Annotated in this window: 820 protein-coding genes, 8 tRNA genes, 29 pseudogenes and 1 riboswitch (2 of these 858 only partly in view); of the genes and pseudogenes, 445 read left to right on the top strand and 412 right to left on the bottom strand. The window is 63.4% G+C overall.

Annotation, left to right across the window (positions count from 1 at the left end; all coding sequences use genetic code 11):
• Both ABD742_RS14075 and ABD742_RS14070 read left to right on the top strand, forming a co-directional pair.
• Positions 1-31 carry the end of a bifunctional [glutamine synthetase] adenylyltransferase/[glutamine synthetase]-adenylyl-L-tyrosine phosphorylase gene (locus ABD742_RS14075; RefSeq protein WP_234753872.1) on the top strand. 2981 nt of this gene lie to the left of the window's left edge, so the window shows 31 of its 3012 coding nt (coding positions 2982-3012); its start codon lies off the left edge, out of view; the stop codon is at positions 29-31.
• Positions 32-80: 49 nt separating this feature from the next.
• The gene (locus tag ABD742_RS14070) at positions 81-602 is read left to right on the top strand and encodes a GNAT family N-acetyltransferase (protein ID WP_234753873.1); all 522 of its coding nucleotides are present in this window, start codon (positions 81-83) and stop codon (positions 600-602) included.
• A gap of 7 nt (positions 603-609) precedes the next feature.
• Here ABD742_RS14070 and ABD742_RS14065 read toward each other — a convergent pair whose 3' ends face one another.
• The gene (locus ABD742_RS14065) at positions 610-870 is read right to left on the bottom strand and encodes a hypothetical protein (RefSeq protein WP_234753875.1); all 261 of its coding nucleotides are present in this window, start codon (positions 868-870) and stop codon (positions 610-612) included.
• Between the two features lie 220 nt (positions 871-1090).
• On the opposite strand from ABD742_RS14065, the gene ABD742_RS14060 reads away from it, so the two are divergent.
• Positions 1091-1255: a DUF2207 domain-containing protein gene (locus ABD742_RS14060; protein WP_148667595.1), complete on the top strand. Its 165-nt coding sequence runs from the start codon at positions 1091-1093 to the stop codon at positions 1253-1255.
• A gap of 189 nt (positions 1256-1444) precedes the next feature.
• Here ABD742_RS14060 and glnA read toward each other — a convergent pair whose 3' ends face one another.
• Positions 1445-2869 (bottom strand): type I glutamate--ammonia ligase, encoded by a 1425-nt coding sequence (gene glnA, locus ABD742_RS14055; protein WP_234753877.1) that lies wholly within the window; start codon positions 2867-2869, stop codon positions 1445-1447.
• 319 nt (positions 2870-3188) lie between these two features.
• Between glnA and ABD742_RS14050 the strand changes: the two genes are divergently transcribed.
• Positions 3189-3626 (top strand): RDD family protein, encoded by a 438-nt coding sequence (locus tag ABD742_RS14050; protein ID WP_234753878.1) that lies wholly within the window; start codon positions 3189-3191, stop codon positions 3624-3626.
• A gap of 65 nt (positions 3627-3691) precedes the next feature.
• Here ABD742_RS14050 and ABD742_RS14045 read toward each other — a convergent pair whose 3' ends face one another.
• The 3 genes from ABD742_RS14045 to lipB form a co-directional block, all read right to left on the bottom strand.
• A complete protein-coding gene (locus tag ABD742_RS14045; RefSeq protein ID WP_234753880.1) occupies positions 3692-4456 on the bottom strand; it encodes a DUF4191 domain-containing protein in 765 nt (254 codons plus the stop codon).
• Between the two features lie 89 nt (positions 4457-4545).
• A complete protein-coding gene (gene lipA, locus ABD742_RS14040; protein ID WP_344788259.1) occupies positions 4546-5565 on the bottom strand; it encodes a lipoyl synthase in 1020 nt (339 codons plus the stop codon).
• Positions 5562-6230, bottom strand: coding sequence for a lipoyl(octanoyl) transferase LipB (gene lipB, locus ABD742_RS14035; RefSeq protein ID WP_234750010.1), 669 nt, complete (start codon positions 6228-6230; stop codon positions 5562-5564). Before lipB ends, lipA begins: the two co-directional genes overlap by 4 nt.
• Before the next feature lie 192 nt (positions 6231-6422).
• Between lipB and ABD742_RS14030 the strand changes: the two genes are divergently transcribed.
• Positions 6423-8012 (top strand): serine/threonine-protein kinase, encoded by a 1590-nt coding sequence (locus tag ABD742_RS14030; RefSeq protein ID WP_344788257.1) that lies wholly within the window; start codon positions 6423-6425, stop codon positions 8010-8012.
• 4 nt (positions 8013-8016) lie between these two features.
• On the opposite strand, the gene ABD742_RS14025 is transcribed toward ABD742_RS14030, so the two are convergent.
• Positions 8017-8916 carry a TIGR01777 family oxidoreductase gene (locus ABD742_RS14025; protein ID WP_234750014.1) on the bottom strand — a complete coding sequence of 300 codons (900 nt, stop codon included), beginning with the start codon at positions 8914-8916 and terminating at the stop codon, positions 8017-8019.
• Between the two features lie 83 nt (positions 8917-8999).
• Between ABD742_RS14025 and ABD742_RS14020 the strand changes: the two genes are divergently transcribed.
• The gene (locus ABD742_RS14020) at positions 9000-12536 is read left to right on the top strand and encodes a S41 family peptidase (protein ID WP_234750016.1); all 3537 of its coding nucleotides are present in this window, start codon (positions 9000-9002) and stop codon (positions 12534-12536) included.
• A 76-nt stretch (positions 12537-12612) separates the two neighbouring features.
• Here the strand turns inward: ABD742_RS14020 and ABD742_RS14015 are convergent, their stop codons facing one another.
• The 5 genes from ABD742_RS14015 to ABD742_RS13995 all read right to left on the bottom strand — a co-directional run bounded on the left by ABD742_RS14015 (position 12613) and on the right by ABD742_RS13995 (position 18716).
• Positions 12613-13041 carry an OsmC family protein gene (locus tag ABD742_RS14015; RefSeq protein WP_234750018.1) on the bottom strand — a complete coding sequence of 143 codons (429 nt, stop codon included), beginning with the start codon at positions 13039-13041 and terminating at the stop codon, positions 12613-12615.
• Positions 13042-13254: 213 nt separating this feature from the next.
• Positions 13255-13608, bottom strand: coding sequence for a hypothetical protein (locus tag ABD742_RS14010; RefSeq protein WP_234750020.1), 354 nt, complete (start codon positions 13606-13608; stop codon positions 13255-13257).
• A gap of 124 nt (positions 13609-13732) precedes the next feature.
• The gene (gene sucB, locus ABD742_RS14005; RefSeq protein WP_234750022.1) at positions 13733-15472 is read right to left on the bottom strand and encodes a 2-oxoglutarate dehydrogenase, E2 component, dihydrolipoamide succinyltransferase; all 1740 of its coding nucleotides are present in this window, start codon (positions 15470-15472) and stop codon (positions 13733-13735) included.
• 106 nt (positions 15473-15578) lie between these two features.
• Positions 15579-16961, bottom strand: coding sequence for a dihydrolipoyl dehydrogenase (lpdA, locus tag ABD742_RS14000; RefSeq protein WP_234750024.1), 1383 nt, complete (start codon positions 16959-16961; stop codon positions 15579-15581).
• A 234-nt stretch (positions 16962-17195) separates the two neighbouring features.
• Positions 17196-18716: a leucyl aminopeptidase gene (locus tag ABD742_RS13995; RefSeq protein WP_234750026.1), complete on the bottom strand. Its 1521-nt coding sequence runs from the start codon at positions 18714-18716 to the stop codon at positions 17196-17198.
• A gap of 318 nt (positions 18717-19034) precedes the next feature.
• On the opposite strand from ABD742_RS13995, the gene ABD742_RS13990 reads away from it, so the two are divergent.
• The 4 genes from ABD742_RS13990 to ABD742_RS13975 all read left to right on the top strand — a co-directional run bounded on the left by ABD742_RS13990 (position 19035) and on the right by ABD742_RS13975 (position 24333).
• Positions 19035-19973 (top strand): proteasome assembly chaperone family protein, encoded by a 939-nt coding sequence (locus tag ABD742_RS13990; protein WP_234750028.1) that lies wholly within the window; start codon positions 19035-19037, stop codon positions 19971-19973.
• A gap of 35 nt (positions 19974-20008) precedes the next feature.
• The gene (locus ABD742_RS13985; protein ID WP_234750030.1) at positions 20009-21367 is read left to right on the top strand and encodes an MFS transporter; all 1359 of its coding nucleotides are present in this window, start codon (positions 20009-20011) and stop codon (positions 21365-21367) included.
• Positions 21368-21461: 94 nt separating this feature from the next.
• Positions 21462-22721: a DUF4192 domain-containing protein gene (locus ABD742_RS13980; protein ID WP_234750032.1), complete on the top strand. Its 1260-nt coding sequence runs from the start codon at positions 21462-21464 to the stop codon at positions 22719-22721.
• A 313-nt stretch (positions 22722-23034) separates the two neighbouring features.
• Entirely contained in the window at positions 23035-24333 is a 1299-nt protein-coding gene (locus ABD742_RS13975) for an RNA polymerase sigma factor (protein WP_234750034.1), read from the top strand.
• A 79-nt stretch (positions 24334-24412) separates the two neighbouring features.
• Here ABD742_RS13975 and ABD742_RS13970 read toward each other — a convergent pair whose 3' ends face one another.
• Positions 24413-25825 (bottom strand): aminotransferase-like domain-containing protein, encoded by a 1413-nt coding sequence (locus tag ABD742_RS13970; RefSeq protein ID WP_234750036.1) that lies wholly within the window; start codon positions 25823-25825, stop codon positions 24413-24415.
• Here ABD742_RS13970 and ABD742_RS13965 point away from each other — a divergent pair.
• Together ABD742_RS13965 and ABD742_RS13960 are read left to right on the top strand one after the other, a co-directional pair.
• The gene (locus ABD742_RS13965; protein ID WP_234750038.1) at positions 25824-26765 is read left to right on the top strand and encodes a DMT family transporter; all 942 of its coding nucleotides are present in this window, start codon (positions 25824-25826) and stop codon (positions 26763-26765) included. The genes ABD742_RS13970 and ABD742_RS13965 overlap by 2 nt on opposite strands.
• A 50-nt stretch (positions 26766-26815) precedes the next feature.
• Positions 26816-27442, top strand: a complete 627-nt coding sequence (locus tag ABD742_RS13960; protein WP_234750040.1) for an FMN-binding negative transcriptional regulator — start codon at positions 26816-26818, stop codon at positions 27440-27442.
• 97 nt (positions 27443-27539) lie between these two features.
• On the opposite strand, the gene ABD742_RS13955 is transcribed toward ABD742_RS13960, so the two are convergent.
• On the bottom strand, positions 27540-27761 hold the full coding sequence (locus ABD742_RS13955; protein WP_234750042.1) for a DUF7455 domain-containing protein: 222 nt from the start codon (positions 27759-27761) through the stop codon (positions 27540-27542).
• Between the two features lie 222 nt (positions 27762-27983).
• Between ABD742_RS13955 and ABD742_RS13950 the strand changes: the two genes are divergently transcribed.
• Entirely contained in the window at positions 27984-30092 is a 2109-nt protein-coding gene (locus ABD742_RS13950; protein ID WP_234750052.1) for a DNA gyrase/topoisomerase IV subunit B, read from the top strand.
• 57 nt (positions 30093-30149) lie between these two features.
• On the opposite strand, the gene ABD742_RS13945 is transcribed toward ABD742_RS13950, so the two are convergent.
• Positions 30150-31142, bottom strand: coding sequence for a M56 family metallopeptidase (locus tag ABD742_RS13945; protein ID WP_234750061.1), 993 nt, complete (start codon positions 31140-31142; stop codon positions 30150-30152).
• Between the two features lie 6 nt (positions 31143-31148).
• Entirely contained in the window at positions 31149-31535 is a 387-nt protein-coding gene (locus ABD742_RS13940) for a BlaI/MecI/CopY family transcriptional regulator (protein ID WP_078105520.1), read from the bottom strand.
• A gap of 273 nt (positions 31536-31808) precedes the next feature.
• Here ABD742_RS13940 and ABD742_RS13935 point away from each other — a divergent pair, with 273 nt between their 5' ends.
• From ABD742_RS13935 to cydD, 3 genes are read left to right on the top strand one after another with little or no spacing between them, the layout of a single operon-like run.
• Positions 31809-33422, top strand: coding sequence for a cytochrome ubiquinol oxidase subunit I (locus ABD742_RS13935; protein ID WP_234750063.1), 1614 nt, complete (start codon positions 31809-31811; stop codon positions 33420-33422).
• Between the two features lie 20 nt (positions 33423-33442).
• Positions 33443-34540 carry a cytochrome d ubiquinol oxidase subunit II gene (gene cydB / locus ABD742_RS13930; protein WP_234750065.1) on the top strand — a complete coding sequence of 366 codons (1098 nt, stop codon included), beginning with the start codon at positions 33443-33445 and terminating at the stop codon, positions 34538-34540.
• Between the two features lie 3 nt (positions 34541-34543).
• A complete protein-coding gene (gene cydD, locus ABD742_RS13925) occupies positions 34544-37951 on the top strand; it encodes a thiol reductant ABC exporter subunit CydD (RefSeq protein WP_234750068.1) in 3408 nt (1135 codons plus the stop codon).
• Here the strand turns inward: cydD and ABD742_RS13920 are convergent.
• Both ABD742_RS13920 and ABD742_RS13915 read right to left on the bottom strand, forming a co-directional pair.
• A complete protein-coding gene (locus ABD742_RS13920) occupies positions 37948-39030 on the bottom strand; it encodes an NAD(P)H-dependent flavin oxidoreductase (RefSeq protein ID WP_234750070.1) in 1083 nt (360 codons plus the stop codon). The two genes, cydD and ABD742_RS13920, sit on opposite strands and share 4 nt — an antisense overlap.
• 8 nt (positions 39031-39038) lie before the next feature.
• On the bottom strand, positions 39039-39557 hold the full coding sequence (locus tag ABD742_RS13915) for a DinB family protein (protein ID WP_234750072.1): 519 nt from the start codon (positions 39555-39557) through the stop codon (positions 39039-39041).
• Between the two features lie 125 nt (positions 39558-39682).
• On the opposite strand from ABD742_RS13915, the gene ABD742_RS13910 reads away from it, so the two are divergent.
• Complete coding sequence (locus tag ABD742_RS13910) at positions 39683-40069, top strand: VOC family protein (RefSeq protein WP_234750693.1); 387 nt, start codon at positions 39683-39685, stop codon at positions 40067-40069.
• 13 nt (positions 40070-40082) lie between these two features.
• Here ABD742_RS13910 and ABD742_RS13905 read toward each other — a convergent pair whose 3' ends face one another.
• Entirely contained in the window at positions 40083-42632 is a 2550-nt protein-coding gene (locus ABD742_RS13905; RefSeq protein WP_234750074.1) for a DNA gyrase/topoisomerase IV subunit A, read from the bottom strand.
• A 54-nt stretch (positions 42633-42686) separates the two neighbouring features.
• Between ABD742_RS13905 and ABD742_RS13900 the strand changes: the two genes are divergently transcribed.
• From ABD742_RS13900 to ABD742_RS13885, 4 genes are all read left to right on the top strand, one after another.
• On the top strand, positions 42687-45380 hold the full coding sequence (locus tag ABD742_RS13900) for a bifunctional acetate--CoA ligase family protein/GNAT family N-acetyltransferase (RefSeq protein ID WP_234750076.1): 2694 nt from the start codon (positions 42687-42689) through the stop codon (positions 45378-45380).
• A gap of 67 nt (positions 45381-45447) precedes the next feature.
• Positions 45448-46176 carry a DUF5998 family protein gene (locus ABD742_RS13895; RefSeq protein ID WP_234750078.1) on the top strand — a complete coding sequence of 243 codons (729 nt, stop codon included), beginning with the start codon at positions 45448-45450 and terminating at the stop codon, positions 46174-46176.
• The gene (locus ABD742_RS13890) at positions 46176-47405 is read left to right on the top strand and encodes an alkaline phosphatase family protein (RefSeq protein ID WP_234750080.1); all 1230 of its coding nucleotides are present in this window, start codon (positions 46176-46178) and stop codon (positions 47403-47405) included. The genes ABD742_RS13895 and ABD742_RS13890 overlap by 1 nt, the downstream gene beginning before the upstream one ends.
• Positions 47398-48114 carry a thymidine kinase gene (locus ABD742_RS13885; protein WP_234750082.1) on the top strand — a complete coding sequence of 239 codons (717 nt, stop codon included), beginning with the start codon at positions 47398-47400 and terminating at the stop codon, positions 48112-48114. Before ABD742_RS13890 ends, ABD742_RS13885 begins: the two co-directional genes overlap by 8 nt.
• Before the next feature lie 23 nt (positions 48115-48137).
• Here the strand turns inward: ABD742_RS13885 and sepH are convergent, their stop codons facing one another.
• The gene (gene sepH, locus ABD742_RS13880) at positions 48138-49508 is read right to left on the bottom strand and encodes a septation protein SepH (RefSeq protein ID WP_234750084.1); all 1371 of its coding nucleotides are present in this window, start codon (positions 49506-49508) and stop codon (positions 48138-48140) included.
• Positions 49509-49791: 283 nt separating this feature from the next.
• Between sepH and ABD742_RS13875 the strand changes: the two genes are divergently transcribed.
• Positions 49792-50091 (top strand): DUF4193 domain-containing protein, encoded by a 300-nt coding sequence (locus ABD742_RS13875; protein ID WP_078105507.1) that lies wholly within the window; start codon positions 49792-49794, stop codon positions 50089-50091.
• Here ABD742_RS13875 and ABD742_RS13870 read toward each other — a convergent pair.
• Entirely contained in the window at positions 50088-50588 is a 501-nt protein-coding gene (locus tag ABD742_RS13870) for a DUF3093 domain-containing protein (protein ID WP_234750086.1), read from the bottom strand. The two genes, ABD742_RS13875 and ABD742_RS13870, sit on opposite strands and share 4 nt — an antisense overlap.
• A 111-nt stretch (positions 50589-50699) precedes the next feature.
• On the opposite strand from ABD742_RS13870, the gene dut reads away from it, so the two are divergent.
• The 4 genes from dut to ABD742_RS13850 all read left to right on the top strand — a co-directional run bounded on the left by dut (position 50700) and on the right by ABD742_RS13850 (position 53207).
• On the top strand, positions 50700-51212 hold the full coding sequence (dut, locus tag ABD742_RS13865; RefSeq protein WP_234750095.1) for a dUTP diphosphatase: 513 nt from the start codon (positions 50700-50702) through the stop codon (positions 51210-51212).
• Positions 51213-51323: 111 nt separating this feature from the next.
• Complete coding sequence (locus ABD742_RS13860) at positions 51324-52073, top strand: DUF3710 domain-containing protein (protein WP_234750097.1); 750 nt, start codon at positions 51324-51326, stop codon at positions 52071-52073.
• A complete protein-coding gene (locus tag ABD742_RS13855) occupies positions 52066-52419 on the top strand; it encodes a single stranded DNA-binding domain-containing protein (protein ID WP_234750100.1) in 354 nt (117 codons plus the stop codon). Before ABD742_RS13860 ends, ABD742_RS13855 begins: the two co-directional genes overlap by 8 nt.
• Positions 52416-53207 carry a DUF3159 domain-containing protein gene (locus ABD742_RS13850; protein WP_234750101.1) on the top strand — a complete coding sequence of 264 codons (792 nt, stop codon included), beginning with the start codon at positions 52416-52418 and terminating at the stop codon, positions 53205-53207. The genes ABD742_RS13855 and ABD742_RS13850 overlap by 4 nt, the downstream gene beginning before the upstream one ends.
• Here the strand turns inward: ABD742_RS13850 and ABD742_RS13845 are convergent.
• Positions 53177-53908, bottom strand: coding sequence for a potassium channel family protein (locus ABD742_RS13845; RefSeq protein WP_234750113.1), 732 nt, complete (start codon positions 53906-53908; stop codon positions 53177-53179). The two genes, ABD742_RS13850 and ABD742_RS13845, sit on opposite strands and share 31 nt — an antisense overlap.
• On the bottom strand, positions 53905-54579 hold the full coding sequence (locus ABD742_RS13840; RefSeq protein WP_059389103.1) for a potassium channel family protein: 675 nt from the start codon (positions 54577-54579) through the stop codon (positions 53905-53907). The genes ABD742_RS13845 and ABD742_RS13840 overlap by 4 nt, the downstream gene beginning before the upstream one ends.
• Before the next feature lie 110 nt (positions 54580-54689).
• Here ABD742_RS13840 and ABD742_RS13835 point away from each other — a divergent pair, with 110 nt between their 5' ends.
• The 9 genes from ABD742_RS13835 to ABD742_RS13795 all read left to right on the top strand — a co-directional run bounded on the left by ABD742_RS13835 (position 54690) and on the right by ABD742_RS13795 (position 66740).
• Entirely contained in the window at positions 54690-56663 is a 1974-nt protein-coding gene (locus ABD742_RS13835) for an APC family permease (protein WP_234750115.1), read from the top strand.
• Positions 56663-58060: a class I SAM-dependent RNA methyltransferase gene (locus tag ABD742_RS13830; protein ID WP_234750117.1), complete on the top strand. Its 1398-nt coding sequence runs from the start codon at positions 56663-56665 to the stop codon at positions 58058-58060. Before ABD742_RS13835 ends, ABD742_RS13830 begins: the two co-directional genes overlap by 1 nt.
• A 139-nt stretch (positions 58061-58199) precedes the next feature.
• Positions 58200-61028, top strand: a complete 2829-nt coding sequence (locus tag ABD742_RS13825) for an aconitate hydratase (RefSeq protein ID WP_234750118.1) — start codon at positions 58200-58202, stop codon at positions 61026-61028.
• Positions 61029-61245: 217 nt separating this feature from the next.
• A complete protein-coding gene (dxs, locus tag ABD742_RS13820; protein ID WP_234750120.1) occupies positions 61246-63219 on the top strand; it encodes a 1-deoxy-D-xylulose-5-phosphate synthase in 1974 nt (657 codons plus the stop codon).
• A gap of 93 nt (positions 63220-63312) precedes the next feature.
• Positions 63313-63873: a hypothetical protein gene (locus tag ABD742_RS13815; protein WP_234750122.1), complete on the top strand. Its 561-nt coding sequence runs from the start codon at positions 63313-63315 to the stop codon at positions 63871-63873.
• A gap of 30 nt (positions 63874-63903) precedes the next feature.
• Positions 63904-64119: a helix-hairpin-helix domain-containing protein gene (locus ABD742_RS13810; RefSeq protein WP_234750124.1), complete on the top strand. Its 216-nt coding sequence runs from the start codon at positions 63904-63906 to the stop codon at positions 64117-64119.
• A 39-nt stretch (positions 64120-64158) separates the two neighbouring features.
• Complete coding sequence (locus ABD742_RS13805; RefSeq protein WP_234750126.1) at positions 64159-65136, top strand: aldo/keto reductase; 978 nt, start codon at positions 64159-64161, stop codon at positions 65134-65136.
• Between the two features lie 64 nt (positions 65137-65200).
• On the top strand, positions 65201-66235 hold the full coding sequence (locus tag ABD742_RS13800) for a nucleoside hydrolase (protein WP_234750695.1): 1035 nt from the start codon (positions 65201-65203) through the stop codon (positions 66233-66235).
• A gap of 13 nt (positions 66236-66248) precedes the next feature.
• Complete coding sequence (locus tag ABD742_RS13795; RefSeq protein WP_234750128.1) at positions 66249-66740, top strand: hypothetical protein; 492 nt, start codon at positions 66249-66251, stop codon at positions 66738-66740.
• Positions 66741-66871: 131 nt separating this feature from the next.
• On the opposite strand, the gene ABD742_RS13790 is transcribed toward ABD742_RS13795, so the two are convergent.
• The 9 genes from ABD742_RS13790 to ABD742_RS13750 all read right to left on the bottom strand — a co-directional run bounded on the left by ABD742_RS13790 (position 66872) and on the right by ABD742_RS13750 (position 77240).
• Positions 66872-69022, bottom strand: a complete 2151-nt coding sequence (locus ABD742_RS13790; RefSeq protein WP_234750130.1) for a 3-hydroxyacyl-CoA dehydrogenase NAD-binding domain-containing protein — start codon at positions 69020-69022, stop codon at positions 66872-66874.
• Positions 69019-70302, bottom strand: a complete 1284-nt coding sequence (locus tag ABD742_RS13785) for a thiolase family protein (protein ID WP_234750132.1) — start codon at positions 70300-70302, stop codon at positions 69019-69021. Before ABD742_RS13785 ends, ABD742_RS13790 begins: the two co-directional genes overlap by 4 nt.
• Before the next feature lie 355 nt (positions 70303-70657).
• Positions 70658-72010, bottom strand: a complete 1353-nt coding sequence (locus ABD742_RS13780) for an HRDC domain-containing protein (protein WP_234750143.1) — start codon at positions 72008-72010, stop codon at positions 70658-70660.
• Between the two features lie 69 nt (positions 72011-72079).
• Positions 72080-72745, bottom strand: a complete 666-nt coding sequence (locus ABD742_RS13775; protein WP_234750150.1) for a DUF3000 domain-containing protein — start codon at positions 72743-72745, stop codon at positions 72080-72082.
• 61 nt (positions 72746-72806) lie between these two features.
• Complete coding sequence (locus tag ABD742_RS13770; protein ID WP_234750153.1) at positions 72807-73919, bottom strand: threonine aldolase family protein; 1113 nt, start codon at positions 73917-73919, stop codon at positions 72807-72809.
• A 9-nt stretch (positions 73920-73928) separates the two neighbouring features.
• The gene (locus ABD742_RS13765) at positions 73929-74660 is read right to left on the bottom strand and encodes an SDR family oxidoreductase (protein WP_234750155.1); all 732 of its coding nucleotides are present in this window, start codon (positions 74658-74660) and stop codon (positions 73929-73931) included.
• Entirely contained in the window at positions 74657-76027 is a 1371-nt protein-coding gene (locus ABD742_RS13760; RefSeq protein ID WP_234750166.1) for a DUF6421 family protein, read from the bottom strand. The genes ABD742_RS13765 and ABD742_RS13760 overlap by 4 nt, the downstream gene beginning before the upstream one ends.
• Before the next feature lie 216 nt (positions 76028-76243).
• Positions 76244-76735 (bottom strand): peptide-methionine (R)-S-oxide reductase MsrB, encoded by a 492-nt coding sequence (msrB, locus tag ABD742_RS13755; protein WP_234750175.1) that lies wholly within the window; start codon positions 76733-76735, stop codon positions 76244-76246.
• Positions 76736-76748: 13 nt separating this feature from the next.
• On the bottom strand, positions 76749-77240 hold the full coding sequence (locus tag ABD742_RS13750; protein WP_234750177.1) for a hypothetical protein: 492 nt from the start codon (positions 77238-77240) through the stop codon (positions 76749-76751).
• 150 nt (positions 77241-77390) lie between these two features.
• Between ABD742_RS13750 and ABD742_RS13745 the strand changes: the two genes are divergently transcribed.
• A complete protein-coding gene (locus tag ABD742_RS13745; protein ID WP_372460912.1) occupies positions 77391-78632 on the top strand; it encodes an alpha/beta hydrolase family protein in 1242 nt (413 codons plus the stop codon).
• A 49-nt stretch (positions 78633-78681) separates the two neighbouring features.
• Here the strand turns inward: ABD742_RS13745 and ybaK are convergent, their stop codons facing one another.
• From ybaK to ABD742_RS13730, 3 genes are all read right to left on the bottom strand, one after another.
• Positions 78682-79173, bottom strand: a complete 492-nt coding sequence (gene ybaK, locus ABD742_RS13740; protein ID WP_234750183.1) for a Cys-tRNA(Pro) deacylase — start codon at positions 79171-79173, stop codon at positions 78682-78684.
• Positions 79174-79188: 15 nt separating this feature from the next.
• A complete protein-coding gene (locus ABD742_RS13735) occupies positions 79189-79644 on the bottom strand; it encodes a SufE family protein (protein ID WP_234750185.1) in 456 nt (151 codons plus the stop codon).
• Between the two features lie 101 nt (positions 79645-79745).
• Positions 79746-80669, bottom strand: a complete 924-nt coding sequence (locus ABD742_RS13730) for a sulfurtransferase (protein ID WP_234750187.1) — start codon at positions 80667-80669, stop codon at positions 79746-79748.
• 208 nt (positions 80670-80877) lie between these two features.
• Here ABD742_RS13730 and zapE point away from each other — a divergent pair, with 208 nt between their 5' ends.
• Positions 80878-81915 (top strand): cell division protein ZapE, encoded by a 1038-nt coding sequence (gene zapE, locus ABD742_RS13725; protein WP_234750189.1) that lies wholly within the window; start codon positions 80878-80880, stop codon positions 81913-81915.
• Between the two features lie 18 nt (positions 81916-81933).
• Here the strand turns inward: zapE and ABD742_RS13720 are convergent, their stop codons facing one another.
• The 8 genes from ABD742_RS13720 to ABD742_RS13680 all read right to left on the bottom strand — a co-directional run bounded on the left by ABD742_RS13720 (position 81934) and on the right by ABD742_RS13680 (position 86013).
• Positions 81934-83151 carry a benzoate/H(+) symporter BenE family transporter gene (locus ABD742_RS13720; RefSeq protein WP_234750191.1) on the bottom strand — a complete coding sequence of 406 codons (1218 nt, stop codon included), beginning with the start codon at positions 83149-83151 and terminating at the stop codon, positions 81934-81936.
• 463 nt (positions 83152-83614) lie between these two features.
• Entirely contained in the window at positions 83615-85072 is a 1458-nt protein-coding gene (locus ABD742_RS13710) for an amino acid permease (protein ID WP_344788226.1), read from the bottom strand.
• A 241-nt stretch (positions 85073-85313) separates the two neighbouring features.
• Positions 85314-85389 (bottom strand) — tRNA-Gly (locus ABD742_RS13705).
• Between the two features lie 56 nt (positions 85390-85445).
• Positions 85446-85520: transfer RNA gene (locus ABD742_RS13700), tRNA-Val, on the bottom strand.
• 48 nt (positions 85521-85568) lie between these two features.
• Positions 85569-85641: transfer RNA gene (locus tag ABD742_RS13695), tRNA-Gly, on the bottom strand.
• Between the two features lie 57 nt (positions 85642-85698).
• A tRNA-Val gene (locus ABD742_RS13690) sits at positions 85699-85773 on the bottom strand.
• A 41-nt stretch (positions 85774-85814) separates the two neighbouring features.
• Positions 85815-85885, bottom strand: a tRNA-Cys gene (locus tag ABD742_RS13685).
• 55 nt (positions 85886-85940) lie between these two features.
• Positions 85941-86013: transfer RNA gene (locus ABD742_RS13680), tRNA-Gly, on the bottom strand.
• A gap of 260 nt (positions 86014-86273) precedes the next feature.
• On the opposite strand from ABD742_RS13680, the gene ABD742_RS13675 reads away from it, so the two are divergent.
• Positions 86274-86348, top strand: a tRNA-Val gene (locus tag ABD742_RS13675).
• Positions 86349-86440: 92 nt separating this feature from the next.
• Here ABD742_RS13675 and ABD742_RS13670 read toward each other — a convergent pair.
• On the bottom strand, positions 86441-87589 hold the full coding sequence (locus ABD742_RS13670) for a GGDEF domain-containing protein (RefSeq protein WP_234750197.1): 1149 nt from the start codon (positions 87587-87589) through the stop codon (positions 86441-86443).
• A 119-nt stretch (positions 87590-87708) separates the two neighbouring features.
• Complete coding sequence (locus tag ABD742_RS13665) at positions 87709-87939, bottom strand: DUF2283 domain-containing protein (RefSeq protein WP_234750200.1); 231 nt, start codon at positions 87937-87939, stop codon at positions 87709-87711.
• Positions 87940-88054: 115 nt separating this feature from the next.
• Between ABD742_RS13665 and ABD742_RS13660 the strand changes: the two genes are divergently transcribed.
• From ABD742_RS13660 to hisF, 14 genes are all read left to right on the top strand, one after another.
• Entirely contained in the window at positions 88055-88936 is an 882-nt protein-coding gene (locus ABD742_RS13660) for a PD-(D/E)XK nuclease family protein (protein WP_234750202.1), read from the top strand.
• A 50-nt stretch (positions 88937-88986) separates the two neighbouring features.
• Positions 88987-89553, top strand: a complete 567-nt coding sequence (gene def, locus ABD742_RS13655) for a peptide deformylase (protein ID WP_234750205.1) — start codon at positions 88987-88989, stop codon at positions 89551-89553.
• The gene (gene fmt / locus ABD742_RS13650) at positions 89550-90470 is read left to right on the top strand and encodes a methionyl-tRNA formyltransferase (RefSeq protein WP_234750208.1); all 921 of its coding nucleotides are present in this window, start codon (positions 89550-89552) and stop codon (positions 90468-90470) included. Before def ends, fmt begins: the two co-directional genes overlap by 4 nt.
• A complete protein-coding gene (locus ABD742_RS13645; RefSeq protein WP_234750211.1) occupies positions 90467-92017 on the top strand; it encodes an RsmB/NOP family class I SAM-dependent RNA methyltransferase in 1551 nt (516 codons plus the stop codon). Before fmt ends, ABD742_RS13645 begins: the two co-directional genes overlap by 4 nt.
• Positions 92018-92110: 93 nt before the next feature.
• Positions 92111-92773, top strand: coding sequence for a ribulose-phosphate 3-epimerase (gene rpe, locus ABD742_RS13640; protein ID WP_234750213.1), 663 nt, complete (start codon positions 92111-92113; stop codon positions 92771-92773).
• Positions 92774-92852: 79 nt separating this feature from the next.
• A riboswitch (FMN riboswitch) is annotated at positions 92853-93007 on the top strand.
• Between the two features lie 84 nt (positions 93008-93091).
• Entirely contained in the window at positions 93092-93790 is a 699-nt protein-coding gene (gene pnuC, locus ABD742_RS13635) for a nicotinamide riboside transporter PnuC (protein WP_234750696.1), read from the top strand.
• Positions 93787-94938: a bifunctional diaminohydroxyphosphoribosylaminopyrimidine deaminase/5-amino-6-(5-phosphoribosylamino)uracil reductase RibD gene (gene ribD, locus ABD742_RS13630; RefSeq protein WP_234750215.1), complete on the top strand. Its 1152-nt coding sequence runs from the start codon at positions 93787-93789 to the stop codon at positions 94936-94938. Before pnuC ends, ribD begins: the two co-directional genes overlap by 4 nt.
• Positions 94938-95576, top strand: coding sequence for a riboflavin synthase (locus tag ABD742_RS13625; protein WP_234750217.1), 639 nt, complete (start codon positions 94938-94940; stop codon positions 95574-95576). The genes ribD and ABD742_RS13625 overlap by 1 nt, the downstream gene beginning before the upstream one ends.
• 71 nt (positions 95577-95647) lie before the next feature.
• The gene (gene ribB, locus ABD742_RS13620; RefSeq protein WP_372460913.1) at positions 95648-96268 is read left to right on the top strand and encodes a 3,4-dihydroxy-2-butanone-4-phosphate synthase; all 621 of its coding nucleotides are present in this window, start codon (positions 95648-95650) and stop codon (positions 96266-96268) included.
• Positions 96265-96966 (top strand): GTP cyclohydrolase II, encoded by a 702-nt coding sequence (gene ribA, locus ABD742_RS13615; RefSeq protein ID WP_234750223.1) that lies wholly within the window; start codon positions 96265-96267, stop codon positions 96964-96966. The genes ribB and ribA overlap by 4 nt, the downstream gene beginning before the upstream one ends.
• 75 nt (positions 96967-97041) lie before the next feature.
• Positions 97042-97527 carry a 6,7-dimethyl-8-ribityllumazine synthase gene (gene ribH / locus ABD742_RS13610; RefSeq protein ID WP_234750226.1) on the top strand — a complete coding sequence of 162 codons (486 nt, stop codon included), beginning with the start codon at positions 97042-97044 and terminating at the stop codon, positions 97525-97527.
• Between the two features lie 117 nt (positions 97528-97644).
• Positions 97645-97908 carry a phosphoribosyl-ATP diphosphatase gene (locus tag ABD742_RS13605; protein WP_018778638.1) on the top strand — a complete coding sequence of 88 codons (264 nt, stop codon included), beginning with the start codon at positions 97645-97647 and terminating at the stop codon, positions 97906-97908.
• Between the two features lie 142 nt (positions 97909-98050).
• Positions 98051-98911: an ATP phosphoribosyltransferase gene (gene hisG / locus ABD742_RS13600; protein ID WP_234750229.1), complete on the top strand. Its 861-nt coding sequence runs from the start codon at positions 98051-98053 to the stop codon at positions 98909-98911.
• Positions 98912-98935: 24 nt separating this feature from the next.
• Entirely contained in the window at positions 98936-99712 is a 777-nt protein-coding gene (gene hisF / locus ABD742_RS13595; protein WP_234750232.1) for an imidazole glycerol phosphate synthase subunit HisF, read from the top strand.
• An 89-nt stretch (positions 99713-99801) separates the two neighbouring features.
• Here the strand turns inward: hisF and ABD742_RS13590 are convergent, their stop codons facing one another.
• Complete coding sequence (locus ABD742_RS13590; RefSeq protein WP_234750234.1) at positions 99802-100446, bottom strand: TIGR03085 family metal-binding protein; 645 nt, start codon at positions 100444-100446, stop codon at positions 99802-99804.
• A gap of 89 nt (positions 100447-100535) precedes the next feature.
• Between ABD742_RS13590 and hisI the strand changes: the two genes are divergently transcribed.
• The 11 genes from hisI (at position 100536) to pyk (ending at position 115812) form a co-directional block, all read left to right on the top strand.
• Positions 100536-100964 (top strand): phosphoribosyl-AMP cyclohydrolase, encoded by a 429-nt coding sequence (gene hisI, locus ABD742_RS13585; protein ID WP_234750237.1) that lies wholly within the window; start codon positions 100536-100538, stop codon positions 100962-100964.
• A 57-nt stretch (positions 100965-101021) separates the two neighbouring features.
• Entirely contained in the window at positions 101022-102602 is a 1581-nt protein-coding gene (locus ABD742_RS13580; protein WP_234750241.1) for an anthranilate synthase component I, read from the top strand.
• A complete protein-coding gene (locus ABD742_RS13575; protein ID WP_234750244.1) occupies positions 102599-103204 on the top strand; it encodes a Trp biosynthesis-associated membrane protein in 606 nt (201 codons plus the stop codon). Before ABD742_RS13580 ends, ABD742_RS13575 begins: the two co-directional genes overlap by 4 nt.
• Before the next feature lie 89 nt (positions 103205-103293).
• Positions 103294-103566 carry an HGxxPAAW family protein gene (locus ABD742_RS13570; protein WP_234750247.1) on the top strand — a complete coding sequence of 91 codons (273 nt, stop codon included), beginning with the start codon at positions 103294-103296 and terminating at the stop codon, positions 103564-103566.
• Positions 103567-103568: 2 nt separating this feature from the next.
• Positions 103569-104387, top strand: coding sequence for an indole-3-glycerol phosphate synthase TrpC (trpC, locus tag ABD742_RS13565; protein WP_234750249.1), 819 nt, complete (start codon positions 103569-103571; stop codon positions 104385-104387).
• A gap of 110 nt (positions 104388-104497) precedes the next feature.
• Positions 104498-105880 (top strand): tryptophan synthase subunit beta, encoded by a 1383-nt coding sequence (trpB, locus tag ABD742_RS13560; protein ID WP_234750252.1) that lies wholly within the window; start codon positions 104498-104500, stop codon positions 105878-105880.
• Positions 105880-106692 (top strand): tryptophan synthase subunit alpha, encoded by an 813-nt coding sequence (gene trpA, locus ABD742_RS13555; RefSeq protein ID WP_234750255.1) that lies wholly within the window; start codon positions 105880-105882, stop codon positions 106690-106692. Before trpB ends, trpA begins: the two co-directional genes overlap by 1 nt.
• Before the next feature lie 19 nt (positions 106693-106711).
• Positions 106712-107929, top strand: a complete 1218-nt coding sequence (gene lgt / locus ABD742_RS13550; RefSeq protein ID WP_234750257.1) for a prolipoprotein diacylglyceryl transferase — start codon at positions 106712-106714, stop codon at positions 107927-107929.
• A 262-nt stretch (positions 107930-108191) separates the two neighbouring features.
• Positions 108192-112805, top strand: a complete 4614-nt coding sequence (gene gltB, locus ABD742_RS13545) for a glutamate synthase large subunit (RefSeq protein ID WP_234750259.1) — start codon at positions 108192-108194, stop codon at positions 112803-112805.
• On the top strand, positions 112798-114255 hold the full coding sequence (locus tag ABD742_RS13540; RefSeq protein ID WP_234750262.1) for a glutamate synthase subunit beta: 1458 nt from the start codon (positions 112798-112800) through the stop codon (positions 114253-114255). Before gltB ends, ABD742_RS13540 begins: the two co-directional genes overlap by 8 nt.
• 57 nt (positions 114256-114312) lie before the next feature.
• A complete protein-coding gene (gene pyk, locus ABD742_RS13535) occupies positions 114313-115812 on the top strand; it encodes a pyruvate kinase (RefSeq protein ID WP_234750269.1) in 1500 nt (499 codons plus the stop codon).
• 208 nt (positions 115813-116020) lie between these two features.
• On the opposite strand, the gene ABD742_RS13530 is transcribed toward pyk, so the two are convergent.
• Positions 116021-116626, bottom strand: a complete 606-nt coding sequence (locus tag ABD742_RS13530) for an ANTAR domain-containing response regulator (RefSeq protein WP_028266834.1) — start codon at positions 116624-116626, stop codon at positions 116021-116023.
• Positions 116627-116822: 196 nt separating this feature from the next.
• On the opposite strand from ABD742_RS13530, the gene ABD742_RS13525 reads away from it, so the two are divergent.
• Positions 116823-116904 (top strand) — tRNA-Leu (locus ABD742_RS13525).
• A gap of 825 nt (positions 116905-117729) precedes the next feature.
• On the opposite strand, the gene ABD742_RS13520 is transcribed toward ABD742_RS13525, so the two are convergent.
• Positions 117730-118347 carry a TetR/AcrR family transcriptional regulator gene (locus ABD742_RS13520; protein WP_234750272.1) on the bottom strand — a complete coding sequence of 206 codons (618 nt, stop codon included), beginning with the start codon at positions 118345-118347 and terminating at the stop codon, positions 117730-117732.
• A gap of 143 nt (positions 118348-118490) precedes the next feature.
• Between ABD742_RS13520 and ABD742_RS13515 the strand changes: the two genes are divergently transcribed.
• The 3 genes from ABD742_RS13515 to ABD742_RS13505 are packed head-to-tail and all read left to right on the top strand — an operon-like array spanning position 118491 to position 119920.
• Positions 118491-119000: an aldo/keto reductase gene (locus ABD742_RS13515; RefSeq protein ID WP_268819002.1), complete on the top strand. Its 510-nt coding sequence runs from the start codon at positions 118491-118493 to the stop codon at positions 118998-119000.
• On the top strand, positions 118997-119464 hold the full coding sequence (locus ABD742_RS13510) for an aldo/keto reductase (protein ID WP_268819003.1): 468 nt from the start codon (positions 118997-118999) through the stop codon (positions 119462-119464). Before ABD742_RS13515 ends, ABD742_RS13510 begins: the two co-directional genes overlap by 4 nt.
• A gap of 36 nt (positions 119465-119500) precedes the next feature.
• The gene (locus ABD742_RS13505) at positions 119501-119920 is read left to right on the top strand and encodes an aldo/keto reductase (RefSeq protein ID WP_308193837.1); all 420 of its coding nucleotides are present in this window, start codon (positions 119501-119503) and stop codon (positions 119918-119920) included.
• 147 nt (positions 119921-120067) lie between these two features.
• Here ABD742_RS13505 and ABD742_RS13500 read toward each other — a convergent pair whose 3' ends face one another.
• From ABD742_RS13500 to ABD742_RS13470, 7 genes are all read right to left on the bottom strand, one after another.
• Positions 120068-120925 (bottom strand): MBL fold metallo-hydrolase, encoded by an 858-nt coding sequence (locus ABD742_RS13500; RefSeq protein WP_234750278.1) that lies wholly within the window; start codon positions 120923-120925, stop codon positions 120068-120070.
• 27 nt (positions 120926-120952) lie between these two features.
• Positions 120953-121381, bottom strand: coding sequence for a tautomerase family protein (locus tag ABD742_RS13495; RefSeq protein WP_234750281.1), 429 nt, complete (start codon positions 121379-121381; stop codon positions 120953-120955).
• Between the two features lie 197 nt (positions 121382-121578).
• On the bottom strand, positions 121579-122433 hold the full coding sequence (locus ABD742_RS13490) for a fumarylacetoacetate hydrolase family protein (protein ID WP_234750284.1): 855 nt from the start codon (positions 122431-122433) through the stop codon (positions 121579-121581).
• A 50-nt stretch (positions 122434-122483) separates the two neighbouring features.
• Complete coding sequence (locus ABD742_RS13485; protein WP_234750287.1) at positions 122484-123608, bottom strand: ABC transporter permease; 1125 nt, start codon at positions 123606-123608, stop codon at positions 122484-122486.
• Positions 123605-125188, bottom strand: a complete 1584-nt coding sequence (locus tag ABD742_RS13480) for a sugar ABC transporter ATP-binding protein (RefSeq protein ID WP_234750290.1) — start codon at positions 125186-125188, stop codon at positions 123605-123607. Before ABD742_RS13480 ends, ABD742_RS13485 begins: the two co-directional genes overlap by 4 nt.
• A gap of 49 nt (positions 125189-125237) precedes the next feature.
• Positions 125238-126365: a sugar ABC transporter substrate-binding protein gene (locus ABD742_RS13475; RefSeq protein WP_234750294.1), complete on the bottom strand. Its 1128-nt coding sequence runs from the start codon at positions 126363-126365 to the stop codon at positions 125238-125240.
• Positions 126366-126986: 621 nt separating this feature from the next.
• Positions 126987-127685, bottom strand: a complete 699-nt coding sequence (locus ABD742_RS13470) for a LysR family transcriptional regulator (RefSeq protein ID WP_344788200.1) — start codon at positions 127683-127685, stop codon at positions 126987-126989.
• Positions 127686-128114: 429 nt separating this feature from the next.
• On the opposite strand from ABD742_RS13470, the gene ABD742_RS13465 reads away from it, so the two are divergent.
• The 3 genes from ABD742_RS13465 to ABD742_RS13455 are packed head-to-tail and all read left to right on the top strand — an operon-like array spanning position 128115 to position 130562.
• Positions 128115-128903, top strand: a complete 789-nt coding sequence (locus tag ABD742_RS13465; RefSeq protein ID WP_234750297.1) for an enoyl-CoA hydratase/isomerase family protein — start codon at positions 128115-128117, stop codon at positions 128901-128903.
• Positions 128904-128947: 44 nt separating this feature from the next.
• Positions 128948-129778, top strand: a complete 831-nt coding sequence (locus ABD742_RS13460) for an enoyl-CoA hydratase/isomerase family protein (protein WP_234750299.1) — start codon at positions 128948-128950, stop codon at positions 129776-129778.
• Between the two features lie 10 nt (positions 129779-129788).
• Positions 129789-130562, top strand: a complete 774-nt coding sequence (locus ABD742_RS13455; protein WP_234750304.1) for an enoyl-CoA hydratase/isomerase family protein — start codon at positions 129789-129791, stop codon at positions 130560-130562.
• A 143-nt stretch (positions 130563-130705) separates the two neighbouring features.
• On the opposite strand, the gene ABD742_RS13450 is transcribed toward ABD742_RS13455, so the two are convergent.
• Positions 130706-131347, bottom strand: a complete 642-nt coding sequence (locus ABD742_RS13450) for a DNA-3-methyladenine glycosylase I (RefSeq protein ID WP_234750307.1) — start codon at positions 131345-131347, stop codon at positions 130706-130708.
• Between the two features lie 236 nt (positions 131348-131583).
• On the opposite strand from ABD742_RS13450, the gene ABD742_RS13445 reads away from it, so the two are divergent.
• Positions 131584-132474 carry a LysR substrate-binding domain-containing protein gene (locus ABD742_RS13445; protein ID WP_234750309.1) on the top strand — a complete coding sequence of 297 codons (891 nt, stop codon included), beginning with the start codon at positions 131584-131586 and terminating at the stop codon, positions 132472-132474.
• A gap of 51 nt (positions 132475-132525) precedes the next feature.
• On the opposite strand, the gene ABD742_RS13440 is transcribed toward ABD742_RS13445, so the two are convergent.
• The gene (locus ABD742_RS13440) at positions 132526-133854 is read right to left on the bottom strand and encodes a GMC family oxidoreductase (protein WP_344788196.1); all 1329 of its coding nucleotides are present in this window, start codon (positions 133852-133854) and stop codon (positions 132526-132528) included.
• A 735-nt stretch (positions 133855-134589) separates the two neighbouring features.
• Between ABD742_RS13440 and ABD742_RS13435 the strand changes: the two genes are divergently transcribed.
• The 12 genes from ABD742_RS13435 (at position 134590) to ABD742_RS13380 (ending at position 150114) form a co-directional block, all read left to right on the top strand.
• Positions 134590-135645 (top strand): alcohol dehydrogenase catalytic domain-containing protein, encoded by a 1056-nt coding sequence (locus ABD742_RS13435; RefSeq protein WP_234750314.1) that lies wholly within the window; start codon positions 134590-134592, stop codon positions 135643-135645.
• 52 nt (positions 135646-135697) lie between these two features.
• A complete protein-coding gene (locus ABD742_RS13430; RefSeq protein WP_234750317.1) occupies positions 135698-136135 on the top strand; it encodes a GlcG/HbpS family heme-binding protein in 438 nt (145 codons plus the stop codon).
• A 44-nt stretch (positions 136136-136179) separates the two neighbouring features.
• Positions 136180-137373 (top strand): LLM class flavin-dependent oxidoreductase, encoded by a 1194-nt coding sequence (locus ABD742_RS13425; protein WP_234750320.1) that lies wholly within the window; start codon positions 136180-136182, stop codon positions 137371-137373.
• Positions 137370-137921 (top strand): flavin reductase family protein, encoded by a 552-nt coding sequence (locus ABD742_RS13420; protein WP_308193829.1) that lies wholly within the window; start codon positions 137370-137372, stop codon positions 137919-137921. The genes ABD742_RS13425 and ABD742_RS13420 overlap by 4 nt, the downstream gene beginning before the upstream one ends.
• Complete coding sequence (locus ABD742_RS13415) at positions 137918-138463, top strand: NADPH-dependent FMN reductase (protein WP_234750323.1); 546 nt, start codon at positions 137918-137920, stop codon at positions 138461-138463. The genes ABD742_RS13420 and ABD742_RS13415 overlap by 4 nt, the downstream gene beginning before the upstream one ends.
• 393 nt (positions 138464-138856) lie before the next feature.
• On the top strand, positions 138857-140914 hold the full coding sequence (locus tag ABD742_RS13410; RefSeq protein WP_234750326.1) for a hydantoinase/oxoprolinase family protein: 2058 nt from the start codon (positions 138857-138859) through the stop codon (positions 140912-140914).
• The gene (locus ABD742_RS13405; RefSeq protein WP_234750328.1) at positions 140911-142677 is read left to right on the top strand and encodes a hydantoinase B/oxoprolinase family protein; all 1767 of its coding nucleotides are present in this window, start codon (positions 140911-140913) and stop codon (positions 142675-142677) included. Before ABD742_RS13410 ends, ABD742_RS13405 begins: the two co-directional genes overlap by 4 nt.
• 56 nt (positions 142678-142733) lie before the next feature.
• Positions 142734-144758 carry an acetoacetate--CoA ligase gene (locus ABD742_RS13400; protein ID WP_234750330.1) on the top strand — a complete coding sequence of 675 codons (2025 nt, stop codon included), beginning with the start codon at positions 142734-142736 and terminating at the stop codon, positions 144756-144758.
• Positions 144759-145026: 268 nt separating this feature from the next.
• Positions 145027-146418: an MFS transporter gene (locus tag ABD742_RS13395; RefSeq protein WP_234750332.1), complete on the top strand. Its 1392-nt coding sequence runs from the start codon at positions 145027-145029 to the stop codon at positions 146416-146418.
• A 379-nt stretch (positions 146419-146797) separates the two neighbouring features.
• Entirely contained in the window at positions 146798-147598 is an 801-nt protein-coding gene (locus tag ABD742_RS13390; protein ID WP_234750334.1) for an SDR family NAD(P)-dependent oxidoreductase, read from the top strand.
• Between the two features lie 296 nt (positions 147599-147894).
• Positions 147895-148074 carry a hypothetical protein gene (locus ABD742_RS13385; RefSeq protein ID WP_234750337.1) on the top strand — a complete coding sequence of 60 codons (180 nt, stop codon included), beginning with the start codon at positions 147895-147897 and terminating at the stop codon, positions 148072-148074.
• Positions 148075-148317: 243 nt separating this feature from the next.
• Positions 148318-150114: a helix-turn-helix domain-containing protein gene (locus ABD742_RS13380; RefSeq protein WP_234750341.1), complete on the top strand. Its 1797-nt coding sequence runs from the start codon at positions 148318-148320 to the stop codon at positions 150112-150114.
• A 528-nt stretch (positions 150115-150642) separates the two neighbouring features.
• On the opposite strand, the gene ABD742_RS13375 is transcribed toward ABD742_RS13380, so the two are convergent.
• Genes ABD742_RS13375 through ABD742_RS13355 form a run of 5 tightly spaced genes read right to left on the bottom strand, consistent with a single transcriptional unit; the run spans position 150643 to position 156053 of the window.
• The gene (locus ABD742_RS13375; protein WP_234750343.1) at positions 150643-151521 is read right to left on the bottom strand and encodes a 3-hydroxyacyl-CoA dehydrogenase family protein; all 879 of its coding nucleotides are present in this window, start codon (positions 151519-151521) and stop codon (positions 150643-150645) included.
• Entirely contained in the window at positions 151522-152328 is an 807-nt protein-coding gene (locus ABD742_RS13370) for an enoyl-CoA hydratase/isomerase family protein (protein WP_234750346.1), read from the bottom strand.
• The gene (locus tag ABD742_RS13365; RefSeq protein ID WP_234750348.1) at positions 152328-153551 is read right to left on the bottom strand and encodes a thiolase family protein; all 1224 of its coding nucleotides are present in this window, start codon (positions 153549-153551) and stop codon (positions 152328-152330) included. Before ABD742_RS13365 ends, ABD742_RS13370 begins: the two co-directional genes overlap by 1 nt.
• Before the next feature lie 44 nt (positions 153552-153595).
• Positions 153596-154804 carry an acyl-CoA dehydrogenase family protein gene (locus ABD742_RS13360; protein ID WP_234750350.1) on the bottom strand — a complete coding sequence of 403 codons (1209 nt, stop codon included), beginning with the start codon at positions 154802-154804 and terminating at the stop codon, positions 153596-153598.
• A gap of 49 nt (positions 154805-154853) precedes the next feature.
• Entirely contained in the window at positions 154854-156053 is a 1200-nt protein-coding gene (locus ABD742_RS13355) for a CaiB/BaiF CoA transferase family protein (RefSeq protein WP_234750351.1), read from the bottom strand.
• 107 nt (positions 156054-156160) lie between these two features.
• Here ABD742_RS13355 and ABD742_RS13350 point away from each other — a divergent pair, with 107 nt between their 5' ends.
• On the top strand, positions 156161-157078 hold the full coding sequence (locus ABD742_RS13350; RefSeq protein WP_234750353.1) for a LysR substrate-binding domain-containing protein: 918 nt from the start codon (positions 156161-156163) through the stop codon (positions 157076-157078).
• Positions 157079-157223: 145 nt separating this feature from the next.
• Here the strand turns inward: ABD742_RS13350 and ABD742_RS13345 are convergent, their stop codons facing one another.
• On the bottom strand, positions 157224-157931 hold the full coding sequence (locus ABD742_RS13345) for an SDR family oxidoreductase (RefSeq protein WP_234750363.1): 708 nt from the start codon (positions 157929-157931) through the stop codon (positions 157224-157226).
• Between the two features lie 638 nt (positions 157932-158569).
• Here ABD742_RS13345 and ABD742_RS13340 point away from each other — a divergent pair.
• The 6 genes and pseudogenes from ABD742_RS13340 to ABD742_RS13315 all read left to right on the top strand — a co-directional run bounded on the left by ABD742_RS13340 (position 158570) and on the right by ABD742_RS13315 (position 164981).
• Positions 158570-159739, top strand: a complete 1170-nt coding sequence (locus tag ABD742_RS13340; RefSeq protein ID WP_234750365.1) for a thiolase family protein — start codon at positions 158570-158572, stop codon at positions 159737-159739.
• A gap of 247 nt (positions 159740-159986) precedes the next feature.
• A complete protein-coding gene (locus ABD742_RS13335; RefSeq protein WP_234750367.1) occupies positions 159987-160592 on the top strand; it encodes a CGNR zinc finger domain-containing protein in 606 nt (201 codons plus the stop codon).
• Positions 160593-160796: 204 nt separating this feature from the next.
• A complete protein-coding gene (locus ABD742_RS13330; RefSeq protein ID WP_234750369.1) occupies positions 160797-161762 on the top strand; it encodes a sulfurtransferase in 966 nt (321 codons plus the stop codon).
• 88 nt (positions 161763-161850) lie between these two features.
• Positions 161851-163523, top strand: a pseudogene (istA, locus tag ABD742_RS13325) (IS21 family transposase).
• Positions 163520-164338: an IS21-like element helper ATPase IstB gene (gene istB / locus ABD742_RS13320; RefSeq protein WP_234750373.1), complete on the top strand. Its 819-nt coding sequence runs from the start codon at positions 163520-163522 to the stop codon at positions 164336-164338. Before istA ends, istB begins: the two are co-directional and overlap by 4 nt.
• Positions 164339-164459: 121 nt before the next feature.
• The gene (locus ABD742_RS13315; protein ID WP_234750375.1) at positions 164460-164981 is read left to right on the top strand and encodes a hypothetical protein; all 522 of its coding nucleotides are present in this window, start codon (positions 164460-164462) and stop codon (positions 164979-164981) included.
• On the opposite strand, the gene ABD742_RS13310 is transcribed toward ABD742_RS13315, so the two are convergent.
• Complete coding sequence (locus ABD742_RS13310) at positions 164978-165616, bottom strand: hypothetical protein (RefSeq protein ID WP_344788183.1); 639 nt, start codon at positions 165614-165616, stop codon at positions 164978-164980. The two genes, ABD742_RS13315 and ABD742_RS13310, sit on opposite strands and share 4 nt — an antisense overlap.
• A gap of 1011 nt (positions 165617-166627) precedes the next feature.
• Positions 166628-167653, bottom strand: coding sequence for an SLAC1 family transporter (locus ABD742_RS13305; protein ID WP_234750379.1), 1026 nt, complete (start codon positions 167651-167653; stop codon positions 166628-166630).
• Positions 167654-167819: 166 nt separating this feature from the next.
• Between ABD742_RS13305 and ABD742_RS13300 the strand changes: the two genes are divergently transcribed.
• Positions 167820-168326 carry a winged helix-turn-helix transcriptional regulator gene (locus ABD742_RS13300; protein WP_234750381.1) on the top strand — a complete coding sequence of 169 codons (507 nt, stop codon included), beginning with the start codon at positions 167820-167822 and terminating at the stop codon, positions 168324-168326.
• Between the two features lie 17 nt (positions 168327-168343).
• Here ABD742_RS13300 and ABD742_RS13295 read toward each other — a convergent pair whose 3' ends face one another.
• The 4 genes from ABD742_RS13295 to ABD742_RS13280 form a co-directional block, all read right to left on the bottom strand.
• Positions 168344-168541 (bottom strand): hypothetical protein, encoded by a 198-nt coding sequence (locus tag ABD742_RS13295; RefSeq protein ID WP_308193831.1) that lies wholly within the window; start codon positions 168539-168541, stop codon positions 168344-168346.
• 139 nt (positions 168542-168680) lie between these two features.
• The gene (locus ABD742_RS13290) at positions 168681-169841 is read right to left on the bottom strand and encodes an acyl-CoA dehydrogenase family protein (RefSeq protein ID WP_234750394.1); all 1161 of its coding nucleotides are present in this window, start codon (positions 169839-169841) and stop codon (positions 168681-168683) included.
• A complete protein-coding gene (locus ABD742_RS13285; RefSeq protein ID WP_308193832.1) occupies positions 169841-171034 on the bottom strand; it encodes a CaiB/BaiF CoA transferase family protein in 1194 nt (397 codons plus the stop codon). The genes ABD742_RS13290 and ABD742_RS13285 overlap by 1 nt, the downstream gene beginning before the upstream one ends.
• A 173-nt stretch (positions 171035-171207) precedes the next feature.
• Positions 171208-171936 carry a GntR family transcriptional regulator gene (locus ABD742_RS13280; RefSeq protein ID WP_234750398.1) on the bottom strand — a complete coding sequence of 243 codons (729 nt, stop codon included), beginning with the start codon at positions 171934-171936 and terminating at the stop codon, positions 171208-171210.
• On the opposite strand from ABD742_RS13280, the pseudogene ABD742_RS24375 reads away from it, so the two are divergent.
• Positions 171832-172158, top strand: a pseudogene (locus ABD742_RS24375) (TetR family transcriptional regulator); the annotation flags it as partial. The gene ABD742_RS13280 and the pseudogene ABD742_RS24375 overlap by 105 nt on opposite strands.
• Here the strand turns inward: ABD742_RS24375 and ABD742_RS13275 are convergent.
• Positions 172102-172242 (bottom strand): hypothetical protein, encoded by a 141-nt coding sequence (locus ABD742_RS13275; protein ID WP_234750401.1) that lies wholly within the window; start codon positions 172240-172242, stop codon positions 172102-172104. The pseudogene ABD742_RS24375 and the gene ABD742_RS13275 sit on opposite strands and share 57 nt — an antisense overlap.
• 96 nt (positions 172243-172338) lie before the next feature.
• Between ABD742_RS13275 and ABD742_RS13270 the strand changes: the two genes are divergently transcribed.
• The 3 genes from ABD742_RS13270 to ABD742_RS13260 all read left to right on the top strand — a co-directional run bounded on the left by ABD742_RS13270 (position 172339) and on the right by ABD742_RS13260 (position 174232).
• Complete coding sequence (locus ABD742_RS13270) at positions 172339-172893, top strand: hypothetical protein (protein WP_234750404.1); 555 nt, start codon at positions 172339-172341, stop codon at positions 172891-172893.
• Between the two features lie 244 nt (positions 172894-173137).
• A complete protein-coding gene (locus tag ABD742_RS13265) occupies positions 173138-173503 on the top strand; it encodes a winged helix-turn-helix transcriptional regulator (protein WP_234750407.1) in 366 nt (121 codons plus the stop codon).
• A 375-nt stretch (positions 173504-173878) separates the two neighbouring features.
• Positions 173879-174232, top strand: coding sequence for a PaaI family thioesterase (locus tag ABD742_RS13260; RefSeq protein WP_344788178.1), 354 nt, complete (start codon positions 173879-173881; stop codon positions 174230-174232).
• A 687-nt stretch (positions 174233-174919) separates the two neighbouring features.
• Here ABD742_RS13260 and pntB read toward each other — a convergent pair.
• The 7 genes from pntB to ABD742_RS13225 all read right to left on the bottom strand — a co-directional run bounded on the left by pntB (position 174920) and on the right by ABD742_RS13225 (position 184163).
• Complete coding sequence (gene pntB, locus ABD742_RS13255; RefSeq protein ID WP_372460910.1) at positions 174920-176392, bottom strand: Re/Si-specific NAD(P)(+) transhydrogenase subunit beta; 1473 nt, start codon at positions 176390-176392, stop codon at positions 174920-174922.
• Positions 176389-177951, bottom strand: coding sequence for a Re/Si-specific NAD(P)(+) transhydrogenase subunit alpha (locus tag ABD742_RS13250; RefSeq protein WP_234750429.1), 1563 nt, complete (start codon positions 177949-177951; stop codon positions 176389-176391). The genes pntB and ABD742_RS13250 overlap by 4 nt, the downstream gene beginning before the upstream one ends.
• Positions 177952-178607: 656 nt before the next feature.
• The gene (locus ABD742_RS13245; RefSeq protein ID WP_234750431.1) at positions 178608-179345 is read right to left on the bottom strand and encodes an SDR family NAD(P)-dependent oxidoreductase; all 738 of its coding nucleotides are present in this window, start codon (positions 179343-179345) and stop codon (positions 178608-178610) included.
• Positions 179332-180267, bottom strand: coding sequence for an alpha/beta fold hydrolase (locus tag ABD742_RS13240; RefSeq protein WP_234750433.1), 936 nt, complete (start codon positions 180265-180267; stop codon positions 179332-179334). Before ABD742_RS13240 ends, ABD742_RS13245 begins: the two co-directional genes overlap by 14 nt.
• Before the next feature lie 54 nt (positions 180268-180321).
• On the bottom strand, positions 180322-181356 hold the full coding sequence (locus tag ABD742_RS13235; protein ID WP_344789330.1) for an ABC transporter permease: 1035 nt from the start codon (positions 181354-181356) through the stop codon (positions 180322-180324).
• Positions 181357-181404: 48 nt separating this feature from the next.
• On the bottom strand, positions 181405-182946 hold the full coding sequence (locus ABD742_RS13230) for a sugar ABC transporter ATP-binding protein (protein WP_234750437.1): 1542 nt from the start codon (positions 182944-182946) through the stop codon (positions 181405-181407).
• Complete coding sequence (locus ABD742_RS13225; protein WP_234750439.1) at positions 182946-184163, bottom strand: sugar ABC transporter substrate-binding protein; 1218 nt, start codon at positions 184161-184163, stop codon at positions 182946-182948. Before ABD742_RS13225 ends, ABD742_RS13230 begins: the two co-directional genes overlap by 1 nt.
• Before the next feature lie 316 nt (positions 184164-184479).
• Here ABD742_RS13225 and ABD742_RS13220 point away from each other — a divergent pair, with 316 nt between their 5' ends.
• From ABD742_RS13220 to ABD742_RS13210, 3 genes are all read left to right on the top strand, one after another.
• Positions 184480-186123 (top strand): flavin-containing monooxygenase, encoded by a 1644-nt coding sequence (locus ABD742_RS13220; protein WP_234750443.1) that lies wholly within the window; start codon positions 184480-184482, stop codon positions 186121-186123.
• 126 nt (positions 186124-186249) lie between these two features.
• A complete protein-coding gene (gene lhgO, locus ABD742_RS13215; RefSeq protein WP_234750445.1) occupies positions 186250-187488 on the top strand; it encodes an L-2-hydroxyglutarate oxidase in 1239 nt (412 codons plus the stop codon).
• Between the two features lie 111 nt (positions 187489-187599).
• Positions 187600-188520, top strand: a complete 921-nt coding sequence (locus ABD742_RS13210) for an NAD-dependent epimerase/dehydratase family protein (RefSeq protein WP_234750447.1) — start codon at positions 187600-187602, stop codon at positions 188518-188520.
• 112 nt (positions 188521-188632) lie between these two features.
• Here ABD742_RS13210 and ABD742_RS13205 read toward each other — a convergent pair whose 3' ends face one another.
• Positions 188633-188971, bottom strand: a complete 339-nt coding sequence (locus ABD742_RS13205) for a hypothetical protein (protein ID WP_234750450.1) — start codon at positions 188969-188971, stop codon at positions 188633-188635.
• A gap of 476 nt (positions 188972-189447) precedes the next feature.
• Between ABD742_RS13205 and ABD742_RS13200 the strand changes: the two genes are divergently transcribed.
• Complete coding sequence (locus ABD742_RS13200) at positions 189448-189792, top strand: DUF6351 family protein (RefSeq protein WP_234750451.1); 345 nt, start codon at positions 189448-189450, stop codon at positions 189790-189792.
• A 349-nt stretch (positions 189793-190141) separates the two neighbouring features.
• Here the strand turns inward: ABD742_RS13200 and ABD742_RS13195 are convergent, their stop codons facing one another.
• Complete coding sequence (locus tag ABD742_RS13195) at positions 190142-191371, bottom strand: epoxide hydrolase family protein (RefSeq protein WP_234750453.1); 1230 nt, start codon at positions 191369-191371, stop codon at positions 190142-190144.
• A 319-nt stretch (positions 191372-191690) separates the two neighbouring features.
• Here ABD742_RS13195 and ABD742_RS13190 point away from each other — a divergent pair, with 319 nt between their 5' ends.
• From ABD742_RS13190 to ABD742_RS13175, 4 genes and pseudogenes are all read left to right on the top strand, one after another.
• Positions 191691-192653: a LysR family transcriptional regulator gene (locus tag ABD742_RS13190; RefSeq protein WP_234750458.1), complete on the top strand. Its 963-nt coding sequence runs from the start codon at positions 191691-191693 to the stop codon at positions 192651-192653.
• A gap of 99 nt (positions 192654-192752) precedes the next feature.
• Positions 192753-194423, top strand: coding sequence for an FAD-dependent oxidoreductase (locus ABD742_RS13185; protein ID WP_234750460.1), 1671 nt, complete (start codon positions 192753-192755; stop codon positions 194421-194423).
• Positions 194424-194628: 205 nt separating this feature from the next.
• Positions 194629-194922, top strand: a pseudogene (locus ABD742_RS13180) (UBP-type zinc finger domain-containing protein); the annotation flags it as partial.
• Positions 194923-195524: 602 nt separating this feature from the next.
• Complete coding sequence (locus ABD742_RS13175; protein ID WP_234750462.1) at positions 195525-196208, top strand: alpha/beta fold hydrolase; 684 nt, start codon at positions 195525-195527, stop codon at positions 196206-196208.
• Positions 196209-196935: 727 nt separating this feature from the next.
• On the opposite strand, the gene ABD742_RS13170 is transcribed toward ABD742_RS13175, so the two are convergent.
• Positions 196936-197610 carry a hypothetical protein gene (locus ABD742_RS13170; protein ID WP_234750464.1) on the bottom strand — a complete coding sequence of 225 codons (675 nt, stop codon included), beginning with the start codon at positions 197608-197610 and terminating at the stop codon, positions 196936-196938.
• 583 nt (positions 197611-198193) lie between these two features.
• On the opposite strand from ABD742_RS13170, the pseudogene ABD742_RS13165 reads away from it, so the two are divergent.
• Positions 198194-198395: pseudogene (locus ABD742_RS13165) on the top strand (flap endonuclease); the annotation flags it as partial.
• A 168-nt stretch (positions 198396-198563) separates the two neighbouring features.
• Here ABD742_RS13165 and ABD742_RS13160 read toward each other — a convergent pair.
• From ABD742_RS13160 to ABD742_RS13140, 5 genes and pseudogenes are all read right to left on the bottom strand, one after another.
• Positions 198564-199475, bottom strand: a complete 912-nt coding sequence (locus ABD742_RS13160; protein WP_234750466.1) for an AbiTii domain-containing protein — start codon at positions 199473-199475, stop codon at positions 198564-198566.
• Between the two features lie 195 nt (positions 199476-199670).
• Positions 199671-199990: pseudogene (locus ABD742_RS13155) on the bottom strand (transposase); the annotation flags it as partial.
• Between the two features lie 71 nt (positions 199991-200061).
• Positions 200062-200650: pseudogene (locus tag ABD742_RS13150) on the bottom strand (transposase); the annotation flags it as partial.
• A gap of 216 nt (positions 200651-200866) precedes the next feature.
• The gene (locus tag ABD742_RS13145; RefSeq protein ID WP_234750468.1) at positions 200867-201121 is read right to left on the bottom strand and encodes a Txe/YoeB family addiction module toxin; all 255 of its coding nucleotides are present in this window, start codon (positions 201119-201121) and stop codon (positions 200867-200869) included.
• Complete coding sequence (locus ABD742_RS13140; RefSeq protein WP_234750470.1) at positions 201118-201363, bottom strand: type II toxin-antitoxin system Phd/YefM family antitoxin; 246 nt, start codon at positions 201361-201363, stop codon at positions 201118-201120. Before ABD742_RS13140 ends, ABD742_RS13145 begins: the two co-directional genes overlap by 4 nt.
• Positions 201364-201622: 259 nt before the next feature.
• On the opposite strand from ABD742_RS13140, the gene ABD742_RS13135 reads away from it, so the two are divergent.
• The gene (locus ABD742_RS13135; protein ID WP_234750472.1) at positions 201623-202117 is read left to right on the top strand and encodes a DUF6932 family protein; all 495 of its coding nucleotides are present in this window, start codon (positions 201623-201625) and stop codon (positions 202115-202117) included.
• A complete protein-coding gene (locus ABD742_RS13130) occupies positions 202114-203154 on the top strand; it encodes a hypothetical protein (protein WP_234750474.1) in 1041 nt (346 codons plus the stop codon). Before ABD742_RS13135 ends, ABD742_RS13130 begins: the two co-directional genes overlap by 4 nt.
• A 1640-nt stretch (positions 203155-204794) precedes the next feature.
• Here ABD742_RS13130 and ABD742_RS13125 read toward each other — a convergent pair.
• Both ABD742_RS13125 and ABD742_RS13120 read right to left on the bottom strand, forming a co-directional pair.
• Positions 204795-206306, bottom strand: coding sequence for an aldehyde dehydrogenase family protein (locus ABD742_RS13125; RefSeq protein WP_234750477.1), 1512 nt, complete (start codon positions 206304-206306; stop codon positions 204795-204797).
• A 38-nt stretch (positions 206307-206344) separates the two neighbouring features.
• The gene (locus ABD742_RS13120; protein WP_234750479.1) at positions 206345-207922 is read right to left on the bottom strand and encodes an AMP-binding protein; all 1578 of its coding nucleotides are present in this window, start codon (positions 207920-207922) and stop codon (positions 206345-206347) included.
• A 329-nt stretch (positions 207923-208251) separates the two neighbouring features.
• Here ABD742_RS13120 and ABD742_RS13115 point away from each other — a divergent pair, with 329 nt between their 5' ends.
• The 4 genes from ABD742_RS13115 (at position 208252) to ABD742_RS13100 (ending at position 211187) form a co-directional block, all read left to right on the top strand.
• On the top strand, positions 208252-208707 hold the full coding sequence (locus ABD742_RS13115) for a nuclear transport factor 2 family protein (protein WP_234750481.1): 456 nt from the start codon (positions 208252-208254) through the stop codon (positions 208705-208707).
• Between the two features lie 26 nt (positions 208708-208733).
• Complete coding sequence (locus tag ABD742_RS13110) at positions 208734-209243, top strand: ketosteroid isomerase-related protein (RefSeq protein WP_234750483.1); 510 nt, start codon at positions 208734-208736, stop codon at positions 209241-209243.
• An 81-nt stretch (positions 209244-209324) separates the two neighbouring features.
• The gene (locus ABD742_RS13105) at positions 209325-209915 is read left to right on the top strand and encodes a flavin reductase family protein (RefSeq protein WP_234750484.1); all 591 of its coding nucleotides are present in this window, start codon (positions 209325-209327) and stop codon (positions 209913-209915) included.
• A 3-nt stretch (positions 209916-209918) separates the two neighbouring features.
• The gene (locus ABD742_RS13100) at positions 209919-211187 is read left to right on the top strand and encodes an acyl-CoA dehydrogenase family protein (RefSeq protein ID WP_234750485.1); all 1269 of its coding nucleotides are present in this window, start codon (positions 209919-209921) and stop codon (positions 211185-211187) included.
• 124 nt (positions 211188-211311) lie between these two features.
• On the opposite strand, the gene ABD742_RS13095 is transcribed toward ABD742_RS13100, so the two are convergent.
• The 3 genes from ABD742_RS13095 to ABD742_RS13085 form a co-directional block, all read right to left on the bottom strand.
• The gene (locus ABD742_RS13095; protein ID WP_234750486.1) at positions 211312-212484 is read right to left on the bottom strand and encodes a LuxR C-terminal-related transcriptional regulator; all 1173 of its coding nucleotides are present in this window, start codon (positions 212482-212484) and stop codon (positions 211312-211314) included.
• A complete protein-coding gene (locus ABD742_RS13090) occupies positions 212460-213422 on the bottom strand; it encodes a LuxR C-terminal-related transcriptional regulator (RefSeq protein ID WP_234750487.1) in 963 nt (320 codons plus the stop codon). The genes ABD742_RS13095 and ABD742_RS13090 overlap by 25 nt, the downstream gene beginning before the upstream one ends.
• Before the next feature lie 193 nt (positions 213423-213615).
• Positions 213616-214779, bottom strand: a complete 1164-nt coding sequence (locus ABD742_RS13085; RefSeq protein ID WP_344788160.1) for a TetR/AcrR family transcriptional regulator — start codon at positions 214777-214779, stop codon at positions 213616-213618.
• A 144-nt stretch (positions 214780-214923) separates the two neighbouring features.
• Between ABD742_RS13085 and ABD742_RS13080 the strand changes: the two genes are divergently transcribed.
• From ABD742_RS13080 to ABD742_RS13035, 10 genes and pseudogenes are all read left to right on the top strand, one after another.
• Positions 214924-215871: an NAD(P)H-dependent flavin oxidoreductase gene (locus ABD742_RS13080; protein ID WP_234750489.1), complete on the top strand. Its 948-nt coding sequence runs from the start codon at positions 214924-214926 to the stop codon at positions 215869-215871.
• Between the two features lie 2 nt (positions 215872-215873).
• On the top strand, positions 215874-217079 hold the full coding sequence (locus ABD742_RS13075; protein ID WP_234750490.1) for an acetyl-CoA C-acetyltransferase: 1206 nt from the start codon (positions 215874-215876) through the stop codon (positions 217077-217079).
• A gap of 37 nt (positions 217080-217116) precedes the next feature.
• Positions 217117-219300, top strand: a complete 2184-nt coding sequence (locus ABD742_RS13070) for a 3-hydroxyacyl-CoA dehydrogenase NAD-binding domain-containing protein (protein WP_234750491.1) — start codon at positions 217117-217119, stop codon at positions 219298-219300.
• Positions 219297-220895, top strand: a complete 1599-nt coding sequence (locus tag ABD742_RS13065; protein ID WP_234750492.1) for an acyl-CoA carboxylase subunit beta — start codon at positions 219297-219299, stop codon at positions 220893-220895. The genes ABD742_RS13070 and ABD742_RS13065 overlap by 4 nt, the downstream gene beginning before the upstream one ends.
• A gap of 7 nt (positions 220896-220902) precedes the next feature.
• Positions 220903-222378: pseudogene (locus ABD742_RS24370) on the top strand (biotin carboxylase N-terminal domain-containing protein).
• 335 nt (positions 222379-222713) lie between these two features.
• The gene (locus ABD742_RS24365) at positions 222714-222929 is read left to right on the top strand and encodes an acyl-CoA carboxylase biotin carboxyl carrier protein subunit (RefSeq protein ID WP_425547596.1); all 216 of its coding nucleotides are present in this window, start codon (positions 222714-222716) and stop codon (positions 222927-222929) included.
• Entirely contained in the window at positions 222922-223686 is a 765-nt protein-coding gene (locus ABD742_RS13050; protein WP_184741777.1) for an enoyl-CoA hydratase/isomerase family protein, read from the top strand. The genes ABD742_RS24365 and ABD742_RS13050 overlap by 8 nt, the downstream gene beginning before the upstream one ends.
• On the top strand, positions 223683-225506 hold the full coding sequence (locus ABD742_RS13045; RefSeq protein ID WP_234750494.1) for an acyclic terpene utilization AtuA family protein: 1824 nt from the start codon (positions 223683-223685) through the stop codon (positions 225504-225506). Before ABD742_RS13050 ends, ABD742_RS13045 begins: the two co-directional genes overlap by 4 nt.
• On the top strand, positions 225503-225712 hold the full coding sequence (locus ABD742_RS13040) for a hypothetical protein (RefSeq protein WP_234750495.1): 210 nt from the start codon (positions 225503-225505) through the stop codon (positions 225710-225712). The genes ABD742_RS13045 and ABD742_RS13040 overlap by 4 nt, the downstream gene beginning before the upstream one ends.
• Positions 225709-225993, top strand: a pseudogene (locus ABD742_RS13035) (DMT family transporter); the annotation flags it as partial. The gene ABD742_RS13040 and the pseudogene ABD742_RS13035, both read left to right, overlap by 4 nt.
• Here ABD742_RS13035 and ABD742_RS13030 read toward each other — a convergent pair.
• The gene (locus ABD742_RS13030) at positions 225957-226268 is read right to left on the bottom strand and encodes a hypothetical protein (RefSeq protein ID WP_234750496.1); all 312 of its coding nucleotides are present in this window, start codon (positions 226266-226268) and stop codon (positions 225957-225959) included. The pseudogene ABD742_RS13035 and the gene ABD742_RS13030 sit on opposite strands and share 37 nt — an antisense overlap.
• Positions 226201-226413, bottom strand: coding sequence for a hypothetical protein (locus tag ABD742_RS13025; RefSeq protein ID WP_234750708.1), 213 nt, complete (start codon positions 226411-226413; stop codon positions 226201-226203). The genes ABD742_RS13030 and ABD742_RS13025 overlap by 68 nt, the downstream gene beginning before the upstream one ends.
• A gap of 137 nt (positions 226414-226550) precedes the next feature.
• On the opposite strand from ABD742_RS13025, the gene ABD742_RS13020 reads away from it, so the two are divergent.
• From ABD742_RS13020 to ABD742_RS13000, 5 genes are all read left to right on the top strand, one after another.
• Complete coding sequence (locus tag ABD742_RS13020) at positions 226551-227420, top strand: alpha/beta fold hydrolase (protein WP_234750497.1); 870 nt, start codon at positions 226551-226553, stop codon at positions 227418-227420.
• A complete protein-coding gene (locus tag ABD742_RS13015; protein ID WP_344788145.1) occupies positions 227417-228325 on the top strand; it encodes an SDR family oxidoreductase in 909 nt (302 codons plus the stop codon). The genes ABD742_RS13020 and ABD742_RS13015 overlap by 4 nt, the downstream gene beginning before the upstream one ends.
• Positions 228326-228472: 147 nt before the next feature.
• Positions 228473-230017 (top strand): acyl-CoA synthetase, encoded by a 1545-nt coding sequence (locus tag ABD742_RS13010; protein WP_234750499.1) that lies wholly within the window; start codon positions 228473-228475, stop codon positions 230015-230017.
• Positions 230018-230057: 40 nt separating this feature from the next.
• Entirely contained in the window at positions 230058-230780 is a 723-nt protein-coding gene (locus tag ABD742_RS13005) for an enoyl-CoA hydratase/isomerase family protein (protein ID WP_234750500.1), read from the top strand.
• A 237-nt stretch (positions 230781-231017) separates the two neighbouring features.
• Positions 231018-232070: an MBL fold metallo-hydrolase gene (locus ABD742_RS13000; protein WP_234750501.1), complete on the top strand. Its 1053-nt coding sequence runs from the start codon at positions 231018-231020 to the stop codon at positions 232068-232070.
• 984 nt (positions 232071-233054) lie between these two features.
• Here the strand turns inward: ABD742_RS13000 and ABD742_RS12995 are convergent.
• The 8 genes from ABD742_RS12995 to ABD742_RS12960 form a co-directional block, all read right to left on the bottom strand.
• On the bottom strand, positions 233055-233708 hold the full coding sequence (locus ABD742_RS12995) for a YoaK family protein (RefSeq protein ID WP_234750502.1): 654 nt from the start codon (positions 233706-233708) through the stop codon (positions 233055-233057).
• A gap of 376 nt (positions 233709-234084) precedes the next feature.
• Complete coding sequence (locus ABD742_RS12990; RefSeq protein WP_234750503.1) at positions 234085-234579, bottom strand: cupin domain-containing protein; 495 nt, start codon at positions 234577-234579, stop codon at positions 234085-234087.
• A 202-nt stretch (positions 234580-234781) separates the two neighbouring features.
• Positions 234782-235564 carry a creatininase family protein gene (locus ABD742_RS12985; protein WP_234750504.1) on the bottom strand — a complete coding sequence of 261 codons (783 nt, stop codon included), beginning with the start codon at positions 235562-235564 and terminating at the stop codon, positions 234782-234784.
• Positions 235561-236910, bottom strand: a complete 1350-nt coding sequence (locus ABD742_RS12980; protein ID WP_234750505.1) for an FAD-binding oxidoreductase — start codon at positions 236908-236910, stop codon at positions 235561-235563. Before ABD742_RS12980 ends, ABD742_RS12985 begins: the two co-directional genes overlap by 4 nt.
• A 94-nt stretch (positions 236911-237004) precedes the next feature.
• The gene (locus tag ABD742_RS12975; protein ID WP_234750506.1) at positions 237005-238201 is read right to left on the bottom strand and encodes an ABC transporter substrate-binding protein; all 1197 of its coding nucleotides are present in this window, start codon (positions 238199-238201) and stop codon (positions 237005-237007) included.
• A gap of 86 nt (positions 238202-238287) precedes the next feature.
• Entirely contained in the window at positions 238288-239163 is an 876-nt protein-coding gene (locus ABD742_RS12970) for an ABC transporter permease (protein ID WP_234750507.1), read from the bottom strand.
• Positions 239163-239942, bottom strand: coding sequence for an ABC transporter ATP-binding protein (locus ABD742_RS12965; RefSeq protein WP_234750508.1), 780 nt, complete (start codon positions 239940-239942; stop codon positions 239163-239165). The genes ABD742_RS12970 and ABD742_RS12965 overlap by 1 nt, the downstream gene beginning before the upstream one ends.
• Positions 239939-241210: an amidohydrolase family protein gene (locus tag ABD742_RS12960; protein ID WP_234750509.1), complete on the bottom strand. Its 1272-nt coding sequence runs from the start codon at positions 241208-241210 to the stop codon at positions 239939-239941. The genes ABD742_RS12965 and ABD742_RS12960 overlap by 4 nt, the downstream gene beginning before the upstream one ends.
• 194 nt (positions 241211-241404) lie before the next feature.
• On the opposite strand from ABD742_RS12960, the gene ABD742_RS12955 reads away from it, so the two are divergent.
• The 4 genes from ABD742_RS12955 (at position 241405) to ABD742_RS12940 (ending at position 245159) form a co-directional block, all read left to right on the top strand.
• Entirely contained in the window at positions 241405-242094 is a 690-nt protein-coding gene (locus ABD742_RS12955) for a helix-turn-helix domain-containing protein (RefSeq protein ID WP_234750510.1), read from the top strand.
• Positions 242091-243068: a PDR/VanB family oxidoreductase gene (locus ABD742_RS12950; protein WP_234750511.1), complete on the top strand. Its 978-nt coding sequence runs from the start codon at positions 242091-242093 to the stop codon at positions 243066-243068. Before ABD742_RS12955 ends, ABD742_RS12950 begins: the two co-directional genes overlap by 4 nt.
• Before the next feature lie 47 nt (positions 243069-243115).
• Positions 243116-244411 (top strand): amidohydrolase family protein, encoded by a 1296-nt coding sequence (locus tag ABD742_RS12945; RefSeq protein ID WP_234750512.1) that lies wholly within the window; start codon positions 243116-243118, stop codon positions 244409-244411.
• Between the two features lie 511 nt (positions 244412-244922).
• Complete coding sequence (locus ABD742_RS12940; protein WP_234750513.1) at positions 244923-245159, top strand: hypothetical protein; 237 nt, start codon at positions 244923-244925, stop codon at positions 245157-245159.
• Positions 245160-245631: 472 nt separating this feature from the next.
• Here ABD742_RS12940 and ABD742_RS12935 read toward each other — a convergent pair whose 3' ends face one another.
• Together ABD742_RS12935 and ABD742_RS12930 are read right to left on the bottom strand one after the other, a co-directional pair.
• Positions 245632-246432, bottom strand: a complete 801-nt coding sequence (locus tag ABD742_RS12935) for a hypothetical protein (protein WP_234750514.1) — start codon at positions 246430-246432, stop codon at positions 245632-245634.
• The gene (locus ABD742_RS12930) at positions 246429-247412 is read right to left on the bottom strand and encodes a winged helix-turn-helix domain-containing protein (protein WP_234750515.1); all 984 of its coding nucleotides are present in this window, start codon (positions 247410-247412) and stop codon (positions 246429-246431) included. Before ABD742_RS12930 ends, ABD742_RS12935 begins: the two co-directional genes overlap by 4 nt.
• Positions 247413-248363: 951 nt before the next feature.
• Here ABD742_RS12930 and ABD742_RS12925 point away from each other — a divergent pair.
• Positions 248364-249050, top strand: a complete 687-nt coding sequence (locus tag ABD742_RS12925; RefSeq protein ID WP_234750516.1) for a DUF6308 family protein — start codon at positions 248364-248366, stop codon at positions 249048-249050.
• 35 nt (positions 249051-249085) lie between these two features.
• On the opposite strand, the gene ABD742_RS12920 is transcribed toward ABD742_RS12925, so the two are convergent.
• The 11 genes from ABD742_RS12920 to ABD742_RS12870 all read right to left on the bottom strand — a co-directional run bounded on the left by ABD742_RS12920 (position 249086) and on the right by ABD742_RS12870 (position 260766).
• Positions 249086-249529 carry a hypothetical protein gene (locus tag ABD742_RS12920; RefSeq protein WP_344788135.1) on the bottom strand — a complete coding sequence of 148 codons (444 nt, stop codon included), beginning with the start codon at positions 249527-249529 and terminating at the stop codon, positions 249086-249088.
• Positions 249530-249834: 305 nt separating this feature from the next.
• A complete protein-coding gene (locus tag ABD742_RS12915) occupies positions 249835-249978 on the bottom strand; it encodes a hypothetical protein (protein WP_234750518.1) in 144 nt (47 codons plus the stop codon).
• Positions 249979-250418: 440 nt separating this feature from the next.
• Entirely contained in the window at positions 250419-252548 is a 2130-nt protein-coding gene (locus ABD742_RS12910; protein WP_234750519.1) for an RICIN domain-containing protein, read from the bottom strand.
• Positions 252549-252621: 73 nt separating this feature from the next.
• A complete protein-coding gene (gene arfA / locus ABD742_RS12905; protein ID WP_234750520.1) occupies positions 252622-254139 on the bottom strand; it encodes an arabinosylfuranosidase ArfA in 1518 nt (505 codons plus the stop codon).
• A gap of 10 nt (positions 254140-254149) precedes the next feature.
• Complete coding sequence (locus ABD742_RS12900) at positions 254150-255415, bottom strand: family 1 glycosylhydrolase (protein ID WP_234750521.1); 1266 nt, start codon at positions 255413-255415, stop codon at positions 254150-254152.
• Positions 255412-256275 carry a carbohydrate ABC transporter permease gene (locus ABD742_RS12895; protein WP_234750522.1) on the bottom strand — a complete coding sequence of 288 codons (864 nt, stop codon included), beginning with the start codon at positions 256273-256275 and terminating at the stop codon, positions 255412-255414. The genes ABD742_RS12900 and ABD742_RS12895 overlap by 4 nt, the downstream gene beginning before the upstream one ends.
• Positions 256275-257216, bottom strand: a complete 942-nt coding sequence (locus ABD742_RS12890) for a carbohydrate ABC transporter permease (protein WP_234750523.1) — start codon at positions 257214-257216, stop codon at positions 256275-256277. Before ABD742_RS12890 ends, ABD742_RS12895 begins: the two co-directional genes overlap by 1 nt.
• A gap of 58 nt (positions 257217-257274) precedes the next feature.
• Entirely contained in the window at positions 257275-258543 is a 1269-nt protein-coding gene (locus ABD742_RS12885) for an ABC transporter substrate-binding protein (protein WP_234750524.1), read from the bottom strand.
• A gap of 121 nt (positions 258544-258664) precedes the next feature.
• The gene (locus ABD742_RS12880; protein WP_234750703.1) at positions 258665-259690 is read right to left on the bottom strand and encodes a LacI family DNA-binding transcriptional regulator; all 1026 of its coding nucleotides are present in this window, start codon (positions 259688-259690) and stop codon (positions 258665-258667) included.
• A 361-nt stretch (positions 259691-260051) separates the two neighbouring features.
• Positions 260052-260387 (bottom strand): hypothetical protein, encoded by a 336-nt coding sequence (locus ABD742_RS12875; protein WP_344788129.1) that lies wholly within the window; start codon positions 260385-260387, stop codon positions 260052-260054.
• A gap of 40 nt (positions 260388-260427) precedes the next feature.
• Complete coding sequence (locus ABD742_RS12870; RefSeq protein ID WP_234750526.1) at positions 260428-260766, bottom strand: carboxymuconolactone decarboxylase family protein; 339 nt, start codon at positions 260764-260766, stop codon at positions 260428-260430.
• Between the two features lie 129 nt (positions 260767-260895).
• Between ABD742_RS12870 and ABD742_RS12865 the strand changes: the two genes are divergently transcribed.
• From ABD742_RS12865 to ABD742_RS12840, 8 genes and pseudogenes are all read left to right on the top strand, one after another.
• Entirely contained in the window at positions 260896-261795 is a 900-nt protein-coding gene (locus ABD742_RS12865) for a helix-turn-helix transcriptional regulator (protein ID WP_234750527.1), read from the top strand.
• Between the two features lie 2 nt (positions 261796-261797).
• On the top strand, positions 261798-262784 hold the full coding sequence (locus ABD742_RS12860; RefSeq protein WP_234750528.1) for an aldo/keto reductase: 987 nt from the start codon (positions 261798-261800) through the stop codon (positions 262782-262784).
• Positions 262785-262806: 22 nt separating this feature from the next.
• The gene (locus ABD742_RS12855; protein WP_234750529.1) at positions 262807-263241 is read left to right on the top strand and encodes a cupin domain-containing protein; all 435 of its coding nucleotides are present in this window, start codon (positions 262807-262809) and stop codon (positions 263239-263241) included.
• Positions 263238-264095, top strand: coding sequence for an aldo/keto reductase (locus ABD742_RS12850; protein ID WP_234750530.1), 858 nt, complete (start codon positions 263238-263240; stop codon positions 264093-264095). The genes ABD742_RS12855 and ABD742_RS12850 overlap by 4 nt, the downstream gene beginning before the upstream one ends.
• A 27-nt stretch (positions 264096-264122) precedes the next feature.
• A complete protein-coding gene (locus tag ABD742_RS24360) occupies positions 264123-264416 on the top strand; it encodes a DUF2255 family protein (protein WP_376940693.1) in 294 nt (97 codons plus the stop codon).
• A gap of 45 nt (positions 264417-264461) precedes the next feature.
• Positions 264462-264641: pseudogene (locus ABD742_RS24355) on the top strand (DUF4236 domain-containing protein); the annotation flags it as partial.
• Positions 264642-264860: 219 nt separating this feature from the next.
• The gene (locus tag ABD742_RS12845) at positions 264861-266114 is read left to right on the top strand and encodes an HIRAN domain-containing protein (RefSeq protein ID WP_234750531.1); all 1254 of its coding nucleotides are present in this window, start codon (positions 264861-264863) and stop codon (positions 266112-266114) included.
• Positions 266115-266469: 355 nt separating this feature from the next.
• Positions 266470-267126: a DUF3800 domain-containing protein gene (locus tag ABD742_RS12840; protein ID WP_344788124.1), complete on the top strand. Its 657-nt coding sequence runs from the start codon at positions 266470-266472 to the stop codon at positions 267124-267126.
• 1204 nt (positions 267127-268330) lie between these two features.
• On the opposite strand, the pseudogene ABD742_RS24350 reads toward ABD742_RS12840, so the two are convergent.
• From ABD742_RS24350 to ABD742_RS12785, 9 genes and pseudogenes are all read right to left on the bottom strand, one after another.
• Positions 268331-269581, bottom strand: a pseudogene (locus tag ABD742_RS24350) (glycoside hydrolase family 32 protein).
• A 229-nt stretch (positions 269582-269810) separates the two neighbouring features.
• Positions 269811-271367: a glycoside hydrolase family 32 protein gene (locus tag ABD742_RS12820; protein WP_234750536.1), complete on the bottom strand. Its 1557-nt coding sequence runs from the start codon at positions 271365-271367 to the stop codon at positions 269811-269813.
• Positions 271364-272434, bottom strand: a complete 1071-nt coding sequence (locus ABD742_RS12815) for an ATP-binding cassette domain-containing protein (protein ID WP_234750537.1) — start codon at positions 272432-272434, stop codon at positions 271364-271366. The genes ABD742_RS12820 and ABD742_RS12815 overlap by 4 nt, the downstream gene beginning before the upstream one ends.
• Entirely contained in the window at positions 272431-273396 is a 966-nt protein-coding gene (locus ABD742_RS12810) for an ABC transporter ATP-binding protein (protein ID WP_234750538.1), read from the bottom strand. Before ABD742_RS12810 ends, ABD742_RS12815 begins: the two co-directional genes overlap by 4 nt.
• Entirely contained in the window at positions 273393-274328 is a 936-nt protein-coding gene (locus ABD742_RS12805; protein WP_234750539.1) for an ABC transporter permease, read from the bottom strand. Before ABD742_RS12805 ends, ABD742_RS12810 begins: the two co-directional genes overlap by 4 nt.
• Positions 274329-274338: 10 nt before the next feature.
• Complete coding sequence (locus ABD742_RS12800; protein ID WP_234750540.1) at positions 274339-275316, bottom strand: ABC transporter permease; 978 nt, start codon at positions 275314-275316, stop codon at positions 274339-274341.
• 127 nt (positions 275317-275443) lie between these two features.
• On the bottom strand, positions 275444-277120 hold the full coding sequence (locus ABD742_RS12795) for an ABC transporter substrate-binding protein (protein ID WP_234750541.1): 1677 nt from the start codon (positions 277118-277120) through the stop codon (positions 275444-275446).
• A gap of 78 nt (positions 277121-277198) precedes the next feature.
• Positions 277199-278269 (bottom strand): LacI family DNA-binding transcriptional regulator, encoded by a 1071-nt coding sequence (locus ABD742_RS12790; RefSeq protein ID WP_234750542.1) that lies wholly within the window; start codon positions 278267-278269, stop codon positions 277199-277201.
• A 195-nt stretch (positions 278270-278464) separates the two neighbouring features.
• Positions 278465-278587 (bottom strand): annotated as a pseudogene (locus tag ABD742_RS12785) (IS21-like element helper ATPase IstB); the annotation flags it as partial.
• Positions 278588-278861: 274 nt separating this feature from the next.
• Here ABD742_RS12785 and ABD742_RS12780 point away from each other — a divergent pair.
• Positions 278862-281486: a GH32 C-terminal domain-containing protein gene (locus ABD742_RS12780; RefSeq protein ID WP_308193836.1), complete on the top strand. Its 2625-nt coding sequence runs from the start codon at positions 278862-278864 to the stop codon at positions 281484-281486.
• 308 nt (positions 281487-281794) lie between these two features.
• On the opposite strand, the gene ABD742_RS12775 is transcribed toward ABD742_RS12780, so the two are convergent.
• Together ABD742_RS12775 and ABD742_RS12770 are read right to left on the bottom strand one after the other, a co-directional pair.
• Positions 281795-282088, bottom strand: coding sequence for a putative quinol monooxygenase (locus tag ABD742_RS12775; protein ID WP_234750543.1), 294 nt, complete (start codon positions 282086-282088; stop codon positions 281795-281797).
• Positions 282089-282136: 48 nt separating this feature from the next.
• A complete protein-coding gene (locus ABD742_RS12770) occupies positions 282137-283135 on the bottom strand; it encodes a LacI family DNA-binding transcriptional regulator (protein WP_234750544.1) in 999 nt (332 codons plus the stop codon).
• A gap of 166 nt (positions 283136-283301) precedes the next feature.
• Between ABD742_RS12770 and ABD742_RS12765 the strand changes: the two genes are divergently transcribed.
• From ABD742_RS12765 to ABD742_RS12750, 4 genes are all read left to right on the top strand, one after another.
• Positions 283302-284417 carry a substrate-binding domain-containing protein gene (locus ABD742_RS12765; protein WP_234750545.1) on the top strand — a complete coding sequence of 372 codons (1116 nt, stop codon included), beginning with the start codon at positions 283302-283304 and terminating at the stop codon, positions 284415-284417.
• A 97-nt stretch (positions 284418-284514) separates the two neighbouring features.
• On the top strand, positions 284515-285561 hold the full coding sequence (locus ABD742_RS12760) for an ABC transporter permease (RefSeq protein WP_234750546.1): 1047 nt from the start codon (positions 284515-284517) through the stop codon (positions 285559-285561).
• A complete protein-coding gene (locus ABD742_RS12755) occupies positions 285558-286352 on the top strand; it encodes an ATP-binding cassette domain-containing protein (protein WP_234750547.1) in 795 nt (264 codons plus the stop codon). Before ABD742_RS12760 ends, ABD742_RS12755 begins: the two co-directional genes overlap by 4 nt.
• A 118-nt stretch (positions 286353-286470) precedes the next feature.
• Positions 286471-287424 (top strand): carbohydrate kinase family protein, encoded by a 954-nt coding sequence (locus ABD742_RS12750; RefSeq protein ID WP_234750548.1) that lies wholly within the window; start codon positions 286471-286473, stop codon positions 287422-287424.
• 923 nt (positions 287425-288347) lie between these two features.
• Here ABD742_RS12750 and ABD742_RS12745 read toward each other — a convergent pair.
• A complete protein-coding gene (locus tag ABD742_RS12745; RefSeq protein ID WP_234750550.1) occupies positions 288348-289334 on the bottom strand; it encodes a response regulator transcription factor in 987 nt (328 codons plus the stop codon).
• A 357-nt stretch (positions 289335-289691) separates the two neighbouring features.
• Between ABD742_RS12745 and ABD742_RS12740 the strand changes: the two genes are divergently transcribed.
• The 6 genes from ABD742_RS12740 to ABD742_RS12715 all read left to right on the top strand — a co-directional run bounded on the left by ABD742_RS12740 (position 289692) and on the right by ABD742_RS12715 (position 297662).
• Entirely contained in the window at positions 289692-290867 is a 1176-nt protein-coding gene (locus tag ABD742_RS12740; RefSeq protein ID WP_234750551.1) for a LamG domain-containing protein, read from the top strand.
• Between the two features lie 124 nt (positions 290868-290991).
• Positions 290992-292398, top strand: coding sequence for an APC family permease (locus tag ABD742_RS12735; protein WP_234750552.1), 1407 nt, complete (start codon positions 290992-290994; stop codon positions 292396-292398).
• A gap of 440 nt (positions 292399-292838) precedes the next feature.
• Positions 292839-293186, top strand: a complete 348-nt coding sequence (locus tag ABD742_RS12730) for a N,N-dimethylformamidase alpha subunit family protein (protein WP_234750553.1) — start codon at positions 292839-292841, stop codon at positions 293184-293186.
• Positions 293187-293191: 5 nt separating this feature from the next.
• On the top strand, positions 293192-295546 hold the full coding sequence (locus ABD742_RS12725; RefSeq protein ID WP_234750554.1) for a N,N-dimethylformamidase beta subunit family domain-containing protein: 2355 nt from the start codon (positions 293192-293194) through the stop codon (positions 295544-295546).
• Positions 295547-295744: 198 nt separating this feature from the next.
• Positions 295745-296023, top strand: coding sequence for a hypothetical protein (locus ABD742_RS12720; RefSeq protein ID WP_234750555.1), 279 nt, complete (start codon positions 295745-295747; stop codon positions 296021-296023).
• Positions 296024-296513: 490 nt separating this feature from the next.
• Positions 296514-297662 (top strand): PucR family transcriptional regulator, encoded by a 1149-nt coding sequence (locus tag ABD742_RS12715; protein WP_234750556.1) that lies wholly within the window; start codon positions 296514-296516, stop codon positions 297660-297662.
• Between the two features lie 79 nt (positions 297663-297741).
• Here ABD742_RS12715 and ABD742_RS12710 read toward each other — a convergent pair whose 3' ends face one another.
• Entirely contained in the window at positions 297742-298068 is a 327-nt protein-coding gene (locus tag ABD742_RS12710) for an acyl-CoA dehydrogenase family protein (protein ID WP_234750557.1), read from the bottom strand.
• 303 nt (positions 298069-298371) lie between these two features.
• Here ABD742_RS12710 and leuD point away from each other — a divergent pair, with 303 nt between their 5' ends.
• The 4 genes from leuD (at position 298372) to ABD742_RS24345 (ending at position 301017) form a co-directional block, all read left to right on the top strand.
• Complete coding sequence (leuD, locus tag ABD742_RS12705; RefSeq protein ID WP_344788111.1) at positions 298372-298956, top strand: 3-isopropylmalate dehydratase small subunit; 585 nt, start codon at positions 298372-298374, stop codon at positions 298954-298956.
• A 671-nt stretch (positions 298957-299627) separates the two neighbouring features.
• Positions 299628-299828 (top strand): ribbon-helix-helix protein, CopG family, encoded by a 201-nt coding sequence (locus ABD742_RS12700; RefSeq protein ID WP_133202525.1) that lies wholly within the window; start codon positions 299628-299630, stop codon positions 299826-299828.
• The gene (locus ABD742_RS12695) at positions 299825-300193 is read left to right on the top strand and encodes a type II toxin-antitoxin system death-on-curing family toxin (RefSeq protein ID WP_234750559.1); all 369 of its coding nucleotides are present in this window, start codon (positions 299825-299827) and stop codon (positions 300191-300193) included. Before ABD742_RS12700 ends, ABD742_RS12695 begins: the two co-directional genes overlap by 4 nt.
• A gap of 368 nt (positions 300194-300561) precedes the next feature.
• Positions 300562-301017 carry a hypothetical protein gene (locus ABD742_RS24345; protein ID WP_372460911.1) on the top strand — a complete coding sequence of 152 codons (456 nt, stop codon included), beginning with the start codon at positions 300562-300564 and terminating at the stop codon, positions 301015-301017.
• A gap of 231 nt (positions 301018-301248) precedes the next feature.
• Here ABD742_RS24345 and ABD742_RS12685 read toward each other — a convergent pair whose 3' ends face one another.
• Positions 301249-302229: an AraC family transcriptional regulator gene (locus tag ABD742_RS12685; protein WP_234750560.1), complete on the bottom strand. Its 981-nt coding sequence runs from the start codon at positions 302227-302229 to the stop codon at positions 301249-301251.
• 370 nt (positions 302230-302599) lie between these two features.
• Between ABD742_RS12685 and ABD742_RS12680 the strand changes: the two genes are divergently transcribed.
• The 4 genes from ABD742_RS12680 to ABD742_RS12665 all read left to right on the top strand — a co-directional run bounded on the left by ABD742_RS12680 (position 302600) and on the right by ABD742_RS12665 (position 307435).
• Positions 302600-304054, top strand: coding sequence for an APC family permease (locus tag ABD742_RS12680; RefSeq protein ID WP_234750561.1), 1455 nt, complete (start codon positions 302600-302602; stop codon positions 304052-304054).
• A 70-nt stretch (positions 304055-304124) separates the two neighbouring features.
• Positions 304125-305381 (top strand): nitrilase-related carbon-nitrogen hydrolase, encoded by a 1257-nt coding sequence (locus ABD742_RS12675; protein ID WP_234750562.1) that lies wholly within the window; start codon positions 304125-304127, stop codon positions 305379-305381.
• A gap of 133 nt (positions 305382-305514) precedes the next feature.
• Positions 305515-306294, top strand: a complete 780-nt coding sequence (locus ABD742_RS12670; RefSeq protein WP_234750563.1) for an SDR family NAD(P)-dependent oxidoreductase — start codon at positions 305515-305517, stop codon at positions 306292-306294.
• Between the two features lie 397 nt (positions 306295-306691).
• Positions 306692-307435 carry an SDR family NAD(P)-dependent oxidoreductase gene (locus ABD742_RS12665; RefSeq protein ID WP_234750564.1) on the top strand — a complete coding sequence of 248 codons (744 nt, stop codon included), beginning with the start codon at positions 306692-306694 and terminating at the stop codon, positions 307433-307435.
• An 11-nt stretch (positions 307436-307446) separates the two neighbouring features.
• Here ABD742_RS12665 and ABD742_RS12660 read toward each other — a convergent pair whose 3' ends face one another.
• The 6 genes from ABD742_RS12660 to ABD742_RS12635 are packed head-to-tail and all read right to left on the bottom strand — an operon-like array spanning position 307447 to position 314557.
• A complete protein-coding gene (locus tag ABD742_RS12660) occupies positions 307447-308109 on the bottom strand; it encodes a N,N-dimethylformamidase beta subunit family domain-containing protein (RefSeq protein WP_234750565.1) in 663 nt (220 codons plus the stop codon).
• A gap of 17 nt (positions 308110-308126) precedes the next feature.
• Positions 308127-310523: a bifunctional salicylyl-CoA 5-hydroxylase/oxidoreductase gene (locus tag ABD742_RS12655; RefSeq protein WP_234750566.1), complete on the bottom strand. Its 2397-nt coding sequence runs from the start codon at positions 310521-310523 to the stop codon at positions 308127-308129.
• 13 nt (positions 310524-310536) lie between these two features.
• Positions 310537-312189 carry an AMP-binding protein gene (locus tag ABD742_RS12650; RefSeq protein WP_268819012.1) on the bottom strand — a complete coding sequence of 551 codons (1653 nt, stop codon included), beginning with the start codon at positions 312187-312189 and terminating at the stop codon, positions 310537-310539.
• Positions 312190-312226: 37 nt separating this feature from the next.
• Positions 312227-313180 (bottom strand): acyl-CoA thioesterase, encoded by a 954-nt coding sequence (locus ABD742_RS12645; RefSeq protein WP_344788100.1) that lies wholly within the window; start codon positions 313178-313180, stop codon positions 312227-312229.
• Entirely contained in the window at positions 313149-313637 is a 489-nt protein-coding gene (locus ABD742_RS12640; protein WP_234750569.1) for a cupin domain-containing protein, read from the bottom strand. Before ABD742_RS12640 ends, ABD742_RS12645 begins: the two co-directional genes overlap by 32 nt.
• A gap of 5 nt (positions 313638-313642) precedes the next feature.
• Entirely contained in the window at positions 313643-314557 is a 915-nt protein-coding gene (locus ABD742_RS12635; RefSeq protein ID WP_234750570.1) for a fumarylacetoacetate hydrolase family protein, read from the bottom strand.
• Positions 314558-314691: 134 nt separating this feature from the next.
• Between ABD742_RS12635 and ABD742_RS12630 the strand changes: the two genes are divergently transcribed.
• The gene (locus tag ABD742_RS12630; protein WP_234750571.1) at positions 314692-315093 is read left to right on the top strand and encodes a RidA family protein; all 402 of its coding nucleotides are present in this window, start codon (positions 314692-314694) and stop codon (positions 315091-315093) included.
• Positions 315094-315207: 114 nt separating this feature from the next.
• On the opposite strand, the gene ABD742_RS12625 is transcribed toward ABD742_RS12630, so the two are convergent.
• Entirely contained in the window at positions 315208-315642 is a 435-nt protein-coding gene (locus tag ABD742_RS12625; RefSeq protein ID WP_234750572.1) for an acyl-CoA thioesterase, read from the bottom strand.
• Positions 315643-315774: 132 nt separating this feature from the next.
• On the opposite strand from ABD742_RS12625, the gene ABD742_RS12620 reads away from it, so the two are divergent.
• Complete coding sequence (locus tag ABD742_RS12620; protein WP_234750573.1) at positions 315775-315915, top strand: hypothetical protein; 141 nt, start codon at positions 315775-315777, stop codon at positions 315913-315915.
• A gap of 106 nt (positions 315916-316021) precedes the next feature.
• A complete protein-coding gene (locus ABD742_RS12615; RefSeq protein WP_234750574.1) occupies positions 316022-316882 on the top strand; it encodes a PaaX family transcriptional regulator in 861 nt (286 codons plus the stop codon).
• 76 nt (positions 316883-316958) lie between these two features.
• Here ABD742_RS12615 and ABD742_RS12610 read toward each other — a convergent pair whose 3' ends face one another.
• From ABD742_RS12610 to ABD742_RS12585, 6 genes are all read right to left on the bottom strand, one after another.
• Positions 316959-318635: a thiamine pyrophosphate-binding protein gene (locus ABD742_RS12610; protein ID WP_234750575.1), complete on the bottom strand. Its 1677-nt coding sequence runs from the start codon at positions 318633-318635 to the stop codon at positions 316959-316961.
• Complete coding sequence (locus tag ABD742_RS12605; RefSeq protein ID WP_234750576.1) at positions 318632-319435, bottom strand: cyclase family protein; 804 nt, start codon at positions 319433-319435, stop codon at positions 318632-318634. The genes ABD742_RS12610 and ABD742_RS12605 overlap by 4 nt, the downstream gene beginning before the upstream one ends.
• 28 nt (positions 319436-319463) lie before the next feature.
• Positions 319464-321041, bottom strand: a complete 1578-nt coding sequence (locus tag ABD742_RS12600; RefSeq protein ID WP_234750577.1) for a phytoene desaturase family protein — start codon at positions 321039-321041, stop codon at positions 319464-319466.
• A gap of 16 nt (positions 321042-321057) precedes the next feature.
• Positions 321058-322821 (bottom strand): flavin reductase, encoded by a 1764-nt coding sequence (locus ABD742_RS12595; protein ID WP_234750578.1) that lies wholly within the window; start codon positions 322819-322821, stop codon positions 321058-321060.
• Positions 322822-322871: 50 nt separating this feature from the next.
• Positions 322872-324116: a styrene monooxygenase/indole monooxygenase family protein gene (locus ABD742_RS12590; protein ID WP_344788093.1), complete on the bottom strand. Its 1245-nt coding sequence runs from the start codon at positions 324114-324116 to the stop codon at positions 322872-322874.
• A 143-nt stretch (positions 324117-324259) separates the two neighbouring features.
• The gene (locus tag ABD742_RS12585) at positions 324260-325054 is read right to left on the bottom strand and encodes an SDR family oxidoreductase (protein ID WP_234750580.1); all 795 of its coding nucleotides are present in this window, start codon (positions 325052-325054) and stop codon (positions 324260-324262) included.
• 329 nt (positions 325055-325383) lie between these two features.
• On the opposite strand from ABD742_RS12585, the gene ABD742_RS12580 reads away from it, so the two are divergent.
• Positions 325384-326364, top strand: a complete 981-nt coding sequence (locus ABD742_RS12580) for an AraC family transcriptional regulator (RefSeq protein ID WP_234750582.1) — start codon at positions 325384-325386, stop codon at positions 326362-326364.
• Between the two features lie 19 nt (positions 326365-326383).
• Here ABD742_RS12580 and ABD742_RS12575 read toward each other — a convergent pair whose 3' ends face one another.
• The 3 genes from ABD742_RS12575 to ABD742_RS12565 all read right to left on the bottom strand — a co-directional run bounded on the left by ABD742_RS12575 (position 326384) and on the right by ABD742_RS12565 (position 330875).
• Positions 326384-328540: an amylo-alpha-1,6-glucosidase gene (locus ABD742_RS12575; RefSeq protein WP_234750583.1), complete on the bottom strand. Its 2157-nt coding sequence runs from the start codon at positions 328538-328540 to the stop codon at positions 326384-326386.
• Between the two features lie 101 nt (positions 328541-328641).
• Positions 328642-329688: an AraC family transcriptional regulator gene (locus ABD742_RS12570; RefSeq protein WP_234750585.1), complete on the bottom strand. Its 1047-nt coding sequence runs from the start codon at positions 329686-329688 to the stop codon at positions 328642-328644.
• 86 nt (positions 329689-329774) lie between these two features.
• On the bottom strand, positions 329775-330875 hold the full coding sequence (locus tag ABD742_RS12565) for an LLM class flavin-dependent oxidoreductase (RefSeq protein WP_234750587.1): 1101 nt from the start codon (positions 330873-330875) through the stop codon (positions 329775-329777).
• A 171-nt stretch (positions 330876-331046) separates the two neighbouring features.
• On the opposite strand from ABD742_RS12565, the gene ABD742_RS12560 reads away from it, so the two are divergent.
• From ABD742_RS12560 to ABD742_RS12530, 7 genes are all read left to right on the top strand, one after another.
• Positions 331047-332060: a DEAD/DEAH box helicase gene (locus tag ABD742_RS12560; RefSeq protein ID WP_234750589.1), complete on the top strand. Its 1014-nt coding sequence runs from the start codon at positions 331047-331049 to the stop codon at positions 332058-332060.
• Positions 332061-332262: 202 nt separating this feature from the next.
• Positions 332263-332703 carry a hypothetical protein gene (locus ABD742_RS12555; protein ID WP_234750590.1) on the top strand — a complete coding sequence of 147 codons (441 nt, stop codon included), beginning with the start codon at positions 332263-332265 and terminating at the stop codon, positions 332701-332703.
• Between the two features lie 11 nt (positions 332704-332714).
• Positions 332715-333143, top strand: a complete 429-nt coding sequence (locus ABD742_RS12550) for a cytotoxic translational repressor of toxin-antitoxin stability system (protein WP_234750591.1) — start codon at positions 332715-332717, stop codon at positions 333141-333143.
• Positions 333144-334438: 1295 nt separating this feature from the next.
• Positions 334439-335134: an NADPH-dependent F420 reductase gene (locus ABD742_RS12545; protein ID WP_234750593.1), complete on the top strand. Its 696-nt coding sequence runs from the start codon at positions 334439-334441 to the stop codon at positions 335132-335134.
• Between the two features lie 50 nt (positions 335135-335184).
• Entirely contained in the window at positions 335185-336126 is a 942-nt protein-coding gene (locus tag ABD742_RS12540; RefSeq protein ID WP_234750594.1) for an SDR family oxidoreductase, read from the top strand.
• On the top strand, positions 336123-336791 hold the full coding sequence (locus ABD742_RS12535; protein WP_234750595.1) for an NADPH-dependent F420 reductase: 669 nt from the start codon (positions 336123-336125) through the stop codon (positions 336789-336791). The genes ABD742_RS12540 and ABD742_RS12535 overlap by 4 nt, the downstream gene beginning before the upstream one ends.
• Positions 336792-336898: 107 nt before the next feature.
• Positions 336899-337489 (top strand): TetR/AcrR family transcriptional regulator, encoded by a 591-nt coding sequence (locus tag ABD742_RS12530; protein ID WP_234750596.1) that lies wholly within the window; start codon positions 336899-336901, stop codon positions 337487-337489.
• 273 nt (positions 337490-337762) lie between these two features.
• On the opposite strand, the gene ABD742_RS12525 is transcribed toward ABD742_RS12530, so the two are convergent.
• Entirely contained in the window at positions 337763-338386 is a 624-nt protein-coding gene (locus ABD742_RS12525) for an NADPH-dependent F420 reductase (RefSeq protein WP_234750597.1), read from the bottom strand.
• Between the two features lie 121 nt (positions 338387-338507).
• Entirely contained in the window at positions 338508-339242 is a 735-nt protein-coding gene (locus ABD742_RS12520; protein WP_234750598.1) for an SDR family NAD(P)-dependent oxidoreductase, read from the bottom strand.
• Between the two features lie 126 nt (positions 339243-339368).
• Between ABD742_RS12520 and ABD742_RS12515 the strand changes: the two genes are divergently transcribed.
• Positions 339369-339968 (top strand): TetR/AcrR family transcriptional regulator, encoded by a 600-nt coding sequence (locus tag ABD742_RS12515; protein ID WP_234750599.1) that lies wholly within the window; start codon positions 339369-339371, stop codon positions 339966-339968.
• 1357 nt (positions 339969-341325) lie between these two features.
• Here ABD742_RS12515 and dctA read toward each other — a convergent pair.
• Together dctA and ABD742_RS12505 are read right to left on the bottom strand one after the other, a co-directional pair.
• Complete coding sequence (dctA, locus tag ABD742_RS12510) at positions 341326-342636, bottom strand: C4-dicarboxylate transporter DctA (protein ID WP_234750604.1); 1311 nt, start codon at positions 342634-342636, stop codon at positions 341326-341328.
• A 56-nt stretch (positions 342637-342692) separates the two neighbouring features.
• On the bottom strand, positions 342693-343832 hold the full coding sequence (locus ABD742_RS12505; RefSeq protein ID WP_234750606.1) for a PrpF domain-containing protein: 1140 nt from the start codon (positions 343830-343832) through the stop codon (positions 342693-342695).
• A gap of 125 nt (positions 343833-343957) precedes the next feature.
• Here ABD742_RS12505 and ABD742_RS12500 point away from each other — a divergent pair, with 125 nt between their 5' ends.
• Positions 343958-344893, top strand: coding sequence for a LysR family transcriptional regulator (locus tag ABD742_RS12500; RefSeq protein WP_234750608.1), 936 nt, complete (start codon positions 343958-343960; stop codon positions 344891-344893).
• A 268-nt stretch (positions 344894-345161) separates the two neighbouring features.
• On the opposite strand, the gene ABD742_RS12495 is transcribed toward ABD742_RS12500, so the two are convergent.
• The 8 genes from ABD742_RS12495 to ABD742_RS12460 form a co-directional block, all read right to left on the bottom strand.
• Entirely contained in the window at positions 345162-345329 is a 168-nt protein-coding gene (locus ABD742_RS12495; RefSeq protein WP_234750609.1) for a DUF6036 family nucleotidyltransferase, read from the bottom strand.
• On the bottom strand, positions 345326-345946 hold the full coding sequence (locus ABD742_RS12490) for a helix-turn-helix transcriptional regulator (RefSeq protein ID WP_234750610.1): 621 nt from the start codon (positions 345944-345946) through the stop codon (positions 345326-345328). The genes ABD742_RS12495 and ABD742_RS12490 overlap by 4 nt, the downstream gene beginning before the upstream one ends.
• An 853-nt stretch (positions 345947-346799) precedes the next feature.
• Positions 346800-347591: an SDR family NAD(P)-dependent oxidoreductase gene (locus tag ABD742_RS12485; protein WP_234750611.1), complete on the bottom strand. Its 792-nt coding sequence runs from the start codon at positions 347589-347591 to the stop codon at positions 346800-346802.
• A gap of 179 nt (positions 347592-347770) precedes the next feature.
• Positions 347771-348244 carry a sugar phosphate isomerase/epimerase family protein gene (locus tag ABD742_RS12480; RefSeq protein ID WP_344788084.1) on the bottom strand — a complete coding sequence of 158 codons (474 nt, stop codon included), beginning with the start codon at positions 348242-348244 and terminating at the stop codon, positions 347771-347773.
• Positions 348241-348582 carry a TIM barrel protein gene (locus ABD742_RS12475; protein ID WP_344788083.1) on the bottom strand — a complete coding sequence of 114 codons (342 nt, stop codon included), beginning with the start codon at positions 348580-348582 and terminating at the stop codon, positions 348241-348243. The genes ABD742_RS12480 and ABD742_RS12475 overlap by 4 nt, the downstream gene beginning before the upstream one ends.
• Before the next feature lie 182 nt (positions 348583-348764).
• Positions 348765-350183, bottom strand: coding sequence for an MFS transporter (locus ABD742_RS12470; RefSeq protein WP_234750613.1), 1419 nt, complete (start codon positions 350181-350183; stop codon positions 348765-348767).
• Positions 350184-350562: 379 nt separating this feature from the next.
• A complete protein-coding gene (locus ABD742_RS12465; protein WP_234750615.1) occupies positions 350563-351111 on the bottom strand; it encodes a P-loop nucleotide/nucleoside kinase family protein in 549 nt (182 codons plus the stop codon).
• The gene (locus ABD742_RS12460; RefSeq protein WP_234750617.1) at positions 351108-351755 is read right to left on the bottom strand and encodes a bifunctional 4-hydroxy-2-oxoglutarate aldolase/2-dehydro-3-deoxy-phosphogluconate aldolase; all 648 of its coding nucleotides are present in this window, start codon (positions 351753-351755) and stop codon (positions 351108-351110) included. Before ABD742_RS12460 ends, ABD742_RS12465 begins: the two co-directional genes overlap by 4 nt.
• 151 nt (positions 351756-351906) lie before the next feature.
• Here ABD742_RS12460 and ABD742_RS12455 point away from each other — a divergent pair, with 151 nt between their 5' ends.
• The 6 genes from ABD742_RS12455 to ABD742_RS12430 all read left to right on the top strand — a co-directional run bounded on the left by ABD742_RS12455 (position 351907) and on the right by ABD742_RS12430 (position 357234).
• Positions 351907-352890, top strand: a complete 984-nt coding sequence (locus ABD742_RS12455; RefSeq protein WP_234750620.1) for a Gfo/Idh/MocA family protein — start codon at positions 351907-351909, stop codon at positions 352888-352890.
• Positions 352877-353872 carry a LacI family DNA-binding transcriptional regulator gene (locus ABD742_RS12450; RefSeq protein ID WP_234750622.1) on the top strand — a complete coding sequence of 332 codons (996 nt, stop codon included), beginning with the start codon at positions 352877-352879 and terminating at the stop codon, positions 353870-353872. Before ABD742_RS12455 ends, ABD742_RS12450 begins: the two co-directional genes overlap by 14 nt.
• Entirely contained in the window at positions 353869-354438 is a 570-nt protein-coding gene (locus ABD742_RS12445) for a VOC family protein (protein WP_234750624.1), read from the top strand. Before ABD742_RS12450 ends, ABD742_RS12445 begins: the two co-directional genes overlap by 4 nt.
• A gap of 1 nt (position 354439) precedes the next feature.
• Positions 354440-355342 carry a sugar phosphate isomerase/epimerase family protein gene (locus tag ABD742_RS12440; RefSeq protein WP_234750626.1) on the top strand — a complete coding sequence of 301 codons (903 nt, stop codon included), beginning with the start codon at positions 354440-354442 and terminating at the stop codon, positions 355340-355342.
• Positions 355339-356340 (top strand): Gfo/Idh/MocA family protein, encoded by a 1002-nt coding sequence (locus ABD742_RS12435; protein WP_234750627.1) that lies wholly within the window; start codon positions 355339-355341, stop codon positions 356338-356340. The genes ABD742_RS12440 and ABD742_RS12435 overlap by 4 nt, the downstream gene beginning before the upstream one ends.
• Positions 356341-356484: 144 nt before the next feature.
• Positions 356485-357234: an SDR family NAD(P)-dependent oxidoreductase gene (locus ABD742_RS12430; protein WP_234750629.1), complete on the top strand. Its 750-nt coding sequence runs from the start codon at positions 356485-356487 to the stop codon at positions 357232-357234.
• Between the two features lie 463 nt (positions 357235-357697).
• Here the strand turns inward: ABD742_RS12430 and ABD742_RS12425 are convergent, their stop codons facing one another.
• The gene (locus tag ABD742_RS12425; protein ID WP_234750630.1) at positions 357698-358180 is read right to left on the bottom strand and encodes a winged helix-turn-helix transcriptional regulator; all 483 of its coding nucleotides are present in this window, start codon (positions 358178-358180) and stop codon (positions 357698-357700) included.
• Positions 358181-358307: 127 nt separating this feature from the next.
• Here ABD742_RS12425 and ABD742_RS12420 point away from each other — a divergent pair, with 127 nt between their 5' ends.
• Genes ABD742_RS12420 through ABD742_RS12410 form a run of 3 tightly spaced genes read left to right on the top strand, consistent with a single transcriptional unit; the run spans position 358308 to position 360631 of the window.
• Positions 358308-359024, top strand: coding sequence for an SDR family oxidoreductase (locus ABD742_RS12420; RefSeq protein WP_234750632.1), 717 nt, complete (start codon positions 358308-358310; stop codon positions 359022-359024).
• A 48-nt stretch (positions 359025-359072) separates the two neighbouring features.
• Entirely contained in the window at positions 359073-359597 is a 525-nt protein-coding gene (locus ABD742_RS12415) for a PaaI family thioesterase (RefSeq protein WP_234750634.1), read from the top strand.
• Entirely contained in the window at positions 359594-360631 is a 1038-nt protein-coding gene (locus ABD742_RS12410; protein ID WP_234750635.1) for an SLAC1 family transporter, read from the top strand. The genes ABD742_RS12415 and ABD742_RS12410 overlap by 4 nt, the downstream gene beginning before the upstream one ends.
• 188 nt (positions 360632-360819) lie before the next feature.
• Here ABD742_RS12410 and ABD742_RS12405 read toward each other — a convergent pair whose 3' ends face one another.
• The 7 genes from ABD742_RS12405 to ABD742_RS12375 form a co-directional block, all read right to left on the bottom strand.
• On the bottom strand, positions 360820-362358 hold the full coding sequence (locus tag ABD742_RS12405) for a glycoside hydrolase family 32 protein (protein ID WP_234750636.1): 1539 nt from the start codon (positions 362356-362358) through the stop codon (positions 360820-360822).
• Positions 362351-363304: a carbohydrate kinase family protein gene (locus tag ABD742_RS12400; RefSeq protein ID WP_234750637.1), complete on the bottom strand. Its 954-nt coding sequence runs from the start codon at positions 363302-363304 to the stop codon at positions 362351-362353. The genes ABD742_RS12405 and ABD742_RS12400 overlap by 8 nt, the downstream gene beginning before the upstream one ends.
• 50 nt (positions 363305-363354) lie before the next feature.
• Complete coding sequence (locus tag ABD742_RS12395; protein ID WP_234750639.1) at positions 363355-364449, bottom strand: LacI family DNA-binding transcriptional regulator; 1095 nt, start codon at positions 364447-364449, stop codon at positions 363355-363357.
• 92 nt (positions 364450-364541) lie between these two features.
• Complete coding sequence (locus ABD742_RS12390; RefSeq protein WP_234750640.1) at positions 364542-365909, bottom strand: right-handed parallel beta-helix repeat-containing protein; 1368 nt, start codon at positions 365907-365909, stop codon at positions 364542-364544.
• 27 nt (positions 365910-365936) lie between these two features.
• A complete protein-coding gene (locus tag ABD742_RS12385) occupies positions 365937-366860 on the bottom strand; it encodes a carbohydrate ABC transporter permease (RefSeq protein WP_372460915.1) in 924 nt (307 codons plus the stop codon).
• Positions 366861-366868: 8 nt separating this feature from the next.
• The gene (locus ABD742_RS12380; protein ID WP_234750643.1) at positions 366869-367756 is read right to left on the bottom strand and encodes a carbohydrate ABC transporter permease; all 888 of its coding nucleotides are present in this window, start codon (positions 367754-367756) and stop codon (positions 366869-366871) included.
• A 66-nt stretch (positions 367757-367822) separates the two neighbouring features.
• Positions 367823-369103, bottom strand: a complete 1281-nt coding sequence (locus ABD742_RS12375; RefSeq protein WP_234750646.1) for an ABC transporter substrate-binding protein — start codon at positions 369101-369103, stop codon at positions 367823-367825.
• A 500-nt stretch (positions 369104-369603) separates the two neighbouring features.
• Here ABD742_RS12375 and ABD742_RS12370 point away from each other — a divergent pair, with 500 nt between their 5' ends.
• Entirely contained in the window at positions 369604-370956 is a 1353-nt protein-coding gene (locus ABD742_RS12370; RefSeq protein WP_234750648.1) for a NosD domain-containing protein, read from the top strand.
• A 1486-nt stretch (positions 370957-372442) separates the two neighbouring features.
• Here ABD742_RS12370 and ABD742_RS12365 read toward each other — a convergent pair.
• From ABD742_RS12365 to ABD742_RS12355, 3 genes are read right to left on the bottom strand one after another with little or no spacing between them, the layout of a single operon-like run.
• Positions 372443-373855, bottom strand: a complete 1413-nt coding sequence (locus ABD742_RS12365; protein ID WP_344788076.1) for an aldehyde dehydrogenase family protein — start codon at positions 373853-373855, stop codon at positions 372443-372445.
• Positions 373856-373905: 50 nt separating this feature from the next.
• Entirely contained in the window at positions 373906-374709 is an 804-nt protein-coding gene (locus ABD742_RS12360) for a MoaF C-terminal domain-containing protein (protein ID WP_234750652.1), read from the bottom strand.
• A 44-nt stretch (positions 374710-374753) separates the two neighbouring features.
• The gene (locus ABD742_RS12355; protein WP_234750656.1) at positions 374754-376208 is read right to left on the bottom strand and encodes an APC family permease; all 1455 of its coding nucleotides are present in this window, start codon (positions 376206-376208) and stop codon (positions 374754-374756) included.
• A 219-nt stretch (positions 376209-376427) separates the two neighbouring features.
• Between ABD742_RS12355 and ABD742_RS12350 the strand changes: the two genes are divergently transcribed.
• Positions 376428-377030 (top strand): TetR/AcrR family transcriptional regulator, encoded by a 603-nt coding sequence (locus ABD742_RS12350; protein WP_234750659.1) that lies wholly within the window; start codon positions 376428-376430, stop codon positions 377028-377030.
• A 35-nt stretch (positions 377031-377065) separates the two neighbouring features.
• On the opposite strand, the gene ABD742_RS12345 is transcribed toward ABD742_RS12350, so the two are convergent.
• The gene (locus tag ABD742_RS12345; protein WP_234750661.1) at positions 377066-378373 is read right to left on the bottom strand and encodes a flavin monoamine oxidase family protein; all 1308 of its coding nucleotides are present in this window, start codon (positions 378371-378373) and stop codon (positions 377066-377068) included.
• Positions 378374-378409: 36 nt separating this feature from the next.
• Positions 378410-378763 (bottom strand): cupin domain-containing protein, encoded by a 354-nt coding sequence (locus ABD742_RS12340; RefSeq protein ID WP_234750664.1) that lies wholly within the window; start codon positions 378761-378763, stop codon positions 378410-378412.
• 120 nt (positions 378764-378883) lie between these two features.
• Between ABD742_RS12340 and ABD742_RS12335 the strand changes: the two genes are divergently transcribed.
• Entirely contained in the window at positions 378884-379474 is a 591-nt protein-coding gene (locus tag ABD742_RS12335; protein ID WP_234750666.1) for a TetR/AcrR family transcriptional regulator, read from the top strand.
• A 331-nt stretch (positions 379475-379805) separates the two neighbouring features.
• On the opposite strand, the gene ABD742_RS12330 is transcribed toward ABD742_RS12335, so the two are convergent.
• The 3 genes from ABD742_RS12330 to ABD742_RS12320 all read right to left on the bottom strand — a co-directional run bounded on the left by ABD742_RS12330 (position 379806) and on the right by ABD742_RS12320 (position 381533).
• A complete protein-coding gene (locus ABD742_RS12330) occupies positions 379806-380531 on the bottom strand; it encodes a nucleotidyl transferase AbiEii/AbiGii toxin family protein (RefSeq protein WP_234750667.1) in 726 nt (241 codons plus the stop codon).
• Positions 380510-381007, bottom strand: coding sequence for a hypothetical protein (locus ABD742_RS12325; RefSeq protein WP_234750669.1), 498 nt, complete (start codon positions 381005-381007; stop codon positions 380510-380512). The genes ABD742_RS12330 and ABD742_RS12325 overlap by 22 nt, the downstream gene beginning before the upstream one ends.
• Positions 381008-381206: 199 nt before the next feature.
• Positions 381207-381533 (bottom strand): hypothetical protein, encoded by a 327-nt coding sequence (locus ABD742_RS12320; RefSeq protein ID WP_234750670.1) that lies wholly within the window; start codon positions 381531-381533, stop codon positions 381207-381209.
• A 55-nt stretch (positions 381534-381588) separates the two neighbouring features.
• Between ABD742_RS12320 and ABD742_RS12315 the strand changes: the two genes are divergently transcribed.
• A complete protein-coding gene (locus tag ABD742_RS12315) occupies positions 381589-382083 on the top strand; it encodes an aldo/keto reductase (protein ID WP_234750673.1) in 495 nt (164 codons plus the stop codon).
• A 328-nt stretch (positions 382084-382411) separates the two neighbouring features.
• Here ABD742_RS12315 and ABD742_RS12310 read toward each other — a convergent pair whose 3' ends face one another.
• The 4 genes from ABD742_RS12310 to ABD742_RS12295 form a co-directional block, all read right to left on the bottom strand.
• Positions 382412-382765, bottom strand: a complete 354-nt coding sequence (locus tag ABD742_RS12310; protein WP_234750674.1) for a Dabb family protein — start codon at positions 382763-382765, stop codon at positions 382412-382414.
• Position 382766: 1 nt separating this feature from the next.
• The gene (gene chcC1, locus ABD742_RS12305; RefSeq protein WP_234750675.1) at positions 382767-384440 is read right to left on the bottom strand and encodes a 4-oxocyclohexanecarboxylate 2-dehydrogenase; all 1674 of its coding nucleotides are present in this window, start codon (positions 384438-384440) and stop codon (positions 382767-382769) included.
• A 46-nt stretch (positions 384441-384486) separates the two neighbouring features.
• Positions 384487-385248, bottom strand: a complete 762-nt coding sequence (locus ABD742_RS12300) for an SDR family NAD(P)-dependent oxidoreductase (RefSeq protein WP_234750677.1) — start codon at positions 385246-385248, stop codon at positions 384487-384489.
• Positions 385249-385358: 110 nt separating this feature from the next.
• Positions 385359-386144, bottom strand: a complete 786-nt coding sequence (locus ABD742_RS12295; protein WP_234750678.1) for an IclR family transcriptional regulator — start codon at positions 386142-386144, stop codon at positions 385359-385361.
• A gap of 165 nt (positions 386145-386309) precedes the next feature.
• Here ABD742_RS12295 and chcC2 point away from each other — a divergent pair, with 165 nt between their 5' ends.
• The 5 genes from chcC2 (at position 386310) to ABD742_RS12270 (ending at position 391822) form a co-directional block, all read left to right on the top strand.
• A complete protein-coding gene (gene chcC2, locus ABD742_RS12290) occupies positions 386310-388028 on the top strand; it encodes a 4-oxocyclohex-2-ene-1-carboxylate 5-dehydrogenase (protein ID WP_234750680.1) in 1719 nt (572 codons plus the stop codon).
• A 71-nt stretch (positions 388029-388099) separates the two neighbouring features.
• The gene (locus ABD742_RS12285) at positions 388100-388870 is read left to right on the top strand and encodes an IclR family transcriptional regulator (protein ID WP_234750682.1); all 771 of its coding nucleotides are present in this window, start codon (positions 388100-388102) and stop codon (positions 388868-388870) included.
• A gap of 108 nt (positions 388871-388978) precedes the next feature.
• Entirely contained in the window at positions 388979-390238 is a 1260-nt protein-coding gene (locus tag ABD742_RS12280; RefSeq protein WP_234750683.1) for a cytochrome P450, read from the top strand.
• On the top strand, positions 390231-391484 hold the full coding sequence (locus ABD742_RS12275; RefSeq protein WP_234750684.1) for an NAD(P)/FAD-dependent oxidoreductase: 1254 nt from the start codon (positions 390231-390233) through the stop codon (positions 391482-391484). The genes ABD742_RS12280 and ABD742_RS12275 overlap by 8 nt, the downstream gene beginning before the upstream one ends.
• A gap of 11 nt (positions 391485-391495) precedes the next feature.
• Positions 391496-391822, top strand: coding sequence for a 2Fe-2S iron-sulfur cluster-binding protein (locus tag ABD742_RS12270; RefSeq protein WP_234750686.1), 327 nt, complete (start codon positions 391496-391498; stop codon positions 391820-391822).
• Here ABD742_RS12270 and ABD742_RS12265 read toward each other — a convergent pair.
• The 3 genes from ABD742_RS12265 to ABD742_RS12255 all read right to left on the bottom strand — a co-directional run bounded on the left by ABD742_RS12265 (position 391819) and on the right by ABD742_RS12255 (position 393239).
• Positions 391819-392040, bottom strand: a complete 222-nt coding sequence (locus ABD742_RS12265) for a hypothetical protein (protein ID WP_344788067.1) — start codon at positions 392038-392040, stop codon at positions 391819-391821. The genes ABD742_RS12270 and ABD742_RS12265 overlap by 4 nt on opposite strands.
• A 275-nt stretch (positions 392041-392315) precedes the next feature.
• Positions 392316-392834 carry an FMN-dependent NADH-azoreductase gene (locus ABD742_RS12260; protein ID WP_234750689.1) on the bottom strand — a complete coding sequence of 173 codons (519 nt, stop codon included), beginning with the start codon at positions 392832-392834 and terminating at the stop codon, positions 392316-392318.
• A 45-nt stretch (positions 392835-392879) separates the two neighbouring features.
• A complete protein-coding gene (locus ABD742_RS12255; protein WP_234750690.1) occupies positions 392880-393239 on the bottom strand; it encodes a DoxX family protein in 360 nt (119 codons plus the stop codon).
• Positions 393240-393354: 115 nt separating this feature from the next.
• Here ABD742_RS12255 and ABD742_RS12250 point away from each other — a divergent pair, with 115 nt between their 5' ends.
• On the top strand, positions 393355-393813 hold the full coding sequence (locus ABD742_RS12250; protein WP_234750692.1) for a winged helix-turn-helix transcriptional regulator: 459 nt from the start codon (positions 393355-393357) through the stop codon (positions 393811-393813).
• Here the strand turns inward: ABD742_RS12250 and ABD742_RS12245 are convergent.
• Entirely contained in the window at positions 393810-394901 is a 1092-nt protein-coding gene (locus ABD742_RS12245; protein WP_234754957.1) for an IS630 family transposase, read from the bottom strand. The genes ABD742_RS12250 and ABD742_RS12245 overlap by 4 nt on opposite strands.
• A gap of 173 nt (positions 394902-395074) precedes the next feature.
• Positions 395075-396274: an MFS transporter gene (locus ABD742_RS12240; protein WP_234754874.1), complete on the bottom strand. Its 1200-nt coding sequence runs from the start codon at positions 396272-396274 to the stop codon at positions 395075-395077.
• Positions 396275-396361: 87 nt separating this feature from the next.
• Here ABD742_RS12240 and ABD742_RS12235 point away from each other — a divergent pair, with 87 nt between their 5' ends.
• Positions 396362-397255: a LysR family transcriptional regulator gene (locus tag ABD742_RS12235; RefSeq protein WP_234754873.1), complete on the top strand. Its 894-nt coding sequence runs from the start codon at positions 396362-396364 to the stop codon at positions 397253-397255.
• Positions 397256-397373: 118 nt separating this feature from the next.
• The gene (locus ABD742_RS12230; RefSeq protein ID WP_234754872.1) at positions 397374-397517 is read left to right on the top strand and encodes a hypothetical protein; all 144 of its coding nucleotides are present in this window, start codon (positions 397374-397376) and stop codon (positions 397515-397517) included.
• Positions 397518-397990: 473 nt separating this feature from the next.
• On the opposite strand, the gene catA is transcribed toward ABD742_RS12230, so the two are convergent.
• The 3 genes from catA to ABD742_RS12215 form a co-directional block, all read right to left on the bottom strand.
• Positions 397991-398839: a catechol 1,2-dioxygenase gene (gene catA / locus ABD742_RS12225; RefSeq protein ID WP_234754871.1), complete on the bottom strand. Its 849-nt coding sequence runs from the start codon at positions 398837-398839 to the stop codon at positions 397991-397993.
• 71 nt (positions 398840-398910) lie between these two features.
• Positions 398911-399189, bottom strand: a complete 279-nt coding sequence (gene catC / locus ABD742_RS12220) for a muconolactone Delta-isomerase (RefSeq protein ID WP_234754875.1) — start codon at positions 399187-399189, stop codon at positions 398911-398913.
• A gap of 46 nt (positions 399190-399235) precedes the next feature.
• Positions 399236-400339 (bottom strand): enolase C-terminal domain-like protein, encoded by a 1104-nt coding sequence (locus ABD742_RS12215; protein WP_234754870.1) that lies wholly within the window; start codon positions 400337-400339, stop codon positions 399236-399238.
• 182 nt (positions 400340-400521) lie between these two features.
• Here ABD742_RS12215 and ABD742_RS12210 point away from each other — a divergent pair, with 182 nt between their 5' ends.
• On the top strand, positions 400522-400791 hold the full coding sequence (locus ABD742_RS12210; RefSeq protein ID WP_234754869.1) for a hypothetical protein: 270 nt from the start codon (positions 400522-400524) through the stop codon (positions 400789-400791).
• 94 nt (positions 400792-400885) lie between these two features.
• Here the strand turns inward: ABD742_RS12210 and ABD742_RS12205 are convergent, their stop codons facing one another.
• Positions 400886-402166, bottom strand: coding sequence for an amidase (locus ABD742_RS12205; RefSeq protein WP_234754868.1), 1281 nt, complete (start codon positions 402164-402166; stop codon positions 400886-400888).
• Positions 402163-402678, bottom strand: coding sequence for a 4-hydroxyphenylacetate 3-monooxygenase, reductase component (hpaC, locus tag ABD742_RS12200; protein WP_234754867.1), 516 nt, complete (start codon positions 402676-402678; stop codon positions 402163-402165). Before hpaC ends, ABD742_RS12205 begins: the two co-directional genes overlap by 4 nt.
• Before the next feature lie 230 nt (positions 402679-402908).
• Here hpaC and ABD742_RS12195 point away from each other — a divergent pair, with 230 nt between their 5' ends.
• Complete coding sequence (locus ABD742_RS12195; RefSeq protein ID WP_234754866.1) at positions 402909-403529, top strand: response regulator transcription factor; 621 nt, start codon at positions 402909-402911, stop codon at positions 403527-403529.
• A gap of 53 nt (positions 403530-403582) precedes the next feature.
• Here the strand turns inward: ABD742_RS12195 and ABD742_RS12190 are convergent, their stop codons facing one another.
• The 8 genes from ABD742_RS12190 to ABD742_RS12155 all read right to left on the bottom strand — a co-directional run bounded on the left by ABD742_RS12190 (position 403583) and on the right by ABD742_RS12155 (position 412842).
• On the bottom strand, positions 403583-407050 hold the full coding sequence (locus ABD742_RS12190; RefSeq protein ID WP_234754865.1) for an alpha-L-rhamnosidase: 3468 nt from the start codon (positions 407048-407050) through the stop codon (positions 403583-403585).
• 117 nt (positions 407051-407167) lie between these two features.
• Complete coding sequence (locus ABD742_RS12185) at positions 407168-408127, bottom strand: PDR/VanB family oxidoreductase (protein WP_234754864.1); 960 nt, start codon at positions 408125-408127, stop codon at positions 407168-407170.
• 47 nt (positions 408128-408174) lie between these two features.
• A complete protein-coding gene (locus ABD742_RS12180) occupies positions 408175-408933 on the bottom strand; it encodes an SDR family NAD(P)-dependent oxidoreductase (protein WP_234754863.1) in 759 nt (252 codons plus the stop codon).
• A gap of 8 nt (positions 408934-408941) precedes the next feature.
• The gene (locus ABD742_RS12175; RefSeq protein WP_234754862.1) at positions 408942-409499 is read right to left on the bottom strand and encodes an aromatic-ring-hydroxylating dioxygenase subunit beta; all 558 of its coding nucleotides are present in this window, start codon (positions 409497-409499) and stop codon (positions 408942-408944) included.
• Positions 409489-410769 carry an aromatic ring-hydroxylating oxygenase subunit alpha gene (locus ABD742_RS12170; protein ID WP_234754861.1) on the bottom strand — a complete coding sequence of 427 codons (1281 nt, stop codon included), beginning with the start codon at positions 410767-410769 and terminating at the stop codon, positions 409489-409491. Before ABD742_RS12170 ends, ABD742_RS12175 begins: the two co-directional genes overlap by 11 nt.
• Positions 410770-410797: 28 nt before the next feature.
• A complete protein-coding gene (locus ABD742_RS12165) occupies positions 410798-411295 on the bottom strand; it encodes a nuclear transport factor 2 family protein (protein WP_234754860.1) in 498 nt (165 codons plus the stop codon).
• Positions 411296-411299: 4 nt separating this feature from the next.
• A complete protein-coding gene (locus tag ABD742_RS12160; RefSeq protein ID WP_234754859.1) occupies positions 411300-411680 on the bottom strand; it encodes a hypothetical protein in 381 nt (126 codons plus the stop codon).
• A 22-nt stretch (positions 411681-411702) separates the two neighbouring features.
• The gene (locus ABD742_RS12155) at positions 411703-412842 is read right to left on the bottom strand and encodes an acyl-CoA dehydrogenase family protein (RefSeq protein ID WP_234754858.1); all 1140 of its coding nucleotides are present in this window, start codon (positions 412840-412842) and stop codon (positions 411703-411705) included.
• A gap of 109 nt (positions 412843-412951) precedes the next feature.
• On the opposite strand from ABD742_RS12155, the gene ABD742_RS12150 reads away from it, so the two are divergent.
• Entirely contained in the window at positions 412952-414625 is a 1674-nt protein-coding gene (locus ABD742_RS12150; protein ID WP_234754857.1) for a PAS domain S-box protein, read from the top strand.
• A gap of 116 nt (positions 414626-414741) precedes the next feature.
• Here the strand turns inward: ABD742_RS12150 and ABD742_RS12145 are convergent, their stop codons facing one another.
• From ABD742_RS12145 to ABD742_RS12115, 7 genes are all read right to left on the bottom strand, one after another.
• Positions 414742-415911, bottom strand: a complete 1170-nt coding sequence (locus ABD742_RS12145; RefSeq protein WP_234754856.1) for a Gfo/Idh/MocA family protein — start codon at positions 415909-415911, stop codon at positions 414742-414744.
• A complete protein-coding gene (locus ABD742_RS12140) occupies positions 415908-416813 on the bottom strand; it encodes an ABC transporter ATP-binding protein (RefSeq protein WP_234754855.1) in 906 nt (301 codons plus the stop codon). Before ABD742_RS12140 ends, ABD742_RS12145 begins: the two co-directional genes overlap by 4 nt.
• Positions 416814-416824: 11 nt before the next feature.
• Entirely contained in the window at positions 416825-418639 is a 1815-nt protein-coding gene (locus ABD742_RS12135) for a dipeptide/oligopeptide/nickel ABC transporter permease/ATP-binding protein (RefSeq protein WP_234754854.1), read from the bottom strand.
• Positions 418636-419577, bottom strand: a complete 942-nt coding sequence (locus ABD742_RS12130) for an ABC transporter permease (protein ID WP_234754853.1) — start codon at positions 419575-419577, stop codon at positions 418636-418638. The genes ABD742_RS12135 and ABD742_RS12130 overlap by 4 nt, the downstream gene beginning before the upstream one ends.
• Positions 419578-419616: 39 nt before the next feature.
• On the bottom strand, positions 419617-421137 hold the full coding sequence (locus ABD742_RS12125) for an ABC transporter substrate-binding protein (protein ID WP_234754852.1): 1521 nt from the start codon (positions 421135-421137) through the stop codon (positions 419617-419619).
• Positions 421138-421676: 539 nt separating this feature from the next.
• Entirely contained in the window at positions 421677-422585 is a 909-nt protein-coding gene (locus tag ABD742_RS12120; protein WP_234754851.1) for a sugar phosphate isomerase/epimerase family protein, read from the bottom strand.
• Between the two features lie 40 nt (positions 422586-422625).
• Positions 422626-423720 (bottom strand): Gfo/Idh/MocA family protein, encoded by a 1095-nt coding sequence (locus ABD742_RS12115; protein WP_234754850.1) that lies wholly within the window; start codon positions 423718-423720, stop codon positions 422626-422628.
• Positions 423721-423847: 127 nt separating this feature from the next.
• Here ABD742_RS12115 and ABD742_RS12110 point away from each other — a divergent pair, with 127 nt between their 5' ends.
• Positions 423848-425047, top strand: coding sequence for an ROK family protein (locus tag ABD742_RS12110; protein ID WP_344788058.1), 1200 nt, complete (start codon positions 423848-423850; stop codon positions 425045-425047).
• A 94-nt stretch (positions 425048-425141) separates the two neighbouring features.
• Here the strand turns inward: ABD742_RS12110 and ABD742_RS12105 are convergent, their stop codons facing one another.
• Both ABD742_RS12105 and ABD742_RS12100 read right to left on the bottom strand, forming a co-directional pair.
• Positions 425142-426230, bottom strand: coding sequence for a Gfo/Idh/MocA family protein (locus ABD742_RS12105; protein ID WP_234754848.1), 1089 nt, complete (start codon positions 426228-426230; stop codon positions 425142-425144).
• 38 nt (positions 426231-426268) lie between these two features.
• A complete protein-coding gene (locus ABD742_RS12100; RefSeq protein ID WP_234754847.1) occupies positions 426269-427102 on the bottom strand; it encodes a sugar phosphate isomerase/epimerase family protein in 834 nt (277 codons plus the stop codon).
• A gap of 264 nt (positions 427103-427366) precedes the next feature.
• On the opposite strand from ABD742_RS12100, the gene ABD742_RS12095 reads away from it, so the two are divergent.
• The 11 genes from ABD742_RS12095 (at position 427367) to ABD742_RS12045 (ending at position 436569) form a co-directional block, all read left to right on the top strand.
• The gene (locus ABD742_RS12095) at positions 427367-428521 is read left to right on the top strand and encodes an ROK family protein (RefSeq protein WP_234754846.1); all 1155 of its coding nucleotides are present in this window, start codon (positions 427367-427369) and stop codon (positions 428519-428521) included.
• Between the two features lie 210 nt (positions 428522-428731).
• Complete coding sequence (locus tag ABD742_RS12090) at positions 428732-428935, top strand: type II toxin-antitoxin system RelE/ParE family toxin (protein WP_234754845.1); 204 nt, start codon at positions 428732-428734, stop codon at positions 428933-428935.
• Positions 428851-429618 carry an FAD-binding protein gene (locus tag ABD742_RS12085; protein ID WP_234754844.1) on the top strand — a complete coding sequence of 256 codons (768 nt, stop codon included), beginning with the start codon at positions 428851-428853 and terminating at the stop codon, positions 429616-429618. The genes ABD742_RS12090 and ABD742_RS12085 overlap by 85 nt, the downstream gene beginning before the upstream one ends.
• 228 nt (positions 429619-429846) lie before the next feature.
• Positions 429847-430038, top strand: a complete 192-nt coding sequence (locus ABD742_RS12080; protein WP_234754843.1) for a hypothetical protein — start codon at positions 429847-429849, stop codon at positions 430036-430038.
• 277 nt (positions 430039-430315) lie between these two features.
• Positions 430316-431434, top strand: a complete 1119-nt coding sequence (locus tag ABD742_RS12075; protein WP_234754842.1) for an amidohydrolase family protein — start codon at positions 430316-430318, stop codon at positions 431432-431434.
• A 30-nt stretch (positions 431435-431464) separates the two neighbouring features.
• Complete coding sequence (locus ABD742_RS12070) at positions 431465-432478, top strand: amidohydrolase family protein (protein WP_234754841.1); 1014 nt, start codon at positions 431465-431467, stop codon at positions 432476-432478.
• Positions 432475-432957, top strand: a complete 483-nt coding sequence (locus ABD742_RS12065) for a Rieske (2Fe-2S) protein (RefSeq protein ID WP_234754840.1) — start codon at positions 432475-432477, stop codon at positions 432955-432957. The genes ABD742_RS12070 and ABD742_RS12065 overlap by 4 nt, the downstream gene beginning before the upstream one ends.
• Positions 432958-432960: 3 nt before the next feature.
• Positions 432961-433812 carry an HpcH/HpaI aldolase/citrate lyase family protein gene (locus ABD742_RS12060; RefSeq protein WP_234754839.1) on the top strand — a complete coding sequence of 284 codons (852 nt, stop codon included), beginning with the start codon at positions 432961-432963 and terminating at the stop codon, positions 433810-433812.
• A complete protein-coding gene (locus ABD742_RS12055) occupies positions 433809-434339 on the top strand; it encodes a MaoC family dehydratase (protein ID WP_234754838.1) in 531 nt (176 codons plus the stop codon). The genes ABD742_RS12060 and ABD742_RS12055 overlap by 4 nt, the downstream gene beginning before the upstream one ends.
• Before the next feature lie 62 nt (positions 434340-434401).
• The gene (locus ABD742_RS12050; RefSeq protein WP_234754837.1) at positions 434402-435604 is read left to right on the top strand and encodes a CaiB/BaiF CoA transferase family protein; all 1203 of its coding nucleotides are present in this window, start codon (positions 434402-434404) and stop codon (positions 435602-435604) included.
• A 95-nt stretch (positions 435605-435699) separates the two neighbouring features.
• Entirely contained in the window at positions 435700-436569 is an 870-nt protein-coding gene (locus ABD742_RS12045; protein ID WP_234754836.1) for an SDR family NAD(P)-dependent oxidoreductase, read from the top strand.
• A gap of 335 nt (positions 436570-436904) precedes the next feature.
• Here the strand turns inward: ABD742_RS12045 and ABD742_RS12040 are convergent, their stop codons facing one another.
• The gene (locus ABD742_RS12040) at positions 436905-438269 is read right to left on the bottom strand and encodes an MmgE/PrpD family protein (protein ID WP_234754835.1); all 1365 of its coding nucleotides are present in this window, start codon (positions 438267-438269) and stop codon (positions 436905-436907) included.
• Positions 438270-438559: 290 nt separating this feature from the next.
• Between ABD742_RS12040 and ABD742_RS12035 the strand changes: the two genes are divergently transcribed.
• The 16 genes from ABD742_RS12035 to ABD742_RS11960 all read left to right on the top strand — a co-directional run bounded on the left by ABD742_RS12035 (position 438560) and on the right by ABD742_RS11960 (position 454151).
• Positions 438560-439336 carry an enoyl-CoA hydratase/isomerase family protein gene (locus ABD742_RS12035; protein ID WP_234754834.1) on the top strand — a complete coding sequence of 259 codons (777 nt, stop codon included), beginning with the start codon at positions 438560-438562 and terminating at the stop codon, positions 439334-439336.
• A complete protein-coding gene (locus ABD742_RS12030; protein WP_234754833.1) occupies positions 439333-440436 on the top strand; it encodes a Gfo/Idh/MocA family protein in 1104 nt (367 codons plus the stop codon). The genes ABD742_RS12035 and ABD742_RS12030 overlap by 4 nt, the downstream gene beginning before the upstream one ends.
• 94 nt (positions 440437-440530) lie before the next feature.
• Complete coding sequence (locus ABD742_RS12025) at positions 440531-441382, top strand: alpha/beta fold hydrolase (protein ID WP_344788049.1); 852 nt, start codon at positions 440531-440533, stop codon at positions 441380-441382.
• The gene (locus tag ABD742_RS12020; protein WP_234754906.1) at positions 441379-442281 is read left to right on the top strand and encodes an HpcH/HpaI aldolase/citrate lyase family protein; all 903 of its coding nucleotides are present in this window, start codon (positions 441379-441381) and stop codon (positions 442279-442281) included. The genes ABD742_RS12025 and ABD742_RS12020 overlap by 4 nt, the downstream gene beginning before the upstream one ends.
• Positions 442282-442295: 14 nt before the next feature.
• The gene (locus ABD742_RS12015) at positions 442296-443129 is read left to right on the top strand and encodes an SDR family NAD(P)-dependent oxidoreductase (protein WP_234754907.1); all 834 of its coding nucleotides are present in this window, start codon (positions 442296-442298) and stop codon (positions 443127-443129) included.
• A 382-nt stretch (positions 443130-443511) separates the two neighbouring features.
• Entirely contained in the window at positions 443512-444693 is a 1182-nt protein-coding gene (locus ABD742_RS12010) for a sugar ABC transporter substrate-binding protein (RefSeq protein WP_234754908.1), read from the top strand.
• Between the two features lie 58 nt (positions 444694-444751).
• On the top strand, positions 444752-446302 hold the full coding sequence (locus ABD742_RS12005) for a sugar ABC transporter ATP-binding protein (RefSeq protein ID WP_234754909.1): 1551 nt from the start codon (positions 444752-444754) through the stop codon (positions 446300-446302).
• Entirely contained in the window at positions 446299-447390 is a 1092-nt protein-coding gene (locus ABD742_RS12000) for an ABC transporter permease (RefSeq protein ID WP_344788045.1), read from the top strand. The genes ABD742_RS12005 and ABD742_RS12000 overlap by 4 nt, the downstream gene beginning before the upstream one ends.
• 3 nt (positions 447391-447393) lie before the next feature.
• Positions 447394-448608 (top strand): NAD(P)/FAD-dependent oxidoreductase, encoded by a 1215-nt coding sequence (locus ABD742_RS11995; RefSeq protein WP_234754911.1) that lies wholly within the window; start codon positions 447394-447396, stop codon positions 448606-448608.
• Positions 448605-449384, top strand: a complete 780-nt coding sequence (locus ABD742_RS11990) for an SDR family NAD(P)-dependent oxidoreductase (protein WP_234754912.1) — start codon at positions 448605-448607, stop codon at positions 449382-449384. Before ABD742_RS11995 ends, ABD742_RS11990 begins: the two co-directional genes overlap by 4 nt.
• A 22-nt stretch (positions 449385-449406) precedes the next feature.
• Entirely contained in the window at positions 449407-450615 is a 1209-nt protein-coding gene (locus tag ABD742_RS11985; RefSeq protein ID WP_234754913.1) for a cytochrome P450, read from the top strand.
• Between the two features lie 56 nt (positions 450616-450671).
• Positions 450672-450884, top strand: a complete 213-nt coding sequence (locus ABD742_RS11980) for a ferredoxin (RefSeq protein WP_234754914.1) — start codon at positions 450672-450674, stop codon at positions 450882-450884.
• 1 nt (position 450885) lies between these two features.
• Positions 450886-451428: an HtaA domain-containing protein gene (locus tag ABD742_RS11975; protein WP_234754915.1), complete on the top strand. Its 543-nt coding sequence runs from the start codon at positions 450886-450888 to the stop codon at positions 451426-451428.
• A gap of 18 nt (positions 451429-451446) precedes the next feature.
• Positions 451447-452652, top strand: coding sequence for an MFS transporter (locus ABD742_RS11970; RefSeq protein ID WP_234754916.1), 1206 nt, complete (start codon positions 451447-451449; stop codon positions 452650-452652).
• A 13-nt stretch (positions 452653-452665) separates the two neighbouring features.
• The gene (locus ABD742_RS11965) at positions 452666-453127 is read left to right on the top strand and encodes a VOC family protein (protein ID WP_234754917.1); all 462 of its coding nucleotides are present in this window, start codon (positions 452666-452668) and stop codon (positions 453125-453127) included.
• An 85-nt stretch (positions 453128-453212) separates the two neighbouring features.
• Entirely contained in the window at positions 453213-454151 is a 939-nt protein-coding gene (locus tag ABD742_RS11960) for a zinc-binding dehydrogenase (protein WP_234754918.1), read from the top strand.
• A 175-nt stretch (positions 454152-454326) separates the two neighbouring features.
• Here the strand turns inward: ABD742_RS11960 and ABD742_RS11955 are convergent, their stop codons facing one another.
• Both ABD742_RS11955 and ABD742_RS11950 read right to left on the bottom strand, forming a co-directional pair.
• Positions 454327-455322 carry a PDR/VanB family oxidoreductase gene (locus ABD742_RS11955; protein WP_234754919.1) on the bottom strand — a complete coding sequence of 332 codons (996 nt, stop codon included), beginning with the start codon at positions 455320-455322 and terminating at the stop codon, positions 454327-454329.
• Positions 455323-455351: 29 nt separating this feature from the next.
• Complete coding sequence (locus ABD742_RS11950) at positions 455352-456518, bottom strand: acyl-CoA dehydrogenase family protein (RefSeq protein WP_234754920.1); 1167 nt, start codon at positions 456516-456518, stop codon at positions 455352-455354.
• 114 nt (positions 456519-456632) lie between these two features.
• Between ABD742_RS11950 and ABD742_RS11945 the strand changes: the two genes are divergently transcribed.
• Positions 456633-457925 (top strand): acetyl-CoA hydrolase/transferase C-terminal domain-containing protein, encoded by a 1293-nt coding sequence (locus ABD742_RS11945; RefSeq protein WP_234754921.1) that lies wholly within the window; start codon positions 456633-456635, stop codon positions 457923-457925.
• A gap of 28 nt (positions 457926-457953) precedes the next feature.
• Here ABD742_RS11945 and ABD742_RS11940 read toward each other — a convergent pair whose 3' ends face one another.
• Positions 457954-459228 (bottom strand): MFS transporter, encoded by a 1275-nt coding sequence (locus ABD742_RS11940; RefSeq protein ID WP_234754922.1) that lies wholly within the window; start codon positions 459226-459228, stop codon positions 457954-457956.
• A gap of 304 nt (positions 459229-459532) precedes the next feature.
• Positions 459533-460534: a LacI family DNA-binding transcriptional regulator gene (locus tag ABD742_RS11935; protein ID WP_234754923.1), complete on the bottom strand. Its 1002-nt coding sequence runs from the start codon at positions 460532-460534 to the stop codon at positions 459533-459535.
• A 134-nt stretch (positions 460535-460668) separates the two neighbouring features.
• On the opposite strand from ABD742_RS11935, the gene hisD (ABD742_RS11930) reads away from it, so the two are divergent.
• The 7 genes from hisD (ABD742_RS11930) to ABD742_RS11900 all read left to right on the top strand — a co-directional run bounded on the left by hisD (ABD742_RS11930) (position 460669) and on the right by ABD742_RS11900 (position 468282).
• Positions 460669-462009, top strand: a complete 1341-nt coding sequence (gene hisD / locus ABD742_RS11930) for a histidinol dehydrogenase (protein WP_234754924.1) — start codon at positions 460669-460671, stop codon at positions 462007-462009.
• 34 nt (positions 462010-462043) lie between these two features.
• Complete coding sequence (locus ABD742_RS11925; protein ID WP_344788032.1) at positions 462044-462790, top strand: SDR family NAD(P)-dependent oxidoreductase; 747 nt, start codon at positions 462044-462046, stop codon at positions 462788-462790.
• A gap of 172 nt (positions 462791-462962) precedes the next feature.
• A complete protein-coding gene (locus ABD742_RS11920) occupies positions 462963-463736 on the top strand; it encodes a FadR/GntR family transcriptional regulator (protein ID WP_234754926.1) in 774 nt (257 codons plus the stop codon).
• An 800-nt stretch (positions 463737-464536) separates the two neighbouring features.
• On the top strand, positions 464537-465388 hold the full coding sequence (locus ABD742_RS11915) for an alpha/beta fold hydrolase (RefSeq protein WP_344788029.1): 852 nt from the start codon (positions 464537-464539) through the stop codon (positions 465386-465388).
• 108 nt (positions 465389-465496) lie between these two features.
• Positions 465497-466267, top strand: coding sequence for an electron transfer flavoprotein subunit beta/FixA family protein (locus ABD742_RS11910; protein ID WP_234754081.1), 771 nt, complete (start codon positions 465497-465499; stop codon positions 466265-466267).
• A 31-nt stretch (positions 466268-466298) separates the two neighbouring features.
• Positions 466299-467282: an electron transfer flavoprotein subunit alpha/FixB family protein gene (locus tag ABD742_RS11905; RefSeq protein WP_234754082.1), complete on the top strand. Its 984-nt coding sequence runs from the start codon at positions 466299-466301 to the stop codon at positions 467280-467282.
• A gap of 25 nt (positions 467283-467307) precedes the next feature.
• Entirely contained in the window at positions 467308-468282 is a 975-nt protein-coding gene (locus ABD742_RS11900) for a cytochrome b/b6 domain-containing protein (RefSeq protein ID WP_234754083.1), read from the top strand.
• An 809-nt stretch (positions 468283-469091) separates the two neighbouring features.
• On the opposite strand, the gene ABD742_RS11895 is transcribed toward ABD742_RS11900, so the two are convergent.
• The 6 genes from ABD742_RS11895 to ABD742_RS11870 form a co-directional block, all read right to left on the bottom strand.
• The gene (locus tag ABD742_RS11895) at positions 469092-469442 is read right to left on the bottom strand and encodes a hypothetical protein (protein WP_344788026.1); all 351 of its coding nucleotides are present in this window, start codon (positions 469440-469442) and stop codon (positions 469092-469094) included.
• Positions 469443-469923: 481 nt separating this feature from the next.
• The gene (locus tag ABD742_RS11890) at positions 469924-471768 is read right to left on the bottom strand and encodes a helix-turn-helix domain-containing protein (protein WP_234754085.1); all 1845 of its coding nucleotides are present in this window, start codon (positions 471766-471768) and stop codon (positions 469924-469926) included.
• A 617-nt stretch (positions 471769-472385) separates the two neighbouring features.
• A complete protein-coding gene (locus ABD742_RS11885) occupies positions 472386-472778 on the bottom strand; it encodes a hypothetical protein (protein WP_234754086.1) in 393 nt (130 codons plus the stop codon).
• A 25-nt stretch (positions 472779-472803) separates the two neighbouring features.
• Positions 472804-473568: an SDR family NAD(P)-dependent oxidoreductase gene (locus ABD742_RS11880; RefSeq protein ID WP_234754087.1), complete on the bottom strand. Its 765-nt coding sequence runs from the start codon at positions 473566-473568 to the stop codon at positions 472804-472806.
• 160 nt (positions 473569-473728) lie between these two features.
• Positions 473729-474625, bottom strand: a complete 897-nt coding sequence (locus tag ABD742_RS11875; RefSeq protein ID WP_268819598.1) for an SDR family oxidoreductase — start codon at positions 474623-474625, stop codon at positions 473729-473731.
• Positions 474622-475629, bottom strand: a complete 1008-nt coding sequence (locus ABD742_RS11870; RefSeq protein ID WP_234754088.1) for a helix-turn-helix transcriptional regulator — start codon at positions 475627-475629, stop codon at positions 474622-474624. The genes ABD742_RS11875 and ABD742_RS11870 overlap by 4 nt, the downstream gene beginning before the upstream one ends.
• An 898-nt stretch (positions 475630-476527) precedes the next feature.
• Here ABD742_RS11870 and ABD742_RS11865 point away from each other — a divergent pair.
• Both ABD742_RS11865 and ABD742_RS24335 read left to right on the top strand, forming a co-directional pair.
• Positions 476528-476848 (top strand): response regulator transcription factor, encoded by a 321-nt coding sequence (locus tag ABD742_RS11865; RefSeq protein WP_234754089.1) that lies wholly within the window; start codon positions 476528-476530, stop codon positions 476846-476848.
• A 303-nt stretch (positions 476849-477151) separates the two neighbouring features.
• Positions 477152-477651, top strand: a pseudogene (locus ABD742_RS24335) (DUF6994 family protein).
• 84 nt (positions 477652-477735) lie between these two features.
• On the opposite strand, the gene ABD742_RS11855 reads toward ABD742_RS24335, so the two are convergent.
• Positions 477736-480321, bottom strand: a complete 2586-nt coding sequence (locus tag ABD742_RS11855) for a fibronectin type III domain-containing protein (protein WP_234754091.1) — start codon at positions 480319-480321, stop codon at positions 477736-477738.
• Between the two features lie 1555 nt (positions 480322-481876).
• Between ABD742_RS11855 and ABD742_RS11850 the strand changes: the two genes are divergently transcribed.
• A complete protein-coding gene (locus ABD742_RS11850; protein WP_234754092.1) occupies positions 481877-484084 on the top strand; it encodes a beta-glucosidase family protein in 2208 nt (735 codons plus the stop codon).
• Positions 484085-484114: 30 nt separating this feature from the next.
• On the opposite strand, the gene ABD742_RS11845 is transcribed toward ABD742_RS11850, so the two are convergent.
• The 5 genes from ABD742_RS11845 to ABD742_RS11825 all read right to left on the bottom strand — a co-directional run bounded on the left by ABD742_RS11845 (position 484115) and on the right by ABD742_RS11825 (position 490244).
• Positions 484115-485578, bottom strand: a complete 1464-nt coding sequence (locus tag ABD742_RS11845; protein ID WP_234754093.1) for an MGDG synthase family glycosyltransferase — start codon at positions 485576-485578, stop codon at positions 484115-484117.
• 272 nt (positions 485579-485850) lie between these two features.
• Positions 485851-486861, bottom strand: a complete 1011-nt coding sequence (locus ABD742_RS11840; protein ID WP_234754094.1) for an aldo/keto reductase family protein — start codon at positions 486859-486861, stop codon at positions 485851-485853.
• A 308-nt stretch (positions 486862-487169) separates the two neighbouring features.
• A complete protein-coding gene (locus ABD742_RS11835; protein WP_234754095.1) occupies positions 487170-487640 on the bottom strand; it encodes a GbsR/MarR family transcriptional regulator in 471 nt (156 codons plus the stop codon).
• Complete coding sequence (locus tag ABD742_RS11830) at positions 487637-489259, bottom strand: ABC transporter permease (protein WP_234754096.1); 1623 nt, start codon at positions 489257-489259, stop codon at positions 487637-487639. Before ABD742_RS11830 ends, ABD742_RS11835 begins: the two co-directional genes overlap by 4 nt.
• Position 489260: 1 nt before the next feature.
• The gene (locus ABD742_RS11825; protein ID WP_234754097.1) at positions 489261-490244 is read right to left on the bottom strand and encodes an ABC transporter ATP-binding protein; all 984 of its coding nucleotides are present in this window, start codon (positions 490242-490244) and stop codon (positions 489261-489263) included.
• Positions 490245-490434: 190 nt separating this feature from the next.
• Here ABD742_RS11825 and ABD742_RS11820 point away from each other — a divergent pair, with 190 nt between their 5' ends.
• The 5 genes from ABD742_RS11820 to ABD742_RS11800 are packed head-to-tail and all read left to right on the top strand — an operon-like array spanning position 490435 to position 493646.
• Complete coding sequence (locus tag ABD742_RS11820) at positions 490435-490704, top strand: hypothetical protein (protein ID WP_234754098.1); 270 nt, start codon at positions 490435-490437, stop codon at positions 490702-490704.
• Positions 490704-491639: an FAD:protein FMN transferase gene (locus ABD742_RS11815; RefSeq protein WP_234754099.1), complete on the top strand. Its 936-nt coding sequence runs from the start codon at positions 490704-490706 to the stop codon at positions 491637-491639. Before ABD742_RS11820 ends, ABD742_RS11815 begins: the two co-directional genes overlap by 1 nt.
• Complete coding sequence (locus ABD742_RS11810) at positions 491636-492205, top strand: ferric reductase-like transmembrane domain-containing protein (RefSeq protein ID WP_234754100.1); 570 nt, start codon at positions 491636-491638, stop codon at positions 492203-492205. The genes ABD742_RS11815 and ABD742_RS11810 overlap by 4 nt, the downstream gene beginning before the upstream one ends.
• Complete coding sequence (locus tag ABD742_RS11805) at positions 492202-493425, top strand: NADH-ubiquinone oxidoreductase-F iron-sulfur binding region domain-containing protein (protein WP_234754101.1); 1224 nt, start codon at positions 492202-492204, stop codon at positions 493423-493425. Before ABD742_RS11810 ends, ABD742_RS11805 begins: the two co-directional genes overlap by 4 nt.
• Positions 493422-493646 (top strand): ferredoxin, encoded by a 225-nt coding sequence (locus tag ABD742_RS11800; RefSeq protein ID WP_234754102.1) that lies wholly within the window; start codon positions 493422-493424, stop codon positions 493644-493646. Before ABD742_RS11805 ends, ABD742_RS11800 begins: the two co-directional genes overlap by 4 nt.
• Positions 493647-493682: 36 nt before the next feature.
• Here the strand turns inward: ABD742_RS11800 and ABD742_RS11795 are convergent, their stop codons facing one another.
• Positions 493683-494636, bottom strand: coding sequence for a hypothetical protein (locus tag ABD742_RS11795; protein WP_234754103.1), 954 nt, complete (start codon positions 494634-494636; stop codon positions 493683-493685).
• Positions 494633-495340, bottom strand: a complete 708-nt coding sequence (locus ABD742_RS11790) for a cytochrome b N-terminal domain-containing protein (protein ID WP_234754104.1) — start codon at positions 495338-495340, stop codon at positions 494633-494635. Before ABD742_RS11790 ends, ABD742_RS11795 begins: the two co-directional genes overlap by 4 nt.
• A 329-nt stretch (positions 495341-495669) precedes the next feature.
• Between ABD742_RS11790 and ABD742_RS11785 the strand changes: the two genes are divergently transcribed.
• A complete protein-coding gene (locus tag ABD742_RS11785) occupies positions 495670-496113 on the top strand; it encodes a pyridoxamine 5'-phosphate oxidase family protein (RefSeq protein WP_234754106.1) in 444 nt (147 codons plus the stop codon).
• On the opposite strand, the gene ABD742_RS11780 is transcribed toward ABD742_RS11785, so the two are convergent.
• Both ABD742_RS11780 and ABD742_RS11775 read right to left on the bottom strand, forming a co-directional pair.
• On the bottom strand, positions 496097-498511 hold the full coding sequence (locus ABD742_RS11780; RefSeq protein ID WP_234754107.1) for an HAD-IC family P-type ATPase: 2415 nt from the start codon (positions 498509-498511) through the stop codon (positions 496097-496099). The two genes, ABD742_RS11785 and ABD742_RS11780, sit on opposite strands and share 17 nt — an antisense overlap.
• Positions 498508-500910: a phosphoketolase family protein gene (locus tag ABD742_RS11775; protein WP_234754108.1), complete on the bottom strand. Its 2403-nt coding sequence runs from the start codon at positions 500908-500910 to the stop codon at positions 498508-498510. Before ABD742_RS11775 ends, ABD742_RS11780 begins: the two co-directional genes overlap by 4 nt.
• Positions 500911-501187: 277 nt before the next feature.
• Here ABD742_RS11775 and mgtA point away from each other — a divergent pair, with 277 nt between their 5' ends.
• Positions 501188-503890 carry a magnesium-translocating P-type ATPase gene (gene mgtA, locus ABD742_RS11770; protein WP_234754109.1) on the top strand — a complete coding sequence of 901 codons (2703 nt, stop codon included), beginning with the start codon at positions 501188-501190 and terminating at the stop codon, positions 503888-503890.
• A 27-nt stretch (positions 503891-503917) separates the two neighbouring features.
• Here mgtA and ABD742_RS11765 read toward each other — a convergent pair whose 3' ends face one another.
• Positions 503918-505090 (bottom strand): acetate/propionate family kinase, encoded by a 1173-nt coding sequence (locus ABD742_RS11765; RefSeq protein ID WP_234754110.1) that lies wholly within the window; start codon positions 505088-505090, stop codon positions 503918-503920.
• Positions 505091-505265: 175 nt separating this feature from the next.
• Here ABD742_RS11765 and ABD742_RS11760 point away from each other — a divergent pair, with 175 nt between their 5' ends.
• Positions 505266-506144, top strand: coding sequence for a universal stress protein (locus tag ABD742_RS11760; RefSeq protein WP_234754111.1), 879 nt, complete (start codon positions 505266-505268; stop codon positions 506142-506144).
• 32 nt (positions 506145-506176) lie between these two features.
• On the opposite strand, the gene ABD742_RS11755 is transcribed toward ABD742_RS11760, so the two are convergent.
• The 3 genes from ABD742_RS11755 to ABD742_RS11745 all read right to left on the bottom strand — a co-directional run bounded on the left by ABD742_RS11755 (position 506177) and on the right by ABD742_RS11745 (position 508304).
• On the bottom strand, positions 506177-507244 hold the full coding sequence (locus ABD742_RS11755; protein ID WP_234754112.1) for a zinc-dependent alcohol dehydrogenase family protein: 1068 nt from the start codon (positions 507242-507244) through the stop codon (positions 506177-506179).
• 60 nt (positions 507245-507304) lie between these two features.
• Complete coding sequence (locus ABD742_RS11750) at positions 507305-507769, bottom strand: pyridoxamine 5'-phosphate oxidase family protein (RefSeq protein WP_234754113.1); 465 nt, start codon at positions 507767-507769, stop codon at positions 507305-507307.
• Between the two features lie 64 nt (positions 507770-507833).
• On the bottom strand, positions 507834-508304 hold the full coding sequence (locus tag ABD742_RS11745) for a pyridoxamine 5'-phosphate oxidase family protein (RefSeq protein ID WP_234754114.1): 471 nt from the start codon (positions 508302-508304) through the stop codon (positions 507834-507836).
• Positions 508305-508482: 178 nt separating this feature from the next.
• Here ABD742_RS11745 and ABD742_RS11740 point away from each other — a divergent pair, with 178 nt between their 5' ends.
• The gene (locus tag ABD742_RS11740; RefSeq protein WP_234754115.1) at positions 508483-510198 is read left to right on the top strand and encodes a sensor histidine kinase; all 1716 of its coding nucleotides are present in this window, start codon (positions 508483-508485) and stop codon (positions 510196-510198) included.
• Between the two features lie 17 nt (positions 510199-510215).
• On the opposite strand, the gene ABD742_RS11735 is transcribed toward ABD742_RS11740, so the two are convergent.
• The 3 genes from ABD742_RS11735 to ABD742_RS11725 all read right to left on the bottom strand — a co-directional run bounded on the left by ABD742_RS11735 (position 510216) and on the right by ABD742_RS11725 (position 512028).
• Positions 510216-510911, bottom strand: coding sequence for a response regulator (locus ABD742_RS11735; protein ID WP_234754116.1), 696 nt, complete (start codon positions 510909-510911; stop codon positions 510216-510218).
• Between the two features lie 174 nt (positions 510912-511085).
• Positions 511086-511529 (bottom strand): pyridoxamine 5'-phosphate oxidase family protein, encoded by a 444-nt coding sequence (locus ABD742_RS11730; protein ID WP_234754117.1) that lies wholly within the window; start codon positions 511527-511529, stop codon positions 511086-511088.
• Positions 511530-511584: 55 nt separating this feature from the next.
• Entirely contained in the window at positions 511585-512028 is a 444-nt protein-coding gene (locus ABD742_RS11725) for a universal stress protein (protein ID WP_234754118.1), read from the bottom strand.
• Between the two features lie 206 nt (positions 512029-512234).
• On the opposite strand from ABD742_RS11725, the gene ABD742_RS11720 reads away from it, so the two are divergent.
• The gene (locus tag ABD742_RS11720; RefSeq protein WP_234754139.1) at positions 512235-512963 is read left to right on the top strand and encodes a VIT1/CCC1 transporter family protein; all 729 of its coding nucleotides are present in this window, start codon (positions 512235-512237) and stop codon (positions 512961-512963) included.
• Between the two features lie 213 nt (positions 512964-513176).
• Here ABD742_RS11720 and ABD742_RS11715 read toward each other — a convergent pair whose 3' ends face one another.
• Entirely contained in the window at positions 513177-513320 is a 144-nt protein-coding gene (locus ABD742_RS11715) for a hypothetical protein (RefSeq protein ID WP_234754119.1), read from the bottom strand.
• Between the two features lie 882 nt (positions 513321-514202).
• The gene (locus tag ABD742_RS11710) at positions 514203-515450 is read right to left on the bottom strand and encodes an MFS transporter (protein ID WP_234754120.1); all 1248 of its coding nucleotides are present in this window, start codon (positions 515448-515450) and stop codon (positions 514203-514205) included.
• Positions 515451-515532: 82 nt separating this feature from the next.
• Here ABD742_RS11710 and ABD742_RS11705 point away from each other — a divergent pair, with 82 nt between their 5' ends.
• Both ABD742_RS11705 and ABD742_RS11700 read left to right on the top strand, forming a co-directional pair.
• Entirely contained in the window at positions 515533-516426 is an 894-nt protein-coding gene (locus tag ABD742_RS11705) for a LysR family transcriptional regulator (RefSeq protein WP_234754121.1), read from the top strand.
• Positions 516427-516542: 116 nt separating this feature from the next.
• Positions 516543-516818: a hypothetical protein gene (locus tag ABD742_RS11700; protein WP_234754122.1), complete on the top strand. Its 276-nt coding sequence runs from the start codon at positions 516543-516545 to the stop codon at positions 516816-516818.
• Between the two features lie 6 nt (positions 516819-516824).
• On the opposite strand, the gene ABD742_RS11695 is transcribed toward ABD742_RS11700, so the two are convergent.
• From ABD742_RS11695 to ABD742_RS11655, 9 genes are all read right to left on the bottom strand, one after another.
• Entirely contained in the window at positions 516825-517592 is a 768-nt protein-coding gene (locus ABD742_RS11695) for a DeoR/GlpR family DNA-binding transcription regulator (RefSeq protein ID WP_234754123.1), read from the bottom strand.
• Positions 517593-517599: 7 nt separating this feature from the next.
• A complete protein-coding gene (gene pdxA, locus ABD742_RS11690) occupies positions 517600-518604 on the bottom strand; it encodes a 4-hydroxythreonine-4-phosphate dehydrogenase PdxA (RefSeq protein ID WP_234754124.1) in 1005 nt (334 codons plus the stop codon).
• Positions 518601-519842 (bottom strand): four-carbon acid sugar kinase family protein, encoded by a 1242-nt coding sequence (locus ABD742_RS11685; RefSeq protein ID WP_234754125.1) that lies wholly within the window; start codon positions 519840-519842, stop codon positions 518601-518603. The genes pdxA (ABD742_RS11690) and ABD742_RS11685 overlap by 4 nt, the downstream gene beginning before the upstream one ends.
• Positions 519843-520202: 360 nt before the next feature.
• The gene (locus ABD742_RS11680) at positions 520203-520418 is read right to left on the bottom strand and encodes a hypothetical protein (RefSeq protein WP_234754126.1); all 216 of its coding nucleotides are present in this window, start codon (positions 520416-520418) and stop codon (positions 520203-520205) included.
• A 236-nt stretch (positions 520419-520654) separates the two neighbouring features.
• On the bottom strand, positions 520655-521659 hold the full coding sequence (pdxA, locus tag ABD742_RS11675; protein WP_344788003.1) for a 4-hydroxythreonine-4-phosphate dehydrogenase PdxA: 1005 nt from the start codon (positions 521657-521659) through the stop codon (positions 520655-520657).
• The gene (locus ABD742_RS11670) at positions 521659-522609 is read right to left on the bottom strand and encodes a four-carbon acid sugar kinase family protein (RefSeq protein ID WP_234754140.1); all 951 of its coding nucleotides are present in this window, start codon (positions 522607-522609) and stop codon (positions 521659-521661) included. The genes pdxA (ABD742_RS11675) and ABD742_RS11670 overlap by 1 nt, the downstream gene beginning before the upstream one ends.
• A gap of 17 nt (positions 522610-522626) precedes the next feature.
• A complete protein-coding gene (locus tag ABD742_RS11665; protein WP_234754128.1) occupies positions 522627-523946 on the bottom strand; it encodes an MFS transporter in 1320 nt (439 codons plus the stop codon).
• A gap of 27 nt (positions 523947-523973) precedes the next feature.
• A complete protein-coding gene (locus ABD742_RS11660) occupies positions 523974-524726 on the bottom strand; it encodes an MBL fold metallo-hydrolase (RefSeq protein ID WP_344788000.1) in 753 nt (250 codons plus the stop codon).
• 423 nt (positions 524727-525149) lie between these two features.
• On the bottom strand, positions 525150-525980 hold the full coding sequence (locus ABD742_RS11655) for a DeoR/GlpR family DNA-binding transcription regulator (protein ID WP_234754130.1): 831 nt from the start codon (positions 525978-525980) through the stop codon (positions 525150-525152).
• 29 nt (positions 525981-526009) lie between these two features.
• On the opposite strand from ABD742_RS11655, the gene ABD742_RS11650 reads away from it, so the two are divergent.
• From ABD742_RS11650 to ABD742_RS11615, 8 genes are all read left to right on the top strand, one after another.
• Positions 526010-526471: a hypothetical protein gene (locus tag ABD742_RS11650; RefSeq protein WP_344787998.1), complete on the top strand. Its 462-nt coding sequence runs from the start codon at positions 526010-526012 to the stop codon at positions 526469-526471.
• 11 nt (positions 526472-526482) lie between these two features.
• On the top strand, positions 526483-527211 hold the full coding sequence (locus ABD742_RS11645) for a GntR family transcriptional regulator (protein WP_308193899.1): 729 nt from the start codon (positions 526483-526485) through the stop codon (positions 527209-527211).
• 129 nt (positions 527212-527340) lie between these two features.
• Positions 527341-528687: an enolase C-terminal domain-like protein gene (locus ABD742_RS11640; RefSeq protein WP_234754132.1), complete on the top strand. Its 1347-nt coding sequence runs from the start codon at positions 527341-527343 to the stop codon at positions 528685-528687.
• Complete coding sequence (locus ABD742_RS11635; protein WP_372460983.1) at positions 528684-530171, top strand: aldehyde dehydrogenase (NADP(+)); 1488 nt, start codon at positions 528684-528686, stop codon at positions 530169-530171. Before ABD742_RS11640 ends, ABD742_RS11635 begins: the two co-directional genes overlap by 4 nt.
• Positions 530168-531367, top strand: a complete 1200-nt coding sequence (locus tag ABD742_RS11630; protein WP_344787995.1) for a fumarylacetoacetate hydrolase family protein — start codon at positions 530168-530170, stop codon at positions 531365-531367. The genes ABD742_RS11635 and ABD742_RS11630 overlap by 4 nt, the downstream gene beginning before the upstream one ends.
• 259 nt (positions 531368-531626) lie before the next feature.
• The gene (locus ABD742_RS11625) at positions 531627-533276 is read left to right on the top strand and encodes a purple acid phosphatase family protein (RefSeq protein ID WP_234754134.1); all 1650 of its coding nucleotides are present in this window, start codon (positions 531627-531629) and stop codon (positions 533274-533276) included.
• Between the two features lie 179 nt (positions 533277-533455).
• Positions 533456-535210: a phospholipase C gene (locus ABD742_RS11620; RefSeq protein ID WP_234754135.1), complete on the top strand. Its 1755-nt coding sequence runs from the start codon at positions 533456-533458 to the stop codon at positions 535208-535210.
• A 292-nt stretch (positions 535211-535502) separates the two neighbouring features.
• A complete protein-coding gene (locus ABD742_RS11615; RefSeq protein WP_234754136.1) occupies positions 535503-538208 on the top strand; it encodes a bifunctional YncE family protein/alkaline phosphatase family protein in 2706 nt (901 codons plus the stop codon).
• 681 nt (positions 538209-538889) lie between these two features.
• On the opposite strand, the gene ABD742_RS11610 is transcribed toward ABD742_RS11615, so the two are convergent.
• Positions 538890-539804: a helix-turn-helix transcriptional regulator gene (locus ABD742_RS11610; RefSeq protein ID WP_234754137.1), complete on the bottom strand. Its 915-nt coding sequence runs from the start codon at positions 539802-539804 to the stop codon at positions 538890-538892.
• 201 nt (positions 539805-540005) lie between these two features.
• Between ABD742_RS11610 and ABD742_RS11605 the strand changes: the two genes are divergently transcribed.
• Complete coding sequence (locus ABD742_RS11605; protein ID WP_234754138.1) at positions 540006-540851, top strand: aldo/keto reductase; 846 nt, start codon at positions 540006-540008, stop codon at positions 540849-540851.
• A 211-nt stretch (positions 540852-541062) separates the two neighbouring features.
• Here ABD742_RS11605 and acs (ABD742_RS11600) read toward each other — a convergent pair whose 3' ends face one another.
• From acs (ABD742_RS11600) to ABD742_RS11520, 17 genes are all read right to left on the bottom strand, one after another.
• The gene (acs, locus tag ABD742_RS11600) at positions 541063-543093 is read right to left on the bottom strand and encodes an acetate--CoA ligase (protein ID WP_344787990.1); all 2031 of its coding nucleotides are present in this window, start codon (positions 543091-543093) and stop codon (positions 541063-541065) included.
• 96 nt (positions 543094-543189) lie between these two features.
• Positions 543190-543576, bottom strand: a complete 387-nt coding sequence (locus tag ABD742_RS11595; protein ID WP_234753469.1) for a chorismate mutase — start codon at positions 543574-543576, stop codon at positions 543190-543192.
• An 11-nt stretch (positions 543577-543587) separates the two neighbouring features.
• Complete coding sequence (locus ABD742_RS11590; RefSeq protein ID WP_234753471.1) at positions 543588-544814, bottom strand: hypothetical protein; 1227 nt, start codon at positions 544812-544814, stop codon at positions 543588-543590.
• Positions 544811-546424, bottom strand: coding sequence for an N-acyl-D-amino-acid deacylase family protein (locus ABD742_RS11585; protein ID WP_234753473.1), 1614 nt, complete (start codon positions 546422-546424; stop codon positions 544811-544813). The genes ABD742_RS11590 and ABD742_RS11585 overlap by 4 nt, the downstream gene beginning before the upstream one ends.
• Positions 546417-546797, bottom strand: a complete 381-nt coding sequence (locus ABD742_RS11580; RefSeq protein WP_234753475.1) for a RidA family protein — start codon at positions 546795-546797, stop codon at positions 546417-546419. Before ABD742_RS11580 ends, ABD742_RS11585 begins: the two co-directional genes overlap by 8 nt.
• A gap of 14 nt (positions 546798-546811) precedes the next feature.
• Positions 546812-548089, bottom strand: coding sequence for an amino acid deaminase (locus ABD742_RS11575; protein WP_234753477.1), 1278 nt, complete (start codon positions 548087-548089; stop codon positions 546812-546814).
• Positions 548090-548091: 2 nt separating this feature from the next.
• Positions 548092-548952 carry a fumarylacetoacetate hydrolase family protein gene (locus tag ABD742_RS11570; RefSeq protein WP_234753479.1) on the bottom strand — a complete coding sequence of 287 codons (861 nt, stop codon included), beginning with the start codon at positions 548950-548952 and terminating at the stop codon, positions 548092-548094.
• 23 nt (positions 548953-548975) lie between these two features.
• The gene (locus ABD742_RS11565; RefSeq protein ID WP_234753481.1) at positions 548976-549941 is read right to left on the bottom strand and encodes a D-2-hydroxyacid dehydrogenase; all 966 of its coding nucleotides are present in this window, start codon (positions 549939-549941) and stop codon (positions 548976-548978) included.
• Positions 549938-550882, bottom strand: a complete 945-nt coding sequence (locus ABD742_RS11560; RefSeq protein WP_234753483.1) for a D-2-hydroxyacid dehydrogenase — start codon at positions 550880-550882, stop codon at positions 549938-549940. The genes ABD742_RS11565 and ABD742_RS11560 overlap by 4 nt, the downstream gene beginning before the upstream one ends.
• A gap of 14 nt (positions 550883-550896) precedes the next feature.
• Positions 550897-551742: an ABC transporter permease gene (locus tag ABD742_RS11555; RefSeq protein WP_344787980.1), complete on the bottom strand. Its 846-nt coding sequence runs from the start codon at positions 551740-551742 to the stop codon at positions 550897-550899.
• A 62-nt stretch (positions 551743-551804) separates the two neighbouring features.
• A complete protein-coding gene (locus ABD742_RS11550) occupies positions 551805-552752 on the bottom strand; it encodes an ABC transporter permease (RefSeq protein WP_234753487.1) in 948 nt (315 codons plus the stop codon).
• Complete coding sequence (locus ABD742_RS11545) at positions 552749-553762, bottom strand: ABC transporter ATP-binding protein (RefSeq protein WP_234753488.1); 1014 nt, start codon at positions 553760-553762, stop codon at positions 552749-552751. Before ABD742_RS11545 ends, ABD742_RS11550 begins: the two co-directional genes overlap by 4 nt.
• Positions 553759-554829, bottom strand: coding sequence for an ABC transporter ATP-binding protein (locus tag ABD742_RS11540; RefSeq protein WP_234753490.1), 1071 nt, complete (start codon positions 554827-554829; stop codon positions 553759-553761). The genes ABD742_RS11545 and ABD742_RS11540 overlap by 4 nt, the downstream gene beginning before the upstream one ends.
• A 76-nt stretch (positions 554830-554905) precedes the next feature.
• A complete protein-coding gene (locus ABD742_RS11535; RefSeq protein WP_344787976.1) occupies positions 554906-556441 on the bottom strand; it encodes an ABC transporter substrate-binding protein in 1536 nt (511 codons plus the stop codon).
• Positions 556442-556598: 157 nt separating this feature from the next.
• Positions 556599-557372, bottom strand: a complete 774-nt coding sequence (locus ABD742_RS11530) for an SDR family oxidoreductase (protein WP_234753494.1) — start codon at positions 557370-557372, stop codon at positions 556599-556601.
• Positions 557372-558280, bottom strand: coding sequence for a dihydrodipicolinate synthase family protein (locus tag ABD742_RS11525; RefSeq protein ID WP_234753496.1), 909 nt, complete (start codon positions 558278-558280; stop codon positions 557372-557374). Before ABD742_RS11525 ends, ABD742_RS11530 begins: the two co-directional genes overlap by 1 nt.
• Entirely contained in the window at positions 558277-558963 is a 687-nt protein-coding gene (locus ABD742_RS11520) for a GntR family transcriptional regulator (protein ID WP_234753498.1), read from the bottom strand. The genes ABD742_RS11525 and ABD742_RS11520 overlap by 4 nt, the downstream gene beginning before the upstream one ends.
• A gap of 148 nt (positions 558964-559111) precedes the next feature.
• Between ABD742_RS11520 and ABD742_RS11515 the strand changes: the two genes are divergently transcribed.
• From ABD742_RS11515 to ABD742_RS11485, 7 genes are read left to right on the top strand one after another with little or no spacing between them, the layout of a single operon-like run.
• Positions 559112-560035 carry an NAD-dependent epimerase/dehydratase family protein gene (locus ABD742_RS11515; protein ID WP_234753500.1) on the top strand — a complete coding sequence of 308 codons (924 nt, stop codon included), beginning with the start codon at positions 559112-559114 and terminating at the stop codon, positions 560033-560035.
• Positions 560035-560811 (top strand): amidohydrolase family protein, encoded by a 777-nt coding sequence (locus ABD742_RS11510; protein ID WP_234753502.1) that lies wholly within the window; start codon positions 560035-560037, stop codon positions 560809-560811. The genes ABD742_RS11515 and ABD742_RS11510 overlap by 1 nt, the downstream gene beginning before the upstream one ends.
• On the top strand, positions 560811-561623 hold the full coding sequence (locus ABD742_RS11505; protein ID WP_234753504.1) for an amidohydrolase family protein: 813 nt from the start codon (positions 560811-560813) through the stop codon (positions 561621-561623). The genes ABD742_RS11510 and ABD742_RS11505 overlap by 1 nt, the downstream gene beginning before the upstream one ends.
• Complete coding sequence (locus ABD742_RS11500; RefSeq protein ID WP_234753506.1) at positions 561620-562726, top strand: mandelate racemase/muconate lactonizing enzyme family protein; 1107 nt, start codon at positions 561620-561622, stop codon at positions 562724-562726. Before ABD742_RS11505 ends, ABD742_RS11500 begins: the two co-directional genes overlap by 4 nt.
• Positions 562723-563496 (top strand): creatininase family protein, encoded by a 774-nt coding sequence (locus ABD742_RS11495; RefSeq protein WP_234753507.1) that lies wholly within the window; start codon positions 562723-562725, stop codon positions 563494-563496. Before ABD742_RS11500 ends, ABD742_RS11495 begins: the two co-directional genes overlap by 4 nt.
• Positions 563497-563518: 22 nt before the next feature.
• Positions 563519-564400 carry an aminotransferase class IV gene (locus ABD742_RS11490; protein ID WP_234753509.1) on the top strand — a complete coding sequence of 294 codons (882 nt, stop codon included), beginning with the start codon at positions 563519-563521 and terminating at the stop codon, positions 564398-564400.
• 29 nt (positions 564401-564429) lie between these two features.
• Positions 564430-565125: a hypothetical protein gene (locus ABD742_RS11485; protein ID WP_234753511.1), complete on the top strand. Its 696-nt coding sequence runs from the start codon at positions 564430-564432 to the stop codon at positions 565123-565125.
• Positions 565126-565186: 61 nt separating this feature from the next.
• On the opposite strand, the gene ABD742_RS11480 is transcribed toward ABD742_RS11485, so the two are convergent.
• The 7 genes from ABD742_RS11480 to ABD742_RS11450 all read right to left on the bottom strand — a co-directional run bounded on the left by ABD742_RS11480 (position 565187) and on the right by ABD742_RS11450 (position 570967).
• Complete coding sequence (locus ABD742_RS11480; protein WP_234753513.1) at positions 565187-565501, bottom strand: NIPSNAP family protein; 315 nt, start codon at positions 565499-565501, stop codon at positions 565187-565189.
• Positions 565502-565591: 90 nt separating this feature from the next.
• The gene (locus ABD742_RS11475; RefSeq protein ID WP_234753514.1) at positions 565592-566338 is read right to left on the bottom strand and encodes an SDR family NAD(P)-dependent oxidoreductase; all 747 of its coding nucleotides are present in this window, start codon (positions 566336-566338) and stop codon (positions 565592-565594) included.
• Positions 566328-567269: an NAD-dependent epimerase/dehydratase family protein gene (locus ABD742_RS11470; protein ID WP_234753515.1), complete on the bottom strand. Its 942-nt coding sequence runs from the start codon at positions 567267-567269 to the stop codon at positions 566328-566330. Before ABD742_RS11470 ends, ABD742_RS11475 begins: the two co-directional genes overlap by 11 nt.
• 38 nt (positions 567270-567307) lie before the next feature.
• A complete protein-coding gene (locus ABD742_RS11465; RefSeq protein ID WP_234753517.1) occupies positions 567308-568273 on the bottom strand; it encodes an aldo/keto reductase in 966 nt (321 codons plus the stop codon).
• A gap of 14 nt (positions 568274-568287) precedes the next feature.
• Positions 568288-569151 (bottom strand): amidohydrolase family protein, encoded by an 864-nt coding sequence (locus ABD742_RS11460; RefSeq protein ID WP_234753519.1) that lies wholly within the window; start codon positions 569149-569151, stop codon positions 568288-568290.
• An 8-nt stretch (positions 569152-569159) separates the two neighbouring features.
• A complete protein-coding gene (locus ABD742_RS11455; RefSeq protein WP_234753521.1) occupies positions 569160-569585 on the bottom strand; it encodes an RbsD/FucU family protein in 426 nt (141 codons plus the stop codon).
• Positions 569582-570967: an L-fuconate dehydratase gene (locus tag ABD742_RS11450; protein ID WP_234753523.1), complete on the bottom strand. Its 1386-nt coding sequence runs from the start codon at positions 570965-570967 to the stop codon at positions 569582-569584. The genes ABD742_RS11455 and ABD742_RS11450 overlap by 4 nt, the downstream gene beginning before the upstream one ends.
• 197 nt (positions 570968-571164) lie before the next feature.
• Between ABD742_RS11450 and ABD742_RS11445 the strand changes: the two genes are divergently transcribed.
• The 5 genes from ABD742_RS11445 (at position 571165) to ABD742_RS11425 (ending at position 576782) form a co-directional block, all read left to right on the top strand.
• A complete protein-coding gene (locus ABD742_RS11445) occupies positions 571165-571902 on the top strand; it encodes a FadR/GntR family transcriptional regulator (RefSeq protein WP_234753525.1) in 738 nt (245 codons plus the stop codon).
• Positions 571903-572188: 286 nt separating this feature from the next.
• Positions 572189-573448 carry an ABC transporter substrate-binding protein gene (locus ABD742_RS11440; RefSeq protein ID WP_234753527.1) on the top strand — a complete coding sequence of 420 codons (1260 nt, stop codon included), beginning with the start codon at positions 572189-572191 and terminating at the stop codon, positions 573446-573448.
• 81 nt (positions 573449-573529) lie between these two features.
• Positions 573530-574471, top strand: a complete 942-nt coding sequence (locus tag ABD742_RS11435; protein WP_234753529.1) for a carbohydrate ABC transporter permease — start codon at positions 573530-573532, stop codon at positions 574469-574471.
• Positions 574461-575339 carry a carbohydrate ABC transporter permease gene (locus ABD742_RS11430; protein WP_234753531.1) on the top strand — a complete coding sequence of 293 codons (879 nt, stop codon included), beginning with the start codon at positions 574461-574463 and terminating at the stop codon, positions 575337-575339. Before ABD742_RS11435 ends, ABD742_RS11430 begins: the two co-directional genes overlap by 11 nt.
• A gap of 72 nt (positions 575340-575411) precedes the next feature.
• A complete protein-coding gene (locus tag ABD742_RS11425; protein WP_234753533.1) occupies positions 575412-576782 on the top strand; it encodes an alpha-L-fucosidase in 1371 nt (456 codons plus the stop codon).
• A gap of 88 nt (positions 576783-576870) precedes the next feature.
• Here ABD742_RS11425 and ABD742_RS11420 read toward each other — a convergent pair whose 3' ends face one another.
• The 7 genes from ABD742_RS11420 to ABD742_RS11390 form a co-directional block, all read right to left on the bottom strand.
• Entirely contained in the window at positions 576871-577767 is an 897-nt protein-coding gene (locus ABD742_RS11420) for a 2-hydroxy-3-oxopropionate reductase (RefSeq protein ID WP_344787963.1), read from the bottom strand.
• Between the two features lie 191 nt (positions 577768-577958).
• Entirely contained in the window at positions 577959-578912 is a 954-nt protein-coding gene (locus ABD742_RS11415; protein ID WP_234753537.1) for a 2-hydroxyacid dehydrogenase, read from the bottom strand.
• A gap of 159 nt (positions 578913-579071) precedes the next feature.
• Positions 579072-580502, bottom strand: a complete 1431-nt coding sequence (locus ABD742_RS11410; protein WP_234753542.1) for a dihydroorotase — start codon at positions 580500-580502, stop codon at positions 579072-579074.
• 46 nt (positions 580503-580548) lie between these two features.
• Positions 580549-581394: a hypothetical protein gene (locus ABD742_RS11405; protein ID WP_234753543.1), complete on the bottom strand. Its 846-nt coding sequence runs from the start codon at positions 581392-581394 to the stop codon at positions 580549-580551.
• Positions 581395-581514: 120 nt separating this feature from the next.
• Positions 581515-583035, bottom strand: a complete 1521-nt coding sequence (locus ABD742_RS11400; protein WP_234753544.1) for an ABC transporter permease — start codon at positions 583033-583035, stop codon at positions 581515-581517.
• A gap of 130 nt (positions 583036-583165) precedes the next feature.
• The gene (locus ABD742_RS11395; protein ID WP_234753545.1) at positions 583166-583984 is read right to left on the bottom strand and encodes an ABC transporter ATP-binding protein; all 819 of its coding nucleotides are present in this window, start codon (positions 583982-583984) and stop codon (positions 583166-583168) included.
• A gap of 3 nt (positions 583985-583987) precedes the next feature.
• Positions 583988-585232: an ABC transporter substrate-binding protein gene (locus tag ABD742_RS11390; RefSeq protein ID WP_344787958.1), complete on the bottom strand. Its 1245-nt coding sequence runs from the start codon at positions 585230-585232 to the stop codon at positions 583988-583990.
• A gap of 296 nt (positions 585233-585528) precedes the next feature.
• Between ABD742_RS11390 and ABD742_RS11385 the strand changes: the two genes are divergently transcribed.
• On the top strand, positions 585529-586545 hold the full coding sequence (locus ABD742_RS11385) for a LacI family DNA-binding transcriptional regulator (protein ID WP_234753550.1): 1017 nt from the start codon (positions 585529-585531) through the stop codon (positions 586543-586545).
• Positions 586546-587218: 673 nt separating this feature from the next.
• Here ABD742_RS11385 and mgrA read toward each other — a convergent pair.
• On the bottom strand, positions 587219-588265 hold the full coding sequence (mgrA, locus tag ABD742_RS11380; protein ID WP_234753552.1) for an L-glyceraldehyde 3-phosphate reductase: 1047 nt from the start codon (positions 588263-588265) through the stop codon (positions 587219-587221).
• Between the two features lie 4 nt (positions 588266-588269).
• A complete protein-coding gene (locus ABD742_RS11375; protein ID WP_234753554.1) occupies positions 588270-588698 on the bottom strand; it encodes a hypothetical protein in 429 nt (142 codons plus the stop codon).
• Between the two features lie 547 nt (positions 588699-589245).
• Here ABD742_RS11375 and ABD742_RS11370 point away from each other — a divergent pair.
• From ABD742_RS11370 to ABD742_RS11350, 5 genes are all read left to right on the top strand, one after another.
• On the top strand, positions 589246-591174 hold the full coding sequence (locus tag ABD742_RS11370) for a hydantoinase/oxoprolinase family protein (RefSeq protein WP_234753556.1): 1929 nt from the start codon (positions 589246-589248) through the stop codon (positions 591172-591174).
• Between the two features lie 52 nt (positions 591175-591226).
• Positions 591227-591670, top strand: coding sequence for an acetone carboxylase subunit gamma (locus ABD742_RS11365; protein WP_234753558.1), 444 nt, complete (start codon positions 591227-591229; stop codon positions 591668-591670).
• Positions 591671-591684: 14 nt separating this feature from the next.
• Positions 591685-593811: a hydantoinase/oxoprolinase family protein gene (locus ABD742_RS11360; RefSeq protein ID WP_234753560.1), complete on the top strand. Its 2127-nt coding sequence runs from the start codon at positions 591685-591687 to the stop codon at positions 593809-593811.
• A gap of 62 nt (positions 593812-593873) precedes the next feature.
• The gene (locus ABD742_RS11355; protein WP_234753562.1) at positions 593874-596201 is read left to right on the top strand and encodes a hydantoinase B/oxoprolinase family protein; all 2328 of its coding nucleotides are present in this window, start codon (positions 593874-593876) and stop codon (positions 596199-596201) included.
• Between the two features lie 123 nt (positions 596202-596324).
• Positions 596325-597146, top strand: coding sequence for a hypothetical protein (locus ABD742_RS11350; protein ID WP_234753563.1), 822 nt, complete (start codon positions 596325-596327; stop codon positions 597144-597146).
• A 29-nt stretch (positions 597147-597175) separates the two neighbouring features.
• Here the strand turns inward: ABD742_RS11350 and ABD742_RS11345 are convergent, their stop codons facing one another.
• On the bottom strand, positions 597176-599971 hold the full coding sequence (locus ABD742_RS11345; RefSeq protein WP_234753564.1) for a helix-turn-helix transcriptional regulator: 2796 nt from the start codon (positions 599969-599971) through the stop codon (positions 597176-597178).
• 715 nt (positions 599972-600686) lie between these two features.
• Here ABD742_RS11345 and ABD742_RS11340 point away from each other — a divergent pair.
• Positions 600687-602506, top strand: a pseudogene (locus tag ABD742_RS11340) (glycoside hydrolase family 15 protein).
• 88 nt (positions 602507-602594) lie between these two features.
• Here the strand turns inward: ABD742_RS11340 and ABD742_RS11335 are convergent.
• Positions 602595-603620 (bottom strand): NADPH:quinone reductase, encoded by a 1026-nt coding sequence (locus ABD742_RS11335; protein ID WP_234753566.1) that lies wholly within the window; start codon positions 603618-603620, stop codon positions 602595-602597.
• Positions 603621-603801: 181 nt separating this feature from the next.
• Positions 603802-605526 carry an AfsR/SARP family transcriptional regulator gene (locus ABD742_RS11330; RefSeq protein ID WP_234753568.1) on the bottom strand — a complete coding sequence of 575 codons (1725 nt, stop codon included), beginning with the start codon at positions 605524-605526 and terminating at the stop codon, positions 603802-603804.
• A gap of 109 nt (positions 605527-605635) precedes the next feature.
• Here ABD742_RS11330 and ABD742_RS11325 point away from each other — a divergent pair, with 109 nt between their 5' ends.
• From ABD742_RS11325 to ABD742_RS11310, 4 genes are all read left to right on the top strand, one after another.
• A complete protein-coding gene (locus tag ABD742_RS11325; protein WP_234753570.1) occupies positions 605636-606292 on the top strand; it encodes a peroxiredoxin in 657 nt (218 codons plus the stop codon).
• Between the two features lie 192 nt (positions 606293-606484).
• Positions 606485-609220, top strand: a complete 2736-nt coding sequence (locus ABD742_RS11320; RefSeq protein WP_234753572.1) for a winged helix-turn-helix domain-containing protein — start codon at positions 606485-606487, stop codon at positions 609218-609220.
• Positions 609221-609376: 156 nt separating this feature from the next.
• On the top strand, positions 609377-609673 hold the full coding sequence (locus ABD742_RS11315; protein WP_234753574.1) for a hypothetical protein: 297 nt from the start codon (positions 609377-609379) through the stop codon (positions 609671-609673).
• Positions 609670-610398 (top strand): DUF4386 domain-containing protein, encoded by a 729-nt coding sequence (locus tag ABD742_RS11310; RefSeq protein ID WP_234753576.1) that lies wholly within the window; start codon positions 609670-609672, stop codon positions 610396-610398. Before ABD742_RS11315 ends, ABD742_RS11310 begins: the two co-directional genes overlap by 4 nt.
• Positions 610399-610699: 301 nt before the next feature.
• On the opposite strand, the pseudogene ABD742_RS11305 reads toward ABD742_RS11310, so the two are convergent.
• The 3 genes and pseudogenes from ABD742_RS11305 to ABD742_RS11295 all read right to left on the bottom strand — a co-directional run bounded on the left by ABD742_RS11305 (position 610700) and on the right by ABD742_RS11295 (position 612190).
• Positions 610700-611075 (bottom strand): annotated as a pseudogene (locus ABD742_RS11305) (hypothetical protein).
• A 33-nt stretch (positions 611076-611108) separates the two neighbouring features.
• Complete coding sequence (locus tag ABD742_RS11300; RefSeq protein WP_234753579.1) at positions 611109-611621, bottom strand: J domain-containing protein; 513 nt, start codon at positions 611619-611621, stop codon at positions 611109-611111.
• Positions 611622-611764: 143 nt separating this feature from the next.
• Positions 611765-612190: an Hsp20/alpha crystallin family protein gene (locus ABD742_RS11295; RefSeq protein WP_234753582.1), complete on the bottom strand. Its 426-nt coding sequence runs from the start codon at positions 612188-612190 to the stop codon at positions 611765-611767.
• Between the two features lie 133 nt (positions 612191-612323).
• Between ABD742_RS11295 and ABD742_RS11290 the strand changes: the two genes are divergently transcribed.
• Complete coding sequence (locus ABD742_RS11290; RefSeq protein WP_234753584.1) at positions 612324-612626, top strand: MerR family transcriptional regulator; 303 nt, start codon at positions 612324-612326, stop codon at positions 612624-612626.
• A 194-nt stretch (positions 612627-612820) separates the two neighbouring features.
• Here the strand turns inward: ABD742_RS11290 and ABD742_RS11285 are convergent, their stop codons facing one another.
• Positions 612821-614278: a purine-cytosine permease family protein gene (locus ABD742_RS11285; RefSeq protein ID WP_234753587.1), complete on the bottom strand. Its 1458-nt coding sequence runs from the start codon at positions 614276-614278 to the stop codon at positions 612821-612823.
• A 326-nt stretch (positions 614279-614604) separates the two neighbouring features.
• Positions 614605-615189: a helix-turn-helix domain-containing protein gene (locus tag ABD742_RS11280; protein ID WP_234753589.1), complete on the bottom strand. Its 585-nt coding sequence runs from the start codon at positions 615187-615189 to the stop codon at positions 614605-614607.
• Between the two features lie 121 nt (positions 615190-615310).
• Between ABD742_RS11280 and ABD742_RS11275 the strand changes: the two genes are divergently transcribed.
• Positions 615311-616351 carry an NAD(P)/FAD-dependent oxidoreductase gene (locus ABD742_RS11275; RefSeq protein ID WP_234753591.1) on the top strand — a complete coding sequence of 347 codons (1041 nt, stop codon included), beginning with the start codon at positions 615311-615313 and terminating at the stop codon, positions 616349-616351.
• Here ABD742_RS11275 and ABD742_RS11270 read toward each other — a convergent pair.
• Genes ABD742_RS11270 through ABD742_RS11260 form a run of 3 tightly spaced genes read right to left on the bottom strand, consistent with a single transcriptional unit; the run spans position 616309 to position 618831 of the window.
• On the bottom strand, positions 616309-617325 hold the full coding sequence (locus ABD742_RS11270; protein WP_234753592.1) for an aldo/keto reductase: 1017 nt from the start codon (positions 617323-617325) through the stop codon (positions 616309-616311). The genes ABD742_RS11275 and ABD742_RS11270 overlap by 43 nt on opposite strands.
• Positions 617326-617359: 34 nt before the next feature.
• Positions 617360-618241: an aldo/keto reductase gene (locus tag ABD742_RS11265; RefSeq protein WP_234753634.1), complete on the bottom strand. Its 882-nt coding sequence runs from the start codon at positions 618239-618241 to the stop codon at positions 617360-617362.
• Between the two features lie 11 nt (positions 618242-618252).
• Entirely contained in the window at positions 618253-618831 is a 579-nt protein-coding gene (locus ABD742_RS11260; protein WP_234753593.1) for an MFS transporter, read from the bottom strand.
• A 102-nt stretch (positions 618832-618933) separates the two neighbouring features.
• Between ABD742_RS11260 and ABD742_RS11255 the strand changes: the two genes are divergently transcribed.
• From ABD742_RS11255 to ABD742_RS11245, 3 genes are all read left to right on the top strand, one after another.
• Positions 618934-619815 carry a helix-turn-helix transcriptional regulator gene (locus tag ABD742_RS11255; RefSeq protein WP_234753594.1) on the top strand — a complete coding sequence of 294 codons (882 nt, stop codon included), beginning with the start codon at positions 618934-618936 and terminating at the stop codon, positions 619813-619815.
• 360 nt (positions 619816-620175) lie between these two features.
• Positions 620176-620484, top strand: coding sequence for a hypothetical protein (locus ABD742_RS11250; protein WP_234753595.1), 309 nt, complete (start codon positions 620176-620178; stop codon positions 620482-620484).
• An 83-nt stretch (positions 620485-620567) separates the two neighbouring features.
• Positions 620568-621506, top strand: a complete 939-nt coding sequence (locus ABD742_RS11245) for a 5'-3' exonuclease (protein WP_234753596.1) — start codon at positions 620568-620570, stop codon at positions 621504-621506.
• Between the two features lie 41 nt (positions 621507-621547).
• On the opposite strand, the gene ABD742_RS11240 is transcribed toward ABD742_RS11245, so the two are convergent.
• The 4 genes from ABD742_RS11240 to ABD742_RS11225 all read right to left on the bottom strand — a co-directional run bounded on the left by ABD742_RS11240 (position 621548) and on the right by ABD742_RS11225 (position 624833).
• Complete coding sequence (locus ABD742_RS11240) at positions 621548-622639, bottom strand: hypothetical protein (protein ID WP_234753598.1); 1092 nt, start codon at positions 622637-622639, stop codon at positions 621548-621550.
• Between the two features lie 148 nt (positions 622640-622787).
• Positions 622788-623903 carry a fatty acid desaturase family protein gene (locus ABD742_RS11235; protein WP_344787939.1) on the bottom strand — a complete coding sequence of 372 codons (1116 nt, stop codon included), beginning with the start codon at positions 623901-623903 and terminating at the stop codon, positions 622788-622790.
• Positions 623904-624090: 187 nt separating this feature from the next.
• Positions 624091-624375 carry a hypothetical protein gene (locus ABD742_RS11230; protein WP_234753600.1) on the bottom strand — a complete coding sequence of 95 codons (285 nt, stop codon included), beginning with the start codon at positions 624373-624375 and terminating at the stop codon, positions 624091-624093.
• A 68-nt stretch (positions 624376-624443) separates the two neighbouring features.
• Positions 624444-624833 (bottom strand): lipopolysaccharide assembly protein LapA domain-containing protein, encoded by a 390-nt coding sequence (locus ABD742_RS11225; RefSeq protein WP_234753602.1) that lies wholly within the window; start codon positions 624831-624833, stop codon positions 624444-624446.
• A gap of 347 nt (positions 624834-625180) precedes the next feature.
• On the opposite strand from ABD742_RS11225, the gene ABD742_RS11220 reads away from it, so the two are divergent.
• Positions 625181-625693 (top strand): hemerythrin domain-containing protein, encoded by a 513-nt coding sequence (locus ABD742_RS11220; RefSeq protein WP_234753607.1) that lies wholly within the window; start codon positions 625181-625183, stop codon positions 625691-625693.
• Positions 625694-625758: 65 nt separating this feature from the next.
• Positions 625759-626055 (top strand): alpha/beta fold hydrolase, encoded by a 297-nt coding sequence (locus ABD742_RS11215; RefSeq protein WP_372460975.1) that lies wholly within the window; start codon positions 625759-625761, stop codon positions 626053-626055.
• On the opposite strand, the gene ABD742_RS11210 is transcribed toward ABD742_RS11215, so the two are convergent.
• The gene (locus tag ABD742_RS11210) at positions 626052-626960 is read right to left on the bottom strand and encodes a prephenate dehydratase (protein WP_234753610.1); all 909 of its coding nucleotides are present in this window, start codon (positions 626958-626960) and stop codon (positions 626052-626054) included. The genes ABD742_RS11215 and ABD742_RS11210 overlap by 4 nt on opposite strands.
• A gap of 125 nt (positions 626961-627085) precedes the next feature.
• Between ABD742_RS11210 and ABD742_RS11205 the strand changes: the two genes are divergently transcribed.
• The 3 genes from ABD742_RS11205 to ABD742_RS11195 all read left to right on the top strand — a co-directional run bounded on the left by ABD742_RS11205 (position 627086) and on the right by ABD742_RS11195 (position 629220).
• On the top strand, positions 627086-627580 hold the full coding sequence (locus ABD742_RS11205; protein WP_234753611.1) for a hypothetical protein: 495 nt from the start codon (positions 627086-627088) through the stop codon (positions 627578-627580).
• A gap of 3 nt (positions 627581-627583) precedes the next feature.
• Positions 627584-628744 carry a DUF5996 family protein gene (locus tag ABD742_RS11200; RefSeq protein WP_234753612.1) on the top strand — a complete coding sequence of 387 codons (1161 nt, stop codon included), beginning with the start codon at positions 627584-627586 and terminating at the stop codon, positions 628742-628744.
• Positions 628745-628872: 128 nt separating this feature from the next.
• Positions 628873-629220, top strand: coding sequence for a UBP-type zinc finger domain-containing protein (locus ABD742_RS11195; RefSeq protein ID WP_234753613.1), 348 nt, complete (start codon positions 628873-628875; stop codon positions 629218-629220).
• 37 nt (positions 629221-629257) lie between these two features.
• Here ABD742_RS11195 and ABD742_RS11190 read toward each other — a convergent pair whose 3' ends face one another.
• A complete protein-coding gene (locus ABD742_RS11190) occupies positions 629258-629827 on the bottom strand; it encodes a TetR/AcrR family transcriptional regulator (RefSeq protein WP_234753614.1) in 570 nt (189 codons plus the stop codon).
• 127 nt (positions 629828-629954) lie between these two features.
• Here ABD742_RS11190 and ABD742_RS11185 point away from each other — a divergent pair, with 127 nt between their 5' ends.
• A complete protein-coding gene (locus tag ABD742_RS11185; RefSeq protein WP_234753615.1) occupies positions 629955-630419 on the top strand; it encodes a nuclear transport factor 2 family protein in 465 nt (154 codons plus the stop codon).
• Positions 630420-630463: 44 nt separating this feature from the next.
• Here ABD742_RS11185 and ABD742_RS11180 read toward each other — a convergent pair whose 3' ends face one another.
• Positions 630464-630832 carry a cysteine hydrolase family protein gene (locus tag ABD742_RS11180; RefSeq protein ID WP_234753616.1) on the bottom strand — a complete coding sequence of 123 codons (369 nt, stop codon included), beginning with the start codon at positions 630830-630832 and terminating at the stop codon, positions 630464-630466.
• A 61-nt stretch (positions 630833-630893) separates the two neighbouring features.
• Here ABD742_RS11180 and ABD742_RS11175 point away from each other — a divergent pair, with 61 nt between their 5' ends.
• A complete protein-coding gene (locus tag ABD742_RS11175; RefSeq protein WP_234753617.1) occupies positions 630894-631154 on the top strand; it encodes a hypothetical protein in 261 nt (86 codons plus the stop codon).
• Between the two features lie 84 nt (positions 631155-631238).
• Here the strand turns inward: ABD742_RS11175 and ABD742_RS11170 are convergent, their stop codons facing one another.
• Positions 631239-632489, bottom strand: a complete 1251-nt coding sequence (locus ABD742_RS11170) for an MFS transporter (RefSeq protein ID WP_234753618.1) — start codon at positions 632487-632489, stop codon at positions 631239-631241.
• A gap of 103 nt (positions 632490-632592) precedes the next feature.
• Here ABD742_RS11170 and ABD742_RS24330 point away from each other — a divergent pair.
• Together ABD742_RS24330 and ABD742_RS11165 are read left to right on the top strand one after the other, a co-directional pair.
• Positions 632593-632754: pseudogene (locus ABD742_RS24330) on the top strand (DeoR family transcriptional regulator); the annotation flags it as partial.
• A 60-nt stretch (positions 632755-632814) separates the two neighbouring features.
• Positions 632815-633351, top strand: coding sequence for a DeoR/GlpR family DNA-binding transcription regulator (locus ABD742_RS11165; protein WP_344787933.1), 537 nt, complete (start codon positions 632815-632817; stop codon positions 633349-633351).
• A gap of 129 nt (positions 633352-633480) precedes the next feature.
• On the opposite strand, the gene ABD742_RS11160 is transcribed toward ABD742_RS11165, so the two are convergent.
• A complete protein-coding gene (locus ABD742_RS11160) occupies positions 633481-634218 on the bottom strand; it encodes a sugar phosphate isomerase/epimerase family protein (RefSeq protein ID WP_234753620.1) in 738 nt (245 codons plus the stop codon).
• Between the two features lie 451 nt (positions 634219-634669).
• Here ABD742_RS11160 and ABD742_RS11155 point away from each other — a divergent pair, with 451 nt between their 5' ends.
• Positions 634670-635257, top strand: a complete 588-nt coding sequence (locus ABD742_RS11155; RefSeq protein WP_234753621.1) for a sugar O-acetyltransferase — start codon at positions 634670-634672, stop codon at positions 635255-635257.
• A 5-nt stretch (positions 635258-635262) separates the two neighbouring features.
• Positions 635263-635895, top strand: a complete 633-nt coding sequence (locus ABD742_RS11150; RefSeq protein ID WP_234753622.1) for a TetR/AcrR family transcriptional regulator — start codon at positions 635263-635265, stop codon at positions 635893-635895.
• Here ABD742_RS11150 and ABD742_RS24325 read toward each other — a convergent pair.
• Positions 635846-636559 (bottom strand): TetR/AcrR family transcriptional regulator, encoded by a 714-nt coding sequence (locus tag ABD742_RS24325; protein WP_425547583.1) that lies wholly within the window; start codon positions 636557-636559, stop codon positions 635846-635848. The genes ABD742_RS11150 and ABD742_RS24325 overlap by 50 nt on opposite strands.
• A gap of 325 nt (positions 636560-636884) precedes the next feature.
• Here ABD742_RS24325 and ABD742_RS11145 point away from each other — a divergent pair, with 325 nt between their 5' ends.
• From ABD742_RS11145 to ABD742_RS11120, 6 genes are all read left to right on the top strand, one after another.
• A complete protein-coding gene (locus ABD742_RS11145; RefSeq protein ID WP_234753623.1) occupies positions 636885-638498 on the top strand; it encodes a GMC family oxidoreductase in 1614 nt (537 codons plus the stop codon).
• Positions 638495-640288, top strand: coding sequence for a thiamine pyrophosphate-binding protein (locus ABD742_RS11140; RefSeq protein WP_234753624.1), 1794 nt, complete (start codon positions 638495-638497; stop codon positions 640286-640288). Before ABD742_RS11145 ends, ABD742_RS11140 begins: the two co-directional genes overlap by 4 nt.
• A gap of 14 nt (positions 640289-640302) precedes the next feature.
• A complete protein-coding gene (locus tag ABD742_RS11135) occupies positions 640303-641139 on the top strand; it encodes a sugar phosphate isomerase/epimerase family protein (protein ID WP_234753625.1) in 837 nt (278 codons plus the stop codon).
• 103 nt (positions 641140-641242) lie between these two features.
• Complete coding sequence (locus ABD742_RS11130) at positions 641243-642598, top strand: ABC transporter substrate-binding protein (RefSeq protein ID WP_234753626.1); 1356 nt, start codon at positions 641243-641245, stop codon at positions 642596-642598.
• A 29-nt stretch (positions 642599-642627) separates the two neighbouring features.
• Complete coding sequence (locus ABD742_RS11125) at positions 642628-643578, top strand: carbohydrate ABC transporter permease (RefSeq protein WP_234753627.1); 951 nt, start codon at positions 642628-642630, stop codon at positions 643576-643578.
• The gene (locus ABD742_RS11120; RefSeq protein WP_234753628.1) at positions 643575-644429 is read left to right on the top strand and encodes a carbohydrate ABC transporter permease; all 855 of its coding nucleotides are present in this window, start codon (positions 643575-643577) and stop codon (positions 644427-644429) included. Before ABD742_RS11125 ends, ABD742_RS11120 begins: the two co-directional genes overlap by 4 nt.
• Before the next feature lie 183 nt (positions 644430-644612).
• Here the strand turns inward: ABD742_RS11120 and ABD742_RS11115 are convergent, their stop codons facing one another.
• Positions 644613-645581 carry a LysR family transcriptional regulator gene (locus tag ABD742_RS11115; RefSeq protein WP_234753629.1) on the bottom strand — a complete coding sequence of 323 codons (969 nt, stop codon included), beginning with the start codon at positions 645579-645581 and terminating at the stop codon, positions 644613-644615.
• 9 nt (positions 645582-645590) lie between these two features.
• On the bottom strand, positions 645591-647012 hold the full coding sequence (locus tag ABD742_RS11110) for an aspartate ammonia-lyase (protein ID WP_308193885.1): 1422 nt from the start codon (positions 647010-647012) through the stop codon (positions 645591-645593).
• A 309-nt stretch (positions 647013-647321) separates the two neighbouring features.
• Here ABD742_RS11110 and hisD (ABD742_RS11105) point away from each other — a divergent pair, with 309 nt between their 5' ends.
• Positions 647322-648620, top strand: coding sequence for a histidinol dehydrogenase (hisD, locus tag ABD742_RS11105; RefSeq protein ID WP_234753630.1), 1299 nt, complete (start codon positions 647322-647324; stop codon positions 648618-648620).
• A gap of 128 nt (positions 648621-648748) precedes the next feature.
• A complete protein-coding gene (gene treS / locus ABD742_RS11100) occupies positions 648749-651013 on the top strand; it encodes a maltose alpha-D-glucosyltransferase (protein WP_234753631.1) in 2265 nt (754 codons plus the stop codon).
• Between the two features lie 351 nt (positions 651014-651364).
• Here the strand turns inward: treS and ABD742_RS11095 are convergent, their stop codons facing one another.
• Positions 651365-652258 carry a LysR family transcriptional regulator gene (locus ABD742_RS11095; protein WP_234753632.1) on the bottom strand — a complete coding sequence of 298 codons (894 nt, stop codon included), beginning with the start codon at positions 652256-652258 and terminating at the stop codon, positions 651365-651367.
• Positions 652259-652407: 149 nt separating this feature from the next.
• On the opposite strand from ABD742_RS11095, the gene ABD742_RS11090 reads away from it, so the two are divergent.
• The 3 genes from ABD742_RS11090 to ABD742_RS11080 all read left to right on the top strand — a co-directional run bounded on the left by ABD742_RS11090 (position 652408) and on the right by ABD742_RS11080 (position 656305).
• Entirely contained in the window at positions 652408-653568 is a 1161-nt protein-coding gene (locus ABD742_RS11090) for an iron-containing alcohol dehydrogenase (RefSeq protein WP_234753633.1), read from the top strand.
• Positions 653569-653662: 94 nt separating this feature from the next.
• Complete coding sequence (locus ABD742_RS11085; RefSeq protein ID WP_344787925.1) at positions 653663-655156, top strand: CoA-acylating methylmalonate-semialdehyde dehydrogenase; 1494 nt, start codon at positions 653663-653665, stop codon at positions 655154-655156.
• A 135-nt stretch (positions 655157-655291) separates the two neighbouring features.
• Positions 655292-656305: a Gfo/Idh/MocA family protein gene (locus ABD742_RS11080; protein WP_234754522.1), complete on the top strand. Its 1014-nt coding sequence runs from the start codon at positions 655292-655294 to the stop codon at positions 656303-656305.
• On the opposite strand, the gene ABD742_RS11075 is transcribed toward ABD742_RS11080, so the two are convergent.
• The 4 genes from ABD742_RS11075 to ABD742_RS11060 all read right to left on the bottom strand — a co-directional run bounded on the left by ABD742_RS11075 (position 656306) and on the right by ABD742_RS11060 (position 659534).
• A complete protein-coding gene (locus ABD742_RS11075; RefSeq protein WP_308193905.1) occupies positions 656306-657094 on the bottom strand; it encodes an MFS transporter in 789 nt (262 codons plus the stop codon). It abuts the gene before it with no gap.
• The gene (locus ABD742_RS11070; RefSeq protein WP_268819656.1) at positions 657082-657573 is read right to left on the bottom strand and encodes an MFS transporter; all 492 of its coding nucleotides are present in this window, start codon (positions 657571-657573) and stop codon (positions 657082-657084) included. Before ABD742_RS11070 ends, ABD742_RS11075 begins: the two co-directional genes overlap by 13 nt.
• 176 nt (positions 657574-657749) lie before the next feature.
• Positions 657750-658367 (bottom strand): TetR/AcrR family transcriptional regulator, encoded by a 618-nt coding sequence (locus tag ABD742_RS11065; RefSeq protein WP_234754524.1) that lies wholly within the window; start codon positions 658365-658367, stop codon positions 657750-657752.
• 48 nt (positions 658368-658415) lie between these two features.
• A complete protein-coding gene (locus ABD742_RS11060) occupies positions 658416-659534 on the bottom strand; it encodes an alanine racemase (protein WP_234754526.1) in 1119 nt (372 codons plus the stop codon).
• Positions 659535-659758: 224 nt separating this feature from the next.
• Here ABD742_RS11060 and ABD742_RS11055 point away from each other — a divergent pair, with 224 nt between their 5' ends.
• Together ABD742_RS11055 and ABD742_RS11050 are read left to right on the top strand one after the other, a co-directional pair.
• Positions 659759-660064, top strand: coding sequence for a hypothetical protein (locus ABD742_RS11055; RefSeq protein WP_234754528.1), 306 nt, complete (start codon positions 659759-659761; stop codon positions 660062-660064).
• A gap of 24 nt (positions 660065-660088) precedes the next feature.
• Positions 660089-660550, top strand: coding sequence for a GyrI-like domain-containing protein (locus ABD742_RS11050; protein ID WP_234754530.1), 462 nt, complete (start codon positions 660089-660091; stop codon positions 660548-660550).
• 9 nt (positions 660551-660559) lie between these two features.
• Here ABD742_RS11050 and ABD742_RS11045 read toward each other — a convergent pair whose 3' ends face one another.
• Positions 660560-661462, bottom strand: a complete 903-nt coding sequence (locus tag ABD742_RS11045; protein ID WP_234754532.1) for an alpha/beta fold hydrolase — start codon at positions 661460-661462, stop codon at positions 660560-660562.
• Between the two features lie 108 nt (positions 661463-661570).
• Complete coding sequence (locus ABD742_RS11040) at positions 661571-662266, bottom strand: maleylpyruvate isomerase family mycothiol-dependent enzyme (protein ID WP_234754534.1); 696 nt, start codon at positions 662264-662266, stop codon at positions 661571-661573.
• Between ABD742_RS11040 and ABD742_RS11035 the strand changes: the two genes are divergently transcribed.
• On the top strand, positions 662267-662860 hold the full coding sequence (locus ABD742_RS11035) for a MarR family winged helix-turn-helix transcriptional regulator (protein WP_344787922.1): 594 nt from the start codon (positions 662267-662269) through the stop codon (positions 662858-662860).
• On the opposite strand, the gene ABD742_RS11030 is transcribed toward ABD742_RS11035, so the two are convergent.
• Positions 662745-664199, bottom strand: coding sequence for a glycosyltransferase 87 family protein (locus ABD742_RS11030; RefSeq protein ID WP_234754536.1), 1455 nt, complete (start codon positions 664197-664199; stop codon positions 662745-662747). The genes ABD742_RS11035 and ABD742_RS11030 overlap by 116 nt on opposite strands.
• Before the next feature lie 112 nt (positions 664200-664311).
• On the opposite strand from ABD742_RS11030, the gene ABD742_RS11025 reads away from it, so the two are divergent.
• Together ABD742_RS11025 and ABD742_RS11020 are read left to right on the top strand one after the other, a co-directional pair.
• Positions 664312-665529 carry a molybdopterin-dependent oxidoreductase gene (locus ABD742_RS11025; RefSeq protein WP_234754537.1) on the top strand — a complete coding sequence of 406 codons (1218 nt, stop codon included), beginning with the start codon at positions 664312-664314 and terminating at the stop codon, positions 665527-665529.
• Entirely contained in the window at positions 665529-666041 is a 513-nt protein-coding gene (locus tag ABD742_RS11020) for a hypothetical protein (protein WP_234754539.1), read from the top strand. The genes ABD742_RS11025 and ABD742_RS11020 overlap by 1 nt, the downstream gene beginning before the upstream one ends.
• Here the strand turns inward: ABD742_RS11020 and ABD742_RS11015 are convergent.
• The 12 genes from ABD742_RS11015 to ABD742_RS10960 all read right to left on the bottom strand — a co-directional run bounded on the left by ABD742_RS11015 (position 666002) and on the right by ABD742_RS10960 (position 675788).
• Entirely contained in the window at positions 666002-666769 is a 768-nt protein-coding gene (locus ABD742_RS11015; protein ID WP_234754541.1) for a methyltransferase domain-containing protein, read from the bottom strand. The two genes, ABD742_RS11020 and ABD742_RS11015, sit on opposite strands and share 40 nt — an antisense overlap.
• Positions 666766-667473, bottom strand: coding sequence for a TIGR04282 family arsenosugar biosynthesis glycosyltransferase (locus tag ABD742_RS11010; RefSeq protein WP_234754542.1), 708 nt, complete (start codon positions 667471-667473; stop codon positions 666766-666768). Before ABD742_RS11010 ends, ABD742_RS11015 begins: the two co-directional genes overlap by 4 nt.
• Entirely contained in the window at positions 667470-668285 is an 816-nt protein-coding gene (locus ABD742_RS11005) for a glycosyltransferase family 2 protein (RefSeq protein ID WP_308193907.1), read from the bottom strand. The genes ABD742_RS11010 and ABD742_RS11005 overlap by 4 nt, the downstream gene beginning before the upstream one ends.
• 141 nt (positions 668286-668426) lie before the next feature.
• Complete coding sequence (locus tag ABD742_RS11000) at positions 668427-669491, bottom strand: NAD-dependent epimerase/dehydratase family protein (protein ID WP_234754544.1); 1065 nt, start codon at positions 669489-669491, stop codon at positions 668427-668429.
• On the bottom strand, positions 669488-670465 hold the full coding sequence (locus ABD742_RS10995; RefSeq protein ID WP_234754546.1) for an MTAP family purine nucleoside phosphorylase: 978 nt from the start codon (positions 670463-670465) through the stop codon (positions 669488-669490). The genes ABD742_RS11000 and ABD742_RS10995 overlap by 4 nt, the downstream gene beginning before the upstream one ends.
• Before the next feature lie 92 nt (positions 670466-670557).
• Entirely contained in the window at positions 670558-670905 is a 348-nt protein-coding gene (locus ABD742_RS10990) for a DUF6510 family protein (RefSeq protein WP_234754548.1), read from the bottom strand.
• Positions 670902-671639, bottom strand: coding sequence for a ferredoxin reductase (locus ABD742_RS10985; RefSeq protein ID WP_234754550.1), 738 nt, complete (start codon positions 671637-671639; stop codon positions 670902-670904). The genes ABD742_RS10990 and ABD742_RS10985 overlap by 4 nt, the downstream gene beginning before the upstream one ends.
• Positions 671640-671649: 10 nt before the next feature.
• Positions 671650-672246 carry a sulfite oxidase-like oxidoreductase gene (locus tag ABD742_RS10980; protein ID WP_268819662.1) on the bottom strand — a complete coding sequence of 199 codons (597 nt, stop codon included), beginning with the start codon at positions 672244-672246 and terminating at the stop codon, positions 671650-671652.
• Between the two features lie 137 nt (positions 672247-672383).
• Entirely contained in the window at positions 672384-673472 is a 1089-nt protein-coding gene (locus tag ABD742_RS10975; RefSeq protein WP_234754552.1) for a DNA polymerase IV, read from the bottom strand.
• Entirely contained in the window at positions 673469-674095 is a 627-nt protein-coding gene (locus tag ABD742_RS10970) for a dihydrofolate reductase family protein (protein WP_234754554.1), read from the bottom strand. Before ABD742_RS10970 ends, ABD742_RS10975 begins: the two co-directional genes overlap by 4 nt.
• A gap of 184 nt (positions 674096-674279) precedes the next feature.
• Positions 674280-674696 (bottom strand): hypothetical protein, encoded by a 417-nt coding sequence (locus tag ABD742_RS10965; protein WP_234754556.1) that lies wholly within the window; start codon positions 674694-674696, stop codon positions 674280-674282.
• 111 nt (positions 674697-674807) lie between these two features.
• On the bottom strand, positions 674808-675788 hold the full coding sequence (locus ABD742_RS10960; protein WP_234754557.1) for a CapA family protein: 981 nt from the start codon (positions 675786-675788) through the stop codon (positions 674808-674810).
• Between the two features lie 246 nt (positions 675789-676034).
• Between ABD742_RS10960 and ABD742_RS10955 the strand changes: the two are divergent.
• From ABD742_RS10955 to ABD742_RS10940, 4 genes and pseudogenes are all read left to right on the top strand, one after another.
• A pseudogene (locus ABD742_RS10955) lies at positions 676035-676508 on the top strand (phosphoribosyltransferase); the annotation flags it as partial.
• Positions 676509-676695: 187 nt separating this feature from the next.
• Positions 676696-676860 carry a hypothetical protein gene (locus ABD742_RS10950; RefSeq protein WP_234754658.1) on the top strand — a complete coding sequence of 55 codons (165 nt, stop codon included), beginning with the start codon at positions 676696-676698 and terminating at the stop codon, positions 676858-676860.
• A 174-nt stretch (positions 676861-677034) separates the two neighbouring features.
• A complete protein-coding gene (locus ABD742_RS10945) occupies positions 677035-677670 on the top strand; it encodes a dihydrofolate reductase family protein (protein ID WP_234754559.1) in 636 nt (211 codons plus the stop codon).
• Between the two features lie 22 nt (positions 677671-677692).
• Positions 677693-678493 (top strand): SDR family oxidoreductase, encoded by an 801-nt coding sequence (locus ABD742_RS10940; protein ID WP_234754561.1) that lies wholly within the window; start codon positions 677693-677695, stop codon positions 678491-678493.
• 16 nt (positions 678494-678509) lie between these two features.
• Here the strand turns inward: ABD742_RS10940 and ABD742_RS10935 are convergent, their stop codons facing one another.
• Positions 678510-678851 carry a hypothetical protein gene (locus ABD742_RS10935; RefSeq protein WP_234754563.1) on the bottom strand — a complete coding sequence of 114 codons (342 nt, stop codon included), beginning with the start codon at positions 678849-678851 and terminating at the stop codon, positions 678510-678512.
• A 592-nt stretch (positions 678852-679443) separates the two neighbouring features.
• Here ABD742_RS10935 and ABD742_RS10930 point away from each other — a divergent pair.
• From ABD742_RS10930 to ABD742_RS10920, 3 genes are all read left to right on the top strand, one after another.
• Positions 679444-679860: a hypothetical protein gene (locus ABD742_RS10930; protein WP_234754565.1), complete on the top strand. Its 417-nt coding sequence runs from the start codon at positions 679444-679446 to the stop codon at positions 679858-679860.
• A 114-nt stretch (positions 679861-679974) separates the two neighbouring features.
• Positions 679975-680445, top strand: a complete 471-nt coding sequence (locus tag ABD742_RS10925) for a cupin domain-containing protein (RefSeq protein WP_234754581.1) — start codon at positions 679975-679977, stop codon at positions 680443-680445.
• Positions 680446-680468: 23 nt separating this feature from the next.
• Positions 680469-680849, top strand: a complete 381-nt coding sequence (locus ABD742_RS10920; RefSeq protein ID WP_344787907.1) for a carboxypeptidase-like regulatory domain-containing protein — start codon at positions 680469-680471, stop codon at positions 680847-680849.
• 5 nt (positions 680850-680854) lie between these two features.
• On the opposite strand, the gene arfB is transcribed toward ABD742_RS10920, so the two are convergent.
• From arfB to ABD742_RS10905, 3 genes are read right to left on the bottom strand one after another with little or no spacing between them, the layout of a single operon-like run.
• Positions 680855-681277 (bottom strand): alternative ribosome rescue aminoacyl-tRNA hydrolase ArfB, encoded by a 423-nt coding sequence (gene arfB, locus ABD742_RS10915; protein WP_234754585.1) that lies wholly within the window; start codon positions 681275-681277, stop codon positions 680855-680857.
• A 51-nt stretch (positions 681278-681328) separates the two neighbouring features.
• Positions 681329-681913 carry an HhH-GPD-type base excision DNA repair protein gene (locus tag ABD742_RS10910; RefSeq protein ID WP_234754586.1) on the bottom strand — a complete coding sequence of 195 codons (585 nt, stop codon included), beginning with the start codon at positions 681911-681913 and terminating at the stop codon, positions 681329-681331.
• A 45-nt stretch (positions 681914-681958) separates the two neighbouring features.
• Positions 681959-682213: a hypothetical protein gene (locus ABD742_RS10905; RefSeq protein ID WP_234754589.1), complete on the bottom strand. Its 255-nt coding sequence runs from the start codon at positions 682211-682213 to the stop codon at positions 681959-681961.
• A gap of 380 nt (positions 682214-682593) precedes the next feature.
• Here ABD742_RS10905 and ABD742_RS10900 point away from each other — a divergent pair, with 380 nt between their 5' ends.
• From ABD742_RS10900 to ABD742_RS10890, 3 genes are all read left to right on the top strand, one after another.
• Positions 682594-683466 carry an NAD-dependent epimerase/dehydratase family protein gene (locus ABD742_RS10900; protein WP_234754591.1) on the top strand — a complete coding sequence of 291 codons (873 nt, stop codon included), beginning with the start codon at positions 682594-682596 and terminating at the stop codon, positions 683464-683466.
• Positions 683467-683474: 8 nt separating this feature from the next.
• Positions 683475-684506 (top strand): aldo/keto reductase, encoded by a 1032-nt coding sequence (locus ABD742_RS10895; protein WP_234754593.1) that lies wholly within the window; start codon positions 683475-683477, stop codon positions 684504-684506.
• Between the two features lie 91 nt (positions 684507-684597).
• Positions 684598-685248, top strand: coding sequence for a hypothetical protein (locus ABD742_RS10890; protein WP_344787905.1), 651 nt, complete (start codon positions 684598-684600; stop codon positions 685246-685248).
• Positions 685249-685306: 58 nt separating this feature from the next.
• Here the strand turns inward: ABD742_RS10890 and ABD742_RS10885 are convergent, their stop codons facing one another.
• Entirely contained in the window at positions 685307-686188 is an 882-nt protein-coding gene (locus ABD742_RS10885; RefSeq protein ID WP_234754606.1) for a transglycosylase domain-containing protein, read from the bottom strand.
• Between the two features lie 343 nt (positions 686189-686531).
• On the opposite strand from ABD742_RS10885, the gene ABD742_RS10880 reads away from it, so the two are divergent.
• The 3 genes from ABD742_RS10880 (at position 686532) to ABD742_RS10870 (ending at position 690174) form a co-directional block, all read left to right on the top strand.
• A complete protein-coding gene (locus ABD742_RS10880) occupies positions 686532-687431 on the top strand; it encodes a diacylglycerol/lipid kinase family protein (RefSeq protein WP_234754614.1) in 900 nt (299 codons plus the stop codon).
• A 100-nt stretch (positions 687432-687531) separates the two neighbouring features.
• A complete protein-coding gene (gene glgX, locus ABD742_RS10875; protein WP_234754616.1) occupies positions 687532-689799 on the top strand; it encodes a glycogen debranching protein GlgX in 2268 nt (755 codons plus the stop codon).
• A 108-nt stretch (positions 689800-689907) separates the two neighbouring features.
• Positions 689908-690174, top strand: a complete 267-nt coding sequence (locus ABD742_RS10870; RefSeq protein ID WP_234754617.1) for a GlsB/YeaQ/YmgE family stress response membrane protein — start codon at positions 689908-689910, stop codon at positions 690172-690174.
• A gap of 58 nt (positions 690175-690232) precedes the next feature.
• On the opposite strand, the gene ABD742_RS10865 is transcribed toward ABD742_RS10870, so the two are convergent.
• Positions 690233-690532: a muconolactone Delta-isomerase family protein gene (locus ABD742_RS10865; RefSeq protein WP_234754619.1), complete on the bottom strand. Its 300-nt coding sequence runs from the start codon at positions 690530-690532 to the stop codon at positions 690233-690235.
• A 145-nt stretch (positions 690533-690677) separates the two neighbouring features.
• Here ABD742_RS10865 and ABD742_RS10860 point away from each other — a divergent pair, with 145 nt between their 5' ends.
• Positions 690678-691604 (top strand): LysR family transcriptional regulator, encoded by a 927-nt coding sequence (locus ABD742_RS10860; RefSeq protein WP_234754621.1) that lies wholly within the window; start codon positions 690678-690680, stop codon positions 691602-691604.
• Positions 691605-691618: 14 nt separating this feature from the next.
• Here ABD742_RS10860 and ABD742_RS10855 read toward each other — a convergent pair whose 3' ends face one another.
• From ABD742_RS10855 to ABD742_RS10840, 4 genes are all read right to left on the bottom strand, one after another.
• Positions 691619-692407 (bottom strand): pyridoxal-phosphate dependent enzyme, encoded by a 789-nt coding sequence (locus ABD742_RS10855; protein ID WP_344789327.1) that lies wholly within the window; start codon positions 692405-692407, stop codon positions 691619-691621.
• A gap of 173 nt (positions 692408-692580) precedes the next feature.
• Positions 692581-693681 (bottom strand): ABC transporter permease, encoded by a 1101-nt coding sequence (locus ABD742_RS10850; protein ID WP_234754626.1) that lies wholly within the window; start codon positions 693679-693681, stop codon positions 692581-692583.
• Positions 693681-694790 carry an ABC transporter permease gene (locus tag ABD742_RS10845; protein ID WP_234754628.1) on the bottom strand — a complete coding sequence of 370 codons (1110 nt, stop codon included), beginning with the start codon at positions 694788-694790 and terminating at the stop codon, positions 693681-693683. The genes ABD742_RS10850 and ABD742_RS10845 overlap by 1 nt, the downstream gene beginning before the upstream one ends.
• Positions 694787-695725, bottom strand: coding sequence for an ABC transporter ATP-binding protein (locus tag ABD742_RS10840; RefSeq protein WP_234754636.1), 939 nt, complete (start codon positions 695723-695725; stop codon positions 694787-694789). The genes ABD742_RS10845 and ABD742_RS10840 overlap by 4 nt, the downstream gene beginning before the upstream one ends.
• Before the next feature lie 289 nt (positions 695726-696014).
• On the opposite strand from ABD742_RS10840, the gene ABD742_RS10835 reads away from it, so the two are divergent.
• From ABD742_RS10835 to acs (ABD742_RS10790), 10 genes are all read left to right on the top strand, one after another.
• Positions 696015-697187, top strand: coding sequence for a sugar ABC transporter substrate-binding protein (locus ABD742_RS10835; protein ID WP_234754638.1), 1173 nt, complete (start codon positions 696015-696017; stop codon positions 697185-697187).
• Entirely contained in the window at positions 697187-698722 is a 1536-nt protein-coding gene (locus ABD742_RS10830; RefSeq protein WP_234754639.1) for a sugar ABC transporter ATP-binding protein, read from the top strand. Before ABD742_RS10835 ends, ABD742_RS10830 begins: the two co-directional genes overlap by 1 nt.
• The gene (locus tag ABD742_RS10825; RefSeq protein ID WP_234754641.1) at positions 698719-699693 is read left to right on the top strand and encodes an ABC transporter permease; all 975 of its coding nucleotides are present in this window, start codon (positions 698719-698721) and stop codon (positions 699691-699693) included. Before ABD742_RS10830 ends, ABD742_RS10825 begins: the two co-directional genes overlap by 4 nt.
• On the top strand, positions 699690-700580 hold the full coding sequence (locus ABD742_RS10820) for an enoyl-CoA hydratase/isomerase family protein (RefSeq protein WP_234754643.1): 891 nt from the start codon (positions 699690-699692) through the stop codon (positions 700578-700580). The genes ABD742_RS10825 and ABD742_RS10820 overlap by 4 nt, the downstream gene beginning before the upstream one ends.
• Positions 700567-701805, top strand: a complete 1239-nt coding sequence (locus ABD742_RS10815; protein ID WP_234754645.1) for a CaiB/BaiF CoA transferase family protein — start codon at positions 700567-700569, stop codon at positions 701803-701805. Before ABD742_RS10820 ends, ABD742_RS10815 begins: the two co-directional genes overlap by 14 nt.
• Before the next feature lie 25 nt (positions 701806-701830).
• The gene (locus ABD742_RS10810; RefSeq protein WP_234754647.1) at positions 701831-702529 is read left to right on the top strand and encodes a GntR family transcriptional regulator; all 699 of its coding nucleotides are present in this window, start codon (positions 701831-701833) and stop codon (positions 702527-702529) included.
• Positions 702526-703935: an amidase gene (locus tag ABD742_RS10805; RefSeq protein WP_234754648.1), complete on the top strand. Its 1410-nt coding sequence runs from the start codon at positions 702526-702528 to the stop codon at positions 703933-703935. The genes ABD742_RS10810 and ABD742_RS10805 overlap by 4 nt, the downstream gene beginning before the upstream one ends.
• The gene (locus ABD742_RS10800) at positions 703925-705046 is read left to right on the top strand and encodes a ring-opening amidohydrolase (RefSeq protein WP_234754650.1); all 1122 of its coding nucleotides are present in this window, start codon (positions 703925-703927) and stop codon (positions 705044-705046) included. Before ABD742_RS10805 ends, ABD742_RS10800 begins: the two co-directional genes overlap by 11 nt.
• 406 nt (positions 705047-705452) lie before the next feature.
• On the top strand, positions 705453-706475 hold the full coding sequence (gene adhP / locus ABD742_RS10795) for an alcohol dehydrogenase AdhP (protein ID WP_234754653.1): 1023 nt from the start codon (positions 705453-705455) through the stop codon (positions 706473-706475).
• Positions 706476-706559: 84 nt separating this feature from the next.
• On the top strand, positions 706560-708587 hold the full coding sequence (acs, locus tag ABD742_RS10790) for an acetate--CoA ligase (protein ID WP_344787897.1): 2028 nt from the start codon (positions 706560-706562) through the stop codon (positions 708585-708587).
• Between the two features lie 90 nt (positions 708588-708677).
• On the opposite strand, the gene ABD742_RS10785 is transcribed toward acs (ABD742_RS10790), so the two are convergent.
• From ABD742_RS10785 to ABD742_RS10750, 8 genes are all read right to left on the bottom strand, one after another.
• Positions 708678-709265: an adenylate kinase gene (locus ABD742_RS10785; RefSeq protein ID WP_234753733.1), complete on the bottom strand. Its 588-nt coding sequence runs from the start codon at positions 709263-709265 to the stop codon at positions 708678-708680.
• 64 nt (positions 709266-709329) lie between these two features.
• Complete coding sequence (gene exaC / locus ABD742_RS10780; RefSeq protein ID WP_234753732.1) at positions 709330-710853, bottom strand: acetaldehyde dehydrogenase ExaC; 1524 nt, start codon at positions 710851-710853, stop codon at positions 709330-709332.
• 104 nt (positions 710854-710957) lie between these two features.
• Positions 710958-712202: a vWA domain-containing protein gene (locus ABD742_RS10775; protein WP_234753731.1), complete on the bottom strand. Its 1245-nt coding sequence runs from the start codon at positions 712200-712202 to the stop codon at positions 710958-710960.
• The gene (locus tag ABD742_RS10770; RefSeq protein WP_234753730.1) at positions 712195-713139 is read right to left on the bottom strand and encodes an AAA family ATPase; all 945 of its coding nucleotides are present in this window, start codon (positions 713137-713139) and stop codon (positions 712195-712197) included. Before ABD742_RS10770 ends, ABD742_RS10775 begins: the two co-directional genes overlap by 8 nt.
• Positions 713123-714064, bottom strand: coding sequence for an XdhC family protein (locus tag ABD742_RS10765; RefSeq protein WP_234753729.1), 942 nt, complete (start codon positions 714062-714064; stop codon positions 713123-713125). Before ABD742_RS10765 ends, ABD742_RS10770 begins: the two co-directional genes overlap by 17 nt.
• A gap of 1 nt (position 714065) precedes the next feature.
• The gene (locus tag ABD742_RS10760; protein WP_234753728.1) at positions 714066-716459 is read right to left on the bottom strand and encodes an aerobic carbon-monoxide dehydrogenase large subunit; all 2394 of its coding nucleotides are present in this window, start codon (positions 716457-716459) and stop codon (positions 714066-714068) included.
• Positions 716456-716980: a (2Fe-2S)-binding protein gene (locus ABD742_RS10755; protein WP_234753727.1), complete on the bottom strand. Its 525-nt coding sequence runs from the start codon at positions 716978-716980 to the stop codon at positions 716456-716458. Before ABD742_RS10755 ends, ABD742_RS10760 begins: the two co-directional genes overlap by 4 nt.
• A 5-nt stretch (positions 716981-716985) precedes the next feature.
• On the bottom strand, positions 716986-717864 hold the full coding sequence (locus ABD742_RS10750; protein ID WP_234753726.1) for an FAD binding domain-containing protein: 879 nt from the start codon (positions 717862-717864) through the stop codon (positions 716986-716988).
• Between the two features lie 291 nt (positions 717865-718155).
• Between ABD742_RS10750 and ABD742_RS10745 the strand changes: the two genes are divergently transcribed.
• The 5 genes from ABD742_RS10745 to ABD742_RS10725 all read left to right on the top strand — a co-directional run bounded on the left by ABD742_RS10745 (position 718156) and on the right by ABD742_RS10725 (position 722012).
• Positions 718156-718761 (top strand): DUF1326 domain-containing protein, encoded by a 606-nt coding sequence (locus ABD742_RS10745; RefSeq protein WP_234753725.1) that lies wholly within the window; start codon positions 718156-718158, stop codon positions 718759-718761.
• A gap of 94 nt (positions 718762-718855) precedes the next feature.
• Positions 718856-719059 carry a hypothetical protein gene (locus ABD742_RS10740; RefSeq protein WP_234753724.1) on the top strand — a complete coding sequence of 68 codons (204 nt, stop codon included), beginning with the start codon at positions 718856-718858 and terminating at the stop codon, positions 719057-719059.
• Positions 719060-719158: 99 nt separating this feature from the next.
• Positions 719159-720328: a carboxylate-amine ligase gene (locus ABD742_RS10735; RefSeq protein ID WP_234753723.1), complete on the top strand. Its 1170-nt coding sequence runs from the start codon at positions 719159-719161 to the stop codon at positions 720326-720328.
• Positions 720329-720377: 49 nt separating this feature from the next.
• Positions 720378-720830: a DUF1003 domain-containing protein gene (locus ABD742_RS10730; protein ID WP_234753722.1), complete on the top strand. Its 453-nt coding sequence runs from the start codon at positions 720378-720380 to the stop codon at positions 720828-720830.
• Between the two features lie 66 nt (positions 720831-720896).
• Positions 720897-722012, top strand: a complete 1116-nt coding sequence (locus tag ABD742_RS10725; protein ID WP_234753721.1) for an AI-2E family transporter — start codon at positions 720897-720899, stop codon at positions 722010-722012.
• A 46-nt stretch (positions 722013-722058) separates the two neighbouring features.
• Here ABD742_RS10725 and ABD742_RS10720 read toward each other — a convergent pair whose 3' ends face one another.
• Both ABD742_RS10720 and ABD742_RS10715 read right to left on the bottom strand, forming a co-directional pair.
• Positions 722059-723372, bottom strand: a complete 1314-nt coding sequence (locus tag ABD742_RS10720) for an alkaline phosphatase family protein (RefSeq protein WP_234753720.1) — start codon at positions 723370-723372, stop codon at positions 722059-722061.
• An 89-nt stretch (positions 723373-723461) separates the two neighbouring features.
• The gene (locus ABD742_RS10715; protein WP_234753719.1) at positions 723462-724046 is read right to left on the bottom strand and encodes a histidine phosphatase family protein; all 585 of its coding nucleotides are present in this window, start codon (positions 724044-724046) and stop codon (positions 723462-723464) included.
• Between the two features lie 160 nt (positions 724047-724206).
• Between ABD742_RS10715 and ABD742_RS10710 the strand changes: the two genes are divergently transcribed.
• The gene (locus ABD742_RS10710) at positions 724207-725865 is read left to right on the top strand and encodes a phosphodiester glycosidase family protein (RefSeq protein ID WP_234753718.1); all 1659 of its coding nucleotides are present in this window, start codon (positions 724207-724209) and stop codon (positions 725863-725865) included.
• Between the two features lie 33 nt (positions 725866-725898).
• Here the strand turns inward: ABD742_RS10710 and ABD742_RS10705 are convergent, their stop codons facing one another.
• Positions 725899-726870 (bottom strand): magnesium transporter CorA family protein, encoded by a 972-nt coding sequence (locus ABD742_RS10705; protein ID WP_234753717.1) that lies wholly within the window; start codon positions 726868-726870, stop codon positions 725899-725901.
• Positions 726871-727015: 145 nt separating this feature from the next.
• Here ABD742_RS10705 and ABD742_RS10700 point away from each other — a divergent pair, with 145 nt between their 5' ends.
• Together ABD742_RS10700 and ABD742_RS24455 are read left to right on the top strand one after the other, a co-directional pair.
• Positions 727016-727192: a CsbD family protein gene (locus ABD742_RS10700; protein WP_236818202.1), complete on the top strand. Its 177-nt coding sequence runs from the start codon at positions 727016-727018 to the stop codon at positions 727190-727192.
• A gap of 172 nt (positions 727193-727364) precedes the next feature.
• Positions 727365-727769, top strand: coding sequence for a hypothetical protein (locus tag ABD742_RS24455; protein WP_486303532.1), 405 nt, complete (start codon positions 727365-727367; stop codon positions 727767-727769).
• On the opposite strand, the gene ABD742_RS10690 is transcribed toward ABD742_RS24455, so the two are convergent.
• The 4 genes from ABD742_RS10690 to ABD742_RS10675 all read right to left on the bottom strand — a co-directional run bounded on the left by ABD742_RS10690 (position 727678) and on the right by ABD742_RS10675 (position 731298).
• Complete coding sequence (locus tag ABD742_RS10690; RefSeq protein ID WP_234753715.1) at positions 727678-729270, bottom strand: AMP-binding protein; 1593 nt, start codon at positions 729268-729270, stop codon at positions 727678-727680. The two genes, ABD742_RS24455 and ABD742_RS10690, sit on opposite strands and share 92 nt — an antisense overlap.
• Positions 729271-729384: 114 nt before the next feature.
• Complete coding sequence (locus tag ABD742_RS10685; RefSeq protein ID WP_234753714.1) at positions 729385-729756, bottom strand: YegP family protein; 372 nt, start codon at positions 729754-729756, stop codon at positions 729385-729387.
• A 185-nt stretch (positions 729757-729941) separates the two neighbouring features.
• Positions 729942-730805 (bottom strand): HNH endonuclease, encoded by an 864-nt coding sequence (locus ABD742_RS10680; protein WP_234753713.1) that lies wholly within the window; start codon positions 730803-730805, stop codon positions 729942-729944.
• Positions 730806-730833: 28 nt separating this feature from the next.
• Complete coding sequence (locus ABD742_RS10675) at positions 730834-731298, bottom strand: GatB/YqeY domain-containing protein (protein ID WP_234753712.1); 465 nt, start codon at positions 731296-731298, stop codon at positions 730834-730836.
• 170 nt (positions 731299-731468) lie between these two features.
• Here ABD742_RS10675 and ABD742_RS10670 point away from each other — a divergent pair, with 170 nt between their 5' ends.
• Complete coding sequence (locus ABD742_RS10670; protein WP_234753711.1) at positions 731469-733964, top strand: ATP-dependent Clp protease ATP-binding subunit; 2496 nt, start codon at positions 731469-731471, stop codon at positions 733962-733964.
• A gap of 54 nt (positions 733965-734018) precedes the next feature.
• On the opposite strand, the gene ABD742_RS10665 is transcribed toward ABD742_RS10670, so the two are convergent.
• The 3 genes from ABD742_RS10665 to ABD742_RS10655 are packed head-to-tail and all read right to left on the bottom strand — an operon-like array spanning position 734019 to position 738035.
• Positions 734019-734894 (bottom strand): SDR family oxidoreductase, encoded by an 876-nt coding sequence (locus tag ABD742_RS10665; protein ID WP_234753710.1) that lies wholly within the window; start codon positions 734892-734894, stop codon positions 734019-734021.
• A gap of 10 nt (positions 734895-734904) precedes the next feature.
• Positions 734905-737022: an ABC transporter permease subunit gene (locus ABD742_RS10660; RefSeq protein WP_234753709.1), complete on the bottom strand. Its 2118-nt coding sequence runs from the start codon at positions 737020-737022 to the stop codon at positions 734905-734907.
• Between the two features lie 8 nt (positions 737023-737030).
• Entirely contained in the window at positions 737031-738035 is a 1005-nt protein-coding gene (locus ABD742_RS10655) for a sugar ABC transporter substrate-binding protein (RefSeq protein WP_234753708.1), read from the bottom strand.
• 55 nt (positions 738036-738090) lie between these two features.
• On the opposite strand from ABD742_RS10655, the gene ABD742_RS10650 reads away from it, so the two are divergent.
• Positions 738091-738486 (top strand): hypothetical protein, encoded by a 396-nt coding sequence (locus ABD742_RS10650; RefSeq protein WP_234753707.1) that lies wholly within the window; start codon positions 738091-738093, stop codon positions 738484-738486.
• Between the two features lie 179 nt (positions 738487-738665).
• Positions 738666-739028, top strand: a complete 363-nt coding sequence (locus ABD742_RS10645) for an SPW repeat protein (RefSeq protein ID WP_234753706.1) — start codon at positions 738666-738668, stop codon at positions 739026-739028.
• Positions 739029-739167: 139 nt separating this feature from the next.
• On the opposite strand, the gene ABD742_RS10640 is transcribed toward ABD742_RS10645, so the two are convergent.
• The 3 genes from ABD742_RS10640 to ABD742_RS10630 all read right to left on the bottom strand — a co-directional run bounded on the left by ABD742_RS10640 (position 739168) and on the right by ABD742_RS10630 (position 742915).
• Positions 739168-740166, bottom strand: coding sequence for a zinc-dependent alcohol dehydrogenase family protein (locus tag ABD742_RS10640; RefSeq protein ID WP_234753705.1), 999 nt, complete (start codon positions 740164-740166; stop codon positions 739168-739170).
• Positions 740129-741745, bottom strand: coding sequence for a glycoside hydrolase family 15 protein (locus ABD742_RS10635; protein ID WP_234753704.1), 1617 nt, complete (start codon positions 741743-741745; stop codon positions 740129-740131). Before ABD742_RS10635 ends, ABD742_RS10640 begins: the two co-directional genes overlap by 38 nt.
• 114 nt (positions 741746-741859) lie before the next feature.
• Entirely contained in the window at positions 741860-742915 is a 1056-nt protein-coding gene (locus ABD742_RS10630; protein ID WP_234753703.1) for a zinc-dependent alcohol dehydrogenase family protein, read from the bottom strand.
• A gap of 138 nt (positions 742916-743053) precedes the next feature.
• On the opposite strand from ABD742_RS10630, the gene ABD742_RS10625 reads away from it, so the two are divergent.
• From ABD742_RS10625 to araA, 4 genes are all read left to right on the top strand, one after another.
• Entirely contained in the window at positions 743054-744064 is a 1011-nt protein-coding gene (locus ABD742_RS10625) for a LacI family DNA-binding transcriptional regulator (protein WP_234753702.1), read from the top strand.
• Positions 744065-744184: 120 nt separating this feature from the next.
• Complete coding sequence (gene araB / locus ABD742_RS10620) at positions 744185-745909, top strand: ribulokinase (protein ID WP_234753701.1); 1725 nt, start codon at positions 744185-744187, stop codon at positions 745907-745909.
• On the top strand, positions 745906-746610 hold the full coding sequence (locus tag ABD742_RS10615) for an L-ribulose-5-phosphate 4-epimerase (RefSeq protein WP_234753700.1): 705 nt from the start codon (positions 745906-745908) through the stop codon (positions 746608-746610). The genes araB and ABD742_RS10615 overlap by 4 nt, the downstream gene beginning before the upstream one ends.
• 71 nt (positions 746611-746681) lie before the next feature.
• Positions 746682-748220 carry an L-arabinose isomerase gene (araA, locus tag ABD742_RS10610; RefSeq protein WP_234753699.1) on the top strand — a complete coding sequence of 513 codons (1539 nt, stop codon included), beginning with the start codon at positions 746682-746684 and terminating at the stop codon, positions 748218-748220.
• Positions 748221-748828: 608 nt separating this feature from the next.
• Here araA and ABD742_RS10605 read toward each other — a convergent pair.
• Both ABD742_RS10605 and ABD742_RS10600 read right to left on the bottom strand, forming a co-directional pair.
• Complete coding sequence (locus tag ABD742_RS10605; protein ID WP_234753698.1) at positions 748829-749023, bottom strand: hypothetical protein; 195 nt, start codon at positions 749021-749023, stop codon at positions 748829-748831.
• A 180-nt stretch (positions 749024-749203) separates the two neighbouring features.
• Positions 749204-749428, bottom strand: a complete 225-nt coding sequence (locus ABD742_RS10600) for a hypothetical protein (RefSeq protein WP_234753697.1) — start codon at positions 749426-749428, stop codon at positions 749204-749206.
• 274 nt (positions 749429-749702) lie between these two features.
• Here ABD742_RS10600 and ABD742_RS10595 point away from each other — a divergent pair, with 274 nt between their 5' ends.
• Positions 749703-750173, top strand: coding sequence for an META domain-containing protein (locus ABD742_RS10595; RefSeq protein WP_234753696.1), 471 nt, complete (start codon positions 749703-749705; stop codon positions 750171-750173).
• Positions 750174-750324: 151 nt separating this feature from the next.
• On the opposite strand, the gene ABD742_RS10590 is transcribed toward ABD742_RS10595, so the two are convergent.
• From ABD742_RS10590 to ABD742_RS10575, 4 genes are read right to left on the bottom strand one after another with little or no spacing between them, the layout of a single operon-like run.
• Positions 750325-751734 (bottom strand): aldehyde dehydrogenase family protein, encoded by a 1410-nt coding sequence (locus ABD742_RS10590; RefSeq protein WP_344787871.1) that lies wholly within the window; start codon positions 751732-751734, stop codon positions 750325-750327.
• Positions 751735-751787: 53 nt separating this feature from the next.
• On the bottom strand, positions 751788-752318 hold the full coding sequence (locus tag ABD742_RS10585) for a hypothetical protein (RefSeq protein WP_234753694.1): 531 nt from the start codon (positions 752316-752318) through the stop codon (positions 751788-751790).
• Between the two features lie 27 nt (positions 752319-752345).
• A complete protein-coding gene (locus tag ABD742_RS10580; protein ID WP_234753693.1) occupies positions 752346-753860 on the bottom strand; it encodes an APC family permease in 1515 nt (504 codons plus the stop codon).
• The gene (locus ABD742_RS10575; RefSeq protein ID WP_234753736.1) at positions 753857-755773 is read right to left on the bottom strand and encodes a primary-amine oxidase; all 1917 of its coding nucleotides are present in this window, start codon (positions 755771-755773) and stop codon (positions 753857-753859) included. The genes ABD742_RS10580 and ABD742_RS10575 overlap by 4 nt, the downstream gene beginning before the upstream one ends.
• 134 nt (positions 755774-755907) lie before the next feature.
• Between ABD742_RS10575 and ABD742_RS10570 the strand changes: the two genes are divergently transcribed.
• Positions 755908-756543 carry a TetR/AcrR family transcriptional regulator gene (locus ABD742_RS10570; RefSeq protein WP_234753692.1) on the top strand — a complete coding sequence of 212 codons (636 nt, stop codon included), beginning with the start codon at positions 755908-755910 and terminating at the stop codon, positions 756541-756543.
• Here ABD742_RS10570 and ABD742_RS10565 read toward each other — a convergent pair.
• The gene (locus ABD742_RS10565) at positions 756540-757556 is read right to left on the bottom strand and encodes a LacI family DNA-binding transcriptional regulator (RefSeq protein WP_234753691.1); all 1017 of its coding nucleotides are present in this window, start codon (positions 757554-757556) and stop codon (positions 756540-756542) included. The genes ABD742_RS10570 and ABD742_RS10565 overlap by 4 nt on opposite strands.
• 197 nt (positions 757557-757753) lie before the next feature.
• Between ABD742_RS10565 and rhaI the strand changes: the two genes are divergently transcribed.
• From rhaI to ABD742_RS10545, 4 genes are read left to right on the top strand one after another with little or no spacing between them, the layout of a single operon-like run.
• The gene (gene rhaI, locus ABD742_RS10560) at positions 757754-758920 is read left to right on the top strand and encodes an L-rhamnose isomerase (protein ID WP_234753690.1); all 1167 of its coding nucleotides are present in this window, start codon (positions 757754-757756) and stop codon (positions 758918-758920) included.
• A gap of 2 nt (positions 758921-758922) precedes the next feature.
• On the top strand, positions 758923-760974 hold the full coding sequence (locus ABD742_RS10555) for a bifunctional aldolase/short-chain dehydrogenase (protein ID WP_372460976.1): 2052 nt from the start codon (positions 758923-758925) through the stop codon (positions 760972-760974).
• Positions 760971-762560, top strand: coding sequence for a rhamnulokinase (locus ABD742_RS10550; protein WP_234753688.1), 1590 nt, complete (start codon positions 760971-760973; stop codon positions 762558-762560). The genes ABD742_RS10555 and ABD742_RS10550 overlap by 4 nt, the downstream gene beginning before the upstream one ends.
• Positions 762523-762924: a hypothetical protein gene (locus tag ABD742_RS10545; protein ID WP_234753687.1), complete on the top strand. Its 402-nt coding sequence runs from the start codon at positions 762523-762525 to the stop codon at positions 762922-762924. The genes ABD742_RS10550 and ABD742_RS10545 overlap by 38 nt, the downstream gene beginning before the upstream one ends.
• 9 nt (positions 762925-762933) lie before the next feature.
• On the opposite strand, the gene ABD742_RS10540 is transcribed toward ABD742_RS10545, so the two are convergent.
• Positions 762934-763161 carry a hypothetical protein gene (locus ABD742_RS10540; RefSeq protein ID WP_234753686.1) on the bottom strand — a complete coding sequence of 76 codons (228 nt, stop codon included), beginning with the start codon at positions 763159-763161 and terminating at the stop codon, positions 762934-762936.
• Between the two features lie 103 nt (positions 763162-763264).
• Here ABD742_RS10540 and ABD742_RS10535 point away from each other — a divergent pair.
• Positions 763265-764750 (top strand): annotated as a pseudogene (locus tag ABD742_RS10535) (MFS transporter).
• Positions 764751-764769: 19 nt separating this feature from the next.
• Here the strand turns inward: ABD742_RS10535 and ABD742_RS10530 are convergent.
• From ABD742_RS10530 to ABD742_RS10520, 3 genes are all read right to left on the bottom strand, one after another.
• Entirely contained in the window at positions 764770-765222 is a 453-nt protein-coding gene (locus ABD742_RS10530; protein WP_234753685.1) for an Hsp20/alpha crystallin family protein, read from the bottom strand.
• 391 nt (positions 765223-765613) lie between these two features.
• Positions 765614-766297 carry a hypothetical protein gene (locus ABD742_RS10525; RefSeq protein WP_234753684.1) on the bottom strand — a complete coding sequence of 228 codons (684 nt, stop codon included), beginning with the start codon at positions 766295-766297 and terminating at the stop codon, positions 765614-765616.
• Between the two features lie 74 nt (positions 766298-766371).
• A complete protein-coding gene (locus ABD742_RS10520) occupies positions 766372-767223 on the bottom strand; it encodes an alpha/beta hydrolase (protein ID WP_234753683.1) in 852 nt (283 codons plus the stop codon).
• Between the two features lie 150 nt (positions 767224-767373).
• On the opposite strand from ABD742_RS10520, the gene ABD742_RS10515 reads away from it, so the two are divergent.
• The 5 genes from ABD742_RS10515 (at position 767374) to ABD742_RS10495 (ending at position 769991) form a co-directional block, all read left to right on the top strand.
• The gene (locus ABD742_RS10515) at positions 767374-767766 is read left to right on the top strand and encodes a nuclear transport factor 2 family protein (RefSeq protein WP_234753682.1); all 393 of its coding nucleotides are present in this window, start codon (positions 767374-767376) and stop codon (positions 767764-767766) included.
• A 102-nt stretch (positions 767767-767868) separates the two neighbouring features.
• Positions 767869-768165: a hypothetical protein gene (locus ABD742_RS10510; protein ID WP_234753681.1), complete on the top strand. Its 297-nt coding sequence runs from the start codon at positions 767869-767871 to the stop codon at positions 768163-768165.
• Between the two features lie 74 nt (positions 768166-768239).
• Positions 768240-768587 (top strand): VOC family protein, encoded by a 348-nt coding sequence (locus ABD742_RS10505; RefSeq protein WP_234753680.1) that lies wholly within the window; start codon positions 768240-768242, stop codon positions 768585-768587.
• 53 nt (positions 768588-768640) lie between these two features.
• Positions 768641-769648, top strand: coding sequence for an isopenicillin N synthase family dioxygenase (locus ABD742_RS10500; RefSeq protein ID WP_234753679.1), 1008 nt, complete (start codon positions 768641-768643; stop codon positions 769646-769648).
• A 31-nt stretch (positions 769649-769679) separates the two neighbouring features.
• The gene (locus ABD742_RS10495; RefSeq protein ID WP_234753678.1) at positions 769680-769991 is read left to right on the top strand and encodes a hypothetical protein; all 312 of its coding nucleotides are present in this window, start codon (positions 769680-769682) and stop codon (positions 769989-769991) included.
• A gap of 2 nt (positions 769992-769993) precedes the next feature.
• Here ABD742_RS10495 and fdxA read toward each other — a convergent pair.
• Positions 769994-770311 (bottom strand): annotated as a pseudogene (gene fdxA, locus ABD742_RS10490) (ferredoxin).
• Positions 770312-770317: 6 nt separating this feature from the next.
• Positions 770318-771403: pseudogene (locus ABD742_RS10485) on the bottom strand (aldehyde dehydrogenase family protein); the annotation flags it as partial.
• On the opposite strand from ABD742_RS10485, the pseudogene ABD742_RS10480 reads away from it, so the two are divergent.
• Together ABD742_RS10480 and ABD742_RS10475 are read left to right on the top strand one after the other, a co-directional pair.
• Positions 771395-771562 (top strand): annotated as a pseudogene (locus tag ABD742_RS10480) (MFS transporter); the annotation flags it as partial. The pseudogenes ABD742_RS10485 and ABD742_RS10480 overlap by 9 nt on opposite strands.
• A gap of 4 nt (positions 771563-771566) precedes the next feature.
• Positions 771567-772019, top strand: coding sequence for a cytidine/deoxycytidylate deaminase family protein (locus ABD742_RS10475; RefSeq protein WP_234753677.1), 453 nt, complete (start codon positions 771567-771569; stop codon positions 772017-772019).
• Positions 772020-772104: 85 nt separating this feature from the next.
• Here the strand turns inward: ABD742_RS10475 and ABD742_RS10470 are convergent, their stop codons facing one another.
• Positions 772105-772446 (bottom strand): YegP family protein, encoded by a 342-nt coding sequence (locus tag ABD742_RS10470; protein ID WP_234753676.1) that lies wholly within the window; start codon positions 772444-772446, stop codon positions 772105-772107.
• A gap of 221 nt (positions 772447-772667) precedes the next feature.
• On the opposite strand from ABD742_RS10470, the gene ABD742_RS10465 reads away from it, so the two are divergent.
• Together ABD742_RS10465 and ABD742_RS10460 are read left to right on the top strand one after the other, a co-directional pair.
• Positions 772668-772925: a DUF6458 family protein gene (locus ABD742_RS10465; RefSeq protein ID WP_234753675.1), complete on the top strand. Its 258-nt coding sequence runs from the start codon at positions 772668-772670 to the stop codon at positions 772923-772925.
• A gap of 52 nt (positions 772926-772977) precedes the next feature.
• On the top strand, positions 772978-773316 hold the full coding sequence (locus ABD742_RS10460) for a YciI family protein (protein WP_234753674.1): 339 nt from the start codon (positions 772978-772980) through the stop codon (positions 773314-773316).
• Between the two features lie 24 nt (positions 773317-773340).
• Here ABD742_RS10460 and ABD742_RS10455 read toward each other — a convergent pair whose 3' ends face one another.
• The 3 genes from ABD742_RS10455 to ABD742_RS10445 all read right to left on the bottom strand — a co-directional run bounded on the left by ABD742_RS10455 (position 773341) and on the right by ABD742_RS10445 (position 777853).
• The gene (locus ABD742_RS10455) at positions 773341-774654 is read right to left on the bottom strand and encodes a serine/threonine-protein kinase (RefSeq protein ID WP_234753673.1); all 1314 of its coding nucleotides are present in this window, start codon (positions 774652-774654) and stop codon (positions 773341-773343) included.
• 202 nt (positions 774655-774856) lie between these two features.
• Positions 774857-776710 carry a hypothetical protein gene (locus tag ABD742_RS10450; protein ID WP_234753672.1) on the bottom strand — a complete coding sequence of 618 codons (1854 nt, stop codon included), beginning with the start codon at positions 776708-776710 and terminating at the stop codon, positions 774857-774859.
• Positions 776711-776914: 204 nt separating this feature from the next.
• Complete coding sequence (locus ABD742_RS10445; RefSeq protein ID WP_344787860.1) at positions 776915-777853, bottom strand: alkaline phosphatase family protein; 939 nt, start codon at positions 777851-777853, stop codon at positions 776915-776917.
• Positions 777854-778415: 562 nt separating this feature from the next.
• Here ABD742_RS10445 and ABD742_RS10440 point away from each other — a divergent pair.
• Positions 778416-779348 (top strand): glycoside hydrolase family 16 protein, encoded by a 933-nt coding sequence (locus tag ABD742_RS10440; RefSeq protein WP_234753670.1) that lies wholly within the window; start codon positions 778416-778418, stop codon positions 779346-779348.
• Positions 779349-779368: 20 nt separating this feature from the next.
• Here ABD742_RS10440 and ABD742_RS10435 read toward each other — a convergent pair whose 3' ends face one another.
• From ABD742_RS10435 to ABD742_RS10405, 7 genes are all read right to left on the bottom strand, one after another.
• Entirely contained in the window at positions 779369-779752 is a 384-nt protein-coding gene (locus tag ABD742_RS10435; protein WP_234753669.1) for a hypothetical protein, read from the bottom strand.
• On the bottom strand, positions 779742-781637 hold the full coding sequence (locus ABD742_RS10430; protein WP_234753668.1) for a hypothetical protein: 1896 nt from the start codon (positions 781635-781637) through the stop codon (positions 779742-779744). The genes ABD742_RS10435 and ABD742_RS10430 overlap by 11 nt, the downstream gene beginning before the upstream one ends.
• Before the next feature lie 295 nt (positions 781638-781932).
• The gene (locus ABD742_RS10425) at positions 781933-783783 is read right to left on the bottom strand and encodes a glycosyltransferase (RefSeq protein ID WP_344787856.1); all 1851 of its coding nucleotides are present in this window, start codon (positions 783781-783783) and stop codon (positions 781933-781935) included.
• The gene (locus ABD742_RS10420; protein ID WP_234753666.1) at positions 783780-784868 is read right to left on the bottom strand and encodes a hypothetical protein; all 1089 of its coding nucleotides are present in this window, start codon (positions 784866-784868) and stop codon (positions 783780-783782) included. The genes ABD742_RS10425 and ABD742_RS10420 overlap by 4 nt, the downstream gene beginning before the upstream one ends.
• On the bottom strand, positions 784861-785631 hold the full coding sequence (locus ABD742_RS10415; RefSeq protein ID WP_344787854.1) for a glycosyltransferase family 2 protein: 771 nt from the start codon (positions 785629-785631) through the stop codon (positions 784861-784863). The genes ABD742_RS10420 and ABD742_RS10415 overlap by 8 nt, the downstream gene beginning before the upstream one ends.
• Complete coding sequence (locus ABD742_RS10410; protein ID WP_344787852.1) at positions 785628-785891, bottom strand: glycosyltransferase family 2 protein; 264 nt, start codon at positions 785889-785891, stop codon at positions 785628-785630. The genes ABD742_RS10415 and ABD742_RS10410 overlap by 4 nt, the downstream gene beginning before the upstream one ends.
• Positions 785891-786757: a glycosyltransferase family 2 protein gene (locus tag ABD742_RS10405; RefSeq protein ID WP_234753664.1), complete on the bottom strand. Its 867-nt coding sequence runs from the start codon at positions 786755-786757 to the stop codon at positions 785891-785893. The genes ABD742_RS10410 and ABD742_RS10405 overlap by 1 nt, the downstream gene beginning before the upstream one ends.
• 392 nt (positions 786758-787149) lie before the next feature.
• Here ABD742_RS10405 and ABD742_RS10400 point away from each other — a divergent pair, with 392 nt between their 5' ends.
• A complete protein-coding gene (locus ABD742_RS10400; RefSeq protein ID WP_234753663.1) occupies positions 787150-787992 on the top strand; it encodes an AfsR/SARP family transcriptional regulator in 843 nt (280 codons plus the stop codon).
• Between the two features lie 8 nt (positions 787993-788000).
• Here the strand turns inward: ABD742_RS10400 and ABD742_RS10395 are convergent, their stop codons facing one another.
• The 9 genes from ABD742_RS10395 to ABD742_RS10355 form a co-directional block, all read right to left on the bottom strand.
• Positions 788001-788465: a hypothetical protein gene (locus ABD742_RS10395; RefSeq protein WP_234753662.1), complete on the bottom strand. Its 465-nt coding sequence runs from the start codon at positions 788463-788465 to the stop codon at positions 788001-788003.
• Between the two features lie 247 nt (positions 788466-788712).
• Positions 788713-789666 (bottom strand): sugar kinase, encoded by a 954-nt coding sequence (locus ABD742_RS10390; RefSeq protein ID WP_234753661.1) that lies wholly within the window; start codon positions 789664-789666, stop codon positions 788713-788715.
• Positions 789663-790340, bottom strand: coding sequence for a bifunctional 4-hydroxy-2-oxoglutarate aldolase/2-dehydro-3-deoxy-phosphogluconate aldolase (locus ABD742_RS10385; protein ID WP_234753660.1), 678 nt, complete (start codon positions 790338-790340; stop codon positions 789663-789665). The genes ABD742_RS10390 and ABD742_RS10385 overlap by 4 nt, the downstream gene beginning before the upstream one ends.
• Positions 790341-790415: 75 nt before the next feature.
• Positions 790416-791792: an MFS transporter gene (locus ABD742_RS10380; protein WP_234753659.1), complete on the bottom strand. Its 1377-nt coding sequence runs from the start codon at positions 791790-791792 to the stop codon at positions 790416-790418.
• 48 nt (positions 791793-791840) lie between these two features.
• Complete coding sequence (locus ABD742_RS10375; protein ID WP_234753658.1) at positions 791841-792893, bottom strand: alcohol dehydrogenase catalytic domain-containing protein; 1053 nt, start codon at positions 792891-792893, stop codon at positions 791841-791843.
• Positions 792890-794413 carry a mannitol dehydrogenase family protein gene (locus ABD742_RS10370; protein ID WP_234753657.1) on the bottom strand — a complete coding sequence of 508 codons (1524 nt, stop codon included), beginning with the start codon at positions 794411-794413 and terminating at the stop codon, positions 792890-792892. Before ABD742_RS10370 ends, ABD742_RS10375 begins: the two co-directional genes overlap by 4 nt.
• A gap of 3 nt (positions 794414-794416) precedes the next feature.
• Positions 794417-795634: a D-mannonate dehydratase ManD gene (gene manD, locus ABD742_RS10365; RefSeq protein ID WP_234753656.1), complete on the bottom strand. Its 1218-nt coding sequence runs from the start codon at positions 795632-795634 to the stop codon at positions 794417-794419.
• A complete protein-coding gene (locus ABD742_RS10360; protein WP_234753655.1) occupies positions 795631-796611 on the bottom strand; it encodes a 2-hydroxyacid dehydrogenase in 981 nt (326 codons plus the stop codon). The genes manD and ABD742_RS10360 overlap by 4 nt, the downstream gene beginning before the upstream one ends.
• Before the next feature lie 2 nt (positions 796612-796613).
• Positions 796614-797603, bottom strand: a complete 990-nt coding sequence (locus tag ABD742_RS10355; protein ID WP_234753654.1) for a LacI family DNA-binding transcriptional regulator — start codon at positions 797601-797603, stop codon at positions 796614-796616.
• A 178-nt stretch (positions 797604-797781) separates the two neighbouring features.
• Here ABD742_RS10355 and ggt point away from each other — a divergent pair, with 178 nt between their 5' ends.
• Both ggt and ligD read left to right on the top strand, forming a co-directional pair.
• Positions 797782-799608, top strand: coding sequence for a gamma-glutamyltransferase (gene ggt / locus ABD742_RS10350; RefSeq protein WP_234753653.1), 1827 nt, complete (start codon positions 797782-797784; stop codon positions 799606-799608).
• A gap of 137 nt (positions 799609-799745) precedes the next feature.
• Entirely contained in the window at positions 799746-800768 is a 1023-nt protein-coding gene (gene ligD, locus ABD742_RS10345) for a non-homologous end-joining DNA ligase (protein ID WP_234753652.1), read from the top strand.
• Between the two features lie 139 nt (positions 800769-800907).
• Here the strand turns inward: ligD and ABD742_RS10340 are convergent, their stop codons facing one another.
• Complete coding sequence (locus tag ABD742_RS10340; protein ID WP_234753651.1) at positions 800908-801255, bottom strand: YegP family protein; 348 nt, start codon at positions 801253-801255, stop codon at positions 800908-800910.
• Positions 801256-801757: 502 nt separating this feature from the next.
• On the opposite strand from ABD742_RS10340, the gene ABD742_RS10335 reads away from it, so the two are divergent.
• Positions 801758-802009 (top strand): hypothetical protein, encoded by a 252-nt coding sequence (locus ABD742_RS10335; protein WP_308193886.1) that lies wholly within the window; start codon positions 801758-801760, stop codon positions 802007-802009.
• Between the two features lie 54 nt (positions 802010-802063).
• Here ABD742_RS10335 and ABD742_RS10330 read toward each other — a convergent pair whose 3' ends face one another.
• Together ABD742_RS10330 and ABD742_RS10325 are read right to left on the bottom strand one after the other, a co-directional pair.
• Positions 802064-802312: a hypothetical protein gene (locus tag ABD742_RS10330; protein ID WP_234753650.1), complete on the bottom strand. Its 249-nt coding sequence runs from the start codon at positions 802310-802312 to the stop codon at positions 802064-802066.
• Positions 802313-802520: 208 nt separating this feature from the next.
• A pseudogene (locus ABD742_RS10325) lies at positions 802521-802760 on the bottom strand (D-amino-acid oxidase); the annotation flags it as partial.
• On the opposite strand from ABD742_RS10325, the pseudogene ABD742_RS10320 reads away from it, so the two are divergent.
• Positions 802757-802912: pseudogene (locus ABD742_RS10320) on the top strand (LacI family transcriptional regulator); the annotation flags it as partial. The pseudogenes ABD742_RS10325 and ABD742_RS10320 sit on opposite strands and share 4 nt — an antisense overlap.
• Before the next feature lie 68 nt (positions 802913-802980).
• Here ABD742_RS10320 and ABD742_RS10315 read toward each other — a convergent pair.
• From ABD742_RS10315 to ABD742_RS10300, 4 genes are all read right to left on the bottom strand, one after another.
• The gene (locus ABD742_RS10315) at positions 802981-804855 is read right to left on the bottom strand and encodes a transketolase (protein WP_344787844.1); all 1875 of its coding nucleotides are present in this window, start codon (positions 804853-804855) and stop codon (positions 802981-802983) included.
• 423 nt (positions 804856-805278) lie between these two features.
• Entirely contained in the window at positions 805279-806043 is a 765-nt protein-coding gene (locus ABD742_RS10310) for an SRPBCC family protein (protein WP_234753648.1), read from the bottom strand.
• 57 nt (positions 806044-806100) lie between these two features.
• The gene (locus tag ABD742_RS10305; RefSeq protein WP_234753647.1) at positions 806101-806379 is read right to left on the bottom strand and encodes a hypothetical protein; all 279 of its coding nucleotides are present in this window, start codon (positions 806377-806379) and stop codon (positions 806101-806103) included.
• A gap of 289 nt (positions 806380-806668) precedes the next feature.
• The gene (locus ABD742_RS10300) at positions 806669-807190 is read right to left on the bottom strand and encodes a DUF6328 family protein (protein ID WP_308193888.1); all 522 of its coding nucleotides are present in this window, start codon (positions 807188-807190) and stop codon (positions 806669-806671) included.
• 290 nt (positions 807191-807480) lie between these two features.
• Here ABD742_RS10300 and ABD742_RS10295 point away from each other — a divergent pair.
• The 4 genes and pseudogenes from ABD742_RS10295 to ABD742_RS10280 all read left to right on the top strand — a co-directional run.
• Positions 807481-807573 (top strand): annotated as a pseudogene (locus ABD742_RS10295) (DUF72 domain-containing protein); the annotation flags it as partial.
• A 60-nt stretch (positions 807574-807633) separates the two neighbouring features.
• A complete protein-coding gene (locus tag ABD742_RS10290) occupies positions 807634-808590 on the top strand; it encodes a cation diffusion facilitator family transporter (RefSeq protein WP_344787840.1) in 957 nt (318 codons plus the stop codon).
• Between the two features lie 202 nt (positions 808591-808792).
• A complete protein-coding gene (locus tag ABD742_RS10285) occupies positions 808793-809236 on the top strand; it encodes a hypothetical protein (RefSeq protein WP_234753644.1) in 444 nt (147 codons plus the stop codon).
• 162 nt (positions 809237-809398) lie between these two features.
• The gene (locus ABD742_RS10280) at positions 809399-810307 is read left to right on the top strand and encodes a dienelactone hydrolase family protein (protein ID WP_234753643.1); all 909 of its coding nucleotides are present in this window, start codon (positions 809399-809401) and stop codon (positions 810305-810307) included.
• Positions 810308-810314: 7 nt separating this feature from the next.
• Here the strand turns inward: ABD742_RS10280 and ABD742_RS10275 are convergent.
• The 4 genes and pseudogenes from ABD742_RS10275 to gad all read right to left on the bottom strand — a co-directional run bounded on the left by ABD742_RS10275 (position 810315) and on the right by gad (position 813873).
• Positions 810315-811204, bottom strand: a pseudogene (locus ABD742_RS10275) (helix-turn-helix transcriptional regulator).
• Positions 811205-811320: 116 nt separating this feature from the next.
• Positions 811321-811473: a hypothetical protein gene (locus ABD742_RS10270; RefSeq protein WP_172465612.1), complete on the bottom strand. Its 153-nt coding sequence runs from the start codon at positions 811471-811473 to the stop codon at positions 811321-811323.
• An 89-nt stretch (positions 811474-811562) separates the two neighbouring features.
• Positions 811563-812429, bottom strand: coding sequence for a class II glutamine amidotransferase (locus ABD742_RS10265; RefSeq protein ID WP_234753641.1), 867 nt, complete (start codon positions 812427-812429; stop codon positions 811563-811565).
• 43 nt (positions 812430-812472) lie between these two features.
• Complete coding sequence (gene gad / locus ABD742_RS10260; protein WP_234753734.1) at positions 812473-813873, bottom strand: glutamate decarboxylase; 1401 nt, start codon at positions 813871-813873, stop codon at positions 812473-812475.
• A 220-nt stretch (positions 813874-814093) separates the two neighbouring features.
• Between gad and ABD742_RS10255 the strand changes: the two genes are divergently transcribed.
• The 5 genes from ABD742_RS10255 (at position 814094) to pgsA (ending at position 819603) form a co-directional block, all read left to right on the top strand.
• A complete protein-coding gene (locus ABD742_RS10255) occupies positions 814094-815692 on the top strand; it encodes a S53 family peptidase (protein ID WP_234753640.1) in 1599 nt (532 codons plus the stop codon).
• Between the two features lie 112 nt (positions 815693-815804).
• The gene (locus ABD742_RS10250; RefSeq protein ID WP_234753639.1) at positions 815805-816089 is read left to right on the top strand and encodes a YegP family protein; all 285 of its coding nucleotides are present in this window, start codon (positions 815805-815807) and stop codon (positions 816087-816089) included.
• 244 nt (positions 816090-816333) lie between these two features.
• Positions 816334-818343, top strand: a complete 2010-nt coding sequence (thrS, locus tag ABD742_RS10245) for a threonine--tRNA ligase (RefSeq protein ID WP_234753638.1) — start codon at positions 816334-816336, stop codon at positions 818341-818343.
• A gap of 29 nt (positions 818344-818372) precedes the next feature.
• A complete protein-coding gene (locus ABD742_RS10240) occupies positions 818373-818981 on the top strand; it encodes an HIT family protein (RefSeq protein WP_234753637.1) in 609 nt (202 codons plus the stop codon).
• A complete protein-coding gene (pgsA, locus tag ABD742_RS10235; RefSeq protein WP_234753636.1) occupies positions 818974-819603 on the top strand; it encodes a phosphatidylinositol phosphate synthase in 630 nt (209 codons plus the stop codon). Before ABD742_RS10240 ends, pgsA begins: the two co-directional genes overlap by 8 nt.
• Positions 819604-819654: 51 nt before the next feature.
• Here the strand turns inward: pgsA and ABD742_RS24320 are convergent.
• A pseudogene (locus ABD742_RS24320) lies at positions 819655-819798 on the bottom strand (DUF222 domain-containing protein); the annotation flags it as partial.
• Positions 819799-819931: 133 nt separating this feature from the next.
• On the opposite strand from ABD742_RS24320, the gene ABD742_RS10230 reads away from it, so the two are divergent.
• The 3 genes and pseudogenes from ABD742_RS10230 to ABD742_RS10220 all read left to right on the top strand — a co-directional run.
• Positions 819932-821170, top strand: a complete 1239-nt coding sequence (locus ABD742_RS10230; protein WP_234754951.1) for a tyrosine-type recombinase/integrase — start codon at positions 819932-819934, stop codon at positions 821168-821170.
• Positions 821167-822087, top strand: a complete 921-nt coding sequence (locus ABD742_RS10225) for a tyrosine-type recombinase/integrase (protein WP_234754950.1) — start codon at positions 821167-821169, stop codon at positions 822085-822087. Before ABD742_RS10230 ends, ABD742_RS10225 begins: the two co-directional genes overlap by 4 nt.
• A pseudogene (locus tag ABD742_RS10220) lies at positions 822084-822908 on the top strand (tyrosine-type recombinase/integrase); the annotation flags it as partial. The gene ABD742_RS10225 and the pseudogene ABD742_RS10220, both read left to right, overlap by 4 nt.
• Here ABD742_RS10220 and ABD742_RS10215 read toward each other — a convergent pair.
• On the bottom strand, positions 822841-824727 hold the full coding sequence (locus tag ABD742_RS10215; protein WP_344787832.1) for an HNH endonuclease signature motif containing protein: 1887 nt from the start codon (positions 824725-824727) through the stop codon (positions 822841-822843). The pseudogene ABD742_RS10220 and the gene ABD742_RS10215 sit on opposite strands and share 68 nt — an antisense overlap.
• A 261-nt stretch (positions 824728-824988) precedes the next feature.
• Here ABD742_RS10215 and pdxS point away from each other — a divergent pair, with 261 nt between their 5' ends.
• Positions 824989-825915 (top strand): pyridoxal 5'-phosphate synthase lyase subunit PdxS, encoded by a 927-nt coding sequence (gene pdxS, locus ABD742_RS10210; protein WP_284982234.1) that lies wholly within the window; start codon positions 824989-824991, stop codon positions 825913-825915.
• A 168-nt stretch (positions 825916-826083) separates the two neighbouring features.
• Here the strand turns inward: pdxS and ABD742_RS10205 are convergent, their stop codons facing one another.
• The 3 genes from ABD742_RS10205 to ABD742_RS10195 are packed head-to-tail and all read right to left on the bottom strand — an operon-like array spanning position 826084 to position 830190.
• Positions 826084-828096, bottom strand: coding sequence for a M3 family metallopeptidase (locus tag ABD742_RS10205; protein WP_234754266.1), 2013 nt, complete (start codon positions 828094-828096; stop codon positions 826084-826086).
• A 49-nt stretch (positions 828097-828145) separates the two neighbouring features.
• Positions 828146-828898 carry a type 1 glutamine amidotransferase gene (locus tag ABD742_RS10200; RefSeq protein WP_234754264.1) on the bottom strand — a complete coding sequence of 251 codons (753 nt, stop codon included), beginning with the start codon at positions 828896-828898 and terminating at the stop codon, positions 828146-828148.
• Entirely contained in the window at positions 828895-830190 is a 1296-nt protein-coding gene (locus ABD742_RS10195; RefSeq protein WP_234754262.1) for a Mur ligase family protein, read from the bottom strand. The genes ABD742_RS10200 and ABD742_RS10195 overlap by 4 nt, the downstream gene beginning before the upstream one ends.
• Positions 830191-830290: 100 nt before the next feature.
• Between ABD742_RS10195 and pdxT the strand changes: the two genes are divergently transcribed.
• From pdxT to ABD742_RS10150, 9 genes are all read left to right on the top strand, one after another.
• Entirely contained in the window at positions 830291-830992 is a 702-nt protein-coding gene (gene pdxT / locus ABD742_RS10190; RefSeq protein ID WP_234754260.1) for a pyridoxal 5'-phosphate synthase glutaminase subunit PdxT, read from the top strand.
• A 3-nt stretch (positions 830993-830995) separates the two neighbouring features.
• Positions 830996-831751 (top strand): YebC/PmpR family DNA-binding transcriptional regulator, encoded by a 756-nt coding sequence (locus tag ABD742_RS10185; protein WP_234754258.1) that lies wholly within the window; start codon positions 830996-830998, stop codon positions 831749-831751.
• 45 nt (positions 831752-831796) lie between these two features.
• Positions 831797-832375, top strand: a complete 579-nt coding sequence (gene ruvC / locus ABD742_RS10180; protein ID WP_234754255.1) for a crossover junction endodeoxyribonuclease RuvC — start codon at positions 831797-831799, stop codon at positions 832373-832375.
• Positions 832376-832464: 89 nt separating this feature from the next.
• Positions 832465-833109 carry a Holliday junction branch migration protein RuvA gene (gene ruvA / locus ABD742_RS10175; protein ID WP_234754251.1) on the top strand — a complete coding sequence of 215 codons (645 nt, stop codon included), beginning with the start codon at positions 832465-832467 and terminating at the stop codon, positions 833107-833109.
• Positions 833102-834178 (top strand): Holliday junction branch migration DNA helicase RuvB, encoded by a 1077-nt coding sequence (gene ruvB, locus ABD742_RS10170; RefSeq protein ID WP_234754250.1) that lies wholly within the window; start codon positions 833102-833104, stop codon positions 834176-834178. Before ruvA ends, ruvB begins: the two co-directional genes overlap by 8 nt.
• Positions 834179-834368: 190 nt before the next feature.
• Positions 834369-834752 (top strand): preprotein translocase subunit YajC, encoded by a 384-nt coding sequence (gene yajC, locus ABD742_RS10165; protein WP_234754281.1) that lies wholly within the window; start codon positions 834369-834371, stop codon positions 834750-834752.
• A 109-nt stretch (positions 834753-834861) separates the two neighbouring features.
• Positions 834862-836616, top strand: a complete 1755-nt coding sequence (gene secD / locus ABD742_RS10160) for a protein translocase subunit SecD (RefSeq protein WP_234754248.1) — start codon at positions 834862-834864, stop codon at positions 836614-836616.
• A complete protein-coding gene (gene secF, locus ABD742_RS10155) occupies positions 836616-837629 on the top strand; it encodes a protein translocase subunit SecF (protein WP_234754246.1) in 1014 nt (337 codons plus the stop codon). The genes secD and secF overlap by 1 nt, the downstream gene beginning before the upstream one ends.
• Positions 837630-837777: 148 nt before the next feature.
• The gene (locus tag ABD742_RS10150; RefSeq protein ID WP_308193900.1) at positions 837778-840171 is read left to right on the top strand and encodes a RelA/SpoT family protein; all 2394 of its coding nucleotides are present in this window, start codon (positions 837778-837780) and stop codon (positions 840169-840171) included.
• 11 nt (positions 840172-840182) lie between these two features.
• Here the strand turns inward: ABD742_RS10150 and ABD742_RS10145 are convergent, their stop codons facing one another.
• The 3 genes and pseudogenes from ABD742_RS10145 to ABD742_RS10135 all read right to left on the bottom strand — a co-directional run bounded on the left by ABD742_RS10145 (position 840183) and on the right by ABD742_RS10135 (position 843463).
• Positions 840183-840848: a type IV toxin-antitoxin system AbiEi family antitoxin gene (locus ABD742_RS10145; protein ID WP_234754245.1), complete on the bottom strand. Its 666-nt coding sequence runs from the start codon at positions 840846-840848 to the stop codon at positions 840183-840185.
• Positions 840849-840954: 106 nt separating this feature from the next.
• A complete protein-coding gene (locus ABD742_RS10140) occupies positions 840955-842631 on the bottom strand; it encodes a DUF349 domain-containing protein (RefSeq protein WP_234754244.1) in 1677 nt (558 codons plus the stop codon).
• 65 nt (positions 842632-842696) lie between these two features.
• Positions 842697-843463 (bottom strand): annotated as a pseudogene (locus tag ABD742_RS10135) (peptidylprolyl isomerase).
• 258 nt (positions 843464-843721) lie between these two features.
• On the opposite strand from ABD742_RS10135, the gene hisS reads away from it, so the two are divergent.
• The 3 genes from hisS (at position 843722) to ABD742_RS10120 (ending at position 847893) form a co-directional block, all read left to right on the top strand.
• Complete coding sequence (hisS, locus tag ABD742_RS10130; RefSeq protein WP_234754242.1) at positions 843722-845080, top strand: histidine--tRNA ligase; 1359 nt, start codon at positions 843722-843724, stop codon at positions 845078-845080.
• A gap of 148 nt (positions 845081-845228) precedes the next feature.
• Entirely contained in the window at positions 845229-847022 is a 1794-nt protein-coding gene (gene aspS / locus ABD742_RS10125) for an aspartate--tRNA ligase (protein WP_234754241.1), read from the top strand.
• Between the two features lie 100 nt (positions 847023-847122).
• A complete protein-coding gene (locus ABD742_RS10120; RefSeq protein ID WP_234754277.1) occupies positions 847123-847893 on the top strand; it encodes a GNAT family N-acetyltransferase in 771 nt (256 codons plus the stop codon).
• 4 nt (positions 847894-847897) lie between these two features.
• Here the strand turns inward: ABD742_RS10120 and ABD742_RS10115 are convergent.
• The 3 genes and pseudogenes from ABD742_RS10115 to ABD742_RS10105 form a co-directional block, all read right to left on the bottom strand.
• Positions 847898-849570, bottom strand: a pseudogene (locus ABD742_RS10115) (HNH endonuclease signature motif containing protein).
• A gap of 98 nt (positions 849571-849668) precedes the next feature.
• Positions 849669-849848 (bottom strand): annotated as a pseudogene (locus tag ABD742_RS10110) (amine oxidase); the annotation flags it as partial.
• Positions 849849-849915: 67 nt separating this feature from the next.
• Positions 849916-850644, bottom strand: coding sequence for an acVLRF1 family peptidyl-tRNA hydrolase (locus ABD742_RS10105; protein ID WP_234754239.1), 729 nt, complete (start codon positions 850642-850644; stop codon positions 849916-849918).
• Between the two features lie 41 nt (positions 850645-850685).
• On the opposite strand from ABD742_RS10105, the gene ABD742_RS10100 reads away from it, so the two are divergent.
• The 27 genes from ABD742_RS10100 to ABD742_RS09970 all read left to right on the top strand — a co-directional run bounded on the left by ABD742_RS10100 (position 850686) and on the right by ABD742_RS09970 (position 879468).
• Positions 850686-852158, top strand: a complete 1473-nt coding sequence (locus tag ABD742_RS10100) for a replication-associated recombination protein A (RefSeq protein WP_234754238.1) — start codon at positions 850686-850688, stop codon at positions 852156-852158.
• A gap of 169 nt (positions 852159-852327) precedes the next feature.
• A complete protein-coding gene (rpsD, locus tag ABD742_RS10095; protein WP_028267147.1) occupies positions 852328-852948 on the top strand; it encodes a 30S ribosomal protein S4 in 621 nt (206 codons plus the stop codon).
• A gap of 148 nt (positions 852949-853096) precedes the next feature.
• The gene (locus tag ABD742_RS10090; RefSeq protein WP_234754237.1) at positions 853097-853471 is read left to right on the top strand and encodes a DUF948 domain-containing protein; all 375 of its coding nucleotides are present in this window, start codon (positions 853097-853099) and stop codon (positions 853469-853471) included.
• Between the two features lie 58 nt (positions 853472-853529).
• Positions 853530-853742 carry a hypothetical protein gene (locus ABD742_RS10085; protein ID WP_234754275.1) on the top strand — a complete coding sequence of 71 codons (213 nt, stop codon included), beginning with the start codon at positions 853530-853532 and terminating at the stop codon, positions 853740-853742.
• Positions 853743-853862: 120 nt separating this feature from the next.
• Positions 853863-856541, top strand: a complete 2679-nt coding sequence (gene alaS / locus ABD742_RS10080) for an alanine--tRNA ligase (RefSeq protein ID WP_234754236.1) — start codon at positions 853863-853865, stop codon at positions 856539-856541.
• A 2-nt stretch (positions 856542-856543) separates the two neighbouring features.
• Positions 856544-857134, top strand: a complete 591-nt coding sequence (ruvX, locus tag ABD742_RS10075) for a Holliday junction resolvase RuvX (protein ID WP_234754235.1) — start codon at positions 856544-856546, stop codon at positions 857132-857134.
• A gap of 53 nt (positions 857135-857187) precedes the next feature.
• Positions 857188-858756, top strand: coding sequence for an endolytic transglycosylase MltG (mltG, locus tag ABD742_RS10070; protein WP_268819628.1), 1569 nt, complete (start codon positions 857188-857190; stop codon positions 858754-858756).
• Entirely contained in the window at positions 858753-859622 is an 870-nt protein-coding gene (locus ABD742_RS10065) for a shikimate dehydrogenase (RefSeq protein ID WP_234754233.1), read from the top strand. The genes mltG and ABD742_RS10065 overlap by 4 nt, the downstream gene beginning before the upstream one ends.
• Positions 859623-859651: 29 nt before the next feature.
• Positions 859652-860851, top strand: a complete 1200-nt coding sequence (aroC, locus tag ABD742_RS10060; protein ID WP_234754232.1) for a chorismate synthase — start codon at positions 859652-859654, stop codon at positions 860849-860851.
• The gene (locus tag ABD742_RS10055) at positions 860851-861417 is read left to right on the top strand and encodes a shikimate kinase (RefSeq protein ID WP_344787815.1); all 567 of its coding nucleotides are present in this window, start codon (positions 860851-860853) and stop codon (positions 861415-861417) included. Before aroC ends, ABD742_RS10055 begins: the two co-directional genes overlap by 1 nt.
• Positions 861414-862505: a 3-dehydroquinate synthase gene (gene aroB / locus ABD742_RS10050; RefSeq protein WP_234754230.1), complete on the top strand. Its 1092-nt coding sequence runs from the start codon at positions 861414-861416 to the stop codon at positions 862503-862505. Before ABD742_RS10055 ends, aroB begins: the two co-directional genes overlap by 4 nt.
• Positions 862502-863023 (top strand): tetratricopeptide repeat protein, encoded by a 522-nt coding sequence (locus ABD742_RS10045; protein WP_234754229.1) that lies wholly within the window; start codon positions 862502-862504, stop codon positions 863021-863023. Before aroB ends, ABD742_RS10045 begins: the two co-directional genes overlap by 4 nt.
• 155 nt (positions 863024-863178) lie before the next feature.
• On the top strand, positions 863179-863742 hold the full coding sequence (gene efp, locus ABD742_RS10040; protein WP_028267136.1) for an elongation factor P: 564 nt from the start codon (positions 863179-863181) through the stop codon (positions 863740-863742).
• Positions 863742-864152, top strand: a complete 411-nt coding sequence (gene nusB / locus ABD742_RS10035) for a transcription antitermination factor NusB (protein ID WP_234754228.1) — start codon at positions 863742-863744, stop codon at positions 864150-864152. The genes efp and nusB overlap by 1 nt, the downstream gene beginning before the upstream one ends.
• A gap of 197 nt (positions 864153-864349) precedes the next feature.
• On the top strand, positions 864350-864931 hold the full coding sequence (gene pyrR, locus ABD742_RS10030; RefSeq protein ID WP_234754227.1) for a bifunctional pyr operon transcriptional regulator/uracil phosphoribosyltransferase PyrR: 582 nt from the start codon (positions 864350-864352) through the stop codon (positions 864929-864931).
• A complete protein-coding gene (locus ABD742_RS10025) occupies positions 864928-865941 on the top strand; it encodes an aspartate carbamoyltransferase catalytic subunit (RefSeq protein ID WP_234754226.1) in 1014 nt (337 codons plus the stop codon). The genes pyrR and ABD742_RS10025 overlap by 4 nt, the downstream gene beginning before the upstream one ends.
• On the top strand, positions 865941-867299 hold the full coding sequence (locus tag ABD742_RS10020) for a dihydroorotase (RefSeq protein ID WP_234754225.1): 1359 nt from the start codon (positions 865941-865943) through the stop codon (positions 867297-867299). The genes ABD742_RS10025 and ABD742_RS10020 overlap by 1 nt, the downstream gene beginning before the upstream one ends.
• Positions 867299-867817, top strand: a complete 519-nt coding sequence (locus ABD742_RS10015) for a PH-like domain-containing protein (protein ID WP_234754224.1) — start codon at positions 867299-867301, stop codon at positions 867815-867817. Before ABD742_RS10020 ends, ABD742_RS10015 begins: the two co-directional genes overlap by 1 nt.
• On the top strand, positions 867798-869075 hold the full coding sequence (gene carA / locus ABD742_RS10010) for a glutamine-hydrolyzing carbamoyl-phosphate synthase small subunit (RefSeq protein WP_234754223.1): 1278 nt from the start codon (positions 867798-867800) through the stop codon (positions 869073-869075). Before ABD742_RS10015 ends, carA begins: the two co-directional genes overlap by 20 nt.
• Positions 869075-872395 (top strand): carbamoyl-phosphate synthase large subunit, encoded by a 3321-nt coding sequence (carB, locus tag ABD742_RS10005; protein ID WP_234754222.1) that lies wholly within the window; start codon positions 869075-869077, stop codon positions 872393-872395. The genes carA and carB overlap by 1 nt, the downstream gene beginning before the upstream one ends.
• Positions 872388-873299 carry an orotidine-5'-phosphate decarboxylase gene (gene pyrF, locus ABD742_RS10000; protein ID WP_268819624.1) on the top strand — a complete coding sequence of 304 codons (912 nt, stop codon included), beginning with the start codon at positions 872388-872390 and terminating at the stop codon, positions 873297-873299. The genes carB and pyrF overlap by 8 nt, the downstream gene beginning before the upstream one ends.
• 109 nt (positions 873300-873408) lie before the next feature.
• The gene (gene mihF, locus ABD742_RS09995) at positions 873409-873735 is read left to right on the top strand and encodes an integration host factor, actinobacterial type (RefSeq protein WP_234754221.1); all 327 of its coding nucleotides are present in this window, start codon (positions 873409-873411) and stop codon (positions 873733-873735) included.
• Positions 873736-873766: 31 nt separating this feature from the next.
• A complete protein-coding gene (gmk, locus tag ABD742_RS09990) occupies positions 873767-874339 on the top strand; it encodes a guanylate kinase (RefSeq protein ID WP_234754220.1) in 573 nt (190 codons plus the stop codon).
• Between the two features lie 39 nt (positions 874340-874378).
• Positions 874379-874639: a DNA-directed RNA polymerase subunit omega gene (gene rpoZ / locus ABD742_RS09985; RefSeq protein ID WP_028267125.1), complete on the top strand. Its 261-nt coding sequence runs from the start codon at positions 874379-874381 to the stop codon at positions 874637-874639.
• 27 nt (positions 874640-874666) lie between these two features.
• Entirely contained in the window at positions 874667-875914 is a 1248-nt protein-coding gene (gene coaBC / locus ABD742_RS09980) for a bifunctional phosphopantothenoylcysteine decarboxylase/phosphopantothenate--cysteine ligase CoaBC (protein ID WP_234754219.1), read from the top strand.
• Between the two features lie 92 nt (positions 875915-876006).
• Positions 876007-877236 (top strand): methionine adenosyltransferase, encoded by a 1230-nt coding sequence (gene metK, locus ABD742_RS09975; protein ID WP_234754218.1) that lies wholly within the window; start codon positions 876007-876009, stop codon positions 877234-877236.
• 87 nt (positions 877237-877323) lie between these two features.
• Entirely contained in the window at positions 877324-879468 is a 2145-nt protein-coding gene (locus ABD742_RS09970) for a primosomal protein N' (RefSeq protein WP_234754217.1), read from the top strand.
• Here the strand turns inward: ABD742_RS09970 and ABD742_RS09965 are convergent.
• Genes ABD742_RS09965 through ABD742_RS09950 form a run of 4 tightly spaced genes read right to left on the bottom strand, consistent with a single transcriptional unit; the run spans position 879465 to position 883403 of the window.
• A complete protein-coding gene (locus tag ABD742_RS09965; protein WP_234754216.1) occupies positions 879465-880550 on the bottom strand; it encodes a glycosyltransferase family 4 protein in 1086 nt (361 codons plus the stop codon). The genes ABD742_RS09970 and ABD742_RS09965 overlap by 4 nt on opposite strands.
• Positions 880547-881494 (bottom strand): alpha/beta fold hydrolase, encoded by a 948-nt coding sequence (locus ABD742_RS09960; RefSeq protein WP_234754215.1) that lies wholly within the window; start codon positions 881492-881494, stop codon positions 880547-880549. Before ABD742_RS09960 ends, ABD742_RS09965 begins: the two co-directional genes overlap by 4 nt.
• A gap of 10 nt (positions 881495-881504) precedes the next feature.
• Positions 881505-882386 (bottom strand): aldo/keto reductase, encoded by an 882-nt coding sequence (locus ABD742_RS09955; RefSeq protein ID WP_234754214.1) that lies wholly within the window; start codon positions 882384-882386, stop codon positions 881505-881507.
• A 54-nt stretch (positions 882387-882440) separates the two neighbouring features.
• Complete coding sequence (locus ABD742_RS09950; RefSeq protein WP_234754213.1) at positions 882441-883403, bottom strand: sugar-binding transcriptional regulator; 963 nt, start codon at positions 883401-883403, stop codon at positions 882441-882443.
• 124 nt (positions 883404-883527) lie between these two features.
• Between ABD742_RS09950 and ABD742_RS09945 the strand changes: the two genes are divergently transcribed.
• The 14 genes from ABD742_RS09945 (at position 883528) to ABD742_RS09880 (ending at position 901462) form a co-directional block, all read left to right on the top strand.
• On the top strand, positions 883528-885327 hold the full coding sequence (locus tag ABD742_RS09945; protein ID WP_234754212.1) for a glycerol-3-phosphate dehydrogenase/oxidase: 1800 nt from the start codon (positions 883528-883530) through the stop codon (positions 885325-885327).
• A 174-nt stretch (positions 885328-885501) separates the two neighbouring features.
• Positions 885502-886251 carry an MIP/aquaporin family protein gene (locus tag ABD742_RS09940; RefSeq protein WP_234754211.1) on the top strand — a complete coding sequence of 250 codons (750 nt, stop codon included), beginning with the start codon at positions 885502-885504 and terminating at the stop codon, positions 886249-886251.
• Positions 886252-886309: 58 nt separating this feature from the next.
• Positions 886310-887824: a glycerol kinase GlpK gene (gene glpK, locus ABD742_RS09935; protein WP_234754210.1), complete on the top strand. Its 1515-nt coding sequence runs from the start codon at positions 886310-886312 to the stop codon at positions 887822-887824.
• A 453-nt stretch (positions 887825-888277) separates the two neighbouring features.
• On the top strand, positions 888278-890806 hold the full coding sequence (leuS, locus tag ABD742_RS09930) for a leucine--tRNA ligase (RefSeq protein WP_234754269.1): 2529 nt from the start codon (positions 888278-888280) through the stop codon (positions 890804-890806).
• 57 nt (positions 890807-890863) lie between these two features.
• A complete protein-coding gene (locus ABD742_RS09925) occupies positions 890864-891874 on the top strand; it encodes a DegV family protein (RefSeq protein ID WP_234754209.1) in 1011 nt (336 codons plus the stop codon).
• A 75-nt stretch (positions 891875-891949) separates the two neighbouring features.
• Positions 891950-893752, top strand: a complete 1803-nt coding sequence (locus ABD742_RS09920; RefSeq protein WP_344787797.1) for an HNH endonuclease signature motif containing protein — start codon at positions 891950-891952, stop codon at positions 893750-893752.
• Positions 893753-893937: 185 nt separating this feature from the next.
• Positions 893938-894843 carry a helix-hairpin-helix domain-containing protein gene (locus ABD742_RS09915; RefSeq protein ID WP_234749214.1) on the top strand — a complete coding sequence of 302 codons (906 nt, stop codon included), beginning with the start codon at positions 893938-893940 and terminating at the stop codon, positions 894841-894843.
• Between the two features lie 235 nt (positions 894844-895078).
• On the top strand, positions 895079-896650 hold the full coding sequence (locus tag ABD742_RS09910) for a ComEC/Rec2 family competence protein (RefSeq protein ID WP_344787794.1): 1572 nt from the start codon (positions 895079-895081) through the stop codon (positions 896648-896650).
• Positions 896569-897585 carry a DNA polymerase III subunit delta gene (gene holA, locus ABD742_RS09905; protein WP_234749216.1) on the top strand — a complete coding sequence of 339 codons (1017 nt, stop codon included), beginning with the start codon at positions 896569-896571 and terminating at the stop codon, positions 897583-897585. The genes ABD742_RS09910 and holA overlap by 82 nt, the downstream gene beginning before the upstream one ends.
• A gap of 423 nt (positions 897586-898008) precedes the next feature.
• Positions 898009-898305 carry a hypothetical protein gene (locus ABD742_RS09900; protein ID WP_234749217.1) on the top strand — a complete coding sequence of 99 codons (297 nt, stop codon included), beginning with the start codon at positions 898009-898011 and terminating at the stop codon, positions 898303-898305.
• Between the two features lie 315 nt (positions 898306-898620).
• Entirely contained in the window at positions 898621-899742 is a 1122-nt protein-coding gene (locus tag ABD742_RS09895) for a hypothetical protein (protein ID WP_234749218.1), read from the top strand.
• Positions 899739-900350, top strand: coding sequence for an ABC transporter ATP-binding protein (locus ABD742_RS09890; protein WP_234749219.1), 612 nt, complete (start codon positions 899739-899741; stop codon positions 900348-900350). The genes ABD742_RS09895 and ABD742_RS09890 overlap by 4 nt, the downstream gene beginning before the upstream one ends.
• Positions 900347-900886, top strand: a complete 540-nt coding sequence (locus tag ABD742_RS09885; RefSeq protein WP_234749220.1) for a hypothetical protein — start codon at positions 900347-900349, stop codon at positions 900884-900886. Before ABD742_RS09890 ends, ABD742_RS09885 begins: the two co-directional genes overlap by 4 nt.
• Before the next feature lie 3 nt (positions 900887-900889).
• Entirely contained in the window at positions 900890-901462 is a 573-nt protein-coding gene (locus ABD742_RS09880) for a hypothetical protein (RefSeq protein WP_234749221.1), read from the top strand.
• 55 nt (positions 901463-901517) lie between these two features.
• On the opposite strand, the gene rpsT is transcribed toward ABD742_RS09880, so the two are convergent.
• Together rpsT and ABD742_RS09870 are read right to left on the bottom strand one after the other, a co-directional pair.
• Complete coding sequence (rpsT, locus tag ABD742_RS09875; protein ID WP_234749222.1) at positions 901518-901778, bottom strand: 30S ribosomal protein S20; 261 nt, start codon at positions 901776-901778, stop codon at positions 901518-901520.
• Positions 901779-901948: 170 nt separating this feature from the next.
• On the bottom strand, positions 901949-902518 hold the full coding sequence (locus tag ABD742_RS09870) for a type II toxin-antitoxin system PemK/MazF family toxin (protein WP_234749223.1): 570 nt from the start codon (positions 902516-902518) through the stop codon (positions 901949-901951).
• A 179-nt stretch (positions 902519-902697) separates the two neighbouring features.
• Here ABD742_RS09870 and lepA point away from each other — a divergent pair, with 179 nt between their 5' ends.
• The gene (gene lepA, locus ABD742_RS09865) at positions 902698-904551 is read left to right on the top strand and encodes a translation elongation factor 4 (RefSeq protein ID WP_234749224.1); all 1854 of its coding nucleotides are present in this window, start codon (positions 902698-902700) and stop codon (positions 904549-904551) included.
• Between the two features lie 78 nt (positions 904552-904629).
• On the top strand, positions 904630-905859 hold the full coding sequence (gene hemW, locus ABD742_RS09860) for a radical SAM family heme chaperone HemW (protein ID WP_234749225.1): 1230 nt from the start codon (positions 904630-904632) through the stop codon (positions 905857-905859).
• Between the two features lie 55 nt (positions 905860-905914).
• Here hemW and ABD742_RS09855 read toward each other — a convergent pair whose 3' ends face one another.
• Together ABD742_RS09855 and ABD742_RS09850 are read right to left on the bottom strand one after the other, a co-directional pair.
• Complete coding sequence (locus ABD742_RS09855; RefSeq protein WP_234749226.1) at positions 905915-906328, bottom strand: DUF4870 domain-containing protein; 414 nt, start codon at positions 906326-906328, stop codon at positions 905915-905917.
• 92 nt (positions 906329-906420) lie between these two features.
• Positions 906421-907278, bottom strand: coding sequence for a DUF3097 domain-containing protein (locus ABD742_RS09850; protein ID WP_234749959.1), 858 nt, complete (start codon positions 907276-907278; stop codon positions 906421-906423).
• A 217-nt stretch (positions 907279-907495) separates the two neighbouring features.
• Between ABD742_RS09850 and hrcA the strand changes: the two genes are divergently transcribed.
• The 3 genes from hrcA (at position 907496) to ABD742_RS09835 (ending at position 910486) form a co-directional block, all read left to right on the top strand.
• Positions 907496-908509: a heat-inducible transcriptional repressor HrcA gene (gene hrcA, locus ABD742_RS09845; RefSeq protein WP_234749227.1), complete on the top strand. Its 1014-nt coding sequence runs from the start codon at positions 907496-907498 to the stop codon at positions 908507-908509.
• A 67-nt stretch (positions 908510-908576) separates the two neighbouring features.
• Entirely contained in the window at positions 908577-909707 is a 1131-nt protein-coding gene (dnaJ, locus tag ABD742_RS09840; RefSeq protein WP_059390014.1) for a molecular chaperone DnaJ, read from the top strand.
• Positions 909708-909709: 2 nt separating this feature from the next.
• The gene (locus ABD742_RS09835) at positions 909710-910486 is read left to right on the top strand and encodes a 16S rRNA (uracil(1498)-N(3))-methyltransferase (protein ID WP_234749228.1); all 777 of its coding nucleotides are present in this window, start codon (positions 909710-909712) and stop codon (positions 910484-910486) included.
• A gap of 37 nt (positions 910487-910523) precedes the next feature.
• On the opposite strand, the gene ABD742_RS09830 is transcribed toward ABD742_RS09835, so the two are convergent.
• The gene (locus tag ABD742_RS09830) at positions 910524-911411 is read right to left on the bottom strand and encodes a GerMN domain-containing protein (protein WP_234749229.1); all 888 of its coding nucleotides are present in this window, start codon (positions 911409-911411) and stop codon (positions 910524-910526) included.
• Positions 911412-911833: 422 nt separating this feature from the next.
• Between ABD742_RS09830 and ABD742_RS09825 the strand changes: the two genes are divergently transcribed.
• The 4 genes in view from ABD742_RS09825 to era are tightly spaced (each overlapping or abutting the next) and all read left to right on the top strand, a layout consistent with a single transcriptional unit that may run on beyond the window.
• A complete protein-coding gene (locus ABD742_RS09825) occupies positions 911834-912922 on the top strand; it encodes a PhoH family protein (RefSeq protein WP_234749230.1) in 1089 nt (362 codons plus the stop codon).
• Positions 912919-913392 (top strand): rRNA maturation RNase YbeY, encoded by a 474-nt coding sequence (gene ybeY, locus ABD742_RS09820; RefSeq protein WP_059390010.1) that lies wholly within the window; start codon positions 912919-912921, stop codon positions 913390-913392. Before ABD742_RS09825 ends, ybeY begins: the two co-directional genes overlap by 4 nt.
• Positions 913389-914720, top strand: coding sequence for a hemolysin family protein (locus ABD742_RS09815; protein ID WP_234749231.1), 1332 nt, complete (start codon positions 913389-913391; stop codon positions 914718-914720). The genes ybeY and ABD742_RS09815 overlap by 4 nt, the downstream gene beginning before the upstream one ends.
• Positions 914704-915099 carry the start of a GTPase Era gene (era, locus tag ABD742_RS09810; RefSeq protein ID WP_234749232.1) on the top strand. The gene runs 567 nt beyond the window's last position, so only the first 396 of its 963 coding nucleotides appear in the window; its start codon is at positions 914704-914706; the stop codon falls past the right edge of the window. The genes ABD742_RS09815 and era overlap by 17 nt, the downstream gene beginning before the upstream one ends.

Here is a 915099-nt window from a genome sequence, read left to right as displayed (position 1 = left end):
CGTGTTTGAGAAGGACTTCTACGGCCAGTGAGCTCCAGCCAGGCCGCTTCGCGGAGTGCGGAGACGGCTAAGCTTGAAGGATGCTGGAAACCGTGTGGCTCATTCCTTTGAAGGATCTCGACGACGATGCCCGCGCCATCAAGCTCGGCGACGTCGCGGCGATGGAATTGGCCGCAGGGCAGCAAGACTTCGTCGGGGACCCGTTCAAGATGATGCTTATGGGCCTCGAAGACGAAAGCCGCCTGCCGTACGTGATCGAAGCGGCCGGCGCCGCTGTCGGAGTCTTTACCTTGCAGGCCGGCGCCGCGACCTTGGCGGGATGGCCCGACGACGATTCCGCCTGGCTCCTGCGTGGATTCCTGATCGACCAGACGCGCCAAGGGCGGGGCCTGGGCTCCTTGTCGGCTGTAGCTGCGGCCCGGGAAGCGCAGAAGCTGACAGCGAGGCTGGGTGGCGGGCAGGACGGCGTCGTGCTCTCCGTCAACGAACGCAATCCCGCCGCCAAGGCCGCTTACGTAAACGCGGGTTTTCTCCAGACGGGCAGGTACTTGGGTGGTTCCGCCGGTCCGCAATGGACCATGTACCGGGGTTTCGGCTACTAGGGCGTATCTAGGACTCGACGAGCGTCAAGATTGTTTCCGGGCGCACGCCGTCGAATTTCATCGCTTCGGCCGCAGTTTCGGACTCCATCATTCGCTGGAACGTTTCCATGTCCGGGACTTCGACTATCAGTCCGACACGGTTGGTTTTCGCCGGGTCTGCGAACGTTCGAACCGTAATGCCCATGGGTCCGAAGATTTCTTCCCGTTTTGGTGAGCTGAGCCAGTGCTCAACGTCGTCGACCTCATGGAAGATCATCAAGGTTGTCATCGTATGCCTCCGCTTTCAGAAGTTGCGTCAGGAGCCGGAAGGGATGAGGACTCTCTTGAGCATCCTGATCACGCTGAACGTACCACGGCGTCCACGTCGGCGACAGGCTTTCCGTGAGCGCGGATTGGAATAATAAGCATACTTACAGTAAGGTTGCTGAGGTTTGCACAGCGATAAAGGCAATCTTCAGAATGTTTACGACTGAAACGGAAGGTACATCATGAATGTCATCCTCGGAATCGTCGCGGTCATCGCGATCCTTTTCTTTATCATTGGCGGAACTGTCAAGGCCCTGGGATTCCTTCTCTGGATCGCCCCGATACTGATCGTCTTGGCGATTATCGTCTTCCTCTTCAGGTTGATTAGCGGGCGCCGGCGGGTGTAGGAAAAATTGGGGGTCCCGCCCCGGCGATCCGGGGCCTTTACAAGAGAACGGCTGTGTCTTGACGGACACAGCCGTTCTTTTTTGTGGGCTTGCGCCTGTCGACGCTTTTAGCGTCTGTGGACGCTAAAAGGAAAAGGGCCACAGTTCACAAAATGAACTGTGGCCCTTCATTTGCCTCTTGCGGGGTTACTAGACGCCGTAGTAGAGCTCGAACTCGTACGGGTTCGGGCGCAGCGACAGCGGACGGATCTCGTACTCGTACTTGTACTCGATCCAGGTGTCGATCAGGTCCTGGGTGAAGACGCCGCCAGCCTGCAGGAACTCGTTGTCCTCGCGCAGGGCCTCGAGTGCTTCCTCGAGGGAACCCGGAGCCTTGGGGATGTCCTTGGCTTCCTCGGCAGGCAGCTCGTACAGGTCCTTGTCGATCGGAGCCGGGGGCTCGATGCGGTTGCGGATGCCGTCGATACCGGCCATGAGCTGGGCGGAGAACGCCAGGTACGGGTTGGAGGCGGCGTCCGGAGCGCGGAACTCGATGCGCTTGGCCTTAGGGTTGGAGCCCGTGATCGGGATGCGGATGCCGGCGGAGCGGTTACCCTGCGAGTAGACCATGTTGACCGGAGCTTCGAAGCCCTTGACCAGTCGACGGTAGGAGTTGACCGTCGGGTTGGTGAAGGCGAGCACAGCAGAGGAGTGCTTCAGCAGGCCGCCGATGTACCAGCGTGCAGTGTCGGACAGGCCGGCGTAGCCCTTCTCGTCGTAGAACAGCGGGTCGCCGTTGCTCCAGAGCGACTGGTGGCAGTGCATACCCGAGCCGTTGTCACCGAAAATCGGCTTCGGCATGAAGGTTACGGACTTGCCGTACTCCCACGCGGTGTTTTTGATGACGTACTTGAACTTCTGCAGGTCGTCGGCAGCGTGCACCAGCGTGGTGAACTTGTAGTTGATCTCAGCCTGGCCTGCGGCGCCGACTTCGTGGTGCGAGCGCTCGACTTCGAGGCCTGCTTCGTCCAGGGCGAGGCACATGGCGTCGCGGAGGTCAGCCTGATGGTCAACCGGGGATACCGGAAAGTAACCGCCCTTGAAGGGGGTCTTGTAACCGAGGTTTCCGCCTTCTTCTTCGCGGCTCGTGTTCCAAGGGGCTTCAATCGAGTCGACCTTGTAGAAGGAACCCTGCGGGGAGGATTCGAACTGGACGTTGTCGAAGACGTAGAACTCAGCTTCGGGGGCAAAGAATGCCGTGTCCGCAATGCCAGTGGAGGCCAGGTAAGCTTCGGCCTTTTCGGCAACGCCGCGCGGGTCGCGGTGGTACGGGTCTCCCGTGCGGGGGTTCACGATGGAGAAGTTCAGTGCGAGGGTCTTCTCGATGCGGAAGGCATCGATGAAGGCCGTGGTTACGTCCGGAATGAGCTGCATGTCGGACTCGGCGATGCCCTGGAAACCGCGAATGGAAGATCCGTCAAAGAGCTGGCCGTTGACAAAGAAGTCAGCGTCAACGCTCTTTGCCGGCACATTGAAGTGCTGCTGGACGCCCGGAAGATCGGTGAAGCGGATATCGACGAATTTAACATCTTCGTCTTTGATGAACTTGAGGACTTCGTCCGCAGTCTTGAACATCTATGCTCCTAACGCATAACAGGTAACAGGCCCCTCGGGCCGTCTGGTCCAGCGCAAACCGAAAGCAGGGAAACAAAAAAGTATCCCTGATGCGGCGGCTAGCAACTTCTCCAACCATAGGGAAATGGGATTTCCCCGGAGTGTCAGTATTGTTTCGAGCAGGTTACAGAACTGCCTGCCGTGTAAACGCTACTGGTCTACTGCAGTGCCAGTCTATGTCTTACGTCTGTGTGTCTGTTTCCTTGCGGAAACTGTGAACGATCCACCACCCGCGACCACCGCCGCAAACCATCCGATGGTGAAGCCGTAAGCTTGAAGCGTGGTTGATCGTAAAGATATTGGTTCATGGCTCACAGGGCCGGACACGTCCGGAATCTCCAAGTACCCGGGAGCGCGGCTCGGCCTGCCCGAGTCCGGCCCCGGCTCCATGGCACGGGCCGGCCGTCGCATCCTGGCAATCTGCATCGACTGGGTCATTGCCCTGGTGATCAGCAACTTTGCCTTCGGCGGCAACCAGTGGGCGACACTTGCCGTTTTTGCGGTGGAGCAGATCCTTCTCATCGGCACGCTGGGCTACAGCATCGGACACCGGGTTGCGGGCATCCACGTGGTACGGCTCGGAGGAACGCAGGCAGGACCCTTGGCTGCCTTCGTCAGGACGATCCTCCTGTGCCTGGTGATTCCCGCGGTTGTTTTCGATCCTGACCAGCGTGGCCTCCACGACAGGGCCATGAACACAATCCTCATTCGTATGTAATTATTTCGCGGACAAAAAAGCCGCCCGTTCCTGGAGATTCCAGGAACGGGCGGCTTTTGTTTTGGTTAGCGTCCGCGTGCTGCCTTGCGGTCAGGGCGTGCCTTGTAGGGGTCGATACCCTTGGGGATCGGCAGGCGGTTGCCGAGCGAAGAGATCCGCTTGCTGACAGCGCCGACCTCAACCTTGGTGAGCTCGTTCTTGTATTTGTTCATGGTCTTTGCGATCTGGCTGATGGGCACTTGGCCTTCGCCACGACCGCTTTCAATCACGTGAATGGTGACGTTCGGCAAGATGCGGGCGAGCTTCTTGCGCTCGGCGTCAACCAGCGGCTTGACGCGGTGCGACGGTCCTTCGCTGACCAGCACGACGCCGGGACGGCCAATGGCGCGGAAGACGGCATCCTGGGTACGCGGGTTGACGGCGACCGGCTGGTCCTCAGTGATCCAGCCGCGGCGCAGGGTCCCCAAAGCCGCACCGGAAGCTCCGGGCTGGTTCTCGATCTGCGCGAAGGCCGCACGTTCCGCGCGGCGCGAGAGGATGAAGACAGCTGCCAACAGGCCCAAGGGGATGCCGATGATCAGGCCTGTGACCCAGTTGTTCAGGAGGAGCCCGACGACGAGGCTGACAGCAATGACGCCAAGGAACGCCAGCAGCATGAGCCACACGACGATGGGGTCATTACGGCGGGTCATCTTGAAGACCTCGCCGATCTGCTTCAGCTGGCTCGGCTTCTTGGCCTTGGCTTCCTTGGGCTTGCGGGAAAACAAGCCGCGCTTGGGAGCGTCGGCAGCCGATGTTGTCGAGTTGCTGGAATCAGGGGATTTCGCCATAGTGCCTTAATTCTACGTGATTTATGCCAAAGGACCGGACGCCGGATTTGTGCGGGGTCCGGTCCTTTGACCGTGCTTTAGCCGACGTGCTATGCGTGGTTTGCGAGGAGGGTGCGGGCTTCCTGGCGGGTGGTGCCGGAGTCCTGGATGCCTTCGGCGATGTGGGCCAGGTGGTCGGGGATTTCGCGGCCTTTCTTGCGCATCGCGGTGGCCCAGAGGCGTCCGGCGCGGTAGGAGGAGCGGACCAGGGGGCCGGACATGACGCCGAGGAAGCCGGTTTCCTCGGCTTCGGTGGCGAGTTCGACGAATTCCTGGGGTTTGACCCAGCGGTCCACGGGCAGGTGCCGTTCGGACGGGCGCAGGTACTGGGTGATGGTGATCAGGTCACAGCCGGCGGCGCGCAGGTCGGTAAGGGCTTCGGAGATCTCTTCCCGGGTTTCGCCCATGCCCAGGATCAGGTTGGATTTGGTGACCATGCCGGCGGCCCGGCCCTGGCTGATGACGTCCAGGGAGCGGTCGTAGCGGAACGCGGGGCGGATGCGCTTGAAGATCCGGGGCACGGTTTCGACGTTGTGCGCGAAGACCTCCGGGTTCGAGTCGCAGATCGCCTGGATGTGTTCGGGTTTGCCGGAGAAGTCGGGGATGAGCAGTTCGACGCCGGTGCCGGGGTTCAGTTCGTGGATCTTGCGGACGGTTTCGGCGTAGAGCCAGACGCCTTCGTCTGCCAGGTCGTCGCGGGCGACGCCGGTGACGGTGGCGTAGCGCAGGGCCATGGCCTGGACGGAGCGGGCGACCTTGGTGGGTTCGAACATGTCCACCGGGGAGGGTTTGCCGGTGTCGATCTGGCAGAAGTCGCAGCGGCGGGTGCATTCGGAGCCGCCGATCAGGAAGGTCGCCTCCTTGTCTTCCCAGCACTCGAAGATGTTCGGGCAGCCGGCTTCCTCGCAGACGGTGTGCAGGCCTTCTTTTTTCACGAGGTTCTTCAGGCCCACGAATTCCGGGCCCATCTGGACCTTGGCCTTGATCCACTCGGGCTTGCGTTCGACCGGGACGGCTTTGTTGCGCTGTTCAACGCGCAGCAGCTTACGGCCTTCAGGTGCCAGGGTCACTGGAGTGCTCCTTCGGGGCTGGATACGAGTGCTTCTTCGTGCTTGCGGAACTCTTCCACGAAGCGCTCGGCAATGTCGGCCGGGTTGATGGTCCTGCCGGTCTCAATGGACATGGTGGTGACGGTGGCGTCGGTGATGCCGCACGCGATGATCTGTGCGTAGGGAGCGAGGTCGTTGCTGCAGTTGATGGCCACGCCGTGCATGGTGACGCCGTCCAGGACGCGGATGCCGATCGCGGCGATCTTGCGGTCCGGACCCTTTTCATCGGCGAGGACCCAGACTCCGGCCCGGCCTTTGACGCGCGTGGCCTTGATCCCGTAGTCCTCCATGATAGCGATCATGACGGCTTCGAGGCGCTCGACGTAGTCACGGATCCCGGCGCGGTTCTTCAGCTTGAGGATGGGGTAGGCAATGAGCTGCCCGGGTCCGTGCCAGGTCAATTTCCCGCCGCGGTCCACGGGAACAACCGGCGTGCCGTCAAACGGGCGCTCGTGGTCCTCCGTGAGCTTGCCTGCCGTGTAGACCGCGGCATGTTCAAGGAGCAAGACGGTGCTGGGTATATCGCCGGCAACAACCTTGTTGTGGAGTTCGCGCTGGATATCCCAGCCCTGCATGTAGTCAACGAAATCCGGGGCAAGACCCAGCTGTGAAAACTCAAGAGTCATGGGGACAAGCTTAGACCCCGCTGGACGCAGGCCATGATTTTGTGGCCAAGCTCTCAGTCGTACTCGGCTTGCTTGCTGGGCTCCTGCCCTCTGGCCTGTGGATAACTTCTGCGGCAATCCGCGATTTCCGGTATTTGTTGAGGCATGGAGACTTTTTCGCCCGGCGAGAGTGGTCAGGACCATGAGGGGGACATGCCCTCCCTGGACATCGAACCTTCGGAACCCGTGATCCCAGGATTTGTTCCGGTCCGTGAGCTGGGCCGCGGCGGGAGCGCCACGGTGTGGCTCGCAACAGAGCAGCGGTCGGGGAACAGTTTCGCCGTGAAATGCCTCGGCCGGAGCCCGTCGACGGTGGATCCAGGCGAGGCCAAGTCATCCGTGCTGCGTGAGGTGCGGCTTCTGTCCAGGCTGGACCATGAGCACCTCGTCAAGGTCCACGGCGTTGTTGAGTTGGCAGGGACCTTCGACGGCGGCTTGGGCGTGGTCATGGATTATGCCCCCGGGGGATCCCTCGGGCAGTTGGTGTCCAGCAGGGGGCGTCTTGGCGTGGGTGAGACGGTGACCATCCTGACGCCCCTCGCGCAGGCATTGGCCTATCTGCATCGCCAAGGTATGACACATTCCGATGTTTCGCCCGGCAATGTGCTCTTCACTGCCCAAGGAAAGCCGCTCCTCTCGGACATGGGCATTTCCCGCGTGGTGGGGGACGCTTCCGGGGTCCCTGAGTCCGGAACTCCCGGATTCGTGGATCCCGATCCGATTGTCCGGGGGACCGCGGAACTCCAGCCGCAGCGCGATACCTACGCCCTCGCTGCCCTTGGCTGGTATTGCCTCACCGGTTCCGCTCCGGACACTGCGGCACGCAGGCCGCCTCTGACATTGCTCGTGTCCGCGGTCCCCACAGCCTTGGCCGTTGCCATCGAGGCCGGGCTTCATCCCGATGGGCAGCAGCGGCCCTCCGCGGCCGAATTGGGTGTCGCGGTCTACCGGAGCGCAGCGCCTGAAGCCGTGGACCTTTCGGTATCGGTGCACGCGACGGTTGTTCCGGAACTGATGACCCGGCGTCGGGCTTCCGGTCCTCGCTCAAAGCGCGCCCGCATCGCGGCGCTCTTCAGCCGCTTCCGCTCGCCGGTGGCAGGACGAACGCGCCGGCGGGCGGTTGCGCCGGTTTCCGTGCGACGGCGGGTGGCGTCCATTGTGCTCGCCGTCGGGTTAGTTGCAGGTGCCGGATCGGTAACCACAGTGTGGTGGGCCGGCCAGGAAGGGCGAAGGGCGAACGAGCCAGGCTTGCAGGGCAATACCGGGCGAGGAACCGTCCTCGACGAAGTTCCCGCGGCAGCAGAAGTTCCTGCGCCGGCAGAAGTTCCTGCGGCAGCAAGGGGCTTGATCCGATCCACAAACCCCGAGGAAGCCATCAGGGGACTGTCCGCGATCCGGGACACAGCGTTGAGTTCCGGCAAGTTCGAGCTCCTGGACCACGTCAATGTGCAGGGCTCGGCGGCCGCCGCCTCGGATGGAAAGCTCAGGGATGAATTGATCGGCGCCGGCTTGGTTCTCGCGGGCTTTTCCACCACTTTGACCAGCGTGAGCGTGGAAGGCCCTCCCAGCCCGGACCGGGCAACAGTTGCTGTCACGGTGCAAACCTCCGCCTACGAAGAACGGGAGGCCTCAGGGAAGGTAGTCGGAGCGCGTCCCCGGGGTAAACCACAGGAACTCAGGGTGGTTCTCCAGCGTGGCGAGGACGCGTGGGGGATCACGGAGATCTTGGCCAAGCAGTCTTAAGCGATCATTTGCCGCCACTCGCCACCCATCGGGCGGCGTCCGTCAGCGCGGGGTGCTGCCAGGCGAAGCCTGAGTCCATCAGCTTTGCCGGTTCCATGCGCTGGTTGGCGAGGACAAGTTCCTCTGCCAGATGGCTGCCGAGGGCCAGGCGCAGCGCGGGGGCAGGTACGCGTAGGAACGCCGGCCGGTGCAGGGCCGCCGCCAGTTGCGCAACGATGGCGTTGACGTCGGCGCTTTCCGGGGCGCACACGTTGACGGGACCTTCGAGCGACGAGTTGAGCAGGTATTCGAAGGCCGAAACTTCATCCACGAGGGAAATCCACGGCCAATACTGCCGGCCGTTTCCCAAAGGTCCGCCCACGCCCATCTTCAACAACGGAAGGAGCGGCCCCAACGCTCCGCCAGCAGGGCTGAGGACCACACCTGTACGTGGCGTCACCACTCGTACGCCGGCGGGTGCCGTGTGGGCGGCGGCCTCCCAATCGACGCACAGGGTGGCCAGCATGCCTTTGCCCGGCCCTGCGTCCTCCCGGAGCAGGCCGGCGCGGGACGAACCGTAGTAACCCGAGGCCGACTGGCTCAGGAACGTTCGGGGCGGAGTTCCCAGCCGTCCCATGGCCGCCGTGAGCGTTTTGGTTGTCCGCAAGCGCGAGTCGATGATGTCCCGCACGCGTGCTTTGGTCCATCGGCGCTCCCCGATGCCTGCCCCGGAGAGGTTGACCACCGCGTCTGCGCCGTCGAGTACCGCCTCATCCAGTTGACCGGCGGCCGGATCCCAATATGCCGAGCCGGCTCCTGCAGGCGGGCGGCGAACCAGCCGGACGACCTCGTGCCCACTGGCCAGGAGATGCGCGGAGAGCGCGGTTCCGATGAATCCTGAAGCACCCGATATCACGATTCGCATGCCTCATCTCATCATGGCAAGCATCACTTCGGCATTACGGCAGGCCTCAGAGGGCTCGCTTCTCCGTTGACTATGATCGAACAATGACCTCCTCCAGCTACTTCCGTTTCCCGCATTTGCACGGTGATTTGATCACTTTCGTGGCCGAAGACGACGTTTGGATTGCGCCCGCGGCCGGAGGCCGCGCGTGGCGGATTTCGGCCCAGCAGCTCCCTGCACGCAATCCCCGCTTCACCCCGGACGGCAAACGGCTCGTCTGGACGACGATCGTCGGGGCCGCTCCCGAGGTGGTGACGGCCAATGTCGACGGCGGCGGGTACCGGCAGTTGAGCTACTTCGGTCACAGCAGCACCCGCGTCAAGGGATTCACCTCCTCAGGCGACATTGTGGTCACCACGGCTTTCGAACAGGCTGAGGGGCGGCACACGCATGCCTACGCCTTGCCGCTCGACGGCGGCCCCGCTGTCGGGCTTCCTTTTGGCCCGGTCGAATCGGTGGCGTTCGGCCCGGAAGTGGGGGATGAACGTCCCGTTGTCCTTGCCAGCGTGCTCTCCCGCGAGCCCGCCTGGTGGAAGAGGTACCGGGGCGGTACCGCGGGGAAACTGTGGATCGACGCCGACGGGAACGGCGAGTTCGCCCGCTTGCTTCCCGAGCTCGACGGGAACCTCGCGGACCCGCTGTGGGTAGGCGGACGGATCGCCTTCCTCTCGGACCACGAGGGCTACGGAAATCTCTATTCGGTGCAGCCGGACGGTTCGGATCTGCGCCGGCACACCGATCACGAGGACTTCTATGTCCGGCACGCTGCGAGTGACGGCAATCGGGTCATCTTCGAATCGGCGGGCGGGTTGTGGATCCTGCCGACGCTCGAGGCCGATGCCGAGGCGGTGCGGCTGGACATCAGCCTGGGCTCGGCATCCCAGTCGCGCCGGCCGGCACCCCTCAAAGTCGCCGCGCATTTGGGCGACGTCTTCCCCAACGCTGCCGGTACGGCCAGCGCGGTGGAATCCCACGGAACCATCCACTGGCTGCGCCATAAAGACGGACCGTCCCGGGTGGTCGAAGCGACTCCGGGCGTGCGGGCAAGGCTTCCCCGGCCCCTCATCGACGGTCGTATCGCCTTTGTGGCGGACCACGACGGCGTCGATTCCATGTACATCAAGAGGATTGCCCCGCGTTTTTCAGGGCCGGCCGTTGAGGCTCCAGTCCAGGACGCCGCACCCGCGCCACGCGAAGCTGAAGAGGACGGGGCCGGACAACTGCCCCGCCCCGTCTCGGCGTCGGCCATTACGGGACAGGCCGCGACGTCCGCGGTTCGACTGCCGGAACCGCACGCGGAGCCCGCTACGGCGTCCGCGGACGCTGAGGCTGCCCCGGTCAACCCGGCCGGTGGCGGAGCCGGGGAGTCACGGCTTGACTTCCTGAGGATCGATTTCCCCAGGGCGGCACGTCCCAGCGCCCTCGAAGCCAGTCCCGATGGCCGGTGGCTTGCCGTGGGTACCGCCTTCGGGGACGTTTACCTGGCCGACACTGCCAGTGGCACCTTGTCGCCGCTTGTCAGCGTGGGGGACGGCAGCATTGATGGCCTCGCTTGGTCGCCGGACTCACAATGGCTCGCATGGTCCGAGCCTGTGACGTCCTTCGGCTCGCGGAGCAAGTTGCGCATGGTCAACACCGCCAACCCGGAAGACATCGTGGAGGTCACCGACGGCCGCTTCTGCGACGAATCGCCGGCCTTCACTCCCGATGGCAAATTCCTCGCGTTCCTCTCGAACCGCAGCTTTGATCCCGTCTACGACGGCCATGCCTTCGACTTGTCTTTCCCCAGCCCCATCAAGCCGTACCTCGTTGCACTCGCTGCAGCCACTCCATCGCCCTTCGGCCCGGTAGTGGATCTGCTGGACGAGGATGAAGCGGACGCCCTACCCGAAGGGAAGAACGGCGCGACGAACGGGGCGAAAGACGGTACGGGGGATGGTGCCGGGACCGCCGTCAAGGTCCGCGTCGACCGTGAGGGGCTGCCGTTGCGCGTCATCGGCGTCCCGGTGCCGCAGGGCAACTACTCGGCGCTTTCGGCCTCCAGCGGCGCACTGCTGTGGCTCGACACCCCGCTCTCGGGTGTCACGGGAGATGGCCGTGGCACGGTACAGGACAAGGCGCCTGCTCCGGCCTTGGTCCGCTACGAGCTTTCGAAGCAGAAGCAGGTAACACTCGCGTCCGCGGTTGAGCGCTACCGATTGTCCGGAGACGGGAAGAAACTGGTCTTCGTCAACGACAAGCAGGTTGTCGCCGTACCGTCCGACGCCAAGGTTGAGGAAGAATCGGGCGAGCTAGTCAAGGTTGAGCTGAACCGGATCCGGGTGGTCATGGATCCGTTGGCCGTATGGGGACAGGCATTCGACGAAGCGTGGCGGCTGCAGCGGGACTTCTTCTGGACCGAAGACATGGCCGGCCAGGACTGGGATTCGGTGCACGGACGGTACCGTCCCGTCGTCGAACGCCTGGGTTCGCACGACGACTTGGTGGACCTTCTGTGGGAACTGCACGGTGAGCTCGGCACTTCCCACGCTTACGTGCGTCCGGCCGCTGTGGGCGAACCCGGGAGCAATGGACAGGGCAGGCTCGGTGCCGACCTCAAGCTCACGGAGGCCGGTTGGGAGATCACGCGCATCCTCGCCGGAGACACTTCCGACCCCCTGGCCAACTCGCCGCTGACGCGGCCGGGAGCCGACGCGAAGGTGGGCGACGTGGTCCTGGCGATCGACGGCGTCGGGCTCTCCGCAGACCGTACTCCGGCCAAACAACTGGTGGGCGCAGCGGGCCGGACAGTGGAACTCACGATCTTGAATGGCGGCGGGCACGGTGAGGCGGCAGGCCAGCAGCGGCGGATCGCTGTGGTTCCGGTGAAGGATGAGGAACGCTTGCGGTACCAGGAATGGGTGCACGCCAACAGGCGCACCGTGCGCGAGGCCTCGGACGGAAAGTTCGGCTATCTGCATGTCCCGGACATGATGGCCAACGGCTGGGCGCAGCTTCACCGGGATCTCGATACTGAGACCGCGCTGGACGGATTGATTGTCGATGTGCGGCGGAACCGCGGCGGCCACACCTCGCAGCTCGTGGCTGAACTGATCGGCCGCAAGGTCACCGGCTGGAGCATGCCGCGTGGCGAAAAGCCGCGTACATACCCGCATCACGCCCCACGCGGCCCGGTCATTATCCTCACCGACGAATTCGCAGGCTCCGACGGCGACATCATCACGCAGGTGTCCAAACTCCGCGGCATCGGCCCGGTCATCGGCACCCGAACCTGGGGCGGAGTGGTGGGCATCGACAACCGTTTCGCCCTGGCTGACGGCACCGGCGTGACCCAGCCGCGCTATGCCACGTGGTTCTCCGGCGGCATCGGCTGGAGCGTGGAGAACTTCGGCGTTGAGCCTGACATCGAAGTGGTGTTCCCGCCCCACGCTTATGCCGCCGGCACCGATCCCCAGTTGGAGTACGGGATCGGCGCACTCAAGGAAATGGTCCAGGAACTACCCACGGACCGGCCACCGCTGCGTGAAGGCTACCGCAAGGTCCGCCCGGCTGCCTTGCCCGCGAGGCCGCAAAAGGACTAGCTCAAGGCCTGCAAAACGAAGTCCCCGCCCTTCCGGAAGGAAAGGCGGGGACTTCGTTGCTTTGGACGTGTTGCCGCTAGGAAGCGAGCGTGGCATCCAGCGTGATCGGAGTTGCCCGGAGTGCCTGGGATACCGGGCAGTTGACCTTGGCGTCTTCGGCGAGGCGCTGGAATTCTTCCTCGGAGACACGGGGGATGCGTGCGCTCACGGTCAGGTGGATGCCCGTGATGCCAACGCCTGGCTGGAAGGTGACGTCGGCCTTGGTGTTGACCTCTTCCGGCGTGAATCCTGCGCCTGCCACGCCGTTGCTGAACGCCATCGAGAAGCATGCCGAGTGTGCTGCGGCAATCAGTTCTTCGGGGCTGGTCTTGCCCTCTGCGGACTCCGCGCGGGCCTTCCAGGTGACGTTGAAGGTTCCGAGTCCGGAGCTGTCCAGCGTGGTGTTGCCGGCGCCTTCGATCAGGTTGCCGTTCCATACGGTGTGTGCGGTGCGTGTTGTAGCCATGTCCACTCCTCAGCGTCGTTGCGAATTGGCATCCGGATACCGGATGCCGCCGGGTTCAATCCTAGGGATTCGACGGCGGCGGCGCACCGCTTGTCCGCTCTCAGAGGATTGTGACTGCCACTCTTTGAGAAGCGACGGTTTAAGCGGCGGCGGCCGCCCGGACGGAGAGTCCAGACGGCCGCGAAGTTTGCTCCGGTCAGCGCATATACGAGGTCACTGCCAGATCGTGGCGATGGCGATATTGACCAATGCCAGGCCGCCGACGCCGTGGGCCAAACCTGTAGAGACCGGTTCGCCCTTCTTGACCTTCCGCGAGCCGATGACGGCGAGCACGGCGACGGCGAGACCGATCGCGAACTTGATACCGAGCTTGAAGTAGTTGGGATCGGCATTGGGCAGCATGGGCAGGATTCCCATCATGGCAACACCGGTGATCAGCTGCACGAAGGCGCCATCCCGCTGGCGCGGGTGGACGGTCGGCTGCTTCAGGGTGGCGATCCAGTAGCCCACGATCATGGCTGCGCCGACGATGTGCAAGAACAGCAGGACGTTGAAGAGGATAGTCATGGCTCCAGCTTAGCCAGAATCTTCTACGAGCCGTAGCAAAGCCACGGGGCAATATCCGGGCATGAAAAACGGGAAGGTCCCGGCGGTTTCCCGTCGGGACCTTCCCGTCACGCGATAACTGGAATCAGAGGCCCAGGTCGGCTTCGAAGGAACCTTCCTCAAGGCGGGCCCTGAGGGTCTGCAGGAAGCGGCCTGCGTCGGCGCCGTCAACCAGGCGGTGGTCGTAGGTCAGCGACAGGTACATCATGGAGCGGATGGCGATCGAGTCATCGCCGTTCTCGTCGGCAACCACGACCGGTCGCTTGACGATGGCCCCGGTGCCCAGGATGCCCACCTGGGGCTGGTTGATGATCGGCGTGTCGAACAGTGCGCCGACAGAGCCGATGTTGGTGATGCTGAAGGTACCGCCGGACAGTTCGTCCGGACCGATCTTCCCCTGGCGGGTGCGGCCGGCGACATCGGCGATCTTGCTGGCCAGGCCGGCAAGGTTCAGGTTGCCGGCGTCGGAAATGACCGGGACCAGCAAGCCCTTGTCGGTGTCCACCGCAATCGCGAGGTGTTCAGCGTTGTGGTAGGTGATTTCCTGCTTGTCTTCGTCGTACGCGGCGTTCAGCTTGGGGTGCTGCTTCAAGGCTTCGGCCACGGCCTTGGCGATGAACGGCAGGAAGGTCAGCTTGACGCCGTTCTGGGCTTCGAAGGAGCCCTTGGCCTTGAGCCGGAGCTTGGCGATCTTGGTCATGTCGACCTCGTGCACCTGGGTGAGCTGCGTTGAGGTTTCAAGGGACTCGCGCATGCGGCGGGCGATGACCTGGCGGATGCGGGGAGCCTTCTCCACGGTCCCGCGAAGCGATGAGGCCGCCACGGGGGCGGCAGCAGGCTTGCTGGGGGCGGCAGGGGCTGCGGACGCCGGGGCGGCGGCTGCTGCCTTCTTGGCGTCGGCCGCGGCAAGCACGTCCTGTTTCCGGATACGGCCGCCGACGCCGGTGCCCGTCACGGTGGTGATGTCGACACCGCTCTGGTTGGCCAGCTTGCGGACGAGGGGGGTGACGTAGCCGGACTCGCTCGAAGACGCTGCGGGTGCGGCGACCGGTGCCGGAGCTGCGGGGGCAGCAACCGGTGCTGCTGCAGGTGCTGCTGCCGGTGCCGGGGCTGCCGGAGCGGGTACGGCTTCAACAACGGGGGCTGCCGCGGCCGGGGCTGCTGCTACGGGTGCCGGTGCTGCTGCGGCGGGGGCGCCGGAGCCGATGACGGCAAGAACGGAACCGACCTCGGCAGTGTCGTCTTCGTTGACGCGGATCTCGAGCAAAGTACCGGCCACGGGGGAGGGGATCTCGGTGTCGACCTTGTCGGTGGAGACCTCGAGGAGCGGTTCGTCCACCTCGACGGTGTCGCCGACGGCCTTGAGCCAGCGGGTGACGGTGCCTTCGGTGACGCTTTCGCCCAAGGCGGGGAGAGTCACGTCGTGACCCGATGCCTCGCTGGAAGCTGCTGCAGGGGCTGCAGGGGCTGCAGGGGCTGCGGCTTCTTCGGCTGCGGGAGCCGGTGCAGCTTCAGGGGCCGGGGCAGGTGCAGGGGTTGCCGGTGCTTCTTCCGCAGGTGCGGCTGCGGGCGCTGCAGCGCCGTTGCTGCCGCTGCCGATCCGAACCAGGGGAGCACCGACTTCGGCGGTCTCGTCCTCAGCTACGAGGATTTCTTCGATAATGCCGGCAATAGGAGACGGGATTTCGGTGTCTACTTTGTCGGTGGAAACTTCGAGCAGGGGCTCGTCGACTTCCACTCGGTCACCAACCTGCTTGAGCCAGCGAGTGACGGTGCCTTCGGTGACGCTTTCACCAAGGGCGGGCAAGTTAACGGATTCAGACATGTCGTCCCCGTTCTCCTTATTGATCTTTAGTGCGGATGAGTGTTGCCTGCTGGGGTCCTGCGCCCGCAGTTCGTGCGGGCGCAGGACCGGGTGTCTTGCTAAAGACTTAGCCGTGGAGCGGCTTGCCTGCCAGTGCGAGGTGGACTTCGCCCAGGGTCTCGTTCTGCGTCGGGTGAGCGTGGATGAACTGCGCCACGTCCTCCGGGTGTGCTTCCCAGTTGACGATCAGCTGTGCTTCGCCGATCTGCTCGCCCATGCGGGAACCGATCATGTGGATACCGACGACCGGGCCGTCCTTCTGGCGGACGACCTTCACGATGCCGCCCGTGCCGAGGATGGAGCTCTTGCCGTTGCCGGCCAGGTTGTATTCCTGGGTCTGGACCTGGTCCTCGCCGAACTTCTCCTTGGCGCCCTTTTCGGTGTAGCCAACAGTGGCGATTTCAGGTTCGCAGAAGGTGACCTTCGGGACGTTCACGTCTTCGACGACCACCGGGTTCAGGCCCGCGATCTCTTCGGCGACGAAGATGCCCTGCTGGTACCCGCGGTGGGCCAACTGGACGCCGGGGACGATGTCGCCGACGGCGTAGACGTTGCCGACGCCGGTGTGCAGGCGTTCGTTGGTGATGACGAAGCCGCGGTCGAGGGTGACGCCTGCCTCTTCGTAACCAAGGTTGGCAGTGACGGGGCCGCGGCCCACGGCAACCAGGAGGAGATCGGCCTCGAAGGTCTGCCCGTCAACCAGGGTGACCTTGACGCCGTTGTCATTCTGCTCGACGCCCTGGAAGAAGACGCCGGTGCTGAACTTGATGCCGCGCTTCTTGAAGGCGCGCTCAAGGTTCTTGACGATGGCAGTGTCTTCGTTGGGAACGAGGGAGGGGAGGCCTTCAACGATCGTGACGTCGACGCCGAAGGACTTCCACACGGAAGCGAATTCGACGCCGATGACGCCGCCGCCGAGCACGATGACGCTCTTGGGGATGTAGTCCATGGTCAGCGCTTCATCGGACGTGATGACGCGGCCGCCGATTTCCAGGCCGGGCAGGGAACGGGAGTAGGAACCCGTGGCAAGGACGATGTTCTTGCCCTTGTAGGCTGTGCCGTTCACGACGACGGTGTCGGTGCCCTGCAGCTTGCCTTCGCCTTCGATGACCGTGATGCCCTTGGACTTGATGAGTCCCTGCAGGCCCTTGTACTTACCGGCGACGATTCCGTCCTTGTAAGCGTTCACGGCAGTGATGTCGATGCTGTCCAACGTGACATTGACGCCGTACTTGGCGGAATCGCGTGCGTGGTCCGCCAGTTCGGCCGAGTGCAGCAGGGCCTTGGTGGGGATACACCCGTTGTGCAGGCAGGTTCCGCCGAGCTTTGCCTTCTCGACGAGACCAACGGTGAAACCAAGCTGAACGGCACGCAGAGCCGTGGCGTAGCCGCCGCTGCCGCCACCGAGTACCAGGATGTCGAATTCTTGCGCAGTTGCCTGATCGGCCACTAGGACGCTCCTCGCGTGAGCGATGACACGCGACTACGCGTCATCTGGTCTTGGAACTTGTACTGCCGCGATTATGCCAGCACCGAAGTTCTCTTGCATTTGTGACTACCGTGGTTCACCTTAGCGAACCACTTATCCATGCTCCACCCTGCCGAGGCTTTTGTGGGGCGCTTGTGGCCAGACTCACGTCGGGCCGTGGGGCCGGTCAAAAACCGGCCCCACTTGGTGACCGGCTTAGGCCGTGGCCAGCACGTCTTCGACGTAGGCGAGCAGCGTCCTGACGGTGCAGCCGGTGCCTTGCTTGGGCGTGTAGCCGTAGGGGCTGCCGTTGTTGAAGGACGGGCCGGCGATGTCGACGTGGGCCCAGGGGATCTGCTTGCCCTCGGCGTCGTTGCCGACGAACTCGCGCAGGAACACGGCCGCGGTCATCATTCCGCCGTGGCGTTCGCCGATGTTGGCGATGTCCGCCACCTGCGAGTCGAGGCTGGCCCGCAGTTCTTCCGGCAGCGGCATCGGCCAGACAAGTTCGCCCGCGCGGTCCGCCGCGGACTTGAGGGCGCCCGTGACGGCGTCGGAACCCATGAGACCGGCGGTGCGGTTGCCGAGGGCGATCAGCTGGGCACCCGTCAGTGTCGCGACGTCGATGATGACGTCCGGCTGCTCGAGGCTGGCCGCGACGATTCCGTCCGCCATGACCAGGCGTCCCTCGGCGTCGGTGTTGAGGACCTCGACCGTCTTGCCGCCGTACACGGTGAGGACGTCAGCCGGGCGCTGTGCAGCGCCGGAGGGCATGTTCTCGGCGATGCAGAGCCACGCGGTCACCTTGACGGGCAACCCGAGCCCCGCGACGGCCAGGACGGCATTAAGTACGACGGCGGCGCCCGCCATGTCGCTCTTCATGTCGCCCATGCCGAGGGCCGGCTTGATGGAAATGCCGCCTGTGTCAAAAGTGATGCCTTTGCCGACAAGCGCGATCTTCTTGGTGGCCTTCGCCGGAGCGTACTCCACCTTGACGAGGCGCGGCTGGCGGGTTGAACCCTTTCCGACGCCCAGGATTCCGCCGAAACCGTCCTTTTCGAGGCGCTTTTCGTCCCACACGGTGACCTTGACGGGCAGTCCCTTGGAGAGTTCCTTGGCTGCTTCGGCAAAGGACTCCGGGTAAAGGTGGCTCGGAGGCTGGTTGACCAGGGTGCGGGTGGCGTTGACCGCGCGTCCCACGAGCAATGCCCGATCGAGCGCGGGCTGGACGTCCTTGCCGTCAAACGCCGTGTGGATCAGGACCTTGCCGACCGGATCCTTGAGGCCGTCCTTGCTGGAGCGGTGCTCTGTATAGGAATAGGAACCCAGCACGGCGCCTTCGGCGACGGCCGCGACGTCGGCGAGGGACGCCGTCGGGAGGGCCAGGGTCACGGAGGACAGACCGGCCAGTTGGCGGACGGCGGATCCCGCAGCCCGGCGCAGGGTTTCCTCGGCGAGGAGGGCGTCGTCGGCGACCTTGCCGACACCTGCCAGGACGAGGACGCCCGAACCGGTCTCCGGAAGACCCGGCAGACGGTGTACCTGATCGGCTGCTCCCGTGATGCCGAGCAGGCTCAATGAAGCCGCGAGGGTTTCCGCGGCCTTCGCCCCCAGCGGGTTCCCGAGCAGTACCGGCCCGTCTTCCCCCTGACCGACGGCTATCACGAGTGCGTCGCTGGGCGCCTTCTTCAGGTCCTTGGCGATAGTGCCAAGGGTGATGTCTGTAGTCTTCACCACGAGGATTTGTCCTCATCTCTCTCTGCATGGCTTGGCCGGGCTGCATGTTAGGCGCCCGGCCCTGGTACCCCTCGGTTGTCCGCTTGTGACAACGTCGGTAGTTGCTTGGGTCCGCACACGGCGGCACGTCTCGATCGTAGTCTGTCTGTTGCGCGGGAAAGCAATCAAATGAGAGTTGCGGCACATTGGCCGACAGGAATGCGCGACCGGTCCGGGGCGTTGTACCAATACATGGAGCGTGGCCGGCCGCCGAGGCGTCTGCTGCGGTGTGCAGCCGCCTGCTCCTCCAAGAACTTGAAACTGCGAAAGGAACATGCCGTGTTTGAACGGATTTCCGGCTCACTCCTTGACCCTGAGTCGCTCTACGCGAGCAACATCGAGCTCTTCCACAGCCCGGATATCAGGGGCCTCAATATGCTGATGGGCTTCACCGGATTCGCTGATGCCGGACACGTGGTCCAGCAGATCAACCGGGAACTGCTGGATAAGCTCGAAGTCGAAACCGTGGCTGTGTTCGACGCTGACCAGCTCATCGACTACCGCGCGCGCCGTCCGCACATCAGCTTTGTCGAAGACCATCTGGAGGACTACAAAGCCCCCCAACTGGCGCTTTACAAGCTGAACGACGGCTTGGGCGAGCCGTTCCTCCTGCTTGCCGGTTTTGAACCGGACCTGCAGTGGGAGCGTTTCGCGCGGGCCGTCGTCGGGATCGTGGAAAAACTGGACGTCAACCTGGTGACTTGGATCCACTCTATTCCCATGCCTGTTCCGCACACCCGGCCGGTTGGCGTGACGGTGCACGGAAACCGCCCGGAACTCATCGAGGGCATTTCCACATGGAGGCCGACTGTCGAGGTTCCTTCGGCCATCGGCCACATCCTGGAATTGCGGTTGACCGAAGCCGCGCGGAAAGTGGCTGGGTACGTCATCCACGTTCCGCATTACCTCGCTGATGCCGAGTACCCGCCGGCAGCGGTGGCGGGACTGGAATACCTGGGGGCTGCCACGTCCCTGATGCTGCCGACGGACCGCCTTCGCGAGGCCGGCAGGGAAGTGGGCAGGCAGATCGCCGAACAAGTGGAAGCATCCGAGGACGTCCAGCAGGTGGTTTCAAAGCTGGAGTCCCGCTATGACGACAAGGCCGAGGGAACGGTCCGCCGTTCCCTGCTCGCCGACGAGAACGACGAACTGCCCAACGCCGAGGACCTGGGGGCGGCGGTTGAGGCGTATCTCGCACGTAAAGATGCGCGCCCATAAAGCAGCTTTAATACAGCCCCGGGCATAATGGAAGGGTGAACGCACCCCGCGCCTGGCTCATTTGGACGATAGGGGTGCTCGCCTACCTTGTGGCAGTCGCCCAGCGCACATCCTTCGGTGTGTCCGGACTGGAGGCTACCGAACGGTTCCATGCCAGCGCGGCGGCGATTTCGTTCTTCACGGTGCTTCAACTGCTGGTTTACGCCGGCCTCCAGATACCGGTCGGGCTCCTGGTTGACCGCTTCGGCTCGCGCGCCATGATTGCCAGCGGAGCCGTGCTCATGGGTCTCGGCCAACTCCAGCTGGCTTATGCCGACGCTGTTCCGGCAGGCGTGCTCGGCCGGGTCCTCGTCGGCGCCGGTGACGCCATGACTTTCGTCTCCGTGATCCGCCTCGTGCCGATCTGGTTCGCGCCGGCAAGGGTTCCTCTCGTCACCCAGCTGACGGGCATGTCGGGCCAGCTAGGCCAGCTCATCAGTGTGGTGCCGTTCGCGCTGGTCCTTCATTCGGCGGGCTGGAATACGGCCTTCCTGGCGTTGAGCTCGTTGTCCGCACTCGCCGTCGTCCTTGTCCTCGCCTTGCTCAGGGACGTTCCGCCGGGTCACCCGCCCCGGGAGAGCGCCCAAGGGCTACGCGCCACGGGTGTGACCCTGGCCCGTGCCTGGCGGCAGCCCGGGACGCGCTTGGGACTCTGGTGCCACTTCACTGTCCAGTTCAGCGGTAACGTCTTCGCCATGTCCTGGGGCTACCCGTTCCTGGTATCGGCGCAGGGCCTGAACCCGGCCACAGTGTCCGCCTTGATGGGACTCTTCGTAGTCACCAGCATTCTCGTGGGGCCGCTGTTTGGAACCTTCGTGGCCCGGCACCCGATGCGGCGCTCGGCCATGGTCCTCCTGATCACGGCGGCTACCGCACTTGCCTGGGCTGCGGTCCTGCTGTTGCCGAGCAGGGCGCCCCTATGGCTGCTTGCCTTGCTGGTGGTCGCCCTGGCCATCGGCGGTCCCGGGTCCATGATCGGCTTCGATTTTGCCCGGACATTCAATCCTTCCCACAGGATCGGCACCGCCACAGGCATCGTCAACGTGGGCGGCTTCGTTGCGGCGCTCCTGACGATCTACTTGGTGGGGCTCATCCTCGATCTTCTCCACACCGGCGGTTTCTCGGGCGGGGAACTGTACGGGCTGCCGTCCTTCCGCATCGCATTGAGCGTGCAGTTCCTGTTCCTGCTTGTGGGTACGGTCTTGATCCTCATGACCCGTCGCAAAGTGCGCCGCCAGATGGCCGCCCAGGGCGTACACGTCCCGCCGCTCCTCGTGTCGTTGGCGAACCAGCGCCGGCGCCGCGTGGAATTGCGCCGGGAACGGCTCGCGAAGCAGCGGAGCTCCACGCCGTAGCCTCGGTGTTCCTCCACAGGCGCTGACGGACACCTTTGTCCACATAGGGCAATTGAGGCCTGCAGCCACCCATTATTTTGCCGATGCTGGATTCATGACAGCAGACAACCGTGTGACCATCTCCCGGCCCGAGGACATCCTCGGCTTCATTCCGCATGCCTTGGGACTCTGGCCGAAGGAGAGCCTCGTTGCGATCACGCTGCGCGGGCAGACACTCGGCGCCACCCTCCGCGTGGACCTTCCACCCGGGAGATCCGAACGCGTGCTTGCCGCGTACTCACGGAGGATCGGTGAGTATCTGGAGGCGGACCATGACGCCGACGGCGTGCTTTTGGCATTCTTCAGCGACGACGGTTGGGACGATGGGGGCGTTGTGCCACACGAGCTGCGCCTGCTGGAAGCCCTGGAACCCGTCCTGGCCCACCGTGGTTTGGCGCTGCGGGATGCCTGGTTCATTGGTTCCGACTACTGGCGAAGCGCATTCTGCACCGATCTCGAGTGCTGTCCTCGTCCCGGCCGTCCCGTGGACCAGATCCTGGACAGCCGGCTCAACGCGGAAATGGTATTCAGGGGGAGCAACGTCAGGGAATCGCCCGGGTTGGTGGACCCGGCGGACCAGCCTGTCCTTGATCCGGAGTTCATGAGTGCGGAAGGCGCCATGCTTGAAGAGTTGCTCGGGCGGTGGCGGAGCCGGAAGGCATTCGAAGAAATGCTCGATGTGTGGACGAAGGTCCTCGATTCCAGCAGTCCAGAGGAATTCGACGGCGAGGCCGCGGCGTTCCTGCGGGCGAGCCTGAGGGTTCCTGCGTGGCGCGACGCCGTGGTGGTCCTGGCGGCTGCAGGGAAAGACGTCGCCTGCGGCGGCGCAGAGGCCTTCGGCTTCTTTGGCCATGAGGACGATGAAGAGGATGCCTTGGTCATTCCGCCCGGGCTCCGTTCCCTGGCGCCAGCAGCCGCCAGGCCGCCAGGAGGGAAGGGGTCCGCCGGTAGCAAGGAAGCACCGCGGACTTCGGCCACGGACGTCAGTGTCCTGCGCTATGGAGACGTGCTGCTGGGCCTCTACCCGGAGAACCCCGACTGGAACCGGTTGACGAGCCTGGATCAGGTTCTGGCGAAGCTCTCCCGGCACGGTGGTGGGGAGGCGCGGGCTGCAACGCTCACGATCCGGGGGTGGATCCAGTGGTGCCGGGGGAGCGGTTCATTCGCCCACGAGCTTCTTTCGCAGGCTGACGCTGAACAACAGGGCTATCGGCTTGCGGAATTACTCGCCGAGGTGGTGAGGCGCGGAACGGTGTGCGGTTGGGCCAAAAGCAAGTCGTCCGCGTGGCGGAAGTTCGGTGGGGCGGCGGCATGACCCCAGGCCCTGGGGCGACTCCATGAGCGCGTCATTGAGGGAAATCCGTGCGGCACGTAATTGTCTGCACGGTAGCGGATATCGACCCCCGGAATCCAAAACCGTGAGACAATGGTTGCCGAGACCCGGTTGGGTCCGTGTTTCAAGTGCCGTAAACGTCCCCTGAACTCAGGGAACATTAAGGCGCCGTCGGGAGTTTTACCTAAAGACTCTGCAGTCGGCGATGGCACTTGATGTTGATCACGGACTTGACAGGGTCATAGTGGTGTTGCCCCCATGGTGATTCCACAGACCGCCGCTAGAAAGGTTTTCTGTGACCCCGTCTTCCGCCGAGAAGGAACCCGCCGCCCTGGCCGAACTGTCCGCCGAAGAAAAGAAGGCGGCTACAGTTGCGAAGCGTGCGGCAACGCGTGCTGCCAATGCTTCGACTGCAGGTGCAGAGAAGCCGGCACCCAAGAAGCGCGGGCCCAAGCCCGGCGCCAAGGCCGCTGCCGAAGCAGCCAACAAGTCCGCCGGCACCGACGAGGACTCCGAAGAAGAAGCCGAGGATTTTGACGCCGTGGTTCCCGACGAAGCAGAGCTCACGGAGGACGTCGAAGAAGGCGAAGAGGGCAAGAAGCCTGCCACGACCGGTTCCGGCTTTGTTTACTCGGATGCCGACGACGACGATGCGCCTGTCCAGCAGGTCATGTCAGCCGGCGCCACGGCCGACCCCGTCAAGGACTATCTGAAGCAGATCGGCAAGGTTGCCCTGCTGAATGCAGAGCAGGAAGTCGATCTTGCACTCCGCATTGAAGCCGGCCTCTTCGCCGAAGAGAAGATCAACGCCGACGACGGCTCCATGGACCCGAAGCTCAAGCGTGAGCTCGAGTTCATCATCCACGACGGCAAGAGGGCCAAGAACCACCTCCTCGAGGCCAACCTGCGCCTCGTGGTCTCCCTGGCCAAGCGCTACACCGGCCGCGGCATGCTGTTCCTGGACCTCATCCAGGAAGGAAACCTGGGCCTGATCCGTGCAGTGGAGAAGTTCGACTACACGAAGGGCTTCAAGTTCTCCACCTACGCCACCTGGTGGATCCGCCAGGCCATCACCCGCGCCATGGCTGACCAGGCTCGAACCATCCGCATCCCGGTGCACATGGTGGAAGTCATCAACAAGCTGGCACGCGTCCAGCGCCAAATGCTGCAGGACCTTGGACGTGAACCTACGCCTGAGGAACTGGCCCTCGAACTGGACATGACTCCCGAGAAGGTCGTTGAAGTCCAGAAGTACGGCCGTGAGCCCATCTCGCTGCACACCCCGCTTGGCGAAGACGGCGATTCAGAATTCGGCGACCTCATCGAGGACTCCGAAGCCGTTGTGCCGGCGGACGCAGTGAGCTTCACCCTGCTCCAGGAGCAGTTGCATTCGGTGCTCGATACCCTGTCCGAGCGTGAAGCGGGCGTCGTCGCGATGCGTTTCGGCCTTACCGATGGCCAGCCGAAGACCTTAGACGAAATCGGCAAGGTCTATGGAGTCACCCGCGAACGCATTCGTCAGATCGAATCGAAGACGATGTCCAAGCTGCGCCACCCCTCGCGGTCGCAGGTTCTGCGCGACTACCTTGACTAAAGCAACGGACGCCTTGCCCTAACCGGCACAGCCCGTCAAGAAGTGGACCCCCGGATTCCCGGGGGTCCACTTCTTGCGTCTAGGGGCTGTTCCGTTCGAGTGCCTGGCCGAGGATGCGGGCGCCTTCCGGGAAGGCGGAGGGGTTGGGTCCTGCGTAGTTGAGCCGGATGAACGGTCCCGCCGGTTCGGCCGGGAACCATTCCGTGCCGACCGCGATCATCACCCCGGCACTCTCGCAGTCACGGGTCAACCTTTCGAGGTCCGTCCCGTCGGGCAGGCGTGCCCAAAGGTTCAGCCCTCCCTTGGGGATGAGGCTGAGATGGGCCTGGGGGGCGTGCTCGCGCAGGCTTGAGACAAGGAGGTCGCGGCGTGACTGGAGCTGATGGCGGAGGCTGCGCAGATGCGTCTGCCAAGCCGGCTGGGTGACGACATCGAGTGCCGCAGCCTGCAGCAACCCGCTGACATACATCGACTCGGCCGCGCGGTCCGCGAGGATACGTTCGCGGGCGGGGCCGCGCGCGATGACGGCGGCAACGCGGATGGCGGGTGAAACGCTTTTCGTGAGGGAGCGTAGATAGACCACGTGGCCGGAGTCGTCACGTGCGGCGAGGGGTACCGGCGTCGACGTGATACCGAAATCGTGGGCCCAGTCGTCCTCGACGAGGAACGCACCGTACTGTCGGACGACGTCCAGGACTTCTTCGCCCCGACGGGTGGACCATTGCGCTCCAGTGGGGTTGGCGTAGTTCGGTTGGGCGTAGAACAACCGTGCGCCCGTCTCCTCAAAGGCCCTGGCCAGTTCTTCGGGGTCCGGCCCATCGGCTCCGCTGGGCACCGGGACGATGCGGACTCCGGCTTGCGTGGCCGCCAGGATGGCTCCCCAGTAGCTCGGAGATTCCATGAGCAGCGGCTGCCCGTGGCCCACCAATGCAGTGAAGATGGAGCTGAGGCCGCCTTGGCTTCCAGGCAGCACAATGACGTCACTCGGTGTTGGCGGGGTGAGGCCGGCCGGCGTCGCGGTGCCGAGTTCGTGCGCGAACCAGGACTGCAACTCGGGAAGGCCGGGCGCCGGAGGCCGGGACAAAGCAGCGTCGCCGCGGGCCACGCGGGCGAGAGCGGCCCGCACAAGCCGCTCCGGCAGGAGTTCCCGGTCCGGGTATCCGGAGTGGAAGGCAATAGTAGCGTTCGAGGTGTCACGCATCGTGGTGGAGGCTGAGCGCGGAGGCGCCTGCGGTGCCCGCAGTGCTGCAGTTTGCCAGCCGTAATCCGAGGGGCGTGCTGTCCGGACGGCCCGCACGAAGGTGCCGACACCGGGCCGGCTCTCGATCAAGCCCTGGGCAGTGAGCGCTCGCAAGGCTTTCTGCACCGTCACAGGGCTGGCCTGGTACTCGGCAACCAGTGACCGGCTGGACGGCAGCCGGGATCCCGGCGCGGCCCCGGCGATCCATTCGCGTAGTCGCGCCACAATCCTCGAACTGCTATCGTTGTTCATGAGAGACAATAGTAGCGCTACTACGATAATTCGCCCAGTGATACCGTCCCGCTCGGCAACGGGCCTGTGGTGGGGCCTCCTTGGAGTAGCTGCGTTCTCGTTCACCGTTCCCCTCACCCGGATGGCGGTTGGTGGCCTGTCGCCCCTGTTCATCGGCTCCGGCCGTGCCGTCGTCGCGGCGATACTCGCGGCAATCGCCCTCTCGCTCACGAGGCAGCGCCTTCCTCGAGGCAGGCAATGGGCGCGCCTTGCCGTGGTTGCCGCCGGGATTGTTGTTGGTTTCCCCTTGCTCACCTCGTTCGCACTCACGACGGCGCCGGCCAGCCACGGTGCCGTCGTCATCGCCCTGTTGCCGGCAGCAACGGCAACAGCCGCAGTGCTCCGCGGACGCGAGCATCCGCCTGTCGCCTTCTGGCTGGTCACAGCCGTAGGCGCCGTTGCGGCCATCGCATTCGCATTCGCGCAGTCCGGTGGGTTCGGGCAACTTGACCGGGCGGATGTGCTGCTCCTCGGAGCTGTCATTGCTGCGGCAATCGGTTACGCAGAAGGCGGCCTGCTCGCCCGCGAACTCGGCGCATGGCAGACCGTATCGTGGGCGCTCATCCTGGCATTGCCGCTGATGGCAGGCCTGGCTGCGCTCTCCTTGGCCCAGCAGCCGCCGTCAGCCTCACCGGGCCAGTGGGCTGCTTTTGCATACCTCGGAGTCGTCAGCATGTTCTTTGGCTTCTTCGCCTGGTATCGGGGCCTCGCCATTGGACCCATGGCCAAGGTCAGCCAGGTACAACTCATCCAGCCCGTGCTGAGCATTTGCTGGGCAGGACTGCTGCTCGGCGAATCCCTGGGCTGGACCACGATTGTCGGTGGGCTGGCCGTCATCGTCTGCGCCGGCGTCGCCGTCCGGGTCCGGCTCAATCCGCAGCGCCCGGAACCGGGCCGCTGAAGACCAACAGAACACCAAGACTGCCGTCCCAAGACAGGAAGAACAGAACCATGTACATCCCAGCGCATTTCGCGGCCGGTCCCGACGTAATCCACGACCTCCTGACGCGGCCAAGTGCGGCGAATCTAGTCACCATGACGTCGCACGGCCTGCTGGCGACCTTCCTGCCGCTCATCTACGATCCATCGATCGGCGAACACGGCGCGCTCCACGGACACCTCGCCCGAACCAACTCCCAATGGTCGGAGCCGGCGATCGGAGAGTCACTCGTGATCATCCAGGGCGCGGACGCCTACATTTCGCCCTCCTGGTACGCATCGAAGGCAGAGCACGGGCGCGTCGTCCCGACGTGGAACTACTCCACCGCGCACGTCTACGGCAAGCTCGCTGTCCATGACGATGCCGCGTGGCTTGGGAACCATGTCAGGCAGCTGACCAAGCTCAACGAAGCCCGTTCCGAGCGGCCGTGGTCCGTGGACGACGCACCGGAGCGCTATGTTTCCGGCCAGTTGCGTGCGATCGTTGGCATCGAGTTGGTCATCACCCGTATCGAAGCAAAGGCCAAACTGAGCCAGAACCGGCCCGACAAGGACATTGACGGGGTCGTGGCCGGGCTTGATGCCCAAGGGCACAGGGAGATTGCTGCCGATGTAGCCCGGGCCAGGCAGGGAAGTTAACGCAGCGGCCCCCTCCGTCCGGAGGGGGCCGCTGTCTCTATGAAATGCTGTCTCTATGAAATTTTGTCAGCCGGGCCGCTGGGCCAGCCGTTGATGGCTAGTCGGCCAGGACGGGTTCCTTCTCCTGAAGGCGAGCCGTCTCGTCATGCCAGTCCGAGCTCATCGGCCGCAGCGTGGCCTCTACTGCACGTGCGTGGTGGCCGCAGAAGAGCAGCTCACCGCCGGAGGACTCGAGTACAACGCGGACATATGCCTGGGCCCCGCAACGGTCGCACCGGTCGAGTGCATTGAGTGTGCGGTCTGCAACTGCTGTTGTCATGTTCGGCCTCCTTAGTAGTTCTGTGTATCCATATAACCAGCATTCGAAGCAAAACCATGGCAAGGATGGGTCACGTTCGCTGTCCGCGTATCACATGTGCGTAACACCGGGAAGTGGCGTCCAGCACGATTGGGAGTGGCAGCTCTCGTCCGGGCTCCGGGGCGGCTAGCCTAGGAGAAGTGTTTTTTGCCTCTGTTATACCCCCGAAGGAGCGCCCCGCCCGTGGCACCGAGTTCTGAATACAACGCCCGGCACCTTTCCGTTTTGGAAGGCCTGGAGGCGGTCCGCAAACGTCCGGGTATGTACATCGGCTCCACCGACTCACGCGGCCTCATGCACTGCCTGTGGGAGATCATCGACAACTCTGTGGACGAAGCGCTGGCGGGCTTCGGGCATGACATCCAGATCATCCTGCACGCGGACAACTCGGTGGAAATCCACGACGACGGCCGCGGCATCCCCGTGGACCTGGAACCCAAGACCGGGCTCACCGGGGTCGAAGTCGTCTTCACCAAACTGCATGCGGGCGGAAAGTTCGGTGGCGGCTCCTACACGGCGTCCGGCGGTTTGCACGGCGTCGGCGCGTCCGTTGTGAACGCGCTTTCTGCCCGTCTTGACGTGCAGGTGGACCGCGGCGGCAAGACGTACCAGATGTCATTCCGCCGGGGCGAGCCCGGACGATTCAAGGACACCGGCTCGAAGCCGAGCCCGACGTCGGTCTTCGAACCGTTCGTCGAGAACTCGGTGCTCGACGTCGTGGGCAAAGCGAAGCGGGGTGTCACCGGTACCCGCATACGCTACTGGGCAGACCGGCAGATCTTCACCCCGGACGCGAAGTTCTCCCTCGAGGATCTTGCGGCGCGCGCCCGCCAAACGTCATTCCTGGTTCCGGGCCTCAAGCTCACGGTGCGCGACGAGCGCCGGCTCCCCGGTACCCCCGGAGAGAACGGGCCGCACCAAGAGGTCTTCCATCACGACGGCGGCATTTCCGAGTTCGTCGACTTCCTCGCCGCGGATTCGGGCGTCACTGATGTTTGGCGGCTCCACGGTGCGGGCAAGTTCAAGGAAACTGTTCCGGTCCTTGACGAAAACGGGCACAGCAAGATCGCCGAAGTGGAACGCGACTGTGAAGTGGACATCGCGCTGCGCTGGGGGATCGGCTACGAAACCAGCATGCGGAGCTTCGTCAACATCATCGCGACGCCCAAGGGCGGTACGCACCAGGCAGGTTTCGAGCAGGCACTCCTGAAGACCTTCCGCAAGGCCGTCGAAACGAACGCACGCAAGCTCAAAGCGGGCAACGACAAGATTGAGAAGGACGACATCCTGGCCGGCCTGACGGCGGTGCTGACGGTCCGCTTGGCAGAGCCGCAATTCGAGGGCCAGACCAAGGAAATCCTGGGCACTTCGGCCGTCAAGGCGATCGTTGCCAAGGTGGTCGAGGAAGAAATCACTGCGCGCCTGAACTCGGCGAACCGCAACGACAAGGCCCAGTCCGCACTGCTGCTCGAGAAGATCGTCAGCGAGATGAAGTCCCGCATCTCGGCCCGCGTCCACAAGGAAACGCAGCGCCGGAAGAATGCGCTGGAAACGTCGTCGATGCCCACCAAGCTGGCAGATTGCCGGACGGACGACGTCGGACGCTCCGAGCTGTTCATCGTGGAAGGTGACTCTGCGCTCGGCACCGCCAAGCTGGCGCGGTCCTCGGACTTCCAAGCGTTGTTGCCGATCCGTGGCAAGATCCTGAACGTGCAGAAGGCCTCGGTGGGGGACATGCTCTCCAACGCGGAGTGCGCAGCCCTTATTCAGGTAGTGGGTGCCGGTTCGGGCCGGAGCTTCGACATCGACGCCGCCCGGTACGGCAAGGTGATCCTGATGACCGATGCAGACGTCGACGGCGCGCACATCCGTACACTGCTGCTCACCTTGTTCTTCCGGTACATGCGTCCGATGATCGACGAGGGCCGGGTATACGCGGCAGTGCCGCCGCTTCACCGGGTGGAAGTCATCAACGCGGGCCAGAAGGCCAACGAGATGATCTACACGTACTCGGAAGCCGAACTGCACGTCCTGCTGGCCAGGCTCGCCAAGGAAGGCAAGCGCTACAAGGAACCGATCCAGCGCTACAAGGGCCTGGGTGAAATGGACGCCGAGCAGCTCGCCGAGACCACCATGGATCCGCGCCATCGCACCCTGCGCAAGGTGGGGATTGAGAACGCCAAGATGGCGGAGGACACCTTTGACCTGCTGATGGGATCGGACGTCGCCCCGCGCAAGGACTTCATTATTGCCGGCGCAGCGGACCTGGACCGGGAACGCATCGACGCCTGATCAAGTGTTGGTGCGGTCAGCGGGCCTATCGAGCCCGTCAGGCCTATCCAACCCCGCTCAGCCCAGCAAACCCGGCACAATCAGCAGGCCTGTCGGCACCGCGAGCAACATGGCCGATGCCGCGAGCACCAAAGCGCGCTGAGCTGCCGGAAGTGGCGGCTTGGGTGAGAGCAGCCGGCTGACGCGCGACGCCGTCGTACGCGGTGAGTCGGCACCGCCGGTCCCGCTCAAGGTGCTGTCTTCGGGGGAAGAGTCCCGCTCGCTTGTTCCGGAAGGGGCGAATTGCTCCACAGGACGGGCGGAGCCGCTGGCCACGATCGCGATCGCCTTGATGAGCGTTCCCTTGCTCTCGCTGCGCAGGGCCACATCGTCGGCCAGCATTTCGATCAGGGAGTTGACCGCAACCTGGGCGAGTCGCGTGGTGGGGAACCAGGGCAGTGCCTGGCGCCATGCCGCGAAGGCCCATAAGAGAAGGTCGTGGCGCTGGGAGAGATGGGCATTTTCGTGGATGAGGACGGCCCTCAACTCGGCCGGCTCCAGGGCGGCCATGAGGCCGTCGGACAGGACGGTCACTGACCTTGCGCCGCCCGGTAAGCAGTATGCAACGGGCGAGTCGTGGTTGATGACCACGGTGCCAGGGCCGTCGTTGGACGGTGAGGCCAGAAGTGCGAGGAGTTCGCGGTGCCTCCGCCGCTGCCGTTCGATCTTGACGTAGGTAAGCAGCAGGGTAAAGACGAGATGGGCGCTCAGCAGCGCCGCGGCGGACAAAGCGAACAAGTGCCAGAAGCCCAGTGCCGTGGTGGGCTCGTTGTGAAGCACCATGCCGGCCAAGGAGCGCAGACCCGCAATGAGGTTGTCTCCGATGGGCTCAAGCCCGTAGACGAGCATGGCCCCGATCATGGACAAGCCACCGGCTAGTGCGATGGCTTGCCAGAGGACCATGGCCATGAACGGCGCGCGTGACGGCCATTCGGCGCGCGAAAGGAGGACAGGGACCGGCCAGGCCAGCACCAAAGCAAGGACCGCCAGAAAATATGAGGTCCAGAACATGGGTGCTTAGTTTTTGCCGAGCAGCTTGCGCAGCGTGGCAGCTTCACTCTCGCTCACGGAACCGATGAACCGCGCCAGCACGGCTTCGCGGTCCGGGGCAGAGCCCAGGGCCTCATGCATGAGGTCCGCCGTGTGGTCTGCGCGGCTCGAAACAGCCTGGTAGCGGTGCGGGCGGGTGCCGCGTTCGCGCTCCACGAGGCCCTTCTTCTCAAGGCGGGATAAGACTGTCAGCACCGTGGTGACTGCGAGGTCCTTGCCCTGGTGTCCTGCAATGCCATCCGTGGCGGCAGAATCCTGCGCCAGCAGATCACGAAGTTTGTTGGCTGTCGCAGCCTCCTGGCCCGCCCAAAGGAGATCCATGACCGCCCGTTCCAGTTCGCCAAGACTTGCCATCAATGCATCCCTACTTTCCGCACTTCCCTGCCCGCCGCATGGGCCGGGGGAAGTGCGATGATCCAACATTCCACCATCAATCTACCGCTTTTCAGGCGGCGATTCTACGTGAGGTAGAACATGCGGCGCGCCGTGTCCTTGCGGCACTGTGACGCCACTGGAAGAGTGGTGAGCAGATCGCAGGGGTTTGTTCTACACTGTGTAGAAGAAGTCAGTTCTACGCAACGTAGAAAAAGGACGCCGCAAGCGGGCGTCGGGACAATAAGGACAGCCATGGACGCCTTGGAAATCGCACGCTGGCAATTTGGAATCACCACGGTCTACCACTTCATGATGGTGCCGCTGACCATCGGGCTGGGGCTTGTCGTGGCCGTCATCCAGACCCTCTGGTACCGTACGGGCAAAGTTGAATACCTGCGGATGACCAAGTTCTGGGGCAAGCTCTTCCTCATCAACTTCATCATGGGCGTGGCCACGGGTATCGTGCAGGAATTCCAATTCGGCATGGCCTGGAGCGAATACAGCCGATTCGTCGGCGACGTGTTCGGCGCGCCCCTGGCTTTGGAAGCGCTTCTGGCGTTCTTCGTGGAATCGACCTTCCTGGGGCTCTGGATCTTCGGCTGGAAGCAACTCAAGCGCGGCGTCCACCTCGCGTGCCTCTGGATCGCCGTGATCGGCTCGGTCTTCTCTGCCTACTTCATCATTGTTGCCAACTCCTGGATGCAGCACCCCGTCGGCGTCACGATGGTCAACGGGCGTCCCGTCATGACCGACGCCTGGGCAGTCTTCACCAACAACACCGCCATGGTGGCCGTACCCCACACGCTCTTCGGCGCGCTGGCCGTCGCCGGTGCGTTCCTTCTGGGCATCGCCTGGTACCACCTCTGGCGCCGCCGCCACGATGGCATTGACACCGTCGGAGCCGACGGCCGGGCCATCGCCGGCGAAGCCGACATCCCCGGGCGGGACAAGGCCGACTACAAGGTGTGGATCAACTCCCTGCGGATCGGCGCCGTCGTCGCCATGATCTCTTTCGCCGGCACCGCCTTCACGGGCGATTTGCAGGGCAAGCTGATGTTCGAACAACAGCCCATGAAGATGGCCGCCGCTGAGGCTGCCTGCCACGACGGCACCGGATTCTCCGTGCTGAGCGTCGGCAACCTCGGGTCCAAGAGCTGCAACGACATCGTGGCCGTGATCGAGGTCCCCGGCATCCTCTCCTTCCTGGCCAAGGGCGATTTCAACACGGAAGTGAAGGGCGTCAACAGCCTCCTCGACGAGTACAAGGCCAAGTACGGCACCCACTTGCCGAACAATCCCCTGTACGGCGATCGGGCAGGCCAGGAAATCCAGTACGTACCCGTCATGGAAGTGACCTACTGGGGCTTCCGTATGATGATCGGCTTCGGCGGGATCGCTGCCTTTGCCGCATTGCTTGCCCTATGGGTCACCCGCAAGGGCATGGTCCCGCAATCCCGCTGGATCATGCGCCTGGCAGTGTTCGGCATCCTGGCTCCCTTCGGCGCCAACGCCGCCGGCTGGATCTTCACCGAAATGGGCCGCCAACCGTTCGTCGTCGCGCCCAATCCTGATGCCAGCGGCGTGGACCAAGTGTTCATGTTCACGGCCGCGGCCGTCTCACCAGGCGTCTCCGCCGCCGAGCTCATCACCTCGCTTGTCGTGTTGGCCTCCATCTACGCGGTTCTGCTGGTGGTGGAAGTCCGCCTGCTGGTCAAATACGCCCGCGGCGGTGTGATGTCCGCGATGCCGGAGCTCGCCGAAGCCCGCCACGGCGAGAAAAAAGAAAAGAAGGACGACGACGGCGGAACCCCGGGCGCCCCGGGCCAGCCCGGCGACAGCGACGACGTCCTGGCATTCGCCTACTAGGAAGCAGAGGGATCTTTCGAATGGAACTGTTGCCTACCGTCTGGTTCGTGGCCATCGCCGTGCTGTGGACGGGATACCTCTTCCTGGAGGGCTTCGACCTCGGCGTCGGAATGCTCATGAAGCTCTTCGCCCGGAACAACACCGACCGCCGGGTGCTGCTCAACACGGTCGGCCCGGTGTGGGACGGGAACGAAGTGTGGCTGCTGACCGCGGCCGGTGCCACCTTCGCGGCCTTCCCGCTGTGGTACGCCTCGCTGTTTTCGGCGCTTTACCTGCCGCTCCTGATTGTCCTGGTGGCCCTGATCTTCCGGGCTGTGGCTTTCGAGTACCGGGGCAAAGTGGACAGCGCGCGCTGGCGGACCGTCTGGGACTGGGCGATTGCCTTGGGCTCGTTCACGGCCGCGTTCGGCATCGGCGCCGCGTTGGCGTTGACCACCACCGGACTGCCGATTGACTCGAATGGCGACCGCCAGGGCGGCCCCTTTGCCTGGTTCAGCGGATACGCCGTGCTGGGCGGTTTTGCCGTCGTCGCGTTCGCCCTGGTGCACGCCCTGGCGTTCCTGGCCCTGAAGACCGACGGCGAGGTGCGCCACCGTGCGCGCCGCTGGTTTGTGCGGCTCGCTCCTCTCGCATTGCTGCCGATGCTGGCATGGATGGTGTCCCTCCAGCTGCTCAGCGGCAAGCCGTTGACGTGGATTCTGGTGATCCTCGGAGTCCTGGCAGCCGCGGGAGCCTGGGTCCTTGCCCGCAAGGGAGCTGAGGGCAAGGCCTTCGGGGCCCTGGGTGCGTTCCTGGTGTGCGCCACCGCCTCCATCTTCGGTGCGGCGTTCCCCGTGGTCATTCCCTCAACCCTGAACCCCGCCTTCAACCTCACCATTTCCAACGCCTCCTCGTCCGCCTACACCCTGGGGTTGATGAGTATCGTGGCCGCCGTCGGGCTGCCCCTCGTGATCGCCTACCAGGCCTGGACCTACTGGGTGTTCCGCCGCCGCGTGAGCGCAGCACATATTCCCGCCGCACATGGCTTCCTGCCGGCCATCGCGGCCAAGGTCCTGGTCGGCCATGCGGCGCCGGGCGGACCAGCTGCCAGGCACGCACCCCACGACGCCGGCGAGTAGCGGATGAAGCCCCAGCTGCCCGCAGGACCGGCCACCCGATCCGCTTTGTACTTCCTTGGTCTGCTGTCCTCACTCAAGGCTCTGTCCCTGATCCTGATTGCACAGGCGATCGCCGGGATGTTGTCCGGACTTGCTGGGGGCGGCCTGGGATGGCGCGAAGGACTCCTCTGGGGTGCCGCCGGTGCGGTCCTGCGGTCGCTGACTGTCTGGGGCCAGGGAGTCGCGGCGCGCCGGGCGGCCCTCGGGGTCAAGGAAGAGCTGAGGTCCAGGCTGCTGGGGCGCGCCCTCGGCGCCGGGGCTGCGGGACGGGTCGGCGAAGTGAACGACGGCGGGCTCGCCGTGCTCGCGACCCGCGGACTTGATGCACTGGACAACTACTACACCCAGTTCCTGCCCGCCTTGGTCAATTGCGCCGCGTTGCCCCTGCTCCTCGGTGCGAGGATCCTCTTCGCGGATTGGGTCAGTGCTGTGGTTGTGGTGCTGACCTTGCCGCTGGTCCCGCTGTTCATGGTGCTGATCGGCCGCCACACCGAGGACCGGGTCCACGAAGCCCAATCCACGCTGCGGAGGCTCTCTGGGCACATCCTGGAGTTGGCCAAGGGACTTCCCGTGCTGGTGGGACTGGGCCGCGCGGGCGAACAGCGCGCAGCCCTTGAGGACCTCTCGGAGGAATACCGCTCGCGCACCATGGGAACACTGCGGACTGCCTTCTTGTCCGCCCTCGCCCTGGAGCTGATAGCCACCATCTCCGTCGCGGTGGTGGCCGTCTTCATCGGCGTGCGACTCGTGGCGGGCGAGATGGGCCTGGAAGCCGGCCTGCTGGCCCTCATCCTCGCCCCCGATTGCTATCTTCCCCTGCGCGAGCTGGGCACGGCCCACCACGCCAGCGACGACGGGCGTGAGGCGTTGGCCGCAGCCAACGCCGTGCTGGAGTCGCCGGCGGGCCGTCCGCTGAATGATGGGTACGACGGCGGCGCGCCGGCCAGCAACAGGGCGCCCGGCGGCGTCGCGGTCACCGGACTGACGGTGAGGTATGCGGGTAGGGCGGTTGCCGCCGTCGGGCCCATCGACTTCAAGGCGCCGGCCGGACAGATCACCGCCCTTGATGGCCGCAGCGGTTCGGGCAAGAGCACCATCCTGGGTGTCCTCGCCGGAACGATCGGCGACGGGCCGCTGGCAGCCATTGAAGGATCGGTTACTGGATTGGATGCCGGCGCGGTGGCTTGGGTACCGCAGCATCCCGTCATGGTGGCCGGTACGGTGCTGGACGAGATCGTCCTCTACCTGGACGGCGGGAACCAAGACGTTTCGTCGATGGACCCCGGGTCCACGCCGGACGCGGACATCGCGAGGGCGATGCGTTGCCTGGAGCGGGCTGCCGCGGAGCATCTCGCGTTCAAACATCCTTCCGAGTTGAGCCCTGGCGAGGTGCGGCGGGTGGCCGTCGCCCGCGGTTTGGCGCGCCTCAACGCGGGAGCCACAGTCCTGCTGCTCGACGAACCCACCGCGCATCTCGACGTCGCGTCCGCGGACGCGATCCGTTCGGCCATCGCGGGGCTGCGTGGGGCCGCGACTGTCATCCTGGTGGCCCACGACGCCGCGACCCGGAAACTCGCGGACAACGTGGTGAAGGTCGACGGCGGGACAGCGCAGGAGCAAGCCGGTCCCGTGAGCCTGGAATCCGCCGCATCCGCGCCAGCTCCGGTCGAGCGGGACACGAATCCCGGAGCCGCACCGAGTGGGGGAATTGAACCCCCCACCGCCGTCTCCACACTCAGGGCCCTCGCGCGTATCCTGGCGCCTGTCCGTTACAAGTTCGCCGGTGCCGTGCTGCTCGCGGCGCTCGCCGCCTTGTTTGCCGTGGCGTTGTCCGGACTCTCCGGGTGGCTCATCATCCGGGCCAGCGAACAACCGCCTATCCTATACTTGCTCGGCGCCATCGTGGGCGTTCGGTTCTTCGGCATAGGCCGGGCGGTCCTGCGGTATTCCGAGCGGCTCGTCGTCCACGACACGGTCTTCGCGGCGATGACGAGGCTCCGGGGCGCGCTCTGGGCGAGCCTCAGCGCAAGGGCACTGTCCTTGCGACGGCTCCTGCAGGGCGGCAATGTGCTCGGAGCGGTGGTGGACGACGTCGATACGCTGCGCGACGTGTTGCCGCGCGTCGTCCTTCCACCCCTCTCCGCCCTTGCCGTCGCAGTGTCGGCGGTGGTCGCCTCGGCCCTGCTGGTTCCCGCCACTGTGCCTGCGGTTGTCACGAGCGCCGTGGTTGGCCTTGTCCTGGCTCCTCTTCTCGCTCTGATGGCGGACCGCAACGCGGCCCGTTCTGAGCAGCAACTGCGCTCACTCGTGCTGCTTGATGTTGCCGCAGCCCTCGACGCCCGCGCGGAGCTCAGCGCCAACGGCGTGGCCGGCACAGTCCTGTCGTCCTTGACCCGGAGGGACAACGCGGCCACCGCTGCCGCCCAGCGTTCCGCCTGGGCTGACGGCATAGGCCAGGGATTGACCGTGCTGGCCTGCACCCTGGGAGCGCTGGGGGCGGGCATTCTCGCGGCACCGTCGGTGCAATCCGGAACTGTTGCGCCGGCCGTGCTCGCCGTCGTCGTCCTCGTTCAGCTGGCGCTCGCGGAACCCTACGGGGCGGTGGTGTCTGCCGTGCGGCAGGGTCCGGCGTTGGCCGCGGTGCTGCGACGGATCGCCCAGTCAGGGGCCTTTGACGCCCCAGAAGCCGACGGCGGTGTGCTCGCGTTGCCGGAGCGACCCGACGGCTCTGCGGGGCTGCTGCTGGATGGACTCGAAGCGTCATGGCCCGGCCGCGCGCCCGTGTTCAGCGGGCTCAGCGCCGAAGCGGCCCCCGGGCATTGGCTCGCGGTCACGGGCCCCTCCGGCTCGGGGAAGTCCACGCTGCTCTCCGTACTGCTTGGCTTCCTGCCCGTATCATCCGGAAGGGCCTACGTCAGCGGGAATGCTGCTTGGTGTCCCCAGGAGGCCCACCTCTTCGACTCCACGATCCGAGGCAACCTGCTGCTCGCCCGCCCGGCGGCCCGCAAGCCTACCGAAGCGGACATGGACAAGGCCTTGGACGCCGTCGGGCTTTCCGGACTGGTGTCCGGGCTTCCCGGGGGCCTTGACAGCCGCATAGGCCCCTCGGGTTCGTTCCTGAGCGGCGGCGAACGCCAACGGCTCGCCATGGCCCGTACACTCCTCACCGGCGCAGCTGTCCTCCTTCTGGACGAGCCAACCGCCCATCTCGACGCCGAGGCCGGGCGCCTCATGATGGCGGAGCTGCGCGCCGGGCTGAAGGATGTCACCGTGGTCCTGGTGACCCACGACCCGGCCGACATCGCCGGGGGAGACTACCGGTTGGATCTGGGCTCGCCGTCGGCGCTCCCGGCGCTCGTGCGTGGAAACTAGCCGAGGAGCCGCCCGAAGGTGGCGTCCACGGACTCGACGATGTTGTCCACGAGTTTCCGCGCGTCGTCCTCCCGGATGAGCGGCGTCGATTGGCCTGCCCAAAGGGACATCAGGTCCGGGATTCCCTGTGCCGCCGCAGCGGGCCGGAACTTGCCGGTCAGCCAGTTCTGGATCGGGAACGGGGCATGCGTGGCAGGATCGGAGAGCTCGGCGATAATCCGGTTGGGGATACCGCGCGCCAAGCGGCCGCTGAGGGCGCGGGTCAGGACAGTGTGGGCGGCGTCGGGTCCGCGCATCGCGGCCAGGTGCGCCGGACTGATGGCTGATTGCCGCGTGGCCAGGAAGGCCGAACCGATCTGGACCGCGTCCGCGCCAAGCGCAAAGGCGGCAGCGACTCCACGGCCATCAGAGATACCGCCCGCGGCGATGACCGGAACCGGGACGGCATCCACCACCTGGGGCACGAGGGCCATGGTCCCGACGAGCGAGTCCTCCGGGGCGCGGAGGAAGGAAACCCGGTGTCCGCCGGCCTCCATCCCCGTGGCGACGATCGCGTCTACGCCGCCGGCAGCCAGGGCCACGGCTTCGTCAACAGTGGTTGCAGTACCCACCACTACGATGCCGTTCCGGTGGGCCTCCTCGATGACAGCCTCGGACGGAACACCGAACACGAAGCTCAGCACGGCCGGTTGGGCATCGAAGGCCGCCTGGATCTGTTCCTGCAGATCGGGCAGGTAGGTGTCCGGTTGCGTGGGTGGTTCCACACCCACCAGCTCGAAATACGGCCGGAGGATGTTCACGTAGGCGGCGAACTGCCGGGCGTCCGGGGTCGGCGGCTCTTCGCCCGCGATGGGGAGCCAAAGATTCAGCGCGAAAGGTTTCCCGGTGGCCTCCCTGAGTTCGCGGGCCGTGGCGGCAATCCGCCCCGCATCGTATCCGTAGAGGCCGTAGGAACCGAGCCCGCCGGCCTCGCTGACCGTGGCCGACAGTTCCACCGATGACAAGCCACCGAACGGACCGAGGACAATGGGCAGGTCAATATTGAAGAGGCGGGTTGCCCGCGTGTCTTTCCACGACATCGCAGCGCCTAGCCGTCCACGTCGTGCAGGTGATGGACGACGTCGTGCAGGAAGTACTGGGCAAACGTCAGCACGGTGAACGTGGAGCCGTTGCTGCGGACCCCCGTGCGTGGCCAGTCATCTTCGTGGACAGCGGCGAAGGAGTTGGCGATTAGTTTGCCCTCGGCGGCCAGCTGTGCAGCCACTTCCGCGGGGTCCGCATTGGCGTAGTCGCCGTCGATCGCGGCCTTGTCCTGGTCCCAGTTGGCGAAGCGGGCGTCGTCCTCCCGTAGCATCAGGTTGAGGCGCTGGTCGAAGAGGCTGAAGACATCCCGCACATGGCAGGCATATTCCAAGGGCGACCACGTGTGTTCGTCCGGGCGGATAGAGGCGTCTTCCCGGCGCAGCACGGCCCGCCAACGCGGCAGCATGTTCAGGACTGTCCCCGGGACGGTGGACGGGGTCACAGTGGCGGCGTCGAAGCCGCATTCGGGACAGGGCGTGGACAGGACCCAGGTCCAGTCCTTGTCATCGGGAATGATCGGCATGGCAGTAGTCTAGGGCGCGGATTCCTGATCCGGTCACACAGCCCGGAGAGCGGCCCGCCCCAGCTCTGATCCGCCCGATCAGGAGTAAAGTTATGAGCTGGGGAAGCCTGGAAAGTGAAATTGCCATGCTTAAGGATCTAAGCGTCGCCGCGGTGCTCCCTGCCAGCGACATAGCCCGCGCACGTGACTTCTACAAGGACAAGCTAGGCCTCGAACCGAACAACCCGGAGGCCACTGACAATCTGGTCTACAAGTGCGGAAACGGCACTTCGTTCCTGCTCTATTCGACGCCCAACGCCGGAAGCGCCAAGAACACTCAGATGGGTTGGGATAGCACTGACCTGGATCAAGACATGGCCGATCTCAGGGCACGCGGAGTTGTCTTCGAAGAGTACGACTTCCCCGGCCTGAAGACCGAGAACGGCGTTGCCACCTTGCCGGATGGTGAAAGGGGAGCCTGGTTCCTCGATTCGGAAGGAAACATCCTCAGCATCGCTACCGTGCCCGTCTAAGCGAGCGGAAAGGTCAGCCTTCAGCGGCGGTTTCCGGCCCGCTTCCTTCTTCCCACGCCATGCTCGCACCAATCGCATCCACGGGCTGGGAGAGGGGAACACCGGAGCCGTCGCGGCGGCCGTGCTCTTGTGGGAGGGCACGGGCAACGCCGGCGCTGGATGACGCCTTCGCCGGGCCGTGACCCGCCCACCCGAGCAGCAGCGTGTCTTCACCCTTGAGGAAACGGTGGGCCCGTACGCCTCCCGTCGCCCGGCCCTTGGCCGGGTATTCCTCGAACGGGGTGATCTTCGCCGTGCCCGGAGCAGTCCCCGGCAGCGCGCCGTTGCTGCCCGCGATCGTCACGACGACGGCGGCAGGGTCGTCGGCGCGCACCGTGCCGAAGTGGATGACGTCGTCGCCGTCCCCAAGCTTGATACCCGCCATGCCGCCCGCGGTGCGGCCCTGCGGCCGAACGGAAGAGGCGCTGAAACGCAGGAGCTGCGCAAGCCGGGTCACGAAGACGAGATCGACGTCGTCGTCCTGGGCAGGCTCCACGCCCACCACAGTGTCCTTGTCCTTGAGGGCAATGATTTCCCAGTCTTCGCGGTTCAGCGGGTAGTCGGGCTGGACACGCTTGACGACGCCCTGGACTGTTCCGATGGCCAACACGGCATCCAACGGCACGAACGCCACGAGCGTTTCGCCCTTGAGCAGGGTGATGAAGTCTTTTGCCGCGACGCCCCCGGCAAGATTGGGCAGGCCGGACATGGGCGGCAGCGCCGGCATGTCCATGACCTGCACCCGGAGCATGCGGCCCTGTGAGGTGACTGCGCCGATTTCGCCGCGCGCGGTCGTCTTGACCACGGAGCGGTAGACATCATGCTTGCTCCGCGGGCCTGATTCGGCCAGCGGCTCCTGGTTGGAGGTCCGTGCGATCTGGCCGGAGGCGCTCAGGAGTGCCCAGCAAGGGTCGTCGGGGATCTCAAGCGGAAGTGCGGCGGCCTTGCCCTTGCCTGCCGGGACGTCTGCTGCGAGCGCCGCGGCGACGGTGGGGGAGACAGCCTCGGACTCGAGGAGAACCGTGCGTCGCGGGGTGCCGTACTTCTCGGCCACTTCGGCCAATTCTCCGGACACCAGCCCGCGCAGGAGCACGTCGGACGACAGGATCGCTTCGAGTTCGGCGATCTCCCGGCGCAGTTCTTCCTGCTCTTTCTCTAGTTCGATGCGCGAGTACTTGGTCAGCTGGCGCAGGCGGAGTTCCAGGATGTAGTTCGCCTGGATCTCGGACAGATCGTAGATGGACATCAGCCGTTCGCGGGCCGCAGATGCCTCGTCCGAGGAGCGGATGATCTGGATGACCTCGTCGATGTCCACGATCGCGATCAAGAGGCCCTCCACCAGGTGGAGGCGGTCCTTCTTCTTTCCCAAGCGGAAGGCCGTGCGACGGCGTACGACCGATATGCGGTGGCCGACGTAAACCTGCAGGAGCTGGAGCAAGCCCAAGGTCTGCGGCTGCCCATCCACCAGGGTCACGTTGTTGATGCCGAAGGAGTCTTCCATCGGGGTGAACCGGTAGAGCTGCTGCAGCACGGCGTTGGGGTTGAAGCCGTTCTTGATCTCGATCACGAGCCGCAGTCCGTGCTTGCGGTCAGTGAGGTCCATGACATCGCTGATGCCCGTCAGCTTTTTGGCGTTGACGGCATCCTTGATCTTCTCGATGACTTTCTCCGGACCCACCATGTAGGGGAGTTCGGTCACCACCAGGCCGGTGCGGCGCGCGGTCAGCTGTTCGATCTCCACCTTGGCGCGGGTCTTGAACGATCCGCGTCCCGTGGCATAGGCATCACGGATCCCGTCCAGACCCACGATCCTGCCGCCTGTGGGCAAGTCCGGGCCGGGTACGAACCGCATGACGTCTTCCAGCGTGGCGTCCGGATTGGCGATGAGGTGCCGGGCGGCCGCGATGACTTCCACAAGGTTGTGGGGAGCCATATTTGTGGCCATGCCGACTGCAATGCCCGTGGTGCCGTTGACCAGCAAATTGGGGAAGGCCGCGGGCAGGACATCCGGCTGGGTGAGCTGGTTGTCGTAGTTGGGGACGAAATCCACCACGTCTTCGTCGAGGTTCTCGGTCATCGTCATCGCAGCCGCGGCGAGCCGGGCTTCGGTGTAACGCGGTGCTGCCGGGCCGTCGTCGAGCGAACCGAAGTTGCCGTGCCCGTCAATCAGGGGCAAGCGCAGCGAGAAGTCCTGTGCCATGCGCACCATGGCGTCATAGATGGCGGTATCGCCGTGGGGGTGCAGCTTTCCCATGACTTCGCCCACCACGCGGGCGCTCTTCACGTGCCCGCGGTCCGGGCGCAGGCCCATGTCGCTCATCATGTACAGGATGCGTCGCTGAACGGGTTTGAGGCCGTCGCGCGCATCGGGGAGTGCGCGGGAATAGATCACCGAATACGCGTACTCCAGGAAGGAGCCTTCCATTTCGGAAGTGACGTCGATATCGATGATGTTCTCGGTGAAGTCCCCGTCGACGGCGGCCGAGGCCGCGTTTGCGCGGGAGGGACTTTGGCTTCGTGCCATGGAGTCGGTGGATCCTTAAACGTGTACTGCGGAAGACTTAGCTAGGCTAAGCCTATGGTGGATCAGCCCGGCGCCGGCGTATATCCGGAATATTGGGAGGCCGATGTCGTGCTTCGCGACGGCGGAACGGCCCATTTGAGACCTATTTCACCCGAAGATGCCGACGCGCTCCAGGCCTTCCACACGGCGCAGTCCGAGACTTCCATCTACATGCGGTTCTTCTCGTTCAAGTCGAGGCTCTCCAGCAAGGAACTTCGCCGCTTCACCGAGGTGGACCACAAGGACAGGGTGGCGTTCGTCATCACCATCGGCGGAGAGATCGTGGGCGTCGGCCGGTACGACCGGTTTGATGATCCCACCGAAGCCGAAGTGGCCTTCAATATTTCCGATGTCCAGCAAGGCCGGGGCATCGGCTCCATCCTGCTCGAGCACTTGGCTGCGGCTGCCCGGGAGAACGGCATCCGCCGCTTCACGGCCGAGGTCCTGCCCGAGAACCGCAAAATGCTCCGGGTCTTCGCTGATGCCGGCTACGAGCTTGTGCGCAAATTCGACGACGGCGTCGTCAGCGTCGAATTCAACATCGACCCCACCGCAAAATCCCTGGCCGTCATGGAATCGCGGGAACACCGCGCCGAGGCCCGCAGCGTACGGGACTTGCTGGCGCCGTCGTCGATCGCGGTAGTGGGCGCCAGCCGCCGGTGGGGGACCGTCGGGCACCAGTTGCTTGAACACATCCTGGAGGGTGGCTTCACCGGCGCGGTCTATGCGGTCAACCCTGAAGCATTCGAACTGGCCGGCATGAAGTCCTTCGCCCGGATCGCCGACGTCCCCGGACCGGTGCAGCTCGCCATCATCGCGGTCCCTTACGAGGAAGTGCCGAAAGTCGTGGACGAGTGCGGGGTGGCCGGGGTCAAAGGCCTGGTGGTCGCCACAGCCGGCTACGCGGACGACGGCGAGCGGGGGCTGCGTAAGCAGCGCGAGCTGGTGCGCCAAGCCAGGTCCTATGGGATGCGCGTGATCGGCCCGGAGTCCCTGGGGATCGTGAACACGAATCCGGAGGTTTCACTCAACGCGTCGATGGCCCCGAGCCTTCCCCGGCGCGGGGGATTGGGGCTCTTTTCGCAATCCGCCGCCATCGGGGTTTCCGTCTACGCCGCGGCGAGCCGCCGGGGACTGGGCCTTTCCTCGTTCCTGTCCGCCGGAAACCGCGCCGATATCTCCGGAAACGACGTCATGCAGTTCTGGGAAGACGATCCCGATACCGTCGCCGTCGGGCTCTACTTGGAGTCGATCGGCAATCCCCGCAAGTTCTCCCGCCTGGCCCGCCGTTTGTCGCGGAGCAAACCGGTCATCGTTGCCAAATCGGATGTCACCGGGCTGCGCCTTCCGCCGGGGCATGTCGTCAGGACCACGCTGGCGCCTGTGGCGGCCCTGGACGCGATGATGCGCCAAGCCGGGGTCATCGCCGTCGAAACGATCGAACAGCTCATGGATGTGGCGCAGATCGTTTCCAGCCAGCCCCTGCCCAAGGGCCCGGCGCTCGCCGTCTACAGCAATTCCGCGGCCTTCGGGAAGGTCGTGGCGGACAACGCGGCGCCCCACGGACTCGTCGTCGACAGGATCGTCACCGACGTGGACCTGGACGCGGGGATGTCCGCATCGCGGGAAGGGCTGCGGCGCAGCCTCCGGACGAATCTTGCGGACGATTCCGTGCATGCGGTGGTGGCGGCCATGGTGCCGTCCCGCAGCCTCACGATGGAAGCGATCGCGGGAGTGCTCGCCGAATGCGCGGCAGAGGCTGGCAAGCCGGTCGTGGCAGCCTTCACAGGGATCCTCGATACTTCCGTGCAGCTGGATGGATTGCTCTCCCCAAACGTAGAATCCGGGCCGTCCCTTCCTTGCTACTCCAGCGCGGGCAGCGCGGTGGCGGCCTTGGCGGCAGTGGTCCGTTACGCGAAGTGGCTGGACCGGGACCAGGGCATGTTCGTTGAGCCTGCGGGTTGCGACCGCGAGGGTACCCGCGAACACATCGAACGGCTCCTGTCTTCTGTCCCGGGGGAACAATTGCTCCGGCTCGACGACGGCGAATCGGCCGCGCTGCTGTCCCGCTACGGCATCCCGGTGGTGCCCTCAGCTGTGTTCGAGAGCGACGACGATGCGGTCGCCGCTGCCGAACGGCTCGGCTGGCCCGTGGTGCTCAAGACCACGGATCCTGCCCTCCGGCATCGCCTGGACCTGGGAGGCGTGCGGCTGGACATCGAGGACGCGGACTCGCTGCGGCGCAACATCGCGCAGATGCGTCGCGCCCTTGAGCCCTACGGTTCATCGGCCATAGAGGTGCAGGCCATGGTTTCCGTGGGGCAGGCCTGCACGTTCCGGGCCATCGAGGATCCTCTCCTGGGGCCCGTGGTGTCCTTCGGTTTGGCGGGAGACGCCGTGAACCTCCTGGACGACTGGGCGCACCGGGTGCCTCCCTTGTCCTCCACCGATCTCCACGACTTCATCAGGGCACCCCGGGCTTCCCTGAAACTGTTCGGCTACGAAGGGCTGCCTGCGGTGGATGTGGCGGCCCTCGAAGACCTGGGAGCACGGCTGGTCCGCCTCAAGGATGAACACCCCGAGATTGCCCTGGTGGAGTTCAATCCCGTCCTGGCCGGGACCCGGGGCGCGAAAATCCTTGCCGCCGAGGTGTGGATCGGGAACGCCGCACAGCGTACGGACAGCGCCCGCCGTGCGATGCTCGGCTGAGCTGACGGTTGGCCGCCGCAGGGCCGGACGGTTATGAAGTCCCCAGCCGATCTGTGAAAATGGGGGAATGAGCTCGAAGTCCCCGACGCCTCCGTCCGGTCCGGCTACCACCGGGCACCATGCAGCACACAACCACAGCTCGCAGGGGCAGAGCCTGGACCAGGCACTTCAACGGGCCGGTTTCTATCCTGTCCTTGTTGCCGATGTTGTGGCCGATGCCTTGGACGGGCGCGACTGCCTTGCGCACCTGGTGCATTTGGAAACGCATTTCGACCGTGCCGAGGTCCGGCGGCACATCACGGTCCTGGTCCTCACCGAGGACATGCTGGTGATCACCCACGTCGACGACCAGCAGCTTGACGAAGCGGGCGAGCAGATCGTCGCCCAGATTTCCACGGAGTCCGTGCCCGTGGCACAAATCCGCTCGGTGGTCCTGAGCTACATGTATGCGCAGCCGCAGAACTACACTCCAAGCGACCCCGTCAGGGAGCTGACCCTGTCCATTGCCTGGTCAGGAGGCCAGCGCCTGGATGTGGGACCCGCCAGTTGCGGCGATCCCCAGTGCGAAGCCGACCATGGATACACGGGCACCATCTCCCAGGAGGACATCGTGCTGCGGATCAGTTCCGAGGCCGACGGACCCAGGGCTGTCCAGGACGCGAAGGTCTTCGCCCGCGCGCTGCGGGCTGTGAACACAGGCGCTCCCGGGCCCTCAGCCCACCCGGGCACCATCTCCGCTCCACGACTCCGCTCGGGCGTCTTCGGCAACAGGCTGAGCCGCGGGCACCAGCGCTGATGGCGACTTCGGAACCCGTCGCCCAGGAAACCGTCCCCGTTTCGAGCGCCCTCCCTGAGCTTCCCGGCGCGCCGCTGTATGGCAGCAAATCGATCGCCGAGGTCTTCACCAGCGCCGCAGCGAGCATGGGCCTGCCGGGCTTCGAAAACAAACTGCAATTGCCTGCATCGCAACGCGTGTGCGTGGTTCTCGCTGATGGCCTGGGGCGCAATCTTCTGAAGCAGAAGGCCGCTCACACCCCGTTTCTGAGGTCAATTGCGAATTCGGGACAGGGAGCCGTCCCGGTGTGGCTTGATTCGGCTTTTCCTTCCACCACGGCATCGTCCTTGGCCAGCCTTGGAACCGGCCGTACGCCCGGTGAACACGGCATGGTGGGCTATGACGTCCTGGATCCTGACCAGGACAAGGTAGTCAACCTGCTCGGCAATTGGGACGCTGGAGTCGACCCCCTGCGCTGGCAGCCCTTCCCGACAATTTTCGAACGCGTGGCTGCTGACGCCGACGTCGTCACAGTGAGCCTGCCCCAGTTCGGTGCGTCACCGATGACGCGCGCGGCGCTCCGGGGAAGCCGGTTCGTGGGCGGCAGTTCGCTCCACGCCCGGACGGCAGCGGCGGGGGAGGAAATGGCCGCGGGAACCGCCTCGCTTATGTACTTTTACGTCAATGAACTGGACAAAGCCGGGCACCGCTACGGCTGCCAGTCCGATCGCTGGGAGCACCAGCTCGAAGAAATCGATTCAACGGTCAAGAGGCTCTCTGCCGCACTGCCCGCGGGGACAACCATCCTGCTCACCGGCGACCATGGAATGCTCGACGTCCCCGAGTCACAGCGCATCGACTACTCCGCCGATCCCGCCCTTATCGCCGGGGTCCGGCACACGGCAGGCGAGCCGCGCATGGTCCACCTGTACCTCGAACCCGACGCCGGATCGCGTCACCGGGAAGCCCTGTTGGATGCCTGGCGCGCCCGCTTCGGCGAGCGGATCTGGGCCTTCACCCGCGAGCAGGCCCTTGACGCCGGACTCTTCGGGGTCTTCCGAGCAGAGGTTTCCCCCCGGATCGGGGACGTCATGATCGCCGCCCGGGACACTTTGGCGCTCTACGACGTCCGCCGCGTCCGTCCGACTGCTTTGGAGGTGGTGGGGCAACATGGTTCGCTGACCAAGGCGGAGCGCGAAGTTCCGCTGCTTTGCTTCCAAGCCGGAGGTCCCAAGGGCCGCCGTGGCTGAGCTTATTTTCTTCTCCGGAACCATGGACTGCGGCAAGTCCACCCTTGCTTTGCAGATGGACTACAACCACCGTGCACGCGGCCGGGGCGGGGTGCGCTTCAGTTGCAACGACCGCGCCGGCGGCTCCGTCATCTCCAGCCGGCTCGGGCTCCAGACGGACGCCGTGGAAGTCATTGACACCACCGATTTCTGGGACGAAGTTGTCCGACGCCGGACCACGGGCCTCAAGGTGGACTACCTGATCTGTGATGAAGCCCAGTTCTACTCACCCGGGCAAGTGGAACAGCTGGCGCGCGTGGTTGATGAGATGGGCGTCGACGTGTTCGCATTCGGAATCACGTCCGACTTCCGCACCCGGCTGTTCCCCGGATCCCAGCGTTTCGTGGAGCTCGCGGACAGGGTCCAGGTCCTGCAGGTCGAAGCCCTCTGTTGGTGCGGCCGCCGGGCAACACACAATGCGCGGACCGTGGACGGCATCATGGTGGTCGAAGGCGAGCAGGTCGTGGTGGGAGACGTTGCCAGGGATGCCGACAGGGCGGAAGCTACCCCGGAGCAAGTCGACGCGTCGCACCCGGTCGTCGGATACGAGACCCTATGCCGCAGGCACTACATGCGCCGGGTCACGGCACACGGGGCCAACCTCATGGCGAGCCGGGATCAGTTGCTGCCGTTCGACGTCGACGCTTGCCTTTGGCACGGCGCTAGCTGAAGCCGCAACGAACTGAAAACTGCCTAGTCTCCGCGCGTCCCGAAGACGATTTCATCCCAGCTGGGAATACTGGAGCGCTTGGGCCGTGACGGCTGGCGCTCGGCCGCCCCCGCGTCGGAAGATTCTTCATCCTTCTGGCCGGCACGGCTGGGCTTCGGCTCTTCGCGTTCCCGCCGGGGAGCCCCGCCGAGCAGTTCGTCCAGGCCCGCCCGCGGTGATGCTGCTCCCGGGGTTCGTGCCTCGTCCTGGCCGGTCTGCGTGTCGTTGTCGTTCCTGCCGCGCAACATGGTCACAGGGCGCAGGGCACCGGGGATCACCGTGATTTCACGGGTGTCCGTGCTGACGCCGTCGTGAAGATGGAGGGAGTCGTCTTCCGTGTCGTCATGCTTCGGGGCCAGGCTCAGCCGCGACAGCATGGATGCACGCGCGTCACGGCGGCTGGCGGCGGGTTCGGCTTCAACCGGCTCGTCCGTGTCTGTGTCGGCTGGCTCTTGGTCGCCTGTTTCGCTGTCCGCAAGTCCGTCTTCGATGTCGCCGGGCCGCGGATGCGCAGCCGGAACGCCGCTGCTCAGAAGCAGCGCCAAAGCGTCGTCACTGTCTTCGTCAAGTCCCAGTCTCTGTCCGCGACGCGAGCGCAACATGTCAAGGAGCCCATCGGCTTCCTTCGTCGCAGCGGCAGCGGCCGCACGGGCGGCGGTCCCGGCGTCGGCCTCGAAGTCAAAAGGCCGGTCGGAGACGGCCGCGAGCCGCCGGGCCGGTACAGGTCCATCAAGGGGTTCCAGTTCGCTGAGCTGCTGGGCCCAGCGGTTGGCATTCTGGATGGATTTGCGGGCGGGATGGAAGGTCCACATCGCGGGTGGCTCTTCGCCGATGCTTTCCAGGCTGCCTGGCTTGGTTTCGAAGCGTGCGACGACGGTCCACGTGCCATCGATCCTGCGCCAGGAATCCCATTCCACCGTAGAGGAATCGATCCCGTGGGCCCTGAGCCGGTGTGCAACCATTTCGCCCAGGCTTGCGGGTTCGTCGCCGAACGCCGCGCGGTAGGTGTCCTGGCCGGGGGCCGGGGCAGCGACTTCGACTTTGCGGGCCTGCTGGGCGATGTACTCGCGCTCGGCAAGCACCGGACCCTCATAGCGCTGCACGTTGGCGAGCGGCAGGCCTGACAGCTCCGCCACTTCCGCGGCTGTAGCGCCGCTGCGGATACGTGACTGAATGTCACGGGGGGACATGGCGACGGGCGTAATGGAAGCGCGTGCGGCCACCTGGGCAGGTGTCCGGCTCGCTGCAACCCGCAACGCCTCATCAATCGGAAGCTGGAACATCTCGCCGCCGGTACCGCTCAACAGGAGATGTCCGCCGTCGTCGTGGACGCCAACCAGCCGTAGATCCCGCATAAAATCCTCCACCATGGCCTATCTGACATTCGAAACTCTGCCACCCGCTACGGCCTTTTCCTACTAGGACAAAGGGCGCGCCGCGATATTCCGCGATTTCCGGCATTCTCTGGGCAGGCGATCGGAACCGGGGTATGGACATTCGAGTCTGCCGGGAGGACAATCTGCCCGGTATCGGGCACAAAAAAGCGGCCTGCTGCGTTACATCCTTAGACCGGAGCAGGCTCTGGTCGACAGGACCGCAAGCCCTGCGTGAAGTACAAGGGAGAACGAAGAAGGGACCATGGCAACGGACTACGATGCCCCTCGGAAGACGGAAGAAGACACCGAGGACTCGATCGAGGAACTCAAGTCTCATCGCACCGAGAAGCAGTCATCATCGGCTGTTGACATCGATGAGACTGACCTGGCAGATGCCTACGAGCTCCCCGGGGCGGACTTGTCCGGCGAAGAGCTGCTGGTCCGGGTCCTGCCTCCGCAGGCGGACGAATTTACCTGTTTCAATTGCTTCCTGGTCAAACACCGCTCCCAGATTGCGCGGGAGAAGGACGGGCATCTGTACTGCAAGGAATGCGAAAGCTAGCCTCGGGAGGCCTGCTTGGACAGCGCTGCCAGAAGTTCTTCGGGGCGGCGCGTGGATGTCAGCCAGTACGGGGTGCGGTCGGCCGGGTCGGTGATTTCAATGCGCACCACGGGATCTATCCAGCCGCGGAGGCACAGGAACGCCAGTCCGTGGAGCCGGGTGCCGCGCTCCGCGGTGGCTTCGTCCTTGCGGTATGCGGTGACGGCCCCGACAAACTCGCGCTGGATAGTGGCGCGTCCCACTTGGACGGTGTCCCGGTCCACCACAATCGCGGGGGTGGACAACACCAGCATGGTGGTCATGATCGCGAAGAGAACCAGCGCGGCGATAATTCCCGCGGTGATGCTGATCGGCGCGAACATCAGGATGCCCGCGGCGGACAAGCCGACCACGATAATCCAAATCCAGGGGGACGGCCAGAGCTTTTCCGTAAACAGGACGCCCGTTCCACTCGAGGAATGGTGCGGCGCGGGTACGGAGGCAGTGGATTCAGGCATGCCACCAGCTTATCGGGACTGTGACCCTTGGAATTAACGCTCCTTTATGCTTTGGGACTGGCCTGCGGCCGCAACCGCGGGAGTATTCCGTGGGCGATAGAATATGTGACTGTGAGCCACGAGACAGCAGTAGCCAACCCAGCAGACACCTCCGCCGAATACGGTGCGCCGACCCTTCAGGTCCAACTGAAAATGCTCGACGCCGGTTTGGAAGCGCCGTCGTACGCCCACCCCGGTGACGCCGGCGCGGACTTGCGGGCCCGTGCGGACGTATCCCTCGCCCCGGGAGAGCGGAAGCTCGTTCCCACGGGCGTCTCAATCGCGCTGCCGAACGGCTTTGTGGCACTGATCCACCCCCGGTCAGGGCTGGCAACCAAGCACGGGCTCACTCTGGTGAACGCTCCCGGGACGGTTGATGCCGGCTACCGAGGTGAAATTTCCGTGACGCTTTTGAATACCGACCAAAACCACGCAATCGAACTCAAGCGCGGCGATAGAATTGCTCAAATGGTGATCCAGCGCGTCGAGTATGCGCAGTTCGTTTCCGTGGAGGAGTTGTCCGACACCTCGCGCGGCACCGGCGGCTTTGGATCCACCGGAGGCTTCGCGCCGGCCGTGAGCTAGCAACAACCCTCGACAATCGGCGCTGCAAGGAGCTGATTGCCATGCTGCCCGCGAGTTGACGGGCAGTCTGCGGTTTACTGGGGGATAGACCACTACTAAGGAGACAACCCGATGCTTTTTGGGCGCGGAAAGAAGTCCAAGGCTGAGCAGCCGAAAGACGACGGTACTGAGCAGGCCAATGCCGCGACGACGCGGCAGGACGCCGGCCCGGTAGCCGGTGGAGCCGCCAAGGGCGACTTCCGCCTGTCCAAGGGGCCATTGGATGCCAGCGAAATTGATAGCCAGGATGGCTACGTGGATCTTGGCGCCCTGCTGATCGAACCTTCCGAAGGCCTTCAATTGCGCCTCGAAGTTGAAGAGGCAACCCAGCGGGTAGTGGCGGTCACCATGGACCTCGATGGCTCGAGCCTCCAGCTCCAGGCGTTTGCCGCTCCACGTTCCGAAGGGCTGTGGGACGAGATCCGCGAACAAATCGGCCAGTCCGTGTCCAGCCAAGGAGGCGAAGTGGAGGAGATCATCGGCACCTTCGGCACGGAACTCATCGCCAAACTTCCTACAGAATCCGCAGACGGCGGACGTGGCTTCCGGGCTGCCCGGTTCATGGGCGTGGATGGGCCCCGCTGGTTCCTTCGTGGCGTCATCGGCGGCAACGCGGCTTTGGACAGGAAAGCGGCCGAAGGACTGGAGAACCTCTTCCGCAAGGTAGTGGTCATTCGCGGAGACAACCCGATGCCGCCCCGTGAGCTGCTTCAGCTGAAGCTGCCCAAGGACGCTGTAGCCCCCGGGCAGCACGGTGCTCCCCATGAAACGCCGGAGCTTCAGAAACCCGAACGCGGCCCGGAGATCACCCAGATTGGCTGACAAAGCGGTGCGTGCCGCTGCCGCCCAAGGCAGCCCGGCGTCCCTGCCCCTCTCTGAGCTCCCCGTCCGGGGCCGGGTCGACTGCACGGGTTTCATCGAGTCGGTGACCTACCAGCCCGCCAACGAGCAAGCACACTTCTCGGCGATCGTCGTCGACCGGATAGCGCACAAGGGAGACGCGGGTCCGTTGACCCGACTGCGCGTCATCTGGCTCGGGCGCCGCAAAGTGCCCGGTATCGAACCCGGGACTGTCCTACGGCTCGAAGGCATGGTCACGCCGCGGGACGGGATGCCCACCATGTTCAATCCGCGCTATGAAATCCTCTCCCGGCAGGAGCACCAATGACCGTCGCCAACGGATCCGGCCCCCACGAAAAACCAGCGCAGGAAAAGCCTGGCTCGGAGGAGGAGCCCCGGCAGGTCACCCAAGGGCCGAGCATTGCGGACATCGCTGCGGGCTACGCAGAAAAAGCGGGACTCCAACGCAACAGCCACGGGCACGTGGACATCCTCAAATCGGCCGGGGGTGTTCAGGGGATAGCCGAGAGCATCGTGCCCGGCCTCGTCTTCCTGATCGCTTTCATGGTCACCCGTGACCTTCCGGCGTCCCTGATTGCCTCCCTTGCGGCGGCAGCCGTCTTCACCGTGGTCCGGCTGGTCCAACGGCGCCCGTTGACCCAGGCGCTTGCCGGGATCGCCGGCGTCGCCATCTCCGCTTGGCTCGCGAACACCACCGGCAAGGCCGAGGATTTCTACGTCCTGGGTTTCTACACGAATATCGCCTACATCGTGGGAATGGTGCTGTCGATCCTGCTCAAGTGGCCGATCGCCGGCCTGCTGTTCGGATTCGTCCGCAACGAGGGCTTCGAATGGCGGAAGAACCCGGAGCGCTTGCGGGCATACGCCATCGGCACGTGGGTGGTCATTGCCGTGCTCGCACTACGGCTCGTGGTCCAGGTGCCCCTGTATTTCATGGGCGAACCCGGCCTGGCCGCGCTCGCTACCATGAGGCTGATCATGGGCGCTCCGCTGTATATCCTGGGTCTCTGGATTGCCTGGCTCCTGACCCGGCCGGCGCCGGGCCAGAAGCCGAACCGCGACCCTCAGCCGTCGAAACCGTCGTCGTCGGACTGATCCGAAAACTCTTCCTCGACGTCAACCGAGCCGTGGTCCGCGGCGGACGGGGAGAGCAAGGCCCTGAGGCCGTCTTCGGCAACAATGGTCGTGACGAAGAACAGTTCGTCGCCGCCGTCGATCACGTCGTCGCGGCTTGGTGTGATGGGCGCATGGTCCCGGAGGATCGCCACCAGGGTGGCGTCGTCGGGCCATTCGATGCCGCCCACGGTGCTCCCGATGATGTGCGAGTCGTGGGGAACCGTGAATTCCACGAGCGAGGACACACCCGTCTGCAAGGTCAGCAAGCGGACGAGGTCACCGATTTCCACGGCCTCTTCCACGAGCGCCGTCATGAGCTGCGGGGTGTTGACTGCGACGTCGACACCCCAGGAATCGTTGAACATCCAGTCGTTCTTGGGATTATTGACCCGGCCCACTGTGCGGCCCACACCGAATTCGGTCTTGGCCAGCAATGAAACCACAAGGTTGACTTTGTCGTCGCCGGTCGCGGACACGACGACGTCGGCCCCTTCCAATTTCGCTTCCTGCAGCGTGCTCAATTCGCACGCATCGCCCACCAGCCAGCGGGCCCCGCGGAGCCCGCTGCGCCCGATGACCTCCGGTTTGAGGTCGATCAGCATGATCTCGTGTTTGTGGGCGAGCAATTCCCGCGCGATCGATGAACCGACGCTGCCTGCGCCGACAATAACGACTTTCACTCAGACTCCTTGGCGGGTGCGCTGGAAAGGATGCGCGCCACCTCGGCGCTGCGGTCCAGATTCAACATGGCGTGCACGGTGTCGCCCTCCTGGTACGCCGTTCCGGCCTGGGGCAGGACGCCTTCGCCAAAGCGGGTAAGGAAAGCGACACGGATTCCGGATGCCGCCTCGATGGCGGTCAACGGGTGCCCGATCCAGCCTTGGTCAAGGTCGACTTCGGACAAAACCAGCCGACCCGAGGGTTCGCGGTAATCGCCTGCCAAGTGCTGCTCGGGCAGGATCCGGCGCAGGACCTGGTCCGCGCTCCAACGTACGGCGGCTACCGTGGGGATGCCCAGTCGCTGGTAGATTTCGGCGCGGCCGGGATCGTAGATGCGGGCAACAACATGCGAAACATGGAAAGTCTCCCGGGCTACCCGGGTGGCGAGGATATTGGAATTGTCACCGCTGGAGACGGCGGCGAAGGCGTACGCCTCTTCGCAACCTGCCTGCTTGAGGGTGTCCCGGTCGAATCCGACGCCCGTGACTTTCCTACCGGTGAATCCGCTGCGCAAGCGGCGGAAGGCACGGTCGTCCTGGTCGATGATTGCCACCGAATGGCCGGCGTCTTCCAAGGTGTGCGCCAACGTTGCGCCAACTCGTCCGCAACCCATGATCACAAAGTGAGCCACGGTTTCTCCTTCACTCTTATGCTTGCCGCTCGGTAAGACTCTACCGGGGCAAGTCGCGGAAGCCAGTCCGCCGTCATGACATCGCGTTCGATTCAGAGTAGCTTTGCGGAGTGCTGACAATTCTCAACGCCGCGAAGCGGGTGTTGGTGGGGCGGCCGTTCCGGAACGACCGCCTGGCCCACACCCTGCTTCCCAAGCGCATCGCGCTGCCGATTTTCGCTTCGGATGCCCTGTCCTCCGTGGCGTACGCCCCTGACGAAATCCTGCTGACGCTGGCCCTCGCGGGCGTGAGTGCCGTGGCCATTTCGCCGCTCGTAGGCCTCGCAGTCATGGTGGTCTTGCTCACGGTTGTTGCCTCGTACCGGCAGAACGTGCACGCCTACCCTTCAGGTGGCGGCGACTACGAAATCGCCAACGTCAATCTGGGGAAGTTCGCGGGCCTGACGGTCGCCGCGGCTTTGTTGGTGGACTACGTCCTCACCGTCGCCGTGTCGATGTCCTCCGCGGCGGCGTACCTGACCACGGCGATCCCTTCGCTGCATGGGCAGCAGGCGCTCATCGCCACAGTGGGCGTCATAGTCCTGGCACTCGTGAACCTGCGCGGAATCAAGGAAGCCGGCAGTGTCTTCGCGGTTCCCACCTACATCTTCATGTTCTCTATCCTGGGCATGACGGCCGTCGGTATCTTCCAGGCGGCCACAGGCCAACTCGGCCAGGCTCCCTCGGCAGCCTTCACGATCGTCCCGCAAGAGGGATTCGACCAGGGACTCGTGGGCCTGGCAGGTGCGTTCCTGCTCCTGCGGGCCTTCTCCTCCGGCGCAGCCGCCCTGACCGGTGTGGAGGCCATCAGCAACGGCGTGCCGAACTTCAAGAAGCCCAAGAGCAAGAACGCGGCCACCACGCTCTTGCTGCTCGGAGTCATCGCCTCGGCCATGCTCGCGGGCATCATCTACCTTGCGAATGCCACCAAGGTCCACATCGTGCTGGATCCGGCCAAGGAATTCCTCCTGCATGGCCAACCGCTCCCGGACGACTACATCCAGAACCCTGCCATCAGCCAGATTGCACAGACGATCTTCGGCGCCGGGTCCATCCCGTTCTACGTTGTTGTCGCCGCCACCGGCGTCATCCTCGTCTTCGCCTCCAACACCGCGTTCAACGGATTCCCGGTCCTGGGGTCCATCCTCGCCCAGGACGGCTACCTTCCCCGCCAGCTTCGGACCCGCGGAGACCGCCTTGCCTTCAGCAACGGCGTCCTGGCCCTCGCGGCAGGGGCCTTGGTCCTCATCATTTCCTTCAACGCCGATGTCACCAAGCTCATCCAGCTGTACATCGTTGGGGTCTTCATTTCCTTCACGATGAGCCAGTTGGGCATGGTGCGGCACTGGGGCAGGGAACTCAAACTTGCGCAGGACAAAGCCGTCCGCCGCAGGATCGTGAAGTCCCGCACCATCAACGGACTGGGTTTCGCCATGACGGCGCTGGTGCTGACCATCGTGCTGATCACCAAGTTCGGGCAGGGCGCCTGGATCGCCCTCCTGGCGATGTTCATCCTGTTCCTCATCATGTGGAGCATCCGCGCCCACTACGACAATGTGGCCAAGGAACTGGCCGTTGACGAGGATTCTTCCCCGCGTGCATTGCCTACCCGGGTCCACGCCGTGCTGCTGGTGTCCCATGTCCGCAAACCGGTGCTGCGCGCCCTCGCCTACGCCCGGGCATCGAGGCCGTCCCGGCTGGACGCCATCATCGTCGACATCGACCACGAGGAAACGGCGCACACGGTCGAGGCCTGGGACAAGCTGGACATCCCTGTCCCGTTGACCGTTTTGGCGAGCCCGTACCGTGAAACCGTCACGCCCATCCTGGACTACGTCAAGAACATGCGCCGCGATTCCCCGCGCGACCTGATCGTCGTCTACATCCCGGAGTACGTCGTCGGCAAGTGGTGGGAACAGCTTGTCCACAACCAGACCGCCCTGCGCATCAAGGCCCGGCTCCATTTTGAACCCGGCGTCATGGTGGCCAGCGTTCCCTGGCAATTAAAGTCCTCCGAAGAAGCAAAGGCATTGCAGGATAGCTGATGACCCACCCCAGCAACACCGAATCCAGCTCGCCCACGGCCCAGGACGGGGCTGCCACGGAGCTGGTGGTGGACGTCGGCCCCATCGCCCATGGCGGCCACTTTGTCGCACGGCACGAAGGCCGGGTCATTTTTGTCCGGCACGGCATCCCGGGGGAGAAGGTCCGGGTCCGGCTGACCGACGCGGGTGAGTCTTCCCGTTTCTGGCGTGCCGACGTCGTCGACGTCCTGGAAGCATCAGAGGACCGGACACGCCATTTCTGGCCGCTCGCCGACTCGCTTGCCGCTTGGCGCAAGGGCGGTCCGCCCGTGGGCGGGGCCGAACTCGGGCACGTAACACTGGAACGGCAGCGCCTTCTCAAAGCCGAAGTCCTCGCCGAGCAGCTCAAGCGGCTCGCCGGCGTCGAACTCAATGTCGAAGTGGAGCCGGCGGCCGCCGGCGACCCGGGCTCCGGCAGCGTGGCAGGGTCCGACGGGAATACCGGGCTCGGCTGGCGGACCCGTGCCAGCTTTGCTGTCACCCCAGGTGGCCGGCTCGGGATGCATGCCCACCGCTCCGACGTCGTGATTCCGGTCCACGAGATGCCCTTGGCACTGCCGGGGATCAACGAGTTGCGGCTCTGGGACATCGATCTGCGGGGGATCTCGCGGGTGGAAGTGGCGGCGCCTGCCAACGGATCGCGTCCGCTCGTCCTTCTCGCCCCGGAAGAAGGTACCGATGCCCGGCGCCTCAACCGGATCCTGGGCCAGCTCCCGCATGACGTCTCAGTGGCAAGCTTCGACCCCGCGGGCGGCGAAGTCCTGCAGCTGCGCGGCAGGACGTGGGTCCAGGAATCGGCTGCCGGTCACGACTACCGTGTGACGGGAGAAGGGTTCTGGCAGATCCACAAGGATGCGCCCGGGACCCTGGTGGGGGCGGTGACCGGATTCCTGCACGACGGCGGCTACCTCCTTCCGGGATCGGCCGTCGCCGATCTTTACGCGGGAGCCGGATTGTTTACGGCGCCCTTGGCGGATGCTGTGGGGATCACCGGTTCGGTGCTCTCCGTCGAAGGATCGCCCGGGACCAGCCGGGATGCCCGCAAGAATCTGCATGGAGAGACCCAAGTGGAAATTGTCCAGGGCAGGGTGGAACGCGTCCTCAGGCAACGCCCCCGGAGCTTCGATGCCTTGGTGATCGATCCGCCGCGGGCCGGTGCGGGCAAAGCCGTGGTCAGCCAGCTCATCGAGTCCGGGCCGCGGGCAATCGCCTATGTGTCGTGTGATCCGGCCTCCTTCGCGCGTGATCTGGGGTACTTCCGGAACGGCGGATGGCAGCTTGAATCCCTCCGGGCCTTCGACTTGTACCCGCACACACATCACCTCGAGACCGTTGCGTTGCTGGTGCCCGCGGCATAGCCGCCACTACGATGGTGGAGAAGTCCTACGTCGCGCTTCACTTCTCCACCGGCCGCACGATGCCCAGATTAGGTTTGCCTAACTAGCTAGCGGTCAACCACGCGACAAAGATGAAAGCTGTTGCGAGAGGAGTCCTGCCATGAGCACTGTGGACAGCTTCGGTTCCAAAGGCGTACTGAATGTAGCCGGCACCGATTATGAAATTTTCCGGTTGAACTCCGTTGAGGGCGCAGACCGCCTTCCGTTCAGCCTTAAGGTATTGCTTGAAAATCTCCTGCGGACGGAAGATGGCGCCAATATCACGGCCGACCACGTCCGCGCCCTGGCTGGCTGGGATCCAAATGCCCAGCCGGACACCGAGATCCAGTTCACCCCGGCCCGGGTCATCATGCAGGACTTCACCGGGGTTCCCTGCGTCGTTGACCTTGCCACCATGCGTGAAGCCATCAAGGACCTCGGCGGCGACCCCAAGCGCGTCAACCCGCTGGCTCCGGCTGAGATGGTCATCGACCACTCCGTGCAGATCGACGCCTTCGGCAACTCCGGCGCCCTTGAGCGCAACATGGAGATCGAATACCAGCGCAACGGCGAGCGTTACCAGTTCCTCCGCTGGGGCCAGACTGCTTTTGACGACTTCAAGGTTGTTCCCCCGGGAACAGGCATCGTCCACCAGGTCAACATCGAATACCTGGCACGCACCGTCATGACCCGCGAAGTTGACGGCGTCCTCCGCGCCTACCCCGACACCTGCGTCGGCACGGACTCCCACACCACCATGGTCAACGGCATGGGCGTGCTGGGCTGGGGCGTCGGCGGCATCGAAGCCGAGGCTGCGATGCTGGGCCAGCCCGTCTCCATGCTGATCCCGCGCGTTGTCGGCTTCAAGCTCACGGGTTCCATCCCCGCGGGCGCTACCGCCACGGACGTCGTCCTGACCATCACCGAGCAGCTGCGCAACCACGGCGTGGTCGGCAAGTTCGTGGAGTTCTACGGCGAAGGCGTTGCGGCTGTGCCGCTGGCCAACCGCGCCACCATCGGCAACATGAGCCCGGAGTTCGGTTCCACGGCAGCGATGTTCCCGATCGACGACGTCACGCTCGAGTACTTGCGCCTCACCGGCCGCTCCGATCAGAACGTCGCCCTGGTCGAGGCCTACGCGAAGGAACAGGGCCTCTGGCACGATCCCTCGCACGAGATCAAGTTCTCCGAGTACCTCGAGCTGGACCTGTCCACGGTTGTTCCCTCCATCTCGGGCCCGAAGCGTCCCCAGGACCGCATCATCCTCACGGAGTCCAAGGCCCAGTTCCGCGAGGACCTGCGCAACTACGTGAAGGAAGACCTGGCCGACGGAAGCCTGGACGAAGCGATTGACGAGAGCTTCCCGGCCTCCGATTCGCCGTCGTTCACCGCCTCCGCGACCCACCTGGCCGACGTAGCGCCGCACGCACACGGCCCGAAGTCCAACGGTCGCCCGTCGACCAAAGTGAGCGTCACAACAGCTGACGGCCGCGAATTCGAACTGGACCACGGTGCAGTTTCGATCGCCTCGATCACCTCCTGCACCAACACGTCCAACCCTTCCGTGATGCTGGCTGCTGCGCTGCTCGCCCGCAACGCCGTCGACAAGGGCCTCGCCTCCAAGCCGTGGGTCAAGACTTCGGTCGCTCCCGGCTCCAAGGTTGTCACCGACTACTACGAGAAGTCCGGCCTGACCCCATACCTGGAGAAGCTCGGCTTCTACATCGTGGGCTATGGCTGCGCGACCTGCATCGGCAACTCCGGACCGCTCGACGCCGAAATCTCCGAGGCTATCCAGGCCAACGACCTTTCCGTCGCGGCTGTCCTCTCCGGCAACCGCAACTTCGAAGGCCGCATCAACCCGGACGTCAAGATGAACTACCTGGCCTCGCCGCCGCTGGTCATCGCCTACGCCCTGGCCGGAACCATGGACTTCGACTTCGACGCGGATCCGCTGGGCCAGGACCAGGACGGCAACGATGTCTTCTTGAAGGACATCTGGCCCAACCCTGTCGAGGTCCAGAAGGTCATCGATTCCTCGATCGACAAGGAAATGTTCGCCCGCGGCTACGAAGGCGTCTTCGACGGCGACGACCGCTGGAAGGCACTCGAGACCCCGGCAGGCGACACCTTCGCCTGGGACGCCAAGTCCACGTACGTGCGGAAGCCCCCGTACTTCGAAGGCATGAAGGCACAGCCGGAACCGGTAACGGACATCGCCGGCGCCCGGGTGCTGCTGAAGCTCGGCGATTCGGTCACCACCGACCACATCTCCCCGGCCGGCTCCTTCAAGTCGGACACCCCTGCAGGCCAGTACCTTCTGGCCAACGGTGTGGAGCGCAAGGACTTCAACTCCTACGGTTCACGCCGTGGCAACCACGAGGTCATGATCCGCGGAACCTTCGCGAACATCCGCATCAAGAACCAGCTGCTCGCTGGCTTCAACGACGGTGCGGGCGTCGAGGGTGGCTTCACCCGCGACTTCACCCAGGCGGACGGCCCCCAGGCCTACGTCTACGACGCTGCCCAGAACTACCAGGCAGCCGGCACCCCGCTGGTGGTCCTGGCAGGCAAGGAGTACGGCTCCGGCTCTTCCCGTGACTGGGCTGCCAAGGGAACCGCGCTGCTGGGTGTGAAGGCTGTCGTCGCCGAAAGCTACGAGCGCATCCACCGCTCCAACCTCATCGGCATGGGCGTCCTCCCGCTGCAGTACCCGGCCGGTGAATCCGCTGCGTCGCTGGGCCTGGTCGGCACGGAAACGTTCTCCGTCGAGGGCGTCACCGAGCTGAATGACGGCACGACGCCGAGGACGCTCAAGGTCACAGCAACGGCAGAGGACGGCAGCACCAAGTCCTTCGATGCCGTGCTGCGCATTGATACCCCGGGCGAAGCGGACTACTACCGCAACGGCGGCATCCTGCAGTACGTTCTGCGCCAGATCTCAGCGTAAGGACCCGAAGTAAACCCGGCAACGCTTTTCCGCCGGGTTTACTTCGGAAGCGCGGAGATCGTTTCGGCACACTAGCGCGAACTCTGCCTGAGCTATAAGGCAACAGCTACAGCCCCGGCTGGTCATCGACCGGCCGGGGCTGTAGCCTTTCCTGCGGCTTGGTGCCGGCCAAGGCGTTAGAGTTGTATAGCACGTCAATCACCCTAAGGAGGGGCCGTTGGGACTTTTGGAGACAATCCGGAACCCGCAGGACCTGAGCAAGCTCACCAGTCAGCAGTTGGAGCAGCTTGCAGGCGAGATCAGGACTTTCCTCATCACCAACGTCGCTCAAACGGGTGGTCACCTTGGACCGAACCTTGGCGTGGTGGAACTCACCATGGCCATCCACAAAGTCTTCGATTCGCCGCGTGACAGCATCGTTTTCGACACCGGCCATCAGTCCTACGTCCACAAATTGTTGACCGGCAGGCAGGATTTCAGCACCCTCCGGCAGCAAGGGGGCATGTCCGGCTACCCCGATCGTGCCGAGTCCGAGCACGACATCGTGGAAAGCTCCCACGCGTCCTCCTCCTTGTCCTGGGCCGACGGTATCTCCCGGGCCCGCCAGTTGACCGGTGAGGGCGATCGCTGTGTTGTCGCCGTCGTCGGAGACGGCGCCCTGACGGGCGGCATGGCGTGGGAAGCGATCAATAACATCGCCGCGGACAAGCGACGCCGCGTGGTGATCGTCGTCAACGACAACGGACGCTCCTACGCCCCCACCGTCGGCGGTGTGGCAGACTACCTCGCTTCACTACGCCCCACGATCGACTCCCTCCGGGCAGCGCCCACCTACGAAGTGGTGTTGGACTGGTGGAAGAAGAAACTTCAAAGCGGCGGACCGATCGGCCAGTTCACCTATAAGAGCCTGCATGCCATGAAGAAGGGCATCAAGGATTGGTGGGCTCCGCAAGGCATGTTCGAAGACCTCGGCATGAAGTACATCGGCCCTGTTGATGGCCACAACATCCGGGCCCTTGAGCACGCGCTCACCACTGCCCGCAACTATGGCGGCCCCGTGATCGTCCACGCGATGACCGAAAAGGGGCACGGTTACGCGCCCGCCCTCGCCAACGAGGCGGACCAGTTCCACGCCGTCGGGATCATCGATCCCGAAACCGGCGAACCCACCGAAGCCGGTGGCGCCCGCTCGTGGACCTCGGTGTTCGCCGAGGAAATCGCGGACATTGCCGATGAACGCGAAGACATCGTAGGCATCACCGGGGCCATGCTAATCCCCGTCGGATTGCACAAGTTCGCGGAACGGCACCCTGAACGAGTGATCGACGTCGGCATCGCCGAACAGCACGCCCTCACCTCGGCCGCAGGCATGGCCTTTGGTGGACTGCACCCTGTCGTCGCCGTTTACGCCACGTTCCTGAACCGCGCCTTTGACCAGCTCCTCATGGACGTTGCCCTGCACAAAGCCGGAGTGACGGTTGTGTTGGACCGCGCCGGCGTGACAGGCCCGGACGGAGCCAGCCACCACGGCATGTGGGACATGGCGATGGTCCAGATCGTTCCGGGGCTGCACCTCGCGGCTCCGCGGGATGCCAGCCGCCTGCGGGAAGAGCTCCGCGAGGCGGTCGCCATCGCCGACGCGCCCAGCGTGGTGCGCTTCTCCAAGGGCAGCGTCGGAAGTGAGATCGAAGCGGTCGAACGGCTTTCCGACGGCGTCGACGTGCTGGCGCGCCGCCCCGAAGGCTCCACGGAGAACGATGTCCTGATTGTCAGCGTCGGCGCAATGTCCGAGCTAGCCCTCGATGTCGCATCCCGGCTCGGATCCCAAGGCATCAGTTCCACAGTGGTGGATCCGCGGTGGGTCCTGCCTGTTCGCAAGTCCATCATTGCCCTCGCGGCCCGGCACCGATTGGTGATCTGCATCGAAGACGGCGTCCGAGCGGGCGGCGTCGGATCCCGGATCCGCCAGGAGATGCGCGCGGCCGGCGTGGACACGGCCCTCAACGAGGTGGGGCTTCCGGTCGAATTCCTCGACCATGGAACCAGGAGCCAGGTCCTTGAGCGGGTGGGGCTCACCGCCCAACAGATCACGCACGACGTCGTCGCGCAGGTTCTGGGGACAAAGGTGCCTTTCGCGCGGCCCCTGCCAGGACAAGGACACCCCAGCCCAGGCAGTCTCCCCAAGCTGTGAACGGCCTGTTCCGGGCGATATCCAACAAACAGCACCCTTCGACGGCAAAGGTCCAAACAGTACCTGCGCGGAGTGGTTCAGAAAAGGACAGGCATGAGCGGCATCATCCGCACGTATAAGCGCGACGACGAAGCGGTCCTGCATTTCCGGGAGGCTTGGTATGACGACGAATTCAAGCAGTTCGTCATCAACCACGGGGTCGTAGGACACCAGAGCAGTACTGACGAAACCGACGTCGAGGACGAATCCGCCGTCGAAGGACTCATGACGGCCTTTGCCGCGCAATGCGAAGAGGACGGCTATGCGGAGATTCCCGAGGAAGAGCAGTTTTGGGTGGTCGCGCAGATTGCGCTGAAGACGAAGGACGGCACCGACCGCGACCGTTACCTTGAACGCAAGGCCAAGGCCGCTTTGATGAGCGAACTGGCCTGGCGGGGACTGGGTACCGTGGATCGTTCCGAAATCAGCGACTCGAAGCTCAACATTTTCTGCCTGTGCCCGGACGTCAACAAGGCCGTTAACGCGATCAAGGTGTGCATCCGGGGAGAAGACCTGGACTTCACCAAGCTGAGCATCGCTACCGCAACCCATGCTGAACCCACCGCCTTCAAAGTGAAACACTCGCCGAAAACCGGCGCGGGCTTTACCCTCTAAGGACCATATCTCCGCTTCGAAGGGACAAACATGGCGCCCAAGAGCAACTGGCCCGGACATACCCCGCTGCCGAAGGGCTTGTCCGCTCCGGCACGAAGGGCACTCGCCCACGAGGGTCTGGAAACCTTGGAGCAGCTCGCCGAATTCGGTGAGGCGCGGGTGGCGGCCCTGCACGGCATGGGCCCCAAGGTCATGGCCCAGTTGCACGACGCGATGGAAGAGGCAGGAATAGCCTTCGGATCCTGAGCGGCGGATCGGCCACTGCGGGCGTTGTAGGGTGAAACCATGACTGAATATCGCCGTCTTGGAAATTCCGGATTGACCGTCTCAGTAGTCGGTTTGGGGTGCAACAATCTCGGCCGGGCCAATACGGCCACGGAATCGCAGGAGGGTACCAACGCAGTAGTGCATGCCGCCTTGGATGCCGGCGTGACCCTTTTCGATGTTGCGGACGTCTATGGCCGGGAGCCAGGCCTCAGTGAGACCATGCTGGGCGTCGCCCTCAAAGGTCGCAGGGACGACGCCATCGTGGCCACGAAATTCGGCATGGATATGCACGGCGCCAACGGCAACGATTTTGGTGCCCGGGGATCGCGCCGCTACATCATCCAGGCCGCCGAGGCATCGCTGCGCCGCCTCGGCACAGACTGGATTGACCTGTACCAATACCACACGCCGGACCCTCTCACCCCGGTTGACGAGACCCTCGCCGCCCTCGATGACCTCGTGACAAGCGGCAAGGTCCGGTACCTCGGCCATTCCAACCGTGCAGGTTGGCAGATCGCCGAAGCCGAATACGTCGCCCGGATGCAGGGCGGTGCGCGGTTCATTTCGACGCAAAACCACTACAACTTGCTGGACCGCCGCGCGGAACTCGAAGTGCTGCCGGCCGCCCGGGCTTTCGGGCTCGGTGTCCTGCCGTATTTCCCCCTGGCGAACGGCCTCCTGACGGGCAAGTATGCTCCAGGCAACGCCCCGGAAGGATCTCGCCTCAGCCACACGCGGACCAACATGGTCAACGACGCCGACTGGGTCCAGCTGGGCCGCTTCAGCCAATTCGCCAAAGAGCGGGACCTGAACGAATTGCAGCTGGCCTTCTCCTGGCTGGCGGCCCAGCCCGCAGTCAGCAGCGTGATTGCGGGAGCCACCCGCCCGGAGCAAATCGCCGAGAACGCGAAGGCGGTGCGCTGGGTGCCCACGGCAGAAGAACGCGCCGAAATGGACGACATCTTCCCGCGCACGCCCAAGGTCGCCCTCTTCTAAGGAGCGTTCCTTGAGCGGGGAGCAGGCAGCGGCTGCATGCCAGCGCGAGCCCGTGAGCTTGGTCATGGACTGCGACACGGGAATCGACGACGCCCTCGCACTGGCCTACCTCTGCAGCCAGCCGCATGTGGAGCTGGTAGCCGTGAGCAGCACTCCGGGCAACGTCGCGGCAGAGCAAGTGGCACGCAACAACCTGTCGCTGCTCGAGTTGTGCGGCCGCCCCGACGTGCCCGTTGCCATCGGTGCCCGGGCTCCGCTGCGGATCCCGCTGACCACCACTCCGGAAACCCACGGGCCCCAAGGCGTCGGCTACGCCGAGCTGCCGGAACCGCACGGAAAAGTGCACGACGTCGACGCCGTCGAGCTCTGGGTCGAAGCGGCCCGGTCACGGCCGGGGGAGCTGACCGCCCTGCTGACGGCGCCCCTCACCAACTTCGCCCTCGCCCTGCGGGCCGAGCCGCGGCTACCGGAGCTGCTGCGCGGCGTCGTGATCATGGGTGGCAGCTACTACTATCAGGGCAACACGACACCCACTGCCGAATGGAACACCCACGTTGATCCGCACGCAGCGGCCGAGGTGTTTGCGGCCTTCTCCGGACTTCCTGAGGAACGCCTGCCGGTGGTGTGCGCCCTGGAGACCACGGAACGGATCGAACTGACACCTGAACACGTGGCCGCCCTGGCTTCCGAGGCGGGTTGCACCGAGCCGGAACTTGTCCTTCCGGAGCAGCCGGAGGGGCGGCGCAGCATGGCTTCGAACGAACTCGTGCGGCACGTCAGCGATATGCTCCGCTTCTATTTCGAGTTCCATCGCCGTTACGGCCAGGGCTACGTGGCGCACATCCACGACTATTTCGCCGCGTCCGTCGCCGCCGGAACCGCCAGGTACGGCACCCGCACAGCAACAGTCCACGTCGAGACGGCGGCCCCGAGGCTCATCGGAACCACCGTGGCGGACTTCCGCGGACTGTGGGGCGAGCCTCCCAATGCGCGCATCGTCTCGGAGAACCACCCAGGGGAGGCCTTTGCCGAATTGGTGAGCTCTTTGGGCGGCCTTGCCCGGAGGCTGCCGGACACTACCGGATGGGAACGTCCCTGAAACGAGGTGGAACATGACGGATCCGTTGGCGGCCCCGCCGCGCTGGCGCCACCACCTCAAACGCGCTTCCAGTGCAGGACGCGACGTGATTGTCGACGCGACGCGCTGGAAACGGGTCGAGATCAACGTGGTCCACGTCCTGACCGCGGGCCTCTCACTCGGGGTCCCGATTGTTTTGGGGATCGTCCGTGGTGACATCGGGGCGGGAATGGTTGCCGCGCTGGGCGCGTTGCTCGTCTCCGGCAGCGGTCACGTGGGCGGCCTGAAATACAGATCCGCGGACCTGCTCAATACCTCCCTGGCCGGAGCCGGCGGAGCAGCGGCGGGCATGCTGAGCAGTGCCATGCAACCGTGGAGCGGTATCCTGATCGTCGCTCTCGCTGCCATCGCCACCGTCTTTGGCGGTCTTAGGCCGAGCGCAGCCAAGGCAAGCACTCAAGCCATCGTCTTCATGATTATCGGTGCGTCCCTCCCCTCAAGTGCCGTGCCGATTGACGCCCACTGATCGACACCACCCTTGGCTGCATCATTTCGCTGGTCATCGGCTATGCCGCCTGGCGTCGCGCACGGCAGGCGGCATAGCCGAATTCACCGCCGGCCGGGACGGGAAATCGTCCCGCGGCAGGCGCCGGAAAGCTACCCGGCTACCGGCTTCGAAGCGATCCCGGGTGCCAGGAAGCGTTTGCCGTTGACACGCTCGGAGGCGCCCACCCGGTCCAAATAGGGCGTGATCCCGCCCAGGAACATCGGCCAGCCTGCACCGAGGATCACACAGAGGTCGATGTCTTCCGGTCCGGCCACTACGCCTTCGGAGAGCATGAGCCCGATTTCCTCGGCAAGGGCGTCCTGCGTGCGACGCAGGACTTCCTCGGACGTGGAAGGCGTAGTGCCGAAGGACATGAGGGCCAACGTCTCCGCCGGGATGACCGGCTTTCCCTCAGGACCCGGGGCCCAGAGTGACTTCACACCGTTGTCAACCAACTTCTGCAGGTTCTGGGATACCGCAAAACGCTCGCCGAAGGCAGCGTGCAGCGATTCCTGGACGTGCTGGGCGACCGGAAGGCCCACCATCGCGCTGAGGGTGAACGGACTCATCGGCAGGCCCATGGGGCGCAGCGCCGAGTCGGCAACTTCCGCCGGTGTCCCTTCGTCGAACGCGGCAATGACTTCGCCCATGAGCCGCAGCAGGATCCGGTTGACGACGAAAGCGGCCGCGTCCTTGACCAGCACGGCTGTCTTCTTCAAGCCCTTGGCGAGCTCGAACGCGGTGGCCAGTACGGTGTCGTCGGTCTTCGGAGCCCGCACGATCTCCAGGAGCGGCATGACCGCAACCGGGTTGAAGAAGTGGAATCCGACCAGGCGCTCCGGGTACTGCAGATCCTCAGCCATCGCGGTCACGGACAGCGAGGAGGTGTTGGTGGCGAGGACGCATTCCGGGGAGACGATGGCCTCCACTTCCGCGAAGACCTGCTTCTTGACATTGAGTTCTTCGAAGACAGCTTCAATGACGAAGTCGGCATCGGCGAATGACTCTTTGGAGACGGAGCCGCTGACCAGGGCCTTGGTCCTGTTGGCGGCGTCGGAGCTGATCCGCTTCTTGCCGAGCAGCTTGTCCACCTCCGCATGGACGTAGGCGACCCCTTTGTCCACGCGCTCCTGGTCGATGTCCGTCAGGACGACGGGCACCTTGAGCTGGCGTGCGAACAGCAGGGCGAGCTGGCTCGCCATCAGGCCGGCACCGACGACACCGATCTTTGTCACCGGACGTGCGAGCTTCCGGTCGGGCGCACCGGCAGGCCGCTTGGACCGTTTCTGCACGAGGTCCAGGAAAGCGTAGACGGTGGAACGGAACTCGTCCGTCTGAATCAACTCTGCGAGCGTCTCGCATTCCATGGCCGCGGATTCCGCCTTGCCCATGGTCCGGTTGGCCTCGAGGATATCCAGCACCTTGGCCGGAGCCGGTGATGCGTTTGAGGTCTTGGCTTCCACGAACGCCCGGCCCGCTGCCACCGCGCCCGCCCAGCGTTCGGCAACTGCGGGATCCGCCGGATCCACGGAGCTGCCCCGTTCCGGGACGACCTCGCCCGCGATCACCTTCGCAGCCCAGGCAATGGACCGCTCCACGAAATCCGCGGGTTCGAAGATGGCGTCGGCAATGCCTAGCTGGAAAGCCTGGGGGCCGGTGAGCGTGCGGTTGTTGCTCAGCGGGTTCTCAATCATGACCTTGACGGCGTTTTCCGGGCCGATGAGTCGCGGCAGGATGTAGACACCGCCCCAGCCGGGGACGAGCCCGATGAAGGCCTCGGGCAAAGCGAGGGCGCCCGCGCCGGTCGAAACCGTACGGTACGTGGACTGGAGGGCGATTTCGAGGCCACCACCGAGCGCGAGGCCATTGATGAAGGCGAAGCTCGGAACACCCAGATCGGCGAGCGTCGCGTAGACGTCGTGGCCCAGCTGCGCCATCCACAGGCCGTGTTCGCGCTCTTCGAGCTGCTTGACCGCTGAAAGGTCCGCTCCGGCGACCAGGAAGTACGGCTTGCCCGTGACGCCGACGCCGACGATCCCGCCGCGCGCAGCGCGATCCTTGAGCCCTTCAAGTACCGTCCCGAGCTCGACGAGGGTATTGGGTCCGAGGGTGGTGGGCTTGGTGTGGTCCAGGCCGTTGTCGAGGGTGATCAGGGCGAACGTTCCGGCGTTGCCGGGGAGTTCGATGTCCTGCACGTAGGAGTGGGTCACGGTCTCGTCCGGGAACAGTCCGGCCAGTTTCTGGAATTCGGCGGCGCTCATGCTGCGGCTCCCTTGCTCTCGGTGTCGGCGGAGGTCTCTGTTCCGCTGTTGTAGCTGTTGTAGTCGGGGTGGTGCGGGTTCTCCCAGATTACTGTGGCGCCCATTCCCAGGCCGATACACATGGTCGTTATGCCGTACCGGACTGACGGGTCTTCTTCGAACTGGCGCGCCAATTGGTTCATGAGCCGCACGCCGGACGATGCGAGGGGATGACCGACGGCGATTGCCCCGCCGTAGCGGTTGACGCGCGGGTCGTCGTCGGCGATTCCGAAGTGGTCCAGGAAGCTCAGGACCTGAACGGCGAAGGCCTCGTTGATCTCGAAAAGGCCGATGTCCTCGATGCCGAGCCCGGCACTCTTGAGCGCCTTCTCAGTTGCCGGGACCGGTCCGATGCCCATGACTTCGGGTTCGACGCCGGCGAAGGCATAGGAGACCAGGCGCATCTTCACGGACAGGCCGAGCTCCTCGGCAGCCTCCGCGGACGCCAGGACTGCCGCCGTCGCGCCGTCGTTCAAGCCGGCGGCATTGCCTGCGGTCACCCGGCCGTGGGCCCTGAACGGCGTGCGCAGCTCCGCAAGGTCATCCACCGTGGTCCCGGGGCGTGGCGGCTCATCGACGGTGTTCACTGTCCATCCCTGTCCGGGTTTCATCGTGGCGACCGGGACCAAGTCGGGCTGGATCTGGCCCTTGCCGTAGGCGGCAGCAAGCTTGGCCTGGGACGCCGCGCCGTAGGTGTCCGTTCGCTCTTTGGTGATCGACGGGAAACGGTCGTGCAGGTTCTCGGCGGTGTTGCCCATGTTCAGGGCGGCCGGATCCACGATCCGCTCGGACATGAACCGCGGGTTCGGATCCGCTCCCGCGCCCATGGGGTGGTTGCCCATGTGCTCTACGCCGCCGGCAATCACGACGTCGTACGCGCCGAAACCGATGCCGCTCGCCGTCGTCGTGACCGCGGTCATTGCTCCGGCGCACATGCGGTCGATCGCAAAGCCGGGCACGCTGCGGGGGAGGCCGGCCAGGAGGGCCGCGGTGCGGCCGATGGTCAAGCCCTGGTCGCCGGTTTGCGTCGTAGCGGCGATGGCGACTTCGTCAACGCGTTCGGCGGGGAGGCCTGGGTTGCGACGCATCAGTTCGCGGACGCACTTGACGACGAGGTCATCGGCACGGGTGCCCGCATAGATGCCCTTTTCGCCCGCTTTGCCGAACGGTGTCCGGACACCGTCCACGAAGACGACGTCGCGGACTGCCCGCGGCTTGGTGCTGTTCCCGGTGTGGCTCATGTGTGGCTCCTCGTTGAGACATGGATGCCGGACAGCCCTCACAAGGGAAGCCGGTGTCATTGACGGCAATGTTACTCGCCGGTAACTTAGCGCGCAAGGAGACCAATACCGATCCTCGCTCACATATGGGGCGTTTCCGGCGGACCCTCCCTCACATATGAAGGGTTTCGAGCGGACCCTCGCTCAGATCTTTAACGAATGCCCTTGGAAAAGGGCCTATATGTGAGCGGGCGTTGTGCCGGAAGGGCGTATATGTGAGCGGGCGTTGTGCCGGAAGGGCCTGTATGTGAGCGAGGGTCGTGCCGGAAGGGCCTGTATGTGAGCGGGCGTTGCGGAGGGACGCGGGAACCTCGGTCTACGGGGCCGGGGTCCGTTCCTTGGAAGCCGGGTTCCGTGGCTCTTTGGGTTCCTTGGGCGGCAGTGGTTGCGGATTCAGTGACGCCTCGGTGAGGATCGGCGCCGTGATGGCGATTTGCCACTCGCGGGCGCCGAGGGCGCGCAGCTCTTCCGACACGGACTCCACAGTGATGTCCGACGGCGGCCGCCACAGCACGCGCCTCATGTAATCCGGAGTGAGCAGGTTCTCCACCGGAAGTTTGAGCCCATCGGCCGCCTCTTGAAGCCGGGGCCGGGCAGTCCCCAAGCGGGCCGCGGCTTCGGGATCGCGGTCTGTCCAGACCCGTGGAGGCGGGGGAGCGTTGGTTGGAAGATGCAGCGGCGGAACGTCTTCGGTGTTCCGCGCGCCGGCAATGCAGCGCAGCCAGCGGGGTGCTTCGCGCTGTGCGGCCCGCCCGTGGAAACCTTTGGTGGCCAGGAGCTGCGGAACGGTTGTGGGCATGGCCTTGGCCGCGGCGACCAGGGCCGAATCGGGAATGAGGCGGCTGGGAGCAACATCCCGTTTCCGCGCGAGCTGATCCCGTTCATACCAAAGCTCGCGCACGGCAGCCAACTGGCGGCGGTCACGGATCTGGTGCAGTCCGGAGGTCTTGCGCCACGGGTCCACCCGCGGGGCTGGAAGGCCTGCTCCGAGGATGCCGGCGAATTCCTGTTCGGCAAATTCCAGCTTGCCATCCGCTTCCAGGAGTTCAATGAGTTCTTCGCGCAGTTCGGCGAGCTCCTCGACGTCGAGGGCTGCGTACCGCAGCCAAGGTTCGGGGAGGGGGCGGGTGGACCAGTCGGCAGCCGAGTGTTCCTTGGCGAGGCCGAAGCCCAGGAGCTGCTCGATGACGGCTGCGAGGCCCACGCGAGGCAATCCGGCAAGGCGTGCGGCGAGTTCCGTGTCGAAGAGCTTGTCTGGCCACATGCCAAGCTCGGCCAAGCATGGAAGATCCTGCGTCGCGGCGTGCAGGATCCACTCGACGCCGCGCAGCGCTTCGTTGATGATTTTCAGGTCATCGAAGGGTTCCGGGTCGATCAGCCAGGTGCCTGCGCCGTCGCGCCTGATCTGCACGAGGAAGGCGCGCTGCCCGTAACGGAAGCCGGAGGCACGTTCGGCGTCGACCCCGGCGGGGCCGGATCCCGCGGCGATGGCAGCGGCGCATCGCTCCAGGCCGGACAGGGTGTCGATGACAAGGGGCACGCCCTCGCGCGGGGCATCCAGATCGATGATCTCGGGTATCCGGCCTTCGAAGCCGTCTACCGTGATGTGTGGTGTCGGATCAGCAGCCGGGGCGCCGGCCGTGGTGGGTTCCAGGTTTTCAGGGGTCATGGTGCCTTCAGTTTACCGACTCCGTGCGGGGCCGGTCCGGCCAGGGATTCGAGCGGACTCTCACGGACTTCATGTGAGCCGCCGATTAGGCAGCGGAGTGACGCCGGGAGGCAAGGGAGGGAGCCCCGCGAACGTGCAGACCATGTCGCACCATGCCTCCAGATGGGCCTGGACATCTGAAGACGCGGGTGTCCATGAGGCACGGAGTTCGATGTCGATGGTTTCCGGTCTTTCGGCCAGGGTCCCGAAACTCTCGGACAGGATGCGTGTGGCAGTTCCGCCCGCCGCGCGGTACTGGGCTGAATGGTTCTCGAGGGCGTCCACGAGCCACGTCCAGGCCACGGAACCGAGCATGGCATCGTTGCCCATGTCGGCTTCCAGCTGGGCCCGGATATAGGTGACGATCCGGAATTCCCCGTCCCATACAGCCGAGCCGTCGGGATCGTGGAGCAAGATGAACCTGCCTGTTGCGAGCTCATCGTCTTCATCATCGGCCGTGCCGGGGGAGCCCGGGGTGTTCTCCTTGGAAAATGCCATGGCAGCGGGGCCATGGACAGGGGTCCGGCCGGGACGCATCGACCGGCTGAAGACCTCTGCCCCCAAGGCCACGGCGTAGGGGGCCAAGCGGGAGGGGGCCGGGATTTCCGCGAGCCGCAGCTCGCTCCGGCACTTTGCTTTTCGTAGCGTTCCCAACGCATGCAAGAAATCCGCGGGAACCTGTGCGAGTGCGTTCACCTTCGCAGATTATGTGTCCGGGGCGGCGAAACCTTGAAGCCACGCCGCCCCGTCCGGTGCCCTATGCGGACGCCAGTTCGCGCTTGATTGCGGCAACGAAGGAATCGATGTCCTCTTCCGTGGTGTCGAAGGAACACATCCAGCGCACCTCGCGGTTCGCTTCGTTCCAGTCGTAGAACTTGAAGGAGGAGCGGAGGCGATCGGCGACGCCGGCGGGGAGCACCGCGAAGACTCCGTTGGACTCCGTGGCCTGCGTAGGCTCCACACCCTCGATGGAGTCGACCGCCGCGCGCAGCCGTGAGGCCATGGCATTTGCGTGTTCCGCAGAGCGAAGCCACAGCCCGGACTCAAGAAGCGCGATGAACTGGGCCGAAATGAAGCGCATCTTGGAGGCCAGCTGCATGTTCATCTTGCGCAGGAACTTCAGCCCATGGGCGGCCTCCGGATTCAGGGCGACCACTACTTCGCCGAACAGCAGCCCGTTCTTGGTGCCGCCGAAGGACAAAATGTCCACGCCTGCGTCGCGGGTGAACGTCCGCAACGGCACGCCCAGGTGGGCGGCGGCATTGGCGAGCCGGGCACCGTCCATGTGCAGTTTCATGCCCTTGGCATGGATGTGGTCGGCGATCGCCCGGATTTCTTCCGGCGTATAGCACGTGCCGAGTTCGGTGGTCTGGGTGATGGAGACGGCCAGGGGCTGTGCACGGTGCTCGTCGCCCCAGCCCCAGGCTTCGCGGTCGATCAATTCCGGAGTCAGCTTGCCGTCCGACGTCGGGACCTGGAGGAGCTTGATGCCGCCGATCCGCTCGGGGGCGCCGTTTTCGTCCATGTTGATGTGGGCGGTCGATGCGCAGATGACCGCACCCCAGCGCGGGAGCAGTGACTGCAGGGACAACACATTCGCCCCGGTGCCGTTGAAGACGGGGAAGCACTCGATGCCGGTGCCGAAGTGCTGCTCCATGACTTCCTGGAGCCGTTCCGTGTACTGGTCCTCCCCGTAAGAGACCTGGTGGCCGCCATTGGCTGCGGCAAGGGCCGCCAGGATCTCAGGGTGGACACCTGAGTAGTTGTCCGAGGCGAAACCGCGGACGGAGGGATCGTGGAGACGCCCACTGGCTTCCGTTTCGAGGGCAGCCGGGAATTCTTCTGTAGTGCTCGTCACTTGTTCATTCACGCTTTCAGTCTATTTGGCCAGGAGGAGGCGCTGTCCGTTCAGTTCCGCTGCCGGCTTGTCGAAGAGCCCGACGGCGGCCGCCGCCAAGTCTTCAACGTCCGTGTATCCGGGGAATTTCCGCTCTGGATGTTCCCTCCGCATCGCCGCGTCCAGGAGTGACTTCACCACGAAGACGACGGCTGCGCTGTGTTGCTCCACGGGTTCGTCCTTGTTTCCTGATTGATCGCGGCGGAACCCGTCGGCAACGGCCAGGGTCCAGGTCTCCGCGGCAGCTTTGGCCGCCGCGTAGGTGGCGGCTCCGGCGGTAGGTGCGGCGACCGCCGTCGAACTCACCATGGCGAAACGTCCCGTGGGGGAGGAAGCGAGATCCTTGTAGAAGACCCGGGAGACGTTTCTCAGGGTGGTAACGGCGCTTTGCTCAAGGGCGGCCCAGTCTTCGTCGGGCTGGTCTTCGATTCCCTTGGCGCCGCGCCACCCTCCCACCAGGTGGATGACGCCGTCGACCCCTTCCGTGCTCCCGTGGATCTCCGATGCGAGTTCGCGCACGGACTCCAGCCGGGAAAGATCGCACACCAGGGGAGTGACGTCGTCGCCCGCCTCGGCCGCTGCGGCCTTGATGCGGGCCTCGTTCGAGCCGATCGTGAAGACCCTGTGCCCGGCCAGGGCGAAGGCGCGGGCGACAGCGATGCCGGAGGAGTTGCTGCCACCGGTGACGACGACAGTCAGCGGTTCGCCGGTCATGAGGCTGCGGTCGTTCCGGTGATACCGGTGGTTGATTCGATGATCGGACGCATTTTCTTCTCCAGTGCTTCGTAGAACATGGACAGGGGGAATTCGTCGTCGAGGACCTGGTCGGTGAGGCCGCGGGGCGGTCCGTCGAGCGGCAGTGCCTCTGGGCCCTTCGCCCAGACCGAAGCCGGGTGCGGAGTGACAGTACCGGAAATGAGCTTATACGCTGCGAGCCAGTGGGCAGCCTTGGGTCGGTCGATGGAGCGCCAGTACAGTTCTTCGATCCGGGCGCCGAGCTCGATGACGACGTCGGCGGCCTCGTCCCAGTCGATGCTGAGCTTGCTGTCGGTCCAGTGCAGGACGTGGTGCTGGTGCATCCAGGCGAAGAGGAGCTGGCCGCCCAGGCCGTCGTAGTTGCGGACCCGGTTGCCCGTGATCGCGAAGCGGAAGATACGGTCGAAGATGACGGCGTACTGGACGAGCTTCGCGTGGCGCCGGGCGTCGGGGGAAGCGTCCTCGTCCTTCTCGATCCGGACGGATTCGCGGAAGGCTGTCAGGTCGCAGCGGAGCTCTTCGAGCGAATAGAGGAAGAAAGGCATCCGCTGCTTGATCATGAACGGATCGAAGGGAAGGTCGCCCCGCATGTGGGTGCGGTCATGGATCAGGTCCCACATGACGAATGTCCGCTGCGTGAGTTCCTGGTCATCCAACAGCTCGGCTGCATCTGCGGGCAGCTTCAGGGATGTCGTTGCGGCGGCCGCTTTGAGGACACGGCGGAAGCGGGCGGCCTCACGGTCGGCGAAGATGGCGCCCCACGTGAAGGCAGGCGTTTCCCTTACGGCAACGGTCTCGGGAAAGAGCACGGCCGAATTGGTGTCGTACCCGGGGGTGAAGTCCAGGAAACGGATGGGTACGAACAGCTTGTTGGAGTATTCGCCGGCCTCCAATGCGCCGATGAACTCGGGCCAGATCACCTCGATCAGGACAGCTTCCACAAGACGGCTCGTGCTGCCGTTCTGGGTGTACATGGGGAACACCACGAGGTGCTGGAGCCCGTCTTCGCGGTGTTGCTGCGGCTGGAAGGCCAGCAGCGAGTCGAGGAAGTCCGGGACTCCGAAGCCGGCGTCGGCCCAGCGGCCGAAGTCCGTGACCAGGAGTTCAAGATAGGCGGCGTCGTGCGGGAACGCGGGAGCCAGGCTCTTGATGGCCTCCATGATGGTGGCCGTGTAGGCCCGGGCAGCCTCGTGGTGGAGGGAATCCTGGATGGAACCATCCTGGACCTGGAACGCCTGGAGGGCGGTGGCTGCGGCCTTCAGGGAGATCCAGTCCCGGTTGTCCGAGGTGATGCGTGGACGGGTGGTGGTAACGGTGGTGGTCATCGTCAACGGTGCCTTTCCTCAAGAATCATTGTTCTGAGGTGAGCGTAGCAAGCGGCCAGAGTCGCTAATTCAAAAGTGGCCCGAGCATAAGAAACTCTTTCGCAAGTGGTTCCGGCAGCCCCCGGAAGATCCAGCCCGGGGAGGGCTGGCCTTCGGGGGACTGCCGGTAGCTTCGCCTTGGCTTGGGGATCCAGGGCGCGGACGTACCGCCCGGGACTACTGCCCGGCCGGGGATTCGACAAGCTTGAGCGAAACGGAGTTTATGCAATACCGCTGGTCCGTAGGTGTGCCGTAGCCCTCACCCTCGAAAACGTGTCCCAAGTGTGAATCGCAATTGGCGCAGCGGACCTCCACCCGTTCCATTCCCAAAGTACGGTCATGGATGTACCGGACGGTGCCTTCCGCTAGCGGTGCCCAGAAAGACGGCCAGCCGCAATGGGAATCGAATTTCTCGTTGCTGGTGAAAAGCTCTGCGCCGCACGCCCGGCACTGGTACACGCCTGCTGTATGGGTGTCCCAGTACTCACCCGTGTACGGGCGTTCCGTTCCGGCCTGGCGAAGGACCCTGAACTCCTCCGGGGTAAGTTCCTCGCGCCACTCCGCGTCCGTTTTCTCCACGCATTGCCCGTCCTTCGGGACATCCTGGAGGGGAACCCCGGCCAAGGGGTCCGCGGCTTGGAAGTACTTCTTGTTATCTGCAGTGCTCATGCTGTCTCAACGCTCACGAGTCGCCGATAAATCCCGAGCCCGCATAGAGATGCAGCACGGGAAGCCCCAGCTGGTCCTGCGCCTTGTTCGCCCAGTCTGTGTGGAAGGTATCGGCAATCGCGTGCGGGCGCGTGACCACGACGGCCTGTGCCGCATTGAGTGCCTTGACCTTGGACACCAAGCCCTCCACGGGACCGCCGTCGACTATTTCACCCGTCACCCCGCCACCCAGCCCTTCCAGGGCCGCCAGGGACGCTGACAAGGCCTCAGCAGCCTGGGCCCGCTCCGACTGGGGATCAGGTGCCTCTGCGAGCAGATCCCGGAATGCCTTGGCTACTTCAAGCAACGAGAGGTTCTCGAGGAAGTCCACCAACAAGTGCCGTTCTGTGTTAGCGGGCACCAACACCACCAGGGGCGAGTCTCCGCCGTCGATCAGTTTGGCAATATTGACGCGGTCGTCCGGGCCGAGAGGCTCTTCGGTAAGGATGACGATTGGTTCACTCATGGCTACAGCGTAGACCTGAGCCGCGCCGGGAGGCACGGTTTAGCGCGGCAATTCTGTTCTTGCTGTGGCGCTGCCTCCCGGGAGGAAACGCCACAGAGGGCGCTGTTCGGAACACGGCCATGCAACCGGGAGAATGGTCACATGGCATCCATGACCCGAGCTGCGCCAACCGTTGAGAACGGTGCGAAAATGTCCGCCCGCGCCAAATGGACCGTTGCGGGGATCGTTGCAGGAAGCAGCATTGCCGGCTTGCTGGGCGCAGGGTCTTCGGCGCTCGCAGCCTATTTCGCCCGGCGGGTCATCACCCCCTCAGTGCGCGAGGCTGACCAAGAGGTGTTGGCGGTGGTGCGCGGTGACAACGGGCTTCAGGTCATCCTCGCAGCTACCCCGGACACCACCATCGACGGCGTGTTCAGCCTCATTTTCGCCGGGGGAACCGGGTTCGCGCGGATCGGCCGGATCATATCCTATTCGCCCGCGGAGCGGACGGTGCAGCGCGAAGTCGAGGAAGTCTACAGCGGTGATCTGGCAACGGCCCGGCGCGGATGGTGGAGCGGTGCCGTCTACGACTCCCCGGCGGCGCTTGGCCTGGATTCGGAAGATGTACAGATCGATGTCGAGGGTGGCCAGGCGCCTGCGTGGCTGATTCCGTCAGGCGCAGCGAAGCCCGCGAAGGTGTGGGCGATCATGGTCCATGGCCGGGGTGCTACCCGCCTCGAAGGCTTGCGCGCGGTGCGCGTCGCGCACGATCTCGGACTCGACAGCCTGCTGGTTTCCTACCGGAACGACGGCCTGGCGCCGTCTGCCCCGGACGGGCGGTACGGCCTGGGGTCCACTGAATGGCACGACGTCGACGCCGCCATTGAGTACGCACTCGCCCACGGCGCCCACGAGGTGGTCCTGTTCGGATGGTCGATGGGCGGGGCGATCTGCCTGCAGACTGCCGATCTTTCGCATCACCGCCATGTGATCAGGGCCATGGTCCTGGACGCACCGGTGATCAACTGGGTCAACGTCCTGGCACACCACGCTCAGATCAACAGGATCCCCTACGCCGTGGGCCGTTACGGGCAGCTGATGTTGGGGCATCCGTTGGGCCGGCGCCTTACCGGCCTGGCCGCGCCCGTCGACTTGAAGGCAATGGACTGGGATGCCCGCGCCGTCGAACTACGGACTCCGACGTTGGTAATCCACAGTGTGGATGATGAGTACGTTCCGTACGAACCCTCGGCCAGCCTCGCCGAAAAGAATCCGGAGATGGTCACCTTTGAACCCTTCGAAGGCGCGCGCCACACGAAAGAGTGGAACGTGGATCCGCAGAAGTGGGAGCGGCTGGTACGCTCGTGGCTCGCTCCGCACCTCACGCCCCGTAGCGGGCCGGTGTCGGGTTGAGGGCGGGCCGGCGGCGGCCTGAGAGTAATTGCGCGGCGCCCGGCGTTTGCTAAGGGCTGCCGATCAGGGCAGTCAGAGCGCCGGTCAGCCGGATAAGGTCTGCGGGATCCAGCTCAATGTCCAGGCCACGGCGTCCACCGGAAACGAGGACCGTGCCGAAGGCCAACGCCGATTCGTCGAGCACAGTGGGCGATGGCTGGCGTTGGCCCAGAGGGGAAATCCCGCCCAGGACATAGCCGGTGCGTCGCTCGGCCATTTTGGGATCGGCCATGGTGGCCTTCTTGGATCCGAGAGCCGCAGCGATTGCCTTGAGGTCAAGGGTGCCACTCACCGGGACGATGCCCACCGCGAGCTTGCCTTCAATGTCCACCATCAAGGTCTTGAAGACCCGGCCGGGATCGATACCCAGGACCTCGGCCGCCTCAAGCCCGTAGCTCGCCGCCGAAGGATCATGCACATAGGGGTGCAGGGTGAAAGGAACGCCGGCCGCAGCAAGTATGGCTGTGGCCGGCGTTCCCTGTGAAGCTAGTTTCTTGGCCATTCCCGGTACCCCGGATCAGGACAACAAGCGGTCCGCCGCGGCGACTTTGCGCTTGATCCGCCCCAGCATGGCCGTCATGCCACGCATGCGCAGCGGTGTGATTGCGCGGGTGAGGCCCAGCAGTTCCGGCATGTCATCCGGAACAGCCAGGATCTCTGCGGCAGTCAGCCCGTCCAGGCCTTCGTGCAAAACGCCCGCAAAGCCGCGCGTGGTGGGCGCCTCCGGCGGTGCCTTGAAAAACAAGCGGTAGGCGACGCCGTCGGGCTTCTTTTCCTGCTCGATGGTCAGGAACAGGGGCGACTGGCACTCCACCACTTGCTCCAGGAGCTCAGGGTGGTCCAGCAGCCGTTCCGGCAGGGCCGGGAGCCCGCGCGAGAAATCAAGCAGCAGCTGAAGGCGATCGGGCTCGGTCAATGCTTGAAAGTCATCGACAATTTCCGCCAGTGCGGCGGGCAAAGTATTGGTACTCATCACTTCCAGCTTACGCAAGTCCTGGCCGGTCTGGCCCCCGTTGCTTCGAAATGGCCTAGCCAATTTGGCAGGCCGATACGGCAAGGCACAGGGATTCCGGACTACTTTCCGGCGAGTGCGGGGACGGAACCCCGCTCGGCGCCCTTGACGATCGGGACGCGCACTGCATTGCCCCACTCCGTCCAGGAACCGTCGTAGTTGCGGACCGTTTCGAAACCAAGCAGGTACTTCAGTGCGAACCAGGTGTGGCTGGAACGCTCGCCGATGCGGCAGTAGGCCACGACGTCGTCGCCTTCCGTGAGGCCGGCTTCCCCGAGGTAGAGGGCCTCAAGTTCGGTCCGGTTGCGGTACGTGCCATCTTCGGCAGCGGCGCGTGCCCACGGGATGGAGGCTGCGGTGGGGATGTGCCCCCCGCGCAGGGCGCCCTCTTCGGGGTAGGCCGGCATGTGGGTGCGCTGGCCGGTGTATTCCTCGGGGGAGCGGACGTCGATCAGCGGCTTGCCGAAGTGAGCCAGGACGTCATCCTTGAAGGCGCGGATGGGTGCGTCGTTCCGTTCGATCACGGGGTACTCGCCCGGGGTGGGCTGGGGGACGTCGGTGGTGATTTCGCGGCCTTCGGCGATCCACTTGTCGCGGCCGCCGTCCAGAAGCCGGACGTCTTCGTGGCCGAAGAGCGTGAATACCCAGAGGGCGTAGGCGGCCCACCAGTTGGACTTGTCGCCGTAGATCACCACGGTGGTGTCCCGCGAGATGCCTTTGGCGGCTGCGAGGGCTGCGAACGCTTCACCGTCGACGTAATCCCGGGTGACTTCATCGTTCAGGTCCGTGTGCCAGTCGATCTTGACTGCGCCCGGAATGTGGCCGGTCTCGTACAGGAGGACATCTTCGTCGGATTCGACAACAACCAGCTTGCCGTCGCCAAGCGCGCCGCCTTCAAGGGCCGCGGCGAGCCACTCGGTGGACACCAGGCGTTCGGGGTGGGAGTACGCGGCGAACTTCTCGTTCTGTTCAACGGGGTAGGACATTTGTATGGCCTTTCACTGACACTTTCACTGACACCGGGCGGCGCCGGGCGATATGACGTGCCCGGCCCCAATCCCACAGTATCGAGGGCCGGGGTCTAAAGCTCCTCCCCGTTCATATGGTGAAATATGGCCTTCATCACGTGTCCGCCCGGGGCGTGGCATTGCCGGTATTCTTGCTGGGGACTTACGACACGAAGAACGGACCGCATTGGTACAGATCGAACAGCTCGTCGCGCGCACGCCGGCGGTCTCAGCGGATGAGATTCTCAAGGGTTTCTACCCTTCGCCACGGTTCGGAGAGGTGTCCTTCAAGAGCTACCGGCCTGATCCGAACCAGCCCAGCCAAGCGGCCGCGGTCAAGGCCCTGGAAGCGTTCGGTGCGACGGTGGGAGCCGGAGACGGAGACGGCCTGTTCAAACGCCTCTTCGGCAAGAAGGTCAACAGCCGGGCGGGCATCTACCTCGACGGCGGATTCGGCGTCGGAAAGACCCACCTGCTGGCTTCCCTGTGGCACTCGACCCCGGGGCCGAAAGCCTTCGGGACGTTCGTGGAGTACACCAACCTGGTCGGCGCCCTGTCCTTCCGGAAGACCGTGGAGGCTTTGAGCAGCTATAAGCTGGTCTGCATTGACGAATTTGAGCTCGACGATCCGGGCGACACGGTGCTGATGTCCCGCCTCATGCGTGAATTGTCCGACGCCGGTGTGAAGCTCGCTGCCACGTCCAACACTTTGCCTGGTTCACTGGGGGACGGCCGCTTTGCCGCCGTCGACTTCCAGCGGGAAATCCAGGTCCTTGCGGACCAGTTCGATGTTGTCAGGATCGACGGGGAAGACTTCAGGCACCGCGGCTTGCCCGCCGCTCCGGCACCGTTGAAGACCGAAGACCTCAAGAGGCAGATGCATGCCGAGTTCGATGGCCAGACCGTGGCCATGGACGATTTCCGCGGCCTGATCGACCACCTTGCCGGCGTGCATCCCAGCCGTTATCGCAAGCTGATCTCAGGAATCGATGCAGTTGTCTGGCGCAACGTCGAAACCATTACGGAGCAGGCCGTTGCCCTTCGCTTCGTGGTGCTGGCCGACCGCCTGTACGACAAGGACGTCCCGATCCTTGCCAGCGGCGTGCCCTTTGACAAGCTCTTCACCGAGGAAATGATGACCGGCGGGTACATGAAGAAATACTTCCGCGCCGTGTCCCGTCTGACCGCCCTGGCGCGTGAGGGCCAAAACCACGAGCCTTCGTAGGAAACCTCCTGCCACGCTCTACTTTTGGGGCTCCCGCGGCTTGAGGACCCAACGCACCAGGATTCCGGCGGCAAGTGCCCAGAACGCGGCGCCGATGCCAGCGAAGCTGAGGCCCGAGGCTGCGATCAGGAACGTCACAGAGGCCCCGATGCGTTCTTCGGCGATAGCCAGCGCCGAGGCGATGGCGGAGGCCAGGGTGCCCAGCAGCGCCAAGCCCGCGACAGCTTCAAGGAGCCCTGGCGGTGCGGCCGCCACGACGGTCACCAGCGCGGCGGAGAAGGCTGCCAACACGAGGTAGGCCAGGCCTGACGTGAAGGCGGCGATCCAGCGCCGGCCCCGGTCCCCACCTGCTTCTTCTCCCGCAGCCAGCGCAGCGCTCAACGCGGCGAGGTTGATCGCATGTCCGCCAAAGGGAGCCCCCAGCGCAGTCCCTGCCCCTGTCACCAGCATCGACTGGCGCCACGGGACGGTGTAGCCGAAGGACTTCAGCACTGCCACCCCCGGAATGTTCTGGGAAGCCATGGTGACAATGAACAGGGGCAAGGCGATACCGGCCACCGTGCTGAGCGTGAAAGCGGGAGTGGTCCAATGCAATTCAGGCAACAGCCGGTTCGTGGGGATGCTCACGCCGTTGACCACGATGTAGATTCCGATGACTGCGAGAGCCACCAACAGCGCGGCAGGTACCGACCAGCGGGGCGCCAGTTTCATCATGACCAGCCAGCAGAGGATCACGGGAGCCACCAGCAAGGGAGCGGTGCCCAAGGCTTTGAACGGGGCAAGGCAGAGGGACAGAAGCACCCCGGCCAGCATCGCCTGGGCGAGGGCCGTTGGAATCTTCGCCATCAGCTTTCCAAGGGCAGGAATAAGCCCCGTGAGGGCGATCAGTACACCAGCGATGAGGAAGGCGCCGACGGCGGCCGGCCACCCGCCGTCGGGCACTCCGGTTCCTGCGAGCAAAGCCGCACCGGGCGTCGACCACGCAAGCGTGACAGGCAAGCGCGACCGCCAGGAAAGCCAGAGAACGCCGAGCCCGAAGGTGAGGGTGAGGGCCAGGAGCCCGCTGGCGGCCTGTTCCTGGGTGGCCCCGACCGCCCGAAGGCCCGCGAGCACCACCGCGAAGGATGAAGTGAAGCCGACCAGCGCGGTCACAATTCCAGCCACAAGCGGACGGGAGAGCTGCCGGGAAGCGGAAGCTGGACGTGACTGTCCGGTGTGGAGAGATGACGCTGGCATAGTCCATCACGTTACCGGAGCCGTGGCCCGCCTGCCGAGGCGACCACGGTTAAACGCCAAGGGCACCGGCGGCGCCTCGCGGCGGGACCGGTGCCCCGTTGACGTAACTGTATTCGGGAGCTCTGGCCGGTGGAACCGGCTACGGAGCCTCATTGGCGGAGGGAGCTGTCCAGGCCGTAGCCCTTACAGCAAACCGTCGAGGTTGCCCACGAACTCGGAAGCGGCTCTCTGAACCGCATCTAGTCGTCGATAAAATCGGCGGCCTATTCGATGCCGTCCTTGATGGCTTCTTCATTGCCACCAACGAGGTCCTGAACTTTGCCCTTCAGATCGTCAAATAATCCCACGGGCACCTCCCTTCAATCACGGAGCCAGTTCGCTCCTCCGTTTTCGATCCTAACCCGAGACCTTGGAGGTGCCAAGGAAAAATTTGACTGTGATGTCAAACGAATTTTCGAGGGGGTCACAGCTGCTTGTCGGGAGAAAGCTCCTGGTGGCGCGGACTGTCCGGATTCATGAGCGAATGCTTGCGGCCGTAGCCGAAGTAGATGACCAGTCCGATGACCAGCCACACGACAAAGCGAAGCCAGGTTTCCCAATGCAACTGGGTCATGAGGAAGGCGGATGCCAGCATGCCGAACGCGGGGACCACCGGCATGAATGGCAGCCGGAAGGTACGCGGCGCGTCGGGCTTCTTGTACCGGAAGATGATGACCGAGAGACAGACGACGACGAACGCGGCCAGGATGCCGATGTTGGTCAGGTCCGCAACGGCCTTTATGGGGAACACGCCCGCCAAGAAAGCTGACGTAATGCCGGCAATCCAGGTGACCCGCTGCGGGGTGCCATGACGGTCCGTCTTGGCAAACCAGCCCGGGAGCAGACCGTCGCGGCTCATGGAGAACCAGACACGGGTAACGCCGAGCAGGAAGGTCAGCATCACGGTGAGGATCGACAGCACGGCGAACACCGAGATGATGGTGGCGATGACGGGCAGGCCCACACCGCTGAAGGCGGAGGCGAAACCGGCCGTCGGGTTGATGTCCTTGTAGTTCTGCATGCCGGTGAGCACCAGGGTCGCCGCAACATAGAGGAGCATCGCGATGACAAGGGAGAGCACGATTGCCTTGGGCATGTGCTTCTTGCCGTCCTTGGCTTCCTCGGCCGCGGTGCTCATGGCGTCGTAGCCGAACACGGCGAAGAACACGGTGGCTGAACCGGCCACGACAGGGCCGAAGCCGCTGGGCATGAACGGATTGTAGTTGTTCGTGTTGATGTAGAAGATGCCCAGGCCGATGATGAACAGGATCAGGACCACCTTGATGGCCACCGCCACGAGTTCGAAGCGGCCGAAGGCCTTGGTTCCACGGGACAGGATCCAGGTGACCAGAAGGCAGACCAGGATGGCCGGCAGGTTGATGATGCCGCCATGTCCTTCGTCCGCCGTCGAGGTCATCCACGCCGGCATGTGGACGCCGATCCCGGAAAGGAACGCGTCGAAATAGCCGGAAATGCCGATCGCGACGACGGCGACGATTGCGATGTACTCCAGCAGGAGGTCCCAGCCGATGAACCATCCGATGACCTCGCCAAGGGCAACGTAGCCATAGGTGTAGGCGGATCCGGCGCGGGGGATCATGCCGGCGAATTCGGCGTAGGAGAGTGCCGCTGCCGCTGAGGCAAGACCTGCGACCAGGAACGAGATCAATACAGCGGGGCCGACACCTGGGGTGTCCGCGCTTCCGTGTGCCACGAGCCCGGCCAAGGAGAAGATCCCGACGCCGATGATGCCGCCGACGCCGATTGCTGTCAGTTGCCAGAGCCCCAGGCTTTTGAAGAGCCCGCTGTGTTTGCTTTCCTCCTCGATGTCGTCAATGGGTTTCTTCCTCATGATCGAACGAACGACTGTTTGTTGATTCACCGGGTGCTCCTGCGTGTGGGCGTGGACGAATTGGGCCTGAAGAAAGTATGCGATGTGAATCACATTGGATAAAGTGATTTTTGCTGAGTGGTATTGATCAGGTTTGCTGATCTTTCGGGTGAGCGGCATGGGTAGGCGGCATGTGGTGGGCGTCTGCGGGCACAAAAAAAGCAGCTCCGGCGGAGCTGCTTGGACGGTGTCACTGCTTTTGACCAGCGGCGCTGGCCAGATGTCGAGGAAATGGAGCGGACGACGAGATTCGAACTCGCGACATCCACCTTGGCAAGGTGGTGCTCTACCAGCTGAGCTACGTCCGCACATGACGATCTTCCGGCCGGGCCGGACTTTCATCAACAAGCAAGTTGCCTTGCCTTGGTGGGCGATACTGGGATCGAACCAGTGACCTCTTCCGTGTCAGGGAAGCGCGCTACCGCTGCGCCAATCGCCCGGATCGGCATAAGCCGGCCGGCCCGTTGCCGGGACCTTAAAATACGAGAGCGGACGACGAGATTCGAACTCGCGACATCCACCTTGGCAAGGTGGTGCTCTACCAGCTGAGCTACGTCCGCACATGACGATCTTCCGGCCGGGGCCGGATGTTCATCAACAAGCAAGTTGCCTTGCCTTGGTGGGCGATACTGGGATCGAACCAGTGACCTCTTCCGTGTCAGGGAAGCGCGCTACCGCTGCGCCAATCGCCCAAATGCAATCCGGCCTGGACCGGAAACCAAGGTTTTCACCGAGGTGGGTACGGGATTCGAACCCGTGTATACGGCTTTGCAGGCCGCTGCCTCGCCTCTCGGCCAACCCACCGTGTAAGCACGATTCCTGGGGTTCCAAGAAGTCAATGCCGTGACAGTGTCCTGCGAGCGGACGACGAGATTCGAACTCGCGACATCCACCTTGGCAAGGTGGTGCTCTACCAGCTGAGCTACGTCCGCATAGTCTTCTTCGGCGGCCTGCCCGCAGGGGGCATTCCGTCGCTTTCCGACGAGTAAAAACTCTATAGGAGGTTCCGGGAAACTCCAAATCGATCTGCCGGAATCGTAAGCAATGGGTGTTAGTTCCTTGAATTGGCGCGGATTTTGCGAGTTACACCGATGTGATTCGTGGGCCTTTTCCCGGTTGTTGCCTGGTCGGTCGGCCCGACACTTTACAGATTTTTGAATTCCGGCCGGGGTCAGTTAGTCTTCTTGTGCACGGGCGATTGGCGCAGTGGTAGCGCGCTTCGTTCACACCGAAGAGGTCACTGGTTCGAACCCAGTATCGCCCACCAAAAAGAGGTCCTGTGCGAAACATTGTTCATGTTTCGCGCAGGACCTCTTGTGTTGCCCGCGGGTTCCTTGCCTCAAGCCCATCGAGGCCCGATCATGCGCGAGGCGCCGCCCTGACTACCCGGTTCCTTCCGAGTGACTTCGCTTCGTAGAGTGCCGCGTCGGCGGCAGCAATCATCGCCGTGAGGTCGACTGCGCCGACCTGGGTTGAGGTGACTCCGTAACTCACCGTTGGAAGGTGGATGTCGTCGAGGCTCTTGCTGGCCGCCAAAGAGCGATTGATGTCGGCCGCGATGCTTTCGGCCCGCTCCTGGCTGGCTCCCGGCAAGAGCAGGATGAACTCTTCGCCCCCGTACCGTGCGACCAGGTCGGTGGACCGTACTGACTCGGAGCACGCAGCCGCGAACGCCTGCAGGGCGGCGTCACCGGCGGCATGACCGTACTCATCGTTGATTGCCTTGAAGTGGTCCAAGTCGGCCAGGATCAACGAGGCGACAGGGCTTGTGGCATGCAGGCGCTCGAGTTCCTTGGTGGCCAGGTCCATGAAAGTGCCACGGTTGAGCAGCCCGGTCAGGTTGTCGCGTGCAGCGCGTTCGCTGAGCCGGTTGATCAACTGATCGTTGCTGAGGGCGGTCATGCTGAAAGAGACCGCAACCAGGAGTACCAGCGTGACCAGGCTGGCCATTGATGGGCCGAAATACATGCGGAAATTCGGTCCGCTTGGACCGTCGACGAGGTACACGGCCAGGCGGCAGAAATAGTAGGCGGCCAGGAACCCCGCGGCCAAGGCCATCGACTTGTGCACGTGGGAGTAGCTGGAGTCCAGTAGCCACAGGTCGCGGGACGCCAACGCGATGCCCAGGGTCATGAATCCCAGATAGACCAGGCCCCCGGACCAGGTGTTGTAACCGGGGTTCTCCAATAGGGACGAGAGCGCTGTGATTCCACACGCCGTAGCAAACTGCCATTTTGGCGGCGGCAACATCCGGAGAGAGCGGGCTCCGGTCCAGACACTCAGTGCCCCGCCCACCAGGAGGACGTTTCCCGAAGGATTTGCCCAAACTTGGTGTGGTGTCCCGTTGAGAAGGAAGGCCAGGTTTCCAGCAAGGAAGAACAAGAGGGCGATGCACCACCACCCGTTGTAGGAGGACCGCGTGCGCCTGAAGGATGCATAAAACAGAAGGAGCAGCGTCAGGGCGACCACGCCAAGGGCCACTCGCAGTGTTGTTATATCGAGGACCACTTTTCGCTCCCGTATCCGCGGACGTGACCAATTATGGCACCGGGAGTCAAGGAATCTTGTGCGCCATGCGTCGAGGCCCTGGTTGCGGGGCGGAGCGGCGCTTGCTTTTGTATTTCAGATCACTCACCCGGATTTGTTGCTTTGGCGATTACCTCCGGGCTCAGGGCGAGATCGGCATTGAGGATTTCGAAACCAAGGATGTGTCCGTCTCTGTCCAAATCAACCACAATCTGGCCGTCCCCGCCCGGAAGGTCAATGGGGCCAAGCTGGCGTACCGATGAGCCATCTTCGATCGCTCCGAGCAATGAAACATAGGCGGCCCGTGCTTCAGGGTCGTAAGAAATTCGCATATTCAAATCATCCCTTGGTCGCGGGAGGGGACCCACCGATCGACGGAGCGTGCTTTCGGCGGCAGCCACCTAGGCTCCGCATCTTCTTGTCCGCGGTGTGTGACAGAGTTTTCCTATGACAGATCCACTGCTTGCCCACGCCACCGAATACGGCCGGATGTATGCCCGGTCCACGTCCGAGACCTTCTCGGTCCCTTCCATCACCACAGTGATCGGCCAGCAGGCCCACTCCCTGGACGGCTGGTTCGGCTACATGGGTGCCAGCAGCCTGGCGAAAGATCCCGAACTCCCACAACATCTGTCCAGTCCCGCCAAGCTAAGGCAGGCCGTCAACAAGGCAGCCAAGGCTGCGGAGGTGTACCGGGACGACGCTGCACGACGCGGCGACCGCGTGCATAACTACTGCGAGCAAGTGGCCCTCCGCGCCCTCGGACGCACGCACCGCGTGAAGGAGACGCGTGAAGAGCTCGCTTCACATGGCGAGGAAGCCTTCGCGGCCCGCTTCGACGAATGGTGGGAGCTCTACCGGGTGGAGCCCATTGCGCCCGAGATCACCGTGTGGAACGCCAGCGTTGGCTACGCCGGAACCCTTGACCTCGTCGCCAAAGTCAACGGCAGGGTCTGCCTGATCGACTACAAGACCAAAGGCACCACCCGCGATGGAACAGTGAAACCCCTCGACGACAAGGTGGTGATGCAACTGGTTGCGGGCATGAAGGCCGAGGAGAGCCTTGTGGATCCAGTCGCAGGGGAGTGGGAACCGTGGAAATACGGTGAAAACCCTGTCCTGCTTGCGGTTGCTATCGGCGAGACCGAAGTGCGTCCCCAGCGGGCCAACCCGGACGTTCTCAAGCACCACTGGTGGAAGTTCTGCGCCTTGAAGCGGGTGTGGGAGATGTCTGCCGATGTGGCCGCAGCCGGAACGGCGCTGCTCCCCGTAGCTCCGCCGTCGTACCCTGCCGCCGCGGCGCCCGCAGGCTCAACTAAACTGGCCTAGGCCCCTTTTGCGGGGACCGAAGCTTCGCCGATCGTGAGGAAAGACAGCACATGGCCATTTTGAGTATCCGTATCATCGGCGACCCCGTGCTCCGCACGGTTGCTGATCCAGTCACGGAATTCGGGCCTGAGCTCGCCAAACTCGTGTCGGACATGACCGAGACCATGGAAGACGTGGACGGTGCAGGGCTCGCCGCCCCGCAGATCGGCGTCAGCCAGCGGGTCTTCACTTACCGGATCGGCGGCGTGGAAGGCCACATCATCAACCCCGTGCTGGAAAACAGCGATGACTTCCAGCCTGACGAGGTGGAAGGCTGCCTTTCCATTCCCGGACTCGCGTTCCCGGTTCGCCGCCGCAGGACCACACGCGCCACCGGCGTGGACCTGAACGGCAACCCCGTGTCCGTTGAGGCAGAGGGCATGCTCGCCCGCTGCTTCCAGCACGAGACCGACCACCTGGACGGGATCCTGTTCACCGACCGCCTCGAGGGTGAAGACCGGAAAACCGCCCTCCGGGCCATCCGTGCGGCGAACTACCACTCCGTAACAGAACGGACCACCGCCAAGAGGGCCAACACTGTGGGCTCCAGCTTCGGCAGCTTCGGGGCTGCCGAATGAGGGTGCTTTTCGCCGGCACCCCGGCTGTAGCAGTCCCGTCCCTTGACGCGCTGATCGCGGCCGGATTCGAGATCGTGGCGGTACTGACCAGGCCGGATGCCCCGACCGGCCGCAAACGGATCCTGACGCCGTCGCCGGTGGCAGCACGTGCGGCTGAACTGGGCATCGACATCATCCACGCGTCGAAAGTGGACGCCGGGACCACCGGGCGGATCGCTTCTTATGAGCCGGACGTCGCAGCGATTGTCGCCTACGGGGGACTCGTCCCCAAAGCCGCACTCGGAGTGCCGCGCCACGGCTGGATCAACCTCCACTTCTCCCTCCTTCCTGCCTGGCGCGGCGCCGCACCGGTCCAACGTTCAGTCATCGCCGGTGACGACATCACGGGAGCTGCTACCTTCCTCCTCGAAGAAGGACTCGACACCGGACCGGTCTTCGGGACTTTGACGGAAACCGTACGCCCTGAAGACACGTCCGGCGACTTGCTGGAGCGGCTCTCGCGCAGCGGCGCGATCCTGCTCACCCAGACACTATCCGCCGTCGAGTCCGGCAAGGCGGCCCCCCAGCCCCAGCAAGGCGAAGTCTCACTCGCGCCCAAACTAACGCTCGACGATGGCCGGCTCGACTGGACGCAACCGGCCCTCGCCATCAACCGCAGGTCCCGCGGCGTCACGCCCGAGCCGGGAGCGTGGACCATGCTCCGCGGGCAGCGCGTCAAACTGGAGACTGTCGCTTTGCGCCCGGACATCCGGGACCTTGCACCGGGCCAGGTCCGGGTTGACGGCAAGAACGTCCTGGTCGGGACCGGATCCCATGCAGTGCAGCTCGGGCAGATCCAGCCTGCGGGCAAGAAGATGATGCCGTCGGCCGATTGGGCCCGTGGTTTGGCAACACCAGAAAGCGTGGAATTCGAATGAATGAGTCCGGCCGGCGCGGCCCCAACGACAATGGGAACAGGGATGGCGGGGGCCACGGCAACCGCGGTCCCCGCGGCGAAAGCAACCGCAACGCCCAAGGCCGCGAACGCAACAGGGGCCCGCAACGCGGTTTCTCCACCAACGCACCGTCCCAGAGGACCCGGCGCGCGGATCCGGCACGATTGGTGGCGTTCGAAGTCCTGCGCGCAGTCGCTTCGGAAGACGCATATGCAAACCTTGTGCTGCCCTCACGGATCCGCCACCACCACCTCGACAAGCGCGACGCCGGATTCGCCACCGAGCTGAGCTACGGGGCACTTCGCGGCCAGGGGATGTACGACGCCGTCCTCGCCCAGTGCGTCGACCGGCCGCTCGACCAACTCGACCCGGCAGTCCTTGATGCGTTGCGCCTTGGTGCCCACCAGCTGCTCGCCATGCGCGTGCCTGCCCACGCCGCACTCGACCAGACTGTCGGGCTGGCCCGCGCGGTCATCGGAGCCGGCCCGTCGTCGCTCATCAACGCGGTGCTCCGAAAAGTCACCGCCAGGACGCTGCCGGAGTGGCTTGACCACCTGCTGGAAAACGAGACCGACGAAACCAAGATCGCTTCCATACGCCACGCGCACCCGGAATGGATTGTCAGGGCGCTGCGCCAATCGCTCGTCATGCATGGCCGTCCCGCGAGCGAAATCACCGAACTGCTCGAAGCCGACAACGCAGCCCCTGTGGTGAACCTGGTGGCGTTGCCCGGCATCGGCAATCTTGATGAAGCCCTGGAGAGCGGGGCCACTCCCGGCGAACTCGTCATCGACTCGGCGCTGTCCAGCGGTGGCGACCTCGGGCGCATGTCCTCCATCCGCGAAGGCACCACGCGCGTCCAGGACGTCGGATCCCAGTTGGTAGCCCGCGCCGTCGCGGCCGTGGACCTCGGACGGGGCGCCAAGGACGGCGAGAAGTGGCTGGACCTTTGTGCCGGTCCCGGTGGCAAGGCCGCGCTGCTGGCCGCCCTCGCCCGCCAGGAAGGCGCGAGCCTCTTGGCCAATGAACCCGCCGAACACCGGGCAAAGCTGGTCAGCCAAGCCCTCTCGGCGGTTCCGGCGGACGCCTGGACCGTGCGGGTAGGCGACGGTCGCGACGTAGGCAAGGAACAACCGGAAACTTTCGACCGCGTGCTGGTCGACGTCCCCTGCAGCGGCCTTGGCGCGCTACGCCGCCGCCCCGAATCACGCTGGCGCCGGACGCCCAAGGACCTTGCCGATCTCGGTCCGTTGCAGCGCGAATTGCTCAACTCGGCCATCGACGCCGTCAAACCGGGCGGAGTGGTGGCGTACGTGACGTGCTCCCCGCACCCGGCCGAAACCACCGCCGTCGTCAGCGATGTCCTGCGCAAGCGGGACGACCTGGAGCAGATCGACGCCGGCGCGGCCCTGGACGCGGTCAGCCTGAGCGGCAACCTGGGCGCCGGGCACGAGTTGACCGCCCAATTGTGGCCGCACGTGCATCAAACCGATGCGATGTTCCTGGCGCTTATCCGGAAGAAGCCGTAACCTTCGCCGCCATTCCGCGGCTGAAAGTCCCGCGTGCCTAAGCTGGAGAATTGCCAAAACCATCAGACCGCCACCAACACTGAGGGAACTGCCTTGACTGAGTGCTGTATCAACCCGAGCATCCTGTCCGCGGACTTCGTGAACCTGGAAGCCGAGCTGAAAAGAATCAGCAACGCCGACGCCGTCCACGTCGATGTGATGGACAACCATTTTGTCCCGAACCTGACGCTCGGCCTGCCGGTTGTGGAGCGGATCCAGGCTGTGAGCCCGGTCCCGCTCGACGCCCACCTGATGATCGCCGACGCCGACCGCTGGGCGCCAGCCTACGCCGACGCTGGCGTGGCTTCCGTGACCTTCCATGCGGAAGCGGCCATGGCTCCCATCAAGCTCGCCCGTGAGCTCCGTGCCCGCGGTGCGAAGGCAGGTATGGCCCTTCGTCCGGCCACGCCCGTGGAACCATACCTGGACATGCTCAGCGAACTGGACATGCTCCTCATCATGACCGTGGAACCGGGCTTCGGCGGACAATCCTTCCTGGACGTCACGCTGCCGAAGATCCGTCGGGCGCGTGCGGCGATCGACGGCTCGGGCATCGGCGTCGCAATCCAGGTCGATGGCGGCGTCACGGAGGAGACCATTGTCCGGGCAGCCGAGGCCGGCGCGAATGTGTTCGTTGCCGGCTCCGCCGTCTACGGCCATGCGGACCCCGCTGCCGCTATTGAGCGGCTGCGTGCCGCCGGCCTCGCGGCAATGTGACAACAATGACGCAATTGCATGCATATTGCTCCGGGAATACATCGGCCATGCCTCCAGTTGTGTCAGAATAGCAACACACATACGTGCTCCGGGGTCGGTGTAATTCCGAACCGGCGGTTATAGTCCGCGACCCGCGAGCCATCGCGTTTCCTTCACGGGAATCACGACGGCGGACGGTTGAACTGGTGGAATTCCAGTACCGACAGTTAAAGTCTGGATGGGAGAAGCACGTACAGTCATGCCTTGGCGTTCCGTGCGCCCGGCATCGCACTGTCGTACACCCCCGGAGCCATCGCGGCATTCGAGGGAAGGAACGACATGGACTTTCTGCGATGGCTCTTCGAAGCACAGATTCCCGTAGGCGGATCTGTGCTTGTTCTTCGCGAAGTGCTAGGCAATATTTTCGGGCTCGCCGGCGCCCTGGGCGGCATGCGCCGCAAAGTCTGGGCATGGCCCATCGGGATCGCAGGCAACCTGCTCCTGCTGACGGTCTTTCTTGGCAACGTCTTCGGTGCCGCCTCGCCGGCAACCCTGTGGGGCCAGGCCGGACGCCAGATCATGTTCATCAGCGTCGCCGCCTACGGCTGGTACCGCTGGCGCCAGGGCCTCCAATCGGGCACCCACGGCCGCGCCATTGTGCCCGGATGGGCAAGCCCCAAAGTGCGGATCGCAATGGTGGCAGCCATGATTGCGGGAACAGCCGCCCTGGCTCCCGTCTTCGATTCCATGGGTTCCTACCCTCCTGTGTGGGCAGACGCGTGGACCTTCATGGGTTCACTCCTGGCGACGTATGGGATGGCACGCGGCTGGACCGAATTCTGGCTGATCTGGGTTGCCGTAGACATCGTGGGAGTTCCGCTGCTTTTCAGCGCAGGCTACTTTGCCAGCGCGTTTATGTATCTCTTTTACGGGTTCTTCACACTTGCCGGATTCTTTGTCTGGTGGCGCGCTGACCGACGTGAAAGCCGGCCGCTCAGGCCAATGCCCGAGCCGGAAACTGCAGGAGCCCTCTCATGAGCGACGTTTCGAAGCTGAATTTCCCGGAGGCTGAGTCTGCGGCCATGGAGACCGCACTGCACGTGGCCCTCCGGGGACACCGTGGCGCGAATCCCTTGGTGGGAGCGGTTGTGCTCGGGCCCAACGGAGAGCAACTCATTACGGGCTACCACCGCGGCGCCGGCACGCCACACGCCGAGGCGGATGCCATCGCCAAGGCGCAGGCAAAAGGCCTCGACCTCACCGGAACAACCATGGTGGTGACCTTGGAGCCTTGCAACCACATAGGGCGCACGGGACCTTGTGCGCAGGCCATCATTGACTCCGGCATCTCCCGAGTGGTCTACGCCGTGGACGATCCCCACGATCCCGCCGCCGGAGGTGCCGGGACGCTGCGCGCTGCCGGAGTGGACGTGCAGTCCGGGCTTGCCGCCGCCGAGGCCTTGAAGCTGAACCGCGAGTGGTTCCACGCGGTGGAAGCCAGGCGCCCGTTCGTCACGCTTCACATTGCACAGACCCTGGACAGCAGGATCGCGGCCACGGACGGGACCAGCCAATGGATCTCCAGTCCGGAATCGCTGGCCGACAACCACGGACTGCGGCGCTTGATCGACGCCATTCTGGTGGGCACCGAAACCGTCCTGGTGGACAACCCGCGGCTGACGGCGCGCGAGGCGGATGGCGAGGAATCGCAAAGCCAGCCGCTCCGGGCCGTCATGGGGCTGCGGGAGGTCCCCGCGGATGCCGCGGTACGGGGGACTGACGGCAAGTTCATCCATTTGCCGACCCGCGACCCTTCCGAGGCCTTGGAGTTGCTTTTCGCCGAAGGCGTCCGGCACGTCATGGTGGAAGGCGGCTCCCGCATCCTGAGCGCCTTCCTTGCCGCGGGTCTCGTGGATGAATTGATCGTCTATCTTGCGCCCACCCTGTTGGGCTCCGGTACAGCGGCCCTGACGGATCTCGGCATCTCCACCCTCGCCGACGCCCAGCACTGGAACTGGGACGACGCCGGCGGCGGTTCAGTCCATGCACTGGGTCGCGACCTCCGGTTGCATTTGAGGTCCGGACCATCGGATGGAAACAAACCGGCATGGACGAAATCCCACACCGAACACCACGAACCATTTCCGGGCAAGGACGCCTCGGACACCACTACAGGAGGACACTGATGTTTACCGGAATCGTTGCTGAACAAGGCACGGTCCTGTCCGTCGAGCACGACGGCGAGGCCAGCGCCACGCTGCGCCTCATGGCCCCCAGCACCACTGAAGGGCTCGGCCTGGGCGGCTCCATCGCCGTCAACGGTGTGTGCCTCACCGCGACGGACATCGACGGCCGGGAGTTCAGCGTTGACGTCATGGGCGAAACCCTCGTCCGGACCACTATCGGCGAACTGACCGCGGGTGACACTGTGAACCTCGAGCGTTGTGTCCAGGCGGGCGGCCGCTTGGACGGCCACGTCGTCCAGGGCCACGTCGACGGCGTCGGGCGGCTTTTGGAGCGCGAGTCGCTGGGCAATTGGGACCGCCTCCGCTTCGCCGTGCCGGCCCCGCTGGCACGGTACATCGCCGAAAAGGGGTCAATCGCCGTCGACGGCGTTTCACTCACCGTCACCGCCGTCAGCCCGGCCGAAGAAGGGAACCCATGGTTTGAAGTGGGACTCATTCCCACCACCCTGGACGAAACCGGGCTCGGGGCCAAGGCCACAGGCGGCCGCGTCAACCTTGAGGTGGACGTCCTCGCGAAATACACCGAGCGCCTGCTGTCCTTCCGTTCACCGGCAACCGCCGCTGGGGCTGCCCAGTGAGCGCAGCACACAACGGCAGTACCACAGTGGTGCGCCAGGGGCTGGACCCCGTTGAGAAGGCCGTGCAGGCCATGGCGGCCGGCCGTCCCGTCATTGTTGTGGACAATGAAGACCGCGAAAACGAAGGCGACATCATCTTCGCCGCCGAACACGCGACGCCCGCCCTCATGGGATGGACCATTCGCTACAGCTCGGGAGTCATTTGCGTTCCCCTCGAGGAGTCGCGGGCTGATGCCCTGGCGCTGCCGCCCATGGTCCTGGTCAATGAAGACGCCAAGGGCACGGCCTATACCGTGTCCTGTGATGCTGCGGTGGGCGTGAGCACCGGTATTTCCGCAACGGACAGGGCCCTGACGGCCCGGATTCTGGCTGATTCCAGCAGCACGCCGTCCTCGATCACCCGTCCCGGGCATATTTTTCCGCTCCGGGCCGTTAAGGGGGGAGTGCGTGAACGTCCGGGACACACCGAAGCGGCAGTTGATCTTTGCCGGCTTGCGGGGCTCGCCCCGGTGGGCGTGATCGCCGAGTTGGTACATGACGATGGTGAAATGATGCGCCTGGACAGCCTCCGGGAGTTCGCTGCCGAGCATGGATGTCCTTTGATTTCGATCGAGGATCTCGTGGCTTACGTTGTAGCGTCGGAGGCTGAGCACCAGGTTGCAATTCCGGCAGGAAACGAGGAGCAGCGATGACTACAGCGACAACGCACGACGGCGGCACGCCCGCGCGCGCAACGCATCCCGTGAGCGGCGGCCCGATTGTCCAGCTACCCACCGCCTTCGGTGAGTTCGTGGCACAGGCGTGGATCGACCTTGCAACGGGTGCGGAGCACCTGGCGGTAAGTTCCCCGAAAGCGCCGCGTGCAGGCAAGGCCCCGCTGGTGCGCCTGCACTCGGAGTGCCTCACGGGCGACGTTTTCGGCTCGTACCGCTGCGATTGCGGCGAACAGCTGGCCTACGCCCTCGAGCTGATCCGCGAAGAGGGCGGCACCCTGCTCTACCTGCGCGGACAAGAAGGCCGCGGCATCGGCCTGGCCAACAAGATCAAGGCCTACGCACTGCAAGAGGCCGGATTCGACACGGTTGAGGCCAACGAGCAGCTCGGGCTGCCGGTGGACGCCCGCTGCTACAAAGCGGCTGCGCAGATCCTTGCCGAAATGGGCCTTCACGAAATCCGCCTCCTGAGCAACAACCCGGACAAGCAGAACAGGCTTGCCGCGGCTGGCGTGAAGGTTGTCGAGATGGTGCCCACCGAGGTTCCGTCCCGTGAAGAAAACCTTCGCTACCTTCAGACCAAGAAGGACCGCATGGACCACCGCCTGACCCTCGGTGACACTGAACCGGCCGGTACCCATGCAGCTGGCGGCACTTTTGACCTCGAACAAGACTGAACTGCACCAACAAGGCTGAACTGCACTACCAAGACTGAACTGCACCAACAAGGCTGAACGGACTACCACACACCCATGAGCGGACACGGCGCCCCCACCATCGACCTCACCACCCTCAACCCGGAGGAAACCCATCAACTGAAACTCGCCATCGTGGCCGCCAGCTGGCACACCCAGATCATGGACGGGCTCATCGACGGGGCACTGCGTGCTGCAAAGGAAGCCGGCATCGCCGAGCCCACCGTGCTGCGCGTCCCGGGGTCCTTTGAGCTGCCCGTCGCGGCCGCACGGCTCGCGCCGCATTTTGACGCCGTCGTTGCCCTAGGCGTCGTGATCCGCGGAGGTACGCCGCACTTCGACTACGTATGCCAGGCGGCGACGTCGGGACTCACGGAAGTAAGCGTCCGCACCGGCGTGCCGGTGGGCTTCGGCGTCCTCACATGCGACACCGAGCAGCAGGGCCTGGACCGCGCCGGACTGGAAGGCTCGTCCGAGGACAAAGGGCACGAAGCCGTGACCGCGGCGCTCTCCACTGCGCTCACCCTCAAGCAGTACACCTAGCAAATCGACGCAAGGGATGTGGGCGTGCCGGCGCACATTGTGCGTTCGCTCACATCCCTTCCGTCATGCAATGACCCGACAAGCGGTCACCGGCCCCGAGCAAGTAGGCTGGAGGGCGTGAAGAATTTCGAGACGCTGTTCGCAGAACTGAGCGAAAAGGCAGCGACCCGTCCGGCAGGCTCCCGCACCGTCGCCGAATTGGACTCCGGAATCCACGGCATCGGCAAGAAAGTCGTGGAGGAAGCCGCCGAAGTCTGGATGGCGGCAGAGTATGAATCCGATGAAGCCGCGGCCGAGGAAATCTCCCAGTTGCTCTACCACCTGCAGGTCCTGATGCTCGCCAAGGGTTTGAGCCTGGAAGACGTTTACAAGCATCTCTAGCCACGTCCGCTCCGCACGGACCTGAAAAGGTCTCACCGGAGCGCCAGCGTGGCCCTCGCGCTCACTGCAAAGTTTCTTCTGAGAACAGTGCCGTGAGCACAATGCCTGAAACATCCCCTTCCACTCCCCAAGAAAGTCCCCAATGCTGCGAGTAGCCGTCCCCAACAAGGGATCCTTGTCCGAAGCCGCCTCCGCGATGCTGACCGAGGCGGGATACCGCCAGCGCCGCGATACCCGCGAACTCGTCATGGTCGATCCCGACAACGACATTGAGTTCTTCTTCCTCCGCCCCCGTGACATCGCCGTGTATGTCGGCCAAGGAACGCTCGACGTCGGCATCACCGGCCGCGACCTCCTGCTGGACGCGCAGGTCGAAGCCGAAGAGCTGCTTCCCCTTGGCTTCGCCGCGTCCACCTTCCGTTTCGCCGGCCCCGTCGGTGACTTCTCCAGCGTCGAGCAGCTTGAAGGCAAGCGCCTCGCGACGAGCTACGACGGCCTCCTGCGCGATTACCTTGCTGAGCGCGGCGTCAAAGCCAAGGTTGTCCGCCTCGACGGCGCCGTTGAGTCTTCCGTGCGCCTCGGCGTCGCTGACGCGATCGCCGACGTCGTCGAAACCGGAAACACGCTCAAAGCTGCCGGAATGGAGATCTTCGGCGAGCCCATCCTCAAGTCCGAAGCCGTCCTGATCCGCCGCACCGGCGAGGGCGGTGCCGCAAACGGCACCGCGAAGGAGATCGAGGTCCTGATCCGGCGCCTGCAGGGTGTGCTCGTCGCGCGTCAGTACGTCCTCATGGACTACGACATCCGTAAGGATCTTGTGGAGGAAGCCGCCACCCTCACCCCGGGCCTTGAATCGCCCACCGTGTCGCCGCTGCGCGACTCGGATTGGGTCGCTGTCCGCTCCATGGTTCCGAAAAAGGAAACCAACCGGATCATGGATGAACTGTACGACCTCGGCGCCCGCGCCATCCTGGTCAGCAGCATCCACGCCTGCCGCATCTGACACGAGACAATTCCAGGAGTAGCAATGGCTGTAGCAGTACGTGTCATCCCTTGCCTAGATGTCGACGCTGGCCGTGTGGTGAAGGGCGTCAACTTCGAGGGTCTTCGCGACGCCGGAGACCCCGTCGAGCTGGCGCACCGCTATGACAACGCCGGGGCAGACGAACTCACGTTCCTTGATGTCACGGCGTCTTCCGGCAACCGGGAAACCACGTTCGACGTCGTTCGCCGCACCGCCGAGGAAGTCTTCATCCCGCTGACCGTCGGCGGTGGCGTCCGGGGCGTGGCCGAAGTGGACAAGCTCCTGCGTTTCGGCGCGGACAAGGCCTCCATCAACACGGCCGCCGTCGCGCGCCCGGACGTCATCGACGAGATCACCCGCCACTTCGGATCGCAGGTGCTGGTCCTGTCGGTGGACGCGCGGCGGACGAGGCCCGGCTCCGAGCCCACGGCTTCCGGCTTCGAGGTGACCACCCACGGCGGACGCCAGGGAACCGGAATCGACGCCATTGCGTGGGCCAAGGAAGCCGCGGACCGCGGTGTGGGGGAGATCCTCCTCAATTCGATCGACGCCGACGGCACCAAGGACGGCTTCGACCTCGAACTCATCCGCCTTGTCCGTGCGGCCGTCCACATCCCGATCATCGCTTCCGGCGGCGCTGGAGAACCGGCGCATTTCCCGCCAGCAGTGGAAGCAGGTGCCGACGCCGTTCTGGCAGCCTCGGTGTTCCACTTCGGTCCGGATGACATGATCGCCCAGGTCAAGGCAGCGATTCGCGAAGCAGGTTTCCTGGTCCGCTAGCCCGGTCCAACCCAACTGACTCGCACTTAACGTCGTTTAGAAGCCTCATAACGGCAACAACTGCGAGTCAGTTGGGGTTTAACGGCGGGTCAGAGGCCGACTTCGGCTGACTGAAGAAGGGCGACGGCGTCCGGTTGGCCTTCGAAGGTGACCAGCGCGTGATGCGTGCGGCCGTGGGCGTGCATGAGGAGCTCACCGGGCTCGCCTACGATGGCGACGGATACGGGAGCCCGCTTGGCAACATGGCGGGGACCCGTGGGGCGGACCAACACGATCCCGAGATCCACGCCGCGGTAGAGAATGGCAGCGCGCTTGATCAATTCATCCCACAAGGCGTCCGAGTATTCCTGGTCCAGGGCCCGCGGAGCCCAACGGTCTCCGGCCCGGCGGATGTCTTCCGTGTGCACAAAATATTCAATGAGGTTCGAGGACTCATCGAGGGCCTTGATCTTCAGGGGAGACAAGGCGGGCGGCCCCGAGCGGAAGGTATTCACCAGCTCGGCGTAATCTTCCGTGGTTTTGAGCTTGGAGGCCAGTTTTGCCGTGGCTTTGTCCGAGGCCCGGGCGAGGCTCTTGATGACCAAGCCGATACCGACGGCCGCTTTGCGCTCCCGCAAGTACAAGTGCGCCGCGAGGTCCCTTGTCAGCCACCCTTCGCAGAGCGTGGGGGAGTCAGGTCCGGCCGCCAGGAGTGTTTCGGCCAGTACTTCGCGGGAGGGATCGACGAAATGCATCACTTGTGAAACTAGCACGAGACGCGCTGTGTTGCGCAGTGGAACCGCCGCTGAATTTCGGCTCCGTATGAGGCACTAGACTTGATCTGATGTCTGAGCAGTCAACACCCCCAGCCACGCCCGCTGCCGCTTTTGCCGCGGAGCCCGTCGTCGCGCCCGTAAGTCCTCTCCCGCAAGAGCTGGCCGCCGCGCTGAAGCGCGATTCTGCCGGTCTTGTGGCAGCGATCATCCAGCAGTTCGACACCGACGAAGTGCTGATGCTCGGCTGGATGGACGACGAGGCGTTGCACCGGACCCTGACCACCGGACGCGTAACGTTCTTCTCCCGTTCCCGCCAGGAATACTGGCGCAAGGGCGACACTTCCGGGCACGTCCAATTCGTGAAATCGGTGGCCCTGGATTGCGACGGCGATGCCCTCCTGGTCCGCGTCGACCAAGTAGGCGCGGCCTGCCACACCGGTACACGCACATGCTTCGATGACCGGAGCCTCGCCGCCGTGACCGGCGAGCGGGACTAGCCCACCACACACCATCCACTGAGGCAAGCACACAAGAAGAGGCGGAGAACACTAACCATGCAGGACCTTGGAATCATCAGCCCGGGCCTGGAGGAGTTCCGCGAACTCGCCGCACACAGCCGGGTCATCCCGGTCCGGCTCAGGGTACTAGCCGACGCGGAGACTCCCATCGGGCTCTACCGCAAGTTGGCCCATGGCCAGCCCGGTACCTTCCTCCTGGAGTCGGCAGCCGTCGGCGGAGCATGGTCACGCTATTCCTTCATTGGTTCCCGTTCCCGCGCCACCTTGACCAGCAAGGACGGCCAGGCCCACTGGATCGGCGAGCCTCCCGTCGGCGTGCCGGTCGACGGCAGCCCGGTCGACGCCGTCCGAGACACCATTGCTGCCCTGCAAACCGACCGCTTCCCGGACCTTCCGCCCTTCACCTCCGGCCTTGTCGGCTTCCTCGGTTGGGAAACCGTCCGGCACTGGGAGAAGCTGACCAGCCCCCCGGAGGATGACCTCCACCTGCCGGAACTGGCCCTGAACCTCGTGACGGACATGGCTGTCCACGACAACATGGACGGCACCGTCCTGTTGATCGCCAACGCGATCAACTTCGACAACAGTTCCGAACGGGTCGACGAAGCCTGGCACGACGCCGTCGCCCGGGTGAAGCGACTGCTGGACCAGATCAGCACGCCGGTGAAGCAGCCCGTATCGGTGTTGCAGTCCGAAGCCCTCGACTTCGCGTCCAGCGTGCAGGAACGCTGGGATGAGCAGGATTACCTGAACGCGATCGATCGCGGCAAGGAAGCAATCGTCGATGGCGAGGTCTTCCAAGTGGTGATTTCGCGACGCTTCGAAATGGAGTGCTCCGCGGATCCGCTGGACGTTTACCGCGTACTGCGCAACACCAACCCGAGTCCATACATGTACCTCTTCAGCCTCGAAGATCCCGACGGCCGCGAATACACGATTGTCGGTTCCTCTCCCGAGGCCTTGGTGACGGTCACGGGCAATGAGGTCATCACCCACCCGATTGCCGGATCGCGGCCCCGTGGCAAGACCGTCGAAGCCGACAAGGCGCTGGCCACCGAGTTGCTCGCGGACCAGAAGGAACGCGCCGAACACCTCATGCTCGTGGACTTGTCCCGCAACGACCTGTCCAAGGTCTGCGTGGCAGGAACCGTGGACGTCACGCAGTTCATGGAAGTCGAACGCTTCAGCCACATCATGCACCTCGTGTCGACAGTGGTCGGAGAGTTGGCACCCGGGGCGAAGGCATACGACGTGCTCAAGGCGACCTTCCCCGCCGGCACGCTGTCCGGTGCCCCCAAGCCGCGCGCATTGCGTCTCCTTGACGAACTCGAACCGCACCGGCGGGGCATCTACGGCGGCGTCGTGGGTTACCTGGACTTCGCAGGCGACATGGACATGGCGATCGCGATCCGCTCGGCACTGTTGCGCGAAGGCCGGGCATATGTCCAGGCCGGCGGCGGCATCGTGGCCGATTCCCACAAGCCTTCCGAAGCGCTCGAGACCGTGAACAAGGCGGCTGCCCCCTTGCGTGCCGTGCACACCGCCGGATCGCTGCACGATATTTCCCCGGACGCGGTTTCCGCGGAAACGATCGTCGACGGGAACCCCGCCCTGTGAGCGCAGCCCGGCCCCAGACGGCCCTCACAAAGCCTCCCGTGTGGGCACGGAAGGGCAATGTCGTGCTCGCCATGGCAATCCTTGCCCTTGCCGTCTTCGGGACCACCACACAGACCTGGATCAACGTCCGGCTCGATCCCGCTGCCGCGGCGAATGCCGATCTCCACGTTCAAGGGAGCAAGGCCGCAACTGCGGTGACCGCACTCGCGCTCGTCGCCCTTGCCGGGGGACTGGCATCGTCCATTGCGGGCAAGGTTTCGCGCTGGATCATTGCGACGATCATCGTGCTTGCCTCGGCAGGCATCATTGTCGCCGCGGTGACGGTCCTGGCAGACCCCCTCGGTGCGGCGCAAGGAACCATTGCGGCGACCACCGGCATTTCGGGTGGACACGCCGCTGCGTCGTCCACCGTGTTCCCGGTACTCGCTGTCGTGGCTGCAGGGCTGCTGGCTTTGAGTGGTGGCCTGCTCCCGCTCGCGGGCCGGCACTGGAAGGCGCGCACCAAGTACGACGTCGCCAGCCGGGCAGCCCTCGCGGGTTCCGGACCCGTCGACGAGATCGATAGCTGGGACAGCCTCTCGCGCGGAGAAGACCCCACGTAAGACCCGACTGTCCGGACGTCGGACGATGTCCCGGGTGCGGTCAATAAATGGCAGAATGTAAGCAGTATTCGTCCTGAGGAGATTTTCACATGAGCAAAACCACAGTGTCCGCGAGCAAGGCCCCTGTGACCGCTGCCAGCCACAGCGACGCCATCGGCCACGGTAACAGCCCGGCCGCGTGGACCTGCGTGATTGTCATGCTGGTAGGGGCCCTGGTGTCCTCCATCGCCTTTGTTATCGCCAGCACCCCCATTTTCATCGCCGGCATCGTCGTGATGGTGGCCGGCCTGATTGCCGGCTGGGCCATGCGCAAGGCCGGCTACGGCGTCGACGGCAGCAAGCTGAAGAACGTCGGCCACTGACCGTGACCGTTCTTGATGACATCATCGTCGGTGTCAGGGAGGACATGGAGGCCCGTCGCCGCCTTGTCGGCCTTGACGAGCTGAAAGAACGCGCCGCGGCCACCGCTCCTGCGCTGGACGCGTGGGCTGCCCTGGGCGGTCCGTCAGCCAGCCGCGACGAACTGAAGGTCATCGCGGAAATCAAGCGCCGCAGCCCCTCCAAGGGCGATCTCGCGAGCATCGTCGACCCTGCTGCGCTTGCAGTGCAATACGCCGACGGCGGCGCCTCCGTGATCAGCGTCCTCACCGAACAGCGGCGCTTCAACGGCTCCCTGGCGGACCTGGACGCGGTCCGGGCCGCCGTCGACATTCCGTTGCTGCGCAAGGACTTCACGGTTGACGAGTACCAGATCTGGGAAGCCCGCGCCCATGGTGCGGACCTCATCCTGCTGATCGTCGCCGCGCTTTCAGATGCACAGTTGCGGGAATTCAGCGCGTTGAGCCACGAGCTCGGCATGAACGTCCTGGTGGAAACCCACACGCCCGAAGAAATCGAGCGTGCGGCCGCAGCCCAGGCGCGGATCATCGGGGTGAACGTCCGCAACCTCAAGACGCTCGACGTCGACCGCTCCCTGTTTGCCTCGCTCGCCGGAAGCATTCCAACCGGAGCGGTTGTCGTGGCTGAGTCCGGAGTGCGGAACGCCGACGACGTCGCGCACTATGCGGGGAACGGTGCCCACGCAATCCTCGTGGGCGAAGCCCTTGTGAGCGACTCCACCCCGCACGAGCGGATCAGCGAATTCAAGGCGGCCGGAGCTGCCGCCATCGCCGTCAGGACCTGAGACAGGCCTGATTCGCGGCGTGGACCCGGACAGCAGCAGACAACGCGGCTGGTAGCTGACCTGCGGCCCTGGAAAAACCCAACTACCAACTGAACAGGACGGTGAGACTGATGGTGGACGCATCAACAGCCAACTCGCAAGAGAATGTGGCCGACGCATTCCTACAAGGTGGAGCCTCGCTCCGCAACGCCGCCGGGCCCTACTTCGGCTCTTATGGCGGACGCTGGATGCCCGAGTCCCTCATCGCCGCCCTGGACGAAGTCGAGGACACGTTCGAGAAAGCCAAAGCCGATCCTGAGTTCCTTGCCCAGCTGAAGGACCTCAACAAGAACTACTCGGGCCGTCCGTCGCTGCTCACGGAGGCCAAGCGTTTCTCCCAGCACGCCGGCGGCGCGCGCATCTTCCTCAAGCGCGAAGACCTGAACCACACCGGATCCCACAAGATCAACAACGTCCTCGGCCAGGCTTTGCTCGCGAAGCGCATGGGCAAGACCCGCGTCATCGCCGAGACCGGCGCCGGCCAGCACGGCGTTGCCAGCGCCACCGCTGCAGCCTTGCTCGGACTGGAATGCGTCGTCTACATGGGCGCCGAGGATTGCCGCCGCCAGGCACTCAACGTGGCCCGCATGCAGCTCCTGGGCGCCACCGTGGTTCCCGTGACCAACGGATCACAAACGCTCAAGGACGCCATCAACGACGCCCTCCGCGATTGGGTTTCCAATGTGGACAACACCCACTACTTGCTTGGCACCGCCGCAGGGGCACACCCGTTCCCGGCGATGGTGCGCTTCTTCCACGAGGTCATCGGCGAGGAAGCGCGCGCCCAGATCCTGGAGCAGACCGGCAAACTTCCGGATGCCGTCTGTGCCTGCATCGGTGGCGGTTCCAATGCCATCGGCATCTTCCACAGCTTCCTGGATGACGCCTCCGTGAAGATCTACGGTTTTGAAGCCGGCGGCGACGGTGTCGAAACAGGACGCCACGCGGCCGCCATCACCCTTGGACGCCCCGGCGTGCTGCATGGTGCCCGGTCTTACCTCATGCAGGACGAAGACGGCCAGACCATCGAATCCCACTCGATTTCCGCAGGACTGGACTACCCGAGCGTCGGTCCGGAGCACTCCTACCTCGCGGACATCGGCCGCGTCACATACGAGCCCATCACTGACACCGAGGCCATGGACGCGTTCCGCCTGCTCTGCCGGACCGAAGGCATCATCCCAGCCATCGAGTCCTCGCACGCCCTCGCCGGTGCCATCAAGGTGGGCAAGCAGCTCACCGAAGGCAAGGAAAACCCGGCTGACACGATCATCATCGTGAACCTGTCCGGGCGCGGTGACAAGGACGTGGAAACGGCCGCCGAATGGTTCGATATGTTGGATGAAAACGGCAACGTCAAGGGCACCACCCTCTCCACGCGCAAGCCCAAGGGCCCGTCCGAACGCAGCAACCTTGAGATCAGCACTGAAGAAGCAAGCGAGGACCAGAACTGATGACTGAGCAGATGACCAGCAAGTCCGCTGCCGCGATCGACCGCGCGAAGGCACAAGGCCGGGCCGCGTTGATCGGATACCTGCCCGCAGGCTACCCGGACGTTCAGTCAAGCATCGACGCCGGCATTGCCATGGCCCGCAACGGCGCGGACCTCATTGAAATCGGCATCCCGTATTCGGACCCTGTCATGGACGGCTCCGTTATCCAGGCTGCAACCACAGAGGCCATCGCCAACGGGTTCCGCGTGGCCAGCGTTTTCGACGTGGTAGCGGGCATCACCGCAGCCACTGACGCCGCCGTGCTTGTCATGACCTACTGGAACCCGGTGATGCGCATGGGCGTCGACGAGTTCTCACGCAGGCTGGCCGAAGCCGGGGGAGCCGGACTCATCACGCCGGACCTCATTCCGGACGAGGCTGCCGAATGGTTCGCGGCATCGGACAAATACGGACTCGACCGGGTCTTCCTCGTGGCACCCTCGTCTACGCCGGAACGCTTGGCGATGACGGTGGAGGCGAGCCGCGGTTTCGTTTACGCCGTCTCCATCATGGGCGTCACCGGAACGCGGCAGTCTGTCAGCAGCAGCGCGGAAAAGCTTGTCGCCGACACCCATGCGGCCGGTGCCGAGAGGGTCTGCGTCGGGCTCGGAGTCTCCAACGCAGACCATGTCCGCGAGATTGCGGCATACGCCGACGGCGTGATCGTCGGTACCGCGTTGGTTGCGGCCATCCGCGACGGCGGCGTTGACGCCGTCGCGCAACTCACCAAGAACCTCAGTGCCGGCCTCGGCCGGGCAACAGCGCAGGCCTAGAAAAGGAAAAGCGTAGACAATGCAGAGTCTCCTCCACGTCGCGGCAATGGCTCCCATGAGCATTCCGAGCCCCTCATGGTCCGGATTTGATATTCCGCTGCCGTGGGGGACTCTCCGCATTCATGCGTACGCCCTGTGCATTCTTCTCGGCATCATCCTGGGCCTGTGGCTCACCGCCGTGCGCTGGAAGCGCCGCGGCACTCCCGAAGGCAGCCTGTGGGACGTCGCCATCTGGGCGATCCCCTTCGGCATTGTGGGCGGACGCCTCTACCACGTCATCTCCTCGCCGGACGCGTACTTCGGCCCGGGCTTCAACGGCACGGGCGACCTCTCCCTGATCCCGCAGATCTGGCGGGGTGGCCTGGGCATCTGGGGTGCCGTGGTTCTCGGCGTTGTCGGTGCTTGGCTCGGCTGCCGCCGCTCCGGCGTCAAGTTGACCGCCTTCCTCGACGCCGCAGCCCCCGGGCTCCTGCTGGCGCAAGCGATCGGGCGTTGGGGGAACTGGTTCAACCAGGAACTCTTCGGCGGACCCACCACGTTGCCATGGGGCCTTCAAATTGACCCGAACAGCCCCAATTTTCCGGCCGGAATGCCGAGTGACACACTGTTCCACCCGACGTTCCTTTACGAATCCCTCTGGAACATCATCGGCGTCGTGGTCCTCCTGGTCCTGGACCGCCGCTTCCATTTCCGCCGGGGCAGGCTCTTCTGGCTGTACGCCATCTACTACACGCTTGGTCGCGTCTGGATCGAAGCGTTGCGGATTGACGATGCCGAACAGATCAACCTCTTCGGCATCACCACACGGCTCAACGTGTGGACCAGCATCTTCGTCTTCGTCGCAGCGCTCATCATCTTCATCGTCCTGAGCCTGCGCGGCAGGCCGGAGCCGGACACTGCGTACCTTCCCGGCAGGGAACCGGCTGCGGTGACCGCCGAAGAGGACGAGCCCGCCACGGTTGACTCAATTGCCGGGGACGATGAGACGACTGCTGCTGAGGCGAACAGCACAATTGTGACCGATACGAAGGCCCATGATACGGACGGATCTGTCTCAGATACCGGTGCGCATGGTAATCTCCGGAATAACCAAAGCGATCTGGGCCATACTGCTGAGCCTACGGAAACGGCCGAGGAGTCACATGCCGGCGTCACGTCGGATTCCGGCTCCGCGTCCACCGAAACCACCGCCAGCAGCGCCCCCGGATCCGGGCCGGAAGCTGGCAGCACCAAGTAGCCAGCGCTACGGCACAGGGGAACCGGGCTACCGCCCAGAGGCCCCCGGCCACAGCGTCGTGGCACCCTTGACAGTCGCCCGGCAGCACACAGAGGCTCCGCGGTCAAGCTTGGGTCAGGGACATGCGTAACTGTTCGTTGCGTCTTGCGAGCTGACCTACAATTTCAAGTAACTAGCGCTTTGTTATGCCCGTCACACGGCAGGCAAGGTGGGGCCAACGTTGTCCCTTCCATTCGCACGATCTCGAGGAAGGACGTCTTCAATGACCCATCTTCATAACCCAAGCTGGTCCGAATCAGTCGAACCGCAGGGGGCCATCTCGCCCTTCAAGCGTTTCGCTGCGCTCCCGGAAGCCCAGGGACTCTACAACCCTGAGCAGGAGAAGGACGCTTGTGGCCTGGCCATTATTGCCACGCTGCGTGGTGAACCCGGCTATGACATCGTGGAAGCGGCCCTGACTGCCCTGCGCAACCTTGAACACCGGGGCGCCGTGGGCGCCGACGAAGGCACGGGCGACGGCGCCGGGCTCCTCATGCAGGTTCCGGACGAATTCTTCCGGGCCGTCACTGAGTTCGAGCTCCCCGCACCCGGCCAGTACGTGGTGGGTACTGCGTTCCTTCCGGCTGAAACCCGCGAAGCCGAGACCGCAAAGGCCGGCATCGAGGCTCTTGCAGTGGATGAAGGCCTGACAGTTCTTGGCTGGCGTGAAGTGCCGGTGGTTGGGGACCTGGTCGGCGCCATGGCCCGTGCCTGCATGCCTTACTTCGCACAGCCGTTCCTTGCTTCGGCCACTGGCGAAGTGCTGGACCGGAATGAACTCGACTCCCGGGCGTGGCGTGTCCGCAAGCGTGCCCAGAACAAGTTCGGCGTGTACTTCCCGTCGTTGTCCTCGCGCACCATCGTGTACAAGGGCATGTTGACCACTGCCCAGCTGGAGCCGTTCTACCCGGATCTCTCGGACAAGCGCTTCAAGACCAAGCTGGCCATCGTGCACTCGCGCTTCTCCACGAACACGTTCCCGTCGTGGCCGCTCGCCCAGCCCTTCCGCACCATTGCCCACAACGGTGAAATCAACACTGTCAAGGGCAACCGGAACTGGATGCGGGCGCGCCAGTCGCAGCTCGCGAACCCGCTGCTGGGCGATTCCCCGGAGGAGTTGTACCCCATCTGCACGCCGGGTGCCTCGGACTCCGCGTCCTTCGATGAGGTTGCCGAGCTGCTCTGGCTTTCCGGTCGGCCCATCACGCACTCGATCATGATGATGATCCCCGAGGCGTGGGAAAACCACGCCACGATGGATCCTGCCCGCCGCGCCTTCTACGAGTACCACTCGCTGCTCATGGAGCCGTGGGACGGTCCGGCAGCAGTGTCCTTCACCGACGGCAACCTTGTCGGTGCAACCCTTGACCGCAATGGCCTGCGCCCCGGCCGTTACTGGATCACGGAAGATGGCCTGATCATCTTCGCCTCCGAAGTCGGCGTGATCGAGGTCGAACCGGCCAAGGTAGTCAAGAAGGGCCGTGTTTCGCCGGGCAAGATGTTCCTGGTGGATACCGAAGCCGGTCGCATCATCGACGACGCCGAGGTCAAGGCCGAGGTCGCCGCGGCCAACCCCTGGGCCGAATGGGTCAAGGACAACCTGATCGACCTCAACGATCTCCCTGAGCGCGAGCACGTGCTGCACACGGCTGCGTCCGTCAATATCCGCCAGCGGACTTTCGGCTACACCACCGAAGAACTGAAGATCCTCCTCGGGCCGATGGCCCGCACGGGGGCCGAACCGCTCGGCGCCATGGGCTCCGACACGCCGGTTGCCGTGCTGTCCAAGCGCCCGCGCTTGCTGTTCGACTACTTCGTGCAGTCCTTCGCCCAGGTCACCAACCCGCCGCTGGACGCCATCCGTGAAGAGCTTGTCACCTCGCTGACGTGCGCCATCGGTCCCAACGGCAACCTTCTCGATGTCGGGCAGGTGCGCCAGCCGCAGATCTCCCTGCCGTTCCCGGTGATCAACAACGATCAGCTCGCCAAGATCGCCAACATCGAGAACGCCGACGGCGACAAGGTCGCCATGAAGGTCCGGGGACTCTACCGTCCGGAAGGCGGCGAAGCAGCCCTCCGGAGCCGCCTGACCGAAATCTGCGAGCAGGTTTCCGGCGCGATCAACCGCGGCGTGCAGTACATCGTGCTGTCCGACCGCGACTCCAACGCGCAGTGGGCACCCATTCCTTCCCTCCTGCTTGTCAGCGCGGTACACCACCACTTGCTCCGCAGCGCCAACCGCACCAAGACCGCCCTGGTGGTCGAGGCCGGCGACGTCCGCGAAACGCACCACGTGGCTGTGCTCGTGGGCTTCGGCGCTTCCGCCGTGAACCCGTACCTGGCCATGGAATCCGTGGAGCAGCTCATCAGCACCGGCGAAGTCGTTGGTGTGACTCCCGAAGACGGCGTCTACAACCTCATCAAGGGCCTCGGCAAGGGTGTCCTGAAGATCATGTCCAAGATGGGCATTTCCACGGTGGCCTCCTACACCGGCGCCCAGACTTTCGAAGCACTGGGCCTGTCCCAGGACCTCGTGGACGAATTCTTCTCCGGCACCCACTCCCAGTTGGGTGGCGTCGGCCTCGACGTCATCGCCGCCGAAGTTTCCGCACGCCACCAGATGGCCTACCCGGAAGGCGGCATCGAGCTGCCGCACCGTCCGCTGCTCGGTGGCGGCGAATACCAGTGGCGCCGCGACGGCGAACCGCACCTGTTCAACCCAGAGACTGTCTTCCGCCTGCAGCACGCCACTCGCGAACGCCGCTACGACATCTTCAAGTCCTACACCAAGGGAATCGACGACCAGTCCGAGAACCTCATGACCCTCCGTGGGCTCTTGAAGTTCAAGGACAGCCTGCGCCCCGCAGTGCCCCTTGAAGAGGTCGAGCCGGTTTCCAGCATCGTGAAGCGCTTCTCCACGGGAGCGATGAGCTACGGCTCGATCTCCAAGGAGGCCCACGAGACCCTCGCGATCGCCATGAACCGGCTGGGCGCCAAGTCCAACACCGGTGAAGGCGGCGAAGACGTGGACCGCCTCCTGGACCCGGAGCGCCGCTCCGCCATCAAGCAGATTGCCTCCGGCCGTTTCGGCGTGACCAGCCTGTACCTGACCAACGCCGAGGACATCCAGATCAAGATGGCCCAGGGCGCCAAGCCCGGTGAAGGCGGCCAGTTGATGGCGCAGAAGGTCTACCCCTGGGTAGCCCGGACCCGCCACTCAACCCCCGGCGTCGGGCTCATTTCCCCGCCCCCGCACCACGACATCTACTCGATCGAGGATCTGGCGCAGCTCATCTACGATGCCAAGCGGGCCAATCCCTCGGCACGCGTACATGTGAAACTTGTGTCCGAAGTCGGGATCGGCACGGTGGCGTCCGGCGTCACCAAGGCGAAGGCCGACGTCGTGCTCGTCTCAGGGCACGACGGCGGAACCGGCGCCTCGCCGCTGAACTCGCTCAAGCACGCGGGTGTCCCGTGGGAGCTCGGCCTCGCCGAGACCCAGCAGACGCTCATGCTCAACGGGCTCCGCGACCGCGTCGTGGTTCAGGTGGACGGCCAGCTCAAGACGGGCCGCGACGTCCTCATCGCTGCGCTGCTGGGTGCCGAGGAGTACGGCTTCGCCACCGCGCCCCTGGTGGTTTCGGGCTGCATCATGATGCGTGTCTGCCACCTCGATACCTGCCCGGTCGGCGTCGCAACCCAGAACCCGGAGCTCCGCTCGCGCTTCACCGGCAAGCCGGAGTTCGTGGTCAACTTCTTCGAATTCCTTGCCGAGGAAGTCCGTGAACTCCTTGCCGAACTCGGTTTCCGCAGCCTCGAAGAGGCCATCGGGCACGCCGAGGTCCTGGACACCCGCGAAGCAATCGACCACTGGAAGGCCGAGGGACTCGACCTCGACCCGATCCTGCACGGCCTCGAGTTTGACGACGACGTTCCCCTGAGGAACCTCACCGGCCAGAACCACGAGCTCGACAAGCACTTCGACCAGCGCCTCATCGGCATGGCCGCCGAAGCTTTGAGCGACCGGACGCCGGTGAAGATCGCCGTCGACGTCATCAACACGGACCGCTCCGTCGGCACCATGCTGGGGCACGTCGTGACCAAGACGTTCGGCATCGATGTGCTCGCCACGGACACTATCGACATCACGCTGAAGGGCACCGCCGGGCAGTCGCTGGGCGCCTTCCTTCCGGCAGGCATCACCCTGCGCATGTTCGGAGACTCCAACGACTACGTCGGCAAGGGCCTCTCCGGCGGACGCATCATCGTCCGCCCGGACCGCACCAACGTTTTCCAGGCGGAACGCAACGTCATCGCCGGCAACGTGATCGGCTACGGCGCCACGAGCGGCGAAATGTTCCTGCGTGGCCAGGTGGGCGAACGCTTCATGGTACGCAACTCGGGGGCCACCGCCGTCGTCGAAGGCATCGGTGACCATGGCTGCGAATACATGACCGGCGGCCAGACGCTGATCATCGGCCGCACCGGCCGCAACTTCGGCGCCGGCATGTCCGGTGGTACCGCCTACGTACTGGACCTCCAGCCTGCCCGTGTGAACAAGCAGGCCTTGGATTCCGGCGAACTGCAGCTGCTTGAGCTCGACGACGAGGACCGCACCATCGTCCACGGACTCCTGGTCAAGCACCTGGAAGAAACCGAATCCGTCCTCGCAGGCCGCTTGCTCGAAAACTTCGATGACACAGCCGCCCGCATCACCAAAGTTCTGCCGCGCGACTACGCCGCAGTCCTGCAAACCCGTCTCGACGCTATCGAAGAAGGCCTTGATCCCGATGGCGAAGAAGTATGGTCTCGAATCCTGGAGGTAACCGGTGGCTGATCCACGCGGATTTCTGAAAGTCCGGCAGCGCGAGACGCAGCCACGCCGTCCCGTTCCCGTCCGCATCATGGACTGGAAAGAAGTCTACGAAGCCCAGGACAAGGGCGTGCTCAAGAGCCAGGCAGGGCGCTGCATGGACTGCGGCGTTCCGTTCTGCCACCAGGGATGCCCCCTGGGGAACCTCATCCCCGAGTGGAACGACCTCACCTGGCGCGGCAAGGGCGAGGAAGCGATCGAGCGCCTGCACGCGACGAACAACTTCCCTGAGTTCACGGGCCGGTTGTGTCCTGCGCCGTGTGAAGCGTCCTGTGTCCTGGGCATCAACCAGCCCGCTGTGACCATCAAGCAGGTTGAAGTTTCGATCATCGACGACGCCTTCGAAAACGGCTGGGTACAACCCCTTCCGCCGGCGCGTCTCTCCGGCAAGACGGTCGCCGTCGTCGGCTCCGGCCCCGCAGGGCTTGCAGTCGCACAGCAGCTGACGCGCGTTGGACACACTGTGGCCGTCTACGAGCGCGACGACAAGATCGGGGGACTGCTGCGCTACGGCATCCCCGACTTCAAGATGGAGAAGGAACAGGTCGACCGCCGCGTCGAGCAGATGAAAGCCGAGGGCACCCGCTTCCGCACGGGTGTCGCGGTCGGAAGCGACGTGACGTGGGAGCAGTTGCGCCGCCGTTACGACTCCGTGGTGATCGCCACCGGTGCCACCGTTCCGCGCGACCTTCCCATCCCCGGCCGCGAATTCGAAGGCATCCATTTCGCCATGGATTACCTGGTGCCCGCCAACCGCGTGGTTGCCGGTGAAACCGTGGAGGACCAGATCGATGCCAGGGGCAAGCACGTGATCATCCTCGGTGGCGGCGACACCGGCGCCGACTGCCTCGGCACGGCACACCGCCACGGCGCCGCGTCAGTCACCACCTTGGCGATCGGTAAGCAGCCGCCGCTTGAGCGCGCCTCGCACCAGCCATGGCCGACGTTCCCCACGCTCTTCGAGGTTGCCAGCGCACACGAAGAGGGAGGCGAACGCACCTACCTCGCCTCGACCGTTGAGTTTGTCGGCGAAAACGGCAAGCTCACAGGGGTCAAGGTGGCCGAGACCGAGTTCGTCGACGGCAAGCGCCTTCCGAAGGCCGGCACGGAACGCATACTTCCGGCCGATCTGGTCTTGCTGTCGCTCGGCTTTACGGGTGCGGAACCTGCCGGTATCACCGAACAGGTCAGCGCAGAATTCGACGGCCGCGGCAACGTGGCCCGAGATGGGTACTACATGACCAACACCGAGGGCGTCTTCGTGGCAGGCGATGCCGGCCGCGGGCAGTCCTTGATTGTGTGGGCTATCGCCGAAGGCCGCGCCTGCGCTGCCGCCGTCGACAAGTACCTCATGGGCAGCACCATTCTCCCCGCGCCGGTGGCTCCCACCGACCGGGCCATAGCGGTCCTCTAAGGACCGGCGCACGACGCTTTCCCAACTCCAACTGCAGCACACTACTAGGGTAGGTATATGAGACGCGCAAAAATCGTGGCAACGTTCGGACCGGCAATTTCCAGCTTTGACAACACCCTCGCGGTGCTGGAAGCCGGCGTCGACGTCGCCCGCATGAACATGAGCCATGGCGACTACTCGGTACACGACACCACGTACGAGAACGTCCGCAAAGCCGCCGCCCAGCTCCACAAGCCGGTCGCCATCATGGCTGACCTGCAGGGCCCGAAGATCCGCTTGGGTCGATTTGTCGACGGCCCCCACGAACTCGCCGTCGGTGACACTTTCACCATCACCACCGAGGACGTCCTGGGTACCAAGGACATCTGCTCCACCACGCTCAAGAGCCTGACCGAAGACGTCAACGTCGGCGACGCACTGCTGATCGACGACGGCAAGGTGGCCCTTCGCGCCATCGAGGTTGACGACGTCAAGGTGGTCGCCACGGTGACTGTCGGTGGCTGGGTCTCCAACAACAAAGGCATCAACCTGCCCGGCGTTGCCGTCAATGTCCCCGCACTGAGCGAAAAGGACGAGGACGACCTCCGCTGGGCCATGAGGCGCGGTGTTGACCTGGTGGCATTGTCCTTCGTCCGTGATGCGTCCGACATCAAGCGCGTGCACGAAATCATGGACGAAGAGGGCCGCCGCGTGCCGGTGATCGCCAAGATCGAGAAGCCGCAGGCAGTGGAGCAGCTCCACGAAATCATCGACGCCTTCGACGCCATCATGGTTGCCCGTGGCGACCTCGGCGTGGAACTCCCGCTCGAGGAAGTGCCGATCGTCCAGAAGCGCGCCATCGAACTGGCACGCCGCTGGGCCAAGCCGGTCATCGTGGCCACCCAGGTGCTCGAATCGATGATCGACAACCCGCGCCCGACCCGTGCCGAGGCTTCGGACTGCGCCAACGCAGTGCTCGACGGCGCCGACGCAGTCATGCTCTCCGGCGAGACCAGCGTGGGCAAGTTCCCGATCGAGACGGTCAAGACCATGGCCCGGATCATCGAGTCCACAGAAGAGCACGGTCTTGAGCGCGTTCCTCCGCTCGGTACCAAGCCCAAGACCCGCGGTGGCGCCATCACGCGTGCCGCCGTCGAAATCGCCGACCAGCTGGACGCAAAGTACATCTGTACGTTCACCCAGTCCGGCGACTCGGCCCGCCGTCTGTCCCGCCTGCGGCCTGTGAAGCCGGTGTTCGCCTTCACCCCGGTGGAGCACGTCTGGAACCAGCTGGCGCTGACCTGGGGCATCCAGCCCGTCCTAGTCCCCATGGTGGGCCACACTGACGCCATGACGGCCCAGGTGGACCGCAGCCTCCTCGAGATGAAGATCGTGGAGAACGGCGACCTTGTGGTCATCGCGGCCGGTTCGCCTCCCGGACAGGCTGGTTCCACGAACTCGCTCAAGGTCCACAAGGTGGGCGACCTCGCGGACACTTCCCGCGTGGAAGAAGCCGCAGCCCGCAAGGAAAAGGTCGGACCGTGGCCGGAAAAGAAGAAGGCCAAGTCCAAGGCCTGATCTTTTCGGATTAGCTTTTCGGATCAAGCAGGGGGGCTCCGCCGTTTGGCGGGGCCTCCTTTGCTTTGTTTGGGGCCAGGTGGTGTCCGGGGCGGGTGCTGGCGCTGTCCGGGGGCGCCGGCCGGAGGGCCGGGGACCCGGGGGCGAGCCGGGACGGCGAAGGGCGCCGCTCCACGTGGAAGCGGCGCCCTTCGCGGGGGAGTGAGTGCTAGTTGACCTGGTTGATGATGGTCTCGGCGACCTCGCGCATGCTGAGTCGACGGTCCATGGAGGTCTTCTGGATCCAGCGGAATGCTTCCGGCTCCGTGAGACCCATCTTGGTGGTCAGGAGGCTCTTGGCCCGCTCCACAAGCTTGCGCGTGGCGAACTGCTCCTGAAGGTCGGACACCTCGTTCTCGAGCGCCTTGATCTCCTCGTGCCGGGACAATGCGATCTCGATTGCGGGGATCAAATCGGCAGGAGTGAAAGGCTTGACGACGTAGGCCATGGCCCCGGCGTCGCGCGCGCGCTCCACGAGCTCCTTCTGGCTGAACGCCGTCAGGAGGACCACGGGAGCGATCCTCGCCTTGACGATCTTCTCCGCGGCAGAGATACCGTCCATGACAGGCATCTTGACATCCATGAGGACCAGATCCGGCTTCAGCTCCTCGGCCAGCTGGACAGCCTTCTCACCGTTGTCGGCCTCACCGACAACGTCGTAGCCTTCGCCCTTCAAGATCTCGATAATGTCCAGGCGGATGAGGGTCTCATCCTCTGCGACAACTACTCGGCGTGCCGGCTGGGATGCGGGCTTGGACTCCGTCTGTTCTGACACGGGATCTCCTTCAAGACGTACGGCGGGTTCTCAACCATCTTAGTTGCACCCGGTCCCTGCGTATGATTTATTGCTCGGCCGAGCCGGTTCTGGAAATTAGCCTATCTGCATGTAGAGTAGTTTCGCGCACTGCAACAGGGAGCGTTGAGTTCTGTGAAGAGCTCGACGTCGGTTAGTCTTGTTTCGGTGTTTCCGCGCCCGAGTGGCGGAATTGGCAGACGCGCCGCACTCAAAATGCGGTATCGAAAGGTGTGTGGGTTCGAGTCCCACCTCGGGCACAGCATGACCCCTCGTCAGAGGGGGTTTTTGCTTTAACGTGTGTACAAAGCTTGTGGTGGCCTCCCTCTGACGCTAAGTTCGCGGGCTTTGGCCTGGCCGCCGCGGTGGCCTCTTCAGGTGTGTGGGGTGGCGGGTTCAGGGCCCTGGCTGGTGGGCCTCCCGCCTGCTGTGGGTGGGGTTATGCGGTTCCTCGTTCCGGTTCGGTCGGGTTGGTCGTGGATGGCCAACACCTGTTCATGGGGATGGGGTGCAGGTACGACATGATGAAACCGATTTTGTTGGGGAACGGTTCTCGGAAGGTTGCTCGTGTCTATCCGGGGAACTGTGTGGGTGAGTTGGTCCTGTCAAAGCGGGTGTGGACACTGTCAACACTCATGTCTGCTTTATCGACGCGGCGATGAGCGTAGGCCATCCTCTCGGCACTTTGAATACTGGTGGGTATGGTTCGCTCAGGTCCCTCAGAGGTATCGCCATCTCGGGATTGCCCCGTGTAACACTCAGGTCATCGGCTTCGGCTCGCTGCGCGCGATCGTGAAGGCCGGTTCATCATCAACCGGAGAGGCACTCGGCGAGGTGGGGTCTTCCGTGAACAGGTTCGCGACGATTTCGGGTTACATTGCCTGCCTGCATGAAACCCCGAGGCTGCGGGGAAGCCACCAGCACCACCCACCTCACCACAGTCACTGGCCAGTAATATGCGTTGGCCCATATGGGTTATTAGTCGGTCGCTGGAAGGTTTCGGCAAATTTCAGAGGCTAGTTTGCCTACCCATCTGACTACTTTGGTTATTTGCTAGTTTGGGTGAAAGATCTCGGGTCCTGCTGTCACAGACGTCCCCAAGCGGCAATGGCTCGTTCGACATAGGTTGTGACGCTGGCGTGTATGTCCGTTTCGGGGTTGAGGAGCCATTGCAGGCCGATGCCGTCCATCACAGCAGTGAATAACCGCACTTCAATCTCAATCTGCGCAGGGGAGAGGTGAATGATGTCGCCAGCCTCGACCGCTTCCTGCAAATGCCCGGCGAGGGTTGCCAGGTTCGAGGTGTAGCGCCGGGTGATGAACGCGTGGCCTGGGTGGGCCGGACTTGAGGCTTCGGCCGCGATGCTGGTGAACAGTTCGAGCAGGCCGCGGTTATCCCGGTGGGCGGCCATGACCTCTGGCAGCCGGCGGAAATAGTCCAATCCGCTGATATCGGTGAGGCCGTTCTCCACGGTCCGTCGGTCCCATTCCTCCAGCACGGCCGTGAGCAGGCCTTCTTTGCTGCCGAAGTGCTGGATCAGGGTGGCGTGGTTGACGCCGGCCTGCTCGGCAATCGTGCGGAGGGAGCCGCCGGCGAAGCCGTGTTCGCCGAAGACGTCCATCGCGATGCCGATGAGTTGCTCGCGTCGGCGGACCCCTGTGCGGTAAGGGCCCCGTGTTCTCGTCTCTGCGCTTTCTGGCATGTCACTACTTTCTCACGACCATTGCCGAAATATAACCAGTCGGTTAGTGTTTAGGTTCGACGCGGCTCACAGCCGCTCGGGACCTCGTTGACTGATCGCTCGCGTCAGCTCGGTTCTGAAACTCGCAGATGGGAACCCTTGAGATGAAGTATTCCGTTCTCGGCCCGACCGGCGTGCGCGTGTCCCGCATCTGCGTGGGCACGGCGACCTTCGGAGTGGCACCGAGCGCACACGAAGCCGATGACGTCGTGGGGACGGCCCTGGATCTGGGTATCAACTTCTTCGACACCGCGGATGTCTACGGCTCGACGTCGACGTTCGACCGCCCCGGCGCTCCGCCGGCCGCAGAGCGGGAGTCTGCCGAGGAGATCCTCGGCCGCTCCCTCGCCGGTCGGCGGGATGAGGTGGTGCTGGCGACCAAGTCGGGGGAGTGGAGGTTCGATCCGGATGCCGGTCTTTCGCGCCGCTACATCATCCAACAGGTCGACCAGAGCCTGCGCCGGCTGAGCACTGACCGCATCGACCTCTATTACGCGCATTTCCCGGATCCGAACACCCCCCTCGAGCAGACACTTGGGGTCTACGACGATCTGATCCGGCAGGGGAAGCTGCGCGGTATGTCGCTTTGTCCAATCACACGGCCTGGCAGATGACCGAGGCCCTGTGGATCGCCGATCACCGCCGGCTGGTCTCCGCCCCCGTTGCCGCGCAGGTGATGTACAGCCTCCTGGACCGAAGCGCCGAAAACGAGCTCGGCGCCGCCTGCGTGAGGTTCGGTCTGTCGATCATTCCCTATGCGCCGCTGCACGGCGGTATCCTTGCCGACCTGTCGGTCCTGGACCGGCCGATCGCCGGAGGCAAGCGCTACGGCGGGCCCGGATACTCCGAAGCAGAGATCGCCGTCGCCCGCCAACTCGACCAACTGGCCCGCGAGTGGGGGCTGGGGATGCAGCAGGTCTCGCTGGCCTGGCTATTGTCCCGCCCGGCTGTGGCATCGGTGATCGTCGGAGCAGAGATGGCCGACGAGCTCCGCGCCAACTCCGCCGCAGCAGACGTCGAGCTCACCCAGGAACAGTTGGATGCGGTCTCGGCACTGACCGCCTCGACCTCGTCCTGAGCCAAACCTGCCGCGGAGCGCGAACCGGCCGATCAGATCCTCGGCCGTGCCCTGCGCGGACGCCGTGACGAGATGGTGATCGCCACCAAGTCCAATGCATCGTCGGGCTCGGCGTCAATGACCGGCTGTCACGCCGGCACATCACTACCCAGGTCGGAGGAGAGCCTACGGCGCTTGCAGGCAAATTCCATCGATCTCTACTACGCCCACGACATCGACCCGGACACCCCGCCGGAACAGACACCGGCGGTCTATGACGACCTGATCCGGCAAGGAAAGATCCGATACGTCGGACTATCCAACCGCCCGGCCTGGCAGGTCACCCGCGCGCTGTGGATCGCTGACGACCACCGCCCGCAAGCTCCCGTAGCCGCGCAGGTGAAGCACGACCTCATCGACAGCGACTATGGCTTCGCGCTTCCGGTCTTCGAGGTTGACCCGGCGATCCGCCAGTAACTCGCCGAAGCCGCGACGCGCAATGGAAATGTGCCGTGGCACTTTGTGAACAGACGCGATGGGGCAGTTTTGCCAAGTCGGCTCGGTTCGCGGCTGTGAGCGGGCGGATCGTGAGGCCATCCAGCGGAACTGCCCGGTCGCTGTCGTTCAGGCTCGGCGGGCGACTTCCGCTCGGGCTGAAATCCATAGCGTGTGCGGCTGGTCGCGTTCGCCGTGCAGATCGAGCATGCCGTGGACGAGATCGTCGACGGTGCCGCCACGGTTCGCAACGGCGGTGAAGTCTCGCAGGTACTGCTGGCTTGCCGAAAGGTTCCTGGGCAGATCCGGAGCACCCACGCTCTTGTGACCGGCAACCACGATCTTCGGGTTCAGTGCGGCGACCGCGTCGATGCTTGCAATCCAGGCCTCACGCTTCGCCTCGTCGGCTTCGTACATCATCATGTGAACGTTGTTGTAGACGACGTCGCCGCAGATGACCGCCTCCGACGACGGGACGTGGAAGATCGTCGAGCCCTCCACGTCGCCTTGCCCAACGTGGATGACCTTGACGACCTGGCCGTCGACGAGGATCTCGTCGTTCTCCAGCACCTCAGGGACGACCGGGGGCTCGGGGAGCTCCCCCGGGAAACGCGACGTCCAGTACTTCGTGGCTTTGTTGAACTCCACTTCCCACGCAGCTCGACCAGCGACTTCAGGAGCAGCGTAGCCGCGCGCCTCAGGGAAATGCTCGAGGAGCCGCGCGAGGCCGAGCCAGTGATCCGAGTGTCCGTGGGTGATGTAGATGCCGGTGATGTTCTTGCCGAAACCTTTGGCCCAAGCGGCGATCTCATTGGCATTGCCGAAGGTAAGCATGGCGTCGATCAGGATCCCCTCAGTCGCGCCCGAGATCAGCGTGCAGCTCATCGGGGCCCAAGTGGCCACCTCCCCCTCACCGAGCTGATCAGGACACTCATACGGGCGCATGGGACTGACGTAAACGTCAATCGAGAGAGGACTCGTGCTCATGACCCTTCCCTTTCTTCCTTGGTTGTTTCAGGCCTGCAGCTTGGCGATCTCCGCCCGGGCGGCGGCGACCAGCTCGCTGTTGAGGTGGGCGTGGCCCCACAGGCCCCAGCCGCCCTCTGGCGCTTCGGTGATGAGAACCCAGGTTCGCTCGCTCAAGGACCCGTCACCGGCTGACGCCGCGACAAGGTCCGTGAGTTGACGGACGACGGAGAGCTGCTTCTCGCGGTCCAGCGCGCCCGAGTTCGTGAGTACCTGAACGCGAACGTAGTTGTCCTCGCCGTCGACGTTCGCGATCGTCCCGGCGGGCAGCTCGTGCACGAAGGCCGCGGTGTTCTTCCGGAACATGGGGATGTCTGGGACCTTCTCGACCGCCATCACGGTCGCGGCGGCGTCCTGGGCGAGCTTGGCGGTGTCGGCGAAGGTGCCGACGGCAGCGTAGATATCGATCATGGGCATGGCGGGCCTCCGATTAGGATCAGGCAGATCGGTCATAGCGGGGTGTGACGAGTATAGGACGCTCGACCCGTCGTGAATATGACGGACGGCATGGAATTGCTCCATGGTCGCCTTGAGCGCAAATCCGACAGACATCAAAGGGCTTGGTCGCCGAGCCCCATCTTTGGTCTTCGGATACAGGCTGGTGCAGAGGGTTATCAGTCGGCAGCGAAGGTCTGGTGAAGCTCTCCGATCCCCTTCACCCACGACCGCAGGGATTCGCCAGGTTGCAAGAACCGCTGCGGATCTCGGCCGAGCCCGACCCCGGCCGGCGTGCCGGTGAAAATCAAGTCGCCGGGAAACAGCGTGATCGTCTTTGTCAGCTTTGCGATCAGTGCCGTCACGGAGAACACGAGGTCACGGGTTCGGCCCAGCTGGACGACCTCACCGTCGATCTCGCAGCCGAGTTCCAGATCGTTCTCGTCGTCCAACTCATCGGGCGTGACCAACCACGGGCCGACGGGAGAAAAGTTCGGGAAGGACTTTCCCAGGCTGAACTGTGGCAACTGTCCATGCAGCTGAGATCTGCGCTCCGATATGTCCTGGCCGACGCTGAGGCCTGCTACGAAGGTCCACGCATCTTCCTCGCGCACGTCCTTGGCGGCGCGCCCGATAACGACAACCAGCTCGACTTCCCAATCGACGTTTCCACCCTTCGGAAGCGCGACCGTCGCGTCAGGGCCAGTTAGGCTGGACACGAACTTGGTGAAGATCGGCGGTAGCGAATCGGGTACCTTGAACCCGGACTCGGCTGCATGCTCGCTGTAATTCAACCCGACTGCAACGATCTGTCGGGGGGTAGGCGACGGGCTGCCAAGCTCACTGCGCTGAAAGTGCGTGTCGGGGTTGTCGAGATTCGCGGTGCCGGCCCATTCGAGAAAGCTGTCCCAGTTCTCGTAGACGGACATCAACCCGGGTCCGAACTTGCCGCCGCTCGCATTCGCTACGTCGAGACCTCGGTTGTCAACCGCCGCAACGAGGACGGCCCGGTTGTTCACATTGGCAAGTCTCATGTCATTGTCCATTCATCCTGATGATTCGTACATAGTTTCCCACTTGGCATTTAGACCAGCTCCTTGTCTGTTGGGTTGGGACCCTCGTTCGACGAGGGCGCTGTGCTTCGGTCGCCCGGGGCAGTGAAACCGTCCCCGGAAGACGTCGAGATAAACATCGTCGGCGTCGTCTGGTCAGCCAGGCCCTGACGCTTGCCGAACCTGTCCAGCGCAATGGCGGCGATCAGTACCGCTCCGGTCACAACCGATTGCCAGAAGGTGGAGAGCTGCATGAGGTCGAAGGCGTTGCCCAGGACGGCCAAGACTCCGAGCCCGACCGCGGCGCGCCACATAGCTCCCTCGCCGCCCGAGAGTGCGATGCCTCCGGCCAGGACCACGGTGATCACTTGCAATTCGATCCCTGCGCCAATTGTCGAGTCACCTGTAGACAGGCGGGAGGCGATGATGGCGCCGCTGACTCCTGCTGCGACGCCGGCCAGAGCGTAGGTGCTCGTTCGCAGCGTTCGCGTCTTCAATCCTGAAAGCCGACTTGCTTCCTCGCCTCCGCCGACCGCGTAGATCTGCTTGCCGTAGACGGTACGTGAGAGGACAAATGCGCCTACGACAAGGGAGGCGAGCAGGATCCACACCGGAATGGGAACCCCGCCGACCGAGTCGGACCCCAGGTTCGTGAAGCTCGTGGTGGTCATGATCACCGGGATTCCTCCCGTCGCTACGAGCGCGAGGCCGCGAACGATGTACCCGGTTCCGAGCGTTGCGACAAAGGGGTTGACGTCGAGGACCGTGATGAGCAAGCCGTTGATGAGGCCGATCACGGCGCCCATGGCGGCGCAAACCAGCAGCGCTTCAGAGCTGCCCCAGTGTCCGCCAGTTCCGAGATACGCATAGAGGACACAGGCGGCGGCATAGGTCCCGCCGACCGAAAGATCGAACCCTCCAGCAATGACGACCAGGGTCATCGGCACGGCCATGATGGCGACCGGCGCCCACTGGAGGGCAAGATTGAGCAGGTTGCTCTGCGTGAGGAAGGAACTCTCCGCAGTACTGACCCCGACAACCAAAATAGCCAGGAGAAGGACCATGCCGTAGCGGAGGCCGACACTTCGCGACCCTGTCGAAAGACGGGCCAAGATGCTGCGTGGTTCGTTGGGCGCCGGAGCCGTCTGGGGTGTCATTTGCTCGTCCTTTCATTTGCCCTTGAGGGCGCGATTTCGTTCTCAGCCGGGGACGCCTCAGGTTCCGGGTCCTGTCCGAAGAGGGCCGCCAGGAGGGTGTGCGAATCGGGTACGGAGTAGCCGAAGTCCCGAACGATTGCGCCGTTCCGCACGGCTAGGACCCGATCGGAGTGCTCAAGGACCTCTTCAAGTTCAGAGGAAACGAAGATCACGGCCGCGCCCGTGTCGGCCAACTTCCTGAGCACCGAGTAGATCTCCTGCTTAGCCCCGACATCGACACCACGGGTCGGTTCGTCCACAAGGAAAACCGGGGCCCCTTCCGAGATCCACTTGCCCAGGACCGCCTTTTGCTGATTCCCTCCGGAGAGATTCAGCGCGCGCCGGCGCAACATTATCGACGGGAGCCCGACCTGGGCCGCCGAAGAAGCCGCGCGCTTTAGTGCCTCTCGGTCGGACCTGATGAAGAACCGGCTTGAAGTGCGCATCGTCGGAAGGTCGAGGTTGTCCGCAGTCGGAAGGCTGAGCACGAGGCCCTGATGCTTGCGGTCCTCCGGCGCAAGCACTATCCCGCACCGTCGCGCCGCAGCCGGGCTCCCGGGCCACCTCACAGCCTGCCCCGACACCCGAAGGGTGCCTGCAGAGGGGCCGCGCAGCCCTGCCAAGCAAGCCAGAATCGTCGAGCGACCCGAGCCCACGAGCCCTGCCAGACCGACGATCTCGCCCCGCTGTACCGAGAAGTTAAGTTCGGCCGACTGGGGAGAGACGCGCAGCCGCTGGACTTCGAGCGCAGGCTCGTTGCTCCGCAAAGGGAGTTGGCCTGCGCCGCCTTTGATGCCGGCCTGAGGTGTTCGACCAAGCATCGCGCGTATAAGAGCGGGCTTCGTCCACCCGTCGGCCGGCTTCTCGTCGATCTTCACACCGCCACGCAGTACGGCGACTGTATCGCTGACATCGAGGACTTCGTCGAGGTCGTGGGAAATGTAGATGATCGCCACGCCACGCCTCTTCAGTTCGCGAACGATCTCGTAGAGCCTTCGGCGTTCGCCCAGGGGGATCGAAGCCGTAGGCTCGTCAAGCACGAGCACCTTCGCCTTACCCTGAAGGGCGCGCATGATCTCCAAGCTTTGGGCCTCGGCAACCGACAACGCTCGTGCCGACTTATTTGCGGGGATCCGAACATCCAGCATCGCCGCCAGCTCGGCATAGCGGCGTTGCATCCGCCTCGTATCGAAGAGAGTGCCGAATCGAAGGATCGGCTGGCCAAGGAAGACGTTGTCCAGCGCTGTCATGGCAGGCACCGTCAAAAGCTCCTGGTGAACCACCCGGACGCCAGCGCGCCGAGCCCGGGCCGGACCCTGCCCAGTGGTGTCCTGACCGCCGACTTCCACTGTCCCGTGGCTTGGGCGTTCAGCACCGGAAAGAACCCTGACCACGGTTGACTTGCCGGCGCCATTCTCTCCGACGAGAGCCGTGACCGTTCCCGGGAGGACGGTGAGGTTGAAGTCCCGCAGCGCTACGACTCCCGGATATGCGCGGGACACCGCTCGAAGCCGGACGGCGGGGGAGCTTTCAGCATTCATGAATTTGCCTCCGAGTGGTGACGCGGTGCCCGGGTTGTCGCATTTCGCATTAGAACGGGTTGGCGACCTTCAGGGTCGCAGGCTGATCGGGCAGCTCCGGGAACCCCGCATTCTGAAACTGCTCAACGTTCGTCGCTTTCACTTCGAAGCCAAGCTTCGCCACCTTCGGATCCTTACTCAAATCGATGAATCCGAATGCCGGGACACCCTGGAACTCGTCCTTTCCGGTGATCTGCGCGATGACCGACTGGGTCCCCCGATATCCCTCTTCGTAGGGAAGGCCCGTGAAGCCGATCTGGTAGACGCCGCTCTTGATCCGTGCATAGCCCTGCACCTCCGACACCCAGTCGATGATCTTCACAGTGTCGGCGTGCCCCGCGGAGCTGAGCGCTGCGTAAGCGCCGTCCGTCATCCCGGAGTAGAGGCTGAAGAGGAGCTTCAGGTTTGGGTGAGCGGCGATCACTCCGGCGGTCTTCGCCAGCGCGGTGTTCGTCAGGTAGTCACCCGGAACGAAGCCGACGCTGGTCCACTGCGGGTGCTTGGCGGCGACGGCGTCCAGCGCAGCCTTGACCCGGCCGAAGTTCTGGTGCGCCGCTGGCGGGGCGATTACCGCGTACTCTCCGCCCTCGGGGTTGGCCTTGAAGGCGGCTTCGAAGTACTCCTGGAAAAGCTTGGGCGATTGCCACCCGGTGAAGGAGGTGCCCTTCATCGGATTCGCATACTCGTTCTGCCCGTACGCGGGATCGCATGCGGGCTGGTTGATCATCGCGACACGAATCCCAGCTCGCATCGCGTTCTGGATCTGCGTGCAGACCGTGCCCGGGGCGCCGCTCGCCATGATCACGAAACCGTCATACCGCTTCGCGTCGGTAGCCTGCTGAACCTGGCTGGCCTGCTTTGCTGCGTCGAACTCGGAGTCAAAGACGTCGACCTCGTAGCCGTTGGACTTCGCCGCATCAACGGCGCCCTTGATCTCGGTGACGGTGTAGTTATTTGTGTTCGTCGGCTGGAAGACCGCGATCCGCTTGGAATCGCTGGCCGCTTGGCCCGAGCCGGAGCCGTTGCCGCAAGCCGCCAGTGCGAGCGCAGCCGCAACACCCAGTATTGAGAGGAGCGCGCGCGATCGCGCTCTCTGGGCAGACGTCGCTGAAGCTTGCCAATCGAGTTTGTGCTGCAAGGGCTTTACCTCCGGGTTAGGGCCACCGATTCTTTGTCGGCAACGGCAAATGAAATCGCCGGCATGGATGGCGTTCGTTATTGTTCGTCGAGAGACGAAATGGCTGCGGTAAATGCTCAAAAAAATCGGTCTTAGTGAGAGGCCTTAGTGACAGGCCCTGAGCCTGGCGGACCGGCGAAGGCTTCACGAACGTCGCTGATCGGGCGACCGCCGGTACGGGCTTTTGTTTGCCGTTGCTATGTATTCCGTTTAGCTCGTGCCTGAGACTTTAGGCTGCATCCGTCCGCAAAATCAATATCCCGGCGAGACGACTCAGGTGGGTGACTGATAGCAGATGCATATCGATCGGTAGGGTGGTCGCCGCTGAGCTCCGGGAACGTCGATGGCTTGCTGGCTCGCCAGCGCGCAGGAGAGTCGACCTGGTCGACCAGCTCAACGAAACGTTTGCTGTGCAGGTTCTCGTCGTGATCCATGAGTGGAATCGCTATGGACTTGAAAAGGTGTGCATCAGCAGCGGGCAGGGTCCAGCCGCCCTGTTCGAAGCAGTCGACTGAATTCGCCGCAGCAGAAGACAATCCACGTCGTTCAGCCTGAGGCCGGCGTGTTCCGCGGTCGTGAGGCTCACCGCCGCCTCGTCGTTCTGGACGATGGCGTTGCCGGCGGTGACCGTTGCCTCGGCGTCAGACTCGAGCAGAACCGGTTTGGGCTTAGCCCGCGTTTCCACTGATGTGTCTGCGCATATCGACGACCATCGCCCGCGCTCACTTGGCGGCCACAGTCACGGGAATGATCTCCTCGGCCAGGATGCCGGAACGCTGGGCGGAAATCGTCCGCTGGTGCGTTGCGAAGGCCAACTCGTCCGGCCAAGCGCGGGATTGCGCAGTCCCGGCACGGATTCTCCAGACGGACGATGGCGAGGTCCAGGTCGCGGTCGAGAACGGCGCGAAGTGCCTGTTCCCCGCAAGTCGTGCGCGAAGGATGAGGTCGACTCCGGGACAGCGTGTTCTCGAACAACACGACTGAGGCTTCCCACAACAGTATGCGATGAAGGACCAGCGAACCCCACCCCCCGCGAACTCCCCGCCCGCCGCGCGGCCCGCAAAGCTGTCCACTACGTACTGGGCTGGCTCCACCAGGGGCTTCGCCTGCGCTGGCCAGGATAACGCTTCGGGTCGTCCGGTCGAAGAGGTGTGCGCCGAGATGGGGCTCGAGCCGCTTGATAATGCGACTCAACGGCGGCTGGGCGATGTGAAGGCGTTGGGTGGCCCGGCCGAAATGGAGCGCTTCCGCAACCGCAAGGAATAGCTCGAGTTGTTGCACGTCCAAGCCCACACTGATGCATCAATACTCCGAGAATATCGATACTTCAAGGATTAGGTATTGGACGCGCGACGGCCGTGTACGGGATGCTCAAGCAAGTAGCCGTCGGTTCCGTCAGCGGCCGCATCGAGGGGCGAACCGACAGCCCGTACAAGGTCGCCCGTGCACGCTTAGGAAGGCTTCGACATGGAGGCAAGCGAGTTTGGGGCCATCCTCGACGCGGTCCGGACGCTTGTGCGCAAGGATGTGGTCTCGGCCCCCTCTTCCGGCTCCATGAAGGCACGATCGAGATCCAGAAGCTCATCATCGCGAAGCAACTGGTGCGGCATTCAGGGGGTAACACCGATCCGACCGATACGTGTCACCGGGTCGACCACGACTGAGTTCGACCAAGTTCGGCGCCCGGACGGCGCCACGAAAGGAGCAACAGTGAGCGACTACGGACAGTTTCAGAGCCTGGCCATCGATCGAGTCTCAGACGGCGTGTTGCGCATCATGATCGACGGTCCAGATCTGAACGCCGTAAGCCCTCAGATGCACCGCGACCTCGCTGACATCTGGCCTGTCATCGACAAGGACGAATCAGTGCGCGCCGTGCTGGTCCGAGGCGCCGGGGAGCGGGCATTCTCGGCAGGAGGCAGCTTCGACATGATCGAAGCGATGACCGAGGACTGGCGCGCGCGCACCCAAGGGATGCGGGAGGCGCGCGATCTGGTCCGCAACATGGTCGAGTGCTCGGTGCCCGTGGTCTCGGCCATCAACGGACCCGCCGTCGGGGCCGGGCTCGTCGTGGCAATGCTTGCTGATATCTCGGTAGCCGGGCGCCGCGCCAAGATCATCGACGGGCATGTGCGCTTGGGTGTGGCCGCCGGCGACCACGCGGCCCTCGTGTGGCCACTGATGTGCGGCATGGCCAAGGCGAAGTACTATCTCCTCATGAACGAGGTTCTGACCGGCGAGGAGGCCGAGCGGATCGGCATGGTCTCGCTGTGTGTGGACGACGAGCAAGTCCAGGCTCGCGCACTCGAGATCGCCGAGGCCCTCGCCGCAGGCGCACCCACGGCGCAGCGGTGGACCAAGCAGGCCTTGAACGGTTGGTACCGGCAGGCCATGCCGCTCTTCGATGCCTCCCTTGGTCTGGAGTTCTACGGCTTCGGAGGCCCCGAGGTGCTCGAGGGACTGGCCTCCCACCGGGAGAAGCGCCCACCCACGTTCTAACGTCAATACCGTCCTGACCTCCGAGCAGCGAAAGGGGCAAGCCAATGCAGTTCTGGTCCACCGAACGTCGAGGCGCCGTCGAGATCGCTACGTTCTCGAACCCGCCATACAACTACCTCGACAAGGCGGTGATTGACGAACTCGAGCAGCTGGTCGACGACTGGCGCGAGCCGTCGATCCGGGCCGTCATCATCCAATCTCGGCCAGAGGACGCAGGCTTCTTCACGCAATACAGCGTTGAGGAGCTGGCTGGCCTGGCGAGCGACCCCGCCGCCTCGCGCTACGCCGGCGCACTCGTGCGCGGGTACAAGGTGATCTTCGACCGCATGACGGCCTTGCCGAAGGTCGTCATTGCGGCGATGAACGGAGACGCCATGGGAGGCGGATTCGAACTGACCCTGGCCTGCGACTTGCGGATCGGAGAGCGAGGAGACTACCGCTACGGGAATCCCGAGGTCCGCGCCGGCGTCGTCCCCGGCGCCGGCGGAACACAGAGGGTGACGCGACTCGTTGGCTTGGCTCGGGCGCTCGACTGGGTGCTTCGCGGACGCATCGTGAGGCCCGAGGTCGCCCTGGAGCTCGGACTCATACATGAGCTGGTCGATGACGCGCCTGCCCGCGCCCTGTCCCTCGCTGAGGAGCTGGCCTGTCTGCCCCCGATGGCCGTGGCGAACGCCAAGAGGTCTCTCTACCTCGGCGCGGATTCAAGCTTGCAAGCGGCCTTTGAGGTCGAGAACATGAACTGGACCGAGGTCGTGCAGTCCGACGACGCGAAGGTCGCGCTGAACGACTTCTTGAGCGTTGATCCTGCGGCTCGACGCGACTGGTTCGAATCCGAGAACTCTAAGAACTATCCCGAGTACTCGGGCCATTAGGAGGTGCGGAATGTCGTTCGCAACGTTTACGCAACACGACCAGCTCGGTGAGATCGTCATCGACAGTCCTCCGTCGAACTTGTTCAGCTCCGAGCTGCTTCGGGATATTACTTCCTCGATCGAACAAGCGGCGGGGAGCGACGCTCGCGCTCTGCTCCTTAGGGCCGAAGGCGACGACTTCTCGGCGGGCGCGGACGTGTCGATCTTCGTGGGCATTGGCGAGGTCCAGGCCGTCGCCCTTCAGGCCATGGTGCTGCGGCTGATCCATTCTCTGGAGAACCTGCCGTTCCCTACCCTGGCCCTTATCCAGGGTCAGTGCTACGCCGGCGCCCTTGAGCTGTGTCTCGCCTGTGACCTGATCTGGGCTGCCGAGGGCAGTCAGATTGGACAGATTGAGGCGGTTGCGGGCGGCATCCCGTATGCCGGGGGCACGCAGCGCATCGCGTCGCGGATCGGTGTAACGCGGGCTGCGGAGATGGTCTTGACCGCGGCAATCTTCCCGCCCGAGACCCTCGCATCGTGGGGGCTCATCAACCGGGTGCTGTCAAAGGATCGCCTGGCCACGGAGGGCCGTGATTTCGCGGAGGCACTCGCGCACGGACCCACTCGCGCTTACGCGACGACCAAACAACTTCTCCACACCTGGCGTTCCGGTGGAGTGACCGCGGCCGACCAGGTCAGCAAGGACCTGGGACCGGGAGTGATGCAGAGTGAGGACCTGCAGAACGGCATCGTGAGCCTTCAGCAAGACGGCCCTGGGCACGCAGTCTTCAACGGCCGCTGACATGCGTCACGCCTGCGGGCGTGGCCCTTCCGACGCACACTCATCGCTTGGGTTGCTGATATGTAAGCGCCAGCCCTCACCGGTCCGGTCTACCGACCCGGTAGCCAAAGGCAGGAGGTTCGCAGCCTTTGGGGCAGGGCCTCCTACAGCTTGTCTGAAGTTGTGTGGCCGCCGCTGAGGTCGTGGCCTCCGGACCTGTAGTCCGAAGCTCGGAAGCACCCGTGGAGGTGGTCGTTGACCACCCCGACGTTCTGCATGAACGCGTAGACGCTGGTCGGCCCTACGTAGCGGTAGCCCTGCGACTTCAGCTCCGCCGTCAGCGCCTCCGCCTGGGGGGTGGCAGTGGGGAGGTCGGACAGGTGGAGGGGAGCGCGCTTGCGCGAGCTCGCATAGCGCCGAACAAGCACCGGCAGTTGGGGCGAGGCCGAGATCATGACGCGGGCGTTGTCGACAGTCGCCCGGATCTTGCCACGGTTGCGGATGATGCTTTGGTCCTCTGCCAGACGCTCGATCTCAGGTTGCGTGAACGCCGCGACACGCGCCACGTCGAAGCCTTTGAACGCCTGTCGGAACCCATCCCGTTTGCTGAACACGACCCGCCAGCTCAGACCGCTCTGGAAGACACCCAACGTGAGCGCTTCGAACAACGCAGACTCATCGTAGGTTCTCGTACCCCAAACCTCGTCATGGTAGCGAGCGAGTCCGCCCTCAGAATCGCCCGCCCAACCACAGCGAGGTATGCCGTCCGCGCCAACGGTCACGTCAATGCCGACAAGGTGTGCCATGCCCAATCCACTCGTTTCCGGTCGGCCCATTCTAGAACGGCGTCGACGCTCCAATACCGGGTCTTCCGCCGGCCCAACGGAAAGCCGCGCCTGCCGTCGTCCAGAAGCTTACCTCTACCGAATCCCTCGTTCACGTGATCTGTGGACGACGCCGCGACTTGTCGGACAAGACTGTCAAGGTTCAGAGCATTTCGATATCAGTTGACGCTTCGTAGACACTCTCGTAGTCTTGATTGATGGAACTTCGCCAGCTGCGGTACTTCGTCGCCGTCGCAGAGCATCTGCACTTTGGTCGCGCGGCTAAGGCGCTCAATATGGCGCAGCCGCCTTTGAGCCAGCAGATCATGCGGCTCGAGCGTGCTCTGGGCGTCCAGCTCTTCGAGAGGTCAAGCCGCCAAGTCGAATTGACCGAGAGCGGCCGAATCCTGCTCGAAGTCTCACGTGACGTCATCGGCCAGACCGACCACCTGCAGCACGTCGCGGAGGCGCTGCGGCTGGGGGAGGCGGGCCGGGTCCGTATCGGGTTCGTGGCTTCGGTGATGAACTGGGGTCTCGGGTCCAGGCTCAAGGCATTCCGGGCTCGCTACCCGAACGCTCAGGTCACGGCGACGCAGATGCCCGTAGCCGACCAAGTCGCCGCCCTCCAAAGTGCGGACATCGACGTCGGCTTCACGATGGCAAGGCTCAATTACGACGACCTGCAGGTGCTTGACATCGCGGAGGTGCCCCTGAAGGCGGTGCTGCCCTCCGACCACCCGCTCGCTGGCAGCGGACGAGTTCGGCTCAGCGACCTCGCCTCCGAGACTGTCATCAGCTTCCATCGCGCCCCGGACTCACACGTCGAGGACTTCATCTCGATGGCATGCCACCAAGCAGGCTTCATCCCTCGCCTGACCTTCGTCGGTGCGCAGAGTCATACGATCATTCACATGGTTGGGGCCGGCTTCGGGGTCAGCGTGCTCCCGGAATGTGATGAGGTAATGGGGGCCAGGGGCGTTGTCTTCGCCGAGATCGAGCCGCCTGTACCGACGATCAGGTTCTCGGTTGTGCGGCCCCGCCGCCGAGTCGCGCCACTCGTGAACCGGCTGATAACCCTCGTCACCGACCCGGACTTCGAATCGCTCTGACCGCCCGTCGCGCAGTCATCGCGTGAGATCAGTGGCGCGCAAAGCCAGGCGTCACGCCTGCCCGAGCATGAACTCGCTGCAGCGCTGGGCGATCATCAAAGTCGGCGCATTGGTATTCGCGACCGGGACCGTCGGCATCACAGAAGCGTCGGCGACCCGCAGGTTGTCCACGCCTCGCACGCGCAACGTCGGGTCGACAACCGCCGAATCATCGCTGCCCATGCGGCAAGTCCCAACCGCGTGGAACCACGTGTCCATAGCCTTTCGGACGTACCGGCGCAACGCGTCTCGGTCGCGGACATCCGGACCTGGAACGACCTCGACGCCAGTCCAGTCTCTAAGTCCTTGGCCGCGGGCCAGTTCCCGGGAGAGCCCGATCGCGCCGACCAATCCGTCCAGATCCGACCCTGCAGCCAGGTACTGGGGGTCGATCAGGGGCGGGTCCGTGGGCGACGCCGACCTCAGGGACACGCTGCCTCGGCTCTCCGGGGTCGTCCAAGACGGGTAGAAGGTGAAGGAATTAGGGGGAGCCGAGAATCCCTCAGCGACGTACGGCATGTGAGTGACTCCAAACTGCACTTGCGGCTTCGGCGCCGCTTCGTCCAAGCACGCAAACATGGCGAACTCGCTGCCCTGGTTGACGGCCGGCGGGATCGGTCGCTTGGCCGTGAAGGTGACCCCGATGCCAGGGTGATCGTGTAGGTTTGCGCCAACCTCGGGAGACTCCACGGCCACCGGTATCCCGTGCGATTCGAGCTGGGCCACGGGCCCGATCCCTGAAAGCATCAGGAGCTTGGGAGACTCGATCACACCAGCGCAAAGCACTGCCTCGGCACGCACGGCAGCGAGTCGCGTCCGATTCCCGTTCACGTACTCTATGGCGCGCACCCGCCCGGCTTCGACGACAAGCCGGGTGACCTGGGCTGATGTGCGCACGGTGAGATTCGGACGGCCGATCGCAGGTCGGAGGAACGCGACGGCCGAGCTAACCCGCGTGCCTTTTGAGATGGCGAGCTGGTTCCAACCTGCCCCGTTGACGTCCTTGCCGTTGAAGTCGGAGTTGAAGGGGAAGCCCAGGTCCAGAGCTGCCTCAAGGACTGCCTCTGACAAGGGGTTGACCGACTCCGGAATCGTCAAAGAAAGGCGGCCGCCAGATCCGTGGTACCCGGGATCGCCGGCTGCGAAGTCCTCGATCGCAACGAACGCTGGGAGGACGGCGTCGTAATCCCAACCGAGGCAGCCCGAGCGCGCCCAGCTGTCGTAGTCGACGCGGCACCCTCGCATGTGGACCATGGCGTTGATTGAGCTGCTCCCGCCCAGAACACGGCCGCGGGGCCAGCGGATGCGACGACCGTCCGCGTTGCTCTGCGGTTCAGTCACGTATCCCCAGTCCACTTCACTCCCGAGGAGCTCGGTCCAGCGGCGAGGGTCGGAGATCAGAGGGTTCGAGTCCTCGCTCCCGGCCTCGAGGAGCAGAACCGAGTACTGCCGTCAGCGGACAGCCGCTCGGCCACCAAGCAACCAGCAGAACCAGCCCCGACGACGATGTAGTCGAACGCTTCCATCAAGACCTCCAGTTTCGAGCATTGGCATCGGCACGCTCTTTCGGCCTGACCCCGGTATCGGGCGAACATGCCCGGGTCATCGGGCTGCCGCGGAGCAGTTTGCCGACTGCTGCGAAGGCCTCTGTCGGCAGCCCCCAGCCGCGTTAGAGCTTCATGCCTTACCAACGAGCATCGGCCCTGCAGCGACTGCGATGCAACATCTGCGCGATATCAATTGCAACAGGTTCAATATTGAGCGTGTCTTGCCAGGCCGAGGACGGCTGGCAAGATTGCGACGCCGCAGGCGGCCCCGGCAAGCCGCATCGGCAGGTGGCGGGACGGCACGTCGCACTTCAGACGAAGTATCGCTCGAGGGCAATATTCTCGGCAACGGGAACCGCCGCACCGAAGCTTTCACGCTCGGCGAACTTTGGTTGCCGCGCTGGCGGGAAGGGGTCCCGGCGCCGCGAGAGGGGCGTCGAAACGCCACGCAGCAAGACCGATATGGTCTCAGTGGAGTCCAAATGGATATCGTACAGCTCTTGTGATCCAGGTCTCTCCGGGAGTTCACTTGAAGAAATCAGATTCGGAGGTCCAGATGCTAGGCGCAGTAATTCCAGAGTTCGGCGAGATCAAGGTCGTTGAGGTCGACGACCCTCAGGTCCGCTCCGCCACTGACGTTGTCGTCAAGGTGGCCGCGGCCGGCGTTTGTCGAACGGATCTTGACACGATCGACGGGGCACTGGCGTCCGTCTACGGTGCGCCGCAGTTCCCCTACATCCCCGGGCACGAGACAGTCGGATGGGTTGAGGCAGTGGGTTCTAGCGTTACGACGGTGGCACCAGGCGATGCTGTGCTCCTGCACCCCTTCGTCACCTGCGGTCGCTGCGATGGATGTCGGGCGGGGCGCGACATGTACTGCACCGACAGTCGGTTTCCGGGCGTCGATGCCAAGACGTGGGGCGGCTTCGCCGAGTACGTCGTGACCGGCGAACGCGCGGTGATCCCGCTCCAGGATGGGGCCGATCTTCTTGAGCTCGCGGGGTACGCGGACGCGGGACTCACCGCGTACCACGCCATCAAGCGACTCCTGCCAAGCGTCGAGCCCAACGGGACGATCGTTGCGATCGGGGTGGGCGGAGTGGGCCACTTCGGGGTGCAGTTGCTGCGGCGCATGTCGTCTTGCACCGTGATCAGCCTCGACACCGATCCGGCTCGCGCCGCACTCGCCGAGGAGCTCGGGGCACACCAGTCCTTCAGTGGCTCGCTGGAGTCGATGGCCGCTGAGGTCGCCGGAGCCACCGGTGGCGGGGCCGACGCGGTGATCGACTTCGCCGGGATCGGCCCGGGCCCGGTGAGCCTGCTCGACTTCGTCCGCAAGGGCGGGGCGATCTCGCTCGTCGGGGCGAGCGACCCCGTGTCGATCGACATCGTGCGCGCCCTCGTTCAGGAAGTCACCATCGTGGGGAACCTGGTCGGCACGTACACGGAGCTGAAAGAGCTCGTGAGCTTCCAGAAAAGCGGGCTCCGCTCGCTTCACACGCGATACGCGCTCTCCGACGTGGAGGCAGCAATCGACGACCTTCGAAACGGGCGAGTCGTCGGCCGCGCCGTACTCGTCCCGTGACATCCGGACCATCCGATTCAACATCTAACGCCAGAAAACAGGAGCTCCAAGAATGAGTAGCCCAGCAGTAACGCGGCTCAGCATCAGTGATTCGGCCGCTCAGCAAGTTATCGAGTCCGCAATTCGTGAGGCTCAGCGACTCGGCGTCGCAGCCGTCGTCGCCGTCGTTGACGAAAGCGGAGTCCTCAAAGCATTCCACCGGATGGACGGGTCCCTCCTCTCCATGGTGCAGGTTGCCCAGGACAAGGCCTTCTCCAGCGCGGCAACACGCCTCCCCACGGGCATGTGGTTTGAAGCCACCCGCCAGGACAAGGTATTCGAGTTCGGCATCTCGGCGATCAAGGGAATCTGCCCTCTCGCCGGCGGGGTCCCCATATCTCTTGACGGCCAGGTCATCGGGGCGGTCGGGGTCAGCGCCGGAACTCTCGAACAGGACGAGCAAATCGCCCAGACCGCGGCAGCCGCAGTCGGCTCCGCTCAACCCGCCTAATCATCCAAACACCACACTGATTTCACTAGAAGGAGATTAACGAAATGGTTCGCAAAAAGATTGAGCTCACCGACGAGCCGGTCGACCCGGGCGGCCAGCCAGAAACCCGGACCGGGGAGCCCCTGGAGCTCGGATTCTTCGCCTGGAACATCCGGGGCGGAATGACGATGTCCAAGGCAACGCTTCGGAACAACGATCGCGAGCGCGATTTCTGGAAGTGGCCGAATTCTCGCCGACTGGTTGAACAGGCTGAAGCGATCGGGTTCGACTACCAGGTGCCGTTCGGTCGCTGGGTGGGGTCCGGCGGTGAGACCGACTTCAATGGGGCAGCACTTGACTTCCTCGCTTCGGCGGCAGCGACGGCGCCGATCACGAGTCGAATGGGACTGTTCTCGACGTGCCACATCACGTTCAAGTTCCACCCGCTTCACATTGCGAAGTTCGGTGCGACCATCGACCACATCTCCAACGGGCGGTGGGGCCTGAACATTGTGTCCGGCTACCAGGCGCAGGAAATGGCAGCGTTCGGGTTGGACCCGATCAGCCACGACGAGGCCTACGAGATGGCAGAGGAATTCACAGTGCTGATGAAGTACCTGTGGACCGAGCCGGAGCCGTTCGACTTCGAAGGGAAGTACTACCAGTCGTACGGCGCGGTCGTCGAGCCGCGGCCGACTCGCCGGCCCCGTCCCGTCCTCATGAACGCCGGCATGTCGACCCGGGGGCTGACGTTCGGGGCGCGCAATGTCGACTGGATTTTCACCCTAGCCGCTGACCTGGAGGGCTACCGGGCCAAGGTCGACGAAGCTCACTCTCTGGCCGGGAAGTATAACCGGAGCATCCGCGCCGCCACGATGAGTTGGGTCCTTCCCGAAGCTACGGACGAGCTCGCGCAGGAGAAGTTCGAGGAGCTGCGTTCGGAGATCGACCGCGAGGCACTGTTGGGGTACGCCCGGCAGCTCAAGGGCGTCGACCGGTGGAAGGACCAAGAGTCCCAGGAGCTGGACGACGACCCGTACGCCGGGCTTGGTCGGGAGTTCTACGAGAGCTACTCGCTCGGTTTCACCTCGCCCCAGCTGGTCGGATCCCCCGAGACCATCGCGGAGAAGATGCGCGCCCTGCACCAGGAGGCCGGCCTGGAGAGCCTCCTGCTGTGCTTCGAGGACCCACAGAAGGGCCTGCACACCATGGAGGACGACATCCTTCCCATTCTCAGGAAGATGGGCCTCCGGCGATGACTGCCTATCTTGCCGATCCGGACTTTGGAGATCTCGTGCACCCGGACTTCGGTATGCCCACCCGGAAGGATCCGAGCGAGTTCCGAACCGTGCTCGGACACTTCGTAACGGGCCTGACGATCGTTACCGCCATGACGGATGACGGCCCGGTGGGCTTCACGTGCCAGTCCTTCACGTCCCTGTCATTGGATCCACCTCTGGTCGTGCTGTGCGTGTCGAACACATCATCGACTTGGCCCCGCATCCGGGAGGCCGGACGGTTCTGCATCAACGTGCTGTCTGCACGACAGCGGGCGCTCAGTGACAAGTTTGCTCGGTCTCAGACCGACAAGTTCAGCGGTGTCTCGTTCGATTTGTCGCCGAACGGGGCTCCCTACCTGCCGGGTGCGGTCGCCTGGATCGACTGTGACCTCGAGGTGGAACACCCGGGCGGAGATCACACGATCGCGGTGGGCGCGGTCCGGAGTCTCGGAGCCCAGCCAGGAGCGCGGCCCCTGCTCTTCCACCGGGGGAAGTACTCGGAGGTCGGTGGGAAGGTCCAGGGATGACTCGAGTACTAGCGGTTGTCGGGTCCCCGGAAGCCGGCGGCAAATCAGCAACAGCTGCCCGGGCGGTTCTTGCAGGCGCCCGTGAAGCTGGCGCGGACGTGGAGCTCGTGGAGCTGGCAAGCGTTGAGTACGGCGAAAACCTCCACAACGCGCTCGAAGAGGCGGATGCCGTCGTGTTCGCTGCGCCGGTCTACCGGGCGCGAGCCGCGTTTCCCTTGAAGATGTTCCTGGACCGAGTTCCCCGGGGGATGTGGGGCGAGGCGAGTGCTCCCCTTCGGGGGAAAGCTTGTGCGGTGGTCCTCACAGGCGCAACCTGGCATCACTTCCTCGCACTCGACGACCTGCGCGGAGTTCTCGCAACCTTCTTTGCCGCCCAGGTCCTCTCGCCAGGCCTCTACCTGCCGAGCGATGCGTTCACCGACGCCAAGGAGCTTACACAAGACTGGGCCGATCTCGCGTACACCAATGGAGTCGCGTTGACCGACCTGGCGCGAGCCGTCCGAGACTCCAAGGCCATCAGCGCACTTCGGCCACTCGCGTGACCGAGAAGAGTCACGGAATTCAGGACCCCGGAATTCAGGACCTCGGACCAGGCTCGCCCGAGTTGGCGAACAAAATGTTCGAGTTCCTGAATTCTGTGCCAGCCGCCTTTCTGACAGAAATCGCGACCAGAACCGGTAGCACTGTCAAGGAGGTGGCGGCGTTACTCGCGGCTTCGCGGGGCAGGGCGGTCGTGGTTGCTCATTCAGCACCAGACCCTCATGTCACCTCGGATCTGCGAATCGCGGCAGCCGTCACGGCTGGCGACGAGTTAGACGCTCATGACCGTGCTGCCCGCTATTGGCGTGCTTGGGTACGTGAGTTTATGGCATCACACCGATGCAGCTGATCAACCCTTACGGGCTGATCACCCCTTACGGAAGGAAACGCAAGAAATGGGCGCCAGAATCGCCATCGATATCGGCGGAACGTTCACCGACGTTGTCGGATTCGACAACCAGAACCAGAAGCTGGTGGTCGGCAAAACCTTGAGTACGCCCCATGACCTCATTGAAGGCATTGTGGCGGGAGTGAGCGACGCCGAAACCTCGATCCACGACATCGAATCCGTCGTGCACGGCAGCACCGTGGTGATCAACGCGCTCATTGAGCGCAAGGGGGCGCGTGCCGCCCTGGTGACCACTCGCGGGTTCCGGGACGTCTACGAGATTGGCCGCGTGAACCGACCGGATGCCTTCAATCTCAATTTCGAGAAGTTCCGGCCCCTCATTCCCCGGGACCGGATCTTCGAGTGCGCCGAGCGGATGCGGTACGACGGTACAGTCATCGAGCCGGTGGACGAAGCCGAGGTGCGCGAGCTTGCAGCGCAGTTACGTGCCCTCGATGTCGAGGCCGTCGCTGTGGTGCTGCTGCACTCCTACCGCAATCCCGAGCACGAACTGATCGTGGGGCGAATCCTCGCCGAAGAGCTGCCGGGGCGGTTCGTGACACTGTCCCACGAGCTCACGCGCGAGTATCGCGAGTTCGAGCGCACCTCCACCACGGCTGCCAATGCATTCGTCGGGCCGACGGTCTCCAAGTACCTGGATCGTCTGGAGACCAACCTCCACACGAGCAGCGGTGGCGCGGGCCTGTCGATCATGCAGTCCAACGGCGGTCTCTCGGACGTTGGAACCATCCAGCGGCAGGCGGTCCAGATGATGGAGTCAGGGCCGGCCGGGGGAGTCGTAGGGACGATCGAGCTCTGCAAGCGCCTCGGATATCAGGACGCGATCGCGTTTGACATGGGCGGCACCACGGCCAAGGCGTCCGTGATCCGGGATCAGTCGTTCCCGCAGGCCGCGGAATACTTCGTCGGCGGGTACACCCGCGGCCTTCCCATCCGGATCCCATGCCTGGACATCGTCGAGGTCGGCACCGGCGGCGGCAGCGTGGCCTGGATCGATCCGGCGGGAGGAGTGCACGTCGGCCCGCAAAGTGCCGGTGCCAGCCCCGGGCCAGCCTGCTACGGGCTGGGCGGCGACGAGCCCACTGTCACGGACGCGGCCGTCATACTGGGGCTCATCGACGAGTCCCGAGACCTCTCAGGTGGCCTCCACCTCGACGGCGACGCGGCCCGGAGGACCATCGGCGAGCTGGCCCAGCCTTTGGGCCTTGACGTGGTCAGCGCCGCCTCCGGCATTCTTGCCATCGCCGCTTCGTCCATGGCCAACGCCATTCGCGCGGTCACCACCGGTCGGGGTCTTGACCCGCGGGACTTCGCGGTCTTCGCATATGGCGGAAACGGTCCGCTTCACATCTCTCTCGTTGCCCGCGAGCTGGGGATCCGGACCGTGGTCATTCCGCCCGCGCCGGCGGTCTTCTCCGCCGTCGGGATGCTCATGGCCGACGTCCGCCACGACTTTCTCCTGACCGACGTCCGCCGGCTGAGCGCTTGCGGGCCTGAGCTCGAATCGGACTACGTAAGCCTGGAGGAAGCCGGGCGAGAGACGCTCCACAACGGTGGCATCGACGGCGACGACATGCGGTTTGTGCGCTTTGCCGATCTAAGGTACGTCGGCCAGGAGCACTCGATCTCGGTTCAGCTCCCAGACGTCGAGCAAGACGAGAACCTCGCCGAACTAAAGGCGGCCTTCGACAAGGCACACCTCGAGCGGTTCAGTCACTCAGCCCCCGAGGAAGAGGCGGAGATCGTCACCATCAAGGTCTCCGCCATCGGGCGCATCCCGCGGCCGGAGTGGGCGGTCATCGGCCACGCCAAGGAAGGCGAGACCAACCCGACCCCCCGATCGGAGCGCCGGGTCGTCCTCGACCCCGCCGAGGGCGACGTCCCCTGCCGAGTGTACGACCGATCCGACCTCCTGGACGGGCACCACATCGAGGGTCCCGCCGCCATCGAAGAGGGAACCACCACGACATTGCTGCGAGCGGGTGACTCGCTCACCGTCGACTCCCTAGGAAACCTGCACATCAACGTTGGAGATGCACGATGACTGTCGAGACAGTGACCCAGGGCGCGGCTCAGACCGATGCCATCACCGCGGAGATCATCCGAGGAAACCTGATCGCGATCACGGATGAGATGAAGACGAATCTCATGCGGACCGCCTACAACCAGATCATCTACGAAGCACAGGACTTCACTGTGGGGCTCTTCGACGCGAACGGCGACACGGTTTCGATCGGTCTGGGCCTTCCGATGTTCGTAGGTGGTCTCTCGCAGGCCACCAAGGCGAAGATCGACTTCTTCGGCCTGGACGGCATGGAGCCGGGCGACATCCTCCTGACCAACGACCCCTACATCATGGGAAGCCACCTCAACCACATGATCTTCACGTGCCCGATCTTCCATGACGGGAAGGTGGTCGCCTTCGCATCGTCGATGGCCCACTGGCTCGATGTCGGCGGATACCTGGGTGGCACCACAGAGGACATCTACGCAGAGGGCCTGCAGATGCCAATGGTGAAGATCTTCAAGAGGGGTGTCCAAGACGACGAGCTGACCCGAGTGATCGCGACGAACGTTCGCTTCCCCGAAGAAGCGCTGGGCGACCTTCGAGCGCAGGTCGCCGCCGTTCGCACCGGCGAGACCCGCATGCGCGCCCTCTTTGACCGGTACGGCGCAGAGGCAGTCGAGGGGACCTTCCAGTCGGTCTTTGAGCGAAGCGAGGCCCTGGCACGGGACGCGGTCATGCGGATTCCGGACGGCGAATACGTCGCTGAGACGAGCATGGATGACGACGGAGTCAACGTCGGAACCCCCGTTCCCATCAAAGTCCGCGTCACCGTCAAGGGGGACCAGATGACCATTGATCTGAGCGAACTCAGTCCGCAGGTCGCTGGCTACTTCAACTCGGGTGAGACCGCCGGACGGTCAGCGGCGCAGGTAGCGTTCAAGTGCCTCACATCACCGAACGAGTTCCCCATCAACGCCGGCGCCTTCCGGCCAGTGGAAATCGTATTGCCGCCGGGCACAGTAGTGAGTGCAACGAAACCGGCTGCCATGCGCTGGTGGATGACGTACCCGATGACAATCGTGGACAGCATCTTCCGCGCCGTCGCAGAGGCAGTTCCAGGTGGGTCGATCGCGGGCCACCACGCGGATCTCGCCGTCAGCACTGTATACGGCGTCAACACGCAAACCGGTCGATTTGCACTGTTCCTTGCAGGCATTCAGGGCGGCGGCTGGGGAGCCACCAGGGCAAAGGATGGCGAGAGCGCGACCATTTGCATCAACGACGGCGACACACACAATGCCCCGGTTGAGGCAACGGAAGCCAAGTACGGCTTTGTCCATGCGCTGGAGTACGCGTTACGCGAGGACTCTGGTGGAGCGGGCACCCACCGCGGCGGGCTCGGAACGGTCCAGCGGTGGACTTCCAAACAAAGACTGAATCTCGACAGCTTCGTCGAGCGCACGGTGCAACCGCCCTGGGGAGTGGAGAACGGCGAGTCCGGACTGCCCAACCGTGTCTCGGTCCATCGAGCCGGCGACGCTGAGCCCACACGCTTCTCCAACGGGAAGCTCGACGGGTTGACCCTTGAAGAAGGTGACACCCTCGTGGTCGAGACCGGCGGTGGCGGAGGCTACGGCGATCCGCTCTTGCGTCCGGTCGACCGCGTCCTGACCGACGTGGTCAGTGGCTACGTGTCCCCGGAGTCCGCCAAGGCCGACTACGGGGTGCTGGTCGGGCTCGCCGCCGATGGCATCACCTACGTCGTCGAAGGAAAGACTGAAAGTCGACAGGCGCGGTGAACCCGCGACGACGGTACGGCGAAGATCGGAGGGTCCTAGTGTCGAAGAATCGAACCGTGCAAGCGACTCCATCGGAGATTCGGCCAGAGGGGGCACCTCAACATGAGGCGCCCCCGGCTCCTGAAGTGCTGTGGAAGCCCACCAACGAGCAGATTCGCACAAGCAACCTGGGCCGCTTCATGGACTTCCTGAACGATCGTCGGGGCCTGACGTTCGCTGACTACGACTCGCTACACAGCTGGTCGGTTCGACAGCTCGAGGACTTCTGGGCAGACCTGTCGGCTTTCAGCGGGGTCAAGTTCCACACGCCCGCCGAACGGGTTCTGGGTTCACGCAAGATGCCCGGGGCCGACTGGTTCCCGGGCGCGACCCTCAACTACGCAGAGCACATCCTCACTGACGGGCCGGGACGAGGCGCTGACGACGTCGCAGCGGTGTTCTGCCGCGAAGATGGCCAGGAAATCACGTTGACCCACGGGGACTTGCGCGTCCAGGTGGGCCGGGCCAGAGCCGGCCTTCAGAGGCTGGGCGTGGGCGTCGGTGACCGGGTGGTCGCGCTCGCCCCCAACGCCGCGGAGACGATGATCTTCTTCCTCGCCGCGGCAAGTCTCGGAGCGACCTGGTCGTGCTGCTCGCCCGACTTTGGAGCCCAGGCGGTCCGCGACCGCTTCTCGCAAATCGAGCCGGTCGTCATGCTAGCGTTCGACGGGTATCAGTACGGAGGCAAGACCTACGACACGACCGCCGCGGTGGCCGAGTTGTCGGAGCAGCTCCCGACCCTCCGCGCGACAGTTCTGGTGTCCTACGTCGACGCCGAATCGGTAGTTCCCGGGACAATTTCGTGGACTGACTTCGTCGCCGTTGACGGAACGCTTGAGTTCGAGCCGGTCCCGTTCAGCCACCCGCTCTGGATTCTGTACTCTTCCGGTACCACGGGGCTTCCGAAAGCGATCGTACACAGCCACGGCGGCATAATCCTCGACCACATCAAGGCCCTTGGGCTGCACCTGGACCTGAGACCCGGGGATCGGCTGATGTGGTACAGCACAACCGGCTGGATGATGTGGAATTACGTGCTGTCCGCGATGCTGGTAGGCGCCTCGCTCGTGATCTACGACGGAAACCCCGGGTACCCGAATGCCGAGGTCCAGTGGAAATTGGTCGAACGCCACCGAGTCAACTTCTTCGGGATGTCAGCTGCGTTCATCCACGCAAGCATGAAAGAGGGGATCCTCCCTCGGGAGCGGTTCAACCTGAGTTCCCTCAAGGCGATTGGATCGACCGGCTCTCCGCTCTCCGTAGATGGCTACCATTGGCTCCACGACGCCGTCTCGCCAGATCTCCCCATCTGCTCGATCTCCGGCGGCACCGATCTGTGCGCGGCATTCATCGGACCTGCCCCGACGGTTCCGGTGTGGTCGGGGGAACTGTCACGTGCGTGGCTGGGTGCCGCCGTGGCCGCCTTCGACCCCGACGGCAGGGAACTTCACGAGGAAATCGGTGAACTCGTCCTGACCGAGCCGATGCCCTCGATGCCGGTGAGCCTCTGGGGCGACGACGACGGCACGCGGATGCAGGAGACCTACTTCGACACGTACCCCGGCGTCTGGCACCACGGAGATTCGATCCGCCGAACGATTCGTGGCTCGTGGGTGATCAGCGGGCGCAGCGACGCGACGCTCAACCGTGGCGGCGTGCGGATGGGGACAGCAGACTTCTACGCGGTTGTCGAGGCCTTTGACGAGATCTTGGACTCGATGGTGATTGAGATCGGTTCCGGTGATGGACGATTGTTGTGCTTCGTGGTTCTGGCTCAGGGCACCAGTCTCGACGAGATCGAACCGCGACTGCGTCGCACGCTGCGCGAAAAGATCTCACCGCGCCACGTCCCGGACGTCTTCTACGCGGTGCCGGCCATCCCGAGGACACTGACGGGCAAGAAAACGGAAGTCCCCGTGCGGAAGATCCTTGCCGGAGTCGATCCGGAATTGGCAGTGAAAGCGGATGCCCTCGCGGACCCGCGAGCGCTCGAGCCGTTTATGCGTCTCGCTCAAGAGCTACCGAAACCCCCTCAGCGTTGACATCGATATGCGCTACGGAGTCCTCCAGGAAATCGCCCCGTGGGTGCTCGACGGCAAGCGAAACCGGAACCGCTAATATCCTCTGGCAGGGCGACGCGATCAACCATTTCGCCCGGCTGCTCCGGCACTCCGACTTCTAAAGACGAGCAGGTTCGACGTCCCTACGGGCGTCTTTAGAGCCCGACCGTCCCGGCGCCGTTTATGCCAGCAAGACCGGCGCCGGGACAGCAAACAAACCCCAACCCTGCCCCTCAGAGTGGAGATTGACGTGGCATATACCCCCCAGAATCTGCAACCGCCATCCGTCGGACCAGGCTCGGTGTACGACGTCACCAGCCGGATCGAACGCCTGCCACTGTCCAAATGGCAGGTCAAGGCACGCGTCCTGATCGGCACGGCCACCTTCTTCGACGCCTTCGACGCGCTCACCATTGCCCAGGTGCTCCCAGTACTGGTCACCGCCTGGGGCCTGAACGGCGGACAAGTCGGCCTCCTGATCTCGGTGGGCTATCTTGGCCAGCTCGTCGGGGCGCTGTTCTTCTCGTGGATTGCTGAGCGCTTCGGACGGCTGCCGGCCATGATTGCCTCCATCATCACGTTCTCGATCATGAGTGTCGCCTGCACTTTCGTTTGGAACTTCGAGTCCCTGCTGCTCTTCCGCGCCATCCAAGGTCTTGGACTTGGCGGGCAAGTCCCCATCGCCGCCGTCTACATCAGCGAAATGACCAAGGCTCACGGCCGGGGCAAGTTCGTCCTTGTCTACGAGCTGCTCTTCTCCGTCGGCGTAGTAGCCGCAGGCATCGTCGGATACTGGGTCGTGCCCAACCTTGGATGGCATTACATGTTCATCATCGGAGCCGCCCCCATCTTCATGGTTTACTCCATCCGTACACGGCTGCCCGAATCCCCGCGTTGGCTCGCCAGCAAGGGGCGCAACGAACGCGCCGACCAGGCAATGAGTCTGATTGAGTCCAAGGTGGAGGAAGCCACCGGCCAACCGCTGCCCGAGCCCGCGCAAGGCTTGACCGTGCCAACGCAGAACAAGAAGACCAGCTGGGCAGAACTGTTCCGCACTCCCTACCTGAAGCGGACACTCGTCGTCTGGCTCATGTGGTTCGCTGCGTACCTGGTCTACTACGGCATCGGAACCTGGCTGCCCACCCTCTACCGGACAGTCTTCAACCTTCCCTTGGAAGAATCCCTCCGATACGGCCTCATCAGCAACGCCGTCGGATTCATCGGTACCGCCCTCTGCGCCTTCACCATCGACTACGTGGGACGCAAGATCTGGTTCGCACTAGCCCTTGCCGGATCCGCCGGATTCCTCGGCATCCTGGCGCTTACGGGAGCGAAGACCCCCGGCGACGTTCTCATTTATGGCAGCGGTGCCTACTTCTTCGCTGCGGCAGTCGGCCTCGGTCTCTACCTCTACACCCCGGAGCTGTACCCGACCCGGGTCAGGGCGCTGGGAGTAGGAACCGCAACCGCTTGGCTCCGGCTCGCATCCATGGCAGGCCCCGTCATCGTCGGCACGCTCGTCACCTTCGGGCTGGTTTCCGTCTTCGCCATCTTCGCCATCGTCGCAGTCATAGCCGCCGCCGTCGTCACGCTATTCGCCCTCGAAACCAAGGAACGCGTCCTGGAACAGCTCTCTCCCTAATATTGAACGAAGCCCCGGACTGTGCGGCAGCAAAGAACGTTACCCAAGCGCCGCACAGTCCAGGCCCGACGCAGCAAAGCATGAGTTGCTCGCACAGATTCAGGGCAACCCGTTCGTGCTTTTCGAGTTGCTCGAAAGCTGGCGCGAAGAAGGGTTCTTCTCGGTTTGCGCGGCCGTGTGTCGAGGACCCTGATGAGCAGGGAGGCATCCGAGCCTTCTTCGAGAAGCGGTCGCCGCGCTGGCCGTCGGCTTGGACTGCGCACTTAGTATTCGGGCAGTCCTCACTGACTGCCCGAATACGACCCTCACCGACTTTCCGGCTCGATCCCGAACGGTTGGTATCCACGACTACGAATCCTGAAAGCGACGGAGACCGCATATGAACGATGTGACGCCCCCCGTGGTTCGCAACTACCAGGATGCCGGCGTGTTGATCGCCGGCGCTTCCTCGGGTGTCGGATGGGCCAGTGCCGTGAAGTTCGCCGACGCCGGCGTCCGGCATTTTGCTCTGCTTTCCTTCGACCCCGGCCGCGGAGCCGCTGCACGCTCAGCGCTACTTGAGCACCAGCCCGACGCCGAGGTCGTCCACATTCCGTTCGACGCTACTGATCCCATCTCTGTCCGCGAGGCCGTTTCCCGGGCCCACTCTGTAATGGGAAGCATCGACGTTGCCGTCACCTCTGTGTCGGCACCGGCTTATCGGCCTGAGCTGCTTCATCGCACACCTCTGGAGCAGATCCCGGATATCCTCACCGCGCAGGCTGTCCCACCCATGCTGGTCACGCGCGCCGTCCTGCCGATAATGAGGGTGCAGCACGGCGGAAGCATCATCAATGTTGCTTCTGACGCCGCCAAGACGGCTACGCCCGGTGAAACGGTCCTCGGGGCGGCCATGGCCGCCATTGTGATGTTCACTCGCTCGGCCGCGATCGAGTCAAAGCGCGATGGCATCCGTGTCAACGCCGTGACCCCGTCCCTGATCTCTGGAACGCCCACGACCGAGCGGGCTTTGTCGGATGGATTCAGCAAGAAGCTCTTCGAGCGAGCGATGGCCCAGGCACATCTGGGCCTTCCTTCGGCCGAAGACCAGGCCGATCTGGTGGTGTTCCTTGGTGGGCCGGCGGCGGCTCGGCTCACAGGGCAGGCCATCAGCGTCAACGGCGGCATCTCGGCTGCCTGACCGGCAAGCACCCTGCGGAGCGTCCGGCCTACCGGCGAGGATGCTAGGGGCGCGTGGTGACTGTGCAATTCCGGTGAAATGTTGTGCTCTCCACAGTTACCGTTCCGGTGTGAGAGGTACCGGACTCCCCATGCAATACCGCCTATTCGGGGATGAACGCGCGCGTACGGGCCCAATCAGGATGAGCCTCCAGGCCTCTCGCTGGGGTGCGTCCATGACGGATCTGCTCACCGAGGTGAGCTCGACGTCGAACACCCTGGACTTCAGCGACGAAGCAATGCGCCCATGACGTTGCGGTGCTTGTCGAGCAGTTGCGGGTCCTGGAAGCGGATGACCCGCTCTTCATCCTCATTGGTACCAAGACCGCTGTGGCGTTCAAGCAGCGTCGGTCAGCCCTAGCTGAGGTGCTTGGCCTGCTCGATGTTCGCTCGGTCGATTCACGGCACTACTTGGCTGCCACTAGGACGGACGAATAAGCCCCGGGCGAGTACCGACGGATTGTTCTTGGCGCGCTCGATGGCTCGAGCTGCTGAGCCCTTGGTTGGTCGGATTTTCACAATTTCACAAGTCATCCGATGAGCGGCATAGGGGCGCATGGCATGGTCCACTGGCCGTCCTGACGCGGTTCCGCAGCGCTTTGTGAGAGGAGGCCGCCGGCATGTCGGCCCACTGTCGAAAGTTTTCCCCCTGGTTCGAGGAAACCGTGAAAAACTCAAAGTGTGAAACTGCGGGCTGAACATACCTCCGAGCAGCTTCAATGGTGGCTAAGGGCGCTGGCACGCGTCGGTGCGGCGGTCAACCGCGGCGTTTCGATGAGGGAGCTCTTGGACCTGGTTGCCAAGACCGCCTGCGAATTGATGTCATACGACTTCGCGGCCGTCATGCTCCCGGATCCGAGCTTGGATTCTCTGCTGATCGAGGGCTCCTACGGGCTCTCGGCTGACTACGTCCGTGAGCTGAACGAACACCCGCTCCGCATCCACGGCTTCCCAAAAGTACCCTCGAGCCAGGTTTTCGCCCTGGGTGTTCCCGTTCAGGTCGCGGACATCAGAAGCGAACCGTCGTTCGTCCCCTGGATGGGCGTGGTAAGTGGCCAAGAGTACACCTCCTTGATCTCCGTGCCTTTGAACGCGTCCAGTGAGACGCTCGGGACTCTCGTCTGCTACACCCGCTCGTCGCACCATTTCACGAAAGAAGAAGAGTCGATCCTCACGATGCTCGCGGACCAGGCAGCGATTGCGGTCACCAGCGCGCGGCTTCGGTCCGAACAGGCCAGGACGATCGCGAACCTACGACATGCCGACGCGATCCATGATCGGCTGACGGCCTTGGCGCTTGAGGGAGGAGGAGTGTCGGCCATTGCCGGGGCTCTGGCAGAGATCCTCAACAGTCCTGTCGCCGTGACCGAAACCAATGGGACACTCCTCTGCAACATTGAACACGATGGAGAGACACTCCCGGATGCCCTGCTCGCGAACGCGGCTGCCCTATCCGAGGTCGTGTCGGCAGGCGCTGCCAGGGCGTCGAGCGATGTTCACCTTTCGGATTCATGGGGGCAGACTGTTGTCCGTGTTCCGGTGATGATCAAGGAAGAAGTCGTGGCCTGGATCTGGACGGGCGGGCAGCTCGCCGAGCTCCGAGCGCTCGATCGCCAGGCGATCGAACGGGCTGCAACGGTTCTGGCCCTGGAACTCCTCCGCACCAGAACGGATGCCGAAGCAGAGTGGCGGGACACTGACGAGATCCTCTCCGGGCTGCTGACTGGTGAAGGACGCGGCTCCACAGCGCTCTTGGCCCGGGCCATACAGCTCGGCCACGATCTCTCACATCCCCACGCCGTCGTCGGGGTCCGGCATGACCTCCGCGATGGCGGCCCCCTGCCCTACCCTCTGGCCGCCACATTCGCCCGTATGGCAGGAGAAGTCCTCCCCAGACCACTGCTCGGATCCCACGAAGGGTACGTAGTCGCATTTTGGCCAGTGGGGCCAACGACGCCGATCGACGAAGTACGGGGTATCAGCGACGAAATCCGGCGGAGCCTGGGACAACGGGCTCAAGATACAGATCGCGGGTATGCGGCCATCACGGGACCAGTAACTCGCGTCGCCGACTATCCGGCGGCGTTTGCATCCGTCCGGGGAGCGATTGAGCTGGCGACCCTGCGCAACAGCACCTCCCGGACCCTGCTGTTGACCGATTTGGGGTTGGTCGGGCTGCTGCTCCAGCTCCCCAACGTATCCGCCCTGAGCCGCTACGCAGACGAGGTGATTGGCCCGCTGCGTGCATACGACCAGGCCCAGGAGGCGTCGCTCCTGCTGACTTTGTCAGCGCTCGTCCGCAACAACTTCAGCACAAGTGAGACAGCGCAGGAATTACGCATCCGTAGGAACACTGTCGTCCTGCGCCGCCGACGGATCGAAGAGCTGCTCGCCGTGGACCTTTCACGCGTTTCCGACCTCACCCGCATCTCAATGGCCCTGGACGTCGAGGATGTCATCATAGCGATGCAACGGTAACAGTATCGGCGTCTGACCCCAGGGGACGAGACCTCGGGCTTCGGACGCAACATCCCGCCGCGGCTACAAAAGGATCAGTCCGTCTGGAGCGCCGACGGCCACAAAGCTGGCCCATCTTGCATATGGCCCGCGATTTCTGCGGACAGACGTCGAGACACTCCAAAAAATACCGGGTGCATTATCGCTTTTCGGCGGGCCCAGAATGACTGCGCGGCAAGATCCACGGACGACCGCAGAGGAACCCATCAGACCACAATCCCCCCGCCTTCAACCGCCGCAGAACACTCGGGCGACAGCTTGCCCGCTGGCAGCGTTTGTAGGGGCACAGCGGTGCAAGTCATTTTCGAGAGTGTTTGTCACTGAGTTTGAGAAGCACCCGGCAGCGAGGTTTGGTTGGACTCTAAGCGAGTTTCGGCCGGGGCCCGGAGAACCACAGCGTTGCGCAAGTGGTCTTCTTTGGATTGCCAGGCTCCCCGGTCACCCCGAATGAGGCGAACGATTCGCCCCCGACACGTCGTTCCGCTCAGATCACTTCCAGTCGAAGAAGCCCTTTCCGGTTTTTCGTCCGAGTTCGCCGCGGGCTACTTTGTCCCGCAGGATCTGCGGCGGCGCGAACCGCTCGCCCAAGGTCTGGTTGAGATATTCGGCAATGCCCAGGCGAACGTCCAGGCCCACGATGTCGGTGGTGCGCAACGGCCCGGTGGGATGTTTGTAACCGAGGACCATCGCGTTATCGATATCCTCGGCGCTGGCGACGCCTTCCTCGACCATGCGCATGGCCTCCAGCGCAATCGCCACGCCCAACCGAGACGAGGCGAAGCCCGGTGCATCATTGACCACGACCGCGGTCTTCCCCAGTCCCTGGACCCAGCTCCTGGCCCGTTCCATGAGTTCTGGGCGGGTCTGTTTTCCGATCACTACCTCGATCAGAGTGGAGGCTGGAACGGGGTTGAAGAAGTGTAGTCCGAGGAAGTCCTCTGGCCGTTCCAGCTCCCCGGCCAGCCCGGACACCGACAACGAGGAGGTGTTTGAGGCCAGCACCGTTCCCGGCAGGAGACGTTGTTCGACCCCGCGCAACGCTGCGACCTTCAGCGACCAGTCCTCTGGTACGGCCTCCACCACCAGTTGGCGGTCCCCGAAGGCGGCGTAGTCCACCGAAACGGTCAGGCGCGAAACGATCTCGTCGAGGTTGCCGTTGCCAGCGCCGCGCTCAATCGATTTCGCTGCGGAAGATTCCACCCGCTCACGGGCCGCCTGTGCGGAGGCGTCGTCGCGCTCCACGACCACCACATCGGCCCCGTTGATCAGGAACGCGTGGGCAATGCCAGCGCCCATCCTGCCTCCGCCGAGGACGCCGACGCGCGCGGGGAGGCCGCCGCGTACCCCGGCTTGTACTGAGGTGCTCATTTACTTCTTCTTCCTGTCGAGGAACGCCTGCATGCGGTCGAACTTGGCCTGGGACTCGAAGAGCACGCCCTGAGCCAAGGTGTCGATGACGGGATGGGCGTCCCGCGGGGCGTGGAACACAGCCTTGGTGATTCGAACGGCCAACGGGTCCTGCGCCGCAATGGTGTCGGCCAAGGCGTGCGCCGAGTCCATCAACGTCCAGGGCTCCACAAGCTCAGTGATCAATCCGTTGGCCAGGCACTCCTCGCCCGCCAGGGCCTTGCCCGCCAACAGGATCTGCTTGGCAAGCGGTTCCCCGACGAGCTCCTTCAACCGCCAGATGGCACCGGCCGCCGCCAGAATGCCCAGGTTGGTCTCCGGATTGCCCATCCGCAGCCCCCGCGTGCCGATGCGGAAGTCCGCCGCGTAGGCCAGTTCCGCCCCGCCGCCGAGCGCATATCCGTCCAACGCGGCGATAACCGGCATGGGCAGTTTCGCGATCCGCTCGAAGATCCCGGAGTTGATCCCGGCCAGGGCATCGTCGCGGCGCCGCCCGCGCAGCTGCGCGATGTCCGCACCGGACGCGAAAACAGCTTTGGTTCCGCTCTCCGGATCCGCGGGCGTGCCGGAGAGGATCAGGATCTTCGGAGTGCGCTCAAGGTGCGCGCACACCGCGTACAGCTCATCCACCATCGATTGGTCGATCGCGTTCCTGACCTCGGGCCGGTGCAGCCGGGCCGCGAGCCGGTCCTCCCGTTCCTCGACCAGCAGCGTGACGAAGCCCGAGACATCAAGGCACGTGCCGGCGTCGTTCATTACTCCTGTCATCAGATGCCTTCCAGCAGCAATGCGGTGCCTTGTCCGACGCCGACGCACATGGTGGCGAGGCCGAGCTTGCGGCCTTGCGTGGCCTCGCGCTCGAGGCGGCCGAGCAGCGTGATGACGAGGCGGGACCCTGAGGAGCCGAGCGGGTGGCCGAGGGCGATCGCGCCGCCGTCGTTGTTGACGGTGCCGGGGTCGAGTTTCAGCTCGCGGATGCAGGCCAGGGCCTGCGACGCGAACGCCTCGTTGAGTTCGACGGCGGCGAGGTCGCCTACCGCGATGCCGGTCCGGTCCAGGACTTTGCGGGTAGCCGGAACGGGGCCGATGCCCATGATTTCCTGTGCGACGCCGACGGAGGCACTGTCCAGGATGCGGGCGCGGGGAGCCAGGCCGTATTTCTCGATGGCTGCCTCGGAAGCGACGATGATCGCGGATGCGCCGTCGTTGAGCGGGGAGGCGTTGCCGGCGGTGACGACGCTGCCGCCTTTGACTACCGGGCGCAGGTCGGCGAGCACGTCCTTGGTTGTTCCGGGGCGGGGGCCTTCGTCGGTGTCCACGATGGTTTGTGTGCCCTTGCGGCCACTGACCATGACGGGGACGATCTCGTCGGCGAAGCGGCCGGCCTCGATCGCGGCGAGGGCGCGCTCGTGGGAGCGCGCGGCGAAGGCGTCGCAGTCCTCACGGGAGATGTTGAAGACCCTGGCCACTTCCTCCGCGGTTTCAGACATGGAGTAGGTGGCCTTGCCATCGCGCGAGAGTTCCCCGGACAGGAAAGCGGGGTTCGGGAACCGCCAACCGATCGACGTATCGAAGACGGCGCCCGGCTTCGCGAATGCCTTGTCCGGCTTTTCCATAACCCAGGGCGCGCGGGACATGGACTCGACACCGCCTGCGACGACGATGTCCGCGGCACCGGCCTTGACCATGTGCGAGGCCATTATGACGGCGCTGAGGCCCGAGGCGCAGAGCCGGTTGACGGTGATGCCAGGGACGGTGTCCGGAAAGCCGGCGAGCAGCCACGCCATGCGGGCGACGTTGCGGTTCTCCTCGCCGGCGCCGTTGGCGTTGCCGAGGATCACCTCGTCCACGAGGGCCGGGTCGAGGCCCGCGCGTTCGACGGCGGCCCGCACCGTGAGGGCGGCCAGGTCGTCGGGCCGGACGGAACTCATGGCGCCGCCGTAGCGGCCAACGGGGGTGCGTGCCCCGCCGACGAGGAATGCTTCGGGCATGGAAACTCCTTCGTGATTGGTGTGGGGGAGACTGTGGAGTCAGGTCAGCGGAAGGCCGAGACGCCCGTGATGTCACGGCCTACCAGCAGCGCCTGGATGGAGTCGGTGCCTTCGTAAGTGGACACGACTTCCATGTCCGTCAGGTGACGGGCCACGTGGTTCTCGAGCAGCAGGCCGTTGCCGGCGAGCAGTTCACGTGCCTCGTTGCAGATCCATTTGCCCTTCTGCGAGGTGGACATTTTGACCATGGAGGCCATGGCGTTGGTCAGCAGGCCCTGATCGGCCAGTTCCGCCATGCGGTTGCACATCAGCTGCATCGCGGTGAGCTCGCTGAGCATGTTGGCGAGACGGTGCTGGACGAGTTGGTATCCGGCGATCGGGTTGCCGAACTGCTCGCGTTTGGCGGCGTAGTCGGCGGCGATCTCGAAGCAGGCCATGGCGTGGCCTACTGCTTCCCAGGAAGCGCCGCCGCGGGTTGCCTGGAGGACACGGGAGACGTCGGCGAAGGATCGGCAGTTCTCCAGCCGGTTGGCCTCCGGGATCCGCATGTTCTCGATGACGATGTCGGCCTGCAGGATGGCCCGCTTGCCGATCTTGCCGGTGATCACCGTAGGGTTGTAGCCGTCCGGGTGGTTGCCGTTTCCGTCCTTTTCGACCACGAAGGCATTGACCTTGCTGTCTTCTGTGTTGCGGGCAAACAGCACTATTACATCGGCCGCGTGGCCGTTGCCGATCCAGCGCTTGTGGCCATTGATCACCCATGTGTCGCCGTCGCGGGTAGCGCTGGTTTCCAGGGCCACCGAGTCGGACCCGTGGTCCGGCTCCGTCAAGGCGAAAGCGCCGGTCTTCGTCAGCTTGGCCAAATCAGGGAGCCAGCCCTGCCGCTGTTCGTCGCTGCCGAGCATGTTCAGTGCACCCATGCACAGGTTGGAGTGCACTCCAAGGAAAGTATTGATGCTTCCGTCGGCCCGTGCCATTTCGCGAGCCACCATGCCCGCAGCCTTCCGGCTCATTCCCGGGCATCCGTAGCCTTTGATGAACGTCCCGATGATGCCGAGTTCAGCCAGCGGCGGGAGCAGTTCGTACGGGAATTCCGCCCTTTCCCAGTATTCGTTGATGATGGGAAGGACCCGGTGTTCGGCGAATTCGCGGACTTTGTCGCGGATGGCCAATTCCTCCGCGTTCAGTTCGTCGTCGAGGTGGAAGTAGTCGGAGAGCGCTGCGGCGCGAGTGGGAGTTGTTGTGCTGGTCATGATGGGTCCTTTGGTCGCTCCGTGGACGGGTTGGTTGCTGATGACGGGTTTAGGGTTGCGGTTCGGTGGAGCGTAGCCACTCCAGGATGTCGCCCCGGTCTGCGTCGATGGAGGGCGGGATGAGGTCGTAGCTGGCGGGCGTTGCTGAGAAGGTGATCGGGTTCCGGACCCCGGGGATGGCTGCTTCGCCGACGCCTACTTCCACCACCGGTTCCAGTCCAAGTCGCCGTGCGAATTCGATTCCGCCACGGACGTCGTTGATCGGCGCACACGGCAGTCGTGCCTCGGTGAAGATGTCGAACCAGTCGGAGGCCGTTCGGGACGCCAATAGCCCCTGCAGGATGGGGCGCAGCGCCGCACGGTTGAGGCTTCGGCCCGGGGGAGTCAAAAACCTGGGGTCAGCGGCCAGCCCGGTTGCGCCGACCACATCGCAGAGGGTCCGGAACTGCCGGTCGTTTCCGATGGCCAAGACGATCTCGCCGTCTGCGGTGGGGAACGGCTCATAGGGATAGATGCTGGGGTGCTCATTGCCCATACGGGTGGGCACATTCCCGCTGAGCAGGAACCCGCCGGTCTGGTTGACCATGCCCGAGAGCGCCGAGGACATCAGATTCACTTCTACGCGCTGGCCCCGACCACTCCGGCTGCGCTCGTGAAGTGCAGACAGGACGCCAAGGGCGGCATGCAGTCCGGTGATGACGTCGAAGACAGCGACGCCGGAGCGGTAGGCGGGGAAATCCGGGTCGCCGGTAATGCTCATGAGACCGGACATCGCCTGCACAAGCAGATCGTAACCGGGCAGGGCGGCGCCACCGGCGGAACCGAATCCCGTAATGGACGCGTAGATGACAGCGGAGTTGCGCTCCGCGATGGACGCGTAGTCCAGGCCGAAGTGGTCAAGGCCACCTGGCTTGAAGTTCTCAACGACGACATCGGCGCTTGTGGCGATGTTGCGGGCAGTCTCGATATCCTCGGGGTCGCTGAAGTCCAAGGCGATGGACCGCTTGTTGCGGTTGATCGAGAGGTAGTACGTGGACTCGCCTTCAAAGACCGGCGGTTTCCATGCACGTGTTTCATCGCCGGACGGGCTCTCGACCTTGATCACTGTGGCGCCCATGTCCGCCAGGAGCATGGTGCAGTAGGGTCCGGCGAGGACCCGGCTGAAGTCCGAGATAACGATGCCTGCCAAGGGTCCGCTGGCGTTGCGCCCGAAGACGTCCCGGCGGGCCGCGTTGCTGGTCAGAGTCATGGGTTCTCTTCCGTGTGGGACATCTTTTTCACTATCCCATCGGCTATTACGGTGCGTCCAATACTTATTTTGTGTTCGATTATTGCCTTTTCTGAAATAATCTCTGCATGGAGATTCAACAACTTCGGGTCTTCCTCGCGGTGGCGGAGGAACTGCACTTTGGGCGGGCCGCCGTGCGGCTCCATATGGCGCAGCCACCGGTCAGCAGGATGGTGCGGCAACTCGAGCGCGACCTCGGCACCGACCTTTTCGTTCGGAGTACCCGCAGCGTCCGGCTGACGGCGGCCGGAGCGGCGCTGGTGGCGCCGGCCCAGAAGATTCTCGCTGCAGCGGACCGTGCCAAAGCCAGCGCGCTGGCCGCCGAGCGCGGCGAGGTGGGGACAGTCACGCTCGCCTACGCCGGCGCATCGACCCATGTGCTCGTTGGAATGCTCGCCCGCGAGGTTCGAAAGGAATACCCGGGGATTGAATTCCGCCTGAACAGCCAGGACTTCGCCCTTCCGGCCCTGGCCCGGGTTCTCCGGGGCGAAGTGGACGTCAGCCTCGGCCGGTGGGACTTCGTTCCCGCGGGCGTCCAGGCACGAACCATCGTCGAGGAACACCTCGTCATGGCCGTCCCGGCATCCCACCGGCTCGCCTTGCAAGAGGACGTGCATATAGCGGATCTCGCCGGCGAGCCGTTCGTCGCATTGCTCCCACATGAGGGCTCGGTACTCGGTGATCGGCTACGCAGGCTCAGCCTGGGCGCCGGGTTCGATCCCGACATTGTGCAGCGGGCACCCGATTCGTGGACCGCCATGGCCTTGGTCGGAGCCGAAGTCGGATGCTCCCTGACGGTTTCCTCCGTCGCGGAGAACGTGACGGACCCGCACGTGCATTTCCTGCGGGTGCTCGACAAGACCCTGCCGGTCTATCTGCGCATGGCGTGGCGCCGGACCTCGGACAACCCGGCGCTGCCTCCGGTCCTCTCGCTCGCCGAACGTGTCTGGCCGGACCGTCCCCACGAACCATCCTCGGAGACGTAGAAGTCGCAGGCGGCACCGAAAAGACGCGTCCGCTGGAGAGTGCGGATGCAATTGCCTTGGCTCAAAACCGGTCAGGAAGGGTGTGTGTTGACGGTGTCAACACACTTGGCTTCGGATTGGGTCGTACATCGTCGGCATGACAACCCTAGGGTTTGACCAGCTGGGGGTACATGACCTCGATAGGAGCTGCGAGATTTGCCTTTGTGGTGACGCTGAGGTCGTCGGCTAGAATCTCGTAGTCGCCTTCTTCGAGGCCGTTTAGTGCGGCGCGGACAACGTCAGCGGCGTTGTTCATGGGGGCGTCGATGCCTTTTGTCATCGGCGTCGCGGTGAATCCGAGGTGGAGACCGCTGACCAGAATGCCCCGTGGCGCCAGTTCCAGTCGCAGGGAGTTCGTCGCGGACCATAACGCCGCCTTCGACGCGCTATACGCGTTGCCCGATCCAAGCCAGCTCAACACGGAAAGCACGTTCAGCAGCGCACCGTTCCTGTTGAATTCAAGGATTGGTGCGAACGCCTGGGCGACGTTTAGAGCGCCAAAGAAATTAGTTTCGAATATCGCGCGCACATCCGTCATGCGCGCCTCAGCCAGAGGTCCACGGCGGGTCATTCCCGCGTTGTTGATGACGATGGTCGTATCCGCGGCGTTCTTGACGGCCTGGGCGACAGACTCCGGATCCGTCACATCGAGGAACAGGGGCGCGATACGGGGATCGCCCCACTCCCTGGGACTGCGGGCGGTCGCGTAAACCTTTACAGCACCGCGCTGAAGGCTCTGTCTAACAAATTCCTCGCCGAGGCCGCCGTTCGCTCCTGTTACGAATACGACTGCGCCGTCGATCTTAGTTGTCATGCTGCATCTCTCTTCGGTGTGCTGGCAGGGTTGCATCTAATTTTAAATTTGTCGAGGAGTGTCGTAGCCGCGCCCAAAATGCCGGGGACGATGTGGCCAGGATAGAGGCCATCATTGCCTCGAAGAAAGCTATGCGGACTGGTTTGAGGGCCAGTGCGCGGCGTCGTGAAGGTAGGGCCGGCTGTTCTCGATGTGATCCGGGGTGTCGGAGTTTGCGGTGCTCTTAGCTCGGACAGGCTCAGGATGGCCACGTTCCGCGGGAAGAGGGGACTTGCGGGCGGTGATCCGGACGCCATGGTCGCCTGACGGTGGGCCGGACACTGCGCCGAGATGAAATAACCGTAACGCTTTTGGATATTTCGCGCAAGCGTCAAAAATGTTGTATTCTCGTCAATGTGCGGTCGCGGAAAGCCGATCAGCAGGAACGCAACTTCGGCCCCCTCCGCGATCGAGTGAGCGTCGCGTCTGATGCGCGTGGACGGAATCTGGACGCGGCACGGCGCCGCCGTGCAGCAGGCTCCCGGAAACGAGCATTTCAAGCAGGCTCGGCGTGCAGATCTTTACAAAACCTGAATTTCCCCTCCTTACCGTAAGCCCGAGGATTCAACGGCTGCTGTGGCGACGAAAGGTGACTGCGCATGGCAAATAGCTATATATATGACGGGATCCGGACTCCTTTTGGGAAGTTCGGGAAGTCCTTGGCAGGCGTCCGGCCGGATGACCTTGCCGCGCACGTGATCCGCGAATTGATCGCTCGTCACCCGGACCTGGAGCCGGCCCGGATCGGTGATGTCATTTTTGGCGACACGAACGGTGCAGGAGAAGACAACCGGAATGTTGCGCGTATGGCCTCGCTGCTGGCGGGGTTGCCCACGTCCGTGCCCGGCACCACCCTCAACAGGCTCTGCGGATCGGGCATGGAGGCCGTCATCCAGGCCAGCCGTGCAATCGAGGTCGGTGACACAGACCTCGTTCTCAGTGGGGGCGTCGAGTCGATGAGCCGTGCCCCGTGGATCCTCGCGAAGCCGGAGCGTGCCTACCCGGCCGGCCCTGAAACGCTGCACAGTTCGACGGTGGGTTGGCGGATGGTCAACCCGGAGATGCCGGGCGACTGGACGGTGTCCAACGGTGAAACCGCTGAGATACTGGCTGATCGTTTCCACATTTCCCGTCAGGCGCAGGACGAGTTTGCGGCCAGGAGTCACCGTCTCGCGGATGCAGCGTGGAACGCCGGCATCTATGATGACGAGGTCGTCTCGGTGCCGGGCACAACGCTGCTCCGCGATGAGGGGATCCGCGCCGACACCTCAGTGGGGGCCCTTGCCGCACTAAAGCCCGCCTTTCGCAGCGACGGTTCAGTCACCGCAGGCAACTCATCACCTCTTAACGACGGCGCCGCAGCGTTGTTCATCGGACGCGAGGGAGCCCTGGCCACTGACCCGCTGGCCCGAATCGTGTCAAGGGGAGTGGCCGGAGTGGACCCCAACGTCTTCGGCATTGCACCCGTTGAGGCCGCCAACCGAGCCTTGGCGCGGGCCGGCAAAACTTGGGGAGACGTCGACGTCGTCGAACTGAATGAGGCCTTCGCGTCCCAGAGTCTCGCTTGTCTGAAGTTATGGCCGGACCTTGATCCGGAAAAGGTCAACATCCACGGCGGCGCCCTGGCCATAGGGCACCCACTGGGTGCATCAGGCGCGAGAATACTCCTACATCTGGCCCGTGAACTTGAGCGGCGCGGCGGAGGAATCGGCGTGGCGGCCATCTGCATCGGAGTGGGCCAAGGCCTTGCGGTCGTACTCGAACGGTAAAAACAGAGGGCACGGTTTGGCCGGATGGAGGTTTTGCCGCCGGTTGCGACGACCCTTGACTGCTGAGCATCCACTCGCCGCTCTCGCGCCGCCCGTCAAGGATAGGCCGTCGCCACCGGAGACTATTTAGCCCGCGTTCGTCCGGGCTGCGGACGCGTTTGTTCCCGGCACCAAAGGGCCAAATCAGTGCGGGGCACACGCGGCCGAGCGGAAGGAAAAGCATGGAATTGATAGGAGTGAGCAAACGATGAGCTGGAAAGGCACAATCCGTTACGGAATCGATAGCGCCCCCGGCGGCCTCGGGTTTGTTCAGGACCTGCTCAATACACAATCAGCAGGTAAGCCTCGCTCTACAGATCTGCTGGATGAAGCCGACGACGCACAGGCTTGGCTCGATGCCGGACTGGCGGAGTGGTCCCGGACCGCCGGAAAAACCCCCATAGCCGTCGAATTGGGGCCGCGTGATCTGAAGGAGCTACGTCGCTTCCGGACAGATCTAAAGCTTGCCTTGGGCACGGGAAACAACGATCCTGCTGATAATCCTGACACCCCTGCACATTTGCTCCGGGCAGCCACGACTCAGCTGAGGCTCGGCCCGGACGGTCGCGTTTCGGCCGAGCCGCGGGGTGCCGGCGCCCGCCAGATCGAATCCCTGATGCTGGTCGAAATCTTCGAAGCCCAATTGACCGATATTTGGCGCAGACTCAAGACGTGCCGTAACGACCGCTGCCAGGCCGCGTTTTTCGACCGGTCCCGAAACAACAGCGGAGTTTGGCACGATGTCCGGGTGTGTGGCCATGCGGAGAACCTTCGCGCGCACCGGGCCCGCAAGCGGGCTGAACATCAGGTCTAGAAACGATTACCACTCACGGTCGAATCTGCAATCGAAACCAGCAGCGGCAAGGCTCCGCCTCCCCAGGCAACCCGGCCAGACGAGATGGCCTTGTGCGTCGCGTCCGACAACGCCGTCAACACCTGGCCGCCGCAACCGGTCGCCCGTCATTTGAGGTCGGCGTTCAAGACCCAGGAAATATGAGTTTATCTAAGGAGAATACCCATGAAGCAGTCCCTGCCGCTCGACAGCTCTTCCAAGATCGCCCAGTTCGCACATCCCGATCGCCTCGTGACAACAGACTGGTTGTCCACCCACCTGGGAAGTGACGGTCTCGTAATTGTCGAGTCCGACGAGGACGTGCTCCTTTACGAAACCGGTCACATCCCAACAGCAGTCAAGGTCGACTGGCACGCCGATTTGAACGACCCGGTCCAGCGGGACTATCTCGACGGACGGAGGTTTGCCGAACTGATGGTGTCCCGCGGCATCAGCCGCGACACCACCGTGGTTATCTACGGGGACAAGAACAACTGGTGGGCCGCCTACACATTGTGGGTTTTCAGTTTGTTTGGACACCCCGACGTGAGGCTCCTCGACGGCGGGCGAAACACGTGGATCGCAGAGGGCCGCCCACTCGAGACCGTGGGGACCGGCGTGGCCGCCAACGCTGCCACTTACCCAACGATCGAGCGCGATGACGCCAGCATCAGGATCTTCAAAGACGACGTGATCGCACACATCGGACAGCCCCTCATCGACATTCGCTCGCCCCAGGAATTCAGCGGAGAACGGACAACCATGCCCGACTATCCCGAAGAGGGCGTGCTGCGCGGCGGACACATTCCAGGCGCCCGGAACGTTCCCTGGGCCCGGGCCGTAGCTGAAGACGGAACGTACAAATCGCGTGCGGAGCTCGAAGCCCTCTATTTCGGGGAAATCGGGTTGGGGATCGATGACAACGTCGTAACCTATTGCCGCATTGGAGAACGATCGAGTCACACCTGGTTCGCCCTGACCCATTTGCTGGGTCTCGACCACGTGCGGAACTACGACGGGTCATGGACGGAATGGGGAAACGCGGTACGGGTGCCCATCGAAACGGGTTCCGGAGATAGTCCCGCCCAACCATTGACTGTGACAGGTTTGGATGGCCCCGGTAGGACGGATATATCCGGCCCCACTTCATGACTCGCTGGGCACCTTGTGACGGTTATTCGTGGCCCCACCTTCAACGTTGGATTCATCAATGGATGGATGCGGCGGAAGGATGGTCTGGATGGAGTCGAGAGTGGAGTTGTTCGCACAGATCCGAAGAGACGCCCGGGTTGAGGGCCTGTCGGTTCGTGCACTGGCAGGCCGGCATGGGGTTCACCGAAGGACGGTGAGGCAGGCCCTGGAGTCCGCGGCCCCTCCGGAACGCAAACCACGGCGAGGGGTCTCCTGGCGGCTAGAGCCGTTCAAACCCGCGATTGATGCCATGCTGGTCGAGGACACCACAGCGCCGCGGAAGCAACGCCATACGGCTCGGAGGATTCTTGCCCGGCTCATCGAGGAGCATGGTGCCCAGGGGCTGTCGTATTCGACGGTGCGTGATTACGTGCGGGTCCGTCGGGCGCAGATCGATGTCGAAGCCGGTCGCCGGGTTGAAGTGTTCGTTCCGCAGGAACACGCCCCGGCGCGGAGGCAGAAGTGGACTTCGGCGAAGTCTGGATCATGCTGAACGGGGTGAAGACGAAGTGTCACATGTTCATCTTCCGGTTGTCCCATTCCGGCAAGGCCATCCACCGGATTTGCCCCACCCAGGCCCAGGAAGCGTTTCTGGAAGGCCATATCGAGGCGTTCAACGAGATCGGCGGGGTGCCGGTTAAACACATCCGCTATGACAACCTCACCAGCGCCGTCCGGGCTGTGGTGTTCGGGCAGGGCCGGAAACGAACGGAGAACGACCGGTGGGTGTTGTTCCGCTCGTTCTACGGTTTTGATCCTTTCTACTGCCAGCCAGGTATTGCCGGGGCTCACGAGAAAGGCGGAGTCGAGGGCGAGGTGGGCTGGTTCCGCCGCAACCGGCTTACCCCGATGCCCGTCGCGAGATCCCTGGAGGAGCTCAACGACCGGATCCGGGCCTGGGAGGTCCAAGACGATCAGCGGCGGATCAATGACCGGATCCGCACCATCGGCCAGGACCTCGCCGCCGAGCGCCCGTTCCTGGCACCGTTGCCGGCCGAAGAGTTCGATCCCGGTCTGGTGCTGAACCCGAGGGTGGACCGGTCCTCGATGATCACGGTGCGGATGGTGAAGTACTCCGTGCCCGCGCGGTTCATAGGCAGAAGAGTCCGGGTGTCCTTGCGGGCATCGGAGCTTGTAGTGTTCGACGGCCGCGCGGTGGCGGCCCGGCATCAGCGGATCATTGCCAAGGGCGCACAGTCGGTCCAGCTGGACCATTACCTGGAGGTCCTCAAAACCAAGCCCGGCGCTTTGCCTGGCTCCACCGCGTTGGCCCGGGCACGGGAGTCCGGTGCTTTCACCAGCGCCCATGAAGCCTTCTGGGCCGCCTCGCGCCGGGTCAATGGCGACGCCGAGGGAACCCGTGAACTGATCGACATCTTGCTGCTCCACCGTTCCATGGACGGAGCAGACATCGAGGCAGGGATCACCGCGGCATTGGGAGTGGGCGCGGTCAGCGCCGACGTCGTCGCTGTCGAAGCCCGCAGACACGCTACAAACGTTTCGGTGGGTGGGGCCGGTTCGGACCGTCATCACGGTGCTCATGACGAGGTAAATGTGCAACGGGTTGTCAGTCTCACCCAGCGTCGGCTCATGGACCCCGCCGCTGTTATTGCGGGGCTCCCGCAGGACGCTCGCCCTCTTCCTTCGGTGAGTGTTTATGACGAGCTGCTCGCCAAACGCAACAAACACCCGGACAACGCGTCGAAGGAGAACATCTCATGAGCCCCACCGCCCCTGCCGCCACCATCACCCCGACACTGCGCCGGCGCCGCGGCCTGACCGAACAAGCCGCGGTCGCGGCCGTGGACCAGGCCTGCCGTCGGCTGCGCCTGCCCACCGTCAGGGCGGTCTTGGACGAAGCACTCACCGTCGCCGGGAAGGAACAACTCTCCTACCAGGGTTTCCTGGCCGAACTGCTGCTTGCCGAGTGCGACGACCGGGACCGGCGCTCCTCCATCCGCAGGGTCAAAGCCGCGAACTTTCCAAGGAACAAATGGCTCGGAGACTTCGATTTCGATGCCAACCCGAACATCAACCCCGCCACCATCCACACCCTCGCAACCGGGGACTGGATCCGCAAAGGCGCCCCCCTGTGCCTGATCGGGGACTCAGGAACGGGCAAAACCCACCTGCTCATCGGGCTCGGCACCGCGGCCGCGGAACAGGGCTACCGGGTCAAATACACCCTCGCGACCCGGCTCGTAAACGAACTCGTCGAAGCCGCCGACGAGAAAATCCTGGCCAAAACCATCGCCCGCTACGGCCGCGTGGACCTGCTCTGTATCGACGAATTGGGCTATATGGAACTGGACCGCCGCGGCGCCGAACTCCTCTTCCAAGTCCTCACCGAACGCGAAGAAAAGAACTCCATCGCCATCGCCTCCAACGAGTCCTTCTCCGGCTGGACCAAAACCTTCAGCGACCCGCGTCTCTGCGCCGCAATCGTGGACCGATTGACCTTTAACGGCGCCATCATCGAAACCGGCACGGACTCCTACCGGCTCGCCCACACCATCGCTCAACAGGCCGCCAGCTAATCGGGGTGCGGCCAATGTGGCCGTTGCCGCCAGAGGCCCTGCAGCGTAGATTCACAGCATGCCCGGGCTGCTGACCCGGTACCAAGCTGGATTGGGCTCTGTCCCATGGGGGTCGGTTAGTATGTCCGAAATTAATGAGAGCCTCGAACGTGCACGGGCAGCGGTGAGATTCGCCCTATCGCATCCGCCCAGCCGGCTGTTCGCGGTCTATACGCAGGAAGACGAGGCACGGCCAACAGAGCGTTTTGCCGGGCTGTTGCGCTTGTATCCGACGCTGGAACCGCTTCTTCCGAGAGAAGGGAAGGAAGTTGTGTGCTCGCGTGAAGGTCTGGAACGGTTGGACGAGGCAATCAGAAACCGGTCTTATCCCGCCGGCGACGTTGATGACTTTTCACGTGACGTTGCGCTCTACTACGCGGACACAGTCCTGGCAGCATTCCCTGGTGCATTCTGGATCGTTGAACCAGGAAGACTCCCTAGGGTTCAAGTTCCGGGCGGGCATTACATTGACATGTTTCAAATTGCGGCCGACCGGATCCACGCCGCCGAGCCATTTCTCTGCAAAACCTATGACAGGGTTATTCAGATGCCGGAAGCCGGAGGCGGGTCCGCAAAGAACCCGGCCCCCGGCTCTGGAACTTAGTTGCCGCAGGCCCAGAAATACGTACCGTCGTAAGCGGCAGCCGTGTACCTCGTACCCCCGGAGTACAACTCACCGGTAGTGCTTCCCGAGAAACCGCTGTTGTTTCCGGTTGTGCACGTGAAGGTAGCAGCCGACGTCAAGGAGCTGACGTAATAGGCTGCGTTGCTGCCCTCGCCGACTTGGTCCCACCAACCCCAATATGTGTCGTACTTGTTTAGGATGGAATCCATCCCGATGTAGTAGACGCTGTAAGTGCACGAGGTGAGCGCTGAGTGCACAGCGCTGCTGTAAGTGTTCGAGTGGTAATCGAAGTAAGTGATCACGTAAAGGCCGCACCCGCTGGGAAAAGCCATGGGTGTCACCGACCCAGCCTTCTTACCTGCGGCCTTCGCCGGGGCTGGTTCGTAGGCGACTTTTTGTTCGCCAACGATCTTGCCGCCGTTGACACGGATTTCTTCCTTCACTTTGGCCAGGTGAGCGTCGAAATCTGCCTTGACTTTCGGTGACGACGCTTCAATCGGAAGTGGAGGAGCAGGCATGTAGCTCCCCGGATCAGCCGTCGTGGGGGCCGCGTTTGCACCTCCAATGCCCAACAATGCACTGAAAACAAGGGCGACCGCCATTGATAATGACATGATTCTTGCTCGTTGAGAGACCTTATTCACAACAATCCTTCCCCAGTCTGATCTTGACCATTCGTCAAAAGACCACCAACGCAAGAAGGCGTGATGTGCTTCGAAATCCAGCCCCCAAACGGAAATCGGTCACATCGAAGGCCGCTCCCAAAACCTCAAGTCCAAGCGACTATTCGGGAGGGCACAAAGACGTGCTCTGATTCTGCAAGTGGCAGCAACGGAAGTCAACGGAAATCTCGGACCGATTGTCGACCGGTCTATTCATCAGATTCGCGAGGGACAGCCATGGAGGCGGGACAAACGCAGTCCGCGGGGTGGGGCCAGAAATACCCGTCCTACCGGGGCCAAGAATACTTGACACAATCAAACCATGACACTGGTGCCACAACAAATACCGGGACGGCCAGTATTGTGTTGCTCTAGCCTTCCGCCAGCCCGCGCCAGGGTTAGCGATCGGTTCTGCGGACACGGGTGACCGGGCAATCACCATGCGGTCGTCTCTAAGGAAAAGCGCTTGACAAAAAGACAGGGAATCCGTTTACGGTTCGTGCCTTAAAGATCGTCGGCCTCTGGATCGCGGCTGCAGCGCTGCTGCTGCCGCAGGAAGCGCTGGCGACAGGGGTGGTTCCTCCAACCTAGAACTTGTGCTCACCAGCTTCTTGCGATTTAGAGCTGCCAGATTACCAGGGCCCCTGCGACTTCGAGTTCCTTGGGCGCCCGGACGGCGCTGCTGAAAGGGGCCGAGGAACGAGACCCAGTCGTGGCACGTTCGCGCAGCGTTGAGTTCAAACGACGATATGAACAGAGCCGCTTCACCGCCGCGCTGCGAGTGGGAATTCGCGGAGCGGTCAGCAGCCGGGACCGACCAGGGTCCACAGAAGTCGACAGATGTTCATCGGGGTGAGGGAGCAGAGGACAAACTTTTTCGACCGTTCCGGGCCACGGTTGCGGGAAATCCTCAGCTGCCTCTCTCACACCCGTCAGGAAACGGGGCGCCTGACGTTTCACTGATTAGGCGAGTGCGGGGCTCCGGCGTTTTTTGGCGTTGCCGTGCGTGGCTGTCACGATGCTGCGGGCGGCGATGCTGGTGATGAACGCGGTTGCCAGGGCGAGGATGATCCAGGAGTAGATTTCCTTGCCCGGAACGTTCGATGCGGCGAACCAGCGGACGGCGTAGTTTGCCGTGGTGGCGACAGGGAAGGTGAAGACCCAGAACAGAGGGCTGAAGGGAAGCTTGCGGTACTCGCCGATGAGCAGAAGCTGCATGAGCAGCATGATGACGAGCACTCCGGTGAGCCCGAGCTGAAGCGCTCCCATGGGTCCCGGATGTGAAACCATCCATGCTGTGTTTGCGGTGGCGGGGGCCGCGAGGTAGGCCGACATGCCGGTCTTGGCGGCCGGAGGAAGTGCGCCGGCGGTCATGAGTCGGACCGTGACGACGGTTCCGACGACGAGCCAGAAGAACGCGCCGATGCCGAAGGCGGCGAGTGCAGCCTCGTGGGCGTGGATGCTGGAGAACCCGATGCTGGCGACGAAGGATCCGGCCACGACGGGCAGGAAGTAGCCGGGGTGGATGGATTGCATTGATACTCCGCCGGTGACCCAGTGGGCAAAGAGCTGGGTGGCCACGATTGCGAGGGCTGCGATGAACGCAACGCACACCCAGGCACCTAACCCGGGAAGATACTCGCTGTAGTGGGCAGAGAGCAGGATCCCCACCAGGGGGATGAAGGACGCAAACGGGCCGGCCATCGGGTGTCGAAGGTCGGCCCCGAAGGCTCCTTTGCGGCGCAGGCCGCGCAGTACGTAGACCACGGTAAAAATGAGCCAGATTGCGCTGGCTGCTCCGTAGAGGACTTCCGCCGGCCAGGCCGGCGCCCCGAGGGTGACTCGGGCGGCTGACCATCCTGCGCCGAGACCGGCCAGGCCCAGTGGAATACCGAACACGCTCAGGGGCAGCATGCCCGTAGGGGCTGCGGGCGAAGGGGCGCTCGCACCGGCCGTCGTCGGCTCGGTCCTTTCAGCCGTAACAGTCATTCCGTACTCCTGGGGGGCTGGGGTCGTCACCGGGTGGCGAGATCGCTGCGGCGGTGAGGGGGTTGTTTCGTTCCGTTCCCGGCGATTACAGTCAGAGTACAAGCTTTCTTTAAGAAAGTAAAAAAGCTTGCTTTAAGCAAGTTAGTGGATCTTGGAAGGGATTCTTATGCCGCTTCGTACCAGCTGGTCGGAAGACAAGTGCCCCATTGCCCGGGCCGCGGACGTCCTGGGCGATCCCTGGTCTCTGCTGGTTCTGCGGGAGGTCTTCATGGGCAACAACCGGTTCGACGGCCTGAAGAAGGAGCTCCGGGTCGCTGACAACGTCCTCAGCGAGCGCCTCCGGCGCCTAGTCGCGGCGGGCGTTCTGACAGCCGAGCCTTACAGTACGGGAAAGCGCCCCCGGAACGAGTACCTCCTCACCGCGGCCGGAACCGACGCGCTGCCCGTGCTGCATGTGTTCACTGTGTGGGCGCAGAGGCACACCCAGTCCACGGGCGAAACGCTGATGCGCATTATCTGTACAACCTGCGGGACGGAGTCCGCCTCCGGTGCTTGGTGCCAAACATGCGGGGCGGAGCTCACGGCCGCAACCACCGCTTGGGACCACCCGAAATCCTCGGAAATCCTCATCGAACTGGCCAATGCCGGCGCGCGCCTGGAATCTCGCCACTGACGTCCAGCGTGTCTCGGCTAATTGTGAACTCTGTCGTGGAGGGCCGGGCGGAAGGCCAGGCTTGCCGCCACGGTGCCGTCCAGGGGCTCCGCGAGAATGTCATCCTTGGTGGCGAAGTGGTGGCAGAGCGATGGCTGACGGATCCCTACGGCGTCTGCGAGTCGAGCTGCGCCGCGAGGATCGCGAAATATATTCGTGGCATTTTCAGCCTTCATCAGAAATGGGTCGTTCCTCTCAGCGGTTGCTTGAAGCCGTTCCTTCACATGGACCCTGGCTAACCGTGCTGTTTCGCATGGGCTTTTTCTTTGTCGGACCATTGGCCCGTTGATAGGTGTTCCACCCACTGCCCTGCGCCTAGCGGAAGGCGGCCAGGCCGGTGAGCTTGTTGCCCACGATGAGGGTGTGCACCTCGTCGGTGCCTTCATACGTGCGAACGGATTCCAGGTTGTTCGCGTGACGCAAAGGTGAGTAGTCCAGAGTGATTCCGTTGCCTCCGAGGATAGTCCGGGCCTCGCTGGCGATCTTGATGGCTTCGCGGCAGTTGTTCAGTTTGCCGACCGAGATCTGGTCCGGTTGCAAGGTGCCGGCGTCCTTCTTGCGCCCGAGGTGCAGGGCGAGGAGGAATCCCTTGTTGATCTCCAAGGCCATGTCCACCAGCTTCTGCTGGGTCAGCTGGTAGCCAGCCAGCGGCTTGCCGAACTGCAGGCGTTCCTTGGAGTAGTCGAGGGCGGCCTCGAACGCGTCGCGGGCGGCGCCCATGGCGCCCCAGATGATCCCGTAACGGGCCTCGTTCAGGCAGGAGAAGGGGCCCTTGAGCCCTACGACGTTGGGCAGCACCGCGTTCCCGGGCAGGCGCACCTCGGTCAATTCGATGTCGCACTGGATGGATGCCCGCATGGAGAGCTTCTTTTCGATCGGCGTGGCCGTGAATCCGGGGGTCTCAGTAGGAACCAGGAAGCCGCGGATGCCGCTGTCGGTCTGGGCCCAGATGACGGCGACCTGGGCAACGGACGCCAGGCCGATCCAGCGCTTGGAACCGTTGAGGACCCAGTCGCTGCCGTCGCGGCGCGCGAAGGTCGTCATGCTGCCCGGATCGGAGCCGGCGGCTGGCTCGGTGAGTCCGAAGCAACCGATCGCGTCACCTTTCGCCATCGCCGGCAGCCACTCCTGCTTCTGTTCTTCGGAGCCGTGCTTGTAGATGGCGCTCATCGCCAGCGAGCCCTGCACCGAGACAAAGGTCCGCAGCCCGGAGTCCCCGGCCTCAAGTTCCGCCCCGGCCAGGCCGTACTCGACGGCGGAACGGCCCGCGCAGCCATAGCCCTTCAGGTGCATCCCGAGCAGGCCCAGCCGGCCCAGTTCCGGAACAATCTCCAGCGGGAAGACCGCCTTTTCATACCAGGCTGCGATATTCGGCTTGATCTCGCTGTCCACGAAGGACCGCACGGAATCGCGCAGCGCACGTTCATCCGCGCTGAGCAGGGAATCAAAATCAATCAGATCGCTGATATCAGACATTAGGAGCCTTTCACGGTGGTGGTTGAGAGTTCCGAAGAAAAAGTGCTGCCTTGGTGCTCGCCAAGGCCTGGGGGAACCCGCCGGTATTCCGGTGCCGCGGCGGACAACCGGATCGGGTTGGCCAACTGCCGGGACTCCCGGCCTGTGGCGGGATCGGTGACAACGATCGACGGGCCGAGCCCCAGGCTCTCGGCCAGTTCGAAAGCCTCACCGATGCTGTTGACCTTGCCCCCAGGAACCCCCGCTTCAAGCAGTTTCTGTTGCCAGTGCGCGGCCGTGTCGGCGCGAAGCGCCGCTTCGATAACAGTCCGCAGTTCCGCCCGGGAGGCCACCCTGCGTTCGTTGCTGAGGAACCTCGCCTCCTCGGCCAGGCCCTCCAGGCCCAGAACCGAGGCCAGGGCCGCGAACTGCCGGTCGTTGCCCACGGCCACGGCGAGCGTACCGTCGCCCGTGCGGAAGGTCTCATAGGGGGCGATGCTGGGATGGGCATTACCAAGCCTGGCAGGCGAATTCCCGGTCGCCAACGTGGCGGTGCCCTGGTTCACCAAGGCTGCCAGCAGCGAGGAGAGGAGGTTGACCTGCACCTCCTGCCCCGTCCCCGTAGCATCGCGAACCCGGAGCGCCATCAAGATGCCGGCGAGTGCGTTCTGTCCGGTCAGGACGTCAACCAGGGCAACCCCGACCTTGCTGGGTTCTCCTTCGGGGTGGCCAGTGATGCTCATCAGGCCACCTAGCGCCTGCATGAGCAGGTCATAGCCTGGCAGATTTGCGCCGGCGCCGGCCCCGAAGCCCGAGATCGAACAATAGACGATGTCCGGCCGGCCCTCAGAAACGGCCTGATAATCCAGACCGAATTTCGCCATGACCCCAGGACGGAAGTTTTCGACGACGACGTCGCACTCAGCGATAAGGGCGCGGGCACATGCAAGCCCACGTTCCGTGGAGAGGTCTGCGACCACCGACTTCTTATTGCGGTTGACGCTGGCGAAGTATGTCCCCGTACCGCTGGCATCGACGGGTGGAATCCATGCCCGGGTATCGTCCCCGGCCGGACTCTCAATCTTGATGACCTCGGCACCATAATCAGCCAACATCATGGTGCACAAGGGCCCAGCAAGGACGCGGGAGAAATCCGCTACACGGATTCCGGCCAACGGCTGGTTGCTTGAAGAAATGGGGGAGGGGGATGCCACGGTGCATCCTTTCTCAGTGCATGTTGCATGCCACAACTCGTATGTTGCATGCAACTCTAGAAGAATTCTTTCCACGTGTAAATAGGCGATTCCGGCAGAGTGTGGCGAATCCGGGTCGGCCTGTGCCAAATAAGCCTGGCGAAGCCCGCGTCCAATTAGCTTGGCGAGTTCGGTCAACTGGCGAACTTGGTCAGATGCTCAAGCTTCGTCAGATACTCCTTGGCGGACAGTCCCGGTGTCTGGGCGCAGACCCCGGTAATGAGCAACTGGGCCGTCCGGGTGACATGGTCCCGGACTGCATCAGCCGCGGCGCGGGGGTCCCGTCGCTCCAACGCACCGAGGATCTCGTTGCGGTCGTTGGCAAGGTCCTGGCTGCTCCGGGCGGCGGGGATGGTTACAAGGCCGTGTGCGAGCACCAGGTTACGCAGTTCGCTGTCCAATGCGGTTAACCGTGGGTTGCCTGCCAGTCCCATCAAGAAAAGATGGAAGTCTTTGTCTGCTTGTAGGGTGCCGGGCCCGTCGTCGCTGGCTGCTGCGTCCAGGATTCTCCCGTGCAGCAATCGGAAATGTGCAAAGTCTTCGTCGGTGGCGGCTTCAGCGGCCCGCGCTGCTGCTGGGGGCTCGAGGATGATTCGGATCTGGAAGATCTGGACGATTTCTTCCAGCGACATCTGCAGTACCCGGACACCGCGGTTCTTCTCGATCCGGACGATGCCTTCTTTCTCGAGAAGTTGCAGGGCTTCGCGGACCGGTGTCCGGGACACGCCGAGCTTTTCGGCAAGCCCGATAGCCGAAAAGTGCTGATCAGGGCTCATCTCGCCCGATGTAATGGCAGCCCGCAGCATGGTGGTGACCTGGACTGTCAGGGATACCCCGTGGTCAATCTGTTGCATGCTACTCATGGCGAAATTCTACGGCCCATCGTCAGCAGAGGTGAAGAATGTCCGCGGCGTAGCGTAGGACGATGGACAAAGCTCACCAACGGGAAACGTCGACGCTGCGAATCAGAATGCGCGCGGGGGAGACGACGCGGGTTTCGCTCTGCTGTTGCGGCAACGGCCGTACGGCTATTTGCGCAGCAAGGCTTTGAGGCCAGCAGTGTTGAAGATGTTGCGCGCGCGGCCGGAATATCCCGTAGCACCTTTTTTCGACAGTTCCGCTCCAAGGAGGATGTGGTCTTCGCTGGCCATGATGAGCTGATCGAACAAGCGGAGAAATTCCTGTCCGAGGTGAATGATGATCCTTGGCTTGCAGTCTGTGAGGCGGCTGCCATGGTGTTCCGGCAGTACTCTCGTCAAAGCGCTATGGCGAGGCAGCGGTACCGGGTGGTTAATGCCGTTCCGGCGCTTCGGGACAAGGAGTTAGTTTCGGCCTTCCGCTACGGGCAGCTCTTCAATCAGCACCTGCGCCGGACGTTGCCCGGGATGGCGCCGTTGGAAGGCACCCGGTTCAGTTCCGGCGACGTAAGCACTAACAACTATTTCCTCCGTACCCTCATGCGCGACGACAATCCGCCCACGGAGGAAGACTTGCGGAACGCGCTCGACGATGTGCGCCGGTTGCCTGGAGTGCTCAATGACGGCCGGGTAGCCGGAGCGCTGGACAAAGCGAAGATCCAGGCTGCCGTCGAGGCGGTCATCATGGGACAGGTGCTCCAGGCGGGGCCCGGCAGCACAGCCCCTGCATCCGCAGTGAGTGTCCAGAAGCGGGGCGCACAAGGCGGGGCCACGGGGCAGGAAGGGGCCCAGACGGGTCCACCACCGAGGGCCGAGCCAGAAGAAAGACGAGGCAGACGGCACCGACGGGCAGTCCGACGCATACAGGGCCGAGGCATGGGTGCCCGGGCGCCACCGCGGTAAGGGCGGCGGGTGGTGGCCCAGGACCGGAAAGACGCAGACGCGGAAAGCGAAATACCGGCGCAGCCGACTTTCCACTTGCCGCTCGCGGGAAGGGCCGCAGGAACAACGACGGCGGAAGTGGTGGTAGCCCCTTGCCTTGCAGGGATGTCCCCTTGGGTGAACCGAAAACGCGGAAGCCAAAATCACACTCGGCGCCCACGGTTGGTTCAATTATGATACTGACACTCTGGACTAAAATAGCATCATGAGTTCGACGAGCGAACCTTCGCCGAAAGATGAAATCCGGGAGTGCGGCATCGCCGATGCGCTCGACATCGTTGGGGACAAGTGGTCGTTGCTTGTCCTTCGCGAGATCGGATTCGGGAATACGAGGTTCACGGACATCCACCGCAACACAGGTGCCCCAAGGGAAAGACTCACTGCCAGACTTCAAAAACTGACCCAGTCAGGAGTCATCCTCCGCAAGAAGTATTCGGAGCGCCCGGCGCGGTACGAATATGTCCTCAGCGAATCGGGCATGGCCCTGCGTCCAGTGCTCCAGGCCTTGCGCTCGTGGGGGGAAACTTACGGGCGTGATCATGGCAAAGCGTCTGGAACGGATGTGGCCTGAAGTCTGGGACAGCGGCCAGCTCCTGCAGGAAGTACCTAACAATCCCTCCGGCGGATCCCCGATGCTTGGGGAGCATCAATCAGATGCAACGGAACGCATCGTGATTGACGCGGAAATCCCTAGAGTCAGTTCGTTTTTCGAACTGCCATGATAATCTGTCTATCCGCGCCAGGATTTCACCCTAGACGCGTATGGGCCCTATGCGGAGGAGTGGACTACATGGTCGACCAGAAACCGAAGTTTGCAACCGCCCGAAAGATCCTTGAATGGATAAGGCCTCAGGATGTGGCTGTTAAAGCCGCCGGCTTGTCTGGCCTTGACTATGTCCAAGGGCTTGCCGATGGTTCTGTGCCGCCCCCGCCCATGGCGGTCGCCATGGCTATGACCGTCACCGCAGTTGAGCCAGGACGGGTCACGTTTCGCTGCGACCCCGAAGAGGTACACTACAACCCCCTCGGCGTGATCCATGGCGGTCTCGTGTGCACCCTGCTCGACACCGCGATCGGCTGCGCTGCACACACCACGTTGCCTGCCGGTGTCTCCTACACTTCAATTGAAATTTCAGTCAGCTACCTACGTCCGGTGCTTCCCGAACTTGGTCCATTGACTGCTGTAGGGACAGTACGCAAGTCCGGCCGGCGAGTTGTCTTCGCGGCAGGTGACGTCCTGGATAAGAACGGAAAGCTTGTCGCCACGGCCACCTCGAGTCTCTTGGTAACCACCCCGTAGGTCGCCCGCGAGCACCCGCATACTGGACGTGCAATAGTTGGCGATAACCGGTTGGCGGCAGGAACTGCGCCATGGTGAGGTCGCCGGGCCGGGTCGCGGGCCGATGACAACGACTGGCCCCGTTGTGAAATCACGATCCGGGGAAAGGGCTACCGCCATGCGATCCCCATCGGCGTCGGCGAAGCGATCGCGCGTTACCCGAATGATTGTCACGGTCGAGCCCCGCCGGGTTGCCGTGCGTTGTTCGTTCAGGTGAGAACACCAGAAGGCGCGATGAGCGCCTACGGTGTCGGTGACGTGATGGCCGAAGGTTGCCAATGCCATCTGCCGCGAGAGGTTCTCAAGTTACCTGGCCGGCGCTCAGAACGGCGCGTCACGACTCGGCGTCGGCACTACAACAGTTCGTGCTTGTGGGAAGTAAGAACTCGTGACTGTAGTGAAGGCCAAGCCAGGGGAGCGAATTATATTCATCGATGGTAATTGCTTGCAGCTGAGTCCACATGTCTGGGCAGGGTGTTTTACCGGGGGTGCTTGAATTAGACGCCCGCCGGCGAGTGCCGTTGGGAATAAGTCGGTGCCACAGCATGGTCTCTTCTCATCTCGGATAAGTGGTAATCGGACCGGACGCTGAACCGGAAAACGGGTCTTCCCCCCGTGATGCGCCTCAAAGGTGAATACGCCTTCCCGCTAAAATGCGCGGAGGATGTCTTCGACGCGTTGTTTGGCGTCGCCGAAGAGCATTTGGGAGTTCTCCCGGAAGAACAGGGGGTTCTGCACCCCGGCGTAACCTGCAGCCATTGAGCGTTTGAACACGATGACATTCTCGGCTTCCCAAACCCGCAGCACGGGCATGCCGGCGATGGGGCTGCTTGGGTCCTCGGCTGCGGCGGGGTTCACGGTGTCGTTGGCTCCGATGACGAGGACGACCGAGGTCTCGCCAAGGTCTTCGTTGATTTCGTCCATTTCCAGGACGATGTCGTAGGGTACTTTTGCCTCGGCGAGAAGCACGTTCATGTGGCCAGGCAAACGGCCGGCAACGGGGTGGATGCCGAAGCGCACATCGACGCCGCGTTCGCGTAGTTGCTGGGCCAGTTCGGCGACCGGGTACTGGGCCTGGGCGACTGCCATGCCGTAGCCGGGGGTGATGACGACGCTGGATGCGTTGGTGAGCAGTTCCGCGGTTGCCTGGGCTGTGATTTCGCGGTGTTCGCCGTAGTCGGCGCCCGCCGCGGCGGGCGCGGCAATGCCGAAACCGCCGGCAATCACTGAGATAAAGGACCGGTTCATGGCCTTGCACATGATGTAGGACAAATACGCGCCGGAGGAGCCGACAAGCGCGCCCGTGACGATGAGAAGGTCGTTGTTCAGCAGGAATCCCGCGGCCGCCGCGGCCCAGCCGGAGTAGCTGTTGAGCATGGACACGACGACCGGCATGTCGCCGCCGCCTATGGATGCTACAAGGTGCCAGCCCAGCCCCAGGGCGAGCAGGGTGACGACGACCAGCAGCCACAGCTGGGAGTCGTTGACGTACCAGACGGTCAGCGCGGCGAACGCGACCAGGGCGCCGAGGTTAATGGCGTTCTTTCCGGGCAACATCAACGGGGTCGACTTCATCCTGGCCGAGAGTTTCAGGAACGCGACGATCGAGCCGGTGAAGGTTACCGCTCCGATGAACACGCCGATGAACACCTCGGCATGATGCACCGCCAAAAGCGCTTCGGGCAGATGGGGGGCCTCGAGGTGGCCGTTCCAGCCGACCAGCACCGCGGCGAGGCCAACGAAACTGTGAAGCAGGGCAATCAACTCGGGCATCCCGGTCATTTCCACCACCCGGGCGCGCCACAACCCGACGGCGCCCCCGACCAGCACAGAAATGACGAGCAGGAGCAGGCCAGTGCGGCCCTGGTCTGTGCCCCAGGCGCCCTGCAGGGTCAGCCAAACGGTGGCCGCCAGCGCAATTGCCATGCCCGAGATGCCGTAGATGACGCCCGAGCGGGCTTTCTCGTGCCTGCTCAACCCGGCGAGGCTGAGGATGAACAGCAGGGCCGCGACAACGTAGGCCGCCCCCGCGATGGATTCTGTGGTCAACGGACCGGAGACGGTGTCAGACACGGTTGGGCTCCTCGTTAAAGTTCGTGTAGGTTCGCGTACGGCGCTCATCCATGTGCTTTGTCTCCCCGGGAGAACATCGCGAGCATGCGTCGGGTGACAGCGAAGCCGCCGAAGATGTTGATGCTGGCCAACAGGACCGCAACGGCGGCGATGACCTGCATGGTCAGGTTGTCGGAGGTCACCTGCAGCAGCGCGCCGACGACGATGATCCCGGAGATCGCATTGGTGACGGACATCAGCGGGGTGTGCAGGGCATGTGCCACTTTCCCGATGACGTAGAACCCGACCACGATCGAGAGCAGCAAGACCGTGAAGTGCTGCGGTAGCGGGGCCGGGGCAATGGCGTTGATCCCAAAAAGTGCTGCTATTCCGGCGGCGAAGAGCACCGCCTTGCCAACCGGGCTCATCCCCTTCTTTCCTGCTTTGTGGCCGGACGACTCTCCGGCCGGTTTGATATCAGCCTGTGCCGGAGGGGCAGCGGAAACCTGGACCGGAGGCGCCGGCCAGGTCTTCTCGCCTTCTCGCACCACCGTCACCGAGCGCTGCACGACGTCGTCGAAGTCGATCCTCAACTGGCCGTCCTTCTCCTTAGTGAGGAGCTTGAGTAGGTTCACCATGTTGGTTCCGTAGAGCTGCGACGCTTGCGCCGGCAACCGGGCGGGAAGGTCGGTGTAACCGAGGATCACGACACCGTTGTCCGTGACAACGCGTTCGCCGGCGACCGAGCCCTCCACGTTCCCGCCCTGCCCGGCGGCCATGTCAACGATCACGCTGCCCGGTTTCATGCCGGCCACATCCTCGGCCGTGAGCAGTTTCGGCGCCGGACGCCCCGGGATGAGGGCCGTGGTGATGATGATGTCCACGTCACGGGCCTGCTCGGAGTAGATCTCTGCGGCGCGCCGGTTGTAGGCCTCGGAGGTGGCCTTGGCATAGCCGTCCGAGGACTGCATCTCCTCGGCGGCCTCGACCTTGAGGTAGGTCCCGCCGATGGACTTCACCTGATCGGCTACCTCGGGGCGGGGGTCCGTAGCGCGCACGATCGCGCCCAGACTGCTCGCTGCGCCGATCGCCGCCAGCCCGGCGACGCCGGCGCCGGCGACCAAGACTTTGGCCGGAGGGACTTTGCCCGCTGCGGTTACCTGTCCCGTGAAGAACCGGCCGAATTCGTGGGCTGCCTCGATGACAGCTCGGTAACCAGCGATGTTGGCCATGGAGCTCAGCACGTCCATCGACTGTGCCCGCGAGATGCGCGGCACGGCATCCAGTGCCAGCGCCGTGATCGGCCGTGCCGCCAGGGCCTCCACCAGTTCCGGCCGCAAGCCCGGGCTCAGCGTCCCGATCAGGGTTGCCCCTTCGGCCAGTCGGCCGATCTCCTCCTTTGAGGGCGGGTTCACCCTCAGCACCACTTCACTGCCCCACGCCTCGTCGGCACCCACGATCGTTGCGCCGGCCTCGATGTATGTATGGTCGGGGAAGGACGCTGACTCACCTGCGCCTTTCTCGACCAAGACGCCGTAGCCCAACTCCAACAGTTGCTTTACGGTAGTGGGTGTCGCCGCCACCCTGTTCTCTCGGCCCAACTCGGCCACAATGCCAATACGTGTCACGTTTGCTCTCTCTCATATGTGTGACTTGCCATCCCACACGTCACTGCTAAGCAACGGGGGTGTCTTTTTCTCATGGCCATAAGACGGAGGTGAACGAGTTGTCTTATCTGCGCGCCGCGGTCCCGTTTCTGGGACCCCGTCGACAGAGGCGGTTTCGCCTAAAGACCGGGTTTTGGTGTGGGGCCAACTCTGAGTACCGTCTGAGGTTCCGACAGGCACGCCGGTCCTGCCCCGGTCAAAGGCCATGGACCGCGGCAGCCGTTCTGCTGAATTTGCCGAGACAGACCCGGCTGTGTGACGTCGCGGTCTAGGGCTCGATGCGGGTTCAACGAGAGTAGGACCGTTTCGTTCGCGTCCGCCGCGACGCGGGGGGCCAGCACCAAACGAAATGGTGATTTATTCCGCGCGCCCGGGGGCGGCCGATGCGCTCACGGTTATACCTGCCGAACCCCAATCAGTGACCGCCGCCCACGATTGTCGCCCGGGAGAGGAAACCGCGTCCACCCCTCCAGACCATCACCATCCGCTGAAGATTCAGTAGCTTCAAGGCGATCAAGAGGGGTGCACGCGGCGCGTGTTTTACCGGAAGCGCACACCGGCTCTGTTACCGATCACCGGCGCAGTCCCCTGGCCGGATCGATAGGAGAGCGACGAAGCTAGAGCCGGAGGCGTGCGCCCGCGTCGATCGCTACCTCGGCGCCGACCATATAGCGAGCCTCGTCGGAGGCCAGGAAAGCGACGACGCCCGCGATGTCCTCCGGCTCGCCGAGGCGTCCGAGCGGGATCTGGCTTTTAAGGAATTCGTTCATCTCAGGCGTGTTGCCTGCGATCATCGGTGTGTTGATGAGTCCGGGGTAGATCGAGTTCACCCGGATGTTTTCCTTCGCCAACTCCGCTGCCGCGAGGCTCGCAAATCCCCGGCCAGCCCACTTCGACACCGCGTAGGCGACCTGTTCGGGCAGGTATCGGATTCCCGACGTGGAGATCGTGTTGATGATCGAGCCCCCGCCGAGTTCGCGCATGTCCGGGACGACAGCCAAGATACCCAGAAACGGGCCAACGACGTTCACGGCGAAGTGCAACTCCATGTCCTGCTGAGTGGTCTCAAGCAGCGGTTTCGGACGAAAGTACGCCGCGTTGTTTACCAGCACCGAGACCGGTCCGAATGAGTCGTGAGCTGCTTCCACGGCCGCGGACCAGTCTGCCTCCTTTGATACATCGAGGTGCACGAAGATGGCGTTCTCGCCGAGCTTCTTTGCAACCTCTTCACCTTGGGGCTGAATATCCCCAATGACGACTCGTGCGCCCTTGCTCACGAATACCGCCGCCTCCGCGGCACCCTGCCCACTCGCCGCGCCCGTGATGATCGCGACTTTTCCGTCAAGGGTTCCCATGTGAAATCTTCCTTTCGTGTGTTTCTGAAATGAATGCGTCGGCCCACTCGTGTATGTCACGCTCAGGGAGCACGTACTCGTGAGTAAGGAAATCGTTCACGTGCTTGCTGAACAGCTCGGGATACTGGAAAAGGAATCCGTGACCGGCATCAGGATAGATCTCGGTTTGAGAGAAGGGAATCAAGTTGCCCAGATCCACGGTGTTGTCCGTGCCGATCATGATGTCGTTGTCGCCGTTTGCGATCAGTGCCGGTACTGAGATTGAGCGCAGCTTCTTGGCGACAAGCTCGGACGAACCCGCCCATGCTTTCATCGCCTTGAGCTGTTGCGTGCGTGTCTCTGCGGTCACGGGGATGTCCAGATCTGTCTCGCGGTCCTTGATCCGCTCTTGGTACGCCCATCCGGCACCGGTGCTGGACGTCGTCGGCTCAAAGAAAAGGAACACGGTGTCGGCCGGATCGTCATGGTCGCGAAGTGCTGCTTCGGTTACGGCAGTCGTCCAGCTACTGGCCCGGCTCTCTGCGCCAGAACCAGTCAGGATGATCCTGCGGACGAGCTCCGGGCGTTGAACGGTGAACGATTGAACGACGTAGCTGCCCATGGAGAACCCCATGAGGTCCACCAGGTCTAGACCGAGTGCTTCTACCACGCCGATCGCGTTTCGGGCGGCCTCGTCGATGGTGTCGGGAAAGCCCCCTCCGCTCCGCCCGACGCCCGCGTTGTCGAAGACGATTACCTCGCGGTCTGCGGAAAGAAGGTCGAGTAAGTACGGGTCCCAGTCGTCGAGCATCCCGCGGAAGCGGTTGAACAGGACCAGCGGAACGCCCCCAATCCCCTGCCGACGATACGCATAGGTATTGCCGTCCGCGGCCGTGATCATCTGTGTGGGGACCACGCTCGCAGCGAATTTCGTTCGTGACATGTGATCTTCTCCTATTTCTTTGTTAGTTGATTGCTTGATGGGAAGGCGCGTCTCTTACGCAGCGGGCGCCTTGCTGTGGGTTTCGGCGTCATGCTTAGCCAGCGCCTCGATCTCCCGGAGACGTTCGCGTTTCGCAGATGCGGCGCGCAGTCGCTGTGTCCATTGCGCCAGGGCAACCGCGACGAAGAGGACCACGCCGTTGAACACCGGCTGGACCCAAATCGCGGCCCCAATCTGCTGTAGCCCGTTGACGGCGGCGCCGACGATAAACACGGCCACCACTGTTCCCGGAATATTGAAACGGCCGGCGCTAAAGCCGGTCGCTCCAAGGAATGCACCGGCGAATGCCGGGATGAGAAGCGTGTTGCTGGTGTCGGGCGTCGCGCTGCCGAGCCGCGACCCGAGGACCAACCCCGCGACGGCTGCGAGGACAGCGGCGATGACGAACGTGACGATCAAGTAGCGATTTGTCGGAATACCCGTTAGCTGAGCGGCGCGCCTGTTGCTTCCCGACGCATACATGCGTCGTCCGACTGTGGTTCCCCAGAGCACGATCGCGAGGAACACGCTCACTATTGCGGCGAAGATCACCGGCAGCGGGAGCCCTCCGAGCGAAGTCCGTCCGAGAAAGGTCAGAGCGGCCGGCGCGTCGCCGTAAATGATCTCGCCACCTGAATACGCGAGCAGGATACCGGCGAGGATCGTCCCGCTGGCCAGCGTGACGATGAAAGACGAAATCCCCAGTCGCACTATCGCGAACCCGTTGAACAGCCCCATGGCGAGGGCTGCCGCGAGACAAGTGATCACCGCAGCCCAGACCGGCCATCCCTGCTTGAGCACTAAACCGACAAAGAACACATTGACGAATGCGCCAGTCGCGGCCAGGGACAAGTCAAACTCACCGACGATGAACGGCAGCGTTGCCGCGATCGCCAAAAACAGGACGGGGATCTGCGTGTTCAATATCGATCGGAAGTTGTCCCACGTTCCGTACGTTTCTGGCCGAGCGATCGAGAACCCAATGGCGATGATGGCCAAGACCAGAAGGAGGATGTAGCGGCCTGTGATGGCGGCGACGATACTCCTCATATTCACACCAGGTTTCTTTCCAACTTCACTCATTTCACAATTCCTTTTTCAGCTACTGCTGCTCATGTCGGTGAGCGCTTGAATCGTCAGCGCGTCTCCCGATAGTTCCCCGACGACGCGTCCATATCGAAGGACGAGCGCCCGGTCGCACACAAGTGCGATCTCTTCGAAGTCGCTACTAGTCACGACCACCCCGACTCCACGTTCCGCTTCTGCATAAATGCGGTCGTAGATTTCGTTTCGCGCCCCGACGTCGACGCCGATCGTTGGCTCGCTAAGCACGAGGAGACTGGGCTGCTTCGCCAGCCATCTTGCGATGAGCACCTTCTGCATGTTTCCACCGCTGAGGGTGTCGATTGCCGCGCTCGGGTCCCGCGGCTTCACAGCAGCCTCGGTCAGGATGCGCATCGCCTCCCGCCGTTCGGCGGCTGCGCCGCGTGCTCCAGGGTTGGTCGGACGATACGGGCGATCAAGGAAAAGGTTCTCCTGGGCTGTCAGGTCGGTCGCTAACCCGTCACGGATGCGGTCGCCTGGCACGTAACCTATGCCCCGGCGCATCGCGGCGGCGGGCGTCGTAGGGATGAAGTCCTCTCCGTCGACTTCGAGAGAGCCCGATTCAAGCTCTAACTGACCAAAGAGAAGTTCACCCAACGTCAGGTGACCCGAATCGGCCATTCCGGTTATCCCGAGGATCTCGCCGGCCCGAACGTCCGTGTCGATTGGGCCCAACCTCTCAGTTCTGACCCCGGTAGCACGAAGTCGGACTGCACCGGACGGCTTGACGTTGCCTCGCACCCCTTCGGATGGAGTGCCGTCGCCGACGATCATGCCGATTAGTTCGCGCGCGGACAATTCATTCGACGGCGCGGAGCCCGCGACAAGGCCATTGCGCAGGACTGTAATCCGGTCGCAGTGCTCAAGCGCCTCGTCGATCGCGTGGGTGATTAGCACCATCGCGACGCCGTCCTTGGCAAGCCGCCGAAGTCGGGCGTACAGCATCGTTGATTCATGCTTGCCCAGGTTGGCCGTCGGCTCGTCGAGTAATACGACTTTGGCATCGACGGCCAAAGCCCGCGCAATCGCGACCATAGTCTGCTCCGCGATCGTTAGCTCGTTCACGAGCTGCCGCGGGTCCAGATCGATCCCCACGCGATCGAGCGCCGACCTCGCCCGCCGTTCAGATACGCCGTCACGGATTAGGCCGAGGCGAGTCTTTGGGAAGCCCGCCGTGAGGGAGATATTGTCCGCGATGGACATGTCCCCCGCGAGCGCACGGTCCTGATGTATGTAGCTCAGACCTAACGCCCGCGCTGCGGCCGCGGCCGATGCGGTGGACTTAGGCAACCGCTGTCCGCAGATGCTTATCTCGCCGCCATCCGTGCTCTCCGCTCCGCAAGTCAGCCGCACCAGGGTGGACTTCCCGGCGCCGTTGGCGCCGAGAAGACCATGGATCTCACCAGGGGCGACGGTGAGGCTGACACCTCCCAGTGCCACCTCACCCCCGTACACCTTGGTGACATCGGAGACTTCGAGAGCGAACGGACGACCCGGTCCGAATCGCTCGGCTTTCTCCTCGCTTACAAGAGTCACTATTTGACGTTCCAAATCTTCTTGTACTCAGCCTGGTAGTTCGGGAGACCAGGTACCGAGTCGATCGATGCGTCCTTGGGCGCATTTTCCTGAGTGACGAGAGCCGTTCCGAGGCCGGTCTCGGCCCCAACGAGATAAGGTTTTCCAGCCATACCCCGGATCACCTGATCGATGCTCGCCCAACCAAGCCAAGTCGTTGATGAGCCGCCGACGGCCCAAACTGACTTGTCATAAGTGAGGGAGAGTCCCTGACTGTCACCGTCTTTCGTGACGATAGCAATCTTCCGACCGCTGTCCTTGACGGCTTGTACAACGGCCGGGAGTCCGAGCGAGAAGGGGATAACCAGAGTTGTCGCCTTTGGAGCGTTCGCCAGTGCTCCGTTGATGACGGCCGTCACCTTGCCCGCATCTCCGGTGTCAGTCACGAGATACGAGCCCTTGTGGGTCGTACAGCCTTTACAGCCTGCCATGATGCTGGAGTACAGCTTTGTTCCGTTGTCGGTGTTCGGATAAGCCGGATCCGTCAGCACAATCGAGTCGGCATGCCCGTTGGTCCGCGCAATTTCCTCGAATGCGACAAGTGCCAGCTGAGCTGACTGTGGGAACTCGACGTAGGCGTCGTAGGGAATGGAGCCGGCCCCTTTATCCGGCGGGACATCGGCACCTCCAATGGTGATGATGCCCTGGCTCTTTGCCTGTGCAAGCTTTCCTTGGACCTGCTGGCTTGGCAGAGCGACCGTGATGATGGCATCAGGGTGCTGGGAGAGTGCGGTGTCGAACGCCGCCTCGTATCCAGTGGTGGTACCGAGACCGTCAAGTTCGCTGGTCTTCCAACCAAGCGCCGTGGCCGCCTGCCGGATGCCGTCTGCGGACTGGTTTACCGGCGGCGACTGCTTGGTGCTCGCAATGATCACGACGGTCGCGGTGTGGGACGGAGCGGGCGCGCTGGTCGGCCCCACCCACTTGTCGTAGCTTTTGAACTCAGAAGGCGACGACGGGGAGAGGTTTGAAGGGGCGAGCCAACCCGCGCGGGCCAGATCCGCCAATGCGTGCGAGTCGGCGACCAACTGGGCGTCCGCTTCGGAGGGCTTATCGAAAGACGAAGAGCTGGCGGACGACCCTCCCTCGGTCGAGCAAGCGGACAGTGCGATAACGCTCGTGACTGCGATTGCTGAGAGGAGCAATCGAGGTACTGATGACTTCAGCTGTGGCTTCATTACACTCCTATGTGCTGCTTGGACGGTCCGAACTTCAGTGTTCGCCGTGACTTGGTGCGGAACTCCAACGGTCCGCATTTGGCCCTCCTTGAGCGTGGGCCAATTCCGTTGTTTTCGTCCAATCAAAACTTGTTATCCCAGCCAGAAATCATTGCAATTACCGATTCGTTGACACTCACAGGCGCCAAAGCATTGAATGTTCACAACTCGGCTGTGCCAACGACGGGACGGCGCCGAATCCACAACCCAAGCCTTCCGATGACGGGAGCCAAGGTTCTTCGGCACGCGAGACCAGAAAGTCATGGAGGACTTCCCTTTGACCACCTCGGCCACAACGGACACCGCAGTCGGAACGACCAGCGGCAAAAGACATTTCGATGCGATTATCGTCGGCGCGGGCTTCGCCGGACTCAACGCACTGCACAAGCTTCGCGATGAGATGGGCCTCGATGTCCACGTTTTCGAAGCCGCCCCTAGCGTGGGCGGCGTATGGCATTGGAACCGGTACCCCGGCGCGCGTACCGACAGTGAGAGCTGGTATTACGGCTTCACATTCTCTGAGGAGCTCTATCAGGAATGGACGTGGTCGCAACGCAACGTTCCTCAGGCTGAGCTGCAGCGCTACTTCAACCACGTAGCTGACCGTTTCGATTTTCGCCGCAGTATCGAGTTCGAAACCGTCGTGGTCGGGGCCAAATGGGACGACGGCAAGAAACTGTGGTCCGTGACGCTTCGCGACGGCCGCGCCTTCACCTGCAAATATTTGATAAGCGCCATGGGGTTCTTCTCCGAGCCCAAGATCCCAAAGCTCCCGGGCCGCGAAGACTTCGCAGGTAGGGTCCTGGTAACTGCTGAATGGCCCGCCGAGGGCGTGGATCTCACAGGCCGCCGGGTAGGGGTCGTTGGCACCGGCGCGTCCGGCGTACAGCTCATTCCCGTCATCGCCCCCGACGTGGAAACGCTCACCGTATTTCAGAGGACACCCGGTTATACGATTCCCGGCCAGAACTTCGACATCAGCGAAAGCCACGCGCAGCAGCTCAAAGAGTCGCACGACGAGATTCGTCGACTGGTGCGGAACTCGGTTTTCGCCGCCGCAATTGCGTCGCCGGGACGAGTCGGCCACGACAAGGCCGAAGCGGAACGCCTCAAGGTGTGGGAGGCAGGCTGGCAGGGAGGCGGATTCAAGTTCATCCTCGACACTTTTGACGACATGATGGTCAGCCAAGAGGTGAACGACTCCGCCGCCGAATTCATCCGTTCGAAAATCCGCGAGATTGTCAAGGACCCCGAGGTCGCAGAGATGCTCTCTCCTCGCGACTATCCGTTCAACGGCAAGCGCCCGCCGGTCGGGCACGGGTATTACGAGACGTACAACCGCCCGAACGTCAAACTGGTCAACCTGCGGGCCGACCCGCTCCGCCATTTCACGGAGAGCGGCCTGGTCGCGGGCGATGTCGAATACCGCCTCGATGATGTCATTTTCGCGACGGGCTTCGACGCAATCACTGGCGGCTTGCTGAATCTAGACGTACACGGCATAAATGGAGTGACGCTTGGTCATGAGTGGAGCAAGGGCCCACACACATTCATGGGCGTGGCGGTCAGCGGGTTCCCGAACCTGTTCATGATCTCTGGTCCGCAGAGCCCCTCGGCCAACCTTCCCGCGTGCATCGACGACAACGTCGATCTAATCGGCCGCGTCATCGCCAAGGCGATCGAGCGCGGTGCTTCCACCGTCGAGGTGTCCGGCGACGCGCAAGAAAATTGGAACGACATCACCTCCGGCGTCTTCGCCTCAACGGTGCTCGCCACGAGCACCGCGAGCACCTGGATGGCGGGCCCCCTCGTGCCAGGGGAGGAGCGCCACGTGAACGTTTACCTGGGTGGGGCCAATAACTACTTCGATGCTACTGAGCGCGAAGTTGCCGCCGGCCTGCCGAGTTTCACATTCGCGTAAAGGCAACCTTCGAAGAAAAATCGATACCGACAGACATTCAAGCAAGGAATTCAAGTTAATGACCCGTGATTTTCTCCCGAGCCAATTGAAACGGCCGTCCTTCGGCTCCCATTCGCGAACTGGCGCATGATGACCGAACCCGCCGCGCGCGGCAAGGCGGTAAAGCAAAAGACGGTCGCCGTTATCGGCGGAGGTATCGTCGGCCTTGCCGTCGCAGAACGAGTTTGCCGCACATATCCTGGTGTCAAAGTCATCGTCTTCGAGAAAGAGTCGTCGGTCGCGCAACACCAGACCGGCCACAACAGCGGAGTCGTTCATGCCGGCTTGTACTACAAGCCAGGTTCGCTCAAAGCGCAGCTGACACTCAAGGGCAGGGAGCTACTGCAAGCCTTCTGCGACGAAGAAGGCTTGCAGTACCTCGAGCTCGGCAAACTGATCGTCGCGACCGAACAACATGAGCTACCCGAACTCGACGAGATCGAGCGGCGCGCGCTGGCGAATGGAGTGCCGGACCTCCAACGGGTCTCCCGAGAGCGAATTGCGGAGATAGAGCCACACATCACCGCGATCGACGGTGTCTATTCGCCACACACCGCTTCTGTCGATTACGTAGCGATCAGCCAAGCGTTGGCGCGTCGCGTCACGGCGGCCGGCGGTGAAGTGAGACTCAGTGCCGAGGTGGAGGGCATTAGCGAGACCTCAATGGGTGTCCAGATTCGCACCAACAGTGAGTCATTCAATTTCGACTCGGTCATCGTGTGTGCCGGACTGCACGGCGACCATCTCATGCGCCTCGCCGGTCGCACCGATGAGATGCGGATGATTCCGTTCCGTGGCGAATACTTCAAGCTCTCGACGGCCGCCGCAACCAAGATCAACGGCATGGTGTACCCAGTCCCGGACCCGGCGTACCCCTTTCTTGGCGTCCACCTCACTCGAGGAGTCGACGACGAGGTTCACGTTGGGCCCAACGCGGTGCTCGCGTTCGCAATCGAGGGCTACCGCAAGTCGGACATCAGTATCCCGTCGCTGGCGCGCACTCTTACTTGGCCAGGATTCTGGTACCTCGCCAAGGACAACTGGAGGATGGGAGCCGTGGAGATGGCGACGTCCTTCTGGAAGCGGGCCTATCTCAAACAGGTACGGCGCTATTTGCCCGACCTCTCGGCAGGCGACCTTACACGCGACGCCGCCGGCGTGCGGGCGCAGGGGCTGGGCCGCAAGGGCGAGCTGATTGACGACTTCGTATTCGAGCAAGCCGGACGCATCTTGTTCGTCCGTAACGCGCCTTCCCCTGCTGCGACCTCAAGTCTCGCGATTGCTGAACACATCCTCGAGTCGGCCAACCTCGAGCAGTACGTATAGGCAGGCATTTCGCTCGGTCAAGGTCAAGATCTGCATGGTGAACGACCGGAACCGTCGTCGTACACCGGAAACACTCACAAACGCTTCTACGCGGTGACTAAAGGAGAACACATGAAGGTACTAGTTAATGGAGCGAGCGGCTACATCGGGCGCGCTGTCGTTCGAGGGTTACTCGACGCGGGACACGAGGTGCTGGGCGGGGCACGAGGCGAGGTCGCCGCCAAGACTCTGCGGGCGCGCGGCCTTGAAACCGTTTACGCCGACCTCAATGACACTCAATCGTTGATTTCTGCGACAAGTAACGTTGACGCAGTTATCGAGACGGCGAGCGCCGACCACTCCGCCTCGACCACCGCATTCCTCAGCACGCTCCGCGGGTCCGGACGGACCTACATCCGCACCAGTGGTTCAGCCATATACAGTGATTTGTCCAAAGGACAACCGAGCAACGTGTTGCACACCGAGGACGACGGGTACCCTCCCGTCGCGCTCCTCGCCTCGAGATTCGATAGCGACGCGGAGACCATCGCGGCCGCCGAGGACGGCGTACGCAGCATTATCATCCGGCCGTCGATGATCTACGGGTATGGGGCAAGCGAGCAGCTCCCATCACTCCTGCGCGCAGCGTTGCGACACGGCGTCAGTGGCTACACTGGCCCCGGACTGAATCGATACGGGAATGTTTTCGTCGAGGACCTGGGCCAGGTTTACGCCCTCGCCCTTGAGAAGGCATCTGCCGGCAGCGTGTATAATATCGCTGCCGACGAGATGGATCTCAAGTCGATCGCGGAGTCCATCGGGCGTCTCGTCGACGTGCCTGCCCGGTCATTCACTGACGATGTAGAAGCGGAACGAATTCTCGGCAATAGCGTTTGGGTCAGCGCGCTGGGATCGAACAGTCGCGTCGACTCGTCAAAGGCCCGCAACGAACTCGGCTGGGACCCGATTGGCCCCGATCTTCTCAGCGATATCGAATTTGGCTCCTACCGGCTGTGGCGCACGCAGCCGCCGACGGTCCGAGCGGCCGCATAGTCCGCACCTCGGCAACTCGAGGGTCAGCCCGAACCGCACGAGGGATCGGGCTGGCCTTCCTTGTGGGCTAGCGTTCCTTGGGGGTCAGAACTTTGAGGTTTGTCTTGAGTTTTCAGGCAGTGTTTCCCAGCCGTGGCGTCTTCGATATAGCTGCGGATGTACCGGTCGATGGTTGCCAGTGCCTTGCGCAGTGGCGCCGGTGCGGTGGTTTGTCGACTGCCAATAGTGGACGCAGCAAACGGTTATGGACCTTGGTGTAGAACAGTGCCACGCGTTGGCCGTCGGGCGTGAGGGTGTAGGTGTTGTTGTGTGCCTCGCGCTCGATGAGCCAGGTGCGACGCAGCCGGGCCAGGTCGTAGCTCATTTGGTTGGTGCTGTAACCGGCGCCCAGCAGATGGGTCACCCGGGCACGCAGGCTCCGATGGGTGAATCCGAGGGAGCCGAACCGCAAGGCCGGGGCCCTCCTGCCATCCTCGGTGTGGGTGGGCTGCGCGACCCGCTCAAGGGCTCACAAGGACACAACCCTGCCCGACACGTTCATTATCGAGCAGCCTGGCATTGATGTCACGGGCTTTCTCCTGCAACTCGTCCAGATGTTCCAGGCGTCGGAGGCATTGCAGGTCTCTCGGGAATGACGACAGTCTAAATCCGCAGCGCCCGGCCGCGCCTTGAGGTATTTCTTGATGCGGGAGTGCTTGAAGAACACGTTCACGGTCACCAAGGTGTCTCGGGTGACGATCTTCGTTTTGCAGGGTCCGGTTCACGATCGGACGCGCGCGGCGGCAGTTGGGGGGCATATCCGGTGAACCGCAGCTCGACGGTTTCGGGGCGGCCGATATCGAGGTTGTCGCCACGAGCGATTCGAAGAAGGCGCGGGCGTGCCGGGGTGCGTCGAAGACCCGGGTGCGGGAGATCTCGATCTAGCGCATGGATAGTTCCCACCAGTACCCGGCATCGGTCTCCACCGAGTACGGAAACCTCACCAGGGTCGTCTCCGGCGGTGGATCCGGCGGCGCGATGATGCAACTCAGCATCGCCAACAACTATCCCGGTCTGCTCGACGGGATCACCCCCGCCCTCGAGTTCCCCGACATGATGACCGCGCTCCAGACAGTCCACGACTGCGCGCTCTTCTCTCGAGTCTTTGCGGCGGATACCGGGCGTTGGACGCCAACGCGGCAGAAGAGGCTCGATCCGGGACCACTGATCATCACTCAAAACAGATGTTCGCGACACCCCTCAAGCATTCCAGCTAGCCAACCCCCGATTTAGGAGACACGCCCTGACGGCCATTGGCGGCGTTCCGCCCGCCCCACTACCTGCGTTGCTCAGCAACCGCCGGAGCCTGAGACAAGAACCGGGCACCCGCCTGCTCCCGCCTACCGCCCCGACGGCCTCCGGCCGTCTGTCACCACCGGGCCACCACCGGTCTCAGCTCACATTCGGGACCGCGGCGGCAACCATCCGGGCACCGCAAGCCGGCCGGAAACCAGAACTGACCCACGCTCATTGACCCTCGCCCAAAGATCCTGCGATTCATTCCGGTTGCCTTCGGAGATTCTAGAATGCCGGGCTGCGTTCGTGGTCGAACACAGCCCGGCACGGTTATCGATGGGGTGGGCTAGCGGAACTGGGGTCCGAAGGACTTCGTTAGTTCACTCACGATGATGTCCGGCTGTTCCCAGGCCGCGAAGTGACCGCCCCTCTCAGCGATCCCCCAGTGAACGAGGTTAGGCCACGACTCCTCAGCCCAGCTGCGCGGGGCCCGGTACATATCTTTGGGAAACACTGTTCCCGACATCGGCAGCTCCAACCGTCCGAATGCGAGGTCGGTCCCGACGGTGCCGCGAGCATTCTCCCAGTAGTACCGTCCTGATGAGGCTCCAGAGTTGGTGAGCCAGTACAGCGTGATCCCATCGAGGATCTCGTCGATGGGGAAGACGTCGAACACGGAACCATCGTTTGGCTGCCATTCTTCGCCACCCCAGCTATGCGAGAGCACACCCGGGTTGTCACTCCACTCGTTAAATTTCTCAAAGATCCAGATCGCCTGACCTACAGGAGAATCTGCGAGGGCGTAACCCAGAGTCTGCGGCCGCGTGGCCTGTTCGTGATGATAGCCAGCCACGTTCGAGACGAAACGGCCGACGTCGTCGAACGCAGCCTTCTCCTCGGGGGTCGGCTGGGCCGGGGCCTCCTTCGGGAAGACCAGCGGCCAGTTGGAGTGTCCCGCGAGCAGCCCCTCCGGGCGCTGCAACGCGAGCCAGTGCACGACGGTCGATCCCCAGTCGCCACCCGATGCGACCCAGCGATCGTAGCCGAGTCTGGACATCAGCACGCCCCAGGCTTTCGCCGTCTGCTCTGCGCCCCACCCGTCGGATGTGGGTTTCTCTGAAAATCCGTGACCAGGCAACGACGGAATCACCAGGTGGAAAGCGTCTGATGCCTTCCCACCGTGGCTAGTGGGATCGACCAACGGGCCGATCACTTTCATGAACTCGAGAACCGATCCCGGCCACCCGTGCGTCATGATCATGGGCAGAGCGTCGGCGTGCGGGGACTTGATATGCAGGAAGTGAATCCCCAAACCGTCGATCGTCGTCACAAACTGAGGATACGAGTTCAAAAGCTTCTCGACTGGTCGCCAGTCGTAGTCGTTCATCCAGTACTCGATCAGACGTTTGGCATTCTCCAGCGGAACCCCCTGAGACCAGTCATCGACCGGCTCCTTCTCGGGCCACCGCGTGAGGCGCAGGCGCGTGCGAAGATCATCGAGTTCGGATTGCGGGATGTCGATCTTGAATTCTCTAATCGACTCGTCGGTGAGCGTTTCGTGATGCGTGATTGCCATGCGGACTCTCTTCTCTGTGTCAGGTGCGGCTTCATCGCGGCGGTGTTACTCGCAAAACACTGGAGCGTGAGCACTGATATTTGCCAGGGCGCCTGCGAAGAGCCCGACCGCCGTCGCTGCGTCGCGGCGTGGGTTCGGATCTCTCCGATTCATGCTCAAATGGCGTGACTTAATTTGAAGCCCGAGCCTAGGCAGCAATCAAGCTTCCGGCGATAAAAGTCCTCTATCGCTGGCAAAGACGATATTGATCCCAGACAGGAAAAAAATCCTTGACTTACAAACACGGCCCTCCGCAGCATTAAGGATGACCCTCAGACAAATGGAGTACTTCGTCGGCGTTGCTGAGCTTGGGTCGTTCTCGAGAGCGGCCGAGTCCCTGAATGTCACCCAACCTGGGCTGTCCCAACAGGTACAGCAACTCGAACGAGAAATCGGAACGCAACTCATCGAGAGGCTCCCGCGATCCGTGGTACTAACAGAGGCCGGCCGCGCGTATCTGCCCCACGCGAAAGCGGTCCTGCGTCTCTCCCGTCAAGCGCAGCGATCAGCGTTGAACGCGGTGCGAGGAGAGGCAGGCGACTTGGAGATCGCAACCGTAACCTCGATCGGCGGCGGAATCATGCCTCAGGCTTTTTCTCGTTGGCGGCCACAGTATCCAGACGTGCGCGTTCGACTCCACGAGTATGGCCGATGCGACACACTACGCAGGGAAGTCGAGGGTGGCACTGGAGACATAGCGATTGGTCCAATGCCTGCTAATTGGAACGGGCCTGTCGTCTCGCTGGGAATAGAGGAATTTGTAGTTGTCCTGCCTCCGAATGACCCATTGGCCTCAACACCCATCGTCGCACTTGAGGACCTGGCCGACCGACCGTGGGTCCAATTTCCTGCGGATCACGACCTACGCGAGATGACCGACGCTCTTTGCCTAACAGCAGGGTTCAAGCCGCGCGGCGCTGTTGAAACGTCACAGCTAGAGACCGGGGCACGACTGGCTGCCTCCGGGTTTGGAGCCATACTTTTACCGGAGTATTTCGTGCACGACGGTCTCGACGCGGCAGTCCGCCCTCTGAAAGACCCGTTCGTTCGAGAGCTGGCGGCATACGCACGGAGCGAATTCTCGCTGATTGCGCAGTCGTTTATCGATGAAATTGAGTTGAGACCGAGCCGCCAGCGGCTTTCAGCAATGCTTCAGGACGAGCCAAGTTTGTCTCCTGCAATCGCTACCGGCGACCCTGTACTCTCCGCCCCTTTCATCAAAGCAGCAGCCGGTGCTGCGTAGCCCCGCCGTCGCGGACAGTACGAAACCTCCCCCGCACCATCGTTAGCGGTCGTCCCCCCGGTCCGCGGGGATCGGCAGAGCCACCGAGGATGGATCCCGATGCCCAAAAAAGGCCCTGCCGACGCGAACACAAGTGCCGCCTACCCGGTTCTTTCTGCCGAGCAGATCAGACGCCTCCGAAGTTATGCCGTCGTGCAAGACGTCGCCGTCGGTGACACCGTGTTCCGGGCAGGCGACGAAACATACGATCTCATCGTCATTGAGCGGGGCACGGTGGATCTGATTCGAGGCGCCACCCACGATGCACCTGAGGAGGTCGTGGTCAGCCATGGCCCGGGCCGTTTCATCGGCGAGTTAGGCTTGCTCACCGGTCAATCCGTGTACCTCACCGGGCTGGTCGTGCAAGCCGGACGAATCCATCGGATTCCACAGACCCAATTTCGTCGACTGATGGCTGAGGACGCGGAGCTTTCCGATATTCTGTTGCTCGCCTTTCTCGCCCGAAGAGAGCTCCTTCGCAACAACGCAGCTGCCCGTGTCATCGAAATCGTGGGGAGCCGCCTCTCGGCATCTTCATTGGAACTCCGGACATTCGCGGCGCGCTTACGACTTACCCATCTCTGGTTTGAGGCCGATTCCGTCGCAGGTCAGGCGCTCATGCGGGCCGCGGCGGTCGAAGCCGGGGACCTCCCGGTCGTGATCACTCCCGACAAGGTGATGCGACGGGCGACTGCAGAGGTCATGGCTCACGAACTCGGGCTCTCCTACCGTCGAGCGGTCGACCAAAAGGTGGATCTGGCAGTGATTGGCGCAGGCCCCGCGGGCCTTGCGGCGGCCGTCTACGGCGCATCTGAGGGGCTGGCAACTGTCCTGCTGGACATGGTCGGTCCTGGTGGACAAGCTGCGGCAAGTTCGCGAATCGAGAACTATCTCGGTTTCCCAACTGGCATAAGCGGGACGGACCTGACAGGGAAAGCGATTGTGCAGGCACTTAAGTTCGGTGCTCAGCTCTCAGCACCGTGCGGGGTCACGGCACTTGACGTTGACACCGGCATGATCCGTCTCTCGCTGACCGACGGCACCAGCGTCGAAAGCCGCGCCGTGATCATCGCAACCGGCGCCCGGTACAGATCACTTCCCCTGACGCACTGGGAGAAATTCCAAGGGGCCGGAATCTACTACGCTGCAACCGAGCTCGAAGCCAAATGGTGTGCCGGTCAGCCGGTCACCGTTGTCGGAGGCGCGAACTCGGCAGGCCAGGCCTCGCTGTATCTCGCGTCACGCGGAAACGCCGTCAACCTCGTCGTCCGCGGCGCTCATCTCGCAGCAAACATGTCCAGCTACCTAATTGACCGGTTGACCGCAGAACCGCTGGTCTCCGTCCACACCGCGACTGAGGTGTCGGGCCTCCACGGCCAAACGCATCTCGACGCTGTTGAGCTGACCGACCGAGAATCGGGAATCCGCACCGTTGTCGAGTGCGCAGGACTCTTCTGCTTCATCGGCGAAGTTCCCGCGACCACCTGGCTGAAAGGACTCGCGCTCGACAACGAAGGTTTTATCCTCACCGACTCGGACCTGGACCCGTCGGAACTCGGTGGAAGCTGGTCGGCTCTCGGGCGACGTCCGCTCCCCTTCGAAACCAGCATCCCTGGGGTATTCGCCGCGGGCGACGTCCGCAAAGGCTCGATGAAACGCGTCGCGGCAGCCGTCGGAGAAGGAGCGAGCGCCGTCCAATCAGTCCATGCCTCAATCGGATTCCACGATTAGCTGATGAATCCAACCGAGAATCGGCAGCTCAACCCCTGACCAGTCAATCCGGCTAGATTCTGGCTGTAGCTCGCGACTTTGCGGTCCCTTTTATGCCTGCGCACTCCGGATGGCCGGTGGACAGCACCGGCACCGTTCGCCGCCGAGCGAACAAGCCCACATCGACCCGTGAGCCAAGCCGAGCGGGACAGGGTGCCGAGCCTGTGGTGAGACCGGCGGCTGGTGGCTTCATCTTCGGCGCTGCGCTCAATGCGGCAACATCGGATGTTGCGACAGTTCACCATCGCAGCACGCGAGACGGCATGCAGAAGAATCCGGCCATCCCATCATGCGTTCTTTCGAACCCGGAGAAGATTGGTTTTGGAACTTCGCCACTAACCGGCCAGCTCTCAGGCGGGAGCTCGAACCCCCGAACCATCGTCCGCTGTCTCAGCCCGCGCCCGGCCCTGCCGGTCTGGTCCCGCCCAATTGGCGGAGCCTCCTCCATGCAGACCAGTGACCCGATCACCGGCAGGCAGAACCGGCGGCACTGGATGAGTCGGAGGTCCGGGCATCGCTCTTCTGTGGTGGCGGGCTTAGACCGCTCGTCGCAGCCAAAGCGGACTCGACACAGAGTCACGAAAAACTGTGCGCTGAATCATAACGCGGCCTCTTCCTCTTGTTAGATAGATCCAGACGACCCTGCCGTCAGGGTTTACGTCATCGACCCAGCCCGTGGCTATTTCACGATCCTCGCGGCACAGCTCGACGAAGTCCCCGCGCCAAAGGTATTTCCAGCGTATTCATCAGAAATGGGTCGTTTCGCCCTGAGCGGTTGCTTGAAGCGCGTTCCTTCGCATGGGGGCTGGGTAACTGTGCTGTTTCGCATGGGCTTTTTCTTTGTCGGACCATGGGCTCCGGCGCGGGGAGTCTGTTTTGGCTCCGTGTTCCACAAGCGTCAGGATGTATGGCCCTTGGTGTGGACGAACGCGGCCGGGTCGAATTCGACGCGAGCGGGCTTGCATCACCCGGTCTTGTCCGAGACCGATTTTCTACTGACGGATGACGACGCGCGACCGGAAGTCTAGCGTTGTTCCTGTCCACCACAGTTAGGAGAAAACCATGAAACCAACGATCGTTCTCGTTCACGGCGGATTCGTCGACGGGTCAGGCTGGCGGGAAGTGTACGACGACCTCACCGCGGATGGCTTCGGTGTGCGCGTAGTGCAGAACCCTACCAAGTCCCTGGCTGACGACGTGTCAATCACCCGGCAGGTCCTCGACGAGGCAAATGGGCCTGTCGTGCTTGTGGGTCATTCGTACGGCGGAGCCGTCATCACCGAAGCGGGCAATCACGAAAAGGTAATGGCGCTCGTCTACATCACTGCGTTCGCACCGGACCAGGGCGAGTCCGTGAACTCCTTGCTCGAAACGTTCCCGACCGACGGTCCGCAGCCACCCATTCTGCCGCCCGTCGACGGATACCTCTTCCTCGACCGCGATAAGTTCTATGAGTCCTTCGCCGCCGACGTCACTCCTGCGGAAGGGGCATTCCTGGCCGACTCGCAGGTCCCGTGGGGCCTTGAAGCGGTCGGCGGAATCATTTCCTCAGCCGCCTGGCGCGTAAAGCCCAGCTGGTATCTCCACGTCACAGAGGACAAAATGATCCCGCCGGTCGCTCAGACCAGCATGGCGGAGCGCATCGGCGCAACAATCAGCGAGACACCGGGAAACCATGCCATATATGCGTCACGTCCCAAGGTGGTCGCCGACGTGATCAGGACAGCAGCTGCCTCGCTCGGCTGACCCGCAAGAAGCACCGCCACCACCCTTCCCCACCGGTGGCGGTGCTTCCTCCTGCACCATGCGGCCCAGTGAGGAGTTCAAGTTCTCTGGCGGCAGCATTGCTACGGTCAAGATGTTCCTGAAGGTCGCTGCCCTGGGTCCGCCGGAGAAGCCTGGCTCAGGCCGTCTCGTCGTCTGCGGTCAGCAGTACCGCAGTGATAAGGGGACTGTCTCCCGTGGCGCTGCTAATTCCTGTGTGAATCGGACGCTGACCGTGTTCGTGTAAATCATTCGCCGGTAGCCGAGAGCACGGTAGTTTGCCCAGATCGCGGCAAGATGCCGCTCTGCAAGATTGTGCTCCCGCGGTTGAGGGAAGGCCAGGTCTAGGTTGTCGCCTTCGATCACACAGTGTTTGACCTTTATGGCAGTGAGCTGGGCATGCAGTTCGAAAGCCACCGAGCTTTTCCCAACACCTGACCGGCGGCCAACAAACCTCGGAGCGGATGGTGCTCACCTCCGACGCCCATGCCTCGGCTTCGATGAATCGCATCTGCGCCCGGACGTCGCCGTGGGGGCGTGGACTCCACTGCGTGGCGAAGGAGGACCTCGTTACTGGTCAGGGACCAGGGTCAGGCAAGGAGGAAGTTGATGAGCTCGGTGACCTCCTCGGGCTTCACGATGGTGGGGTCATAGCAGAACGCAGTCGATAGGGGACGACCCATTTCGTGCCTCTAGAGGCACGTCAGCGCTACCCCGCGCTCGTACGTTCGAGGTACTCCGTAGTCCAGTGGTTGAGGAACAGTCCTCGGTCGTCTTTGGAATGCCACAGCTTGTGAATCGTCGGCTGGGAGAGAATTGAACGGCGCAATGGCTCCAGCGCATCGGCGACGATCTGCCCGAGGTGGCCGAGGATCTGAACCTGGCCCGTCGAGTGCCCCAAGAGCGTCGGGGACATGGTGCTCAAGGTTGGCTCGCCGGGCTCCTTCGGTATGCCGAAATGAACTCCGCCCTCGACGTGCGAGTAGTAGCGGATCACGCTCTTTACCGTGAGATCGTTGCCTTCGGCAACGCCGATGACGGTCCTGAGAAATTGCTTGAGGGTCAACGGCGACGGGTCCGGGTCGCCGACGATTCTCTCGTCTCCGATCCCGAAATAGCGCGTCAAGCCGTTGCCCGCAAGTCTGTCCTCCAGGTCGTTCCACGAATGGATGCGGAAATCCACCGGCACCTCTCGCCTCGCGGCACGAACCGTATGGAGCAGCGGCGCGTCATCGATCACGAGCTTGCGCAGCATTGGCGCGATGCCCGACAGCTCGTACCGCGTCTGCATCGCCGGGTCCTGGCACCTGCGGCGGATATCGTCGACGGTCTCCACAAACAGCCACTCGGCAAGGATCACCTGCTCGCCGATGCCCCATGCCATCAGCCTTGAGCCTGCTCGTCGGAGGCCAAGGGTAGGTGTGCTGAGCCAATTGCCAGGGTGAGCTCCCGCATCGATTCACCCTTCACCTGCCTCGTTGCCACGTATAGCTCCTCTCGACTGACCTCAGTATCGCACCACCCACCGCGTGCAGGTCCGCCTCGATGATCCGCATGACAGAGCCTGGCCGCCAGCGCTCGGAGAGCATCCGACGAAGCGTGCGGTTCCTCGTCCGGTTCTGTCGGGTTGGTCGTGGATGGCCAACACCAGTTCATGGTTCGGGGTTCCGGGTACAACATGATGAAACCGGCTTTGGCCCTGAAGCTTATTTCGAGGGCTACTCACGGTGGCAAGGGGGCTGCGCCTGTCCGCTTTGTCCTGCCAAAGGGGGTGTGGACAGTGTCCACACTTACGTCTGCTTTATGGAAGTGCCTATAGTGTTCCGCCCCTGAGCCGTCGACGTACATGCCGTCAATGCACGGCCGGGCTCGGCGCTACGGACCTCCATGGGGGAATGCATCGGGTCTTTTTGGCTGCTTGACCTAGCGAGCGGGTGCTCGTGAAAGGATTCTGAGAGGCATATGGCTTGCCCGAGCAGTACTCCGACGACGCCACGCTGCGCAGCGACGCCTCCGACGTGCTGCCGGGCGCGCCGCGATCGGCGAAAGGACGGCGGCGTCGTTGGCCCGGTGTTCGGCACGCTTGACGGGTTGCTCGCAGCCGCGATCGATCCAGGCAGCGGACTGTCCGCGCGCGTGAGGTCTAAACTCGCGGCCTCCGCCGGCTACTAGCAGGCTCGTCCGCCACTCGAGAGAGCTCGGGCTGATTCGCTTCAAGGCATAAGGTAATCCCATCCCATGGCTGATCTGCAATCCCTTGTCCTCGACGTATCCGGGGAAGTGGGATGATCACCTCAATTGGGCAGTCTTCCATACCCAAAGCCACACCCTTCATTTCTACTGATTTTGCCCGAGGAAGTGCTGGATCAGCTGATCGATTTGGCTTGTCGCAACCTCTGCGGAGACCTTGGTGCCGAGCGCCAGGGCACCTGATCTGATGCGATCCATGACAGCCTTCAGCTTCGAGGGCCTCTCAGCTTCCTCGGCGCCCGCGGCACCTTGCAGCTCGGTGATTATGGCATCGCCGACGCCGAGCGCGCGGACGGCCCGAATGAAGCCGTCAATGTCTCCCTTGTTGAGGTGGGTGGTCTGAGTGGTGTTGTCGCCGTGCGCGACGGTGGCCCCGTCGCCATAGATATGGTTGGTTACAAGGTAGATGGACTGCGCAATCTGGGGCTCGGCCACGGTTGGACCGTCTAGCGTGCCCGCCGCCGGATCGGTAGTTTGGAGGTTCAGAGCGAAGTCGAGGGCGGTGTTTCGGACCGTGTTAATGACTCCCCTCAATGCCGCACGCGTGACAACGCGCTGCGCGCTGAGAAGGCCCATCATCTCTATATGTGGGACTTTCCCCTCTTCGATCCACACGTTATACATCGCGACATGCTGCGGATCCCATGACACTCCCGGGTCGCTCGGAAGCCCAGCAAGGTCTTCCAGTTCGGCGAGCGACTGGTGCAGATTTGTTGTGAAAAGGGGATCTGCGGCTTCTGTCGGCACACCTGATGAGCTGACGGGTTGAGTTGCTGATGTTCCGAATGGTCCGGTCCACAGGCCCATGACGGGGGTGCCAAGCTTTGCCCGGTAAGCAGGCAGCGGGCCGAGGAGATACCCGTTCAACTCGCCCTTCACCCACCCGGTGATCTTCTCGGCTTCGACGTAGTGGCCAACGATCTGGACCTTGCGAAGAAGGTTGCTCGTGGTGACGCTGTCGTCCGTCGCGCCGCTAATGATGTCGTCGAGGAGGCTCATCCCTACATCATTGCAGGGGCATGGCGTTCTCCTGCAAACGGGCACCTGGCTCTGGCGCGCTGCGTCTAGCTAGCGCTTGCATCGGGAAAGTTTCAATGGGGGGACGACGACAAGTATCAACCCTCCGATGACCGTCTTTCAATCTAGGCCACCGCCACGGGAACACCGTCGGCGCCAAGATCCGTGGTCAGCGGGTACGGGAACACCGTCGGCGCCAAGATCCGTGACCAGCGGGTACGCCAAGATCCGTGACCAGCGGGTACATCATTTTGGGTTGATGTCCCTCGCCAGATAAGCAGCAGACCGGCGCAGAATCTCATTCTCCCCGCATCTCGGCCGACTTAGCCGCTGCCGGGCCGGCCCCGGATTCTTTACGCTCGGCGATGGCAATCCACCGTTTCAGCGTCATGACCGACAACCCGAAATCCTTCGCAATCTGCGCCAGCGGCGCCCCGCCCTTGCGGGCCACATCAATAGCATCCTGGCGGAACTCCGCCCCCATAAGCCGTGGGCATGGTCAACATCCTTCCACGAGCACCAGCTCGCTAGGTCAAGGAGTCAACAAAACCGGGGGCAGTCCCATGTCGGGTTTCCCTGGGCGGGTGTAGTCATACCCGGTGGAGTGGGCTGCGTTCAGCGCCTTGTCTCCGGGCACATCACGGCAGAAGCGGCGGATGGCGGCGATCAGCTGCGTGACCGTGTCCTGCCAGGCAACCGCGTCATCGAGCGCCGTTGAATCCAAAGCACGCCGACGCCTGCCCTTCAGGATCCCGGTTTCGGCGACGACTTCGGTGATCGCGTCCATGATCCGGTGCGGATTCGAAGTCGCGGCGAGCCGTTTGCGCCAATGCGTCAGCGTGGTCGGGTGGAACGCAGACTGGTTCAGCCCGTACCCGCAGGCGGCTTTCCTCCGCAGGTCAAACGTCAACGCCTCCGCAGTCTCGCGGTCCGAGAGCCCTTGCAGGGCCTGGAGCACCAGAACCGATCCGATCACCGGTGCCGGCACCGACGGGCGCCCTCGTCCCGAGCGGAAGAGATCCTCCATCACCGAATCCCGAAACAGCCGCCCCCGGTGCCCGGCCAGAAACGCGAAAACGCTGCCCGGGACCAACAACTCCCCGGCCAGCACCTCCACATCCAAAAAAACCCCGCTGCGCATCCTCACGACCCTGCATCAAACCAGTCTTAAATCACCGGTCCCAAAAGTCCACCGGACGCGCCTCACTCCCGCCGATTATTCAGCGCACTCCTAGGCCGCAGCGTGGCCTACCGCCTCCCACTCATTTGTAGGAGTTTCTGGCCGTCCCGCCTTCTTATATTAATTCGCGGTCTGGATCCGACAGGCGTCCCGGATGTATACCCAAGTTGCAGACCGGAAGGAGTCTACGCCGCTAGTAGTGGTGCCGAGCGGCGACAACGACGATTTGTGCCTCCTCGACCGCATATACAAGTCGATGTTCTTCGGTGATGCGTCGAGACCAGTACCCGGCAAGCTGATGTTTGAGTGCCTCCGGTTTCCCAATGCCTTCAAAGGGTGTTCGGAGGCACTCGTTGATGAGCAGATTGATCCGCTTCACCATGGCCTTGTCGTTCTTGATCCAGTATTGGTAGTCATCCCAGCCGTTCGGCGTGAAGGCCGTGTTCATTCCTCCAGAGCCCGCTCGGTCGCCGTCCCAGCTCTGTGCTGGGCAATGCTCTCTAGCAGGTGAGCCGCGTTAGCAGGCGTACGTAGCAAGTACGCGGTTTCCTCAAGCGCTTCAAAGTCAGCCAGTGACATTAACACGGCACTGCCCTTCTTCGAAATGATCTCCACTGGAACGTGGTCGTTGTTCACCTGCTCGATGAGCGGAAACAGCTTGGCTCGCGCGTCTGACGCAGTGATTGCCATGAGAACCCTCCCGGAGTACTTGAATGGTACTACATATGGTACAACAATCTGGTTCCGGTGCATAGCTCAGGCTCGTCGCTTGCCCAGTTTCCCTCCGGTGATGTTGAGGGCACCCATGCCCAGCCTTTTCGAGCCCTGTTGCTGATTTGACCAATTGGCGAGCCTCGCGAGCGAGCGCCACTCGCATACGCATAGACTTGGGCCCCAAGCGCTATGAAGCATCGCGGGAGTAGCAGTGCAGGGTAAGGGGGGTGACTAGGTGCTGCCAGCACTTGAAGGGGAGTATGGACTTCTACCAGCTTCCGAAAGCCCCCACAGGGCAACGCTCGAAGAAATATTCGATCTTTTTGTCACTGCGGCGCCGTACTCTGAGGATAGAAAGTCGCTTTGGATGGTTTTTCCTTCGTATGTGAACAAACTCAGAGCGACGTTTCCGACTTGCCGGGTTCTCCTGGACGGAGGATTCACAACCCATAAGCCATGGGCAGCTCCAAGCGACATCGACGTGTCGGTCGGAGTAGATCGTTTGCACTTCAATGCACTCCAGGACTGGCAGCAAGCAGAACTATTCAATACGGTCGCCGCAGGGGGGCAGAAGATAAGAGTCATGGGGGGAGCGATAGATGCCTCTCGCTTCCAGCTCGGGAACCCAGACAAGCTGGCGTACTGGCACGAGCACTGGTCTAGTGTTCATTCGGCCGATCGGACAATTGTCGAAGGCCTGAGGAAAGGCTATGTGGAGGTGACAGAGTGACTTACACAAATAGGCAGAGACTCTTCGCCGCTGCTTGGCAATCAATCGATGGAAGCGATGACCTCTCTCGCGGGGAGCGTATGGACCTGCGCTTCAATGCCATGGAATCCGAGGATTTGGCCGAGGTCTATATGGACCTAACCGGATTCGCCCCATCTGCAGGAGAAGTCACGACTGACCTCTGGGCGCTCGGGAAAAAAGGGATTAGGGCAAAGCTGTATGGTGGAGCTATCCGGGGCCATGCTGGCCCTGCACACCCGGTTTATCGGTCAATACTGGCGCTCAACGACGCTGTAGTGACGCTGGTTAATCGTCAACTCGAGAAGCCATACATGGCGATCACCGATTCGGTCAGAGAGAGGCTCGGCTTGTGGGGGTTGGCTCCGCAGCCCGGTTCCGTGATTCTTGAACTGGTTGCCCCGCCCGCCGACTTCGGGGAAGCACGTCGACCTCACGCCGGCCTTAGCGACTCTCCATTCCCAGGATTAGAACACTTAGAAACTCCTGCAGAACGGTCGATTGATGAACTCTTTTCCGTCCTTACAGCAGTAAAGGAATTTAGGGATCAGCCCCTGCAACTGGAGGACAAGCTGGTGGAGCTCGGGGCGGACGCCACCAAGAGCCTGGACCGCTTTGCCCAACGCTGCTCAGAAATTGGCGTCACCGTCGACTTGGATGACAGAACGCCTCGAGGTGCAGCACTGGTCTTCAAGCCTGACGACGCCAAGTATTTGCACCGGACCATCAAGACGCTTCGCCTCGATGAAGACTTGAAGATAGTTGAAGGAATGTGGCGAACGGCAAGTCTGGAGCGACGGATCTTCGACCTCATTGTTGAACATCAGGATGGGCCTAATGAGCGTCTTTCTGGAATCGTGCCAAAAACCCTCATGTCGGCCTCGGCTGATGCCTTCAATAAGTACGTCGAGGTGGAGTTCAGGGAGTACCGGCGGGGTGGGGAAGAAGGATCGCTGAGAAGAGTGCTTGAGAAGATCACCATTCTTCGACCTGGGGCACCTCGGGCCGCCGAGCGATAGTCGTCTTGCTACTCTCTTGATGCTGCGATACGGAACCGTCCTTCCGAGGGACGCCCGGCGCGTGGGGCTACGGTCGTTCGGAGGGCCGGTCCCGCGAAGATGAAGTATCCGGATGACAAACACCATCGACGATTCTTGGCTGCTCATGGAGTCGTTGGAGGAGAGCAGCGTGATGCATGCGTGGGGGACTAGCTTCTGGAATCGACTCCTGCTCCTTGCCCAGTCTAGATGTCGGTTTCACCGGCTCTAAGGCGTATCGCAGTGCAAGTTTGTCGATTTTAGAGACAGAGCTCTTCGGCGACATCTATCTTCTGAGGCCGATAGCGGATGCTCCGTCACAAGCCGGGAGCGCTCTTGATGCCGGGTTGAGCCAGGGGACACGCTATCTCTGGATTCGCCACTAGTGTCTTCCGTGCAGCTAACGGCGCAGCCGGTCATGCCACTTCCTCCCTTCAGCCCATAGAAGTCAGAAGGGAGGAAGAAGCGCCATGAGGAATTTAGAGCCGGCAGTGGTGTTCCGACCGGACATGGGTCCAGAACCGGCTGTCGAGGATCCCGGTCCGGAAGACTTTCGCTACTACATAGAGTTGCCGCGCACCTTGTCAGGGAGCGCGGCGGTCGGCTCTGTGTTACTCGAAGTCTGTCGGGGGAGGGGTGTTGACACTGTCAACAGATTTCGCTTCGGACTCGGTCGTACATCGGCCGGACTGGGCCGGATTGGCTATGTTTTCTGGAGTTCCCAGTGTTTGCAAGGGTTGGAATGCGGTTCGAGTCCCACCTCGGGCACAGTGTTGTCGCAGGTCAGGGGCCTATTTGGCCCCTGACTGTGTACAAAACTTCAAAATGTGTGTACAGCGGCCTAGCTTTTTTGTGTGGCCAGCATTCGCAAGCGCATGAAAAAGGACGGTACATCGTCCTTCATGGTGCTTTGGCGAGACCCGAAGAGCCGCGAGCAACATGGACCCATGGGATCCACCGTCTCCCTTATGTGCGGAGGCTACAACCGACGTCCGTATTTGGGAGCAATACCTGCTCCTATAGGCTTGCGCTGCCGTTCAGGGTCGCTTGCGTGATGGCCAAAGGGCCCACATTCACATCCCGGGGTGGGGCCATTTAAAATGGCTCTTGGGGCCCGAACTAACTTGACATGATCATTCGGGTCTCACCGGTCCTCCTCTGCGCGCCCCGGAGACGGTAAATGAGACCCAAACGAACAATCCCCAGAGGGCTGGGACCTAATAGCGAGGACCGCGAACGCGTCCGGACACGGAGTCTTGGACCTGCCCCCGGTTTTGGCCTTCCACTGCTGTGGAAGGCGCAGACTTTAGTTGCAGGAGGGACGCATAAACCCCTGGAGTGCCGGGGCGTAATCGACCTTGGTCGCAGGCCGCACCGACGCCGGTCCGAGCACGTGAAATCGCGGCAGCATGGCTGTCACTGTCGTCGGGCGTCTCCGGACAGGCCAAGCGACTGTTGCGGCAGCACGGCAGCGATCGCTGAAGGACAGCTTGGCCGATGAGGCGCGAACGATCGGCGCGGCACATTCTTCGCCGGACGCCACCCCGCGCGTCCAGGCGTTCAGCCGCATGTCGAAGGGAGCCTCCCCTCACGAGGAGAGACCCCCTTCGCGCCTAACCGGATCAGACCAGGACGGGTGGGTTCACAACGATGGCGAAGGCACGCTCCGCCAGACTGGCCGAGCGGTTGATCGAGATGTACTTCTGCTCGGTGTATTCGTCGAGCGAGTCGGGGCCGCCCTCGCGCCCCAGGCCGCTCTGCTTGTAGCCGCCGAAGGGGTAGGCGGGGTGGATGACGTGCCAGTCGTTCACGTAGACCATGCCCGCTTCCAGCTGGCGTGCGACATCGAGGGTCCGTGCTTCGTCCGCGCCCCAGACCCCTGCGGACAGGCCATAGTTCGTGTCGTTCGCGATAGCGATCGCCTCGTCGACCGTATCGTAGGTGAGCACGACGAGCACCGGCCCGAAGACCTCGTCGCGGGCGATCGGGTCCAGATTGGTCACATCGGCGATGATGGTGGGTTCGACCCAATTGCCCTTGGTGAACTGTTCGCCGGAGGGGATCCCGCCGCCGAGAGCGATGCGCGCGCCGGCCGCCTTCGCGTCGGCGATGTAGCGGAGCACGCGCTGCTGCTGCTCCCTGGTGATTAGCGGCCCGATTGTGGTCGCGACGTCCGTCGGGTCGCCGACGACTAGCGTCCGGCCACGGTCGACGAGGCGTTCGATGATCTCCTCCTTGCGCGCCGCAGGGATGATCAGCCGGGTACCCGCCTCACAGGCCTCGCCGTTGTTGGCGTAGCAGGCGAAGAGCGCGCCGTCGACGGCGACATCCAGATCGGCGTCGTCGAGGATGATGTTGGGGCCCTTGCCGCCGAGCTCCAGGGTGACGCGCTTGAGCGTGTCCGCCGAGGATCCGAGGATGCTCTTACCCACCACCGTCGATCCGGTGAAGGCGACTTTGCGCACATCCGGATGCGAGGCGAGGTGCGCGCCGACGGGCTCGCCGTCGCCCACGATGACGTTGAGGACGCCGGCTGGCAGCCCGGCCTCGTGGAGGGCTCTGGCCATTTCCAGTGGAAGAAGCGGTGCATGCTCGTCGGGCTTGAGGACAACGGTGTTTCCGGCGGCCAGCGCCGGCGCGATTTTCCACACGGTCGTCAGCAGGGGGATGTTCCACGGCACAATCGCGGCCACGACGCCCAACGGCTCACGACGCAGCACACCGTCTGCCGGGATCGGCCCGATCTCGGGGCCGTCCGACTCGAACTCGTATTCGCGGGCGAGCTGCGCGACGTACTGCAGCTGCGCGATCCCTAGTCCGAGGTGCAGGGCGCTCGTGATGCGGAGCGTGGCGCCGTTCTCGCGGCTTTGCAGGAACGCGAGTTCGTCGGCGCGCGCCGCGAGGCTGGCCGCCGCGGCATCCAGTACCGCGGCCCGGTCGGCGGGCGAGGAATTGCGCCATGTCCCTGCGGCGTGAGCGGCCTTGGCCGCTGCTACAGCACGGTCGACGTCGGCGACGCCCGCCTTGGCGACGGTGGCGACGACCTCGTCTGTCGCAGGGGAGTGGATCGTATACGTCTCGCCGGTGTCGTGCCATTGGCCGTCGATGAGTTGCGAGTAGTGCGGAACAGCCATTGTTCTCTCCTGGGGGTTGTGCGGATGTGGTGGGTGGATCAGCTGACTTGGCGGACGCGCCCGGCCCAGAACGGCTCACGGAGCGATTTCTTGTCGACCTTGCCGGCGGGGTTCACCGGGAGCGCGTCGATGACGTCGAGCGTCTTCGGGGCGGGGATGCTGCCGAGCTCGGCCTTGACGTAGTCAATGAGCTCTTGCTTGGATGCCGCGGCTCCCGCCTTGAAGACCACGAACGCGTGCACGGCCTCTCCCCATTTCTCGTGCGGTATGCCGATGACGGCGCTCTGCGCGATCGCGGGATGCGTGGCGAGGACGTCCTCGACCTGCCGTGGGAAGACGTTGAAGCCGCCCGAGACGATCATGTCCTTCTTGCGGTCGATGATGTAGAGGAACCCGTCCTCGTCGAGACGGCCGATGTCGCCGGTGTGCACCCAACCGTCCCGGAGCGCCTCGCTGTTGCGTGCGGGATCCACGTAGGTCAGCATCTGGCCAAGCTGCCTGGTTGTGACCTCGCCCGACTCACCGACGGGCAGCACCCGGTCGAACTCATCCTGGATCGTGACCTGGACGAAGGGGAGAGGACGTCCCGCCGATGCCAGCCGTTCGATGGCTTTCGGACTGTCCATGCGGTGATCCGTCTTGCGCATGGCTGAGACGTATCCCGGCTCGGTGCCGGCGTAGGTCTGGATGAAGATCGGACCGAGGATCTCGAGAGCCTGCTTGAGGCGCTCCGGCGCAATCGGCGCGCCTGCGTAGATCATCGTGTTCAACGTGGAGAGGTCGTAATCCTCACGATGGGGGTGGTCCAGCAACAGATACACGATCGTCGGCACGACCGCGGTCGCGGTGACCCTGTACTTCTGAATTGATGACAGCAGCACGTCGACGTCGAGTCCGGGCAGCATCACGTTGGTGCCTCCGCGGATGAAGGTGGGCATGACAAAGATCTGCGTGTAATGGGTGAGCGGTGCGCCGTGCGCGAAGACCTCGCCCCACCGGATGTCTCCGATCTCCAGTCCAGCGGTGATGCTGTAATGCGCCCAGGTGAAATGCGTGTTCACCACACCCTTGGGCTCTCCCGTGCTCCCGGAGGTGAAGAGCACGTACGCCTCATCCGATTCCTCCAGCCCCACCTCCGGCCGCGACCCGGCGTCAGCACCGGTGATGAAGTCCTCGAAAGCGAGTACGCTCTGCAGCGCCTCTGCCGTCGGAGCACCCTCACCGCCGATCCGTATGATGCGCACGAGCTCAGGGAGGTCAGGCGCAATCGCGGCCACGACGTCGTCGAACTGCGCCTGATAGACCAGAGTGGTCGCGTGCGTCTGAGTCAGCGTCGCTCGGAACTGATTCGCGACCTGGCGCGTAGGCATCTGCACGAGCACGCCGCCGGCGGCCCAGATGCCGTGCTGCACCGGGATGAACTCGAGGACGTTCGACAGCAGCAGGCCGACGCGTTCACCTTTGCGGAGTCCCGCGTCGACGAGCGCTGCGGCGATGCGGTTGCGCAGGGCACCGAGCTCGGCATAGGTGAGCCGGCGGTCGCCCTCGACGATGGCAAGGGAATTACGGTTCTCAAGAATCGTGCGGTCGAGAACATCAGGAAGGGTGCCCCACATGTGTCGCTTCTCCTCGTTGAATAGCGGTGTCGGAACTGCGGGTTCAGCAGCGGTTCCTTCGGGTAGATCCGACGCTATGCGCTTTTCGCGGCGAAGACGACCCTCGAACGGGTGAATCGCCTCACCCGCTGGGGGGAGAGGGGTGCGCGTCTGCCCCTCCCGGCGGTGTCGCCGACAGCCACCGAGCGCTGGACAGTCTCCCCCCGAGGACTCACCCGTTCGCGTTGCGGATTCCCCCCGACGGGTGATTTCGGCGGCGCCGGCCCTTACTACCTTTGGGAAGACGAGTTCGCATGACACCGACGTCGTGCAGAAAGAGAGAACGAACCATGAGCAATCAGTTCCATACGGCAGTCAAGTGGCTGAAGGCGTTCCGCTCCAGTCCGGAGGACGTCGTCGCGATGTACGCGGAACCTTTCGTGTTCACCGACCCGATCCTCGATCAGCACGGCATCACCTCGCGTGAGGATCTGCTGCGCGTGTTCGGGCCTTATGCGAACGCCGACACGACGAACGGGATCGGAATCAACAACTTCCGCATCGACGAGGTCATCGGCGATGAGCAGGCGGCGGTGTACCGCTGGACGTGGGAGGCGAGGAAGGCTCAGGCGTTCCTGGGCATCCCGACCCCGGACCGGACCCCTGGTTCGCGCGGTCTGACCCTGCACTTCTACGATCGGGAAGGCCGGATCACCCGTGACGAGAGCTACTGGGACGCGGTGAGCGCTCTCGCGCCGTTCGTGCCGCAGATCGATCGTGCCAACAAGTTCAAGCCCGTCTCCTAGCCGACCCGATACGACAAGGATCTGACATGACCATCACTACTGACACCCGGACCGCAATCGCAGACGTTCATGCAGCGAAGTGGGCCGCCGCGCTTACGGAGAGTATCGACGCGGCACTCGCGCTCTATGCCGGCGAGTTTGTGTTCGACGACACCGCGGACGACGATCACGTGACCGACACCGCCATCACGAAGGACGAGCTGCGTCCGAAGCTGGCCCCCTTCTCGAACAAGGACAGCGCCAATGGTTCCGGCATCCATCGTTTCGAGATCCGCGAGGCCTTCGACCTGACTGGCGACGACGGCCTCCGCGCCGTCGCGATCCTCTGGACCTGGACGGGTAAGGACCTCGAGACGTACCACGGTCTGCCCGTCGGCGGGCGGACCCTCTCCACGATCGGCCTCACCTGGCAGCAGCTCGACGCCGACGGCCGGATCACCCGCGAGTCGACCTACTGGGTCGACACGCCCCTGCTCGGCGAGCTCGGTGTGCCGGTGCAGACGGTGCACTACTGGAAGGAGGGCTTCGGTGCGTGACTCCTCGCTCCCGCCCTCGCGGGCGGGGGCGACCGGGCCCCAGCCGGCAAGCAGGAAGGGATTGACATGAGTGTGAATGCCGTGAGAAACGGTGATGCAGCCCCCGCCGTGGGCGAACATGCGCGGAGAATTGCCGGGGGCCTGACCCCGGACGAGTTCAAAGGAGCGTTCCGCAACCATCCGGCCGGTGTCGCCGTGGTCACCGCCGACGCGGGCGCGGGACCGGTGGGGCTGACGGCGACGTCCGTGTTCTCGGTCAGCACCGAGCCGCCGCTGCTGGTGTTCTCCGTGTCGGAGCTCTCCTCGAGCGGGCCGACCATCCTTATGGCAGACACGCTCGTCGTGCACCTGGTCGGTTCAACGCAGCTTCACCTTGCCCAGCTTTGCGCGACGAGCGGGATCGACCGCTTCGCCGACACGACGCTGTGGGGCCGTCTGGACAGCGGCGAGCCGTACTTCCCGTCTGCCAGCGTCTGGATCCGCGGCCGCGTTGTCGACCGGCTGGACGCCGGCACCTCGACGCTGGTCGTCGTGCACGCGTTGGAGACCCAAGCCCCGGTCGCGGGCAGCGACGCGGCCAGCGCCGCCGAAAGTCAACCGCTTGTCTATCACAACCGTGCCTGGCATGCACTGGGCGAGAACTCTCTTATACCCCCAACAGAAGGACATTGACTCATGGGCAAGCACGATAATGTACTGTCCCCGTCCGAACGCGACGAGATCGTCGGGCGGGCAACGAAGCTAGCCGCCGATTTCGCTGCGGCCGGCGCCGCCGCGGACTCCAACAACAGGTTCCCGCTGGAGCTCGTTCCGCTCTACAAAGCGTCGGGGCTGCCGAAGATCGCGGTCCCCAAGCAATACGGCGGCGATGGCGCGGACATCTGGACGACCGCGCTCGTGTCCCGGGAGCTCGCGAAGGGCGATCCCGCTATCGCGCTCTCCTTCAACATGCATCAGACGATGATCGGAATCTTCCGGGGCCTGCTCGACGAGGACAGCAGGAAGCGCGTCTTCGGCAGGATTGTGGAGGAAAACCTGCTGGTCTCCGGGCCTTTCAGCGAGGACCGTGCGGGGCTGTCGGGTCTCGCCGACACGATCGCTGTCCCGGACGGCAGTGGCGGCTGGCGCGTCAGCGGCAAGAAGTCGTGGGCCACCCTCATCGAGGCGGCCGACCTCGTCGCCTTCAACGCGACGATCACCGACGAATCGGGGCACCTGCCGGACAGCTTCGTCGAGCACGCCTCGCGGGAGGCCGTCTTCGTCATTCCCGCAAACAGCCCTGGTCTGAGCGTCGTCCGCACCTGGGACACGCTCGGCATGAGGGCCACCGGCACACAGACGCTCGTTTTCGACGAAGTGAGTGTCCCTGCTGAGGCCTATGGCGGGAACTTCCGCGAGGGTCTGTTCGGCGAGTTCGAGTGGGCGTCAATGAGCTTCGCCAGCGTGTACCAGGGACTCGCGGAGAAGGCCTATGAGGCGGCCAAGGCGATCCTTCGCAAGAAGACACTCGGCGCCACCCAGGAGGGCCAGGACGTCGCCCTGAAGAACGTAGGCTTCGTGCAGTACAACCTGGGCAAGCTTAAGACGGATGTCGAGGCCTCCGCCCGCGTCCTGGAGGCGACGGCGCAGATCCTCGTTGACGGGCGGGACGGGCAGTGGAACCCTGCATCGCGGGTCGCGTTCCTCGATGTGGGCAAGGTGACGGCGACCGAGACGGCCATCCGCGTTGCCGATGGCGCCCTACGCCTGGTCGGGGGCCAGGCGTTCCGGCGCGGTCACGTCCTGGAACGGTTGTACCGGGATGCCCGCGGCGGCCCCTTCCACCCGCTCACGACGGATGCGGCGTACGACCTCATCGGGCGCAGCGAGCTGGGGCTGTTCGACCCGCCTGCGGAACCGGCTTCGGTGGCCGAAGAGCCTGCGGAGGCCGTCGCTGTGTCCTAGCCTTCCGGGTCGTCGAACGGGGAAGCGAGACGCAACGTCCTGGACGGATGCTGCGTCTCGCCCTCGGCTCGCGACGCGCGCCCCGGCCGATGGCCGGGCGAGGGTGGCCCTCGCTCCGGCGCCGTCAGGCACTGAGATACCGAGCCACCGCCTGGGATCGATTGCTCGTGCCGAGCTTGCGGAGGATGTGCTTGACATGCGACTTGATCGTGTCCGGCGCGATGACGAGGCGGTCGGCGATCGCCGCATTCGTTAGCCCGTCAGCCATAAGCCGCAGCACCTCCGCCTCGCGTCTGGTGAGCTCGTCGAGCCCAGTCCGTTCGCCTATGACACGCACAGCGTCGAGTGGGGCATGTGCAGCGTCGCCGGCGGCGCTCAGCTCGGTGAACGCCATGATGCTCTCCGCCGCGTCGATGAGGATGTCCCGCGTCTGCTGTCGCTGCTGCCGGAGCGCTTCCTGCAAGGCGGATCGCTCGCTGAGGAAGCCCACGCCGCTCGCGAACGCCCACAGCACGTCGCGGTCGGCCTCGGTCACCCGCGCGCCCGGCATGAGATGGTCCGCGTGCAGGAAACCGACGACCGCCCCCCTGGACACCAGCGGCGCGACGACGTACGAGCGCGAATGGCCGGAGTCCACGATGATCGGCCGATGAACGGGGGCTGCCTCGGTATCGAGCACGAGCACCGGCTGACGAGTCGTCAGCAGCTGGTGCTCGGGCGCGCGCACATCGATGGCGATGGCCGATCCCACCCAGCCGGGGAACCACTTCGCGAGCTCGTCCTTCGCAGTAGAGTCCGCGATCCAAGGCTTCCAGACGGCGCCGCTCACGCGGGAGAGCACCGCGCGGCCGAACCCGCACTGGCGGACGAGCTCGGCGCAGACCCTCTCGAGCGGGTCGCCGATTCCGTTACCGGCCCGCAGGGTGGCGAGTGCACGGGAGGCGCCGCTGAGACGGACCGATAGGACGTTCATGGCGTGCAACTGCAAGTCAAACGACACCCGCTGGAGCTCTCCGAGGATACGCGTCAGCCGACCGCGCGCATCCTCCGAGCTCTCCCCGGCCAGCCGCGACATGGTCCGATCGGTGAGCTCTGCGACGGCCTCGGCGGCGTCGAGGACGATGCCGCCGCGCAGATCCGGAAGCGTAATCGATGAGCCAGTCTCGCTCTCCCATGCGATGACGATCGCGCCGATCCGGGCGAGCAGGCCGGAGGTCTCGCCGCCCCGATCGGTCGATTCTCCTGATGCGAGGCGAATCCCTTGCCTTCCTGTCACGATGCCCGCAGTTCCTGCCATCTAGTGTGACGCCATGCGTGCGCGATGGACTCCGATCGCGTGCTGGCTCCCTGCTTCCTGAAGATTTGCTTGACGTGGGACTTGACGGTGCTCTCCGAGAGGAAGAGACGATCGGCGATGCCGCGGTTCGTCAGCCCTTCGGCCATCAGTGCGAGAACCTCGGCCTCGCGATCCGAGAGCCCCCACGGATGGGACGCCGGCTGGAGCGCGTGCGGTGCCGGCGTACGGGCGTTCAGCACGACGCTCAGTGAGGGGGTGCCCTGCTGACTCAGGACGGACTCGGCGCGCGCCAGCGCCGAGCGGACTTGCTCGCGCTCCGCGGCGATCCGTGCATCGAGCGCGATGGATTCGAGCGCGAGTCCGAGCAGATCGGCGAAGTGCCGCACGATGTCGTGGTCGGCCTCGGAGACGGGGTGCCGATTCGCACCGTGATCGGCATGGATCAGCGCGACCGCCTCCTCACCGACGATGACGGGCGCCACGATGTACGAGCGGGTGCGGATCGCATCGACGAATGGATGATGCGTGCGTGAATCGGTCTGCGCGTGCTCCACGAGCTGCGAAGTCCTGCGACGCACGACCTGGGTCTCCACCATCGTGGAGCACAGCGGCACGCGCAATGCGGCCAGCAGGGACTCCAGCCCGCGTTCCTGTTCGTGCTCCAGTTCGGAGGAGTGCCAGTGCCGGGGGACCCACAGTGATCCTTCGATGCGCGAAAGGAGGACCCTGGCGAAGTGACCAGCGGGGGCGAACGTCCTCGCCGCGGCCGCCAGGGCGTCGTCCACGCTGCCCAGATCGCGCAATCGGGAGATGGCATCGTGCACGTCGCCAAGACGAGCGGGACGGACCTCTGCCGGGTCCGCGTTGTATTGTCCAGGATCGCTGAACGGATTCGGCGCGGGCCGACCGGTCCGCAGTTCATATTTTGTCGTTGACATCATTGTCTTCCGGAGCAAAGGGAAACGGAACCATCCACGATCTGTGGTTACGCGTGATTCACTTACCGGCAATTCTCACCCGATGATCACGAAGTGTCAATGCTTTCGGGCCTTTCGGGATGCCCCGCAAGAAGCGGGTGCTTTGCCGCTCGAGGCGCGTCTTCTGAGACACGATCCTCCATGAAAGCAGTCCTTAGTTTTCCAGCACGCTGACGGCCAGGTCCACGATGTTGCGGACGACGCCCGGGTGGCTGCTGAGCCGGGTTGTGCGGACGGCGTCGTTGACGATGGCGAGGGCGGCGTGCACGCGGAAGCGCGTCACGGCCCGGTCCTGCTCCGGCCGGGCAGCCGCCTGCAGGGCGAACCACTCCGAGACGTACTCCCGCTGCGCGGCGCGAAGCCTGCGGCGGTCCGGCTCCGGGATGTTCGGCAGCTCGGTCACGAGCACTCCCAGCAGGTCGCGATGACGCGTGGCGAAGGAGACGTACGCCGTCACGGTCGCGCGAAGAGCCTCACGCGGGGATGCCGCACCCGCCAGCGCATCGGCGAGTCCGACGTGCAGAGCTTCCGTCGCGCGCGTCATGATCGCGGTGAGGAGGTCGCCCTTGGTGGGGAAGTGACGGTAGAGACTCGCGCTCGTGGCGCCGACGGCGGCGCCGATGTCCTGCATGGTCACGGTCTGGTAGCCCTTGACGCTGAATAGGCGGGTCGCCGCAGCCATGATCGCACTGGGTCGCGATGATGACGTCACCCCATCCGGCTCGGGCTGGGGCCGGGCGCCGTCGCGGCCGGTGAGCGGCGTTGCCACCGCGATCATGCTCAACTCGATCAGCAGCGCGATCATGCGATCTGGCGGCAGGGTCGTCTGGTGGTAGGCGGGACTGGTGAGCACGGCGATGACGGCCATCGCCGTCAGCTCGGGGTCGCCGCCCTGCGTGCGCTCGCGGATGAGTCCTTCCAGCGTGCCGCGCACCTCGAAAAAGGGCCCGCGGATGCGCTGCTTAGCCGGATCGTCGAGATGGCGGGACTCCCTGCTCCACAGCAGGCCCATCCGCGGCCGTCCGCCGAAGGCACGGGCGAGCACGGCGATCGCCGAGTCGATGTCGCGCGGCGCGGCCTCAGCGAGCGCGGAGCTCACCGCCTGGAACTCGCTCGCCAAGGCCAACTCGAGCAGCTCGTGCTTGTTTCTGAAATGACGGTAGAGCGCACTCGCGCCGATGCCGGCCGCGGCGGCGATGTCCTCGGTGTTGACGTTGTGGTAGCCGTGCTCGGCGAAAAGATCCGCGGCCGCGCGCAGGATCATCTCGCGACGATTGCGCGGCCGGGTGCGCGGCCGGGTGGGCGTAAGAGATGCCACGGGCAGTCCTCTCTCGGATCCAGGATCCGATTCTCGCTGGTTGGTTACTATAAATTCACTTAATCACAATTATGTTATATCGTAGCGATCGAAGACGGATACATCGAGCATCCGCGACAGCATCGACGACGATGAGGAGCACCTGTGAGTCTGCCACCGCCTTTGAAAGCGCGTCTCACCCTTCCCGTGATCGCCGCTCCTATGACCGCCGTCTCGGGATTCGAGCTTGTCGCCGCCTCGTGCGAAGCCGGTGTGATCGGTTCGTTCCCTGTGCACAACGCGCGGCGCGAAGGGACGTCCGGAAGTCTCGACGCCTGGCTCACCGCATTGGATCGCCGCCTCTCGGAGCGCGACGAGCCGGCGGCACCCTTCGCGCCGAACCTGATCATGCATCGATCCAACCACCATCGCGATGAGGAACTTGCGACGCTGGTCGCCCATCGTGTCCCGCTCGTGATCACCAGCGTCGGCTCGCCGGAAGCCGCCGTCGGGCCTCTGCACGACGCGGGCAGTCTGGTCTTCGCCGACGTCGCCACACTCGCGCACGTCGATCGCTGTCTGGACGCAGGTGTCGACGGCCTGGTCCTGTTGACAGCTGGTGCCGGCGGGCAGACCGGATGGATGAATCCCTTCGCCTTCGTACGGGCGGTGCGTGCGCGATTCGAGGGGACAATCGTGTTGGCCGGCGGGATCGGAGACGGCGCCGCCGTCCTCGCGGCACAGGCGCTCGGCGCGGACCTCGCCTACCTCGGCACCCGCTTCATCGCTGCGCAGGAGAGCCTCGCCGACGACGCCTATCGGGCGGCGCTGGTCTCCTCATCCTTGGACGACGTCGTCCTCTCGACAGCGGTCGGCGGGTTGCCGGCGAATCTGCTGCGCGAATGGATCGGACGCAACGTCGCAGACGTTGCGGAGGGCGACTACCGGCAGGACCGACTTCTCGGATGGAACGACGTCTGGAGTGCGGGGCACAGTGTCTCCTCGGTGCAGGAAGTGCTGCCCGTAAGGGAGCTGGTGGACCAACTGCTCCATGAATACGACCAGGCCCGCTCTGCGTGGCAATCACAGGCCGATGGGGCCGGGAAGGAATGACGATGGCGGAGGCATACATCTACGAGGCGATCCGCACTCCGCGGGGTCGCGGAAAACGCGGGTCGCTGCACAGCACGAAGCCGATCGACCTGGTCGTGGGGCTCATCGACGAGCTGCGTCGTCGGCTGCCCGACCTGGACATGGCAGCCGTGGACGATCTGGTGCTGGGAGTGGTCTCCGCAGTGGGCGATCAAGGCGGGGACATCGCCAAGGCCGCGGCGATCGCGGCCGGGCTGCCGGACACGGTGGGCGGGACCCAGCTCAACCGTTTCTGCGGATCGGGACTGGAAGCTGTCAACATCGCCGCGCAGAAAGTGCGTTCCGGCTGGGAGCAGCTCGTGTTCGCCGGTGGCGTCGAGTCGATGTCCCGGGTACCCCTGGGAACAGATGCAGGTCCTCTCTTCAACGACCCGACCACGACCTATGACGCGTACTTCGCGCCGCAGGGGATCGGAGCCGACCTGATCGCGACGATCGAGGGCTTCACCCGCGACGATGTCGACGCCTACGCGATCCGCTCCCAGCAGCGCGCCGAGGCGGCTTGGCGTGAGGGCAGGTTCGACCGTTCGGTTGTGCCCGTCTGCGACATCACAGGGAAGGTCCTGCTCGACACGGATGAGCACCGCCGCCCCGGCACGACAGCGGAGGCGCTGGCCGCCCTCAAGCCCGCGTTCGATGGGCTGGGACGAGCAGGTTTCGACGCCGCCGCGCTGCAGCGGTATGTGGATGTGGAGAGGATCACCCATGTGCACCACGGCGGGAATTCCTCGGGAATCGTCGACGGGGCGGCCCTCGTCGCGGTCGGCAGCGGGAGTGCGGGCGAGCGGTTCGGGCTGGCCCCGCGGGCACGGGTGGTCGCGACCGCTGTGAGCGGCGCAGACCCCACGATCATGCTGACCGGTCCCACGCCTGCCACGCGCAAGGTGCTGGAGGTCGCCGGACTCACGTGCGATGACATTGACCTGTTCGAGATCAATGAGGCCTTCGCGGCAGTTGTCCTGAAGTGGGTCAAGGACCTCAAACTCCCCTGGGACAAGGTGAACGTCAACGGCGGCGCCATCGCGATGGGCCATCCGCTGGGTGCGACCGGAGCGATGCTCGTGGGCACGGTCCTGGACGAATTGGAACGCCGCGACGCGAAGCGCGGACTGATCACCCTGTGCATCGGCGGCGGCATGGCTGTCGCCACGATTATCGAGCGGGTCTGACGGCCGTGCCGGTCAGCGGACAGAGAGGACGAAAACCATGAGCGAGAGCAGCACCATCACTTGGCAGCAAGGGGACGACGGCATCGTCGTTCTCACGCTCGACGATCCGTCATCGTCGGCGAACACGATGAACGAGGCGTACGTGGCCTCGATGGAGGTGAGCCTGGACCGGCTCTCCGCGGAGATCGACAGTGTCACAGGCATCATCCTGGCATCGGCGAAGAAGACCTTCTTCGCCGGCGGGAACCTTGAGGACATCCTCTCCTACACACCGGAGGACAACGAGCGGATAGCCCACGACTCCGACACGGTCAAGAGACAGCTGCGACGGCTTGAGACGCTGGGGCGCCCCGTTGTCTCCGTGATCGCAGGTGCCGCCCTGGGCGGCGGGCTCGAGATCGCCCTCGCCACCCACCGTCGGATCGTCGCGGACGTACGCGGCGCGGTGGTCGGTCTCCCCGAAGTGGGCCTGGGGCTGCTGCCGGGCGGCGGCGGCGTCGTTCGGACCGTGCGACTGTTCGGCGTCGTGCCGGCCGTGCGCGACGTGCTGCTGACCGGCAGGCGCTTCTCACCGCTGGAGGCGCTCGAGTTCGGTCTCGTCGACGAACTCGTGGCCGATTCTGAGGCGCTCCTTCCGGCAGCGCGCGCCTGGATCCTCGCAAACCCACACGCCGTGCAGCCTTGGGATGTCCCCGGCTACCGGGTGCCGGGCAGTGACCTTTTCTGGCCCGCTTCAGGAGGCGAACTGGGCATGCTCTCGGCGGCGCTGCGCAAGCAGACCAGGGGAGCACCGGCGCCCGCATCGCGGGCCATCGTCGCGGCGGCAGTCGAGGGCGCGCTGCTCGACATCGACACCGCGGGCGACATCGAGACGCGCTACTTCGTGAGCATCGCCAGCGGCCGGATAGCGAAGAACCTCATCCAGTCCACGTTCTTCGACCTGCAGGCGGTCAACGCGGGCGGGAGCCGCCCCGTGGGCATCCCGCAGCGGACAGCACAGCGCGTCGCGGTCCTCGGTGCCGGGATGATGGGAGCGGGCATCGCCTATGTCAGCGCGAAGGCGGGTATCGACGTCGTGCTCAAGGACATGACCCCTGAGGCGGCCGGGCGCGGCAAGCAGGTTGCTGAGAAGATCGTCGCAGGGCAAGTCGAGCGCGGACGCATCACCCGTGAGCGCGGCGATGAACTGCTCGCGCGGATCACGCCCACGGACGACGACGCAGATCTGGCCGGGGCGGACGTCGTCGTCGAGGCGGTGTTCGAGTCCGTCTCGGTAAAGCAGGGCGTGTTCCAAGCGGCTGAGGCAGTGGTGGCACCAGATGCCCTGCTCGCATCGAACACCTCGACACTGCCGATCACGTCTCTGGCTGAAGGCGTGTCGCGTCCGGCGGACTTCATCGGCATCCACTTCTTCTTGCCGGTGGACCGGATGCCCTTGGTGGAGATCATCGTGGGGGAGAAGACCGGGGACGAGGCGCTCGCCCGCGCCTTCGATTTCGCCCGCCAGCTCGGCAAGACCCCAATCGTGGTGGACGACAGCCGTGGCTTCTTCACGAGCCGGACGATCATCACATTTCTCAACGAGGCCGTTGCCGCCGTCGGCGAAGGCGTCGAGCCGCAGCGCGTCGAGCAGGCGGCGCTGCAGGCGGGCTATCCCGCCGGTCCGTTGCAGCTGATCGACGAGCTCACACTGACATTGCCGCAGAAGATCCGCAAGGAGGCGGAAGCAGCCGCCGCAGACGAGCGCGTAGCCACGGTAGAGCACGGCTCCGCAGCCGTCATCGACGAACTCGTCGACGTGCTCGGCCGCCCCGGTCGTGCCGGTGGCGGCGGGTTCTACGACTACGACGCCGACGGCCGGCGGCTCGGGCTCTGGCCAGGTTTGCGAGAGGCGTTCGGTTCCGGACGCACGGACATCGCGTTCGCCGACCTGCAGGAACGGATGCTGTTCGCCGAGGCGCTCGAGGCCGTGCACTGTCTCGACGAGGGTGTGCTGCGCTCCGTGCGGGATGCGAACATCGGCTCGCTCCTTGGTATCGGCTTTCCGTCATGGACCGGTGGCGTGCTGCAGTACATCAGCTCGTACGAGGGCGGCCCTGCCGGTTTCGTCGCCCGCGCCGACGAGCTCGCCGATCGCTATGGGGATCACCTGCGTCCGCCGGCCTCACTTCGTGAGCGTGCGGACCGTGGCGAAGCATACGCGGATGCGGACGTCGCATGAGCGTCATCGTCAGCCGCGTCGACACCGCGAGCGAAGAGTACCTCGCTAATCGCGAAGCGGGGCTCGCACTCATCGCCGACCTCGAAGCAGAGACCGCCAAGGTCGTGATGGGTGAGGGAGAGCGTTCCCTCGAACGCCATCGCGCTCGAGGTCGGCTCACCGTGCGCGAACGGATCGAGCTGCTGGTCGACGCGGACTCGGCCTTCCTCGAACTGTCCACGCTGGCCGGTTGGGGCACGGGGTTCACCGTCGGCGGCGTTATCGTCACCGGTGTCGGTGTCGTCTCAGGCGTCGAATGCATGATCATCGCCCACGAGCCGACGGTGCGCGGAGGGACCATGAATCCGTACACGCTGCGCAAGAACCTCCGGGCTCTCGAGATCGCGAGGGTCAACCGGCTTCCGGTGTTGTACCTCGTCGAGTCCGGCGGGGCGGACCTGCCCACCCAGGCTGATCTCTTCGTCCCCGCCGGCCGGATCTTCCACGAGCTGACCGCACTGTCCGCCGCCGGCATCCCCTCGGTCTCGCTCGTGTTCGGCAACTCGACGGCGGGGGGCGCGTACGTCCCCGGGATGAGTGACTACGCAGTGCTCGTCGATAAACAGGCCCAGGTATTCCTCGGTGGCCCTCCCTTGGTGAAGATGGCGACCGGCGAGGATGCGGACGGCGAAGAGCTGGGCGGCGCAGCCATGCACTCACGCACTTCCGGTGTGAGCGACTACTTCGCTGTGGACGAGCGGGACGCGATCCGCATCGGACGGCAGATCGTCTCCCGTCTGAATTGGCGCAAACATGGTCCGGATGCCCGGACCGTGCCGCGTCCGCCGCGCTACAGCGCGGAAGAGCTTTTGGGCATCATCTCCCGCGACCAGCGCGTGCCGTTCGATCCGCGCGAGGTGCTCGCCCGCATCGTTGACGACTCCGACTTCGACGAGTACAAGGAGCTCTACGGCACGAGCCTCGTCACGGGCTGGGCAAGCTTGCACGGCTACCCGATCGGTGTGCTCGCCAATCATCGCGGCGTCCTCTTCGGCGACGAGGCGAAGAAGGCGGCGGAGTTCATCCTGCTCGCCAACCAGACCCATACCCCGCTGATCTTCCTGCAGAACACCACCGGGTATATGGTCGGAACGGCATATGAGCAGGCCGGGATCATCAAGGACGGTGCGAAGATGATCAACGCCGTCACCAACAGCACGGTCCCGCACATCACCGTGAACATGGCGGCCTCATTCGGCGCAGGCAACTACGGCATGAGTGGTCGGGCCTTCGACCCGCGATTCCTGTTCAGCTGGCCGAACATGCGCCAGGCCGTCATGGGCGCCACGCAGCTAGCAGGCGTGCTCTCCATCGTCGGTCGCGGCTCCGCGGAGCGGGCGGGCCGTGCATTCGACGAGGACGCCGACGCCCAGCAGCGAGCGCAGATCGAACAGCAGATCGAGGCCGAATCGCAGTCGTACTTCATGTCCGGCCGTCTCTACGACGACGGCATCATCGACCCCCGCCAGACGAGAGACGCACTCGGCATCGCGCTCTCCGCTACCCACTCCGCAACTGTGGCCGGTCGGCCCGGCTTCGGCGTCTTCCGAATGTGAGCACGAAATGACACTGACCGACACCACCGCCCGGCAGCGCATCAGGACCCTCCTCGTCGCCAACCGCGGCGAGATCGCCGTACGCGTCATCCGCAGCGCTCGCGAGATGGGAATCGAGACCGTCGCGGTCTACTCGGACGCCGACGCCGATGCACTCTTCGTACGAGAAGCGGATCGCGCGGTGCATCTGCCGGGAGTCGCACCCGCGGACACCTACCTTCGAGGGGATCTGATCCTCGACGCGGCGCGGAGGACCGGCGCCGATGCCATCCACCCCGGGTACGGCTTCCTCTCTGAGAACGCCGAGTTTGCCGCGTCCGTCGGTGCCGCGGGAATCACCTTCGTCGGACCGACCCCGGATGCGATGTCAGCCATGGGATCGAAGATCCGGGCGAAGTCGCTGATGGAGGAATCCGGCGTCCCCGTCCTCCCCGGCGGAACGGTCACCAACAACTTCAACGACGAGGACCTGGCGTTGCTGGGCAAGCGCATCGGGTATCCGGTCCTCGTCAAGGCGTCGGCCGGGGGCGGGGGGCGTGGCATGCGGATCGTCGCGGACCCGTCGGATCTTGGCGAGGCTGTCGCCTCGGCGCGTCGCGAGGCAGGCTCCGCGTTTGGCGATGACACCGTCTTCCTGGAGCGGTATGTCACGGCCCCCGCCACATCGAAGTGCAGATCTTCGGCGATACCACGGGACGGGTGATCAGTCTCTTCGAGCGGGACTGTTCGATCCAGCGGCGCTACCAGAAGATCATCGAGGAGTCGCCATCGCCCGTGGTGACGCCGCAGCTGCGGGCCCGTCTCGGCGATGCAGCCATCGCAGCAGGCGAGGCCATCGGCTATGTCGGCGCCGGCACGGTCGAGTTCATCCTCGACCAGAGCGGCGACTTCTTCTTCCTCGAGGTGAACACGCGGCTCCAGGTGGAGCACCCGGTGACCGAATCGGTCACCGGGCTCGACCTAGTGCGGCTGCAGCTGCTGGTCGCCCAGGGCGAGGAGCTGCCGGAAGAGGCGCGGACGGCCTCAATGACCGGCCACGCCATCGAGGCGCGCCTTTACGCCGAAGACCCGGCCGCCGGATTCCTGCCCACCTCGGGAGTACTCCGCGAATTCTCACTCGGGGCCGGCGTCCGTGCCGACACCGGCTTCGCCGCCGGAGATGCGGTGAGCATCCACTACGATCCGATGCTGGCGAAGCTCATTGCCCACGCACCGACCAGGGCCGAGGCCGCTCTCGCCCTCGCGAGAGCTCTGCACACGAGCCGTATCCACGGCGTTGGTACCAATAGAGAGGTGCTCGTCGGGATTCTACGCGAATCCGAGTTCCTCGCCGGAATCACCGACACGGCGTATCTGGAACGCCACTCGGTGGGCGAGCTCGCCGTCGTCCCGAGCGGCGCAGAGCGGGATCTCGCCGCGGCCGGCGCAGTGCTGGCTCTACGGGCGCATCGCCGTTCCGAGGCGAAGGTCCAGCGCGCAGTGACCCCTGGTTTTCGCAACCTCCCCTCACAGCCGGCGCTCGTCCGATTCGGGGATGGCCGTGCGGAGCGGGACGTGCGATATCGGGTCACGGAGAAGATCGCGGAAATCTCGGTCGATGAGCTGTCGCTCGGCCGGATCTCGTTTTCGGTCGAGGGCATCGGCCCGGATGTCTACGCGGTAAATCTTGTGGTGAACGGGGTGCGCGAGAGCCTGCAGGTCGCGATCCACGGAACGCGGATCGATATCGACGGGCGTTTCGGGGGAGTCGAGCTGATAGAGCTCGGCCTGCTACCCGAACCGGGCACGCAGGCGGCCGCCGGTTCGCTCGCGGCACCGATGCCCGGTTCCGTGGTGCGTCTCGAGGTGTCGGCAGGGGAGCGGGTCGCAGCCGGGCAGATCGTGCTCGTCCTGGAAGCGATGAAGATGGAGCACGTCGTTCGCGCTCCCGTCGACGGTACGGTCTCTGGGATCCTCGTCGAACAGGGCCAGCAGGTGGACCTGGGTCAAATCCTCGCCGTGGTCGACGATGCCGGGGAGGATGGCGATGAGTGACGAGGTGCTGTACGAGCGCCGTGGCGCCGCCGCCTGGGTGACGATCAACCGTCCGGAGGCGCGCAACGCGCTCAATCGCGCTGTGCGGGAGCGGCTGTTCGCGGCAACCCGACGGTTCAACGAGGATCAGGATGCGGCCGTCATGGTCCTCACGGGAGCCGGCGACGCGGCGTTCTGCGCCGGCGGCGATTTGAAGGAGATGGCGGAGACGGAGCTCACCGTTCCGCCGCCGGACTTCGTTCCGCAGTTTCAGCGCAACATCCAGGTCGACAAGCCAATCATCGCCGCAGTCAACGGCGTCGCGTTCGCCGGGGGCTTCCTGCTGGTGCAGAACGCGGACTTGGTCATCGCATCCGAGCAGGCGCGCTTCGCCGTGACCGAGGTGAAGGTGGGGCGAGGCTCGCCGTGGTCGGCGCCGCTGCCCTGGTGGATACCGCCGAAGGTGGCGCTGGAACTCGTGCTGACCGGCGACGCCATCTCGGCCCAGCGCGCATACGAGATCGGCTTCGTGAATCATGTCGTGCCGGCCGCGGACCTGCACGATCGCGCCCAGGCGCTCGCCGACCGGATCGCCGCAAACGCGCCGCTGTCGGTGCGGGCGGCGAAGGCAGTCGTCTACGCCTCGCGCGAGCGGCACCTGTCCGATGCGCTCGACGAATCCGAGCGCATCTTCGCGTCTGTCTATCTCTCGGATGATGCACAGGAGGGGCCGCGGGCATTCCGCGAGAAGCGAACTCCCGAATGGAAAGGTCGATGATGATGTCCGATCAGGCGGGCCGGCCTCTCAGCGCCGTTCGAATCGGAAACGTGTCCGGCTTCTACGGCGACCGCCTCCGCGCGGCGGCGGACATGGTCTCCGGGGGCGATGTCGACATCATCACCGGCGACTACCTGGCAGAGCTGACGATGTATATCCTTCACAAGTCACGTCAGCGCGATCCGGATGGCGGCTATGCGACCACGTTCCTCACGCAGATGGAGCAGGTGCTCGGCACCTGCCTCGATCGTGGAATCCGGATCGTCGCCAACGCCGGAGGGCTGAACCCCGCGGGGTTGGCTACACGACTTGGCGCGCTATCCGAACGTCTCGGCCTGCATCCGCGCATCGCATTCGCGGACGGCGATGATGTGCTCGGCATCCTTCCCGAGCTGCAGCGCGCGGGACACGAAATCCGTCATCTCGACAATGGACGGCCACTCGCCGATCTGGAGGTCGAGCCCATCACAGCGAACGCCTATCTCGGGGCGTGGCCGATCGCCCGGGCGCTCCAGGCGGGCAGCGACGTCGTCGTGACCGGCCGGGTGACGGATGCTTCGCTCGTTGTGGGGCCTGCGGCATGGTGGCATGGCTGGGGCGAAGAGGACTGGGATCGTCTGGCCGGAGGGGTGATCGCGGGGCATCTCCTGGAATGCGGCACGCAGGTCACCGGGGGCAACTTCAGCTTCCTCGGTGACATCACCGACCGCCGCTATCCCGGATACCCGATCGCCGAGATCTCGGAAGATGGCTCGAGCGTAATCACCAAGCCGGTCGACACCGGCGGCCTCGTCTCCGTCGACACGGTGATCGCGCAACTGCTCTACGAGATCGGCGCCCCCGCATACGGAGGGCCGGATGTGACCACCTGGTTCGATACGGTCTCCGTCACACCTGTTGGGCCGAACCGTGTGCGGGTCGCAGGCGCGCGAGGCACGGCGCCGACCGGCCAGGTCAAGGTCGCGATCAACTACTCGGGCGGATATCGCAACACCATGACGCTCGCCCTGACCGCCCCCGACATCGAGCAGAAGGCGGCTCATGCCGAATCGCTGCTTTGGGAGAGGGTGGGCGGCAAGGAATCGTTCGACGCGGCGGAGGCGCTGCTCGTTCGCAGCGATCATCCCGATCCGGCGACGCAGGCGGACGCAACGTCGCACCTGGTGTTCACGGTGAAGGACACCGATCCCAAGAAGGTCGGACGTTCCTTCTCCAACGCCGTGCTCGAGCTCGTCCTGGGCAGCTATGCAGGTGTCTACGCAACGACACCGCCCTCCTCGGAGTCCGCATACGGCGTGTATTGGCCCGCGCTCATCCCCGCACTGGCGGTGACGCCGCGGCTGGTGCTGGATGACGGGAGTGTGGAGTTGATGCCCCTTCCTCGAGGAGACGCGGCGGCTGCGGCGGCCCCGCCCGTGCACCCAGCCGTGGTGCCGGCTCCGCCGGAAGCGGGCGAGGTCGTGATCGTGCCGCTGGGCGAGGTGGCGGGGACGCGCTCCGGAGACAAGGGCGGGAACGCCAACATCGGCGTGTGGACCCGCACGGACGCGGAATACGAGTGGCTGTACGGGTATCTGACCGCCGGGCGACTGCGCGAGCTGCTGCCGGAGATCGCGCAACTGGAGGTTCGCCGCTACGAACTGCCGAATGTGCGCGCGCTGAACTTCATCGTCGTGGGAATCCTCGGTGACGGGGTCGCATCCTCGACGAGAACGGATGCGCAGGCCAAGGGTCTCGGCGAGTTCCTCAGGTCACGACCCGTGCCGCTGCCGGCCGCCTTGTTGCGAGAGTCGACTGCGGAAGGAGATCTTGGCGAATGACCTCCTCGACCGCATTCCTCCACACACCGACGGTCCACGGGCGTGCACGACGGGAGCAGATCCTCGCGTCGGCGGCTGCGCTGATGGCAGAGCGGGGTTATCCCGCGGTGAGCCTGGTGGCCGGGCAGCTCGTCGAGCAACTCGCAGGCATGGGATCCGCCGCCAGGCGCGAAGGTCTCGGCCTGGGCGCGGAACGATCGGGATGAGGACGGGCATGGGCGCGTTGTTTCTCTCGGTCGCGATCGTCTGCGAGGTCGCGGCGACAATGATTCTCAGGCTCACGACGGGCGAGACCCCGAGATGGTGGGCGCTGCCCATCGCCGTCGTCGGATACGTGCTCGCCTTTGCCGCTCTGCAGCGCTGCCTGGACAGCGGATTCCCGCTCGGCATCGCCTACGCCATCTGGGGCGGTGTAGGAGTGATCGCCGTAGCTGCGCTCAGCTTCCTGCTCTACCGGGAGTCGATGACGCCGGTCCAGATCATTGGAATCGCGCTGGTGATCGTCGGCATCCTGTGCCTGGAACTGGGGAAAGCACCCGACGCCCACGCCGCGGCCTCGCCGGCCGCCGCCGCGGAACTCAGGGAGGGACTGGAGCCGTCAGCCGGTCGTTGACGGCTGTCAGCGATCTGCGCGCAGCAGGACCCCCTCATGCGCTCGACGATGCGTTCGTGGGCCGCCTCTGCCGCGGCGTACTTAGCGACGTTCGAGGCCTCGCCTGCGGGTTGCCCGTTGTGGTGCAGCCAGGCGGCCCTGCGGGTCATGAGAGTGGCGGGCTCCGTCTGGCGACGCGCCGGAGATGTCGCAGACGATCTGGAGCTCGACCATTCCAGCACCGCCCCAATCGGAGACGATGTCGGTGACGTGGCTGCTCAGCTCGCGCATCCCGTCGGTGTCGCAAAAATCCACAACAACTCATGAGAAGTGATTGTAAATTCACTTTAGTGCTCGGGCATAGACGAGCTCACATCGTGTTCTGTCCCAAAAACACCTGATTCTGTGCAAAAAACGTTGACATCGGGACGAACCATGGCCACGATGGACGCATGAGTTATGATGAATCTTCATTCACATCTACCCGAGATGCGTTGAAAGTCGCGACCTACCGCTGGAGGAGCGACGCGCCACGTGTCGTTGTGCAGATCGCGCACGGGCTCGCGGAGTACGCGACCCGCTACGACCGCCTTGCGAACGCCCTCACCGCAGCGGGCTTCGAAGTGTACGCGAACGACCACCGCGGTCACGGGTCCTCCGTCGGCGGCGATGTCTCCCTCGGCTCCTTCGGCGAGGCGGGGTGGAGTGCGCTGGTCGCCGACGTCGTCACCCTCGGCGAGTCCATCGCGGCACAGCATCCGAGCCTTCTAGTCTTCCTGCTCGGCCACTCGATGGGATCCTTCGCATCGCAGGAGCTGCTTCTGGACCGCTCGGATCTGTACGCCGGTGTGGTGCTCACCGGATCGACGTCACTCGATGCCCTCGCGGCCGGCCTCGCAGAAGCAGGCGACCTCGGCAATGATCTGACCTTCCTCAACTCGGGCTTCGAGGGCGACACCGGATACGAGTGGCTCTCCCGAGACGAGGCGGAGGTCGCGGCCTACGTCGCCGACCCGCGCTGCGGGTTCGACCTGGCGCCGGACACCATCCCGCAGCTCTTCGGCACGGCCCCGAGGCTGGCCGATCCGGAGCAGCTCGCCGGGATCCGGTCGGATCTGCCGGTGCTCATCGTGTCCGGAGACACAGACCCGCTCAGCGGCGGCGGTCAGCTCGTCGAGCTGCTGGGCGCGCGCTATCGGGACGCCGGAATGACCGACGTGACCGTTCGCCTGTTCCCTGAGGCGCGCCATGAGGTGTTCAACGAGACCAACCGTGACGAGATCACCGCCGACGTGGTCACATGGCTGAAGCGGCACGTGTGACTTACATCTCGCCGTTCGCGCCGGATGCACTCGCAGGGCGGAGCATTCTCATCACGGGAGGCGGCTCCGGCCTCGGCCTCGGGATGGCCCGCGCATTCGTCGCGCACGGCGCGCGTGTGCACCTCTGGGGTCGTCGCCCTGCAGTGCTGCGAGCGGCGGTCGACGAGCTCAATCGAGAACGTGCCGACGCGGCTCGCTTCGACGCCATCGACATCCGCGAGGACGTCGCTGTAGACGAGACGGTGGGGCGCATCTGGTCCGAGCACGGCCCTCTCACGAGTCTGGTCAACAATGCGGCAGGCAACTTCATCGCGCCGACCGAGTCGATCAGCATGAACGCGTTCGACGCGGTGACCGGCACGGTCATGCGTGGCTCTTTCGCCACGAGTCTAGCTGTCGGGCGGAGATGGATCGAGGAGGGTCGAGGTGGCGTGATCCTTTCCACCCTGACGAGCTGGGTGTGGACGGGATCGGCTTTCGTTGTGCCATCTGCCATGGCGAAGGCGGCCGTCAACGCCATGACCCTCTCCCTGGCGGTGGAATGGGCAGGCCACGGCATCCGGGTCAACGCTCTGGCACCGGGTCCGATCCGGACGGCCTTCGCCTGGGAGGCGCTTAGTCCGACGGCCGCCGCCTCTGTGGGCGCTACACAGGCAGATGGAGTGCCGCAAGGCAGGCTGGGCACTTCCGAGGAACTCGCCGCGCTCGCCGTCTTTCTGCTGTCCGATGCCTGCGACTACCTCACCGGTGAGACGATCGCCGTCGACGGTGGTCAGCGACTCGCGGGCCCAGCGACCTTCGCGGGCCTATCCAGACTGAGCGCCGGCGACTGGGCCGAGGCGAGGGAGCGGTCGCTTGCGGTCACCGCGGAGAGCAAGGCGCAGCGCGCGGAAGGGCTCGGATGAGCACGGACCGATCCTCGGACGACGAACCCGTGCTCTTGCCGACGCCGTCCTAGCTTCCTGGACGGGCGATGACCCGCAGGCAGTCAGCACTGACTTGATAATTCAGAGGTCGGCTCGACCGACCATCGTCTCGAAGAGGAGAACGAAATGTATCCCGGAGCCCACGCCGCCCTGACCCCGGACAAGCCCGCGTTCATCTTGGTCGAAAGCGGTGAGACACTCACCTACCAACAACTGGAGGATCGCTCCGCACGTCTGGCGCAGGTACTCTTCGCCGCCGGCCTGCGGCCGGGCGATACGGTCGCCATGCTCGCGCACAACTCGCCGCTGTACTACGAGGTGTACTGGGCCGCGATGCGCAGCGGGCTCTACATGACGCCCGTCAACGCGCAGCTCTCCTCCACGGAGATCGCCTACATCGTGAACGACTGCGACGCGAAGGCATTCGTCGTGGCCGCGGACTTCGCGGCAGTCATCGCCGAGGTCCTTCCGCTGATCCAAGTACGGCTGCTGCTCGCCTCCGGTGGGGCGATCGACGGTTTCGACGACCTCGAAGAGGCCCTAGCCGCAGCACCCGAAGGCCCGCTCGATCACGAACCTCGTGGACGCGAGATGGTCTACTCCTCAGGCACGACCGGTCTTCCCAAGGGCGTTCAGGCGCCGCTGCCGCCGTATCTCGCCAGCGAGGGCTCCGACCCGCTGCTCGGAGTCTTCGGACCGATCTTCGGCTGGGACTCGGATTCGATCTACCTCAACCCCGCGCCTCTGTATCACGGCGCACCGCTGCGTTTCGGAGGCATGATCCACTCCGTCGGCGGCACGGTCGTCTCATTGCGCAAGTTCGACGCGGAGACGGCGTTGCAGACGATCGAGAGGTACGCCGTCACCCATAGCCAATGGGTGCCGACGATGTTCGTGCGACTTCTGAAGCTGCCGGCCGAGGTCCGTGCGAAGTACGATCTGTCCTCGCACCGGGTCGCGGTGCACGCGGCGGCGCCCTGCGCCGTGGAGGTCAAAGCAGGCATCATCGAGTGGTGGGGGCCGATCCTGTTCGAGTATTATTCCTCGACGGAGGCCATCGGCATCACCTTCACCGACTCCGCGACCTGGGCCGCTCATCCCGGCACCGTGGGCAAGGCCGGGCTGGGAATCCTGCACATCTGCGACGACGAGGGCAACGAGCTCGACGCCTTCGAGGACGGAATCGTCTACTTCGAACGCGACGTCATGCCCTTCGCCTATCACAACGCCCCGGACAAGACGCGAGCCGCGCAGCATCCGGCAAACGAGAACTGGTCCTCGGTCGGCGATATTGGCCACGTCGACGACGAAGGCTTCCTTTTCCTCACCGACAGGGTGTCCTTCATGATCATCGCGGGTGGCGTGAACATCTACCCGCAGGAGGTGGAGAACGCCCTCGCGCTGCACGACGCCGTATTCGACATCGCCGTCATCGGGGTGCCGGACGCGGAGATGGGACAGCGCGTGCACGGCGTCGTGCAGCTGGAGCCTGACCATGCGGCATCCCCCGAGCTGGAGCGCGAACTGATCGAGTTCCTGCGCGCAAGAATCGCCCACTACAAAGTGCCCCGGAGAATCGATTTCTGGGACACGCTTCCTCGTAACGCCATGGGCAAGATGCTCAAACGGGAGGTCCTGGCCACCTACATCAAGCGAACGGTAGCTGAATGACACCCAACATCCATACGGATCTGACGTTTCCGGCGTCGACATGATCGATATATCCGAGCAGGACGGCATTGCGACGGTCCGCATCAGCCACGGCAAGGTCAATGCGTTGGATCTCGAGCTGGCCCGAGGTCTGCGCGACGCGTTCGAGTCGTTCTCGTCGTATCGCGCCGTAGTCCTTACCGGCAACGGACGCGCCTTCTCCGCAGGCGCCGATCTGCGGCGTCTGCTCGACGAGGGCGAGCCGTATGCGGTCGAGTTCCTTACCGCGCTCGAAGAGCTGTACGCCACAGCCTTCGCCTGTCGGATGCCTGTCGTTGCCGCCATCGAGGGGCATGCGATCGCCGGCGGTTGCGTGCTCGCAGCCACCGCCGATGTCCGCCTCATGTCGGGTGGAACGATCGGGCTGCCGGAGCTGGTCGTCGGGGTTCCGTTCCCTGTCGTGACAGTGGAGATCATGAGGCATGTCCTCGGGCACCGGCTCGCCTCCGTCGTCTACGGCGCCAAAGCATACGCGCCGGACGACGCGCTGCGCGCGGGCCTCATTGACGAGGTGGTCGCTGCGGATCTGCTTCTCGCCTCGGCGCGAGAACGCGCCGAGGCCCTCGCTGCATCGCCGCCATCGACGTTCACCCGTGTGAAGGGGAGCCTGCGCGCACCTGCCGCTGAACGTATCGGCGCCGCGCGCGGCGAGGGCGCGCTGATGGCGAGATTGTGGACTCTCCCCGAGGTCAGCGCGGCCCTGTCGCGCGTGCTGGCCCGCTGATCTCCAAGTGCGCGGCCGGGCCGATCGCGCAGCACGCAGACGCGCGGGAAGGGACGGCCGGCCATGCGGACGAACACCTCGGGCGGCCGCTGCTTCCAAGGACTGCAAGGTTCCGGCCTAGAATCCGGAGCCATCTGGGACTATGTGCCCTATGCCAGAATGAACGGACGGAATCCGGAATCCGGATGAGGTCCGTCCGCACCCCACCCGTATTCTTGCCGTCCTTGAGAGGAACTGATGAATCTGCCGCCGATTATCATCACCGGCCTCGCCCAGAAAGAAGCGTGGCAGAACAAGGTGGTGCCGCCCGTGGAGCAGCTCGGCAAGGATGTGTGGTCCATCCCGGTCCCGTTCCCCGACAATCCCATGCGCTACACCCTGAGCTATTTGCTCCTGGGGGACGGTGACGTGGTCCTGATCGATCCGGGCTGGGACAGTGATGCGGGCCTCGACCAATTGGCCGCCGGTCTGCGGCATGCGGGCGTGGGCCTGACCGACCTGACGGGCATTGTGGTCACCCATTTCCACTCGGACCATCTGGGCATGGCCGCCCGGCTGCGCACGGCATCGGGGGCGTGGGTCGCCCTGGGCGATAAGGAAGTGCGCCGGCTCACCGCCTCTGCTGACGCTGACCTTGTCCTGCACAACGACCGTGAGGAACTGACGTTATGGGGCGTGCCGGGGGACAGGCTCGCCGAGGCGGCCCTGGACCGCCTCGGCCTCATCCATCTGCGGAACCTCGCCGATCCGGACCTGCGGCTCGCCGACGGCAGCCTGGTGCCCGCTAAGGGGCTCGACCTGCGGGTGGTCACCACTCCCGGGCATTCACCGGGGCATATCTGCCTGGTCGATGAGCCGCACGGCCTGATTTTCAGCGGGGACCATGTTCTGCCGCGCATCTCGCCGCACATAGCGCTGGAGCTGCCCGGACCGGCAAACCCGCTGGCGAACTACTACGAATCCCTGGACCTGATCGCTTTCGAGGATGCGATGGAGGTCTGCCCAGCGCATGAGTACCGCTTTATCGGTATGCAGCGGCGGGTCGCACAGCTAATAGAACACAACCGCGAACGCTCCGCCGAGGTCCTTCGGGTGCTGGAAACGCACCGGCCCGAAACCATTTGGGATATTGCCCGCCACCTGACGTGGTCCCGCGGCTGGGAGTCCCTGCAGGCCTTCTCGCTGCGCCTGGCCGTCTCCGAAACAGCCAGCCACGTGGTGTATCTCGGCTCACAGGGCCATGATATCGACGTGCCGGTCACAGAACCCCGGCCGGCCGTCTCTCGGTGACGGCACCCCTGCCGGTCCAGCACCTCGTCGGGGTGGACAGGTCCGTGGCCAGGGTTCATCCGTCCATCGACGGCAACACACCACGGCCTGGAGACTGATGGTCCTGATGCTTTGGATCAAACGGTTTGCAGCGCAGCGCCATCCTGATCGAGAAGCATCTGATTCGACGGTAGGTCCGGTGGAGGGGGTCGCAGGCAGATGGGACGGAATTCCCGCTGAGCAGTCGGCGGGGGAGTTCGAAAGCCAAAATCGGGGTGTGCACAGTGTGCACATTCTCGCCGTCGGACTGGGCCGTACCGGGGTCGGACGGCGCCGTGCTCGGCATGTTTTCTGGACTTCCCTGCGTTTCCGGGGCCTGGAATGCGGTTCGAGTCCCACCTCGGGCACAGTGTTTTCCCACCTCAGGGGCCCTTTTGGGCCTCTGAGTGTGCACACAAAACCTCGTTTTGTGTGCACACGAAGCCTAGAATTCTTGCCAAGGCCAGCATTTGGGAGCGAAAAAAATCTGACGGATCGACTTCGTTCACGGTCCGCTGGCGCAACCCCGAGACGCGTAAGCAAGAAGGAATCACCTTCTCCACGGCGTCCGAAGCAAAGACCCTCAAGCGGCTGCTCGATGCAAACCACCAGTCCTTTGAAATCGCCCAGCACGCGATGGTCAAGAGCCAAACCAAAGCGCCAACCGTCGCCGCCGTTATCCAAGAACATATTGACCTTTTGGGGCGACCTTCTGTCGGTACGGCTGTGATACTGCGGTACCGAAAGGACAATCCTTGTCGGGGCGTGCAGCTCCGTCTGGTGAGAAGGCCGGGAACGATGCAAGGTTCCCGACTCACGCCGAGCTCCGGTTGATTCTTGAGGGCATGGGGGAGCGGTACGAGGCGTTTACAGAATTCTTGGTGATGACTGGAACCCGGTTTGGCGAGGCGGCCACGCCGGCAAGGACGTAGGCCCGGATCATGTTCATTTCCCGCTCCAGGAGTGTCAGTCCGTTTGGGCACCGCTAGATCGCCCATTCCACCTGAGGTGTCCAGTGACAGTCATCCCTATCGTGAGGCAGCTTGCCGCGGCCAAGGCCAGGCCCAGATGCACATGCTGTAGTGCCGCTCCCGTCAAGGCTCCGGCGAGGATGGCAGTTACTGCGGCGAGCCTTCGATTCCACACTCGACCCTTTGGCCGGCCGACCAATGACTCCCCCGCGAAAGAGACCAGGGTCGCAGTGACCACGACCGTCGTCATGTCACGCACGGCGAGCCTCCGCGCAACGCAGGCCTGGAGTCCCATCTCGAAGGCCATGGCCGTCGCGAATACGTTCTTCTGCATAGGGCTGAGTTGCCCGTCGAACAGCCAGGCGGCCGCACTTATTGTCATGAGTATGAGGCTGGAAGCCCCCAGAATGGCTGACACCCGCCAAGTCCATCGGAGTTCGGGACCGCGCAGAACCCACCCGGCACCCGCAGCCCCTGCGCTGAAGCCTGCCAAAGCGATCAGCGGGCCGAATAGAGGTAGGCCCGAGCTCCCGGCCAAAGCCATGCCGATGATGACGATGTTTCCGGTCATATTGCCGACGAAGACCTTGTCAAGGCCAAGGTAGCCGACAGCGTCTCCGACGCCCGTCGCAAATGTCAGGACGATCATCAGCCAAATTTTGAGAGCCTCACGATCGGCGTTATTGGAGGAGTTTTTCGAAGTCTGAAGAACAGACAATATGTTCAGCCTTTCGGGACGGCGATTAATCTACCTCCGCCAGGTGGAAGAGGCCGCTGGGGTCAGGGACTCGCCCTCAACAGGTAGCGGGTGGGGTTCTGATAGAGGATGATGGCGGCGTAGCGGGTGGCGAAGGTCGCAGATTCGCTCCTTGAGTCGGACGAAATCCGGGAGCCCGTTCAGTGGCGGTTTGGCTGGCAGCATCCACGCGCGCGACCAACGGCGGGACCTGCTGCCCACGATCAATTCGGGTCGGGTTTCAGATTCATCGCGGTGAGATCTTCGGCTTGCCTAGCCCGACCCTGGCTCAGACATGTCGTTGTCCATGAAGCGGGTCGGCGACCACTTTGCCGATTGGGGCGAGTCCGACGAAGATCGCGGCCTTGTCCGGTTCCTCAAAGTCAACCGTTCGCCCCGATGTGACAAGGTCTTCGAAGCCTTTCTTCATGGACCCCATGTCGTTTGCCATTATTGTCACCGCATACAGTCGCTCAGTCTCTGAAGTGTTGCGGATGTGATGTACGGATCCGCTTGGAAGTATTAGCACGTCTCCCGACTTGATGGAGACCGTGTGCTCGTCGCTTACGGCTTCGCCTTCACCGTTGAGGATGATGAAGATTTCAACGGAATCCGGATGGGAATTGGCCGGCTGCACGCCCCGTGGTTCCCAGATTTCAAAGAAGGCGCTTGTCGGAGAGCCGTCGGACGGCCCGGTTAGCGGTACGAGCTTGACGGTGTCGCCTGGAGAAATCGCGTGTGCGATCAGGTCGTTTAGGTGTTTGAGGATTGGCGCATCGGCCATGGGGTCCTCCTTCAGGTCATCGAGTGCGTTCTGCAAGCACCGCGTCGGGTTCGGTGGTGAAGCCAGAGCACTGCCACATGCGCAGATCGTGGCATTAAAGGCAGCAGGGGTTGATGTGGTAGCTGCTTCATCGAGGAGCGATGCTCATTTCACGGCGCAGTTGGTCCGCTGGCCGACGGCCGGAAGGTCACAGAAGAATTGATCATGCGTCGTCCCCGGCCGGCCGGAAACGAGAGATTTCATCCAGCGCCGCGGCGGCTTGGGCGACCGCTGCCTCGAAGAGGGCAGCGCCGTCGGCTGCGTTGGCCCACCTCGGATCCCCCACCACCCCAATGGGACCGAAGTCGTTGGAGAGCCAGCCAAAGCTGACCGGTTTGGAATGGAATCCAATGTATTGAGAGTTGGCAATGTGGGCGGGTACATTCCGCTCCGCGAGCGACGTGTCCACCAGGTCGGGGCGGATGTGCATGATGAGCGAGGTTTCGGAGTGGCCGCCGTGGATGCCGAGCCCGCACTCTTCCTCTGGCGGCTCCACGCCGTCGGCCGATGCCCGGACTCCCATTAGAAAGGTGTTGAGGCCGAAGCGGCGGCGGATCTCCCGCAAGGCCACCTGCAAGAGCGCCACATTGCCGCCGTGCCCGTTCAGGAACACCAGCGTCCTGGCCGGGGTGGAGGCCACGGACCGGCCGATGTCGATCACGGTCTTCATCATCGCGTCCCAGCTGAGCCACACGGTTCCCGGTGCCCAGGCGTGTTCGTCCGATTTGGTGTAGGCCAGGGTCGGCAATATCCAGACGTCGACGCCGGCGGCAGCCGCGCGCTCTACGGCAGCGTTGCCCACCGAGTCGGCCAGGAGATAATCGGTTATCAGGGGCAGGTGCGGGCCGTGGTGTTCGATCGCGCCCGTGGGCACCACGATCACTGACGATGGTGAGAGGATCGAAGCGGCGGCGGGGCCGGAAAGTTCTGCGAGATTGCGAGTCATCGCTGGGCCTTAACCGACATGAGGCCGTGCGGCTGTTCTTCGTCGTTGATGAGCTTCCCGGGGTTGAGGAGCCGGAAGGGGTCGGTCACGGCGGCGAGATCCTTGGTTCTCTGGACCTCGAAATCGACGAACCATTGGTGCGGGTTGTGGACGCGCACCCCCAGGTTCTTGAGCCGCTCCAGGCCGGCCTCCACTTCGGCCTTGCTTTCGTAGCGCCCGGCGAGCTGGCCGATCGGGTAGTCGCGTTGTGCCTCGATGTGGAGCATTCCGCCGGGGTACACGGCGTGGACCTCGTCGATGCGTTCAATCAGGGCATCGCCTGCCACTTCGACGTGGAAATAGGTGTCAGGGTGCGCCTTCTGTAACCACTCGATCGGATGATTGTAGGAGATCATGCTGAGTTTGATGACCGCCTGAGGGCCTCCCCGGACGTCTTCCACGTGCCCGCCCGCCTGTTCGACGAGGGCGGTGGCAGCGGGCAGGGCGGCCACGTCCAGGATGGCGCGCAGGCTGGCCCGGCCAGCCGGGATGGCCGCATCGACGGGCAGCGCGGCGGCGAGCATCGGCAGGTCCGCCGAGACGAGGCGCGGGGTCGGTGCGACCTGCCCGAGCTCGCGGATGATGGAAAGCGCCCCCTCGAAGGCCGGGAAGCTCGCGTAGAACGCGCGCCATTCGCGCAGCGGTTCGAGTTTTACGGTGGCGCGGGCGATGATGCCGGCGGTGCCGTAGTTGTGAAGGTAGCTTTGGGCTTCTGGGCCCTCGACGTGGATTAGCTCGGGATTGGGGACGGCGTGAACGACGTCCAGCGCGATCACGAAGTCCCCCTGGGCTATGACACCATGCTCGATGGAGCCGGTGCCTCCGGACCCGCCGGAGAGGAAGCCGCCGATGGTGCTTTGGGCGGTGGACGGGTACATGAGCAATTCCTGGCCGGCGGCGCGGGCTGCTGTTTCCAGCTGGATCATGGTGGCCCCGGCTTCGGCCGTGACATAGCCATCCCCGACGTCGAGAATGCCCTTCGCTCGCGATACGTCGAGGACGAGCCCGCCTGGCATCGGAATTGCCTGGCCGTAGTTTCCCGTGCCCTTGCCCCGCGGGGTAATGGAGACACCGTGGCGCACCGCCGCCCCCACTGCCTGGACGATCTCATCGGCCGTAGCCGGGAAGGCGACAAGGTCCGCGAGGCCGAGCGGAAGCTGCTCCATGATGACAGGTGAGAGCTTGGCTCCGTCGATCGAGGCCTTCTCACGCATCGCAAGGTCGGTGGTGACCCCGCGCTCGCCCAGAATGCCGCGCAGCTCCCCGGCCAGCGCGTCGATCGTTGTTTGAGGGTAGGTGTAGTTCATGATTGCCACTTTCGTTATGGAAAGACCGCAGCAGGCGCCGGCCGCGCTGTCGAAGGCACGGCCGGCTACTGGTCCCGCGTTGTTGTTTTCGGGGCTATTTCAGGCCGATTGAGGTGTCGATGTACTTGTTGGTGTAGATGTCTTCGGCCGTGAGGCCGGGTTTGGGGGTGCTTCCCGGTTTGGTGAAGAGCGGGACGGATTGGTCGAGGATCGTCTTCACCCGATCGGCGTCGAAATCGCCTAGCGTGGAGTTGTTGCCGTTGCCCACGATCTTCTGTTCGATCATGGTCTTCACGGAGAAGTCGGCTACGCCCTGGGAATAAACCCAGCCGGTGTTGTACTCCTTGACCAGGTCAAGGATGAGGCTCTCAACGGGCTTTGGATCCTTGAAGAAGTCCACCTCGGCCTGCTGGAGCACGGGCACAAGTTTGGCGAGGCATCCGCCCAGCTTGGATTCGTCGGCGGACCGGACAGAGACTGCGGCTTGGTAGATCTTCCATCCGGCGTCGTTGATGAGCTGGTAGGCTACAGGCTTCTTCCACGCCGACACTTCGTTTTGGTAGATGTATGGTTCGGCGCTGGCGAAGCCCTGCTGGGCGTCTTTGCCTCCTCCGGCGACGAAGTTGGCTGGTGTTCCGTCATAGCTTCCGTCAAGTACCTTCTCGGAGAGGATGCCCTTCGCCGTCATGTATTTCATCCAGCTGGCGCTGCCGAAGTAGCGCACGACGCCGCCGTTTGCAGCAAGTTCGGGGCCGAGTTCAGCAATTGTCTTGGCCTTGTATGTATTGGGGTCCCACATGATCATTTGGGGGTTGATATCCATTGGAGCGAACACCGCCTTTGTGGGCATCGTCGCGGAGAGCTGGACTGCTGCGTCGGTGTTGATGTAGCCGAGGGTGATGGCCGGGTCCTGGTACATCTGGGACGCCACGCTTTGGAAGCCGATGGCGGGACCGCCGGAACGGATCTCCACATTGACGCCGGTGGACTTGCCGCCGGCGTAGAGGGGGCCGGAGACGGACTTGTTGCCGGCGTCGATCGTGGGGTTGGGACCAAGCAGCTGGTAGAGGTGGCCATGTTCGCTCTCCGGGTTCCAGTCGGTCTGGATCACGACGTTGGCCGGGCAGCCGGCGGCCTTCAGGTCAACCGAGCCGATGGTCTGGTCTGCCGCCCTTGCAGCAGGTGCCGTGGCGTTCGAGGTGCCGCAGGCGCTGAGCGTGAGCGCTGTGAGCGCCGCGACGCCGGACAGGAAAATGGCGCGGGTTGAGGTGCGGGATGTTGGGCGTTGCATGTGTCTCCTCAAGTGGGAAAAGTTCCTGAATGGGTAAGGATGGGACGTGCACGGTGAAACATTTGTGGGGTGGGCGGGCGCGGTCTTTAGCGGGCGTCGACGTCGTACCAGGCGCCGACCACGAACTTGGTGATCAAGCCGAAGAGCCAGAAAATCACGACGCCGAACAGTGAGGCGGCGATGATCGCGGCGAACAGTTCGGCGGATTCGACGCGTGATTGGTAGTTGCTGATGAGGGAGCCGATGCCGGGGGTGCCGCGGCGGAAGAAGAAGTCTCCGACGATGGCGCCGACGACGGCGAGGCCTGCGGAAATGCGCATGCCGGCGAAGACCGCCGGCAGGGCAGCTGGCAGTTGGAGCTTGGTCAGGACCGTCCAGCGGCTGGCTTTCTGCAGCCGGAAGAGCTCAAGCTGGGAGCGGTCTGCCGATTGGAGCCCGAACAGGGTGTTCGAGACGACGGGGAAGAGCGCGATCATGACACACACCACGGTCCGGGAGAAGAAATCGAAGCCGAACCAGAACCCGATCAGGGGCACCAAGGCGAGGATGGGGATGCACTGCAGGATCACGGCGTAGGGAAACAGCGAGCGTTCGATCCATTTGGCCTGTGACATTGCGATGCCCCACGCCATCCCAATGACGATCGCCGCAGCGAGACCGGCGAGGGCGACGGCAGCGGTCTGCCCCAGGCTCGCCAGGATCTCGCCAAGGACTTCCGGGGCCAGGAAGCCTTTTCTGACCACCTGGTCCGGAGGCGGCATGAGGAACCGTCGCTTCTCGTCCAGCACCAGGTAGCTGACTGCGTACCAGAGCCCCAGAAGCATGAGAAAGACGAGCACGGGCGGAACCCATGTGGCCGTCTTGGGCCTGCGAACCCGAACATCGGGCGTCGTTCGCTTGATGGGGGAAGGCCCGGAGGCCGTGGCTTTGGGGGACTTCTCGGGGTTGATCGTGGCTGACATCAGTGGTGCCCCTCTCGGAGTGCGTGGGAGACGTCGCCGACCAGGGCGGCGAACTCGGGGGTGAAACGGATGTCAGGGTCACGAGGCACAGGGAACGGCACCTCAAACGTGCGCACAATCGCTCCGGGCCGGCCCGACATGACCACCACCCTTGTGGAAAGGTAGACGGCCTCGGAGACGGAGTGAGTGATGAACAAGCCCGCAAAGCGGCGCTCGGCGAAGAGCCGAAGAAGTTCATCGTTGAGCCGCTCGCGCGTAATCTCATCAAGGGCTCCGAACGGTTCGTCGAAGAGGAACAGTTCCGGGTCCAGGGTGAGTGAACGGGCCAGGGAGGCACGCATCTTCATGCCACCGGAGAGCTGCCGCGGAAGGTGCTCTTCGAAGCCTTTGAGCCCGACCAGTTCGATGGCCTCCCGGGCCTTCTGCGAGCGGATAGCCCGGGGCTCCTTCCTTAACTCGGCCAGCAGTTCGACGTTGGATTGGACGTCGCGCCACGGTAGCAGGGTGGCATCCTGGAAGACGTAACCGATCCGGGACGTGGCAATGTTGACGGTTCCGTGGGAGGAGCTTTCCAGCCCGGAGGCGATGCGCAGCAGCGTGCTCTTGCCGCAGCCGGAAGGTCCGACAACGGTTACGAACTCACCCTGGCGGACCGTAAGGTCCACGCCCGAGAGGGCGACGGTCCCGTTGGGGAAGGTCATTTCGACATCCTGGAAATCGAGGAGCGTCGTCCCCTCGTTCCGGGTTTCCGACAGCGCAGCTGCCTGTGTTTCGGTCATGCGGAGTACCTCGGTTCCATGGGGGCTGAAAGTTGACGCAGACTTGCGGGGGTGGCGATGCGGCGCGATATTTCGCTGTGTGCCACGAGGCGCCCCGCGTGGATGACATATCGGTCAGGTGAGGCATTTGCGACCACATCGCCGATACTGGTGCCGCGGATGGCAACTAGCTCGGCGTCCGCGCCCTCCACCGGGCCGGCCGCGGGCATGCCCATGACGGAGCGGGCGCCGCCGGAAACTGCCTGATAGGCCTCGGCAGGCGTCAGATGCGCGGCGACAACGAGCAGTCCTGCCGTTTCGAAGGCGTCGCTTCGCCCTACAGGGTTGAAGGGGTCGCGGACGTTGTCGGCCCCGGCACCCAGCCGGGCCCCCCGGTCAAGGAGCGTTCGGACTGCAGTGAGGCCGCGCGGCGTCGATGCCGGGTGGTCCCAGCCTTGAAGGTAGAGGTTGGTGATGGGGAGGGTGACTATGCCGAGGTCGCTCGCGAGAATCTCGTCAATCACACCGTGGAGGCCCTCCGGTTCGAGGGTTCCCAGTCTGACGCAATGCCCGGCCGTCCTCATCCGCCCCGCTGGCCATTCGCGGACAAGTCGGGCGAACTCGACGATCGTGAGCTCGCCATCCAGGCTCTCGTCCGTGTGAAGGTCGACGCCGACGCCGCGGCGTTCGGCGAGTGTGATCAGTCGGCGCAGATCTGCAAAGGGGTCTGCGCTGAGATGTGGTGATCCGCCCACGAGGTCGACTCCGAGATCGAGGGCTGCTTCGATGTCGGCGTCCGGGACCTCGGAACCTGCAAGGGCCACTAGTTCGAGGTCCATGAGACCTTCGAGCTCCTGGCGGACAGCAACAAGGGCTTCGACGCCGCGGAGGGGTTTGTCTCCGAGCAGGACGTCGACGTGGCACCGCACCGACGTGGTGCCGTTGGCGAGCAGCGTGAGCGCCGCTTCAAGGGCCCGGCCGCGGATGTCGTCGACGGTCATTGTGGAGGCGTGGCGGCGCCACGCCTCGATCGCGTCTCGCAGATTTCCCAGGGGAGGCCGGATGGCCTCCGCGGACAATGCCTTGTCAAAGTGAGCGTGCGGTTCGGCGGGGGCCGGGAGGAGCATGAAGCCGCTGAGGTCTATCTCCGCTCCTGAGCCGGACCGCCGGCCCTGCCCGGCGGCCACGACGCGGCCAACCCGGTTTCCGTTGATCTCTACGTCCCGGACGGTTCCGTCGGGAAGCGTAGCTGAACGAAGGAGCGAGATATGGAAAGGCAGCTGGTGCATCCGGTCCTCCGATTTCATTGCTCTCGATGTGTGGCAAAATGTTGATACACTCAACATGTTGATAGCTTCAACATACGGTGGTTGTGTTTCGCCCACGTAACAAGTCGGTTTCCCGACGGTGAATCAGCCGGGGTCCTGCACCACGGCTGGTGAAATTGCAGTTCCATAGTCCTGAAGGACCGAAAGGAGTCACGGTGAAAAACCCGGTAGACGTGGCGCGATCCGGCGGCGAAGGCACTGGCCGGGCCCCCGCCATTGACAGGCAGATCGCACTGATGGGACGGCGCGTCCGTGTGCTGCGCAAGGACAAGGGACTCACGCTGGTCCAGCTCGCCGGAGCAACAGATCTTTCGCATTCCTTCCTGAGTCAACTGGAAAGGGGTCTTGCCCGCCCGAGCATGTCGTCGCTGGATCGGATCTCCCACGCATTGGGCATCAGCCAGATCGAGCTGATGCTCGCGGCGGAGTCCCGCGGCGCGTCCTCGGACGACCACGGCAACGTCCACCTGGTCCGGGCGGACGAAGGCGTCCGCGGGCCGACGCGCAAGGGCGAGGCCCGTACCCTGGCCCGAGGGAACCGGGGAGTCATGACCTTGGAATGGCGCGACTCCAGTGTCGAACCGGGCAGGTTCTTTGTGCATGACGAGGACGAGTTCCTGTTCATCATTTCCGGCAGCGTGCTGGTGGACCTGGACGACCGCGGGTGCGAGCTGCTGCATGCGGGGGACTCGATCCACTACCCGGGTGGCACCCGGCACCGCTGGAGCTCACCGGATGGCAGCGTCTACCGTGCCATCGTCGTCAAGGAAGACCGGTCGTTGACCGGCGGGACCGGCGACGTCCACTTCGAGCGCGCGGACGCCGATCTGGACGGGAAATCATGAGCGCCGAAAACGTCGAGGTGTTCGAGGTCAGCGTCGCGGCACGCCGAGAGCTTGCGGCGGGGGTCGTGGCCTTCGAGCTGACAAGAGCAGACGGCTCGGCCCTTGCCCCGTGGACGCCCGGTTCACATCTCGATGTCCTGTTACCTGGCGGGATAGAACGGCAGTACTCCCTGTGCGGCGGCACGAGTACCGGATCGCCCTGGCGGATCGGAGTATTGCGCGAGCCCGGCGGCCGGGGCGGCTCCATCCAGTTGCACGACTCCGCCACAGTTGGGACCAAACTGCGCGTTCGGGGCCCCCGCAACCACTTCCCGTTCGCACCCGAAGCGGGGGCCCGAATCATCTTTGTCGCCGGCGGAATCGGCATCACGCCCATCCTTCCCATGGTCCGCGAGGCAGCTGCACGGGGCCTCGACTGGACCCTGCTCTATGCCGGGCGCTCCCGGCAGACCATGGCGTTCGTGGACGAACTGCTCGCCCACGATCCGGAACGGGTCCGGATCCACGCCGCAGATGAAGGTCAGCGGCTGGAACTAAGCGTTCTTGCGGCCGACAGCCGTCCAGGACCCGGTGCCCGGCTTGCCGTGTACGGCTGCGGACCCGCCCGGCTGCTCGACGGCGTCGAGGACGCCTTCGCCGGCCATCACGGAGTAAGCGTGCATCTGGAGCGTTTCACCCCGAAGGAGAACGGCGCTCCGGTCTATAACGGACCGTTCGAGGTGGAACTCCAGCAGACAGGTGTGACCGTCACAGTGACCGAGGGCCGCACGATCCTGGAGGCCGTGGAAGAAGTCGGGGCTTTTGTTCTTTCCTCCTGCCGCGAAGGTACCTGCGGCACTTGTGAGACCCCCATCGTCTCCGGAACGGCTGATCATCGAGACTCCGTTCTGACAGCGGCGGAACAAGCCGAGAACCGCGTGATGATGGTCTGCGTCTCGCGCGCGGCGTGCAGCCGCCTCGTGCTCGATCTCTGACCCCAGCCGCCACTTTCACCCAAACGACCACTATCCAGGGAGTCCCCGTGCTCACTATCACCAACGCCGAACGGATCTTCATCGACGGCAACGAGGAACGCACCGGCCCGCTGCATATCAGTGAAGGTACCGTGGTGGGCGCCGACCCCGCCCAAGACGACGGGGAGGTCCTTGACGCCACCGGCTGTGTAGTCACCCCCGGCCTGGTGAATGCGCATCACCACCTCCTCCAATCCGCCTTCCGTACCCTCCCGGGCACCCGAGGTGTAGCGATGAGCGAATGGCTGCCCACCATGGCAACCGCCTATGATGCGGCCAGTGTGGACCCCGAACTCGCGAGTTTTGCGGCCTCAGTGGGTGCCGCGGAGGGCTTGCTGTGCGGGGTGACCACCGTGGCCGACCACCACCTGAGTTGGCCCCGGGGCGCCGACACCGTGTCAATCGCCCGGGCAAGCGCCGAGGCCGTCCGCCGAGTTGGCGCGCGTCTTGCCTTCGTACGGGGAACCGCAGGCGACGATCCCCAGGCCGCTGCTGCCTCCGCGGAGGATATCGTTTCGGCCTTGCTGCCCGGCACCACCAGCGGGGTGAGCGGCGATGGCATGCTCCAGCTCGCCGTCGGGCCCGCCGGAGTCCACAGCGACGGCCCTGAAACGTACAAGCTGCTCGGCGAGGTGGCCCGCCGGCACGGGCTGCGTCGCAGGACCCAATCGAACGAGCAGGTGGACGTCGGAATTGCCCAGGAGCACTACGGCCGCCGCCCTCTGGAGCTTCTGGAGGACTGGGGCTGGCTTGAGGACGATGTAACCCTGGCTCACCTGTGCGGCGTCACGCCCTGGGAGATCTCCCGGATTGCCACATCTGGCGCAACCGCGACCCATGCCCCTGGCTGCGACCTCCCCATGGGCTGGGGAATCTCACCGGTCGCCGCACTGCTCGACGCCGGCGTGAAAGTGGGCCTCGGCACGAGCGGTGGCGGCTCGAACGACGCCGGCCACCTCCTTGCAGACGCACGGCTGGCCATGCAGATTGCGCCCCTTGTGGGCCGGGCCGTTTCCGCCCGCGAGGCACTCAGCATCGCCACGGAAGGCTCGGCACAAGGCCTTGGCCGCCCCGAACTCGGCCATTTGCGGTCCGGGGCCGCAGGGGACTTATGCGCGTGGGATGTCGCAGGCATCGCCGACGCCGGCGTCGCGGATCCCGTTGCAGGGATCTTGTGGGCATCGCCCGGGCGCCGGCCACGCCATGTGGTGGTCGCGGGCAGAGTGGTCGTCCGCGACTTTCAGCTGGTCAACACGGACGAACACGAACTCGTCACGGCCCTGCGCCGACGCGTGGGCCGATAATCCTGGCCCTGGTAGCCAGGGTCGGCCGATCGGCGATGAGGTGCTCTCACGGGTTTCTTTCGCGCCGGCGGGACTGGATCCGCCAAGGCCTGCCGGACGGTGTCCCTGCCGACCTGATACCGCTTTGCCAACCCGCCGATCGACATGCCCTCCACACGGGCGTCTCGGCGGATCTTGGCAAGTGGTCGTCGCATCGAGGGCCGGTAGGTTCTCGGGCGTCAACGCTGAGGACGGTGATTTCCGGCGTCGTGCCGTGCGTTCGTCTGATGTTCCCGGCGGCATTCCAGCAGGCGCGCCATCGCGTGCTGTCCACAGGCAGGACTAACGCTTCAATTGCTGTGTGACGGGGTCAGCGAGGGATGGTCGCCTGCATTGGGCCCGGTCCACGAGACGAACGAGAGTTGGATTTCGTTCACCTCGCCCCAAGCAGTGTCGTCAGGATTCCTTGACAGCCGATCTGGCTGCACGACAAGGTCGTGTCAGGAAAGCTTGACAACGGATCGGAGTCGCTATGTGGGATCTTGACGGCGAAGGACATGAGGGCTGGGCCGCGCCAGTTCTTGACGTCGTCATCGGGGGTGGAGTGTGGACCGCCATCTCGGTCATCGAAGGTCGCGGGGTAGCCCGTGCCGACGCTGCTGCCGTCGACGACGGCGTGGCCGCGGCGGCGGCGGTCGACGCACGGGATCCTGATGCGTTAGAGGCGCCGGAAGGAATAGCCGGAGGTAGCTCTTTCGTGCCCGTCTGAGTCGGAGGGGCGCTTGCGGTGACCCCGGAGGTTCCAGGTGCGGTCACTCCAGGCGGCAGGGTGCCGGTGAGCCACAGCCGGGTCGTTCGGTGCCGGAGCAGGGGCCGGAGGCGGCTGGTAACCGGGTGCCGACCAGGCCGGCGGAGTTGCGGCCGTCGTCGGGCGTCCGTCCGGGCCAATCGCGCCGGGGGTGCCGTTGTTGATGCCAATGCTTGTGTAGGAGCCGGGCTGGCCTGCGGCCGGAATCCACTGGCACCGCAGACCTGGTTGCCTTTGTTATCGAGCATGCAAGTGTCGGCTTGCGCAGGAACAGGCAGGAGCGTCATGGCGACAGCAGCAAGTGGAACGGTCAGTGCGGCGCGGCGGAACCGGAACGTGATCACAGTAGCCTCCTCGGCATCTGGCTTATTCACCGGGGACCATGCGTAGACCGGCCACAACCTCGTCTTCACGGAATCTGGCTCAGGGCAAGTTACCGGGTCGGCGCCGGGATATGCTCGCGCAGCAGGGCCGCGAACCTGGCCGGGGACGCGAGGCCCCTCAAAGGCTTTATGCGGCCGCGGTCGGCCAATTGAATTAGCTGGTGTAGCACCCTGGCCGCGTCCTGCCGCTGCCCCATGGCAGCCAGACGTGCGTCCCCGAATCCCCAGCTCGCCAGGGAATCCCTGTGCATCTGGACGATTTCCATCAGGGAAGAGATGTCAGCGAGGTCCTTATCTGAGGTGCGAGATTTCCACGCAAAAGCCTTGAGGATCAGGGCTGCCTCGACGTCTGGCACTGGGATCGCGAAGGCAAGGTCTTCCTTACCTCCAAGGAGCAGTACTTTCACGTCGATCAGCAGCGGCGTGGCATTCAAGGCAAACCCGAGGCCTGGAATTGCATCGAATCCGCGGCCGTTGACTTCGGTGGGGCGTGTCATCGGTCTGCCGACGCCGGTGTGCGGAATCAGCAAATCTACCTCGATCTTGGCGCCTTTTTCGTCGGTGCGGATGTAATGGTTGCCCTTCACGGCCTCATACCCGCGTGCCAGGAGCTGGTGGTGCAGGTTTTGCCCAGCTGCCACGGCCTCTCTGATTCCAGCATCCGCATCGGCCGTGCTTCGTTCCGTTGCCGCGGGGGTGGGGTAAACGTGCATGAGCATCTGGACCATGTGGCCGCCGACGATCCGGTAGTCCGCGAGCGGGATACCTTCAGACGCCGCGGCGACATCGGCCAGTGCGCGGTACCCCAGGTCTGCGGCGTTGGACATTGAGATGACGTTAATGGCTGTCATCGGGCGGTCCCGGCGAGGATGGCTTCACGTAGGTGCTCAGCGGCCTCGTCGCTGTCGACGGCGTCGTCGGCCAAGACATCTTGGAGGGTCACGAGCGGGTCAGCAAGGGGGATGCTGGCGGACACGTGGACCAGCAGTGCGGTTGCCCACAGGGTCGGGTCCTCAGGGACCGTGGTGATCAGAGTGGCCTCTTCTTTGCTGGCCGGGCTGAAGCCTGCGTCGGTGAAGTCAACAGCTTCGCGCAGGTACACGAGGACGCTGTCTGGAAGCCGCCAGGGTGCATAGATGTCCGCTGCGGCGTCACCGGAGATCAGCGGCGAGGCGCCTATCTCCTTGGCGAATGCCGCTGCCTTCTCCGCCTGTTCCGTAGGGGACTTCAGGCTGTACCAGTATGAAGACACTCCGCGCGGACCTGGGTAGTTCTGGGTCAGCCAGGACACGATCGCGGAAACGTCGTGGGCCTTCCAGCCCGACTGATCATGCTCGACAAATGGGGTGAGGAGCTTCAGGTGCTTGTTCACGGCCGGCTGGCTGATGCCGACGGCGCCCGCAAGCTCCTGCTGTGTCCAGGGGCCGTCTGCGAGGGCGAGCGCGCGCAGGATGGCCCAACGACCCCACGGGGCGCGCCCGCGGGTCTTCTCAGTGGGAGAGTCAGTTTCCTTGCTCGATTGCAGGCGCTGCACGCCTCCGATCGTGACCGACGCCGGGTCCACGGTGATGAGGTCGACTTTGTCCTGGGAGGCGGCCTGGGAGAGGGCAGGGGTCGGGTGAGATGTCACGATGAGGGTTCGGACTTTGCGTTTGAGGATGGCATCGAGCTTGCTGGGCGTCGGAGGAGTGTCGGCGACCTGCACTTTCACTTCCCGGGTGCTGCGGTCCGGCAGCGTCAAAGAGAGCGCTTCGAGGTTGCCTCCGGAAATGCGGACCTCCGCCTGTTGCAGCAGTAGCATGGCCTGCGACAAGATAGTTTGCTGTTCCATTGTCGGAAACCTTTCTGCTAGACCTAACGGGGATTATATGTCAAATAACCTTATCCGGAAAATGCCGCTTTAGGTTATAGGCGGGGTTCCGCGGGGCGGCCCGGGATGAAAGCCTCGGCGATTCTGGTCGAGGAGGCAAGGTGCGCGTCGCAGCAAGCATGGTTCTCCGGATCTGCTCATGTCCTTGATAGTGACCAGGACATCGACGACAACATCCGCGACGGCAAGCCCCGCCCGGTTCGCGGCGAATCGCTTGTACCGGACGGCGCGGTCGTCGACAGTCGGAACGGCGCTCCCGGAACGAGGAGGGCGGGGACGCTGTCGTTGTTGTGTTCGGTGGCTGCGAATTCTCCGCTGGCCGGGACGCCGGCCTGCGTTCGGTTCTGGTTGGTCATACCTGTCTGTGTGCGGCAGCACCCCGGATCTGGCGCCAATCACGGGCAAAACGTAGGACCGACCCTAACCGACCCGAAACCGATCACTGGGTCGGTCAGCAAAAATCGTGCCAGCACTGGGAAGCAGGGCCCCTATATAAAACCGACTTAACCGACCTTTTAACTCTCTCTATAGGGGACCCTCATATATATAACCAATACATACCTCTTCCCTATATAAGCCCGCCCATCCCCAAAAAGGTCGGTTTGGTCGGTAGAAACCACAAAAACCCTGCCAACACTGCGATCCAAGACCAAAAAACAAGCCGACCCGAGGGTGGTTTCGGTCGGCAGGCGGCAGCTCAGGCCGACTCGAACCGCCCGAAGCGATGAACAGAGTCATCGCAGGAGGTCATTTCGAGAGTCTCTTGGCATGAAAGGGCCGCCCTGGGAATGCTTTCCGAAGCGGCCGCCGTCGATCGCCGGATCAGTCCTTTGCGGGTGCCGGCGGACGAACAGGCCGTCACCTCAGCGAACGTGCTCATGCCCTGATGTGTGCGGCTGTAGGCTCAGGCGCATGACGGAGACTCTTATCGTGGGCGGCCTGGATGTCAGCGTCCAGCACGCCAAAGAGCTCGCCTGGGAGTACATGAACCAGCCCGGCCAGTGGTCCTACCCTGCATACGACAGCTACCCGGGCAATGGCGACCGGAATTCCGTCGGTTCTCAGGATGCCTTGGCCGCCGGGCTCTTGAACGCCGGACAGAACCCGCTCAAGACCCAGTACACATTCCTGAAGATCCTGGAGCACATCGACCCGCTCCTGCGTAACAAACACTTGACCGGCACTTTGGATCAGGCCGGTCCGGAGACCCTGTCGGCCATCGCGGAGCTCTACGGTGTCCTGGACGGCCGGAAGACCCCGCAGCTGCGCCTGGTGAAGCTTGCCAAGATCTTGCATCTGAAACGGCCGGGCCTGCTGCCGCTCTACGATGACAACATCTGGCGCTGCTACGGCAGGCTCGGGAAAAAGAGGATGGACAGCGTAAAGGCCCGGTCAAACACGGATTACATGACCGCTTGGCTGCCCCACATCCAGAAAGACCTCAAAGACGGTCTGCGGCGCTGGACGGACATCGCCGCACTCGCACCGGCCGGCGGTCCGGAAGTAACGCCTTTGCGGGCCCTGGACATGGTAGCCTGGCGGCTCGTCGAGGAGAAAGAACCCAGGAAACGTAAGCTGCTCCGCAGGAGACTGGCATAACCAAAGGGCACAGCAGCTCCGCTAGAAGCTGTCCGTCATTTCCAGCCGATGAGTTTGGCTTTGTCAGGTACCGCGCTGGCTGGAACCTTCTTCGGTGTTCCGCCTCCGGCGGACTCGACGGTGTACACCTCGACGTTGCTTGAGTCGGGGGCCGTCGCGAGGAATGCAACCTTGGCACCGTCAGGGCTCACGACCGTGTAGGAGGGGGTCCGGTCCGTCCGCGGGAGCAGGGCTATGCCCTCCGTGGGCGAGTCCATTAGGTCGGACTTGCTGCGAGGCTTCGCCTTGACCCGGTAGATCCCGCTTTGGCTGAAATCGACCGCTACATACTCAGTGGAGCTGATCCAGTCCTGGACAACGTAGCCTCCGACGCCCGCACCGTTTTCCTGAAACGTACCGCCCCCGTATTGGACCCCTACGAGAGTCCCGTCCGGGTTGACGAAGTAGTTCACCCCCTCATCGGGTGTGAGGGTTTTCATAGCAGTTGCCGGTCCGGTGAATCCGTTTGGGACTTTCATGATTGTGGGCTGTTGCCACCAAAGTTGTTATAGGAGGTGGGTACCAAAATCCCCGGAATTACGCGGGTTCCGGCCTATCTGTGACATCTTTGGGGCACAGCAGCGACCCATCTCATTTAGTAGCGTTGGTGGCTGCTCTTCCCGCCGTGACGGTGAGGGAATGAGCCCGGAGACGTCCTTGCTGCATGTGATTGAGGACCTCGAAAGTGTGTTTCTCGACTAAGTCAGCCGTCCGCTGTGTAGGGGTGGCCTATTTCGTGGATGGTTCAGCAGGAGACGGAAGGGCGGACCAAGAGGGTGTCGGCCTGGGCGTACTTCTGGGTGAAGGTGTCGGCGATGTTGACCTTGGAGGTGTCAACGCCGATGGTCATTTCCTCCTCGAAGATGGTCTTGGGGCCGCCTGCAGGCATGATGCCGTCCGGGTCAAGCTGGTGCTCTTCTCTGAGGAGACGGCGGTGTGTGTTGTCTCGCCGACCAGGAGAGCGAAGTTGAAGGTGTCGCCGGGCTGTGGTGGCCGACGGGGTCGCTGCCCTTGAAGGCCATAGCGACGATCCGGGCGTTCCCCTCGGTGTCCTCGGCTTCCAGAACCAAGGGGTGCCGGCCCCCGGATCGGATCTGGACCCGGCGGACCGTGGTCGTGAGTTCGTGCCACGGCGTTCCTTGGGTGAATACATTCCATTTGGCGAGCGGCGTGGGATTTCACTGACCGTCCGTGCCGAAGATGCCCTTTGGGGGCGAGCCGTGTCTCCTGAACTGTGTCCGTTCCACGTTGACGCGACGGAGCCTTGGGCCGGCGTGGTGGCTTGGGTGAAGCAGGGGATGGCGGCGTTGGGCCGCCATCCCCCTTAGCTCATTGGATGCCCTCCCGGACCAGCCGCCATTGCTGGGTGGGGTTTCCGGTCGGTCCCCATTGCTGCGCGGCGGCGCCGTCGGCCGTGGATGCCGAGGCTATTTCCAGGAATTTGCCGCTGTTGGCGTTGGTGAAGGTCCAGGTACCGTTGGAGGTCGTCGGAGACCATACCTGTGTGAGGTTCCCGGTTGGTCCCCACTGGTCGGCATGGATTCCATCTGCCGTCTGGGCGTTGGGGATCTCCAGGAGCTTTCCGCTGTTGTCGTTGAACAGCTGGATGCCTTGGGGGACGGCGTGGAGGTTCCAGATCTGGCAGGCGTTTCCGGTGTCGCCCCATTGTCCTGCCGTTTCCCCGTCCGTGGTCAAGGCTCCAGTTATCTCAAGATATTTGCTGCTGTTCTGATTCACGACCCGGAACTGGGTGTCCAGGGCCGTGCTCGGTTGGTAGACGTGGAGCACATCCAGCTCCGCGTAGGATGTCCCCTTGTTGAAGGCGACCGTATTTACGCCCGCGTTAAGGCTGACGGGCAGCTGCGCCCATTGGTAGCGGCCCCAGTTGACGGTCGGGGCGTAGGTGATCACCGACGGGCTGCCACCGTTGACGCTGACGTTGTGGGTCGACGTCGCGCCGGTGCCGTTGTCGTACCTGACGTTGAGCGTGTAGTCGCCCGCGTTGGGTACCCGGGCCGTGAAGGTGACGGCACTGGTCGGGTTGTTGATGTTACCGACCTTGCCGCCGTTGGAGGCGGCGGGGTGGTTAACGATCGTGGTGTCCGATGTCCGTGCAGCCTTCTCTGCCTCGTACTGCTGAGCGTCCAGGGGGATGGAGCCGACCCTGATGTCGTTGTACGTTGTCGTCAGGTTCTCGACGTTGGTCGCCTGGTAGAGAGTGCGTCCGTCCACCGAGTAGTCGATGCTCTGGGCGAAGCCGCTGAAGGTGCCTCCCTCGCTGTCGGTGCTGTCGTAGGTCACTGCCATGGGAAGGCGTTCCCACGGCCCGTCGCCGAGGTTGTAGTTGACGTAGAAGTCCTGTCCGCCGTCCGTTGCGCCCGTCGCGTTCAGGGCCCACTTGGCGGCGACCACTACCATGCCTTTCGGGCCTCCCGTCGGGACCCATTTGACGTTGGGGGAGGAGCCGACGCCGCGGCCGTTGGCCAGGGCGATCTGGGTTCCGATGCTCGTCGTCGGGGACCAGTTGAGGCCGTCGGAGGAGGTTTTGTAGTAGACGGGGGCGGTGTTCTGGGTCTGGGAGGGCCGGTTCACCACTTCGAAGGTGGCGAGGTAGCGGCCGTCCGGGAGTTTGGTGACTGTGATCATCCCGGGGCGGTCCGACTGGTTCGGGGGTGCGGAGACATTGGCTTCGGGGCCCCATGTCGCCCCGCCGTCGGTAGAGCGGTGGTAGGCGACGGCCTGAAGCACCCCGCTGGCCTTCTGCCGTTCGTCGGAGAAGTAGGCGACCAGGCCGCCCTGTCCGTCGACGGCGAGCGAAGGCTCCCAGACGGCCGTGGTGGTCGAGGTGGGGCTGGGGTCGTAGACCGCGGGGCCGCCGGTGTCGATGGTGCTCAGGTAGGACCAGGTGCTTCCTTGGTCGGAGCTCTTGTACACGACCAGCTGTGTGCTGGAGCGGTCCTGGGGCATGATCATGCCGGCGAGAAGGAGTGTGCCTGCGGGGAGGTTCCCGGTCTGCTGGGGGACTTCGAACAGGAACGGCTGCGCGGTGCGGTTGAGCAGGGGGAAGTTGTTGTTGGGCACCACGTCTGTGATGTGCGACCAGGAGGTCCCGTTATCGGTGCTGCGGTAGATGGGGTAGACCTGCTGGTTGCTGTTGTTCAGGACGAGCTGGTCGAAGGTCACGAGCTGGGTGCCGTTGGCGCTGCCGCTGTGCTTCAGGACGACGTTTTTGGCATAGGTGGTGCCGGCCGGTCTGCCTCCTTCCGGGTTGAAGGAGGTCCCGGCGGCGGGCGAGTAGACGAGGGAGCCGTTGCCTGTGGTGACGGCGTGCGCGGGGAGCGCCGTCATGGGGGAGGCGATCAGGCCGAGCGTGGTGGCGGCTATCGCGACTGTGGCGCGGAACCGAAGGCGTGTGGGTTTTGACGGCGGGCGCGAAGCGGTGGTGACGGATGGATCCATATTTATCTCCTCTGTGGGTGGTTGCCCGCGGGCGGTGGCCGCGGGCCGTCGCGACATCGGCTGGTTGACTGCGTCAGCGTTCCAGCAGGATCTCCGCCCAGGAGACCGCGGGGAGGGTGATGCGCAGGGTGGCGCCGTGGCGGACGACGGGGAGGTTCCGGAGGGTGACCCGCTCCGGGTCTTGGAGGGTGTTGGCCGCGTCGAGGTCGGGGTCGTTGAGCACCCGTGCGGATGGGGTGAGTCCCTCCGCTCCCTCGGGCAGCGCCGAGAGGTCCACCACTATTTCTGTCGGGCCGTCCATGGAGCGGTTCACCGCGTAGACGGCGTAGTGTCCGGTGGCCTCGTCGTGGGCGGCGACGGCGTCCAGGATCGGGACGTCGCCGAAGCGGCCTGTTTCGTATGTGTCGGTGACCGTAGTGACGTCGAGCGCGGTGCCGCGGGCGTGGGCCGAGGTCGCTGCGAAGGGGAAGAAGGTGGTCTGCCGCCAGGAGGGCCCGCCGGGTTCGGTCATGATCGGGGCGATCACGTTCACCAGCTGCGCGAGGGAGGCGCTGGTGACGCGGTCGGCGTGCTTGAGCAGGGTGATCAGGAGGCTGCCGAACACGACTGCGTCAGCGACCGTGTAGACGTCCTCGAGGAGACGTGGGGCCTTGGGCCAGTTGCGCACGCCCTGGATCTTGTCGATGTTCTCGAACCGTGTGTTGTACCAGATGTTCCACTCGTCGAAGGAGATGTCGATCGTCTTGCTGCTGCCGCGGACGGCCTTGACCTGGTCTGCCGTGGCGAGGACGCTGCGGATGAACCGGTCCATGTCGACGCCGGAGGCGAGGAACGAGCCGAGGTCGCCGGTGTTCTCGTAATAGGCGTGGCAGGAGATGTAGTCGACCGCGTCGTAGGAGTGGGAGAGCACCACGCGCTCCCACTCGGCGAAGGTCGGCATGGTCGAGCTTGAGGAGCCGCAGACGACGAGCTCGAGCTCCGGGTCGAACTGCTTCATGGCCCGGGCGGTCTGGGCTGCGAGCTTTCCGTAGTCTTCGGCCGGGCGGTGCCCGAGTTGCCAGGGTCCGTCCATCTCGTTGCCGAGGCACCAGATGCGCACGTCGAGGGGCTTGGTGCGGCCGTTGGCGATGCGCTGCTCGGCCAGGGCGGTGCCGGCGTGGAGGTTGGTGTACTCGAGGAGTTCGAGTGCTTCGGCGGTCCCGCGGGTTCCGAGGTTGACCGCGAGCATCAGTTCGCTGCCGACGCGGTCCAGCCAGTCCTGGAACTCGTGCAGGCCGATCTGGTTGGTTTCGGTGGAGTGCCATGCCAGGTCGAGCCGGGACGGGCGCTCCTCAACTGCTCCGACGCTGTCCTCCCATTTGAACCCGGAGACGAAGTTCCCTCCGGGGTAGCGGATGGCGGAGACGCCGAGCTCTTTGACGAGCTCGATGACATCGGTGCGGAAGCCTGCTGCGTCGGCAAGCGGGTGGCCCGGCTCGTAGATGCCGTCGTACACGGCCCGTCCGAGGTGTTCGATGAAGGAGCCGTAAATCCGCGGGTTGATGGTGCCGATGACGGCCTGTGGCCGGATGGTGAGGTGTGCTGTGTGCATGGGTCTTCCGTCAGTGGTTCGTTGTTCGGTGCAGGGAGGCGTGGTGTCGGTAGCGGGCGGCGACCGGGTTCGGCAGACGCAGGAGACCTTCGGGGCTCTCGGCCAGGTCGTACAGGCCCATGGTGAGGAGGTGGTCTGCGCGAGGCCTGCCGCTGTGCCGCCAGGTCCACTCGTACATGTCAAAGAGGGGCCACCAGGTGTAGCCGACCAGCCGGGTTCCCTCGGCGCGGATCCGCTCGGCGAGAGCCACCGACTCGTCCAGCCAGCGGATCCGCTCGGTCACGGATCCGGTGACGCACGTTTCGGTGATCATCACCGGTGCCCCGTAGCGGCCGGCGTAGAGGTCGACCGCGTCCCGGAGGCCTTCGGTGCCGCGGTCGACGGCGGGGCGGGGGTCGGTGAACCCGCCGGCATGGCGGACCCCGGGTTCGAACAGTTCGGTGGAATGGCGCGGGTAGTAGTTGACCCCCATCACGTCCGGCTGGACTGCGTTCTCGTGGAACCAGGAGAGCTCGTCGTCGTCGACGGCGGCCGTCAGGTGCCGCCGGAGCGGGTGCCGGTCATCCACCCTGCCGGTGACCAGGTCCTCGACCAGGTGCACTTGGTGGCGGAGCCGTGATGCCTCTTCCAGGTGCTCGGGGGCGGTCTCGTCGCCGACGAAGCCCATGGCCGCGTCCACGTGGACGAAGGCTGCCCGTGCTCCGATGGAGGCCGCGATGGCCTGCTGCGTGCGCACGAACCCGCGGGCGAGGTTGGCTGCTATTGTCGCGAAGCCCGCCGGGCCGTGGAGGTAGGGCGGCCAGTAGCCGTACTCGCCGGAGAAGAGGGCATGGATCACAGGTTCGTTGACCGGTGTGTAGTCGGTGACGCGGTCCCCGTACCGGGCGGCGAAGCGCTCGGCGAACTCGGCGGCGTGGTGGGGGTAGTCCCGGTTGGCGAATTCGCCCTCAAGCCACAGGGGCGTGCCGTAGTGGAGCAGATCGATAATGGGCGTCAGGCCCGCGTCAAGGAGAGCGTTGACGGCGCGGTCGGTCCAGGACCAGTCCCACCGCCCCCGCTCCGGGGCGATGCGGTACCAGGGCACGCCCCAGCGCAGGAGCTCTGCGCCGGATCCGGCGGCGAGGGCGAAGTCGTCGGCGTACTGCTCGTAGTGCTCGGTCAGTTCATACTCGTCGATCGCCCGCTCTCCGTCCCGTGACTGCGGTACGAAGGTGTCTTCGATTCCCAAGGCGAAGTGGAGGCGTCCGTCTTCGAACCAGCGCGGCGCGGCCGTCATTTGAGCCCCGTCGTCGCGACCGATTCGATGAAGCGGCGCTGCATGATCAGGAACATGACCGCCAGCGGCAGGACGGCGATGAGGCAACCGGCCATCATGGTGCCGTACGGGATGATACCGCTCGGACCTGTCAGCAGAGTCAGGCCGGAGGTGATGGTGCCCATGTCCGGGGTCGTGGTGAACACCAGGGGCCAGAGAAGGTCGTTCCAGTTGTTGACGAAGGTGAATATTGCCAGGGTCAGCAGCGCCGGCACCGCGTTGGGCAGGATGATGCTGCGGAAGACGCGGAACTCGCCCGCGCCGTCGATGCGTGCCGCGTTGTCCAGATCCCGGGGCAACGAGACGAAGAACTGGCGCAGGAAAAAGATGCCGAAGGCGTCCGCGGCGCGCGGGATGATCAGTCCGGCGAAGGTGTTCACCCAGCCCAGCTGTGCCACGAGCTGGTAGACCGGGATGAGGGTGGCCTGGAACGGGATCATGAGACTGGCCACGATGGCGATCAGCAAGAGCCGGTTGCCGCGGAAGTCGAGCCGGGCCAGGGCGTACGCGGCAAGAGAGTCGAAGGTCAGGGCGAACAGGGTCACTCCGCCGGCGAACAGGAAGCTGTTGAGGAACAGTCGTGCGAACGGCAGGTCGGTGAAGATGCGGGTGAAGTTCTCCAGCGTCCAGCTTGCAGGCACGAGGGTCGGCGGGAAGGCGTTGATCTCTGCTGTGGGCTTGAATGCGGTGAAGACGATGATGGCAACGGGCAGCAGCACCATCGCTGTCAGCGCCAGCACGGCCGCGGCGAGCAGCCACCGGCGCGCGGTGCGGCCGGGGCGGCGGCGTCCGGCCGGGTCCGTGGTCATGGTGACGGTCATCAGAGGGTGTCCTTCTCGCGGCGTCCGAAGAAGCGGAACTGGATGAGGCTCAGGAGCAGGGTGGCAGCGAGCAGCACGTAGGACAGTGCGGAGGCCAAGCCGAGGTCGAGTTTCTTGAAGCCGTCCTGGTAGAGCTCCATCACGACTGATTGCGTGCTCCGGTAGGGGCCGCCGCCGGTCATCACGTAGATCTGGTCGAAGGCCTGCAGTGCAGCGATCATCGCGAAGACCACGACGAACGCGAGCGTGTTGCCCAGCTGGGGGAGCGTGACATTGGTGAACCGCCGCCAGGGGCCCGCGCCGTCGATCTTCGCCGCCTCGTACAGGGACTCCGGGATCTCCTGGAGCCCGGCGATGAAGACCACCATGTAGAAGCCGAAGTTCTTCCAGATGGCCACGGCCACGACCGTTGGCATGGCGAGTATGGGGTCCTGCAGGACGTTGCCGATCTGGACGCCGACCGTTCGCAGCCAGTAGGTCAGGAGGCCGACCTGGGGGTCGAGCAGGTACGTCCAGGCGAAGGCAGCCACGGCCAGGGAGATGATGAAGGGCAGGAAGAGGGCCGTGCGGAAGAACCCGCGCGCGACCAGGAGCCGGTTGTTCAGCAGGAGCGCGAGGGCCAGCGCCACGATCAGGGCGGTCGGGGTGAACATCGACGTGTACAGCGCGGTGTTGCCGAGCGTGGCCAGGATGCGGTGGTCGGTGAAGATCTTTGCGTAGTTGTCGAAGCCGACCCATTCCTCGATCCCGAACCCGGAGGCGTTGGTGAACGAGAGCCGCAGTGCGGAGGCCATGGGCCAGAATACGAAGGCGAGGAGGACGACCAGGGCCGGGAGCATGAACAGCAACGCCCTGGCAGGCAGGGCCCGCCGGTTCGAGGGGCGTCCGCCGAGGGGAGCCGGAGCCCGGTAGGGCGTGCGCACTCGGGTGGGAGAGGTCATTGGGGGTTCTTTCTGTGAGAGGTGGCCGCCGTCGCGCGGGGCGGCGGCCACCTCAGGATCACTTGCCGAGGGCCTGCTGGACAGATTGGGAGGCGCTCTTCAGCAGCGCGGCAGGATCCCCGCCGCTGAGGGACTTCTGAGTCGCTTCGTCCACCGCGGTCAGCACATCGCTGCTGTCGGCGACGCCGGGGAGGAGGGGACGAGCGGTGCTGACGATGCCTGAGAGGGCGGACACGACGGCGTTCGAGGACACCGCCGATGCGGGGATGTCAGTCCGCAGGGGAGGCCAGCCGGAGCCGAGTGACCACTTGGCTGCATTGTCCTTCGTGAAGAGGTAGTCGAAGAACTTCCCGGCCGCGGCCTTCTTCGCCGCATCCGCCTGGGAGGTCACAGCAGCCGAGATCCCGATGGCTGATGCCGCCTGGCCCTTCGGCCCTGCCGGGATCGCCGCGATGCCGTAGTCGATGTTGTTGTCTTTCGCCACGCTTGCCATCCAGGGCCCGCCGATCTCCATCGCGGCCTTGCCGGAGGAGAAGAGCTTGTCCGAGGCGATCCCGTCCAGGCCTGTCGGGGAGATCTTGGAGTCATGCACGGCCTTGGACCAGTAGGCGAGGGTCTCTTGGTTGGCCTGGGAGTCGAGCACGGAGTTGTCCCCATCGACGATCGCGCCGCCGTTGCCGTAGAAGAGACTGGCCCAGACCCCGTTGCCCACGGTCGCATGGTCCGGAAGCGCGAGCCCGTACTGTACGGGGGTGCCGGCATCCGAGCCGACGGTCAGCTTCTTGGCGTCAGCGACCCACTCGTCCCACGTGGTCGGGAATGTCGAGATTCCGGCCTTCTGGAACAGGGCCTTGTTGTAGATGACGGACAGTGGCACGAAACCGGTGGGCACGCCGTAGTAGGTGCCGCCGATCTTCTCCATCTCGACCGCCCGCGGGTTCAGCGACGCGCTCTGCGTCGAGGACGAGTAGAAGTCATCAAGCTTCTGCAGTGCTCCTTTGGACGCATAGACCGGGAGGTTCTCGGCGGGAAGCGCCACGATGTCTGGCCCGTTCTTCGCAGAGAGGGATGTGAGCAGGGTGTCGCCGATCACCGCCCACGGTTTCGTCGTGGTCTTGATCGTGATCTTGTTCTGGGACTTGTTGAAGTCGTCGACGATCTGGTCCAGGACCTTGCCGTCCGCCTCGGTGTAGCCGTGCCAGAAAGTGAGCGTCACGGGGCCGGACGCGTCGGCTGCAGCAGTGGAGTTGGTGGAGTTGGAGCAGCCCGTCAAAGCCAGGGCCGTGCCCACGGCGGACACCGCGAGCGTCGCAAGCAGTTTCTTCATTGAATGCCTCTCTGGGGTCGATCGGGCAGGACACCGATCGGCTGAATCTTTACAACGATGTAAATGCAACGTTGTAATAGCGAGTATAGAGGCCTGCGTCACACCCCGTCAACGGTCAAAATCAGGCGACTGTGCTGCGGATCCCGACTGGCGCGGACTCACGTGCGACGAGCGTCGCCGGGACCTCGAAGGTGCGCGGTCCGGGACCGTCCTCCTTGCCGCGCCCGGCGATCCTCTCAAGGAGCGCGTCGACGGCCGTCTCAGCGATCGTGGCCCTGTTGGGGTCGATGGTTGTGAGGCTGGGCATGGCGAACTGCGCCTCGGTGACGTTGTCGAAGCCGACGACCGCCACGTCCTGCGGGACGTTGATTCCCGAGTGGAACAGCGTGCGGAGGGCGCCCAGGGCCAGTTCGTCGTTGAAAGCGAAGACGGCATCGAACGGCACCTCGCGCCGGATGAGCTCCTGCATGGCCTCGGCGCCGTCGGTCCGGTGCCAGCCTTGCCGGTGGACGACCAGGCTTGGGTCGAAGGTGATGCCTGCCTGCTCCAGTGCCGCCCGGTATCCGTCCAGGCGTAGGGGTCCTGAGCCGACTCTTTCGCCCTCGTGGGCGCCAAGAACCGCGATCCGCTTCCGCCCGGAGGCCAGGAGATGCCGCACGGCCATCGCCGCGCCTTCGACGTTCTGCATGGTCACGTGGTCGGTCGGGCCGTTGAAGATCCGCTCCCCGAGCAGGACGAGCGGATACTCCACCTTGAGCTGCAGTGCGTCATCGTCGTCCAGTCCCAGAGGAGAGAACAGCAGCCCGTCCATCATGGAGGTCCGGGAGCCGTGAAGCAGCTCAATCTCAGCCGACCGCTCCCCGCCTGTCTGCTCGATGAGGACCACGTAGTCGCGTTGTCGGGCTGCCCTGAGGACGGCGTCTGCGAGCTCGGCGAAGTAGCTGAACTTCAGCTCGGGCACGGCGAGGCCGATCACACCCGTCCTTCCGGTCCGAAGGTTCCGGGCCACAAGGTTCGGCTGGAAGCCGAGCTCGGCAATGGCGGCGTTCACCCGCTCGCGGGTGTGCGCTTTCACGAACTCGAAACCGTTGACAACGTTGGAAACGGTCTTGACGGAAACCCCCGCCAAGGCCGCGACATCGCGCATCGTGGCCACTACAACCTCCTAGGCTTGAAGCACATGGTCGGCCCATGCAGACATCCGGGCAAGCCTTGCCCTTCGGCTCCTTCTTCCCACTGTTGAGTAACCAGCGGCTTCATGAACTCTACATTGCAACGTTGTACAGATGTTGTAAAGACTGTGGTCCGGCTGCCGGCTCTGAGACTTCGCCTTGCGCGAACTACCGCTCCATGGGCTGGGCAGTGGTTGCCGGTTTTGCTGGGCTTCAACCAGGCCGGCGATCGTTGGCATGAAGCTTGGGTCCCGAATCCGCTCACGAGCCCAGAAAGGGCAGCGGCGACCGTCACGGCCGCCCACCTCGTTTCGTCAACCGCTGGTCGAGTCGCGCCTACGCGGACGCGCCGCCCAGCCGGAAGGGCTCGCCCGGTGCGAGCATACGGATACGCTTGGGCTTGACCACTGCGTCCCGGAGTGTGTCTGGGTCCGCGTTGAACGGGGGGAAATCGGGGGAGTCGACACTGCCCCAATGGTGCAGGAGCAGATTTGCGTCGGGGTAACCATTGGCCATCTCGACCGCGCCGTCAAAGGTGAAGTGGCACTCGCTGTCCGAGAAGTCGAACAACAGCGCGTAGGGTGGCGGCATGGTCAGGTGGTGTTCGCGGATCAGCCGCGAATCCCCTGGTGCCCAGATCACGCCGTCAAGTGTCTCGATCCAGACCGCCACCCAACGGGTCAGCTTGGTCGTACCAAACAGCTGTAAATGCTCAGTTCTCTTCCTCGATGATGCCCTCCAAAACGCTCATCGCGCCCATGCCGCTGGGCCAACCGGAGTAGAACGCCAGGTGCAGGAGGGCCTCCTTCAGCTCGTCCGCGGTGACTCCGTTCTGGCGGGCGAAGCCGAGGTGGAATTTCAGGTGGTCCATCTTGCCCAGGGCGGTCAGCGCCGCGACGGTGATCAGGCTGCGGTCGCGCTTGTTCAGGTCCGTGCGTTCCCAGACCTCGTCGAAGAGGACTTTGTCGGTGTAGTGGACCATTCCGGGCGCGAAGTCGCCGAAGGCGTTCTTCCCACCGCTCCAGCCGGTGTTCTGCTCTTTGGTGCTCATGGTCTTACTCCTTCGTCGTTGATTGGACGAGTCCAGTCCATCGCAAAGGCGGCAGGGGAGGGAGTCTCCAGTGAAGGGTGTACCAGTGGGGACTCCCTCCGAAGCGGACGCCGAAATAACGTTGTCTGCATGGATACCAGAGACGAAGCACGGGAGTTCCTCATGTCCCGTCGGGCGAATCTCAGCCCCGAGCAGGCCGGACTGGCGGTCTCGGGGCACCGTCGCGTGGCGGGCTTGAGGCGGGGCGAGGTCGCGATGCTCGCGGACGTGAGCCCGGAGTATTACGCCAAGATCGAGCGGGGGAACCTCCTAGGAGTGTCAGACTCTGTGCTGGAGTCGGTTGCGCGAGCTCTGCAGCTGGACGATGCCGAGCGCGAGCACCTTTTTGATCTCGCGCGAGCGGCAAACAGGGGCGCGCAGCCCTTGCGCCGGCGCAAGCCGAAGACGTGGGTGGCCCGGGATAGCCTGACCCGTGCGCTGGACGTCATCGTGAACGGCCCGGCATTCGTACGCAACGGGCGGATGGACATCCTGGCGACCAATGCCCTGGGCCGCGCGTTCTACGATGAAGTCTTCGACGGGCCCGGGCAGGGGAACCTCGCCCGGTATTGCTTCCTTGACGAGCGCGCCAAGTCCTTCTACCCGGACTGGGAGGGGGCCGCAGTCGTCACCGTGGCGATCTTGCGCACCGAAGCGGGTCATGATCCTCGTGACAAGCAGTTGCATGACCTTGTCGGTGAACTCTCCACCTGCAGCGATGCGTTCCGTGCGCGGTGGGGGGCGCACAACGTCCGCCGCCATGGCTCGGGTACGAAGGATTTTCACCATCACGAGGTCGGCGACCTCACCCTGACGTATGAGGGTTTGGAGCTGACTGCCGAACCGGGGCTTTCGTTCCTCATTTACACCGCTGAGTCCGGTTCGCCGAGCGAGCAGCGGCTCCAGCTGTTGGCGAGCCTCGCCGCCACTGTGACCGCGTCGCTGTCGCGCCACGTCCTCGATGACATTACGACTACTACGAAGGACTGATCATGCACATCAGAACACTTGGCCAGGGCCTCGAGGTCTCCGCGATCGGGCTCGGCGCAATGGGTATGTCCCAGAGCTACGGACCCAACCCCGGCGATCGCGACGAGATGATTTCTGTGCTGCGCTCGGCCGTCGACCAGGGCGTGACATTTTTCGACACGGCAGAGGTCTACGGGCCGTACGTCAACGAGGAGCTCGTCGGTGAGGCGCTTGAACCGATCCGCGACCGGGTGGTGATGGCCACCAAGTTCGGCTGGGACATCCGGGACGGCCGGATGGTCGGCTTGGACAGCCGGCCCGAGCAGATCCGGCGCGTCGCCGAGGCGTCGCTGAAACGGTTGCGTACGGACGTGATCGACTTGTTCTATCAGCACCGCGTCGATCCCGAGGTTCCGATTGAGGATGTCGCCGGTGCTGTCGGTGAGCTGATCGCCGAAGGCAAGGTGAAGCACTTCGGCCTCTCCGAGTCCTCCGCCGCCACCATCCGCCGCGCTCATTCCGTCCAACCGGTCACCGCGGTCCAGAGCGAGTACTCGCTCTGGACACGGGATCCCGAGGCAGAGGTGCTGCCGACCCTGGCGGAGCTCGGCATCGGATTCGTACCGTTCAGCCCGCTCGGCAAGGGCTTCCTTACCGGCACCGTCGACGCATCCACCGCCTTCACCGAGGGCGACATCCGTCGGCGTGTTCCGCGGTTCCAGGCGGAGAATCTCGCCGTGAACGAGAAACTCGTTGACCACGTCAAGAGCCTGGCCGAGGCAAAGGGCTCGACGCCGGGCCAGATCGCCTTGGCCTGGTTGCTGGCGCAGCAGCCGTGGATCGTACCGATTCCCGGCACTCGACGTACCGAGCGCATCCGGGAGAACGCGGCGGCCACCCAGCTCGCCCTCTCCGCGGACGAGCGGTCCGACCTCGACAGCCTCGCCCAGCGCATCGGAATACGCGGCGACCGCTACAACCCCGAGCACATGGCGTACGTCAACCACTGATCACGACAAAAGGAAAAGAAGAATGACCGACAACAACTTCAAGCAGATCTTCCCGCTCGGGGCGAAGAACGACGCCTTCGCGCAGTACTTCATCGGCCAGAGCTACCTGGCCCCGCTCGCTGGCGGGAAGGTTCCCGTCAACAACGTCTCCTTCGAGCCGGGATGCCGCAACAACTGGCACATCCACCACGGCACCGATGGCGGCGGTGACCAGATCCTGCTCTGCACGGCGGGCAGCGGCTGGTACCAGGCCGAGGGCCAGGACCCCGTCAGCCTGGAGCCGGGAACGGTGATCCACGTCCCGGCCGGGACGAAACACTGGCACGGCGCGAAGGTCGACTCGTGGTTCTCCCACCTGGCCTTCATCACCCCGGGCGAGAACGTCAGCAACGAATGGCTCGAGCCCGTCACCGACGAGGTGTACGGAGAACTGCAGAAGAACGGAGAGAAGGCATGAGCATCCTGAACGAGAGCTACAACCTGGCCAACGGGGTCGAGATTCCCAAGCTCGGCCTGGGCACCTGGTTCATCGACGACGACAAGGCAGCTGCCGCGGTCCGTGCCGCGGTGGAGATCGGTTACCGGAACATCGACACCGCCCAGGCCTATGGCAACGAGCGCGGCGTCGGTGAGGGCGTGCGTACCTCCGGCGTCCCCCGGGACGAGCTGTTCGTCTCAACCAAGCTGGCTGCCGAGATCAAGGACTACGACGGCGCGGCCACCGCGATCGACGGGTCCATGGAGAAACTCGGGCTCGGGTACATCGACCTGATGCTCATCCACAGCCCGCAACCCTGGAACGACTTCCGTGGCGGTGACTACGCCGAAGGTAACCGTCAGGCGTGGAGGGCCCTGGAGGACGCCTACCAAGCCGGCAAGGTCCGTTCCATCGGGGTGTCAAACTTCCTTAAATCCGACCTGGAGAACATCCTGCCCACCGCGACGGTTGTCCCGCACGTGAACCAACTGCTCGTCCACGCGGGCAACACCCCGGCAGCGTTGCTGGCCTACTGTGAGAGCAAGGGGATCATCGTCCAGGCGTACTCGCCGATCGCGCACGGGGAGATCCTGAAGAACGCCGAGGTCCGGGCGATGGCCGGGAAGTACGGGGTAACGGTGCCACAGCTGTGCATCCGGTACACGCTGCAGCTGGGCACGGTGTCGCTGCCGAAGACCGTCAACCCCGAGCACATGCGTTCCAACGCCGAAGTCGATTTCGTGATCGCCGATGACGACATGGCCGCCCTACGCGAGCTGCAATACATGGACTACGGTGAGCACACCGCTTTCCCGGTATACAGCGGCAAATGACAAAGGAGGACGAAGCAGCATGACCGCGTGGACCCCGCAGCAGCTGTCATCGACGATGACGTGTACGTCCGCGCGTACAACGGGACCGTTTCCGGCTGGCACAGCTCACCGATGACGCAAAGGGCTGGGCGGATCTGCGCCGGCTGCATCCCAGGAAGCCCGTATCTACCGCCGATCATCTCAACGAGGACTCCCGGCCACCGTGCGCGTCGACCCGAGGTAGCGTTCCCGACCTCGGGTCGAGCTGGGCAGTCCGGCGTCGAAAACGAAGTCGCCCAACTCCCGTGGGTCTCATTCAGTTCGAATGACCCGCATTCATGACTCCCTGGAGTTTAGAATTTCCCGTACGAGGACAACTGCTTCCTCGTGATTTCCTATTTTGGGGGGTGCGCAGTGGCGTTCCGTTACCGCAAGTCGAAGAGCTTCGGGCCTGTGAGGATCACGGCGTCCAAGCGCGGGGTGAGCGCGAGCGTTGGAGCAGGTCCGTTCCGGGTGACGAAGTCGACCACAGGCCGTACGACGAGCGCGGTCAGAATCCCTGGAACGGGAGTCTCGTATGTGACTACCAACTCAAACCACAGGTCGACACGGAGGTCCGCCGCTCCGGCGTCTCAACCGACTCGTCGCCAAGTCGTGCGTCAGATCATTAGCGATGAGGCCTGGAGGGAACTCCTAGCAGCCGATGGGACAGCCCCGGCGTCGAAGTTTCAGCGTAATTTCGTTCGCGCGGCCGTTGCACGGGCAACGGGAAAGCGCCCGAGCCTGATGCACCTGACCTTGGGACAGGCCGCACGGGTCCTGGAACGTGTCGGTCAGAGACCGGCCAAACTGACCGCCGGCGGCCGCGGCGTTCCGGGGCTGGAGAATGCCGGGACGTATGCGCAGTGGACTTTGTTCGGGATGCTGGTGCTGATTGTGACGGTATCCTCGCCCGCAGGGTTCCTGCTGGCCGCGGGGATCGTTGGGCTGATGTTCCTGTTGCGGAAGCGGCGCCGTGACAGGCAGGCCTCGGAGGACGCGACCTGGGTGTCGAGGCCAGTCATCGGCGGGCAACGAATCGTAGGTCCCGGTTCCCTTATTGCGGAGCCGGCGCATCAGTCCGCGCCACACCACCTCGCTGTTGAAGGGCAGACACCAGTTTCGCCAGTCATCCGGCCCGTTTCTTCAAGCCAGCTGTACCGCGTGTCGCTCGGCCGTTCGGAATGGCCGAACGTCGAAGTCGTGGGCGAGCATGCGTACAGTCCGGCGATCAAAGCCGCGCTCCGCGCCAGTAAAGCGCCGACCGCTCTACGGAGCGACAGCGAAGCTGAAGGCGTCCAGGTCGAACTTGTGGCCGAACCGGATAACCCCTACGACGTGAATGCCATCAGCGTCCGGTGGCGGAACCAGGTCCTGGGCTATCTCAGTCGCGAAGACGCGATCCGCTACGCGCAACCTGTCAGGAGAATTATTGCCAGTGGGCTCGCTGCGGCTACGACGGCGCGGATCTGGGCGTACGACGGCGGCGACGGGCTCCAAGCCCGGGTCACAGTCGCCCTGCCGGAGCCGGGGCTGATCGCCCCGCTCAACGAACCCCCGGCGGGCGTCAGCACTCTTGTCCCGTGGGGATCTGCGATTCAAGTCCTGAAGGAAGAGAAGCATTTCGACATCCTTTGCAACCACGTGCCGCCTGAAGGGGTCGGCCTCCTACTGGTCAGCCTCCACAAGGTGACGCGCACTCTCAAGAACGGTACGGAGCGTCCATTTGTCGAAGTGCGGCTGGACGGCGAACGCGTTGGCGAGCTCAGCAACGTCACGTCCGCACATCTGTTGCCGCTTCTAGAGCACACCGAGACTGTCGGGGAAACCGCCCTCGCTTACGCAAGAATCACCGGTTCTGCCCTCGCTGCCCGGCTCGTTCTGCACGCCGCCAAGGCCGCCGAGATCAGCAACGACTGGCTATCGGACGGGCCGCACCCCGCCCCAAGGCTCCTCCCACGGGCGGCGGGATATGAGGTCCCACCCGCTTACGCCACATAGGAGACACCCCGGACAGGCCCGATCCAACGGAAGGGGCCGTTGACGTGGCTTGGCTCATGCGCCCTCCCGGGGCCTTGCTGGCAGCGTTACGGCATTCGTTCAGGCCTGCCGCTGATGACCTCTGGTTCCGGATCCGGCCGTTGTAACCATGGCTGGTGCGAGGAGGGGAAGTGCGGTAACGGCAGCGGCGCTCCATGGCGGCAACTGTTTGCGCTCGTCAGTCGACTCGGCGGATGGAGGTGCTGCCCGATCGTGTTTCTTGAAGCCGAAGGTGCGGCCGGGGCGCCGCGGGTTTTTCCGTGGGCGGCGGTCGGTAAGCTCGTTGCATGACTTCGACACCCCTTCGCCTTTTTACGTGGACGACTCGGGGGCTGAAGTGACAGGCTTTGCTACGTTCAGCTGGATCGAGTTCCGGGTGGGGGATTGGAAGCCGGGTTTGCGTCAGGTGCTTGACTGGCGCAAGTCGTTGATTGCGGAGCACCGTATCCCGCCGTTGTATGAGCTGCATGCCACGAAGTTCGCAAATGGCCGGGGTAATCCGTCCTTGGATCCGGACTGGAACCGCAGGAAGGTCAACCGCTCTCTCGTCATCGACGATTTCGTTCAGTTCCTGGAGGGCTGCTCGTGGGCCGGTATTGGCACTGTCTATTCTCAGACAACTCTTCGTCGGGGCCATTTCGCTAAGGAGCGTGCCCGCGTCTATGGTGAGCTCGTCCGGCTGATAGATGCACGGTTGTCCGCGGCGGGGGAGCTGGGCATTTTGGTCATGGACGGGGACGGCAGCGATGATTCCTATGTCTCGGCGCACCGGAGTCTGTCCTTGGCCACTCGGTCCTTGATCGAAGACCCGGTCTTCCAGCATTCCCATCGCAGCCAGTGGGTGCAACTTGCCGACATCACGGCCCATGCCGGTTACCAGCATCTCTTGCAGCATGAAGGCAAGGAGTTCTCTTGGCCTTGGTATCCGCGGCTGATGGGACGCGACGTTCTTGGTGGTCCGCGGGCGGTCTGATATCAGCGTTAAAGAAGCTAGACCCGTTGACCTGTGTTCACAGGGCGGGTCCGCAGCTACAAGTATACAGACGATGTCATCTTGCCGCACCCTCCGTATCAAGGGTGCTGGTCACTCCCGGCGGGCGTCTTGGTGCAAATCCCTTCCATGGAGGCGGGGCTGCGGAGCAAAGATTGCGGCTCCCGTGATTCATAGTCCGTCTGATTCCTTGGTCGGGAAATCTTTCGCGGCGCCGGTCATGGGGTGTTTCGGGGCCGTGTCGATGAATGCTCGAAGGAGGTGATCCGTTGATGACGTTGTTTCCAGACCGTCAAGTCGGCCGGTTATGCGGATGGTCCATGAGATTGAACGAAGGTGACCGGCCTGCGCATGGAGTGGGGTTCGAGCGTCGTCCGCGGCGGCAAAAAGGGGGTGTGCACAATGTGCACACTCTTGCTGTCGGACTGGGCCGTACCGGGGCCGGACTGGGTCGTACTGGCCATGTTTTCTGGAGTTCCCAGTGTTTCCGGGGCTTGGAAGCCGGTTCGAGTCCCACGTCGGGCATGGCATAACCCCCCGCCAGAGGGGTTTTTGCTTTAACGTGTGTACAAAGCTTGTGGTCAGGTGCCTCTGACGCTGGTTCGCGGCCGTGGCCTGGCCGCCGCGGTGGCCTATGAAGGTATGTGGGTGGCGTTTAGGGTCCTGGCTGGTGGGCCCTCGGCCTGCTCTGGGGTGGGGTTGCGCGGTTCCTCGTTCCGGTTCGGTCTGGTCGTGGATGGCCAACACCAGTTCATGGTTCAGGGTCCGGGGGACGACATGATGAAACCTGCTTTGGCGCGGACGTTTCTTGGAGAGCTACTTCCCGGTCGTAGGGGGTGCTGTGCCAGACCCTTTTTGTCCTGCCAAAGGGGGTGTGGACAGTGTCCACACTTACGTCTGCTTTATGGAAGTGCCTATGGTTGTCCGCTTGGAGCGGCCGACAATCCGCAGCATCAGGGGGGCTGCCGATCCCTGCGGTGGTCTCGTCGATGATCTCTGAGTGCCACAACCCGGTGCGCCACGGCGGCGGTAGCGACTGCCGGGCAGCGGCAAGGCGTTCAAACCCATCGCGCGCCAGGGACTCTCTATTTCATGCGAGTCCCTGGCAGGCAAGCTGGGCCGCCGTCGTCCGCCCGTCGCGTTGATTGGGTGGGTCTGAAATCATCCGGCGGTTGGGTAGCCATGGTCAGGCGAGGGTGGTGAGCCTGAGGGAAGCGACCTTTGCGGTTCCTCCGGTGGTGTACAGCGACACACCGGTGCTGGAGGGGTCCGGGAAGATCAGTTCGGTGAGGGTAACTACTCCGTCTTGGGCGAAGATCTCCACAGAGCAGTGATCAACGAAAATACGAAGGTTATACGCCCCATCCACGGCACGCAGGGGCGCGGTGTCGATCGATGCAAAGGCGCTGTGGAACGCCGTGTTGCCCGAGACCGTTCGATCCCCGAGCAGTCTGCCGTCACCCCGACGGATGCCGATCCTTGTACCTTCGTTGCCGTTGCCGCGGATCACGAGGCCAACTTCATCTGCGGAACCGGGCACAAACGTTACCTCGATGAGTTGCACGGCTCCCCCCGCCTGCCACGGAACGGATGCCATCGACGTCGAGCTCTGTGTGGGCAACTGTGCGGGTAAGCGCTGCGGGGTCAATCACTGCCTGCTGGCTGAGGTGCGGTGCCCCTTCAGAAGTGACCAGCGAGACCTCGCGTACAAGCGACATGGGGCTTCGCCACGGGAAGGTTGCTGAAGGAAACGGCAGCGTAGTAGTCCCGGCCCCAGTCGAGCCAGTGATATTCGGTCAAGCGCGCCGGATCCTGGTCGCCTTCAGTGACCGTGGTTTCGGACCTGAACGTCACGCCGTCGAATTCGCCAACGAAGTACTGTCCCGCAGATCCTCCGTTTGGGCCGCCGGGATTGAGGTTAACGGTCAGGACCCATCGGATCAGGTCCTCGTTCCCGTCAAGTGGAAGCGGGAACAGGTCGGGGCATTCCCAGACTCCGCCGGTGGCGTTGGCGGGCCCGAAACTGCTGAGGTATTCCCGGCTCTTGAGGTCATCAGAGCGGTACATCACGACGGCCGGCGTGCTGTGATTTCTCTTTGTAGGCACTTGTGTAGATCGCGACCAGGGGTGCAGCAGTTTCGTCACCCAGTCCGCTGGTGTTGTGCTGGTCGTAGACGACGCTGCCGGAGTAGATGTCCTCGTTTTCGTCGCAGGCAATGGCGACGGGTTGTTCTGTCCACGTGAAGAGGTTCGTGGAGGTGGCGTGCCCCCAGGACATGTTTCCCGGGACATTCCCGAACGGGTTGTTCTGGTAGTAGAGGTGGTAACTACCCGCGTAGTAGATGAGGCCGTTGGGGTCAATGAGCCAGGTGTTTTTGGTGGCGTAATGCACTGTCGGCCGGGACGCTTCACGTGTGTGCGCGGCTACCGCGGTCATGAATCAAAGTCTCGTTTCATTTCGTCTTCCTGAGGAAGGGTGGGGCGGCCATCCAGCCGGCGAACGGCGCGGGGCGCTGTTCGGCGGCTGGACGGATGCTGGGGTTAGCAGTTGCTCTTGTATCGGTCGTACGTCCGCTTCGCGGCGGGATCCCCCGGCCATGAGCTGGATGTCTTAGGTAACAGAGCGATTGCGAGATGACTCCAAAGGCCGGAGAGGGCGGACTGAGTTAGGGGAAAAGGTTCCGAGCTCCTCCAAAGATCTCGGCCATGGTCCAAGCATCGAAGGAGAGCAGCCTCACGGTGCCCTCGGCGGCGATGCTCACGTGCTCACCGGCCAGGGTCGGGTAAACGCGGGCGGTGAGCGGCTTGCCGTTGGCGAAAATCTCGACGGCGGACCGGTCCACCAGAACGCGTAGGTGCACCCGGCCGTCGGGCATCGGGAGCGGTCCGGACTTGTCGTCGACATCAACGGTTGGATCGAGGCTGCTCTGAGTACGGTCGAGGCGGAGTGTGCCTTGGCTGCCGCCTTCGGTGGTCCGGCATAGCTCGATCACTGTTTCCTCCCTGGAACTGTCGGAGGCACCATTGTCAGCCGATCCAAGCAAGCCCAGCCGCAGCAGAGCACCAGGCTCGAGCTGAACATCCAGTTCGAGGTCCAGTTGGTTGCCGGACACCCAGGTTGGCACAGGTGCCCCGGGCACCAATTCCTGTTCCGGCAGGCCGACGTGGTCCCGGCGCAGCTTCTCGATTTCGGGCACGGGTGCGAAACGGAGGGTCCCGTCATCGGCCAGGGTGGTGACGCGCGGCAAGCTCATGACGCCCGACCATCCGGCCTCCACCATGGCGGCATTGCTGCGGCCCTCCTGAAGCCAGCCAAACATGATGCGTCGGCCGGACTGATCCCGGAAGGACTGCGGCGCGTAGAAGAACCGTCCTCCGTAGTCGAGCCGATGCAGCCCGGCAGGCTCGAAGGAGTTTTCCGAATAGCGACCGGTCCAGTACAGCGGGTGTCTGGTGTCGCCGTCGTCCCATGCGGAAAAGACCAGCACGTCGGGCGCGTCAGCAGGAGTACGAACCGTACCTAACGAGCCCCCGCCTGCCCGGAACAGGTCAACGCATTCCCACATGGTCCCGGTCCAGTCGGTATCGGCAGGATCGCCCTGGGAGGCGTCGCCGATGAACAGCGGCCCGACGTATTCCCAGGAGCGCAGGTCGCCGGACTCGTACAGGAACGCAGTGCCGCCGCGCCCACGAATGCCCGATCCCACCAACTGCCGCCAGATGGAACCCTCGCGCCAAACGCAGTGATCGCGATACGCCGTGATCTCCACGCCGGCCGGCGGGGCTGCGATGACCGGGTTCTGAGGAATTTTGCTCCAGCTCAGCAGGTCTGCGGAGCCCACGGCAACGCAGGGCAACTCCTTCTCGCCCAGCCGGCCCGAGTACACCAAGGTGGGCGTGCCGCCGTCGTTCACCAACACCCCCGACCAGCAGCCGTCGGCGTCCGGACCTGTGGACGGTTCCAGTGCCACCGGCTGGTCCGTCCAGTGGACGAGGTCGGTGCTGGTGGCGTGGCCCCACTGGATGCGGTGGTGGAAAGCGCCTTCGGGGTTGTACTGGTAGAAGAGGTGATAGGTGCCGTTCCAGTGGCTCACGCCGTTGGGGTCGTTCAGCCAACCGGCCGGGGATACGAAATGGAAGCGCGGCCGAAGGGGGTCTGCATCGGCGCGGGCAATCAGTTCGTCCTGGGGGACGGTGGCGAGCGGGTGCGTCGATTCTGTCATGCGGAGGCCTTGTTGTCGGTAGGTTCAGTTGCCAGGGCGTGGCCGCCGGCTCCAGCCTGCGGGCGGTAGAGGTGGCAGCGCACCCAGTGGAGGTTTTCAGGGTCGCCCACGCCGTGGCGAACGGGTTCCTCGGCCGAGCAGGCCTGGTTTGGGTCGCCGTCGAAAGCGCAGGTGGTCGAAGCCATCACAGCCTGCCGAAGCTCGGCCCGGCGGACGGGATCGTAGGAGCCCGCCCTGGCCGGATCCGGGACGGCTGAGACCAGCAGTTGCGTGTACGGGTGGGCCGGGTTGGCCAGGAGGTCCAAGGACTCGCCCTCTTCAACGAGCTCACCGGCGAACATGACGGCCGTCCGGTCCGCGAGGTATCGGGCCGAAGCGAGGTCGTGTGTGATGTAGAGCATGGAGATTCCCTGCTCATCGCGGAGTTTGCGCATCAGGTTCAGCACGCCGATCCGGACCGAAACATCCAGCATGGAGGTGGGTTCGTCAGCGAGGATGACTTGTGGTTCCACGGCGAGGGCCCGGGCGATCGCGACTCGCTGGCGCTGCCCGCCGGAGAGCTCGTGCGGGTAGGAGTTCAGCATGTCGGCCTGCAGGCCTACGGTGGTCATAAGCTCCTCGAGTCGCTGCTGTGTCTCGGTCTCGGAGCTGCCGCCCTTCCGGTGGATCGCTAGCGACCTCCGGAGGAAATGCTCCACTCTGTGGGCAGGATTCAGCGAGCCGAAGGGATCCTGGAAGACCATCTGCAGTTGGGAGCGGAAGGCGCGTGATGCCTGGAAGCGGTCGCGCTTGAGGACGTCGACGCCGTCGATCAGGATCGCGCCGGAGCTCGGTCGTTCCAGCCGGGCAACGCACCGGGCCAGGGTGCTCTTACCCGACCCGGACTCTCCCACGAGGGCCACGATTTCTCCGCGGCCAATGGTCAGGTCTACCCCGTGCAGGGCCCGGACGGACTCCCGGGAGAACAAACCACCTATAGGGAAAGACTTTCCTAGTCCGCGGACCTCGAGGGCCGTACCTTCTGTGTCGGCGGAGGGGCGCCGGGATGACAGCACAGCGTGGCTCATCGTGCGGCTCCTTCCATGATGGCGGTGTCATCAGCCGCTGAAGCGTCGGTACTGACCGGTGCCACGAAATGGCCGGGTGCTGCTTGGCTGAGGTCCGGGATGTTTCGGAACTTCACGCCGTCGGGCAGTCCGGTCAGCGGAACCCGCGGACCGGTGAGCGGCGGGAACGCACCCATGAGGGCCTGAGTGTAGGGGTGGCGGGGGTTGGCGTAGACGTCCTGGGCTTTCGCGGTCTCCACGATCCGGCCTCCGTACATCACGGCCATGCGGTGCGAGAGCTCCACCATGAGGGACATGTCGTGGGTGATGAAGAGGACGGAGAATCCCAGTTCGCGTTGGAGTTCCTTGATTTGGGCCATGATTTCCTGCTGGACCACCACGTCCAGGGCCGTGGTGGGTTCGTCGAGGATCAGCAGCGACGGCTTGAGCGCTACGGCCATCGCGATCACCGCACGCTGGCGCATGCCGCCCGAAAGCTGGTGCGGGTAGGACTTGAGTCGAGCGGGGTCGATCCTGACAAGTTCCAGCAGCTGGCCCGCGCGTCGGAGGGATTCCTTGCGGGAGTAGCCGGCGTGTGTGGTGAAGATGTCCACGATCTGCTCGCCGATGGTGAGCACAGGGTTGAGCGAGTTCATGGCCGATTGGAAGACCATAGCGACGTCCTGCCAGCGGAAGCCCCGCAGTTCCTCCGGGCTCATGGCCAGGACATCCTTGCCGCCGAAGGAGATGCTGCCGCCGGCGATCTTCGCAGGATCCTTGAGGAGGCGCATGATCGAGTTGGCGATGGTGGACTTCCCACAGCCGGACTCGCCCGCCAGCCCGAACACTTCACCGGTGCCGATGCTGAAGGAAACACGGTCGACGGCGGTGGTGGAGCGGGTGTCGCCGATGTACTTGACGCTGAGGTTCTTGACGTCCAGGACGGGCTCATGGGAGCCGAAGCAAACTTGGGAGACTGTCACTTGGCGGCGCTCCTTTCGGTATTCTTTGGGTTTTTGATCTTCCGTAGCCGCGGATTAGTGACCTCGTCCACGGCATAGTTGATGAGGGCCAGTGCGAACGCGACCAGCGCGATGCAGACACCCGAGGGAACGAAGACCCACCAGCTGCCGGTCAGGAGGGCGCCCTCGTTGCCGGCCCAGAAGAGGTTGTTGCCCCAGGAAACGGTGCTCACGTCGCCCAGGCCAAGGAATTCCAGGCCTGCCTGGGCGCCGATGCCGTAAATCACGCAGCCGAGCAGGGTTCCCATGACGATCGATGCCATGTTCGGGAGGATTTCCCGGAACATGATGCGGCCCGCCCGTTCGCCGGACACCACGGCCGCGGCCACGAAGTCCTTTGAGCGGATGGACAACGCCTGGGAGCGCAATACACGTGCCGACCCGGCCCAGCCGGTGACCACGAGCACCAGGATCACGGTTCCCAATCCCGGCGGCAGGAAAGCTGCCAGGATGACAAGGAGCGGGAGTCCGGGCAGGAGCAGGAAGACGTTGGTCACCAGGGACAGTGCTTCGTCAATGAACTTGCCGAAGTACGCCGACGCCAGGCCCACCAAAATGCCGATGAAGGTGGATGCGAAGCCCACAGTCAACCCGACGAACAGGGAACTGCGGGAGCCATGGACAGTCAGGGCCAGCACGTCCTGACCTTTGGCCGTGGTGCCGAGCCAGTGCTCGGGAGACGGTTCCAGCGAGGCCATCGCGGTGATCCGCGACGGGTCTCCGGGGAACAGCACGGGGGCCAGGAACGCAAGCGCGATGAACACGAGCATCACGATGATGCCCACCAGGGCCTTCTTGTTGGTGATAAGTCCGTGGACGAAACTGCGGTTGGGCTTGCGGGCAGCTGTGGGCTCAGTGGGCTCAGTGGGCTGCTTAAGAATTGCGGTTGTCATGATGGGTCCCTCAGTTGCTGCGCACACGCGGGTCGAGGCGGACGTAGAGGATGTCCACCAGGAAGTTGGCCAGCAGCACGGCGGCGGTGATGGTCAGGAACAGGCCCTGCATAAGCGGGTAGTCGAGGCCTTGGACGGCGTTGAGGAGTTGGTAGCCGACGCCGGGATACGCGAACACCACCTCGGTGAGCATTGCACCACCCACCACGAAGCCCAGGCTCATGCCGAAGCTCGTGACCGACGGGAGCATGGCGTTCCTTGCCGCGTAGCGGAGCATGACGCGGCCCGGCCGGAGACCCTTGGCCTCGGCCATGGTGATGTAGTCCTCGGCGTTCGTGGCGATCATGGTGTTCCGCATGCCCAGCATCCAGCCCCCGATGGACACCAGGACGATCGTCAGCGCCGGGAGCACAAGGTGCGCGCCGACGTCGCCGATGAACTCCCAGGTGAAGGCGGGCTCCAGTCCATCCGTGAAAGCGTGGCGGATCGGGAACCAGCCCAGCACTACGCCGAACAGGTACAGGGCTCCCATGGCCAGCCAGAAGTACGGGAAGGATCCAATGAAGATCAGGAGCGGCGGCAGGGCGGAGTCGATCGCGCCGCCGCGTCGCCAGGCGGCCAGGATGCCGAGGAGATTGCCGATGATGGCGGCGAACACCAGGGCGGTTCCGCCCAGCAAAAGGGTCCAGCCGATCTGGCTGGCGATGACCTCGGTGACCGGGGTGGGGAAACGCGAGATGGAGACACCCATCTGGCCGGTCAGGATGTTGTGCATGTAGTCGACGTACTGTTCCCAGAGCGGCCGCGTATCCACGCCGAGCATCTTGCGCAGGGCTTCGATCTGTTCGGGCTGCATCTTGCCCTGGGTACGGGCGAACATGCGTGAGACGGGGTCTCCCGGCATGAAACGCGGGAGCAGGAAGTTCAGGGTGATGGAGGCCCAGAAAGCGATCAGGTAGAAACCCAGGCGGCGCAGGATGAAGCGCACGGTTGCTCCGTTCGGGAAAGGCGGGGTCCGGGACGACAGTGGTCCCGGGCGGGACAGATGAAAAGGTTCTCGGCCGGTGGGAACCGGAATATGGCAACGGCAGCCACCGGCCGAGAAGTGGCGCCGGCTACTTGCGCGGTTCCAGAGTGGTCAGGACCAGGACCGTGGTGGGGGAGCGGTCAGAGAGCGTTGCGTAGGGGTTGTCCTGAGTGGGCCATCCCGTGAAGTGAACGTCCGTGTAGTCGCCCCATTCGGGGCCGGAGAACAGCGGAACCGTCGGGGCCACCGCGTTGTATTCTGCCTGAAGCTGGTTCGCGATCCCCTTCTGTGCGGCTTCGTCGCCGGCAGCAGCGAACTGCTGCAGGAGATCATCGGCCTTTGGATCGCCGAAACGGTGGTAGTTCTCGGTGGCCTTGGCGCCCACCGGCTTGACGGTGGAGGTGCCCATGGTGGAGCTGAAGTATTTGAACGGGCTGGGGTCGTTCGCGCTCCAGACGATGCCGGTGTCGAACGTTCCCTGCTCGTAGCCGGAGACGACGGAGGCCCAGTCAGGGGAGTCCACCTTGGCGGTCACGCCGATGGCCTGGAGGTTCTGGGAGATCACGTTGGCCACGGAGAGCCAGTCGGAGGAGCTGGCGCCCACGGAGATCTTGAACTCGAAAGGCTTGCCGTCCTTGAGGGTGCGCTTGCCGTCCGTGCCCTTGGGGTAACCGGCGGCGTCGAGCATCTTGTTCGCTTCGTCGACGTTCAGCTTGGTCCAAGTGCAGTTGTTCGCCACATCGGCGTTCTTCCAGCTCGCGTAGTTGCCGGAGAGGCCTGTGCAGTCGGCCGGAGTGGCGTACCCGCTCATGCCGATCTTGGTGACCTGGTCACGGTCAACCGCCATGCTCAGGGCCTTGCGGACCGTCGCGTCGTTGAACGGCGCCTTGCTGGTGTTCAACTGCCAGTTGATCATGGCGCCCGTCGGCGGGAACCAGAAGTGGCGGTGGTCCTTGTCTTTTGCGATGAAGGTCTTCTCGATGTTCGGGATGAACTGGGTGGACCAGTCCACATCGCCGTTGACGCTGGCCAGGTTGGCGGCATCGTTTCCGGACATCGCCAGCATCTTGATGCCGGCGATCTTCTGCTTGTCAGGCTGCCAGTAGTTCGGGTTCTTCTTCAGCACGAAGGACTGGGACTGGAAGCTGTCCACCTGGGTGTAGGGGCCGGTTCCCACGGGGTTGGCGTTGGTGTCCTTCGCCGGATCGGCGATGGATGACCAGATGTGCTTGGGGAGGATGGGGAGCTGCCCGATCTCATAGAGCGCGGGGGACCAGGGCTTGTTGAAGGTGAATGTCACCTTGTCGGTGCCCGCCGGAGTGACGGAATCCAGGTACTCGAAGCCGCCCTTGAGCTTCTTCTGCAGCTGGAAGGTGTAGGCCACGTCATCGGCGACGAAAGGCTGCCCGTCGGACCACTTCACGCCGTCACGCAGGGTGAAGGCGACGGACTTGCCGTCCTTGGCAGCGTCCCAGGAGGCTCCCAGCCAGGGGACGGTGTTGCCTTTGGCCGGGTTGAAGACCATCAGGGGTTCGTAGATGGCCTGCTGGACCATGGGGTTCACTGTGGGGGCGAAGGGGTTGAAGTTACGGTCGAAGGTGCTCATGTCCTCACGCGGGATGGTCAGGAAGGCGTTCGCGTTAGCTCCGGCGTCGGTGCCTGCGGACTTGTTGACGGTGGCAGCGCAGCCAGTCAGCAGCATTGCACCCACAGCCAGTCCGGCCGCTGCAATGCGGGCAGACCTCAAGAATCGGGGTTGTGTCATGATGGGTATCTCTTTCCTATCTTCATCAGCAAGGTGAAGGGGTGGGTAAGGGTTTGCTCTTCGACATTGATTTCACGGTCAGACCGAAGAGCGTTCTAGCAGCGGACAGTCGACCAATTGCTGGTCGGCAGTGATCGGCTGTCCTGCTGTGAGAGCTGCGAGCGTCTGGACTCCCAGTGCGCCCATTTTTTCGAAGGGCAACGCAACCGTGGTCAGCTTTGGCCTGAGGTAGGCCGCAATCAGTTCCTGGTTGTCGAAGCCGATCACGGCGATGTCTCCGGGGATGGTCAGTCCCCGTTCCTTGATGGCGTCGTAAGCGCCCATCGCCATGCGGTCATTGAGGCAGAACAGGGCGGTTGGCCTTTGATCTTTCGGATAGCGGTCCAGGATTTCGCAGGCCGCCTCGTAGCCTCCATCCGCCGTCGCATGCCCGGACACCACCAGCTCCGGATCCAGTTCGAGCCCGGCGCCGGCGAGTGCTTCGCGGGCACCCTTCAACCGTCCGACGGCCGCGGGAATGTGCGGGTCCAGGTTGATGACTCCGATCCTGCTGTGGCCGGCCCGGAGCAAACGTTCGACGGCGACTCTGCCGCCCGCGCGCTCGTCCGGGACGATCGAGGGCAGCTTCCCGTCCGCGTCGAAACAATTGATCAGGACGGTGGGAACCTCGTGGGCGCTTTCCGGAACATGCACACCGCGGTGGTAGGTTGCCGCGTACAAAAGTCCTTCCACTCGTTGTTCCAGCAGCTTTTCCGTTGCTGCATCTTCCAGGCCTTGATTGGGTCCTACGGCATCGGCCTGGTCGGAAGGCGCGATGAGCAGGAACCGGTGGTCAAGCCACGCCTGGTCCTGGGCGCCCTTGATGATGTCCACCGCAAACGGGGCCGTCACGATCTCGGTGACGAGTCCGTACCAATCACTGCGCTGGGAAGCCAGTGCGCGTGCTCCGGCGTTCGGGCGGTAACCCAAAGCCTGCACGGCGTCGTTGATGCGGGTGCGCGTTTCCTCAGAAATGCTGGCGTTTTCGCGGTTGCTCAGCACGAACGAGACCGCTGTACGGGAGACCCCGGCGTGCCGGGCGACATCACTCATGGTGACACCCCGCTGCCGCACAGCCGTGGCTTTCTGGGGGGTCGTGGTTTTCGCCATTGAATGCTCCGGTGGTCTTCGTTGGTCCCGGGTGTTGCGCCAGGGTTCGGTCTGAGGTGTCCCGCGTTTGCCGGTTAGTAACGCGAGTTACCTGCGCCGTTGTGAGCGAGGTTACACGCGTTACCTCGTAGCTGTCAACGTCTTCCACCGGCATGCCGCCCCGCACGGGCACACCTTGAACTTCCTCGTGGGGGCTTAGCTGGCCGCTTGTTGGACCAGGGTGTGGGCGAGGCGGTAGGAGTCGGTCCCGGTTTCGATGACGGTTCTGTTGAAGGTGAGCCGGTCCATCATGGCCGCGCAGAGGCGCGGGTCGGTGAAGGCCGATCTCCCAGGTCGACATCGTTGTCGCCTCCTGCTCGGCTCCCCACCGCCCGGCGATTTAGTTCGCATATCCTGCCCCGGGGTTTTCTTTGAAACCGTTGACTTGTCCGGTGGACAGGTCGTAGATTCCCCTCTCGACAACGTTGTCTACGTTCCGGCGACTCTGGCGCAAAACGCGCGCAGGATTTGATTCAACCAAGTCCCTACCAGAACCAGCCCGGGCGACAACCGGCACTACCTGCCTGTCACTGTCGACACGAAAGGTGAATACGTGCGCCGCACACATTCCGGTCCCGGGCTGACACCCGGACCAAACTCGAAAAAGCGTCTCAACGCCCTGGTCCTCGCCGCCGTGATGGCCTCGGGGAGCACGCTTCCGCTGTCCGCACCGGCTTTCGCTGCGGACAACTCCGGGGCGACAGCAACTGCCTCGGGAGCGGCCGTAGCTTCCCCGCTCTATTCCGAGACATACCGGCCTCAGTTCCACTTCAGCCCGGCAACGAACTGGATGAACGATCCGAACGGTCTGCTCTACTACCAGGGCGAGTACCACATGTTCTTCCAGTACAACCCTTCCGGGGATACCTGGGGCAACATGTCTTGGGGCCACGCCGTCAGCACCGACCTGGTGCACTGGACCCAGCTACCGCTGGCCATTCCGCAGGATGGGAAAGACATGATCTTCTCCGGCAGCGCGGTCATCGACAAGAACAACACCACAGGCTTCGGACAGCCGGGCAACCCTGCCATGGTGGCCATCTACACGGCGGCCGATAAAGCCACAGGCAAGCAGTCCCAGGCTCTCGCCTACAGCACGGACAAAGGCCGGACCTTCACCAAGTACGCCGGGAACCCTGTCCTGGATATCGGCTCGAACAATTTCAGGGACCCGAAGGTGTTCTGGTACGAGGCCGGGCATGAGTGGCTGATGTCAGCCGTGCTGTCTGACCAGCACAAGGTGACTTTCTACAGTTCTCCTGACCTGAAAACGTGGAAGCATCTGAGTGATTTCGGACCTGCTGGTGCCACCGGCGGCGTCTGGGAGTGCCCGGATCTGTTCCCCTTGCCGGACCCGGCCAATCCCGGGAAACAGAAGTGGGTACTGACGGTCAACCTCAACCCCGGCGGGATCGCGGGGGGTTCGGGCGTGCAGTATTTCACGGGAAGTTTCGACGGTACGACGTTCACCTCCGATGACAAACCCTACGTCGCCCCGGCGGGAACCCCTCTGGACAGCTTCGAGACCGGCAGCTTCGGGAGCTGGACAGCCACCGGCACCGCGTTCGGCACCGCGCCCGCCGCCGGCACGCTGCCCAACCAGCAGGCCGTCTCCGGATTCCCGGGCAACTACCTGGTCAACAGCTTCAACGGCGGCGACGGGTCGACCGGGACGCTGAGCTCGCAGACATTCACGATCAGCAAGCCCCACCTGAACTTCCTCGTCGGCGGCGGCAACCACCCCTACGTACCCAACACGGTACCGTTCGGCACCCTGCCGACCGGTCAGGTCTTCAACGACTTCTCAGGGACCACCTACGGTCCCGGGTGGACCGCCACCGGATCCTTCGTCAACTCCGGCCCGTCGACAGAGAGCCTTCCTAACCAGCTCGGCCCGAAGGTGCTGGACACCTATGCGCCCGCTGGAGATCCCGGCACGGGCACCATCACCTCGCCGACGTTCACGGTCAACAGCCCGTACATCGATCTCCAGGTCGCCGGCGGGAACCACCCCGCGGGCCAGGCGAACCCGACCGCGGTCAACCTGATCATCGGCGGACAGGTCGTCGCGACCACCACCGGCCCAAACAGCCCCGACCTGACGTGGACGAACTGGGACGTGAGCAAGTACCAGGGCCAGCAGGCACAGATCCAGGTCGTGGACCAGAACGACGGGTCCACCGGCGGATGGGGCCACCTCATGGTGGGCGACATCGTCTTCGCCGGGGCAGCAGCCAAGCCCTGGGACACGCAGACCTCCGTCAACCTCGTGGTGGACGGAAAAGTCGTGCGAAGCTCCACTGGACAGGACAGCGAAAGCCTGGACTGGAACAGCTGGGACCTCAGCGACCTTCAAGGAAAAACCGGGCACATCGAAATCAGCGACAACAACACAGGGGGCTGGGGGCATATCCTCGCCGACCAGTTCACTCTCTCAGACACCGCTGCACAACCGGCAATCCAGCGCGCACACTGGGTCGATTACGGCAAGGACAACTACGCCGGAGTCACTTTCAACGACGCCCCCGGCGGCAAACGGATCATGATCGGCTGGATGAACAACTGGGACTATGGAGGATCCATTCCCACTTCACCGTGGCGCAGCGCAATGACCGTCCCCCGGGAGCTGTCCCTCCAAACCGTCGACGGTGCACCCCGCCTGGCGCAGACACCAGTCAATCAGCTCAACGAACTCACCACAGGGCCGTCCGTCCACGAGGAGAAAATGTCCGTGCCCGCCGGAAGCACCGTCCTGCCGGCCACAGGGAAAGCGGTCGACATCACCGCGTCCTTCGCTGCCGGTACTGCCAGCTCCTATGGACTGAAGGTCCGCACCGGGTCCGGCCAGGAAACTCTCATCGGTTATGACAATAGGTCCGGAAAGGTCTACATCGACCGGACCAAGTCCGGCGCCGTAGGATTCAGCTCCAGCTTCCCGGGAGTCCAGACCGCGCCGCTAACCACAACTGGAGGATCGGTCAAACTTCATATCCTGGTCGACTGGTCCTCGGTCGAAGTCTTCGCGGACGACGGGAAAATCGTCCTGACAGACCAGATCTTCCCGGACCCGTCCAGCCAAGGAATCGAAGCTTTCGCCAACGGAGGAAACGCTACCCTCACCTCCCTGGACGTCAAGCAGATGAAGTCAGCCTTGCCATCAGTTGGCCCCCAGCAATAACAGCGAATCCCGGCAACACATCTACCAGACCGCTGCGCCCGCAACGTACCTGCTGCGGGCGCAGCACCCATCCCGGGCTCGCTCATCGCCGACAGCCTGGAGGCCCGCAACCGGCAAAGCGCTGATCCGCCGTCCGGCGCGGCGAAGAACGCATATCCGGCTACGTGGACTTCCTGATTCCAATTGGTCTCGATGTTAAATGCTCAACGGCCGTTGCCGCCCCGAGGAAATCCGGGTGGTGCAACGACCGCTAGGAGCCAGGCACTGTTCGTTTCGGCCCGTGCGTGGCCTCCGGCCTTGGCCGGGACCTAGTCCAGTGGGCGGAGCCAGCACAGGACGGAGCCGTCGCCTTCGATGTGCCCGGCGAGTTCGGCGTTGAATTTCCGGCCGTATTCAGCCCCGATGTGTTCTTCGAATGCCGCTTCATCGCGGTAGACCTCGAACACGAAGTATTCCCGCGGGTTGGTTTCGCGGGTGTAGGGCAGGAACATGACGTTCCCGGGTTCCCGGCGGACGTGGCCGGTGAGCTCGGCCATCATTTCGGCCACCCTCGCTTCGCTGCCTTCCCTGACGGTGAATTCCGCGTACAGTGTTTTGGTCATGTCCGGTCCTTTTGCTTGGTGGGTTCGGATGCCTTGCAGAGTTGGTTGTTAGTTCAGTGGCGGGATCTCGCCGGATCCCCTGGGGATCAATTCTGACGGGACGATGTAGGTTTTCGGGGCGCCGTCGTCTCCGTCGATTCTGGCGAGGATCCGTTCGGCGGCGAGTTTGCCGATGCGCTCGGGATGCTGGGCGATCACGGTGGTCCCGGGTTCCATCATGTCGGCCAGGGTGAAGTCGTCAAATCCGATCAGGGCAACGCTGTGGTGCAACCCGAGGGATCTCAGCGCGCGCATGGCACCGAAGGTGATCAGGTTCTGGCTGGAGAAGATCGCGGTGGGAGGGTTCTCCGAGGTGAGCAACTCGATCGCCGCCCGGAGGGCGGTCTCCTCGTCGTGGAGTCCGTTGCGCACCGGGATGGTCGAGGTCGCAATTCCTGCCCTGCCGATTTCCTCCAGGAACCCCGTGCGGCGTTTCGTTGCCGTCTGGATGTCTGTCCGGTCGCCGAGGTAGGCGAGTCTGGTGTGGCCGTGGCGGATGAGGTGCGCGGCCGCCTTTGAGGCGCCCACCTCATTGTCCGTGACCACCGCGTCGGCTTCGATGCCCACCGGCTCGCGGTCGATGAACACCATGGGCAGGGACCGTGAGTGCTCCGGGATGACGTATGCCTGGCTCCGGGCTATCGGGGTCAGGACAAGTCCGTCGACCCGGCGGCCCAGGAAAGCGGAAATCAGCTTCTTCTCCCGTTGCGGGTCGTCGTCCAGGCTCGAGGCGAAAACCGCAATCCCGCGCTCGGTCAATGCGTCTTCCAGCGCCCGGTGAATCTCTCCGCTGAAGGGGTTGGACACACTGGGAAGCAACAACCCGATGGACTGGGTCTTGCGACCGGACCGTTTCAAGCTGCCCGCGGTCATATCGAGGTGATACTGGAGCTGTTCCGTGGCCCTGAGGACCCGCTGGCGTGTTTCCTCCGAAACGCCGGATTCGTTGTTCACGACTCGCGAGACCGTCTTGATCCCTACTCCCGCGAGATCCGCGACGTTTTTCATCGTCGGAGGCCTCCGACCGGAAACGGATTGGTAACGATTAGACACCGTTGTCAACGTACTGCTCCTCATGTTCGATTAACACTTGACTCCCCAGTGTGAGCTTGGTTACATGATACATGACATCGTTGTCTGGCGCCGGAAAGGCGCCACAAACACAGGAGTTTCAATGTTGAGTTCCAAAGCCCCGAGGCCGGCCGCGACCCGCCTTCTTGCCGCCGGCGCAGTCCTGACCCTCGGCGCACTTAGCTTGACCGCCTGCGGAGGCAGTTCCTCCAGCTCTTCCTCCAGCGGAGGCGCCGCCGGAAAGATCGGCGTTTCGCTGATCGTGAAGACCACCTCCAACCCGTACTTCGTAGCGATGGAGGACGGCGCGAAGAAAGCAGCCGAAGGCGGCAATATTGACCTGAAGCTCGCTGCAGGCAAGTCCGACGGCGACGAGGACACCCAGATCCAGGCCATCGAGAACGCCATCTCCAAGGGCGACAAGGGCATCCTGATCACCCCGAACGGGCCCGCCGTCGTCGACGCGATCAAGAAGGCCCGCGACGCGGGGCTGTACGTGATCGCCCTCGACACCCCGCCGGACCCGGCAAGTGCCGTGGACATCACCTTCGCCACCGACAATTTCGCGGCCGGCAAGCAGATCGGCCAGTGGACAGCGGCGCAGCTGGACGGCAAGAAGGCCACCATTGCGCTGGTGGACCTGTTCAGCGACAAGGTTGTCTCCGTTGACTACAACCGCGACCAGGGATTCCTGACCGGTTTGGGCATCGACACCGCCGACAAGACGAAGAACGGTGACGAGGCCAAGACCGGCAAGTACACCGGCGGCAAGGGCGGGGACTACGAGATCGTCGGCAACCAGGCGTCCCAGGGCGCCGAAGACGGCGGCCGCACGGCGATGGAAACCCTGCTGTCGAAGAACCCGAACATCAACGTCGTCTACACGATTAACGAACCTGCCGCGGCAGGCGCCTATGAGGCCCTGAAGGCCGCCGGCAAGGACAAGGGCGTGCTGGTCGTCTCCATCGACGGCGGCTGCACCGGCGTGAACAACGTCAAGTCCGGCATCATCGGCGCCACTGCCCAGCAGTACCCGGTGAAGATGGCCCAGCTGGGCGTCCAGGCCATCCAGGACCTGGCCACCTCAGGCAAGAAGCCCACGGTCTCAGCGGGCCTGGACTTCTTCAACACCGGCTCCGCACTCGTCACGGACAAGGCAGTTTCCGGACTGCAGAGCATCGACACGACGGCTGCTTCTCAGATCTGCTGGGGCAAGTAACGCCTCCACTCTGCGGGGGGGCGCGCTAAAAGCGTCTCCCCGCAGCATACCCAGCACGACAAAAGTTATAGAACATTGAAGTTCAGGAGCTATTCAAGTGACCCAGCAACAGACCGCCGGCCCGCCGAGCGCCGGACATGCTGACCTGGCCGAGGAATTCCTCGACCGCCAGACCCCTCTCAGCAGAATCCGCAACATTCTCCACCGCTACCCGGCCCTCAGCCCCGCCATTGTCCTGCTGATCGCGGTGGTGGTCTTCGGGATCCTCAATGAGCGCTTCCTGCGGGTGGAGAACCTGTCTCTCATCACGCAGCAGGTCGCGGTGGTGGGCACCCTGGCGATCGCCCAGACCCTGATTATCCTGACCGCCGGCATCGACCTCTCGGTCGGGGCGGTCATGATCCTGTCCTCGATGGTGATCGCCCAGCTCGCAGTCAGTAACGGCATCCCCGGGCCGCTCGCCCTCATTGCAGGTCTCGCCGTCGGTCTGGCTGCCGGGGCGCTCAACGGCTTTCTGGTGACCAGATTCCGGCTCCCTCCGTTCATCGTCACCCTCGGAACGCTGAACATTTTCGTCGCCTTGACGCTGCTCTACTCCGGCGGCAGCACCGTCCGCGGATCCGCGATGCCGCCGGTGCTCACCTGGCTGGGAAGCACGTTCCCGATCGGACCCGTACGCATCTCCACCGGCGTCGTCATGATGATCCTGCTCTACGTCGTGGTCGCTTTCATCCTGGGCAAGACCGCCTGGGGACGGCACGTCTACGCCGTGGGCGATGACAAGGAAGCCGCGCGGTTGGCCGGCATTCCTGTGAGCCGCGTGCTGATGAGCGTCTACCTTGCCGCCGGGGCGGTGCTGGCAGTCGGTGCCTGGATCCAGATCGGCCGGACAAACGCCGCCAGCCCGAACGCCGGGGTCGACCTGAACCTGGACTCCATCACCGCCGTCGTGATCGGCGGAACCAGCCTCTTCGGAGGCCGCGGCTCTATCTGGGGTTCCCTGCTTGGCGCATTGATCGTCGGCATCTTCCGCAACGGCCTCTCACTCGCAGGCCTGGACGTCCTCTACCAGACTCTCGCCGTCGGCATTCTGATCATCGTTGCCGTGTCTATCGACCAGTGGATCCGAAAGGTCAAGTCATGACCATGACAGAATTTGCAGCCTCCCACACCGCCACCCGCGAACCCATCCTCAAGGCCAGGAACCTCGTCAAGACCTTCGGCCGCGTCGTCGGGCTCGACGGCGTGAGCCTGGACCTGTACCCGGGCGAAGTCCTGGCCGTCATCGGCGACAACGGCGCCGGCAAGTCCACGCTCATCAAGTGCCTCACCGGCGCCGAAATCCCCGACACCGGAGAGCTCTACGTATCGGGGCAGCAGGTGCACTTCAAACGACCGCAGGACGCGCGGGTCCACGGCATCGAAACGGTTTACCAGAACCTGGCCGTCTCCCCGGCCCTCGATGTCGCCTCGAACCTGTTCCTCGGCCGTGAAGAACGACTCCCGGGCCCCCTGGGGAGCGTGCTCCGGATGCTCGACACCAAAGGCATGCGCAGGAAGGCCAAGGAAGAGCTGACCCGTCTGGGCATCTCCACCCTGCAAGACGTCACAGTGCCGGTCGAAAACCTTTCCGGCGGCCAGCGCCAGGCCGTCGCCGTTGCCCGCGCGGCGGCGTTCGGGTCCAAGGTGGTGGTTCTTGACGAGCCCACCGCGGCCTTGGGCGTGCGCGAATCGAACCAGGTCCTCCAGCTCGTCCGCGACCTGCGCGACCGCGGCCTGCCGGTCATCTTGATCAGCCACAACATGCCGCACGTGTTCGATGTGGCCGACCGGATCCACATCCAGCGCCTGGGCAAGTGCGCGGCCACCATCACCCCGCAGTCCCACAGCATGACCGACGCCGTCGCCATCATGACAGGAGCCGCAAAGGCCTGACAGGCCCACCGGCACCTCCAGCTCCACCGGAGCCCCTTCTCCGTCCGCGGACCTGCCAACAGGTCCGCGGACGGATCCATACCGGGCTCCCACCAGTCAACCCGAAGAAAGAACCCCGATGCACAAGCCCCAACCGGACGGCTCCAACAACGAGCTGATAGACGTTGTCGTCATCGGCGAAGCCCTCATCGACATCGTCAACGGCCCCGAAGGATCCATCAGCTATCCGGGCGGGTCCCCGGCCAACGTCGCCTACGGCCTCGGCCGGCTCGGCGTCCGGACCGGGCTGCTCACGGCAATCGGCGACGACGAACACGGCACCGCCATCACCAACCACCTCCACAGCGCAGGCGTCGAGCTTCTTCCCGGATCCGCTTCTCTTGAACGGACGGCAACCGCCACCGCGACATTGGCTGCCGACGGCTCAGCCAGCTACGAGTTCGACATCGCCTGGCAGCTGGCACCTGTGGCGCCGGCCATGATCCCGAAAATTCTGCACACGGGCTCGATCGCTACGTTCCTGGCCCCGGGAGCCGGCACCGTCCGCACTCTTCTCGAGCAATGCCACCAGTCCTGCCTGGTCACTTACGACCCCAATATCCGCCCTGCTCTCCTTGGCAGCCACACCGAGGCAACGACGATCTTCGAGGACCTGCTTCCGCTCACGGACGTCGTCAAACTCAGCGACGAAGATGCACACTGGCTCTACCCCGGATGGTCCCCGGACGACGTCGCCGCCCACTTGCTGCAACATGGCGCGCGCCTGGCCGTCATCACCAAGGGCGCCGACGGTGCCCTGCTCGCCACACCCGGCGCCCGGTTCAGCATCCCGTCCGTGAAAACCGAAGTTGCCGACACCATCGGCGCGGGCGACTCCTACATGGCCGCACTCATCTTCGGAGTGCTGACCCGGGGCAACGAAGCGTTCGGACCGGCCGCACTCCAAAACATCGGACAAACAGCGTCAATAGCCGCCGCAATCACGGTGAGCCGGTCCGGAGCCAACCCGCCGACTTCCAATGAGCTTCTTACACGGCTGGCCGAGCCTCAACGGCCCTATGCCACCATCTAGTCCGGGTAGCCGTCTCCGCCAAACCACTCCCGCTGGGCGAACTTAGGAAGAGGCGCAGAGCAACTCGTCCTGCTGGAAGGCTCCAAGACCCCGATCTGAGGCCGCTCCACGGGACGACGAGGCGTACGCAGTCCACCGGCTCGATGTTCCAATATTGAGGCGACCGGGGCCGCTGGTTCGGATGATGGTCAGCAGGCGCAGGGAGCGCTTGTGGCCGCCGGCCAATAGGACGCGAAAAATCATCCGTTCCGCTACAAGCAGCCGTCCGGTCCAGACGGGGCCCCACTGCACGGTCACGCGGCTCCGGAGACATTGGACCCTGGTCCAGGTGGGTGTTCATGTCGAGGGTGAATCGTCCGTAGGGTTTGATATGAGTCCAGAACAACGGCGTCAGACCCCTGCGGTCTACTGGCTCGAGCAATCCATTGAACTACTCGGAAGCGCGGACGAAACGGGGCGGATGCGGTCGGGTGTTCTCCAGCGCGCTGCGGGTGTGCCAGACCGTGATTCCCTCGGCGCCGATTTGTCCGAGAGAATCCCCGACGTTGACGGTAGACCTTCCGGGAGGGTGGGGGACCCCCGATAGACCCTCCAGAATGACGGTGTCGTGGGTGCCGGTCAGCGTCAGGACGGCAGTTTGGGTGTCGAAGGTGACCGAACCTGCGAAGGGAGCGTAGATGCTTTGTCGGTCCTTTGCATGCACCTCGAAGGCAAGAGCGACGTTGATCGGTTCCAGTTCGCTTCCCGGGTAAGGCGGCCTTCACCGTAACGGGTCGGTAGGACCTGGGGGTCCACGCGGTCCCCGTCAATGAGGCGCTGTTCCTGACCTGGACCTTCCAGCCAGGAACCTTCGCTGAAGGAGTTGCTGTCCCAGCCCAGATTCACGGCCCGACCTCGTTGTCCCCTCCGCGCAACGACGATCGCTACCTTAGGTCGAGCCGACGCAGGCCCGCACCGATGGCCACCGCGGCCACACCCGATCGGGATTCCTGTGCCATTTTGACGAGGATGTTCTCCACGTGTGTTGTGACGGTGCGGATTGAAATGCCGAGTTCGGAGGCAATCTGCTGATTTGAGCGCCCCACCGTTATCCGATCGATGACTTCGGCTTCCCTCGTGGTCAGTCTGTACGGAAGTTCCATCGGTGTTTCAACGATCAGGGCAACGTCGCGGTGTCCTGACCATGCCGCGGCCGTGCGGGTGATTTCCAGGGCGACCGTGCCGTCGTCGGAGGCCCAGAGCCCTGAGACGGAAGCTGCGTCGCCTGCGAGAAAGCGGGCGACGAATTCGCGGAAATGCGGCTGAAAAACCACGCTGCTCATGTCCCGGGAGATGACGGGGCGGGGAGCGTCCTGTCCGTCGAAGAGGGCGGCTTTGCAGTCTTCCCGTACCCGGAGAGTGGGGTAGCCCGCCGTTTGACGTCTGCACAGTTCAGCGACGATCGGTGAGAGAGCGCCGATGAGGTCACGGGCGTCATCGTCGAAGTTATGGAAATGAGCGGCCGAGAGGTGGAGCATTCCGGCGTATTGGCCATCGTCGGAAATAAGGCACGTGCTCATCCCATCAGAAAAGCCTGCCGGTGCCAGTGCGGTCTGATATAGCCGGGTTTCCCGATAGTCGTACTTCAAGTCGTCAATGCGCAGCGGTCGATGCAGTTTCAATAGCTTCCGATGTGCCTTGGTTGCAGCGTAAGGGTCGCCCAAGGCGGCCAGGGTTTCCGCCTGGTAGCCATCGTTTGCCAAGACATCATGCCGGGCCTGGGCTGGGTTCCAGAAGAGCAACGCGGCGGCGTCATGTCTGGTTCCGTCGGCCAGGATGTGCAGGATCTGGTCAGCACCGTCAAGGTGATATTGCGCAGCACCGGCGGCGAAAGCCGCCTTGAGCAGAATCCGGGACTTTCCACTGACCATCAAGGCCTCCAAGACAGGAGGAACGTGTCCTCCGGGTATGCGGCTTAATTATACGGCGCCCGTTTCCGTGGCGGTCATGCCGGGTTTCCAGTACTTGACCGGCTTGCGGGATTTCCAGGCCTTCGGCCGCCGGGTTGCTTGGCAGTACGTACAAATACCGATACTGCCGGCGGGGCCGCATTCATAGGCTTGATTTCACAAAGCCGTAGCCTCGTATCGGTCGTGAAAGAGCACAAAGTGAAAGTATTGAGCCAAAACCCCGTGAAGCCATCATCACGTGCGGGCACACTTGCCCACTCGATCAGCGGATCCGGCCCGCCTCGTGCGCTAGCGAGGCAGGAACGAAGGAACTTAGAGATGGCCGCTCCTGAGCTTCACGGGCAGGCGGACCGGTTCACTGTCAGCCCTTCAGAGGGCATCTGCTTCACCATCACTTGCCGGGGTGCATCCAGTTTTGAGACGCAGCTGCTGCGTCTCAAAGGCGGCCGGCGTGAAGAAGCGAATCCGGATCTGGGAGGAACTGCGGTGCGCAGCAGTATCAATACACGATATGAACGCCGCCGGCATGGGATTTGCCGCCGCCCCTACTTGGAAGTGCCGGGCAGTGAAGATGTCTTCAGCGGAGCTGCTGGCGTTACCTTCGGGGCTTTCATACGCTCCGACGCGCCGACGGCCGCACAGCAAGCGGTTCTTACCGCGTGGGACACAAGCATGGGCGCGGGATTCGGAATATTCCTCCAGCAGGGAAAGCTGACGCTTTTGGCCGGCGACGGCGATGCGAGGATGGAGCTCAGCATCCCGGAGCCTCTCCAGCCGGGCATGTGGTACGAAGTGGCCGCGTCCTACGACCTCGCATCAGGTATCGGGGCCCTGGCTCAGAAACCATGCTCTACGGGCGTGGGGTCCCGCCGGTTAGCGGCCTCGAAAGCCCGCAAACCCCGGACGATGACGGGTCATTGCAGACTCGGTCAGCTGCCGCCCGCGCCGATCATGATCGGCGCCAGCGCCAAGCTCACTTCACACTGGACGGCTGCCGAGGAGTCCTTCAGGGGAACGCTTGAATCCCCCTACGCCATCGCGAACGCAACCAAAGCCTCGGATCTGCCGGGGCTGCACGCCCGGCGTCTGGACGCTCCTGCCCTACTTGCGGCATGGGATTTCTCCCAGGGGCTTTCCGACGACGGCACCCACCCCGATGAAGTGCCGGACATCACCGGTTCTTTTGACGCCCGCTGCGTGAATGCGCCTCTGAGGGCGGTCCAGGGACATCTTGGCAACGCGATCGAAAACTTCAGGACCGCGCCGGAAAGGTACGGCGCCATCCGCCTGCTGGACAGGCAGCCTGATGCGAAGAAATGGCAGTCGCAGATCACCCTCGCAATCCCGGAATCGCTGGAAAGCGGGTTCTATGCCGTGCGGATAAGCACCGCGAATACCGCGGAATATGTCCCGTTTGTCGTTTCGCCGCCGAGGCAACCGTCGTTGCAGAGGCCAGAGGCCAGAGGCCAGCGGGCACGAACCGCAACCGATTGAGTTCCGCCCACGAGGCGAAGACGCAAACATTGAGCACCCACCGACCGCTCATTCAATTCACCTAGATTCACTTACGGAATCCACGGGCCATGCCTAGGATTCTCCTGAGAGGCACAGATAGCCCATGAAAAACGAAAGTATTGCTACGTCGCCCAAGGACGCCGGAGTCAACGACGTCGAAGAGCAAAAACTAGAGGCGCTCGGCTACAAGCAAGAGCTCAACCGCACCATGACCTTGACCGATGTCGTCGTTTACGGCCTCATCTTCATGGTCCCGCTGGCCCCGGTGGCCGTGTTCGGTACCATCTTCAATTTCTCCCACGGCATGGCCGCGCTGGTTTACCTGGTTGCCGGAATTGCCATGTTCTTCAGCGCCGTCAGCTACAAGGAAATGGCCAAGGAGTACCCCGTTGCCGGGTCCGTGTACTCCTATGTCCGCCTGGGCACCACGAAGTTCGTGGGTTTCCTCTCGGGGTGGGCCATCCTCCTGGACTACCTGCTCCTGCCGGCGCTGCTGTTGATTCTCGCAGCGTCCGCTATGGCCGCGATCATGCCCGATGTTCCTGGCTGGATCTGGGTCATAGGTTTCATCGCGGTGGTGGCCTTTATCAATCTCCGCGGCATCGTTGTCACGGCCCGGATGAACATGATCTTCTTGATCATTCAGGGCGCCGCGTTCATCGTGTTCGTCGGCGGGGCCTTGGTCGCGATCGCCCAGGGGCGGGCCCAGTTCAGCTTTGCCCCGTTCTACCAACCTGAATTCTTCTCCTGGGACCTCGTTTTCACCGCCATTCCGGTCGCTGCCCTGAGCTATATCGGCTTCGACGCCATTTCGACGCTCAACGAGGAAGCCAAGGGCGGCGGAAAAGCCGTGTCGAAAGCGACCATGATCGTCCTTTGGCTTGTCATCGCCTTGTTCGTTGCACAGGTCTATTTCGCGGCCCTGTTTGTCCCCAACAACGCGCCATTCGCCGACGGTGACGCGGTGAACAACGCCTTCTACTACATCAGCGAAACCGTAGTGGCCCCCTGGTTCAAGATCGTCTTCACCCTGATCACAGCCATGATCGCATTGTTCGCCAACGTCCTGGTTTCCCATGCCACGACGTCGAAGATGATCTTCGCAATGGCCCGCGACGGCCAGCTGCCCCGCCGTCTGGCCGTCGTGAGTAAAAAGCACCAGGTCCCGACCGCGGCCATGATCGTAGTGACAATCCTCACCGCTATCATCGGAGTGCTGGGCGTGGGACAGATCGACGTCATCGTCACCATGGTCACCTTCGGCGCCCTCACGGCCTACATCCTGCTGCACATCAGCGTGATCAACCACTTCGGCGTACGTCAGTCCAGCAGGAAGTACTTCATCCACTGGATCTCTCCCGTGCTCGGCATTGCCGTGCTCGGATACGCCCTCTACAGCACCAACATACTGGCGAAAATCATCGGAATCTCATGGTTGGCCATCGGCACCATCGTCGCGTTGATGCTCAAACGGTCCGGCCGCACGCTTGAAACGGAAGACGGCCTCTAAATCCCCGCGAGACCATCCCCGCAGCCGACGCCGCCCTGGCATAAGGATCACCGGTTCTGACTCTTAAGCCAGAGCCTGTGATCGGGGACGGCCCGCGGAGACCGGTTCAGAGCGGCCGATCCGCGGCTGGGTCAGCGGGAGGGTCTCCGGATACATCAATATCCGTGAAACTGCCACGGCCGGGCCACCACCTAAACCAGTTCCATGAGCGACCCGGCCGGTACGCACAACTACCGATACCTCCACAGCCGGCCCGGTCATACCGTGGAACTTATAGCCAACAAACGCCTGGACACGGTCAACGCAAGCGGGCTGTCTCCCTGCCAGCCAGCCCGTTGCACCACCGGCACCACATCAAAACGAAAGCGAGACCCTTACATGAATCCGCGGACCAGCCCACAGCCTGGCTACTCCCACCGTGGCCGAACCGGGGCGAAGTGATGCGTACCAGCGCGGACCGCTCATCCGAGCTCATGAGCATTTTCGAAGAACGTTTCTCATCCCGGATACGCCGCGACTTTACAGATGACGTAACAGCCGCCTACGACCGCAGCCCACTGGGCCCCCACGACGACAAGACAGCCCGCGTCGTGCGGGCACTCGGGAATGCCTCCGCCAACGGCAAGGAGATCATCCTGAACCTTGGCCCCAACGGACCATGGGGCATCGGCAGGATCACCCTCGGGGCACCAGGAAATCTCCTCCTCCTGCCGGGAACATTCCACAGTTACGAAGACGCGCTGCGCCGAGTGTTCTCGCTGCGCCACAAGAATTTTTTGGAGAGCTAAACAAAATGACCGCAGCACCCAAACCGGAAACCCGGCCCCAACCCAAAATCTTCGGCTACACCGACCGCTTCGCCGCGCGCCCCGGAGAGAGCCTCTCTTTCCACGTCAGCTGCGAAGGACCCTCCACCTACCAGGCCTCGCTGGTCCGGCTACGCCACGGATTCACCGGCGAAGCCGGACCGGGATTCCTCGAAACACCGGTTCCCTCAGAAATCGATGGTGAAAAAAAGGGGACGACATACGCTTGCCAGCCAGGATCCTACGTCGAGATACCCGACCCATCCTCGCTGCTGACCAGCCCGGACGGACTGCTCATCCAGGCCAAGGTATACCCCACCCTGCCCCTGAGCTCCCGCTCCGGGAACTTCGGCGCCTACCACGTCACCCGGAACTCGTTCGGAGGCGCAAGCGACCGGCAAGTCATCCTAGGAAACTGGGCAGAGGAATCCTCTAGCGGGTACGCGCTCGTCCTGGATGCCGGGCGACCCACCTTCATCTGGAGCGAACAAGGGGCCGTAAGGTCCGTATCACTGGACAGCCCGTTGGAGGGCCACCACTGGTACACGCTCCACGTCGAAGTCGATACGACGGCCGGCCGCATCCGCCTCATCCAAGCTCCCCTTTCCAACATCATGAACCGGTACACAGACCAGGCGCTGCCCCTGGAGCCCGAAGAAAAAGTCGTGGCCGCCCGACCATCCACGCCCGCAGTCGCGGCCGCTCCCTTCCGCATTGGTGCCGGCGCACGGCTGGACGGGGAACGATGGCTCGCGGCCAACGGCTTCAACGGCAAGGTCGGCGGTGTCTCGATTCAACGCTCCACCCCGGGCACGACCGACACGGTCGCTGACTGGCACTTCGGGCGCAGCCGCCGCGAGGACGGACTGCTCCTGTGGGACGTACTCGACCAATCCACAAACCAGCTCCACGGCAGGTGCCACAACGCACCTACCCGCGCCGTCGCAGGCCATTCGTTCACAGGTCTCGTCGACGACTTCCGGCTGGTTCCCGATGAATACGATGCGATCCACTTCCACGATGACGACATCACCGACGCCGGCTGGCCGGCCGCATTCACCCTGGGCGTTCCTTCGGACCTGCCCAGCGGAGTGTATGCGGCCAAACTCACCGCGGACGGAGCAGAGCAGTACCTTCCCTTCTTCGTCGGGGCAGGCCAAAAGAAAAACGACGTGGCCGTGCTCTTCTCCACTGCCACGTACCTGGCCTACGCCAACGACCGGATTGCCTTCGAAGCAGACGGCGCCGAAATCATCGTTGCCCGCACCCCCATTCTCGACCGCGAAGACCTCACGCTCCAGGACCATCCCGAATTCGGACGCTCCTGCTATGAGATCCACAACGACGGGTCCGGCGTCGTCTTCGGCAGCGTCCGCAAACCCATCCTGACCTTGCAGCCCAAACACCGTGCATGGTTCCAGGCAGAAGGTGTCTGGGGGCTTCCGGCGGACTTGTGCATCGTGCACTGGCTCGAAGTCGAGGACTGCGACTTCGATGCCATCACCGATGAGGACCTCGACCGCGAAGGCTACGACCTGCTCCGCGACTACCAGGTGGTCATCACCGGTAGCCATCCCGAGTATGTGACGCGCAACGAGCTCAGCGCGCTGGAGGAGTTCACATCCACCGGGGGCAGGCTCATGTACCTGGGCGGTAACGGTTTCTACGCCACCGTCTCCTTCGACCCCGAACAACCACATTTGATGGAACTCCGACGCTCCGACGGCGGCACCCGCCCTCACCAATCCCCGTATGGAGACAAGCGCCATGCCACCTCCGGCGAACTTGCCGGGATCTGGAGGAACAAGGGCATGCCACCCCAGAAACTCGCCGGAGTGGGATTCGCCGCCCAGGGCTTTGACCGCTGCACCTACTATGAACGACTTGAGGACAGCCACTCACCGGCCGCCGGGTTCATCTTCCAGGGAATCGGCGAAGACGAACGCATAGGCGAGTTCGGCATAATGGGCGGCGGAGCCGCAGGCGCCGAGGTCGACTGCTACCAGCCCGGACTCGGTTCACCTCCGGGCGCCCTCGTACTCGCCACCTCCGGGCCCTTTTCCGACGCGTACCTTCTGGCCGCAGAAGAAGTCTACGAATCCATTCCCGGGATCGGAGCCACAGAGCAACCCGGCGTCCGTTCCGACATCGTATACTGCGCACTGGACGGCGGAGGCGGCTTCTTCTCCGTCGGCTCCATCGCCTACACCGCGGCACTGTCCCACAACGACTACGACAACAACGTCGCTAAGATAACCGGCAACGTCCTCAGGCGCTTCCGCCGGACCGAACCGCTCCAGGAAGTCCTCAGCGAAAGCTCATTCGAGTCAGCTGGGAGCTGATTCTCGATCCAAAAGCCGGATCGACGCGCAACCAGTCCGGCCACTTCGAGAAAGCACCTGCCGAGTATTAGTGCAGAGGGCGGCCCATCTTCAAGATGGCCCGCCCTCCTGTCTCACAGGGCCCGTCCCTCGCCACCACGACCAAATCTTCAGCGTCCAAATCAAAGACGACTTACGAAGGGCAAATCAGGACCTCTCATGATCACCACGATCGAGCTTGACCGCTACTTCCACATCACCGGGCTCTCCCGGGCGGAAATCGAAGATGGCATCAACACAGCTGTCGAGACGGCCCGCGTCCACTCGATGAGGGAGGGGTGGCAGGGCATTCTCGTGACACGGCACGAACGCGGGCTATGCACAGTGAACCTAAGTGGCGACGTCCCTTATGGAGTAACGATGGAACGGGATCTTTGCAGCAGCACCGGAACTTTCCCAGGTAGGGGCACCGAAGCCGCCTTCCCGCCTGCGAATTAACCGCCATTCTCAACAACAGTCACAAATCCACATCATTCCGCGAAAATTAGAGCATTGCCGTCGCGGCGGTCGCCTGGTCGACGAGACGTCTCGCATCCCTAGGGTTTTGAGCCGGAGAGGTTAGAAGACACGTCAAGTCGGACTTGGAGAAGGGCCCAGCCGCTGCAAGGCACCTGGATCCGACGCCGGTCGCCCGTCTGCACAAGGGCGCCTGTTATGGTCAGTAACGCTAAGCTTCTGCCTTGTTACCCGATCTCCCCGATGTGTGATGAAGCAGGTCGTGGGGTGGGTTCTTATTCGTTGTGTAGAGGATGTGGGACGTGCCCGGCAATGACGCTGATGCCACCGATTCTGATCCGTGGCTTCAAAGACTTCACCCAATTCCCGGCGTGGCGATCCGGAGCCTGCAAGTCGGCCGACGACGGTAGCAGACGCTGTTGAGCGGCTGGGCAAGGGTCCGGTCGAGTGGGCCTGCCAGGTCGGGTACGCGATGACTGAGAGGATTATTGCCGAGATCCCCGACTTTGGTGGCGGTCCAGAGCAGTTCGAGTCGCTGCGGATGGGCCCGGAGTCCTCAGTTATCCGCTCGTTGATCTGGATTAGCAGCAAGGGCGAGGGACTCCCTGCCATCACGGAGGAAGCGCTGCGTGGTGACGTTGATTTTGTTCGCCGCGGGATCTCCTTGGATAAGGTCTTGCGGGGTGTCCGTCTGGGTCACGCCCAGATGACCAAGGCCTTTCTCGATTCTTGCCGGGAACTGGTCCCCGAAGCAGAGCGCGTCGACCAGATGCAGATTATTTCGGAGAGCTTGTTCCGCTATATTGACGATTTTTCCGGCGAGATGGCCGCAACATATCTGGCCGAGCGGGAACGGTGGACCGTCAGCGCAGCCGCCGCAAGGGCTGAAATCATCCGTCAGGTGCTGGACGGCAGTCGCACGGATCGGGTTAAGGCGAGCCGGGAACTGGGCTATGACCTCTCGCGACAGCACGTGGCCCTGACGCTTTGGTTTGACCCGGTGCGCAACAGCGCCGACACCCCAGAACTGGAAGCCAGCGCTTTGGATGCCCTCGCCCGAATGGGCGCTACAAAAACACTGGTCATGCCGGTTGGTGGCGGCAGGGTGTGGGCATGGGGCAGCCGTAGCAGTTTTCCCGCGCGGCCGAACGCCGGTGATTACCGGCCAGCCAAACCCGATGTTCGCATGGCAGTTGGAACACCCGGGGCAGACATTGCCGGATTCCAGCGGTCCCACAAGGAAGCCCAGGCCGCTGAGCGAACGTCGAGGCTTCGCCGCAACACCTCAGGATGGGATGCCTACTACTCTGACATTGCGATTGCCAGCCTCTTATCGGCTGACTTGGATTTGACCAGGGACCTGGTGGTGCGGGAGCTGGGGCCACTTGCCCGGGACAACAACAACGCCGCCGACCTTCGTTCCACTTTGCTGTGCTACTTGCAGGAGGAAAGTTCCTCGCATGCTGCCGCCCAGCGTCTTTTCGTCTCCCGCAATACGGTGGCATACCGGGTGAAGCGCCCGAATGAATTGCTGGGGTACGACGTCGCTGAACGCCGGTTTGAACTTCAGACAGCTCTGGTCCTGGCGGATACCTTCGGTTCGCAAGTACTGGTGCCTTAGGGAAGGTAAGAGGTCGGTGCAGACGGAAGGAGGGCAGGGCCGTTTTGGCCCTGCCCCTCCTACGTTGAGATTGCTGGCTCTAGATTAGGGGGGTGACTTGTTCCTTCACCCCGAGCAGCGCCCGTCCGTAAGCTTCACTGGCGATGGATGGGTTGACGACCGCGTGCCGGGAGCCGGTCTCGAGGTCACGCCACTTTTGCTGCAGCGGACTGGCTTCTGCGAAGGAACCGGCGCCCTGGACGTTCAGGAGGAGGTCCATGGCCTCTCGGGAGCGGGTTGCGACGGTTCCTACATCCATCCTCACCCGTGCTCGGGTTTCGAAGTTGAGGTATTCGGTTCCCTTGGCTGCCGTGTCGATGTCTGCTGCGGCCCGGAGCGGCCTCTGAAACCAGCAGTATCCTGACAACCGCGGAGACAAGTCCGCCCGCTACGGGTTCAGGCGCACCATGGTCGCCAATTGGCGCGAACTGACTCCTGGGGACACCGTGGTACTCATTGCGCGTAACAAGGACTGCATCGAGGGCACCATCGACGCCGTCACAAAAGACGGGGCATTCCTTTGGCTTCGCCAGGAGGGCTTCCGGCCCAGATGCGTTTTCTACCACTCAGATGGATACAAAGCCTCGTGGACCCGCGGTCGGCATAAGCCGCGCCGAGGGCCACAATCCTATTGCTACAGAGGAGTGAAGACCACTTGGAATTCCAATCCGTGACCATCGTCAGTGGCAAAGCCGTTCCACTCAGACGCGACAACGTTGATACGGACCAGATCATCCCAGCCGTCTACATGAAGCGCATCACCCGAACCGGGTTCGAAGACGGCCTCTTCGCCGGCTGGCGGCGCGACCCAAACTTCGTGCTCAACCGCCCGGAACACTCAGGGGCAAACATCCTGATCGCAGGCCCCGACTTCGGAACAGGTTCCTCCCGGGAACACGCCGTGTGGGCGCTCATGGACTACGGCTTCCGAGCGGTCATCTCACCACGCTTCGCCGACATCTTCCGAGGCAACGCAGCGAAGTCGGGTCTTTTGGCGATTCAAGTGGACCCGCAACAGATTGAGCAGCTCTGGCAACAAGTGGAGTCCCACCCTGAGGTTGCACTGAGCATCGACCTAGACGCTCAAACAATAAACGCTAGTGGCCTGGACCTCGAGTTCAACATCGACGCCGATACGAAGCGGAGACTACTCAATGGCCTGGACGACATCGCTCTGACCCTGCAAGACCAGGAACTGATTACGGCCTTTGAAAGAACCAGACCCGCCTGGCTACCAACCACCATCTCCATTTAGGCGGACCAGGAAGGCCACTCGGGCTTCCACAGATCCCGCGGCATATATAGCCCCACACTCTTGGGCCGGGAGGCGTGCAATCGGTCGCAACACGAAACCTGAAAGTCAGGCGCCGCCTCCCGGGCCAAATCACCTTCCAATGACAGGTTGCTAGGTTAAGGTCCCGCTGGCTCCGGATATCGGAGGCCTGTACCTTGCCGGATCCACAGCGTCCGCGCAATCCGGGCCTGTCCGAAACCCTTCGGATACGAGGCATATCGAGGTCGCATGACGGTCTCGAGAAGGATCGGCGGAACTCTGCGAGTCGGCGATTCCCATAACTATGTGTCGAAACCTTGCGGTTGAATCTCGGTACGAACCATTAGTTACGAGACATCCTGAGATGGTCGTGACGAAGTCGATCGGATGCGCGAGAATGCCGAGCCGAGCTCGTGCGATGGCACGGTGGGCGTCAACGTGCGCCACACGTTTTCCCCACGGAAACGATGAAAAACGATGAGATATCGTCGACCTTGCGCGGCACAGAAAAGGCCTAGATTCCGCGGATTTTCAAGACGACACCAGTCGATGGCAGACAACGAAAGATGCCGTCCCATGAGAAGAGGTCGGGAGTTCGGATCACCTCACCTCAAGTTTTCGTTGGTACTGGTTTGGTACCATGGGGTATGGCCATGAATCTGCGTGTTCCCGAAGACCTCGACCGGCGTCTCGATGAGCTTGCCGCCGAGGAACACACGTCCAAGTCCGCGTTACTGCTCCAGGGGGCCGAGCTAGTCCTGCAACGGCACGGCCGCCGCCGCGAGATCAATGAGGGTCTGGATTTCGTGATGAGCCATGACGCGGAGCTGCTTAAACGCCTCGAGGATGCATGAGTTCGTCCCTCGAAATCGAGGACGCACTGCAGGTGATCGAGCGATACGGGTTCCACATCCGTGACATCGGACTGCTCGCTTCCGCGCTGGCGCGCCCCGCAACGACGGTCATGGGCACGGAAGCCTATCCTCAACTGGCCATCAAGGCGGCAGCCCTGCTCGAATCCGTGGCCAGGTTTCATCCGCTCATCGACGGCAACAAACGCACGGCCTGGACGCTGATGGTCCTGCTGCTTTGGATCAACGGCTATCGGCACAACTTCAGCACCGAGGAGGGATTTGACCTGGTATTGGGCGTGGCCGCCGGTGATATTAATTTGCAGCGCAGCGCTATTCTGATCGAGAAACACCTGATTCGGCGGTAGGCCCGTGGAGAGGTGTCCCCACCTCGGGCACAGTGTTTCCGCAGGTCAGCGAGCTTTTTGCCCTCTGACTGTGCACAAATCTTCTTTTATGGGCCCTTTCGGGGACCTTTTCGATGGCCGGCGCCCGGTTGTACTCCGTTCCTTGGACGAGCGGCGGTTCAGGGTTACTCAAAACTTCATGGTGTCCTCACCGCGCGGCTGCATGACGTTTGCTGGCGATCGGGGCGGCGGCGCTGGACGGCAGGTTTCTCTTTCGTAAGACACAGACACGAGGACACCGGAGGCTGAAGCGACCCCGTGACTGGCCGTCTGAGAGGGACCCTGGAAGGGACTCTCTCAAAGCGTAGGGTTGGCTTCGGGTGGAAGACATGGACAATCGAGCGGAAGTACGCGAATTCCTGATTGCGCGGTGCGTCCAAGTCTCTCCGGTGCAGGTGGGATTGCCTGCAGGGACGAGGCGTGTAGACGGTTCGCGACGTAGCGAGGTTGCGGCGAACGGGCTGGTTTTCACCCAGGTCCCGGCCGTCAGCGGGAACACGATCCGCGTCACCGCCGGAGAATCACCCACCGTCGTCGACAGTCCCGATCCGCGGCCGTTCGAGGTCGAGGTCGTGTCCTTCGCGAGGGCCGTGAGGATGGTCTCGGCGTCAGGCGCTGCGGAGCTCGGTCACATCGGTGTGCTGGGCGACGTCGGCCCTGGCAGCACGGGCGGCATCTGCGAACCGGAGTGTCCTTTCGACGACTGCCTCGAACCGGACCCATTTCGCTTCGACCACCGCGGGCCCGATGGCGGTGGGGTCGCAGCGTTCCCACCAGGGGGGTGACATCGTCCCAGTTCAGCACGAACGCACGCAAAGACATCGCTCCCGGAACCGGGGCCGGTACGGCTTGCTGGCGCTTCCTGCCTATTCCCTTGTTCTCGACCCGGAAATGGGCCAAAGCGTCTTGCGCACCAGACGGCGAAGCAGCCGGCGATTGTCAGGATGGCGACGGACGACCCATCCGGGGGTTTCGACGGCACGACGCGGCTCTTTGCCTCGCTTTTGCCCTTCACTTCAGCGGTGGAGGCTTTCCGAGGGCAATTCCCCGAAGGCTCGAAGGTACGCGGATGAGAAACGGCTCAGATGTGAAAATCCGGCTTCGATGGCGATCGAGGTTACGCTCTCGCTTCCTGGCTCCGCGGCCAGCAGCAACTCCCGCGCGCGTGTCAGCCGAGTCCTCCGTAGCAGTTCGGACGGCGTCTCTCCCAGCTCGGAGCGCACGACCGCTTGTAAGGTCCGGATTGAGACCCCGAGCGAAAACGCGATATCAGAGACTGACAGTTCTTCCGCAGAATGACGTTCGAGAAGCGCGTTGAACCGCCGCGTCAGCCGCCCGCGATCATCTGCATTTCCACCTGGAGCTGGCCCGAGGGGCTTGATTGTGGCCATGAGCAGTCTGGAGAGCATCGTTTCGGCCAGCAGCCGGTGAAGATGGTCGGGGACCTCTGCATGCTCCGCTGCCATCGCATCCTGCAGTTCTACCACCGCCCTCAAAAACGCGCGACCCTGAATTCCTTTCAGATCCATGGAGAGTCCGAGATCCAGATCTGTTCCGCTGTCCTGGCCGAATAGCCGGTCAGCGACGTCTGCCAGAGTTTGATGTTGAACATACACGATGAGATGTGGGGCACCGCGGTCCCAAGTCATGGTGAACGGACGCTCCAGCGGAGGGATCGTTGCCAGTGCAGGGCTCGATTCGACTATGGACGAACGCACCTGCAAGCGCGCACGGCCCCCCAATGGAATCTGTACTAAAAAGAAGTCATCCAGCGCTTGCGCGTCGATCTGGACCTCGGTTCCGTAGTCCAGGAATTCGATGCCCACGCCGCCTCTGCGGACCGAGCGTAGTTTCATGTCCACAGATTGGTGGAAGCCAATCGGACTGATCCTGTGATCACCAAAAAGCTCAGCGATGGTCTCCTGAGCATTTCCAACATCCGAAGTCGTAACCGTCGGCCGGCCCTTGAGCACATCGCGTGCAAGAATCCTGCTCACTTGCAACCTTCTTTTCCGGGTCTCCTCTCATGCCTACCTGCGGCGCAGCCCGGCTTGGATGAACTCTGCACAGGCTCCGAGACCAACTAAGTACAAGTATGACCCACGCCATGACAACGTGATCCACATTTCTCGCTCCTTGAAGATTGGCCGGTGTCCTGATTGGAGCGATGAACCGCTACTGCCAACCGGGCATCCTCGTGCGCAGGCTCAGGGCGAAGGCCCGCACTACGCGTATGGAACCGGCCCCGCTTGCGCCTAGTGGATAGTGGACGCGCATTGTGGATAGCGCCCATATGTCCCGCGTCACTACGTTGGCAATACCTACACCGCTCAGTGAATACATGGGCAAACTTATTAAGGAAGATATATGACACAACGCGAGGCCTTGCCTCCTGCACCAGTTATCACTAAGGATGGCGTGATTCCTTCCTCGACATCTGTACCTCGACGCACTCTGCGGTCCATCGACATATTCTTCCTCGTCGTCGCGGCCGCCGCCCCACTGGCTGGAGTTGTCGGCAACGGAGCGCTAGGAGTCCTGCTAGGCAACGGGGCGGGCATGCCGAGCTCCTACCTGATCGCAGGGCTAATTCTTGTACTCTTCTCGGTGGGTTTCGTGCGGATGAGCCCGCATGTCCGCGGTGGGGGAGCATTCTACGTCTACGTGCGGCGTGGCCTTGGGGCAACGGCAGGGTTGGCCGCAGCGTTTGTGGCTATCGTCGTTTACACGGTGATGGTCGTGGGCAGTGCAGCAGGATTCGGTTTTTTTGCCAATGTATTTTTCGCAGACAATCTTAGAATAGATATTCCGTGGTACGTATGGTCTGGATTCGCATTATTGCTCGTCGCAGTCGTGGGCTATCGCGAGATCTCTATGGGTGCGCGCGTCCTGGCAGTCTTCCTCACCTTAGAGGTGCTCACCTTGATTGCATTGATTGTAGGCGTCCTCGTGCACGGCGGCAGCTCGGGAATCACTACAGAGTCGTTTATGCCACCGACAGTACTTAGCGGGTCGGTGGGAATCGGTTTGATGTTCGCATTTGCATCATTTCTCGGATTCGAATCAGCTGGAATATACAGTGAAGAGGCTCTCAACGGGCAGCGAACTGTTCGTCGCGCTCTCATTGCCGCGGTGATCTTCATCGCTATTTTCTACACAATCGCAATGTGGAGTGTAGTCATCGCATTCGGTGCCGATGGGATCGTCGCCGCGGCTGCCGAGAATCCTGGCACCCTTGTTTTCCGAGCCTTTGCGAAGTTCACTAATCCAGTTCTCACGACGGCCGTCCAAGGCCTAATGGTTACGAGTGCGCTCGCAGCCACTATCGCCCTTCACAACGCTGCTTCACGGTATCTGTTTGCACTAGCACGCGAAGGTATGATTCACCGGAAACTGGGTCAAATCCATCGCCGGCTGAACTCACCACACGTCGCCAGTCTTGCGGTGACAGGGGTGACAGTTACGCTTCTTGCACTCTTCGCAATCGGCAACGCAGATCCACTGCTCACGGTTCTTTCAAGCACGTTCGGACTGGCCACACTCGGGATCATTTTGCTACAGGCTGGGACCTCAGTCTCGGTCGTCGTCTACTTCTCCCGTCAAAAGGCGGAGCCGGGCGGTCTGCTCTGGACATTGGTCATTGCTTCAATCGCCGCAGTATCCCTCCTCGCTGTGGCCGGGCTCGTTGTTGCCAACTACTCCATACTCACAGGCGACCTGGGGGTGTTAAACCTTGCACCATGGCTGCTCCTGATAGCCGCGATTGCCGGCCTTGTAGTCGTGCGACTACGACCCAAATCGAACACCGAGGCAGCAGCATGATTTGGTCGGGTCATCCCCATGAACTGGGGTCGCCGAATTGTGAGTCACCGATCACATTGGGAGAACTTGAATGATTGCGACACCCGAGGGCGCACGCCCTCCGAAGGAGCGCATTAAACCGGGTACGGTGCGAGCTCCCGAACCCACAGCAGCCCAGATAATGCCGCTTGCTCCTTACATGGCCGTAGGACTGTCTACGGTCGTGCACGGGATCGGCGAGCGCAGACATATTGGGCGGAATCTGGCAATTATTGAGGACGCGATCCACGCCGCTGTCTCGACCGTCGGCATAAACATGCCCGTCAAATTCATCGCGTTGGCGGAGGGCGCCTTGACCGGCTTTACGGACGAGATCTTCGACATTCCGCATGTGACCGCAGCGCGTGAACTGTTCATTGATATCCCAGGGCCGGAAACTGAGCGGCTTTCCGCCCTTGCGCGCCATTACAAGACGTATATTGCAGTGCAGTGCAAGGCACGCTGGCCGGAGGTGATGCCCGATAGATTCTTCAACAACATGATTGTAATCTCGCCGGACGGTGAGATCGTTCATCGCGCGGCCAAGAACCATCTATGGTGCCGTGAGCGCTCTTGTACCCCTCACGATATCTACGATCGGTGGGTCGAACTATTTGGCAGTGGTATCGATGCCTTCTATCCGGTTCTCCGGACTCCGGACATCGGCAACATCGGCACGATCTGTTGTAGTGATGGCGAATATCCCGAGGCTGTCCGAGCGTTGGCCTTCAACGGCGCGGAGGTCGTCTATCGACCCAGCGAGGCGGTACCCATGACTCAAACCGGCCCCGATGCCGGAGGCACCTGGCTGTTGCAGAATCGTGCCCACGGCCACTTTAACAGCCTGTACATGATCTGTCCGAATGTTGGCCCGGTCTATGCGCACCCCGCAATGGAGCATCCATTCGACATCGGCGGCGGGAACTCCCACATCATTGACTATCAAGGCAACGTGGTCGCTCGTACCTCCTCCGGAAACAACACGCTCGTCGCCGGGATTGTCGACGTAGAGGCGCTGCGCCAGTTCCGTGTCATGAACCTCAATTCCAACTGGATGAAAGATCTGCGTACGGAGATTTTCCAACAGATGTACGAAATGCCAATTCACCCCGCAAATCTTTGGCTTAAGCAGGAGCCGGCGCAACACGCCGAGGTCGATGAGGTCTACCGCGACAATATCCGTCGCCTGATCGAACGTGGCGCGTTCACGCCTCCGGCCAACTCCTTCGAGGGCGCGCGCTATATGCCTACGAGCCACGAACCCGCCGCGTCAGCCTGGGCGACGGCACGCAAGCTCTGGGTTGAGTGAAACGTTGGAATGACCGCGGCGACAATCTGGAACGTTTCGTAATGGACACTGAGGTGCTCGCCGGCGTTCGTCATCAACCAGGCATCTTCCGCGACGGCGACGTGTGATCATGCCACCATCAAAGGAATCTGTTATGTCGACCCTTCCGCATATTGGACATCCCGATCTGTCGGACAAAGTTTGTCTCGTCACCGGCGCCGGCGGAGGCATCGGGGCCAGCGCATCACTCTATCTGGCCGATTGTGGCGCGACAGTGATCTTGGCGGATCGTAACCTTGCCGCGACATCGGTCATCGCTAAGCAGATTGTCGAGCGAGGTCGCGCGGCATCCGCGATCTTGCTTGACGTAACGGTCGACAGCGACGTCGCTGCCGCCGTCGAATCTATTGAGAGGGAACACGGGGCGCTTCACCTAGCGTTCAATAATGCGGGCGTCGACGGGCCAGCGGTTTTGTTACATGAACAGGATCCGAATGAAGTCAACCGCATCCTTGACGTGAACTTTTTTGGGGTCTATCGATCGATGAGGCACGAAATCCCCGCCATGCTCCGCGCCGGCGGGGGTGTCATTCTCAACACCGCATCGGTGGGTGGCATAATTGCGGCGCCGGGAATCGGTCCCTATTGTGCGAGTAAGCACGCTGTCATTGGCTTGACCAAGTCAGCAGCCGCAGACTATGGGCGACTCGGCATCCGTGTAAACGCGCTTGCTCCTGGAGCTGTTCGGACGAACCTCCTCACCGACTGGTTGAACGAGGAGGGCGCCCTCGAAAAGATGGCTGGGCTGACTCCTCAGGGTCGCATTGCCGAACCTGAGGAGATGGCAGCCATTGTGGGCTGGATGCTGTCGGACGCGTCGCTCTTTATGACTGGCTCCGTTGTCACGGCGGACGGCGGGTTTACGGCAGTGTGAGCGCCCTAGTGAGTGTCGGATCCGTCCAGGCATGGGAGCAACTGGGACAGTGGTGTCGCGCCGCCAAAGCGTCAGGAAGTCGACGACCGGATTAAGGACTGTGGGACTAAGGGCACGACCTACCGAGGGGAGGCTTCGGACTGCCGGTCAGGCTGGATCATCGGGATGTGGCGAAAGCGACCGTGGGGTAGTTTCACTATTACAACACCACCCGGCGGCACGGCAATCAGCCGGTGAAACCTCCTGACGAGTCCGAGCAGCACTTCTAAGCTCCAAGATAGACGCTTTGTCAGACGACCAGGCCCCAGTAGGAAACGGCCCGGACCCGGTACGGTTCAGATTCCCCGGCCATGAATGCGGAGATTGAAAGGGACACAATATTGAAAGCGAGAACGACATGAGTCAGACAAAAACCGCAGGACGTGTCATCGTGACGGGCGGTGCTTCAGGTATCGGTTTGGCTGTCGCAAAGGCATTCCTCGAAAGCGGCGCCCAGGTCGGTATCGTTGACAAGGTGTTTGATGACGCCCTCGCCGGATATGGCAATCGCGTGCACACCAGGGTGGCAGACGTCTCCGACGAAACGGAGATTGCCGGGGCCATCAACGAACTGAGCACCGCAATGGGGGGCGTCGACACGGTCGTGGCCAGTGCCGGCATTGACGGGGAATTGGGCACTAGCATCGGTGACGTCACTACCGCCGACTTTCGTCGTGTTCTTGAGGTGAACGTGCTCGGCGTGTTCCACGCTGTCAAGCACTCTCTGCCGCACATGGTTGAGGAAGAGCACGCATCCGTGACGATTATCGGGTCGGATTCGGGATTCGTCTCTGCCCCAGGCATGCTTGCCTACAACGCCTCGAAAGGTGCCCTGGTGCAACTGACCAGGGCTCTATCTTTCGAGCTTTACGCCCAACACGGCATCAGGGTCAACAGTGTGTGCCCGTCGATCGTTGACACTCCCATGGCACGTCGCGGTCTGGGCGTCGAAAGCTTCGAGGATGTGCCATACCCCGTCAACACAGCGGAGGATGTGGCCCGAAGCGTATTGTTCCTCTCTTCCCATCAGTCACGAGCGATCAACGGGGTGAACCTGCTGTCCGATTTTGGATTCTCCGCCCGATCCTCTTTTCCGGCATGAGAGGACGTGGATCAGTATCCGTCAAACCGCCCTGAGCGGCGAATCCCACTCCGGCGAGCTTCTGCGGTGGCATGCCCTTGTTCCTCCAGATCCCGGCAAGTTCGCCGGAGGTGGCATGGCGCTTGTCTCCATACGGGGATTGGTGGGGGGCGGGTGCCGCAGTCCGAGCGTCGGAGTTCCATCAGATGTCGTTGTTCGGGGTCGAAGGAGATGGTGGCGTAGAAACCGCTGAGCTCGTTGCGCGTCACATGCTCGGGATGGCTGCCGGTGATGACCACCTGGTAGTCGCGGAGCAGGTCGTAGCCTTCGCGGTCGAGGTCCTCATCGGTGATGGCATCGAAGTCGCAGTCCTCGACTTCGAGCCAGTGCACGATGCACAAGTCCGCCGGAAGCCCCCAGACACCTTCTGCCTGGAACCATGCACCGTGTTTGGGCTGCAGGGTCAGGATGGGTTTGCGGACGCTGCCGAAGACGACGCCGGACCCGTCGTTGTGGATCTCATAGCAGGAGCGTCCGGATTCGGGATGGTCCTCTGCTTCGAAGGCAATCCGGTCGTTGGCGTACGCCAGATACGTGGCGGTGGAGAACAACACCGCGACGTCGTTTTTCTCGTCCAGCCAGCCGGCGTCGGCTGGACCGTCCTGTGGGCCCGACCGTTCTCCGGTCAGACCCACAGGACTTGGCCTACTACCTACTGTGGAAGCAGGGAGGATTCCTTCGCCAACGTGTCGGGCGTCCAGCGCAGGTGCGCCGGCGTTGCCTCGGCGTCCGGTTCCCGCAGGAGGGAAAGACGAGGGCGGACGGCGTCGGTGCGGGAGCTCGGCGGCTTGCGGCGACCCGCCCTGAACTGGGGCATCCACTGGGCGCCGGGGCCGTGGTATTCCTGTTCGGCGGCTGCGTGCAGTGTCCACTGAGGGTCGTACAGGTGCGTACGGCCCAGTGCCACGAGGTCTGCCCGGCCCGCAAGCAGGACGGAATTGACGTCGTCGTACGTGGAGATGGCGCCGACGGCGATCACGGCCACGCCTGCCGGAGCGGCAACTTCCTGGCGGATCCGGTCGGCGAACGGCGTCTGGTAGCTGCGGCCGAAGGCCGGCTTTTCCTCCTTGGCAACCTGGCCGGTGGAGATGTCCAGGCCGGCGGCGCCGTGGGCGACGAATGCGCGGGCAATCTCGACCGAATCGTCGGAAGTGTTGCCGCCCTCGATCCAGTCGGTGGCGGAGATGCGGACCGTGACAGGCTTGCCGGCAGGCCACTCCGCACGGACGGCGTCGAACACTTCCAGCGGGAACCGCAGCCGGTTCTCCAGGCTGCCGCCGTATTCGTCGGTCCGCTTGTTGGAGACCGGCGAAAGGAAGGAGGACAGCAGGTAGCCGTGGGCGGCGTGGATCTCCAGGAGGTCGAAACCTGCCTGCTCGGCGCGCAGGGTCGAGGCGACGAATTCCGCCTTGATGGCCTCCATGCCTGCCCGGTCCAACTCGGCGGGAGTCTGGTTCTCGGGACCGTACGGCAGGGCCGACGGGCCAACCGTGGACCAGTTGCCTGACTCGAGTGGCTGGTCGATGCCTTCCCACATGAGCTTGGTGGAGCCCTTGCGGCCTGAGTGGCCCAGCTGGGCGCCGATCTTCGCGGTTGAACGGCCGTGAACGAAGTCCACGATTTCCTTCCAGCTATCGCGCTGGCCGTCCGTGTACAGCCCGCTGCAGCCGGGGGTGATGCGGCCGGCTGCGGAAACACAGACCATTTCGGTCATGACCAAGCCGGCACCGCCGAGTGCCTTGGATCCGAGGTGGACCTTGTGGAAGTCGCCGGGGACGCCGTCCACGGCGGAGTACATGTCCATGGGAGAGACCACGATCCGGTTCTTCAGTTCCAGCCCGCCGATGCGGTACGGCTGGAACATGGCCGGGGCAACTTCGGCGAGGCCCTGGGATTCGGCGAAGTCGCGGTCCACGGCGTCGGCGAACTCGGGGTCGCGGAGGCGCAGGTTTTCCTGCGTGATGCGGCGGCTGCGGGTGAGCAGGTTGAAGGCGAACTGCGTGGGGTCCTGGTCCCTGTACTGGCCTATGCGCTCGAACCACTCAAGCGATGCCTGAGCTGCACGCTGCGTGGAAGCAACCACGGGCCGGCGCTCGGCCTCGTAGGCCACCAATGCCGACTCAACATCCGCGTGCTCGTGCAGGCAGGCGGCCAGGGCGAGGGAGTCCTCCATAGCGAGCTTGGTGCCGGAACCGATGGAGAAGTGGGCGGTGTGGGCGGCGTCGCCGAGCAACACGACATTGTTGTGGCGCCAGCTCTCGTTGCGGACAGTGGTGAAGTTGATCCACTTGGAGTTGTTGGACAGCACCTCGTATCCGTCCAGTTCCTCGGCGAAGATCCCGCGGATCTTGGCGATCGCCTTTTCGTCCGAGACCCCCGGCGGAAAGACCTCGTTGGCGGTCTCGTCGAAGCCCGCCGCGTGCCAGACGTCCTCGTGCATTTCCACGATAAACGTGGAGCCCTCATCCGAGTACGGGTAGCCGTGGATCTGCATGACGCCCCACTCGGTTTCCTTCACGAAGAACTTGAAGGCCTCGAATACCTGGTCCGTCCCGAGCCACATGAACTTGTTGGTGCGCGGGTCCAGGTCTGGCCGGAACGAGTCGGCGTACTTGGCCCGGATCTGCGAGTTGACGCCATCCGCGGCGAGCACCAAATCGTAGTTGTCTTCGAGTTCCTCGATGGCTGGGGCGATGGTGCTGAACCGTACGTCGACTCTGAGTTCGATGCAGCGGCGTTGCAGCAGTTCCAGCAGTTCCTTGCGGCTCATGGCAGCGAACCCCTGGCCGCCCACGGTCACGGTCTCTCGACGGAAGTGGATGTCGATGTCCGACCAGCGGGCGAAGCGGCGGCTCATGTATTCGGCCACCACGGGATCGGCGTTGCCGATGCCGCCAAGCGTTTCATCGGAGAATACGACGCCGAAACCAAACGTGTCCGTCGCGGCGTTGCGTTCCCAGAGTGTGATGTCATGTGACGGGTCGAGCTGCTTCATCAGTGCTGCGAAGTACAGGCCTCCGGGGCCGCCTCCGACGATTGCGATCTTCATGGATCGGTCCCTTCTAAGCTTGGGGTGCGGCCGCGTGGGCCAGCCGGTCGTTATTGTTTTCGAGGATTTGCCGCAGCTTGAAGTGCTGCAGCTTCCCGCTGGGGTTGCGCGGCAGTTCAGCAACGAACCGAACATCGCGCGGATACTTGTAAGGGGCGATCGTTTGCTTGACGAAGTCCTGGATTTCCTTGCGTTTCGCCTCGTCGCCGTCGACGCCTTCTCGAAGGACGATGAAGGCACAGACCACGGTTCCGCGTTCCGGGTCCGGCCGCCCGACGACGGCACTCTCCATGACCTCGGGGTGCTGATTGATGGCAGCCTCCACTTCCGGGGCGCCGATGTTGTAGCCGGAGGAGACGATCATGTCATCGGAGCGGGACTGGTAGGTGAAGTAGCCGTCTTCGTCCCTGACGAAGGTGTCGCCGGTGATGTTCCAACCGTGGGAGATGTACCGTGATTGGCGCTCGTCATCGAGGTAGCGGCAGCCGGTGGGTCCCACGACGGCAAGCCTGCCGGGCTGGTTGGGACCCAGTTCGGAGCCGTCCTCGTCCAGGATGGTCGCCCGAAACCCGGGGACGGCCTTGCCCGTTGCGCCGGGCCGGCTGTCTTCGGCGGTAGCCGAGATGAACACATGGAGCATTTCCGTGGCTCCGATGCCGTTCACCAGCCGGACCCCGGTGGCATCGTAGACAGCCTGCCATGTTTCCTTGGGCAGGTGCTCGCCGGCCGAGACTGCGATCCTCAGCCGGCTGAGCAGATCGCCGCGCCCGGCCTTGAGGATGGCCCGGTAGGCAGTGGGCGCCGTGAAGAGGATCGTGGCACCGGCCGCCGCGGCGTTCTCTGCCAGTTCCACGGGCGTTGCGCGATCAGTCAGCAGCGCGGAGGCCCCAAAGCGGAGGGGAAAGATGACCAGACCGCCGAGTCCGAAGGTGAATGCGACCGGCGGCGAGCCCGCGAAGACGTCTTCGGCGGTGGGCTGAAGGATGTGGCGGCCAAAGGTGTCGGCGATCGCCAGGATGTCCCGGTGGAAATGCATGGTGATCTTGGGGGCGCCGGTGGTGCCGGAGGTGGGCCCAAGAAGCGCAACGTCGTCCGCAGCCGTTTGAACAGTGGCGAACTCCCCGCTCTTGGCCGCGCAGCGGGAGGCGAGATCGCCGAGGCCGGTGCCGCCATAAGCAATGACGGCTACTTCGGCCCCCGCAGCGGCGGCCAGGTCGTCAAGGAAGCGGTGGTCGGAGAGCGCCACGACAGGCTTGGTCAGCTGGATCAGTGTCTGGATCTCGGCGGCCCGCAGCATCGGCATGGTGGTGACGACGACCGCACCTGCTTTGAGCACGCCCAGCCAGGCTGCGACAATCCATGGGTTGTTGGGTCCCCGCAGCATCACGCGGTTGCCCGGAACTACACCGAAATCCTCGGTGAGCACCTGGGCCGCCTGGTTGGCCCGAAGCCGCAGTTCACCGTAAGTCCAGACCTCGCCGTCGGGCGTGCGGAGCGCCGGCCGGTCGGCGCCATAGTGGGCAACGGTGTCGTCGATCAGTACCGCCGCTGCATTCAGCTGCTCGGGGTACTGAAGTTCCGGGAGGGTGAACTCGAGCGCCGGCCATGTCGTAGCCGGCGGCAGGTGGTCCCGCGTAAATGTATCCACATGGGCCGATGTGCTCATGGCCACTCCTTCTATGGTTCGTGCTTCTGATGTCGGATTAGGATCCGGGCCGGATCATGCCCTCTTGGGCGACGGTGGCCAGCAGGCGGCCTTCACGGTCGAAGAAGTGGCCAAGGGCCAGGCCTCTGTTGTTTTGACCGGACACTGCTTTTTGTGCGTACAGCACCCATTCGTCTGCGCGGCCGTCGCGGTGGAACCACATGGAATGGTCCAGGCTGGCCGTGGTGAGCCCGGGAGAGGACCAGTGCAGGCCCTGGGCCCTGAGGAGGGGCTCCAGGATGGTGTAGTCGCAAACGTAGGCCAGGGCGATGCGGTGCAGGTTTGCGTTCAGTTGCTGGTTCGCGGTGTCCGGCAGTTCATCGAAGGCCTTCACCCAGATGGCCTGGTGCGCCTCGCGTCCACCTTCAACCTCAACGTAAACGGGGCCGGGGACGTGGCGCATGTCGAAGCTGCGTCCTGTGGACCAGTATTCCGCGGCGGGGCCATCGACGTCGTGGAGGATTTCTGCGGCACTGCGCAGGGACTCCGGATCGATTTCGGTGGGGGCAGCTTGTCCGGGCGTAACGGGCTGGTAGTCGGCCCCGTCTTCAGGAACCTGGAAGGAACCCATGGCTACGAAGACGGTCGTGCCGTTCTGGTATCCGCGGACGCTTCGGGTGGAGTAGCCGCGGCCATCACGGAGGTGTTCCACTTCGTACCGGACGGTCGATCCCACATCCACCGGGCGCATGAAGTAGCTGTGCATGGAGTGCAGCGAACGGTCCTCGTCAACGGAGCGCATCATTGCGGCTGCTGATTGGGCGACCATGTCTCCGCCGTAGGCCTTGGGCCAGGGAACGTACTGGGTGGCAGCCTCATACGCTTCGTCGTGGACCAGAGCAGGGACCTGGGTCAGTTCGATGGCGCGCAGGAACGTTGCGGAGGTCTTGGTGGCTGCGGGGGCGGGGATGTTCATGGCGTTATGCGCGCCGGTAGTCGGCGAGGGTCTCATCCGGAACGTCTTCGAGGTTGACCACGATGTTTTCCGGCGTGCGGGTGGTGAGCCAGACGAGTTCGTCGGTGACGGACATGTTTGCCTCAACGTGCGGCATGAAGGGGGGCACGAAAACCCAGTCTCCGGCTTTCATGTCCTTGTATTCGGAGTAGTTCTCGCCGTAGTAGATGCGGCCGTGGCCGCGCAGCACGTAGCCGCCGGTTTCGGCTTCGCCGTGGTGGTGGGGGAGCGAGCGGTAACCCGGGGTGTTGAATACCTGTCCGAACCAGATCTTGGTGGCAGGGGTGTGCTGGATGGACACGCCGGATACGCGGACGCAGTCGCCGGACTGTGCCGTGTTGGTGTCCTCCTGCCCTGCCCGGGTGACAACAGGAACAACTTTGCCGTCGGCGCCGGCGTAGATGGAGTTGTCTCCCTCGGTGCGGTACTGGGTGGTCTCAGTCAGCTCGGTCATGCTCTTTACTCCTTGGTGGTTGTGGTGGCGACGACGGGGCGCAGAGCGGCTGCGTCATCGTTGGTATGGATACGGATGGTGTTTTCCAGGCGTCCGATGCCTGCTATTTCGGTGGTCAGGACGTCTCCGTCCTGCAGGAAGCGGGGAGGGGTCATTCCCATCCCGACTCCCCCTGGTGTGCCCGTGAGGACGAGGTCCCCGGGGCGAAGCATGGTGAACTGCGAAATATAGGACAGGAGCCGGGCCGGACCGAAGACCAGCGTTCCCGTGTTCCCTGACTGCACCAGGTCTCCGTTGACGTATCCGCGGACCTCGAACTCCCCGTTCACGTCGTCAGCTGTGACCAGGACGGGACCCACGGGGGTGGTCGCGTCGAAGGCCTTCCCCTGGAACCACTGCAGGGTGCGGTTCTGCCAGTCGCGCATGGAAACGTCATTTGCCACGGTGTAACCGGCGATGGCCGTTCGCGCCTGTTCTTCGTCCGCACGGAAAAGGGGGCTGCCCACGACGACGGCGAGCTCGGCTTCCCAGTCGACTTTCCCGCTGCCCCGGACGTCGATGGTGTCGTGGGCGCCTGTCAGCGTGTCCGCGTGCTTGGCAAAGAGAGTGGGGTACTCGGGCAGGTCCCTGCCCATCTCCTGGATGTGGTCGCCGTAGTTCAACCCGCAGCAGATGACTTTCCGGGGGTCGGGCAGCAACGGGGCAAATTCGGCGGTGCCGGCCTCGGTCGTCCCGGTGACCGCCAGTGAGCCGTCAGGGCCGGTCGCCGCCGCGGCAGCTGCCTCGACAACGGCACGCCACGCCGGATCGGCCAGGAGTGCACCCACGCTCGGGTAGGGCAGCGGCAGGAAGGCGTCGGCGCCCAAGCCGAGGGCCGCCGTCGTACCGTTTCCGCGGGTGCGGAGTGTGGCCAGTTTCATCCGTCTGGTTCCCTTCGTCTCGATATGTCGACTTTTTTACGGTCGTCACATATGCTCAAGTTAGCACGACACAAAGGACCCGGCAAGGGGCCTTTTCAAGCAGGAATCAAGAGTCGACATCGCGAGGAGCATCAATGAGCAACAAGACCGTCAACCCCGAGTCCCTGTCCAAGCCGTCCGGTTACGCCCACGGCATTCTTGCCGGGAATGCGGTGTACCTGGGCGGCCAGACAGCACTGGACGGCAATATGGAGATTGTTCCCGGGGGCATTGTGGAGCAGTTCAGGCAGGCGTTTTCAAACGTTTTGACCACCCTGCGGGCAGCGGGTGGGCAGCCGGAGGATCTGGTGAGCGTCACCATCTACCTGACCGATGTGGATGACTACATGGCGAACGGCCGGGAGATCGGACGGATCTGGCGCGAAATGGCGGGTTCGGAATATCCGGCCATGGCCGGAATCGGCGTCACCCGCCTCTGGCAGAAGGAAGCCATGATCGAGATCCAGGGGATCGCTGTCATCCAGGACCGTCCGTAGCGTCCGGGCGAGTACAGACTCCCGACGGCGGGAGGTTTGGTTTGGGGGACAGGGGAACCCCCGGTGGTTGTCCCGCCCGATGGGGCGGCGGGAATCGCCGGGGGTTTCTTCGCGTTACGAGCCGGCCGTCTGGGCGGTGGGTGAGCTGTTGACCCCCGAGCGATCCTCCGCCCCCGAGGATTGCGCGGGGGCCACCGCTTCCACGACTGCGGCGGGCCAAGGCTGCGCTTTGGCTGAGCCGGGCGGCACGTGGGCTACTGTTACAGTTCCGAACGCTGCCAGGCTGCCCGCCAGGCCATCATGCGGATGGCCCTGAACCTCGAAGGCATACGTCATGGACGTCCTGCCAAGCTTGGAAATGCCTACGGTTGCCGTGATTCGCTGGCCGAACCACAGCTTGGCCTTGAAGTGGATCTCCTGGTGAACGCGGGGAACGCTGGGGAAGCAGTCAGGCAGCCCGAGCGTGCGCAGGAAGAGCTCAGCTTCCGCGGACTCCACCCAGCGCATCACTGCCGAGTTGTGCTGGTGGCCGGAAGCATCCGTATCCACCCATTCAAATAAGAATGGTTATGTTGATCTCTTTACGAACGTCACACTAGCGATATAAAATTGGGCACAAGATGCATGGTTTGGCGGCCACAAGTGGTGATCCGCTCCACATGCCCTCACAAGGAGACAAAGATGTCTGGTTCACGCTCTGAAGAGACCAAGGAAAATTTGCAGGAACTGTCCATGGGCGCCCTGCTCGACGAAGAGTTCCGGTCCGTTTTCGGGGGAACGACGCCGGTTACGACACCCTGGGGCGGCCTGAATTTCATCTAGCCGGCTTTTCATCCGGCCGCGGCGGATACCGCCGTGAGAACGCGGCCCGTCGGCGATGTAGCCTATGACTGTAAATCGATTCCCGAACCAATAGAGGTAGCGCTGAATGGCCATGGCCGATGCCGTCCCCGACGTTGCTCCCACGCCGCGCCATCAACACCTGATCGTCACCGTGTATGGCTTGTACGCTCGTAACCAGGACGGCACGTTTGCGGTCGCGGACCTGATACAGCTCCTGGGGGACCTGGGGGTTGAATCAGCCGGTGTGCGGTCTTCGGTGTCGCGGCTGAAGAAACGCGGGGTCCTGGTCAGCCTGAAACGCGGAGGTTCTGCGGCCTACAAGCTCTCACCCGAACTCGAGGGTGTGTTCAGTGCCGGAGACGAACGGATTTTCGCTCCCCGCCGTGCCCAAAAAGACGACGCGTGGCTCCTGGCGTCCTTCTCTGTCCCCGAGGCGCAGCGCCACTTGCGGCACAGGCTCCGAACCATCCTGACCCGCGTTGGCTGCGGACAGGTCTCCCCGGGTTTGTGGATCGCTCCCGGTAATCTTGCGGACGAAGTGGAGCAGCAGCTTCGGCGGGCCGAGCTCATGGAGTATGTCGACCTCTTCAAGGCAACGCATCTTACCGGAGGCCCCATCGATGAGAAGGTGGGTCAATGGTGGGACCTGCCCTCGTTGGAGGCTCTTTACACGGACTTCCTGGCGCGGCATCAGCCCGTACTCCATCGGTGGGAGAAGCTTGAGGGAGAGGCCGAGTCGCCCGAACTGCTGAAGCAGGCCTTTGCGGATTATGTTCCCATGGTCACCCAGTGGCGGCGGCTGCCCTATATGGATCCCGGGCTCCCCGCGGAATACCTGCCCGACAACTGGCACGGACTGGCCGCCCAGGAGCTCTTCACGAAGCTGCACACGCTGCTGGGGCCGAAGGCCCAGCATTACGCCATGTCCGTCGTCGGATCCAATTGAGCCACGCAGCGAAGGGGCTGGGGCATGCAACGCCCCTTCCCCTTCGCAGCTGTCCCGGGCTCTTCATCCGGTGGTATCAGTGTCCTTGGAAGGCCTCGGCCAGCCACCAGGAGCCACCGTCGGAGGCGATCTTCGCATCGATCACCAAGGGCCGGTCCTGCCCGCCGTCGCGGAAGGCCGCAACCCATTCCCGCACTGGCTGCAGGTCATCAAGCGTCCGGACTGTGACGCCGTCGGCCCCGTATCCCCTGGCGATAGCCGCAATGTCCGTCTCCGGGAACGACACGCTGGCCAGCTCCTCCTGGCGGTGGTGCTCAGCGAAGTGGTGGACCTCGGCGCCGTACGCGGCATCGTTGTAGACGATGCAGACCAGCGGCAGCTTCAGCCGGACCGCGGTCTCCAGTTCGCTGATACCCATCAGGAAGCCACCATCGCCGGCGCCCAGGACCGGTAGCCGGTCAGGCTGCGCCACCGCTGCCCCTATGGCCGTGTAGAGGCCAATGCCAATGGCCTGGAACGCCTGCGTAAAGCAGAATCCGAATTCGTCCGGCACCGCCAGATACTGGCTGGGGTAACCCATGAAGTTGCCCGAATCCACTGCGACAATCCTGTCTGCGGGAAGGATCGAATCCAGTTCCCGGCTGATCAGTCGTGGGTCGATCGACGTCGCAGTGCTGAGGTCCGGAGTCTCCACATCCCGCCACCGTGCACTCTGTTTGATGGCGAGGGCGTTCTGCTCGGTGCGGTACTTTTCAGCCGCAGCAGGCTGGATCGTCCTGAGGACTTCCAGGGCGTCCGCGGCCGTGAGGGAGGAATCACCCAGCACGCCCAGTGTGATCTGCCTGTTGGCGCCCAACGAGGAATCTTCGACATCAATCTGGACCACTTTTGTTCCGGGGGAGATGAGCCGGCCGTGACGCATTGTCCACATGTTCAGGGTGCAACCCCAGCCGATAATGAGGTCCGCGGAAGTGATGAGTTCCGCGGTCAAGGGAGAGGAGAACCCGCCGGAGATGCCCAGATTATGGGAATCGCCGTTGAACAGGCCGTTGGCCACAGCCGAGGTAGCCACGAGCGCCCCCGCGTGCCGTGCCAGGGCCAGGATGGAATCCCGGGCACCCCTGCTGCCGCGGCCGGCAACGAACACCGGACGTTGCGCGTGGGAGATCAGCTCCACCAACTGATTAACGACGCTAGCATCCGGACGGATCCGGGCCGGGACAGGTACGACGGCGGTGCTCACCGTGTCTGCGGCGGTTCCGTTTTGGACGTCCAGCGGCAAGCTGAGGACCACGGTCCTGCGCTCGTTCACTGCAGTTCGGAAGGCCCGGACCGTATCGGCGATGGCCGTTTCGGGGGAGTGGATCCGCTCTGCCACGGCGCCGACGCTGCGCGCCAGGGCGTCCTGGTCGATCTTGAAGTTGGACCGGATGGCTGCCGCCTGCGTGTCGGCCGTCAGTACGATCATGGGGGTGCGGCTCTTGGCAGCTTCTCCGATGCCGGTGATCGCGTTGGTCAGTCCGCAGCCTTGGTGCGTGGTGACAACGCCCACCTTGCCGGACATCCTGGAGTACGCATCGGCCATGGTGGCGGCACCGCCCTCATGGCGGGCCGCGGTGTACGGAATGCCGGCGTTCATCAGGGTGCTGGTGACGTCGAAGTTGCCGCTGCCCACCACCCCGAAGACATGGCCGACTCCGAGCTTTGCCAGAGTCTGGCCCACCAGGGTGGAGACCCTCACTTCCCCGCTCACGCGCCCTGCTCCGATGCTGTGCCTGCTGTGCTGTCAACCAGGGCATACACCCGGCTGGGGCTGCCCGTCCCGCCAACGATGGGCAGGGGCGCAACCACCAGCGTCGCGCCGGTGACCGGGAGTCGATCAACGTTCCGCAGCGACGTCACACCATATTTGTCAGCGCCGAGGAGGAATGAATGTACGGGGAACATGGGATCGAGTGTGGCGGCCTGGCCGGCGTCGATGCCGACGGTTTCCACGCCGAAGCCGCTGATGGAGGCGTTTCCGGCAAGCCATTTGGCACCAGCCGCGGAGACCCCGGGAGTGTGGGGGCCGGCGTCGTCAGCGTTCATGAAATCCGCAGCGTTACCGCCGCGGGCGGACCAGCCGGTGCGGAAGATCACCCAGCAGTTTTCCGGGAAGGAGCCATGCTCTTGCTGCCACTGCTCGAAGTGTTCCGGCTCCAACAGGAAGTCGGGGTCCTGGGCTACTGCGGCGGTCTTGTCAATCACCACGGCCGGCCCCACCAGGCGGTGCGGCTCGATCTGGTCAACGGACTTCCCGTCCTTGCCTGTGATCCAGTGGACGGGAGCGTCCAGGTGTGTCCCGGCGTGTTCGCCTACAGTGACGTCGTTCCAAGCCCAGGCGGGTCCGGCGTCGTCGAAATTGCTGACGGGCGTCAGCGAGAGTCCAACCGTGTTGGCGAGTGGTTGGGGAAGATTCAGGATGGGGGTGTCACCGCTGAGCGGCGTGGTGAGGTCGACGACGTCGATGGCGCCGGATGACAAGGCTGCGGTGAGCTCATTTAGAACAGACATTGTTCTCCTGTCGGGTTGATGTGTGGGTTCATTTCAGTTTTTGGGCCACCAAATGCCCCGATCCGCCGGATAGCCCGGGGCCGGGGTGGGTGGACGCGCCGATATGCCACAAGCCCTTGATCGGGGTTTTGTGGTTCGCGGCCTGGGGGAAGGGCCGCCAGAGGAGGTTCTGGAAGAGTTCCGCGGATCCGCCGTAGGGGTCGCCGTTGACGGCATTGGGATTTTCCCTGGCAAGATCGGTCGGTGCGAGGATGTCCCAGGCCAGAACGGATGCCCTGGTGCCCGGTGCGAACTGTTCGAGCCGGGCCAGGACGCGCTCCATGTACTGTTCCTTGAGCTCGGGTGACCAGCCACCGTCCACTTCGAGCGCCCCTGCGGCGTCCGCCACCGGCGCGAACGGCACTTCCTGCAACTGCAGCCACAGCGTCGCTTTGCCTGCCGGCGCCCTGGAAGGATCCAGGACGCATTGTTGACCGACGACGACGGTAGGTTCCGTAGGCAACAGCCCCGCCTCGGCTTGGGCGCAAGCAATTCCAGTACTGTCCGAACCGTTGCTCAAGTGAACCAGGGGCGCGGAATCCAAACGGGGATCCAGCCATTGGACCGGTTTGTCCAAGGCCAGGTGGATCTGCATGGCCCCGCGGCCGTTCTGATAACGCGCGGCTGCTTCGGCCAACCCGGCTGGTGGCTGGCGCAACAGCTTGGAATACAAGGCCTGGGGTGACACATTTGCCAGGACAGTCCTTGCGCTGACCACGCCGTTGGAGGTTTTCACGCCCGTTGCACCTTTGGAATCGATCAGGATTTCCTCGGCTTCTGTGTCCAGCATGATCCGCACGCCCTTATCCCTCAGGAGGGCCTCAAAAGCAGCGATGAAGTTCGAGGCGCCGCCTTTCACCACCGGAAGGCCAAAGCTGTGCATGCTCAAGGCCATGACCGGAAGCATGACGCCTCCGGTCGCCTGGTCGGGGCCGAGGCCGGCGTGGAGGAGCCAAGGGGACCACAGCTGATCGGTTTGCCATCCGTTAAAGCGGCTGCGGAGGTAGTTTCGGCCGCTCATCACCGAATCGCGGACGAAGGCCTCAGTACCTTTGACTTTTCCTCGCCTCAAAGCCCCCGCGGCGATCGTCAGCACCTCCCTGAAAGACCGGAGTTCAGCGCCGAACGCACCAAAAATGGTCCCTGCATTGCTGCCGAGGTCCTCCAGCATCGCCAGGTAGGCGCCTTCGTCCTTGTTCTCCTGCAAAGCCGATGCAGTCAGTGCCGGATCGCGATGGGCCACCACCACGCGGTGCTGCCCTGTCTTTGGATCCGCTGCCACGCTGGCCGTCACCGCGCCGTCGGAATTGCAATATTCCAATCCCCTCGCATGCAGCTCGCTCCCTAAAGCCTGGTAAGCGCCTCCCGAAACGAACAGGGGATGCCAGGAAGAGAAGGAATCGTGGATGAACCCGGGCAGCGTCCGTTCCCCTGAATGGATGAAGCCGCCCAGCCTGCCGGCCCTTTCAATGAGGCAGACGCTCTTCCCTGCCATGGCAAGCTCCGCGGCGGCTACCAGGGAGTTGATCCCCGAACCAATGATGGCAATATCGGTCGAGTCCGTCATGGAGGGCACCGTCACCTCAGAAGTCCGGGTGGTTGGTCGCGGCGTGGTATTTGCCACTGTGGAACAGCAGGGGTTCCCCTCCAGCATTCTCGTACTTCTCCACCTCGCCGACATAGATAACATGGTCGCCGGCATCGTGTCGTGAGACGGTCCGGCACTGGAACGTGGCAACGGCGCCGTCCAGCAAAGGAATTCCGGCAATTCCTTCCGTGGTTTCCACGCCGGCGAATTTGTCTGTAGCCGGCGTTGCGAACTGACGCGAGAGGACGTGCTGGTCACTGGCAAGGATGTTGATGGCAAAGTGCGTAGCGTCCTCGAAGTCCGCCAGGCTCGGAGCCCGCTTGCTGGGGCACCACAACACCAACGGAGGTTCCATCGAAACGGACGTGAAGGAATTGGCGGTCATTCCCACTTTCCGCCCGTCGACTCCAAGGGTGGTGACCACCGTGACGCCGGTGGCGAATTGACCCAGGGCACCCCTGAAATCCCTCAGGTCAAAAGCCGACGAATCTTCGTCCTTGCGTGCCTGCACAAACTCGGCGGCAGCTGCGGGATCGAACCACCATGGGTAGAACGTGCGCGGATCATCGAATCCTCCAGCGATGCTTGCGGCCAGCGCCGGGTAGTCAGCGGCTTCGGCCAGGACAGCCTGCTGGTGTTCCCGCCGGGGTTTGAGCATGTCATTCGTCCACGCCACCGCCCACTGACCCCAGCCCCGCCAGAACTCGTCAAAGGTGCGTTCCATCCACTGCTTGTCGAAAGGCTGCTGCCCCCGCCGGACGATGGAATCCAAGTAGTACTTGGCGGCCAGCGTCGCATTGTTGGACCCTTGACCGGTGAGGGGATCGTTGAGCAGGACGGCGTCGCCCAGGCCGAAGACAAGGTTGCCATTGCCCAGCTCGCCCACAGCCGAGCGAACGGTCGGCGTGATCCGGCCCAGAAGTGTTGCGCCCTCATCTGTGAGCGTTGCGTTGGCAAAGTTCTTCGCCTCGTGGGGAAAATGCTCTTCCAGGATTTCCAGAGATCGACTCAGCTGTTCCTCCGGACTTGTAACATCGGTCCACTTATCCATCGGGCCGCCCACGACGCCTTCAAAGACCATCATCTGGCAAGGCCCGGACACGGTGAGTCCGGGAAAGGTGAAGAACTCCCCGACGCCGGGGACTACGGACATGCGGATACAATCACTGGGCTGATCGGCCGGCTCGGTGGCGGATGCATCGAGAGAGACCGTATCGAGAGAGACATAGTTCAGGGCGAGGACTCTTTGCGGCCGGTCGAACGGGGACTTGGACCTGTCCTTGGGGAAGATCTGGGCGATCTCTCCCTTTCCGGTGCTGACGATAACCAACTCGTAGTCCTGTGCGAGCTCCTCCAGCATGCGCGGCGTGACTTTCTCTATACGGAAGTCACCGCCGCCAGCCACAAACGCCTCGATCCAGGCCGCACTCTTGATCCGCTGATCCACCGAGTGGGCGGTACCCTCAAGGGGCGCCTCCCACTCGATGGCGCCGAAGCCGGGTTCGCCTTCCACACGCAATCGGATAGCGCTGATCCCGGGCACGGCTTCACCGTCATAAAGCTTGGTCAGGGCCGAACTCAGCTGCGCCTCGGCGGCCAGGGCGGTGGGGAACATGCATTGGCTGGACATAACCTTGCCGGTACGGATTTGAGCGGCCGAACGGTCCGAGAACAGCGTGACTTCATACCCCTCCCGCTGCAGGCCCAAGGCCAGTTGGGCGCCGGATTCACCGGCTCCGATAATTGCGATCTTTCGCATGTCTGGTTTTCCTTCGAGGAACATTGTTGCCAGGGGAATTGGAGCGACTATCAGGTCGCAGGTACGACGGAGCCCACGCTTGCAAGGTATGCGGCCGCCTTATCCGGGTCCATGAACCATTCCTGGAAGTCCGGCGGGTTGTTGAAGCCGTTGGCGAAGCGGTGCGCGATTTCGGCCGACTGCCCGGCCGCTCCCAGAAGCGAAAGGACATGCGGGGGCGGCGGAGCCAGCAGCGCATTCGTCCACTGTGCTACGTGCCGTGCATAGTTCCAATACTTTTCGAAAGTGGCCTGCATGAACACTGCGTCGAAGGCACCTTCGCCGTGCGCCGCGATGCTCTGCAAGTAGGACGCCGCACATTTGCTGGCGTTGTTGGAGCCCTGGCCGGTGATGGGGTCGTTCAGGACCACGACATCGGCGAGACCCAGGACCTTCTTGCCGCTCGGAAGCGTGGCGATGGGATGGCGGACAGTGGGTGCGAACCGGCCCTGCAGGAAACCGCTGGGGTCGGTCAGCCCGACGTCGGCTGCCCGGCTGGCTTCCCACGGCAAGTACTGCTTCAGGATGTTCTTGGACGTCTCCAGGTGTTCCCCGGGCGTCAGGCCCTTCCAGCAATCCATAGGTCCGCCCGGGATGCCCTCGAAAACCATAATTTCGCACGGACCAGTGGTGGTGAGAGCCGGGAAAGCAAAATACTCGCCCACCCCTGGAATCAGGTTGAAGGAAACAGCCGAGTGTTCTGCCCTGGGCTCCATTCCCGTGACATACGTCAACGCCAAAGCGCGTTGGGGTGCGTCGTAGGCGCTGCGCTGGGCATCGCGGGTAAAGAGCTGTGCAATTTCTCCCTTGCCGGCGGCCACAATCACCAGATCGGAGTTAAGCGAGTAGCGTTCTAGTTCATCCACACCGGCGTCCTCGAACACGAGCTCGCCTCCCTGCGCCACAAACTCTTCCATGAACCTCGGGAATTTGACCCGCTGATCAATGGACTTGGCCGGGTTATCCAGGCGGGATGCCCAGCTGATGGCCTTCTCACCAGGAACCTCAGGATGGGGGATCGTAAACGATATTCCATCCACGGTGGGAGCTTCAGGCCAGAAGTCCAACCCGAGCGCCCTCTCGTGCTCCAGGGCATCGTGGAAGATGCACTGGCTGGAGGAGACTTTGCCCTCATGGATTTCTTCGGCAGTGCGGTTGGAGATCGTGGTCACCGCAAATCCGGCCTTGAGCAAACCGATGCCAAGTTGCAGGCCCGATTGCCCTGCTCCGACGATGGTGATGTGGCGCTGTGTCATAGTGTTGACCTTGTCTTTCTGCTGTCTCTGCATCCGTAAATGATGGGGGAGGATATTTGGCCGGGCCTCGGCGTTGGCTCGGGGTGGGTTTGTTCCCAGCCGGGGAGACCGATGTGTACGGGTCTGATGTCATTCATGTGTCGTCACCTCTTTTCGGCGGCGAGTAATGGGATGGCTTCTTCGGCGCGCTCGGGTCCCAAAGCGGAGTAGCCGCCGTCGACCGCCCAATCAGCTCCTGTCACGAAGCTGGCCGCGTCGCTCGCGAGGAAAGCGACCACGGCTCCGATCTCCTCGGGCCGACCCACCCGCTTCAGGGCGTGGAACGGTGCTGCCACCGAGTCCGTTTTGTCAATGTCGCCGCCGGACAGGGTGTCCATGATGTTGCTCCACACCCATCCAGGGCTGACCGAATTGACGCGGATGCCGTCGTCGGCGAGATCTACTGCCATGCTCCGGGTCAGCTGGACGAGGGCAGCTTTCCCCGCGGGGTAGAGCCAGCGGCCTGTCTGGGCAACGGAACTCGAAATCGAGGTGAAGTTGATGATGGCTCCGTGCTGGGATGCCTTCAGGTACGGGCGTGCCGCGTTGCTTGCCATGACGGCACTCACGACGTTGACGTTCAGTGCCTGAAGCCAGTCGTTCCTGTCCGATGCCGCACCGTCGTCCTTGTAGGTGCAGGCCAGGTTGACGAGAATGTCGATGCCTCCGTGCGACGCTGCCGTAGCATCCATGAGCCGGGCCATGGCTGCGTCGTCTGTGATGTCAGTGAGTGAAAAGCTGATGCCGCTTCCCAAAGTGTGGAGCTGGGCGCCTCCGTCGGCGTCGATGTCGGCGACCACAACGGTGGCACCGGCATCGCGCAACGCCATGGCGACGCCTTGGCCTATCTTGGTGACGCCGCCTGTGACGATTGCGGTCCTGCCCGAGAGTGCTGACATGGTCAAACCTTTCGTAGTGAATCCATGGGGTGGGAAGTCTTGTGTATGCATGACGCTCGTCGTTGCCGACGGACTGGCTGCTTCACCGCCTACTTGACGGTTGGCCTGGGCGCGGGGTTCGGATGAGTCCGTTCCCACTCGATTCGGCGGTCATGCACCAGCTTGACGTTCTTCATCTCTGCTCACCCCTCCCGTCGGGATTCGTTGCTGCGTTTTTATGACGTGCGTCATACTTGTTCTAAGAGTGACTCTATTCACGGGTCGAAAACGGGTCTATCCGCTTGGCGCAGGGCTCATCCGAAAAACGAAAACCGGGGAAGGAACGCGCAATGGTGAGGATCCTTCCTCGTGATGTCCTCAGGGGTCTCCCGACAGTGACCACGACGGACGTCGATGATGCGCATCAGAAAATCGCCGATTTGTTCTGCGGCCACGATCTCGTTCCGCAGACCCGTGGGACGTCCGTGGATATGAAGCTGCGCTCGCTGCACCGGGGTGATGTTGGCATCGAATTCCTGGACTATGGCGCGGATGTTCGAATCAGTCCGGAAGGCCTGGAGAACTTCCATCTGATCCAGATTCCCCTCGCGGGTCATGCGCACATGGACGTGGGCTCGTCGTCCGTAGATTCCAGCCCCAAAACCGCGACAGTTCCGCCGATCGACCGCCCGTTCACTATGACGTGGGATCGTGGGACCCCGCATTTGATTGTCTACGTGAGCCGCCTCGCCCTTGCTTCTGTAGCGGCGCAACTCTATGGCGGCGACCCGGAGAATAGCGTGAAGCTCGGCTATGCCATGGACCTCAGTGGTTCCGCGGGGCGGGCCTTCCTGAGGTCCGTCGTCGAACTCCACGACGACATGATCAGCCTGGAGCCAAGAACAGCTCCGGGCTTCGTCCAGAAGCTTCTCGCAGACACGATGGTTTCACGGCTGCTCCTGGCAATGAATCCTGTGACGGACGCTGACCGCTCCAGTCCGGCTTCTGAAAGCCGGTTGATACGACAGTTCCGGGAACTGCTGGATCGGCACGCCTCTGAGGAGCTGGCGGTTCCGGACATCGCCGAGAACCTGGGCGTGTCCGTGCGAACCCTGCAAGTTGCTCTTCGCTCCGAGGTGGGGGCAACGCCGTCGGAGTTGTTGAGAAAGGTGCGCCTCGACCGGGCCCGGGAACTGCTTCTTGCCGCCGCCCCCGGACAGGAGACTATTGTTTCGATCGCGGAGCGGTGCGGTTTCTCCCATCAGGGGCGCTTCTCGGCCCTCTACCTTGACACGTTCGGCGAGCTGCCATCAGAGAGCCTTCGCCGCTAACCTCGCTCGGGCTTATCCGCTACTCGCCCGGCCGAAGCCTGTCCAGTTGGTCAACGTCAGCCAGCGAAGGGCGCATGCCCCTGTGGAGCACCATTCCCTCGGGGAGATCCTCCACTTCCACACGGGAGCCTGAGACCTTGAAGGAGAAGCGGGACCCACCCATGTCCACGTTCGTGGCGTTGAAATCTCCCCACCCTGCCGGCAGCACAGGGTCAATCCAGAGCCCACCCAAGGACACGTGAGCGTCGTAGCGCAAGAGGCTGCGGATCAGCATTATCGGGGTGGTGGCCGCCCAGGCCTGGGGCGAACATGCCGTTGGATAGGGCAGCGGTTGAGGGTAGTCGGAGCGGCTGTACCCGCAAAACAATTCAGGCAACCTATGATCGGTGTGTTCGGCGGCTTCCATCAGTGCGGAGGCAAGCCGTTGGGCTTCCTCAACGAATCCGTAGCGCAGCAGTCCCGCGACGATCAGTGCATTATCGTGTGGCCACACTGAGCCGTTGTGATAGCTGACCGGATTGTAGGCACCCATGTCCGTGGCCAGGGTGCGTACGCCCCACCCGCTGAACATCTCCGGGGACATCAGCCGGTCAGCAACCTGACGGGCCTTGTCGTCATCCACGATGCCTGTCCACAGGCAGTGACCCATGTTCGAGGCGCAGGCGTCGACCGGCCGTTTATCCCGGTCCAGCGCAATGGCGTAGTACCCGCGTTCGGGCAGCCAGAACTGTTCGTTGAACCGTCTCTTGAGGAGCTCGGCACGTTCCCGGAGTTCGGCCGCCAGCGCCCGGTCCCCGGCGTCGTGCGCCATCCACGCACGTGCAGTGTAGGCGCTGTAAACGTAGCCCTGCACCTCGCACAAGGCGATAGGCGTTTCAGCCAAACGTCCATCGGCGAAGTTGATGCCGTCCCAGGAATCCTTCCACCCCTGGTTGATCAGGCCCTGATCGTTGAGGCGTTCGTACTCGACGAACCCGTCGCCGTCGCGGTCGCCATAATCCCGGATCCAGTCCAGGGCGCGGTCTGCATGCGGTACCAACGCGGCGATGTCCTCAGTAGCAAGGCCCCACCGGCTCACTTCACCGAGCAGGGCAACGAACAGGGGAGTGGCATCGGCAGTGCCGTAATATGCCGACTTACCACCCAGTGCCAAGCCCGTCCCGACTCCGAGCCGCTCCTCGTGGAGGATCCGTCCAGGCTGTTCCTCGGTCAGGGGGTCAACCACAATTCCTTGCCGCTCGGCCAAGGTTTGCAGCGTTCCCAATGCCAAAGGCGCGTTGATGGGCATGACCATGAACGAGGCCAGCAAGGAATCCCGGCCGAACAATGCCATGAACCATGGTGCCCCTGCCGCGACGACCATCCGATCGGGATGCTGCGGGTCAACGATGCGCAAAGCACCGATGTCGGCGTAACTGCGATAGACGGTTCGCTCGAGGGACCCGTTCCCTATTCGTACGGGAGGGATAGTTGCATCCCAGGACTGCTGCCGCTGAAACTGGGGTGAGACGGTTTCTGACGCTGTGTGGACAGGCGGCTGGGCTGGAGCGCCTGCATCCGGCGTCGGCTCGGCGGTCACCCGAACGCTCCACTCGCCGTGGGCGGGAATTGCGGTGTGGAAGACAAGCCCTTCCGGCCCCGCCTCACCACCGGGCGCTCGAATGATCACGCCCTTCCGCGCACCCTCCCAAGCGGCCTCCATGATGACGGAACCGTTCTCGCACCGTCGGGTATGTTCCCATTGCCGGTGAAACCGTCCTTCTTTGACCTCAAAGAGATCTGCGAAGTCCGTGTCTACAAACAACTCGACGTCGCACGAGGCCGGCTGGGGTGCATGGTTTTGGATTGTGATGTCCTCAAGCATGCCCACCCCGACTTCGCGCCGGCGCTCTACCGTCAGCGGGCTGTCCGCCCGGCCGTCGGTAGCCACGGCCCTGCCAACGTACATTCCCTGATACGGCGAGGGCGTCCACGCACCAAGGGGCTCCACCGGCTGGCCGTTCACGCTCAGGGACCAGCGCGAGAGGATCCTGGTGTCCTGATGGAAAACTCCATGAGGGTGATGAGGAAAGATATCCCCGTTCTGCAGTGAGATACAGAACGCCGATCCGTCTACGAGTGTCACGGCGCCTTGCCCAACCGGACCCGCCGCGTTATCTGCGTTCCATCCGGCCACCGCAGGCTCCTTTGAAGTGCACCCTGTCACGTGATCTGAATCTACGCCGGTCCCGAATGGCTTACCAGAGCCCCCTACAGCGGGCTTCCGATGACCCTCAATTACTCACTCGACCGACCCGCCGTCGTCGTCTGGGGACGCCCCCGCAGTCTTTGGAGCGTAGCGGATGGAGATTCCTTGTACTTCTCGCTGTAATACGCGGCAAACCGCCCAAGGTGCGAGAACCCGGCGTCGAAGGCGGCTTCCGCGACGGTGGCCGTGGCTGGACCAGCCTGGCCCTCTAAAATCCGGCGTGCACGCGCCAGCCTCATGTCGCGCAGAACGTGAGCGGGACTCTGGCCGACGTGTGCCTGAAACGCATTATGCAGCTGCCTTGTACTGATGCCGACGGCAGAGGCGACGTCGTCAATCCGGACGTTTGCTCCCAGATTCTGCTCCAGGTAATTGCAGGCCGACTCGACGTACGCCGGAGCCCCCTTGTTGCCAGGCAAGGGGGCGAAAGCCTGTTCCAGAAAAGGAGCAAGCCCTGCGGACATGGTGGCCAGAAGGATATTTTCCAGCCATGTCACAGACTCTCCGGGCAGGCCCTGGTCCAACTGGCGGCAGGCTTCCAACCAGGTTTTCGAAACCATGTTTGGATTGCTGAGCTGTAGTGGAACGTCGCTGGCAAGGGAAACCGGCTTGACCAGCACCCGACTCGACGTAGCCGCCAAATAGCTTTCCAGCACATCGGCGTCTACACCGCCAACCACAGCTCCGCGCAGTGGGTCCGGAACCATCTTGGTCTGATGGTGGGAGCTCAAAGCGAACGGAGTATTCGCCACCCATTGATTCCCGCAGGATTCTACGAGCATTGGACCCTGCGGGATGACGAGCAGTGCCCGGCGACCCGAGGGTGGACTGACAATGGTTACTCCCGTACCGTACGAGACAAAAACCAGGCTGATGGCGCCAGCCAACAGACCGTTGACCGTTCCGTCAATACCCCGTCCCTGATGCGGAACCAGCAAATGCTCATCCGACGTCAGGCTGTTGACGTAGTCCCGAACAACAGCCGCCGACGTGCTGCGGGTTAGAGCATGTGCTTCAAGGGGTCTGTCCGCAGACAGCTGACGTGAAACAGCGTCGGTTGCCCCAGTTGAGCCCATGTACTGACCTTTCCCTGAAAGGGACCTTGATCCCGGTCGTGCCCGCCCCACGACATATAGAGTGTCCTTGACGATAGTCATTGCTCCTACACGCTGGCAAGTGCCGGTTGGCGAACACTCAGCTTCTCCAAGCGCGGGAGCACTTCTTGCACGAAGTACTCAAGCTCGCCGGCGTAGTCAACAAATGCCAGTGTCATTCCGTCAAAACCCGCTTTGGCGAATCGGGCAATTTCTGCGGCTACTTCATCAGGTGTGCCAACGAGCGGGCAAGAACCATGGCCTGCGGCAAAACGGGACCGCATGGTCCCCAACATTTCCTTGGTGAAGGACTCCGCGTGGAGTCCCTGCAGATTCATGAGATAGTCCACCGCGCCCCAATCAGCATTCTCTTCTGCGTAATACGCCAAATAGTTCGTTGCCTCCTGGTGACTCGGCCGACACACCACGTGGCTGAGGGTTAGAACACCCACCTCCCGCTGGTAATTCGCCATGGCCTGGCTTTTCACGGAGCGAACAATTTCGGCCCCGTCCTCAGGTCCGCCGACCACCGTGAAGACGAAGTCCGAGTTCCTTCCGGCGAAGTTCCTGCCTTGATTGGACGATCCTGCATTAAGAATGGGAACCTTGCCTCCCGCGGGCTTCGGCAATGCCTCAACGTGCTTGAGTGAGAAGAATTTCCCGTCGAAATCGAAGATGCCTTCTTGTTGCCAGGCCTGGCGCACCACGTCCCACCACTCTTGGGCGAAACCGTATCGATCGTCATGGGCCTCTGCCATGTCCACGCCCATGGTTTCGTACTCGGGCTGGTTCCAGCCAGCCACGATATTCAGGCCAGCGCGGCCACCGCCGATCGCATCAAGGGTGGCAATCTGCTTCGCCGTCACCAATGGATGGTTGAACGCTGTGTGAACTGTTGAAAACACCGAGATCCGCTCCGTTGAGGCCAGCAGCGCGGCAGCCCACGGAATAGGCTCTAGTACCGAACCGTGAAAATTCGTGTCGCCCTTATAACCGATCCATCTCGCAATGGGCAGGAGGAAATCTATTCCTGCCTGGTCGGCGATACGGGCCATTCGAAGGTTTTCCTCCCATGTGGCTCCCCATCTCTCGGGAATCTTTGTGACGGCCAATCCACCGGAACAATTTGCCGAGAATAGCCCGAGCTTGAAGTGGTTTTTTCTGTTCACTATGACGAAACCCTTGAGGGCGACCTTATTTTGCCTCGCGGGTTGTTGTCCCTATTGCATCAATTGGTCGAATCGAGTGGCAGCACGCTGCGCATTGATGATCACCGCGCGACCGGCACCACTCAAAGTTTCGAGTTCACAGCCCTTCTCCGTGGGGAGCAACAAGGCGCAATGGATGCCGCTACTTCCACGGAGCAAGGCATTTTGGTGGCTCCGCCCGGTACTGGCAAGACGGTCATCGCCTGTGCTGCCATGGCGCGTCGTGGCGTATCCGCGCTGATCCTGGTCGACCGCAAGGCCCTGGCTGACCAATGGCGTAGCCGCGTACGCGAGTTCATGGATGAAAAGTGCGGCCAAATAGGTGGCGGGCGGGCAAAGACAACCGGACGCATCGACGTCGCGCTTTTGCCCACGCTCGCGCGGCGCGGCAACGTCGCCGAGCTGACCGCCGGGTACGGTTTTGTCATCGTGGATGAGTGCCACCATGTTCCGGCCGCGGCATTCAGCCACGTCATGAACCAGATCCCGGCACGGTACTGGTTGGGGCTTACGGCTACACCGTACCGGCGTGACAAACTGGACTCACTGATTTACCACCAGCTCGGCAAGATCACGCACACCATCTCGTCCCCTGCTCCGCAGCAGCTGCCGCACCACCCGCGGGAGGTTGCCGAGCCGACGCTGGCTTTGAAGCTGCGCCGGACGTCTTACACTTACGACGGCGGCGCTGACCCCAGCGAGCCTGGCGGGATTTCCGCCATTTACAAGGACTTGATCGCGAACGAGGATCGTCTGCAGCAAATCTACGACGACGTCATGGCGGCTCACGGTCAGAACTCGCGAATTCTTTTGCTGACGACCTGGAAAGCCCATCTTGATTCCTTCAGGTCCCGGTTCGAGGCGGCTGGTCTGAAGCCGGTGGTCTTCACCGGGGCAATGAAGGCGAAGGAACGGCAAGCAGCCGTCGAGCGTCTTTCCAACTCCGATGACCCGGAGCCGCTGCTGGTGCCGGGAACCGGCTCGTACATTGGCGAGTGGATACCTTGGTCCTTGCGGCACCCATTTCCTTCAAGGGCAGGTTGGTCCAATACGCCGGCCGAATCATCCGACCATACCCAGGGAAAACGGTGGCGACCGTTCACGACTACCATGATGAGTCCACTCCGGTCCTGGCAGCTTCGCTGAACAAGCGGGTGCCTGGGTACGTCTCGCTCGGGTTCCCTGATCCGCGGAAATTGCCAAGCGAGTGACGTCGTCATCCCCGCGGGAACAGTCTTCGGTGATTTTGCTACGGCATCAGCCACCAAATGGTCCCAGTAACGACCACGGAACGGAAAGCGACGTAGAAGTACTTGACGTACTTGATGTACGTGCGGATGATTGATATATGAGCACCCCCACACATGAGACAGTCGGTGGACACGTCTACGGGTTTACCCAAGCACGGGATTCGTTGAAGACGATCCTCGATGCCAGCGAGCGGGGAGGGCTGTCCATGATACGGCGGCCCGACCGGGCCACGGCCGCCGTCGTCAACGGAGAGAGCTTGCGTCGGTATCTGGAACTGACGGTCGTCGCCAATGTCCAGGTCGTGAATGAGGACGGAGCATGGGCTGTCTTCATGCCAGGGCAGCCTTTTGCCGCTGAGGCCACGGACCTGGCTGAAGCCTTGGCGGACTTTGTCGAGGCTTTGCGGGACTACGCGGAGGATTGGGAGGACCACTTGAACGCGGCGCCCAATCACCGCGAGAACTGGGCCTTGGTTCAGCTCATTGACCTGTCCACCGATCAGCAATTGATCGCCTGGCTCACCGGCTCGGTGGCATGAGCGTCCGACGCATGGGCGGACGGTACGACCATGATAAGTTCTGTCTAACCGAGCGCTGGGAGCTGGTGACGAATGCCCGCGGGAAACCAGTGCGCCATCACGCGACCTACCGGTTGATTCTGCAAGATGGACGGATCTTGCGGACCCGGATTTCCCGCCCGGTGGATCGCACCACGTATTCGAGTTCGATCTGGAACCATATTCTCCAAGACCAGCTCGAGGTCGGTGAGGATGAGTTTTGGGCATGCGTCGATGACGGGACACTGCCGGCCCGCGGAATGGCAGCCCCTCCCGCTTCGGCTATTCCCTTAGCGCTGGTCTGGCAACTCACCCGCACCGTTGGAATGGATGAGCGAGATGTTGCCCGGATGACGAAAGAGCAGGCCGTTCAGGCGATCAACGATTACTGGATGTCGCAAGGGGCCGGTCAGGACAACTGATACGTTTGGCCCGGTCGGTCGGTCGGACGGGGTTTCACCTGCCGTAGCGGGACATTCGTCTCAATCAAATCCGTGAAAAGAGGGGTGTGCACAGTGTGCACACTCTTGCCGTCGGACTGGGCCGAACCGCCGCCGGACTGGCTCGTACTCGGCATGTTTTCGAGACTTCCCGTTTTCAAGGGCCTGGAATGCGGTTCGAGTCCCACCTCGGGCACAGCATTCCCCCTCGCCAGAGGGGTTTTTGCTTTAACGTGTGGACATTGACCCCCTGCGGGTCTCTCTGACCTTGGCCGCAGTCTGTGCCTGACGCCGCGGTGGCCAGTTGTTGGCCCTCACTCATTCATCGCCAGGAGTTGTGGTGACGACATGACGAAGCCTAATTCCGTTCGAGGATCTTCCTCGGATGGCCGCTTCTGCGAACCGGGCAGCGTCCCCTCATCCGTGTTTGTCTGGCCAAAGGGGGTGTGTACATTGTGCACGGGCGGCTTTTTGGGCCTTCATTTTGGTCCCTTTCCGTTGCCGCTTTCTGCAATTCTCTGTTGCAGGCAGCGTGACCTTGCGGCCCGGGCCGTGGGTGTCGTAGGACGTTTCGGTTTCAGCGGGAATGTCTCAGGAGGTGTCTGTGGCCGGCGCACGATCCGTCGACAGAGTCCAGGTGTGTGGGATTCGGACTCTTCTTCCAGAGCCGGTCCTGGGTTGGTTGATCCGTCAGACCCGACCACACTCCGACGCGCGTCATGTACATGTCTCTCTGAGTCTGCTCTTCAACGACTACGATGCGGGGCCGATGAACGGAAAGTGCTGTCTCACAAGTTGTCCGCGCTGCAGGTGATTCGCAACGAGGCCAGCTGCGGCCCTGCAAAGGTAGCTTTCCCAAGCGCAAGCTATACGTGCCCATCTTGGGCCACGCATCCTGAACGACCATTTTCCGCCTGCTAAGGGTTCCCCTTCCGAAGATTTGGTTGGCTGCGCAGACGACTTCCGAAAATGATGCTTGTCGCCATGCTCCAACGCGGAGAGTGGTGTCTTGTAAAGCTGTAGATTTTCAAGACTCGCTCCAGAGTGGACTGAAGCAATCATGAAAGAAGAACCTGTCGCTCTGTCCTCGAGAGCGACCTTCGAGTGTGGTGAGTTGGAGCGGGCCTGGCGGGCGAGGTCAATTTCCAAGCGATACCTGTCCGGCTTGAAAACGGTTGCTCCTACCCCTCGCGCTTGCTTAACGGAGCACTGCACCGTATATTCGGACTACTGCTCCGATTAGAGCAGTCCGGCTTCCTGTCCTGGGATGAGCGCACATGCGCCGCCCGATCGCCGCTCCGCGGTTGATCGCAGAAAGCCAGGTCCAGATCAGCGAAAGCGAGCACACACCTATGGGCAGCATCAGTTTCATCGGCCTCGGCGGCATGACCAACGCAATAGCCGCTCGCGCGGTCAAGGGCGGCAACACTGTTGAGCTCATCGGGCGTGACGCGGCCAAGGCCAAGAGCCTGGCCGCCACCCTCGGCGGCGGGGCCACGGCCGGGACGTTCGGCGCTGTCCCTACGGGCGACATCGTCGTCCTCGCGGTGCCTTACACCAACGCCGCTCAGGTCGCTGCCCAGTACGGGAGTGCACTTGCCGGCAAGGTCCTCATCGACATCTCAAATACGTTCAACGCCGACGCGACCAGAGTGGTCACTCCCGAGGGTACTTCCGGTGCGCAGGAGATCGCCAAGGTCGTCCCTGAGAGTGCGCACGTCGTGAAGGCATTCAACACCGTTTTCGGTCACGTCCTAGCTCAGGACGGCTCGAGGGACGTGCTCTTCGCCGGAGACGACGCGGAAGCCAAGGCCATTGTGTCGGCATTCATCACGTCCCTGGGACTCCGTCCGCTCGATGCCGGCGGCCTCGAGATGGCCCGCTGGCTGGAAGGGGTGGGACCGCTGCTGATGGGCCTGGCCCGGAACGGCGCGGGATTCAACATCGCCGTCGGCATCAACACTCTCAACTGAGCGCAGCCGCGCCCCTTTTTATCCCCCACTCACTCGCAAGGAGCAACAGCATGCGCGTTCTCGTCACTGGCGGGACCGGCCATTCCGGTTCGTACATCATCCCCGAACTCATCGCCGCCGGGCACGAGGTGACAGGCCTTGCCCGATCGGATGCTTCCGCGGCGGCGCTGTCAGCGCTCGGCGCGACCGTCCGCCGTGGCGACCTTCAGAACCTTGACGGGCTCAAAGAGGCAGCGGCTGACTCCGACGGAGTCGTCCACGTCGCTCACCGGCAAGACCTGCTCCCGACGGGAGGGATGGACGCCGTGGCTGCGGCGGAAATCCCGGTCATGCTCGCCTACGGTGAGGCACTCGCGGGAACGGGAAAGCCGCTGGTCGTGGCGGGAAGCGTCGGCTCGCCCGGACAGCTAGGCCGTACGGCCACCGAGGAGGACCCGGCCCTGTTCGTCGATGAGGAGCACAGGGGCACCCTGCGGGTGCGCAATGTCGTCGAAACCACCGTGATCGGCCTGGCCGGGCAGGGAGTGCGGTCTTCGGTCGTGAGGATCGCCAACATCGCGCATGGCACGAGCGACCGTGCCGGCTTCCTGCCCATGCTCATCGCGCTGGCAAAGGAGCGGGGCTTCGCCGGCTACCCCGGAGACGGCGCGAACGTCTGGAACGCCGTGCACATCCGCGATATAGCCCCGTTGTTCCGACTGGCGCTGGAAAAAGGTGAGGCCGGCCGATACTGGCACGCGGTCGATGACGAAGGAATTCCCTTCCGCGAGATCGCCGAGGCCATCGGCAGCCGCCTGAGTCTGCCCGCCGTGAGCATTCCCCTGGACGAACTGATGCTGCCGGGGTACTTCGGATTCATCGCGAACATCGTCACGCAGAGTTACCCGACCTCCAACGCCATCACCCGGGAGGCCCTCGGCTGGGAACCCACACAGCCCGGCCTGATCGCCGACTTGGACAACGGCCACTACCTCCCCGAGGGGCGCTCATGACAACCGTGGGAATCATCGGCGGCGGACAGATCGGCACCACTCTCGCCCGGCTCGCGATCGGCGCCGGGCACCGGGTGGTGCTCAGCAACTCGCGCGGTCCCGAAACGCTCGCGGCTAAGGTCGCCGAACTCGGGCGACGGGCGTCCGCGGCGACGAGCGCGGAGGCCGCGGCGGCCGGCGACATCGTGGTGGTCACGGTGCCGGTCAGCGCGTTCCCGGATCTGCCCGTCGCGCCGCTGGCAGGGAAGATGGTCATCGACACCTGCAACTACGGCCCCGAGCGCGACGGGCACATCCCCGAGCTCGACGGTACGTCGCTCACCTCGAGCGAACTGCTGCAGCGGTACATCCCGGACGTCCTGCTCGTGAAGGCGTTCAACAACATCTTCTACAAGCACCTGCTGTCCCTCGGCCGCCCGGCGGGGGCGGCCGACCGCACGTATCTGCCGATCGCCGGCGACTCCGCGTCGGCGAAGGCGGCGGTGACCGAATTCATCGACTCCATCGGGTACAGCGTGATAAACGCTGGATCGCTGGCCGGCAGCTGGCGGCAGGCGACGGGCACGCCGGTGTGGGGAACCCCGTATGGGCCGTACTCGGTCGAGTCGGGCCAGCCCGCCGGTGAGGACGCCATCCGCGCGGCGCTGGCCATCGCAACTCGATAGCCGCGGTGCCGGTCCCTCTCTCCGCTTGCGCCGTAGGCGGGTTAGCCTAAGTGGGGCGGTGCACCGATTATGCAAGGCACCGCCCCACTTGCTAACCAGGGAGACATATGCGAGCCGATGCCAGAAAGAACTACGATCGCCTGCTCGTGGTCGCGCGCGAAGTCGTGACCGAGCACGGAGCCGATGCATCACTGCGTGACGTCGCCCGCAAAGCGGACGTCGGGCTCGGCACCCTCTACCGTCACTTTCCTACGCGAGAGGCCCTGATTGAGGCCTTGCTTCGTACAGACGTCGACGAACTCAGGGCCCAGGCGGCCGACCTCGAGTTGTCAGGCACGCCGGAGGATGCGCTACTGACATGGTTCCGCGGCAGCGTTGCGATCACACACGAATACCGGGGTCTCTCGGGACTGCTGGTGGCCGCGCTCGAGGACCCCGAATCCGCACTCAATGTCTCGTGCGTTGCGTTGCACGACGCGGGCACTCGGCTTCTCCACCGCGCACAGGACGCGGGCGTGGCGCGGGCCGACATCGACGGCACCGACTTGTTCGCGCTAGTCGCAGCGGCTGCGTGGGTCTACGATCAGCCCTCGCTAGCGCCGCGCGCCGACCATCTCTTCAGCGTGATGTCCAGCGCAGTCCTGCCCAACGAAGCAAGCCATGTCGTCACTCAGGAACGCCCTGGGCCCCCGCGCTGACCAGGGTCAGATGGATGGGCCCTTAGTCCTCGCTGAATCTGTTCAGTGGGGTCTCGCTGATCTCTTCGGGCCAAGGCCCGGGCTCCGATGGGCCTGAGCTGACGCCCCGGCTCACGCCCTACCCGGGCGGAGAGAACGGTGGACCGGCCGACAATGCGCAGCCACCCGTCCACCGGCAAGCCCACGATGACCGCCTGCGGCTGTATCAACGGACCTATAACAGCCGCCCACGGCGCGCTGTCCGCCGGCTGCCCGGCCCGGGGGCCCCGGGGCTCAGCCGGTGAATTCGTTGGCGCCGAGGGCGAAGTCCCAGTGGCCAACCCCGTTGCCGGCGAGGCCTACCGTGACCACACCCACTCCTTCCAGCCAGTGCGCCATTTTCAGGCCGCCGACGTCGAGCGGGCGCAGCCCGAGGCTCCCGATGAATCCCGCCACATCCGCCTTGGCGTGCGCATTGTCGCCCGCCATGAAGACGTCGGGCCGGCCCTTCTCCAGGACATTACGGAAGACGGTGTTGAATGCCTTCACCACGCTGGCGCTGGCCGGGGCCACCTTGGCCACTTCCTGCGCGATCGAGGTCTCCTCGCTGTGGGCCAGCCCGTCGAACGTGGCGTTGAAGGGGTTGCTGATGTCGACGATGACCTTGCCCGCGAGGGCGTCTCCGTACTGGGCGACGACCGGAACGACTCCGTCGTACAACAGGGCTGTGATGACAATGTCCCCGGCGGGGATGGCGCCCCACCTGCCTGTCGTCGCACCGCCGCCCAGAGCCTTGGCCAGGCCATCGGCCTTGGACTGATCGCGGCCCATGACCTCGACGGTATTGCCGCCCGCCACCGCGAGCGTGCCGATGGTACGGGCCATGTTCCCCGTACCGATTAAGGTGATGCTGCTCATGAGGTGTGCTCTTTTCTTGTTCTCGAAGTGTGGCTCTGTCTCAATCGTGCGCGTTCGAGTTCAGTTCGTTGTGGCGACGGGGCTGTTTTGGGGTGTGCCCGCGGCATTCCTGGCGCTTGGTTCAGATCACTGTGGTGCCGCCGTCGGCGACCAGCTCCATGCCGTTGACGTAGCTCGAATCGTCCGAGGCGAGGAACAACGCGACCGACGCGATTTCTTCAGGGCGGCCCATCTCTCGCCGCGGGATCACGGACTCGAACTGCGCCTTCATCTGCTCGTCCATCACCGCCATCATCATCGGCGTGCCGACCTGGCCGGGGGTCAGCACGTTCACGCGGATCTTCCTGTCCCTCAGCTCGGACACCCACACCCGTGCGTAGGCGGGCAGCACGGCCTTGCTCGCTGCATACACACTCCAATCGGAGTATCCCCGGAGCGAGGCGTTTGACCCGGTCATGAAGATCGATCCTCCGTCGTTGAACAGCGGCAGTGCCTTTTGCACCGTGAACAGCGTGCCGCGAGCGTTCAACGAGAAGGCGGCGTCGAACTGCTCTGCGGTGATCTCGCCGAGCCTGCCCTGCTCGCCCGTCCCGGCACTTGCCCACAGCACGTCGATCGCGCCCTTTTCCTGCTTGACCGTGTTGTACAGACGGTCCAGATCATCGAGGTTGGCCGAATCACCCTGCACGCCGGTCACATTCCGGCCGATCAGCTTCACGGCGTCGTCCAGCGCGTCCTTCCGCCTGCCCATGATGAAGACATGGGCTCCTTCGTCGACAAACAACTTCGCACCGGCCAGCGCCATCCCGCTTGTCGCGCCTGTGATTACCGCGACCTTGCCATCGAGCTTTCCCACGAGTACTCCATTCATATGCTGCGCCGCTGTTATGTACACCGATCTGCGTACTTAACGTATCGAGCGGGAGCGTGGAGTGTCAAGCTATGCACACCGATCGGTACCAGCCGGGGTATGCTGGGGCGTATGACGGAGTTGGAGAAGGGGCCGCGAGGCCTGCGCAGCGGCAGGGGCGCACGAGAGCGCATCCTCAGCGCCTCACAGCAGCTGTTCCGCGACCAAGGCATCAACTGCACCGGCGTCGACCAGCTCTGCGCGGTGGCTGCGGTGTCCAAGCGGACGCTCTACCAGCACTTCGCCGGCAAGGACGAGCTGATCGCCGAGTACCTTCGCCGATTCGATCCCGACATCCTGCCCGAAGTCTTCGACAGCACCGACCTCACACCCCGCGAACGACTCCTCGCGGTCTTCGACATCCACGCGCCCCTGTGCCCGTTCATCGCGGCGGCCGTCGAAATCCAGGACCCGGGCCACGCAGCACGCGTACTCGCCCGTGACTACAAGAAGGCTTTTGCGGCGCGCCTCACCGAAACGGCCCGCGAAGCCGGCGCCAACGACCCCGAACAGCTCGGCGAGCAACTGGCGCTGCTCCTGGACGGCGCCTCGGCCCGCAGCCGGGTCCTCAACATCGACACCTTCGCTACCGCAGCCGCCATCGCCGCCGTCCTCATCGACAACGCCCTCCCCGCAGCATCGGCACCGGCCGCCGCATCGCTCAGGCACTGACCAGCCTGCAACGCCGCCCAGAACCGGCCGCCGCGGTGGCCTATTTAGGTGTGTGGGTGGCGGGCGCAGTGCACTGGTTGGTGGGCTCTCCGCCTGTTGTGGGTGGGTGTTATGCGGTTCCTCGTTCCGGTTCTGTCTGGTTGGTCTGGGTGGCCAACGCCTGTTCATGGCTTCCGTGTGGGGGAACGACATGACGAAACCTCTGTGACGCGGAACGGTCTTGGGAGGCCGCTTTTTGTAGCCCGGGGGAGTTGTGGTGACGAATTTGTCCTGCCAAACGAGATGGGGACAGTGTCCACACTTACGTCAGCTTTATTGGGGTGGCCGTAGGGCCGTGTCCACTGTCAGGTCTGGGTATATGAGTTCCCGGCGCCGGTGTCAGAACAGAAAGGAGGCGGGCCCAGCCGGATACCCTTCACACCACGGGGACGTCAGGTTGGCGGTTCACCAAGGCAACCCGCGCGCTGGTTGAACGGCTCCACAGCACCGGCCTGAACCCAGCGAAACTCCGCCTCGGCATGGCCTCCATGGGCAAACACGAAACCAAAGTCGGAAAGCCCTGCAGAGAGCTCGGCGTCACACGCTAGACCTTGTGCCGGCATGTCTCACCCACGGGGCAGCTGCGCCCGGACGGTTTGAAAGTCATCTCCAGGAGCTAGGTACTGTCGCATGGGGCAGCTTGGATCATGCCGCACGAGATACTGCTGGTGCATCGTGCCAAGCTGAACGGATGATTCTTCATGTCCGGCAAGACGTCGCCCGCCCTTGGTTGCTGCGGTCGGATGTGCGACGGAAAACGGTGGTCTCTTGTCCGTCTCGATCATGGTGCGCCCTTTGCCGTCATTCTGGATGGTCCAGAAGACCCTTCGCTCCATGGAGAGCATGTCGATCCGTCCCGAGGATAGTGATCCGTCGTGGCGGCGGATTGAGACTTTATCTGCGTGGGCGAGTTAGGTCGAGTCCGGTATGCGCTGCATTTCCGGCGTCGGAGCGCCGCTCGGTCCCATCGTGAGTTCGTCCGGAGTGGTCTGATGCGTGAGGGGTCTCATGGAGTTCGCTGGATTGTTTTTGGTTCCGTTTGATCCGGTCCGCGTGGGGACGGGGCGGGGAGCAGTGTGCCTGCTCCCCGCCCCGTTGGCATCGGATCCGTGCTCCTGCGCCCGACTTTCGGGTTACCTGTTGCGATGGAGTATGCAGGGCCTGGTATCCGATGCGGCTTTTGGAGGGGACCCCTGAGCCTCTGATTATGTTTCGAAGGTTTCCTGGGGTGCCTGCACGGAGATGTGTCGGTGTGTCTGGCATTTCTCTGGCGTCAGGCCTCCGCCAGGGGTAGGAGCCTGATTCGCGGTGGGCACCCTCAGCGGGCCAGGGCGGGTTCGGTCAGCTGGAGCTTTTCCGCCTCAGTCTGCACGAAGCCCGCTTTGAGTTCGGATTGGAGCTTGTCGGTGTCGAGCGCGTGCTGCCACTTGGCTATGGCGACGCACGAGACGATGTTGGCGACGGTGCTGGTGAGGGCGCGGGCTTCGCTCATGAAGCGGTCGATGCCGACGATGAGGGCTACGCCGGCAACGGGAAGCGTGGGCATGATCGTCAGGGTCGCGACGAGGGCGACGAAGCCGCTGCCTGTCACGCCCGCTGCACCCTTTGAGGTGAGGAGCATCATTCCGAGCATGAGGAGGATCTGGTCCCAGCTCAGGTGGATGTCGCAGGCCTGGGCGATGAACATCGAAGCGAGCGTGAGATAGACCGCGGTGCCCGTGAGGTTGAAGGAGTAGCCGGTCGGGACCACGAGGCCGACGACGCCGCGGTCGCAGCCGAGGCGCTCGAGCTTGGAGAGCAGGCGCGGAAGGACGGGTTCGCTTGAGGACGTGGCGAGGACGATGAGGAACTCGTCGCGGAAGTAGCGCAGGATCCGCCAGAGGCTGAAACCGGCGAGCTTCGCGAGGATGCCGAGGGCGAGGACCACGAAGATGATGCAGGCGGTGTAGAAGGCGAGGATCAGCATCCCGAGGTTGCCGATCGAGTGGGCTCCGTACTTGCCGACAGTGAACGCCATGGCGCCGAACGCCCCGATGGGGGCGACCTTCATGAGGTAGCCGAACACGACGAACAGCAGTTTGTTGAAGCTGTTGACCACGTTCAGGGCCAGCTGCCCGGGTGCGCCGAGCTTGCTAAAGGCGAAGCCGCAGAGAAGCGCGATGACGAGCACGGGCAGGACTTCGCCGTTGGCGAAGGCCCCGACGAAGGTGGTGGGGATAATGCTCAGCAGAAAGTCGGCAGGGTTGCTGCTGGGCAGCTGGGTTGTGTACTTCGAGGCGACCGAGGTATCGAGGTGGGCCGGGTTGATGTGCATGCCCGCGCCCGGCTGGAAAAGCATGACCGCGCCCAAGCCGATGGCCAGGGCCACCAAGGTGAGCACGTAGAACAGGCCCAGCGAACGCAGCAGAGTCGGACCGACCTTCTTGGTGTCGGTCAGGGAGGTGATGCCGCTGACGATGGTGCAAAAGACGATCGGCGCGATCATGAACTTCACGAGCTTCACGAACCCGTCGCCGAGCGGCTTGAGGGAGGAACCGAGGTCCGGCCACAGGGCGCCGACGAGGATGCCGAGCGCGACGCCGATGAGTACCTGGACGTACAAATGTCCGAGGATGGATTTGATCTTCATTGAACAACTTCCTGGGTGAGTGCCCTATTCATGATGGCAGGGGCGGATTGTAGGTGCTAGGCCGTCTGTGGCACAGGCTGTGCGACGTCGATGTCGGCGACGGCGAGTTGGCGGGCCGCCCTGTGGAGGGCGACCTCGCTGACGTACCCGTTGTCGTCGGCGACGACCTCGGTGGTGATGACACCGGCAGGCGTTCCGATGCGCAGAAGCCGGCGCCCTTGGTGAGCGCTATCTGCCGGGCGCAGCGCTTTGGCCACTACCGATCCGGGCAGGGCAGCGGCGAGGGAGACTGCCACGGCTGAGGTAAGGCCGATGGCGGGGTGGGGTGCGAGCATCGAGAGCATCCGCACCCGCAGATCGTGGGTATCCGCCGCGATCTTCGTTCCGTCGGCCGCGGTGTAGTCGCCCGGCGCTGCCACGACGCCGACCTTCGGCACCGCGTTCTGCGGAGGATCTTCGGGCTTCCTCAGTCCCATCATCAGCCCTGCCGCGGAGCGGGCCGCCACAAGCGTGGGCAGGTGCTCGGACAGGTTGCCGGTCATCGAGGACAGGTCGATGCCTGCCTCGTTAGCGGGAATCAGCACCGCCGGTGCCCCGGCGTCAACCAGGGTCGCCGTAAGAATAAGCCCGTCAGCAGCGATTTTGTCGGCCGCGCGCCCCGTCGGCAGAACCGCGCCCGTGGTCCGCCCCCACGGGGCGTGGAACGAGAGGCTGACGGGAACGCCCAGCGCGCTGCTGCCCGGAACACTGGCCAGGCCCGACGTCGGGATGCGGCCGCCGGGGGTGGCGATCGTGCCGCTCAGCACGGCTCCCGTGTTGAGGTTGCGCATGCTGACCCTCGTTATTCCCGTCTGGGGAGGAACGATACCTGCCTGGACGGCGTACAGGGCGATCGCGGTGGCGCAGTTACCGCAATTGGAACCGAGTTCCACGGTGGGGTCGCCGATCCCGACCTGGGCGAAGAGGTAGTCGAGGTCCGCCGGTCCCTCGGGAGTGGCGCGGATAACTGCAGCCTTGGACGTCGTTGAGGTGCCGCCGCCGACGCCGTCGAGCTGGCGGGCATCCGCTGCGCCGAAGGCATCGGCCAGCAGGTTGCGGATCTCCTCGCGGCTCCCGGCGTGAGGTGCCACGTCTTCGGCCTCGAAGAGCCAGCACTTGCTCGTGCCGCCCCGGTACCAATGACCGCGGAGTTGCATGGTCTTCTTCCTTCACGTGTCGTGGTCGCGCCTCACGGCGCCTGCCCCTTCTACGATCCACGCCCCGAGAGTTCAGCACAATCACAGGATTCTCGACTGCCCTTCACTTTTGCTAAACTCGATGCATGGCCGACCTTGACCTGCACCGGCTCCATCTGCTCCGCGAGGTAAGCCGTTCCGGCTCCTTGACGTCCGCCGCGACGGCTCTCTCCTTCACGACCTCAGCCGTCTCCCAGCAGATCGCGAAGCTTGAACACGAAGTAGGCGTCGCCCTGATCGACCGCCATCCACGAGGTGTCGTGCTCACCGATGCAGGTCAGGCGCTCGTGCGATATGCGGACGACATCGACAGGACAATCGAGGCTGCCCGGGCCGAGATGGGCGAGTTCGCCGGGTTGCGGCGGGGCCAACTGCGAATGGGGACGTTCCCCACCGTCGGGGCTTCCCTCATGCCTGACGTCGTGCTCGCCTTCCGCGCGCGCCATCCGGAGGTCGCCGTCACGGTAGTCAGCGCCCGTCGCGACGGCCTCCTCGAACGGCTGCGGCGGAGAGACATCGAGCTCACCCTGCTGTGGGACTACCCCTGGGAGCGCATCGAGGACGAGGACCTGAACGTCGTCCGGCTCATGAATGACCCCACAATGCTGCTCGTACCGCGCGACCACCCTGTCGCGGCGCGTCGCTCCGTGCGGATCGACACGCTGAGAGACCACGAGTGGATCGTCCGCGACGAACACCCCGTGGCCGACGTCCTCCGACGGGTCTGCCGCGATGCCGGCTTCGAACCGCGCATCGCCTTCGCCGCCAACGACTACCAAGAGACGCAGGGCATGGTCGCCGCGGGCATCGGCATCGCCCTTGCCCCGCAGCTCGCCCTGAGCGCCCTCCGCCCCGACATCATCGCCGTTCCGCTCGCCAGTTCCCCGACGCGGAGGATCCTCCTCGCCCACCTCGCGAACCGCAGGCTCAGCCCCGCCGGCCAGCAAGCCGCATCCGTATTCCGGTCAACAGCGAAACGGATGCAGACCCTTGCACCCGCAGCAGGCAACCCCAGTTCGTGAGTCCCGTGCTGCAGTACGCGCAGGTTCTCGTTCCTTGAGCCACCAACGTTGACGTGCCATCTGTCAGTTGGTCGGCTATGGCGAGATGAACCGCAGCCTGATCGAGGTCTCCTCACTGTGGGACAGTCCGTCGAACGTGGCGTTTGAAGGGGTTGCTGATGTCGACGATGACGGTGCACGCGAGGGCGTCTCCGTACTGGGCGACGACCGGAACGACTCCGCCGTACAACAGGGCCGTGATGACAATGTCCCCGGCGGGGATGGCACCCTACCTGGCATCGATGTCGGCGGTGGCGCGGTTACCGATTCCTTGGAGGATGAGCGCGGCGCCTCCGACGAGTTTGATGTCACCGTGCACATCTCGGGCTTGCAGGCGTCGGCCGAGTTCGTGGAGGAGTGCCCGGATTTGAGCCGCGGTGAGTTCTCCGCCGTTCATGCGGTGGCCAGGCTGCGTTCGCGGATGAAGACGTTGAGGGCGGCGAGTTCGGCTGGTGTTTCGGACATGATGAGTTGTTTCATCGGTTCCCTGATGCTCCGGTAGGACTCGGCCGGTATCCACGCCTCGTTGAGGGTTTTGATGCGTTTGGTCCAGGACGGTGGGGGTTGCCCGAGGCGGTGTGCGGTGTAGTTGGTGATCCCTGCCAGGGCCGCGGACCAGTGTGGCTCCTTGAGCCGGGGGCTGCGCTGGAGCAGGGGTCGTCCGGCTTTGAGGGATGCTGTGGCGTAGTCGGCGAGCATCTTGATGGCGAACTCGAAGTCCCGTGAGTTGATCAGCTGGGTGAAGGTTTCGGCGTAGTCCCGCTGCGCCGGGTCGTAGTCGCTACCGCCGGGGATGGCGTGGGTGGCGGTCAGGGACAATCCAAGGGTGTGGAGGACGGCCATTGTCTTGCCGAGTTCGGCCCGCTCGTGGCCGGCTTCGAGATCAACGATGAACTTCCGTGAAACCCCGGCGGCCTCCGCGAGTGATTGTTGCGAAAGGCCGCGTTCCTGACGCCGGGAGCGGATGATGGCACCGGCGGCCGCGGGCGTGTCGATGCTGGTTTCAGGTGTCATCGGTCCTGCCTTGCAGTTTCCCAGTATGTCACCGAATGGTGACAGGTTCACACTGTCCCGTACGGCCCCGCACGGCCTGATTCTGGAAGGCCCTCGGGGGGAGCGTGGCAAAGTGGCGAGACAACTGGACTGGGGCAAAAAGGAAGTGTTGACGGTGTCAACACTTTTGGCATTCGGATCGGCTCGTACATCGGCCGGTTTGGCTCAGATTGGCATGTTTTCGGGAGTTTCCCGTGTTTTCAAGGCCTGGAAGCCGGCTCGCGTCCCACCCCGGGCACAGTGTTGTCGCAGGTCAGGGGCCTATTTGGCCCCTGACTGTTGACAATGCTTGACTTTTCGCGGTGGTTGGGGGAGCTCCGCCCAATAGCAACCGTATCGGTTGGCGGGACGATTGATGTGGCGGGACTTGGCATTCCGCGCTTTCCTATGCGGCCTCGGAAATCGTGGTGACTGACGTCGCTGACGCATCTACATGACCGGCGCCAGCACTTAGCCCGGAGCATTCGGGACAACTGACGATCTGTGAATTACCGGGAGAGTGCCAGTCGAAAATGACCCCTGTTGAGTCGGTTGAGGGCCGTGCAGTGGTCATTGGTGTGGTGTTTGATCCCGGATGATTACCCAGGCCCGGTAGTAGTCTCCGGGCTCAACTTGCTGTGCCGGTGGCCAGAACGCGGGAACCGCTCCTGGAGGCTGCCATGTTGTATTGCCGGGGAGTAGGTGCGGTTGGTGACGTCTCGAAGCGACCAGAAACGTTGATAGATGGTAGCGCCCCGCGCACCGGCAAGGGTGCTTTGCCGCTGTTCCCGGGCGACGGCTCGTCACTCTCCGGGCTACCGATGCAGATCGGGCTTCAAGATTTAGAGCTAGGTCTACCAGGAATATGGCTAAGAATAGACTTAGAGAAGCCTCCATCGACACAGATGTCTTGCCCGGTGACATAGCCCGATAGCGGGCCCACAAGAAATTCGATCACGTTCGCAATGTCCACGGGGTCTCCAATTCTTGACAACGGGATAATATCTTCCCTTGCTTTCTTAATTTGGGGATCGGCATACATTTTTTCGGTCATCCCTGTATGGGTCATACCCGGGGATACCACATTTACGCGAATTCCGTCAGGTGCCCATTCCAGCGCGAGTGTTTGGGCTAGCATTGTCAATGCAGCCTTGCTGGGGCTGTAAGCACCTGATCCGGCATGTGGTAGCTGGCCAGACATTGAAGAGGTAAAACAAGCCGAACCGCGGCTATGCCTCAAATGTGCGTAGCTTGCTTTGGCAAGAAGCCACGCGCCGCGGAGGTTAACGGAGAACATGCCGTCCCAGTCCTCAAGGGATAGGTCACATATTGCGCCAGGGCTAGCGATTCCGGCATTCGCCACCAGCGCGTCTAGCCCACCGAACTCGGCTACCGTAGCTCCTACAAGCTGACTTGGCACATCGGGATCACCGAGGTCGCCCGCCAATGCGACGGCGGTACCTCCCATTGACTGGATTGAACGAACAACTTGTTCTTGGCTAGTGTTCGATTCGTGTCCGCACACCGCAATCATCGGGTGCACGCCCCGAGCGAGAGCCGCTTCTGCGAGTCTCAGGCATGTAGCTGCGCCTATGCCGCTACTTCCGCCACTGACCAAAGCTCTCATCGCACACACTCCTTTTCACAGGGATTCACATGGGAATCATATTTGACTGCCAAAATATGATAGAAAATCATAGACCGCGAACCTCTCAGGTCGCTTTGCAGTTCAGTTCCCAATGTAAAGCCGATTCCATTACCTTTTTAAGAACAGCAGCCGATGTGCCGTGATCTCCGACGCGGGAACTAATTTCCTAATTCCCAGCCTTGATTTTTGAGATCCTGCATTGCCTTCTTAAATTCCTGCACGGGGTACTCTTCGCGAATTATCTCGAGAACAACGTTATTGACTCCGCAGGTTGTTTTGACGGCCTTGCCTAACCCGTACCAGTCGATCACTCCTGTGGCGATTGGATCATGACCCCAGGTTTGCATGCCCGTATCAGAAATATGCACAAGTCCAATTGATTCGTGATTGGAGAGCAAACTATCTACGGGATCCTCTCCTATGTAAGCAGCGTTGGCGACATCGTACACGATCTTAAGTGCGTCATCTTTGACCGTACTTACGATGCCTGCCAAGTCCTGAATGGTAGGAGTGAAGCAATAGGGAGTGTTTTCGAAAAGTAGTCGTACGCCGGCCTGTTTGGCCAGTGGAATTAGATTCTCCAGGCTCTCGTACATCCATCCGTAGGCTTTTTCGAGTGAAGGTGAAATCATCGGACGTCTTGTGCGGGGGATATCACCACCTCGGCGACATCCCAAGCTACGGCCAAGTCAATCACCGATTTGATATGCTCAATACTTTTGTGACGCATGTTCGCGCCCGGGCTAGCCAAATTGATGTCATATCCACCGGCATTCAGCGACCGGATTTTTGCACCGTATTCATTGAGCCTTGCATAAATTTCAGAGCGCTCCGAGCCGGATATCTCATCTGGCCAACAATGTGGAGAGCTAATCGGAACTTCAAAAGTCTCATACCCATTGTCGGCCAGTTCCGCAATCGCATCAATTGCCGTAGATGACCATAGATAGGAAAACGTATTAATAATCATTACGAACATCCTCTCAGTTCTGCGCCTATGGAGAAACTTCGTTTCATTCATAACGCAATGTGAATTGCGATCCTGCGTAAGGGATCGCATCCTTGGAGCGCTGGGCGGCTCGAAGAGGCTCGGGGCATGCATACCCCTTCTTGCCTAGTCGAGCCGCTACGGCTTCCTAGGGGCAGGTGTGCCTACTGGGAACGTTTCGCCCCGTCGGTTGCCGATGAAGTGCTCAAGAGCAGGTGCTCGCCTTCGAGTACCTCGGGGTCGGCTGGAGCGACTGTGGCACGTCCTGCCCGGCTGCCGGTCTCGGGGAGGGTGAAGTAGACGATGAGGCAAAGAGTGACAATGGCGATCATGTAGATCGCGACGTTCATGGGCTGTCCGGCGCCAACGAAGGCTGCGGCGATCAGCGGGGCGGTGCCGCCGAAGACGGCGATGACGATTTGGTGTGCGAAGCCGATGCCGGATACACGGACTGAGGCGGGGAACAGTTCGGCCTGGATGGTCGGGTAGACGGCCTGCCAGATACCGAGGACCACCCACCCGGACGCCGATACCAGAACGTAGACGCCGAAGCCCGGCTGGTTCAGCAGCAGGAGCATGGGGTAGAAGAGGACTATCATGCCGATGGCACCGATGATGGGGAAGATTTTGCGTCGGCCGAGTCGATCAGAGAGCGCGCCACAGACCGGCACGATGATAACGAGCAGGGCCAGCCCGATAACGTTTCCGGCCAGGGTGGAGGCCAGGTCCCGGCCGGTGGTCAGCTTGGCGTAGGTGGGAAGGAAGGTGGCCCAGGTGTAGTAGGCCACGGCCGGGGCAGAGAGCGCTGCTGCCTGCAGCAGCGCCTTCGGGTGTTCGCGAAGCAGGTCCATCAGGCGGGCCGCGGCCGACTTTTGATCGACGAGGGCAGTTGCCTCAAACTCAGGGGTCTCATCTGAGCGGGCTCGTATGACGAGACCGACGACGCCGAGGATGCCCCCCACGACGAACGGGATGCGCCAACCCCAGGCGGCGAGGTCCGCTGGTGCAAAGGATGATGTCACCATTGCCGCGGCGCCGGTCGCGACGAGGGTTGCGAGGCCGCTTGCCATGTTGGTGAACGAACCGAACAGGCCCCTCCGGTTCGCGGGAGCGTGTTCCACCATGAAGGCGATGGCGCTCTGTCCCTCACTACCGGCCGAGATGCCCTGGAGGATGCGTGCAACCAGAAAGAGAACGGGCGCTGCATAGCCGATGGTCGCAAATGAAGGAGTGAGGCCGATGATCAGAGAGCCGAGCGCCATCCCGGAGATGGACAGCGTCAGGATGAGCCGTCGGCCGAAACGGTCGGCCAGTGGAGAGATGATGATTCCGCTGAGCGGGCGTACAACAAACCCGAGCGCGTAGGTGAGCAGTGCTGCGATAAGGGAGGCGAACGGGGACTCGCTTGGGAATATCTGTCCCGCGAACACCGCAGCCAGCAGCCCGTAGACGTACCAGTCGTACCACTCCACGAAGTGGCCGATCGTGCCTGCCACCATATTGACGGTGCGTCGACGGGGCTCAGACACGTCGGCTCGCTCCGAAGGGTCTGGACTGCCGACGGCTTCTTTTGAGGTCTTCATTGAACTCTCCATATTTTCATGTTTGCTGCGGAGGGGTATTGGAATATTCCCGGACACCTGAAACGGTGTGCGGGTCTCGCCCGGCTGTAACCCGGCTCGACGGGACAATCGACTGGCAAGGCGAAGAGCCGGCGCAACGCGTAGGCGCTGCCCTGACTTGCTGTGGGAAAGAAGCTGATCGAGCCTCTTCTCCGTGAGATCGATTGCAACAGTTTCATAAATGAGATCGGTTGCTGAGATCGGTTGCAAGCAACGATACGTAGGCTTGCCCGCTCTGTCAACGGTCATTTTCGATTCAGCGAACGGAGGTCAAAACCTGTCGCCAGCACGTAACGAGAGGACAAGCGGGGGCCTATCCACACGAGCCGGACCTAAAGAGTCATCCCTGAATTGGCAGGGACTTCTCATTGTTGAGATCAAGGAAACGGACTCCGGACCAGGTGCAGTCCAAGCTGCCGTACGATGCCCAGTACTCGTCCCAATGGGCGAGTTTCCAGCGGTCCCTCTCCAGGCCCCGCTGAATGAGTCGGCCGCGGAGAGTATCCTGGGGGACCTGCACCCGCACCACCGTGGTCTCCGTGGGAGGCCAGTGGAATTCTTCCGCGGCGCGCGTCAGGTAGTCCGGTACGGCGAAGTACGCACCGAAGGGTGCATCGAGTACGACCGACCGTCCCAGTCGCAGATTCGCTCCGGCTATATCCATGAGCGTCTCGTACTCCAGGGGCAGAACATTCTCCCGGTAAAACCCATTGGATTCCCGATCGCTGGGGTCGTGTCCGGCTGCCTTCAAGGCAAACTCGACAAGGCGGCCACAGACCCGGTCCTTGTCCAGATATGCAGCTCCGTGCTCTTTTGCTGTTTGCTGGGCAATGGTCGTCTTTCCGGATCCTGCAGGGCCGATGACAATGAAGACTTTGGGGACCGTCACTTGCGCGCCTCTGCCACTGCCGAAAGGAACTCCCTGGCGGCCTCGGTGACGCGGGAGAAGTCGCCGTCGGGCTGCCATGCTTTGGTCACGGCACTGCCGACCCCAACGCAGGCGACGCCGGCGGCGAACCATTCCGCGACATTCCCCGGGGTGACGCCACCTGCCGGCATGACCGGCAGGTGCGCCAGCGGGGCGAGGACCGACTTCACGTAGGGGATGCCGCCGGCTTCCGTGGGAAAGATCTTGAGAATGTCAGCGCCGGCTTCGGCAGACTCGACAAGTTCCGTCGGTGTATACGCCCCGCTGATGGTCGGCACCTGGTACCGGTTGGCCATCCGGATCATCGCCGGGTTCAGCTGGGGACTGACCAGGAAGTCGGCGCCGGCGCGGATGCACTCATAGGCTGAGTGCTCGTCCAGCACCGTTCCGGCTCCGATCGCTACTCCACTGGGCCGGTGCTTGGCAGAGAGCCGTCGGATCACGTCCACCGCGCCCGGGATCGAGAGCGTGATTTCAAGGGCGCGGAAACCTCCGGCGATCGCCGCTTCTGCGACGCGTTCTGCCACGTCAGCGTTCTCGAGGCGGACGATGAGGACGGCACCGGATTCGTCGATGGTCTGCAGGGTGCGAAGTTTCTTGTACATTTCTGGCCTTTCTTCCGGCCCGGGCGGCTTCCTTATTCCGGAGCATCCCTGGGCCACTCTTGAAGTGTCGTTGACAAACTCTCCCACCATCCATACTGTTATTGCAACCGATCTCAGCAATCGATCTCATACTTAGCAAAGGGGCTGGCAGATGAGTGGACCACGCACGATCATCCTTGGTGCTTCGCACTGGCACGTCCCGCTCTGTGCGCGGGCGATCGGCGAAGAACACGAGGTCGTCGGCATCAGTGACGAGGATGTATCGCTCGTCCGGGGACTTGCGGAGGCGTGGAGCGCTCCCGTGGAGGTTGACTGGCGTAGCCTGGTGGATCTGCCGGATCTCGGGCTTGCCTATGTCTTCGGCCCGCACAGTGGCATGGCGGAAAAGTGTCTTGCGCTGATCGAGCGCGGCATTCCGTTCGTGGTGGAGAAGCCTTTGGGCACCTCACTTGCGGAACTTGTCCAGGTGCGGAAGGCTGCGGAAGCGGCCGGTGTGCCCGCGACAATCCCGTTCGTTCAGCGGGGCGGCCCCGCCGACCGCTGGCTGGCAAAGGCCGGCCGGCCGACGTACCAGAGAATGTCCTTTATCGCCGGGCCGCCCTCGCGCTACCTGGATAACGGCAATCCTTGGATGCTGGACCCTGCTGCTGCAGGCGGTGGTTGCTTGGCGAATCTGGCACCGCATTTTGTCGATCTGTTCCTGCAGGGCAGTAACGAGTCAGCGGAGAACGTCGATTCCCGGCTCTCTTCTGTTCTGCACGGTGCGGGTGTTGAGGACCATGCCAGCCTCATCATTACCACCCCGAGCGGGCGTGAAGCCATCATCGAGGTGGGGTACGCCTTCCCGGGTTCGCCGTTGAAACGATACTGCAGCTACACGTCCGCAGGCGAAGCCGGATTCGCCTCTATCGACTCAGACGGTTCTGCCACGTTCACCACGCTGGACGGGGCGACTGAGTCCGCCGTGATCGATCTGGACAGTGACCCTCTTTATGATCCGTTCGTACGCCGTGTCGCGAAGACACTGGAAGATGGATTCCGAGGGCTGCCAACGCTGGCCCAGCTTGAAGATGCGATGCGTCCGATTTGGCAGGCATATGACGACCACGGAGGAAAAGAAGATGGCAGACCTTAGTATTGACGTTGTCGCGAAGGCGGCCGGCGTCCACCGCTCTACGGTTTCCCGGGCATTCTCCCGGCCGGAAGCGGTAAAAAGTGAAACCCGCGAACACATCCTCAAGGTTGCCGAGGGACTCGGCTACACGATGAGCCCGCTCGCCCAGGCTCTTCGTACAAAGACCAGCACCTTCGTCCCCCTGATCGTGCCTGACATCACCAACCCGTTCTTTGCAGAACTTGCCAAGACCATGACGCAGGCCGCTGATGAGCGCGGCTACCAGCTGCTGCTGTGTGTCACGAACGGAGACCCTGCCAAGACCGAGGGGTACTTCACCGCGATGCAGGCCATGTACGCCCCCTTCGGAATCGTCGCGCCCTCGACGAAAGTCGATACCGACGCCCTCAAGCGCTTCGATTTTGGCCACCGGGTGGTAGTGATCGACCGCGTGGAAGGCGACTCCTCGGTTCCAACCGTCACCGTCGACAGCCGCCGCGGAATAGTCCTGGCTCTGGAGCACCTGCGTTCCTTGGGGCACACCTCGATCGGCTACGTTTCCGGTATCTCCGGGACCCACACTGCGCAGGACCGGATGGACGCGTATCTGGAGCTGTCAGCGGAAGGCAGCAGCACGCCCCTTGTACTCGACAGCGGCTCCGATCCGGACGCAGGGGCGCGCGCGGCAAAGCACTTTCTTGAGATGGAGAATCCCCCGACGGCGATTATCGCCGCCAATGACATGGTCGCCTTCGCGGTGATCTCGGCCCTTGGCCAAGGCGGCATCCGCGTGCCGGAGGACGTATCGGTCATGGGCTTTGACGGCTTGGCATTGGGCTCCCGGTTCAACCCGCCTCTGACCACAGTGCGGCAGCCGATTGCCGACATGGGAAACATCGCGATCGAGCTGGCGGAGAAGCAGAACCTGAACGGATCAGTGGACCACGTCGTTCTGGAACCTGAACTTCTGGTGCGCGCCTCCACCTCAGGGCCGCGCAAATGACCGGGGCCAACGCAAGGACGCTGCGCCGGCTGCCCGGGCTGCGGCACACCGACCACGTCGGTCTGACAGTTCCGAACCTCGAGGACGCAATCAGGTTCTTCGTCGGGGTACTCGGCGCCGAGGAGTTGTACCGCTCCGACCGCGGACCCGACCCCGAGTTCATGCCCACGAACTTCGATGTCCCTGCTGATGCCCGGCTCACCCTCGCCATGCTGCGACTGCCTCCGAACCTGAACATTGAGCTTTTCGAATGGAGCAGCGCTGAACGGCGGGAAACCCCGCCACGGCATTCCGACGCAGGCGGCCACCACCTGTGCTTCGTTGTGGACGACGTAGACGAAGCGGTTGCCGTGCTGCAGGAAACCCCTGGAGTACGCGTGCTCGGGGAGCGCAAGGAAGTCGCCGGCGACAGTCCCCGCGTGGCGGGCAACCGCTGGACTTACTTCATCACCCCCTGGGGCCTGCTGATGGAAATCGTCGACCGATCCCGGGTCGCAACCCCACCGCGGCTGGTCGGTCCTGCGGACTGGGCAGCAACTCAAGACACTTTCAGGAAGGACGTTTAAAATGCGACTGGCAGGCCACACACTAGGCACCCCGAACCATACGGTCCCCCAGGCAATCAGGCTTTTCCGAGCCGCAGGGCTCGATGCCGCAGAAGTCATTTACCAGGACGGCTACACTTCGGGTCTCCCTCAGGGGGACCGGCGCGCCGCAATGGAGGCATTGAGGGCAGCGGAAGATGAGGGCCTGCCCATCATTGGCCTTACCCCCTACACCACGGCCATCAACGCTCTGGACGAGAGTGAATGGCGCGGGGGAGTAGACGAATTCCGTGGCGCGATTGAGACCGCGCATCTGTTCGGGGCCGACCGGGTGCGCGTGTACGCGGGATCCTGGCATCCGGGGGACGCCGATCATGCCGGGCGATGGGCGAGACTGCGGGAGGCCCTGCAGACCCTGGCACCTGAGGCTGAACAGGCCGGGGTGCGTCTGTGCGTGGAGAACCATTTCGGCACCATGACCCAGACTGCGGCACAAACCGCGGCGCTCGTCCGGGAGGTTGCGCACCCAGCCGTTCGTGTTCTCTACGACCAGGCCAACCTGACCTTCACCCACGACGAGACGTTCGAGGAGGCCTTCGCCGTTCAAGGCGATCTGGTCGGTCACGTACACGTCAAGGACCTCGTGTTCACCGATCCCAACGCTGCCTTCCACGCCACGGAAACGGCCCGCGTCGACGCGTCCGAGCGCGCCGTCCGATCACGGGTCGTCGGCACCGGCGTCCTTCCCTGGCCCCAGATCCTCGCGGCGCTGCTGCGCCACGGCTACGATGACCTGCTGAGCATCGAGTACGAGTACCGCTGGCACCCGCAAGACCTCCCAACCCCCGAGGATGGATTCCGGGAATCCGCGGCCGCCCTGCGCGGAATGCTCACTGATCTCGCTGAAATGGAGAACGCCCGATGAACGCCCAGCGTCTGCGCGTCGGCGTCGTCGGCGCAGGCAACATCGCCACCATCGCCCAGTTGCCCACACTCGTCCAGCGCGACGATGTTGACCTGGCTGCCTTGGTGTCCCGCCGGGAGGATCCGGGAAACCTGGTCCGACGCTGGGGTTTCGGTGCCGCCTACCGCTCAGTGGAGGACATGCTGGCCTCCCAGGACCTGGATGCGGTCTTCGTCCTCACGCCGCGGTCCGAGCACGCGCACGCCGTCCAGCTGTGCCTGGACAATGACGTCGACGTGTTCTGCGAAAAGCCCTTGGCCCCGGCCACCGAGGAGGCAGAACGTTTGGCGGACCTCGCCGACGAGCGCGGCCGCATCCTGATGGTCGACTTCAACCGCCGCTACGCACCTGTCTATACGGCAGGGCGCGAGGCCTTCGGCGAGAAGGGCGCTACCTTCTGCGTCGCCCAAAAGAACCGCCCCGGTTCGGAATACCGCGCAACGTTCGAGAACGCCATCCACATGGTCGATCTCCTCCGCTGGTACTGCGGCGGCGACCCCGTGGACGTGGCCGCGCACGCAGCCGGCGATGACCCTTGGGAAGAAGACGGCGTCGCGGCCATCATCCGCTTCAGTACCGGCAACACCGGAGTGCTGATGGCCGCTCGAACCGCAGGCGCCTGGAACGAAAAACTGGACGCCTACGGCGACGGAAAGACCGTGGAGGTACGGGCACCCGAAACAGTATCGACCACTGTGAGCGGAGTCACCACATCACGCGAGCTCAGCGCCGAGGCCTACGGCTGGGCAACAGCGACCGACACACTCGGATTCTCCGCCGCCGTCCACCACTTCCTCGACCGCGTCGCCGACAGGGCGCAGCCGCTCACCTCGGGTCGCGAGGCCGTTCATACCCAGCGGTTGCTGGATCGGATCCTCGCAGCCTCCGGACTACCCGCGGAGGAACAACAAGGCCGGCAATGGGAAAGCCATGCCACGAGTGCAACAGCTAAACCGTAAAGGCATCACGTGCCTCAACAGGCCGTCCGGAAGCGGACCCCGGTACAAACACCCCAAGTAAGGAACCAGGCAGATGAAAAGAGCAGCCCAGAAACCAACCGCAGGGACACTGCGGATCAGCCAGCCCATGAGCGGAAATAACAAATGAGCCTCAAAGACCACGTCGTTCTGGTAACCGGATCGAGCGGCGGAATCGGCGACGCAGTCATCGATGCGCTTAGAGCCGAAGGAGCCCTCATCATAGGAGCCGACCGAGCCCCCAAAGAGGGCCAGGAGTTGGCCGCCTTCTTCCCGCTCGACGTCACCTCCGAAGAGCAATGCGCCGCCGTCGTCCGCGACATTACAAGCAAGTACGGGCGCATCGACGCCCTCATTCACGCCGCCGGAGTCTTGGGCACCACCCCGGACATCATGGAAACCACGACGGAAGAATACGAATCCGTCATGCGGATCAACTCCTCCGGCACGTTCTCAATGGTCCGGGAAACGGCACAGTCAATGATTGAGACCGGCACTGCCGGTGCCATCGTCATCCTCTCCTCCGTCGCAGCCAAAGAAGCCCGCCGCAACTACCTGCCCTATAACGCGAGCAAACTCGCCGTGCTTCACATCATGTGGTCCTTCGCCGAGATACTCGGACCCCGCGGCATCTCCGTCAACGCCATTGCACCCGGCCCCGTGAACACTCCTATGTGGGCGCAGTTCGCAAAAGACTCCGGCCCGGATGCAATCGCCAACCGGGCCAAACGCGCCGCGGAACTTCCAATGCGCCGGTTCGCCGAACCCGACGAAGTCGCCCGCGCCATCCTTTTCCTTGCCGACCCGGACAACCGCTACATCACCGGCGTAACACTCGACGTGGCAGGCGGAGCACACCTCGGCATGGGCACCTGAACCGCGTTCGGTAGGGCGCCGCGGGCGCTGCGAGGCATTGGCGCAAGTGGCTGGTGCGCGCCCCCGAGCGGCCCAGAACAGTACCATGACGCCATACTGGAGTCCCCAGACCGGGGACTCCGGGACGGCTGTCAGTTCGGCCGCCGTCGACTCCTTCTTCCAGGGGTCGGCAGCATGATTCCACGCTAATCTGAAGGAAGGTCTCGTGTCGGGTGAGAAGTTGGCTCTGAATCTCGAAGAAGTTAGTTTTGAGGATCCGCGTGCTGCTCGGTTACGGGATCTGCCGAACAAGGAACTCCTCGACCGGTACGCCACGGAAGACGAGGCCGCCCGGCGTCAGTCTGCTTCGAAAAGGAGCTTGAGGGCTGAGCCCCCGGAATCAGCCGGCAAAAGCCGGACGCAAACCTTGGCAAGAGAACGACGGCGGGACGTACCGCCGTCGTCCTTCGTTCGGTTTTTGTGGTTACTGGCCGGACGCCGGGTCCGTACCCGTGCTTGACACAAGCGGTCCCAGCATCAGACTTCCTGGGGCGAACTCCTCACCGCATTCCGCACACAACACCACCGGTTTCAGGTCCGCCCCGCAACTGTGCCGGTAAGAAGCGCGGGGCGTGTCGTCGCGCATCCATGTACTGCTCCACGCCGCGAGCGAAATGAGAATGGGCGCGACTTCCGCCCCCGAGGTTGTGAGGTGGTACTCGTAGCGCGCAGGGCGCTCGGAGTACTGGACACGCTCAATCACGCCACGGTTTTCGAGTGTGCGCAGCCGGTCCGTCAGGATGTCGCGGGACGCGCCGGTATTGCGCGCAATCTGATCGAACCGGTGAACGCCCAACGACATCTCGCGAAGGGCGAGCAGCGCCCACCGTTCCCCTAAAACGTCGAGGCCTGCCGCGATGAAACACGCCCTCGGCGCATTTACTGCCTTCTCGGTCGGCCGATTCATCGTTCACCTGCTTTCAGTACTCTCGCCAAGTATACAGGTTAGTTGGAAAATACAACCGACTCGGCTAATCTGATGTTCTGAGACCGCGACAACCGCGTCCCCGCCCTATCCGACAGTAGGAGAATCCATGCCACAGCTATCTGGCGCCGTCGTCCTTGTCACCGGCGCGAACGGAGGACTGGGCCGCGAGCTCGTGGAACAGGCCCTCGCCCGGGGTGCTGCAAAGGTGTACGCGACAGCCCGCCGCCCGCAAGAGTGGAACGATCCCCGGGTCGTCCCTCTCACTCTCGATGTCACCGACGCTGACTCGGTCCGGGCCGCCGTCGCCCAGGCCCAGGACGTCACAGTCCTGATCAACAACGCCGGTACGAGCGTCGAATCGGACACTCTGTTGGCGCTCTCCGACGAGGAGATCCGCGAAGTCATGGAGACCAACTTCTTCGGACCCGTCGCCATGACCAGGGCATTCGCACCGGTGCTTGCCGCCAGCGAGACATCAGCGGTCCTCAACATCCACTCGGTGCTCAGCTGGATCGCACTCACCGGCGCCTACAGCGCATCAAAGGCCGCGTTGTGGTCAGCGACCAACTCCTTCCGCGTGGAACTGGCACCTCAAGGCACCCAGGTGACGGGTGTTCACGTCGGCTACATGGACACAGCCATGGCCAGGGGCGTGGATGCCCCGAAGACCTCCCCTGGGGAAGTCGCACGGAAGTCCTTCGATGGGCTCGAGCAAGGTGATTACGAAGTCATCGTGGACGAGATCAGCGCCGGCGTGAAGCTCGGCCTGTCCGGTCCGATCTCGGCTCTGTACCCGGTCCTGGCATCCAATTCCCCGGCATGACCGCGGCAAAGCCTGAAGACCTGCTGAGAACCTAAGGAGGAAACCCTGGTGTCAACGAACGCCTCCGTGCAACGCTCGGAAACCTTCACCTGGATGGATCCGGCAATCGCGCTCGAACAGCTGCCACGGCTGTCGGGTCTGGACTACTTTTCCGGCCTCCGCGACGGCAGCATCGCGCCGCCGCCGATCGCTTCCCTCATGAATTTCGATCTCGTCGATGCGAAATACGGGCACGTCGAGTTCCAGTGCCGGCCGGGAGAAGCGCACTACAACCCCCTCGGAATGGTGCACGGCGGCCTGGCCTGCACGCTCCTTGACACGGTGCTCGGCTGCGCAGCACACAGTACCCTGGAAGCAGGGATCGGCTACACCTCCATTGACCTGGCGGTCAAGTATCTGCGACCCATCACGCTCCAGAAGGGCGCTCTTCGCGCAGAGGGGTCCGTCGTGAAAACCGGCTCGCGCGTGATATTCACTGAAGGCAGGCTCAGCACCGCTGGGGGAGAACTCCTCGCCACCGCGACGAGCACGCTGCTCATCTTCACCCACCAACCAGGCCCTCTGACAAGATGACTGATACCGGTACCGCTGTTGCGCTGACGCCGGCCCCTACGGATCGCGTCTTGTCCCCGGCCGCCCTGTCGGGAATGCCAGCATTGAGCCGCTTCGGCATTCCCTTGGGGCTTGCCGGTCTTGGCGGCGGCTGGTCCGCCGCGAGGAGCTCTTTCGGATCCCCGATGTGGCCGGAGGAAATCCTTTACGGGGCAGCAAGCTCCCTGTGGCTGATCCTGACCGCCGTCTACGTGGTCCGGGGCCTTCGCCGAAAAGGAACATTCCGGGCCGACCTGCGACACGAAGTGGCAGGGCCCTTCGCGTCCTTCATCCCACTAATCGGGATCCTGCTTTCGTCGCACTACAGCCAGTATCTGCCGCCATGGGGCGCCTGGCTGTGCATGGCTTTCATTGCCGGCCTTGCCGTCGTCGCTGCCCAGCTCCTCGCCCACTGGGTCACCGGCGGGGTATCCATGCAATCCATCCATCCCGGCTACCTGCTGCCCGTCGCGGCCGGATCCTTCGTTGCCAGCATCGGGTTCTCAACCATCCACACCCATAATGCGGCCATGGCCGCGTTTGGCGTTGGAGTGTTCTTCTGGCTGGTTATAGGAGCCGTCGTCACCGTCCGCCTGATGACCGGCGGCGAGGTGCTACCAGCCGCCAAGGTCGGACTGTCCGCCTATCTGGCTGCGCCGGCAACGGCCAATATCGCGTGGATGGTGTCACATCCAGGCCCCATGGGGGCGATGCAGCTCGGACTGACAGGCGTCCTGTTGATCATGGTGCTGATGCAGGTCATGCTCCTCCCCGAGTACCGCAAACTTCCCTTCACGCAAATGTTTTGGGTGTTCACCTTTCCCGTGGGTGCGACCACGAACTATGCCATCCGCTGGCTTGCAACAACCGACCTCCCCGGCCGGCAAATATGGGCCTGGGCGATTCTCGGCCTTGCAACAGCCTTCACCTTGGTCATCGCCGCTCGCACCGTGCCAACACCCATCGCCCCAAAGGCAGCGAGACTGGCCGCACCACAGAGCACGGAATTGCACTGAAGCTCCCGCTTCGTGCTTTCCTGCTCGACCTTCGACGACATAGACACATCGGATTGGGGCGTTCTGCCCCCTTCAGCAAATCCTCCATGCGGTACCCGCAGACCCCAGCGGCATCCGGGGCTCTTTACCGGGTAATCCCCAAATTTCGGGGCGCTCAAGGATAAGAACCAAGGCGCACGAGTAGCCCATTAGGACAACGCCGTGACGGCTAGTTTCCGCACAATGGCCGTGCCGCCTTCCACGCACACGTCGGTGCCCAGGCTCCCGGACAGGGGAAACACCAGATCGCTCAGGACGACCCTGCCGTCTTGGGCGAAGACCTCCACGGAGCACTGGTCGACGATTACCCTTAGCCGTAGCACGCCGTCGTCGAGCTCTACGGGTGCCGACTCAGCCGACGGGAACTTGTCGTGGAAGGCGGTGTTTCCGGAGTTGCGGCGATCCAGGGTGAGCCGGCTCGTGATGGCATCGAAGCTGAGAACCGTTGCGGCGCTCCCGCTCGATGCGCCGAGAAGCCTGAAAGCAACGGTCCGTGCCGTGCCGGGCAGGATTTCGGCGTCGATCAGTTGGGCTGATCCGGGCACCGCGTCGGGCAGTCTCACCAGGGAGTTGTGAACTTCCATGTTCTTGATGGTGCGGGTCGGCTCCCCACAGTCCAAGGGCAGCGCCGGGCGCTGGATCAGGCGCACCAAACCCTCCACCGTCGCGAGCTCGACCTCGCGGGCAAGGGACATCGCGGAGCGCCACGGAGACGTGGGCAAGGAGTTGGCATAGTCCCAGTTGTTCATCCAGCCGATCATGATGCGGCGGTTCTCCGGGGCATTGCTGAAGGAGACGGCGGCGTAGTAGTCGCGTCCCCAGTCGAGCCAGAGACAGTTTCTGAGATCCGTGGTCCCGTCGGCATCCGCTGGAACGAGTGAATCAAAGTCGGCGGTGAACTGCACCCCATCGAAGTCCCCGACGAAGTACTGCCCTCCCGAGCCGCCGGCAAGGGCACCCGGGTTGATATTTACCACCATGACCCACTTGACGTTGTCCGGGTCTCCGTCGACGGGGAGCGGGAACAAGTCGGGGCATTCCCATTCGCCTCCTGTGGCGTTTGCAGGGCCGAAGGTGCTCAGGTATTCCCAGTCCTTGAGGTTGGCCGAGCGGTACAGCACAACCTGCTGACTCTGGGCCTCCACGGCCACCATGACCCAGCAGGAACCGGCCGGTCCCTCGTGGCGGAACACCTTGGGATCCCGGAAATGGGCCGAGCCTCGGCCAAGCACCGGGTTGCCTGCGTATTTGCTCCACGTCATGCCGGCGTCCGTGGAGAACGCGAGAGACTGCGCTTGCGTCCCTTGGTGCGCCGAGCCTTCCTTGAAGGCGCTCGTGTAGAGGGCCACCAAAGCCGGATTTTCCACTGTGCCGAATCCCGATGTATTGCCGTCGTCCACCACGATGCTGCCTGAAAAGACGTCTTCTTCCTCGTCGCAGGCGATGGCAACCGGGTGTTCGGTCCAGTGCAGAAGGTCGGTTGAGGTGGCGTGTCCCCAGGACATGTTGCCCCAGACGTTGTCGAAGGGGTTGTTTTGGTAGAAGAGGTGGTAGACGCCCTGATGCCACACGAGTCCGTTGGGGTCGTTCAGCCACGTGTTCTTGGCCGTGTAGTGAAGTATCGGCCGAACGTTGGGGGCGGTTTCTTCACCGGGGCCCCCGGCAGGGTGCGTTGTCGTTTCAGTCATCGGAGTTCTTTCGGGAAATCTGGGTCGGTTCCAAGGATCGGATCAGTTCCGCCCGTGTTGGCGGGTTCGCTCCGTGCCGTCCGACCGTTATGGCCGCAGCGAGCGAGGCGGCTGTTCCCAGGCGGGTGAGTTTGCCGTAGCCGAAATCGTCTTCGGGGTCCTCGATGAGGCCGGCGATAAGCGAGGACATGTAGGAGTCGCCTGCGCCGACAGTATCTTTGACGACCACGGGTGGTGCCGGCACGTCGATCTCGGCGGCATTCGAGCGCAGATAGGATCCGGATGCGCCATCGGTGATGATTGCCAGTTCTGTCCCGACATCAAGTAGCCGCCGCGCGACATCGTGAGGCGACGTGCGCGGGTAGAGCCACTGGGCATCGTCCGAACTGAGTTTCACGACGGTGGCCAGGGCAACTGTGTGTTCGAAGGTCCTGAGCGCTTCAGTGTGGCTGCGGAGCAGTGTCGGGCGGATGTTGGGGTCGTACGTGATCAAGCAGCGGCGGGAGAACAGTTCCAGCAAGGACCGGACTTGGGTTGCTCCGGGCTCCACGAAGGAGGCCAGTGACCCCGTATGAAGCACCCTCGGGAGGAAAATGGGGTTGATTTTGGGGAGGTTCCAGTCGAAGTCGAATTCGTACTCTGCGGAACCGCTGCTGTCCAGAAGCGCCCTGGCAGTGGATGTGCGGTTGAGGTGTTCGGCTCCCGGAAGCAGGTGTACCCCCGCGGTGTCCAAGTGCCGTTGGATGGCCTTGCTGCGTTCATCGCTGCCCAGTGCGGTGAGAAATGCGGTGCTGACGCCTAGCCGACCGAGTCCGAATGCGACGTTCATACCCGATCCGCCGGGAAACTCGACGGGCCCTGCGGCGGTGTCAATGATGTCGATTATGGCCTCGCCGACGACGACGACATCTGTTTCAGGGCAGGGTGGAACAGGGGAGCTGTGCATTTTGAGGTCCTTGGAAGGTTGGGCGCGTCTTCTACTGGACGCGCTCGAGGTCAGGTGTTGGCGTGTGCAGGAGAGCCTGGTGCCGCTCTGCTGGAAGCGTCCTCATGTTTTAGGGAGGCGACGGAATCGCGAAGGACCATGGGACAGGGAAGAACAGTCGGGTGAGCGGCGAACAACTGAAGGTCAGTTTTTCCCTCGATGGCGTCGATCAGGTTTTCGGTTGCCCATGCACCCATTTCATAGTGCGGGAGGGCAACGGTGGTCAGGGCGGGATAGAGGCCTTCCGCAATCAGTTCCTGGTTGTCGAAACCTACGAAGGAAACGTCGTCCGGAATCCTCAGACCAAGTTCCCCGGCGGCCCGGTACGCGCCCATGGCCATACGGTCGTTGTAGCAGAACACGGCCGTGGGCCGGTTTTGGGGTTTCAGCAGACGCAGGGCCGCCTGGTGGCCGCCGTACACCTCCGAAGGCTCAGACTGGACCAGTTCTTCGTGGAACGGCAGCCCGGCATCTGCCAGGGTGTCCTTGAAAGCCCTGAGCCGGGAGTGAGTTGCCGGCACGTCGTCGGTGTTGTTGAGCATGCCGATCCGGGTGTGCCCGGCGTCGATCAGCGTTTGCACGGCCGACCTTGCGCCGCCCGCTTCGTCGGGGATGACGGACGAAACACTGTGACCGATGTCTTCGGAGTCCACGAGAACTGCCGGCAGTCCGGCCAGGTTCTTGGGGACAACCAGCTTCCGGTGATACATCGTGGCGTACAGAATGCCGTCCACCTGCCGGTCCAGCAGGTCCGCCACCTGGCTTTCCTTGGAATCCTGGGAACTGGTGCTGGTGGAGTTGATGATCATGATGCGGTACCCGCGGGACCGCGCCGTTTCCTCGGCCCCGAGGATGATCCTGCCCGCGTGCGGGGTGGTGGCGATTTCCTCGCTTATGAACCCGATCATCCCCGAGCGATGGGTGCGCAGGGCCTGGGCGAGCCGATTGGGCCCGTAACCGAGCCGTCGAGCCGCTTCGTGGACCCGTTCCCTCGTTCCTGCGCCCACCCGGGCGTAGGCAACATCGTTGAGGACATGGGAGACGGTCGTGACAGAAACACCGGCCGCGGCCGCCACATCCTTGATACCGACTGCTCTATTGGTCATTGGTCTCCCACATCCTCATGGTTTTGGTACTGATCCTACGTTGGGCTTATTCATTCCGGAGCCGGTGCTTGCTGCAACCGGGGCCGTACGGGTCACTGGGCCATAAGTGCATGTGCCGCCTCGAAACCGACCGTGGGTGTGGCCCGAAATGCGTTGACAGCCCTGTCTGCGATAACTTGGGCGTCACTTCCGGAATCAAGGATCGTATTCCGGGCTGATTCGGGATCGACCATGACGGACGTAACGGCGAGGAAGTCCGAAGCCTCGGTCGTCAACAGGGCGTCCACCTGGGCCGAGAAGCAGGAGTCACTTGACTTGGAGTGAATGTCCATCGCCACCACGTGGTTGTTGGAGACGAAGTTGCCAACCCCCGCCATCAGCCGGATGATGACAGGCGTCGCACCTGTCGGCCGGATGCTCTGCGCGTCGATGACCTCGGAGAAGTGGTTGCCGATGACCGAGTTGTTGCTGCCGCTGACGCAGAGCAGTCCGTAAGGGTCGTCCAGTCCGTTGTCGACTCCCAGGAAGGGCGTCCAGGGCTCGTGGTCACGCAAGAAGTGATTCGTGGCTACGAGGTTCTCCGAACTGTTGGCTGCGAGAACCACCATCCCGGGGTAGAACGAGTGCAAGCGGTTGTTGGTGACGCTTGAACGCGTGACGCCGTTGAGATGGACGCTGCTCGCACCGCGGGGAAAGACGTTGTTTGCGGTGATCAGGAGCCCGCCATGGTTCTCGGCGTAGATCGAGTGGCCTTTGAAGCCTGCTCCGAGCAAGTTATCGGTGATCTTTGATGCCTGTCCCCACCCGCGCAGCTCGATGCAGCTTCCACATTCGGCGATGAAGTTGTCGTGAATGGAAAGCGCGTCCGCGTTGTAGATGGTGAGGGCGTTCTCGAGGTAGACGAACCCCATGCCGGTCACGCGGAATGAGTCATTGGCGTTCGCGACATAGATACCGGTTTTGCCGTTGACGTAGGTGTTCTCCGGATGCATCCCCGAGCCGTCCGGGTTGAAGTGCAACCCGTCGATGCAGAAGTTGGAGAACTCGACCGAGCTGATCCGCGGGCTCCCGCTCCGCTCGACGTAGAAGGCGGCTCCCTTGGATTCCTCCCCGTCTCCGCCGAGGGGAAGGTCGACGAGAATGCGGCTCCCTCCGGGCCAGAGCTCATGCAAGTCGGGCCATTCGTCTTCGGGAACGTTGAACCGGATGCTGGAGGAGGTAAAGCCGTGTCCGGAGCCATGGATCCTGAGGAAGCTGACGTCGATCACCACCTGCGTACGAAGGTGGTAGTCCCCGGGCGGAAGGTAAATTACCGCCCCTGGCTTTCCTCCGTTGTTGGCATCGGTGGCCGTCTGCCGGTTCTTGATGTCGGCGATGATGCTGTTGATTACTGCACCGACGTCCTCGGACGGATTGCCGACGTGCCACGTAGTCACGTCGTAGTAGTTGTTGCTTGACATGGGTTCTTCCCGTTGTGTTGTGGTTTCTCAGCCCTTGACCGCGCCGAGCGTCATGCCTGCGACGATCTTGCGCTGCAAGAGAAGAGTGAGAAGGATGACGGGGATCGAGTAGACGGCCGCGAGGGCTGTCATGGATCCCCAGTCCAGTCCGAACTGGGTCTGGAAGTTTGCGATGACGACGGGGGTGGTCTGGGACCGGACGGCGGTCATAAGCAGTGCGAACAGGAATTCGTTCCAGGATGCCAGGAAGGCGAAGATCGCGGTGACTGCGATGCCTCCGGAGACGACTGGTATCACCACCCGCCATAGGGCTCCGAGCCGGCTGCAGCCATCCACTGTCGCGGCTTCCTCCAAATCCTGGGGTACGGCTTCGAAGAAGCTGGACATGAGCCAGATGGATAGCGGCAGAGAGATGGTGGTGTGCGCTATGGACAGGGCAATCGGGGTGTCTGCCAGACCCACGGAAGCCATCATGGACGCCAGCGGGATGCCGATGGCTACCGGCGGTACCATGCGGGTGACCAGTGCGGCCATGATGAACACGCGGCCGCTTCGGGTCTTGTAGCGTGTGATGCCGTAGGCCGCCGGGACCGCGAGGACCAGGGACAGCAGGGTGCTGATGACAGCGGTCTGGATGCTGTTGATGAACGACGCCGGCACGCCTCCGCGGCCCAGGGCGTTGACGTAGTTATCCAGCGTCCACACTTTGGGCAGGATGGTCGGCGGAACCGCAATCGTGTCGATCGGCGTCTTGAAGGACGTGAATAGCAAGTACAGGAACGGGAATCCATAGATGACAAGGGAGGCTGCGAGCAGGATCCACAGGATGGTCCTCGTGCTGCGCTTGCCGGCTTCGAGTCCTTCGCGATTGACGCCGCGGCGCCTGCGGCCCCCGCCGGTCCGTGAAGGTTCCGTTGTGGTCTGCTGTGCAGGGATGGTTGGACTTTCCATAGTGCTCATCAGGTGTCCTTTCCTGGCCGCCAGATCGTGGTGACGGCGACGAACGCTATGGCGAGCATGGCCAGCAGGTAGATGGTGCCCATGGCGCTTGCGAGGCCGGGGTCGCCGAAGCGGATCATGGTCTGGTAAATGAGCAAGCTCATGGTTTGGGAAGCGGACTGTGGTCCGCCGTTGGTCTGGATGAGGATGGTGTCAAAGGCCCGTGCTGCGTCGATGCCGCGGACCACCAGCGCGACGGCGATGACCGGCCGGAGCAGCGGGAGGATGATGCGGAACAGCAGGGACGGTGCGCGGGCGCCGTCGAGTCTGGCAGCCTCGATGAGGTCTCCGGGGATGTTCTGCAAGCCCGCGAACAGCACCAGGCACATGAACGAGGTCGTGAGCCAGATGTCCGGGATGGCGACGGAGAACAGCACAATGTCCGGGTTCGACAGCCAGCCGATCTGGTTTGGATTCTGCAGGATGCCTGCCTGGTTCAGCAGGGTGCCGAGCAAGCCGAAGTTGTCGATCATGAGGAACTTCCACAGCAGGCCGGCCACGATCGGAGCGATCATCAGCGGGTACAGGAACATGGTCCGCCAGACCTGGGATTTCCGGCCAAGCGTGGTGAACAGGAGGGCCATGCCCAGGCCCAGGGCGAATTCGAGGGTCACTACCATCAGGGTGTAGGCGAGGGTCCGCCATCCAGCACCGATGAAGGCATCGGATGTGAAGGCGCGGACGTAGTTGTCCAAGCCCACGAAGTCACGGGGGCCCCCGACGATCGGTGAGATTTTGAAGAAGCTGTCCGTGACCAACCGGAACAGCGGGTAAGCAACAAAGACTGCGAGGAACAACGCCGCCGGCGTCATCAGGTAGAGGGCGAAGCGGCGATCAGGGATGCGCACGGGATTCTCTTCCGCTGGTTGGGGCCGCGGCCGGCAACGCCATGGGCTGCTGCCGGCCGCGGAGTCTTACTTAAGGAGGGCTTGGATCTTGGACTTGGCGTCCGCCAGCAAGGTCGTGCTGTCTCCGCCGGCGACGGCCTTCTGGAGCATCGGAACCAGCACGGTGTCGACGATTTGCTGCCACTTTGCCGTTGCCGGACGGGTCGCCGTCGCGGGAGCGTTAAGTGTTTCGATCAGCGGCTTGAAACTCTCGTAGCCGGGCTGGTCCTGGTACTTCTGGAAGGCGGAGACTCGTGCTGCCAGGCCAAGGCTTGACTGGATGGCCAGATCATTGTGGTCGAAGGCGCACTTGACGAACTTCTTGGCAGCGTCCGTGTTCTTGGTTGCCTTGGGTACTGAGAGGTACCAGGGGCCGGGAACACCGGCAACACCGGCGGACCCGCCGATCATCGGGGCTGTTCCGACCTTGCCGTAGACGGGGGAGTCCTTGGGGATCTGCCGGTAGGCATGGGCCCAGAACTGCGTCATGGCTGTCTTGCCCTGGTTGAAGAGGTTCTGGGCGGCGGCCCAGTCGACCTGGGCCGCACCGGCCGGGGCGTCCTTGACGAGACTGGTGTAGAAATCCAGCGCTTGTTTGTGGGCCGCATTGTCAATGACCACGTTGTTGTTGCTATCCAGGACCATGGGCGATCCGGCCTGCAGCACATGGGCGAGATACTCGGTCTCAACGCCGCCCTTGACGTCCGTGCCGTACATGCCGTCTTTGGTGAAGAAGGCGGAGATATCCTGATATTGCTGCCAGGTCTTGGGCGCGGCGAGGTCGTAGCCGTACTTGGCCTTGAAATCGGCCTTGTTTTTGGCGTCCTCAAAGAGGTCTTTGCGGTAGAGGACTATCTCGGCGTTGGTCCACGCCGGCATTCCAATGAAGTGGCCATCGACGTTGGCTTCCTTGACCAGTGAGGGGAAGATATCCTTTTTTGCCTCGTCGGTGAATAGTTCATCGATGGGCTGCAGGGCGTCCTTGAAACTGGGCAGCCAGACGGAGTCCAGGGCAGCAACATCGAAGGAGACACTGCCGGAAGAGAACTCGCTGGAGAGACGGTTGAAAAGGCCGTCATAGGGGAGTTCAACGAAGTTGACGTTGATCCCGCTGTCCTTCTTGCACTGGTCGGCAATCGGCTGCAGTTCTGCATGGCCGCCGGCCTCCACCAGGACGTTGATGGAACTGCCCGCGGCGCCCCCGGACGTCGCCGGGCCTCCTGCGCCGCATGCGGTCGCGGCCAGGATCACGGCGGTTGAAAGGCTACCTATAGCGGCAAGCCTGGAGATTGTTTTTCGAGAGGACATCGCTGTCGACTCCCTTTCTCGGGAATGGAACACGAAGACTGGATGGGGATTGAAAAACCGTTTTGCCAAAACGACTTGGCAATAGACTATGCCGGGAGCTCGGAGGGTGTCAAGGGTTACACGGCGCGGAGAGTCTGCTGGCTTTCATCCGGAGCAGCAGGCGCCCCGGCCCGGAGCCTTACGGCCCAGTGCCGGGACCGCTCGGGCCTACAAGCCCGGCGCTCCGGCCAGAGGTAAGGTGCGTCGGCACTGCCAAACACTTCAGTCCGAATTTTGGCGTTGACAGCCGGTATGCCGTGCTCCTAGTGTCATCTCTCGTTAGCCCAAACGGTTTGGCATTTCAGCTGGGGCAACAGTCCAATGTGGGACATTCACCGTTTCCCGGGAATGAGCGCGTGATGCCGCCGAAGCAGATGACAAGGACAGTCAAGCCTTCGGCCGGCCGACCCGGTAGTGCCTGATTCTGAACAGCAGCAGTCTTATCTCATAGAGGAGAACCCGTGGTAACTGGCAAGAATCTAGAAAAAGAGAATCCAAGCCGCCGCCGGCTGATCGGGGCGGGAGCCGCCGGAACGCTGGCGGCTGCCTTGACCCTTGGAACAATGCAGAATGCCAATGCGGCCGACGGCCAGCAAGGCGCCCCTCTCCATTCGCCCAACACTTACGACGTAACCACATGGAGGATCCAGGCGCACCCGGAGGTCACCGCACAGTCCGACATCGGGGCGGTCATCAACGACATCATCGCCGACATCAAGCAAAGGCAGACATCCCCGGACGCGCGTCCCGGAGCCGCGATCATTATCCCTCCCGGCGACTACGACCTGCACACCCAGGTCGTCGTCGACATAAGCTACCTGACAATCGCAGGCTTCGGGCATGGGTTCTTCTCCCGAAGCATCCTCGACAACTCGAACCCGACCGGATGGCAGAACCTCCAGCCCGGAGCCAGCCACATCCGCGTCCTGACCTCTCCGAGCGCGCCACAGGCATTCCTCGTCCGCCGGACAGGGGATCCCCGTCTTTCAGGAATCGTGTTCCGGGACTTCTGCCTCGACGGGGTCGGTTTCACCCCCGACAAGAACAGCTACCACAACGGCAAGACCGGAATCGAAGTCGCCTCCGACAACGACTCCTTCCACATCACCGGCATTGGATTCGTTTACCTCGAACATGCCCTGGTCGTGCACGGCGCCGACGCGCTGCGCGTCAACGACAACATGATCGCCGAATGCGGCAACTGCGTAGAGCTCACGGGTGCCGGGCAGGCCACAATTGTCAGCGGCAATCACATGGGTGCCGGCCCCGACGGGGTAACCCTCCTGGCCGAGAACCACGAGGGCCTCCTCGTCACGGGCAACAACCTCTTTCCCCGCGGCCGCAGCCTCATCGAACTCACCGGCTGCAACCGGTGCTCAGTCTCCTCGAACAGGCTCCAGGGCTTTTACCCGGGCATGCTCCGCCTGCTGAACGGCTGCAAGGAGAACCTCATCACGGCCAACCACATCCGCCGGACCAACGAGGGGTACCCGCCGTTCATCGGCCGCGGCAACGGCCTCGACGACCTCTACGGCGTCGTTCATGTCGCGGGAGACAACAACCTCATCTCGGACAACCTCTTCGCCTACAACGTCCCGCGCGGCAACATCGCCCCGGCCGGCGCCCAGCCGACCCAGATCCTGATCGCCGGCGGGGACGCCAACGTGGTCGCGCTCAACCACGTGGTCAGCGACGTCGCTTCCCAGCACGTCGTTCTCGACGCATCAACCACCCACTCGAAAGTGCTCGACAGCGGTGCCGCCTCCCAGATCACCTCGTACAGCACGGACACCGCTATCAGGCCGACCCCCTGACAGACGAAGGCGCGCCGGGAGCGCGTCCCGAGGCATGGCTTCCGTCCATGGGGCGCGCTCCCGCGTATTGATCTGCCCGGCCTGGTGCTGAGGGCGAGGAACCTTCCCGACAGGCTCGGGTCAGGGATGCCGGAAGAAATATTGCGGCATTTCCTGACTTCCGGAATGGAACATCATGATTCACGTAGACCAGGGCGCTCCCGCGCCGAATGGCACGCGCGTCGTCATTACCGGTGCCGGCGGGAACATCGGCCGTGGCCTCGCACCACGTCTCCTAGCCGCTGGATACGAGTTGACCCTCTCCGACCTTAACCCCGTCGACGGCCTCGTTACGGACACACGCTTCGCCGCGGCGGACGTCCGGACGGGGGAAGGACTCCAGACCGCGATGCTCGACGCCGACGTTCTCGTGCACCTGCCGGCATTGAGTTTCCCGATGCCCAGCAGGGGAATCTCCTGGGTGTCCATCCTGAGAACCGACACGCCTGCCGTCCGGTACGCGGCTTCTGGGTCTTGGTCCGCTGGCAGACGCGTGAGGCTTGGGGAGTCGCCGAGGGCGGGAAGGAACCCGACCGGGCCTAGTACGCGACGGATCAGCGGCAGTCATTGTGCTGGCGCTCGGTTCAGTCCTCACCCAACTCCGGATCGGTAAGTTGCGGACCAGCAACGCATGTGCAAAATGTGCGCACCTTACCTGCCGGACTGGTCCGTACATCCGCCGGATCAGGCCGGATTCCGCATGTTTCGGGACTGCCCAGTGTTTCCAAGGCCGGGATCGCGGTTCGAGTCCCGCCTCGGCACAGTGTTATCGCAGGTCAGGGAGCGTTTGGCGCCCTAGGAATGTGCACAATCAGCTTTCTATTGGACCCTTCTGGGTTCGTTTTTGCTGGTGGCCGCTAGTGGGGCCGGGTACCTCATTCCTTGTGTTGGTCGGCATGTCTGTGTTCTGCTTCTCCATGGGTTGACCAGGACGGGGTTGCATGGCCTGCCGGTGGTCTGACTTCCGGTCAGAGCCGGGTCCAGTTGCCCGCAATGCCCTGCGTTTGGGCTGCCGCCGTTGGCTGGTGACACCGGGGATGGAAGAGACCTCGACCGGCTGATGGCCCGTAAGGGGAACGGCTTGGATGTCACTGTTCGGCTCCCGATGGTTCAACGGGCTTTCCGCATTGACTGGGCTGTCTGTAAGTCTTCGGTGTCGTTCTGATAGCGGAGCCGCCGCTGGGTTGAGGGGTCGGAGTGCAACTTGGGGTACCGGCAATGATCCAAAAATTCGCGAGGAAGTAAGCGGAACTGGCCGGTGGATGTCAGCGTTCGATGCAGCGTCAGCGACGAAGGGGACGCCTCCGGCAGACGCGGCAACCGCCGTCAGATTCCCGGAACGGCGGCCGCAGATAACAACCTCCCATCCTTGGGCGCCAAGGGCTCCCAAAGACGCCACGCCGATACCTGTGCCTCCGCGGGTGACGATGGCTACCGGGCCTGTTCGTTAGCCGTTGATGATCTGCGGCACGCCGAGGGCTTTGAGGCCTTCGGCGCCGAATTCGAGGCCGTAGCCGGATTGCTTGGCGCCGCCAAAGGGGATACGCGGGTCGACGGCGCCGTGCTTGTTGATCCAGACCGTGCCGGCCTCGAGGCGCGCGGCGACGTCGCGCGCCGCGGCGGGGTCGGAGGACCAGACGGAGGCGCCGAGTCCGACGTCGAGCGCGTTCGCCTTGGCGATGGCCTCGTCGACCGTGCTGTAGCGGATGATGGGCAGGGCCGGGCCGAACTGTTCCTCGGCCACGAGCGGGTTGTCGTTGTCGATGTCGGCCACGAGGGTGGTGGGGTAGAAGTAGCCGGGCCGGCCGTCGTCGGGGTTGCCGCCGAGCAGGATCCGGGCGCCGGAATCGCGGGCGGCGTCCACGAGGCGGGCGACGATGTCGTACTGCGCGCGGTTCTGAAGCGGGCCCAGCACGTTCGCCTCATCCAGGCCAACCCCCATGGGCATCGCGGCGGCAACGGCGGTGAGCTCGGAGCACACTGCCTCATAGAGGGAGTCGTGGACGTAGAGGCGTTTGAGCGCGGCGCAGGTCTGGCCGGTGTTGATGAAGGCGCCCCAGAAGAGGCCTTCGGCGATGGCCTTGGGGTCGGCGTCGGGCAGGACGATGCCGGCGTCGTTCCCGCCGAGTTCGAGGGTGAGGCGCTTGACCGTGTCCGCGCTGGAGCGGATGATCGCCTTGCCGGTGGCGGTGGAGCCGGTGAACATGACCTTGCCGATCGCGGGGTGTTCGGCCAGCCGTGCGCCGACGTCGCGGCCGCCGGAGACCACGGTGAGGAGGCCTTCGGGGAGTTCTTCGTTGATAACGGCCGCCAGGGCGAGCACGGACAGGGGTGTGTATTCGGAGGGTTTGACGACGACGGCGTTGCCCATGCGCAGGGCGGGGGCGATCTGCCAGATGGTGATCATCATGGGCCAGTTCCAGGGTCCGATGGCGCCGACGACGCCGATGGGCCGGTAGTGCAGTTCGGCGCGGGTTTCGCCGTCGTCCACGACAGTTTCGGGGTCGAGCGGGGTGCCGGCGGTGGCGCGCAGCCAGGCGGCGCAGGCGCCGACTTCGAAACGGGCGTTGGGGCCGTTGAGCGGCTTGCCTTGCTCGCGGGAGAGCAGGTGGGCGAGTTCTTCGGCGGAGCGTTCGACGGCGTCGGCGGCCTTGAGGAGCGCGGCGGACCGGGCGTCGTGGCCCAGCGCAGCCCACGCAGGCTGGGCCGCTTGGGCGGCGGCGATGGCGCGTTCAAGGTCCTCGACGGTGTGAACGGGAGCCTCGCCGACAGCGGTGCCCGTGGCAGGGTCGAGGATGGTGCGGCTGCCCTGACCGGGGACCGCGGAGATCCCGGCAAGCAATGAATCATAGGTTTCCATGGGGTACTCCTCTTCGAGTAGCTAAGTGATGGCCCTGCTTCGTTGGCCAGTTAGTGTTTGTGGGTGTCCTGTGGGTATTCGGTGGTATTCAGCACGCTCAGCCGGGAGTTGAAAGGCAGGATCACGGGTTCTGCGGCGGGATCGTCCCATCCGAACATGCGTCCGATCGAGCGCTGCTCCCGGAGATCGACCAGCAGCACGGCCTCGACGGTCATGACTTTCTCTGTCCAGAAGAAGATGTACAGGTTATCCGCGACGTCCCATGTCATGCAGCGGTCCGTGTCGGCGAGTCCGGCCTCGCCGCCCCGGATGCAGTTCCAGGTGAAGGTGCCCGGGTTCAGGTAGATGTGTTCGTAGGTTTCAACGTCGCTGTAGCGGTAGAAGATCCGCTTTCCGACCAACCCGGTGGAGCGTCCGTGCACGGCGGCTGAGCCAAATGTGTTCGAGTGGATGAATTCGGTGGTGCTTCGGGTTTTGCCGTCGACGGTGACGAATCTGGAAACGCCGGCGGTGACTGCCCCGGTGTTGTGGTCGAGAACGATGGTGACGTTCTCGGCGGCGACGCCTTGGCCCAGGACGAAGTCAATGATGAAGATTCCGGGGCGTGCCTCGATAGCCTTGTAGGTGGCTGTGCCGCTCTGGTTGGCAACACGTCCTGAGACGCGCCATGTGAGAGAGGATGCATCCTCGAACCCGTATTCAGTGGTGGACCCGTCCTCTGCCGGGAGGCGGACGGTGGTGCCGGCCAGTGCGGGGGAGGCGGGGAGGGTCTGGTCTCCGAAGCCGTCCAGCATGGCCGATACAGGCGGCCACTGGTCTTGGGGGATGTAGTCCTGAAGTTCCGTTGAGGTCATGGTGTGATTCCTTTTGGTATTCATGAGGGGCTTGATGTCGGTCGCTAGAGGATTTCTGCGGCGTAGTTGATCGAGGGCTTCTGTGTCCCCCGTGCCAGTCCTGCCACGAGGAAGATCGGTATGCCGAGGAGGAGCCACCGGGCGACTCCGCCGGCACCGCCGAGCAGGGCGTCGTAGTTGTCCAGGGTCAGGTATCCGATGACGATGAAGGCCAGGACGGACAGTGAAGGGGCGAGGACGGTGACCCAGAGATTGTCCCGGATGCCGTTTCGGGCGAAGAACGCGACGATCGCGACTGAGGTCAGCAGCAAGATGGTGATGAAGCCGGCCGTGCCCAAGGCAACGAACCAGGAGAAGACAATGCCGATAGGGTCGGCTCCGGCCAGAAGGAAGGCGCTGATCACGACCAGGACGACCAAGGCGTTGACGAAGCCCGCGAAAGACGGGGCACCGGTCTTGGAGACGGAGGAAAGTTTGGCGGGCAGGGCGCCGGCCCGGCCGAGCGCAAACAGGTACCGGGAGAACATGTTGGACAGCCCTAGGAGCATGGCGATGAAGCTCGTGACAACGAGGATCTGCATGGCGACGCTTAGCCACGGGCCGGCACTGGCATTGGCGAGGTCGAAGATCATGCCGGCGGGATTGTTGCTTGCCTCTTGTTGGATGTGGTCTATTCCGATGGAGCCGCTGATCGCCCAGGTGGACAGCGTGTAGAAGACCCCGACGAAGGCGATGACGAGGTAGGCTGCGCGGGGAATGGTCCGCCGTGGATTTTTCGCCTCTTCAGCGAAGACGACCGTGGCTTCGAAACTCGTGAAGCAGGCGAAGGCAAACAGCAGGGAGATCCCCAGGCCTGGACCGAAGACACTCGATGCGGTGAAACCCTCGAACGTGAAGATTCCCGGCCCCTTCCGGGTAATCAGGGAAATCACCAGGGCCGCTACGACAAGGGTTTCTCCCAGGATCAAGACTCCAAGGACCTTCAGGCTAGCGTCGACGCCCTTCATCGTCAGTCCTGCGGTCAATACTAGGACAACGACGATCCAGACGTAGACGGGTATGCCGATTCCGGTGAGGCTTTGCACCAGTTGCTGGGCGAAGACACCGAACTGGGACCAGAGGCCTATCTGCAGGCTGAGATAGGTGAGGATGGCGATGCCGGCACCGGCGGTGGCCCATTTGTTGCCCAGTCCCTTGGCGATATAGGCGACGAAGCCACCCGCGTTGGTGATGTGGTGGCTCATCCGCAGGTATCCGACGGAGAAGAGCGCAACGAGCAGCGCCGCGATGGTGTAAATCACGGGGGTCCCGGGGCCGCTTGCCGAGAAAAGCACCGGGCTGGCCCCTACAACGGCGGCCATGGGTGCGGCTGCGGCGATGGAGAAGAACGCGACGGCGATGACGCCGAGCTTGTTCGGCCTCAATCGCACTGCGGGCGCGTTGGACATCGGCTCTACTAATCCGAGACCTGTCGAGGTCTCGGCTGGTTCTTGGTTCATGGGTGGCTCTTTCAGAAGCGCAATGGCGGGAAGCCCGATGCGGAAGGGGTGTTAGAAGGCCCTGCTTTCGCGCGCCGATGCGCGGTAGCGGGTAGGTCCGGAGGTCTTTCGAGGACTGCGGCCCGGGTAGTGATCCCGGCCACATGCAAAACTCTACATCTGTATAGTTTTCTCTGTCAATGGCCTTTCAGTGCGAGCTGACGAGGCTAGACTCGGTTTATGAGCCAGGATTCACGGAGGTTGCCGTACGGAGACGGCCGAGACGCCCTGCTGGCCGCGGTGATCGACGTCGTCGCAGAAAAAGGCCTCAAGGGTGTCACGTATCGCGCGGTGGCAGCCCGGGCCGGCGTGAACCATACGCTTGTCACGCACCACTTCGGATCCATCGAGGGACTTCTGGCCGCCACCATGGAGTGGGCCATTCAGCGCTCCATCGAGGAGACCGGCCTGGCAGGGATCGCGGACTTTAATGAAGGATTCGCCGACTCTCTCATGGCTACGGTGTCGGCTGAACCCGAACTGCAGCTCTTCCAGTTCGAAATGCTCCTTGAGTCCAGGCGCAACCCCAAGATCCTGGCGATGGTGGAGCGGCTGTACGAGACCTACGTGGGAACCGTCGAAGAGGCATTGAGCAAGCGCGGCCTTGACACTACAGGCGAAGCCTCCCTGGCCATCTTTGCGGCCCTGGACGGGCTCATGCTCCAGTTCCTGACGATCACCAACCCCACGAAAATCAGATCGGCCGTGATCCAGGTGGGCAAGCTGGTGTCCGGACTGCAGAACACTGCAGACGAATCCCGGCGTCCGGCAACCACCAGCTGAGCATTTAGTCCCGGTCGGCACTGCAGCACTTCATGTTAAGCCGGCGTTGCGTCTTGAATGGCGCGGGCTGCCTCAAGGCCGCTTTCGATGGCGCCGTCGATGAAACCGCCCCAACCGTTGGCGTAATCGGAGCCAGCGAAGAGGAGGCTGCCCTGCGGTTTCTGGAAAACCGCCAGAGCCTCGCTGAGATATCCGGGGCGATGCATGGGCCACGTTTCCCCGGACAAGGGGTCTGCGGTCCAGTCATGGCTTGCGACCCCGACAACTTCCGTCTCAGGCACCAGGAGGTCGAGGGCGGCCTGCACTTGCCGGAGGTCTGTCACGTCCAACCGCGAGGAATCGGGGCCAAAGGCAACGAGGATAGTGTCGCCGTCGTGGTCATACTCTGTTTGGGCAAAATTAAGCTGCCAATCGGCCAATCCCAATGCAACAAAGGGTCTCCGTGTTCCTTTGACTTTGATCCAGGCCTTAATGCCCCTGGAGACCTGCCCCTCAGAAATGGCCTTCGTGCTGGATTCAGGAAGCGGTGGCTCGAAGGAGATACCACCCATCGCGCCCAAGGGCAGAGTGCAGACCACGTGATTCGCCCGATAGAGCGAGCCGTCGGCGGCCCTGACGGTAGCGCCCGCATCGTCGTATTTGACCGCAACAACCGTCTCATTTAGCCTGATGTCCGTGCCGGCGGCCATGGCCTGGATGAGTGCCTCCGTGCCGCCCTGGATCTTGAACGTGGCGCACGCTTCAAAGCTGACCATCCAGTCCCCGTTGGTGAGCGCGACCCAGCGGAGGGCCTGCGTAAATGCCGCATCGTCTATAGGTCCGTTGAAGTTCAGTGCCCAGAAGGATTCCAGGATGTCCTTGGAATAGTCGGTGATCTGCAACTCTGCGATTTTCTTCGGCAGGGGCGTTGCATCAATCTCCTTGATATCCGGATTGGCCCACGGGGTGAAGGGCTCGGGGAAGTACCGGCGTGATTCCTCCATGAGCGTCCGGTTGGATGCGTCGATATCACCTAGCAGTTGCTCCGGGTCGCCCTGGTGTCGCTTCCCGTCCGCCCACCAATAGGCGGTCTCCGGGACCGGACTCTGCGCCGTCCCCAGGCCGTACCGTGTCATTTCTGCCCAGACGTAGGGCTGGGTCCAGTGCACCCAGGTGCCGCCTATCTCAAGCGGCCGGCCCAATCGGGTGTCGAGCCAGGTCCGCCCCCCGATGCGGTTACGCGCTTCCACAACGATCACGGAGCGGCCGGCCTGGCGCAGTTCGCGGGCGGCCGTTAGACCTGCAAAGCCGGCACCGATAATGACGACGTCGGCGTGTTCGGTCCGGGAGATGGTTTCAGTCATGATCATGCCTTTGGTGGTCTTATTCGGGGAGCGGGGTTAGGAGTAGACGAAGAACTCGGTAGTGGTTTCAACGACGGTCCAGCGGGTCTGGGCGCCCTTGTTGAAGGACGCAGCCGAACCTGGTTTCAGGTCAAAGCTCTCGCCTCCTTCAAGGTCGATCCGGAGGTGGCCTTCGATGATGTGAATGGTTTCGTCCGCTTCGATAAGCAGGTCGAACGGTTCCGGAGCTTCCTCGGGTGTCACGTGCCAGAATCCGGCGGACAGGGCGGGGCGGTTGCCGTCGCCCGGGCGGCGCACCCACTGCACCTGCCCCAATTCGAACGGCTCGTACTTTTCCGGGTCAAAGGCGTCGTGGACGGTGAATTCAAGTGCGGACGTGGGTGTGGACATGGCGTCTCCTTGGTGTTGATGATGAAATTCAGCATCTGCTCAGTTGTGCTAAGAGTCACATCTAAGCATCTGCTTAGTGTTCCCGTCAAGACTGTTTCGAAGGGCATTAGACTCTGGCTTATGGAAGATCGCGTCAGCCCCGGCTATGGCACCGGCAGGGAAGCTTTGCTCGCCGCTACGGTGCACGTGGTGGCACGGAAGGGGCTGCGGGGTCTGACGTACCGTGCCGTCGCCGAGATCGCCGGCGTGAACAACTCGCTCGTGGCCCATCACTTCGGTAGCCGGGATGCCCTGATCGAGGCGGCGCTGGAGTGGTCGGTCAGCCGGTCGATTGGCCTGTCCGGGCTGGAGAACCTGCCCACGAATGAAGACGATTTTTGCCGCAGCCTCATGGCGCTCATTCGCGAAAACCCGGACCTGCAGACATTCCAGTACGAAATGATCCTGGAGGCAAGACGGCGTCCGGAACTCGCCGGAGCGGTCCGCCGTCTCTACGAAAGCTACATTTCGGCACTATCGGCCGGACTTAGCCGCCTGGGAATAAGCAGTGATTCGGGGGCGGCGCAGGCCGCCTTCGCGGCCCTCGACGGCCTGGTGCTCCAACTTATCGCCGGCGTGGACGAGGAAGGCGTTGAGCGTGCCATCCGCTATCTGTGGACAATCCTGGCCGGCTCGGCCGAAGCCCGGTCCCTGCCAAACCTCAAGGCGTGAAGGGCTATCTCCTTGGGGCGCTCCTGACGGACTTCGACATCCGGCGGTGGTCTTACAATCTGCCTGCACACAAACAACGGCTCGTCTTCCACGTCGCGCCGGCGGGGACCATGAGCGAGGCTTGATCACCGGAAGGCAATATTGAGTGCGGGGGTCCAAAGGAGGCCGCGGCGTCTGCTGCCCTGGCGCCGAATCTGGTGCGGGTCTCCACATTGAGCGGTTACTAGTGGAGCTGTTCGCGGATCGGGGTGACGGCCTGTCCGGGATAGGTGGGGATTCCTCGGGTGCGCGGCGTCGAGTTGCATGCGGCGCGGTAACTGATCCGGGCTGGTTAGAGCAGGCCGGGGCCTGGTCCGGGGTATCCCGGACCGGTGGGGTTGGCTGCGTCTGTGTTGGCTGTGCCGGCGTTGTGGCTGGTTTTGTGGATTGTCTTGGCGAAGTCCAGGAGGGTGGTGCTGAGGGTCGGGAGTTCGCTGGCTTGGAGCCCGTATTTCGTGAATTCGGTGGTGGGGAGTGTCCGGTGTCTGGCGATGGCGGCCGCGAAGGTTGGCAGGTCCAGGGTCGGGTCGCGGCGTTGGCAGAGGGTGATCAGTTGCTGGTGGGTGAACCGGTGGCTGGTGATGATGGAGTAGGCGTCGAGGTAGTCGCGGGCATATCCGCGCGAGTAGACGGCGAGCAGCTTGGACGCGACGGAGTCTTTCAGGGAGAGGATCGGTCCGATGTCGATGATGGCGGGTGAGTTCTCCCACCAATCCAGTCCGAGGTCGATAACGACGGCTTGTTCGTCCTGTCCTACGGTGACGCTGGCGAACTCCTCGTACTGTCGGGTGATCTCGACGGCGTATCCGGCGGCTTCGAGGGCGGCTGTCATTTTCTGTACCGATGCGGCGAAGGTTGCCGGGGTGTGGTGGCGGTGCAGGGCGAAGAGGTCGATGTCGTCCGAGAGGCGTTCGGTGATGCCGTGTTCAATCAGGGCCTGGCCGCCAGCGAGGATGAAGCCGTCGTCGGCCAGGACCTCGAGTGCGATCTTGGCTGCTACGCGCTGAGAGTGGTCCATGACGGGTGCTCCTTCGCTTCGCGGGTGGCGGGGAGCTCGGGGAAGCTGGTCTCCCAGAGCTGCCTGCAGCGCGCGGGCAGGATCATGGTCGGCCACAGGGCGGTCAGCCGTCCCGGGTGGACGATGCGGCAGATTTCTTCGATGGACCCGGAATTCTGAAGGGTGAGTTGGTACAGCACCGAGCAGCTGCCGTCATCGTTGACCTGGTAGCTTCTTTCCGGTCCCCAGTCCAGGTGCAGGGGGAGTTCCACGGTTCCGGTCGCGGGACCGTGCAGGTCGTCCAACGCGTTCGGAACCAGGTACACGAGGGAATCGGCGATGGTGTGCCGGTGCTTGTCCGGGGCCGCGACGTACTCGCGGAGCCGGGTGCGGATGAGTTCGGACACCGAAGTGCCCTCCCGCACGGCTTTGTGGTGCGCTTCGTTCCACAGTTCGCCGCTTACCCGGATCGTGTGCCGAGGTGTCCCTGCCGACATGGCCCGCTCCTGCCTCTGAGAGTGTTCTAGCTTCCCGATCAAGTCTACGTGGTGTCATGACACCTGAAGGGATGACGACGCCAAACGCGGGACTTGGGTACTGCAAGAGGGGCCAAACGGGGTGTGCACAATGTGCACACCTTTGGCCGGCGGACTGGGTCCGACTCGGCCGTACAGCCGTCGGACTGGCTCGGATTGCCTAAGTTTTTCGGACTTCCCTTTGTTTCCAAGGCTCGGAATGCAGTTCGAGTCCCACCTCGGGCACAGTGTTCCCGCAGGTCAGGGGCCTATTTGGCCCCTGACTGTTGACAAAAACCCCAAAAGTGTTGGTACCGGCCGTGGCGTTGGACTCCCCGCGAAACTCGATCTGGTTTATGTGCGCCACACGTTTACGCCACGGAAACGATGAAAAGGCGGGCCGCTTCGTGTCGAGGTTGAATTCGGCGACGAACGGATCCAGATCGCCTGACCCGGCAACCTGTTCCGGAACATCGCCACCAGGCACCTTCGCGTGATCAAGCGCCATACCGAAGAGCCTGCCACAATCTCAAACACCGTCCGGTCGCTGCGCGCAGGACGTAGTGGGCGTCCGCACCGCCCTTGCCGGTGCCCTTGGGCGCCTGGGTGTTGAGTACCTGGACCTGTTCCTCATGCACTGGCCTAATCCTGCCCAAGGCACGTTCGTGGAGGCATGCAAGGGTCTGCGGGAGTTGGCGGACGAAGAGGTTATCCGTGCGTGGGGTGTCTCCAACTTCAAACCCGCACACCTTCGCCGGGACCAGGCCGCAGGATTGCAGGTTCCCGTCAACCAGGTCCAAGTGGATCCCGAAACCGGCCAGAAGCATCAGCTCGCCTTGCACCGGGAGCACGGAATCCGCACGGCCGCTTACAGCCCCCTGGGACGCAACGGCGCCTTCATGAACTCACCGGCCGTCGCCGGAACCGCGGCGGAAATGGGAAAGACGCCAGGCCAGATCGTGCTCCCCTGGCGTGTGCAGAGTGGTCGGGTGGCAGTGCCAAAATCCGTCGATGACCGGCGCGAAAAGGAGAACCTGGATGTCTTTCGTTCTCCTTGACGCAGGAACAGATGGACGCGAGTCCAAGCGTGGACACGGGAAGCGGTCCGCGCTTGGACTCGGACGAGTTCCGTCACTGAGCCCTGTGTTGCTGTGCGGCGACAGGGAGCCTGTGCAAGGCCTCGGCAGACCGGACTTGCCGTGGGGTCACGATGCGGCGGCTCCCGTGAACCGGCTCAGGAGATCCCTTCGCCGGGTTCGATTCGGTGGTGGAGCCCCATCCATGGTGCGGAAACGAGTTCCTCCCTATCGGGGATCTGCACGAGCCGCGGCACGGCTGGACTTGGCAAGGCGGGTCCTCCTAGCGCGTCAGAGGTTCGTTGCCAACTTAACGCGTGGTGGTCGATTTCAATAGACACGTGAACTCCTTCTGGTCATCCCCAGGGAATCCCTGCAACGCGAAATCCACAGACAAAATCTGCTCGCTGTTGGGGAACGAATAGGCCTTGAGCGGCTCGTGGAGCGGGTGCGTGTTGTAAACCCCGATGTCCTCGACCTTTTCGAAGTCCGCCACAATGGCGTAGTCGAACGAGCGCTCTTGGTTGAGGACGTCAGGACCGTGGGTCAGGCTCACCATGCCGGGGATCCTGCCCCTCATGGTGTTGAGTCCGTCGATCCAGCTCTGTTTGTCGGCAGGCGGGAACCCGTCCTTGAACTTGAAGAGCACAGTGTGTCGGATCATGTCAGGCTCCAATCGGTGCTGTGGATGATACGGCGGCGGGGACGTAGTCCAGGGCCTGGTCGGCGATGGTGCGTCCGGCGATGTAGCCCATGGTCATGATCGGGCCGAGGGTGGCACCGGCGCCTGGATAACCGGCTGCGTAAGCGTTTTCGGTGATGTTGCCTGACGCAAACAAACCGGGGATGGGCTGGTTGTCGACGTCGAGGACCCTGGCCTGTCCATCCGTGACGACGCCGCCGTTGGTTCCGAACGCTCCGTTGACCACTTCCATCGCATAGAAGGGCCCAGTCTGTAGTGGACCCAAGGACGGGTTGGGCCACGGGCAGTCGTCGTCGCCCCAGTACTTGTCGTAGGCGCTTTCGCCGCGGCCGAAGTCCGGGTCCTCGCCCTTGAGCGCGAACTCGTTGAAGCGGGCTATCGTCGCCGTCAGGTTCTCGGCCGGGACGTTGATCTTCGCGGCAAGTTCCTCGAGCGTCGGCGCCTCGATGAGGTACCCGGGGGTCGGCTGGCCGACGCGGTGGGAGAGGATGCCGTAGGACTCCATGTAGGCATGATCGACAATCACGTGCGCCGGAGTGTTCAGTGTCTGGTTCCTGGGGGAGTCCCAGGACTGGAGGCATCGGGCAAGGTCGTTGTAGTTCTGCGATTCGTTGGCGAAGCGTTGGCCGTGACGGTTCACCATGATGGATCCGGGGCCTTGCCGTTCGAAGCGAAGGAGTGTCCCCACAGGCTGTCCATCGCGGGTGTCGCCGGTGATCGACATCGGCGCCCACCAGGCTTCTCGGGTCCCGCGGGTTTGGCCGCCTATGCGCTGGGACATCCGCAGGCCATCGCCCGTGTTGGAAGGGGGCGAGCACATGGTGTACAGCCTCGACGCGAGCATCGAGTCCGCAAGCGCTTTGTCCCATTCGAAACCGCCCGTGGCGAGGACCACGGCGTCGTTCGCGCGGATCTGCTCTCCGGATTCGAGTTCGACGCCGGTCACCCGGCCGTCGCTGGTGACGACGAGCCGGTGTCCTCGCGCCCCCGTGACCAGCGCGGCGCCGTCGCGCACCAGGCTGGCAAGCAGCATGGACACGAGGGCCTGGCCTTTGGCGACCAGTCCGTCACCCTGGCGGCGGTTCAGTTCCTCCCAAGGGAACTTGGTGAAGGCGCCCCAGGCTTCGTATTCCTGCATCGTGAATGGCGCGCGTCCATCGGTTCGGACGTGATCGCTCAGAGTGCCGAGGGCGTCCTGCTTATTGAACAACTGCGGCTCCACGGTGCGGCCGCCTTCCACGGCGCCAGGCAAATCCTGGCGGTAGTCCGGGAAGTTGTCGAGGAAGATGAAGCGAAGGCCACATTCCTCCTCGACGAAGCGCAGCATCTGGTCGCCGTAGTTAAGGGCAGCGTCCAGGAGTTCGGCGCGGCCGCGGCTACGGGCCACGGCGCGCACATACTCGGCGGCCGCCTTCTTCGAATCGGTGATTCCGGCGTCGCGGGCGTGATGATTGTCAGCCACCCACAGCATGCCGCCGGACACCGCGGACGTTCCGCCCAGCAGGGCGCTTTTTTCGAGGACGACGACGGACTTCCCCGCGCGCGCGGCCGTGGCCGCCGCGGTGAGGGCCCCTGCGCCGGAGCCGACAACGACGACGTCGTAGCTGTCCGACTCGGTCCCATGGACGAGTTTCATTTTGTTGCCTTTCGAAGAGGGTTTTTTCGAGGTGCCGCAGCTGCAATCAGATGGCCGTGTAACCGCCGTCGATCACGAGTTCCGAACCGGTCGTGAAGCGGGATTCATCTGAGGCGAGGTACAGCACGCCGTAGGCAATCTCGTTCGGCTCGCCTTGCCGCGGCAGGGGGTTGGAGCCCACCAACTGCTTGTAGTACGCCTCGGGACCGATGTCGGATTGCTCGGCGGAGCGGCGGCTCATCCGGGTATTCATCGAGCCTGGATGAATGGAGTTCACCCGGATTCCGTACGCGCCGTAGGCCGCCGCGTCGGATTTGCTCAGCAGCCGGACTGCACCCTTGGTCGCGTGGTAGAGCGGCACGTTCCTGCCGCCGGTAATGCCGTGGATGGACGAGAAATTGATGATGCTCCCGGCACCCTTGCCGATCATTCCCGGAACCACATGCTTGGTCATGAGCCAGACGCCCTTGACGTTGACATTGAAAATGAGGTCGAAATCGGGCACTGAGGCAGTGTGTGATGCGCCGGCCGGGCCGATGATTCCGGCGGCGTTGACCAGGATGTCGGGAGCACCCAGGTCGTCGCTGACCCGGTGGATGGCTTCGGCGACGCTGTCCTCGTTGGTGACATCGACGTCGTACTCTTTGATGCTTTCGTGACTGACCGCGGCAGGAACTCCAGCCACGTCTAGGCTCGCGACTTTCGCGCCGTGATGGGCGAGGAGCGCCGCAGTGGCGCTTCCCAAGTCCCCGCGGCCGCCGGTTACGATGGCGGTCTTCCCGGCCACGCGGTGTGGTGTGTGGTTCATTGTGGTGCTCCTCCTGCCGCGACGGTGCGGCCTGTTGCTGCGTCCTAGCAGCGTCGCAGGGGAGCTGTGACGGGCACCACGGGATTGCCGATGAACGGAAAATGTATCCCTTAGTGGCTTTGGCGGAGGGTGCCCTTGAGTTTGCCGCGCCAGCCCAAGGCCCTGGAAATACCGCGGGCGGCGGCCATGAGGACGGGCACGCGGGAAGCGGTGTTTTCCTCGTCCCGCGGCACCACCACGCTGAGCGCGGCGACTACCGTGTTGTCCGGACCATAGACCGGGACCGCGATGCCGCTGGATTCGGGCACGATCACTCCGGGCATGGCCGCGAAACCGCGTTGCCTGACCTCAGCCAGGTGTCGGCGTAGCGCGGCAGGGTCGGTCAGTGTTGTTTCGGTGTATTTGGTGAGCGGACGGGACAGGATCAAGTCCTGGTAGGCAGAGGGGGAGTTGGCCAGCAGCACCATCCCGGACGACGTCGCGTGCACGGGAAGGCGGCCGGCGATCTTGGTGATGTCCACGATGGTCGAGGCGTTGCCAAGCCGTTCGATATACAGGACCTCGTCCGAATCCAGCACGCCCAGGGTGGTGCTGTGCTGGACCACCGATTGCACATCCTCCATGAAAGGCAACGCAGCTTCCCGTAGGCCCTGCGTTTTGGATCCCCGCGACGCGAGCTCCCACATCCGGGTTCCAAGCTGGATGTTCCCGTGGGGGTCGCGCTCAAGGAGCCGCTCAAGCAGGAGTTCGTCGACCAGCCGGTAGGTGGTGGTGACGGGAAGCCCGGTACGGCGGCTGAGTTCCGCGACGCTCATGGACGTGTGCTTGTCGTCGAAGGCGCTGATGATCCTGATGAACCGCCTGATGATCGACTCTCCCGATGCCGAGTTGGCCATTCTTCCTCCTCCCGGATTCCCACTCAATGGTAATCCTGCTCCCCGGCTGCCCTTCCAAGGTATGTCCTGAAGCTTGGCAATCTGCCCGGCTGGCCGCACCGAAGCGGCAGTTGATTGAGGCGGCAGCCCATCAAAGCGGGCAGCCGATTGAGCGGAGCAAGAACCATGAGTAAGACCGTTGTGTGTGATGTCCTGGTGGTCGGCTCCGGCGTCGCCGGAATGGCCGCGGCGCTGAAGGCCGCTTCCCAAGGACTGAACGTGATCGTTGCCGAGAAGGACCGGTACTTCGGCGGCACCACTGCGATTTCGGCCGGTTGGGCCTGGGTCCCCGGAAACAAACAGGGCGTGGAGCAAGGGGACACCCGCGAGGATGCGGAGACCTACCTGAAGAACCTCGCCCCGGACACTTTCAACGAGGCAGGGGTCCGGGAATTCCTGGATACCGTGCCGGAGGCGATCTCCTTTTTCGAGAACGAGACCGAGGTGAAATTCACGTACCCGGAGAAAGCGCCGGATTACAAAATGGACCTGCCCGGCGCGAAACTATCCGGCCGTGCGATCCTGCCGCGTGACGTCGACGCTCGGGTGCTTGGAGACAAGCGCCTCCTGATGCAGCCGTACATGAGTTCCTACACTGTGTTCGGTTACATGCCGCAGGTTGGGCCGGACATCAACGAGTTCTTCCACGTCAACCAATCGATCAAGTCCTTCGTCTATGTGGCGAAAAAGCTGTTGCGGACCTGGGTCGACGCGGCGCGCTACAAGCGTCCCGTGCTGCGGTCGAATGGCAACGCGCTGATGACCCGCATGGTGAAGAGCGCCGACGATTTGGGGGTGCGTTTGTGGAATGCCTCCCCGGCCCTTTCCTTGACGCGTGGCGACGACGGCGCCTTCACCGGAGCGGTCATCGGCGGCGAGCATGCCGCCACCGTGACGGCACGGATGGGGGTCATCCTCGCTGCGGGCGGATTCTCCGGCAACAAGAAATTGCGCCAAGAGTACTTCCCGCACGACTCCAATGGCGATGATCACTTCACACCGACCGTTGGCCACGGCGGGGACGCGGCGAACCTGGCGATCAGTGCTGGCGGACACATCGACGATTCCGTGTTCAGCGTGGGATCCTGGGCGCCCGTGACCGTTTTCAAATACCTCAACGGTGCCCAGCGACTCTTCCCGCACCTGCGCGCCATCGGACTCCCGGGCCTGATCGCCGTCGACCGCTATGGCAAGCGCTTCGGAAACGAGGCCCTTAGCTATCACGACTTCGGAGGGGCGATGATCGCGCATAACAAAGGCGAAGAAAAGACGTTCGGCTACGTGATCGGCGATGCCAAGACAATGCACAAGTACGGCATCGGCTACGCCAAGCCCTGGCCCATGCCGCGCGGCTATTTCTACAAGACCGGATATTTGGTCAAGGGGAAGACCTTGGAAGAACTCGCGGGCAAGCTCGGCATCGACGCCGAAGGCCTGAAGGCTACCGTGTCCGAATTCAACCCCGCGGCAGAACGTGGCGAGGATCAGGCCTTTGGCCGCGGCTCCACCCTGTACAACCACTTCAGGGGCGACATGGAACACAAGCCGAACCCCAACCTTGCTCCCGTCGGCAAGGGGCCGTACTACGCCGCAAAGATCCAGATGGGTGACTTGGGAACCTTTGCCGGCATCGGCGTCAATGAACGCTCCGAAGTGGTGACGGCAGAAGGAACCCCCGTTCCCGGCCTGATCGCCGTCGGCGCCGCAGCAGTCAGCGTCTTCGGCGGCGGCTACCCGGGCTACGGCTCGCATATCGGCCCAGCCCTTGTGTTCGGGTACCGGGCTGGCCGTGACATCGCAGCGCTAGCTGCCGAACGTGGGGTCTCCCGCGTTGCGGCGAGCTGAGGATAGGGGCGTCCGTGGGGGTTGCCGTCCGGGTGCTGCCGCCCGCGGGCGCCACGTAGGAGAATTTCACTATGGCGAATTCCCCAACAGGTGAATCCGTGATCAGCCGGGTCGTGCGTCTCTTGAGTGCGTTCGACCGGGATTTGCCGAGCATGACACTGTCCGGCCTGGCTCGCCGCGCAGACTTGCCGCTGACCACCACCCGCCGGCTGCTTGAAGACCTAGTCCTGCACGGCCTGATTGAGCGGCTTCCCGACGGCGATTTGCGGCCGGGGATGCGGATGTGGGAGCTCGCTGCGCGCGCTTCACGGGCCCTAAACCTCCAGGAGTTGGCACTTCCGTTCATGGAGGATGTCCAGGCGACAGTCCACCAGCACACCACCCTGGCGGTGTTGAACCAAGGCGCCGTGCTGTACGTTGAGCGGCTGTCATCGCCGGATTCCAAGCTCAACGCGGCGCACATCGCCCAAAGAATGCCCATTCACGCGGCATCCTCCGGCCTGGTGTTGCTCGCGTATTCTCCGCCAGCCTTCCAGGACAAGGTACTCTCTGCCCCACTGGCGAAGGTGACTCCTGAGACGATCACGGATCCCTTGCTGATTCGGAAGCACCTGGCGGAGATCCGGCAGCGCGGGTACGTTGCCCTCCCTGGAATCGGCGTCACTGAATGGACCGGCATCGCCGTGCCAGTCTTCGGGGCCAACAACGAGATTGCCGCGGCGTTGAACGCGATTGTTCCGAGGGACGAAGCAGACATTCCTTACACGGTTCCTGCACTATTGACGGCTGCTCATGGCATTTCCCGCGCCCTGAAATCCACCGGGTCTTTTTCGCGCCGCTAACGGTTTTCGGCAACTTGGGCCGATGAACGGAAGTCTTGTGGGCGCGCGAGTGCCGCCGTCGTCATTGTTTATGAGACATGGATCACTATCCCGGAAAGAAGGACGATGATGTCTGTTCCCACCACAGAAAATACCAGCGGACCAGCGACGCTTCCCCCGTATTCCCACGAACTGAACTGGCCGGAAGGAATGGCACCTTTCAAAGTGGTCGACGACGGATCGCAAGGGGACCCGTACGCGCACTATGAATGGATGAGGGAGCACGCTCCCGTCCTTCGGTCCTACTCGCCGGTCTCCGACGTATGGTTTATTTCCCGGTACGACGACGTCCGCAAAGCCATGCGGGCTCCCAAGGTCTTTTCCTCCCAGGTGGTGGAGCCGGTTCCCCTGACCTTCCTGACCTTGTTCGACGCGCCGAACCACACCAGGCTGCGCCAAGTAGTGGCACAGGCCTTCACTCCGAAGGCGATCGGCCGGTTCGAGGAACGGGTCCGCGAAAACGCGCACAAGTACTTGGACCCCATGATTGCTGCCGGGGGCGGGGATGCTGTGGACGACTACGCCATTCCACTGAGCATGTCCACCATCAGCGCCCTTCTTGATGTGCCGGCCGCGGACTTCGACAAGATGAAGTTCTGGTCCGACGAGACGTTCAGCTACTTCGGCAGGCTCGCCCGCAACGCGGAGGGAACCGGCACCGATGAACAAAGCACCTTCGAGTTCTTCGCCTACCTGAAGGACACCATGGAGCGCCTCTACCGCGAGGAGAGCGAGTCCGTGGGCGGCCACATCGCGAGGATGTGGAAAGAAGGCCTGCTCAGCGAGAAAGAGGCCAAGGAGCTGTGCGCGTTCGTCTTCGTTGCAGGACATGACACGACGACCATCCTGCTCGCCAACGCTTTCAGGCTCTTCAGCGAGCACCCCGAATTGCTGGATCGGATCCGCGAGCGTCCCGAGGATGCGAGCCTCTTCCTCGAGGAACTGGCCCGTTACCGGGGAACGGTGCAGCGCGTCAGCCGCATCACCACCGAAGAAGTCGAAGTTGCAGGGGTCACCCTGCCAGCCGGGGCCATCGTCCGGCTCCTGCCCGCGGCCGCCAACCGGGACAGCGCCAAGTATCCCGACGGCGAGAAATTCGACATCGACCGCAACAACGACGGTCACTTGGGCTTCGGCCATGGCGTGCACAGCTGCCTCGGCGCCCCCTTGGCCCGGTTGGAAACCCAGGTGACGATCGAAATCCTGGCGCAGAAGCTGGGTTCCCTGATACTCGATCAGGACAAACCGATTGAATACGTTCGCGGAAACAACCTCACGAACTCGGGCCCGGAGCACCTGCACGTGAAACTGGAGAAGTTCAATGCCTGAACAGCAGATCCCACATAAGAACCAGCCCGTTGTCATTATCGGTGCCGGCCATTCCGGCGTCGCTGTCGCGACGGGACTCCGCACCAAGGGATGGCAGGGCCGGATCCTCCTGCTCGACGCCGAAAAGGAGACACCGTACGAGCGCCCACCGCTTTCGAAGGAACTCCTGAAGGCCGGTGCGCCGAACGAGTCCACGCCATTGCGCAAGGAAAAGTTCTTCCAAGACAAAGGTATCGAACGGGTGGGGGGACTCACGGTCGAGTCCATAGACCGTCCAGGCAAGACCGTGCTCCTCTCCGACGGCAGCCGCCACGCCTACCATCGCCTCGTCATTGCCACCGGTTCACGGGCCCGGGCCCTGACCGTTCCCGGCGCCGATCTCCCTGGTGTCCTTGCCCTGAGGACCAAGGACGACGCGCTCGAACTCAAGCGCGTCCTGCTCCCGGGCGCTCGCGTTGCCATCATCGGCGCAGGCTACATCGGCTTGGAAGTCGCGGCCGCGGCGGCCGCGCGGGGCTGCGAAGTTACCGTCCTCGAATTCCAGGACCGGGTCATGAGCCGGGTGACCTCGGCCCCCGTTTCGCGCTTCTTCGAGAATGTCCACGAGCAAAAGGGCGTCCGCTTCGTCTTCGGCGCCGCGGTCACCGCCATCGAGGGAACGGACTGGGCCGAGCACGTGGTGACGGCTGACGGCGCGCGGTTCCCCGCCGACGTCGTCCTCACCGGAATAGGCGTGATCCCCAACCAGGAGATCGCCGAAGCGGCCGGACTGCACTGCAAGGACGGCATCTTTGTGGATGACGACGGACGCACCTCGGACCCGGAAATCTACGCCACCGGCGACGTCACCCGCTTCACGAGCAGGATCGATGGCCAGAGCCAGCGGCTCGAATGCATCCAGAACGCCATGTCCCAAGCCGACAGCGTCGCCGCGCACATCACTGGCCAGCCGACGTCGGATCCCGAGATCCCCTGGTTCTGGACCGTTCAGCACGGCGTCCGCCTGCAAACCGCAGGAGTGCGCCACCCCGACGACGACGTCGTTGTCCGCGGAACGCCCTCGGAAGGAAAGTTCTCGGTGGTCTATCTCCGGAACGGACGGCTCTCCGCCGTCGACACCGTGGGAGGCCTCAGCGACTTCCGCCCGGCCAAGAAACTCATCGCCCAAGCGGCGGCAATTGATCCCGCGCTCGCCGCGGACCCCAGCATTTCACTGACTGACGCTGCCCTGCAGCCCTCACTTTAAAAGGAACCACTATGAGCAACAACAACAAAGTAACCGTCGTCGACCGTGAAGGCGCCACCCACAACCTTGAATGGGAGCCGGACCAGACACTCATGGAGGCGCTCAGGGACAACGACCTCCCGGTCCTGGCCTCCTGCGGCGGCACCGCATCCTGCGCCACCTGCCACGTGTTCCTGGAGAAGGACGTCTTCGAAAACCTGAGCGAACGCAGCGAGGACGAACTCGAACTGCTGGTCGAAGCCGAGGGCTACCAGGAATGCGGCTCCCGGCTCTCCTGCCAGGTCGACTTCAGCCGGAACCTCGACGGCGTGACGGTCACGCTGGCCCCTGAGGGCTAGCGCGGGTAGCTAGGCGCTTTCGCCCTGCTGGTCCTGCCGGTGCCGGATGCCCCGGCTGGCTCCCAGACCTCTCCGGGTTCCAGCCAGCGCAGGCCTTCGCCACGGTTGAAGGCATCTGCGGGCGCCGTCGTCGGTTCAACCGTGACGGCGGTCGCCGGAGCCCCACGCGCCTCCAGCCACCCCGGTTTGGCCACGGGATCGGCACCCAGCCTGCGCACCACAGCGGCTGGGCGTCGGCGGGAAGGTCCCGGACCGGGGCTACGCCGTCCACGTTGAGCTCCCGAAGGCTGGCAGCGACTTCTGTCACAACGGACGCGCTGGCTGTGGCCGCCGATGCTGGCAGTAAGCGCTTCCCCTGGAACACGCGAGGAAGTATTCAAGTGGACTTGAATCAACTGCTTATGGTTCTAGTGAACCGTCTGCTCACTAGAACGGGTAAGAATGGATTCAATAGGAATTAAAACGATATGAAGATTCTTCTCTGCACCCGTGATCACAGAGTGAGCACGCTCCATACGGACACGGGCGGGCTCAGTTTCAGCCATCCCGTGGCGTGGTCCCAGCCTTCACGAGGTGTGCCCGGACCGTACGCACCACCGCGTGCGAGCACGAGGTATGCCGGCTTTCCCGCGATCGGCTTGGCCGACCGGGGGGAGAATCGCGGGTCGCTAATGAGTACGTCGAACCACGCTTTCACGTGGGGTGGTACGCCGAAGTTGTACATCGGAACCGCGAAGATGAATGCGTCGGCCTGGGACAGTTCGTCTCCAAGTTCAGACGCCAGCGCCAGCGCCTTGTGCTGTTCCGGGGTTCTCTGACCCTGCGGGGCATGGGATCCGGTCAAGGCGGCTGCCCATACTGGTGATTGGAGCGGAGCATGGGCGAGGTCTCGTCGGAGGATTTTCGTGTCCGGGGCGTTGGCAAGGAGTGCGGATTCCAGGGTCGTGGCAACCGCGCGGGTCACCGAGCCCTCGTTCCGGATGCTTGCGTCAAGTCGAAAGATCGTGGGCATGCCATCGCTCCTTTAGTGAGTTGAAAAGATTCAAGGTCAGCGTCGTTACAGCGAGAGCACGGATCGTCCCACCGCTACGACCACGGCGAGGACGAGCAGCACGAGGTTCATCGCAACCGACTTACCTTCCTTCCGGCGCGCATGAGTAACGATCGCGCCAATCATGATGATGGAGAGCCCACTAGCTGCCACCGGGGTGAGGTCGGGGGCAATTCCTGTGACGCCGGGCAGGATCAGCCCGAGCGCACCCAGTATTTCGGCCGCTGCGACAAGCCGGATCACGCCCGGGTGAAATTCGGGGAGCCCGGCGCGCAGCTTCTCGCCGGGTTGAGTGGCCTTCCCGAGTCCACCGGCGAGGAAGACAAGGGCGAGCAGAATCTGGATGACCCAGAGCGTGATATCCATCGAGGGGCTTCCTTTGAGATGTCTATAGTTACTACTAGTGTGTTACCCATCATGAGTTAGTTTTGGGACGCTCACAAAAGGCACACTTGTGTGTGCGAGGAACAGAAAGGTCATCATGGCGATTCGTCCACCGACGCTGGAAGAGACGACCGCAGCCGAGAACAGCAATGCTCGGATATCCGAATACGAGAGTGCGTGCGTGGCCGGGGGCCAGGGTGAGGCGATCCGGGATGTACTCAACCACATCGGTAACAAATGGACTCTTCTGATCGTCAGGGCGCTTTCCGTGGGAGTTCGGCTGAGGTTTACTCAGCTCCAACGGCACATCCCCGGCATCTCGCAGCGGATGCTCACGGTGACACTCCGACACCTCGAACGGGACGGCCTGGTCCGTCGTACCTTGCACGCCGAAGTCCCGCCCAGAGTCGAATACGAGCTGACCGACATCGGCACAACACTCATCGAGCCGGCTCGCGCGTTGGGGAGTTGGGCGACAGAGAGCTATCTCAGCGTGCTCGCCAGCCGCGAACGCTTCGATGCCACGCTAGCAGGCGGGCCAAACCACAGCACCTAGTGTCCTGCGCCTGAAATTCGGTTCAGAAGTCGGCCGATTGATTCGAGAATCTGTTCTGCCGTCTTGGTCCAGGTGAAGGGTGTGGGGTTGGTGTTCCATTCACTGACCCATTTGCGGATGTCGGACTCGAGCGCCTGGACGCTGCGGTGGTCGCTGCGGCGCAGGAGGTCTTCAGTGACGAATCCGAAGAACCGCTCGACCTGGTTCAGCCAGGATGAGTAAGTCGGAGTGAAATGCATGTGGAAACGCGGGTGGTTCTGCAGCCACGTCTTCACAACAGGCGTCTTATGGGTCTGGTAGTTGTCGCAGATCAGGTGCACGTCCAGGCCCTCGGGGACCTGAGCGTCGATCTTGGCCAGGAACTTCCTGAATTCGATGGCCCGGTGTTTGCGGTGCAGGCTGGAGATCACGGACCCGTCCGCGGTGTTCAGCGCCGCGAACAGGGTTGTGGTCCCGTGCCGGACGTAGTCGTGGGTCCGCTTCTCCGGCATCCCTGGCATCATTGGGAAGGCCGGCTGGGACCGGGCCAGAGCCTGGACCTGCGACTTCTCATCCACACTGAGCACCACGGCTGATTCGGGCGGATTCAGGTACAGACCCACGACGTCGTACACCTTCTCCACGAAGAAGGGGTCGTTCGAGAGCTTGAACCCGTCTGCGCGGTGGGGCTTGAGCTCGAACGCCTTCCAGATCCGCCCGATCGTGGACTTCGACAGACCCGACCGCTCAGCCATCTTCGCCCTTGACCAGTGCGTGGCGTTCTTCGGCGTCGATTCCAGCGTCGCAACCACGACATCCTCGACCTGATCGCTGGTGATACTTGCAGGACGGCCGGGTCTGGGATCATCGACCAACCCGTCCAGCCGGCGCTCCAGGAAACGGCGCCGCCACTTCGCTACCGTATGAGGTTCGACTCCGCACCGGACGCCCACGTCCATGTTGCTCAGGCCCTCGGCGCTGCCCAGCACGATCTTGGAGCGCGTGGCCAGCGCCTGTGCCGACTTGGACCTGCGGGCCCACCGGGACAGCGTTTCCCGCTCTTCATCCGACAGTTCCAGTGGGGCCTTCGGCCGTCCAACGTTCGCCATACCCCATTCTATAATTACGAAGCGAATTTCAGGCGCAGGACACTAGTTGGAATCGGCGTCGACCGCAGCAGGCACTCCCATGGTCACCCCGACGCGGGTCCCGCGGCCACAGCAGAAAGGCGACCCGTCCGCGACTTTCCCTAACCACGGAGCGTCAGCGACGCCGCTAACAGTCACATAGTCTCCGTTCGCGTCAGTCCGCGGACGGAGGCGATTATCGCGATGACCACCAGGGCGACGAATCCGAGGACCGCGTTCGTGGCAGGCCAGTACTGTGTAGCAATGCCAAGACCGATGACTGGCACGGAGAGGCCGATGTAGGCGCCGAGGAAGAACCCGGCGAGAACTTCTGCGCGCGCTTCGGGCGCCGCTGCGGATCCGGCGGTCACGAGCGCGGAACGGAAGAGGAGGCCGGCGCCTGCTCCTGTGATGATGCCGCCGGTGATGAACAGGGCTACGTTCGGCAGCCACATACCGCCGGTGAACAGCGCCAGGCCTAGAACGACGATGCCCACGCTGCGGATCAGCATCATGCGGGTCCTCCACCGGCTGAAGGTGATCTGCGCGATGGCACCGGCTGCGAATGCGGCGAACGCGACGAGTCCTGCGACGAAATGAGATGTCTCGTGCATGGTGTTCGCGAGAAAGCTTGGGACAAGGGAGTTGAAGAGTCCGTATACCGCGAATGCGCTGATCCCCGCTGCGGTCGCGCCGAAGAACGTGCTCCTGGCCTCCCGCGGAACAGCCACGCGCTGGGGCCGGTACGGGGGCGCGGGTTCTGGCTGGACGGCCGTTTCAGGAGACAGGGCGACCAGGATGGCCAGGACGGCGATCGCGGCTCCTACCACGATGTACGACAACTGAAGGGGGTACGGGGCGAACTGGGCCAGAACTCCGGCAACGAGAGGCCCGACGCCGATTCCACCGAGGTTCGCGGCCGTGGCGATAACCTGCGCCCTCCGGCTGGACGAATCGGCGGTGGCGCCCAGATGCAATTCGGACAGGTAGGCAGTGGCGGTGGCTGTGGTCAATCCGATGGAGATCCCAGAGATGACCCGCGCAACCATGAGGCCGGTGAAGCTTGGCCAAAGGATGAAGACGGCTGCGGCCAGCACGTTCACGAGGAGGGCCGGGACGAACACCACTTTCCGTCCGACCCAGTCCGATACATGGCCGCCGAAGAAAAGGCTGAGGATGACGCCTGCGGCATACACGGCGTAGACCAGGGTGATCTGCACGTTGGTGAGGCCGTCTTGAGCCGCATAGATCGCATAGAGGGGCGTTGGAACTGCTGAAAAGGCCATGTTGAGGAGGAAGGCGCTTGCGACGACCCAAAAGCCTCGATGGTGGGCGGGGGCAACTATTGTGGACATACGGTTGATAATCCCCGGGCAGGCCTATAAAAGCCAACGCAATTTCTGAACTACGATTATTCATAACACTCATGAAGGAGGTTCTGCGTGGAGCTTCGGAGGCTAGGGCATTTTGTCGCCGTCGCCGAGGAAGGCAGCTTCACGCGCGCTGCTCGCCGCGTTCATCTGGTCCAGTCCGCGCTCTCTGTCTCGGTGCGGGGTTTGGAAAAGGAGCTGGGTGTGCGCCTTTTCGAGAGAAGTACACACGATGTCCAGCTGACGGATGTCGGGAGGGTGTTCCTTCCGGAAGCCCGCGCGACTCTTGCGGCCGCGGCGGCGGCACTCGATGCCGTCCAGGCGACTGTGGGTGGTCTGCGCGGCACTCTTCGCATCGGCATCATGCAGTCCATGCTCGCCGTCGATCTCGCATCGATCCTCGCTCGCTTCCGTGACGAGAGACCCGGAGTCGAGCTGCGACTGAGACCGGCACGTGGTGGCTCCCTGAAGCTCAGCCGGGAAGTGGAGTCTGGCGAGCTTGATGTGGCCTTCGTCTCTGTCGCGGGTCATGCCTTCGCCGGAGTCGAATTGACTTCGCTGGCACGCGAACCTCTTCTTCTCGCCGTCCCGGTCGGACACCCCCTCGCCGGGCAGGCCGCGGTGACGATTCCCGAACTTGACAGACAGATCTTCGTCGAGGCTCCCGTCGGTTGGGGAACGCGTTTTGTCGCGGACCGGGCGTTTGCCGATGCTCATGTCAATCGGTCCATCAGCGTGGAGGTCGCTGATCTGGCGACCGTCGTCGAACTCGTGCGGGCAGGTCTCGGGCTGGGCTTGATACCCCAGTCCGTCGCCCGGCTCTCGGACCGGGTTGAATTCGTCCCTCTCGATCCGCCCTTGGAATGGGAGATTGCCCTCGCTGTTTCAACGAAACGTAGAGCCTCCGCTGCCGGACAAGCCTTCGAAGACCTCGTGCTCGACATGACGGGATCCGGAGGTCTCTAATCGTTTTACTCTTTGCTCGAGTGGCGAAGCCGAGGGCCTGACTGGGCGCCGCCTGGTCGCGGTCGGTCTCGGAATCTTTTCGGGATCGCTGTTGACCATCTATTTGAGGACTCCGGGTATGACCGAGGCGCGCGGCATCCGTCCGAGCCAGAAGGGGACTGCGCTGGCGAAGGATGTCTGGATGTTCGGCATCGCTGTCGCCCTCGTGCTGGACCCTAGGCGCAAGTCCGGAAAGCCCACTTCGGTCCCGCTGGGTAGGTAGGCGTTGCTATCGGCAACGTGTGATCGACGTTGCCCCGGTACCTTTGCGCTAGCGGGCGCGGCCGAGAGGTTCAGTGCGACGGTGAGCGTGCCGCCGTTTCCGCTGGCTTCGTAGACGATGTGTTCGTTGCCGAGCGTCCGAACCCTGGTGCGGGCGCGGTGCAGCCAGGGGTGCCGGCGGCGGAGGCTGACCAATTCCTGGTGCAGGTGGTAGACGGCCAGCCGGCCTGTGACAGCTCCGAGGGCGTTGCGGTGACGGAATCCATGGTGCTTTTGGGTACCTCGTCGGCGTAGTTACCGTGAATTTACTCGCCGATGAAGTAGGCCTCCGGATATGCGCGCCGCACCTCGGCCAGAACGGGTTTCCAGAACGACGCCGGCACCGCGTACAGCCGGAAGACCGTGCAGAAGACCACAGAGGCGTGCAGTTCGGATCGAGCCGAGCTGCACGCCTCCGTCGGGTACTGACGGTGCCTACGCCGCCGAAGCGAGAACGAAGTCGTAGCTGACCTCGCGGCCGGTGCCGTCCGCTTTGTCCTTCGGCTCGAGGACGAGCTCGGGTTTGACGGCCGAGGCTATGTCGTCCGAGAGGTGCTCGTCAGCTGTGAAGTACAGCTGCGTGGTGATGAGCTGGTATCCGGGCGCGCTGACTTTGAGGTGGAGGTGCGCCGGACGCCAGGCATGCCAACCGGCGGAAGCGATGAGCTGCCCGCAGGCGCCGTCTGTGGGGATCTGGTAGGGCGCGGGTTGCACGGTGTTGACTTGGTAGACGCCTTCGGAGTCGGCAATGACTGTGCCGCGAAGGTTCCATTCGGGAACGTCGGGGGCGAATTGAGAGTAGAAACCGAGGTCGTCAGCGTGCCAGATTTCCACGCTGGCGCCCGCCAGGGGTTCACCATTGACGCCTGTGACGCGGCCTTGGAACAGCAGCGGCCTGCCGGGCTCGTCGTCGCGCATGGGCAGCGTTGCCGGGGTCTCGAGAACGGGTGACCCTGGAACGTAATAGGGCCCCTCGATGGTTCCCTTGCTGCCTTCCCTATCCGCGTTGGCCACTTCCTCGACCGCGTGCTCGATCCAAACGTCCAGGAACAGCGGCCATTCGCCGTCTTCGCCCACCTTGATGAGCCAGGATTTCAGCGCGTTGTATTCGTCGTAGGAGACCTTTTCTTCCATCACTGTGTCCACAAGTGCCTTGACGACGCGCGAGGCAAGCGCGTTGACGCGTTCGGTACTGACTTCCGCGGCCGCGGACTTGTCCGAGCGGAAGCGTTCGGTTGCGTTGGCGCCGGATGCGGCGGCGGTTGCGGTGGTTTCGACAGACATGGTTTGTCCTTTCGTTGTCATTCCGACTCAGCGGCGAGGCGGTAATAGCAGGGGTGGGTTAATCGACGCCGTCAGGAGATCGACGACGGGTGTTTGGCGAGGGCGGTGACCTCAATGTCCATATAGGGGAACAGCGGAAGGTTCTGTAGAAGCTCCTGCAGCTCGTCGTTGCTTTCGACATCAAAGACCGAGTAATTGGCGTATTGCCCCACCACCCGCCATAGGTGCGGCCAACGGCCGTCGCGCTGGAGGCCCTGGGAGTAGGCTTTTTCTTTCTCCTTGATGGCGGTGGCCTGATCTTCGGGCAGATTGGCGGGGAGGTTCACGTCCATGCGGACCAGGTACAGCACAATGCTCCTTTGCATTCGAGAGGGGTGGGTGGTTTGCCTTGGCCGGCTATTTGTCCTGCCTGTAGCGCGCGAGCTTGTCCTCGTCGATATCCGCTCCGACGCCGGGGACATCCCGGACTCCGATCCGTCCGTCCTGAATGGCTATCGGCTCGGCCAAGAGGTCATCAGACATGTCAAGGAAATTGGACAATTCGCCGGCACGCCGCGACGTGGCCTCGTACGCGGCGCCGAACGTGACGGTGGCGATCGTTCCAAGCTGCGTGTCGATCTGGTTTCCCATCACGACGTCGACGCCCAGTCCGGTGCAAAGGCCAAGGATTTGCTGCGCCTCGGTGAATCCGCTGCGCGCGGTCTTGATGCTGATGGCGTTGCATCCGCCGGAGAGCAGCTCCCGGGATGCGTCGCCGGCCGTGGGGACGCTTTCATCACCGACCACGGGAATGGGGGATTTCTCCACCAGGCGTCGGCGACTCATGGCCTCCTTGGCGTCGCATGGTTCCTCCAGGAGGGAAAGGCCCAGGCCGTCCGTGCGGCGCAGCACCTCGAGCGCCTCGTTGGCGGTCCAGCCGCGATTGGCATCGAGGTACAACTCGGTGTCCGGGCCCAGCCCCGCACGCAGTACGCGGCAGGCCTCGATGTCCAATGACAGCGGGCGGCGCCCGACTTTGAGCTTGAAGGTGTTGATGCCGTATTCGTCCTGGAACCGCAGGGCCTCGTCCAGTAGTTGCTGCGCCGGTTGGAAGCCGAGCATATGGCTGACTTCCATGGAGTCGGTGAAGCCGCCAAGCAGCCTGTTGACCGGAGTTCCGGTGGCTTTGCCGATGATGTCCCAGAGGGCGATGTCGAAGCTGCCTTTGGCCGCCTGGTTATGGATTGTCCTGGCCAGGATCTGGTGGATCTTCCCGCGGTTCATGGGGTCGAGTCCCGTAACGGCGGGGGAGAAGATCTTGGTGATCACCGAGATGATGGAATCCTGCGTCTCGCCATAGGTGAACGGGCGGGGTGGCGCATCCGCCGTGCCCACCACGCCGTCGTCGGTGTGGATCCGGATGAGGACGTGCTCGGCGTCGGACACTCGCCCGCTGGCGAACTCCAAGGGCTTGGAGTAGGGGATCGAGTATGGGATCGCTTCAATGCGCTCAATCTTCACGGAATGCCTTCAGGGATTTGGAATGGTTGGTCACGAAGGTGATGCTTTCCCTCAATATCCTTGCGTTGAATTCCGTGCGTGAAAATGCGAGAAACCACAGGCAGTTGTAAAGCTTTATACCCTTCCGAAGTAAGGAAATCCCCCATACCCTGCTGATAAACGACGTGAAAGGAGAACACCCGATGGCCCATCCCGGGAAGCACGACCGGATGTTCCTGACTTGCTATGCGGACACCTTCGGCTACGGCTGGCACCATGTGGACCTGTTCGTCCACGACGAAAACGACCTGGAGGTGAACTGGGTCCACTGGCAGGCGGACCATGACGGACCGGAGGCCGCCGACGCCATTACAGCCCGGATTGAACCCAAGCTGAAGCGGATGACTGAATGGAAGCATGGAATCAGCGCCAACGGTTCCGAGTACTGGACTGCCGACGCGGCCTGGGCATGATCCCGAGAGGCGCAGTGTAGTTTTGACGCATGTAAAGGAAGGTCCCGTTTGGAAATCCAAGCGGGACCTTCCCTCGTGCATCGGACCTGCCTGGCTATACGTGAGCCAGGGAAGCTTCAATCCGTTCCGCGATGGAGAAAAGGCGGTGTTCGCGGCCGGGGGCCCCGATGAGTTGAAGGCCGAGGGGCATGTCGCCGGAGTCCCGGAGGCCGGGGATGGTGATGACCGGGAGGCCCAAGGCCTGCCAGGGCCGGCTGAGCACCGGAGTGCCGGTAGCTTCGATGCCGGCGGGCGCGGCGCCGAGGGCGGCCGGGCCAAGGATGGCATCGAACTGAGCAAGGGCAGCATCCACGAACGTTCGGGCGTCCGCGACACGGTAGAGGGCTGCCACATAGTCCGCCTCGGGTGTGGTGGCGCCGGTTGCCAATAATTCGGCCAGCGGGACGCTCAGCCGGTCTGGCTGTTGCAGCTCCCAGAAGCGCTCGCGAGCCGCTTCGAAGGCCATGATTGTGGCGTGGTCGTCGGCGAGCCTGCGGACGACATCGTGGTCGGTCCAGTCTTCGCAGTGGACACCTTCATGACTGATCGCGGCGACAGCCTGTTCGACGGCGGCGACCATGTCTGCAGAGACCTCGCCCAAGCCACTGCCGTTCCATAGCAGGAGGCGCACGGAATCGCCGTCAGCTTTGTCCTCCGACGCCAGCTCATCCCCAATCATGGCGCTCCACGCGAGATGAAGATCGGCCACCGTGCGGGCCAGGAAGCCGAGGGAGTCCAATGAGGGGCTCAGTCCTGTGATGCCGCTCGTGGAAAACTGGCCCTTGGCTCCGACGAACCCTGCGACTCCGCAGAACGACGCCGGGCGGGTAAGTGATCCTGCCGTCTGAGTTCCAAGGGCCAAGGGGACCATTCCTGCTGCGACGGCGGCCGCCGATCCGCTGGATGAGCCGCCTGGTGTGTGGGCGGGATTGGTGGGATTCCGTGTAGGGCCGGGGGCGAAGTAGCCGAACTCGGTGGTGACTGTCTTGCCCATGACCACGGCGCCTGCCTGCCGGAGAAGTTTCACGCAATCGGCATCTGTGCCGGCTGGTTCGCCGCCGCGCAGCCCGCTGCCGCAGCGGGTGGGAAGCCCCTGGACGTCGATCAGGTCCTTGACGCCCACAGGCACTCCCCAAAGTGGCCCGCGGGGATTTGTCGAGCGCTCCAGTTCCCGTGCAGCGAAGCGGGCGCCGGCCGCATCGATCTCGACCCAGGCCCGGATCTCGGGTTCCGTAGCCTGCATGCGCTGCCAGGCCTGTTCGACGGCAGAGCTCGGCGTCAGTGCGCCGGACGCCAGGGCCATGGAGAGCTGGCGGAGCGAACCGTTGGTGCTCAAGCGACGAGCCCCGGAGTTACGGAAAGGCGATGAAACTGCCTCTTGAAGTAAATGAGGCTGTCACGCTCCTCCTGGACCTCAACGCGTTCCACCTGGACGAAAATTACTGAGTGCGATCCCTGGACGCTGCGCCCGCTGATGCGACCCACGATCTTGACGAGGGCGTCACGCAGCACGGGCACGGAGTCAGTGCCCTTCTCCCAGATGTCCCAGCCAAAGCGCTCCTCCATGGGTACGCGCGTCGCTCCGGAGAAATGCCGGGCGAGTTCCTCGTGTTCGCCGCTGAGGACGTTGATGCAGACCTGGCCGTTGCTGTTGAAGATATCGTGCGTGGCGCTGTTCTGGTTGACGCAGACCAGGACCGTGGGCGGGGAGTCGGTAACGGAGCAGACAGCGCTGACGGTGATTCCCACGCGCCCGTGCGGGCCGGCCGTGGTCACAACGTTCACTGCCGCAGGCAGGTGCGCCATCGCAGAGCGAAAATCTTTCTGGATTTGCGTGAGCTCAGTCATTTCTCTTCTCCAACCGTCGTGACCCGTACTTCTGGTCATTCCATGAATCCTTGTAACAAAAATCTATGGCGGAGCGGACTTAATGGATATTGCGATTTGTTCCACTCCATTTCAGAATTCGCTTCAGTTGTATAAGTAGTTTCCTTACCGCGTTATTGATTGACTGCCATGCCCTGGGCTCGATACGGTCGAGTTCCCTACTATGCTCAGGCAGTGCAAGGTCGCCCTACATGGATTCATCAGAAGCCCTCGTTTACATCGTCGACGACGACCGGGAGCTATGTGCCTCACTGGCCTGGCTGCTCGAGTCCGTCAGTATCCAGTCCCGCAGTTTTTATGACGTTGCGTCGTTCCTGGCCGAGTACGATCCGGACATCCCGTCCTGCCTTGTCCTGGACGTCCGCATGCCCAGGGCTGGCGGGTTTCAACTGCAGGAGACCCTGAACCAGATCGCTTCGCCGATTCCCATCATTTTTGTCTCCGCCCATGGCGACATCCGGATGTCCGTGAAGGCGCTGCGCCAGGGGGCCGTCAATTTCCTGGAGAAACCATACGATCCCCAGCAGATGCTCGATGTTGTGCAGGAAACCCTCGAGCTCGCCCGGACACGCTTCGAATCCAGCCGCGGACGGCGGGAAATCGAACAGCGGATCGCTGGCCTGACACCGCGCGAACGCGAGATCCTGGCCCTGGTCATCGATGGCCTGCCGAGCCAGAACATTGCGAGGAAGCTGGGGACCAGCGTGAAAACCATCGACGTCCACCGCACCAGGATCAAGGCAAAGACTGGGGCAGACAGCATCGCCACCCTGGTGCGGGACATCCTGCAAAACGACATCACTGTGGCCTGAGGCAGCAGCACCTTCAGCTACTGCGTTGGGAGATGCCAAGCACCTGACTCAACTCACGCAGTGAATTTCTCGGGGCTTTTCTCGATGACCAGGAGTTCTTGATCAACGCTCAAGTGCCAGCTGCCCGAGGGAACCTGAAAATGGCGGTTCTTATCGTCCACCACATTGACGTCGGCCGGCACGGAAGAATGCGCGCTGTGCGGCGCCCAGGGAAGTTCGATCCTCGCAGACATGTTGGCCGGAATCCGTAAACGGCAATGCCACGAGTGGCCTTCGTCTTCCCTTGTCCATTGGACCTGGATGCGGCCGTAGTCGGTCATCACGGCGGCTGAGGCATGGGTCAGCGAACCCCCCGGCACCGGGTGCAGGACGAAGTGCTGCATTCCGGCCGACCCCGCATCGCGGTCGATTCCCGCAACGCGGTTGAAAAGCCAGGCTCCTACTGCGCCAAGCGAGAAGTGATTAAACGAATTCATGGCATTGTTGCCGCCGAAACCATCTTCTGCAGTGTACGAGTCCCATCGCTCCCAACTGGATGTGGCTCCTTGCGTGACGGGATACAGCCATGACGGGAAGGCCGTGTTCTCAATCATCCTGTAGGCCAGATCTGACCGACCATGGTCCGAGAGCACGAGATTTATGATCGGCGTGGTGAAGAGTCCCGTCGTGATGCAGTACGGCCGTCCCGCATAGCCTTCCGCGACCTTTTCGCAGAGCGCTTCGAAAATGGAGGCGCTGTACTTTTCCAGAGGAAGGTCGAAGTGTAGTGCCAGCGAGCACGACGATTGTGAGACGTTTACGAGCGTCAAATCATCCCGGAAACCGCCCGTTCCCGGGTCTATGTATAACTCATTCCACTCTTCCTTGGCTGCAGCGTGGCGAGACTGGTAGCTGCTGGCAACTTCGTCCTCACCAATAGCCGTGGCCATCTTGGCGAAGCAGCCGAGCATGTAGACGTAAATGCTGGCATCGGTGTAGCTGTACGGCGGCTTGTCCAACGACAGCCAGTCCCCGCACACCCCTCCGTCGATGGAAATGGATTTTGCACCGCGCATCCTGAGGCCCTCCATGGCCTCCAGATAAGTCAGCATTGATTCAAACGACTGCTCGATGACTGACGTCGTGCCGTATTGGGAATAGACCTCGAAGGGCAGAAGGACACCGGCAGAACTCCATGGCGTTCCCCACGACCGATAGGCGTCGTAGGCCGGAGCGTAGCTGGGGTACATTCCGGTGACAACGTCTCCCTTGAACAGCCGGGATCCAGGTCCATAGAAACCCATGGCATCAGTCTTAGAAGAGAGGATCTCCTTGGTAACCTGTGAGTCCCGGACAATGCGCAGATAGTGTTCGTAGAATTTCTGGACGTCGCTGCTGAAGCAGGAAGTCCGGGCAAACTCGGTGACAGACTCGAGCCATCCCATACGCTCATTTCTCTGGGGGCAATCAGTTGGAATCGAAAGAAAGTTTCCGATCTGTGAGCGGTGGATATTGTCTGCGAGCTGGTTCAAAAGGGGGTTGGAAGTGCTCACTTTTCCAGTTAGCTCAGCGATGGAACTGAGCACGATGCCCTTGACGTTCGCTGCGGGGATCGGGCCCCGGGTCCCGGAAATCTGGATGTATCGGTAACCGTGGAACGTAAAGCGCGGGGTGAACTTCTGTAGCCCTTCACGGCACGTGTAGACGTCTGTGGACATGGCCTCGCGTAGGTTCTCCGTCATCAGGAGTCCATCGATGTCCCGCTCAAGGTACTCCTCCAGGGGAGGATACAGGACCTCAGCAGTACGAATGACGATTTCTTGGCCTTCACGACCGTCAAACGTCAGCTCGGGTACTCCAACCATGTTTACGCCCATGTCGTATATCCAGGAGTCCGAACCGGGCCGTGCCTCGCCAATAAGGGTCGATTCGAGCACCTCAAATACACGCACGGGTTCATCGGGTTTCGAAACAAGCTGCGGCTGCGCATTTCGCTCCAAAGGCAGAACCACTGCGGCCGGTCCCCATCGGTTTTCGTCAGTGAGGGACAATTCGTCACGAGCGTCGTAGCGCTCACCCTGGAAGAAGCTGCCGTTCTTCGTGGGGCCGCCTGTGTGCACCTCCCAACTGCCCGGCGAGGACACAAGTATTTGACTGCTTCCGTCGGAATAGTCGAGGACCATTTTGCACAATAGGGAAGGCCGGTCCCCATAGAAATTGGTGTTGGTTTCCATGAAACTCATCATGTCCGCCCACCACCCTGGGGCGAGAGTGACCGTGAGAGTGTTGTCTCCCGTGCGAATTTGTTCGCTGATGTCATAGGCAGAGTATTCGATGGTGTACCGATAGTCCGAGCTGCCTGGATTGAACCAATCGTTGCCGATCTTCTCGCCATTGACGTGCAACTCGTAAATTCCTCGTGCAGTGATGTAGATCTTGGCCCCGGTGACATCCCGCTGGGCCTGGAACTTTCGGCGGAGAATGGGCAAAGCGCCTCGACTAGGGTCCCGGATGATGGTCCGTCCGTCTTCGCCGCCGTGCACCGCCAGGCAATTGCCATCAATCCCGACCCCTCCGGCCTGAGCGAAGACATGATAGTCCCCCGAATCGAACAGGGCTTCCTGGGGGTCCCGGTAGTTCCTGATCTCATAGTTCCTGATGTCGAGTTGCTCGGCGGGAAGAACTTGAAAGCCGACTTCGCCAAGGACGGGATAGGCGGCGACGTCGTCCATGCCTCGCGGGTTTACTTGGAGAATATCGCTCCCATTCCACAACAGGTACTTTCCGTTGATTCGCACCTTGAATGTGGACGACTCGCAGATGAGTTCAATCTCGTTCTCCTGATGGGCCTGTGGCCCCGGCAAGAGTTCGGGCAGGTTTGTGGCGCAAGCGCCTGCATTTATATCGATCAGCGGTAGGTCTGGCCGGTCGCCGATAGCATATCCCAGCCGAAATATGCGGAATGCCGGATTTGATGGATCTCCGACGTCCACGGAAAAACGAACATGGTTTTCGCCTGCTAGACGGTACTCGTTCAGCATTTCGTGGCGAAGCCGGAAGTCATTGGCCCCCAGAATGAAGGAGGCCATCGTGCTGCCCTGCGGGATCCTGAACAGGCACCTGACCCGGTACACAACCAGGCTGTGCGAATCAAGGTGGGGGCGGCTTGCGCCGATCCATTGCGCCCCGTCCCAGGCGTACATGTTCGTGGCGAACATCGCTGTCTCGAACGTGGACACCGCGGACAGTTCACGGCCCTTGTTATCCCAGACCGTTACAGTCCACGTGTATTTTCCTTCGGGGGTCAGCTGACCATGCAGTTCGCCCCAATTGCCGAAAGCAATCTCCTGGGAGCAAGCGGAAATGACGCGGCCCGAGTCCCACACGGGATCTCCGGCCGCAGTAGTTACTTCTATTTGGAAGTATTCCTGGCGATGATTGAAATCATCAGATTCGAGTGCCCAGCCGAAACGCGGAGTGTCCGTATCAATGGCCAAAGGCCGAGTTAGCCTGTTGACGCGCAGATTTGTCAATCGAGCCATGGTTCTTAGTCGACCTCTTCTTCAATCTTGAATTCGAACCAGAATGGTCACGGCCGGAACGCTCGGGACCGGACCGGTCGTGACCTCAGGTTGTTCCGTATGTAAGGCAAGCGGCTGTCAGAATAGCTCCAGAACCAGCCTGGGGGATTTTGACCGGGAAACGCAGGCCGCGATCTGGCCGTTGGCCTTCTTTTCGCTGCTGGACATGCACTGGTCTCGATGGTCCGGTTCGCCCTTCAGGACGCCCATGATGCACGTGCCGCAGATCCCTTCCTGGCACGATGTGTCCACTTCGACCCCGTTATCCGCGAGGACCTGCACGATAGACTGACCTACGGGAACCTCATAGACTTCGTCGTCGAGTTCCACCTCGAAAGGGGTATCGCCGGCTCTGTCCACGGGCTCGGCCGCCTGGAAGTGTTCGACATGCACATTGTCCTCAGGAATCACCGAAGCCGCGCTTTCCCGTACACGCTCCATGAACCCCTGAGGTCCGCAGGTATAGACGTGCGAGGCGGCACCGAGGCGGGCGAATGCGCCATTCAGAACGGCCGGCTGCTGCTCACGCTCCAGTCCGAAATGGAAATGGACGCGTTCGCCGAAACCGCTGCGCTTCTCAAGGAGTTCGCAGAACGCGGCATCTTCACGGGAACGGGCAAAGTAGTGCAACTCGAACTCTTCTCCTCTCCGGTGCAGGTGGTAGGCGATGCTGATCATCGGGGTGACGCCGATGCCCGCAGCCACCAGGATGTGCCGGTCGGCGCCCCCGGCGACGGACAAGAGATTGCGCGGGGCGCTGATCTCCAGCTCGTGGCCTACCTGGACGTGGTCATGGAGTGCCAAGGAACCACCCCGTGACTCCGGTTCGAGCTTGACTGCAACCACGTAGTCGTCAAGATCGTCCGGTGGACTGCACAGCGAGTACTGCCTGACAACGGCGGTCGGGCCGACGACGTCGATATGCGCCCCCGCCGGATAAGGATCGAACGGTGCCCCATCCGTGCGCTTGAGGCGGAAAGACTTGATGTTGCTGGTTTCCTCCAGCACTTCGGCTACTCGTACCTTGAACATACCCATGGGGCAACGCTCCTTTCTTCTCTCAGCTTGTAATGGGCCAGCCGGCGCTAACGCATGTAGAGGCCGCCGTTGATGTCCCAGCACGCCCCCGTTACGGAGCCGGCGCCGGGGGATGCCAATAAGGCCACCGTCTCCGCAATGAATCCGGCGTCTCCGAAGCGGCCGACGGGAATGTTGGCCTTGATCGCGTCCAGCTTGTCCGGGTCCACCGTCTCGTACACCACGGGAAGGTCCAGCGGTCCGGGGGAGACCGCGTTGACCGTGACCCCAAAGGACGCGAACTCCCGCGCGAACACCTTAGTCAGAGTCGACACCCCGCCCTTCGACGCCGCGTAGTGGGCTCCCGTGGCCGTGCCGCCGTTGTGGCCTGCCAAGGAGTGGATGTTGATGATCCGCCCGTAGCCTCGGTCCCGGAAATGCGGACCGAACACCTGGCAGCCCAGGAAGGTGCCGTTGAGGTTGATCTCCACGTTCGCGGAGAACTCCTCGGGGGTGATCTCAAGCAAGGGGGCAACCTGTGAACGTCCGGCATTGTTCACCAGGACGTCCGTGCCGCCCCATTTTTCGGCCAGAAGGTTCAGGACGGCCTCGAAATCGGCCTTTTTGCGGACATCCAGGGCGCCCGCCCAAACGGTTTCCCCGGAAGGATCCAGACTGTCCGCGATGGGCTGCACGGAGGCGGCGCTGGTGCCGGTGATGGCGACCCGGAAGCCTTCCTTGTGCAGCTTACGGGCGATGACTTCACCGAGTCCGCGGGCGGCGCCGGTGACCAGTGCGACATGGTTCACTGTGGGTCCGAAGTTCATGGTTGGTCCTAAAGGAGGAAGCCGGAGGCGTTGACGGCGGAGTCGGAGTTGACCAGGCGGATGAGTTTAAGCTCGATCCGGGCGTCGTCCCCAGTGAAGCGGATACGGTGCGTGAGGTCGGCCCCGAGCATCTGGAACTTGTCCCGCTTGAAACCCACCAGGACCTGCGCGGAGCGCAGCGTGACGGTGTTCTCCGTGATCTCTTCCACGGTGAAACGGGAGATGGTTCGTGAGGTGCGGGCGGCGGCGACGGCGGACATCGAGTACCCCTGCACCAGGCGGGTGACGCGCATGTGGCGCATCCGCGCGTCGTCGTACACCATGTTCAGGGACGACTCGAAGTCCTCGGTATCCGGGTCGACAGGGATGACGTACTTGCCATCCTTCATGTAGAGGGTCTGCCAGGCCTCGTAATCCTTGTCATCCAAGAGCTGCGCTTCGCGCCAGATCAGCTCGATGGCGCGGCCCACGAGGGGCTCGGACAACCTGCCGAGGCCCAGCTCGAAGGGCACGGGTGCCGGGCGGTTGTCGATGGCGGCCACTTCTTCGACGGTCTCAGTTTTCATCGCTCATCATCCTTTTCCACATTGCATACGATTCACGCATGCCGGTTTCGTCCGTCACATGCGAGGTCTTCCAGCCTTCGTCCACGGTCACCTCACGTCCCAGGCCACGGTTGACCAGGATCGGCATGTCCGGGTTTGCCACGGCGCCGCGCTGAACCCGGTCCCATGCCTCGGAGTCATCCGAGGTGCCGAAGCCGAACGGCCCCTGGAAGTGCTCGTGGATCCGCAGGCGCTCGCGGTTCACGCTCTCCGGGCCGCCGTCGAGGCCAAGCGCCATGTGTTGGATTTCCGTCTCGTTGACGGAGATCGGGCGCAGAACCCGGAAGAAGGACATGGACAGTGAAAGGTTGGGGAACAGGTTCAGGTTGTAGCCCGCGCCGTGCATGGAGCGAACGATCCGGCGGACCTGGTCCTGCGGCATGGTCTCGGAAAGCTCATCGATGATGTGGCGGAAGCGCTCCTGCAGTTCCTCGGTGCCGTCGTCCTCCTCCAGGTCCACGTGCTCGGGGACCATGATGGCGACGCTGTGCCCGTTGCCGAGGGCATGGGTGACCGCGCTCTCATCGGTCATGAAGGACAGCATGTCCGCGGTTTCGGCATCTACGGACGCCATCCAGGAGCGGTGGACGATGGGGAAATGGTAGCCGTCGGTGGTGTTTTCCAGCTGGATCTTCCAGTTGCCGTTGAAGCGGAACTTGTGCTCTCCCTGGACCTTGACCGGGAAGCCGGCGCCCTGTTTCATGAAGCGGTCGATCCAGATTTTCGCATCGCCGAGGAAGTCCTCGAGCGGCTCGATGTCGGTCTTGAAGCTGGCGAAAATGAGTCCGTTGTAGCTCTCTACGCGCAGGCGCTGCAGGGGCAGGTCGCGCTTCTCGGTCACGCCCTCGTAGCCGTCCGGGTACGGGATGCCGCGCAGGTTGCCTTCCAGGGAGTAGGACCAGGAATGGTAAGGGCAGGTGAAGCCGTTCGCCTTGCCCTTGGGGACCTCGCAGACGCTGGCGCCGCGGTGGCGGCAGCGGTTGAGCAAGACGTTGAAATTGCCCTTGCGGTCCCGGTTCACGATCACCGGCTGCAGGCCGATGTGCGACATCTTGAAGCTGCCGGCGTCCGGGATCTCGCTCTCATGCGCCACCCAGACCCAGGTGCTGTAGAAGATCTTCTCCATCTCCCAGTCGAAGATCTCGGGGTCGGTGTAAAGCTGTGCGGCGACGCGGTCGCCTTCGGCCAGGCCTGCGAACCCGCCGGCCTTCTCTGACGTTGGTGAAGTCATCGGGTACTCCTTGGTATCTCTCTGGGTGCTATGCATGGACTGGGTTGACGAGATCGGCGGTAAACAGCTTTTCGGTGCGGAAATGGCGGATCCGGGCCGTTCCTTCGCTGAGCTCGAAATCGACCGTGAGGCGGGCCGAGATCAGCTCCGTCCCGCCGCCGTCGTACTCCGAAAGCTGCTGCATGATCCACTGGCCGCTGGCGGTGCCGCCGCCGGCTGCGGCGACGCTGCCATTGCCCAGCAGATGGACGTTGCGTTTGAAGTGCGACGACGGCGGGAGGAAGTCCGCGAGCATCGAGAGGATCGCGGGACGACCTTCCAGACGGCCGAACTTCGCGGTGTATTCGGGGCCGATGCCTTCCCAGACCGCTTGCTCGGTGAATAGCGAGGCCATGTCATCCCTGTGGAAGGAAGGACGCGGGACGTCGCAAAGGTCCATGTAGCGGGAGAGCGTGGCTCGTGCCGCCTCCTGGAACTCCAGCACCGCCAAGCGCTCGGCCAAGGCGGCTGCCGTGTCGCGGGCCATGTGGCTAGCCAGCCGTTTCGACGTCGTCGCGGATGGTCAGGGCTCGGCCGATGCGCGCCTCGATCTTGGCGTACCGCCACAGGGCATACTGGCCCACCACGGTGGTCCGGAAGAGATTGCAGGCTGCCTTGACGGTCGCTTGGGTGTCAACGTCGGCCAGGATGTAGCACGTCCACGGCCAGCCGTCCGACGGTCCCACCAGGTGGGAATCGTCATCCATGTTGCCGATGACCTCGACGCCGGACATGCGAGACATCTCGGCCATCATTCCTGAGAAGGCAGTCCAGACCGTGCCGATTTCGCTCTTGGGTAGATCGAAGAAATTCTGGTTGATGCCAATGCAGAACAGTACGCGCAGCGGCTGTGTGGTTGCGGTTTCGCTCATGTCAGTTCCTTGGGGTGCGATATCAGATGAAGGCAGGGATCGACGGCGGGACGTCCATCAGGACAGCGCCCGCGCCGTCGTAGATCCCGTCGCCCAGAAAGGCGTGCTGCGTGACGACCGACGCGTCGCGCAAATAGCGCTGCATCGGGTTGACGTCGTAGATGGCCGCCGTTCCGGAGAGAGTGTAGGCAGTATGCACAGCCTTGGCACCGACACGTGCAACATGGGTGGAAGCCAGGCGCAACAGCGCCTTTTGCTTGTCCGTCGCCGGGTCGCCAGCCTCGACCGTGGCGTACACCTCATCGGAGATCTCGTAGAAGAACGCCCGTGCCGAGCGGAGTTCCGCCTCGGCTTTGGCCACGTCCATCCGGTAGTATGCCCTGTCTGCAAGCTTGGGTGCACCGGTAATTCCGGTGCGCCCGCTGCCCGTGCTGATGGCGTAGTCCAGGGCCGCGCGGCCCGCGCCGAGATTGACGACGGCCAGTACCTGGGCTGCGTAGGCAATGGCGGGGTAGCGGTACAAGGGCTCGTCAACGGTGGGCTCGCCGCCGCGGACAAAAGTCCATTCGTCCCGGACCACCTGGCCGGTGACTCTCAGGTCATGGCTGCCCGTGCCGTTGAGGCCGATGACGTCCCAATTCTCAACGATCTCGACTTGCTCGGGGCGGAGCAGGGCGGTCAGCGGCTTGCCGCCGGTGTGTTCGTTGCCCACGAGTCCAACGCCAAGGATGTCGGCGCCCCTGCAGCCGCTGGAGAATTTCCATTCGCCCGTTACATTCCAGCCGTCGTCACTGCGTTCGGCCTTCCGCACCGGATAAAGCCCCCCGGCAAATGCGACGTCGGGGCCGTCCGCGTAGAGCTCGGCCTGGGTATCGAGGGGGAGGGCAGCCAGGTAGACAGAGGAGCCAAAGCTGGCGACCCAGCCGGCTGAGGCATCCACCGCGGAGATTTGTTCGATGATCCGGAGAAACCGGCTCGGCGGAAGGGCATCGCCGCCGAAGCGCCGCGGCGTGGCGGCACGGTAAATACCCACCTTCTTGAATTCTGAAATGATGTCCCGAGGGACAAATTTCTTTTCTCCGAATTCTTCCCGGCGCCGGGCGATGACTTCGAGCACGCCGTCGAGGGTGGTTTGCAGGGCTGTATCCAGAACGTCGGTCATCGAATTTCTCCAATCAATACTGCGGACAAATGTCTTCTGGCATTAAGAGTATTTGTCGGGCCGATTGCCTTCAATCGGTGATTCGTAGCCGTGAACCAAGGAAATACCAATGAAAAGTAAAGGAAATACCTATGCGGGAAATGGCGTTCACGCGCTAAGATTGTTTGTGCCTATTTCCTTGCCGGGCGAACCGCTGGGCCGGACTGTCGAGCCCAGCGACATTAGTCCCCCTCCGTCCATACAGCCGGATCCGTCCGCCGGACCGAAGGTTTCTTCCGGTCCGGGCCTTTCTGTCCGGCCAGGCCCCACCACCGAGGATTATGAACGTCTCGTCCAGTCGCTGAGTTACTGCATCCTGATCCATGACGCCGTCACCAAGGACATCCTCTGGGCCAACCAGGCTGCCTGCGAAATGCTGGGCTTCACCTTGGAGGAATTGAAACCGCTCAAGGCGCCGGACATGAGTAGCGCGGATTCCCGATTCCGCCGCTCGGTGGGTGTGCAATGGCTTCAGGATGCGGCCGACCACGGAATCAGCAGAACCGAGTGGATGTACCGGTCCAAGACGGGGCGGGAATTCCTGACTGAAGCCATTGCGGTCCGGGTCGGACTGACAGCCGGCGAGGCCATCATGGTTCAGTTCCGGGACATCGAGAAGGAAGAATCCCTGAAATCGGACCTACAGAGGACAGAGGGGCGTTTGCAGGCATTCCTGCGGCGCATGGCTGAGGGTATCCTCGTGCTGGACTGGGATGGCCGAATCACTTTCGCCAGTGGAGCAGCAGCGGGTCAACTTGGGCACGCAGTGGACGAGCTGGTGGGGGAGAGCTTCGTTGACCTCTGCGCCGTCTCCTCGAGGCCTGCCCTGGAGAAAGCTCTGGCCAGGGACCCCGCTGACGGATCCTCCTCGAGTCTGCGCATCGAAGTTGCGCATCCCGACGGTGCCAACAAATGGTTCGGCGTCAGCTGCCAGTACCTAGCACTTGAAAAGGATCTCACCGGCGCTATGCTGCTGCTCCAGGACATTACGGAGCAGGTTGCTGCCGAAGAAGAGCATCGGCGGGACCTTGAGCACCTGAATTACCTGGGACGGTACAACGCGATGGGTGATATGGCCATGGCGATCGCCCACGAGCTCGGCCAACCACTTGCGGCAGCAACGAACTTCGTGGACGGAGTATCCCGCCGGGTAAGGGATCCCGAGAGTAGCATCAATGATCTTATTTATGGGCTGGATAATGCCCGGCTGCAAATCGACCGGGCAAACCAGATCGTGAAGAGCCTGCGCGATTTCGTCGTGCGGTTGGAGCATTCCGAACAAGTGGCGGACTTGAACGAGATCGTCAGGGATTGCCTGTACTTCGTTCGGTTGCGGGCCGATCAACACGAGACGGAATTGCAGCTGGTCATGAGCGAGAGCCCGATCTGGATCCGCTGCGAGAAAGTCCTTACGGGGCAGGTGATCCTGAACCTTTGCCACAATGCCATCGATGAGATGTCTGGCTGGCCGCAGCGAGAGCGGCACGTCGTCATCACGACGTACGCGACCGAGACGGCCGGCGTTTTCCGGGTGGCTGATCGCGGCAAAGGCCTGTCCCACATTCCGGACGGCCGCATCTTCGACGGAGCTTTCACCTCGAAGTCCACGGGAAGCGGCATTGGCCTAGCTCTCAGCCACCGCATTATCACGCGTCAGCACGGCAGAATCTACGCCGTGGAAAATGAGTCCAGGGGTGCCTCGTTCACGTTCGAATTGCCTTTGGCCAGAGACTTTGGCTCATGAGGTGACAACCAGTCGGCCGATTTTTGGGATTCAAAGCCATGGACCCTTGAGCGGTGGGGCGCTCAAGGGTCCATGACGTCGGGTTTACGTTTGCGATGCTCGTTAGGTCCTAATGCCTAGGGACCCGCTAGCTGGATGAGGGAGCTTTTGGCGGCGGAACTTTCCTCGACGGCGGCCAGGATGCGTTGGACGGACAGGCCGTCGTCGAACGACGGCGACGGCTCGGTGCCGTTTCCGATCGCGGTGAGGAAGTCGCGGATTTCGTGGGTGAAGGTGTGTTCCCAGCCGATGATGTGTCCCTGCGGCCACCAAGCGTTCATGTAGGGGTGTTCGGGTTCGGTGACGAGGACGCGGCTAAAGCCTCGTTCCCTGACGGGAAGGGTGGCATCGAGGAAGGCGAGTTCGTTGAGTTCTTCGAGGTCGAAAAGCAGGGCACCCTTGTCCCCATAGACTTCGAGCTTGAGGGAGTTCTTCTGCCCGGTGGCCATGCGTGAAGCTTCCACAGAAGCGATGGCTCCGGAGCCGTGGGTCAGAGTGACCCATGCGGCGTCGTCCACTGTCACATCTTCGGGACCGTTCGTTCCCGGGCGGCTGGTCACGAAGGTGTGCAGTCGCCCGGAAACTTCGGTGACGGAGCCGCCGAGCAGGAACAATACTTGATCGATAGCGTGGGAGGCTATGTCGCCCAAGGCGCCGGAGCCTGCGGTGTCCTTGGTAAGGCGCCAGGTCATGGGGGAACGTGCGTCGCTGAGCCAGTCCTGCTGGTAGGCAGCGCGAACGTGCCGGACGGTGCCGAGCCTGCCTTCGGCGATCAGTTCCTTCGCGAGGGCCAGGGCCGGGACGCGGCGGTAGTTGAAGCCGATCATGGAGTGCACGCCGCGTTCGCGGGCCGCGCGCGCGGCCGCGGCCATGGCTTCGGCCTCGGCCAGGGTGTTTGCCAGGGGTTTTTCGACCAGGACGTGCTTGCCGGCTTCAAGGGCGGCGATGGCGATTTCGGCGTGCATCCAGCCGGGCGTGCAGATGTCCACGATGTCGATGTCGTCCCGGGCGATCACTTCGCGCCAGTCCGTAGCGGCCTCAGCCCACCCGTACTTGGCAGCGGCTTCGGTGACCTGCCGGGCATCCCTGCCAACGAGCACTTTCTGTTCGATGGCCGGGACATCGAAGAAGCTGGCCGCGTTGCGCCACGCATTCGAGTGTGCCTTGCCCATGAAGGCGTATCCGATCGCGGCTACTCCCAGCGCGGAGGATGACTGACGGGTGGAACCTTGTGCCGGGGCCCTCATGAGGCACGGTTATCTATTGGACCGGCCACGCGCAGCTGGGCGCTGAACTTTTGGCGGGCAGCCCGGCGGCTTGCCTGCCGGGCAGGATCGGGAACAGGCGCGGCCAGCAGCAGCCTCTGCGTGTAGGGCTCCTGCGGCTGAGTGGTGACCTTGGCTGCGTCTCCGGTTTCGATGATTTCTCCTTTGTACATGACCGCAACACGATGGCTGATGTAGCGCACCACCGAGAGGTCGTGGGTCACAAAGAGGTACGAAACCCCCGTGCGCTCCTGGATTTCGATAAATAGGTCAAGGACACGTGACTGGTTCGACAGGTCGAGTGCGCTGACAGGCTCGTCGCAGACGATCAGGCGCGGATCCCGGCACAGTGCCCTGGCGATGGCGATACGCTGACGTTGTCCGCCGGAGAATTCCCGGGGCAGCCGGTTTGATGCGTCCCGTGGAAGATGGACCTGTTCAAGCAGGTCTTTCACCCGCTGTTCGGCCTCAGCCCGCCTGGTGCCTGCGGTGAGCAAAGGCTCCGTAAGGATGTCAAGCACGGTCAGGGCCGGATTAAGTGACGTGTAAGGGTCTTGGAACACGACCTGGATTTCATCGCTGAGGGTCCGCCGCTGCTTGCGGTTCATGGCCGAGATGACTTGGCCGTCGTAGCGGATGAGTCCAGTGGTAACCGGTGCAAGTCCGAGGACTGCCCGTCCGAGGGTGGTCTTTCCCGAGCCTGATTCGCCCACCAATCCAACTGTTTCGCCCGCCCGTATGTCCAGTGAGACCCCCTTGAGGGCCAGGAAATCGGGGCTGCGCCATCTTTTGGAAGGGTATTGGACCGTTACGTTCTCAATGCTCAGCAACGGACCGTCCGATCCATTGTGTGATTCTGCGGGGGCTTCAACAGAGGCGATCATGTGGCTTCCCATCAGGCGGTTTGTGCCCTTTTAGGCAACTTCGGCGTGCTTTTCAAAGGGGACCTCGGCTTGGCGTCCTCCAAAGTGGATGACAGCAACATCCGGGTGTATTCATGGTGCGGGGTCGAGAACAGCTCCTTGACGGAGGCAGTTTCAACGATTTTTCCGGTATGCATGACGGCCACGCGATCACAGATGTCGGCAACCACGCCGAAATCGTGGGTCACGAGGATGACGCCCATGTTGCGTTCCGCCTGCAGGGACCGGATCAGGTCGAGTATTTCGGCTTGGACCGTGACGTCCAAAGCGGTAGTCGGCTCGTCCGCGATCAACAGATGAGGATCACAGGAAATCGCGCCGGCGATGAGTACCCGCTGTGCCATGCCTCCTGATATTTGATGCGGATACGAGGAGTACACCCGGGCGGGGTCGTTGATGCCCACGCGTTCAAGGAGACCGAGCAGGAGTGCCTTTGCCTCCTTGGCTGAGACCTTCATGTGCTGGCGTACCGGCTCTGCCAATTGGGAACCAATGGTGAACGATGGGTCCAGGTTGGACATAGGCTCCTGTGGCACGTAAGCGATGCGCTTTCCACGAAGTCGATTCATGGCGCTACGCCCCAGTCCTTTCATCTCCGCGCCATCAAACAGCAGCCGGCCAGCCGAAACCCTCGCCTCCGGAGGCAACAGGCCGAGAAGGGAAAAGGCTGTCTGGCTCTTGCCCGAACCGGATTCTCCCACCAGTCCCAGGACCTGACCGCGGCGGACGGTCAGGGATACCCCGTCCACCACGGTTCGCCGACCGCCGTCGACCGGGTAATCCACCTTCAGATGGTCCACTGCGAGCAAGACATCGTCCGCCACTTCGGCGAAATCCCCAGCAGCCGATCCTTCGCTCGACGGTGCGCCATCACGGACGCGATCTGAGTGCCGTGTGGGCCGCCTCCTGGAGCCAGAGAGGCTGTCGCGCAGGGAGTTGGCCAGCAGGGCGAGCGAGGCCGTGGTCATGCAGATGATCAGTGCAGGCCATAGGAGCAACAGCGGCGCGGAGTAGATGTTGGCGAACGCGTCGTTCAACATTGCGCCCCAGCTGGCTTCGGTGGGCGAACCCAGACCCAGGAAGGCGATGCCGGCCTGGATACCGATTGAAACGCCGAAGATCTGGGCAGCCTGAATGATGGAAGGGGCTTGGACAACAGGAAGGATGTGCCGGCGCATGATCCGCGCATCAGACAGACCCGAGACCTTCGCCGCGTCAACGAACAGTTCCTCGCGTACTGACACTACGGATGCCCGAACCAAGCGGTAGACGGACGGCGAAACGATCAGTCCCAGGACCGCCATGGCGACGTAAGTACTCTGGGAAACCGCGGCCATGACCACAAGGAGGATGATGATGGCCGGGACCGCCATGATGAAGTTGCTGGCCCAGGCCAGGATGGCGTCGGCGCGACCGCGATAGTAGCCGCCAAAGAGACCGGCGGGTACACCCACGGCAAACGCGACCAAAACGGCCACGCAAGCTGCAGCCAGACTGGTCTGGCCTCCGTACAGCAATCGGGCCACAACATCGCGCCCCACGCCATCGGCACCAAGGGGGTGTTGCTGGCTCATTGGCGCAAGGGTCTCGGCAAGCGAAGACTTAATCGGATCTTGGTCCGTGAGGAAAGGAGCCAGAACGCTCGCGGCAGTCAGCAGCAACAGGACGAAGATGCAGCAGATCGCGACGGGGTCCTGGAGCAGCCTGACGACGATGTGACGTCGCTTAGCCGTCTCCCCGCTCGCAGCTGTGGCGGTCACTGTGCCGTCAATAGGAGGGATGGTCATTCTGCACGCACCTTGGGGTTGAGCCAGCCGTAGGCAAGGTCAGCAATGAGATTTACGACGACAACGATCAGGACCATCACGATCACGACGCCCAGCACCACCGGCGCGTCTCCCTGGACCGCCGCCGAAGTCGCGATGCTGCCGATGCCCCGAAGCCCGAAGACTTTTTCGACGATGACAGCTCCTCCGACCAGGCCGATGAATTGAAGGGAGAGCACGGTAACAGCCGGAGGTGCCGCATTGCGGAGGACGTGCTTGAATACAACCCGCCGGTCGCTCAAGCCGCGGCTGCGGAGTGTGCGCACGTAGTCCAGTTTGAGCACGTCAAGCATGGAGCCGCGAAGTTGCAGGGTGGTTGCTGCGGTGGCTCCGAATGCCAGTGCAACCGACGGCAACGTAATGGATCGCAACCATTCAACCGCAGAGCGCTGGAATGGCACGAAACCTGTCGCTGGCAGCCAACCGAGGTTGACCGCGACCACCATGGCCAGAACGAGCGCCACGAGGAACCCGGGGATCGAATCGGCCAGTACCGCCGAAGCCTGGACGGTCTTATCAAACCAGCCAGCACGGACAGCTGCCAGCGAGCCCAGGATGACACTGACCAAGGCTGACAGGACCAAGGCACCGAAAATGATCGACAGGGTTACCGGAAGGCCATTCAACAATGTGGTCGAAACAGGAACGTTGTTGAACCACGACTTGCCCAGGTCGCCGCTGAGGGTTGTACCGAGCCAATCGAAATAGCGGGACCCCAGCGGTCGGTCGAGCCCGAGTTCCGCGGCCTTGGCCAGGGCCTGTTCCGGCGTCGCTGTTTCCCCCACAATGTTGCGAGCCACGTCAGATCCTGTGTAATTCAGCAAGATGTAGGTCGCGCTGGCGACGAGGATCACGAGTAGGATCCCTGCCAACAGGCGCCGAATCAGAAACACGGCCATCCCGTCCTCCTTCTAGTTTCTGGTGGTCTTGAGCCGGGGCTACTGGCTAGCTGGCTTGAAGTTGAACAAGGGCGGGGTCTGGTAGAACGGATGCATTGTGACCTGGACGTTCTTCGAGGAAGCGTAGACGTCCTTCACAACATCCCAAGGTGCATCCCAGGCCTGCTGGACCAAGTACGTGTTCAGCTCCTTATACAGGGCGACCTGCGCAGATCCGGTGGAGGTACTGATCCGGGACAACAAGTCAGTTACATGCTTGTCTTCGTAGTGGAATGGGTTCCATGTGGCCTGCTTGGAAACGATGAGCTGGATGGCGATCCAGGGATCGGCGCCTCCTGTCTTGAAGTAGGACATGGCGTACTTGCCGGCAAGAATTGAGGGCATGAATTGATCGAATGGAATTTTGTCCAGTTTGACCCTCACACCGACGTTCCCCAACTGCTCAACCATGGCAGCCTGCATCTCTGGGAAGAGCGATGAAATGTCGGGCATGACAACGTCGAAACCGTTAGCGTAGCCGGCCTCGGCGAGTAGCGCCTTGGCTTTCGCAGGGTCATATTTGTAAGTCTGATCCAATTCGGGCACAAAAGCTTCGCTGTCAGACGTGAAATGTTGGGTCGTCGGCGTCCCCAGGCCCTTCTTGGCGATTTTTACAATGGATGCGCTGTCGAACGCGTAGTTGAGAGCTTGACGCACTCGGACATCGGCAAGAGCCGGTACGATCGCGCCCTTCTTGTCCCAGATGTAGAGTCCTTCAACGACCCCGGGAGTAACCGTGTCAACCTTGAGGCCGCCGGCCTTGACAGCGTCGACACGGTCCGGGGAAATGCCGGCGCCGTCGAGTTGACCAGACAGAAGCGCATTGGTCCGCGCAGTCGGGTCGGACATCGTCTTGATGTCTACCTTTTCAAACGGGTAGGAATTCTTCTCCCAATAGTTCGGATTCGCGACGAATCCGTACTCGGTGCCGGCCGTAGTGGTTGCCGCGTCGAGGGTGTAGGGTCCCGAACCCACGGGGACCTGGGGACTCGTGAGTGACTTCGGGCTGGCGATCATACCGGGAACATTCGCCAGGCTCCTCAGAAGCGATGGAGTCGGGGTGGACAACTTAACCACGACAGTTGACGGATTTGTAACTTGAACGTCAGAAATTGCTTTGATCAGGGCTGCAGCTTCACCTTTTCCGGCTTTCGTGTGCAGCAGGTTGGCCTTGACCGCGTCTGCGTCAAGCGGCGCTCCGTCGCTGAACTTCACGTCGGTCCGCAGCTTGAGCGTCAGAGTTGTCAGGGATGCGTCGTAGTCCCACGAAGTGGCGAGGTTCGCGGTGGGAGCACCCTTGGAGTCCATGTGAAGCAGCGCATCGAAGACCGGTTCGTAGTACTGTTCGGCATTCCCCATGCTTGCTTCGGCGAGGTCCCAGGACTTCAGGGACTGGGATACAGCGAGATTCAGGGTGCCACCGGCTTTGGCGCCACCTGATGCAGCGCCCCCGCTACCCCCGCAGGCCGACATCGCCAGCGCCAGCGACACGGCGCCGGCAAGTATGAGCTTTCGTTTCATGGTCTTACTCCTTGAAGGAACTGGAATTTCAACTGCAAGCTAGTGCTTGCTTTGGCGTTTGTAAGATTCAGGATTGTCGCCCCCGCGTGGTTCGGGGCTTGCTTGGTGAACACGGGAAGCCGCTTCTGCGCTCGGCACGCCTGCGACCTTTCCGTAGACCTTGCTGTGGTCCCCGTCACTGCTTTGTTTAAGCATCATTTAGCATTCAGCTGTTCGCAAGATGCCGAAATTAGTTTTCTAATCGACGTAATTGATGCAAAGGTCGGCGTTGCCTACCGTCGGGTCCGACGGCGAGAGACGCCTCGGATTCGCGCGTCAATCCGGCCATGATCATGCTGTACTGGGCACAAATCGATCCGGCCCAAGCCAAGACGGAGCGGATCCTTATTCGAGGGGTCAAAACGTGTGTGCTCCTAAGGTGACTGAGTTCGAGGTGCTCGCCTAAGCGCGCGTGACGTAACCCGCCAGCCAAGGGGCGGGGGACAGGATCGGCCGGCCGCTCAAAAAGATGAGCAGCCGGCCGAGGACTTCCCGCAGATTCAGCGCGAAGCATTCTCCAGTCCGAAGTGGCTCGTAAACCAGCGACCGCACAGATCAACACTGTCTTCAGGGGCTTCCGTGGTTCCGCGGTCCACTTCGACGACCACCCAGCCTGTGAAGTCATCACCAGCGGAGGCCAAGATTCCAGGGATATCGGCGTCGCCGGCTCCGGGCTCGGTCCAGATTCCAGCACGGACCGTGGATCGGTAATCAATATCTTCGGTGCGGCTCCTGAGTGCTACATCCAATCGGTAGTCCTTGATGTGGATCCCGGCTACTCGAGTGCGGTATTCGGCGATGATCAGGGCTGGATCGATGCCAGTCCAAGCAAAGTGTCCGGCGTCGGGACCGAATTTCAGGATTTTCTCGTCCACCGTGTCCAGGACGAAGCGGGCGTCGTCTGCGGTTTCCACCCAGGTTCCGATGTGTGGGTGCAAGGCGGCGACTGCGCCTTCGGCGGTGATGATTTCAGCGGCCTCGGAGAGGTAGTCCCGGACCCGCTCCAGCCGCGCGGGGTTGTGGTCGTGACCGACGGCGGGATGTGCCACGCGCGGTGCGTCACGTTGCATACCCATTGCCAGGAAGAGCAGCCCATTGCCAAGCTCGATATTGTTGGCGGCAAGAACCCTGGCGCGTTCGAGGTATTGCGCCCTGTCGGCAGATTGCTCTTCCCAGGGCAATCCGACGTATCCCGGGCCCGGGCGAATACCAGCGACTTCAAGGGCGTGAGCATATTCGGCCACGCTGGAGCCGGACGGAACCTCGGACTGGATCGCGGTGAATCCCGCGGCAGCAATCCTGGCTAGACGATCGGGGAGCGCAGGGGCAAGCCCGGGGTTGATCCATCCGTCGTCCGTGGCGACCCACTGGAGCGGATTGATGGCGAACTGGCTGGGGGAAATAGGCAAATGAAAACTCTTTTCAAGGATGTGAGGCCGAAGCCCCGGTTCAGGAATTGAACAACGGTGCCGGACGCTCGGTCCGGCTCTCAAGGAGGATGGTTTGTTTGGCGGCTGCTGCCTCGTCGATCGCTAGCATGGCGTCCAGAACGTGGAAAGCGAAGCTTGAGCTGGCCCGGTGCGGTCCGCCGGCCAATGCGCCAGCAAGGTCATTCACGCCAAGTCCACGGCGGTGCTGCTCTGGCGTGCCGACGGTTCCGAACAGGGGTGTCACAGGCTCAAGCACCTGCCACTCGCCGTGCTCGCGCCGCTTGAGCCGCACATCGCCGTCGAAGGTATTCGGGTCATTCAGGCTCAGTGTTCCTTCGGTTCCGTATATCTCGATTCTGGGCAGAGTGGTGTCCCAGATATCGAAGCTCATAAGAACCGTCCCGATGGCGCCGGAGGCGAAAGAGAAGACAGCGGATGCGTGTGTATTGACGGTGACCGGGATTTCGTCCACGGTCCGGTCGGGGGCTGTGACAATTCTCGTTTCGGACCCGATGCGTGCGTCGGCGCTTACTCGGCGGATCGGACCGAGGCAGTTCACGAGGGCTGCGATGTAGTACGGGCCCATGTCCATGACCGGTCCGCCTCCCTGCTGGAAGAGGAAGCCGGGGCTGGGGTGCCAGGTTTCTGCTCGTGAAGAGCGGACGAATGCGCTTGCTCCGATCGGCGTGCCGATGTAGCCGGAGTCTATGGCGTGCCGGGCGGTTTGTCCTGCGCTGCCCAGGAACGTGTCCGGTGCGGAACCGAGAATGCCGGGATTCTCGCGTTCAGCCTTCAGCATGAGCAGCCCATCCTCCCGGGTCGTTGCCAGAGGCTTCTCTACGTAGACGCTCTTCCCGGCTTCCAGCGCCTGGATGACAGTCCGGGCGTGCAGATTCGGTGGTGTCAGGTTGATGACGATGTCGATGCTGTCGTCCGCAAGGAGCGCATCAGCGCTGCCGGAACGCGGCACGGCGAATTCTGAGGCAAGTGTGGCGGCCCGCGCGTGGTCGATGTCTGCGATGTAGTTGACCTTCAGTTCGGGGTACTTTTGCAGGCCTTGCATGTAGCGCGCGGAGATATTGCCGGCGCCAACGATGCCGATGTTATGAGTCATTGATGTTCCTTTGGATGGGTTGGAAAGCCACTATCCGCAGGCTATCTGCGGACATCTTTGTGCCACAAGATGCCGATTTAAGTCCGATCTTCAGACTAAATGTGATGATATGGGTCATAATGAGTGCATGAGCGAGTTATCAACCGACCGATCGCCAGCCAATACGATCCTGCGTTTGGTTGCTGAAGGTAAAGTGACGAGCCGGGCCCAGGCGGCGCGTGTGACCGGGATGGCGCGCTCGACGATTGGCCTACACGTGGATCAAATGCTCCGCGATGAGGTCCTCGCCGAGTTGGAGGAGTCCCAAGGGGCACGGGGGCGCCCGGCGAGAGAATTGACGGTCGGCAGGGGCGCCGGATATGTCGTGGATGTGATTTTTGATCGTACGAACACTTGCGTTGCCATATCCGATGCCAGCGCCGCTGTAGTGGACTCACGCACTATCGATATCCTGTTGAATCCGGACCCGAAGGCCGTGATTGGGAAAGTTCTCGATGCTGCGGCCGATCTCCTCTCCGGCCATGGTCTCGTACTCTCCGACGTCCGTCAGGTCATAGCGAGTGTCCCGGCACCCGTGGACTTCCACGAGGGAGTCACGGCACACCGATCCATCATGGCTGGCTGGGAAGGGATTCAGATCGCGAAAATCCTGAGTGAGCACTTCGGTGCTCCGGCACTCATGGATAACGATGCAAACCTTATGGCGTTGGGGGCAGCGACAACAGTGCATCGCGACGAGCTGCCATTGCTGCACTTGCAGCTTTCGACCGGGATCGGTGCCGGGCTTATTACGGCGGACGCAAAAATCCACCGCGGTGCCGACGGTTCCGCGGGCGACATTGGCCATTTGCGCATAGATAGCCGAGCTCAGGCGCGCTGTCAGTGTGGCAAGGTGGGTTGCATCGGCGCCTACGCGAGTCTTCATGCCGTCATGTCCCAGCTTGGTATCGAAACAGACAGTGTTACAGATCCGCGGGCCGGGCGAGAGGCTCTGACTCAGCTGGTTCGAAAGGCGGATCCGGCCGCATTGGCGGCGTTGCGAGATGCGGCAGGTCACTTGGGGCAGCTGACGGCGATTTTGGTTGACATGTTCAACCCGAGGACGATTGTCCTGGGTGGCGGAATGATTGAGCTCAGCGATGATGTGCTCTCAACAATCAGGGGCGTTGTCTATCAGGAGGCGTTGTCCATCGCCACTCGCCGCTTGGTGATTAGCCCGTCGCGTCTTGGAAATAAGGCGGCCTTGGTCGGTGCTGCGAGGCTTGGCGCGGATGAGCTGCTCGACATGTCGCCCCAGGTCGGGCAGGCCAGGTATTTGGCTGAGTAGGTACGCCGCTCTTCCGGGACGCATACTTTCTGTTTCCGCGGCGGGGCGAAGCCTGGCAACCAAGGATCGCTTGAAAACCCGCGATGGTGCCGAGTCAGGCCAAACGCACAGGCAACCCGGTCTGCGCAGACTCGTAGGCTCCGAGTATGACGCTGAGCGATTGACGGTTTTCAGCGAGTCCAACCCGAAGCTCCTCATCACCACGGATTGATGCGAGGAAATTGCTGTACTGATAGCGGTGAGCGTCAGAGAGTTGTCCCGGGTTGGCGCCGGCGGTGGGTATTGAACCGTTGGAGACCTCATGGCGGTCAATTTGGTTGGCGGAGTCTGAGACACCAAGTGGCTTCTCCGGCCGAGGATGTCCAACCGGAGTGGTGTGGATGAATGTCAGCTGGTCATTGTCGATGATGGCAGAGCCTCTTTCGCCGTGCACCTGAAGGCGGGCACTCAGACCCGGATAAGCCGCCGTCGTTCCGTGTAGGACTCCTAGAGCGCCGCTGTCGAATTTCACGACACCGACAGCGACGTCTTCGACTTCAATGCGGTCGTGCGCGAGGCAAGCAGTGTAGGCAAAGACTTCCACTGGCTTGCCCATTGCAGCTACTAGAAGATCGACAGTGTGGACGCCCTGGTTCATGAGGGCCCCGCCGCCGTCCAGGGCCCAAGTGCCACGCCAGTCACCCGAGTCGTAATAGTTCTGTCCGCGCCACCAGTTGATCGCTGCCACCCCCGACGTCAGGCGTCCAAGTCCGCCCTCACTGATCGCCTGCATCAGGATCTCCGCGGCCGGATCGAAGCGGTGCTGGGAGATGACGGTGACTTTCGAGCCAGACCTTCGCTGCGCTGCGATTATCTCGTCTGTAGCTGCCAGGCTGATCTCGGCCGGTTTTTCAATCACGACATGCTTGCCGGAGTTCAGGGCCTCGATTCCCACCGCTGCGTGAGCCCCTGTGGGTGTGCAGACGGCAACAGCATCAAAGTCACAGTTAGCGAGCGCTTCTGAGAGCGAAGTAAATGCGAGTGCATCATGGGCGAAAGCGATTTTTTCCGCTTTGGGCAGTTCCAGGTCGACGACGGCGACGAGTTCGATCTCGGGGGAGAGCTCCTTCATGACCTTCTGGTGATGGTTTCCTATGACGCCGGCCCCGACCAGGGCGAAGCGTATCTTTGTTGGGCTTTTCATGGGTAACTCCGCTGCAGGAAGGGATATTTGGCCAATAGTCAAGACGTGTGAGAATGCGCCTTAGCCGGAAGAGGGTCCGTAAATCTGCTGGCGAGCCACTCTCCGCACCTTCGGATGCTCTCGTCCGGAGCGACCGTTCCCCGGTCAACTTCAACTACGACCCAACCGTCGAAGCTCGGACCGGCGGCATCCAGGACCTCATCGATGTTTGCATCGCCATAGCCAGGTTCGGTCCAGAAGCCCGCAAGCACCGTGGAGCGGTAGTCGATGTCGTCAGTGCGACTGCGCATCGACAGGACATCAAAGTAGTCCTTGATGTGAATACCAGCCACCCTTGGGGCATACTCCGCAATTAATTCCGCCGGGTTGATTCCGGTCCATGAAAGGTGCCCCGCGTCGGGACCGAATTTCAGGATGTTCTCATCAACCGTGTCGAGAACAAATCGAGCTTCGTCCGCCGTCTCAACCCACGTCCCGACATGTGGGTGGAGAGCAGGAACGGCTCCTTCAGACACCATGATCTGCGCAGCCTCAGCAAGATAGTCCCTGACCGACTCAAGTCTGTCTGAACTCTGTCCGAATCCGACTCCTGGATGGAGTACCCTCGCCGCATTCTTGTCCATGCCCATGGCGAGGAAAACCAGCGGGGCCTCCAGGGCGGCATTTGTGGCGGCGATCGTGCGCGCCCGCTCCAAAAAGGGAGCTCTGGAGGATTTGTCCTCGAACCAGGGCATCGGAACGTAGCCGGGACCCGGACGGATCCCGTACTCGCCGAGCCGAGACCGATAGGTCTGCGCCGTCATTCCGAGCGGAACTTCAGACTTTATGGCAGTAAAGCCGGCAGATGCGACTACCGGGAGCCTGCGTTCCAAGGGCGGTTTCAGCGACTGGTCAACCCACCCGTCCGGGGTCGCGAGCCACTGGATTGGATTCAGCGCAAACTGGCTGGGTGCAATCGACATTTGAGCACTTTTCTCGTGGATTGAATGCAGGCCTGGCGGCCTAACTGGTGGAGGGCGATTGTTAGGGACAGTAACCCCGTGAATTAGATGCTATTCCCCAGATGTTTTGGGAAACAGATGACATTTTAAATTCGATCACCGAACTTAAATCCTCACATGTGGCAAGATTAATGTATGAAATCTACGTCTTTGGAGCTGGTTCCTCAGATCATCTTGCGGATGGTCGCCTCGGGTGTGGCCACGAGTCGAGCCAACATCTCACGCCAGACTGGCATGGCGCGCTCCACGATCGGACATCACGTGGATCAGATGATCGGAAGGGGCCTGTTGTCCGAGGAAACTGCCCGCGAAGGTCAGCGGGGGCGCCCTTCTCTTGGTCTTCGGTTGGGCCGAAGCGCCGGATTCACGATTGCCCTTGATTTTGAGCGCTCCTTCACCCACTTGGCACTGTCCGATGCAACCGCGGCATTGCTGGATACGGAGGAAGTTCGAGTTTCTCTGTCGTCGTCGCCGACCGACGTGCTAGACCTCGTACTCGCGTCAGCCAAGGAACTGCTTGAACGCAATGGCCTGTTGAATGAGGACGTGCACCAAGTTGTCGCCAGCATCCCGGCGCCGGTTGACTTTGTCAACGGAGTCACTGCCCATCGATACATCATGCCCGGATGGGAGGGCTTCGAGCTTCGCCGGTCCCTGAGCGCTTACTTCGACGCGCCTGCACTGGTTGACAACAACGCCAACATGATGGCGCTGGGTGCTTTCACTGAAGGTGGACCAGCACAACTGCCTCTGCTGCATCTCCATTTGTCGATGGGTATCGGAGCAGGCCTGATCACTGCTGATGGAAAGATCCATCGTGGCGCTGACGGTTCCGCGGGCGACATCGGTCACCTTAAGGCGGGCGGAAACCGAGACCTTGTCTGTATTTGCGGTAAAACAGGGTGTGTGGGAGCATCTGCCAGCCTGCGTGCGGTCATTACCCAGTTGCGCATTCATGACGAGGATAGCGACGAGATCAATGACGAACACCGCCTGCGCGGTTTGATAAAGTCCGGTGACCCCGCGGCTACTGCCGCCGTGCGTGATGCAGCGACCCGCCTGGGGGAGCTGACAGCAGAACTGGTCGACATTTTCAACCCCCGCACAATCATTCTGGGCGGAGAAATGGTCCGGCTGACTGACGAAGTCCTCGCGGGGATTAGAAGTGTTGTATACCGTGAGGCGCTTCCGATTGCTACAAGGAACCTCAGTATCTCGATGGAACCCATGGGGAAGCAGTTGGCGCTCCTTGGCGCGGCAAAGGTAGGTGCGCTTGCGCTGCTTTCATAAGGCGGAGCGTGACACGAGGTCAGCCAGATTTCCTACTTCTACGGTTCCCACGGCATCGTCGGTGCCCAGCTGTCAGGCGCCGTTCAGCGCTCCGGCCGTGATCCGTAGGGAGTGCACCTATTTCTAGCTGCACGAGGTATGGCAGTTCCATGAGTTTGAGGCCACGACCGTCCGCTTGTCGATCCGGCGGTTCGTTCGCGGCATAAGAACATGAAGGAGCTGCGGCCTGGATCGAGCGGTCGGTGTGAGTTGCGGATCTTGTTTGCCTTCGACCCGGAGCGGCATGCGATTTTGCTCATTGCAGGCGACAAGGCAGGTAACTGGAGCAAGTGGTACAAAACGAACATCCCGATTGCGGATGGGCTGTTCGACTGCCAAAGAAGCTGCTCGCATACGTCATCCGTAGCGCCCTGACCAGCTGGGTGGGCCCGAACAACACGATGTATCAGGCTGGTGCCATCCTGATCGGGCATTCCGGGAAACGGATAGCCAACGAGGACTCCGACAAACTCATGGCGCGCGCCGCAGCCGCTGATGAGAAGAACACGGCCTTCATGATCTTCGACGAACGGGTGGCCAGAAAGTTTTCAGCGTGGCCCCATCCCGTCTCGACCTTCCCCGGCGTGGCCTACGCCTACGTCAACGATTACAAGCGATTCCGCTCGGACGTCTACCACCGGGCTGAAACCATCGAGGAGCTCGCCGCGAGCATCGGCGTTGCCTCCTCCGTTCTGAACTCCACCGTCGATGAATGGAACGCCGATGTTGCAAACGGAAAGGACAGCAGGTTTGGCCGGCAGCACCTTGGCGCCGGCGTCAGCGAAGGACCGTTCTATGGTCTGGGCCCAATGAACGCCTTCATCACCCTTGCCGACGGCGGCCTCGCCGTCGACACGGAGCTGCGTGTGACACAGGCCGATGGCGAGGCAATACCGGGGCTGTGGGCCGCCGGTTCCACGGGTCAAGGAGGCCTCCAGCTCCTCAACCACGGCCTGGATATCGGATGGGCGATAGTCTCTGGCCGTCTCGCCGGACGAAGCGTAGCCCAGGCCCCGAACCGCCTCGACCTCGAAGCCATTGAGAACGCCGTAGTCTGACAAATCTTGTAAGGGCTACATAGAACACCGTGCTGCCGGAGCCCTTCCAAGGCTAGCATTGCCGCCACGGGCGCAGAGGGCGCACCTGTGTCCGGGAGTCCAGCAGGGGCGGCCGCGTGTGAGGCGGCTTCCCCGTTCAACGTCGCAACAGATAATTGGCGATTCAATCGGGGTTGGCTAGCAGGTCATCAAGGGAGAAAACGGCCAGGACTCCGGCATGATTTCCGCATGCAGCCGGCTGCCCAGGCCCTTCTATCGCACGGGGGCGGAACAGGCGAACCTGGTGATGTCATCCTCAGCACCTTGCGGCGCAGGATGCGCTCGACGTCGAGGGCGTCCTTGTCCCGTTCGGCGGCGATCTTCATGGCCCGGAGTGATTCCGAGTCCCAGCCTGAATGGCTGACGTCGATGTCGGCATGAGAGCGTCACCGAAGCACATCCGGCTCTGCGCAGGCACCTCGATCCCACGGCCCTCCGAGCACAGGTACACCACTGGCTGGCTGTTTCGGAGACCGCCAGGCAGGTCCCTTTCATTTAGCGGGAACACATCTGCCGTTTGTGAGCCGCAGCTCTGGATCCGCGAGGTCACGCAAACCCAAACGAGACCGTGCGCCGTTGGACGAGCATCTCAGATGATTGCAATTCCTTACCGTTTGAATATAATCATGATCATAGACTAATCACGGAGGTTGAGATCATGACAACGGCGTTGAATCCACCCGGCAGGGATCCCATCGTGGACTGTGACGTGCATCCGATGGCACGCACCACCGAAGACTTCTATCCGTATTTGACCGCGCATTGGCGTCGACACTTCGAGGAGCGTGGCGTACGTACCTACGCCCGGGCGCGCGACCGGTACAACCATCCGGCCGACACGCAGCGGCTGGACGCCTACCCCGCCGACGGGGGTCCCGCGGGGTCAGACCCGGAACTCGTCATTGAGCGGCATCTGGACCCGTATGGCATCACCACGGCGCTCCTGCTCCCGCAACAGCCGTACGGCACCACCGCGTGGGGTGACATTGATGCCGCGAACGCCTTTGTTAACGCCACCAATGACTACTTCGTTGAGACCTGGGTCGACCGTGACCCCCGCTTCGGCCTCGCCATCACTGTTTCACCTCACGATCCTGCCCAGGCCGCAGCGGAAATCCGCCGCCACGCTGGCACGCCTGGCGTAGTCGCCGTGCAGCTGCTCGTCATGGAGCGGATGCTAGGGGATTCCTGGTACAACCCGATTTATGAGGCGGCCGTCGAAGCCGGGCTGCCCATCGCCGTCCACCAGAGCGGGTCCGAGGGCTGCTACACGTTCTCCCAGGGACCGGCCGGCGGCGTGCCGCGTTCGTATGGTGAGCGTCACTCGGTGCTCACCCAGGTTGGCGCGGCCAACGTTGCTGACCTCATCGTCAACGGAACATTCGAGGCGTTTCCCAGCCTCAAGGTGGTCTTTGTGGAGTGGGGCTTCAGCTGGCTGCCTTCTTTGATGAACCGCCTCGACCTTTTTTGGGAGCGTGACCCGGGCGCCGCGCTGCGGATCAAGAAGAAGCCGAGCGAATACATTCGCGAACACATCACCTTCACCACCCAGCCTCTTGATGAGGTTGAGACGCAGGCTGAGCTGGATGCCCTCTTCTCGCCCGCCGGGGTCTCGGACGTGTTGCTTTTCAGCTCCGACTATCCCCACTACGACACCGACGACCCCTTCTTCGTATTGCACAACAAAATCCCCGAAGGGTTGCGTCGCGCCGTGTGCTACGAAAACGCACTCGGCGTGTTCGGCGACAAGATCTTCCGTACCCCGTTCACGCTCTGAGCCATGACATTGCAGGAAAGACAGTCAACCATGATCATCGACACCGACAGGCACGTCGCCGTCACCGACTATCGCGACGTGCTCGCGTACTTGGACAAGTCCTGGCAAAAGCACTTCGAGCGCAAAGAGTTCCTTGGCTCCGTGACCGAGGCGAGCAATCACATACGCGTGTCAAGCAGGTTCGGTGAGCAACCTGTCTCTGCCGCCGCACTGCCCGAGGCGGACAAGGTTCTCCTGATGCCGCACCAGGCGCTCACCGTGAACGGGTGGGCCGACGGAGTCGCCGCCACCGAATTCTTGTCCGGTTTCAACTCATTAGCCCGCGACAAATGGTCGTCAGGCAACAACGTACCGGTTATCGTGGTTCAGCCAGGGGATCCAGGGTGGTCTGCGGCAGAAATCCGGCGCCGCGCTGCCGAGCACGTATTTGGTGCCATCGCTCTTCCTCTCGGGGCCGGCCTGCTTGGAGCGAGTCACTACGACCAGATCTACGAGGCGGCTGCCGAGACCGGACTCGCCATCATCGTGCATTTCAGCGGTGTCGAGGGCCTGTACGCCGGCGCCCAGCCGCTTGGCGGCGGCGTCCATTACAGCGCACTCAGCCGTCAGGTGCTCATGTCGCAGCTCGCTGAATCCAACATCACCAGCCTTGCCTTCGAGGGCACCCTCGAGAAGTTCCCCGCGGTCCGGTTCCTCTTCTCAGGTTTCGGTTTCAGCTGGCTGCCATCGATGTTGTGGCGGATCGACCGCGAATGGCGCACGTTCCGATACGACGTTCCATGGGTGAAACATGCGCCCAGCAAATATGTACTCGAACAGGTGTGGCTGAACACCTGGCCCCTGAAAGAAGCAACCATGGACGGCGACTGGGCGCGCCACTTCACGACCGACGCACTCCGGAGCCGCATCGTGTTTGGCTCGCATAGTCCCTTCGACGGCGATGCTCCCGGGGACGTCATCAAGCAACTGGGCCCGGACGACGGCGCCCTCATTCTCTCCAACGGTGCCGCTTTGCTTCCCCGCGTTGAAGCGGTGACGTCATGAGCGAATCCCAGCCCGGCACACTCGCCGCCTTGCGTCGAACGGACCCGGTCACCGGTCCCTCGACAGAGGACTTCGAGTATGTGTGCGAGTACGACGACATGGTCCTGGATGAGTTTCGGAGCGTCGAGATCGGCGGCCGCGAGGTGTGCGTGGTGCGCACCCTCGCCGGGGTCTTCGCGATCGGTTCGAAGTGCCCGCACCAGGCCGCCAACATGTGTGATGGCGCCATCAAAGGCACGATGGAGCCGTCGGAGCGCAACGAGTATCACTTCGCACAAGAAGGCGAGATCGTCACCTGCCCATGGCATGGATACGAGTTCAGCCTGCGAACGGGTGCCAGCGTGGGCGGTGCGCTCAAAGGCAGGCTGGGCGCCTACCAGATTGAAGTCCGCGACGGCGCAGTGTATTGCAGTCCCCGCCGTATCCGCCCGGAAAGGCCCGCGCGCGCGGAGCGTCCAGCTCGAAGGGTCGGGGAGTAGTTCATGCGAGAGGGTCTGTGCACGCTACTTTTTGTCCCGGCCGACGACGCGCGCAAGGTGAACAAGGCGCTTGAGAGCGGCGCCGATGCTGTCATTCTTGACCTCGAAGACGCGATCGCCCCTCAAGCGAAAGACAACGCCCGCCGTCTTGTCCGCGAGATTCTGGACGCCCGCATCGAAGGCGGTCCGGCGATGATCGTCCGGATCAACGCGCCCGACAAGCGCTGGGGAGTCTCCGACCTGGAGGTGCTCAGCGGCGCAGCCCTGGACGCCATCATGGTCCCGAAAGCGACTCCCCGCATGCTGGGCCTCCTGCCTCTGACGTGCCCGCCCGTGATCGGGCTGGTGGAGACTGCCGAGGGTGTGGAGGAAGTGCCCGGTGTCGCCGCTGACCCTCGCGTCGTACGCCTCATGCTGGGTTCGGCCGATCTTGCGGCCGATGTCGGGAGCGAGTTGCGCACCGACGAACTCGACCTGCTCTACCCCCGGTCGCGGGTGGCGATGGCCTCGGCTGCCGCCGGGATCGAGGGACCAATCGACGTCGTGCATCTGGACATCACCGACGACGACGGCCTTGTTGCGGCCTCGGGGCGGTCACGCAGCCTGGGTTTCACCGCGAAAGCCTGCATCCACCCGCGGCAACTCGGCCCGGTCAAGGACGCCTTCACACCAGGTGAGGATGACATTGTGCACGCCCTGGCCGTTGTCGAGGCCTACGAGCAGGCCCAGATAAACGGCCACGGGGTCGCGACGGTGGGAACGAAACTTGTCGACCTACCAGTGCTGCGCAGGGCTCAACGCACCCTGACCATCTCGGGCATCTCCGCCCGTCCACTTACTAAGGAGAACCTATGAGCACCGACACCGTCATGGCACCCAAACAGTGGCGCGGCCGCTTCTTCGAAGACATGGAGGTGGGAGACGTCTACCGGAGCCGTCTGGGGCGCACCATCGAGCAAACAGACAACACGTGGTTCACCCTGCTCACCATGAACACCAACCAGGTGCATTTCAACAGTGAGTTCGCCGCGAAGACGGAGTTCAAGGCCCCGCTCGTCAACTCGTGCCTGACCCTGTCGATCGTGGTGGGGCTCTCCGTGTCAGACACGAGCGAGAACGCCATGGCGAACCTCGCCTGGGACAAGATCTCCATGCCCAACCCTGTCTTCGCCGGTGACACCCTGTGGGCCGAAAGCGAAGTGACCTCCAAACGCGAATCGAAGTCGCGCCCGAATCAGGGCATCATCGGGATCCGCACCCGGGGCATCAACCAGCACGGCCAGACCGTCGTCGAATACCAGCGCACGTTCATGATGTATCGCAAACATGCCCCCCAGGCGGTCGAACAGTTTCCCGAACCGACCTCGGAATGGAACGTCTAGCCACAACACCAAGGCCGGCGCACCGACGCGTCGGCCACAAGCAACAAGGAGCAGCATTCACCATGTCTCACATTGATAAGCGAGCGCTCAGCGGCCTGAAAGTCGTAGAGTTCGCCCACGTCATCGCCGGCCCCCTCGCCGGAACACTTCTCGCCGACCTGGGCGCGGACATCGTGCACGTCGAGGATCCGGGGCGCGGGGACCCGCAGCGCAACGCCGGACCAGCCAAAGACGGAGTGCATTTGTGGTGGAAGGTGGCGGCCCGCAACAAGCGCTCCGTCACCCTCAACCTGCGCACCGAGGAAGGCCGCGACCTCGCACGCAAACTTGCAGTATGGGCGGACGTCGTGATCTGCAACTTCCGCGTGGAAACCCTGGAGAAATGGGAGCTTGACTTCACCTCGCTTAACAAGATCAACCCCAAGTTGATCATGCTGCAGGTCACTGGCTTCGGAAACTCGTCTTCCAAGCGGAACTCGCCCGGCTTTGGCAAAGTGGGCGAGGCGATGAGCGGGGTAGTCAACATCACCGGATTCCCCGACGGACCACCAGTGCACACAGGCTTCTCCCACGGCGACTCGGTCACCGGGTTGATGGGCGCGTACGCGATTCTGGCGGCCGCCTACCGCAAAAACAATGACCCGGACTTCCAGGGTGAGTGGATCGATCTCGCGCTCTACGACGGACTTTTCCGCCTGGTCGAATGGCAGGTCATCTTCTACGACCAGCTGGGCGAGAACCCGACCCGGGCCGGCAACCAGCTCGCGGCCGCCCCCGCCGCCGTCATCAACACCTACATGACAAAGGACGGTCGCTGGATTACGGTCACCTCGGGCACGCCCCGATCGGTGCAGAACGTGGCCACCTTGGTGGGCGAACCCCTGGAGGACTACGCCACACCGGCCATGCAGGTACAGCACCGTGAGCGGCTCGATGAGCTGGTGCGCCAGTGGATCAAGGCGCACACCCTCGATGAGTGCGTTGCCGAGATGGACCGTCTCGAAGTCGTCGCCTCCCCGATCTACACGGTCGAGGACATCCTCAAAGACGAAACGTACCGGGAACGCGAGAACGTGATTGAGATCGAGGATCCCGACCTCGGTCCCGTGCGCATGCAGAATGTTTTCCCACGCCTCACCAACCACACGGGCAAGGTGTGGCGGACCGCCCCCTCGCTGGGTGAGCACAACGACAGTTTCTACGCCGAGGACCTCGGCATCAGCCCGGACGGCATCGCAGAACTACGCGCTGCCGGCACCATCTAACAAAGCGACAACTTTCTGCGCCGCCGGTGTTTGCCTCGCAGCGGCGCAGATGCTTGCCCTTCGTATTGAAGTGTTGAACTCAAAGGAGAGCCCGAATGTACACCACAGGCCAGACACCGAACAGCGATAGCCTCGAGATTCCCGAATTGCCGGGGGACCGACGACTAGAGGGACGGACAGCGATCGTCACTGGAGCGGGCTCGGCCGGAACCATGGGCGGCACCGGGTCGGACATCGCTCTGTTGTTGGCATCGCAGGGGGCGAACGTCGTTGTATTGGACGTCTCGGAAGACCGTGCACGACACACGCTCGAAGCCGTCGAGCGAATCGGTGGGCGCGCCTACGTCCATACTGCAGACATCACCGTCAAGGCGAACTGCGAAGCCGTGGCGGCCCGTGCCCTCGACGAGTTCGGCGGAATCGACATCCTGGTCAACAATGCAGCCATTGCGCCCGGTGAGCAGGAGAACCTCGAGTCGATGTGGGATGCCATCATCGCCCTCAACCTGAAGGCCCCCAAGCTCATGTCGGACGCCGTGCTTCCGCACATGAAGGCGGCCGGCGGCGGCTCCATCATCCACATTTCGTCAATCGCCGGCTTTCGAGCCGGGGGCGGCATCGGCTACTCGGCGGCGAAGGGCGGTCTGATTGCCATGGCCAAGGCGCAGGCATTCGAGTACGGCCAAAGCGCGATCCGGGTCAACACTGTCGCACCGGGCCATGTCGCGATTCCCATGGGCCTGGGGTTCAAAGGCTGGGATGGAGGCGGCACGGACCGCATGCGCTCCCGTCGCGCGAAGGCGACCATGCTCGGCACGGAGGGCACAGGCTGGGACGTCGCTTTCGCGGTTCTCTATCTGGCCAGCGACGAGTCGCGCTATGTGACGGGGCACACGATCCCGGTCGACGGCGGCACGACTGCGACGATGCCGATCATGTTGGCCGCGCAAATCGAGTCCGCGTAGGTCACGAACAGTGCGAGGAAATCGTTGATGAGTGCCGCCGAGCAAAAGTCGGCCGTGTCAATGTGCCCGGTGAGCGCCATCGGCCTCGTTCCTGACACGGACTGAGCTTGGCCAGACGGTCATCGAGGGACGATATCGACCGTCCCCTGATGCCTCGGAGCAATACATTCAGGGGCTAAATCGATGCCGGACATGGAAGGCCCCGGAAGGTTCAGACCTTCCGGGGCCTTTTTGACGCCCATGAGGGGGTCTGCTTTGCACTATTGCAGGGCCACGCTCGTCATATGTTGGGTGACTATTCGCCCTTGCTATCCTTGGCCGGTTTGAACGCCGTCTCAGCCGCGCAACGCGTTTGTGATAGCTGCGGCGTCTGGGACTGAAGAGATGGAGCGGATGTCGCACAGTATGCGTTCGGCCAACTCTGCGTTGAGAACCCTACCGGCTCGTTCCAGGAAGAGTTCATCAATGCGCACGGAGCTTGGCTGGAGGATTTCGGGGCGCCGGCCCGCGATTCGCAGCTCCCGCCCGTCGTCGAGCCGGGCAACGATATCGACAGCGTCCGCTTCGTATTGACGCAGGCTCACCAAGGCTGCGAGGTCGGCCGCCTGGGCATCCGCGCCCGCCTCGTTGAAGTAGCGGGGATCGGTAACCGGTCGGCCAAGCAGCGCCGCGGCGAGCGTGAAACGTGCGGACATCTGACGTTGCAGCATGGTTTCGAAGGGTCCTTCTGCGCCTACCCCAGCGCTACCGGTGCCGTTGGCCGGGGTGTTAGGGCGGGAAAGCACCAACTCGCGGATCGTCGCACCGCTTAGCGCCGGGGCCAATTCGCCGGCCAGTTCAAGGGTTTCCTGATTCTGCAAGCAGACGGCAAACTTCTTGCTGCCCAGACGCGTGATGGCCGGCTCCTCGGAGCGGAGGCCCAGACCCGCGACGGTTGGCTGCTCACCCGCATACACTGCAAAGAAGCCGTATGGACCCTCCAGCGCGTTCGGACTTGCCGCGGCGCCGGCCATCGCGAGCTTAGCGGCAAGCAAGCCGTTTCTCGCACCAAGACCGGCATGGGCAAGGGGCTCAATGGTGCCGCTAACAAAGCCCTGATTGCTGCCGGCCGCGGAGTTGCTGGCGATGCTCAAAGCCGTGGCAAGCTGATTGGCGTCTGCGCCGAAAATGTACGCCGCGGCCGTCGCTGCACCGAATGGACCCATGATCCCGCTGGGACGGTACTTACGGGCGCTCAAGCCGCCCGGAACGATCTCCCCGAGGATACTGACGGCCTCGTAGCCTGCGATCACGCCGCGAGCGAAGCGCTCACCGCTTACGCCAGCCGCATCAACGGCCGCCAAGGCAGCCGGAATGATGTAGGTGCCTGGGTGGCTTCCCTCTACGTAACCGCCGGGACCGCAATCTTCCTGCAAGCACGAGTGTGCGGCAATGGCGTTGACGAAGGCCGCTGCCGCGGGGGAGAGCCGGTTGCGCCGACCCAATACCGTGGAGGCGCCCGATTCGGAGGAGACGGCTCGTAAACCCGCAGCAAAGGCCTCGAACTCGGTCCCGGTCAGCGCCACCCCGATACCGTGCAAAAGCCGGTCACTGACGGCGGTGGCCAGGGAGGTGTCGAGGGGGCTGTCCGCGACGTCGAGGACCGCCTCTGCGACTTGGCCCGACAGACCGGTACGGGTGAGAGAGTGGGGCATGGTCATATTCGGCTCCTATGCATTTGCCAGCCGGCATCGATGTCGAGAATATGTAATCAAAACCGTCTAATGATGACTATGAATATAATCAAGGGTAGCAGTTTGGGTGGCTGATGCCTATATTGGGATTGATGGACCGGGCTTTCGGCGCAAGTCGGCGAGGCCCAGGTGCCAGCGTGTCTGGCCAGGGCTGTGCCGAAGACCAAATCGGCCCGTCGGGATCTCCCCGACGGCGAGGGTATCTTCATGGCGAGAAGTGATGTTGCGCCACTCATTTTCATAGAAAGGAAGGGTCGATGACCTTCGAACACCCGCACTGGGAACGAATCAGCATCACTCACGACAATGGCGTCACCGAAATGCGGTTTCACACAAACGGCGGATCCTTCGTCTGGGATGCACAGGCCCACACTGAGCTCACCGAGGCTTTCGATTGGGTCGGCAAGAACCATGCCACGAAGGTGCTCATCCTGACGGGCACTGGCGATGCGTACTGCACTGAGCTGGACGTGACGAGTTTTACCCGCCACAGCTGGGACTACATCTGGTGGGAGGGGCGCCGGATGTTGCGGAACCTGAACGACGTCGAAATCCCGATCATCGGGGCCGTCAACGGCCCGGCCCTCATCCATTCCGAGATCCCCGTGATGGGCGACATCGTCCTTGCTGCCGAGCACGCCGAGTTTGCCGACAAGGCACACTTTCCCCTGCGTGACACTATCCCGGGCGACGGGGTGAACCTGGTGTGGGGTGAACTGCTCGGGCCCACCCGCGTCAAGTACTGGCTGCTCACCGGGTCCGCGATCGGCGCCGAGGAGGGAAAGCAGATCGGGTTCATTAACGAGGTACTGCCCGCAGAGAAGCTCATGGACCGCGCCTGGGAGATTGCCAGGGATCTGGCGCGCCGAGACGTGGCGATGCTGCGCTACGCCAAGGCCGCGGCGTCCATCGGGTTCCGGCGCAATTTCAACGAGGGCCTCAGTCATGGTCTTGGTGTTGAGGGCAGCGGGCACTGGTATATGGGTGGGCTGAAGGCTGGCCAGCTGTCGGGTCACGAAACGCCGCGTCCGTGACTGGCGACCTCGGTGTCGGAATTGTCGGTGCCAGCATCAGCGGCGGATGGGCCCTGGAATCGCACATTCCAGCCGTGCTGGCGACACCGGGAGTGGCGCTTCGCGCGGTGTCAACAACGCGACGAGCTACTGCGGACGCCTCGGCCGAACGATTTGGTGCACGACGCGCCCATACAAGTGCCACCGCTCTCGCCGCTGATACCGACGTTGACCTCGTTACGGTCGCGGTGAAAGTCACAGAGCACTTTGAGTCCGTCACGGCCGCCGCGGCAGCCCGGAAGGACGTTTACTGCGAGTGGCCTCTCGGGGTGAATACCCAGCAGGCCAAGATCCTGCGGGATCACGCAGTGCTGGCCGGCGTCCGCCATATCATCGGTCTTCAGGCGCGGCAGCAACCCGCAGTTCGGCTACTTCGCGAGTTGGTCGACGGGGGGCGGATCGGCCGGGTGCTGGCCGTGCATGTTTTGTCAGCCGGCATGGGTCATGGTGCGCCGGTGCTGGCACGCGGCAAGGAATGGGTTGCCGATGAGCGAAACGGGCTGTCAGCGCTGACCGTGCGTGCCGCGCACACCCTTGATGCCGTGCAGTTCGCGGTCGGGAGGCTCGCCGGGCTATCGGCGAAGGTTGGCGTGGCCACGCCGAAGGTGGCGATCGAGGGCGAGAATCGTTGGATAACCAAGACCGCGGCCGACCAGGTGGCCATCGAAGGAGTGCTCGCAGGCGGGGCGACATTGTCGGGACTGTTTGTTCTGGGTGTGCATGCGACCGGGATGCCCTTGATGACGGTCTATGGCTCGGAGGGCACGCTGGAGATAATGCCGGATAGCCCCGACGGCCAGATACAGATGGCACGGTTGAGCCTGGTCGAGACGTGCAGTTCGGGGGAGCGGTCGGTCCTGCCGGCCCCCGAGGAACCGCCCTGCGCTGACGGCGAGCCGCTGGCCGGGCCCGCTGCCAGCGTGCGGCGGATGTACCGGGCGATAGCGGCCGGGACCGCAGACGGTGACGTCCCCGACTTTGACGATGCGGTGCGGTTGCACGAGCTGCTTGATGTCATCCGGCGTGCTGCCGCTTCGGGGTGTTGGCAGGGTGTGGCTTGAAGGGGTGACAAATATCCGATTCATACATATAGTTAGGATGGAATTGCTGGTCTGCCGGGCGTGTTGAGCTCGGACCAACTCAAAGAGGAGCACTGTGACTGCGCACGAGTATCAAGAAGGCCGGGCCAGGGTCAACGGCCTGGACATCCATTACCTGGAGTGGGGCAAGCGCGGCAACCAGCCGCTGGTGATGGTGCACGGTTTGAACGTGACCGCCCACACCTGGGATCCGATCGCGCGCCGTCTTGCCGAGAAGTACCACGTCATTGCCCCGGACCTGCGCGGTCACGGGGAGAGCAGCTGGTCCCCGCAGGGCTACGCGGTGCGGGCGTTCGCCGGCGATGTCACCGGTCTGCTCGGGCAGATGGGCATCGGACCCTATTACCTTGTCGGGCACTCCAACGGGGTGCGCGTCTCGATCGCGATCGCGGGGGAGAACCCCGGGCAGGTGCGGCGGATGGCGTTATCGGACGCGGGGCCGGCGACCAGCGTGGAGGGTGCGCGGTTCATGCGGGACTTCATCCAGCGGAACACGAACCTGCGCGGCTTCCGTGACGAGCACGAGGTGCGCGAGTTCTACGTGGCGCAGCACCCGGAGTGGGTCGAGGAGTTCATCGACCTGCACGTGCAGTACCAGGTGCGCCGGAACTGGGCAGGCAAGCTGGTGCCCAAGGCCGACCCGGACCTGCAGTGGATCACCGGCTCGGTGAGCCTGCCCGACGTCGAGTACCTGTGGGAGATGTCGGCGAAGGCGGCCATGCCGACCCTGTACATGATCGGGCGCACCAGCAACGTCCTGGACCAGCCCATCGTCGACCGTCTTCAGCAGGTCATGCCCGACGTGCGGGTCGAATGGTTCGAGACCGGCCATTACATCCCCCGCGAACAGCCCAAACAATTCACCGACTCCCTCCTGGACTTCTTCGCGGAAGGCGACCAACCATGAGTACAACCTCCACAGACCTGACCGCACGCACACCGCGCCAAGAATATGCGAGCATGATCAGCCTCATCGAGGTCCCGGTGCTCAACGAGAAGTATTGGTCCAAGGTTCCGGAGGTCGCGGCCGACGGAATCATGCTCGACCTCGAAGACTCTGCCACCCCCGAAAACAAGGAGCGGGTACGCGAACGGGTCATCGAAGTGCTCGCAGACATCGACTACTTCGGCGAGCGCCGCATCATTGTCCGTAGCAACAACATCGGCTCGCCCTGGGGACGGGCCGACCTGGAGGCACTCGCCGCCGTCGACGCGGATATCGTCATCTCCTACCCGAAGGTCGAAACGGTCGAGGAGCTCGACGAGGTTGTTGCGATCATGCGTGGAGCCGGCAGGGTTCACCCACTTCATGTGATGATCGAAACCGCCCGCGCGCTTATTGAGCTCGACCGCATCGCGGCGCACCCGGCCGTCGTCGGCCTGCACTTCGGATACGTCGACCTCGCCGCCGACATCGGCTCACGGCCCTTCGACGCCGACGGCATGCTCTCGTCGCTGACCAGCGGGTACGCACGCGCGAAGATCGCCGCCGCAGCTGCCGCCTACGGGCTGTGGGCAACCGGAGGCTCGCTGATCCCCGAGTACAAGGACCTCGAGAAGGTCCGCGCATTTATCCAAACGTGGTCCGATCTCGGCTTCACCGCCTGCATCGCGGTCTCGCCCGCCCACCTGCCCATCATCAATGAAGTCATGCGCCCCTCGGCCGCCGAGGTGGATCGGGCGCGCCAGGTGTGCGACGCGTACGAAGAGACCGCGGCAAGAGGTGAGCCTGCTGCAGTGCTCAACGGCCGGGTCATCACGTTGCCCGATTACAGGGTTGCCAGGCTCGTCCTCGAACGCGCATAAGCGTGGCGCGAAGCATGACGGATAACTTCCAAAGCCGTGTAGCGGTAGTCACCGGTGCCGGCCGCGGACTCGGTGAGGCAGTGGTCGACCGCCTGGTCGAGGCGGGTGCGCGGGTCGTCGTCGTGGACCGTGAAGGCGACGACGCCGCCGCGGTCGCAGGGCGGTATGGCAGCCGGGCAATCAGCGTGCAAGCGGATGTCTCCACTGAGGCAGGCGTCGAGCACTACATCGCCGCGGGTCTGGAGGCCTTCGACCGCATCGACATGCATCACCTGAACGTGGGCATCGTCGGCAGTCCCGCGCGCCTCGTCGACCTCAGCCTGGACGATTTCCGTCACGTGATGGAGGTGAATGTCATCAGCACCTTCCTCGGTATTCGCGCGGCACTTCGCCAGTTCGAGTCGCAGGGAGGCGGCGGAACGGTTCTCGCTACATGTTCCGTCAGCGGGACGCACGGTAGCCATGACATCATTCCTTACCAAGCGTCCAAGGGCGCAGTGCTGTCGCTGCTGCGCGGTTCGGCGATGTACGGGGCACCGATGGGCGTGCGGGTTAACGGGATCGCCCCGGGGCTCATCGCCACACAGCAGGCCTTTGACGGCGTTGTCATCGATGCCATCCAAGAGAATCTTCTCCGCCGTGGTGGCACCGTGCCGCTGCGTCGCGCGGGCCATCCCGGCGAAATCGCAGATGCCGCGGCATTCCTGCTTTCCGACCGGTCCAGCTATATCACGGGACAGCTCCTCTACGTCGACGGCGGTGCGTCCCAGGTCTGGAGCGTCCGAGGGGCCGGCGGAGCGGGCGCGTGGGATACCACGCCGGTCGATGACTACGTTCGCGGTCGCTGACCGAGGGCGGGACGCGTTGCCTTGTGTGAGGAACGGGGGCGGGTGCGAAAGCATCCGCCCCCTGTCTTTGGGGACGAGCTGCAAGGCGTGCTAGCGATTCGGCGCCGGGGACGAGTCGAGGCCGGACCAGGATCCGGCGCAGGTTGTGGTCTCTCTCGATGTCCCCTGCTGGGAGGCATCGCCGTATTACGCATTTCCCGGTCCCGGTATCTGCTCACAAAAAGGCCCGTGACGCAGCTCATATAAAACCAGTGACGCATCTCATATTCATGTGTATAGTTGTCACAGTAGGTATGAATGTGATGGTCTCAAGAGGCCACCGCTACGCCCAATCAACCATAGGGTCAACCCCGCTGTTGACGCCCGAACGATGGAGTTCGTAATGGACAAAGAACTGAAACGTGCATCCGGCTTCCCAGCCGACACCCGGGGTAGAAACAGCCCCGTCCGCAAGCTCAAGTTGGGCATTGCGGTTACCGTGTCGGCACTGCTTATGGCTGGATGTGCAACGGGTGGCGGCGCGCCGGATGCAAAGGGCGCCACCACCGCCGAACTTGCGGCAGTCAAGGCGGTCGCCGACGCACATGTCGCGGCGCCCACGACCCTGAGCCAGAGTATTCCGCTCAAGGGAACTTTGCCCGCGCACGGGAAAATCATCTACCTCAATAGCGGCCTTCCGGCGACGACTCTTATGGTTGACGCCGCACACAAGGCCGTCGATGGCATCGGCTGGACCTTCGAAGAGCTCGCCTACCAGGGCTCGAACCCCGCCACCCTCCGCTCCGCGTTGCTGACCGCCCTCGCGAAGGGCCCCAACGCCGTCCTGATTAGCGGCGATCCCGTCTCCGCGTATGGTGAAGACGTCATCCAGCAGTACAAGGACGCCGGCATCCCCCTTATCGTCGGCTCGGTGTGCCCGCTCCAGCCCGTTGGCAGCATCATCCAGGGTGCGCTTGGCTGTGACGCAGAAGCAGCCGCAGGGAAGACGCTGGCCGACTGGTTTATAGCTGACTCCAAGGGCGTCGGCCAGGTGCTGTTCGAGAACATCCCCGCCATCCCTTCCCTTGAGGCCTTCGTGAAGTCCTTCAAGCAGGAGGTCTCTGACAAGTGCGCAGCGTGCGGCGTGCAGATTCTGGAGTCCACGCTGACCCAGGTAAGCGCAAACCAAGTCGTCCCGACGGTCGTGAACACCCTCCGTTCCAAGCCCGACATTAACTACGTCTTCTTCGACAACGCACAGTTCTCCAAGGGGATCACGGCGGCGCTCAAAGCCGCGGGTCTGAACGGACAGGTCAAGATCGGGGGCCGTTCAATGGATCAGGGCGCCCAGGGCGGACTTATGGATGGATCGCAGGTCGCCTGGACCGCCTTTTCCTACCCCGTTGCCGGGTACTCCCAGGTTGATGCCGCCCTGCGCGCCATCACCCACAGCGACGGTCTCGACAAGGTCTCCTTGCTGCCGTTCCAGCTAGTCACCCAAGAAAGCGTCAAAGGCACCAGCGTTCCCTACAACTACCCCACGGGCGCCCTGGAGCAATACCTCAAACTGTGGGGCGTCAAGTAGCACCCGGCGCGCAAGCCAAGCCCAGAACATTTGACTGAAGGAAAAGAAGGGACTCTCCATGACAGCGCCAACAGCGGTGATGCCTCCTGCGATCTCGATCGCGCATGTGTCGAAGACTTTCGGACCAAGGACGGTGCTCCACCCCCTCGAACTGAACCTGGTTCCCGGTGAGATCCACGCGCTGCTGGGCCAGAACGGGTCGGGAAAATCGACGCTCATCAAGGTCCTCGGTGGCTATCATGCCCCGGACCCGGGTCGCGGGGAAGTCCTGATCGCCGGAAAGCCCCTGGACTTCGGCTCCACGAAGAGTGCGCACGAACTCGGGCTCCGAATCGTCCACCAGGACCTCGGGCTCGTCGCTGAAAGCACTGTGCTTGACAATCTGGCCATCGGGGCGGGCTTTCCGACGAGGTTCGGCACGATTCGTCGTGCGCAGGCGCGTCGGGAAGCGGCCCAGGCGCTTGAAGCGGTCGGGCTGGACATCAGTCCGGCCAAGCGGGTTGCGGAGCTCTCTGCCGCTCAACGCACGGGGGTCGCCGTCGCTCGCGCACTGAGCCGGCACGGCGGAAAGGTGACCGTCCTCATTCTCGATGAACCCACGGCCACCCTCCCGGCACGCGAGGTGGCTCACCTGCATGAGATGGTGAAGACGGCGGCCTCACAAGGTGTGGCAATCCTTTATGTGACCCACCATCTCGATGAGGTCTTCCGTCTCGCCGATCGGGTGAGCGTGCTGCGCGACGGTCACATTGTGCTCACCAGGGACGTCGTGGATGCACCACGTGAGGACATCATCCACGCACTTGTCGGCGGAGCTGTCGAGCCGGTACGGCGCGACATCACTGACGTTCCTTCGGGAAACAGCCGGCCGGTCCTGACGGTATCGGGGCTGCAAGGAGACGCACTCGAAGGGGTGGATTTCGAAGTGCGGCCGGGCGAGATCGTCGGCATTTACGGTTTGACCGGCTCGGGGAGGGAATCGCTTCTTGGCACCATCTTCGGGGCGAGGGAACGCGAGGGCGGTGATGTTCGCGTCGACGGGGCCCAGCTTGCCGGCCGGCCGGCGTCGGCCATCAAGGAGGGAGTCGCCTATCTCGCTCCCGATCGCAAGCGCGGCGGTGGCCTGATGGAAATGACGGCGTGCGAGAACCTGACGCTGCCGGCAATGAAGAAGTTTTTCCGGGGCGGTCATCTGCGGATCAGCGCCGAACTCACCGAATCCAGTCAGTGGATGGACCGGCTCGCGGTCCGGCCCGCGGGAGCCGTGAAGGCTCCGCTGGCAAGCTTCAGCGGTGGTAACCAGCAGAAGATCCTGATCGGCAAGTGGATGCGCATTTCGCCGCGTGTCATGCTCCTGGACGAACCGACCCAGGGGGTGGATGTTGGTGCCAAGGCCCAACTGCACCGTTACATCATGGATGCCAGCGATGCCGGCGCCGCCGTTGTCATCAGTTCCACGGACGCAGAAGAGATTGCCACCGTGTGCGATCGCGTCCTCATTATCCGGTCAGGGGTGATCACCGAACAGCTCACCGGAAGTGACATTTCGGTGGCCGAACTCGATCGCAGAGTTCTCCGTTCCAATGAATCAAAGGTTGAAACCTCATGAAAGTGACAGGAAGAAAGTTCTCGCCCGGCTTGGACAGGTTCAGCGGCCTCTACCTTTGGGGTCTGTTCATCGTGCTGTTCTCGTTCATGGCGCCTCGAACGTTCCCGACCATGAACACGGTCCATCTCCTGGCGTCCACGGAGGCAATCGCGGCCATCGTGGCCCTGGCATTGCTAGTGCCAATGGTCACCGGCCAGTTCGATCTGTCCATCGGGGCCATTGCGAACTTCTCCGGCATCCTTGCCGTCATTGTGCAGACAAATGGTCTGCTCGACCCAGTGGGGGCAATCCTCCTCGGGACTGCGGTTGGAACCGTGATCGGCATGCTGAACGGTTTGATAGTGGTGAAGCTGAAGATCGATTCGTTCATTGCCACCTTGGCAATGGGATCGATTCTGGAGGCATTCCTGGTGATCGTGACCAACAACCGGGAGCCGCTGCCGATTGACAATGAATTCTTTACTGGTCTGACCCAAACGAGCATCTTCGGGTTCCAAATGGTGTTCTTCTACATGATCATCATCGCTCTCATCGTCTGGTGGCTCCTTGAGCGCACACCGGCGGGACGCTACATGCGTGCCACCGGCTTCGACCGTGAGGCAGCCCGGCTGTCGGGTGTACAGGTCGACAAGTGGTCATTTCTGTCGCTGACCATCTCAGGGACGATTTGCGGGTTCGCCGGCGTGCTTTTCGTATCGCTGACCGGTCCCTCCCTCGGTTTCGGGCCTTCCCTGTTGCTCCCCGCCTTCGCGGCTGTGTTCCTCGGATCCACCCAGCTGGTACCGGGCCGGCACAACGTCTGGGGCACAGTGCTCGCCATCTTCGTGCTGGCCACAGGCGTGCAGGGACTGCAGCTGGTTTCGGGAGCGCAGTGGGTCGCCTCGATGTTCAACGGTGTTGCACTGATCGCGGCCGTTGGCCTGGCTGTCGTCCGCCGCAAGAAGCTGTCACGGCCGAAAAAAGAGAAGTCAAAGGGGAAAAGCGAAGGCAGCGGTTCCCTCCTGGCGTCAACGCAAACACGCGGCACGCAGGGCTCCCCGTCTGGCCACCACGCCGGGCAGGGTTCCGAGAAAAGGGTTGAGGTCTGAGACATGAAAACAATCGTCATAGCCGGATCGTCAGTTGCGGGCCTGAGCGCTGCCCGCGAGCTCCGTCAGGGAGGTTTCGGCGGACGCCTGCTCACGGTTGACCGCGATCCCCACGTGCCGTACCGCCGCCCCGAGGTCTCGAAGGGACTTCTCTCTGGAGCGCTGCCCGCCGGGAAGGTCGCCATGGGGTGGGCGGACGAACTGCGCGCCGAACGCATCAGCGGTGGGTTGGAGGGCCTCGACCTGGAGCGGCGAACAATTCGCGGGATACATGCCGACGGCCGGCCCTTCGCCGAGCAGTACGATGGCCTCGTGATTGCAACAGGCACAATGGCGCGCCCGTCACCGTTCGCCAAGCTCGGAGGTGTCCACTCCCTGCGCACCTGGGCGGACTCCCACAACATGCGCGGGGACCTGGCCGAGGCCCAACGTGTCGTCATCGTGGGCGGCGGATTCATCGGACTTGAGGTTGCCTCCGTGGCACGCAAGCTGGGGAAGGAGGTCACCGTCATTGAACCAATGGAGGCACCACTTGTTCACATTCTTGGGCAGACCTTCAGCGCCGCGCTACAGGCGAAGCATGAGAATGAGGGCGTTCGTTTCGTTCTCGGACAGACCGTCCGCGAGCTGGAAGGGCACGCGTCGGGATCGATCCGGCGAGTTCACCTCTCAAACGGCGATTCACTGGACGCCGATGTTGTGCTCGTTGCCATCGGATCTGTTCCCGCTGTTGACTGGCTTCTTGACAGCAGTCTCGACGTCGAACGCGGTTTGGTTTGCGATACGACGTGCTCGGTAGCCGGCACGGAAGATGTCGTTGCCGCGGGTGATATCGCGCTATGGCATAACCCGCTCTACGAACGCCTCATGCGCGTCGAGCATTGGACGAACGCCGTCGAACAGGGCACCTATGCGGCCAAGCGGTTGCTCGGCACCCATGACGCCGGCGGTTTCGTCAGCGCACCCTACTTCTGGTCTGAACAGTACGGGAGCCGTATCCAGAGCATCGGATCAAACCTTGGGCATGACCAGGCCGTCGTCCTTGACGATGATCCAGAGCGCCTTTTCGTTGCGTATCTGAAGGAGGGCAGGCTTCTGAGCGTTGCGGGAATGGCCGCTGGAGCGTCGATATTCCAGTTCCGGAATCTCGTGCTTGAACGAGCGCCCATCCATGATGTGACGGCTCATTTCGCTTCGCTCCGTCAGCCGGCCTCATGACGATGGCGCCTCATCCTGCCCTCGAAGGCACCGTCGCGCTGGTCACCGGCGCAGCCCAAGGCATCGGCTTGAGCATTGCGGCCGGTCTGCGCGCACAAGGGGCGCGTGTTGCACTCATTGACATCCAAGACGAGCTGTTGGCAGACGCCGTCGCGAGCCTTGGCGGGGAAAGCCAGGATGTACGCCCCTACGCCGTCGATCTGGGCGACCTGAAGCAGGCCGCAGGGGTGCCCGACAGGGTCGCAGCGGACTTCGGCTCGCTTGACATCGTCGTCAACAACGCCGGACGCAGGGGAGTGCACTCCTTCGAGGACTACCCCCTCGACGATTGGCAGCGCACGCTCGACCTCAACCTGACCGCCCCGTTTCTCATAGCCCAGGGAGCGGTGCGCGCCATGCTGAGCAGCGGTCGCGGCGGCTCCATCGTGAACGTCACCTCCGTGGCGGCCGACCTCGCCTTCAAGAACCGCTCGGCCTACAACGCATCCAAAGCGGGCCTCGTGATGCTCACGAAGTCGATCGCCGTCGAATTGGGGGGACGCGGCATCCGCTGCAACGGCGTCGCGCCGGGGATTGTCGAAACACCGATTAACGCCGAATACCTGCGCACCGGACCCGAATCTGCGGCGATCATCGCGGGAACACCGACCGGAAGCTGGGGACAACCGGAGGACGTGGCAGCCGCAGTCGTCTTCCTCTGTACGCCCGCGGCCCGCTTCATCAATGGAACGATCATCAATGCCGACGGCGGCTGGACCGCAGGCAAGGGCTACTGACCCATTCACGAAAGGAGCCGTCATGGCATCAACCAACGAGACATCGACGCTGCGGAAGTTCCCGTTCCAGAGGGACTGGCCGCTGAGCCAGCCCGCCGAAATGGCCGAAGTCCGCAAGATCGAGCCCATCAGCAAAGTGCAGCTTTGGGATGGTTCAACGGCGTGGCTGGCAACCCGATACGCCGACATCAAACAGCTGCTCAACGACCGGGCACTGTCCTCGGACACCTTGCGCCCCGGGTTTCCGCAATCGAGCGAAACGGCTGCTTCATTTCGAAAGGGCCAGCGCGTCTTTGCGCGCATGGACCCGCCGCAACATGACGTACACCGCCTGATGCTGACCGCGGACTTCATGATTCGGCGCGTACGGGGGTATCGCCCCTACCTGGACGCCATGATCGACGAAGTATTTGAGGGCATGGAAAAATCGGGCGGTCCCGTCGACCTGGTTCAGACCTTGGCACTGCCTGTTCCGTCCCGTGTGATCACAAAACTGCTTGATCTGCCGCCAGAAGACAGTGACTTCTTCCTCGACCGCGTGCAGAAGGCGATGAGCCTGGACAGCACCCCGGAAGAGTCTCAGCAGGCGGGTGCCGACACGCTGGCCTACTTCGCCCGGGTCATTGAAGAGCGTTGGGACAGCGACGCCGATGACCTGATCAGCCGGCTGGTACGCGGCAGAGTTCGCACCGGTGAGCTCACCCCGGAGGAACTGCAGCACATGTTGCACCTCATTCTCGTAGGTGGGTTCGACACGACCGCCAACATGATCGCGCTCGGCACCCTGCTCTTCCTGGAGAACCCGGACCAGATCAAGAAGTTGCGGGAGAACCCCGATCTGGCGCCGGCCGCCGTCGAAGAGCTGCTGCGTTACCTGAGCGTCGCCCACCACGTCGCGTACCGTCAGGCTGCGGAGGACACATCCATCGGAGGCATCGATATCCGTGCGGGTGAGGGTGTGATCGCCCCCATTATGGCGGCCAATCATGACCCGGAGGCCTTCCCGGACCCTGAAAAGTTCGACATCACCCGCGATGCACGCGGGCATCTCGCCTTCGGTTACGGTGTGCACCAGTGCCTGGGTCAGCCACTGGCCCGTGTCGAGTTGCAGGCCGTATTCGCCAAGATCTTCGACCGGTTCCCGAACCTTCGACTAGTCGAAAAGGTCGAAAACCTAGAATTCCACAACTCCATCATTTACGGCGTCGAGTCAGTCCTCGTGGACTGGTAACCGAAGCCACATAGATGTCATACGGACATCCAACACATTCAGAGAGGACGCAAATCATGGCAAACAAGACAATTGAGGTGCTCCACGAGCGCTGCATGGGCGCAGGAAACTGCGTCGAAGTAGCGCCGGACTTCTTTGACCAAGACCCCATGGACGGTACGGTCATCCTGCTCCACCCACAGGTTGCGCCCGGCGACGAAGCGGTTGTCGAGAAGGCAGCCAACGTGTGCCCTGTTGCGGCAATCATCCTTCATTCTGCCGCGAGCTAACATGGACAACACTGCAGATGCGGGCACCGGCAAGCAGGACGGGATGGTCCGCGCCCACCCCCTCCTGCCCGCATCCGCCGGTGCAATGCACTGGGGCGTCAAAGCCAGTTTCCTGAGTTACGTGAGGAACTCCGGTGGCAAGACGGCGATCGTCGTCCCGGCCGGTGTCACGGGTGAGACGTTCACGTTTCCTCGAACCGCCGGCGAGTACCCGCCGGGTACGGTCCGGTTCTCGGGCGGGGTGGCTTTCAGCGCCCACGGCGGCATGATGACCGTCATCCTGGCTGAAGCGGCGATCGAGACCAGTTCAGACGGATTGTGGCTGACGATAGCCGATACAGCCGACATAACGGACGAGTCCAGGCGTCGTCGGATCGCCCGGTTGGTACCGGCGAATTCCCACGGGAACATCCCTGCTGGCTCGTCCACGTTGACTCCCCTGCTCGCCTTGTCGGGCGTGGGGCTCTTCGGGGACGTGTATGCGGAAGGCACCGCTTTTGACCCTCTGGTCCTGATGCCCAAGGACCCCGTCAATGGCCCCTAATGAGAAACCACGACCCCTGTGAAGTCGCGCGGCGATACATCATCCCTCGCCCGCATCGTTGGGCTCGCGTTCCTCACGGTCGGAATCGGTACCCAGCTCGCCACACCTTTGCTTCCGAGCTATGGACGGCAGCTCGGATTGGGGGTCGCCGATCTTTCGGCGGTATATAGCGTCTTCCTGATCGCCCTCGTTCCGGTGCTCCTGGTTATGACCGTTCACCGGATGCAGTCCCATCCGGTACTGCTCTTGTTCCTTGGCCTGCTGGCCACGATGGCCGCGGACGTGGCCTATCTGACGGTAAGTCTTCCCGGGCTGCTTCTAGGACGCGCCTTGAGCGGAATCAGCCTCGGCTTCGGTGCCGGCGCCGCGGCCACCCTCACCCTGGCCCTTGTAGGTGAGCGCGGACGCACCATGGTCGCAACCGTCACTATTGTCGGAGCCCTGAGCGGCACCGGCGGTGCCGTCCTGGTAGCCGAGTTCGCCCCCGCCCCGCTAGTCACCGGCTTCGGCGTCCATCTCGTCCTCGCCGCCGCGGCCGTTGCGATGGTGGGCGTGGGCCTGAGGCCGTCCCGGACTCGATCCCTACCCGTGGATGCCGCCAGAGTGTCAGAGACCGCGGAAGCGCCCGGCCCACCACTGTGGATCGGTTACTTGCTCGGATCAATGGCCTTCACCGTTGGCGGCCTGGTCGTCGCACTAGTCCCACTCTCGGCCACGATCGCCTTTCAGTCGACATCGCTGGTCTTGGCGAACTCGGCCTCCATCAGCATGCTCGTTCTCGCGAACATCGGGCAGTACTCGTTGGCCCGAGCCTCCATGAGGTGGGCCACGGTCATCTCCGCGCTGTCGATCGCTGCAGGAGGCCTTATGACGGCGCTGGGACTCACCGTGGCGTCCCTCCCTCTGGTGATTGCGGGGTGTGGGATCGCGGGCATCGGACAGGGACTCGGCTATCGGACCGGGATGAGGATCGTGATGGGGGGATTGACCCCCAGACAGCAGGGGGTGGGGACATCCGTGTACTCCTGCGTTGCGTATGCAGCGTGCGCCATTCTCGTGTTCGGGTCCGGACTTGTTGTGAGGTCGCTGGGCAATATCACCGGAATGTGGACGGTTCTGAGTGCCCTCGTCGTCCCAGCCGCAGCTCTGTGTTTTGGTGCGGGGCTGCAACGCATAAAGACCGAGACTCGGCGTGCCTCTTTGTACGCCGGGCAAATCGACTGAAAGGAACACCGCAGTGCTGGTCAATCACATAGGAATCACGGTCGGTGACATCGACGCCGGCGTCGAGTTCTACAGCGAACTGTTCAACCTGAGGCTGCTCGTTGCGCCCCACGAAGCCAGCATCCAAACAGCGGCCGCTGATCGTCGCAAGGACGTGTTCGGCGAAAAGTGGAAGCACATGCGGCTCGCCCATCTAAGCGACGGATCCGGCGTCGGCATCGAGCTTTTCGAATTCGTTGAACCCGCCGTCGAATATCGGGACGAGCACTTTGAATACTGGAAAGCAGGAATCCACCATCTCGCCTTCACTGTGGAGGACCTTGACGCTTCAATCGAGAAGCTCATTGCACTGGGCGGCCGAACCCGAAGCCAGATACACATCACTGCGTCGGGCACCAGGGTGCGGTACTGCGAAGACCCGTGGGGAACTCCGGTAGAACTCGTGAGCACCAGTTACCACGAGCTCGTCTCCTGAGCGGTGAGATCGTGCGCGACCCATTGAGGATGCCCGGAAGCGGGGATAACCTGAGCCACGGACGTTCACTGCAAAGGAGACGGTCATGAAGGCTTGGCAGTTCGTTACGGAGAACCACCCGCTGGAGCTGCATGATGTTCCGGCCCCGGTTCCCGGGCCGGGGGAGCTCGTCCTGGACGTCAAGGCCGCGGGCATATGCCACAGCGACGTCGGATTCCTCGACGGAACGTTGTCCGGGCTCCTGCCCAAGCGGCCGATCACGCTCGGACACGAAATTGCCGGCGTGGTCTCGGCGGTCGGATTCGACGTCACCGGGTTTGCGACGGGTCAGCGTGTCGCCATCCCTTGCGATATCCCCACACCTGGAACCAGCTTGGATGGCGGATTCGCCGAGAAGGTCCTCACCCCGGCCAGGTTCGTCATCCCGGTGCCGGACGGGGTTTCCTTCGACCAGGCGGCCGCGGCGACCGACGCCGGAATGACGGCGTACCACGCCGCCATGACGGTCGGCGGCGTGAAAGCCGGCGACAAGGTCGGCATCATCGGGCTGGGCGGCCTTGGATCCCTCGCTGCGCAGGTCTGTGTTGGTGCCGGCGCCGAGGTCTACGCGGCGGAGGTCAACGAAAAGGTCTGGGACCTAGGCAGGGAACTCGGCGTGAGTGCCGTCGCCAAAGACATCCGCGAATTCGCGGACAAGGACCTTGACGTCATCATCGACTACGCCGGCTTCGGAACGACGACCGCAGGCGCCATCGAGACGGTCCGCCCCGACGGCAAGGTCGTCCAGGTCGGGCTGGGCCGCCCGGAGGGCACACTTAACCTGCAGCGTCTGACCCTCTCCCGACTCACCCTGGTCGGGTCCCAGGCCGGAACCCAGGAGGACTGCGCGGCGGTGCTGAAGCTCATCAGCGAGGGCAAGCTCAAGGCCAACATCACCACCATCTCGTTCGACGAGATCGGCGAAGGTGTGCAGAAGCTCGAGCGCGGCGAGGTTGTTGGCCGCCTGGTGGCCGTCCGCGACTGACACGGTCCACAGAGAGAGCGACTGCCGCGCCCCTTGGCTGGGGAGCGCGGCAGTCGCTCTGTGGTGCTCGAAATCGGTTAGGACGAGTGTGTTGCTGATGCCCCCGTTGTTGCCGCCCGGTCGAGGGTAGTGCAGTTTCGATTATCGCACCTCGCAATCGCCCGTGGCTGCCTAGTCAGAGTTCGAGGACGAGCCGCGGGCAGTCCCTCTTGGCGCGTGAGACGCAGATGAACATGCTCTCGCTGTCGGCGCGTTCGGCGGAGGTGAGGATGGAGTCCCGGTGGTCGACGTCGCCCTCGAGGAGATAGGTCTCGCAAGTCCCGCAGGTTCCTTCACGGCAGGAGGAGTCGATGGAAATGCCGTTGATCTCTGCTATCTCCAATATGGACTTGCCGGCGGGGACGGTGGAGGTGACGCCGCTGAGCTCGAAAGTGACCTCGAAGGCCGCATCCGCGTAATGCTCGACAACCTTCGGGGCGAAGCGCTCCAGGTGCAGGGAACCTTCCGGCCAGTGTTCCGTCGCGCCCTCGACCACGCGCAGCAGTGGTTCGGGCCCGCACGCGTAAACGAGCGTGTCAGCCTGGACCTCGGCGAAGTAGGATGCAAAATCGACGCGTCCGTCGGTGTCTTCCGGCACGAACTGCACCCGGGCACCGTATGGGGCAAGTTCGTCGAGGAAGGCCATTGAGGAACGTGACCGGCCACCGTACACGAGGGTCCAGTCTGCGCCGTCCCGTGTCGCCTGCCGGAGCATGGGCAGAATCGGGGTGATGCCTATGCCACCTGCGACGAACCGGTAGCGCGGGGACGGGGCGAGCCCGAAGTTGTTGCGGGGCATGCCGATCTGAATCGTGCTGCCCTCATGCACCGTCTCGTGAAGGAGTCGTGAGCCGCCCCGCCCGTCGGCGACGTTCAGGACGCCCACCCGCCAATGGGTATTGTCGGCGGGGTCAGAACACAGCGAGTACTGCCTGACCGCATCTTGACCCACGTGGACGTCAATGTGTGCCCCTGGGGTCCACTCGGGCAGCGGCTGTCCATCGGGGCGTTCAAGAGTCAGCGCGATCACGCCGTCGGACTGGTTATGGCGCTCGACGACCCTGAGTGTAAGGATCTCGTGGGCGGTGCTTCCCGCACCGCGGTCGCGGGTCTCGGCATGCGTGGTGGTCATTGTGCGACTTCCTTGGTGTGAAGTGAATCTCAGCCTTCGAGAAGGCGGCGGGCGATGACGAGTTGCTGGATCTCATTGGTTCCCTCGCCAAGGATCAGGAGAGGTGCATCGCGGTAAAGGCGCTCGACCATGAACTCTTGCGAGTAGCCGTAACCGCCATGGATACGCATCGCCTCAAGGGCGACCTCGGCCGCGGTCTCGGTCGCGAAGAACTTGGCCATGCCTGCTTCGAGGTCGGATCGGGCACCGGTGGTCTTGAGCCTTGCAGCCTCAAGCATCAGCAGTTCGGCGGCCTTGATTTTCGTGCCCATCTGGGCGATCTTCAGCTGGATGGCTTGATGCTTTGCGATCGGCTTGCCGAACGTTTCGCGTTCGTTGGCGTACTTGATGGACTGTTCGAGGGCGCACGTTGCCAGACCCACGGCCCGCGCGGCAACGTTGACGCGGCCCAGTTCGACAGCCGCCATGAACTGCTTGAAGCCCTTGCCTACCGCGGCTTCGCCGCCGAGAACGCTGCTGACCGGAGTGTGGAAGCCGTCGAAGACGATCTCGGTGGATTCGACGCCTTTGTAACCGAGTTTCTTGAGCTGCCCGGGTACCGTGATGCCCGGTTGTTCCTGTACGCCCGGATCTTTCTCGATAATGAAAGCAGTCATCCCGCGGTGCCGCGGCTCGGCCTTGGGGTCGGTCACCGCGAGGATCATCACCATTCCGGCGCGCAATCCGTTCGTGGCCCACATCTTCTGGCCATCGATGATGTAGTCGTCCCCGTTGCGGCGTGCCCGGGTGCTTATCGCCTGGACATCGGAACCTGCATGCGGTTCGGTCATCGAGTAGGCGCTGCGCAGTTCGCCGGTGGCCATGCGCGGGAGATAGCGCCGCTTCTGCTCTTCGGTACCGAAGGTCTGAATCATCCATGCAGCCATGAAATGGGTATTGATGACACCCGAAAGCGAGATCCATCCGCGAGAGAGCTCCTTGATGACCAAGGCATAGGTGAAGACGTCCAGTCCCAGGCCGCCGTACTCTTCCGGGATCGTGATGCCGAACAGCCCCATTTCCTTCATCGCCTCAACGAGCTCTTCGGGGAACTCATCTTTGTGATCAAAGTCTGATGCCACCGGCAGGACCTGCTTGTCCACAAAGGTTCGGATGAGTCCGACGAGGTCTTCCTGCTCTTCAGTGAGTTGGGTCATGCCTTTGGCTCCTCGGGTTCGGGACATCTATGTCCCACGACTATTGATGCATATAATTATGATGAACATCATGGGATTGTGCAATAGGAAGTACACGGACGGGAGATTGTGGCAATGAAGCGACACCATGCACGTGAAAGCCGGGCCTATGTGATGGCGGCAGCCGAGATCCTTGACGGCAAGGACCACTTGAACCTCGTATCAGCGATGTCCCCCCAACAGCCGACACGCCTGATCGAGGCTTTGCTGAGTGAAGCACGGCGCCGGGAAATCCGCGTCAGTCTCTACGTATCGGACTTGACCGCCCGCTTTGCCTTTCTTGACGACAACGCCGAGGATGACCTGCGATCGGGAAGACTACGTATCACGATGCTCGCCGGTGGGGCACCCCGGGCGCTTGCCCGCCTCGTCGACAGCCTGCCTGTGTCGCTATGGGAGACCGATCGTCTACTGTGCTCCGGAGCCATTCCCTGCGATGTTTATGCGGTGCGCGTCGCACGGGGCGTCGGGGGCTATGAACTCGGCAATGCCGTGGGCTTCACACCTACCCTCGCGGCTATGCCCGAGGTTCGCCTCGCCGCCGAGGTTGCACCGGCGGGGGAGTATGTGGGCGGATTGTTCCCGACCCCGCCGGAGTGGTGGGCCGATGCTGTCACCGTCTCCGACGACAGCGCCGCCGCCAGCCCTGTCGTCACGGTAGCCGCTGCGGAACCGGTGCGTGATCGGATTGCCGAACTTGTGGCGGGCTTGATCCCCGGCGATGCCACCCTCGAGGTGGGTTTGGGCGGTGTGGCCGACGCGCTGATCGGCGCCCTCGCCACCCGGCCGGGCATCGGCATACACTCCGGAATTCTTCCCAGGGCCTTGCGCGAATACCTAGTAGAGCGCTCCTATACTGCCGTTTCGAAGACGGTTGACCCCGGGCTGAACGTCGCCACCGGCCTGGACGTGGGTGCCGGTGCCACTGCCTGGCCGGAAACGATACGTTTGCACCCCGTGAGCGTGACGCATGACCCATTCCGGCTCGCGCAACAACATAAGCTCTGGGGCGTGAACTCGGGGTTTAGTGTGGACCTCTCGGGGCAGGTCAATGCCGAATGGGTGGGCGGCGTCAAAGTGGCAGTGGGAGGGGGCCAGCATGATTTCACGAGAGCTTCCCACCAGAGTGCAGGCGGGGCATCCGTCATCGCGCTCCCGTCCCGCAGTGGGCGAGGACTTGGCCGCATCGTCAAGTCGCTCGCAGGGGTGACCCCGGTAACTACCTCGGCTAGCGACGTTGACTTCGTCGTCACCGAGTGGGGGATTGCGGAGTTAGGTGGGCAGAGCCTGGAGGAACGTGCCCGGGCACTGATCGCGATCGCGCACCCGGAGGATCGTGACGGATTGTGCGCATCAGTCGGCAACTGATGCCGTGAGTCGTCGGTGGGATGCTGTTTTACGGTGCCCGTCGCCTGTCCGCACCCTCAGGGGAACTTGTCGACACCGCCAATTGAGCGCGGTACACGGGGGATACCCGCTCGGCGACGAGGAAGAGCACTGAGCCGCTGGCGAGCATGCCCGCAAGAAGCAGCCAGATCAGGGTAAACGGGACGGTATGGTTGTCGGCAAGGCCAGGGATCAGTCCAGATATTGCGGCCCCGATCCCGACGGGCACGAGAAGTGCCCCGCTGATCTGCGCATAACGTTCCGGCGGGAAACAGGCCAGAGTGGCTATGGCGAAGAGGGCGCCGAAGACGGGCGTGCTGAATCCGAGCAGAAGGACGGCGATATACAACCACCACTCGTTGGAGGCGAAGACAGCGACGACGAAGCCGGAGACTCCCAGCAGCCCTACGGGCACGACGGCCCACAGTTGGCGACCGAAAACACATCCGGTTCCCGTCATTACGAAACGTCCAACCAGTCCGGCAGAGCCCATGATGGTGAACGCTATGGCGAGCTGTGCCGCGCTGAAGCCTTGGCCTGCTCCCCAGACAGGAAGGAGGATGGGTACGGCCGTCTGCACAAGCAGTGAAGTGAAGAAGGCGGCGCACAGCAGCAGGAAGGACGCTTCGCGCCACGGCGCCGTCGCCCGAGGCCGGGTCGCGGTATGCACCCCGGGCACCAGTCCACGGCGGGGGTAGCGGGACGGGAGGAGCATTGCCGCGAAGAAGCTGGTGCCCAGCACCGTCGCGCCAACGACGACGGCAGCCACTCGCCAGTCGGTGGCGTCGGTGACGAGCGCACTGATCGCTGGGTATGCGGCCGTACCGACAGGGGCACCACAGGCCACCACGCCGAAGAGGCGGTCCCGCCGGCTCTGATCCGAGATCATGAGTACGGGATGGTTGGCGGCCATCTGTCCCAGGCCGTGCGTCCCCAAGCCAACGAGGATGCCGTATGTCAGGGTAGCTTCGATTGGAGACGTCACGAGAGGAAGCGCTGCCATCCCCAGCCCGCACAACACCCCGCCGGCTATGAACATGAACCGGGTTCCATAGCGTGCAAACACCCGCCAGGCCAGTGGCGCCGTCAACGTGAACACCAGCCAGTGCACGGTGAAAGGCATCGCCAGCACAAGAATGGTCGAATTTAACTGATCGGACAGGCCGGGCAGAATCACGCCGTAGCTGAACCGGACGCCTGACACCGCCGCAAGCGCAATCACGCCCGCGGAGGCGGCCCGCACCTCACCGACGGTGACGACGGGACGGTTGGTGGAGCGCGGCACTGCTACCTCAATCCCACAGCACGGCCCCACCGCTGATCGGACTCTGATGTGGCCCCGGCCGCGCCGAGCGAGAAAAGCGTCATGGGATTTCCTGTCGGTTATGCCTGATTCCAGGTTCGTGTCGGTCCGCCACGCGTTGGCGTGGGGCAGGCAAGGAGCCAGCTGGCGGATCCAGAAACGACTAATTTATGAGTATAGATATATTAATCCGCATCGACCAAGTTTCTAACTCCTCACCCGTGCACTACAGAGTGTTCAATCTGTTCCCGGGAGGGCTCGGCTGCGGGCGTGAGGGGGCGACGGTTCAGGCGGGTGCGAACGCGCTTGAGGCGCGCACCACGAGGGTAGGCTCGAGCTCGACGCGGATCGCAGGGCGGTCAGGGTCGTCGAGCCGGGCCAAGAGCAGCCGGGTTGCCTCCGCGGCCAACTGCGCCACGTCCTGCCGCACTGTTGTGAGGTTCAGTGACCGCCAGGACGATTGTTGGATGTCGTCGTAGCCGATCACCCACAAGTCTTCGGGCACGCGGATGCCGGCAGCCTTGGCTGTGTCGAGGGCGGCGAAGGCAAGGAGGTCGTTGCTGCACACGAGGGCGTTGATGCCCGGGTTCAGGTGGAGGAGCTGCGCGGCGGTGCGGCACCCACTTTCGTGCGTGTACGCGCCGTGAGCGACGAGTTCGTCGGGGAGGGGGTGACCGAGTCGGGCCAGACGGTCCGAGAAGCCTCCAAGGCGCTGCGCCGTGGTGCTGGCCAAGGGAGTTCCGCCGATGAATGCGATCCGTGTGCGCCCGTGGGCGACCAGGTAGTTGGCGATCAGGCCGGCGCCTTGCCGGTTGGCGCTTGAGACTTGATCGCAATCGGCGCCCTCGACGGTGCGGTTGACCAGCACGAGGGGGCTTCGCTGTTCGAGCGCCCGTGCCAGTTCATGGGAGTGCTCGGTGACGGTGGTGAATATCACCCCGTCCACGGTCCCCTCCCGGATCGCGTCAAGGGCGGCCTGATTCTTGCCCCCGTCCGAGACCCATACGGTCATACGGTGGTCGGAGGCATCGAGGCTGCGGCTGAGCGCCTCGAGAAGCTGCGGGTAGAACGGGTTGCCAAGGTCGGCCACGACGACGCCGATGGTCCCGGTGCGACCGGTCTTCATGGTCCGCGCGGCACGATTCGGGACATAGCCAATGCGCGCCATGGCGTCCATGACACGGGCGCGCGTTTTTTCGCTCACGGGTGTCCCGGCGGTGAGCACGCGCGACACTGTCGCCTGCGAGACACCGGCCTCGCGGGCCACGTCACGGCTTGTCGCTGCCATCGCTCTGATCCGTCCTCTCCTCATCAACCTGCATTCTTGTCCTCATCAACTTACAGTCTTGCTGTACGGCCATTTCATGATGTATACGTATACATATTCAACCACTCCGAACATGAACCCGGTAAAGGACATCCATGAGCGCCCTATTCACATCAACTTCCCTAGCCCTCAAGACCCGCGCCGCCGGGGAACGCGTGGCCGGCTCTGATCCCAAGGTAAAGAACACCGTCGAGGAGGTGATCGCCGATATCCGCGACCGCGGCGACGTGGCCGTACGCGAATACTCACAGAAGTTCGATGCGTGGGCACCGGAATCGTTCCTCCTTGGTGCTGAACAGATCGCAGACGTGATGGCCCGCGTGCCCGGACAGGTGCTCGCCGATATCCGCTTCGTGCAGACCCAGGTGCGCACCATGGCCGAGCATCAGCTTGCCTCGCTCCAAGAATTCGAGGTTGAAACGTTCCCCGGTGTCTTTCTGGGGCAGAAGAACGTGCCCGTCACCACCATCGGCGCATACGTTCCGGGCGGCCGTTATCCGCTGCTCGCCTCGGCGCACATGACCGTGGTCACCGCCAAGGTGGCCGGCGTCGAGCGCGTCGCCGCCGCTACGCCTCCCATCGACGGCGGCATCCCGGACGCCACTGTTGCCGCCCTGCACCTCGCCGGCGCCGACGAAATATACATCCTTGGCGGCGTCCAGGCGATAGCGGCCCTGGCGGTGGGCACCGAAACCATCGACCCCGTGCACATGCTGGCAGGACCTGGCAACGCCTTTGTTGCCGAAGCGAAGCGCCAGCTATTCGGCGAGGTCGGCATCGACCTGTTCGCCGGGCCGACCGAAGTGCTCATCGTCGCCGACGAGCACGCGGATCCCTTCGTCGTCGCCGTCGACTTACTTTCGCAAGCCGAACATGGACCCGATTCCCCGGCCGTCCTCATCACCACCTCGGAGGATCTCGGCCGTGCCGTGATCGATCACGTCGATCGGCTCTTGCCCGGTATGCCCACCCGCGACTTCGCGGAAGCGGCCTGGCGGGACTACGGCGAGGTGCACGTCGTCGACACCCTCAACGAGGCGTACGCGCTGGCCGACGGCTACGCGTTCGAGCACGTGCAAATCATGACTGCACAGCCTCGGGAGGCGCTGGAGAAGATGCGACACTACGGTGCTCTCTTCCTCGGCGAAGGGACGTGTGTTTCGTACGGTGACAAGACCATTGGCACTAACCATGTGCTTCCCACCCGAGGTGCAGCCCGCTACACCGGCGGGCTCTGGGTCGGCAAGTTTCTTCGCACGGTCACCTACCAGGAGGTGCGCAACGAAGAATCCAGTGCCATGCTGGGTGAGATCACCGGCCGTGCGGCCCGCGTCGAGCGCTTTGAAGGTCACGCGCGCTCGGGTGACGTTCGGGTGGCCAAGTACCGGGGCGACACGTTCGAGTGGATGCCGCAGTCTGCCGCACGGAAAGACTAAACCCTTGGCGCCCACCCATGCACCGGAGGTTTCCATGTTCTCCTTTCGACTCGATGGCCGCGCCGTCCTCGTCACCGGGGCCGGCCGCGGGCTCGGCCGGGCAGTCGCCGACGGCTTGAACGAACTTGGTGCCACCGTCTATGGCACTTCCCGGGTACCTGCCGAGGCCGAGCAGATCGCTGAGCGCTACGGAACGTCGCCGGTGGTGCTGGATGTGACAGATATCGACGGGGCCGCCGCTGTCATCCAGCGGCTGCACGCCCAGGGCGCAGGAATCAGCCTGCTCGTCAACAACGCGGGCGTGAACGTGCCACAACCAGCCTTCGAGGTCACCCCTGAGGCATGGGACCAGGTTCATCAGCTGAACGCGAAAGGTCTGTTCTTTCTGTCTCAAACCATCGCGAAACAATGGGCCGCCGAGGGAATCAAAGGGTCGATCGTAAACATTGGATCCCAGGCGGGCATCGTCGCCATCGAAGATCGCGTTTCATACAGCTCCAGCAAGGCAGCCGTCATTCAGCTGACCAGAAGCATGGCATTCGAGTGGGGGCACTTGGGCATCCGCGTCAACACAGTGGCACCAACCTTCATTCGTACTGAGTTGACTGAATCGACGCTCTCACAGCCGGACTTCGCCGCCACCTTGCTCGCTCGCATACCGCTGGGCCGCTTCGGTGAGCCCGACGACGTCGTGGGAGCCGTCGCCTTCCTGCTCGGCGACGCCGCCGGTCTGATCACAGGCCAGACGATTCTCGTCGACGGCGGATATACCATCCACTGAGTTCCTGCCGCACCTATCTGACCGGCCTGCCGTGGGTGTGTAACAACATGCCGGGAGCGTCGCGTCCACCGCAGGACCGGCGGATGACACTTCGCCGACGAGGAAATGGTCAAGCAATTGTCGATCGGGAATATTATGGTAGGAATACCCCCTTATCGATAGGTTGAATCGCATGAAAACCTCAACGTCCAGCCTTTGGACTGCGGATGCATCGCCGACCGCTCTAGGTCGCCAGGTCAAGACGTCGGAACGCGTCGCTTCGGCGATCCTGGAACTAATCATCGAGCGGGAACTTCAGGCCGGGGACCGGTTGCCGAACGAGGCTGAGATGATCGAGCATTTCGATGTAGGGCGTGGCTCCCTGCGCGAGGCGCTGCGCATCCTCGAAACCTTTGGCTTGATCGTCCTGCGCTCGGGCCCCGGTGGCGGCCCTGTGCTTCTGCGCGTCAACCCGCGCGATGTCAGCCGCAGTTTCTCCCTCTATCTCAATCTGGGCGGGGCGACGCTTGAAGAACTGGCCGAGGCGCGCCTCCTTCTCGAGCCTCTTGTCGCGCGCAAAGCCGCTGAATCACTCACGCCGGAATCCGCGGAGCAGATTCGCCGAGCGCTGGACCGTGAAGCGGGGGATGGTGCTGAGCCCAGCATCATCGTGGAGCGCGCCAATGACTTTCACTACACGCTTGCGCTGAGCACCGGAAACACTGTGCTGAATCTACTCGCCACGGCGCTGAAGGAGATGTACACGTCACGACTGGTCAATATCGGCCTCGCCGAGAAGACGACCGACAGTACGATTCGCCATGAACACGCCGCCATCGGCGAGGCGGTCATAGCCGGAGATGCCGACCTCGCTGAACGACTCGCACGCGAACACTTCCGCACCCACTTCGAGCAGATAAAGGCCGCCTCCCCGGGCTTTGTCGCGTCGCGGATCACCTGGGCCTAGGTGTTATTCCCCCGGATCAGTTTCATTTGCGTGCTGCCGGCGGTTTTGTTCAGTAAGTTTTCCGTGTCCGGCTAGCGGCCCGCGATGGTCACGGCGTCGGGAGGCCGTGGCCTCTGGCGCGCGCGATGGTGGGCGTTCAACAACTCAATTTAGATGGTGCAGCAGACCGCGGCGGGCTTTCCGAGTCAAAGTCCAGGAACGGGCTGAATTCCTCCCACTCATGGTTCCATGACCGAGCGACCGCCTGTAATTTCTCAAAGAGTTTCGCGAGATCCTCCAGGGCCGCCCCTTTCGGTGGCGCACGGCTTCACCATCAGCATGCATGCCCTTGATCCGATGCCTTAGGTGCCGGCCCGGCAGCGAAGCCTAAGACAGAAGCGCTGCTCGGCCGAGGACGGCGAGTGCCCCGGGTCGACGCACTTCCTCGGCGAACCCCAACGTGCGGTTCTAACGGCGCCTGCGCAAACGAGCGCAACAATTGCGAGGACGATTTCAATCACCTGGCCACACGGCACCTGGCAGACGCATCAGGGGTGGCTTACTCGCTTTAGTGGTTCCAAGGGTTCCATGCGCCATATCCAAAAACTTCTTTCCCCGAACCCCCGTTGTGCCGCGTCAGGCTGGAAACACCGTTTGATTTACGGGCTGGTTCAAGGCTTATGCGTGTTCGACATGAGCTTCGGGGTGTTGGCGGGGTGTGGCGTGAAGGGGTGACAAATATCCGATTCATACATATAGTTAGGATGGAATTGCTGGTCTGCCGGGCGTGTTGAGCCCGGACCAACTCAAAGAGGAGCACTGTGACTGCGCACGAGTATCAAGAAGGCCGGGCCAGGGTCAACGGCCTGGACATCCACTACCTGGAATGGGGCAAGCGCGGCAACCAGCCGCTGGTGATGGTGCACGGTTTGAACGTGACCGCCCACACCTGGGATCCGATCGCGCGCCGTCTTGCCGAGAAGTACCACGTCATTGCCCCGGACCTGCGCGGTCACGGGGAGAGCAGCTGGTCCCCGCAGGGCTACGCGGTGCGGGCGTTCGCCGGCGATGTCACCGGCCTGCTCGGGCAGATGGGCATCGGACCCTACTACCTTGTCGGGCACTCCAACGGGGTGCGCGTCTCGATCGCGATCGCGGGGGAGAACCCCGGGCAGGTGCGGCGGATGGCGCTCTCGGACGCGGGGCCGGCGACCAGCGTCGAGGGTGCGCGGTTCATGCGGGACTTCATCGCGCGCAACACGAACCTGCGCGGCTTCCGTGACGAGCACGAGGTGCGCGAGTTCTACGTGGCGCAGCACCCGGAGTGGGTCGAGGAGTTCATCGACCTGCACGTGCAGTACCAGGTGCGCCGGAACTGGGCAGGCAAGCTGGTGCCCAAGGCCGACCCGGACCTGCAGTGGATCACCGGCTCGGTGAGCCTGCCCGACGTCGAGTACCTGTGGGAGATGTCGGCGAAGGCGGCCATGCCGACCCTGTACATGATCGGGCGCACCAGCAACGTCCTGGACCAGCCCATCATCGACCGTCTTCAGCAGGTCATGCCCGACGTGCGGGTCGAATGGTTCGAGACCGGCCATTACATCCCCCGCGAACAGCCCAAACAATTCACCGACTCCCTCCTGGACTTCTTCGCGGAAGGCGACCAACCATGACTGAGCTCAGCCTCGTTGAGATGCTCACGTACATGGACTACTTTTGCGTGCCGGTGCCATCCGCACATCCACCACATTTGCAATGAGAGAAGGACCGAGGAGAACAACATGAAGATCGTTGTTTTGGCGAAGGAAGTTCCGGATACGGAAGATGAGCGGATATTGGACCTTCAGACGGGCCTGCTGGACCGGGTGGCTTCGGACCGGATACCGGACGAGATCAACGAGCGTGCCCTGGAGGTGGCCCTGCGGTTCAAAGATGAGAACAAGGGTGCCGAGGTCGTCGTGCTCTGCGTCGGCCCGGCGCAGAGCACGAAGTCGCTGCGCAAACTGTTGTCGATGGGCGCGGACTCGGCGATTCATGTCGCAGATGACGGGTTGGCCGGGGCTGACGCGTCCGCGACTTCCGCGGCTTTGGCAGCGGCGTTGTCCTGGACCGGATATGACCTGGTGGTGGCCGGCAATGAGTCCACCGACGGGCGCGGCGGGGTCGTGCCGGCGATGGTTGCCGAGCGGCTGGGCTTGCCCCTGCTGCCCTCCTTGGGCACGGCGACGATCACGTCGAGTTCCGTGAGCGGCATGGTCGGGGTCGAAGGCGGCACACTCTCGGTGAGCGCAGACTTGCCGGCGGTGATTTCGGTGACAGAGCGTGCGGCCGAGGCTAGGTTCCCGAATTTCAAGGAAATCCTGAAGGCGAAGAAGAAATCACTGCAGACCCTCGGGCGATCGGATCTCGGCGTAGGAAGCTTCAGCCCCACTCGCAGCGTCATGGTGTCCGCGAATGGGCGCCCGCCCCGGGCCATGGGCCGGAAAGTCGTCGACGAGGGCAATGCCGCCGCCGAACTAGCCGATTTCCTTGTTGCCGGCCGGCTCATCTGAACCTCTACAAGAACCCGAAGGGACATTTCCGATGGCCAATGTCATTGTTTTGATCGAAACCACGAACACGGGCGGGGCCAAATCCACCGCGGCCTCCTTGCTCGGTGCGGCCTCGTTGCTGGGCACCCCGGTGGCGGTTGCCGCCGTCATGCACGGGGCGGGCGGCGATCTGGCCGCCGAACTCGGTGCCCTAGGCGCGGCCAGCGTGCGTATCTATGAATCCGACCGGGCCGGCCAGTTGCTGGCTGCCCCGGACCTGGACGCGTTGTCGGATGCCGTACGCCTGCTTTCACCTGCAGCGGTACTGGTGGCCAACACGGTCGAAAGCCGTGAGGTCGCCGCGCGCCTGGCAGTGCGAACGGGCGCAGGGCTGCTGATCGATGCAGTCGGCGTGCGCGCCGAAGGGGATCGCGTCATTGCCACGCATTCGGTGTTCGGCGGCGCGTACACCACCGAGTCGGCAGTCGACGGGGGACTGCCGATCATCACACTGCGCCTGGGGGCTATCGACGACCGAGCAGCGGCAGTGAATGCTGACGCCGTCAGCATGGCGGCGGAGAATGGTCCCGGTCGTTTCGCGACAATCGAGTCCTCAACTGCGACGACCGTGGATTCCGGACGCCCGGCCCTGCGTGGGGCAGCGGTAGTGGTTTCCGGTGGGCGCGGCCTTGGTTCGAAGGAGAACTTCGTCCTTGTCGAGCAGCTTGCAGATGCGCTGGGCGCGGCAGTGGGCGCTTCCCGCGCCGCGGTCGATGCCGGCTACGTACCGCAGTCGCACCAAGTGGGGCAGACGGGCGTCGCGGTATCCCCGCAACTGTATGTCGCGCTGGGTATTTCCGGGGCGATCCAGCACCGGGCCGGGATGCAAACATCCAAAACCATCGTCGCGATCAACAAGGACGAGGATGCCCCGATCTTCGACGTCGCCGACTTCGGCATTGTCGGCGACGTGTTCACCGTGGTTCCCCAGTTGATCGCGGCCGTTGAGGCCCGCCAGCTCTCCGCCAGCCGCTGACCGCTCAAGCAAGGAAACGACCGAAATGTCCTCGCCAACAAACATGCCCCCGACGTCCGCGCCGTCGACGCCTAAGTCCGGGAAGCCAAGGAAGTCGGCCCGGCCCGGGTGGGTGCGGGCGGTGCTGGCGGGTGCGGCCGCCGTCGTAGTTTTAGCGCTGGTTGTGCTGCTGGCCAGGTGGCTGCGCACCCTCGGACCTGTGCAGGATTTCCTGACGACGTATCCGGGGCAGGCCGAACTGCCCGCGTCGACCCCGCTCGGCTTGCCGGCCTGGCTGGGGTGGCAGCACTTCCTCAACGCATTCCTGATCCTGCTGATCGTCCGTTCCGGCTGGCTGGTGCGCACCACCGCCAGGCCCAAGGCGAACTGGACCCGGAACAACAAGGCCCTGATCAAAACGAAGAACCCGCCGAAAAAGATCAGCCTGGACCTCTGGTTCCACCTGAGCTTGGACGCATTGTGGGTTCTCAACGGGATTGTTTTCTTCATCACGCTCTTCGCCACGGGCCAATGGCTGCGGATTGTGCCGACAGGCTGGGACGTCTTCCCGAACGCCCTGTCGGCGGCGTTGCAGTATGCGTCCCTGGACTGGCCGCTCGAGAATGGCTGGACCAACTACAACGCGCTGCAGTTGCTTTCATATTTCGCGGTCGTGTTCATCGCAGCGCCGTTGGCGATCGCCACCGGGCTGCGGATGTCCAACGCATGGCCCCAGCACACCGCCCGGCTGAACAGGGCGTACCCGATCGAGATGGCCCGTGCCCTGCATTACCCGACGATGCTGTTCTTCGTGCTGTTCATCGTCATCCACGTGGTTCTGGTATTCACCACGGGGGCACTCCGAAACCTGAACCACATGTACGCTGCACGGGACGACGCCGGCTGGCTCGGCTTCTGGATATTCGCCGGTTCGCTGGCTTTGATCAGCGCATCCTGGTTCATGGCACGCCCGCTTTTCCTCCGGCCCGTCGCGACCCTTACGGGCAAGGTGACGCGATAAACACCACACCGCTCGGGCCAAGAATCACTCGTTCTGGCGCTTAATAAGCGGTCCCTGGTCTAACCTGGAAGCGGGTCACGGGTAGCCGAAATCGCGGGTAGGCATCGGACAACGAAGCCACGAGCAGCACACCGGGCTCTGTGAGCCAACTGGGATGCGGGTCGGATCAGCTCCTCCCGGTCGTATCGGGCGACAAAATCGACGCGCGTACGAGGAGAAAGACTGGATCCCTGAGCGGGGACGGTAACCTTCGCCACGAATAGAACTGCCGAATTGGACCAACTCGATGAGAGATCTGGGGTTTGGTTGCATCTTCACCAACTGGCTGCTGCCACAACAAATCCACACGGGTTCCTAAAACGCCGCCGTTGGGGGTAGGCATCACGGGCGCCTGTGACCAGAGGGGCGATGCTGACCGCTGGGGTACTTAGCGGGTTTCGCTCCTGTAATGGAGTCCAATCCAGGGTGCTGCGGTGAGTTCATCGTCCAGAGATTGTTGCGACGGCGACGCTACGTCTTCTGCCGTCGGATCCCGCTGGGGCTCTCCGTGACAGTCGGTACTTGTAGATTGCGAAATAGGCACTGGCATCTCCTGCTGGTTTGGGTGCGAACTATAGAGCGGCACGAACCGATTCAGTTCCCAGGACTTTGGACTGAGACGTACTCCTCGGGTCATCCCTGGCTGCGGATGGCAACGTGTAGTGAGTGGCGGGGCGGCAGTTGTTGCGATAGTCGACGATCCGGGTGATCGTCTTTTGCAGCCCCGCCGCGGCTTGTGGATGGGCGATGCCCATAGAGGCCTTTGGCGCCTAGGCTGGGTTGGCTTTTTCCGCTGCGGGATCGCTGCGGTTCTGGCAGATCCGGGAGTCGACGCGCCAGACGTCGATCCCGTCGCATTGATGAATCATCACCCGACCCATTCCCCCGCTCAGATAAATCCAAATAGTCAAGCCATCTGCGGTAATGTCGTCAACCCATCCGGTGGTCGATACGTTGAGACCGTTGCGTAGCTCGACGAATTCCTTGCGCCACAGGTACTTCCACTGCTTCACCAAGAGAGGCTGAGTCCGGCTAAGCGGCAGGCTGTGTCGGTGCTGCGGTTCTAGCTGACTGGAAAATCCAGCCTTCCGGCCTGCCGGTGGAGGTGTATTGAGTACCATGGGATCCCTTTCGTCAGTGACCCTCCACCGGTGCGCGAGCATTCAGCCGGCCGGGATAGGGTCGGTCCCGGTCATTCAGATCCAGCCCTTCGGTTGGGTGCGGAAAGTCATGTTTCATCTCGCATATAAACAATTAGTATCATACGCATGAATGGCAGGAAAGGGTTCGTTGGAACATTCCGCCCATAACCGATCGGCGGTCCGTGTCTCATGTCAGCTTGCCTCTCCGGCACCGTGCGCCCAGCAGTATGGGTAAAACGGCAGCCGCAAAGCGGCAACTTTCGCGCGGGGGAGTCCGACGCATCAGTTGCTCGCCGAGGCGCGACCGGTCAGCCTCCAATAGATCTGCCAGCTCGGGGCCTCGGTGGAACCAGCACCCCCTCTATGCAATCCATTTACCGTCACGCGGGTACCCGAGGCGTCGGGTGTGACGCGCGCGTCGTCCACGGGCGCATTTGGGGAATGCGCCGGCGCTCGGGGATCAGACGTCGATGGTGCGCTGCCTGGCTTGGATGACGTCGTCGACTTCGATGGCCGTTGAGATGCGCGTGAGATCGGAAGCACGTGAAAGGTCAACTGCGAGCAGATCCTCGATCCGTCGGCGGGCTTCGGTGACGAAGTCTTCTTTGATATGCAGCTGCTCGGCCGTCATACGAACATTGAGATCGTTGTGAATGAGGGCGGACAAGGTCGGCAGGAGCGACGGATCTTGGGCTAAGTCGTTGGCACGTAACGGGCCAAGCACGTCGTCGACATAGTGGCTCAGCGCGGATAAATCCGGGAGCTGAAGCAGAAGTCCGGTCAGTCCTAGATCGCTCAACACCAGGGTTCCGGGGGGCCCCTCGCGCAGGGCTGCCAGCTCGATGGCTCCGCGGGCCGTTGCAAACGCTGCCGGATAGTCAGCGATGCTTGTGACCGGTCCCGTGATGGCAGCGTGCGTGCGATCCGTGCCTTGATTGCGTTCTGAAGGAATCTGCCTGACCTGGTCGCCGATGCCTCGCACTTCGTTGATCGGCGTCGTTGGTCCTAGCGGCCAGAGAGCAACGATGTGCTCCCCGTGGGATCCGAACAGCGGCTTTGGTGAGACTTGTCGTGCCATCCGTTCGAACGTGGCGGCAAGCCGGTATGGTTGAGCGCTTTCGATACGGGATTCGAATCGGACTGCGATGACTGCGTGGGGGAGTGACAGATCGTGGCCGAGCCGTGCGGCTTGGCTCAAGAACGTTGTGGAGCCGCGCCGTTTGCCTGACAGGAGTTCGGAGAGAATCTCGCCGGTGTCCCTCCACTCTGCCTGGGTCGCTGTCCGGGTCCGGAGGAGTTCCAGGGCAAGGGGCGCCGCCGCGCGTTCGATCGCCTGGCGATCCAGCGGTCGCAGTTCGGAGAGCTTCCCGCTCGTCCAGATCCACGCGACGATCTTCTCCTTGATGATCACCGGAACCCGAACAACAGTCCCCGTCCCTGTCGGATCCGGAAGATGAACTTCAGACAGCAATCCGGCATTGCCTGCGGACGCGGCATCAGGGAGGGGGACGCCGGCGGCATTCGCGAGGAGGGTGGCCGGGAGCGAAACGCCGTCGCGTTCGGTGTTGTAGAGGATGGTTCCGTTGGTCTCGCAGACAGCGACGGGACGATCCAGGATCTCTGCCAGGGCTCCGCCAAGTGCTCGAACTCCGCCACCTTCGAGCGTTAAGGCCGTCAAGCGCTCGTGGATCGCTTCGGCTTGTCTTTGCAGTTCGTACTGCTCCTCGAGCGACTCATTCAGCTCGTTGAGGACCGTGATCTTCTTCGCCTGTTCGGAGCGCAGACGACTGGTGGTGATGGCTATTGCCGCTTGGTCCGCCAACATCAAAAGGCGCGATTCTTCTTCTTTAGTGAAGTGGTGGGTTGATCGGGTGTAGCAGTTGAGGGTCCCGAGTGTCTCATCGGCGGTGTTCAAAGGCACGGAGATCATGGAATTATATCCTTGGTCCCTTGCAGCGGCTCTCCAAGTGAGCATCGTCGGATTACTTCCGAAGTCCTCGATCTGCACGGGAACGCCCATCGCGAACGCCTGACCCGCCGGCGTGGGGGTGTGGAGGCCGTGAAGTCGGACCGGATGCGCTGCGTTTATGTCTCGGATGTAGTCGGGCGAGAGACCGTAGGAGCCTTCGATCACCAGGACTTGCGATGCCGCGTCCGGGATGAAGATCGCGCAGAAGTCGTACGACATCAATTTGCAGGCCGTCGCGGCGATCAGGTCCAACAGTTCGCTCAGCGAAACGCCACGATTGACTGCCGCACCGATATGGGCCAGCGCCTGCAGCCATCCTTGAATATGCTGGGCCATACGATCAGGTCCCAATTTCACACTTAGAGTTTTTCATGGTTTCCCTTCACGAGCGAGAGACTACTCGCCTGACCAGGCAAGCTGTTCCGTACATTCGAACAACATGGCCGTGCCCGTGAGCGAACTCAAAAGTGGGAACCGAGGGTGTGTTGACAGTGTCAACACTTCGAGCCTCGGATCGTGCCGTACATCGGCCGGACTGGCCGGGATTCTCTATGTTTTCCGGACTCCCCACCAGTATCCAAGGCCCGGAATGCAGTTCGAGTCCCACCTCGGGCACAGTGTTTCCGCAGGTCAGAGGCCTATTTGGCCCCTGACTGTTGACAAAACTTGACTTCTTCTAGTTTTCGATGTATTAAGTCCCAATCGCTAGCCGGTCACGAGGGATAGCTGAGAAGCTGCTGTGGATCGGCCTTCCGCGAAGGCCTGTCTACACGGTGGAGTCGTGGCAGCTATTTGGTGGCCAGGACGATGTCGTCACGGCGGGTGAGTTCCTTGATTGCGCGGCCGACGATTTTCCCGGAACCGCCGAAGCTGTAGATGTTGGCGGTGTCCTATGCGCAGGGCCACGGACACGGCGGCGAAGATCGCTCCGGTGACCGGGATCCAGGCCACGCCTAGGGCCTCGACGGTGAGTCCGCCCAGGGCTGCGCCCAGGGCGATGCCGAGCTGGATCGCGACGACCGAGAGGCTTGTGACGGTATCGGGGGCCTCGTGTGGGCCAGCAGCATGAAAGCCCAGCAGCCGATAATCAGTCCGACTCCGGGCAGCGGGACCCGGATCGTGAACCGGGTCAGGGGCAGGACGGCAACAACGATCGCGGCCGCGTACACCGAGGTCAGGGACCCGGCCCCGGCGATCCCCGTGCCAAGGTCAGAGGCGATACGGGTCAGCAGCCCGGAAGGCAACAGTTCGGTGGTGACGCTGGTGAAGCCACACAGGCTGAGCACGACGAGGGGCAGCAGGGACGAACGGGTGCCCGTAGGCGGGGTGGCTGTGGTCGTCACCATGGGTGGATCCAATCCATTGCGGGGGTCAGGCTTGGTCGGTGGGCATGATCCAGAGTTCGGCGATTGAGGTGTGGCGGGGCCGGGTGACCATGTAGGCGACGCCGTCGGCGATGTCCGCAGGGGCGAGGACTTCGGTCTGTTCGTAGAAGGGGGTTGTCATTCCGCTCTGGATCTCGGGGGTGTTGTGCGATGCCAGTTCGGTGTCGACGCCGCCCGGTTCCAGGACACCGACGCGGACGTGGCGCCGGGTGACTTCCTGGCGGAGGGATTCGGTGAAGCCGTTGACGCCGAACTTGGTCAGGTTGTAGACGCCGTAGCCGCCCCAGGCCACGCGGCCGGCGATTGAGCTGATGTTCACGATGTCGGCGACCTGGCGGGGGCTGTCTTCGGCTGCTTTGAGCAGGTGCGGCAGGGCGGCGTGGGTGGTGTGAAGCAGGCCCTGGAGGTTGACGGAGATCATGCGGGTCCAGTCTTCGGGGTCTGCGCCGAGGACCGGGCCCAGGAGCATGAGGCCGGCGTTGTTGACCAGGATGTCCAGTTGTCCGAACCGTTCGATGGTCTTCTCGACGGCGGCTTGGGCCTGGGCGCGGTCGGTGATGTCGGCTTCGATGGCGAGCGCGGTGCCGCCGTCGTTCTCGATGTCGGCGGCGAGGGTTTCGAGGCGGTCCCGTCGTCGGGCCACGAGCGCGACGGACGCGCCGCGTGCGGCGAGTTCCCGTGCGGTCGCGGCGCCGATGCCGCTGCTGGCCCCGGTGATCAGGGCGGAGGTTCCGGTCAGTTTTGCTGTCATGGGGTGTTTTCCTCCAAATAGTGGGGCCGGTTTTGGGCATCCGGTAGCGATTGGATCTCAGCGGATCTGTGGTGGCAGTGATTTGGGCAGGGCTGGTCCCGGCCGGCCGGTCCCGCGCCCCCGGAAGGTAAAGGGGAGCGAGGCCGGCGGGTGGTTGGTGTTAGGCGTCGTTGTGGGCGAGGTTGCTGGAGAGTTCGCGGTGGGCGTCGGCCTGGTCCTGGAGCGCCGTGGCGCGCTGTTCGAAGGTTTCCACGGCGTCCGCCCCGGCGGCGAAGCGCAGCGGTGGCTGCTCCAGTTCGGCCAGGCGGATCAGGGCGTGCGCGAGCTTCGCCGGGTCCCCGCCCTGCAGGCCGTTCATGCCCTTCCACGCCGTGACCGTCTGTTCGGTGCGTTCGGCGTAGTCCTCGATGGTGGATTCGGCGTAGCTCGTGGATTCGGGGGTGAGCAGCTCCGTGCGGAAGAACCCCGGCTCGACAAGCATGGTGCGGATCCCGAAGGGTGCGATTTCGGGTGCCAGGGACTCGGCCCAGCCCTCGACGCCGAACTTGGACGCCGCGTAGGCGCTCAGGAACTCCCCTCCGGCGATGCCGGCGGTCGAGGAGATCGTGACGACCAGGCCCGAGCGCTGGGTGCGCAGGACCGGCAGTGCCGCCCGGGTGACGTTCATGGGCCCGAACATCGTGGTTTCGATCTGTGCCCGGAAGTCCTCGGGGGTGATTTCCTCGAAGAACCCGGCGTAGAAGTTGCCGGCGTTGTTCACGAGCACGTCGATCCGGCCGAAGCGGGCGACGGCGGCCCGCACGGCCGCTTCCGCATCCGAGGGGTCGGTGACGTCGAGTTTCACGGCCAGCAGGTCCTTGTTCTCGCCGATGGCCTGGGTGACTTTTTCCGGGTCGCGGCCGGTGGCAACGACCGCGTGGCCAGCGGCCAGGGCCGCCTGCGCGATGTCGGTGCCCATGCCACGGCCCGCTCCGGTGATGAACCAGACTTTTTTCCCGGTCATGTCTTCCTGCTGTTCTGTGCTGGTCTGTTCCGGGCTGGTTTTCTGTTCAGTCATGGTTCTGTCTTTCCTTGGATATGTGTTCCCGGCTGCGCGGGGGAGCGCGAGCCGGGGGTGGTGGTTCCACCGGCCGGGCCGGCGGTGGTTGTTTCGGGAGGCGTTCCCGCCCAGCTGGCGAGGAACGCCAGCGTGTTCTCGGACGCGGAGCCGGGCTCCGCGGTGAAGGTGAACAGGGTCTGCCCCTCGTCGCCGGGAAGGTCCAGCGTCTCGAACTGCAGGGACAAGCCCCCGGCGAGCGGGTGATGGAAACGTTTCGTGCCCGTGGTGTGGATCCGCACGTCGTGCCCGGCCCACAGGGCCGCGAACAGCGCGCTGCGCGTCGTCAGCTCCCCGACCAGCTCGTTCAACGCCCGGTCATCGGGGTTCCGCCCCGCTTCCAGGCGCAGCATCGCGACCGTGGTCGCCGCGATAGCGCGCCAGTCGGGGTAGAAGTCACCCGCGCCCGGATCGAGGAACAGATAGCGGGCCTGGTTCGGCAGCCGGGCGGGGGTCCCCGGTCCCGACTTTTCGGCGGGGTGGAGTTGTGCAGCTGAGTTGAACTGTGCGGCGGAGCTGAACACCGGCCCGTACAGCGCCCGGCCCAGCAGGTTTGCGGCCAGCACGTCCGAACGGCCGTTCTGGACGATGGCGACCGCTGCGGTCATCCCGTCCAGCAGACGCAGGACTCCGGGACGGACTCTCTGCTGCGGTGGCCGGCGTGCCGCCCGCGGCGACGGCGCGTTGGCTGTCCTTGCCAGATCCATCAGGTGCGCCCGCTCAGCCTCGTCCAACTGAAGGGCCGATGACACGGCCTCGAGCACAGCGTCAGAGACGCCGCGGATACTGCCGCGTTCCAGTCGGGTGTAGTAATCCGTGCTCACCCCCGCGAGATGCGCCACTTCCTCACGGCGCAGCCCCGGCACCCGGCGCAGTTCCCTGTATGTGGGGAGGCCGGCCTGTTCAGGGCTAACCTTCGCTCGACGCGAGATCAGGAACTCACGGATTTCGTCTCTTCTGTCCACATCCACCACGCTACGCAGCTGCCGCGGCCGGTGGCAGTGTCCATCAGACACCCCCATTTGAGGAGGTGCAGCTGTGGACGCACATAAACGATTTTGCCGCCCTCCCACCCCGGCGTGCCATGTTTCATGGACCGGGTCCACGGTCTACGTAAAGGACACAACGTTTGCGTTACTTTTTCGACCTCTGGCGACGCAGGCAAAGACTGGGATGCTCTATCCGACGAGGCATCAGGCACGCTATGTGAGCACTGTCGATGAGATTCGGTGGGCGCTTTGTGTCCTAGGCAGTGAGTAATGCCGACCTATGAAGCCGGCGGTCCGATTTCCGGCCCCTTACTCGCGTTCGGATGCGGCGTCCTTGTCGAACATTAGGTGCCGGGCGGTGAGCCGGCGCAGACGTTCGTCCTGTTCGAGTTTCACGATTCATCTACGAGGGATGCGATCTCGTTCCATGGGGCGCGAGCCGATGGACGAGCCACGCCCTACCGAGGTCTGGGATCGATACGTCAGGGCCCAGCTGCGCCTGCGTGCCCTTGTCGAGGAACGCCGCGGTGGGAACGGAACGGACATCATTACGATGATGGCGGCCATGCGTCATCGAAGAGACCCCGCGTCGACGCCCATCGGCTCCTTTTGCGTACTGACAAGCGACCCGCGATGCGCGGATCTGTGGCTGCACTTGCCAGCGCCCATACAAATCCGGGCCATTACAAGGACCTCGAGAAATGTGATATTAACCGCGAGAACCCGAAGGATCACTACGCGTTCACTAAGGTCGACATGCTTGCCTCGGACAACTTCTCGGGCGAGCAGAGGGAGCCGACGCACGAACAGTGGAGCCCCGATTTCCTCGCTTCTCACGGTCGGGAGCCGTGTCGACTTCTTCCACTGCTGGAGTATGAATCGCTGGAACCATGACTTCAGCGACAACGAGGTCGGCCTCGCCCGGCATATCCAGCCAATGCTGCAGTTGCTCGATACTGCATACGCAGGCAATGCGTACCGTGCATCGGAAATAATCGGCGGGGAAGTCTATTCGCTCACCGTACGCGAGCAGGAGGTCATGCGCTTGCTCGGTCAGGGCCTCAAGGGGATCGCGATCGGACGCCTGCTCGGCTGCAGTCCCAGGACCGTTGCGAAACACCTCGAACACGCTTACACCAAGCTCGGCAGCAACAACCGGGTGGACGCCCTCCGCCGCCTGAGGGGCGAGGGATGACCTATGGTTGATCGAGCCACCTAGCTGTGGACAACATCGGCAACCCAGGCGCCTTGTTCAAGCGGTTTGTGCGCTTACACTTCCAACATGCCGGTCTTCGATATTTCATTCGACTACAAATCCGACAAGCCTCGGAAGACCGGACCCGACGCGGACAGGGACAGTTCGAGGCTCCTGTTGGACCGTAAGCTGCTGAGGCCCAAGAAGCTGCGCTCCGGCGCTCCGGCGCCCCTTTTGCCCCGATCGCACCGTCGGCCCGTCGGGATGACTACCTCGTCTTGATAGACGCCTCCGGGGCGAGTCATTGGTACGGCAGCGACGCTGAACGAGGACCAGCGGTCCCGCTACCTTGACCCGCCGTACACCATCGGTAGTTCGATGATTTGGCCCGGCAGGTCGAAGGACCGACCTACTATGGACACTGCACGAGGGTTCGGTCCCTCATGTCGGCTGATCGGTGACCGCATGGACCTCACCCTTGAGTGCATCCGGCGTCACTACACAGGAGAACCAGAGAGCCCCCTCCCAGCGTCCTCAACGCCTACGCGGACTTCTTCGCGCTCTTCGAGCGGTTCGAGGAGTTCGTGGACTTCTTCCACGCGCAGGACCTCGTGACGCCCGACTATGACGAGGTTCGGTTCTACCTGCCGTTCGACAACTTCGAGCGTCCCGGGACACCGGTCACAACCGAGGAGTACGTCACGTACCGGGAGGCCACGCTGGAGTTCATCTCAGGACGGATGCGTCGGATGGCCAAGTGGGTTATGGAGCACCACCCCGAGATCGAGGTTCTCCGCCGATAACGGGCGGCGACCTTCCCCCCTAGGCTCCGGTGATTGTGGAGGTCATGAGCCCTCTGTCGCGGCGGACGGTTCAGATCCAGCAATTTAGCTGTTGGTGAGGGTGATGTCGTCGAGGTACATCCAGGTGTCGTCGGCGGGGGTGGAGCCGTCGAGGTGGACGTTGAACCAGAGGGTGATGGTCTGGCCTTTGTAGGCGGTGAGGTCGGCGGTGAGCTGGGTCCAGGTGCCGTTGTTGTTGCAGAGTTTGAACAGGCTTCCCAGGGTGGTGCCGGTGGTGGTGCGGACTTGTGCTTCCATCCAGTCGTACGGGCAGGCATTTCCGGTGCAGGGGTCTTCCTGGCTGTGGGGCTGGTACCAGAAGGACAGCGTCGATGTCCCGGTGGCGGGGACGGTGATGGTCTGGGACAGGCTGCTGTCGCCGAGGGGTTCGGCCCCTGAGGCCAGGCCCAGGAGCGCGGAGCCGGTGCCGGTGTGGGCGATGGTGGAGGCCACGGGTGCCTTGACGCCGCCGGTGATCCAGGAGCTGAGCCCGGATTCGAAGCCGCCGTTGGTGATGGTCGAGGTGGTGGTTCCCGTGGGGGTGACCGGCGCCGAGGCCGTGGAGGCCGGTGAGGTGCCGATGGCGTTGGTGGCGGTGACGGTGAAGGTGTAGGCGGTGCCGTTGCTGAGTCCGGTGATGTTCGCGGTCGTGGCGGGCGGGTTACCGGTGACGGTGACCGGGGCCAGGGTCGTGGCGCCGGCGTGCGGGGTGATGGCGTAGGAGGTGATCGCGGAGCCGCCGTTGGCCGGGGCGGTCCAGGACACGGTGGCGGAGGCGTTGCCCGCCGTCGCGGTGACCCCGGTGGGAGCGGCGGGCGCCGTCGCGGCCGCCGTGGGGGTGACCGGTGCCGAGGCCGCGGAGGCCGGTGAGGTGCCGATGGCGTTGGTGGCGGTGACGGTGAAGGTGTACGCGGTGCCGTTGCTCAGCCCCGTGATGTTCGCGGTCGTCGCGGGCGGGTTACCGGTGACGGTGACCGGGGCCAGGGTCGTGGCACCGGCGTGCGGGGTGATGGCGTAGGAGGTGATCGGGGAGCCGCCGTTGGCCGGGGCCGTCCAGGACACGGTGGCGGAGGCGTTGCCCGCGGTCGCGGTGACCCCGGTCGGGGCGGCGGGTGCCGTGGGGGTTGTCTGGCTGTTGGTCAGGGTGACGTCGTCGAGGTACATCCAGGTGTTGTCCGCCGGGCTGGAACCGTCGAGGTGGAGGTTGAACCAGAGCACGATGGCCTGCCCGTTGTAGGCGGAGAGGTTGGCGCTGAGCTGGGTCCAGGTCCCGTTGTTGTTGCAGAGCTTGAACAGGCTCGCCAGGACCGTGCCGCTGGTGGTGCGGACTTGTGCTTCCATCCAGTCGTAGCGGCAGGCGGTGCCGGTGCAGGTCTCGTCGGCGGTGTGCGGCTGGTACCAGAAGGACAGGGTGGAGGTCCCGGCGGCGGGCATGGTGATGGTCTGGGCCAGGCTGCTGTCCCCGAGGGGCTCGGCCCCGGATACCAGGCCCAGGAGCGCGGAGCCGGTGCCGGTGTGCGCGGTGGTGGAGGCCACGGGTGCCTTGACGCCGCCGGTGGTCCAGGAGCTGAGCCCGGATTCGAACCCGCCGTTGGTGACGCCGGGAACGGGCGCCGTGGGAGTGACCGGGGCCGACGCGGCGGACGGCGCAGACGTCCCGACGGCGTTGGTGGCCGTCACGGTGAACGTGTACGCGGTGCCGTTGCTCAGTCCGGTGACGGTCGCCGTCGTCGCGGGCGGATTTCCGGAGACCGTCACCGGAGCCAAAGCCGTGCCCCCGGTGGAAGGCGTCACGGCGTAGGAGGTGATCGGGGAACCGCCGTTGGCCGGCGCCGTCCAGGACACGGACGCGGAAGCGTTGCCCGCCGTCGCGCTCACGCCTGTGGGAGCCGAAGGCGCCGTCGCCGTTGCTGCCACGGTGATCGTGAGAGGTGGGGTGACCGCGTCGGGGCTGACCCCGTTTGTGGCGGTGAGCGTGAACGTTGCCGGGCCAGCCGTGGTGGGGGTGCCGGACAGGATCCCGGTGCTGGTGTTCAGGCTCAGCCCGGCGGGCAGGGCGCCGGAAGACACTGCAAAGGTCGGGGCCGGGCTGCCGGTGGCAGTGAAGGTGTAGCTGTAGGCCGCACCGGCAGTAGCGGTGGTCGGGGGCGTGTCCGCGGTGAACACCGGGGGTGCCGGTATACCGGGAGCCACGGTCTTCAGGATAATGTCATCGGCGATCATATCGCCATCCTGAGTCACATGCTCTGCTCCCAGCTGGAGGACATTCATCGAAGTATTTGAACCGAGATCTATAAACCCGGTCGTGCTGTTCGACCGGTCAAAGAGTTTCGTGCCGTCCTGCCATACCTGGACCTGGCTTTGCGCACCATTGACTACCAGGTGAATTTTCAGGGCAAACTTTTGGCCGACGGCTACGCTACCCACGCCCACGAGGGTGAAGCTGGAGCCGGTAGCCCACCTCACGAACAGGCTGCCCGATCCGTTTTGACGCGATACGTCAAACAGGCGGTTGCTGCCGTTGAAGAAGCGCAAGGTGGGAACGTTACTGTTCGAAGCGTTGCCTTCGCGCGTGATGTCAAACCAGCCGCTGGCCCAAACTTCGCTGGCCGAAGCCGGCAAATTTTTCACCACGTTAGCCTCGGAGCCGCTATTCCCCGTCACATGTATTTGTGCAGCGCAGGCGGGGGAGTTGGAAATTGCCGATTGCACCGTGGCGGTGGCGTCGCCCAACTGGGTGACAGTGGTCCATCTACTGAAATCATTGGTTTCAAAGTTATCGGCCAGAACGACTGTGCCGGGGTCAGCGTTAGTGGGAGCCGGAGCGGTGGGGTTGCAGGGGGACGTACTGGCCTGAACGTTGCCTCCCGAAGCAAAGCTTGCATAAATCACTAAGGCGGCCATTACAAGCGAGGCTGCCAGAGCCGGGTGGCGCCCTCTTCGTGCCGAATTTCCCTTATGCCCCGTATTTGCCATGGGAGTGTCCCTTATGAGGTGGCGTCGGTGCAGGCGCGATACCTGAGAACTGTGCGGCACGGACCACTCCCACTGGCACCTGAGGACAGTGTTCCTCCGGGGGCTGGCACTGGTACTCCTGAGGGCGAGGTGCCGGCTTGCCCGGACCTTGAGGCTGCCGCTGACCAGTCAGAGAGCTAGCCCAAGTACCACCGCCCGCGTTAACGACTTCATTGGTCATCCTCGCCCGCATCATGACCTCCTGTGGATGGACAGAGCCGTTCATAGTCAGTACCTCGTTGGCCGCGCGATCGAAAGCTGTCCTCGTGTCATTTGGGCCCACCTCATAACGGCCGGCCGAGAAAGCGGCCCGATCCGGAGCTTAAGTGCCGGCCAGCGCCTGGGGCGAGAGTGGGCGGCACCTGTTTTTTGGGTGGGAATACTCGCATATCCTGGGTTCCGGAGCGCTCCCATCCGGCCGGACGTCGAATCTGGCGCTGTTGACAGTGTCAACACTTTCGGCTTCCGATTGGGTCATACATCAGCCGGTCTGGCTCGTATTGCCTATGTTTTCGGGAGTTCCGTGTGTTTTCAGGGCCTGGAATGCGGTTCGAGTCCCACCTCGGGCACACTGTTTCCGCAGTTCAGGGGCCTATTGGCCCTCTGACTGTGCCCAAATCAGTTTTTGTAGGCCCATTAGGGCCGTTTTTGGTGGTGGCTGTCTGTGCGGCCGGATGCCTCTTTCCTTTTGTTGGGTGGGAGTTCTGATTTCTTGCTACTTCATATCAGAGCCGGGCCAGGGCTACATGACTTTCAACGGCTGCATCATTTGGCACCAGTTTTTGCATCTATCGCCGCCGGGCGGGGTCGGCTTGAGCAGGACCACGCCTGCTTTCTAGTACCCGAGGATGAGGTCATCGCCGCTAAGGCGGAATTTGCCGGTGCGCACACCGGGCTTGATCAACATGGGTGGGCTGAGATGCAGGCTCGAGATTTCCTTTGTCCGCGTCACGACAGTATTCGGCGCGAGCTAACTTCAGCCGAACCTAACAGGCACAAATGCCGTGAAACTTGGTCTTCAAGGTACGGCGCCCGGGGCGGACGCACCGACGACTCCACGACCGGCACAGGCACGTACCGGCCTCGACCACTAACGCGCACTCACAGGGTGCAGACTTTAGGCATGAAGATTACTGCGGGACGCCGGGCAGCGCGAACGTAAGGGCTGGCTTTGACGGACACGATGTCGGCGGAGAGCAGCGCCTACGGCGAGGCGGTCAGGGCAGTCCGGGCGGGCGAGCTCGACGCGGATGAGGCCGCGGAGCTACTGATCGATCTGATGACGGACGGGGAGATCCTCGGCCTGCTCGACGGCGACTCTCCCAGACTGCTGCTCCCGCTCATCCCGATACTGCTCGATAGGGTGTCGTTCGTGGCCGGGGCGGTCTCGCGGCTCGGCATACCGGGCATCCGCTTCAGCGACGGTGGCCGCGGCGTCGTGATCGGCGCCTCCACCGCCTTCCCTGTGACAATTGCGCGGGCCGCAACCTGGGATCCGTCGCTGGAGGAACGGGTCGGGCTTGCGATCGGTCTAGAGACCAGGGCTCGGGGAGCAAATTACTCCGCCTCCGTCTGCGTAAACCTGCTTCGCCACCCCGCGTGGGGCCGGGCTCAGGAGTGCTACGGGGAGGATCCGGTGCTCACTGCCCGGATGGGAACCGCCATCACCCGAGGCGTGCGCGTGAACGCGATGGCGTGCGTAAAGCACTTCGCGCTCAACTCGATGGAGAACGAGCGCTTCGAGGTCGACGTGTCGGTCGATGAACACGCCCTGCACGAGGTGTACTTGCCCCAGTTCAAGGCGGTCGTGGAAGCCGGCGTGGACTCCGTAATGAGTTCCTACAACCGGGTGCGAGGCGAATACATGGACGTCAATCGCGCCCTGCTCACGGATGTGTTGAGACAGGAGTGGGGCTTCTCCGGGTTCGTGACGAGCGACTGGGTGTTCGGCACCCATGACGCGGTCGTCAGCCTGCAGGCAGGAATGGACGTGGAGATGCCGCTGCGACTGCTGCGCGCCCGCGAGCTGCCGGCCGCGCTGCGTAACGGTGACCTGGCCTGGGCGACAGTGCTGCAGTCCGCGCGCCGCATCCTGCGCACTTGCGTGCAGCATGCCGCGGCTCGGGAGATGGTGGCCCCTACCCGCGCCGTCATCGCCTCCCCGGCCCACCGGGCTCTTGCCCACCGGGTCGCAGCGGAGTCGATCGTACTGCTGAAGAACGAAACCGTCGGCGCGGCGCCGCTACTGCCGTTGGCTCCCACCACCGGACATCTCGCGGTGATCGGACGACTCGCGGCACGAGCGAACCTCGGCGATCATGGCTCGTCACGCGTTCGGCCTCCCTCTACGGTCTCGCCGCTGCAGGGGCTCCGTGAGGCGCTTCCCGGGGTGCGGATCACGACCAGCTCCGGTCGGAACGAGCGCGCCGCGGCCGCATTGGCAGCCGCTTCGGAGACGGCGATCGTCGTCGTCGGCCTGGACCAGCACGACGAAGGCGAGTCCGTCGTTACCGGCGGCGTGGACGTGGGCGTCCTCGGTCGGACCTTTGCCTCAGGCCCCCTCCGCCGGGTGCTCATTGGCCTCGCGCACCTGGCGTCGCGCTTCGTCCGAGGTGGCGACCGCAGCTCCCTCGACCTGTGCCCCGGCGATGAGCGCCTCATCCAGGCGGTCGTGGCCGCAAATCCCCGGACCGTCGTCGTGCTGATCAGCGGCAGTGCGATCCTCACGGAGACGTGGCGAGGCCGCGTGCCGGCGCTCCTCCTGGCCTGGTATGGCGGTATGGAAGGCGGCCGCGCCCTCGCGAGCGTGCTGACCGGCAGTGAGGAACCCGGCGGGCGGCTGCCGTTTGTGCTGCCAACGGACGCCGCGCATCTGCCATCGTTCGACCCCGCGGCGAAGTCCGTCGTCTATGACGACAAGTGGGGTCAACGTCGGCTCGACGGCGAGGGACAAGCGCCCGCTTTCCCGTTCGGATTCGGCCTGGGCTACACGACGATCGAGCATCGGCTTCTAGACCACAGGTTCGACGCCACAGGCGGCTATGCGGATGTGCTTGTAACCAATACGGGCGACCGTGGCGGCTCGACCGTCGTTCAGGTCTACGCTGCGGATGTGTCCATCCGCAGACCGGTCGCTCAGCTCCTGGGCTTCCAAAAGGTGACGCTGCAGCCCGGCGCGGAGAGGACCGTGCGGGTTGCCCTGGATGCGGGGCCGACCTTGCAGCGCGATCCGTCCACGCGGCGCTGGTCGCCCCGGACGGGGGACTGGGGCCTGCTCGCAGGCCAACACAGCCCGGCCGGCTGGGCGGACGCGGGACGGTTGTGGCGCCCGGAGGGACTGATTGACGAGGAAGATGTCTCGGACCGCCAGCCGATCTGAGGTCAATATGGGGGGGGCGTGTCCCGTCGGTCACCCGGGAGGGAAGCGAAAGGGTGCCGATGGCCCTACGACGCGGACGGGCAGCGAGTTGTCGCCCCGCAGCAGGGCGCGAAGCAACCGCCGTTCCTCCCAGCCGAGCAAAAGGGGCGCTTGGCCGCGCCGCAGCACCAGGCCACTGTTCGGAGTCGCGTACCGTTTCTTCAGGTCGGAAAGCTCCTCGGCTTGCAGCAGCGCTACGGTGCTACCCGCGGCCCGGTCGACCAGGCGGACCAGCGACGAGGGTCCTGTGAGATCGGTCGCAACGAAACGCTGCTCGCTCGCGGCAAGAACTGTCCTTTGCGCCGCGCGGGTCACGACCAGCGGACGTGACGGCCCGCCCAGCAGGCCGCTCAGGACGTCCGCCGCGGCGTCGGGGCGGCCGGTTCTCCGCGCGGCCGCCTGCATCCGCTGCAGCCGGCCGGGCTCGCGCAGCACCTCATCGATCTTCCAGCCGATCGTTGCGGGGGTGTTGCAGCGGACGGCCGCCCCCTGCTCCATCAGGTAATCGCCGTTGCGAACCTCCTGCCCCGGGATGGGGTTTACAAGTACCATGGGCAGCCCGGCAGCCATGCACTCCGACGCTGAAAGGCCGCCCGGCTTGCCGACAAACAGGTCCGCGCGGCCCAGCAGCTGCGGCATTTCCGTCGTGAAGCCGAGCACGCGGTAGCGGTCGCCGGCGGTCGCCACCAGCTTCTCGATGCGTCGCCGGAGCGCGTCGTTGTTCCCGCACACCACCGTGGCCGTGAATGCCGAGCGCATGTGCATTGTCTGCCGCACCACGGAGAACGCATAGTCCCCGCCGGTCGCACCCGCCGAGATCAGCAGCATCGGTGGCTTATTGCAATCGCGCACGGGCGCAGGATCGAGCGGTTTGGTGATCGGGATGCCCGTGGCCGCGACTCGGTCGGGAGGAAGGCCGAGCGCCATCAGCTCCACCCTCCCTTCCTCCCTGGCCACAAAGATCATGTGGAACGCGCCCGAGAGCCACAGGCCTTGAAAGTCATAGTCCGTCGTCACGACAGCGGTCTTCGCGTCAACCACGCCGCGGAGGAGCAGTGACGCCAACAGCTGGGCGGGCAGGAAGTGCGTGCACACGATCGCCGTCGGTCGGAACCTCTTGATCGCACTGATGACCGGACCGGCGTTCAGCCGTGTCCACGGGTCGATTGGGCCGCGGCGCCGGAAGGGCGGGTTGCTGATGTCGTAACCCCACTCGACCAGCCAGGGTAAACCCTCGACCAGGACGAAGTATCCCTTCCCCAGCAGTGCGCGGTAGAGCACGCTACTTACCTGTAGCACGTCGAGCACCTGCACCTCGGCGATATCAGCGCGCGCGGCACACGCCTGGTGCACCGCCGCCGCCGCGCTGTTGTGCCCTGATCCTACCCCTGCGGACAGGATCAGTACGCGCTCTCCTCCGGCGGTGTCTGAGCCTCGTGCCGATGTTCTGCGCATGGAGTGAGGCTAGCAGGCCGCATCACCGCAAGGACGAGGCCTGGCCGTGCCATCCGCTACTTGTGGGCGGTCCTTCTCGGGTCGCTGAAGCCTGAGCAGTGGCGCAATCTGGTGATTCCCGAGTAGAAGATCCAGGAAGTCGTTGAGCTGAGGCAGAAATCAAGGCCCGATGCGCAGACCCATTGGTCGGTTTGGACGAGGATGTGTAACGAGGGTGGCCGGACGTCCCCTGCCGAAAGGTGGGCGTCCGGCCGTCCTCTGCAGTTTGGTGCTTATGCTTCCCGGGTGGCGGGTGAGGAATCTTTGGTCCGGGCGGGGTCGCGTTCGGCGAGGGAGCCGATTGCGGTGTCGATTTTGTCCATGATCTCCTGATCCAGTTTCACTCCGGACGCGGCCACGTTGGCCGCGACCTGCTCGGGCCGGGACGCGCCGATGATGGCCGAGGCCACGTTCTGGTTCTGCAGGACCCAGGCGATGCTGAGCTGAGCCATGGTCAGTCCGGCTTCTTCCGCGATCGGTTTGAGCTTCTGGACGCCGGTCAGGACCTCGTTGGACATCCAACGCTTGATCATCTGCGCTCCGCCCTTGGTGTCTGTGGCGCGGCTGCCCTCGGGAGCAGGTTTCCCGGGCTGGTATTTGCCGCTCAGGACGCCCTGGGCCATGGGGGACCACACGATCTGGGAGAGTCCGAGTTCTTCCGACGCCGGCACCACCTCGGACTCGATGACCCTCCACAGCATCGAGTACTGCGGCTGGTTGGATATCAGCTGGAATCCCAGATCTTTGGCCAGTGTGTGGCCGTTACGGATCTGCTCCGCTGTCCATTCGCTCACGCCGATGTACAGGGCTTTGCCTTGCCGCACGATGTCCGCGAAGGCCTGCATGGTTTCTTCCAGCGGGGTCTCGAAATCGTAGCGGTGGGCCTGGTAGAGGTCCACGTAGTCGGTCTGTAGGCGCCTGAGGGAGCCGTTGATGGATTCCGTGATGTGCTTGCGGGAGAGCCCGAGATCATTGTGGCCCTTGGGCCCGGTGGGACCGAATACCTTCGTGAGGATCTCCAGCGATTCCCGGCGTTCGCCGTTCAGGGCGTTGCCGAGGACGGTCTCGGCCGCGGTGTTGGCATAGACATCGGCCGTGTCGAAGGTGCTGATTCCGGCGTCGAGCGCTGCTCGGACGCATGCGGTGGCGGTGTCGTTCTCGACCTGGGAGCCGTGGGTCAGCCAGTTGCCGAATGTGATTTCCGAGATCTTGAAGCCGGAGTTGCCAAGGTACCTGAATTCCATTTTTACTGACGCGCTTTCTCTTGTCCGTGAAGTTGGCCGGCCGTGTGGCGGCACCCCGGGCCCTGACCACGTCGTTCCACGAGCGGACCCTATGCCGGTAGCCGTTTCGAGACTACGCGTCCGACAGCCTCTTTCGACCCGGCGTGGCTGGCCCTTCGGGTCCTAGGATCAGCTGGCCCCCTGCCGGCCAATCCCAGGGGTCAGCGCTTCGACCGACTGGTGCAGGCATATCCGCCGCACCCGCCGCAGCCGTATCCGCCTCAGCCGTATCCGCCACAGGCTTGAGGCTCAGGCAATGTCAGAGGAGGCTAGGCTTCGGCTCGCGTGTGTTCCCACTCATCGAGGAGTCCCGGCAGCCGGGTCATGAGGAACCGGTAGAAGGCGCCCATCTCGTTCACCCTGGCCCTCGCCGCTGACCCCTCCTGGAGGCTTGAAGCAGTGGAGTCGGCGAGGTCTGCGAGGCGCTTGTACACGGGGTTCTGCCGGAGGGAAGCGACGTACCACGCGTTGTCGGGGAGGGCGTAGCGGTCGCGGCGGCTGCCGGGTTGCGAGACCCGATGCACGAAGCCGACGGTCTGCAGGTACCGCACGGCGCCGGAGACGGCGGCGGCGCTCGCGCCCAGTATCTCGGAGAGCTCGGCCGCGGTCAGCGAGCCGTCGTCGGAGACCACAAGGGCCATGAGGGCACGGGCCGGCATCTTGGGGAAGCCCGCGGCCGTGAGCACGGCCGCGGATGTCTCGGCGGCGCCGGGCATGCGTTTGCTCCCCGGATCTGTCACGCCGTGCCTACCTCCCGGCGGCGCACAGCCACGAGCGAGAATGCCGTGAGGACTGCGGCAATGCCCAGCATCCAGAAGCCGCCGCTCCAGTCGGTCCCGATACTGGTGGTGACGGGGCTGTGGGTAAAGGGTGAGAGATCCCGGAGTTTCTGGTCAAGACCAAGCATGCCGCCGTAGATCCCGAGGACGACGCCGACGCCCAGAAGCGCCCACGCGGCAGGGATCGTGGCACGGGGCCAGACGACGAAAACGACGGCGGGAAGTGCAAGATAGATGAGTGCTGCTGGGAGCTGGTCGACGGCAGTCTGCCACACATCGCCGACGGCGCTTGAGGTGTCTCCGGACGCGACAAGGGAGAGCCACGCTCCGAGGGCCGTGAACGCCATGACGAACACGACCGAGACGGCGCCGAGGCCGAGGAAGCCCCCGAGCCAGCGCATTCGGCTCACCGACTCGGCCACGACGGGCTCGGCGGTTCCGGCTACCTCCTCCTGGCGCAGGCGGAGGACGGCCTGGACGCCGCACACGGCGGCAAGTATTCCGGCTACCTCGAACAGTGCCGCGACGAGGAGCTGGGTCATTGATGTGCCCTGTGCCTCGATCATGCCGCGAAGCACGGCCGTGATTTGGGGGTTGGAGGTGATCGAGGACTGGATCGCGGACCCGAGCGAGCCCGTGAGAACGCCCGTCGCGAGGCCGCCTACGCACCAGCCGATGATCGCGCCCTGCTGCAGGCGCAGCGCGAGCGAGAAGCTCCCGCGCAGCCATGGCCTGGCGTCGGCGCGTCCGGATCGCCCGGCGAGCACGCTCGCGCCGACGTCCCGGCGCGCCATGATTGCTACGACGGCGACGGTGCACGCCGCCCCGAGCGCGAGGGGAAGGAGCAGCGGCCACCATCGGTTGCCCGTGTAGGCAAAAGATTGCTGGCCCCAGCCGATGGGGGAGATCCAGCTCGGCCATGCGGCAGTCATGGTCGTGCCGTCGGGACCGACCTGTCCGGTCGCGTCCCCAAAGCCGCGCAGCAGGTACGCGACCATCACGAGCGCCGACGAAATGCCGTTGGCTCCACGCGAGGTGCTGAAGAACTCGGAGGCCAACAGGCCCACGCCGAGGAACGCGAAGCCCACGGCACCCGTCGCGAATCCGGCCACGAGCGAGCCGGCCGGGTCAAGGCCTCCGGCCATGAAGCCGAGCACCGTTGCGATGGCAACGAGCACGTTGGCCACGGCGCCGTGAAGGACAGTCGCGCCGAGCGGGGCCCATCGCCCGGCGGCCGTCGCGGAGATAATCTCGGCCCGTCCCGACTCCTCTTCCGCCCGGGTGTGCCGGACGGCCATGAACGTATTCATGAGTCCGGCAAGGACCGCCAGGAAAGCGAAGATTTCGAAGAACGTGAACGAATCGAGCCCCGGACCGCGTGGGAGGCCGCGCAGCACGAGGATCGCGGGCGCCGCGGTCGCGAGTTGAAGCACCTGCGCGCGCGTCGCGTCGTCGCCGAAGGTCTTCGCTATGGCAGCGACCGCGAACAACGCGAGCATTCCGATCGAGAGGACCCAGACAATCACCTGCCAGCGGTCCCGGCGCAACCGCTGCCGGTAAAGGATCCACAGCGCGCCCATCTCAGGCACCCGCCGCGGCGGCGCGATGGCGCCGTTGGTGCGTGCCGCCCTTGCCCTCTTCCTGCTGGACAGGCGGGGCGACTGTGTCGCCGTAGTGGCGCAAAAAGAGCTCTTCGAGCGACGGCGGAGCGACGATCAGACCTTTGACCCCGAGTGTGCCGAGAAGGGGAAGGACCTCGTGGACGCGATCGGAATCGGCACCGAACTTGACGCGCCCGTCGGCCATGGTGAGGTCGTGAACCTGCGACAGCGTATCCAGCGCGTGGGTGTCCACACTGTCCTGGGCGAACGAGATCTCCGTGCGGGTGAGGTGGCGCAGAGCGTCGAGCGTGCCGCCGTCAACGATCCGGCCAGTGCGGATAATGCTCACGCGGTCGGCGAGCTGCTCGACTTCGGAGAGGATATGGCTCGAGAGCAGTACCGTGGCGCCGTTCTCGTGCACGATCCGCCTGATCTCGCGCGTGAAGACGGCCTCCATGAGAGGGTCAAGGCCGCTCGTGGGCTCGTCGAGGAGATACAACTCAGCGTCCATGACGAGGGCGGAGATGAGCGCGACCTTCTGGCGGTTTCCCTTCGAGTAGGCACGGCCCTTCTTGCTCGGGTCGAAGTCGAAGAGTTCGCAGAGGTGATGCTTGCGTTCCTTGAAGGCGGCGTGGTCCAAGGCGCCCCCGCGGAGGCGGGAGAGGAGGTCGATAGCCTCGCCGCCCGAGAGGTTGGGCCAGAGGCTCACATCTCCCGGGATGCTCGCGACGCGCCGGTGGAGTTCGACGGCGTCCGCCCACGGATGCATGCCCAGGACCGTCGCGCTGCCCGACGACGCGCGGGCCAGCCCGAGGAGGATACGCAGCGTTGTGGTCTTCCCCGCGCCATTCGGCCCGAGGAATCCGTGGATCTCACCCTCGCGGACCTCAAGGTCCAGGCCGTCGAGGGCCTTGACGCGCCCGAAGTTCTTGTGCAGGTCGATGGTTTGGATGACGGTGTCCATGGCCCTAAACGTACGCAGTATTCACAAACTTTTGAATGACCGAAAGGCTCTTGCGTTCCAGCGCGGTTCGTGCGTAGGCGGTCCGTATTTCTACACAGCTTCTATACAGGAAACGCTTAGCCGGGGCCAACTCTGGCAGTCCTAAAATTAACCCAGAGACGTCGGTCAAGCACCAGCCAAGGAGGCTGCGATGAACTCCAGGGAAAGTGGCCACAGGATCGCCCGTCAAGTGACATCGTGGGTGGGGGCCGCGAGCGTGGCGGGCGCCGTGGTCGTGGGTGCGGCCGTCTCGGCTCCGGCCGCGGCGGGCAATACCTCTTCCGGCAACACGTCTTCCGGCAATACGGGGCAGTCGACCACTCCGAACTATGGCTCACGCCACCACTACTCATCCACCTCGCCGGTACAGCCCCTCGGGCCCGGATCGACGGCCCCGCAGGGCCGAACGTCAGGATCCTGATGGTAACGGCGGCGCGGCGCTGGGAGCTATGGAGCACCGAGGCATGTGTCATCGTCACCGAACCATCGATGCTCGACCAGGCCGTCGACCTCAGCAAAGCCGTATGCCACGATGTTGAGATGGCGTGCAGCCGTTTCCGCGACGATTCGGAGCTCATGATCCTGAGGGGCCAGCTAGCCGACGGCCGCGAAATCAGCGACGTACTCGCGGCCATCGTCCGCAGCGCATTGGCTGCTGCGGAAATGACCGACGGGGATGTGGACCCGGCGCTGGGAGGCGTGCTGCTTGGCCTCGGGTATGACCGTGATTTCGCTCTTCTCGACGAACCTCAGAGCCCGGGGCCGGAGGCACAAGGATCAATTAGAGTGACAACAGTGGCCCCGTCCTGGACCCGGATAGGACTTGCCGGGAACAGGCTTAAAGTGCCCGAGTGCCTCCTGCTCGACTTTGGCGCAATCGGCAAAGCGTTGGCGGCCGACTGGGCAGCGCACCGGATTTCGTCAACGCTTGGCTGCGGTTCGATGGTGGGTCTTGGGGGCGACATTGCCACTGCGGGGGAGGCGCCCCCGGAGGGGTGGGTGGTGCTGGTCCAGGATCTACCGGACGATCCCTCCGGGTGCGTCCGCCTGAACTCCGGCTATGCGGTGGCCACATCGAGCACGCAAAAGCGCCGATGGAGCCATTCCGGCCGACAAGTCCACCACATCATCGACCCGCACACCGGATTGCCGGCGGAAGCCTTCTGGAGGACGGTGACGGTGGCGGCGAAAAGCTGCGCGGAAGCCAATACAATCTCCACCGCATGCGTGGTGCGGGGCCGCCGCGCGCCGTCGTGGTTGCGGGACTTAGGCGTGCCTGCCCGCTTGGTTGACAGTGCAGGCAGGGTATCCACTTGCGGTGGCTGGCCTCCGGACGAGATGGCGGGTCAATCATGAACACCGTATTCGATCAGGCTCTTTGGGCGGTGGGCCGAGGCTCCGGCGTGGTGGCCCTCGTGCTCCTGACACTTTCCGTCCTGCTGGGAATTGGCGTCCGCTCTGGGCGGGCTGTCGTGGGGATCCCGAGATTTGCAGTCACGTTGGTACACCGCAATGTCTCACTCTTCTCGGTGCTGTTTGTTGTGGTCCACGTTGTGTCCTTGCTCTTTGATCCATTTGCCCAACTGAGGCTGGTCGATTTCTTCGTTCCCTTCCTGGGGGCATACAAGCCATTCTGGCTCGGACTTGGGACGATAGCCTTCGATCTCCTTGTCGTCGTGACCATCACCGCTTTGCTGCGCAACCGGATCGGTCCCAAGGTGTTCAAAACCGTTCACTGGCTGGTCTATGCGATGTGGCCTGTGTCGGTGCTTCATGCCATAGGAAATGGCACGAACGGTCGTGAGCTCTGGTTCCTCGTCCTTGCGGTGTTTTGCGTGATGGCAGTTGGAGGGGCCATCGCGTGGAGGCTGCACGAGGACTTTGTCGAATACCGGAACGTGCGCCGCCAGGAAACCCGATGACATCTGATCAGAGCACCGTCAGCCTCCGGGACCATGTTGCCGGTCCAGCCGGTACAACGCGATTGTTCGCCGCCGGTTCAGCTGATTTCGGCAGCCACCAGGCAGCCTTTGGTCCGCTCCCGGCGATGGACCGGGCGCGGTTGATTGACGAACTGTTGCAGTCCGGGCTCGATGGTCGCGGCGGGGCTGGATTTGCGGCCTGGCAAAAGTTGGCGTCGGTCCCCGCAGATGGACGGCGGCCGGTCGTCGTCGCCAACGGTGCAGAAGGTGAACCGCTGAGCCAGAAGGACGCAGCCCTGCTGCACAACGCCCCCCATTTGGTGATCGACGGCATCCTGATCGCCGGCCGGAGCCTTGGCGCCAAGGAACTGCACTTGTATGCCGGCGCGGAGCAGCTAGCTCCCGTCGCCCGCGCCTTGAAAGAGCGCGGGGAGGCGCGCATACGCCTGCACGAAGCGCCCGATACGTTTATCTCGGGAGAAGCAACGGCAGTCGTCAGCGCTATTTCCGGCGGCATGGCTGTTCCGGGGGACCGAACAAAGCGGTTGACCAACAGCGGCCTGAATGGGCGGCCGACACTGGTGCACAACGTGGAGACACTCGCTCACCTCGCACTGATCTCGCGCTTCGGTTCTGCCTGGTTCCGCGGCGTCGGAACCGGTTCCGCGCCAGGGTCCAGGCTCATCACCCTGTCCGGGAACACGGCCGGACCAAGGGTCTACGAAATCCCGACCGGTGTGCGCCTGACGGAGATCCTCGTGAGTACCGGCGTCGATCTGCATTCGGTCCGGGCAGCCCTGGTGGGTGGATACCACGGCACGTGGCTCGCCGTGGACCAGCTGGATGCACGGTTCTCAAAGGAAGGGTTGGCCCCGGTGGGTGCCCGGACCGGTGCCGGAATCATTATGACGCTGGGGTCCGGGGCCTGCGGCCTCTCAGCTACTGCGGACATTCTGGCCTACCTGGCGGGCCAGTCAGCACGCCAGTGTGGTCCCTGCATCAATGGCCTACCCGCCATCGCGAGCGTGTTCGCGCGTCTGGCTTACGGAGACACCAACGGGAAACTTCCACAGGAGATTAGCCGGCTCGCTGCGCTGGTAACCGGCCGGGGTAGCTGTGCCCATCCGGACGGGACCGCCCGGCTTGCACTCAGCGCCCTGACGGCTTTTGCCTCCGACGTCGGAGCACACCTGCAAGGGCGATGCGAGGCGCTCCGATGACAGACCGAAAGCTGCCCCGCACCACAATGCACATCGATTGGACCCGTTGCGACGGCCGGGGCCTTTGCATCGAATTACTTCCGGAGCTGCTCACGCGCGACGATTGGGGATACCCGGTGGGCCGTGGCGGGTCCGAAATTGCAATCCCTCAAAAGCTCGAATACGCGGCCCAGGACGCAGTGGCGCTCTGCCCTACGCAAGCGCTCACACTGCACCAATGACACTGTTGGCCTCAGTCCGGGCGCCTGCAGGCGGGACTACCGGTGCTTGTAGTAGTCCCTCCAGATCAGCCGGTGCACAGGGATGCGGCGGGGCAACGACCTGAGTCCGGGGATGAAGGGCACCAGGGTCAGGAGGAGCGTTAGGATCACCATGGAAAACACGACGAGTACGTCGGCGTTCGGCGATGATTTGAACGGTTCCACTTGGTAAAGGGCGGAGAAGAGCCAGAGCCAGGACTGGCCGGGGTAGTTCCCCGTTTCATTCATCATTCCCCACTGGTCGCCTGTCAGATGCTGGGCGTCGGCAAGGCCGGGGAAGTAGCTGCCGTCGCCGAGGAACAGAATGCTGGCTTTGTAGTCGGTGTTGTAGAACAAACCTTTTGCGCCCAGCACCGGATCAAGGGTCCCTTGCTGCGCCATGGCCAGAAGGGCTCCGGTGAGGGCCGGTACCGGGCCGTAGTCGCCGGCCGGAACCTTCGCCGGGTCGTTGTCCGGGGCTTTGCTGAGTGCGTCCCCGTACGCGGCGGTCCAGGCGGTGTGTTGGGCGTCGCTAGCCTTCGTCCATTCGTCGATGGCGGCCGGGGGTGTTGGAAGGGTTTGGAGCGGGCCGATGACGAGGTCGTTGCCGGTGTCGATCGGGAGCCGTACGCCGGAAAGGCTTTGCAGATCGATCGGGCCGAGTTTTTGCGAGGCATCGGGCGTCGAATTGTAGGGTGGTCCGTACCCTGCTGTGCGGCTGGTGCCTCCAAGTTCGGCGGTGGCGGTTGCCACGAAATCCGCGGGCTGGGCCTGCGCCCATGACTTGAGGGTCACACTCGGGTCGTCCGGCGAGCTGAAGACCGCGGAGAGGCCGAGAACCAGCAGCCCGACAACGACTACTCCAACAGCGAGCTCCTTGAACAGGTCGTATTCGCGCAATGTGCCGCCCCATGGCCTGCTGGCGATGTCGTTCCGTGTGCGCCACGAGGTTGATACTGGGGTTTTTGTCATTTCTTGTCCTCGAAGTCCGCGGCCGGGTTTGGTGTCGCTGGGCGCAGTTGGGCGTCGGATGCGTCGGCCTCCAGCGGAGGCACTACGCCGTGCATCCGGACGAGCACGACGTGGAGGGCGACGACGACGGCGACGGCCAGGGGGAGGAGCGTGACGTGCCACATGAGTATCTGGCCTAGATCGGCGACGTTGAACCAGGCACCTATACCGACGGCGTTGAGGGCGTCTTTGGCTTGGAAGGCAATCCATTGCGAGTCAAAATTTGTTTGAAGCAGGTATCCGGTGAAGGCCGTTACGATCGAGACGACGAACGCGAGCATCCCGGTGATCCAGGTCAGTACGCGCCCGCCTCGCCAGGCTGCCATCCAGAACTTGCCCCAGAGGTGGATCACCATGAACATGAAGAACAGTTCAACGCTCCACAAATGGGTGCTGTTGATGAAACGGCCAAGACTGGAGACATGGAACCAGGTGGGACCGTTCAGTGTCAGCACGATGCCGGATCCAATGATGTAGACGAGGGCGGCAACGGCACCCATGCCGAAAACGTATATCCAGGACGATACGTAGCTCGGTTGGCCTTCGGGAAGCAGCTTGTCCGGCGGCAGCCGGCGCAAGGCCCAGCCCCGGGCCTTGCCTGTCCAGGTGGAAAAGCGTGGCTCGCCGCCGTCAGCAGTTGAAATAGGCTCATGGTCAACGGTCATTTCCGGCTCCTTCGGCCCGGAAACGGAACGACCAGAGCGAGAACAAATAACGCGACCATAATGGCAATGACCATCAGATTGCCGAATTGGATCAGGAAATCACCCCACTGGAAATAGATTCCGGGATCCGGCATTCCAGCATCCGTCTGTTGTATTCCGAGCATCATGGCCTCTTTCGATGAAGGGCGAACCTTGGGTGGGAAGCCTTCCGTAGGAACGACGCTACAAGCTTGCTGGCCAACAGACACGGGTCCAAGGGCCCTATTGGATGATGCGGGCCGCATGCATGCTGGAATCGCTTGGATTGCAGACCATCGAAAGGACCGACCATGTCACCGGATACCACAAACCCCGTAGAAGTCCTGAACGAGGAAGAATGCTGGAATATCCTTTTGGGCGCGACGTTGGGACGGTTGGCACTGAGCATTGCCAACGAACCCGAGATCTATCCGATCAACTTCGTCGCCCACGACGGAAAAATCCTCCTGCGGACAAATCCCGGAGAGAAGCTGTTCGCGCTCACGATCAACGCCAACGTTGCGTTGGAGACGGACGGGATAGGCAGCCAATCCGCCTGGAGCGTCGTGGTTAAAGGCAAGGCTCGGCAACTGGAGTCCGGTGCCGAGATTGAAGCCGCCGAAAGGATTCCCCGCCAACAATTGACCTCCACAAAGAAGCGGGTTTTCGTTGAGATCGTCCCGACGTCCATTACCGGGAGGCGCATCCACCGGGGACCGGAAAACGACGAGCTCACGCCTAGCGACTTGTACTGAGCCTTAGAATTTCAATGGCGAGGGTTCCTCCGAGTGCGCTGCCAAGGGCTGCCAGGAGGAGGCCGTTGGGAGGCCACTCCAGGCTGAAGAAGTCCCGGAGAAGCGGCACGGTCAGCACAAAGGTCAGGCTGGCGTACATTGCTCCGATGATACCTACGCGTCGCAAGTTCAGTGGCCGCGAAATCGCTGCAAGTATCCACAGTCCAGTGAGTGAGAGCGTGATGAACGCGGCGGTTCTGGTGGCATCGCTTGGGTAGCTTCCCACTTCGGTGGCGTAGGCGTTGACTGTAAATACGGCGACAGCGACGATGAGCCCGGCCGGGACGGCGAATGAGAGCGAGCGTTTGAGGAATCCGGGCTTGTAGGGCCGGGCATTGGGCATGAGGGCAAGGAAGAACGCCGGTATTCCGATGGTGAGGCCGTCCGTGGCCGAGAGCTGGCGCGGAAGGAACGGGAAATCCCACAGTAGCGAACCGAAGATGACGGAAAGGGCGACGGCGTAGGCCGTCTTGCTGAGGAACAGAACCGAAACCCGTTCGATGTTAGCGATGACGCGTCTGCCCTCGGCGACGACCCGGGGAAGGCGATCGAGGCGACCGTTCAGGAGGATGAGGCGGGATACGGCCTTGGTCGCGGCTGCGGCCGAATCCATGGCGATGCCGATGTCCGCTTCTTTGAGTGCCAGAGCGTCGTTGACCCCGTCACCGGTCATCGCGACAGTATGGCCTCCCCTTTGCAGTGCCAGAACCATGTCTCTTTTCTGCGCCGGAGTGACCCGTCCGAAAACCACGTTGTTCTTCAATACTTCCTGCATCAGGCCCGGATCCTTTGGCAATAGCCGGGCGTCATAGCCTGCTTCAGCATCCAATCCGACTTCCCGGGCGACCGCGGCGACAGTGCGCGGATCGTCGCCGGAGATGATCTTCAGATCCACGCCTTGCTCCCGGAAATAGGCAAGGATCTTTGCAGCGTCCGGGCGCACCTTCTCCCGGAAGGTCAGCAGGCATACCGGAGCACAGCCGGCCGGCGACCGGGCATCATCGGCGTCCTGAATGGGCAGTGGTCCGGGCACGTGGGCCAGGATCAGCGTACGGAGCCCGGCTGATGCCAATCTGGCCGAGGCCGCGAGAGCGTTTGCCGTGCCTGCAATGTCCTCTCGCAGGACCAAGTCCGGAGCGCCGAGCACCCATGTGCCCGCCTCATTTTGGTCTGCGCTGAAGCTGACGGCACTCCATTTCCGGGCGGAAGAGAATGGCGCCGTCGAGGTCGGGCGAAGGCCGCCACCGGACGGGAAGGGTTCGGCAAGGCATCGGGCAGTGGCGTTGGCGTTGGGGTCGGCACCAAACCAACCCAGAACTTGTTTCCAGCCCGGGTTCAACAACGCCCCGGTTTCATGTACGGCGTCGAATACGAGCCGGCCTTCGGTGAGGGTGCCGGTCTTGTCCAGGCAGAGCATGTCCACGCGCGCCAGGCCTTCCACGGCTGCCAACTCCTGGATGAGGACCTTCTCACGGGCCAGCCGTATCCCGCCGACGGCGAAAGCGACGCTGGTCAGGAGTACAAGGCCCAGCGGGATCATGGCGATGACACTGGCGACCGCCCCCACTGCGCCGGTTCTCCAGTTCCCGGTGCTGATTGCTTGCTCCCAACCGCCGCTGGCCTGCATCTGCCCGTTGACGACGAGGACCATGACGGGGAGCAACAGCCAGCTGATCCATCGCAGGATCCTGTTGAGACTGTTGCGGATCTCGGAGTTGACTACGGAGAAGCGTTTGGCCTCGGCGGTGAGCCGGCTGGCGTAGGAGTCGGCGCCGACGCGGACCACTCGTGCCGTGCCGTGGCCGGCGACAACGCTGGAGCCGGAAAGTACTTCGGCGTCTGGCATTTTGCTGACGGGATCGGATTCGCCGGTGAGCAGGGATTCGTCAAGCTCCAGTCCGTCGCCGTCGAGGACGACGGCGTCCGCGGACACTTGATCGCCGGTGCGCAGCACGAGGATGTCGTCACAGACGATGTCCTCGACGGCAAGGTCGTGGACGGCACCGTCACGGAGCACCCGGGCATGTGGGGCGTAGAGGATGGCGAGCCGATCCAGCGATCTTTTAGCCCGGTATTCCTGGACGATGCCGATGAGGGCATTGCCCAGGGCGGCGAAGCCGAACAGTGCGTCCCTCCACTGCCCCAGCAGGAGCAGCAGCACGAAGCTGCCGACCACGACGGCGTTGAACAGCGTCAGAACGTTGGCCCGGAGAATCTGCCACAGGGTTCTGCTTGGACCATCCGGAACTCTGTTGGTCAGTCCTGCTTCCGTGCGGGCCGTGACCTCAGCGTGGGACAACCCGGATCCGGCCGGGGAGTTGGTTCCGCTGGGCTGGTGCAGGGCTTGCTGTTGGGTCACATGGGTGTCCAGACCCAGTCGCGGATCTCCGGGAGGTCCTCGAAGTGTTCGCGGATGTACAGCGTGTGTGCGTCGAGCTGACTGCGGCAAAAGCCGGCCAGTTCATCCGCGCCGGGGACCTGGCGGTGGACGCGACGCAGTGCTTCGAGGAGCAAGTGGTAGCGGCTCATCTTGTTGAGGACCACCATGTCAAAGGGTGTGGTGGTGGTTCCTTGTTCGTTATAGCCGCGGACGTGGAACCGCTCCGGCTGTGGCCTTCCGTGCAAGAGCTGGTGGAGGGCCCGTGCGTAGCCGTGCCAGGCCATGATGACTTCTCCGTCAGCGGTAAAGAGTTCCACGAATTTCTCCGGGGACATGCCGTGGGGGTGGATGTCGCGGGGCGGAAGGACCATGGCATCCATGACGTTGACGACGCGGACCGTAAGTTCAGGGAGATGCTTTTGCAGCAGCCAGGCGGCGGCCAGCGTTTCTTGGGTGGGGATGTCTCCGGCACAGGCCATGACGACGTCGGGCCCGGCACCTGCAGCACCAGGCTCCTCGTTGCCCGCCCAGGACCAGATGGACGCGCCCGCCGCGGCATGCTCCCTGGCCTCCTCGAGCGTCAAGTACTGCGGGTGGGGCTGCTTGTCGACGACCACCAGGTTCACGTAGTCCCTGCTGCGCAGGATGTGTTCGGCGGTGACGAGAAGCGTGTTCGCGTCCGGCGGCAGATAGACGCGGGTGACCGTCCCTGACAGGGACAGCACAGTGTCGATCAATCCGGGCCCCTGGTGGCTGAATCCGTTGTGGTCGTTGCGCCAGCAGGTGGAGGTCAACAGGATGTTCAGGCTCGGCACCGGTGCGCGCCATTCAAGTTCCCGCGCGTGCTGGAGCCATTTGGCGTGTTGGATGGTCATCGACGCGCTGACCATCGCGAAGGCCTCATAGCTGGCGAAGAGGCCATGGCGCCCGGTGAGCAGGTATCCCTCCAACCAGCCTTGACACAAATGTTCGGAGAGGACTTCCATGACCCTGCCTTCCGCTGAGACGTGGTCTTCGGGGAGGGCATGATCGCCGTCCCTGGCGGGCTCCAGAAGGCAGCGGTCGGTGGCCTGGAAGACAGCGCCGAGCCGGTTGCTGTTGGTTTCGTCGGGGCAGAAGAGCCGGAACCGGGGATCGTTGGCCGTAGCGATGTAGATGTCCCGGAGCAGTTCACCCAAGGGCCTTGTGGTCTCATGGATGACCGATCCCCGGGGCGCCGGCGGCAGCGCGTACCGTCCCAAGTCGGGGATTTCCAGGGCTGTGCCGGCACCGCCCCGGCCCGCGCGTACGGCGCTCATGCGAAGACTGCCTTCCGGGGCAAGCGCGGCCAGTTCGGGGACGAGCCGGCCCGCGCTGTCGAAGAGGGTTTCCGGCCGGTAGGAGCGCATCCAGGCCTCCAGCTGGGCCATGTGTCCGGGGTTCTCGCGGACCCCTGCCAGGGGTACTTGGTGGGAACGGAAGGTTCCTTCGACGGGGAGCCCGTCGACCATGGCCGGCCCGGTCCACCCTTTGGGTGTTCGCAAGATGATGGCAGGCCACCGCACCGGGCCGTGTACACCATGGGTGAGCGCCTGTGATTGTAGTTCGCGGATGCTCGCATACGCCGCGTCCATCGCTGCGGCGAGGGCGTGGTGGACAAGCTGGGGATCATCGCCGGAGACGGTCACCGGATCCCAGCCATGGGCCCTGAGCAGCAACTCCACGTCCTCGTCGGATCTGCGGCCTAGAACGGTGGGGCCGGAGATCTTGTGCCCGTTCAGATGCAATATCGGCAACACGGCACCGTCCCTGGCCGGGTTGAGAAAGGATGGCGCCTTCCATGATCCTTCCAACGGGCCGGTCTCGGCTTCGCCGTCGCCGATAACGCAGGCCACAATCAGCCCGGGGTTGTCCATGGCGGCGCCCGTGGCGTGCATCAAGGAGTAGCCAAGCTCGCCTCCTTCGTGGATTGACCCAGGAGTAGCAGGGCCGACGTGGCTCGATACCCCGCCCGGTGTGGAAAACTGCCGGACAAGCCGCAGGAGCCCGGGGACATCCATCTCCACCTTCGGATAGATCTCCGAGTAGGTGCCCTCAAGGTAGACATTGGCGACGACGGCGGGCCCACCGTGGCCCGGACCCGCAACGAACAGGACCTCCGCTGAGGTCCGTCTGATCAGCCGGTTCAAGTGGGCATATACAAGTGACAATCCAGGGCTGGTTCCCCAATGCCCCAGAAGGCGCGGTTTGATGTGGCTGGGCAGCAACGGTTCCCGCAGCAGGGGATTTTCCTGGAGGTAGATCTGGGCCACTGTGAGGTAGTTGGCCGCGGACCAATACCGGTCCAGCAGCTCAAAGTCCTCGCCCCCAGCCTCGGGGATGACGGTTGTTGTTTCCATGTGGTTGCCTCTTCCGGGGTCGACGGCGTGCCGAATGCACGCGTTTCTGGCGCCTGGACAGTCTGGTCTTCACAGTGCTGGTCTTCACGGTGTCAGATACACGGCGGGGCGGTTAGGGCCATAGGGCCCTAGGCTGCGCCGCAGCGGCACGTCACTCATAACTCCACCTGAAGTGTGGTTGTCCTCGCCGGGCACTGGTTCGTCAACCACCTCTCCCCAAGCCGTACCCTTATCCCAAGGGCGACTCCCTCAGACGATGCATTCGAACGGATACGGCATGTCAGATCTCAACGTCCAGGAGCGGCACTCCCAACAGCTGCCGATCACCGACGCCGCGTGCCTTCAGCCGGACCAAGTGCTGGATCACCTGCGCTCCAGCCTGGCAGGGTTGACCACCAAAGAGGCCTCGGAACGCCTTGCAGAACTCGGCCCGAACGCGGTGCGCACGCACCGGGCCAACGGGTGGGCGGTGTTGGGCCGGCAATTCGCCAGCCCCATCCTCATCCTGCTGATCATCACGGCCGGGCTGTCCCTCTTCCTGGGCGACGCCACGAATTCGATCGTGATCGGCGTGATCCTGCTGGTCAGTGTGGGCTTGGGCTTCACCAATGAATTCCGCGCCGAACGGGCCTCCGAAGCCTTGCATTCCCGGGTGACCCACCGCGCCGTCGTGCTCCGCGACGGAACCACGCAGGACGTGGACGTCACCGCTCTGGTGCCGGGCGACGTCGTACATTTGAGTCTTGGCGCCATCATCCCCGCCGACATCCGCCTCCTGAGCACCAAGAACCTCCTCTGTGACGAAAGCATCCTGACGGGGGAGTCCCTGCCAGCCGGCAAGGATCCGGCGCCGGTGGCGCCCGGGTCGGCGCTGGGCGACCTCGCGTCCTGCGTCTTCATGGGAACCGTCATCCAGTCCGGCGGCTGCACCGGCGTGGTGGTGGCCACCGGCGGCCGCGCCGAATTCGGCCGTATCGCGCTGGGCCTGGGAGAACGGCAGCCCCAGACCGAATTCCAGCTTGGCCTGAAGCGGTTCTCGTTCCTGCTTTTGCAGGTGGCTATCGGGCTCACCACGCTGATCTTCATCGCGAACCTGCTGCTGCACCGCCCGCTGATCGAGTCGCTGCTGTTCTCCCTGGCAATCGCCGTCGGCATCACGCCCCAGCTGCTGCCCGCCGTCGTGAGCACGAGCCTCGCTACCGGCACGCGCCAGCTGGCCAAGCGGAAAGTCCTGGTCAAGCGGCTGGTCTGCATCGAGGACCTGGGCGACATGGACATCCTGGTCACCGACAAAACCGGCACGCTCACCGAGGGGCGGATCAGTTTCACCGGCGCGCTGCCCGCCTCCCCGGATGTGTCCGACGCCGGACTCCTCACCTTGGGTTTGCTGGCCACCGAAACCGACTACTCTGAGGCCAAACTCTCCACGGCCGGGCAGAACCCGCTGGACGCCGCCCTCTGGGAAAGCGCTGGGGCGGCGGCCTTTGATCCCGCCCGCTTTGAGCGCCTCGACCTGATCGACTTCGACCACCAGCGCCGGCGCACCAGCGTGTTGGTGCGGGAAGCCGGCGCCCCGGCGCGCCTGGTCACCAAGGGCGCCCCCGAGGACGTCCTCGCCCACTGCGGACCGACGTCGGCCAACGTGCAAGCCATGCTGGACGAACAGTTCGACGCCGGATCCCGCGTCGTCGCGGTCGCCACCCGCCGAGCGTCGGGGCTGAGTCGCATCACACCCGATGACGAAAAGGACCTCGACCTGGCTGGCTTCCTCGTTTTCCTCGACCGGCCCAAGGCAAACGCGAAAGCGTCCCTCGACCAACTGGCCACGCTGGGCATCTCCGTGAAAATCGCCACCGGCGACAACGCCAAAGTCGCCGAAAAAGTATGCTCCGAGCTCGGCGTGGTCTCCGGCGGAACCCTCACCGGCGCGGACGTGGACGCCATGTCCGATACCGAGCTGGCCGCCACCGCCCGGGAAGCCACGATCTTTGCCCGTGTCTCGCCCGAGCAGAAAGCCCGGATCATCACCTTGCTGCGGCAAAGCGGCGGAGCGGTGGGATTCATGGGCGACGGCGTCAACGACGCCTTGGCCCTGCACCGCGCGGACATCGGGATCTCCGTGGACAGCGCCACCGACGTCGCCAAGGACGCCGCCGACATAGTGCTTTTGGAAAAAGACCTTGGCGTCCTGGCCGAAGGCGTGATGGAGGGCCGGAGGATCTTCGCGAACACCATCAAGTACGTGCTGATGGGAACGTCCAGCAACTTCGGCAACATGTTCAGCGCGGCCACGGCGTCGGTGGTGCTGAGTTTCCTGCCCATGCTGCCGGGGCAGATCCTGCTCAACAACCTGCTCTACGACAGCGGCCAGCTGGCCATCCCGGGCGACCGCGTGGACAAGGAACAGCTCCTGGCACCGTCGCACTGGAACATCGCGTTCATCCGGCGCTTCATGTTCCTCTTCGGGCCGATCAGCTCAATCTTCGACTTTGCGACCTTCGCCCTCATGCTGTTCGTCTTCAACGCCGTCCCGGGGGAGTTCCGGGCGGGCTGGTTCATCGAATCCATCGCCACGCAGACCCTCATCATTTTCGCCATCCGGACCCGGAGAGTTCCGTTCCTGCGCAGCCGTCCCTCGCTTGGTCTGTTGAGTGCATCCCTGGCAGTGGTGGCCGCGGGGATCTTCCTGCCGTTGTCACCGCTGGCAGGCGTGCTCGGCTTCGACCCGTTGCCGGTGCCGTTCTTCCTGGCGGTACTGGGAATGATCGTTATCTACATGGTCATGGTGGAATTCGCCAAGCAGTGGTTCTTCGCCCGGGCCGCGCAGCAGTTGCCGGGCGTGCCGACGCCCGTCCGCCGTCGGCCGGAAACCCACCACATCTCCCGCCGCGCCGCCCGCTTCAGCGCACCCGTTGCCGCGGTTGTGCCAGGGCCTCCATTGCCTCGGCGGCTTAAGGGTCTGCTTCCCGATTCCAGCTGAACCGTCCGTCTCCGGCGGAATCCGTTTCTATTCGTTGATGCTTCGAATCGGTGGATCATCCGAAAGTACGACGGCGGCCGTTGCCTCCGCGATGGCGCGTTCCTCGTCGCTCGGGACGACCAGGACAGGAAACCTTGATCCGTCGGTACTGATGGTGCGGATGCGTGTGTCCCGTGACTGGTTCCTGTCCTCGTCGACGTAGAGACCGAGAGGCCCGACCAGCGACAGCACCCGCGACCTGAACTGGACGGAATGCTCACCGATGCCGCCGGTGAAGACCAGTGCCCCGGCCCCGCCGACAGCCATGTTGTAGGCGGCGATGTATTTGGCCAGCCGGTAGGCGGCCATGTCGGAGGCGAGGATGGCCCGGGGGTCCCCGTGTCGCACAGCGTCCTGGACCGTGCGCATGTCGGATGAACCGGCCACGCCCAGCAGCCCTGCCCGATGGTTGAGGAGCTCATCGATCTCGTCCGGTCCAAGGCCGCGGCGCTGCAAGAGAGTGACAACAGACGGATCAAGATCGCCGGAACGGGTACCCATGACCAGTCCCTCCAGCGGTGTCATACCCATGGACGTATCGGCGCTGCAGCCGTTCTTGATAGCGGTCACAGAGGCGCCATTGCCAAGGTGCGCGACAACGGCGTTCAGTGAACTTACCGGGACGCCGAGGAACGCCGCCGTGTCGCGGCACGCCATCTCGACGGAGATCCCGTGGAAACCGTAGCGCCGGATCCCGTGTCTCGTATAAAGGTCCTCCGGAACGGCGTAGCGGGATGCAAACTCAGGCATCGTGTGGTGGAATGCCGTGTCGAAAACGGCGACCTGCGGAGTGTCAGGCCAGCGGTCGGCCGCTGCCCGCATGCACGCCACACTTGCCGCGTTATGGAGCGGCGCCAACTCGCCAAGTTCCTCTATTGCCCCCATAACGTCCCGGGTGACGCAGACGGGCGAACCGAAGCGTTCCCCACCATGCACCACACGGTGACCGATGGCCTCAAGGGGCCCTCCATCCGTTTCGTTATCAATCGCCGCGTCGACCACATCGAACACAGCACCAAGGAAACCAGAACCCAGCGGGCCCTCCTGCGGCCCATCAACCACTCGATCAAGCAGGAGAGCCGGGCTCGTTCCAGATGCTCCGATGCGCCGCACCTGGTATTTCAAGGATGAGGAACCCGGATTCAATACAAGGATCAGCAAGACGATGTCCTTTCGCGAAGACAAGCAGCACCGGGCCACAAGACGCGCCACCCCTTGAGGACCATAACCCGGCACAAGCGCCGGGCGGGAGGGTCTTCCGGCCCTAGCGGGTCACCGGCGCGGCCAATGACACTGGAAGAAGATGACTGCAGCTTGCTGGAAGGCGCCTGGGCTCGTGAAGAAACAGATTCTTGTTGGAACGGATGGGTCGGCGGTGGCCGGTATTGCGGCGGACTGGGCGGCGGAACGCGCCCGCGATCTGGGCCTTCAGCTTAACTTCGTCCATGCGGTTCCCGAGCTGTGGGCGTTCCCCGAGAAAGCCCTCCACGAGAGCGCGATCGCGCAGGCCAAAGACTTGCTGAAGAGCGAGGCGTCCCGCGCCGCGGTACGGGTTCCCTCCCTGGATGTGGTCACGACCCTGTGCTCCGGAGAACCCGCGGAGAGCATGCGGACGCTCTCCGTGGACACTGAAATGGTCGTTGTGGGAACTGACCGGCGACCTGACAGCCACGGAGAAGGGTTCGGCTCGGTCAGTTTTCAGATCGCCGTCATCAGTCAGTGCGCGGTCGTGGTCGTCCCTGCCGCTTCAACGCAGGAATCAACAGGGGTAGTGGTTGGCGTCGATGGCTCAAGCGATTCCGATCTCGCCGTCGAGTGCGCCGCCAACGAAGCACAACGGATGAGGCAGGGTCTGACGCTTGTCCATGCCGGCGGCGAAGCCGGACCTCCTTCTCCTCCCGGGAGCTCTGTCCACGGAGATCCTCCGGAGCCTGAGCTCGATGGGCGCACGCTACTGTCCGCATCGGTCGCGGGCCTGTCCGGGCGCTACCCGGGCCTGGTCGTGCACGAGATCCTGGACCACCAGCATCCCCCGGACGAAGCGCTCCTTGACGCCAGCGCCCATGCGCGGCTCTTGGTCATAGGGTGCAAAGGAAGAGGCGGGGCCCGCGTGCTTGTCGGCTCGGTGGCCCAGCACGTCTTGCTCAATGTCCAGTGCCCCACGTTGATAACCCGCCCGCCGGTGAATCCAGCGCCGGCTCCGGATGCGTCGTGATCTCTGACCTTTCAATGGCTCCTTCCGGGCGCCTAGTGGTCAGAGCCCCGGCTGAGGATGACCTTCAGGGCGTGCGTTTCCTTTGCCCTCGAGAACGTGTCGTAGGCATCCAGGATTTGCTCCAGCGGGAAGTGGTGGGTCGCGAATTTCTCAGCAGGGATTTTGTGCTGGGCCACAAGCCGGAGAAGCATGGGGGTGGTGTTGGTGTTGACGAGTCCCATGCTGATGGAAATGTTGCGGATCCAGAGTTCCTGCAGACGTAACTCAACAGGCCTGCCGTGCACCCCAACGTTGGCCACGTTTCCGCCCGGCCGCACAAGGCCAAGTGCCATTTCGAAGGTGTCCGGGATCCCCACAGCTTCAATGGCAACGTCCACGCCGGCCCCGTCTGTGAAGGCCATGACGTCCTCGATCCACCCGGGATTGTCCGGGTTCACGACTTCTGTTGCGCCGAATTCCCGGGCCCGGGCCAGGCGCCCCTCATCAGGGTCGATCGCGATGACCGTCGCGGCACCGTGAAGTCCTGACGTGAGCATTGCCGCCAGGCCGATGGGGCCGGCGCCGACGACGGCGACAGTGTCACCTGGCTTGATCCGCCCGGCCTGGACCCCGATTTCGAATGCCGTGGGCAGAATGTCGGAGAGCATGACGGCTTGGTCGTCGGTGACCCCGGCAGGCAGCTTATAGAGGGAGTTCTCCGCATACGGTACTCGCACGTATTCTGCCTGAGTCCCGTCGATGAGATGGCCGAAAATCCATCCTGTTCCGGGCTGGCCTTCCTCTCCGGAGCAGTGCGAGTAGAGGCCCTTCTTGCAGTTGCTGCAGTGGCCGCAGGATTTGATGCAGGAGATGACCACTCGGTCTCCGGTCGTGAACCCGGTGACGGAAGCACCTACTTCGGTCACGGTGCCTACACCTTCGTGTCCTAGGACCCGCCCCTCTTGGACTGCCGGCACGTCACCTTTGAGGATATGCAGATCGGTTCCACAGATCGTGGTGGTATCGATGCGGACGATGGCGTCGGTGGGGTGGAGGATACGAGGTTCCGGAACATCGGTCCAAGACATCTTTCCAGGGCCGGCATAGACGAGCGCTTTCATTGTGGATCCGTCCAATAGGGTAAGCACTACCTTTGGGGGTGCCGGCCAGCAACTGCAGGGTCAGTGGAACAGCTCAGAGCGGGCATCCCACACTGGTGTGGCCCAGATGTCAGGCCGGGTGGTCTTGAACCGGCGTCCGGTGACAGCATCCCAGGTCAGGCGCAGATAGTGGCTTTTGGTGCCTGGTTGCCAAGGGTCCAGATGCAGGGCATCGGCGGCGGCCGTTTCCTGCCGGTCGAGAATCAGATGGGCCGAACCGCGCACGACGACGCTCCAGGCCTTCCCGGAGCCAGCATCGAAGCCATCGATTTCCAGTGCGCAAGGGTCCCGCATGGTGCTCCAGAATTTCGTGCCGATGCCGGTCCGGAAGACGATGGAGCCGTGGTCCACGACGTAGTTCACGGGGAAGATGTCCGGATGGCTCTCGACGATCACGGCCAGCCTGCCCACTGTCGATTGGCCCAGAAGCTCAAAGCATTCGTCAGGAGTGAGTCTTTCAACCGGGTCCACTGATTGAGGGTTCATGAGGTTCACGCTACCGGTGGATGTCCGCCGTCGTTAGGGGCTTTAGACCCGCCGGACGCTGCGCTCATTCAAGGCCGGCCCGGGTGGCGTCGTCAAGGGGGCTCCGCCACGTCAGGGGAGGGGTGACGGTGAAGCGGCGCCCGGTGATCGACGTCGGGACGACGCGGATGAAGTGGTCTTTACGGCCCGCCTGCCACGGGAAAAGAAGCAGCCCGACTGTATCGAGCACCTCTTGGGTGAGCTTAATGGCGACGGCTTGCCCTTTCACAACCACGCTCCACGCCACCCCGGTGTCCGGGTTGACGCCGTCGGCTTCCAGGGCCACGGGTGTTTCACCCAGGGCCGAGTAGAGTTTGGTTCCTTCCCCGGTCCGGAAGACGAGGGTGCCGTGGTCGACCTTGTAGTTGATAGGGAAGATGTCCGGGTGGTCTTCCACCCAGACGGCGAGGCGTCCCACCGGTACGCCACGCAACAGTTCCCAGCATTGAGGGGGCTCCAGGACCTCTGGCTCCGGTGTTGATGGTTTGTTCGTCATGTCGCAGAGGCTACGCCCGGACGTGGCGGTGGAACAGGGCACAAAGGCCCGTGCAGGGCGCACCGCCCGTTCGTCTGGAGGAAGATAGAGCGCCGGAGTAGTCTGTCATCGGATGGGCCACCTGCTTCGATGTGGGCCTTCATATCAATGTGGGCGGCTATTGTCCGGAAGGTGGTAGATGGACGGCTCCAGTCCAGACCCTGTGCGGGCTGATCGTCCGCACGTCACCGGGATCCCGATCGAAGACCTGCTCAGGGACTTTCTGGCCCGGGCCGGAGAACTCCTTGATGCCCAGGAACACATGCGGGGCCTTCTGGAAGCGGTGGTGGCCGTCGCCGAAGATTTGAGCCTTGAGGCTGTGCTGGACAGGGTCGTGACTTCAGCCTGCCGGCTGTTGCACGCCCGGTACGGGGCGCTTGGAGTCATCGGTGAGAACGAGTCGCTGAGTCACTTTGTCACTGTGGGCATCGATGAGGAACTTTCCCATCGCATCGGGCCGCTGCCGACCGGGCATGGCGTTCTCGGTCTGCTGATCACCGAACCCGCGCCCCTGCGTCTTCACGATCTGCGCCAGCACCCGAGGTCTTACGGATTCCCGGAGCATCACCCACCCATGAAGTCTTTTCTCGGCGTTCCGGTGCGCGTGCGCGACGTCGTCTTCGGGAATCTGTACCTGACCGAGAAAGAGGGCGGCGACTTCACTCCGGAAGACGAAGATCTGGCGGTGGCGTTGGCCGCCGCAGCCGGCGTGGCCATCGAGAACGCGCGCTTATACGAGGACGCTCGTCGCCGCTCCTCATGGCTCGAGGCATCTATGGACGTTACAGGCCGGATGCTGGGCGATGACCGGATGGCGGAACCTGACAAGGTGGCGCTCGACCTGATCGCAGACAGGGCACTCCGCGAATCGGAATCGCAACTTGCCCTGATCCTGGTTCCTGACGGCCGGGTGGGCACCTACGGTGTCGCCGGCGCTGCGGGATCGGACGGCGCGAAATTCGCGGGGCGGATCTTGCCCATGGATTCCGCTGAAATCAAGGCTGTCGCGGCCACAGGAAAGCCAGCTTGCCTGGATGAGGCCGGGGAGATCCTCGGCAATCGCGACGGGTCTTCGTTGGGAAAGCTCCTGGCGATCGATCTGACCGCACAGGGCGCCCACCATGGACTACTGGTCCTTGTTCGCGAACCCGGGAAAGGGCCATTCTCACGGACGGACATGGAGATGGGGGCCGTATTCGGCTCACACGTTGCCCTGGCCCTGGAGCTTGATCGAAGCCACCGGCTCCGCGAACAACTGGTGGTTTTCACGGACAGGGACCGCATCGCGAAGGACCTGCACGACGTCGTCATCCAGCGGCTCTTCGCCGCAGGCTTGAGCATCCAGAGCCTGCGCCGCTTCACGACAGGCGAACCTGCATTGAACCGGATCGATGCGGTCACGGCGGAACTTGATGAGACCATCCGGGATCTTCGCAATACGATCTACTCCTTGCGGGCCAGCTCCGGTGAACAGGAGTTGTTGAGCAGCCGGATACTCCAATCGGTCCGAAACGCGTCGAAGTCCTTGTCGTTCGCTCCGCATTTGACGCTCACCGGCGCAGTCGACTCAGTGCTCGATGACGGAACTGTCGCGAACACACTTGCGGTCATCTCCGAAGGCCTTAGCAACGCCGTCCGCCACTCCGGAGCGCTGGCAATCGGCGTCTCCGTCTCGGTCGCAGATGGCATGCTGACCCTGATGATCGAAGACAATGGAAGAGGCTTCAGCGATCCCGTGCGCGGGAATGGCTTGGTGAACATGGAACAGCGGGCACTCGAGTTGAACGGCCTTTGCACTGTCAAGAGTTCGCCAGAGCAAGGGACGACCTTGGTGTGGTCGGTTCCGGCCTGCTGAACGGTCCTTCTGAACCGTCAGCGAACCGTTCCCGTATCCGTCTCTGCTCCGTGGGCCATGTAGACGGCTGCCTGGGTACGTCGTTCAAATCCGAGTTTGGCCAACATCGAGGACACATAGTTCTTCACGGTCTTTTCGGCCAGCAGCATTTGCTCACCGATCTGGCGGTTCGTCATGCCCAGGCCGACGAGTTCCAAGACCCGTCGCTCCTGAGGAGTCAGTGAGGCGACTCTGGGATCCACCCGCTGAGGCTCGGTGAGTCCCTGGATGATTTTCGCCTTCACCCCTGCGTCAAACAAGGATTCGCCCCTGGCCGCCCGGCGCAAGGCATCCAAAAGGTCCGTGCCACCGATTTCTTTCAAGACATATCCCGAGGCACCGGCAAGAACCGCACCCCGCAGGGCCTGTTCGTCATCGTAACTGGTCAGAATCAGGCAATTCAGCGAGGGATCGATGGAACGCACATCCCGGCACACTTCGATCCCGGTACCGTCCGGCAACCGGCCGTCCAGAATCGACACGTCCGGGCGCAACGCCGGGATACGCCGGGTGGCTTCCTCCGCGGAGCCGGACATGCCGACCACTTCGAAGCCCTCGCTTTCCAGAAGTTCGCGAAGTCCTCTTCGGACGAGCTCATGGTCGTCGAGGACGTACACACTGATTGGTCCCGCGCCGGAGTGCCGTGGGCCGCCTTGTGCTGCTGGCTGATTCATGGTCCTCCTGTCATGCAGTCTGTGGCCGCGGTCGCGCCGGTCCATCATGGTTTGTCCGGCCATGTCATTGTTCACGACCCTCCGACGGCTCACAATGGCCGAAGGGCCTTGTACATGGCCGGGCGCTAGCCGACGCCGGAGCGCCGTCGACGATTGGCGCCGAGAGGTCCGGACTTAGCGTAAATGCACGTGGCGGCCTGTTACGACTGCTGCGTGCATCCGGATGAAGTTGTTCCTCTCCCCGCCGGCCCAAGGTTCTTCCATGACCTGTCCCCAAAGATAGGTCAGCAACTCGGGTTCCTCCACATGCGAGGAAGGCCCGCTGGCCAGAACCGACCAACCTTCGCTTCTGTCTGACCTCGCTTCGTCAATCTCGAATGAAGTGTTCAGGCGAGGAACGGCGATCCCGATGGTTCCGGTGGCAGAGGTGCGGAAGTAGATGGCTCGATTGTGGACAAGGTAGCTGACGGGAAGGATCATCACTCTGTTGTTGTAGTTGAAGCCAAAGCGGCCTGTGTCCTGTGAGCACAGTAGCTCCCAGCAGCGTTCTTCGCTGAGTTCGTTCGAGACATGCCGGGCGCCATCAATGCGACTGGGTTCCATGTTGGGCAGGGACATTTTGTTCTCCTCTTTCCGGTTCACGCATCATGGATCCTTCGATCGTCCGTGCCGATCAATTGTTCTCCGGTGCATGGACAACGAGGACGGGGCAGAGGGCATGTGCCACACAGGCTGAACTCACCGATCCGACCAGCAGCCCGCCGAATCCTCCATGTCCCCGCCTGCCCACCACGATCATGTCGGCATCCCGGCTGGCCTCAATAAGAGACTCCCGGGCATGACCCCGGACAAGGCGGGAAACCACGTTTTCGGGCACGTCCGGACCAAATGCCTTTTCCAAGGATTCCTTGAGGATCTGCCCGGTGCTTTCCTCGAAGCCTTCGATGCCCATGGCCACATAGCCGCCATAGACCTGAGGGAATTCCCAGTAAGCCGTGGCAATGACCTGCGCTCCCAACGGCACCGCAAGGTTCTGGGCCCGTTTGAGTGCCTCGATCGAGGCTTCCGATCCATCAACCCCAACAACGATCCTGCCTGTGGATGCTTCCTGGCCCATGACTTTCCTCTCGCTTCAAGGTTGATTCCCTTCTCCGTTAGCGTGGCCTGTGACTGCCCCGAGAAGTAGGGCCGAAAGTCACGGTGTCTGCCCATAGCCGTTTCGATGTTGGCCCGCAGGTCTTCCCAACAGCGCTTGAAGGACGGGCCGGATTGCCCAAGTTTCTCGGGGTAGCAGCGGTGGCGAGCGCGTGGTTGGATGGGGGCATGACGGGTACGGGTTCGGAGGCGCTGCATGAGGGCGAGCCGCACCGGGTGGATTTGTCCGCGCGGTTGAACTGGTTGCGGGCCAGCATCCTGGGGGCCAACGACGGAATCGTTTCGGTCGCCGCGATCGTGGTGGGGGTTGCCGGAGCGACGGCGGGCACCGGGACCATCCTGACGGCCGGCGTCGCCGCTCTGGTCGGCGGGGCCGTGTCGATGGCGTTAGGGGAGTACGTGTCCGTCAGCAGCCAGAGGGACAGCCAGAGGGACCTTATTGCTAAGGAACGTCGGGAACTGGCCGAGAAGCCCGAGGAGGAGCTCGCGGAGCTGACGGCCCTTTATGAGCAAAAGGGATTGAGACCGGAGACGGCCCGCCGTGTTGCCGAGGAGTTGACTGAGCAGGACGTCCTGGCGGCCCATCTGGCCGCGGAATTAAACATCGACGAGGACGACGTCGTCAGCCCGTGGCACGCGGCGTTCGCTTCTGCCGTGAGCTTCGCCGTCGGCGCTGTCCTGCCTCTGCTCGGGATTCTTTTGCCACCGGCGCCATGGCGGGTTGCTGTCACGTTCGCTGTGGTGCTGGCGGCCTTGGCTGCCACCGGCAGCCTGGGTGCCCGGATCGGCGGGGGTTCGAAGCGGCGGGCCGGGTTCAGGGTAGTCATCGGTGGGGCCTTGGCTCTGGCATTTACATTCCTCATCGGGCGGCTGTTGGGAGCGTCGGGCATCGTTTGAGCCCGACACTCCGATCCCCGGCCCGCGACATTGCTACCGTGGGACGTATCCGGCTACTGGAGCAGGAAGCGGAAGTCATGCGCCGCGCCGGAGTAGGAAATCGAGAACCGGCATAGAGGCTCAGGCCGGCGGAGAACACGATCCAGGAGATGCAGGGCAGCATGAGCTGTCCTGCTGCCGTGTTTATGGGGCCGAATTGGATGACGGTGGCTGTCAAGCTCCAGGCCTCCTCGAGGCTTTGCCGCCGAGTTGCACGCTTCCAAGTCCGCGCTGCTGCTCCAGGGGGCCGAGCTCGTACTGCAACGGCACGGCCGCCGTCGCGAGATCAATGAGGGTCTGGATTTCGTGATGAGACATGACGCGGCGCTGCTTAAACGCCTTGAGGATGCATGAGTTCGTGCCTCGAAATTGAGGACGCGCTGCAGGTGATCGACCGGTACGGGTTCCAGATGCGCGACGTCGGGCTGCTCGCCTCCGCCCTGGCGCGGCCCGCAACGACGGTCATGGGTACGGAAGCCTATCCTCAACTTGCCCTGAAGGCGGCCGCCCTCCTCGAGTCCGTGGCCCGGAATTCCCGATGGACAGTCGGTGGGGGAGTTCGAAGCCGTACTCGGCATCTTTTCGGGAGTTCCGTCGCTGGAATCAAGCTTAGGACGACCCCGGCCACACCGGCGCTGATTCCGGCCTGCTCCGGAGTCAATCGTGACCGCACTGCCTTCAGGAATTTTACAAACTCTGCACTCCGACCAATGCAGTCAGTTCCCGGCTGCGCCGGATTCCCGCTTTCGATAGGGAAGGTAGGTCGCTCAGTCCTAGGAAAACCAGGGAGCGGCACAGCTGCTGACATGACTCCCCTCGCCGCATAACGTGGTTTGCAGGGACTCGACGAAACCGGCTTCCGGATGAGTCCCTCCAAACCCCCCACTCACCCTTGCCCGAAGAATGCCCGGCCAGGGCGCATTTCGGTGCGTAACAACGACAGAAGAGAACTGTGGATTTTTCACTAATGATGGCTTGTGCAGTCGTCAAGTCCATCAACCATGAAGCACTCAGCGCATTGCCAAATGCCCCGGTTATTCCTCCACGACCGGCCGGTAACACCCGCAGGGGACTGGTCCGCCTGCAGGGATTGCTGGCTCGTCTCCTGCACCAGGCCGCATGGGCCATTGAACCTCACTCAGCCAACCACAGGGGAAGACAGACACTCAGTCAAGGAGAACTGACCCAGTAGCGGACTTCTCAGCTTCTCACAATCGGGCGTGTGCGTATCAGGGCAAAGGCGGTGACGACGATGAGCGCGAGCATTACGCTGCCGAATATCACAACGGACAGGACCAGCGGCAGGGATTGCATGATCAGTCCGAGCGCGACGACGGGAAGCGCCATACCGATGTAGCCCGCGAGAAACAGCCCGGTCAAAGCCTCCCCCCGGGTGTCCGCAGAGGAGATGGCGATCACCGAGCCAATCGCGGACTTGAAGGTCCCGCCGACCCCGGAGCCGGCAACGATTCCGCCGGCAATCAGCAGCGGCAGGGACGAAGCGGTGATCGCCGCGATGACCGTGGCAAGTCCGGCCGCGAGGAGGCTGAGTCCGGCGGCGAGCTGCGCGGCGCGCGGCCAGCGGGAGGACAGGACTTGGAAGGATGCCGAGGAGGCGAAAACGACGAATGTCACCCCGCCGGCCACCATGTGGGAGGCAATTCTCAGCTGCCCCGAGATAAAGGCTGGGGCCAGAGAGGTGAAGAAGCCGAAGACGGCGAATCCGACGAAGGCCAGAAGGGTTGCAGTGAGGTACTGTCCCCGCGCGGCTTGAGGAACGTCCATCCGCTGGGGCCGGTAGGTCCAGGTTCCGTCCACGTTGTTGACGGTTTCGGGAACCGTGACCACCAGCAACAGCCCGATCAGCAGCAGGAACGCGAATACGACATACGGGGTGTAGAGGGGCATCGGCGCGTACTCGGCCATAAAACCGGTGAGGAGGGGCCCAAGGCCGAGGCCCCCGATATTGGCGGCGGTGGAGATAACTTCGGCCCGCCGGGACCTGGCGCCGGGTCTTGCCGCACTGTGTAGTTCTGTCATATGCGCTGTCGCCGTGGCGGTGAGCATACCAATGCCTAAGCCGCAGATGAATCGCGCCAGCAGCAGGCCCGGTAGCTCCGGCGAGACCAGGAAGACCAGTGCCGCCAAGACGTTGAGCACAACGGCGGGTGCGATAACCCGGCGACGGCCGAATCTGTCGGAAATATGTCCGGCCAGGAAAAGGCTGACCACGACTCCGACCGCGTACGCGGCGAAGATGAGCGTGACGGTGAAGGCGCCGAAACCGTCCCGCTGCTGGTATAGCACATACAGCGGGGCGGGCGCCGAGGCGAAGGCCATCGTGATCATGAAAACGAAGGCGACGATCCAGAATCCACGTGCGTGCCGACGTTCGTGGGTCCGAGTAGCCGCGGTGGTAGATGCAAAAGAAGTTGAAGTACTAACCATTCCTCAAGTGTTCAACCGGGCCGATCATCGCGTCCAACGCTTATTCACGCTAATATCCATCGCGATCAGCGATAATAGAGGCATGCAGCTCTTTCACCTCGAATACTTCCTTGCGGTCGCCGAGGCCCTGAGCTTCACCCGGGGCGCCCACCGGGTCAACATCGTCCAGTCCGCCGTCTCGGCCGGCATCAAACAGCTCGAACGTGAGCTTGGCGCAGAATTGTTCGTGCGCCAGGGCCGCAGCATCCGGCTCACGCCCGCTGGGGAGGTTCTGCTCCCGCGCGCACGCGTGGTCTTGGCGGATGTCCAGGCCGCACGGGACGCCGTCGACGCCGCCAACGGGACGGTTCGAGGGACAGTTGTCCTCGGCACGCTTGCCCACGTCGGATCCATTGATGTGTTACGGATCCTGCAGGAGGTCCGCCGGGACTACCCGGACGTCATCGTGAAGCTCCGGCAAACCGTCCAGGGCACGCGCACCAGCCTGGAAGACCTCCGCTCCGGGGCCCTGGACCTGGCGCTGGTCTCCGTGCCCGAGCAGGCTGCTCCAGGTTTTGAGCTATACCCGATGCACGTCGAGGGAATTGACTTTGTCTGCTCAGCCCGTCACCGCCTGTCCGGGCGGAAGCGCGTCGCGCTGTCAGAGCTTGTCGATGAACCCTTCATTGACTTTCCCGAAGGATGGGGAAACCGCGCGACTGTGGACAACTCCTTCAGCTCTGCCGCACTGAACCGTACGGTCTCCACCGAGGTCGTGTCCTTTTCCATGGCCCTGGAACTCGTGCGGCAGGACCTTGGAGTTGTATTCCTGCCCCGGTCCGCACTTGGAATAGGGGCCGGGATGGGCACTTGGTCCATCAAAACTCCCCTGAGCTGGAGGATCCAACTGGCCCGCTCCGCCGCCCGGCAGCCCACAGCAGCCGAACAAGCGCTGATCCTCAAATTCAGGCAAACCACCCAGCCGGTCTTTCCATGACAGACCGCCACCGGACACAGGGGCCTTGGGCTGTTCACAGATACTCCGAAGGCTGTTCCGCTCTGTTCTCAAGGGTCTGAGCCCATGATTGAGCCATGAGGTTTTGGAGAAGGACGATGGTTCCCGTACTTGCAGCTGTCGCCGTGGTTCTCCTGGGCGCGGCCGGAGCCTCCGGGGTTGATCAGATGGCGAACGCCAGGGTAACGAATCCGGCCTCCGTCCACATCCCTGCGGTTACTGCGGATGGCGAGCCACCGCTGCGGCACATAGTCATGCTCAGCTTGGCGGAGGGATCTCTGCCTGGAGGCTACCCGTACGACGAACCGCGTGAGGAAAGGTACGACGAAAACGTCCACGAAACCCTTCACATCGGTCAGGCGACCCCGGCTTAGCGCCGGTCAGTCGGATACGACGTGCAAACTGATATCGGGGTGGCTTTGGAACATGGCGAGTTGCTCGGGAGTAATGGATGAGTCGGTGATGAGGGTCCAAGGACGATCGATCGCCGCCCACCAGTGTGCCGACTTGGCACCCAATTTGCTGGCGTCGGCCAGCACATAAATCTCGTTGGCTGCTGAGATCATTGCGCGTTTGAGCGAAGCCTGTTGATCAGTGGTTTCGCTGAGACCACGAAGGGGATCCACTCCATCGGCCCCCAGGAATGCCGCGTCCGCGGTGAGGAAACTCAATGCCGCTTCCGCGAGTGGGCCGACAGTTCCGGAGCTGATGTGACGCAGGTATCCTCCCAACAACACGAGATCGACACCCTCCGCGTGCTCAAGTATCCGGGCGCACGTCATCCCATTTGTGATGATGGTCAGTTCCGAGCGGGTAGTCAGGTTCTCCGCGAGAGCGCCGACCGTTGTGCCGGCGTCGAGCAGATTGACGGAACCCGGAGCGACAAGCGAGGCTGCGAACCGACCGATCATACGCTTCGCGTCGCGGGCGACGTGCTCGCGCTCCTGAAGGCTCTGCTCGCGTGGGGAGTAGCCAGCGGTGACGGCGCCTCCATAGGTGCGATGGATTCGACCGCTGGTCGTGAGGCGTTCGAGATCCCTCCGGATCGTCGAAAGCGATACACCGAATTCTTCGGCGAGCTCTTCGACAGTAGCCGGACGGACCTCGAGTATTGCGGCTATCGTTGTTCGCCGCCCGTTAGCATTCATGGTTTGACTATTTCACCTCCGCGCGCTCTCCAGCGAGTTCGACGGCGGCACGTATGGCTTCGAGCATGGACGCGTGATCCGCAATATTCTTGCCCGCGATATCGAAGGCCGTGCCGTGGTCGACGGAGGTGCGGACCACGGGCAGACCTACTGTGATGTTGACCCCGTTCTCAAGCCCAAGAACCTTGACAGGTCCGTGACCCTGGTCGTGGTACATGGCCACGACCAGGTCATAGTCTCCCCGTCCGGCTTTGAAGAACAGAGTGTCCGCGGGGAGGGGCCCCTCCACGGAGATGCCTTCGGCTAGAGCTTGTTCAATTCCTGGCGTAATTTTCTGAGCCTCTTCATCGTTGCCGAACAGGCCGTTCTCGCCCGCGTGGGGGTTGATAGCGGCGACCGCTATGCGCGGATTCTCGATGCCTGCCCGAACGAGGAGGTCGTGACCGCGGCGGATCGTGCGGTAGACGATTGCTCCGTCGATCCGTGCGACGGCGTCGACGAGCCCGATGTGGGTGGTTACGTGGATCACGCGCATCTTGGGCGTCGTCAGCATCATGGACACTTCGGGTGTGCCGGTGAGTTCCGCGAGAAGCTCTGTGTGGCCTGGATAGTTGTGTCCGCCTGCGTGTAGTGCGGCCTTGTTCAGCGGCGCAGTGCAAATCGCATCAATGTCGCGCTTCAGGGCCAGCTCCACAGCCTTTTCGAGGTAGAGGTAGGCCGCGTGTCCGGCTTCCGGCGAGAGAATGCCCCAAGGCAACTCGGTGTCGACCCCGGGAATGTCGAAGCAGTCGATGATGTCAGGGGCGAACAATGCTTCATCGGCGGACTCGATGCGGCGAGTCTGCAGGGGGCTGTCGACGACTTTCATCGCCATTTCAAGACGCCCTAGATCTCCGATCACAAAGACACGTGCTCTCGAGTGCAGGACCGGGTCGAGCATGGCTTTTGCAATGATTTCCGGACCGATTCCTGCTGGGTCTCCCATAGTGATGGCTACAATCGGACGATTCAATGTTGCTTTCCTTCTCTTGTTGCGGCCGTTCGATGTTCGATGTAGGTGACGACGGACGTGAGTGCGTCGACGTCGCCGAACGCGCCGGATTTGGTTATGAACGGCTGTATATGGCCGGGCATCTCGGCGTCGACGATCCCTGGCAGGATTTCGCCTCTGATTCTCAGGACGGCCACGCCAAGGTGGTTTAGCACTGCCAGGGCTGTCTCTCCGCCGGAGACGACTATTGAGGACGCGTGGGATGCAGCCGCTGCGGCCGTGGTGCCGAGCGCGGCGGCTACGGTCTTCGCCTGCTTCTTGTCCAGGGCGGCAGCGGGATCTGGGGTGAGTACGGCTTGTCCGCGATCGAGGGCCTCTCTTAAAGTGGCTATCGTTGCACCGACGTTGATTGTTCCAACGGGGTCTCCGGCGTCCAGTCTGTTGGTGTGGTCGAGATGGATGTGCTGGAACCCGGCTCTGACGAGTTCATCCAGTTGGGCACGGCTCGTGGGCGCATAGCTTCCGATGACGACGAGGGAGTGGCCTCCGGCCCGATATCCTCCCCTGACTGGGATCGGCCGTGCCCGCTTCTCAGGATCGTCGGATTCGAACGACGAGGCGAGGGGCGCCGAGATGCCCCCGGAGCCGACGAGGAGTGCCTGGTCACCGAGGGATTTGGCGGCCGCGACTATGGCGGCCAGGTCGGAATCGTTCCGGGCATCGACAATAGCCGTGTCGATGTGCGCCGTCAGGATCTGTTGGAAGCGAACCGCGAGGGACGCAGGGTCGGTCCAGTCGTCAGTCGAGACAAGCGCGTGGCTTAGTCCGGTCCCGGACAGCACATCTGCTACGCGACGTTGGCTGCCGAGCGGAGTGCCAGCCATATGCACGATTCCGTTGAGGGTTGTGCGTCCGGTTCGGGGAAACGCGGGAGCTACGATCGCGAGTACGGGGCGATCGGGCAGACGCAAGGCTTCGAGGGAAGCCGCGATTTCGACTCCGACGTTGCCCCGCAGCAGCGAGTCGACTTTCTTGAAGACGCGGACGCCGTTCTGGGCAGCCCGTGAAACGAGCCCACCCACCGTTTTCCTCGCAGTGAGACCGTCGGTGTAACGGGTTTCAGTATTAATCGCAAGGACGTCTGCGGGCGGCCATGCGACTGTGGGATGAACAAGCACAGCGGTTTCTCGGCTCGCTGAGAACGGGACTGCAGCGTCAGCCGCCCCGGTGAGGTCATCGGCGACGATGAGGAGCTCCACTATGCGGCGATCTGTATGGGAGCAGCCTGAGCGCTCAAGTTGATTGGCTGGGCTTGGGAGGCAGCAAGTAGAAACATCCCGCCTGGGATTTTTCGGAGTGTCGCCTTGATGGATACGGCCATGTCTCAACCTTAAAATCGTTGACTTCGCGCCGATTACATGTATCGTACGTCGCGGAAAGTGCGCCAAACGCGCATATTTATGCTTGCATAACGCATGGTTTACTGTCAATTGAGTAAATAATGAATGAAACAAGCGTCAACGCGACCTTTTGGCCGTGGGATCAGTGCGGCTGCCGCGGGCTGCACCGGCGTTGAAGCCAGCAGTTCTTCACGGGGAGTGGCTCCGTGCGGGTTCAGTTCACCAATCTTGGAATTCCCTGGTCAAGCCGAAGGGAACGGAATCGCTAAGGGTGACCGTGAAAGAGTCGTGTCCATGGCGTGAGACGAGTATTCCACAGCGTCGTTCTCGCATTGCTACCGCCCGGGCAGCACTCACCGCTTCATCGAGCTCGCGGTCCATGCTGGCACGGTCCGTCGCCGTGATCGTTAGTGTGTCAGGACTGATGGTGATCATGTGTTTCTCCTTGAGGGTTCTATACGTCACGTGCTGCTGTTCCCGGATTGCGACTTCGGCCTGCCGAGACTAGGGCGTACCGGCAGGCCGAAGCGGTTCTGGGTGATCTGTGCGCCTTGGGAACGGGCCATGAGCTCAAACAGACGCGCATCGCGTGTGTCTGTTGCGTCGGCTGGCTGGCCCTGCACAGGCAGTTCAGAAGAGCCTTGTCCGCGAAGGCTCCGATGGCTCTGGGCTTATTTTCCCTCAGGTCGCGGTGGGGCGAGGTCGATCGCTTGCCGCAATGCCTCGAGAAGCGATTTGTGATCTGCTATGTTTTCGCCTGCGATGTCGAAAGCCGTCCCGTGATCAACTGACGTCCGAACTACGGGAAGGCCGACGGTGATGTTGACGCCGTTCTCTAGCCCAAGAACTTTTACAGGACCATGACCCTGGTCATGGTACATCGCCACGACAAGGTCAAAGTCCCCCCTGCCAGCCCGGAAGAACACCGTATCGGCCGGCAGCGGACCGAAGGCATCAATTCCTTCCGCCTGGGCCTGCTTGATGCCCGGCTCAATCTTGATTGCTTCTTCCCCGTTGCCGAACAAGCCGTTTTCGCCGGCATGGGGGTTGATGGCGCAGACAGCGATTTGAGGGTTCGTGATACCTGAACGGATCAGGAGGTCATACCCGCGTTTGATGGTCCTGTAGACGAGTGGACCGTCTATTCGCGCTACCGCATCCAGAAGGCCAAGATGGGTTGTGACATGAATGACTCTCATCTTCGGGGCCGTCAGCATCATGGAGACTTCATCCGTGCCGGTTAGTTGCGCCAGCAATTCGGTGTGCCCGGGGAATTTGTGTCCTCCCGCGTGAAGTGCGGCTTTGTTCAAGGGAGCAGTACAGATGGCATCGATCTCTTTGTTCGTGGATAGTTCTACCGCTTTCTCCAAGAACAGGTAGGCCGCATGACCGGCCTCGGCCGATAGTTCCCCCCAGGGTAAATCGGGCCGGACACTGGGCACATCCAGGCAATCAATGGTTCCAGCCTCAAACCGCGCCTGAGACGGCTGGCCGATGCTGTTGACCTTAAGGGCACTTCCGACCACGTCCATCGCCAGTTCCAGTCGACCCCTGTCACCAATGACAAATATGCGCGCCCGGTCCTGGATCGAAGGATCCGCCATAGCCTTGGCGACGATCTCGGGGCCGATACCGGCTGGATCTCCCATGGTGATGGCTACAATTGGTCGTCCCATTATCTGTCTCCTCTAGTCAATGACCCGGGTTGTTCTATTTGTTGCAAGTGCTGGTGATTATTGGCCGGCCACCGATGGCTCCCACTTTGGTAAGGATGGGCCGATCCGGCAGAGCAACGTGATGGGGCGATACCACGAACGGCGTCAGGCAGGGAATTCACAACCCCTGCCGCGAGCCCGGCCGAGCCAACCAGAAGACTTTGGAACTCCAACAATCGGTGCGCAGTCGCTACCGTAACCAGGTCGTCGTCTGTCGTGCAGTCGACGACGGCCGCATCACACTCCGCAAGGAAGACCCCACGGATCCGGTCGGTCAGAGTCTGTGCGTCCGCATATTCGCTCCTCTTGATGACGGCTGCACGCAGGCCGCCCTGGCGAAGTGCTTCGACGACATCGATGCTGTTGGTTTCGCCTTTTGCGCTTAGACCATCAATCAACACGGCCCCGTCCACCGTTATTCTGGCCGCCGCGGGCAGCGCTGGTGCGACAACCGCGAAGGCAGGCAGCCCCTTCCGGCCCAATGCCCTGAGCGCGCCAGCGACTTCGTCGCCGACATTACCTCGAAGCCGAGAGTCGACCTTCTTGAATATCTTTTGCCGACCCTGCTTGATGAGTGATCCAACCAGGGTTTCCACGACCAGAGCCGCAGCGGATGGGCGGAGCTGCCGGCTCTCGGTATTGAGGGACACTACATCCATCGTCGATCGATGGACCACGGTGTCGCGGATAATTCTTGTCTTCGCGAACCGGGAGAACGGTGCGGCGGCGTCTGTTGCTCCGCTTAGGTCATCCGCGACGATTGTCCACAAGTCACAGGAGCCGAACCGCACCGCGGGCTCTTGAAGATCCGTTTGGCTACAATCCACGATGCCTCCTTCCTTGGACAAATTGGGCAGAATTCTGGTTGATTCTCTGCAGTAGCTTTGTGTTTGGGGTTCAGATGTATTCATTGGGCTCTGCAAGGTGATTATTGTGCGACGGGGGCAGCGATAGCGTCGTCGAAGCCATGGGCATGTGCCGACTCTTCGTCTCCAATGGGGTGTCGCGGCAAGGTCAACGCGACGACGACTCCTGCCAACAGGAAGATGCCGGCGACGACGAATGCACTGTTGTAACTGTGTGTCGTGTCGACGATGTAACCGGTCACGATCGGTGCTGCGGCTCCGAACGTGTTGCCCCCGATCATGGCTATGCTGTTGGCCCTTCCGGCCAGATGGCGCGACCTGAGCAGATCACCCAGCAACGCCAGGTTCATGGAAACCGTTGTAGAAATGCACGTCATCGAGATGCTGATCAGGATCAGGATCACGGTGACGTCGGAGAAAAACGGCGTCAATAGAACGACTGAACTCGCCAAGAGACAAGCGGCAACGATATACCGGCGTCGGGCCGTGGATTGTGCATGTCTTTTCAGCCTGCGATCAAAGACGATACCGAGTCCGATTCCAGCAAGAACCGCGACGATGTACGGTACAGCCGTAAACAGTCCGGACTTCATGATCGACAAATGATGGACTTGCTCCAGATAGCCCGGGAGCCAAGTGAGAAAAAGGTACTGCGTGTATACGGCTGCTGACTGGACGAGCGCCACGCCCCACATGCTTCGGTATCGCAGGAGGCTCAGGACGCCGCCCTTGGGCTTGCCCTCCTGTGGCTGTTCGCCTGGTACTTTCCGCTCCTCCAGGATCATGGCTCGCTCTGGCCCCGACAGCCACGTGGCCTTGGACGGATCACGGAACCAGATCAGCCATGCACCAAGCCAAATGAATCCGAGGGCGCCCATGATTACGAACATTGTCTGCCAGCCAAAGGAAGTAATTAGGGCCGCTGCCAAGATTGCTCCCAGGGCCGGTCCGGCATAGGCACCTGAGTTGTATATCGAGGCAGCGCGTCCACGCTCGCTGGCGGGCGCCCATTCGCGCAATACTCTTCCGGCGGCCGGATAAGTTGACGATTCCCCGACTCCCATTAGCAGCCGGGCTCCAATGAGCCCACCGAACCCGCGGACGATTCCAACGAGCATCGTGGCGAGCGACCAAACGACGATGCTGACTGCGTTAACTACCCGTGGGCCGAACCGGTCGGTGAGGATGCCGCTGGGAATCAGGAACAGCAGGTACGACCATAGGAACGCCGAAAGCATGAGTCCTACTTGAGTCGACGAGAGATTGAGCTCCTTTTGGATAGGTCCTACGGCGACGGAGAGCGCGGTCCGATCCATATAGTTGATCATGACCAGGACGAAGAGGAGGAGATAGATCCACCAACGGCGGCGGGCGATTTTCATTTTCAAAACCTCGTTGTTTCTAAGAATTTAGTGGGAGCTGCCGGCAAGCAGGTCGATGGTTGTGGTTCCGGCGCCGTTGGACTGCCAGATTTTTACTCCAGCTTCGAGCTGGGAATGCGCGATGGGTTCCCCGTCTTTGAGGCTCAGCAATCGGTCATGCCCGGGTACCAGAATCGAAGAAGGATCATCGACGAGCATCCTGCGGACGGTTTCGATGCTTTCCCGGCTCAGGTCTGGATCAAGGGTCATGTCGGCGACCCCTGACATCAATTCAGTTTCGTTCTTGACGGCGTCGCCAGCGAAGATCGCGCGGCCGCCCTCAACCGCCGCGTGGTAGGCAAAGTGCCCGGGCGTGTGTCCCGGAGTCGCCAACGCAAAGAACCCGGGCAACGGTTCTGCGCCGTCGGCAATCCGTTCCACGCGATCCGATTGGCTAAGGAAATCAACGTGGAACTCCGGCAGTTCCCACGTTCCTACGGGCTGTTCGACGGCCCATTCCAACTCCGGTCGCGGCACGATGATGCGCGCGTTGGGGAAAAGGGGAAAGTTGCACGCGTGGTCCCAATGGCAGTGCGTGAGGGCGACTGCGGTCACATCTTCGCGGTCGATGCCTTGGTTCGCGAGAGCAGCCATGAGCGGGACACGGTATCCGTAGCCGCCTGTGTCGACAAGGATGGTCTCCCCTTGCCCTCTCAAGACTGAGACGGTGCTCCATCCCAGTCCACCGTGGCAGGTACTTCTGCCGGGAAAACCCTGGATCAAGATAGTCAAGTCATACACAATGCGCCTCCTTGCGATACATGTATTGAGAGATGCGCCGGCCAAGCGCTTCACGGCCAATTGCTTCTGGGCGTCTTGCCGCACGTCGCTGATACTGGCGCCTGCTTGCACTGACGGGGTTACGTCGATGCATGGTCAATGCATCTATCTTGGCATTAATGCGTGTTCTGCGCAAGAGCCATGCACATTCTGCGCAGATCGGAGAAGTGGGCCGCAAGGCGAGAAGCTCTCGTTTGGGTTTACTTTTGCCGGGGCCTGAGGGCGAGCTGCATCGACCCGCGATTTAGCGCAAATCAGAGATGCGTGAACCGCGCAGTCTCTCTGCAAAGCGCCTCGTCGGCCATTGCCGCTCTTGGCTAAGGTTGACAGATTTGGGCTTCGGGATGCTCCGTCTGATTCGGTTTTGGTCTCGCGATGCCCCGGTTATTGAAGCAAAGCGTTCTGAGGCTTGACTTCCGCGGGAGGGTCCGACTGAGCGGCAGCGGGGTTTTTGGCCACCAACACGTCGATCCCTTCCGCTTCGAATGCCCTTAGTTCGTCCGGATCGGCACTTTCGTCAGTTACCAGCGTCCAGGGTTTGCCCAGGCGGGTCCAGAAGTGGAAAGGCCGGTGGCCGATCTTTGCGCCGTGCGCGAGAACATAGACGCGCTCTGCGCGTCGGGCCATGAGTTCCTTGAGTCTTGTCTGGGTGAGCTCGGCCTCACATACGCCATCAGTTGCACTGACACCGTCAGCCCCGAGAAAGGCGCGGTCAAACGTCATGCGTTCGAGGGCCGCCTCTGTCAAGGGGCCTACAAAAGCTTGACTGAGTGCCCGCAGCCTTCCGCCGAGGCACTCCAAATCAATGCCTTTGCTGTCATTTAGCTCCGCTATGACTGAAAGGCTCGTTGTGGCGACGTGAAGCCGACTCGTCGCCTTAAGCTCGTGGGCTAGCAATGCGATGGTCGATCCGGCGTCGAGTAGAACCGACTCTCCCGGCTGAATGAGCTGGGCTGCGGTCCGGGCGATCGCCAATTTCGCGTCGTACGCTTCGCCTGCGCGCTGCCTTAGCGCGGATTCAGGATGGGCGGCCGGTGCCATGGCGCCGCCATATGTCCTGGCGAGAAGTCCTTCAGCGGTGAGGCGCGCGAGGTCGCGGCGGATAGTCGATGCCGTCACATTGAAGTGCGCGGCGAGTTCCTCCACGCCTGTCAGGCCGACGGTGGTGGCGCGCTTGACGATCTCATCGCGGCGCATGTGGGAGTTCGTGGCCAATTCGATGCCTTTCGCTACGGGTCAGGCCGATGCACATCCCGTACACAGCTTTCGACGATGATCAGATGCTACCCGGGCAGGATCGCTCGGCGCTTCCATTGGTCACTTCGCTGATCCACGATTTCCTGGGCGAAGTCCGCAATCCGTTTTCGTATCGGATGCAGGAGTTGCCTATATTATTTACATCTATTTGTCAGAAGTTGGCGGTAATTCCGCAAATGACGACATTCCGCGGTCTAGGGTGGGACATCGAGAGGACAGGCAGAGTGACCGGATCACGCAACGGCACGCGCAGCCGGGAGGATGTGCCGGTGGGTCCGCCGGGCGGTCTCATCGTTGGCGCGTATGCCACGTCTCCATACCGCAACGACTGGCATCCAGAGTTCGAGAGTCGGCTTTTTGGCCGCATGATGTGCGGAGGCCTGTCACCCGCCTCCTCGCCGGTAGCCGGTGAAGAATTTCCCAGCGACTCCAACCCCAACCACCCTTAAGAGGTCAGCCCGTGCCCCCACGCCAATCTTCCGAATCTTCCAGAGTCAAAGCCGCCGTCAGCGACGCGTATCCTTCCATGCGCGCGTCCATTCTCGAAGGCCAGATCCCCCCCGGAACGCGGATCAACATCGACGCCGTTTCCCGCAGCCTAGGCGTGTCCCAAACGCCGGTGCGTGAGGCGCTGCAGCGGCTTGAGGGGGACAACCTTGTGGTGTACAGCCCCGGCCGCGGCTATAGTACAACGCCCCTACTGGATCTGGCCGAGCTGCGCTCCCTTTTTGAGTTCCGGCTTCTGGTAGAACCCTGGGCCGCGCGCTCGGCGGCGGTGGATCGGCTCGCGAATCCCGCTGGGGCGCTCGGGAACGAGCTGGCGGCGTTCCGCAGCGCAATGCAGAGCGCGGGGGACCGGCGCCAGGACCTCGTGGCGCACGACGCTCGCTTTCACGACACGATCCTGGCTGCGTCCGGCAACAATATCGTCCGCCACGCCTTTGCACAGACGCACTGCCACCTGCACACGTTCCGGCTTTACCCTGCTGACGTCGACGGCGCCATCACCGTCGCTGAGCACTCGGCCATCCGGGAGGCCATCCAGGCCTGCGAGCCAGAGCAGGCCGAGGCGGCGATGGCCGAACATATCAGGAACTCATTCGGGCGGTTTGCGCAGGCTTTCTCGGGTAATTCAGCGTTGCTTCCACTGGAAGACGGCGGCCCCCGAGGGCGACACATTGTGAAGTGAAACGAAGCCCCGGCTTGGCACCGGGGCTTTTTGCTGGGCTGACCCCTTGATATCGATACCATTTCCTATATGATTGGTGAAATTCATATAGGAAATGGCCATACGGTCGTTCGCTGAGAGAAGAGATTCATGCCCTCCATCATTTCCATCACCACCGAGGACGTCCGGTTTCCCACGTCCTTGGAACTCGATGGCTCCGACGCGGTCAACGTTGACCCGGACTACTCTGCGGCTTACGTTGTCATCCGCACGGACGCGAGCGACGAGGGGCACGGCTTGGTGTTCAGCTGCGGGCGCGGGAACGACATCATTACGTACGCCATCGACGCCTACTCCCGCCTGCTGCTGGGCCGCGATATTGATGAGTTGATCTACGATCTGGGCAACGCGTCCAAGCGCCTTATCCACGATTCGCAGCTCCGTTGGCTTGGCCCGGAAAAAGGCGTCACGCAAATGGCGGCTGGCGCGTTGGTCAGCGCCCTTTGGGACATCCGTGCCCGCCGCGAAAACAAACCTCTTTGGCTGCTCCTCAGTGAAATGCCCGCCGAAGAAATCGTCGACGTCGTCGATTTCACGCATATCCGTGACGCCCTGAACCCGCAGCAGGCGCTCGACATCCTGCGCGCCGGCGAAGAAGGCAAGGCTGCCCGCATTGCGTCACTCATGACCGACGGCTACCCGGCTTACACCACGTCGCCCGGGTGGCTCGGTTACAGCGATGAGAAGCTGGTGCGGCTGAGTAAGGAAGCCGTTGCGGACGGCTTCTCGATGATCAAGCTCAAAGTGGGCGGGGACATAAACGACGACCGCCGCCGCATGGCCATCGCCCGGGAAGCAGTGGGAAACCTTCCTATCGCCATCGACGCCAACCAGCGCTGGGAGGTGTCCGAAGCCATCGACTGGATTAAGCAGCTGGCCGAATATGACCCGTACTGGATCGAGGAGCCCACCAGCACCGACGACATCTTGGGCCACGCGGACATCCGCCGGGGAGTATGGCCGGTTCGTGTCGCCACCGGCGAGGCCGTGGCTAGCCGAATTGTCTTCAAGCAGCTCATGCAGGCCGGCGCCATCGATGTCCTTCAGCTCGACTCCACCCGCGTGGGTGGTGTGAATGAAAACATCGCGAACCTCCTCCTCGCCGCCCGCTTCGATGTGCCCGTATGCCCGCATGCCGGCGGTGTGGGGCTGTGTGAACTGGTGCAGCACTTCTCCTTCTTTGACTACGCCGCCATCACCGGCACGCAGGAAGGCCGGATGATCGAATACGTGGATCACCTGCACGAACACTTCGCCGAGCCCGTTCGCATCCTCAACGGCCGGTACACCGCGCCCCGCCGCCCGGGGACGAGTGCCGAGATGCTGAGCGCATCCAGGACGACATGGGAATTCCCCACCGGTGCCGGCTGGCTTGAGGTGGGCGACCGAGCGGCCGTGACGGGCGCGTCCCTGGTTCCCGCAGGCGGCGTACGATGAACACCACCATCGAAGAGCTCAACGCCAGGGTGGAGGCCGCCCACGGTGCCTTCGAAAAGGGCCGCGCAGCGGATCCGCAGGTCCGTGCTTCATGGTTGGAGGCCGTGGCAACCGGGCTGGAAAATGGCGGCAGCGCCCTCGTGGAGCTGGCCAGCAGGGAAACACATCTCAGCACGCCACGGCTAGAAGGCGAATTGAAGCGCACCGTCTTCCAGCTGAGGCTCTTTGCCGAAGAAATTCGGCAGGGCGAACACTTCGACGCGACGATCGACCATGCGGACGCCCGCTGGGGGATGGGCCCGCGGCCGGATCTCCGCAGGGTCAACGTCCCACTCGGCGTTGTGGCGGTCTTCGGGGCATCCAACTTCCCGTTTGCCTTCAGTGTCATGGGTGGCGATAGCGCCTCGGCTTTGGCCGCCGGCTGCGCCGTCGTGCACAAAGCGCATGACGGCCACCGGCAACTCGCGGCGCGCACGGCGGAAACCGTGATGGCCGCACTTGACGGCGCTGGCGCACCCTCCGGCCTGTTCTCGCTGGTGAACGGACGCCCTGCGGCCGAGGCGCTGGTAGACCATCCGCTGATCAAGGCCATTGGGTTCACAGGCTCGACGGCGGGCGGCAGGGCATTGTTCGACCGCGCCGCCGCGCGGCCGGAGCCTGTCCCCTTCTTCGGCGAGCTGGGCGGGATAAACGCCGTTTTCGTCACCAGGGGAGCCTGGGAGTCCCGGCGAAGCGAGATTGTCAACGGTTACTTCAGCTCGTTCACTATGGGCATGGGGCAGTTCTGCACCAAACCGGGACTGTTGTTCGTCCCCGCTGGCGGCCGGGATGAGGTTCGCAGGCTGCTAAGCGATGCCCTGTCCGGGTTCTCACCTGCCGAGCTCCTGAGTGAGCGGCTGCATCACGGCTTCCGGGAGGCAGTAGAACAGCTTCGGGACAAGGCCGGTGTTGACGTCCTGGTGGAAGGCGACTTCGCGGCGACGCCGGCGCCAACCCTACTTCACACCACCCCAGCTGCTGTGCGCCGTGATCCGTCGATCCTTCGTCAGGAAATGTTCGGGCCGGCCAGCGTAGTTGTGGAATACGGCGATGAGTCCGAACTTGCGGCCCTTGCAGGAATGCTCGAGGGGCAGCTCACCACCACGTTGCAGGCAGAGCCGGATGACGACGTTACCGAGCTCGCCGCCCGGCTGACGGACGTCAGCGGTCGCGTGCTGTGGAACGGCTGGCCGACCGGAGTCACGGTCAGCTATGCCCAGCACCACGGTGGACCATATCCCGCCACGACATCGGCCACCACCTCCGTTGGAACGGCCGCCATCCGCCGCTTCCTTCGGCCTGTGGCCTATCAGTCGTTCCCCGAGGCGCGACTGCCCGAGCCACTGCGGGATGCCAACCCTTGGAACGTGCCGCAACGAGTGGACGGCGAGTGGCGCGGCAGGGGACGTGTCGCTAACTCACCGTCGATTGAAGGTCCGCGATGAACTCCCGCCATACCGCTGCCTCGGTTCTACCCGACGACGCCGGAGACGCGCTACTGATCGGCCGGATCTGGGACTTCGAAACCGCCGGTCCCCGTGTGGTGGCGGTCCACGGAGAGGACATGTTCGACATCCAGCGCCTGGCCGGCACGGTCTCCGAGCTGTTGGAGCGCACAGACCCGGCTGCCGATGTTCGCTCGGCAATTGCCGACAGCTCGGGGATCGAACCACGGTGGAAGACTGCCGACGTCGTCGAGGCGTCCCTCCGGCAGGAAACCAGCCGACCCTGCCTTCTGGCTCCGGTTGACCTCCAGGTCATCAAGGCGTGCGGCGTGACTTTTGTGGACAGCATGATCGAACGCGTCATCGAGGAACGCTGCGGCGGAGAGGCCAGCCGGGCCACGGCGATGCGCGAGCTCGTGGGCAAGGCACTCGGCGGCAGCATCACCGCGGTGCGCCCCGGGTCTCTTCAGGCCGCGGAGGCCAAACGTGTTCTAATCGCCGAAGGTCTATGGTCCCAGTATCTGGAAGTCGGAATCGGGCCGGATCCAGAGGTCTTCACTAAGGCGCCCGTGCTCTCGTCCGTGGGTCTTGGCGCCGGCGTGGGTATTCCATCCTTTTCTTCGTGGAACAACCCCGAGCCGGAACTCGTGCTCATCGTCAATTCGCGGGGAGACGTTGTGGGCGCGACCCTGGGCAACGACGTGAACCTTCGCGACGTCGAGGGCCGCAGCGCGCTCCTCTTGGGCAAGGCAAAGGACAACAATGCCTCCAGCGCGCTGGGACCATTCATTCGGCTGTTTGACGAGGGTTTTACCCTGGACATGGTCCGGCAGGAAGAGATCCTGCTGCGGGTGGAAGGTACGGACGGCTACGCAATGGAGGGCCGCAATTCCGTGGCCAGAATCAGCAGGTCATTCGAGGAACTTGTGGCGGCCACTTTCGGCCCGCACCACCAGTACCCCGATGGTTTCGCCCTGTTCACGGGTACCTTGTTCGCACCCGCTCAGGACAGGGACACGCCCGGGCTGGGATTCACCCACAAGATGGGTGACGTGGTCACCATCAAGAGCCGCCACCTTGGCTCGCTCGTCAACCACGTGGCCGCCGCCGAAGAACTGCCGGAATGGACGTTCGGGGTCCGACAGCTGTTCAATTACCTGAGCTCTCAGGAACCCGCGACGCCAGCCCGCAGCTGACGGTTCAGCGTCGCCGTCGCGCTGTGGTGGGGAAGCGTACGTGCTTTGCCTAGCTCTGGCTCTGGTGCTGAAACCCCCAGTCACCACCCCTATCTGAGCCAGTCTCTGATCTCGGACGAGGCATCCGAGTGGGTCAAGCCATTTGCTTCTGCGAAGCATTCGTACACGATTACCCCGAATCCTATTGTTCATCTGTTTGTGGCTGTAGATTTGGCTATCCTTCACGAATGGCCACCGTTGCCCCGGCAATGTGTTGAACATGACAGATGACAGACAAATTTTTAGTACAGCATTTTCACGACGTGGTTTTTTCGCGGCGGCCGGAGTCGCTAGTGCCGGCGCAGCACTGGCCGGCGCGGCGCCTGCGACCGCGGCCGCCGGCGGTATAGCGTCGGCGTTGCCGACGACGGTAGGTGACCCGCTGACAACCCCGATCGTGAACGGCCTGCACCTCCAGTTCGGGGCGGACGCGTCCAGCGAAGTCGTGGTGTCATGGCATACCCTGCAGCCGGTCAGCCATGCCCGGGCGATGCTCGGTGAGTTGGACGGAAGCTACGGCAAGAGCCAGGATGCAGTGCAGACCAGTTACACCGACGGCAAATCCGGTCAAATCGTTTACGCCTATCATGCGAAACTCACCGGTCTGAAATCGTCCCACGACTACGTCTACGCGGCCATCCACGACGGCGCGCAGCCTGAGTTTGGTTCTTTCCGTACTGGACCGCGCGGCCGCGAGGCTTTCACCTTCACCAGCTTCGGCGACCAGGGCACACCGACGTTGGGAAAGAAGTACGTCCCGCCGGCCGGAGTTACGCTCGCTAATCCGCCGTGGGTCAACGACAATCTCGGCTCGCCCGCTGCGGGGGACATGCCCGCCGGAATCGAACGCGTGCAGCCCTTGTTCCACTTGTTCAACGGCGACCTCTGCTACGCCAATGGCTCCGTGGACCGAGTACGCACTTGGACCGATTTCTGGGACAACAACTCCCGCAGCGCCCGGCACCGTCCATGGATGCCGGCGGCGGGCAACCATGAGAACGAGCTTGGCAACGGGCCAATAGGCTACGCGGCCTACCAGACATACTTTTCGGTACCGCCGCAGCCAGGCCAAACCGACATCACCCGCGGGCTCTGGTACTCCTTCACCGTCGGCTCCGTGCATGTGATCAGCCTGGCCAACGATGATATCTGCATCCAGGACAGCGGAAGCAGCTACGTCCGCGGATACTCCCAGGGCGCGCAGAAAGCATGGCTTGAGAAGGAACTGATCGCTGCCCGGTCCGACAAGAACATCGACTGGGTTGTAATCTGCATGCACCAGGTCGTCATCAGCACCGCGAGCGCGCTCAACGGCGCCGATCTGGGCGTCCGGCAAGAATGGGTGCCGCTGTTCGATAAATACGGCGTCGACTTGGTCGTTTGTGGCCACGAACACCACTACGAACGATCTCACCCGATCCGCGGCCAGCAGCCCAACGCGACACTGACCCCAATCCCGGCAGACACCAACACCGACATCATCGACACTACCAAGGGCACCGTGCACATGGTTCTGGGAGGCGGGGGCACCTCAGTCACCTCCAACCAGATGTTCTACAACCCGCCCGCCTGCCGTGTTATTACTAGCGTCGGACCGCTCAACCCTACGACCAACAGGCGGCCACCGGTTTACACGCAGGAAGACGCACCCTGGTCGGCCAAGCGCGACGCCGCCAACTCGTACGGATTCGCCGCCTTCACCGTCGACCCGGGAACCCAGCCCGGAGGAATGACCAAACTGCAAGTCACCTACTACAACGTGCTCGGGCCACAAGGACAGCTGGCCGCCTTCGAATCCTTCACACTGCAGCGGCCCCGCACCGACAACACCCGCCAAGGCGTCGGCAGCGGAAACGACAAAGGCCAATAAAACCAAACCCCGTCCGCGGCTGAACCACGTCGGCCCGCTCCTGCTGCAAACAGGTGCAGCGGGAGCGGGCCGGCCAAGGAGACCGGTCCCTTACCCTTTGGTCCCGGCCAGCCTTCCGGGCGGGTCTGACACACCGGCAAGTCGCGCCGGGTACCTCATCGAGAAAGATTGAAGAACACATGCGATACCTCGCTCATCGATTCACCTGGAAACCATTCGCGGCCGCCGCCGGCGCAGCGGTCCTGGCTACCTCCACCCTCACCGCCGGCCTGTTCGGCTTCGGCGCCGGCCCGGCCACCGCCAGCGAAAACCATGTGGACACGTCCACACCCATCAAGCATGTGGTGGTGATCTTCGGCGAGAACGTCTCGTTCGACCACTACTTTGCCACCTACCCCAAGGCTGCCAACACGCCGGGCGAAACCCAGCAGGGAACCGGGCTCCCGGCAACCCAGTTCACCGCCGCCAGGAACACGCCGACGAACATTGCCACACTGGCTCACGACGGCCTGCTGGGACCGAACAACCCGAACTCCATCCAGCCGCAGCGACTGACACCGGCACAGGCCGTCACCTGCGACCAGAACCACACCTACACCGCCGAACAGTTGGCCTACAACGGTGGCCTCATGAACAAGTTCGTTGAGAACACCAGCAAGGACGTGTGTGCCGCGAACCAATATGGCGCGCCCGGCCTGACCATGGACTACTACGACGGGAACACCGTCACCGGTATGTGGAATTACGCCCAGAACTACGCCATGAGCGACTCGTCCTTCAGCACCGGCTTTGGCCCGTCAACCCCGGGCGCGTTGAACCTGGTCTCGGGCCAGACGCACGGTATCCAGGAATTCACTGCCGCGGGTGCACCCGTCGTTCCGACAGCCAGCACCAGCACCGTACGCGTCCCAAACTCGAGCGGCGTCGGAACAGTGATCAACGACCCCGACCCGGCCTACGACGACTGCTCCAACAGCAGCCATAAGACCACGAACAACGTGGCCAGCGCGCAAGGTAAGAACATCGGCGATCTGCTCAACGCCAAGGGTGTTAGTTGGGGATGGTTCCAGGGCGGATTCACGCCGACCGCCCCGGTGTCCGGAGCCACGCCCGCTTCCTGCCTGAGCACGCACACCAACGTCACGGGCGCCTCCATCGTCGACTACTCCCCGCACCACGAGCCGTTCCAGTACTATGCCTCCACCGCCAACCCGCACCACCTGCCGCCGGCTTCGGTCGCAGAAATCGGTCACAACGGCCAGGCCAACCACCAGTACGACGTGACGGCGTTCGACCAGGTCGTCAACTCGAACAACATGCCCGCCGTGTCGTTCCTGAAGGCTCCCCAATACCAGGATGGCCACCCGGGAAGCTCCGACCCGATCGACGAGCAGGCCTTCGTTGCTAAGCAGGTCAATGCCATCCAGAACTCGCAGAACTGGGACAGCACCGCCGTCATCCTTGCCTACGACGACTCTGACGGATGGTACGACCACGTAGCAGCAGCCGTGAAGAACTCCTCCAACTCACCCGATGATGCCGCGTTCTGCCTGAACGCGTACAACAAGGGCGTACCCATGGCCGGCGGCTACGCGGACCGTTGCGGCCCGGGCCCGCGCCAGCCGCTGATCGTGGTTTCTCCGTTCGCGAAGACGAACTTTGTCGACCACACCCAGACGGACCAGACATCCATTCTGCGTTTGATCGAGGACAACTGGAGCACCGGCCAGATCGGTGGTTCCTCCCTCGACGCCCACGCGGGCCCGCTGACCAACATGTTCGACTTCAAACACCCCAACACGGACAAGGTCATCCTGAATCCGACGACCGGGGCCGTCGTCCCCGGAAAGGACTCCAACGGCAACGACAACGGCAACCATAGCGGAATCGGCAAGCAGATCAACAACTGGTGGAACGGCCTGAACTGGAATTGATCCTCCATCCTGCGCTCTAGCCGCAGCGACACAGGAGGAACCGGCTCGCCGTGGTGCTGCGGCGGATCTGCTGCGGCGGATCTGCTGCGGTGCCATGACATCGAAATTCGGAATGGACCTCCGCGGTGCACACCACAGAATGCCGGTCGCGTGTAGGGGTGTCCTGACGCTCCTGGCGGGATGGGCACTAGCCACAGGCAGCTTTTCAGACGAACGGGCTCATTGATGGGCCGAACTGCGTACCCTTGCGGGTTCGCAGCAGCTAGGACTTCTTGATGAGGGGAAATACAGCATGGGCAAGAAAAGACGTTTGCGTAAGGGCGTGGCCATTCCGGCTGCCGCCGTGGCGCTGGTATTGGCTGGCGGCGGCGCTTATGCGGCCGGTAACACCGACTGGGGGCAGCGCCTGATCGGGCGCCAGGCCAACGGGTCGGTACTGACCGCGAGTAACCAGTTGGTCACCCCGGCCGGGTCCGGGGTGGAGCAGACCGGTAGGCCGATGGCTTTGGCCGTGAGCCCGGACGGTCACACTTCGGTCAATGAAACCTATGACGGGAAGGGCACCTTCACCGTGACCGACTTGGTGGGGCATAAAGTCCTGCAGCAGTACACGCCGCCGGCCGGCACCGGCAGCGGACAGGCCGGGTATGGCGGGTTGCTTTACTCAGCGGATGGCAAGAGCCTGTGGGCCGGGCAGAAATCAAACCTGCTGCGTTTCACGGTTGCCGCGGACGGGACGCTGTCCAGCCCGGTGGTCGTGGCATTGCCGGGCGTGAGCGGTAAGCAGCCGTTGCCGGCCAGTCTTGCCTTCGCCCCCGGCGGGCAGCAGATCCTGGTCACCCTGAACGGAACCAACACCATGGCTGTCCTGGACGCGGGTACCGGGGCCTTGGTCCGTCAGGTTGCGGTCGGCAACGCGCCGCGGGACGTCGTGGTGGCCGGTGCGCACGCGTTCGTGGCCAACCAGGGCGGGCGCACCGCGGTGCCAGGGGATAAAACCAACCTCTCCTACGGTACGGATATTGTCACCAACACCGATAACGGTTCTCCGTCCACCGGTACCGTCTCGGAGGTCGACCCGGCGACCGGAGCCGTGGTGCGCAGTTACGACGTGGGTCTGGCCCCCTCGGCCTTGATGGTCCAGGGCACAGACGTGTTCGTCGCGAACTCCAACTCCGACACCGTCTCGGTGCTGGATACCAAGACCGGCAAAGTTGCCCAGACCATCAACGTCAACCCGTTGCCGGGTGCGCCGACCGGCAGCGAACCGAATTCGTTGACGATGCTGGATCCGACGCATCTGGCCGTGAGCCTGGGAACCGCGAACGCAGTCGCCGTCTACGACTACAGCAACGCCCAGACACCGGCTGGCTTTCAGGGCCTGATCCCCACCGGCTGGTACCCCGGCACCGTGGTGCTCGACAAGGCCCTGGGCGAGATCGTCGTGGCCGCGCAGAAGGGTGTCGGTTCCCTCGGCGCCCAGGCCACCAACAGCCAGGGCGCGGGCACCGCAACCGTCACCGGGCATAGCGTATATTCGGACATCGGGCTCGTCAGCACCGTCCCGATCCCCAAGACCAACGACATGCCCAACTACACCAAGCAGGTCTGGTCAAACAACCAATGGACCGCGTGGCAGGACCAGCAAAAGGCCAAGGGCGATCAGGGCAAAGCGAAGCCGGCGGCGATCCCGCAGCGTGCCGGTGACCCTTCCACCATCAAGCACGTGTTCATGATCGTTAAGGAAAACCGCACGTACGACCAAGTCCTGGGCGATGACACCCGCGGCAACGGCGCACCCTCCCTAGCCCAGTTCGGCGGGGCGACCACCCCGAATTTCCATGCCTTGGTCCAGCAAGGACCGTTGCTGGATAACACCTACTCCTCGGGCACTATGTCCGCCGATGGCCACCAGTGGCTGACACAGGCCAACGTTGATGAGTATCTGAACCAGTCGATCAGCAACTACACCCGAAGCTACCCTTACAACGGCGGGGACGCGATGGCCTACGGCTCCACCGGGTTCCTCTGGGACAACGCTGCCGCGCACGGCGTCAGCGCCAAGGACTGGGGCGAGTACACGAACAAGTGGACCAGCGCCACCGGCGCCAACGACACCAACAGCTGGGCCCAGTGGTACCAGAACACCCTGGCCCAGGAAGCCGGCAAACCAGCGATCATCCCGCAGGACGCGTTCCACGCCTCCACCGACGTGCCCTCGCTCACGAAGATCCTGCAGCCGCAGTTCCCGGGCTTCCAGCTGCAGATCCCGGACCAGTATCGGGCCGACCTGTTCCTCAAGGACCTGAAGAGCGCTGAACAAAACAACAACCTGCCGCAGTTGAACATCATGACGATCATGAACGATCACACCGCCGGCACTTCGGCCGGCTCCCCAACACCCTCGGCCATGGTCGCCGACAACGACCTTGCAGTGGGACGGATCATCGACGGCATTTCGCATAGCAAGTTCGGTCAGGACTCCGCCGTGTTCGTCGTCGAAGATGACAGCCAGAACGGTGTCGACCATGTCGATGGCCACCGCGCCCCGGTGCTGATCTGGTCCCCATATGCCCGCCGTAACGCGGTCGTAAGCGACTTCTACACCCAGCTCAACGTCGTGCGCACCATCGAGCAGATCCTCGCCCTGCCGCCCATGACGCAGATGGACCTCGCCGCCGAACCCATGTACTCGGCATTCACCAACAAAGCAGACACCACCCCGTACACAGCTAAGCCGAACCAGATCCCGCTCGACACCCTGAACGGGGTACCGAACACCCTCACCGGCGCAGCCGCTGCATGGGGCACGTGGTCGGCGCAACAGGACTGGTCAGGACCTGACCGCGTCGATCCCGGCCGACTCAACCGGGTCGACTGGTACGCCGCACACAACTGGACCACCCCCTACCCCGGAGACGCCCGCATCCTCTTCCCCAACGAAGTACCCGACGGACCCGGCGACGGCGACAACGCCCCCATCGGGACCGGGAAATAGCAACAAGACCACGGCTAAACCCATAACGGGCCCCGTCTAAACCTTGGTTCTAGCGGTCGTTGCAACACCCAGAATTTTGGGAGTTGCAACGACCGTGTCTCGTTTATGCTGTGATTCGCCAGGTCGAGGTCGCCATGGCCAAGATTGGAAGGCGGGAAATCCGGAAGTGAGCAGCCGACGCATTTACCCTGACGGCGAATCATCAACTGCAAGACGGAAACGAGCTCCTTCGACGCCCGACCGGCCCAATCGCGGTGCCCGCACCCCGGCATCGCCGCGCTGGAAAAACCAATTGCTCCGCGATGCCTGCCTCTGGAGGATCGATAGAAGATCCGGGACCTGTCTGGAGCAGGAAGGTTCGAGCGGCCGGTGTAGCTTCAGGGCGAAATAAAAGGTTTACGGCACTGGGACGAACCAACCGAGCCAGCTCTGGCCGCACCCGAGCGCAAAAGGCCCATTTGAGCTATGCGCACGCCATCGGAGCACCCGTGGGATGGGACGATGCACTTCAACGAGCCCGCGGGGTCACGCCCAGCCGGGATTCTGGATCCTGTCCGCTCCACCTTTGAGGCCAAGCTCGGATCGGCATCCGCAAGACTGAATATGCGGTTGATGGCCTCTACTTTTTGAATGCATGGTCAGAGTATTCGGAATGCCCCAACCACTGAGGGCCCAATTCTCCTAAGCCGAATCAGTCAAGAACCCGGCGCCGGATGCATCCGTGTTGTCTGTTGTTTGTGTGGGCTCCCAGACGGTCGCCGCCTCGGCGCCGAAACTGCCTAGCAGTGTGAGGGAATCGGCCGTCGGCGAGCCGGGCTTTGCGGAAAATACGCGCAGCACTTGGTCCGGGTCGTCCGGGAGCGTCAGGTTTTCAACGTTCAGTTCCAAGTCGCCGACGACGGGGTGGTGCAACCGCAGACTGCCCGCAGACCTCCTGGCCACCCGGTGTCCGGCCCACCACAGGCGGAAGTTCTCGCTCTGAACTGCGAGTTCGCCAACGAGCTGATTGGCCTGGGCATCGTCCGGATGCCGGCCAATGTCCACTCGGAGGGTTCCGACCGCTTCGGCCGCTACGGAATTCCAGTCCCGGAAGAGTTCCTTTGCTCGCGGATCGAGCATCATCCAGCGAGTCAGGTTCCGCTCGGCAGCAGGCATGGACGGGAAATCGGCAAGCAGGAGAAAAGCCAGATGATTTCCGGCCAAAACATCCGTTCGGCGCCCCAGTACCAGTGCGGGCACGCTTCCCACGGCATCCAGCAGTTGCTTCAGGGCGGGCCGAACGCTCTGGGCCGGTAGGGGTGGACGCTGGGACTTCGCACAGTTCTCAAGGAGGTCCATCATGTGCGCCTGTTCGCTGGAATCCAGGCGCAGAGCCCGGGCTACCGAGTCCAGTACTGCCCTGGACGGGTGGATGTTGCGGCCCTGCTCGAGGCGCGTGTAGTAGTCCGTGCTCACGTCCGCCAGCCGGGCTATCTCCTCGCGCCGCAGCCCGGGAACCCGTCGGACACCCGAAGTGCCTGGCAGGCCGCCGTCCTCGGGCTTCAGCCGTGACCTCATGGCCTTCAGGAATTTTCCAAACTCTGCGCTTTGACCCATAATTCCTATTCTCCACGTCCCGATCACAGCTTTCTACAAGGAAGGTAGGACTGTCCTTCCTAGGAAAACCAGGGAGTGGCATACCGGCTGACACGACGTCCCAAGATAGGTAGCGTATTTTGCAAGCCCGGGCGCACGGTTCGCACCGAATTTCGTGCGGGGCGCTCGAAGGGTCCAATCTCACTGACGGAAGAATCGATAGTGTCGCAGACGCAAGAAACCACCACACCCACCGTGACCCTCAACAACGGCGTCGAAATTCCGCAAATCGGCTTCGGCGTGTTCCAGGTTCCGCCGGACGAGACCCAGCGAATCGTCGAGGATGCGCTTGAGGCCGGCTACCGCCACATAGACACCGCCGCCGCCTACCGCAACGAGGCCGGCGTCGGAGCAGCCATCGCTGCCTCAGGCATTGCCCGGGATGAAATCTTCATCACCACCAAGCTGCGCAACGGCGAGCAGGGCAACGCGCATGAGGCCTTCCAGAACAGCCGGAAAGCGCTTGGTGTCGACTTCGTGGATCTGTACCTGATTCACTGGCCGGTGCCCTCGCAGGGGCTCTTCGTCGAAGCTTGGAAGGCGATGGAGAAGCTTTACGCCAACAGCGTGGTGCGTGCCATCGGTGTCTCCAACTTCCTCGGCGAGCATCTGGACGCGCTACTGCAGGACGCTAATGTGGTCCCGGCGGTGAACCAGTTCGAAATCCACCCCACGTTCCAGCAGAAGGAGTTGGCGGCCAAGTGCCGTGCCTTGGGCATTGCGGTGGAGGCGTACAGCCCGCTGGGGCAGGGGGCCGATCTGAATGCGGCCGCGGTGAAATCGCTGGCCGCCAAATACGGCGCCACACCGGCTCAGATCGTGTTGGCATGGCACGTCGCTTCAGGGATTATTGCCATTCCCAAGTCCTCGACGACTAGCCGTATGCGGGAAAACGCCGACGCTGCGGCGATCACCCTGACTCCCGAGGACCTTGCCGCCATCACACAGCTCGAGAGCGGTGCCCGAATCGGCTCCGACCCCGCCATTGCGTCGCACAGCCAGCTTTAGGTGATCCGGCAATGGGCTGAGGCCGACTGCCCGTCATTGCCGGGCTGACCGTGGTCGAGTCCCGCGCTCGCCTTGAAGTCCGGTGATTAGACCCTCAACCACATAAGGCGCGAAACGACCAGATCCGCGGATATGGATCTGGTCGTTTCGACGATCTGCCTCCAGGCCAATACAGCTTCTATCCTGCAGTCGGCGCAGGCTTGCGCCGCTCCTATTTCTTCAGTGATTGCGCGATCTGGGCCATGATGGTGGGGTCGGAGAGGGTGGTGGCGTCGCCGGGTTCGCGGCCTTCGGCGACGTCTTTGAGGAGGCGGCGCATGATTTTGCCGGAGCGGGTTTTGGGCAGTTCGGGGACCACGAGGATGTGCCGGGGTTTGGCGATGGGGCCGATTTCCTTGCCGACGTGGTTGCGGAGCTCGGCGATGGTGGCGTCGCCGCTGTCCTGTCCCGACGGGGCGGATTCACGCAGGATGACGAACGCGACGACGGCCTGGCCGGTGGTTTCGTCGGCGGCCCCGACGACGGCGGCTTCGGCCACGGCGGGGTGGGAGACGAGGGCGGATTCGATTTCGGTGGTGGAGAGCCGGTGCCCGGAGATGTTCATGACGTCATCGACCCGGCCCAGGAGCCAGATGTCCCCGTCCTCGTCTTTCTTGGCCCCGTCCCCGGCGAAGTACATGCCCTCGAAGCGGGACCAGTAGGTCTCCTTGAACCGTTCCGGGTCTCCCCAGATGCCGCGCAGCATCGCGGGCCAGGGTTCGCGGACCACGAGGTAGCCGCCGTGCCCGTCCGGGACGGACTGGCCGGTCTCGTCCACGACGTCGATCGCGATGCCCGGCAGCGGGACCTGCGCGGAGCCGGGCTTGGTCGCGGTGACCCCGGGCAGGGGTGCGATCATCTGGGCGCCGGTTTCGGTCTGCCACCAGGTGTCCACGATCGGGGCAGGGTGTTCCTTCTTTTCCCCGTTCTTGCCGGCGTTGGAGCCGATGACCTCCCGGTACCACATCCAGGCTTCGGGGTTGATGGGTTCGCCCACGGAGCCCAGGACCCGGATCGAGGACAGGTCGTACCGGGCCGGGATCTCCTTGCCCCATTTCATGAAGGTCCGGATCGCGGTGGGGGCGGTGTAGAGGATGGAGACCTTGTACTTTTGAACGATGTCCCACCAGCGGCCCTGGTGCGGGGAATCCGGGGTGCCTTCGTACATGACCTGGGTGGCGCCGTTGACCAGGGGGGCGTAGGCGACGTAGGAGTGTCCGGTGACCCAGCCGACGTCGGCGGTGCACCAGAACACGTCCGTGTCCGGGTGCAGGTCGAAGACCGCCCTGTGGGTGTACGCGGTCTGGGTGAGGTACCCGCCGGTGGTGTGCAGGATGCCCTTGGGCTTGCCCGTGGTCCCGGAGGTATACAGGATGAACAAAGGGTGTTCGGCATCATGCCCGACGGCGGTGTGCTCCCCCGACGCGGTCCCGACGGTGTCCTCCCACCACCGGTCCCGGCCCTGGTGCCAGTCCACGGGTTCGCCGTTGCGCCTGACGACCACGACGTGCTCCACCGAATGTCCTGGCTTGGACAGGGCCTGGTCCACGGCGGGCTTGAGCGGGCTGGGCTTGCCGCGCCGGTACGTGCCGTCCGCGGTCACCACGAGTGTGGCTTCGGCGTCATCGATCCTGGAGCGCAGGGCGTCGGCGGAGAAACCGCCGAACACCACCGAATGCACGGCCCCGATCCGGGCGCAGGCCAGCATCGTGATCACCGCTTCCGGGATCATGGGCAGGTACACGGCCACCCGGTCCCCCTTGACCACGCCCAGGGATTCGAAGGCGTTCGCGCACCGCTTCACCTCCTCGGTGAGCTGCGCGTACGTGTAGGTCCGGGTGTCGCCGGGTTCGCCCTCGAAGAAGATGGCCACCCGGTCCCCGAGCCCGTTCTCGACGTGCCGGTCCAGGGCGTTGTACGCGGCGTTGACCTTGCCCCCGACGAACCACTTCGCGAACGGCGGTTCGGACCAGTCCAGGGCCTGGCTGAAGTCCGTGTCCCAGTCCAGCAGTTCCCGGGCCTGCTTCGCCCAGAACGCCGGACGGTCCGCCTCCGCCTCCGCATAGACCCCGGCGCCGACGACGGCGTCCGCGGCGAACTCCGGGGTCGGCGCGAACCTCCGGTTCTCATGCAGAAGATTTTCAAGGGCATCACCATCCGGCTCGGGACGGCCTGGTGGCGTATGGACGTAGTTTTCGCGCATCTTGTTAGTTCCTCGTTTCTCTGGGTTGTCCCGCCAACATGGAGGATCCTCACGCGGCACCTCCCCACTGTCCCATCGGGCGAGTTGCGTGACAGGTCAGCTCCTTCTTAATGACGGGGTCTTTCGATTGTCTAGTGACTGAGCCACAAGCGATGCGTCGAACTGGTGCGAAGATGCAACGTCCTGGTGTGAACGCACCACTCGGCCATATATCAGTGAAAAGACTGGGTCCAGCACCGAGGGTTCGAGCCCGCTCGCTGTAGCCAACGCGCGGAGCTCGTTCAAATGCTCGGCCTCGCGCTGGGGATCTGAGGCAGGAAGCGAGTGTTTAGCCTTGAGCTCGCTTACCTGTCGTGTGATGTCGAACCGCACCGCAAGAACGTGTAGCAGGGCGCTGTCGATGCTGTCTACACTTGCTCGAAGTTCAGCAAGTTCCGCGGCTGCATTCCCTTCGGCTTGCGATGATGAATCGGGCGAGGACATGACCTAATCTTTCATGATGAAAAGCTACGGGGTGACGAAACCTTGGTCCCATCGAGAGCTCGGGAGATCCAGTCAAGTCGTTCGAGCGGCATCATTGCGTAGTGATAGAAGTCAACACTGGACGCTCCTGCGGCACGCGCGGCTGAAACCTTGGCCGCGAGGTTCCCCTCGTCTGAGCAATCAGGCTCGAGCGGCCGGAGCCCGTACGAGATGGGCACGTCGTCACCGAGCAGAGCGCGGTAGCCTCTCATCATCGTGTCCGCCCGCTCTGGGTCATCCGTGTAGATCAGGGCGAGATACTCGTCGGCAGCGCCTGCCGCTGCCCGTGGATCGATCCCGAGTCGTCGCGCGGCCGTCGATGTCGCCTCCTCCGGTGTGACATCGGTCATCACGTGCGACATCGCTCCCGAATGATCGATGAAGCTGAGACGCACTCCGTTGGCCATGGCGACATTTGTCATGTCTCTGGTCAGCGCGGTGATCGTCGCAACCCGCGAGACTGCGTACCGGTCGAGGTCCTCAACAAGGGCTGCCTCGAACCCGACCGTCGCCCCGGCCAGTGCGGCATCGATGGCGTAACGGAGCCCGGTCTCGAGCGATGGGACATCAACCCCGTGCAATGCCCCCGCTGCGGCGCATGAATCGCAGAAGCAAAGCCCTAGCGCATAACGCACCTGGCCGGGGATGTCGATGAGGTACCGCTCATGGTGCTCGCCGTGCTCGAAGGCACGATAGTGCAGGCACTCTGCCAGCAAAGTCGAGATCGGGTAGCTACAGATGTCGGCAGTGAGCGCTGCGAAATGGTCTTGCACGAGCGGATTCGACGGACATAGATCACCCCGCATCCTGTCACCGAAGACGTTCCTGACGGAGGTGTCAGGAACCGTTGCGCTCAACCTTGAATTGTGCGAGTAGATCGTCCACGCTTTCACGTCAGTGCCGCGCCGCTCGGCGGCATCCGTCACCAGGCCGAGTACGTCCACACCGTCCGCGTCACTAGCAAGGGGAGGAGCGAATCCGCCGGGGTACAACTTCTTGTTCGGCTTGAACCAGGCGATGTCTCCCTCATGACGGTAGACCCGATGGCGCGGGTTGTGCGGGAAGACGTCCCGGGCGTTGTGATAGGTCGCCGACAGCGAGATCGTGTCCACGCCAGCCCGGGTCGTGACGTTGTCAAGCACCGTCTCGACACCCTCGCCGACGATGTCTGTGCCGAAGACGAACATCGACGATTTCATGCTCTGCTCCTGTCGTTCTTGCGGAACACCGTTCCGGCTTCCGCTCCTGTGTCTTCGCCGTCGCAGACGACGATCCTTCCATTGACCACAACGGTGCGCACGCCGGTCGAGAATTGGTGCGGCCGGTCGAAATCAGCCCGATCGGAGACAGTCGCCGGGTCAAACAACACCAAATCTGCCGCTGCCCCCGCTCTGATCACCCCACGGTCGCTGAGGCCCAGGCGCGAAGCGGGAAGCGATGTCATTTTGCGCACCGCATCTTCGAGCCCCAAGACCTGCTCCTCACGAACATAACGACCGAGGATTCTCGAGTATGTGCCGTAGTTTCGCGGGTGCGGGCGCCCGCCCGCCTCCGGGCTGAGGGTCCAGCCGTCGCTCGCAATTGCAGTGAACTCGTTAGCCATGATCGTCCTGAGATTCTCTTCGGACTGGCCGTGCACAACCGTCAGGATGTCGCCGCCCGCTGCAGCCAGCATGTCGAGAACAGTGTCGACCGGTTCCTGATTCCGTCGTCCCGCCACCTCCGTCAGCGTCAAGCCGATGTACTGGGCCAGCGGTCCTTCCGGGACCTCTGCGATGACAACGGAGTCCGGTTCGAACACCCGCAGCCCTGCGATGAGGTCTTCCGGCCGTTGTGCGGCAATCACCTCGCGGATCGCGGCGCGCTGCTCAGGGCTCGCAAGCCGTTGCTGCATGGCCGGGACGCCACCGACGAGCGCCCAGCGCGGCAGGATGACCGCGAGGGTTGTACTACCGGCGGTGTATGGGTACTGGTCGAGCATGACATCGAGGCCACCCGCGCGCGCCGATTCGATGAGCGCGAGCGAGGCAGCGAGCTTCGGCCAGTTGTCGCGCCCCATGATCTTGTGGTGACTCAACTGCACCGGAACGTGCGCCCGCCGCCCGACATCGAGTGCCTCTGCCACCGCTTCGAGGAGTGTCGTCGCTTCACTCCTGATGTGCGTGGCATAGAAACCGCCGTAAGGTGCCACCGCCTCGGCGACAGCGACCAGTTCTTCCACGGCAGCTGCGCTGGCGGGCGCGTAGGTCAGACCCGTCGACACTCCGAAGCCACCGGCCTGCATCCCTTCCGCGACGAAAGCCTGCATCGCCTTGAGCTGGGAGGCGTCCGGCGCGCCGGTGTCGAAGCCCATCACCGCCATCCGCACTGTGCCGTGTCCGACGAGGCAGGCTACGTTTGCGGCGAGAGGGAGCCCATCGAGCAGTTCCAGGTACTCTGCGGCGCTGCTCCAACTGCCCCACGGCAACCCCGCGTCGAGGAAGCCGCTGTACTCGCGCAGCATGTCCGCGTGCTCCTCGACGACTGGGAAGGGCGAAAAGCCGCAATTGCCGGTGAGGTGCGTGGTCACGCCCTGCAGAGTCATCGAAGCCGCCCGGGGGTAACTCGGCAACGCGAAGTCCGTGTGGGTGTGCAGGTCGATGAACCCAGGGCTCAACACCATCCCGCGCGCGTCGACGGAGACAGCCGCGCCGCCCGTGACCGAACCGACGGCGTCGATCCTGCCGTCGACCACAGAGACGTCGGCGGTGAAGGCGGCGGCGCCCGTCCCGTCAACGACGCTCGCCCCGCGAAAGACGATGTCAGGCATCTTGGAGAACCGCCATAACGCTCACTTCGACCAGGACGCCGGGCCGAAGCCCGCAGTAAATGGTGGTGCGCGCGGGACGCGGCTCTGAGAAGAACGGGGCGTACGTTTCATTGAACTCGGCGAAGTCGTCGACGTCGGTCAGGTAGGCGCTGGTGCTGATGACATCATCGAACGTCGCGCCGGCCGCGGTCAGGGCAGCTTCGACATTCGCCATCGCGAGCCTGGTCTGGGCGGTGACTCCCTCAACAAGTGAGCGATCGGGAAGGTATCCGCACTGACCGGCGATGGCGACAATGTTGCCGATGCGGACACTGGCCGAGTACGGGCCCCCCGGCGCCGGACCGTCGGGGACGGGGTTTGCAATTCGAGTCATGTGTGACCTCCTGGTCAGAAAAATGTGAGAACACCGTCGACGACGTTCCAAGCGTCGTCGACCAGCGGAATGAACGGCATTTTGTCGAATGCGCCGCAGGGATGCGAGAGTCCAAGTGCGACGATGTCCCCGGGAGCGATCGACACGGAGGAACCGACGGACATGAACGCGTGCTGGTCCATCATCCCGGTGACGATGCAGTTCTCGAGTTCGGCGATGGAGCCGTCCCTGCGGTGCACCCGCATGGGCAGCGGCATCTCGACGTCGTACGGAACATCCCTTTTTCCCGTGCCGAGAATGACGAGACCGGGCTCAGGCACAGAGAGCACCACGGCCCATGACTCCAAGGCATCACGCAGGCTCAGCGTCTCGTCGGCTTCGCGTCTGCCGTCAAGGGGTGACAGCCGGTGATACCGTCCTGCATCGTGCGAGAGATAGCATCCGCTTCTCAGAACAATACGGGGAACAGCCGTTCCGGCCGGCCAGTTCGTGAGGCTCTCCACAACGCGGTCGAAATACACGCTCCCGCCTGCGCTCACGATGACTTCGTCTCCAGCGAACAATCCAGCGGAAGAGAGCGAGACCACGAGCCCGCGCACGGCGTTGAGCAAGTCGTCGACGGCGGCGATGTCTTCGACGGACGCCGACCGGCCAGCGAGCCCCTCGTAGGTTTCGACACCGACCAGTTCGAGCGTTTGCGATGCGGCGATCGATTCAGCCAGGCGCATGGCATTGGCAAAGTCGCGGATGCCTGTCCGTCCCCCTGGGACGCCAACCTCAAGCAACACGGGCAGACGCCGCGTCGTGAGCACACCCTCGAGCGCCGCATCCATCACAGCAACCGTCTCGATCGAGTCGACGAGGCAAATGAACTCGAAACCGGCATCGCGCTCGAGTTGCCCGCCGACCCACCGAAGCGCATCCGCTTCGACGAGTTCGTTCGCAAGGATGACGCGCGGGACCCCGAACTGACGCATGATCTGAACCTGACCGGGCGTGGCGGCTGTCATCGCCCATGCCCCGGACTCAAGCTGCCAATCGAACAGCTGCGGGCTCATCGTTGTCTTACCGTGCGGTGCGAGCGAAACACCGTTGCGCTCACAATACGCAGCGAGCGTGGCAATGTTGTGTCGGACCGCCTCAACGCGAAGCGTGGTGACCGGGAGTGAGAGATCCCCGCCCGCCACGTTCCAGCCGCGCGAACCGATCTCGGACAACGTCACAGTCGCCCCGAGCGGGACTCCCTTGTATCTCCAGTCGAGCGTCGCGTGCTCGATCGTCGAGAGATCCATGATCAGGCGACCGGGTTCTGCGCGATGACTGTGTTCCGGAGCGTTCCGACACCCGGAATGCTGCTCTCGACCACATCCCCTGCTCGAATGACGACTGCCCCGGGGGTTCCCGGGGAGATGATGTCGCCGGGGTACAGCGGCATGACCTTGCTGTGGAAGCTCACCAGGAAAGCAGGGGAGAACGTCATCTGGGAGACGGTGTTCTCTCGCCAGACTTCGCCGTTGCGCACCGTCTTTACCACAACGTCCTCGAGGCTGCCGTCGTCGCCGAGGACCTCGTCGAGGGGAACAATCTCTGGGCCGAACGAGAAGAACGACGGAAAATTCTTCGAGCGCGTCAAGAAGCGGGGGTTGCGCTGAAGGATGTCTTCTGCGGTCTGGTCAAGGATCGGAACGACCCCCCAGACGTAGTCAAGAGCCTCTTCTTCTGAGACATCGCGGCAATAGCGGCCGATCACGATGCCGAGTTCGGCTTCTGCAGTCACCCGCTCGCTCTGCTCGGGAAGCACGATCTGCCCGTCCTGGCCGATGATCGTATGGTCGCCCTTCATGAACGACGCCGGCTCTGTCGGCACGTTCTCCGACAAGTCCCCGGCGTGGGCCCTATAGTTCAGCCCGATTCCCCAGATCTTGCGCGGCGAGCGGTAGGGTGCGGTGAACACGACGGTCTCACGCGCCGTGAACACCTCATCAGGGGCGGCCTCTGCAGCGGCACAGGCTGTCGCGAACAGTTCGTCGTCCAGAAGCATCATGGCGTCACCGCTGAAACCGGGGACCAGGTCCTCAACCGTGGCCACCCCTCTTCCCGGGTGCACGATGACCGCTTTCGCGTCGTCTTTCTGCATGATCGTTGCGAGATGCATTGTCATTTCCTTCACCTATTCCGTCAGTACCAAAGTTCTTTGTTCACGATGTTCTCGAGCGGTGCACCTTGGACGAATGCCTCTGCATTGCGCTTCAGCACCCCCAGGCGCCGATCGTCGATATAGGGCCCCACCACGGCGACATGCGGTGTCAGCAGCGCGCGCGGTTGCCGCCAGAGCGGATGCTCGGGCGGGAGCGGTTCGACCTCGAAGACATCGAGCGCGACCGAGCCGAGAGCGCCGCGATTGAGGGCGTCGTTCACGGCCTCAAGACTTACCGTCGGACCTCTGCCGATATTGACGAGCATCGCGTGGGGTTGCATCAGGGCGATCCGGCGAGCGTTGATGAGTCCCTCACTTTCGGGAGTGTGTGGCAGGGTCAGCAGCATAATGTCTGCGCCCGGGAGAAGGGAATCGAGCTCGTCAGGTGTGTGCATGGCCACCACGCCCTCGGGAGGTGACGCCAGCTGCGGATCGACCCCATGTACGGTGACACCAAAAGCCGCGAGCATCCGCGATATCTCAGCACCGATCGCGCCTACCCCGACCACAAGGGCCGTCGAATTCTGCAGATGAATGACATCCGAGTCGGCCAGATGCCGGTCCCAGTCGCCGTCAGCCTGCTGTCGTATGTAGACAGGGATGTTCCTGGCGAGTGACAGCACGAGTGCGACGGCGTGGGTTGCGACGTGGTCGTTGTAGATGCCCCTGAAGTTGGTCACCGTCACGGGATGCGCGGTGAGCTCGTCGAAGAAGTAGCCAGGGGGCGGGGCAGCCATCGGGGCCTGAAGCCAGCTGAGCCTGTCGGCGACGGCGAGCATCCTGCGGTCGAGCGTGCCGTACGCGGCCTCTGCAGCGGGGAGCACTTCCATCGCCTCGGCCTCGTTTTCGGCGATTACAACCTCCAGTCCGTCGATTGACGCGAGCTCGGCTGCCCAGGACCGTGTCAGTTCAGACTGCGGGGGAAGAATCACCATTCGCTTCGTCATGCGCTGACCTCCGAGGCCGCATGCTCGAGCCGGTTCCGCCAGTCGGCGAGGCCGGCGTAGGCCACCAGGTTGTGTTCGAAGATTTGCGCCCACCGGGGGGCGAAGTTGGGACTGTCGCCGCCGATGTGGGGTGTGATGATTAGATCGGGGCAATCCCAGAGCGGCGAGTCCTGCGGCAGCGGCTCCGGATCGGTCACATCGATGCCCGCACCGCGCAACTCGCCGTCACGGAGTGCAACGAGCAAGGCGTCGCTGTCAACGAGTGGTCCTCTGCCGACATTTACCAACCACCCTGCTCCGAGGAGGGCGAACTCCTCTGCTCCAATCAACCCGCGGGTCTCGTTCGTTGCGGGGGCAGTGATCATCAGGATGTCCGCCCAGCTGCACAGCTCGTGCAGGGCCCCAGGCCCGCGAACCACCGGGACGCAACCCTTATAGGTCTCAGGTGTGCGCTTCAGGCCGGCGACCTCCATTCCCCACGCGATCGCCCGGCGGGCGACCTCCTCGCCGATGCGGCCGAGCCCGATGATCGCCATCTTCTTGCCGCAGAGCTCGTCCACCGTCATCGGCGACCATCTGTGGGCCTCGGAATTGCGAACGGACTGGCCGATTCCCCTCGTCACTCCGAGGAGCAGTGCGAAGGCGTGCTCGGCGACGCACGAGGCGTGCACTCCGTGCGCGGTAGTGAGTTCGATGCCATTCCGGCTGAAATCCTCAAGCGGGTACTGGTCGGTGCCGGCGCCGTTCCCCGCCACCCAGCGGAGGCTCGGGGTCAGGAAGTCGTCCCTCCAGTACGAGGTGACAAGCACCTCTGCACCTGCGGCAAGTTCTGCAGCGACGGCATCCCGATCGGGGGCGAGTACGACATCCAGACCCCGCAAACCCTTCACGGTCTCGGGAACGCCCGTCGGGCATCCGGGATCGACCACAACTCTTATCATCGAATTCCTTTCCATCAGACTGTTGGTACCCCGGCGCCGCGAATGCTCTCGCTGCGCGGATCAAGTACGTCACGGACGGCGTCGCCGAGCACGTTGAAGGCGAGCACGAGTGCAACCACCGCGACGCTCGGCCCGAGCACCAGCCACGGCGCCACCGTGATGTAGTTGCGCCCGGTCGACAGCATCCCTCCCCAGTCCGCCTGGGGAGGACTTACTCCCAGGCCGAGGAAGGCCAGCGAAGCGTAGGCGAGCTGGGCGGTCGACATACTAAGCGCGGCGAGCACGATGACCGAGGGAAAGACGTTCGGCACTACGTGGGTCCAAAGGATCCTGAGTGGCCGGACGCCTGCCAGCCTTGCCGCATCGAGGAACTCGCTCGTCTTGATCTGCAACGTTGCTGAGCGACTGAGTCGCACGAATCGGGGAATGTAGAGCAGCGAGATCGCGAACGAGGCGTTCAAAAGGCTGGGGCCCATGACCGCGACGATGATAATCGCAAGAAGCAGTTCGGGGAATGCGAACATGACGTCCTGCGATCGGTTGATTAGGCCGTCGACGGCGCCGCCCGTGTACCCGGCGATGACACCGAGGACGAGTCCGATCACCAGGGCGATGCCTACAGACAGCAGCGACACTGTCATGGCGATCTTCGATGCGTCGATCACTCGGCTGAAGACGTCACGGCCTAGGTCGTCGGTGCCGAGCCAATGAGCCGCTGACGGCGACGCCAGGCTGTCGACCACGTTGCCGACGTTGGGGTCGTACGGTGTGATCACCGGCGAGAGGACGGCCAATAGGGCGAAGATCAGCACGACGGCGAACGACACGACGGCTGCGCGGTTGCGCCCAAGCCTTCTCATCGCACCGCTCTTGCCCGATCGGACCCGTGGCAGGCGCACGGTTTGGGGTATTGTCTTGCTCATCATCGCCTCTGTCGTGGATCGAGGATCGGGTAAAGGGTGTCGATTACCGCATTTATCAGCACGAATGCGATGGCGAACACCATGGTCGTCGCGGTAACGGCGGGGTAGTCGCGATTATTGATCGCCTCGAGCAGTCCCCGGCCGAGGCCGGGAAGCCCGAACAACTGTTCGACGACGATCAGCCCACCGAGCATCACGCCGAGCTGGAAGCCCAGAAACGTCACAAGCGGGGGGAGTGCGTTCCGGAGTGCGTGCAGATAGTGGATCCTGTTGCTGCGTACGCCGACAGCTCTCGCGGTAACGATGAACGGGTTCCTGAGCACCTCGAGCATGGCGCTCCGGGTGAGCTGCATCGTCATAGCTGCAAACGGGAGCGTGTTCGCGATCACGGGAAGCGCCATGGAGCGAAGGTTCCCTAGCGGATCGTCCGTGAAGGGGATGTAGCTCACCTGAAACAGATCAGGCGCGACCGCCGAGACCACAAGCAGCAGAACAATACCGATCACGAAGACGGGAATCGAAAAGATTGTCAGCAGAACCGCGCGGGCGGCGACGTCCGCCCGTTTGTTGGCGTGCACTGCGGCGATGATGCCGATGGGAACTCCCACGAGGGTCGAGAAGACGAGCGTGAGGATCGCGAGGTCGGCAGACACCGGGATCTGCTGGGCGAGGTCGGCTGCCACGCTTCGACCCGTGATGGGCGATGTCCCGAAGTTTCCCTGCACGGCCGAGGCGAGCCAGTGGAAGTACTGGACGATGAGCGGCTGGTCGAGTCCGAGCCGTTGCCGCACCGCCTCGAACTGCTGTGCCGTGGCCCCCTCCTGTCCGACGAGCACACTGGTCATGTCGCCCGGGATGAGGGTTCCGAGCGTAAAGATCAGCACGGAGACCACAAGCAGCACGGTCGCCAGGCTGAGGACTCGTTTGGTGATGATGCGGGCGATCATCGGGGCACCTCCTGGATCGTCAGTTTCGCTTCTCCAGGGAAGTGGCAGGACACCATGCGGCCGTCGCCCGCGGGTGCGAGCGGCGGCTTGATCTCTTCGCAGATCTTTTGCGCGAGAGGGCAACGGGTGCGGAAGCGGCATCCGCTGGGGGGGAAAAGGGGACTGGGGACGTCACCCTCGAGCACCACGGAATCTCGATGACGCTCGATTCGGGGGTCCGGAGTGAGGGCAGATGCCCTCAGTGCGACCGAATACGGGTGCAGCGGGCGCGCCACGAACTGCTCGGACGTCGCCGCCTCGACGATCTCGCCAAGGTACATCACGACGATCCGGTGGCTGATCGCCTGGACGGCCGCGAGATCGTGGCTGATGAAGAGGTACGAAACCCCCAGGCGGTCCTGAAGGTCGACGATAAGGTTTAGGATCTGGGCCTGGATCGAGATGTCGAGTGAGGCGATGGACTCGTCGTGCACAACGAGGGAAGGATTGGCGATGAGCGACCGGGCGATGGCGGCTCTTTGCTGCTGTCCGCCCGAGAGCTGGTGCGGCATGCGTCCAGCCATCTCAGGCTTCAGTCCGACCAGTGACAGCACTTCGGCGATTCGGTCGTCGGACGTCCGGGCCCGTCGCGCGCGCAGGGGTTCGGCGATCGCCTGCCCGACTGTGCGCCGCGGGTCCATCGAACTCGCAGGGTCCTGAAAGACCATCTGAAGGCCCAGGCGGCGCTCGCGACCCTCCTGCCCCCGGGCCCAGATGTCACCGCCGTCGACCTCCACTGTCCCGTCCGACGGCTTCATCAGCCCGACGACGAGCCGGGCGACCGTGGACTTGCCGCAGCCGGACTCTCCGATCACGCCGAGTGTCTCTCCGCGGTTGATGCTGAAGGAGACGCCGTCGACGGCACGCAGGGTCTGTTCTCTGCCACCGACTCTGACGGGAAAATGCTTCTTGAGGTCGCGCACCTCGAGCAGTGAGGTGGTCGATCGGGTGTCGACAGGTGCTGTGGTCATGATGGCTCATTCGGGATCAGGGCTGAGACGGGCTTGCCGGTTTGTTGCACGATCAGGCAGCGCGTGCTGCGCCCTGGCTCGATCTCAACCAGGTCTGGGTGCGTTGTGCGGCATTGGTCTTGCGCGAAGCGGCAGCGGTCAGCGAAGCGGCAGCCGCTCGGGACGTTGGCCATGTCCGGCGGAAATCCGGGCAGCGTGGGTAGCTTGCCTCGCACGTGGTCTGCCCGGGGAAGGGAATCAAGAAGCCCCGCGGTGTAGGGGTGAAGCGGCTCAGCGAAGAGGGGTTCGACGGGCGCCTGCTCGACGATTTCTCCCGCATACATCACGGCGACCCGATCACACATCTTCGCAACGACGCCCATATTGTGGGTGATGAGAAGCAAAGCGGTGCCGCGCTCGTCGGCCAGGCGCTTCATCAAGGCGATCACCTGCATCTGGATGGTGACGTCAAGTGCCGTTGTCGGCTCGTCTGCGATGAGCAGCTGGGGACTGTTGATCATGCCGATGGCGATGACAACGCGTTGGCGCATGCCTCCGGACATTTGATGGGGGAATGAGGCGCGTTGCCTGGCCGGGTCCGGCATCCCGACGTCAGCGAGGGCCTGTTCGATCCGGGCTTCAGCCTCCCGGCCGGTGGGGCCCCCATGGGCGCGAAGCGCCTCTGCCAGTTGCCATCCCACGGTAAAGGACGGATTAAGTGCCGTCATCGGGTTCTGGAAGACCATGCCGATGTCAGATCCCCGGACCTCCCGCAGCTGCTCGGGGCTGAGCTCCTTAAGGTCCTTGCCGTTGAGCCGGATCTCCCCGGCAACGATCCGGCCGGGCTGGGGCACGAGCCTGAGGATCGAGTTGGCCGTAACGCTCTTGCCCGAGCCCGATTCTCCGACGAGGCCGAGGGTTTCTCCTGCCGCCACGTCGAAGGTCACGCCGTCGACGGCGCGGACATCGCCGGCAGGGGTGGTGAACCAGGTCTTCAGGCCGCGCACTGAGAGCACAGGCGCCTTCGTGCCCGACCCGACGGTGGTCTCGTCTGTGTCGTGCGTCCGGTCGGTGTCAGTGGTATTCATAAATCGTCTCCGCCCATGAAGTGGTGGATTCCGCCGTCCGGGTCGATGCAACGACCCGGACGGCGGAGGTGGGGTGCTACTTGACGACGACGGCGGTGAGGAACTGCCGCGCGAGGGTCGGGTCCGGCGTCGCAGATGTGACGTTCGGGCCGTAGGCGATCATCGCGTTTGGCGCAGCCACCGCGATGTCGGGGAATGTGAGTTTGTCTTCCAGCTGCATGAGCGCCTGCAGGTTTGCTCCGTACGCGGACGGGTCGTCCTGCGCGGCTTTCTGCATCAATGCCGTAACCTCAGGCGGTGTTGCTCCCTGCCGTCCCGGACGGGGGGACAACAGTGACATTGGATCGCCGGTGAACGCGTAGACGTTGTCCAGGATGTCGTAGTTGGCCTTGTTCTGGTGATCGAGCCACACCGCGTTCTGTTCGGCCTGGATGGTGACGTTGATGCCCGCTTCCGCCAGTTGTGTCTTCACGAGGTCGGCGAACCGGTCTAGGTAGGTCCCGTATCCGGCGAGGTGTGTCAGCGTGATGCTAATGCCATTGGGGAAGCCAGCTCCTGCGAGCAGTTGCTTTGCCTTGGCCACGTCGCGCGTTTGGTTTGCGAGCTGGTCGAGCGGGAGGCCCCACGGTGTTGATCCAGGGAGCTGCGCACTCGGCGCTGCCTGACCAAGGAAGGCGCCCTTCACGATGGCGTTACGATCGAGAGCGAGTGAAATCGCCGCCCTGACGTCAGGGTTGTCGAACGGAGCGCGGCCGGAGTTGATGTTCAGGCGAATGGTGTTGGTTCCCGGAACACTTGAGACCTGCACTGTCTTGCTGTTCTTAAGTTGCAGGGCGTTCTCAGCGCTCGGGAAGATCAGGTCGACCTGTCCCGACTGCACCGCGGCCACCTGGGCAGCCTGGTCCGGCATGTACTTGACCTGAAGGTCCGTGTACTTTGGAGCGGCGCTGGGGTTCCAGTAGTTTGGGTTGCGTTTGAGGACCAGTTCGCTGTTCGGAGCATAGGAGACAACCTCAAACGGGCCGGCGCCGAGGACCTGGGTCTTGAGGTCGTGAGACGCTGCCCATGCCTTGCTCACGATGCCTGAACCGATCAGGAACGGGCTGCCCAGGTTGAGCAGGAAGCCTGCGTCGGGGTTATTCAGCTGGAACCGCACGTGCGTCGCGTCGACCTTGGCGACCGATGCCAGGTTCAGGAACCGCGCCTTGGCGTAGGGCAGTCCGTCCTTGAGCAGTCGCTGGAAGGAGAACTCGACGTCGTCAGCGGTCAGAGGGCTGCCGTCGGAGAACTTCGCACCGCTCCGAATCGTGAAGTCATAGGTCTTGCGGTCGCTGCTGATGGTCCAGTCCGTCGCGATCTCCGGCTGGACCTTGCCCTGGCCGTCGACCTTGACGAGACCGTTGTAGACAAGCTGCCAAGCATACATGGTGGCAATCTGCGACGACTGGATCGGGTCGAAGGTCTGTGGCGGGACCGTCTCGGCGACGACGAGTTTAGTACCTGTACTAGCCTTGTTTGCCGTGGATGAGGTGCTGCCGCCGCCGCAGGCAGTCAGCAGGGTGAGCGCAAGCACTCCAAGGACGGCAACTCCTCTTAAACGTGTTAATCTCATAGGTGTCATATCCTCTCTAGGGCTGAATCACGGCTTCAACGTGATCCAAGGGACCCCAGGGTCGACGGAACGGTCGACCCTGGTAGGGGTATTTCGAGGTGGAATACATGTTTCGGGTGCGGGCTCTTCGTGAGCCCGCGGTGCAGTGCGGCGCGGGCTACATACTTGAGATGAGGCCTCCATCCACGCGAATCTGGGCGCCGGTGACATACGAGGCTCTGGCGCTGCTCAGGAATGCCGCGACACTCCCGAATTCTTCGGCCGTGCCGTACCGGCCGGCGGGAATGCTCTTCTGGGACCGCTCGCGTACGTCGTCTGGAGTCGTGCCCTCGCGTTTCGCCTGTCCGGCGTCCAGGGATATGGCGCGTTCGCTCGCTATTCGCCCTGGGAGGATCATGTTGACGGTGACACCGTCTTGCGCGACCTCGCCCGCGAGTGTCTTGAGATAGGCGGCAAGCGCCGATCTGGCAATGTTCGACTGTGCGAGGTTGGGGATCGGCTGGTTTACGCCACGTGATCCGATTCCGAGGATGCGCCCCCAGCCGTGCGCGCGCATTGTCGGCAGCACCGCCTGGACGAGGTCGATCTGTGCCATCAGCAACGCTTCGATCGTCGACTTCATCTGGTGCGACTGCAGGACCGAAGCCTGCCCTGCGGGCGGCCCCCCGGAGTTGAGCACAAGGACATCGATCGGCCCGAGCGTGGAAACGACCTGGTCGATCGCAGCCGTCCGGCTCGCGGCGTCAGTGAGGTCCAGTTCGACTCCAACAGCTGACGGCATCCTCCCCGCATGCGTGCGGGCGAGATCGCCCCTTCGGCCGGCGACCGCGACGGACGCTCCCTCATTACTCAAAGCCTCTGCGATTCCGAGCCCAAGCCCGGACGTCGACCCGACGACGAACGCCACCTTGCCTTGGAGACCGAGTTCCATCACAACACCCCCGCTTCGTTGACGGCCGCCAGTTGCGCGGAAAGCAAGGGAATCAGTTCGTCCGGCATGACCTGACTCGGCGGGCGCACTGCCCTGTTCTCGAAGAGCCCTCGTTCGACGAATACTGACTTGCGAATTGCGAGGCCGACCTTGGCCTGTGCCTCGAAGTTAACGAGCGGCATCCAGGGAAGGTATGCCTCCCAAGCGGCAGTGAATCCGCCACGGTCGAATGCCTCGACGACGGTAACGAGCGCTTCAGGGTACGAGAACCCGGTCATCGCCCCCGCCGCTCCCGCCGCGAGCTCGTCAAGCAAGCCGAGGCCTCCCAGGCCGCCAAATACGGGAACTGTAGTGAGGGAGGTGAGGCGGCCGATGGCGACGGCCGTCGGTGGCGCTTCTGCTTTGATCCCGACAACGAAAGGACTCGCGTTGACGACGGTGGCGAGTGCATCGTTCGGAATCGTCACGCCACTCGCGACAGGATAGTCCTGGACGAGGATGCCTGCGCCCGTCGCTTCGTGGATGGCCGCGAAGTGTGCCGCAAGCTCGTCGACGTCGTTCGTGTTCACCTGCACCATGAGCGCGGGTTTAGTTTCTCCACAGACAGCAAGCAGCCGGGTAGCTCTCGCGATCGCTGTGTCGGTCTTGAGGTCGGGGAGGCCAAGCACGAGGCGCATGCCCGGGGCATGCTCGAGTGCGATCTCAACAATGCGTGCACTCTCAACGTCGTCGAGCTGTGCGCCCTCGCCGAAAACACCGAGCAGGACGAGCCCCTGTGCTCCTGCTTCCCGGTATAGATCAATGAGATTCCGCAGGCCCTGTTCGTCTACGGCGAGCGATTCGCCCGTGAACGGTGTCGCCATGACACCCCAGAGTCCCCGGTTGAGAAGATCCGGCGTCGTGTTCATCGGGCAGGCTCTCCCTGGTCGAAGACGGCGAGGACCATCGACATCACATGACCGACGTGTTCCTCCATAGCTTCTCCCGCGATGTCCACTCTGCCGCTTGCGATCGCCTCAGCGATCCGTACGTGCTCCTTCGCGCAACTCACGGAATCATGTTGTGTCATCGGAACGTCCCGCGCACGGAGCGCGGACGTCAGTACGAGAGCGTCGTCGATCGCGGTGTTCAACAGGTCGTTCCCCGAACAGAGCGCGACCTGGCGGTGGAACTGGGCGTCAAACTCCCTGAAGCCCTGCGCGTCTCCGGCAAGCGTCTTTGTGAGCGAACCTTCTGCGAACTCGGCAAGGAGAAGCATCTCGTTGTCCGTGCGCCGCGTTGACGCAAAGCGCGCCGACGCACGCTCCAGGCTGGCACGAAGTTCATAGGCCTCGCGGATCGATTCGCGCGAGGGCTGCACGACCTGCAGTCCAGAGCCGTTGGGCGAGACAAGGCCGATGTGCCTCAGCCTCAATAAAGCTTCGCGAACTGGGGTCTTGCTCACCTGCAGCTGGGTCGCGAGGGACGCCTCTGAAATCTTCGTTCCTGGAGCCAGCTCCTTATTCACGATCGCCGACTTGATCTGTTCGAGCACAAGACTCGACAGACTTTCGGGCCTCGTGCCCAAGGGCAATAACTGGGGAATGGTCACTGATTACTCCGTCCCTCGTTTGTTTTGACTTCGTTCCAACAGCGGTTCGTATAACGCATGCTAGACACTGTATCTGAGATATCGTATTCTGCGATAGACCCCTGGCGAAAAGAAAACCCGCTGACCGAGATGAAGAGAAGAAGCGAAAATGTCGACTGAGTCTGCACATCGTCCCGTCGTACTTGTCACCGGTGCCACCGGCTATATGGGGCGACAGATAGTTCCGGCGCTTCGGGATCGCTACCGCTTGCGCCTTGTTGATGTCGCGGATCCTGGCGGCGAGGACATCGAAGTTGTTGATCTTTTTAAGTCGGACCCTGCCGCGTTGACGGTTCTTTTCGAGGGGGTCGACACGGTTGTTCACCTTGCGTACAAACATTCCGCACCGGGGAGCAGTTACGACAACAGTGTTCCTGCTATCGACAAGTTCGAGGTCGAGTTCGGAAACCTCCGCATGGCGCAGAATGTGTACAGGGCCGCCTTCGATGCTGGAGTGCGACGCGTCGTGGTCGCGAGCTCCAATCACGCCGCCGACTGGTACGAGCACACGCTTGTGCACCGTGGACTCAAAGACGTCGTGGAACCTTACGAACTTCCCCTTGCCGACAACTTCTACGGCTGGTCCAAGGCTTGCTACGAACACCTCGGCTTCGTCTACGCTTGCGGAGGCCTCGGGCGGTCCCTTGAGGTTGTGCAGGTCCGGATCGGCGCTCCGCGGGACCTCGATGAGGACACCTATTCCGCAGACGAGCCCCCGGCGCCTCAGCCCGGTCCGGCGTTCCCGACCGGTATTGCGCGCTTCAAGCGCGACTTGGGCGCATGGCTCTCCCAGCGTGACGCGCAACAGCTCTTCATCCGCTGCATCGAGACCGAGAACATCGAGAACGAGCACGGAGTGCCATGGCAAGTCGTCTACGGCATCAGCAACAACACCCGGGCATTCTGGTCCCTCACGTCGGCCCGGCAGGTGTTCGGCTTCCAGCCTGTGGATGACTCGGAGGTCCGCTACGAGGCAACCGTCCAGAAGCTGCTAATGCACGGCGGCATCGCAGGCGGACGGGTGGGGGCGTGATGAACGAGCTGAGCTTCTTCGACTGCAACGCCTTCATCGGCCAGCCGTCCCTTGTGAAGTACTTTCCCGAACGCGTCACCGTCCCCGTTCTTTCAAAGGAATACGACCGTCTGGGAATTGCCAGGGCGCTCGTCACCCACGTCGCCGCAAAAGAATATGCCCCGGCGGTCGGAAACGACCTGCTGCGTCAAGAACTGGCAGGGGCTGATCGCTTCAGTCCCTGCCTCACTCTCATGCCCCCGCTCACCGGAGAGCTCTGGCAGCCCGAAGACATTCTCGACGAGCTGCGCCAACGCGGGGCACTCGCTGCACGCCTATTCCCATCGCTCACGGGACACAGGTACCCGTTCGATGTTCGCGTGATCGGAAGCATCTGTGAGGTGCTCGAGACAGCTCGGGTGCCGCTCTTCGTCGATTTCGAACTCGGGCGGCGTGACGAAGCCGACTGGGTCGGACTCTACGACCTGGCCGACGCTTACCCCGGGCTTCCGATCGTGGTGATCCGCCCGGGCGGCAGGAGCGACAGGGGGCTCTACCCGCTCCTCACACGATCGGCCAACGTTTACATCGAGAGTGGGGGGTATTGGGTGCACAACGGCATCGAAAAGATCTGCGACGTTTTCGGGGCTGAGCGGATCATGTTCGGCTCGGGATTTCCGTACTGGACACCGTCCGGCGCAGTCTTCCACGTCGCGACCGCTGCTGTCTCAGACAGCGAGAAGGCCTTGATCGCCCACGGTAACCTCGATCGCCTCCTCTCGGAGGTGAACCTCTGATGGACCTCACATACAAGCCGTACTTGAAGACGTCACCGATCATTGACGGGCATGCCCACATGGGGCACTACCGCAACTTTGCGATCCCCAACAATGATGCTGACGGCATGATCGCCCGCTTCGACGCTGTGGGTATCGATGTCGCGTGCGTCAGCCACCACGCCGGGATTTCGGCAGACCACGAATACGGCAACAGCATGGTGGCGGATGCTGTCCGTCGCCATCCGAATCGCCTCGTCGGGTTCTGCGTGATCAACCCGAACTACCCCAAGACTGCTGCGAGCGAGATCGCCCGGTGCTTCGGGCAGCCCGGCTTTCGCGGTTTCAAAGTGCATCCCGAGCTTCATGGGGACTATCCGCTGGATGGACCTGGCTACCGGGCGATGTGGGAGTTCGCCAACGCGAACGGCCTGCCCGTGCTTTCGCACAGTTATTTCGGCGGCGACCGCCTCGCGACGTTCGAGAGCGTTGCCTCGAAATACCCCGACGCTACTATTTTTCTTGGTCACGCAGGTATAGATCTCGGAGCGGACAACGCTCTTGCCCTCCTCGATCGCACGAGCAATGTTCTGCTCGACATGACGGCGATCCAGCGCCACTGCAGCGCCGTAGAGTACCTCGGAAATCGAGCTGACCCGACCCGCCTAACCTGGGGGTCCGACAGCCCGTTCATCGACCCTGGCATCATTCTCGGTGCGGTCGTCCATGCGGACATCCCCGATGAGGTCAGAACGGCCATACTGTATGAAAACCTCGCACGCGCCCTGAAGATAAAGGTGGTTGACGGCGTCATCGAGGAGGCCGACCGATGAGGATCGTGCGCATTGAGGCGATTCCCCTGAGGGTACCGCGCGAACGCCCTGACCAGAGCGCTTTCGGCACGCGGGCATACACAGAAGCCGGCATTGTGCGGATTGACACGGATAACGGCATCACCGGGTGGGGCGAGATCTGTCTCGTTTGGTGGCGGATGGGCAGCGGCCTGTGCAGGGACGTGAACCGCCTGCTCGCGCCCGCCCTTCTGGGAGAAGACCCTCGCGCTGTGTCCCTGCTCTGCGATCGGATGGGAAAGCTACTCCCGGGGCGGGAGGATGCCCCTGCCATAGCGGGTATTGAGATGGCGCTGCTCGATATCTGCGGAAAAGCAGCCGGGGTTCCGGTGCACCAGCTGCTCGGCGGGGCCTACAGGGACCGTATCCCCGTCAGCTACTCCCTGCACATTAAGGCTCCCGAAGCGATGGCCGCAGAAGCAGGGCACTATGCGTCAGCGGGATACGGCACACTCAAAGTGAAGATGGGCCGTACTTGGGAAGAGGACCTGGCATCTCTTGCCGCCGTGCGTGAGGCAGTAGGTCCCGATGTCTCGATCCGCGTCGACGTGAACGGAGCGTGGACGTCGGTCTCTCAAGCTGTCCACCGGATAGCGGCCATGAGCGAGTACGACGTGGAACTCGTCGAACAACCCCTTCACGGTGACAATTTGGCAGGCATGGCGGAGCTGCGCCGGGTATCAGCGCTACCGATAGCGGCGGACGAGAGCGTCTGGAACATGCGAGATGCCTTGGAAATCACGCGCGCGAGGGCCGCAGACGTTCTCAACCTCTATTTCAGCGAGGCTGGTGGCCTGCTCCAGGCACGCACCATAGCCGAGATCGCCCGATCGAGCGGCATGGCGGTGTGGGTCGGCAGTATGCCGGAGCTTGGTCTCGGAACAGCGGCCAACGCCCATCTCGCTGCCGCCATTCCCGAGCTCGCGCTCGCAAGCGACGTTTGTGGCTTCGCTTACCATGCGGACGACATTCTCAGAACGCCCCTCTCCGTTGAACAGGGGTCGGTCGCTGTTCCGACCGGACCAGGGCTCGGCGTCGAAATCGACCAGGAAGCACTCACTCGCCTAAGAATGGAAGACGTATGACCATCACGACACCGCCGGACCTGCTCGCCCACTGGACACGTGAAGATGCCAATAGTCACGCCGCGCACACGGTCGTCGTGCTTCCCGTCGGGGCGTTCGAGCAACACGGTCCGCACCTCCCGCTCGCGACGGATACGATCCTGGTCGAAGAGGTAACAAGGCGGGCTGCTGCCCTTGTACCGGGGACCGTGGTCGGCCCCTCGTTTTCAATCGGCAGCTCCGACCACCATCTGCCGTACGGCGGGACGGCGTCCCTTTCGACGAACACGCTTATTGACGCCCTGACGGATGCCGTGGAGTCGTTACTGACGAGCGGCTTCGCTTCGGTGTTCCTGCTGAACGGGCACGGGGGAAACGTTGAAATCATTAGGCTGGTCGCGCGCGACGTCGGCATCCGGCGCAAGGCCTTCGCTGGTTCTGGCTCGTATTTTCAGCTGGCCGCCGATCGGCTCAAGGCTGCAGGCGCCGGCGAGATCGGTCTCGTCCCCGGCCACGCTGGCGCTTTCGAGACCTCGATGATGTTGGCGATCCGCCCCGAACTCGTTCGCCTGTCGTCTGTTCCCCATCGGGAACTGCCGACGGCAGGGTGGGCGGGCCCGACGGCGTATCATCTCGCGACTCCGGCCCCTTTCAGGGCCCCGGACGGTTTCAGTGACAGCCCGGATGAGGGGACCGCTGAACGCGGGGCCGAATTCCTGTCGATTTGCGTCGACGTCGCTCGCGAAGCATTGGCTGACTTCGCCGCCGTCGTCATCCGCCCTGAAGGCTGAATCGTCCCAAGAAAGGTCTGACGTGAACTCTTTAACGGATGCCGTGCTCGCGGTGCTCTCCTCGACCGACGGTGAGTGGGTTGTTCGATTCACCGACTCCCGGTCTGCCGCCTTGCCGGTCACAGACCTCGCCGTGACGAGGGGCGATGCGGTGTTCGAGACCATCGCGTTCTTCGACGGACGCCCACAAGCACTCGAAAAGCACCTCAAGCGCCTGGCATCTTCTGCCCGGAAACTCGACATGGCAGAACCCGAGCGCGATCTGTGGACGTCAGCAATTCTCGCCGCTGTCGCCGAGCATCCGCCTTGGCCGGAACTATCGGTCAAGGTGGTGCTCACCCGTCCTCAGGCAGGTGAAGACGGAACGGTGTACGGCTGGGTTCACGTTGAAGCCGCCGCCGACCACTCGAAGAGGCGAAACACCGGGGTCAGCATTGCGACGATGTCACGGGGCGTGACGCGCGCGGCAGCGAGTGAAGCCCCCTGGCTGCTAATGGGTGCGAAGACACTCTCGTATGCGCTCAATATGGCGGCCACACGGGAAGCGCACCGGCGGGGCGCCGACGAAGCACTGTTCCTTAGCGTCGAAGGATTTGTGATGGAGGGGCCGATCTCTTCGGTCGTGATGAGGCGCGGCAACGATTTGCTTACGCCGGATCCCGGCATCGGGATCCTTGAGGGCACGACACAGCAGGATGTCTTCGCTCACGCCCCATCACTCGGACTCAAACCGCTCTACGTTGAGATCCATAAGGACGAACTCCCGGCAATGGACGCTGTGTGGATGCTCGGGAGCGGAAGTTTGGCGCTTCCGGTCTACCGCATCGACGGCACCGATGTGTCGACGGACCCCGAGATGACCGGGCGCCTGAACCACCACCTGCGCTTCGGCCGTCGCGCCTGAAGCTGCAACTTCGGACGCGGACTTCACCAGTGACGAGATTCAAGAGGATCGACGAATTGCCCAGAAGAGAGGAAGTCAGTCCGATGATTGAGCCCCGGGATCTGACGTTTAAGTGCCGGCTGCATTACAAGGGGATCCCTGGCGTAGACCACGACCCCGAAGACTATCCGCTCAGGTGGGTTGTCAAGATCTCAACCGTGGTCCATGTGGACGATAGAACCGATGAAGGGGAGGAGATTGACGTTGGTGAGGCCGTCTTTGTCATCGTTCCGGACGCGGGCTTGATCGATCTGCTTGGCACCCTGTCCGCAGTGAACCAGGAGCTGGCTGACGTTGCGGAGATGCTGATCGCCAAGCGGCCGGACCTGGTTGATTTCGGGCTTGGGATCGGCGGCGACCTGATGTGGATCTCGTCGATTGAGGTAGTTCCGGAATTCCGCGGCCAGAAGCTAGGGCACGAAATACTGCGTGCAGCACTCCGGACCATCGGGAGGGCCACCACCCTTGTCGTCCTCCGCGCAGCACCGCTTCCCACCAATAATGGCGCCAAGAATCACACTCGGGAGAACGACATAGCCAAGGTGTCTCTGGCCAAATACTGGAAAGACTTTGGGTTCATCCCCGCGGATGGTGACTACATGGTCTACGGCGACGACCTCGATGAGTTAGTGGGATCCAAGCGACAGTATTGGACAGTTCCCCTAGCCCTTCCAGATCCCAGATGAGATGGCTTCATTGATTCACCGCAGCGGCGGCCGTCCAAGCCGGACGGCCGCCGTCGCGCCTTTAGCGCAGCGGGGAGAAATCTGTCGACTTCAGGTACACGGACTCGACGCCTGCGACGATCTCACCGTTTTCAGTGGAGGCAGCACGGGCCTTTAGCCAACGGGGATCGGTTCTGAAGGCTTCCCAGTTGGCCTCGGGGTCGCCCTCGTGCTGCACAAGGTAGACCAGAACGTCGTCCTGATCCACAGGATGCCAGTAGCCAAGGCTCTGAATCCCGTGCTCGGTGAAGAGCTGGAGGGTGTGATCCCGGAACCGGGTCAGCAGGTCCTCCATCCGACCCTCGGTAGATGTGTAGGTACGCATTTCAAAGGTCACGAAGGATCTTCCTCTCGATGGTCGGTGTAAAGCTGGGAAACGCCCCTGCGGAAGCGGCGTGCCTGAAAGAAATAATCATGCGGGCTCGGATTACTTTGAACGCAGCCGCAGGCCGCCCATCCCGCCGTCGACAGCAAGCGAGACGCCGACCGCGGAACCGTTGAGCGGGCTTGCGAGGTATCCGATTGCTGCGGCTACTTCCGTTGCCGCGACCAGCCGTCCGTGAGGCTGACGGGCATTCAGCGCGGCACGCTCCGCTTGCGCGTCAGGCGCGGAGTCAAGCAGCCGGGCGACCCACGGGGTGTCGGCAGTGCCGGGACTGACGCAGTTCACCCTGATACCTTCCCCGACGTGGTCTGCCGCCATCGCCAAGGTGAGTGAGTGCACGGCGCCCTTGCATGCGGAGTACAACGCCCGCTGTTGCAACCCCGCCGTGGCGGCGATGGAAGACGTGTTGACGATCGCGGCATTCCGGGACTCCCGCAGGTGCGGCAAGGCAGCTCGCGTCACGCGGGCGATTCCAACAACGTTGGTGTTCAGTACTCGCGCCCATTCTGTGTCGTCGTTGGCTGTTATATCGCCCTGAGCCCCGATTCCGGCGTTGTTAATCACGATGTCGATACCGCCCAGGTGCTGTGCCGCCTGGTCCACGGCGGCATTGACTGACTCAGTGTTCGATATGTCGCAGTGAATCCCCACAGATCCTCCTGGTGCACCTTCGGGGTTCAAGTCCAGAACTGCGACTTTACACGCACGGTCCTGCAGGTATTCCACCGTTGCGGCGCCGATACCAGACGCCCCGCCGGTAACTATTGCCTTAAGTCCTTCAAATTCCATTTGCTGCTCCTTTCCAATACGGGCTAACTTCATCGGATTGTGCTCCTTGCTGGGGAAGAAATGGATACTGGTCGTGGGCAAAGTTGCGCATTGTCCGCACGTTGACCCGTGGGCGGAAACCATAAACGTGGTATAGCCGGTCGACGGCGTACAACGGGCCATCGGAGTTGCCGGGGCTTTCATAGAACGAAAGATCCAAGACATCGGCTTTGGCGCCGAGCACAGCGCGCAGGGCTTCGGCTGTTGGGATGGGGGCTCCGGCCAACGGTGCGACGAGGTTCATTTGCCGCACTCCGGGGCCGATGGGGTGCGTGGCTGCCAGGGCAATGGCATCGACAACATCGGATGCGGCGATGGTCCCCATCTGGCAAAACGGCCAGTTCATTGTCTGCAGGGCCTCCGGTTTTGCAGGTTCCGCCTCCTCCGGCAGCACGGCACCGATGCGGAAAACCGTGAACTCGAGGCCGGGGTCAGTTCGTCCGAAATACCTGATGGTGGACTCCATCAGGGACTTCGAGAGACCATACGCATCAAAGGCACGGCCAGGATGGTCATCCGGGATGGGCAGGTCCGAGGGAAGGAACTCATCCGAGAGACAACCAGCGGCGGCGATGGAACTTGCCACCACGAAGTGATTTATCCCGCGGTCGATGGCGTACCGGAAAAACCGGCGGGACCCGGCCACATTGACACGGAAGGCGTCTTCCTCTGAGCTGCCCCCCGTAACGCCCGCCAGGTGCACAACGGCGTCGATGTCGTATCCATCGAGCTGAGCGAGATCCTCGGCAACGGAAAAGTCGCCGCGAAGGCTCACCGAAGCTTCTGTGACTTTCCCCCTGGCAAAGGCGATAACGTCATGATTTTCGCGTAGCTGACGGACGAGCCTGGATCCGATAAACCCTGTCGCCCCGGTGACAAGCACTGTGCTCACGAAATATCCTCCTTTTTGAAACAAGTCGAGACCACGAATCAGAGGATGAGGCCGCGATGGCGCAGCTCGTCCCAGAGGGCGCCCGGTACAGGAACCTCCGTGAGGTCCAGGTTCCGTTTCACCTGTTCGGGGGTGCGCATGCCCAGGACAACACTGGTGACCGCTGGATTCTGGAAAGAGAAGGCGATGGCAGCGGCGGGTAGCGTTGTACCGTGGGCCTCACAGATTTCGGCCAGCTCAGTCGCCCGGCCAACGAGATCGTCCGGCGCCCGCTCATAGTTGAAGGTGGCATCGGGTGAGACTCTGTTCTTGGAGAGCAAACCCGAGTTGAAGACGCCGACGTTGACGATACTTACGTGCCGTTCGATACAGGCGGGGATAAGCTCAGCGGCGGCGCCTTGCTCCAGCAAGGTGTATCGTCCGGCGAGCATGATGACATTGATGTCGCTCTCCATAACGAACCGGTGCAGCATTTCGACCTGGTTCATGCCAACGCCGTACGCGCCGATTACGCCCTGGTCCCGGAGCGAGGCCAGTGCGGGAACGGCACCGTCGAGGGCTTCAGCCCAGTAGTCGTCCGGGTCATGGATGTAGACGATATCGATCCGATCGGTATCCAGACGGTCCAGGCTCTCTTCAATGGAGCGCATCACGCCATCGCGGGAGTAGTCCCGGACCCGGGTCAAATCATCGGGCACGTCGAAGCCATCAGTGTCACGCCCTGTCGGTGCCGGGTTCGGGCGCAGCAATCGGCCCACTTTGGTTGAAAGGATGTATTCGTTCCGGGGACGCCCTCCCAGCGCTTCGCCCACTCGGCGTTCGGAAAGTCCGAGCCCATAATGAGGCGCGGTGTCAAAGTAGCGGATGCCTCGGTCCCACGCAGCGACTACCGCATCGACGGCTTCCCGATGGGAGACCTCCCGGTAAAGGTTTCCGATGGGGGCTGCGCCGAAGCCCAGAGTTGGTATCTCAACGCTCGTTCCCGCAATGGTACGCGTACTCACTTTGTCGCTCTCTTTCACTGATCGAGTTGGTAAAACTTTGTGGCCGTGTCGTGTGCGACGGCGGCCAGTTCTGCCGCTGTGGCGCCTTCGAGAGCCTGATTCAGGACGATGTCGGCCCATTCGCCGTAGCTGTCACCGCCGTTATCCGAGGACCGGGCGGCGGGGGATACGGGCCAATCGCTGCCGAACATGCATCTCTCTGCCCCGAAGGTCTCAAGTGCCGTCGCTAGGAACGGCATGACCTGACTGCGGAGGTCCCTGTCCGGATCGGCTTCCGGGGCGGCACCGGAGAGCTTAAGGAAGACATTGGGTAATGCGCCCAGCCGCTTGAGATTGGCACGCCAGGGCGAAAGTTCGCCGGAAGAAATAGGCGGTTTACCCATGTGATCGAGGACGATCCGCAACTCAGGAAGAACTCGGGCGAAGGCTGCCAAAGCCGGCAGCTGATCGTGCCGAACACAGGCGTCAAAGGTCAGCCCTGATTCGGCCACCGCCCGTCCACCTGCGACCGTAGCCTGATCGGTAATGAACGACGGCGACTCTTGTTGAAAGAGCCTGCGCACACCCTTCACAAGCGGCCGTTGCCGCAGCGACCCGAGGTGCGTGGCGAGCCTGAGGCCGGATTCAACGGGCGCAAAAGCAACGATGCCGCCGAGCCGAGGCCCGACGTCGGCCATTCCGCTGACCCAGTCAACTTCCGCGATGCTCTGCTGGGGTGAGCAGTCGCCTTCTACAAAAACAATCCGGCCGACACCCACGCTCCCGGTGTCCAGGTCGGTAGGCACGTACGCCCTATTAAGTCGTGGCGCGCTCTCCAACCAGGGGTAGTCCAGTACCGATGGATCCCAAAAGTGCAGATGGGAATCAACAATGTTCATCGCGATCCTCATCCTGCACTTGTTTTCACACCGATAGTCAGGAGCAGGTTTGCATACTGCCGGATGTCCCCGCTGGCGACAATGACGGCCACGCTCGGACTACGGGCGGCGTCATAGAAATCAAACCGGGGATAGGATGTCACGGGCACCGAGGGGCCGAGAAGTTCCCTGTAGCCACGAACTGCCGGGGGATCGTTGCCGTCCGGCGGGCTCATCACCGCCGCAGCCTCGATGGGTATGGCTGTAACAAGCACTTCGAGGATCTGGTCCACGCTCAGGAGCCCGGGCCGGAGGTTCAGCGGTACACGAACGGCGCCGGTCGGCCCGCCAGTGTTGTGGGGGTAGTTTCCATCCGCGATGAGAATCTGTGTGCCATGACCCGATTGCGCCAGGGCCTCCAGGAGGGTCGGATGAATGAGTTCGTAGTTGATCACGATATTTCCCCGGATCTAACCGAGGCGAAGGCGGTTCCCTCGGCTACGCGCCTCGCTCGTCTGCTCCGTTCCGCTGATCCCCTGGGCGTAGCGGCCCAGAACGAGCCGTTCGGGTAGGCAAAACGGTCCAGTGAAGCCTGGAACATTTGTGCCGAATAGCCGGGTTTGGAGGGTAGGACGTACGCTCCGTCGGAGACCAGGCACGGGTCAGTGAAGTGTTCGTGGAGGTGGTCGACGAATTCGGTGACCCGACCCGCCAGATCGCCGGACACCGCAATGAAGTCAAAAATGGACAAATGCTGTACAAGTTCGCACAACCCAACCCCACCTGCGTGCGGGTTGACCGGAATCCCGAACTTGGCAGCCATTAGCTGCACAGCGAGAATTTCATTTACGCTGGCCAGCCGGCACGCATCCAGCTGACAGTAATCGATGGCGTTGGCTTGAAAGAGCTGCTTGAAGAGCACCCGGTTCATTCCGTGTTCTCCGGTGGCAACTCCGACCGGAGCGACCGCATCCCGGACCGCCGCATGCCCAAGAATATCGTCGGGACTGGTGGGTTCTTCGATCCACAACGGTTTGAACTGGGCCAGTTCGCGGACCCAGGCGATCGCTTCCGGGACGTCCCAAACCTGGTTGGCGTCGATCATGAGGTTGGCGTCGGGACCAATAACTTCCCGGGCGATGCCAAGTCGGCGAATGTCGTCCTCGAGATTGGCACCGACTTTCAGTTTGATGTGCCGGTAGCCTTCATCGACGGCCTCCTGGCACAACCGTCGGAGCTTATCGTCAGAGTAGCCGAGCCAGCCGGCGGACGTTGTGTAGCAGGGATATCCGGTCCACTCCAGCTGGTCGATGCGTTCTTGCTTGGTCAGCTCCAGTTTGGCCAGCATGTCAATGGCTTCATCGCGGGTCAGGACATCGGACAGGTAGCTGAGATCTGTTGCGTCCACCAACTGTTCGGGCGTCATTCCGGCAAGGAGTTTCCACAGTGGTAATCCGGCCCTTCGCGCCGCCATGTCCCAGACCGCGTTCATGACCGCGCCCAGAGCCAGATGTTCCACGCCTTTGTCCGGGCCCAGCCAGCGGAGCTGGGAATCCTGTTTCAACATCCGGTATGTCGTACCGGGAGTATCACAGAGCTGCGCGGCTTCGCGTCCTAGCAGCGGCAGTGCCCGCTGCTCGATGGCCGCCGCACAGATATCATTACCTCGACCAATAGTGAAGGTGAACCCGCACCCGAAGGTGTCCGGGTCGTCCGTGTGCAGCACAATATAGGCGGCCGAATAGTCGGCATCCTTGTTCATTGCATCGGAGCCGTCGGCGGACGATGAGGTGGGGAATCTAACGTCGTAAACGTCGAATCCGGTAATGGTTGTCATGGTTCCCCTTAGATCGCAGTCTTGGCGACCACAGTCTTGTAGCCTTGATCCTGTACAGAACGGATAGATCGGATGAATAATGGACTTGTATGAGAAATATACAGGAACAGGATGCAATGTCTACAGATACATCCGATGATTATCTGGAATCCCCGGTTTACTGAAACGTAACGCCTCCAGGAAGTGAGTTCACCGAGATGACAACTGCAGCGATGTCCCAGACCGAGGTGGTCATCAGCGGGATCAAGGAGATGCTTTCGAGCGGGCGGCTGGTTCCCGGCGAGCGGCTACCGATTGAGAAGGACCTGGCTGCTTCACTGGAAGTCTCCCGCGGCTCGCTGCGTGAGGGCATCCGCGCCCTGTCGACTATGGGAATAATTGAAACCCGGCAGGGGGCGGGTACTTTCGTCACTCAGCTGGAGCCCGCGGAACTCCTGTCCGCCATGGAGTTCTGGGTCAGTCTGCAGGAAGGTGAACAGGCGGGAGAGGTCCACGCCGTCCGACGGTCCCTGGAGACGGAGGCTGCCGGTGCCGCTGCGCGGAGGATCTCGCAGGAGGATCTGGAACGGGCCGAAGCTGTTCTCATGGTGGCCGATGCCGCGATCAATGCGGATCCAACGGACCACGAGACGGCCTTGAAAGCCGATATGGAGTTCCACCGTCTCATCGCCGAGGCCTCGGGAAACCGGGTCCTGTCGGCTCTGATCGAGGCGTTGTCGGGGCGGACTCTCCGCGGCCGAATGTGGCGCTCTACCCACGACAAACCCGGCCTGAGGGACACCCACCGGGAACATCTGGAAATACTCGGCGCCCTGCGGCTGCACGATCCCGAACGCGCCCGAGTCCGCATGGCAAGCCATCTGTATGCCGTTGAAGACTATGTGCGGGACATCCCGCCTGGCGCCCTGGCCGATGCTGAGGCGCCTGAAATCTGAACGGGCGGCACGACCGCGACCGGGGGAGCCGCGCCCAGCTGAACCCTGATGATACATCGGATGTATATGCCCGCTGCTTCGGATTAAGCCGCTGAGATGCCTCTTCTCGGCCTACTTAATCAACAAAGATCTGATGAATATCGCAAAACAACCTTGACTTCCCATAATGTGCATTGCATTCTGATGAGACCCCCGTCACGCAACGCAGAAGATGTTTGCTGAAGACGTTTTCGAATGCAGCGCTGTGCGACGACCCTTCTCTGTTTTCTACTGAAAGGTTTTCCCAGTGTCGCGAAACCTCCCCGCTGGCCGCACTGTCAGCGCTATCGCCTTCTCGGCTGTTGCGGCTCTCACCTTGGCTGGCTGTGGCTCAAGCGGAGCTGCAGCCAGCGGCCCCGGAGCAAGTTCTGCCGCCTCGGCCATGTATACATGGATTTCTAACGAAAATGACCGCTCACAATGGCAGTCATTCATTGACGCAGCGAAGAAGACCGATCCCGGCTTCAACCTCACCCTTGAAGGACCCAGCTTCCCTGACTACTGGACCAAGGTCAAAACCCGTGAGGCCAGCCCTGGCGCGCCCTGCATCATTACCACCCAGGGGGCCCGGGCACAGGAGCTAAAAGACCTGCTGGCGCCCCTGGATGACTTGGCGAAGAAGAACAATATCGACCCCTCCAAGTACAACCAAGCGATGATTCAGGGCATGACCGTCGACGGTAAACTCCGGGCGATACCTTACGATGCAGCGCCTTTTGTTCTCTACTACAACAAGGACCTGTTCCAGGCTGCCGGGCTGAAGTATCCGACGGAGAACTACACCCGTGCGCAGTTCATCTCCGATGCGAAGGCACTGACCAAGAACGGCGTTTACGGACTCTCTCTCCCGCCGCAGTTTGTTAACGGCCCGGCTCCGGCCTTGGCATTCGCGGACGGACACTACCCCGTCAAGGACGGCAATCTGGATATCACCAACCCCGACTTCGTTAAAGACGTGCAGTTCACCTTCGACCTGGTCAACAAGGAACACGTTGCGCAAGCCCCGCAGGCTTCCGACGTTGTGGACGTCTCGCAGCAGCAGTTCATGAGCGGTCAAGCGGCAATGACCTTCGGCGGCCCCTGGATGTACCAGACATTCACTACCAAAACCAAGGGCACGGTCGGAGTTGCCGTTATTCCGTCCACCTCCGGGAACCCGATTTCCATGATCCAAGGTTCAGGCTTCGGCATTGCTGCCTCTTGCCAGGATAAGGAAGCCGCTTTCGCGAACATTATGAAGATCACCACCGCCGACGTTATCGGGGCCGTGGGTGCAGGCCACGGAAACGTACCCACGCTTCAGGCTGCGATGAAGGCTTGGGCCGGAACAAAACCCGCCGCGGATGTTTCCACGATCGAAACACTACTCAAGAACGGCAAGCCGCTGCAGACAACGAAGAACTGGAACCAGGTCGAAACCCTGTTCACCCAGTACTCGGTTGAGGGATTCCGCGGCACGAAATCCGCCGAAACCATCCTGAATAGCGTTGCGAATTCCGCGAAATAGGTGACATGCCGGCCCTACGGGTTACCGCGGGCCGGCAGAGTCAACCGCCCTGGTCCATCCATGATGCGTTAGGTCCATTTCATGATTGTTCTGCCTGAAGTAAACAGCGAAGCCATGCCCGCAGCACCAGCCGCTGCGCCCGAACGAATCCAAGGCCGCGCACAGGGTCGGCTGGCAGCTCTGTATCTCGCCCCGGGAATGCTCGGCTTCCTCATTTTCATCATCATCCCGTTGGTCTCGTCGTTGGCTATCAGCTTGTACAAGTGGCCCCTGTTCGGGGACCCGGAGTTTGTGGGTTTTGACAACTACGCCTCGCTTTTCAGCTCGGATCCGGTCTTTTGGACCGTGCTGGGAAACACGCTCGTCTTTGCTGTCTGCTACACGGTTCTAAACCTCGGAATTTCCCTCGGACTTGCCACCTGGTTGCATCACATTGGCAAATGGGGGCCTTTCTTCAGGGTGTTGTTCTTCATTCCCGTTGTTACGCCGATGACGGCCAATGCGTTGGTTTGGAGGTTGATGCTCAGTGACAACGGTGTTGTGAACTCGGGACTGGCAGGAGTCGGCATACACGGACCGTCCTGGCTCAGTGACAGCAACCTTGCCATGGCCTCCCTAATCGCTATGTCGCTATGGCAGGGGATCGGCTACAACATCTTCGTCCTGGGAGCGGGGTTGAGTAACATCTCTCCCGGCCTGCTCGAAGCCGCGACGATTGATGGTGCAGGGCCATGGCAGCGTTTCTACCGGATTGTCTTTCCCATGCTGTCACCGACGCTATTCTTCTGCACCGTCATGACGATCATCGGCTCCTTCAAGGTCTTCACCCAGCCGTACCTGCTTACCCTTGGTGGCCCGGGGGAGTCGACGAACACCATCGTGCTCTACCTGTACCGCAACGGTTTCTCCTTCGACAAGATGGGCTATGCCTCGTCGCTGGCCTGGATCCTGTTCGTGATCGTCATGCTGATCACGGCCCTGCAATTTTCCCAGCAAAAGAGGTGGGTCAACTATGACAACTGACACCCTGACACGAACCGACCCCCAGACAGGAAAGCGCGATCGTAGCCGAGGCCGCAGAGGGCGGATCATCAGCCGAACCGCGATGATCGTCGTCGGCCTGGGATTCATTTTCCCGTTCATCTGGATGCTGGCAACATCCTTGAAATCCACCGAGGAAGTCTTTTCCACCGGTGCCAATTTCCTGGGATCACACCTGGCGTGGTCGAACTACAACACGGCATGGACGCTCATCCCCTTCGGCCGGATCATCGTGAACAGCTTCATTGTGGCTCTGGCCGGGGCCCTGCTGACCACGACCGTTTCACTGCTCTCGGCTTATGCCTTCGCACGGTTCCGGTTCCGCTTTCGGGACAGGCTTTTCCTGCTATTCCTGGGCACTCTCGTACTGCCTCATGAGGTACTCGTGATCCCCCTGTACATCATGATGAACAAGCTGGGCCTGGTGAACTCACTGGTTGCCTTGATCGTGCCGTTCGCCTTCGGCGCCTTCGGGGCCTTCCTGATCCGTCAATTCCTGCTGACCCTGCCACTGGACTACGAGGAAGCCGCCCGCATCGACGGCGCAGGTTCCTTCCGCATCCTGTGGAGCATCATCCTGCCACTAGTGCAGGCCCCGCTCGCCGTCGTCGGAGTCTTCAGTTTCATCGACTACTGGGGCAGTTTCCTGTGGCCCCTGATTGTGATTAATGACAACACCCAGGGCACTATCCCGCTCGGCCTGTCAATGTTCTCCGGCGAACGGGGAACCGACTGGGGCCCCCTCATGGCAGCGTCGACACTGGCCGTGCTGCCTAGCCTGGTTGTCGTGATCGTCCTACAGAAACAACTCGTGAAGGGCATCAGTATGGGCGGCTTGGGAGGCCGCTGAACCCACCCGGATCCGCCCCCAAGACGTAAAGAAAATTGTCACACTGTCTCACCAACAACGAATCGGAGTCTGATGTCTCAGCCCAGCACGTCCACAGAAAGCCAGCCAGCTGCCCCGGAAGAATGGGCACAGCTAAAAAGGGAGCTGCCCGAATGGTTCCGCAACGCACCCTTCGGCATCTTCATCCACTGGGGAGCCTACTCAGTCCCGGCTTGGGCCGAACCCATTGGAGCCCTCGGAACCGTAAAGGACCCACGCGAGTGGTTCACGCACAATGCCTACGCCGAGTGGTACATGAACACCATCCGAATCGACGGAAGCCCGGCACAGAAGCACCATCAGGAAGTACATGGCGGCGTTCCCTACGACGAGTTGCTCGACCAGTGGCACGCCGAAAATTTTGACCCCGCCAGCTGGGCCGAGTTGTTCAAGGAAGCCGGCGCCGACTACGTAATACCAACCACCAAACACCATGATGGCATCGGCCTGTGGGATGCGCCGGGAACGAACGGACGCAACGTGGTGCACCGCGGCCCGAAGCAGGACCTGATTGGCGCCATTGCCGGCGCGGTCAAAGAACAGGGCATGCACTTGGGCCTCTACTACTCCGGAGGACTGGACTGGCATGTCCGCCCCTTCCCGCCGCACATAAGCTCGGACAGCGTCCACGACACCGACCGGCCCAAGGACCCCGGGTATGCCCAATACGCCTACGACCACGTGGCCGACCTGATTGAGCGGTACCGTCCAGAAATCCTCTGGAATGACATCGAATGGCCCGACGCCGGAAAGCACTTTGGACCGGGCGGTCTGGGCACACTGTTCAAAGAGTTTTATGCCGCTTGTCCGACGGGCGTAGTCAACGACCGGTGGGGCAGTACCACGCACCAGGACTACGGCACCAGCGAATATGAAGCCCACAAGGATGCAGAGTCGTTTGACGCGTGGGAGAACTGCCGGGGCATAGGCTTCTCGTTCGGGTACAACCAGGTTGAAGGAACGGAACAGTCGCTGACCGGCAAACAGCTTGCCCGCCAGCTGGTCGACGTAGTTTCGCGCGGTGGACGCTTCCTGCTCAATGTGGGGCCGAAGGCGGATGGCACCATCCCGGCAATCCAACGTCAGTCCCTCACGGAGCTGGGTGCCTGGATGGCCGCCGGAAAACAGTATCTGGTTGGAGCCACTCCCTTGGATTCCGCCGTTGCGGTGCCCACGGACGAACCCTGGATCCGGTGGATTGACCGCGGAACCGAAATCGTGGCCTTCGTCGATTCCCTCGATGAAAGCACGACGGCAATCGATTTGGCACCCACTGGAGTGCGCTTGGAAGGTGCCACCGTTGAAGGCTCTGGCGCTACCGTCACCTATGACGGCGGCAAGCTTCATGTGCAGCTCTTGGCCGATCGCGTGGGTCCGGCCGTCATCCGGATTCCACGGACATAGAAGTCGACTGATTTCCCGCAACCTCGCCAACGAAGTGCCGCTCCAGGATTGATTCTGGAGCGGCACTTTTCTGCATTTCGCCGAGTGTTCAACTAGCGGAACGGCCGGAAAGTCGCTCGACGAGGAGCATTAGCGCTGAATGGTCCAAGGAGCCGTGCCCCTGGGCGCGCACCGCCCCCATCAACTGCGCCGCCATGGCACCCAGCGGGATGGCGACGCCGGCCTCGCGGGCGGCGGCGGTGACAATGCCCAGATCCTTGTGATGCAGATCCACGCGGAAGCCCGGCTCGAACTTGCGGGCGATCATCGAGGCGGCCTTGCGGTCCAGGACCCGGCTGCCGGCCAGACCGCCGGCGAGAACCTTGATGGCGGCCTGAGTGTCCACCGAGTGTGCCTCAAGGAAGACCAGCGCCTCGGCCAGCAGCTCAATGGTGCCCGCAACGATGAGCTGGTTGGTCGCCTTCACGGTCTGCCCGGAACCGGACGGACCGACGTGAACCACCGTGCTGCCGATGGCCTCAAGGACCGGCCGAACGGCTTCGACATCGGCGGTTTCGCCGCCGACCATGATGGAGAGATTGCCCTCGATGGCGCCTGTCTCGCCGCCGGAAACAGGGGCATCCAGAGCCTTGATGCCGGCTTTCCGCGCCGCCGCGGCCAACTGGACGCTGACATCCGGTCGGATGGTGCTGCAGTCAACCCAGTAGGCACCCTTTCGGGCATTGGCAAAGACGCCGTCCGGGCCGCTGACGACCGCCTCGATGTCCGGGGAGTCCGGCACCATCGTGATGATGACGTCGGCGTCCTTGACGGCTTCGGCGGTGCCGGAGGCCCCCACGCCCCCGGCACTGACCAACTGGTCGATCTTGCCCTGGCTGCGGTTGAATCCCGTGACTGGATGGCCGGCCTTGAGCAGGTTGACGGCCATGGGCAGACCCATGATTCCCAGCCCGATTACGGCGACTTTCCGGGGAACAGCATTCATTTTTCGTGTCCATTTCCTGAAGCGTTTGCTAGTACGTACGAATGTGCGCAGACCGGATTGGCTTGGCTTCGCGCAGCCACCCGAACGGTTCCGCAGTGGTGGCTTTGTATTCGAGGCCGACATACCCGGTATAACCGAGTTCGATGCTCCGGCCGGTCCATGCATCCAGAGTCAGGTTTCCCGTGCCTGCATTACGCGAAGGGTCCGCGTTGTACCAGGTTGTCCGGGACCTTCCCCCGCGCGAACGCCTCCATCTGCTTCTTAAGGAGCTTGACCACTCTCGGGTAGAACGCCGAAGTGTTTCCGCCAATATGCGGGGTGATCAAGGCGTTTTCGGCAGTCCACAAGGGATGATCGGCCGGTATCGGCTCGGGATCGAAGACATCGATGGCACACTTGAGTCTGCCCTTCAGCACTTCCGCAGTCAGGGCGTCGCAGTCGACGACGGCTCCGCGCGCAACATTGACAACGAGTGCGCCTGCCGGCAGCGCGGCAAGGACGTGGGTGTTGATCATGTGGTGGGTCTGCTCGGTTAGCGGAGTGATCACAACCATGACGTCCGCCGTGGCAGCCAACGCAACGAGTTCCTGCGCGCCGTGAATGTGGCCGTCGGCGTCGTCCCGGGCGGAACTGCCGACCCGGGTCAGTTCAACCTCGAAGGGCTGCAGACGGCGGGCAATTTCTTTGCCGATTCCTCCGACACCAACGAGCAGGATTTTACGGTCCGCAAGCGAGAGATGGCGCTGCGGCCGCCAGGCACCCTCTTGTTGGTCGCGCACTGCCGCGTCGATGCCACGAAGCGACGCCAGGATGAGCCCGATCGCCAATTCGGCCGTGGCAGCGGCGTGGACTCCGCTGGCCGATGCTACGGCAACTGTCTCGCCCACTGCCTCGCGTACACCGTCATAGCCGGTAGATTGCGTCTGGACGAGTTTGAGATGGGGTACACGGCCTAGTTCCCCAAGCACCTCAGAGGCATTGATATACGGCAAAACGACCGCATCGACGTCGTCGAGGTCAACTCCGATCGGCGCACTGCGAAGGTCCCACACCGCTCCCCGCACCCCCACCGGCAATGGTTCCAAAGCCGCCAGCAGTTCCCTGTCAGGGAATGTAACGGTACTGATCTGCGAATCATTTGTCATCTACGAATACTTTCGGGAGACGGCGGTCAGCCGGTGGAACGGAATGGATTGGCGAATAGCCAGAACAGAATCGACGCAGAGAAAGTGCTCCTTGTCACTGGAATCATGGCTTTGGCAACCTCAATTTCTGCAGCTCAGAGCACTTTCTCAATGACTCGATTAACTAATGCTCTCGACTAAATCGGCGTCGGCCTCTTGGACGCCGGCCGCATCTCTCCGGAAGCGGTCGTTGATGATTTCTCCGCGGAAATCTTCGTTGGGGAAAACGCCATCCCTGAACACCACTGTTCCGCCAACAACCGTGGCGGAGGGCCAGGTCTTGAGGACGTATCCGTCGTAGGGCGAGTAGTCCACGGCTGAGTGCAGTTCATTCGTCCGTACCACCCGCTCACCCTCGTCGAGAATTACCAGGTCCGCGTCAGCGCCAATCGAGACATGGCCCTTATTTGGTAGGTTGAATCGGCGGGCCGCATTCGTAGACGTGAGCTCGATAGCGCGCTCCATGCTCATTCCGTGCTCGTAAACAAGGTGAGTGAGCAGTAGCGGAAGCATCAAGGCGATTCCCGGCAATCCCGGACGGGCAGTCACCCAGTCGGTTTTCGCGGCACTAGGCCAGACATTATGGTCCGAACCAAAGAAGTCGATCTCGCCGTTCATCACGGCGTCCGTGATTGCAGCTGCCAGTTCGGGGTCGCGCAGCGGTGGGGCTACCTTGCCCTCCGGGCCAATGCCGGAGCTGGTTGTCAGGAGCATGTAGTGCACGCAGGACTCGAGTGCGGCGTCGCTATAGCCCGCAGCCCGTCGAGCGCGGATCGCCTCGAGGCTCGAGACGTGAACAATCGTGACCGGACAGTTGGCCTTTTCGGCCAGGTAGAGGGCGGTCCACGCGGCGTCGCCTTCGGCCTCGGTTGGCCGGGACCGTTCCCATGAGGCCAGCGAGGTCATTCCTGCCGAAATCTCATGTTGCATGCAGTGATCAACGATGTCACCGTCCTCGGCGTGCACCAGCGCCTGCACCCCGTGTCGAGCGATCTCCCGGAAGGCTATTCTCATTTGGGCGTGGTTGAGGCTGCCGATGCCGCCCAGGGCTGCTGCCTCTTCGCCGCGATAGGGCATGAACAATTTGAATGTTGTGATACCTTCGGCGACCGCCTGGGGGATCTCAGCCACCTGTTCCATGTTCATGACGTAGCCATGGAAGAGGACGTTCATCATGCTCTGCTGACCGGCGGCGCGGAGACCCTCACGGTACGCCTCCAGCATTGAGCCCAGTCCGAATTGCGCGTAGTTCAAGGCTGTGGTGCACCCACCCGCCAGTGCTCCCTTGGATTCCACCGCGAAGTTGTCGTCAGGGCCGAAACCCGGCAGATCATTGTATTCGGGGGCTCTCTGGTTTATGTGAGAGTGGGTGTCGATAGCACCTGGTATCACCCAACGGCCTGCCGCATCGAGCGTCTCGGCGGCGGTGCCGAGGTCCTCCGCCTGGCCAGTGAGGGCGACGATGACCCCGTCCCGGACTCCGATGTTGTACAGTTCCTGGTCGTCCGTGTTAAGCCGTGCATTTTTGATGATGAGCTGTAGTTCGGTCATGCTCTGTTCTCTCTTTCGAGGTCTTAGTTTGCTGGGCGGTGAAGGATCACTTTTTGTTCAGCCAGTTGTCCTCCAGATAATCCGGGCTGACGTAGCCCCTGGACAGCTGCTCACGGTGCCATCCTTCCTGCAGTTCCTCGGGGAGGGCGCGATACTCTCGCCACAGCAGGCCAATCGCCACAGCGGCATACAACTGGTAGTCCACGATCCGTTGCAATGCTTCAGGATCGTTCAACAGCTGCCGAGCCTCCGGATCCGTCAATGTTCGCCCTGAGAGCGCCGCGAAATCCTCAAAGGCGCCGCTTTCCGTGCTGCCGATCTGTTCCAAGCTCGGTCGCCCTTCCGGGCGTCCGTCAACGTGGGTCACCAATTGGTCGTATAAGTCCAACCATCCGGACCGTTCGGGCTCATCAAGCCACAGGGCCGCGTAGAACAACATGAGGGCGTGGTGCCGGATCATGCTGTAGTTCCCTTGGACCGTGCGCAGCTGAATCTGGAGAACGTCGTTGGTCAAAGACATTTCGGGCCGACTCGTACCACTCAAGAGGCTCCGGAGCTCGGGACGCAACTCGAAGACAGGCCCATAGGTGAGGTCCAGCAATTGCAGAAAAAACGCTGCGTCGGGAAGGTGGTTCACTACCCGTGGGTCGCTGCTGTTATCGAGCCAAGCGAGCATGAAGTTCCCGTACAGCCGCTCACTTTCCTTTTCGACAACTTGGGGAATAACGGTCGCCGGGTCCGCGACCGGCCCGGCCAGTTCAAGCAGCGGGATCGAGAGACGCCGACCCTTGTCAACCCAAGTGGACGCGAGTTCAGCGGTGACTGGGGTTGGGTGTTTCCAGCGCCCCTCTTCAAGATCATCCTCGCGGACCGCCTCGGAATGCCTGTTCATTTGAATCCTTTCCGTCCTGGACCGTGACAATAATTCGGCGGATGCTGCCGGCGCGGACGGCTGCGGTCCCTCAGCTGTTGCCCATGCCATCGACATGCATCCACGTTTCAAGAGCCTTGATTACTGGGTGATACGTGTCAGGAGCGCCGACTCGATGCGCGACAGCAACATGTACAGCACTGCCGTAACCCCGCTCAGGACCGCCAATGCAGTCCACAGGGCCACATATTCGGAATTTCCAATGCTGGTCGCGACCGTGTAGCCAATCCCATCGCCTGTTGCAAGGATCTCTACGAGGACGGCGCCAAGAATGGAGCCCGGAATCGCCACCCGGGCGCTTGCGGCCAGGGCTGGAATGGCGTAGGCCAAGCGGACGCTGAAGAGCGAGCGAACCCACCCGACGGCATATACGTGCATCAACTCGGTTGCAGGTTTCGGAACAGCGCGTAGCGCCGCCAAAACGATCACCAGGGTCGGCACGAAGGTGACTGCGCCGGCGAGCACTGCCACCGTCAGGACGCCGCGCCCGAAGACGAGGGCAATGATCGGAGTCATTGCCACAAGCGGTACGGCACGGATGGTCATGACCACCGGCAGGAACATGCCCTCGACCAGTGAAGAGTTGAGGAAGATGACTGCCGCAATGAGCGCTGCGATGGTGCCGGCAACATAGCCGACGGAGGCGTCGCTCAGTGTCTTTGCCAGCCCGGAGAAGATCAGGTCTCGATTAGCCGCCGCATCTGGGCCGGCGGTGAGGTACGTCCATACTTGGTCTGGAGTCTTGGCGAGGTAGGGGTCGAGGCCTGACCCGCGCACCAGTGCGAACCACAGAAGAATCACCGCCACCAGGGAAGCAATTGTGCGCCCGATAGCCAAAGTCACCTGTTTGGTGCCCTTCGACCGGACCGCTGCGGAGATGCCGAATTCTGTCGACGTGGCGGTGTACGCCAGCCGGCGGGCAATTGCGCCGATCAAAAGGTAAGCCACGGTGGAAAGTGCTGTCGCTTCGACCGCTACCGCCCAGGCCCGCGCCTCGTTCAGTGACTGCTGAGCCTGCACCATGACCACGCCGAGTCCCTGGTCCCCGCCGAGATACTCTCCGATCATGGCGCCAACCACCGCGGCAGGTGCAGCCAGGCTGAGCGCGGCGGCTATTTCGGGCACCGCCGCACGAACGCGTACACGTGCCAGAGCAAATGCCCGGGATCCACCAGAGACGTGCACGAATTCCAAGGCTGACTTGGGGCCGCCTTCCAGGCCCACCAGTGCCCCGAGCAATGTCGGAAAGAACACTGACAGCCCCGCCATGCTGACCTTCGCCCCGTCCGGGGAAGACAGCACGATCAACAGCGGCGCGATGGCAATGGTAGGGGTGGAATAGGTGGCCATTGCCAGCCGCGTCAAGATGTTCTTCAAGCGAGGCAAGAGCAGGCAAATGGCGGCAACACCCAGCGCCGCCAGGTTTCCCCAAAAGAATCCACGGGCTGCTTCCCCCAGGGTGGTCGTCACACCGTCAAAGTAGAAGCCGTCGGCGACCATGGTGCCAACTACGTCCGGTACGGTCGGCACGATGTGCTTACCCGCCGCGATGGTTCGCGCGATGAGTTCCCAACCCACGAGCAGCGCGGCGAGCCCCGCCATCGGCGGCAGCCAGCTTCTAAAGCGGCTCTTTAGTCTGGACGCAGGGGGCTGGCGCTCGGGCGCCGGCGCGGACGTGCTTACAGCACTGGATGCTGCCACGAGGTTCCTTTCGGTAAGAGCACTGACGGCATCAGGCGTTGACTTTGGCGGCATGCCGGTCCCCGCGCGGGCTGGACTCTCCCGTGAAAAGAAGTCCACTCAGCCGGTCGGCGATTTTATGGAACTCGGGTGAGCGCAGCATCTCCGGGGTACGGGGCCTTGGCAGGTCTATGTCAATCTTCTCGACGACGTGACCGGGACGTGGTGCCATTACGGCTACAGAGTCGGAAAGGAAGACAGCCTCGGCAATCGAGTGCGTGACCAGTACCGTCGTTGTCCGGCGTGCCGTCCAGACCCGGAGCAACTCAAGGTTCAGCCTTTGCCTGGTCATTTCGTCCAAGGCACCGAAGGGCTCATCCAACAGGAGGACCTGGGGCTCGTGAATGAGCGCCCTGGCGATTGCGACGCGCTGGCGCATTCCGCCGGACAACTGTGCGGGCTTTGCCTTCTCAAAGCCGGTCAGGCCGACGAGAGAGATAATATCCCGCAGGTCATTTTCGGCCAGCTTTCGGCCGGCCGCCTCGAGGGGAAGCTTGATGTTTTCCTCCACGGTGCGCCATGGCAATAGCGCGGCATCCTGGAAAGCGATCCCGAGATGGTGGTTCTTCCGGGCGACCGAGGGAGCTTCGCCATGAACAAGGACCTGGCCCTTGGTCGGTTCGTCCAAGTCCGCCAAGATGCGCAGCATGGTGGACTTGCCGCAACCGCTCGGGCCCAGCAGCGACAGGAATCCTCCGAGCGGGACCTCCAGATTCACCCCCGAGAGCGCCAGGACCTCCTTGCCGCGAACGGCGAACTTCTTGGAGACGTCGCGAATGCTGACGCCCTCATTTCCGGGTGTAGTGCCCATGGGTCAGACCGTGGCCTTTCCTTTGTATACGTCATTCAGGACGTCAAGGGTGAACATGTCCTTCGTCGCCTCGACGCCGCCGAGCTTTAGCGAGTTGACCGTGCCGTTGATAAGTGTGTCGGTCATCCAGAAGAGCCCGTGCGCCTTCGTGTCGGCCGTGACGACGAGATCAACTTCCGACTTCATCGCCAACACCTGCTGGCTCGTATCGAGCTTGAGGTCCTTGCCGTAGTTGTTGACGGCCAGGTCGGCCGCCTTGTCCACGCTGGCAACAGCATCCAGCCAGCCCTTCGATTCGCCCTGCATCAGCGCCACGATCTGCGCCCGCTTCGCGGGGTCCTGCAGATTCGACTTCTTCACGATGTAGGCCTCCTCCATGAGGGGGTAGTTGAAGCTGTCAAACAGCAGGTTGTAGGGTTCGACCCCCTTGATGCGCAGGAAATTGGGCTCGTTGCTGTAGAAGCCCATGATGCCGTCGAGTTCGCCGGTCACCAGCGGTGTGGGGTCGGACTGCAGCGGGACGATCGTGAAGGTGGATTTGTCGATTTTGTTGGCCGTGAGGAAGGCCGTAAAAACCGGGAGGTCCAGGGCCTGTACCCCGATCTTCTTACCGGCCAGATCCTGCGGCGTCTTGATAGGCGCAGCCGCGCGGGAGATCAGCACGAAGGGGTTCTTCTGGAAACCGGTGCCGATGATCTGCAGGTCAGCGCCGTTGATGATGGCTTTCACGGCCTGCGCCGTGTGGGTTATGCCCACCAGCGCCTTGCCCGATTGGACAACCGGCTCCACCGTCAGGTTGGGTCCACCGGCCATCAGGTTGACGTTCAGGCCCAGGTTCTTCCAGTATCCGTTCTGGTCGGCAAAGTAACTACCGGCGAACTGGACGTTCTTGATGAATACCAACTGCAGACCCACTGTCCCGCTGGCCGCGCCGGAAGAAACGGTGCTGGATGAAGTCGTCGCCGCTCCACAGGCGGCTAACAGCGACCCGCCAGCAACCGCCAGCGCCCCCGCCCCCACCCCTCGCAAAAGGTGTCGTCGGGACATGGCAGGTGACGGCAATGCGGACATAAGAGTGGCCTCCGCACTAGAGGCGACGGACGCATCATTGGTATTAATCACGGAACTATCCTTTTCATCGGAAAACCGGGTGGAATTTTGTCTAGGAGAAAATCGACAATTGATGTTCATGACGAACATTTCAGCGATGGTGTTATTACGCGTGGGGATTGGCAGCGCATCAGCCAATTGTGGGGAGCTGTTCGCGGCCCTCGGGTTCCCGTTTACGACAGCCGGCGAACCGGAACTGCCAACCGCCACGGGCCGGGGATCTATACGTTTAGATTTACGATAGGAGCGAACTCGGAGACGTGTCAATACGATCAGCCCCGGCTTTACGGTCAACGCCGGAAAGTTAACACGGCCGCAACAATTCATGCTTAAACTCGTAACAAGCGGTCGGCCGCGCCGTGCTCTAGGCTTGGGTCCATAAAGGCGGGCGCGAGTTTGATGCGAGTTCGCGGAATACACGATAGGAGTAACGGATGATCACCCAGGAGGAGGTCGCGCGAGAGGCCGGTACGTCCACAGCGGTTGTTAGCTATGTGGTCAACAACGGGCCGCGAAAGGTTTCCGAGGCAACACGGAAGCGCGTTTTGGATGCCGTGGAGAGACTGGGCTATCGCCCGAACGCGGTAGCGCGGTCACTGCGCTCTGCGACAAGCACGACCCTCGGCCTCATCGCTGCCGACATCACGAACCCCTACTGCGGCGAAGTTGCCCAAGCCGTCGAGACATCCGCGCTCGAACGCGGATACAGCCTTCTTCTTGGTAACGCAATGCAGAACGATGAGCGACAGGCCAAGCATCTGCGCACTTTTATCGAGCAGCAGGTCAAGGGGATTATCTTCGCGGGCAGCTCGGTGACGAACGAAGCATTTCTTCCCGCAACAGTGGCAGCGCTGAAGGGCAACAAGACGCCCCTCATCTTCCTGGACCGATCGGCCAGCGAAATCTGGGGCACCTCAATCATTGTCGACAATAGAGCGGGCGCCTTTGCCGGCACGACGCACCTACTCGACCACGGGCACACCGAAGTGGCGAGCTTCAGCGGTCCCCTCGGGCTGTCGGCCGTCAGAGAACGCCAAGAAGGCTGGGAGCAGGCCCTGATTGCGCGGGGAATCGAACCGGACGGCCAGCTGAATGTCCAAAGCAATTTTGATCGCTATGACGCTTTCCGGGTTGCCAAGATGCTCTTGGCAACCCGGAAACGGCCGCGAGCCATGTTCGTGCACAGTGACGAGCAGGCAATCGGAATACTGCATGCGGCAGCGGAGGCTGGGGTCCGAGTCCCGGAGGACGTCGCCTTGGTTTCGTTCGACGGGATCCGCGAGGCAGGCATCATATCCCCGGGGTTAACGACCGTGCAGCAGCCGATCGCTCGTGCGGGCTCCCTCGCCGTTGACCTGCTTCTCCGGGCGAAGCCGGGCGAAGCGATGGAACTCCAGAGCGAGATGCTCCCTGTGGAGCTGATCATCCGCCACAGTTGCGGCTGTGCTTAGGAGAACCCTTGTGCTGCAGCATCTTTCCTGGCTGCTTGAACGCACAGCCCGAATTGCTGATGGAGTACGTGCAGGTGGCGGTCGATGACTGACAGGTCCATCCGACCCGACGTCTGTGCCAACGGCAGCGCTGCCTTAGTTCCGTGGCCAAGTTCCAGCCGACGGTTCAGGCTCAATTGCCCACGCGACTTGGTGTAGGGCGGTCGCCAGCCAACCCCGCAGACGAGCCGGTCTTTTGCGTGCGTACCCGGCGCGTCTTTCCACTACAGCAGGCGCGTCTGGCAACGCGCTGCGGCCCTCGTCCTTCATTGTGTTGATGAGTGTGCAAGCCATCATCAGCGAATAGTCCATAATCCTCTTCTTGTCATGTAACGTGCATTGAACTCGTGCGCCGCATTGCCCCGCAATCTTTTGGGACAAGTGCGAAGACGCAGGCATTTTCGGTCCGTCGGGGGCCAGATGCGTCCCGGGTTGGGGGAGCCCGACCACCACGTCAAGGACTGACCTCAGTTTCGCTCCAGCCTTGGTGTGGTTGGCTACTGCCTTGGCGGGTGGACTTTCCGGGACAGTTGTTGCCCACCCGGGTGGGGTGGTCTGGGTTGGCACAAACCCAACCGTCGATGCTGGCGCCGCTGGCTCCAGAGGGGTCCTGATCTCAACGCACCTCTATGGTCTATGCCTGGAGTGCCTTGGCCCAGAGGTTGATGTCGGACTCGACGGCGAATTCGTCGATCCTTTCGAGCTCATCGCTGGTGAAATCCGGACCTGAGGTTGCCGCCAGGTTGTCTTCGAGTTGCCGGACGCTGCTGGCACCGATCAGGGCCGATGTGATCGGTATTCCCCTGTTTTGTGGGCGCAGCACCCAGGATATGGCCATCTGGGCGAGGGTCTGCCCACGCTGCGTCGCGATCTCGTTGAGGCCCCGGATCCGGGTGAGGTTCTCCTCAGAGAGCTGCGTGTCCACCAGCGACTTGCCTGCGGCAGCGCGGGAGTCCTCCGGGACGCCGTGTAGGTACCGCGTGGTCAGCAAACCCTGTGCGAGGGGCGAGAACGCGATGGCGCCTGCGCCCACCTGCTCAAGGGTCTGGAACAAGTTGGGCTCGCCCTGTTCGGTCCAACGGTTGAGCATTGAGTACGAGGGCTGGTGGATCAGCAACGGTGTGCCAAGGTCCCGAAGGATGGCAGCTGCCTCGAGCGTCCTGTCCGGGGAGTAGGAGGAAATGCCCGCGTACAGCGCCCTGCCCGAGCGGACCGCGGTGTCGAGCGCTCCCATGGTTTCCTCAAGGGGAGTGTTCGGGTCCGGTCGGTGGCTGTAGAAGATATCCACGTAGTCCAGGCCCATGCGTTCCAGGGACTGGTCAAGGCTCGAGAGGAGGTATTTCCTGGATCCCCATTCCCCGTACGGGCCGGGCCACATGTGGTATCCCGCTTTGGTGGAGATGACGAGCTCGTCGCGGTACGGCTTGAAGTCGTCCCTGAGGTGCCGGCCAAAATTGGTCTCGGCACTGCCGCTGGGCGGACCGTAGTTATTGGCGAGGTCGAAGTGTGTGACGCCGAGCTCGAAGGCGCGGCGAAGGATGGCCCGTTGCGTTTCGAAGGGTTTGTCGTCCCCAAAGTTGTGCCAGAGGCCCAGTGAGACCGCTGGAAGCTTCAGCCCGCTTCGGCCAACCCTTCGGTATGGCATGGAATCATAACGGTCCTGCGCAGGAATGTAGATCAAGGGTTCAGTTTCCTTCGGTTGTTGTCTTGCGCTTGCGGTTCTTGTTTGTCGTTTTGCGGGCGCAGGCAACGGCGGGGGCCTCCTTGAGAACCATGAGACCGATCCCGTCTCCAGCGTGTACCATCCGACGACCGCGGCCCCCGTCCAGCCAGACCCAAGCTGTAGTCCCATCTGCCGAGACCATATCCATCCAGCCCTTGGCAATCATGTGGCCACGGCTGATGAGGCCAACGTAATTGCCCACCAGGAGCTGCACCAGCAGCGAGGAGCCTAGGACCTCGATCCCGCCAAATACCCGGACGTGAAGTTCCCCCGAATCGCCGGGCCCTCGGGTTTCGATTTTGACTTTCCGGGTGCTGTTCGGGGCGTTCGAAACGGTGCTGACCGAACCGCCTGCGACGGCGGCGACGTCGCTCGTGCCAGATATGAACATCTTTTTGGTTCCTAGAATTGGTTTCGCTTTGTAGGAAATGGGGGAGTTCCAGGCGAACAAACGGTTTGGGCGTCAATGACGGAGGTCTTGAGCCGATGGACTGGACGGCCTTGCGGCCGTGGCGATTGATGCGCGCGTGCCGGCTGCCACCAATAGCTTAGGTCTTCTGCGATCACCTGGAATGCGATGATCGTGGCCCTCTCGAACCTAGGATCGCGAGCCCCACGTAAGCGTTCTTGGCCAAGCCCGGCGAAGCTGACACTTCTTCTCGAAAAAGATAGGGACGTCGACGGCGGTCGTTGGCGAGCACGCCGTAGCGACGTGGTCGAGGTGTAGCCGGGGGGAGTGTGAGTCCAGTTCGAAACCAGCCCGGCGCCCTCCCGGGTGGCCGACCCTTCTTCCGGATAGTCCACCCGGCCGGGTAGTAGCCAGCCACACCGCATCAGGAGTGAAACTGAGGTCAGGCCTCAATGTGGCATGGCTCACAATCACCCGTTGAGGAATACGCCGCTGGTGTCACCGCGCCTCAATATACAAAGGAGTATCAATGGAACGGCTCATTAACATCGACAACGGTGGAACGCTGACCGATATTTGTGTCTGGGACGGCGAGAATTTTTCGTTCACCAAGACGCTCACCACACCTTTCGACCTCTCCCAGTGTCTCTTCGACGGCATAGCCAAGGCCTCCAAGGACATCTTCGGTGAGGAAGATCTTCCGGGACTCTTGCACTCCACGCGTCACATCCGGTATTCCACCACCCAAGGCACCAACGCACTTGTAGAGCGCAAGGGGCCACGCATCGGCATCCTCACAGACAGCCCCGCCCTGGCCGAAGAACTTCGCAAGGGCGACGCGGCAGCGGAGCTGTTCGAAGACCTCGTCGGCGCACGAGTAGCAGTCATCAACGCCGAACAGGAAGTGGAGGAGCTGTCACAGGAACTCGTCAAGCAGGTCAATCGGCTGACAACCGACGGCGCGGCAAGACTCGTGATCGCCATGGCTGACAGGGAGAAGGAAAGGGCCGTCAAAGGCGTCTTGCTGCGGAAGTTCCCCCGTCACTTGCTCGGTTCGGTACCCATTCTTTTCTCTTGGGAATTCACTCCCGACGCCGTCCAGGGGCGACGCGTATGGTCCGGAATCATCAATTCCTTTCTGCACCCCACCATGGAGAGGTTCCTGTACAGCGCCGAGCACCGGCTTCGCGACCATAAGGTCAAGAACCCGCTTCTTATTTACCGCAACGACGGAGCTTCTTCACGTGTGGCTAAATCTGTGGCGTTGAAGACCTACTCTTCCGGGCCCCGCGGTGGACTTGAAGGAACAAAGGCGCTATCTGAGGCCTATGGACTTGCGCATGTGCTGATGATCGACGTCGGCGGGACAACCACTGATGTCGGCTCGGTGAAGAACTCAACCATCTCGACGGACCGCCGGGGATCCATTCAGGGCGTTCCGGTTTCCTTTGAGATGAGCAACGTCCATTCCAGCGGCGTCGGGGGCAGTTCGGTCATCGCACTCCGCGACGGCGTCATCACCGTCGGCCCCGAAAGTGTCGGGGCTGCCCCGGGCCCCGCTTGTTTCGGCTTTGGCGGCAAGCAAGCCACGATCACGGACGTGAACCTGCTGCTGGGAGTCCTGGATCCGGATACCTACCTCGACGGAGGATTCAGCCTCGACGCTGAGCGGTCGCGTGCCGTAATCACTGAAGTCATTGCGGACCCTCTCGGCATAACCCTCAATGAGGCGCTGATTCGGATGGAGGCTGCCTACTTCGAACGCATGTCGCAGTCCTTAACTGACGACGTCGAGGATGCGGACGCCACAACGGTTGCGGCGTTCGGGGGCGCGGGCCCCATGAGCGCATGCGGCGCAGCACGGATCGCCGGCGTCCGCCGAGTCCTCGTGCCCCAAATGGCCGCGGTTTTCTCGGCTTTCGGAATCGGCTTCTCCGACATTGCGCAGACGTACGAGGCCAACGTCGCGGGAATGGACGCCGAAGAATTCGGTGCGAGCAAAGCGGCGCTCATGGACCGGGCGACGCGGGACATGTTCCAAGAGGGCCACGAAATCGACGAATGCCGGCTCGAATGGAACGTGGTGCTTGAAGATGCCGAAGGCCAGCTGATTTCTGAGCTCCCATACCTGGATTCCGATCCGCAGCCCGGTATCCGCGGACACAACACCATGCTGACCCTGACCGCCCGCTTCGAGCTGCCGCACACGTCAATCAGACGCGCCGAATCAATCGCGAAGAGGCCCGCCGTCGCCACCTCCTCCCGAAACGTCCGCTCCGCGGTCGACCAGGTCGATGAGGTCCCGGTATTCGAGCTGGAACGTCAGACGGCCGGTGCCTCGGCCTCGGGCCCCGCAATCGTGGAGGGCCCCTATTTCACGGCCCGTGTGCCGCACGGCTGGACCTTCGACGTGACGGTCTCCGGTGACCTCATGCTTACAGACACCATCCAGAAGTGACCCCACACAACCATCATTAAGAAGACAGGTGAGACAAGTCATGCGGATTCCAATGACGGAATATCTGATCATCGATCTCGACACGGAGCGGTGGACCTGCCGGGTCTGCAGCCATGACCTCGGCGACGCCCGGGGCAATTACAAGGAGGGAACCCTGGTTTACGACCGGGACCCGAGAGAAATCCATCAGTCGATTCTTGATCCGGAAAGGTACGAGTTCACTTTCGCTCCGGACCCCGCTTTCTGCAGGATTCTCGAGTTTTACTGCCCGGGTTGCGGGACGCAGCTCGAAACGGAGTACGTACCGCCGGGACACCCCCCGACCGTGGACATGCTCTGGGATATCGACTCGCTCCGCGAACAGTGGACGAACCGTGGAACCAACCCGGAGACCGTCATCAACTACGGACCCGGCGAAGAGGCCGTTGCAGACTTCAGCCCGGCCCTTGGTTCGTACAACAGTCTGTCCCCGTCCACCAGTCACTCGCACAGCTAAGGAAACCACTGGTCATGAAACGAATTTCCGTTGACATCGGCGGTACATTTACGGACTGCTTTTTCGCTTGGGACGGCCTGTATGTTGAGGCGAAGGCGCTGACAACACACCACAACCTGGCCCAAGGATTCAATGAAGCACTCGACCTCGCTTGCTCGCGAGCTGGACTCGACCGCGATCTCGTTCTGGCGGAAGTCGATTCAGTCCGCTATGCAACAACCCTCGGCACCAATGCACTTATTGAAGGGAAGGGCCCGAGGGTAGGCGCACTGGTGACCCACGGCTTCGAGGACACCATCCCTCTCTCCCGGGGCCGTGGCTACGGCGAAGGGCTGGACCCTTCCAAGCAGCAAAATATGCCGGATGCCACCCGCCCGGATCCTCTCGTGCCCCGCAGCCTGATCCGCTCGGTCAAGGAACGAATCAACTCGGCCGGCAAGGTTGTCGTGTCCCTGATGGAAGACGACGTCCGCACCCAGGTTCGCGAACTTGTGGACAACGGGGCAGAAGCAATCGTCGTCTCCTTGGTCAATTCGACAGAAAATCCCGTCCACGAGCAGCAGATCCTCGAAATCATCCTGGACGAGTATCCGGCCCACGAACTCGGCGCTATTCCCGTTCTGTTGGGAAGCCAGGTGTCCGGCCGAAAGGGCGAATATGTGCGGGCAACGTCCACTATTGTCGACGCCTTCCTGCACGAAATCATGTTCCACGCACTCGGGCAGTTGTCCAACAACCTCCGGGGTTCCGGCTATGACAAACCCATGCTTGTCATCCACAATTCCGGCGGCATGGCCCAGTCGAATTCCACCGACGCACTGCAGACCATCCACTCCGGACCCATCGCCGGGGTGGGGGCCGCCCAGCACCTGGCTGACAGTACGGGACTGGGAAATGTCATCTCCACAGACATGGGCGGTACCTCCTTCGACATAGGGCTCGTCCCCGAGGGCGGAGTCAAGCACTACGACTTCCAGCCGACCATCGGACGCTGGCTTGTCTCCGTTCCGATGATCCACCTGTTGACCCTGGGTGCAGGTGGTGGATCGATAGCAAGCTACGACCGCATTCACCACTCAGTACAGATCGGGCCGGAATCAGCTGGCTCAGACCCCGGTCCGGCATGCTACGACCGTGGCGGCCTCCGCCCGACGGTCACCGACGCGGACCTGGTCCTCGGCTACCTTGATCCCGACAACTACGCCAACGGCTACATTAAGCTGAACAAGAAGCGCTCCATCTACGCCATTGATGAGGTCCTCTCCGATGAACTGAACATGGACACCGTTGAGGTCGCCAAGATCGTCAAGAACGCCGTCGACGAGCAGATGGCCATCGGCATGTCGAAGGAGTTGCGCGTCCGCGGCTATCTTCCGGAGGACTTCACCATGCTGGCCTATGGCGGCAACGGTCCGCTGCATGCGTGCGGCATCGCCGACCACGCAGGTATCCGCAGGATTCTCGCCCCGCCGTTCTCCTCGGTCTTCTCAGCCTGCGGAGCCGGCAACATGAAACCCCTCCATATCCACGAACGGGGCTCACATGTCGTCCTGTACAACCCAACGGACCGTAGCCTCTACAAGAACTATGGCGAACTGAACCGTGTCATCCAGGAGCTCGAAGCAAAGGGCAAGGAAGACCTCGTTCGTCAGGGTTACAACCCCGCCGACATCCGCCACAGTCTCGAGATGGACTTGCGTTACGGTAACCAGCTGGTGACCACAGCGGTCGTCTTCGACATCAACCGCGTGAATGGCGTGGTCGATGTGCTCCATCTGATCCGTACGTTCTCGGACATCTACGGTCAGCGCTACGGTGCCGGCAGCCAGGCTCCCGAGGCCGGGATCAGAGCACAGACCGTGCGGGTCGCGTCCTACGTGGAGGGTGACGTGGTCAAGTTTGACTCGATCGACTCCGGACATGACAGAACCATGCCGTCCCCGATTGGCACAAGGCAGGTCCACTTCGTGAAGATCGACGGAGCCGTCGATACGCCCGTCTATGATGCCGAGGCGCTGCACCATCAGCACGTCATCCACGGCCCGGCAATCGTGACCACCGAAAACACCACCTATCTCGTCGAGCCGACCTGGCGCCTGGAGCCGACATCCCAAGGCGCCGTGTGGTTCCTCAAGGACTGATCCGTGCCTTTCAGATCCTCCACCTACCTTCCCCCTACTCCCATTGAAGGAGCTAGATAGCAATGACGCTTACAGCAAATGAAAACAGCACTGGCGGCGGAGCCGCCGCCGCCCAGCCGCTGACCGCCCAGGAACAGCAGTGGGTGGACCAGTTCATGGACGAAACCACGCTGTTCCTCGGCCCCGACCCGGCGATCATGCGTAGCCACCAGATCACCTCCCGCTCGGCCTACGAAGAGGAATGCATTTCCAAGGGCGTGGACCCCATCCAGGTCGACCGTATCCGCAAACGGCTTGCCGGTGCCCTCGACGAAGGCTACGAAATGTGCGAGGCCATGGGTGCCGCTCCGGGCGCCAAATGGGGGGACCTGACGACAGCCATTTACACGGCCGAAGGGGACGTCACCTACCTGTCGTGCCACGGAGTCATCGCGTTCTCCGCGATTCTCCATCACCCGATCCGCTACATCATGAAGTATTGGAAGGACGAGCCGACGGTTGGGATCAATCCCGGCGACGGATTCATCCACAATGATGCCCGGTACGGAAACGTCCACAACACGGACCAATCGATGATCACGCCGATCATGCGCGACGGCCAGATCATCGCGTGGGTCGCGGCAACGATCCACGAAGGTGAGAACGGCGCCTGCGAGCCGGGCGGAATGCCGTCTGGCTCAGAGACCCCGTTCGATGACGGACTGCGAATGTCCCCGTTCAAAATCGTTGAGAAGGGCGAACTTCGCCGGGATCTTCTGACATTCCTGCAGCACTCGGTCCGAGACCCCAAACTGCAGCTGGCAGACCTCAAGGTCAAGATCGGTGCCGTTCAGCGAATCCAGGAACGCGTTGACAGCATCATCGAGGAAGTGGGCGTCGAGACGTTCGTAGCGGCGCTGCGAGTCACAGTCGAGGACGTGGAACAGGAAGTCAAACGCCGCATCAGCGAGCTCCCCGACGGAACCGTGTCCTTCAACCAGTTCATGGACTCTACCCTCAAAGAAAACATCCTTATCAAACTCGCCTGCAAGGTCACGGTCAAGGGCGACAAGATGACCGTGGACCTGAGGGGAACTGGTCCGGAAATCCTCAACCGGGCCATCAACTCCCCGCTGTGTTCAGTCAAGTCAATGATGATGCAAGCGATCCTTGCATTCTGGTGGCCGGACCTGCCGCGGTGTACTTCAGCGATGTCGCCCATCGACATCATCTCGGATGAACATACCTGGGCCGACGCCGGTTACGATGCGCCGATGGGTCAGTCGCTGCAGGCCTCGTTCCGCGCGTTCTCGGCCCTGCAGACGGCCTTCGCCAAGATGCAGTTCTCCAACCCGGAGAAGTTCTCAAACGTCCTAGCTCCGTGGTTCAACCAGATCAACACCTTCCTCTGGGGAGGTCTGACCCAGCATGGGGATCAGGTGGGCAATCTGTGTGCAGACCTTAACGGTATGGGCGGCGGGGCCAAGGCGTTCCGAGATGGTGAAGATGCCGTCTCCCCACTGTTCTGCGCCATGGCTGACACCGCTGAACAGGAGGTCATGGAGGAGGAGGTTCCCTTCATGCAACTGGTCAGTAAGCGGATCGTGCGCGACAACCAGGGTTTCGGCAAGAACAGCGGCGGTATGGGCTACGAGATGATTGTCGCCGCTGAAGGAACGCCGATGTGGGGCTTCATGACGGTTGCTTCGGGGTCCAAGTTCTCCTCCATCAGCGGGATGTTCGGCGGTTATGGCTGCAGCACAAACCCGCTTGCCATGGTCAAGGGCATCAACATCTACGACATCATCCGCAAGGATTCCAGCAAGTTCGATTTGTCCATGGAACGGATCATGAACGAGCAGCCCTACAAGGGTGGCAAATACAGCACCGCCCATATGGGCCTGCAGTTCGATGTCGCAAAGGACGGCGAGCTCTACATGATCGCCCAGGGCTCCGGAGGTGGCTACGGCGATGTCCTGGAACGCGACCCGGAATCGGTCGCCAAGGATCTGGAGCTCGGGCGCATTTCGGCGAGCGTTGGCACCCGCATCTACGGCGTCGTCTGGGATCCTGACACTTTCGTAGTGGACCACGAGGCAACCACCCAGTTGCGTCATGACTCGCGGCAAGCCCGGATCGCCCGCGGCAAGCCGTACAAGGAGTTCCTTGAGGGCTATGTGAAGGCCGAGCCCCCGAAGGATCTGCTCTACTACGGGTCCTGGGGCGACGACACGGAGGAGCTCACCGCCACCCACTTCACCAGCAACGGCCCGGAACGGGTCAAAGCGACCATCGACAAATTGCCACTGATCATGCTTCCGGACCGCCGGGAAGTGAAGATCACCGAACTGGAGGAGAGAATTCGCGAACTGGAAACGAAGCACGGCGAAGTCGTCCAGCGCAAGTCCTAGCCCTCCAACGTAGATCCTGATTCGGGACCAACGCATTCAAATCCCCTTCAGCGCCGCATCCTCCGGAATCCAGGACGGTGCGGCGCTGAAGGCCTGTAACAGCCAAAGTTCGGAGAAAGACAAATGACCACTTCCACTGCCGCCACACTTGCCAACGTCGTTGCCTCCCCTCCCTCGGGGCGGGCGAAGGCCGTGGTGTTTGATCACCATGAGTACGCAGCGTCCGTGATTCTTCGAGGCCATACCGTGCCCTGGGACAACGCCACCGCTTACGCGGCTTTCTTCTCTCAGGCACAGGGGCTGCTCGGGCCGGACATCGCCTTGTTGGACTTGAAGCGACTTTACGATCATCTGACAGCCGGAAATACAGGGCTCGAGACCGCGATGGCGGCCAGATCCCGCACAGGGTACGCGCTTCGGACTTTGTTGGCAGACAATGACACAAACAAGGCGGTCCTTGAATTCGCCACGGTATTCGCCCAGACGGCACGCCAGCCAGTGGTTCTGCGCATCCCCTCGCCGATGGAATGGCTCATCGCCACACACCGTTTCGGCGGCGCTGACAACCTGGGCGAGCTGGTCGCGGACGACGCTGAAAACGCCTCGATGTATGTCAGCGACTGGCTACGCGCCTTCGCAGCACTGCCCGTCGCCGGCCTGTTGCTGGATAACCGCGCGCCTGACGAAGGCCTCGGACGCGTGCCCGTTGCGCTGGAGGCTTATTCACCGATCGCCAACGTGACCAGAAATTATCGGTGGACGCTGGGGCAGTTGGACGACGAGCAAGTGCGTCTGCAAGCCGACACCGCGGTGGGCGGGTACATCCCTCCAGAGTTTTGGCTAGATCCGGATGTAGAACTTCCCTCCGCAGACTTTTACCTCGCCGAGATACCACGTTCAGCCCGACCGGAAGACGTGCTGTTGCGCCTTGACGCCCTGAAGTGACCGGCCGCAGTCATGTCCGGCCCTGCAGTTCAAGCTTGCTTCAGCAAATCCCTGCGGCGCGCCTCATCCACACAGGCCTGACGGCCGCTTACGCCGAGGCTACTGAAGAGATTTTTCAAGTACCACTTCACCGTGTTGATCCCCAGGTGAAGCTCCAGGGCAATTTCGCGATTGGACCGACCCTTGTCGATAAGCAGTAGAATCGTCTGTTCGCGTTGCGACAAGGCCGGTTCCGGGACAGATGCGCGCCGGGGTCCTCCATGCTGCTGCCGACCTCCGCTTAGACCGCGCGAGGTGCCCCCGTTGACTGCAGTATTTAGATCGAGCCGAATCAGGAGACTGAGAAACGACCCAAGATTTGGGTGGTAGTCGTAGTTGGCCGTACCCAGCCTTAGCTCCTCAGAGATGCTACGCACGAGTTCGGAACAGGCAACGCCGCCGTCCAGCACTGGCCGGACAAGGTCCAACCTGCAGCATGTGTTCAGGGCTGGCAGAAGGGTCTCTTCCGCCTCGCTATGGAGACCTGCCTGCTGGAGCGCCGCGGCCAACAGTATGCGGGCGTGTAGTTCCGCCCGAGGGCCGGTGTAGGCCGCAGCCCGGTCCAGTAGATACCGGGCCTTTTCTACCGTTGCCAGGTGCTCAGGAGTAGTTCCGTCGGCGGGGGCGGCATCGGCCAGCGCCGACCGGATCTGGGTGGTCAGGAAAATCTGGTAGCTGGTTTCGGCCAGTCCCTCAAGCCGTTGTCCCGGGGTGCCGTGCACTACGGGAACAGGAGCGAGGCCCGGTTGGAATGTCCTGGATTTGAGGCCCAGCTGCACCCGTTCAAGATTGATGACGAGTTTAAGCCTCGAAAGTCCCAGACTGTCGGCGACCGCGTCGCCTTCGTCGAGTATCTCAGCGGCCTTAGACGAGTCTCCACGAAGTTCCTTGATTCTGGCAAGAGTGGCAAAGGTGGAAATCATGAAGTCCACGACTCCGCCTTCTGATCCCAGCTCGTGTGTCTCTTCAAGAAGCCTTTCGGCTTTGTCTAGAGCACCACGTTCGTAAAGGAGTTGCCCCATCATCGCGCCTGCCAGGCGGGCTGCGTGGGAGTGTCTTCCTGCGTGGCGGCGGCCCAATTCGACGGCCAGGGCGAATTGCTTTTCGACCTGATCCATGTCGAGCAGCGCATAGGCTGCCAGGCCCGCAAAGCAGTGTCCGTAGACATTGCTGAATGGGCCCGAGACTTGGTCATGAAACCTGTTCGCCCAAAGTTGCTGTTCCAATCCGAGCTCATACTGGCCGTCGTGAATTTTCTTGAACGTTGACAGATTCGCTCCGACCGAAACGATCCAAGGTCGAAGCCTGCCCGCTTGCGCGAAGCACTTTTCATCCAATTCTCCGATGCGGCTCACATTGTCACCGTACATATCGATGCAGCTCTGGACGACGAGGCTCTCAACGCCGAGTTCAAAGCGGTCGTCGTCGCTCAGTGTCGCATCGGAGGGCATCACGGTTTCAGCTTGGTCGAGTGCGCCCTGCGCTTCTGCGGCTAGGTGAAGCAGTGTGTTTGCCCATGCGATGGCCATCTGGAGCCTTGCCTGGCCAGGAACACGATCAGCCGGGATTTTGCCGACGAGCGCAAGCAAGGTCGCCATACTTGAGTGTTCCACCAGCCACATCGCGCGGGACTCCACGATTTCTACGGCGAAGTCGATGTCGCCTGCGGCCAGTGCGTGGTCCACGGCGTCGCTGGGGAATCCGTTGTCCGAGTACCAGTGTGCCGCGGTCAGATGCAGCTCCCTGACACGTCCTGGGTAGTCGCGGTCCAGTCGGCGACGCAGATAGCCTTCGAAGAGATGGTGGTAGCGGTACCAGGTACCGTCCTCGTCAAGTGGCTGCAGAAACAAGTCCCGGGCCTGGACCTGTTCGAGCATGGACTGCCCCTGTTCCACACCCGACAATGCCGACGCGAGCCCGGCGCAGAGCCGCTCTGGAACCGACGAGGTCAAGAGGAAGTTCAACACATCCGGTTCCAGAGTGTTAAAGACGTTTTCCGCTAGATACTCGCCAATCGACTGATGCCCTCCGGATAGTCTTTCGATGAAGGCTGACGCTTCACTATGATCGCGTAGGGACAAGGACACGAGTTGCAGGGCAGCGATCCAGCCTTCCGTTGTCCTATAGAGACTGGCCACGTCCTCTCCGCCGAGGTCCAGACGGTTAAGGTCTACCAGGAAAGACTGGGATTCGGCCTGGTCGAACCGCAATGAGACAGCATCCACTTCAACCAGTTGGTTGCGGACCATGAGCCGTCCGAGGGGGAGGCCTGAGCGGGTACGGCTTGTGATGATGAAGGACAGATGGGTGCCCCCGGCGTCCAGTAGCCGCTCGGTGACGTTTAGAGTTCGTTTGTCCGTGACCAAATGCCAGTCATCCAACGCGATGACGACATCTTGACCGCCCTCATCGATGGCATTGATGAGGGCGGGAATAACGTATCGCTCCGCGTCATCGGGTCTTTCCTCGAGCAGTTGCTGTAATTCGTCATCGAATCCCGCCTTTGCTCTTCCAATCGCTTCCAGCAAGTGGGACAGAAACCAGACGGTGTTGTTGTCATCCCGGTCTAATGAGAGCCAGACTGTCGTTCGCCCTTGCGAGGCGAGAAGATCCATCCATTGGGCGGCCAGGGTGGACTTACCAAAGCCTGCCGGAGCGTGGATGAGGGCAAGACGCCAGCCACTGTCGGCGCGGAGAACGTCGGTCAGGCGGGTACGTGGAACCCATTGACCGACGGGTTTAGGGGGGCGGAACTTGCTTGAAGCGCCGGGGGGCACCACCGCCATCTGCCGCCTCCTTGTGGTCCCGCGTTCGTAAGGATTGCTCGAAGCCCTCTAGGAAATCTTATGGCAACGGATGCGCCAAAGACACTGCGGCGAAGCCGAGCTGGCGAACGAAGGCTGCTGCGACCGGTCGGACCGGGCTAAGGAGATGACTCAGTGGTTCGCGCTTTTAAGTCCCGGCGTGCAGTCAAAGAACCTCGGCTGCTCGATTGGCGCGAACGGAACTATTAGCCACTGATGGCCGTATAGCTCCACATATGAATCGTCGGGGCACCTGGCGTAAGCCTCCTCACGCGTCATCTCCCGGCCCCCCGTTTCCGCGACGGGGCGGTGCTGCACCCGGCTCGCTCCTGGGTCGAGATCATTGCTGAAAGACCTCCGCCCTTCCGGACGCGGGAAGGGGCTTCTGTCTCACCCCTGTCGACGTTGACAGGCCGTTCCATAGCTACTCCCTTGTATATATTGCCTCGCGCTGACACTGGTGGTGTCTTGTATTCAGTCTGGCTCCGCGGCCGGAGTGGCCCGCAACTACCTCCCCGGGTGAACTTCTCGGGGCACGGTTGACCACCCGGGTAGGGAGGAGTTGGGGCTCTCAGGGCGTGGAGCCCCGATGGCGTCACGACGGAAGCTCATGCCAATCAGCAGTCTGGCGATGATGGCTTGACGGTTCCTATGTTTTGGCCTGACGCTTTTCAAACCCTTGTGATTGACTGGGGCCATGGCCGCACCCATCGAGGACTATGCGCTCCTGTCGAATCTCTCTACAGGGTGTCTAATCTCCCGCCGGGGTAGCGTCGACTGGCTCTGCTTGCCACGCTTCGACTCCGCGTCAATCTTTGCCGCGCTGCTAGGGCGCGAAGAACATGGACTGTGGTCGCTTGCCCCCAGCCATCCGGAGGCTGTCGTCGTAGACCGTCACTACATGGCCTCGACTTTTGTCCTTGAGACAACGTGGCAGACTCTTGGCGGACTGGCCCGTATTACCGACTTCATGCCTATCGGGGAAAGCCGTTCATCTCTTGTGCGTCGAGTCACTGGCCTGAGCGGGACCGTCGCCCTTCTTCAGGAGCTGAGGATTCGCCCACGCTACGGTGCCGTATTGCCGTGGGTGAGCCGATATCGCGAGAACACCACGCTCGGTGCTGAAATATTGCTGGCCAGAGCCGGACCGGACGCCTGGGCATTGCGGGGGCACCATCTGCCCAAAGCCCACGATCGCCGGCACGTGGGGGAATTCGTGGTTGCAGCTGGTGAGACCGTGGATTTCGAGCTGACGTGGTTTCCGTCGCATCGCGAGGTGCCGCCCGCCGTCGATATCGATGCTGCCCTTGACGAAGCGGTGCATTATTGGACCCTGTGGGGAGGTCATTGCCGCCAGGACGGGGCATACGGGGGCGCAGTCAAGCGATCGCTTTTGGTGCTGCGCGCTTTGACGCACTATGAAACGGGAGGCATCGTCGCCGCTCCCACAACCTCTTTACCGGAGGATTTTGGCGGTTCACGCAACTGGGACTACCGCTATTGCTGGCTTCGCGACGCCTCATTGACGCTGGAATCCATGTTGACGCATGGCTATGAATCGGAGGCTTTGAAGTGGCGCAACTGGTTGTTGCGGGCACTCGCGGGTGATCCGGAGGACATCCAGATTATGTACGGAATCGCCGGAGAGAGGGACCTTCCTGAGAAAGAACTAGACCACCTGCCTGGCTATCAGAACGCGAGACCGGTCCGGATCGGCAACGCTGCGGTCTCCCAGTACCAGGCCGATGTAGTGGGAGAAGTCTTGGTTGCTCTGGAAAGACTCCGTCTAGCCGGGGGCAAGGAAGATCACTTCTCCTGGGCATTACAGTGTGCCCTCCTGGGCTTTGTGGAGAATCACCTAAATGACAAAGACTTCGGCCTTTGGGAGATGCGCGGCAAGGCCCGGTACTTTACGCATTCCAGAGTCATGATGTGGGCGGCATTCGACTGCGGGGTCCGTGCGGTTCGGGATCACGGATTGGCGGGCCCGCTGGAGCACTGGCGGGAACTCCGGGGACTCCTGCGGAGGGAGATATTGAATAAGGGCTTCAACCGCGACCTAAGGTCCTTCACACAAACCTATGGGGGGCGACAGGCAGACGCCGCATTGTTAGCTCTACCGCAGGTTGGATTCCTCGCCTACTCTGACCAGCGCATGCTCGGAACGGTTTCCCTGCTAGAGAAGGAGCTCTTGACCGACGAGGACTGCTTCTTCGGTACCGGACTGAAACCGGCGTTGACGGACTTGAACCGGGTGAGCATCCATTTCTCGCTTGTTCCTTCTGGCTGGTGGAGCAGTACGCTCGCACCGATCGCTGGACTGAAGCCAAGGCCCTGATGGACAAGCTCGTCGGGTTTTCCAATGAACTCGGTCTGCTCAGCGAAGAATACGCAGTGAAGGAAAAACGAATGGCGGGTAACTTTCCACAAGCATTTTCCCATTTAGCCCTTGTACGGGCAGCGGATGCAATGCACGGAGTCGACCGCCTCAGTCTGGCGGTTACGGATACCGCATGACAACTGAGGGTGGGGCCTTGTGAACACAGTTGACGGGTCCTGTCCGGCGGGAACCAGGGGACTCCGGACGTCACGGGCAGAAAGCTGCTCAGGACGCGGACACGTCGATCAGGATCTTTCCGATGAAGCCTTGCTCCACGGCATCGTGCGCTGCCGCGGTTTCATCGAGTTGAAACCGGATTAGAGGGAGCCCGTGTTCATTGCCGACACGCAATACCCCTGCTTTTAGTGCATCGGTGACGGCGGCAACGGCCGCCGTCTTCTGCTGATCAGTAACGGTGTACGTGAGGACGAACTGGTATTGAACGTTTTTGGCCATACTCTCGCGAATGGGAATGGCCAAGGATTCACCGGGTGCGGCAGCATAAATGGAAATGGTTCCCCCAGGCTTCAGCACCTTGAGGTCAGTGTCGATGTTCGCCGGAGCGTTGACATCGACGATCGTATCAACGCCTCCGGGGGCTGCTTGATATACGGTCTGTGGGACGCCGGCAGTGCGATAGTTGATCACATAGTGCGCGCCCGCCTGGCGAGCAAGTTCACCCTTCCGCTCCCCGCTCACGGTCGTGATGACGGTTGCACCTGCCCAGCGGGCGAGCTGAATGGCAGCATGCCCGACCGCCCCCGCGCCTCCGGTGACAAGCACCACCTTCCCTTCCAAAGATCCGGGGGAGAGCCTGTCCGGCCCGTTTTGGTTCGAGGTTAGCGCACGATGCGCGGTCAACGCCGGGATCCCCAGGGATGCGCCCGTGTCGAAGGATTCCGTGTCCGGAAGTGCAACGGCCTGCGCGGCCGGCACCACCACATACTCCTGGGCTGTGCCCTCGGTGCTACCCCAGGCAACGTCCCAAAGCCAGACGCGATCTCCGATGGACAGTCCCGTCACGCCGGGTCCGAGCTCGTCGATAACGCCGGCGCCATCTTGGTTGGGCACCTTTGGTGCGTCCAGCTTGCTTCCGGTCCCGCTGCCGGCCCGGGACTTCCAGTCGGTGGGATTGACTCCCGACACCACCACCCGGACTCTGACCTGGCCCGGTCCGGGTGATGTTAGTGGCCTGTCTTGCAGAACCAGCACCGACGACGGACCTGTCCTTTCGTACACGATGGCTTTCACTGTGACTCCTATTCTTTGGACCTTATAGGGGAAGGGCGTGCGTCTAGGGGAAGGGAGTGCATCGCGAGAACCAGGGGCTCTCCTTCCGCCATTATGGCCGAGACGTTCTCCATGATGACAAGTACATCCCCGTGGTGCACTTCTGGCCGCTGCCGGTCGGCTGCTTCCGGACGCACGTGGCCTAGCCGGCAAGAGACTTTCCGCTGGTCGTTAGCGATTTTTGTGCTGCTCGAGCGAGGCAGCGTTGCTCGTCTTGGCGCCTGCCGACTTCGGCAAAACTGTCTGCCGCCTCCCGAAACAGGGCGATGGCTTGATTCTCGTGACCTTCCGCGCGGCGCAGGACGGCTCGTGCTTCCCAAAGAGCGGCATGCCATGGTCCGCCCGGCCACATGCCGGCGAGCTGTTCGGCTTTGGCAAGCCGGCGGCGGGCGGCGTCCAGCCTCCCTGCCAGCGCGTAATTCCTCGCTGCGGCGACGTGATAACCCATCGAGCACGGCGGACAGACGCTCCTACCGGCCAGGGCGGCGTCCGCTCGCTCGATGATGTGGACCGCTTGCGCCGGAGAGCTGGCCGCCTCGGCGAGCACCCCGTACAGGCGTACAACCAGGTGTGGCTCAAGCCACGTGGACGCGGCAGCAGGCAAAGCGCGGCTGGCTGCCCGAGTGGCATCCTCGGTCCGATCCTGCGCGAGGTCAACCTCAGCCAGTCGTTGCAGTGTCACGATCTCGCCGGCCCGGGCCCCGGCCCGCCGGTGCAGCTCGAGCGCGGACTGGAGCAGGCTGCGCGCGTCGCCGAGTTCACCGGAGAACAGTGCCGCTTCGCCCAGCAACAGGTCGGCGATGGCCTGGCCGCGCACCGAGCCTGCTCGCTCGGCGATCGTGCGCAGGCGCTTTACTCGCCGCGCAATGTTCCGATGCCCGTCCGGCCCGCACAGGCAGAACTCAGCGAGGCACAACTGAGCGTCGAGAATGTAGCCGGAGCGCTCGGAATCGTGTCGTGTGAATTCCACGAACTCGGCCTCGAACACCTCGAGCCAACGGTTCTGCATGTTCGCCGCGATCGCCAGCACTGCGCTGGCCTCGCCGATCTCCCGGCCCAGGTTCGCTTCCATGGCCAGCTCGCGTGCACGCTGGGCGTATGACATGGCTTCGATGAGGTCGCCGCTGTTCAGCGCGATGAGTGCTCGCGCCAACGTCGCCCGCGTACGATTCTCCGCACGCCGGCTGTCCTCGGCGATGGCCTTCTCGTAGACCGCGACCGTCGCCGCCCCTGGGCCGACTCCCAAGTCCGCCCGCAATTGCCGGCAGAGTCGCTCGAACTGGCGGATCGCGCCCTGACGATCGCCCGCGTCGAGTGCGCGAACCATGATAGCGCGGTGGGCGTCCTCGTCCGTTGGCTCGGCCTGCACCACGTCGTCCCATCGAGCAGCGGCCTTGAGCAGACTCAGGTACAGCGTGCGCAGCCGATCGCGGGGTTCCTCGGCCCACACGGCGAATCGATCATCAGGAAGCAGGTCGCCTCGATACAGGGCGAGAGCTTCGGTCGTCCCTGCCGATGAGGCGAGCGCGGCGCGCCCGTCCGCTTCGAACCGCTCCGCGTCGATGGAGACCTCGGCGTAGGGCAGTAAAACCAGCAAATCGCCGCGCGCCTGTAGGGCGTCCGACGAGCCGAGGGCAGCGCGAGCGAAATGCATTGCCTTGCGTAGGTTCGAAGCAGCAGCTCGAGCGTTGAGATCGGGCCAGAGCAAATCGGCGACGACATCCCTGTGCAGCCGGTGCCCTTCCGCGAGGGCGAGGATCTTGACGAGCCCGGCGGCCTTGGTTCGTTTCCACGCGTCGCCTGGAACAGTCCGGCCGTCAACTACGACACGGAACGCGCCTAGCACGACGACGGCGCACGTCTCCATGCCCTCATGGTAGCCGGGGGAACAGTGGGGGAACAGGGTTGCCTTACCGTGAGAAATGACGGCGAGCCAATTGGCTCCGTCATCACATCACAACGCCCAGGAGGACATGATGGGACTGCAACTCGGTGAGATCGCACCCGATTTCTCCGCCAAGACGACCGCTGGAGACATCCGCTTCCATGACTGGCTCGGAGACGCGTGGGGAGTGCTGTTCTCGCACCCGAAAGACTTCACCCCGGTCTGCACGACCGAGCTCGGCTACATGGCCAAGATCAAGCCCGAGTTCGACCGACGCGGAGTCAAGATCATCGGCTTGTCCGTGGACTCGACAGCTGATCACGAGCGGTGGGGCGCCGATATCGAAGAAACGCAGGGAACTCGCCCCAATTACCCCGTGATCGGCGACGAGGACTACACCGTGGCGAAGCTTTACGGCATGCTCCCTGCAGCCACGTCCGGGGATGCCAAGAGCCGCACGCCCGCGGACAACCAGACCGTCCGCAACGTGTTCGTCATCGGGCCGGACAAGAAGATCAAGCTGATCCTCGTCTACCCCATGACGACCGGACGCAACTTCGACGAGGTGCTTCGCGTCGTCGACTCGCTTCAGCTCACGGCGAAGCACCGGGTGGCGACGCCGGTCAACTGGAAGCAAGGCGAGGACGTCATCATCGCCGGCTCCGTCCCGAACAGCGAGGCCCGGGAGATCTTTGGCGATTGGAAGGAGCCCAAGCCGTACATTCGGATCGTTCCGCAGCCCGTGTGATTCGCTTCGCCGGTTGCCCGCTGGTTGAGCGGGCACCCGGCTCTGTCGGGCATGGTGGGCGCGGCTCAGTTGTTGAAGACGTCCCGGACGGCGGTCAGACGGCCCGGCGTGGGGTGTTGCCCTAATTCACCGGCACTACACTGGGATCACCCGGGCCGAGGCAAGGTGACCGGCTGTCGAGGGAGGTCCGTGATGGCAGGTCCATTGCTCGAGACCAAACTGCACGTCCCCGTGCCACGACGCGGTCTCGTGACGCGCCCCAGGCTCAGCGACCGTCTAAGGCAGGCCGACGAGCAAACGCTGATCCTCGTCTCAGCCCCCGCCGGCTTCGGGAAAACGACCGTGCTGACCGAGTGGTTGGCGGAAGCACCTGCCAATGGCCGATCGGTCGCCTGGCTCTCGCTCGACCAGCGGGACAACGATCCCACGCTGTTCTGGACCTACCTTGTAGCTGCGCTGGACAGGGTATCGAACGGTCTCGGCGCCAAAGCACTCGCAGTCCGATCCCCGCAATCGAGCACTGAAGCGTTTCTGACCACCCTGATCAACGAGTTGCAGGCCGTCCCGAACAGACTTATCTTGGTGCTCGACGATTACCACGTCATCGAGAATCAGGACGTGCAGGAGGGGCTGGCCTTTCTCATCGAGAACCTGCCCGCGCAGCTACAACTGGTCATCGCGAGCCGTGCCGATCCAGCTTTGCCACTCCCGCGACTCAGATCACGCGGCAGGCTCCTCGAGATCCGTGCCGCCGATCTCCGCTTCACCCCGGAGGAGGCTAGCGCCTACTTCAACGGCGTGATGGGACTGAGTCTCACCGCGCAGGATATCGCCGCCCTCGAAGCCCGGGCCGAGGGCTGGATCGCCGCGTTCCAATTGGCGGCGCTCTCGATGCAGGGAAGGGACGACGTCGCCGGCTTCATCGCTGGCTTCGCAGGTGATGACCGTTACATCGTCGATTACCTCGCGGAAGAGGTACTCCTGCGCCAGCCCGACGACGTCCGGAACTTCCTGCTGCAAACCTCCATCCTGAACCGGCTCAACGGTCCGCTCTGCGACGCCGTGACCGGCCAAAACACCGGAAAAGCAATGCTCGAGTCGATCGATCGAGGGAACCTGTTCGTGGTTCCGCTCGACGACCGCCGCTGGTGGTACCGCTATCACCACCTCTTCGCCGACGTGCTACGGGCGCGACTCATGGACGAGCAGCCGGGCCGCATTAGCGAACTGCATGAGCGCGCAAGCATCTGGCACGAACATAACGGCGACCTCCCGGAAGCTATCCGCCACACCATGGCCGGCAAGGACTTCGAGCGGGCCGCGGACCTGATCGAGCTCGCGATCCCTGCCATGCGTAAGGACCGCCAGGACGCCACGCTGAGCCGCTGGCTCCAAGCGCTCCCCGGCGAACTGATACAAGCGCGGCCCGGGCTGGGCGTTGCCTACGCCGGGGCGCTCCTCGCAAGCGGCGAACTCACCGGCGTCGACGCCCGCCTCAAGGAGGCAGAGCAGTGGTTAGGTACGACGGCGGAAGACGGCGACGGCGGGAACCTCACCAGCTCGATCGAGATCTACCGTGCAGCGCAGGCGCTCGCAGTCGGGGACACCGCCGGGGCAATGACGCACGCGACCACCGCACTCGGCCTCGTTGGGAAGAACGATCATCTTGAGCGCGGAGCGGCATCCGGGCTGTTGGCGCTCGGCCATTGGACGAACGGCGAACTGGGGGTAGCGCACGGCCTGTGGTCCGATTCTTATTCCAACCTTGAGCGGGCCGGGCACCACTCGGACATGCTCGGTTGCTCCATCGCCTTGGCCGACATCCGGATTACCCAAGGCCGGCTCCGCGACGCAATGGCGATCTACGAGCGGGGTCTCGAGGTCGCGGGCAGGCACCCGGCGCAAATGCTCCGCGGAACGGCCGACATGCACGTAGGAATGAGCATGCTCCTTCTTGAACGCGGCGAACTTGAAGTCGCAAGGCAGCACCTGCTGACCAGCCAGGAGCTCGGCGAGGATGCCGCGCTGCCCCAAAACCCGTACCGCTCGCGGGTCGCGGTGGCCCGGGTCCTCCAAGCAGAAGGGGACGTGGGCGGCGCGCTTGAGCAACTCGACGAGGCGGAGCGCCTCTACGTCGGCGACTTCTTTCCCGAGGTACATCCAGTCGCGGCCGTGCGGGCACAGATGTGGATCTCGCACGGAAGGACGTCCGACGCTCTCCGCTGGGCGCGTGAGCGAGGCATTTCCGACGAAGATGAACTCTCTTACCTGAACGAGTTCGAGCACATCACGTTGGCCAGGGCACTCCTCGCCCGGCACGGGGCGGAGCCGTCGGAGGACTCTGTCGGACGGGCGATCGCGCTGCTTGGCCGTCTCCTTCGGGCCGCGGAAGAAGGTGGCAGGACCGGGACCGTCGTCGAACTTCTGGTTCTTATGGCACTTGCCCACCAAAAAGAAGCGGACGACGGCGGCGCGCTGGCTGCGCTGCAACGCGCGGTAGCGCTCGCCGAACCAGGGGGCTACGTCTCAGTGTTCGTCGATGAGGGAGAGGCTATGGCCGCCTTGCTGGAGGCGCTCGCGAAGCAGGGGAGCGCCTCGGACTATGTAGACCGCCTCTTGGAGTCGGTCGGGACCGAAACGCACGAGACCGAGGCCCAAGGTGCTCGGACACGCAGTACCCGAGGCCGCGGCACCCCAGCACAGCAACGCTTAATCGAGCCCCTGAGCGAACGCGAGCTGCAAGTGCTTCGGCTTCTTTCCTCGGAGCTGGACGGCCCGGACATCGCGCGCGAGTTGCTCGTCTCCCTCAACACCCTCCGGACACACACCAAGAACATCTATGCCAAGCTCGGCGCGAACAACCGCCGCTCGGCCGTCCGCCGGGCCGAAGAGCTGGATCTCTTGTCGCGAAGCCGCGACGAGCGCTAATCCAGGCCGGGGGTCCGCCCGACATTCCTTCCGAAAGATCACCACATCAATCACCAGATGTGGTGATCCCTGCTCACCACATCTCCTTCTACCTTCAAAGCTCAAGGAAGTCATCCGCAAAGGCGGCTGAAATCCACTAAGGCAGAAGGAGGTGCGATGAACGCGAGATCGATAGGCCGGGACGACACGCCGGTCGAGTATGAAGTCCGCGTCAAAGGCCATCTTGATTCCCGCTGGGCCGCTTGGTTCGAAGGACTGAGCCTCACCAACGAACACGACGGAACCACCGCCATCCGCATCCGGAACGTCGACCAGGCCGCGCTCCACGGTCTGCTGCAAAAGCTCCACGACTTGGCAATACCGCTCTTGGCAGTCAACCAAGCCGGAGCCACGCAACCCAGCCAGCCGGCGTCGAACACTCGCATTTCATCCCTAAGAAGGACCACACCATGAAAACCACAACCCAAACCCCAACAACTGAGCGTGTCCGGATGGACCCGCTGCGGAAGACCGCGGTGGTTGCAGGCATCCTGTACCTGGTCACCTTCGTCAGCTCGATCCCGGCGCTGTTCCTGATTTCCCCCGTCCTGAACGATCCGCACTACATCACGGGGCCTGGTGCCGACTCGACCGTAATCTTCGGCTGCTTCCTTGATCTCGTCAACGCGGTTTCCGCCGTGGGCACCGCCGTCGCACTGTTTCCTGTCGTCAAACGGCAGAACGAGGGCATCGCGCTCGGCTTCGTCACCGCCCGGATGTTTGAAGCCGCGGTCATCGTGATCGGCGTCGTGAGTCTCCTGGCTGTGGTCACTTTGCGACAGAAAGGCGGAGCGGATCCGGCCTTGGTTCCCGTGGGCGAGGCGCTCGTGGCGGTCCGCGACTGGACGTTCATTCTCGGGCCGAGCCTGGTTCCGGGTGTGAGCGGGCTGCTGCTCGGATACCTGATGTACCGTTCGGGGCTCGTGCCGCGCGTCATTCCCTTGCTTGGACTGATCGGCGGCCCGTTGCTGCTTTCGTCGACGATCTCAACGATGTTCGGTATCAACCAGGGGATCTCGTTGTGGTCGGGACTCGCAACCTTGCCGATCTTCGTTTGGGAGTTGTCGCTGGGCGTGTGGATGGCGGTCAAGGGCTTCAAGCCGTCGCCCGTTACCGCCGGGCAAGTACGCACCGCTTGAGGAACCACCCACAAACCCCCGGCGTATGTCCCGCGGCCAGCCCGGCCGCGGGACGCATCGCGTTGAACAGCGCCGGTCGGTCATCCCGGTCGGCCGGGCCGTGACCTCCTGCTCCAGGGGGACTTTGCGGTTCAGGGAGCACCAGCTCACGTAGAGCCCGTAGAACACGTCGGCGTCAAGTGCTGAATCGTTCGTGTCATCCCTGATGATGCTGTCCTGGAGGAACTGGCTGATCTGTGGAGGGGTCATGGCGTAGTCCGGGTGATTGGCCTTGCAGTCCGGGTATTGTCTAGCACGGTATTCAGGGCAGGGTTCCGTAGATGAACTCTTTGGCGTGAGCGACGGCTTTTCGGAATGCGTCGTTGCGCAGGGTGGCTTGCTCGGCATTCCTGATGTCGGTTTCGAGGTAGTTCGTGTAGCCGGGCCGCAGGACCCAGATGTCGCCGGCCGGGGGGCAGGTAGAAGACCCCGAACGAGCGGTGCTGGGGGTCCTCGGTCCAGATGGGCACGACCGCTAAGGCGGCGCCGGTGTCCGGGTTGATCCATTGGGCCCGGGGCATGGGTTGTTCGTGGGTTTCGGGGTCCAGGAACGGCGCTGTTCCTTTGCCCCATCGTTTTTCGAAGCGTTCGTAGAACGCCGGCATCAATTGGTTGTCATACGGGCGCCAGGCACTCATGGAGGCTCCTTGCGATTGCGTGGTTTTCGGCCCTCAGCGCCGGATCCAGCGGATCAGCGTGTAGCCGGTTGGAGGATATGAACCTTGCCGGTCCGGCATTCCAGGGGACCGTCCGCCGGGCGACTCCCAGACGACCGGTCCGATCAGCAGCGAGGCGGCAGGAAGAAGCTGCCCGGGTGTCCTCGCGGGGGAGCCGTCCGGTCGCCGGGGCTTGGGGCGTGCGGCCGGACGCGGGTGCTCCCGGTCGTAGGCCGCCCGCTTTTCCGGGTTGCCGAGGATGGCGTAGGCGGCCATGATGTCGCGGAGCTCCTGGAGCTCTTCCTGCAGATCCACCGCCGCTGGGCCGGGGCCGTGGTGGTGTTCGCGGGCAGGCCGGGTGTCCGGGTGCCGGCCGCGGATGAGCGTGCGGTAGGCGTGGGCCACCTCACGCGCGGTGGCGGTCGTGGCGATATGCAGGATGTCGTAAGGATCGGGGCCGTTGCTCTTGATCGTGGCCGTGCCGCGTTCTCGTGGGTGGGGGACGGGGATGGTCCCCGGTCCGTTCAACCGGGGACCATCGTTGCGGGAGTCATCCTCGGGCCCTCGTCATCCTTGCGCTGGCTGCGCTGTGGCGTGGTCTGTGAACTCGACCGCCCTCTCTGTATGACGGGCCGCTGAGGTGCTCCCGGTCCGGGAGGCTGCGCCGATGGTCAGGCGCTGATTTCCTGGCGCTGTTTTCCGGCGGTTTCAATTTCGATGCGGCGCGGCTTTGCTTTTTCCGCCACCGGGATCCGCAGGGTCAGGACTCCGGCGTCGTAGCTTGCCTTGACCCCGTTCGTGTCCAGCGCATCCCCGAGGATGAGCTGGCGGCTGAAGACGCCGCGGGGGCGTTCGGAGGCAATCATTTCCGTGCCCTCGCCGACGGGGTCCGGGCGCTCGGCCTTGACGGTCAGCACGTTGCGTTCGACGTCGATGTCTACGGAGTCGACGGTGACTCCGGGGAGGTCGAAGGCGACCACGAAGTCCTCGCCTTCCTGCCAGGCGTCCATCGGCATGGCCGCCGGCCGGGCTGTGGTGCCGAGCACTTGTTCGGCCAGCCGGTCGAATTCACGGAACGGATCGGTTCGCATCAGCATGGTGTGTCACTCCTTGCAGATCGCAGCTTTCTTGTTGTCAACCCAGCCGATCTATGGCGGCTGGTATATATTTCTTATAGCACTGCGAGTAGGTCGGGGCAAGCCTTATTTTGGAAAGATTTGGAGGGACTCGATGGGCCAGGCCGAGGACCGGGGGAGGGGTGTCTACGCGATTTCCGTTGCGGCCGAGCTGGTGGGGACGGGACAGCAGAACCTGCGCCTGTATGAACGCAAGGGCTTGCTGGAACCGGGCAGGACCCTGGGCGGGACCCGCCAGTACAGCGAGGACGATCTGGTGACATTGCGCCGGATCGGAGAGCTTCTGGACTTGGGATTGAACCTCGCGGGCATCCGGATGGTCCTGCTCCTCGAGGCCGACAACCGGCGTCTCGAAGGCGAGCTCAGGTCCGCGAACGCCCCGCGGGACTCGGTGTAGCGGCGCGAACGATAAATGAAGCTGCGGCGTTTCCGACCCCTTCTTGGCGCTGGCCAAGCCTGGCCCCGACTTCAGCAGAAATCCCGAGCCATGATCGGTGACACGCCAAACAGCCCAGCGGCCGGGTCACGACGACGACGGCGCCGCTCGCCTCGGTGGGGCGCGGCGCCGTCGTTCGTCAGCGGGCCGTGGTGCTACGGCATCGCGTGCTCGTGCGCGGCGATGTCGAGGTCTGCTTCTTCAGCTTCTGCAAGCTCGGTCTCGGCCGCAACATTTGTCTTACGCGCGAGCAGCCAGTAGAGGACGGCCGCGACGGGCAGCCCGATGAACAGGGAGATGTCTGCACCGCTCATCGCCTGGGCCACGGGACCGACGAAGAGCTTTCCTGCGGAGAAGAAGGGAACCATCACCGCGAAACCGACGAGGTAGGAGATAATGCCGGCCCATCCCCAGCGGCCGTAGATGCCGTTGGGCTTGAAGATCTCGGCGATCGCGTAGTGGCCCTTCCTGACAACGAAGTAGTCCATGAGATTCACTGCGGTCCAGGGGATGAAGAAGTACAGCACCAGCAGCAGGAAGTCGTTGAAGTTGGCCAGGAAGTCGTCGGAGGCGACGTTGGCGAGGACCACGGAGATGGCGGCGGTGATCGCGATGGTGACGATCCGCAGCTTGAGGGTCGGCTTGATCTTCCGGAGGCTGTCGATCGAGGAGATGAGTGTCAGCGAGCCACCGTACATGTTCAGCGCAGTGACGGAGACGAGGCCGAGGGCAGCGATGAAAAGCGCGATCGAGCCGAAGCCGCCGAAGAGCTTGTCCGCCGTCGCCTGGATAGACCCGATGGTGTCGAAGTCCTTGCCCGCGGAAGAAGCGATGAACGCTCCGAGGAACATCACCCAAATTCCGCCGAGCGCGCTGCCCCAGAAGGTGTAGTTGAAGGTTCGGCGCGCGGCGCTCGGGGGCAGGTACCGCGAGTAGTCTGAAACGTAGATCGCCCAGGAAATCTGGTATCCCGCGGCAACACCCAACTGGGCGAGGAAGGGTACCGGCTGGAAGTCGCCGAGGTTGAGCGCACCGGCAGGTAGGTCGAGCTTGGTGAGTGCCGCTATGGTCAGCAGCGCCAGCATTGCGATCGTGAGGTAGGTCAGGTAGCGCTCGAAGCGGTGGATCAGGTCGTACCCGAAAAGGGCGACGACGACGGCGACAACCGTCACGACCCAGAACCATAGGTTGTCCGAACCGACGTGAACGGAGCCTGCGATGGCCTGCCCGGCCAGCACCGTGTTGAAGATGTTGAAGCCGGCGTACTGGAGGTAGGCGAAAAGCCAGACCAGCAGGGCGCCGACGTATCCGAATTGCGGGCGGGACTGGATCATTTGAGGCAGGCCCAGTTGAGGCCCCTGCGAGGAGTGGGCCGCCATGAAGAGCGTCCCGACGAGCACGCCGACGGCGATCGCGATCAGGGACCAGACCAGATTCCCGCCCGTGGTGACGCCGATGAGCCCCACTGCCAGCGTGGCGATCTGCGCGTTGCTCATGAACCACAGTGGCCCGATACTGGAGACTTTTCCGTGGCGCTCGTCCAACGGGACGTAGTCGATAGAGCGGACTTCAAGTCCGCCGCTTTGGGCTGGGCCCGTTGTTGAGGTGGTCAAAATCCATCTTTCCTTGAACTGGAGTCGGCCCCTGTGGGAGCCGACCGCCGCCAGTGATGGCAGCCGCGCACATTGTGAACTGCACAACATTCGAATAGAGACTAGGGGACCATGATCAACCTGAATATGTGCGTTTGCACGGTCGAGCTACCTGCTGTCTAGGCAGGCGCACCGTTTGTAGCCGCAGTGTGCAACCTATGTTTAGCATTTGTAAACTAAGGGGCGGCGCGATGAATGGCTCTGAGCACTGCCATTATCTCCGGCGGGGAGAATCAGCTCGGTGAAGGTTTCGGAGAGCGACTGCCTGGCGGACCGCGCCTCTGTCGCTATGCGGGCTTGGGGCGGGCGCGTACGTGCATCCGTTCGCCCTGCTGTCCAAACAAACTGATGAATTCGACGGGTTTCCCGTCGGCGCTGGCGAACCAGTGCGGTGTGCGGGTGTCGAATTCCGCGGCTTCGCCGGCACGGAGTTCAAAGTCATTGTCGCCCAGCACCAGTCGCAGCCGTCCGTTGAGGATGTAGAGCCATTCGTAGCCTTCGTGAACTCGCGGATCGGGCTCGGCGCCGCGGGCATCACCGGCGAGCACCATCTTGAAGGCCTGCAAACCACCCGGCCGGCGCGTGAGGGGAACAGCCGTCATGCCGCCATGGGTGATCGGACGCAGGTGAATTCTCGGATCCCCGGTGGGCGGGGCGCCCACCAGATCATCAAGAGGAACACCGTACAACCTCGCTAGGGGCAGCAGAATTTCGAGGTTTGGCCTGCGTTGGCCGGATTCCAGGCGGGACAGGGTACTCACCGACACTCCGGATGCAGAGGACACCTCTCCGAGGGTGAGATCCCGCTCCGTCCGGAGTGCCCGAAGCCGGGGCCCGACAGCCCCGAGAACATCATCAAGCTCATTTGCCATACCCGCAGTTTGCCATAACAGCAACCTGGTTTGCCATCTTTGCCGCATGGGATGAAAGCTGGTGGTACCACCCAAGGACACTGACGGCGGACTTTCAGGACACGACGAAGGGCAAGTCATTATGGACACCACACGGTATGACGTTGTGATTATCGGGGGCGGCGCTGCGGGGCTCAGCGCGGCCACGACGCTGAGCCGCGCGCTGCGCTCGGTGCTGGTCATCGATTCCGGAGCGCCACGCAACGCACCCGCGACGGGCGTGCACGGTTATCTTTCGAGGGACGGTATGAACCCCCGGGAACTCCTGTCCATCGGACGCAGCGAAGTGCTCTCCTACGGAGGAACGGTCATTGACGGCGAAGCCGTTTCGGCACGGCGGACCACCGATGGATTCGAGGTGATGCTCGGAGATGCCCGCCGGTTCTCCGGCAGGCGCCTCCTGGTCACCACTGGTTTGACCGACGGATTGCCTCCCATCGACGGGCTGCAGGAGCAGTGGGGAAACGGTGTTGTGCACTGCCCCTACTGCCATGGCTGGGAAATCCGCGGGAAACGGATCGGGGTGCTGGGCACCGGTCCGATGTCCGTTCATCAGGCACTGTTGTTCAGACAGTGGTCCCCGAATATCACCCTTTTCCTCAATGACACCGTGGAACCCACCGAGGAAGAGTGGGACAAGCTCAGTGCCCGGTCCGTAACAGTCGTCGACGGCGCAGTGGCCTCAGTGGACGCTGTCAACGGGGTCCTCACGGGTCTCACGCTCCGCCAGGGCTCCTCGTTCGACTTACAGGCCTTGGCTGTCGGTACACGGATGGAGGCCAGGTCCGCGCTGCTGGAATCACTCGGGCTAAGTACCCAGGTGCACCCCATGGGCGTGGGGCGGTTTATCGAGACCGATGCTACGGGTGCCACTGCCGTCCAGGGCGTGTATGCAGCGGGCAATGTCTCAAATTTGATGGCCCAAGTAATCACCGCCGCGGCCGAGGGCGTGATGACCGGCGCACGGATCAACGCCGATTTGATAGAAGAAGAAACCCGGTGGGCCGTTGAGGGGCGGTTCGGCCCCTTCTCGGCGGCCTCTGAAGCAGCCGTTTCTACGATCGTGCAGGGTCATACACATCACCGCCGTCGTGCCAGCGATGTCAGTTCGTGGGCTCCGTAGCTGGTGTCGTCGGGGTTGACGGTGACGCCTGGTGCGACGAGCTGGTCGATGCGGTCCAGCACGTCGGTGCTCAGGGTGATGTCCGCGGCGGGCAGGTACGATTCGAGTTGTTCCATGGTGCGCGGTCCGACGATGGCGGCGGTGACGCCGGGGTGGTTGATCACGAACGCGATGGCCAGCTCGATGAGCGTCATACCGGATTGTTCAGCGAGCTGGGCGAGTTCTTCGACGATGTCGAGTTTTCGCTGGTTCGCCGGGCTGCTCATGTCGAAGCGGGCATTCGGACGCGCGGATGAGGTGGGGGTGGAAGCGGAGTTTTTGCGCCAGCGTCCTGAAAGCCAACCGCCACTGAGCGGACTGTAGGTCAGGGTGCCCATGCCGTGGCGTTGCGCCGTTGGAAGTATGTCTTCTTCGATGCCGCGGACCAGGATCGAATACGGCGCTTGCTCAGTGACGAACCTCTCCAGGTTCCGTTCCCGGGATGCCCACTGGGCTTCCACGATCTGGGATCCGGAGTAGGAGGAGGAGCCGATGTAGCGGACCTTGCCTTGGCGGACGAGGTCGGTGAGGGCGCCGAGGGTTTCCTCGACGTCGGTGTCCGGGCTGGGCCGATGGACCTGGTAGAGGTCGATGTAATCGGTGTCCAGGCGGCGGAGGGAGTTTTCGACCTCGCGGATGATCCAGCGACGGGAGCCGCCGCGCTGGTTGGGATCCTCGCTCATGGGCATGAAGAACTTGGTAGCAAGGAACACGTCCTCGCGGCGGCCTTCCAGTGCCTGCCCGACGATCTCCTCGGATACCCCGCCGGAGTAGACGTCGGCGGTGTCGATGAAGTTGATGCCGGCGTCGATGGCGCGGTGGATGATGCGAATGGAGTCGGCGGTGTCGTTGTTGCCCCAGGGGCCAAACATCATCGCGCCAAGGCACAAGGGACTGAGCTGCACGCCTGTGCGGCCAAGGGATCGGTATTCCATGCTGTTCCTTCTCTTTGTCTCAGGTCTTGGGGTCTCAGGCTTCGGGGATGACCATGGCAAAGCGCTCCGGCCGGGCTTGGTCCGGGTCCGGTCCGTTGCGATTGCCGGTGTCGAGCGCGTCGATGGCGGCGAGTTCGTCGGTGCTGAGCTCGAAGTCAAAGACGTCGAAGTTTTCGGCGATGCGGGACGGGTTGGTCGATTTCGGGATGGCTGAGCGGCCCTGCTGGAGGTGCCAGCGGAGCATGACCTGGGCCGGACTCTTGCCGTGGGTCCCTGCGATGGCGGCAATGGCCGGGTCTTCCATGACATTCCGCCGCTCTTCGCCCCAGCCGGGGTAGAAGGTGATCCCTCCGATCGGCGACCAGGCCTGGGTGAGGATCCCGTGTTCGGCGTCGGCAGCCTGTACGTCCGGCTGGGCGAAGTAGGGGTGCAGTTCGATCTGGTTCACGGCCGGGACGACGTTGGTCGCGTCGAGCAACTGCCTCAGGTGGTGCGGCATGAAGTTGCTGACGCCGATCGCCCGCACCCGCCCGTCGGCGAGCAGGGCCTCCAGCGCCTTGTATGCCGCGATGGTTTTTTCGAAGCGGTCCGGGGCTGGCTGGTGCAGGATGAGCAGGTCAAGGTAGTCGACGCCGAGCTTGCCTGTCGCTTTGTCCCACGCGTGCAGGGTCTGGTCGTAGCCGTAGTCGCTGACCCAGACCTTGGTCTCGATGAAGACCTCGGAGCGGTCCAGGCCGGAACGGCGGATGCCGTCGCCGACTTCCCGCTCGTTGCCGTACGCGGCGGCGGTGTCGATGTGCCGGTAGCCGGTGGCAAGCGCGGCCTCGACGGCCGCCGTCGTCTGCTCGGGAGCGCTTTGGAAGACGCCGAGCCCGATGGCGGGCATCGTGACGCCGTTATTGAGAGTAAGTTCCATGTCCATGCTTTTCACGGTATGCAGATGTGTGGAGATGTGGGAGTGCATGTCAGTACCCCTTTCAAGTGGGCGGTCGGGAGCTTCAGCGGGCGGCTTCGAGCTGCGGCGCAGCGGCGGGCTCCCGGGGTGTCCTGGTGCGGCGGGCTGCCAGGTCGGCGGGCGTACAAGGCCACGGCCCGGGTGCGCTCACGGCCTTCCGGGAAGCTCGCGGTGAGCAGGGCGAGTGAAGCGGGCGCGACGATCGCCGCCCCGATACCCTGCACGGCGCGACCGGCGATCGCCCACCAGCCCGCCGGCGCGACGCCGATCAGCAGCGACGCGATCGAGAACACCACCAGCCCGGACACGAATACCCGCCGGCGGCCGAGCAGGTCTCCTGCCCGGGCTCCGAGGAGCAGCAGGCCGCCGAAGACCAGCGTGTACGCATCCTGAACCCAGGAGAGCTCACCGGTGCTCAGCCGCAGATCTGCCTGCAGGCTCGGCAGGGCAGTGAAGATGACCGAGTTGTCCAGGAGGATCATGAAGTAGCTGAGGAGGATGATCGCGAGGATCGCTCCCGGATGGGAGGCTGTTGCGGGTTCAGGTTTCATGCTTTCAATGCAACCTTGATTCCGTGCGGGCCGGGAGTCACGGCCGTTCCGGGTAATGCCAGTGCCTCCCTCGTCCCGTCGACCGCGCGTAGCGTGGATGCCATGACACACAGCGACGACGTGCGGAAGTTCCTGACCTCCCGCCGGGCAAGGATCACACCGGATGAGGCGGGGCTGCCGGCCTACGGCGGCAACCGGCGGGTTACCGGGCTGCGCCGCGAGGAAGTGGCGATGCTCGCCGGGATGAGCATCGACTATTACATACGCCTTGAGCGGGGGAACCTCTCCGGTGCCTCGGACAGTGTCCTTGAAGCCCTCGGGCGTGCGTTGAAGCTCGACGACGCCGAAACGGCCCACCTCTTTGACTTGGCTCGCGCAGCCTCCGCTTCGCTCCGGGTGCGACGCCGGCACAGCCCGCAGACAGTGCGGCCGAGCGTGCAACGCGTCATCGAGGCGATCACGGCTGCACCGGCTTGGGTCCGCAACGACCGCGGGGATGTCCTCGCCGCCAACGAACTGGGCCGCGTCCTCTATCTGGACATGATGGCAGAGGTGCCCGCCCCGCCGAACAGCGCACGCTTCACCTTCCTGAACCCGAAAGCGCGGGAGTTCTTCGCCGACTGGGAACGCGCAGCGGATGACATCGTCGCGGTCCTGCGCTCCACAGCCGGGAAGAACCCGTACGACAAGGACCTCACGGACCTGATCGGTGAACTCTCCACCCGCAGCGAAGAGTTCCGCACCCGCTGGGCCCGTCACGATGTGAAGTACCACCGCGCCGGCCGCAAGCGCCTCCACCACCCGATCGTCGGCGACCTGGATCTTAGCTTTGAAGCGTTGGAACTCCCCGCAGACCGTGGACTGCGTATCAACGTCTACACGGCGGACCCCGGGACACCCTCCGAGGATGCCCTGAAAGTCCTCGCCAGCTGGGCCGCCACCCAGCGCGACACGACACAAATAGCGGTCAAGGAGAAAAAATGATCGACTGCCCCACCGCGTTATCGACCTAAACGGCGGTGAATGATACCGTCGTCGCTGGCTAGACATTTGGGATTTCAGCACGCAATCGCAGGGGATTTGTATCCCCACCATCACGTGAATTCCGTAATTCGTCTCAGGGGGGACAAATGAAGAAGTGAGTACGGAACCGTTTCCGACGGCACCATAGCTCGCGGCGAATCCATCACTTTCTCCGGCAGCGGCTACATCGCCGGCGAAACCATCAACATCACGTTCCAGCGGACCGGCGGCAAGAAGGCTCCGGACGGCGGGCGGCCCGCTCCGTCGAACTTCAGCGTCATCGCTGACGGTACCGGCGCTTTCTCCACCTCCATTACTTTCATGGACGGCGGCAACTACATGCTCGGCGCGGTCGGCGCCACGTCCGGCAACAAGCGCTGGGCAGCCGTGGTTGTGAATTCCGGCAACGGCGGAGGCAACAACGACGGCGGCGGCAAACACGGCGGCGGCAACGGCAAGGGCAATTCCGGTCTTGCTGCTGTTTCCAGCGTCACCGCCGCCGGCGCCGCCAGCGGCGACGCCAGTACGAATGCCGAGTCCAACCTGGTCCTCTGGTCGCTTGTCGGCGCAGGCGCTCTGGCCGCCAGCGCAGCATCGACAGCGGTCATTCGCCGCCGCGCCAAGAAGTAACACGTCTTCACAGGGGGCAGGTGCTTCTCCGGGAAACCGGAAAGCACCTGCCCTTTGTGGGGCTGTGGATGTAAGGATCGGTTATGACTCACCGCCTGATGCTCCTCGATACGGCCTCGCTATACTTTCGCGCCTACTTCGGCGTGCCCGATTCGATCCGCCGGGCCGATGGCACGCCGGTGAACGCCGTTCGTGGCCTGCTGGACATGATCGCGCGGCTCGCCACCGACTATGGGGCGACACATCTGGTGGCGTGCTGGGACGAGGACTGGCGTCCGCAGTGGCGGGTGGACCTCATCCCGACGTACAAGTCGCATCGGGTCGCCGAGGCGGTAGAGGGTGCTCCCGACGTCGAAGTGGTGCCGGATGCGCTGCAGGTGCAGGTTCCCATGATCCGGCAGGTCCTCCGTCTTGCGGGTATCGCCGTCGTCGGGGCTGCCTCGCATGAAGCCGACGACGTCATCGGGGCCTACGCCAGTCACGCGGAGCTTCCTGTCGACGTCGTGACAGGCGACCGCGATCTGTTCCAGGTGGTCGACGACGCCCGCCAGGTGCGGGTCATCTACACGGCGAGAGGCATGAAGAACCTCGAGATCGTGACCGACGCCGTCGTCGTCGGCAAGTATCGTGTGTTGCCCGAGCAGTACGCCGACTTCGCGACGCTCCGCGGCGACGCCTCCGACGGGCTGCCGGGCGTCGCAGGGATCGGCGAAAAGACGGCGGCGTCGTTGCTCGCGACGTACGGCACGCTCGACGCGTTGCTCGCGGCCGCGATCGATCCAGACAGCGGGCTGTCCGCGCCCGTGAGGTCGAAACTGGCCGCCTCCAAGGATTATCTGACGGTTGCGCCCGTTGTTGTGAAAGTCGTGAGCGACCTCGCACTGCCCACTCTCGAAGAGGCCGGAGCGCGCTTGCATCCCGTCGTCGGAGACTCGCGCACTGAGCTCGAGCGTCTCGCTACCGAGTGGAACCTCGGCGGCTCGGTGAAGCGACTGCTTGACGCTCTCGAACTCCGTCAGTGAGGGGACATCAGCCCTGCAACATGATTGGCGCAGCTGACAAGTCAGCGGGCTGGTGAAACTGGGCTGGTGCCTGTTGTGGCTCGCACCTTGACCGTGAGCGCGGCGAAGGCGAGCATTTCGAGTCCGGTCCATGCGAGCGTCCCGCCCCAAAGTTCAGGGGAGAAGCTAAGTGCGCCGTCGTGGAGCGCCACACCGGCGAAGTACGGGGCCCAGAACACGACGGGGGAGAGGCCTATCGCGGTCATGAGCCTTGCGTGACGGTCCGGCTTGGGTCGCACCACCGCCCACACCACTCCAACAAGGACAGCACCGATGAGGGCCACCGGCACGAGCCAGGCGTCCCGCAGCGCGACCATGATCTGCAGTGCTACGGAGGGGAGCAGTGCCATGGCCGCGGGTACCACGGCGTACAGGCGCCAGCGCAGCGACAGCAAGAGGACGGGCACGAAGAGCACGGCCGTTGAGACGAAGAACGATGCCAAAGAGACCATGATGCTCGACGACGTCGGAATCGTCACCGCGGGCGGCGTCCCGGCAGTGCCGGTGTATGTCTGGATGAGCCCATGGCGTGCGAAGACCGCGAACTCCTGCAGGATGAACGCCGCAACCATCCCGGAGAGCATGGCGCTCACGACGGCGGGCACCAGCCGCGGCCATGACCGCTGGGGTGAGTGCCATGCTGAGGAGAACGGCGCGCTGAGAATGAGGAAGCCGCCGGTGGCGAGCCCCAGATGGGAGGGGCTGAATAGCGCCTTGAGGCCCTGCTCAATGCCGAACACCGAATGCCAGGCGAAGTCTGCCGCCCCGGAGATGAGGAAGAGGACGACCCCGGCTGCCGCGGCCCCATAGCCGGCGGGGATCGCTTCCCTCGACCGCGCGCCGGGCGCGCGCCGGCGCCAAGTCAGGGCGGCGATCCAGAGGGCGCACGCCGCGAAGCCAGAGTAGAGGATCGCGTGCCACGGAGTGAAGAACGTCTCGAGGTCACGGAGGTTGTTATGCGCCCAGCCGTCAACATAGGTTCCGGTGAGAAGCCAGACGCCGGTCACGAGAGTGACGACGTCTTCAACTGCAGTCGTGGGGCGGTGAACTGATACCGGCGGAATCGCAAAGGCGTGAGCTCCTGTGGCGTCCATAGCTCCACAGTAGGTCTCGCCTCCTTCCGCGGCGAGAGGCAAGCATCGTGGTCTTCCTGACGGCTCTGTGTTAGGTCATCGGAAGACTGTTGCCTGAGTGGCAACGTGACGCTTTCCTTGAGGGTGATCCGGTCCGCGTGTGCGCCGGTTATCGCCGGTATTGGTCCGCGAGGGGACAGGTGAACGGGTTCGCTGCCGTGAGTCCGACCTTGTTGAGGTAGCGGATCACTATTGCGTACGAGTGCAGCAGCCCCGTTTCGGTGTAGGCGATCCCCTCGGCATCGCAGTGGGCCTTGACCAGTTGGCGGACCTCTCGCAGGTGCGGGCGGGGCATATCCGGGAACAAGTGGTGTTCTATCTGGTGGTTAAGGCCGCCCATGAGCAAGGTGACGAATCGTCCCCCGGCGATGTTGCGGGACGTGACCACCTGGCGCGTCAGGAAGTCCACCCGGCTGTTTTCGGGCAGGATCGGCATCCCCTTGTGATTCGGCGCGAAACTTCCGCCCATGTACATTCCGAACACGGCGATCTGCACGACGATGAATGCAACGGCGATGGCGGGGGAGAGGACGAGGAAAAGCAGGCCGGCGTAGGCTCCGAAGCGCAGACCCAGCAGGGCCATTTCAAGCCACCGGTACTTCACCGGCCCCCGCCGGAGCAAGTACTTCAACGAGTCAATATGCAGCGTCCATCCGAGGAACAAGAGCAGAGGGAAGAGCACGTAGCCTTGGTGCTTGCCGAGGGCCCGGCCGAGTCTTCCGCGCCTGCTTGGCAGTTCGTTGTGGAAGATGACGGCACCCTGTGCAATGTCCGGGTCTTGATTGACCATGTTCGGTCGGGCGTGGTGCCGTGAGTGCTTGTCGGTCCAGTACGCGTAACTCATGCCTACAACCAGGGTGGCAATGAGCCGTGCAGTCCACTCGTTCGCGGGCCGGGACGCAAACACTTGCTGATGGGCAGCTTCATGGCCGAGGAAGGCGAATTGTGTGAAGACGACGCCGAGGGCGCCTGCTACGGCCAGCTGAAGCCAGGAGTTGCCCAGGAGGAAGAACGCCACCCAGATCCCCGTCCCCACCACTACCAGGATCGCCAGCAGGAGGAGGTAGTAGCGTCGGCACCGCCGGAGCATCCCGGCGTCCCGGACGGTTTTCAGGAGGCCCGCATAGCTGCTGGTGACCTTGTTGATCCGGGTCCTGGGCGGGGCCGGTCGGGGCGGGATCGTGACCGCGGGCACGGACGGTGAAGGCTGGTTGGTCAAGGGCAAGTGGCTGCCTCCTCGGTGCGCTGATGACGCGCTGCCGGGGTCCGGGGCAACACCACCAGCCTAGGCGCGACCGGCCCTACCCGTCCAGAGGAATGGGATCCCGGGCGGGAACATCTCTTTCCGGACCAAGGAGTCCGACGGCGGCCGGCACCACTGCCGGTCCTCCCGGCACCGCAGCCACGGGGGGTCAGGCGGTGATAGTGAATGTTTCCACTGCGCGTTGGGTGGTCCTGCCGGAGCTGAGCCGGTATTCGGCACGGACTTCGACCTCAACCGCCGCGGGAACCACGTCCCCGAACTCACCGGACGCACTTCGTTCACGTGCATACGCCACGGCCTGGTCTCTGGTGCTGAATTCCGGAGATGAAACGAACGGCCCGGCATTGATGATGTAGAACACCCGCTGCACCCGGGCACCGGCAAGCTCGTGGGAGGGATCATGGGCCTGATCCAACGGCTGGTCTTCTGCCACCCTTGTCCTCAATTCATCCGGAATCCACTTTACCTCCGGCTTTCCTGGATCTGATCGTGCGCCGGGACTCAGGCTGAATTCGACTTGGGTTGTGTTCTTCGTATTTTGCGGGCGTCGGACCGGAGCTGAATGATCCTTGCCGCACCAGCTGCGGCTACCAGAACGCCTCCGGCGACTGCCGCAATGAACAACGCCATGCCCAAGGAGACCGTGCCCGCTAGCCCGAGGAAAAAGACGTTGACTGGCTGCTGGTTCTGCAGGATGAAGATGATCAGCAATATCAGCGCGAGCAAGGCAACGACGACTGCGGCCCAAACAACTCCGGCACGGGTGGTTCTAGGTTTTGGGGCAGCGGAAGTGCCCTGCGGTGCGCCGGTTGGCGGGGAGGTGGTTGCAGAGGGCGGGGGGCCGTCGGGCTGCGGATCGGGTATTTCGGGTGTCGCGTTGTTCGAGGTCATGATGGTCATCCCTTTGTCGACTTGTTGCTCAGGTCCTGCTTATCAAGCATCGCCTGGCCGGATCCAGGAGACCTTGCTTGCGATTGAATTCGTGTCCGGTCCCAGGCCGGCGAGGCCCGGTCCGGGTGAGTTTCTCGACCGGCTTGGTTCGACGGCTCGTGCCTTGAAAAACTCTGCTGCGCTGATTCCCCGCAGGTGAGGCCGGGAGTTTCGGGCGCAGTAGAATATGGTAAGTATACTTACTGAAATGGGCGCGCGTCGTCGTTCCATCTGGCCCATCCAAGGAATTCCCGACCTTACCTGGCATGCAGTCAGGATTATCTGAACGGTGCTGAAAGGAACAGGCTATGGATATAACCGATGTGATTCTCAACGATCATCACGAGCAGCGTCGTATGTTTGCGGTCCTGGACGAGATGCATGACGCGTCGGCTTCGGACCTCGATGCGGTCTGGTCCCGGCTGCGCATCCTCCTCGAGGTCCATGCGAGGGCTGAAGAGCTGTTGTTCTATCCGGAGTTGCTTTCGTTGGGCGAGGGAGCCGGCGGCAAGGACTCGCCGGAGGACGAGACGAGCGACGCGATTCATGACCACAACGAGATCCGGTACGCGATCACAACCGTAGGCGCCCACGAAACCGGCTCTGCGGAATGGTGGCGCGCGGTGGCGCAGGTGAATGAAGTGAATGGTGACCACATGGCGGAGGAAGAGCGCGAGGGACTGAGCGATTTTCGTCTCCATGCCAGCTTGGACCTCCGGCACGCGATCGGATTGGCCTTCTGCGCCTTCGAAGCGGGCCACGCGGGAGGGATCACTGGCCACGACCTGGATCCGGAATCCTACATCCGACGGCATCAATAGCAAGCTTTGCGGGCCCCCGGCCCTTCGGCCCGCGCCGCCCGGGAAACCCATAGCCGCTCGAAGCGATAGGCGCCGGTCCCGTCGTCGTGGTCGGGCATTCGACGGGGACGCAATTCGCCACAGAACTGGCCGTCCGGCGCCCTGAGCTCGTCTCCCATGTTGTGCTCATCGGTCCGGTGGTGGATTCGGAGCGCCGGACCGTCCTCCGGCAGTCCCTCGCATTGGGACTTGATTCCCTGCTGGAAAGCCCCTCGGGCAATGCCATCGTGTTCACCGATTACGCGCACGTCGTCCAGCACGGTGCGCCCGTGCGGATGGCAGCTGGAATACTCGCACTCGCCGGCGTACAAGGGAGCCACTAAAGCGACAAAGTGGTCTTTGGGGTGCCGGCAGACGTTGTGGCTGGATTGCCGGAATCGGTGAAGCCCAGGCTTCGGTATGGAGCAGCAGCATATACGCCGAGGACCCTGACCTCATCGGTGAAGAACTCCAGCTCCTCGAGCGCAAGGCGCACGGGCGTGTCGGATGGGTGCCCTTCAACGTCTGCCATGAACGTGGTCGCAGCAAACTCGTTGCCCACCATGTAGCTTTCCAGGCGCGTCATGTTCACGCCGTTCGTTGCAAAACCACCCAGAGCTTTGTACAGGGCCGAGGGTACGTTCCTCACCCGGAAGACGAAGCTGGTAATCACAGGCCCGGGCAACTCGTCGCGTGTGTGCTGCCGTCGCTCCCGGGACAGGGCGACAAACCGGGTCGTGTTGGTGGCGTCGTCCTCGACGTCTTCTGCCAAGACATCCAGCCCGTACATCTGGGCCGCGAGCGGAGGCGCCAGCGAGACCTTGGAAGCGTCATTCCAGTCGCGGACCTCCCGTGCGGACCCAGCCGTGTCGCCGGCAACAACTGGTTTCAGCCCCATTGACCGGATCAGCTTCCTGCATTGGCCGAGGGCATGAACGTGGCTGTGCACTTCTTGCGCCTGTTCGAGCGTGCTTCCGGGTATGCCCAGCAAGTGGAATCGGATCCTGAGAAAATGTTCGCCGACAATCTGCAATCCGGATTCAGGCAGGAGGACATGGATATCCGCAACCCGCCCGGCGATGGAGTTCTCAATCGGAATCATGGCGAGGTCCGCTTCGCCGGATTTCACTACTTCGAAAGCATCTTCGAAGCTGGGGCACGGTACTGGCTCCATGTCGGGGAACATCTGTAGGCAGGCGATGTTGGAGTTAGCGCCGGGCTCTCCTTGGTATGCAACTTTACGAACCATGGAGTAAATGGTGTCACATTTTGGGGACCGCAATGTGGATCCCCGGAAAGCCTTCCTTCAGGTGCGAAACGGCGGCACCATGAAGGAGAGCAGAACCCGTCCAACGATGGAAGGGAGAGAGCAGCGTGGATGAGCAGAGATCCCGTCGGCGTCCGAGATTCCCGGGGTGGGAATTCGGACCGGCGGCAGTCGGACTCGGCCTGGTCGCCCACCTGGTCTCGGGTGGCGTGTCTCCCGGGGTTCCGGTGCTGATCGCGCTGACGGCTCTGATGAGTATGTGCGCTTCGCTGCTCGCCCGGATAAACCTACCGAATTGGCTATTGCTCGTTCTCTGCGGCGTGGCCCAGCAGGTTCTGCATCTCGCCTTCGACCGGCTCTCCGGGACCTTCTCGGCTGTCGCGCCTGCCCAACATCAGCATGCAGCGACGGGATGGCAGCTTGGGCAACTCACCGCGACGCCGTCCGTTGCGTCCGGGCACTCCCCGGATTTGATGCTGGACACGCACGTTGCCGCAGCCTTGCTGACAGCGCTGCTCGTCACCCGGGTGGACATCTCGCTTACGCAGGCGTTGGCTCTGCTCCGGCACGCCGGCCAGAGCGATAGGGGACATCAAGACTAGCTCGTGGCGCTGCTTGCCGCTGCGTCCGGAGGCGATGACCCTCAAGGTGTCCGTCGCCACCACCACGCTGCCGGCACGCCGGAGGCGTTCCGCCACTATGCGAACCCAGGTGGTTCTGGCGGTAAAGGTGGCAGAATTGTCGCCACGGAGACTATGGATGAGGCGCCGTTGACGGCGGCACGCGACGGACCGGTCCGCGACGGCGGAAGGGCCCCGATGGACCAGTTTGGAGGCCGGATGGCTCACCCTGGATGGCCCCAGCTTCGGGTCGATGATTGGACCCCGACCCGGGAGACCGTGCACATGTGGACCCAGATCATCGGAAAAATCCGCATGGCGCACGCCCCGATGCTGAACCACTGGTGGCAGGTGACGCTATACGTCACGCCGCGCGGACTGACGACATCAATGATCCCGTACGGCCGCGGCGCCTACGACATCGAATTCGATTTCGATTTCCTTGAACACCGGCTGCACGTACGCTCCAGCAACGGAGCTTCAGCATTCGTCGTCCTCGAAGCCAAGCCGGTGGCCGAATTCCATTCCGAGGTATTCGAAGCCTTGGGCCGGCTCGGTATCGAGGCGTCTATCCGCGGCATCCCGAACGAAGTGGACCCGGCCATACCCTTCGCCGAGGACCATCAGCATGCCTCCTACGACCCGGAGGCTATCCAGTTGTTCTGGCGGCAATTGGTCCAGTCGGACCGGGTCCTGAATGAATTCAGGTCCCGGTTCAGGGGCAAGGCCAGTCCCGTCCACTTCTTCTGGGGAGGCATGGACCTGGCGTACGCGCGCTTCTCCGGGCGGGACGCGCCCACCCATCCCGGAGGAGTCCCGAACTGCGCCGACTGGGTCATGGTGGAGGGTTACTCCCACGAGCTAAGCAGCTGCGGGTTTTGGCCCGGGGGAGGGGACGAAGGAGCCTTCTATTCGTACTCTTATCCCGAGCCCGCCGGCTACGCCGAATATGTGAACGACGCCGACGGTGCCGCCTACAACAATGACGGCAGGCTGTACCTCCTCCCGTATGAGAACGTCCGCACGGCGTCGGACCCCGACAAGATGCTGTTGCGGTTCCTGCAATCCGCCTACGAAGCGGCCGCGGAGACGGGACACTGGGCCCGCGCCGCGCTGGAGGCGGATCCGGCCCGTTGGCGGCGCTGACGACGAGGCCAACAGCCAGGGCCACGGGACCGTCGCCGCTCGGCCACCATTCCTTCCTTCGGCGCGGAATGGCCGGGGCGTAAAGTAGTGGGTGGTCTAAAGGCACTCCAATTCGAGGGAAAGCCACAATGAATGCAAAACAAGGAATCGACGTTTCGATTCCACCCAGCGGACCTGGTTGTGTTGAATGCGAGGCCAACGGAGGCTGGTGGCTGCATTTGCGCCGGTGCGCCCAGTGCGGCCACATCGGCTGCTGCGACAACTCTCCGGGGCAACACGCCACAGCCCATGCGAATTCCAGCGGCCACCCGGTCATCCGCAGCTTCGAACCGGGCGAGGACTGGTTCTTCAACTATCCCGACTCCGCATTTTTCGCCGGACCGGAACTTGAACCGCCGGCGCATCACCCGCTCGATCAAAGCGTTCCGGGCCCAGCCTCACGCGTCCCCGCTGGCTGGCAGCAGCAGCTGCACTGACGGAGTGCAAGGCCGAAACGCACCCGCATCAGGCCGCCTAGCGGGCCATCAGGCCCATGAAAACCAAGCTGTAGAGCGTGCTTGCCCGCGCTTCCCAGTCTGTGCGCGGATCTATCTGCCACAAACCAGCGAGCGCGAGGATCACATCGTCCGGATTGAGTCCCGCACGCACCGCGCCTGCAGCCTCCGCCGCGGACAGCAGCCGCCCGAGAGCTGCGACGATCGGCTGGTAGGTCTCGACGAACAGCGAGTCCTCCGATATCTCGGAAGCAGTCACAGCCCTTAACGCCTCGGCGAGACCGTGCTTCGTCATGGCGTAGCGAGCTAGACGTGCCACCCAGCGTTCCAACGCCTCGCCAGCTTCGTAGCCGCGCAGCAAATCATCGGCTGCCTCACCCAGCAGGCGTACTTCCCGCCGATAGACTTCCAGGATCAGCGTCTCGCGGTTCGGGAAGTGTCGGTAGAGCGTCGCGTTCCCCACGCCCGCTAGCTTCGCGATCGCATTTAGTGAGACCTGGCCGTCGTTTGCCAACGCTTGTGCGGCGGCCTCAACAATCGCATTGTGATTCTGCGTCGCGTCTGCTCGGCGCAGCCTAGTTTCACGCACAGACTTCCCTCTCGATGCCTTGTAAATGGGGAGTTCCCCGCCTAGTGTCATTCTAAGCGGGGAGTTCCCCGATAACGCCAAACAAGATACCGTCTGCGCCGGTGTTCCGACTTCCGGGAGGCTTACTATGCCCGTCCACACTTCCGTATCCCCCGCCGAAGCGGCTGACCGGCTGGCTCTTCGCGAACTCTTCGACGCCTACGCACACTGCGCCGATCGGCGCGATGCCGAGGGGCAGAAGAACCTCTTCACGCCCGATGCCAAATTTGCTGTCTTCATGAGCGGCGAAGGAACGGCACCCACCTATGTCCTGGAGGGGCGAGAGGCATTGACCCCTGTCTTTGCCGACCTGAACCAGTACGACGTCACCACTCATTTCAACGGCCAAAGCACTGTAACGCTCAACGGGGACACGGCCACTGGCGAGTGCTACACCATCGCCCACCACCACTACTCGGCGGACGGTGAACGGAAGATCATGATTGCCGCCCTGCGCTATCTGGACACCTACGCAAAGGTCGACGGCGCTTGGAACTTCTCCGAGCGGAAGCTAATCGTCGACTGGACGGAGACCCGCACTTCGACGCCGTGAGTACGGCATACAGCCAGGCCCAATGCGGGTGATCGATCGGGGTTTCAGGCCGAGAGCTTCGCGAGCAGCTCGTCGGTCGTGAAGGTGGCGTGGGCATAGGCGGGCCCGTTGATGGCATGGGCGGAGTGCATCGCTTCCAGGCTGAACGCGGAGGTCGTGTTGGGTGAGCTGCAGGTCGAGGCTGTGTTGGCGAAGCCGCTCGATGCCCAGTGCTCGTGGATGACGATTTCGCCCGGCCGGGGCTGGAAGTCGTCGTGGAATGTTCCGCCCCGGCTGTCTTTGGCGAAGACCCGGGCCTTGGCCGATCCGAGCTGGTAGGGCGTCGGGTTGTCTCTCCTCGCTCCGGAAGAACGAACGCGAGTCGAACAGCCGGTCGTTCGTTGCAGGGCGCGTACTGAACTACGACGACGCAAGAACAGAGCAGATAATAGTGCTAACCGAACCTTGGCAGGGCTCGCCCCGGGAGGCGATGAAATGATTGCGGAGATCATTGCCCAAGTGGTGGCAGAGCTGATCCAGGGATGGTTCGAAGGGTGGACGACGCCTCGCCAGCATGTCTTAAGGGCTCTGGATCTTTCAAGGGAGCCCGTCCTGTCGCCGAAGCAGAGAGAATTCGGGCGGAAGTGGCTCACCTACGGCTTGGGACACCTTGCGGATCTCGGACTTGAATCGCGAGCCAAGGATATTCAGAAAGCGCTGAAGCGTGTTGAATCCTTCCCCTGGGAGAACAGGTAACGTGTAGGCTTTCGCTCGCGAAGGCATTGACGGAGTAAGCACCCGCGGATCGCAGAGCTGGCGGGAACCAATGCCAGGACCGAACTAGCTTTGAGCGTCCCTACTCACAGCGAGGGCCGGCTCTGCCGGACTTTCTTTGTCCGTAGTCACAGTCGATGCCAGGAAAATACCCACGACGCAGAAGAGGAACGGCACCAAGAAGGCAATCGTCAGGCCGAGCATCCCGCCGAGCCATCCAATGATCGCGGGGCCCGCTAGAAGCCCGACATAACCGGAGCTTACAACGCGCGAGAGTGTCTTGCCGGCATCTGATCGGCCGATACTCCCGGCTGCAGTGTAAACCTGCGGAATGATCCCTGAGAGTCCCAATCCGAAAAGCAGCCAACCGAAGAGGGACAGAGGATAAAAGGGAGACGCCACCACTACGAGCATTCCGGCTGCCGCAATAAGAGATCCGAATCTCACGACCTTGACGGGTCCGATCGCATGTGACATACGGTCAGCAAGGAGTCGGCCAATGGTCATCGCGGCAGCGAAGGCCCCGTATGCCAACGCAGCTGCCGCTTCCGGTTCGCCCAAACGCTCAACGGTCTGTAGTGCACTCCAATCATTAGCTGCACCTTCGGAGAGCAGCACCAAAAACGCGAGTAGTGCCAGTGCAAGCATTCGGCCGCGCTTGGGCGCCACTGGATGGTCTGAAGAGGCCGTCTCACCCGAGGTCGCGGGGTTTTGGTCCAAATCGAGCAACTCTTCACTGGCCTTCGGAAGCATCGAAAACGCCGACCAAGCTGTACCAACCAGACCCAGCAGGGCGGCGCCCAGTAGAATCCATGACACGTGAAGGTGGATCGATTGGCCAGCAGCCCCGGCTACAGCACCCAGGGCACCGCCGAGTGAGAAGAACGCGTGGAAGGCGGACATGATGGGCCGTCGGTACCCACGCTCGACCACCACGGCGTGCTGGTTCATCGCCACGTCCGTCAGGCCGTGACCGAGTCCAAAAATGAAGAGTGCGATGCCCAAGCTCAGGGCGTCTGAAGCCATGCCGGGAAGGTTCACTGAAACCAGGAGAAGGCCAAGGCCCATCAGCGTCGGAGTTCTGCTGCCGAAGCGCCTGATCAGCAGCCCTGCAAATTGCATGGAGATGAGCGCACCGAGACCAAGCAAAAGGATCAGTCCGCCGAGAACAGCGTGGGAAGTTCCTGTTCGTTGCTGGATGTCGGGGATGTTTACCAACCAAATCGCCGTGAGGAAGCCGACGATGGTGAATGCTCCGAAGACACCCAATCGTGCCCGCAGCAGTTGGGGGGAAGTGTTGCTGAGAGATGCAGCCATTAGAAGTCCTTCAATTAGGGTCGGCGACTCGCGGTGTGGAGACCCAGGTTGCTAATAGACGCCATAAGCTTTCGTTTGATCATAGTAGAGTTATCATTTGATCATGAATGGAACCAAGCGGCATGAGCGCATTTTGGAGCGACTGAACAGAGATGGGAAGGTCGACGTGGCCGGGCTGTCCGAGCAGCTCGGCATTTCTGGAGTGACCATTCGCCGGGACTTGGAGCGGCTTGCCAAGGCCGGTGTCCTACGGCGAACACGTGGCGGTGCGGTGAGCATGATGATGCTCGGAGAGGGACTTCCGTACGCCATGAGGGAAATCGAAATGGCGGAAACCAAACAACTTCTGGCGGCCGCAGTTGCCAAACTGGTCCGAAGCGGTGAGGCTGTGGCCCTCGATAGCGGCACGACCTGCGTTGAGATAGCCCGTGTCCTCGTCGGCACCAGGCTCAATGTGATGCCGTTTTCAGTCCAGGCGATCGGCGCCCTGTTTGGAAAATCCAACATCAATCTCATTACGCCCGGCGGGTCGGTTCGCCATGATGAGGGATCGATTACAGGGCCGCTGGCGGAGGCATCACTCCGCTCGGTTCGGTTCGACACAGCCATCATTTCGCCGTGCGGGGCATCCCCGGAGGACGGTGTGACGGCGCACGATCTCCAGGATGCTGCCGTTAAGCGAGCCATCATTGATGCCTCCAGAAGGACCATTCTGGTTGCTGACAGCAGTAAGTTTTCCCGGTCGGCCATGGCGGCAGTTTGTCCGTTGGAGTCAATCGACATTTTAGTCACTGACGCGGCAGTGCCTGCGCAAGTGGTTGAACGACTGAGCGCCGGTGGGGTGGAAGTAGTTGTGGTTTGAATCGTGAAGCTCCACTGCTCATTCAGGAAAACCATCAATGCACGCGGGCAAGCAGTCGGTCTTCCAGGATGCCGTATTCACCGACGGGCCCCCGGCGGGTGTACGGCGTGGACTGATGCCTTGCGGCGCTCATGCTTCGGCGCCGGCTTCCAGGTACCGCAATGAGGCCTCCATCGCTTCGAAGATGTCTCCGGCGTAGTCATCGAACTCCACGACGCCCACCTCCAAACCAGGGACTGCACTGATAGCTCCCCAGATGTCCGTTTGCCCCTGCCCAGCGGGCACTTGGGCAAGGAGGTCCATATTCACGGGACCGTCTTTGATGTGAACGGCCACAACCCTGGTGCCCAGCCGTTTCAGGAGCTCCACGGGATCCTGGCCTCCAACGGCGGCCCAGTAGGTGTCGACTTCCAGGACCAGTTCCGGATCCAGCAGTCCCTCGAAGTACTCCAGGGCGGTCTGGCCCTCGATGATGGACTCCACCTCCCATTGATGGTTGTGGTAACCGACGCGGATGCCGTATTCGGCGCCTTTCTTCGCTGCGGCGTTGAGCTTGGCCGCGGTGGCCTGGATGTCCTCGGCGTTCTGCCAGTGCTCGGCAGGCAAGTACGGATCAATGACCGTGCTGATGCCCAGTTCCTTCGCAGCGGCGAAGATCTCATCCTGGTCCTGGCCCAGCAGCGGTGCATGCCCCGTCGGAGCAGAAACGCCGTTGTCGGCAAAGGCACGGGCGAACTCATCAGCGCGGGCAACAAAGTCATAGGGCTCGATCTGGTGATAGCCGATCTCTGCAAGGCGCCGGATCGTGCCGGGGAGATCGTCTTTGACAGCGGTGCGTACGTTGTAGAGCTGGACAGAATATTTCATTGCGACGGATTCCTTTGATTTGGAGGGCGCGCAGAGATGCTGCTGGCGCGCTGGTGTTTGACGGGACGTTGGAGAGGCGGCCCCGACAGCGCACAAGGATTACTTATGGAGTCTGAGTAAAGACTAAGGGAACCTTTTGGTCATTGGCAAGCAAAAGATGGCCGCTCCTCGATGAATCGGCGAATTATGTGTACGAGTGTCCACATCCCTGTTGGGAGTGAGGATCCCCTCTGATCTTCGATCTCTTCGGAGTGATCGCCAAAGATCAAAATCAAGAAGGTAGGGATGCTCTATCGGCCACCGGAGGCGTCCCGGAGGAAGACTTTTGGGCGGCGTACTGGAACCAGCGTGAACGGAACCTGACGGAGACGATCTCTCCGATAATGGCGGGTCCCGCAGCGTCAGCCGAGCTGTGGGGCCGAGCAGGTCATTCTTTAGTACAGTTGTACACATGGCGGCCGAGTATTTCCGAGACGACCCCCGGAGCAACCACGAACGGATGCTCGCGGGAGATCTCTACATCTCCGATGATCCGCAGATCCTCGCACGACAGCAACGCGCTATTCGCCTGGCCGGGGCATATGCTTCTGCCTACGTTGAGGACATAGATGCGGCTCGGCCGTTCATACATGAGCTCATCGGATGCCTGGCCGAAAGTGCCCATATCAGGCCACCGATATTCGTCGACTACGGATCCAACATCAGCATCGGTGAAGGTACGTTTATCAACTACAACCTCACTGCTCTTGACGTGGCCACGATTTCAATTGGAAGCCATTGCCAAATTGGCCCGAACGTCCAACTGCTGACGCCGACCCATCCCGTGGCGGCTCAACCCCGAAGAGACAAGTTGGAATCGGCCAAGCCGATTGTCATCGGAGACAACGTGTGGTTGGGCGGGGGAGTCATCGTGCTCCCCGGCGTAACGATTGGCGAAAACACCGTCGTCGGTGCCGGGGCAGTCGTCAGTCGCGACCTGCCTTCCAACGTCGTGGCCATGGGGATACCGGCTAAAATCATCAGGTCCATTGAAAGCTGAGGAAAATGGCGAAACGGCGGGTTGATCCGGATCGGCGCGACCGAATCATTGAAGCGACATTGGATCTGATTGCGGCCGAGGGCGTGGCCGGCACTTCACATCGGAAAGTGGCCGCCCTTGCAGATGTGCCTTTGGGGTCCATGACCTATCACTTCGCAGGAATGGACGAACTTCTGCACGAAGCCTTCACGCGTTTTGCCACCCGCATTAGCGACCGGTTCGAGCGGCGTATGAACGAGGCCTCGACCATTGAAGCGGCCAAAGAAGCTGTCGTCGAGATGATCATGGAAGATACCTATGGCGATCGGGACGCTCTCGTTCTGACGTTGGAGCTCTACACGCTGGCGGCCCGTCAAGCGAAGTTCCGGCACCTCACTCACGATTGGATGATGCGCAGCCGCCGTGCCTTTGAAAGGCACTTCGAGCCGGATGTGGCTCGACAACTGGACGCGCTCGTCGAAGGACTTTCAATTCATCGCGCCTTTGAACCGCGCGACGATGACCGGGAGTTGGTTTCGAACGCCGTCGACAAGCTCTTAACGGAAGCGCCGTCGGAGACGGTAGCACCCTCGCCGGTTGACGTCTCGATCACCTTTTCCGACGAACTTCATGAGACGGTCTCCAAGATCCATCGATAACGCTTGCCACCGGGTCGGCCGCAAGCGGCTCTCCCTTCATAGGGGCAACGCCCCTACGAAGAGTCAGGCCGTCCATGAGAATCTCCAGAATCACTGCCGTAATTGGGTCGAAGTACCGTTTCAGGATTCTGGCACTACCCTCTACCCACTCATTCGCGATGTTGCGCAGGGCAGGGTCACGAATGACCAGGGCCTGAAGTTCGCGAGACAGCGCCAAGTGTCGAGGGGGATCAGCGGTGGCATCTTCGTGAATTATCGCCAAGATGATCTTGCCTGCGTCACGATGATCTCGTGCTGGTTCAAGCCGATCCTCGAGCCGGGCGAGGGACTGGCTCACAAAACGCTCGAACCCTGTCTCCAAGAGCTCCTGCATTCCGCTGAAGTGGTACGTCATTGACCCTAGGGGAACGTCAGCCTGGGTTGCGATCCTCCGGAAACTAGTGCCGGCCACACCGTTCTCAGCAATGACCGCGAGCACTGCGTCGATAATCCGATTCCGACGATCCGGATCAAAACGTCGGATTCGGAAGCTGCTGGCGACGTCCGGGGCCGGACTTGGTGACAGCAGTTCCTTTCGCCCTGAATCTTGGTGCCGGGGGACATCCGAACGGGCGGACCACTCCACATCAGGGGGAAAACGGCCCGGCGGATCCTGTGCATCCATCAACTCTCCACCTTCCGCACGTGTACGAACGTACATTGCTTCCGATGCGTACGATCGTGCACTAGATTTCTTATGCGTACGATCGTACACTAAAGGAACAGAATGTGAGCAAGGCCGCTTGAGGAGCGTCCGAATTTGCAGAAAACCGTCTATTGGGCGATTCCAACCAAACTTCATGCTTGAGTAAATCCATAATCCGTGTACTCTTGCTTATAGGTGATGTGACTCTCACTAGTGACGTACGCAAAAGTTCGTCGTCCACTGGCAGGTTCAGACTCACGCACCCGGCCCCAGCAATGGCCAGAACCGAGAGGTAAATTCCAAAATGACTGTTGAGACTTCTTTGCAGATCGATGGTCCTGCAAAGTCCAGCTACGACGTCGTAATCGTCGGAAGCGGCATGGGCGGCGGTACGCTGGCCTACGCATTGAAGGACGCAGGCGTCAGCGTATTGCTCATCGAGCGCGGTGGGTTCGTTCCCCAGGAGAAACAGAACTGGGACCCGGATGCCGTGTTTGAGCACGGCCGATACAAAAATGCTGAAAAATGGTACTCCGACACGGGAGAAGCCTTCAGCCCTGGTACTTATTACTACGTCGGTGGCAACACCAAGTTCTACGGGTCATCCTTGGTGAGGTTTCGACGCGAAGATTTTGTCGCGACCGAACACGAGGACGGTACTTCACCAGCCTGGCCGTTCACGTATGACGACATAGCCCCCTATTACTCGCGGGCCGAGAGGGTGTACAAGGTCCATGGGGACCAACACGATGATCCCACGTTGCCCCGCGAAGAGCCCTTTCCTTATCCTGCGATCGGTCATGAACCTGAGGTGCAGGCAGTTGCGGATGGGCTGGCCAAACAGGGACTGACTCCGTCCAGCATTCCCTTGGGAATCGACTGGCGCCAGGGCGGGGCCTGTATCCGCTGCCGCACTTGCGACGGTTTTCCATGCCGTGTCCTGGCCAAAATGGATGCCGACGTCGCGTGTGTACGACCGGCTCTTCAAACGGGCAACGTGGAACTGCTGACCAAGGCGTATGCCGAGAAGGTGCTCACCGACGAATCAGGCCAGACTGCCACGGGCGTACAGCTCGTCCACAACGGGAAGACCATCGTCGTCGGGGCCGGAAAGGTCGTCGTTTCTTGCGGCGCCGTCAACTCTGCGGCGCTATTGCTCCGGTCCGCCACGGACAAACACTCCAACGGCCTCGCCAACTCCTCGGGAATGGTTGGCAGGAACTACATGGTGCACAACAACAGCATCATGATCGCCTTGCACCCCAAGAGGAACAAAGTTGAGTTCCAAAAGACGCTCTACTTCAATGACTATTACCTCAAGGGCAACGCGGATTTTCCGTACCCGCTCGGTCACGTCCAGTTGATCGGCAAGCTCCAAGGCGCCATGCTGGTCGGGCAGAAGCCGCTCATCCCCAAATGGGCCCTGGAAATTGCTGCCGGCCACAGCATGGATTGGTGGCTCTTCACGGAAGATCTTCCCGATCCGGAAAACAGGGTGACCCTAAGGAACGACGAAGCTATCCGGATCAGTTGGAAACCCAACAATGTTCGGGCACACCAGCACCTCGTCAAGGAGATGAAACGCATTCTCCACAAGATGGGCTATCCACTGATCTTCAGTGAAACCACTGGTATTGCTGTCAACTCCCACCAGGCCGGAACGATCCGGGCCGGAGACGACCCTCGGTCGTCCGTCCTCGACCCGAGCTGCCGGACCCATGATGTCAAGAACCTCTTCGTCGTCGACTCGTCCTTCTTCCCCTCACTTCCAGTGATGAACCCGGCGCTGACCATTGCCGCAAATGCCTTCCGTGTCGCGGAACATATCGTGCCCGGCGCATCCCAGCGCCAATCCGAGACGCGCGCCCCCGAATTCCTACCGCTAACCCCCGTATTTACAGGAAGTAAGAACAAATGACTGATCAGCAGCTGACCGGTGGACAGATGATTGTCGACTGCCTCGTCCGCGAAGGCGTCGAGCGCGTCTTCGCGGTCCCCGGACACGGCAACACAGCACTCCTGGACGCCTTCGTTGACCGCGCCGACGAGATCGAAGTGATCCCCGCCATGCACGAACAGGGCGCCGCGCACATGGCAGACGGCTACTACCGGGCATCAGGCAAGATCGCCGCAGTCTGTACGTCGATCGGCCCGGGCGCAACCAACACGTTGACAGGACTTGTCACCGCCTTCGCGGACTCGCAGCCCTTCATCCTGATCACCGGCGCCGTCCACACCTACATGGAAAACCGCGGAGTCCTTCAGGAAATCGACAGGCCGCACGGCAACAACTTCCCGCGCATGGCCGAACCGGCAGTCAAGCGCTGGTGGCAGCCCAGCCGCCTCGAACAGATCCCGATGGTCATGGACCAGGCATTCAACTCGATGTACGAAGGACGCCGGGGCCCGGTGCTTGTGGATGTGCCGCAGGACCTGCAGGCCGAATACGGCTACTATAAGCGTGTCCCAGGCTCCCGCCGGGCCCAGACCCGCGCAACGGGTGACGCCACGGCAATCGCCTCGGCCGTCGAAGTGCTCAGGACTGCCAAGCGGCCCGTCATCCTCGCCGGCGGCGGTGTCATTGCTGCCGAGGCCAGTGAGGAACTCCTTGCCATCGCCGAACGACTCGGCGCTCCGGTCACCCACTCATTCATGGGCAAGGGCTCCTTCCCAGCAGATCACGACCTGTACGCCTGGCCATGTGGCGACATGGGCTCGATCCCCGGAAACGGTGTCACCCGCACGGCCGATGTAATTCTCGCCGTCGGTTGCCGTTTCAGCGACCGCATCACGTCCTCCTACAAGGAAGGCGTTACCTTCAACATTCCGTCCATCACCAAGCTCGTCCAGATCGACATCGACGGATTCGAAATCGGCCGCAACTACCCGGTTGAGGTCGGAATCGTCGGCGACGCCAAGACCTCCCTGGCCGCCATCCGGGATGCTCTGGGCGACGGACCTGACTACCACGGCACCGAGTACTTCGCCGAGCTCCAGGAGCTCAAGGCCAAGTGGGAAGAGCACCTGCGGCCGATGCGTGAAACCGACTATCTCCCCATGACGAATTCACGGGCGATGGTCGAAATCCGCAAGGCACTGCCCCGCGAAGGCATTCTGGTTACCGATTCAAGCAATCCCGCAAACCAGGCGTTCAACGAGTTCCCCGTCTACGGGCCCAAGACAAACATCGTGGCCGGCGGTATGTCAGGAATCGGCTTCGGCCTCCCCGCTGCCATCGGCGCGCAAATCGCAGTTCCAGGGACGCCGGTCCTAGCGATGGTCGGAGACGGCAGCTTCCTCCAGACAGGGACAGAGCTGTCAACGGCAGTCATGCTCGGCACGCCGCTGGTCGTCGTCGTTCTGAACAACGGCGGCTGGGAAGCCATCAAGGATCTCCAGATCAGCTTGTTCGGGGCTGAGCGCCGACTGGTCACGAATTGGAGCACTCCTGACGGGAAACCCTACTTCGCCAACATTGCCGAGTTCGCACGCTCCCTGGGCTGCACCGCCGAGCGGATCGAAGACCCCGCGAAGCTGGCGCAGGCGATCGAACGTGCCTTCGCCACCGAGGGGCCTGTCGTCATTGAGGCCATGAGCGCTACTGAGCTGCCGTGGACCGAGATGCACCCCACTGGCTGGTGGGACATCACAGTTCCGGCGTACCACGGTGACACCCGTGATGAATACGTCGCTCAGCGCGGGTTCTAACCAGGAGAAACATCATGGGTGACATCAAGCTCGGACTCAACCTCGAATTTGCACGATACGAAAACGGCTCATTTGACTGGGCGATGGACCGTGCCGCAGAAATTGGCTACCGCTATGTCGAACCGATGGTCCACTGGGGCCGGGAGTTGCTCAGCGAGGCCGGCTATTTCCACAGCCGCTCAATGCTGGACGACCCGCTCAAGCTCAAGCAAGCAGCCGAGAGCCGGGGCCTTCAGATTTCATCGCTCTCAAGTCATGCCCCGTTAGCCAAACCCGACATCGCCGTGGACTACCTCAAACAGTCCATCCGGTACGCGGCCGAATGCGGGGCGCCGATGATCATGGTCGACGACGGACCCTTGCCGACCTGGACCACGGAGGAGGAGAACTTCACGTTGATGAAGTACACCCTGCAGGAGGCAGCCCTCGTGGCTGAACCGCGCGGGATCGCGATTGCGATCGAAACCCATGGTCCCTACACCGCCACACCTGCCGGGTTGGACCGCCTCATGAAGCTGATCGACTCGCCGGTCCTGACGATCAATCTAGACACGGGGAACAGCTACCTGAGCGAAAATGATCCCCATGCGTGGCTGGAAGACATCGTCTCAAACGTCACGCACATGCACGCCAAAGACATCTCAGTCGAGGATGCAAGGAAATACCGCGGCAAAGTCCGCGGGATGCTCGGCTGCGCCTGCGGAGAAGGGGTCATCGACTGGGAACGGATCGTCCGGACCCTCGCGGACGCTGACCACGATGTCGTCCTCTCGGTCGAGTGCGGCTCGCTGGATGCCGCGGTAAAGAGCTATAGCTACCTCAGCGAGCTGATCTCAAGAGTGCACACCTAGCAGAGATCCGTCACGGATCCGGTCCGCCCGAATCCGCGCATCCGGCGGTCATCGAAGCCGGACACCAGATGTCAACGCGAGGGCGGGAAAACCAAGGACAACGATGACCACTCCCGCCCCCGTCCACACCAGCAAGAAGGAAGAAGCCATGAAGAATCTACTCCCCCCCACCGCCATGTCTCGTCGCGGTTTCCTCGCCCTCACGGGGGCCGTTACCCTCACCGCTTCCGTCAGCGCCTGCGCCGTCGGCGGCGGAAACGCTTCGGCGAGCGGCGGTAGTACGGTCAAGTTCTGGGACATGCCGTGGGGCGACAAAAACTACAGCGATGCCGCCCAAAGCTTGGCGCAGGCGTACAAGCCCGGTGACGGCATGCCGGGCGTGTCGTACCAGCAGGTCAACTGGGACGGGTTCAACCAGACGTTCTCCTCCGCAATCGCCTCCAACACCGGACCGGCTGTCTCCACCGGTGGCGGCTTCCAGGCGTTTCAGTTCGCGAAGCAGGGTGCGATCTCCTACGCCGACAATCTCATCGATTCCTTCAAGAAGGACGGCACCTACGACGACTTTCTCCCGCACACACTGGATGCGATGAAGACCTCCGACGGTTACGTCGGCATCCCGTGGAACCTCGACGTACAAGTCTTCTGGTACCGCAAGTCGATCCTGGACCAGATCGGAGCAACGCCGCCGCAGTCCTGGGATGACGTATTGGACGTGGCAAAGAAGGCTTCTGCCAAGGGTTATGTCGGTTTCGGCATCAGCGGCGGCAGCGGCAACTACGGACCTATGGCCGTCCTGAGCCTGATGATCAACAATGGCGGTGGCCTCTTCAACTCCAATGGCGACCTCGACATCGTCAATGACCGCAACGCGGAGGCAGTTGATTTCCTCACCGAGCTAGTCAGGCAGGGTGTCGTCGACCCGGGCTCCGTGAGCATGAAGGATGACGATCTCACCACCCTCTGGACGAACAAGAAGGTAGCCCTCGGATTCCAAAGCCCGGCATTCAACAACGTCGTCGGCGACGAGAAGGACGTCCTCGTGACGGACCCGCTCAAGTCCCACCGCGGCGAGGTCGGGGGACTGTACTACGTGAACAACATCATGATGTACAAGAACACACCATCCCAGGCTGGGTCTGAAGCGTTCACCTCCTACTACATCAAGAACATGAAGACCCTTTGGCAGAAAGGCGTCATGCAGGGGCTGCCCGCCCTGAAGTCCATCACCGAGCTCCCGGAATTCAAAGCAAACGCACAGAACACGGCGGTCGTCGAGAAATGGCAGCCGATTTGCAAGACGACCGCCGCCCAATCGAGCGCCCTCACCGCCAAGCTCGCAACCATCGACGGTGGTCAGGCGATGACGGACTTCTGCCAGACCGTCCTCGCCGGAAAAACCCCGTCCAAGACCATTCTGACCAAGCTTGAGAGCGACATCAAGGCCGCCATCTCCTAGCGAAGCAATAGCGAAAGCCGTCACACACCATGAGCACCTCCGTTCGCCGCACTGAACTACCCTTGACGGTGAGGACGCCGACCCACGAACCGCGGAACCGCCGCCGAAGGAGCAGTCCCGGCCGCGCGCCTGCAACCAAGCTCTTCCTGATCTTGCCGTCAGTCGTCATTCTCATCCTCACGAACGCGTACCCGATCGCCTACGCAGCCTTTCAGGCCCTGCACAACGGGAGCCTGATCTCACCAGGGGAATTTGTCGGCGTCGACAACTTCGCAAAAGTCCTGGCCGATCCTGCCTTCTGGCGAGCCGCTGGATTTACCGCTGTCTTCGCGGTCGCAGGCGTCTTCGGAAGCTGGATCATCGGGATTGCAATCGCGCTCCTGCTCCGCACCCGGATTCCTGCCAAAGGGCTCCTTAAGACAATTCTCCTGCTTCCGTGGGTTGTGCCTATTGTCGTCTCGGCCATGTCCTGGAATTGGCTCATAGGAACGAGTTCCAGCCCTGTCCCCACGATCATCCACGCGCTAGGCTTCGGGGACGCCATCTTCCTCTCCGATCCGCTTGGCGCCCAGATCACGGTCTGCCTGTTCGAGATCTGGGTGAACTTCCCGTTCATGATGCTCATGATGAGCGCGGCTCTGAGCTCCGTAGATGAAAGTATCTACGAGGCCGCCAAGATCGACGGCGCCAGCGCCCGGCAACAGTTCCGTTACATGACACTTCCAATCATCGCGAAGCCCACGTACATCTCCTGGGTCTTGATGGCGATCTTCTGCGTCAACGACTTCCCGACCGTGTATCTCCTCACCCACGGCGGCCCGGTCGGCGCGACGAACACCCTGGTTGTTCTGGCCTACAAGACCGTATTCCAGAACTTCCAGACAGGCCCGGGCGTTGCCATCGCCTTCCTCATGACCCTTGCATTGGCCATCGTGGCCGTGCTGCTCTTCCGACAGATCCGAAAGTCGACCTCACAATGACCACTGCAACACTCAGAACCAAGATCGCAACACCACGGCGGTCCGTCGAAGCAGGAAGTCGCGGGCAATGGCTGCGCTTTGCGATCCTTGTCGCACTAGCGGCATTCGCCCTCATCCCCATTGCGGGAACCGTTGGCCTCTCGCTTAGGGCGAACAATGGGACGGGCTCCCTCACTCTGGATAACTTCGCCCACGTGCTGAGTAGCAGCGGCACGGTCGCCTGGCTGGTCAACAGTCTCCAGGTTGCATTGGCGACAGTCGTGGTGTCGGTAGCAGTCGCGGCACCGGCCGGCTATGTCCTATCGCGAGGGAGGGGCCGGCTCGTCGGAGGCTATTCCCTCCTGCTCTTCGTCGTACAGGCCTTGCCTGTGATCACGTCTGTGATTCCGTTGTTCATCCTCTTCTCCCACATCGGTCTTGCTGACAACCTCGTCGGGATCACGATTCTGTATGTCGCGAGTTCCATGTCCGTGGCAACCTGGATGATGGCCTCCTACATGGACGGGATCCCTGGGAGCCTCGAAGAGGCGGCATGGATCGATGGAGCATCGGTGTTCAAAGGGTTCCTTCACATCGTGCTCCGGAACTCACTGCCAGGTGTACTCTCGACCGCCATCTTTACTTTCCTGATGGCCTGGAACGACTACCTTGTCGCATCGATCTTCCTCCGCTCAGCAGGAACCTTCACGCTCCCGATCGGCGTCCAGACCTTCTTTCAGCAGCACTCGACCGATTGGGGATCAGTTATGGCGGTTGCCGTCATCATGCTGCTGCCACCCACGATCATCTTCGCGACGCTGAACAAGTTCTTCAGCGTCGGAGGTGTCGCGGGATCATTGGCAGGTCAGTAGAAGTTCCCGGCACTTTTCGCGGAGGCCGGCCGGGTGACACCCGGCCCGCGCCACGTTCCTACAAAATTTGCCTTGGTCCGAAGGCGAAGTGGTCGGCATCTGGGAGATGCCGGCCACTTCTATTCCTGAAAGAAACGATATCGGCGGGGGAGAAGCAAGACCTGGACCCGACAGACTTTGTCGTCAGTGACTCTCCGTCAGAAACGCTTCAATGTCGTGCGCCCCGTTGAGTATTTCGGCAGTGCCATGGTCCGAGGTCTGGTGGTCAATAAGCGCTGAATGTGCCAAACGGGCCATCTCCTTGGTCGGGGGGGAGAGAAGCTGCCCGTGTCGCTTGATGAGTGCCAGAGTGTCGAACATCGGCTCAGCCAAGGAGACAGCTTGCAGCCCGCGCGGGAAGACCTCCGACTCAAGCGAAGCCCTGCAGGCGATGGTGTCACCGAATCCGTCGGCGGCCAGTGAAAGTGCGGCTGACAGATATTCGACTTCAATGCCTGCATTAAGCGATAAACCACGCAGCCGAGCCCGGGCAGAGAGTTGCTTTCGGGCCGGATCTGTCTGGGCGTAGTGGGCGTCGTAGAGGATCAGGGGAGCGCTGCAGATCGCAGCGATATCAGGGGGTGTCTGAACACGTTCCGGAACGGCGCTGACGTAAACCACCTCATCCCGGGCCAGGGGGAGTACGTCCAGCCGGTCGTCATCAATCGGCAAAGTGACCAGGCCCGCTTCAAGATGTCCCGAAACTACATCACTGACAGTTTCGGCGCTATTCTGCCCCACGAGACGGATACGTACATTCGGGTGTTTCTCGCGAAAGCGCTTGGCCAGATCCTGACGGATGTAGAACTCTGCATTTCGCAGGAGCCCGAACGTTGCGGTGCCACCGCCCAGAGAAAGCAGGGCGTTCACTGCTTCGGTGCCCTGCTTGGCGGAGAAAACGGTCTGCTCCGCGTAAGGTAGCAGTTCCTCCCCGGCCGCCGTGAGCACGAGCGCCCGGCCACTGCGGTTGAACAGTGGCACGCCAAACTCTGATTCCAGCCGGCGGATGAGGTCCGACACCGCCGGTTGGCTCATGCCCAATTCGGCCGCGGCAGCCGTGAAAGTCTGTCCGCTGGCTGCTGCCACAAATGCTTCAAGTTGGGCCAAGGTCATAAGTCAATCCTATAGCTCACGGGTAGATGATGCTCTATCGCTCCTTGGGGAGATGCCACCGCCGGCGATTGCCTGTGGATGAAGTAGCCGGCCCAGGAGTTCCGGGTCGAGGAGTTCCCTGTCCAACACGAGATCAACAACGGCCCTGCCAGTGCGCAGCGCTTCAGCGGCAATCTCCCCGGACATGTGGTAGCCCAGATAGGGGCTTAGAGCCGTGACGATGCCGATGCTCCGCGCGACATGGTCTTGAAGTGCTTGTTCGTTGGCTGTGATTCCGTCGATGCAGGCGTCCGCGAGCGTGTTTGCCGCTATCCGGAGGTGGTTGATGCTTCGAAACAGGCTCGAGGCTATGATCGGCTCAAAGGCGTTCAGTTGCAGCTGTCCTGCTTCCGCTGCGAGGGATATCGTTACGTCGGCGCCGATGATCTCAAATGCCACTTGGTTGACCAGTTCAGGGATGACCGGGTTCACTTTCCCGGGCATGATGCTGGAACCGGCTTGTCGAGCGGGAAGGTTGATCTCGCCGAACCCGGCGCGAGGTCCGGAAGACAGGAGGCGAAGGTCGTTGCTGATCTTGGACAACTTCACGGCTGCCCTCTTCACGGCGGCGGAAATCAGAACGAAGACGCCGCAGTCCTGAGTAGCTTCCACAAGGTCGGGGCTGGTTGTCACGGGCAATCCTGTGACCGCCATAAGCTGTTCTCGAACTATCGACGCGTAGCGGGGATGTGTGTTCAATCCGGTACCGATCGCCGTCGCCCCGAGGTTGATTTCGTGCAGATGCACCACCGCCTCTGTCAGCCGCGCAACGTCCTCTCTGATGGTGACGGCATAGCTTCTGAACTCCTGGCCCAATGTCATGGGTACCGCGTCCTGCAGTTGCGTTCGCCCCATCTTCACAATGTGGTCAAACTCCCGCGCCTTTCGTTCACACGCTGCCTGAAACCTCTCGAGTGCACCGACGAGGCCCTGGCAGCCGTGGATAGTGGCAAGTTTCAACGCGGTTGGATAGACGTCGTTCGTCGACTGGCCCATGTTGACGTGTTCGTTGGGGCTGACGAGACCGTAAGAGCCTCTTGGTTCGTTAAGGTGCTCCAACGCGCGATTGGCGATGACCTCGTTGGCGTTCATGTTCGTTGAGGTTCCGGCGCCTCCCTGGATCAGGGGAACGGGAAACTGGTCGTGTAACCCGCCCGATCGCAAGTCCCGGCAAGCGGCAACGATGGCGCCGCCCACGTTCGGGTCCAGCAATCCGAGTTCCATATTGGCTTTTGCCGCCGATTCCTTGACTGCTGCGATGGCGCTGACGAGACCGGGCGTACTGCCTACCGTTTCCCCGCCCAGTTGGAAGTTCTCCATCGCCCTGAGCGTGTGGATTCCCCAATACGCCTCGGCGGGGACCTCGCGGACACCCAACAAATCTCGCTCCACGCGCGTTCGCTGTTCATGATCGATGATCCGTCACCTAACTCCGAGAGTGGCTGTTACTGGCCGTCACGAGTCCAGGGCCGAATGCCAAGCCCGGAACAGACCCGCAGCAGCTCATAAGTGAACCTTTTGATATATCAAAAAAGACTAGCATTTCCTTTGCTAGGATGCTACTGTCGAGCATCGAAAGATAAGTAAATACTTTCCTATATGCCCTTAACCAAAGCGTAATGCTATGGTTGAGTGGTTTCCAAGTAACGAGGAGCACACGCACTACCTGCGCTCTGGCTCCAGCAACGAAAGAGAAAACCATTGCGCACTTCCCTCAAGAATGCTGACGTCACCATCTCGGACCCCACCTCGTCTTCAGGCGTGAGGGAAACAGTCGAAACGGTCATCGCGGACGTTCGCGAACGCGGCGACGAGGCCGTTCGGTCCTACTCCGAGAAGTTTGACAAGTGGTCCCCCAAATCGTTCCTGCTCTCCCAGGATGAGATTGATGCCGCTATCGCCCGGCTCCCGGAGCAGACGGTTGAAGACATCAAGACTGTCCAGCGCAACGTCGAAAGGTTCGCCCGCCTGCAGCTCGAGTCACTGACAGAGTTCGAAGCGGAAGTCGAACCCGGCGTCATCCTCGGCCAGAAGAACATTCCGATCGACGCCGTAGGTGCCTACGTTCCTGGTGGTCGTTACCCGCTTCTGGCCTCAGCCCATATGACGATCGTGACCGCAAAGGTTGCCGGCGTCCGTAGGGTCGCCGCCGCCACTCCAGCGGCCGGGGGAGTGGTGCCCGATGCCTCGATTGCAGCCATGCACTTCGCAGGAGCAGACGAAATCTACCTGCTCGGCGGGGTCCAGGCCGTCGCAGCCCTGGCCGTCGGCACCGAGACAATCGCACCCGTGGATTTTCTTGCCGGCCCCGGCAACGCCTACGTCGCGGAGGCCAAGCGACAGCTGTTTGGTGAAGTTGGCATCGATCTCTTCGCAGGCCCCACCGAAGTTCTCATCGTCGCCGACGAGACGGCCGATCCCTTCTTGATCGCAGTTGACTTGCTGAGCCAGGCCGAACACGGTCCCGACTCTCCTGCGATTCTTGTCACGACCTCGCAAGAGGTCGGACAACAGGTGCTCGAAGAAATCGACCGTCAACTGCTTGGCTTGTCGACCCGCGCAGTCGCAGAAGTGGCTTGGCGCGACCACGGCCAGGTGATTCTGGTCGATGACCTCAAAGAGGCCTACGCCGTCGCCGACGAATTTGCCAGCGAACATGTGCAGATCCTGACGGCCAACCCCCGCGAAGCACTGGACAGCATGATCAACTATGGAGCGCTGTTCCTGGGCGAAAATACCTGTGTTTCTTTCGGTGACAAGGTCATCGGCACCAACCACGTCCTTCCGACCCGCCACGCAGCCCGATACACCGGTGGACTGTGGGTCGGGAAATACATCAAGACCGTGACCTACCAGGAGATAACTTCGGCCGCAGCCAGTGCCGAACTTGGCGAACTACTCGGTAGGGCGGCCCGGGCAGAGAACTTCGAAGGCCATGCACGCTCCGGGGACATCAGGGCCGCGCGCCTTGCAGGAGAACGGCCGGCCTGGGCTTCCTAGTCATAAGGCGGTGGAGCGCTAACCGCTCGCGCTCCACCGCGCGGTTCGTCGAGGCGATGGTCTAGTGCGGACACTTCGCCTAGGCTAACGGCCACAGCAAAGTCTGGAAGGGACGAGGACACCTGCAAATGAACACTCCGGAATCCATAAGCCGTGAATCAGCGGAAGATCCGAGCGACGACCAGGCCGTGACTGCAGCCTTGTCTGAGATTACCTACGATGAGCAGTTCTATCCTGCCCGCCCCCGTCAGCTTCGTCCCAAGGCCCGCCGTCGCCAAATGCTGGATGAAGGCCGACCGCCGTTTGACCCGGATGCGCGGAACGCCGTCTATGTTGAGTGGCTGAGAAACCAATCCATGCTCGGCGACGCAGACGCCATGTCAAGGCAGCTGTCAGGTCAGGCGAGCATGTGGCAAAAACCGTTCGCACATCCAAGTCCCCGCTCAGCCCTGGACAGGGCGTCCGTATGGTTCACCGCGTATCCCTTGTCCTTTATTACAGCTCCTGGGCAATCGTTCTTGGGTGCATTGGCGCAACCCAGTCTTTGGGATGCGTTCCAGGAAATCGGCATACATGCGCTGCACACGGGTCCCGTGAAGCGCGCCGGGGGAATCACCGGCTGGGACTACACGGCCAGCGTGGACGGACACTTCGATCGAATCAGCATGGCCATCGATCCGTCCTTCGGGACCGAAGAAGAATTCCGAGCAATGTGCCGGGCCGCCACTGATCACGGCGCAACGATCGTTGATGATATCGTTCCCGGGCATACGGGCAAGGGCCCGGACTTTCGCCTGGCGGAAATGAACTACAAAGACTATCCCGGGATCTACCATATGATCCATATCCCGGAGTCAGACTGGCATCTGCTCCCGGACGTCCCCGAAGGCAAAGACTCGGTCAACATCAGCATCGACGCCGAAAGGGCACTCCAAGAGGCCGGCTATATCATCGGCCAACTGCAGCGCGTGATCTTTTACGAACCCGACATCAAAGAGACGAACTGGAGCGCCACGCGGGCGGTTTCCGGCACGGACGGCACGATGCGCCGGTGGGTCTACTTGCACTATTTCAAAGCCGGACAGCCGTCCATCAACTGGTTGGACCCGACTTTTGCAGGCATGCGTCTTGTGATCGGCGACGCGCTCCACTCGCTGGTGGATCTTGGAACGGGCGCCTTAAGGCTGGATGCGAACGGATTCCTCGGCGTAGAGAAGAGCGCGGAGGAACTTCCCGGCTGGTCAGAGGGGCATCCCCTGTCCCAGGCCGCGAACCAGCTCATCGCGAGCATGGTGCGAAAGGTCGGAGGCTTCACTTTCCAGGAGCTCAACCTCACCATCGACGATATAAAGGAAACGTCCGTAAACGGACCCGATCTCTCCTACGACTTCGTGACCAGACCGGCCTACCACCACGCACTTGTTACCGGAAATACAGAGTTCCTTCGCCTAACACTCCGGCTGGCAATGGAGGCCGGCGTCGATCAGGCCTCCTTGGTCCATGGGCTGCAGAACCACGACGAACTGACCTATGAACTCGTCCATTTCACTACCCGGCATAAGGATGAGACCTTCAACCTCTTCGGCCAGAACCTGACCGGCGCCGGCGTCGCTGAACGGATCCAGAATGATCTCCGGGACGGCCTCACGGGAGAAGCCGCGCCGTACAACCTGCTGTTCACCACGAACGGCATCGCCTGCACCACCGCGAGCGTCATCACGGCCGCACTGGGCATTCGGGACCTCGAAACCATGACTGCCGAGCAGGTGGATCAGGTCCGCGACGTGCACCTGCTCCTATCGATGTACAACGCTCTCCAGCCCGGGGTTTTTGCTCTCTCAGGCTGGGATCTCTGCGGCGTTGTTTCCGTGGACGTCGACAAAGTGGCTCAACTAGTGTCTGCGGGTGACACCAGGTGGATCAACCGCGGTGCCCACGACCTGATGGGGGTCAACCCCGGCGCCGCCGAGTCGTCCTCCGGCCTGCCCAAGGGGAGGAGCTTGTATGGAACGCTTCCGGAGCAGCTGAAGGACGAGACGTCTTTTGCTCGAAAGTTGTCCGCCGTCCTCGCTAAACGCGAAGAGCTCCAGCTTGCGAAAGGCGAACTCATCGACGTCCCTGACGTATCGCACCCAGGGATGCTCGTCATGGTCCAGCGGCTTCCCTCAGATGCCATCGCTGTCACGGTCCTGAACTTCACCGGCGAAGGCATTTCCGGAACAGTTAACTCGGCACTTCTGACCCCCGGCGCCGAGGTAACGGATGCTTTCACCGGAGAGACTCTCAATTCAGTGGATGACCTACACAGTTTCTACTTCGACGTTCCCGCCTTCGCGGGAAGTCTACTTGTGCTTCGGGAACCCGCAGCAAAGGGCGGGGAAGAAGCGCCCTGAGGGCAGCTGAATGAGAAAAACCGGCACTGCGGCCAGTCGGCGCAAGGCGTGAAGGCGGGGTACGGGAGAACGAAAAGGGGCCACATGGGCACAAAGACTCTACGGCACCGCCGTCGTGATAAGGCATCACCCCCGCACTGGATTGAGACTGCCAGACTCTGGTTGTCACGCAGCGGCACCGGGAACCAGATCGGAGAGCCTGCACTTCGCGCTCCGTCAACGATGCTTCCAAGCGGCAGCCTATTCAGCACCATCTGCGCGGGACGCCATACCCGATTTTCAGGCACCAAATTGGAATGACCGGCAGGGGCTTGCCTGTGCACGACCTCCATCCCAGCTGCATTCGCCGGACTACCGTATCGGCTCCAGGTAGGGGTGGGAGGCTGCGAGGTCGAAGAGCGCGTTCTGGACGGCTTTTGTTCGCGCCAGACGCTGAAGTTCGCGCGGAACCGCGAGCCAGTACTTCCTGCGGAGGTGAACCGTGTCGGCAAGAATCCGCACGAGGCGCCGATCGGACTCGCCAATGAACAACGGAAGAACTGCCACTCCAAGGCCCGCAACCGTGGCCATCCACTGCCCCGTGATGTTGTTCGTTTGTATAGCGGGGCGGACTCCGGGCAGAGCCGTGTCCAGGAAGCGCAAGTCAGGAATGTCCAGAAGTGAATCCACGTAGCCGATGACCGAATGGTCTTGCAAGTCATCCACGGCTGCAATGGTTGCGTTGGTTTCCAAGTACTGCGGGGCGGCATAGAGGCCCAGCGGGTAGGCTGCCAGCGCCGTGGCCGAGACACCGCGAATGGTGGGCTCGGCCAATGAAATCCCAACGTCGAACTCTTTCGTGGCAAGCAGGTTCAAACGGGTCGCCGTCACGATCTCGATGGCAAGATCCGGATGTTTTCTTCGCAAGCCTCCAAGCCCGGGACTTAGCACGAAGGCTCCGAATCCATCCGGGGTCGCGATACGGACGGTTCCCGACAAGCGGCCTGGCTCGGATCCCAGCTCTTCTGCCGCCGCCAAGAGCGACGATTCCACAGCCTCGGCGTGAATAGCTAGCCGCTGACCGGCCTCTGTGAGCGTCCAGCCACCGGTCGATCGTACGAAGAGCCGGGAAGCCGTGGCTCGCTCAAGGTGGGAAATCCGCCGTCCGACGGTGGTGTGATCCACCCCGAGGCCTCGAGCGGCGGCTACCAGCTTCCCGGTCCGTGCAACCTCAAGAAAGAAACGTAGATCATCCGCGGAAATCACCCTCCCAGCCTATCGTGCAAATATGCACATCGAAGGGCATGTTTGCTCATTGATTCGGACTCGGAATGCATTGAGACTTGAACCGGATATTTACACGGAACCGCCTCGGATGCGCAGATGCTCGGGCGGTCGGAAAACAAAGGTGTTCCATGGTCGCAAACATCGCTCTTCCCCGAGTCATGAAGGTCGGAAGAGGTGCCGTAAATCAGGTCGGTCCCCTGCTTGAGGAACTGGGCGCAACCCGTCCGCTCATCGTTACGGATTCGTTCATGCTGACTACAGGCAGCGTTGATTCCATCATGAACTCGATCCAGCGGAGCGGTTTTGAGGCTGCGGTCTTCTCAGGCGTTGTCCCCGACCCTACGACTGCTTCCCTGACTGAGGGCGTCGCAGCTGTGCAGGACCACGAGGCTGACATCATCATCGGTCTTGGTGGTGGAAGCGCGATTGACACCGCCAAGGCCCTGGGTCTGCTCAGCCACCAAGGCGGCCAGATGCGGGATTTCAAGGCGCCCCGGAACAACAACGGACCTTCTGTTCGAGTCGTTGCGATTCCCACAACCGCGGGCAGTGGCTCGGAAGCGACTCAGTTCTCGATCATCAGCGACTCTGAGACCCGCGAGAAGATGCTCTGCGCAGGGATCTCGTTCCTTCCAGTGGCGGCAGTTATTGACTATGAGCTCACTCTCTCAATGCCGCCGCGGCTGACCGCAGATACCGGGATCGACGCCTTGACCCACGCGATAGAAGCCTACGTCAGCCGGAAAGCCAACTCCTTTTCCGAGGCCTTCGCATTGTCTGCCATTCGGGCTATCGGCCCAAACCTGCGGCGGGTCTACGCTGACGGATCGAACGCGAAAGCCAGGGAAGCCATGATGCTGGCTTCCACACAGGCAGGAATCGCCTTTTCCAACTCCAGCGTGGCCCTTGTTCATGGAATGAGTCGGCCGATCGGTGCCCACTTCCACGTGGCCCACGGTCTGGCCAATGCAATGTTGTTTCCGTCTGTCACGGAATTCTCGGTCTCTGCTGCCGCGCCAAGATACGCAGACTGCGCCAGAGCGCTTGGAATTGTGAGTTCAAGCAGTTCGGACCAATATGCCGCCGAGTCTCTGGTGGCCGAATTGCACGCCCTCAACCGCGACCTTGAGGTCCCAACACCCAAAGCCTTCGGCATCGACCGCGCAGCCTGGGAGGAAAAGATACCGCTAATGGCCGAGCAGGCGCTCGCCTCCGGTTCCCCGGGCAACAATCCTCTCGTTCCGGACGCTGAGCAGATCCAAGCCATCTACAAGGAAATCTACGCGTAACTTCCTCCGAAAAGACCGGACCAACGAACGACTGCCTGCCGGCGCTAACCCGGTACGGCCCCTCCTCACCTGAAGACTCTGAAAAGGATCCACCATGACCACCATCAAGCATTTCATCAACGGTGTTGAAACCGCCGGCTCCGGCGACCGCAGCCAGCCGGTCTACAACCCGGCCACGGGCGCCGTGACCGCGGAGCTGCGGCTCGCGAACCGGGCCGATCTGGACGCCACGGTTGCCGCGGCGAAGGCCGCGGCGGAAAAGTGGGGCGATTTCTCCCTGGCCAGGCGCACCGCCGTGTTGTTCAAGTTCCGCGAACTGGTCGCCGCGCACGTGGACGAACTCGCGGCCCTGGTCACCGCCGAGCACGGCAAGGTCATTTCCGACGCCAAGGGCGAGATCGGCCGCGGCCTGGAGGTCATCGAATTCGCCTGCGGCATCCCGACCCTGCTCAAGGGCGACTACTCGGACCAGGTCTCCACCGGCATCGACGTGTTCTCCTTCCGCGAGCCGCTCGGCGTCGTCGCCGGCATCACCCCGTTCAACTTCCCCGTCATGGTGCCGCTGTGGATGGCGCCGATGGCGATCGCCACCGGCAACGCGTTCATCCTCAAGCCCTCCGAACGCGCCCCTTCCGCCTCGATACTGCTGGCCAGGCTGTGGAAGCAGGCCGGCCTGCCCGACGGCGTGTTCCAGGTCCTGCACGGGGACAAGGAAACCGTCGACGGGCTCCTGACCCACCCGGACGTGGACGGCATCTCCTTCGTCGGCTCCACCCCGATCGCACGGTACGTCCACGAAACCGCCACGGCGCACGGCAAGCGGGTCCAGGCCCTGGGCGGGGCGAAGAACCACGCGATCATCATGCCCGACGCCGACCTGGACAACGCCGCCGACCACCTGGCCGCGGCCGCGTTCGGTTCCGCCGGCGAACGCTGCATGGCCATCTCCGTCGCGGTCGCCGTCGGCGATGCCGCCGAGCTGCTGGTCAAGAAGGTCGAGGAACGCGCCCTGGCCGTGAAGGTCAAGAACGGCACCGAGCCCGACGCCGAAATGGGACCGGTCATCACCCCGGCCTCCAAGGAACGCATCGTGCGGATCGTCACCGAAGCCGAAGCCGCCGGAGCGGCGATGGTCGTGGACGGCCGCGACCTCGTGGTCCCCGGCCACGAAGACGGCTTCTGGGTCGGCCCCACCGTGATCGACCACGTCAAGACCGGCATGAGCGCCTACACCGAGGAAATCTTCGGACCCGTCCTCGTCGTCGTCCGCGTCGAGGACCTGGACGAAGGCATCAAGCTCATCAACGCCAACCCCTACGGCAACGGCACCGCCATCTTCACCTCCTCCGGCGCGAACGCCCGCAAGTTCCAGCGCTCCGTCACCGTGGGCATGGTAGGGATCAACGTGCCCCTTCCGGTCCCCGTGGCCTACCACTCCTTCGGCGGCTGGAAGGCCTCGCTCTTCGGCGACAAGCACATCTACGGCCCCGAAGGCGTCTCCTTCTACACCCGCGGCAAGGTCGTCACCTCCCGCTGGCCCGAACCCACCCACGCCTCCGGCGCCTCCTACAACTTCCCCTCCAACTAAGTCCCCGCCACCCAACTAGCTCGCAGTAGTTGTCGTTATGAGCCCTCATAACGACAACAAATGCGAGTCAGTTGGGCCAGCCGGGCGGCCGAGACCGGCAATCCCGGCCCTTGGGCACGATAAGCAGGCAGGATAATGACCAAACGACTGATCTGGGGGCTTGTGGGTGCCAGTGACATAGCTGCCACTCGAATGATCCCTGCAATTCGCCGTGTCGGCGATGTGGTGGCCAGCGTCGTCAGCGGCGACACCAACCATGCCAAGGCATACGCGGAACGCAACCGCATCGGAAGGCATCATGAGAGCCTTGACGCGCTCCTGGCGGATGCTTCCATCGATGCCGTCTACATTTCCAGCAGAAACCAGCATCACTACCGGCAAACAATCGCCGCGGCCAGCGCAGGAAAGCATGTCCTTTGTGAGAAACCCGTCGCAACGACCCTCGAAGAGGCACAAGCCATGGTGGAGGCCTGTCGCGTCCACAACGTGGTGCTGGCCGTCAATCACCATCTCCCAGCTGCCGGAACCCATCAAACTATTCGTGCGCTGGTCCTCTCAGGCGGCATTGGGCGACCGTTGAGCGTTAATGTCCGGCATTCGACCCTCCTCCCCGAACGCCTTCGCGGGTGGCGGCTTGAAAAGTCTCCGGGCGCCGGCGTCGTCATGGATTTGTCTTGTCACAATGCGTCAGTCGTCAATCCGCTACTAGGCACTCGCCCGCTCGATGTCGTTGCTTCAACCCTGTCGCAAAGTGATTGGTCTTCGGGTGTGGATGACGCTTCCAGCGCGTCCATCCGATACCACGCTGACACTTTGGTCGACTTCCAAGATTCATTCACCATGCCCTTCACGCCGTCCTTCATCCAGATCAACGGTGACCAAGGCAGCGTCCTTGGACATGACGTCATGACTCCCGAGCCGAAAGGCTCGATCGTACTCACGGATCACTCCGGCACGAGAGAGATTCCAGTTACCGAGCGTCGCCATACGTACGACATCACGCTCGAACGCTTCCGATCAGCAGTACGCGAGGGGGCACAGCCAGTTGTCGACGGCGTGGACGCCGCAAACGCATTGTCTGTCAGCCTCTCGATCCTGGAAGCAGGTAGAACGGGCGAGAGGCAACTGATTGAATTCATCACCCGATAGTTAGGGACCGTGTGCGGTGAAACTGGACATCCGCGCCAGACCGACGGCAGCGATGACGGCAAACAACGCCGGCACGAGGAACACGAGCGGGAGCCCGATGGTGGCGACTCCGAGCCCACCGGCGAGCCCGCCCATCGCCGAGCTTACGGCGGCGGAGCTCATGAAGATCGCCGAAGCTGTGGCTACCGCTGTGGGCAGCAGCCGCTGCGCGACGACGATGCCCAATGCCGCGAACACTCCCCAAACCCCGCCCATGAGGATCTGGCCGGCGAACAGTCCGAGGGCGGTGCCCGTGGTGGCGAAGCAGATGTTCGCCGCGACGCCGAATCCTGCTGCCAGGATCATCAGCCGCATCATCCCTGTTCTCCTGGCAACAAAGACAGCCAACGGCATTAGTGCGAGTTCCACGAGTGGCTGGACGCCGATAATCGCCCCGCCGAGCGCAGGAGTCAGTCGGAGCTGTTCGTTCATGTAGATCGGAAGGTAGGCGTACTTGATCGATTCGCCGGCGTACACGCACATGTAGAGCGCAGTGAACATGAGCAAGGGGGTCATCTGCCGGAGCCGGGGCTTTGCGGCACGTACAGGTAGGCTCTCCGCCCCGATGTCGACGCGAGTGCCGCGAGGTGCCGATCCCCTCGATGTCAGGAGCGGCACAATTTGGGCGAGAGTGCATAAAGCGGTCGCGAAAAGCATCACGCGAGGGCCGGCATTTGCGGCCAGGAATGACCCCGCTGCCGGCCCGATCACCCAGCCGCCGGTCAACGCCATACGTACTATGGCGACCACGCCATCATTGCCCGCCTTTGGGCGCGCACTGATCTCGTCGTGAAGGGCGGCGAACACCTGCGACGTGCGGCGCCTGCAAATCCGAGGACAATGGCACTTACGACGAACGGCATCCACAGCTGGGTCGAGAACGCGATTCCTGTCCAGCCCAGGAAACCGGCGACGGCGCACACGCGAAACAGGCCTAGGCGACGGCCCGTCCGGTCAGAGCGCGCGCCAACCAGGTATCCCGCTATCGGTGCCGTGAGGCTAGTCAGGTAGTAGAGCCCGGCAACAGTGAGTGATGCGTGGAGCTCATGGACGAGGAACGAAGCGATCTGGGGTGCCGCCGCAGAGAACCCGAGGCCTGACAGGAACATCGCAACTGTTGCCCCCCGGTAAAGGGGAGTTTCGAGGACGAGCCGGAGCGGAGTCATCCGCTCCGCCGCCGAGCCAGTAAGGACAGGGTCGGAGTCTTCGACAGCCTTCGGTGCGGTCATTCGGGGATCACAGTGCTTTCTAAGCGGCCGGGTGCGCGGGTCCGTCGATCGATCAACCCGAATTCTTCCAGTGTAAGAATATAGGACGCGGGCGCACAGGGAAACCCCGAACGGGCATGGGAATGCTTGGACATGGGGGGTGCAGATCGGGCGCATCGAGGCCCGTTTGCCGCGAGCTAACGCATCAGGGCTGGCCCAGCAGGCGGCAACAGCCGTTCCAGGATTGCCAACGAACGGTGCACGTCCACGTCGTCCGGGCTGAGCAGCCATTGCAGTTGCAAACCATCGGAAGCGGCGGCAACCAGCGCTGCAGCATCGTCGGCATCGATGTCCGCCGCGATGGATCCGGATCGCTGACCGGCCCTGACCCTTTCGGCTAGATCGGCCCGAACGCGGCGGAAACGCTCCTGGATGAAGTCCCGCGTGATCGGGTGATGGTGCTCCTGTAGCGCGTCAGTGGTCAGCGTCGCGTACAGCTCAACCAGGCCAGGAATTGCGCGGTTACGTTCGGCACTCTTTTCCATCACGGACACGGCCGAGACGTCGGCCGCATCGGACGGCTCATGAACCATGCCTTCGTGTTCTCGGTAGACCGCGACCAGGAGCTCATCGCGCGACGCAAAGTAGTATCGCAGCGCGGCGTGCGAAACGCCGATCGCAGCTCCAATCGCGCGCAACGAAGAGCCAACTCCTTGTTCGGCGAACAGTTCGATAGCGCGTAAGAGAATCTGGGCTCGTCGTTCGGGGGCTTTCCGGTATGACCGCCCACGCTCCTCGGCTTGATCGTTGGCCATCCCACCATCGTACGTGAGGTGGCAGAAGCCATCCGCTTGGAGCACGGGTTAGAAGCTTGGCCGCCAGGTCTCGACGGCGTCATCGCTGACTGCGACGACCTCGCGCCAGCGGTCGAACAGCGAGCAGGGGTGGGAGATGCCCAGGTCCACGATGTCGCCGACCTGCAGGCCCTCGGCGTCGTCCACGATGGCGTGGTGGTCGAAGAGGCGGGTCAGTGTGGCGCCTGCACCGGCAGGCAGGAGGGCCCCGTTACGGTACCGGGAGACGATCACCGGCAGGCCGGCGTCGTACGCCAGCTCGCGTTTGCCCGCGTTCAGGACCACGCGCCCGGCTTCCGGGGCGGAGATGACCAGTGCCCGCACCACGGCTGCGGCGGTGAGGCCGGGGACCGGGGATACCCGCTGGTAGGTGCCGTGATCGTGCACGACGTAGCAGCCTGAACGGAGCACGTTCACGGAGGCGTTGTGCGGCAGGAACGCGGCCGCGCGGTCCTGGAACGCGGAGCCGCCGTTGCTGAAGACCGGCAGCTCCACCTCGAAGGCGGGGTGCAGTTCATCGTAAATGTCGCGGGCCATGCGGCAGTGTGAGTCGATCCCGGCCAGGTTTTCATCCGTGCGGGTGTTCGGTGCCACACCCTCGTAGGCACTGACGCCGGCCAGCAGCAGGCCGCCGGTGGCACGGATCTGCTCGGCCAGGGGCCCGGCCTCGGCCTCGCTGCGGATCCCGGTGCGGCCGCCGGGGGTTCCGACGTCGATCAGCACGTTCAGCGGCCGGGGCGAGTCTTCGAATACCTCGGCCATGGCCCGGACGCCCGTCGCTGAATCGGCCAGGCAGTAGATCTCCAGTTCCGGTGCGGCCGCCAGCCAGGCACGCAGCTGCTCGAGGTGTCCGCGGAACAGCATCTCGTTCGCGATGAGGATCCGGGTGGCACCCCACTCGATGGCGTGGGCGGCCTGCGCGGTGGTCGCCACGGTCACGCCCCAGGAGCCTGGCAACTGCCGGCGGACGATCTCGCCTGTCATGGTGGTCTTGATGTGCGGGGCCAGCACCATGCCGCGCTCCCGTGTCCAGGCCTCTTTGATGCCGATATTGCGCTCGACGGCGGCAACGTCCAAGAGCATCTGCGGCAAGGTGTGGAGCGGGAGGGCGGGGTCAAGGTGCGGCATGCGGTGCGGTTCTTTCAGGACTGTTCGGGAAGCTGGGTACCCCGAGATCCTATCCGGGTTCAGCAATCAGCGAACCCCTGGACAGGTCGCGTCGAAAGACAAGTAGTGGCCACTCGGGCGGTTGCCGGGCGGAGTGAGTATGGTCTTCACGTGTCGGACCGTTCAGGCGCATCGTCGTGTGGCCGGCTGCCACGAGCTGAGTTCAGGCCATAGGAGGTCAAATCATGTCCGTCATCATTGCAACCAAGGTTTCCGGTGACACGAGCGTTTTCACCAAGTCGCTCGCGGAGCGCGCGGACGAATACCGCCAGTGGGGCGAGCGAGGCCGGGCGGCGGGCGCAATCCACCATCAGTTCGCGGTCGGGGACGGGTTTGTCCTCGTGGTCGATGAATGGGAATCGACAGAGGCATTCCAGAAATTTTTCGGTGATCCCGAGATCCAGGCGTTCATCGGCTCGGTCGGCGGCGATCCCAAGGTGGCCCCTGAAGTCACCATGGGGGAATCCGTCGACTCCGCGGACAAGTACTAGCTGAAGATCCGGAACGATCCCGGCATGACGGTCTCTGTCAACGTACAGACCGTTCGCCCGCGCAAGCTGGCCGCCGTCCGGCGCGAGATCGCGCCGGACGAAGTTGGCTCGGCATGGGGGCCTGCCGTGAGCAAGGTCTGGGACTTCATCCGCAGTCAGCCGGGTCTGTGGACGGGCGGCCACAACATCTTCGTCTACCACCACCCGAACAAGCCCGACGCGCCCCTTCTGTGCGACTTCGGCGTCGAAGTCACGCGCACCTTTGAAACGGCGGGCGAGGTATACGCGACTGAAACGCCCGCGGGCCAGGCTGCCGTAGCAGTCCATCTTGGGCCATACCACCGCATGCACGAGGCATACACCGCGATCGAGGAGTGGATGGCGGCGAATCACAGGGAGTCTGCCGGGCACTCCTGGGAGATCTACAGAGATCCGACACCCGATCCGGCCGACACGGAAACGACGATCGTGCACCTTTTGAAGTAGGGCACCGCTTCACCGGGACCACAGTTCGTCGAGCAGCCGTAGCACTTGATCGGGCTGCTCGATGTGGGCAAAGTGGCCGCAGCGCGGAATTGTCGCCAGCCGGGTGTGGGGGACCATAACTGCCAACCGGGCCAGATCAGACTCGGGCGTGAACACATCGCTGTCGCCGCGGATCGCCAGCACGGGGCAGAGGATACCGCGCCACCGGCCGAAATCGTAGTGGGCGGTTGCTTTGGCGGCAGCGGAGAAGCTGGCCGGCCGGGCATCGTCGCCGAGCTCGCGGAATACCGCCGGTGGAACGGCTGCCGGATCTGCGAAGAACGGGGACATCAACGTTCGCATGAGGGGTGTGGCGGCGATCGTGCGTACCAGGGCGGTTCCTGCCGGACCGAGGACCGCCATGGAGCGCATGGCCAGCAGCATGCCGGTGAACGCCGCGAATCCGCGAAGACCGCGCAACGGCGTCCGGGATGCCTCGGACACGCCGAAGGTGGTGGCTGAAATGGCGGCTATGCTGGCGGTCTGTTCCGGCCAAGCCGCGGCCATGTGCAAGGCCAGGAAGCCGCCCATGGAGTGGCCCACCAGGTTCCACCGCCGGTAGCCGAGCGCGTTCAGCACCCCGGCGACGGCGAGTCCCATCGCCTCGATGCTGAACTCTTCGAGCCGGGCACCCTTTGTGGATTCGCCCCAGCCCGGCAGGTCAATCAGGACCCGGTCTTGGGCAGGTGCCCCGGAAAGCAGTGCCTGGAAAGTGGTCCAGGATCCCGCTGCGCCGTGGATGTAGACCTCCGGGGTGCCGGACGCGCCACTCGGTCCCCGGCTACCCTCCTGGATACGCACAATGCAGGGACCCAGCTCCGTGGGAAGGACTTGCCGCCGCAACGCGGGGGCGCTTTTCTGCTGAACATTCATGGTCGCCTTCGCTCCTGCTCTCTAAGACGGGTTCGTAGCCGCAGGGGTGACGGACGGGAGCAACGACGACGGGCGGGTCCACGACGCGCATATGCCGGAACCTCGCGGTCAGGGGGTGAGGGGGCCTTGCAGAACGCGGACCGCGAGGTCTTTGTCGCCTTTGATGATCGCCGTTTCCACGAGACTTGACCGGCCCCAGAGACCCAGGTACATCCCGTGTAGCGGGGCGGTAATCGAGGCCTCGGCGGACCCTTGGCCGACCTTCCAGCTGCGGTCCCCGGGTACCTGGAAGGTCACTGCCCCTTCCGGTTGGGGCATCCGTCCCAGCCGAAGTTGTCGCGGCGTGAACACTGTCAGGATTTCGTCGATTCCGTCGAGCATGAAATCTTCTGCGAAAGAGGGGACCGCCAACCCTGATGCTTGGTACGCGTCGATGAGGTGGACGGCGTGTTCATGTGCCTGGCGCCGACGCCAGAACCCGGCTTTGCGCGGGGGTGGGCCAAAGTTCCAGCACGGTTTTTCGGGATCTAGCGCCGCCATTGTCCCGAGAAAGGCGTCCGTGCCTTCGAGGAACCACGTTACGGCTCCGGTAGCCGGTGGTGCCGATTCCTCGACGAACTTCCCCGAAAGGACTATTTCGCCTGCCCAACGTTCGATTGACCCCAGGTGCCCGAAGAGATCCTTGAGCGTCCAGTCAGGACAGGCCGGCACCGGACGAGTCAGAAGGTCCTCGGGCTGGCGTGCCAAGACGCCTAGGCGGTCCAGGCTGCTGGCCAGCTCAGTAAGAAAGCGATCCGGTGACATATGCCGAGCATAATCTGCCAGCTGGTTTCCTTGAATTCCAGCAGCGGATCTTGGTTCGAAGACGGGGCGGACGGCCACACCAACTGTGCCTCGGGTCCACCCATTCCACACAGACAAGCTGCAGATATGAAGCAGGCTTACTATGGTGGGAGTATGCCGGACTTAAACGACTGGACAACTCCACGGTTGCTCTCGACTGCAGCGCGACTGGTCGAGCATACCTGGAATGAAGAGCTTGCCGTCCTGCGCCTGACCCATGCGGGGGTCATTGCGCTGGAAGTTCTCGATGCGGAAGGGTCCATGGTGCAGGCCCGGCTTTCAGCCAAAGTCCGGGTGCAGACGCAGACCATGGGACAGACACTTTCGAGGCTGGAAGCGCACGGGCATATTACCCGGGAACGTAGCCGCCTGGATGGGCGCTCGCAGCGGGTGGCTGTTTCCGGGTTCGGCGGTCTTCGAGCGCAGCATCGACGCCCGACTACCCGATTGCCTGCTGCCGCCGTCGCCTCACTACCGTGGCAACCGCCAGGATCACGACGACGGCGCCCAGTCCCCATCGCGCCGCCAACTGGCCGTAGGGTTCGGCCCCGGTGAAATACATCAGGGCAAGCACGGGAGCGATCGCAGTGAACTCGTAGCGACGGCTCAGCACGACGAAGGGCAGAAGCAGCAGTGCGTACCAGGGGTAGCTGGGCGAGACGATCAGCAGCATTCCTCCGACCATCAAGACCTGCCCGTCCCAAGGCCGGGCGACATCGCTGGTCCGCCACACGTAAAAGGCCAGGCCGAGCAGCAGCACCAGTGCGGCCGGCCCAGCCCAACTGGCCGGGAGCACCAGCTTCAACAGGGTGAAGCGGGGGCTGTCCTGCCCGTCGTACCCCTCTGAGCGAAGGTATTCGGGCAGATAGCCCAGTACTGCCCAACCGCTGGCGAGGACATACGGTACGTACGCCACGGCAAATGTGGCAATGGCCGCGGCGACGAAGCGGACCGGCCGACGGTAGAGCAGCGCCGGGGCGCTGATGGCTGGAATGAGCTTGGTGGCCACCGCCGCGCCAAAGGCCACTCCGGAACCCAGCGTGCGCCCGCCCACCAGAAGCAGCGCTGCCGCCAAGGCCAGAGCGGCGCCCAACGCATCCACGTGCGCACCGTTGATGGCTTCAAAGGCCACCAGCGGAGACCATGCCCACCACACGGCTTGGTGTGCGGGCCTTCCGGTGCGGCGCAGGAACGCCAGCAGCGTCACCGTGATGGCGAGGCTGAGCAGCAGCCCAGCCAGCTGGAAGGCGATGAACCCCACCTCGGAACCAGGGATGAGCCGCACTGCCAGAAAATACAACTCCGCCACCGCCGGATAGACGGTGGGCACGGCAGGCCTGTTGATGGCCGTGCACAGGGTGCTGCCGCCAGGAATATTGGTGGTGGTCTCGGTACCCGTGGGGAAGGGATTGCTATGGCATGTTCCGTCCGGTCCGGCGTCCTGGAACAGCCAGGCCGGACGCAGCGGCCGCAACGCCTCGTCCGCCGGAACGTGGGCATAAGGGGAGATTCCGGCTTTCTGGACGATGCCGTCCCACGCATAGCGCGCGGAGTCGTTGCTCGTGGCCGGCGGTGCGGCGATAGCCGCGGCTCCCACCAGAAGGGCGCCCAAGAGCACGACGGCGGCCGCAAAGCGCGCCGGGATCCGGCGCGCCACCAGTGCCGCCGGGACGAAGACGGTCCAGGCCGCCAGCGTGCCAAGGGGGGACACCCACTCCGCGGACGGATCGGTAGTAACCGTCCACCAGACGACGACGGCGAGCAAAGCCACCAGGGCCAGCGCCACCACCGCAGCCGAAGTGCCGGCGTGCGACGGCCGCTTTTCCGGCGAGCGGCTTCCGACCGGCCCGGACGCGTCGCTTCCGGACGCGCGCCGGGGTGTTGATTCGCTCACCCTTTGATCCTGCATTACTTGCAGGCCGGTGGGCCATGAATCCAAAGGACCGTTTGCCTTTCGTAAGGTCTGGACCGGGACGACGGGCGGGTCTAGGTGGTCTGATCAGGGTATGAACAGATTGACCACTTTCCTCCAACAGCGGATGGAAGCGGTGAGCGGACGGTTCTCCTCGCCCTTGCGCAGCAGGCGGCTGACGGTGGTGCTGGGCCGTTGGCTCGGCCTCGCCTTCACTGTGTGCTTCTTGACCGGGCTGTTCAGCCACCTTCTGCAGGATCCGCCAACCTGGATGCTTTTCCTTACCCGTCCCGTGTGGCTTTACGTGGCTACGCAGGGCATCCACATCACCACCGGGATAGCTTCCATCCCGCTCCTGGCGGCCAAGCTATGGTCCGTGTTCCCCGAACTCCTGCGCTGGCCGCCGCTAAAATCAGTGGTGCACGCACTCGAACGGGCCTCGATTGCGCTCTTTGTGGCCGCTTCGCTGGTGGAAGTCACCATCGGTTTGCTCAACACTTTCCAGTGGTACCCCTGGCCGTTTTCCTTCAGGGATGTCCACTATTGGCTGGCCTGGGTCATCATCGGCTCTTTGGCGCTTCACATCGCTGTCAAGATGCCCCTCATCCTGGCCCATTGGAGCCGTCGATCGGACGCGGCTGCTATCGCTTCGGACACTGAAGGGGAAGTGCCGGCCGGCAAAACGGTTCCGGCTGCGGTGAAGCCCGGAACCGGTCACGGTTGGAGCCGCAGGGGGTTCCTGGCGGCAATCACCGCCGGCACCGGCGTCGTCGTTTTAACGACGGCGGGCCAGTCTTTTGCCTGGCTGTCGGGCCTGAACCTCTTCGCACCGCGCCGAATGGATACCGGCCCGCAGGGAGTACCCATCAACAGGACCGCGGCCCAAGCCGGTGTGGCGGAGGCTGCGCTGGCCCCCGACTGGGTGCTGACCGTGTCCTCGGGATCGGTGCAGAAGACGTTCACTCTGGCACAACTGGCGGCCTTGCCGCAGTACAGCTACGGATTGCCCATCGCCTGCGTGGAGGGCTGGAGCCAAGGGGCCCAATGGCGTGGTGTCCGGATCCGGGACCTCATGGCAACGGTGGGCGCCCCGGCGGATGCCGAGTTGCAGATTTCCAGCATGGAGAAGGGCGGCGTCTACGGGCGCTCCTTCATGCCCGCCGCATATAGCCAGGACGAGCAGACATTGCTGGCGCTCGAGCTCAACGGTGAACCCCTGGACCTCGACCACGGCTATCCGGCACGGATCATCGCACCCGGCCGGCCGGGAGTGCTGCAGACGAAATGGGTGCATAAAGTGGAGGTGATCTGATGCGACTTCCCTTGGTGCGTTCGTCGGCGCCGGCGGGACACAGGACCGTCTGGTGGGTGAGGGCGGCCTTGGGCGCCCTGGGCCTGGTGGCCCTCGGTTATGCGATCTTCGGCTTCCTGGCCAATGTGCCGCCTGCCCAGCTGATCGGTGTGGCGGCCTGGCTTGCCGTGGCGTTGTTGGTGCACGACGGCGTGCTGGTTCCGTTGACAACGTTGGCCGGCGGCGGATTGTCGCGGCTGACGTATGGCCTGAGCCCTGTCCAACAGGGGATAGTGCGCGGCGCCCTGCTGGTGGGGGCGGTGGTGACCTTGCTCGGAGCCCCACTGATCCGTGCCCAGCAGGTGCTTCAGCCAAGGGGGCCGGGCAGCGGCGCCAACGGCACCGTCCTGCAGGGGGACTATGCGCTGGCCTTGGGCGTTTTCTGGGTGGTCCTGGTGGTCGCCGCGGCTGCGGTTGTGGCCGCCGCCGGACTCTACGGCCGCCGTTCCAAGGTCAGAAAGACCCGGTCCTGAACCGTCCGGGTACCAGCGGTATCCAGCCCCGCCCGGGCCGCGTGGAAGGCGAGCGCTTTCGCGCCGGCGCGGGCCCAGGGAAAGGCGGCGCTGGCGCGTCCGTCGGAATCCTCCAGCACCGCCAGATAGGCCACGTCAAGGGAATCCGGGGCTTCGGCCTCTGCCAGCACCTGCCCGCCCGGCGCCAGTAGTGAGGCAACGCGGTCCAATAGCATGCGGATGTTTCCACCGATGCCGATGTTGCCATCCAGCAACAGGGCAGAACCCCAACCTCGCTCGTGCGGGACGGGGTCAAAGATGGAGCCAAGGATGGCCGCTCCCCCGCGGTCGGTTGCCAGCCGCACCGCGGCCGGGCTCGAATCGACACCCAGGGAGGCCAGCCCCAGTTCCCGGGCGGCCTCCAGCATCCGGCCTGGGCCGCAGCCCACATCGAGAACGGGCCCACGGAGGGTACGGAGCAGTTCGCGTTCGCTTGCCGTGGCTGAGGCGGACCAGTCGAGCATGTTGAAGTGGACCGGCCCGATGGTTCCGCGCCAGGCAGATTCCGGACGCAGCGTCAGGCGCCCCAGGCCGAGGGGCAGGCTACGGGCATACGGTTCGTGGCCGCCCTGTCCAAATTGAGCCTGTCCAAATACAGCTTGTCCGAATAGGGCAAGCGGGCCGGTGTCCGCTGCAAAAGCGTCGGCGTCGCGGGCGTCGGTACCTCCGGGGGCTGCCTGGATGCTCATCGCGGGTCAGTCCTTCGGGAGGGCGCGACCGCGGACGGCACTTCAACCGGCATACCCGCCGCCGGCAGCCCCGTGGCCAAGCTCTCGACTGCGCGCGCAAAGGGGGTTCCGCTGCAGTGTTGCGCGGCAGCCAGGGCGTCGGCGAAGTAGTCCACATCCGTCAAGACGGGCAACAGTCCCACGTCCAGGCCGGCGCCGGCCAACCGAGCCAATTGGTGCGCCCCGGTCTGCGGGGTGGACATTTCCACGCCGCGGAGCAGACCGCCGTCGGGCCGGTACAGGCCCAACGCCCAGAAACCGCCGTCCGACGCCGGGCCGAGCCACGCGCGGCGACGCGCTACCGGAGCGGGGGTTGCCCAGTCCGCCAGCAGCGGGGCCAACTGGTCCCGGCGTAACTGCGGCGTGTCCATGCCCAGGATCAGCAGCGGTCCGGCCGCGAGTGAACAGATGGCCGCCAGCCGTTCGTTCAGGCCGCCGGTGCCCTGGGTGAATACTTCAAAACCCGCAGCGTCCCCGTGCTGCGGCGTGCCGTCAAACACCAGCAATCGCCTGGCTGCGGGAACGGATCGCACTGTTTCCAGTGTCTGGCTCAGGCTGGTCTGGGCCAAGGCTGCGGCCTGCTCCGGGGTGAGCGGGGGAGTGAGCCGCGTCTTGACCCTGCCGGGGATGCATTCTTTGGCAATGACGGCGATGGTGACGTTCACGGCGTCGCTCCCTGGGCATCGGCCTGTGGTCGATCGGCTCGTCTTCGGCTCTTCGACCCCGGAGTCTGCAGCGAAGCGGCGGCCAGTTGCGTCGCCATGTCTTTGAGGGCCGTGACGGTTCCGCGGAGTGTCCCCGTGACCTTGGACTTCCCCAAGCGGGGCGCATAGTCGACCGGGATCTCGACTACACGCCAGCCGCCGCGGTGGGCCTTGAGGAACATCTCCAGCGGGTAGCCGCTGCGCCGGTCCCTGAGGTCCAGTCCCAGGAGAGCGCTGCGCCGGGCAAGGCGGAGGGGGCCAAGATCCGTGACAGGGATCCCCGTTAGCCGGCGCAACCGCCGGCTCAAGGCTATGTTGGCCAAGCGGGCGTGGATCGGCCAGGCACCGCCGGCAGGACGCCGGGCACCCAACACCAGATCGGCACGACCGGTGCGGACGAGCTCCAGCATCGGGGCAAGTTGGGCGGGGTCCAGCGAACCATCGCAATCGCAAAAGGCCACAAACTCCGCCGTGGCCGCCAGCAGTCCGGCATGCGCCGCCGCGCCAAAGCCGCGCTTCGGTTCGTCGACGACGGTGGCCCCCAGGCTGACGGCCAGGGCACCGGAGCCGTCGGTTGACCCGTTGTCTACGACAATCGCGCGGTATCCGGGTGGCAAGGCCCCGAGCACTTTGGGAAGCGCCGTACGCTCGTTGAGGCACGGCAATACCACGTCTACCAGCGCGGCGGGCGGACCGCCGTCGTCGTCAACTGGTCCGCCCTGGATGCCGGCCATGCCGATTCCATCGGGTGAACCGCTCTGCTCTTTCTCCACCCTTTGACCGTAGAATCCACAGGCCCGGCGCGACAGGCGAAAATCCTTACGGAACCGGGACGTTTGCCCTCCGACGGGCCCGAACAGGCGACTGCTGCGGCCTCCCTGAACCCGGGCCGCCGCTGAACCCGGGCCGGCCTTCTAGCGTTGATCCCCGCGCAACGGTGCGGTGGCGAACTCGTGCATGCCGTCCTCAAAACCGTGCTTGGGGATCCAACCCAGCTCGGCCCGGGCCCGGGCCGAGCTGGCGGTGATATGCCGGACGTCGCCTAGCCGGAATTCGCCTGTGACCACAGGGTCAGCCGCCCCGCTGGCGAAACTCAGGATCGCGGCCATCTGTCCAACGGTGTGGACCTCCGAGGCGCCGATGTTGTATGCCCTCAGGCTGCCCTGCGCAATCCGTCCTGCCACCAACGCGTCAATGGACAACAGATTTGCCTCGGCAACATCCCTGACATGGACGAAACTGCGCCGCTGTCCGCCATCCTCGAACACCCGCACGCCCTCCCCGCGGGCCAGTGCCGAGCGGAACAGGCTGGCCACGCCCGCGTAGGGCGTGTTTTTGGGCATCCGAGGCCCGTACACGTTGTGATACCGGAGTGCGACGGCGGTGCCTCCGGTTGCGCGCGCCCACGCGGAAGCCAGGTTCTCCTGGGCCAATTTGGAGGCAGCATAGACGTTCCGCGGATCCATGGCCGCCTCTTCGCTGACCAGGGCCGGCAACAGCAGCTCGCCGGTGGCAGGGTCGCGGGGGTCGAAGATTCCGTGCTCCAGATCCTCCACCCGGCGCGGACCCGGGCGCACCGGCCTGCCTGCTGAGTCGGTGTAGGCGCCCTCGCCGTAGACCACCATGGAGGAAGCCAGGACAAGCTTGTCGATGCCTGTGGCGGCCATGCCTGCAAGGAGCACGGCCGTGGCCAGATCATTGTTGCGGATGTAGTCCGGAGCATCGAAGAAGTCCACGCCGAGGCCGACTTTGGCGCTCTGGTGGACGACGACGTCGACTCCCGCCAGCGCCGCGGCCACGGCGGCTGGGTCTCCGACGTCGCCCACCAACAGGGGCACGCCGGGAATTCCCCGCGGTCGATCCGGGTGCACTGCCGGATCCAATGAGTCCAGGATCCGGACCTCCCAGCCACGTACGACAGCAGCATCGACGATGTGGCTGCCTACGAACCCGGCTCCGCCGGTGACCAATATCCTCACGGCACTGTCCGTCCCGTGCCGGGGCGGACAGGGCCGGCGGTGCCCATCACGGTGGACACCGCTGTAGCCGGGATGAGCGCCATCCGCCACATCCCGCCGTCGTCCGCTGGCTCAGCGCCGGCCAGCCGGGCGGACACAGTCAACACGGCGTCGGACAACACCGCGAGGATCCGCGGCTGCGCGGCCGCCAGGCGGCTCAACACGAGTTCCGCCGTGACGGGTTCGGAGCCGTCGTGCCCTGTGTCGGCATCCGTAATGAATGCGAGCGCGGCGAAGTGCATGTTCAACTCCGCCGCGAGCATCGGTTCCGGGTACTGGGTCATGCTGATCAGATGCGCGCCGGACTGAACCAGGGCCGCGGACTCGGCCTTGGTGGAGAAGCGCGGACCGTTAATGACGGCCACGGTGGCCGCCGCGGCGAAGTCTTCCCTCTGGCGCTCCAGTGCGGCGATGAGTGCCGCGCGCAATGGGGCGCTGTATGGCTCGGCGGCGGGCAGGTGCTGCACCCCGGTGGGCAGCGAGCCGTCGTAGAAGGTGTCCGCACGGCCCCAGGTCTTGTCCAGGACCTGATCAGGTACGGCAAAAGTGCCGGTTCCGTGGCTGGAAACCAGTCCGCCAACGGCCGCGGAGGAGATAACGGCTTCTACGCCCAGGCTCTTGAGGGCCCAGAAGTTGGCGCGGTAGTTGATCTGTTGGGGGGCAACGCTGTGCCCACGGCCGTGCCGGCTCAGGAATGCGACCACCGGGCCGCCGTCGCGGCCGGGGCCATCGTCGCCCTCGCGGCCGGGGCCGTCCGGTGCGGCGAGCCGGGCGATCGTGACCGGACTGGAGGGAGGCCCGAACGGGGTCGGGATGTCCAGCGTGTCGAGCACCACGGCCCCGGAAAGCTTGTAGAGGCCGGTGCCGCCAATGATTCCAATCCGTGCGCGGGGTGCCAAGCGGGGTTCTGCGAGGGGTTCCAGGAGCGATGACATGACCCCATCATCCCAACGCCGGCGCCCGCCGTCGCGGGTGGAATCCTTACGGGTCCGGAACGCGGGCTCCGGGACAGGCGGATCGGATTACTTTAGCCCTCGCGGTCGATTTGCAGATAGCTGAGTCCGCTGACATCGAGCCAGTACCGCGTGGGCGTCTCCACGAGGCGCAGCAGCACGCCCTCGCAGGAAGCGCACCGCACAACGATTCCCGGCGCGTCGACGTACACCATCGTCTCCCCGAAGACGCGGACCGCGCCGCAGTGCTTGCACCGTCCGATCGCGGCGACAATATCGAAGCGGAACAGTTCCCACAGGGGTCCGGCCACCGCGTTTCCGTCCAGATGCGGTATCGCATTGCCGGCGATTCCAGCGATGTCCTGATCCTCGAGGCCCCGATCCTTAGCGCCTGGAGAATCCGAGCCGTTGTTGCCACTCACCTGGTTCCTCCTGTTCCACCGAAGCGCTCGGTCTTGATCGAAGCGGCGGGATATCCCGCCTGCACAAGCCATTCCGCGACCGTTTCCACAAAGACAGTCTGGCCACAGATGAAGATCTCCGGGGTGGGGTCCGTCGGCAACACGTTGGCCAGCAGGGTTTCCGCCGTGAGCCGTTGCGGGGGAGTCGGCCAACCCTCCGGCGCCTTGCGTGTGTAGACGTAGTCGATGATCAGCTTGCGGGATTCCTCGCCCAAGGTTTGGAGTTCTTCCGCATAGAACCCCGCTTCGGGCGACTTGAGCGAATAGAGCAGCCGGAACGGTGCCGGATTTTCCGATGCGTGGTGGGCGCGGATCATCGACATGAGCGGCACGATGCCGGATCCTCCGGCAATCAGCTGAACGGGGTTCGTGTCCGTCGGTTTCCAGACGAACCAGCCACCCACCGGCCCTCGGATCTCCAGCTGGTCCCCGACCGCCAGTTCCCGGACCAAATAGGGGGAGACTTCCCCGTTGGCCAATTCGTCAACGGTGATCTCCAAGGTCTCGTCCACGCCTGCCCTCGCCACGGAGTATGAACGCACGGCCGTGTAACCGTCGTCTGCAGTGAGGCGGATGTCGATGTGCTGTCCGGCGAGGTTGCCGTTCAGGCCGTTCACCCGCAGCCCTATGGTTCTGGCGGTTTCCGTTTCGGGCATGCTGCTGACGACGTCGGCCACGCGCCATAGCGTGCTCATCCGGCGCACCTCATGAGTAGCGCTCTTCCCGCCACGGGTCGCCGTGGAGGTGGTAGCCGTTGGATTCCCAGAAACCAGGAATGTCATCCTGCGTCAACTCGATGCCGTTGATCCACTTTGCGCTCTTCCAAAAGTACAAATGCGGCACGAGGAGCCGGGCAGGTCCGCCGTGGGCGCGTTCAAGCGGCTCGCCGTCGAATTCCCAGGCCACCCACGCCCGGTCGCCAAGAAGGTCCGGGAGCGGGACGTTGGTCGTGTATCCGCCGTAAGAGTGGGCCATGGTGAACCTGCAGCTTGTTTCCACGTTCTCAAACAGAGTATCCAGGGACACTCCGCGCCACGTGGTGCCCAGCTTGGACCAGCTGGTCACGCAGTGGATATCCGTATGGATGTCCATTTGCGGCAATGCCATGAATGCGTCCCAGGACCACGCATGACGCTGCCCTGCCTCAGTGGTGATGAAGAATTCCCAGTCGTCAGTGGGGATCCGGGGAGCGGGGCCGGCGGTAAGGACCGGAAAGCTGCCGGTCTCGTATTGTCCCGGTGGCAACGCTGGATTGCCGCTCTGCCGTCTTCCGTGAAATCCAGACGAGATGATGCCCACCATGTACCTCCGATGCGGAGACTCAAGCCGACTGTGCTCGGTTCCCCAACGATAGGGCAACGGCCGGGCGCGGTCTAGACACTAGCGATTGGGGGCCAAATGAACACCCCTCCACGCTGGTAAGGAAGGGAATGGCGGCGTCACCAGCCGCCGCGCGTGGGCGTATGTCCCTTTCGGGCATCGTCGGGCATTGCCATGTCGGCCCGCAGGCCCAGGAGCCGGATCGGACGGCCTGCCTCGATTCCGGCTGCGAGGTCCAAGGCCCGCGCGAGGATTTCGTTCCGGTCGAAGGTCTCCGGAATCTTCTTCCCCTGGGTCGTGGTCAAGAACGGCGCGTAGCGGACCTTCAGGGTCAGCCCGACGACGGGCCTTCCCTCGGCCACAACATCCTCAAGGACATGCGCCGTCAGATCCCTCACTGCGTCCTCCACCTGGGCCGGATCGGTCAGGTCCTGCTGGAAGGTGGTCTCCCGGCTATGCCCGCGGGCAACCCACGGGGTGTCGTCCACAACGCTGGTGCCGTCGCCTCGTCCAAGCTGCGCGTACCAGGGACCCATCCTGGGGCCGAACTCCGGGACCAGCTCCTGCGGGTCGGAGGTGGCGAGTTCGGCGACTGTGTTGATGCCAAGTTTGGCCAGCCGGGCCGACACCCTGCTTCCGACGCCCCACAGGTCCTTGGTGGGCCGGCTGCCCATGACATCGAGCCAGTTCCCGGCGGTGAGGCGGAAGACGCCCGCCGGCTTGCCGAACCCGGTGGCGACTTTGGCCCGGACCAGGGTGTCGCCGATGCCCACGCTGCAATGCAGCCGCGTTCGCGCGAGGACAGCCGCCTGCATCTGGCGGGCGTAGGCTTCCGGATCCTCCGTCTCAACGCCCACAAAGGCTTCATCCCAACCCAGCACCTGCACCGTGGCGCCGGGCTGCGCGCGCAGGGTAGCCATCACCGTTTCAGACGCCGCGAGGTAAGCCTCCTGATCGACGGGCAGGATCACGGCGTCGGGCACTTTCCGGGCCGCAATGCGTAAGGGCATTCCGGAACCCACACCGAACGCCCTGGCCTCGTAGGACGCGGTCGACACCACAGCCCGTTCCGTGGGGTCCCCCCGACCCCCGACAATGATCGGCTTGCCCGCGAGCTCCGGCCGTCGGAGCACCTCGACCGCCGCGATGAACTGGTCGAGATCAACGTGCAGCACCCACGGGATTCCACTCACGACACCAGCTGTCATGTCTCCGCACGCTCCGCCTCGATGTCGACGCCCGTGACCACATCGCCCGCGCGCTCGTAGACGAGCCAGATTGCGCCCTTCGGGAAGGCCCGAGGCGGCTGGGTGACCGCGAAGGCGGCTGGAACGGTACCGTCCCGGAAGATCCGCTTGCCTGTGCCGAAAGTCACCGGGCACAGCCAAAGATTCAGCCGGTCGACGAGGTCCTCGGTGAGGAGGGTCTGAAGGAGGTCGCCGCTGCCGATGACGTGGGTCTCGTCGTGGCGCTCGCGGATCGCCCGGACCTCGGCTGCGACATCGGTCAGCACTGTCGTCCCGGCCCAATCAGGGTCGGTCAGCGTGTGTGATGCGACATATTTCGGCACGGAGTTGAACCGGGCAGCAATCGGGTCGTCGGCAGGTGCGGTGGGCCAGAAACCAGCGAAGATGTCGTACGTCTTCCGCCCGAGGAGAAGCGCGTCGAGGCGATCGATGCCCGCCCCGATTGCCTCGCCGGACTCCTTGTCGAAGTACGGTGCCTGCCAGCCGCCGAACTCGAAACCGCCCTCGCGATCTTCGTCGGGCCCGCCGGGCGCCTGGTAGACCCCGTCAAGGGTGCTGAACAGGTCGACGACGATGATTCCCATGGTGCGCTCCCTTGCATGAACGGCGAGCCGAAACCGCGTCCGCTTTGACGTCGAGGGGGATATCGCGGAATCGACATCCACACGCCCCATTTTTCGGCGCGCGCTGCGGGAAGGCAAGAGCTTGCGCCAAGGCTACGAATTCAATGGCTTAGCTCTGCTTGGCCCCTCGAGTTGGAAACGTTGCTCAGTCCAGCTCGTCGAACAGGCGCGTCAGGCAGTCGGTGTAATTGGTCATGGTGTCCGCGAAATTGAGCAATTGGAGACCGCCGTTGGTGGCGGCGCTTGCCCTTTCGGTGCTGGCTTCGTCGGCGTGGCAGAGGAGTGGCTCGCAACTGGTTCCCTTCGCGGTGAGCGTTGCGATTCCCCATGGATGACTGGGGTCGGTGACTGCGATGCCCGCTGAGTCGAAGGTGTCGCGGAGGACGTATCTTGTGACCGTCCTCCATGACTGGAGGAACTGTGGCTGCAGCTGTTCAATGAGTTCATCGTCTTTGCTGTCGTAGGCACGTCCCAGGTCAGTGGATAGTTCGTCCCACTCCTGGGCGTCGCGGACCATCAGGTGTCCGGCCCGGAGACGGGCAATTGTTTCGTTCAACGTCATGGTCTGTCCCCAAACTTCCTGTCGTGTCGATCCCGCTTACGAAAGCAGGTCATCAACGGAGAGAACGGACGGGAACCCGGCATGATTCCCGTGCCAGCAGCAATTCCACGGTCATGAGGCCACGTCGATCGGTACTTCCAAGACTCTGTCGCCCCCGATCCACGTGCTCCGGGTGCCGAACTGCCTGCTCAGCCGTTGCATCCGCTCGGCGATGTTCACGGCGCTCCGGCTCGCCAGCCGGGTTTGTAGGCGGCCGATGTTCGTCGGATACAGGCGCAACATGCAAGGCACGTTTCCTTCTGTCTCCAGGACGAAGACGAACGACTGATCGTTGCGTTGATCCGGGTCAACCGCGTAATCATCCACAAAGTCGCCGGCGCTGTAGACAATGGGCCGGTTCCTGTAAATTTCGACGCCGCGGAAAATGTGGGCCGAATGCCCGAACACGACGTCGGACCCTGCGTCTATCAATGCCCGCGCCAGACTCTGATGCGCGGGTGGGACCTTGGACCCCCAATTGGCGCCCCAGTGTGCCGAAACGACCAGTAGCTGGTTGTGGTCTTTCGTCCAACGGACCAAATCCAGCAATTCCTTCACCCGGCGGTCACCGGTGTCCACAGGGACATAGTAGATTCCGGGAGCTCGGGCGGTTGCCTCCCAGCCCGGTTCATTGTCGGTGAAAGCAATAAAGCCGACCGCAGTTGACCCGACCCGCCGGACCGCCGGTCGGCGGGCAGATTCCAGGTCTATCCCTGCCCCCGCGCTCAGGATCCCGTGCTCATCGAGTGTCGGCAGCATTTCCAACAGAGCATCGACTCCGTAGTCGAGCACATGGTTGTTGGCGAGTGAGACCACGTCAATCGCCGCGGAGAGCAGGCTCTCCACGTTCTTGGCATCCGAGCGGAAGTGATACATCTTGCCTGCCGCAGCCGTTCCGTCGTCCGCGAGTACGCATTCCAAATTGGCGAATCTGATGTCGGCCTGCCGAAGGACCGGGAGGGTATCGCCCCAGGGATAGTCGGGAGCAGCCACCTTGAGCTCGTCGTTAACCAGCCGGCCGAGCATGACATCCCCGAGGAGCGCAATCCGCATTTTTCCACCTCCAACTCGCAGGTTTTGCTATCAGGATGGGCCGGTTCGTCGCCTGGTGCCAGTCAACTGCAGACGCGATATCCGCCGTCGGACCGGAAGGGGTGCCGATTCAGCGGTTCTTCGCGCAAAGGCCTCGCATGGTCCGGATTCGTGGGGAATAGTTGAATCAGGAGGCCGCCCCGCGTGTATTTCTTGCTGGTTTCCAGTCCGGACGTGGCGCGGCAGCTGGATGGGAACGTCGCGGCGATGGGAATTTTTCAGGACAGGGCTGACGCAGGGCGGCAGTTGGGGCAGCGGCTGGCGCATCTGCGTGGCCAAGAGGCAGTCATCCTAGGGGTGCCACGCGGCGGCGTTCCGGTGGCTTTTGAGGTTGCAGTGGCCTTGGACGCGCCGCTGGATGTGATCGTCGTGCGGAAGCTAGGAGTCCCGTCCCAGCCCGAACTCGCGATGGGAGCTATCGGGGAGGATGGCGCATATGCGCTCGAACGAAGCGTTCTCTCAGCCGCTAGGGTCAAACGGGAAGAACTGCAGTCTGTTGAGGGACGGGAGCGGGCTATTCTCAAGGACCGGGTGGCGCGTTTCCGTACTGGCCGAGACCGCGTCGATCTGAGGGGCCGCATCGCCGTCGTCGTCGATGACGGGATCGCTACGGGCTCAACCGCCAGGGTGGCATGCCGCATTGCACGGAACCTGGGGGCTGCCAGAGTGATTCTGGCTGTTCCTGTCGCCGCGGCCGACATCCTCGCGAGATTGACGGAGCCGGACGAGGTGGTGTGCCTTGCCACGCCCCCGCGACTCACGGCTGTCGGTTACCACTACCGTGACTTCTCACCGACAGGCGACGACGAGGTGGTGTGGCTGCTTGACGCTGCTGCCGAGCGCCTGCGAAACGCGTCTTCGACCGCAGATGACCGTGCTCGAACTCAACCGCCGGGCGCAAGCCGTGATGGGCTGCCCCAACCGGCTGGACCTTGTCCCGGGGGCCACCCACCTGTTCGAAGAACCTGGAACATTGGAGGCGGCGGCGATTCTCGCCGTGGACTGGTTCGTAGAGTACCTGCCGCGAGGGTAGGGCGGGCAGGGAACCGAGGCTTCGGACCTTGGCGTGCTGTTTTGAACCAGAGGCCGGACGCCGGCCCCTTGAACGTCTGATCGCTCCAGGGCTAGCATTGCCGCCACGGGACCCGGCTGTCCTTGGCCGAGGGCCAGGCGGTCACTGACGTCGATCAAATTCGAGGAGACGGTCATGGGTGAGACAGCGGCGGAGGCGTCATCAGCACACCTGATGGTCGACCTGATCATATCCTTGGACGGGTATGCCTCGGCCGTGGGATGGCCCGGCTGGTGGGGTCTGGAGGGGCCGGAATACCTGGCGTGGCTTCAGCAGGAGGGGGAGAAGGGCTACACCTTCCTCCTTGGCGCGAACACCTACCGGCTGATGTCCGGGATGTCAGAGGAGGCCGCGGCCGAAGGCGCGGGATTCTCCGAGGACGAGGGGGCCACCCTGACCGGCCTTGCTGCGGTGCCGAAGGTCGTCTTCTCCTCCACACTGCGGGCGCCCCTGACGTGGCCGAACTCGGAACTGGTCACCGGTGACGCGGTCAAGGCCGTGGCCGAGATGAAACGGACCGGGACCGGGCCCTTGAGCACTCTCGGGAGCCTGAGCCTGTGCCGGTCGCTGCTGACCGCTGGACTCGTGGACAGGTTCCGGGTGGTCGTTTTCCCGGTGATCACGGGCAGCACCGGGCGGGAACGGATCTACGACGGCTATCCGGACGTCTCGCTCAAGATGGTCGAGAGCAGGACCTTCGACGGTCGGCTCCAGCTGCTCGAGTACATCCCCACCGTGCTCCGCGGTCCGCCGGGCAACGGTCCGGCATGAGCCAATCCGAAGGGAAATGGTCATGAACCCGACGATTTTGGTGACGGGCGGTACCGGCACCCTCGGGAGGCTCGTGGCCTCGCGCCTGCGGGACGGGGGCCACTCAGTGCGAGTGGCGGGCCGTCATGCCCCTCCACCCGAGCAAGGCATCGAATTCGCGCAGTGCGACCTAGACACTGGCGACGGAGTCGAGGCCGCCTTGAGCGGTGTCAGGACGGTGGTGCATTGCGCCGGAGCGCAGAAGGGCGACGGCGACAAGGCCCGCCGCCTCGTCGCCGCGGCTTCCCGCACGGGTGTGGCGCATCTTGTGTTCATCTCAGTCGTGGGGGCGGACACGATCCCGGTCATGAGCGGCTTCGACCGTGCGGCTTTCGGCTACTTCGCGTCCAAACGGGACGCGGAGCAGGTCGTGGCCGCGTCGGGGATTCCGTTCAGTACCCTCCGCGCCACCCAGTTCTTCGAGCTGACCCTGCTCACCTCGCGGGCCATGGCCAAGCTTCCGGTCGTTCCAGTGCCGAAGGGCTTCCGGTTCCAACCGGTGGACGCCGGCGAGGTCGCGGACCGGCTCGTCGAGCTCGCTCTCGGTCAGCCCGCCGGCCTCGTGCCCGATCTCGCGGGCCCGGCCTGCTATCCGATGGGTGACCTTATCCGCTCCTATCTCGCCGCAGCCGGTCAGCGACGACTTCTCGTCCCCGTTCACATGCCGGGGAAGGCCGCCAAGGCAATCCGGGAAGGCGCCAACCTGTCCGAGGACAGAGCCGTCGGGCGCAGGACCTGGGAGGAATTCCTCACCGAGAGCGTGCCCGGAGCTGTCCGGAGGTGACGCCCCCGGTTCCGGATCAAGTTCCCAAGTCGTCAACGACCGGCGGGTGCAGAGCGGCATGCCGGGCCCGCGCCGCCGGCTCAATGGAGTCCACAGCATAGGGTTTGGTGGCCGAGCGCCGCAGCGGAAGACGCAAGCGCACTTGATAAGCGCCGTTCCGGAACTTGGCGCGGGGATCCATCTGGATAACCAGGAGTGGCTCTTGGCGGGATGCGTCCACCCGCAGCAGCATGCCGTGCCGACGACCATCGACGAGCAGCGGAGTCGCCGGCTCGACCGCGGTCTGCTTGAGGAGTTCCTGATATTTCGGCCCCGCCCCCAAGAACAGGATTCCGTGGGAGAAGCCGACGACTCGCAAAGGGACTACCGTGTCAGGCTGCCGGGTAGGCCTGGGGTGTCTTTCGTGTTCCCTCGTTAAGGATTCCGTTACTGATCTCAAGGATCGATCACATTCCCGGCACCTGGCCCGCGTCCCGACGTCCGCCAAAAGGGTCACAAGCAGCCCTCTAGGGGCGCTGTTCCATTTGTCGGCAACAATGCGGCACCACGCGGGATGGTACTCCTTTCCGTTCTTCATCACGTAGACCTGGTCTTCGCCGAGGAGGGGCTTACCCTCCCGCCGAGCGGCCGGCTCGACAGGTCTGAGGGCGCCGAGGCGTTTGGCATCTGCGCGGCCTGCGTCGCTGCCCTTGATGTACGTGCGGATCCATGGATTGAGTGGTCGTTTTGGGCTGGGAATTGCGGGGCCTTCCTGTGCGGAGGGAGTGCGTTCCTTCCCTCGTTCCCCCCACCTAGCTTGATGGCTTTTCGCGCAAGCCGCCAGTCCGAGCGCCGTACCCCATCACCAGCAGTACGTCGAAATGGAATTCGCTGAATACTTGCGCTAGCCCTGCTTCACCCCATGAGCGCCTTCCCCTACAGTGGGAGGTCAATGGGGGAAGACGAGGTGCATGGTGCGAATCGGTGAAGCCGCCCACGCGGCGGGTATGACGAGCAAGGCCTTGAGGTTCGCCCAGTACATCGCCGTCGGGGCAGCCGCGCTGGCGGTGTTGGGCGGATGTGCGCTGCCGGCAGCGCCGCAAAGCAACGTCCCTGCCAGTCCGACAACATCCACTGCCTCTGGCGTCCCTTTTGCTCTTTTCACGCACTGTGGCATCTACGAAGTACAGGTGCAGGGCTCCTTCTTTGTTGCCGAGCAGCCGCTGGACGACGGCCACGGCAATCCGCCAGCAGGCTGGGGCAACCCCTACCAGCCGGGCACCATCACCGTGGAGGGCCAGAGAGCGGTATTCCATGACGACAGCGGCCACACCGTGACCTTCCACGAACGTGCTGGTGCCACGGGCTTCCTGAGAACCTGTTCCTGAGGCTTGGCTTGAGCGAAAGCCGGCAAGGCTGGGTGGGCCACCCAACTGCGGTCGCTATCTGACGCGCCTATCATTGTCCCAGGGGGCGCGGCGACAGCTTTGCGGAGGGAAGAAATGAGGCCTGAGCCACAGCCAAATTGGCGCGACCACGGAGTCAAAATCATTCCAGGTTCGCAGCTCGATCCGAATACGCCGCAGACGCCTGGTATGGCGAGAGCGGCCGCAATCACACATGCCCGGGCGGGGGCCAGTAAACTGTGGGCGGGCACGGTCACCATTGATGCCAATGCCAAAACCGGGCCTCACCATCACGGAGAACTGGAAAGCGTTATATACGTTGTCAGCGGCCGGGCACGTATGCGATGGGGAGACAGCCTGGAGTTTGTCGCAGAGGCCGGTCAGGGCGATTTCATTTTTGTTCCGCCGTTCGTGCCCCACCAAGAGATCAACGCGAGCAAGACCGAGCTTCTCAGTTGCGTACTTGTCCGCAGCGGTCAGGATCCAATAGTCATTAACCTGGATATCGAGTCCACGGAACCCCCGGAAATAGTCCCCTGGATCGATCCCATTCATCCGGCTCCCTGAATCGACACATGTTGGTGAGTGAAGTGAAGCGATTCGTCATGGTCCTGCTGGCCGCGGTCCTGTGGTTGTGCGGATGCGCCGGTCCAGGCGGTCCGGACACCGAACACAGCGGGGTTGTCACCGGTGTTGTCCTGACAGCCCCTGTGTGTCCCGTCGAACGTGTCGGTCAGGAGTGTCCGCCGCGCCCCGTCCCAGGGGCCGCGGTTGTCGCCTTGGACGGGGAAGCTGTCCGGGGCTCGACACTCAGCGATGGAACCGGGGCCTTCCGTCTCACGCTGCCTGACGGTCGTTACGTGATCAAGGCGAGCAACGTCGGGGGTTACGTTTCGACGGCGACCGAGCCCGTGGTCATCTCGGAGACCCCCGTTCACATCACGCTCGTTGTTGACAGCGGGATTCGATAGGCGAGCTACTCAGCGGAAGGTCGTTTTCGTTGCTGTTTCGTCGCCGCTCGCTGTTCCTTTGCGACCCGGTGCCGACGCTTGGAGCTCCGGGTCGGTTTGCTCGCCCGGCGGGCAGCAGCTTCGGGAGCAAGACCCTCTGCCACGAGGCGGGAGAGCTTGGCCAGGGCGATCTCGCGATTGCGCAACTGGGACCGCTGCTCGGAGGCGGTCACCGTGATCACCCCGGCGATGAGACGTGCTCCAAGACGGGTGACAAGCAGCAGCCGTTGGTCATCGGAAAGCGCTGCGGAGTCGGCGACATTCCATGACAGTACGACGCGGCTGTCCGAGGTGTTGACGTGTTGACCGCCTGGCCCTGACGAGCGGGAGAACCGCCAGCCGAGTTCCGACGTCGGAATCGTGAGCGCGGGCGACACTTCGAGATCCATGCTGCAAGCGTTTCACGATATGGGCGGGAACAGAGCCCCGTCCCGTGCTTCTCAGCTCCCGGATGCCTTCGCAGCTTTGATGGCTGCCTTGGCAGCCTGCTTGTTGGCGCGTACTTTTCTCAGCGACTCCGGATCCACGATGTCGGCGACAGAAAGAAATGCGCTCTCCTGGCCGTAGGCGCCGGCAGCCTCACGCCAACCCTGCGCCTGGAGTCCGCGCTGCTTGCCGAGCAGCGCCAGGAAGATCTTTGCCTTTTGCTCTCCGAAGCCGGGCAATTCCTTCAACCTGCGGAGCACCTCCTCGCCGTCGGGCTCGTCCTGGGTCCAGATGGCGGTTGCGTCTCCATTCCAATCGCGCTGAACGGTCGCGGCGAGATCCTGGACGCGGCCGGCCATGGAGCCGGGGAAACGGTGGACGGACGGACGCTCCTTGAAGACCTCAACGAAACCTGCAGGGTCATATTCGGCAATTGCGGCAGGGGACATGGACCCGATGCGCGTCCGGATCTTTTCGGGTCCGGCAAACGCAGACTCCATGGTCACCTGTTGGTCTAGCAGCATGCCGATGAGAAGTGCGAACGCGTCATCGCTGAGCAGTTGGTCGGCGGCGGGGTCGCCAGTAATGTGCAGTTCCATGCGCCCATCCTCCCACTTGCTTTGATTCGCGTCATGGTGGTCAACTCAGCAGCCTGGTTCGGTCTCCGTCTGTGGGCTCGCCGGCAATTCGCGCCGTTCGAGTGTCTCCCCATAGGGAACGTCGCGGCTGATGGCGACGGTGTACCTGGTGAATCCGTGCTGTGTAACGAGGATGCCGTGACGGCGCTCGTTCACGGCGTGTTCGCGGGCGATTTCGACGGCGGTGTTCAGGTCGTTTTCTATCGTGTCAGGGTCGTGGGCGGTGATTTCCAGGACGACGTCCGAGTGGCGTTTGATCATCGTGGTCTCTTTCTCGGCGGGAAGTGCCGGGGCTCTCAGCGGTCACGGGCTTCCGGGGCCGGGCGCACCCGGGGAGGCAGAAAGCGGTGGTTCGAGAGGGGTTGCCCGGCATTCTGTGATGGGGCGGTTGCTGGCCGTAGAGTCCGGCGGGCTTGATCGGCGGAACATTTTCCTGCGGATCTGTAGCCAGTGTGGACGACCGGCGGCTCGGGCACAAGTTGAATTGCCGAAAAAGTTGGCCGTGTCGGCGAAATACATCCGCGGACGCAATTACGCGTGAGCGGGTGTCTGGCTGTCCTAGGACCGGGAGGGCCACGCGCCGGAGCAGGTTTGTGCCCTAGTGTCGATTGAGACCGCCGAGCTATAGCGAGGGAGTACCGATGAGAATTGCAGTGACGGGTGGAAGCGGAAAACTGGGCCGGCACGTGGTGCGCCGGCTCAGCGGGGACGGGCACCAGGTGTTGAACCTGGACCGAGCGGGCGAGCGGAGTCCAGGTCTGGCGATCGTCGACTTGCGTGACTACGGCCAGGTGCTGGATGTGTTCCTGGGGCTGGACGACCGGCACAGTGGCTTCGACGCCGTTGTGCATCTGGGGGCCATTCCAGCACCCGGCATCGTCCCGGATGTTGCGACGTTCGAGAACAACATGCTTTCGACGTACAACGTGTTCCAGGCGGCCCGCCGGGCCGGCATCAAGAAGGTTGTCTACGCCTCAAGTGAGACGGTGCTGGGCCTGCCGTTCGACGTCGACCCTCCCTATATCCCGGTGGATGAGGAATACCCGGCCCGGCCGGAGAGCACCTATTCGCTGGTGAAGCATCTGGAAGAGCAGATGGCGATCGAGTTGACGCGCTGGGACCCCGAGCTGAGCATCGTGGGGCTGCGGTTCTCCAATGTCATGGACGTGGAAGACTACGAACGGTTTCCGTCCTTCGACTCCGATGCCAGGCTGCGAAAGTGGAACCTGTGGGGATACATCGATGGCCGGGACGGGGCGCAGGCTGTGGCCCGGGCCCTCGAAAACGGCAAGCCCGGGTTCGAAGCATTCATCATCGCGAACGCGGACACGGTCATGAGCCGGTCCAGTGCCAGCCTCGCTGCGGAGGTGTTCCCGGACGTCAAGGTGATCAAGAAGCTGGAAGAGCACGAGACCATGCTCTCTATCGACAAGGCCAGGCGACTGCTTGGGTTCGAGCCCGAACACACTTGGCGCACCTACCATTCGAACCGCACTACCCCCGTCGAGGATTGAGGAGCATCATGCAGTACCGCACTTTGGGCAACAGCGGCGCCGTGGTTTCGAACTACGCGCTGGGAACCATGACCTTCGGGGCCGAGGCCACCGAGGAAACGTCCCGCGACATCCTGGACAGCTACGTCGCGGCCGGCGGCAACTTCATTGACACCGCCGATGTTTACAGCGCCGGTGTATCGGAGGAGATCATCGGCCGCTGGCTGTCCGAACGGCCCGATGAGCGGGACCAAGTGGTGTTGGCCACCAAGGGCCGTTTCCCCATGGGGACGGCGCCGAACGACGTCGGCACCTCTCGACGCCACCTCACGCGGGCGTTGGACGACTCGCTTCGCCGCCTGGGCGTGGAGCAAATCGACCTCTACCAAATGCACGCGTGGGATCCCATTACTCCTCTGGAGGAGACGCTGCGCTTCCTGCACGACTCCGTCAGCAGTGGCAAGATCGCCTACTACGGCTTTTCCAACTTCCTGGGGTGGCAATTGACCAAGGCCGTCCACCTGGCTAAAGCCTTTGGATGGAGCGCACCGGTGACCCTGCAGCCGCAGTACAGCCTGCTGGTCCGTGAGATCGAATCGGAGATCGTTCCGGCTTCGCTGGATGCGGGCATCGGGCTGCTGCCGTGGTCTCCTTTGGGCGGCGGTTGGCTCTCCGGTAAGTACAAGCGCGACGAGCCGCCCACCGGCGCCACGCGCCTGGGTGAAAACCCGGAACGCGGCATGGAGGCGTGGCAGGCCCGCAACGATGACCCCCGCACGTGGGACGTCATCGGAGCAGTGGAAAAGATCGCAGCGGACCATGGCGTCAGTGCCTCCCAGGTTGCACTGGCATGGTTGGCGGACCGGCCTGCCGTGACCTCCGTGATCCTCGGGGCCCGCACGACGGAACAGCTGGCGGACAACCTGGCCGCGGCAGACCTGGAACTCAGCCCCGAGGAAACCGGACGGCTCACCCAGGCCAGCCAACCGCGCGTCGGCGTCTATCCGTACGGCCCGATGGCCGAGAACCAACGCAGCAGGAAGATCGAGGGCGGCCGGTAACGCAAGGCGCCCGGTTCGACGCCGGGCGCCGCGCCTTCGCCGATATTGCAGGCGCCGAGGTCCATTGCCCGCGAGGCAGGACAGGCGTTGAATGTGGCTTATGGTCGACTGGGTTCTACTCTCCAACCTTGGCACCGCGCTTGGTACGACTGTTCTCGCCGTCGCGACGTTCATTTCCACGAGATCGGCCAACCGATCGGCGCGGCTGGCCGAGCGCGCCCTGCTGAATGGTTTGCGCCCCATCCTGCTGCCCTCCAATTGGTCTGACGCCCCGCAGAAGGTGCGGTTCATGGAAGGCAAGTGGATGGTCGTGCGGGGTGGACATGCCACTCTCGAGATCAGCGATAACGCTGTGTACCTGTTGATGTCTGTGCGCAACGCGGGTGCAGGAGTGGCGGTCCTGCACGGCTGGCATCTGCCGCCGGATGCCAGGGCTCCGCTGTCGCCGGTGGAGGAGTTCCACAGGCTGACCCGGGACATCTACGTGCCGGCCAACGACGCCGGATTCTGCCAGGTCGCGATCCGGGACCCCGAGTCGGCCGACTTCCGCAACGCAACCGCGGGAGCGGCCGGCGACGGCTTTACGGTCGATGTCCTCTACGGAGACGCCGAAGGCTCGCAGCGCGTTGTCTCCCGTTTCTTCATCACGCCGGGACCCGCGGGCGGCGGCCATGACGACGTCGACTGGCTGCTGATGGTCTCGCGCCACTGGAACCTGGACTTGCCGGCGCCGCGCAGTTGAGCCCGGCGTCCGTGCGGGTACTCGTGCTGCGACGTTGCCGGACTCGTTCCCGGTGGTCCTAGCCGGCTTCGCTTTGGATGCGGTCCTTGACGCTTTGGGGCATGGTCGAGCATGCGTCGTTGTCGGCGCGCTGGTTGGCATGGCTGTCGGCAGTGTCGGTGATGCCGATCGTCGCGACGGCCGCCTGCCATCCGCCCAGGCCAACGAGCTGACGGGGGACCCAGACGTTTGCCGCTCCGTTCACAAGGTTCCACACAGCGGGGTTGACGCCTGTGCCCAGGTAGATGCCCCCGTTGGGGCCCCGCCTGACCAGATCCGGCAGCGGTAGGACGCCCATCAGCTGCGCGGACTGGTAATCGGACATATTCCACGGCGGTGTTCCGAAGTAGTACCAGCTGGCCGCGCAGACCCCGTACAGATGGGGACCGAACTGGGCATAGTTCAGGTAGAGCTCCAAGGTGCGCTGGGGGCTTAACGTGTAGCTGAACTGGGTTGCCAGGACGGCTTCAATCCCCTTGCGGACGGCGTTTTGGTCGTCCCAGAGGAAAATGTTCTTGACGAGCTGCTGGGGGATGGTGGAACCGCTGGGGTCGGGCTTTCCCTGGAAATACGCCTGTGCCCTCGACTGGAGGTCTCCGACGTCGAAGGCCCCGCTGCGTGTGCCGAGCTGTTCGTCTTCATGGGCGATGGTCGCGGCCAGCAAGTGCCGGCTCATGTGGTTGATCGAGACGAACTGGTAGACGTTGGGCTCACCCGCCTCCAGCATGTAGGCGGTGCGTGGCGGGGTCATGCCCATGCTGAACATCAAGGCGATGATTTGGACCAGAACCAGCGGGGCGATGAGCGCCAGGAGGAGCTTGCGGCGCCACTTCCGTTTGGATCGCTTGGCCTTCTTGCCGCCTTTGGGAACCGGCTCCTGGGCCCGATCCGGCTCCGTCACGGACCGTTTCATCCGGTCTTGCGCGGGCCCCTGTGGCTCCAAGGGGTCTGGCACCGGGTAGCTGATGACTTTGGCCCGCACCGGATCGGGGCGGCCGGCTGAAGGGGGGCTCCCTGGCTGCGGACGCCGAGGCGAAGTCGGTGGTGTTGGAGTGTCCATCGGTCTGCCTTCGCTTCTCGTCCCGCGCGGTTACCCCTGGAAGGGGTAGAGGTGGCACGAAAGTCTACCGGGCCTTGCTGGTTGTTCCGTTCAGCTAAGTAGCCTGGGTCCCAATCCCTTAGGGTGCGGCCGAAGATTGTAAGTACACTTACTGAAGTCATCACGAGCAAATATCGGAGCGGCAATGACTTCTGCACGGACCTTTGAATCGATCGTCATCATTTTCAATCCCAACAGCACCGGGGACGCACGCAGACTGGCCGAGGGTCTCCACGGCGAGTTGGAGGATCTCCTCAGCTACCCTGCGGACATCAGGCTCCAGCCGACCAGCCACGCCGGACATGCTGTCGAGCTGGCACGCGATGCTGTACGCGGTCGCGGGGACGTGTTGGTGGTTTCCGTCAGTGGTGACGGCGGCTACAACGAGGTCGTCAACGGTGTGATGCAAGGCGGCAATCCCAGGGCCGTGTGCGCGGTGCTGGGGGCGGGCAATGCCAATGATCACCGGCGGAGCACAGGGACCCAGCCGCTGGGGGAAGCGATCGCCGCGGGCAGGGTGCGGAGCATCGACTTACTGCGCGTCCACACGGGCAAAGGATCGGACTCGCCCGGGGAGTACGCGCACTCCTATGTCGGCTTCGGGCTGACGCCGGTGGTGGCGATGGACTTGGAAAAGGGCGGCAAGGGAGCACTGAAGGAAATGGTCTCCGTGATGCGGACCTTCTCGAAGTTTGAGCCCTTCGAAATACGCCAGGCCGACGGCGCGCGCCGCAGCCTGGACAGCCTCGTGCTCGCCAACATTCCGGAGATGGCGAAGTACGCCACGCTCAGCGACGCGGACCACAAGCTCGCTGACGGAAAATTCGAAGTGATCGTCTTTGCCCACATGCCAAAGTGGCGGGTCCTCTTGACGGCGCTGCGGGCAGCCACCAAGGGCCTGGGAGATCAGCCCAGCGCGAGCAGCTACTCGTTCACCACCCTCAAGCCCCTGAGCTACCAGATCGACGGCGAAGTGAAATCCGTTGACGCGAACATGCCGGTCAGGATCGAGTGCGCCCCGGCGGCCCTCTCCACCTTGGGATAAACAAAGCCCGCCCGGTGAAATGAATCTCATGGTGGAGCGATCCGGGATATAGTCAGCAAGCTTAGTACTTGCCGGGATGGACAACATAAGAGGAGCACGAATGGAAATTTGGCCCGGATCGGCGTATCCCCTTGGCGCCACCTTCGACGGAACCGGAACCAACTTCGCCTTGTTCAGCGAGAGGGCTGAAAAAGTCGAGCTTTGCCTGTTTCAGGAGGACGGCTCCGAAACCAAAGTCGATGTCGTGGAAGTCGATGGTTATGTTTGGCACTGTTACCTGCCGCAGGTCCAGCCGGGCCAAAAGTATGGCTACCGCGTGCACGGCCCCTACGAGCCTGCGTCCGGCAACCGTTTCAATCCCAACAAGCTCCTCCTGGACCCTTACGCGAAGGCAGTGCACGGCCAGATCGACTGGGATCCCGCTCTGTTTTCTTACGACATGGGAGATCCGGACTCCCGCAATGACAAGGACTCCGCGCCCCACATGATGATGGGCGTGGTCATCAACCCGTTCTTCGACTGGGACGGCGACCACCTCCCGCGGATCCCGTACCACCGGTCCGTGATCTACGAGGCGCACGTCAAGGGCCTGACCCGGCTCCACCCTGAGGTTCCGGAGGAGCAGCGCGGCACGTATGCCGGCGTGGCCCACCCGGCCGTGATTTCCCACTTGCAGAAGCTCGGCATCACGGCCATCGAACTCATGCCGGTGCACCAGTTCACGAACGATGGCATCCTGCAGGACAAGGGGCTGAACAACTACTGGGGCTACAACACGATCGGGTTCTTCGCCCCGCACAACAGCTACAGCTCCGCGGGGGACGCCGGCCAGCAGGTCCAGGACTTCAAGGCCATGGTCCGTTCCCTCCACCGAGCCGGCATCGAGGTCATTCTCGACGTCGTGTACAACCACACCGCCGAAGGCAACCACCTTGGCCCGACACTGTCCTTCAAGGGCATCGACAACGCCGCCTATTACCGCCTGATGGATGGTGACGAGAAGCACTACATGGACTACACGGGCACCGGCAACTCGCTGAACGTGCGCAGCCCGCACTCGTTGCAGTTGCTGATGGATTCCCTGCGCTACTGGGTCACCGAAATGCACGTGGACGGTTTCCGATTCGACCTCGCGTCGACCCTGGCCCGTGAGTTCTACGACGTCGACAAGCTGTCCACCTTCTTCGAACTCATCCAGCAGGATCCGGTGGTCTCCCAGGTCAAGCTGATCGCCGAGCCGTGGGACGTCGGCCCGGGCGGCTACCAGGTGGGCAACTTCCCGCCGCAGTGGACGGAATGGAACGGCCAGTACCGGGACACGGTCCGCGATTTCTGGCGCGGCGAACCGTCCACCCTGGGCGAGTTCGCCTCCCGGTTGACCGGATCGGCGGACCTTTACGAGCATTCCGGCCGCCGCCCGGTGGCCTCCATCAACTTCGTCACGGCCCACGACGGCTTCACCCTGGCCGACCTGGTGTCCTACAACGAGAAGCACAACGAGGCGAACGGCGAGGGCAACAACGACGGCGAATCCCACAACCGTTCCTGGAACTGCGGTGTCGAGGGACCCACGGAGGATCCGAAGGTCCTGGGCCTTCGTGCCCGCCAGCAGCGGAACTTCATCGCCTCCATGCTCCTGTCCCAAGGTGTCCCGATGCTGCTGCACGGTGACGAGCTCGGACGGACACAGCGGGGCAACAACAACGGCTATTGCCAGGACTCCGAGCTGACGTGGATCAACTGGGACAGCGTGGACCAGCCGCTGGTCGAGTTCACGGCCGCGGTCAGTGCCTTGCGCGCCAAGCATCCCACCTTCCGGCGCAGCCGCTTCTTCGACGGACGCCCGGTACTACGAGGCGAAGGCGAGAGGCTTCCGGACATTGAATGGCTTGACGTCGACGGAACCACCATGACGCCGTCGGACTGGGACAGCGGCTTCGGCCGCTCGGTAGGCGTTTTCCTCAACGGCGACGGCATCCAAGGAAAGGACAACCAAGGCCGGCGCATCACGGACGTCAACTTCCTGCTCTACTTCAACGCCCACGACGACGAAGTCAAGTTCAGGCTGCCCTCGGACGAATACGCACCTGCCTGGGACATCATCATCGACACCGCCGGCGGCGGAGCCGACACCGCGCCCGTCGAAGCAGACGGCATGGTGTCCCTCGTGGCGAAGTCACTCGTAGTGCTTCGTGCGCACAGCGCTCCCGAGGAGGTGCCCGACCACTCGGTGGCCGCGTCGCTCGCAGCGCTGACGCATACGGCTACCGCCGAAACCGCGGCGCTCACATCACCTACCGTTCCCGAGCCGAAGAAGACGAAGAAGCCGGCGGCCGGGCGGCGGCCAAGCAAGCGGAACACTCCGTGAAGGGTCGGCTATTTCTTGATCGGGGCCTTGCCTGTCAGTAAGCATGCTGATTGACTCAGAGGCGAAGCGCCGGACTGGCGCTGGTCTTCGTTGCAAAGGAGATGCACCATGGGATTTCTCGCTTTTCTTCTGCTCGGCCTGATCGCGGGCGCCATCGCAAAGGCCATTCTTCCTGGAAGGCAAGGCGGCGGCTTGCTGCTTACCCTTCTTCTGGGAGTTGTCGGGGCGTTTCTTGGTGGTTGGATCGGTTCCCTCGCCTTCGGTGGTGGGCTGGGAGACTTCTTCGATCTGAGGACCTGGCTGCTGTCCATCCTGGGAGCCATCATCGTGCTTCTGATCTTCGGCGCAGTCAGAGGACGTCGAAGCAGGGTCTAGTCGCGGAGGCAGGGACCCGTGGAGTACGCGCTTCTATCGTCCATACCTGCGATGCTGGTCAGGCCTTCGCCGCCACGGGATCGTTCGGGTGTGGATTCAGCGGCGTGATCTCCACAGTCATCCACACATGCAACGGGAGCGAGGCCAGGATCTCCTTGAGATCGGCCTCCGTGTCGGCGCTCCAGAGGCCGAGAGTGCGCCACTCGCCCGGCTCCGTGGGCGGCCTCCACAATCGCAGGAGGTGGCCCATCTGCGCCAGTTCGGCAGCGCGGATAGCCTCGCGATCCTTTGTAGCGTCGACCGTCGATTCCGGCGTTCCATGCGGGACGTTCGTGGTGAGGGTGGTGAGGAATTCCATGGCACTGATTTCTTTCTTGTTGTTAGATGCGGCCTGTTGTGCCCTTTCATTGAGTCAACCCGAGCGCCGGTCTGCGGTCCACGACTTGTATCCGAACACTGGTAGGCCCCGCCTCTCACCGGTCATCCCGGCGTACAATCGACCCGTGGAACTCCGGCAGCTCACCTACTTCGTCGCTGTCGCCGAGGAGCTGCATTTCGGTCGAGCCGCAGAGCGGCTTCACATTGCGGGGCCGTCGCTCTCCCAACAGATCATCAACCTCGAGCGCGAGCTCGGGACTCGGCTCCTCATCCGTGATCGCAGGCACGTCGAGTTGACCCCCGCCGGCAACGAGTTCCTGGCTGATGCCCGGGAGGTCTTGGCCGCTGCCGCACGAGCGTTCGATCGGGCTCGCAACGGCGACCGACAGCTGCCGCTGCGGCTGGGCTATGTCAGTTGGCTTCCCCCAGGGATCGCGACTATGCCCAACCTTCGGATCCGGATCGACGAGTGGGTCCTGCCATCCCACACCCAGGCAGCGCGGGTGGCCGAAGGCAGCCTCGATCTCGCCATCGCGTGGATTGAGGAGGCAGACGTTGTGCGGCAGGGCCTGGCCGCCGAGCTTTTAAAGTACGAGCGACTGCAAGCGGTCATGCCAGGCACGCACCACGCGGCTCGTCACGACAGTGTGCCAGCAGCCGGACTCACGGTCCTCGTCGATGTCGACGAAGCGTCCTGGGACTCGTGGAACCGCTATGCGTTGGCCTTCGCGCAGGCCAGTGGGGCGTCCGTCACACACATCGACGACGGTGGCATTACCGGACCCGCGTTCTTCGAGCACGTAGCCCGTTTGAGGCGGCCAGTGCTCCAGTCGCCCAAGCGTCATGCCGCGCCGATGCCACCCACGTTGACCCGTCGGCCTGTCACGTCCCCGGTACCGCTGTGGGCTTGGGATCTGCTGCACCGCGCGGATGACATGCGGCCTATGGTCACGAGCGCGATCCGAACGTTGATCGACGGTGCCTCGGCGGCTGGGTGGCGAATACCGCCGACCGAAACCCACTGGCCCCTAACCGGTGGAAAGCAAGGGTGATGGGCTTCGCACCCCTAGGACTGGATTTGGTCGTTGCCGAAAAGACCTGGCAGCCCGCCTGTATGGAGAAACACTGCGGTGCCTTCCGGTAGACGATCGTGGCGTGCTGCGCTGATTAAGCCGGCCATAGCGCGCCCGGTATATGTCGGATCGAGGATAATGCCTTCCATCCGAGCGGTCAGATGTATCGCTTCTCGTGCCGCCTCCGTGAGGTATTCGTATCCGGCGCCGACCTGCTCTTCATCAATGCGAAGCGCACCGCTGGCAAAGCCCATCTCGTCGATGAGGCGTGCGACGGCACCTCGCGCATCTTTGAGCGCTCCGGAGTCAACACCGAGTACGCGCTCCGCTCCGATGGCTGCGACCAGGCCGGCCATCGTTCCGCCGGAGCCTACTGCGACGGTAACGCTCCCCAGATCAGGTACCTGCTCGAGTAGCTCCATTCCCGCTTGCCGATACGCCTCCGCGCTGAGGGCGTTCGTTCCGCCGAAGGGTATCCGAAACGCGTCGCCTTCGCTCGCTAATTCTGCGGCGATGGTTTCAGTGTCCGAGGTCCCTGCGAATACAAGCTCAGCTCCCAGGATTTGATCGAGCAGGAGGTTGCCAGTGAGTTTTTCCGGGCGTTCTCCCGCAAGTACGAGTATCACGTGCATTCCAAGGCGAGCTCCTGCGGCAGCCGTGAGCCGCGCGTGATTGCTTTGCTGAGCGCCAGTGGTGACGAGGACGCGCGTATGGTGCTTTACAGCGTCCGCCATCATGATTTCGAGCTTACGCACCTTGTTGCCACCGCCCGCAAGGCCCATCAGGTCATCGCGTTTGAAGACCAAACGGTCTCGGGGCATGCCGAGGGCCGCAGCTAGCCGGGTACCGCTTCTACCGGGGTCGGCCGTATAAAGAATTGCATCTTCTTTTCCATCCTTAGCTTCGTGTCAAAGGTCACGGGAACGGGCGGAGGGCGGACGGCGGACGGCGGAAGCTAGTAGGCGACCAGCCGGCGCCGAAGAGACACCGTCCCTAAAACGAGCCCGCCTGCGGCCGTAGCCAGCAGGACCGCGAGGTCCCGGCCCAGGTTATCGGTCGACTGGTAGAAGATTGCGGCCTCGAGCGCGTCCACGCCGTAGAAGGTCGGCGTAAAGTGCGCTACGGCCTGGATCCATCCGGGCAGGAAAGCCGCGACGCCGATTCCTCCGCTCAGGAAGAACAGGTAGATCGCCACGTTGATGCCCGACGCCGACACTGCTGAGAATCGGCGCAAGGCGCCTCCCAGCGCTGTCCCAAGGCCGGCCGCGGCCAAGGCGATGAGCGCGGTGACTGCCAGTGCCGGAAGCCAGTACCACCCGGCTGGTCGCAGGAAGCCGGAGATCGCCGAGAGGATCAGCACCACCGCCGCCACCAGCATCGTGGTCACCCAGCACGCCAGGATCTTGCCTGCAATCAGGGTCCCGCGGCTGATTGGAGAGAGAAGTAACGCCTTGATTGTCAGGTCCTCGAACTCCCGGGCGGTGGCCAGACCGCCGTTGACGACGCCCATGAGCGTTAGAAGCAGCACGAGGATGGGGACCAGCTCAAACTGCACCAGGCCGACGTCGTGGGGTCTCAGATCCGACTCGGCGACGCCGACCATGATCGGATTGTCCGGCTGGCCGGCGTAGAAGCGGGTAATCGCCGCTGGCAGCGATCGGCGCAGGTCGTTGGTGAAGTCGAGGTTGAGGTTGTTGATCCGGATCTGCACAGGGTCCGGCCGATGCATCCGGTAGTCGTCGTCGAAGGATGCGGGGATGGTGATGGCGGCCGCGACCTGGAGCGTGTCCAGCAGGTGCGTGGCCTCGTCCGGGGTTGCAGGCTGGACGCGGAACGCGTCGGACTCTTCCAGGATGGACACGAGGCGCTGGGCCTGCGGCCCGTTGTCCTCGACCACCACCGCCACGGGGTTGCGGCCGGTTGCCCCGGCGACGATGAAGATGATCAGCAAGAAGGCGATCGGCGGCAGGAGGCTGACCGCGATGGCCGCCGGTGTGCGCGCCCAGGTCACGATGTCTTTCGCCGCAATCGCGAGCGCTGCCCGGACCGCTCCCATTAGTGCGCGACTCCCCGGCGTCGGAACACCAATGCGGTGAGCACGACCGTTACCAACGTGAACACAGCCAGCACGATCGTGTCGACGGCGAGGTCCTGGGTGGCTGTCTGGTAGCCGTGGAAGGCATGCTGGAAAGCTGCGATCGCATAGGTGAGCGGCGATACGGCGGCGATGGCACCGGGAACGGCGCCCAACCAGTTCGCCGGCCCGAAAGGCCCGCTCAAAAAGAAGAGCGGGAGGATGCAGGCGATGGAGAGCGGGATTGCTTGCTGCCGCCGTCGAACCAGCGTTCCGGCGAGCACGCCGAGGGCAAGGAAGGCGGCGATCATCAGCAATCCGAACCCGAGCACTTCCAGGGGATGGAGCGGGTGCACGCCGATCACCAGGATGACGACGCCCAGCACCAGCAGTGCCGACGCCACGGTGAGCGCGGCCGAGCCAAGCATCTTTCCGAGCCCGATCGCCAGCCGGCCAACCGGCGCCAGTACCAGCTCTTTGACGGTCCCCAGCTCGTAGTCCCGTGCGGTGTTGACACTGCCTTGCAGGATTGCGGCGAGCATCAGGCCGGCCACGACGATGCTGACGGCTAGGTAGGGAATGTAGCCGGTGTCCTGGGCCTGCACATCGGACTCGAGCGCACTCACCACCACTTGGTCAGGGAACGCGTCGGCGTAGAAGGAAGTTATCGAGAGGGGCACCGCCCGGCGGATGTCGTTGGTGAAGTCGACGTTGAGGTTGTTGACCTCGACCGGCACGTCCACCCGCGCTCCGGCGCCCAGCGCGGCATCGAAATCCTGTGGTACCGTCACGACGGCGACGATGCTTCCTGCCCGGATCTCACTTTCCGCTTCGGCCGAGGTTGCGGTGTGGATGATGAACGAATGCGCTCCGTCCATGGCCTGAACGAAGCGTTCCGCCAACGGTCCGTGGTCATTCATCACCACGGCGATCGGTGCCTGTCCACCGCTGATCGCAAAGAGCAAGAAGAGAAGCAAAAAGTTGATCGGGATGAGGACGCCGATGATCGCGAACAACGGCTCCCGAAGGGTGAGGCGGATGTCCGTCGCCGCTACTGCCCGGATCACACGCAGGTCATGACGGAGACTCATTCCCGGAGCTCCTTGCCTGTCAGGCTCAGGAATACCTCGTCAAGGCTCGGTTCGCGGCTCTGGATCTCCTCCAGGTTCGTGGAACCGACGACGGCGGTCACCACCCTGCCGGTGACATCGGCGCCGCCCTCCACTGTGACCTTGAGCGAACTGTCGGACCTGCTCGCGGACACCACGCCGGGCAGCGAACGGACCTTCCGGAGGATTTCCTCCCCGGGAGCGGGCCGGGTGCGCATTTCGACGACCGTGTCACCGAAGCTGCGCCTTAGCTTGGACGGCGAGTCGAGCGCCACCAGCCGCCCGCGATCGATGATGGCCAGGCGATCGCAGAGGACGTTGGCCTCCTCGAGGTAGTTGGTGGTGATGAGCACCGTGGTACCGCGGTCCTTGAGCTCGAGGATCCGGTCCCAGAGCGCACGCCGGCTCTGTACATCGACCCCCAAGGCGGGCTCGTCGAAGTAGAGCAGCTCGGGCTCGTGGAGAAGTGCCCGGACCAGGGCAAGGCGTCGTTTCATGCCGCCGGAGAAGGTGGAAACGCGGCTCTTCCGGCGTTCCTCCAACTGCGCCAGCTCAAGCAGCGAGGTGATCCGTTTGTCGAGTCCCTGCCGGGGAACGTCGAAGAGATCGGCGTGGAACCGGAGGTTGGCTTCCGCTGTGAGCTCCTCGTAGAGGGCGTTCTCCTGCGGTACTGTCCCGAGCGAACGTCGGATCCCGCGTGGATCCTTCAGGAGGTCGATGCCCAGGACCCTGACCGCGCCGGAGCTTGGGCGGCTGAGGCCGCTGATCATGTTGATGGTGGTCGTTTTGCCCGAGCCGTTGGGCCCGAGAAGACCGAAAATCTCCCCTCGTTCAACCTGCAGGCTGAGGTCGTCGACGGCGGTGAGCGAGCCGAATCGCTTTGTCACGCCTATGAGCTCAATGGCCGTTTCAGTCATGCCTTTTCCTCCCCGAACAGCGGGAGAAGGAACGCGGTCGCGATCCGATGCGCAGACTCATTTGGCGGCGTCACGGCTCCATGATGGGGCGGTGCCGAACAAAATACAAGCGGTCCCGCTGACTCATCAGAGTTTCGACGAGGTGCGGAATCCGAACGTGGTCCTCCACCACGCGGCTGCGAAGAAGTTGGAGAAAATTGTATACAGTAGTCTAAAGACGGAGTAAGGTGATGCGTATCACGCAGCATGGCTGGCCGCCCCGCTGCCCGAACACATTGAAGGAACCACAATGATGCGCACCACCCGATTCAGGGCACTGACACTCTCCCTGGCCGCCATGACGCTCGTGGCACTGGCAGGCTGTTCCGAGGGCGGCAGTGCGGCCACGTCCGGAACGCAGAATCCTGCCATCGATACCACCGCGGTGAAGGCCCTCATCGACCAGGCGAAGGCGGCACCGTCGTTTTCCGCACCAGGTCCGGCTTTCGATGCTTCCAAGGCCAAGGGGAAAGTCGTGGCCAATATCAGTTTGAACAGCACTGTTCCGTTCAACCAGATTGTTGACGCTGCGATGGGAGACGCGGGCAAGGCTGTCGGAGTGAAGGTGGTTCAGTTCACCAACCAGGGACAGGTATCGCAGTGGATCCAGGGAATGGACAGCGCCATCGCCCAAAAGGTCGATGCGATCGTGCTCGAGGGCTCACCTGACCCGAAGCTCCTCGGACCACAGATTGCCGCGGCTAAGGCGGCAGGGATTCCCGTCATCAGCACCCACCTTTACGACGAGTCCTACATCGGTTCAGCAAAAAAGGATCTTCCTGATGTGACGGCCTTCGTAGACGCCCACCACTACCGCGCGGGGACGCTGATGGCCGACTATGCGATTGCGCAATCCGGCGGTCATGTGAACGCCTACTTTGTGGCCTCCAATGAAGTCCAGCCCAGCGCGGGGATCGCGTCCGCATTTAGCGACGAATTGAAAACCCGTTGCCCCGACAGCTGCAAGGCCAAGGTCGTGAACATCCCGATTTCGAACTGGGCGACCGACGTCCCCACCCAGGTCCAGGCTGCCTTGCTCAGCGATCCGACGATCAACTATGTTGTCCCGGTGTTCGACGGAATGACTCCGTTGCTTGGCACCGGCATCACCCAGGCGGGTAAGACAGACAGCGTCAAGATTGTTGCCTACAACGGAACAGCTTCGGTACTGAGCATGATCCAGGCGAAGAACCTTGTCGCAGCTGAAATCGGCGAACCCCTCGAATGGCTGGGATGGGCCAACATGGACCAGGTCCTTCGTGTCCTCACCGGCACGGCCACGCTTCCCAGTGAAAAAACTCCGTTGAGGCTCTTCGACTCAAGCAATGTCAATGAGACGGGAACACCCGCGAATCAGAAGGATGGCTACGGAGATCCGGCGAAATTCCAGGACGGATACAAGACCCTCTGGGGCGTGAAGTAATGTCAGCCGTTCTGCAGATCAACAACCTCGCCAAGACCTTCGGCGGAGTCAAGGCGCTGCAAGGGGTTGACCTCACTGTCAACGCCGGTGAGATCCACGGGCTTCTGGGCCAGAACGGTTCCGGCAAGTCCACGCTCATCAAGGTGCTCGCCGGATTCCACGAACCGGATGCCGGTGGCCGGTTGCTGGTGAACGGAAACGAAGTCAGGCTTCCGCTGGCCCCCGGAGACTACAAGGCGCTGGGGATGAGGTTTGTCCACCAGGATCTAGGTCTCATCTCCAGTCTGAGCGTCCTGGAGAATCTGTTTCTCGATGAGATTTCCACTGGACACTCCGCGGGCATCCGGTGGAGGTCCTGGCGCCGGATCGCCAACGAGCTGTTCAGGAAGTACAAGGTCGAGCTGGATCCGTCCGCTGCGGTCAGCACGCTTCGGCCTGTCGAACGGGCGCTCCTGGCAATTGTCCGGGCCGTCTCCGGTGCGCCTCGAAACGGTCTCCTGGTCCTTGATGAACCAACAGTGTTCCTGCCGCAGGACGACACGGAGATGCTCTTCGATCTGACCCGCAACGTCGCCGCGGGCGGGGCCGGGGTGTTGTTTGTCTCCCACGACCTTGAGGAAGTGAAACGCCTTACGAACCGATTCACCGTATTCCGGGACGGCCGCGTTGTCGGCAACGGCGCGACGGAGCAAACCAGCCGCGAGGAATTGGTCAAGCTGATCGTAGGCCACGAGCTCAAGGCTGTGTCCCACCGCAGCGCCGCGCAAATCGCGGCCACCAAGCCAATCGCAGTCATTGACGGGCTTAAGGGTGGCCTTGTCGCCGAGGCATCCTTCGCTGTTCATGAGGGAGAGATCCTCGGGGTGACAGGTTTGTCCGGGTCCGGTTTCGAGGATCTTCCCTACATTCTGTTCGGCGCGGCCAAAGCCGAGACCGGCACCCTGGCCTTGAACGGATCGGTCGTGCGTTTGCGGGGCCAAAACCCGACCAGCGCCTTCCGGTCAGGCATGGCGCTTGTTCCGGCCGACCGGCCTCGCGACGGGGCGATTCTCTCCCTCTCGGTCCTGGACAACGTCAGCATGCAGACCATGGACCAATTCCAGAAGGGCCCCATCCTTCGCCGCTCCCGCATGCGCGAGGAGGCCAAGAAGGTTCTTTCCGCCTTCCAGGTGCGGCCCAATGATCCGACCCTGCCGTGTTCAAGCCTGTCCGGCGGCAACCAGCAAAAGGTTCTCATGGCCAAATGGCTGCAGACCAGACCGTCACTGCTGATGGTCCATGAACCGACACAGGGCGTCGACGTCGGCGCCCGCGAAGAAATTTTCAGCGTATTGCGGTCAGCGACCGCAGAAGGGATGGCTGTGCTATGCGCGAGCAGCGACCACGAACAACTGGCATTGATCTGCGACCGCGTCCTGGTATTCAGACAGGGGCGGATCGTGGCGGAATTGACCGGAACCCACGTGAACAAGGAAGAGATCTCGGAGCAGTCGTACGCAGTGGACCAGGACGCCCAACCGGCGGAGGCCTCATGACCCTACTCAAAGGCGGAGGCCGGCTCAGCCTTGTTCAGCGCATCGCACTGCCCGGGGCGTGGCTACTGCTGATCATAGGTTTCGGCATCGCCAATCCCCACGTCTTCCTGACCCCGGCGACGTTCCAGACGATGTTCGGCTCCCAAGCCGTCCTCCTCGTCCTGACACTGGCCCTGATCGTTCCCCTCACCGCCGGCGACTACGATCTTTCGGTCGGTGCGGTGCTCACCCTGTCGGCCATGATGATCGCTATCCTGAACGTCCAATACGGATGGCCCATCTGGGCCGCGATCATGGCCGCCCTCGCGATGGGCCTGCTGGTCGGTTTCCTCAACGGCATCATCATGGTCTTCTTCGGAATTGAATCGCTGATCGTCACCCTCGGCATGGGTACCTTGCTCGGCGGAATTACCCTCTGGGTCAGCAACTCCGCAACCATTTCGGGAATCTCGCACACTCTGGTGGACTGGGTCATCGTAAAACGCTTTGGCGGTATATCCTTGGCGTTCTTTTACGCCGTCGGCTTGTGCGCCCTGCTGTGGTGGATCATGGAATACACCTCCGTTGGACGCCGCCTGCTCTTCGTTGGGCGTGGCCGGAATGTCTCCAAGCTCAGCGGTGTCCGCGTCGGACGCGTACGGGTCGGCGCGCTGATGGGGTCCTCGACCCTTGCTGCAGTCGCGGGAGTCCTTTACGCCGGGACCTCAGGCGGCGCCGATCCCACCTCGGGCACGAACCTCTTGCTTCCCGCTTTCGCAGCGGCGTTCCTCGGAGCGACGAGCATCATGCCCGGCAGATTCAATCCGTGGGGGACTGCCATCGCCGTGTACTTCCTGGTCACGGGAATCACGGGGCTACAACTGATGGGGATCCAGTCCTACGTCCAGCAGCTCTTCTACGGCGGTGCCCTGCTCGTAGCGGTCGCCTTGTCCCAGCTATCCCGACGCCGGGTTCCATTGGACAACGGATGATGCGCGTCATAGAAGCTGCAAAGGATCTGCTCGCCGTCCTCGAAGCAGAGCCTTCAGCGGACACCGTGAAGGACATGATCGCAGTCCAGACACTGGCGCTGGGGAACAAGACCGCCGTCGTGGTCACGCTCACCCGCCCGGCCCAGCACAACGCCCTGACCCTCGCCGGCTGGCAGCGCCTGGGCGCGGTCTTCACCGACCTACGCGATGACCCCGCTGTGCGTGTCGTCATCGTGAGGGGCGCCGGGGGACGGGCCTTCGGTGCAGGCGCCGACATCTCGGAGTTCCCCGCAAAGCGCCTAGGGACCACCGCGGCAGACCGCTACAACGCAGCGATCGCCGTGGCCCTGCAGGGGATCCAGTCCGTACCCTTCCCGGTGATCGCCATGATCGCCGGCCTGGCCGTCGGCGGCGGATGCGAACTCGCAACAGCCTGCGACATCCGCTTGGCCAGCGGCGGCTCGCGTTTCGGCATTCCGATCGGCAGGCTCGGGGTGACGTTGGGGCTCACCGAGACACGCGCCGTCACCGGCCTCATCGGGGCCGCCAACCTCAAATACCTCGTCTACAGCGGCGCCCTCGCCACAGCGGACCAGGCCTTGGCCTGGGGCCTTGTCCAAAAGGTCGTCGAGGCCGGGGAACTGAGTGCCGAGACGGCCCGCTTGGCATGGAACATTGTCGAAAGCTCGGAAGTCACCGTGAGGGCTACCAAACAGGTAACGGCGCTCGCCGCCGACCCCACGGTCACGGATGGGCACGAACTGATCCGTGAACTGCACGCCCAGGCCTACGAGGGAAACGATCTCCGCGAAGGAATCGACGCATTTCTCACCGGCCGGACCCCGAATTTCACTGACGGAAGGATCCCCGCTCATGGCCGCGCTTGACGGTTTGAAAGTCATTGACCTTACCCGCTATCTTTCGGGTCCGACGTTGACGATGCTTTTGGCAGACCTAGGGGCCGACGTCATTAAGATCGAGACCCTCCCGACCGGGGATCCGGCCCGCCAGTCCGGCCCGTTCCACGGAGATGAAAGCGTCTACTATCTCGCATCGAACCGCAATAAGCGTTCGTTTGCCGTGGACCTCCGACAGGCGGAAGGCCGGGACCTGCTGCTGGGGCTCATCGATGACGCAGATGTCTTCGTCCAGAACTTCCGTCCGGGAACGGCCGAACAGATGGGTCTGGGCGCCGAACTGCTCCGGGCCCGCAATCCGCGGCTGATCTACGTCAATATCAGTGGATTCGGCACCAAGCCGCCAGGCGACGCGCTTCCCGGATTCGATCAGACGGCACAGGCGATGTCCGGCCTCATGAGTGTGACCGGGACACAGGAGACCGGACCGCTGCGCGTCGGGATTGCCATCAGCGACTCAGCGACGGGCGTCTTCGCGGCCGTCGGCGTCCTGGCGGCACTGCACGAGCGCGACCGGACGGGCTCGGGTTCGGTAGTTGAATCCTCGCTGATGGAGTCCACCCTGACGCTGATGTCGTACCAGGCGCAGAAGTACCTCAGCTTGGGTCTCGTCCCGGGACGAGACGGGAACGATCACCCGATCATGTTCCCGCAGGGGACGTTCAAGACCCGGGACGCGTCGGTGACCCTCGCGTCGGGGAACGAGAAGATGTGGCGGCGTCTCTGCACCGTGTTGAACCTGGATGGTTTGGCCGAGGACCCCAGATTCGCCGACAACGCTGGCCGCATGACCAACCGCGTCGAGCTCCGCCGTCTCATCGAGGATGCCCTGGCAACGCGGGGCGCGGACGAGTGGATCCCGCTCATCAACGACGCCGGCATTCCCTGCGGACGTGTGCTGGACCTGGAGCAAGCCCTTAATCACCCGATTACGGCGGCTTTGGGCATGGTGCAAACCGTTGAGCACCCGGAACTGGGTACCATGAAAGTGCTTGGCCAGGCGGTCAAGGTCCAGGGCAGCGAAGACGGCTGGCTGCGCCGCCCCGCACCCATGTTGGGCGAACACACGCTGGAAATCGCGGCGGAACTTGGCGTCCCGTCGTCGGAGATCGCCCGCCTGATGGAGGCCGGCATCATCACGGGTCCGGTCCACGTCCACCCGGACCTTGACAGAGTCAGCAATGGCGGACTATGAACCCGACCCACGATCAGGAGACACCATGAGTGCTGAAGCAACGGCCCACGGCACCAGCAAAGTCGTCGTCCCGACCATGGCCGACGCCGTCGTCCAGCGGCTGAGGGGCCTGATCGTGTCCGGGGAATTCCGGCCCGGGGAACGGCTCGTTGAGGAGCGGCTGTCGGAGATGTTCGGCGTCAGCCGGCCGCCCCTCCGGGAGGCCTTGCGGATACTTCAGCGGGACGGGCTGGTCCAAAGCCTTCCGCGTCGGGGCTTCATCGTCATCCCCATCACGGCCGAAGACGTCCGGGAGATCTATTCCCTCCGTTTCGCCTTGGAGCGGATGGCCGTGGAACTGGGCATGCCGGTCCTGGACCCGAGCCGGCTTCAGCCCATGCGCGATGCCCTCGAAGACATGCGCGTCGCCGCCGAAGAAATGAACGATGAAGCAGCGGTCGAGGCCAACAGCCGCTTCCACCTGGCGTTGATCTCGCTGCCGGGTCACAAACGGCTCATCAACACCTACGAAGGACTCCGCCTTCAGCTCGAGCTCTGCATGGGATACAACCTGAAGTTCCGCGAACAGATGTTCGGTGACCGCAAAGACATGCACCCCCGCCATGCTCAATTGCTGGAAAGCATCGAAACGGGTGACAAGGAAGCCGTCTTGTATGAGATCGCCCATCACGGCAACGCGTCTCTCCTTGAAAATCTCGATGATCTGATTGGCGCCGGAGGGTGACCGCCACCCGGGTGACCTTGCGGGAGCTCGCGGCGCAGGTGCGGTCCGGACGGTTGGCCGGTGACGCCCTTGTGAAGCATGCGGGGGACCAGATTGAACACCGCAACGGCACACTCAATGCCTTGGTCTGCAGCCGGAGCACCAATGCCCAGCAAGAAGCCGCTACATCGGACTGGACAGACCGCCCGCTTGCCGGCATTCCGTTCACCGTGAAAGACATGCTCGCGACGGCAGACCTGCCGACCACCTGCGGATCCCGGACCCTTGAAAACTGGAGCGCTGGAGTCGACGCAACTGCGGTGGCCAGAATGCGTGCCGCCGGCGCCGTCCTCATGGGCAAGTCCAACTGTCCGGAGTTTGCCCTGGGCGTGGACACGAACAACGAGTTGTTCGGCAGGACGTTCAATCCGCTCGGAGAGTGGACGCCAGGGGGATCCAGCGGCGGTGAAGCCGCCGCGATTGCCGCCGGAATGTCATTGGTGGGCCTCGGGAGCGACTACGGCGGCTCGATCCGCTGGCCGGCCCAGTGCACAGGCCTCGTCGGTCTGCGTCCAACCGTGGGACGCGTCCCCAGATCGGGGGAGCAGCCGACCCTTCCCGGCGCCGATCCGCTGGGAGTGGAGGCAGTCTCGTTCCAGGACGCCGTCCAGGTCATCGGCCCGATCGGCCGGAGCATCGATGACATGCACACAGTGCTTTCTGTGATCAGCGGCCCGGACGGAATCGACCCGGTCGCGGTCGACGAGCCGCTGGGGCACTACCGCGAAGTGGACCCGCGTGACATCGAAGTCCGCTGGGGTACCCACATCGGGAACGTCCCGGTGGACCCCGAGGTTGTGCGAACCGTCCTTTTCGCGGTCGAAGTACTCAGGTCATCCGGAACGCGTGTCCAGGAGGGCCTGCCCGACGCCGTCAACGACGGGCTTCAGGTCTATGACCTGCTCCGTGCCGCCGACGCCATGAGCACCATCGCCGCCCTCAATACTGCGCGCCCGGGACTCATTGGGGCCCCCGTCCGGGCCATGCTCGGAAACCGGACGGAACCCGGCCGAGCCGAACGCGCCGCGCTGTGGGAACACCGGAACCAGATTGTCGCCAAGCTTCGTCAGTGGCTCACGGGGGAGCGGGCCCTCATCCTGCCTGTGAGCGTTGACATCCCCCGGGACCTGCACGGGGATGTAGCGAACTTCCCCTTGCTGGCACCTAGCCGCGCCATAAGCCTTTGCGGCTTCCCGTCCTTGTCCGTGCCCGTCGCCACTGCCCACTCGGGAGCGCCCATCTCCGTCCAAGTCGTCGCGCCCCCTTTCAGGGAAGATATCGCGCTCGCGCTCGGCGCGGCGCTGGAGCAGGCGTCCGAAGGGGTGCGCACCACAACACTGAAGAACAGGATCCAGGATGCGAACTGACGTGCATGTATGCCAGATGCGAACCCCTGCCGATGTCTCGGAGATCGCCAAGCTCTTCGACGCCGGAACCATCGATCCCGCCGACGTCGTCGCCGTCGTGGGCAAGAGCGAAGGGACCGGTCTTGGCCGGGACGTCGGCCGGGAGACCGCCGACCTGGCAATCCGGACACTCCTCGCTCAGCGGACCGGATGCAGCCCGGCTGAGATCGCCGACCGGGTCTGCATCGTGCTCTCTGGCGGCAGCCCCGGGGTGATCACGCCCCACGTTGCCCTCTTCACGCGGACGGCCGACCCCGCTCCGAAACCGGGCAGCGGCAGTCCGCGCCTCGTCGTCGGGTTGTCACATTCCGAGGAAATCCTCCCCGAGGAAGTCGGGCGGATGGGCCAGATCTCCAAGGTCCGGTCGGCCGTCAGCGCTGCCATGGAGGATGCCGGGCTGACGGATCCGGCCGATGTCCACCTCGTCCTCGTCAAGGCGCCGTCCCTGACCGCCGAGTCGATCGCGGACGCTAACTCCCGTGGCCATGAAACTGTCACAAGGGACGTCTCCATCGGAGCCGAGGGCGCCATCTGCTACTCCAACGACGGATCCGCGCTCGGCGTCGCCCTCGCCTTGGGCGAGGCAGACGACTATCAAGTACACGATTCGATGGTACGCAGGGACTGGTCGGTGTTCTCGGACGTCGCCATGACTTCCTCCGGGGGCGAGAAAACCCATGCCGAAGTTCTGCTGCTCGGCAACTCCACGGACTCTTCCAGCCCACTGCGTATCGGCCACCGATCAATGCGGACCATCATCGACGCATCCGCCGTAAGCGGTGCTCTCGAATCCGCAGGCATCGGAGCCGGCTGCGACGTCAGTGAAACGTCAAAATCTGTTGTGTACGCCTTGGCCAAGATGATTATGCCCGAAACAGCCGAGCTGGACGGCCGACGCATCACCATGCTGGACGACCAGGTCGGTTACCACGTCGCCAAGGCAATGGGCGGCTTTCTCTTGGCCTCGCAGACCGGCCACACCACGGTCTTCGTCAGCGGTGGTGAGCGGAATTCGCATCAAGGCCCTCCCAACGGCAACCCGCTGGCAGTCATTGTCCGAGCGACGGAATGACGGACTCGCCGCTGTTGCAACCTTATCTAACCTTTGGGGCCTATTTTCGAAAGAACCGATATGAACTGGCCTGAAAGCGCTAATAGTCCCGAACCGACTTGTTACTTGCGAGAGCGAGCAAACGGCGGCCCTTTCACGCGGGCAGATTCGAGGCCCCAATATTCTTAAGGCCGACGCCGCGTGACTAAATGACGGCTTAGGCGCGGAATCCGAGCGTGGAACGTGCAGGTGCATGTGAACTGACTCACAAGGCTGCAACCTGCTCGCAACCCTCCCGCCCCTAGGCTGAAGCCAACGCTCCATCGACCTGCTCGCAACGGGGCTCGCGATGGTTGTGTTTCGGCCCCAGACGCCCAAATTTCATGCTCCATTTGCTCCACGCTTTAACGACGCAAGGATTTCGCCAATGACGACGACAATGCAAGCAGCCGTAGTAACTGAATTCGGTAAAGACCTTCAGATCCAGTCCCTTCCCATTCCTGTTCCCGGCCGGGGGGAAGCACTGGTCAGGGTCATGACCACCGGGGTGTGCCACACGGACCTGCACGCCGCGGAGGGGGACTGGCCGGTCAAGCCCTCGCCGCCGTTCGTGCCCGGCCATGAAGGCGTGGGCGAGGTGGTGGCCCTCGGTGAGGGCGTCACGGACCTGGCCGTCGGGGATCTGGTGGGCAACGCCTGGCTCTGGTCCGCCTGTGGCGATTGCCAGTTCTGCCGGACGGGTTGGGAAACGCTCTGTGAGGCCCAGAAGAACGCCGGCTACAGCGTGGACGGCTCCTTCGGGGAGTACATGCTGGTGGACAGCCGGTTCGCCGCGAGGATTCCGGCAGGGTCGGACCCGGTGGAGGTCGCCCCGGTGCTGTGCGCCGGGGTCACCGTGTACAAGGGGTTGAAGATGACCGAGGCCAGGCCGGGCCAGTGGGTCACCATTTCCGGGATCGGCGGCCTGGGGCACATCGCGGTCCAGTACGCGGTGGCCATGGGATTGCGGGTCGCCGCGGTGGACATCGCCGACGACAAGCTCGCCCTCGCCAAAAAACACGGCGCCGAGCTCACGGTCAACGCGTTGCACGAGGATCCCGCGGAAGTCATCCAGCGGGAAACCGGAGGCTGCCACGGCGTCTTGGTCACGGCGGTGCACCCCTCGGCGTTCGGGCAGGCGATCGGCATGGCCAGGCGCGGCGGGACGATCGTGTTCAACGGACTCCCGCCGGGAGACTTTCCTGCGCCGATTTTCGAGATTGTTCTCAAGGGCCTGACGGTCCGCGGCTCGATCGTGGGAACGCGCCAGGACCTGGAGGAAGCGCTGGATTTCTATGCGCAGGGCAAGATCCACCCGACCGTGTCCACGCGGGAACTCTCCGAGGTCAACGCGGTCCTTGACGAAATGAAGCACGCCAAGATCGACGGCCGCGTGGTCATCAAGTACTGATCGAATTCAGCCGCGGAGGATGCTGGGACATCGGCTCGTGTGCATTTCAACAGAACAGCTTAGTGAGACCTAAGGAGCTTAGCTATGTCCAACGCCCGCACCGAAGCACCGTACAGGCCACCTCATCCCGGCGATGCCCTTGAAAATCTTCTCCATGAGAACCGGAAGTTCGCGCCGACCCCGGAGTTCGCCGCGAACGCGGTCGTCGGCGCCGGGGTGTATGCGGAGGCGGAGGCGGACCGGCCAGGGTTCTGGGCCAGGCAGGCCCGGGAGCTGCTGGACTGGGACACGGACTTCAGCCAGGCCCTGGACTGGTCCGAGCCGCCGTTCGCGAAGTGGTTCGTCGGCGGGCAGGTCAACGCCGCGTACAACGCCCTGGACCGGCACGTCGAAAACGGGCTCGGGGACCGGGTGGCCATCTTCTTCGAGGGCGAACCCGGCGACACCCGGACCTACACGTACGCGCAGCTCACCGAGGAGGTGAAGCGGTGCGCGAACGCCTTCGAATCCCTGGGCGTGGTCAAGGGGGACCGGGTGGCCGTGTACCTGCCCATGATCCCGGAAGCGGTGATCACGATGCTGGCCTGCGCCCGGATCGGGGCCGTGCATTCGGTGGTGTTCGGCGGTTTCTCCGCCGACGCCCTGCGCTCCCGGATCGATGACGCCGAAGCCACACTCGTGGTGACCGCGGACGGCACGTACCGGCGTGGCAAGCCCAGCCCGCTCAAGCCCGCCGTGGACCAGGCCCTGGCCAAGCCAGGACATTCGGTGGAGCACGTCGTGGTCGTCAGGCGCAACGGCGAACCCGTGGACTGGGTCCAGGGCCGGGACCGGTGGTGGGAGGACACCGTCGGGACCGCGTCGGGGGAGCACACCGCCGTCGGGCATGATGCCGAACACCCTTTGTTCATCCTGTATACCTCCGGGACCACGGGCAAGCCCAAGGGCATCCTGCACACCACCGGCGGGTACCTGACCCAGACCGCGTACACGCACAGGGCGGTCTTCGACCTGCACCCGGACACGGACGTGTTCTGGTGCACCGCCGACGTCGGCTGGGTCACCGGACACTCCTACGTCGCCTACGCCCCCCTGGTCAACGGCGCCACCCAGGTCATGTACGAAGGCACCCCGGATTCCCCGCACCAGGGCCGCTGGTGGGACATCGTTCAAAAGTACAAGGTCTCCATCCTCTACACCGCCCCCACCGCGATCCGGACCTTCATGAAATGGGGCAAGGAGATCCCGGCCCGGTACGACCTGTCCTCGATCCGGGTCCTGGGCTCCGTGGGCGAACCCATCAACCCCGAAGCCTGGATGTGGTACCGGGAGGTCATCGGCTCCAACGCCGGCAGGAACGGCGAAAAAAAGGAACACCCTGCCCCGATCGTGGACACCTGGTGGCAGACCGAAACCGGCGCCCAGATGATCGCACCCCTGCCCGGGGTCACCGCGACCAAGCCCGGCTCCGCGCAGGTCCCGGTGCCGGGCATCGCGATCGACGTCGTGGACGAGACCGGCCAGTCCGTCCCGGACGGGCACGGCGGCTACCTCGTGGTCCGCGAACCCTGGCCCGCGATGCTGCGCGGCATCTGGGGAGACCCGGAACGGTTCAAGGAGACCTACTGGTCCCGCTTCGAGGGCATGTACTTCGCCGGGGACGGGGCCAAGAAGGACGAGGACGGGGACATCTGGCTCCTGGGCCGGGTCGATGACGTCATGAACATCTCCGGGCACCGGCTCTCCACCACCGAAATCGAATCCGCCCTCGTCTCCCACCCCGCCGTGGCCGAAGCCGCCGTCGTCGGGGCCGCCGACGAAACCACCGGCCAGGCCGTCGTCGCGTTCGTCATCCTGCGTGAATCCGCCCCGTCGGGACAGGACAGCGGCGACGCCACCATCGCCGAGCTCCGCAACCACGTCGGCAAGGAAATCGGCCCCATCGCCAAACCCCGGCACATCCTCGTGGTCCCCGAACTGCCCAAAACCCGCTCCGGCAAAATCATGCGCCGCCTCCTCAAAGACGTCGCCGAAGGCCGCGAACCCGGCGACGCCACCACCCTCTCCGACCCCACCATCATGGCCCAGATCGCGCAATCACTGAAGAAATAGGCACCACAGGTCGGCCCTGCCGGATTCCGTTGAGGGAATCCGACAGGGCCGATTACTGTTCCGGGATCATTGATGCCGGTGGTTCCGGAACTACCGTCCGCCGGCGATGGACACCCTGCTTGGGCTTTCGATGGCGCCCATTAGCTTGTCGGTGACATCCTCGATCCCGCCGTGGCCATCAACCTTTCTCAGTATGCCGCGCTCTGCATACTTGGCCACTACGGCTTCGGTCTGCTCGTGGTAAAGGTCCAGCCGGTGGCGGATAACGGCTTCGTTGTCATCGCTGCGGCCGGTCTCCTTGGCGCGGCCCAGCAGGCGGTGGACCAGTTCGTCATCATCGGCGGTCAGCTGCAGGACAACGTCAAGCTCCTGCTCACCGGTGGCGAGGATCTCATCGAGGTAGTCCACCTGTGATGTGGTGCGGGGGTAACCGTCCAGCAGGAAGCCGTTTTCGACGTCGTCCTCGCTGAGGCGGCTGCGCACCATTTCATTCGTCACGCTGTCCGGCACGAAATCTCCGGCGTCCATGTACTTCTTGGCTTCGATGCCAAGGGGCGACCCGCCCTTCACGTTGGCGCGGAAGATGTCCCCGGTGGAGATCGCAACGACGCCGAGGCGTTCGGAGATCCGTTCCGCCTGCGTGCCCTTGCCGGAACCGGGCGGGCCAATAATCAGCATTCTCGTCATTCAAGTAGCCCTTCGGTGCAGTTGTTGAAAACTTGCTGTGCTCGTCGATCAGGCCTTAGAAGAATCCGAGCTTGTTTTCGCAGTGGCTGACCAGGAGGTTTTTGGTCTGCTGGTAGTGGTCCAGCATCATGGCGTGGTTCTCGCGGCCGATGCCGGAGGACTTGTAGCCGCCGAACGCAGCGCCGGCCGGGTAGGCGTGGTAGTTGTTGACCCACACCCGGCCAGCCTGGATTTCCCGGCCTGCACGGTAGGCAACGTTGCCGTTGCGCGACCAGACACCGGCGCCGAGGCCGTAGAGCGTGTCGTTGGCGATACTGATGGCGTCGTTGTAGTCCGTGAAGCGCGCAACGGAGACGACCGGGCCGAAGATTTCCTCCTGGAAGATCCGCATTTTGTTCTCGCCCTCGAAGATAGTGGGCTGGACGTAGAACCCGCCGGCAAGGTCCCCGTCAAGCTCCGTCGGTGCACCGCCGGCCAGGATCTTGGCGCCCTCTTCGAGCCCGATGTCGATGTAGGAGAGTATCTTCTCCATCTGGCCTACCGAGGCCTGGGCACCGATCTGGGTGTTGGTGTCCAGAGGGTTGCCCTGGATGATCTTCTGCGTCCTGGCCACGGCGTCGGCCATGAAGGAATCGTAGATACCGTCCTGGACGAGGGCGCGGGACGGGCTGCTGCAGACTTCGCCTTGGTTGAAGGCATACAGGGTGAAGCCCTCGAGCGACTTGTCGTAGAAGACGTCGTTGGATTCGGCAACATCGTTGAAGAAGATGTTCGGGCTCTTGCCGCCGAGCTCCAGCGTGACGGGGATCAGGTTGGCGCTGGCGTACTGGCTGATCAGGCGCCCGGTGGAGGTCTCGCCCGTGAAGGCAATCTTGCGGATCCGCGGACTGGAGGCCAGCGGCTTTCCCACTTCCGAGCCGAAGCCGTTGACGATGTTCAGCAGTCCCGGGGGCAGAAGATCCGCGATGAGTTCCGCCAGGACCAGGATGGAGGCCGGGGTGTTGGAGGCGGGCTTAAGAACCACCGCGTTGCCCGCCGCCAGCGCGGGAGCCATCTTCCAAACGGCCATGAGGATAGGGAAGTTCCACGGGATGATCTGCCCCACCACGCCGAGCGGCTCGTGGAAGTGGTAGGCCGTGGTGTCTTCGTCCAGCTGGGATAGCCGGCCTTCCTGTGCCCGGATAGCGCTTGCGAAGTACCGGAAGTGGTCTGCCGCGAGCGGGATGTCCGCGTTCAGGGTTTCGCGGATGGGCTTGCCGTTGTCCCAGGTTTCGGCGACGGCCAGCATCTCGAGGTTGGCATCGATCCGGTCGGCGATCTTGTTCAGCGCCGCAGCGCGCTCAGTAGCTGATGTCTTGCCCCACGCCGGTGCAGCCTTGTGCGCGGCGTCCAGGGCGAGCTCAACGTCCGCAGCAGCGCCGCGAGCCACCTCGGTGAATTGCTTCCCGTTCACCGGGGAGACGTTCTCGATGTATCGGCCGGTAGTTGGAGCCACCCATTCTCCGCCGATCCAGTTCTCGTAGCGGTCCTTGAACTGGACCTTGGATCCTTCTTGGCCGGGCTGTACATAAACAGTCATGGTCACTCCTCTGGAAAACAGACGTCTTCGTCCTGGCCCCCATGCTAGGGGTTCAAAGGTTGCGACCAGGCTGCAATGGGGCCCGCGGACCTACTGACGTTGCGCTACCCCTGCTTCCTTGCCGGGCGTGACCGCCCGGCGCGAATGGCGGTTGCGGCTTCCGTCAAGGCTGCGTAGTTGTGCCCACTGATGAAGGCATCGCAGTAGGGCAGTGCAGCGGCCATGCCGCCCGCCAACGGTTGGTAGTCCGTGCGGGCCTTCCTCGGATTGACCCAGACGATCCGGTAGGCGAGCCGCCGCAGCCGCGCCATCTGGGCGTCCACCAGTTCCGGCGCGTCCTGGGCCCAACCGTCGGAGAGCACCACAATGACCGCGCCCCTCGCCAAGCCGCGGCGTCCGTGGCCATCGATGAAGCGCCGGAGGCTCTCCGCGAGCCGGGTGCCGCCTGCCCAGTCCGGGGCGGCGGCGGCTCCCAGGGCCAGGGCTCTATCTGCGTTCCGGTTCGAAAGCTGCCGGGTGAGCCTGGTCAACCGCGTGGAAAACACGAACGCCTCGGCCTGGGCACCGGCCACGGCGCCCTGTAGCAGGGCAAGGAAGACTTGTGTGTACGGTTCCATGGAGCCGGATACATCGCACAGGAACACCAGGCGGCGCGGACGCTGACGACGGCGGGCATAGACCAAGGAGCTTGCGTCGCCGCCGGTGCGCCGAGCGGCGCGGATGGTGCGCCGGAGGTCGAGCTTTGCACCGCTGTGTGCCCATTGGCGTGTCCGGCGGCTTCGGCGCTCCGGGGTGGCCAGCACGATACGCCGCACCAGCTGGCGCACGCGGGCAGCTTCTTCGGGGGTGAGCTCGGCGAAGGACTTCTCATGCAGATGCTCGTCAGGGGAAGCCATGGCCAGGATTGCCTCGAACCCGGGTGCGTTGGATTCGTCATCGTTCGCTAGGCCGGGGGCGGCGACGGGCGCCCGCGACGCCGGGACGCGACCGTCGGCATGAGCCGGCGGTCGTTCGCTTGGAGCCGCACGGGTGCGCTCCTCCGCGCCGATCGGCGGTGCACTGTTGGCATCGCCGCGGGTGTCTGCCGGATCGAGCATCCCGTCGAATGCGGCCGAAAAGACGGCGTCGAATACCGGCAGTTGTTCGTGCGAGGAGACGAGCGCCACCCGGCACGTCCAGTACAGCGGCTCACGGGCAGCAGGGGGAACGATCCTGAGGGCCTGGGCCAGCCAGGCTGCGCGGTCCGGGGAGCTCGGCAGCCCGGCACGGCGCAGCGCCGTGCTGAAGCCCACCGCCAACGCCGCAGCATCGACGCCGGCCCGGCCATCCCTGGGCGCATACTCAGTCATGGCCGCCGGCCACCCACGCGGGTCCACGGGCCCAGGCAATGTCCAGATCGTCGCGATTCTTCAGGACCGAGCCCCAGGTCTGTTTCACCGCAGCCGGGTCCAGTCGTTCGACGCCAAGCACCGTGAGGGCCGACACCCAGTCGATTGCCTCCGCGATACCCGGGGGCTTGGCCATGTCCAGGGACCGCAGCCTCGTGATGGCCGCTGCGGCATCCAGGGCGAGCGGATCGGCGCTCCCGGGCACCCTGCGGCGAACGATCGCGGCGATGCGCTCCGGCCGGGGGTAGTCAATCCAGTGGTAGAGGCAGCGCCGGGTCAATGCGTCGTGCAGGTCCCTGGTCCGATTGGAGGTCAGGACGACGACTGGCGGGTGCGTGGCGCGGATGGTGCCCAGCTCCGGAATCGTCACGGCGGCCTCGGCGAGCAGCTCGAAAGTGAAGGCCTCGAACTCCGCGTCGGCCCGGTCGATCTCGTCCAGCAACAGGACGGCAGGACGCGGGCCGGGATGCTCGATCGCCTTCAGCAGCGGGCGGCGCAACAAATACTGTTCCCCGAAAAGGTCGGCCTCCTCCACACGGACATCCCGGACTTCAGCCAACCGGATGCCCAGGAGTTGGCGTTGGTGGTTCCACTCGTACAGAGCCTCGCCCACGTCGATGCCCTCGTAGCACTGCAAGCGATACAGGGGAGTGTCGAGCACCTTGGCCAGCGCCTTCGCCGCCTCGGTCTTCCCGACGCCGGCCTCTCCCTCCAGCAGGATGGGTTGGGGCAAGCGGATGGACAGGAACAATGCGGTCGCCAGTCCGACGTCGGCAAGGTAGTCGCCGTCGTCGAGCGCGGACATGAGCGCGGAAACGTCCGGGACAAGACGGCGCACCTCGTCTTCCGCACCTGCCCGCACCGGTCCGGCGGTCCGGGGCTCACGAGGCAGTGGCATAGCGTTCCGGATCGGCGAGGAAGGCCCTCCTGCATCCAGCGGAACAGAAGTAGTACGTCGTCCCGGCGTACTCGGCGTGCAGCGTAGACTCCACAGCCGCAACGCTCATGCCGCAGACGGGGTCTACGGCACTCGCGGGCTCGGCGTTCGCCGGCACTGGATCCACCGTCGCAGTCTCCGGCGTCGTGGTGTCTACAGCCCGGCCAAGGTGGCGCACGGACACAAGCTCCGCCAGAATCGACAGCGCGATCTCGGCAGGCGTCCGGCCGCCCAGCAGCAGCCCGGCCGGGCTGTGCACCCGCGCGCGCTGGTCGTCGTCGACGTCGAGTGAGGCCAGGACGGCGGCGCCGCGCGTGCGGCTGGCGACCAGGGCGACGTATGGCACCCCTAGCCGGAGTGCGGCCTCCAACGCGGGCTCCTCGTCCCGGCCCTGCGACGCGACGATAAGGGCGGCGTCGTCGGCCCGCGGTTCCGCGGCCGTTCCGTCGGTGAGTTCCATGTCCAAGTCGAGGATGGCACCCAAGGCGCCCAAGGCCTGTGCCACGGGGGTCGCGCCGACCACGACCACCCGGGGAGCGGGCATCTGCGGCTCGAGGAAGATCTCCACCGCCCCGCCGCTGAGGCAGGGGTTTGCGACCTCCACGGCGCCCTCCTCGCGGGTGCGGGACGGTTCGCCGGGGACGACGCGCAACAGGAGGGGTTCGTGCTTGGACAGCGTCTGCAGGCCGTATTCGCGCACCGAGGCCTCGACGCAGGTGCCGCCAAGGAACCCGTCGATTTCCCCGTTGGCCAGCACAAGGGCCGTGTCCCCGGCGTGCGCGCTGGTGGGGTGCTGCGCGCGCACCACCGTGGCACGCACAAACGGTTCCCGGCGTTCTACAAGTTCCTGCGCCCTCGCCGCCAGGGCTTCTCCGTGCAGGGGCATGTCACACCGGGGGCCTGGCCCGGCCCTGCATGGCCTCCCACACCCGGGCCGGTGTGCACGGCATATCCATGTGCGTAACTCCATATGGCGTCAAAGCATCCACGATGGCGTTGACGATGGCCGGCGGGGAGCCGACCGTGGCGGATTCGCCGATGCCTTTGGCGCCGATGGGGTGGTGCGGCGACGGCGTGACGGTAAACCCGGTCTCCCAATCCGGGACTTCCATCGCCGTGGGGATGAGGTAATCCATGAACGAGCCGCTGAGGCAGTTGCCCTCCTCGTCGAACGCGATGATCTCCATGAGCGCCATCCCGACGCCGTCGGTCAACCCGCCGTGGACCTGGCCTTCGATGATCATCGGGTTGATCCGGGTTCCGCAGTCGTCCACCGCGATGAAGCGCCGGACCTTGACGTGGCCGGTCCCGGCGTCGACGTCCACGACGCAGATATAGGCGCCGAACGGGAACGTCAGGTTGGGAGGGTCATAGGTCACCTCCGCATCGAGGTTGCCATCGATGCCCTCCGGAAGGGCCACGGTTCCGTGGGCGCCGAAGGCGATCTCGGCGATCGTCTTGCCGGCGCTTGGATCGCCCTTGACGAACCAGCGGCCCTTTTCCCACTCGAGGTCCTCGGGCCGGGTCTCAAGCATCGCCGCGGCAATAAACCTCGCCTTGTCCCGGACCTTCCGCGCCACAAGCGCCACTGCGCCGCCGCTGACCGGCGTCGACCGGCTGCCGTACGTGCCCAGGCCGAACGGTGTTTGGTCTGTGTCGCCGTGAACAACGTCGATGCTCTCCGGCGGGATGCCGAGCTCCTCGGCCACGATCTGGGCGAAAGTGGTTTCGTGGCCCTGCCCCTGGCTCTGCACCGAGATCCTGACGACGGCCTTGCCCGTGGGATGGACGCGGAGTTCGGCGCCGTCGGCCATGCCGAGTCCGACGATGTCGAAGTGTTTGCGCGGTCCGGCGCCGACGGTCTCGGTGAAGAAGGAGACGCCGATGCCCATCAGTTCGCCGCGCTCCCGCTTTTCGAGTTGCTCGCGCCGGAGATCCTCGTAGCCGGCCATTTGCATGGACAAGCGCATGGCAGGCTCGTAGTTGCCCGAGTCGTAAACCCAGCCGGTCTTGTTGGCGTAAGGAAATTGTTCCGGCTTGATGAAATTCTTCAGCCGGAGCTCTGCCGGATCCATCTCCAGTTTCCGTGCCAGGATGTCCACCATGCGCTCCACCAGGTAGACCGCTTCCGTCACCCGGAAGGAACAAGCATAGGCCACGCCGCCTGGGGCCTTGTTGGTGTAGACACCCGTGACCTTGCAGTAGGCCGCCTTCAGGTCGTAGCTCCCGGTGAAGATGGAGAAGAAACCGGCCGGGTTCTTGGTGGGCTGTGCGGTGGCATTGAAGGCGCCGTGGTCTGCCAGGACGTTGGTCCGGACTGCCAGGATCTTGCCTTCCTTGGTGGCTGCGATCTCGCCCTGCATGATGTAGTCGCGGGCGAACGACGTCGACATCAGGTTTTCCGAGCGGTCCTCCACCCATTTCACCGGCTTGCCGGTGACTATCGAGCCGACGACGGCCAGAATATAGCCGGGATAGATGCCCACCTTGTTGCCGAAGCCTCCGCCGATATCGGGGGAGACGATCCGGATCTTGTGCTCCGGAATGCCGGCGACTATCGCATACAGGGTCCGGTGGGCATGCGGGGCCTGGGTTGTTTCGTAGAGGGTCAGCCTGCCGTCGACCGGGTCGAAGTCCGCGACGGCGCCGCAGGTTTCCATGGGTGCCGGGTGCACGCGCGGATACACGACCTCTTGGGCCACGACGACGTCGGCATTGGCAAAAACCGCCTCGGTTTCAGCCGCATCGCCGATCTCCCAATCGAAGATCCGGTTGTCCGTCCGGCCCTCGATATCGTCACGGATGACCGGCGCGCCGGGGTCGAGGGCGCGGCGCGCATCAATCACCGGCGGAAACATGTCGTATTCGACATCGATCAGCTCCAGGGCGTCGCGCGCGGCGTAACGGTCCTCTGCGACCACGAAGGCTACCTCCTGGCCCTGGAACCGGACCTTGTCCGTGACGAGCACTGCCTGGACGTCCGCCGACAGGGTAGGCGCCCACGCAAGGTTGAGAGCCTGCAGGTCCTTGCCGGTGATGACGGCGAGGACCCCGGGATGCGCCAACGCTTCGGTGGTATCTATTGAAACCAGCCGGGCATGCGCGACGGGTGCGCGCAGGATGGCTCCATGCAGCATGCCGGGCAGCACGATGTCGTCGAGGTAATGGCCCTTGCCGCGGACGAACCGCGGGTCCTCCTTGCGCTGGAGGCGGCCGAACCCGATCGGGCGGCCCGGGTCTCCGGCCGCAGGGTTGGGTGCATGCTCCTGGACGGTGGTCATGCCGTCACCTCTTCTTCGATGGTCCCTCCGGCACCGCCGTCGCCCGTCCCGGCGTCCGCGCCGAGTGGGTGGGCTGCCGCCCATTGCACCGAGCGGACAATGGTCGCGTAACCGGTGCACCGGCAAATCTGGCCGGAAATGGCTTGGCGGATCTCGGCGTCGTCGGGATGCGGGTTGCGGTCCAACAGGGCCCTGGCGGTGAGCATCATGCCCGGCGTGCAGAATCCGCATTGCAGGCCGTGTTCCTCCATGAACCCCTGCTGCACGGGATCGAGCGTGCCGCCGGCGGCGAGTCCTTCGACGGTCCGGATGTCGTGTCCATCGGCCATGGCTGCCAGCACGGTGCACGATTTCACCGGCTGGCCGTCCATCAACACGACGCAGGTTCCGCAGTTGCTGGTGTCGCATCCCCAGTGCGTGCCGGTCAATCCAAGGTTTTCGCGGATGAAGTGGACCAGCAACACGCGGGGTTCGATCTCCCGGGTCACCCTGTCCCCGTTGACCGTCATGCTGATCTGCATTGCCTTCAGCCTTCCTGTGCACCTGCGGCGCGTGCACAAGCACGGCGCAGGACCCTGCGGGTGAGTTCGTCGGCCAGATGCCGTTTGTAGTCGATGGGTCCACGCTGGTCGTCGACCGGGTGGCAGGCGGCGGCTGCGATGCGTCCGGCTTCGACGAACAGGTCTTCATGCGGCTGCTGTCCGCGAAGCACGGCTTCGGCTTCGGGGACGGTGCCGTCCAGTCCGACCGCTGTCAGCCCGATTGCGGCCTCTTCCACTGTGCCGTCCGAAGAAAGCCCGACGGCGGCCCCGGCCGCGACGACTGCCCAGTCACCGACCCGGCGTTCCACCTTTTCATAGGCGCTGCCCGAGCGCGGGCGGATCGCAAAGCGGACTTCGTACAACAGCTCGTTCTGAGCCACGGCCGTCTCGTAGGGGCCGCGGTGGAAGTCGGACATGGCGACGATCCGTTCGCCGTCGGGCCCGCGGATCACGGCCTGGGCACGCAGGACGTCGCAGACAGTAGACAGGTCTTCGGCCGGATCCGCTTGGCAGAGCGAGCCGCCGATCGTGCCGCGGTTGCGGACCACAGGGTCCGCGATCACCTGCTCGGCGTCGCGAATTATCGGAAAGAGCTCGGCGACGTCGGTGGACTCGAGGAGCGCTGTGTGGCGGGTTAGTGCGCCCACACGCAACTGGTCACCTTCCCGGCGGATGAATTCCAGTTCCGCCAGGTCGTTGATGTCGATCAGCCACTCGGGCCGCGCCAGGCGAAGCTTCATCATCGGCAGCAAACTGTGTCCGCCTGCGATGATGCGCGACTCGGGACCATGGCGTTCGAGGAGGGCCAGCGCGTTTGCGACGTCGCTCGCGCGCTCATAATCAAATGGAGCCGGAATCTGCATTGTCCACCCCTTAGGGCCAGACGTCCTGCAGGTCGTAGGACGCGGACCTATGATCAGTCTTGCCCGGGTCATTGTGGGTGTCAACATGGTCAAGGGGGCAAGATCACGGCCGTTTTGACTTGTAAAAGAATTCTCCAAGCGGTGTCCTTTTCGTGACGTCCCGCCCGTCGTCATAGGCTGTGGCCGATCGAGGTACGACCCATGGATCCGTGAGCGATGCTGAGAGCGTTGACACTGTTCTGGGCCGCGAGGAGACTTTTCCTGGGGATGCCTCGCCGAAAGGAGCCCCAGATGTCGTGGCACGTCGAGGGTACGTATTTTGAGAATTGCAATTGCGACATGGTCTGCCCGTGTTCCACTTCAGGGCTGACCGCGCCGGCGGATAACGATCGCTGCAACGTGGCCTTGGCCTTTCATGTGGACACCGGTGAGGTGAATGGTGTCGATGTCGGAGGCCTGACCGTCTGCGTCGTCGCGGATACGCCCGCCCTCATGAGCGACGGGGGATGGAAGCTCGGTGTCCTGATGGATGCCGCCGCCTCAACCGAGCAGGCGGAAGCGCTCGGTGCCGTCTTCGGTGGCCAGCTGGGCGGACCGATGGAAGGCCTCACACCGTTGATCGGTGAAATGGCGGGAATGGAGTCCCTCGAAATCGCCTACACCGAGGACGGGCGTTCGCACCAGGTCCGCATTGGCAGCGCTGTCGACATGGTTGTGGAGGACTTCGTGTCTCCGCTGGATGCCACGGGACTCGGAGTGAAAATCAGCGGGATAGGATTCCCGGCGGACACCCTGGCGGCCGGCACGTCCAGCACGGCCCGCGTGGACGTGTTCGGGATGACGTGGGATAACGCCGGAAAAAACTCCTTCTCGGCTCCCTTTGCATGGTCAGCCTAGGTGCCGCTCCTGGCCTTTACAGGACCGCGGTCCTGTGAAGGCCGACTGTGCCTCACAGGAGTAGCGTTTGCCGTGGCTGACGATAGGGGTCCACATGAGCTATAAGTATCGAACCGTCCGGGTTCGCGGCACCGAGTTAGTAGGAACCATAGCGAGAAAACACGGCAGTGCGCCGGAGATCTACGAAACTTCGAAGGACGCGAACACATCGGTAGTTCCCGTGTTTTTCGAGGCAACGGGCGAGATCCGCTTCTTCGACAGGTCAATGCTGGAGGACGTCGTGACGCCGGCCAGATGACAGCAATCGCGCCCCCTCGGAACTGACAAGAGACGTTTGATTTTAGAGGTCCTGCGACTTGTGGTCGCTGGCGGCCTTTTTGTGGCCCACACTTGGCAAGTGCGTACTTTTGGTGTTGAAGAAGAATTCCTGATCGTCGATCCTGTCAACGGCAGCCCCGTGCCTCTCGCTGGCGATGTATTGCGCCTTCATAGCGCCGGTCCCCAGGGGGTAGCTCCTCCTTTCCGCCCGACGTTGGCGATCGAGCTTCAGCAGGAGCAAGTCGAAGTCATCACCTCGCCGCACAGCAGCCTGGGTGCACTCGCCGCTGAAATACGTGCTGGACGCTCTTACGCCGATTCGCTTGCCCGGAAGGCGGGTGCGAGAATTGCCGCCCTCGCGACGTCGCCGCTGGCGGTCACTCCGCATGCAACAAACACCGAGCGCTACGACGCACTCCTGGAAAAGTTCGCTTTGACTGCCAGAGAGCAGCTGACCTGCGGGTATCACGTCCATGTTTCCGTTGATTCGGATGAGGAAGGCGTCGCAGTGCTGGACCGGATCAGGTCCTGGCTTCCCGTGCTGACTGCACTTAGCTCGAATTCACCGTTCTGGAACGGGGCCGACAGCGGTTACGCCAGTTTCCGGACCCAAGCCTGGAACCGATGGTCCAGCGCCGGTCCCACCGATGTCTTCGGATCTGCCGCGGCTTATCACTCCTTGGTGGCGGAGCTGTCGGGAACGGGGGTGGTCATGAGCCCGGATTTCGATGCTCGCCTGTCCGCCCGGCACCCCACAGTCGAGATCCGCGTTTCGGATGTTTGCCTCGATGCCCGGGATACCGTCCTGATTGCGGCCTTGGTGCGTGCCTTGGTGGACACTGCCGCCAGGGAATGGAAATCCGGACAACGGCCGGACATGGTTTCTGCCGCTGTCCTGCGCCAGGCCACGTGGCGGGCTAGCCGGTTCGGCCTGCACGGAGAGCTGCTCGACCCGAAAACGCACAAGCCCGACACCGCAAGGCATGTCCTCGCCGCACTGCACTCCCACGTCCGCGATGCCCTCGAAGAGACCGGGGACGGACTCTACGCCAAGGAGGGATTGCAGAGGATCTTCAGCCAAGGCACGGGAGCCGCCCGGCAACGGCAAGCCCACCAACGCACCGGCAGTCTCGCCGGAGTCGTCGCATATGCAACGGGCGTCACCCACCTCGAACCCGTTGATCACCAGCACACCGGCGAACCGTACCTCAGGTCAGACGCAGGGACTGCCGCGCTCGTTGCGAGCTAGCCGTCGGGCAAAATTGCGGCTCCATCGGAGTGCGCCGTTAGGGTGGGGCATGAGCGATACGGGAACGACCTGGCACGAAAACCACAAGGAATCACTGACGAAGGGTCAACGCGCCGCGGATGTCATGCGGAACGGGATGGGCAGTTGGCCATTCGTCGGCGGCTTTGTCGGGTTCATGATCCTCTGGGCAGCCATCAACAGCTGGGCGTTGGCGAACAACGCCTGGGATCCGTATCCGTACATTTTGTTGAATCTCTTCCTCTCGATGCTGGCAGGGCTGCAGGGAGCCATCCTTCTCATCGCCGCCAAGCGTCAGGATGCGATTGCCGCGGTGATGTCCCGGCACGATCATGACACCAACGTGAAATCCAAAGAGGAGATCGATCTGCTCATGGCCATCAACAGTCAGCAACTGGAGATCCTCCGGGAACTGCAGGTGCTTGCAGCCGCAGGGAACGTCAGGATCGCTACACCTGTGGGCAAGGGCTCAGACCGTTCTTAATGCACCACGTCTTTATGCACCTCGGCGGGGCATTCACTGCCGGAAACAGGACCAGGAAGGAACCCAATGACTGAAAGCAACAATTCGCCGAACAAGCCCACGATGTCAGCGATCTGGTCCGACGGCCTGGGCCGCGCCGGGATCCGTTCAGGGCAGATGCTCCTGGTCATCACTCTGGCGTCGGTGATTTTGTGGGCGATGACTAGCGTGCCTCTGGTCATGATCCCGGTCACGATCGCGCTCATTCTTGCCTCGGCGATCTCGCCCCTTGTGCGTTGGCTGACTGCTCACCGGTGGCCGCGGGCCCTCGCTGTCGCAGCGTCGTTCGTGGGGATCCTTGCAGTCTTCGGCGGAGTCATCACCGGAATCGTCTTTCTTATCAGGGCGCAATCCAAGGAGCTTGCCGTGAAATTCACCGCCGGCATAGACCAATTGCACCAATTCCTGAACAACGGACCCTTCAAAGTCAGCGACGAGCAACTCCGCTCCGTGGCCGATTCCATCCAGCGCTTCTTCACGAGCAGTAGCTTCGGTGCCGAAGCGCTGACCGGCGCCCGTACGGTCGGTGAAATCCTGGCTGGCTTGGTTCTTATGGTGGTGATCTTGTTCTTCTTCCTCAAGGACGGCGAGAAGATCAGGAACTTCCTCTTCGGATTCCTTCCGGCGGCCCACCGAGCGAAGGCCCACCTGGCTGCGGAACGAAGCGCCACCGTTCTGGGGGGCTATGTTCGGGGCACTGCTCTCATCGCAGCAGTGAACGGCGTCATCATAGGGACAATGCTCGCCATCCTCGGTGTCCCTCTAGCCCTGCCCCTTGGTGTTTTTGTCTTTATCGGCGGGTTCATTCCCATCATTGGTTCCACTGCGGCCGGCACCCTGGCTGTGGGTGTCGCCCTGATCTCGAACGGTCCGGTGACGTCCCTCATCGTCCTCGCTGTCCTCGTCGCAGCCAACCAGCTTGAGCACCATTTCCTTCAATCCGTTTTGATGGGCAAGGTCCTGAGCATTCATGGACTGGCCATTTTGCTGGCCTTGGCCGTCGGCACGATGCTCGCAGGCATTATCGGCGCCTTGCTGGCCGTACCGACGGCCGCCGTCGCGTGGACTGCCATCAAGACGTGGACCGGGCGCGGAGACGTGGCGCAAGCTGGTATCGGCCCCGCCGAAGGAACCGTGGCCTGAACAGGACTCACGCAGCCAAAGCCCGGTCCTAAGCTTGCACCCGATCCTACGCTTGCGCTAGGAGCTCGTCGCGCAATTGCTCCAGGTGGGACGGCTGTTCCGCCAACGCCCGTGTGGTCGGCGGGGGAGTAGGTGCCTGAACCCCCGCGAGGGGGTCGTCGGTCCGGGGGACGGCGAGGCTCAAGGCACCGCCGACGTCGGGCGCCACTGCATCACGGCGGGTGAGTGCCGGCAGATTCCAACGATGTTCGATGGTGGCAAGGATGCTCGTGTGATCGAGCGGGACAGAACCGGAAGCTCGAAACACGGTGCCGGCGGGGGTGAGCGGACTGATCAGTACCGTTGGTACCCGGAGCCCGAAACGGGTGAAATCGAAACCGAATTCCCCCGGGGTGTCGTCCGGCGGCGTCGCGTCCCAAGGCGGCGCGACGTGGTCGTAGCATCCCCCGTGTTCGTCATACGTGATGATGAGCAGGGTGGAGTCCCAGGCCGGCCCATCGCGGACGGCGCGATAGACCTCGAGCAGGAACTGCTCACCGAGAGCGACGTTGTAGTTGGGGTGTTCGCTGTTGCCCGTCGAGGACCAGGACGGCTCAAGGAAAGCGTATGCGGGGAGCTTCCCGGCTGCCGCGTCGGCTTGGAAGTCCGTGAACAGGCCAATGTTCGACGCCGGAGCGTGCCGGGTGTCGTCGAAGTCGAGTTTCGTCAGGGGCTGCTTGGTTTCGCCGTAGATCTTCCAGGGGATGCCGTGGTTGCCCAAGTGCCCGAAGATGCTCGGCACGGTGAACCGCTTGGCCTTGTCATCCAAGTTGCCCTGGCTGGTGCCGGCGCAGGCGAAGGCCCGATTGGGCATCGTCATGGTGGGAGCTGACGCGAACCAGGCGTCGCACACGGCGAATCCCTTCGCCATCGCCGACAACACGGGCAGTGTCTGAGGGGTGAAGCAGCCCATGATCATGTGCTCGGTTGTTCCCGGCACCACATGCCAGCCCTTGGCTCGGTTGTCTTTGATGGCGCCGGCATAGTTGGTCACAAAACCGGTCATGGAGGGAATTGTCCCCACTTTCGGCGCGCCGGCGCTGCCATGGAGCTGCTCGTTCGTTGCCTGGTACCCCTCTCCGGGGTCGGCGCCCGGCATGAAATAGACGTCGGGGGTCGAGGGAGTCAGCTGATAGACCTCAACCGGACTGCCATCGGAGCCGGGGCAGGACTCCGTGCCGGTAAGGCCCTCGAACGGGTCCCCCACGGGAGATACATTGGCGGAATCGGCGTAGAGGTATCCGAGCATGTGATCGAACGATCGGTTTTCAAGCATCAAGACGACGATGTGCTGGACGGAGTTGAGACCTGTTACCGCCACGGTGAACATCCCCTTCGAAGAGTTCCTGTCAGTGCTGAACAGTCTCCCACGCCGCTGTCCTGGTGGATATGCCTTGGGCTGGGTTCTGCTCAGGCGGGAACGGCAGCCATGACGGGTTCACCGTTGAAGTATTCGAGCTGCCAGCCGTCTATGGCATGGTGGTGGGCGAGGTTGAGCACGGCGTTGTCGATGCTGTCCAGAGTGCGGGCGACGGCGCGGCCGAGGCTCAAGCGGAGGAGCGTCCCGTGGGCGACAACAAGGACGCGGCGGCCGTGGAACTCTTCGGCCAGCGCCTCCAGCGCGGCCAGACCGCGGGAGGCTGCCTCCTCCTCGCTTTCCGCGCCGCGGAAGCCACCAGGAATACGCAGCGCGTCCAATTCAGGTCCTGCTTGCAGGCCCTCCGCAGCTCCAAAGCGGCGCTCGGTGAGCTCCGGCACGCGCCGGTCCACACTGAGCCCCAGCCCTGCGGCGATCAGCTCGGCGGTTTCCGCGGCCCGGCTCAGCGGTGACGAAACAATGACGTCCCACTCGTAACCGGACAGGACGGCGACGGCGTCGCGGGCCTGGCCGCGGCCGACGTCGTTCAGCGGAATGTCGGTGGATCCCTGCAGCCGGCGCTGGGCATTCCAGTCTGTCTGACCGTGGCGGACGAGGGCGAACGTAGTAAGGGGCATGCCTTCCATTCTGCCTTGGGATAGTTCCGTGGGGAGCCAATGCTGCTTCTTGGGTCGGCCTTTCGACTGCAAGTGAACGTGGCATGAAGGTTCGGTCAACAGGGTTCGCGAAACCGGAAAACCGGCCCGGGCGACGGTCCAGTCTTTATACGGTGGACCCATGAATGCCTCCCTAAAACGTCGCAGTGCCCTCACTGGCGGGCTCGTTCTGGCCGTCTTTTCAGCGCTCCTCAGCCCCGTGGGCCCCACTCATGCGGACGATGTCCGGAAAAGTGACAACAGCACGGGTCAGGGTGCCCACCTCAACCTTGGCGCCGCTGACCTCCCCGAGAACCGGACAATGACTACCCTCGCCCCCGGCGTCACGCTCACCAAAATCAGCCGGGGCGGAGCTGACTCTTCGCTCTTCTGGACCGCCGAAGTGGCCATCCCGGCTGATTCGCCGGACCCGGACGCTCCGACGTCGGCGCTCTCAAGCCAGGTCACTGCGCAGCACACGGCCGACAAGCTCAAGGCCGCCGGCGTCGATGCCCGCGTTGAACATGTCCAGTCGCCGCAGCTTGCCGACGCAGGAGGCGATCTGGGCTACCGGGTCCGCGCCGACCATCTCGGCGCGCAGGCCGACGGCGCCTCCGTCGTCGCCAAGATCAAGGCCGCCGGTTTTGCCTCCTCAGTGATCTACACGGGTTGGGACGGCGACTCCGAGACCAGCACGAAGACGCGCGGACCGTGGAATCTCGACGTCATCACGATCGACCCCGGGAAGTACCAGGGCCAGCTCGCCGCCTCGTTCGGTCCGGATCTGGAGAAGCGGGAGACCACCAGCCAGCTGGCCTCCGACGCCCACGCCCTCGCCGCTGTGAACGCAGGCTTCTTCGTCTTCGACCCGAAGGCCGGTGCCGAAGGCGACCCCGCCGGGGCCGGGGTCTACGGAGGCAAGACTCTCAGCGAAGCCGTAGCGGACCGCCCGGCCCTCGTCATCGACGGAAAGAAAAATGCCACCAGCATCCAGCGATTGACCTGGGCGGGGAAAATATCGTCTTCCTCCGGGGAAGCGCCCTTGGACGGCATCAACCGGGTACCTGGCCTGATCCGCAACTGCGGCGGCGCCAACGACCTGCCTACCTCAGCTCCGCTCCAGGACGTCACCTGCACGAACTCCAACGAGCTCGTCACGTTCACACCGGAGTTCGGGCAGTCCACGCCTGCCGGTCCGGGCCTTGAAGTGATGGTGGACAGCCACGACGCCGTTACCTCCATCGCCGAAACCCGTGGCGCGGCCGTCCCTGCGGGCGGACACACCATCCAGGCCACCGGAACTGACGTCGCACGGCTCCGCGCACTCGCTCCTGTCGGCACGAAGCTGAAAATCGACGCCGGACTGCTCGGCCAGGACGGGAAGTCCCTGGACACCAACAAGGCAACGAGCGTCGTCAACGGCGGCCCGTTGCTGGTCAAGGACGGCAGTGAAGACGTCACTGTCCGACATGACGGAATGGTGCATCCCAACGATGGAAACAGCTTCTACTACGGCTGGGTCCACAAGCGGAACCCCCGGACCTTCGCCGGAACCGATGCCCAGGGCAGGACCATGCTTGTCACAGCGGACGGACGCTCGACTACCTCGCTCGGACTGAGCCTGAAGGAAGAGGCCGACGTCGCATTGTCACTCGGCATGGTTCAGGCCATGAACCTGGACGGCGGCGGCTCAACAACAGCCGTTGCCGAAGGGAAGGTGCAGAACAGCCCGTCGGGCGGATCGGAACGCGCGGTCGGGGACGCGCTCCTGGTGCTTCCGGCCCGAAAGGACGAGCAGTAGGACAGGGGCCCTCCATGCGCCAGGGAGTACCAGCTAGATCCAGTCCCGCTTCTTGAACGCCAGGTACAGGAATATTGAACCGCCGGCCATGAGGGCGCTGGACAGCCAGAGGCCGTAATCGCTCTGGAAGCCGAAGAAGGGCACATTCTGCCCGAAGAAGCCGGTCACGGCTGTAGGGACCGCGATGATCGCAGCCCAGCTGGTGACCTTCTTCATGACGAGGTTCATCTGGTTCCCCTGGATGCTGATGTGGGTTTCCAGGATGGTGGTGACCAGGTCGCGGAGCGATTCCGTCCATTCCGAGGCGCGCAGCACGTGGTCGTAGACGTCCTGCAGGAAGGGCTGCATCGCCGGGCTGCAGCCGACCAGGTCTTCCCGCCGGAGGAGGGTGTTGAGGACTTCACGCATGGGCAGGACGACGCGGCGGAGCCGGACGAGGTTCTTGCGGAGTTCGAAGGTCTTCCGCTGAAGCTCGTGGTCGGGGGAGTGGTCCTCGAAAAGTGACTCTTCGAGGGCGTCGATGTAGCCATCGAGTTCCTGGACGGCGTCGAAGTGCCCGTCGACGATCATGTCCAGCAGGCCCCAGAAGAGGAAAGGCACCCCGTGTTGGGCCAGATCGGTTTCGGCGTCCCAGTGCGCCGTCAGCTTGTCGGTGTCGAACTCGGGCCCGTGCACGGTCACCAGGGCATTGTGGGTCACGAATGCCGAGATCTCGACGACGGTCAGTTCCCCGGTGCCAGGCTTTAACGCCGCCTGGTAGGCCGAGAGGAACAGATGGTTCGGGTATCGGTCCAGTTTGGGCCGCTGAAAGTCGTGGACGGCGTCCTCGACGGCGAGTCGATGAAGCCCGTACACGGTTTCGACGCCGAGCAGGTCATCAGCCGTCGGGTTCGTGTAGTCGATCCACAGCACCACGTCATCCTGGCGGGCCAGGGCTTCGATCTCGTGGACCCTGACATCGTCGCGTTCGAGTTTGCCTTCGCGGTATAGCCGTATGAACACCATCCGGCCCATGGTACGGGACGCGTATCCGTGCTTCCTGAGCGGCAAGGTTTCGCTGCCGGGGCGTGCCTTTGCTGTAGTTCCGTCCCTACAATTAAGTGCGGCCTTGCGGTGTCCTGCCGCGGGCCGCCGACTAAGGAGAGCCATCATGGGTTGGGGTGAGAGGTTTCATCACGCTGCCGGGAAACTCCACGGCAAGGCCACGGAAGCGGCCGGCGAGGCCACCGGCAATGACCGGCTGAAGGCTGAGGGCAAGTCCCGTCAGGTCAGGGCCGATCTGAAGCTGGCAGGCGAAAAGATCAAGGGCGCCTTCAGGAAGCACTAGTCCGCAGGCGCCGATAGCAGGGCGCGGGCCATTCGGCCCGCGCCCGCGTCATGTTCCGATACTTTTTTCCAGCACTGGACGGGGTCGGTGCGGCCAGCCATGATGAAGGAGGCGCGGGGGCTGGTTCGTCAACCCCAGTTTGCGAGTGGCACCCGCAGGGAGGCGCGCTGACATGAAACGCGAATCGGTGCCGGCGGAGCAGGCGAAATCAGTGGGTTCCCTTGAGCCCAGCGAAACCTTCCTGGCCGAATACTACGCCCAGGTGCCCCCGGAGGACCTGCGGAGCTACAGTCCCGAGACGCTCCGGGCGCCGGCTGCGCACCATCTGAAAGTGGCGTCATCGCGCGCGCCAAGGCAGGCCGCCGTCGGGATCTTGGCTGAACTGGATGCCAGCGTTGTCGCAGAGGTACGGGAGCCTGCGCGTGCCGCCGGCTTCGCGGGGCCAAGCGTAGCCAGGGACAGCGCCAGGGCGCCGATGTGCATCCTCAGGCCCTCGCGCGCAGCTCCCGCCGAAGGATCTTCCCCGACGCAGACTTGGGAATCACATCGACGAACTCCACCGATCGCACGCGCTTGAACGGCGCCACCCGTCCGGCGACGAACTCCATGACATCCCCGTCCCCGAGCTCGGCCCCCGGCTGCCGGACGACGAACGCCTTCGGTACCTCTTCGCCGTCGTCCGCGTGGATGCCGATGACCGCGGCGTCCGCAATCCGGGGGTGGGTAAGCAGGAGCGCCTCGAGCTCAGCAGGCGCGATCTGGTAGCCCTTGTACTTGATGAGCTCTTTGAGCCGGTCGACGATCGTCACGATGCCCTCGGCGGTGACGGTCGCGATGTCGCCGGTACGGAGGAAGCCATCCGGATCGATCGTCGCGGCGGTTGCGTCGGGCCGGTTCAGGTACCCCAGCATGACCTGCGGGCCGCGGACGAGGAGCTGACCGGGAGCGCTCGGTCCTTCGGCCGGGACTTCGATCTCTTCGTCCGTGGCGGGGTCAAGGAGCTTGCATTCCGTGTTCGGCACGGTGTAGCCCACCGAGTCGAGAGGGACGCGCTCGGCGCCGTCGCGCGGGATGGCGTGGGATACGGGGCTCAGCTCGGTCATGCCGTAGCCCTGGAGCATCGTGCACCTGAGCCGGTTCGCAACGGCGTGCCCGAGTTCGCCGTCGAGGGGCGCTGCTCCCGAAAGAACGGCGCGGACGGACGAGAGGTCGTATTGGTCCACTAGCGGATGCTTCGCCAGCGCGACGGCGATGGGCGGCGCGATGAACAGATAAGTACAGCGGTGGTCCTGGGTAATGCGGAGGAATTCGGCGAGGTCGAACTTCGGCATTGTGACGAGCCGGGCCCGCTCGCCGAGGGCGAGATTGAGCAGCACGGTCAGGCCGTAGATGTGGAAGAAGGGCAGGACGGCGAGCAGCACGTCGTCGGGAGTCACGCGGAAGAAGGCGCTCGACTGCGCGACGTTCGCCACGAGGTTGTACTGGCTCAACAGGACCCCTTTCGGCGTGCCGCTCGTGCCCGAGGAGTAGGGTACGACGGCGGCGGCGTGCGGATCGACGCTGAGCGTCGGCGCGGGAAGGCCCGCTTCGAGGACATCCGCGAGCGAGGGATGCCCCGCGGCGGTAGCGGGGTCTCCGCCGTCGAGCACAACAAGCCGTTCCGGCGAGATGCCGGCAGCCACGGCTGCGGCCTCCGCACGCTCAAGGAAGGACGAGACGGTGAAAAGCCAGGAGGCGCCCGCGTCGCTGAGCTGGCTCCCGACTTCATCGGCGGTATACAGCGCGTTGACTGTGGTGACGGCCGCGCCTGCGCGGAGGACCCCGTGGAAGACGACGGCGAACGCCGGCACGTTGGGGCAGAAAAGGCCCACAGTAGTCCCGGGGCCCGCCTCGTGGCTCGCGAGCCAGCCTGCGGTGGCGTCAATTCGGCTGACGAGTTGCCGGTAGGTCATTTCCGCGCCGGACGTGCCGTCCACGAGTGCGATCCGGTCAAGATCCTCGACGCTCAGCCCACCGAACAGATACTCATAAATCGTGACTTCGGGGATCTCGACATCAGCGTACGGGCTGGTGAACATTGCGGCTCCTTCGGCGCACGACGGCGGGAAGTCGCCGTCGTGGGTCCATTACACCCGGCGGCGTCGGGCCGGGACAAGGGCCTCCGCGGCCGGATGCCCCTCCAGTCGAAGGGTCTACGCCTCAACCAAACCGGTGCACGATGCGTCGACCAAGGCGGTAGTGTGCCAAGGGCGGCCGGTTCGATCTCTTTGGGGGAGCGGATTATGGTGTCGCGGCGGGACGGGAAGCAGCGGCATCGCGGAAGGACTGGTTTGACGTACAGCGGGAACCGGAGGTGTGGGTGATGGTCCGCGGTGCGGGACCTCCGGGCACAGATCGGTAATTAGGCCCATTCCCGCATATTCTCGGACGTCACTGATGCCGCACACCGCGGCGGGCTTGTCGGGAAAGGACCTGGAGACGGCTACCACGGTTCCGTCCGGCGCTTTGAGCCTGAATCTGAAGCTCGTGTCCTCGTCGATGAACAGTTCAAAAATCCCGGTCATGCGTATCCTCCTGAACAGCGGGCGGCGCGTGACGCCCGGTAGGTCTCGCCGGGTCCGGGGCGCGGCATTGCGCCCCGGTGGTTTATTCCGGCAAATGGATCATCTGACTCACAGCGTGTGTGGTGCTCGCCACACGGTGTAGTTAACTAAAATACGGGGAAGAACCTTGGCTGGCTAGTGCATGGTTACCGCTGCTCGAGGATTCGGTGTGCGGCGTCCTGAGCTGCCAATGCCTTGTCGTCGACAATTTGGCCAGGCAAGTGTCCGGCGGCGGCGATGGCCCGCCGCAATTCCGCCACGGTGCGAGGAGTGCCCACCCCCCGGTGTGCCATGGCGTGGCAGTTGGCACACAGCGGCACGAGGTCCGCTATGGGATCCAAACGGTAGTCGCTGCCGAGCTGTGAAACGGGAACCACGTGGTGGACGTGGATGAAGTCTTTGCCGATGTCCCCGTAGCTTACTTCGAAGGAGAAAGTGCACACGGCACAAGACGTCCCGTGGAAAGCCAGGCAAATCCGGCGGGCTTCAAGGTCCCGCTCGTAGCGGTTCGTTTCAATCCGGCTCACGGCTCCTTCCGGGTAGGTTCCTGGAACGGTCTGGCACGGCTCGGAGACCGCTGGTCCGTGCTCCCGCCACACGCGTTGAAGGCCCGGTTCTGATTCTTTCGGAATGGTCCATCCGGAACCGCGGAAGGTATTCCACGCCACGTCCGGCACTTCGCTGGAGAGGACACTCGTCGGGATCTGGCCGCCGAGGGGGAGCAAGGCATCGAAGGCCACGCTCACGTACCGCGCAATACTCTTCGGCTCGGTGCGTTGTGGCGCTTCATACGTTTCGGACATGACGACGCCGTGTCCGATCAGCCCGCGTCCGTGTGGGCCTCCACCTTGCAGGAAAAGCCATGCTTGGTTGCCTGGCTGGATCTTCCGGTGTTGGCCGACGTTCCACCGCTCCAGGAATTGACCCGTTTCGGCGACCTGCTCGATCACAGCCTCGAAGTTCCACTCGTTCCAAAGCCGTGGATTCCATCCCAGGATGATGGCTGCCATGGCTGCTCCTCCCTGCGTTCCGGCGATTCTATGCGAGTCGGGTCCGGACGATTTCGCTGACGGCCTTGCCGTCGAAGCGGCCAGCGACCTTTGCGGTGACGGGCTTCATCACGGCGCCCATCTGCCTGATCGTGAGTTCTTGGCCACTGGCCTTCAATGCGGCGATTGCCTCGTCGACGATGTCCTCGACTTCGGCGGGGGTCAGCATTTCAGGCAGGTATGCCTCGATGACTTCTGCTTCGGCGATTTCCGCCGCAGCGCGCTCGGACTCGCCGGCCTCCGTGTAAATGCGCGCCGTGTCCCTGCGCTTGGCGGCTTCCTTCTGCAGCAGCGCCGTCACTTGGGTGTCGTCCAGCTCAATGGGTGTCTTGCCGGATTTCTCACGCGTCTCGATTTCGCCCAGGACGTTGCGGACCGTCGTGAGCGCGGTCTTGTTGCGGTCCTTCATGTGGACTACGACGTCGGCATGAAGCCGTTGCTTCAGGGTGCTCATGGTATTCCCTCTACTTGGTGGTTGTTTTCATTCTTCACGGTCTCGACCGTCTGTGAAGAAGAGCCATGCGGCCGACCGGCCTGGTATCTAAAATTCTGCCTCCGGCGATCCCCCAAGAAGGCCCTTAGCGACGTAGCATCAAGGTAAGCGGCTGCCAGGAGTGTGGCGAAATGTTTGAAAGATTTACGGACCGTGCCCGTCGCGTTGTTGTGCTTGCCCAAGAAGAGGCACGCATGCTCAACCATAACTACATCGGTACCGAGCACATCCTTTTGGGACTGATCCAGGAGGGTGAGGGGGTTGCCGCCAAGGCGCTGGAGTCAATGAACATCTCGCTCGACGGCGTCCGGGAACAGGTGCAGGAGATCATCGGCCAGGGCCGGCAAGCCCCGTCCGGCCACATCCCCTTCACCCCGCGCGCCAAGAAGGTCCTTGAGCTTGCACTCCGGGAAGCGCTGCAGCTCGGCCACAACTACATCGGTACCGAGCACATCCTGCTCGGCCTCATCCGGGAGGGTGAAGGCGTTGCCGCGCAGGTCCTGGTCAAGCTTGGCGCCGACCTCGGCCGGGTCCGCCAGCAGGTCATCCATTTGCTCTCGGGGTATGAAGGCAAGGACCCCAGCGGAATGGTCGCCGGACCGAGCCAGGCCGAGGTTGCTCCCGCCGGTTCGGTGGTGCTGGACCAGTTCGGCCGCAACCTTACCCAGGCCGCGCGGGAAAACAAGCTCGATCCCGTGATCGGCCGCGAGCTGGAGATGGAACGCGTCATGCAGGTCCTCTCCCGCAGGACCAAGAACAACCCCGTGCTGATCGGTGAGCCTGGCGTCGGCAAGACCGCCGTCGTCGAGGGCCTTGCCCAGGCGATTGTCCGGGGCAACGTGCCGGAGACCCTGAAGGACAAGCAGCTCTACACGCTCGATTTGGGCTCAGTGGTGGCCGGTTCCCGTTACCGTGGCGATTTTGAAGAGCGCCTGAAGAAGGTCCTGAAGGAAATCCGGACCCGCGGGGACATCATCCTCTTCATCGACGAAATCCACACGCTCGTCGGTGCCGGCGCTGCCGAGGGCGCCATCGATGCCGCATCCATCCTGAAGCCGTTGCTGGCGCGTGGTGAACTCCAGACCATCGGGGCCACCACTTTGGACGAGTACCGCAAGCACATTGAGAAAGACGCCGCGTTGGAGCGCCGCTTCCAGCCGATCCAGGTCCAGGAACCCTCGGTGGCCCACACCGTTGAGATCCTCAAGGGCCTGCGTGACCGTTACGAGGCGCACCACCGGGTGACCATCACCGACGGCGCGCTGGCGGCCGCGGCGAGCCTCTCGGAGCGTTACGTGTCGGACCGCTTCCTGCCGGACAAGGCGATCGACCTGATCGACGAAGCAGGTGCACGGCTTCGCATCCGCCGCATGACCCGTCCGCCGGAGCTGAAAGCGATGGATGCACGCATCGCCGAGGTGAAGATGGAGAAGGAATCCGCCATCGACGCCCAGGACTTCGAGGGCGCCGCCTCGCTGCGCATGAAGGAGCAGAAACTTGTCGCCGAGCGCAGGGAAAGGGAGCTCAGATGGAAATCCGGCGGCACGGACAGCAATTCCGAGGTAGACGAGGAGCTGATTGCCGAAGTTCTCGCGAATTCCACCGGCATCCCGGTCTTCAAACTCACCGAGGAAGAATCCAGCCGCCTGCTCAAGATGGAGGAGGAACTGCACAAGCGCGTTATCGGGCAGAATGAGGCGATTAATTCAGTGTCGCGTGCAATCCGCCGCACACGGGCTGGCCTGAAGGACCCCAAGCGTCCGGGTGGTTCGTTCATCTTCGCCGGCCCCACCGGCGTCGGCAAGACCGAGCTCGCCAGGGCGTTGGCGGAATTCCTCTTCGCTGATGAGGACGCCCTCATCACGCTGGACATGTCCGAGTACTCCGAGAAGCACACGGTGTCGCGTCTCTTCGGTGCCCCTCCGGGTTACGTCGGTTATGACGAGGGCGGGCAGTTGACCGAGAAGGTCCGCCGTCGTCCGTTCTCCGTGGTGCTGTTCGACGAAGTGGAGAAGGCCCACTCGGACTTGTTCAACTCCCTGCTGCAGATTCTCGAGGACGGCCGCCTGACGGATAGCCATGGCCGGGTGGTGGACTTCAAGAACACGGTGATCATCATGACCACCAACCTGGGCACCCGCGACATCTCCAAGAGCGTGGCGACCGGCTTCCAATCCGGCACGGACACCACCACCGGTTACAACCGGATGCGGGCCCGTGTCACCGAGGAGCTCAAGCAGCAATTCCGTCCCGAGTTCCTCAACCGCGTTGACGACGTCATTGTCTTCCCGCAACTCACGCAGGACGAGATCATCGAGATCGTGGACCTGATGATCGCTCGCTTGGAACAGCATCTGGCAGACAAGGACATGGGTATCGAGCTCACGGACGCCGCCAAGGTCCTTTTGGCCACCCGTGGCTACAACCCGGCCATGGGTGCCCGGCCGCTCCGCCGCACCATCCAGCGCGAGATCGAGGACCAGCTCTCCGAGAAGATCCTCTTCGGCGAGCTGCACCCGGGTGACATCGTGGTGGTCGACGTGGACGGCGAAGGCGACGATGCCAAGTTCACCTTTGCCGGAAACGCCAAGCCCCGCATCCCCGACGCGCTGCCCGCCGTGAGTTAGCCCGGGTTAAGGCGGGTTAACAGGCGGCCCCGTCCGGCCGCCGTCGGGCCCGGCTTAGTCAAGCGTGTGCCCGAGGCTGGTGAGCAGGCGCGCGACGGCGTCCTCGGCTGTTGGCGGTGGGCCGAAGACTTCGCGTTGTCGTGAGGTATCGGCGACGTAGCGTCCGGTGCCGAACCAGTCGATCATCGCCCCAAGGTCCTTCGCCATCGGGTTCACCGGGCTGATCGGGCTGACGACGAGCTGGATCGGTCGGCTGAGCATCCGGGCGGAGATATCGGCGATGTCCTGCATGCTTACCGGCCGGTCCCAACCGATGTCGATACGCTGCCCCTCTACTCCGCTCGCGTCGACTGCTGCCGCAAGATACCCGGCCAGGTCACTGGCAAGCACGTATGTCAGGGGAACGCCCGGAGACCCGAACGACGTGAGCCGCCCCTCGCTGAAGGGGTCGCCGAAGCGAGTGATCTGCTCAAGGAAAGCGCCCGGACGCAGCGCCACGAACGGGACCCCGAGTTCTTCCAGGCGATCCTCGGTCAGTTTCTTGTGCCAGAAGTGCGGAACATCCGGTGTTTGATCGCAAGTGAGGATGCTGGTGAGGACGAATCTGCGCACACCGGCGCGGCTGGCTGCATCGACGAGGTTGGTGTTGCCCACCGTGTCGATGACGGGGCTGTCTCCCTCCCGATGGTGGGTGTATCCCGCCGCTGAGGTGATCACAGCGTCGACGCCGTCCATGGCGTGCACAAGCGACTCGGGATCCATCATGTCGCCACGGGCGATCGTGGCCCCTAGCTCCTCGAGGCGGCTCCCATCCGAACCGGGCCGCACCAAGGCGCGGACTTGTTTTCCTCCCCGTAGCAGCCTGGACACCACCTGGCTGCCCAGCATCCCGGTGCCGCCGACCACAAGCACTGGTCCGGAGTCCGTCATAGTTGCCTCCTTACGTCCGTGAGCGCCCGCGGCGCGCGACGGCATCGATCGTCACGGCCGCGACGAGGACCAGCGCCGTGACGACGTACTTGGCCGGAGCGCTGTAGCCCTGCAGGCCCATGCCGTTATCGATCGTGGCGATCACGAGCCCGCCCAGGACCCCGTGCAGCACCTTGCCGCGGCCGCCGAACAGGCTGGTCCCGCCGATTACCGCGGCCGCCACGGCGTAAAGCACCAGCGTGCCGCCGTCGTACGACGTCGAGACGGAACGGAGCCGCGACGCGTAGACGATTCCGCCGATCCCTGCGGTGAACGAGGCGAGCATGAAGGCGAGGGTGCGAATGCGCGCAAGGTTCACGCCGCCCCGCCGTGCGGCCTCGGCGTTGCCGCCAATAGCGTAGACGTAGCGGCCGAACCGGGTTCGCCCGAGCAGCAACGTCCAGACGGCGAGGACTCCGAGCACCACGAGAAGCACCCATGGCACGCCGCTGATTTCGACCAGGGTGCCGCGGTCCGTATTGCAGAGCCACACGATGGCCACACCCGCGGCGAGCACCGCTGCGATCTTCAGGGCGCTCACACTGGCGGGCGGCGCGACGAGTCCGGTGTTGCGCCGGCGGGCGTCCCGCAGCCACGTCCAGGTGCTGAATGCTCCGACGACGACGAGCATCAGGATCCAGCTGGTGACCGGGCTGAGGTTGCCGCTCGCGATGTTGTTGATGACGTTGTCGTTGATGGGCACGACGCCGCCGCTGCCGAGGATGATGAGCATCACGCCAAGCCAGCCGAGCTGGCCGCCAAGTGTCACGACGAACGATGGGAGTCCGAGACGGGTGATGATCGTGCCATGAAGCAACCCGATCCCGGCGCAGCTAATCAGCCCGACAGCGATCGCCGCCCACCACGGCCAGCCTGTCGACTCCTGGACGAGTTCGGCCATGATGACGCCGCCCACTCCGCCGACGTACCCGATGGACAAGTCGATTTCGCCGAGCAGGAGCACGAAGACCTGGCCCATGGCCAGCAGCATGAAAACTGAACCCTGGATGAGGAGGTTCACCATGTTGCCGGGCGTCAGGAAGTTCGGGTTGAGCGATTGGAACAGCACAGAGATCAGCAACAGGCCCGCGAGAACCGGCAGCACTCCGCTCTCGCCGCCCCGGACCCGCGCCAAGGCGGCACGGAAGTATTCGGGCAGCGACGTCGCGGTGATGTCGGGGTTCAACGCCAGTGCGGCCTTCCGCGCCGCGGCGGCGGTGGTCGGCTCGTCCTGGAGGGCAACTGCCGGGGAGGGGAGTGGCCCCTTGGCGGCGGTCAGCGGGCGTTTCGACGGCGGTGATGGCGCGAGTTCCGGCCTTGCCCGATCGGAGAACCCTGTGGTCATCAGGTCGACCACGATCTGCCGGTCCATTTCCGTGGCGGGCCGAACGTCAACAAGCCGCCCGAGCCTGAGCACGGCAATGCGGTCTGCGACCTCGAACACGTCGTTCATGTTGTGCGAGATGACGATGACGGCAACGCCGCGGTCTGCGAGCTGGCGAATGAGATGAAGGACAACCTCGGTCTGTGCGACGCCGAGAGCTGCCGTCGGTTCGTCCATAATGACGAGCTTGGAGTTCCACAGCACCGACTTCGCGATCGACACGGACTGGCGTTGCCCGCCGGACAGCGATGCGACGGGTTGCCGGATGGATCGCACGGTGGTCACGGCCAGGCTCGCGAGCGTCTCCCGGGCCGTGATCTCCATGCTCTCTTCATCGAGGAGAAAGCGGCGAAGGCGTTCGCGGCCGAGGAACAGGTTCTGCACGATGTCGAGGTTGTCGCACAGGGCCAGGTCCTGGTACACGGTCTCAATGCCGAGCGCAGCGGCTTCGTGCGGCGAGTTCAACCGTACTGGCTTGTTTTCCCAAAACAGCTGCCCGTCGTCGGGGGTGTGAATGCCGGCGACGCATTTGATCAATACCGATTTGCCCGCGCCGTTGTCGCCGGCAAGCGCAGTTACTTTGCCGGTCGGCACCTCAAGGGTGATGTCGACGAGTGCCTGCACCGGCCCGAAGTTCTTGTCGATGGCCTCCAGCCGGAGCAGGGGACCGGCGCCGACCGGGTCCGGGGTTATCAACTCACTCATTGTTCGAACTACTGGATACCTGCCGCAGTGCACGCGTCCTTCACCTGCGAGATGCACAGCGAAGAACTCGTCACGGCACCGTCCTTGACCACCGTGTCCGCCATGTTCTTCGTGGTCACCCACAGCGGGGTGAGCAGGACCGATCCGACGTCGGACTTCGCGGTGTCGTCTGTCGTCTTGCCGTTTACGAGGGTTGACGGAACGGTCACGCCGGCCCGCAGGTAGAGCGCTGCTGCGGCGGCCGCCTGGGCTTCAAAGTAGATCGGCTTGTACACCGTTCCGCACTGGTACCCCTTCAGGATGTTCTGCAGGCCGGACAAGGACGCATCCTGCCCCGTCGTCGGGAAAGTCTTGGCAGGAATTTGCTTGCTCTGCAGGTAGGCGATCACGGCATTGGCGTTGTCGTCGTTAGGCGTGACCACCGCGTTGATGTTCGGGTGGGCGGTGTACTGCTGGGCGAACGTCGTCTGTGCCACTGACGGTGTCCAGGTACCTGCCGGCTCTCCTACGTTGACGTATTCGCCATTGTCGAAGTGCGTCTTGAGTACACCGTTATAGCCTTCGGCGAACAGCTTCGCGTTGTTGTCGGTCGGATCGCCATCCATGATCAGGATGTTAGGTTTGGTGACTTTCCAGTCTGCGATGCACGTGATCTCGCCCTGGCCGATCAGCTGACCAACCTTGACGTTGTCGAAGCTCACGTAGGTGCGATCTTTTGCCCCGCCTTTGACGAGCCGGTCATAGTCGATCACTTTGACGCCGCGTGCGCTGGCGGCCGCCTCAATGGCTGCGCCCGAACCGGAGTCGAGGGCATCGACAAGCAGCACGGATGCTCCGGCCGTGATGTCAGCTTCGGCCTGCGTCTGCATCGTGCTTGCGCTGCCCTGCGCATTGTCGATCTTGAACTTGGATGAGTCCAGACCCGCGGTTTCGAAGGCCTTCTTCAGGTACGGGGCATCGAAAGTGACGTATCGCGCGGAAGTGGTGGTGTCCGGCAACAGAACGCCGACCATCCCTTTGCCTTGTGAAGCGAGCGACGTGAGCTGTTTCATCGCCGAGAAATCGGCCGTGAACGCATCCGCAGAGATCTGCGGTACGGCTCCTCCGGAACTCGTGGCGCTCGGCGAAGGCGATGTGCTCGTGCTCGAGCAGGCGGCGAGTGCCGTGATAGCGAGGGTTGCAATGAAGGCGGTTCCGGCGCCTCGTGCCGGGACCCTCATGTTTAACATTTCTTTCCTTCCGTTGGTTTCGACTGCAAGCGACCTGGCGGGGTCGGGCCGGAACCTGGGCGTTGGCGCCGGACGCAGGTCCACGCCGGAGGCCACGGCGGTTCTCACCAACGGACGTCGATATGTCAGCACCGAGCTGACTGGCGACTTTACGACCAGCGACTCGATATCACGGGGTCCTCTCTGGACGGACCTGCCGGCGACGCCGGACATGTTCGTCGATGTTGCTCTATGACTACGTTGTAGACCGGAAGTCCGCTCTTAGCAAGGCTTCGTGTGCGGCAGGATTCGACGACGGCAGGCCAACCCCATATGCGTTCTTCGGGAAGTAGCTGCGTGCGGATTTTGTTACATCAATACCGGAGTACATGCTCGATGCCCCGGGATGCAGTCCACATAACAGAGGTGGGTTCAATGAAGAAATGGACGCGATGGCAGGATTGGGTCACGGTTATCGCCGGTCTCTATGCTGCTTTGTCGGTCATCTGGACCATGGCGGCCGGCTCGTCGGCTGCCCTGATGGTCGTGTTCGGCGCTTTGCTGATCGTTAGCGGTGTCATCAATCTGGCCATGCCCGGAACGCCGGTTATGGAGTGGGTGCAGGCAGCCTTCGGTGCCTTGCTGTTCCTTTCTCCGTGGCTAGGCTCTTACTCCACGCAAGCCGGAGTCGCCTGGACATCCTGGATCACTGGCCTGGTGGAGCTCGTCGTCACCGCGATGGCGATCAAGCCCAGCACCGAGGAACACCGGCATCACATGGTCAGCCCTTCGCACTGACGTGCTGAGCGCTGACGTGTTGAAACGCTGAACAGCGGTAATACCGACCGGCGGGCCGTCATCGGACCCGCCGATCGCCGTCTCTTGCTCCGGTATCTTTTGCTCCGCCATCCCGACCGTGACCCGTGAAATACGCAGCTCAGGCTTTCAGGACGGCTGCCCCTGTGATGCGCCCGGCGGCCAAATCCTGTAACGCCCTATCGGCCTCAATCAATGGATACGCCATCGTGGTGGGAGCCAGCGGAATCTCCGCTGCCAGGGACCAGAACTCTTCGCCGTCCGCCCGCGTATTGGCGGTAACACTACGGAGCTGACGCTCATTGAAGAGATCGGCGGCATAGTTCAAGGGCGGTATGTCGCTCACGTGGATGCCTGCAATGGCGAGGGTCCCGCCACGGTCCAGCGCTTTGAGGGCAACAGGAACGAGGTCCCCGACGGGGGCAAAAAGTATCGCCGAGTCGAGCCGGTCCGGCGGGGAGTCGTACGCGTCTCCCACAAACACGGCGCCGAGTTCACGCGCCAGTTCGCGGGCCGCCTCCGAACGGGTCATCACGTAGACCTCGGCCCCCTGGTGGCGCGCCATCTGCGCCGTGAGATGGGCAGATCCTCCGAAACCATAGATGCCCAGCCGGCCACCTGGCGGAAGCTCGGCCCGTTTGAGCGCCCGGTACCCGATGATGCCGGAGCACAATAGAGGGGCCGCCTGCTCGTCCGAAAATTGCTGCGGGATGGCGTAGGCGAAATCCTCCGACACCGTGAGTTGTTCGGCGTAGCCGCCGTCCCTGTCCCATCCGGTGAAGGTGGGGGAGAGGCAGAGATTCTCGTCGCCACGGCGGCAATACGCGCAGCTCCCGCAGGTTCCCCCTAGCCAGGCCACTCCGACCCTGTCACCGCGCCGGAACCTCACACACCCTTCACCGGTTTCGCTGACTATTCCCACCGCTTCGTGGCCGGGTACAACGTTCGGCCTGCGAGGTGCGAGATCGCCCTCGGCCAGATGCAGATCCGTGCGGCAGACACCACACGTTCGGACGCCGACCAGGAGCTCCCGCCGCCCCGGTTGCGGATCGGGCCGTTCGCCCCAAAAAAGCGGCCGGGATTCAATCGGGCCTGGTTCCTGGACCCACCATGCACGCATCGGGTTGCCTCGCACCTAGCGCTGATCCTGCGCGGTGGAGCCGGCGTTCGCGGCCCGCCGCTCCGCTTTCAGCAGTCGCAGGCCGCTGGCAAGCACGCCCACATGGCTGAACGCCTGCGGGAAGAGTCAGGAGGGACGCGTCCAGTCCGCCGCTGGCGCCCAAATTCTCGGTGAAAGTGCGCCGCCGGGGATCCCAGGATTGTGTCAGGGCAGCCTGCCGGATTCGCCGGGCGGTGGCCTCCCACCGGCGCTTGGGATAGGGAAGCCCATCCCTGCGCGCGATCTGAATGGCCCGGTCGATTGCGACATAACATAACGCCGCCGAGTAGGTGAAAGGCCGGCTCTTGTCGCGGATTTCCCAAGGGCCCGAGTCCGGAACCCGCCAGCTCCTGATGGCCATTTCGACGATGGGGATCAACGCGGCCCAGAGCCGCTCATCGACTCGCTTCCCACTGCCCGACCACTGGTAGGCGATGTCGACGATTTCACCGTACACATCGTGCTGGAGTTGGTGGCGGGCACCATTTCCCCACCTGACCGGGGCCGATCCGCGGTATCCCCGCAGCTGTGGATCCTGCACCTCATCGGGCGGCTGGGAGCCGTCGAGGGCGTACATTACGTGCGGGACACCGTCCCGCTCTACGTTGGTCAGGACCCAGGCAAGGAAAACGTCCGCATCACTGGGGTCGCCAATGCGCCTGAACACGTAGTTGGAGAAGGATGCGTCGCGCACCCAGGTGTACCGGTAGTCCCAGTTCCGCGACGTCCCTGGCCACTCAGGCAGCGACGACGTGGCGGCCGCCAGGATGGCCCCCGTTTCTGCGTGATCCAACATCTTCAGCGTCAGGGCCGATCGCTTCATCAACTCTGCTTGGGAGCCTTCGCAATCCAGGCTTGATGACCACCGGCGCCAGGCATACACGGTCTGGTCAATGAGCTTCTTGCTCTCGGGATGCTGACGGAGCCGGAACCGTCCCGACCAGTGCAGGACCATGGTCAGCGTTTCTCCCGCGCGAAGCGTCAATTCGGCTGAGAGACCGCGGCCGTCAGGGATGAGTTCAACGGAAGACCATAGGTAGACCTCCTGGACTCCGTCCTGCCGCCAATCAAACCTCCAGCCGGTGGCCAGGGTGTCAAAAGTGACACCGGCCTTCGGTACCAGGCTGATGCGCAGCGGAACGTCTCCGCCCACGGCCCTCGCGTGCCGCAGGAGTTCGGAACGGCCAGCCGGCACCGGCTCCGACAAGTCGGCGCCGGCACGCAGGGTAAGTCCGTCCGTCACCTGCAGCACGCCACGATCGGACACAAGGGACGTGACCAGCACGCAGGAATCCTCGGTGTAGCGCTGGGAAGATGCCAGAGTATGGACAGGGGCTATTTCAAAACGGCCGCCTGAATCCGCGTCAAGGATCCCGGCCAGGAACGGGGGACTGTCGAATTCCGGCAGGCAAAGCCAGGTAATTGCCCCGTCGCGCCCCACCAAAGCGCACGTGGACCCGTCGCCGATAAGTCCATGATCCTCGATGGGCAAATACCCCTCGTGATTAACCACCGGGCGCGCATCGGCACCAGTGATCATTTTGTTCGCTCCTTTGGGTTCAGGCCAGGCTTCCTATATGGATTCTCTCGCCGTTCCCGCGCCCACGCCACAGTCCACCCATCCGGCCTGAATCTCCCGGTTCAGTCTGTGCCCTCAGGGGGTGAGCAGGACCTTGATGGAGCGCCGTTCGTCCATGGCGCGGTAGGCCTCGGGCGCTTCCTCGAGCGGCATCACGGTGTCGAAGACCCGGCCCGGATTGATCTTGCCGTCAAGCACGTCCGTGAGCAGTTCCGGGATGTACGTGCGGGCCGGAGCCATTCCGCCGGCAATCGAAATGTTCGTGTCGAACAAGTAGCGCAGCGGGGCTTCGGCTCCGCCCGTCGGGACACCAACAAAGCCGAGGGCGCCGCCCGGGCGGACGCTGTGCAGTGCCTGATCCATGGATTCCTTGGTCCCGACGCACTCCAGGACGGAGTCGGCCAAAACGCCTCCAAGCAACTCGCGGACCTTGGCTACGCCGTCGTCGCCACGCTCGGCGACGATGTCCGTGGCCCCGAACTCGAGGGCAATCGCCTGACGGTCGGCGTGCCGGGACATCGCGACGATTCGTTCGGCTCCGAGCCGCTTCGCTGCGAGCACGCCGCAGAGCCCCACTGCGCCGTCGCCGACGACGACGACGGTCCTGCCGGGGCCGACCTTCGCTGCAAGGGCGGCGTGGTGGCCGGTCGCCATCACGTCGGAGAGCGTCAGCAAGCTCGCCCGGAGAGCGTCGTCGGGTTCCGTGACCCCAGGAACTTTGACGAGGGTGGACTCTGCGAGTGGTACCCGCACGGCCTGGCCCTGACCGCCGTCGATCGCGTGCCCGCTGTCATCTTTGCCGCCCCAACCTGCCAAATGATCGCAGGCCACCGTGACGCCGTTCAAGCATTGCGGGCAGGCGCCGCAGCTGACCAGGAAGGGAGCGATGACGAAGTCGCCGACCGCCAAGGCAGTGATGTCGTCGCCGATGCTTTCCACCGTGCCGATGAACTCATGTCCAATGGCCGAAGGCTGGTGAGTCGGCTTCACGCCGCGGTACGGCCACAGGTCCGATCCGCAGACGCAGGAGGCGGTGACTTTGACAATGACGTCTGTGGGCAGCTGGACCGTGGGGTAGTTACGGTCTTCAACACGGATGTCGCCGGGGCCGTGGATGATGGTGGCGCGCATGGGGCTCCTCAAATGGTGGTTGGTGGGCTTGAATCGAGTCTATCCCCGGCACGCCGGTGGTCTTGTACTGACCGGTAGCTCAGCCGGGTGAGGCGCGGCAGCTCGCCGCTTGACCTCCGCGTCGAGCAGAATAGCTCCATGACAAATACCAGCGGGCGCTTGCCACGGCTTGAGGACGTAGCGGAACGGGCGGGAGTCTCGCACCAGACTGTGTCCCGGGTGATCAACGACCACCCCAACGTCAGCAAGGGCACCCGGGAGCGCGTCGAGGCGGCCATCGCTGAGCTGGGCTACCGGCGCAATACTGCTGCGCGGAGCCTCGTGACCCGCCGTTCCCAGACCATCGGCGTCCTGGCAAGCGAGCTGGCGCAATACGGCCCGGCAAATACGCTGCTAGGGGTTGAACAGGCGGCAAGGGATGCCGGCTATTTCGTCAGCATCGCAGCCCTTCGGACGGTCAGCCGGGACGCGATTCTTGATGCGGTCCGGCATTTCCTGGACCAGTCCGTGGACGGGATCGTGGTGATCGTGCCGCATTTCGAAACCCTGCTGGCGTTGGCGGAAGTGCAGCCCGGGGTTCCCGTGGTGGCCGTGGGTTCTTCGGGCGGAGCTTCCGTGGGGGGAGCCATGGTGGACCAGAGGCGCGGCGCGGAATTGGCCGTCAGGCATCTGGTGGATCAGGGACATCGCAGGATCGGGCACGTGGCCGGCCCGCAGGACTGGATCGACGGCGTGGCCAGGGCCGAAGGGTGGAGCGCGGCCCTGCGCGCTGCCGGGCTTGAGGATGACTTGCTGGTGGTGGGGGACTGGAGTGCCGGCAGCGGCTATGAGATCGGCAGGAAGCTTGCCGGTGAAAGGACGGCCACCGCACTTTTTGTCGGGAACGACCAGATGGCCTTGGGCCTGCTGCGTGCGTTCAACGAGGCCGGCGTCCGGGTGCCCGAGGATGTTTCGGTGGTGGGTTTCGATGACCAGCCCGAATCGGGCTATTTCACGCCGCCGCTGACCACGGTGCGCCAGGACTTCGAAGAACTCGGGCGGCGCTGTATGGACCTCATGCTGAGCGGCATCGAGGACGGGGAAAACATCGGCACCACCGTAGTGGAGCCTGAGCTGGTGGTCCGCCGAAGCACTTCCGCCCCCGCCTGAGCACCTTTTGATTCACGCGGGCCAGCCGACCCTTGACGACCACACCTTGACGCGTGAATTGTTAGCGCTCACAATTGATTCAGTCCGCAAGTCTGCGGGCTGGTTATGGAAGGACTTTTCATGGACGTCGCAGCGGACGGCAACGAACACTATGTCATCGGCGTGGACTACGGCACGCTTTCGGGCCGGGCCGTAGTGGTGCGGGTCCGGGACGGCAAGGAACTGGGAAGCGGCGTGTTCGACTACCCGCACGCGGTCATCACCGAGGCTTTGCCGGCCGACTTGGCGGATGTGCCTGACGGAACAGCGGTCCGGCTTCCGGGGGACTGGGCACTGCAGGTGCCCGAAGACTACCGAGACGTGCTGCGTCACGCTGTTCCCGCCGCGGTGCGCGACGCCGGAATCGATCCGGCCGCCGTCGTCGGGATCGCGACCGACTTCACGGCGTGCACCATGGTGCCGGTGAAGGCCGACGGCACCCCGCTGAGCGAACTCCCCGGCTTCGCCAACCGGCCGCACGCCTACGTCAAACTCTGGCGTCACCACGCTGCCCAGGGCCAGGCTGACCGCATCAACGCACTCGCCGCCGAGCGGGGTGAGTCGTGGCTGCCGCGCTACGGCGGGCTCATTTCCTCCGAATGGGAGTTCGCGAAGGGGCTCCAGCTGCTGGAGGAGGACCCGGAAGCGTACGCAGCGATGGACCACTGGGTGGAGGCCGCGGACTGGATCGTCTGGCAGCTGTGCGGAAACTACGTGCGGAACGCCTGCACCGCAGGGTACAAGGGCAGCTACCAGGACGGCGCCTACCCGTCCGGGGAGTTCCTGGCCGCCCTGAACCCGGACTTTAAGGACTTCGTCAGCAGCAAGCTGGAGCACCCCATCGGCCGGCTGGGCGACGCCGCCGGTTACCTGACGGCCGAAGCCGCCGCGTGGACGGGACTGCGCGAGGGCATCGCCGTCGCCGTCGGGAATGTCGACGCGCACGTCACCGCCCCGGCGGCGCGGGCCGTGGAACCGGGACAGCTCGTCGCGATCATGGGCACCTCCACGTGCCACGTCATGAACGCCGACGTCCTGCGCGAGGTGCCTGGCATGTGCGGCGTGGTCGACGGCGGGATCGTTGACGGGCTCTGGGGTTACGAGGCCGGCCAATCCGGGGTCGGTGACATCTTCGGCTGGTTCACCAAGTACGGGGTCCCGCCCGGATACCACGCGGCTGCCGAGACGGCGGGCCTGGGCATCCACGAGTACCTCACCGAACTCGCCTCCACGCAGCAGATCGGCGAACACGGGCTCATAGCCCTGGACTGGCACTCGGGCAACCGCTCCGTCCTAGTGGACCACGAACTCTCCGGCGTGATCGTGGGCCAGACGTTGGCGACGCGGCCTGAGGACATCTACCGGGCGCTGCTGGAGGCCACGGCCTTCGGAACCCGCACCATTGTGGATGCTTTCCGGGACTCGGGGGTCCCGGTGAAGGAGTTCATCGTGGCCGGAGGGCTGCTGAAGAACACGCTGCTGATGCAGATCTACGCCGACGTCACGGGGCTGCCGCTCTCCACCATCGGATCCGCCCAGGGCCCCGCGTTGGGTTCGGCCATCCACGCCGCCGTCGCCGCGGGGGAGTACCCGGACATCCGGGAAGCCGCGGCCGCCATGAGATCCGAACCCGGCGCTGTCTACACGCCGATCCCGGAAAACATCGCCGCCTACGATGTACTGTTCCGCGAATACCGCACCCTGCACGACTACTTCGGCCGGGGAGCGAACGAGGTCATGCACCGGCTCAAGAAGATCCAGCGCAATGCCAGCAAAACACTCCTTGCGGTTGTTGCATCCGCATGAGCGCAACGACGGCAAACACCGTTGAAGCCATCATGCGGATCCGGGCCGAAGTCTGCGCGCTGCACGCGGAACTGACCCGCTACGAACTCGTGGTCTGGACCGCGGGCAACGTCTCGGCACGCGTCCCCGGCCACGACCTAATGGTGATCAAACCGTCCGGAGTTCCCTACGATGCGCTGACGCCCGGGTCCATGGTGGTCACCGACCTCCAGGGGGTTCCCGTGGCGGGCGATAGCGACGGTGAATGGGGCAACCCGGAACTGTCGCCGTCGTCGGACACTGCCGCCCACGCCTACGTTTACCGGAACATGCCCGGCGTCGGCGGTGTCGTCCACACCCACTCCACCTACGCCACGGCCTGGGCCGCACGGGGGGAGCCGATCCCGTGTGTGCTGACCATGATGGGGGACGAGTTCGGCGGGACCATCCCGGTGGGCCCGTTTGCGCTGATCGGGGACGATTCGATCGGCCGCGGGATCGTGGACACGCTCCGTGCCTCCCATTCACCGGCGGTGCTCATGCAGAACCACGGCCCGTTCACCATCGGCAAGGATGCCCGCTCCGCCGTGAAGGCCGCCGTGATGTGCGAGGAAGTGGCCCGCACGGTCCACATTTCCCGGCAGCTCGGTGAACCGCTTCCCATCGACGCAGCCCAGATCGAGTCCCTCTACGACCGCTACCAGAACGTCTACGGCCGCTGACGAGCCCCTGCAACGCAAACTATCCTGCCGCCAGGCCTTCCCACACCCACGAACTTTTCAAGGAGAACCCCATGCCCATCGCCAACAACACTTCCCACGCCCACAACACCTCCCTCGAACACTACGAAGTCTGGTTCCTGACCGGCAGCCAGCACCTCTACGGCGAGGACGTCCTCAAACAGGTCGCCGCCCAGTCGCAGGAGATCGCCGCCGCCCTAAACGCGTCCTCCGATGTTCCGGTCAAGCTCGTCTGGAAGCCCGTGCTGACGGATGCGGACGCGATCCGCCGCACCGCGCTCGAGGCGAACTCCGATGACGCCGTGATCGGCGTGACGGCCTGGATGCATACCTTCAGCCCGGCCAAGATGTGGATCCAGGGACTGGACCTGCTCCGCAAACCCCTCCTGCACCTGCACACCCAGGCGAACGTGGCCCTGCCGTGGGCGGACATCGACTTCGATTTCATGAACCTGAACCAGGCAGCCCACGGCGACCGCGAATTCGGGTACATCCAGTCCCGTCTCGGCGTGCCGCGGAAGACCGTCGTCGGGCACGTCTCCAACCCGGACGTCACGCGCCAGGTTGGCGCCTGGCAGCGCGCCGCGGCCGGCTGGGCCGCGGTCAGGTCCCTGAAGCTGACCCGTTTCGGTGACAACATGCGCAACGTCGCCGTCACCGAAGGGGACAAGACCGAAGCCGAGCTGCGCTTCGGCGTCTCGGTCAACACCTGGTCCGTGAACGAACTCGCTGACGCCGTCCACGGGGCACCGGAGTCCGACGTCGACGCTTTGGTCGCGGAGTACGAGCGGCTCTACGAGGTCGCACCGGAGCTGAGCGCCGGCGCCGCCCGGCACGACTCGCTGCGTTACAGCGCACGCATCGAACTCGGTCTGCGGTCCTTCCTGGAAGCGAACGGCTCGGCCGCGTTCACGACGTCGTTCGAGGACCTGGGCGCGCTGCGCCAGCTTCCCGGGATGGCCGTGCAGCGGCTCATGGCCGACGGCTACGGCTTCGGCGCCGAGGGCGACTGGAAGACCGCGATCCTGGTCCGGGCCGCGAAGGTGATGGGCGCCGGGCTGCCCGGCGGGGCTTCGCTCATGGAGGACTACACCTACCACCTGACCCCGGGGCAGGAGAAGATCCTCGGCGCGCACATGCTCGAAGTCTGCCCCTCCCTGACCGCCACGAAGCCGCGGGTCGAGATCCACCCGCTGGGCATCGGCGGCAAGGAAGACCCCGTCCGCATGGTCTTCGACACCGACGCCGGGCCCGGAGTCGTCGTCGCACTTTCAGACATGCGCGACCGTTTCCGCCTCGTCGCGAACGCCGTCGACGTCGTCGACCTCCCCGAGCCGCTGCCCAACCTCCCCGTCGCCCGGGCGCTCTGGTCGCCGAAGCCCGACTTCGCGACCTCCGCCGCCGCGTGGCTCACCGCGGGCGCGGCGCACCACACCGTGCTCTCCACGCAGGTGGGCATGGACGTCTTCGAAGACTTCGCCGAGATCGCCCGGACCGAACTGCTCACCATCAACGACGGCACCACCATCAAACAGTTCAAGAAGGAACTGGCTTGGAACGCCGCCTACTACAAACTCGCCGGCGGACTATGAACGGCGAGGAATTGCGGCTCGCCGAGGGAAGCCCATACCCCATGGGCGGGATGCGGTCCTGCCGCGCCATCAAGCCTGGATATCTAGTTGACAAGGGCAACCGACGCCCTTAAGTTTCTGTGTATTCAGGTAGGTTCCTTGTTTTGGATCACATTGTTAGCTGTAGCTATGGAAACGCAGCCGTTGAGCTGCCAAGGCGCAGGGGGCAACGATGACGAAAGTACCGCTGGATAATTTCCTCAATGAGTGCGTCTCCCGGAATTCCGGAGAGGACGGCCTCAGCTTCGAAGAACTGTACGGTCTGTACATCAGCTGGTGCGGACTTAAAGCTGCGGAACCCGTGAGAGCCAGGACGTTTAGGGCCAGCCTTCGGGCGGCCGGCATCGCTCCCGGACACCGCGGAGAGCTGTGCGAGGATCTGGTGATGATAGGCCCGGCGGCCTGCGACTACATTATCCACAGCGTGCTTCCGCTCGCTGCGTTGGACGCACGATCGGGTGCCTGGTCTCGGCTCACGTCTTGGCCCACTGAACGTCCGAGAGTTCCAGTCACCAGGCGGGCGCCAGGCGAAGACTGCGACTCGGCGCCGGCTGCCTAAGCGGGTCTCCTTATTCGTGGAATTTGCTCCGAGCCTCGCGCTGTTGCCGCTCAAGCTTGGCTTCCGCCTCGGTCCGCCGCTGACCTATGATGCGCATCTGGTGAGTGGTCGGGTGTTCATATTCCTCCGCGGGAATGCCTTTTTCCCTGGGAAGGTAATGGCCGGTAGCCGGGGACGCGAGCTTTTGGTCTTCGTTTTCGCTCATATCAAAATCGTCCCACCAGGCGGCGGCCGCCAAAAGAGGTTCAGTCCGCAGCGCTGCAAAGAGGCGCGACATCCCGGTCTTCGGACCGGGATGTCGCTTGGCTTCTGAGCAATTCAACAAAGTCAGCCGAGGTTCAGTGCCGTCCAGGAGACGGGAGGCAGGTGAGGGGGAGAATCGTAGCTACATCAGCCACTGGACTGAGACGTTCATGGCGAACAGGGCATTTGTCAGGGGCGCTAGTATCGACTCGTCGGCCTCCATACGGTGCAGCGTCTCGACGAATTCATCTATCTGAATGGTGGTGAACCCGCCGTCCCGGAGTTGTTGGATAGCAAGCTCGGTATTCTGTTTCCGGGTGTTGCTGAATCGCGGGTTGACCTCTGGCTGTGCGGGTTCCGAATCCATTGCCTTTACTTGCCCCCAACTTTTCCTGCCCGTAGGACGCTGTTTGCAAAGCGTATTCATGCATTACAAATGCCATTATCTCAGGCCTTGTGGGTGCCGTCGCAGAGGCGCAGCGAGAGGAACTGGAGTAATGGCGGCCCTTTTGCCTCAGCCCGGGCATAGACTCCTGACAGCCGCGGGGCACCGCTGAAGCGTTCATCAACCAGGGGGCACAATGAAGCGCAAAAGTTGTTTGCAACGAAAGCTGATTCTCCTGCTTCTCATTGGAACGGCCATGACTTCGTGTGCGTCCACGCAAGGGCGCGAGCAGGGAACGGCCGGACCCACGCCTCCTGAGACCGTCCCCGCGTCCCGCGTGACGACTACGCCTCCGCGGGAGACTTGCGCAGTATTCCTGCCGTCGGCTCCCTGCGGGGCGTACGTCAGTATCGCCGGAACAGCCGACGGCGTTGAGCTGCCCTGGGCGACATCAGGGGGACTCACGGTGCAATTGAGTTCCGTGAATGGCTCCCTCTACGTCACCGCGAAAACTCCCTGCTCCCCGGTCAGCGGACCGGCCACAATCACGGGAAACACCTTGGTGGCGGGGGAACTTGGGATCGGCGCCATGGGGTGCATCAGCGATGCCGGGACACAGCAACAGTGGTTTGTGGATTTCCTGAAGCGGCCTATTGAAATGTCATTCAGCCAAGGCACGCTCAACTGGAAGAGCGGCACCGACACGCTCACTTTCAAAGTCAAGTAAGGTGGCCCGCGATCCTCGCCGCGTGCACTGGATGGAACTGTTCTTCGACCTCGTCTTTGTGGCCGCGACGCCGCAAAACCCCAACTGGCTGACAGTTGTTGTCGTTCTGGGGCCTCAAAACGACAACAACTGCGATCCAGTTGGGTCTGGCCTAGCCGTTGATGATCTGCGGCACGCCGAGGGCTTTGAGGCCTTCGGTGCCGAATTCGAGGCCGTAGCCGGATTGCTTGGCGCCGCCGAAGGGGATACGGGGGTCGACGGCGCCGTGCTTGTTGATCCAGACCGTGCCGGCCTCGAGCCGCGCGGCGACCCCGCGGGCGGCGTCCAGGTCGGAGGACCAGACGGAGGCGCCGAGTCCGACGTCGAGCGCGTTCGCCTTGGCGATGGCCTCGTCGACCGTGCTGTAGCGGATGATGGGCATGGCCGGGCCGAACTGTTCCTCGGCCACGAGCGGGTTGTCGTTGTCGATGTCGGCCACGAGGGTGGTGGGGTAGAAGTAGCCGGGCCGGCCGTCGTCGGGGTTGCCGCCGAGCAGGATCCGGGCGCCGGAACCGCGGGCGGCGTCCACGAGGCGGGCGACGATGTCGTACTGCGCCCGGTTCTGAAGCGGGCCCAGCACGTTCGCCTCATCCAGGCCAACCCCCATGGGCATCGCGGCGGCAACGGCGGTGAGCTCGGAGCACACTGCCTCATAGAGGGAGTCATGGACGTAGAGGCGCTTGAGCGCGGCGCAGGTCTGGCCGGTGTTGATGAAGGCGCCCCAGAAGAGGCCTTCGGCGATGGCCTTGGGGTCGGCGTCGGGCAGGACGATGCCGGCGTCGTTCCCGCCGAGTTCCAGGGTGAGGCGCTTGACCGTGTCCGCGCTGGAGCGGATGATCGCCTTGCCGGTGGCGGTGGAGCCGGTGAACATGACCTTGCCGATCGCGCGGTGTTCGGCCAGCCGTGCGCCGACGTCGCGGCCGCCGGAGACCACGGTGAGGAGGCCTTCGGGGAGTTCTTCGTTGATAACGGCCGCCAGGGCGAGCACGGACAGGGGTGTGTATTCGGAGGGTTTGACGACGACGGCGTTGCCCATGCGCAGGGCGGGGGCGATCTGCCAGATGGTGATCATCATGGGCCAGTTCCAGGGTCCGATGGCGCCGACGACGCCGATGGGCCGGTAGTGCAGTTCGGCGCGGGTTTCGCCGTCGTCCACGACAGTTTCCGGCTCCAGTGGGGTGCCGGCGGTGGCGCGCAGCCAGGCCGCGCAGGCGCCGACTTCGAAGCGCGCGTTGGGGCCGTTGAGCGGCTTGCCTTGCTCGCGGGAGAGCAGGTGGGCGAGTTCTTCGGCGGAGCGTTCGACGGCGTCGGCGGCCTTGAGGAGCGCGGCGGACCGGGCGTCGTGGCCCAGCGCAGCCCACGCAGGCTGGGCCGCTTGGGCGGCGGCGATGGCGCGTTCAAGGTCCTCGACGGTGTGAACGGGAGCCTCGCCGACAGCGGTGCCCGTGGCAGGGTCCAGGATGGTCCGGGTTTCGCCGGTGGTCGGGGTGATTGAAGCCAGGAGGGCGTCGTAGCTTTCCAAGGGTTTACTCCACTCTGAGTTGGTATTGGTTTCGAAGGACAAGGTACTTGGGGTCAGACGGCCATCAGGATCATTGCGCCCAAGGCGCCAGCCGAAGAGATGGCCTCAAGCGATGCGGACGGGTGACGACCGCGTCCACGGCCGTTTTGTCGAAGCGCTCGGGCCGCCAAGACGATCGAGTAGGCGATGACCGATGCCGCGAGGGCAACTGCCAGGACCGGGTTCGCTCCGCCAAGTCCTGAATGCCCGTGTGTTGGGTGTACTGAACTCGATGAGGCGGCGGAGGGAAGGGTCGTGACGAAGATGGCGAACATGGCCACCATGGACAAGGAGCGGTGTATTTCCATGCCGCCGCGCCGATCCTTGGGCAGGAGCACGAGCGGTAACGGTGAAGTGAGAAGCAGCAGCAGGCCCCACACGACGCCCGGAACAATGCCCGGCCCGACGGTCGTATCCGCCATCGCCACCAGCATGAGTGCCATCGGTCCCCACTGGCTGAGGTTCCTGACCAGGCCTTCGCGCATCGGGCTCCAGATCCCCAAGGCGCAGCAGGCCAGCATGACCATCGAAAGGATTGTGTGCATGTTGTTCACCGATCATTAGTCCCGGCGCTACAAGTCTTCGTCGTCCCCGAGGTGGACGGCCGCCAGCCCCTCTTCGCCGTGTCCGATCCGCCGATACACGGCGGGGTTGCTGCGGCGGAGCCGGAATGCCCAAGCGACCCCCACCAATCCGGGCACTATGATCGTGGCCGGCAGGATGAATGTCAGGGCGTTGGTCTCGTTTTGGCCCAGCAGCACGTTGAAGTTGACCACGATCAGAACGAAGATCGCCGCCAAGAGCACGAACCCCAGGGCAGGGGCGATCACGCGGGTCCAGATTCCGGCGTCATGCCTGTTCTTGCGGAAGAATCCAATGACGGCCAGCGAAACAACGGTCATCAAGAGGACAAGTCCCATCGCGCCGTCGTTCGTCAGCCACGTGAACATGGTCAGGACAGGGTAGAGATCACCCAGCGACGATCCGGTCCCCGCAATGGCGAACGCTACTGTGACCACGACGGCGATCACCGTCTGGGCGATCGACCCGGCGTAGGGGGCGCCGCTGTGCCGCCGTACAGCACCCAGCTTTCGGGGAAGGACTTGCTCCCGGCCGAGGGAGAAGAAGTAACGCGCAGCGGCATTGTGGAAGCTAACGAGGGCTGCGAACAGGCTGGTGACGAAAAGCAGGCGGGCCAGGTCGGCGAGAAGTACACCGGCGTGGTCACTGAGGAAGCCGAACATCAGGTCCGGTCCTTGTTTTGCGGAAGCGTCGACCACCGCGGACGGTCCTGTGCCAACGGCCATGGCCCAGGAGGAAACAGCGTAGAACACGGCGATGATGGCGACGGCGGTGTATGTGGCCCGGGCGACGGTGTGCTTCGGGTCCTTGCTTTCCTCGCTGTAGATCGCGGCCGACTCGAATCCCATGAACGCCGCGATGCCGAAGGAGAGGACCGCCCCTACGCCCGGTACAAAGAGACTCTGCGGAGTGAGCGGCGCTCCGCTGACTCCCTCGGGTGCCACGACAAAGGACACGACGTCGTAGACGATCACCACGAGGAACTCCAGGCCGACGAGCACCCCGAGGACCTTCGCCGACAGGTCCACCCGGTTCACGCCGAGGAATGCGACGACGGCGATGCAGACCAGAACCGGAATCCACCAAGGGACAGTGGCGCCGAAGCGTTCGTTGATCAGGCTCGAGACAGTGAAGCCGAAGAGGCCATAGATGCCGACTTGCATCAGGTTGTAGGCCATCAAGGCCACCATGGAAACCCCGACGCCGACCGGCCGGGAGATACCCTGCGCCACGTAGGAATAGAAGGCGCCGGCGTTGACGACGTATCGGCTCATTGCCGCATAGCCGACGGCGAACACTGCGAGGGTTCCACCGAGGAGCAGGAAGGACAGCGGAACGCCGGTGACGCCGGTGACGGCAAACGTCGTCGTGACCCCGCCGGCGAGGACGGTGAGCGGAGCCGACGCAGCGATGATCATGAAAGTCACCGCGGGGACGCCCAGGCGGCGTCGATGGTGGTGCGTGCGGCCCACCTCAGTGGTTTCTTTCCCGGTTGTTAAACTCATTTCTGGGCCTCCATGTGGCAGTGGCCGCCTTCGGCGGGTTTCGACGCGGGCACGTCGAGGACGGGGCTCCGATCGAAGAAGCCTTCGGGGCGCAGTTTGAATCCCACCGTGTCGACGGGCATGATCGGCCAGTCCTCGGGGCGGGGGAAGTGTGTCAGCCCGAAGGTGTGCCACACGACGATGTCTTGTCCGTCGATGTCCCGGTTGCGGGCAATGTAGGACGGCAATCCGGCTCCTCCGCAGTGCTGGTTGACGAAGTCGCCGCTGGGGTAGCGCTCATTCTCGTCGTAGCGTGTCACCCACAGGTCCTTCGTAGCGAAGGCTGCACGTTGGGCGATGGAAGATTCGGGGTCGGCCAGGAGCGTGGGGTGCCCTTGTCCATGGAGTTTGTACCCCACAGGGTCGCCCAGGCGGTTGAGTGATTCGGGATTGGAGATGATCCAGGTCCGTCCAGCCGCCATGTCGGACTCCCGCACAGCCTCCGATTCGCTCTTGAGCACAGTCCGACGGCGCGCGAAGGCGTTGCCGCGCTCGTTGCCTTCTCCCATGGGTACGCGGACGGCGTCCTCTTCCTCGACCCTGTTGCTCAGGCCGTCGATGGCGAAGTCCAGGCGGGCACTGAAAAGGTGCTGGTGGAAGGGTGCCCCAAGGCCGGGGGCGAGCTCCGAGGCGTACGGGTAGCCTTTTCCGGGGTAGGCGCTCGTGAAGACGACGCCGGTGGCCTTGGCTTCGAACTCGATGGTGCCGTCGAGGTAGAGGTACCAGTAGAAGCCGTAGTCGTAGTTGCCGATCGTGGTGAAGAAACTGATGACGAGCCTGCGGTTCCGGCGCGTGTAGTTCACTCCGCTCCAGAGGTCGCTGTGCTTGGCGAGGATGCTCCAATCCTCTTCGTGCATGCAGATTCCGTTGCGGATTTCCCGTGGCCGGCCGAACGAATCGCTGACTACCGGGCTGAGGTAGGTGATCTCGCCGAGGCAATCGCAGCCGAGCTCAAGCGAGTTGGCGTATTGGCCCACCAGGTATTCTCCGGTATCGAAGTAGTTCTGCCAGGAGCGCACGGGTGAGGGGTCGCCGTACGGGACCACCATTTCGGCGATCGAGGCGCGCTTGAGGATGCTGCGACGGCGATCGCCGTCGTCGAACGCTACATTGTGGAGGACTACGCCTTCCCGCACATCGAAGCCGATGTCCAGGCTCCACTTCTCCCACTCGACGTGGTTTCCATTGTGGACCGTGAAGCTCGGACCTTCCGGCTGGGTGATGTGGATCGGCTTCTGGGTGGTGCGCATCGCTCCGGTCAGCTCAGGGTCCGTAAAATTGCCGTGTTCTGCCGGCACCGGGACGGCCCCGAAATCCAGGACCTGGTCGACGGTCTTGCTCACGACGTCGACGTAGGCGACCAGCCCATCCACGGGATGCGCCCAGGCGCTGTCCTCGGGGAATTGCTGGACGAAAGCCAAGCCGCGCAGAATCCGGCGGCCTTTCTCTTCCGGGTACTCGAAGACCCCGGCTGACAGGGGAGCGACCCTGACTTTGCTGACATCGAGATTCCGGTCGGCCAAGGCCTTGAGCCAGCGCTCGTCCTGGGCGAGAATCTCTTCAACCACCTCGAATTCTTCTTCGATGACGGGAAGCTCGCCCGTCACAGAGGTGTCGAGTTCGACCTTGGAGACGACTTCCTGATGTGTCACAGAGACCGTGACGTCCTGTGCCGCACCGGATGAAACGTTATGCAGGAACGCCCTGAACCTGCGGTCCACAGCCTCCGCATTCCGCGGTGGCTCAAGCAGGCCAAGGTAGGCGATCCGGATGGATTCGTCGAAGAGTCCGGCGTCGGCCAAAATGCCCCTGACGGCCGTGATGTCTTCGGCACTCGTCAAGGCATATGGAGACAGTCCGGCAAACGCAGCCATTTCGGCGATTTCTGGAGAGGAAGTTGTGCTCATGGAAGGCCTTTGTGAGTGGCGATTTATTTTCTATGTGTGTAGAGAATAGCATCGTGTAATCTGAGTCACAACGGTTGTAGAAAAAAAGATTTGGGGAAAGCGTGCCGAAGATCGTAGACCACGACAAGCGACGGGTGGAACTTGTCGAAGCCACGTGGCGGATCATCGCCAGCAGGGGGATCGAGGGAGCCACCATGCGCGAGATAGCAACGGAAGCAGGCTTTGCCAACGGCGCGCTCAAGCCGTATTTCCCTACAAAGGACGATCTCTTGACGTTTGCTTTCGGCCACGTCTTCAACCAGACGAATACCCGCATGAGCGACTCCACTGCCGGCCAGCGGGGCCTGTCTGCCTTGCGCAGCTATTGCCATGAAATTTTGCCGCTCGATGCCGAAAGGCTCAACGAGGCGCGAATCGCGATCGCCTTCTGGCAGCGCGCACTGACGGACCCGGCGAAGGCCGCCTTGCATGATTCCTCGATGGAGCAATGGCGTGAGGCCCTGTTCGACAAGCTCCGTGAAGCCAGGGAGCTTGGCGAACTGAAGGAGGGACTGAACGACGACGACATCGTTGGCGGGATCATGACGTTCGCGCTCGGTGCGCAAATCACGGCCACACTGACGCCGGAACACCACTCGGCGGATCAGTTGCGGTCCCAACTGGAGACCTATATATCGCTCATTTCATCCGAAAAGGGCGCTCTCGTGCCAACGGCAGGTTCGAAAGGTTCCGCTTAGCGGCGGACTGTGCTCTGCCTCGCCACGAGTTCCGGCGTGAACACCACTTGGCTGTGCACGTGGCCGGGTTCGTCGTCGATTTCCTCGAAGAGGAGCTGGGCGGCACGCTCGCCGATCAGCTGCCTCGGCTGACTGATGGAGCTGAGCGGGATGCTAGACTGGGAGGCGAAGTCGATGTCGTCGAAACCGACGATGGCAATGTCCTCGGGCACGCGTAGCCCGTTCGCAGCGAAGGATTGCAAGAGCCCCAGGGCCAATTGATCGTTGGCGGCAAACACGGCGTCCGGGCGCTTGTCGGGCTGCAGATTCCCCATGAGATCTCCAATCCGGCGCCCGCGCTCGAATTTCAGATCCGGCGTTTCGAATAGTTGAAGCGGGACTCCCGCACGCGCTGCCGCGTCGGCTGCGCCCCGGTAGCGGTCCTCGACCTGCTGCAGCGTGAAGGGGCCGCCGACGAATGCCGGGCGTACCGCACCGACGCTGAGGAGATGCTCCAGGGCAGTGGCGCCGCCGGCGACATCGTCCACTGAGACCGAGCAGAACTGATCCGTGCTCGCGAGCCTGTCGACGAGCACGGAGGGGATGCCCCGGTCGCGCATTCTTTCGAGCCGTTGAAGAACTTGTCCGAAGGGAGTGATCAAAACTCCTTGGACACGTTGCTGCTCGAACAGGTCCAGATAGGCCTGCTCGCGGCCGGCGTCTTCGGCGCTGTTGGCCAGGATCAAGGAGTGCTTGTGGTCTTCGGCGACGTTCTCGGCGCCCAAAGCGACATCTGTGAAGAAGGGGTTGCGCACGTCCAACACCAGCATGCCGAGGCTCCTGGTGGATCCGGACCGCAGCGAGCGGGCTGATTCGTTGCGCACGAATCCCAGCTCCTCGATGGCGGCAAGAACGCGGGTCCTCTTGTCGAACGACACTTGGTCGGGCCGGTTGAGGACATTCGACACTGTGCCGACCGAAACTCTCGCAAGGGCAGCGACGTCTGTCAGCTTTGCTCCCGGGCCGCTTGGCACGCTGAACCTCCCATTGATGAATCGAATCAAACCGTTTCATCAATATTACGTGGTTCGACTGTCGATCCCGGGGTTTGCCTGTTGACACGCCACCGAAGCAGGCTCTACCGTGTGAGTGGGTTCTTGTATGAATCGATTCAAGAAAAAATTGAATGCCACCGTTCGAAGACGACGCACAGGCAACAGAAGGAACAATCATGAACATCACGGAAACGGCCCTGGGCCGCCTCGGGGAATTGGCCATCGAGGTTCCCTCGTGGGCCTACGGCAACTCGGGCACGCGATTCAAGGTGTTCGGCACGCCCGGCACCCCGCGGACCATCCAGGAGAAGCTGGCCGACGCCGCGAAAGTCCACGAACTAACGGGCCTTGCACCGACCGTGGCACTGCACATCCCGTGGGACAAGGTGGACGATTACTCCGCACTCCGCGAGTACGCGGAGGACCTTGGCGTCGGGCTGGGGACGATCAACTCCAATACGTTCCAGGACGACGCGTACAAGTACGGCTCCCTGACGTCCTCTGACGCAGCTGTGCGCCGCCGGGCGATCGATCATCACCTGGAATGCATCGGGATCATGCATGCCAGCGGCTCCCGGGACCTGAAGATCTGGCTGGCCGACGGCACCAACTATCCCGGCCAGGACGACATGCGCGGCCGCCAGGACCGCCTCTCGGAATCGCTGCAGGAGATCTACGCGGGACTCGGCGAAACCCAGCGCCTGGTGCTGGAATACAAGTTCTTCGAGCCGGCTTTCTACCACACCGACGTTCCGGACTGGGGTACTTCTTACGCGCAGACCCTCGCGCTGGGAGAGAAGGCATTCGTCTGCCTGGACACTGGCCACCATGCACCCGGCACCAACATCGAGTTCATCGTCATGCAGCTGTTGCGCCTCGGCAAGCTTGGTTCCTTCGACTTCAACTCGCGCTTCTACGCAGACGACGACCTGATCGTCGGTGCTGCGGATCCTTTCCAGTTGTTCCGCATCATGCACGAGGTCATCCGCGGCGGCGGATTCGGTAAAGAGTCCGGCGTCGCCCTCATGCTGGACCAATGCCACAACCTGGAGGAGAAGATCCCGGGCCAGATACGGTCCGTGCTCAACGTCCAGGAAATGACGGCCCGCGCGCTGCTCATCGACACGGACGCGCTCACCGAAGCGCAACGCGAAGGCGATGTCCTGGCCGCCAACGGCATTTTCAACGACGCCTTCTATACCGATGTCCGGCCGGTCCTGGCCGAGTGGCGCGAATCGCGTGGCCTGCCCGCGGATCCGATGACGGCGTTCAAGGCCAGCGGCTACCAGAAGAAAATCAACGAGGACCGCGTGGGCGGCCAGCAAGCCGGATGGGGCGCATAAGCATGAACATGCAGAACACAACTAACAAGACTGTTGAGGAACTGATCACCCGTTCCAACCGCCTCGGCGCGGACAAGCGGAACACGAACTTCGCCGGAGGGAACACCTCGGCGAAGGGCACGGAGACGGACCCCGTCACCGGGGAGGACGTCGAGCTCCTCTGGGTCAAGGGATCCGGCGGCGACCTGGGAACCCTGAAGGCCGAAAACCTGGCCGTTTTGCGCCTGGACCGGCTGCAGGCACTCAAGGCTGTTTACCCCGGCGTCGAGCGCGAAGACGACATGGTGGCCGCCTTCGATTACTGCCTGTTCGGCAAGGGCGGCGCCGCGCCCTCGATCGATACCGCCATGCATGGACTCGTCGATGCCGCACACGTGGACCACCTGCACCCGGACTCGGGCATCGCGATAGCGACGGCGGTGGACGGCGAAGCGCTGACGTCCAAGATCTTCGGTAACAAGGTTGTATGGGTTCCCTGGCGCCGCCCGGGCTTCCAGCTCGGCTTGGACATCGCAGCGGTCAAGGAAGCCAACCCGCAGGCCATCGGCACGATCCTGGGCGGCCACGGCATCACCGCGTGGGGAGCCACGAGCGGGGAAGCCGAGGCCAACTCCCTCTGGATCATCGAGCAGGCCGAACGCTACATTGCCCAGAACGGCAAGGCCGAGCCGTTCGGCGCCAAACTCCCCGGCTACACCGCGCTCCCGGAAGCCGAGCGTCGCGCCAAGGCGGCCGCGTTGGCTCCCGTCATCCGCGGCCTCGCTTCGGCCGACAAGCCGCAGGTGGGCCACTTCAGCGACGATCCGCGTGTCCTGGAGTTCCTCGAAGGAGCCGGGCATCCCCGCCTGGGGGCGCTGGGCACCTCCTGCCCTGACCACTTCCTGCGTACCAAGGTCAAGCCGCTCGTCCTGGACCTGCCCGCCGACGCCGGCATCGAGGAGAGCACCGCACGCCTGAAAGACCTCCACGCCGCATACCGCGAGGACTATCAGGCTTACTACGACCGCCACGCCCACGCCGATTCGCCCGCCCTGCGCGGGGCTGACCCGGCCATCGTCCTGGTCCCCGGCGTGGGCATGTTCTCCTACGGCAAGGACAAACAGACAGCCCGCGTCGCCGGAGAGTTCTACCTGAACGCGATCAACGTGATGCGCGGCGCCGAGGCCATCTCCTCCTACGCCCCGATCGAGGAATCCGAGAAGTTCCGGATCGAATACTGGGCCCTTGAAGAGGCCAAGCTGGCCCGGATGCCCAAGCCGAAGTCCCACGCCACGCGCATCGCCTTGGTGACGGGCGCGGCGTCGGGCATCGGCAAGGCGATCGCCACCCGCCTCGCCGCGGAGGGCGCCTGCGTGGTCATCGCGGACCTCAACCTGGACAACGCGCAGGCAGTCGCCGCCGAACTCGGCGGTGACGACGTCGCCATCGGAGTCCAAGCAGACGTCACCGACGAAGCCCAGATCGCCGCCGCCATCCAGGAAGCCGTCCTGGCCTTCGGCGGACTCGACCTGGTGGTGAACAACGCGGGACTGTCCATCTCCAAGCCGCTCCTGGAAACCACCGGGAAGGACTGGGACCTGCAGCACAACGTCATGGCCAAGGGCTCGTTCCTGGTCTCCAAAGCCGCGGCCAAGGTCATGATCGACCAGGGCATGGGCGGGGACATCGTCTACATTTCCTCCAAGAACTCGGTATTCGCGGGCCCGAACAACATCGCCTACTCCGCCACCAAGGCAGACCAGGCCCACCAGGTCCGCCTGCTGGCCGCTGAACTGGGCGAGTACGGCATCCGCGTCAACGGCATCAACCCCGACGGCGTGGTCCGCGGCTCCGGGATCTTCGCCGGCGGTTGGGGCGCCAAGCGCGCCGCCGTCTACGGCGTCGAGGAGCAGGAACTGGGCAAGTACTACGCCCAGCGCACCCTGCTCAAGCGCGAAGTCCTGCCCGAGCACGTGGCCAACGCCGCCGCCGTGCTCACCAGCAACGAACTCTCGCACACCACCGGCCTGCACATCCCGGTCGACGCGGGCGTCGCCGCGGCCTTCCTGCGATGAACGGACAGGCCAATGCCGGCGGCGTTTTCGCCGCGGTCGATATCGGAGCGTCCTCGGGCCGCGTCATGCTCGGCCGGGTCACCGGCGGGCGGCCTGCGTCCGGAAAATCAGTCTCGCTCGAAACGGTGCACCGTTTCCCCAACGGCCTCCTAGAGCTCGACGGCGGACTCCACTGGGACTTCGACGCCCTGTTCGACGAGGTGCTCAAGGGACTTGCGGCGGCCGCTGAAACGGCCGCCGCAAGCGGGGAGCGGATCACCAGCATCGGCATCGATACGTGGGCTGTTGACTACGGACTCGTGGATGCTTCCGGTGCCCTGCGTACCCAGCCGTTCAGCTACCGCGACGAGCGCGGCCGCACCGCCGTCGCGGACGTCCACAAGGCGCTGGATCCGGCGCGGCTCTATGCCACCAGCGGACTGCAGTTCCTTCAGTTCAATACGCTCTACCAGCTCGCCACCGAACGTGAACTGCGCGGCGTCCAGGCGTTGCTCATCCCGGACTTGATTGCGTTCAAGCTGAGCGGGCAACGCCGTACCGAGGCCACGAATGCTTCCACCACCGGGCTTTTTGACGCCGTCGCGGGGGAGTGGGCCAGCGAATTCTTCAAGGCACTCGGCTTACCCAAAAACCTGTTCCCGGCCATTATCCAGCCAGGCGAGACCGCAGGCACGCTACTGCCGGAGATCGCGGCCCGGACAGGGTTGCCGGCGGAGACTGCTGTGGTTGCCGTGGGATCGCACGACACCGCCTCGGCCGTGGCAGCCGTTCCCGCCCGGCAAGAAGACTTCGCCTACATTTCCTCCGGCACCTGGTCCCTCGTGGGTGTGGAACTGGACAGCCCGGTCCTCGATGAAGCAAGCCGCTTGGCGAACTTCACCAACGAGCGGGGCGTCGACGGCACCATCAGGTACCTGCGCAACGTCGGTGGCCTGTGGTTGCTCAGCGAATGCCAACGCACCTGGGCCGCCGAAGGGCATCGACAGGAACTAGCCCCGCTCCTGGAGTCCGCGGCGGCTCTTCCCGCCGGCGGCCCCCAAATCAACGCCGACGACCCGGCGTTCATCGCCCCGGACAACATGCCGGACCGCATCCGATCCGCGGTGCGCGCCGGCGGTGCCGTCCTCCCGGACCGGCCAGCCGCCGTCGTGCGCTGCATCCTGGACAGCCTCGCGGCCGCCTACGCCAGGACCCTGGCGCGCGCCGAAGAACTCTCCGGGAAGCAGACGTCGGTGATCCACATCGTCGGCGGCGGCTCGCAGAACAGGCTGCTGTGCCAGCTCACCGCTGATGCCACTGGCAAGACGGTTGTTGCCGGCCCCGTGGAAGCCACGGCGCTCGGGAACGTACTGGTTCAGGCCCGGGCCGCACGAGCCGTTACCGGAGGCCTGTCCGAACTCCGGGCACTCCTGAGGGCCAGCGTCCAGCTTGAAAGCTACGAGCCGAAGAGCCTCCAGAGGCTAACAACGCCTGTTGTGCCGCAAAGCCCCCCGCTAGACTTAGAAGGCGCCGAAGAGACGCAAAGTTGGTTGCGGGAAAGGCAAGATCATGACCGACAGCAGCAGCGGCGTCGAAGAACCCACTGACGAAGAGAAGAGCGGAACTCCCGAGGAACCGGAACTCCGGGGCCGGTACGTCGAGGGAGACTACGGCAAGACGGGAACGGAGCCCGGGCGGCACTCCGAAGACGAAGAAGGCCAATACAGCGAAGGCGACTACGGCGCAGCTGGTAGCCAAGGCGGCTTGCCCGAACCGTTGGGTAAGAAGGCCAAGGAATCCGGGCGCTACGCAGAAGCCGACCTCGGCGACGCGGGAGCCGTTCCGGGGCGTACAGCGGAGTCGGAAATCGGACAGTACGCCGAAGGCGACTACGGCACGGACGGGGCAGTGGGACCGCTACGTGGGGCAGTAAATCCACCGGCGCCAGCGGATGACGACGGCGACGAATGACCGGGTCGATCACTTCGGCCGGACCGGGCCCCCTTCGGCCTTGGCCAGGATGAAGCTCAGATCCTCGGGAGAGAGGCTGACTTGGCTGTGCCGGTCGGCATCCGGAGTGATGCCGGTTTCCTGATGGATTATTTCCGTGATCGTTCGCGGTAGGACCACGCATCCGGGGTTGTCGGTTAGCCAATGCTGCGTTTCGGGGCTGAGCATGTCCCAGTGGTCCCTGATGTTCATCTCCATGGATGACGCCTAACTGAGTGGGTTCAGAGAATAGTGCCGGCCGAGGCCCGTGCCGGGAACGTAATTAGGATACGCCGGGGTCTAGGGGAAAGACAGGCCAAACATGGCAACTCAAAGTGACGGCGTAGGCTTCCGTTCCAAACGGGGCCCGATACTCATAGCCCTGATGCTCTCGAGCGGCCTCGTCGCGATCGATGCCACCATCGTGGCCACCGCGGTGCCGTCGATCGTCCATGAAATCGGCGGGTTCGCCTCGTTCCCGTGGCTCTTCTCCGCCTACCTGCTCGCGCAGGCCGTCTCGGTTCCGGTCTACGCGAAGCTCTCCGACATGGCGGGTCGGAAGCCGATCATTCTCACTGGCATTGGACTCTTTCCTGTTCGGATCGATCCTTTGCGGGTTGGCGTGGAGCATGCCTGCGCTCATTGCCTTCCGCGTGGTGCAGGGCTTGGGTGCCGGCGCGGTCCTGCCTGTGGCCATTACCATCGCCGGCGATATCTACACCCTGGCCGAGCGCGCGAAGGTGCAAGGCTACCTCGCCAGCGTCTGGGCGACGTCGTCGGTTGTCGGCCCAACTCTGGGCGGGGTGTTCTCCTCGCTTGGAGTTTGGCGCGGAATCTTCCTGGTCAACGTTCCGCTCTGCATCGTGGCTGCGTGGATGCTGGTTCAAAGGTTCCAGGAGAACATCGAACGGGTAAGGCACCGCGTCGATTATCTTGGAGCCGCTCTTCTCACGGTCACGTTAACCTTGACCATCCTCGGCGCCCTGGAAGGTGGCCAGGCATGGGCCTGGGACTCTCCGATCAGCATCGCAGTGTTCGCCATTGGTTCGGTTTTGCTAGTTGCCTTCGTCGTGGTCGAGAGACGAGCGGCTGAACCTGTTCTTCCGCCGTGGGTCGTTTCGAGACGCCTTCTCGCCACGACCGCACTGATCTCCTTCGGGGCCGGAGCAATCGTGCTTGGCCTCACCTCGTACGTTCCGACCTTCCTTCAAGGCGCCCTTTCGGTGTCGCCACTCACTGCGGGCCTATCCCTGGCAGCCCTGACAATCGGCTGGCCGATCAGCGCTTCGCAGTCGGGCCGCTTCTACCTTCGGATCGGCTTCCGGGCAACCGCGCTGATCGGAATCACCGTTACCCTTATCGGTTCGGCGGCCCTCGCCGTGACGGCATACACGCCGAACCTCGTGCTCGTCGCAAGCAGTTGCTTCGTTGCCGGGCTCGGACTCGGGCTTCTTGCAACCCCTAGCCTGATCGCGGCCCAGTCCAGCGTCGAATGGCACGAGCGCGGAGTCGTGACGGGAACCAACCTCTTCGCGCGATCCATCGGCAGTTCGCTTGGCGTAGCAGTTTTCGGCGCCGTCGCGAATGCAATCTATGCCGGCAGCCCCGGTGGCGGGAAGAGCTCGCAGGCAGTTGTATTTGCCTCTGCGGCAGTATTTCTCGCTGTGCTTGTGAGCGCCGCGCTCACCGTCGTCGCTGTCCTCGCGATGCCCGCCACCGCTCTGGACGCTACCGCTCCCCAGGACAAGGGGCCGGCCCCGCGGTTCCAAAAAGTGCGGCGAGCAAACGGGCGGGGCGGGGGTCGTTAGGCTTGCGTCTTCGGCTGGGCTAGTTACCTGGCTCCTCCGGAGACTGATCGGATTCGCGGCCACCCTTGCGGACCACACGGATTTTAGTTGTCTGCGGTTCTGACTGTTCGGGGACCTGGATACGGATTTCGAGGACGCCATCCTCGTACGTCGCGACAATGCCGTCCTGGCTCACTCCGCGGGGCAACGGAATGCTGCGGGAACGTTCGCCGTAGCGGAGCTCGCTCCGGTAGCCCTTCTTGTCCATGCGTTCGGCATCCTCCTCGCGCCGCGCCTGGATATGCAGGGTGTCGTCGGCGACGCTGATGTCGACGTCGGACTCGGGGTCGATTCCCGGCAGATCCACTCTGACGACGAGCGTTTCCCCCTCTTGGTATTGCTCGATGCGGAGCGACGGGTCGGATTCGCCTTGAAGGAAGCGTCGGACGGGCTCGGGGACTTCGAGTCCGCCGCGACGGAGAAAGTTGTCCATGATGTCCTCCTGATAGGTGCCGGCTGCGGGTCAATTCAGACTTGCCGGGATGAAAGAAAGCTACGCCTAGCGTGGTCCCGTGGATAGCCCTTGGTCTGAGCGGAGGTGGGTAGCAACGACCGAATCGGGCAATCTTGACGTCTGCCAGGCTCGGTCGGAAACTGAGCATAGGAGGCGCGCCGTGGGCAATTTACCGTGGATATTCGTGCTGATCATCCCAGCACTGGGCTTCTTCGTTTTTCTGATCTACGCAAATATTCGGTTGTCAGCCAAGCGGAAAGCCCTTGGTTTACCCCCTCTAGGACTGACTCCACGTCGTTCCAAGACCCGACACAGGAAGCATCACAAGTACGTGATCATTCATCGTGTCAAACACTGAGAACGGCGCCTGTCAGCTCTGATGGAAGTCCGGAGCCTTTGGCGCGTCGAGCATTCCGGCGATCTTCTCCTCCAACGCTGCGATGGTGGCTTCGGGCAGGACGATCAGACCGTCCAATTCGCGCCGGGCGCGCTTGTACGCTGTCTGCCGCTCTGCCGGCGTCGCTGCATTATCCGAAGCAATCCTGAGCAGCTTTCTGGCAGTCGCCAGCCGCTGGCGCTCGGGCTCGGTGAAATTGCCGTCCTTGATGCGTCTGGCTTCCCGCTCTGCCACATCGAACGCCAGTTCGAAGCTGCGGACGGCCGCGCGATACTCCGCCAGCCGGACCGCCGTCGTGATTTCTCCCGGAGTTGCCGGACGCAAGCCGTCAGCCTCCCGTTTGGCCCGAAGAAACGCTACGGTGAGCGGTTCGCGGACATCCGACATGACCGGAAAATCGATGAGTTTTCCGACGTCGAGTTCGTATTCTAGCCATCGCCGGTTCACGGCGTCGTGTGCCTCTTGCAGCCGCAGGACTTCCGTCTGGCTGGCTTGCTCCGCTTGAGCTGCGCGGTTCTGGAGCTGATAGAGCTCCACCCGACGGCGGTGCCGCCGTTCGCTGGCCCTGGACCAGGACCGCGCCCAACCACCAGCCAATCCGCTCAGCGGAAAGACCAGCCACCAGTAGTGGCCGACAAATTCGAGGAAGGGATTCACGGCTTCATCGTCCCACCGGCCCGGATGTGTCTCAAGAGCCTCGGCAATACAAGCAGGCGTCAATACAAGCAGGCCTAGCCGACCTTCCGTAGCCAGTCCGTCAGGAGAGGCAAGACGACGGAGCTATGCATCGCCCCGATGTGATCGAGGCCAGGGAGCACTTGGACATCCCACCCGGTGTCAATGAGGGCTTGCTTGTGTGTCGTCAGGGGTTCGCCGATCCTTACGTGAACGTTGCCCCATGCCGGGCCGTAATCGATCCGGTCGTCCGCCCCTGCGAAGGCGAGTCGGGGCAAGCCCGGCGGGACTTCGGCGGAGGGATCGTCGAAGTCCTGAAGGGCTCCGTAGAGGGTGACGAATTGACGGGTCTGTGCGTCGTTCGTTTGAACGGGCACCGAATCCCAGTCCCCGGGCTCAACGTCAGGGCTAGGTGAAGGAACCAGGTCGGCGGATTGCGTGGACATCGAATGTGCTGCCCGGGTCACCGCCAACATGCTCTCGTAAGGCCCATCGAGGGGTGGGAATCCGCCCATCACTAGTGCCCAGAGCCGGTCGGTACGGATTGCGAGTTGCAGCCCGCAGAGTGCCAGCCAGGAGTAACCGTAGTAGGCGAAGCTGCCGGCATCAGCGGCGTCGGCGATGGCAAGGAGATCAGCCGTGACATTCCCTGGAGTAAGGGTGTCCGGTGCGGGGTGTGCCATCCGGTGGCTTTCATAATCGGCGACGACGACACGGTGGGATCGCGCGAGTCCATTCACCAGCTTGGGTCCCAGATCCGGGTCAGCGCCCCAGCGGCGCATCGTTTCGGCTTCGTCCGGGGGATAGGGGGCGAAGCGGGCCGGGAGCATCAGGGCGCGTCCGTTTCCGTGGATGGTTACGGCGATGGTCGTGCCGTCGTGAAGAACGGCCTCAGCGGTGTCAATCACGGCTTTACCCTCCCTGTGGGTGCGGCGTCTTTGTGGTCAAGCTTGCCACTGTGGTTCCCGAACTTCGAGCTTTCCATCGACAGGCACCCTGCCCAGGAATAGCCTTAAGCCGTCCCATTGACCGACGAGGATGACGGAGAGGTATCCGACATGGGAGCTACAGAAAACGCCGAATTGGTCCGGCGGGGATACGAGGCCTTTAACACAGGTGATCTGGCGGCACTCAGCGAGCTGTTCGCGGAGGACGCAGTCTGGTACGCAGCTGGAAATGGCGTGCTGTCCGGGACGAAGCAAGGACGCGACGCGATCCTGGCGTATTTCGGCGAGCTCGGGGCGCGCTCCCAAGGTACCTTCCAAGCGACGGTCCAGGACATCGTCGGCGGAGAAAACCACACAATCGGGCTCCAGCAAAGCCGCGCCGAAAGCGATGGAAAGACCCTGGACATTGCGACTGCCATCTCCTTCGTACTCCGCGACGGAAAGGTTGTCGAAGGCCGGGAGTTCTTCGAGGACACGGCCAAGGCAGACGAATTCTGGACCTGAATATCGGATTCGGATCCCGCCCATGAAAACTCATTGACATCCCGCGTAGCGGGGTCTATTGCTTGGCATGTCCACACCCGTCCACACCAGCAAGGAGCAGAGATGGAAGCCGCGCCCTACGGAGTCGTGCACTTCTTCCCAGGAGGCACCAAAGACCAATACGAGGCGTCAATTGCCGCCGTCCACCCAGGAGAGGGGCTCCTGCCCGACGGACAGACTTTCCATGCCGCAGGCCCGTCGGCCGGCGGTTGGACCATCATGGCCGTCCATGAATCGAAGGAAAGTTGGGAGAAATTCCGCGACGGCATTCTCATGCCCCGCATGCAGGCGGGCATCGAGGGCGGATTCGAGTCGCCCCCGGAAGAGACCGTCGTCGATCTCTACAAGATCATGCCGTAATTATTCGGAAGGCCGCCCCCAGGTCTCGGGGGCGGCCTTCGTCTATCAGCGGCGGAAGTGGAAAGGAAAAAGTCATGGCCTCCATAGTGAACTACTTCGAAATCGGTTCTCCCGATCCCGAGAGCGCGCGGGCCTTTTACGGCCCACTCTTCGACTGGACTTTCGGTGAGTCCTCGCCTGCCAGCTACCAGATGGTGAATGGCGACCAGGGTGGGCTGTGGGACACGTCCTCGCCCGAGGGAACGTCGTGGGCAATCTTCTACGTGCAAGTCGACGATGTGAAAGCCGCGATCGCCAGGGCCGAGTCGCTCGGTGCGAGCGTGGCCATCCCGTTCGTTGACAACGGCACGATCGAGTTTGCGCACCTCCTGGACCCGCACGGCAACCGTTTCGGTGTGTGGCATCCCAAACAGCCGGGCTGAAGCTAAACGGACAATGCGCACGCTTGCGACATTCGACGAAAGGACAAAGTGCATTGACACTCGATACATTGCCCGTAATCGATTTCTCCCGTCTGGACGCAGGCCCGGCGGAGGCCGCCCGATTCCGTGACGAACTGCGCGCTGCCATGCATGAGGTCGGCTTCCTCTACCTCGCCGGCCACGGCATCCCGCAGGACTTGACGGACGCCATTCTCGAGGTGTCGCGGCGCTTCTTTGAGCTGCCGGAAGAAGAAAAGCTCGCGATCGAGAATGTCCACAGCCCCCAGTTCCGCGGCTACACCCGCGTTGGCGGCGAGCTTACGGACGGCGGGATCGACTGGCGGGAGCAGATCGACATCGGCGTCGAGCGGGACGCCGTTGAGCCAGGCCCGGGGGTCGCGGAATATTGGCGCCTGGAGGGGCCTAACCTGTGGCCGGCCGCGCTGCCGGAAATGCGGGAAATTGTCTCGGAATGGACCGAACGGCTGAGCACCGTCTCGCTGGCCTTGCTGAGGGCTCTGGCCGTTTCCCTCGGAGCGCCCGAGGACACCTTTGACGCAGCATTCGCCGCACGGGCTTTCCCTGTTCTCAAGATCGTGAGATATCCGGGGGAGTCGAATCCGGAACCCAAGCAGGGCGTGGGGTCCCACCGTGACGGGGGAGTGCTCACGCTACTCCTGGTTGAGCCCGGCAAGGGGGGTCTCCAGGTGGAGTACCAAGGGAAGTGGATCGACGCGCCCCAAGTACCGGGGACTTTCGTGGTCAATATCGGCGAAATGCTGGAACTGGCCACCAACGGCTACCTCAAGGCGACCCTGCACCGGGTCATCTCGCCGCTTCGAGGCACGGACCGGATCTCCCTTCCCTTCTTCTACAATCCTGCACTTGACGCGACCATGCCGCAGCTTGCCGTCAGTCCGGAGTTCCAGGCAAAAGCGCGCGGCTTGTCGGTTGACCCGACGAACAGTCCGATTCTGGAAACCTACGGGGACAACGCCCTCCGCTACCGGCTTCGGGCCCACCCGAACGTCGTAGCAGAGCATCACGCCGACCTGCTGTGATCTATACGGCACGGAGCCGGATAATGGGGCCATGGACTTCGAATTGCTCACCATCCAAGACTGTCCGCATAGCTCTGCGGCCCGGGAACTGTTCTCCCGGGCTGCGGAACTGGAAGGGAACGACCCGGCCTTGATTGAGGTCAGGCAGATCACGACCGACGAAGAGGCCGAAGCCTCCGGATTCCACGGATCCCCGACATTCATGGTGGACGGAATTGACCTCTTCCCCTCGATGGCAGAACCAGCCATGACGTGTCGCGTCTACCGTACGGCCGGGGGCCTCTCGGGCCTGCCCAGCCTGGAGTCGCTTCGACAGGCGATCCAGGCCAGGCCGGCCCCTTAACATCAGCCCGGAACTGTTGCCGCCGCAACTACCGGATGGTCCCGCCCGAGGTTCCCCAGCGCCGATGCTCCTTGCGGGGATCCGATCTCCTCGAAGAACTCGACGTTGGCCCGGACGTAATCCGTCCACTCATCCGGAACGTCGTCCGAGTAGTAGATCGCCTCGACCGGGCAGACGGGATCGCAGGCGCCGCAGTCCACACATTCGGACGGGTGGATGTAGAGCGAGCGTTCGCCTTCTTAGATGCAATCCACGGGGCATTCGTCGATGCAGGCTTTGTCCTTGACGTCCACGCAGGGCTGCGCGATCACGTAGGTCATGACGCGCTACACACCGGTGTAAACGGTCTTGCCCCAGGTGAAGAAGTCCAGTGCCGACTTGCCCTGCTCGCGGAAGGTGTTCGTGGAGGAGTCCTTCACGCCACCGAACGGCACGTTTAAATCCAGGCCCGCCGTGGGGCGGTTGACCTTGATCACTCCTGCCTGCGCCCGCGCGGCGAAGTCCGTGGCCAGGGCCAAGGAGTCGGTGCAGATCCCTGCGGTGAGGCCGTAGCGGGAGTCGTTGATCGCGGCGAGTCCGGCCTCGTAATCGGGGACCTCCAGGACCGCGACCACCGGACCGAAGATTTCCTCGGTCACCGCGGCGTCGTCCAACGGAATATCGGTGAGGACAGCGGCCGGGAAGAGCAACGCACCGGAGGGGTCGCCGTCGTACTCTCCGTGAAGGAGGGTGGCGCCGCGTTCGACGGCGGTGCGCACCGCTGCCTGGTCCTGCTCGAACTGCTGGCTGCTCACCACGGCACCCATCTTGGCGCCGTCGAGCCCGTCACCGGCGGTGTACTTAGCCGCCTCGGCGACGAGGGCGTCGAGGAAGGCATCGCGGACGCCTGGGGTGACGTAGACGCGGGACGTTGCGGTGCACGCCTGGCCCGTGAGTCCGAACGCGCCGGCTGCGACTACCGCGGCGGCCTTCTGCGGATTGGCGTCGTCGAGGACCAGGACGCCGTTCTTGCCGCCCATTTCGAGCTGGACGCGGGCGCGGCGCGCATTCAGGATTTCCTGGAGTCCGAGCCCCACTTTGGTGGATCCGGTGAAGGACAGCCCGGCGATGCGGGGATCGCGTGCCAAAGCGTCTCCGACCACGCGGCCCTTGCCGGGGACCACGATGAATACTCCGGCGGGAAGTCCGGCGTCCTGCAGGGCGTGGGCAAGGTGCGTCGCGGAGAGCGGGGTGAGTTCGGCCGGCTTGATGACCACCGCGTTACCGCTGATGAGTGCGGGGGCGGCCTTCCATGCCGGGATGGCGATGGGGAAGTTCCAGGGGGTGATGAGCCCGACGACGCCGAGCGGCTCGCGCCGGGTGGTGATGGTGGTGTCGGGGAGGCCGCTGGGAAGTACTTCGCCGGTGTTGGCGTCGCGATCTTCGGCGGCACGGCTTCCTACCTCCTGGTCTGGCTCCAGTCCATGAATGCATCGTGGATTTTCCCGGTTTACGTTGCCGTCCTGTCCGTGTTGAGCATTGTGTTCTACGTGCTCGCACGGCAGAAGAATGGCATCTTCATTGGAAGCTAGGAATATGATCTCGTTTGACCTCAGTCAGTCCGATGTGGAGCTCTACACCGCGGCCCGTCAATTGTTCCTCACGGCTCATCACAGTGAGAACCACCGGGTGGCCGCCGCCAAGCGGGGCGCCTCCGGGGCGATCTACCTCGGCCTCCACATCGGCTCGAAACGAATCAACGTCTGCGCCGAATCCAGCGCCCTCGCCAACGCCCGCATTGCGCAGGAAGCCTCCATCCAGTCCTCCGTCGCAGTCAGCATGGACGAACACGGCGAACCCCAAGTCACCAATCCTTGCGGCGTTTGCCGGGAGTTGCTTCGGAACTATGGGGCCGAGGCAACTGTCCTGGTTGATGCCGGGGGAGAGGTTGGAACTGTCGGCCTAGGGGAGCTCCTGCCTTATCCCTGGATGCGGGCTACCGAGACCGAATGGGCCACCCAGCCGCCAGAAGCCATCAAGCCGTACTAAGCGCGATGGAAATGGCCGGGACTCTTTGAGTCCCGGCCATTTCTGCGGTCCGGCGCTATTTGACCAGGCCCTATTTGACCAGGTTCTATTTGACCAGGTTCAGCCAGCGCTTGGACGTCAGGGCTTTGTGGCCGCGCCTACGGACGATAGAGGTTCGGCCCAGCCAATTCCGGACCCGGGCCGGCCCCTCTTCGGCCAGGGCCGGCGGGGAGATTTCCGGTGCTGGTCCGGATGCTGCCGGCTGGCTCGGACACAGGTCAGTGATCAGTCCCATCCCCGCGCACGCCCGCACTTCGCGGATTCCCACCACTGCGGCGCGCTTGGTCTCAAAATCCTTCGAGACCGCCATGACAGTCCCGTCCGCTGCCTTCAGCCGGAACCGATAGCGTTCCCGGGTATCGACAAACAGTTCAAACTTTCCTGCCATTCGCTGACCTCCCCAATAGAGACATATGGTCCTTCATCGACCGTACCCGGAGGTCAACAAAAAGCAAAGCACCCTTAGTGTTTTGCTTTTTGTGCCGCCCAGGTGCCGGATCGGCGGCGCGTGGTTGCCGGATGAGGTGCTGACGTGTAGCTTTGGCGATGCCAAGTAACCTTAGTAATACCCGCCACCGCCGGGTCCGCGGTTCAGCAGGAGGTACAGCAGTGGGTATCGGATCATCCATCTTCCTTATCGCGATCGGCGCTATTCTGGCCTTCGCCATCCCTGGAGATGTCGTGTCATTCATCGATCTCCATATGGTCGGCTATATCCTCATGGTCGTCGGCGTCATCGGCTTGATCGTTTCCCTCTTCGTGTTCGGCCCGCGCCGGGCCCGCCGAATCAGCGAAAGCCGCGCCACAGTGGACCCGGTCACGGGGGACCGCATCGTGACGAGGGACACCCGCGACGGCGGAATCTAGCAACGGCAGGAAGTCGTTGCCGTCCGGCCCGTCCGTGGGGGACCATCGAGGCATGACCAAATACCTCATCTCCTTCCCGAGCGAAGCCATGATGATCACCGACGAGGAGCTCCCTATCGTTTCCGCCGAAGCCCACGCTGTGATCGAGGAGGCGAAGGCGGCAGGCGCCTACGTCTTCGGCGGCGGGATCGAGGAGGAAACCGATCCCGTGCTGGTTTCCGCCGACGGCTCGGTGAGCACCGATATCTATCCGGGCTCCGAAATCAAGGGTGGGTTCACCGTGCTGGAGCTGCCGACGCGCGGGGACGCGGTCGAGTGGGCGAGGAAGATCGCGGTGGCTTGCCGATGCCCGCAGGAGCTCCGCGAGTTCATGTACGACCCGCAAAGCTAGCTTTTGTCAGCTCAGCGCCGGTTCCTAACCGCCATTGCCCTTGCCGTTGCTCTTGTGGCGTCCTGGCGCCGGTGCTAAAGGAACCGGCGCAACCGGCGGAGATGTCTCAACGCCCGGCGAGGGCGTTGGCGTTTGGGTGCTGGGCGTTGCCGAGACGGACGGGTCCGGGGCGGCGGGAGCAGGCGGCTGGAAGGCGCTCACACCAATGATCACCAGAGCGGTCGTAAGGAGTGCGGCGCCGACAGCCCACGCCGATCTGCGCGCGCGGCTTGCCGGTTTCCCTCGCCATTGGCGCCTGTTTCGTACGGCCGGCCCGACGACGGCGCCACCGCCCGCGATTACGCCCGCCATTGCCGCGGGCTGCACTTGCATCTGGATGGTTGCCTTGGCTGTGCGGGGCGGGCGGTCGGGCATGCGGGGAAGGGTCTGCGTGGCTCCGTTGGCGCCAACGGGCGTCGCCGCAGGGACGCCGGAACTGAAGGCACTCCGAAGTGCTTGCTCAACCTCTAGTGCGCCGGGCCGTGCAGAAGGCTCAGTCGATGTCATGGCGGTGAGGAGGTCAACCCACCGCGTCCCAAGGTCCTCCGGTACACGGGGTGGGCGGTGGAGCCTCGCAACGGCCGACTCCACGCTCGTTCCCGGGTATTCGAGCTTTGCGGTCAGGCATTCGAGGAGGAGAAGTCCGAGGGAGTAGATATCGCTTGACGGTCCGAGGACAGAGCCGGTGGCCTGTTCCGGGCTCAGGTATGCGGCGGTTCCCACCATGGTGCCAGTTGCGGTCAGGCGCGTTCCCTCGATGATGCGGGCGATTCCAAAGTCGGTGAGTTTGGGCCGGATGGGGGATCCTGCGGGGGCATCAGCCAAGAGGACATTCGCGGGCTTGATATCGCGGTGGATGATCCCACGCCCATGGACGTATTCCAGGGCCGAAGCCAGATCCGCCCCGATGTGGGCTACGTCCTGGGGCGCCAGCGGTCGGCCCCGCAATCTGGCATACAGGTCCGGACCGTGAATCAGTTCCATGGTGAGGAATGTCCGGGCATGCTCCGGATCCCGATGGTCGGTACCGGCGTCGAAGAGAGTGACGAGTGACGGATGGTTGAATGTCGCCAGGAGCCGCATCTCGTTTTCATGCCGGGCAAGCTCATCCGGCCCGCCCAGCAGGGGAGCAAAGAGCTTGAGTGCCACGTCGCGGCCTAGCCTCTCATCCTGCGCCCGGTACACCGACGCCGTCGCGCCGCGGCCGATCAAGGTTCCCAGCCTGTACCGGCCAGCTACAAGAGCATCGCTGTCTCCAGTAATACGGCCATCCGGCACGGTTTCACCTCGCTTCTTCAACCCGACAAATCCTGCGTCCTCCAGGCAACCCGGGCCGGCCTCGGCCACATGCCTGGTCCGACTGACGCAACCTCATCATACGAGGTGCGACCGCCTCAGCTAACGCTGAGCGACCCTGACCGCCGAAAGGCTACTACGTGGATCGGCGGCCCCGGACTAAACCAGGAGCCGCCGATCCATGCCTGTTGAAATGCCTATTGATTCATGGCAGGTAGTAACCTGCAACGTCCGCGATGAGTTGTGCCGTGCCGGCAGATTGGCTGTAGAGGGTTACTTTTCCGTCAGCTCCGACAGGTACAACGACTTGGTTCGGAACAATCTGTCCGGTGGCGTAGTTCAGGTTGGAGGCGTTCGGCAGAGTGGTTCCGGATGCGTAAGCTGTGACGAATCCGAACGACGTCGGATTGGCTACCGTGAGGTTGAAGGTGACTGCCGAGACCGTTGCGGGGATGCCGCTGACACCGCCGACCTGGAAGGACACTGTTCCGTTCGGTGCCACCGCTGTGCTGTTGCGGGTGTCCAGGAACCTAGTTGGTGCGATGGGTTGGAAGGTTCCCGATGCCGTTGCGGTGCCGGCCAGGTAGTACCCGGAGACGTCCGCAATGAGTTGCGCGGTTCCCGAGGACTGGTTGTAGAGGGTGACTTTTCCGTCCGCGCCCACCGGCACGGTGACACTATTGGGGACGATCTGTCCGGTGGCGTAGTTCAGGTTTGAGGCGTTCGGCCGGGCGGTTCCGGACGCGTACGCCGTGACGAAGCCGAACGACGTCGGGTTGGCCACGGTGAGGTTGAAGGTCACCGCCGAGACCGTCGCCGGGATGCCATTGACCCCGCCGACCTGGAAGGAGACCGTGCCGCCCGGCCCTACCGCGGTGCTGTTGCGGGTGTCAAGGAACCTGCTTGGCGCAAGCGCTTGGAAGTCCCCGGGCGCCGATGCGGCAGCCGGGAGGTAGTACCCGGAGACGTCCGCGATGAGTTGCGCGGATCCCGACGACTGGTTGTAAAGGGTGACCTTCCCGTCCGACCCCACGGGAACCGTGACCAGATTAGGGACGATCTGTCCGCTGGCGTAGTTCACGTTGGAAGCGTTCGGACGGGCGGTTCCCGATGGGTAGGCTGTGACGAATCCGAACGACGTCGGGTTGGCCACCGTGAGGTTGAAGGTCACCGCCGAGACATTTGCCGGAATGCCGTTCACGCCGGCAACCTGGAAGGAGACCGCGGAGCCCCCAGCTACAGGCGAGGTATTCCGCGTATCAAGGAAGCGGGTCGGTGCTATCGGGATAAGCGCGCCGGACGTTCCTCCGGCCGCGGCTGCTCCGACTTTTATGACGAGATCGTCGATATACTCGTCACCCATTTGCGTCAGATGCTCAGCACCGAGCTGGAGTGCCGTCACGGTGGTCGCTGTCGTGTTGACTTGGTTGCTTGAAAAGATGGATGTTCCGTCAACCCAGACTTCAACCGTGGACGCAGCCCCGTTGGCTATGACATGCATTCCAACATGCCGCCACGCATTCAACGCAATGGAGCCGGACACCAGCTTGGTGTAAGTAAAGCCCGTCGAGGATGTTACCCGGAGCCAAATTTGGCCGTTGCTGTTGTAGCGGTAGATGTCTACGAACCTTGTGGTGTCGAAGAAGAACCGGAAATAGGGGACATCGTTTCCTGCAACGCCCGCGGTGGTGATATTGAACCACGCGTCCGCATAAACATCATTGGAGTTTGCGGGGAGCGTGGTCACCAGGTTGGCCAGGGAACCGGGGTCGGTGGTCACATGCAGGTGGGCCGAACACGAGCCTGAGTGGGCCTGTGAGTTGTCGATGGTTGCCGTTCCGGTTGTTCCGGTATTAACGGTGAACCCAGCCAGCGTTCCGGATTCGAAGTTATTGGCCACAACCGTTGTTCCAGGATAAGTGTTCGTGGGAGCTGGAACTCCGGCTGAACAAGTGGTCGGCGGCGGGGCAGCGGCGCTTGCCGGACCGGACACAAGGGCCAGTGCCATTACGGGCGCAGCAAGTGCGCTGATGAAGCCCAAGCCAAGCAGTCGTTTCACTGATCTGTCCTCCCACTTCGTTCATCGTCCGCCACCACAGTGGTGCCGAAAAGCTGCCGGTAGGTGCGGAGGTTCGTGGCCCAGGCACCCGGCAACACCGTCGAGAACCTATGGCACCATGGGGGCGGTTACAGGTGCGTTACCAAATCCGGGGGTGTGTAGATAACAGCGGTCGCGTGGAGACATCACCGGTTGACCGCAAGGTCACGGGTGGGCGCTGAAGACGTCCGGCCCGAAGCTGGGCAGTCCCGGGGCCGCTGCGTAGCCCAGGCGGGGGAGGGAGAAGATGTCCTCCATCGTGGCGAGGAGGCTGTAGTGGTTGTACATCGTTCCGCTGCTGGTGCCCGGACTGGTGAACGGGGAGAGCACAAGCGCGCCGACAAGGCCTCCAGCTGTTCCGCCTGGCAGGCCGGAAGGGCCGGTTGCGTTACCGTCGGCCTCGTCGAAGGTGATGACGAGCACGCCGTCCTGCCGATAGGCCGGTGAATTGAGGATGGCCGGGACTTGTTCCTTAAGCCAGAGGTCGGCGCTCTCCAGTCCGCCGGGTTGTCCGTCGACGCAAGGGCTGTCGTGGCCGTCGTGGCAGAGGTTGGGGCTGACGTAAGCCAGGTCCGGAGTGGTTGCGGCAGACTGTAGGTCCTTCGCGAGGTTGGAGTAGTCCACTACGTTGTCTCGGCAGCCCGGGGAGGAAGTGATGCTGGTGAAATAAACGAAGGGATTGTGGCGGGTGGCGTACTGGTCATTGATCTTGGCGTTCTGGGAGTTGTCCTTTGCACCTGGGCTAGGGTGACGGCACGGCGTGCCCATGTCTTCCATGTATCCCTTCCAGGTCTTCCCGGCGTCGCTAAGTTGCCCGGCCAGCGTCGGGACTGAAGCGGGGTAGACGCAGCCCGATCCGAGCACCTGGCCCGGGTCGGCGGTTCCGGTTTGGATGAACGGCGCGTAAGTCGTGCAGTCATTGCGCGTCATCGGGTTGGATGCCTGTCCGGAGATCTGGGCCAGATAGTTGGGGTTGGAATGATGAGCGACGCCGTAGTACTGGGTCAGGAGGACGCCTTGGCTGCGCAGAGTTTGGGAGAGGTAAGGGGCTGCCGAATCCGGACCCCAGGTCTTGTTGTAGCTCTGGTTTTCCAAATTGATCACGAAGACGTGCCCGATCTTCCCGGCGGCAGCTGTGGGCGCGGGGCTGCCGGGGGCGAAGAAGCAGAGGTTGGGGACGGGGAGGAACCGGTGATGGTGGTGGTGGGATCGGGAACCGGTGTTCCGCCACCGGACGGACCTTGGCAGGCAGTGCTGATTACCGCAAGGGCGACCGCGACGACGACGCGAACAGCCCGTGAACGGCGGCGGCCCGGGACCCTTCCGCCGGATTTCATTTTGAGTCTCATGTGATCCTGCTTCCTCCCAATTCCTCCGACCGTGGTCAGCGGCCGTGACTGGCCTGCTGGCAGGCCTGCGACGAAGGGGCATGCCTCGTCTTGGTGTATCAGGTATTACGAAGCGTCCGGTCCGGACACTGTTGCACACTAAGTTCAACTGGGCTATGGTCCCCAGCTTCGGGTTCCCTGTGAGTTTGCGCCCGTGCCCGGCCTGCGGATGCAGTGGCTCCGGTCCGGACCGAAGGATGGGCGCGCTGACGGAAGGGCGCAGACGGATCGCCGCCCGGGCCTTGTTTCGGCGTGGATTTGCCGCCAAACTTGCTCCCATGCGCACCGAGCAACGGCGAAACAAAAAGGCCGTGGGGGCGGTCCTCCGTGCCAACATGATGATCGCGCTCGTCGCGGCCTTGTCGCTGGCCGCCTCCGGATGTGTCGCTGACGTTCCGACGATCGCGGGCCCCACTGACCCACACAAGACCGCCGCACCTTCGACGGCGGGGGCGGGAACGGGGCAGTCCCAGGCGACCGGACAGATGCCAGTGGGTGATCTGCCCGGGTGGCGGCAAGTATTCAGCGAAGATTTCAGCGAGGGGGACGTCCCGCTTGGGAGCTTCCCCGGGCCGGCGTACCGCGCGAGGTGGAGTGTCAACTACGCTGACGGCACACCGGACACAGCCGGTCAGCAAAGCGGCGGCAGGTCGGGGTACTACCCATCGAAGGTGCTCAGCGTCAAGGACGGGATGCTCGACATGTACCTGCACACCGAAAAGGGTGTCTCGATGGGGGCGGCACCCGCGCCAAAGCTTCAGCCGGCCAACGGGCGCCCGTACGACAGCCTGCTGTACGGGCGGTATTCGGTGCGGTTCAGGTCCGAGGCCTTGCAGGGGTTCAAGACGGCGTGGCTGCTGTGGCCCGATAGCGGAGTGTGGCCGCGTGACGGCGAGATCGATTACCCCGAAGGTGATCTGTCCAAGTCCTTTTACGGTGCCGTCCATCAGGCCGGGTCGGACAAGAACATCTTCCATGAAAACCAGTCTGGTGCGCGGTTCACGGCCTGGCATACCGCGACAACCGAATGGACGCCTGGGCGCGTTGAGTTCTTCCTCGACGGTGTCTCGATCGGTGTCAACACTGTCGGCATTCCCGACAAGCCAATGCATTACATCCTCCAGACCGAATCCTGCCTGACCGGCTGCCCCGCACCGGCAACAGCCGGGCACCTTCAGGTGGCCTGGGTGGCAATCTGGGCGAAAGCGTAGGTGCATTGCCCGCCCATTCGCTATCGCGCCGCTTCCTTCCTCCTGGACCGCCGGCCGACGGCCGCGAGCAGGACCAATGTCAGCCCGGCCAAGAGGCAAACGGCGGCGGACGGGTGCCAGAAACCGGTGTAGAGCATCGCCGTTGAGAGCAGGATCCCGGAGGCAAGACTGAAGCTCACCGCTATTGCGGCGGCCAGTGGTAGCACCTCGAATCCGGTTCCTTTTTGAAGCCGGGCCGGTTTCAGGAACAGGATGAGCGCCGTTCCCGGTCCGGCGAGGAGGAACGGCCCTATGACGGCAAGGCGCAGCTCCGCTGGTCCGGTGAAGGATAGGGGAATCGAAGCAAGTGCCACGGCGCCTATGACGGCGCTGGTGATGCCCACTGCCCTTTGCTCATATGCCATTCGGTGCTCCTTGCAGGTGGTAGATCACTCCGCCAGCGTTGCGGTACTCCATTGACCAGCCTCCTTGCTGGGCGCACCTGTCGATGAAGTGTTGCAGGCCTTCGCTCGGTCCGGTGTTGAGCACGTCGGCAGCAATGGCCTGGCTTGAAGTGACGACGAGATAGGCGCCGGTGGAAGGGACAAGCTGGTTTATCGATGCGCAGCCGGGCGGCGGATCGCCAGGGCGGGCCGGCTCTGCTTGGAGGACCGTGTGGTATCGGTATCCGGCGTAGTGCTTGTACCGCCAGGCCGTGTCGTGCACTGCCTCGATAAGGACTGAACCAGGGGGCGCGGTGGTGTAGAGCCGGTCGACCAGGGCGATCTCGTCGGGTGTGAAATTCTCGATGGCGTCATTGCCATACCGGGCGGCCACCGTGCTCGTGGCGATGACGGATCCGAGCAGCAGGAGGGCGATCATGCGGCGCACGCCGGGTGGACTGGAGTCACGGGGGAAGAACGGAAGCACGACGAGGCTGGCGGCGAACGGGAGGCTGAAAAGGTATATCCGTAGCAGAAGCTCGCCGCCGTAGGACTGGAGCGGGAACAGGACGAAAGGCGCCGCGGTGCCCAGCGCGGCAGTTAGCCATGGCATCCGTAGCCGTCGTCCTTGGAGGCCACCCAGTCCCGCGAGGATCCAGACCACGGCTCCTTCCGCGAGCCGGGAATAGACAATGAATTGATGGGTCGGGCTGCCGCCCACCCGGTTGAGCAGCGAGGCGGACGTGGCGGCGTTGATGTTGCCGATGGACCCGAAGAGGGTCTGCAGATGTCCGATGAGGAAGGGGGTAGCGGCCAGGACCAGCCAGCAGATGGGAAACAGCAACGCCAGGACCGGTAGGGACCGTAGCCGGCACCGTCCGCTCAGGGCCAGTAGCACCAGGACAGGGATTGCGGCGAAAGGCGTGAGCTGATGGGCAACGGTCATCCCTGCCAGGAATACAAGGCACACCACAGCTGGCATGACGGTGCCGGCCGACGATAGTTCGGCTGGCACCGGAGCCGGACGCCCGGGTTCAAGTCGATGCACGAGGTCCTTGAGCCGGTGGGCGAGTTTTCCTGTCGACTTCCACGGCCACCCGGGGAATGCCGCCAGGACACAGGCCGTCAGGGTCAGCAGCAGCAGCAAAGCGCAGGCCTGAGGGGCGAGGTAGTCCTGCCCGACCCAGCTGGCCAGGTAGAACATCCACACCGCTGCCCACGCTTGCCTTGGGCCGGAGGTGAGGCGCTGGGCCAGGGCCAGCAGGGCGGGCATGAGTAAGACGTTGACGCCGACAGGCGCCCAGGTGGCCGCCCAGGTCAGGTCGTGGACTCCGGTGGTGTTGGAGAGCATCGCCAGCATGCCGAAAAACCCTGGCCAGTTGAAATACGCGTCCAGCTTCCGGCCCAGGCCGCCCGACTGTGCGATGAAGTCGGTGATGCCCAAGTGGCGGTAGCTGGCTTCCAGCCGGGGCAATCCGTGAATGATCGGATCAGCCCCGTGCAGGACGACGATGAGAACCAAAAGCTGAATGGCGAGCAACCACGGGCGAGGAACTTTTTGTCCAAGGGCGCCGACGAAACCGGTCAGGCTCAGCCCCAACGCGACAAAGTAGGTGGCGGGGAGCGCCTGGATCAGGCCGGCGCCGCCGATGTCCTGCGTGTTCACGGTCTTGAGCGTCCAAACGCCCAGGATCAAGGCGATCGCCGCTATCCCCGCGAGTACCGCCACAACCCGGGGGTCTCCCCGGTCGGCCCGATGCTGGGCTTTGTGGGGACGGTTCCTGCCGGTTGTGCCGAAGGTGACTATGCCGACGTCGGGTCGGTGCACGCGGGTGACGGAGACCCCTCGGAGGGTTCGCTCGGCCATCACGGAGCCGGTACTCCGTGCGCACGCGACCCGGCCGCCCCCTCGATATTGTGTTTGACGGGGGCAATGCGACGGCCGCGTACGAAGCGGTGCAGCCGCCCCGCGGCGACTAAGGCCGCGCACAGTTGGGTGGTCAACCAGAGTACGGATACCCCTGTGAGCCCATAGTATTGGGCGACGGCCGGAGCCGGCGCCACAGCGAGGACGCACGCCGCAATCGCGACCACCGTGGATTCAGCTAAACGTCCGGTGGATCGGCACACCCCGTAATAGACCTGTGTAAAGCAGGTGAGCATCAGCGCCGGGACCAGCACAGGTAGCAGCACCCACGCCGAAGCGTAGCCGGACCCCAAAAGAGGCAGCAACAGTGAACCGGCTCCCAGCAGCAGAACCCGGCAAAGGCGGTAAGGAAAAGACTCGTCCGCAAGGCCTTTCGGATCAAGGCCGGGAGTGAGGAAAGATGAGGGTCGGGGGTGTCCGCCGCGATGGCGGTCTGGAGCGAGTAGCCAGCTGATTGCGGCACGAAAAAGATTGCTGAAGCCAGCATCCAGACGACGTACCAGGCCGCCGCGGCCGACGTGCTCAGGGCCGCTGCTACGACGAGTGGAAGGACGTAGCCGGGCGCGCGGTCGGCAAGCATCAGTGCATGCTGCCGGAGGCTCGGCGCCCAGACCTTCATCGTGTCGCGCCAATTCACCCGCGTCCAGTCCGGAACCGTATCGGTGCGTCTGAGCTGGTGCAGGCCAAGCAGTACGCTCGCCAAGGCGCCCGTGGCCACGGAGACGACGATAGCCGCCGGTTCTCGGTAACCTGCAAACAAGAAGGCCGCCAGGGTGGCGAGCTGGAACAGGGCCTGCACTAGGCTGCGCGTCAGTGCCCGATCTGCCCTTGCCTGGGCGACGGCGATGTGGTCGAACTGGTACGCGACAGCGGCAAGGAGCGCTGCCGCGAAAAAGGCGGCGCTCACGGCCGGATCTTTCCAAGCGGTCCCGACGCCGGATCCCAAGAAATAGGTCACAACGACCAGCCCGGTTGCCGTGAGCAGCGACGAGAAGCCTACGGCTGCGACGCTTGCCGGTATCAGGTTTCTGCCACGGTCCGCTTGGGCTGGCAGGAGCGTCAGGGTTGCGGGGCCGACGCCAAGCATGCCCAATTGCACCGTCAGCATGGTGGCGGAGACCACGGCAGAGGCCAACCCCAGACGATCGGGGGGAATCACCAGAGCGGCAAGTGCCCAGAACAGCAACCCCGCGGCCATTGGCGTGATACGGGCAGCGGCCAGCCACACCGCATTCCCGCCGAGGGACAGTCCTTGCTTGGGAAGGCGCAGCAAGGTGCTGCAAAAGGCCCCGTAGTTGTATACGAGGAAGCCAGCCCAGTAGGGCAGGTATCGGGGGGCTGTGGCCAGGGAGAGAAGGACGCCTCGTACCGTTGCGAGCAAAGGCAACAGCACCAGCCATCCGGCCCGGCCGGGGTGCTTGTACATTGTGCGCGCCAAGCCTGCCCCGTCCTGGAGCCACTGGTCGCGGGCATACCCGAAGGTGTCAGCGAACCGGTGCCTCACGAAAGTCGTGGGGGAGACGCCGAGGCGGTATCCACCGTCCTCGAGCCGGATCCGGAGCTCGATGTCCTCGCCCGACCGGAAGCTTTCATCGAACCCGGCCTCAAGCAGCACGCTGCGGCGCATGAGCGTGGCACTGACACCAAACCATGAGCGGACTCTGCTGTGGTTATGGTGCCAGGCTAGGGCGGCTCCCCAGTAGCCGGCGCCGTCGGGCTCGCTCACAAGTCCAAACTGCAAACCGTCGAAGCCGCCTGCTTTGCACTCCGCAATCAGTTTTGCCAGGACGCCTGTGGGTACGACGACGTCGGCATCGATGAGTGCGACAAGATCGGAGTGCGCGGCCCTGGCACCGAGCATCCGCGCCGCCGGGAGTCCGCGCCCCTTGTCGGAGATGACGCGTGCCCCGTAGGAACGGGCGATCTGCACGGTGGAGTCGTGCGAACATCCGTCGATGACGATCACCTCGCGGGGGTTCTGGTCAAAGACAGACTTCAGGCATTCGCCGAGCCAGTTGGCAGCGTTGCGGGCCGGGATCACGACAGACACGTCCAGAACGCGGCCAGCGTCCGCATTCCTGCTCACGGCCGGCCGTCCACCATGGAGGTGACGGTGCCTGCGACAAAATCTGAGGTCCGGTCGGCGGACCAGGCCACGGGAAGGCGAAGCACGAAGCAAGGAACATCACTCAACGCACGTGTGATGACGGAGGCTTTTGCGGAGAAATGCTCGCCCAACGGCACAAGACCCGTGGCCCCCAAGGCCTCGATGAGTCGCCGCGACACCAAAGGCAATTCCGAATGAAAGTTGCCCACAATGCGCGCTGCCATCCAGGCTTCTGTCCGGCGCTCCAACCGGGCCTCCGCTCCGTCGAAGCGTTCGAGGAAGACGGCGATCCGGGCGGGCGCCTGCGGAACGATCTTCCCTGGGCCGAATACGTCTGCCGGGTGGACCATTCTGTGCTCGGGTGACCACCGACGCGTGAACGCCGCCGTGCGTGGATAGCGGACGATGACAGGGTGTACAGCGGTGGCCACGCTGCTGATGGTCGAAGTCAGCCAGCCCGGCGCGAGGGGCTTGCGGATTCCTTGGAAGAGGTCCGGATAAATTGGCCGGTGGTGGGGTTTGATGAACATCGGTTTTGCGTAGGACAGAAGCGTCCCCTCGGCGGTGATGAATCCCCAGTCGTCGGCCATGAAGGCGACGTCCGGCATGGCCAAGAGTTTCGCGACCGTACTTGTTTTCCCGACGCCGCCCCATGCGGGCATCAGGATGCCCGCTCCCCGGTAGTTCACCATCGCCGCGTGAACCATCGCTGTGTCCTGCCTGATGCACAAGTGGTCCAACAGCGGCACGACCGCCGTCAGCAGTTCGCCCGACCCCTCGACCGTGAAGCCGTTTTCCGTGCGGGTGACCTGAACCCGGTCCTCCGGGAGGAACAGTGAATCGTCTGTGTACCGGTAGGCGTCTTCGGCGTGGGATTGCGCGGGAACCGGAGTGACGCCGCCGCTGATGTTCAACTGAAGGTTTGAAGCCGAAGGGCCGAGGAACGGGGCAAGCATGTCACGTAGCTGTGCCTCACCTGGCGTCCCCTGGGCGACCCTGATTCCGACACGTCCGTGGATGTCGAAGGCAACGGCCGGTGACGTGGCAATCTGCTGGTTAATCACTGGGCCGGCCTCCACTGTTGTCGCGAATAAGCCGGTATATAACGGAGCCGGATGCGCGCGCCGGAAGCGATGACGACTGCCACAGGCTCTGCAGGTAGCCAATCGCGGTGACAGCAAGGACAGCTACGATCACTCCCGCCCGGGCCAGTCCTCCGACGTCGCCGTCGTGTGCGCAGGAGCGCAGTCCGGCCAGAACAGCGCGCGGCAGCACTCGGCGGACATATCGGCGTTCCGGTCCAAGGATTTGGCTCCGCCCGAGAAGCCGGGTCACCTGAGCCTTCGAAACACCTTCTGACCAGGCTCTCGACAACATGTAGCGCAGGGTACCGCGCGTCGCAGGCACATGGTGGCGCACCACGGCTGCCGGTTCGTAAACCACGCGGGTGCCGGGAGAGGCCATGGATGCCCTCAGACACAATTCGGTCTCCTCGCATCCAAGCGGACGATCACCCTGCCGGCCAAGGGAAGCATTGAACCCGCCGACCCGCTCAAAGACATCGCAGCGGAAGGACATGTTCGCGCCGATCACGTTACGCACCTGAGCCGCGACTCTGGGCAAGCCTTTATAGGTGCACCCGACAATCCAATCAAGCTCTTCGGGAAAGTGCGCCGGACGACCTGATTCCCACACGGGTTCAACCCTGCCCCCGACCGCCAACACATCCGGATCGTCATAGAGCAGGACGAGCCGGGCCAGCCAGTCCGGGGCGGCTTCGGCGTCATCGTCGAGGAAGGCCACAATGTCACCGGTTGCCGCCTTCACTCCGGTGTTGCGGGCGCCGGAAAGCCCCGGGGCCCCGAGTTCTCCACTACTTCGACCCCCAGCAGCGCACCCGTCAGTCGCCGGTACACACCCAACCGCCGGTACAGATCCTCGTTGTGGTCAACCACGAGGACAAGCTGTTCCGGCCGGAGCGTTTGAGACTGAACCGAAGCGAGCCCGTGGAGCAGCAACTCCCACCGGGCTTCGGTGAAACAACAGATCACGACGCTGACACTGGGCCAGTCGGCACCGCCGGGCATTAGCCGTCCGCCAGCATCGCAAGGACCGTCTGCGGGTCGGTTGGAACATGAGGAAACCTCATGTCCGGATACCGGTACTTCACGCGCCGAAGGGCCTCCGGACGTACCCCCGCCGTCGGCGCATCCCATCCGACGCACTCACGGGTCAGCGTTCGCAGGACGCGCCACCCGTCGCGGAAGGTCTGCAGATGTGAGTTGCCTGAGATGCGGGACAACTCGTGGCTTGGCACTTCAGCGATGCGAAGCCCCGCCCGGGCCGCCCGCGACACCAGCTCGGTCTCGATTTCGAAACCATCGGACTTGAGTTCAAGGACCTCCAGGCACTCCCTGCGGAAGGCGATATACCCGTAGCAAAGATCCGAGAAGTTACAGTGCAGGGCCTTGTTTGCCAGCCCTGTGAGCGCACGGTTCCCGAGATTGCGCAACCGCGTCAAGTCGTCGGAACCGCCGCCGGTGACATATCGGGAGCCCTTGACGAAATCGTGGTCGTGCTGAAGGGGTGAAACGAACCAGCCGATCTCCCTAGGGTCCATGCTCCCGTCCGCATCGAGCATGACGATGATGTCCCCGGTGGCCGCGGCGAACCCTGCGCGCATGGCGGCGCCCTTGCCGGCATGCAGCTCATTCACCACGACGACGTCGAAGCGAAGCGCGCGCGCCACATCCACGGTGAGGTCTTCGGATCGACCGTCCACGACGATGACTTCGTCAACGTATGACGGCATCCGCCTGAGCACCCACGGCAGATTCAATGCCTCGTTCAAAGTAGGAATGACCACGCTGATCGACGCAGCCGGGAGCGAATTCCCCGATGTCGACTCCGCCGGGGTCCGGCCGGCAGCAGGCTCCAACTGTCCGATAGACATCGCCATCACCCCTGACCATCGATCGGCACGAAGACGGCACACCGTCTGACAAAAGTCCCGAGGCAACGACTGCGTGGTCGCCGGGACAGGAGGTCTGTATGGTTCATGGCCACACCTCGATCTCGCTCGCGGTTACATGCGCCTGGTCAGGTGCGTGTAATGACGAGCATGAAACCGTGCGCGTTACAGCGCCGTTACCGGATGTTCGGGCAGTTGGTGAAGGTAGGGGAGTTTTGAGTGCCGGGCGATCACTGGACCGAGTAAGTAGGGCATCCGATAGAGTGCCCCGATTCAAGTAGCGGCCACTCGCGACCGGGCTGGTCATTATTCAATAGTGTCTATTCTCATGACGCTTGCCCGCCAGTGATTCGGCGTTCGATTGGGGTATAGACGTGGTTTTATCATCAGATCCGCAGTGGTCCCTGACCCTGCTCAACGGGTGGAGGCTGACCCGGGACGGCCGCCGACAGAAGGTTGCGCATCGGCAGCAACGCCTGATCACGGCGCTGGCACTGCTCGGCGAGCGACCGCGTACCTTCCTTTCTGGACTTCTCTGGCCCGACTCGTCCGACGCGCAGGCTGCCGTTGGCCTCAGGGTGAGTATCTGGCACATCAACCATGAGCTCCCCGGCCTGCTTGACGCCGACGGAAACACCGACGTTTCCGTAGCCCTTAGCCGCGAGGTCATGGTCGATATCATCGCCCTTGAACGCGAACTAGACGCCCCGGCGTCTAAGCTGAGCGATTCGTACCCTAAATGGGAACGGCTACGAACGGCGGAGCTCCTTCCGGGATGGTACGAGGACTGGATTCTGGTCGAACAGGAACGGTTCCGGGCTTTGCGTACGGCGGCCCTCGACTCCATCGCGTCATACCACCTCAGCCAGGGAAACACCGAGGAAACCAAAGCTGCGAGCAAACTGGCCATTGCCCTGGAACCTTTCAGGGAGTCCTCGTACCGCTTGCTCATACAGGCGCACCTCGCGACCGGCGACCTCGTCTCCGCCCTTGAAACCTATCGTAGCTTCGCTGCCGACTTGAGACAGGAATTCGGCGTCGGCCCGTCCCCATCACTCGCCAAGCTCATCGATGGTGCCGTCGGAAATAGCGGCCGGCAAATGGACTTCGATAGTTTACCGCTCTCGCAGATGCTTCCGTCGCTTCGCCCCGTGACTGCCAAATCGGAGGCCCCCGGCGTAAACCTTGGCTGGGTACTGGCGACGCAAAAGCTGTAGTCCGGCGGTCACTTCTGGGCGTCAAGGCGGGCAAATCGAAGGCTCTCTCCGGTAAGTCTGCCGTCACGGACCTTGAACGGATAGAGCCGCCCGACATCCAATTCCTTGAGCCCTGCCATCGGGAAAAGCACCGAAACCGTATCGTCGAGTAGGAATGTTGCATCCGGCGACCCGTCTTCCCGACCGAACGACGCGCTGAAACGCGCCGCGGACGATGCGCGGAGCAGGTCGAACGATCCCAAGACTCTTCGCTCACGGAACCGAATGCCCAGACATCGGACGCTACCGGCAAAGATGGCGTCTGCGGTGAAGCCCACCAGGATTTCGCCCGGGCCGCGCACATGCTCGCCCATCCGAACGGAGAGCATGATTTCCCGGTCGGAATGGATCAGCAGCAACTGGCTCGGCCCTGGGTTGTTCTGTCCAAATCTTGCTGGAATCCGGGAGTCGCTGCGAAAACCCGCTCCGCCCATGGCGTTCTCCTGCCTGGTCCACCAACGACAATGCTTGCCTACGAATTTATCCCTGTGGACCGGCGGTAACCTGAACCTCAAGTGAAGATTGGCGGAATGTTTGGAAATCATGGTTCAGCCGAAAGTCCCCTAGAGGGATTCCCCGCCAGAAGGCCGGCGCCAGCACGCCCATCCCGATTGCCTTCACCCGACGGATCCCATCCGCTCAAGCTTGGCGCAGCCGCATAGGCCCCTACAAAGAATGTGCTCATCGGCTGACCGGTTCATGGCTGCCAAGGAGTCGGAGTTCGTCGCGCCGGGGGAGTCCCTCCCAGTCGCCGGGTACGAGGCACACAAAAGCACCCGTGCTGACGGCTGTCTGAAGACGCTCCTCAGCCCGCAAGCCCTCTACGAATTCGGCCAGGTAGCCGGCGACGAAAGCGTCGCCGGCGCCCACAGTATCGATGGCTTCGATGACGAGTGCGTCCTGCCTGAAGACCTTGCCGTCGACGAATGCCAAGGCGCCGTCTGCACCCAACTTGATCACCACTTGGCTGGGACCCATGGCGGCGATGCACCTTGCGGCCTGTTCGGCGTCGCGGACTGTCCCGACCACGAGTTCGGCCTCTTCAAGACCGGCGAAAACGATGTCCACGTCGGGGATAATCTCGCGGTAGGCACTTCCGGCCGTCTCGGCGTTCCAGAGCTTGCTGCGGTAGTTCAGGTCGAAAGATACCGGAACGCCGGACGCTTTGGCTGCAGCGACGGCATAGCGGAAAGTGGACGCTGCCTGGGGAGAAAGCGCCGGGGTGATGCCGCTGACATGGAGCAACGCCGCCCCCGCAATCAGTTCATCGTCGACGTCGTCGGGGGCAATCCGGGAACCGGCACTGCCGGAGCGGTAGTACGCAACTTTCTGGGCCGTGGGTGTGCGGCGTTCCTTGATCATCAGGCCGGTGGGCGCGTCATCGTCCACGGCGACGCGGACATCCACGCCCTCAGCGCGAATCTCCCGCTCAACAAGCCGGCCGAGGGAATCCGCCCCGATGCGGCCGCACCAAACAGCTTGGACGCCCAAGCGTTGCAGGCCGATGGCCACGTTGGACTCGGACCCTCCGATGCCAAGGCTCAAGGTGGACGCATGCGCCAGCGGGCCAGGTGTCTCCGAAGCCATGAGCGCCATGGTTTCGCCAAGGGTGACGACGTAAGGCTTGGTGGTCATTTCTTCTCGCCACCTTCCTCGTCAACAAGCGCGCGGACCCGCCGGGCCCGCGCGCTCAGATCAGCCAGGCTCCCGCCTTTGAACGCGTCGCCGAGGAGTGGTCCGCCGAGGCTGACGGCCAATGCGCCGGCGCGAATCCAAGCCGGGACGTCTTCGATGTCGACGCCGCCGGACGGGACCACTTGGATGTCCGGGAAGGGGCCGCGCAGTTGGGACACGTAGCCGGGGCCGACCGTGGAAGCGGGGAAGACTTTGACGGCGGTGGCGCCCAGCTTCCAAGCGGTGTGGAGCTCGGTGGGGGTGAGCCCGCCGGGGAAGACCGGCACGCCGCGTCGGGTACAGGCGGTGATGACGTCCGGTTCGGTGATGGGCGTAACGATGTACGCGGCGCCCAGGTTGAGTGCCGTTTCGGCCTCAGCAGGAGTGGTCACAGTGCCGACGCCGATTTCCACAGACTCGCCGAACCGCTCCAGCAGCAGGGGAAGCTCCTCGAATACTCCCGGTGTGCTTAGCGTCAGCTCGATACTGAGCACCCCGCCGTCCCGGAGGGCTTCAATGACGGGGGCGTAGTCCTTCGCATGCCGGGCCCTCAGCACTGCCACGACCCTGGAGGCGCGGAGGATTGCGGACGGGGCCGGACGGGAGGCGGTGCCCGGGTTCTCGAGGCTGAGCATTGGATGTCCTTCGTATCGTGGTTGGCTGGCGGGCGTTCCCGACGGCGGCACGGGCCGCCGTCGGGGGCCCAGGTGCTACTGGGCGTGCTGCGCTTCGGAGGTTACCCCGACAACCCCGCTTTTGCCGTGCGCGGCGTCCTCAGGATCCGTCAAATCGCGGTTGAGGGTTTCCGGTGACATGCGGGTGGCGATGAAGCTGATGAGCATGGTCACCGACATGTAGATCGCCACAGGAATCCATGAGTTGCTGAACATGCCCAGCAGCGCCGCGCAGATCATCGGAGCGATGCCTCCGCCGATGATGGACGAGAACTCGCGGCCCAAGGTGACACCCGCGTAGCGGTAACGGCTGCCGAAGATCTCAGGGAAGTAGCTCATGTGCACGCCCACCACGCCTTGGCATGCCAGGACGAAGCCGACCACGATCACCAACACGATGGCTACCGGCGAGCCGGTGGTCAGCAGCAGGAACGCAGGGGCGGGGAAGAGGATGAGGGCGCCCGTGATGACCGAGACGACGCGCCGGCGCCCGATCTTGTCGGAAAGGATTCCGAAGGACACCGCCGCGACTCCGCCACAGAGCGAGCCGATGAGGAGCACCGGGGGAATGAACTTCGGGTCCGTTCCGATCACGGTGATGAGGTACGAGGCCATGAACACCTGGATGGTGTAGGACTGCGTACTGACGCCGAGGTTCATCAGGATGACGCGCAGGACGTTGGCCTTGCCGTACTTGGCAACCTCCCGCAACGGTGCCGGGGGTTCGGTGCGGGCCTGCTTGATCTCTTCGAAGACGGGTGATTCGTCAAGCTTCCGCCGGATGACCAGCGCGGCGATGGTGACGAAGATACTGGAGAGGAAGACGAGCCTCCAGCCCCACGTGAGCATGTCGTTGGGTGCAAGCGACTGGGCCGCGATCCACACGAGTGCTCCGAGTGCCGTTCCGGCGGCGGCGCCGACCATGATGAGGGAGGCCAGTTTGCCTCGGGTTCCAGGCGCGGCGGATTCGGTGAGCAGTGTTGCGCCGCCCGATTGCTCCGCTCCGGCGCCGAAGCCCTGCGCCGCGCGGCAGACACACAGCAGGATCGGGGCAAGGAGTCCTACCTGGCCAAAGGTCGGCAGAAGCCCGATCGCCAGGGTCGCCCCACCCATGAGAAGCAGAGTGACTACCAGGACCCACTTGCGGCCAAGGCGGTCACCGAAGTGGGAGAAGAAAATCCCGCCGAGGGGCCGGAACAGGAATCCGACGGCGAAAGTGCTGAAACTGGCCAGCAGCGCCGCCGCGGGGGAAATGTTGGGGAAGAAGAGCTTGCTGAAGACGAGTGCCGATGCAGTGCCGTAGATGACGAAATCGTACAGTTCAAGCGTGGTGCCGATGAGGCCGGCGACGGCGGCCTTCCGGACCTTGCTTTGGTCCACCGGCGTGGGCGGGAGGTTTGCTGCTGTGGTCATTTCCATACTCCTTTGAATGGATGTCCGCTGGCCCGTACGTGGGCCGAGTCAGTACGTGATGAGGACTTTGAGATTGGTGGGGTCTGTCACGGGGGCCGTGAGTGCGGCCGCGGCGTTGGCGAGGGGGAATGTTGCAGTGATGATCGACCGGAGGTCCACCACCCCCGTGGAGGCGAGCTGAATCGCCGTCGGGAACGCGTTCGCGTACCGGAACGCGGTCACCAGATCGATTTCAAAACGTTGGAGGAAACCGAGGGGGATCCCGTCGACGGTGGGGCGAGCCTGGCCGACGACGGTTGCCCGGGCGGCTGGGGCCAGTGTCAGAATGCCGTCAGCCAGCGCCCTGATGTTGCCGGAGCATTCGATCAGGCGATCCATGTCTTTCAGATCCAGGGCCGTGACCGAGGTGTTGATCGTCCGGGTGGCGCCGAACCGGGCTGCAACAGCCAGACGGTCGTCGTTGACGTCAGTCACGATGACCTCCGACGCGCCGCGGGAGGCCGCCACTTGCGCCACGAGCAGGCCGATCGGCCCTGCGCCCGTGATCAGCACCCGGTGTCCGGCCTGCACCTGGGCGCGCTCAACCGCCCAGACGGCGACGGCGAGCGGTTCGACGGCCGCCCCGATCTCCGCCGGGACAATTTCCGGCAGAACGTGAAGCGCGGTTTCGGGAACCACTACGTGGCGGGCGAACAGCCCGTCGGTGGGCGGGGAACCGAAGCACGTCCCCGCCGGGCAGAGGTTGTAGCGTCCGGAGAGGCACGTGGGGCAGTTCCGGCATGGCAACGCCGGTTCAATCACGACGGCGGTGCCCGCGGCAACGCTGGCCGCCTCGCCGGCCGCGATGACGACGCCGGCTCCCTCGTGGCCGAGGACAGTAGGCTGCCGGAGGACATTGGTGCCGTTGCGGCCGTCAGCGAAGTAGTGCATGTCCGAGCCGCAGATGCCGCCCGAGCGCATTTCAACGAGGACATCGTTCGGCCCGAGGGGCTTCAGGGGCTTCTGTTCGATACGGAGATCTCCTGCGCCGTGCAGGACGGCCGCTTCCGTGGTCAGCGGCAGAGAGGATCCGTCGGCGCGGCGGATTGCTTGGGTGGTCATCGGATGCTCCGGGTCTGTGCGGGAACAAGTGAGGTGGATTCGGCTGCCGCGCTTGCGGCGGCGAGGGGGCCTTGCCGGTGGATGACGTCGATCAGCTCACCAGTGCGGCGGATGAAGTCTTCACGAGTCGCGAGTTCGTCACCTAGAAGATGGTGTTCGCCGAGTACCTTGGCGGCGAGGTCCCGCCCGGAGCCGGATCCCGCTGCGAGCTCTTGGAGAGTTTCCCGGGCGGGGTCCTGCATTTCGTTGGCGTGGTTGCCGGGGTCGAATCCCCGAAGAGGAGCGATGCACGACAAGTACGCGGCGACGGTGAGGGCGAGGTAGTGGGGCATCACGCCTGCGTCGAGCATTTCCAAGGCTGGGATCGGGATCCGCTGGCGGAGCTTGACGGAACCATCGCTGCCTACCTGGCTGGTCCGGTGCCCCAATGCCGAGTTACGCCAACGCGAGAAGAGTTGCTCCTCGTAGGCCTCCACGTCGACGGCTGCGGGCACCGTGACGCTCGGCAGGTACTCATCACGGAGGACGTGACGGGCGGCGGCTTCGATGTAGCCGATGCCCGTGGCGTCCGGAATGGTGGCTGCACCAGACAGGGCTCCAAGGTAGGCGATCAGAGAATGGGTGCCGTTGAGGAGCCTGACCTTGAGCTGCTCGTAGGCCGCGACGTCGTCGGTGAAGATCGCACCTCCAGCCTCCCAGGCCGGGCGGCCCGCGATGAAGTTGTCCTCCAGGATCCACATCGTGAAGGGCTCGGCGGGCACCGGGATCTGGTCCGCGTAGCCGAGTTGCTCGGCGACGAGGCTGCGGTAGTGATCCGTCGTGGCGGGCACGATCCGGTCCACCATCGATGACGGGAACGTGACGTTGGCACCGATCCAGCGCAACGTTTCGGCGGCTTCAGCTGTGGGCAATAGTGATGCGAATTCGCGGACGAGCCGCTGGGTGTGGTGTCCGTTGTCAGCGAGGTTGTCGCAACTGAGGACCGTCAGCGGCTTACCGTGGGTCCGGGCCCGCTGCTGGAGTCCGCGGACGATCTGAGCGATCGGCGTGCGTGGGACTGAGCTGTTGGCGAGGTCGTGCTGAACGTCAGGATCGGCAACGTTCAGCGAGCCTGTTGCCGGGCTATAGGTGTAGCCGTTTTCGGTGACAGTCAGGGACACGATTCGCGTGGTCTCGGCACCAATGGCGGCCGCGACGCGTTGAGGGTCTTCTGCCGCAACGAAGGCATCTGTATGCACGCGCGGAGTAGAGAACGTGGATCCCTCGGGCGAGATTTCGACGACCGTGTACAGCATGTCCTGGGCGTGCATGGCATCGGTGATGGCTGAGGAACGGCTGGAAATCCCGATGATTCCCCAGTCGCCGCCCTGCGCCGCGACGGCGGCATCCGTATAGACCGCTTGGTGCGCGCGATGGAAGTTTCCGAAGCCGAGGTGCACGATGCCCGGAGCAGGGGCGACGGTCCGGCGAAGGATTCCAGGGGTTTCCGCGTTCAGCTGCGGGAGGCTTGACCTGGCCATGTTTCACCAGTCCTTCATGGAGCCGTCGAGCTCCCGGGCGATGGGCAAGTAAGCCTGCGTGTAGGGGAACCTCGCAGCGGCATCTTCGTCCACCTGGACACCCAGGCCGGGCTCGTCGCCAGGGTGCAGGTAACCGTCTTCGAAACGGAAACTCGATTGGAAGACTTCGGACACCGCGGGGTCGTAGCCCATGTATTCCTGGATGGCGAAGTTGCTCGTGGCCAGGCCGAGGTGCAGTGATGCGGACAGGTTGATGGGGGAGACATCGGACGGACCGTGGGGTGCGCCTTTGATCTGGTACACCTCGGCGAAAGCCAGGATCTTCCGGACGTGGGAGATGCCTCCGGCATGCACGACGGCGGTGCGGATGTAGTCGATGAGCCGTTCCGTGATGAGCAACTCGGCATCCCAGACGGTGTTGAACACTTCGCCGATCGCCAACGGAATGGTGGTCTGCTGGCGCAGGGTACGGAGCAAGCGCTGGTTCTCGGCGGGGGTGACGTCCTCCAGCCAGAACAGGTCCACGTCTTCCAGCGAGCGGGCCAACCGGGCGGCTTCGGTGGGGTTGAGGCGGTGGTGGACATCGTGGAGGAGCTTGAGCTCGGGGCCGACGTGCTCGCGCACCGCGGAGAGGATCTTTGGTGCGTGGCGCAGGTAGGCGGCGGTATCCCAGTCTTCCTCGACTGGACCGGCGCCGCGGCCGGCGGGTTCGTAGCTCGCGGCACCCTTGGTGACCCCGTAAACCTTGTCGAGCCCCGGCACGCCCGACTGCGCACGGACGGCGCGGAAGCCTTGTTCACGGCGCTGGTCCACCGAGTCCAGCAATTCAGGCAGGTCCCAGCCGGTGGCATGCGTGTACGTGAGGATCTTGTCCCGGGCTGCGCCGCCCAGGAGCTGGTACACGGGAACACCAAGGGCCTTGCCTTTAATGTCCCAGAGGGCGAGGTCGATGGCGCCGATCGCGGCCATCGTCACCGGCCCGCGCCGCCAGTACGCGCCTTTGTAAAAGTATTGCCAAGTGTCTTCGATGCGGTCTGCGTCCCTGCCCAGCAAAGCTGGGCCGAGGTGATCGCGGAGGTAGCTCGCGACGGAGAGTTCCCGGCCATTTAGTGTGGCGTCACCCCATCCGACGATGCCGTCGTCGGTGGTGATCTTGAGGGTGACGAAGTTGCGGCTCGGGCTGGTTACCAGGACGTCGACGTCGACGATTTTTCGGGTCATCGGGAAATCACTACATTCTTCAGCGGCTGGTTTGTGGAAAGGCGGGTGATGTTTTCGGCGATCTCGAGTGCGCGGCTGCGGAAGGTCTCTGCCGTGACGCCGGAGGAGTGCGGGGTCATGATGATGTTGTCCAGCCGGCCGAACGGCAGGGTGGATGGTTCGCCGCGGCCGTCAGTGCCCGGGTATTGGTACCAGACATCGATCGCTGCCCCCGCGATCCGCCGGTCTTTCAGGGCTTCGTAGAGTGCGGCTTCGTCGACGACGGGTCCGCGGGCAATGTTGACGAGCAAGCCGTCCGGGCCAAGGTCGTCGAGTTCAGCTGCGCTGATGATGCCGGTGGTTTGTTCCGTAAGCGGGATGCTGACCACCAGGATGTCCGATTCACTGAGGGCCTCGCCGAGCCGCTCGGTAGTGCCGGCCCAGCGCAAGGAGTTGGCCTTTGCGTCCACGCTGCCGCTACGGGTAATGGCGATACCCTCGGCGCCGAAGGCTGTCAGGAGCGACCATGCCGCCCCGCCGATGTGCCCGAACCCGAGGAAAGTCACCACAGCACCGCGGAGTGTTTCCGGCTGGCGGATCCCTGAGGAATAGACAGACGAAGACCAGACGCCGCTCCGAAGCGCCGCGTCCTGGCCGATCAGGTTGCGCCGGAGGGCCACCAAAACGGAGGCGATGTGTTCGGCAATGGAACTTTCGTGGTGGAAGGTGTTCGCGCAGACCGCCCCGGCGGGCAACGCGGAGGCGTCGATGCCGTCGTAGCCGGCACCGCCCACATGCACGAGCCGCAGATTGCTGGCGGCCGCGCCCATGGCCTCGGTGAAGCGTGGTCCGACGTAGACGTCGGCATCTTTCAGGTCGGTGAGTACTGCATGCTCGCTCCAACTGTCGTGCCAGGAGGTAAGCGCGCCCTCGGGGAGCGCGGCCTCGAAAGTGGAGCGGTGGGGCATCAGGTTGGGGTCGGCGATGACGATTCTCATGGTTACTTTCCCTGGAGGGCTTGCTCTGCGGTGCGCGCAGCAAAGGTGGAGCCACGCACGATGAGTTGTGAACTGAGGTGGACGGCCTCCGTTGCGGTGGGCTTTCCGGCCATCTGCTCGAGGAGGAGCTCAAGGCTGAGGGCGCCGCTTCGGTCAATGGGTACGCGGACAGACGTGAGTCCGGGTTCTGCCGCGGCGGCAATGTCGAGGTCGTCGATGCCAACAACGCTGATGTCCTCCGGGCAGTGGTAGCCGAGGGTCCGGGCGCCGGCGAGCATGCCGATGGCGACCAGATCGTTGTACGCAATAACTGCGGTGGCGCCGCTGGCGACTACCGAAGCCGCCGCGGCCAGTCCGCCGTCGACCGTTGCATTCTGGTTCCCCACAGTCACCAGTTCGATGCCCCAGTCGGCGCAGAAGCGGGTGATCGCTGCACTGCGCTGACCGTTGGCCCATGACGACGCGGGTCCGGGAATGTAGGCCAGCTTGCGGTGGCCGAGGGCGTAGAGATGCTCGACGGCTTGGCGGATTCCCTCGCCGGCCTCCATGAGCACCCGTGCGGCGTGCTCGGCCTCGCCATTGATGACCACCAGCGGTGCGCTACCCGCGAGATCGTGAATCTCCGCGGAAGGCAGCCGGGGTGAGCAAAGGATGATGCCGTCCACGCCGGTGGAGAAGGATTCGAGGTGGGCGCGTTCCCGCGAGGAGGATTCCGAGGTGTCGGCGAGGACCATCCGGTGGCGGCCGTGCCATGCCTGGTCCTGGATGGCTTTGATGAGGGCAGCGAAAACGGCGTTGGAAATGTCCGGGACGATGACGCCGAATGTTCGGCTGCCCGTGACTCCGGGTACGTCGTAACCCAATTGCTCGGCCGCGGACATGACCTTCTGCCGCGTTTCGGCTGCCAGGCGGCCGGGGTCTCCGAATGCCCGCGACGCCGTTGCCAGGGACACCCCTGCCAGCTTTGCGACATCCGTGAGTTTTGCCGACATCTGTCCTCCAGTTGCTTCGTTGAAACCTTGTCCTGCAAGTATGGAAAGACTTGTACAAGTTTGTCAATGGTTTGCACAAGGTTGTTGGGGCTGCCGGGTTGCCTGGACCCGTTGAGCGTCGCGTAGCCGCGGAGTAGGGTGGCCCCACCCACCTCGCACCACCATTTGAGGAGCGACCATGTCACATCGCAAACTTCGACTGGCCACCATGACGGCAGTACTCGCGCTGAGCGTGACGAGCGGCGTCGTCGCCAACCCCGCCTTTGCCGATCCGCGCCAGACTGAAAAGACCGCCACCGCCACCGGATACGGCGGCGCAGTCAGCACCGTCGACCCTGAAGCATCCGCTGCCGCCATCGAGGTCCTCCGCAAGGGCGGCAACGCAGCCGACGCCGCCGTCGCGGCCGCCGCGACGCTGGGCGTGACCGAACCGTACAGTGCCGGGATCGGTGGTGGCGGCTACTTCGTGTTCTACAACGCGAAGACCGGCAAGATCGGCACCATCGACGGGCGCGAGACCGCCCCGGCGGCGATGCCGCATGACGCGTTCATCGATCCCGCCACGGGGAAGCCGTACAACTTCACCCCCGAACTCGTCACCAGCGGGGTCTCTGTAGGCGTCCCCGGCACGGCGGCCACCTGGGAGCGCGCACTGGAACGCTGGGGTACGTTGAGCCTTGGCGACGCCCTCCAGCCTGCCATCAAGGTCGCGACCCGCGGCTTCGTCGTCGACCCGACTTTCCGCCAACAGACACTCGACAACAAGCTCCGCTTCGCCGCGTTCAGCTCCACCAGCAAGCTGTACCTACCGGGAGGCGACGCACCCGCCGTCGGCAGCATCTTCCAGAACCACGACCTCGCCGCCACGTACCGGCTTCTCGCGAAGCAGGGCACCCAGGCCTTTTACAGCGGTCCGCTCGCAGCCGAAATCGCGGCAACTGTCCAGGCCCCGCCCAAGACCGCCACCACCACGCTGCCCATCCCCGTGGGGCACATGACCACAGCCGACCTCGCCGCGTACGAGCCCCTGGACCAAGCGCCCACCCACGTCGACTACCGCGGCCTCGACGTCTACGGCATGGCGCCGTCGAGCAGCGGGGGTACCACGGTAGGCGAGGCGCTGAACATCCTGGACACCGTCAACCTTTCGGAGATGTCCAAGCCAGCTGCCCTGCACCACTACCTCGAGGCGAGCGCGCTCGCCTTCGCCGACCGTGGAAAGTACGTGGGCGACCCTGCGTTCGTCGACGTTCCCACCGCCGCGCTCACTGACCCGCTGTTCGGCAAGGAGCGCGCCTGCAAGATCGACCCACTGCACGCGGCCACGAAGCCCGTCGCGCCGGGAGATGTGTCCACGTACGACGGCGCGTGCCCGGTTTCTGCGGCGGCACTCGCCGACGGGAAGGACACCGAAAACATCTCGACGACCAACATGACAGTCGCCGACCAGTGGGGGAACGTGGTCGAATACACGCTCACCATCGAGCAGACCGGCGGATCAGGCATCGTGGTGCCGGGACGCGGGTTCCTGCTCAACAACGAAATGACCGATTTCTCGGCCGTTTACAGCGCGAGCGACCCCAATCGAATCGATCCCGGCAAGCGCCCACGCTCTTCGATGTCCCCGACCATCATCCTCAAGGATGGCAAGCCGTTCCTCGCTCTCGGCTCGCCCGGCGGATCGACGATCATCACCACGGTGCTGCAGACCATCTTGAACAGGGTGGACCTGGGCATGAGCATTTCCGACGCGATCGCTGCACCGCGCGCCTCTCAACGGAACACGGCAACGGTCACGGCCGAACCGGAGTTCATCACGGCGTACGGGAGCCAACTCACACCATATGGCCACCGGTTCACGCCATCCGGCGACGCTTTCACTTCGGCGGCCGAGATCGGTGCCGCAACCGCGATCGAGTTCAGGCCGAACGGGCGCATGATCGCGGCCGCCGAGCCGGTCAGACGCGGCGGCGGCTCGGCGATGGTGCTGAAACCGTCGCCATGAGATGTGTATGGACAAGGGCGGTTCTTTACCGCCGCAAAGGTGGGCCGGAGCTGAATCCAGAGGGCAAGCATGGTGTCCGAGTCGCTGAGAGCGCCGTGGTGCTGACGTCCGGGGCAGCGCTGGGGTAACTTGTCCCCATGGCTACCGAAGCAATCACCCTCACCGTTGATGGGCCGAACGGTTCCCGGGAAATGCGGATCTCCAGTCCCAGCCGGATTCTCTGGCCGGAGTTGGGCCTGACCAAGCTGGACCTCGCGCATTACATTGCTGATGTCGGGGAAGCATTCCTAGCGGCGAACGGTGACCGGCCGGTCTCGCTGCAGCGCTTTTCGGACAACATCGACGGAGAACAGTTCTTCTCCAAGAATCCGCCGAAAGGAACCCCGGACTTTGTCCGGTCGGTAAAGGTGATCTATCCGAGTGCGCGCTCGCATCCCCAATTGGTCCTCGACGAGCCGGCCGCGGCAGTGTGGGCCGTCCAGATGAATACGGTGGTCTTTCATCCTTGGCCGTCACGTGCCGAAAACACGGACAACCCCGACCAGTTGCGGATCGATCTGGACCCGCAGCCCGGAACAGATTTCGACGACGCGATTCCCGCCGCGCTTGAGCTGAAGAACGTACTTGCCGAGGCCGGGCTGACCACCTTTATCAAGACGTCAGGAAACCGGGGACTTCATGTCTACGCCCCGATTGAACCCTCGCATGAGTTCCTGGACGTCCGGCATGCCGTGATTGCCGCCGCACGGGAGCTCGAGCGGCGGATGCCGGACAAGGTCAGCACGGCTTGGTGGAAGGAAGAACGAGGCGAACGGGTGTTCGTGGACTTCAACCAGGCCAACCGCGACCGCACGATAGCCGGCGCCTACAGCCCGCGCGCGCTCGCTCATGCTCCGGTCTCATGTCCAATCACTTGGGAGGAACTGGAAACTGCCGACCCGAAGAACTTCACGATCCTCACCGTGCCCGGAAGGCTTAAATCCGTGGGGGACCCTTGGGGTGACATGAACTCCAAAGCAGGGAAAATTGACGTCCTGCTTCAATGGTGGGAACGCGACGTCGGCGCCGGGCTCGGGGAGTTGCCGTTCCCGCCGGACTACCCGAAGATGCCGGGCGAACCACCGCGTGTACAGCCAAGTCGAGCGCGCAAGCACGACTGACTGACGGGCCGGGAAGGTGGCCTCGGCAGACAATGAGTGGGAGAATTAGGGCTGGACCAAAACGGCCGGCGGCGCATCTTGCCTGCTGAGACCCAGGTGAGTCCCCCAGTGCGCCGTCGGTCCTGACGTTGCCGAACTCTTACGCCGCGCCGGTCCATCTGGGCGCGGTTGCCGCGCGCCGGAGTTCCTTGGCGCGGGTGCGGAATCCGTCGGACGCCTTGCGCGGTTCGTCGCATGCCTGGGCACCTGCACCGTGGGGGATTGCGCTCGGACGAACGGTCGAGGCCGGTTCCCGTGCGCCCGCAGCCGGGCAAAGGTCGGTGACCAGTCCCATGCCTGCGCACTCCCGCGCAGCGGCGATGCCGGCGACAACCGAGGGCTTGTCTTCGAACGGCGTCGAAACAGCGATGACGACTCCGTCAGGTGATTTGAGGCGGAACCTGAAAAAGGACTCCCCGTCAACAAACACTTCAAATATGCCGGCCACTGCTACCTCCCGGTTTGCGGATCCTGCGCCGTAGCGACTTCACTACGAGCGGGACGGAGCATCACTGCATTCCTCGTCCGCTGCTCTGGTTGAACAACCACCGTGAATCGTCTTTCACGTGATATTCAGTCTGTGCTGACTCCGTTGACGCTAACAAGACCGCGTGAGTAAACCCTGTGTAAAACGTGTGCAACACCCGGTTCCCCGACCAAAGCGGGGGGTGCCCGCTATACCGAGCGAATGCCCGGATTGACAGGCAAACCGAGATCTTCGCGGGCGGTCCTTTGCGAGCGAAGGAGCCTAGGGTTGAAATAGCCGGAGCAAAGGACGACGCCTGGCGCCGTCGACAACGCTGCTGGCGCTAAGCCTTGCGGACATCCAGCTAGATCTCAACGTCTGTTGCACCGGTTCGGTTCTATGAAGATCACTGCGCAATCATGGTCCGGTTTTCTGATCAGCATCATCGCCCTGTTTGACCCGAACCGACGCCCGAAAGGCAGCAATGGCCGAAATGCACCTTAAGGAACAATGGAACCGACTCGATCCGGTCACCCAGCAGTGGTTCATGGACAATCCGGGATGCGTGATCGTGCCCCGCACCATCACGGCCACGATCAACGGGGAGACCGACGAAAACGCCGAGGTTGACCTGCACGGCGGAACCTTACTCACGGAAGAAGACAGGGCGTTCATCCAGGCCAAAGCCCGCCAAGAAGCCCCCGTTTACCGATTCTTTGACTCAATCGGGCCCTAGCCGACCGTGCCTACCGGGGCCGGTTGCCCCCCCGAATCGCAGCGGCGCAGCAACTCAATTGCCACTCGCCCGGTTCATCAGGTGCTCGAGCAGCGCCAGTTCCGGGAATCCAGGATGTCGGGCAATGCTGGACCTCAGTTTTGCCCGGAGGTGTTCACCGCTCGGTTCGGTTCCGCTGAGGACTTCGTCGATGATGTCCTGCGCTTGCTCACGCAGGCCCGCCAGGCTGTCACTGTCGTCCCCGGGAACCAGAACAGGTTCCGGCTCGACAAATGGGTCTTCAGAGTCCAAAGGTTCCGACACTGCCAGCTCCTGATATTTCATCCCGGCAAGTCCCAGCTGAGTCCGGAATTCGCCCCCATCCACTCTAGATAGTAATGAGGGCGCCCGGATTGTTCATCGCTTGCGGATCAGAACGATGAAAATGGCTTCGAAACGACGGTTTGTGACGCGAATGCTTTTGCGGATGGCCGGGCCTTTCCTTGGGGCGCCAACCATCCAGCGTGGTCGCCTAGGAGAACCTGCCCGGGCGGAAGGTGGAGAGCATGGGGTGCTTGCTTCCCGTGAAGATCTCATCCGCCAGCAGTTCGCCGACGATGAGTCCGAGCGTGGCTCCGGAGTGAGTGAAGGCGACATAGCAGCCCGGCACTTGACTGATTTCGCCGAGCGCCGGTTCACCGTCGCCCGGAATGGGCTTGTAGCCGATCTTCCAGGAGGCCGGCTTGAGCTCGGGGTTGCCCGCGATGAGTTTTCGCCCAGCCCGTGTACGAAATGGGTGTGGCCGCTGCCAGTGCCCTGATCCGGCAAATCGAGGGCCGAAAGCCCGCGGCCGACGGACCTGAATTTTCCGCCCGGCTGATCCGGCGGGGATCGGTCGCAACACCGCGCACCGCGAGAGTCTAGATTCGTTCAGCAAAGCGACGACGGCGGGCGTGCCGGTGTGCGGTGCTGGCGGTCGCGGTGTTGCGGCCTCAGTCCATCACCAAGTCGCGCGCGGCGGCGGCAATGTGGCGTGCGGAAATACCTGCGGCGTTGAGCAAGTCCTTGGGTTCGCCGGAACCCGGCAGTTCCCTTACGGCAAGCAGTGCCAGATGGAGTTTCGGAGTGTTGGCACTCGCGAGGGCTTCGAGGACGGCCGAGCCGATGCCGCCTTGTGCGTAGTGGTCTTCTGCGACAACAATCCGGCCATCGGTTTCGAGGCACGTCCGGCGCAGGGTATCGACGTCGATCGGCTTGATGGAATAGAGGTCGACGACACGGGCTTTGATTCCCGACTGCGCCAGTTGCTCGGCGGCTGCGAGGCATTCGTGGAGTGTGATTCCCGCGCCGATAAGCGCCACTTGGTCATCGGCGCTGGCTCCGTGGACCTTGCTTCCGCCAAGGGGGAACTGTTCGTCCGGCCCGTAAATCACGGGATAGGCTCCGCGGGTGGCCCGCAGATAGGAGATTCCGGGCGTGTCTGCCATGGCGCTCACAAGCTGCGCTGTGGACGGGGCGTCGGACGGATAGAGCACCGTGGAACTGTGCACCGCCCGCATAGCGGCAATGTCTTCCAAGGCCATTTGCGAAGGACCATCCTGCCCGATTTCAACACCCGCATGCGTGCCAACGAGCCGGATATTCACTTCTGAGACTCCCGCCATGCGGATAAAGTCGAATGGCCGCGAAACCAGGAAAGCCGCGAAACTTGAGGCGAAGGCCACGTAGCCGCGGACCGAGAGGCCGATGGCGGCGGCGACGAGTTGCTGCTCGGCAATGAAAATTTCGAAATACCGCCCAGGGGCCACCTCCTTGAATTCCCCGGCGTGGGTCGAATTCCCAACTTCACCGTCCAGGACCACCACTTCGGGGCGGTCCGCAAGGGCGGACACGGCGGCGCCAAAGGCGGCCCTGGTCGCCACCTTGTCGCCAACCTTCCAATCCGGAAGTGTGACGGCAACGTGAGCGTCCGGCGTGATTGCCGGGGTGCCGGACTCCGGGGGACGGGTGGTCACGTGGACGCTGCTTGGCCCTCCAAGGGCTGCTATGGCTTTCTCGGCCATGTCCGCCGGGAGCGCTTTGCCGTGCCAGCCGTTCTGGTCTTCGATCTCAGGTACCCCTTTGCCCTTGATCGTCTTGGCCAGAATGACCGTCGGCCTATCAGGTTCGCTCCGGGCCCGGCTCAGGGCGTCGTCGATCTGGCCAAGGTCATGTCCGTCGATGACGAGGGCCCGGGCCCCGAAAGCCTCAACCCGCCTGGCGTAGGCGTCCATATCCCACTGAAGTTCGGTAGGGCCGTCCTGGCCAAGCCGGTTGACGTCCACGACGGCGGTGAGGTTGCCGAGCTTGTAGTAGGCCGCCTTGTCGAGGGCCTCCCAGATGGACCCTTCAGCTAGCTCGCTGTCTCCGCACAACACCCAGGTATGGAAGGGCAGCTTGTCCAGGTAACGCCCTGCGAGGCTTACCCCGACGGCAACCGGCAACCCCTGTCCCAGCGAGCCGGTAGCCACATCGACCCAAGGGAGAACCGGGGTCGGGTGGCCCTGAAGCCGGGCACCGAACTGACGGTAGGTGTTTAGCAGCTCATCTTCCTCGACGACGCCCGCGGCCCGATACATGGAGTACAGAAGCGGTGAAGCATGTCCCTTGGAGAAAATGAGGTGGTCGTTGTTCGGCAAGGCCGGATGTTCCCAGTCATAGCGAAGGTGCCGCGTCAGGAGGACCGCCATGAGATCCGCGGCCGACAACGACGACGTCGGATGACCCGAGCCGGCGTTGGTGCTGCACCTGATGGAATCAACACGCAATTGCGTCGCCAGTGCCCGGATGGAATCCGCTTCTTCGGCTTGCATCGGTGCAGGCCGCATTTCTGGATCTTTTGACATCTCAGTTGCCTTTCATATGCTCCGAGCGGGCGGCCTGCACTACGTGTCGGGCCTAGAAGATCGTGAGGGGCGGCTCTCCCAAGGGGCGCGAGGGCGGCGAGGGAAGGTCCGGGCCCGGCTCGGGGACCGGGGAAGGTCCCGGTTCGGGCAGCGGAACCGGCTCGGGCGTTCCTGGGCGCGGCCCGGGTTCGGGCTCCGGGCCAGGGGTCGGCACAGGTGTCGGCCCTGGCTCCGGCAACGGCACCGGCTCCGGCGTCGGGCTTGGGCCAGGCTCTCGGGTGGGGTCAGCGTCAGGGTCGCGTGTCGGGTCGGGAGGGAACTCGCTCATTGTTTGCTCCTCGAATCAAAATGAAGTCCGGGCGGACTTCCGTGGGGCCGGCCTGTTCGTGGCCGGCCCCGCGGGGCTCAGCGGTCCGACGGACGCGGACGTGTTTGTGTGTCTGGGCCGGCTTCCGTAGCGGGCCAAGGTTCGCCGCCGCGTTCCGCCGAAGGATCACGGGGCGTTTCTTCCGTGGTGTAGTCGCCTTCGATCCGCTCTGCGGGTAGATCCGTGACGCGCTCCGTGCCGTAGTCACCCTCGGTGTACTGGCCGACGCGGGCCGCGTCGCCGCCGTCGGCCGCTTCCGTAGCCGCAGGGGCCGTCAAGTCAGGATCGAAGGCGGGCAGTTCCGAAGTGTTAGCGGTGCGGGATACTGCTGTCCCGGAGTCGTCGACATCGCCGGCTGCCACGGAGCCCCGCCAGCCGCCAGTCTCGTAGCCGCGCTCTTCGATGAATTTTTTGAACTTGTCGAGGTCGGCTGAAACCCGCATATCGTCGATGCCCACCAGCGAGCCGGCCTTTTCGGCAAAGCTCTCCGGCTCCCATTCGATTTCCACACTCACGCGGGTACGGTCCGCGCCAAGTGGCTCGAAGCTTACTGTGCCCGCGTTCCTCGGTCCGTCAATGCTGGCCCAGCTGACGAGTGAATCCGGGACCTGCTCAAGGATTTGGGCGTTGAAGTCGCGCTTGACGCCGCCCACGTTGGTGGAAAAATGCAGGGCGGTCTCGTCGATTTGTTCCACGGCTTCGACGCCCTTCATGAATTCCGGGAAAGACTCGAACTGGGTCCATTGGTTGTAAGCCACTGAAACGGGAACTTCTACGTCGATTGTTCGGTTAACGGTAGCCATGTTCGTGCTCCTTGCTTGGGCTTGTTCCTGCGGAGTTTGGTGGGTCGTTTGGGCGGTCTAGCCAGCGTCGAATGTTTCGCCGTCGTCGTCTTTCGGGGACTTATCCTCGGGCAGCCCTGTTGCATCGCCCTTCGGTTCGGACGAGAAAGAGCCCCCTGGCTTGCTTCCATCAGAGTTCGAGTCATCCAGTTCGGCATCGGCCGATGGCACCGCGGTTAATCCGTTGCGCCCGCCCGGATTCGCCTGCTCGGCCTCGCGTCCTGCGGTTTCCTGTTCGGGCGTCGGAGTTCCGTAGCCTCCGGCTTCCTCTTCCGCGGCTGTGTGCTGCTTGTCCATGTCCATGTCCAAACCGTCCTTTCCGTGCTGGTTGACTTGTTGAGGGAAAATCAAGGACCGGCTGCTAAAGGCCTTTCCGCCGGTGACCGGGAGAACGGCCTCAGCGATGCACGCCCTTTGGCCCCGGACGAGAAGGACGCCCGCCTTCTCTCGGCGCCTGCGTGAGCTTGCTTCCTCATCGAAACTAGTAGGCCGGACGGACTCTTGTCCATGGATTCGGGGAAATTGATCAGCAAACTTACTATGTTGATCGAAAAGGCCTACACTAGCTCGGTTTCTGGGCCGCGAACTAGGCCTCCGGCTCTGCCTTCCTGCGCCGGGGAGACCAGGAAAGCAGCGGGTACATCAGTACAATCGCCGCGAGAGCGACAAGAATGATGCCGCCGGCGGCGAGGCCAGCCTCGGGCCCCACGGCAACGCTGAAGATCAGTCCGGCGCATCCTGCGATCAGCAGGGATACACACGCCACGACGGCCTTGACGATCATGTCCCCTGCAGCTACCAGCCGGTACTTGACGTGATGCTGGAAGAGCCGCCGGTGCAGGCTGACCGGAACCAGCATGAGGCCGGTGGTCATGGTCGCCAGAACAACCAGCAGGAGAAACCACCACTTTTGCAGCTCGGTCAGGGTGCCGAATCGCTGCTGGAACGGAAGAGTTAGCAGAAACCCTCCGATAATTTGCACCCCTGTCTGGAGGACGCGTATCTCCTGGAGCAGCTCATTCCAGTTGCGGTCCATCCGCTGGTCCTCGGACTCATGCCTGGTGTCGGCTGCCGGCCAGGGGAGTGGAGGATCTTCCGGTCCGCTCACGACGGCCGCGGCAGTTCGCAACCTGCCACAGGGTTCAGTCCCATGTAGTTCAGGGGACCGGCAACAATATTCAGGCTGATTGTTGCCAACTGGGAACACTGCGCGGGAACTGCGCTGAAGTAGCCACGTTGTCCGGCGGCTACCGCTCCAATTATGAGCCAGATCACCACGATCAGCCCGAAAATCGACCCGAATCGCATGGCCTTCGACCAACCTCTCATCAATCCCGGATATCATCAGCTTACTTATTAAGTGACGTCGACCATAGGCTGGCAGGGCGGAAACTCACGGGCAAGGAGGTCTTCGTCTATTTCAATAACGACGGCGGCGGCAACGCGGTCCGTAACGCCCACACGCTCCGTTCCTTCCTCGGCAAGCACTAGGCGTGGCCTCCACGGTTGTTGGGTACCGTAGGTTCCATGGTTGAAACCAAGAAGGTCAAGATGCCATCTTCATCTCTCATGACCGTGATCTTGGCTTTTGCGGCAAATCTTCTTGTTGCCGCGGCAAAAACCGTCGCCGCCATACTTACCGGCTCCGCTTCGATGATCGCCGAGTCCGCCCACTCCTGGGCGGACACTGGAAACCAGATCTTCCTGCTGGTGGCCGAAAGGAGATCCTCGAAGAAGCGGGACGTGGCCCATCCGATGGGCTACGGCAGGGAAGCGTACGTGTGGTCGATGTTTGCCGCCTTCGGCTTGTTCACCGCCGGTGCTGTTGTGTCCGTGATGCACGGTGTCCAACAGCTTTTCGCACCGGAGCCCGCCGGTGATTTCGGGGTCGCCTATGTCGTCTTGGCGGTATCGTTCGTGCTCGAAGGGGCCTCGTTCATCCAAGCGTTCCGGCAGGCCCGCAAGTCGGCAAGGCAGCTTGAACGCCGCACCTTGGAGCAAGTGCTCAAGAGTTCAGATCCCACCATGCGTGCAGTCTTCGCGGAGGACAGTGCGGCGTTAGTAGGCCTGCTCATTGCCTTCTCGGGGATCTTCCTGCACCAGCTCACTGGATCGCCACTTCCGGATGCTCTCGGATCCATATTTGTCGGCATCCTTCTCGGTGTCATCGCGGTGGTGCTGATAGATCGCAATCGTCGCTTCCTCGTCGGTCAGGGCGTTACTCCGGAACTCGAGAAGTCGATGGCGATCAGGGTCATGGAACACCGGGAAATCGAGCGCCTGACGTATCTGCACCTGGAGTTTGTCGGGCCGCGCAAGCTGTACCTCGTGGCGGCTGTGGATATCACGGGCGACCTTCGGGAGCATGAAGTAGCCGTCGCACTGCGCCGTGTGGAACGGGAACTGGAGGACGAGGAGACCGTCGAGGAGGCGGTGCTGACCCTCGCCACCCCCGACGAGCCCTCGCTGTCCTTTGGTGTTCGGCGACAGTCGCCAGCCGTTGAGTAGATCAGCCGCGGCAATCCGCTTGAACCTCTGGGGAAAACAAGTACAAGCTACTCGTGCCATGCTTCACGCGAAGTTGTTGACTCAAGGGACCAGCATCCGCGTGCTGTCCGGGGACGCCGATCCCGGCTGGCCAACGACGGGGTCGGCCGAACGATAGAACCGGCGCGCACCGGAAGCACAGTGAATTTCGAGGGGAGCTGCAATGAACGGCCAACTATGGATTTGGATCGTGGTGGCGATTGTCATCATCGCGGTGATCGTCGCCGTCGTCGCTTATGGGCGCCGTGCGAAGGACGCCGCTAACCGCAAGCGCGCTGCGGACCTCCGCGAGAAAGCCCGTGCCGACGCCCTCGGAGCTCATGAGCGCAGCGCTGAGGCCGCTCGAGCGGCGGCTGACGCCGCCCGTGCCGAGAACGAAGCGGAACGGTTGCACAAAGAGGCCGCGGACAAGCAGAAGGCCGCCGAGCGGGCCAACGAAGTCTCGCAGGACAGGTTACGTCGGGCAGAAGAGTTGGACCCCGACGCGGGCAACCGCCCGGACCCGAATGGTGAGGGAAGCCGTCGGGACATGGACGACGACGGAAACCGGCGAGACCGCGACGATAACCAAGGCGACGAGGAGGGGCGCCGAGGTTCGAGATCTTAGTATTCGGATGATCAGGGCTTTGTCGACGCCGTGTCCGTAGTCTGGGACGAGGAGTGATCCGAGGCGAGATCTGGACGGTACATGGCGGCAACTTCGCTTCGAAGCCAAGGGCGGTTCAGCTGGCGAATCGACAGCACCGACCGATCATGGAGGTGAACCCGCGTGGTGGATCCAGCACGGTCTGAGGTCCTCTCACTTATTGGCTTGGACGCTATTCAGTCCTATGTTGCAGCCAAGGTTGTTCGCGGCCCGCGTGTGCGCCAGGGAAATGTCCTGGGGGAGCGGATCGAACTTTGGACGGATGGAGGGGACGTGGTCCCTTGCCTCTTCCTTAAACCGATCGATGACGTTCATCAGGTGGGTGCCGTGGTGGCGGTCCACCAACACGCCGGAAACTATGCGCTGGGGAAGAGCGAGCTGGCCGGGCTTGAAGGTGACCCGCAGATGGCTTTCGCCGTCGAATTGGCCGAGTCCGGCCTTCCGACACTAGTCCCGGACCTCCTGGGATTCGAAGAGCGGCAGCGTGACGCCATTGACCCTCAGCTGGCTGAAAACCGCGATGCGGAGCATCTGCTCGCTGGCGGGTCAACGCTGCAGGGCGTCCACACCAGGGATATTGCCATGGCTACTTCGTGGCTCGAAGCTCGCGATGACGTGCGCGGACCGCTCGGGATTATCGGTCATTCCTTGGGCGGCCAGGTGGGGCTCTTCAATCTCGCCTGTGATCCGAGGCTGCGTGCCGGAGTTCTCAGTTGCGGGATCGGGACGCTTGAGTCCTTCGAACGAGAGGGCATTTCCCATAACCCGGCCTGGTTTGTGCCCGAACTTCGCAAAGCCGGCGACGTGCATCTGGTCGTCCAAGCCATCGAAAACCAACGTGTCCTAGTTGTCGCCGGACAGGACGATCCGCTGTTTCCGTTTCAGGACGTCCAGGGCCTCGTCAGTTCCTTCAGGGAAGGCGTGGCCGATTTCGTTCCCTTCGAAGGCGGCCACGCCTTTCCCGCCGTTCAGAGAAGACACGCCATTTCGTGGCTGAAGTCCCGTCTGACGGAAGCCCGATCAACGCCTTAGTCAGCCGTCACACTCCACCTGCAGTGGGTGCGTCTTGAGGTTGCTCCGCCATTTCCTGCGTGGCAGCCCAGCTCGCGAGGAGGCGCAGGGCGTCTTCCGAGGGGGAACCAGGTTCTGCAGGGTAGATGAACAGCGAGAGGCCGGTATCCGCAGACAGTTCCATCGCCTCGAACAGCAGTCGGAGTTCGCCCACCACGGGGTGATGGAAATGCTTGAAACCGCTGTAGTGGCGGCGCACGTTATGCGCAGCCCAGCGAGTGCGGAATTCATCGCTGCGAGTGGAAAGCTCTCCTACGAGGTCGCTCAGCCCGCGGTCGAAGGGGTCGCGGCCGGCCTCGGTGCGCAGGATGGCCACCATGTTGTTGGCAGCGAGTTCCCAATCCGGGAAGAACCGCCTGGCCCGCTCCTCATCCAGGAAAATGAAGCGCGCGTAATTGGCCGGCCGGACGGGGTTGACGTACATCTCCGAGTGCAATGCGTGGCCGAGCCTGTTGGCGGCGAGGATGTCCATGCGTGCGTTGCGGACAAATGCCGGCGCGTCAGTGATCGCGTCAAGGGCAAACTGGACGCTTGGTCGAAGATGTTGAGGCGCAGATCGACGCTGCCGCTTGCTTGTTCCGGCGGCGCGGGCCAGATCGAACAGATGTGCACGCTCAGCCTCGTCAAGGTGCAACGCCCTAGCCAATGCTTCCAGGACGCTTTCAGACACTCCCGCAAGGTTTCCGCGCTCGAGCCGGGTGTAATACTCAACGCTTACCCGGCCAGGGCTGCGACTTCTCCGCGGCGGAGCCCGGGTACTCGCCGGTTCCCTCCCGACGTCGGCAGCCCCGCCTGTTCGGGCGTGATCTTCGCACGCCGGGAAGCAAGGAAATCGCGGGCGTCGTTCCGGTTGTCCATGCGATCAACGATAGTGACCTTTCAGCGCCCTGAGGGAGTCCCTGCCAGTACCTCTATCAGAGGAAATTCTCCAGCGGCGGTGATGCCCCGACGTCGTCCTAGGCCCCGACGTCGTCCTAGAAAATGTGGAAGTCGCCGGCGTCGGCGTTCGCGGACGGGTACACAACGGGTTCCCGTCCCAACTCAAGCAGGACGTCGTTGATGCTCATTTGCCCGTCGAGTTGGACGGCCGGGACGAAGGCGGTTTCGGATTCGACTTCAGCGGTCATGGATCGATCTTATGCGCGGCGAGGCCAACGTCCATGATGAACACGCGGCCTTCAGGGTAAGACGCCGGACGCTGTTTTGTGTTCCAGGATCACGGCTTCTGGGATGCGGCCGCGGAGGGGGAGAGGTCGGCTAGCGTGAGCGGATGTGTCGGATCCGCCGGGAAAGGGCGGCTGATGGTCACACCAAGATCCGGATTGATGTGGACCAGCGCACCGCCGGGCAGCGCTCTCCACTCCGGGTTGTCATCCATCGGTTCGGTGGCGATGAGGACATGTCCGGAACGGGCCAAATCCTTGCTGTGGGCGCGGATTCGGGAACTCCGTGCGTCCAGGGGAGCCGCTTCCTCGGACCGCACGGGCAACCGTTCCAGAATGTGCAGCTCATGCGTGTCCGGATACCTGACCGCCCAAACGTCGCTCGCCGTCGTCAGGATGAGGTTCAAGCTGAACACTGGCAGCTCCTTGGCGATCCAGCTGATCGCTTGGGTGATACCTTCGCCGACGTCGCCATCTGCGCGTCTGCTCTCCGCGGTGATCAATGCGAAGAGGCGTTCACTGTCTGTCTGGCCCTTCACCAGATCCGCAACTCCGAACTCAGCCAGCCGCTGATCGAGCCGTTCAAGATCGCCGAAGGCGCCGTTGTGGGCGAACAACCTCCCGTCCTGCTCGAACGGGTGCGTGTTGACCATGGTGTGCGCGCCGGTACTGGCATACCGCACATGGGCCAGGAACGTCGTGCTCTTCAGGACCCGTGCCTCACGCGCAAAGGCGTGGTCCTCCCATGCGGCGAGCGGCTGTTTGGCGACATGGGCCTTACCGTCACTGTCAAAGGTGCCTATGCCGGCGCCGTCGGGCTCGCGCCGGCTCTGGTCAGCGAGGCTGTCCGGCGCGTCCAAAAGCCAGAAAGTGGCGCGGACTGCTTGCGAACCGGCATGCAAGCCGAACAATCGGCACATGGCACACATCCTTCTTTGAAGCGGCTGGAGTTGAAGGCGCTGGCTAGTGGTGGAACGCCTGGGTCTGCCCACCGGCGGGCATCGGTGAGGTGAGGCCGTCCAAGTAGGCGACTTCCTTCTTGAGATCGGCCAGGAAACTGGATGCGAGGTCTCGTGTGAAACCGTTGCGGACAACGATCCGTTGGACTGTGATCTCACTCAATCCCTCCGGCATGGGGTACGCGGGGACGAGCCATCCATTCATCCGCAGCCGTTCGGACAGGTGATGAAGGCTCCAGTTCTCCGTGTAGCCGTCGGTGAGTTGCCAAGCAAAGACCGGGATGTCCGATCCGTCGCTCCACAAAGTAAATGGCTCCATCGCCCCTATTTCACTCGATAGATAGAGCGCCACATCCCGGGAGGTTGCCTGAACGGATCTGTATCCCTCGTATCCGAGCCGGAGGAACAAGTAGTACTGAAGGAGGACCTGGGCGCCGGGGCGTGAGAAGTTCAGGGCGAAGCTCGGCATGTTCCCACCCAGGTAGCTGACATGGAAGATCAGGTCCTCGGGGAGCGCTTGCTCGTCACGCCAGATGATCCAGCCAAGGCCGGGATAGACCAGGCCGTACTTGTGGCCGGATGTGTTGATCGAGGCAACCCGCGGCAGACGGAAGTCCCAGACTGTCTCCCGTTGCAGGAAGGGCGCAACCATGGCTCCGGAGGCACCATCGACGTGGATCGGAACATCAAGGCCGCGCTTTTCCTGGATCTCGTCCAGCGCCGCCGAGATCTTTTCCACGGGTTCGTAGACCCCCGTGTAGGTCACGCCCATGATGGCTACAACGCCAATGGTGTTCTCGTCCACGTACTTGTCCAGTTCGTAGCCGTCCAGCATTTGGTGTTCCTTCGACACCGGCACGTACCGGGCCTCCACGTCCCAGTAGTTGCAGAACTTCTCCCAGCACACCTGCACCGCCGAGCTGAGGACCAGGTTGGGTTTGTCGGTGGAAAGGCCGGCCGCCCGCCGCGCATGCTGCCAGCGACGCTTCAAGGCCAGGCCGCCCAGCATGCATGCCTCGGAGGAACCGATCGTGGAGGTCCCCACGGACTTCGCGGGATCGGGCGCGTTCCACAAGTCTGCGAGCATCCGCCAGCAGCGGGTCTCGATCAAGGCCGTCTGGGGGTATTCGTCCTTGTCGATCATGTTCTTGTCGAACGTCTCGGCGTACAGTTTCGACGCCTCCGGTTCCATCCACGTTCCAACGAACGTGGCCAGGTTCAGGCGGGAGTTGCCGTCCAACATGGCTTCGTCGTGGACAACCTGATAGGCAGTCGAAGGAAGGGACTCGCTGTCCGGAATGGTGAACCGTGGAAAAATACTGGATTCTCCCGGTCGGCTGAACACCGGGTTCAATTCAACTGCGGTGTCGGGTTCATGGGCTGATGTTCGGTGTGACCTAATGATGGTTCGCTCCTTTGACTCGCCGCTGCGCCGGCCGTTGCTGTCGCATGGCCCGCCAAGGCCCCACGCTACCGTGGGCGGCAGCCGTGCCCAAGCCCTTCAAGCCGTCATCGCTCGAGTCGGCGCCAGTGACCATGCCTGCTTCACGCCATGGTGCCAAAGTGGCTCCTGGTGCATAATCGCAGGTGACGAAGCTCTCTCACAGCGAGCGTAGGAGGTACCAATGTCGATGCAGGACACTCCAGAAGATCGACAGCCTGAGGAAACGCAAAGCGTTCCGCTGCCAGGATCAGACAGGGCTCCGGCTCCAGGCGTCCGGGACGTTCTCGGTCCCGTCGATCCTTCCCGTCGGATCGAGGCGACGGTCATCCTTAGGCGCCAGGAAGAAATGCCCGAAGTTCCCTCCGCAGCGCTTTCGCGGGACGAACTGGCCTCCCGATACGGCGCATCGGCCGCAGACCTGGATTTGGCTGTACGCACTTTCGCCAACCTCGGTCTCGACGTTGTGGAGTCGGACGCTGCAAGCCGCAGGATCCGGCTGGCTGGAACCGTGGAACGGATGGGCAGCATCTTCGGAACGTCCCTTGACGAGCTGACGAGCCGCGGCCCGGACGGCAACGCTGTCACCCACCGGCATCGCACCGGAGGCCTCCAAGTACCTGCAACCCTCGACGGCGTCGTCGTCGCCGTTCTCGGCCTTGACGACCGGCCGCAGGCCCGGGCCCAATTCCGCGCCATTCCCTTGGCCGCGGCCGGTACCAGCTACACCCCGCCCGAGTTGGGAAAGATTTACAACTTCCCTGAGGGAACGGACGGAACGGGGCAAACCGTTGCCATCCTTGAGCTGGGCGGCGGCTACGGACAGCAAGACCTTGACACCTACTTCCAGGGCCTGGGTATCGCCACGCCGAGCGTCACCGCGGTGGGAGTCGACGGCGGGGCGAACCAGCCGGGGCTGGATCCGGCGGGCGCCGACGGGGAAGTCCTGCTCGACATCGAAGTAGTTGGCGCCTTGGCGCCGAACGCCAGGATCGTGGTCTATTTCGCCCCCAACACCGACGCCGGGTTCCTGGATGCGATTGTCGCAGCCTCCCATGCAAATCCGGCGCCGGCCGCGATCAGCATCAGTTGGGGCCAGAGCGAAGACGCCTGGACCGCCCAAGCCCGGACGGCTTTCGACCAGGCCATGGCCGACGCTGCGGCCCTCGGGGTGACGGTGACAGCCGCAGCCGGGGACAACGGCAGTGCGGACGGCGCAACGGACAATAAGGATCACGCCGATTTCCCGGCGTCGAGCCCGCATGTACTGGCTTGCGGCGGAACCCGCCTTCAAGCAGACACCGCGACAGGGGTCATCAGCGCGGAAACTGTCTGGAACGACGGCCCCAACTCGGCTACCGGCGGAGGATACAGCGACGTCTTTGCGGTTCCCTCCTGGCAGTCGGGCATCTCGGGACACGCCAAACACAAGCCTGCGCCCAAGAAGGCCGGAAGGGGCGTTCCCGATGTCAGCGGTGTCGCCGACCCGCAGACCGGTTACCGGGTGCGCGTCGACGGGAAAGATATGGTGATCGGCGGAACCAGTGCAGTGGCACCACTCTGGGCGGCGCTGGTCGCCCGCCTCGCCCAGGCCACTAACAGGCGCTTCGGGCTGCTCCAGCCGCTGCTGTACCAAAACGGCACACAACCGGCGTCGGGCTTCCATGACATCACCACAGGCTCCAACGGGAGCTACCATGCCGGGACCGGCTGGGATCCCTGCACGGGCCTGGGCAGTCCGGACGGCAGTGCCCTCCTTGCATTGCTGCAAGCCAAGCCCTAGCAGACCTGCCGGAACCGTCGCAGTAGTCCCAAAAACCTAACGCCCAGATGGGTTTGGCTCGGTAGACTGGTTGGTGTCCTTTACAACCTCAGGTTTCAAAGGAGGCTACACAATGGCTGGATACTTTGAGCTGATCGACGGACCCGACGATGGGTACAGGATTGCACTACGCGACGGCGACGGCGACATTCTGGCGATGTCTACGACTTTCGCCACCAAGCAGTCGGCTGTCCGCGGGATATCCACACTCAGGGAGATCGCCGGAACGGCCCTGATCAAGGACAGAAGCCATGGCCGGTGGACCCCGTCCCTTGAGCGTCAGGCCCACCGCTTGCATCTGCTCCACCAACCGGCATGGCGGAAACACGAAGTGAGAAGCGCCGCAGGCCGCTTGTAGCCCTGCGATAGCGCGGTTTCAGACCGCCCCACAGTCTGGTCCCGCGGTCCTCCCCATTACGGGTGGCACGGGTCGCAGTTAGGCCTGCCAAAAAATCCCTCCGGCGCCGCGTCTTGTCGGCGAAAAACGGCATGCCCGCGCCTGCTTTGGCTGCCCCAGCCGGAGCGGATACGATGGACGATGGCTGGCTGTGGTCCCCGTACGCCACAAGCTATGAAGCCTTATCAATGAATAGGAGACACCCGTGTCAGATGCCCAGCAGATCACCCTCATCGTCGATGGCGAAGAGACCAAGGTGACGGAAGGGACCACCGGCGCGGAACTCTTCTTCGAGCGCCGCGACGTCGTAGTGGCCCGTGTCGACGGCGAACTCAAGGACCTTGACCAGGTACTGCCCGAGGGTGCCCAGGTTGATGGCATCACCATCGACTCGCCGGACGGACTCAACGTCCTGCGCCACTCGACCGCGCATGTCATGGCCCAGGCTGTGCAGCAGCTTCGTCCGGACGCCAAACTCGGAATCGGCCCCTACATCACAGACGGCTTCTACTTCGACTTCGATGTTGCCGAGCCCTTCACCCCTGAAGACCTGCGCCAGCTCGAGAAGATGATGCAGAAGATCATCAACCAGAACCAGAAGTTCGTGCGCCGCGTCGTCACCGAAGACGAAGCCCGCGAAGCCATGAAGGGCGAGCCCTACAAGCTCGAGCTGTTGGGCAAGAAGAACGACGCCGCCGACGCCGGCGAGGGCGTCAACGTCGAGGTGGGCGCCGGGGACATCACCATCTACGACAACGTGGACCGCAAGAGCGGTGAAAGCGTCTGGTGCGATCTTTGCCGCGGCCCGCACCTGCCCAACACCAAACTGATCTCCAACGCCTTCGCCCTCACCCGCTCCTCGGCGGCATACTGGCTCGGCAACCAGAACAACCAGCAGCTGCAGCGTATCTACGGCACCGCCTGGCCCACCAAGGACGCGCTGAAGGCATACCAAGAGCGCATCGCCGAAGCCGAGCGCCGCGATCACCGCAAGCTCGGCGCGGAGCTGGACCTGTTTTCCTTCCCGGATGAGCTGGGCTCCGGCCTGCCGGTGTTCCATCCCAAAGGCGGGATTATCCGCAAGGCGATGGAGGATTATTCGCGCCAGCGTCACGTCGACGCCGGATACGAGTTCGTCTACACCCCGCACATCACCAAGGGACACCTCTACGAAGTTTCCGGCCACCTTGACTGGTACAAGGAAGGCATGTTCCCGGCGATGCACATCGACGCGGAATTGAACGACGACGGCACCGTGCGCAAGCCCGGCCAGGACTATTACCTGAAGCCGATGAACTGCCCCATGCACAACCTGATCTTCCGTTCGCGCGGCCGCTCCTACCGGGAACTGCCCCTTCGGCTCTTCGAATTCGGCTCTGTGTACCGCTACGAGAAGTCCGGTGTTGTCCATGGGCTGACCCGCGTGCGCGGTATGACGCAGGACGACGCCCACATCTACTGCACCCGCGAGCAGATGAAGGACGAACTCACCACAACCCTGAACTTTGTCCTCGGCCTGCTCAAGGACTACGGGTTGGACGACTTCTACCTTGAACTGTCCACCAAGAACGAAGACAAGTTCGTTGGTGAAGACGCCGCTTGGGAGGAAGCCACCCGTACCTTGGCCGAAGTAGCCGAGGCCTCGGGCTTGGAGCTGGTGCCGGATCCGGGTGGAGCCGCGTTCTACGGTCCCAAGATCTCCGTGCAGGCCAAGGACGCCTTGGGCCGCACTTGGCAGATGTCCACCATCCAACTGGACTTCAACCTGCCTGAGCGGTTCGAGCTGGAGTTCCAGGCCGCTGACGGTACCCGCCAGCGTCCGGTCATGATCCACCGTGCTTTGTTCGGCTCGGTAGAGCGTTTCATGGGCGTACTCACCGAACACTACGCGGGAGCTTTCCCCGCATGGCTTTCGCCCGTGCAGGTGGTTGGCATTCCGGTGGCGGAAGCGTTCAACGACTACATGTTCGACGTCGTCGGCCAGCTCAAGGCCGCGGGCATCCGTGCCGAGGTGGACATTTCCTCGGACCGCTTCCCGAAGAAGATCCGCACTGCGAGCAAGGACAAGATTCCTTTCGTCCTCATTGCCGGCGGAGAGGACGCAGAGGCCGGCGCGGTGTCGTTCCGCTTCCGTGACGGCAGCCAAGACAACGGTGTGCCCGTTGCCGAGGCCGTCCGAAGGATTGTGGACGCCGTCAAGAACCGCGAGAGCTGACGAGTCGGACACCGCGGGGGCAGGGAACAGTGCAGGAGAACACGGGCGTGACAGCTGACTATCCGGGCGATGCCGAAGTGACTGACGACTTCGGCCTGGCAGGTGTTCCCGATGCCTTCCAGCGCCTGTGGACGCCGCACCGCCTGGCCTATATCAAGGGCGGGCAGAACCAGTTCAAAAACGAGGACGACTGCCCCTTCTGCGTGGCTCCGAGCCGCACGGACGAGGAATCCCTCATCGTGCGCCGCGGCAAGACGTGCTACGTGGTGCTCAATTTGTTTCCCTACAACCCCGGTCATTTGCTGGTGTGCCCGTACCGGCATGTTCCGGACTACACGGACATCACGGTGCAGGAAACAGCGGAAATGGCGGAACTCACGCAGACCGCCATGCGGGTGCTGCGAAAGGTGGCCAACCCGAGCGGCTTCAACCTGGGCATGAACCAAGGTGTGGCGGGCGGGGCGGGAATCGCCGCCCACCTGCATCAGCACGTGGTTCCGCGCTGGGGTGGGGACGGGAACTTCTTCCCGATCATCGCCCAGACGAAGGCCATCACCCAGACCCTTGACGAGGTCCGCCAGCAGGTGGCCGACGCCTGGCCTGAAGAGTCGGATCTGTCCGGGGAGACGGATGCTTAATCGGCACGCCCGCGGGTTTTTCACCGGGCTGTTCTCGCCCCTTGCCCGGTTCCTGCTCAGAGTGGGAGTCTCGCCTGACGCCGTTACCGTCGTCGGGACCGCCGGCGTAGTACTGGGCGCCCTGATTCTTTACCCCCTCGGCCAGCTCTGGTGGGGTTCGCTGCTGATCGCCGTTTTCGCGCTGTCCGATGTCGTGGACGGCATCATGGCAAGGGAACAAGGACGCAGTGGTCCGTGGGGAAACTTCCTCGACTCCACGCTGGACCGGCTGGCAGACGGCGCCATCTTCGTCGGCGTCGCAATCTGGTTCTTCACGGGCGGCGGGAACAGCGCGATTGCCATAGCGTCCCTGGCCTGCCTGGTGCTCGGGATGGTGGTTTCGTACGCCCGCGCCAAGGCTGAATCATTGGGCTTCTACGCCAATGTGGGCATCGCCGAGCGCGCGGAGCGGCTCATCTCTGTGCTCCTCGTCACCGGTCTGACCGGACTGGGCTTGCCTCCCGTCGTCTTGCTGGTGACCCTTGTCATGCTCGCCGCCGCTACGGCCGTCACAGTCGTCCAAAGGATGGCGGCCGTCCGCGAACAGGCGATGGCAGACGTCGACGGCGGGACGCCCGCCTAGGCGGTGGGATCATCCTGTCGTGTGCAGGCGCGTTTCGTGTCCGGGGCGGGTTTATGTCCGGGTGGGTCTGAAGTGGTGGTTGCGTCGGGGTGTTTGGCGGGGGTCGACGTGGGGTGGTGGTTTGAACCATGGCACCCCGGTTTCCATGGTGATGGTCCAGTGTTCTTTGTGGATGACGTGGTGGTGGTGGCTGCATTATGCCGATGTCCGGATTATGCCGACGTTTGCTGTTGTGGCCTGATTTGGCGGGCTTGTCTGGGATTCTTATCGGCATAATCAGGTGACGGGTGCACGCTTGCCTTTCCTCGTTTTGGAAAGGGAGAGCGTGATGGATAGTGGTTTGAACGTCGTGGTTTCTGGGCCGTTGGGCGGTTTCGGAGTCGGGTTCGCTGAGTATCTTGGCCGGCTGGGGTATGCGCCGACCTCGATCGGTTTGCGGTTGAATCTGATGCGGCATCTGAGCCGGTGGCTCGTCGAGGAAGCGGTCTCACCGGCGGCGTGCGATGCTGCCGCACTCGAACGGTTCCTGGTGGGCCGCCGGGTGACGCACACGGACATGTCCTCGGCGGGGAGCCTGGCACCTCTGGTCGCGTATCTGCGATCGATCGAGGTGATTCCAGGGGAGGAACCCGAGACCGTGCCGGAGCCGGGTCCGGTGGATCTTGTTCTGGAGCGGTGGGGCCGGTTCCTGGCCGACGATCGTGGTCTGAGGACATCGACGATCCGGTACTACCGAGAGTTGGCGCGTCCGTTTCTGCTGTCGCGGTTAGGCGGCCAGGCGCTGGATCTGGAGGGTCTGGATGCTCGGGCGGTGAGCGGGTTCGTCATGTCGCAGATTCCGGGAATGCCCGTGGGGTCGGCGAAGCTGACAGTGACGGCGCTGCGGTCGCTGCTGCGTTTCCTGTTCGCCGCCGGCCACATCGGCGATCGGCTGGATCAGGTGGTGCCGGCCCGGGCGGGGTATCGGGATTCCGGCCTGCCACGAGGTCTGACTCCCGAGCGGGTGAAGGCGTTGATCGCCGCGGTCGATCCGGCATCCCGCACGGGAAAGCGTGATCTCGCGATCGTGCTTGTACTTGCCCGGCTCGGGTTGCGGGCCGGGGAGGTCGCTGCGTTGAGCCTGGACGATGTCGATTGGCGGGCGGGAACGCTGCGAGTTCCCGGTAAGGGCGGGCAGAGCGATCTGCTGCCGCTGGCCGCCGATGTTGGTGCGGGGTTAGCTGCGCATCTGTCGGTCGAACGTCATCCTGCCGCGACGGGCAGGGCGTTGTTCTTCACGTCCTCGGCTCCGTATCGTCGGCTCTCCAGCGCAGCCGTCAAAGCCGTGGTCCGGTGCGCCGGCGCACGGGCCGGACTCGGGCCGGTGGGTGCTCACCGGTTGCGGCATGCTGCCGGGACGGCGACGATCAATGCCGGCGCGTCCTTGGAAGAGGTGGCCCAGCTGCTGCGGCATCGCCATCTGGCCTCGACGACGATCTACGCGAAGGTCGACCTCACCCGGTTGGCCGGTCTGGCCCGGCCCTGGCCGGGTCTCGGAGCAGGTCAGGCGGGCGGTGAGCTCCGATGAGCGCGCTTGAGTCGCTGGTGGGGGATTACCTGCGGCTGCGCCGCGGACTGGGTTTCAAGCTCGCGACCCACGAGCGTTACCTCACCGAATACCTCCGATACCTCGAGCGAAGCGGCCAGGAAACGGTGACGACGGAGAATATTCTTGGCTGGGCGAGAACTCCGGGCGGCGCTGCCAGCTATCACGGCGCCAGGCTCTCCGTGGCGCGTTCCTTCGCTCGCTGGGCGCACGCCTTCGATTCGAGTATCGAGGTCCCGCCGCGGCAGCTTCTGCCCGCTCGCTCGCCGCGGGCCGTCCCGTTCATCTACTCGGATGAGCAGGTCCTGGCGCTGCTGGAACAGGCCCGGCTGTTGCGCTCCCCGATGGTCGCGGCCACTTACCGCACGCTGATCGGCCTGTTGGCCTGCACCGGGATGCGGGTGAGCGAGGCGATCAACGCAAATCGTTCGGACCTGGACGCAGGCGTGTTGAGCGTTGCCGACACGAAGTTCGGCAAGTCCCGGCTGGTCCCGTTGCACTCCAGCGTCCTGGAGGTGCTCGCCGATTATGCGCTCACCCGTCACCGGCTGCTCGGGCCGGTCTCCACGGAGGCGTTGCTGGTATCCAGCGCGGGAACGCGGCTGATTTACAAGAATGTGCACAGGGTTTTCCATCGTCTTGTCGCCCGGGCCGGCATCACGCCGAAATCGCAGCAGTGCCGGCCGAGGATCCATGATCTGCGGCATAGCTTCGCCGTCACCACGATGATCGGCGCCTACCGGGACGGAGCCGTCCCGGCCGAGGTACTTCCCGTGCTCTCCACCTATCTGGGGCATGCGAGCCCGGGAAGCACTTACTGGTATCTGGAAGCGGTCCCCGAGCTTCTCGCCGAGGCCGGACGACGCTTGGGCCCGCTTCAGGCGGAGGAGCAATCATGACTTTGCTCGCGCCGACGCTGGAGAAGTACTTCGCCGAGCACCTGATGCGCGCTCTCGGCGCCAGCACCCACACCATCGCCGCTTACCGCGACACCTGGCGGCTGCTGCTGGCCCACGTCCACGAATCCACCGCGATCAGCCCGGACAAAATCGAGCTGACGATGCTTCACAGCGCCCGGATCACCAGCTTCATCAAACATCTCGAGCACGAACGCGGCAACAGCACCCGGACCCGGAACGCGAGACTGGCCGCCGTCCGCTCCTTCTTCGCCTACGCCGCCTACCAGCACCCAGAGCACGCCGAGCTGATCGCCCGGGTCCTAGCCATCCCGCAAAAACGAGTTGATCGCAGCGATATCGACTGGCTCACCGAGGACCAGATCAAAGCACTACTGGCCGCACCCGACCGGGCTACCCGCACCGGGCGACGCGATCACGCTCTTATCCTTACCGCGATCACGACCGGGCTACGCGTCACAGAGCTGACCGGACTGACCTGGGAACACATCCACCTCGGTCCCGGAGCGCACGTCATCTGCCAGGGCAAGGGGCGAAAGAACCGAGCAACCCCGCTCAGCCCGGAGAACGTGAAAACGCTCACGACCTTGCGACTGGAGCAGAGACCCTCCGAACACGACCCCGTGTTCCCCACCCGCACCGGAGCCCGGATGAGCACCGACGCAGTTGCCCAGCGAGTGAGCCTCCATGCCGTCACCGCAGCGAATACCGAGCCATCATTGAGCGGAAAGAACATCACGCCCCACGTGCTGCGCCACTCCACTGCCATGAGGATGCTGCATGCCGGTATCGAGACCTCAGTGATCGCGCTCTGGCTCGGACATGAAAGCGCCGAGACAACACAGATTTACGTCCACGCCGACCTCGCGCTGAAAGAGAAAGCCCTCGAAAGGATCCGCCCAACGAACACGCCGCCGGGCCGCTACGCTCCCGGCGACAAGCTCCTCGCGTTCCTCGAAGCCCTCTGATTATGCCGATAAGAATCCCAGACAAGCCCGCCAAATCAGGCCACAACAGCAAACGTCGGCATAATCCGGACATCGGCATAATGCAGCTTATGCCGACATCGGCATAATGCAGCTTATGCCGACATCGGCATAAGCTACATAAGAGGGTGCCGTTGTCGGTTCCGGTGGTGCCGCCGTTGGACCAGTAGGTGATGTGGTGGGCTTCGCACCGGGGTGCGGGGATGGTGCAGTCGGGGAAGGCGCAGCCTTGGTCGCGGGCGATGATGGCTTTGCGGATGTGGGGCGGGAAGACCCGGGTGGTGCGGCCGATGTCCAGCACGCGGCTGTCGCTGCCGAGCAGGACGGGGATGATGTCCGCGTCGCAGGCGATCTTGCGGATGACCGAGGGGTGGAGCGGGCCCTGGAACGTGGAGGCGCCGCTGCTGAGGCGGGCGCCGGCGGGCGTTTCGCTGTCGAGGTGTTCGAGGCGCTCCAGGAGGTCGCGGTAATCGATGGTCACCATCACCTGCGGCCGGAGGCCACCGTTCGCGGGCAGCTCGCCGGTGGACAGGGCCACTGCGCAGGCGCCGATGAGCCCGTCGAGCAGTTTCTGCGCCCGGGAGCGTGGGTCCAAGTCGGTGCCGGTGCCGGTGCCGGCGGCGTTGGGCTGGAGGCGCGGGTTGGCGGCGGTGTTCATGACGGTGGCGAGGGTTTCGAATTGGTCCGCGGTGGCGAAGATTTCCAGATGATGCAGGCCGCGGCGGGGTTTGCGGATGAACGCTCCCTGGCGGTGGCGCAGTTCTTCCTCGCCGGGTTCGGATCCGTCCTGGTCGATGGCATCGACCCAGCGTTTGGCCATCCGGGAGACGAAATCGGGATCGCTCTGCACCGCAGTGTTGGTGAGTGAGTGTTCCATCTGGTGGGCGGTTTCCGCGTCGGCGAGGTGCCGTACCTGGTCCAGGGCCGTGCTGATCACCGTGGCCGAGCGGGAGGGCAGGGCTGCCGAGGACAGGGCCGCGGCGAGGACCCCGTGCCGTGCGGGAACGTCCTGCCCGGCGATCCCGGTCTGCGGGAGCACCCCGGAGGCCAGTGCGAGCCGGCGCCTCGCTTCGCCGATGCTGATCCGCAGCCTGGCGCGCAGGAATTCGGCGGCGTTCCGGTACCCGTCGTCGAGCGCTTCGGCTGCTGCCGTGAGGCCGGCGGCAGAGCCTTCCGGGCCGGCCGCGGCTGCTGCGGTATCGGCTTCAGTTCCCGCGACCGGTGCGGCTGCGGTGGGCTCGGTCCAGCCGGTCCGCCACCCCGCCGCCGGGGATGCCTGCCGTGCCGCCTGGGCTTCGCGCCGGGTCCGCTCCACGGCCCCGGCGGCCACGAGCTGCAAGAACTCCACCGTCCGCGAGATCTCCTCGACCTTGCCGGCGAAATCCGCGGCATCGGGGAAAGCAAACACGCCGGCGTCGGCGACAGCTGTTGAGCGCAGCGCTTCCATCGCCGCCACGGCCCGATCAAGGTCAGGTGCGGGCGACAGCGCGGCCCGCGACGGCACGGCGGCCCGGTTTTGCTGCCCGGCATGCCGGGCAGGAACGGGCTTCAGGCGGCGGGACAGACGTCCCAACGACGCGAGCCCGACCTCGGGCGGGGCTGCCCGAGGTGCCACGAGTTGACCGATGCCTTCCATGAATAAACCCTGACACGGGGGTCTGACATTTATAGCCCAGCTAGCTTGCGATCTGTTCCCGAAGGATACCGGCGCGACCCGGTGCGCGGTGCCGCCGGAACTGCGTGGCCGAGGCTGGTAATCAAGTACGACGGGCACAGCGCAGGGGACTAGTATTGAAGTTACTTGGTCAATGTGACCTGGAAATCCGGTGTGCGCTGTGTGTGGCCCCTGTCCGCCTGCGCCCCGGCCAAGGTCTTCTATCTACCCATAGGGGTTTTTGTGTCTACACCTGATGTAAGCAACGAAGCCGGTTCGTCCGCAGCCAGCGTTACGGGCAGCAACCGCGTCAAGCGCGGCATGGCCGAGATGCTCAAGGGCGGCGTCATCATGGACGTCGTCAACGTCGAGCAGGCCCGCATCGCCGAAGATGCCGGTGCCGTGGCCGTCATGGCGCTCGAGCGCGTTCCCGCCGACATCCGCGCCCAGGGTGGCGTGTCCCGCATGTCGGACCCGGACATGATCGATGCGATCATCGCCGCCGTGTCCATCCCCGTCATGGCCAAGGCCCGCATCGGCCACTTCGTCGAGGCCCAGGTCCTGCAGTCCCTGGGCGTGGACTACATCGACGAGTCTGAGGTCCTGACCCCGGCCGACTACACCCACCACATCGACAAGTGGAACTTCACGGTTCCCTTCGTCTGCGGTGCTACGAACCTTGGTGAGGCGCTGCGCCGCATCAACGAGGGCGCGGCCATGATCCGCTCCAAGGGCGAGGCCGGCACCGGCGACGTCTCCAACGCCACCACCCACATGCGCCAGATCCGCGCCGAGATCCTCCGGCTCTCCACGCTGCCCGAGGACGAGCTCTACGTCGCGGCCAAGGAACTGCAGGCCCCGTACGAGCTCGTCAAGGAAGTTGCCGCGACCGGCAAGCTCCCCGTCGTGCTATTCACGGCCGGCGGCATCGCCACCCCGGCCGACGCTGCCATGATGATGCAGCTCGGTGCGGACGGCGTGTTCGTCGGTTCGGGCATCTTCAAGTCCGGCAACCCGGCCCAGCGTGCCGCCGCCGTCGTGAAGGCCACCACCTTCTTCGATGACCCCGACGTCATCGCCAAGGTCTCCCGCGGCCTGGGCGAAGCCATGGTCGGCATCAACGTCGAGGAAATCCCCGAACCCCACCGCCTTGCCGAGCGCGGCTGGTAAGTCTTAGCTAAGCCGGCGCGCTCGGTTGGCGCTGCCGCTAAGTACGACGGCGGCCGGTCACCTTTTCGGTGACCGGTCGCCGTCGTGCGTTAACCCAAGTAGCTAGCAGTTGATGTCGTTATGAGGGCCCAAAACGACAACAATTGCGAGTCAGTTGGGCTGGCCCAGTTACTCCAAACCGCGGCGCTTCAGGAGGGGCTCGAGGGAGGCCTCGCGGCCCCGGAGGGTGCGGAACGATTCCAACGGATCCCGGCTATTGCCACGGGAGAGCAGTTCCGAGCGGAATCGTTCGCCGTTCCGGCGCAGCAGCCCGCCGTTTTCCGTGAACCAGTCCACCGTTTCCGCGTCAAGCACTTCACTCCAGATGTAGGAGTAGTACCCGGCTGCGTAGAAATCCCCGGCAAAGATGTGCTGGAAATATCCCGTGCGGTACCGGGGCGGTATGAGGGAGTGCGCCACGCCGGCCGCAGCCAATGCCTTGGCCTCGAAAGCCTGCGCATCGTCTGGAACGCCGTCTACTTCCAACACGTGCCAGGCCAGATCCAAAAGGGCGGCACCGAGGTACTCCGTGGTCGCGAAACCTTCGCCCCAGAGCTTGGACTCGTTGAGACGTTCAATAGTGTCCCGGGGGAGCGGTTCGCCGGTGGCGTGGTGGCGGGCGTAGTTGCCGATAATCTCGGGCCACATGATCCACATCTCGTTGACCTGTGACGGATACTCCACGAAGTCCCGGGGCACCGAGGTTCCGGAAAACCGCGGATACGTGACGTTGGAGAAGAGCCCGTGCAAGGCATGGCCGAACTCGTGGAAAGTGGTCCGTACTTCGTCCAGGGTGAGAAGCGTCGCTTCTCCAGCCGGCGGTTTGGAGATGTTCAGGTTGTTGATCACCACTGGCTTGGTACCCAGCAGTGCTGATTGTTCGACGAGCGAGTCCATCCAGGCGCCACCGCGCTTGGAGTCCCGCGAGTAGTAGTCGCCCAGGAAAAGCCCAAGCTCAGAGCCGTCCTCGTTCCTCACTTCCCAGACGCGGACGTCGGGGTGGTATCCCTCAAGGTCTTTGCGCTCGTGGAAAGTAATACCGAAGAGGCTCGTGGCTGCGAAGAACACGCCGTCCACCAGTACCCGATCCAGTTCGAAGTAGGGCCGAAGCAACTGTTCGTCCACCTCGTAGCGCTCCCGCCGGACCTTCGAGGAGTAGTACGCCCAATCCCAGGCTTCCAGCGGGTGCCCTGCGCTCTCCGCCAAGGCTGCCGCTTCGGCGTCGGCGTTTCGGATGGCGGCAGGAGCGAGGCGGTTGAGCATCGCCTGCACGGCCGCGAAATCGGGTGCGGTCTGGCGGTCCATGACCAGTTCAGCGTAGTTGCCGAACCCGAGAAGGCTCGCCTTCTCGGCCCTCAAACGCACCATCGCCTTCGCCAATTCCAGGACGTCCAGGCTGCCGCCGTCACTGCCCCGCGCAATGGACGCCTCATAGAGGCGGCGCCGGAGCTCGCGGTTCTGCAAAGAAGCCAAAGCAGGCTGGTTGCTCGGCTGTATGAGGGTCAGGAGGTACTTCCCCTCGTGCCCGGCCGTGCGAGCTGCCTCGGCGGCGCTGGCGATATCGTCCGCTGGCAGGCCGGCAAGTTCCGTGGCGTCATCCACCACAAGGGCTGCGGCCTTCATGGCTTCCTTGACGCGTTGTCCGTACTCCGTTCCCAAACGGGAGAGCTCCGCATTGAGCCACTTGAGCTTTTCCTGGTCATCTGGATCAAGCTGGATCCCCGACTGGCGGAATTCCCTCAGGTACTCCTGCACCAGCCGGATGGACTCGTCATCAAGTCCCGAGGTGTCTATGGCTGCAAATCGCTCGTACAGTCCGCGGTTGAGGTAGACCGCGTCCTGATGGCTCGCGAAACGCGGAGACAGCTCGGTTTCGAGTTCGCGGATGGCCTCCGAGGCATCGGCAGAAACCAGCGTGAAGAAGGATGCCGCTGCCCGCTCCAGCAGGCGGCCGGAGCGTTCCATCGCAACTGCCGTGTTTTCGAAGGATGCGGGCTCCGGATTGTCCACGATGGACTGGATTTCGGCCAGGTGCTCAGCGAGGCCGGCATCCACAGCTTCGGCGTAGTGGCTGTCCCGGATAGCGGCGAAGGGCGGCAATCCGAAGGGAAGGGTACTCGGCTCCAAGAGTGGGTTCGTCATGAAGCAACCCTTTCATGCAAGGCCCCCGCCCACAACGGTTTTCCTCGTGTTAGCGCGGCCGCCGCGCCGCATGTTCGCGCGCGAGGCGGGCGAAGCCGTCGTCGGGCGTTCCGGGGACGAAAGTGCCGTACTTGCGTTCGACTGCGGTCCGGATCAGGAAATCGGCGATCGCAGGATTCTTGGGCAACAAGGAACCGTGCAGGTAGCTGGCAACAACATTCCGGTGCCTGGCGCCTTCATGGTTGTCTTTGCTGTTGTTGCCGGCACCCTTGGACACGGTGCCGAGGGGCTCGACGCCGGGACCCAGGGCCGTCTGTCCGCTGTGGTTTTCGTAGCCCATGATTTCGCCGAACTCGGGCGAGGTGAGCGTGACGTTTCCGATGAGGCGTTCATCGGTGCCGACGGTCTCGACATCCAGGATGCCGATGCCGGGGATGACGGGGCCGGCCTTTGTCTTGAAGAACTTTCCGAAAAGCTGGTAGAGACCGCAAATAACCAACATGGGCGTTCCGTCCTCTGCCATCTCGCGGAGTTGCCCGCCTCGTGCCTGGAGATCGTCCTGGATGACTGCCTGGCCACTGTCCTGGCCGCCGCCGCCCACAATGAGATCGACATCTTCGGGGAAGTCGTCGCCCACGTTGTATTCAAGGAGCTCAGGCGTGTAACCGTGCCAGAGCAAGCGCTGCCGCAGGACGAGTGCGTTGCCCCAGTCGCCGTAAATGTTCATGTCACGGGGATACAGCTGGAGGACCCGGATGGTGCCCTTGCTGGCGTGGAGGGCGGTGTCTTCGGCCGGGGTCATGAGACCACCTCTACTGTGGTGATTTTGGAGAGTTCGCGCCGGATGGCCAACATCGCGGTGTACGTGCAGAAGACACGTTTCGGCTTGCCCGCCGACCCCCGGATGAATTCAGCCAGGGCTGCAGGGATGTCTGTGTCCACTGAACCGAAACGGACCTCGTCGTACTGGAGGCGCAGGGCCATGTCGTATGCACGGACGCCGGTCAGGACCTCGACACCGTCCTCGCGCAGGGATTCGAATTCAACATCCCAGAGCCACGACATGTCACGGCCGTCGGCATAGTTGTCGTTGATGGCGATCATGGACGCGTAGCCCTTCGCCGGGAATGACTTCAGGCCCAGGCGGAAACCACTCGGGTTCTTCACCAGGACCAACTCAAGGGGCTGGCCATCCACCGTCAGGCTCTCCCCGCGGCCAAAGGCCGGAGCCACCTCGGAGAGCGCCTTGACCAGCTTGGCCGCATCGCCGGGCCTTCCGCTTGCCCCGGTGATGCTCCTGGCCAGCACCAATGCGGCCGCGGCATTGAAGATGTTGTAGACACCTCGGAGTTTCATGTGCGTCGACACGCGGGTTCCGTCGAACTCGAAGTCGGCGTCATCGGTACCGACCCGGCGGAGTACGACGTCGGCCGCCGGGGAGGCGGGAACGTCACCCCGGGGGCTGGTTCCCGGAGCCGTGGTCCGCATGTCGTCGTCGTTCGGGAAGGTGCTCCGGAGCGATTCGTCCAATCCGAAGTAGAGCACCTCGGGGCCGCTGACGGCTCCGGCAATACGGGCGACCCGGGGGTCCTCGCGGTTCAGGACTACGGTGCCGGTGGTGCGCTCGGCGATGCGCTGAAGGAGCATCGCGGTGGCGTCGATTTCGCCGAAACGGTCCAGTTGGTCGCGCAGGACGTTCAGGAGAAGGCAGTAGCGCGGCGGCACCTTGTTCACGAAATGCACGGCATGAGCTTCATCGAGTTCCAATACCGCGACGTCGGCGCCCAGCCTGCCGCGCCAGTCCACCTCACCCAGGAGCGCAGCTGCGACGCCACGGGTGAAGTTGCTGCCCGTCCGGTTGGTGAAGACCTTCAGGCCCTGGCTCTCCAAGAGCTCCACCACCATTTTGGTGGTGGTCGTCTTGCCATTGGTTCCGCTCACCACCGCCACGCCGTGGGGGAGCGAGGACAACGTCCTCTGCATGAAGCCGGGGTCGATCTTCTCGACCACGAGGCCGGGCAAAGCCGAACCACCGCCACGCAGCCGGGACACAGCACGGACCAGCTTGCCAAGTGGAACGGTGAACGAAAACATGCTCTGTAATATATCCCAGTTGGTGCATAAACCACGTGCCGAAGGCCAGCCCTGGGGTTGCCGGAGCGAGCCAGCAGTGGCAGCGCATTATGATGGTCGAATGACCAATCCCCCTTCCGAGGCGTCATCAAGCGTGGGCTCGGGCCTGCGCATCGGCGTCCTCGCACTACAAGGCGATTTTCGTGAGCACATCCACGCCGTCGAAGCGGCCGGTGCCACCGGCGTCGGCATCCGGCGCCCGGCGGAACTCGACGACATTGACGGCCTCATTATCCCCGGCGGCGAGTCGACCACTATCGACAAGCTGGCGCGCATCTTTGAACTCGCCGATCCCATCCGCAAGCAGATCGCGTCCGGCCTGCCGGTCTATGGATCCTGCGCCGGCATGATCCTGCTGGCCGATGACATCGCCGATCCCGCCACGGACCTCGCCGGGAATCCGCAGCAGACTTTCGGTGGATTGGACATCACGGTCCGTCGCAACGCCTTCGGGCGGCAGCGCGAGTCTTTCGAAACCGACCTTGACTTCAAAGGCCTCGAGTTCAGCGCAGGCGAGACCGGCGTCGACCCCGTCCACGCCGTCTTCATCCGCGGACCGTGGGTGGAACGCGTCGGTCCCGGCGTCGAAATCCTTGCCCAGGTGGAACCGGGAAAAGCCGCCCACACGGACACTTTGCACGGGTTGGCTAGAATTGTTGCAGTGCGCTCAGGTCGGTTGCTGGCCACCTCCTTCCACCCGGAAGTGACTGGGGAGAAGCGCGTGCATGAATTGTTTATTCGAATGATCAGAGGGGAAGTTTAAAGCATGTCAGGCCACTCCAAATGGGCGACGACCAAGCACAAGAAGGCCATCCTCGATAGCCGCCGGGCCAAGTCGTTCGCCAAACTGATCAAGAACATCGAAGTCGCGGCCCGCATGGGCGGACCGGACCTTGCCGGCAACCCCAGCCTGGAACTGGCTGTCACCAAAGCCAAGAAGACATCGGTCCCCGCTGACAACATCGACCGCGCCATCAAGCGCGGAGCCGGCCTGACCGGCGAAGTGGTCGACTACACGGAGATCATGTACGAAGCCCGCGGCCCGCAGGGTTCCGCCCTTCTGATCGAGTGCCTCACGGACAACAAGAACCGTGCTGCCTCCGAGGTCCGGCTGGCTATCTCCCGCAACGGCGGCACCATTGCCGACCCCGGCTCGGTGAGCTACCTCTTCACCCGCAAGGGCGTCGTCAACCTGCCCAAGAACGGGCTCAGCGAAGACGACATCCTGATGGCCGTGCTCGACGCCGGCGCCGAGGAAGTCAAGGACAACGGCGAGAACTGGGAAATCCACTCCGAGCCCACCGATCTCCAGGCAATCCGCGAAGCCCTCAAGGAAGCCGGCATCGAATACGAGACGGACGAAGCTGAATTCGTCCCGTCCATGCAGGTGCCGCTGGACCTCGACGGAGCCAAGAAGTTCATGAAGCTCGTCGACGCCCTTGAGGATCTCGACGACGTCCAGAACGTGTACACCAACGCGGACATGAGCGAGGAAGTCCAGGCTGCGCTCGAAGCCGAGTAGCGCCCACTTGCAACACAGCTTCATAACAAACAGGGAGGCCCGGACTTGACTCTTCGCGTATTGGGAGTCGATCCGGGCCTCACCCGTTGCGGCATCGGAGTGGTCGACGTCGAACGGAACCGCCGCGCCACGATGGTGGCCGTCTGCGTCGTGGGAACCTCCCCGGAACAATCATTGGACCAGCGCTTGCTGGTCATCGCCAAGGCCATCGATGAATGGCTGGACCTGTACAAACCCGATGTTCTTGCGGTCGAACGGGTGTTCTCCCAGTTGAACGTCAGCACGGTCATGGGCGTCGCACAGGCGTCCGGCGTGGTCATCGCGGCCGCTGCGCGGCGCGGCATCCCGGTGGCGCTCCACACGCCGTCGGAGGTCAAAGCTGCCGTCACGGGAAGCGGCACCTCCAACAAAGAAGCGGTGACAAAACTCATCACCAAGATCCTGCGCCTGGACGCCCCGCCGCGCCCGGCCGACGCCGCGGACGCGTTGGCCCTCGCCGTCACGCATGCGTGGCGGGCCGGCAGCGGTGCCGCCGTTGCCACCACAGGGCCAGGGAGCACCGCGTTGACGCCGGCCCAGCGAGCGTGGGCTGAAGCCGAAGCGAAAGCGCGCCGCGCCCGGTAAATGTCGGTGGCCCTTGCTAGGGTATTCGTAGATATGTTCGGATAGCCCGCGGCGCAGCATGCACGGGGCAGTACTTCAGGAGCCGGGTCTTGATCAGTTTTCTCCGCGGAACCGTGGCACACGTCAGTCTCTCCACGGCCGTCATCGATCTCAACGGTGCCGGAATGAGCGTCTACGCCACGCCCCAAACCCTCAGCCACCTGCAAGTCGGCGAGGAAGCGAAGCTGTTCACTTCGTTGATCGTCCGAGAGGACTCCCTGACGCTCTTTGGTTTCTCGAACGACGACGAACGGGAAGTTTTCGATGTCCTGCTCAGTGTGAGCGGAGTGGGGCCGCGGCTGGCCCTCGCGGTCCTGGCGGTCCATGAACCCGAAGCGATCCGGGTCGCCGCCCATTCCGGTGATGCCAAGTCATTCACCAAGGTCCCCGGCATCGGGCCGAAGGTGGCCGGCAGGATCGTCTTGGAGCTTGCGGGCAAACTCGTTCCCCACGGCACCGCGCCGGGGGCCGTCCCCGCCGTCGCGGCCGAGTCGGTCTGGAAACCGCAGGTGGTCGCTGCAATGACGAGCCTCGGCTGGTCGGAGAAGGACGCCGCCGGCAGTATCGACAAGGCAATGGCCGATTCCCCGGAACTTGCCGACGCCGGCAACGTCGCCCCGATCCTGCGTGCAACCCTTCGCTGGCTTGGGCAGGACGGCGCCCGCGCTGGAAACCGGGTAGGCAGCCGTGGCTGAGCAGTCCCTCGTGACCGGGGGAGAGGAACCCGAAGAGCGCATCATCGAGGCCGCACTGCGCCCGAAGAACCTGCACGACTTCGTAGGCCAGCACCGCGTCCGAAAGCAGCTCTCGCTCGTACTGGAGGCCTCGAGGATGCGCGGCCGCAGCGCGGACCACGTCCTGCTTTCGGGCCCCCCGGGGTTGGGCAAGACCACGCTCTCCATGATCATCGCTGCCGAGATGAACGCTCCCTTGCGCATCAGCAGCGGGCCCGCCATCCAGCACGCGGGAGATCTCGCTGCCATCCTCTCCTCGCTCTCTGAGGGCGAGGTCCTGTTCCTCGACGAAATCCACCGGATGTCCCGGCCTGCAGAGGAAATGCTGTACATGGCCATGGAAGATTTCCGGGTGGACATCGTGGTGGGCAAGGGTGCGGGCGCCACTGCTATTCCGCTTGAGCTGCCGCCGTTCACCCTCGTTGGCGCCACCACACGGGCTGGCCTGCTGCCTGGTCCGCTGCGTGACCGTTTTGGTTTTACCGGGCACTTGGAGTTCTATTCCGTGGCGGAGCTTGAATTGGTTCTGCGTCGCTCGGCCGGATTGCTTGATCTTAAGGTCAACTCGGCCGGGTTCAGCGAGATCGCGGGCCGTTCGCGTGGAACTCCGCGTATCGCCAACCGGCTGCTGCGCCGTGTCCGGGACTGGGCTTTGGTCCACGGCATCGAGCAGATCGATGCCCGTGCCGCCTCCGCCGCGTTGGACATGTATGAAGTGGACCAGCGCGGCTTGGACCGCTTGGACCGTGCCGTACTGGAGGCCTTGATCCTCAAGTTCAACGGTGGTCCCGTGGGGCTCTCCACCCTCGCGATCGCCGTCGGGGAGGAGCCGGAGACCGTCGAAACGGTCGCCGAGCCGTACCTCGTGCGCGAAGGCCTTTTGGGGCGGACGCCGCGGGGCAGGATTGCCATGGCGTCCGCATGGACACACCTTGGGTATGCGGTGCCGGCAGGAGTGTTCGGGCAGGACCCGCTGGCGTTGTTCGAGGACAGCGAAAATGAGGCCGAAATCATCGATACCGGCCGTTAGCACGATCTATTCAGCTTTAGCCTCTAGACTGGTATGACACTCGGCACGTTCGAGTCCTTGGTTCTGTGCCCGCCCGTCGGAGCATTGTGCGGCCAAGTGGGGGAAAGCTCCACGGCCGCCGGATCCACCGGGCAGACATAGCCGTGAAACCAAAAACGTAAGTAAAGAACGGAACTTCCCTGTGGATCCAATGACAATCCTGCTGTTTGCCATGCTTGGCGTTTTCATCTTCATGATGTTCCGCCGCAACAAAAAGACGCAGCAAACGCAGGCCAAGCTGCAGTCCCAGTTCGCTCCCGGCGTTGACGTCATGACCAGTTTTGGTTTGTTCGGCCGGATCGTCTCGATGGACGACGCTGAGAACAAAGTTGTCCTTGAACTGTCTCCGGGCAACCTCGCCACGGTGCACCGCCAGGCCGTTACCAAGATTGTTGAGCCCGTCGAGGAGGCCTCAGTTGACGTTCCGGATGACGCGTCGTCGCTGACGGCCGCTGACACCGACGCGTCGGCATCCACGGAGACCCCGGAGGAAAGCCTCAAGCGCCTCAATGATGAGGGCAAGAAGGACAGCTAGCCCGTACCCGCTCTACAAGCGGGAATAGTTCTACGGCAATGAATCGCCGCCGGCCTGCGCTCACCAGTGCACGTCGGCGGCTGTTCCGTCATCAACAGGAAGATCGAACATGGCACGAACCGGCCACAAAAATGCAGCCCGCAGGGTGCTGATCTGGCTTGTCGCAATATTCGCTGTACTGACAGCAGTCCTCGGTGGCGGTGTTCTCACTGGTCACGCCAGCTGGGCCCCAAAGCTCGCGCTTGACCTCGAGGGCGGCACGCAAATGATTCTCGCGCCCAAGGTCGAAGGATCTACCGGCATCAACGAAGAACAGTTGAACCAGGCCGTCGCGATTATCCGTCAACGCGTTGACAGCTCCGGCGTTGCCGAAGCGGAAATCACCACGCAGTCCGGCCGTAACGTCGTGGTAAGCCTTCCCGGGACGCCAAGTTCGGAAACCCGTGCACTGATCCAGGCATCTGCCGACATGAACTTCCGTCCGGTGATCACCACCGGAGACCCTGCGGCCGTTCCGGTCGCATCACGGACGCCGGACGCGAGCCTGCCCAAGCCCACGGCCGCGCCGGCCAACGCCAGCGACAGCAACTGGGTGACAGCGGACGTCTACAAGGCCTTCGAAGCCCTGGACTGCGTCAATCCGGCCCAGGACAAGCAGCCGCGCTCAGATCCCGCCAAGCCGCTGGTGACCTGCGAGCCCGCAACTGCCAAGACTCCTGCCGTTAAATACATCCTTGGCCCGGTCGAGGTGAAGGGCCAGGACATCGTTTCGTCCTCCTTCGATCCCGTCCAGGGCGCACAGGGCTCGGTCACCAATGCGTGGGGCGTCACTATCACGTTCGATTCCAACGCCACCAAGACCTTCAAGGACGTTACCCAGAGGCTCAACCAGTTCTACGTGGCATCGCAGGCACAGGGCGGCAACGACCCCAAAGCCCAGTTCGCCATCGTCCTGGATGACCAGGTCATTTCCGCGCCTCGTGCCCTCGCCGTCATCACCGACGGCAAGCCGCAGATCACCGGCAACTTCACGCAAGCCTCCGCACAGGCCTTGTCGGACCAGCTCCGCTACGGCGCTTTGCCCATCAGCTTCGATATCCAGTCCGAGGAACAGATTTCCGCCACCCTCGGTGGCGAGCAGCTGCGTCTTGGCCTGCTGGCCGGTGTGATCGGGCTCCTGCTCGTGGTGGTCTATTCGCTCTTCCAGTACCGGGCCTTGGGCTTCGTCACGATCCTCTCCCTCGTGGTGGCCGGCGGACTCACGTACCTCGCCATCGCGATCCTTGGCTGGACTGAAAACTACCGGCTGTCCCTGGCCGGTGTGGCTGGTCTCATCGTCGCCATTGGCCAGACAGCCGACTCCTTCATCGTGTACTTCGAGCGCATCCGTGACGAACTTCGTGAAGGCAAGGGCCTCGTGTCCGCTGTCGCAAATGGTTGGAAGCGCGCCAAGCGCACCGTGCTTGCGTCCAAGGCCGTCAACTTGCTCGCTGCCCTGGTGTTGTACTTCGTCGCTGTTGGAAACGTCCGCGGCTTCGCCTTCACCCTTGGCCTCACCGCGCTGGCGGACCTCCTGGTGGTGTTCATGTTCACGCACCCCACGCTCCAGGTGCTGTCCCGGACCAAGTTCTTCGGGGAAGGGCACCGCTTCTCCGGCCTCGACCCTGAGCGCCTGGGCGCCGTGCCGCTGTACCGCGGTGCCGGCAGGCTCCGCACGCCGACGGAGAAGCCCGCCGTCGTGCGCGCGCGCAACACCGGTGCTGCCGCGGAAGCCGAGCGCCGTATGACCATCGCCGAACGTCGGCTTGCCGAGAAGCAAGCTCAGCTGGCTGGTTCTTCCAACGGCACCAAGGAGGAGAAGTAATGACCACGAGCTTCGCAAAGTTCGGCAACGAGCTCTACACGGGCAAGCGCTCTTACAACTTCGTATCCAGCAAGAAGATCTGGTTCATCATCGCCGCAGTGGCAGTGGCGATCTCCATCCTCCTGCCGGTGGTCAAGGGCGGCTACAACCTCGGAATCGACTTCCGGGGCGGTTCCGAGTTCACGGTGTCCAATGTGAAGACCACCGAGTCCGCCCCGGGCGAAAAGGCAGTCCACGACGTCGTTCCCGGTGCCGTTCCGCGCGTCGCCAACGTCGCCGGCAGCACCATGCGTATCCAGACCGACAAACTCAGCGATGACCAGACCATCAAGATCAAAACGGATCTCGCAAAGGCCTATGGCGTCACCGAAAACCAGGTCACCTCGACCTTCATCGGCCCCACCTGGGGGCAGGATGTCACCAAGCAGGCACTGATCGGCCTCGCGGTGTTCGTGGGCCTGGCCGCTCTTTTGATGGCTTTGTACTTCCGTACCTGGAAGATGTCGGTTTCTGCCCTTGCGGGCATGCTGGTCACGATGTTCTGCACGGCCGGTATCTACTCATTGAGCGACTTCGAGGTGACACCGTCGGCCATCATCGGCTTCCTGACGGTTCTCAGCTACTCGCTTTACGACACCGTGGTGGTTTTCGACAAGATCCGTGAAAACACCTCGGACATCACCACCTCCAGCCGGCGCACTTTCGCCGAAGAGGTGAACCTTGCCGTCAACCAGACCCTGGTGCGCTCCATCAACACCATGATGGTGGCAGTATTGCCCGTCGCCGCGATTCTTTTCATCGGTGCCGGATTGTTGGGAGCAGGCACGCTCCGGGACCTGTCCCTCGCGTTGTTCGTCGGCATCCTGATCGGTACAGCGGCCACGATCTTCATCGCGGCTCCGCTCTACGCCTGGCTGCGCCAGAGCGAACCCGAGTTGCAGAAGCAGGCCAAGAAGGTGGCAACCCGACGCGCGGCAGCCGCCAGCGCGAACTCGGAAGCCGCCGCCGTTTAGCCTGGTTTCCCGTTGAAGGGCCGGTCACCGCTGAAAAGAGGTGACCGGCCCTTTCCGTTCCTGGATCCGTCATCTGGGTACCGGTTCTTGGACAGGTCACCAGCGGGAATAGACTGGGAGAATTAAGTCAGTCGCGAGAGGTGCTTTTGTGGAGGAACGTACGACGTCGGCGCTGCCGGCGGGCGGAGAGGACGGCCTGAGCCGCGTGCCCGGCACCGCAACTGCAGCTACGGGAAGCACCGTTGATGGTGTGCCCGTGGACAGCCCGGGCGTGCGCCCGACGTTCCCCGGACGGCGCGAGCGGACGCGCTCGAGGCTGGCGAAATTGACTGGACGGGGCACGAGCACCTATTCGCCCATCCTCGAACCGCTCCTGCGGACAGTCAGGGCAAACAACCCCAAGGAAGACCTCGACCTCATCCAGCGGGCCTTTACCGTGGCCGAGCGCAGCCATCAGGGGCAGAAGCGGAAGAGCGGCGATCCGTACATCACGCACCCCGTGGCAGTGGCCACGATCCTGGCTGAATTGGGGCTCACCGGCACAACCCTGGCCGCTGCACTCTTGCACGACACTGTGGAGGACACTCCCTACACCCTCGCTGACCTGACGCGCGATTTCGGCCCGGAGGTCGCGATGCTCGTGGACGGTGTCACCAAGCTGGACAAGGTCCAATTCGGTGAGGCTGCACAGTCCGAGACTGTCCGCAAGATGGTCGTGGCCATGGCCAAGGACATCCGGGTGCTGATGATCAAGCTCGCCGACCGCCTACACAATGCCCGTACGTGGCGCTTTGTTTCCGCTGAATCATCCGCACGCAAAGCGCGCGAAACACTTGAGATCTTTGCGCCGCTGGCCCACCGCCTCGGCATGAACACCATCAAATGGGAACTTGAGGATCTCTCCTTCGCCGCTCTGTACCCGAAGGTGTATGAAGAAATCGTCCGGATGGTGGGGGACCGCACTCCGGAGCGCGAGAAGAGCCTGAGCGTCATCCGCAACCAGATTGCCGAAGACCTGCGCGTCGCCCGCATCAAGGCCACCATCACGGGCCGCCCCAAGCATTACTACTCGATCTACCAGAAGATGATCGTCCGGGACAAGGACTTCGACGACATCAACGACCTCATGGGCGTGCGCGTCCTCGTGGACTCCGTCCGGGACTGTTACGCAGCTCTTGGCACCTTGCATTCGCGTTGGAACCCCCTGCCGGGGCGGTTCAAGGACTACATCGCCATGCCGAAGTTCAACATGTACCAGTCCTTGCACACCACCGTCATCGGGCCCGGGGGCAAACCCGTCGAGATCCAGATCCGTACCCACGAAATGCACCGCCGGGCCGAGTATGGTGTGGCGGCTCACTGGAAGTACAAGGATCAGCCCAACCGGACCGCCGTTGGCCCGGGGAGTCCCAAGGACGGCGACATGGGTTGGCTGCGTTCGTTGGTCGACTGGCAGCAGGAAACGTCGGATCCGGGCGAATTCCTGGACTCGCTGCGTTTTGAGATCAACGCCCGGGAGGTGTTCGTCTTCACCCCCAAGGGTGAGGTCATGGCCCTTCCCGCAGGATCGACGCCGGTGGACTTCGCTTACGCAGTGCACACCGAGGTGGGTCACCGGACCATCGGTGCGCGGGTCAACGGCAAGCTGGTTCCGCTTAACAGCGAGCTCAATCACGGCGACTGGGTGGAGATCTTCACCTCCAAGGCCGAGGGCGCAGGACCAAGCCAGGACTGGCAGCATTTCGTCAAGAGCGCCCGGGCCCGCAACAAGATCCGGCAGTGGTTCAGCAAGGAACGCCGCGAAGAGGCCATCGAACGCGGCAAGGACCAGCTGACCCGGGCCATGCGCAAGCAGAACCTGCCCCTGCAACGGCTCATGACACATGACGCCCTGTCCACGGTGGCGGAGGAATTCCACTACGTCGACATTTCCGGCCTGTATGCCGGTGTGGGCGATGGACATACTTCGGCTCAGTCCGTCATGGAAAAACTCATGGAGCACCTTGGCGGCCATGAGACGCCCGATGAGGACCTGGACGAAGTCAGTATTCCCTCGCAACTCCAGAAGACCCGGTACTCGGACTCCGGCGTCATTGTGCGCGGTGTGGGCGACGTCTGGGTGAAGCTGGCCCGTTGCTGCACGCCCGTACCGCCCGATCCGATCCTCGGGTTCGTGACGCGGGGCTCGGGCGTGTCGGTGCACCGCACGGACTGTACGAATGTCTCGGATCTCCGTGACCAGCCCGATCGCATCGTCGAGGTTGAATGGGCTCCGACCCAATCCAGCGTCTTCCTGGTTGAGATCCAGGTGGAAGCACTGGACCGGAAGTCGTTGCTCTCGGACGTCACCCGCGTGCTGTCGGAAAACCACGTCAACATCCTGGCTGCTTCGGTGCACACATCCAGCGACCGGGTTGCCATCTCCCGCTTCGCTTTCGAAATGGGCGATCCGAAGTACCTGCACCACGTGCTCAGTGCCGTGCGCAGGATCGACGGCGTCTTCGATGTCTACAGGACCACGGGGAACCGCAGGAGAAGCTAAGCTGTAGCAACTCAGGCGGCCGCCTCAGGTGGGAATACCTCGGCCTGCGGCGCGTCAGCGATTTGAGCCGGCGCGTCAGCGGTCAAAGCCAGCGCCGCGAGCTTGCGCAAAGCAGCCTTCTTGTGGGGCACCCTTGCGGACGCCTCCACCGCGAGGGTCAAGAGCCGCAGCCGGACACCCAACTCATCCTGGGACAGCAGCATTCTCAGCGCCGGCACGGCTCTGCTGGCTTCGACGTGGAGCGCCACATCCACGGCCGTCCGCAGGGGACTGGTCACGAGCAGCCCGCCGATGCTGACCACGTCCAGTTGGCCCAAGCGGACTTCGTGGAGGATGCAGCCCCGGGCCGAACGCAGGCTCGATATACGGTGTTTGGTGTCCACCAGGAGCGAAAGCCTCTCAGGGGCATCCGCGCAACCGTAGATCCAGGCCGCTGTCATGCGGCCCGCAATGACCTTCCTGCGAATGCGATCCGGAACCACCAGCGCGGCCGCGCGGGCGCGGAGCCTAGGCGTGACATCCAGCCCGGGAGGAATGAAGCTCTTCTCGTAAAGCGGGGTGAGCACCCCGTCCGCGGCCATCGATTGAAGCTCGGCCCACGTGAACATCGGGCTAGGCGCGTAAAGTTCCTGGGCAGGGAAGTCCTGTTGTTGCGGGGGCGGGAATCCTAGGGCCATTCAGCAATCATCGCGTGGCCGCCGCAACGGGAACAGGCCCCGTCCCGGTTATGTGGATAACCAGGACGGAGCCTGTCAGCTCAGGTACTACTGTCAGCCCATGCTGTTAGGCGAGATCGCCGGCCGAGCGCTGGATCTGGTCGAGCCAAGCCTCGCGGGCCTCAAGGGCCTCACGTGCATTCTTGATGCGGCGCTGGTCTCCGGCCTTTTCGGCCTTTTCCAGGTCTTCCCTCAGACCGGCGATGGCCGCCTCCAGCTGCGACAGGGCGCTGTTGGTGCGGGCCTTGGTCTCCGGGTTGCTCCGGCGCCACTTGTCCTCTTCGGCTTCGTGGACGGCGTCCTCAACCTTGCGCAGGCCGGCTTCGATCCTGCCCATGTCGGCGCGGGGGACCTTTCCGGCTTCTTCCCAGCGGTCACGGATGGACTGGAGGGCCTTCTTGGCAGCATTGAGATCCGTGATCGGCAGCAGGGCCTGGGCCTCGACAATGAGCTCTTCCTTGACGGAAAGGTTCGCTGTGTACTGCTGGTCGATCTCATCGTTGGCAGCCTGGCGGTTGCTGAAGAAGACGTCCTGCGCGGCACGGAACCGGAGCCAGAGGGCGTCGTCGTCCTTGCGGCTCGCGCGGGGCGTAGCCTTCCACTGGTCCATGAGCCGGCGGTATTCGCCCGCCGCGAAACCCCAGTCCGTGGAACTGGAGAGGGCTTCGGCCTCGACGATCAGCTGTTCCTTGGCGACCTTGGCGGCCGAGTTGGTGCTGTCCAACTGCGAGAAGTAGGCGCGGCGGTGACGGTCGAAGACGGTACGGGCCGAGCGGAACCGCTTCCACAGTGCGTCCTCGTTGCTTCGTCCAAGCCGGATGCCGTTCTTTTGCGCTGTCTTCCAACTCTCGAAGAGTTCGTTCATGCGGGCGCTCGACGTCTTCCACTGGACCTGGGACGGGTCCTGGGACGCGATGGATTCGGCTTCGGCCACGATCGCCTCGCGTGCCGCGAGCTCTGCGGAGCGGGCGGCGTCGTGCGCTGCCTTCTCGGACTTCTCCAATTCGGAGATCTGTCCGGCCAAGGCATCGAGACGGGCTTCCGCAGTGCGGATATCGCCTACCATGTTGCGCTCAGCCAGCTGCTCGCGCAGGTGCTCGACCGTCTTCTGCATGTCCGTGGCCGGGGCCTTGGACTCCACGCGGTGTTCCATCAAAACGATCTGGGCGACCACGTCGTCGTACTTCCGGGCGAAGTATGCCAGCGCCTCGTCAGTGCTCACGCCCGGGTACTGTCCCACCGGCTGCTCTTCGCCATCGATGGTCAGGAAGACGTGGCCGTCACCCTCCGCTCGCCCCCATTTGGCGGCCTCCGCAAGGGACACAGCCGTGGGCTGGGCCGCCGGCGCGGCCGGAATCACACTGGCCGCTGCCTTCGGCCGGGCAGCAAATGCCGCGGGAGAGGGTGCATGCGAGGGGGCCGGACGTGGCGCCGGAGAAGCAGGCTTGGGGGCGGACTCGGCCGCTTCGGTTCCTGCCGCGTCGGCTACCGGGGCAGCGGGCTCTGCCGCGTCGGCTACCGGGACAGCCGGCTCTTCCGGGGCAGCGGGCTCTTCCGGGGCGGCCGGCTCTTCCGGGGTGTCGGCTACCGGGGCAGTTACGGGCTCTTCCGGGGTGTCGGCTACCGGGGCAGCTACGGGCTCTGCCGGGGCTGACTCGACGCCGGTTTGCTCAGCTACGGGTGCCTGGATTTCTTCGTCGTTGGCCACTACTGCAGTTTCGTCGGATTTCTGACTGTCTGTCACCGCTAAAAGTCTTTCGCTTGGAGGGATTACTAAGGTAATGCGCCGTGGACCGTGGCCCGGGCTGGTTACTTCAGAGAAAACGAGTCTATCGTGACAGGTGCCACAGGGGCGCCGTCGGTGGCGCTGCTACCCGGATTAATACCTGCCTGGGCAATCTTCGTCACCACATCCATGCCACTCGTCACCTTGCCGACGATCGTGTACCCGCCGGCAGAATCCGGGGAATGACCGTGTCCTTGTACACGATGAAGAATTGGTGCCCGTTGCCGTAGGCGTTGTTGCCGGTCCTGGCGACAGCGATGGTTCCGGCCGGGTAGGTGTTGTTGGCGGGGGTGTTCTCCAGTGGTCCCCAGTGGAAGTTGGGGTCGTCGGTGGTGTCCGTCCCCTTGGCTCCGCACTGCAGCACCGAGAAGTTGTCAGCGGTGGTCAGTCGAGGGCACTTGAGCCCGCTGTAATAACCCGCATCAGTCAGGGATTTGAACACGGCTGCGGCCTGGGGAGCTGTTGTGCCATCCAGTTCGACGCCGACTGCCCCTCCATTGAGGTTGAGCTGGCCAGTGAACGTCTTACCCGCGGCGGTGTCCGCTTTGGGAATGCCGGCACTATTCGAGCCTGTCGCTGCGGCAGAAGCGGATGGGTTCGCAGAGGCGGACGGCGAACTCAGCCCGGCCTGCGCCGCTGCGAACTCCGATTCGCTCGGGTTCGAGTTGAACACCGTGAGTTGGAGCACGACGGCGGCAATCAGGGCGGCGGCGGCCACACCGACGGCGATCACATTGTCCCGGCGGCGGCGCTTGCCCTGTGCACGCCGAAGCTCGCGCTTGGCTTCCATCTGCCTGATGCGCCGTTTGGCTTCACGGTTGTCCCGCGGCCTTGTAGACAAGGGTCCTCCTGGTTGTCTGGACAAGCTTCCATCGCAGGCAAGCCGAACTGGTGCCCGCATTAGATGTGCAGGCGCCGAAAGCATAAACTGGCTGCCGCACATAGTTTATGCATGACTGGCTGGACACCCGCCTAACCTGAGCCGAATCGGCCCTTGGTTCGTGGCGACAGATCCCGCCCGCGCAATCATTGAGGAGAAATTTCCACCATGGCACGTACCGCCTCCCTGTCCGGATTCCCCGAGTGGCTTCCCCAGGAGCGGTTGGTGGAACTGCATGTGCTGGACACGTTGCGGAAGACGTTCGAACTCCATGGCTTCTCTTCGATTGAAACCCGCGCTGTGGAAACAGTCGGCCAACTCCTCCGCAAGGGCGAGATCGATAAAGAGGTGTACGGCCTCAGCCGCCTGCAGGAAGACGAGGACACCCCCCGAGACGAGAGCGGAAAGTCGGACAAGGCAGATCCCAACGCCTTGGCCCTCCACTTCGACCTCACGGTGCCGTTTGCCCGCTATGTCGTCGAGAACGCCGGCTACCTCGCCTTCCCGTTCCGCCGCTACCAGATCCAGAAGGTGTGGCGGGGGGAGCGTCCGCAGGAAGGCCGCGCCCGCGAGTTCACGCAAGCGGACATTGATGTCGTGGGCGACGGCGAGCTGCCTTTCCGCTATGACGTCGAGATTGCCCTCGTCATTGCGGAAGCGCTGAGCGCCCTTCCCATCCCGGACTTCCGCCTGCGGATCAACAACCGCAAGTTGGCCGAGGGCTTCTACCGCGGTATCGGCCTCACGGACACTGCCGGCGTGCTTCGCAGCATCGACAAGCTCGAGAAGATCGGCGAAGCGAAAGTTGCCGAGTTGCTCAGGAACGAGCTTGGCGCCACGGATGAGCAGGCAGCACTTGCCTTGAAGCTCGCCAGCATCCGCACCGAGGACACGTCCTTTGTGGCGCAGGTGCGAGCCCTCGGAGTCTCGGACGAGCTCCTTGAAGAGGGCCTCAGCGAGCTGGAACAAGTCATCGAGGCTGCCGTGCAGCGCGCCCCCGGCAAGGTTGTTGCCGACCTCAGCATCGCCCGCGGCCTCGACTACTACACCGGTACCGTCGTCGAAACCGTGCTGGTGGGGCACGAGCAGCTCGGGTCCATCTGCTCCGGCGGCCGCTACGACGCCCTCGCCAGCAAGGGCAACCGCAAGTTCCCCGGCGTCGGGCTGTCGATCGGCGTGACCCGCCTCGTCTCCCGCATCCTGAGCCAGGAATTCGCGACGGCGTCGCGCTCGGTTCCCACGGCAGTGCTTGTGGCCCTGAACAACGACGACAGCTGGTCTGCAGCCCAGGATGTCGCGGCCCAGCTGCGCGGGCGGGGGATCGCAACCGAGGTAGCGGCCAAGGCCGAGAAGTTCGGCAAGCAGATCAAGTTTGCAGACCGCCGCGGCATTCCTTTCGTCTGGTTCACGGACGACGACGGCAAGCACCAGGTGAAGGACATCCGCACCGGAGAGCAAGTCGATGCGGATCCGGCCAGCTGGGAGCCCTCACCCGACGATCTCCACGTCCGCATCACCACGCGCTAGGTATGAACCGGCGCTTCAAAGGCAAAACCCCGCGGGCGTCGGCCGGGGGAGGGCGGCGCCTCGTGGCGGCCACGCTTCATCCATGCGGGTAAACTCGAACGGGATCGTTTAGCCATGATCCGCTGAAAATCATGTTGAAAGGAATGCTGTGCTGCGCACACATGACCTCGGATCCTTGCGTTCCGAGCACATTGGACAGACCGTCACCCTGGCAGGCTGGGTAGGCCGCCGCCGAGATCACGGTGGCGTGGCCTTCGTCGATCTGCGTGACGCGTCCGGTGTCGCCCAGGTGGTTGTCCGCGAGGAAGAGGTCTTCCACGGCCTGCGCAATGAATACGTGCTGCAGATCGTGGGCACCGTGAGCAAGCGTCCCGAGGGCAACGAGAACCCGCACCTCGCCACGGGTGAGATCGAGGTCATCGCTGATAAAGTGGTGATCCTCAACACCTCGGATCCCCTGCCGTTCCAGATCGACGAGCACGTGGAGGTCGGTGAGGAAGCGCGCCTCAAGCACCGCTACCTTGACCTGCGCCGCCCCGGCCCCGCCCGGAACCTGCGCCTCCGCTCCGAAGCGAACCGCGTGGCCCGCGAACTGCTTCACCAGCAGGGTTACGTGGAGATCGAAACTCCCACACTGACGCGCTCGACGCCGGAAGGCGCCCGTGACTTCGTTGTTCCGGCGCGTCTGGCACCGGGTTCCTGGTACGCGCTTCCGCAGTCGCCGCAGCTTTTCAAGCAACTGCTCCAGGTGGGCGGTTTCGAAAAGTACTACCAAATCGCCCGTTGCTACCGCGACGAAGACTTCCGTGCGGACCGCCAGCCGGAATTCACCCAGCTCGACATCGAAGCCAGCTTCGTTGACCAGGACGACGTCATTGAGCTCGGCGAAAGCATCGTCAAGGCACTGTGGCAGCTGATCGACGTCGAAATTCCGACGCCGATCCGCCGCATGACCTACCACGAGGCTATGGCCAAGTACGGCTCCGACAAACCGGATCTGCGCTTCGGCTTGGAACTCACCGAATTGACGGAGTTCTTCAAGGACACGAACTTCGGTGTCTTCAAGGCGCCCTACGTCGGCGCCGTCGTCATGCCCGGCGGAGCCTCGCAGGCCCGCCGCGCGCTGGACGCCTGGCAGGAGTGGGCCAAGCAGCGTGGCGCCAAGGGTCTTGCCTACGTGCTGTTCAAGGAAGACGGCGAGCTCACGGGCCCCGTTGCCAAGAACCTCACCGACACCGAACGTGCCGGCCTCGCCGACGCGGTGGGCGCAAAGCCCGGCGACTGCATCTTCTTCGCCGCCGGCGAGAAATCCCCGTCCCGCGCCCTGCTGGGCGCTGCCCGCGTCGAGATCGGCCACCGCACCGGCCTGATCGACCCCAAGGACTGGGCTTTCGTCTGGATCGTGGACGCTCCGATGTTCGAACCCGCAGCCGCAGCCGTCGCCTCCGGCGATGTCGCGGTGGGTGGCGGACAGTGGACTGCCTTGCACCACGCTTTCACCTCCCCGAAGCCCGAGTTCCTGGACTCCTTTGACAAGGACCCGGAATCCGCCCTGTCCTACGCCTACGACATCGTGTGCAACGGCAACGAAATCGGCGGCGGCTCCATCCGTATCCACGAGGCCGATGTCCAGGAGCGTGTTTTCGAGCTCATGGGCCTGGACAAGGAAGACGCGCAGACCAAGTTCGGCTTCCTCCTCGAGGGATTCAAGTACGGCGCACCTCCCCACGGCGGCATGGCCTTCGGTTGGGACCGCGTCGTGGCCCTGCTGGCCGGCGTGGACTCGATCCGCGACGTCATCGCTTTCCCGAAGTCGGGCGGCGGCTACGACCCCCTGACCGCTGCTCCTGCGCCCATCACGGCGCAGCAGCGCAAGGAAGCCGGAGTCGACTTCAAGCCTGAAGCCAAGGCTCAGGCGGCGCCGGCAGCCAAGTCGGAGTAGCTGGAAACCCTAGAAGTAACCCGGAGGCCCTCGCACATTGCGGGGGCCTCCGGCGTAGCATGACGGCGACTGATTTTGAGGAGGACGCGTGGCACAGGAAATGAGCCTTGCATTGATCGAAGAGCTGATGGATCGGGCATGGCCCGCCCCGGACCGTGAGGACACCGGGGCATGGGTCATGCGGGCCGCCGGTGGCGTCACACAGCGGGCAAACTCAGTCTGGCCCAAGGAACAGGCCGATGACCACGAGTCGGCAGTACGAGCTGCCAGGCAGTGGTACCGCTCCCGGCGCCTGCCGCTGATCTTCCAGGTTTTCGACGACGAGAGGAGCACGGGCCTCAACGCAGTGCTTGATGCGCAGCAATTCACCCGGCAGTCCGAGACCCTCATCATGGTCCGTCCGGGTGGCACCCTTCCCGGTGCCCGGCGCGACGACAGGGCCAACGACGTCGAGATCTCCGAAGAGCCTTCCGAGGAGTGGCTCCGGTTGTGGTGGTCCGTTGACGGGCGCGGCGGAGACGCCGAGCTCGACATTGCGCGGAAGATCCTGGCGTCGTGTCCCTCGATCTACGCCCTTGTCAGGGACGACGACGGCGCCCCGGCCGCCGTCGGGCGCCTCGCCCTGGTGGACGGCAAGGGAGGCATCTACTGCATGGCGACCGGGTCCGGACACCGTCGGCAGGGCTTCGGGCGGCAGGTGCTTGACGCGCTTCTGGAAGCGGGCGGCCACCGAGGCGTGGCCGAGTTCTGGCTACTGGTGATGGCCTCGAATACCGGTGCCCAGGCTCTGTACGAGGGCGCCGGCTTCGCAGAGCAAGGCAGGTACTTGTACCGGCAGGCCCGACCGCAGCGGGCATTGTCGGGCTGCTAGGAGGTCAGGCGCTCTGGAACGCGCCGCATTCCGGGAAGGGGTCGTTCACGAAACCTGGCTCGCCCGGATCGTCGGTGTCGTCCATGTCGTCCATGTCGTCGTCCTCGGGGTCGGGCCAGGGGTGTGCGGCGGTGAAGGAGTACCAGCCGGGGAAGGGATCCGCCGGCAGTTCCGGTTCCGGATATGCGGGCAGGTCTTGGCCCGGGTATGCATCTGTCTCCATGTCCATGTCCGTGTCGGTGATCGGGATGTGGTGTGGCCAGCGGGGTGGTTCCCAGTCCTGGTGTTCGCTGGGGTAGTGCCGTTGTGAGGGTGAGGTCCACCCGGGCGGGTGGTCTTTGCTGGCCGCGGTGGGGGTCCATGCGGTCCGGTGTTTGAGGCGGTGGTGTTTGGGGCAGGGCTGGCCCAGGTTGGAGATGCCGGTGGTGCCTCCCTCGGCCCAGGCCAGGAGGTGGTCTGCTTCGTTGTCCAGGGAGTGGTTGTTGCAGCCGGGAAGGGGCATTTGCCGTCGCGGAGCCGCAGCCATTGGCGCTGGGCCTTGGTGAGGCGGTAGCTGCTGCGTCCGATTTCCAGCGGGGCACCGTCGCGGGGGTCGGTCAGGACACGGTGGAAGGAATCGGCGCCCTCGGCGATCAGGCGGCGGGCCATGGACGGCGGGATCGGCCCGTACCCGTCGAGGATGGCCGGTTCCTCGGTGGCGCCCAGCAGGGACAGGACCGGGACGGTGACCAGGACCTGCGCCCGCGGGGACGGAACCCGCCCCGCCCGCCCCGGTTCCGTGCCGCCGTCGGGCGTGCCGCCGTCGGGCATTGCGGCGCTGGTGCCGCTGGTGTTGTTGGTGAGGAGCCAGGTGGCGGTGATGTCGGCGCGGAGCTGGGCGAGGGTCCGGGTCTCGTGGGGGCCTTGGAGGGCGCGGGCGGCGGCGGTGGTCCGTTCCCAGATCCCGGCCGCGGTGTCTGCCGGGAGGTGGGCGGAGAGCCAGGCCATGCCGTCGCGGTCCGGGAGGTATTCGACCCGCCGGTGTTCGGCTTTTTGGGCGTGGCGTTCTTCGATGCCGACCGGGTGGTGGCGTTCGCGCCAGGTGCGTGCCTTGGCCCGGAACCGGGACGGGACGAGGTCACCGGCCGGGCAGCCCCGGGCCGGGTTGGGTGCGCCGGGGTCCAGGAAGTGCGCTTCCAGGCCGGCGGCTGCGGCGGGATCCAGGCCGGTGGTTTCGTCGATGATGATCCGGGCGTGCTGCCAGGAGACCGTCCCGGACCCCAGGGCTGCCAGGGTCAGCGGCAGGACCGTGGTCAGTGCCTGGGTTTCGGACAGGAACGCCCCGGCGGTCCGTTCGCTGACGGTCAGGACGCAGGCCACCTCGGCGAGCAGGGCAAGCTCCTGGGCGGTGGACTCCTGCGGCGATGACGCCGGCGCCGCCAGGGCCCGGGCTGCCTGGACGTAGTCCGCGGCCAGCCTCGCTTTCAGCGCGGCGGTCCGGGCCTCCAGCCGGGCCACCTCGGCCAGGCCGTCCAGGCAACCATCCGCCAGACGCCGCAGCGGATCGGAGCCATGAAGCGGATCGGTGTTTTCGGAGGTATCAGCGTCCCCGGTGAAGGCGGTCAGCACGGCAACGGACGCGGCGACGGCCTCCACGGCCGCCCTGCTGCCCGCACCCCAGGCTATCCTTCCGTCCATACCCACAGCATCGCAGGAGGCACCGACAATTTAGTGCCCTCGCCGGTGCGAGACTCCGGCAGACTCGGGACAGGCCGTCCGGTTCCCGCCAGGACAGCTTAGGGGAGGCGGATGGGCTTGAGTTCCTCGAAGCGGTCGCCAGGCCCAGGGTTGTCCACGGGTGTCTTCCCGCCCAGCTGGTTCATGACCCCCCACACGGCGTTGAGTCCCGTGGTCACGGCTCCGTCGGCCCAGCCTCCGGTCCAGGAAACGTCATCGCCTGCGAGGAAGATGCCGCGGTGTACCGGCAGGTGGCCCTCCAGAACCCCGCCGATCTTGCATTGGCGGTGTTGGCGCTGCGCGCCGCTACAACGGATCCGTGACCTGAATCCGCACGGCACAAGCATCTGCCGCAGCCCTGCGAAGCACGGTTGCGTTGGGGTCGGCAACCGCCAGGAACGCGAGCCTTGTCCGCGACGCGTACTCCTTCAACGCCTTTTCTTCCAGGACCGCTGCGGACAGCGCGGCGTCTCCGCCCAGGACGAGATATTCAATACTGTGCCCGGCGAACACGCCGGCGGCATATCCGGCTACGGCTTCCGTCAGCGCGTTGGCCTGGTTCTCGCGACGGCGGGCAAAGCGCTGTTGCGAGGATCCACCTGCCGCCGAACGGGACTGCACATAACGCGAACCCGATTTGGACGCGGACACTTTGCCGCCGCTTACGACCCCCACCGCGTAGCCGCCCCGGCGCACCAGGATGACTCCGAGCCGCCGTTCCTGTGAAGCAAGCGACGCCAGACGCTCAACCGTGGTGGTTCCCTTACCGGGCCTTCCATCGACGGGCCACGGGGCTCTCAGTAGCGCCACGGCGCCGTCCGCCGCCCGCAAAAGCGTGCCGTCCGCCGCCCGCAAAAGCGTGCCGTCAGCCGCCCTCAGGAGGGTACCGCCGCCGTCGTCGGGCTCTTCCTGAACGGCGCCATGGCTCGCGGCGAAGCGGTCCACCCAGCCGAGCAACCGCGGACCGGGGATGAAAGCGGTGCGCCCCGCCCCAGGCGGCTGCTTTTCGTTGGGGCCGGACGGCCGGGTCTCCATGTCGATGTCTCCTTAGCTGGAATCATGAGTAGCCTATCCATGTGGAAGATCTCTTTGGTGCCGACGCGGACAACGACGACGACGCCGGCAGCCAGGCGGCGGATTCGGACCGGTCCGGTGGTGAACGTGCGGGCACGGGACGTCCCGCGTCGCCGCGGAGCCCTTTGGCGGTCCGCATGAGGCCCCGGACGCTCGATGACGTCGTGGGCCAGCAGCATTTGCTGGGCCAGGGGTCTCCTTTGCGGCAGCTTGCCGCAGGGGCCGACGCCGTCGGTCCTGCAGGTCCGAGCTCGGTCATCTTGTGGGGACCCCCGGGCACAGGCAAGACGACGCTGGCGCACGTCATCGCCCGCGGACCGGGCCGGAAGTTCGTTGAATTGTCCGCTATTACTGCAGGCGTCAAGGATGTCCGCCTGGTCATGGAGAACGCCTTGACTGCCCGGGATCTCTATCGGACCACAACTGTGTTGTTCCTTGACGAGATCCACCGCTTCAACAAGGCACAGCAGGACGCCCTGCTTCCCGGTGTCGAGAACCGATGGGTGGTCCTGGTCGCCGCGACCACCGAAAACCCTTCGTTCTCCGTCGTCTCGCCGCTGCTTTCCCGATCACTGCTGCTGACCCTGAAACCGCTCACCGACAGCGACATCGAGGGGCTTCTGCAACGGGCCGTTGCCGATGCGCGCGGCTTGGCAGGGGGGGTGGAGCTCAGTCCGGAAGCCCTCGAGCACTTGGTCCGCTTGTCCGGGGGAGACGCCCGCCGCGCGCTCACCGCGCTTGAGGCCGCGGCCGGCGTCGCTTACGGAGACCGGAACAACGACGGCGGCGACGCTTCCGAAGAGCCCGGGCTCGCGGGTGACGGCGCCCCGGACGCTCCGGTCGTCGTCGAACTCCGGCATACGGAGCGGGCCCTGGATGTGGCCGCCGTCCGATACGACCGCGCGGGCGACCAGCACTACGACGTCGCCAGTGCGTTCATCAAGTCGATCCGGGGTTCCGATGTCGATGCGGCCCTCCACTACCTGGCCCGTATGCTCGAAGCCGGCGAAGACCCGCGCTTCGTGGCCCGCCGGATCGTCATTTCGGCTGCCGAGGACATCGGCATGGCGGATCCGACGGCGCTGCAGACCGCCGTCGCCGCGGCCCAGGCAGTGCAGTTGATCGGCATGCCCGAGGGACGGATCATCCTCGCCGAAGCCGTGGTGCATCTGGCGACAGCGCCCAAGTCCAATGCCGCCTATATGGGCATCAACAAGGCCATCGCCGATGTGCGTGCGGGGATGGGGGTCGGGATTCCGGCGCACTTGAGGGACGCGCACTACCAAGGAGCGAAGGGCCTTGGCCACGGCCAAGGCTACAAGTACGCCCACGATGCCCCGCACGGCGTGGCCACCCAGCAGTACGCTCCGGATGATCTGGTCGGCAGGGACTACTACGAGCCCACCGCAAATGGTGCTGAACGGGATATTGCGCCCAGGCTCGAGCGGCTGCGCAGGATCATCCGGGGCAAGTAGGCGTCATGGTAGGCTAGATGCTTGTCTGGCAAGGCCTGGCGCACAATCCATCAGAATCCAGGTTTTGATGCTGTGCCCTGCGCCCCGTAGCAAAAGGCAGCGGTTGGCCGATGCTCTCCCTCATGGAGGCCAGTAACACTGACACACCGCAGATATTGGAAGGACACAAGTGGCTAACAACACTCGTGCTCGCCGTACCGCACGCCTTTCGCGTGCACTCGGCATCGCTCTGACTCCCAAGGCCGCCAAGTACATGGAGCGCCGTCCGTACGGCCCCGGTGAGCATGGCCGCGCCCGCAAGAAGCAGGACTCTGACTACGCTGTACGTCTGCGCGAAAAGCAGCGTCTGCGCGCCCAGTACGGCATCCGCGAAGCCCAGATGACCCGTGCCTTCGAAGAAGCACGGCGCACCAAGGGCCTGACCGGTGAAAACCTGATCGAACTGCTCGAAATGCGTCTCGACGCCCTCGTGCTGCGTGCCGGCTTTGCCCGCACGATCGCCCAGGCCCGCCAGCTGGTTGTGCACCGCCACATCCTCGTTGACGGTATCCGCGTGGACCGCCCGTCGTTCCGCGTTGCGGAAGGCCAGCTCATCCACGTTCACAGCCGCAGCGAAGTCATGGCTCCGTTCCAGGTTGCAGCTGCCGGCGCACACGTTCTGAACGTCGTTCCGGCTTACCTGGACGTCAAGATCGACGCCCTGCAGGCACGCCTGGTTCGTCGCCCGAAGCGCTCCGAGGTCCCCGTGACCTGCGAAGAGCAGCTCGTGGTCGAATTCTACGCTCGCTGATTTCCAGCAAGCACATACAAAGAAGCCCGTGGCACGCGCCGCGGGCTTCTTTGTATGTAAGGTACTTGGGGAAGCCATGCCGGGGTGCCTGAGTAGAACCACATGGCGCACCAGCGGCAACGCAACAAATGCTAGGAGATGAGTGTCCATGACTGGTGGCGATATTGCAGGCCTGATCGCGGCCGGAGTTTTCGCGCTCCTTGTGGTGCTGTTGGCCCTGCCGATCCTCAAACTCGGGCGCGTCTTCGATGAAGTCCGCACCTCCATCCGCTCCTTGAGCGACGGAGCGACCCCCCTGATGGACGAGGTCACTGCCACGGTTTCCACCACAAACCAGCAGCTAAAAAAGGTGGATGGCATCACCTCCAACGTTTCCGACGCCTCCGCCAACATCTCTGCTTTGTCCTCGCTGGTGGCCGCAACAGTCGGTTCGCCGCTCATCAAGGTGGCAGCGTTCAGCTATGGAGTGCGCTCGGCTTTTGCCGCCCGTCGCAAACAGGGCAGTGGCCGCCGCAGCCGCTGAATCCGTTCGTAAGTCACGATCGTCGTATGTCAGGAAAACCGTGAAAAGAATTGTCTGGATGGGGATCGGCGTGGCAATCGGAGTCATCGCCTTCCGCAAGATCACCCAAGCACAGGCCGCTGTTGGCCCCGAAGGCCTGAACCGCGCCGTAGCGCGACTGGCCGACGGCGTGTACGACTTCGCCGACGCCGTGCGCGCCGGAATGAACGAACGCGAAGTCGACCTCAGGGCCGCGCTCGGCATCTCAGAGTCCGACGCCGGCAGCCGTTAGGAGCCGCGGTTCGCCCAAGCGGCCGTCAACAGGGCAGAATTAGAAGCTGCGGCAATGGCACATGCCAGAACCGCGCACAAACTCATGTGCAGTGAATTGAGAAGGGTAAGTAATCAGCTAATGAAGTCGCAGGAGATCACCAAACGCTGGGTGGACTTTTTTGTCAGCAAGGGCCATACCGCCGTCCCCTCAGCGTCGCTCGTATCCAGCGACCCTTCCCTGCTCTTCACTGTGGCCGGCATGGTTCCCTTCATTCCTTACCTCACCGCCCGCGAGGAACCGCCCTTCGACCGCGCCACGAGCGTCCAGAAGTGCATCCGCACCGGCGACATCGAGGAAGTGGGCAAGACCGCCCGCCACGGGACGTTCTTCCAGATGTGCGGAAACTTCTCTTTCGGGGACTACTTCAAGGAAGACGCCATCAAGTTCGCCTTCGAACTGCTCACCAAGAGCGTCGACGACGGCGGCTATGGGCTGGACGTTGAGCGCCTCTGGGTGACCGTCTACGAAGAAGACGACGAAGCCCAGGATTTGTGGCTCAAGAACACGGGCATCCCCGCCTCGCGCATCCAAAGGATGGGGAAGGCGGACAACTACTGGTCCACCGGACAGCCTGGTCCTGCCGGCCCGTGCTCGGAAATCTATTACGACCGCGGCCCGGCCTATGGCGCCGAAGGCGGTCCCATCGCGGACGAAAACCGCTATGTCGAAATCTGGAACCTCGTGTTCATGCAGTACCAGATCGAGAATGTCCGCTCGAAGGTGGACTTCGACATCGCCGGCGAGCTGCCCAAGAAGAACATCGACACCGGCCTCGGCATGGAGCGCCTTGCGATGATCCTGCAGGGCGTTGAAAACATGTACGAAACGGACCAGGTCCGTCCTGTCATCGACAAGGCCGCAGCCCTTTCCGGCAAGGAGTACACCTCTGCCGAGTCAGCTGACGACCCGCACCACACGGACGATGTCCGGATGCGCGTCGTTGCCGACCACATCCGTTCGGCCCTCATGCTGATCTCCGACGGCGTGTCCCCGTCCAACGAAGGCCGCGGCTACGTCCTGCGTCGGCTCATCCGTCGTGCCGTCCGTGCGATGCGCCTCCTCGGGGTCGAAGAAGCTTGCCTCCCGCAGTTGCTTCCGGCTTCCCGCGACGCCATGAAGGGCGTCTACCCCGTGGTGGAGACCGACTTCGACCGCATCAGCCGCATCGCCTATGCCGAAGAAAGAGCCTTCCTGCGCACCATCGCCTCCGGCACTGCGCGCCTTGAAGAAGCCGTGGTGCTCTCCAAGGCGGCCGGCAAGCCGCTGTCCGGCGAAGATGCCTTCGCCTTGCACGACACTTACGGGTTCCCGATCGATCTGACCCTCGAAATGGCCGAGGAAGCCGGTTTGAAGGTTGACGAAGCCGAGTTCCGCAGCCTCATGCTCGAACAGCGTCAGCGCGCCCAGGCGGATGCCAAGTCCAAGAAGGGTGGACACGCCGATGTCTCAGCCTTCCAGGAGCTCCTGGCCGAAGGCGAGACCATCTTCACGGGCTACACCGAGCTGGAAGGCGAGGCCCGCGTCCGCGGCATCGTCAGCTCCGGCCGGCGTGTTGCCCACGCATCCACGGGCGACGAAATCGAGCTCGTGCTCAACGAAACACCGTTCTATGCCGAAGCCGGTGGCCAGTCGGCCGACAAGGGCCTCATCACCGGCGACGGTTTCGTCGTCGAGGTCCTCGACGTCCAGCGCCCTGTGAAGGGCCTGAGCGTCCACAAGGCGATCGTCCGCGAAGGCGAGATCGCCTCGGACGCTTTGGTGCGCGCCGCCGTCGACCGCGAACGCCGCCACGCCGCAGAGCAGGCCCACACGGGCACACACATCGTGCACGCCGCCCTGCACCAGATCCTCGGCCCGGAAGCCACCCAGCGTGGCTCCTTCAACAAGGCCGGCTACCTGCGCTTCGACTTCGCCTGGGGCGAGGGACTGAGTGCGGCCACGAAGTCCGAGATCGAAGAGGTCTCGAACATCGCCATCCGCAACAACTTCCGGGTGGACACCAAGGTGATGGGCCTCGCTGAGGCGAAAGCGCTCGGCGCCATGGCCCTCTTCGGCGAGAACTACGGCAGCGAAGTCCGCGTTGTGGAGATCGACGGCGCATGGTCCCGCGAACTCTGCGGTGGCACCCATGTGGCCAACACCTCCCTCATCGGGAGCCTGTCGCTGCTCGGCGAACAGTCCGTCGGTTCGGGAAACCGCCGCGTGGAAGCTTTCGTCGGTCTCGACGCCTTCCGGCACCTCGCAGCCGAGCGCGCCTTGGTCACCGAGCTCACGGAAATGCTCAAGGTCCCCTCGGGCCAGTTGGCAGACCGGATCTCCAGCACCTTGGCTAAGCTCAAGGCGACGGAAAAGGAACTCGACCGCCTCCGCAAGGAACAGCTGACGGCAGCCGCTGCGAACCTGGTTGCCACGGCCCGGGATGCCGGAGGCGTCCGGGTAGTGGCGCACGACGCCGGCCAGGTCGGGGGAGCGGACGACCTCCGCAGCCTCGCCATGGACCTGCGCAACCGGCTCGGCTCCGACGCTTCCACGGTTGCCGTGGCCGGTGTCAGCAACGACCGTCCCGTCATCATCGTGGCCACCAACGAGGCCGCGCGTGAAGCGGGCGTCAAGGCCGGCGCCCTCGTCCGCGTGGCTGCAGGAATCCTCGGTGGTGGCGGCGGCGGCAAGGACGATGTCGCCCAAGGCGGCGGAACTGACGCCGCGAAGATCGCACCGGCCCTCGCGGCCGTTGTGGACGCGATCGCCAAGCGCTGATTTTGGAGGCCATTGCGAGCAACGACGACTACCCCAGGGGCATCAAACTGGGGGTGGACGTCGGCACCGTCCGTGTGGGAGTAGCCATCTGCGATCCGGATGGGATCCTGGCCACTCCGTTCAAGACGGTAAGCCGGGACGCCAAGAAGAATTCCGACATCGGGGTCATTGTCCGGCACGTCGCGGAGCTCGGCGTAGTCCAGATCTTCGTCGGGCTGCCGCGCACGATGAAGGGTGAAGAACACACTTCTGCCGTCATGGCCACCGACTACGCGGAGTTGCTGGCGGCCCACTTACAGCGCCGCGGACTCGAGGTTCCAGTCAACATGGTGGACGAGCGGCTCAGTACCGTGACGGCCCACCGCAATCTCCATGAAGCTGGCATGAGCAGCAAGGATCATCGTAAAGTGGTGGATCAGGTTGCCGCTGCCGGAATTCTGCAGCACGCGATCGACATGCAAAAAGCCAGAGGTGCGGATGTGGGCAGGCGCGTGCAGGCGCCGATGCCACCCCAACACATTGACGGTGCCAGTGCGCCGCTGCCGGCCTCCGGCATTGATCCACACTCTCCAACGAGGGGAAGACAATTGTGAGCCCGGTCAACAACGACCCCTCCGACGACGCAGCAGAAGGCCGTACCCAGCCCCTGACTCGTCGTGAAATCCGTGCCAGGGAACGCTTCCTGGAGACGCAGAACCAGGAGGTACTGCCACCACCTGTGCCTGTCCATTTTGAACCTGTCGCGGTCCCGAAGCCGCAGCCGGCATACGTCCCCGACTACGCGCCGGCGGCCCAGGAAGCGACCACCCACGCCTCTGGCCTCTACGACGAAGGTGTGCACAGCGAAACGGTCCAGCCCGAAGAGGACGTGCAGCAGCACGATGCTTCGCATGAAGACCTCACGCAGCCCTTCGACACAGTGCAGCCCTTCGACACAGCGGAGCCGGGCGTCGAGCACGATGCTCTGCACCCTGATGCCGTGGAACATGACCCTGTTCACAGCTTCGATGTCGCACACGGTGACGAGTTCCACGAACTGCAGGCCCATGACGAAGGTTATGAGCACCACGATCCCCAGTTCGACTACGAAGTCCATGATGAGCACGACGCCCATGACCTCATGGCAACTGCGACTCCTGTGCCAAAGGCCCGCTCGAAGAAGGTCCGCAGGCGCCGCCGTCTTGTCGCGCTCCTGCTCACCCTCACGGTGTTCGTCGCAGCGGTTGCCGTTGGGGCGCAATTCCTGAAGCCATTGCTCGGGATGGACAAGGTCAGCGACTACCCTGGCCCGGGCACCGGCTCGGTCACCATCACTGTGGCCCCGGGCTCCGGCCCCAAACTGGTCGCGACCAACCTTCAGAGCCAGCACGTCATTGCCGACGCGGATACTTTCGTGGCGGCCTTCACTGCTGCCGGGGGTGAACTCTCACCCGGTGATTTCACCTTCAAAACGCAAATGAAGACCTCCGATGCGGTGAATGTGCTCCTCGGCAAGGATTCTTCCAAGGTCATGTACTTCGCGCTGAGTGCAGGATTGCGAATCGGTGAATCCCTTGATGCGATCTCCAAGGGTTCGGGCATACCTTTGTCCGACTTGAAGGCGCTCAGCGACTCACCGGCCCAGTTCGGCGTCCCTGCCCCGGCAAAGAACCTGGAAGGCTTCCTGGCGCCGGGGGAGTACCGTTTCCCCCTTGGAACCTCTGCCAAGGACATACTCCAGAAGCTCGTCACGGCCACCACCGATGAGCTCAAGGCCCAGGGCGTCACGGATCCCGCCAAGCAGTACCAGACCATCACGGTGGCCAGCATCGTGCAGGCCGAAGGCGGCCAGGCCGACTACGGCAACGTGGCCGGCGCCATCTACAACAGGCTCAAGCCGGGCAACACCGAGACGAACGGGCTCATCCAGTCGGATGCCACCGTTACCTACGGCCTGGGTACCAAGACCTTCCACCTGACCGATGCCCAGAAGGCTGACAAGAGCAACCCCTACAACACCTACGCCAACGTAGGCCTTCCGGTCGGCCCCATTGGTTCACCCGGCAAGACGGCGATCGATGCTGCCGCGAAGCCGACGGCCAACAATTACCTCTATTGGGTAACCATCAACCTCGACACCAAGGAAACCAAGTTCTCCAGCACGCTGGCGGAACACCTCAAGTACGTTGACCAGTACAACGCGTGGTGTGCGGCCAACGCGGGACGGTGCGTGTGAGTAGACGTGCTGCCGTACTTGGGCACCCCATCAGCCACTCGAAGTCACCAGCACTCCACCGCGCGGCCTACGCGAAGCTCGGGCTCGACATTGAATACTCGGCGATCGACGTAACCGTTGAGCGGCTCCCGGCCTTCATGGCGGGCCTTGAAGCCGGCGACGACTGGTGCGGTTTGTCCGTCACCATGCCCCTCAAGACCGCCATGGTGGACGAAGTCGACGAGGTCCGCGGGGCCGGCGCGTTCTTGGGTGTCATCAACACGGTTGCTTTTGAAGACTCCGGGCACGGCGTGCGGCGGGTCGGCCACAACACGGATGTGGCCGGCATCGTGGAAGCCGTCAGGAATGCAGGCGTCACGGAGCAGCCGAAGTCCGCGGTCCTTGGTGGCGGCGGGACATCCGCGGCGGCTATTGCAGCGCTTCGGGAGCTCGGTTCGAAACACGTTGACGTCTTCGTGCGCGACGCCGGGCGGGCCGCCGAGGCGAAAGCCGCGGCAGCCGCCGTCGGGCTTTCCATTCACCTCCGGCCGCTGGCTGAAGCAGCTGAAGGCATGGCGGGAGCCGATCTGGTGATCTCCACACTTCCGCCGCGGGCGGCGGACGGCATCGCAGCGCGGCTCGAGCAGCTTCCCGACGACGACACGCTTCCCGACGATGACTGGGGTGTCCTGCTCGATGTCGCCTACGATCCATGGCCCAGCCGCATTGCCGAAGCATGGCATTCGCGGGGCGGAGTGGTGGTTCCAGGGCTCGAGATGTTGCTCTATCAAGCCGTGGAGCAAATCCGCTTGTTTTCCGGAGCCGACGTCACCGCCGATGTCATAGATGTGATGTGCGACTCAGTCGGGCTCCCCCGACGGGTCTAGTAAGGGCCTTACATGGCAGGATTGGATATATGTTGCGTTGGTTGACTGCCGGTGAATCCCATGGCCCGGCACTGCTCGGAATTGTTGAAGGCGTCCCCGCCGGTGTGGAACTCACCAGCGGGGAAATTCGTGACGCCCTGGCGCGTCGCCGCCTCGGCTATGGCCGCGGCGCCCGGATGAAGTTCGAGCAGGACGAAGTGAGCATCCTTGGCGGCGTCAGGCACGGCGTGACGCAGGGCGGCCCCGTCGCGATCCAGATCGGCAACACCGAATGGCCCAAATGGGAGCAGATCATGTCTGCCGACCCGGTGGACCCCGCGCTTCTCGCAGACCAAGCCCGGAACGCGCCCTTGACCCGTCCGCGCCCCGGACATGCAGATTTCACCGGCATGCAGAAGTACGGATTCCCTGAGGCCCGCCCTGTCCTGGAACGCGCCAGCGCCCGGGAAACGGCCACGCGTGTCGCTTTGGGTACGGTTGCCTCGCAATTCCTGAAGCAGCTTGGGATTGAGCTCGTGAGCCACACCGTATCCATCGCGAGCGTGACCGTGCCCGAGGGCCGTCCGCTGCCTCTGCCGTCCGACGTTCTGGCCCTCGATGCCGATCCTTTGCGTTGCTTCGATCGAGAGACCTCCGACGCCATGGTGGCCGAGGTTGACGCAGCACACAAGGAAGGCGAGACCCTCGGCGGTGTTGTCGAAGTCCTCGCCTACGGCCTTCCGCCGGGACTCGGTAGCTACGTGCACTGGGACCGCCGCCTCGACTCCCGCCTGGCTGCCGCCCTGATGGGCATCCAGGCGATCAAGGGCGTCGAAGTCGGCGATGGCTTCCTGACCGCGGCACGCCGAGGCTCCGCCGCGCACGATGAAATCGTCAAGGACGAGACCGGCCGGATCGTCCGCAAGACCAACCGTGCCGGTGGCATTGAAGGCGGCATGAGCATCGGTGAAGTCCTGCGTGTCCGCGCCGCCATGAAGCCCATCGCCACCGTCCCGCGTGCATTGAGGACCATCGACGTCAGCACCGGTGAAGCCTCCAAAGCGCACCACCAGCGCTCCGACGTCTGTGCCGTCCCGGCTGCAGGTGTCGTTGCCGAGGCCATGGTCGCCTTGGTTCTGGCCGAAGCCGTCGCTGAGAAGTTCGGCGGTGACTCCGTCGCTGAAACCGCACGAAACCTTCGGGGTTACCTGGACAGCATCCCGGCAAACCTGGACTCGGTCGGCCACTAGTGGTCCGCGGTACCTCGGGCGCCGGTCACGGGCCTGCGATAGCTTTGGTGGGACCGATGGCCGTCGGTAAGTCAGTCATTGGCCACCAGCTCGCCCAGCAATTGGGCGTGCCGTTTGTGGACACGGACGTCGTCATTGTTGAGCACCACGGAACCATCGCGGACATCTTCGCCGGTCGCGGAGAGCACGCTTTCCGGGAGATCGAGGCCCGGACTGTGGCGCGTGCTGTCGAAACCGCGAACGTCAACGGCGGGGTTGTTTCACTTGGCGGGGGTGCGGTGCTCGATTCCGGTACGCAGCAGCTGCTGGGTGACTGCACCGTCGTCTATCTCGAGTGCGATGCGGAGACGGTAGCCGAACGCATCGCCCGCAACACTGGCCGGCCGCTCCTGGCGGGCGACGCCATGGCGCGTTGGGAAGCCCTGTTTGCTGCAAGGCGTCCAGTCTATGAACGCTTGGCAGATGTCACCGTCGATGTCCGGTCCGGGACCGTGGCGGAAATCGCCCTCCACGTGGAGGAAAGACTGCGTGAATACGCGGCCTTGAAAGAGGAAGTGCAAAAGTGAGCAACGAATCAACTGTCATCAAGGTCAGCGGCCAGTCCGCCAACGAGAACTACGATGTCGTCGTCGGGCGCGGCCTCTTGGAGACCCTTCCCGCGAAGCTGGGGGAACGTGTCAGGCGGGTACTCGTGGTCCACCCGCGTGCCCTGCGACTTACGGGCGATACGGTCCGTGCCGAACTTGAGGCTGCCGGATTCACCGCCCTCACCGCTGAGATCCCTGACGCCGAAGAAGGCAAGCACATCCAGGTCGCCGCCTTCTGCTGGCAAGTGCTTGGCCAGAACGACTTCACCCGCTCCGACGCCATCGTGGCGGTCGGCGGCGGCGCGGTCACCGACCTCGCCGGATTCGTCGCTGCCACCTGGCTGCGCGGTGTCAAGGTCATCCACATGCCCACGAGCCTCCTTGGCATGGTGGACGCTTCAGTAGGCGGTAAGACCGGTATCAACACGGCAGAAGGCAAGAACCTGGTGGGTTCCTTCCACCCGCCCGCGGCTGTCCTCGCGGACCTGGACACGCTCCAGACGCTGCCCAGGAACGAGCTGATCTCCGGAATGGCAGAGGTCATCAAGTGCGGCTTCATTGCCGACCCCGCCATCCTGGAACTCGTCGAAAACAAGCCGGAGGAAGTCACCGATCCAGGCTCGGCCGTGCTCCGCGAGCTCATCGAACGTGCCATTGCCGTCAAAGCGAAGGTGGTTTCCGAGGACCTCAAGGAATCCGGCCTTCGTGAAATCCTCAACTACGGGCACACGCTCGGCCATGCGATCGAACTCGTGGAACGCTACTCGTGGCGGCATGGCGCAGCGGTTTCGGTCGGCATGATGTTTGCCGCTGAGCTTGCCCGCAGCGTCGGGCGGCTTTCCGACGTCGATGCCGACAGGCACCGCACCATCCTTGAGGGACTCGGGTTGCCGGTCACCTACCGCCGGGACCGCTGGCAGGGCCTGCTCGACGGCATGCGCCGTGACAAGAAGTCCAGAGGAGACCTCTTGCGTTTCGTGGTGCTCGACGGCGTGGCCAAGCCCGGAATCCTCGACGTACCGGACACCTCGCTGCTCTTCGCTGCCTACCAGGAGATCGCATCATGACCACCGAGACCTTCAGCAGCATCAGTGATTGGCCCACGGGCGGATTCCCCGGGGTGCGCACCAATCCGGATACGCTCCTGCCGGCTATCGTCAACGAGGAAGTCATGCAGTCCGCACTGGCCGAGTCCAGCGATCCGGCTGACCGCATCATGGCGCTCATGCTCGAAGGCCACCCGGGCGAAGCCGCCGAGTTGTTGGCCGAGGCGCGCTACAACGATCCCGAGTCGTTCAAATTGCGGATCTTTGAGGCCGAACTGCACCGTGCCACCAACCGCTTTGACCGTGCCGTGGAGCTCTTCCGCCAGCTACTGGGCGAAGTCCACGGGACCGCCAAAGAACCGATCGTCCACCAGTATTTGGGGCGGGCCTATTTTGTGGCCGGCAATCACGTCGCCGCAGCAGAGTCGTTTACCAGGGCCTTGGACCTGCGTGTTGCCTTGGCAGCTGACGCTTCCCTGATCTACTCCTCGGCTGTGGCCCTGCAACGCGCCCGGAACGTCCTCGAGTTCGCCTCCTGACAAGGGCGCGGAAGGCGTGGCGCATTTTGCCGGTAGAATGGACTTTGGATTTTTGATAAATACGCGCTGGCTGCCGTCAAGGCATGCCTGCTTGGCATAGTCGGCTGGAGCCAGAAGGCGTAGCTAGAACCAGTGAGAGAAACCAGAGGATACTAGTGGCAACCACAAATGACATCAAGAACGGAACCGTGCTGAAGCTCGAGGGCCAGCTCTGGAACATCATTGAGTTCCAGCACGTCAAGCCGGGCAAGGGCGGCGCGTTCGTGCGCACGAAGATGCGCAACGTCATGTCGGGCAAGGTGGTCGACAAGACCTTCAACGCCGGCCTCAAGATCGAAACTGCCACGGTTGACCGCCGCGACTACCAGTACCTGTACCAGGACGGCGCGGACTTCGTGTTCATGGACACCCAGGACTTCGACCAGATCACGGTTTCCGGTGCCACGGTAGGCGACGCCACCAACTTCATGCTGGAAAACCAGATGGTCAACATTGCCATCCACGAGGGCACCCCGCTCTACATCGAGCTGCCCCCGAGCGTTGTCCTTGAAATCACCTACACCGAGCCGGGCCTGCAGGGCGACCGCTCCTCCGCTGGAACCAAGCCAGCTACCCTTGAGACCGGCTACGAGATCCAGGTGCCCCTGTTCGTTGAGAACAACACCAAGGTCAAGGTAGACACTCGCGACGGCAGCTACCTGGGCCGGGTCAACGACTAGTGAGCGCCCGTGGTAAGGCCCGTAGCAGGGCCCTCGAGGTACTGTTCGAGGCGGAGCAGCGTTCCGCCTCCGCTTTCGAGGTCTTGAAGGCCCGCCGGGAAATGACCGACCTCGTAATCAACCCGTACACAATGGACATCGTGGAAGGCGTGGTTGCCATGCAGCCCACCATCGACGAGTTCCTGCAGACCTACGCCCAGGGCTGGACCCTGGAGCGGATGCCGGCGGTCGACCGCATCATCCTCCGGATCGGCGCCTGGGAACTCCTCTATAACGACGACGTCCCGGACGGCGTGGCCGTCAGCGAAGCGGTGGCACTGGCCAAGGTCATGTCCACCGACGAATCTCCTGCGTTCATCAACGGTCTCCTCGGACGGTTGCAGACGCTGAAGCCTTCCCTGCTCGCTTAGGCGGCGCGGAAAGCATGCGAAGGGCCGGTGCCACAGGAAACTGTGGGCACCGGCCCTTCGCATTACCGGGGTGTGAGCTAAAACGCATCGCCCAGCTCCGGAGCGCGCCTGCCGGGCGTCGCCCCTGTGGTAATTTTGAAGAGCAAATGTTCCTTTTTTAATTCCGTCCCGTGAGGCGGGGAAAGGGGAGACGAGCGATGACTGAAGTCACTGCGCCGGTGCCGTCCCGGGTTGTTCTCAACCACGCGGATATCGACCGCGCGCTCACTCGTATCGCCCACGAGATCCTCGAAGCCAACAAGGGTTCCCAGGATCTGGTTCTTTTGGGCATCCCACGCCGCGGTTATCCGCTGGCGGTTCGGCTGGCAGAAAAAATCGCCGCCGCGGATCCATCCGTCAACGCCTCCGCAATTGTCGGTCAGCTGGACGTCACCATGTTCCGAGACGATCTTTCCCACCAGCCCGCCAGGCCTCCATACCCCACCAAGCTGCCGCTGTCCGGCATCGACAACAAGGTTGTTGTCCTTATCGATGACGTCCTGTACTCGGGACGCACCATCCGGGCAGCCCTCGACGCGATCATCGACCTCGGCAGGCCACGCATCGTCCGCCTGGCCGTCCTCGTGGACCGCGGGCACCGCGAACTGCCGATCCGCGCGGACCACGTCGGCAAGAACCTGCCGACGTCTTCCTCGGAAAAAGTCCGGGTCCACCTTGAAGAATTCGATTCCGTGGATGGTCAGCCCATCAATGAAGTAGTGATCGAGGCAGGCGCATGAAACACCTGCTCTCCACCGAGAACCTGAGTGCCGCGGACGCCATCCGGATCCTGGACACCGCCGAGGAAATGGCGGCGGTAGGGGACCGGGAGGTCAAGAAGCTGCCCGCCCTGCGCGGCCGCACCGTGGTCAACCTCTTCTTCGAGGACTCCACCCGCACCCGCATTTCCTTCGAGGCAGCAGCGAAGCGGCTCTCCGCCGACGTCATCAACTTCGCCGCCAAGGGTTCCTCGGTCTCGAAAGGCGAGTCCCTCAAGGACACCGCGCAGACCCTCGCAGCCATGGGGGCCGATGCCGTAGTCATCCGCCACTGGGCTTCCGGGGCGCCGCACCGCCTGGCCGCGACCGACTGGATCGACGCCGCCGTCATCAACGCCGGGGACGGCACCCATGAACACCCCACGCAGGCTCTCCTGGACGCGTTCACGATGCGCCGACACTGGTCCAAATTGCACGGCTCGGCGTCCACGGGCGCAGACCTCACGGGCATGCGCGTCGCCATCGCCGGCGACGTCCTGCACTCCCGCGTCGCCCGCTCCAACGTGTGGCTCCTGCGCACCCTTGGCGCGGAAGTAACACTCGTAGCCCCGCCCACTTTACTGCCGATCGGCGTAGAACAGTGGCCTTGCAAGGTCAGCTACAACCTCGACGAGACCCTCGAGGCCGGAGTGGACGCCATGATGATGCTCCGGGTCCAAGGTGAGCGCATGAACGCTTCCTTCTTCCCCTCCACCCGCGAGTATTCGCGGCGCTGGGGCTTTGACGATGCCCGCCTCCGCGCCCTCGACGAACTCGGGCTCAAGGACACCATCATCATGCACCCCGGCCCCATGAACCGCGGACTGGAGATCTCTTCCGCCGCCGCCGATTCGCCGCGCTCCACCGTCCTGGCCCAGGTCCGGAACGGCGTGTCGGTCCGGATGGCTGCACTGTACTTGCTGCTCTCGGGGGACTCCCGTGAAGCCGCACCCATGCCGGGCACCGCCCGTTCCGAAAAGGAGAGCAACTGATGACCGAGACCGCAACAGGCACAGCAAGCGTTGTCTACTTGATCCGCGGCGCGGCCATCCTGGGTGGCGACGCCGAGGACCTGCTGATCCGCGACGGCGTCATCGCTGAGCGCGGCATCGGCCTTTCCGCCGAAGGTGCCACCGTCATCGAGGCCGCCGGCCTCGTGGCACTTCCCGGTATGGTCGACATCCACACCCACTTGCGTGAACCCGGCCGCGAAGACGCGGAAACCGTTGAAACAGGTACCCGCGCCGCAGCCCTTGGCGGCTACACCGCGGTCCACGCCATGGCCAACAGCAACCCGGTGGCGGACACCGCCGGCGTCGTCGAGCAGGTCCACAGCCTGGGCCGCGCCTCCGGTTGGGTGGATGTGCGTCCGGTGGGTGCCGTCACGGTCGGGCTCGCCGGCGAGCAGCTCGCCGAACTCGGCGCCATGGCCGACTCGCGCGCCCAGGTCCGGGTCTTCTCCGACGACGGAATCTGCGTCCACGATCCAGTGCTGATGCGCCGCGCCCTCGAGTACGTCAAGGCGTTCGACGGCGTCGTGGCCCAGCACGCGCAGGAACCCCGACTCACCGCGGGTGCCCAGATGAACGAAGGCGCCGTCTCCGCGGTTCTCGGCCTGGCCGGATGGCCCGCGGTTGCCGAGGAGAGCATCATCGCCCGGGATGTCCTCCTGGCCCAGCACGTCGGCTCCCGCCTCCACGTCTGCCACGTATCCACCGCCGGATCGGTGGAAATCGTCCGCTGGGCCAAGGAACGGGGGATCAACGTCACCGCCGAGGTCACGCCCCACCACTTGTTGCTCACCGACGAACTGGTCCGCAGCTACGACCCCGTCTACAAAGTCAACCCGCCCCTGCGCACCGACGCCGATGTCCAGGCGCTCCGTGCCGGACTCGCCGACGGCACCATCGACGTCGTCGGTACGGACCATGCCCCGCATCCGAGCGAGCACAAAGAGTGCGAGTGGGCCCAGGCGGCCATGGGCATGACGGGGCTGGAGACTGCCCTCTCGGTAGTCCAGGAAACCATGATCGAAACCGGGCTCATGACGTGGGCCGACTTCGCCCGCGTCACGTCCACGGTCCCGGCGGCCATCGGCCGCGTGGCAGATCAGGGACGTCCGCTCGAGCCCGGCGAGCCCGCCAACGTGATCCTCGTGGACCCGGCTGCCCGGTGGACAGTGGATCCGCATAAGATGGCGACCATGGGCCGGAACTCACCCTTTGCGGGCAAAGAGCTGCCGGGCGCCGTCGTCGCCACCTTCTTCAAGGGCCACCCGACCGTACTGGACGGCAAGCTCAACACGCCGTACCGCCACGCAGCGGATCCTGCCGGCGCTGGCAGCAACTGATGGACAAACTTGCTTCCTTGCTCCTCGTTGTGGTCCTTGCCGCGGTCGCGGCCGGACTCATTGCGATAGGTTGGCGCGGCAGGCTCAAGCGCCAGGCCGGCCTCGGGCAGCTTCCCGAAGTGCCTGAAAGGCTCAGCCCGGCGGGCGTTGTGACTGAAGGCCAGTACGTGGCCACGACGACGGCGGGAGACTGGCTTGACCGGGTCGCCGTCCACGGGCTTGGCTTCCGCGGGAACGCGGAAATAAGCGTGCATTCGGAAGGCGTCCTCTTCGACCGGAAGGGGACCGCGCCATTATTCGTTCCGGCGGAAGCCGTGACAGATTGCGGCAGCGCCAACGGGATGGCAGGCAAGTTTGTGGAGAAGGATGGACTCGTGGTCTTGAGCTGGATGCTCGGAGAACATGAGCTCGATACCGGATTCAGGACCAGGCACGCCGCCGACAAGCAACCGCTCCTCGAAGCACTTCAAGAATTGATCTCTGCAGCCCCCCAGGCAGATGCCGATAGTGGAAAGTAACAAAGTGACGGACACCAACGCAGTGACAGGCAATACCAACCCAGCAGAGTCCTCCGCGGCAGTGCTGGTCCTCGAAGACGGCCGAACGTTCCGTGGCCGCAGCTACGGCGCCACGGGCGTGGCGCTCGGCGAGGCGGTCTTCGCCACCGGCATGACCGGCTACCAGGAAACCATCACGGACCCCTCCTACGCCCGCCAGCTGGTGGTCCAGACGGCTCCTCACATCGGGAACACGGGAGTGAACAAGGAAGACGCCGAGTCCCGCCGCATCTGGGTGGCCGGCTACGTGGTCCGCGACGCCGCGCGACGCCCTTCGAACTGGCGCTCGGAGCGCAGCCTTGACGCAGAGCTCGTTGAACAGGGCATCGTCGGCATCCAGGCCGTAGACACCCGCGCCATCACCCGCCACCTGCGCGAGCACAAGACCATGCGCGCAGGAATTTTCTCCGGCGAGGCAGCCAAGGCCACCGACAAGGAACTCCTGGACACCGTCCTGGCCAGCGCTCCCATGGAAGGCGCCCGCCTGGCCGAAGAAGTGAGCATTGACAAGGCATACGTCGTCGAACCCGCGGACCACGGCTGGGACGGCGAGCCGAAATTCAGCATCGCCGCGATCGACCTTGGCATCAAGGCCATGACCCCGGTCCGCTTCGCCGAACGCGGCGTACGCGTCCACGTCCTGCCGGCCAGCGCAACGCTGGAAGACGTCAAGGCAGTCAACCCTGATGGCTTCTTCATGTCCAATGGCCCTGGCGACCCTGCCACCGCAGACGCGCAGGTGAAGCTGCTCCGCTCAGTGCTCGACGAGAAGATGCCGTACTTCGGAATCTGCTTCGGCAACCAGATCCTGGGCCGGGCCCTCGGCTTCGGTACTTACAAGCTCAAGTACGGCCACCGCGGGATCAACCAGCCGGTGATGGACCGCCGCACGGGCAAGGTCGAAATCACCTCGCAGAACCACGGCTTCGCCGTCGACGCTCCCATGGACGGCGCCACGATGGCTCCCGAAGAGCGCTTTGGCCGCGTGGAGGTCAGCCACGTGAGCCTCAACGACGACGTCGTCGAAGGACTCGCCTGCCTCGACATCCCGGCCTTCTCGGTCCAGTACCACCCCGAAGCCGCGGCCGGACCGCACGACGCCGCCTACCTCTTCGACCGCTTCATCGACCTGATGGAGAGCACGAAGAACGGCCAGGACGCCGCACAGGCCGCCGACACTCAGACATCGAACTCCGCGAAGAACGAGGACACCAAGTAATGCCAAAGCGTACAGATCTCAAGAGCGTCCTCGTTATCGGTTCCGGCCCGATCGTCATCGGCCAGGCAGCCGAATTCGACTACTCCGGAACCCAGGCCCTGCGGGTGCTCAAAGAGGAGGGCCTGCGCGTCATCCTCGTGAACTCCAACCCGGCCACCATCATGACGGACCCCGAGTTCGCCGATGCCACCTACGTCGAGCCCATCACGCCCGAGGTGGTCGAAAAGATCATCGCCAAAGAACGCCCGGACGCCCTCCTGCCCACCCTGGGTGGACAGACGGCCCTCAACACGGCCATCGCCCTGGACAAGAACGGCGTGCTCGAGAAGTACAACGTCGAACTCATCGGTGCCAACATTGCCGCGATCGAACTCGGCGAGGACCGCGAGAAGTTCAAGGGCGTCGTGGAACGCTGCGGCGCCGAGTCGGCCCGCAGCCACATCATCCACACCATGGATGAAGCACTGACTGCAGCGGAGGACCTCGGCTACCCTATGGTGGTCCGTCCGTCCTTCACCATGGGCGGCCTGGGCTCGGGCCTGGCGTACAACGAGGAGGACCTGCGCCGCATCGTGGGCCAGGGCCTGCAGTACAGCCCCACCTCCGAGGTCCTGCTGGAAGAAAGCATCCTCGGCTGGAAAGAGTACGAGTTGGAGATGATGCGCGACAAGAACGACAACGTCGTTGTTGTCTGTTCCATCGAGAACTTCGATCCGGTAGGCGTCCACACGGGCGACTCCATCACCGTTGCCCCGGCCCTGACCCTGACGGACCGCGAGTACCAGCGGCTGCGCGATATCTCCATCGCCGTCATCCGCGAGGTCGGCGTCGACACCGGCGGCTGCAACATCCAGTTCGCCATCGAGCCGGACACGGGACGCGTCGTCGTCATCGAAATGAACCCGCGTGTTTCGCGTTCCTCGGCGCTTGCCTCCAAGGCCACCGGCTTCGCGATCGCCAAGATCGCCACCAAGCTTTCCCTTGGCTACACCCTGGACGAGATCCCCAACGACATCACCCAGAAGACGCCGGCTTCGTTCGAGCCGACGCTCGACTACGTCGTCGTCAAGGTTCCGCGCTTCGCGTTTGAGAAGTTCCCGGCCGCGGACAACACGTTGACCACCACCATGAAGTCCGTCGGTGAAGCCATGGCCATGGGCCGCAACTTCACGGAGGCCCTGCAGAAGGCCCTTCGCTCCCTTGAGCAGAAGGGTTCGCAGCTGGACTTCAGCCACGTGCCCGAATGGGAAGTTCCGGAACTCATCGAGAAGTCCAAGCGCCCGACGACGGACCGCCTCCACCAGGTCCAGCGCGCCCTGCTCGGCGGTGCTTCGATTGAGGACCTCTACGCCGCCACCAAGATCGATCCGTGGTTCCTGGACCAGCTGCAGCTGCTCAACGAGACCTCCCACGAGATCCGCAAAGCCGGCGCCCTGACGGAAGACATGCTCCGCAACGCCAAGCGCCACGGTTTCTCGGATGAGCAGATCGGCGCCTTGACCCACAACCCGGAGGCGGTTGTCCGCGGCGTCCGGCAGGCCCTGGGCATCCGTCCGGTCTACAAGACCGTGGACACCTGTGCCGCCGAATTCGCCGCGTACACCCCGTACCACTACTCGTCATATGACGAAGAGGACGAGGTCGGCCTGCACTCCAAGCCGTCCGTCATCATCCTGGGTTCGGGCCCCAACCGCATCGGCCAGGGCATCGAGTTCGACTACTCGTGCGTCCACGCCTCCATGGCGTTGCGGAAGGCCGGCTACGAAACCGTCATGGTCAACTGCAACCCGGAAACCGTCTCCACGGATTACGACGTCTCCACGCGCCTCTACTTCGAACCGTTGACACTGGAGGACGTCCTCGAAGTCATCGCGGCAGAGGAGCGCACCGGCGGCGTCATGGGCGTGTTCGTGCAGCTCGGCGGCCAGACCCCGCTCAAGCTCGCACAGCAGCTGGCAGACGCCGGTGTGCCGATCCTGGGCACCTCGCCGGAAGCGATCGACCTTGCCGAGCACCGCGGCATGTTCTCCCGCGTGCTTGACCGGGCCGGACTGATCGCCCCGAAGAACGGCACCGCCGTGTCCTTCGAAGACGCCAAGAAGATCGCCGACGAAATCGGCTACCCGGTCCTCGTCCGTCCGTCCTACGTGCTTGGCGGCCGCGGCATGGAAATCGTCTACGACGAAGCCAACCTCTCCCGCTACATCGCCAACGCCACGGAAATCACCCCGGACCACCCGGTGCTGATCGACCGCTTCCTTGAGGACGCCGTCGAAATCGACGTCGACGCGCTCTTCGACGGTACGGATATGTACCTCGGCGGCATCATGGAGCACATCGAAGAAGCCGGCATCCACTCCGGTGACTCCGCATGCGTCCTGCCTCCCATCACCCTCGGCAGCAACGTGATTGAACGCGTCCGCACGGCCACCCGGGCCATCGCTGAAGGCGTAGGCGTCCGTGGCCTCATCAACATCCAGTTCGCGCTGGCTTCCGACGTGCTCTACGTGCTGGAGGCCAACCCGCGTGCTTCCCGTACGGTTCCGTTCGTCTCCAAGGCAACGGGCGTGCAAATGGCCAAGGCTGCGGCCCTGATCGGTACGGGCGTCACCATCAACCAGCTGCGCAGCGCCTACAAGATGCTGCCGGAGACGGGCGACGGTTCTACCCTGCCGCTCGACGCGCCTGTCGCGGTGAAGGAAGCCGTGCTGCCGTTCAGCCGCTTCCGGACTCCGGAAGGCAAGGTTGTGGACTCGCTGCTCGGCCCGGAAATGCGCTCCACCGGTGAGGTCATGGGCATCGACAAGCACTTCGACACCGCTTTCGCCAAGAGCCAGGCCGCAGCCAACAACGCGCTGCCCACCGAAGGCAAGATCTTCGTTTCTGTCGCCAACCGCGACAAGCGTTCCGTGATCATGGGCGTCAAGCGCCTGTCCGATCTCGGTTTCGAGATTGTCTCCACGGGCGGCACCGCGGATGTCCTGCGCCGCAACGGCATCCAGGCCACCCCGGTCCGCAAGGTCGCAGAAGGCAGCAGCGCAGAAGGCGAAGGGACCATCGCGGACCTCATCATCGCCGGCGAAATCGACATGGTTTTCAACACGCCTTCCGGCGGCGAAGCCCGCAGCGACGGCTACGAACTCCGTGCGGCCGCTACGTCCATCGGCATCCCCTGCATCACCACCGTTGCGGAGTTCAACGCCGCCGTGCAGGCCATCGAGGCACTGCGCACCTACGAGTGGTCGGTGACGAGCCTGCAGGAGCACGCCGCGGCGCTGTCAGCTTCCAAGGCCGCGGCAGCCGAGGCCGTCAATGCCTGAGTCTGCGGCAGCCGGGCAGCGTCCCCTTGCGCGGGCTGTTCTTAGCTCGGGGCCCCGACAGCCGTTCGGTTCCCACCTGGCTGCCGCGATGGCCGCCCGCGGCCCCCTGTGCGTCGGCATTGACCCGCACCCGGGGCTCCTGGCGGACTGGGGATTGAACGACGACGTCGCCGGCCTGGAGCGCTTTTCGCTCACCGTCGTGGAGGCCGTGGCGACGCTCGCTGCCGCGGTAAAACCGCAGGTGGCGCTCTATGAGCGTCACGGCTCCGCAGGCATGGCGGTCTTGGAGCGGACCCTTGCGGCCGCATCCGATGCCGGAGTTTTGAGCATCGCCGACGCCAAACGCGGAGACATCGGTTCCACGATGGCTGCCTATGCCGACGCCTGGCTACGGGATGGCTCCTCCTTGGCAGCAGACTCGGTCACCCTGAGCCCGTACCTCGGCTTCGAGTCGCTGCGCCCGGCGCTCGACCTCGCGGCCGAGTCCGGCCGCGGTGTTTTCGTGCTCGCCCTGACGTCCAACCCCGAGGGCAAGTCCGTGCAGCATGTTGGCGGTTCGGAATCGGTGGCTCGGCGGATTGCCGAGGCTGCGGCCGAGGAAAACCGCCGCTATGCGGGCGCCATGGGGCCTGCGGGTCTGGGCTCGGTCGGTCTCGTGGTGGGTGCCACGATTGGCGCGGCGCTCGTGGAACTTGGGCTGGACCTCGACGCCGTTCACGGGCCCATCCTGGCGCCCGGACTGGGCGCGCAAGGAGCCACGCCCGCGGATCTGCGTTCCACTTTCGGCGCGGCGTACCCGGCGGTCCTGGCGACGTCGAGCCGCGGAATCCTCGCGGCTGGTCCAACGATTGCCGGACTGCGTTCCGCCACGGAGGCCACCCGCGATGGCTTGCTGAAAGGCTGAGCCTGATCTTCGTGGGTCCAATGCATTGCGCTCCGCACTGACCACGCGATAGCTTCGGGATCAGTCCAATCCGCAACGCACTCGATGCCGGCCAAAGGGGGATGTGTCAGTGACCTTAAAGGCTCTGTCACCAGAGGAACGTTCCGATGCCTTGGAAAAGGCAGCGAGAGCCCGGGCAAGACGGGCTCTCGCGAAGGAACAGCTCAGGTCGGGCGAACTCAGCATTGCCCGGCTGATCAAGTCGGCGCAGACTGACGAGGCTATCGCCCGCATGCGTGTTTCCGAGCTGATCGAGGCTGTCCCAGGCATTGGCCCGGTCCGGGCGGCGGCCATCATGGCGGAGATTGGAATCGCCCCTTCACGCAGGCTCAGGGGCCTGGGAATTCACCAGTCCCGGTCGCTGATAGATTTTATGGAAGACAAATACAGCGTTTAAAAAGAAGTGCAGCCTCTCCACGAAGGACGATGTGAGCAAGAATCCGGGACTGACCGTCCTCGCAGGCCCCACTGCCGTTGGCAAGGGAACAGTATCCACGTATATCCGGGACAATTACCCCGAGGTCTGGCTGTCGGTTTCAGCCACCACCCGTGCTCCGCGGCCGGGGGAGACAGACGGTGTCCACTACTTCTTCAAGTCCGCCGAGGAATTCGACGCACTCGTTGAGGACGGCCAGCTGCTTGAGTGGGCCGTCGTCCACGGAAAGAACCGCTACGGCACGCTGCGCAGCACCGTGGACGCTGCCATCTCCGAAGGCAGGTCCGTGCTGCTGGAGATCGATTTGCAGGGCGCCCGCCAGGTCAAGGCGGCAGTTCCGGACGCCAACTTCGTCTTCCTTGCTCCGCCCAGCTGGGACGAAATGGTCCGCCGCCTGGTGGGACGCGGCACCGAAACTCCGGAGGAACAGCAGCGGCGGCTGGAAACCGCTAAACTGGAACTTGCCGCTGAACCGGAGTTTGACCACACCGTCATCAATGACGACGTACGCCGGGCAGCGGACGAGCTTGTTTCACTCATGGGGCTTACCCCGCACCAGCGCTAAGCGCTAGCACTTGTCAGCCCGTTAGAATTTGGAGAATTCGTGTCCACGAACCTTGAAGGCATCATCAACCCGCCGATCGACGAGCTGCTTGCTGCTGCCGATTCAAAGTACGGCCTGGTGATTTTCGGCGCCAAGCGCGCGCGCCAGATCAACGCGTACTACGCACAGCTGCACGAGGGCCTCTTCGAATACGTTGGCCCGCTGGTCGACACGAAGCTGAACGAGAAGTCGCTTTCCATCGCCCTGCGCGAGATCAACGAAGGCCTGCTGGTTTCCACTCCCATCGAGCCCGCAGAGTAAAACAGACTGCCTGTTGACGGAGGTCACGTGCGCATAGTCCTCGGAGTCGGGGGAGGGATCGCAGCCTACAAGGTTGCATCGCTCCTCCGGCTTTTTACTGAGGCCGGACACAATGTCACGGTCATTCCCACGGAGGCCGCCAACCGGTTTGTCGGCGTGGCTACATGGGAGGCCCTCTCGGGCAATCCGGTGAGCAACAGCGTCTTTGACGACGTGGAGAAGGTCAACCACGTCCGTCTCGGTCATGAGGCGGATCTCATCGTGGTCGCCCCGGCGACTGCCGACCTGCTGGCCAAGGCAGCAACCGGCCAAGCGGGGGATCTGCTGACCAATACACTCCTGATGGCCCACGGCCCGGTGCTTTTCGCTCCCGCAATGCACACCGAAATGTGGCACAACCAAGCCACCCAGGCGAACGTGGAAACACTGCGCAGCCGGGGCATCACCGTCCTGGAACCCGCAGTGGGCCGGCTCACAGGCGCGGACTCCGGGCCAGGCAGACTGCCCGAGCAGGAAGCCATCTTCGCAGCCGCTATGGCTTTGGTCGACGCCTCCTCGCCCTCAACCCGGCTTGCTGGCCCGAAACCCCTGGCCGGGCGCACCGTCACGATCTCCGCCGGCGGCACCAGGGAGTCCCTGGATCCAGTCCGGTTCCTTGGGAACAGGTCCTCAGGCAAGCAAGGTGTTGCGCTGGCCGCCGCGGCCCTTGACGCAGGCGCCCACGTGAGGTTCCTCGCTGCCCACATGGAAGTACAGGCACCTGCGGGCGTCGAGCTGATCCAGGTTGAATCCGCATTGGAGCTCCGTGACGCCGCGCTGGAAGCCGCCGTCGGCTCCGACGTCGTGATCATGGCCGCAGCCGTCGCGGACTTCCGCCCCGCCGAAGTTTCAGACACGAAAATCAAGAAGGTCAACGGCAACGACGCCCCCGTGGTGCGCCTCGTGCAGAACCCGGACATTCTGCATGAGCTGGTGGTACGTCGCGACGCTGAGGCATCCACGCAGTTGATCATCGGATTTGCGGCCGAAACCGGGGACGAGGACGGCAACGTCCTGGAGCACGCCACCGCCAAGCTCAAACGCAAAGGCTGTGACCTTTTAGTGGTCAACCAGGTAGGCGTCGGGCGCGTGTTCGGCCAGGACCAGAATTCTGTGATCATTCTCTCCGGCCATGGCGCGGCGCCGCAGTCGGCGGCAGGTTCCAAATCCGACGTCGCCGCCGCTGTTATTGACCGCATCAGCACTGAACTGAGCCGGGTACACCCGGCCAGCTAGGCGCCGGGTGAGGCTCATTGCTTAGCTGGTCCATCCTTAGCATAGGGACATACGGCGGAAGCCGGCCGCCCCCAACCGAGTAAGGTAGTCGAGTGACTTTACCGCTGCACCATGAATCCCACGGCATCCCGTCCAAGCTCCGGCTCTTCACCTCAGAGTCGGTCACGGAAGGGCACCCGGACAAAATCTGCGACCAGATCAGCGACGCCATCCTCGATGCGCTCCTGGCCGCAGACCCTGAGTCGCGCGTGGCTGTTGAAACCATGGCCACCACAGGCTTGGTGCACGTAGCCGGTGAAGTCACGACGGATGCGTATGTTGAAATCCCGCAGATCGTCCGCGAGACCATCCTCGGCATCGGTTACGACTCGTCGGCCAACGGCTTCGACGGCGCCCGTTGCGGCGTGTCTGTCTCCATCGGACAGCAGTCCAACGACATAGCCGGTGGCGTCTTCAATTCGCTCGAAGCCCGCGAAGGCCGCCAGGAGGACGACTACGACCTCCAGGGCGCCGGTGACCAGGGCATCATGTTCGGCTACGCGAGCGACGAGACCCCGTCCTACATGCCGACGCCCATTTGGCTCGCCCATCGGCTGTCCGAGCGTCTCACCGAAGTCCGCAAGAGCGGCGAACTGGCCTACCTCCGTCCTGACGGCAAGACCCAGGTGACGGTCGGATACGACCGCGACCGTCCGGTTTCCGTTGAAACGGTGGTCATCTCCAGCCAGCACGCCGAAGGGACCCACCTCGATCGCCTGCGCGCCGATCTCGCCTCGCACGTGATCGAGCCCGTCCTGGCTGTGTCCAACCTGGACATCTCCCACGTCGCGAACATCCTGAACCCGGCCGGTGCCTTCGTCATCGGCGGTCCCGTCGGCGACGCCGGGCTGACAGGCCGCAAGATCATCGTTGACACGTACGGCGGCATGGCCCGCCACGGCGGCGGTGCCTTCTCCGGCAAGGATCCGTCGAAGGTGGACCGCTCGGCGGCCTACGCGATGCGCTGGGTAGCGAAGAACGTCGTAGCCGCAGGCTTGGCCAAGCGGGCCGAAATCCAGATCGCCTACGCGATCGGCCAGGCGCGCCCAGTAGGCACGTACGTCGAAACCTTCGGTACCGAGACTGTCGACCCGGCCAAGATCAGCGAAGCGATTGCGGAGATCTTCGATCTCCGTCCGCGCGCCATCATCGACGCTCTCGACCTCAAGCGCCCCATCTACGCAAAGACCGCGGCGCATGGCCATTTCGGCCGCGACGAGCCGGACTTCACGTGGGAACGATTGGACCGCGTGGACGAACTGAAAGAATTCTTCAACGCCTGACTTGGCTGCTCCAGCCAGAGCCGGCATTGTCGGTGGTGCCTGCTTGGATTGCCCCAAGGCATCCGGCACTCCAGGGAGGTGACAAGCATGAGCGATGGCTCGCTGCTTCCGTTTGCCATGGCGTTGCCTTCGCCGTCCCATCAGCCGTCCTTGTTGCAAGGCTTCCCTTCGCGCGGGAGCGACGTCGCCGGGCCACCGCTCGCGGCGAACAATCCGGTGGCACGGGTCCTGATCGAATCATCCTTGCCGCATCTCGACAGGCCTTTCGACTACAGCGTCCCGGCCGAGTTGGACGGGAGCGCCCTGGCAGGCGTCCGGGTCAAAGTCCGCTTCAGCGGCCAGGAACTCAACGGCTACGTCCTGGAGCGCATGGAATCGTCAGAAGCCGGGCATGGCCTGACTCCGCTTCTCAAGGTGGTTTCAGCCGTTCCGGTGCTGACTCCTGCGTTGCTGGAGCTTGCCTCCAGTCTCGCGGCCCGCTATGCCGGGACGCTGAGCGATGTCCTCCGCACTGCCATTCCGCCCCGTGTCGCGCGCTTGGAGAAGCAGTTCCTGTCCGGCGATTCCCGCCTGGACGAACCTGACGAGCCGGACACCCCGGACGGGCATGGCACCGCTTCCCAGGGCTCCGCGTCCCAGGCCCAAGCGGCGTGGGCTTCCTACACAAACGGGACGCCCTACCTGCAACACCTGGCCGGGGGTGGCTCACCCCGCGCCGTCTTGACTGCAACCCAGGGTTTTGGAACCGCCGGCTGGCCCGGGCTTGTGGCGTCTGCGGTGGCGGCAGTCCGCTCCTCAGGGCGGGGTGCCGTCGTCGTCGTTCCCGACTACCGTGATCTCGACCGCATGGAAGCGGCCCTGCGCGCTGTCCTGCCGGCAGGGGACGTCGCGCGGTTGACGGCCGACGACGGCCCGACACCGCGGTACCGAAGCTACCTTCGGCTCCTCAGCGGCGCGGCAAAAGTGGCAGTCGGCACCCGCTCGGCAGCTTACGCTCCGGTGCAGGACCTGGGGCTGGTGGTGTGCTGGGACGACGGCGACGACCTCCACATTGACCAGCGCGCCCCCTACGCCCACACCCGGGAAATCCTGCTCTTGCGTTCCGAACAGGAATCAGCGGCGTGCCTCATGGCTGCGCACACCCGCAGCACCGAACTTCAGCGGCTTGTTGAGGGCGGCTGGGCCGTGCCAGTGGAAGCCCCCCGGCCGCTGGTCCGAGCCAGCACGCCCCGGGTGCTCAATACAGCTGACAGCTTCGAGCAGGAACGCGACCCCCTGGCAAAGATCGCACGCTTGCCCGGCGCCGCCTGGCGGGCCGCCAAAGAGGGACTGGAACGCGGACCCGTCCTGGTACAGGTGGCCCGGGCCGGCTACGCCCCATCCCTTGTCTGCGAGGATTGCCGCGAAACCGCCAGGTGCAACAACTGCCAGGGCCCCCTCGCGATCGCCGGACAATCGGCCCTGCCGCAGTGCCGCTGGTGCTCCACCCCGGCCCCGGAGTGGCGCTGCCGCCATTGCGGCGGAGGCCGTCTTCGCAGGGGGGCCGCCGGTGTGCTGCGGACCGCGGAAGAACTAGGCAGGGCTTTTCCAGGCAAGGCCGTCGTGACGTCTTCGGGGGACCAGGTCAAAGCCACGGTGTCCGATGCCCGTGCCCTCGTGGTGGCAACCGTGGGCGCTGAGCCGATCGTAAGCGGCGGCTACGCGGCGGCGCTGCTCCTGGATGGCAATTCGCTCCTGCGCAGGGAGAACCTGCGCGCCGGGGAGGACACAGTGCGGCGATGGTTCAACGCTGCAGCCCTCGTGCGGCCCGCGAATGAAGGCGGGCTCGTGATCATCACTGCCGACGACACAACCGCGACGGGTGCCCTGTTGCGCTGGGACCCTGCGGGATACGCCTCCCGCGAGCTCGCACTGCGGCAGGAACTCCAGTTGCCCCCCGCAGTCCGGATCGCGTCGGTGACGGGCAAGCGCGCCGACGTCGTGCACTTTACCGAAAGCCTGGCCGAAAACATCCAACTCCGCACCGCGGGCCCCGCGCCGGTCTCCCTCACGCTGTCGGCGCAGCGTGCAGTGGAACAGGAGCGCGATCCGGACGTCCGGACACTGATCTTCATTCCTTATGCCCAAGCAGGTGTTGCCACCCGTTCCATGCGGGCAGTCAAAGCCGCCAGTGCGGCGAAGCGAACCTCGGGACCGGTGCAATTGCGGCTCGACGGCGTCGACGTCCTCTAGCGCCGCTTGCGGCTGCGCATCGTAACGATCTCTTCGGCCACGGCCAGCAGTTGGCGGGCCGATTCGTCCCAATTGAATTCAGCCGCACGTTCCACGGAGCGGCGTGAGCGCGTCTGCCACAATTCCGCATCTTCAAGGGCTTTCACTGCCGCGGCAAATTCGCCTGGCGATTCGGAGTGCACATAGCTCACGACGTCCCCGCCGACCTCACGGAAGATGGGAGTGTCACTGGCGATCACGGGAGTGCCAAGAGCCATCGCCTCGACCAGGGGCAGCCCATAGCCTTCCGCTTTGGACAGGCTGACGAGGGCGGTGGCCCGGACCAGGAGGGAGTCGTATTTGGCATCCGTGACGCCGTTGTGGAACTCGACCTTCGCGCCCGGCGGCACCAAGGGCTCCAGCTCGGCCCGGCGCTGGGGGGTGATCCTGCTGAGCAGATGCAGCGTGAATCCGGGCAATTCGGCCATTCCCTGGATCATGGTTTCCACATTTTTGTAGGGCATGAACGAGCCCATGTAGAGCAGGGACTTCTCTGCGCCGGCTGCCGGATCGCGCGGCGTCTGGCCCGGCTGTGGCGCGTTGCCGACGATCCGGACCGGGCGGCGGGTCAAATTGAACTTCGCCATGAGCGACTCGGTGGTGTGGCTGATGGTGGCAACGATGTCGGCCCGGTTGAGAAGCAATCGCTGCGGCCAGTAGGCCTTGTGGTAGAGCCGCCAGAGCAGCCGGATCGGTGCGGGCAGGAAGCCCGGAGGGGCCGGGTGCTCATAGTAGATGAGGTCGTGCAGGGTCAGGACAAGCCCGTACTTGCGGCCCCAGGTGCCCATGGTCTGCATCGGGCAAACCACGACATCGGCCCCGAGCTTGTTGACTTCGCGCGCCACGAACAGTTCGCGGGGGGACAACGGGCTGCTGATGTGAACGTAGGGGACATCAGGGAGGAGCGCCAACTGACGCTTGTCGCTGATGAGCATCGTGACATCCGCGATCTTGGACGTCGCAGCAATGAGGCTCGATCCGTAGCGGCTGATCCCGTCATGATGGTCCGTGCGGGTAAAGCGGGCATCTATGACGATTTTCACGCGGGGTGTTCCTCCAGGAAGCTGCGGATGGCGGCGGCCGCCGGCGCCGGTGTCTCGTAGTGGATCAAATGCCCGACGTCGGGAATCACTTCCAGCGCGCCGTCCGGGAGCATCTCCAACAGCTTGTGCTGGTCGCGGAGCAGGGCGATCTCGTCTTTCTCGCCGGCCACCAACAACACGGGAAGATCCAACTGCCCGGCGACCTCGGCCACATGGCTGGACACCGAAGCCCGGAAGGACTCCAGGAGGCTCGCCCGGTCGGCGAACGCGGAGAAGTACGCATCGTGCTGGCCATGGACAAAGGCCCGGAGTTCCTTGTCCCGGGTCTTGGCCATCGCCGCGCTCATGACGCGGACAACGAGGCGGCTGCGCAGGACGGCGAGTCCCAGCCGGCGCGGGAGCTTGGCGGAGACCTGGTAGTACAGGACTGCCAGCTTAGTCATGAGGCCTTTGGGCCCTTCAAGCGCGGGAGCAGCGATGGGATTGACCAGGATCAGCGGACGGATGGCGCCCGGATTCGCGGCGGCGAAGTGGCTGGCGACAATGGATCCGAAGGAGTGCCCCAAGAGAACTGTGTCCGGTCCGAGACCCAGGGCCGCCATGAAACTTGTGATGAACTTCCCATAGCGTTCCACGGTGTGGGGGTCCCCGGCGAAAGGTTCCGAGCTGCCAAAGCCGGGAAGGTCGGGCATGATGACCCGCATTTCCGGCAGGTGGTCTACGACGCGGAGCAGGCCGTGGTGGTCGCCGCGGAAACCGTGAATGACCAGTATGGTCCGGGTATCCGCGGTCACCTTGACCGGTTCGTAGCACCAATAGGCAACGTTACTGCCGTCGAGGTCGATGTCCGAGGCACTCGTCCGGGAGGCCAAGGCCTTGCTGAAGAACTCGCGTGGGGAGGCTGGTGCGGGTTCGGGGGAGTGGTTGGTGTCCACTTGTTCCATTCGGCAGGTCCTAGTTGACGTTGTCCGGGTGTGACCCGGTGCGGTGGTGGCGTTCGAGGGCGGCCAGGCCATCCATGTCGTCGGCATCGAGCTCGAAGCCGAAGACATTGAAGTTCTCCTGGATGCGTGCCGCGGTGCTCGCTTTCGGAATGACGATATTTCCCAGCTGGAGGTGCCAGCGGATGATGATCTGCGCAGGTGTCTTTCGGTATTTGTCCGCGAGCGCCCGGACGGCCGGATCCTGAAGGACCTGGCCCCGGCCCAACGGGCTCCACGCCTCTGTGCGGATGCGCAATTGCTCGTGGAGGGTCCGGAGCCGGGTCTGCTGCAACCAGGGGTGCAGTTCAATCTGGTTCACCGCCGGGACCACTTCGGCTTTTTGCATGAGTGCTTCGAGGTGGGCTGGCTGGAAGTTGGAGACTCCGATCGCGCGCACCCGGCCTTCGCGGTACAGGGTTTCCATGGCCCGGTAGCTTTCCTGGAACAAGCCGCGCCCTGCGCAGGGCCAGTGGATCAGGTACAGGTCGACGTAGTCGAGGCCGAGATTGGCCATGGAGGAATCGAAGGCGCGGAGCGTGGAGTCGTAGCCTTGGTCGTCGTTCCAGAGCTTGGTGGTGACAAAGACGTCTTCGCGGGAGAGACCGTGGGTGCCCTCCCCGGAGCCTCCCGTGTTGCTGTCCACGCCGGGCGGGGGTATGACCGCACTGCCGAGGCCGCGGCCGACCCCGGTCTCATTGCCATACATGGCGGCTGTATCGAAGTGCCTGTAGCCGGCGCCCAGCGCAGTGGCGACCAAAGACGTGGCGTCCGCCGGCGGCACCTTGTAAAGCCCGAACCCCAACTGGTCAATCAAGACACCGTTGTTCAGACTGAGCCTAGGCGAGGGTTTCATAGCCAAGACTCTACCTACCTCGATGCCGGGAATGTTTCAGGGTCCTCCAATTATTCAGGAAGGGCTGCCGAAACTGACCAGGCGCTTCGCCGTGGCCTCGTCCAGGATCAGATCTGTTGCCAGCCTCGCTTTGAGTGCTCCGCGAAGTCCGTTGATCTTGGATGCACCCGAGACGACGCAGATCCGGCGACGGACCTGCCTGAGTTGCTCGTGGCTTGGGCCGGTGGACCGCTCGTTCAGGGTGATGCCGTCGGAAGAGCCGTCGGCTCGGAAGAAGACGGTGGCAACATCGCCCACGACGTCCGAGCTGGCCAGCAGATTCAGGTCTGTTTCATCGAGGTAGCCGCCTGCGTAGACATGGCTGGGATAGTCCGAATGCACCGAGCCGACACCGAAGATGGCGATGCTCATCCTGGCTTGGAGGTCGAGCACGCGCTGGACGCTGCGCTCATTCCACATGGCGATCTTGGTGGAAGCGTGGTCGAAAAAGGCGGGCACCGGGAACTGTTCCACCCGCGCACCGTAGGCGATGCCGAAACGGCGCATGATGTCGCTGGCGTAGGTGATCCCGGTGGTCTGCATGTTGCCGGCACCGTTGAGCTGCACGATGGTGCTGCCGTGCGTGATCTTGCGCGTCAGGTGCCTGCTGACTGCACTGATGGTCGCACCCCAGGCCACTCCGATGATGGCGTTGGAATCGACCAAGGGACCAATGGTCCGTGCGGCCTGCGTCGCCACCCGGTCTAGGGTTTCCGCCTCGTTCAAGGTGTCCAGGACGGGCACCACGTGCACATCGACGCCGTAGTGGTTGCGGATCATACGTTCCAGTTCGGGGGCGGAATCCAGCGGACTGCGGATCTGGATCTGGACCAGTCCCGACTCGCGGGCCGAGGACAGCAACCGGGAGACCGTCGAACGCGAGGTCCGAAGCTCGCGGGCTATGGCGTCCATGGTGAGGTCCTGGAGGTAGTACATCTGTGCTGCCCGGAGGGCCTCAGAATGTCGTGATCGTGGCATCTCAATTCCGTTCTGCACGTTTGTGCAAGTAGCTTGATTTCATTTTCCATTCTTTCGAAGAATAGTTGTGCAAGGTGCGACGTCAAGTGATGCAGCGCACACACCAAAGCCCAAGGGAGCAGTTTTGGGATACACCAGCAATTCCGGTTCCGCAGCAGGATCACCCCGTCGGACCTCGGTTTCGGCACTTCGCGAACGGCCGCAGGCCCAGGTGCTGATCATCGGTGGCGGCATCAACGGCGTCGGAACCTTCCGTGATTTGGCACTGCAGGGAGTGGACGTCGCCCTCGTGGAACGCGGCGATTACTGCCAAGGCGCCAGCGGAGCGTCATCCCACATGATCCACGGCGGCATCCGCTACCTCGAGAACGGGGAATTCCGCCTCGTTCAGGAATCGGTGGTCGAGCGCAACCGGCTTTTGAAGATCGCTCCCCATTACGTCAAGCCCCTGCAGACGACCATCCCCATCTTCAGCACCTTCTCCGGAATACTTTCCGCCCCCACACGCTTCCTCACGCACAAGCAAGGCAAACCGAAAGAACGCGGCGCCTTTCTCATCAAGCTCGGACTGAGCATGTACGACTTCTTCTCCCGCGACGGCGGCAGCGTCCCCCGCCATCAGTTCCGTGGCAAAGAGAAGGCCTTGGCTGAGTTGCCGCGATTGCACCCCGGAATCAAATACGCAGCCACCTACTTTGACGCCTCCGTGCACAACCCGGAGCGCTTGACGCTCGATGTGCTGCAGGACGGCGAAAAGGCGGGTATCGGAAGCGGCTTGCCGGGCGGCAGCGCCAGGGCCAGCAACTACGTGTCCCTTGTCTCAAAGGCTTCAGACGCCGATTCAGCCGGCGCTGTTTTGCTGCGCGATGAACTCACGGGCGAAGAATTCAGCTTCCAGGCCGACGTGATCGTCAACACCACCGGCGCCTGGGTGGACCTCACCAACGAGGCAATGGGTGCCGCGAGCCGTTTCATGGGCGGAACCAAGGGCTCCCACATTGTCCTGGACCACCCGGAATTGCTCGCAGCGTGCGGCGGCCGCGAGATTTTCTTCGAACACACGGACGGGCGGATCGTGCTGATCTACCCGATGGGTGACCGTGTCCTGGTCGGCACCACCGACGTCGAGGCCGACATAGCCCAGGATGCAGTGTGCACCGAAGCCGAGATTGACTACTTCTTCGACCTCGTCGGCCACGTCTTCCCCTCCATCAAGGTCGAGCGCAGCCATATCGTGTACAGCTTCGCCGGCGTCCGGCCGCTTCCGCGCCACGATGACACCCAGCCGGGCTTCGTATCCCGCGACTACCGCATCGAGCGAAGCGAGCGGAAGGCCTCCGATACGGCGGCCGCCCAAGGCGGCAAGGCCGCCGTCGTACTTTCATTGATCGGCGGAAAGTGGACCACTTTCCGGGCCCTCGCCGAACACCTGAGCAACGACGTCCTCCGCGAACTGGGCATGGAGCGGAAGACCTCGACGGCGAAGCTCGCCATCGGAGGCGGCCTGGGTTTCCCGGACAGCGAAGACGGGGTCCAGGACTGGGTCAAGACGCACATGGCCCCCGGTCTCGGTGCCGATCGGGTCAGCGGCCTGCTGACCCGCTACGGCACCCGCGCCAAGGACGTCATCGCCTACCTCAAGGCAGGCGAGGACCGGAAGCTGCGCTCCACGAACGAGCTCAGCGTCCGGGAGCTCGAGTTCATGGCCCTCAACGAACAGCTCGGGCACCTCGTGGATGTCCTCATCCGCCGCACCTCGCTGGCCTTCCGGGGCCTCGTGACCGGGGAGCTCCTGAACGAAATTGCCGAAGTCCTCGCCACGCAGCTTGGCTGGGATTCAGCGAAGCGTGAAGCGGAAATCCAACATGCACAGGAGGTGCTTCTACGTTTTCATGGCGTGACTGTTCACAGCCTCGTCGCATGAACGTAATGTACGTCACATCAGCTTGATTGTTCCGGCCAAGAAGCCTGGACACAAGGGTTGCGGTCTTCCGCTCCGCAAGGGAGGACCGCAATCGGGACGGCGCTAACAGACGCCGGCCCAACGGCCCCCACAAAACCTGCAGGGCTGACAACAGAAGAAAATGAGGAGTCAAAGATGTCTCTCGGAATTGTTTTCCTTTCCGAAGTGTTCGGAACCGGAATGCTTACCCTGCTTGGTTGCGGCGTTGTGGCAAACGTCGCTCTGAAAGGCACGAAGGGTAACAACGGCGGGTTCCTGATGGTGAATTTTGGCTGGGGCATCGCTGTGTTTGCCGGCGTATACGTGGCGGCTATGTCCGGCGCGCACCTGAACCCGGCCGTCACGCTTGGCCTCTTGGTTGACGGCAAGGCCGAGTTCGCCCCGGGTGTCGCCGTGAGCGCGGCATCCACGTTCACCTACTTCGGTGGAGAACTGACCGGCGCCTTCCTCGGCGCCATCTTCGCGTGGCTCGCCCACAAGCAGCACTTCGACGCCGAGCCGCTGGCAGCCAGCAAACTCGCGGTGTTCTCCACCGGTCCGGCTATCCGCTCATACCCTTGGAACCTTGTCACCGAAATCATCGGCACGTTTGTGCTGGTGTTCGTGATCCTGACCTTCGGCGGAACTCCCTCCGGCCTGGGACCGCTCGCGGTGGCATTGCTCGTCGTCGGCATCGGCGCGTCCCTTGGCGGCCCGACGGGCTATGCGATCAACCCCGCCCGTGACCTCGGTCCGCGTATCGCCCACGCTATTCTGCCGATCAAGGGTAAGGGCTCCAGCGACTGGGCCTACTCCTGGGTTCCGATAGTCGGCCCGCTCCTGGGTGGAACCATCGCCGGACTCGTCGCCCACTCAATACCGATCATGGCCACCGTCGCCAAGTAGTAGACCGCTCAGCACCTATCCCGCATCCACACCAAAGCAAGCAGACAAGGACGTCAAAATGTCGCAATACGTCATCGCCATTGACCAGGGAACCACCAGCTCGCGTGCCATCGTGTTCGATCACTCGGGAAACATTGTTTCCTCCGGCCAGATGGAACACGAGCAGATCTTCCCCCAGGCCGGATGGGTGGAACACAACCCGGTGGAGATCTGGGACAACGTCAGGGAGGTCGTCGGCTCTGCGTTGTCCAAGGCCAACCTGACCCGGCACGACATCGCTGCCGTCGGCATCACCAACCAGCGCGAAACCGCCGTTGTGTGGGACAAGAACACTGGCGAGCCGATCTACAACGCGATCGTCTGGCAGGACACGCGCACACAATCCATCGTGGACGAACTGGCCCAGGACGGCGGCCCCGAGCGCTTCAAGCAAAAGGTCGGCCTGCCCTTGGCCACCTACTTCTCCGGCACCAAGATCAAGTGGATCCTGGACAACGTCGAAGGTGCGCGAGCCAAGGCTGAAGCCGGGGACCTCATCTTCGGCAACACCGACTGCTGGGTCCTGTGGAACCTGACAGGCGGCGTGGACGGTGGCGTACACGCCACGGACGTCACCAACGCCTCACGCACCATGTTCATGGACCTCGACACCTTGCAATGGGACCAGGACATTCTGGACGCGTTCGGCGTGCCGGCGTCGATGATGCCCGCCATCAAGTCCTCCTCCGAGGTGTACGGCACGGTCCACACCTCGCAGCTGCTGCGCGAAGTGCCCGTCGCAGGCATCCTGGGCGACCAGCAGGCGGCAACCTTCGGCCAGGCGGCGTTCCAGGCCGGCGAGGCCAAGAACACCTACGGCACCGGTTGCTTCCTGATCTTCAACACGGGCGAAGAAATCGTCCACTCGAAGAACGGCCTGCTGACCACGCTCGGCTACAAGCTGGGCGACGCCAAACCGCACTACGCACTGGAAGGGTCCATCGCTGTCACGGGCTCACTGATCCAGTGGCTCCGCGACAACCTCGGCATAATCAGCTCCGCTCCCGAAGTGGAGACGCTGGCGGCAGGCGTCGAGGACAACGGCGGCGTCTACATCGTGCCCGCATTCTCCGGCCTGTTCGCCCCGTACTGGCGCGCAGACGCCCGCGGTGCCATCGTTGGCCTGACCCGTTTTGCCAACAAGGGCCACATCGCCCGCGCGGCCCTGGAGGCCACCGCCTTCCAGACCCGCGAAGTGCTCGACGCCGTCAACGCGGACTCGGGCGTTCCGCTGACCGAGTTGAAGGTCGACGGCGGCATGGTCGCCAATGAGGCGCTCATGCAGTTCCAGGCCGACATCCTGGGTGTGCCCGTGGTCCGTCCGAAGGTCGTGGAAACCACGGCCCTGGGTGCCGCCTACGCGGCCGGCCTCGCCGTCGGCTTCTGGAAGGACCTCGGCGAACTCAGCTCAAACTGGGGCGAGGACAAGCGCTGGGAGCCACAGCTTCCGGCCGAAGAGCAGGAGCGGCAGATGCGCCTGTGGAAGAAGGCAGTGACCAAGTCCATGGATTGGGTGGACGAGGACGTTAAGTAGGCCTCACGCTTACTGTTCGCGCCGCACCTAAGTTAGGGGCCGCCTCACCTGTTTCGATGGGGCGGCCCCTGCCCCGCCCGCCGAGTTAGTTGTGCTCGCCCCGAAAAGGGGCCAGTAACTCCCGCCCGCCCGCTTCGCGGTGCCCACCACACCATGGCGGGGAGTCACCGGCCCCTTTTCTCAGGGGGCTGCTCGCCGACGCGAAGTGCGGCCTCCCTCAACCTTCACCTACTCGCGGCGTCTGTAGCGTGTTTGCACACAACACATAACAAAGCGGTAAGGTGGCTTTATGCGTGCGATCCTTCTGCTTAGCTAGCCGCCCGGTATACGTCGATCTAAACCATCGCGAACCGAGCGGCCGCCCCTCCTTGCCGAGGGGCTTTTGTGTGTCCGGGACCTTCCGGGCCCGGAGCAGGAGGCAAAACCGTCATGGAAGAACAGAAGAGGGCAGCAGTGAGCGTTCAGCCGGAGACAGAAACCGGAGCACAGTCAACAGTGGCAGGCGAGACGCCCGAGGAGGGTGTCTACAGCTTCGCCTCAATGGAGGCCAAGTGGCCGCAGGTCTGGGAAGATCTCAAAGTCTTCACTCCTGTTGACGACGGCTCCCGCGAGCGGCGCTACGTCCTGGACATGTTCCCCTACCCATCTGGCGACCTCCACATGGGCCACGCCGAGGCCTTCGCGATGGGCGACGTCGTGGCGCGGTACCTTCGCCAGAAGGGTTTCGACGTCCTGCACCCCATCGGCTGGGACTCCTTCGGCCTGCCGGCGGAGAATGCCGCCATCAAGCGCAACGCACACCCCAGCGAGTGGACGTACGCCAACATCGATACGCAGGCCGCATCGTTCAAGCGTTACGCCATCTCTGCCGATTGGTCCCGCCGATTGCACACTTCGGACCCGGAGTACTACCGCTGGACGCAATGGCTATTCAAGCGCTTCTACGAGCGCGGGCTGGCCTACCGCAAGGATTCCCCGGTCAACTGGTGCCCGAAGGACCTGACCGTCCTGGCGAACGAACAAGTGGTCAACGGCGCGTGCGAACGCTGCGGGACCCCTGTCACGAAGAAGTCCCTGAACCAGTGGTACTTCAAGATCACCGACTATGCCGACCGTTTGCTGGACGATATGTCCGAGCTCCAGGGGCACTGGCCAGAGCGTGTGCTCGCCATGCAGCGCAACTGGATCGGCCGCTCCGAGGGTGCACACGTCCGGTTCGCGATCGAAGCCACGGACGGCCGCGCCGAGCGCGAAGTCACCGTCTTCACCACCCGCCCGGACACCCTGTATGGCGCAACATTCTTCGTCGTCGCCGCGGACGCGCACCTGGCGCTGGACCTGGTCACGCCCGAACACCACGACTCCCTCATGGCCTACCGCGAAAAGGTCAAGGCCCTGTCGGACATCGAGCGCCAGTCCACTGAGCGCGAGAAGACCGGCGTGTTCACCGGCCGCTACGCCGTCAACCCGCTCAACGGTGAAAAGCTGCCCGTGTGGGCAGCCGACTACGTGCTCGCCGACTACGGCACGGGCGCCATCATGGCGGTACCCGCACACGACCAGCGCGACCTCGACTTCGCCCGCGCGTTTGACCTGCCGGTGCGTCCGGTCCTGAACACCGGCGGGGAAGACCCGGCGGAAACCGGTATCGCGACTGCGGGCGAGGGCACCCTGATGAACTCCGGCGAACTGGACGGTTTGTCCAAGGCCGAGGCCATCCCCGCAGCCATCGACATCCTGGAGAAGCTGGGCACTGGGGAGAAGTTCGTCAACTTCCGCCTGCGCGACTGGCTCCTGAGCCGCCAGCGCTTCTGGGGTACCCCGATCCCCATCATCCACTGCGCCGAATGCGGCGAGGTGCCGGTGCCGGACGATCAACTGCCTGTCAGGCTGCCGGAAAACCTGCGTGGCGAGGCGCTGTCGCCGAGGGGCACGTCTCCTCTCGCCGCGGCACTGGACTGGGTCAACGTCGAGTGCCCGAACTGCGGACGGGCCGCCCAGCGCGACACGGACACCATGGACACGTTCGTTGACTCGTCCTGGTACTTCCTGCGCTTCGTTTCCCCGCACTACACAGAGGGTCCGTTCGATCCGGCCAAGATCAACGACTGGATGCCGGTCGGCCAGTACGTGGGCGGCGTCGAGCACGCCATTCTGCACTTGCTCTACGCCCGCTTCTTCACCAAGGTCATCCACGATATGGGCATGCTCGCCGCGGACGAACCCTTCAGCGCCCTGCTCAATCAGGGGCAGGTCCTCAATGGCGGCAAGGCCATGAGCAAGTCCCTCGGCAACGGCGTGGACCTTGGCGAGCAACTGGACAAGTTCGGTGTCGATGCCGTCCGCTTGACCATGGTCTTTGCTTCCCCGCCCGAAGACGATGTCGACTGGGCAGATGTCTCGCCGTCCGGCTCCGCAAAATTCCTTGCCCGCGCCTGGCGCCTTGGCCAGGACGTCGCAAGCGACCCCGGCGTCGATGTCTCCACTGGAGACCGCGCGCTGCGCACCGTCACCCACAGGACCATCGCCGACGCCGCCGAGCTGTTGGACAACAACAAGTTCAACGTCGTGGTCGCCAAGCTGATGGAGCTGGTCAACGCGACCCGCAAAACCATCGACTCCGGTGCCGGTGGGGCAGACCCCGCCGTCCGTGAAGCGGCTGAAGCCGTGGCAGTCATCCTGAGCCTCTTCGCGCCGTACACAGCCGAGGACCTGTGGAACCAGTTGGGCCACCCGGCCTCCGTGGCGAACGCTGGCTGGCCCTCCCACGATGCCTCGCTTCTTGTCCAGGACACCGCGACGGCCGTCGTGCAGGTCCAGGGCAAGGTCCGCGACCGCCTGGACGTCTCGCCGGACATCAGTGAGGACGCCCTGCGCGAACTTGCCCTGGCCAGCGAAAACGTGCAGCGGGCACTCGATGGCCGCGGCATCCGTACGGTGATCGTGCGCGCGCCTAAACTGGTGAACATCGTCCCGGCATAGCCGGGAAACGGCCGCCGGCGCTTGCCGGCGGCCGGCCACCAGCTCCAGGAGGCTCCCTTGACGGACCGCGAACCACCCGCTTGGTTGTGGCTCAAGGAACGTTTGGCCCGCCTGCGCCAGTCCACGACGCCGGGCCGCACCGGAACTGAGCCGGCGCCCGTCGCCGTGCGCACCGCCGTCGTCACCGACTCGGCAGCCGCACTCCCGGCCGAATGGGTCAAGGCGTTCGTTGCCGACGGCCGCCTCGCCGTCGTGCCAATGCCGGTCCTGGTGGGCGAAGAGATCTACGGCGAGGGGGAAGACGACATCACCCAGACCCTCGCACTGGCCCTGGCGGCGGGATCGTCCGTGAAGACCTCACGTCCTTCGCCCGGCCAGTTCGAACAGGCCTATCTCGCCGCCCGGGACCGCGGCTTCGAAGCCGTCGTCTCCATCCACATTTCAGCAGGACTGTCCGGCACCGCGGACGCCGCAAGGCTGGCTGCGCAACGCGTCTCCATCCCCGTCGAAGTCATCGACTCCCGCACCGTGGGAATGGCGCAAGGCATGGGCGTCCAAAGCGCGCTCGTTGCCGCCGCAGACGGCCGTTCGGCAGCCGAAGTCCGTCACTTTGCCGAGGAGCGATTGGCCCGCACCAAGGTCTACTTCTATGTGCCGAGCCTTGAGCAACTGCGGCGCGGCGGACGAATCGGCACTGCCGCGTCGTGGCTCGGGACAATGCTGTCCATCAAGCCGATCCTCGCGGTCGACGACGGCAAGATCGTACCGCTCGAGAAGGTGCGCTCGGCTGCCAGAGCCGTCGCCCGGCTTGAAGAAATCGTTGCTGCCGACGTCAATTCCCGGCCAGTAGGGCAATCGCGGCTCGCCGTGCATCACTTTGGAAACCTGGCAGAGGCAGAGCGGCTCGCGGCCCGTCTTGGAGAGAAATGCCTCGGCTGCCCGCCTGCCCAGATCAGCGCCCTGCCGGCCGTGCTGGCGGCCCACGCCGGGCTCGGCGTTTTGGCCGTCGTTGTCGGGGAAAGCAGTACCCCTGGCGCCACGACGCTCCCTGCGCGGAGCCACCCGTAGCCGCGGGCAAGGTGCGCGGGCACACTCCCTGAGCGACGGCCTTATTTTGTCGTAGCCTCCTGGCAGAGTGTTTCCATGGAAGCGATCGGATACTTCGACACCCGGCAGGGCCCCGTGTCCCGCGGGTTCTTCGGAGTGTCCCGTTATGCCCGTGGTCCGCGCTTTGCCGGGGTCCCGGGCGGGCCTCCGGGCGGGCTGACGGTGGTGGATCCTCCCGACCGGGGCGGTCCGCTGGCCGCTCTGGACCGGTCGGTGGCCGCAGTGAGGTCGCTGGCCGAAAAGGCGGCCGACGACGTCGGAGTCACGGGTTTCCAGGAGGCTGTCGCGTTCGCGTCCGGGGTGGAGGAACTCTCCCGCACCCTGGATTATCTCCAGGTGCTCGCCGCGTCGGGGCTGGACCGGGCCCGGAGCGATGAACCCGCCACCCCGCCCGGCTGGACAGGGGGCTGGGCCGCTGACGCGGATACCGGCTCCGGCGCGGGCTGGACCTCCGGGGTCACGGCGGGCGACGCGGACGCGCAGGGTGGTGCGGCTTCTTCCATGGGGACGGGGAGCGCCCGGGGCGGGGAGTTCAGGTCCACGGCCGAGCATCTGCGGTCGTTGCTGCGGATCAGTGCCGCCGAGGCCAGGCGCCGGCTCGCCCTGGCCCGGGAGCTGCTGCCGGGCCGGGGCCTCACCGGGCAGACGGTCCCTGCCCGGCACGGGGAAACGGCCGCGGCGCTGGCCTCCGGGGTGATCGGGTCCGGTTCGGCCGGGATCATCACGATGGCCGTGGCGAAGGTGCGTCCGCTGTGCAGCCCGGAGAAGGCCGCGGAAATGGAACACGCCCTGGCCCGCACCGCGGAGGAAAACGACCAGGACTTCCTGGCCAGGGTTGCCCGGCGCTGGGTCGAGGCGATCGACCAGGACGGCCCGGAACCGTCCGAAGAATCCCTCCGCCACCATCAAGGGGCGTTCCTGCGCCGTCCCAAGCACGGGCTGGCGCATGTGGAGATCTTCGCCACCACCGAGCAATACGAACACCTGCTCACGGTCATGAACACCGCCGCCAACCCCCGCACCCGCACACCCCAAGGCACAGCACCTGCCTCCGCGGAACCATCCGGCGCGGCGTTCGGCCATGCGTCCGGCGATGCGTCCGCCGATTCCCCGGGCGGGGCGTCGGACGATGCCGGGGCGTCGGAGAGTACCGGGGCGCTGGAGCGGCGTTCGAGGGCACAGAAGCTCCTGGACGGTTTGATCGGCGCCTGCCGGCTCGCCCTGGCCACGGGGTCCCTGCCCGCCGCGGGCGGCCACCGCCCGCAGATCCTGGCCACCATCGACCACCGCGAACTCTTCCCCCACGACAGCCAGGACCCGCAATCCGGGCAAGCCTCACGGTCCGGGCAAGCCTCACAGTCCGGGCAGCCCTCGCAGTCCGGGCAGCCCGCCCTGTTCAACCGACCCCGGCAGGGCGCGGGCACCGGGTCCTTCACGTTCACCGGGCCCGTCCCGGCGGCGACGTTGCGCAAACTCGCCTGCGACGCGGACATCATCCCCGTGGTCCTGGGCGGCGAGGGCCAGGTCCTGGACATCGGACGGGCCTCAAGGATCTTCCCCCCGCAGATCCGCAAAGCCATCACCGCGCGGGACAAAGGCTGCGCCTTCCCCGGATGCACCATGCCGGCACCATGGTGCGAGGCCCACCACATCGAGTACTGGTCCCGGGGCGGACCCACCAGCACCGCGAACGGGACCTTGCTTTGCAGCCATCACCACCACCTGATCCACAAGGAAGACTGGCACATCCAAATCCGCAACGGCATCCCCTGGTTCATCCCGCCACCCCACACCGACCCGCACCGGACACCCCGAAAAAACCACTACTTCCAAATATGAGTTTGGAGTTGGCCGCGTCCCGTATCCCGGGGGTGCGCAACGCCAGAGGCGGGTGCCGCCCGGCGTGGCGCTACGCCACTGCTGGGAGCACCCACTGATCCTCCACAGGCACTCTGCGGCGCCCCTGTCCACATAGCGCCGGTCCGGGCTGCTGCTGCGGGTTCGGACGTTCTAGGCTCGTGGATATGCCACGCAGGAACCGAGCCTCACCCTCGGACGATGCTGCGAGTGCCGCCCGGCTCCGATTCGCTGTTCGTCTTGCACCACCGTCGGACCATCAGGCAGTCGCGCAGCCGAGCCACGGCAGCACAACGGAACCGTTGCTTCCATTGCACACCTTGATGACATCCGGCTCGGGTATTGCCGATGCGCGGGAGCAGTCAGGCATCGAAGACGTGTCCGAAGCGGCAGGATCTCCATCGCGGCTTCGCTGGCGCACACCATGGCGCGTAGCGGTGTTGTTGGCCGTGCCCTGTTTGTTGCTGGTGGTTTGGTTCTTCTGGCAGTCCTGGTCCGGGCAGCCGACGATTGAGCCGCTCGTCCGAAGTTCACATGCGGGAGGAACTCCAGGAGCGAATGCGGGAAGTAGGAAAGGCGGTGTCAACGAGGCTCCGGAACCACAGAATGGAGCCCAGCTGCTCACCGTCCACGTTGCGGGTGCGGTGAAGAATCCCGGGGTTGTGAGGGTGCCCACCGGTGCTCGGGTAGTTGACGCGATCTGGGCCGCTGGTGGCGCGGATGCAGCAGCCCAGCTGGACAGCCTGAACCTTGCGGCGGTGGTGCAGGACGCTGCGAAAATCCACGTTCCGCGGATGGGGGAGGCGGCTCCGTCACAGCCCGTGGGGCCAGTAGGCGGCGCTCCAACAGCCGGTGGCACAGGATCCGGGACTTCTGCCGGCAGCAAAGTCAATCTCAACACCGCAACCGCTGAGGAACTCGATGCCTTGCCGAAGGTCGGCCCCGTCCTGGCCAAGCGAATCGTCGAATGGCGGCAGCAACATGGCCCGTTCGCTTCCGTGGAGGACCTCGATGCGGTAGATGGAGTAGGTCCCAAGATGATGGAATCCCTTCTGCCGTTGGTGACGGTTTAGGGTGCGTGGTGTCAAGGTCGGCCCGGGCCGCGTGGACCTTCGGCTGGCCCCCTCTGCCATTCTCACCTGGGCTGTTTCTGTTGCGACCGCCTATCTGCCTTCGCTGTGGATTGGAATTTTGTGCGCGGCTTTGGCCGTCGCCGCGTGTCTTCTTTTCGCCGCTCGGTCCGTGGCCCCGCGAAGCCTGAGGACGTTTCCCGCCACGTTGACAGTCGCTTGCCTGTTCGGAGCGGCCGTGGCCGCCCACGCCGCAGCGGAAGCCGGACCGCGCCAGGACGGTCCGGTTGCCGACGCTGCGGCGGCGCGCGACTCGGTTGTCATCCACGTGTTGATCGTGGGTGATCCTCGCGAACTAGGAACGGACTCACGTGGATCGGGACGGTGGGCCGTACCCGCCGAAGTGATCGATATTGCGGCCGACGGCATGCTCATCCGCTCCCGCACAAGAATTCTGCTGACCGGCGGCGAAGGCTGGAACCAAGTCGTCACGGGACAGGAGGTTAGAACCGCCGGCAAACTGAAGGCGGCAAAACCAGGACAAGTCGAGGCCGGTGTTCTTGCCGCCGCGACCCCACCCATGCGGGCGGACACACGGCACAAGCCGGAAGCGCCTGGCAACATTCCCCAGGGTCCAGCGCAGTTGAAAAAGCACTTCGGCTCCGCCGCCGAATGGTTGCGGGGCGACGCAGCCGGACTCCTACCCGGAATGGTCACGGGCGACACCACCGGCTTGGACGAAGGCCTGGAGGCGGCGATGAAGACCACCGGCACCACTCACCTCACTGCGGTCAGTGGCGCAAACTGCAGCCTCATTCTCGGCGGCCTGGTGCTTTTGGCCAGGACCTTTCGGCTTGCCAGGGGAGTCGCGGCAGTAGCGGCCCTTGGTGGCTTGGCGGGCTTTGTCATCATGGTGGGGCCGGACGCGAGCGTCCTGAGGGCGGCGGTCATGGGTGCTATCGGCCTCAGCGCGCTGAGTGCCGGGAGGCAGGGGAGGAGCCTGGGCTTTCTCTGCCTTGCCGTGACTGGCCTTCTCATCCTGGATCCCTCGCTTGGTACGAGTGTGGGGTTTCTCTTGTCTGTCCTCGCTACCCTGGGAATTGTCCTGTTGGCACGGCCCATCGCCTCTTGGGCTCCAGCATGGGTGCCTTCCTGGCTGGCGTCCGCCGTCGCCGTCCCCTTGGCCGCTCAGCTTCTGTGCAGCCCGGTCATCATGGCCTTGCAACCGCAGTTCTCCAGCTACTCACTGCTGACGAATATCGCAGTTGCTCCGTTTGTCCCACCCGTGACGATCTTGGGAACCATTGCGGTTCCCCTCGTTCCGTTACTTCCGTGGCTGGCAATTGTTCCGATAGCCGTTGCAGGGGTCAGCTCGGCAATGGTGGCGGGAATCGCCAGGTTTTTCGCAGGACTTCCGGGAGCGGCCCTGCCGTGGCCGGAAGGTGCCACGGGAATCGCCACCATGATTCTCTGGTCCGTTGTCACCATCCTGCTGGTGTGGCTGGTCCTGCATCCAGCGTGGGTAGGCTCAGCCGTACTCTCGTTGCATCGCCGCTTGGTGTTCCTCATAGCCGCGGGGGAGTCGGCTGTCCGTCGCCGCTGGACCGATGGCCATTCCGCCGGCTCGCAGCCGCCCGGTTGGGGGACCGCGGGTTTGAGGAACACCGTCCGGGACGCTGCACGTGGGAGACTGGGACCAAAGCAAAACCCTTCTGGAAGGAAGCAACATTGGCTGCTGGCCAGGTCTCCAAGGCCAAAACCTCCGCGGCGAACACCGCCAGCTGGCGGGACGTTACCCCGTCCGCGGTAGTGCTCATCACCGGCCCTGAGGAGTACCTCGGAATCCGGGCAATGGATCGGATCCGCTCGCAGGTGCGGGCCGCGGCACCCGAAGTGGAAATCAGCAGGCTCAATGCCGGAAGCTACGAGTCCGGTTCCCTCGCAATGGCGGTCACGCCGTCGTTGTTCGACGAGGCCAAACTCATCGAGATCGAGGGCCTCGAATCGATGAACGATGCCTTCCTTGCCGATGCCTTGAAATACGTCACCCAACCGGAGAACGACGTCGTGTTGGTCCTCCGCCACGGTGGCGGGGTGCGCGGAAAGAAGCTCCTGGACGCCATCAAGTCGTCCGGATGGCCAGTGGTGGACTGCCAGCCCTTGAAAAAGGACGCCGAGAAAACAGCATTCGTCGGTTCGGAATTCAAGGCAGGCGGCCGCCGCATCGAAGCGGAAGCTGTCCAGGCCCTCGTCAATGCAGTCGGTGCCAGCCTCTCCGAGCTTGCTGCGGCATGCAACCAGCTCATCGCAGACGCCACCACCGCGGTCGACGCAGCCACCGTGGACCGCTACTACGGCGGCCGCGTGGAAGCCACGGCTTTCAAGGTTGCGGACGCCGCCATGGCCGGCAACGGGCCGCAAGCCCTGTCCAGCCTCCGGCACGCCCTCGCCACCGGGGTCGACCCGGTGCCGCTGGTGGCCGCCCTTGCCGCAAAGCTGCGCACCCTGGCCAAGGTAGCCGGTGCCCAAGGATCGTCGGCACAGATTGCCAAGCAGCTTGGCATGCAGCCATGGCTCGTTGAACAGGCCCAACGTGACGTACGGCGTTGGACTCCCGAAGGCCTGGTCCGTTCCATCCAGGTCACGGCTGAAGCGGATGCCCAGGTGAAGGGCCTCTCGCGGGATCCCGTGTACGCGGTAGAGCACGCCGTCACGGTCATTGCCAACGCGGCCCGCGGCCGCTAGTGGGGGCTGGTGCCCGGCCGCTGGCCAACTCAGCCCGGCGCCGCGAGTTTCATCCCACGTACATCCCGCCAGTCCACAAGAAAGTCAGCAGGCGTGCCGCGACGCGCTCCGCGTGTCACCAGTGCACAAAGAGGCGGGCGGCTGGTACTCAATTTCGAGGAAATCACCACTCAATTTCGGGCAACGACCACTCAAATTCAAGCCAACGGCTGCCCAGCCGCCCCTTTTGACCGTAGATTTCGCGGTGAGGGAATCCTTCCTCCGGATGCCGCGCCCGACGTGACTGCCCACTGAGATGCCGGTCGTGGGACTTTGCTTTGGGGACAAGGCCGAGTCTGTGGCCGACGAAGCCATCTTCGTCGGCCATGCCATCAGTCACCTTCCATGTGTGACCACGAAAGTCACCGAATGAAGGGAACATTCATGACAACTCCCGTTGAGAGTCGAAGCCGAAGCAACGGCTCATTCCCAGGGAAGATGGCGCAACTTGGAGGCGTCAGCTTTGCACTCTTCGTCACAGTGTCGGTGGCTTTTCAGGCCACCGCGACCCTCGGCATCTCTTCCGCCCTTGCGACAAACATTTACTTTGCACTCAATGCTCTTTCTTGGGCAGCGGCAGCTGCTGCCGTCATGGCGTCCTTCGGTATTGGAGCGGCAGTGGCCGGGCTGGTTTTTGGTCTGGCCAAGAAGTGGGCGCTGAAGCAGTTCGTTGCATGGTAAGCCGCTGACACTTACGTGCTAACCCCTGGGAGGGCCACAATGAACTCGCCGAACGTCAACCATAGGCGTCCTCGTGTATACGCTGTGGTCCTCTCCGGGTGCAAGGCCACCTTCACTAACGATTTTCGGCGAAGGTCCCATCGACTCCAGGACCTTCTGACGAGTTTAGGCTTTTCATCGCACACCACCGCAATTAACAATGCACTGATATTTGGGCATTTGTTCACACTACTAATCGTCGGTGTCGGAATAGTGTGGACGCCTCAGCGGACCGGGTTAATCACATGGGGAATTCCGCTCAGCACTCCTGACGTAGTGAGCATCGTGACGGTGCTGTTGGCAATGGTACTTTTACAAACCAGGCGCCGCTACAGGAAAACCCATGGTTGCTGGAACACCGTGTCAGCACCCCTGGACGTAGGGATGCGCGCAGGTTTGGTCCTTATTGATCTTGGTCTCGCCGGCATGCTCATCCTTCAGAACCTGCGGTGGCACAATGTCAATAACCTGCTAGCTGCCGGGGCCCTCGTAATCTCATCATTTCTTGTCGTGGCACCGCTAAAGAGAGCGGGGATCCGGGTGCTCGTTGTTTCGATTGTTGCCTTGTCGGCGTGCAGCCTAATTCTTCTCTTTACGAATGCGCCGTCGTTTGATATCGATGAAAGCCTCGGCTCCGCATCGGCTTACAAGTTGTTGTTGATCCTGGCTGGTACAGTTCTTACAGCCGCGTCCACCCCTGCCCTCTACAGGACCGCCGCACATCCTCGTGCCCGACGTAGCCGAGGGTTGATGACTGATTTATCAAATAAGGCAGCATGCATTTTTCTCTTGTCAAGCTTGGCCTTGTCCGTCATGGAAATGACACCGTGGCCGTGGACGGCGCCGTTTATTGCTCTTGCTGTCTTCTTCTCGGGTTTAGTTCTGTATCGATCATCTTTCGTACGGATCTCTTCACCTGAAACTTTAGGCTTTGCCCTATTCCTAGTAAGGCTTAGACCATCCTGGGTAAGGCCGCTCATTATCCGCTGCCTGGTAACTGCGCTCGTAGTGACTGCGCCATTGAGCTTTGTGTTATGTGTATTCTTCATTTTAGGAAAGTACACCCAAGCGGCGGTTTTGCTTGTTGCTCTTGTCGCTCTCGAGATAAGCATCGACGCCTTGATCGTCCAGCGTCGGACAGCCGTCATGCCAGGCTCGCAGATCTCGAAATTGGCGCAGAAATCCAAGGCAGGCTTAGGCGCGGCGCTTTGCGCTGGCCTCACAGTTGTGTTCTCAGGCATTCTCGGCACCGCTGCACCGCAAGCAACACAAAGTCCCTGGCTTGGCGTCACGTCTAGCGCACTGGCTCTCGTGGCTGTTCTCTTGACAGTCCTTGTTCTCAACGACGCACCTGCGTGGCTGCGTGAACTTTCAGCCCGCGGAACGGAGGACACATGAAATCTCTAGCGCGTGTAGATCATGCCTTTGGATCCCACGTCATCTTTGACCGTGCCTCTGTAGATCTTCCGGACCGAGGCGTTGTTGCGCTTCGAGGGCCGAATGGATGTGGCAAAACAACCCTACTCAAGCTCCTCGGTGGCATGATCTCGACGTCGTGCACTGAAATCGCGCGGTGGAGAAAGGACTTCACGGCGGTCTATCTAGACACGGACTTTCTTACCCTCGACTACCTCACGGTCGAAGAACACTTGGATATGGTCAGGCCGCTGATTGGCCCGTCGGAGATGCCGGAAGGGGACGGGCACCATCTTCTGACGGAACAGATGATGCCAACCAAGGTTGCAGACCTATCCCTCGGACAGCGCCAGCGACTTGTTCTGACAGTAGCTTTGGCACTCAAGAACGTCGATGTCCTACTTCTCGACGAGCCTCTTAACGGATTGGACCAGCAAGGCTCTTTAGTTGCACGCCAGTCAATGCTCGCCGTAGGAAGAAGCCGACTGATCCTCGTGGCTACCCACGAGGATGACCACTGGACCGACTACGATCTCGCGGTCCGCCAGAAGGATACGATCGAACTGCGCCCAACAGGAGCGCGAAAATGAGCAGTCGTCTCACCAATAGCGTTCGCACTCCTTTCAAAGCCTTGCGTTCCCGCTTCCCATATCTGGGCACCGATTTCTTGAAAATTCTGATCGCCATAGCCTGCGGGATTGGTCTTGCTTCTCTCTTCACGTGGGGCAGTAGCACTGACGTGACCTCGATGAGCGCGCCAAGAATACTTCTGCACAACGCTTCCTTGGCAGTTCTCGCACTATTTCTGACCCACTACGGTGCGATGGTCATGATGATACTCAACGGCATTTGGCTAGGGATGGGCATGGTCGCAAGTACCGCGGCTATTGGGCTCCACCAGACCGTTGCGCTCACCGCAGTCCACATTCCACTCGAGATCGTAGCGTGGGCACTCACAATCCAAGGGGCACGCCTGTTCTGGCCAACACTTCTCGGAGTGATCAGAGGAGAACACACTTGGCGTCGTATGGCTCAAAAGATGCGCGAAGTCCTCATCACCCCAGCCACCTTCTACCTCCTGGCGGCCCTTGCCGAGTGGGCCGAACACGCACTACTTGAAAGGTAAGTCATGACCTCCGCGAGCCCAAAAACGTCCGATCATCCCGCACGGCAGAGCCCGAAGAAAATCAACCCTGTCTGGATCATCTGCCTCCTGCTCGCATACACTGCTGCTGCCCAATTCGCGGTGGGATCGAGCATTGAACGGCTGGTCACGGAAAATGCCGAACACAACCAGTTTTCGAGCCTAGAGGTGCTCGTCACCTTCCTTCGCGCAGGCGTCATTATCTGGAGTATTCTGGCATCGTTTCTGCAGGCCCTCGTACTGAGGCTTATATACAAGGGCATCGTCAAAGGACGTGGCCCCACCCTTGGAGCCAGCTGGTTTTGGGTTCTTCTAGGTCAAATCCCGTTCATGGCCACCGTCCTCGTCATGGGACTGTTTTTGCCGCCCGAAGCGCTCGGTCTCCTCGGTCAAGCCTGGGTGCGTATTCTGTTCGGCACCATCGCAGGGGCCATCTACATTGCGGCTGCCAAGACGGTGTTTGTTGCCCCGAACGGGCGCCTTGCGATTCTCTTCGTCATCGTCGCCATCGTAAACTCGGTCCTGCTCGTCTCAGGTAGCTCCGCCTTAAATACCTGAGGCCGGCACCCATGGGTGCCGGCCTCAGGTTCAGCTCAGTCGAACTGGATAAACCTTAGAGTGCGTTGACCTTTTTGGAGATCGCCGACTTGCGGTTTGCAGCGTTGTTCCTGTGAATAACGCCCTTGCTGACAGCCTTATCCAGCTTACGGCTGGCAGCAACAAGAGCCTTTGCAGCGGCATCCTTGTCCGTGGACTCAACGGCGGTGGCAACGGCGCGGATGGCCGTCTTCAGCTCAGACTTGACAGCGTTGTTACGCAGGCGAGCCTTCTCGTTGGTGAGGATGCGCTTCTTCTGGGACTTGATATTAGCCACGTGTGTGAACTCTCTTTTTAATGCGGAAATGGTCTAGAGGGTTTTCAGGTTGGCCATCGACTGAGCGGCGTGGGGATGCCTATGGCAGCCAACCATGAGTGGCCGTCGACCTGCACGGACACACAGCCATAAATATTATCAGACTCGGCGCTTTTCCGGGGATTTCGCGTCTACGCCGAGTCGTGTTGTCCGCTGAGCCGACGTGCCACCAGTTGGAAAGTGCGCTTGTCGAGGACGGCACCCTCGCGCCGGACGTCCGCCGGATGGACGCGAACCACCCGGTCTACCCTGACCTCACTGGGCCGGCCTTGGGGGTCCCAGGCGCCGGTGCCGATGTCGAGGTAGTCGTCTGCACGGTGGCCGTTGTCGTGGTCTTTGCTGGTGAGCATCAGCCCCAGCAGCCACCCGCCGTCGTGCCCTATCAAAAGCACCGGCCGATCCTTGCCCTGGGAATAGTCCTCTTCGTAGGGGACCCAGGACCACACGATCTCTCCGGGGTCCGGTTTGCCGTCGGGATTGGGGGAGTACCGCGGAGACACCGCGCCCCGGAAGTCGCCCGGATACGGGCGGGAAAGCTGCCCGACGCCGGTGCTTGCGTTCCGGGTCCGGCTCGCCTTCGCCGCTGCCCCGCCTTTCCGGGGCTGGCTAGGGCGCGTGCCGGCCGCGGCTCCGATGATCCGTCGAAGGTAGCCCAGGGAGCCTTTGAGGAGTCTGCCAAGCAAATGTGTGTCCGATGCCATGGAACCACCGTACTTTCCCTTGCCATGCCGCGTCGCTCACATTGCAACGGCGCCCGATCACGGTGCACAACCGGCGTCATGTTCATGGGAGACTATTAGTTCAGATATGCGGCATCGGCCGGAATGGTCCAGACCAGTCCGGAGTCCGGCCGTGTGAGTATCGACAGTAAGGACCCTGCGTGTCTCCCATGGCCCGCACCGCACCGGTGCCCGCCGCGACAGATCCGGCCATCATCCGGAACTTCTGCATCATCGCCCACATCGACCACGGTAAATCCACCCTGGCCGACCGCATGTTGCAGTACACCGGCGTCGTTAAGTCCCGCGACATGAAGGCCCAGTATCTGGACCGCATGGATATCGAGCGCGAACGTGGCATCACCATCAAGTCCCAGGCCGTCCGCATGCCCTGGGAACTTGACGGCACCAGCTACGCCCTGAACATGATCGATACCCCTGGCCACGTTGACTTCACCTATGAGGTTTCCCGTTCCCTCGCGGCCTGCGAAGGTGCAGTCCTTTTGGTGGACGCCGCGCAAGGCATCGAGGCCCAGACCCTGGCCAACCTCTACCTGGCGATGGAAAACAACTTGACCATCATTCCGGTGCTCAACAAGATCGACCTCCCGGCCGCCCAGCCCGAAAAGTACGCGGCCGAGCTCGCCAACCTGATCGGCGGCGACCCCGAGGACGTGCTGCGGGTCTCCGGCAAGACCGGTGTTGGCGTGGAGGCCCTCCTGGACAAGATCGTCCGCGATCTTCCAGCCCCTGTCGGCGACCCCGACGCGCCGGCCCGCGCCATGATCTTCGACTCTGTGTATGACACATATCGCGGCGTGGTCACCTACGTGCGCGTCGTGGACGGCATGCTGCACCCGCGCGAGCGGATCCAGATGATGTCCACCCGCGCCACCCACGAGCTCCTGGAAATCGGTGTCAGCTCTCCGGAACCTACTCCCTCAAAGGGGCTGGGCGTCGGCGAAGTAGGCTACTTGATCACCGGCGTGAAGGATGTCCGCCAGTCAAAGGTCGGCGACACCGTGACCAACCTGGCCAAGCCCGCTTCGCAATCCCTCGCCGGTTACGCAGATGCCAAGCCCATGGTCTTCTCCGGCTTGTATCCCTTGGACGGCACGGACTACCCCGTGCTCCGGGATGCCCTCGAGAAGCTGATGCTCAACGACGCAGCGCTCGTCTACGAACCTGAGACGTCTGCCGCCCTGGGCTTCGGTTTCCGCGTGGGCTTCCTTGGCCTGCTGCACCTGGAAATCACCCGTGAGCGCCTTGAGCGCGAGTACAACCTCGACCTCATCTCCACCGCCCCCAACGTTGAGTACGAGGTCACGCTGGAGGACAAGCGGGTCCTGCACGTCACCAACCCGAGCGAATACCCCACCGGCAAGATCGCTGAGGTCCGCGAACCGATGGTGTCCGCCACCATCCTGGCGCCGAATGAGTTCGTGGGCGCCATCATGGAGCTGTGCCAGAGCCGCCGCGGCGTCATGGGTGGCATGGACTACCTCTCCGAAGACCGGGTGGAAATCCGGTATCGACTGCCGCTGGCGGAGATCGTCTTCGACTTCTTCGACATCCTCAAGTCCAAGACCCGCGGCTACGGTTCGCTGGACTGGAAAGCCGACGGCGAGCAGGTTGCCGACCTGGTCAAGGTGGACATCATGCTCCAGGGTGAGCAGGTTGACGCTTTCAGCGCCATCACCCACCGCGACAAGGCCTACGCCTACGGCGTCATGATGACAGGCAAGCTGCGCGAACTCATTCCCCGCCAGCAGTTCGAGGTGCCTATCCAGGCCGCCATCGGCTCGCGGATCATTGCCCGCGAGAGCATCCGCGCCATCCGCAAGGACGTCCTTGCCAAGTGCTACGGCGGTGACATCACCCGTAAGCGCAAACTTCTGGAGAAGCAGAAGGAAGGCAAGAAGCGCATGAAGATGGTGGGCCGCGTGGAAGTTCCACAGGAAGCGTTCATCGCAGCCCTGACCACCGACGAATCCAAGGACAAGGCCAAGAAGTAATGGCGCTGTTCGCCCGGAACACTGCGGGACAGGCGCGCGCCGTAGCGGCGCGCACAGGACAGGCACGAGGGGAAATCCGTGCCTAGCGTTCTTCCCCTCGGGGATCCGGCACCTGCGGACGGCCTCTTGCCGCCGCAGGTGCTCGACGGCGTCGATTCGCGCAAGTTTGGACTGTACGTCCACATACCTTTCTGTGCCGTGCGTTGCGGATACTGCGATTTCAACACCTACACCGCCACCGAGCTTGGCGGCGGCGCCTCCCAGGACGCCTACGCGTCTACTGCCATTTCGGAAGTGGAGTTCGCCGTCCGGGCCATGGAAGCCTCCGGGCTGCCGCAGCGGCCCCTGAGCACGGTGTTCTTCGGCGGCGGGACGCCGACCCTGCTGCCTGCTGAAGATCTCGCACGCATCCTGACGGCCGCCGTCGGGCACTGGGGCCTGGAAGCGGGAGCCGAAGTCACCACTGAAGCGAACCCGGACTCTGTGACGCCGGAGTCCCTCCAGCTGCTCGCAGACGCCGGCTTTACGCGGATTTCCTTTGGCATGCAGTCGGCGGTCCCTCACGTGCTCAAGGTCCTGGACCGTACGCACACTCCCAGCCGGGTCCCCTTGGTGGTCCAGTGGGCGCGCGACGCCGGACTTGCCGTGAGCCTCGACCTCATCTACGGCACTCCCGGCGAGTCCATGGCTGATTGGCAGACCTCCCTGGAGACTGCTTTGTCCTATAGTCCGGACCACATCAGCGCCTATGCGCTGATCGTGGAAGAAGGCACCAAGCTGGCGGCACAGATCCGGCGCGGAGAAGTTCCCGGAATCGACGACGACGACCACGCCGCCAAATACGAACTCGCCGATCAGCTGATCAGCGCCGCCGGGCTGGACTGGTACGAGGTCAGCAATTGGTCCCGCACACCCGAACAGGCGTGCAAACACAACCTTGCCTACTGGCGGGGGGACGATTGGTGGGGCATCGGACCCGGTGCGCATTCCCACATGGGCGGCGTCCGCTGGTGGAACGTCAAACACCCCACCGCCTATGCCAACAGGCTCGGTGGCGGGGTGTCGCCGGCCGCTGGACGTGAAACGCTCGACGCCGGAACCCGGGAAGTGGAACGCATCATGCTGGAGGCGCGCCTCGGCACCGGGCTTCAGGTCGACGCGCTCGACAAGGTGGGCCGCCACGCCGTCGCAGGCCTCATTGCCGACGGCCTGGTTGAGCCAGGAGCGGCCTTCCAAGGACAGTTGATCCTGACACTCAAAGGCCGGCTACTCGCGGATGCCGTGGTCCGCCGGATCCTTCCGGACTAGCGCCCGGCGCGGGAACCGGCGGCGCGCTAACGGCATCGGCACCCGCGAAGACCGGCTACTTGATCCAGCGCAGGTTGAGGCGGTAGCGGTGCGGCTGTCCGTGGTTGACGCGGATTCCGGCTGACACCGAGAAGCAGGTCACTGCGACCCAGATTGCCGTGGCAAGGACCGCGAACAGGTTTCCCACCACCGGGAGCAAGACAAGGACGTTGGCGAGCACTGCGGCAATCGTCGGAGGCAAGGTGAAGTTGAGCGCTTCCTTGGATTCCTGTGCCGTGAAGGGGCCACGTTCGCGGAAGATCAGGTAGATCAAGAGCGAAGGAACGCAGCCAAGGATCCCGCCGAAGTGCGCCAGTGTTGCCCACTGCCGGTCTTCCGAGGCGGTCAAAGGCAGCGCGTTGGCAGGAACGCCGTGGTACTGGGACTGGCCCGAAGTGCCGTCCCGATCGTCAGGAGCGTTGTCTGCCACAGTTTCTTCCTTCGAGTGTCTATCGGTGCAGTGTTGCTGTCCCAGAATACTTGCTCGGCACGCGATCAGCCGACCAACTCCTTGATCGCAAGTCAGGGCACGGTCAGGAAATCGATCACTTCTTCCACGCGACCCAGCAACGAGGGCTCCAGATCGGCGTAGCTGTGGACGGCGCCCAGAAGCTTTTGCCAACCCAGTCCGACGTCTTCGGCCGTCTCATGCGGCCAGCCGAACGACCTCAGGATGCCGGTCTTCCAATCCGTGCCACGCGCGATGGTCGGCCATTGCTCGATCCCCAACACCTTGGGCCGGATTGCCTGCCAGACGTCCACATAGGGATGTCCTACGATCAGGACGTTTCCCGCGGCACCCTGCAGCGTCATGGCGTCGGCAGCAATCCGCGACTCCTTCGAATCCGGTACCAAGTGGTCCACGAGGATTCCGAGCCGGCGGCCCGGGCCGGGGGAGAACGCGGCAATGGCAGCCTTGAGATCGTCCACGCCGTGCAAGGGCTCGACGACGATGCCCTCCACCCGGAGATCATCTCCCCAGACCTTTTCCACAAGTTCTGCGTCGTGCTTGCCTTCCACCCAGATCCGGCTCGCCTTCGCGACTTGGGCGCGCTGGCCGGCCACGCGGACGGATCCCGATGCCGTCCTGCCTGCTTGCGCCGCGCCCTTTGCGGCCGCTGCGCGTGGCGCCGGCGGCAGGAGCTTCACTGCCTGTCCCTCCAGCAGGAATCCGAAGCCGAGCCGGAACGACTTGGTCTTTCCCCGCCGATCCTCAAGCACCACAATGTGCATGCCTCCGGACTTCTCCACCCTGGTCACGGCCCCGACCCAACCGGACTGCACGTCCTCGAGAACCATCCCGCGTTCAACCGGCACCTCAGGCAGTTGCCGTTTGGCAGGCGAGGAGAGGTCTTGCGGGCCCCAATTGTCATAGGACACGGTCTTCACACCACTTTGCGCTAGGGGATCGGTCACGGTCCGTGGCATTTCCCAGGACCGCGCGGGAACCATGTTCGCCGCGAGCGGTACCAATGCTAACAACGAGGTGGCTCATACTAGACTTGTTAGCACTTGGGCATGTTGAGTGCTAATTGTTGAAATACCGGATTGTTGAGTACTTGACCGATCAGTACCGGCTGTTGAATGGAGGTGGGCAGTGAGCGAACCACGCAAGCTTGAAGTGTTACGCGCCATCGTGGAGGACTACGTTCACTCCCGCGAGCCAGTCGGCTCCAAAGCCTTGGTCGAACGGCACCATTTGGGAGTGTCGAGCGCAACCATCCGCAATGACATGGCCCTCTTGGAAGAAGAAGGCCTCATTGCGGCACCACACACGAGTGCGGGCCGCATTCCTACGGACAAGGGCTACCGCCTGTTCGTCGACCGTATTTCCGAGGTCAAGCCGCTTTCGGCCGCCGAGCGCCGTGCCATCCACTCGTTGCTTGAGGGACCCGACGACGTCGAGGACATCCTTGAGCGCACCGTCCGGCTCCTCTCCCAACTGACCAACCAGGTCGCCGTCGTCCAGTATCCGCACCTGAGCCGGGCGCGCGTCCGGCACATTGAGTTTGTCCTTTTGGCACCGCGCCAGGTCTTGGTGGTATTGATCGCCGATTCGGGCAAAGTGGAACAGGGCGTTGTGCACGCAGCAACAGACGCCACTGACGAAGAGCTCATGGCCTTGCGCGCGCGATTCCTTGGAAGCATTGCCGGCTCCCAGCTCGACCTCATGCCGCAAGTCCTGCCCTCGGTGGTTGCCTTGTGCCCTCCGGCGCTTCGGAACCTTGCGGGCGCCCTTGCCCATGGTCTGGACAGGCTTGCCGAGCGGAGCCGCGACGAACGCATGGTCATGGCAGGCACGGCAAACCTGGCCCGCTCCAACGTGGACTTCCCCCTGAGCATCGGCCCGGTCCTCGAAGCGCTCGAGGAGCAGGTGGTCATGTTGCGGCTGTTGTCGGACATGGCGGAGGACCCCCGGGGCGTCACGGTGAGCATCGGCAGCGAAAACCCCTATGACGGCCTCTCCGAGGCTTCGGTGGTTGCCACGGGCTACGGTCCGGGCAGCAGTGCCAAGATCGGCATTCTTGGACCCACCCGCATGGACTACCCCAACACCATGGCGGCCGTACGTGCCGTCGCACGCTACCTTTCCCGCATTCTGGGCGGCTGACGGCCTCGGCTGGAAACCGCCTCGCAAGAAAAGCAGTGGAACCGTAAACAAGGAAGAGATACCGACTTTGAGCAGTCACTATGACGTTCTGGGCGTCTCGCCGGAAGCAACCGGCGAGGAGATCAAGAAGGCCTACCGCAAGCTCGCACGCAAGCTGCACCCCGATGTGAACCCCGGGGCTGGCGCTGCCGAGGAATTTAAGGCGGTGACCCACGCTTACGAGGTCCTCTCCGACCCCCAGAAGCGCCGCGTCTACGACGCCACCGGCAACGAGAACGGGACCGACAACGGTTTCGGCGGAGGCTACGCGGGCCAGGGATTCGCCTTCCAGGACATCTTCGACACCTTCTTTGGCGGAGGAGGCGGCGGCATGCAGGGCCCCGCATCACGCATGCGCCGGGGGCAGGACGCCCTGATCAGTGTGCGCATCGACTTGCGCGAGGCGGTGTTCGGTGTCAACAAAAAGCTTGAGGTGGACACCGCTGTCATCTGTCCCACGTGCGAAGGCTCATGCTGCCGTCCGGGCACCCACCCGGAGCGCTGCGACATCTGTGGCGGCTCGGGCCAGGTCCAGCGGGCTGTCCGCTCGATCCTCGGCCAGGTCATGACCGCCGCACCGTGTGGATCGTGCGAAGGATTCGGCTCGATCATCAAGGATCCTTGTAATGAGTGCAACGGCCAGGGCCGCATCCGCAGCCGCCGTTCGCTGACGGTCAAGGTGCCGGGCGGCGTCGCTACCGGGACTCGCATCCAGCTGTCGTCGCAAGGCGAAGCAGGTCCCGCGGGTGGTCCTCCAGGTGACCTCTACGTGGAGATCCGGGTCAACAGCGATTCCACCTACATCCGGGAAGGCGACGACCTTCACGCGACGCTGAGCGTTCCCATGACTGCCGCGGCACTGGGTACCGAGCTGCAGCTAGAGACTTTCGACGGTCCCCAGGAGATCGACGTCAAGTCAGGCACGCAGTCCGGCGAAGTCATCACCCTGCGTGGACTGGGCGTCACCCATCTCCGCGGCTACGGCAGGGGAGACCTCAAGGTGCACCTGCACGTTGAGACGCCCGGCAAGCTCGATGCCGCACAGGAAGACCTGCTTCGCCAACTGGCCAAATTGCGCGGAGAGCAATTCACCGAAGGCAAGCTTGTGGCCAGTGGCGGTATGTTCGCGAAGCTGCGGGACAAGCTCGGTAACCTGTAGCGGTGAGCAACCCCGTATTCTTCACAGCAGCCGGAACGCTTGACGGGCTCGGCCCTGGTGACTCTTTCGTGCTCGACGGCGCCGAAGCCAGGCATGCTGTCACCGTCAAGCGCTTGGAAATCGGCGAAGCCGTCGATATCGCCGACGGTGCCGGAAAACGGCTCACGGGCAGCGTGACGGAATCCGGGCAGGGAACCTTGACGGTCCTTGCCTCCGCTGTCGAGGAGGAGCACCAGCCAACCGTGCGGCTCGTGTTGGTCCAGGCCCTCGCGAAGGGCGACCGTGACGAGCTTGCCGTTGAGACGGCCACGGAACTCGGGATCGATGCCGTCGTGCCCTGGCAGGCGGAACGTTCCATTGTCCGTTGGAAGGGTGACCGGGCTGCAAAAGCCCACGCGAAGTGGCAATCCGTGGCCACCGCAGCCGCCAAGCAAGCGCGGCGCGCGTGGATCCCCGAGGTGCGTGCCGCCGTCGACGGCTCCGGCCTGGCTGCGGCGGTTGCCGCGGCCGACCTGGCGATCATCCTGCACGAGGACGCGAAACGTCCCCTGCGGGATGTTCTGGAGAAGTGGCAGGGCGAGTTTTCCGGCGCGGATACCGGAGCGGGACGGGAAGTCCTGCTCATCGTCGGCCCGGAGGGTGGTATTTCACCGCGCGAAGTGACGAAGCTCAGCGACGTCGGCGCCGTCACCGCGCTTCTGGGCCACCACGTGCTTCGCTCGTCGACGGCGGGTCCTGCCGCCGTCGTGCTGGCCAGCGACATCCTGGGGCGCTGGTAGCTCGCAGCGCACGTCCTGGATCAGCGCACGTCCTGGATCAGCGAACGTTGAAACTCCGGGTATCCGTTGCGACGTCGGCGTCGTTGGGTCCCACCAGGGAGACCCGCAATTCATAGCGGCCTGCTCCGAGCCCCACTGTGAGGCTGAAGACCCCGCCTTGTCCGGGAACCGTCGAAGCGGTGGTCTGCCCGGCGAGGTAGGACGACTTATCGCCATTTGAGTTCTCGCGAAGGATTTGCCAATGCAGTTTCTTCGAGGGGTCCGTGCTCCGGCCGTTGAACTTGACCGGACCGGCAGGCAAGGTCAGATCCTCCTGCGGGTCAATGATCCACACCGGTGCCACCATGGATGCGTCGCGGACCATCGGATCGCCTAGTTTGACCTGTCCGAATGCCATGTAGTCCGTGTGCCCGTCCACCAGGATGGTCACTTTGATCTGCTGTCCGGAATCGATCAGGCCTGAACTCGCGGCCGCAGCGGTAGCGGTGTAGACGAGTTCCTGGACCGCCCGCTGTGCCATCCCGGCATCGAGATTGGAATTGAACGCGTCGCGGGAAACATCGACCGTGACCACGTTCTTACCGGAAATCGAGGTTGCCAGGCTGCCCGGGTTCTGCCACGGAGTGAAGAAATCGTGATCCAACGGCTTCTGGGACATCATGATCCGCAGGGCCGTGGTGATGGGGTTTTCATTGCCTGGGTTGTCACGGAATTCGCGGTACAGGAAGGTGTCCGTGTCGCTGCGCCCGATCCAATACACGGGGATCTTGTTTGAGGCCTGGGTTGTTTCGAGCGGAGCATTGCTCTCGGGAGCCGTCTGCAGGGCAGCTGTGGGGATGGGGACCGGCGTCGTGGATCCCTGTCCGGTGCGGTCGGCAATGCAACCCGACAGGACCAAGGCAGCCGTCAGGGCGGTCACAAGCATGGCGGAACGTTTCCGGATGCGTGTGCCGTGTGAAATCCCGGCTGGCCTGGTGATGGTGGATTCCTGCTCGTGTTCGGCCGCTGTGAGGCGGGGGAGTCATGTGCCCGGTGACCGGGCACAGGGGCATTTTTGCCCATGAATCAGCTTGTCATAGTCCCAAGGGCCGCGGCTGGCGTTTCGATACTCCGGCGAACAACTGCAATGCGATTGATACGAGGTCGATGCCGAGTTGATACCAAAGCGGCACGGATGGGCCGTCCGCAGCCCCTCCGGGCACGGTCTGGAACCACCCCGGAGACTGGCTGGCGTAGGATTGAAAGCAATCCGAGGCCCGCGATCCTGCGCCCATCCAGCAAGCGGACATCGGAGAAAATCGATGGACATCACCAAGCCGGAGGAGCACAGGCCGCAAGGCCAGCACTATGACAGAATCATTGAACGGGCGGCCCAAGGCCGGCAGCGTTGACACAGGTCCGGCCGAGTTCCCACACTCTGTCCCGGGCGCCCGGACGGAAGTTGTCATCTTCGACAACTCGGATCAGATGGTTCAGACCCTTGGCAGCCATGACGAGGCGTTGCGCTACATCGAAGCCCAGTTCCCCGGCGTCGACTTTCATGTGCGCGGCAACGAGCTCTCCTTCAGCGGACCGTCGAGCGATGTTCCCCGGATCATGCGGCTTCTGGAAGAAGTCCGCGGCCTGGTCGGCAAGGGGACGGTCATCACCCCGGACGTGCTGCAGCAACTCGTGTCACTGTTGCGCAGCCAGTCCCTGCAAAACCCCGTGGAAGTCCTGACCCACAACATCCTTTCGAGCCGCGGGCGCACCATCCGCCCCAAAACGCTCAACCAGAAGAACTATGTCGACGCCATCGACGACAACACCGTCATCTTCGGGATCGGTCCTGCGGGCACCGGCAAGACGTACCTCGCGATGGCCAAAGCCGTTCAGGCACTGCAGCTCAAGGAAGTCAGCCGCATCATCCTCACGAGGCCTGCCGTCGAGGCAGGAGAGCGCCTCGGCTTCCTGCCGGGAACGTTGAGCGACAAGATCGACCCGTACCTGCGTCCTTTGTATGACGCCTTGCACGACATGATGGACCCGGAATCGATCCCGCGCCTCATGGCTGCCGGGACCATTGAGGTCGCGCCGCTTGCGTACATGCGCGGCCGCACGCTCAACGACGCGTTCATCATCCTCGATGAGGCCCAGAACACCACCGCGGAACAGATGAAGATGTTCCTGACCCGCCTGGGCTTCGGCTCCAAGATGGTTGTCACGGGTGATATTACCCAGGTGGATCTGCCCTTCGGCGCCACGTCCGGTCTGCGCATCGTCCAGGAAATCCTCAACGGAATCGACGGCGTGAACTTTACGATGCTGGACGCTTCCGACGTCGTCAGGCACCGGCTGGTCGCCGACATCGTGTCCGCCTACAGCAAATGGGATGAAAAGCACCGGGTGCGTGCCCAGCACACGCCGATCCACGACAAACGGGGAGAACACCGATGAGCATAGAGGTCAACAACGAGTCCGGCGTCCAGGTGGACGAGGCACAATTGGTGACGCTTTCACGCTTCATCTTCGAGCGCCTCTACATTCACCCCCAGGCCGAACTTTCCATCCTCCTGGTGGATGAACCTGCCATGGAAAAGCTCCACATCGAACTCATGGACGAACCCGGCGCTACCGATGTCCTGTCTGTTCCGATGGATGAGTTGACGCCGGGGACACCGGGTAAGCCGGCTCCGCAGGGCATGCTGGGCGACATCGCCATCTGCCCGCAAGTAGCCGAGGTACAAGCGCGCAACGCAGGTCATTCAACGCAGGATGAAATGCTCCTGCTCTGCACCCACGGAATCCTCCACCTGCTCGGTTTCGACCACGCCGAACCGGAGGAAAAGGAAGAAATGTTCGGCCTGCAGCGTGAGCTGCTGTCCGCGTTCCTTGGCAAGGACGCCCCCATGGAGACCATGCTGTGACCTCGCTCATCCTGGTCGGGATGGCGTTGGTGTTCCTCAGTTTCGTCGCCCTGCTGACCGCGGCTGAGGCTGCCTTCACCTTCCTGCCGCGGCACGACGCGGAGCAAGCCATCGTCAGGAGCCGGGGAAATTCGCTTCGCAGCATCCTCGCCCAGCCTGTTGCGCACATTCGGGCGCTGCGATTCTGGCGGGTCTGGTTCGAGATGGCGGCAGCAGTTGCTGTCGCGGTCGTCATGCATAGCCTCCTCGAGAACGTCTGGCTTGCCGGTTTGGCGGCGACGGGCATCATGGCCGTCATTGGTTTCGTTTTGGTGGGCGTCTCGCCCCGCCAACTCGGACGCGCCCACTCAGGCGGCGTGGTTCTCTACTCGGCCCCGCTCATCAGGTTCCTGTGCTGGATCCTGGGTCCCATTCCGGGCTGGCTCGTGAGGATCGGCAGCGTGGTGGCACCCGGCGCGCCCAGCGGCGATGAAGCATTCTTCAGCGAGGAAGAATTCCGTGAACTCGTCGACAGGGCCACGGAATCGGACATGATCGAGGACAGCGAGGCCGAACTCATCCAGTCGGTCTTCGACTTCGGCGACACCCTGGTGCGCTCGGTGATGGTTCCTCGAACGGACATTGTGAGCATCGAGTCCGGATCCAGCCTGGAGCAGGCCATGGCGCTGTTCCTGCGCTCCGGGTACTCAAGGATCCCCGTTATCGGCGAGAACGCGGATCAAATCCGCGGCATTCTCTATTTGAAGGACGTTGCTGCCGCATTGCACCGCCCGGATCAACCATCAGTGCGCCAGGACGTTGATGCCATAGCCCGCGAGGCACGTTTCGTTCCCGAATCAAAGCCTGTCAGCGACCTCCTGAATGAGCTACAGCAAGAGTCCACGCACGTGGCGGTAGTCATTGACGAATACGGCGGCACCGCCGGGCTGGTGACGCTGGAGGACCTCATTGAGGAAATCGTGGGGGAGATCGTGGATGAGTACGACTCCAACGATGCGGAGGTCACCGACTTGGGTGATGGCACGTACCGCGTCAGTTCACGGATGAGCATCGACGACCTCGGCGAGCTTTTCGACATTGACCTCGACGACGACGAAGTGGACACGGTGGGCGGCCTCCTGGCCAAGACCCTGGGCAAGGTGCCGATCGTGGGCAGCGCGGTGGAGGTGGATGGGATCTCCTTGAAAGCCGATAGGCTGGAAGGCCGGCGAAACCGGGTCAGCCATATCATTGCGGCAGCCATTCCAAAAGAAGACACTGACCTTGAAGACCTTCTCGACGAGGCCGACACAACGCAACAGGGAGTTCCACGTGAGCAAGCACAATAAGAAGTTCGACGCCGATCAGGACTTCGGCGGCTTCCACGCAGGTTTCTCGGTTCTTGTGGGCCGTCCCAACGCCGGCAAGTCCACCCTCACCAACGCTTTGGTTGGCCAGAAAGTGGCCATCACCTCGGCAAAACCGCAGACCACGAGGCACACGATCCGCGGCATTGTCCATCGGGAGGACGCCCAACTCATCCTTGTGGACACTCCGGGCCTGCACCGCCCGCGCACCCTTCTTGGCAAGAGGCTCAACGATCTCGTCGCGGACACCCTCTCCGAAGTGGACGCCATTGGTTTCTGCCTGCCCGCCAACGAGAAAATCGGACCGGGCGACAAGTACATTGCTGCCCAGCTCGCCGCCGTCGGACGCAAGCCGATCATC

Source organism: Arthrobacter ramosus (assembly GCF_039535095.1).
GTDB classification, from domain to species: domain Bacteria; phylum Actinomycetota; class Actinomycetes; order Actinomycetales; family Micrococcaceae; genus Arthrobacter; species Arthrobacter ramosus.
The sequence above is the reverse complement of the archived record's forward strand: the minus strand, read 5'-3'. Positions and strand labels throughout refer to the sequence as shown.

Bases quoted from the DNA above. Each gene is read 5' to 3' on its own strand.
- ABD742_RS11080 (WP_234754522.1), top strand. From the start codon at position 655,292: ATGACCAAACGACTGATCTGGGGGCTTGTGGGTGCCAGTGACATAGCT.
- ABD742_RS11125 (WP_234753627.1), top strand. From the start codon at position 642,628: ATGAGCACCTCCGTTCGCCGCACTGAACTACCCTTGACGGTGAGGACG.
- ABD742_RS12475 (WP_344788083.1), bottom strand. From the start codon at position 348,582: ATGATTATTAATACGTTTTCCTATCTATGGTCATCTACGGCAATTGAT.
- ABD742_RS13045 (WP_234750494.1), top strand. From the start codon at position 223,683: ATGATGATGTCCGATCAGGCGGGCCGGCCTCTCAGCGCCGTTCGAATC.
- ribA (WP_234750223.1), top strand. From the start codon at position 96,265: ATGACTACAGCGACAACGCACGACGGCGGCACGCCCGCGCGCGCAACG.
- ABD742_RS11880 (WP_234754087.1), bottom strand. From the start codon at position 473,568: ATGACAGCAAAACTGACCGGAACCTCCGCCCTGATCACCGGGGCCAGC.
- ABD742_RS13195 (WP_234750453.1), bottom strand. From the start codon at position 191,371: ATGGCAATCACGCATCACGAAACGCTCACCGACGAGTCGATTAGAGAA.
- ABD742_RS12010 (WP_234754908.1), top strand. From the start codon at position 443,512: ATGGACAAAGAACTGAAACGTGCATCCGGCTTCCCAGCCGACACCCGG.
- ABD742_RS12745 (WP_234750550.1), bottom strand. From the start codon at position 289,334: ATGGTCAGTGGAAAGTCCCGGATTCTGCTCAAGGCGGCTTTCGCCGCC.
- ABD742_RS13495 (WP_234750281.1), bottom strand. From the start codon at position 121,381: ATGCCCATGATCGATATCTACGCTGCCGTCGGCACCTTCGCCGACACC.
- ABD742_RS11785 (WP_234754106.1), top strand. From the start codon at position 495,670: ATGTCACCGGATACCACAAACCCCGTAGAAGTCCTGAACGAGGAAGAA.
- ABD742_RS12345 (WP_234750661.1), bottom strand. From the start codon at position 378,373: ATGACTGAAACCATCTCCCGGACCGAACACGCCGACGTCGTCATTATC.
- ABD742_RS12240 (WP_234754874.1), bottom strand. From the start codon at position 396,274: ATGTCCACAATAGTTGCCCCCGCCCACCATCGAGGCTTTTGGGTCGTC.
- ABD742_RS12060 (WP_234754839.1), top strand. From the start codon at position 432,961: ATGCGAGAGGGTCTGTGCACGCTACTTTTTGTCCCGGCCGACGACGCG.
- ABD742_RS12930 (WP_234750515.1), bottom strand. From the start codon at position 247,412: ATGGAACAGCAAACTATCTTGTCGCAGGCCATGCTACTGCTGCAACAG.
- ABD742_RS11405 (WP_234753543.1), bottom strand. From the start codon at position 581,394: ATGAACAGGCATTCCGAGGCGGTCCGCGAGGATGATCTTGAAGAGGGG.
- ABD742_RS11960 (WP_234754918.1), top strand. From the start codon at position 453,213: ATGAAGGCTTGGCAGTTCGTTACGGAGAACCACCCGCTGGAGCTGCAT.
- ABD742_RS13455 (WP_234750304.1), top strand. From the start codon at position 129,789: ATGTCGTTCGCAACGTTTACGCAACACGACCAGCTCGGTGAGATCGTC.
- ABD742_RS12970 (WP_234750507.1), bottom strand. From the start codon at position 239,163: ATGTCAGCCACGATCAACCCCGAGAAGTCCCCCAAAGCCACGGCCTCC.
- ABD742_RS12975 (WP_234750506.1), bottom strand. From the start codon at position 238,201: ATGCAACGCCCAACATCCCGCACCTCAACCCGCGCCATTTTCCTGTCC.
- ABD742_RS12560 (WP_234750589.1), top strand. From the start codon at position 331,047: ATGGATGCCGCTACTTCCACGGAGCAAGGCATTTTGGTGGCTCCGCCC.
- ABD742_RS11395 (WP_234753545.1), bottom strand. From the start codon at position 583,984: ATGGGCACTACACCCGGAAATGAGGGCGTCAGCATTCGCGACGTCTCC.
- ABD742_RS14070 (WP_234753873.1), top strand. From the start codon at position 81: ATGCTGGAAACCGTGTGGCTCATTCCTTTGAAGGATCTCGACGACGAT.
- ABD742_RS10580 (WP_234753693.1), bottom strand. From the start codon at position 753,860: ATGAGTTTAACAACCGGGAAAGAAACCACTGAGGTGGGCCGCACGCAC.
- ABD742_RS10745 (WP_234753725.1), top strand. From the start codon at position 718,156: ATGTCGTGGCACGTCGAGGGTACGTATTTTGAGAATTGCAATTGCGAC.
- ABD742_RS12590 (WP_344788093.1), bottom strand. From the start codon at position 324,116: ATGACACAGCGCCACATCACCATCGTCGGAGCAGGGCAATCGGGCCTG.
- ABD742_RS14045 (WP_234753880.1), bottom strand. From the start codon at position 4,456: ATGGCGAAATCCCCTGATTCCAGCAACTCGACAACATCGGCTGCCGAC.
- ABD742_RS11735 (WP_234754116.1), bottom strand. From the start codon at position 510,911: ATGAATCAGCCAGCAGCACAAGGCGGCCCACGGCACTCCGGCGCGGGA.
- ABD742_RS13910 (WP_234750693.1), top strand. From the start codon at position 39,683: ATGCTTAAGGATCTAAGCGTCGCCGCGGTGCTCCCTGCCAGCGACATA.
- ABD742_RS13300 (WP_234750381.1), top strand. From the start codon at position 167,820: ATGCCGCTTCGTACCAGCTGGTCGGAAGACAAGTGCCCCATTGCCCGG.
- ABD742_RS13280 (WP_234750398.1), bottom strand. From the start codon at position 171,936: ATGAGTAGCATGCAACAGATTGACCACGGGGTATCCCTGACAGTCCAG.
- alaS (WP_234754236.1), top strand. From the start codon at position 853,863: ATGAAGTCGCAGGAGATCACCAAACGCTGGGTGGACTTTTTTGTCAGC.
- ABD742_RS13005 (WP_234750500.1), top strand. From the start codon at position 230,058: ATGATCGATATATCCGAGCAGGACGGCATTGCGACGGTCCGCATCAGC.
- ABD742_RS10775 (WP_234753731.1), bottom strand. From the start codon at position 712,202: ATGACTGAGTATGCGCCCAGGGATGGCCGGGCCGGCGTCGATGCTGCG.
- ABD742_RS09955 (WP_234754214.1), bottom strand. From the start codon at position 882,386: ATGAAACCCTCGCCTAGGCTCAGTCTGAACAACGGTGTCTTGATTGAC.
- ABD742_RS12845 (WP_234750531.1), top strand. From the start codon at position 264,861: ATGCACCTGACCTTGGGACAGGCCGCACGGGTCCTGGAACGTGTCGGT.
- ABD742_RS12985 (WP_234750504.1), bottom strand. From the start codon at position 235,564: ATGACTCGCAATCTCGCAGAACTTTCCGGCCCCGCCGCCGCTTCGATC.
- ABD742_RS13010 (WP_234750499.1), top strand. From the start codon at position 228,473: ATGTATCCCGGAGCCCACGCCGCCCTGACCCCGGACAAGCCCGCGTTC.
- ABD742_RS12725 (WP_234750554.1), top strand. From the start codon at position 293,192: ATGACCGCAGCACCCAAACCGGAAACCCGGCCCCAACCCAAAATCTTC.
- ABD742_RS11995 (WP_234754911.1), top strand. From the start codon at position 447,394: ATGAAAACAATCGTCATAGCCGGATCGTCAGTTGCGGGCCTGAGCGCT.
- ABD742_RS10545 (WP_234753687.1), top strand. From the start codon at position 762,523: ATGACCGACAGCAGCAGCGGCGTCGAAGAACCCACTGACGAAGAGAAG.
- ABD742_RS12185 (WP_234754864.1), bottom strand. From the start codon at position 408,127: ATGGGTATGTTCAAGGTACGAGTAGCCGAAGTGCTGGAGGAAACCAGC.
- ABD742_RS13030 (WP_234750496.1), bottom strand. From the start codon at position 226,268: ATGACCCGCAGGGCCGCCTGGCTGCACCACAACGGGCAACCCGCAGGC.
- ABD742_RS09890 (WP_234749219.1), top strand. From the start codon at position 899,739: ATGAAATCTCTAGCGCGTGTAGATCATGCCTTTGGATCCCACGTCATC.
- ABD742_RS12125 (WP_234754852.1), bottom strand. From the start codon at position 421,137: ATGAAACGAAAGCTCATACTTGCCGGCGCCGTGTCGCTGGCGCTGGCG.
- ABD742_RS12095 (WP_234754846.1), top strand. From the start codon at position 427,367: ATGAAATCTACGTCTTTGGAGCTGGTTCCTCAGATCATCTTGCGGATG.
- ABD742_RS11195 (WP_234753613.1), top strand. From the start codon at position 628,873: ATGAATGCAAAACAAGGAATCGACGTTTCGATTCCACCCAGCGGACCT.
- ABD742_RS14025 (WP_234750014.1), bottom strand. From the start codon at position 8,916: ATGCGAATCGTGATATCGGGTGCTTCAGGATTCATCGGAACCGCGCTC.
- ABD742_RS12910 (WP_234750519.1), bottom strand. From the start codon at position 252,548: ATGGATCCATCCGTCACCACCGCTTCGCGCCCGCCGTCAAAACCCACA.
- ABD742_RS12925 (WP_234750516.1), top strand. From the start codon at position 248,364: ATGACGGAGACTCTTATCGTGGGCGGCCTGGATGTCAGCGTCCAGCAC.
- ABD742_RS12960 (WP_234750509.1), bottom strand. From the start codon at position 241,210: ATGCACCAGCTGCCTTTCCATATCTCGCTCCTTCGTTCAGCTACGCTT.
- ABD742_RS11430 (WP_234753531.1), top strand. From the start codon at position 574,461: ATGACAACTGACACCCTGACACGAACCGACCCCCAGACAGGAAAGCGC.
- ABD742_RS11720 (WP_234754139.1), top strand. From the start codon at position 512,235: ATGACGGGTACGGGTTCGGAGGCGCTGCATGAGGGCGAGCCGCACCGG.
- ABD742_RS12640 (WP_234750569.1), bottom strand. From the start codon at position 313,637: ATGACCGAGCTGACTGAGACCACCCAGTACCGCACCGAGGGAGACAAC.
- ABD742_RS11715 (WP_234754119.1), bottom strand. From the start codon at position 513,320: ATGTCTCATCACGAAATCCAGACCCTCATTGATCTCGCGACGGCGGCC.
- ABD742_RS13485 (WP_234750287.1), bottom strand. From the start codon at position 123,608: ATGACACCCCAGACGGCTCCGGCGCCCAACGAACCACGCAGCATCTTG.
- ABD742_RS12940 (WP_234750513.1), top strand. From the start codon at position 244,923: ATGTGGGATCTTGACGGCGAAGGACATGAGGGCTGGGCCGCGCCAGTT.
- ABD742_RS11355 (WP_234753562.1), top strand. From the start codon at position 593,874: ATGACGCTTACAGCAAATGAAAACAGCACTGGCGGCGGAGCCGCCGCC.
- ABD742_RS13720 (WP_234750191.1), bottom strand. From the start codon at position 83,151: ATGCCAGCGTCATCTCTCCACACCGGACAGTCACGTCCAGCTTCCGCT.
- ABD742_RS10475 (WP_234753677.1), top strand. From the start codon at position 771,567: ATGATCTCGTTTGACCTCAGTCAGTCCGATGTGGAGCTCTACACCGCG.
- ABD742_RS09970 (WP_234754217.1), top strand. From the start codon at position 877,324: ATGAGCGATGGCTCGCTGCTTCCGTTTGCCATGGCGTTGCCTTCGCCG.
- ABD742_RS12175 (WP_234754862.1), bottom strand. From the start codon at position 409,499: ATGAAAACTGAGACCGTCGAAGAAGTGGCCGCCATCGACAACCGCCCG.
- ABD742_RS14010 (WP_234750020.1), bottom strand. From the start codon at position 13,608: ATGACTATCCTCTTCAACGTCCTGCTGTTCTTGCACATCGTCGGCGCA.
- ABD742_RS13305 (WP_234750379.1), bottom strand. From the start codon at position 167,653: ATGACTGTTACGGCTGAAAGGACCGAGCCGACGACGGCCGGTGCGAGC.
- ABD742_RS12350 (WP_234750659.1), top strand. From the start codon at position 376,428: ATGAGCCAGGATTCACGGAGGTTGCCGTACGGAGACGGCCGAGACGCC.
- ABD742_RS10015 (WP_234754224.1), top strand. From the start codon at position 867,299: ATGGACAAACTTGCTTCCTTGCTCCTCGTTGTGGTCCTTGCCGCGGTC.
- ABD742_RS13235 (WP_344789330.1), bottom strand. From the start codon at position 181,356: ATGAGGAGTATCGTCGCCGCCATCACAGGCCGCTACATCCTCCTTCTG.
- ABD742_RS12325 (WP_234750669.1), bottom strand. From the start codon at position 381,007: ATGTCGGCAGGGACACCTCGGCACACGATCCGGGTAAGCGGCGAACTG.
- ABD742_RS13895 (WP_234750078.1), top strand. From the start codon at position 45,448: ATGAGCTCGAAGTCCCCGACGCCTCCGTCCGGTCCGGCTACCACCGGG.
- ABD742_RS13905 (WP_234750074.1), bottom strand. From the start codon at position 42,632: ATGGCACGAAGCCAAAGTCCCTCCCGCGCAAACGCGGCCTCGGCCGCC.
- ABD742_RS11525 (WP_234753496.1), bottom strand. From the start codon at position 558,280: ATGAACACGACGCCGGATCTTCTCAACCGGGGACTCTGGGGTGTCATG.
- ABD742_RS12165 (WP_234754860.1), bottom strand. From the start codon at position 411,295: ATGGCCCGCGACACGGCAGCCGCCTTGGCCGAGCGCTTGGCGGTGCTG.
- ABD742_RS12250 (WP_234750692.1), top strand. From the start codon at position 393,355: ATGGCGATTCGTCCACCGACGCTGGAAGAGACGACCGCAGCCGAGAAC.
- ABD742_RS11445 (WP_234753525.1), top strand. From the start codon at position 571,165: ATGACAACTGCAGCGATGTCCCAGACCGAGGTGGTCATCAGCGGGATC.
- ABD742_RS13795 (WP_234750128.1), top strand. From the start codon at position 66,249: ATGACGGATCCGTTGGCGGCCCCGCCGCGCTGGCGCCACCACCTCAAA.
- ABD742_RS10090 (WP_234754237.1), top strand. From the start codon at position 853,097: ATGACTGGTGGCGATATTGCAGGCCTGATCGCGGCCGGAGTTTTCGCG.
- ABD742_RS13050 (WP_184741777.1), top strand. From the start codon at position 222,922: ATGAGTGACGAGGTGCTGTACGAGCGCCGTGGCGCCGCCGCCTGGGTG.
- catA (WP_234754871.1), bottom strand. From the start codon at position 398,839: ATGTCTGTCGAAACCACCGCAACCGCCGCCGCATCCGGCGCCAACGCA.
- ABD742_RS11630 (WP_344787995.1), top strand. From the start codon at position 530,168: ATGAACTCCCGCCATACCGCTGCCTCGGTTCTACCCGACGACGCCGGA.
- ABD742_RS11810 (WP_234754100.1), top strand. From the start codon at position 491,636: ATGAACACCGTATTCGATCAGGCTCTTTGGGCGGTGGGCCGAGGCTCC.
- ABD742_RS24455 (WP_486303532.1), top strand. From the start codon at position 727,365: ATGAAACGCGAATCGGTGCCGGCGGAGCAGGCGAAATCAGTGGGTTCC.
- ABD742_RS11320 (WP_234753572.1), top strand. From the start codon at position 606,485: ATGGCAGGTCCATTGCTCGAGACCAAACTGCACGTCCCCGTGCCACGA.
- ABD742_RS11070 (WP_268819656.1), bottom strand. From the start codon at position 657,573: ATGACCGCACCGAAGGCTGTCGAAGACTCCGACCCTGTCCTTACTGGC.
- ABD742_RS09950 (WP_234754213.1), bottom strand. From the start codon at position 883,403: ATGCCACGATCACGACATTCTGAGGCCCTCCGGGCAGCACAGATGTAC.
- ABD742_RS11865 (WP_234754089.1), top strand. From the start codon at position 476,528: ATGAATCGCTGGAACCATGACTTCAGCGACAACGAGGTCGGCCTCGCC.
- ABD742_RS13915 (WP_234750072.1), bottom strand. From the start codon at position 39,557: ATGCCGATCATTCCCGATGACAAGGACTGGACCTGGGTCCTGTCCACG.
- glnA (WP_234753877.1), bottom strand. From the start codon at position 2,869: ATGTTCAAGACTGCGGACGAAGTCCTCAAGTTCATCAAAGACGAAGAT.
- ABD742_RS11400 (WP_234753544.1), bottom strand. From the start codon at position 583,035: ATGGCGGGGCTCGCCGCGCTGCTCGTGGGTTGGGAACTCATCGCGCGA.
- ABD742_RS10395 (WP_234753662.1), bottom strand. From the start codon at position 788,465: ATGGGCGGAGCGGGTTTTCGCAGCGACTCCCGGATTCCAGCAAGATTT.
- ABD742_RS12545 (WP_234750593.1), top strand. From the start codon at position 334,439: ATGCGCCGCCCGATCGCCGCTCCGCGGTTGATCGCAGAAAGCCAGGTC.
- ABD742_RS12525 (WP_234750597.1), bottom strand. From the start codon at position 338,386: ATGAGCAGCATCACCTTAATCGGTACGGGGAACATGGCCCGTACCATC.
- ABD742_RS14065 (WP_234753875.1), bottom strand. From the start codon at position 870: ATGACAACCTTGATGATCTTCCATGAGGTCGACGACGTTGAGCACTGG.
- ABD742_RS12770 (WP_234750544.1), bottom strand. From the start codon at position 283,135: ATGAAAAACGTCGCGGATCTCGCGGGAGTAGGGATCAAGACGGTCTCG.
- ABD742_RS11580 (WP_234753475.1), bottom strand. From the start codon at position 546,797: ATGACTCGAATTGCAAACCCCGTCCCCGACGGTCCGGCGCCGGGGGGC.
- ABD742_RS11550 (WP_234753487.1), bottom strand. From the start codon at position 552,752: ATGATCGCCCGCATCATCACCAAACGAGTCCTCAGCCTGGCGACCGTG.
- ABD742_RS11730 (WP_234754117.1), bottom strand. From the start codon at position 511,529: ATGTCCCTGCCCAACATGGAACCCAGTCGCATTGATGGCGCCCGGCAT.
- ABD742_RS11585 (WP_234753473.1), bottom strand. From the start codon at position 546,424: ATGCCTGACATCGTCTTTCGCGGGGCGAGCGTCGTTGACGGGACGGGC.
- ABD742_RS24365 (WP_425547596.1), top strand. From the start codon at position 222,714: ATGCCCGGTTCCGTGGTGCGTCTCGAGGTGTCGGCAGGGGAGCGGGTC.
- pdxA (WP_344788003.1), bottom strand. From the start codon at position 521,659: ATGGGACGACCAATTGTAGCCATCACCATGGGAGATCCAGCCGGTATC.
- carA (WP_234754223.1), top strand. From the start codon at position 867,798: ATGCCGATAGTGGAAAGTAACAAAGTGACGGACACCAACGCAGTGACA.
- ABD742_RS12665 (WP_234750564.1), top strand. From the start codon at position 306,692: ATGAGTCAGACAAAAACCGCAGGACGTGTCATCGTGACGGGCGGTGCT.
- ABD742_RS10755 (WP_234753727.1), bottom strand. From the start codon at position 716,980: ATGCAGATCAGCATGACGGTCAACGGGGACAGGGTGACCCGGGAGATC.
- ABD742_RS11840 (WP_234754094.1), bottom strand. From the start codon at position 486,861: ATGGAATTCAGGTACCTTGGCAACTCCGGCTTCAAGATCTCGGAAATC.
- ABD742_RS10530 (WP_234753685.1), bottom strand. From the start codon at position 765,222: ATGGACAACTTTCTCCGTCGCGGCGGACTCGAAGTCCCCGAGCCCGTC.
- ABD742_RS11025 (WP_234754537.1), top strand. From the start codon at position 664,312: ATGAACAGATTGACCACTTTCCTCCAACAGCGGATGGAAGCGGTGAGC.
- ABD742_RS10600 (WP_234753697.1), bottom strand. From the start codon at position 749,428: ATGGATTCGGAACCCGCACAGCCAGAGGTCAACCCGCGATTCAGCAAC.
- ABD742_RS10800 (WP_234754650.1), top strand. From the start codon at position 703,925: ATGCGAACTGACGTGCATGTATGCCAGATGCGAACCCCTGCCGATGTC.
- ABD742_RS13020 (WP_234750497.1), top strand. From the start codon at position 226,551: ATGAGTTATGATGAATCTTCATTCACATCTACCCGAGATGCGTTGAAA.
- ABD742_RS10925 (WP_234754581.1), top strand. From the start codon at position 679,975: ATGAGGCCTGAGCCACAGCCAAATTGGCGCGACCACGGAGTCAAAATC.
- ABD742_RS11955 (WP_234754919.1), bottom strand. From the start codon at position 455,322: ATGACCACCACGCATGCCGAGACCCGCGACCGCGGTGCGGGAAGCACC.
- ABD742_RS13210 (WP_234750447.1), top strand. From the start codon at position 187,600: ATGAAGGTACTAGTTAATGGAGCGAGCGGCTACATCGGGCGCGCTGTC.
- ABD742_RS10460 (WP_234753674.1), top strand. From the start codon at position 772,978: ATGACCAAATACCTCATCTCCTTCCCGAGCGAAGCCATGATGATCACC.
- ABD742_RS10770 (WP_234753730.1), bottom strand. From the start codon at position 713,139: ATGCCACTGCCTCGTGAGCCCCGGACCGCCGGACCGGTGCGGGCAGGT.
- ABD742_RS11565 (WP_234753481.1), bottom strand. From the start codon at position 549,941: ATGACGAAGCGAATGGTGATTCTTCCCCCGCAGTCTGAACTGACACGG.
- ABD742_RS11775 (WP_234754108.1), bottom strand. From the start codon at position 500,910: ATGGAAACAACAACCGTCATCCCCGAGGCTGGGGGCGAGGACTTTGAG.
- ABD742_RS13860 (WP_234750097.1), top strand. From the start codon at position 51,324: ATGCTTTTTGGGCGCGGAAAGAAGTCCAAGGCTGAGCAGCCGAAAGAC.
- ABD742_RS11695 (WP_234754123.1), bottom strand. From the start codon at position 517,592: ATGAATGCTAACGGGCGGCGAACAACGATAGCCGCAATACTCGAGGTC.
- ABD742_RS10470 (WP_234753676.1), bottom strand. From the start codon at position 772,446: ATGGCAGGAAAGTTTGAACTGTTTGTCGATACCCGGGAACGCTATCGG.
- ABD742_RS11295 (WP_234753582.1), bottom strand. From the start codon at position 612,190: ATGCTGATGCGAACCGATCCGTTCCGTGAATTCGACCGGCTGGCCGAA.
- acs (WP_344787897.1), top strand. From the start codon at position 706,560: ATGTCCAACGCCCGCACCGAAGCACCGTACAGGCCACCTCATCCCGGC.
- ABD742_RS12395 (WP_234750639.1), bottom strand. From the start codon at position 364,449: ATGACCAATAGAGCAGTCGGTATCAAGGATGTGGCGGCCGCGGCCGGT.
- ABD742_RS10655 (WP_234753708.1), bottom strand. From the start codon at position 738,035: ATGGTCGGCGTTCTGTTGCCGGACACCACCACTTCCGCGCGATACGTC.
- ABD742_RS12595 (WP_234750578.1), bottom strand. From the start codon at position 322,821: ATGCGAAAGATCGCAATTATCGGAGCCGGTGAATCCGGCGCCCAACTG.
- ABD742_RS12715 (WP_234750556.1), top strand. From the start codon at position 296,514: ATGACTGAGAGGATTATTGCCGAGATCCCCGACTTTGGTGGCGGTCCA.
- ggt (WP_234753653.1), top strand. From the start codon at position 797,782: ATGTCACATCGCAAACTTCGACTGGCCACCATGACGGCAGTACTCGCG.
- ABD742_RS12505 (WP_234750606.1), bottom strand. From the start codon at position 343,832: ATGCAACTCCGCGGTCATTGGTACCGGGGCGGCACGAGCAAGTGCTGG.
- ABD742_RS12365 (WP_344788076.1), bottom strand. From the start codon at position 373,855: ATGGAAACCTATGATTCATTGCTTGCCGGGATCTCCGCGGTCCCCGGT.
- ABD742_RS11385 (WP_234753550.1), top strand. From the start codon at position 585,529: ATGATCACCCAGGAGGAGGTCGCGCGAGAGGCCGGTACGTCCACAGCG.
- ABD742_RS10430 (WP_234753668.1), bottom strand. From the start codon at position 781,637: ATGGCCGAGCGAACCCTCCGAGGGGTCTCCGTCACCCGCGTGCACCGA.
- ABD742_RS11895 (WP_344788026.1), bottom strand. From the start codon at position 469,442: ATGGTACTCAATACACCTCCACCGGCAGGCCGGAAGGCTGGATTTTCC.
- ABD742_RS11825 (WP_234754097.1), bottom strand. From the start codon at position 490,244: ATGGACACCGTCATCCAAACCATCGACCTGCACAAGAACTTCGGGCGC.
- glgX (WP_234754616.1), top strand. From the start codon at position 687,532: ATGGAAATTTGGCCCGGATCGGCGTATCCCCTTGGCGCCACCTTCGAC.
- ABD742_RS10335 (WP_308193886.1), top strand. From the start codon at position 801,758: ATGGCCGAAATGCACCTTAAGGAACAATGGAACCGACTCGATCCGGTC.
- lipB (WP_234750010.1), bottom strand. From the start codon at position 6,230: ATGACTCTTGAGTTTTCACAGCTGGGTCTTGCCCCGGATTTCGTTGAC.
- ABD742_RS11640 (WP_234754132.1), top strand. From the start codon at position 527,341: ATGCCCTCCATCATTTCCATCACCACCGAGGACGTCCGGTTTCCCACG.
- ABD742_RS12045 (WP_234754836.1), top strand. From the start codon at position 435,700: ATGTACACCACAGGCCAGACACCGAACAGCGATAGCCTCGAGATTCCC.
- carB (WP_234754222.1), top strand. From the start codon at position 869,075: ATGCCAAAGCGTACAGATCTCAAGAGCGTCCTCGTTATCGGTTCCGGC.
- ABD742_RS09885 (WP_234749220.1), top strand. From the start codon at position 900,347: ATGAGCAGTCGTCTCACCAATAGCGTTCGCACTCCTTTCAAAGCCTTG.
- ybeY (WP_059390010.1), top strand. From the start codon at position 912,919: ATGAGCATAGAGGTCAACAACGAGTCCGGCGTCCAGGTGGACGAGGCA.
- ABD742_RS13390 (WP_234750334.1), top strand. From the start codon at position 146,798: ATGAACGATGTGACGCCCCCCGTGGTTCGCAACTACCAGGATGCCGGC.
- ABD742_RS11375 (WP_234753554.1), bottom strand. From the start codon at position 588,698: ATGTTCATATCTGGCACGAGCGACGTCGCCGCCGTCGCAGGCGGTTCG.
- ABD742_RS11260 (WP_234753593.1), bottom strand. From the start codon at position 618,831: ATGAAACCTGAACCCGCAACAGCCTCCCATCCGGGAGCGATCCTCGCG.
- ABD742_RS13175 (WP_234750462.1), top strand. From the start codon at position 195,525: ATGAAACCAACGATCGTTCTCGTTCACGGCGGATTCGTCGACGGGTCA.
- ABD742_RS13890 (WP_234750080.1), top strand. From the start codon at position 46,176: ATGGCGACTTCGGAACCCGTCGCCCAGGAAACCGTCCCCGTTTCGAGC.
- ABD742_RS13190 (WP_234750458.1), top strand. From the start codon at position 191,691: ATGGAGTACTTCGTCGGCGTTGCTGAGCTTGGGTCGTTCTCGAGAGCG.
- ABD742_RS11165 (WP_344787933.1), top strand. From the start codon at position 632,815: ATGGCGGAAACCAAACAACTTCTGGCGGCCGCAGTTGCCAAACTGGTC.
- ABD742_RS12820 (WP_234750536.1), bottom strand. From the start codon at position 271,367: ATGACAGAATCGACGCACCCGCTCGCCACCGTCCCCCAGGACGAACTG.
- ABD742_RS13450 (WP_234750307.1), bottom strand. From the start codon at position 131,347: ATGGCACACCTTGTCGGCATTGACGTGACCGTTGGCGCGGACGGCATA.
- ABD742_RS12895 (WP_234750522.1), bottom strand. From the start codon at position 256,275: ATGACCGTCACCATGACCACGGACCCGGCCGGACGCCGCCGCCCCGGC.
- mgtA (WP_234754109.1), top strand. From the start codon at position 501,188: ATGTCAGATCTCAACGTCCAGGAGCGGCACTCCCAACAGCTGCCGATC.
- ABD742_RS10230 (WP_234754951.1), top strand. From the start codon at position 819,932: ATGGATAGTGGTTTGAACGTCGTGGTTTCTGGGCCGTTGGGCGGTTTC.
- ABD742_RS12230 (WP_234754872.1), top strand. From the start codon at position 397,374: ATGACCGAGGCGCGCGGCATCCGTCCGAGCCAGAAGGGGACTGCGCTG.
- sepH (WP_234750084.1), bottom strand. From the start codon at position 49,508: ATGCGGGATCTACGGCTGGTTGGCGTCCACGACGACGGCGGACATCTC.
- ybaK (WP_234750183.1), bottom strand. From the start codon at position 79,173: ATGGCCAAGAAACTAGCTTCACAGGGAACGCCGGCCACAGCCATACTT.
- ABD742_RS11060 (WP_234754526.1), bottom strand. From the start codon at position 659,534: ATGCCGCACCTTGACCCCGCCCTCCCGCTCCACACCTTGCCGCAGATG.
- ABD742_RS12735 (WP_234750552.1), top strand. From the start codon at position 290,992: ATGAAAAACGAAAGTATTGCTACGTCGCCCAAGGACGCCGGAGTCAAC.
- ABD742_RS09920 (WP_344787797.1), top strand. From the start codon at position 891,950: ATGGAAGCGATCGGATACTTCGACACCCGGCAGGGCCCCGTGTCCCGC.
- ABD742_RS12635 (WP_234750570.1), bottom strand. From the start codon at position 314,557: ATGAAACTGGCCACACTCCGCACCCGCGGAAACGGTACGACGGCGGCC.
- ABD742_RS10825 (WP_234754641.1), top strand. From the start codon at position 698,719: ATGACCCTACTCAAAGGCGGAGGCCGGCTCAGCCTTGTTCAGCGCATC.
- ABD742_RS13780 (WP_234750143.1), bottom strand. From the start codon at position 72,010: ATGACCCCTGAAAACCTGGAACCCACCACGGCCGGCGCCCCGGCTGCT.
- ABD742_RS11990 (WP_234754912.1), top strand. From the start codon at position 448,605: ATGACGATGGCGCCTCATCCTGCCCTCGAAGGCACCGTCGCGCTGGTC.
- ABD742_RS12965 (WP_234750508.1), bottom strand. From the start codon at position 239,942: ATGACCGAAACACAGGCAGCTGCGCTGTCGGAAACCCGGAACGAGGGG.
- ABD742_RS11910 (WP_234754081.1), top strand. From the start codon at position 465,497: ATGAAGATCGTTGTTTTGGCGAAGGAAGTTCCGGATACGGAAGATGAG.
- ABD742_RS11635 (WP_372460983.1), top strand. From the start codon at position 528,684: ATGAACACCACCATCGAAGAGCTCAACGCCAGGGTGGAGGCCGCCCAC.
- ABD742_RS11325 (WP_234753570.1), top strand. From the start codon at position 605,636: ATGGGACTGCAACTCGGTGAGATCGCACCCGATTTCTCCGCCAAGACG.
- ABD742_RS13480 (WP_234750290.1), bottom strand. From the start codon at position 125,188: ATGAATGCTGAAAGCTCCCCCGCCGTCCGGCTTCGAGCGGTGTCCCGC.
- ABD742_RS12480 (WP_344788084.1), bottom strand. From the start codon at position 348,244: ATGATTTCACCTTCACTCGAAAAAGCCTACGGATGGATGTACGAGAGC.
- ABD742_RS10880 (WP_234754614.1), top strand. From the start codon at position 686,532: ATGACTTCTGCACGGACCTTTGAATCGATCGTCATCATTTTCAATCCC.
- glpK (WP_234754210.1), top strand. From the start codon at position 886,310: ATGTCGCAATACGTCATCGCCATTGACCAGGGAACCACCAGCTCGCGT.
- ABD742_RS14060 (WP_148667595.1), top strand. From the start codon at position 1,091: ATGAATGTCATCCTCGGAATCGTCGCGGTCATCGCGATCCTTTTCTTT.
- ABD742_RS10965 (WP_234754556.1), bottom strand. From the start codon at position 674,696: ATGACGTTGAACGAAACAATTGCCCGTCTCCGGGCCGGACACCTGATG.
- ABD742_RS13965 (WP_234750038.1), top strand. From the start codon at position 25,824: ATGAGAGACAATAGTAGCGCTACTACGATAATTCGCCCAGTGATACCG.
- ABD742_RS10895 (WP_234754593.1), top strand. From the start codon at position 683,475: ATGCAGTACCGCACTTTGGGCAACAGCGGCGCCGTGGTTTCGAACTAC.
- ABD742_RS10315 (WP_344787844.1), bottom strand. From the start codon at position 804,855: ATGCGGCCTGCACCGATGCAAGCCGAAGAAGCGGATTCCATCCGGGCA.
- ABD742_RS12900 (WP_234750521.1), bottom strand. From the start codon at position 255,415: ATGACGGCCGCGCCGCGCTGGTTCGAAGACGGACGCCTCCACTTCGCC.
- ABD742_RS11905 (WP_234754082.1), top strand. From the start codon at position 466,299: ATGGCCAATGTCATTGTTTTGATCGAAACCACGAACACGGGCGGGGCC.
- ABD742_RS12440 (WP_234750626.1), top strand. From the start codon at position 354,440: ATGCGACTGGCAGGCCACACACTAGGCACCCCGAACCATACGGTCCCC.
- ABD742_RS12915 (WP_234750518.1), bottom strand. From the start codon at position 249,978: ATGCCTGCAGGCGGCCCCAAGACCATCTTCGAGGAGGAAATGACCATC.
- ABD742_RS12700 (WP_133202525.1), top strand. From the start codon at position 299,628: ATGAATCTGCGTGTTCCCGAAGACCTCGACCGGCGTCTCGATGAGCTT.
- ABD742_RS11415 (WP_234753537.1), bottom strand. From the start codon at position 578,912: ATGACAAATGATTCGCAGATCAGTACCGTTACATTCCCTGACAGGGAA.
- ABD742_RS12430 (WP_234750629.1), top strand. From the start codon at position 356,485: ATGAGCCTCAAAGACCACGTCGTTCTGGTAACCGGATCGAGCGGCGGA.
- ABD742_RS10615 (WP_234753700.1), top strand. From the start codon at position 745,906: ATGAGCGCAACGACGGCAAACACCGTTGAAGCCATCATGCGGATCCGG.
- pyrF (WP_268819624.1), top strand. From the start codon at position 872,388: ATGCCTGAGTCTGCGGCAGCCGGGCAGCGTCCCCTTGCGCGGGCTGTT.
- ABD742_RS13335 (WP_234750367.1), top strand. From the start codon at position 159,987: ATGAGCTGGAAAGGCACAATCCGTTACGGAATCGATAGCGCCCCCGGC.
- ABD742_RS12495 (WP_234750609.1), bottom strand. From the start codon at position 345,329: ATGAACGGCGGAGAACTCACCGCGGCTCAAATCCGGGCACTCCTCCAC.
- ABD742_RS11710 (WP_234754120.1), bottom strand. From the start codon at position 515,450: ATGGTTAGTACTTCAACTTCTTTTGCATCTACCACCGCGGCTACTCGG.
- ABD742_RS10225 (WP_234754950.1), top strand. From the start codon at position 821,167: ATGAGCGCGCTTGAGTCGCTGGTGGGGGATTACCTGCGGCTGCGCCGC.
- ABD742_RS12500 (WP_234750608.1), top strand. From the start codon at position 343,958: ATGGCCGACCTTGACCTGCACCGGCTCCATCTGCTCCGCGAGGTAAGC.
- ABD742_RS09915 (WP_234749214.1), top strand. From the start codon at position 893,938: ATGCCACGCAGGAACCGAGCCTCACCCTCGGACGATGCTGCGAGTGCC.
- adhP (WP_234754653.1), top strand. From the start codon at position 705,453: ATGACGACGACAATGCAAGCAGCCGTAGTAACTGAATTCGGTAAAGAC.
- ABD742_RS13665 (WP_234750200.1), bottom strand. From the start codon at position 87,939: ATGCGAATTTCTTACGACCCTGAAGCACGGGCCGCCTATGTTTCATTG.
- ABD742_RS11225 (WP_234753602.1), bottom strand. From the start codon at position 624,833: ATGACCTCGAACAACGCGACACCCGAAATACCCGATCCGCAGCCCGAC.
- ABD742_RS12420 (WP_234750632.1), top strand. From the start codon at position 358,308: ATGCCACAGCTATCTGGCGCCGTCGTCCTTGTCACCGGCGCGAACGGA.
- hisI (WP_234750237.1), top strand. From the start codon at position 100,536: ATGTCTGAGCAGTCAACACCCCCAGCCACGCCCGCTGCCGCTTTTGCC.
- ABD742_RS13785 (WP_234750132.1), bottom strand. From the start codon at position 70,302: ATGAGCCACACCGGGAACAGCACCAAGCCGCGGGCAGTCCGCGACGTC.
- ABD742_RS12850 (WP_234750530.1), top strand. From the start codon at position 263,238: ATGAGCATCCTGAACGAGAGCTACAACCTGGCCAACGGGGTCGAGATT.
- ABD742_RS13750 (WP_234750177.1), bottom strand. From the start codon at position 77,240: ATGAGTGAACCAATCGTCATCCTTACCGAAGAGCCTCTCGGCCCGGAC.
- ABD742_RS12070 (WP_234754841.1), top strand. From the start codon at position 431,465: ATGATCATCGACACCGACAGGCACGTCGCCGTCACCGACTATCGCGAC.
- ABD742_RS12600 (WP_234750577.1), bottom strand. From the start codon at position 321,041: ATGACGGACTCGACCGATATTGCCATCATTGGTTCGGGGATCAACTCC.
- ABD742_RS11155 (WP_234753621.1), top strand. From the start codon at position 634,670: ATGGCGGCCGAGTATTTCCGAGACGACCCCCGGAGCAACCACGAACGG.
- ABD742_RS13375 (WP_234750343.1), bottom strand. From the start codon at position 151,521: ATGAGCACCTCAGTACAAGCCGGGGTACGCGGCGGCCTCCCCGCGCGC.
- ABD742_RS10635 (WP_234753704.1), bottom strand. From the start codon at position 741,745: ATGATCACTGGTGCCGATGCGCGCCCGGTGGTTAATCACGAGGGGTAT.
- ABD742_RS11495 (WP_234753507.1), top strand. From the start codon at position 562,723: ATGACCATCACGACACCGCCGGACCTGCTCGCCCACTGGACACGTGAA.
- ABD742_RS13790 (WP_234750130.1), bottom strand. From the start codon at position 69,022: ATGAGCGCCGCCGAATTCCAGAAACTGGCCGGACTGTTCCCGGACGAG.
- ABD742_RS11595 (WP_234753469.1), bottom strand. From the start codon at position 543,576: ATGTCCTCGCCCGATTCATCATCGCAAGCCGAAGGGAATGCAGCCGCG.
- ABD742_RS12090 (WP_234754845.1), top strand. From the start codon at position 428,732: ATGAAGGAGCTGCGGCCTGGATCGAGCGGTCGGTGTGAGTTGCGGATC.
- ABD742_RS10905 (WP_234754589.1), bottom strand. From the start codon at position 682,213: ATGATCAAACGCCACTCGGACGTCGTCCTGGAAATCACCGCCCACGAC.
- ABD742_RS12980 (WP_234750505.1), bottom strand. From the start codon at position 236,910: ATGAACTACACCTACCCTCAAACAACGATCGACGCGCTGGCCGGGGAG.
- ABD742_RS12245 (WP_234754957.1), bottom strand. From the start codon at position 394,901: ATGGCGAACGTTGGACGGCCGAAGGCCCCACTGGAACTGTCGGATGAA.
- ABD742_RS13140 (WP_234750470.1), bottom strand. From the start codon at position 201,363: ATGGCAATCACTGCGTCAGACGCGCGAGCCAAGCTGTTTCCGCTCATC.
- ABD742_RS09870 (WP_234749223.1), bottom strand. From the start codon at position 902,518: ATGGCATCGGACACACATTTGCTTGGCAGACTCCTCAAAGGCTCCCTG.
- ABD742_RS11475 (WP_234753514.1), bottom strand. From the start codon at position 566,338: ATGGAATTTGAAGGACTTAAGGCAATAGTTACCGGCGGGGCGTCTGGT.
- ABD742_RS10950 (WP_234754658.1), top strand. From the start codon at position 676,696: ATGACCGTGCTCGAACTCAACCGCCGGGCGCAAGCCGTGATGGGCTGC.
- ABD742_RS12855 (WP_234750529.1), top strand. From the start codon at position 262,807: ATGACCGACAACAACTTCAAGCAGATCTTCCCGCTCGGGGCGAAGAAC.
- ABD742_RS11045 (WP_234754532.1), bottom strand. From the start codon at position 661,462: ATGAATGTTCAGCAGAAAAGCGCCCCCGCGTTGCGGCGGCAAGTCCTT.
- ABD742_RS13460 (WP_234750299.1), top strand. From the start codon at position 128,948: ATGCAGTTCTGGTCCACCGAACGTCGAGGCGCCGTCGAGATCGCTACG.
- ABD742_RS11590 (WP_234753471.1), bottom strand. From the start codon at position 544,814: ATGAAATCGTCGATGTTCGTCTTCGGCACAGACATCGTCGGCGAGGGT.
- ABD742_RS12605 (WP_234750576.1), bottom strand. From the start codon at position 319,435: ATGTCTGTTCTAAATGAGCTCACCGCAGCCTTGTCATCCGGCGCCATC.
- ABD742_RS12615 (WP_234750574.1), top strand. From the start codon at position 316,022: ATGGCCATGGCCGATGCCGTCCCCGACGTTGCTCCCACGCCGCGCCAT.
- ABD742_RS10310 (WP_234753648.1), bottom strand. From the start codon at position 806,043: ATGGCTACCGTTAACCGAACAATCGACGTAGAAGTTCCCGTTTCAGTG.
- cydD (WP_234750068.1), top strand. From the start codon at position 34,544: ATGAAGCCCCAGCTGCCCGCAGGACCGGCCACCCGATCCGCTTTGTAC.
- ABD742_RS12310 (WP_234750674.1), bottom strand. From the start codon at position 382,765: ATGATCCGACACACTGTGCTCTTCAAGTTCAAGGACGGGTTCCCGCCT.
- ABD742_RS14015 (WP_234750018.1), bottom strand. From the start codon at position 13,041: ATGGCTACAACACGCACCGCACACACCGTATGGAACGGCAACCTGATC.
- pyk (WP_234750269.1), top strand. From the start codon at position 114,313: ATGAGACGCGCAAAAATCGTGGCAACGTTCGGACCGGCAATTTCCAGC.
- ABD742_RS13970 (WP_234750036.1), bottom strand. From the start codon at position 25,825: ATGAACAACGATAGCAGTTCGAGGATTGTGGCGCGACTACGCGAATGG.
- ABD742_RS13000 (WP_234750501.1), top strand. From the start codon at position 231,018: ATGAATCTGCCGCCGATTATCATCACCGGCCTCGCCCAGAAAGAAGCG.
- ABD742_RS13065 (WP_234750492.1), top strand. From the start codon at position 219,297: ATGAGCGTCATCGTCAGCCGCGTCGACACCGCGAGCGAAGAGTACCTC.
- ABD742_RS12695 (WP_234750559.1), top strand. From the start codon at position 299,825: ATGAGTTCGTCCCTCGAAATCGAGGACGCACTGCAGGTGATCGAGCGA.
- ABD742_RS12860 (WP_234750528.1), top strand. From the start codon at position 261,798: ATGCACATCAGAACACTTGGCCAGGGCCTCGAGGTCTCCGCGATCGGG.
- ABD742_RS12460 (WP_234750617.1), bottom strand. From the start codon at position 351,755: ATGTACAAGAAACTTCGCACCCTGCAGACCATCGACGAATCCGGTGCC.
- ABD742_RS12455 (WP_234750620.1), top strand. From the start codon at position 351,907: ATGAGTGGACCACGCACGATCATCCTTGGTGCTTCGCACTGGCACGTC.
- ABD742_RS12790 (WP_234750542.1), bottom strand. From the start codon at position 278,269: ATGGCGAAAACCACGACCCCCCAGAAAGCCACGGCTGTGCGGCAGCGG.
- ABD742_RS10765 (WP_234753729.1), bottom strand. From the start codon at position 714,064: ATGCCCCTGCACGGAGAAGCCCTGGCGGCGAGGGCGCAGGAACTTGTA.
- ABD742_RS10840 (WP_234754636.1), bottom strand. From the start codon at position 695,725: ATGACTGAAACGGCCATTGAGCTCATAGGCGTGACAAAGCGATTCGGC.
- ABD742_RS10865 (WP_234754619.1), bottom strand. From the start codon at position 690,532: ATGGAATTCCTCACCACCCTCACCACGAACGTCCCGCATGGAACGCCG.
- ABD742_RS11925 (WP_344788032.1), top strand. From the start codon at position 462,044: ATGTTCTCCTTTCGACTCGATGGCCGCGCCGTCCTCGTCACCGGGGCC.
- ABD742_RS11545 (WP_234753488.1), bottom strand. From the start codon at position 553,762: ATGACCACAGCACCTGTCGACACCCGATCGACCACCTCACTGCTCGAG.
- ABD742_RS12540 (WP_234750594.1), top strand. From the start codon at position 335,185: ATGCGCGTTCTCGTCACTGGCGGGACCGGCCATTCCGGTTCGTACATC.
- ABD742_RS10890 (WP_344787905.1), top strand. From the start codon at position 684,598: ATGTGGCTTATGGTCGACTGGGTTCTACTCTCCAACCTTGGCACCGCG.
- istB (WP_234750373.1), top strand. From the start codon at position 163,520: ATGAGCCCCACCGCCCCTGCCGCCACCATCACCCCGACACTGCGCCGG.
- ABD742_RS12920 (WP_344788135.1), bottom strand. From the start codon at position 249,529: ATGAAAACCCTCACACCCGATGAGGGGGTGAACTACTTCGTCAACCCG.
- ABD742_RS12065 (WP_234754840.1), top strand. From the start codon at position 432,475: ATGAGCGAATCCCAGCCCGGCACACTCGCCGCCTTGCGTCGAACGGAC.
- ABD742_RS12530 (WP_234750596.1), top strand. From the start codon at position 336,899: ATGCGAGCCGATGCCAGAAAGAACTACGATCGCCTGCTCGTGGTCGCG.
- ABD742_RS11530 (WP_234753494.1), bottom strand. From the start codon at position 557,372: ATGGAACTCGGTCTCCAAGGCAAGGTGGCGTTCGTCGTCGGGTCGACG.
- ABD742_RS13645 (WP_234750211.1), top strand. From the start codon at position 90,467: ATGAATGAGTCCGGCCGGCGCGGCCCCAACGACAATGGGAACAGGGAT.
- ABD742_RS12035 (WP_234754834.1), top strand. From the start codon at position 438,560: ATGACCTTCGAACACCCGCACTGGGAACGAATCAGCATCACTCACGAC.
- chcC1 (WP_234750675.1), bottom strand. From the start codon at position 384,440: ATGAAACTCGTCCATGGGACCGAGTCGGACAGCTACGACGTCGTCGTT.
- ABD742_RS12015 (WP_234754907.1), top strand. From the start codon at position 442,296: ATGACGGATAACTTCCAAAGCCGTGTAGCGGTAGTCACCGGTGCCGGC.
- ABD742_RS13145 (WP_234750468.1), bottom strand. From the start codon at position 201,121: ATGAACACGGCCTTCACGCCGAACGGCTGGGATGACTACCAATACTGG.
- ABD742_RS14020 (WP_234750016.1), top strand. From the start codon at position 9,000: ATGACCTCCTCCAGCTACTTCCGTTTCCCGCATTTGCACGGTGATTTG.
- ABD742_RS10540 (WP_234753686.1), bottom strand. From the start codon at position 763,161: ATGGAGATGAACATCAGGGACCACTGGGACATGCTCAGCCCCGAAACG.
- ABD742_RS11830 (WP_234754096.1), bottom strand. From the start codon at position 489,259: ATGGGCGCGCTGTGGATCCTTTACCGGCAGCGGTTGCGCCGGGACCGC.
- ABD742_RS12040 (WP_234754835.1), bottom strand. From the start codon at position 438,269: ATGACCATGCCCCACTCTCTCACCCGTACCGGTCTGTCGGGCCAAGTC.
- ABD742_RS11885 (WP_234754086.1), bottom strand. From the start codon at position 472,778: ATGGTGACGACCACAGCCACCCCGCCTACGGGCACCCGTTCGTCCCTG.
- ABD742_RS12390 (WP_234750640.1), bottom strand. From the start codon at position 365,909: ATGTCAAGCAACAACTACTACGACGTGACTACGTGGCACGTCGGCAAT.
- ABD742_RS10200 (WP_234754264.1), bottom strand. From the start codon at position 828,898: ATGACCCCGGCCGAAGACACCGCCCTCCACGCCAGCAAGGGCACCATC.
- ABD742_RS12490 (WP_234750610.1), bottom strand. From the start codon at position 345,946: ATGACACCTGAAACCAGCATCGACACGCCCGCGGCCGCCGGTGCCATC.
- ABD742_RS11275 (WP_234753591.1), top strand. From the start codon at position 615,311: ATGGACACCACACGGTATGACGTTGTGATTATCGGGGGCGGCGCTGCG.
- ABD742_RS13270 (WP_234750404.1), top strand. From the start codon at position 172,339: ATGGCGAGGCAGCGGTACCGGGTGGTTAATGCCGTTCCGGCGCTTCGG.
- ABD742_RS10355 (WP_234753654.1), bottom strand. From the start codon at position 797,603: ATGTCGGCAAAACTCACGGATGTCGCAAAGCTGGCAGGGGTGTCCCTG.
- ABD742_RS10985 (WP_234754550.1), bottom strand. From the start codon at position 671,639: ATGAGCACGCTATGGCGCGTGGCCGACGTCGTCAGCAGCATGCCCGAA.
- ABD742_RS11410 (WP_234753542.1), bottom strand. From the start codon at position 580,502: ATGACCGAACTACAGCTCATCATCAAAAATGCACGGCTTAACACGGAC.
- ABD742_RS13170 (WP_234750464.1), bottom strand. From the start codon at position 197,610: ATGGCATGGGGCATCGGCGAGCAGGTGATCCTTGCCGAGTGGCTGTTT.
- ABD742_RS11310 (WP_234753576.1), top strand. From the start codon at position 609,670: ATGAAAACCACAACCCAAACCCCAACAACTGAGCGTGTCCGGATGGAC.
- ABD742_RS12670 (WP_234750563.1), top strand. From the start codon at position 305,515: ATGTCGACCCTTCCGCATATTGGACATCCCGATCTGTCGGACAAAGTT.
- ABD742_RS13115 (WP_234750481.1), top strand. From the start codon at position 208,252: ATGAGCAATCAGTTCCATACGGCAGTCAAGTGGCTGAAGGCGTTCCGC.
- chcC2 (WP_234750680.1), top strand. From the start codon at position 386,310: ATGAGTAAGACCGTTGTGTGTGATGTCCTGGTGGTCGGCTCCGGCGTC.
- ABD742_RS13760 (WP_234750166.1), bottom strand. From the start codon at position 76,027: ATGACCACCACCGTTACCACCACCCGTCCACGCATCACCTCGGACAAC.
- ligD (WP_234753652.1), top strand. From the start codon at position 799,746: ATGGCTACCGAAGCAATCACCCTCACCGTTGATGGGCCGAACGGTTCC.
- ABD742_RS12255 (WP_234750690.1), bottom strand. From the start codon at position 393,239: ATGGATATCACGCTCTGGGTCATCCAGATTCTGCTCGCCCTTGTCTTC.
- ABD742_RS11560 (WP_234753483.1), bottom strand. From the start codon at position 550,882: ATGATAAGAGTTGTGGTCGATCCCGGATGCCCGACGGGCGTTCCCGAG.
- ABD742_RS11085 (WP_344787925.1), top strand. From the start codon at position 653,663: ATGACCACCATCAAGCATTTCATCAACGGTGTTGAAACCGCCGGCTCC.
- ABD742_RS12585 (WP_234750580.1), bottom strand. From the start codon at position 325,054: ATGTCAGCACTCTCGGGCAGGACCGCAATCGTCACAGGCGGCGTCACC.
- ABD742_RS12775 (WP_234750543.1), bottom strand. From the start codon at position 282,088: ATGACCAAAACACTGTACGCGGAATTCACCGTCAGGGAAGGCAGCGAA.
- ABD742_RS12140 (WP_234754855.1), bottom strand. From the start codon at position 416,813: ATGATCGCCTCTGTTGAAGCCCCCGCAGAATCACACAATGGATCGGAC.
- ABD742_RS10595 (WP_234753696.1), top strand. From the start codon at position 749,703: ATGACTTCGTGTGCGTCCACGCAAGGGCGCGAGCAGGGAACGGCCGGA.
- ABD742_RS13290 (WP_234750394.1), bottom strand. From the start codon at position 169,841: ATGTCTGATATCAGCGATCTGATTGATTTTGATTCCCTGCTCAGCGCG.
- ABD742_RS12330 (WP_234750667.1), bottom strand. From the start codon at position 380,531: ATGGACCACTCTCAGCGCGTAGCAGCCAAGATCGCACTCGAGGTCCTG.
- ABD742_RS09825 (WP_234749230.1), top strand. From the start codon at position 911,834: ATGACAGAATCATTGAACGGGCGGCCCAAGGCCGGCAGCGTTGACACA.
- ABD742_RS13805 (WP_234750126.1), top strand. From the start codon at position 64,159: ATGACTGAATATCGCCGTCTTGGAAATTCCGGATTGACCGTCTCAGTA.
- ribD (WP_234750215.1), top strand. From the start codon at position 93,787: ATGAGCGACGTTTCGAAGCTGAATTTCCCGGAGGCTGAGTCTGCGGCC.
- ABD742_RS12805 (WP_234750539.1), bottom strand. From the start codon at position 274,328: ATGACAACCGCAATTCTTAAGCAGCCCACTGAGCCCACTGAGCCCACA.
- ABD742_RS11245 (WP_234753596.1), top strand. From the start codon at position 620,568: ATGACTCACCGCCTGATGCTCCTCGATACGGCCTCGCTATACTTTCGC.
- ABD742_RS13590 (WP_234750234.1), bottom strand. From the start codon at position 100,446: ATGCATTTCGTCGATCCCTCCCGCGAAGTACTGGCCGAAACACTCCTG.
- ABD742_RS12275 (WP_234750684.1), top strand. From the start codon at position 390,231: ATGCCTGAACAGCAGATCCCACATAAGAACCAGCCCGTTGTCATTATC.
- ABD742_RS09880 (WP_234749221.1), top strand. From the start codon at position 900,890: ATGACCTCCGCGAGCCCAAAAACGTCCGATCATCCCGCACGGCAGAGC.
- ABD742_RS10700 (WP_236818202.1), top strand. From the start codon at position 727,016: ATGGGTTGGGGTGAGAGGTTTCATCACGCTGCCGGGAAACTCCACGGC.
- ABD742_RS13345 (WP_234750363.1), bottom strand. From the start codon at position 157,931: ATGACAACTAAGATCGACGGCGCAGTCGTATTCGTAACAGGAGCGAAC.
- ABD742_RS13490 (WP_234750284.1), bottom strand. From the start codon at position 122,433: ATGAGACTTGCCAATGTGAACAACCGGGCCGTCCTCGTTGCGGCGGTT.
- ABD742_RS12400 (WP_234750637.1), bottom strand. From the start codon at position 363,304: ATGCACAGCTCCCCTGTTCCACCCTGCCCTGAAACAGATGTCGTCGTC.
- hisF (WP_234750232.1), top strand. From the start codon at position 98,936: ATGGCTGTAGCAGTACGTGTCATCCCTTGCCTAGATGTCGACGCTGGC.
- araA (WP_234753699.1), top strand. From the start codon at position 746,682: ATGCCCATCGCCAACAACACTTCCCACGCCCACAACACCTCCCTCGAA.
- ABD742_RS14030 (WP_344788257.1), top strand. From the start codon at position 6,423: ATGCCCTCCCTGGACATCGAACCTTCGGAACCCGTGATCCCAGGATTT.
- ABD742_RS13445 (WP_234750309.1), top strand. From the start codon at position 131,584: ATGGAACTTCGCCAGCTGCGGTACTTCGTCGCCGTCGCAGAGCATCTG.
- ABD742_RS10185 (WP_234754258.1), top strand. From the start codon at position 830,996: ATGTCAGGCCACTCCAAATGGGCGACGACCAAGCACAAGAAGGCCATC.
- ABD742_RS10675 (WP_234753712.1), bottom strand. From the start codon at position 731,298: ATGAGCACCCTGAAGCAACGGCTTCATGCCGACGTCGTAGTCCACATG.
- ABD742_RS13945 (WP_234750061.1), bottom strand. From the start codon at position 31,142: ATGTTCTGGACCTCATATTTTCTGGCGGTCCTTGCTTTGGTGCTGGCC.
- ABD742_RS12645 (WP_344788100.1), bottom strand. From the start codon at position 313,180: ATGAGACCCTCGCCGACTACCGGCGCGCATAACGCCATGAACATCCCC.
- ABD742_RS12570 (WP_234750585.1), bottom strand. From the start codon at position 329,688: ATGGGCTCAACTGGGGCAACCGACGCTGTTTCACGTCAGCTGTCTGCG.
- ABD742_RS11450 (WP_234753523.1), bottom strand. From the start codon at position 570,967: ATGACAACCATTACCGGATTCGACGTTTACGACGTTAGATTCCCCACC.
- ABD742_RS10705 (WP_234753717.1), bottom strand. From the start codon at position 726,870: ATGGTGTTCATACGGCTATACCGCGAAGGCAAACTCGAACGCGACGAT.
- ABD742_RS12720 (WP_234750555.1), top strand. From the start codon at position 295,745: ATGATCACCACGATCGAGCTTGACCGCTACTTCCACATCACCGGGCTC.
- ABD742_RS13265 (WP_234750407.1), top strand. From the start codon at position 173,138: ATGAGTTCGACGAGCGAACCTTCGCCGAAAGATGAAATCCGGGAGTGC.
- ABD742_RS12730 (WP_234750553.1), top strand. From the start codon at position 292,839: ATGCGTACCAGCGCGGACCGCTCATCCGAGCTCATGAGCATTTTCGAA.
- ABD742_RS10305 (WP_234753647.1), bottom strand. From the start codon at position 806,379: ATGGACAAGCAGCACACAGCCGCGGAAGAGGAAGCCGGAGGCTACGGA.
- pntB (WP_372460910.1), bottom strand. From the start codon at position 176,392: ATGAGCGCCGTACGCGAACCTACACGAACTTTAACGAGGAGCCCAACC.
- ABD742_RS11220 (WP_234753607.1), top strand. From the start codon at position 625,181: ATGGATATAACCGATGTGATTCTCAACGATCATCACGAGCAGCGTCGT.
- ABD742_RS13830 (WP_234750117.1), top strand. From the start codon at position 56,663: ATGACCCACCCCAGCAACACCGAATCCAGCTCGCCCACGGCCCAGGAC.
- ABD742_RS12750 (WP_234750548.1), top strand. From the start codon at position 286,471: ATGCACAAGCCCCAACCGGACGGCTCCAACAACGAGCTGATAGACGTT.
- ABD742_RS10725 (WP_234753721.1), top strand. From the start codon at position 720,897: ATGACTGAAAGCAACAATTCGCCGAACAAGCCCACGATGTCAGCGATC.
- ABD742_RS10375 (WP_234753658.1), bottom strand. From the start codon at position 792,893: ATGACCACCCAAGCAATCCGCCGCGCCGACGGATCCTCTCTGCCGCTG.
- ABD742_RS10995 (WP_234754546.1), bottom strand. From the start codon at position 670,465: ATGTCATCGCTCCTGGAACCCCTCGCAGAACCCCGCTTGGCACCCCGC.
- ABD742_RS11900 (WP_234754083.1), top strand. From the start codon at position 467,308: ATGTCCTCGCCAACAAACATGCCCCCGACGTCCGCGCCGTCGACGCCT.
- ABD742_RS10625 (WP_234753702.1), top strand. From the start codon at position 743,054: ATGACAAATACCAGCGGGCGCTTGCCACGGCTTGAGGACGTAGCGGAA.
- ABD742_RS10760 (WP_234753728.1), bottom strand. From the start codon at position 716,459: ATGACCACCGTCCAGGAGCATGCACCCAACCCTGCGGCCGGAGACCCG.
- ABD742_RS12270 (WP_234750686.1), top strand. From the start codon at position 391,496: ATGAGCAACAACAACAAAGTAACCGTCGTCGACCGTGAAGGCGCCACC.
- ABD742_RS13310 (WP_344788183.1), bottom strand. From the start codon at position 165,616: ATGTCATTATCAATGGCGGTCGCCCTTGTTTTCAGTGCATTGTTGGGC.
- secD (WP_234754248.1), top strand. From the start codon at position 834,862: ATGGCACGAACCGGCCACAAAAATGCAGCCCGCAGGGTGCTGATCTGG.
- ABD742_RS10435 (WP_234753669.1), bottom strand. From the start codon at position 779,752: ATGGCATATGAGCAAAGGGCAGTGGGCATCACCAGCGCCGTCATAGGC.
- ABD742_RS13100 (WP_234750485.1), top strand. From the start codon at position 209,919: ATGGGCAAGCACGATAATGTACTGTCCCCGTCCGAACGCGACGAGATC.
- ABD742_RS11805 (WP_234754101.1), top strand. From the start codon at position 492,202: ATGACATCTGATCAGAGCACCGTCAGCCTCCGGGACCATGTTGCCGGT.
- ABD742_RS12555 (WP_234750590.1), top strand. From the start codon at position 332,263: ATGAGCACCCCCACACATGAGACAGTCGGTGGACACGTCTACGGGTTT.
- ABD742_RS11665 (WP_234754128.1), bottom strand. From the start codon at position 523,946: ATGAAAATCGCCCGCCGCCGTTGGTGGATCTATCTCCTCCTCTTCGTC.
- ABD742_RS10665 (WP_234753710.1), bottom strand. From the start codon at position 734,894: ATGACGGACTCCGGACCAGTGCTTGTGGTCGGCGGCACCGGGATGCTG.
- ABD742_RS13225 (WP_234750439.1), bottom strand. From the start codon at position 184,163: ATGAAGCCACAGCTGAAGTCATCAGTACCTCGATTGCTCCTCTCAGCA.
- ABD742_RS13355 (WP_234750351.1), bottom strand. From the start codon at position 156,053: ATGACTCTGACCAGCAACGCGGCCCGCCGGGACGTCTTCGGGCGCAAC.
- ribB (WP_372460913.1), top strand. From the start codon at position 95,648: ATGGCGGCCGGCCGTCCCGTCATTGTTGTGGACAATGAAGACCGCGAA.
- ABD742_RS13075 (WP_234750490.1), top strand. From the start codon at position 215,874: ATGGCGGAGGCATACATCTACGAGGCGATCCGCACTCCGCGGGGTCGC.
- ABD742_RS13415 (WP_234750323.1), top strand. From the start codon at position 137,918: ATGACTCGAGTACTAGCGGTTGTCGGGTCCCCGGAAGCCGGCGGCAAA.
- ABD742_RS10205 (WP_234754266.1), bottom strand. From the start codon at position 828,096: ATGACGAACCCACTCTTGGAGCCGAGTACCCTTCCCTTCGGATTGCCG.
- ABD742_RS11420 (WP_344787963.1), bottom strand. From the start codon at position 577,767: ATGAATGCTGTTCCCCGGAAAGTCGCCGTAATCGGGCTGGGAATCATG.
- ABD742_RS13960 (WP_234750040.1), top strand. From the start codon at position 26,816: ATGTACATCCCAGCGCATTTCGCGGCCGGTCCCGACGTAATCCACGAC.
- ABD742_RS10670 (WP_234753711.1), top strand. From the start codon at position 731,469: ATGTTTGAAAGATTTACGGACCGTGCCCGTCGCGTTGTTGTGCTTGCC.
- ABD742_RS11175 (WP_234753617.1), top strand. From the start codon at position 630,894: ATGATTGCGGAGATCATTGCCCAAGTGGTGGCAGAGCTGATCCAGGGA.
- ABD742_RS12755 (WP_234750547.1), top strand. From the start codon at position 285,558: ATGACCATGACAGAATTTGCAGCCTCCCACACCGCCACCCGCGAACCC.
- ABD742_RS12145 (WP_234754856.1), bottom strand. From the start codon at position 415,911: ATGAGGGCCCCGGCACAAGGTTCCACCCGTCAGTCATCCTCCGCGCTG.
- ABD742_RS10045 (WP_234754229.1), top strand. From the start codon at position 862,502: ATGACCACCGAGACCTTCAGCAGCATCAGTGATTGGCCCACGGGCGGA.
- ABD742_RS12680 (WP_234750561.1), top strand. From the start codon at position 302,600: ATGACACAACGCGAGGCCTTGCCTCCTGCACCAGTTATCACTAAGGAT.
- ABD742_RS12675 (WP_234750562.1), top strand. From the start codon at position 304,125: ATGATTGCGACACCCGAGGGCGCACGCCCTCCGAAGGAGCGCATTAAA.
- ABD742_RS13920 (WP_234750070.1), bottom strand. From the start codon at position 39,030: ATGTCGTGGAAAGACACGCGGGCAACCCGCCTCTTCAATATTGACCTG.
- ABD742_RS12995 (WP_234750502.1), bottom strand. From the start codon at position 233,708: ATGATCGTCCTGACATTTGCGACGGGCGTCGGAGACGCTGTCGGCTAC.
- ABD742_RS12135 (WP_234754854.1), bottom strand. From the start codon at position 418,639: ATGACCATCCCTCCTATTGACGGCACAGTGACCGCCACAGCTGCGAGC.
- ABD742_RS12485 (WP_234750611.1), bottom strand. From the start codon at position 347,591: ATGAGAGCTTTGGTCAGTGGCGGAAGTAGCGGCATAGGCGCAGCTACA.
- ABD742_RS13040 (WP_234750495.1), top strand. From the start codon at position 225,503: ATGACCTCCTCGACCGCATTCCTCCACACACCGACGGTCCACGGGCGT.
- ABD742_RS11500 (WP_234753506.1), top strand. From the start codon at position 561,620: ATGAGGATCGTGCGCATTGAGGCGATTCCCCTGAGGGTACCGCGCGAA.
- ABD742_RS11820 (WP_234754098.1), top strand. From the start codon at position 490,435: ATGAACTCCAGGGAAAGTGGCCACAGGATCGCCCGTCAAGTGACATCG.
- ABD742_RS13330 (WP_234750369.1), top strand. From the start codon at position 160,797: ATGAAGCAGTCCCTGCCGCTCGACAGCTCTTCCAAGATCGCCCAGTTC.
- ABD742_RS24345 (WP_372460911.1), top strand. From the start codon at position 300,562: ATGGACAATCGAGCGGAAGTACGCGAATTCCTGATTGCGCGGTGCGTC.
- ABD742_RS13430 (WP_234750317.1), top strand. From the start codon at position 135,698: ATGAGTAGCCCAGCAGTAACGCGGCTCAGCATCAGTGATTCGGCCGCT.
- ABD742_RS13160 (WP_234750466.1), bottom strand. From the start codon at position 199,475: ATGAGCCTCCTCGACGACATCATTAGCGGCGCGACGGACGACAGCGTC.
- ABD742_RS12630 (WP_234750571.1), top strand. From the start codon at position 314,692: ATGAGCAACAAGACCGTCAACCCCGAGTCCCTGTCCAAGCCGTCCGGT.
- ABD742_RS12005 (WP_234754909.1), top strand. From the start codon at position 444,752: ATGACAGCGCCAACAGCGGTGATGCCTCCTGCGATCTCGATCGCGCAT.
- ABD742_RS11280 (WP_234753589.1), bottom strand. From the start codon at position 615,189: ATGGCAAATGAGCTTGATGATGTTCTCGGGGCTGTCGGGCCCCGGCTT.
- ABD742_RS11795 (WP_234754103.1), bottom strand. From the start codon at position 494,636: ATGACAAAAACCCCAGTATCAACCTCGTGGCGCACACGGAACGACATC.
- ABD742_RS10945 (WP_234754559.1), top strand. From the start codon at position 677,035: ATGGGTGAGACAGCGGCGGAGGCGTCATCAGCACACCTGATGGTCGAC.
- trpB (WP_234750252.1), top strand. From the start codon at position 104,498: ATGGTGGACGCATCAACAGCCAACTCGCAAGAGAATGTGGCCGACGCA.
- ABD742_RS13315 (WP_234750375.1), top strand. From the start codon at position 164,460: ATGTCCGAAATTAATGAGAGCCTCGAACGTGCACGGGCAGCGGTGAGA.
- acs (WP_344787990.1), bottom strand. From the start codon at position 543,093: ATGCGCGAAAACTACGTCCATACGCCACCAGGCCGTCCCGAGCCGGAT.
- ABD742_RS11140 (WP_234753624.1), top strand. From the start codon at position 638,495: ATGACTGATCAGCAGCTGACCGGTGGACAGATGATTGTCGACTGCCTC.
- ABD742_RS13070 (WP_234750491.1), top strand. From the start codon at position 217,117: ATGAGCGAGAGCAGCACCATCACTTGGCAGCAAGGGGACGACGGCATC.
- ABD742_RS10255 (WP_234753640.1), top strand. From the start codon at position 814,094: ATGTCGATGCAGGACACTCCAGAAGATCGACAGCCTGAGGAAACGCAA.
- fmt (WP_234750208.1), top strand. From the start codon at position 89,550: ATGAGGGTGCTTTTCGCCGGCACCCCGGCTGTAGCAGTCCCGTCCCTT.
- ABD742_RS11040 (WP_234754534.1), bottom strand. From the start codon at position 662,266: ATGTCACCGGATCGCTTTCTTACTGAGCTGGCCAGCAGCCTGGACCGC.
- ABD742_RS11160 (WP_234753620.1), bottom strand. From the start codon at position 634,218: ATGAAATATTCTGTCCAGCTCTACAACGTACGCACCGCTGTCAAAGAC.
- ABD742_RS11250 (WP_234753595.1), top strand. From the start codon at position 620,176: ATGGACGGCGGCAACTACATGCTCGGCGCGGTCGGCGCCACGTCCGGC.
- ABD742_RS11570 (WP_234753479.1), bottom strand. From the start codon at position 548,952: ATGCATCTCGCAACGATCATGCAGAAAGACGACGCGAAAGCGGTCATC.
- ABD742_RS09960 (WP_234754215.1), bottom strand. From the start codon at position 881,494: ATGGAACAAGTGGACACCAACCACTCCCCCGAACCCGCACCAGCCTCC.
- ABD742_RS11435 (WP_234753529.1), top strand. From the start codon at position 573,530: ATGATTGTTCTGCCTGAAGTAAACAGCGAAGCCATGCCCGCAGCACCA.
- ABD742_RS12935 (WP_234750514.1), bottom strand. From the start codon at position 246,432: ATGACAGCCATTAACGTCATCTCAATGTCCAACGCCGCAGACCTGGGG.
- sucB (WP_234750022.1), bottom strand. From the start codon at position 15,472: ATGTCTGAATCCGTTAACTTGCCCGCCCTTGGTGAAAGCGTCACCGAA.
- ABD742_RS11740 (WP_234754115.1), top strand. From the start codon at position 508,483: ATGGACGGCTCCAGTCCAGACCCTGTGCGGGCTGATCGTCCGCACGTC.
- ABD742_RS12360 (WP_234750652.1), bottom strand. From the start codon at position 374,709: ATGACCTCAACGGAACTTCAGGACTACATCCCCCAAGACCAGTGGCCG.
- hpaC (WP_234754867.1), bottom strand. From the start codon at position 402,678: ATGACTGAGCTCACGCAAATCCAGAAAGATTTTCGCTCTGCGATGGCG.
- def (WP_234750205.1), top strand. From the start codon at position 88,987: ATGGCCATTTTGAGTATCCGTATCATCGGCGACCCCGTGCTCCGCACG.
- ABD742_RS10685 (WP_234753714.1), bottom strand. From the start codon at position 729,756: ATGACCGGGATTTTTGAACTGTTCATCGACGAGGACACGAGCTTCAGA.
- ABD742_RS12280 (WP_234750683.1), top strand. From the start codon at position 388,979: ATGTCTGTTCCCACCACAGAAAATACCAGCGGACCAGCGACGCTTCCC.
- ABD742_RS10820 (WP_234754643.1), top strand. From the start codon at position 699,690: ATGATGCGCGTCATAGAAGCTGCAAAGGATCTGCTCGCCGTCCTCGAA.
- ABD742_RS13730 (WP_234750187.1), bottom strand. From the start codon at position 80,669: ATGTCCTACCCCGTTGAACAGAACGAGAAGTTCGCCGCGTACTCCCAC.
- ABD742_RS11115 (WP_234753629.1), bottom strand. From the start codon at position 645,581: ATGACCTTGGCCCAACTTGAAGCATTTGTGGCAGCAGCCAGCGGACAG.
- ABD742_RS12170 (WP_234754861.1), bottom strand. From the start codon at position 410,769: ATGACTTCACCAACGTCAGAGAAGGCCGGCGGGTTCGCAGGCCTGGCC.
- ABD742_RS11505 (WP_234753504.1), top strand. From the start codon at position 560,811: ATGGACCTCACATACAAGCCGTACTTGAAGACGTCACCGATCATTGAC.
- ABD742_RS11515 (WP_234753500.1), top strand. From the start codon at position 559,112: ATGTCGACTGAGTCTGCACATCGTCCCGTCGTACTTGTCACCGGTGCC.
- ABD742_RS10690 (WP_234753715.1), bottom strand. From the start codon at position 729,270: ATGTTCACCAGCCCGTACGCTGATGTCGAGATCCCCGAAGTCACGATT.
- ABD742_RS10385 (WP_234753660.1), bottom strand. From the start codon at position 790,340: ATGCTCAGCCTCGAGAACCCGGGCACCGCCTCCCGTCCGGCCCCGTCC.
- ABD742_RS10750 (WP_234753726.1), bottom strand. From the start codon at position 717,864: ATGCAGATTCCGGCTCCATTTGATTATGAGCGCGCGAGCGACGTCGCA.
- lgt (WP_234750257.1), top strand. From the start codon at position 106,712: ATGCAGAGTCTCCTCCACGTCGCGGCAATGGCTCCCATGAGCATTCCG.
- ABD742_RS11130 (WP_234753626.1), top strand. From the start codon at position 641,243: ATGACCACTCCCGCCCCCGTCCACACCAGCAAGAAGGAAGAAGCCATG.
- exaC (WP_234753732.1), bottom strand. From the start codon at position 710,853: ATGACTGTTTATGTACAGCCCGGCCAAGAAGGATCCAAGGTCCAGTTC.
- ABD742_RS11020 (WP_234754539.1), top strand. From the start codon at position 665,529: ATGCGACTTCCCTTGGTGCGTTCGTCGGCGCCGGCGGGACACAGGACC.
- ABD742_RS12130 (WP_234754853.1), bottom strand. From the start codon at position 419,577: ATGGCCGTGTTTCTGATTCGGCGCCTGTTGGCAGGGATCCTACTCGTG.
- ABD742_RS11950 (WP_234754920.1), bottom strand. From the start codon at position 456,518: ATGACCCAACTCACTGAAGAGCAGGAAGACCTCGTCGGACTCATCCGA.
- ABD742_RS10215 (WP_344787832.1), bottom strand. From the start codon at position 824,727: ATGGAAGGCATCGGTCAACTCGTGGCACCTCGGGCAGCCCCGCCCGAG.
- arfB (WP_234754585.1), bottom strand. From the start codon at position 681,277: ATGGATCTCGAAGTGTCGCCCGCGCTCACGATTCCGACGTCGGAACTC.
- ABD742_RS12320 (WP_234750670.1), bottom strand. From the start codon at position 381,533: ATGGCGCTTGATCACGCGAAGGTGCCTGGTGGCGATGTTCCGGAACAG.
- ABD742_RS13110 (WP_234750483.1), top strand. From the start codon at position 208,734: ATGACCATCACTACTGACACCCGGACCGCAATCGCAGACGTTCATGCA.
- ABD742_RS11370 (WP_234753556.1), top strand. From the start codon at position 589,246: ATGGAACGGCTCATTAACATCGACAACGGTGGAACGCTGACCGATATT.
- ABD742_RS12740 (WP_234750551.1), top strand. From the start codon at position 289,692: ATGGCCGCTCCTGAGCTTCACGGGCAGGCGGACCGGTTCACTGTCAGC.
- ABD742_RS10645 (WP_234753706.1), top strand. From the start codon at position 738,666: ATGAAGAAATGGACGCGATGGCAGGATTGGGTCACGGTTATCGCCGGT.
- ABD742_RS13095 (WP_234750486.1), bottom strand. From the start codon at position 212,484: ATGGCAGGAACTGCGGGCATCGTGACAGGAAGGCAAGGGATTCGCCTC.
- ABD742_RS13870 (WP_234750086.1), bottom strand. From the start codon at position 50,588: ATGCCTGAATCCACTGCCTCCGTACCCGCGCCGCACCATTCCTCGAGT.
- ribH (WP_234750226.1), top strand. From the start codon at position 97,042: ATGAGCGGACACGGCGCCCCCACCATCGACCTCACCACCCTCAACCCG.
- ABD742_RS10510 (WP_234753681.1), top strand. From the start codon at position 767,869: ATGGAAGCCGCGCCCTACGGAGTCGTGCACTTCTTCCCAGGAGGCACC.
- ABD742_RS12535 (WP_234750595.1), top strand. From the start codon at position 336,123: ATGACAACCGTGGGAATCATCGGCGGCGGACAGATCGGCACCACTCTC.
- msrB (WP_234750175.1), bottom strand. From the start codon at position 76,735: ATGAGCACTGCAGATAACAAGAAGTACTTCCAAGCCGCGGACCCCTTG.
- ABD742_RS12880 (WP_234750703.1), bottom strand. From the start codon at position 259,690: ATGCGCGATGTCGCGGCCTTGGCGGGGGTTTCCGTCAAGACCGTTTCC.
- ABD742_RS10815 (WP_234754645.1), top strand. From the start codon at position 700,567: ATGGCCGCGCTTGACGGTTTGAAAGTCATTGACCTTACCCGCTATCTT.
- ABD742_RS12815 (WP_234750537.1), bottom strand. From the start codon at position 272,434: ATGAGCCACGCTGTGCTGTCATCCCGGCGCCCCTCCGCCGACACAGAA.
- ABD742_RS12550 (WP_234750591.1), top strand. From the start codon at position 332,715: ATGGGCGGACGGTACGACCATGATAAGTTCTGTCTAACCGAGCGCTGG.
- ABD742_RS10285 (WP_234753644.1), top strand. From the start codon at position 808,793: ATGAACGGCCAACTATGGATTTGGATCGTGGTGGCGATTGTCATCATC.
- ABD742_RS12890 (WP_234750523.1), bottom strand. From the start codon at position 257,216: ATGACCTCTCCCACCCGAGTGCGCACGCCCTACCGGGCTCCGGCTCCC.
- ABD742_RS11705 (WP_234754121.1), top strand. From the start codon at position 515,533: ATGCAGCTCTTTCACCTCGAATACTTCCTTGCGGTCGCCGAGGCCCTG.
- ABD742_RS11330 (WP_234753568.1), bottom strand. From the start codon at position 605,526: ATGGAGACGTGCGCCGTCGTCGTGCTAGGCGCGTTCCGTGTCGTAGTT.
- ABD742_RS10605 (WP_234753698.1), bottom strand. From the start codon at position 749,023: ATGAGCGAAAACGAAGACCAAAAGCTCGCGTCCCCGGCTACCGGCCAT.
- ABD742_RS10680 (WP_234753713.1), bottom strand. From the start codon at position 730,805: ATGGCAGCCATCATCCTGGGATGGAATCCACGGCTTTGGAACGAGTGG.
- hisD (WP_234754924.1), top strand. From the start codon at position 460,669: ATGAGCGCCCTATTCACATCAACTTCCCTAGCCCTCAAGACCCGCGCC.
- ABD742_RS10020 (WP_234754225.1), top strand. From the start codon at position 865,941: ATGACCGAGACCGCAACAGGCACAGCAAGCGTTGTCTACTTGATCCGC.
- ABD742_RS12445 (WP_234750624.1), top strand. From the start codon at position 353,869: ATGACCGGGGCCAACGCAAGGACGCTGCGCCGGCTGCCCGGGCTGCGG.
- ABD742_RS12260 (WP_234750689.1), bottom strand. From the start codon at position 392,834: ATGCCCACGATCTTTCGACTTGACGCAAGCATCCGGAACGAGGGCTCG.
- ABD742_RS11290 (WP_234753584.1), top strand. From the start codon at position 612,324: ATGGGCCAGGCCGAGGACCGGGGGAGGGGTGTCTACGCGATTTCCGTT.
- ABD742_RS13365 (WP_234750348.1), bottom strand. From the start codon at position 153,551: ATGCCCGAAGCATTCCTCGTCGGCGGGGCACGCACCCCCGTTGGCCGC.
- ABD742_RS13520 (WP_234750272.1), bottom strand. From the start codon at position 118,347: ATGCCAGAAAGCGCAGAGACGAGAACACGGGGCCCTTACCGCACAGGG.
- ABD742_RS13200 (WP_234750451.1), top strand. From the start codon at position 189,448: ATGGATAGTTCCCACCAGTACCCGGCATCGGTCTCCACCGAGTACGGA.
- ABD742_RS13410 (WP_234750326.1), top strand. From the start codon at position 138,857: ATGGGCGCCAGAATCGCCATCGATATCGGCGGAACGTTCACCGACGTT.
- ABD742_RS12300 (WP_234750677.1), bottom strand. From the start codon at position 385,248: ATGAACCACACACCACACCGCGTGGCCGGGAAGACCGCCATCGTAACC.
- ABD742_RS11255 (WP_234753594.1), top strand. From the start codon at position 618,934: ATGACACACAGCGACGACGTGCGGAAGTTCCTGACCTCCCGCCGGGCA.
- ABD742_RS11345 (WP_234753564.1), bottom strand. From the start codon at position 599,971: ATGGCGGTGGTGCCCCCCGGCGCTTCAAGCAAGTTCCGCCCCCCTAAA.
- ABD742_RS10900 (WP_234754591.1), top strand. From the start codon at position 682,594: ATGAGAATTGCAGTGACGGGTGGAAGCGGAAAACTGGGCCGGCACGTG.
- ABD742_RS12340 (WP_234750664.1), bottom strand. From the start codon at position 378,763: ATGTCCACACCCACGTCCGCACTTGAATTCACCGTCCACGACGCCTTT.
- ABD742_RS12470 (WP_234750613.1), bottom strand. From the start codon at position 350,183: ATGAAGACCTCAAAAGAAGCCGTCGGCAGTCCAGACCCTTCGGAGCGA.
- ABD742_RS10290 (WP_344787840.1), top strand. From the start codon at position 807,634: ATGCCATCTTCATCTCTCATGACCGTGATCTTGGCTTTTGCGGCAAAT.
- ABD742_RS13185 (WP_234750460.1), top strand. From the start codon at position 192,753: ATGCCCAAAAAAGGCCCTGCCGACGCGAACACAAGTGCCGCCTACCCG.
- ABD742_RS10105 (WP_234754239.1), bottom strand. From the start codon at position 850,644: ATGGAGACCCGGCCGTCCGGCCCCAACGAAAAGCAGCCGCCTGGGGCG.
- pyrR (WP_234754227.1), top strand. From the start codon at position 864,350: ATGACTGAAGTCACTGCGCCGGTGCCGTCCCGGGTTGTTCTCAACCAC.
- ABD742_RS11620 (WP_234754135.1), top strand. From the start codon at position 533,456: ATGCGATACCTCGCTCATCGATTCACCTGGAAACCATTCGCGGCCGCC.
- ABD742_RS13955 (WP_234750042.1), bottom strand. From the start codon at position 27,761: ATGACAACAGCAGTTGCAGACCGCACACTCAATGCACTCGACCGGTGC.
- gltB (WP_234750259.1), top strand. From the start codon at position 108,192: ATGACCCATCTTCATAACCCAAGCTGGTCCGAATCAGTCGAACCGCAG.
- ABD742_RS12990 (WP_234750503.1), bottom strand. From the start codon at position 234,579: ATGGCCGATGCGCCAATCCTCAAACACCTAAACGACCTGATCGCACAC.
- yajC (WP_234754281.1), top strand. From the start codon at position 834,369: ATGACAATCCTGCTGTTTGCCATGCTTGGCGTTTTCATCTTCATGATG.
- ABD742_RS13800 (WP_234750695.1), top strand. From the start codon at position 65,201: ATGGACTGCGACACGGGAATCGACGACGCCCTCGCACTGGCCTACCTC.
- ABD742_RS13765 (WP_234750155.1), bottom strand. From the start codon at position 74,660: ATGACCGGCGAACCGCTGACTGTCGTCGTCACCGGTGGCAGCAACTCC.
- ABD742_RS12885 (WP_234750524.1), bottom strand. From the start codon at position 258,543: ATGAAGAAACTGCTTGCGACGCTCGCGGTGTCCGCCGTGGGCACGGCC.
- ABD742_RS11985 (WP_234754913.1), top strand. From the start codon at position 449,407: ATGGCATCAACCAACGAGACATCGACGCTGCGGAAGTTCCCGTTCCAG.
- ABD742_RS10270 (WP_172465612.1), bottom strand. From the start codon at position 811,473: ATGACCGCTGAAGTCGAATCCGAAACCGCCTTCGTCCCGGCCGTCCAA.
- ABD742_RS11090 (WP_234753633.1), top strand. From the start codon at position 652,408: ATGGTCGCAAACATCGCTCTTCCCCGAGTCATGAAGGTCGGAAGAGGT.
- ABD742_RS12075 (WP_234754842.1), top strand. From the start codon at position 430,316: ATGACAACGGCGTTGAATCCACCCGGCAGGGATCCCATCGTGGACTGT.
- ABD742_RS13570 (WP_234750247.1), top strand. From the start codon at position 103,294: ATGAGCAAAACCACAGTGTCCGCGAGCAAGGCCCCTGTGACCGCTGCC.
- ABD742_RS10640 (WP_234753705.1), bottom strand. From the start codon at position 740,166: ATGCGTGCATGGTGGGTCCAGGAACCAGGCCCGATTGAATCCCGGCCG.
- ABD742_RS10550 (WP_234753688.1), top strand. From the start codon at position 760,971: ATGAACGGACAGGCCAATGCCGGCGGCGTTTTCGCCGCGGTCGATATC.
- ABD742_RS13090 (WP_234750487.1), bottom strand. From the start codon at position 213,422: ATGTCAACGACAAAATATGAACTGCGGACCGGTCGGCCCGCGCCGAAT.
- ABD742_RS11555 (WP_344787980.1), bottom strand. From the start codon at position 551,742: ATGAGAAGGCTTGGGCGCAACCGCGCAGCCGTCGTGTCGTTCGCCGTC.
- ABD742_RS12385 (WP_372460915.1), bottom strand. From the start codon at position 366,860: ATGGAAAGTCCAACCATCCCTGCACAGCAGACCACAACGGAACCTTCA.
- ABD742_RS10970 (WP_234754554.1), bottom strand. From the start codon at position 674,095: ATGGGAATCATCGTCGTCGACCTGTTCAGCACCCTTGACGGGGTCTAC.
- ABD742_RS12020 (WP_234754906.1), top strand. From the start codon at position 441,379: ATGAGTACAACCTCCACAGACCTGACCGCACGCACACCGCGCCAAGAA.
- ABD742_RS11975 (WP_234754915.1), top strand. From the start codon at position 450,886: ATGGACAACACTGCAGATGCGGGCACCGGCAAGCAGGACGGGATGGTC.
- ABD742_RS11815 (WP_234754099.1), top strand. From the start codon at position 490,704: ATGGTAACGGCGGCGCGGCGCTGGGAGCTATGGAGCACCGAGGCATGT.
- ABD742_RS11575 (WP_234753477.1), bottom strand. From the start codon at position 548,089: ATGGATCTCTCGACGATCGAGCACGCGACGCTCGACTGGAGATACAAG.
- ABD742_RS11150 (WP_234753622.1), top strand. From the start codon at position 635,263: ATGGCGAAACGGCGGGTTGATCCGGATCGGCGCGACCGAATCATTGAA.
- ABD742_RS10830 (WP_234754639.1), top strand. From the start codon at position 697,187: ATGTCAGCCGTTCTGCAGATCAACAACCTCGCCAAGACCTTCGGCGGA.
- ABD742_RS10785 (WP_234753733.1), bottom strand. From the start codon at position 709,265: ATGCTGATTATTGGCCCGCCCGGTTCCGGCAAGGGCACGCAGGCGGAA.
- ABD742_RS11425 (WP_234753533.1), top strand. From the start codon at position 575,412: ATGTCTCAGCCCAGCACGTCCACAGAAAGCCAGCCAGCTGCCCCGGAA.
- ABD742_RS11145 (WP_234753623.1), top strand. From the start codon at position 636,885: ATGACTGTTGAGACTTCTTTGCAGATCGATGGTCCTGCAAAGTCCAGC.
- hisG (WP_234750229.1), top strand. From the start codon at position 98,051: ATGCTGCGAGTAGCCGTCCCCAACAAGGGATCCTTGTCCGAAGCCGCC.
- ABD742_RS11790 (WP_234754104.1), bottom strand. From the start codon at position 495,340: ATGACCGTTGACCATGAGCCTATTTCAACTGCTGACGGCGGCGAGCCA.
- ABD742_RS11610 (WP_234754137.1), bottom strand. From the start codon at position 539,804: ATGGGTCAAAGCGCAGAGTTTGGAAAATTCCTGAAGGCCATGAGGTCA.
- ABD742_RS12355 (WP_234750656.1), bottom strand. From the start codon at position 376,208: ATGAACCAAGAACCAGCCGAGACCTCGACAGGTCTCGGATTAGTAGAG.
- ABD742_RS10495 (WP_234753678.1), top strand. From the start codon at position 769,680: ATGGACTTCGAATTGCTCACCATCCAAGACTGTCCGCATAGCTCTGCG.
- ABD742_RS10730 (WP_234753722.1), top strand. From the start codon at position 720,378: ATGAGCGATACGGGAACGACCTGGCACGAAAACCACAAGGAATCACTG.
- ABD742_RS13420 (WP_308193829.1), top strand. From the start codon at position 137,370: ATGACTGCCTATCTTGCCGATCCGGACTTTGGAGATCTCGTGCACCCG.
- ABD742_RS12655 (WP_234750566.1), bottom strand. From the start codon at position 310,523: ATGAAGATCGCAATCGTCGGAGGCGGCCCCGGAGGCCTGTACTTCGCA.
- ABD742_RS10505 (WP_234753680.1), top strand. From the start codon at position 768,240: ATGGCCTCCATAGTGAACTACTTCGAAATCGGTTCTCCCGATCCCGAG.
- ABD742_RS12285 (WP_234750682.1), top strand. From the start codon at position 388,100: ATGGCGAATTCCCCAACAGGTGAATCCGTGATCAGCCGGGTCGTGCGT.
- ABD742_RS10855 (WP_344789327.1), bottom strand. From the start codon at position 692,407: ATGGGCCTTGCGGGCGGTGGCAACAAGGTGCGTAAGCTCGAAATCATG.
- ABD742_RS10870 (WP_234754617.1), top strand. From the start codon at position 689,908: ATGGGATTTCTCGCTTTTCTTCTGCTCGGCCTGATCGCGGGCGCCATC.
- ABD742_RS12105 (WP_234754848.1), bottom strand. From the start codon at position 426,230: ATGAAAAGCCCAACAAAGATACGCTTCGCCCTGGTCGGGGCCGGCGTC.
- ABD742_RS10405 (WP_234753664.1), bottom strand. From the start codon at position 786,757: ATGTCTATCGGACAGTTGGAGCCTGCTGCCGGCCGGACCCCGGCGGAG.
- ABD742_RS10145 (WP_234754245.1), bottom strand. From the start codon at position 840,848: ATGGCCCTAGGATTCCCGCCCCCGCAACAACAGGACTTCCCTGCCCAG.
- pdxT (WP_234754260.1), top strand. From the start codon at position 830,291: ATGACCAATCCCCCTTCCGAGGCGTCATCAAGCGTGGGCTCGGGCCTG.
- ABD742_RS13370 (WP_234750346.1), bottom strand. From the start codon at position 152,328: ATGACAGGAGTAATGAACGACGCCGGCACGTGCCTTGATGTCTCGGGC.
- rhaI (WP_234753690.1), top strand. From the start codon at position 757,754: ATGAACATCACGGAAACGGCCCTGGGCCGCCTCGGGGAATTGGCCATC.
- ABD742_RS13240 (WP_234750433.1), bottom strand. From the start codon at position 180,267: ATGTCACGAACGAAATTCGCTGCGAGCGTGGTCCCCACACAGATGATC.
- ABD742_RS11055 (WP_234754528.1), top strand. From the start codon at position 659,759: ATGTCCGTCATCATTGCAACCAAGGTTTCCGGTGACACGAGCGTTTTC.
- ABD742_RS11050 (WP_234754530.1), top strand. From the start codon at position 660,089: ATGACGGTCTCTGTCAACGTACAGACCGTTCGCCCGCGCAAGCTGGCC.
- ABD742_RS13295 (WP_308193831.1), bottom strand. From the start codon at position 168,541: ATGAAGGCTGAAAATGCCACGAATATATTTCGCGATCCTCGCGGCGCA.
- ABD742_RS12620 (WP_234750573.1), top strand. From the start codon at position 315,775: ATGTCTGGTTCACGCTCTGAAGAGACCAAGGAAAATTTGCAGGAACTG.
- ABD742_RS13735 (WP_234750185.1), bottom strand. From the start codon at position 79,644: ATGAGTACCAATACTTTGCCCGCCGCACTGGCGGAAATTGTCGATGAC.
- ABD742_RS13245 (WP_234750431.1), bottom strand. From the start codon at position 179,345: ATGGGAACCCTTGACGGAAAAGTCGCGATCATCACGGGCGCGGCGAGT.
- ABD742_RS12000 (WP_344788045.1), top strand. From the start codon at position 446,299: ATGAAAGTGACAGGAAGAAAGTTCTCGCCCGGCTTGGACAGGTTCAGC.
- ABD742_RS12055 (WP_234754838.1), top strand. From the start codon at position 433,809: ATGAGCACCGACACCGTCATGGCACCCAAACAGTGGCGCGGCCGCTTC.
- ABD742_RS10960 (WP_234754557.1), bottom strand. From the start codon at position 675,788: ATGCGGATTGCGCTCCTCGGGGATGTCATGCTCGGCCGGCTGGTTAAC.
- ABD742_RS10195 (WP_234754262.1), bottom strand. From the start codon at position 830,190: ATGTTTTCGTTCACCGTTCCACTTGGCAAGCTGGTCCGTGCTGTGTCC.
- ABD742_RS11920 (WP_234754926.1), top strand. From the start codon at position 462,963: ATGAAAACCTCAACGTCCAGCCTTTGGACTGCGGATGCATCGCCGACC.
- ABD742_RS09940 (WP_234754211.1), top strand. From the start codon at position 885,502: ATGTCTCTCGGAATTGTTTTCCTTTCCGAAGTGTTCGGAACCGGAATG.
- dctA (WP_234750604.1), bottom strand. From the start codon at position 342,636: ATGAAGATCAAATCCATCCTCGGACATTTGTACGTCCAGGTACTCATC.
- ABD742_RS13745 (WP_372460912.1), top strand. From the start codon at position 77,391: ATGACCCGAGCTGCGCCAACCGTTGAGAACGGTGCGAAAATGTCCGCC.
- ABD742_RS11725 (WP_234754118.1), bottom strand. From the start codon at position 512,028: ATGGGCCAGGAAGCATCCACAGGCAGGATCGTTGTTGGGGTTGATGGA.
- pnuC (WP_234750696.1), top strand. From the start codon at position 93,092: ATGGACTTTCTGCGATGGCTCTTCGAAGCACAGATTCCCGTAGGCGGA.
- ABD742_RS10370 (WP_234753657.1), bottom strand. From the start codon at position 794,413: ATGGCCAGGTCAAGCCTCCCGCAGCTGAACGCGGAAACCCCTGGAATC.
- ABD742_RS11135 (WP_234753625.1), top strand. From the start codon at position 640,303: ATGGGTGACATCAAGCTCGGACTCAACCTCGAATTTGCACGATACGAA.
- ABD742_RS11360 (WP_234753560.1), top strand. From the start codon at position 591,685: ATGAAACGAATTTCCGTTGACATCGGCGGTACATTTACGGACTGCTTT.
- ABD742_RS12155 (WP_234754858.1), bottom strand. From the start codon at position 412,842: ATGACCGACGTTCTGGATACAGCCCTGCAAACCACCCTCGACGGCGTG.
- ABD742_RS11065 (WP_234754524.1), bottom strand. From the start codon at position 658,367: ATGGCCAACGATCAAGCCGAGGAGCGTGGGCGGTCATACCGGAAAGCC.
- secF (WP_234754246.1), top strand. From the start codon at position 836,616: ATGACCACGAGCTTCGCAAAGTTCGGCAACGAGCTCTACACGGGCAAG.
- ABD742_RS13350 (WP_234750353.1), top strand. From the start codon at position 156,161: ATGGAGATTCAACAACTTCGGGTCTTCCTCGCGGTGGCGGAGGAACTG.
- ABD742_RS13810 (WP_234750124.1), top strand. From the start codon at position 63,904: ATGGCGCCCAAGAGCAACTGGCCCGGACATACCCCGCTGCCGAAGGGC.
- ABD742_RS11535 (WP_344787976.1), bottom strand. From the start codon at position 556,441: ATGAGATTAACACGTTTAAGAGGAGTTGCCGTCCTTGGAGTGCTTGCG.
- ABD742_RS11240 (WP_234753598.1), bottom strand. From the start codon at position 622,639: ATGGACGCCACAGGAGCTCACGCCTTTGCGATTCCGCCGGTATCAGTT.
- ABD742_RS11700 (WP_234754122.1), top strand. From the start codon at position 516,543: ATGGTTCCCGTACTTGCAGCTGTCGCCGTGGTTCTCCTGGGCGCGGCC.
- ABD742_RS12425 (WP_234750630.1), bottom strand. From the start codon at position 358,180: ATGAATCGGCCGACCGAGAAGGCAGTAAATGCGCCGAGGGCGTGTTTC.
- ABD742_RS10515 (WP_234753682.1), top strand. From the start codon at position 767,374: ATGGGAGCTACAGAAAACGCCGAATTGGTCCGGCGGGGATACGAGGCC.
- ABD742_RS10630 (WP_234753703.1), bottom strand. From the start codon at position 742,915: ATGCGCGCCACCATCATCCACGGCCCCGGCGACATCCGTGTTGAAGAC.
- ABD742_RS11265 (WP_234753634.1), bottom strand. From the start codon at position 618,241: ATGGAACTTACTCTCAATAACGGCGTCACGATGCCCGCCATCGGGCTC.
- ABD742_RS13815 (WP_234750122.1), top strand. From the start codon at position 63,313: ATGAGCGGCATCATCCGCACGTATAAGCGCGACGACGAAGCGGTCCTG.
- ABD742_RS10250 (WP_234753639.1), top strand. From the start codon at position 815,805: ATGGCTGGATACTTTGAGCTGATCGACGGACCCGACGATGGGTACAGG.
- ABD742_RS12150 (WP_234754857.1), top strand. From the start codon at position 412,952: ATGAAAAGTAAAGGAAATACCTATGCGGGAAATGGCGTTCACGCGCTA.
- ABD742_RS10845 (WP_234754628.1), bottom strand. From the start codon at position 694,790: ATGAGTCTCCGTCATGACCTGCGTGTGATCCGGGCAGTAGCGGCGACG.
- ABD742_RS11845 (WP_234754093.1), bottom strand. From the start codon at position 485,578: ATGCGCAGAACATCGGCACGAGGCTCAGACACCGCCGGAGGAGAGCGC.
- ABD742_RS13900 (WP_234750076.1), top strand. From the start codon at position 42,687: ATGGTGGATCAGCCCGGCGCCGGCGTATATCCGGAATATTGGGAGGCC.
- ABD742_RS12210 (WP_234754869.1), top strand. From the start codon at position 400,522: ATGGCCCATCCCGGGAAGCACGACCGGATGTTCCTGACTTGCTATGCG.
- ABD742_RS11460 (WP_234753519.1), bottom strand. From the start codon at position 569,151: ATGAACATTGTTGATTCCCATCTGCACTTTTGGGATCCATCGGTACTG.
- ABD742_RS13120 (WP_234750479.1), bottom strand. From the start codon at position 207,922: ATGTGGGGCACCCTTCCTGATGTTCTCGACCGCACGATTCTTGAGAAC.
- ABD742_RS10440 (WP_234753670.1), top strand. From the start codon at position 778,416: ATGCGCACCGAGCAACGGCGAAACAAAAAGGCCGTGGGGGCGGTCCTC.
- ABD742_RS12405 (WP_234750636.1), bottom strand. From the start codon at position 362,358: ATGACTGAAACGACAACGCACCCTGCCGGGGGCCCCGGTGAAGAAACC.
- aroC (WP_234754232.1), top strand. From the start codon at position 859,652: ATGTTGCGTTGGTTGACTGCCGGTGAATCCCATGGCCCGGCACTGCTC.
- ABD742_RS11350 (WP_234753563.1), top strand. From the start codon at position 596,325: ATGACCACTTCCACTGCCGCCACACTTGCCAACGTCGTTGCCTCCCCT.
- ABD742_RS12110 (WP_344788058.1), top strand. From the start codon at position 423,848: ATGAGCGAGTTATCAACCGACCGATCGCCAGCCAATACGATCCTGCGT.
- ABD742_RS10410 (WP_344787852.1), bottom strand. From the start codon at position 785,891: ATGCCCGGCGGTGCCGACTGGCCCAGTGTCAGCGTCGTGATCTGTTGT.
- ABD742_RS11035 (WP_344787922.1), top strand. From the start codon at position 662,267: ATGCCGAGCATAATCTGCCAGCTGGTTTCCTTGAATTCCAGCAGCGGA.
- ABD742_RS12195 (WP_234754866.1), top strand. From the start codon at position 402,909: ATGGATTCATCAGAAGCCCTCGTTTACATCGTCGACGACGACCGGGAG.
- ABD742_RS12870 (WP_234750526.1), bottom strand. From the start codon at position 260,766: ATGAGCACCAAAGAGCAGAACACCGGCTGGAGCGGTGGGAAGAACGCC.
- ABD742_RS13405 (WP_234750328.1), top strand. From the start codon at position 140,911: ATGACTGTCGAGACAGTGACCCAGGGCGCGGCTCAGACCGATGCCATC.
- treS (WP_234753631.1), top strand. From the start codon at position 648,749: ATGAACACTCCGGAATCCATAAGCCGTGAATCAGCGGAAGATCCGAGC.
- ABD742_RS11890 (WP_234754085.1), bottom strand. From the start codon at position 471,768: ATGGCCCAGCATATTCAAGGATGGCTGCAGGCGCTGGCCCATATCGGT.
- ABD742_RS10850 (WP_234754626.1), bottom strand. From the start codon at position 693,681: ATGGGAGCGGTCCGGGCAGCGCTCGCGATTGCGGCGAAAGACATCGTG.
- ABD742_RS13360 (WP_234750350.1), bottom strand. From the start codon at position 154,804: ATGACCAGCACAACAACTCCCACTCGCGCCGCAGCGCTCTCCGACTAC.
- ABD742_RS13940 (WP_078105520.1), bottom strand. From the start codon at position 31,535: ATGGCAAGTCTTGGCGAACTGGAACGGGCGGTCATGGATCTCCTTTGG.
- ABD742_RS13850 (WP_234750101.1), top strand. From the start codon at position 52,416: ATGACCGTCGCCAACGGATCCGGCCCCCACGAAAAACCAGCGCAGGAA.
- ABD742_RS11015 (WP_234754541.1), bottom strand. From the start codon at position 666,769: ATGAGCATCCAGGCAGCCCCCGGAGGTACCGACGCCCGCGACGCCGAC.
- ABD742_RS11210 (WP_234753610.1), bottom strand. From the start codon at position 626,960: ATGGTTCGTAAAGTTGCATACCAAGGAGAGCCCGGCGCTAACTCCAAC.
- ABD742_RS13125 (WP_234750477.1), bottom strand. From the start codon at position 206,306: ATGGCTGTTCCGCACTACTCGCAACTCATCGACGGCCAATGGCACGAC.
- ABD742_RS11185 (WP_234753615.1), top strand. From the start codon at position 629,955: ATGCCCGTCCACACTTCCGTATCCCCCGCCGAAGCGGCTGACCGGCTG.
- ABD742_RS13825 (WP_234750118.1), top strand. From the start codon at position 58,200: ATGAGCACTGTGGACAGCTTCGGTTCCAAAGGCGTACTGAATGTAGCC.
- ABD742_RS11170 (WP_234753618.1), bottom strand. From the start codon at position 632,489: ATGGCTGCATCTCTCAGCAACACTTCCCCCCAACTGCTGCGGGCACGA.
- ABD742_RS10715 (WP_234753719.1), bottom strand. From the start codon at position 724,046: ATGCCCCTTACTACGTTCGCCCTCGTCCGCCACGGTCAGACAGACTGG.
- ABD742_RS12180 (WP_234754863.1), bottom strand. From the start codon at position 408,933: ATGAACTTCGGACCCACAGTGAACCATGTCGCACTGGTCACCGGCGCC.
- ABD742_RS13580 (WP_234750241.1), top strand. From the start codon at position 101,022: ATGCAGGACCTTGGAATCATCAGCCCGGGCCTGGAGGAGTTCCGCGAA.
- ABD742_RS12650 (WP_268819012.1), bottom strand. From the start codon at position 312,189: ATGAGCACATCGGCCCATGTGGATACATTTACGCGGGACCACCTGCCG.
- ABD742_RS10265 (WP_234753641.1), bottom strand. From the start codon at position 812,429: ATGTGCCGATTGTTCGGCTTGCATGCCGGTTCGCAAGCAGTCCGCGCC.
- ABD742_RS11935 (WP_234754923.1), bottom strand. From the start codon at position 460,534: ATGGCAGCGACAAGCCGTGACGTGGCCCGCGAGGCCGGTGTCTCGCAG.
- ABD742_RS11270 (WP_234753592.1), bottom strand. From the start codon at position 617,325: ATGGAATACCGATCCCTTGGCCGCACAGGCGTGCAGCTCAGTCCCTTG.
- ABD742_RS11875 (WP_268819598.1), bottom strand. From the start codon at position 474,625: ATGACTGAACAGAAAACCAGCCCGGAACAGACCAGCACAGAACAGCAG.
- ABD742_RS13340 (WP_234750365.1), top strand. From the start codon at position 158,570: ATGGCAAATAGCTATATATATGACGGGATCCGGACTCCTTTTGGGAAG.
- ABD742_RS10120 (WP_234754277.1), top strand. From the start codon at position 847,123: ATGAGCCTTGCATTGATCGAAGAGCTGATGGATCGGGCATGGCCCGCC.
- ABD742_RS12160 (WP_234754859.1), bottom strand. From the start codon at position 411,680: ATGAGCGAAACCGCAACCACACAGCCGCTGCGCGTACTGTTCTGCATT.
- pgsA (WP_234753636.1), top strand. From the start codon at position 818,974: ATGCTTAATCGGCACGCCCGCGGGTTTTTCACCGGGCTGTTCTCGCCC.
- ABD742_RS13660 (WP_234750202.1), top strand. From the start codon at position 88,055: ATGACAGATCCACTGCTTGCCCACGCCACCGAATACGGCCGGATGTAT.
- ABD742_RS12115 (WP_234754850.1), bottom strand. From the start codon at position 423,720: ATGACTCATAACATCGGCATCGTTGGCGCCGGCAATATCTCCGCGCGC.
- arfA (WP_234750520.1), bottom strand. From the start codon at position 254,139: ATGCACACAGCACACCTCACCATCCGGCCACAGGCCGTCATCGGCACC.
- ABD742_RS10910 (WP_234754586.1), bottom strand. From the start codon at position 681,913: ATGGAACTGCACATTACTGGCGACCCCGCCGCCGACCAACTGCTCAGC.
- ABD742_RS10575 (WP_234753736.1), bottom strand. From the start codon at position 755,773: ATGGCTGCGTTTGCCGGACTGTCTCCATATGCCTTGACGAGTGCCGAA.
- ABD742_RS12410 (WP_234750635.1), top strand. From the start codon at position 359,594: ATGACTGATACCGGTACCGCTGTTGCGCTGACGCCGGCCCCTACGGAT.
- ABD742_RS10660 (WP_234753709.1), bottom strand. From the start codon at position 737,022: ATGAGTGAGTTGATAACCCCGGACCCGGTCGGCGCCGGTCCCCTGCTC.
- ABD742_RS12190 (WP_234754865.1), bottom strand. From the start codon at position 407,050: ATGGCTCGATTGACAAATCTGCGCGTCAACAGGCTAACTCGGCCTTTG.
- ABD742_RS12080 (WP_234754843.1), top strand. From the start codon at position 429,847: ATGCAGCCGGCTGCCCAGGCCCTTCTATCGCACGGGGGCGGAACAGGC.
- ABD742_RS11510 (WP_234753502.1), top strand. From the start codon at position 560,035: ATGAACGAGCTGAGCTTCTTCGACTGCAACGCCTTCATCGGCCAGCCG.
- ABD742_RS11945 (WP_234754921.1), top strand. From the start codon at position 456,633: ATGAAGCGACACCATGCACGTGAAAGCCGGGCCTATGTGATGGCGGCA.
- ABD742_RS10975 (WP_234754552.1), bottom strand. From the start codon at position 673,472: ATGACAGCTGGTGTCGTGAGTGGAATCCCGTGGGTGCTGCACGTTGAT.
- ABD742_RS12435 (WP_234750627.1), top strand. From the start codon at position 355,339: ATGAACGCCCAGCGTCTGCGCGTCGGCGTCGTCGGCGCAGGCAACATC.
- ABD742_RS12580 (WP_234750582.1), top strand. From the start codon at position 325,384: ATGGTGAGGATCCTTCCTCGTGATGTCCTCAGGGGTCTCCCGACAGTG.
- ABD742_RS09830 (WP_234749229.1), bottom strand. From the start codon at position 911,411: ATGCTTGTGACCGCCCTGACGGCTGCCTTGGTCCTGTCGGGTTGCATT.
- ABD742_RS13425 (WP_234750320.1), top strand. From the start codon at position 136,180: ATGGTTCGCAAAAAGATTGAGCTCACCGACGAGCCGGTCGACCCGGGC.
- ABD742_RS12295 (WP_234750678.1), bottom strand. From the start codon at position 386,144: ATGGCCAACTCGGCATCGGGAGAGTCGATCATCAGGCGGTTCATCAGG.
- ABD742_RS11750 (WP_234754113.1), bottom strand. From the start codon at position 507,769: ATGAACCCTCAATCAGTGGACCCGGTTGAAAGACTCACTCCTGACGAA.
- ABD742_RS12050 (WP_234754837.1), top strand. From the start codon at position 434,402: ATGTCTCACATTGATAAGCGAGCGCTCAGCGGCCTGAAAGTCGTAGAG.
- ABD742_RS11120 (WP_234753628.1), top strand. From the start codon at position 643,575: ATGACCACTGCAACACTCAGAACCAAGATCGCAACACCACGGCGGTCC.
- ABD742_RS12795 (WP_234750541.1), bottom strand. From the start codon at position 277,120: ATGACACAACCCCGATTCTTGAGGTCTGCCCGCATTGCAGCGGCCGGA.
- ABD742_RS10940 (WP_234754561.1), top strand. From the start codon at position 677,693: ATGAACCCGACGATTTTGGTGACGGGCGGTACCGGCACCCTCGGGAGG.
- ABD742_RS13510 (WP_268819003.1), top strand. From the start codon at position 118,997: ATGACCGAGGCCCTGTGGATCGCCGATCACCGCCGGCTGGTCTCCGCC.
- ABD742_RS10085 (WP_234754275.1), top strand. From the start codon at position 853,530: ATGGGGATCGGCGTGGCAATCGGAGTCATCGCCTTCCGCAAGATCACC.
- trpA (WP_234750255.1), top strand. From the start codon at position 105,880: ATGACTGAGCAGATGACCAGCAAGTCCGCTGCCGCGATCGACCGCGCG.
- ABD742_RS11755 (WP_234754112.1), bottom strand. From the start codon at position 507,244: ATGAAAGCGCTCGTCTATGCCGGCCCTGGAAAGATGTCTTGGACCGAT.
- ABD742_RS13980 (WP_234750032.1), top strand. From the start codon at position 21,462: ATGACAGCAGACAACCGTGTGACCATCTCCCGGCCCGAGGACATCCTC.
- ABD742_RS10390 (WP_234753661.1), bottom strand. From the start codon at position 789,666: ATGACCACCAAGCCTTACGTCGTCACCCTTGGCGAAACCATGGCGCTC.
- ABD742_RS10980 (WP_268819662.1), bottom strand. From the start codon at position 672,246: ATGGTGGGCATCATCTCGTCTGGATTTCACGGAAGACGGCAGAGCGGC.
- ABD742_RS13875 (WP_078105507.1), top strand. From the start codon at position 49,792: ATGGCAACGGACTACGATGCCCCTCGGAAGACGGAAGAAGACACCGAG.
- ABD742_RS10810 (WP_234754647.1), top strand. From the start codon at position 701,831: ATGAGTGCTGAAGCAACGGCCCACGGCACCAGCAAAGTCGTCGTCCCG.
- ABD742_RS10930 (WP_234754565.1), top strand. From the start codon at position 679,444: ATGGTGCGAATCGGTGAAGCCGCCCACGCGGCGGGTATGACGAGCAAG.
- ABD742_RS13500 (WP_234750278.1), bottom strand. From the start codon at position 120,925: ATGAGCACGAGTCCTCTCTCGATTGACGTTTACGTCAGTCCCATGCGC.
- ABD742_RS12950 (WP_234750511.1), top strand. From the start codon at position 242,091: ATGAGCGCCGAAAACGTCGAGGTGTTCGAGGTCAGCGTCGCGGCACGC.
- ABD742_RS24325 (WP_425547583.1), bottom strand. From the start codon at position 636,559: ATGGATGCACAGGATCCGCCGGGCCGTTTTCCCCCTGATGTGGAGTGG.
- ABD742_RS11625 (WP_234754134.1), top strand. From the start codon at position 531,627: ATGACAGATGACAGACAAATTTTTAGTACAGCATTTTCACGACGTGGT.
- ABD742_RS12515 (WP_234750599.1), top strand. From the start codon at position 339,369: ATGACGGAGTTGGAGAAGGGGCCGCGAGGCCTGCGCAGCGGCAGGGGC.
- ABD742_RS11540 (WP_234753490.1), bottom strand. From the start codon at position 554,829: ATGAATACCACTGACACCGACCGGACGCACGACACAGACGAGACCACC.
- ABD742_RS10380 (WP_234753659.1), bottom strand. From the start codon at position 791,792: ATGACCACAGCAGCAAACCTCCCGCCCACGCCGGTGGACCAAAGCAAG.
- ABD742_RS13515 (WP_268819002.1), top strand. From the start codon at position 118,491: ATGAAGTATTCCGTTCTCGGCCCGACCGGCGTGCGCGTGTCCCGCATC.
- ABD742_RS11365 (WP_234753558.1), top strand. From the start codon at position 591,227: ATGACGGAATATCTGATCATCGATCTCGACACGGAGCGGTGGACCTGC.
- ABD742_RS11745 (WP_234754114.1), bottom strand. From the start codon at position 508,304: ATGACGAACAAACCATCAACACCGGAGCCAGAGGTCCTGGAGCCCCCT.
- ABD742_RS10710 (WP_234753718.1), top strand. From the start codon at position 724,207: ATGAATGCCTCCCTAAAACGTCGCAGTGCCCTCACTGGCGGGCTCGTT.
- ABD742_RS10585 (WP_234753694.1), bottom strand. From the start codon at position 752,318: ATGCACACAATCCTTTCGATGGTCATGCTGGCCTGCTGCGCCTTGGGG.
- ABD742_RS11615 (WP_234754136.1), top strand. From the start codon at position 535,503: ATGGGCAAGAAAAGACGTTTGCGTAAGGGCGTGGCCATTCCGGCTGCC.
- araB (WP_234753701.1), top strand. From the start codon at position 744,185: ATGGACGTCGCAGCGGACGGCAACGAACACTATGTCATCGGCGTGGAC.
- ABD742_RS09900 (WP_234749217.1), top strand. From the start codon at position 898,009: ATGACAACTCCCGTTGAGAGTCGAAGCCGAAGCAACGGCTCATTCCCA.
- ABD742_RS10025 (WP_234754226.1), top strand. From the start codon at position 864,928: ATGAAACACCTGCTCTCCACCGAGAACCTGAGTGCCGCGGACGCCATC.
- ABD742_RS11980 (WP_234754914.1), top strand. From the start codon at position 450,672: ATGGCAAACAAGACAATTGAGGTGCTCCACGAGCGCTGCATGGGCGCA.
- ABD742_RS13260 (WP_344788178.1), top strand. From the start codon at position 173,879: ATGGCTATGACCGTCACCGCAGTTGAGCCAGGACGGGTCACGTTTCGC.
- ABD742_RS11680 (WP_234754126.1), bottom strand. From the start codon at position 520,418: ATGATCACCATCAGTCCTGACACACTAACGATCACGGCGACGGACCGT.
- ABD742_RS11800 (WP_234754102.1), top strand. From the start codon at position 493,422: ATGACAGACCGAAAGCTGCCCCGCACCACAATGCACATCGATTGGACC.
- ABD742_RS10835 (WP_234754638.1), top strand. From the start codon at position 696,015: ATGATGCGCACCACCCGATTCAGGGCACTGACACTCTCCCTGGCCGCC.
- ABD742_RS12765 (WP_234750545.1), top strand. From the start codon at position 283,302: ATGTTGAGTTCCAAAGCCCCGAGGCCGGCCGCGACCCGCCTTCTTGCC.
- manD (WP_234753656.1), bottom strand. From the start codon at position 795,634: ATGACCCGAAAAATCGTCGACGTCGACGTCCTGGTAACCAGCCCGAGC.
- hisS (WP_234754242.1), top strand. From the start codon at position 843,722: ATGGCACGTACCGCCTCCCTGTCCGGATTCCCCGAGTGGCTTCCCCAG.
- ABD742_RS13625 (WP_234750217.1), top strand. From the start codon at position 94,938: ATGTTTACCGGAATCGTTGCTGAACAAGGCACGGTCCTGTCCGTCGAG.
- lhgO (WP_234750445.1), top strand. From the start codon at position 186,250: ATGATGACCGAACCCGCCGCGCGCGGCAAGGCGGTAAAGCAAAAGACG.
- ABD742_RS12450 (WP_234750622.1), top strand. From the start codon at position 352,877: ATGGCAGACCTTAGTATTGACGTTGTCGCGAAGGCGGCCGGCGTCCAC.
- cydB (WP_234750065.1), top strand. From the start codon at position 33,443: ATGGAACTGTTGCCTACCGTCTGGTTCGTGGCCATCGCCGTGCTGTGG.
- ABD742_RS11670 (WP_234754140.1), bottom strand. From the start codon at position 522,609: ATGAATACATCTGAACCCCAAACACAAAGCTACTGCAGAGAATCAACC.
- ABD742_RS12335 (WP_234750666.1), top strand. From the start codon at position 378,884: ATGGAAGATCGCGTCAGCCCCGGCTATGGCACCGGCAGGGAAGCTTTG.
- ABD742_RS10740 (WP_234753724.1), top strand. From the start codon at position 718,856: ATGAGCTATAAGTATCGAACCGTCCGGGTTCGCGGCACCGAGTTAGTA.
- ABD742_RS10360 (WP_234753655.1), bottom strand. From the start codon at position 796,611: ATGAGAATCGTCATCGCCGACCCCAACCTGATGCCCCACCGCTCCACT.
- ABD742_RS11315 (WP_234753574.1), top strand. From the start codon at position 609,377: ATGAACGCGAGATCGATAGGCCGGGACGACACGCCGGTCGAGTATGAA.
- ABD742_RS13935 (WP_234750063.1), top strand. From the start codon at position 31,809: ATGGACGCCTTGGAAATCGCACGCTGGCAATTTGGAATCACCACGGTC.
- ABD742_RS10555 (WP_372460976.1), top strand. From the start codon at position 758,923: ATGAACATGCAGAACACAACTAACAAGACTGTTGAGGAACTGATCACC.
- ABD742_RS11650 (WP_344787998.1), top strand. From the start codon at position 526,010: ATGCACATCCCGTACACAGCTTTCGACGATGATCAGATGCTACCCGGG.
- ABD742_RS12865 (WP_234750527.1), top strand. From the start codon at position 260,896: ATGGATACCAGAGACGAAGCACGGGAGTTCCTCATGTCCCGTCGGGCG.
- ABD742_RS12375 (WP_234750646.1), bottom strand. From the start codon at position 369,103: ATGTCCTCTCGAAAAACAATCTCCAGGCTTGCCGCTATAGGTAGCCTT.